At 69.9% G+C, this 908,061-nt stretch carries 814 protein-coding genes, 10 tRNA genes, 2 other RNA genes, 2 pseudogenes and 3 riboswitches (1 of these 831 only partly in view); of the genes and pseudogenes, 325 read left to right on the top strand and 503 right to left on the bottom strand.

The window, feature by feature from the left end; genetic code table 11:
* Positions 1-63, top strand: partial view of a D-alanine--D-alanine ligase family protein gene (locus tag JOE59_RS04130; RefSeq protein WP_204459059.1) — the 3' end only. Its footprint begins 930 nt before the window's first position; 63 of the gene's 993 nt are visible here — the last part of the coding sequence; the start codon falls outside the window, past its left edge; the stop codon is at positions 61-63.
* On the top strand, positions 60-2,222 hold the full coding sequence (locus JOE59_RS04125; RefSeq protein WP_204459058.1) for a CapA family protein: 2,163 nt from the start codon (positions 60-62) through the stop codon (positions 2,220-2,222). Before JOE59_RS04130 ends, JOE59_RS04125 begins: the two co-directional genes overlap by 4 nt.
* A 96-nt stretch (positions 2,223-2,318) precedes the next feature.
* On the opposite strand, the gene JOE59_RS04120 is transcribed toward JOE59_RS04125, so the two are convergent.
* A tRNA-Lys gene (locus JOE59_RS04120) sits at positions 2,319-2,391 on the bottom strand.
* 144 nt (positions 2,392-2,535) lie between these two features.
* On the opposite strand from JOE59_RS04120, the gene JOE59_RS04115 reads away from it, so the two are divergent.
* The 3 genes from JOE59_RS04115 (at position 2,536) to JOE59_RS04105 (ending at position 5,022) form a co-directional block, all read left to right on the top strand.
* On the top strand, positions 2,536-3,441 hold the full coding sequence (locus JOE59_RS04115; protein WP_204459057.1) for an inositol monophosphatase family protein: 906 nt from the start codon (positions 2,536-2,538) through the stop codon (positions 3,439-3,441).
* A gap of 9 nt (positions 3,442-3,450) precedes the next feature.
* The gene (locus tag JOE59_RS04110) at positions 3,451-4,374 is read left to right on the top strand and encodes an LLM class F420-dependent oxidoreductase (RefSeq protein ID WP_204459056.1); all 924 of its coding nucleotides are present in this window, start codon (positions 3,451-3,453) and stop codon (positions 4,372-4,374) included.
* Positions 4,375-4,509: 135 nt separating this feature from the next.
* Positions 4,510-5,022 (top strand): septum formation family protein, encoded by a 513-nt coding sequence (locus JOE59_RS04105; protein WP_204459055.1) that lies wholly within the window; start codon positions 4,510-4,512, stop codon positions 5,020-5,022.
* A 64-nt stretch (positions 5,023-5,086) separates the two neighbouring features.
* Here the strand turns inward: JOE59_RS04105 and JOE59_RS04100 are convergent, their stop codons facing one another.
* On the bottom strand, positions 5,087-6,013 hold the full coding sequence (locus JOE59_RS04100; protein WP_204459054.1) for a DMT family transporter: 927 nt from the start codon (positions 6,011-6,013) through the stop codon (positions 5,087-5,089).
* Positions 6,014-6,094: 81 nt separating this feature from the next.
* Between JOE59_RS04100 and JOE59_RS04095 the strand changes: the two genes are divergently transcribed.
* The gene (locus tag JOE59_RS04095; protein WP_204459053.1) at positions 6,095-7,006 is read left to right on the top strand and encodes a LysR family transcriptional regulator; all 912 of its coding nucleotides are present in this window, start codon (positions 6,095-6,097) and stop codon (positions 7,004-7,006) included.
* A gap of 109 nt (positions 7,007-7,115) precedes the next feature.
* Here JOE59_RS04095 and ssrA read toward each other — a convergent pair.
* Positions 7,116-7,486, bottom strand: a transfer-messenger RNA (tmRNA) gene (gene ssrA, locus JOE59_RS04090).
* Positions 7,487-7,681: 195 nt separating this feature from the next.
* Between ssrA and JOE59_RS04085 the strand changes: the two genes are divergently transcribed.
* Positions 7,682-8,359 (top strand): SIMPL domain-containing protein, encoded by a 678-nt coding sequence (locus tag JOE59_RS04085; protein ID WP_204459052.1) that lies wholly within the window; start codon positions 7,682-7,684, stop codon positions 8,357-8,359.
* 32 nt (positions 8,360-8,391) lie between these two features.
* Here the strand turns inward: JOE59_RS04085 and JOE59_RS04080 are convergent, their stop codons facing one another.
* The 6 genes from JOE59_RS04080 to JOE59_RS04055 form a co-directional block, all read right to left on the bottom strand.
* Positions 8,392-9,129, bottom strand: a complete 738-nt coding sequence (locus JOE59_RS04080) for a tyrosine-protein phosphatase (RefSeq protein ID WP_204459051.1) — start codon at positions 9,127-9,129, stop codon at positions 8,392-8,394.
* Positions 9,130-9,206: 77 nt separating this feature from the next.
* Positions 9,207-9,683, bottom strand: coding sequence for an SsrA-binding protein SmpB (gene smpB / locus JOE59_RS04075; RefSeq protein ID WP_056655819.1), 477 nt, complete (start codon positions 9,681-9,683; stop codon positions 9,207-9,209).
* 96 nt (positions 9,684-9,779) lie between these two features.
* Entirely contained in the window at positions 9,780-10,691 is a 912-nt protein-coding gene (gene ftsX / locus JOE59_RS04070) for a permease-like cell division protein FtsX (protein WP_204459050.1), read from the bottom strand.
* Positions 10,688-11,767, bottom strand: coding sequence for a cell division ATP-binding protein FtsE (ftsE, locus tag JOE59_RS04065; protein ID WP_204459049.1), 1,080 nt, complete (start codon positions 11,765-11,767; stop codon positions 10,688-10,690). Before ftsE ends, ftsX begins: the two co-directional genes overlap by 4 nt.
* 89 nt (positions 11,768-11,856) lie before the next feature.
* Positions 11,857-13,335, bottom strand: coding sequence for a Na+/H+ antiporter NhaC family protein (locus JOE59_RS04060; protein WP_204459048.1), 1,479 nt, complete (start codon positions 13,333-13,335; stop codon positions 11,857-11,859).
* A 23-nt stretch (positions 13,336-13,358) separates the two neighbouring features.
* Positions 13,359-15,014: an amidohydrolase gene (locus JOE59_RS04055; RefSeq protein WP_204459047.1), complete on the bottom strand. Its 1,656-nt coding sequence runs from the start codon at positions 15,012-15,014 to the stop codon at positions 13,359-13,361.
* A 127-nt stretch (positions 15,015-15,141) separates the two neighbouring features.
* Here JOE59_RS04055 and JOE59_RS04050 point away from each other — a divergent pair, with 127 nt between their 5' ends.
* Complete coding sequence (locus tag JOE59_RS04050; protein WP_204459046.1) at positions 15,142-15,834, top strand: TetR/AcrR family transcriptional regulator; 693 nt, start codon at positions 15,142-15,144, stop codon at positions 15,832-15,834.
* A 60-nt stretch (positions 15,835-15,894) separates the two neighbouring features.
* Here JOE59_RS04050 and prfB read toward each other — a convergent pair whose 3' ends face one another.
* A complete protein-coding gene (gene prfB, locus JOE59_RS04045) occupies positions 15,895-17,001 on the bottom strand; it encodes a peptide chain release factor 2 (protein ID WP_204459045.1) in 1,107 nt (368 codons plus the stop codon).
* 69 nt (positions 17,002-17,070) lie between these two features.
* Here prfB and JOE59_RS04040 point away from each other — a divergent pair, with 69 nt between their 5' ends.
* Complete coding sequence (locus JOE59_RS04040) at positions 17,071-18,366, top strand: MFS transporter (RefSeq protein WP_204459044.1); 1,296 nt, start codon at positions 17,071-17,073, stop codon at positions 18,364-18,366.
* Positions 18,367-18,405: 39 nt separating this feature from the next.
* On the opposite strand, the gene JOE59_RS04035 is transcribed toward JOE59_RS04040, so the two are convergent.
* The 10 genes from JOE59_RS04035 to JOE59_RS03990 form a co-directional block, all read right to left on the bottom strand.
* The gene (locus tag JOE59_RS04035; protein WP_204459043.1) at positions 18,406-18,708 is read right to left on the bottom strand and encodes a hypothetical protein; all 303 of its coding nucleotides are present in this window, start codon (positions 18,706-18,708) and stop codon (positions 18,406-18,408) included.
* A complete protein-coding gene (locus JOE59_RS04030; RefSeq protein WP_204459042.1) occupies positions 18,705-19,103 on the bottom strand; it encodes a PPOX class F420-dependent oxidoreductase in 399 nt (132 codons plus the stop codon). The genes JOE59_RS04035 and JOE59_RS04030 overlap by 4 nt, the downstream gene beginning before the upstream one ends.
* Positions 19,104-19,167: 64 nt before the next feature.
* A complete protein-coding gene (locus JOE59_RS04025; RefSeq protein ID WP_204459041.1) occupies positions 19,168-19,554 on the bottom strand; it encodes a hypothetical protein in 387 nt (128 codons plus the stop codon).
* A 23-nt stretch (positions 19,555-19,577) separates the two neighbouring features.
* Complete coding sequence (locus JOE59_RS04020; protein ID WP_204463246.1) at positions 19,578-20,054, bottom strand: pilus assembly protein TadG-related protein; 477 nt, start codon at positions 20,052-20,054, stop codon at positions 19,578-19,580.
* Positions 20,054-20,521 carry a hypothetical protein gene (locus JOE59_RS04015; protein ID WP_204459040.1) on the bottom strand — a complete coding sequence of 156 codons (468 nt, stop codon included), beginning with the start codon at positions 20,519-20,521 and terminating at the stop codon, positions 20,054-20,056. The genes JOE59_RS04020 and JOE59_RS04015 overlap by 1 nt, the downstream gene beginning before the upstream one ends.
* Positions 20,496-20,888 carry a TadE/TadG family type IV pilus assembly protein gene (locus tag JOE59_RS04010; protein WP_204463245.1) on the bottom strand — a complete coding sequence of 131 codons (393 nt, stop codon included), beginning with the start codon at positions 20,886-20,888 and terminating at the stop codon, positions 20,496-20,498. The genes JOE59_RS04015 and JOE59_RS04010 overlap by 26 nt, the downstream gene beginning before the upstream one ends.
* 11 nt (positions 20,889-20,899) lie before the next feature.
* The gene (locus tag JOE59_RS04005; RefSeq protein ID WP_204459039.1) at positions 20,900-21,067 is read right to left on the bottom strand and encodes a hypothetical protein; all 168 of its coding nucleotides are present in this window, start codon (positions 21,065-21,067) and stop codon (positions 20,900-20,902) included.
* Positions 21,068-21,121: 54 nt separating this feature from the next.
* Complete coding sequence (locus tag JOE59_RS04000; RefSeq protein ID WP_204459038.1) at positions 21,122-22,075, bottom strand: type II secretion system F family protein; 954 nt, start codon at positions 22,073-22,075, stop codon at positions 21,122-21,124.
* Positions 22,063-22,929, bottom strand: coding sequence for a type II secretion system F family protein (locus tag JOE59_RS03995; RefSeq protein WP_204459037.1), 867 nt, complete (start codon positions 22,927-22,929; stop codon positions 22,063-22,065). The genes JOE59_RS04000 and JOE59_RS03995 overlap by 13 nt, the downstream gene beginning before the upstream one ends.
* On the bottom strand, positions 22,926-24,158 hold the full coding sequence (locus JOE59_RS03990) for a TadA family conjugal transfer-associated ATPase (protein WP_239560092.1): 1,233 nt from the start codon (positions 24,156-24,158) through the stop codon (positions 22,926-22,928). Before JOE59_RS03990 ends, JOE59_RS03995 begins: the two co-directional genes overlap by 4 nt.
* Before the next feature lie 141 nt (positions 24,159-24,299).
* On the opposite strand from JOE59_RS03990, the gene JOE59_RS03985 reads away from it, so the two are divergent.
* The 3 genes from JOE59_RS03985 (at position 24,300) to JOE59_RS03975 (ending at position 25,902) form a co-directional block, all read left to right on the top strand.
* A complete protein-coding gene (locus JOE59_RS03985) occupies positions 24,300-25,577 on the top strand; it encodes an acyltransferase family protein (protein ID WP_204459035.1) in 1,278 nt (425 codons plus the stop codon).
* Between the two features lie 15 nt (positions 25,578-25,592).
* Positions 25,593-25,674: transfer RNA gene (locus JOE59_RS03980), tRNA-Leu, on the top strand.
* Positions 25,675-25,752: 78 nt separating this feature from the next.
* Complete coding sequence (locus tag JOE59_RS03975) at positions 25,753-25,902, top strand: hypothetical protein (RefSeq protein ID WP_204459034.1); 150 nt, start codon at positions 25,753-25,755, stop codon at positions 25,900-25,902.
* Between the two features lie 84 nt (positions 25,903-25,986).
* Here JOE59_RS03975 and JOE59_RS03970 read toward each other — a convergent pair whose 3' ends face one another.
* On the bottom strand, positions 25,987-26,853 hold the full coding sequence (locus JOE59_RS03970; RefSeq protein WP_204459033.1) for an LLM class flavin-dependent oxidoreductase: 867 nt from the start codon (positions 26,851-26,853) through the stop codon (positions 25,987-25,989).
* 120 nt (positions 26,854-26,973) lie between these two features.
* Here JOE59_RS03970 and JOE59_RS03965 point away from each other — a divergent pair, with 120 nt between their 5' ends.
* The gene (locus JOE59_RS03965; protein WP_204459032.1) at positions 26,974-27,627 is read left to right on the top strand and encodes a biliverdin-producing heme oxygenase; all 654 of its coding nucleotides are present in this window, start codon (positions 26,974-26,976) and stop codon (positions 27,625-27,627) included.
* 176 nt (positions 27,628-27,803) lie between these two features.
* A complete protein-coding gene (locus JOE59_RS03960) occupies positions 27,804-28,544 on the top strand; it encodes a DedA family protein (protein WP_204463244.1) in 741 nt (246 codons plus the stop codon).
* Between the two features lie 24 nt (positions 28,545-28,568).
* On the opposite strand, the gene JOE59_RS03955 is transcribed toward JOE59_RS03960, so the two are convergent.
* On the bottom strand, positions 28,569-29,489 hold the full coding sequence (locus tag JOE59_RS03955) for a cation diffusion facilitator family transporter (RefSeq protein ID WP_204459031.1): 921 nt from the start codon (positions 29,487-29,489) through the stop codon (positions 28,569-28,571).
* 124 nt (positions 29,490-29,613) lie between these two features.
* Entirely contained in the window at positions 29,614-30,549 is a 936-nt protein-coding gene (locus JOE59_RS03950; protein WP_204459030.1) for an NAD-dependent epimerase/dehydratase family protein, read from the bottom strand.
* Positions 30,550-30,654: 105 nt separating this feature from the next.
* On the opposite strand from JOE59_RS03950, the gene JOE59_RS03945 reads away from it, so the two are divergent.
* Complete coding sequence (locus JOE59_RS03945) at positions 30,655-31,572, top strand: RNA polymerase sigma-70 factor (RefSeq protein ID WP_204459029.1); 918 nt, start codon at positions 30,655-30,657, stop codon at positions 31,570-31,572.
* An 8-nt stretch (positions 31,573-31,580) separates the two neighbouring features.
* Here the strand turns inward: JOE59_RS03945 and JOE59_RS03940 are convergent, their stop codons facing one another.
* From JOE59_RS03940 to JOE59_RS03930, 3 genes are read right to left on the bottom strand one after another with little or no spacing between them, the layout of a single operon-like run.
* On the bottom strand, positions 31,581-33,074 hold the full coding sequence (locus JOE59_RS03940) for a sensor histidine kinase (protein WP_204459028.1): 1,494 nt from the start codon (positions 33,072-33,074) through the stop codon (positions 31,581-31,583).
* A 28-nt stretch (positions 33,075-33,102) separates the two neighbouring features.
* Positions 33,103-34,350, bottom strand: coding sequence for a CpaE/TadZ family protein (locus JOE59_RS03935; protein ID WP_204459027.1), 1,248 nt, complete (start codon positions 34,348-34,350; stop codon positions 33,103-33,105).
* Position 34,351: 1 nt separating this feature from the next.
* A complete protein-coding gene (locus JOE59_RS03930) occupies positions 34,352-34,981 on the bottom strand; it encodes an SAF domain-containing protein (protein WP_204459026.1) in 630 nt (209 codons plus the stop codon).
* Between the two features lie 122 nt (positions 34,982-35,103).
* Between JOE59_RS03930 and JOE59_RS03925 the strand changes: the two genes are divergently transcribed.
* A complete protein-coding gene (locus JOE59_RS03925; RefSeq protein ID WP_179550591.1) occupies positions 35,104-35,397 on the top strand; it encodes a helix-turn-helix domain-containing protein in 294 nt (97 codons plus the stop codon).
* Between the two features lie 9 nt (positions 35,398-35,406).
* On the opposite strand, the gene JOE59_RS03920 is transcribed toward JOE59_RS03925, so the two are convergent.
* A complete protein-coding gene (locus tag JOE59_RS03920) occupies positions 35,407-36,006 on the bottom strand; it encodes a hypothetical protein (protein WP_204459025.1) in 600 nt (199 codons plus the stop codon).
* Between the two features lie 184 nt (positions 36,007-36,190).
* Here JOE59_RS03920 and JOE59_RS03915 point away from each other — a divergent pair, with 184 nt between their 5' ends.
* On the top strand, positions 36,191-36,643 hold the full coding sequence (locus JOE59_RS03915; protein WP_239560091.1) for an Rv3235 family protein: 453 nt from the start codon (positions 36,191-36,193) through the stop codon (positions 36,641-36,643).
* A 145-nt stretch (positions 36,644-36,788) separates the two neighbouring features.
* Here the strand turns inward: JOE59_RS03915 and secA are convergent, their stop codons facing one another.
* The 6 genes from secA to mtrA all read right to left on the bottom strand — a co-directional run bounded on the left by secA (position 36,789) and on the right by mtrA (position 45,562).
* On the bottom strand, positions 36,789-39,575 hold the full coding sequence (gene secA / locus JOE59_RS03910) for a preprotein translocase subunit SecA (protein ID WP_204459024.1): 2,787 nt from the start codon (positions 39,573-39,575) through the stop codon (positions 36,789-36,791).
* A 190-nt stretch (positions 39,576-39,765) separates the two neighbouring features.
* Entirely contained in the window at positions 39,766-40,473 is a 708-nt protein-coding gene (gene hpf / locus JOE59_RS03905; RefSeq protein WP_204459023.1) for a ribosome hibernation-promoting factor, HPF/YfiA family, read from the bottom strand.
* A 23-nt stretch (positions 40,474-40,496) separates the two neighbouring features.
* On the bottom strand, positions 40,497-41,318 hold the full coding sequence (locus JOE59_RS03900; RefSeq protein WP_239560090.1) for a ComF family protein: 822 nt from the start codon (positions 41,316-41,318) through the stop codon (positions 40,497-40,499).
* Positions 41,319-41,434: 116 nt separating this feature from the next.
* Complete coding sequence (locus tag JOE59_RS03895; RefSeq protein WP_204459022.1) at positions 41,435-43,108, bottom strand: LpqB family beta-propeller domain-containing protein; 1,674 nt, start codon at positions 43,106-43,108, stop codon at positions 41,435-41,437.
* Positions 43,109-43,118: 10 nt separating this feature from the next.
* The gene (gene mtrB, locus JOE59_RS03890; protein ID WP_204459021.1) at positions 43,119-44,873 is read right to left on the bottom strand and encodes an MtrAB system histidine kinase MtrB; all 1,755 of its coding nucleotides are present in this window, start codon (positions 44,871-44,873) and stop codon (positions 43,119-43,121) included.
* Between the two features lie 8 nt (positions 44,874-44,881).
* On the bottom strand, positions 44,882-45,562 hold the full coding sequence (gene mtrA, locus JOE59_RS03885; protein WP_204459020.1) for an MtrAB system response regulator MtrA: 681 nt from the start codon (positions 45,560-45,562) through the stop codon (positions 44,882-44,884).
* A 158-nt stretch (positions 45,563-45,720) separates the two neighbouring features.
* Between mtrA and JOE59_RS19065 the strand changes: the two genes are divergently transcribed.
* The 6 genes from JOE59_RS19065 to aqpZ all read left to right on the top strand — a co-directional run bounded on the left by JOE59_RS19065 (position 45,721) and on the right by aqpZ (position 52,246).
* On the top strand, positions 45,721-46,974 hold the full coding sequence (locus JOE59_RS19065; RefSeq protein WP_204459019.1) for a glycerophosphoryl diester phosphodiesterase membrane domain-containing protein: 1,254 nt from the start codon (positions 45,721-45,723) through the stop codon (positions 46,972-46,974).
* Positions 46,965-47,651 carry a DUF4129 domain-containing protein gene (locus tag JOE59_RS03875; protein ID WP_204459018.1) on the top strand — a complete coding sequence of 229 codons (687 nt, stop codon included), beginning with the start codon at positions 46,965-46,967 and terminating at the stop codon, positions 47,649-47,651. Before JOE59_RS19065 ends, JOE59_RS03875 begins: the two co-directional genes overlap by 10 nt.
* Positions 47,648-48,946: a DUF4350 domain-containing protein gene (locus JOE59_RS03870; protein ID WP_204459017.1), complete on the top strand. Its 1,299-nt coding sequence runs from the start codon at positions 47,648-47,650 to the stop codon at positions 48,944-48,946. Before JOE59_RS03875 ends, JOE59_RS03870 begins: the two co-directional genes overlap by 4 nt.
* Complete coding sequence (locus JOE59_RS03865) at positions 48,943-49,932, top strand: AAA family ATPase (protein WP_204459016.1); 990 nt, start codon at positions 48,943-48,945, stop codon at positions 49,930-49,932. The genes JOE59_RS03870 and JOE59_RS03865 overlap by 4 nt, the downstream gene beginning before the upstream one ends.
* An 18-nt stretch (positions 49,933-49,950) precedes the next feature.
* The gene (locus tag JOE59_RS03860; RefSeq protein ID WP_204459015.1) at positions 49,951-51,288 is read left to right on the top strand and encodes a DUF58 domain-containing protein; all 1,338 of its coding nucleotides are present in this window, start codon (positions 49,951-49,953) and stop codon (positions 51,286-51,288) included.
* 202 nt (positions 51,289-51,490) lie between these two features.
* A complete protein-coding gene (gene aqpZ, locus JOE59_RS03855) occupies positions 51,491-52,246 on the top strand; it encodes an aquaporin Z (protein ID WP_204459014.1) in 756 nt (251 codons plus the stop codon).
* Positions 52,247-52,323: 77 nt separating this feature from the next.
* Here aqpZ and JOE59_RS03850 read toward each other — a convergent pair whose 3' ends face one another.
* Positions 52,324-53,319 carry a stage II sporulation protein M gene (locus tag JOE59_RS03850; RefSeq protein ID WP_204459013.1) on the bottom strand — a complete coding sequence of 332 codons (996 nt, stop codon included), beginning with the start codon at positions 53,317-53,319 and terminating at the stop codon, positions 52,324-52,326.
* A 17-nt stretch (positions 53,320-53,336) separates the two neighbouring features.
* On the opposite strand from JOE59_RS03850, the gene JOE59_RS03845 reads away from it, so the two are divergent.
* A complete protein-coding gene (locus JOE59_RS03845; protein WP_204459012.1) occupies positions 53,337-54,179 on the top strand; it encodes an RDD family protein in 843 nt (280 codons plus the stop codon).
* Positions 54,180-54,250: 71 nt separating this feature from the next.
* On the opposite strand, the gene ahcY is transcribed toward JOE59_RS03845, so the two are convergent.
* From ahcY to JOE59_RS03825, 4 genes are all read right to left on the bottom strand, one after another.
* Positions 54,251-55,726, bottom strand: coding sequence for an adenosylhomocysteinase (gene ahcY, locus JOE59_RS03840; RefSeq protein WP_204459011.1), 1,476 nt, complete (start codon positions 55,724-55,726; stop codon positions 54,251-54,253).
* 84 nt (positions 55,727-55,810) lie between these two features.
* Positions 55,811-59,683: a carboxypeptidase regulatory-like domain-containing protein gene (locus JOE59_RS03835; protein ID WP_204459010.1), complete on the bottom strand. Its 3,873-nt coding sequence runs from the start codon at positions 59,681-59,683 to the stop codon at positions 55,811-55,813.
* A 196-nt stretch (positions 59,684-59,879) separates the two neighbouring features.
* Positions 59,880-61,313 carry a phosphomannomutase/phosphoglucomutase gene (locus JOE59_RS03830; protein WP_204459009.1) on the bottom strand — a complete coding sequence of 478 codons (1,434 nt, stop codon included), beginning with the start codon at positions 61,311-61,313 and terminating at the stop codon, positions 59,880-59,882.
* Positions 61,310-61,525, bottom strand: coding sequence for a DUF3499 family protein (locus JOE59_RS03825; protein WP_179550607.1), 216 nt, complete (start codon positions 61,523-61,525; stop codon positions 61,310-61,312). The genes JOE59_RS03830 and JOE59_RS03825 overlap by 4 nt, the downstream gene beginning before the upstream one ends.
* 63 nt (positions 61,526-61,588) lie before the next feature.
* Between JOE59_RS03825 and JOE59_RS03820 the strand changes: the two genes are divergently transcribed.
* Positions 61,589-62,032 (top strand): hypothetical protein, encoded by a 444-nt coding sequence (locus tag JOE59_RS03820; RefSeq protein ID WP_204459008.1) that lies wholly within the window; start codon positions 61,589-61,591, stop codon positions 62,030-62,032.
* A gap of 30 nt (positions 62,033-62,062) precedes the next feature.
* Here the strand turns inward: JOE59_RS03820 and JOE59_RS03815 are convergent, their stop codons facing one another.
* The 5 genes from JOE59_RS03815 to JOE59_RS03795 all read right to left on the bottom strand — a co-directional run bounded on the left by JOE59_RS03815 (position 62,063) and on the right by JOE59_RS03795 (position 68,495).
* Complete coding sequence (locus JOE59_RS03815) at positions 62,063-63,535, bottom strand: DUF5719 family protein (protein ID WP_204459007.1); 1,473 nt, start codon at positions 63,533-63,535, stop codon at positions 62,063-62,065.
* Entirely contained in the window at positions 63,525-66,692 is a 3,168-nt protein-coding gene (locus JOE59_RS03810) for a glycosyltransferase family 2 protein (RefSeq protein ID WP_204459006.1), read from the bottom strand. The genes JOE59_RS03815 and JOE59_RS03810 overlap by 11 nt, the downstream gene beginning before the upstream one ends.
* A gap of 131 nt (positions 66,693-66,823) precedes the next feature.
* Positions 66,824-67,144, bottom strand: coding sequence for a WhiB family transcriptional regulator (locus tag JOE59_RS03805; RefSeq protein WP_074258598.1), 321 nt, complete (start codon positions 67,142-67,144; stop codon positions 66,824-66,826).
* Positions 67,145-67,298: 154 nt separating this feature from the next.
* Entirely contained in the window at positions 67,299-68,267 is a 969-nt protein-coding gene (gene galE / locus JOE59_RS03800; protein ID WP_204459005.1) for a UDP-glucose 4-epimerase GalE, read from the bottom strand.
* A 78-nt stretch (positions 68,268-68,345) separates the two neighbouring features.
* Positions 68,346-68,495, bottom strand: coding sequence for a hypothetical protein (locus JOE59_RS03795; protein ID WP_204459004.1), 150 nt, complete (start codon positions 68,493-68,495; stop codon positions 68,346-68,348).
* A gap of 84 nt (positions 68,496-68,579) precedes the next feature.
* Here JOE59_RS03795 and JOE59_RS03790 point away from each other — a divergent pair, with 84 nt between their 5' ends.
* Complete coding sequence (locus tag JOE59_RS03790) at positions 68,580-69,536, top strand: GlxA family transcriptional regulator (protein WP_307836939.1); 957 nt, start codon at positions 68,580-68,582, stop codon at positions 69,534-69,536.
* Here JOE59_RS03790 and manA read toward each other — a convergent pair.
* From manA to JOE59_RS03775, 3 genes are all read right to left on the bottom strand, one after another.
* Positions 69,533-70,789, bottom strand: coding sequence for a mannose-6-phosphate isomerase, class I (manA, locus tag JOE59_RS03785; protein ID WP_204459003.1), 1,257 nt, complete (start codon positions 70,787-70,789; stop codon positions 69,533-69,535). The two genes, JOE59_RS03790 and manA, sit on opposite strands and share 4 nt — an antisense overlap.
* A 210-nt stretch (positions 70,790-70,999) precedes the next feature.
* A complete protein-coding gene (locus JOE59_RS19060) occupies positions 71,000-72,838 on the bottom strand; it encodes a capsular polysaccharide synthesis protein (protein WP_204459002.1) in 1,839 nt (612 codons plus the stop codon).
* Between the two features lie 139 nt (positions 72,839-72,977).
* Positions 72,978-76,199 carry a CDP-glycerol glycerophosphotransferase family protein gene (locus tag JOE59_RS03775; RefSeq protein WP_204459001.1) on the bottom strand — a complete coding sequence of 1,074 codons (3,222 nt, stop codon included), beginning with the start codon at positions 76,197-76,199 and terminating at the stop codon, positions 72,978-72,980.
* A 218-nt stretch (positions 76,200-76,417) separates the two neighbouring features.
* On the opposite strand from JOE59_RS03775, the gene JOE59_RS03770 reads away from it, so the two are divergent.
* From JOE59_RS03770 to JOE59_RS03745, 6 genes are read left to right on the top strand one after another with little or no spacing between them, the layout of a single operon-like run.
* The gene (locus tag JOE59_RS03770) at positions 76,418-76,558 is read left to right on the top strand and encodes a hypothetical protein (RefSeq protein ID WP_204459000.1); all 141 of its coding nucleotides are present in this window, start codon (positions 76,418-76,420) and stop codon (positions 76,556-76,558) included.
* Positions 76,559-76,568: 10 nt separating this feature from the next.
* Positions 76,569-77,963, top strand: coding sequence for an O-antigen ligase family protein (locus JOE59_RS03765; protein ID WP_204458999.1), 1,395 nt, complete (start codon positions 76,569-76,571; stop codon positions 77,961-77,963).
* Entirely contained in the window at positions 77,960-79,237 is a 1,278-nt protein-coding gene (locus JOE59_RS03760; RefSeq protein ID WP_204458998.1) for an O-antigen ligase family protein, read from the top strand. The genes JOE59_RS03765 and JOE59_RS03760 overlap by 4 nt, the downstream gene beginning before the upstream one ends.
* A 57-nt stretch (positions 79,238-79,294) precedes the next feature.
* Positions 79,295-80,164 carry an ABC transporter permease gene (locus JOE59_RS03755; RefSeq protein ID WP_204458997.1) on the top strand — a complete coding sequence of 290 codons (870 nt, stop codon included), beginning with the start codon at positions 79,295-79,297 and terminating at the stop codon, positions 80,162-80,164.
* On the top strand, positions 80,148-80,897 hold the full coding sequence (locus tag JOE59_RS03750; protein ID WP_204458996.1) for an ABC transporter ATP-binding protein: 750 nt from the start codon (positions 80,148-80,150) through the stop codon (positions 80,895-80,897). The genes JOE59_RS03755 and JOE59_RS03750 overlap by 17 nt, the downstream gene beginning before the upstream one ends.
* Complete coding sequence (locus tag JOE59_RS03745; RefSeq protein ID WP_204458995.1) at positions 80,894-82,288, top strand: bifunctional cytidylyltransferase/SDR family oxidoreductase; 1,395 nt, start codon at positions 80,894-80,896, stop codon at positions 82,286-82,288. The genes JOE59_RS03750 and JOE59_RS03745 overlap by 4 nt, the downstream gene beginning before the upstream one ends.
* Positions 82,289-82,396: 108 nt before the next feature.
* On the opposite strand, the gene JOE59_RS03740 is transcribed toward JOE59_RS03745, so the two are convergent.
* Complete coding sequence (locus JOE59_RS03740) at positions 82,397-82,609, bottom strand: coiled-coil domain-containing protein (RefSeq protein WP_204458994.1); 213 nt, start codon at positions 82,607-82,609, stop codon at positions 82,397-82,399.
* The gene (locus JOE59_RS03735) at positions 82,606-84,159 is read right to left on the bottom strand and encodes a class I SAM-dependent methyltransferase (RefSeq protein WP_204458993.1); all 1,554 of its coding nucleotides are present in this window, start codon (positions 84,157-84,159) and stop codon (positions 82,606-82,608) included. The genes JOE59_RS03740 and JOE59_RS03735 overlap by 4 nt, the downstream gene beginning before the upstream one ends.
* A gap of 160 nt (positions 84,160-84,319) precedes the next feature.
* Here JOE59_RS03735 and JOE59_RS03730 point away from each other — a divergent pair, with 160 nt between their 5' ends.
* Both JOE59_RS03730 and JOE59_RS03725 read left to right on the top strand, forming a co-directional pair.
* Positions 84,320-85,549, top strand: a complete 1,230-nt coding sequence (locus JOE59_RS03730) for a lipopolysaccharide biosynthesis protein (RefSeq protein ID WP_204458992.1) — start codon at positions 84,320-84,322, stop codon at positions 85,547-85,549.
* A 52-nt stretch (positions 85,550-85,601) separates the two neighbouring features.
* Positions 85,602-87,518 (top strand): glycosyltransferase, encoded by a 1,917-nt coding sequence (locus tag JOE59_RS03725; RefSeq protein WP_307836938.1) that lies wholly within the window; start codon positions 85,602-85,604, stop codon positions 87,516-87,518.
* A gap of 54 nt (positions 87,519-87,572) precedes the next feature.
* Here the strand turns inward: JOE59_RS03725 and JOE59_RS03720 are convergent, their stop codons facing one another.
* From JOE59_RS03720 to wecB, 3 genes are read right to left on the bottom strand one after another with little or no spacing between them, the layout of a single operon-like run.
* On the bottom strand, positions 87,573-88,661 hold the full coding sequence (locus JOE59_RS03720; RefSeq protein ID WP_204458991.1) for a glycosyltransferase family 2 protein: 1,089 nt from the start codon (positions 88,659-88,661) through the stop codon (positions 87,573-87,575).
* Positions 88,662-88,702: 41 nt separating this feature from the next.
* Positions 88,703-89,818, bottom strand: coding sequence for a glycosyltransferase family 2 protein (locus JOE59_RS03715; RefSeq protein WP_204458990.1), 1,116 nt, complete (start codon positions 89,816-89,818; stop codon positions 88,703-88,705).
* The gene (wecB, locus tag JOE59_RS03710) at positions 89,815-90,879 is read right to left on the bottom strand and encodes a non-hydrolyzing UDP-N-acetylglucosamine 2-epimerase (RefSeq protein WP_204458989.1); all 1,065 of its coding nucleotides are present in this window, start codon (positions 90,877-90,879) and stop codon (positions 89,815-89,817) included. Before wecB ends, JOE59_RS03715 begins: the two co-directional genes overlap by 4 nt.
* Before the next feature lie 124 nt (positions 90,880-91,003).
* Between wecB and JOE59_RS03705 the strand changes: the two genes are divergently transcribed.
* From JOE59_RS03705 to JOE59_RS03635, 15 genes are all read left to right on the top strand, one after another.
* Positions 91,004-92,809 carry an ABC transporter ATP-binding protein gene (locus JOE59_RS03705; RefSeq protein ID WP_204458988.1) on the top strand — a complete coding sequence of 602 codons (1,806 nt, stop codon included), beginning with the start codon at positions 91,004-91,006 and terminating at the stop codon, positions 92,807-92,809.
* Complete coding sequence (locus JOE59_RS03700; protein ID WP_204458987.1) at positions 92,806-93,768, top strand: glycosyltransferase family protein; 963 nt, start codon at positions 92,806-92,808, stop codon at positions 93,766-93,768. The genes JOE59_RS03705 and JOE59_RS03700 overlap by 4 nt, the downstream gene beginning before the upstream one ends.
* A gap of 68 nt (positions 93,769-93,836) precedes the next feature.
* Positions 93,837-95,177: a glycosyltransferase family protein gene (locus tag JOE59_RS03695; RefSeq protein ID WP_204458986.1), complete on the top strand. Its 1,341-nt coding sequence runs from the start codon at positions 93,837-93,839 to the stop codon at positions 95,175-95,177.
* Complete coding sequence (locus JOE59_RS03690; RefSeq protein WP_204458985.1) at positions 95,174-95,629, top strand: hypothetical protein; 456 nt, start codon at positions 95,174-95,176, stop codon at positions 95,627-95,629. The genes JOE59_RS03695 and JOE59_RS03690 overlap by 4 nt, the downstream gene beginning before the upstream one ends.
* 14 nt (positions 95,630-95,643) lie before the next feature.
* On the top strand, positions 95,644-96,381 hold the full coding sequence (locus JOE59_RS03685; protein WP_204458984.1) for a glycosyltransferase family 2 protein: 738 nt from the start codon (positions 95,644-95,646) through the stop codon (positions 96,379-96,381).
* Entirely contained in the window at positions 96,378-96,752 is a 375-nt protein-coding gene (locus tag JOE59_RS03680) for a DUF2304 domain-containing protein (protein ID WP_204458983.1), read from the top strand. The genes JOE59_RS03685 and JOE59_RS03680 overlap by 4 nt, the downstream gene beginning before the upstream one ends.
* Positions 96,753-96,814: 62 nt before the next feature.
* The gene (locus tag JOE59_RS03675) at positions 96,815-97,402 is read left to right on the top strand and encodes an acyltransferase (protein WP_204458982.1); all 588 of its coding nucleotides are present in this window, start codon (positions 96,815-96,817) and stop codon (positions 97,400-97,402) included.
* Complete coding sequence (locus tag JOE59_RS03670; RefSeq protein WP_374191114.1) at positions 97,399-98,490, top strand: DegT/DnrJ/EryC1/StrS family aminotransferase; 1,092 nt, start codon at positions 97,399-97,401, stop codon at positions 98,488-98,490. The genes JOE59_RS03675 and JOE59_RS03670 overlap by 4 nt, the downstream gene beginning before the upstream one ends.
* Positions 98,490-99,485, top strand: coding sequence for a Gfo/Idh/MocA family protein (locus JOE59_RS03665; protein ID WP_204458980.1), 996 nt, complete (start codon positions 98,490-98,492; stop codon positions 99,483-99,485). The genes JOE59_RS03670 and JOE59_RS03665 overlap by 1 nt, the downstream gene beginning before the upstream one ends.
* A gap of 3 nt (positions 99,486-99,488) precedes the next feature.
* Positions 99,489-100,664, top strand: coding sequence for a glycosyltransferase family 4 protein (locus JOE59_RS03660; protein WP_204458979.1), 1,176 nt, complete (start codon positions 99,489-99,491; stop codon positions 100,662-100,664).
* Positions 100,661-101,764, top strand: coding sequence for a glycosyltransferase (locus JOE59_RS03655; RefSeq protein ID WP_204458978.1), 1,104 nt, complete (start codon positions 100,661-100,663; stop codon positions 101,762-101,764). The genes JOE59_RS03660 and JOE59_RS03655 overlap by 4 nt, the downstream gene beginning before the upstream one ends.
* Before the next feature lie 66 nt (positions 101,765-101,830).
* Entirely contained in the window at positions 101,831-103,018 is a 1,188-nt protein-coding gene (gene glf, locus JOE59_RS03650; RefSeq protein ID WP_204458977.1) for a UDP-galactopyranose mutase, read from the top strand.
* A 22-nt stretch (positions 103,019-103,040) separates the two neighbouring features.
* Positions 103,041-105,008: a DUF6541 family protein gene (locus JOE59_RS03645; RefSeq protein ID WP_204458976.1), complete on the top strand. Its 1,968-nt coding sequence runs from the start codon at positions 103,041-103,043 to the stop codon at positions 105,006-105,008.
* A 34-nt stretch (positions 105,009-105,042) separates the two neighbouring features.
* A complete protein-coding gene (locus JOE59_RS03640; RefSeq protein ID WP_204458975.1) occupies positions 105,043-106,332 on the top strand; it encodes a nucleotide sugar dehydrogenase in 1,290 nt (429 codons plus the stop codon).
* Positions 106,333-106,370: 38 nt separating this feature from the next.
* Entirely contained in the window at positions 106,371-107,348 is a 978-nt protein-coding gene (locus JOE59_RS03635; protein WP_204458974.1) for a glycosyltransferase family protein, read from the top strand.
* On the opposite strand, the gene JOE59_RS03630 is transcribed toward JOE59_RS03635, so the two are convergent.
* From JOE59_RS03630 to JOE59_RS03615, 4 genes are all read right to left on the bottom strand, one after another.
* Positions 107,349-108,491, bottom strand: a complete 1,143-nt coding sequence (locus JOE59_RS03630) for a glycosyltransferase (protein ID WP_204458973.1) — start codon at positions 108,489-108,491, stop codon at positions 107,349-107,351. It lies immediately after the preceding gene.
* A 32-nt stretch (positions 108,492-108,523) separates the two neighbouring features.
* Entirely contained in the window at positions 108,524-111,058 is a 2,535-nt protein-coding gene (locus JOE59_RS03625; protein ID WP_204458972.1) for an LGFP repeat-containing protein, read from the bottom strand.
* A 154-nt stretch (positions 111,059-111,212) separates the two neighbouring features.
* On the bottom strand, positions 111,213-112,043 hold the full coding sequence (locus JOE59_RS03620; protein WP_204458971.1) for a glycosyltransferase: 831 nt from the start codon (positions 112,041-112,043) through the stop codon (positions 111,213-111,215).
* The gene (locus tag JOE59_RS03615; RefSeq protein WP_204458970.1) at positions 112,040-112,990 is read right to left on the bottom strand and encodes a glycosyltransferase; all 951 of its coding nucleotides are present in this window, start codon (positions 112,988-112,990) and stop codon (positions 112,040-112,042) included. The genes JOE59_RS03620 and JOE59_RS03615 overlap by 4 nt, the downstream gene beginning before the upstream one ends.
* A gap of 149 nt (positions 112,991-113,139) precedes the next feature.
* Here JOE59_RS03615 and JOE59_RS03610 point away from each other — a divergent pair, with 149 nt between their 5' ends.
* Positions 113,140-114,288, top strand: a complete 1,149-nt coding sequence (locus JOE59_RS03610) for a glycosyltransferase family 4 protein (protein ID WP_204458969.1) — start codon at positions 113,140-113,142, stop codon at positions 114,286-114,288.
* Positions 114,289-114,365: 77 nt separating this feature from the next.
* Here the strand turns inward: JOE59_RS03610 and JOE59_RS03605 are convergent, their stop codons facing one another.
* From JOE59_RS03605 to JOE59_RS03595, 3 genes are all read right to left on the bottom strand, one after another.
* Positions 114,366-115,685 (bottom strand): LCP family protein, encoded by a 1,320-nt coding sequence (locus tag JOE59_RS03605; protein WP_239560089.1) that lies wholly within the window; start codon positions 115,683-115,685, stop codon positions 114,366-114,368.
* 50 nt (positions 115,686-115,735) lie between these two features.
* Positions 115,736-116,203 carry a 5-(carboxyamino)imidazole ribonucleotide mutase gene (gene purE, locus JOE59_RS03600; RefSeq protein ID WP_204463239.1) on the bottom strand — a complete coding sequence of 156 codons (468 nt, stop codon included), beginning with the start codon at positions 116,201-116,203 and terminating at the stop codon, positions 115,736-115,738.
* Between the two features lie 102 nt (positions 116,204-116,305).
* Entirely contained in the window at positions 116,306-117,454 is a 1,149-nt protein-coding gene (locus JOE59_RS03595; RefSeq protein WP_307836937.1) for a 5-(carboxyamino)imidazole ribonucleotide synthase, read from the bottom strand.
* Between the two features lie 69 nt (positions 117,455-117,523).
* On the opposite strand from JOE59_RS03595, the gene JOE59_RS03590 reads away from it, so the two are divergent.
* The gene (locus JOE59_RS03590; protein WP_307836936.1) at positions 117,524-118,084 is read left to right on the top strand and encodes a GtrA family protein; all 561 of its coding nucleotides are present in this window, start codon (positions 117,524-117,526) and stop codon (positions 118,082-118,084) included.
* Position 118,085: 1 nt separating this feature from the next.
* Here the strand turns inward: JOE59_RS03590 and JOE59_RS03585 are convergent, their stop codons facing one another.
* From JOE59_RS03585 to JOE59_RS03575, 3 genes are all read right to left on the bottom strand, one after another.
* Positions 118,086-118,925 carry a DarT ssDNA thymidine ADP-ribosyltransferase family protein gene (locus JOE59_RS03585; RefSeq protein ID WP_204458967.1) on the bottom strand — a complete coding sequence of 280 codons (840 nt, stop codon included), beginning with the start codon at positions 118,923-118,925 and terminating at the stop codon, positions 118,086-118,088.
* 97 nt (positions 118,926-119,022) lie between these two features.
* The gene (locus JOE59_RS03580) at positions 119,023-119,574 is read right to left on the bottom strand and encodes a PH domain-containing protein (protein WP_307836935.1); all 552 of its coding nucleotides are present in this window, start codon (positions 119,572-119,574) and stop codon (positions 119,023-119,025) included.
* A 19-nt stretch (positions 119,575-119,593) separates the two neighbouring features.
* A complete protein-coding gene (locus JOE59_RS03575) occupies positions 119,594-120,544 on the bottom strand; it encodes a biotin--[acetyl-CoA-carboxylase] ligase (RefSeq protein ID WP_204458965.1) in 951 nt (316 codons plus the stop codon).
* Positions 120,545-120,666: 122 nt separating this feature from the next.
* Here JOE59_RS03575 and JOE59_RS03570 point away from each other — a divergent pair, with 122 nt between their 5' ends.
* Together JOE59_RS03570 and JOE59_RS03565 are read left to right on the top strand one after the other, a co-directional pair.
* The gene (locus JOE59_RS03570; RefSeq protein ID WP_204458964.1) at positions 120,667-122,265 is read left to right on the top strand and encodes an acyl-CoA carboxylase subunit beta; all 1,599 of its coding nucleotides are present in this window, start codon (positions 120,667-120,669) and stop codon (positions 122,263-122,265) included.
* Between the two features lie 11 nt (positions 122,266-122,276).
* Complete coding sequence (locus JOE59_RS03565; protein ID WP_204458963.1) at positions 122,277-122,504, top strand: acyl-CoA carboxylase subunit epsilon; 228 nt, start codon at positions 122,277-122,279, stop codon at positions 122,502-122,504.
* A gap of 327 nt (positions 122,505-122,831) precedes the next feature.
* On the opposite strand, the gene JOE59_RS18660 is transcribed toward JOE59_RS03565, so the two are convergent.
* The 5 genes from JOE59_RS18660 to JOE59_RS03545 are packed head-to-tail and all read right to left on the bottom strand — an operon-like array spanning position 122,832 to position 127,102.
* Positions 122,832-123,419: a hypothetical protein gene (locus JOE59_RS18660; RefSeq protein ID WP_239560088.1), complete on the bottom strand. Its 588-nt coding sequence runs from the start codon at positions 123,417-123,419 to the stop codon at positions 122,832-122,834.
* Between the two features lie 42 nt (positions 123,420-123,461).
* Positions 123,462-123,836, bottom strand: a complete 375-nt coding sequence (locus tag JOE59_RS18655) for a DUF8320 family protein (RefSeq protein ID WP_239560083.1) — start codon at positions 123,834-123,836, stop codon at positions 123,462-123,464.
* Positions 123,833-125,065 (bottom strand): sensor histidine kinase, encoded by a 1,233-nt coding sequence (locus JOE59_RS03555; protein WP_204458962.1) that lies wholly within the window; start codon positions 125,063-125,065, stop codon positions 123,833-123,835. Before JOE59_RS03555 ends, JOE59_RS18655 begins: the two co-directional genes overlap by 4 nt.
* Positions 125,052-125,759, bottom strand: a complete 708-nt coding sequence (locus tag JOE59_RS03550) for a response regulator transcription factor (protein WP_204458961.1) — start codon at positions 125,757-125,759, stop codon at positions 125,052-125,054. The genes JOE59_RS03555 and JOE59_RS03550 overlap by 14 nt, the downstream gene beginning before the upstream one ends.
* Before the next feature lie 2 nt (positions 125,760-125,761).
* The gene (locus tag JOE59_RS03545; RefSeq protein ID WP_204458960.1) at positions 125,762-127,102 is read right to left on the bottom strand and encodes a class I SAM-dependent RNA methyltransferase; all 1,341 of its coding nucleotides are present in this window, start codon (positions 127,100-127,102) and stop codon (positions 125,762-125,764) included.
* A 45-nt stretch (positions 127,103-127,147) separates the two neighbouring features.
* On the opposite strand from JOE59_RS03545, the gene JOE59_RS03540 reads away from it, so the two are divergent.
* Positions 127,148-127,798, top strand: coding sequence for a Maf family protein (locus JOE59_RS03540; protein ID WP_204458959.1), 651 nt, complete (start codon positions 127,148-127,150; stop codon positions 127,796-127,798).
* A gap of 97 nt (positions 127,799-127,895) precedes the next feature.
* Positions 127,896-129,668: an acetyl/propionyl/methylcrotonyl-CoA carboxylase subunit alpha gene (locus tag JOE59_RS03535; RefSeq protein WP_204458958.1), complete on the top strand. Its 1,773-nt coding sequence runs from the start codon at positions 127,896-127,898 to the stop codon at positions 129,666-129,668.
* A gap of 83 nt (positions 129,669-129,751) precedes the next feature.
* Here the strand turns inward: JOE59_RS03535 and JOE59_RS03530 are convergent, their stop codons facing one another.
* From JOE59_RS03530 to JOE59_RS03515, 4 genes are all read right to left on the bottom strand, one after another.
* On the bottom strand, positions 129,752-131,188 hold the full coding sequence (locus JOE59_RS03530) for a flavin monoamine oxidase family protein (RefSeq protein WP_204458957.1): 1,437 nt from the start codon (positions 131,186-131,188) through the stop codon (positions 129,752-129,754).
* Positions 131,189-131,379: 191 nt separating this feature from the next.
* A complete protein-coding gene (locus tag JOE59_RS03525; RefSeq protein WP_204458956.1) occupies positions 131,380-132,807 on the bottom strand; it encodes a flavin monoamine oxidase family protein in 1,428 nt (475 codons plus the stop codon).
* A gap of 223 nt (positions 132,808-133,030) precedes the next feature.
* Positions 133,031-134,554 (bottom strand): APC family permease, encoded by a 1,524-nt coding sequence (locus tag JOE59_RS03520; protein WP_179550653.1) that lies wholly within the window; start codon positions 134,552-134,554, stop codon positions 133,031-133,033.
* Positions 134,555-134,599: 45 nt separating this feature from the next.
* Positions 134,600-136,030, bottom strand: coding sequence for an NAD(P)H-quinone dehydrogenase (locus JOE59_RS03515; RefSeq protein WP_204458955.1), 1,431 nt, complete (start codon positions 136,028-136,030; stop codon positions 134,600-134,602).
* An 84-nt stretch (positions 136,031-136,114) separates the two neighbouring features.
* Between JOE59_RS03515 and JOE59_RS03510 the strand changes: the two genes are divergently transcribed.
* Both JOE59_RS03510 and JOE59_RS03505 read left to right on the top strand, forming a co-directional pair.
* On the top strand, positions 136,115-136,942 hold the full coding sequence (locus JOE59_RS03510) for a purine-nucleoside phosphorylase (protein ID WP_204458954.1): 828 nt from the start codon (positions 136,115-136,117) through the stop codon (positions 136,940-136,942).
* A 10-nt stretch (positions 136,943-136,952) separates the two neighbouring features.
* Positions 136,953-138,656 (top strand): phospho-sugar mutase, encoded by a 1,704-nt coding sequence (locus tag JOE59_RS03505; RefSeq protein WP_204458953.1) that lies wholly within the window; start codon positions 136,953-136,955, stop codon positions 138,654-138,656.
* A 72-nt stretch (positions 138,657-138,728) separates the two neighbouring features.
* Here the strand turns inward: JOE59_RS03505 and JOE59_RS03500 are convergent, their stop codons facing one another.
* The 11 genes from JOE59_RS03500 to JOE59_RS03450 all read right to left on the bottom strand — a co-directional run bounded on the left by JOE59_RS03500 (position 138,729) and on the right by JOE59_RS03450 (position 150,389).
* Complete coding sequence (locus JOE59_RS03500) at positions 138,729-139,013, bottom strand: PTS sugar transporter subunit IIB (RefSeq protein ID WP_204458952.1); 285 nt, start codon at positions 139,011-139,013, stop codon at positions 138,729-138,731.
* Positions 139,010-139,474, bottom strand: a complete 465-nt coding sequence (locus JOE59_RS03495) for a PTS sugar transporter subunit IIA (RefSeq protein WP_204458951.1) — start codon at positions 139,472-139,474, stop codon at positions 139,010-139,012. Before JOE59_RS03495 ends, JOE59_RS03500 begins: the two co-directional genes overlap by 4 nt.
* Positions 139,475-139,530: 56 nt before the next feature.
* A complete protein-coding gene (locus JOE59_RS03490; RefSeq protein WP_307836934.1) occupies positions 139,531-140,652 on the bottom strand; it encodes an adenosine deaminase in 1,122 nt (373 codons plus the stop codon).
* A gap of 149 nt (positions 140,653-140,801) precedes the next feature.
* Positions 140,802-142,103 (bottom strand): thymidine phosphorylase, encoded by a 1,302-nt coding sequence (locus tag JOE59_RS03485; RefSeq protein WP_204458950.1) that lies wholly within the window; start codon positions 142,101-142,103, stop codon positions 140,802-140,804.
* The gene (locus JOE59_RS03480; RefSeq protein ID WP_074258542.1) at positions 142,100-142,519 is read right to left on the bottom strand and encodes a cytidine deaminase; all 420 of its coding nucleotides are present in this window, start codon (positions 142,517-142,519) and stop codon (positions 142,100-142,102) included. Before JOE59_RS03480 ends, JOE59_RS03485 begins: the two co-directional genes overlap by 4 nt.
* A gap of 52 nt (positions 142,520-142,571) precedes the next feature.
* The gene (locus JOE59_RS03475) at positions 142,572-143,870 is read right to left on the bottom strand and encodes an ABC transporter permease (protein ID WP_374191113.1); all 1,299 of its coding nucleotides are present in this window, start codon (positions 143,868-143,870) and stop codon (positions 142,572-142,574) included.
* Positions 143,867-145,156, bottom strand: coding sequence for an ABC transporter permease (locus JOE59_RS03470; RefSeq protein ID WP_204458949.1), 1,290 nt, complete (start codon positions 145,154-145,156; stop codon positions 143,867-143,869). The genes JOE59_RS03475 and JOE59_RS03470 overlap by 4 nt, the downstream gene beginning before the upstream one ends.
* A complete protein-coding gene (locus JOE59_RS03465) occupies positions 145,153-146,694 on the bottom strand; it encodes an ABC transporter ATP-binding protein (protein ID WP_204458948.1) in 1,542 nt (513 codons plus the stop codon). The genes JOE59_RS03470 and JOE59_RS03465 overlap by 4 nt, the downstream gene beginning before the upstream one ends.
* 166 nt (positions 146,695-146,860) lie before the next feature.
* Entirely contained in the window at positions 146,861-147,961 is a 1,101-nt protein-coding gene (locus tag JOE59_RS03460; RefSeq protein WP_307836933.1) for a BMP family lipoprotein, read from the bottom strand.
* A gap of 179 nt (positions 147,962-148,140) precedes the next feature.
* Positions 148,141-149,202, bottom strand: a complete 1,062-nt coding sequence (locus tag JOE59_RS03455) for a BMP family lipoprotein (RefSeq protein WP_239560082.1) — start codon at positions 149,200-149,202, stop codon at positions 148,141-148,143.
* Between the two features lie 68 nt (positions 149,203-149,270).
* Positions 149,271-150,389, bottom strand: a complete 1,119-nt coding sequence (locus JOE59_RS03450) for a mannose-1-phosphate guanylyltransferase (protein WP_204458945.1) — start codon at positions 150,387-150,389, stop codon at positions 149,271-149,273.
* Positions 150,390-150,581: 192 nt separating this feature from the next.
* Here JOE59_RS03450 and sdhC point away from each other — a divergent pair, with 192 nt between their 5' ends.
* From sdhC to JOE59_RS03430, 4 genes are read left to right on the top strand one after another with little or no spacing between them, the layout of a single operon-like run.
* Positions 150,582-151,004, top strand: coding sequence for a succinate dehydrogenase, cytochrome b556 subunit (gene sdhC / locus JOE59_RS03445; protein ID WP_204458944.1), 423 nt, complete (start codon positions 150,582-150,584; stop codon positions 151,002-151,004).
* Between the two features lie 13 nt (positions 151,005-151,017).
* Entirely contained in the window at positions 151,018-151,464 is a 447-nt protein-coding gene (locus JOE59_RS03440; protein ID WP_204458943.1) for a succinate dehydrogenase hydrophobic membrane anchor subunit, read from the top strand.
* Between the two features lie 7 nt (positions 151,465-151,471).
* On the top strand, positions 151,472-153,295 hold the full coding sequence (gene sdhA / locus JOE59_RS03435) for a succinate dehydrogenase flavoprotein subunit (protein ID WP_204458942.1): 1,824 nt from the start codon (positions 151,472-151,474) through the stop codon (positions 153,293-153,295).
* Position 153,296: 1 nt separating this feature from the next.
* Positions 153,297-154,055, top strand: coding sequence for a succinate dehydrogenase iron-sulfur subunit (locus JOE59_RS03430; protein ID WP_179550668.1), 759 nt, complete (start codon positions 153,297-153,299; stop codon positions 154,053-154,055).
* Positions 154,056-154,214: 159 nt separating this feature from the next.
* Here JOE59_RS03430 and JOE59_RS03425 read toward each other — a convergent pair whose 3' ends face one another.
* The 3 genes from JOE59_RS03425 to JOE59_RS03415 all read right to left on the bottom strand — a co-directional run bounded on the left by JOE59_RS03425 (position 154,215) and on the right by JOE59_RS03415 (position 170,705).
* Positions 154,215-163,619 carry a VWA domain-containing protein gene (locus tag JOE59_RS03425; protein ID WP_204458941.1) on the bottom strand — a complete coding sequence of 3,135 codons (9,405 nt, stop codon included), beginning with the start codon at positions 163,617-163,619 and terminating at the stop codon, positions 154,215-154,217.
* A 462-nt stretch (positions 163,620-164,081) separates the two neighbouring features.
* On the bottom strand, positions 164,082-168,392 hold the full coding sequence (locus JOE59_RS03420) for a DUF7927 domain-containing protein (protein ID WP_204458940.1): 4,311 nt from the start codon (positions 168,390-168,392) through the stop codon (positions 164,082-164,084).
* Positions 168,393-168,719: 327 nt separating this feature from the next.
* Positions 168,720-170,705 (bottom strand): DUF7927 domain-containing protein, encoded by a 1,986-nt coding sequence (locus JOE59_RS03415; RefSeq protein WP_204458939.1) that lies wholly within the window; start codon positions 170,703-170,705, stop codon positions 168,720-168,722.
* 252 nt (positions 170,706-170,957) lie between these two features.
* Here JOE59_RS03415 and JOE59_RS03410 point away from each other — a divergent pair, with 252 nt between their 5' ends.
* From JOE59_RS03410 to JOE59_RS03390, 5 genes are read left to right on the top strand one after another with little or no spacing between them, the layout of a single operon-like run.
* Positions 170,958-172,217 (top strand): YihY/virulence factor BrkB family protein, encoded by a 1,260-nt coding sequence (locus JOE59_RS03410; RefSeq protein WP_204458938.1) that lies wholly within the window; start codon positions 170,958-170,960, stop codon positions 172,215-172,217.
* Positions 172,218-172,269: 52 nt separating this feature from the next.
* Positions 172,270-173,109, top strand: coding sequence for an exodeoxyribonuclease III (locus JOE59_RS03405; protein ID WP_204458937.1), 840 nt, complete (start codon positions 172,270-172,272; stop codon positions 173,107-173,109).
* Between the two features lie 39 nt (positions 173,110-173,148).
* Positions 173,149-174,162, top strand: a complete 1,014-nt coding sequence (gene trpS / locus JOE59_RS03400; RefSeq protein WP_204458936.1) for a tryptophan--tRNA ligase — start codon at positions 173,149-173,151, stop codon at positions 174,160-174,162.
* A gap of 14 nt (positions 174,163-174,176) precedes the next feature.
* Positions 174,177-174,740 carry a GNAT family N-acetyltransferase gene (locus tag JOE59_RS03395; protein ID WP_204458935.1) on the top strand — a complete coding sequence of 188 codons (564 nt, stop codon included), beginning with the start codon at positions 174,177-174,179 and terminating at the stop codon, positions 174,738-174,740.
* Positions 174,737-175,489, top strand: coding sequence for an HAD family hydrolase (locus tag JOE59_RS03390; protein ID WP_204458934.1), 753 nt, complete (start codon positions 174,737-174,739; stop codon positions 175,487-175,489). Before JOE59_RS03395 ends, JOE59_RS03390 begins: the two co-directional genes overlap by 4 nt.
* A 177-nt stretch (positions 175,490-175,666) precedes the next feature.
* On the opposite strand, the gene glpK is transcribed toward JOE59_RS03390, so the two are convergent.
* The 3 genes from glpK to JOE59_RS03375 form a co-directional block, all read right to left on the bottom strand.
* Entirely contained in the window at positions 175,667-177,181 is a 1,515-nt protein-coding gene (gene glpK, locus JOE59_RS03385) for a glycerol kinase GlpK (protein WP_204458933.1), read from the bottom strand.
* Positions 177,182-177,229: 48 nt separating this feature from the next.
* Positions 177,230-177,958: an MIP/aquaporin family protein gene (locus JOE59_RS03380; RefSeq protein WP_218890208.1), complete on the bottom strand. Its 729-nt coding sequence runs from the start codon at positions 177,956-177,958 to the stop codon at positions 177,230-177,232.
* Between the two features lie 261 nt (positions 177,959-178,219).
* Complete coding sequence (locus JOE59_RS03375; RefSeq protein WP_204458932.1) at positions 178,220-179,971, bottom strand: glycerol-3-phosphate dehydrogenase/oxidase; 1,752 nt, start codon at positions 179,969-179,971, stop codon at positions 178,220-178,222.
* Positions 179,972-180,092: 121 nt separating this feature from the next.
* Between JOE59_RS03375 and JOE59_RS03370 the strand changes: the two genes are divergently transcribed.
* The 5 genes from JOE59_RS03370 (at position 180,093) to ribH (ending at position 184,945) form a co-directional block, all read left to right on the top strand.
* The gene (locus JOE59_RS03370; RefSeq protein ID WP_204458931.1) at positions 180,093-181,118 is read left to right on the top strand and encodes a sugar-binding transcriptional regulator; all 1,026 of its coding nucleotides are present in this window, start codon (positions 180,093-180,095) and stop codon (positions 181,116-181,118) included.
* A gap of 38 nt (positions 181,119-181,156) precedes the next feature.
* Positions 181,157-181,299: riboswitch (FMN riboswitch) on the top strand.
* 86 nt (positions 181,300-181,385) lie between these two features.
* A complete protein-coding gene (ribD, locus tag JOE59_RS03365) occupies positions 181,386-182,426 on the top strand; it encodes a bifunctional diaminohydroxyphosphoribosylaminopyrimidine deaminase/5-amino-6-(5-phosphoribosylamino)uracil reductase RibD (protein WP_239560078.1) in 1,041 nt (346 codons plus the stop codon).
* A 1-nt stretch (position 182,427) separates the two neighbouring features.
* Positions 182,428-183,171: a riboflavin synthase gene (locus tag JOE59_RS03360; protein ID WP_204458930.1), complete on the top strand. Its 744-nt coding sequence runs from the start codon at positions 182,428-182,430 to the stop codon at positions 183,169-183,171.
* Positions 183,168-184,472 carry a GTP cyclohydrolase II gene (gene ribA / locus JOE59_RS03355; protein ID WP_204458929.1) on the top strand — a complete coding sequence of 435 codons (1,305 nt, stop codon included), beginning with the start codon at positions 183,168-183,170 and terminating at the stop codon, positions 184,470-184,472. Before JOE59_RS03360 ends, ribA begins: the two co-directional genes overlap by 4 nt.
* Positions 184,469-184,945, top strand: coding sequence for a 6,7-dimethyl-8-ribityllumazine synthase (gene ribH / locus JOE59_RS03350; RefSeq protein ID WP_204458928.1), 477 nt, complete (start codon positions 184,469-184,471; stop codon positions 184,943-184,945). The genes ribA and ribH overlap by 4 nt, the downstream gene beginning before the upstream one ends.
* Before the next feature lie 90 nt (positions 184,946-185,035).
* Here the strand turns inward: ribH and JOE59_RS03345 are convergent, their stop codons facing one another.
* Positions 185,036-185,485: a DUF2269 family protein gene (locus JOE59_RS03345; protein ID WP_204458927.1), complete on the bottom strand. Its 450-nt coding sequence runs from the start codon at positions 185,483-185,485 to the stop codon at positions 185,036-185,038.
* A 259-nt stretch (positions 185,486-185,744) separates the two neighbouring features.
* On the opposite strand from JOE59_RS03345, the gene JOE59_RS03340 reads away from it, so the two are divergent.
* Complete coding sequence (locus tag JOE59_RS03340) at positions 185,745-187,106, top strand: MFS transporter (RefSeq protein ID WP_204458926.1); 1,362 nt, start codon at positions 185,745-185,747, stop codon at positions 187,104-187,106.
* An 82-nt stretch (positions 187,107-187,188) separates the two neighbouring features.
* Here JOE59_RS03340 and fdxA read toward each other — a convergent pair whose 3' ends face one another.
* From fdxA to JOE59_RS03285, 11 genes are all read right to left on the bottom strand, one after another.
* Positions 187,189-187,515 (bottom strand): ferredoxin, encoded by a 327-nt coding sequence (gene fdxA / locus JOE59_RS03335; protein WP_204458925.1) that lies wholly within the window; start codon positions 187,513-187,515, stop codon positions 187,189-187,191.
* Complete coding sequence (locus JOE59_RS03330; RefSeq protein WP_204458924.1) at positions 187,512-188,942, bottom strand: FAD-dependent oxidoreductase; 1,431 nt, start codon at positions 188,940-188,942, stop codon at positions 187,512-187,514. Before JOE59_RS03330 ends, fdxA begins: the two co-directional genes overlap by 4 nt.
* Positions 188,942-189,757 (bottom strand): uroporphyrinogen-III C-methyltransferase, encoded by an 816-nt coding sequence (cobA, locus tag JOE59_RS03325; protein WP_179550687.1) that lies wholly within the window; start codon positions 189,755-189,757, stop codon positions 188,942-188,944. Before cobA ends, JOE59_RS03330 begins: the two co-directional genes overlap by 1 nt.
* Positions 189,754-190,749: an ABC transporter permease gene (locus tag JOE59_RS03320; protein ID WP_179550688.1), complete on the bottom strand. Its 996-nt coding sequence runs from the start codon at positions 190,747-190,749 to the stop codon at positions 189,754-189,756. The genes cobA and JOE59_RS03320 overlap by 4 nt, the downstream gene beginning before the upstream one ends.
* The gene (locus JOE59_RS03315; RefSeq protein ID WP_179550689.1) at positions 190,739-191,482 is read right to left on the bottom strand and encodes an ABC transporter ATP-binding protein; all 744 of its coding nucleotides are present in this window, start codon (positions 191,480-191,482) and stop codon (positions 190,739-190,741) included. The genes JOE59_RS03320 and JOE59_RS03315 overlap by 11 nt, the downstream gene beginning before the upstream one ends.
* 8 nt (positions 191,483-191,490) lie before the next feature.
* A complete protein-coding gene (locus JOE59_RS03310) occupies positions 191,491-192,603 on the bottom strand; it encodes an ABC transporter substrate-binding protein (protein WP_239560076.1) in 1,113 nt (370 codons plus the stop codon).
* Between the two features lie 4 nt (positions 192,604-192,607).
* A complete protein-coding gene (locus JOE59_RS03305; RefSeq protein ID WP_204458923.1) occupies positions 192,608-193,963 on the bottom strand; it encodes a sulfate adenylyltransferase subunit 1 in 1,356 nt (451 codons plus the stop codon).
* Positions 193,963-194,886 carry a sulfate adenylyltransferase subunit CysD gene (gene cysD / locus JOE59_RS03300; protein ID WP_239560074.1) on the bottom strand — a complete coding sequence of 308 codons (924 nt, stop codon included), beginning with the start codon at positions 194,884-194,886 and terminating at the stop codon, positions 193,963-193,965. The genes JOE59_RS03305 and cysD overlap by 1 nt, the downstream gene beginning before the upstream one ends.
* Entirely contained in the window at positions 194,883-195,626 is a 744-nt protein-coding gene (locus JOE59_RS03295; RefSeq protein WP_204458922.1) for a phosphoadenylyl-sulfate reductase, read from the bottom strand. The genes cysD and JOE59_RS03295 overlap by 4 nt, the downstream gene beginning before the upstream one ends.
* Positions 195,623-197,356 (bottom strand): nitrite/sulfite reductase, encoded by a 1,734-nt coding sequence (locus JOE59_RS03290; protein WP_179550693.1) that lies wholly within the window; start codon positions 197,354-197,356, stop codon positions 195,623-195,625. Before JOE59_RS03290 ends, JOE59_RS03295 begins: the two co-directional genes overlap by 4 nt.
* A 155-nt stretch (positions 197,357-197,511) precedes the next feature.
* On the bottom strand, positions 197,512-198,282 hold the full coding sequence (locus JOE59_RS03285) for a sirohydrochlorin chelatase (RefSeq protein WP_179550694.1): 771 nt from the start codon (positions 198,280-198,282) through the stop codon (positions 197,512-197,514).
* Positions 198,283-198,389: 107 nt separating this feature from the next.
* Between JOE59_RS03285 and JOE59_RS03280 the strand changes: the two genes are divergently transcribed.
* The 5 genes from JOE59_RS03280 to JOE59_RS03260 all read left to right on the top strand — a co-directional run bounded on the left by JOE59_RS03280 (position 198,390) and on the right by JOE59_RS03260 (position 203,863).
* On the top strand, positions 198,390-199,967 hold the full coding sequence (locus JOE59_RS03280) for a carboxylesterase/lipase family protein (RefSeq protein ID WP_204458921.1): 1,578 nt from the start codon (positions 198,390-198,392) through the stop codon (positions 199,965-199,967).
* Positions 199,968-200,099: 132 nt separating this feature from the next.
* The gene (locus JOE59_RS03275; RefSeq protein ID WP_074258510.1) at positions 200,100-200,327 is read left to right on the top strand and encodes a hypothetical protein; all 228 of its coding nucleotides are present in this window, start codon (positions 200,100-200,102) and stop codon (positions 200,325-200,327) included.
* A gap of 79 nt (positions 200,328-200,406) precedes the next feature.
* Positions 200,407-202,284: an ABC transporter ATP-binding protein gene (locus tag JOE59_RS03270; protein ID WP_204458920.1), complete on the top strand. Its 1,878-nt coding sequence runs from the start codon at positions 200,407-200,409 to the stop codon at positions 202,282-202,284.
* 143 nt (positions 202,285-202,427) lie between these two features.
* Complete coding sequence (locus JOE59_RS03265; protein ID WP_204458919.1) at positions 202,428-203,255, top strand: hypothetical protein; 828 nt, start codon at positions 202,428-202,430, stop codon at positions 203,253-203,255.
* A gap of 104 nt (positions 203,256-203,359) precedes the next feature.
* Complete coding sequence (locus JOE59_RS03260) at positions 203,360-203,863, top strand: 2'-5' RNA ligase family protein (protein WP_204458918.1); 504 nt, start codon at positions 203,360-203,362, stop codon at positions 203,861-203,863.
* Here JOE59_RS03260 and JOE59_RS03255 read toward each other — a convergent pair.
* The 7 genes from JOE59_RS03255 to JOE59_RS03225 form a co-directional block, all read right to left on the bottom strand.
* A complete protein-coding gene (locus JOE59_RS03255) occupies positions 203,835-206,891 on the bottom strand; it encodes an alpha-mannosidase (RefSeq protein WP_204458917.1) in 3,057 nt (1,018 codons plus the stop codon). The two genes, JOE59_RS03260 and JOE59_RS03255, sit on opposite strands and share 29 nt — an antisense overlap.
* Positions 206,892-206,902: 11 nt before the next feature.
* Positions 206,903-207,778, bottom strand: a complete 876-nt coding sequence (locus JOE59_RS03250) for a carbohydrate ABC transporter permease (RefSeq protein ID WP_374191112.1) — start codon at positions 207,776-207,778, stop codon at positions 206,903-206,905.
* Positions 207,775-208,725, bottom strand: coding sequence for a carbohydrate ABC transporter permease (locus JOE59_RS03245; protein ID WP_374191111.1), 951 nt, complete (start codon positions 208,723-208,725; stop codon positions 207,775-207,777). Before JOE59_RS03245 ends, JOE59_RS03250 begins: the two co-directional genes overlap by 4 nt.
* Before the next feature lie 3 nt (positions 208,726-208,728).
* Entirely contained in the window at positions 208,729-210,075 is a 1,347-nt protein-coding gene (locus JOE59_RS03240; RefSeq protein ID WP_204458916.1) for an extracellular solute-binding protein, read from the bottom strand.
* Between the two features lie 106 nt (positions 210,076-210,181).
* Positions 210,182-211,384: an ROK family protein gene (locus JOE59_RS03235; protein WP_204463231.1), complete on the bottom strand. Its 1,203-nt coding sequence runs from the start codon at positions 211,382-211,384 to the stop codon at positions 210,182-210,184.
* Positions 211,385-211,516: 132 nt separating this feature from the next.
* Positions 211,517-211,897, bottom strand: coding sequence for a DUF1622 domain-containing protein (locus tag JOE59_RS03230; RefSeq protein WP_204458915.1), 381 nt, complete (start codon positions 211,895-211,897; stop codon positions 211,517-211,519).
* 174 nt (positions 211,898-212,071) lie between these two features.
* Positions 212,072-213,937 (bottom strand): phosphoenolpyruvate carboxykinase (GTP), encoded by a 1,866-nt coding sequence (locus tag JOE59_RS03225; protein ID WP_204458914.1) that lies wholly within the window; start codon positions 213,935-213,937, stop codon positions 212,072-212,074.
* A 129-nt stretch (positions 213,938-214,066) separates the two neighbouring features.
* Here JOE59_RS03225 and JOE59_RS03220 point away from each other — a divergent pair, with 129 nt between their 5' ends.
* From JOE59_RS03220 to JOE59_RS03205, 4 genes are all read left to right on the top strand, one after another.
* Complete coding sequence (locus JOE59_RS03220) at positions 214,067-215,509, top strand: helix-turn-helix transcriptional regulator (protein ID WP_204458913.1); 1,443 nt, start codon at positions 214,067-214,069, stop codon at positions 215,507-215,509.
* 273 nt (positions 215,510-215,782) lie between these two features.
* Entirely contained in the window at positions 215,783-216,124 is a 342-nt protein-coding gene (locus tag JOE59_RS03215) for a PadR family transcriptional regulator (protein ID WP_204458912.1), read from the top strand.
* The gene (locus tag JOE59_RS03210; RefSeq protein ID WP_204458911.1) at positions 216,121-217,128 is read left to right on the top strand and encodes a permease prefix domain 1-containing protein; all 1,008 of its coding nucleotides are present in this window, start codon (positions 216,121-216,123) and stop codon (positions 217,126-217,128) included. Before JOE59_RS03215 ends, JOE59_RS03210 begins: the two co-directional genes overlap by 4 nt.
* Entirely contained in the window at positions 217,125-218,153 is a 1,029-nt protein-coding gene (locus tag JOE59_RS03205) for a hypothetical protein (protein WP_204458910.1), read from the top strand. The genes JOE59_RS03210 and JOE59_RS03205 overlap by 4 nt, the downstream gene beginning before the upstream one ends.
* Before the next feature lie 76 nt (positions 218,154-218,229).
* On the opposite strand, the gene JOE59_RS03200 is transcribed toward JOE59_RS03205, so the two are convergent.
* The 3 genes from JOE59_RS03200 to JOE59_RS03190 all read right to left on the bottom strand — a co-directional run bounded on the left by JOE59_RS03200 (position 218,230) and on the right by JOE59_RS03190 (position 221,791).
* Positions 218,230-219,021 carry an SDR family NAD(P)-dependent oxidoreductase gene (locus JOE59_RS03200; RefSeq protein ID WP_204458909.1) on the bottom strand — a complete coding sequence of 264 codons (792 nt, stop codon included), beginning with the start codon at positions 219,019-219,021 and terminating at the stop codon, positions 218,230-218,232.
* Positions 219,022-219,073: 52 nt separating this feature from the next.
* Positions 219,074-220,249, bottom strand: a complete 1,176-nt coding sequence (locus tag JOE59_RS03195; RefSeq protein ID WP_204458908.1) for a thiolase family protein — start codon at positions 220,247-220,249, stop codon at positions 219,074-219,076.
* Between the two features lie 111 nt (positions 220,250-220,360).
* Positions 220,361-221,791: a glyceraldehyde-3-phosphate dehydrogenase gene (locus JOE59_RS03190; protein ID WP_239560571.1), complete on the bottom strand. Its 1,431-nt coding sequence runs from the start codon at positions 221,789-221,791 to the stop codon at positions 220,361-220,363.
* A 279-nt stretch (positions 221,792-222,070) separates the two neighbouring features.
* On the opposite strand from JOE59_RS03190, the gene JOE59_RS03185 reads away from it, so the two are divergent.
* Positions 222,071-223,144, top strand: coding sequence for a VanZ family protein (locus tag JOE59_RS03185; protein WP_204458906.1), 1,074 nt, complete (start codon positions 222,071-222,073; stop codon positions 223,142-223,144).
* Here JOE59_RS03185 and JOE59_RS03180 read toward each other — a convergent pair.
* The gene (locus tag JOE59_RS03180; protein WP_204458905.1) at positions 223,128-223,424 is read right to left on the bottom strand and encodes a hypothetical protein; all 297 of its coding nucleotides are present in this window, start codon (positions 223,422-223,424) and stop codon (positions 223,128-223,130) included. The two genes, JOE59_RS03185 and JOE59_RS03180, sit on opposite strands and share 17 nt — an antisense overlap.
* 127 nt (positions 223,425-223,551) lie before the next feature.
* Here JOE59_RS03180 and JOE59_RS03175 point away from each other — a divergent pair, with 127 nt between their 5' ends.
* Positions 223,552-223,716, top strand: coding sequence for a DUF8730 family Cys-rich protein (locus JOE59_RS03175; RefSeq protein ID WP_376926925.1), 165 nt, complete (start codon positions 223,552-223,554; stop codon positions 223,714-223,716).
* Between the two features lie 169 nt (positions 223,717-223,885).
* Positions 223,886-225,541, top strand: a complete 1,656-nt coding sequence (locus JOE59_RS03170) for a thiamine pyrophosphate-binding protein (protein ID WP_204458904.1) — start codon at positions 223,886-223,888, stop codon at positions 225,539-225,541.
* Between the two features lie 73 nt (positions 225,542-225,614).
* Here the strand turns inward: JOE59_RS03170 and JOE59_RS03165 are convergent, their stop codons facing one another.
* Positions 225,615-227,003, bottom strand: a complete 1,389-nt coding sequence (locus tag JOE59_RS03165) for an MFS transporter (RefSeq protein WP_204458903.1) — start codon at positions 227,001-227,003, stop codon at positions 225,615-225,617.
* A gap of 176 nt (positions 227,004-227,179) precedes the next feature.
* Between JOE59_RS03165 and hpaH the strand changes: the two genes are divergently transcribed.
* The 6 genes from hpaH (at position 227,180) to hpaD (ending at position 233,755) form a co-directional block, all read left to right on the top strand.
* A complete protein-coding gene (gene hpaH / locus JOE59_RS03160) occupies positions 227,180-227,965 on the top strand; it encodes a 2-oxo-hept-4-ene-1,7-dioate hydratase (protein ID WP_204458902.1) in 786 nt (261 codons plus the stop codon).
* Positions 227,956-228,756 (top strand): aldolase/citrate lyase family protein, encoded by an 801-nt coding sequence (locus JOE59_RS03155; RefSeq protein WP_465252467.1) that lies wholly within the window; start codon positions 227,956-227,958, stop codon positions 228,754-228,756. Before hpaH ends, JOE59_RS03155 begins: the two co-directional genes overlap by 10 nt.
* Positions 228,757-228,831: 75 nt before the next feature.
* Positions 228,832-230,331 carry a fumarylacetoacetate hydrolase family protein gene (locus JOE59_RS03150; protein WP_204458901.1) on the top strand — a complete coding sequence of 500 codons (1,500 nt, stop codon included), beginning with the start codon at positions 228,832-228,834 and terminating at the stop codon, positions 230,329-230,331.
* Positions 230,328-231,017, top strand: a complete 690-nt coding sequence (locus tag JOE59_RS03145) for a GntR family transcriptional regulator (RefSeq protein WP_204458900.1) — start codon at positions 230,328-230,330, stop codon at positions 231,015-231,017. Before JOE59_RS03150 ends, JOE59_RS03145 begins: the two co-directional genes overlap by 4 nt.
* A gap of 52 nt (positions 231,018-231,069) precedes the next feature.
* Positions 231,070-232,566, top strand: a complete 1,497-nt coding sequence (gene hpaE, locus JOE59_RS03140) for a 5-carboxymethyl-2-hydroxymuconate semialdehyde dehydrogenase (RefSeq protein WP_204458899.1) — start codon at positions 231,070-231,072, stop codon at positions 232,564-232,566.
* A 46-nt stretch (positions 232,567-232,612) separates the two neighbouring features.
* Positions 232,613-233,755, top strand: coding sequence for a 3,4-dihydroxyphenylacetate 2,3-dioxygenase (gene hpaD, locus JOE59_RS03135; protein ID WP_204458898.1), 1,143 nt, complete (start codon positions 232,613-232,615; stop codon positions 233,753-233,755).
* Positions 233,756-233,869: 114 nt separating this feature from the next.
* Here the strand turns inward: hpaD and JOE59_RS03130 are convergent, their stop codons facing one another.
* The 4 genes from JOE59_RS03130 to JOE59_RS03115 are packed head-to-tail and all read right to left on the bottom strand — an operon-like array spanning position 233,870 to position 238,816.
* On the bottom strand, positions 233,870-235,615 hold the full coding sequence (locus JOE59_RS03130; protein WP_204458897.1) for a glycoside hydrolase family 36 protein: 1,746 nt from the start codon (positions 235,613-235,615) through the stop codon (positions 233,870-233,872).
* 11 nt (positions 235,616-235,626) lie between these two features.
* A complete protein-coding gene (locus JOE59_RS03125) occupies positions 235,627-236,472 on the bottom strand; it encodes a carbohydrate ABC transporter permease (RefSeq protein ID WP_179550722.1) in 846 nt (281 codons plus the stop codon).
* Positions 236,469-237,410 (bottom strand): carbohydrate ABC transporter permease, encoded by a 942-nt coding sequence (locus JOE59_RS18650; protein ID WP_204458896.1) that lies wholly within the window; start codon positions 237,408-237,410, stop codon positions 236,469-236,471. The genes JOE59_RS03125 and JOE59_RS18650 overlap by 4 nt, the downstream gene beginning before the upstream one ends.
* Before the next feature lie 56 nt (positions 237,411-237,466).
* Positions 237,467-238,816: an ABC transporter substrate-binding protein gene (locus JOE59_RS03115; protein WP_204458895.1), complete on the bottom strand. Its 1,350-nt coding sequence runs from the start codon at positions 238,814-238,816 to the stop codon at positions 237,467-237,469.
* Positions 238,817-238,924: 108 nt separating this feature from the next.
* Here JOE59_RS03115 and JOE59_RS03110 point away from each other — a divergent pair, with 108 nt between their 5' ends.
* Both JOE59_RS03110 and JOE59_RS03105 read left to right on the top strand, forming a co-directional pair.
* The gene (locus JOE59_RS03110; RefSeq protein ID WP_204458894.1) at positions 238,925-241,069 is read left to right on the top strand and encodes an alpha-galactosidase; all 2,145 of its coding nucleotides are present in this window, start codon (positions 238,925-238,927) and stop codon (positions 241,067-241,069) included.
* Positions 241,066-242,484 carry a glucosidase family protein gene (locus JOE59_RS03105; protein ID WP_204458893.1) on the top strand — a complete coding sequence of 473 codons (1,419 nt, stop codon included), beginning with the start codon at positions 241,066-241,068 and terminating at the stop codon, positions 242,482-242,484. The genes JOE59_RS03110 and JOE59_RS03105 overlap by 4 nt, the downstream gene beginning before the upstream one ends.
* An 18-nt stretch (positions 242,485-242,502) precedes the next feature.
* Here JOE59_RS03105 and JOE59_RS03100 read toward each other — a convergent pair whose 3' ends face one another.
* Positions 242,503-243,561, bottom strand: a complete 1,059-nt coding sequence (locus JOE59_RS03100; protein ID WP_204458892.1) for a LacI family DNA-binding transcriptional regulator — start codon at positions 243,559-243,561, stop codon at positions 242,503-242,505.
* A gap of 182 nt (positions 243,562-243,743) precedes the next feature.
* Here JOE59_RS03100 and JOE59_RS03095 point away from each other — a divergent pair, with 182 nt between their 5' ends.
* The gene (locus JOE59_RS03095) at positions 243,744-244,949 is read left to right on the top strand and encodes a metallophosphoesterase family protein (RefSeq protein WP_204458891.1); all 1,206 of its coding nucleotides are present in this window, start codon (positions 243,744-243,746) and stop codon (positions 244,947-244,949) included.
* Positions 244,950-245,015: 66 nt separating this feature from the next.
* Here JOE59_RS03095 and JOE59_RS03090 read toward each other — a convergent pair whose 3' ends face one another.
* Both JOE59_RS03090 and JOE59_RS03085 read right to left on the bottom strand, forming a co-directional pair.
* Positions 245,016-245,813: an alpha/beta fold hydrolase gene (locus JOE59_RS03090; RefSeq protein ID WP_204458890.1), complete on the bottom strand. Its 798-nt coding sequence runs from the start codon at positions 245,811-245,813 to the stop codon at positions 245,016-245,018.
* Positions 245,810-246,412: an isochorismatase family protein gene (locus tag JOE59_RS03085; RefSeq protein ID WP_204458889.1), complete on the bottom strand. Its 603-nt coding sequence runs from the start codon at positions 246,410-246,412 to the stop codon at positions 245,810-245,812. Before JOE59_RS03085 ends, JOE59_RS03090 begins: the two co-directional genes overlap by 4 nt.
* 213 nt (positions 246,413-246,625) lie before the next feature.
* Between JOE59_RS03085 and JOE59_RS03080 the strand changes: the two genes are divergently transcribed.
* Together JOE59_RS03080 and JOE59_RS03075 are read left to right on the top strand one after the other, a co-directional pair.
* Positions 246,626-248,059 carry an aldehyde dehydrogenase family protein gene (locus JOE59_RS03080; protein WP_204458888.1) on the top strand — a complete coding sequence of 478 codons (1,434 nt, stop codon included), beginning with the start codon at positions 246,626-246,628 and terminating at the stop codon, positions 248,057-248,059.
* A gap of 145 nt (positions 248,060-248,204) precedes the next feature.
* Positions 248,205-248,792: a TetR/AcrR family transcriptional regulator gene (locus JOE59_RS03075; RefSeq protein WP_204458887.1), complete on the top strand. Its 588-nt coding sequence runs from the start codon at positions 248,205-248,207 to the stop codon at positions 248,790-248,792.
* A 75-nt stretch (positions 248,793-248,867) separates the two neighbouring features.
* Here JOE59_RS03075 and JOE59_RS03070 read toward each other — a convergent pair whose 3' ends face one another.
* Positions 248,868-250,955: a primary-amine oxidase gene (locus tag JOE59_RS03070; RefSeq protein WP_204458886.1), complete on the bottom strand. Its 2,088-nt coding sequence runs from the start codon at positions 250,953-250,955 to the stop codon at positions 248,868-248,870.
* A gap of 74 nt (positions 250,956-251,029) precedes the next feature.
* Between JOE59_RS03070 and JOE59_RS03065 the strand changes: the two genes are divergently transcribed.
* Complete coding sequence (locus JOE59_RS03065) at positions 251,030-251,575, top strand: hypothetical protein (protein ID WP_204458885.1); 546 nt, start codon at positions 251,030-251,032, stop codon at positions 251,573-251,575.
* A 33-nt stretch (positions 251,576-251,608) separates the two neighbouring features.
* Here JOE59_RS03065 and JOE59_RS03060 read toward each other — a convergent pair whose 3' ends face one another.
* Positions 251,609-253,144, bottom strand: a complete 1,536-nt coding sequence (locus tag JOE59_RS03060) for an APC family permease (protein WP_204458884.1) — start codon at positions 253,142-253,144, stop codon at positions 251,609-251,611.
* Between the two features lie 212 nt (positions 253,145-253,356).
* Here JOE59_RS03060 and JOE59_RS03055 point away from each other — a divergent pair, with 212 nt between their 5' ends.
* Complete coding sequence (locus JOE59_RS03055; protein WP_307836929.1) at positions 253,357-254,322, top strand: AraC-like ligand-binding domain-containing protein; 966 nt, start codon at positions 253,357-253,359, stop codon at positions 254,320-254,322.
* A gap of 66 nt (positions 254,323-254,388) precedes the next feature.
* Here the strand turns inward: JOE59_RS03055 and JOE59_RS03050 are convergent, their stop codons facing one another.
* Both JOE59_RS03050 and JOE59_RS03045 read right to left on the bottom strand, forming a co-directional pair.
* A complete protein-coding gene (locus JOE59_RS03050; protein ID WP_307836928.1) occupies positions 254,389-256,020 on the bottom strand; it encodes a D-alanyl-D-alanine carboxypeptidase/D-alanyl-D-alanine-endopeptidase in 1,632 nt (543 codons plus the stop codon).
* 63 nt (positions 256,021-256,083) lie between these two features.
* Entirely contained in the window at positions 256,084-257,067 is a 984-nt protein-coding gene (locus JOE59_RS03045) for a Gfo/Idh/MocA family protein (protein ID WP_204458882.1), read from the bottom strand.
* An 80-nt stretch (positions 257,068-257,147) separates the two neighbouring features.
* Here JOE59_RS03045 and JOE59_RS03040 point away from each other — a divergent pair, with 80 nt between their 5' ends.
* On the top strand, positions 257,148-257,984 hold the full coding sequence (locus JOE59_RS03040; RefSeq protein ID WP_204458881.1) for an SGNH/GDSL hydrolase family protein: 837 nt from the start codon (positions 257,148-257,150) through the stop codon (positions 257,982-257,984).
* The gene (locus tag JOE59_RS03035; RefSeq protein ID WP_204458880.1) at positions 257,981-258,805 is read left to right on the top strand and encodes an SGNH/GDSL hydrolase family protein; all 825 of its coding nucleotides are present in this window, start codon (positions 257,981-257,983) and stop codon (positions 258,803-258,805) included. The genes JOE59_RS03040 and JOE59_RS03035 overlap by 4 nt, the downstream gene beginning before the upstream one ends.
* Before the next feature lie 102 nt (positions 258,806-258,907).
* Here JOE59_RS03035 and JOE59_RS03030 read toward each other — a convergent pair whose 3' ends face one another.
* Positions 258,908-259,465, bottom strand: coding sequence for a putative immunity protein (locus JOE59_RS03030; protein WP_204458879.1), 558 nt, complete (start codon positions 259,463-259,465; stop codon positions 258,908-258,910).
* 79 nt (positions 259,466-259,544) lie between these two features.
* Positions 259,545-260,360 (bottom strand): MBL fold metallo-hydrolase, encoded by an 816-nt coding sequence (locus JOE59_RS03025; protein WP_204458878.1) that lies wholly within the window; start codon positions 260,358-260,360, stop codon positions 259,545-259,547.
* Between the two features lie 325 nt (positions 260,361-260,685).
* On the opposite strand from JOE59_RS03025, the gene JOE59_RS03020 reads away from it, so the two are divergent.
* On the top strand, positions 260,686-261,705 hold the full coding sequence (locus JOE59_RS03020) for a CorA family divalent cation transporter (RefSeq protein WP_204458877.1): 1,020 nt from the start codon (positions 260,686-260,688) through the stop codon (positions 261,703-261,705).
* A 110-nt stretch (positions 261,706-261,815) separates the two neighbouring features.
* On the opposite strand, the gene JOE59_RS03015 is transcribed toward JOE59_RS03020, so the two are convergent.
* The 5 genes from JOE59_RS03015 to topA all read right to left on the bottom strand — a co-directional run bounded on the left by JOE59_RS03015 (position 261,816) and on the right by topA (position 268,243).
* Positions 261,816-261,891: transfer RNA gene (locus JOE59_RS03015), tRNA-Thr, on the bottom strand.
* Positions 261,892-261,971: 80 nt separating this feature from the next.
* Complete coding sequence (locus JOE59_RS03010) at positions 261,972-263,552, bottom strand: alpha/beta hydrolase (RefSeq protein ID WP_204458876.1); 1,581 nt, start codon at positions 263,550-263,552, stop codon at positions 261,972-261,974.
* On the bottom strand, positions 263,549-264,736 hold the full coding sequence (locus tag JOE59_RS03005) for a DNA polymerase III subunit delta' (RefSeq protein ID WP_204458875.1): 1,188 nt from the start codon (positions 264,734-264,736) through the stop codon (positions 263,549-263,551). Before JOE59_RS03005 ends, JOE59_RS03010 begins: the two co-directional genes overlap by 4 nt.
* 43 nt (positions 264,737-264,779) lie before the next feature.
* Positions 264,780-265,400, bottom strand: coding sequence for a dTMP kinase (gene tmk / locus JOE59_RS03000; RefSeq protein WP_204458874.1), 621 nt, complete (start codon positions 265,398-265,400; stop codon positions 264,780-264,782).
* Positions 265,397-268,243: a type I DNA topoisomerase gene (topA, locus tag JOE59_RS02995; protein ID WP_204458873.1), complete on the bottom strand. Its 2,847-nt coding sequence runs from the start codon at positions 268,241-268,243 to the stop codon at positions 265,397-265,399. Before topA ends, tmk begins: the two co-directional genes overlap by 4 nt.
* Positions 268,244-268,455: 212 nt before the next feature.
* Between topA and JOE59_RS02990 the strand changes: the two genes are divergently transcribed.
* Positions 268,456-268,692, top strand: a complete 237-nt coding sequence (locus JOE59_RS02990) for a hypothetical protein (protein ID WP_204458872.1) — start codon at positions 268,456-268,458, stop codon at positions 268,690-268,692.
* A gap of 9 nt (positions 268,693-268,701) precedes the next feature.
* On the opposite strand, the gene JOE59_RS02985 is transcribed toward JOE59_RS02990, so the two are convergent.
* From JOE59_RS02985 to JOE59_RS02965, 5 genes are read right to left on the bottom strand one after another with little or no spacing between them, the layout of a single operon-like run.
* The gene (locus JOE59_RS02985) at positions 268,702-269,154 is read right to left on the bottom strand and encodes an Rv3654c family TadE-like protein (protein WP_204458871.1); all 453 of its coding nucleotides are present in this window, start codon (positions 269,152-269,154) and stop codon (positions 268,702-268,704) included.
* The gene (locus JOE59_RS02980; RefSeq protein ID WP_307836927.1) at positions 269,154-269,462 is read right to left on the bottom strand and encodes a TadE family type IV pilus minor pilin; all 309 of its coding nucleotides are present in this window, start codon (positions 269,460-269,462) and stop codon (positions 269,154-269,156) included. The genes JOE59_RS02985 and JOE59_RS02980 overlap by 1 nt, the downstream gene beginning before the upstream one ends.
* Positions 269,463-269,478: 16 nt before the next feature.
* The gene (locus JOE59_RS02975; protein ID WP_204458869.1) at positions 269,479-269,718 is read right to left on the bottom strand and encodes a DUF4244 domain-containing protein; all 240 of its coding nucleotides are present in this window, start codon (positions 269,716-269,718) and stop codon (positions 269,479-269,481) included.
* 58 nt (positions 269,719-269,776) lie between these two features.
* Complete coding sequence (locus JOE59_RS02970) at positions 269,777-270,763, bottom strand: type II secretion system F family protein (protein ID WP_204458868.1); 987 nt, start codon at positions 270,761-270,763, stop codon at positions 269,777-269,779.
* Positions 270,760-271,890 (bottom strand): TadA family conjugal transfer-associated ATPase, encoded by a 1,131-nt coding sequence (locus JOE59_RS02965; protein ID WP_204458867.1) that lies wholly within the window; start codon positions 271,888-271,890, stop codon positions 270,760-270,762. Before JOE59_RS02965 ends, JOE59_RS02970 begins: the two co-directional genes overlap by 4 nt.
* A 465-nt stretch (positions 271,891-272,355) precedes the next feature.
* On the opposite strand from JOE59_RS02965, the gene acs reads away from it, so the two are divergent.
* On the top strand, positions 272,356-274,308 hold the full coding sequence (acs, locus tag JOE59_RS02960; RefSeq protein ID WP_204458866.1) for an acetate--CoA ligase: 1,953 nt from the start codon (positions 272,356-272,358) through the stop codon (positions 274,306-274,308).
* A 79-nt stretch (positions 274,309-274,387) separates the two neighbouring features.
* Here acs and JOE59_RS02955 read toward each other — a convergent pair whose 3' ends face one another.
* The gene (locus JOE59_RS02955) at positions 274,388-274,858 is read right to left on the bottom strand and encodes a RidA family protein (RefSeq protein WP_204458865.1); all 471 of its coding nucleotides are present in this window, start codon (positions 274,856-274,858) and stop codon (positions 274,388-274,390) included.
* Positions 274,858-275,085 (bottom strand): Sp36 family protein, encoded by a 228-nt coding sequence (sp36, locus tag JOE59_RS02950; RefSeq protein ID WP_179550745.1) that lies wholly within the window; start codon positions 275,083-275,085, stop codon positions 274,858-274,860. The genes JOE59_RS02955 and sp36 overlap by 1 nt, the downstream gene beginning before the upstream one ends.
* A 184-nt stretch (positions 275,086-275,269) precedes the next feature.
* On the opposite strand from sp36, the gene JOE59_RS02945 reads away from it, so the two are divergent.
* From JOE59_RS02945 to JOE59_RS02935, 3 genes are all read left to right on the top strand, one after another.
* The gene (locus JOE59_RS02945; RefSeq protein WP_204458864.1) at positions 275,270-277,876 is read left to right on the top strand and encodes a transglycosylase domain-containing protein; all 2,607 of its coding nucleotides are present in this window, start codon (positions 275,270-275,272) and stop codon (positions 277,874-277,876) included.
* Complete coding sequence (locus JOE59_RS02940; protein ID WP_204458863.1) at positions 277,873-278,844, top strand: metallophosphoesterase; 972 nt, start codon at positions 277,873-277,875, stop codon at positions 278,842-278,844. Before JOE59_RS02945 ends, JOE59_RS02940 begins: the two co-directional genes overlap by 4 nt.
* Positions 278,845-278,947: 103 nt before the next feature.
* Positions 278,948-279,021, top strand: a tRNA-Pro gene (locus JOE59_RS02935).
* A 69-nt stretch (positions 279,022-279,090) separates the two neighbouring features.
* Here JOE59_RS02935 and JOE59_RS02930 read toward each other — a convergent pair.
* The 12 genes from JOE59_RS02930 to JOE59_RS02875 all read right to left on the bottom strand — a co-directional run bounded on the left by JOE59_RS02930 (position 279,091) and on the right by JOE59_RS02875 (position 292,219).
* Positions 279,091-280,398, bottom strand: a complete 1,308-nt coding sequence (locus tag JOE59_RS02930) for a UDP-glucose dehydrogenase family protein (RefSeq protein WP_204458862.1) — start codon at positions 280,396-280,398, stop codon at positions 279,091-279,093.
* 95 nt (positions 280,399-280,493) lie between these two features.
* Positions 280,494-281,615 carry a DUF418 domain-containing protein gene (locus JOE59_RS02925; protein WP_204458861.1) on the bottom strand — a complete coding sequence of 374 codons (1,122 nt, stop codon included), beginning with the start codon at positions 281,613-281,615 and terminating at the stop codon, positions 280,494-280,496.
* Positions 281,612-282,439, bottom strand: a complete 828-nt coding sequence (locus JOE59_RS02920; protein WP_204458860.1) for a universal stress protein — start codon at positions 282,437-282,439, stop codon at positions 281,612-281,614. Before JOE59_RS02920 ends, JOE59_RS02925 begins: the two co-directional genes overlap by 4 nt.
* A 115-nt stretch (positions 282,440-282,554) precedes the next feature.
* Positions 282,555-283,169, bottom strand: a complete 615-nt coding sequence (locus JOE59_RS02915) for a thymidine kinase (RefSeq protein WP_204458859.1) — start codon at positions 283,167-283,169, stop codon at positions 282,555-282,557.
* Entirely contained in the window at positions 283,170-283,859 is a 690-nt protein-coding gene (locus JOE59_RS02910) for a response regulator transcription factor (protein ID WP_204458858.1), read from the bottom strand.
* Entirely contained in the window at positions 283,846-284,997 is a 1,152-nt protein-coding gene (locus JOE59_RS02905) for a hypothetical protein (protein WP_204458857.1), read from the bottom strand. Before JOE59_RS02905 ends, JOE59_RS02910 begins: the two co-directional genes overlap by 14 nt.
* Positions 284,994-286,316: a sensor histidine kinase gene (locus tag JOE59_RS02900; protein WP_204458856.1), complete on the bottom strand. Its 1,323-nt coding sequence runs from the start codon at positions 286,314-286,316 to the stop codon at positions 284,994-284,996. Before JOE59_RS02900 ends, JOE59_RS02905 begins: the two co-directional genes overlap by 4 nt.
* Positions 286,317-286,408: 92 nt before the next feature.
* Complete coding sequence (locus JOE59_RS02895; RefSeq protein ID WP_204458855.1) at positions 286,409-287,518, bottom strand: Rv2578c family radical SAM protein; 1,110 nt, start codon at positions 287,516-287,518, stop codon at positions 286,409-286,411.
* Positions 287,519-287,595: 77 nt separating this feature from the next.
* The gene (locus tag JOE59_RS02890; protein ID WP_204458854.1) at positions 287,596-289,404 is read right to left on the bottom strand and encodes an ATP-binding cassette domain-containing protein; all 1,809 of its coding nucleotides are present in this window, start codon (positions 289,402-289,404) and stop codon (positions 287,596-287,598) included.
* Positions 289,405-289,779: 375 nt separating this feature from the next.
* The gene (locus JOE59_RS02885; protein ID WP_307836926.1) at positions 289,780-291,258 is read right to left on the bottom strand and encodes a malate:quinone oxidoreductase; all 1,479 of its coding nucleotides are present in this window, start codon (positions 291,256-291,258) and stop codon (positions 289,780-289,782) included.
* 46 nt (positions 291,259-291,304) lie between these two features.
* Positions 291,305-291,751 carry a VOC family protein gene (locus JOE59_RS02880; protein ID WP_239560069.1) on the bottom strand — a complete coding sequence of 149 codons (447 nt, stop codon included), beginning with the start codon at positions 291,749-291,751 and terminating at the stop codon, positions 291,305-291,307.
* 48 nt (positions 291,752-291,799) lie between these two features.
* A complete protein-coding gene (locus tag JOE59_RS02875; protein WP_204458853.1) occupies positions 291,800-292,219 on the bottom strand; it encodes a hypothetical protein in 420 nt (139 codons plus the stop codon).
* Between the two features lie 88 nt (positions 292,220-292,307).
* Between JOE59_RS02875 and JOE59_RS02870 the strand changes: the two genes are divergently transcribed.
* The gene (locus JOE59_RS02870; protein ID WP_204458852.1) at positions 292,308-292,928 is read left to right on the top strand and encodes a MerR family transcriptional regulator; all 621 of its coding nucleotides are present in this window, start codon (positions 292,308-292,310) and stop codon (positions 292,926-292,928) included.
* 36 nt (positions 292,929-292,964) lie between these two features.
* On the opposite strand, the gene JOE59_RS02865 is transcribed toward JOE59_RS02870, so the two are convergent.
* The 10 genes from JOE59_RS02865 to JOE59_RS02820 all read right to left on the bottom strand — a co-directional run bounded on the left by JOE59_RS02865 (position 292,965) and on the right by JOE59_RS02820 (position 303,851).
* Positions 292,965-293,978, bottom strand: coding sequence for an N-acetylglucosamine kinase (locus JOE59_RS02865; protein ID WP_204458851.1), 1,014 nt, complete (start codon positions 293,976-293,978; stop codon positions 292,965-292,967).
* The gene (locus JOE59_RS02860; RefSeq protein WP_204458850.1) at positions 293,975-295,234 is read right to left on the bottom strand and encodes a 6-phospho-beta-glucosidase; all 1,260 of its coding nucleotides are present in this window, start codon (positions 295,232-295,234) and stop codon (positions 293,975-293,977) included. Before JOE59_RS02860 ends, JOE59_RS02865 begins: the two co-directional genes overlap by 4 nt.
* A gap of 103 nt (positions 295,235-295,337) precedes the next feature.
* A complete protein-coding gene (locus JOE59_RS02855) occupies positions 295,338-296,495 on the bottom strand; it encodes an ROK family transcriptional regulator (protein WP_204458849.1) in 1,158 nt (385 codons plus the stop codon).
* A gap of 69 nt (positions 296,496-296,564) precedes the next feature.
* Complete coding sequence (locus JOE59_RS02850) at positions 296,565-297,386, bottom strand: ABC transporter ATP-binding protein (protein WP_204463226.1); 822 nt, start codon at positions 297,384-297,386, stop codon at positions 296,565-296,567.
* Positions 297,387-297,403: 17 nt separating this feature from the next.
* The gene (locus JOE59_RS02845) at positions 297,404-298,291 is read right to left on the bottom strand and encodes an ABC transporter ATP-binding protein (protein ID WP_239560067.1); all 888 of its coding nucleotides are present in this window, start codon (positions 298,289-298,291) and stop codon (positions 297,404-297,406) included.
* Positions 298,288-299,379, bottom strand: a complete 1,092-nt coding sequence (locus JOE59_RS02840) for an ABC transporter permease (protein ID WP_204458848.1) — start codon at positions 299,377-299,379, stop codon at positions 298,288-298,290. Before JOE59_RS02840 ends, JOE59_RS02845 begins: the two co-directional genes overlap by 4 nt.
* Entirely contained in the window at positions 299,372-300,376 is a 1,005-nt protein-coding gene (locus JOE59_RS02835; protein WP_179550765.1) for an ABC transporter permease, read from the bottom strand. Before JOE59_RS02835 ends, JOE59_RS02840 begins: the two co-directional genes overlap by 8 nt.
* Positions 300,377-300,426: 50 nt before the next feature.
* On the bottom strand, positions 300,427-302,091 hold the full coding sequence (locus JOE59_RS02830) for an ABC transporter substrate-binding protein (protein ID WP_204458847.1): 1,665 nt from the start codon (positions 302,089-302,091) through the stop codon (positions 300,427-300,429).
* Positions 302,092-302,319: 228 nt separating this feature from the next.
* Positions 302,320-302,931: a bifunctional 4-hydroxy-2-oxoglutarate aldolase/2-dehydro-3-deoxy-phosphogluconate aldolase gene (locus JOE59_RS02825; protein WP_204458846.1), complete on the bottom strand. Its 612-nt coding sequence runs from the start codon at positions 302,929-302,931 to the stop codon at positions 302,320-302,322.
* Positions 302,928-303,851, bottom strand: a complete 924-nt coding sequence (locus tag JOE59_RS02820) for a sugar kinase (RefSeq protein ID WP_307836925.1) — start codon at positions 303,849-303,851, stop codon at positions 302,928-302,930. The genes JOE59_RS02825 and JOE59_RS02820 overlap by 4 nt, the downstream gene beginning before the upstream one ends.
* A gap of 72 nt (positions 303,852-303,923) precedes the next feature.
* Between JOE59_RS02820 and JOE59_RS02815 the strand changes: the two genes are divergently transcribed.
* Positions 303,924-305,186 (top strand): alanine racemase, encoded by a 1,263-nt coding sequence (locus tag JOE59_RS02815; RefSeq protein ID WP_204458845.1) that lies wholly within the window; start codon positions 303,924-303,926, stop codon positions 305,184-305,186.
* Here JOE59_RS02815 and JOE59_RS19185 read toward each other — a convergent pair.
* Entirely contained in the window at positions 305,183-305,536 is a 354-nt protein-coding gene (locus JOE59_RS19185) for a hypothetical protein (RefSeq protein ID WP_374191110.1), read from the bottom strand. The genes JOE59_RS02815 and JOE59_RS19185 overlap by 4 nt on opposite strands.
* A 218-nt stretch (positions 305,537-305,754) precedes the next feature.
* Here JOE59_RS19185 and JOE59_RS19050 point away from each other — a divergent pair, with 218 nt between their 5' ends.
* Genes JOE59_RS19050 through JOE59_RS02800 form a run of 3 tightly spaced genes read left to right on the top strand, consistent with a single transcriptional unit; the run spans position 305,755 to position 308,061 of the window.
* Positions 305,755-306,894, top strand: a complete 1,140-nt coding sequence (locus tag JOE59_RS19050) for an amidohydrolase family protein (RefSeq protein WP_307836924.1) — start codon at positions 305,755-305,757, stop codon at positions 306,892-306,894.
* A 1-nt stretch (position 306,895) separates the two neighbouring features.
* Entirely contained in the window at positions 306,896-307,627 is a 732-nt protein-coding gene (locus JOE59_RS02805) for an IclR family transcriptional regulator (RefSeq protein WP_179550770.1), read from the top strand.
* A gap of 50 nt (positions 307,628-307,677) precedes the next feature.
* Positions 307,678-308,061 (top strand): RidA family protein, encoded by a 384-nt coding sequence (locus JOE59_RS02800; protein WP_204458844.1) that lies wholly within the window; start codon positions 307,678-307,680, stop codon positions 308,059-308,061.
* A 63-nt stretch (positions 308,062-308,124) separates the two neighbouring features.
* Here JOE59_RS02800 and JOE59_RS02795 read toward each other — a convergent pair whose 3' ends face one another.
* Both JOE59_RS02795 and JOE59_RS02790 read right to left on the bottom strand, forming a co-directional pair.
* The gene (locus JOE59_RS02795; protein ID WP_179550772.1) at positions 308,125-309,186 is read right to left on the bottom strand and encodes an aspartate-semialdehyde dehydrogenase; all 1,062 of its coding nucleotides are present in this window, start codon (positions 309,184-309,186) and stop codon (positions 308,125-308,127) included.
* A 174-nt stretch (positions 309,187-309,360) separates the two neighbouring features.
* Positions 309,361-310,635 (bottom strand): aspartate kinase, encoded by a 1,275-nt coding sequence (locus JOE59_RS02790; protein WP_074258437.1) that lies wholly within the window; start codon positions 310,633-310,635, stop codon positions 309,361-309,363.
* A gap of 126 nt (positions 310,636-310,761) precedes the next feature.
* Between JOE59_RS02790 and JOE59_RS02785 the strand changes: the two genes are divergently transcribed.
* Entirely contained in the window at positions 310,762-311,256 is a 495-nt protein-coding gene (locus tag JOE59_RS02785; protein ID WP_204458843.1) for a hypothetical protein, read from the top strand.
* Between the two features lie 16 nt (positions 311,257-311,272).
* Here the strand turns inward: JOE59_RS02785 and JOE59_RS02780 are convergent, their stop codons facing one another.
* The 4 genes from JOE59_RS02780 to JOE59_RS02765 form a co-directional block, all read right to left on the bottom strand.
* Positions 311,273-312,394: a ScyD/ScyE family protein gene (locus JOE59_RS02780; RefSeq protein ID WP_204458842.1), complete on the bottom strand. Its 1,122-nt coding sequence runs from the start codon at positions 312,392-312,394 to the stop codon at positions 311,273-311,275.
* Between the two features lie 172 nt (positions 312,395-312,566).
* Entirely contained in the window at positions 312,567-312,926 is a 360-nt protein-coding gene (locus tag JOE59_RS02775) for a nuclear transport factor 2 family protein (protein WP_204458841.1), read from the bottom strand.
* Positions 312,927-312,972: 46 nt separating this feature from the next.
* Positions 312,973-313,569: a recombination mediator RecR gene (recR, locus tag JOE59_RS02770; protein WP_204458840.1), complete on the bottom strand. Its 597-nt coding sequence runs from the start codon at positions 313,567-313,569 to the stop codon at positions 312,973-312,975.
* Between the two features lie 2 nt (positions 313,570-313,571).
* Positions 313,572-316,010 carry a DNA polymerase III subunit gamma and tau gene (locus JOE59_RS02765; RefSeq protein ID WP_204458839.1) on the bottom strand — a complete coding sequence of 813 codons (2,439 nt, stop codon included), beginning with the start codon at positions 316,008-316,010 and terminating at the stop codon, positions 313,572-313,574.
* A 90-nt stretch (positions 316,011-316,100) separates the two neighbouring features.
* Here JOE59_RS02765 and JOE59_RS02760 point away from each other — a divergent pair, with 90 nt between their 5' ends.
* Positions 316,101-316,460: a TraR/DksA family transcriptional regulator gene (locus JOE59_RS02760; protein WP_239560065.1), complete on the top strand. Its 360-nt coding sequence runs from the start codon at positions 316,101-316,103 to the stop codon at positions 316,458-316,460.
* Positions 316,461-316,538: 78 nt separating this feature from the next.
* Here JOE59_RS02760 and JOE59_RS02755 read toward each other — a convergent pair whose 3' ends face one another.
* From JOE59_RS02755 to JOE59_RS02745, 3 genes are all read right to left on the bottom strand, one after another.
* Positions 316,539-317,669, bottom strand: coding sequence for a fatty acid desaturase family protein (locus JOE59_RS02755; protein ID WP_239560064.1), 1,131 nt, complete (start codon positions 317,667-317,669; stop codon positions 316,539-316,541).
* A gap of 119 nt (positions 317,670-317,788) precedes the next feature.
* Positions 317,789-319,090: an MFS transporter gene (locus JOE59_RS02750; protein WP_179550776.1), complete on the bottom strand. Its 1,302-nt coding sequence runs from the start codon at positions 319,088-319,090 to the stop codon at positions 317,789-317,791.
* On the bottom strand, positions 319,087-319,665 hold the full coding sequence (locus JOE59_RS02745) for an ArsR/SmtB family transcription factor (protein ID WP_179550777.1): 579 nt from the start codon (positions 319,663-319,665) through the stop codon (positions 319,087-319,089). Before JOE59_RS02745 ends, JOE59_RS02750 begins: the two co-directional genes overlap by 4 nt.
* 100 nt (positions 319,666-319,765) lie before the next feature.
* Here JOE59_RS02745 and JOE59_RS02740 point away from each other — a divergent pair, with 100 nt between their 5' ends.
* Complete coding sequence (locus tag JOE59_RS02740) at positions 319,766-320,311, top strand: P-loop nucleotide/nucleoside kinase family protein (RefSeq protein WP_204458838.1); 546 nt, start codon at positions 319,766-319,768, stop codon at positions 320,309-320,311.
* On the opposite strand, the gene JOE59_RS02735 is transcribed toward JOE59_RS02740, so the two are convergent.
* From JOE59_RS02735 to JOE59_RS02720, 4 genes are all read right to left on the bottom strand, one after another.
* The gene (locus JOE59_RS02735; RefSeq protein WP_179550778.1) at positions 320,284-321,495 is read right to left on the bottom strand and encodes an acetate/propionate family kinase; all 1,212 of its coding nucleotides are present in this window, start codon (positions 321,493-321,495) and stop codon (positions 320,284-320,286) included. The genes JOE59_RS02740 and JOE59_RS02735 overlap by 28 nt on opposite strands.
* Positions 321,492-323,657, bottom strand: a complete 2,166-nt coding sequence (gene pta / locus JOE59_RS02730) for a phosphate acetyltransferase (RefSeq protein ID WP_179550779.1) — start codon at positions 323,655-323,657, stop codon at positions 321,492-321,494. The genes JOE59_RS02735 and pta overlap by 4 nt, the downstream gene beginning before the upstream one ends.
* On the bottom strand, positions 323,626-324,390 hold the full coding sequence (locus JOE59_RS02725) for a DUF998 domain-containing protein (RefSeq protein ID WP_179550780.1): 765 nt from the start codon (positions 324,388-324,390) through the stop codon (positions 323,626-323,628). The genes pta and JOE59_RS02725 overlap by 32 nt, the downstream gene beginning before the upstream one ends.
* A 129-nt stretch (positions 324,391-324,519) precedes the next feature.
* Positions 324,520-325,872, bottom strand: a complete 1,353-nt coding sequence (locus JOE59_RS02720; protein WP_179550781.1) for a DUF1254 domain-containing protein — start codon at positions 325,870-325,872, stop codon at positions 324,520-324,522.
* A 139-nt stretch (positions 325,873-326,011) separates the two neighbouring features.
* Here JOE59_RS02720 and JOE59_RS02715 point away from each other — a divergent pair, with 139 nt between their 5' ends.
* The 18 genes from JOE59_RS02715 (at position 326,012) to JOE59_RS02630 (ending at position 346,806) form a co-directional block, all read left to right on the top strand.
* On the top strand, positions 326,012-327,439 hold the full coding sequence (locus JOE59_RS02715; RefSeq protein WP_179550782.1) for a flavin-containing monooxygenase: 1,428 nt from the start codon (positions 326,012-326,014) through the stop codon (positions 327,437-327,439).
* Positions 327,436-328,413 (top strand): bile acid:sodium symporter family protein, encoded by a 978-nt coding sequence (locus tag JOE59_RS02710; protein ID WP_204458837.1) that lies wholly within the window; start codon positions 327,436-327,438, stop codon positions 328,411-328,413. The genes JOE59_RS02715 and JOE59_RS02710 overlap by 4 nt, the downstream gene beginning before the upstream one ends.
* The gene (locus tag JOE59_RS02705) at positions 328,410-329,378 is read left to right on the top strand and encodes an NAD-dependent epimerase/dehydratase family protein (protein WP_204458836.1); all 969 of its coding nucleotides are present in this window, start codon (positions 328,410-328,412) and stop codon (positions 329,376-329,378) included. Before JOE59_RS02710 ends, JOE59_RS02705 begins: the two co-directional genes overlap by 4 nt.
* Positions 329,379-329,558: 180 nt before the next feature.
* Positions 329,559-329,655, top strand: an RNA gene (gene ffs, locus JOE59_RS02700) — signal recognition particle sRNA small type.
* Positions 329,654-329,738: transfer RNA gene (locus JOE59_RS02695), tRNA-Ser, on the top strand. The genes ffs and JOE59_RS02695 overlap by 2 nt, the downstream gene beginning before the upstream one ends.
* A gap of 170 nt (positions 329,739-329,908) precedes the next feature.
* Complete coding sequence (locus JOE59_RS02690) at positions 329,909-332,236, top strand: alpha-galactosidase (protein WP_204458835.1); 2,328 nt, start codon at positions 329,909-329,911, stop codon at positions 332,234-332,236.
* Positions 332,233-333,681: a glycoside-pentoside-hexuronide (GPH):cation symporter gene (locus tag JOE59_RS02685; RefSeq protein WP_204458834.1), complete on the top strand. Its 1,449-nt coding sequence runs from the start codon at positions 332,233-332,235 to the stop codon at positions 333,679-333,681. Before JOE59_RS02690 ends, JOE59_RS02685 begins: the two co-directional genes overlap by 4 nt.
* A complete protein-coding gene (locus JOE59_RS02680) occupies positions 333,674-335,587 on the top strand; it encodes an alpha-glucosidase (protein ID WP_204458833.1) in 1,914 nt (637 codons plus the stop codon). Before JOE59_RS02685 ends, JOE59_RS02680 begins: the two co-directional genes overlap by 8 nt.
* Positions 335,588-335,677: 90 nt before the next feature.
* Positions 335,678-336,271 (top strand): hypothetical protein, encoded by a 594-nt coding sequence (locus JOE59_RS02675; RefSeq protein WP_204458832.1) that lies wholly within the window; start codon positions 335,678-335,680, stop codon positions 336,269-336,271.
* 66 nt (positions 336,272-336,337) lie between these two features.
* Entirely contained in the window at positions 336,338-337,672 is a 1,335-nt protein-coding gene (locus tag JOE59_RS02670; protein ID WP_204458831.1) for a molybdopterin molybdotransferase MoeA, read from the top strand.
* Between the two features lie 14 nt (positions 337,673-337,686).
* Positions 337,687-338,364 carry a molybdenum cofactor guanylyltransferase gene (gene mobA / locus JOE59_RS02665; protein WP_307836923.1) on the top strand — a complete coding sequence of 226 codons (678 nt, stop codon included), beginning with the start codon at positions 337,687-337,689 and terminating at the stop codon, positions 338,362-338,364.
* Positions 338,361-338,675, top strand: a complete 315-nt coding sequence (locus tag JOE59_RS02660; protein ID WP_204458830.1) for a DUF6457 domain-containing protein — start codon at positions 338,361-338,363, stop codon at positions 338,673-338,675. The genes mobA and JOE59_RS02660 overlap by 4 nt, the downstream gene beginning before the upstream one ends.
* On the top strand, positions 338,675-339,310 hold the full coding sequence (locus JOE59_RS02655) for a helix-turn-helix transcriptional regulator (RefSeq protein WP_204458829.1): 636 nt from the start codon (positions 338,675-338,677) through the stop codon (positions 339,308-339,310). The genes JOE59_RS02660 and JOE59_RS02655 overlap by 1 nt, the downstream gene beginning before the upstream one ends.
* 113 nt (positions 339,311-339,423) lie before the next feature.
* Entirely contained in the window at positions 339,424-343,179 is a 3,756-nt protein-coding gene (locus JOE59_RS02650; RefSeq protein WP_204458828.1) for a nitrate reductase subunit alpha, read from the top strand.
* Complete coding sequence (gene narH, locus JOE59_RS02645) at positions 343,179-344,822, top strand: nitrate reductase subunit beta (RefSeq protein ID WP_204458827.1); 1,644 nt, start codon at positions 343,179-343,181, stop codon at positions 344,820-344,822. Before JOE59_RS02650 ends, narH begins: the two co-directional genes overlap by 1 nt.
* Before the next feature lie 20 nt (positions 344,823-344,842).
* Entirely contained in the window at positions 344,843-345,583 is a 741-nt protein-coding gene (gene narJ / locus JOE59_RS02640) for a nitrate reductase molybdenum cofactor assembly chaperone (protein ID WP_239560063.1), read from the top strand.
* Positions 345,580-346,338, top strand: a complete 759-nt coding sequence (narI, locus tag JOE59_RS02635; protein ID WP_204458825.1) for a respiratory nitrate reductase subunit gamma — start codon at positions 345,580-345,582, stop codon at positions 346,336-346,338. Before narJ ends, narI begins: the two co-directional genes overlap by 4 nt.
* Positions 346,339-346,377: 39 nt before the next feature.
* On the top strand, positions 346,378-346,806 hold the full coding sequence (locus JOE59_RS02630; protein WP_204458824.1) for a pyridoxamine 5'-phosphate oxidase family protein: 429 nt from the start codon (positions 346,378-346,380) through the stop codon (positions 346,804-346,806).
* A gap of 35 nt (positions 346,807-346,841) precedes the next feature.
* Here the strand turns inward: JOE59_RS02630 and JOE59_RS02625 are convergent, their stop codons facing one another.
* The 3 genes from JOE59_RS02625 to JOE59_RS02615 form a co-directional block, all read right to left on the bottom strand.
* Positions 346,842-348,092, bottom strand: a complete 1,251-nt coding sequence (locus JOE59_RS02625) for an MFS transporter (protein ID WP_204458823.1) — start codon at positions 348,090-348,092, stop codon at positions 346,842-346,844.
* Between the two features lie 122 nt (positions 348,093-348,214).
* A complete protein-coding gene (locus JOE59_RS02620) occupies positions 348,215-348,829 on the bottom strand; it encodes a GNAT family N-acetyltransferase (RefSeq protein ID WP_204458822.1) in 615 nt (204 codons plus the stop codon).
* 29 nt (positions 348,830-348,858) lie between these two features.
* Positions 348,859-350,766 (bottom strand): helicase HerA-like domain-containing protein, encoded by a 1,908-nt coding sequence (locus JOE59_RS02615; protein ID WP_204458821.1) that lies wholly within the window; start codon positions 350,764-350,766, stop codon positions 348,859-348,861.
* Positions 350,767-350,856: 90 nt separating this feature from the next.
* Here JOE59_RS02615 and JOE59_RS02610 point away from each other — a divergent pair, with 90 nt between their 5' ends.
* Positions 350,857-352,323, top strand: coding sequence for an endonuclease/exonuclease/phosphatase family protein (locus JOE59_RS02610; protein WP_204458820.1), 1,467 nt, complete (start codon positions 350,857-350,859; stop codon positions 352,321-352,323).
* Positions 352,324-352,344: 21 nt separating this feature from the next.
* On the opposite strand, the gene JOE59_RS02605 is transcribed toward JOE59_RS02610, so the two are convergent.
* Both JOE59_RS02605 and JOE59_RS02600 read right to left on the bottom strand, forming a co-directional pair.
* Positions 352,345-352,830 carry a hypothetical protein gene (locus tag JOE59_RS02605; RefSeq protein ID WP_204458819.1) on the bottom strand — a complete coding sequence of 162 codons (486 nt, stop codon included), beginning with the start codon at positions 352,828-352,830 and terminating at the stop codon, positions 352,345-352,347.
* Between the two features lie 49 nt (positions 352,831-352,879).
* Positions 352,880-353,335 carry an SRPBCC domain-containing protein gene (locus tag JOE59_RS02600; RefSeq protein WP_204458818.1) on the bottom strand — a complete coding sequence of 152 codons (456 nt, stop codon included), beginning with the start codon at positions 353,333-353,335 and terminating at the stop codon, positions 352,880-352,882.
* Between the two features lie 142 nt (positions 353,336-353,477).
* On the opposite strand from JOE59_RS02600, the gene JOE59_RS02595 reads away from it, so the two are divergent.
* The 3 genes from JOE59_RS02595 to JOE59_RS02585 are packed head-to-tail and all read left to right on the top strand — an operon-like array spanning position 353,478 to position 356,543.
* Positions 353,478-354,410 carry a helix-turn-helix domain-containing protein gene (locus JOE59_RS02595; protein WP_204458817.1) on the top strand — a complete coding sequence of 311 codons (933 nt, stop codon included), beginning with the start codon at positions 353,478-353,480 and terminating at the stop codon, positions 354,408-354,410.
* 46 nt (positions 354,411-354,456) lie between these two features.
* On the top strand, positions 354,457-355,692 hold the full coding sequence (gene ligD, locus JOE59_RS02590) for a non-homologous end-joining DNA ligase (RefSeq protein ID WP_204458816.1): 1,236 nt from the start codon (positions 354,457-354,459) through the stop codon (positions 355,690-355,692).
* Positions 355,689-356,543, top strand: coding sequence for an aminoglycoside phosphotransferase family protein (locus tag JOE59_RS02585; RefSeq protein ID WP_307836922.1), 855 nt, complete (start codon positions 355,689-355,691; stop codon positions 356,541-356,543). Before ligD ends, JOE59_RS02585 begins: the two co-directional genes overlap by 4 nt.
* Here JOE59_RS02585 and menC read toward each other — a convergent pair.
* The 8 genes from menC to JOE59_RS02545 form a co-directional block, all read right to left on the bottom strand.
* Complete coding sequence (gene menC / locus JOE59_RS02580; RefSeq protein ID WP_204458815.1) at positions 356,533-357,741, bottom strand: o-succinylbenzoate synthase; 1,209 nt, start codon at positions 357,739-357,741, stop codon at positions 356,533-356,535. The two genes, JOE59_RS02585 and menC, sit on opposite strands and share 11 nt — an antisense overlap.
* Positions 357,738-358,589 carry a hypothetical protein gene (locus JOE59_RS02575; protein ID WP_204458814.1) on the bottom strand — a complete coding sequence of 284 codons (852 nt, stop codon included), beginning with the start codon at positions 358,587-358,589 and terminating at the stop codon, positions 357,738-357,740. Before JOE59_RS02575 ends, menC begins: the two co-directional genes overlap by 4 nt.
* Before the next feature lie 63 nt (positions 358,590-358,652).
* Entirely contained in the window at positions 358,653-359,567 is a 915-nt protein-coding gene (gene pucL, locus JOE59_RS02570; protein WP_204458813.1) for a factor-independent urate hydroxylase, read from the bottom strand.
* A 5-nt stretch (positions 359,568-359,572) separates the two neighbouring features.
* On the bottom strand, positions 359,573-359,914 hold the full coding sequence (gene uraH / locus JOE59_RS02565) for a hydroxyisourate hydrolase (RefSeq protein ID WP_204458812.1): 342 nt from the start codon (positions 359,912-359,914) through the stop codon (positions 359,573-359,575).
* Positions 359,911-360,408, bottom strand: a complete 498-nt coding sequence (gene uraD, locus JOE59_RS02560) for a 2-oxo-4-hydroxy-4-carboxy-5-ureidoimidazoline decarboxylase (RefSeq protein WP_204463221.1) — start codon at positions 360,406-360,408, stop codon at positions 359,911-359,913. The genes uraH and uraD overlap by 4 nt, the downstream gene beginning before the upstream one ends.
* Positions 360,408-361,778 carry an allantoinase AllB gene (gene allB, locus JOE59_RS02555; protein ID WP_204458811.1) on the bottom strand — a complete coding sequence of 457 codons (1,371 nt, stop codon included), beginning with the start codon at positions 361,776-361,778 and terminating at the stop codon, positions 360,408-360,410. The genes uraD and allB overlap by 1 nt, the downstream gene beginning before the upstream one ends.
* Positions 361,775-362,587, bottom strand: coding sequence for a bifunctional allantoicase/(S)-ureidoglycine aminohydrolase (locus tag JOE59_RS02550; RefSeq protein WP_204458810.1), 813 nt, complete (start codon positions 362,585-362,587; stop codon positions 361,775-361,777). Before JOE59_RS02550 ends, allB begins: the two co-directional genes overlap by 4 nt.
* 39 nt (positions 362,588-362,626) lie before the next feature.
* The gene (locus tag JOE59_RS02545) at positions 362,627-363,949 is read right to left on the bottom strand and encodes a DUF6986 family protein (protein ID WP_204458809.1); all 1,323 of its coding nucleotides are present in this window, start codon (positions 363,947-363,949) and stop codon (positions 362,627-362,629) included.
* Between the two features lie 154 nt (positions 363,950-364,103).
* Between JOE59_RS02545 and JOE59_RS02540 the strand changes: the two genes are divergently transcribed.
* Genes JOE59_RS02540 through xdhC form a run of 3 tightly spaced genes read left to right on the top strand, consistent with a single transcriptional unit; the run spans position 364,104 to position 368,838 of the window.
* Positions 364,104-365,552 (top strand): xanthine dehydrogenase small subunit, encoded by a 1,449-nt coding sequence (locus JOE59_RS02540; RefSeq protein WP_204458808.1) that lies wholly within the window; start codon positions 364,104-364,106, stop codon positions 365,550-365,552.
* Positions 365,549-367,951: a xanthine dehydrogenase molybdopterin binding subunit gene (gene xdhB, locus JOE59_RS02535; protein WP_204458807.1), complete on the top strand. Its 2,403-nt coding sequence runs from the start codon at positions 365,549-365,551 to the stop codon at positions 367,949-367,951. Before JOE59_RS02540 ends, xdhB begins: the two co-directional genes overlap by 4 nt.
* Positions 367,952-367,965: 14 nt before the next feature.
* Entirely contained in the window at positions 367,966-368,838 is an 873-nt protein-coding gene (gene xdhC, locus JOE59_RS02530; protein ID WP_204458806.1) for a xanthine dehydrogenase accessory protein XdhC, read from the top strand.
* Here the strand turns inward: xdhC and JOE59_RS02525 are convergent.
* Complete coding sequence (locus JOE59_RS02525; protein WP_204458805.1) at positions 368,832-369,359, bottom strand: nucleoside deaminase; 528 nt, start codon at positions 369,357-369,359, stop codon at positions 368,832-368,834. The genes xdhC and JOE59_RS02525 overlap by 7 nt on opposite strands.
* Positions 369,360-369,503: 144 nt before the next feature.
* Here JOE59_RS02525 and JOE59_RS02520 point away from each other — a divergent pair, with 144 nt between their 5' ends.
* From JOE59_RS02520 to moaA, 5 genes are all read left to right on the top strand, one after another.
* The gene (locus JOE59_RS02520) at positions 369,504-369,911 is read left to right on the top strand and encodes a TOBE domain-containing protein (RefSeq protein WP_204458804.1); all 408 of its coding nucleotides are present in this window, start codon (positions 369,504-369,506) and stop codon (positions 369,909-369,911) included.
* Positions 369,908-370,729, top strand: coding sequence for a molybdate ABC transporter substrate-binding protein (gene modA / locus JOE59_RS02515; protein WP_204458803.1), 822 nt, complete (start codon positions 369,908-369,910; stop codon positions 370,727-370,729). The genes JOE59_RS02520 and modA overlap by 4 nt, the downstream gene beginning before the upstream one ends.
* 98 nt (positions 370,730-370,827) lie before the next feature.
* Positions 370,828-371,607, top strand: coding sequence for an ABC transporter permease (locus JOE59_RS02510; RefSeq protein WP_204463220.1), 780 nt, complete (start codon positions 370,828-370,830; stop codon positions 371,605-371,607).
* A complete protein-coding gene (locus JOE59_RS02505) occupies positions 371,604-372,845 on the top strand; it encodes a sulfate/molybdate ABC transporter ATP-binding protein (RefSeq protein ID WP_204458802.1) in 1,242 nt (413 codons plus the stop codon). Before JOE59_RS02510 ends, JOE59_RS02505 begins: the two co-directional genes overlap by 4 nt.
* 23 nt (positions 372,846-372,868) lie before the next feature.
* Complete coding sequence (moaA, locus tag JOE59_RS02500; protein WP_307836921.1) at positions 372,869-373,981, top strand: GTP 3',8-cyclase MoaA; 1,113 nt, start codon at positions 372,869-372,871, stop codon at positions 373,979-373,981.
* A gap of 25 nt (positions 373,982-374,006) precedes the next feature.
* On the opposite strand, the gene JOE59_RS02495 is transcribed toward moaA, so the two are convergent.
* Both JOE59_RS02495 and JOE59_RS02490 read right to left on the bottom strand, forming a co-directional pair.
* Positions 374,007-374,420, bottom strand: coding sequence for a molybdenum cofactor biosynthesis protein MoaE (locus JOE59_RS02495; RefSeq protein ID WP_204458801.1), 414 nt, complete (start codon positions 374,418-374,420; stop codon positions 374,007-374,009).
* Between the two features lie 52 nt (positions 374,421-374,472).
* Positions 374,473-375,639 (bottom strand): ThiF family adenylyltransferase, encoded by a 1,167-nt coding sequence (locus JOE59_RS02490; RefSeq protein WP_239560062.1) that lies wholly within the window; start codon positions 375,637-375,639, stop codon positions 374,473-374,475.
* A gap of 150 nt (positions 375,640-375,789) precedes the next feature.
* Between JOE59_RS02490 and JOE59_RS02485 the strand changes: the two genes are divergently transcribed.
* From JOE59_RS02485 to JOE59_RS02460, 6 genes and pseudogenes are all read left to right on the top strand, one after another.
* On the top strand, positions 375,790-376,038 hold the full coding sequence (locus JOE59_RS02485) for a MoaD/ThiS family protein (RefSeq protein ID WP_204458800.1): 249 nt from the start codon (positions 375,790-375,792) through the stop codon (positions 376,036-376,038).
* 12 nt (positions 376,039-376,050) lie between these two features.
* Positions 376,051-377,373, top strand: a complete 1,323-nt coding sequence (locus JOE59_RS02480; RefSeq protein WP_204458799.1) for a molybdopterin molybdotransferase MoeA — start codon at positions 376,051-376,053, stop codon at positions 377,371-377,373.
* Positions 377,366-377,842, top strand: a complete 477-nt coding sequence (gene moaC / locus JOE59_RS02475) for a cyclic pyranopterin monophosphate synthase MoaC (RefSeq protein ID WP_204458798.1) — start codon at positions 377,366-377,368, stop codon at positions 377,840-377,842. Before JOE59_RS02480 ends, moaC begins: the two co-directional genes overlap by 8 nt.
* Positions 377,839-378,342 carry a MogA/MoaB family molybdenum cofactor biosynthesis protein gene (locus JOE59_RS02470; RefSeq protein WP_204458797.1) on the top strand — a complete coding sequence of 168 codons (504 nt, stop codon included), beginning with the start codon at positions 377,839-377,841 and terminating at the stop codon, positions 378,340-378,342. The genes moaC and JOE59_RS02470 overlap by 4 nt, the downstream gene beginning before the upstream one ends.
* A 93-nt stretch (positions 378,343-378,435) precedes the next feature.
* Positions 378,436-378,651 carry a hypothetical protein gene (locus JOE59_RS02465; RefSeq protein WP_204458796.1) on the top strand — a complete coding sequence of 72 codons (216 nt, stop codon included), beginning with the start codon at positions 378,436-378,438 and terminating at the stop codon, positions 378,649-378,651.
* Between the two features lie 157 nt (positions 378,652-378,808).
* Positions 378,809-379,394, top strand: a pseudogene (locus JOE59_RS02460) (GNAT family N-acetyltransferase).
* Between the two features lie 94 nt (positions 379,395-379,488).
* On the opposite strand, the gene JOE59_RS02455 reads toward JOE59_RS02460, so the two are convergent.
* The 8 genes from JOE59_RS02455 to JOE59_RS02420 form a co-directional block, all read right to left on the bottom strand.
* Positions 379,489-380,178: a phosphatase PAP2 family protein gene (locus JOE59_RS02455; RefSeq protein WP_204458795.1), complete on the bottom strand. Its 690-nt coding sequence runs from the start codon at positions 380,176-380,178 to the stop codon at positions 379,489-379,491.
* 75 nt (positions 380,179-380,253) lie between these two features.
* Entirely contained in the window at positions 380,254-381,528 is a 1,275-nt protein-coding gene (locus tag JOE59_RS02450) for a multidrug effflux MFS transporter (RefSeq protein ID WP_204458794.1), read from the bottom strand.
* 181 nt (positions 381,529-381,709) lie between these two features.
* The gene (locus JOE59_RS02445) at positions 381,710-383,416 is read right to left on the bottom strand and encodes an FAD-dependent oxidoreductase (RefSeq protein ID WP_204458793.1); all 1,707 of its coding nucleotides are present in this window, start codon (positions 383,414-383,416) and stop codon (positions 381,710-381,712) included.
* A 228-nt stretch (positions 383,417-383,644) separates the two neighbouring features.
* Positions 383,645-385,264 (bottom strand): chaperonin GroEL, encoded by a 1,620-nt coding sequence (gene groL, locus JOE59_RS02440; protein ID WP_074258394.1) that lies wholly within the window; start codon positions 385,262-385,264, stop codon positions 383,645-383,647.
* Between the two features lie 125 nt (positions 385,265-385,389).
* On the bottom strand, positions 385,390-386,436 hold the full coding sequence (locus JOE59_RS02435) for a DUF3048 domain-containing protein (protein ID WP_204458792.1): 1,047 nt from the start codon (positions 386,434-386,436) through the stop codon (positions 385,390-385,392).
* A 77-nt stretch (positions 386,437-386,513) separates the two neighbouring features.
* Complete coding sequence (locus JOE59_RS02430; protein ID WP_056010420.1) at positions 386,514-386,717, bottom strand: cold-shock protein; 204 nt, start codon at positions 386,715-386,717, stop codon at positions 386,514-386,516.
* 222 nt (positions 386,718-386,939) lie between these two features.
* Complete coding sequence (locus JOE59_RS02425) at positions 386,940-387,485, bottom strand: LytR C-terminal domain-containing protein (RefSeq protein ID WP_204458791.1); 546 nt, start codon at positions 387,483-387,485, stop codon at positions 386,940-386,942.
* A gap of 27 nt (positions 387,486-387,512) precedes the next feature.
* The gene (locus tag JOE59_RS02420) at positions 387,513-387,809 is read right to left on the bottom strand and encodes a DUF3263 domain-containing protein (protein ID WP_204458790.1); all 297 of its coding nucleotides are present in this window, start codon (positions 387,807-387,809) and stop codon (positions 387,513-387,515) included.
* Positions 387,810-388,040: 231 nt separating this feature from the next.
* Here JOE59_RS02420 and msrB point away from each other — a divergent pair, with 231 nt between their 5' ends.
* Positions 388,041-388,442, top strand: a complete 402-nt coding sequence (msrB, locus tag JOE59_RS02415; RefSeq protein WP_204458789.1) for a peptide-methionine (R)-S-oxide reductase MsrB — start codon at positions 388,041-388,043, stop codon at positions 388,440-388,442.
* Between the two features lie 24 nt (positions 388,443-388,466).
* Positions 388,467-388,997, top strand: coding sequence for a nitroreductase family protein (locus JOE59_RS02410; protein WP_204458788.1), 531 nt, complete (start codon positions 388,467-388,469; stop codon positions 388,995-388,997).
* Here JOE59_RS02410 and JOE59_RS02405 read toward each other — a convergent pair.
* From JOE59_RS02405 to JOE59_RS02395, 3 genes are all read right to left on the bottom strand, one after another.
* Positions 388,981-390,021, bottom strand: coding sequence for a DMT family transporter (locus JOE59_RS02405; RefSeq protein WP_239560060.1), 1,041 nt, complete (start codon positions 390,019-390,021; stop codon positions 388,981-388,983). The genes JOE59_RS02410 and JOE59_RS02405 overlap by 17 nt on opposite strands.
* Before the next feature lies 1 nt (position 390,022).
* Positions 390,023-390,095: transfer RNA gene (locus JOE59_RS02400), tRNA-Thr, on the bottom strand.
* Between the two features lie 117 nt (positions 390,096-390,212).
* Positions 390,213-391,139, bottom strand: a complete 927-nt coding sequence (locus JOE59_RS02395; RefSeq protein WP_204458787.1) for a DsbA family protein — start codon at positions 391,137-391,139, stop codon at positions 390,213-390,215.
* 248 nt (positions 391,140-391,387) lie between these two features.
* Here JOE59_RS02395 and JOE59_RS02390 point away from each other — a divergent pair, with 248 nt between their 5' ends.
* Both JOE59_RS02390 and JOE59_RS02385 read left to right on the top strand, forming a co-directional pair.
* On the top strand, positions 391,388-392,488 hold the full coding sequence (locus JOE59_RS02390) for an ABC transporter ATP-binding protein (RefSeq protein WP_204458786.1): 1,101 nt from the start codon (positions 391,388-391,390) through the stop codon (positions 392,486-392,488).
* A 199-nt stretch (positions 392,489-392,687) separates the two neighbouring features.
* Positions 392,688-394,010, top strand: a complete 1,323-nt coding sequence (locus JOE59_RS02385; protein WP_204458785.1) for a DUF4032 domain-containing protein — start codon at positions 392,688-392,690, stop codon at positions 394,008-394,010.
* Positions 394,011-394,104: 94 nt separating this feature from the next.
* Here JOE59_RS02385 and rlmB read toward each other — a convergent pair whose 3' ends face one another.
* The 4 genes from rlmB to JOE59_RS02365 form a co-directional block, all read right to left on the bottom strand.
* Positions 394,105-395,127, bottom strand: a complete 1,023-nt coding sequence (gene rlmB, locus JOE59_RS02380) for a 23S rRNA (guanosine(2251)-2'-O)-methyltransferase RlmB (protein ID WP_204458784.1) — start codon at positions 395,125-395,127, stop codon at positions 394,105-394,107.
* Positions 395,124-396,548: a cysteine--tRNA ligase gene (cysS, locus tag JOE59_RS02375; RefSeq protein ID WP_204458783.1), complete on the bottom strand. Its 1,425-nt coding sequence runs from the start codon at positions 396,546-396,548 to the stop codon at positions 395,124-395,126. Before cysS ends, rlmB begins: the two co-directional genes overlap by 4 nt.
* A gap of 45 nt (positions 396,549-396,593) precedes the next feature.
* On the bottom strand, positions 396,594-397,784 hold the full coding sequence (gene ispD, locus JOE59_RS02370; protein ID WP_307836920.1) for a 2-C-methyl-D-erythritol 4-phosphate cytidylyltransferase: 1,191 nt from the start codon (positions 397,782-397,784) through the stop codon (positions 396,594-396,596).
* Between the two features lie 134 nt (positions 397,785-397,918).
* The gene (locus tag JOE59_RS02365) at positions 397,919-398,401 is read right to left on the bottom strand and encodes a CarD family transcriptional regulator (RefSeq protein ID WP_022889889.1); all 483 of its coding nucleotides are present in this window, start codon (positions 398,399-398,401) and stop codon (positions 397,919-397,921) included.
* Positions 398,402-398,558: 157 nt separating this feature from the next.
* Between JOE59_RS02365 and JOE59_RS02360 the strand changes: the two genes are divergently transcribed.
* Positions 398,559-399,041: a hypothetical protein gene (locus tag JOE59_RS02360; RefSeq protein ID WP_204458782.1), complete on the top strand. Its 483-nt coding sequence runs from the start codon at positions 398,559-398,561 to the stop codon at positions 399,039-399,041.
* Between the two features lie 112 nt (positions 399,042-399,153).
* Here the strand turns inward: JOE59_RS02360 and JOE59_RS02355 are convergent, their stop codons facing one another.
* Positions 399,154-399,834, bottom strand: coding sequence for a winged helix-turn-helix domain-containing protein (locus tag JOE59_RS02355; RefSeq protein ID WP_056652583.1), 681 nt, complete (start codon positions 399,832-399,834; stop codon positions 399,154-399,156).
* Positions 399,831-401,123, bottom strand: a complete 1,293-nt coding sequence (locus tag JOE59_RS02350; protein WP_204458781.1) for a sensor histidine kinase — start codon at positions 401,121-401,123, stop codon at positions 399,831-399,833. The genes JOE59_RS02355 and JOE59_RS02350 overlap by 4 nt, the downstream gene beginning before the upstream one ends.
* Before the next feature lie 184 nt (positions 401,124-401,307).
* Here JOE59_RS02350 and phoU point away from each other — a divergent pair, with 184 nt between their 5' ends.
* Complete coding sequence (gene phoU / locus JOE59_RS02345; RefSeq protein WP_074258381.1) at positions 401,308-401,967, top strand: phosphate signaling complex protein PhoU; 660 nt, start codon at positions 401,308-401,310, stop codon at positions 401,965-401,967.
* A gap of 85 nt (positions 401,968-402,052) precedes the next feature.
* On the opposite strand, the gene JOE59_RS02340 is transcribed toward phoU, so the two are convergent.
* The 4 genes from JOE59_RS02340 to JOE59_RS02325 all read right to left on the bottom strand — a co-directional run bounded on the left by JOE59_RS02340 (position 402,053) and on the right by JOE59_RS02325 (position 405,082).
* Positions 402,053-402,799, bottom strand: a complete 747-nt coding sequence (locus JOE59_RS02340) for a phosphoglyceromutase (protein WP_204458780.1) — start codon at positions 402,797-402,799, stop codon at positions 402,053-402,055.
* 41 nt (positions 402,800-402,840) lie between these two features.
* Positions 402,841-404,007, bottom strand: coding sequence for a CAF17-like 4Fe-4S cluster assembly/insertion protein YgfZ (gene ygfZ, locus JOE59_RS02335; RefSeq protein WP_204458779.1), 1,167 nt, complete (start codon positions 404,005-404,007; stop codon positions 402,841-402,843).
* Positions 404,007-404,615 (bottom strand): nitrobindin family protein, encoded by a 609-nt coding sequence (locus JOE59_RS02330; protein WP_204458778.1) that lies wholly within the window; start codon positions 404,613-404,615, stop codon positions 404,007-404,009. Before JOE59_RS02330 ends, ygfZ begins: the two co-directional genes overlap by 1 nt.
* Positions 404,616-404,770: 155 nt before the next feature.
* On the bottom strand, positions 404,771-405,082 hold the full coding sequence (locus JOE59_RS02325) for a hypothetical protein (protein ID WP_204458777.1): 312 nt from the start codon (positions 405,080-405,082) through the stop codon (positions 404,771-404,773).
* Between the two features lie 78 nt (positions 405,083-405,160).
* Between JOE59_RS02325 and JOE59_RS02320 the strand changes: the two genes are divergently transcribed.
* From JOE59_RS02320 to pstB, 7 genes are all read left to right on the top strand, one after another.
* Positions 405,161-405,847, top strand: a complete 687-nt coding sequence (locus tag JOE59_RS02320) for a winged helix-turn-helix transcriptional regulator (RefSeq protein WP_204458776.1) — start codon at positions 405,161-405,163, stop codon at positions 405,845-405,847.
* 45 nt (positions 405,848-405,892) lie between these two features.
* The gene (locus tag JOE59_RS02315; RefSeq protein ID WP_204458775.1) at positions 405,893-408,085 is read left to right on the top strand and encodes an RNA degradosome polyphosphate kinase; all 2,193 of its coding nucleotides are present in this window, start codon (positions 405,893-405,895) and stop codon (positions 408,083-408,085) included.
* Complete coding sequence (locus tag JOE59_RS02310) at positions 408,082-409,017, top strand: NUDIX hydrolase (protein ID WP_204458774.1); 936 nt, start codon at positions 408,082-408,084, stop codon at positions 409,015-409,017. Before JOE59_RS02315 ends, JOE59_RS02310 begins: the two co-directional genes overlap by 4 nt.
* Positions 409,018-409,247: 230 nt before the next feature.
* Positions 409,248-410,339: a phosphate ABC transporter substrate-binding protein PstS gene (locus JOE59_RS02305; protein WP_204458773.1), complete on the top strand. Its 1,092-nt coding sequence runs from the start codon at positions 409,248-409,250 to the stop codon at positions 410,337-410,339.
* 91 nt (positions 410,340-410,430) lie between these two features.
* A complete protein-coding gene (pstC, locus tag JOE59_RS02300; protein WP_204458772.1) occupies positions 410,431-411,369 on the top strand; it encodes a phosphate ABC transporter permease subunit PstC in 939 nt (312 codons plus the stop codon).
* Positions 411,369-412,463: a phosphate ABC transporter permease PstA gene (pstA, locus tag JOE59_RS02295; protein WP_204458771.1), complete on the top strand. Its 1,095-nt coding sequence runs from the start codon at positions 411,369-411,371 to the stop codon at positions 412,461-412,463. The genes pstC and pstA overlap by 1 nt, the downstream gene beginning before the upstream one ends.
* A 22-nt stretch (positions 412,464-412,485) precedes the next feature.
* Positions 412,486-413,265: a phosphate ABC transporter ATP-binding protein PstB gene (gene pstB, locus JOE59_RS02290; RefSeq protein WP_204458770.1), complete on the top strand. Its 780-nt coding sequence runs from the start codon at positions 412,486-412,488 to the stop codon at positions 413,263-413,265.
* Positions 413,266-413,304: 39 nt separating this feature from the next.
* Here pstB and JOE59_RS02285 read toward each other — a convergent pair whose 3' ends face one another.
* The 4 genes from JOE59_RS02285 to JOE59_RS02270 form a co-directional block, all read right to left on the bottom strand.
* A complete protein-coding gene (locus JOE59_RS02285) occupies positions 413,305-414,192 on the bottom strand; it encodes an aminodeoxychorismate lyase (RefSeq protein ID WP_204458769.1) in 888 nt (295 codons plus the stop codon).
* 228 nt (positions 414,193-414,420) lie between these two features.
* Positions 414,421-415,059 (bottom strand): DNA-directed RNA polymerase subunit beta, encoded by a 639-nt coding sequence (locus JOE59_RS02280; protein WP_204458768.1) that lies wholly within the window; start codon positions 415,057-415,059, stop codon positions 414,421-414,423.
* 46 nt (positions 415,060-415,105) lie between these two features.
* On the bottom strand, positions 415,106-415,789 hold the full coding sequence (locus JOE59_RS02275) for a response regulator transcription factor (RefSeq protein ID WP_204458767.1): 684 nt from the start codon (positions 415,787-415,789) through the stop codon (positions 415,106-415,108).
* Positions 415,786-417,045, bottom strand: a complete 1,260-nt coding sequence (locus JOE59_RS02270; RefSeq protein ID WP_204458766.1) for a sensor histidine kinase — start codon at positions 417,043-417,045, stop codon at positions 415,786-415,788. The genes JOE59_RS02275 and JOE59_RS02270 overlap by 4 nt, the downstream gene beginning before the upstream one ends.
* Before the next feature lie 131 nt (positions 417,046-417,176).
* Between JOE59_RS02270 and JOE59_RS02265 the strand changes: the two genes are divergently transcribed.
* Positions 417,177-418,343 (top strand): hypothetical protein, encoded by a 1,167-nt coding sequence (locus JOE59_RS02265; RefSeq protein WP_204458765.1) that lies wholly within the window; start codon positions 417,177-417,179, stop codon positions 418,341-418,343.
* A gap of 147 nt (positions 418,344-418,490) precedes the next feature.
* Positions 418,491-419,606, top strand: coding sequence for a ScyD/ScyE family protein (locus tag JOE59_RS02260; protein ID WP_204458764.1), 1,116 nt, complete (start codon positions 418,491-418,493; stop codon positions 419,604-419,606).
* 72 nt (positions 419,607-419,678) lie between these two features.
* On the opposite strand, the gene JOE59_RS02255 is transcribed toward JOE59_RS02260, so the two are convergent.
* The 6 genes from JOE59_RS02255 to JOE59_RS02230 form a co-directional block, all read right to left on the bottom strand.
* Positions 419,679-420,128, bottom strand: a complete 450-nt coding sequence (locus JOE59_RS02255) for a hypothetical protein (RefSeq protein ID WP_204458763.1) — start codon at positions 420,126-420,128, stop codon at positions 419,679-419,681.
* Between the two features lie 529 nt (positions 420,129-420,657).
* On the bottom strand, positions 420,658-420,840 hold the full coding sequence (locus JOE59_RS02250; protein ID WP_204458762.1) for a YegP family protein: 183 nt from the start codon (positions 420,838-420,840) through the stop codon (positions 420,658-420,660).
* A gap of 165 nt (positions 420,841-421,005) precedes the next feature.
* Positions 421,006-422,046 (bottom strand): LLM class F420-dependent oxidoreductase, encoded by a 1,041-nt coding sequence (locus JOE59_RS02245; RefSeq protein WP_204458761.1) that lies wholly within the window; start codon positions 422,044-422,046, stop codon positions 421,006-421,008.
* 100 nt (positions 422,047-422,146) lie between these two features.
* Positions 422,147-423,004, bottom strand: a complete 858-nt coding sequence (locus JOE59_RS02240) for an anti-sigma factor (protein ID WP_204458760.1) — start codon at positions 423,002-423,004, stop codon at positions 422,147-422,149.
* Positions 423,001-423,597 carry an ECF RNA polymerase sigma factor SigK gene (sigK, locus tag JOE59_RS02235; RefSeq protein ID WP_204463215.1) on the bottom strand — a complete coding sequence of 199 codons (597 nt, stop codon included), beginning with the start codon at positions 423,595-423,597 and terminating at the stop codon, positions 423,001-423,003. Before sigK ends, JOE59_RS02240 begins: the two co-directional genes overlap by 4 nt.
* A gap of 65 nt (positions 423,598-423,662) precedes the next feature.
* Positions 423,663-425,375 carry a cytochrome c biogenesis protein DipZ gene (locus JOE59_RS02230; RefSeq protein ID WP_307836916.1) on the bottom strand — a complete coding sequence of 571 codons (1,713 nt, stop codon included), beginning with the start codon at positions 425,373-425,375 and terminating at the stop codon, positions 423,663-423,665.
* A gap of 157 nt (positions 425,376-425,532) precedes the next feature.
* On the opposite strand from JOE59_RS02230, the gene JOE59_RS02225 reads away from it, so the two are divergent.
* The gene (locus tag JOE59_RS02225; protein ID WP_204458759.1) at positions 425,533-426,201 is read left to right on the top strand and encodes a fasciclin domain-containing protein; all 669 of its coding nucleotides are present in this window, start codon (positions 425,533-425,535) and stop codon (positions 426,199-426,201) included.
* 155 nt (positions 426,202-426,356) lie between these two features.
* Entirely contained in the window at positions 426,357-427,535 is a 1,179-nt protein-coding gene (locus tag JOE59_RS02220; RefSeq protein WP_204458758.1) for a MarP family serine protease, read from the top strand.
* A 44-nt stretch (positions 427,536-427,579) separates the two neighbouring features.
* On the opposite strand, the gene JOE59_RS02215 is transcribed toward JOE59_RS02220, so the two are convergent.
* Positions 427,580-428,512, bottom strand: a complete 933-nt coding sequence (locus JOE59_RS02215) for an aldose 1-epimerase family protein (RefSeq protein WP_204458757.1) — start codon at positions 428,510-428,512, stop codon at positions 427,580-427,582.
* The gene (locus tag JOE59_RS02210; RefSeq protein ID WP_204458756.1) at positions 428,509-429,354 is read right to left on the bottom strand and encodes a DeoR/GlpR family DNA-binding transcription regulator; all 846 of its coding nucleotides are present in this window, start codon (positions 429,352-429,354) and stop codon (positions 428,509-428,511) included. The genes JOE59_RS02215 and JOE59_RS02210 overlap by 4 nt, the downstream gene beginning before the upstream one ends.
* Positions 429,355-429,494: 140 nt before the next feature.
* Here JOE59_RS02210 and galT point away from each other — a divergent pair, with 140 nt between their 5' ends.
* Positions 429,495-430,643: a galactose-1-phosphate uridylyltransferase gene (gene galT, locus JOE59_RS02205; RefSeq protein WP_204463213.1), complete on the top strand. Its 1,149-nt coding sequence runs from the start codon at positions 429,495-429,497 to the stop codon at positions 430,641-430,643.
* Positions 430,640-431,806 (top strand): galactokinase, encoded by a 1,167-nt coding sequence (gene galK, locus JOE59_RS02200; protein ID WP_204458755.1) that lies wholly within the window; start codon positions 430,640-430,642, stop codon positions 431,804-431,806. Before galT ends, galK begins: the two co-directional genes overlap by 4 nt.
* Before the next feature lie 42 nt (positions 431,807-431,848).
* On the opposite strand, the gene JOE59_RS02195 is transcribed toward galK, so the two are convergent.
* On the bottom strand, positions 431,849-432,334 hold the full coding sequence (locus JOE59_RS02195; RefSeq protein WP_204458754.1) for a YbaK/EbsC family protein: 486 nt from the start codon (positions 432,332-432,334) through the stop codon (positions 431,849-431,851).
* 126 nt (positions 432,335-432,460) lie between these two features.
* Between JOE59_RS02195 and JOE59_RS02190 the strand changes: the two genes are divergently transcribed.
* From JOE59_RS02190 to JOE59_RS02180, 3 genes are all read left to right on the top strand, one after another.
* Positions 432,461-432,958 carry a hypothetical protein gene (locus JOE59_RS02190; protein ID WP_204458753.1) on the top strand — a complete coding sequence of 166 codons (498 nt, stop codon included), beginning with the start codon at positions 432,461-432,463 and terminating at the stop codon, positions 432,956-432,958.
* 75 nt (positions 432,959-433,033) lie between these two features.
* Complete coding sequence (locus JOE59_RS02185; RefSeq protein WP_204458752.1) at positions 433,034-434,302, top strand: APC family permease; 1,269 nt, start codon at positions 433,034-433,036, stop codon at positions 434,300-434,302.
* A 46-nt stretch (positions 434,303-434,348) separates the two neighbouring features.
* Positions 434,349-434,885 carry a gamma carbonic anhydrase family protein gene (locus tag JOE59_RS02180; RefSeq protein ID WP_204458751.1) on the top strand — a complete coding sequence of 179 codons (537 nt, stop codon included), beginning with the start codon at positions 434,349-434,351 and terminating at the stop codon, positions 434,883-434,885.
* 62 nt (positions 434,886-434,947) lie between these two features.
* On the opposite strand, the gene JOE59_RS02175 is transcribed toward JOE59_RS02180, so the two are convergent.
* Genes JOE59_RS02175 through JOE59_RS02165 form a run of 3 tightly spaced genes read right to left on the bottom strand, consistent with a single transcriptional unit; the run spans position 434,948 to position 438,632 of the window.
* The gene (locus tag JOE59_RS02175) at positions 434,948-436,306 is read right to left on the bottom strand and encodes a DUF6716 putative glycosyltransferase (protein ID WP_204458750.1); all 1,359 of its coding nucleotides are present in this window, start codon (positions 436,304-436,306) and stop codon (positions 434,948-434,950) included.
* A complete protein-coding gene (locus JOE59_RS02170) occupies positions 436,303-437,178 on the bottom strand; it encodes an N-acetylneuraminate synthase family protein (RefSeq protein WP_204458749.1) in 876 nt (291 codons plus the stop codon). The genes JOE59_RS02175 and JOE59_RS02170 overlap by 4 nt, the downstream gene beginning before the upstream one ends.
* A 14-nt stretch (positions 437,179-437,192) precedes the next feature.
* A complete protein-coding gene (locus JOE59_RS02165; protein WP_204458748.1) occupies positions 437,193-438,632 on the bottom strand; it encodes an acylneuraminate cytidylyltransferase in 1,440 nt (479 codons plus the stop codon).
* A 356-nt stretch (positions 438,633-438,988) separates the two neighbouring features.
* On the opposite strand from JOE59_RS02165, the gene JOE59_RS02160 reads away from it, so the two are divergent.
* Positions 438,989-439,363, top strand: coding sequence for a hypothetical protein (locus JOE59_RS02160; RefSeq protein WP_204458747.1), 375 nt, complete (start codon positions 438,989-438,991; stop codon positions 439,361-439,363).
* 119 nt (positions 439,364-439,482) lie between these two features.
* Here the strand turns inward: JOE59_RS02160 and JOE59_RS02155 are convergent, their stop codons facing one another.
* The 3 genes from JOE59_RS02155 to JOE59_RS02145 all read right to left on the bottom strand — a co-directional run bounded on the left by JOE59_RS02155 (position 439,483) and on the right by JOE59_RS02145 (position 443,039).
* Positions 439,483-440,367 carry a bifunctional methylenetetrahydrofolate dehydrogenase/methenyltetrahydrofolate cyclohydrolase gene (locus JOE59_RS02155; RefSeq protein WP_204458746.1) on the bottom strand — a complete coding sequence of 295 codons (885 nt, stop codon included), beginning with the start codon at positions 440,365-440,367 and terminating at the stop codon, positions 439,483-439,485.
* Positions 440,368-440,375: 8 nt separating this feature from the next.
* On the bottom strand, positions 440,376-441,650 hold the full coding sequence (gene glyA / locus JOE59_RS02150; protein WP_275581110.1) for a serine hydroxymethyltransferase: 1,275 nt from the start codon (positions 441,648-441,650) through the stop codon (positions 440,376-440,378).
* A 68-nt stretch (positions 441,651-441,718) separates the two neighbouring features.
* A riboswitch (ZMP/ZTP riboswitch) is annotated at positions 441,719-441,799 on the bottom strand.
* A gap of 46 nt (positions 441,800-441,845) precedes the next feature.
* A complete protein-coding gene (locus tag JOE59_RS02145) occupies positions 441,846-443,039 on the bottom strand; it encodes a hypothetical protein (RefSeq protein WP_204458745.1) in 1,194 nt (397 codons plus the stop codon).
* 82 nt (positions 443,040-443,121) lie between these two features.
* On the opposite strand from JOE59_RS02145, the gene JOE59_RS02140 reads away from it, so the two are divergent.
* Complete coding sequence (locus tag JOE59_RS02140) at positions 443,122-444,768, top strand: beta-N-acetylhexosaminidase (RefSeq protein ID WP_204458744.1); 1,647 nt, start codon at positions 443,122-443,124, stop codon at positions 444,766-444,768.
* Positions 444,769-444,978: 210 nt separating this feature from the next.
* On the top strand, positions 444,979-445,851 hold the full coding sequence (locus tag JOE59_RS02135; RefSeq protein WP_204458743.1) for an endonuclease domain-containing protein: 873 nt from the start codon (positions 444,979-444,981) through the stop codon (positions 445,849-445,851).
* A gap of 76 nt (positions 445,852-445,927) precedes the next feature.
* Here JOE59_RS02135 and JOE59_RS19045 read toward each other — a convergent pair whose 3' ends face one another.
* The 3 genes from JOE59_RS19045 to JOE59_RS02120 all read right to left on the bottom strand — a co-directional run bounded on the left by JOE59_RS19045 (position 445,928) and on the right by JOE59_RS02120 (position 449,131).
* Complete coding sequence (locus JOE59_RS19045; RefSeq protein WP_307836915.1) at positions 445,928-446,836, bottom strand: carbohydrate ABC transporter permease; 909 nt, start codon at positions 446,834-446,836, stop codon at positions 445,928-445,930.
* A gap of 2 nt (positions 446,837-446,838) precedes the next feature.
* Positions 446,839-447,825 carry a carbohydrate ABC transporter permease gene (locus tag JOE59_RS02125; RefSeq protein WP_204458742.1) on the bottom strand — a complete coding sequence of 329 codons (987 nt, stop codon included), beginning with the start codon at positions 447,823-447,825 and terminating at the stop codon, positions 446,839-446,841.
* A gap of 61 nt (positions 447,826-447,886) precedes the next feature.
* Positions 447,887-449,131, bottom strand: a complete 1,245-nt coding sequence (locus JOE59_RS02120) for an extracellular solute-binding protein (protein ID WP_204458741.1) — start codon at positions 449,129-449,131, stop codon at positions 447,887-447,889.
* A gap of 415 nt (positions 449,132-449,546) precedes the next feature.
* On the opposite strand from JOE59_RS02120, the gene JOE59_RS02115 reads away from it, so the two are divergent.
* The 9 genes from JOE59_RS02115 (at position 449,547) to JOE59_RS02075 (ending at position 458,976) form a co-directional block, all read left to right on the top strand.
* Positions 449,547-450,416, top strand: coding sequence for an SIS domain-containing protein (locus JOE59_RS02115; protein WP_204463211.1), 870 nt, complete (start codon positions 449,547-449,549; stop codon positions 450,414-450,416).
* Positions 450,416-451,390: an ROK family protein gene (locus JOE59_RS02110; RefSeq protein WP_204458740.1), complete on the top strand. Its 975-nt coding sequence runs from the start codon at positions 450,416-450,418 to the stop codon at positions 451,388-451,390. Before JOE59_RS02115 ends, JOE59_RS02110 begins: the two co-directional genes overlap by 1 nt.
* Positions 451,387-452,379 carry a 1-phosphofructokinase family hexose kinase gene (locus tag JOE59_RS02105; protein WP_204458739.1) on the top strand — a complete coding sequence of 331 codons (993 nt, stop codon included), beginning with the start codon at positions 451,387-451,389 and terminating at the stop codon, positions 452,377-452,379. Before JOE59_RS02110 ends, JOE59_RS02105 begins: the two co-directional genes overlap by 4 nt.
* Entirely contained in the window at positions 452,376-453,224 is an 849-nt protein-coding gene (locus tag JOE59_RS02100; protein ID WP_204458738.1) for a class II fructose-bisphosphate aldolase, read from the top strand. The genes JOE59_RS02105 and JOE59_RS02100 overlap by 4 nt, the downstream gene beginning before the upstream one ends.
* A gap of 67 nt (positions 453,225-453,291) precedes the next feature.
* A complete protein-coding gene (locus JOE59_RS02095) occupies positions 453,292-454,077 on the top strand; it encodes a DeoR/GlpR family DNA-binding transcription regulator (protein WP_179550886.1) in 786 nt (261 codons plus the stop codon).
* Positions 454,078-455,238, top strand: coding sequence for an N-acetylglucosamine-6-phosphate deacetylase (gene nagA, locus JOE59_RS02090; protein WP_204458737.1), 1,161 nt, complete (start codon positions 454,078-454,080; stop codon positions 455,236-455,238). It abuts the gene before it with no gap.
* 481 nt (positions 455,239-455,719) lie between these two features.
* Positions 455,720-457,711 carry a sigma-70 family RNA polymerase sigma factor gene (locus tag JOE59_RS18920; RefSeq protein ID WP_204458736.1) on the top strand — a complete coding sequence of 664 codons (1,992 nt, stop codon included), beginning with the start codon at positions 455,720-455,722 and terminating at the stop codon, positions 457,709-457,711.
* Positions 457,712-457,720: 9 nt separating this feature from the next.
* Positions 457,721-458,584, top strand: coding sequence for a formyltetrahydrofolate deformylase (gene purU, locus JOE59_RS02080; RefSeq protein WP_204458735.1), 864 nt, complete (start codon positions 457,721-457,723; stop codon positions 458,582-458,584).
* A 23-nt stretch (positions 458,585-458,607) separates the two neighbouring features.
* Entirely contained in the window at positions 458,608-458,976 is a 369-nt protein-coding gene (locus tag JOE59_RS02075) for a YrdB family protein (RefSeq protein ID WP_204458734.1), read from the top strand.
* 46 nt (positions 458,977-459,022) lie between these two features.
* Here the strand turns inward: JOE59_RS02075 and JOE59_RS02070 are convergent, their stop codons facing one another.
* A complete protein-coding gene (locus tag JOE59_RS02070; protein ID WP_204458733.1) occupies positions 459,023-460,078 on the bottom strand; it encodes a hypothetical protein in 1,056 nt (351 codons plus the stop codon).
* A 102-nt stretch (positions 460,079-460,180) separates the two neighbouring features.
* Between JOE59_RS02070 and JOE59_RS02065 the strand changes: the two genes are divergently transcribed.
* Entirely contained in the window at positions 460,181-460,771 is a 591-nt protein-coding gene (locus JOE59_RS02065; RefSeq protein WP_204458732.1) for a TetR/AcrR family transcriptional regulator, read from the top strand.
* 70 nt (positions 460,772-460,841) lie between these two features.
* On the opposite strand, the gene JOE59_RS02060 is transcribed toward JOE59_RS02065, so the two are convergent.
* The 10 genes from JOE59_RS02060 to JOE59_RS02015 form a co-directional block, all read right to left on the bottom strand.
* Positions 460,842-461,627: a glucosamine-6-phosphate deaminase gene (locus JOE59_RS02060; RefSeq protein ID WP_204458731.1), complete on the bottom strand. Its 786-nt coding sequence runs from the start codon at positions 461,625-461,627 to the stop codon at positions 460,842-460,844.
* Positions 461,606-462,559, bottom strand: a complete 954-nt coding sequence (locus JOE59_RS02055) for an ROK family protein (protein WP_204458730.1) — start codon at positions 462,557-462,559, stop codon at positions 461,606-461,608. The genes JOE59_RS02060 and JOE59_RS02055 overlap by 22 nt, the downstream gene beginning before the upstream one ends.
* Positions 462,556-464,091: a glycoside hydrolase family 3 protein gene (locus tag JOE59_RS02050; RefSeq protein ID WP_204458729.1), complete on the bottom strand. Its 1,536-nt coding sequence runs from the start codon at positions 464,089-464,091 to the stop codon at positions 462,556-462,558. Before JOE59_RS02050 ends, JOE59_RS02055 begins: the two co-directional genes overlap by 4 nt.
* On the bottom strand, positions 464,088-465,020 hold the full coding sequence (locus JOE59_RS02045) for a carbohydrate ABC transporter permease (RefSeq protein WP_204458728.1): 933 nt from the start codon (positions 465,018-465,020) through the stop codon (positions 464,088-464,090). Before JOE59_RS02045 ends, JOE59_RS02050 begins: the two co-directional genes overlap by 4 nt.
* Positions 465,017-465,976, bottom strand: coding sequence for a carbohydrate ABC transporter permease (locus tag JOE59_RS02040; RefSeq protein ID WP_307836913.1), 960 nt, complete (start codon positions 465,974-465,976; stop codon positions 465,017-465,019). The genes JOE59_RS02045 and JOE59_RS02040 overlap by 4 nt, the downstream gene beginning before the upstream one ends.
* 120 nt (positions 465,977-466,096) lie before the next feature.
* The gene (locus tag JOE59_RS02035; protein ID WP_204458727.1) at positions 466,097-467,392 is read right to left on the bottom strand and encodes an extracellular solute-binding protein; all 1,296 of its coding nucleotides are present in this window, start codon (positions 467,390-467,392) and stop codon (positions 466,097-466,099) included.
* Positions 467,393-467,467: 75 nt separating this feature from the next.
* The gene (locus JOE59_RS02030; RefSeq protein WP_374191109.1) at positions 467,468-468,718 is read right to left on the bottom strand and encodes an ROK family transcriptional regulator; all 1,251 of its coding nucleotides are present in this window, start codon (positions 468,716-468,718) and stop codon (positions 467,468-467,470) included.
* Between the two features lie 62 nt (positions 468,719-468,780).
* Positions 468,781-470,661 carry a heavy metal translocating P-type ATPase gene (locus JOE59_RS02025; protein WP_204458726.1) on the bottom strand — a complete coding sequence of 627 codons (1,881 nt, stop codon included), beginning with the start codon at positions 470,659-470,661 and terminating at the stop codon, positions 468,781-468,783.
* A gap of 144 nt (positions 470,662-470,805) precedes the next feature.
* Positions 470,806-472,023, bottom strand: a complete 1,218-nt coding sequence (locus JOE59_RS02020; protein ID WP_204458725.1) for an NADP-dependent isocitrate dehydrogenase — start codon at positions 472,021-472,023, stop codon at positions 470,806-470,808.
* 114 nt (positions 472,024-472,137) lie between these two features.
* Positions 472,138-472,761 carry a hypothetical protein gene (locus JOE59_RS02015; RefSeq protein WP_204458724.1) on the bottom strand — a complete coding sequence of 208 codons (624 nt, stop codon included), beginning with the start codon at positions 472,759-472,761 and terminating at the stop codon, positions 472,138-472,140.
* A gap of 128 nt (positions 472,762-472,889) precedes the next feature.
* Here JOE59_RS02015 and JOE59_RS02010 point away from each other — a divergent pair, with 128 nt between their 5' ends.
* Positions 472,890-473,342 carry a GNAT family N-acetyltransferase gene (locus JOE59_RS02010; RefSeq protein WP_074260178.1) on the top strand — a complete coding sequence of 151 codons (453 nt, stop codon included), beginning with the start codon at positions 472,890-472,892 and terminating at the stop codon, positions 473,340-473,342.
* Between the two features lie 29 nt (positions 473,343-473,371).
* Positions 473,372-473,689 carry an MGMT family protein gene (locus JOE59_RS02005; RefSeq protein WP_204458723.1) on the top strand — a complete coding sequence of 106 codons (318 nt, stop codon included), beginning with the start codon at positions 473,372-473,374 and terminating at the stop codon, positions 473,687-473,689.
* A gap of 36 nt (positions 473,690-473,725) precedes the next feature.
* Here the strand turns inward: JOE59_RS02005 and JOE59_RS02000 are convergent, their stop codons facing one another.
* The 4 genes from JOE59_RS02000 to JOE59_RS01985 all read right to left on the bottom strand — a co-directional run bounded on the left by JOE59_RS02000 (position 473,726) and on the right by JOE59_RS01985 (position 479,909).
* Entirely contained in the window at positions 473,726-475,510 is a 1,785-nt protein-coding gene (locus tag JOE59_RS02000) for a sensor histidine kinase (protein ID WP_204458722.1), read from the bottom strand.
* Positions 475,510-476,175, bottom strand: coding sequence for a response regulator transcription factor (locus JOE59_RS01995; protein ID WP_179550901.1), 666 nt, complete (start codon positions 476,173-476,175; stop codon positions 475,510-475,512). Before JOE59_RS01995 ends, JOE59_RS02000 begins: the two co-directional genes overlap by 1 nt.
* Positions 476,176-476,322: 147 nt before the next feature.
* Positions 476,323-478,128 (bottom strand): ABC transporter ATP-binding protein, encoded by a 1,806-nt coding sequence (locus JOE59_RS01990; protein ID WP_204458721.1) that lies wholly within the window; start codon positions 478,126-478,128, stop codon positions 476,323-476,325.
* Complete coding sequence (locus JOE59_RS01985; protein ID WP_204458720.1) at positions 478,125-479,909, bottom strand: ABC transporter ATP-binding protein; 1,785 nt, start codon at positions 479,907-479,909, stop codon at positions 478,125-478,127. The genes JOE59_RS01990 and JOE59_RS01985 overlap by 4 nt, the downstream gene beginning before the upstream one ends.
* A 561-nt stretch (positions 479,910-480,470) precedes the next feature.
* On the opposite strand from JOE59_RS01985, the gene JOE59_RS01980 reads away from it, so the two are divergent.
* The 4 genes from JOE59_RS01980 to JOE59_RS01965 are packed head-to-tail and all read left to right on the top strand — an operon-like array spanning position 480,471 to position 488,020.
* On the top strand, positions 480,471-483,512 hold the full coding sequence (locus JOE59_RS01980) for a hypothetical protein (protein ID WP_204458719.1): 3,042 nt from the start codon (positions 480,471-480,473) through the stop codon (positions 483,510-483,512).
* On the top strand, positions 483,509-486,271 hold the full coding sequence (locus JOE59_RS01975) for an FtsX-like permease family protein (RefSeq protein ID WP_204458718.1): 2,763 nt from the start codon (positions 483,509-483,511) through the stop codon (positions 486,269-486,271). Before JOE59_RS01980 ends, JOE59_RS01975 begins: the two co-directional genes overlap by 4 nt.
* Positions 486,272-486,275: 4 nt before the next feature.
* Entirely contained in the window at positions 486,276-487,325 is a 1,050-nt protein-coding gene (locus tag JOE59_RS01970) for an ABC transporter ATP-binding protein (RefSeq protein ID WP_204458717.1), read from the top strand.
* Positions 487,322-488,020 carry an ABC transporter ATP-binding protein gene (locus JOE59_RS01965; protein WP_204458716.1) on the top strand — a complete coding sequence of 233 codons (699 nt, stop codon included), beginning with the start codon at positions 487,322-487,324 and terminating at the stop codon, positions 488,018-488,020. The genes JOE59_RS01970 and JOE59_RS01965 overlap by 4 nt, the downstream gene beginning before the upstream one ends.
* Here the strand turns inward: JOE59_RS01965 and ddaH are convergent.
* The 7 genes from ddaH to JOE59_RS01930 all read right to left on the bottom strand — a co-directional run bounded on the left by ddaH (position 487,992) and on the right by JOE59_RS01930 (position 496,483).
* Positions 487,992-489,245 (bottom strand): dimethylargininase, encoded by a 1,254-nt coding sequence (ddaH, locus tag JOE59_RS01960; protein ID WP_275581109.1) that lies wholly within the window; start codon positions 489,243-489,245, stop codon positions 487,992-487,994. The two genes, JOE59_RS01965 and ddaH, sit on opposite strands and share 29 nt — an antisense overlap.
* Positions 489,246-489,375: 130 nt before the next feature.
* A complete protein-coding gene (locus JOE59_RS01955) occupies positions 489,376-490,470 on the bottom strand; it encodes a Glu/Leu/Phe/Val dehydrogenase family protein (protein WP_204458715.1) in 1,095 nt (364 codons plus the stop codon).
* A 147-nt stretch (positions 490,471-490,617) separates the two neighbouring features.
* Complete coding sequence (gene purH / locus JOE59_RS01950; protein ID WP_204458714.1) at positions 490,618-492,228, bottom strand: bifunctional phosphoribosylaminoimidazolecarboxamide formyltransferase/IMP cyclohydrolase; 1,611 nt, start codon at positions 492,226-492,228, stop codon at positions 490,618-490,620.
* Positions 492,225-492,818: a phosphoribosylglycinamide formyltransferase gene (gene purN / locus JOE59_RS01945; RefSeq protein WP_074260168.1), complete on the bottom strand. Its 594-nt coding sequence runs from the start codon at positions 492,816-492,818 to the stop codon at positions 492,225-492,227. Before purN ends, purH begins: the two co-directional genes overlap by 4 nt.
* A 165-nt stretch (positions 492,819-492,983) precedes the next feature.
* Entirely contained in the window at positions 492,984-494,348 is a 1,365-nt protein-coding gene (locus JOE59_RS01940) for a cell division protein PerM (protein ID WP_204458713.1), read from the bottom strand.
* A 31-nt stretch (positions 494,349-494,379) separates the two neighbouring features.
* Positions 494,380-495,873, bottom strand: coding sequence for a hypothetical protein (locus JOE59_RS01935; RefSeq protein ID WP_204458712.1), 1,494 nt, complete (start codon positions 495,871-495,873; stop codon positions 494,380-494,382).
* Between the two features lie 82 nt (positions 495,874-495,955).
* A complete protein-coding gene (locus JOE59_RS01930; protein ID WP_204458711.1) occupies positions 495,956-496,483 on the bottom strand; it encodes a hypothetical protein in 528 nt (175 codons plus the stop codon).
* Positions 496,484-496,887: 404 nt separating this feature from the next.
* Here JOE59_RS01930 and JOE59_RS01925 point away from each other — a divergent pair, with 404 nt between their 5' ends.
* Positions 496,888-498,858: an MSCRAMM family protein gene (locus JOE59_RS01925; protein ID WP_204458710.1), complete on the top strand. Its 1,971-nt coding sequence runs from the start codon at positions 496,888-496,890 to the stop codon at positions 498,856-498,858.
* 339 nt (positions 498,859-499,197) lie between these two features.
* Positions 499,198-500,586, top strand: a complete 1,389-nt coding sequence (locus JOE59_RS01920; RefSeq protein ID WP_204458709.1) for a SpaA isopeptide-forming pilin-related protein — start codon at positions 499,198-499,200, stop codon at positions 500,584-500,586.
* Positions 500,587-500,680: 94 nt separating this feature from the next.
* On the opposite strand, the gene sucD is transcribed toward JOE59_RS01920, so the two are convergent.
* From sucD to JOE59_RS01900, 4 genes are all read right to left on the bottom strand, one after another.
* Complete coding sequence (gene sucD / locus JOE59_RS01915) at positions 500,681-501,583, bottom strand: succinate--CoA ligase subunit alpha (protein WP_204458708.1); 903 nt, start codon at positions 501,581-501,583, stop codon at positions 500,681-500,683.
* Between the two features lie 15 nt (positions 501,584-501,598).
* Entirely contained in the window at positions 501,599-502,765 is a 1,167-nt protein-coding gene (sucC, locus tag JOE59_RS01910) for an ADP-forming succinate--CoA ligase subunit beta (protein ID WP_204458707.1), read from the bottom strand.
* A 109-nt stretch (positions 502,766-502,874) separates the two neighbouring features.
* The gene (locus JOE59_RS01905; protein WP_204458706.1) at positions 502,875-503,468 is read right to left on the bottom strand and encodes an NUDIX hydrolase; all 594 of its coding nucleotides are present in this window, start codon (positions 503,466-503,468) and stop codon (positions 502,875-502,877) included.
* Positions 503,458-504,684 (bottom strand): hypothetical protein, encoded by a 1,227-nt coding sequence (locus JOE59_RS01900; protein WP_204458705.1) that lies wholly within the window; start codon positions 504,682-504,684, stop codon positions 503,458-503,460. Before JOE59_RS01900 ends, JOE59_RS01905 begins: the two co-directional genes overlap by 11 nt.
* 185 nt (positions 504,685-504,869) lie before the next feature.
* Between JOE59_RS01900 and JOE59_RS01895 the strand changes: the two genes are divergently transcribed.
* Positions 504,870-505,589, top strand: coding sequence for a VIT1/CCC1 transporter family protein (locus tag JOE59_RS01895; protein ID WP_204458704.1), 720 nt, complete (start codon positions 504,870-504,872; stop codon positions 505,587-505,589).
* A gap of 69 nt (positions 505,590-505,658) precedes the next feature.
* Here JOE59_RS01895 and JOE59_RS01890 read toward each other — a convergent pair whose 3' ends face one another.
* Genes JOE59_RS01890 through JOE59_RS01880 form a run of 3 tightly spaced genes read right to left on the bottom strand, consistent with a single transcriptional unit; the run spans position 505,659 to position 509,784 of the window.
* Positions 505,659-506,201, bottom strand: coding sequence for an NUDIX domain-containing protein (locus tag JOE59_RS01890; protein ID WP_204458703.1), 543 nt, complete (start codon positions 506,199-506,201; stop codon positions 505,659-505,661).
* Positions 506,198-507,313 carry an FUSC family protein gene (locus JOE59_RS01885; RefSeq protein WP_204458702.1) on the bottom strand — a complete coding sequence of 372 codons (1,116 nt, stop codon included), beginning with the start codon at positions 507,311-507,313 and terminating at the stop codon, positions 506,198-506,200. The genes JOE59_RS01890 and JOE59_RS01885 overlap by 4 nt, the downstream gene beginning before the upstream one ends.
* Positions 507,314-507,315: 2 nt before the next feature.
* On the bottom strand, positions 507,316-509,784 hold the full coding sequence (locus JOE59_RS01880) for an ATP-dependent helicase (protein WP_204458701.1): 2,469 nt from the start codon (positions 509,782-509,784) through the stop codon (positions 507,316-507,318).
* 146 nt (positions 509,785-509,930) lie between these two features.
* On the opposite strand from JOE59_RS01880, the gene JOE59_RS01875 reads away from it, so the two are divergent.
* Both JOE59_RS01875 and JOE59_RS01870 read left to right on the top strand, forming a co-directional pair.
* Entirely contained in the window at positions 509,931-511,322 is a 1,392-nt protein-coding gene (locus JOE59_RS01875; protein ID WP_204458700.1) for an MFS transporter, read from the top strand.
* Positions 511,319-512,143 (top strand): ChbG/HpnK family deacetylase, encoded by an 825-nt coding sequence (locus JOE59_RS01870; protein WP_204458699.1) that lies wholly within the window; start codon positions 511,319-511,321, stop codon positions 512,141-512,143. Before JOE59_RS01875 ends, JOE59_RS01870 begins: the two co-directional genes overlap by 4 nt.
* Before the next feature lie 19 nt (positions 512,144-512,162).
* Here JOE59_RS01870 and JOE59_RS01865 read toward each other — a convergent pair whose 3' ends face one another.
* Positions 512,163-513,212, bottom strand: a complete 1,050-nt coding sequence (locus JOE59_RS01865) for a glycerophosphodiester phosphodiesterase family protein (protein WP_204458698.1) — start codon at positions 513,210-513,212, stop codon at positions 512,163-512,165.
* A gap of 169 nt (positions 513,213-513,381) precedes the next feature.
* Here JOE59_RS01865 and JOE59_RS01860 point away from each other — a divergent pair, with 169 nt between their 5' ends.
* Positions 513,382-514,197, top strand: coding sequence for a Bax inhibitor-1/YccA family protein (locus JOE59_RS01860; protein ID WP_204458697.1), 816 nt, complete (start codon positions 513,382-513,384; stop codon positions 514,195-514,197).
* Positions 514,198-514,291: 94 nt separating this feature from the next.
* Here JOE59_RS01860 and JOE59_RS01855 read toward each other — a convergent pair whose 3' ends face one another.
* From JOE59_RS01855 to JOE59_RS01820, 8 genes are all read right to left on the bottom strand, one after another.
* On the bottom strand, positions 514,292-515,236 hold the full coding sequence (locus JOE59_RS01855) for an L-lactate dehydrogenase (protein ID WP_204458696.1): 945 nt from the start codon (positions 515,234-515,236) through the stop codon (positions 514,292-514,294).
* A gap of 107 nt (positions 515,237-515,343) precedes the next feature.
* Entirely contained in the window at positions 515,344-516,927 is a 1,584-nt protein-coding gene (guaA, locus tag JOE59_RS01850; RefSeq protein WP_204458695.1) for a glutamine-hydrolyzing GMP synthase, read from the bottom strand.
* A complete protein-coding gene (locus tag JOE59_RS01845; protein ID WP_204458694.1) occupies positions 516,924-517,430 on the bottom strand; it encodes a DUF3817 domain-containing protein in 507 nt (168 codons plus the stop codon). The genes guaA and JOE59_RS01845 overlap by 4 nt, the downstream gene beginning before the upstream one ends.
* Before the next feature lie 34 nt (positions 517,431-517,464).
* A complete protein-coding gene (locus tag JOE59_RS01840; protein WP_204458693.1) occupies positions 517,465-518,265 on the bottom strand; it encodes an SURF1 family cytochrome oxidase biogenesis protein in 801 nt (266 codons plus the stop codon).
* 103 nt (positions 518,266-518,368) lie between these two features.
* Positions 518,369-520,114, bottom strand: coding sequence for a glycerol-3-phosphate dehydrogenase/oxidase (locus JOE59_RS01835; protein ID WP_204458692.1), 1,746 nt, complete (start codon positions 520,112-520,114; stop codon positions 518,369-518,371).
* A gap of 148 nt (positions 520,115-520,262) precedes the next feature.
* The gene (locus tag JOE59_RS01830; protein WP_307836909.1) at positions 520,263-521,387 is read right to left on the bottom strand and encodes a GuaB3 family IMP dehydrogenase-related protein; all 1,125 of its coding nucleotides are present in this window, start codon (positions 521,385-521,387) and stop codon (positions 520,263-520,265) included.
* A gap of 145 nt (positions 521,388-521,532) precedes the next feature.
* Positions 521,533-522,021, bottom strand: coding sequence for a DUF6463 family protein (locus JOE59_RS01825; RefSeq protein ID WP_239560496.1), 489 nt, complete (start codon positions 522,019-522,021; stop codon positions 521,533-521,535).
* 99 nt (positions 522,022-522,120) lie between these two features.
* Positions 522,121-523,821, bottom strand: a complete 1,701-nt coding sequence (locus JOE59_RS01820) for an ABC-F family ATP-binding cassette domain-containing protein (RefSeq protein WP_204458689.1) — start codon at positions 523,819-523,821, stop codon at positions 522,121-522,123.
* A gap of 127 nt (positions 523,822-523,948) precedes the next feature.
* Between JOE59_RS01820 and JOE59_RS01815 the strand changes: the two genes are divergently transcribed.
* On the top strand, positions 523,949-525,100 hold the full coding sequence (locus tag JOE59_RS01815) for a MalY/PatB family protein (protein ID WP_204458688.1): 1,152 nt from the start codon (positions 523,949-523,951) through the stop codon (positions 525,098-525,100).
* A gap of 49 nt (positions 525,101-525,149) precedes the next feature.
* Positions 525,150-525,632, top strand: coding sequence for a GNAT family N-acetyltransferase (locus tag JOE59_RS01810; protein WP_204458687.1), 483 nt, complete (start codon positions 525,150-525,152; stop codon positions 525,630-525,632).
* Here the strand turns inward: JOE59_RS01810 and guaB are convergent.
* On the bottom strand, positions 525,629-527,131 hold the full coding sequence (gene guaB, locus JOE59_RS01805) for an IMP dehydrogenase (protein ID WP_204458686.1): 1,503 nt from the start codon (positions 527,129-527,131) through the stop codon (positions 525,629-525,631). The two genes, JOE59_RS01810 and guaB, sit on opposite strands and share 4 nt — an antisense overlap.
* 350 nt (positions 527,132-527,481) lie before the next feature.
* Between guaB and JOE59_RS01800 the strand changes: the two genes are divergently transcribed.
* The 4 genes from JOE59_RS01800 to JOE59_RS01785 are packed head-to-tail and all read left to right on the top strand — an operon-like array spanning position 527,482 to position 531,338.
* Entirely contained in the window at positions 527,482-528,684 is a 1,203-nt protein-coding gene (locus JOE59_RS01800; protein ID WP_307836908.1) for an ABC transporter permease subunit, read from the top strand.
* 15 nt (positions 528,685-528,699) lie between these two features.
* Complete coding sequence (locus JOE59_RS01795) at positions 528,700-529,680, top strand: branched-chain amino acid ABC transporter permease (RefSeq protein WP_179552781.1); 981 nt, start codon at positions 528,700-528,702, stop codon at positions 529,678-529,680.
* On the top strand, positions 529,670-530,584 hold the full coding sequence (locus JOE59_RS01790; protein WP_179550939.1) for an ABC transporter ATP-binding protein: 915 nt from the start codon (positions 529,670-529,672) through the stop codon (positions 530,582-530,584). Before JOE59_RS01795 ends, JOE59_RS01790 begins: the two co-directional genes overlap by 11 nt.
* The gene (locus JOE59_RS01785; protein WP_179550940.1) at positions 530,571-531,338 is read left to right on the top strand and encodes an ABC transporter ATP-binding protein; all 768 of its coding nucleotides are present in this window, start codon (positions 530,571-530,573) and stop codon (positions 531,336-531,338) included. The genes JOE59_RS01790 and JOE59_RS01785 overlap by 14 nt, the downstream gene beginning before the upstream one ends.
* A gap of 452 nt (positions 531,339-531,790) precedes the next feature.
* On the opposite strand, the gene JOE59_RS01780 is transcribed toward JOE59_RS01785, so the two are convergent.
* The 3 genes from JOE59_RS01780 to groES all read right to left on the bottom strand — a co-directional run bounded on the left by JOE59_RS01780 (position 531,791) and on the right by groES (position 534,792).
* On the bottom strand, positions 531,791-533,086 hold the full coding sequence (locus JOE59_RS01780) for an ABC transporter substrate-binding protein (protein ID WP_204458684.1): 1,296 nt from the start codon (positions 533,084-533,086) through the stop codon (positions 531,791-531,793).
* 265 nt (positions 533,087-533,351) lie between these two features.
* A complete protein-coding gene (gene rarD / locus JOE59_RS01775; RefSeq protein ID WP_374191108.1) occupies positions 533,352-534,308 on the bottom strand; it encodes an EamA family transporter RarD in 957 nt (318 codons plus the stop codon).
* A 187-nt stretch (positions 534,309-534,495) separates the two neighbouring features.
* Positions 534,496-534,792: a co-chaperone GroES gene (gene groES, locus JOE59_RS01770; protein ID WP_022889766.1), complete on the bottom strand. Its 297-nt coding sequence runs from the start codon at positions 534,790-534,792 to the stop codon at positions 534,496-534,498.
* A 173-nt stretch (positions 534,793-534,965) separates the two neighbouring features.
* Between groES and JOE59_RS01765 the strand changes: the two genes are divergently transcribed.
* Complete coding sequence (locus tag JOE59_RS01765) at positions 534,966-536,153, top strand: class I SAM-dependent methyltransferase (RefSeq protein WP_204458683.1); 1,188 nt, start codon at positions 534,966-534,968, stop codon at positions 536,151-536,153.
* 13 nt (positions 536,154-536,166) lie between these two features.
* Here the strand turns inward: JOE59_RS01765 and JOE59_RS01760 are convergent, their stop codons facing one another.
* The 10 genes from JOE59_RS01760 to glmS all read right to left on the bottom strand — a co-directional run bounded on the left by JOE59_RS01760 (position 536,167) and on the right by glmS (position 544,331).
* Entirely contained in the window at positions 536,167-536,781 is a 615-nt protein-coding gene (locus JOE59_RS01760) for a DUF4190 domain-containing protein (RefSeq protein ID WP_204458682.1), read from the bottom strand.
* A 10-nt stretch (positions 536,782-536,791) separates the two neighbouring features.
* A complete protein-coding gene (locus JOE59_RS01755; protein ID WP_239560053.1) occupies positions 536,792-537,493 on the bottom strand; it encodes a DUF4190 domain-containing protein in 702 nt (233 codons plus the stop codon).
* A 47-nt stretch (positions 537,494-537,540) separates the two neighbouring features.
* Positions 537,541-538,023, bottom strand: a complete 483-nt coding sequence (locus JOE59_RS19040; RefSeq protein ID WP_204458681.1) for a DUF4190 domain-containing protein — start codon at positions 538,021-538,023, stop codon at positions 537,541-537,543.
* Positions 538,024-538,150: 127 nt separating this feature from the next.
* Positions 538,151-539,218, bottom strand: a complete 1,068-nt coding sequence (tsaD, locus tag JOE59_RS01745; RefSeq protein WP_204458680.1) for a tRNA (adenosine(37)-N6)-threonylcarbamoyltransferase complex transferase subunit TsaD — start codon at positions 539,216-539,218, stop codon at positions 538,151-538,153.
* On the bottom strand, positions 539,215-539,775 hold the full coding sequence (rimI, locus tag JOE59_RS01740; RefSeq protein WP_204458679.1) for a ribosomal protein S18-alanine N-acetyltransferase: 561 nt from the start codon (positions 539,773-539,775) through the stop codon (positions 539,215-539,217). Before rimI ends, tsaD begins: the two co-directional genes overlap by 4 nt.
* The gene (tsaB, locus tag JOE59_RS01735; RefSeq protein WP_204458678.1) at positions 539,772-540,407 is read right to left on the bottom strand and encodes a tRNA (adenosine(37)-N6)-threonylcarbamoyltransferase complex dimerization subunit type 1 TsaB; all 636 of its coding nucleotides are present in this window, start codon (positions 540,405-540,407) and stop codon (positions 539,772-539,774) included. The genes rimI and tsaB overlap by 4 nt, the downstream gene beginning before the upstream one ends.
* Before the next feature lie 10 nt (positions 540,408-540,417).
* On the bottom strand, positions 540,418-540,948 hold the full coding sequence (gene tsaE / locus JOE59_RS01730; RefSeq protein ID WP_204458677.1) for a tRNA (adenosine(37)-N6)-threonylcarbamoyltransferase complex ATPase subunit type 1 TsaE: 531 nt from the start codon (positions 540,946-540,948) through the stop codon (positions 540,418-540,420).
* Complete coding sequence (gene alr / locus JOE59_RS01725; RefSeq protein WP_307836907.1) at positions 540,945-542,090, bottom strand: alanine racemase; 1,146 nt, start codon at positions 542,088-542,090, stop codon at positions 540,945-540,947. Before alr ends, tsaE begins: the two co-directional genes overlap by 4 nt.
* Entirely contained in the window at positions 542,087-542,455 is a 369-nt protein-coding gene (locus JOE59_RS01720) for a holo-ACP synthase (RefSeq protein ID WP_204458676.1), read from the bottom strand. The genes alr and JOE59_RS01720 overlap by 4 nt, the downstream gene beginning before the upstream one ends.
* 25 nt (positions 542,456-542,480) lie before the next feature.
* The gene (gene glmS / locus JOE59_RS01715; RefSeq protein ID WP_204458675.1) at positions 542,481-544,331 is read right to left on the bottom strand and encodes a glutamine--fructose-6-phosphate transaminase (isomerizing); all 1,851 of its coding nucleotides are present in this window, start codon (positions 544,329-544,331) and stop codon (positions 542,481-542,483) included.
* A gap of 58 nt (positions 544,332-544,389) precedes the next feature.
* On the opposite strand from glmS, the gene coaA reads away from it, so the two are divergent.
* Positions 544,390-545,346: a type I pantothenate kinase gene (gene coaA / locus JOE59_RS01710; RefSeq protein ID WP_307836906.1), complete on the top strand. Its 957-nt coding sequence runs from the start codon at positions 544,390-544,392 to the stop codon at positions 545,344-545,346.
* Positions 545,347-545,432: 86 nt separating this feature from the next.
* Here coaA and glmM read toward each other — a convergent pair whose 3' ends face one another.
* The 36 genes from glmM to rpsJ form a co-directional block, all read right to left on the bottom strand.
* Positions 545,433-546,797 carry a phosphoglucosamine mutase gene (gene glmM / locus JOE59_RS01705; protein ID WP_204458673.1) on the bottom strand — a complete coding sequence of 455 codons (1,365 nt, stop codon included), beginning with the start codon at positions 546,795-546,797 and terminating at the stop codon, positions 545,433-545,435.
* Positions 546,798-546,820: 23 nt separating this feature from the next.
* Positions 546,821-547,306: a 30S ribosomal protein S9 gene (gene rpsI, locus JOE59_RS01700; RefSeq protein ID WP_074260125.1), complete on the bottom strand. Its 486-nt coding sequence runs from the start codon at positions 547,304-547,306 to the stop codon at positions 546,821-546,823.
* 43 nt (positions 547,307-547,349) lie between these two features.
* Entirely contained in the window at positions 547,350-547,796 is a 447-nt protein-coding gene (gene rplM, locus JOE59_RS01695) for a 50S ribosomal protein L13 (RefSeq protein ID WP_056010815.1), read from the bottom strand.
* Between the two features lie 174 nt (positions 547,797-547,970).
* The gene (truA, locus tag JOE59_RS01690) at positions 547,971-548,957 is read right to left on the bottom strand and encodes a tRNA pseudouridine(38-40) synthase TruA (RefSeq protein ID WP_204458672.1); all 987 of its coding nucleotides are present in this window, start codon (positions 548,955-548,957) and stop codon (positions 547,971-547,973) included.
* 10 nt (positions 548,958-548,967) lie between these two features.
* Positions 548,968-550,269 carry an acyltransferase family protein gene (locus JOE59_RS01685; RefSeq protein ID WP_204458671.1) on the bottom strand — a complete coding sequence of 434 codons (1,302 nt, stop codon included), beginning with the start codon at positions 550,267-550,269 and terminating at the stop codon, positions 548,968-548,970.
* A gap of 136 nt (positions 550,270-550,405) precedes the next feature.
* Positions 550,406-551,443, bottom strand: a complete 1,038-nt coding sequence (locus tag JOE59_RS01680) for a GNAT family N-acetyltransferase (protein WP_204458670.1) — start codon at positions 551,441-551,443, stop codon at positions 550,406-550,408.
* A 76-nt stretch (positions 551,444-551,519) separates the two neighbouring features.
* Positions 551,520-552,047: a 50S ribosomal protein L17 gene (gene rplQ / locus JOE59_RS01675; protein WP_204458669.1), complete on the bottom strand. Its 528-nt coding sequence runs from the start codon at positions 552,045-552,047 to the stop codon at positions 551,520-551,522.
* Between the two features lie 50 nt (positions 552,048-552,097).
* Positions 552,098-553,084, bottom strand: a complete 987-nt coding sequence (locus JOE59_RS01670; protein WP_022893850.1) for a DNA-directed RNA polymerase subunit alpha — start codon at positions 553,082-553,084, stop codon at positions 552,098-552,100.
* A 138-nt stretch (positions 553,085-553,222) separates the two neighbouring features.
* Entirely contained in the window at positions 553,223-553,621 is a 399-nt protein-coding gene (gene rpsK, locus JOE59_RS01665; protein WP_022889749.1) for a 30S ribosomal protein S11, read from the bottom strand.
* Between the two features lie 32 nt (positions 553,622-553,653).
* A complete protein-coding gene (gene rpsM / locus JOE59_RS01660; protein ID WP_074260121.1) occupies positions 553,654-554,034 on the bottom strand; it encodes a 30S ribosomal protein S13 in 381 nt (126 codons plus the stop codon).
* A 160-nt stretch (positions 554,035-554,194) separates the two neighbouring features.
* Positions 554,195-554,311: a 50S ribosomal protein L36 gene (gene rpmJ, locus JOE59_RS01655; RefSeq protein ID WP_005050492.1), complete on the bottom strand. Its 117-nt coding sequence runs from the start codon at positions 554,309-554,311 to the stop codon at positions 554,195-554,197.
* Between the two features lie 71 nt (positions 554,312-554,382).
* A complete protein-coding gene (gene infA / locus JOE59_RS01650; protein ID WP_021759551.1) occupies positions 554,383-554,604 on the bottom strand; it encodes a translation initiation factor IF-1 in 222 nt (73 codons plus the stop codon).
* 189 nt (positions 554,605-554,793) lie between these two features.
* On the bottom strand, positions 554,794-556,476 hold the full coding sequence (gene ptsP / locus JOE59_RS01645) for a phosphoenolpyruvate--protein phosphotransferase (RefSeq protein WP_204458668.1): 1,683 nt from the start codon (positions 556,474-556,476) through the stop codon (positions 554,794-554,796).
* A 178-nt stretch (positions 556,477-556,654) separates the two neighbouring features.
* Positions 556,655-557,482: a type I methionyl aminopeptidase gene (map, locus tag JOE59_RS01640; RefSeq protein WP_204458667.1), complete on the bottom strand. Its 828-nt coding sequence runs from the start codon at positions 557,480-557,482 to the stop codon at positions 556,655-556,657.
* 8 nt (positions 557,483-557,490) lie between these two features.
* Positions 557,491-558,108: an adenylate kinase gene (locus tag JOE59_RS01635; protein WP_204458666.1), complete on the bottom strand. Its 618-nt coding sequence runs from the start codon at positions 558,106-558,108 to the stop codon at positions 557,491-557,493.
* Entirely contained in the window at positions 558,105-559,427 is a 1,323-nt protein-coding gene (gene secY / locus JOE59_RS01630; protein ID WP_204458665.1) for a preprotein translocase subunit SecY, read from the bottom strand. Before secY ends, JOE59_RS01635 begins: the two co-directional genes overlap by 4 nt.
* 115 nt (positions 559,428-559,542) lie before the next feature.
* Positions 559,543-560,226 carry a 50S ribosomal protein L15 gene (rplO, locus tag JOE59_RS18620; RefSeq protein WP_239560051.1) on the bottom strand — a complete coding sequence of 228 codons (684 nt, stop codon included), beginning with the start codon at positions 560,224-560,226 and terminating at the stop codon, positions 559,543-559,545.
* Positions 560,226-560,411 (bottom strand): 50S ribosomal protein L30, encoded by a 186-nt coding sequence (gene rpmD, locus JOE59_RS01620; protein WP_074260115.1) that lies wholly within the window; start codon positions 560,409-560,411, stop codon positions 560,226-560,228. The genes rplO and rpmD overlap by 1 nt, the downstream gene beginning before the upstream one ends.
* The gene (rpsE, locus tag JOE59_RS01615) at positions 560,411-561,112 is read right to left on the bottom strand and encodes a 30S ribosomal protein S5 (protein WP_179550964.1); all 702 of its coding nucleotides are present in this window, start codon (positions 561,110-561,112) and stop codon (positions 560,411-560,413) included. The genes rpmD and rpsE overlap by 1 nt, the downstream gene beginning before the upstream one ends.
* Positions 561,109-561,468, bottom strand: coding sequence for a 50S ribosomal protein L18 (rplR, locus tag JOE59_RS01610; RefSeq protein WP_056010846.1), 360 nt, complete (start codon positions 561,466-561,468; stop codon positions 561,109-561,111). The genes rpsE and rplR overlap by 4 nt, the downstream gene beginning before the upstream one ends.
* A gap of 2 nt (positions 561,469-561,470) precedes the next feature.
* On the bottom strand, positions 561,471-562,007 hold the full coding sequence (gene rplF, locus JOE59_RS01605; RefSeq protein ID WP_074260113.1) for a 50S ribosomal protein L6: 537 nt from the start codon (positions 562,005-562,007) through the stop codon (positions 561,471-561,473).
* Between the two features lie 4 nt (positions 562,008-562,011).
* Positions 562,012-562,410, bottom strand: coding sequence for a 30S ribosomal protein S8 (rpsH, locus tag JOE59_RS01600; protein WP_056010852.1), 399 nt, complete (start codon positions 562,408-562,410; stop codon positions 562,012-562,014).
* Between the two features lie 129 nt (positions 562,411-562,539).
* Positions 562,540-563,127 carry a 50S ribosomal protein L5 gene (gene rplE / locus JOE59_RS01595; protein ID WP_204458664.1) on the bottom strand — a complete coding sequence of 196 codons (588 nt, stop codon included), beginning with the start codon at positions 563,125-563,127 and terminating at the stop codon, positions 562,540-562,542.
* Positions 563,127-563,486 carry a 50S ribosomal protein L24 gene (gene rplX / locus JOE59_RS01590; protein ID WP_074260111.1) on the bottom strand — a complete coding sequence of 120 codons (360 nt, stop codon included), beginning with the start codon at positions 563,484-563,486 and terminating at the stop codon, positions 563,127-563,129. Before rplX ends, rplE begins: the two co-directional genes overlap by 1 nt.
* A gap of 2 nt (positions 563,487-563,488) precedes the next feature.
* On the bottom strand, positions 563,489-563,857 hold the full coding sequence (rplN, locus tag JOE59_RS01585) for a 50S ribosomal protein L14 (RefSeq protein WP_056652970.1): 369 nt from the start codon (positions 563,855-563,857) through the stop codon (positions 563,489-563,491).
* A gap of 33 nt (positions 563,858-563,890) precedes the next feature.
* Positions 563,891-564,193 carry a 30S ribosomal protein S17 gene (gene rpsQ / locus JOE59_RS01580; RefSeq protein WP_204458663.1) on the bottom strand — a complete coding sequence of 101 codons (303 nt, stop codon included), beginning with the start codon at positions 564,191-564,193 and terminating at the stop codon, positions 563,891-563,893.
* Positions 564,194-564,195: 2 nt separating this feature from the next.
* Positions 564,196-564,525, bottom strand: coding sequence for a 50S ribosomal protein L29 (rpmC, locus tag JOE59_RS18915; RefSeq protein ID WP_179550966.1), 330 nt, complete (start codon positions 564,523-564,525; stop codon positions 564,196-564,198).
* Positions 564,525-564,944: a 50S ribosomal protein L16 gene (gene rplP, locus JOE59_RS01570; RefSeq protein WP_056010870.1), complete on the bottom strand. Its 420-nt coding sequence runs from the start codon at positions 564,942-564,944 to the stop codon at positions 564,525-564,527. Before rplP ends, rpmC begins: the two co-directional genes overlap by 1 nt.
* A gap of 2 nt (positions 564,945-564,946) precedes the next feature.
* Positions 564,947-565,699 carry a 30S ribosomal protein S3 gene (gene rpsC / locus JOE59_RS01565; protein WP_056010873.1) on the bottom strand — a complete coding sequence of 251 codons (753 nt, stop codon included), beginning with the start codon at positions 565,697-565,699 and terminating at the stop codon, positions 564,947-564,949.
* Complete coding sequence (gene rplV, locus JOE59_RS01560) at positions 565,699-566,064, bottom strand: 50S ribosomal protein L22 (protein WP_074260108.1); 366 nt, start codon at positions 566,062-566,064, stop codon at positions 565,699-565,701. Before rplV ends, rpsC begins: the two co-directional genes overlap by 1 nt.
* 25 nt (positions 566,065-566,089) lie before the next feature.
* Positions 566,090-566,371 (bottom strand): 30S ribosomal protein S19, encoded by a 282-nt coding sequence (gene rpsS, locus JOE59_RS01555; RefSeq protein ID WP_056010880.1) that lies wholly within the window; start codon positions 566,369-566,371, stop codon positions 566,090-566,092.
* 12 nt (positions 566,372-566,383) lie between these two features.
* Positions 566,384-567,223 carry a 50S ribosomal protein L2 gene (rplB, locus tag JOE59_RS01550; protein ID WP_204458662.1) on the bottom strand — a complete coding sequence of 280 codons (840 nt, stop codon included), beginning with the start codon at positions 567,221-567,223 and terminating at the stop codon, positions 566,384-566,386.
* 17 nt (positions 567,224-567,240) lie between these two features.
* Positions 567,241-567,546, bottom strand: coding sequence for a 50S ribosomal protein L23 (rplW, locus tag JOE59_RS01545; protein ID WP_074260106.1), 306 nt, complete (start codon positions 567,544-567,546; stop codon positions 567,241-567,243).
* The gene (gene rplD / locus JOE59_RS01540) at positions 567,543-568,202 is read right to left on the bottom strand and encodes a 50S ribosomal protein L4 (protein ID WP_056010889.1); all 660 of its coding nucleotides are present in this window, start codon (positions 568,200-568,202) and stop codon (positions 567,543-567,545) included. The genes rplW and rplD overlap by 4 nt, the downstream gene beginning before the upstream one ends.
* Positions 568,203-568,205: 3 nt before the next feature.
* Entirely contained in the window at positions 568,206-568,862 is a 657-nt protein-coding gene (rplC, locus tag JOE59_RS01535; RefSeq protein WP_204458661.1) for a 50S ribosomal protein L3, read from the bottom strand.
* An 8-nt stretch (positions 568,863-568,870) separates the two neighbouring features.
* Complete coding sequence (rpsJ, locus tag JOE59_RS01530; RefSeq protein WP_017201594.1) at positions 568,871-569,179, bottom strand: 30S ribosomal protein S10; 309 nt, start codon at positions 569,177-569,179, stop codon at positions 568,871-568,873.
* A 502-nt stretch (positions 569,180-569,681) separates the two neighbouring features.
* On the opposite strand from rpsJ, the gene JOE59_RS01525 reads away from it, so the two are divergent.
* On the top strand, positions 569,682-570,131 hold the full coding sequence (locus JOE59_RS01525; RefSeq protein ID WP_204458660.1) for an OsmC family protein: 450 nt from the start codon (positions 569,682-569,684) through the stop codon (positions 570,129-570,131).
* Positions 570,132-570,137: 6 nt separating this feature from the next.
* Here JOE59_RS01525 and JOE59_RS01520 read toward each other — a convergent pair whose 3' ends face one another.
* The 15 genes from JOE59_RS01520 to JOE59_RS01450 all read right to left on the bottom strand — a co-directional run bounded on the left by JOE59_RS01520 (position 570,138) and on the right by JOE59_RS01450 (position 583,375).
* A complete protein-coding gene (locus JOE59_RS01520) occupies positions 570,138-571,352 on the bottom strand; it encodes an acyltransferase family protein (protein WP_204458659.1) in 1,215 nt (404 codons plus the stop codon).
* A 354-nt stretch (positions 571,353-571,706) separates the two neighbouring features.
* A complete protein-coding gene (tuf, locus tag JOE59_RS01515) occupies positions 571,707-572,900 on the bottom strand; it encodes an elongation factor Tu (protein ID WP_204458658.1) in 1,194 nt (397 codons plus the stop codon).
* A gap of 112 nt (positions 572,901-573,012) precedes the next feature.
* Positions 573,013-575,127 (bottom strand): elongation factor G, encoded by a 2,115-nt coding sequence (fusA, locus tag JOE59_RS01510; RefSeq protein WP_204458657.1) that lies wholly within the window; start codon positions 575,125-575,127, stop codon positions 573,013-573,015.
* Positions 575,128-575,270: 143 nt separating this feature from the next.
* Positions 575,271-575,741 (bottom strand): 30S ribosomal protein S7, encoded by a 471-nt coding sequence (gene rpsG, locus JOE59_RS01505; protein ID WP_056010907.1) that lies wholly within the window; start codon positions 575,739-575,741, stop codon positions 575,271-575,273.
* Positions 575,741-576,115 (bottom strand): 30S ribosomal protein S12, encoded by a 375-nt coding sequence (rpsL, locus tag JOE59_RS01500; RefSeq protein ID WP_022893888.1) that lies wholly within the window; start codon positions 576,113-576,115, stop codon positions 575,741-575,743. The genes rpsG and rpsL overlap by 1 nt, the downstream gene beginning before the upstream one ends.
* Positions 576,116-576,422: 307 nt before the next feature.
* A complete protein-coding gene (locus JOE59_RS01495; protein ID WP_204458656.1) occupies positions 576,423-577,400 on the bottom strand; it encodes a hypothetical protein in 978 nt (325 codons plus the stop codon).
* A gap of 34 nt (positions 577,401-577,434) precedes the next feature.
* On the bottom strand, positions 577,435-578,097 hold the full coding sequence (locus JOE59_RS01490; RefSeq protein WP_204458655.1) for a spermidine/putrescine ABC transporter substrate-binding protein: 663 nt from the start codon (positions 578,095-578,097) through the stop codon (positions 577,435-577,437).
* Positions 578,098-578,168: 71 nt separating this feature from the next.
* Positions 578,169-578,648: a DUF6121 family protein gene (locus tag JOE59_RS01485; protein ID WP_204458654.1), complete on the bottom strand. Its 480-nt coding sequence runs from the start codon at positions 578,646-578,648 to the stop codon at positions 578,169-578,171.
* A gap of 118 nt (positions 578,649-578,766) precedes the next feature.
* Entirely contained in the window at positions 578,767-580,173 is a 1,407-nt protein-coding gene (locus JOE59_RS01480; RefSeq protein ID WP_204458653.1) for a hypothetical protein, read from the bottom strand.
* Positions 580,174-580,280: 107 nt separating this feature from the next.
* Positions 580,281-580,643 carry a hypothetical protein gene (locus JOE59_RS01475; protein ID WP_204458652.1) on the bottom strand — a complete coding sequence of 121 codons (363 nt, stop codon included), beginning with the start codon at positions 580,641-580,643 and terminating at the stop codon, positions 580,281-580,283.
* A gap of 19 nt (positions 580,644-580,662) precedes the next feature.
* Positions 580,663-581,214 carry a DUF6121 family protein gene (locus tag JOE59_RS01470; RefSeq protein WP_204458651.1) on the bottom strand — a complete coding sequence of 184 codons (552 nt, stop codon included), beginning with the start codon at positions 581,212-581,214 and terminating at the stop codon, positions 580,663-580,665.
* A 90-nt stretch (positions 581,215-581,304) separates the two neighbouring features.
* On the bottom strand, positions 581,305-581,841 hold the full coding sequence (locus JOE59_RS01465) for an Imm61 family immunity protein (RefSeq protein WP_204458650.1): 537 nt from the start codon (positions 581,839-581,841) through the stop codon (positions 581,305-581,307).
* Positions 581,828-582,028, bottom strand: a complete 201-nt coding sequence (locus tag JOE59_RS01460) for a hypothetical protein (RefSeq protein WP_204458649.1) — start codon at positions 582,026-582,028, stop codon at positions 581,828-581,830. Before JOE59_RS01460 ends, JOE59_RS01465 begins: the two co-directional genes overlap by 14 nt.
* Positions 582,025-582,666 (bottom strand): immunity protein Imm33 domain-containing protein, encoded by a 642-nt coding sequence (locus tag JOE59_RS01455; RefSeq protein WP_204458648.1) that lies wholly within the window; start codon positions 582,664-582,666, stop codon positions 582,025-582,027. The genes JOE59_RS01460 and JOE59_RS01455 overlap by 4 nt, the downstream gene beginning before the upstream one ends.
* A 28-nt stretch (positions 582,667-582,694) precedes the next feature.
* The gene (locus tag JOE59_RS01450) at positions 582,695-583,375 is read right to left on the bottom strand and encodes a DUF2185 domain-containing protein (RefSeq protein WP_204458647.1); all 681 of its coding nucleotides are present in this window, start codon (positions 583,373-583,375) and stop codon (positions 582,695-582,697) included.
* Between the two features lie 171 nt (positions 583,376-583,546).
* Here JOE59_RS01450 and JOE59_RS01445 point away from each other — a divergent pair, with 171 nt between their 5' ends.
* Together JOE59_RS01445 and JOE59_RS01440 are read left to right on the top strand one after the other, a co-directional pair.
* Positions 583,547-584,290: a hypothetical protein gene (locus JOE59_RS01445; protein ID WP_204458646.1), complete on the top strand. Its 744-nt coding sequence runs from the start codon at positions 583,547-583,549 to the stop codon at positions 584,288-584,290.
* Between the two features lie 37 nt (positions 584,291-584,327).
* Positions 584,328-584,909, top strand: a complete 582-nt coding sequence (locus tag JOE59_RS01440; RefSeq protein WP_204458645.1) for a hypothetical protein — start codon at positions 584,328-584,330, stop codon at positions 584,907-584,909.
* A gap of 19 nt (positions 584,910-584,928) precedes the next feature.
* Here the strand turns inward: JOE59_RS01440 and JOE59_RS01435 are convergent, their stop codons facing one another.
* The 16 genes from JOE59_RS01435 to JOE59_RS01360 form a co-directional block, all read right to left on the bottom strand.
* Positions 584,929-585,267, bottom strand: coding sequence for a hypothetical protein (locus JOE59_RS01435; protein ID WP_204458644.1), 339 nt, complete (start codon positions 585,265-585,267; stop codon positions 584,929-584,931).
* Positions 585,264-586,139 carry a T6SS immunity protein Tdi1 domain-containing protein gene (locus JOE59_RS01430; protein ID WP_204458643.1) on the bottom strand — a complete coding sequence of 292 codons (876 nt, stop codon included), beginning with the start codon at positions 586,137-586,139 and terminating at the stop codon, positions 585,264-585,266. Before JOE59_RS01430 ends, JOE59_RS01435 begins: the two co-directional genes overlap by 4 nt.
* A gap of 139 nt (positions 586,140-586,278) precedes the next feature.
* Positions 586,279-586,647, bottom strand: a complete 369-nt coding sequence (locus JOE59_RS01425; protein ID WP_204458642.1) for a hypothetical protein — start codon at positions 586,645-586,647, stop codon at positions 586,279-586,281.
* 31 nt (positions 586,648-586,678) lie between these two features.
* Complete coding sequence (locus JOE59_RS01420; protein WP_204458641.1) at positions 586,679-587,857, bottom strand: hypothetical protein; 1,179 nt, start codon at positions 587,855-587,857, stop codon at positions 586,679-586,681.
* Complete coding sequence (locus JOE59_RS01415) at positions 587,854-588,141, bottom strand: hypothetical protein (RefSeq protein WP_204458640.1); 288 nt, start codon at positions 588,139-588,141, stop codon at positions 587,854-587,856. Before JOE59_RS01415 ends, JOE59_RS01420 begins: the two co-directional genes overlap by 4 nt.
* Before the next feature lie 67 nt (positions 588,142-588,208).
* On the bottom strand, positions 588,209-588,568 hold the full coding sequence (locus JOE59_RS01410) for a hypothetical protein (RefSeq protein ID WP_204458639.1): 360 nt from the start codon (positions 588,566-588,568) through the stop codon (positions 588,209-588,211).
* 26 nt (positions 588,569-588,594) lie between these two features.
* Complete coding sequence (locus JOE59_RS01405) at positions 588,595-588,975, bottom strand: hypothetical protein (protein WP_204458638.1); 381 nt, start codon at positions 588,973-588,975, stop codon at positions 588,595-588,597.
* Between the two features lie 67 nt (positions 588,976-589,042).
* Positions 589,043-589,333 carry a hypothetical protein gene (locus JOE59_RS01400; RefSeq protein WP_204458637.1) on the bottom strand — a complete coding sequence of 97 codons (291 nt, stop codon included), beginning with the start codon at positions 589,331-589,333 and terminating at the stop codon, positions 589,043-589,045.
* A 14-nt stretch (positions 589,334-589,347) separates the two neighbouring features.
* Positions 589,348-594,933 (bottom strand): polymorphic toxin type 15 domain-containing protein, encoded by a 5,586-nt coding sequence (locus tag JOE59_RS01395; protein WP_204458636.1) that lies wholly within the window; start codon positions 594,931-594,933, stop codon positions 589,348-589,350.
* 7 nt (positions 594,934-594,940) lie between these two features.
* Entirely contained in the window at positions 594,941-595,249 is a 309-nt protein-coding gene (locus JOE59_RS01390) for a WXG100 family type VII secretion target (RefSeq protein WP_074260080.1), read from the bottom strand.
* Positions 595,242-595,901 (bottom strand): WXG100 family type VII secretion target, encoded by a 660-nt coding sequence (locus tag JOE59_RS01385; RefSeq protein ID WP_179550985.1) that lies wholly within the window; start codon positions 595,899-595,901, stop codon positions 595,242-595,244. The genes JOE59_RS01390 and JOE59_RS01385 overlap by 8 nt, the downstream gene beginning before the upstream one ends.
* A 71-nt stretch (positions 595,902-595,972) precedes the next feature.
* Positions 595,973-596,266 (bottom strand): WXG100 family type VII secretion target, encoded by a 294-nt coding sequence (locus tag JOE59_RS01380; RefSeq protein WP_056010942.1) that lies wholly within the window; start codon positions 596,264-596,266, stop codon positions 595,973-595,975.
* Positions 596,267-596,414: 148 nt separating this feature from the next.
* Positions 596,415-597,098 carry a hypothetical protein gene (locus JOE59_RS01375; protein WP_204458635.1) on the bottom strand — a complete coding sequence of 228 codons (684 nt, stop codon included), beginning with the start codon at positions 597,096-597,098 and terminating at the stop codon, positions 596,415-596,417.
* Positions 597,099-597,133: 35 nt separating this feature from the next.
* Positions 597,134-597,649, bottom strand: coding sequence for an FHA domain-containing protein (locus tag JOE59_RS01370; RefSeq protein ID WP_204458634.1), 516 nt, complete (start codon positions 597,647-597,649; stop codon positions 597,134-597,136).
* 183 nt (positions 597,650-597,832) lie between these two features.
* Complete coding sequence (locus tag JOE59_RS01365; RefSeq protein WP_204458633.1) at positions 597,833-602,176, bottom strand: type VII secretion EssC family protein; 4,344 nt, start codon at positions 602,174-602,176, stop codon at positions 597,833-597,835.
* Positions 602,177-602,225: 49 nt separating this feature from the next.
* Positions 602,226-603,329 carry a hypothetical protein gene (locus JOE59_RS01360; RefSeq protein ID WP_204458632.1) on the bottom strand — a complete coding sequence of 368 codons (1,104 nt, stop codon included), beginning with the start codon at positions 603,327-603,329 and terminating at the stop codon, positions 602,226-602,228.
* Between the two features lie 108 nt (positions 603,330-603,437).
* Between JOE59_RS01360 and JOE59_RS01355 the strand changes: the two genes are divergently transcribed.
* Positions 603,438-603,962 carry a hypothetical protein gene (locus JOE59_RS01355; protein ID WP_204458631.1) on the top strand — a complete coding sequence of 175 codons (525 nt, stop codon included), beginning with the start codon at positions 603,438-603,440 and terminating at the stop codon, positions 603,960-603,962.
* Positions 603,938-604,720 (top strand): hypothetical protein, encoded by a 783-nt coding sequence (locus tag JOE59_RS01350; protein ID WP_204458630.1) that lies wholly within the window; start codon positions 603,938-603,940, stop codon positions 604,718-604,720. The genes JOE59_RS01355 and JOE59_RS01350 overlap by 25 nt, the downstream gene beginning before the upstream one ends.
* A gap of 14 nt (positions 604,721-604,734) precedes the next feature.
* Here the strand turns inward: JOE59_RS01350 and JOE59_RS01345 are convergent, their stop codons facing one another.
* The 11 genes from JOE59_RS01345 to JOE59_RS01295 all read right to left on the bottom strand — a co-directional run bounded on the left by JOE59_RS01345 (position 604,735) and on the right by JOE59_RS01295 (position 621,725).
* Complete coding sequence (locus tag JOE59_RS01345; RefSeq protein WP_204458629.1) at positions 604,735-605,739, bottom strand: hypothetical protein; 1,005 nt, start codon at positions 605,737-605,739, stop codon at positions 604,735-604,737.
* 93 nt (positions 605,740-605,832) lie between these two features.
* A complete protein-coding gene (locus JOE59_RS01340) occupies positions 605,833-606,240 on the bottom strand; it encodes a hypothetical protein (RefSeq protein ID WP_204458628.1) in 408 nt (135 codons plus the stop codon).
* 137 nt (positions 606,241-606,377) lie between these two features.
* Positions 606,378-610,274, bottom strand: a complete 3,897-nt coding sequence (rpoC, locus tag JOE59_RS01335) for a DNA-directed RNA polymerase subunit beta' (protein WP_204458627.1) — start codon at positions 610,272-610,274, stop codon at positions 606,378-606,380.
* Positions 610,275-610,317: 43 nt separating this feature from the next.
* A complete protein-coding gene (gene rpoB, locus JOE59_RS01330; protein WP_179550994.1) occupies positions 610,318-613,809 on the bottom strand; it encodes a DNA-directed RNA polymerase subunit beta in 3,492 nt (1,163 codons plus the stop codon).
* A gap of 320 nt (positions 613,810-614,129) precedes the next feature.
* A complete protein-coding gene (locus JOE59_RS01325; protein ID WP_204458626.1) occupies positions 614,130-615,155 on the bottom strand; it encodes a Gfo/Idh/MocA family protein in 1,026 nt (341 codons plus the stop codon).
* Positions 615,152-616,189, bottom strand: coding sequence for a Gfo/Idh/MocA family protein (locus tag JOE59_RS01320; RefSeq protein ID WP_204458625.1), 1,038 nt, complete (start codon positions 616,187-616,189; stop codon positions 615,152-615,154). Before JOE59_RS01320 ends, JOE59_RS01325 begins: the two co-directional genes overlap by 4 nt.
* A gap of 8 nt (positions 616,190-616,197) precedes the next feature.
* Entirely contained in the window at positions 616,198-617,034 is an 837-nt protein-coding gene (locus JOE59_RS01315; RefSeq protein ID WP_204458624.1) for a carbohydrate ABC transporter permease, read from the bottom strand.
* Positions 617,027-617,980, bottom strand: a complete 954-nt coding sequence (locus tag JOE59_RS01310; RefSeq protein WP_204458623.1) for a carbohydrate ABC transporter permease — start codon at positions 617,978-617,980, stop codon at positions 617,027-617,029. The genes JOE59_RS01315 and JOE59_RS01310 overlap by 8 nt, the downstream gene beginning before the upstream one ends.
* Positions 617,977-619,242: an ABC transporter substrate-binding protein gene (locus JOE59_RS01305; RefSeq protein WP_204458622.1), complete on the bottom strand. Its 1,266-nt coding sequence runs from the start codon at positions 619,240-619,242 to the stop codon at positions 617,977-617,979. The genes JOE59_RS01310 and JOE59_RS01305 overlap by 4 nt, the downstream gene beginning before the upstream one ends.
* A gap of 66 nt (positions 619,243-619,308) precedes the next feature.
* Positions 619,309-620,538: a Gfo/Idh/MocA family protein gene (locus JOE59_RS01300; RefSeq protein ID WP_204458621.1), complete on the bottom strand. Its 1,230-nt coding sequence runs from the start codon at positions 620,536-620,538 to the stop codon at positions 619,309-619,311.
* Positions 620,532-621,725, bottom strand: coding sequence for an ROK family transcriptional regulator (locus JOE59_RS01295; protein ID WP_204458620.1), 1,194 nt, complete (start codon positions 621,723-621,725; stop codon positions 620,532-620,534). The genes JOE59_RS01300 and JOE59_RS01295 overlap by 7 nt, the downstream gene beginning before the upstream one ends.
* 624 nt (positions 621,726-622,349) lie before the next feature.
* Between JOE59_RS01295 and JOE59_RS01290 the strand changes: the two genes are divergently transcribed.
* The 3 genes from JOE59_RS01290 (at position 622,350) to JOE59_RS01280 (ending at position 625,319) form a co-directional block, all read left to right on the top strand.
* Entirely contained in the window at positions 622,350-623,300 is a 951-nt protein-coding gene (locus JOE59_RS01290; protein WP_204458619.1) for a DUF1214 domain-containing protein, read from the top strand.
* A gap of 352 nt (positions 623,301-623,652) precedes the next feature.
* Positions 623,653-624,405, top strand: coding sequence for a spermidine synthase (locus tag JOE59_RS01285; RefSeq protein WP_204458618.1), 753 nt, complete (start codon positions 623,653-623,655; stop codon positions 624,403-624,405).
* A 59-nt stretch (positions 624,406-624,464) separates the two neighbouring features.
* Positions 624,465-625,319: a spermidine synthase gene (locus tag JOE59_RS01280; RefSeq protein ID WP_204458617.1), complete on the top strand. Its 855-nt coding sequence runs from the start codon at positions 624,465-624,467 to the stop codon at positions 625,317-625,319.
* 18 nt (positions 625,320-625,337) lie between these two features.
* Here the strand turns inward: JOE59_RS01280 and JOE59_RS01275 are convergent, their stop codons facing one another.
* From JOE59_RS01275 to JOE59_RS01260, 4 genes are all read right to left on the bottom strand, one after another.
* Positions 625,338-626,390, bottom strand: a complete 1,053-nt coding sequence (locus JOE59_RS01275; protein WP_204458616.1) for an NAD(P)-dependent alcohol dehydrogenase — start codon at positions 626,388-626,390, stop codon at positions 625,338-625,340.
* Between the two features lie 71 nt (positions 626,391-626,461).
* On the bottom strand, positions 626,462-627,322 hold the full coding sequence (locus JOE59_RS01270; protein ID WP_204458615.1) for a 5-oxoprolinase subunit C family protein: 861 nt from the start codon (positions 627,320-627,322) through the stop codon (positions 626,462-626,464).
* Between the two features lie 58 nt (positions 627,323-627,380).
* On the bottom strand, positions 627,381-628,013 hold the full coding sequence (locus JOE59_RS01265) for a 5-oxoprolinase subunit B family protein (RefSeq protein ID WP_204458614.1): 633 nt from the start codon (positions 628,011-628,013) through the stop codon (positions 627,381-627,383).
* Entirely contained in the window at positions 628,010-628,786 is a 777-nt protein-coding gene (locus JOE59_RS01260; RefSeq protein ID WP_204458613.1) for a LamB/YcsF family protein, read from the bottom strand. Before JOE59_RS01260 ends, JOE59_RS01265 begins: the two co-directional genes overlap by 4 nt.
* A 49-nt stretch (positions 628,787-628,835) precedes the next feature.
* Between JOE59_RS01260 and JOE59_RS01255 the strand changes: the two genes are divergently transcribed.
* From JOE59_RS01255 to JOE59_RS01245, 3 genes are all read left to right on the top strand, one after another.
* On the top strand, positions 628,836-630,071 hold the full coding sequence (locus JOE59_RS01255; RefSeq protein ID WP_204458612.1) for a PQQ-dependent sugar dehydrogenase: 1,236 nt from the start codon (positions 628,836-628,838) through the stop codon (positions 630,069-630,071).
* 83 nt (positions 630,072-630,154) lie between these two features.
* Positions 630,155-630,652, top strand: a complete 498-nt coding sequence (locus tag JOE59_RS01250; RefSeq protein WP_204458611.1) for a SprT-like domain-containing protein — start codon at positions 630,155-630,157, stop codon at positions 630,650-630,652.
* Positions 630,653-630,733: 81 nt separating this feature from the next.
* Positions 630,734-631,345 (top strand): CGNR zinc finger domain-containing protein, encoded by a 612-nt coding sequence (locus JOE59_RS01245; protein WP_307836902.1) that lies wholly within the window; start codon positions 630,734-630,736, stop codon positions 631,343-631,345.
* 4 nt (positions 631,346-631,349) lie between these two features.
* Here JOE59_RS01245 and JOE59_RS01240 read toward each other — a convergent pair whose 3' ends face one another.
* Entirely contained in the window at positions 631,350-631,922 is a 573-nt protein-coding gene (locus JOE59_RS01240; RefSeq protein ID WP_204458610.1) for a hypothetical protein, read from the bottom strand.
* A gap of 54 nt (positions 631,923-631,976) precedes the next feature.
* Positions 631,977-633,230 (bottom strand): hypothetical protein, encoded by a 1,254-nt coding sequence (locus JOE59_RS01235; protein WP_204458609.1) that lies wholly within the window; start codon positions 633,228-633,230, stop codon positions 631,977-631,979.
* A 101-nt stretch (positions 633,231-633,331) separates the two neighbouring features.
* Between JOE59_RS01235 and JOE59_RS19035 the strand changes: the two genes are divergently transcribed.
* The 4 genes from JOE59_RS19035 to JOE59_RS01220 all read left to right on the top strand — a co-directional run bounded on the left by JOE59_RS19035 (position 633,332) and on the right by JOE59_RS01220 (position 637,313).
* Positions 633,332-633,877, top strand: a complete 546-nt coding sequence (locus JOE59_RS19035) for a hypothetical protein (RefSeq protein ID WP_307836901.1) — start codon at positions 633,332-633,334, stop codon at positions 633,875-633,877.
* A complete protein-coding gene (locus tag JOE59_RS18610) occupies positions 633,874-634,503 on the top strand; it encodes a DUF1684 domain-containing protein (RefSeq protein ID WP_307836900.1) in 630 nt (209 codons plus the stop codon). Before JOE59_RS19035 ends, JOE59_RS18610 begins: the two co-directional genes overlap by 4 nt.
* A gap of 305 nt (positions 634,504-634,808) precedes the next feature.
* Positions 634,809-636,377, top strand: coding sequence for a DEAD/DEAH box helicase (locus JOE59_RS01225; RefSeq protein WP_204458607.1), 1,569 nt, complete (start codon positions 634,809-634,811; stop codon positions 636,375-636,377).
* A gap of 378 nt (positions 636,378-636,755) precedes the next feature.
* Positions 636,756-637,313, top strand: a complete 558-nt coding sequence (locus JOE59_RS01220) for a hypothetical protein (protein ID WP_204458606.1) — start codon at positions 636,756-636,758, stop codon at positions 637,311-637,313.
* Here the strand turns inward: JOE59_RS01220 and JOE59_RS01215 are convergent.
* From JOE59_RS01215 to JOE59_RS01200, 4 genes are all read right to left on the bottom strand, one after another.
* Positions 637,310-637,813, bottom strand: a complete 504-nt coding sequence (locus JOE59_RS01215; RefSeq protein WP_204458605.1) for a hypothetical protein — start codon at positions 637,811-637,813, stop codon at positions 637,310-637,312. The genes JOE59_RS01220 and JOE59_RS01215 overlap by 4 nt on opposite strands.
* The gene (locus JOE59_RS01210; RefSeq protein ID WP_204458604.1) at positions 637,810-638,436 is read right to left on the bottom strand and encodes an RNA polymerase sigma factor; all 627 of its coding nucleotides are present in this window, start codon (positions 638,434-638,436) and stop codon (positions 637,810-637,812) included. The genes JOE59_RS01215 and JOE59_RS01210 overlap by 4 nt, the downstream gene beginning before the upstream one ends.
* Positions 638,437-638,631: 195 nt before the next feature.
* Complete coding sequence (locus JOE59_RS01205) at positions 638,632-639,042, bottom strand: VOC family protein (protein WP_204458603.1); 411 nt, start codon at positions 639,040-639,042, stop codon at positions 638,632-638,634.
* Between the two features lie 10 nt (positions 639,043-639,052).
* Positions 639,053-639,493 carry a helix-turn-helix transcriptional regulator gene (locus tag JOE59_RS01200; protein ID WP_204458602.1) on the bottom strand — a complete coding sequence of 147 codons (441 nt, stop codon included), beginning with the start codon at positions 639,491-639,493 and terminating at the stop codon, positions 639,053-639,055.
* A 71-nt stretch (positions 639,494-639,564) separates the two neighbouring features.
* Here JOE59_RS01200 and JOE59_RS01195 point away from each other — a divergent pair, with 71 nt between their 5' ends.
* Positions 639,565-640,068 carry a GNAT family N-acetyltransferase gene (locus JOE59_RS01195; RefSeq protein ID WP_074260047.1) on the top strand — a complete coding sequence of 168 codons (504 nt, stop codon included), beginning with the start codon at positions 639,565-639,567 and terminating at the stop codon, positions 640,066-640,068.
* Positions 640,069-640,145: 77 nt separating this feature from the next.
* Here the strand turns inward: JOE59_RS01195 and JOE59_RS01190 are convergent, their stop codons facing one another.
* Positions 640,146-640,727 carry an NUDIX hydrolase family protein gene (locus JOE59_RS01190; protein ID WP_074260046.1) on the bottom strand — a complete coding sequence of 194 codons (582 nt, stop codon included), beginning with the start codon at positions 640,725-640,727 and terminating at the stop codon, positions 640,146-640,148.
* Between the two features lie 36 nt (positions 640,728-640,763).
* Here JOE59_RS01190 and JOE59_RS01185 point away from each other — a divergent pair, with 36 nt between their 5' ends.
* Positions 640,764-641,402, top strand: coding sequence for an alpha/beta hydrolase (locus JOE59_RS01185; protein ID WP_204458601.1), 639 nt, complete (start codon positions 640,764-640,766; stop codon positions 641,400-641,402).
* A gap of 16 nt (positions 641,403-641,418) precedes the next feature.
* On the opposite strand, the gene JOE59_RS01180 is transcribed toward JOE59_RS01185, so the two are convergent.
* On the bottom strand, positions 641,419-641,802 hold the full coding sequence (locus JOE59_RS01180; RefSeq protein ID WP_204463204.1) for a DUF5997 family protein: 384 nt from the start codon (positions 641,800-641,802) through the stop codon (positions 641,419-641,421).
* A gap of 132 nt (positions 641,803-641,934) precedes the next feature.
* Here JOE59_RS01180 and JOE59_RS01175 point away from each other — a divergent pair, with 132 nt between their 5' ends.
* Together JOE59_RS01175 and JOE59_RS01170 are read left to right on the top strand one after the other, a co-directional pair.
* Positions 641,935-642,672 carry a LysR family substrate-binding domain-containing protein gene (locus JOE59_RS01175; protein ID WP_204458600.1) on the top strand — a complete coding sequence of 246 codons (738 nt, stop codon included), beginning with the start codon at positions 641,935-641,937 and terminating at the stop codon, positions 642,670-642,672.
* Positions 642,669-643,418, top strand: a complete 750-nt coding sequence (locus JOE59_RS01170; protein ID WP_204458599.1) for a glutamine amidotransferase — start codon at positions 642,669-642,671, stop codon at positions 643,416-643,418. The genes JOE59_RS01175 and JOE59_RS01170 overlap by 4 nt, the downstream gene beginning before the upstream one ends.
* A 77-nt stretch (positions 643,419-643,495) precedes the next feature.
* Here the strand turns inward: JOE59_RS01170 and JOE59_RS01165 are convergent, their stop codons facing one another.
* The 4 genes from JOE59_RS01165 to JOE59_RS01150 form a co-directional block, all read right to left on the bottom strand.
* Positions 643,496-643,771, bottom strand: a complete 276-nt coding sequence (locus JOE59_RS01165; protein ID WP_204458598.1) for a GlsB/YeaQ/YmgE family stress response membrane protein — start codon at positions 643,769-643,771, stop codon at positions 643,496-643,498.
* Between the two features lie 107 nt (positions 643,772-643,878).
* Entirely contained in the window at positions 643,879-644,685 is an 807-nt protein-coding gene (locus JOE59_RS01160; protein WP_204458597.1) for a YidC/Oxa1 family membrane protein insertase, read from the bottom strand.
* A gap of 122 nt (positions 644,686-644,807) precedes the next feature.
* On the bottom strand, positions 644,808-645,101 hold the full coding sequence (locus tag JOE59_RS01155; RefSeq protein ID WP_204458596.1) for a DUF6412 domain-containing protein: 294 nt from the start codon (positions 645,099-645,101) through the stop codon (positions 644,808-644,810).
* A gap of 90 nt (positions 645,102-645,191) precedes the next feature.
* Positions 645,192-645,740 carry a GNAT family N-acetyltransferase gene (locus tag JOE59_RS01150; RefSeq protein ID WP_307836899.1) on the bottom strand — a complete coding sequence of 183 codons (549 nt, stop codon included), beginning with the start codon at positions 645,738-645,740 and terminating at the stop codon, positions 645,192-645,194.
* A gap of 103 nt (positions 645,741-645,843) precedes the next feature.
* Here JOE59_RS01150 and JOE59_RS01145 point away from each other — a divergent pair, with 103 nt between their 5' ends.
* From JOE59_RS01145 to JOE59_RS01120, 6 genes are all read left to right on the top strand, one after another.
* Positions 645,844-646,899: a DNA polymerase IV gene (locus tag JOE59_RS01145; protein WP_307837121.1), complete on the top strand. Its 1,056-nt coding sequence runs from the start codon at positions 645,844-645,846 to the stop codon at positions 646,897-646,899.
* 64 nt (positions 646,900-646,963) lie between these two features.
* Positions 646,964-647,308 carry a three-helix bundle dimerization domain-containing protein gene (locus JOE59_RS01140; protein WP_204458594.1) on the top strand — a complete coding sequence of 115 codons (345 nt, stop codon included), beginning with the start codon at positions 646,964-646,966 and terminating at the stop codon, positions 647,306-647,308.
* 319 nt (positions 647,309-647,627) lie between these two features.
* A complete protein-coding gene (locus JOE59_RS01135; protein WP_204458593.1) occupies positions 647,628-647,948 on the top strand; it encodes a DMT family transporter in 321 nt (106 codons plus the stop codon).
* A 1-nt stretch (position 647,949) separates the two neighbouring features.
* The gene (locus JOE59_RS01130; RefSeq protein ID WP_204458592.1) at positions 647,950-648,318 is read left to right on the top strand and encodes a DMT family transporter; all 369 of its coding nucleotides are present in this window, start codon (positions 647,950-647,952) and stop codon (positions 648,316-648,318) included.
* A 151-nt stretch (positions 648,319-648,469) separates the two neighbouring features.
* Entirely contained in the window at positions 648,470-648,940 is a 471-nt protein-coding gene (locus tag JOE59_RS01125; RefSeq protein WP_204458591.1) for a nuclear transport factor 2 family protein, read from the top strand.
* 106 nt (positions 648,941-649,046) lie between these two features.
* Positions 649,047-649,553 carry a hypothetical protein gene (locus JOE59_RS01120; protein WP_204458590.1) on the top strand — a complete coding sequence of 169 codons (507 nt, stop codon included), beginning with the start codon at positions 649,047-649,049 and terminating at the stop codon, positions 649,551-649,553.
* A 90-nt stretch (positions 649,554-649,643) separates the two neighbouring features.
* On the opposite strand, the gene JOE59_RS01115 is transcribed toward JOE59_RS01120, so the two are convergent.
* The 3 genes from JOE59_RS01115 to JOE59_RS01105 form a co-directional block, all read right to left on the bottom strand.
* On the bottom strand, positions 649,644-650,096 hold the full coding sequence (locus JOE59_RS01115; RefSeq protein WP_204458589.1) for a hypothetical protein: 453 nt from the start codon (positions 650,094-650,096) through the stop codon (positions 649,644-649,646).
* 138 nt (positions 650,097-650,234) lie between these two features.
* Entirely contained in the window at positions 650,235-650,423 is a 189-nt protein-coding gene (locus JOE59_RS01110; protein WP_204458588.1) for a hypothetical protein, read from the bottom strand.
* Positions 650,424-650,524: 101 nt separating this feature from the next.
* Positions 650,525-650,614 (bottom strand) — tRNA-Ser (locus tag JOE59_RS01105).
* A 109-nt stretch (positions 650,615-650,723) separates the two neighbouring features.
* Between JOE59_RS01105 and JOE59_RS01100 the strand changes: the two genes are divergently transcribed.
* Positions 650,724-651,545 (top strand): SGNH/GDSL hydrolase family protein, encoded by an 822-nt coding sequence (locus tag JOE59_RS01100; RefSeq protein WP_307836898.1) that lies wholly within the window; start codon positions 650,724-650,726, stop codon positions 651,543-651,545.
* Here the strand turns inward: JOE59_RS01100 and JOE59_RS01095 are convergent.
* On the bottom strand, positions 651,523-652,737 hold the full coding sequence (locus JOE59_RS01095) for a flavin-containing monooxygenase (RefSeq protein ID WP_204458587.1): 1,215 nt from the start codon (positions 652,735-652,737) through the stop codon (positions 651,523-651,525). The two genes, JOE59_RS01100 and JOE59_RS01095, sit on opposite strands and share 23 nt — an antisense overlap.
* 100 nt (positions 652,738-652,837) lie before the next feature.
* On the opposite strand from JOE59_RS01095, the gene radA reads away from it, so the two are divergent.
* Positions 652,838-654,202, top strand: coding sequence for a DNA repair protein RadA (radA, locus tag JOE59_RS01090; protein WP_204458586.1), 1,365 nt, complete (start codon positions 652,838-652,840; stop codon positions 654,200-654,202).
* Positions 654,203-654,251: 49 nt separating this feature from the next.
* Here radA and JOE59_RS01085 read toward each other — a convergent pair whose 3' ends face one another.
* Both JOE59_RS01085 and JOE59_RS18605 read right to left on the bottom strand, forming a co-directional pair.
* Complete coding sequence (locus tag JOE59_RS01085) at positions 654,252-654,677, bottom strand: heavy metal-responsive transcriptional regulator (protein WP_204458585.1); 426 nt, start codon at positions 654,675-654,677, stop codon at positions 654,252-654,254.
* Positions 654,629-655,081, bottom strand: coding sequence for a hypothetical protein (locus JOE59_RS18605; protein ID WP_239560046.1), 453 nt, complete (start codon positions 655,079-655,081; stop codon positions 654,629-654,631). Before JOE59_RS18605 ends, JOE59_RS01085 begins: the two co-directional genes overlap by 49 nt.
* 153 nt (positions 655,082-655,234) lie before the next feature.
* Here JOE59_RS18605 and JOE59_RS01075 point away from each other — a divergent pair, with 153 nt between their 5' ends.
* Complete coding sequence (locus tag JOE59_RS01075) at positions 655,235-655,699, top strand: DUF3237 domain-containing protein (protein ID WP_307836897.1); 465 nt, start codon at positions 655,235-655,237, stop codon at positions 655,697-655,699.
* Between the two features lie 27 nt (positions 655,700-655,726).
* Here JOE59_RS01075 and JOE59_RS01070 read toward each other — a convergent pair whose 3' ends face one another.
* From JOE59_RS01070 to JOE59_RS01050, 5 genes are all read right to left on the bottom strand, one after another.
* Positions 655,727-656,137 (bottom strand): dehydrogenase, encoded by a 411-nt coding sequence (locus JOE59_RS01070; protein ID WP_204458582.1) that lies wholly within the window; start codon positions 656,135-656,137, stop codon positions 655,727-655,729.
* A gap of 275 nt (positions 656,138-656,412) precedes the next feature.
* On the bottom strand, positions 656,413-657,039 hold the full coding sequence (locus JOE59_RS01065) for a hypothetical protein (RefSeq protein WP_204458581.1): 627 nt from the start codon (positions 657,037-657,039) through the stop codon (positions 656,413-656,415).
* A 134-nt stretch (positions 657,040-657,173) separates the two neighbouring features.
* On the bottom strand, positions 657,174-657,677 hold the full coding sequence (locus tag JOE59_RS01060) for an amino-acid N-acetyltransferase (protein WP_204458580.1): 504 nt from the start codon (positions 657,675-657,677) through the stop codon (positions 657,174-657,176).
* A gap of 194 nt (positions 657,678-657,871) precedes the next feature.
* Entirely contained in the window at positions 657,872-660,400 is a 2,529-nt protein-coding gene (locus JOE59_RS01055) for an ATP-dependent Clp protease ATP-binding subunit (protein ID WP_204458579.1), read from the bottom strand.
* 196 nt (positions 660,401-660,596) lie between these two features.
* Positions 660,597-665,756 carry a prealbumin-like fold domain-containing protein gene (locus JOE59_RS01050; protein ID WP_204458578.1) on the bottom strand — a complete coding sequence of 1,720 codons (5,160 nt, stop codon included), beginning with the start codon at positions 665,754-665,756 and terminating at the stop codon, positions 660,597-660,599.
* A 626-nt stretch (positions 665,757-666,382) separates the two neighbouring features.
* Between JOE59_RS01050 and JOE59_RS01045 the strand changes: the two genes are divergently transcribed.
* Together JOE59_RS01045 and JOE59_RS01040 are read left to right on the top strand one after the other, a co-directional pair.
* Complete coding sequence (locus tag JOE59_RS01045) at positions 666,383-667,000, top strand: hypothetical protein (protein WP_204458577.1); 618 nt, start codon at positions 666,383-666,385, stop codon at positions 666,998-667,000.
* Positions 667,000-667,248, top strand: a complete 249-nt coding sequence (locus JOE59_RS01040) for a helix-turn-helix domain-containing protein (protein WP_204458576.1) — start codon at positions 667,000-667,002, stop codon at positions 667,246-667,248. Before JOE59_RS01045 ends, JOE59_RS01040 begins: the two co-directional genes overlap by 1 nt.
* Here the strand turns inward: JOE59_RS01040 and JOE59_RS01035 are convergent.
* Complete coding sequence (locus JOE59_RS01035; RefSeq protein ID WP_204458575.1) at positions 667,241-667,723, bottom strand: hypothetical protein; 483 nt, start codon at positions 667,721-667,723, stop codon at positions 667,241-667,243. The two genes, JOE59_RS01040 and JOE59_RS01035, sit on opposite strands and share 8 nt — an antisense overlap.
* Positions 667,724-667,782: 59 nt before the next feature.
* Here JOE59_RS01035 and JOE59_RS01030 point away from each other — a divergent pair, with 59 nt between their 5' ends.
* On the top strand, positions 667,783-668,826 hold the full coding sequence (locus JOE59_RS01030; RefSeq protein WP_204458574.1) for a pirin family protein: 1,044 nt from the start codon (positions 667,783-667,785) through the stop codon (positions 668,824-668,826).
* 37 nt (positions 668,827-668,863) lie between these two features.
* On the opposite strand, the gene cls is transcribed toward JOE59_RS01030, so the two are convergent.
* From cls to tilS, 19 genes are all read right to left on the bottom strand, one after another.
* A complete protein-coding gene (gene cls / locus JOE59_RS01025) occupies positions 668,864-670,330 on the bottom strand; it encodes a cardiolipin synthase (RefSeq protein WP_204458573.1) in 1,467 nt (488 codons plus the stop codon).
* 5 nt (positions 670,331-670,335) lie between these two features.
* Positions 670,336-670,512 (bottom strand): hypothetical protein, encoded by a 177-nt coding sequence (locus JOE59_RS01020; protein WP_204458572.1) that lies wholly within the window; start codon positions 670,510-670,512, stop codon positions 670,336-670,338.
* A 178-nt stretch (positions 670,513-670,690) separates the two neighbouring features.
* Positions 670,691-673,789, bottom strand: a complete 3,099-nt coding sequence (locus tag JOE59_RS01015) for a prealbumin-like fold domain-containing protein (protein WP_204458571.1) — start codon at positions 673,787-673,789, stop codon at positions 670,691-670,693.
* 480 nt (positions 673,790-674,269) lie between these two features.
* A complete protein-coding gene (locus JOE59_RS01010; RefSeq protein ID WP_159440976.1) occupies positions 674,270-674,419 on the bottom strand; it encodes a hypothetical protein in 150 nt (49 codons plus the stop codon).
* Between the two features lie 25 nt (positions 674,420-674,444).
* Positions 674,445-675,962, bottom strand: a complete 1,518-nt coding sequence (lysS, locus tag JOE59_RS01005; RefSeq protein ID WP_204458570.1) for a lysine--tRNA ligase — start codon at positions 675,960-675,962, stop codon at positions 674,445-674,447.
* 79 nt (positions 675,963-676,041) lie between these two features.
* Positions 676,042-676,908: a pantoate--beta-alanine ligase gene (gene panC, locus JOE59_RS01000; RefSeq protein ID WP_204458569.1), complete on the bottom strand. Its 867-nt coding sequence runs from the start codon at positions 676,906-676,908 to the stop codon at positions 676,042-676,044.
* Positions 676,905-677,663 carry a Rossmann-like and DUF2520 domain-containing protein gene (locus tag JOE59_RS00995; RefSeq protein ID WP_204458568.1) on the bottom strand — a complete coding sequence of 253 codons (759 nt, stop codon included), beginning with the start codon at positions 677,661-677,663 and terminating at the stop codon, positions 676,905-676,907. The genes panC and JOE59_RS00995 overlap by 4 nt, the downstream gene beginning before the upstream one ends.
* Complete coding sequence (locus JOE59_RS00990; protein ID WP_204458567.1) at positions 677,653-679,533, bottom strand: PH domain-containing protein; 1,881 nt, start codon at positions 679,531-679,533, stop codon at positions 677,653-677,655. The genes JOE59_RS00995 and JOE59_RS00990 overlap by 11 nt, the downstream gene beginning before the upstream one ends.
* A complete protein-coding gene (locus tag JOE59_RS00985) occupies positions 679,530-680,060 on the bottom strand; it encodes a PH domain-containing protein (RefSeq protein WP_204458566.1) in 531 nt (176 codons plus the stop codon). Before JOE59_RS00985 ends, JOE59_RS00990 begins: the two co-directional genes overlap by 4 nt.
* The gene (locus tag JOE59_RS00980) at positions 680,053-680,526 is read right to left on the bottom strand and encodes a DUF3180 domain-containing protein (protein WP_204458565.1); all 474 of its coding nucleotides are present in this window, start codon (positions 680,524-680,526) and stop codon (positions 680,053-680,055) included. The genes JOE59_RS00985 and JOE59_RS00980 overlap by 8 nt, the downstream gene beginning before the upstream one ends.
* On the bottom strand, positions 680,523-681,008 hold the full coding sequence (gene folK / locus JOE59_RS00975; RefSeq protein WP_204458564.1) for a 2-amino-4-hydroxy-6-hydroxymethyldihydropteridine diphosphokinase: 486 nt from the start codon (positions 681,006-681,008) through the stop codon (positions 680,523-680,525). Before folK ends, JOE59_RS00980 begins: the two co-directional genes overlap by 4 nt.
* Complete coding sequence (gene folB / locus JOE59_RS00970) at positions 681,005-681,391, bottom strand: dihydroneopterin aldolase (protein WP_204458563.1); 387 nt, start codon at positions 681,389-681,391, stop codon at positions 681,005-681,007. The genes folK and folB overlap by 4 nt, the downstream gene beginning before the upstream one ends.
* A complete protein-coding gene (gene folP, locus JOE59_RS00965; RefSeq protein ID WP_204458562.1) occupies positions 681,384-682,196 on the bottom strand; it encodes a dihydropteroate synthase in 813 nt (270 codons plus the stop codon). Before folP ends, folB begins: the two co-directional genes overlap by 8 nt.
* Positions 682,189-682,785 (bottom strand): GTP cyclohydrolase I, encoded by a 597-nt coding sequence (folE, locus tag JOE59_RS00960; protein WP_204458561.1) that lies wholly within the window; start codon positions 682,783-682,785, stop codon positions 682,189-682,191. Before folE ends, folP begins: the two co-directional genes overlap by 8 nt.
* A 41-nt stretch (positions 682,786-682,826) precedes the next feature.
* Positions 682,827-684,845, bottom strand: a complete 2,019-nt coding sequence (ftsH, locus tag JOE59_RS00955) for an ATP-dependent zinc metalloprotease FtsH (RefSeq protein ID WP_204458560.1) — start codon at positions 684,843-684,845, stop codon at positions 682,827-682,829.
* An 81-nt stretch (positions 684,846-684,926) separates the two neighbouring features.
* Positions 684,927-685,643, bottom strand: a complete 717-nt coding sequence (locus tag JOE59_RS00950; protein WP_204458559.1) for a DUF2652 domain-containing protein — start codon at positions 685,641-685,643, stop codon at positions 684,927-684,929.
* A gap of 56 nt (positions 685,644-685,699) precedes the next feature.
* On the bottom strand, positions 685,700-687,385 hold the full coding sequence (locus JOE59_RS00945; protein WP_204458558.1) for an MFS transporter: 1,686 nt from the start codon (positions 687,383-687,385) through the stop codon (positions 685,700-685,702).
* Between the two features lie 43 nt (positions 687,386-687,428).
* A complete protein-coding gene (hpt, locus tag JOE59_RS00940) occupies positions 687,429-687,980 on the bottom strand; it encodes a hypoxanthine phosphoribosyltransferase (protein WP_179551060.1) in 552 nt (183 codons plus the stop codon).
* 152 nt (positions 687,981-688,132) lie between these two features.
* Positions 688,133-689,203: a tRNA lysidine(34) synthetase TilS gene (gene tilS, locus JOE59_RS00935; RefSeq protein WP_204458557.1), complete on the bottom strand. Its 1,071-nt coding sequence runs from the start codon at positions 689,201-689,203 to the stop codon at positions 688,133-688,135.
* A gap of 95 nt (positions 689,204-689,298) precedes the next feature.
* Here tilS and ppa point away from each other — a divergent pair, with 95 nt between their 5' ends.
* Positions 689,299-689,784 (top strand): inorganic diphosphatase, encoded by a 486-nt coding sequence (ppa, locus tag JOE59_RS00930; RefSeq protein WP_074259997.1) that lies wholly within the window; start codon positions 689,299-689,301, stop codon positions 689,782-689,784.
* A gap of 97 nt (positions 689,785-689,881) precedes the next feature.
* On the opposite strand, the gene JOE59_RS00925 is transcribed toward ppa, so the two are convergent.
* Both JOE59_RS00925 and JOE59_RS00920 read right to left on the bottom strand, forming a co-directional pair.
* On the bottom strand, positions 689,882-691,168 hold the full coding sequence (locus tag JOE59_RS00925; protein WP_204458556.1) for a C40 family peptidase: 1,287 nt from the start codon (positions 691,166-691,168) through the stop codon (positions 689,882-689,884).
* The gene (locus JOE59_RS00920) at positions 691,161-692,510 is read right to left on the bottom strand and encodes a M23 family metallopeptidase (RefSeq protein ID WP_239560042.1); all 1,350 of its coding nucleotides are present in this window, start codon (positions 692,508-692,510) and stop codon (positions 691,161-691,163) included. Before JOE59_RS00920 ends, JOE59_RS00925 begins: the two co-directional genes overlap by 8 nt.
* 223 nt (positions 692,511-692,733) lie before the next feature.
* On the opposite strand from JOE59_RS00920, the gene JOE59_RS00915 reads away from it, so the two are divergent.
* The 6 genes from JOE59_RS00915 to JOE59_RS00890 all read left to right on the top strand — a co-directional run bounded on the left by JOE59_RS00915 (position 692,734) and on the right by JOE59_RS00890 (position 696,700).
* Positions 692,734-692,806 (top strand) — tRNA-Glu (locus tag JOE59_RS00915).
* A 52-nt stretch (positions 692,807-692,858) separates the two neighbouring features.
* Positions 692,859-692,932, top strand: a tRNA-Asp gene (locus JOE59_RS00910).
* 72 nt (positions 692,933-693,004) lie between these two features.
* Positions 693,005-693,077: transfer RNA gene (locus JOE59_RS00905), tRNA-Phe, on the top strand.
* A gap of 169 nt (positions 693,078-693,246) precedes the next feature.
* Positions 693,247-693,852, top strand: a complete 606-nt coding sequence (locus JOE59_RS00900) for a TetR/AcrR family transcriptional regulator (RefSeq protein WP_204458555.1) — start codon at positions 693,247-693,249, stop codon at positions 693,850-693,852.
* A 59-nt stretch (positions 693,853-693,911) separates the two neighbouring features.
* Positions 693,912-695,384 carry an MFS transporter gene (locus tag JOE59_RS00895; protein WP_204458554.1) on the top strand — a complete coding sequence of 491 codons (1,473 nt, stop codon included), beginning with the start codon at positions 693,912-693,914 and terminating at the stop codon, positions 695,382-695,384.
* A 137-nt stretch (positions 695,385-695,521) separates the two neighbouring features.
* Positions 695,522-696,700, top strand: coding sequence for a M20 metallopeptidase family protein (locus tag JOE59_RS00890; RefSeq protein WP_204463200.1), 1,179 nt, complete (start codon positions 695,522-695,524; stop codon positions 696,698-696,700).
* Positions 696,701-696,704: 4 nt separating this feature from the next.
* Here JOE59_RS00890 and JOE59_RS00885 read toward each other — a convergent pair whose 3' ends face one another.
* Genes JOE59_RS00885 through JOE59_RS00875 form a run of 3 tightly spaced genes read right to left on the bottom strand, consistent with a single transcriptional unit; the run spans position 696,705 to position 700,436 of the window.
* Positions 696,705-697,367, bottom strand: coding sequence for a Pr6Pr family membrane protein (locus JOE59_RS00885; protein ID WP_204458553.1), 663 nt, complete (start codon positions 697,365-697,367; stop codon positions 696,705-696,707).
* A 16-nt stretch (positions 697,368-697,383) separates the two neighbouring features.
* The gene (locus tag JOE59_RS00880) at positions 697,384-698,229 is read right to left on the bottom strand and encodes an EamA family transporter (protein ID WP_307836896.1); all 846 of its coding nucleotides are present in this window, start codon (positions 698,227-698,229) and stop codon (positions 697,384-697,386) included.
* Positions 698,226-700,436 (bottom strand): alpha-galactosidase, encoded by a 2,211-nt coding sequence (locus JOE59_RS00875; RefSeq protein ID WP_204458552.1) that lies wholly within the window; start codon positions 700,434-700,436, stop codon positions 698,226-698,228. The genes JOE59_RS00880 and JOE59_RS00875 overlap by 4 nt, the downstream gene beginning before the upstream one ends.
* Positions 700,437-700,483: 47 nt before the next feature.
* On the opposite strand from JOE59_RS00875, the gene JOE59_RS00870 reads away from it, so the two are divergent.
* Complete coding sequence (locus tag JOE59_RS00870; RefSeq protein ID WP_204458551.1) at positions 700,484-701,536, top strand: LacI family DNA-binding transcriptional regulator; 1,053 nt, start codon at positions 700,484-700,486, stop codon at positions 701,534-701,536.
* 53 nt (positions 701,537-701,589) lie between these two features.
* Here the strand turns inward: JOE59_RS00870 and JOE59_RS00865 are convergent, their stop codons facing one another.
* From JOE59_RS00865 to JOE59_RS00850, 4 genes are all read right to left on the bottom strand, one after another.
* Entirely contained in the window at positions 701,590-703,359 is a 1,770-nt protein-coding gene (locus JOE59_RS00865; RefSeq protein WP_204458550.1) for a glycoside hydrolase family 35 protein, read from the bottom strand.
* Between the two features lie 78 nt (positions 703,360-703,437).
* Positions 703,438-704,769 (bottom strand): extracellular solute-binding protein, encoded by a 1,332-nt coding sequence (locus JOE59_RS00860; protein WP_204458549.1) that lies wholly within the window; start codon positions 704,767-704,769, stop codon positions 703,438-703,440.
* 91 nt (positions 704,770-704,860) lie between these two features.
* Entirely contained in the window at positions 704,861-705,808 is a 948-nt protein-coding gene (locus JOE59_RS00855; protein WP_204458548.1) for a carbohydrate ABC transporter permease, read from the bottom strand.
* The gene (locus tag JOE59_RS00850) at positions 705,805-706,782 is read right to left on the bottom strand and encodes a carbohydrate ABC transporter permease (RefSeq protein ID WP_374191107.1); all 978 of its coding nucleotides are present in this window, start codon (positions 706,780-706,782) and stop codon (positions 705,805-705,807) included. Before JOE59_RS00850 ends, JOE59_RS00855 begins: the two co-directional genes overlap by 4 nt.
* A 101-nt stretch (positions 706,783-706,883) precedes the next feature.
* On the opposite strand from JOE59_RS00850, the gene JOE59_RS00845 reads away from it, so the two are divergent.
* From JOE59_RS00845 to JOE59_RS00835, 3 genes are read left to right on the top strand one after another with little or no spacing between them, the layout of a single operon-like run.
* A complete protein-coding gene (locus JOE59_RS00845; protein ID WP_204458547.1) occupies positions 706,884-708,602 on the top strand; it encodes a glycoside hydrolase family 13 protein in 1,719 nt (572 codons plus the stop codon).
* Entirely contained in the window at positions 708,599-710,698 is a 2,100-nt protein-coding gene (locus JOE59_RS00840; protein ID WP_204458546.1) for a DUF5054 domain-containing protein, read from the top strand. The genes JOE59_RS00845 and JOE59_RS00840 overlap by 4 nt, the downstream gene beginning before the upstream one ends.
* 11 nt (positions 710,699-710,709) lie before the next feature.
* Positions 710,710-711,810, top strand: a complete 1,101-nt coding sequence (locus JOE59_RS00835) for a metallophosphoesterase family protein (protein WP_204458545.1) — start codon at positions 710,710-710,712, stop codon at positions 711,808-711,810.
* 60 nt (positions 711,811-711,870) lie between these two features.
* Here JOE59_RS00835 and JOE59_RS00830 read toward each other — a convergent pair whose 3' ends face one another.
* Positions 711,871-713,727 carry a glycoside hydrolase family 5 protein gene (locus JOE59_RS00830; protein WP_204458544.1) on the bottom strand — a complete coding sequence of 619 codons (1,857 nt, stop codon included), beginning with the start codon at positions 713,725-713,727 and terminating at the stop codon, positions 711,871-711,873.
* 326 nt (positions 713,728-714,053) lie between these two features.
* Between JOE59_RS00830 and JOE59_RS00825 the strand changes: the two genes are divergently transcribed.
* Complete coding sequence (locus tag JOE59_RS00825) at positions 714,054-714,950, top strand: alpha/beta fold hydrolase (protein WP_204458543.1); 897 nt, start codon at positions 714,054-714,056, stop codon at positions 714,948-714,950.
* 16 nt (positions 714,951-714,966) lie between these two features.
* On the opposite strand, the gene JOE59_RS00820 is transcribed toward JOE59_RS00825, so the two are convergent.
* The 3 genes from JOE59_RS00820 to JOE59_RS00810 all read right to left on the bottom strand — a co-directional run bounded on the left by JOE59_RS00820 (position 714,967) and on the right by JOE59_RS00810 (position 717,340).
* Complete coding sequence (locus JOE59_RS00820) at positions 714,967-715,758, bottom strand: CPBP family intramembrane glutamic endopeptidase (protein WP_204458542.1); 792 nt, start codon at positions 715,756-715,758, stop codon at positions 714,967-714,969.
* 68 nt (positions 715,759-715,826) lie between these two features.
* Positions 715,827-716,207, bottom strand: a complete 381-nt coding sequence (locus tag JOE59_RS00815; RefSeq protein ID WP_204458541.1) for a DUF2255 family protein — start codon at positions 716,205-716,207, stop codon at positions 715,827-715,829.
* A 110-nt stretch (positions 716,208-716,317) separates the two neighbouring features.
* A complete protein-coding gene (locus JOE59_RS00810; protein ID WP_204458540.1) occupies positions 716,318-717,340 on the bottom strand; it encodes a PHP domain-containing protein in 1,023 nt (340 codons plus the stop codon).
* Between the two features lie 146 nt (positions 717,341-717,486).
* Here JOE59_RS00810 and JOE59_RS00805 point away from each other — a divergent pair, with 146 nt between their 5' ends.
* Entirely contained in the window at positions 717,487-718,929 is a 1,443-nt protein-coding gene (locus JOE59_RS00805) for an MFS transporter (RefSeq protein ID WP_204458539.1), read from the top strand.
* A 47-nt stretch (positions 718,930-718,976) separates the two neighbouring features.
* Here the strand turns inward: JOE59_RS00805 and JOE59_RS00800 are convergent, their stop codons facing one another.
* Entirely contained in the window at positions 718,977-719,828 is an 852-nt protein-coding gene (locus tag JOE59_RS00800) for a DUF2510 domain-containing protein (RefSeq protein WP_204458538.1), read from the bottom strand.
* Between the two features lie 71 nt (positions 719,829-719,899).
* Positions 719,900-720,943 carry an alcohol dehydrogenase catalytic domain-containing protein gene (locus JOE59_RS00795; RefSeq protein WP_204458537.1) on the bottom strand — a complete coding sequence of 348 codons (1,044 nt, stop codon included), beginning with the start codon at positions 720,941-720,943 and terminating at the stop codon, positions 719,900-719,902.
* Positions 720,944-721,161: 218 nt separating this feature from the next.
* Here JOE59_RS00795 and JOE59_RS00790 point away from each other — a divergent pair, with 218 nt between their 5' ends.
* The gene (locus JOE59_RS00790; protein ID WP_204458536.1) at positions 721,162-722,103 is read left to right on the top strand and encodes an EamA family transporter; all 942 of its coding nucleotides are present in this window, start codon (positions 721,162-721,164) and stop codon (positions 722,101-722,103) included.
* Between the two features lie 56 nt (positions 722,104-722,159).
* On the opposite strand, the gene JOE59_RS00785 is transcribed toward JOE59_RS00790, so the two are convergent.
* From JOE59_RS00785 to pip, 3 genes and pseudogenes are all read right to left on the bottom strand, one after another.
* Complete coding sequence (locus JOE59_RS00785) at positions 722,160-722,420, bottom strand: hypothetical protein (protein WP_204458535.1); 261 nt, start codon at positions 722,418-722,420, stop codon at positions 722,160-722,162.
* A 116-nt stretch (positions 722,421-722,536) separates the two neighbouring features.
* Positions 722,537-723,415 (bottom strand): KPN_02809 family neutral zinc metallopeptidase, encoded by an 879-nt coding sequence (ypfJ, locus tag JOE59_RS00780; protein WP_204458534.1) that lies wholly within the window; start codon positions 723,413-723,415, stop codon positions 722,537-722,539.
* A gap of 288 nt (positions 723,416-723,703) precedes the next feature.
* A pseudogene (gene pip / locus JOE59_RS00775) lies at positions 723,704-724,654 on the bottom strand (prolyl aminopeptidase); the annotation flags it as partial.
* 246 nt (positions 724,655-724,900) lie between these two features.
* Between pip and JOE59_RS00770 the strand changes: the two are divergent.
* Together JOE59_RS00770 and JOE59_RS00765 are read left to right on the top strand one after the other, a co-directional pair.
* Positions 724,901-725,914 carry a malate dehydrogenase gene (locus JOE59_RS00770; protein ID WP_204458532.1) on the top strand — a complete coding sequence of 338 codons (1,014 nt, stop codon included), beginning with the start codon at positions 724,901-724,903 and terminating at the stop codon, positions 725,912-725,914.
* Positions 725,915-725,944: 30 nt separating this feature from the next.
* The gene (locus JOE59_RS00765; protein WP_179551084.1) at positions 725,945-726,124 is read left to right on the top strand and encodes an HPP family protein; all 180 of its coding nucleotides are present in this window, start codon (positions 725,945-725,947) and stop codon (positions 726,122-726,124) included.
* A gap of 25 nt (positions 726,125-726,149) precedes the next feature.
* Here JOE59_RS00765 and JOE59_RS00760 read toward each other — a convergent pair whose 3' ends face one another.
* From JOE59_RS00760 to JOE59_RS00735, 6 genes are all read right to left on the bottom strand, one after another.
* Positions 726,150-726,911, bottom strand: a complete 762-nt coding sequence (locus tag JOE59_RS00760) for a TetR/AcrR family transcriptional regulator (protein WP_204458529.1) — start codon at positions 726,909-726,911, stop codon at positions 726,150-726,152.
* 601 nt (positions 726,912-727,512) lie between these two features.
* Positions 727,513-729,642, bottom strand: coding sequence for an acyl-CoA dehydrogenase family protein (locus JOE59_RS00755; RefSeq protein ID WP_204458520.1), 2,130 nt, complete (start codon positions 729,640-729,642; stop codon positions 727,513-727,515).
* Positions 729,643-729,817: 175 nt separating this feature from the next.
* Complete coding sequence (locus JOE59_RS00750) at positions 729,818-730,216, bottom strand: DUF7144 family membrane protein (RefSeq protein WP_179551087.1); 399 nt, start codon at positions 730,214-730,216, stop codon at positions 729,818-729,820.
* Positions 730,217-730,633 (bottom strand): hypothetical protein, encoded by a 417-nt coding sequence (locus JOE59_RS00745; RefSeq protein ID WP_204458512.1) that lies wholly within the window; start codon positions 730,631-730,633, stop codon positions 730,217-730,219. It lies immediately after the preceding gene.
* 172 nt (positions 730,634-730,805) lie between these two features.
* Complete coding sequence (locus JOE59_RS00740; protein WP_204458510.1) at positions 730,806-732,650, bottom strand: glycoside hydrolase family 3 protein; 1,845 nt, start codon at positions 732,648-732,650, stop codon at positions 730,806-730,808.
* A 161-nt stretch (positions 732,651-732,811) separates the two neighbouring features.
* Positions 732,812-733,624 carry a histidine phosphatase family protein gene (locus JOE59_RS00735; RefSeq protein ID WP_204458508.1) on the bottom strand — a complete coding sequence of 271 codons (813 nt, stop codon included), beginning with the start codon at positions 733,622-733,624 and terminating at the stop codon, positions 732,812-732,814.
* A gap of 115 nt (positions 733,625-733,739) precedes the next feature.
* Here JOE59_RS00735 and JOE59_RS00730 point away from each other — a divergent pair, with 115 nt between their 5' ends.
* Positions 733,740-735,119 (top strand): TetR/AcrR family transcriptional regulator, encoded by a 1,380-nt coding sequence (locus JOE59_RS00730; protein WP_204458506.1) that lies wholly within the window; start codon positions 733,740-733,742, stop codon positions 735,117-735,119.
* 148 nt (positions 735,120-735,267) lie between these two features.
* On the opposite strand, the gene JOE59_RS00725 is transcribed toward JOE59_RS00730, so the two are convergent.
* The 5 genes from JOE59_RS00725 to JOE59_RS00705 all read right to left on the bottom strand — a co-directional run bounded on the left by JOE59_RS00725 (position 735,268) and on the right by JOE59_RS00705 (position 744,622).
* A complete protein-coding gene (locus JOE59_RS00725) occupies positions 735,268-736,098 on the bottom strand; it encodes an ABC transporter permease (RefSeq protein WP_204458503.1) in 831 nt (276 codons plus the stop codon).
* Entirely contained in the window at positions 736,095-737,126 is a 1,032-nt protein-coding gene (locus JOE59_RS00720; protein ID WP_204458501.1) for an ATP-binding cassette domain-containing protein, read from the bottom strand. The genes JOE59_RS00725 and JOE59_RS00720 overlap by 4 nt, the downstream gene beginning before the upstream one ends.
* 150 nt (positions 737,127-737,276) lie before the next feature.
* Complete coding sequence (locus JOE59_RS00715; RefSeq protein ID WP_307836894.1) at positions 737,277-737,939, bottom strand: PadR family transcriptional regulator; 663 nt, start codon at positions 737,937-737,939, stop codon at positions 737,277-737,279.
* A gap of 169 nt (positions 737,940-738,108) precedes the next feature.
* Positions 738,109-740,151, bottom strand: a complete 2,043-nt coding sequence (gene recQ, locus JOE59_RS00710) for a DNA helicase RecQ (protein ID WP_204458491.1) — start codon at positions 740,149-740,151, stop codon at positions 738,109-738,111.
* A gap of 148 nt (positions 740,152-740,299) precedes the next feature.
* Positions 740,300-744,622 (bottom strand): ExeM/NucH family extracellular endonuclease, encoded by a 4,323-nt coding sequence (locus JOE59_RS00705; RefSeq protein WP_204458489.1) that lies wholly within the window; start codon positions 744,620-744,622, stop codon positions 740,300-740,302.
* A 247-nt stretch (positions 744,623-744,869) separates the two neighbouring features.
* Here JOE59_RS00705 and JOE59_RS00700 point away from each other — a divergent pair, with 247 nt between their 5' ends.
* A complete protein-coding gene (locus JOE59_RS00700) occupies positions 744,870-745,766 on the top strand; it encodes an EamA family transporter (protein WP_204458484.1) in 897 nt (298 codons plus the stop codon).
* 30 nt (positions 745,767-745,796) lie between these two features.
* Here the strand turns inward: JOE59_RS00700 and JOE59_RS00695 are convergent, their stop codons facing one another.
* The 3 genes from JOE59_RS00695 to JOE59_RS00685 all read right to left on the bottom strand — a co-directional run bounded on the left by JOE59_RS00695 (position 745,797) and on the right by JOE59_RS00685 (position 749,968).
* Complete coding sequence (locus JOE59_RS00695; protein WP_204458481.1) at positions 745,797-748,331, bottom strand: DEAD/DEAH box helicase; 2,535 nt, start codon at positions 748,329-748,331, stop codon at positions 745,797-745,799.
* 55 nt (positions 748,332-748,386) lie between these two features.
* On the bottom strand, positions 748,387-749,130 hold the full coding sequence (locus JOE59_RS00690; RefSeq protein WP_204458479.1) for an LGFP repeat-containing protein: 744 nt from the start codon (positions 749,128-749,130) through the stop codon (positions 748,387-748,389).
* 211 nt (positions 749,131-749,341) lie between these two features.
* Positions 749,342-749,968 carry a TetR/AcrR family transcriptional regulator gene (locus JOE59_RS00685; RefSeq protein ID WP_204458477.1) on the bottom strand — a complete coding sequence of 209 codons (627 nt, stop codon included), beginning with the start codon at positions 749,966-749,968 and terminating at the stop codon, positions 749,342-749,344.
* Positions 749,969-750,068: 100 nt separating this feature from the next.
* On the opposite strand from JOE59_RS00685, the gene JOE59_RS00680 reads away from it, so the two are divergent.
* Both JOE59_RS00680 and JOE59_RS00675 read left to right on the top strand, forming a co-directional pair.
* Positions 750,069-750,365 (top strand): putative antibiotic biosynthesis monooxygenase, encoded by a 297-nt coding sequence (locus JOE59_RS00680; protein ID WP_204458475.1) that lies wholly within the window; start codon positions 750,069-750,071, stop codon positions 750,363-750,365.
* Positions 750,366-750,448: 83 nt separating this feature from the next.
* Positions 750,449-752,662 carry a hypothetical protein gene (locus tag JOE59_RS00675; RefSeq protein ID WP_204458473.1) on the top strand — a complete coding sequence of 738 codons (2,214 nt, stop codon included), beginning with the start codon at positions 750,449-750,451 and terminating at the stop codon, positions 752,660-752,662.
* A 61-nt stretch (positions 752,663-752,723) separates the two neighbouring features.
* Here the strand turns inward: JOE59_RS00675 and JOE59_RS00670 are convergent, their stop codons facing one another.
* Positions 752,724-753,644 carry an AEC family transporter gene (locus tag JOE59_RS00670; RefSeq protein ID WP_204458470.1) on the bottom strand — a complete coding sequence of 307 codons (921 nt, stop codon included), beginning with the start codon at positions 753,642-753,644 and terminating at the stop codon, positions 752,724-752,726.
* Positions 753,645-753,762: 118 nt separating this feature from the next.
* Here JOE59_RS00670 and JOE59_RS00665 point away from each other — a divergent pair, with 118 nt between their 5' ends.
* Positions 753,763-756,216 (top strand): phosphoketolase family protein, encoded by a 2,454-nt coding sequence (locus JOE59_RS00665; RefSeq protein ID WP_204458468.1) that lies wholly within the window; start codon positions 753,763-753,765, stop codon positions 756,214-756,216.
* A 67-nt stretch (positions 756,217-756,283) separates the two neighbouring features.
* Here JOE59_RS00665 and JOE59_RS00660 read toward each other — a convergent pair whose 3' ends face one another.
* Positions 756,284-756,940 (bottom strand): hypothetical protein, encoded by a 657-nt coding sequence (locus JOE59_RS00660; protein ID WP_204458465.1) that lies wholly within the window; start codon positions 756,938-756,940, stop codon positions 756,284-756,286.
* A 243-nt stretch (positions 756,941-757,183) separates the two neighbouring features.
* The gene (locus tag JOE59_RS00655) at positions 757,184-758,173 is read right to left on the bottom strand and encodes an aldo/keto reductase (RefSeq protein ID WP_204458463.1); all 990 of its coding nucleotides are present in this window, start codon (positions 758,171-758,173) and stop codon (positions 757,184-757,186) included.
* A 123-nt stretch (positions 758,174-758,296) separates the two neighbouring features.
* Between JOE59_RS00655 and JOE59_RS00650 the strand changes: the two genes are divergently transcribed.
* Positions 758,297-758,908, top strand: a complete 612-nt coding sequence (locus JOE59_RS00650) for a GyrI-like domain-containing protein (RefSeq protein ID WP_204458461.1) — start codon at positions 758,297-758,299, stop codon at positions 758,906-758,908.
* A 118-nt stretch (positions 758,909-759,026) separates the two neighbouring features.
* On the opposite strand, the gene JOE59_RS00645 is transcribed toward JOE59_RS00650, so the two are convergent.
* The 3 genes from JOE59_RS00645 to JOE59_RS00635 form a co-directional block, all read right to left on the bottom strand.
* Positions 759,027-759,467, bottom strand: a complete 441-nt coding sequence (locus JOE59_RS00645; protein WP_204458453.1) for a VOC family protein — start codon at positions 759,465-759,467, stop codon at positions 759,027-759,029.
* A gap of 114 nt (positions 759,468-759,581) precedes the next feature.
* On the bottom strand, positions 759,582-760,055 hold the full coding sequence (locus JOE59_RS00640) for an SRPBCC family protein (protein ID WP_204458445.1): 474 nt from the start codon (positions 760,053-760,055) through the stop codon (positions 759,582-759,584).
* A gap of 1 nt (position 760,056) precedes the next feature.
* A complete protein-coding gene (locus JOE59_RS00635) occupies positions 760,057-760,494 on the bottom strand; it encodes an ArsR/SmtB family transcription factor (RefSeq protein WP_204458443.1) in 438 nt (145 codons plus the stop codon).
* Between the two features lie 190 nt (positions 760,495-760,684).
* Here JOE59_RS00635 and JOE59_RS00630 point away from each other — a divergent pair, with 190 nt between their 5' ends.
* Positions 760,685-761,107, top strand: a complete 423-nt coding sequence (locus JOE59_RS00630; RefSeq protein ID WP_204458441.1) for a VOC family protein — start codon at positions 760,685-760,687, stop codon at positions 761,105-761,107.
* A gap of 46 nt (positions 761,108-761,153) precedes the next feature.
* Here the strand turns inward: JOE59_RS00630 and JOE59_RS00625 are convergent, their stop codons facing one another.
* Positions 761,154-761,612, bottom strand: coding sequence for a MarR family winged helix-turn-helix transcriptional regulator (locus tag JOE59_RS00625; RefSeq protein WP_204458439.1), 459 nt, complete (start codon positions 761,610-761,612; stop codon positions 761,154-761,156).
* A 120-nt stretch (positions 761,613-761,732) separates the two neighbouring features.
* On the opposite strand from JOE59_RS00625, the gene JOE59_RS00620 reads away from it, so the two are divergent.
* The 3 genes from JOE59_RS00620 to JOE59_RS00610 are packed head-to-tail and all read left to right on the top strand — an operon-like array spanning position 761,733 to position 764,561.
* Entirely contained in the window at positions 761,733-762,944 is a 1,212-nt protein-coding gene (locus tag JOE59_RS00620; protein ID WP_204458437.1) for an MFS transporter, read from the top strand.
* Positions 762,945-762,979: 35 nt separating this feature from the next.
* Positions 762,980-763,819 (top strand): aldo/keto reductase, encoded by an 840-nt coding sequence (locus JOE59_RS00615; protein WP_204458434.1) that lies wholly within the window; start codon positions 762,980-762,982, stop codon positions 763,817-763,819.
* 40 nt (positions 763,820-763,859) lie between these two features.
* Entirely contained in the window at positions 763,860-764,561 is a 702-nt protein-coding gene (locus tag JOE59_RS00610; protein ID WP_204458425.1) for a type 1 glutamine amidotransferase domain-containing protein, read from the top strand.
* Between the two features lie 52 nt (positions 764,562-764,613).
* Here JOE59_RS00610 and JOE59_RS00605 read toward each other — a convergent pair whose 3' ends face one another.
* Entirely contained in the window at positions 764,614-764,943 is a 330-nt protein-coding gene (locus tag JOE59_RS00605) for a TFIIB-type zinc ribbon-containing protein (RefSeq protein ID WP_074260311.1), read from the bottom strand.
* Positions 764,944-765,191: 248 nt separating this feature from the next.
* The gene (locus JOE59_RS00600) at positions 765,192-765,398 is read right to left on the bottom strand and encodes a cold-shock protein (RefSeq protein WP_022893778.1); all 207 of its coding nucleotides are present in this window, start codon (positions 765,396-765,398) and stop codon (positions 765,192-765,194) included.
* Between the two features lie 388 nt (positions 765,399-765,786).
* Here JOE59_RS00600 and JOE59_RS00595 point away from each other — a divergent pair, with 388 nt between their 5' ends.
* The gene (locus JOE59_RS00595; RefSeq protein WP_204458423.1) at positions 765,787-766,659 is read left to right on the top strand and encodes an NAD-dependent epimerase/dehydratase family protein; all 873 of its coding nucleotides are present in this window, start codon (positions 765,787-765,789) and stop codon (positions 766,657-766,659) included.
* 73 nt (positions 766,660-766,732) lie between these two features.
* On the opposite strand, the gene JOE59_RS00590 is transcribed toward JOE59_RS00595, so the two are convergent.
* Positions 766,733-766,936, bottom strand: a complete 204-nt coding sequence (locus JOE59_RS00590; protein ID WP_022893782.1) for a cold-shock protein — start codon at positions 766,934-766,936, stop codon at positions 766,733-766,735.
* Positions 766,937-767,302: 366 nt separating this feature from the next.
* On the opposite strand from JOE59_RS00590, the gene JOE59_RS00585 reads away from it, so the two are divergent.
* Genes JOE59_RS00585 through JOE59_RS19030 form a run of 3 tightly spaced genes read left to right on the top strand, consistent with a single transcriptional unit; the run spans position 767,303 to position 769,565 of the window.
* On the top strand, positions 767,303-767,881 hold the full coding sequence (locus JOE59_RS00585; protein WP_204458418.1) for a VanZ family protein: 579 nt from the start codon (positions 767,303-767,305) through the stop codon (positions 767,879-767,881).
* 48 nt (positions 767,882-767,929) lie between these two features.
* A complete protein-coding gene (locus JOE59_RS00580; RefSeq protein WP_307836893.1) occupies positions 767,930-768,757 on the top strand; it encodes a sulfite exporter TauE/SafE family protein in 828 nt (275 codons plus the stop codon).
* Positions 768,747-769,565, top strand: coding sequence for an NINE protein (locus JOE59_RS19030; RefSeq protein WP_204458415.1), 819 nt, complete (start codon positions 768,747-768,749; stop codon positions 769,563-769,565). Before JOE59_RS00580 ends, JOE59_RS19030 begins: the two co-directional genes overlap by 11 nt.
* Positions 769,566-769,578: 13 nt before the next feature.
* On the opposite strand, the gene JOE59_RS00570 is transcribed toward JOE59_RS19030, so the two are convergent.
* Positions 769,579-770,811, bottom strand: coding sequence for an RNA polymerase sigma factor (locus tag JOE59_RS00570; protein WP_204458413.1), 1,233 nt, complete (start codon positions 770,809-770,811; stop codon positions 769,579-769,581).
* Positions 770,812-770,817: 6 nt separating this feature from the next.
* A complete protein-coding gene (locus JOE59_RS00565) occupies positions 770,818-771,192 on the bottom strand; it encodes a YciI family protein (protein ID WP_204458411.1) in 375 nt (124 codons plus the stop codon).
* A gap of 159 nt (positions 771,193-771,351) precedes the next feature.
* Between JOE59_RS00565 and JOE59_RS00560 the strand changes: the two genes are divergently transcribed.
* Positions 771,352-772,476: a carboxylate-amine ligase gene (locus JOE59_RS00560; protein WP_204458403.1), complete on the top strand. Its 1,125-nt coding sequence runs from the start codon at positions 771,352-771,354 to the stop codon at positions 772,474-772,476.
* A gap of 38 nt (positions 772,477-772,514) precedes the next feature.
* Here the strand turns inward: JOE59_RS00560 and JOE59_RS00555 are convergent, their stop codons facing one another.
* From JOE59_RS00555 to JOE59_RS00540, 4 genes are all read right to left on the bottom strand, one after another.
* Positions 772,515-772,784: a hypothetical protein gene (locus tag JOE59_RS00555; RefSeq protein ID WP_204458396.1), complete on the bottom strand. Its 270-nt coding sequence runs from the start codon at positions 772,782-772,784 to the stop codon at positions 772,515-772,517.
* A gap of 45 nt (positions 772,785-772,829) precedes the next feature.
* Complete coding sequence (locus JOE59_RS00550) at positions 772,830-773,258, bottom strand: PKD domain-containing protein (RefSeq protein ID WP_204458394.1); 429 nt, start codon at positions 773,256-773,258, stop codon at positions 772,830-772,832.
* Positions 773,259-773,641: 383 nt separating this feature from the next.
* Positions 773,642-774,232: a hypothetical protein gene (locus tag JOE59_RS00545; RefSeq protein ID WP_204458391.1), complete on the bottom strand. Its 591-nt coding sequence runs from the start codon at positions 774,230-774,232 to the stop codon at positions 773,642-773,644.
* Between the two features lie 88 nt (positions 774,233-774,320).
* Positions 774,321-776,018 (bottom strand): acyl-CoA dehydrogenase family protein, encoded by a 1,698-nt coding sequence (locus JOE59_RS00540; RefSeq protein WP_204458389.1) that lies wholly within the window; start codon positions 776,016-776,018, stop codon positions 774,321-774,323.
* 265 nt (positions 776,019-776,283) lie between these two features.
* On the opposite strand from JOE59_RS00540, the gene JOE59_RS00535 reads away from it, so the two are divergent.
* The 4 genes from JOE59_RS00535 (at position 776,284) to JOE59_RS00520 (ending at position 784,903) form a co-directional block, all read left to right on the top strand.
* Entirely contained in the window at positions 776,284-778,017 is a 1,734-nt protein-coding gene (locus JOE59_RS00535) for an ABC transporter ATP-binding protein (protein ID WP_204458379.1), read from the top strand.
* Entirely contained in the window at positions 778,014-780,089 is a 2,076-nt protein-coding gene (locus tag JOE59_RS00530; RefSeq protein ID WP_204458371.1) for an ABC transporter ATP-binding protein, read from the top strand. Before JOE59_RS00535 ends, JOE59_RS00530 begins: the two co-directional genes overlap by 4 nt.
* A gap of 229 nt (positions 780,090-780,318) precedes the next feature.
* Positions 780,319-783,426, top strand: a complete 3,108-nt coding sequence (locus JOE59_RS00525) for a M14 family metallopeptidase (RefSeq protein WP_204458368.1) — start codon at positions 780,319-780,321, stop codon at positions 783,424-783,426.
* A 124-nt stretch (positions 783,427-783,550) separates the two neighbouring features.
* Positions 783,551-784,903, top strand: coding sequence for an MFS transporter (locus tag JOE59_RS00520; protein WP_374191106.1), 1,353 nt, complete (start codon positions 783,551-783,553; stop codon positions 784,901-784,903).
* A gap of 66 nt (positions 784,904-784,969) precedes the next feature.
* On the opposite strand, the gene JOE59_RS00515 is transcribed toward JOE59_RS00520, so the two are convergent.
* The gene (locus JOE59_RS00515; protein ID WP_204458366.1) at positions 784,970-788,845 is read right to left on the bottom strand and encodes a S8 family peptidase; all 3,876 of its coding nucleotides are present in this window, start codon (positions 788,843-788,845) and stop codon (positions 784,970-784,972) included.
* Positions 788,846-788,943: 98 nt separating this feature from the next.
* Between JOE59_RS00515 and JOE59_RS00510 the strand changes: the two genes are divergently transcribed.
* Complete coding sequence (locus tag JOE59_RS00510) at positions 788,944-789,945, top strand: helix-turn-helix domain-containing protein (RefSeq protein ID WP_239560038.1); 1,002 nt, start codon at positions 788,944-788,946, stop codon at positions 789,943-789,945.
* Positions 789,946-789,975: 30 nt separating this feature from the next.
* Here the strand turns inward: JOE59_RS00510 and JOE59_RS00505 are convergent, their stop codons facing one another.
* Both JOE59_RS00505 and JOE59_RS00500 read right to left on the bottom strand, forming a co-directional pair.
* A complete protein-coding gene (locus JOE59_RS00505; RefSeq protein WP_204458364.1) occupies positions 789,976-790,842 on the bottom strand; it encodes a 3-hydroxyacyl-CoA dehydrogenase in 867 nt (288 codons plus the stop codon).
* Between the two features lie 43 nt (positions 790,843-790,885).
* Positions 790,886-791,395 carry a MarR family winged helix-turn-helix transcriptional regulator gene (locus tag JOE59_RS00500; protein ID WP_204458356.1) on the bottom strand — a complete coding sequence of 170 codons (510 nt, stop codon included), beginning with the start codon at positions 791,393-791,395 and terminating at the stop codon, positions 790,886-790,888.
* Between the two features lie 161 nt (positions 791,396-791,556).
* Here JOE59_RS00500 and JOE59_RS00495 point away from each other — a divergent pair, with 161 nt between their 5' ends.
* Positions 791,557-792,003, top strand: a complete 447-nt coding sequence (locus JOE59_RS00495) for a pyridoxamine 5'-phosphate oxidase family protein (protein WP_204458348.1) — start codon at positions 791,557-791,559, stop codon at positions 792,001-792,003.
* 19 nt (positions 792,004-792,022) lie between these two features.
* Here the strand turns inward: JOE59_RS00495 and JOE59_RS00490 are convergent, their stop codons facing one another.
* Complete coding sequence (locus tag JOE59_RS00490) at positions 792,023-792,397, bottom strand: VOC family protein (RefSeq protein WP_204458346.1); 375 nt, start codon at positions 792,395-792,397, stop codon at positions 792,023-792,025.
* A 63-nt stretch (positions 792,398-792,460) separates the two neighbouring features.
* On the opposite strand from JOE59_RS00490, the gene JOE59_RS00485 reads away from it, so the two are divergent.
* Positions 792,461-793,300 (top strand): MOSC domain-containing protein, encoded by an 840-nt coding sequence (locus tag JOE59_RS00485; protein WP_204458344.1) that lies wholly within the window; start codon positions 792,461-792,463, stop codon positions 793,298-793,300.
* Here JOE59_RS00485 and JOE59_RS00480 read toward each other — a convergent pair.
* Positions 793,297-793,809, bottom strand: coding sequence for a methylated-DNA--[protein]-cysteine S-methyltransferase (locus JOE59_RS00480; RefSeq protein ID WP_204458341.1), 513 nt, complete (start codon positions 793,807-793,809; stop codon positions 793,297-793,299). The two genes, JOE59_RS00485 and JOE59_RS00480, sit on opposite strands and share 4 nt — an antisense overlap.
* Positions 793,810-793,902: 93 nt before the next feature.
* Positions 793,903-794,526: a hemerythrin domain-containing protein gene (locus JOE59_RS00475; protein ID WP_239560037.1), complete on the bottom strand. Its 624-nt coding sequence runs from the start codon at positions 794,524-794,526 to the stop codon at positions 793,903-793,905.
* A gap of 214 nt (positions 794,527-794,740) precedes the next feature.
* On the opposite strand from JOE59_RS00475, the gene JOE59_RS00470 reads away from it, so the two are divergent.
* Positions 794,741-795,835: a hypothetical protein gene (locus JOE59_RS00470; RefSeq protein ID WP_204458337.1), complete on the top strand. Its 1,095-nt coding sequence runs from the start codon at positions 794,741-794,743 to the stop codon at positions 795,833-795,835.
* A gap of 34 nt (positions 795,836-795,869) precedes the next feature.
* On the opposite strand, the gene JOE59_RS00465 is transcribed toward JOE59_RS00470, so the two are convergent.
* Positions 795,870-796,082 (bottom strand): hypothetical protein, encoded by a 213-nt coding sequence (locus tag JOE59_RS00465; protein WP_204458334.1) that lies wholly within the window; start codon positions 796,080-796,082, stop codon positions 795,870-795,872.
* A gap of 224 nt (positions 796,083-796,306) precedes the next feature.
* Between JOE59_RS00465 and JOE59_RS00460 the strand changes: the two genes are divergently transcribed.
* Complete coding sequence (locus tag JOE59_RS00460; RefSeq protein ID WP_204458326.1) at positions 796,307-796,594, top strand: DUF1905 domain-containing protein; 288 nt, start codon at positions 796,307-796,309, stop codon at positions 796,592-796,594.
* A gap of 6 nt (positions 796,595-796,600) precedes the next feature.
* On the opposite strand, the gene JOE59_RS00455 is transcribed toward JOE59_RS00460, so the two are convergent.
* Positions 796,601-797,224, bottom strand: coding sequence for an NAD(P)-dependent oxidoreductase (locus JOE59_RS00455; RefSeq protein ID WP_204458323.1), 624 nt, complete (start codon positions 797,222-797,224; stop codon positions 796,601-796,603).
* A gap of 95 nt (positions 797,225-797,319) precedes the next feature.
* On the opposite strand from JOE59_RS00455, the gene JOE59_RS00450 reads away from it, so the two are divergent.
* Complete coding sequence (locus JOE59_RS00450) at positions 797,320-797,904, top strand: TetR/AcrR family transcriptional regulator (RefSeq protein ID WP_204458320.1); 585 nt, start codon at positions 797,320-797,322, stop codon at positions 797,902-797,904.
* A gap of 31 nt (positions 797,905-797,935) precedes the next feature.
* Here the strand turns inward: JOE59_RS00450 and JOE59_RS00445 are convergent, their stop codons facing one another.
* Positions 797,936-798,547 carry a response regulator transcription factor gene (locus tag JOE59_RS00445; RefSeq protein WP_307836892.1) on the bottom strand — a complete coding sequence of 204 codons (612 nt, stop codon included), beginning with the start codon at positions 798,545-798,547 and terminating at the stop codon, positions 797,936-797,938.
* Positions 798,544-799,767, bottom strand: a complete 1,224-nt coding sequence (locus JOE59_RS00440; protein WP_204458318.1) for a sensor histidine kinase — start codon at positions 799,765-799,767, stop codon at positions 798,544-798,546. Before JOE59_RS00440 ends, JOE59_RS00445 begins: the two co-directional genes overlap by 4 nt.
* Before the next feature lie 142 nt (positions 799,768-799,909).
* Here JOE59_RS00440 and JOE59_RS00435 point away from each other — a divergent pair, with 142 nt between their 5' ends.
* Entirely contained in the window at positions 799,910-800,404 is a 495-nt protein-coding gene (locus tag JOE59_RS00435; RefSeq protein ID WP_204458316.1) for a hypothetical protein, read from the top strand.
* 83 nt (positions 800,405-800,487) lie between these two features.
* Here the strand turns inward: JOE59_RS00435 and JOE59_RS00430 are convergent, their stop codons facing one another.
* Positions 800,488-801,891 (bottom strand): HNH endonuclease signature motif containing protein, encoded by a 1,404-nt coding sequence (locus JOE59_RS00430; RefSeq protein WP_204458314.1) that lies wholly within the window; start codon positions 801,889-801,891, stop codon positions 800,488-800,490.
* 170 nt (positions 801,892-802,061) lie between these two features.
* On the opposite strand from JOE59_RS00430, the gene glsA reads away from it, so the two are divergent.
* A complete protein-coding gene (glsA, locus tag JOE59_RS00425; protein ID WP_204458312.1) occupies positions 802,062-803,288 on the top strand; it encodes a glutaminase A in 1,227 nt (408 codons plus the stop codon).
* A 297-nt stretch (positions 803,289-803,585) separates the two neighbouring features.
* Here glsA and JOE59_RS00420 read toward each other — a convergent pair whose 3' ends face one another.
* Positions 803,586-805,037, bottom strand: a complete 1,452-nt coding sequence (locus JOE59_RS00420) for a cellulase family glycosylhydrolase (protein WP_204458304.1) — start codon at positions 805,035-805,037, stop codon at positions 803,586-803,588.
* Positions 805,038-805,174: 137 nt separating this feature from the next.
* Here JOE59_RS00420 and JOE59_RS00415 point away from each other — a divergent pair, with 137 nt between their 5' ends.
* On the top strand, positions 805,175-806,476 hold the full coding sequence (locus JOE59_RS00415) for an MFS transporter (RefSeq protein ID WP_307836891.1): 1,302 nt from the start codon (positions 805,175-805,177) through the stop codon (positions 806,474-806,476).
* 39 nt (positions 806,477-806,515) lie between these two features.
* On the opposite strand, the gene JOE59_RS00410 is transcribed toward JOE59_RS00415, so the two are convergent.
* On the bottom strand, positions 806,516-806,881 hold the full coding sequence (locus tag JOE59_RS00410; protein WP_204458296.1) for a hypothetical protein: 366 nt from the start codon (positions 806,879-806,881) through the stop codon (positions 806,516-806,518).
* 137 nt (positions 806,882-807,018) lie between these two features.
* Here JOE59_RS00410 and JOE59_RS00405 point away from each other — a divergent pair, with 137 nt between their 5' ends.
* From JOE59_RS00405 to JOE59_RS00395, 3 genes are all read left to right on the top strand, one after another.
* Positions 807,019-808,407, top strand: a complete 1,389-nt coding sequence (locus JOE59_RS00405; protein ID WP_204458294.1) for an FAD-binding oxidoreductase — start codon at positions 807,019-807,021, stop codon at positions 808,405-808,407.
* Between the two features lie 15 nt (positions 808,408-808,422).
* The gene (locus JOE59_RS00400; protein ID WP_204458291.1) at positions 808,423-809,007 is read left to right on the top strand and encodes a dihydrofolate reductase family protein; all 585 of its coding nucleotides are present in this window, start codon (positions 808,423-808,425) and stop codon (positions 809,005-809,007) included.
* A gap of 67 nt (positions 809,008-809,074) precedes the next feature.
* Complete coding sequence (locus tag JOE59_RS00395) at positions 809,075-809,278, top strand: dsRBD fold-containing protein (protein ID WP_239560036.1); 204 nt, start codon at positions 809,075-809,077, stop codon at positions 809,276-809,278.
* A 139-nt stretch (positions 809,279-809,417) separates the two neighbouring features.
* On the opposite strand, the gene JOE59_RS00390 is transcribed toward JOE59_RS00395, so the two are convergent.
* A complete protein-coding gene (locus JOE59_RS00390; RefSeq protein ID WP_204458289.1) occupies positions 809,418-809,651 on the bottom strand; it encodes a hypothetical protein in 234 nt (77 codons plus the stop codon).
* A 166-nt stretch (positions 809,652-809,817) separates the two neighbouring features.
* Between JOE59_RS00390 and JOE59_RS00385 the strand changes: the two genes are divergently transcribed.
* On the top strand, positions 809,818-812,712 hold the full coding sequence (locus JOE59_RS00385; protein WP_204458286.1) for an ATP-binding protein: 2,895 nt from the start codon (positions 809,818-809,820) through the stop codon (positions 812,710-812,712).
* On the opposite strand, the gene JOE59_RS00380 is transcribed toward JOE59_RS00385, so the two are convergent.
* The 4 genes from JOE59_RS00380 to JOE59_RS00365 all read right to left on the bottom strand — a co-directional run bounded on the left by JOE59_RS00380 (position 812,709) and on the right by JOE59_RS00365 (position 816,199).
* On the bottom strand, positions 812,709-813,377 hold the full coding sequence (locus tag JOE59_RS00380) for a response regulator transcription factor (RefSeq protein ID WP_204458284.1): 669 nt from the start codon (positions 813,375-813,377) through the stop codon (positions 812,709-812,711). The two genes, JOE59_RS00385 and JOE59_RS00380, sit on opposite strands and share 4 nt — an antisense overlap.
* Complete coding sequence (locus tag JOE59_RS00375; RefSeq protein WP_204458282.1) at positions 813,374-814,648, bottom strand: sensor histidine kinase; 1,275 nt, start codon at positions 814,646-814,648, stop codon at positions 813,374-813,376. Before JOE59_RS00375 ends, JOE59_RS00380 begins: the two co-directional genes overlap by 4 nt.
* Entirely contained in the window at positions 814,645-815,688 is a 1,044-nt protein-coding gene (locus tag JOE59_RS00370; RefSeq protein WP_204458280.1) for a hypothetical protein, read from the bottom strand. The genes JOE59_RS00375 and JOE59_RS00370 overlap by 4 nt, the downstream gene beginning before the upstream one ends.
* 76 nt (positions 815,689-815,764) lie before the next feature.
* Complete coding sequence (locus JOE59_RS00365) at positions 815,765-816,199, bottom strand: hypothetical protein (protein ID WP_204458278.1); 435 nt, start codon at positions 816,197-816,199, stop codon at positions 815,765-815,767.
* A 141-nt stretch (positions 816,200-816,340) separates the two neighbouring features.
* Between JOE59_RS00365 and JOE59_RS00360 the strand changes: the two genes are divergently transcribed.
* Positions 816,341-817,030, top strand: a complete 690-nt coding sequence (locus tag JOE59_RS00360) for a 4a-hydroxytetrahydrobiopterin dehydratase (protein ID WP_204458276.1) — start codon at positions 816,341-816,343, stop codon at positions 817,028-817,030.
* A 56-nt stretch (positions 817,031-817,086) separates the two neighbouring features.
* Here the strand turns inward: JOE59_RS00360 and JOE59_RS00355 are convergent, their stop codons facing one another.
* The 4 genes from JOE59_RS00355 to JOE59_RS00340 form a co-directional block, all read right to left on the bottom strand.
* Positions 817,087-817,359, bottom strand: a complete 273-nt coding sequence (locus JOE59_RS00355; protein WP_204458275.1) for a DUF4242 domain-containing protein — start codon at positions 817,357-817,359, stop codon at positions 817,087-817,089.
* 89 nt (positions 817,360-817,448) lie between these two features.
* Positions 817,449-818,753 carry a hypothetical protein gene (locus JOE59_RS00350; RefSeq protein ID WP_204458274.1) on the bottom strand — a complete coding sequence of 435 codons (1,305 nt, stop codon included), beginning with the start codon at positions 818,751-818,753 and terminating at the stop codon, positions 817,449-817,451.
* A 57-nt stretch (positions 818,754-818,810) separates the two neighbouring features.
* Positions 818,811-819,614 (bottom strand): hypothetical protein, encoded by an 804-nt coding sequence (locus JOE59_RS00345; protein WP_204458273.1) that lies wholly within the window; start codon positions 819,612-819,614, stop codon positions 818,811-818,813.
* 84 nt (positions 819,615-819,698) lie between these two features.
* Positions 819,699-820,274, bottom strand: a complete 576-nt coding sequence (locus tag JOE59_RS00340; RefSeq protein WP_204458272.1) for a hypothetical protein — start codon at positions 820,272-820,274, stop codon at positions 819,699-819,701.
* A gap of 146 nt (positions 820,275-820,420) precedes the next feature.
* Between JOE59_RS00340 and JOE59_RS00330 the strand changes: the two genes are divergently transcribed.
* Positions 820,421-821,572 carry an NINE protein gene (locus tag JOE59_RS00330; RefSeq protein WP_239560035.1) on the top strand — a complete coding sequence of 384 codons (1,152 nt, stop codon included), beginning with the start codon at positions 820,421-820,423 and terminating at the stop codon, positions 821,570-821,572.
* 142 nt (positions 821,573-821,714) lie between these two features.
* A complete protein-coding gene (locus tag JOE59_RS00325) occupies positions 821,715-824,285 on the top strand; it encodes a GmrSD restriction endonuclease domain-containing protein (RefSeq protein WP_204458271.1) in 2,571 nt (856 codons plus the stop codon).
* Here the strand turns inward: JOE59_RS00325 and JOE59_RS00320 are convergent.
* Positions 824,240-826,504 carry a 3'-5' exonuclease gene (locus JOE59_RS00320; protein ID WP_204458270.1) on the bottom strand — a complete coding sequence of 755 codons (2,265 nt, stop codon included), beginning with the start codon at positions 826,502-826,504 and terminating at the stop codon, positions 824,240-824,242. The two genes, JOE59_RS00325 and JOE59_RS00320, sit on opposite strands and share 46 nt — an antisense overlap.
* 82 nt (positions 826,505-826,586) lie before the next feature.
* Positions 826,587-828,674 carry an ATP-binding protein gene (locus tag JOE59_RS00315; RefSeq protein WP_204458269.1) on the bottom strand — a complete coding sequence of 696 codons (2,088 nt, stop codon included), beginning with the start codon at positions 828,672-828,674 and terminating at the stop codon, positions 826,587-826,589.
* Between the two features lie 127 nt (positions 828,675-828,801).
* Here JOE59_RS00315 and JOE59_RS00310 point away from each other — a divergent pair, with 127 nt between their 5' ends.
* Genes JOE59_RS00310 through JOE59_RS00270 form a run of 9 tightly spaced genes read left to right on the top strand, consistent with a single transcriptional unit; the run spans position 828,802 to position 845,637 of the window.
* Positions 828,802-829,971 (top strand): DNA cytosine methyltransferase, encoded by a 1,170-nt coding sequence (locus JOE59_RS00310; protein ID WP_204458268.1) that lies wholly within the window; start codon positions 828,802-828,804, stop codon positions 829,969-829,971.
* 46 nt (positions 829,972-830,017) lie between these two features.
* Positions 830,018-833,221, top strand: coding sequence for a DISARM system SNF2-like helicase DrmD (gene drmD / locus JOE59_RS00305; protein ID WP_307836889.1), 3,204 nt, complete (start codon positions 830,018-830,020; stop codon positions 833,219-833,221).
* Positions 833,211-837,233, top strand: coding sequence for an Eco57I restriction-modification methylase domain-containing protein (locus JOE59_RS00300; protein ID WP_204458267.1), 4,023 nt, complete (start codon positions 833,211-833,213; stop codon positions 837,231-837,233). The genes drmD and JOE59_RS00300 overlap by 11 nt, the downstream gene beginning before the upstream one ends.
* Complete coding sequence (drmA, locus tag JOE59_RS00295) at positions 837,233-840,922, top strand: DISARM system helicase DrmA (RefSeq protein ID WP_204458266.1); 3,690 nt, start codon at positions 837,233-837,235, stop codon at positions 840,920-840,922. Before JOE59_RS00300 ends, drmA begins: the two co-directional genes overlap by 1 nt.
* A complete protein-coding gene (gene drmB / locus JOE59_RS00290; protein WP_307836888.1) occupies positions 840,919-843,063 on the top strand; it encodes a DrmB family protein in 2,145 nt (714 codons plus the stop codon). The genes drmA and drmB overlap by 4 nt, the downstream gene beginning before the upstream one ends.
* The gene (drmC, locus tag JOE59_RS00285; protein ID WP_204458265.1) at positions 843,060-843,785 is read left to right on the top strand and encodes a DISARM system phospholipase D-like protein DrmC; all 726 of its coding nucleotides are present in this window, start codon (positions 843,060-843,062) and stop codon (positions 843,783-843,785) included. Before drmB ends, drmC begins: the two co-directional genes overlap by 4 nt.
* Entirely contained in the window at positions 843,751-844,200 is a 450-nt protein-coding gene (locus JOE59_RS00280) for a very short patch repair endonuclease (protein ID WP_307836887.1), read from the top strand. The genes drmC and JOE59_RS00280 overlap by 35 nt, the downstream gene beginning before the upstream one ends.
* Position 844,201: 1 nt before the next feature.
* Positions 844,202-845,131 carry an HNH endonuclease gene (locus JOE59_RS19025; protein WP_204458263.1) on the top strand — a complete coding sequence of 310 codons (930 nt, stop codon included), beginning with the start codon at positions 844,202-844,204 and terminating at the stop codon, positions 845,129-845,131.
* Positions 845,101-845,637 carry a hypothetical protein gene (locus JOE59_RS00270; RefSeq protein WP_204458262.1) on the top strand — a complete coding sequence of 179 codons (537 nt, stop codon included), beginning with the start codon at positions 845,101-845,103 and terminating at the stop codon, positions 845,635-845,637. Before JOE59_RS19025 ends, JOE59_RS00270 begins: the two co-directional genes overlap by 31 nt.
* Here the strand turns inward: JOE59_RS00270 and JOE59_RS00265 are convergent.
* The 6 genes from JOE59_RS00265 to JOE59_RS00240 all read right to left on the bottom strand — a co-directional run bounded on the left by JOE59_RS00265 (position 845,610) and on the right by JOE59_RS00240 (position 854,389).
* Positions 845,610-848,261 carry a DEAD/DEAH box helicase gene (locus JOE59_RS00265; protein ID WP_204458261.1) on the bottom strand — a complete coding sequence of 884 codons (2,652 nt, stop codon included), beginning with the start codon at positions 848,259-848,261 and terminating at the stop codon, positions 845,610-845,612. The two genes, JOE59_RS00270 and JOE59_RS00265, sit on opposite strands and share 28 nt — an antisense overlap.
* On the bottom strand, positions 848,251-849,396 hold the full coding sequence (locus JOE59_RS00260) for a hypothetical protein (RefSeq protein ID WP_204458259.1): 1,146 nt from the start codon (positions 849,394-849,396) through the stop codon (positions 848,251-848,253). The genes JOE59_RS00265 and JOE59_RS00260 overlap by 11 nt, the downstream gene beginning before the upstream one ends.
* Positions 849,397-849,528: 132 nt before the next feature.
* A complete protein-coding gene (locus JOE59_RS00255; protein WP_204458256.1) occupies positions 849,529-850,833 on the bottom strand; it encodes a hypothetical protein in 1,305 nt (434 codons plus the stop codon).
* 131 nt (positions 850,834-850,964) lie between these two features.
* A complete protein-coding gene (locus JOE59_RS00250) occupies positions 850,965-852,314 on the bottom strand; it encodes a hypothetical protein (protein ID WP_204458254.1) in 1,350 nt (449 codons plus the stop codon).
* Positions 852,315-852,360: 46 nt separating this feature from the next.
* On the bottom strand, positions 852,361-853,788 hold the full coding sequence (locus JOE59_RS00245) for an MFS transporter (protein WP_204458252.1): 1,428 nt from the start codon (positions 853,786-853,788) through the stop codon (positions 852,361-852,363).
* A gap of 124 nt (positions 853,789-853,912) precedes the next feature.
* Complete coding sequence (locus tag JOE59_RS00240) at positions 853,913-854,389, bottom strand: pyridoxamine 5'-phosphate oxidase family protein (RefSeq protein ID WP_204458249.1); 477 nt, start codon at positions 854,387-854,389, stop codon at positions 853,913-853,915.
* A gap of 226 nt (positions 854,390-854,615) precedes the next feature.
* On the opposite strand from JOE59_RS00240, the gene JOE59_RS00235 reads away from it, so the two are divergent.
* Positions 854,616-856,709, top strand: coding sequence for an endonuclease/exonuclease/phosphatase family protein (locus tag JOE59_RS00235; RefSeq protein ID WP_204458247.1), 2,094 nt, complete (start codon positions 854,616-854,618; stop codon positions 856,707-856,709).
* A gap of 31 nt (positions 856,710-856,740) precedes the next feature.
* Positions 856,741-858,483 (top strand): alpha/beta hydrolase, encoded by a 1,743-nt coding sequence (locus tag JOE59_RS00230; protein ID WP_204458245.1) that lies wholly within the window; start codon positions 856,741-856,743, stop codon positions 858,481-858,483.
* Between the two features lie 271 nt (positions 858,484-858,754).
* Here the strand turns inward: JOE59_RS00230 and JOE59_RS00225 are convergent, their stop codons facing one another.
* A complete protein-coding gene (locus JOE59_RS00225) occupies positions 858,755-859,540 on the bottom strand; it encodes an IclR family transcriptional regulator (RefSeq protein WP_204458243.1) in 786 nt (261 codons plus the stop codon).
* Between the two features lie 87 nt (positions 859,541-859,627).
* Between JOE59_RS00225 and JOE59_RS00220 the strand changes: the two genes are divergently transcribed.
* Positions 859,628-860,296 carry a DUF305 domain-containing protein gene (locus JOE59_RS00220; protein WP_204458241.1) on the top strand — a complete coding sequence of 223 codons (669 nt, stop codon included), beginning with the start codon at positions 859,628-859,630 and terminating at the stop codon, positions 860,294-860,296.
* 121 nt (positions 860,297-860,417) lie between these two features.
* Here JOE59_RS00220 and JOE59_RS00215 read toward each other — a convergent pair whose 3' ends face one another.
* Positions 860,418-862,220, bottom strand: coding sequence for an LVIVD repeat-containing protein (locus JOE59_RS00215; protein ID WP_204458238.1), 1,803 nt, complete (start codon positions 862,218-862,220; stop codon positions 860,418-860,420).
* Between the two features lie 385 nt (positions 862,221-862,605).
* Between JOE59_RS00215 and JOE59_RS00210 the strand changes: the two genes are divergently transcribed.
* Together JOE59_RS00210 and JOE59_RS00205 are read left to right on the top strand one after the other, a co-directional pair.
* Positions 862,606-863,286: a hypothetical protein gene (locus JOE59_RS00210; RefSeq protein WP_204458236.1), complete on the top strand. Its 681-nt coding sequence runs from the start codon at positions 862,606-862,608 to the stop codon at positions 863,284-863,286.
* A gap of 59 nt (positions 863,287-863,345) precedes the next feature.
* The gene (locus JOE59_RS00205) at positions 863,346-863,717 is read left to right on the top strand and encodes a PH domain-containing protein (protein WP_204458234.1); all 372 of its coding nucleotides are present in this window, start codon (positions 863,346-863,348) and stop codon (positions 863,715-863,717) included.
* Between the two features lie 137 nt (positions 863,718-863,854).
* On the opposite strand, the gene JOE59_RS18595 is transcribed toward JOE59_RS00205, so the two are convergent.
* The 3 genes from JOE59_RS18595 to JOE59_RS00190 all read right to left on the bottom strand — a co-directional run bounded on the left by JOE59_RS18595 (position 863,855) and on the right by JOE59_RS00190 (position 866,546).
* Positions 863,855-865,369 carry a hypothetical protein gene (locus JOE59_RS18595; RefSeq protein ID WP_239560033.1) on the bottom strand — a complete coding sequence of 505 codons (1,515 nt, stop codon included), beginning with the start codon at positions 865,367-865,369 and terminating at the stop codon, positions 863,855-863,857.
* A gap of 157 nt (positions 865,370-865,526) precedes the next feature.
* Positions 865,527-865,937 carry a hypothetical protein gene (locus JOE59_RS00195; protein ID WP_204458232.1) on the bottom strand — a complete coding sequence of 137 codons (411 nt, stop codon included), beginning with the start codon at positions 865,935-865,937 and terminating at the stop codon, positions 865,527-865,529.
* A 120-nt stretch (positions 865,938-866,057) separates the two neighbouring features.
* Entirely contained in the window at positions 866,058-866,546 is a 489-nt protein-coding gene (locus JOE59_RS00190) for a MarR family winged helix-turn-helix transcriptional regulator (protein WP_204458229.1), read from the bottom strand.
* Between the two features lie 109 nt (positions 866,547-866,655).
* On the opposite strand from JOE59_RS00190, the gene JOE59_RS00185 reads away from it, so the two are divergent.
* A complete protein-coding gene (locus JOE59_RS00185) occupies positions 866,656-867,441 on the top strand; it encodes an SDR family NAD(P)-dependent oxidoreductase (RefSeq protein ID WP_204458227.1) in 786 nt (261 codons plus the stop codon).
* Between the two features lie 68 nt (positions 867,442-867,509).
* On the opposite strand, the gene JOE59_RS00180 is transcribed toward JOE59_RS00185, so the two are convergent.
* Positions 867,510-867,875, bottom strand: a complete 366-nt coding sequence (locus JOE59_RS00180; protein WP_204458225.1) for a winged helix-turn-helix transcriptional regulator — start codon at positions 867,873-867,875, stop codon at positions 867,510-867,512.
* A 99-nt stretch (positions 867,876-867,974) separates the two neighbouring features.
* On the opposite strand from JOE59_RS00180, the gene JOE59_RS00175 reads away from it, so the two are divergent.
* On the top strand, positions 867,975-868,853 hold the full coding sequence (locus tag JOE59_RS00175; protein WP_204458223.1) for an SDR family oxidoreductase: 879 nt from the start codon (positions 867,975-867,977) through the stop codon (positions 868,851-868,853).
* 118 nt (positions 868,854-868,971) lie between these two features.
* A complete protein-coding gene (locus JOE59_RS00170) occupies positions 868,972-869,448 on the top strand; it encodes a DUF4442 domain-containing protein (protein WP_204458220.1) in 477 nt (158 codons plus the stop codon).
* Between the two features lie 57 nt (positions 869,449-869,505).
* Here JOE59_RS00170 and JOE59_RS00165 read toward each other — a convergent pair whose 3' ends face one another.
* Positions 869,506-870,063, bottom strand: coding sequence for a dihydrofolate reductase family protein (locus tag JOE59_RS00165; protein ID WP_204458218.1), 558 nt, complete (start codon positions 870,061-870,063; stop codon positions 869,506-869,508).
* Between the two features lie 123 nt (positions 870,064-870,186).
* On the bottom strand, positions 870,187-871,353 hold the full coding sequence (locus JOE59_RS00160) for an RtcB family protein (protein WP_204458216.1): 1,167 nt from the start codon (positions 871,351-871,353) through the stop codon (positions 870,187-870,189).
* A gap of 416 nt (positions 871,354-871,769) precedes the next feature.
* Here JOE59_RS00160 and JOE59_RS18590 point away from each other — a divergent pair, with 416 nt between their 5' ends.
* The 10 genes from JOE59_RS18590 to JOE59_RS00110 all read left to right on the top strand — a co-directional run bounded on the left by JOE59_RS18590 (position 871,770) and on the right by JOE59_RS00110 (position 884,408).
* A complete protein-coding gene (locus tag JOE59_RS18590; RefSeq protein WP_239560032.1) occupies positions 871,770-873,383 on the top strand; it encodes a helix-turn-helix transcriptional regulator in 1,614 nt (537 codons plus the stop codon).
* Positions 873,384-873,478: 95 nt separating this feature from the next.
* Positions 873,479-874,573 carry a flavin-containing monooxygenase gene (locus tag JOE59_RS00150; RefSeq protein ID WP_204458214.1) on the top strand — a complete coding sequence of 365 codons (1,095 nt, stop codon included), beginning with the start codon at positions 873,479-873,481 and terminating at the stop codon, positions 874,571-874,573.
* Positions 874,574-874,622: 49 nt separating this feature from the next.
* Complete coding sequence (locus tag JOE59_RS00145) at positions 874,623-875,054, top strand: hypothetical protein (RefSeq protein WP_204458212.1); 432 nt, start codon at positions 874,623-874,625, stop codon at positions 875,052-875,054.
* 236 nt (positions 875,055-875,290) lie between these two features.
* A complete protein-coding gene (locus JOE59_RS00140; protein ID WP_204458210.1) occupies positions 875,291-876,742 on the top strand; it encodes a dicarboxylate/amino acid:cation symporter in 1,452 nt (483 codons plus the stop codon).
* Positions 876,743-876,769: 27 nt separating this feature from the next.
* The gene (locus JOE59_RS00135; protein ID WP_204458208.1) at positions 876,770-877,699 is read left to right on the top strand and encodes a fibronectin type III domain-containing protein; all 930 of its coding nucleotides are present in this window, start codon (positions 876,770-876,772) and stop codon (positions 877,697-877,699) included.
* A 35-nt stretch (positions 877,700-877,734) separates the two neighbouring features.
* Positions 877,735-879,825 carry a fibronectin type III domain-containing protein gene (locus tag JOE59_RS19020; RefSeq protein WP_204458206.1) on the top strand — a complete coding sequence of 697 codons (2,091 nt, stop codon included), beginning with the start codon at positions 877,735-877,737 and terminating at the stop codon, positions 879,823-879,825.
* An 82-nt stretch (positions 879,826-879,907) separates the two neighbouring features.
* Positions 879,908-880,020: riboswitch (TPP riboswitch) on the top strand.
* Complete coding sequence (thiM, locus tag JOE59_RS00125; protein ID WP_204458204.1) at positions 880,011-880,883, top strand: hydroxyethylthiazole kinase; 873 nt, start codon at positions 880,011-880,013, stop codon at positions 880,881-880,883. It overlaps the preceding riboswitch by 10 nt.
* Positions 880,880-881,542, top strand: a complete 663-nt coding sequence (gene thiE / locus JOE59_RS00120; RefSeq protein ID WP_204458202.1) for a thiamine phosphate synthase — start codon at positions 880,880-880,882, stop codon at positions 881,540-881,542. Before thiM ends, thiE begins: the two co-directional genes overlap by 4 nt.
* Complete coding sequence (locus tag JOE59_RS00115; protein ID WP_239560030.1) at positions 881,539-883,104, top strand: bifunctional hydroxymethylpyrimidine kinase/phosphomethylpyrimidine kinase; 1,566 nt, start codon at positions 881,539-881,541, stop codon at positions 883,102-883,104. The genes thiE and JOE59_RS00115 overlap by 4 nt, the downstream gene beginning before the upstream one ends.
* Positions 883,101-884,408 (top strand): MFS transporter, encoded by a 1,308-nt coding sequence (locus JOE59_RS00110; RefSeq protein WP_204458197.1) that lies wholly within the window; start codon positions 883,101-883,103, stop codon positions 884,406-884,408. Before JOE59_RS00115 ends, JOE59_RS00110 begins: the two co-directional genes overlap by 4 nt.
* A 116-nt stretch (positions 884,409-884,524) precedes the next feature.
* Here the strand turns inward: JOE59_RS00110 and gap are convergent, their stop codons facing one another.
* The 3 genes from gap to JOE59_RS00095 all read right to left on the bottom strand — a co-directional run bounded on the left by gap (position 884,525) and on the right by JOE59_RS00095 (position 887,569).
* Positions 884,525-885,523: a type I glyceraldehyde-3-phosphate dehydrogenase gene (gene gap / locus JOE59_RS00105; protein WP_204458195.1), complete on the bottom strand. Its 999-nt coding sequence runs from the start codon at positions 885,521-885,523 to the stop codon at positions 884,525-884,527.
* Between the two features lie 132 nt (positions 885,524-885,655).
* Positions 885,656-886,609: a GlxA family transcriptional regulator gene (locus JOE59_RS00100; RefSeq protein ID WP_204458193.1), complete on the bottom strand. Its 954-nt coding sequence runs from the start codon at positions 886,607-886,609 to the stop codon at positions 885,656-885,658.
* Between the two features lie 45 nt (positions 886,610-886,654).
* A complete protein-coding gene (locus JOE59_RS00095) occupies positions 886,655-887,569 on the bottom strand; it encodes a DMT family transporter (RefSeq protein WP_204458190.1) in 915 nt (304 codons plus the stop codon).
* 192 nt (positions 887,570-887,761) lie between these two features.
* On the opposite strand from JOE59_RS00095, the gene JOE59_RS00090 reads away from it, so the two are divergent.
* Together JOE59_RS00090 and JOE59_RS00085 are read left to right on the top strand one after the other, a co-directional pair.
* Positions 887,762-890,068 carry an immune inhibitor A domain-containing protein gene (locus JOE59_RS00090; protein ID WP_204458188.1) on the top strand — a complete coding sequence of 769 codons (2,307 nt, stop codon included), beginning with the start codon at positions 887,762-887,764 and terminating at the stop codon, positions 890,066-890,068.
* Positions 890,069-890,265: 197 nt separating this feature from the next.
* Complete coding sequence (locus JOE59_RS00085; RefSeq protein ID WP_204458180.1) at positions 890,266-891,234, top strand: hypothetical protein; 969 nt, start codon at positions 890,266-890,268, stop codon at positions 891,232-891,234.
* 3 nt (positions 891,235-891,237) lie between these two features.
* Here the strand turns inward: JOE59_RS00085 and JOE59_RS00080 are convergent, their stop codons facing one another.
* Both JOE59_RS00080 and JOE59_RS00075 read right to left on the bottom strand, forming a co-directional pair.
* Positions 891,238-892,167, bottom strand: a complete 930-nt coding sequence (locus tag JOE59_RS00080; protein ID WP_307836885.1) for a 5'-3' exonuclease — start codon at positions 892,165-892,167, stop codon at positions 891,238-891,240.
* 32 nt (positions 892,168-892,199) lie between these two features.
* Positions 892,200-893,858, bottom strand: a complete 1,659-nt coding sequence (locus JOE59_RS00075; RefSeq protein WP_204458177.1) for a DUF885 family protein — start codon at positions 893,856-893,858, stop codon at positions 892,200-892,202.
* A gap of 108 nt (positions 893,859-893,966) precedes the next feature.
* Here JOE59_RS00075 and JOE59_RS00070 point away from each other — a divergent pair, with 108 nt between their 5' ends.
* Entirely contained in the window at positions 893,967-895,895 is a 1,929-nt protein-coding gene (locus JOE59_RS00070) for a BCCT family transporter (protein WP_204458175.1), read from the top strand.
* Between the two features lie 102 nt (positions 895,896-895,997).
* Positions 895,998-897,026, top strand: coding sequence for an FUSC family protein (locus tag JOE59_RS00065; RefSeq protein ID WP_204458173.1), 1,029 nt, complete (start codon positions 895,998-896,000; stop codon positions 897,024-897,026).
* A 5-nt stretch (positions 897,027-897,031) separates the two neighbouring features.
* Here the strand turns inward: JOE59_RS00065 and JOE59_RS00060 are convergent, their stop codons facing one another.
* Positions 897,032-897,253, bottom strand: a complete 222-nt coding sequence (locus tag JOE59_RS00060) for a hypothetical protein (RefSeq protein WP_179551202.1) — start codon at positions 897,251-897,253, stop codon at positions 897,032-897,034.
* Between the two features lie 117 nt (positions 897,254-897,370).
* On the opposite strand from JOE59_RS00060, the gene JOE59_RS00055 reads away from it, so the two are divergent.
* The gene (locus JOE59_RS00055) at positions 897,371-898,438 is read left to right on the top strand and encodes a DUF2207 family protein (protein ID WP_204458172.1); all 1,068 of its coding nucleotides are present in this window, start codon (positions 897,371-897,373) and stop codon (positions 898,436-898,438) included.
* A 5-nt stretch (positions 898,439-898,443) separates the two neighbouring features.
* On the top strand, positions 898,444-899,139 hold the full coding sequence (locus JOE59_RS00050; RefSeq protein WP_204458169.1) for an alpha/beta hydrolase family protein: 696 nt from the start codon (positions 898,444-898,446) through the stop codon (positions 899,137-899,139).
* Between the two features lie 21 nt (positions 899,140-899,160).
* Here JOE59_RS00050 and JOE59_RS00045 read toward each other — a convergent pair whose 3' ends face one another.
* A complete protein-coding gene (locus tag JOE59_RS00045) occupies positions 899,161-899,394 on the bottom strand; it encodes a hypothetical protein (RefSeq protein WP_204458167.1) in 234 nt (77 codons plus the stop codon).
* A gap of 165 nt (positions 899,395-899,559) precedes the next feature.
* Here JOE59_RS00045 and JOE59_RS00040 point away from each other — a divergent pair, with 165 nt between their 5' ends.
* From JOE59_RS00040 to JOE59_RS00030, 3 genes are read left to right on the top strand one after another with little or no spacing between them, the layout of a single operon-like run.
* Positions 899,560-899,964: a group I truncated hemoglobin gene (locus tag JOE59_RS00040; RefSeq protein ID WP_074259820.1), complete on the top strand. Its 405-nt coding sequence runs from the start codon at positions 899,560-899,562 to the stop codon at positions 899,962-899,964.
* Between the two features lie 4 nt (positions 899,965-899,968).
* Positions 899,969-901,159 (top strand): globin domain-containing protein, encoded by a 1,191-nt coding sequence (locus tag JOE59_RS00035; RefSeq protein ID WP_074259819.1) that lies wholly within the window; start codon positions 899,969-899,971, stop codon positions 901,157-901,159.
* Complete coding sequence (locus tag JOE59_RS00030; RefSeq protein WP_204458165.1) at positions 901,156-901,911, top strand: DivIVA domain-containing protein; 756 nt, start codon at positions 901,156-901,158, stop codon at positions 901,909-901,911. Before JOE59_RS00035 ends, JOE59_RS00030 begins: the two co-directional genes overlap by 4 nt.
* A gap of 122 nt (positions 901,912-902,033) precedes the next feature.
* Here the strand turns inward: JOE59_RS00030 and JOE59_RS00025 are convergent, their stop codons facing one another.
* Together JOE59_RS00025 and JOE59_RS00020 are read right to left on the bottom strand one after the other, a co-directional pair.
* On the bottom strand, positions 902,034-902,834 hold the full coding sequence (locus tag JOE59_RS00025; RefSeq protein WP_204458163.1) for an SDR family oxidoreductase: 801 nt from the start codon (positions 902,832-902,834) through the stop codon (positions 902,034-902,036).
* A gap of 92 nt (positions 902,835-902,926) precedes the next feature.
* Positions 902,927-905,254, bottom strand: a complete 2,328-nt coding sequence (locus JOE59_RS00020) for an ATP-binding cassette domain-containing protein (protein WP_204458160.1) — start codon at positions 905,252-905,254, stop codon at positions 902,927-902,929.
* A gap of 121 nt (positions 905,255-905,375) precedes the next feature.
* Here JOE59_RS00020 and JOE59_RS00015 point away from each other — a divergent pair, with 121 nt between their 5' ends.
* From JOE59_RS00015 to JOE59_RS00005, 3 genes are all read left to right on the top strand, one after another.
* Positions 905,376-907,016 (top strand): molybdopterin-dependent oxidoreductase, encoded by a 1,641-nt coding sequence (locus JOE59_RS00015; protein ID WP_204458158.1) that lies wholly within the window; start codon positions 905,376-905,378, stop codon positions 907,014-907,016.
* 84 nt (positions 907,017-907,100) lie between these two features.
* Positions 907,101-907,445 carry a PadR family transcriptional regulator gene (locus tag JOE59_RS00010; RefSeq protein ID WP_204458156.1) on the top strand — a complete coding sequence of 115 codons (345 nt, stop codon included), beginning with the start codon at positions 907,101-907,103 and terminating at the stop codon, positions 907,443-907,445.
* 1 nt (position 907,446) lies between these two features.
* Positions 907,447-908,061: hypothetical protein (locus JOE59_RS00005; protein ID WP_204458154.1), on the top strand; the 615-nt coding region annotated here is incomplete at its 3' end.

Below are 908,061 nucleotides of genomic sequence, written 5' to 3'. Positions count from 1 at the left end.
CTGATCGCAGCGCTCCTCGAATCCGCCGAGCAGTCGCCCTTCCGGACCTCGATGCCAGTATGAGCGGGTACTCGACCGCGCCTCCCGCTCGGTCGGCTTGGGCGGATGCGCTCAAGGGCCTGCTGATCCTGCTCGTCGTGTTCTGGCACGTCGTGTTGAAGACCTACCTGCAGATCGATTGGCGAATCGGCGTACCGATCCCCGGCGCGTGGGGCCTTGCCAGCGATGTCATCTGGCCGTTCCTGATGCCGCTGTTCCTCATGATCTCCGGGTACTTCGCGGCGAATGCGCTCGCTCGCCCGTGGGCGATCGTCTTCCGCACCCGCGTCGTTCGTTTCCTCTACCTCTATCTCCTGTGGACCCTCATCCACATGATGGCCATGTGGGCTTTCCCGGACTTCCCGACTTTCGTCCCGCGCAGCGTCGCCGAGTTCATCGAAGCGGTGACGATCAGCCCCCCGAACACCTGGTACCTCTCCGCGCTCGCCCTGTATTTCCTGGTCGCGAAAGGCCTGCGACGTCTCCCGCGGTGGCTCCTCATCGGCGGCGCCGCTGCGTTGTCGGTCACGGTTTCGGCGGGACTGATCGACGTGGCGAGCAACCGCGGTTCGCTGCTGTACAACCTCCTCTTCTTCCTGCTCGGTCTGTACTTCGCCCCGCAGATCCGCCGCTTGGCCGCGCGTCCGCGACCGTTCGTCGCGGCGACGTCGATCGCGGCCTACCTCGTTGCCTTCGGTGCGATGAGGATGACCGGATCGGAGGCGGTGCCCGGTGTGTGGCCTGCGGTGTCGCTCATCGGTGTCGGCATGGGGATCGTCGTCGCACCGCTCCTGCCGAAGCTCCCGGGCCTCGGGCGCGGGCTGACCTGGCTGGGCGTTCGCACGCTTCCGATCTACCTGATACACATGCCGGTACTCGCTCTGGCCGACCTCGCTCTGGTGAGCTGGCTCTCGAATACCAGGATCGCGGTGCAACTCGGCGCAGCCATCCTCCTCCCAGTCGCCCTCACCGCGATCGTCGTGGCAGTGAGCACGATGCTCGGCCACCTCATCGTGCGCGATCGACTGCTCTGGTTGTTCGACCTTCCGGCGCGCCGCTCACCGGCTGGGCTCTCGCGCCGCGAGGCCCCTCCCCGGCGGCGGCCCCGACTCGTGCGGCGCACTGCGGTCGCGGTCCTGATGCTCACGGCGATCGGCGTGTCGGCGATCCACGTCACGGCGATACCGGGCTGCCCGGCCGAGGTGCAACGCCGGCCCGCTTCGCACGCGGGAGAGGTGAGCATCGGGGCAACCGGCGACATGCTGCTGTACGACGTGAACCACTCCGTGCCCACCGACCGCGGTCGTGGCCACTTCGACGACGTGCGTCCCTGGTTCACCCAGGACATCGTCACTGGAAACCTCGAACAGGTCATCTCCTCAGACACGGGATACGACAAGTGCGGAGAGCACGCGGACTGCCTGGCGTTCCGGAGCGCGCCGGACGCGGCTCAACACTTCGCCGGATTCGATCTCCTCAACCTGGCGAACAACCACACCGGCGACTTCGGACAGGCCGGATACGCGAACACGAGAGCGCACCTCACCGATGCCGGAGTCCGAACGGTCGGCGACCGCAATGAGATCGCCTGCACGCAGATCGGTGACATCACGGTGGCGATGGTCGGATTCGCGCCCTACGACGGTTTCAACCGGGTCACCGACCTGCGCCACGTGCGACAGGTCGTGGGGGCAGCCGCAGCACGCGCGGACATCGTGGTCGTCCACGCGCACATGGGAGCCGAGGGTGCCGGCGCGGATGCGGTGACACCCGGAACCGAGGTCATGTACGGCGAGAACCGCGGCGACGTCATCGCGTTCTCGCATGCGGCTGTCGACGCGGGTGCCGACCTCGTCCTCGGCCACGGACCCCACGTGCTTCGGGGGATGGAGTTCTATCGCGGAAGGCTGATCGCGTACAGCCTGGGCAACTTCGGCGGCGGAGGCGTCTTCGGCGCGGAGCAGTCGACTCGCTACGGCGCCTACCTTGCCGTCAGGTTGCGCGCCGATGGAACGATGATCGACGGACAGATACGCTCCGTCCGCTTCGAGCAGCGCGATGGGAGACCCGTCCGAGACCCTGACGAACGGGCGGTCGAACTCATCGATCAACGAAGCCGTCGCGACTTTCCCGAGACCGCCGCGACCATCGAATCCGATGGCTCGATCTCACCTCATCGGTGATGCCTCCGCGGCTTCAGGGCGCGGAGGCATCCGTGCGGCCATGGCTGCGGGAAATGAAAAAGCCCCGAACCCGGCGAGAGGTTCGAGGCTTCATCGTGCACCCCCTCGGACTTGAACCGAGAACCCACTGATTAAGAGTCAGTTGCTCTGCCGATTGAGCTAGAGGTGCATACTGTGTTGTTTCGGCCCGGATTTTCAACAACCCGAACCGAGGAATCACAGTATCAGGAGAATGCACTGTTGCGCCAATCGGGGCGAGCATCGGCGCGTCGCGCGCGTCGTCCGCACCGGCCGGCGCCGCCGTCCGCACCCGATGACCGCCCGCGATAGCCTGATCGTCGTGACCGCCGCTTCCGCCTCCCAGCTCACCTCCGACCTCGCGCTCGCGCTCGAACTGGCCGAACTGGCCGACGCCGTCTCGATCGCACGATTCCGCGCCATCGACCTCGACGTGCAGACGAAGCCCGACCGCTCCCCCGTGACCGAGGCGGACCTCGCCGTCGAGCGGGCGATCCGCGAGCGCATCGCGGCGGCCCGGCCCGACGACGGCATCCTCGGCGAGGAGTTCGGAACGGAGGGCGACGGGGCACGGCAGTGGATCATCGACCCGATCGACGGCACCGCCAACTTCCTCCGCGGCGTTCCGGTCTGGGGCACGCTCATCTCCCTCGCGATCGACGGCGTGCCCGTCGTCGGCGTGGCGTCGGCACCGGCCATGGGCCGGCGCTGGTGGGCGGCGACGGGTCTCGGCGCCTGGACCACGACCTCGGCGGCTGAGGCCGGCGCGAGCGAAGACGGCACGAGCGAGTCCAGCACGGCCGAGGCCGCGGGCGGCGAGGCATCCGTGCCCGGAGCCCGGCGCCTGCAGGTCTCGGGCGTCGCCTCGCTCGCCGATGCCTCGCTGAGCTTCCAGAGCCTCGCCCAGTGGCGCGATGCCGGCTACCTCGACCGCCTGCTCGCGCTCTCCGAGCGCGTCTGGCGCGACCGCGCCTACGGCGACCTGTGGTCGTACATGCTGCTCGCCGAGGGTCTCATCGACATCACGGCCGAATTCGACGTCAAGCCGTACGACCTCGCGGCGCTCATCCCCATCGTCGAGGAGGCCGGCGGTCGTTTCAGCTCGGTGACCGGCACGCCCGGGCCGTGGAGCGGCAACGCGCTCGCGACGAACGGCGCCCTCCACGACGAGGTGCTCGCGGCACTCGCCGACGAGGCGTAGGCGGCGGGCGTGGAGGTCTGCATCTTCACCGAGCCCCAGCAGGGCGCGAGCTACACCGACCAGCTCGCACAGGCGACGGCGACCGAGCGGCTCGGCTTCGACGGCTGGTTCCGCTCCGACCACTATCTGGCGATGGACGACGCCGATCCCCTGCCCGGCCCGACCGACGCATGGACCACCCTCGCCGGCCTCGCCCGCGAGACCCGGCGCATCCGACTCGGCACGCTCGTCTCCTCGGCGACGTTCCGGCACCCGTCGGTGCTCGCGATCCAGGTCGCCCAGGTCGATGACATGTCGGGCGGCCGGGTCGAGCTCGGCCTCGGCACCGGATGGTTCGCCGAGGAGCACGAGGCCTACGGCATCCCCTTCCCGGCCAAGCGCTTCGGACTGCTCGAGGAGCAGCTCGAGGTGGTGACCGGGCTCTGGTCGACACCGGTCGGCGAGCACTACGACTTCGCCGGCGAGCACTACCGGCTCGTGCACTCGCCGGCGCTGCCGAAGCCCGCGCAGGCGAGCGTGCCGATCATCGTCGGCGGTTCGGGTCCGAAGCGCACCCCGGCGATCGCCGCCCGATTCGCGAGCGAGTTCAACATCGGGTTCCGCGACGAGACCGTGGTCGCCGAGATGTTCGGCCGGGTGCGCCAGGCCTGCGAGGACATCGATCGCGACCCCGCCTCCATCCGCACGAGCGTCGCCCTGCCGACCGTCGTCGCGAACTCCGATGCCGACTACCGGCGACGCCTCGCGGCCATCGACGAGGACCCGGCGACCTTCGCCGACGTCAACATCGCCGGAACCACGGCGGCCGCCGTGGAGAAGCTCCTGCGACTGCGGGATCTCGGCGCCGACCGCGTGTACCTCCAGCTCGTCGACCTGCGCGATCTCGACCACCTCGAACTCATCGCCGCAGAGGTGCTGCCGCATCTGCGCTGATGACGTGCGGCGCGTCGTACCCTGCCGCTAGGCTGACCTCGAAATCAACCGGATGGGGCGGGGGCGCCGGTCGATCCGAGTCCCCTCGCGATCATCCTCACCCGAATCGAGAGGCCCTACCCCTTGAATACCACCATGCGTCGCACACTGACGCGCGCACTCGTCTCCGTCGCCGCGGTCGCCGTCGTGATCCCGCTGAGCGGGTGCGGCCTGATCAGCAACCTCGCCGGCGGCAACGCACCGCAGCCCGAGCGCGACGAGACCACGCAGGAGATCGTCGAGGAGGGTGACGCCGATGTCTTCGCCCTCATGGTCGGCGACTGCATGAACGAGGTCAGCGAAGAGGTCGTCTCCGAGGTGCCCGTCGTGCCGTGCGACCAGCCGCACGACGAAGAGGTGTTCTTCGACCTGACGCTCGAGGGCGACGAGTACCCCGGCGACGACGCCATCCAGTCGCAGTCCGACGATGCCTGCCTCGCGCAGTTCGAGCCCTTCGTCGGCATGGCCTACGACGTGTCGACGCTCGCCTTCTACGCCTACCGTCCCTCGAAGGAGAGCTGGGAGCAGATGGACGACCGTGTCGTCTCCTGCGTGATCTACGACCCGGCCGGCCAGGTCACCGGCACGCTCGAGGGCGCGGCCCGCTGATCGACGGATGCCGCGTGGCGCGCCGTCGGGCGTCGTCACACGGCATCCTCGTGCCGGCGCGTGGTCAGGTCGTCGTGCGCGGCCTCCGGCGGCTCCACGCCACACCGGCCAGGCAGAGCGCTCCGCCGATCAGGCCGAGCAGGGTGGGCAGCTCGCCGAGCAGCAACCACGAGAGCAGCACGACGATTGCCGGCACCGCCAGTGTCGCCGACGCCGTGGCGCCTGCCGAGCTGCGCTTCAGCACGTACGCCCAGAGCAGGAACGCCACGGCCGACGGCCCCACCCCGAGGTAGATCACCGCGAGCACGGCGGGAGCCGGGGCATCCGAGAGCTCGACGACGGTCTGCGGCAGGAACGGCAGCAGCACCAGCGCGCCGACCACGCAGCCGATCCAGGTCGCGCTCAGGGCGTCCGACGAACGCAGCGCGACCTTCTGCACGAGCACCCCCGATGCGTAGAGCATCGCGGCGAGGATGCCGAGGACGATGCCGATCGGCTCGCTGTCGGCCCCGATTCCGCCGGTCGCGATGATCACGACGCCGGCGAAGGCGATCGCGATGCCGACCATGAGCGGTCGCGGAAAGCCCTCCTTCAGCAGCACCCCGGCGGCGAGGGCCACGAGCAACGGTGCGATGTTCACGAGCATCGCGACCGTGCCGGCGTCGAGGTGACGTTCCGCCATGTTGAGCACCAGGGTGTATCCCGCGAACCAGAGGACCCCGTAGACCGCGATGAGCACGAGGGCGCGCGGGCCGGGCAGCGGCGGCCGCCGCCACGCGGCGATGGCCACGAGCACCACGGCGCCGACGAGCTGTCGGCCGAGCGCGAGCGGCCCCGGTGAGATCGTGTCGCCGACCGCCCGGATCGCGATGAACGCCGAGGCCCACAGCACGAGCACCACGATCATCGCGGCAAGCACCTTCCAGCCGATCGGATCCGGAGCCGTCGCGGCCTTCGTCGAGTCGGGCGCGGTGGTCGAGGGCAGTCGCATGAATCCATGCTGGGGCCGCGCTCACCTCAGTACAAGCGAACGATCCTTCCGAATCATTCAGCAGAACTGTACGATCGTGGAATGGTGGATCCGCATCGACTCCGGGTGTTCCGCGCGGTCGTGCAGACCGGCTCGATCAACCGCGCCGCCGCACGACTCGGGTACACCCCATCGGCCGTCAGCCAGCACGTCAGCACGCTGCAGCGCGAGACGGGGCTGACGCTCATCGAGAAGCGCGGCCGCGGCATCGTGCCGACCGCGGCCGGCATCGCCGTCGCGGATCGCGCCACCCGCGTACTCGACCAGCTCGCCGACTTCGACTCGCTGGCCGACGACCTGCGCTCCGGTCGCAGCGGCACCCTCCGCATCAGCTGCTTCTCCTCCTCGAATCGCGCGTGGATGCCCGCGATCGCCGCGACGATGCTGGCCGAGTTCCCCGACCTGCGCCTCGAGCTCTCCCTCGTCGAGCGGCACGGGCAACTCACCGGCGAACCCGATGTCGAGCTCTACGTCGCCGAGTCGGTGCGCGGCGATCGCGACCCGGCCGTCGCCGACGGAGTCGCCGACGGCTACGACGTCGAGCCGCTGCGCACCGAAGGGTACGTCGCCGTCGTGCCACCGGGGCATCCGCTCGCCCACCGGGAGTCGGTGACCCTGCTCGAGCTCGCCGACGAACCGTGGATCGACAACGACGACGCCCGAGGACCGTGCCGGGAGATCATCCTGTCCGCCTGCGCCGCCCGCGGCTTCGCCCCGCGGTTCCGCCTGGACGCTCCCGACTACGCGACCGGCTTCGACTACGTCGCCGCCGGCGTCGGCATCACGGTGCTGCCGAGGCTCGGAGCCATCCGACTCCCCGACGGGGTCGCGATGCTCGCCGTCGACGACCTCGACGTGCGGCGGCGCATCATGCTCCGGGTCAAGCGGTCGATGCGCACCCATCCCGCCGTGCAGCGGTTGACGGAGCTCATTCGCGACGCCGCTCGCACCTGATCGCTCGGGCAGGCTCGGCGACGCCTCGCCACGAACCGTGCAACAGAGAAGCCCGGCCCCGTGAATCACGGTGCCGGGCTTCCGAACCACACTGTGCGACAACGGCCGATGGTGGAGATGGGGGGAATTGAACCCCCGTCCATCGCTGTGATTCCACGCCTTCTCCGGGCGCAGCCTGTGCAAGCGTTCTACTCGGCCCCGACCTTTGCCACAGGCGTCTAGGTCGACAGGCCCAGCCTGATGAAGTCCCGCGTGTCGCTCAGGCGACGACACGCAGCAAGTTCCCTAGATGACGCCAGCTACCGGGGCGGGAACAGACCCGCGGGCTGACGGACTATCGGGCTCGCTTATGCAGCGAGAGCGAAGTCAGTGCGCTTTGCATTGGCACTTATTGTTTTCCAGAGATCGTTTACGAGATAACCCTGGATCCTCGGCCCGCTTCTCGTGGGTTCGCAGACGATGTCGAAACCGATCATCCCCATGCATCGCCGTGACCGATCGCCCAGTCGGAACTGGGCATGCAGCCTGGCGGGCCGTTGTCGCACTGTGGAGTTTTCAATGAGCACGAGCCCAAACCCCGGGTGCCCATCGTTGAAACGGTGAGTACCCGGCCTTACAGTCTAGAACAGGCGCGGCCGCTCCGCCATTCCCGAGCGGATTCACCTGGAGGTCCATGTGGCTACCGTCATCGCCGTGCGCGGCACCGCCGAAGAACGCATCGCTCCCGAGCTCGGAGCCGTCTCCCTCACCGTGAGCGCCTCCGGAGCCGAACGCGACGCGACGCTCGCGCGCACGACCGAATCCCGCGACGCGCTCATCGCCGCCGTGCAGGGACTCGATGACTCCGGCGCACTCGACACGTGGTCGGCCGGACAGCTGCAGATCTCCTCGCACCGCCCTTGGAACAACGAGGGCAAGCAGTTGCCCGTCGTGCATCAGGTGAACGCCGACGTCGAGGTCGTCTTCACCGACCTCGCCAAGCTCGGCGAGTGGGTCAGCGCGGTCTCCGTCAACGGTCGGGTCTCGGTCGGCGGCATCGACTGGCGACTGACGGATGCCACGCGCAAGCGCACTCAGGAGGCCGCGCAGCAGGGCGCCGTCGCCGATGCGGTCGCGAAGGCCGCCGTCTACGCAGCAGCACTCGGTCTCGGCACGCCGACGCCCGTCGAGCTCGCCGACACCGGCCTGCTCACCGCGCAGCCGGTGCCGCCGAGCGGCGGGGGCGAGCGGATGTTCGCGATGCGCGCGTCGGCCGACATGTCGGGCGGTGGCGGCGGACCCTCGGAGTTCACGCCCGCACTGCTCGTGATCACGGCCTCCGTCGAGGCGAGGTTCACCGCCGACGCGGTGTGAGCGTACGTCGAGGCCGTCTGAGCTGCGAAGGCTCAGGCGGGCTCGACGAGCAGGTTCTCGAGCTCGGCGAGTGCGCTGAGCTCGAGACCCGACGCGAGGAGATACTCGCGCACCGAACCGTGGTCGCGTTCGACGAGTTCGATGACGTCGTCGAGCGCCTCGCGCGGGCTGCCGCCCAGGAGCGTGCGCAGCGCGGGCGAGTCGGGCACCCCGTAGCCCGCCATGCGCGTGATCATGCCCTCGAGCCACTCGCCGGCGAGATTGGCCTCGGTCGAGGCGTAGTCGGCCACGACGGACTCCCGGTCGACGCCGACCGCGAGCAGCGCGAGGGCGATGACGATGCCCGTGCGATCCTTGCCCGCGGTGCAGTGCACGACGACGGCACGGTCGCCGGCGATCGAGATCTCGCGCAGGGCATCGACCACGACGGAGGTGTGCTGGGTCACGATGCGCTCGTAGAGCGCCTCGAGCGAGATGCCCGCCATGCCCTGCGACGCACCCGAGCCCTCGAAGACCGGCAGCCGCAGCACCTCGACGTCGAGGTCGCCGAGGTCGTCGGGCAAGGCCGCGACCTCCCGCTCGTCGCGCAGGTCGATGACGATGCCGACGCCGAGGTCGCGGAGCCGCTCCTGGCCGGCCTCGCCGAGACGGGCGAGGCCGTCGGACCGGTAGAGCACGCCGTCGCGGACGGTGCCGTTCCGTGCCGGCAGCCCGCCGACGTCGCGGAAGTTGTAGGTACCGGGAACCGGAATGCGCGTCGAGGTCTCCATCGTGCCGAGCCTACACGGGCTCTCCGACGCGCTCTCAGAGCCGGGAGCAGCGCACGAACCGGTGCTCGGCGCCGAGCTCAGTCGCCGAGGTTCTTCCGGCTCGCCATGGCGCGATCGGCCTCGCGCTTGTCCTGGCGCTCGCGCAGCGCGTGGCGCTTGTCGTACTCGCGCTTGCCCTTCGCGACCGCGATCTCGACCTTCGCGCGCCCGCCCGAGAAGTAGATCTGCAGGGGCACGAGGGTGTAACCGCCCTGGCTCGTGCGGTGGCTGATCTTCACGATCTCCTGCTTGTGCAGCAGGAGCTTGCGCTTGCGACGCGGCGCGTGGTTGTTCCACGTGCCCTCGGTGTACTCGGGGATGTGCACGGCGTCGAGCCACATCTCGCCACCCTCGATGAAGGCGTAGCCGTCGACGAGCGACGCGCGACCCTCGCGGAGCGACTTCACCTCGGTGCCGGTGAGCACGAGGCCGGCCTCGTAGGTGTCCTCGATCGTGTAGTCGTGGCGCGCCTTGCGGTTGGTCGCCACGACCTTCTGACCGGTCTCCCTGGGCACGAGCGGCTCCTTGCTTCGAATAGCGGATGCCCCGGGGCATCCGGAGCAGCCGTTCAGTCTAGCTGCTCGCGCCCGGGCGTGTCGAAACCCGGCCGATCAGACCTTCAGGTATCTCGTGATCGCGATGCCGGCCGAGACCGCGGCGAGCACGACACCGACGAGGATCAGCAACGGCACCACGAGCAGCGCGTCGGAGAGGTCGACGAACGTGAACGAGAGGTTGTCGGCGAGGTAGCCCTGCACGAAGAAGACCACGATCGCCACCACGGCGCCGCCTGCCAGCAGGGAGCCGATGAGTCCTGCGAACACCCCCTCGAGGATGAACGGCGTCTGGATGAACCGGTTGGACGCCCCGACCAGGCGCATGATGCCGAGTTCTCGCCGTCGTGAGAAGGCGGAGAGCCTGATGGTCGTCGCGATGAGCAGCGCCGCCGCGACGAGCATGATGGCGGCGACCGTGATCGCGGTGTAGCTCGCCGCGTTCAGCACGTCGAAGATCTGGTCGAGGTAGCGGCGTTGGTCGACGACGCCCTCGACGCCCGCCATGCCCGCGAAGCTCTCGACGAGCACCGCCGCCTGGGACGGGTCGACGAGGTTCACCCAGAACGTCTCGTTCAGCACCTCGGGCGTCACGTAGTCAGCGGCAGGGGTGCCCTTGAACTGCTCCTGGAAGTTCGCGAAGGCCTGATCGTGGTCTTCGAAGTAGAACTCGTCGATGTACTTCGAGAGGGTGTCGGAGGAGAGCTGCTCCTCGATCGCCGCCTTCTGCTCCTCGGTCGCCTCGCCGTCGGTGCACCCGGCGGTCGTCGACACGCTCGTGCAGAGGTAGACGGCGACCTGCGCCCGGTCGTACCAGTAGTTCTTCATCTGGCCGATCTGCAGCTGCAGCAGTGCCGCGGTGCCGACGAAGGTCAGCGAGATGAACGTGACGAGCACGACGGAGACCACCATCGAGGCGTTGCGGCGAAGGCCGTTCGCCGCCTCGGCGAGTACGAGACCGAGCCTCATTTCGTCGGCCCCACTTCCTGGTCGTCGTCGCCTTCCCGGGGGCCTCCCGGGGCCCGGAGCCCGAGGCGTTCGGCGAGGGTCAGGTGTTCGGATGCCGCAGCGGCATCCTTCGTCTTGGGCTTCAGCTGCTCGGGGTCGACCTGGATCGTGCCCGTCGCGGCTGCCGTGATCTCGGCTGCGGCATCGGTCACGGCGTCGGTCGCCTCGGGCTCGACGTAGAGCGGTTCGGCATCGCGCATGCCCTCGGGGGTGACCTTCGGTGCCGCCGCGGTGACGACGGGGGCAGCGGCGGGCGTGTCGGAGTCGGCCGTCGTGTCCGACGGATCGGGCGCGCCCGGCTCCCCCGGCTCGCCGGACTCCCGGTGAGGCACGACCTCGACGTCGCGCACCGTCTGTCCGTCGTATCCGGCGCTGCGCTCGTCTCTCACGATGTCGCCGGCCGAGAGTTCGATGACGCGGCGGCGCATCTGGTCGACGATGCCGGCCTCGTGGGTCGCCATGACGATCGTCGTGCCGCTCGCGTTGATGCGTTCGAGCAGGGTCATGATGCCCGCGCTCGTCACGGGGTCGAGGTTGCCGGTCGGCTCGTCGGCGAGCAGGATCTGCGGCTTGTTCACGATCGCCCTCGCGATCGCGACGCGCTGCTGTTCACCGCCCGAGAGCTCGTGCGGCATGCGCTTGCCCTTGCCGTCGAGTCCGACGAGCTTCAGCGTCTCGGGCACCGCCGACTGCACGTAGCCCCGCGACTTGCCGATGACGCGCAGCGTGAACGCCACGTTCTCGTAGACGGACTTGTTCGGCAGCAGCCGGAAGTCCTGGAAGACGACGCCGAGGTCGCGCCGGAAGTAGGGCACCTTGCGCGTCGAGATCGAGCCGAGGTCCTGGCCGAGCACGTGGATGGCGCCCTTCGACGGCTTCTCCTCCTTGAGGATGAGCCGGAGGAAGCTCGACTTGCCGGAGCCGGAGGCGCCGACGAGGAAGACGAACTCCCCGCGGAGGATCTCGACCCCGATGTCGTTGAGGGCGGGCCTCGCCTGGCCGGGGTAGGTCTTGGTGACGGAGTCGAAGCGGATCATCGGAATCGAGCCTAAGGAAGGGGCAGGCAAAAGTGGGCAGCGACACCGGGAATCCGGGTCGCCGCCCACGGGAATCGGGACGACCGGCTCTAGATGCCGGCGAATCCGACGATCAGGTAGAGCACGAGCGACGCCGCCGCCGCGATGCCCGCGTACGGCAGGATCGCCGTCATGAGGTTCAGCGGCTTGATGCCGGTCGACCGCGACGCGAGGATGATGCCGTCGCCGTAGAGGCACGTGGTCGAGCCGAGCGCTGCACCCGAGAACACCGCGGCGCCCGCGATGATCGGGTTCACGTCCATCGCGAAGGCCAGCGGGATCACGATCGGCGTGATGACGGCGGCGAGGTCCCAGAACGAGCCGGTCGCGTAGGCGTAGACGCCGCAGACGAGGAAGACCATCGCGGGCAGCAGCGCCCCGTTCATGACCGGCTGGGTCGTCTCGATCACCCAGTCGGCGAGGTGCAGGTCGATGTTCATGTGCTGCACCATGAAGGCGAGCGCGGTGAGCACGATGACGAAGATCATGCTCGCGACGCCGTCGAACGCGGCCTCGAACACGGCCTTGACCTTGAGGCGGCGCTGCACGAGGTACATGACCATCGCGACGAGGAGCGCGGCGACCGTGCCCTTCACCACGTTGACGTCGGTGAGGATCGTCACGGCGATCATGACCGCGATCGGCACGAGGAAGTTCCACGGGCGCGGCTTCGCGTACTCGGGGGCGCGGGTCGCGACGGCCGTTGCCGCGGCGGTCGGAGCGGGTGCCGACGACACGGCGCGCTCGGCGTCGTCGCCCGAGACGGCGAACTCGCCGACCTCGGCGTTCACGGGCAGGCCGCCCTCGGCGTCGCGCTCCTCGGCGGTGGTGCCGACGGGGAACACGTCGCCCGTGGCATCCGCTCGTGCGATGTCCTTCTTCAGGGCACCGAGCTTCGGGAACCAGCCGAACGCGACGAGTGCCGCGATCGCGATCGCGATCCAGCCGAAGAAGATGAACGGGATGGCCTGGAGGTAGGCGCCGAAGCCCGAGCCGTTGGCCGTGACGCCCTGCGCCTCGAGCAGGCCCGCGAAGAACAGCGCCCACGTCGAGAACGGCACGATGACGGCGATCGGCGCCGCCGTCATCTTCATGATCGTGCCGAGCTCGGTGCGCGGCACGTTGTAGCGGTCGGTCACGGCCTTCATCGAGGTGCCGACGGTGAGCACGTTCAGGTAGTCGTCGACGAAGAGCACGATGCCGAGCAGGAAGCTCAGCACGGTCGACTTGCGCCGCGAGTTCACGAAGCGCTCGGCCCACGCGGCGAACTCCCGCACGGCGCCCGAGCGCTCGAAGAGCGTGATCAGGATGCCGAAGAGCACGACGATGAGCACGAGCCACTGCAGGGTCTCGTCGGCCATGGCGGTGCCGAGGTAGCCGATCCAGGAGTCGAAGAACTCCCAGCCGCCGAGCAGCACTGCTCCGGCGAGGGTGCCGCAGAGCATCGCGAAGAGCGTGCGCCGCGTGAGCACGGCCACGACGAGAATGATGACGACGGGGAGGAGCGCGAGCGCGCCGACGTCTTGCATGGTTGCCTCTGATTCGAAGGGGGTCAGGCGGCGGATGCCGCGAACACGGGTTGCCCGTCGACGATCGTCGTCAGCACGGGGAGGTGCAGCAGTTCGTCCGCGTCGACGTCGAGCGGGCTGTCGGCCCAGACGACGAGGTCGGCGCGGTGCCCCGGCGCGATGACGCCGAGATCGCGGTCGCCCTGGGCCTCTGCGGCCCAGACGGTGTAGCCCTGTAGGGCCTCGTACGGCGTGAGCACCTGGTCGGGCTCGAACACCGGGGCGTCGCGGTTGCCGGGTTCGCGGCGGAGCCGCGCCCAGGCGAGCCCGATACGCGCATCGGTCTGCGCGACGGGCCAGTCGGAGCCGAGCGCCACGGGGGCGCCGGCGTCGATCATGTCGCGCACCCGCCAGCCGAGGGCGGCGCGCTCGGGGCCGAGGCGTTCGGCCCAGAAGTCGGAGCCGTCGGCCTTCCGCCACTGCATGTGGAGGGGCTGCACCGACGCGGTGATGCCGGCGTGGGCCATGCGGCGGAGGTCGCGGTCGGCGAGGAGCTCGAGGTGCTCGATGCGATGGGCGGCGGTGCCGTTCGAGTGCACGCCGGCGGCGAGGTAGGCGTCGATGGTCTCGCCGATCGCCCGGTCGCCGATCGCGTGGGTGGCGATCTGGAATCCGGCCTCCGCGTAGCGGTGCACGACACGTTCGAACTCGTCGGCGTCGGCCCAGAACGAGGTGCCGCCGTCACCGTGGGTGTCGGGTTCGTAGAGCCATCCGGTGCCGGTGTCGATGACGCCGTCGGCGAAGAGCTTGACGAGCCCGCCGCGCCACCGCCTGCCGCTGCGGTCGCGCTGCGCGAGGTAGTGGCGCGTGCGCTCCTCGTCGTAGCCGGGATTGTGCGCCATCGCCGAGACGATGCGCACGGGCAGTCCGCTCGGCGCCTCGGGGTCTGCGGATGCTCCGCCGTCGAGCTCGTCGAGCAGGTCGAGGTTCGCGGGGTTGCCGTCCATGATGCATCCGCCGGTGATGCCTGAGGCCGCGAGGCCGCCGAGGATGTCGCGCACCCGGTCGAGCGTCTCTGCACGCGTGTACTCGGGGGCGGTGCGCAGCACGATGTCGAACGCCGAGTCCTCGCGGAGGCATCCGGTCGGCCGGCCGATCTCGTCGACGACGATCTCGGAGGTGTCGCCGAAGCGGCGGGCGCCGGTGATGCCCGAGCGGCGCAGCGCCTCGGTGCTGGCGAGCGCGGTGTGCCCGTCGAAGAAGAGCAGGAACGCCGGGGCGCCGGCGGTGGCCGCGTCGATCGCGGCGGCGGTCATCGGCAGGCTCGTGAAGAGGTCGTAGTCGAGGTTCCAGCCGCGCACCCAGCCGCCGGCCGTGCCGTCGGCGATGCGCGCCGTCTCGTCGGCGAGCATGCGCAGGAAGGTCTCGGGGTCGCGGACTCCCCCGAAGTCGATGCCCACGGCGAGCTCGATGCCCTGGATGGGGTGCATGTGGGCGTCGATGAGGCCTGGGGTGACGGATGCCCCGGCGAGGTCTTCGACCACGGTGGCGGGTCCGCGGTAGTCGGCGAGGTCGGCGGCATCGCCGACCGCGAGGATGCGGCCGGCCCGGATCGCGACGGCGGAGGCCTCGGGCCGGCGGGGATTCATCGTGATCACGCGCGCGCCGATGAGGATGGTGTCCGCGACGACCCGTTGCATGCGTCTGCCCGCTTTCTCGTCCGCCTTCGTCGGCGGTCCAAATTTAATGTGGTTAAATTCGGGCACACGCTACTCCCGAATACGCTCATCGACAAATCCCTCGCGTCGACCACCTCGAAGGAGTCCTGTGAGTCCCACCCCGGCCAAGCGCAGCGCGGGCCGTCCGCGCACCCCGGTGCTGAGCGCCGAGCAGATCGTCGATGCGGCGTTCGCACTGGCCCGCACCGCCGGACCCGACGGATTCACGATGGCGGCGCTCGCCCGCTCGCTCTCGGTGCATCCCCCGGCGCTCTACCACTACTTCGGCGGCAAGGCCGATGTCGTGCGGGCCATGCGCGGCCGCGTCGCCGAACTGCTCGACGTGTCGGGATTCGACACGCCTGAGACGACGCTGTCCGACGCGGTGCTGCGCTGGGCGCACTCCTATCGTTCGGCGTTCGCCACCCACCCCGCGGCCATCGCGCTACTCGCAACCACGGCGATCGACGGCCAGGAACGCTCGGTCGCGAACTACGAGTCGATCACGAGGCGATTCGTGGCCGAGGGCTGGCCCGTCGGCGGCGCCGTCGACGCGATCGTCGCCCTCGAGTCGTTCATCATCGGTTCGGCGCTCGACACGCTCGCACCGGCCGACATCATGTCGCCGGGCACCGCAGCACCCCTCGCGCCGAACTTCAGCCGTGCCGAAGCACTGCGGAGCGTGAAGGCCGCGGCACAGGGCGTGCAGCCGGCCGACCGCTCGTTCGACCTCGGACTGGCAGCCCTCGTCGGCGGTCTGCCCGCGGCGCTCGCCGCAGCGGTCGAGGCCGAGCGCGTCTGACGGCGCCCGAACCCACGGCTCGGCCGGCCGGGGCCGGAGGCATCCGCTTCGTTCGGGTGTCTACTCGGTGGGGCGCTTCCGCCACTTGATGCCGGCGGCGATGAAGCCGTCGATGTCGCCGTCGAAGACATGGCTCGGGTTGCCGACCTCGTACTCGGTGCGGAGGTCCTTCACCATCTGGTACGGAGCGAGCACGTAGGAGCGCATCTGGTCGCCCCAGCTCGCGGTGATGTTGCCCGCGAGCTCCTTCTTCTGCGCCGCCTCCTGCTCCTTCTGGATGAGGAGGAGCCGCGACTGCAGCACGCGCATGGCGGCGGCACGGTTCTGGATCTGCGACTTCTCGTTCTGCATCGAGACGACCGTGCCGGTCGGGAGGTGCGTGATGCGCACGGCGGAGTCGGTCGTGTTGACCGACTGGCCGCCGGGGCCGCTCGAGCGGAAGACGTCGACGCGGATGTCGTTCTCGGGGATCTCGACCTCCTGCGCCTCCTCCATGAGCGGGATGACCTCGACGGCCGCGAAGCTCGTCTGGCGCTTGCCCGCCGCACCGAAGGGGCTCATGCGCACGAGGCGGTGCGTGCCGGCCTCGACGCTCAGGGTGCCGAAGGCGTAGGGCGCGTCGATCTCGAACGTCGCCGACTTGATGCCCGCTTCTTCGGCGTAGCTCGTGTCCATGACGGTCGCCTTGTAGCCGTGCTTCTCAGCCCAGCGCAGGTACATGCGCATGAGCATCTCGGCGAAATCGGCGGCGTCGACGCCGCCGGCACCCGCGCGGATGGTGATGACCGCGGGGCGGTCGTCCCATTCGCCGTCGAGCAGCGTCTGCACCTCGAGGTCGCCGATCGCCTTCTGCAACGACTCGAGCTCGGTGCGGGCCTCTGCGGCGCTGTCTTCGTCGCCCATCTCGTTGGCGAGCTCGATGAGCACCTCGAGGTCGTCGAGTCGCGAGTCGATGCTCGTGACGCGGGCGAGCTCCGACTGACGGTGGCTGAGCGCGCTGGTCACCTTCTGCGCATTCGCGGTGTCGTCCCAGAGATCGGGCACGCCGGCCTCTTCTGAGAGCCGTTCGATGTCGGCTTTGATGGCGTCGACGTCGACGACTGCGCGGATGTCGCTGAAGGTGGAGCGCAGCGCGGCGATCTCCTGCGAGAGGTCAAGATCCAACATGGCGTCCCCAGCCTACGCGAGTCCCCCGCCCGCACGGTGCACCGCCCGCGCGGGTGTAGCGTCGAATCGATGACCGATTCCGCGCCCCGATTCTCGTGGCGCTCGATCATCCTCCCGGTCTACCTGCCGACCCTCGTCTTCTCGCTCGGCGAGGGCGCGATGATCCCCATCGTGCCGCTCGTGGCGACCGAGCGCGGCGCCTCGCTCGCTCTCGCCGGCCTCATCGCCGCGATGCTCATGGTCGGCGAGCTCGCCGGCGACCTGCCGGCCGGATGGCTCGTCGCCCGCATCGGCGAACGCAACGCGATGATCGGGGCGGCGATGCTCGCCGTCATCGGCGTGCTCATCGCCATCGTCTCCCCCACGCTGCCCGCCCTCGCCATCGGCGTCTTCCTCCTGGGCCTCGCGACGGCCGTGTTCGGGCTCGCACGGCACGCGTTCCTCACGAGCTACGTGCCGGTGCGCACTCGGGCGCGGGCGCTCTCGACGCTCGGCGGGGTGTTCCGAGCGGGCTGGGCCGTCGGCCCGTTCGCCGCCGCCGCGATCATCGCGTCGACCGGGTCGAGCGAGTCCGTCTTCTGGGTGCTCGTCGTGGCGTGCTTCGCCGTGATCGGCGTGCTCGTGCTGCTGCCCGACCCCGAGCGCGTGTTCGGTGCGGCGAGGCTCGCGCGCGAGGCATCCGCCGCTTCTGCCGCGACGGCGACGGATGCCTCGGGCGCCCCGCTCACCGCTGGCGAGGCGGAGGCGGCGGCCGAGTCGTCGCCGAGCGTGTTCCGCGCGATCCGCGAGAACCGCGGGGTGCTCGCCCGCATCGGCACCGGGGTGGGGCTGCTCGCCGCGGTGCGCGTCAGCCGCACGGTCGTGCTGCCGCTCTGGTCGGTCTCGATCGGCATGCCCGCCGAGCAGGCCGCCCTCGTGATCGGCATCTCGGGCACCATCGACTTCGCGCTCTTCTACGCGAGCGGGCAGATCATGGACCGCTTCGGGCGGCTCTGGAGTGCGATCCCCGGGCTGCTCGGCATGGCGGTCGGGCACATCGCGCTCGCGTTCACCCACGACCTGCCGTCGAACGCCGTCTGGTTCACAGTCATCGCCGTCTGGCTCGGCCTCGCGAACGGCGTCACGAGCGGCATCATCATGACCCTCGGCGCCGACCTCGCGCCGAAGCAGAACCCCGCGCCGTTCCTCGGCGCGTTCCGCATGATCGGCGACACCGGCGGCGCCGGAGCACCGCTCATGATCGCGGCGGTGACGTCGATCGCGTCGATCATGGCGGCGAATGTCGCCGTCGGCGTGCTCGGGCTGGTCGGCGCGGCGATGCTGTGGCGGTGGATTCCCCGTTACGTGCCGCACCGGCGGCGCTGAGGCGCCGGCGCCCGGCTCAGCCGCTGCTGAAACGCCGGCTCAGCTCACCGGCGCGCCGTACGAGAGCACGACGAGGATCAGCTGGAAGAGGAACACGAAGCCTCCGACGGCCACGGCGCCGATCCACAGCCACCCGGCCACGAGGGTCGGGTCCTTCTTCACCTCGCGCCGGCCGCGGAGCCCCAGCACGACGGCGAGCGCCGACAGCGGCAGCGAGGCGAGCGCCGGGGTCAGCAGCGCGAGCGCGGCGAGCACGACCGCGATGATCGCGAGCCACGCGTAGCGGCGGCCGTCGGCCCGCCCCGACCCGCTGCCGCCTCCGCGCCCAGCACTACCGCTCATCGCCCGTTGACCTTCTCGATCGCCATGACGAGCACGACCCGGTCGGCCTTGTCGGCGGGCGCCTGCTCGTGCGGGTTGCCGTAGCGCTTGCCGAGCCGCACGTACATGGCGCCCTCGGGGTCGGGCAGCGCCTCGACGAGACGGCCGCGCACCTCGACGTACTTGAGCGGGTTCTCGGGGTCGGTCATCTCGAGCGTCATGCGCGGGTCGGCCTGGAGGTTCTTGAACTTCGCGCGCTTCGACGTGTGCGTGAAGCGGATCGTCTGCGTGTCGGGGTCGAACTCGAACCACATGGGGTTCACCTGCACCTCGCCGTTCGGCCGCACGGTGCCGAGGTGGGCGAACACGGGCGCGGAGAGGATGCGGGCGAAGTGGTCTGAGATCTCGACGGTCATGCCTCCAGTCAATCGCACGTCGCCGGTTCGGCGGAACTCATGAGGCGACACCGCGACCGGAGTGTCAGCCTCGTGCCGGGAGCGCGCGCAACGCGACGGCCTGGCTCGTGGCGAACAGCGCGATGTCGATGGCGACTGCCAGCACGGCGACGACGATCAGCACGGATGCCGCAGCCCCCGAGACGAGGCCGACCGCGAGAGCGGCGAGCACGTTGGCGATCATGACGAGGCCGAGCGCTCGTCGCAGGGGCAATCGGGAGAGCATCCACAGCACGCCGCCCGCCCAGACGACCACCGCGACTCCTGCCGCAGCGATCACGAGCGGGGGCAGTGCGACCCCTTGGGCGATCCACCCGGCGCCCACCGCCACGGCCGTTCCCAGCACGGCGCAGTACGCGGCATCGATGCGCAGGCTCCATCGCCCGAACCGGTCACCGTTGATCCGTCGCAAATCGCCCCCCTCGCTTCTCACGACTAGTGGAACACAGAACGCGCCGTCGCCGTCACCTCGATCGGCACCGAGACCGGCAGCAGTTCGGAGTGGATGGGCGCGTACCAGACCGCGCGCACGGTGATCGTGGCGCTCTGGCCGTCAGCGGATGTCGCGCGCACGAGCTCGACATCGTGCAGGTCGTGCACCGCGTCGGCGAGGTAGGCATCGGCGGCATCGCCCACCTCGGAGTCGTCGAGCTCCAGCGAGAGGTGGTCGCCCTCGACCTGCACGTCGTCGAGACTCCATGCCTCGGCCGCGGCGAGCGCGGCACCGTCGGCGAGGGTGAACAGTCGCTTCCGTTCCAGGTAGAGCGAGGTCGCCGACACGACGACCATGATGAGCGAGAGCCCGAGCACGCAGTAGAAGATCGTCAGCAGCAGCGTGGAGCCATGCTCGTCGCGGTCCCAGTCGGAGTCGGAGTCGGGGCCGGCCGCGGGGCATGAGCGACTGCGGCGCATCACGGGCCGCTCCCGGCACCGTCGCGGCCCGCGGCGAAGCGCGAGACCGTCTGCGTCGCGCTCGCCTCGAGCGGCACGCTCGCCGCCTGATGGAGCGCGAGCACGTCGGGCACCAGCGGCAGGGTCACGTTGGCGGTCACCGAGACCCGCACGCGCTCGCCCGGAGCCAGGCAGTCGCCTGACGGCGAGCACGACACCGAGACGGATGCCGCATCGGCATCGACTCCGTAGTCGTCGAGGGCGACGAACACGGCACGCTGCACCGCGGCATCCGCTGAGCCCGCATCGACCGCCTGCACGGCGACCCTCGCGGCCTGCCGTGCTGCGCCCTCGACGGCCAGGGCACCGCCTTGGATCGCCGACATCGCGAGCACGAGGTAGACGAGCGGCACGAGCAGAATCATGCCGACCGTCAGGAACTCGAGCGAGGCGGAGCCCTCGTCATTCGAGAGTCTCGAGCGCAGCATGCCCGGTCACCTCCAGTGCACGGTCGATACCGAGGAGTCCGATGACGGGCAGCGGAGCGCGCACCGTCACCGAGACCATGCCGATACCGTCGACCGTGCTGACGCCGGCTTCGATGTCGTCGGCGTAGTCAGTTGAGACGGCCATGCCGATGAGCTCTCGGGTGCGCGCGATGCCCGCCTCCTCGCTCGATCCGGCGAGCGCGGCATGGCGTGCGCCCTCAGCTGCGGCGTCGAGCACGGTGTTTCGCACGTGGAGGGCGAGCGCGAGCTGGATGACCGCCAGCGCGAGCACGGTCAGCAGGATGCCGACGAGCGTGAACTCCGCGACCGCCGATCCGCGTTCCTCGCGGGCGAGACGACGGAGCAGAGTTCGCCGGCTCAGACGCCGAGCACGCGGCTGATCGCCTGATCGAACACGCCCGACAGCGCCGGACCGGCGAGGCCCCAGATCACGATCACGAGCCCCGCGGTCATGAGCGTGATCAGCACCCAGCCGGGCACGTCGCCGCGTTCGTCCTCGAACCGCCGCTTCATCAGGTCGCTCATGTGATTTCCTTTCGTCGGAGCACGGAGCCGTGCAGTCGGTGCGGTCGCGAGCCATCAGAAGCCCGCTTGCAATACGAGATAGCCGGGGAACAAGGCGAATGCGATCGTCACCGGAAGGATCAGGAAGATGAGTGGAACGAGCATCGCGACCTCCTTGCGGCCGGCCTGCTCGATGATCGTGCGCTTGGCCTCTTCACGCGCGTCGCCGGCCTGGGACCTGAGGACGGACGAGAGCGGAGCGCCTCGCTCGAGTGCGCCGAGCACCTGATCGAGCGCTCGCGAGAGCGCGGGATGGTCGAGGTCGTCGCGGAGCCTGGCGAGCGCCTGCCCGAGCGGCACACCGGTGCCGACCGCGGCGACGGTCGCCGCGAACTCCGTCGGCAGCACCCCGGCACCGTTGCCGAGACGTGCCACGCGGCGGATCGCGTCGAGCATGCCCTCGCCGGCGGTGAGGCTCAGCGTGAGGAATTCCAGCACCGTCGGCAGCTCGGCCGAGATGCGCGCGAGCCGGCGGCGAGCGGCACGCTGCAGCACCCAGTCGCGCACGATGACGCCGAGCGCCGCGGCGAGGAACGGCATCGCGATGCGCACGATCATAGGGAGTGCGCTGAAGGACGGGGCGACGATCGCCATCGTCGCACCGATCGCGAAGGCACCGGCGCCCCAGACGAGCTGCTCGCCGCGGAAACGCTCGACCGACGCCGTCGACCCTGCTTGTCGCAGGCGTCGAGCGATTGTGTCGGCGCCGCCGAGCCATTCGGAGGCGACGGTGCGCACGGCACGAACGATCGGCCTCGCGAAGAGCCCGAGCACCGGCGTCGGGTCTGCGGGGCGATGCGCGAGCAGCGAGCGGGCCTCGACCGAGATGTCGGCGACGTACGGCGCGACGCGCTCGATGAGCCGCGGGCGGCCGATGCGCGGCACGGCCGACACGACGAGCCAGAGTCCGAGTCCGAGCACCGCGCCGCAGAGGATCGCAAGCGCGGGCACGCTGTTCAGTGGAACCATCGGCGCTCCTCTGGGAGGCGGCCCAGCGCGACCATCGCCTGATACGCCACGATGGTCACCACCACGCCCGCGATGATCAGCGCCGCACCGGCCGCGGAGTCGTAGGCGACGATGGCCTCGGGGCGGGATGCGAGGACGACGAGCAGGAGCCACGGCGCCGCGACGCCGAGGCGGGCGGCGTTTCTGATCCACGACTGCCGCGCGACGACCTCGGCTCGAAGCGCCGCGTCTTCGCGCAGGTAGCCCGAGAGCCCCCGCAGCACCGCGGTCACGTCGCTGCCACCGACCTCCCTGGCCATGCGGAGCGTCTCGAGGATGCGGTCGGCGACCGGATCTGCGAGTGCACCCTTCAACCGGTCGAGGCACGCGCCGAAGTTGCCCGTGCGTCGGTACTCGTCATCGAACGCCGCGAATGCGGCTCTCGTCGACGACGGCCCGAGTTCGGCCAGCGCACCGATGCTGTCGGGCAGCGACATGCCGGCGCGCACCGACGATACGAGATGGTCGACCACGTCGGGCCAGACCGCGCGATTGGATGCCCGCCGCCGGGTGGCTCTGGCACGAACGACGAGCGGTACGAGTGCGGCGCCCAGCAGCGTCGCCACGACCGTGAGCACTGGCACGAGGAAGATCGCGTGGGCGATGGCGCCCGCCAGGAGCGCGAGGAGTGCTGCAACGATGACGATCACCGCGATCGGCGCACCGGCGAGACCCGCGAGCGCGAGTTCGTCGGCGACCCGGCTCGATGTCGCCCTGCTGCGGGAGGGCTCGGCCTTCGCCGGCCAGAGGAACGGCGAGACGGTGAGCAGCACGCCGAGCCCGAGCAGGGCGCCGTAGACGAGTCCGCTGCTCATCGAGCCGCCGCCGAGAGCACGATGTCGGGATCGAGACCCGCGGCGCGGTACTTCTCGAGTCGTCGCGGAGCCGCGCCCGTCGCGACCAGCACGCCATCGCGGGTGACGAAGAGCGCCTCCGCGTCGACGGATGCCCCGGTGCATCCGCCGGTCGGCGCCGCGATCTCGGCGACGCGTCGGTGGCCGTCGCGATCGATCGCGAGGTGCACGACGAGATCGATGCAGCTCGCGACCGTGGGCACGACGAACGCGGAGTCGATGTTGCGACCCGCGAGCAGCGGCAGGGTGCACAGCTTCGCGAGCGCGTCGCGCGCCGAATTGGCATGGATCGTGCACATGCCGGGAAGCCCCGAGTTGAGGGCGATGAGCAGGTCGAGGCTCTCCGCCTCACGCACCTCGCCGACGATGAGTCGGTCGGGTCGCATGCGGAGCGCCTCCTTGATGAGGCGTCGCAAGGTGATCTCGCCGGTGCCTTCGAGACTCGGCTGACGGCACTGCAGGGCGACCAGGTCGCGCACGTCGAGGTCGAGTTCGAAGGTCTCCTCGACCGTCACCACGCGATCGCCCGTGCGCGCCCCCGAGATGAGCGCGTTCAGCATCGTCGTCTTGCCGGTGTGCGTGGCGCCCGACACGAGGATGTTGGCCCCGGCGAGCACGCTCATGCGCAGGAATTCGGAGGCGTGCGGCGTGAGCGAACCGAGTTCGACGAGCGCGGCGAGCGACTTGATGCGGCGTTGGAACTTGCGGATGTTCACCGACCAGTGCGCTCGAGCCACGTCGGGAATGGCCACGTGCAGTCGCGAACCGTCGGGCAGGGTGGCATCGACGAACGGCGACGAGAGGTCGACGCGTCGACCCGAGTGCTGCAACATCCGCTCGACGAGCTCTCGCACCTCGCGATCCGACAGCACGACGGTCGTGAGCTCCGCGACGCCGTGTCGCGCGACGAACACCTTCGTCGGTGCGTTGATCCAGATCTCCTCGACCGCCGGGTCCTCGAAGAACGGCTGCAGCGGCCCGTACCCGGTGATCGAAGCCAGGACCTCACGCGTCGTGCCGAGCTCGTCGCCGAGCTGGGCATGCGCCCCCGAGAGTGCACGCTCGCTGTAGCGCCGCACCTCTTCATGCGTGTACCGGGCCGCCGCCGAGTCGTCGCGCGCGAGATCGACGCCGTCGCGCAGCACTCGCGTGCGCACCCGGTCGGCGATGGTGCGCACGGGATCGGTCATGCGCACCATCATGCGATGCAGCGGACACCTCGCCCCGAAGTTATCCACAAGCCCGCGATGGCCGCGGACACGGGTGACGCCACCTGCACCGGAACCGCCCCGCCGGCTCACTAGAATCGGCTGACCCGAACCGGAGGCAGCATGAGCATTTCACTCGACTCGGAGGTCGCGCGCGCGGCCATCGCGAAGCGCGATCTCGTCGTCGATCTCTCGCGCGTCGCGTGCGTGCTGCTCGTGGTGGTCATCCATCTGCTCATGATCGGCGTCGGCATCGGGCCCGACGGGGCGATCATCGCGTCGCGCCCGCTCGAGGCCCAGCCCTGGTTCGCCGCTGCCACGTGGGCGGGCCAGATCATGCCGCTGTTCTTCGCGCTCGGCGGATTCACGGCGCTCACCGCGTGGCGCAGTCTCGAACGACGCGGCGGCGACCAGGTCGACTTCGTGCGGGGCCGCGTGCTGCGGCTCGCCCGACCGGCGCTGCCGCTCTTCCTCTTCTTCTCGGTCGCCCTCGGCGCCGCGACACTCGCCGGCGTCGATGCCGCGCTGCTCGACACGGTGGCGACGGGCGCCGGCAGCCCCCTCTGGTTCCTCGGCGCGTTCCTGCTCGCGCAGTCGTTCGCCCCCTTGATGCTGCGGCTGCACGAGACCGCACCCGCCCGCACCATGCTCGTGCTCTTCGCGGGCGCCGTGGCGGTCGATGCCGCGCGCATCGCCACCGGCATCGACGAGATCGGGCTCGCGAACCTCGTCTTCGTCTGGTTCTTCGTGCAGCAGCTCGGATTCTGGTACTCCGACGGATGGTTCAGGGCTCGCCGCCCCGTGCAGCTGCTCGGCCTCGTCGTGCTCGCCTATGCGGTGCTCGCGGGGGTCGTCGCTGCGGGCTGGTACTCCCCCGACATGCTCGTGAACCTCAACCCGCCGACCGTGCCGCTCGCGCTGCTGGGCATCGCCCAGGTGAGCCTGCTCACCCTCGTGCACCGCCCGCTCGCCGCCCTCATGCGAGGCAAGCGCATGCAGGCGGGCGTGTTCTTCCTCGGCGCCCGCGCCATGACGATCTACCTCTGGCACCTGCCGGTGATCATCGCGGTGGCCGGCATCGCCCTGCTCGTTCCTGCCCTGTCGCCCGCCCCGGGCAGCGCCGCCTGGTGGGCGACGCGACTGATCGTGTTCGTCGTCGTGCTGGCGCTCGTGCTGCTCGTCTCGATGCCGCTCTCGCGGTTCGAGACTGCATCGACGGCCATTCCCGAGGGCTTCCGGCGTCCGGATGCCGCGGCGACATGGACGGCGATGGCGCTCACCCTGCTCCCCGCATTCGCCGTCATGCAGCTCTTCCTCGATCTGCCGATCGCCCTGATGGGCGCCGTTTCGCTCTCGATCGCCCTCTGGCTGCTCCGAAGCCGACGCCCGCGAAACGCCTAGACTGATCGGGCACTCGCGGGAGTGGTGAAATCGGCAGACACGCAGGATTTAGGTTCCTGTGCCTTCGGGCGTGTGGGTTCAAGTCCCACCTTCCGCACGCGATGGCGCGAAATCCTGCCGAAGGGTCGGCTGTCGCGCTAGCGTCGAAGCACAGACGTTTCAGGAGGAACACATCATGACCGATTTCGTCGACCCGCTCGAAGAGCCGCTGAGCCTCGACCGCGACCCCAACCGGCCCGAGTCGCTCGACCCCGACATCAGCGAGGAATGGGTCGAGTACGACGCCGACGGCAACGAGATCAAGAAGGACGACGCCTCGTCCTGAGTCTTCCCGGAGACGGCTGAGCGGTCAGCGGCGCTGACCGCTCAGTCGAAGCCGAAGAGCTGACCGCTCAGTCGATGCCGATGGTCAGACCGACGGCGGCCCCGCCGCGATGCGCGCCCGCGCGTACGCCTCGATGCGTTCGGCGGGCACCGACCAGTCGGACTCGAGCCACCACGTCGCACCCGCCTCGGCCCACGGCTGCACAATGGCGGCGTCGGCCGCGGCATCCATGCCACTCGTCGTGCCTTCTTGGATCACGTCGAACGGCCGGTCGCCGAGCCCCAGACGCTCGCGCTCGGCGCGGATCCAGGCGATCGCCTCTGCTGCGATCTCGGGGGTGAAGAGGCGCGACTGCTCATCGGCACTCTCGGGCGAATTGCCCGGCGGCGCGTAGTTGGGGATCCACCCGTCGTACCGGGCGACCCGGCGCATCGACTTCGGGCGCGGCCACAGCCCCACCACCCACGTCGGGATGCGGGGCTCCTGCACGATCGCGGGCGGCAGCATCGAGTCGGTGCGCTTCGCCCGGTAATGCTCCCCCTCGAATTCGAACGGCTCGGCCCGCCACAGTTGCTGCATGAGCTCGAGCGACTCGTCGAGCAACTCTGCGCGGTGCTTGCGCCCGGGGTCGTCTTCGAAGGTCCAGAAGCGCGGCTCGGCCTCGGAGACGCCGAGACCCGCCGAGAGGATGACCCGCCCGCCCGAGAGCCGGTCGACCGTCATGGTCTGCCCGGCGAGCTCCCAGGGTCGTCGGCGCGGCACCGGCGTCAGCATGGTGCCGAGCTTGATGCGGTCGGTGACCATGGCGGCGGCCGCGAGCGTCGCCCACGGATCGGTCGCCCAGATGCCCTCCCAGACGAAGAAGCCGTGCCACCCGGATTCCTCGGCGAGCCCTGCCAGCTCGACCGCGAGGTTCGGATCACTGCCCGTGTAGATGAATCCGTATCGCATTCGATCGAATGTACGGGCGACCACCGACATCCGTTCGCGTCCTCGTGCGACGAACACCGAGCGCCGTTCAGCATCGCCCCCTATGATGTAAGGCATACCTAACTTACGAAGGGTCGCCCCATGACGATCGCCCCCACTGCCCCGGCCCGCACCGACGCCGAGCCCCTCGACGTCGCTGCGCTCGTGCGCGCGGCTTCCGCTGACGACCACAAGGCCGCAGAGTCCCGTGGCTACATCGTGCAGCTCATGGGCGGCGAGCTCTCGCTCGAGGAGTACACGCGCTACCTCGCCCAGTTCGGTTGGGTCTACGAGGCGCTCGAAGAGCGCGGCAGCCGCGACGGCGACCCGGCGGTCTTCGATCCCGAGCTCGCCCGCATGGCCGCGATCGAGGCCGACCTCGCCGCGCTCGGGGCCGCTGACTGGCGCACCTCGCACCCCGCCCTGCCCGCGACCGTCGAGTATGCCGCCCACCTGCGGTCGGTCTCCGACGACGACGTGCGTTACCTCGCGCACCACTACACGCGCTACCTCGGCGACCTCTCGGGCGGCCAGGCCATCGCCCGGCTGGTGGCACGCCACTACGGCGCCACCCCCGAGCAGCTGAGCTTCTACCGCTTCGACATCGCCGAAGACGGGGTCGTCCGTTACAAGCGCGGCTACCGCGAGGCGATGAACGATCTCGCACTGGCTCCCGAACAGGTCGATGTGCTCATCGCCGAGGTCCGCACCTCGTTCCGCATGAACAGCGCGATCTTCGAGGCGCTCTCCGCCTGACCCCGCCCGGTCGATTCACCGGCATTCGTGACGCCCGGCTCACCCGATGGGGTGAGCCGGGCGTCATACTCCAGGCGGATGCCGCTTGCAAACGCCCTCGGTAGACTGCAACGAAACCACGCCGCTGCTGACCCGGCAATCGCCGTGTCTCGACGACGACAGGAGATCCCGCAGTGATCCACACCTCGCTCATCCCGTGGCTCGACCCCGAGACGATCATCTCGGGCGCCGGCCCCTGGGCGCTCGTCGTCGTCTGCGCGATCGTGTTCGCCGAGACCGGCCTGCTGGTCGGATTCCTGCTGCCCGGCGACACCCTGCTCGTGATCTCGGGCCTGCTCACCCACACCTCGCTCGTCTTCGGCGTCGACATCTGGTGGGTGTGCCTCGCCATCGGCATCGCGGCGTTCATCGGCGGTGAAGTGGGCTACCTCATCGGCCACAAGTTCGGGCCAAGCGTCTTCGAACGCAAGGAGTCCGGCCTCTTCAGCGTCAAGAACGTCGAACGCACGAACGCGTTCTTCGAGCGCTTCGGCGCCCTCGCGATCATCCTCGCCCGCTTCGTGCCGATCGTGCGCACCTTCGCCCCGGTCGCCGCCGGCGTCGGGCACATGAACTACAAGAAGTACACGCTGTACAACCTCATCGGCGCGCTCATCTGGGGTGCCGGCCTCACCTACTTCGGCTACCTCATCGGCTACATCCCGCCGATCGCCGACTTCGTCAAGGAGTACATCGACCTGATCCTGCTCGCCGCGGTCGGCGGCACTGCCGTCATCACGCTCTGGCACTACCTGCGCGAGCGGTCGAAGGCGAAGAAGGCCGAGCGGGCGGGCGAAGACGTCATCACCGACGAGACCGAGGCTGAGCAGCTCGTGCTCGACCCCGAGGTCTTCGAGCGCGGCCCCGAAGAGAAGTAGCCGGTCGTCGGGCGCTTCGCAGCGTCACGGATGCTGCGGCTGCTCCCGTTCCGCCCGGCCGGCCGGCTCGAGCTGGAACGTCGAGTGCTCGACGTCGAAGTGTTCGCTGAGGCATCCGCCGAGCTCGTCGAGCAGTTCGCCCGTGCGCCCGGAGGCGAACACCTCGGGCTCGACCTCGACGTGCGCACTGAACACGTGCGAGCCCGACGTGATCGCCCACACGTGCACATCGTGCACCGCCACGACGCCCTCGGTGCGCAGGATGTGCGCCCGGATCTCGGCGACGTCGGTGTCGGCCGGGGCCGACTCGAAGAGCACTCGGGCGACGTCGCGGAGCAGCGAGAGCGCCCGCGGCACGATGAGCGCGGCGATCAGGAGCGACGCGATCGGGTCGGCGGCATCCCAGCCCGTGAAGACGATCACGAGTGCCGCCGCGATGACCAGCGCAGAGCCGATCAGGTCGCCGAGCACCTCGAGGTACGCACCGCGGAGGTTGATCGAGTCCTTCGCCCCGCCGCGCAGCACGAGCATCGCCGCGACGTTCGCCACGAGGCCGATGGCGGCCACGACGAGCATCGGCACGCCCTGCACCTCGTGCGCCTCGCCTTCGGCTCCGCTCATGAGTCGGCCGACGGCACTGATCGCGACCGAGACCGCGACGACGACGAGGATCACGCCGTTCACCAGCGCCCCGAAGACCTCGGCGCGCCGATACCCGTAGGTCTGGCGATCGGTTGCGGGCCGAGCCGCGACGAAGGCGGCGACGAGGGCGACGACGAGACCGATGAGGTCGCTCGCCATGTGCCCCGCGTCGGCGAGCAGTGCCAGTGAACCGCTGAAGGCGGCACCGATCACCTGCACGACGAGGAAGGCGCCGATGATCGCGATGGCGATCCAGAGTCTGGTGCGGTTCGCGGTTGCTGCGTGATCGTGATCGTGTGCCATGTCACAACCAGCGTAGGCCGGGAATCGGCGATCGGCCGTAGATAGGAATGAGTCGCGTTCTCAGCCGTGCGGCCTGCCGTGCGGCCCGGCCGGGACGCCGGCCGGGCGCACTCAACTCGTCGGCTCAGCCGAGCCCGGCGCGGAACCCCTCCCGCCAGCTCGGCCAGCTCGGAGTCCACCCGAGTTCGCGCTTCGCCTTCGCGTTCGACGCCCCTCGCGCCTTCGTCATCATCGAGACGCCGTGTTCGCCGATGAGCGGCTTCGCCACCCAGGCCGGCACGTGCATCGGCGGCTTCGCGCCGATCGCCTCGGCGAGCGCCGGCAGCCATTCGGAGACCGTGGCCGGTTCGTCGTCGACGATGTTGTAGACGCCGGCATCGCCCCGAAGCACCGCGGCAGCGGTCGCGGATGCCGCGTCGTCGATGTGGCAGAACGAGGTGATCCCCGTGCCCCCTCCCACGAGCGGGAGCTTGCCGGCCTCGAGCATCGTCACCATCTCGCCGCCGCGTCCGAGCGCCTGCCCGGGGCCGTACAGCGCCCCGTAGCGCAGGGCGAGTCCCCCGGCGCCGGCCGTCGCCTCCTCGACGTAGCGGATCGCGGCGAGCGACTCCGTCGAGGCGGCCGTCGGAGTGGGGTCGAGCGGGTCCTCCTCGGTCTTCACCGCACCGCCGGTGCGTTCGTACGGCCAGCCGGCGTAGCTCTGCGCGATGAAGCGCACGCCGCCCACCTCGGCACCCGCGGCCAACAGGTGATCGGTGCCTCGTGTGCGCAGTTCGTTCGTCGTTGCGAAGGTGCGATCGAAGTGCTTGAGGTCCGAGACCCCTCCTCCGAGCGCGGTCAGCTCGTGCACGATCACGTCGGGCCGAGCCTCCAGCACGGCAGCGCGCACGGATGCCGCGTCGAGCCCGTCCATCACGAGACCGTGCGCCCCGGTCGCATCGATTGCGGCCACCCGTTCCTGCGCGGTCGTCGTGCCGAACACCTCGTGACCGTCGGCCAGCAGCAGCGGCACGAGCTTCGTTCCGATGGCGCCCGTGGCGCCGGCGATGAATACACGCATCTCCATCTCCCTCTCTCTCACCACCTCCGACGAGGATGCCACCGCATCTGTGACACCGCATCCGACGCGCTGCGACCCCGACGTCAGCTGTGCCATCCTCGAGGAATGGCGATCACCGGTGAGACGCAGAAGGCCCTCCGACCCCTCATGTTCTCCATCGCCTATCGCATGCTCGGAAGCGTGGCCGACGCGGAGGACGTCGTGCAGGACGCCTACCTGCGCCTGCACGAACGGGAGATCGCCGGCGAGGAGATCCGAAATCCCGATGCCTTCGCCGTCACGGTCACGACGAGGCTCGCCATCGACGTGCTGCGCTCAGCGCGGCGCAACCGCGAGGTCTACGTCGGTCCCTGGATGCCGGAGCCGCTGCCCGACGACGACGCCGATCCCGCCCATCGCATCGAGCGCGACGAGACGCTCTCGTTCGCCTTCCTCGCCGTGCTCGAGCGACTCGGCCCCGTGGAGCGGGCGGTGTTCCTGTTGCGAGAGGTGTTCGCGTACGACTACCGCGACATCGGCGAGATCGTCGATCGCGACGAGGCGGCGTGCCGCCAGATCCTGCACCGGGCGAAGGCCCGCGTCGCCGAACGGCGGCCGCGATTCGACGGCGTCGACGAACGCGACTCAGCGCTCGCCGACGCGTTCTTCGCCGCGCTCGAGGCGGGCGACGTCGACGGTCTCATCGAACGTCTCGCCGACGACGTGGTGTTCTACGGTGACGGCGGCGGCCGGGCGCCCGCCATCCAGCACCCCATGCACGGCGCGGTCGCCGTGGCGCGATTCCTCGCCGGACTCGTTCGACGCGGAGCACAGGCCGGCGTGCGATTCGAGCTGCGTTCCGTGAACGGCAGCCCCGCGCTGTGGGTCCGCGGTCCCGACGGCGCGCTGCTGAGCGTGCTGATGGTGGAGTTCGCCGATGGCGCGGCACAAGTCATCGCGAACCAGTTGAACCCCGAGAAGCTCGCGCATCTCGGGCCGATCGGCGACCTCTACGCGCTCTTCGGCGGCCGCGCCGGGGCGTGACAGCTCGATCAGGCCGGCGCGATCCAGCGCAGCGGCACCTCGATCGTGACCTCGGTGCCGCGGCCGACGACCGTGTGCCAGTCGATCGTGCCGCTCAGCTCGCCCTGGATGAGGGTCCGCACGATCTGCGTGCCGAGCCCCTCGCCGACCTTGCCCTCGGGCAGGCCGGAGCCGGTGTCGCGCACGGTCACGGTCAGCGTCGTCTGCGAGCGATCGGCCGAGATCTCGACGTCGCCCTCCTGGCCCGCGAGCCCGTGCTCGACGGCGTTCGTGACGAGCTCGGTCAGCGCGAGCGCGAGCGGCGTCGCGTACTCGCTCGGCAGCACGCCGAACGAACCCGAGCGCTTGGGGTGGGCCGTCGTGTTGTGCGCTGCAGCGACCTCGGCGACCAGCAGCAGTGTGCGGTCGAACACCGCATCGAAGTCGACGTTCTGCGACAGCCCTTCGGAGAGGGTGTCGTGCACGACGGCGATCGCACCGACGCGGCGCATGGCCTGCGTGAGCGCCTCCCGCGCCTCGTCGGAGTGCGTGCGACGCGCCTGGATGCGCAGCAGCGACGCCACGGTCTGCAGGTTGTTCTTCACCCGGTGGTGGATCTCGCGGATCGTCGCGTCCTTGGTGATGAGCTCCTGCTCCTGGTGGCGCAGCTCGGTGACGTCGCGGCTCAGCACGATCGCACCGATGCGCTCACCGCGGTGCCGGATCGGGATCGCGCGGAGCGAGACCGTGACACCGCGCGACTCGACGTCGGTGCGCCACGGGGCGCGGCCGGTCACGACGAGCGGGAGCGACTCGTCGACGACGAGCTTGCCGGCGAGCAGCCGGGTCGTCACCTCGGCGAGGGACTCGCCCTCGAGCTCGTCGTCGAAGCCCATGCGGTTGAACGCGGAGAGGGCGTTCGGGCTCGCGAACGTCGTGATGCCGTCGACGTCGAGGCGGATGAGGCCGTCGGAGGCGCGTGGGGCGCCGCGGCGCGGCCCGGTCGGAGCGCCGAGATCGGGGAAGTCGCCCGACGCGATCATCTGGAAGAGCTCTTCGGCGCACTCGTTGAACGTGAGCTCCTGCCGGCTCGGCGTGCGCGTGGCACCGAGGTTGGTGTGCCGAGTGATCACGGCCACCGGTTCGGGTGCGACGCTCGTGCCGGTCGTCGTGAGACGCCGCATGACGGGCACGGCGCGCACGCGGGTGGGCATCTCCTCGTACCAGTCGGGGGCGGATGAATCCACGATGCGTGCGGTCGAATAGGCCTGGCCCACGAGTTCGCGCCACTGCGGCTTGATCTCCTGGCCGACGAAGTCGCGATAGAAGAGCGTCGCGGCGCTCGACGGCCGGGCATGGGCGACGGCGACGAACGCGTCGTCACCGGAGGGCACCCACAGCACGATGTCGGCGAACGCGAGATCGGCGAGCAACTGCAGGTCGCCGACGAGCATGTGCAGCCAGTCGACATCGGCCTGACTGCTGCGGCCCTGGGCGAGGACGAGATCACTGAGGGTCGACACCGTTCAAGCGTACTGCCAGGGCGGAGTCTCAGCCGGTCGCAGCCCGCCGCAGCGTCGGAATCGCGAAGCCGCGGCGACGCGACGGCTCGGGCGTCGGGAGCAGCGCCTCGAATGCGTAGTCGCGGATCGCCATGCGCAGCGGGGACCTGGGCGCGGCGTCGCGCAGCGTGCGAGCGGTGAGGATCGCGGCATCGGTCGCCTTGGAATCGTGCGGCAGCAGGGTCGCTTCACTCAGTCCGCCGAACCGGCGCAGCGTCTGGCGCACCTGAGCGTGGGCGTCGATGCCGAGCGCGCTCGTGCGAACGCGGTTCACGACGACGTCGACCCGATCGGGATCCACGAGGTCGACGAGCTCGACGTGCCCTCGGAGCAGCCGGGACAGGCCGACCGGGTCGGCGAGACCGACCGCGACGACGCGATCGGCGGCCGCGAGCGCCGCGAACGTCGCTGCATTGCGGCGCGGCGCGAATTGATCGCTCGTCAGCTCCTCGTCATGTTCGAGGCTGAAGCCCGTGTCGACGACCACGTACTCGACCCAAGCCCGCATCGCCTCGATCGCGGCCGTCACCCGGTCACGAGCGAGCTCGGGCCACCGACTCGGCCCGACGAGGCCCGTGAACACGTTGAACGCCGCACGGGGTGCGGAGTACCGCTGGGCGATGCGCTCGAGCTCGACGCGGTCGAGCGCATCTGCGCCGGCCAGTCGGCAGGCCGACGCGAACCCGGGTGCCTCGTCGAGCAGGCCGAGCACCGGCGCGATCGCGCCGCCGTACGGGTCGCCGTCGACGAGCGCGACGGTATGGCCGGCGGCGGCGATCTCCGCGGCGAGGTTCACGGCGACGGTGCTGCGGCCGGGGGCGCCGCCCGGCCCCCAGACGGCGATGACGGATGCCGCGCGCTCCTGCTTCACGGGCAGCTCCCCCACGCGCGACGGCACCGGGACTCCCCCGCTCACAAGGGGTTCGATGTCGGTCCACGGCGCCTCGTGGTCGACGACCTCGTGCAGTCCGAGTTGCGAGGCGTGGGCGCGCTCGGCGTCGGTCGCGGCGAGCGCGATCAGTCGGATGCCACGCTCGTCGCACCCTGCCAGCAGCTCGGCGCTCAGCGTGCCGCGGGCGGCGCCGACGAGCGCGACGTCGGGGCCGAGCACGTCGAGGCTTTCGAGCAGGTCGCGCCAGCCCGCCAGTCTGGCGACGATCGCGTGACCGTGCTCGACGATGTCGGCGATGATGCGATCCTCGGTGGTGTCGTCGAGCGCGAGCGCGAGGCGTGCCATGTCATTCTCCCGACGCGCGTGCGGGCACGAGGTCGATCGCGTCGCCGGACGCGAGCGCCCCGAGCAGCGCCGCGACCTTCTCGCGGGGAACCAGCACCTCGACGGAGGTGCCCGCTGACGAGACCATTCCCTCGCTCTCGATGACGCCGGCGATCTCGGCGCCCGCCACGAGCACGGTGGGCGGTTCGTAGCCGCCGCCCTCCATCTCGGCTGCGGTCCAGACGTCGACGCGCGTTCCGGAGGTGACGTCGGCGGGAAGCGGACCCCTGCTCGGCACGACGACGGTCGCGAGTCCGGCGCGGTCGGTCGCATCGACGGAGGCGTCGGGCACGATCTCGCCGGCCTCGATCGTTCGTGCCACGACGAGCCCGCCCTCGGGGAACTCCCCCGCCACCAGATAGTGCTGTGCGCTCGCACCGAGACGCACGGACTCGGTGCCGAGGTCATCGACCTGGATGCGCGTGCCCGAGGCCAGCGTGTCACGGGCGACGTAGACCTCGACGCCGTCGTCGAGTCCCGACACGAGGGTCCAGACACCGAATGTCGACCCGGCGATGAGGACGATGCCGATGATCAGGCGCGGGTCGAGCCGGACCGCGCCCCGCTCGCCCCGGTCGCGACGTGTCGTCATGTGGGTTCCCTTCGGAGAGGCGCCGGGTCGCGCCGGCGTCTATCGTCACCCGAAGCACCGACACGGTCCCGAAGTTATCCACAATCGCCCCGGCCGACCCGCGACCGGTCGATAATCAAGACATGACCTCTCCAGGTTCGGGCGACGAGATCGGCCGGTTCCTCACGCTCGCAGACGCGGCCGAGATCCTCGCCGTCGACGTCGCGGCGGTCGACGAGCTGATCCGATCCGGTGAGCTGCCCGCGATCCGCGTCGGCACCGCGGGGCCATGGCGCATCGAGCGGCTGCAGCTCGAGGTCTGGATCGAGCTCCAGTACGAGGAGACGCGAAAGTTCTCGGCCTGGAACCAGGGTGAGTTCTCGAACATCGCCGAGCTCTCGGGCGCCCGCACCGGGCGACTCCGGCCGGTCGACTGACGGGGTCTGTCAGCGGAAGTCGACGACCAGGAGCCGCGAGAGCGGCACGATGCGATACCCGTGCACCGCGCTGTCGCGGCGCGGCCGGTCGGCGTCGTGCAGCGCCAGGTCGAGATGGTCCCGTGCGACCCGGTCGATGGTGCCGTGGCACTCTCCATCGATGGTGCTGACGCGCACGGGGGTTCGCCGACGACAGAGGTCGCGGAGCACGAAGGGCAGGCCGATGCGTTCGGCGATGCGAGCGGATGCCTCGGGCACCGGCTCGAGGCTCGGCTCCAACTGCGCCCGAGTGGGGAGCACCGCCGCGATCGCCGCGATGGGCACGACGCAGTGGAGCAGCTTGCTCGCGGGTTCGGCCGACCGGCCGCTGACCCAGTCGCGGCCGAAGGCCTGCGGGCGGAGCGAGAGGATCCGCCCGCCGTGCAGCTCGATCCGTACGAAGGCGCCGGGGTCGTCGGGGTCGGATCGCGCGATCCCCGAGAGTCGGTCGCGCAGGGTCAGTCGGCTGAGGCGGAGGCGCTCCTCCTCGATCGCGAGCGCCCGCTCCTCGTCGCGCTGCTCCTGATCGATCTGCGACTCGAGGTCGTCGAAGAGCAGGTCCCAGCGCATGCAGCGACGCTACATGGCGACCTCCCGATTCCGAAACGTTATCCACAGGCGGGGAAATCGCTTGACACCGATCCGGAGACTCACCTACGGTTCACACAGGAATCACCCGATGTCCCCCACTCGGGGGTGATCCTGTCGCTCGGTCGAGAGGCCCTGCGAGCCACTCCTCCCCCATGGAGCACAGATGACCGCACGCGACGCGATCGGCGCCCGAACCGCCGTGAATCGCAGCTCGACGGCGCGCCTGCTCGGTGACGACGACGAGTTCTTCGCCCGGCAACCCGCACGCCGCACCGAACTGCCCGACCCCGAGCCGCTCCTGCGCAGCCTCACCCATTGCATCATCGAGGCGCTCGCGGGTGCCCGAGATCTCGAGCAGCTCGCGAGGTGGGTCGACGACGACGTCTACCGCAACCTCTCGAAGCGGGTCGTGCTCGCGGCCCGTGCCCGACGCGCCAAGGGTCAGGCCCCGCAGCGGCCCGCATTCTCAGTCGGGCGGGTTCACATGTACGAGCCGACCGACGGCGTCATCGAGGCCGTCGTGATGGTGCACCAGCGGGCCCGCTCTCGAGCTGTCGCGATCCGCATCGAGGGCTTCGACCAACGCTGGCGCGCGAGCGCGATCGGCGTGCTCTGATTCCACTGCGCTGAGCGCACCCCGAGGTACCGAGTCCGCTCCGTACCCTCGGCACAGCGCGTCCTCGCCTCCGCCCGGCGCGGCGCCCGCATGCGAGAGACCCCGGCCGGTGCAATCGCACCGACCGGGGTCTCGTCGACGGGTGTCAGTTCCCCTTGCGGTCCTGGGCCCGGCGCTCGGCGCGGTTCTGCGGAGCGACGTCGCCACCGGTGCGCTGCCCGAACGCGCCGCGCGACTCCTCGGCGGCGGGAGCCTGGCTCTCGGCGACGGCACGGCGCGCGCGCTGCGTCGCCGCCTGCTGCACCTGGCCACGCTGGTTGCGCACTTCGACGCCGCCCGCGTCGCTCGGTGCCGAGTAGCTGAGCTTGTCGTCGGGGGCTCCCTGGCGGCCGAGCCCCTTCGCCTCGATCTTCGCTCCGGCGGCCCCGGGCTGCGGTGCCACCTCGACCTCGAGGTTGAAGAGGAAGCCGACGGTCTCCTCGCGGATCGAACCCATCATCTGCTGGAACATCGCGTAGCCCTCGCGCTGGTACTCGACCAGCGGGTCGCGCTGCGCCATGGCGCGCAGGCCGATGCCGTCCTTCAGGTAGTCCATCTCGTAGAGGTGGTCGCGCCAGCGACGGTCGATGACCGAGAGCACGACGCGCCGCTCGAGCTCGCGCATGGCGGGCGAGCCGAGCTGCTGCTCACGACGGGCGTAGGCGACCTTCGCATCCGAGAGGATCTCGCGACGGATGAAGTCGCGGTTGACCCGCCCCTTCTCGCCGGCCTCGGCGACGACCTCGTCGATCGTGATGCCGATCGGGTAGAGCGTCTTCAGTTCGGTCCAGAGTGCATCGAAGTCCCAATCCTCGGGGTTGCCCTCGGCGGTGTGGCTGTCGAGCACCTCGTCGATGACGTCTTCGAGGAACTTCTGCGTGCGCTCGTGCAGGTCGTCGCCCTCGAGGATGTGGCGGCGGTCGCTGTAGATCGCCTCACGCTGACGGTTCAGCACGTCGTCGTACTTCAGCACGTTCTTGCGGATCTCGGCGTTGCGCGCCTCGACCTGCGACTGCGCCGAACGGATGGCCCGCGAGACGACCTTGGACTCGATGGCGACGTCGTCGGGCACTCCGCGCGACATGAGGCTCTCGGCTGCACCGGCGTTGAAGAGCCGCATGAGGTCGTCGGTCAGCGACAGGTAGAACCGGCTCTCACCGGGGTCGCCCTGACGACCGGAACGACCGCGCAGCTGGTTGTCGATGCGGCGCGACTCGTGACGTTCGGTGCCGAGCACGTAGAGTCCGCCCGCGGAGAGCACCTTCTCGGCCTCGACGGAGACCTCGGCCTTGACCTTCTCGAAGACCTCGTCCCACGCGGCCTCGTACTCCTCGGGGGTGTCGACCGGGCTGAGGCCGCGCTCGTGCATGAGCTGCACGGCGATGAACTCGGCGTTGCCGCCGAGCATGACGTCGGTACCACGACCGGCCATGTTCGTCGCGACGGTCACGGCGCCGTGGCGACCCGCCTGCGCGACGATCGCGGCCTCGCGAGCGTGGTTCTTCGCGTTCAGCACCTCGTGCCGCACGCCCTTCTTGGCGAGGAGGCGCGAGAGGTACTCGCTCTTCTCGACGCTCGTGGTGCCGACGAGCACGGGCTGGCCCTGCTTGTGGCGCTCCACGATGTCTTCGACGACCTGGGCGAACTTCGCCTCCTCGTTCTTGTACACGAGGTCGGGCTGGTCGATGCGCACCATCGGCTTGTTCGTGGGGATCGGCACCACGCCCAGCTTGTAGGTCGACATGAATTCGGATGCCTCGGTCTCGGCGGTGCCCGTCATGCCGGACAGCTTCGAGTAGAGCCGGAAGTAGTTCTGCAGCGTGACGGTCGCGAGCGTCTGGTTCTCGGCCTTGACCTGCACGCCCTCCTTCGCCTCGATCGCCTGGTGGATGCCCTCGTTGTAGCGGCGGCCGACGAGGATGCGGCCGGTGTGCTCGTCGACGATGAGCACCTCGCCGTTCATGACGACGTAGTCCTTGTCGCGCTTGAACAGGGCGTTCGCCTTGATCGAGTTGTTGAGGAACGAGATCAGCGGGGTGTTCGCCGACTCGTACAGGTTGTCGATGCCGAGGTAGTCCTCGACCTTCTCGATGCCGGGCTCGAGCACGCCGACGGTGCGCTTCTTCTCGTCGACCTCGAAGTCGACGTCGGGCACGAGTCGCTTCGCGAGGTTCGCGAACTCGGTGAACCAGCGGTTCGCCTCGCCCGAGGCGGGACCCGAGATGATGAGCGGGGTGCGGGCCTCGTCGATGAGGATCGAGTCCACCTCGTCGACGATCGCGAAGTGGTGGCCGCGCTGCACCATGTCGCTCGCCTGCCAGGCCATGTTGTCGCGCAGGTAGTCGAAGCCGAACTCGTTGTTCGTGCCGTAGGTGATGTCGGCGGCGTACTGCTCGCGCCGCACCTGCGGGTTCTGGCCGGCCACGATGCATCCGGTGGTCATGCCGAGGGCGCGGAAGACGCGGCCCATGAGCTCCGACTGGTAGCTCGCGAGGAAGTCGTTGACCGTGATGACGTGCACGCCGCGGCTGGTGAGCGCGTTGAGGTACGCCGCGGTCGTGGCGACGAGGGTCTTGCCCTCACCGGTCTTCATCTCGGCGATGTTGCCGAGGTGGAGCGCGGCCCCGCCCATGAGCTGCACGTCGAAGTGACGGAGGCCGAGCGTGCGACGGCTGGCCTCGCGCACCGCGGCGAACGCCTCGGGCAGGAGGTCGTCGAGCGACTCGCCGTTCGCGTAGCGCTCGCGGAGTTCGACGGTCTCGTTCCGCAGTTCGTCATCGCTGAGCGCGTGGAATCCGTCTTCGAGGGCGTTGATCGCCGCTGCGTAGTTCTCCAGCCGCTTGAGGGTGCGGCCCTCACCGACGCGGAGGACCCTTTCCAGAATCGAAGCCACGAATGTTCTCCTGTTGTCGTTGGGCGCACGGCCGCGGATGGAGTCCGGGCACGCCCGCTGCCGCCTTGCAGACGGCTATCTTAGCCATGCTAGCGGTGAACGAGCTGCGCCTTCCCGACCCCGTCGAACGCCCGGCCGGAGCCGAACCGCCCGGCGGGGTCGGTGAGCGCAACGACTCAGGTGGTCGTCGTCACGCGGTGACGCGCTGCAGCTCGACCGGCGAGGTCTCCGGCGAGCGCCCCTCGGCCCGCTCGTCGAGGCCGATGACCCCGTAGTCCCAGCCCTTTCGCCGGTAGACGACGCTCGGTCGACCCGACTCCGCGTCCACGAAGAGGTAGAAGTCGTGCCCCACGAGTTCCATGAAGTAGAGCGCGTCGTCGACGGTCATGGGCGTCGCCGCGAAGACCTTGCGCCGGATGACGACCGGTGTGTACACCTCGTCGTCGTCGACATGCGGTTCGAATTCGTCGATGACGGGGACGCTGCCGGTGCGCACCTGTGCGAGCACCTCGGGTGCCGCGGCGTGCACGCCGACATCGGAGAATCCGGCATCGGTCGCCTCGCGGAGCGAGGTCGGCCGCCGGGACCCGCCGCGATGGACCTTCCGGCGATCCTTCGCCCGCCGGATGCGCTCGAGCAATCGCCCGAGTGCGACATCGAACGCCGCGTACTTGTCGGAGCCGTCTGCTTCGGCACGGACCACGGGCCCCTTGCCGACGAGGGTGAGCTCGACACGGTCGGGCCCGGGGTTTCCGTTCTTCTCGTTGTGCCGGCTGAGCTTCACGTCGAGTGAGATCGCGCGCTCTGCCAGATGCGACACCTTCTCGGACTTCTCCGCCACGTAGGCGCGGAATCGGTCCGTGATCCCCAGGTTTCGTCCGACGATGTTCAGTTCCATGACGACCTCCGTTCACCGACGTGTCACCCGGTTCTGAAGGGTGGATCGACCACGCCTGTCCTGCCACCGTAGCCCCCTTGCGCGGCGATGTCACGGAGTGTTTCCCGTGAGGTTCCCGCATGTCGCGGGAACCTGCGCGGCGTCTCGGCGAGCACCGCGATCGCCACCGTCTCACCTCCCGCTGCATCGATCGCGCGCACCGCCTCCGCCAGCGTCGACCCCGTCGTGACGATGTCGTCGACGAGCAGGAAGCGACGGCCGTCGAGCACGCCTCGGTGGTCGTCGAGCGGTCTCCTCGGACGCCGGAACGAGCGAGCCGCAGCCCCCGCGACCAACCCGCCGGCCGCATTGCGCCGCCGCGCCTCGGCGTCCAGTCCGGCCTGGTCGGCGCGCTCCCTCGCGAGGGCGAGCACCGGTGCCGCACGGATTCCGCAACGCCGCAGCAGCACCTCGACGGGCGAATAGCCGCGTGACCGGCGAGCCGCCGGAGTCGACGGGATGGTGCACACCTCGACCGGAACGCCGACCGCCACCTCGGCGAGCGCAGCGGCCAGCGCCGCCCGCAGCGCGGGCACAAGGGCGGCCGCGGCATCCGTTCGCGCTCCGTCCTTGAAGGCGCCGAGCACCGATGCAGCCACGCCCGCGTACTCCAGGCCGGCCCAGATCACGAGGCCGGCACGATCGATGCGCCGAGGCGCCTCCGCGAGCGCGGCACGGCACGACGCGCAGACGGCGCGATCGGGCGCACCGCAGCCTGAGCACGCCACTGGAACGAGCACCGCGAGCGCATCGCGCACGGCCACCTGCGCGACGGCGAGCATCGAGACGCGTTCCCGCCCGATCATGTGTCGGAGGATTCGGCCATGGCTCCACACTCCCCCGCTGGGACGGCGGGAACCGTCGGCGAGCGCGCACGGCGCGGAAACCGGGCGCACCCGACCGATGTGGAGGGCTGGTCGACTCAGTCGGGCTGCTGCGAGGCGATCAGACGGATGCCGCTCGCCCGCGCCTGCCAGCCGACACCGCTCGGCGCTTCCAGCACCTCGGCCTCGGTCAGCACCCGGAGATCCTGCACACTGTTGCCGCCGTCGATCGCACGCCCGCCCTCGGGCCCTTGCCGCGGTACTGCGACGCCGCCGAGCTCCTGCCTGATCACCTGCGTGCCACCACCTGGCAGGGCCGTGAGCGAGGCCACGGTGCGGGCATCGAGCCAGGTGACGTCGAGCGGCGTGCCGTCGACGTCGTCGAGGCCGAGCGTCACCCGACTCAGCGCGGTCGGGGTGCCGGCGGCATCCCGCTGGATCGAGGCGGCGACGAAGTGCGTCGTGTCGCCGTCGCCGAGGAGCGCCACGAGCCGAGTCGAGTCGCGCGAGATCTCGAGGGCGGCGATCGACGATCCCGTCCACGGCACCGGCAGTTGGATCGGATCGACGGAGGGGTCGCCGGGGTAGACGACGAGTTGTCCGGGAAGGCCGGCGGGCACCGACCAGACCGCACCGGTGCCATCGATCGCCGGCACGATGAGTCCGTCACGCGGGTCGAGCGGCTCGGCGTCCTCACCGGCTCGCACGACCGAGACCACACCGTCGGCCGCACGCACGGCGGCGACCTCGCCGTTGGCGCCGAGCGCCGCCCCGGTCGGAACCAGCGCCTCGACCTGCGGGGAGAGATCGGGGATCTGCTCGACGCCCTCACCCGACGTCGCGAGGTAGCCGAACGCCGTGCCGTCGAAGACCACGGGTCGTGGATCGACCGTCGGGTTCTTGAGCGGCTCGGGCGAGAGGTCGGGTACGTCCTGTTCGACGCCGTTCAACGACAGAGCCACGGATTCGACGTTGCGCACCCCGTCGAGGCTCTCCTTCAACTGGAATTCCATTCGCTGCACGCTCGCGACGTCGTCATCGGTCGTTCCCGAGAGATCGACGCTCGCCACCTGCCCTTCGATGGGCACGGACCCCGATTCGAGCCGTGTTCCCTCGGGGAACGCGGTGCGGACACCTGGCGCGAGCCACTCCGACGCTCCGACGAGCAGCGCACGCACGATGCTCGTCTGGACGGAGTCGCGGCCGGCGAACCAGCGGAGATCGGGCACGAGGTAGTCGAAGTCGGGCGAATAGAAGTAGAGCGGATAGCTGCGGAAGACCTGCGCGAACGTCGTCTCGTCGATCAGCAGCCCCGGTGGGGCGGACGAGATGCGCCACTGCCCCTCGTCGTTCTGCTCGAGCATGTACTTGAGCTCGACCGGTGCTGGCTCGGAGATGTCGTACTGCCCCGTCGCGGTGAGCTGCGCCGCCGGGGTCGCGTCGACGACGATCTCCGTTTCGCCGCGCTCGGTGAAGTCCCGTTCGCCGGGCACGTCGATCGTGGCGCCCTCATTGGCGTTCCACTCGTCTTTGAAGGCCGGCGTGAGGTAGTCGCGCGCGGCCTGGTAGTTGTTGCGCGGGCTCTGCGCGGCATCGATGAACCCCTCGACGATCTGCTGCTGGGTCGCGTCCTTCGCGGGAGGCGCCACGATCGTGTCGAGTTCAGGTGCTTCCTCGACCTGTGCCGGATCACCGGCGTTGACCCCGCCCGAACTCGGGATGGACACGCAGCCGGCGAGCAGCGCCGGCACGGCGACGGCTGCGATCGCCACCAGCACACTTCTACGCATCGTGCGCCTCCCATCGACCTGCTGCGGTCCCCTTCGTCGACGCGGCACGCCCTGCGGCATCCGTCTCGACCGTCGCCTCCGTGTCGATCGCACCCACCACACCCGTCGGCGGCGGCCCGGTGGCCTCGATGTCGTCGGGCTCGAGCGGCAGCGGCGAGACCATGTCCTCGTCGGCCGGCACTCCGGAACGCGGCAGCGTGAGACGGAACACGGTGCCCGAGCCCCGGCGCGACCATACCTCGAGGGTGCCGCCATGGGCGACGGCGTCCTCGAGCGCGATGGCGAGCCCGAGACCGGTGCCGCCGATCGTGCGCGTGCGGCTCGGATCGGCCCGCCAGAAGCGGTCGAAGACGCGGGCCGCTTCGTCGGCGGTCATGCCGAGCCCGTAGTCGCGCACCGACAGTGCGATGGCGGTCTCGTTGCTGTCGACGGCGACGACGATCGGCCGCCCCTCGCCGTGTTCGATCGCGTTGCCGAGCAGGTTCCTGACGATGCGCCGGATGCGACGTGGGTCGACCCTCGCGTCGAGATGTCCGCCGGGCGCCTCGAGCCGGAGCTCGCTGCCCCGACTGCGGGCGAGCTCGTGCATCGACTCGATCGCATCGCCCGCGAGGTGCACGAGGTTCGTGGGTTCGGTCGCGAGCTCGACGGAGCCGGCGTCGTAGCGGCTGATCTCGAGCAGGTCGGAGAGCAGCGTCTCGAACCGCTCGGTCTGCGTGTGCAGCAGTTCGACGGTTCGAGAGGTGGGGCCGGGGAAGTCGTCACGCTGCCCGTAGAGCACGTCACCGGCGAGCCGGATGGTCGTCAGGGGTGTTCGCAGCTCGTGCGAGACGTCGGAGACGAAGCGCTGCTGCATGACCGAGAGGTCGGCGAGCTCGCGGATGCGCGCCTGCAGGCTGTCGGCCATGCCGTTGAACGAGGCCGCGAGCGTCGCGAGCTCGTCTTCGCCCTTCTCGGGCATGCGCACGCCGAGGTCGCCGGCCGCGAGCCGCCGGCTCGTGGTCGCCGCCGACCGGATCGGCTCGATCACCCAGCGCACCACGAGCAGCGTGACGCCGCTCAGCAGCACGAGCAGCGCAACGGCGCCGATCGTGCCGACGAGCTGCATGAAGGCGAGCGTCTCCTGCGCGGCGGCGAAGTTGTAGCCGATGTACAACTCGTACTCGCCGACGCCCGGCACCGCGATCGAGCTGCCGATGACGACGCCCGGATCCTCGGCACCGTCGTCGCCCTCGAGCGCAACCGACTGCCAGTACTGGCCGTCGGGGTCGGCGCGGACCTGCTCATGGAGCTCGGGGGTGATGACCCCGCCCTGGAGGATCGGTGCGATCCGGGTGGGAGGGGCGAGCGACACCGACGCCCCGGCCGGCTGGAAGTAGGCGATCGCCGAGCTGCCCGACACGCTGCCCACCGTCTGCACGACCGCGGCCATGGACTGCTGCATCGACGCACGATCGGCGGCATCGGAGCCATCGAGGATCCGCTGGGCGGCGACCGTCGCCTTGTTGGCGTCGCTGAGCGCACTGTCGAGCTGCGTCTTGAAGAGGTTCGACGCGATGCTGAACGAGATGTACAACCCGATCACGAAGATCGCGAGCGACGACAGGGCGAAGGTGATGACGACGGTGCGGAACTGCAGGGAGCGCCGCCACAGCTCGAGGGCCTGGCGCGGCAGGGCGGCGAGACGGTGCCGGATCTCGCGCCACCACCCCGTGTTGAACCCGGCAGGGGCCTCCGCCTGCGACATCCGTGCCCCTAGGTGGTCGCGCCGGCCCGATACCCGACGCCGCGCACGGTCATGACGATGCGGGGGTTGTCGGGGTCGTGCTCGACCTTGGCACGCAGTCGCTGCACGTGCACGTTCACGAGGCGCGTGTCGGCCTTGTAGTGGTAGCCCCACACCTGTTCGAGCAGCATCTCGCGGGTGAAGACCTGCTGCGGCTTCGATGCCAGCGTCAGGAGCAGGTCGAACTCGAGCGGGGTGAGGTTGATGCGGGTGTCGCCGCGGCGCACCTCGTGTCCCGCTGCGTCGATCGTGAGGTCGCCGATGCTGAGGGTCGACACCGCCTGGTCGGGGGTGGGCCGCAGCCGCGTACGGATGCGGGCGATCAGCTCCTTCGGATTGAAGGGCTTGACCATGTAGTCGTCGGCGCCCGATTCGAGGCCCTTGACCACGTCGGCGGTGTCGGTCTTCGCGGTGAGCATGATGATGGGCGTGCCGGACTCCGCCCGGATGCGCCCGCACACCTCGATGCCGTCGATGCCGGGGAGCATGAGGTCGAGCAGGACCAGGTCGGGCTTGGACTCGCGGAAGGCCGCGAGCGCGCCCGTGCCGTCGGCGCAGAAGAAGGGTTCGAACCCCTCGGTGCGCAGCACGATGCCGATCATCTCGGCGAGGGCCGTGTCGTCATCGACGACGAGTACGCGTGGGTTCATCCTTCATTCCTGTCAGCACCGCCGTGTCACGGCTGAAACCAGTGCCTAAACCCTAGTCGGTCAGGCCGGGAAGACCACCCGGGCGCAGCTCTGCGGGTGCCCGGCGCGTCGCCGAAATGTGCGAGCATGGTGGGAATCCGCCGGAAGGAGCCCCACAGGTGTCAGACCGCGATTGGCAGGCGCCCGGCGGTGCTCCCGTTCCGCCGCAGGTTCCGGATGCCCCGGCCGCCGCCGGGTTCGACCCCGCGGCCTTCCCGCCGCCGACCGCCGCGGCGCCCCCGACGTCGGCGGTTCCTCCGACGGCCGCCGTGCCTCCTTCGTACGGACCCCCGCCTGCCGCCGGCGCTCCGCTCGGCTGGACGCCTCCGCCGAAGCCCGGTCTCCTCCCGCTGCATCCGCTCGGGTTCGGCACGCTGCTGTGGGCGCCGTTCGCGGTGCTCCGGCGCAACCCCGCGGCGACGTTCGGCACCGGGCTCGTGGTGCAGCTGGTCTCGGCGATCGCGACGATCGCCGTCATCGCGCCGTTCATGTTCTTCGTCGTCACCCGGGTCGAGAGTGCGAGCAGCTCCGCCGACGCCGACGCGCTCATGTCCGGCGCCGTCGGCGGCTTCCTGCTGCTCATGCTCGTGCCGATGCTGCTGTCGCTCGTCGCGAGCGCGTTCCTGCAGGGCGTCATGGTCGTCGACGTCGCGAGCGGAACCCTCGGCGACCGACTCCGGTTCGGCGCCCTCTGGAAGGCCGCGGCGAAGCGCATCTGGCCGCTGCTCGGCTGGACGGCGATGGTCGCCGGCGCGATCGCGGTCGTGTTCGGCGTGCTCGTGCTCGCCATCGTGCTCGCGGCGCTCGTCGGCCCGGCGGCACTCGTCGTCGCCGTGCTCGTCGGGCTCTTCGCCGGTCTCGGCCTGCTCGTGCTGGGCGCGTGGCTCGGCACCAAGCTCTCGATCGTGCCGAGCATCATCGTGCTCGAGGGTGTCGGCATCCGGACCGCGATGCGACGTTCGTGGCAGCTGACCACCGGGTACTTCTGGCGCACGCTCGGCACGCTGCTCCTCGTCGGGATCATCCTCTCCATGGCGTCGCAGATCGTCGTGCAGCCGGTCTCGCTCATCGGCACGATCCTCGCCGCGATCATCGATCCGACCGGCACGGGCGCCGCCATCGCCATCACCGTCGTGACCATGGTCGTGACCCTCGTGCTCTCGCTCCTGATCGGGGCGATCACCGCGGTCGTGCAGGCCGCCCTCGTCGCCGTCATCTACATCGACCTGCGCATGCGCACCGAAGCCCTCGACCTCGAACTCGTGCGGCACATCGAGCAGCGGGGCGCCGGCGTGCCGGTGACCGACCCATACCGTGCCCCGGCAGCCGCGACGGCGCGTCCCGACGCGGCCTCCGCTCCCGCATGGCAGTGATCGGGCTGCGCGGCACCCCGCTCGACCCCGATGCGCCCGAGGCGCGTCGGTGGCTCGAAGACGAGTTGACCGGACCCGAGTACCAGGCGGCGAAGCCGAGTCCGTTCGACGTCGCGATGCAGGCCATCCGCGACTGGTTCTTCGGACTCTTCGACGGCGCCACCGGGCTTCCGGGCCCGGTGCTCACGCTGCTGCTGGTGCTGCTCGTCGCCGCCGTGGTGGTCGTCGGCCTGCTCGTCTTCGGAGTGCCGCGACTCCGGCGTCGTCGTCGGGGCCAGGTGCCGCTCTTCGACGACCACGACCTGCGCGACCTCGACACCCTGCGACGGGCGGCCACCGCGGCGGCGAGCGCGGGCGACTGGCCCCTCGCCATCGAGGAGCGGTTCCGCGCGCTCGTGCGCGGGCTCGTCGAGCGCGAGGTCGTCACCGTGCACCCAGGCACCACGGCGCGGGCGTTCGCGGACGCCGCGGCGGCGTCGTTCCCCGAGCTGGCCGCCGAGCTGCGCGATGCGGCCGGCGGGTTCGACGGCGTTCGCTACCTCGGCGGCGCCGGATCCCCCGACGAGTACGCCCGGGTGACCGACCTCGAGCGGCGCGTCGCCGACGCGCGGCCGGCGGGGCGGGACGACCACGAGGCACCCGCCGGTGACCGCCACCCCGTCGAGGCCGCTCGATGACCGCGTCGGTCGAGACCCGGGACGCGAGTCCCGGGGCGCCGACGACCACCGGCGGCGCAGGAGGCGGCGCGACCGCACCCGCCGTGACCCCGACGGTGCGGGCGTTCCTGAAGCGCAGCCGCGCCTGGCTCGTGATCGCGGCCGTGCTCGTGCTCGGCGCCCTCATCGTGATGGTGATCCAGGGCGGCGCGCGCACGCCGGGCTCGCCGCTCGCGGCCGACAATCCCGCGCCCGACGGAGCGAAGGCGCTCGTCGAGGTGCTCCGCGATCACGGGGTCGTCGTCACCGAGGCGCGCTCGTTCGACGCCGCGATCGACGCAGCCGACGGCACGGCGACCGTGCTGCTCTACGACGAGTACGCGATCCTCGACGAGCGCCGCCTGACGGAGCTCTCCGAGGCCGCCGACCGCCTCGTCGTGGTCGAGCCCGGGTTCACGGCCCTCGAGACGCTCGCACCGGGCATCCGGTTCGCGGGCGCCGCAAGCGGTCCCCTCGACGAGGTCTCGTGCGACCTCGGTCCCGCCGAACGCGCCGGTTCGCTCTCCGACGGCCAGCGGCTGGTCACCGTCGACGACGAGGCCGCCGACGACGGCTGGCAGGGCTGCTTCCGCGACGGCGAGTTCGGCTTCGCGGTCGCGACCGGCCCGGCCCCGAGCGGTGCCGACCTCACGATCGTCGGGTCGACGAGCGTGTTCGCGAACCAGACCATCACCGAGGCCGGCAACGCCGCACTCGCGATCGGGCTGACGGGCGCGACCGACGGACTCGTCTGGTACCTGCCCGGCCCCGGCGACGTCGATGCCGCCGACGCCCCGACCCTGGCCGAGCTCACGCCGGGTTGGGTGAGCCCCGTGATGACGCTCGCGATCGTCGTCACCATCGTCGCGGGCATCTGGCAGGGTCGACGGTTCGGGCCGCTCGTCGTCGAGCGCCTCCCCGTGCACGTGCCCGCAGGTGAGACGAGCAGGGGTCGCGCCCGGCTCTACGCCCGCACGGCCTCCCGTACGCACGCACTCGATCAGCTCCGCATCGGCACGATCCTCCGCATCGCGCGCATGCTGCGACTGCCCCGTTCGGCCGGCGTCGACGAGGTCACCGACGCCGCCGCGCGGGCGACCGGCCGTGACGGGGCATCCGTGCACCGCCTGCTCGTCGACGACCTGCCCGGCGACGACCGCGCGCTCGTCGACCTCGGCGCACGGCTCGCGGACCTCGAAGCCGACGTGCAGCGTTCACTGGACCCGCGGAGCACCGCGCACCCCGATCGTGACGACCCCACAGGAAGGCGACCATGACCGATCCCATCTCCGCTCCGGCGATCGCTGCCACCGACGACGAACTGCGCGCCGCGCTCAACCGCGTGCGCACCGAGGTCGGCAAGGCCGTCGTCGGGCAGGACGGCGCCGTCACCGGCCTCATCATCGCCCTGCTGACGCGCGGCCACGTGCTGCTCGAGGGCGTGCCCGGCGTCGCGAAGACCCTGCTCGTGCGCACGCTCAGCCGCACGCTGCAGCTCGACACGCGCCGCCTGCAGTTCACGCCCGACCTGATGCCCGGCGACGTCACGGGTTCGCTCGCCTACGACCCGCGTTCGGGCGAGTTCGCGTTCCGCGAGGGCCCGGTGTTCACGAACATCCTGCTCGCCGACGAGATCAACCGCACCCCGCCGAAGACGCAGTCGGCCCTGCTCGAGGCGATGGAGGAACGGCAGGTCTCCGCCGACGGCGTCACCCGGCCGCTCCCCGACCCGTTCATGGTCGCGGCGACGCAGAACCCGATCGAATACGAGGGCACCTACACACTGCCCGAGGCGCAGCTCGACCGGTTCCTGCTCAAGCTCGTGCTCGACGTGCCCGAGCGCGACGCCGAGCTCTCGCTGCTCCGCCGCCACGCCGACGGCTTCGACCCGCACGATCTCGCCGCAGCGGGCGTCACTCCCGTGCTCGGCGCCGCCGAACTCGCGGCGGCACGCGCCGCGGCATCCGCGGTTCGCGTGGAGGACGACGTGCTCGGCTACCTCGTCGACCTCGCGCGCGCGACTCGGCGCAGCCCGTCGATGCGGCTCGGCGTGAGCCCGCGCGGCACCACCGGGCTCCTCGCCGCCGCGAAGGCGTGGGCCTGGCTCACGGGCTACGACTCCCTCACCCCCGACCACGTGCAGGCGATGCTGCTGCCCGTCTGGCGCCACCGCGTGCAGCTCCGGCCCGAGGCCGAGCTCGAGGGCGTCTCGATCGACGCCGTGCTGCGCTCGATCGTGCAACAGGTGCAGGTGCCGCTCTGAGATGACCCGGATCCTCTGATGGCACTGACCGGTCGGTTCGCCCTCCTCGTCGCGCTCGGCGTCGTTCCCGTCGTCCTCGCGGGCGTCGTCGGCGCGCCCGAGGCATGGCTCGCGCTCGTCGGCTGGCTCGTGCTGGTCGTGGGAGCGGGCGTGCTCGACCTCTCGCTCGCCGCCTCGCCGCGGCGGGTGGCGCTGCGCCGCGACCTGCCCGACCGGGTGCGGCTCGGCGAGCCGGTGACGGCGGTGCTCAGTGTCGAGAACCTGGGCCAGCGGATGCTCCGCGCCACCGTGCGGGACGGCTGGGAGCCGTCGGCCGGGGTCGCCGGCCGCAACCGCACCCGGCTCCGCGTTCCCCCGTTCGAACGACGTCGCATCACGCTCCAGCTCACGCCGTGGCGGCGCGGCGACCGACGCAGCGACCAGGTCACGATCCGCTCGGCCGGCCCCCTCGGGCTCTGGTCGCGCCAGGCGACGCTCTCCGCACCCGGCCGGATCCGCGTGCTCCCGCCCTTCCACTCGCGGGTGCACCTGCCGTCGCGACTCACCCGCCTGCGCGAGCTCGACGGGCGGACGCCGCTCCTCATCCGCGGTCAGGGAACCGAGTTCGACTCGATCAGGGAGTACGTGCGCGGCGACGACGTGCGATCGATCGACTGGCGGGCCACGGCGAGGCACACCGACCCCGAGGTGCCCGGCAATGCGCGACTCATGGTGCGCACCTGGCGACCCGAGCGCGACCGGCGCATCGTGATCGTGACCGACACGTCGCGTACGGCAGCGGCCCGCATCGCCGACGAGCCCCGCCTCGACACGGCATTCGAGGCATCGCTCCTACTCGCCGCGCTGGCCTCGCACGCCGGAGACAAGGTCGACTTCCTCGCGTGGGATCGCCGGCTCCGTGGCCGCGTGCACGGCGCCAGCGGCCCGGCGCTGCTCGCCCGCATGGTCGACTCCATGGCGGGCATCGACGCCGAGCTGATCGAGGCCGACTGGGCCGCCGTGCCGGGGCAGGTGCGCCGCATCACGAGTCGGCACGCGCTCGTCGTGCTGCTCACCGCCGCCGACTCCCCTGGAACCGCGCGCGGGCTGCTCTCCATGCTTCCGCAGTTGACCGCGCGGCACACCGTGGTCGTCGCGTCCGTCGCGGATCCCGCCCTGATCGACGCCGCGCGTGCGCGCGAGGACCTCGAGCAGGTCTACGCCGCCGCCGCGGCCGAACGGGGCCTCCTCGACGGCGAACGCGTCGGCGCCGCGGTACGCCGACTCGGCGGCCTCACCGTGACCGCATCCCCGCAGGAGCTCCCGCCGGCGCTCGCCGACCTCTATCTCGAGCTGAAGGCTTCCGGCCGGCTCTGAGTACACCGCCACCGGTCCGACGGCTGCGCCGCGTCATCTGACCCCGTATGACGTCGGATGGCGCGGCGCGTCGCCGATGCCCAGCGGATTCACAACATTCGCGCGCGGTTCCCGCACGGCGGGCTGGGCGGTCGATAGGTTCGCTTGAGGCGCCAGGGGGTTGGCGCCGATTCCGTCTTGTCTCCCCTACGAAAGGACCCCTGTGTCTGACGCAACAACGACCGTCGAGGCTCCCTCGACCGCGCAGAAGCTCACCGCCGAGTTCATCGGCACCTTCGTCCTCGTCTTCGGTGTCATCGGCACCGTGTTGTTCGCCGCCGGCTTCAACGGCGGAGAGGGCGGCCTGAACGTCGGCTTCCTCGGCGTCTCCCTGGCCCTCGGCCTCACGGTCGTCGTCGGCGCGTACGCGTTCGGCCCGGTCTCGGGCGGGCACTTCAACCCCGCCGTGAGCATCGGCCTCGCCGTCGCCGGCAAGTTCTCGTGGAAGGCGGTCGGCCCGTACATCGCGGTGCAGATCCTCGGCGGCATCCTGGCGACCACCGTGCTCCTCGGAATCCTCTCGGCCGGCCCGCTGTTCGACATCGCCAAGTTCACGGGCGCCTCGACCGGGTACGACGAGCTCTCCCCCGGCGGCTACGGCCTCGGCTCGGTCTTCCTCATCGAGACCGTCGCGACGGCGATCTTCCTCTTCGTGATCCTCGGAGTCACGAGCACCCGCGCCGCCGTCGGCTTCGCCCCGCTCGCGATCGGCCTCACCCTCACCCTGCTCGCGCTCATCGCGATCCCCGTGTCGAACGCCTCGTTCAACCCGGCCCGTTCGATCGCCACCGCGCTCTACGGCGGCGGCATCGCGTGGACCCAGCTCTGGGTGTCGATCGTCGCCCCGATCCTCGGTGCGGTGATCGCCGGGCTCATCTACAAGCTCGTCTTCGACCGCTCGAAGCAGCTCACCGCGTAACCTCGCAGTCGACGACGGCGGATGTCCCACGGGACATCCGCCGTCGTCGTCTCTGCAGTCTCGAGCGACGCGTCGGATCAGCCGGCGACGATGCGCTGCGAACCCGCATCGAACTCGACGAGGTCGCCCGTCTCGCCCGCACGACTCGCGCGGCCACCGAGCACGAGCATGTACGCGAGGAACCCGCCGAGCGCCGCGACGCCGATGCCGATCTTCACCGGCCAGGGCCAGGGCGCCGGCGTGACGAATCCCTCGATGATGCCCGACACGAAGAGGAAGAACACGAGGCCGATCGCGACGCTGAAGAGCGCGCGGGCGTCTTCGGCGAGCGCGACGCCTCGAGGCCGGGCGCCCGGGGCCACCCAGGCCCAGAAGATGCGAAGGCCGGCGGCCGCCGCCACGAAGACGCAGGTGAGCTCGAGCAGGCCGTGCGGTGCGATGTAGAGGAAGAACGTGTCGGCCTCGTCGTAGGCGAACATGACCGCGGCATTGACGCCCAGGTTCTGCGCGTTCTGCAGGATCACCCACGGCACCCACACGCCGAGGATTCCGAAGGCCACGCACTGGGCCGCGATCCACGCGTTGTTCGTCCAGACCGCGCCCGCGAACGATGCAGCGGGGTTCTCCGAGTAGTAGGCGACGAAGCCCTCCTCGGCGAGCTGGCGCAGCTCCTCCTCGCTGCCGAGCGCCGCGAGCACGCGCGGGTCGGCGCTGATCCACCACGCGTAGAGCGCGGCCACGACGACCGTGACGACCGCCACGGCGAGCGTCAGCCAGCGGAGCCGGTACAGGGCGGCGGGCAGGCTCACGACCGCGAACCGCGTGAACTGCCGGAGCGGGTTCTCGGGTGCACCGGTGAACGCGAGCCTGGCCCGCGCGAGCGTGACCGAGAGGCGATCGCCGAGCGGCGTCGCACCCGCGGTCGTCTGCACGAGCGAGAGGTCGGATGCCGCGCTCTGATAGCGCTCGATGAGCTCGTCGGCCTCAGCGCCATCGAGCCGGCGGCGGCGTGCGAGCGCGTCGAGCCGCTGCCAGTCGTCGTGACGGGCGGAGGCGAGCGCATCGAGGTCCATCTGCTTGAATACTACCCATGGCAGATGCCCCGGTCGTCGCACAGCTCGTGAGCCGAATCGACGACGAGGGCGTCGTCACCGGCGAGGCCGTCACACTCGATGTGCGACCCGCGAGCGCCATCATCCGCGCCGGCGGCGCGATCATCGACGTGCTCCTCTCCGTGCTCCTGATCATCGGCCTCCTCCTCGCCCTCTCCGGGCTCGGCATCGACCAGACGGGCTTCCAGGCCATTCTGATCGCGGGCATCGTGACCTGCATCGTGATCGTCCCCACGGCGGTCGAGACGGCGTCGCGCGGCCGCTCGCTCGGCAAGCTCGCGATGGGGCTGCGGGTGGTGCGCGACGACGGCGGGGCGATCGGTTTCCGGCACGCGTTCATCCGCGCGCTCACCGGCGTCGTCGAGATCTACCTGACGTTCGGCGGTCTCGCCGTGCTCGTCGGCTTCCTGAATCCGTCGTCGAAGCGACTCGGCGACCTGCTCGCGGGCACCCACGGCCAGGTCGAGCGGGTGCCCAAGCTGCCGTCGACCGCATTCGGCGTGCCGCCCCAGCTCGTCTCGTGGGCCGCGATCGCCGACGTCGCGCGCCTGCCCGACCCGCTCGCACGCCGCGTCGCCGCCTTCTTCACGAACGCCGCGCACCTCGTACCCGAGAGCCGCATGCGCGTGTCGGCGGCGCTCGCCGCCGAAGTGGCCCCGTTCGTCTCGCCGCTGCCCGATGCACCGCCCGAGCTCTTCCTCGCGGGCGTTGCGGCGCTCCGGCGCGAGCGCGATGCCGTCGCACTCTCGCTCGTGGACGCTCGGATGACGGCGCTGGCCCCCGTGCTCACGGCGACGCCGCCAGGCTTCCCCGAGCGCTGAGTCGTCGGAACGGCGGCACGCGACGGGTCGGGCCCGACGGATGCCGCGAGCCGCGGCATCCGCCTGCCGTCTCAGTAGCGGTAGTGGTCGACCTTGTACGGGCCGTCGACGGGCACGCCGATGTACGCGGCCTGCTCGGGCGAGAGCTCGGTGAGCACGACGCCGAGCGCATCGAGGTGCAGGCGCGCGACCTTCTCGTCGAGGTGCTTCGGCAGCACGTAGACGCCCACCGGGTACTGCTCGGGGCGGGTCCAGAGCTCGATCTGGGCGAGCACCTGGTTCGTGAAGGAGTTCGACATGACGAACGACGGATGCCCCGTGGCGTTGCCGAGGTTCATGAGTCGTCCCTCGGAGAGCACGAGGATCGAACGGCCAGACGGCAGGCGCCACTCGTGCACCTGCGGCTTGATCTCGATGCGCTCGGCGCCCTCGAGCGACTCGAGCCCGGCCATGTCGATCTCGTTATCGAAGTGGCCGACGTTCGCGACGATCGCGAGGTGCTTCATGGCGAGCATGTGCGAGGTGCGCACGACGTCCTTGTTGCCGGTGCAAGTGACGAAGATGTCGACCTCGCCAACGACGTCGTCGAGTCGGGCGACCTGGTAGCCGTCCATCGATGCCTGCAGCGCGCAGATCGGGTCGACCTCCGAGACGATCACCCGGGCGCCCTGACCGCGCAGCGCCTCCGCCGCACCCTTGCCGACGTCGCCGTAGCCGACGACGAACGCGACCTTGCCGCCCATGAGCACGTCGGTGGCGCGGTTCAGACCGTCGGGCAGCGAGTGGCGGATGCCGTACTTGTTGTCGAACTTCGACTTCGTGACCGAGTCGTTGACGTTGATGGCCGGGAAGAGCAGCCCGCCCTCGGCGTGCAGCTCGTAGAGTCGGTGCACGCCGGTCGTGGTCTCCTCGGTGACGCCCTTGAGCTCTGCGGCGATGCGGGTCCAGCGGTCGGCGCTCAGCTCGAGGCTCGCCCGCAGCGTGTCGAGCACGACCCGGTACTCGTGGCTCGCGTCATCCGTCGCCCCGGGAACGACGCCCGCAGCCTCGAACTCGCGACCGCGGTGCACGAGCAGGGTGGCGTCGCCGCCGTCGTCGAGGATCATGTTGGGCCCGATCCAGTCGGCACCGGATGCCGCGGCCTCCGCCGACCAGTCGAAGATGCGATCGGTGCACCACCAGTACTCCTCGAGCGTCTCGCCCTTCCACGCGAACACCGGCACGCCCGCGGGCGCGTCGACGGTGCCCTCGGGGCCGACGACGATCGCGGCGGCCGCTTCGTCTTGCGTGGAGAAGATGTTGCAGCTGGCCCAGCGCACCTGCGCGCCGAGCGCGACGAGCGTCTCGATGAGCACGGCGGTCTGCACCGTCATGTGCAGGCTGCCGGCGATGCGGGCGCCGGCGAGCGGCTTCGACGCACCGAACTCGGCGCGGAGGGCCATGAGGCCCGGCATCTCGTTCTCGGCGAGCCGCAGCTGGTGCCGGCCGGCTTCGGCGAGCGAAAGGTCGGCGACCTTGTACGGGAGGGCGGTGGTGACGGAATCCATGCGCCCCATTCTCGCAGGCGCACACCACCGCCCGCGCCGATTCCGGAAGCGGGCCGGGGCCGGTCGCGCCGACCCCGGAGTGCGCTACCCGCGCACGACCTGAATCCACTCCGAGCGCCGCTCCACGACCGGGTATCCGGGCAGGTGGCCCGAAACCCCCACCCGTATGCGAGTTCCGGCGAGTCCGAACGTGAGCTCGAGCGTTGCGCCGGTGGCGCCCTCGATCGCTTCGCCGCCCGCGTACCACTGGTAGGTGTGCTCGGTCTCCGCCGTCCAGGCACCGGGATCCGCTGTCAGGGTCGATCCGGCGATCGCCGATCCTGAGACGGTCGGAACGTCTGCGAGCAGCACCCGAAGGGTCGGCGTCGACGTCCGCCGCTCGAGCACGACGCCGCGGCGCAGCGTGGTGACGCGCACCTCGATCCGGGTGCCCTCATGCGCCGACGTCGGCCGCAGCGTCGGGTCGGTCGCGCCGTCGATCGGCGATCCGTCGGCGTACCACTGGTACGCGAACGCCGTGCCCCGCACCTTCTCACCGGGGTCGGCTTCGAGTTTGGCGCCGACGACCGGCGTTCCGGTGATCCGCGGCAGGTCGGGGTCGGGTTCCGTGCCCGCGACCGAGTCGGTCTGCGGAGACGTCAGCGTCGTGGGCAGGTAGCCGTCTGCCGAGGCGGTCACCCGAACCGACATGCGCTTGCCGACCAGATCGGCTGTGAGGGTGAGTGCTGCGCCCGTCGCTCCGGCGACCACTGCGTCATCGGCGAGCCATTCGAAGGCGAGCGACGCGCCATCGGTCGTGACGGTGGCTGCGGCCTCCAGCGTCTCGCCCACCTTCGGCACGCCGTGGATCTCAGCAGCACCCAACTCGACGGCCACCGTTCCGACCTCGTTCAGAACGGCGTCGAGGCGGGATGCCTCCTCGCCTGCGGTCACGGCGACGACCTCGGCAGTGGCGACCGAACCGGCGTCGTTCCACCATTCCGGCAGGTACCCGGGGGCCCATTGCTGCGATGGGACGAAACGCAACGTCACGTCGCCGGCCGCCAGCCCGGTGAGCAGATATGCGCCATGGATGTTGGCTTGCTGCTTTCCGAGAAGATCGCCGCTCGGCGAGTACACCTCGACGGTCGTGAACGACGCGCCGCGGCCGTCGACATCGGTGATGCGGCCGCTGACGGCGCCGCCGCGCGTGAGCTCAGCATCGACGCCCGTCATCGGCTCGGCGCCGAGAACGACCGCCGTCGCGGAATCAGGGGTCGGCGCGCCGTCCCACCACTCCATGCCCAGATCGCTCCAGACGTCCCCGAACCGCACGGTGTACCGGACTCCGTTCTGCAGGCCGGTGAAGCGGTAGGTGCCGTCGACGCCCGACACCGCCGATGCCGCGGGTCCGGCGTCGCCGACGGCCGTCACCCAGACGCCCTCGATCGGTTCTGATCCGGCGCCAAGGTCGGCGGTGACCGTGCCCTCGACGACGCCACCCGGCTCGAGGTCGGAGTTCAACTCCAGCGTTCCCGACTGATTCGGAGCGATCGTCACCCGGTGCGACAGGCCGGCCGCGCCGAGGTCGGCGGTCGTGCGGAACGAGACGTCGTACTCGCCGGGTGCCAGCCAGTGCTCGTAGGACCCGCTTGCATCGGTGCAGTCGCCGTCCGCGCCCTGTGCGCCGAGGATCCGAGCGGTCAGACATCCCTCGACCGGCTGCCCCTGGAGGGTGATCGTGCCGGCCAGTTTCACGTCTTGGCTGAGCCGGATGTCCCGTGTGACAGCGGCGACATCGAAGGCGATCTCGACGACCGCGGGTTCGTGTGCGCTCGCTCCGATGGACTGTGCGCTCACCGTGTAACGGCCCGGCTCGAGCCCCGTGACCCGGTAGACGCCGGTGTCGTCGGTCGACGCGTAGTACGAACCCGACGAGCCGTCGTCGGGCCGGATGTAGACGGACGCCCCGGCGACGGGCTGTTCGTCGGGCGCGGTGACGATGCCACTGAGCACGGTGTCGAGCGACAGGGTCGCGTCGGCCCTCGCCTCCCCGCCGATGGGCACGGAGATCGTCTGAGCACTGGCGAAGTCGGCACCGCCCCACCACGAGTCGCGGATCGGGCCGGAGTAGCGCACCTTGACGTCTCCGGCGGGCACGTCGAACAGCGTGTACTCGTTCCCGTCGAACGAACTGCCCCGAGCGACGACCTCGCCGGTGACGGCGTCCACCGCCTCCATGTGGAGGTACCCCGTGTAGGCGCCGTCGACCGGGAGCGCCGCGGTGATCCAGCCGAAGCCCGGCAGCGTGAAGTCGTGCGTGGCGGTGCCGGTCGCGTCGAGGTCGAAGAACAGGGCCGCGTCGCTCGTCGCGCCGTCGGACCACCACGAGGTCGACGACCATTCGTGCTGCGCGAACCGCACCGCATAGCTTCCGGCCTCGAGCTCCTCGAAGCGGTAGCCGCCGGTGGCATCGGTGATCGCGCTCCGCACCATACCGCGCTCGGTGTGGAGCTCGACGTAGGCGCCGTCCGCAGGAACCACACCGTCGTTGGTCATCGACGACACCGTGCCCTCGATCACCCCGGATCCACCGTGACGCGCGGCGACATCCACCGTGGTCTCATGGGCCGCAGCGACCTGGAAGCTCTGCGCGCCCGAACGGTCGGGTGAACCGCCCGACCAAGTGGTGCCGATACCGGCCCCGGAGACCTCGAGCAGGTATCGCCCGGCCGCGATGGGTGCGATGACGTAGTCGCCGTCGGCATCGGTCGTCGCAGTTCCGACCGATGCACCGCCGAGCGCGTGCAGCGTCACCGTCGCCCCCGCGACGCCGGCCCCGGAGTCGGCGAGAGAGACGCGTCCGTGAACGCTCGCAGCGCCCTCGGGAACGAAGTCGAGCTCGGCGATGCCGCCGGAAGTCACGTCGACCTCGGCGCCGCCGCTGAAGTACGGGCTGCCGCTCGGCATTGCGAACCAGACGGAGTACGTGCCTGGGACGAGGCCCGTCATTTCGAAGCGTCCGGCCTCGTCGGTCGTCGCCGATCCCCACCCGGAGCCGACGGCCGACACCTCGACGCCCGCGATCGGCCCGCCGTCGGCAGCGACGACCCCGGTGATGGTTCCGCCGCGTTCGAGCTGCGCGTCGATGCCCGCGACGGCCTCATCCGGCCCGACCGTCACGAGATCGGCCTCGTAGGAGAGCCGCTTGTCGGCCCAGTATTCGGCGAGGAAGCCGGAGACGACGCTCGGATCGAATGCGTCCGGCTGGAATGAGATCGTGTAGTCGCCGACCGCGAGACCAGTGATCTCATAGCGCCCATCAGCGTCGGTGACAGCGGAGCTCCAGTTGTTCCAGTCCGCGCTCATGGCGGAGACGCCGACGCCGGCGAGCGGCTGGGCGTCCGACCCGGTCACGACACCCGAGACCGTGCCGCCCTCGGGGGACACGTCTCCGGTGGCGAGCTGAGCGTCGATGCCCGACAGGGTGGCACCGTCGACGACCTCGAATTGATCAGCCGACCATTCGTCGGGCTTGTCGTCCCACCACTCGCCGACGAGGTCCGATTCCCACGGCGGGCCGAACTGCAGCGTGTAGGTGCCGGCCGGCAGGGCCTCGACGGCGTAGCTGCCATCGCCTGCCGTCAGGACGCCGGCGACATACTCGAACGACTCGCCGTTCAGGCGATACGCGTTCACGCTGGCGTCGCCCACTGCCGAACCATCGGCGGCGGAGACGGAACCCTCGACGGACGCACCCGGCGTGATGTCGGAATCCCCCGGCTCATCGGGTTGCTCGACCGGTGTCGGCGTCTCGACGACGGGTGCGGGCGTCTCGACGACCGGTGCGGCAGGCGGTGGCTCCTCCGCGAAGGCGGGCGAGGTGCCGCTCACGGCGAGCGAGATTGCGATGATGGCGGAAAGGACGAGGCTCGCCGTGCTGCGGAATGCGGGCAGGGGCGATCGACGACGGGGCACGTGGTCTCCGGCTGTAGGGGTTCGGGTTCGGTCGACCCGGGTGTACAGCTGCACTGCCGTAGAACCGAGCCGCGTTCGGGTTCCACGAGCGTAACTGCAGAGGCGGGCGCAACGATGCCCCCCGATCGGGGGGTAGACCCACGCTTCACCCCTCGAGCGACGGATCGCCCGCGACCCTATCGGTGAGTGAGCTGAGTCAGGCGCGGATGAGCGCGAGCACCTCGTCGCGGACGGCCGCCATCGTCGCAGCGTCCTGCCCTTCGGCGTTCAGACGCAGCAGGGGCTCGGTGTTCGAGGGCCGCACGTTGAACCACCAGAACGCCTCGTCGCCGGCGGTCAGGCCCGTCACGGTGAGGCCGTCGAGCTCGTCGAACTCGGCGCGATCGGTGAACGCCTCGACGATGCGCGTGTACGCGGCGGGCACGTCGTCGACGACGGAGTTGATCTCACCCGAGAGCGAGTACGGGGTGAACCGCGCGGACATCTCCGAGAGCGGGGCCTGCTGCGCGCCGAACTCGGCGAGCACGTGCATGGCCGCGAGCATGCCGTTGTCGGCACCCCAGAAGTCGCGGAAGTAGTAGTGGGCCGAGTGCTCGCCGCCGAAGACGGCGCCGGTGGCCTTCATCTGGTCCTTGATGAGCGAGTGGCCGACGCGGGTGCGCACGGCCGTCGCGCCGGCGGCCTCGATCGCCTCGGGCACGAAGCGCGAGGTGATGAGGTTGTGGATGACCGCGACATCCGATTCGCCCATCGCCTGGACGCGGGCGATCTCGCGGAGGGCGACGACGGCGGCGACGGCGGACGGGTTCACCGCGCCGCCCTGCTCGTCGACGACGAAGCAGCGGTCGGCGTCGCCGTCGAACGCGAGGCCCAGATCGGCGCCGTGCTCGACGACCGCGCGCTGCAGGTCGACGAGGTTCGCGGGCTCGAGCGGGTTCGCCTCGTGGTTCGGGAAGGTGCCGTCGAGCTCGAAGTAGAGCGGCACGATCTCGAGGGGCAGTGCCGGGAGACCGGCGGCGGTGCCGAGCACGGCGGGCACCGTGAGGCCGCCCATGCCGTTGCCCGCGTCGACGACGATCTTGAGCGGTCGGATGCCGCTGAGGTCGACGAGCGATCGCAGGTACGCCGCGTAGTCGGCGAGCACGTCGACCGACGCGACCGAACCGGTCGATTCGACCGGCACGATGCCCTGTTCGAGGTAGTCGGCCGCGCGATCGCGGATGGCGGCCAGGCCGGTGTCGAGCGAGATGCCCTGGGCGCCGGCGCGCGAGAACTTGATGCCGTTGTAGGCGGCGGGGTTGTGGCTCGCGGTGAACATCGCCGCCGGCGCGTCCATGGAGCCGGAGGCGAAGTAGCTCTCATCGGTCGAGCAGAGCCCGATCGAGATGACGTCGGCGCCGCGTGCGGTCGCGCCGCGGGCGAAGGCTTCGGCGAAGCCCGGCGAGGAGTCGCGCATGTCGTGGCCGACGACGACCTTGCCGCCACCGGCCCCCACCTCGTCGACGAACGCTGCGGCGAGGGCCTCGACCGTCTCGGCCGTGAGTCCCTCGCCCACGATTCCGCGGACGTCGTAGGCCTTCACGATCGCGTCGAGGCGCGTTCGTGCCTCGGAAGATGCAGCGGAATTCATGCCTTGAAACCTACCTCACCGATGCTGACGTGCCGCACGACCTGCCACCCGACGGGCGCCGATGTGCGCTCCGCGTGTCGGGCGCAGAGGTCGTACCCGTGGGGCTCCCGGTTCGCCGCGAGCGGGCCGAGCACGGCCATCGAATCGGCATAGTCGAACGTCAGCGTGGCAACCGCTTCGGCAGCGCAGGCAGTGCGCGAACAACGTCTCATGGCTCCACCAGAGTAGCGAGCATCACGGCCGATCGCCGGATACGACTCGGTACGATGGATGGCATGCCCCGCTCCCGTCGTGTCGCCTCCGAGCCGCGCTCGCCCCGACGGCTGGCCCGGGACCGCCACGGCCGCGGACTCCGCTCGGCCGTCACCGGGCCGCATCTGCCGATGCTGCACAACCGCCTCGACGAGTTCGACATGACCGTCGGCACCACCGCGGCGTATCTTCGGGGCCTCTGGCCCGAACTCGAGGGCGTCGTGTTCGAGGTCGCGCAAGGGCCGGCCGAGGCCATCCACGACGACCACGTCGACCGGTGGAAGGTCTTCCACGACGAGCGCCGCATCGTCTTCTACCGCCTGCCGATCGTGCGATTCCTGCGCCTGCAGGAGGGCGAGGAGCGCGAGGAGAAGCTGCTCATCGAGAGCTGCGTCTTCCGCGCGATCGCCGACCTGCTCGGCAAGGACCCGTGGGAACTCGCACCGGGACGCTACCGCCACCTCTGAGCGCGTGCACGCGCCCTCGGCGACGGAACGCTACCGCGGGAACACGCGGATGGGCGCGTCGAGCGGACCGGGAGGCTGCACGCCGAACGAAGCGAGCTCGCCCTCGTCGTCGAACGACACCGAGGCGTGCACGCCGGCGACTCCGGCGAGCCTGACGATCGAGCCGGCATCGACCTCGACGGATGCCGCTGACCCCGCGTCGATCGTGATGGCGCGCGTCGATCCGTCGATCGTGAGCTGCACCTCGGCGACGTCGTCGGCCTCGTTCGCGAGGTGGAGCACCGGCGAGGCTCCGTCGGGAATCGCGACGACCGCATCGTCGAGGAGCGGCGAGGTCGAGACCGACCACGCGAAATCACCCGCTGCGGCGATGTCGGCCGCACCCGGTGCCGGTGCGTCGTCCGTTCCGCCGACGGCGGCGCGAGCGGCCGCGACGATGGGCCCGTCGGCCTCGAGTCGCACCGTGTAGGCCCCGGCCTCGAGCACGCCGAGCGGCACGTCGGTCGCGCGCCCCGGTTGCAGGGTCGCCTCGATCGTGGCGCCGGCCGCGCTGCCGGTCTCGGGAACGAGCCCGATCGACACGTCGACGGGTTCGTCGCCGATGGCGAGCAGCCGGACGGCTGGGAACGCATCGCCTTCGGCGTGATCGTCGGCGGGATCGATGCCGCCCGCCTCGGCGACCACGAACCCGGGGATGACCTGGGTGTTCGCTGGCATCGCGGCCGCACCCGTGAGCTCGACGCCTGCCGGCGCGAGGCCGTCGACGGCTGACTGCTCGAGTGTCGCGGCGATCGTTCCCCCGGTGCTCGTGACGTGCACGACCGGCGAGGTCAGGTTCGGGGCGATCCCGGCGAGCGAGACGACCCGCTGGCTGCCGCCGGGCACGATGATGCCGAGCGCCGAACCGGCGTCGATCGCGCCGGTCTCGCCCGTCACCCGCACGTCGACGGTCGCGGCGACGTCGGTGGGGTTCGCGAGCATCACGAGGCTCGTGCGTCCGAGCGTCGTGGCACCGGCGACGAGCCACGACTCGGAGGTCGCCTCGGCGCACGCCGAGGCGGCGAATCCGGCGATCGTCTCGGTGTCGGCCGATTGCGACTGGGCTCCGGCGATCAGTCCGGCATCGACGGTGCCGGGCTCGACCTCGAGTGCGACAGGGGTGCCGTCGCGGTCGGCGCGCGGGTTCTCGGGCGCGTCGAGCGGAGTCTCGGTGATCTCGGCATCCTCGGGATCGGCACCGACGATCACGTCGGCCTCACCGATCGACGACGCGGTCGTCGCGGCTGCGGCATCGTCGGCGAGGGTGAGCAGCGGGCCGGGGCAGACGCGCTGCTGGCGGCTCTCCGCGGGCTGCACCACGAGGGAGGGCGGCGTGACCCGGTGCTCGGGCCACGGCACGAGGGCGGCGGCTCCGAGCGCGGCCACGGCGAGCGCGGCCGCCACGAGGAACCCGGCGGCCCGGCCGCCGATGCGGGCGATGGATCGCATGCGGTCAGTTGGCATCGTCATCTCCCTTCGTCTCGGTCGGTTCGGGGCGATCGGATGCCTCGTTCGCCGGCTTCTCGTCGGGCGGCGGTGATCCGGCAGACGACGACGGCTCCGCCGGGTCGGCCGCCGGCGGCTCGGACGCCTCGGACGAGGTCGCGTCGGAGTCGTCCACCGTCTCCCCCGGGCCGGCGGGTTCGTCGGCGGGAGCGGGATCGCCGGGAGCAGCGGGCTCGACCGCGGCATCCGGTGCACTCGCCTCTGTCTGGTCGCCGACCTCCGCAGGAGCACCGTATGCGGGCGCGCCGTCATCGGGCGCGCCCGCCGCGCCCTCGGCGGCGGCCGACTTCCGCGACTTCGCGGGCCTGCGCGGGCGGCGCTGCACGGGGCGCCGGTCGGCTTCGCGCCCGGCACCGGTCGGAATGGAGAGCAGGAGCGTCGCACCGAGCACGACGAGCTGCACGGCGCTGATGATCGCAGTGAGCGCGCCGCCGGCGTTCGGCGGGATCTGCGCTGCCGGAACGTCGGGCTCGGCGGCGCTGAACCTCCAGAGCGTTCCGAAGTCGGTCTCGCCGACCGCGATGAGGGCGGAATTGCCGTCGAGGGCGGTGCGTGCGCGGTTCGCGGTGGCCTCGGCCTCGCGGTCGTCTCCGTTGGGCGGGGCGAGCAGCACGAAGGAGACGCCGAAGTCGCGGATCGCGGCATCCGGATCGAATCCGCTGCGGGAGGCGAGATTGCCGGCGACCTCCGCGAGCTGCTCCTCCGATTCGCTCATCTCCTCGAGCGTCTGCTCGAGGGTCGACTGCTCGTCGAGCGTCGTGCCCGTTCCGTGCTCGAGGGTCGAGCGGATGCTGCCGTCGGATTCCGGCTGGATGCGGAGCGTCGTCACCCTCGGATCGGTATCCGCCTCGGCACCGACGAACGCCGGCAGTGTGCGCTCGGCGGCAGGGCCGATCGCCGTCGCGGCCGTGGCGATGGCCAGGCCCGTCGGCACCACCGCCGCGATGGTCGTCACGGCGACGAGCCATGCGAGCACCGCACCGCCTCGCCGTACGGCGCTCAAGGCGATGACCGCCGCGAGCACGAGCCCGAGCCAGGCGAGGCTCAGCCCCGCGCCGGTCCAGAGCTGCACGGCGGCCGGACCGGCCACCGCGACCGCGACGTGGCTCGCGGCCACGGCGGTCGCGAAGCCGAGCAGCACGACGCCGAGGCTGAGCACGGCTCCGCGGATGCCCGGCGCCAGCACCGCGGCCAGCGCGGCGACGATGAGCGGCACCACGAGGAGCGTCAGGAGGAGCTTCGGGTCGATCACAGCGCCGTCGCCGAGGAGTGCCGACCAGTCGCCCCACGGCTCGCCCGGGAACCCGAGGGCGAGCTGCCACACCGAGGGAACCGTGCCCTGGAGCGGCAGCCCGGGGTCGGCGAACAGTGCGATCGGGGTGCCGCGACCGAGTTGCTCGAACACGAGCGGCGCGAAGAGCACGAAGGCCGGCAGTGGCAGGCCGGCGAGGCGCACGGCGGCACGGCCGCTGACCGCGAGCCCGACGATCCAGGCCAGGAGCAGTGCCGGCGCGAGGCTCGGCGCGGCTGCGATCACGGCCGCGAACAGCAGGGACGCCGTCGCGGCGGCCGCCCACGACGTCGCCGCGCCGAACACGGCGAACGCGAGCCAGCCGAGCAGGGCATGGGCGAGCACGGCGCCCGGTCGCCCGTCGCCGAGCGCCACGAGCAGTGGCGGCGCGAGTCCCCAGACGAGCGCGGCGACCGCGCGCACCGAGCCGCGCTCGGTCAACCGGGAGGCGGCGAACCACGCACCCAGGGTCGCGACGGGCACGGCGACGAGCCAGAGGAGCACGAGCGCGAAGGACGGCGCCCAGAACGAGAGCGAGCCGAGCACCGCGAGCACGCCCGCGAACGGGTCGGCGGCGCCGACGAAACCGGCGCCGATATCGCGCCATCCGTAGGCGGCATTGCGCCACAGCTCGTCGAGACCGCTCGAGAGCGGGAGGATGCCGCCGCCGCTGAGGCCTCCGGCGCCGAGCAGCCACGAGAACAGGCCGACGCTCGCCACGACCGAGACGAGGAGCACCCACCCGCCGCCGGTTCCGAGGAACTGCAGTTCGTGCTTCCGACCGCGAGCTCGGGCGCGGCGCTCCTCCGCGGCGTGCTGTCGCCGCCGGCGCACCTCGTCGGGCGGCATCCGGAGCGGTGCGATCGCCGACCAGCCGGTCGTGCGCGCCGCCTTCAGTCGGCGACGGGCGCGGGCGACCCGCATGCCGGAGAACATCGTGCCGAGGGCTGCGGCGAACTCGCCCGTGATCGCGCCGGGCGACTTCACGAGCAGCAGTCGGATCGAGCGGATGATCGCGAGCGGCAGGAAGCTCAGCCAGTGCACCGGGACGACGACTGCCGGTGCGTACACCAGGCGGCGGTGCAGCGCGGCGGCCCGAGCTGCCCGGGTGCGGCGGCGGGCGGCGCGGGCGCGCGGGTCGGTCGACGGCCCCACGACGCCGTCGCCGGCGAACCGCACGTGCGCGGCGGGCACGACCGAGACCCGGTGGCCGGCGAGGCGGGCCCTGATCGAGAAGTCGAGGGCGTCGTCGACGGTCGGCAGCGCGGGGTCGAAGCCGTCGAGTGAGCGCCACACCGTGTGCCGCACAAGGATCGCGGCGGAATCGAGTCCGAGCACATCGCTGAGGCCGTCGTGCTGCCCCTGGTCGAGCTCGCCCGAGACGAGCGCGACACTGCGGCCGAACCGGGTCATCGTGCGGCCGAAGGTCGCGATGCGGTCGGGATCGTCCCATTCGCGGAGCTTCGGCCCGGCGATCGCGACGGACTTCGCCGTCTCGAGGGTCGCGACGAGTCGCTCGAGCGCCTCTGGCGCCGGAGCGGTGTCCTCTGCGAGGAGCCAGAGGGCGTCGGCGTCGGACTCCGGCGCGTCGAGCACCCGGTCCGCCGCGCGCACCGCCTCGCCGAACGAGAGTCGTTGCGAGAGTTCGACGATGTGCGTCGGCGACGAGGCCGCGGCGATCTCGCGCGCCTCGGCATCGGCCTCCGTGAGCACGACGACGAGGGCATCGGGGGCTCGACGCTGGGCTCGAATCGCTTCGAGGGAGCGTCTGAGGTGGTCGCCACCGTGATGTGCGACGAGGACGGCGGTGACTCTGGGGAACATCGGGGTCAGCCTAAGCGGCACACCCCGCGGCATCCGTCACCACTCCGGGCGTGCCTCGAAAAGACGGATCGAATGTCAGACGATGCGACCGAGGCCGCGAGCGCGGGGCCCGCCGAAGCAGGCCCCACGACTCAGACCGCTCGTTTGCGGAGCTTGCGCCGCTCACGCTCGGAGAGCCCGCCCCAGATGCCGAAGCGCTCATCGTTTCCGAGCGCGTACTCGAGGCACTGATTTCGTACCTCGCATCCGGTGCAGATCTTCTTCGCGTCCCTCGTCGATCCACCCTTTTCAGGGAAGAACGCCTCAGGATCTGTTTGCGCGCACAGCGCGTCGCTCTGCCATGCCAACGGATTGTCATCGTCTGAGACCGAACGAACCCCCGGAACGCCCAGCCTGACCGGATCGACGAACCAATCGTCAGGTACTCCAGAACGATATTCAGGATTGCTCATATCGTCTCCCACCCAGTTGTACCGACCACCCAGAGGGTGTGTCACGACCAATTACACCGGTGTAATTCCCGTGAGTCAAGTCGCAGATGGTAAACCCTCAATCCACCGTCGAGGCTTGATGACCCGCTCGACACGCCGGGACGATGACCAGACGTTATGAATCGGATGCCGCGCGGCGGGCCTGCCAGGCGCTCTCGACCATCTCGGTGAGGGTGTGGCGCATCCGCCAATCGAGGTCGCGGGCCGCCAGTTCGCCGGAGGAGACGATGCGGGCGGGGTCCCCGACGCGGCGCGGGCCGACCTCGGGCGCGAATTCGATGCCGGTGACCTCGGCGACCGCCCGCATGATCTCGCCGACCGAGACGCCGTCTCCGGAGCCGAGGTTGTAGACCGGCTCGAGGCTGTCGCCGGCGTCGAGACGACGCGCGGCGACGACGTGCGCGTCTGCCAGGTCGGCGACGTGGATGTAGTCACGGACGCAGGTGCCGTCGGGTGTCGGGTAGTCGCCGCCGTTGATGCGCGGGGTGCGCCCCGCGAGGAGGGCGTCGAACACCAGGGGGAAGAGGTTGTGCGGGCTCACGTCGAAGACGTCCGGCGTGCCCGACCCGACGACGTTGAAGTAGCGCAGGCTCGTGTGACGCAGACCCGAGGCCTTCGCCTGGTCGGCCAGCAGCCACTCGCCGATGAGCTTGGACTCGCCGTACGGCGATTCCGGGTGCTTCGGCGTGGCCTCCGTCACGAGGTCGACGTCAGGGGTGCCGTAGACCGCTGCGCTCGACGAGAACACGATGCGATCGACGCCCTTCGACTCCATCGCCGCGAGCAGCGTCGTGGTGCCGGTGACGTTCTGACGGTAGGTGTGCAGCGGCCGCTCGACCGAGACCCCCGCGTACTTGAACCCCGCGAGGTGCACGACGCCGGTGACGCCGTGCTCTTCGATCGCCCGTTCGATCGCCGCCCCGTCGAGGATGCTGCCGTGGACGATCGGTGTGCCCTGGGGAACGAAGTCGGTCTTTCCCGACGAGAGGTCATCGAGCACGACGGCCCCGATGCCCTGGGCCTCGAATGCGCGCACGACGTGCGCGCCGATGTAGCCCGCTCCCCCGGTGACCAGCCAGCTCATGTTCCCACCTTCCGGCGGGGTACCTCCCCGCCGGAGTCGATCGTATCCGGGCGGAGCTCCGACTGCGCCCGGAGACGATCAGGCGGGCCGGGTGGGCTGGTGTTCGGCGTGACGGTTGCGGTCGCGGATCTCGGGTCGACCGTAGCCATCGGTGTCGAGGCGGAGCACGGTGGCGAGCACGCCCCAGATGGCGAGTCCCGCGAGGACGAGGAAGATGATCGTGGTCATGGCAGTAAATCTATGACTTGAGACATACTGCCGAAAGTGGCAGAGTGGACATCAAACGATCGATTCCTGCCATCGGAGGCCGCCGTGCTCCAGACCATCGCCTGCATCGCCATGCCGCAGATGGCGCCGTTCGAATTCGGCGTGATCTGCGAGGTGTTCGGCATCGACCGCAGCGACACCGGCGGCCCGACGTTCGACTTCCACGTCGTCGCGGCCGACCCCGGCCCCATCCCCACGAAGCTCGGCTTCGACATCGTCGTACACGAGGGGCTCGACTTCGCCCGCACTGCCGACCTGGTCGCGGTACCTGCCGCGCTCATCGACGAACCCGTCGATGAGCGCGTCTCCCAGGTGCTGCGCGAGGCGGTCGCGCGAGGCGCGTGGGTGCTCTCGGTCTGCTCGGGCGCCTTCACGCTCGGACGCGCCGGCGTGCTCGACGGCCGCAGGGCGACGACGCACTGGATGTACACCGAGCGCCTCGCCGAGATGTTCCCCCGGGCCGACGTCGACGCCGACGTGCTCTTCGTGCAGGACGGCAAGGTCGTCACCGGTGCGGGCACTGCGGCAGGCATCGACGCAGCACTCCACATCGTGCGCACCGAGCTCGGAGCGAGCGCCGCGAACATGATCGCCCGTCGCATGGTCGTGCCGCCGCAGCGCGACGGCGGCCAGTCGCAGTTCATCCAGTCGCCCATCGCCGAATGCCGCAGCGACTCCTTCGCGAAGATCACCGAGTGGATGGTCGAGCACCTCGACGAAGATCTGACCGTCGACCTGCTCGCCCGCAAGGCGCTCATGTCGCCGCGCACGTTCGCGCGACGGTTCCGGGCCGAGACCGGCACGACGCCCAACGCCTGGCTCAACCGTCAGCGGCTGCTGCGCGCCCAGCAGCTGCTCGAGGAGACCTCGTTCACCCTCGAGGAGATCGCCCGCGACACGGGCTTCGGCGCCGCAGCCGTCATGCGCCACCACTTCGTGAAGGTGCTGCAGACGACGCCGACGGCGTACCGCAGGCTCTTCGGCATGCGAGTCGCCTCCTAGGTCGCGGAAGGCGCCCCTGGCCCCGTCGTCGCGATCCACGCGATGCCCGCGCCGCTGATCTCGAGCGTTCGCTCGTCCGGCGTGACGTAGACCGACTCACCGCGCCCGAGCGCGACGGATGCCCCGGTGCCGCCGCCGATGACGACGCCGTCGCCCTCGACGACCACGATCGCCGGCCCATCGAGCACGACCCGTGCGACCTGCGTCGCGGGTTCGACCCGGTACAGCTCGAAGTCCGGCACGCCGGGCCGGTACACCGTCACTCCGGGCGAGATCTCGACCGGGGTGAGGTAGGGCGCGGTGATCGGCGTGAAGTCGAGCACGTCGAGCAGTTCCGCGACGTCGATGTGCTTCGGCGTGAGGCCGCCGCGCAGCACGTTGTCGCTGGCCGCCATGAGCTCGATGCCGAGGCCGTCGAGGTAGGCGTGGACGTTGCCGGCCGCGAGGTAGAGCGCCTCGCCGCGAACGAGGCGCACCCGGTTCAGCAGCAACGAGATGACGACGCCCGGGTCGCCGGGGTAGGCCTCGGCGAGTGCGCCGACCGTCTCGAACGAGAGCGCGTACGGAGAGGCGAGCGCGGTCGCGGACGCTGCGAGCGCCGTGACCCGGTCGATGACCCATGACGCTTCTCCGGTGTCGCCGCCGCGGCCGTCGCGCAGCAACCACTCCACCGTGTCGCTGAGGGCGTGCTCCCCCGACAGGCGGGCCTCGAGCAGGTCGAGTGCACCGGGGTCGGGCTCTTCGGCCGCGGCATCCGCTGCCCGCAGCACCTCGAGCACGCCCTGCACCTCGCTCAGCGGACGGAAGCCCGAGAGCGCGTCGAAGGTGTCGCTCACCGCGACGATCAGCTCGGGCTTGTGGAACTCGTCCTTGTAATTGCGGTCGTATGCCGCGAGCGGCACGCCGTCGGCCTCCTCGCGGGCGTACCCGGCGCGAGCCTGGGCGGGCGTGGGGTGCGCCTGCAGCGACAGCGGCGCGGCCGCTGCCAGCACCTTCAGGAGGAACGGGAGGCGCGCACCCTCGGCGGCGAGACGGGCACCGAGCGCCTGCTCGGGGTCGGCCTCGATCCAAGCCGCGAGATCGGCGTGCCCGACGGATGCCGCATCGAGCATGCGAGCCGGCGAACCCGGGTGCGCTCCGAGCCAGAGCTCGGCCTCGGGCGCGCCGGATTCCTCGGTCCCTCGAAACGCGGCGATCGCCGTCGTGGAGCCCCACGCGTAATCGCGCGGGGTGTTGTCGATCGCCACAAACATGCGTGCTGGTCCCTTTCTTCGGCGTGGGTCCACGCTACCAACGACGAGCATTGAACGAGCGAAGTGGGTTCACGGTACTCCGGGGCCAACTGGATCGGCCTTTTCGTTGGAGCTCACGCCTGCCGCTTCTCGAGCTCCGCGATCAGACTCACCGTGCACGCATGAATTGCCCCAATTGATTTCGGGAGTTGCGCGCGATGCGCCGCCACGTCATTCCTCGGTACGGTACTCGAACTGGCTCGCTTCGCCACGCACAATCGAACCAGCGATGCTGTCGACGCCGGCGCGTGCGATGTCGTGTTTGTAGGTGAGCTTGTGGACCCACGAATCAGTGAGCAGTCGTTCGAAGAGTCCGCCATGGTTCGGAGCATGGAGTGCCCCCTGCACAGCGAGCGCCGCCCGCGGATGCCGGTGCTCAGACGCGTCCCACTCGGCGGCGAACCGCTCATCGAACCAGTAGAGCATCTCGTGCGTGTAGTGCAACTGGAAATAGTCGAGCAGGCGACGCTCGCGTTCCCACCAGAGGAGCAACGCTTCACGGAGCATCACCGTGCTGTATGCGCCAGGTCGCGAGGCCATGAACCAGGTACCGATGCGTGGGCCCGAGTAGTTGAAGACGAAGAACTCCTGTCGCGTGAGCGACGGCTCGGAGTTGATAGCGTCGCCAGTGAGCAAGCACGTCGCGTCAAGCCAGACTCCGCCGAACCTGCTGAGGACATCGAGCCGAATCAAGTCCGAGAGGTGTGTGTAGTTCGTGCCGACGTCGCGGATCACCTGCGCCGGAAGATGCGAATAGAAGCTCACGTTCGAGGCGTCGAGCTCGTGCAGCCGCCCGGGCGCCGTGTGCTGCTTCATCGATTCGTGACACCGCCGCACGAGGGCGGGAGCCTCTCTGAATCCCTGGTGCCAATAGGTGAAGACCGGAGGATGTTCGTCGGCCGACATCGGTGAATCAGAGCGGACGGGGTCGGCCGCTCGCGCCCGGATCTCGTCCAGGTGGTCCCTGACGAAGATGCCGAGCTCGCGGCGCACCCACATCGCCTTTGGATCCGCATCGAGCGCGCGGCCGATGTCGAAGGGCAATCCGTCGTCGGCACGGCCGCCCTCGATCGAAAGGCGCTTCGACGCAGCGAGGTCACCGCGCTTGTCGGCGATAGCGGCGCGACGGAAGAGCGCCTCGGGTCGGTGTTCACCATCGGTGACAGCTTCGAACTCCGTGGACGCGCGCGCGAGTTCTCCGGCCCTCACCGCGAGTCGCCCCAGCTCGAGATGAACGGAATCCGGGTGAGCTGTGCTCGCGAGCGCGAGCGTGAACTCGCGTCGGGCGCGGTCGACCTCGCCACGCGCCGCTGCGAGCAGGCCAGCGAAGTAGTTCGACTCTCGATCTGAGTCGTGCCGGCGTCGAACCCACGTCTCGATCGCTCTTCGCTCGACCTCGTCATCGAGACCGGCGAGCATCTTGCGCGCGAGCGAAGGCAGATCGGTCGCGGAGCCGACGATGTCGGGCAGCGGTCGCAACTTCCGCACCGATGGCGACGCGTCCGCCACGCCCTGCCAACTGAACTCGTGAAAGTCCGTCGGGCGCATCCGACCGTCGAAATACGTGAGCGCCTGTTCGGCATCGACCAGCGACAGACGATCCCAATAGACGACTCCGCCGCCGGCCGCCATGCCCGAGACGTAACGGATCCAGGCCCCGGTGGCGGTCGCAGGCACCGTGAATTCGTGGGTGATGAGGTGTACTCCCGGCGCGTCGTCGGCCGAGTCGGATGGGTCGGGGTTCCAATGCTTGACGCCGGCGATCTCCCAACCCGGCGAGATCGAGAGCCGAGTCTTCGCGAGCTGACCGGTCAGCCGCTTCGGAACGTAGACGACTGCGCTCGCTCGATACGTTCGGCCGGGTGCGAGCCCCGTTCTGAAGGCACCGTCACGACCTTCAGGCGCGAAATGGGTGTCGAAACTGCCGGTCAGACCCTCGACCTTGAGCGAGCGCCCGCCGCTCTCGGCCGACCAGTCAATAGAGATCTCAACGGTGTTGTTGACGTGCACGTAGTAGCGGTCGGGCGATGAGCCGACTCCTCCTGCGGCGGCGAATCGCGGGTTCGCGATGAGATTGACTCGCGGCGCGGTCACTGGGGCCGAAAGGTAACGCCGAACGCGTCGTGCCGCCGACTGTTTCACATTCATGTCAACGCACCTCGGTGCCGGATCGGGGGTTCACTCGGTCCGCACCGGGCTGTCCGACGACGACGGGCGGATTCGCCGGTCGCGCGACTGGGTCGGCACCTGCAGAACCGACCAGGCGATCGGTGGCCTCCTGGAGTCGAGCGATGCTCCGTTTCCAGACGCGCCGGAATCCGACCTCCCGCTGGAGCCGGAGCAGCCCCTGGCCCGGTCCCCGCGAGCGAGCGAGCGACAACGGCAGCGATCGGGTGATCTCCCCGATGGGTTTGCCTCGCAGGTAGGCCACGAAATCGGTGACGCGGAACTTCGGGGCGAACTCCCGTTCGATGCCGCCCAGCTCCACCGCATCCCTGAGGGTTGCGAGGTTCGTCTGGTAGACGTCAGCGGTCGGGTTGATGCGGAAGTGCTCGAACCCGAATCTGAAGGCGTCACGCCAGAGCCGGTCCTCGTCGTAGAACGGGAGACCCATGGTTTGTTTCACGAACTCGACGAGCCTCGGCGTCGTAGCTTCGAAGAGTTCGACGTCGTACTGCCGCTCGCGGTACACCGGGACGATCCGCCCACCCGCACGCCGATAGCCCTCAGTTGTGCCATACGGCAAGTTCGCGAAGATCGCCTCGATGAGCAGCAGCGACTCCGACGCGGCGGTGTAGTTGTGTCGAATGCTCGCGCCCTCGGTGGGATAGATGCTCCGCGCATAGTAGAACGGAGTCTCGACTGGGCGCCCCGCCGCATGCTCAAGCAGCCGTGCGAGACAGTCCTGGGTATAGCCGCGGCCCCAGTATTCGACGAAGGCGAATCGTTCGCCGGGGTCGATCTCCTGCCGGAGGTAGTCGGTCACGACTTCGCGATCATCCTTGGCAATCTCGCTGAGTCGCCGCCGGTAGGCGGCCGACGACTTGAGTGCAGCCACGATGTTGCCCGCTGTATAGCCGTCGAATGTTCCCACCTTCTCGTACTGCTCGAACTCGGGGAACAGCTCGAGCAGTTCCTCCCGGTTGAGGCGGCTCGCTTCGACGAGGGAGCTGAACGATCGGATGCCGCCGAAGCTGCCGTGTCCCGCGAACGTATCGTCGTCGATGCCGTCGATCTGCGACGCGAGCCGCCACGCGCGACGGGATCCGTAGATGTATGCGGTACGGAGCGGGAGGCCGTTGGCCTCAATGATCGCGTCTGCGACCGCCTTCATGTGATGGCCGTCGCGGGAGATGAAGTACAGGGTCGAATACCCGCGCGCGACGGCGTCGTCGAGCACCCATTTCAAATACGGGACGAGGTACAGCGCTACGTTCCGGAATACGAACTCCTCGGACTCGGTCATTCCGTTGAGGCGCGCATCGCGCAGTACTCCTGCCAGAAGGAAGGCGTCGTACGTGTCTGCCGAGTCCGTGAGGGCCGTCTCGAACTCGTCGAACTCAGGTGTCTCGAGTCGCACGGGTGTGATCCCCATGCGCTCGGCCATCTGCACGTCGGCACGAGGGTTGTCGCCCGTGTGGATCCACTCGCCGAAGTCGTACGCCAAGTCGAGGTACGCCCGAACATAGAGGCGACCGGTCGATTTCTGGACGCCATGCTCGTTCGAGAGGAACACCGGCAGCCCCACGAGGTCGGGCGACGCTTTCGCGAGCATCTTGTCGATTACGGTTCGCGGGAGGTACATGTCGCTGATGAGGATGACGGTCTCCCCGGCGGCACGGAGCTCTCGAACGCGCGCGACCATCTCCTCATCGGCGTATGTGTCGGCGATTTCGGCCTCGATCTCCCATACCTTGAGCTGCTCCGCCTGCTCGGCGGTGAGGGCATAGAGATCTGCGAGTCGCGCGTAGATCTCGTCGAGCGTGATCTCGAACTGCAAGTCGATGGCACGCCGCGGGTCTTTACGCTTCGCCTCACGCACGGCCGCCTCTGCCTGCCTTCGGAGTTCGATGAAGCGCTGCAGCAGTCGTTCGGGGTAGCCGAGGTTCGAGACCTCGGCACGCTCTCGCACGAGGTGGAAGATCGACACCGGAAGCACCGACGTGCGGTGGATCACCGTGTCGAAGATGTCGAAGCTGTACAGCGTCGGCAACGCGACATCCGTCAGTTCGTAAGCGAGCGCCCGCTCGACCAGAGTCTCGAAGGTGTCGGGGGCCGAGTACGCCCAGAAGATGTCGGAGAGCCGTGTCAGCTCGTCGGGCCCCACGCGGTTGTCGTCGCCGAGCGCAGCGAGCATCGCTTCGAAATCGGTGACGACGGTGCCGCACGAGAGTGAGAAGTAGTCGAGCTCGGGCTCGAGGGCCGCTGGATCCTCGTGATCGAAGGCATAGCGGATGAAACGATCCGCGCCGGCCGCAATCAGATCGTAGTGGATCGACGAATAGTCAATGATGGTGAGATCGATGTCCTCGAAGATCTCATAGACGTCGTCTCGATTGTCCCAGAAGAGTAGGCGCGGCTCGTCGGCGTACTTCACTTTCATGCTCTGATACGTACGGTCGACCTCGAGCTGCGGATGCATCTTCAGAATGAGGAGCTGGCCGTTGCGTTCGAGCGTCGCGATGAGCCGGTCGATGTCAGGCAGGGCACGATGTACGAAATCGTCGTTGCCCGAGAGACGGTACGTGGGGGCATACATGACGACGTCAGTCGAGGCAGGTAGTCCCTGCCGCGTGCGAACGTCGTGGTCGTACGTCTCAACGCGACCGAAGCGGCGCACGAACTCGTTCTGCGGATAGCCCGCGCGGATGACCTGCGCCTCGGTGAAGTCGATCTGCGTCTTGAAGTGCTGCTCCATGGCCGGAGAGCTCACGAGCAGCATCTGGGAGTCGCGATACACCTTATTGTTGCGGATGTACTTCGCTGCGATGCGAGGGAGCAGAAAGCCATCGGTCATCGCGCGCTCGATCCGCTTGACGCCGACGCCGTGCCAGAGGTTGAGCAACACGATGCCGGCCATCCGATCGGGGACCCGCTCCTTGACCTGGTTGACGACGAACACCCCCGCCCTTTCCTGAAGACTGCGCCCGGCCCGAGACTGGAACGTCACCGCCTTGTAGCCGAGCTTGCGCACTCTTCGTGCAGTCTCAGCCGAGTCGGTGATCCACCAGCTCTCGAGGTCGGGGCGCATCCGGCTGGTGTACAGGAACAACCATTTCGGGTTGCCGCTGAACTCAGCCGCGTTGAAAAGCCAAGTTCGACGATCTCGTGCGGGGGGTGTGGCAGGCAAAGATGTCTCCGGAATCCTCAAAGCGACTGGACGAGTCTACGCGTTCGCACATGTACAAGGGCCGACCCGATCTGTTGCATCTCGAAGCCGATCGCAAAGCGCCAGATCGAGGGCATGGCACGCTCCGGGATCGAGCGCTCGGCGACAGGCCTGACGTGGACGTCATGCCACGCCCCGATCCGGCAGCCCTCACCCGGCGCACTCAGCGCACTGTCACCCCGTCGCGATCATTCGACAATATGGCCACGAGTCCCGTCGATGCGCTCGACATCGAGACGAGTGGTGCTGACGTCACGCACGATCCCGAGGTGTTCGCCGACGCCGGTCACCTCGCCGTGAACGTCAACGACTACCCCGACGCGATCTCAGCCGCGCGGTAGCCTTGTCCGCATGGAGTCCCCTCGGCGCAACGCGCTAATCGGCGCGTACGCGACGTTCGCGGTCTTCACGTTGCTCGCGGGCCAGTTCTGGCGAAACCTCCTCGGCTGGTGGGGGTTCGGCATCGTCGTCGGTCTCGTGCTCATCGGCGCGACCTGGCTCGTCCTCCAGGTGAAGCCGAAGTGGAACTGGCGGCGGACGCCGAAGTCGACGCTCGTCTTCCTCGTCGTGGCGACGCTCTCGATCGCGTGGTCGTTCTACCCGGGCGCCTCTCTGCTCGGGGTCGCGCTCACGCTCCTCACCACGTTCGTGGCCGTGGCGCTTGCGCTCAGCCTTCCCTGGTCGGGAATCGTCCGTTCACTCAGTGCCGCGATCAAATGGGTGCTCGCGCTCTCGCTACTGTTCGAGTTCATTGTCGCGGTGTTCGTGCGCGAACCGCTGCTGCCGTACTTCCCCGACTTCGATCCGAACGCCGAGAAGATCCCGATGGCGTTCTACTGGTCGCGAGCGCTGCTCTTCGACGGTGGCCCGATCGAGGGCATCGTCGCGAGCCGCAACATCCTCGCCATGACCGCTCTGCTCGGAATCATCATCTTCGCGGTCCTTCTGGCTGCGGGCAGCATGCGGCGCGCCTCCGGCATCACGTGGCTCGTGATCGCCGGACTCGTCTTCGTGCTCACCCGCTCGGCGACCGTGATCCTCGTGGCGGCGATCGTCGTCGTCGCACTCCTTTTCGCGCTGTGGATGCGCCGTGTCGGCCCCGAGCGCCGACGTGGCGTCTATCTCGCCGCAGCCGGCGTGCTCGTGGCATCCGTCGCCTTGCTCGTGGTCTTCTGGAACGGACTGCTCGAACTCTTCGGGAAGGGAGACGACCTCACGGGCCGGCTCGACATCTGGAATGCGGTGATCGGCTTGGCGACCGAGCGACCACTGGCAGGCTGGGGTTGGGTCGGGTACTGGAATCCGTTCGTAGAGCCCTTCGACGACCTCGCCGTCCGCAAGGGCGTCGTGTATCTGCAGGCGCACAACGCCTGGCTCGACGTCTGGATGCAGCTCGGTATCATCGGGTTGCTCGCCTTCGCCGCGATCGTGATCGGTGCGCTGTGGCGTTCGTGGTTCCTCGCGGTGGACCGACCGATGGATTCCTCCGGGCGCCCGCTCCCCCACTCGTTCGCCGCGCTGCTGCCGATGCTGCTGCTCGTCGCACTCATCGGCCAGAGCCTCGCCGAGAGCCGAATCCTGGTCGAGAGCGGTTGGGTGCTGCTCATCGCAATCGCCTGGGCGACGAAGCGCCGTCAATGGGAGCACGAACCGCTCCCGGCCGACGCACCGCCCGACGTCCTGCGACGAAGTGCGCCCAGCCCCGGACACGGATCCCTCGAGTCATCGGGCGACGAGGCCCGATGACCTCGAACGCGCCCACCGGCCGGGCCGATGCGCTGCGTGCGTTCGTGGGCTCGGCCAGGTTCGCCCAGGCGCTCTCGCTAATCGCGATCGGGCTCGCGTTCAGCACCCACGCCCTCCGCGCGACCATCGGTTGGCCCGGGGTGCTCGCCGCGCTCCTCGCGCTGCTGCTCCTCTGCGGCGCGTCGCTCGTCACGAGGTGGCGGGTGATCGAGTGGTACGGGATCCTGCCACTCACCATCCTCGTCTTCGTCGGATGGTGCGCCGCCTCGGTGATCTGGAGCACGACGCCGGGCGCCTCGGCACTTCGCGTTGGCTATCTCGTCGCCTACGGAGTGCTGGGCGTCTACATCGCGCTGATGCGCGACACGATCCAGATCGTGCGAGCCGTCGGCGACGTGCTGCGTGTCCTCCTCGCCGTCTCCCTCGCGCTCGAGGTGTTGTCGGGGATCCTGCTCGACGTCCCGATCGTCTTCCTGGGCATCCAGGGCGACATCGCCGACCTCGGACCGATCCAGGGCATCTTCGGATCGCGCAACATGCTCGGGTTCGTCGCTCTTATCGCGCTCGTCACGTTCATCGTCGAGTGGCGGACCAACATCGTCAGCCGCACGCGGGCGCTGCTGTCGATCGGCATGGCGCTCCTCGCGCTCGTGTTCTCGGGCTCGCCGACGACTTGGATCGCGTTGGGGGCCGTCGTCGTCGCCCTGGGGGCGCTGTACGGGCTCCGCCGAGTACCGCAGGCGAAGCGCTGGGCCTGGCAGGTCGCCCTGCTCAGCACCGCGGCGGCGGCGCTGATCAGCGGTTGGATCCTCCGAGTGCGGATCATCGAGCTGATCGACGCCCGCGCTGAGTTCGATGTGCGACTCGACGTCTGGCGCGAACTGTCGAGATATTTGAGCCTCAATCCGCTGCAGGGGTGGGGGTGGGTCGGCAAATGGCCCGATGCCCCGCCGTACACCTGGATCGAGGCGGCGACCGGTCGTGCGCACGAGTCCGCCCTGAACGCCTATCTCGACGCGTACTTCCAGGTGGGCGTCATCGGTGCACTCGCCTTCGCCGCGCTCATCGGCGTCGCCCTCGTACGCGCGTGGCTTCTTGCATCGAACCGCCGCAGCAGTGTGTACCTCTGGCCCGCGCTCGTGCTCGTCGCGATCGCCGTCACCTCGGCAGCGGAGAGCTTCGCCCTCTACGAGGGCGGTTGGATGCTCGTCGTGATCTGCGCGGTCAAGGCGGCTCGCGACATGAGTTGGCGGGACGCGCTCAAACGCAGCTGAGTGCCCGCCGAGAGGAGCGGTAAGTCCAGCCCGCCGTTGGAGCATAGAATCGTCAGGATGTCCAAGTCCGATTCCGTCGACCTGTCGGCGTTCACCGTACCTGGGACCGGTCGAGGGATCCTCGACGTGTTCAGCTACGGATACCTGCTGCGACTGCTGGTCCGCAAGGGGATCCTCACCCGCTACCACGGTTCCGTCCTCGGCTGGGCCTGGTCCTACGTCAAGCCGACCGCCCAGTTCTTCATCTATTGGGTGGTGATGGGTGTCTTCCTCGGCCTGAACCGCGGCATCGAATCGTTCCCGATCTACCTGTTCTCGGGCATCGTCGTGGTGAACCTCTTCAACGAGGCCTTCGGCAATGCGACGAAGTCCATCGTCAACAACAAGGCGCTGGTCAAGAAGATCTACCTCCCCCGAGAGCTCTTCCCGATCGCCGACGTCTTCATCGCCTTCGTACACTTCCTGCCGCAGCTCACGATCCTGCTCACGGTCTGCCTGATTGCCGGATGGGTTCCGACGGCCGTGCAACTCGCCGGAGCTCTGCTCGCAATTCTGATCGTGCTGCTCATCGCGACCGGGCTGGGCCTCTTGTTCGGATCGATCAATGTTTCGTATCGAGATTCGCAGAATCTCGTCGAACTCATCCTGATGTTCGCGACATACACCTCACCGGTGCTCTACGCGTCGTCGATGGTGAAAGACAAGCTGCCGCCCTGGCTCTACGAGCTCTACATGTTGAATCCGTTGACCTCGGCGGTCGAGTTGTTCCATTCGGCGTTCTGGTACCCGACGACCTCGGAGACGACGAACCGGCCAGAGCACCTCTGGCTGCTCGCAGGCATCTCGATCGTCGTCGCACTCGTCATGCTCGTCATCGGACAGTTCGTGTTCCGCAGGCTGGAGGGCCGCTTTGCCCAAGATCTCTGAGCTCGACCCTCCGCGCATCATCATCGAGGGCGTGGGCAAGACCTACACGCTCCATCACACCCATTCGTTCAAAGAGACCTTCGTCGCGTGGCTGAAGCGCAAGAAGACCTCCACGTCGTTCGAGGCGCTGAAGGGGATCGACTTCACGGTCGGCGAGTCGGAAGCGGTCGCCCTGCTCGGATACAACGGCTCGGGCAAGTCGACGCTCCTGAAACTGGTCTCCGGCGTGCTCCGCCCCGACGAGGGCCGCATCCTCACCCGTGGCCGGGTCGCCGGTCTCATCGAAGTCGGTGCGGGGTTCCACCCCGACCTGTCCGGTCGTGAGAACGTGTACCTCAACGCCGCGATTCTCGGCATGACGAAAGACGAGATCGACGCGCGATTCGACGAGATCGTGGCGTTCAGCGAGATCGGCGAGTTCATCGACACCGAGGTCAAGCACTACTCCTCGGGCATGTTCGTGCGCCTGGCCTTCTCCGTCGCGATCCACACCGAGCTCGACATCCTCCTCGTCGACGAGGTGCTCGCGGTCGGCGACGCTCCGTTCCGCGAGAAGTGCAAGGCAAAGATCCGCGAACTCGTCGCCGCGGGCAAGACCCTCTTCATCGTGAGCCACGATCTCGGCATGGTGGCCGACATCTGCTCGCGCGGCATCGTCATCCGGCGCGGCGAGATGATGTTCGACGGCCCGATCGACGACGCCATCCCGACCCTGAAAGGGCTAACCCGATGACTAGCCAGAACCGCACCTACGCCGTCGTGCTCGCCGGCGGCATCGGCGTGCGAGTCGGCCTCGGCATGCCCAAGCAGTTGATCCGCATCGCGGGCAAGGCGATCGTCGAGCACACGCTCGAAGCCCTGGAGGCGAGCCCGCTCATCGACGAGGTGCTCGTCATGATGAACGCCGGAAGCATCCACGAGCTCGAGCAGTTGACGAGCGATCCGCGATTCACGAAGCTCACTGCGGTGCTACCGGGAGGGGAGACCCGGAACGACACGACCAGACTCGCCCTCGCAGCGCTGCCGACCGATTCCGACCCGAAGGTGCTCTTCCACGACGCCGTTCGACCGTTCGTCGACGACCGCATCATCGAGGACTGCGTGAACGCACTCGACGAGTTCGACGCGGTCGACACGGCGATCCCCTCGGCCGACACCATCATCGAGGTCGATGACGACTCGATCATCACCGGCATTCCCAACCGGGCTCGGCTGCGTCGCGGCCAGACTCCCCAGGCGTTCCGTCTCTCGGTCATCCGGCGTGCGTACGAACTCGCGGGAGCGGATCCCGATTTCGCGGCGACCGACGACTGCGGCGTCATCTTCACCTACCTCCCCGACGTTCCCATCAAGGTGATCGCCGGCACGGCCGAGAACATGAAGATCACCGAGCCGCTCGACATCCACATCGCCGACAAGATCTTCCAGCTGCAGACGACGTCGCTGACTGCCCAGACGGGTGACGGGACCGCTGAACTCGATCTCAGCGGCAAGTCGATCGTCGTCTTCGGTGCGAGCTACGGCATCGGCGCGAGCATCGTCGCCCAGGCCGAATCCGCCGGCGCACGCGTTCACGCATACAGTCGGAGTGCCACCGGCACCGACATCACCTCGCGCAAGCAGGTTCGTCACGCCCTCCGAGACGCGGCTGCCGACGGGCCGATCGACTATGTGGTCATCACGGCCGGTGTGCTGTCGATCGCGAACCTGACGAGCACCTCGAAGAAGCGTCTGCGCAACACGCTCGAGACGAACCTCCTCGCGCCCGCCAAGATCGCGCAGGAGTCCTACGAGTACCTGGAGTCGTCGGGCGGCCAGCTGCTGCTGTTCACCTCGAGTTCGTACACCCGTGGGCGCGCCGGGTACAGCATGTACTCGGCGACGAAGGCCGGCGTCGTGAACCTCACGCAGGCCCTCGCCGACGAGTGGGCCGAGGCCGGGGTCCGCGTGAACTGCCTGAACCCGCAGCGCACGCGCACGCCGATGCGCACTCGGGCCTTCGGCGACGAACCGACGCACACGCTGCTCGACCCCGATCACGTCGCGACGGTGGCCCTTCGGGTGCTCGATTCCGAACTCACGGGTCAGATCGTCGATATTCAGGTCGCCGCCGCTCCGCGCTGATCGCCGCTCGGCGGGCCGTCGGCTAACGCGGCGCGATGCCCGTCGGGCGGGGCCTCTGCTCGCCGTCGCTCCGTCACAAGTCTCCGTCGACGGGTCGGCGGCGATGGGTCAGTGGCGTGCCGACTCGTCGCCGGCGTCGCTGCGCAAGCGCTCGAAGACGAGGTCGTACAGTTCGGCGATGCGACGGGAATCCGCCCGCAGTTCGTCAATCTCACCGCGCAACGCTGCGATCTCGGACTCGAGACGTGCGATCTCCGGCGGCTGGGGCGCGGCCGACGAGCGGCGCATCAGCCTGCGCACTGCCATCTCGAAGCGGTTCACCGTGCCTCCTCCTGGACCGCACGCGCGGCCCCTCTCGTACTGTAGATCCGCACCCGTGCGACCGTTCGTGGGCCTGCCGAGGTCGAACGCACCCGACGTGACTCGACGACGCACACGAGCCCGTAGGCCGATGCCTCTTCGCGCAGCCACTTCACCGGCAGATGCCAGGTGTCGGGCCTGTGGTGGTCGTAGACGAGCGAAGCATTCACCGGGAACGACGCGAGCGCGACGGATCCCGAGTCCAGCAGCGCCCGCAGCATGAGGAACACGTTCGCCCGGGTCTCCTTGGTGACCGACGCGAGCACGTTCGACAGGAAGACGTGGCGGTGACGATCATCGCGCAGCTCGTCTGCGACGAAATCGAGCACTGCGCGCCGATCGGCGAGATTCAACCGCTGTGCGCTGACTCCGGGGCGGTCGCTCGCTTCGGCGAGCGCCCGACGGGAGTAATCGGCCGCGAGCACCTGCCGCCCGGCCCCTGCGAGCTCCTCGGCGAGCGCGCCGTCGCCGCAACCGAGGTCGAGGATTCGGTCGCCGCGGCGGGTCATGGCGAGCATGCGCTTCGCATCGCCCCACCAGGGTTGCGAGCGCCCGAGCCTGGTGTGCCGCTCCCAGAAGTCGCGGTTGAAGTCGTACACGCCGAACCAGTTCTCGAAACGCCGACGGGTCGGCGCCCTGGTGTCGAACCGGAACGCCGGATCGGGAGTGCTCCAGCCCTCGCCGTAGCAGAGGGCCAACCACCCCTCCGCATCCGCGACCGACGGCACCGCGACTCCCTCGAGTCGTTGCTCGCTGAGCGGGAGGAGCGATTCGACGGGAAAGCCGCCGCGTACGGCGATGGGCTGGTTGTACAGTCCTCGATCGTGGAAGCCGAGGAACAGGTCGACATGCGCCTCGGAGTCCTCGTCGCCGAAGAGCACCTGCAGGTGCGCGTCGCTGTGACGGATCACCTCGTGCCCACGCGAGCGGATGCTCCGCTCCAGAGCGTACGACGCGATCGAGACGTCGGGCGGGGCGATCCGACCCAGGTACACGAGCAGGTCGACATCATCGTCGTGAGCGAGGATGCGGCCTTCGCGCACCGCGCCGAGCAGGGTGCCCCCGGTGATCGCCACTGTGTACCCGAGTTCCTGGAGGTCATCGAGCACCTCGCGCATCGCCGCCATCAGCCGTCGATGCAGAGCGTCGGACGGGGCATCAGTGAGCTTGCCCCACTTGTCGACGACCTGTCCCCCACGGGCGAGATCCGCGACGCCGATCGACGCTTCAGGCGAGGGCCAGGCGAATCGCCCCCTGGCGAGCACTGCACCGTTGTTCTGGTCCCTGAGCACGACGTCCCCCGCACCCGACAGGTGGTTTCGCAGCACAGCGGGCCAGGGCACGAGGGTTGTGCGGTGCGCCGTCTCCGGCACCGCGACGGTCCACATCCGATGTCCGTCCACCTCGACGCCGACGGTGCGTCCGATCGCCGGCGAGTCGAACCGGACGCGAAGGCCCTTTCGCATCACACGCAGCGTCGAATGGCGCGCACGACGGCGGAAGAGAGTCATGAACACGCTTCCTTCGTTCGCCGGGCAGGTGGCACAGGGGTGAGACGAGTCTAGGCGAACGCGTGCATTCCCATGCTCCGTCGTTGTGAGGGAGAATGGCGGGAAAGCGCACGACACCGGCGGGCGCCGAGGGACCCGAGCCGATGGAGGTCGCCGGAGCGTGAAGACCAACACGGCGTTGCGGTATGCAGGCGGCTACGGGCTCTCCGTCGCCATCAGCGGAATCGTCAGCCTCGCCGTCATTCCGGCGATCATCGTCGCGGCCGGGGCCGAAGCCTGGGCGACGATCGCCGTCGCCCAGGCGGTCGCCGGCTTCGCCTTCGTCTTCGCGGTCTACGGCTGGGGTGTCATCGGACCGACCGAGATCGCGAGCCGCAGCGCCGAGACGCGCGGTGGCTTCTACTTCGACTCGCTGCTCAGCCGCGTCTGGCTCTGCATCGGCATCCTGCCGGTGGCGATCTTCATCGCAGTGGTCGTGGTCGGGCAGGATGCCCTGCTCGCCGCACTCACTGTGGCGAGCGGAGTGCTCGTGGCGCTCGGGGCCGGGTGGTTCTACGTCGGCGAGGCGAGTCCGATCCGCTTCCTGCTGATCGACACGTTGCCGCGCATCGCCGGCACCGTCGTCGGCGCGGTCGCGCTCATCGCGACCGGCGACGTCATCGCGTTCGCCGCCCTGCAGCTCGCCGGAGTCATGATCTCCGCCGTCATCGGCAACTGGAACATCCTCGCCCGCTACGGCGGCTGGCGGTTCGGGCTCTCCCCCGTGCGCGCCATCCGCAATCTCGCCGGGCAGGCGAGCCCGGTCGCCATGTCGGCGACCGCCTCCATCTACGTCAACGTGCCGATCGTGCTCATCGACCTCTTCCTGCCGCAGGCGACCGCCGTGTACGCCCTCGCAGAGCGCATCGTCAGGCTCGCGCTCTACTCGACACGGCCCGTCGTGCAGGTGGCCCAGGGCTGGGTGCCGAACCCCGTCCCGGCCGAACAGGCCGACCGCGCCCGCCGGGTGACGCTCATCGCACTCGCTCTCGGAGCCCTCGGCGGCATCGTGTACGGCGTCGCCGGCCCGTGGATCGGCGAGCTCCTCTCGGGCGGGACGCTCGTGATCCCGCTCGCGCTCGCCATTCCGATGGCGGTCAACCTCGCGGCCATCCTCGCATCGCAGCTCACCGGCTTCGCCTGCCTCACCGCGTTCGGCCTCACGAAGGCGCTCGCGACGAGCACCATCGTCGGCGCAGTGGTCGGCACCCTGCTCATGTATCCGCTCCTGCTCTGGATCGGTGCTCCCGGAGTGGCCTGGGGACTGGCGATCGCCGAGCTCTGCGTCCTCGGCGTGCAGCTGGCAACCCTGGCGCCCAGACTTCGCCGGGTTGACGCGTTAGGCTCGTAGTCGCGCCGGGAGACCCGACGCGATCCCACCACGACACACGGAGCACTGCAGCGTGAGCTTGACCTGGAACGAGATCCAACGCGTCGTCTTCCCGCAAGACGCCGATCCCGATGTCATCTCGCTGTACGTCGACGCCGATGTCTGGGCGAAGGTCGGCGACCGCGAGGTGCGGGTGAGCGATCGTGCCCATCTCGATGATCTGCTGGCTCGGGATCGATTCCGCATCGGTGCCGGCGAGCGCGTCTCGTTCGCGAGTTACTTCAATGCCTTCCCTGCTTCCTACTGGCAGCAGTGGACCAATGTCGATCGCATCCGCCTCATCGTCGAGACGAGCGGCGAGGGCACCCTGCTCGTGTACCGATCGACGGCTCAGGGCGTCCCGCAGCGTGTCGCCTCCGAACCGTTCACCGACACGATGCTGCACGAGATCGAACTGCCCGTCACGACGTTCGGCGACGGCGGCTGGTACTGGTTCGAGGTGGTCGCCGGCGATCACGAGGTCGTCGTCGGCGGCGGACGCTGGGAGACGGACGCGCCGGAGCTGCGCTCCGGCGGGGCCTCCATCGGCATCACCACCTTCAACAAGCCCGACTACTGCGTGCGCACGCTCGACGCGCTCGCGGCGGACACGACCGTCCGCGACATGCTCGACCGCGTCTACATCGTCGACCAGGGCAACCAGCGGGTCCGCGACGAGGCCGAGTTCGAGTCCGTGGCCGAACGTCTCGGCGACACCCTGTCGCTGATCGAGCAGCCGAACCTCGGCGGATCGGGCGGATTCGCCCGGTCGATGGCCGAGACGCTCGAGGCGGGCGACAGCGACTTCGTGATCCTGCTCGACGACGACGTCACCATCGAGCCCGAGAGCATCGCCCGTGCCGTGCGTTTCGCGCGCCATACGACGCGCCCGATGATCGTCGGCGGCCACATGTTCGATCTCCTGAACCGCCCAGTGCTGCACGCGTTCGCCGAGACCGTCGACCTCAAGCCGTTCGTCTGGCATGCGCAGCCGCACGACGAGGTCCCGCACGACTTCCGCTTCTCGAACCTCCGTCAGACCCGGTGGATGCATGCCCGCATGGACGCCGACTACAACGGCTGGTGGTTCTGCCTCATCCCCACCGAGGTCGTGCGGAGCATCGGCCTCTCGCTGCCGGCCTTCATCAAGTGGGATGACGCGGAGTACTGCCTCCGGGCCCGCGATGCCGGGTACCCGACGGTCACGCTGCCGGGCATGGCGCTCTGGCACGTCTCCTGGCTCGACAAGGACGACTCGATCGACTGGCAGGCCTACTTCCACGCCCGGAATCGCATCGTCGCCGCACTGCTCCACTCCCCCTACGACGACGGCGGACTCCTGACCCGCGACAGCGAGCGATGGGACCTCAAGCACCTGCTCTCGATGCAGTACTACCCGGTCACCCTCCGGCACCGGGCACTGCGCGACATCCTCTCCGGCCCCAATCACATGCAACAGGGCATGGCGACGATCCTCGGCGAGCTGCGCGCGGCGGCGGCCGACTTCCCCGAGAAGACCGTGCTGCGCGACGACCACGAGATTCCGATGACCGTCGAGGGCAAGCGGGTCTACCCTGTGCCGACCGGCACCTCGGGTCCCAAGGGCCCGCGGGGCACCCGCCTCGTCTGGTTCACCCTGCAGATGACCGCGCGTCAGTGGTTCACCCGACCTGCACCTCGGAACGTCACGGAACCGCAGGTCGAGCTCTCCAAGCGGGACGGCACCTGGTTCCGGTTGCCGCATTTCGACAGCGCCCTCGTGTCGACGGCCGATGGTTCCGGCAAGGTCCGGTACACGCGCGACCCCGAGACGTTCCGCCGTCTGCTGCGCGAGAGTCGTCGACTGCATCGTGAGATCAAGCGGCGTTGGCCCGAGCTCGCTCGCGAGTACCGCGCTGCGCTGCCCGAGATCACGTCGCCTGAAGCGTGGAGCGAGCACTTCACCAAGTAGCGGACCCGCCATCGCGGACGGCGCCGATCTCCGGTCGGGCCGACGTCGGCACGCCTAGGCGCGAGGGGTCGAGCGCCCGACGAGGAACGACGCGAGCGTGAGCCGGAACGGCGCGTCGCGGGCGAACGATCCGCGCAGCGTCGGAGCCGTGAGCGTCGACCACGAGGTCGGACGACGACGGATCGTGGCGAGGCGCACGAGCTCCGCCTCGCTCGGATCTTCGGCGACGATGGCCGCCGCGAGTCGGTGATCGACGCGTGAGAGCGACGTCTCGAAACCGGGCGCGAAGGCGCGCAACCCCTCGATGGCGCGCACGAGGGCGGCCCGGTCATCCTGCAGCCATCCAGGTGCGTCCCGTCGGTTGAACACCGCGCCGAACACGTGGACCCTCGCGAACTTCCGCGCCAGCGCGAGACGCACCGGACTCGGCAATTCCCTCGTCTCCGTGCGAGCGAGGAGTCGTGCCAGCCACTCGAGCTCGACTGCGATCGGCTTCGGCGCGAAGGTGACGCGATCGGTCGCGTCGTCGTTGATGACGTATGCGGGACCGCGGCGGTCGAAGCTTCGCGCTGCATCGGCGAACCACAGTCGGGTGACGAAGGCGATGTCACCCCCGTTGCGCATGCCCTCCTCCAGTCGCACATCGCCGAATCGCTCACGCGAGACGAGACCGAGCGGAGCGCTCCGATAAGCGAGTCGGTCGCGCAGTCCGTCGAGCCGTTGCACGCGGAACGGCCGGACCGGAGGTGACGAGACGACACGGCCCGAGGAGAACCGGAGCCGTGGAATGACCATGTCGGCCCGATCGCGACGCGCGCGGTGAAGCCACGAGTCGATCGCACCGGGTTCGAGTTCATCGTCCGATCCCATGATCGAGGTGAACCGGGCATCGGCGAGGTCCATGCCCCGATTGAACGGACCGGACGGGCTTCGGAACGAATCATGGTGTTCCACGAGCCGCATCCGGGGATCCGCCGCCGCGGTGCCGAGTCGAGCCTCGATGACCGAGGCATCGATCCGGTGGCAGACGACCGTCACGCGGACATCGGCACCGGTCGTATCGAGCACCGACCGCACTGCACGCTCGATCGGACGTTCCGCACTGTGGACTGCGATGATGAGATCGACATCGGGGCGGGGCACGGATCGACGGTATCAGCTTCGGACCCGAGGTCGAGGAACCGCTACGACGCGACGCCACGCCGCGCGCGGGAGGCGTTCACCTCCCGGGTGAGCGAACGAGCCGCCGAGGTCATCCGCAGCGGAGCATCTGCGTCGAGGAGCCCGAGCAGATCGCCGGTCAGCAACAGTTCGTGCATGCGACGAGGTCGGTTCGCGTAGGCGAGCAAGCCGGCGAGATCGGTCGTCGGATCGCACAGGCCCTGCAGCATCCGTCGTTCGGCGACCGACAGCGATCGAGCGGCATGCGGAGCCGTCTCCAGGATGGCGTTCGCCGTGGAAGCGGCCGCCTCACGATCGGCCTCGTCCCAGTCTCCGGACCGGGGTCGATTGCGCAGGGTCGCGAGCAGGTGGTTGCGGATCAGCTTGACCGCGATCGCCCGTCTCGGCCGACCCGAGCATGCGGCGAACGACTCGGAGGCGAGCAACCTCTCGACGCAAGCCAAGTCGTCACCGACCCGTCGCCGCGCAGCCGTGATCCGGTCTGCCGCGTCGTCGTGCATGAGATACCCGGGCCCGCCGAGGTCGAAGCTGATGCGTGCACTCGAGAACCAGAGCGACGTCGTGAACTCGAGGTCCTCGCCGGTCGCCAGCCCTTCCTGCAACCGGAGTCGGCCGAACCGCTCCCGCCGGATCAGGGCGAATGCATGCGTGCGGTAGGCCAGGCGATCGGCGACCGGTGCGAGTCGGGACCGTCGCCCGCGCCGGACGCGCGGGGAGAGCAGCGGACCGCGCCGACCGTTCATGATCACGGGGATCACGACGTCGGCAGCGTCACGCTGCTGCATCGCGAGCATCGAGTCGATCGCGCCCGCCTCGAGTTCGTCGTCGGAGTCGAGACGGAACACGAACTCGGCGGTGGCCGCGTCCAGGCCCGCGTTCACCGGACCCGCCGGGCTGGAGACGCCGTCGACGAACTCGAGCAGTTCGACGCGAGGATCGAGCGCAGCGTCGCCGATCGCCTCGGCGATCTCGATGCGCCCGATCCCGTGACAGACGACGATGACACGGACCCGGCCGTCGACGGCCGACGCGAGGGCCGATCGAACGGCTCTGCCCACGGGCCGATTCGCGCTGTGGACGGGAACGATGACGTCGACCCGCGCGTCGGGCAGACTCACCGGCCGTCAGCCGCTGCGAGCAGTGCCACGACGCGGCGTGCCGCGGCACCGTCGCCGTAAGGGGCTGCCGTCGTCGCCTCGGGAGCCGCCCGGGTGACCGCTGCTTCGAGCTCCTCGCGGCTCCCCGCAAGTCGATTCCATCCGAGTTCGACCGTCTCGACCCACTCCGTCTCGGTGCGCACGGTCGTGCACGGAATCCGAAGCAGGAACGCCTCCTTCTGCAGGCCGCCCGAATCTGTGACGACCCCTGCGCTCGCCATCACCGCGGCGACGAGCTCAGGGTAGCGAAGCGGCGGATGTGCGACGAGCGAACCCCGGTCGAGCTCGATCCCGTGCGCGGCGGCCTTGGCGATCAGGCGAGGGTGGGCGACCAGCACCACCGGGCGATCGAGGCCGGCGAGGGCCTCGATGATCATGCGGAGCCGCTGCGGGTCATCCGTGTTCTCCGCACGATGGATCGTGGCGAGGTAGTAGCCCTGCTGCGGGAACCCAGGCACGCCGCTTACTCCGGCGGAGGTCACTGCATCCCGCACCTGGAACAGCACGTCGGTCATGACATCGCCGACGACGACCGACCGGTCCGCGAGTCCCTCGGCAGCGAGGTGCCCGAGCGCCACCTCCGTCGGCGCGAGGCACAGGTCGGCCGCATGATCGGTCAGCACGCGGTTGTGCTCTTCGGGCATCCGCCGATTGAACGAGCGGAGCCCTGCCTCGAGGTGGGCCAGCTTGAAGTGGAGCTTGACGGCGCTCAGCGCGGCCGCGACGGTCGAGTTCGTGTCGCCGTAGGCGAGCACCCAGTCGGGGCGGTGCTCGTCGAGCACGGCGTCCATGGCTCCGAGCATCGCACCGGTCTGCACGCCGTGGCTTCCGGATCCGACACCGAGATGCACCGTCGGTTGCGGGATCGACAAGTCCTCGAAGAAGACGTCGGAGAGCAGAGGATCGTAGTGCTGTCCGGTGTGCACGATGACATGGTCGACGCCGGCCTCAGCCGCGGCTGCGGCGATCGGAGCGAGTTTCACGAACTGCGGACGTGCACCAACGACGCTGAGTAGCTTCACGTACTCGATCGTACCGACGTGGTTCCACGGCTGCAGCCTCGACGGCCGACTCTCGGGTCCGACAACTATGATGTCGAAGACCGCGCGCCGTGTCACGGCACGTAGACAGGGAGCCAATCACCGCATGACCATCACCGCCATCGTGGCCCGCGTGCTCGACGCGCTCCCCGCAGGGTCCAAGGCGTTCCTCATCCGCTACACGGCAGCCACCGTGAGCCTCGCCGTGCTCGACGTGATCGCGCTCGGCCTCCTCGCGATCGTGCTTCCCGGGATGATCTCCGGCGAGCCCACGCACATTCCACTCATCGGAGAGATCGATGGAATGAACGCCTACTTGGCCGTGATCACCGTGATCGCCGCCACGATCGTGCTGAAGTCCGCGCTGACGGTGCTGGTGGTCCGCATCGGCACGAGCCGGTTCGCCGCGCACGAGGTCGCCGTGGGCGATCGACTCCTCGCCGCCTACATGAGCACGCCGTGGGCGGATCGGGTGCGCATGAACGGGGCCGACATCGTCCGTTCGGTCGATCAGGGCGTCAATGCGACGGTGTACGGCGTGCTGATCCCGGCGAGCAGCCTCATCAGCGAGATCGTCTCCTCCGCAGCGGTGATCGTGGTGCTGCTCATCGCACAGCCGGCCACGGCGATCACCACGATCATCTACCTCGGCCTGATCGCAGTGCTGCTGTCGCAGGTCATCTCGAAGCGATCGGTTCGCTACGGCCGGATCAACCGGGAGTACTCGTTCCGCGCCGCAAGGCTCATCACGGAAGCGGTGGCAACGCTCAAGGAGATCACGTTGCGCGGAGCAACGTCCGGCATCGAGGATGCCGTGCACGAGAACCGCACCGTCGCCTCCCGCAGCCGCGCATCCGTCTCGTTCCTCAGCATCGTTCCGCGGTTCGTACTCGAGTCGGCGCTCATCATCGGCTTCCTGCTCGTCGGTGCCGTCGGCTGGCTGACCGGCGGCATGAGCGGAGCGATCGGCGCGATCGCCCTCTTCGCCGTCGCGGGCTTCCGCATCGTCCCCTCGCTCACGCGGTTCCAGGCGATCCTCAACCAGATGCACTCGAATGCGCCGTTCGCGGAACTCGTCGTCGACGAGATCCACAAGTCGGAGACACGCGCGCTCGAGCACCCGACGGCTGACACGGACACTCTCCCCGAACGCGCGGAGCGGAGCGTCAGCTTCGACGACGTCACGTTCACGTACCTCCCAGGCCTGGCACCCGCGCTCCGTGGAGTGACCCTCGAGATCCCCGCAGGAGCGCACGTCGCGCTCGTCGGTGCCTCCGGCGCCGGCAAGTCGACTGCAGTCGACCTTCTGCTCGGGCTGCTCCGGCCCACGGAGGGCGAGATCTCGATCGGCGGACTCCCGCTCGACACGGTGTTGAACGCGTGGCGCGCATCGATCGGATACGTCCCCCAGGAGGTCGCGCTCTTCGACGCGACCATCGCGCAGAATGTGGCACTGAGCTGGAGCGACAACGGCATCGACTCTGAACGGGTGCGACGCGCCCTCGAGAAGGCGCAGCTGCTGTCGTTCGTCGACGCGCGGGAGGCCGGCATCGAAGACAAGATCGGCGAACGCGGCATGTCCCTCTCAGGAGGTCAGCGCCAGCGGTTGGGAATCGCCCGTGCCCTGTACAACGATCCGAGCGTCCTCGTGATGGACGAGGCCACGAGCGCGCTCGACACCTCCACTGAGGCTGCCATCACGACCGCGATCCGCGAGATCGGCCGGGACGTGACCGTCGTCACCGTCGCGCACCGACTGGCGACGATCCGAGATGCGGACATCGTGTTCTTCTTCAAGGGCGGGCGCCTCGAGGCTCACGGCACATTCGACGAGGTCGTCGGGGCGGTTCCCGACTTCGCGGTGCAGGCGGCCCTCGCCGGCCTCTCCGCGAAGGACGAGGGCGAGGGATGACGGAACGGATCGTCGCGACGCACCTGTTCGATGCCGCCGGCGTCGGTGAGACGCTGACCCGGATCGGCGGATCGCTCGGCTACGACTGGCGTTTCATCGACGCACGCGACACGAGTCGGGACGACAATCGGCTGCGCCTGCTCACCGCGGCCTCGGTCTGGCACGCACGACGCGTGAGCGCGCTGCTCCGGTCCGATCTCATCCACCTCCACTACGGTCGCCGCACGAGGTACCTCGACCTGTGGCCCCGCCGTCCCTACGTTCTCCATTTCCACGGCACCGACATCCGTCATCACTTCCACCAGCCCTATGCGCACGACGTCATGGCGAACGCAGCAGCATCGGCGCGTGCCGTGCTCTACTCGACCCCCGACCTGGCCGTGCACGCGCTCGAAGCCGACCCTCGGGCGCAGTACTTCCCGACGCCGATCGACATCGCCTCCCTTCCGGAATGGCGCCCCGCGCCAACGCCCGTGGTCGCCTTCGCGTCCCGTTGGGACGAGTCCAAGGACGGACGCCGGCAGGGCGAGATCGCGGACGCGCTCCGAGCTGCATTTCCCGGTGTGAGGCTCGAAGGCATCGACTGGGGTGCCGATGCCCGCGTCGCCCGCGAAGCCGGCGTCACCCTCCTGCCCCGTATGCCGAAGGCGGAGTACCTCCGGTGGCTGGCCGGGGCTCACGTCGTGATCGGACAACCGGCCGGCGTTCTGGCAGTCAGCGAGCTGGAGGCGATCGGCATCGGCGTCCCCGTCGTGATGGAGCCCCATGCCGCCTACGACACCGTCCCCGTGGTGCGTGCGAGCAAGCCCGACGACGTTGCACAGGCGACGCGTGAGCTGCTCGACGACCCGGTCGCCGCGTCGCGTCGACTCGGCGGCCCGGAATGGGTGTCCCGGACCCACGGCGCGATCGACTCGGTGCAGCGGCTCGCCGACATCTACACCCGATCGCTCGCCTGACGACCCCGATCATTCCGAACGGCACAGTACAATCGGGGCGGCCGTCCCCAGCAACACGACAGGATGAAGTGAACAGGAACGATCCCCGCCCGCACCTGCTCTACGTGGCATGGGGCTTTCCACCGGCTCGCAGCGGCGGCGTCTACCGGGCACTCGCGACTGCGAACGCGTTCGCCGAACGCGGTTGGCGCGTCACCGTGTTGACCGCCGATCGCGAGACCTTCGTTCGCGGCACGGGCATCGACCCGACGCTCGAAGCGCTGGTGCATCCGTCGATCACCGTCGAGCGGATCCCGTTCGCGAGCCCTGCCTCGCAGACCGACATCCGCGAATGGTCGTACTGGCGGGCAGCGGCACCCGAGCTGTGGACGGCGGCGAAGACCCGTCGCGACTGGAAGGCCTTCCCCGAACGCGGGTACGGTGCATGGCGTCGACCACTCGAGACCGCCGCGCGCGCACTGCACCATCGCGACCCGGTCGATCTGACGATCGCCACGGCGAACCCCCACGTCGACTTCGTCGCGGGCAACGTGCTGCATCGCGAGTTCGGAGTGCCCTACGTCATGGACTACCGCGATGCCTGGCAGCTCGACGTCTTCTCCGGGGAGCGTGTCAGCCCGCCCGGATCCGCTGTGGACGATTGGGAGCGACGACTCATGGCCTCCGCCACCGAGGTGTGGTTCGTCAACGATCCGATCCGGGTGTGGCATCAGGAGGTGCATCCTGATGCGGCCGATCGGATGCACGTCGTCGCCAACGGTTACGAACCCTCGTTCGCGAAGCGGCTGCCACGGGTGCGCCCCTCACGCGGCGACGGGCTCGTGTTCGGCTACATCGGAACCATCTCATCCCAGGTCCCCGTCGCTCAGCTCCTCGAGGGCTGGTCGATCGCCCGCCAACGAAGCGACCTCATCGCCACCGCAAGGCTCGACCTGTTCGGGTACCTCGATCATTCCGGCATCCCGAATCAGGAGGTCGTGGATCTGGTGGCGGCGAACGAGTCCGAAGGCGTCCGCCACCACGGCGCTGTCGGCAAGGCGGACATCGGCGAGACGTATGCGGGCATCGACGCCCTCCTTCTCGTCCTCGGAACCGGTGTCCATGTGACCAGCGGGAAGGTGTTCGAGTACGCGGCCACCGGCATTCCGATCGGCGCGATCCACGACCCCGGAAATGCAGCGACCGAAGTGCTCCGGACCTCACCCGAGTGGTTCCCCACTCCGGACCTCTCGGGCGGGGCGATCGCCGACACGCTCATCCGTCTGGGCGAGCGTGCACTCGCCCAGACCGTTCCCGAGCGCGCTGCCGCACAGCAGTGGGCGACCAGGTTCGAGCGCACGCACCAGCTGGAGCCCCGCATCGAAGCGCTGCAGGCGCTGAGCGCCAAGACGAGGGGAGGCACGGTGTGACCCGCGAGATCCTGATCCTGACGATGACGGGAGCCGTCGACGAGCTGGTCGGAGCGCTCCACGAGCACGGCGATGTCGCGGTGACGATCGTGAGCGCTATGGCGTGCAACGTCGATCGGGCGACGGTCATCCATCTGCCGGTCCCCTCGCTCGGCGCCGTCGGCTCCCGCGTCCGGCGAACGCTCTGGGGCAGCGCGATCGGACGCAACGTGTTCCGACTGACCCGTTGGGATGGGAGCAGGCGCCTCCAACGGGCGATTCGAGGCGATGCCGCGGCACGCCACTCCATCTCGAAGGCCCACCTCATCGTGGTCGCCGAACGAGACGCGGCCTACTCAGCGTGGAAGGCGGTCCACGGACGACGCGCTGCGACTGCGCAGGCGGTGTACGGCGCGGTCAGCGCGACGGCCATCGTCGACGGCTGGCGTACGGGAAGCGGACACCCGGCATGACTAGACTCCCGACTATGCGCGCCGCACAGACCCTCATCGTCGTGCCCGCATTCAACGAAGAGGGTTCGGTCGAGGCCGTCCTCGGAGAGATCAGCGCCGCGCTGCCCGGCGTCGCCGTCGTCGTCGTCGACGACGGCTCGCAGGACGCGACCGCGGCGCATGCGCGCGACGCCGGCGCGACCGTGCTGCAGCTCCCCTTCAATCTCGGGGTCGGCGGCGCCATGCGCACCGGCTTCAAGTACGCGCGCGAGGCGGGGTTCGAGATCGTCGTGCAGATCGATGCCGACGGTCAGCACGACCCCGCCCTGGTCGCGGACCTCATCGAACACCTCGACTCGAGCGATGCGGACATCGTCATCGGAGCTCGCTTCGCAGGCAAGGGCGACTATCAGGTGCGCGGTCCTCGACGGTGGGCGATGTCCTTCCTCGCCGGAGTCATCGGACGCATCAGCGGGACCCGGCTGACCGACACCACGAGCGGATTCAAGGCCATCGGCCCGCGGGCGCTCGCGCTCTTCGCCGACCACTACCCGGCGGAGTACCTCGGCGACACGGTCGAAGCGCTGGTCATCGCAGCCCGCGCCGGCCTCAAGATCGAACAGGTGCCGGTGGCGATGCGCGCACGCCAGGCCGGTGAACCCTCCCACCACCCGGTCAAGGCGGCCGTGTACCTTCTGCGCGCGATCGTGGCCCTCGGGCTCTCTCTGCTACGGCCCCGCATCACCATCGCGGAAAGGGGCTCCGCACAGTGAGCACCGCCACTTACCTGCTGGGCGTCGTCGCCGGCATCATCGCGTTCGTCGCCGTGATCGAGCTGCTGCGCCGTCGTCGCCTGCGGGAACGCCACGCCATCTGGTGGTCTGTCGCAGCCTTCGGCGCACTGCTCATCGGCATCTTCCCCGGCATGCTGACCTGGCTCGCATCCGCTCTCGGGGTCGAGGTGCCGACCAACCTCGTCTTCTTCATCAGCATCGTCATCCTGTTCCTCGTGAACCTGCAGCACGCCGGAGAACTCACCGACCTCGAGGACCGCACGCGTGCACTGGCCGAAGAGGCCGCCCTTCAGCGGGTAAAGTTGGAACGGCTCGAACGGGGCACCGGCACGCACGACGCCGACGACTGACAGGGCCGACACCGACCCGAATGAGTTCGATCGGCCCGTCGAGGTCGTGAAAGGACACCCTTGTGACAGTGATCGCCGACAGCGCGGATGTCTCCGCTGAGGCCGTCATCGGCGACGGCAGCAAGATCTGGCATCTCGCCCAAGTCCGGGAGAACGCGTCACTCGGTGCGAACTGCATCATCGGTCGCGGCGCGTACATCGGGAGCGGCGTCGTTCTCGGCGACAACTGCAAGGTGCAGAACTACGCGCTCGTCTACGAGCCGGCAACCCTCGGTCGAGGGGTGTTCATCGGCCCGGCCGTGGTGCTCACGAACGACACCTATCCGCGTGCGATCGCGCCCGACGGCTCCCTGAAGAGTGCCCACGACTGGACTCCGGTCGGTGTCACGATCCACGACGGCGCATCGATCGGCGCACGGGCCGTGTGCGTCGCCCCGGTGACCATCGGCCGCTGGGCGACGGTCGCAGCGGGAGCCGTGGTGACCAAGGACGTTCCCGACTTCGCGCTCGTCGCCGGGGTTCCTGCGCGACGAATCCGCTGGGTCGGCAAGGCCGGCGTGCCCCTCGTCGAACAGGGCGATCTGTGGGTCTGCCCCGAGACCGGCGACCGATACATCGAAGACAACGAAACTCTGCGAGAGGCTGAGTGATGACCGAGTTCATTCCCGCGGCACGTCCGATCATCGGCGACGAGGAGCGAGCGGCAGTCGATGCCGTGCTCGCGACCGGCATGCTCGCCCAGGGCGCTGAAGTCGCCGCGTTCGAAGAGGAGTTCTCGAACGTCCTCCTCGACGGCCGTGCGTCGGTCGCCGTCAATTCGGGCACATCCGGGCTGCACCTGGGCCTTCTCGCCGCCGGAGTCGGCCCGGGCGACGAGGTCATCGTGCCGTCGTTCACCTTCGCGGCCACCGCGAACTCGGTCGCGCTCACCGGTGCCACGCCCATCTTCGCCGACATCGAGCCGAGCCACTTCGGACTCGACGTCTCCGATGTCGCAGCACGCATCACCGATCGGACGGTCGGCATCATGCCGGTCCACCTGTACGGTCACCCTGCGGACGTCGCCGGCCTCGGCGCCCTCGCAGCCGAGCGCGGACTCAAGCTCTTCGAAGACGCGGCGCAGGCGCACGGCGCCCAGGTCGACGGCCGGATGGTCGGGACGTTCGGAACGTTCGCGATGTTCAGTCTCTATCCGACGAAGAACATGACCAGCGGCGAGGGCGGCATGGTTTCGACCGGCGATGCGGAAGTCGAACGACGACTGCGCCTGCTCCGCAACCAGGGCATGCAGAAGCAGTACGAGAACGAGCTCGTCGGCTTCAACGCCCGGATGACGAACCTGCATGCCGCGATCGGGCGTGTGCAGCTCACGAAGGTGCTCGGATGGACGGCGAATCGTCAGTCGAACGCTGCATTCCTCGACGCGAACCTCGACGGTGTCGTGATCCCGCCGGTCGCAGCGGGCGCCACCCACGTGTACCACCAGTACACGATCCGTGTGCCCGAAGACCGTGATGGGCTCGCCGCTGCGCTGCGCGACGAGTACGCGATCGGGTCCGGCGTGTACTACCCGATCCCGAACCACCGCCTCCCGTCCTTCGACCTGGTGCTCGACCTGCCGGAGACCGAACGCGCTGCCCGCGAGGTGCTGTCCCTGCCGGTGCATCCGTCGCTGTCACAGGACGACCTCGAGCGCATCGTCACCGCGGTGAACGCACTCGCAGGGGCAGGTGCCTGATGGCGGATCTGCGCATCGGCGTCATCGGCCTCGGCATGATGGGCCGCCACCATGTCCGTGTGACCCGCGAACTCGACGGCGTCGAACTCGTCGCGGTCGCTGACGCGCAAGGCGACCCGCACGGCGTCGCAGGCGGTCTCCCCGTGCACCCGACGGTGGGCGATCTCATCGCCCAGGGCATCGACGCCGCCGTCGTCGCCGTCCCCACCGGGTTCCACGAGCAGGTGGCGCTCGAACTCGCCGAGGCCGGGGTCCACACCCTCGTCGAGAAGCCCATCGCGAGTGACAGTGTCGGCGGCGCACGCATCGCCACGGCGTTCGAGCGAGCGGGGCTCGTCGGCGCCGTGGGACACATCGAGCGATTCAATCCTGCCCTGCAGGACCTTCGTCGGCGGCTCGAAGAGGGCGAGCTGGGCGAGATCTACCAGATCGCCACTCGACGCCAGGGCCCGTTCCCCGCACGCATCGCCGATGTCGGCGTCGTGAAGGACCTCGGCACGCATGACATCGACCTGACGGCGTGGCTCGCGCAGTCGCCATACCGATCGATCTCCGCCCGCACGACCACGCGCAGCGGCCGCCCGCACGAGGACATGGTCTCGGCGACCGGCCTGCTCGCGAACGATGCGATCACGAATCATCTGGTGAACTGGCTGTCGCCGATGAAGGAGCGCATCACCGTCGTCACGGGCGAGCGAGGCGCGTTCGTCGCCGATACGATCAGCGCCGACCTGACGTTCTTCGAGAACGGGACGCACACGACCGAATGGGAGTCGATCGCCGCGTTCCGCGGTGTCACCGAAGGATCGATGACGCGGTTCGCACTCGCGAAGCGCGAACCGCTCCGTTCTGAGCATGAGGCGTTCCGCGATGCCATCCTGGGCCGCTCCGAGAACACCGTCACGATGCGCGAGGGACTCACCACGCTGCGGGTCGCCGAAGCGGTCGTCGAATCCGCACGCGACGGGCGCACACACGAATTCGACGTCGACTGACCGATGGCCGAAGCCCGTCGTGTCCTCATCGCGTCACGGCTGTTCGCCCCCGAGGTGAGCGCCGGCGCGTTCCGCCTGCGCGCACTCGCCCAGGGATTCCTCCGGCTCGGATGCCGCGTCCGGGTGCTCACGACGACCACGCCGCCGTCGGCTCCCGACCTCGCCGTCGCCGAGGCCGGGATGACCATCTCGAGATTCCCGGTGCTCCGCGATCGGGGCGGGAACGTCCGCGGCTACCTGCAGTACCTCAGCTTCGACATCCCGCTGTTCTTCCGGATGCTCTTCGCGGGCTACGACCTCGCGGTCGCCGAGGCGCCTCCCACGACCGGCCTCGTCGTCTCGGTGATCAGCCGGTTGCGCCGCAAACCGTACGCGTACTACGCAGCCGACATCTGGACCGACGGCGTGATCGCCATGGGCGCACCCCGCATCGTCATCACGACGATGCGGGCACTCGAGGGTCACGTGATGCGGCATGCGGCCTGCGTCCTGTCCGTCTCCGACGAGGTCAGCGACCGGCTCGAGACGTTCGGCGTCGACCGCGCGACGATCGCGACCGTGGGCAACGGCGTCGACACGACGATGTTCTCGCCCGACGGGCCGGCCAGGCAGTCCGACGTCCCCTACCTCGTCTACACGGGCACGATGTCGGAATGGCAGGGTGCTGAGCGCTTCGTCGAGGCGATGCCCGCGGTGCTCGAACGCCACCCCGACGCGATGCTCCGGTTCTTCGGTCAAGGCGTCTCCGAACCGGTCATCCGCGAAGCGGCGGAACGTCTCGCCCCGGGTCACGTGCTGCTCGGCGGCGTGGTCGCGCCGAACGAGGCCGCCGAGTGGATCCGTGGCGCGGCAGCGTCGCTCGTCAGCATCGTCCCCGGCATCGGATACGACTTCGCCCGCCCGACGAAGACCTACGCGGCTGCGGCGTGCGGTACTCCCGTGATCTTCGCCGGCACCGGCAGCGGTGCCGCGCTGGTTCGCGACAACGGACTCGGGCGCGCTGTCGACTATCGCGCGGCGGACATCGCGGAAGCGATGATCGACGCGATCGACAGCTGGAAATCGGGCGAGACCGACTCCCTGCGTGCCGAACGCGCAGGCTGGGTCGAGGCGAACGCCTCGCTCCGCGCCGTCGGTGCGAAAGCCTCGGCCGCGGTCATGGAGGCGAGCGGAGCGTGAGGGTCCTCGTCGTCACTCCGTGGTATCCGAATGACGCGACCCCGTACGCCGGCGCCTTCGTCGAACGCGATGTGCGGATGCTTCGTGGTGGGCATCAGGTCACCGTCGCCCATCTCGTGGCACCTGCGCACTCCGATGGCGGTCCGACCGTCGTCGAACGCAACGGAGTGCGCGTGGTGCGCATCCCCATGGCCCCGTCGGACCCGCGTCAATGGTGGAGGGCAGGACGCCGACTTCGCAGCCTGTTGAACGACGCCGACGCCCTGAACTCCCACGCGGCGACTTCCCTCTGGCCGGTGGCACTCGCCGGAGTCGGTCGGACCCCTTGGGTGCACACGGAGCACTCTTCCGCGATCGGGGCCTCGTTCGGCGGCGGCGCCGCCGCGCGTCGGACCCGCGCGATCCGTCGAGCCCTGCTCAACCGGCCCGGGGTCGTCATCGCCGTCAGCGACCACCTCGGTGAGCTCATCCGACGACTCGGACGCCGCGGGCCGATCATGACCGTTCCGAACGCCGTCGACGCTCCGACGCCCGTCCCCCCGAAGCGTTCCGGCGACGGGCGGCTCCGTCTCGTCGCCGTGGGTGGCCTGACCGAGGGCAAGCGGCCGCTCCTCGCCGTCCGAATGCTCGCGGAGCTGCATTCGCGTGGCCGTGACGCGCACCTCACCTGGGTGGGCGGCGGGCCGCTCCTCGCTGAGGCCGTCACGCTCGCCACCGACCTCGGCGTCGATGACCGCGTCGATTTCGTCGGGGCGCAACGACCCGACGAGGTCGGCGCCCATCTCATCGCATCGGACGTCTTCGTACTGCCCACCGAGGGTGAGACCTTCGGGGTCGCCATCGCGGAGGCGATCGCCCACGGACGTCCCGTCGTCGTCGGGGCGACCGGCGGACACGTCGAGTTCGTCGCCCCCTCGATCGGCGAGCTCGTCGCCGAGGCGAACCCGGAGGCCTACGCCGACGCCGTCGCCGTCGTGTTCGAACGCACCCGCGGACTGAGCGCGGAGGACATCGCGGCAACGCTCGGGCTTCGATTCCACGACTCCGAGCGCCTCGGTGCGTACGATCGCGCCTTCGCCCGTGCAGCCGGTCGTGGCTGACCGCCCCTCACCGATACCCCGGTGGCAGTCGGTTACCCTTGACTGTCGCCCTGAGAGGAACCATTCATGAACACCGACCTGCTCGTCGTCGGATCCGGATTCTTCGGACTCACGATCGCGGAGCGCGCCGCCCGCGAACTCGATCTGAAGGTCACGGTGATCGATCGTCGCTCGCACCTCGGCGGCAACGCCTACAGCGAGGACGACGTCGAGACTGGCATCGAGGTGCACCGCTACGGCGCGCACCTGTTCCACACGTCGAACGAGCGGGTGTGGGAGTACGTGAACCGCTTCACGAAGTTCACCGACTACGTGCACCGGGTCTACACGCGCCACAACGGCGAGGTGTACCCGATGCCGATCAACCTCGGCACGATCAACCAGTTCTTCCGTTCGGCGTACGGCCCCGATGCGGCCCGCGAACTCATCCGGGAGCAGGCCGGCGAGCTCGCGGGAACCGACCCGCAGAACCTCAATGACAAGGGCATCCAGCTCATCGGCCGACCGCTGTACGAGGCGTTCATCAAGCACTACACGGCGAAGCAATGGCAGACCGACCCGAACGACCTGCCCGCCGAGGTGATCTCCCGGCTTCCGGTGCGATACACCTACGACAACCGCTACTTCAACGACACCCATGAGGGCCTGCCCGTCGACGGTTACACCGCATGGCTCGAGCGCATGGCCGATCACCCGAACATCGAGGTGCGGCTCGACACCGACTTCTTCGACGAGAGCCAGCCGTTCTCGAAGGCGAAGACCGTCGGACAAGTGCCGATCGTCTACACCGGACCCGTCGACCGCTACTTCGACTTCTCCGAGGGGCACCTCTCCTGGCGCACGCTCGACTTCGAGCGCGAAGTGCTCGAGATCGGCGACTTCCAGGGCACGAGCGTGATGAACTACCCCGACGCCGACGTGCCGTTCACGCGGATCCACGAGTTCCGTCATTTCCACCCCGAGCGCGACTACCCCACGGACCGCACGGTCATCATGCGCGAGTTCTCCCGGTTCGCGGAGTCGGGCGACGAGCCGTACTACCCCGTGAACACCGCCGGCGACCGCGAGCGCCTGCTCGCCTACCGCCAGGACGCCAAACGGGAACAGAACGTGCTGTTCGGCGGACGCCTCGGCACCTACAAGTACCTCGACATGCACATGGCGATCGGCTCGGCGCTGTCGATGTTCGAGAACCGTCTACGTCCGTTCCTCGCCGGCACCGGCACGCTCGTCTCGGGCGACGACGACGCATGACCCGCGCATCCCTCCGCACCCGATGACCTGGTTCGACGCCCTTCCCGCGCTCACCGTCGCGACGCTGCTCCTGTTCGGCCTCGGCGCCCCGTTCGCTGCAGCGATCGGGGCCCGCGGGGTCGGCTTCCTCGGCCTCGCCGCCGGCGGCTCGGTTGCGATCGTCGCGGCATCGAGCATCGCCGCTCCCGTCGTCGGGCTGGGCTGGAACCTCGGCGTACCGGTGGGGGCCGCGATCATCACGGCGGTCATCGGCCTGGCCCTGCGTCGCTTCACGGTGCGCCGCGGTCGACGATCCGGCGAATGGGGACGATCCCTCCTCGGCGGCCTGTCGGGCATCGTCGTCGGCGCCGTGCTGATCGGACGCAACGTGGTCCTCGGCATCGGGGCCCCCGACCATCCGTCGCAGACCTACGACGGCGTGTTCCACCTCAACGCCGTGCGCTGGATCCTGAACCAGGACGATGCGTCACCGCTCCATCTCGTCATGACGACGCCCGGATCGAGCAGCGGGTTCTACCCGACCGTGTGGCACGCCTTCACGACGCTCATCGTCCAGCTCACGGGTTCGGAGATCGTCGTCGCCGCCAATGCGATGGCAGTCGTGATGGCCTGCATCCTGTGGCCGGTCGCCGCCGTGTTCCTCGTCCGCGCGATCTTCGGCGCCGCACCGTTGACGCTCGCCATCGGCGGTGCGCTCAGCGCGGCCTTCGCCGCCTTCCCTGCGACACTCCTCTGGTTCGGCGTGCTCTACCCGAACATCCTCGCGATCGCGCTCCTGCCGATCGCCCTCGGCGCCGTCGTCCTCGCCCTTCGAGCCACCCACCGCACCGGTGACGCGAGCTCTCCCGCCGATGCCGGCGACCTGACGCGGTTCGGATGGTGGGCTGCCGCGCTCCTGTCCATCGGCGGAATGTCGCTCGCCCACCCGAACGCCCTCTTCAGTCTCTTCGTTCTGAGCGCTCCGCTCGTCGTCGAGCGAACGATCCGATTCGTCCGCAGCGCTCGCAGCACGCGCGCCCGGGCGGCCGCCATCACCGGTGCGGTGGCGGTGTTCGCCATCGAGCTGGTCCTGTGGACCCGCTTCGGAACGACCGACAACGGATGGATCCCGAATCGGACCTTCGTCGTCGCGATCCTCGAGGCGTTGACCAACGGGCCGATCAACATCACCATCGGCGTGGTCGTCACGCTCCTGGTCATGGTGGGCGTCGCCGGTGTGTTCCTGCGGCGCACGCCGATCTGGCTCGTCATCGCCTACGGCCTGAGCGTGCTGTTCTTCGCCGTCGCGAACGGTGCCCCGGTGGGACCGTTGCGCACAGCCATCACCGGCCTCTGGTACAACGACGCGTTCCGGCTCGCCGCGGTACTGCCGGTCACCGCCGTCGCGCTCGCCACGATCGGGCTCGTGATGCTCATCGAGTGGACGGCTCGAGGCATCCGTGCGCTGGTGCCGGCCGATTCCTCCCCGGCACTGCTGCGCACGGCCGTCTCCGGCGCGATCGCACTGGTGCTGATCGTGGCGGTCGTCGGCACCCAGTTCGGCGGCGTCCAGCGCACGCGGGGCCATCTCGCCGATGCCTATCGCTTCGAGGCGGGCAGCCCCGTGCTGAGTCCCGACGAGGCCGCCGTGTTCGCAGAGGTCGCGGAGCTCACGCCCGAGGACGCGGTGATCGCCGGCAACCCGTGGAACGGCAGCTCCCTCGTCTACGCGTACGCCGATCGGGCGGCCCTGTTCCCGCACCTCGGCGGCCGATACCCGGAGGGATACTGGGACATCGCCGAGGGACTCGGCGACGGCACTGCAGCAGCCTGCAGCGCCGCAGCCGAGTTCGGGGTCGACTACGTGCTCGACTTCGGCGACCGCTTCGTTTTCCAGGTCGACGCCCGCACCGAGTTGTACCCCGGCCTCACCGATCTGCAGGATGCCACCGCCCTGACGTTGCTCGCATCGCGCGGGGACGCGAAACTGTACGAGGTGACCGGCTGCTGACGCCGGCACCGCTGAAAGAGAAGAGAGCACAACTGTGAAGATCGCCGTCATCGCACTCGGCAAGATCGGACTCCCGCTCGCGGTGCAGTTCGCCTCGAAGGGTCACGACGTCGTCGGCGTCGACGTCAACCCGCGCACCGTCGAACTCGTGAATGCCGCCGTCGAGCCGTTCCCGGGCGAGGCGGAGCTGCAAGACCGCCTCTCGGAGCTCGTGCCGGCGGGCCGTCTGCGTGCGACCACCGACTACGCCGACGCCGTCCCCGGCGCCGACGCCGTCGTGCTCGTCGTCCCGCTCTTCGTCGACGCCGAGGCACGCCCGGACTTCGGATGGATGGACGCCGCCACGCGCTCGCTCGGCGAGCACCTGACGGCCGGAACGCTGGTCGCCTACGAGACGACGCTGCCCGTCGGAACCACGCGCGACCGGTGGAAGCCGCTGCTCGAGGAGACCTCGGGCCTCACGGAGGGTGAGGACTTCCACCTCGTCTTCTCGCCCGAGCGGGTCCTCACCGGCCGGGTGTTCGCCGACCTGCGCAAGTACCCGAAGCTCGTCGGCGGCCTCTCGGAGGCGGGCGCTGCCGCGGCGGTCGACTTCTACGAGGCGGTTCTCGACTTCGACGAGCGCCCCGATCTGCCCCGACCCAACGGCGTCTGGGATCTCGGTTCGGCCGAGGCATCCGAGCTCGCGAAGCTCGCCGAGACGACGTACCGCGATGTGAACATCGGACTCGCGAACCAGTTCGCCCGGTTCGCGCAGAAGAGCGGCATCGACATCTACAAGGTCATCGACGCGTCGAACTCCCAGCCGTACAGCCACATCCACCAGCCCGGCATCGCGGTCGGCGGACACTGCATCCCCGTCTACCCCCGCCTCTACCTGTGGAACGACCCCGACGCGACCGTCGTCCGCGCTGCACGCGAGGCCAACCTGGCCATGCCCGACTACGCGGTCGGCATGCTCGAGGGCGCGTTCGGCGACCTCGCGGGCGCCCGTGTCGTCGTGCTCGGCGCCGCCTATCGCGGTGGCGTCAAGGAGACCGCCTTCTCCGGTGTCTTCGACACCGTCGCCTCACTGAAGGCGCGCGGCGCCCACGTGCTCGTGCATGATCCGCTGTACACCGATGAGGAGCTCGCGGGCTACGGCTTCACCCCGTATCACCTGGGCGAAACCGTCGACGCCGCGATCGTCCAGGCCGACCACGCCGAGTACCGCGACCTCGGCCCGGCCGACCTTCCCGGCGTCCGGGCGTTCATCGATGGTCGCCGCGTGAGCTCGCCCGACGTCTGGGGCGACGTCGTCTACCGGGTCATCGGGCGCGCCTGATCGTGTCGGGTTCGCCGGACCGTGTCCGTGTCCTCCATGTGAATGATGCCGCGTTCACCGCGCATCGTCTGCTGAAGGTCGCGGCACGGCACGGCGAGCCATGGTCGTTCTACCCGCGTGCCGTCGCAGATCCCTCATGGACCGGGATCTCGGGGCGGGCGCGATTCGCCGGCCGCGGCGCGGCCTGGGTCGCCGGCCTCGCCCGTCGCGCGGCCGGGGTCGACCTGTTGCACGTGCACTCGGGCGCAATGCTGAAGCACACGCGACTCGTTCCGAAGCGCTTCGTGCTCCACTTGCACGGAACCGACATCCGCACCCTGCAGTACGAGCCCGCCTGGCGCGACTCGGTGCTGTGGGGCGTCCGCAGCGCAGCGGCCGTACTTTACTCGACACCCGACCTCGCAGAGCATGTGCTGCCGCATCGGCCGGATGCCGTGTACTTCCCGGTTCCGATCGATCTCGGCTCCCTGCCGGTGCACCCCGATCGCCCTGAACCCAGGGTGTTCTTCGCCTCTCGATGGGAGGACGTCAAGGGCCTCGAGGCGCAGCTCGCGATCGCGCGTCGCCTCGTGACCGAGACGGATGCCGCGGTTGCAGTCACCGGCCTCGACTGGGGACCGGGCGCCGACGCCGCCCGTTCCGCAGGCGTCGAGCTCGTCCCGCGCATGCCTTACGACGCGTATGTGCGCTACATGGCGGAATCGAGCGTGGTGGTCGGTCAGAGCGCGGGCATCCTCTCCTCAAGCGAACTCGAGGCGATCGGCACCGGTGTTCCGGTCGTCGCGCCGCTTGTTCCCGGGTACTACCCCGACGCCCCTCCGATCGGCGGCGGAGCGGATGCATGGGGACGCCCCGATGCCGTCACCGACGCTGCACTGGTCGCGCTGCGCCATCCCGTCTCCACGTCGGGGGCGGCATGGATCGCCCGCACGCACGACGCCGAGCTCGGATACCGCACCCTCGCGGACCTCTACCCGCGATTGCTCGACCGTGCAGGAGCACGACCGATCCCCTGATCAGCGGGCGAGCAGCGACGTGATGATCTCGGCCTCGACCCGCTCGTCCTCTGCCGAGTTCAGCGTCGCGGCCGCGATATCGGCGTTCGCCTTGAAACGCGCGACGTCGTCGTGCGTGAGCGTCGACAGCGCCTCGACGAGTTCGGCGACCCCGAACCCGGGCGAGATCCGGCCGAGGTCGAAGCGCTCGATCAGCGCGTCGGTCTCCACCGCCGTGCTGAAGACCAGTGCGAGCCTCGCCTGCACCATGTCGAAGAACTTGTTGGGCAGCATGAGCCGATGGTTCATCGTGCGCGGAGGCAGGACGAACACGCCGACGTCGAATGCGTTCAGGACGCTCGGCAGCTCAGCAGGCGCGACCGGGTCGTGCACCGTGATGCGATCACTTGCGGCCGCGCTGTCGACAAGGCTCTGCCAATAGGCATCGGCACCGCGCGCCTTCACGAGGTAGAGGTCGAGCGTGAACCGCTCGTCGAGCTGTTTGGTCGCCTCGATGAGCGTCTCGATGCTGCGACCGGGCACCGCTCCCCCGCTGTGCACCAGCCGGATCCGATCGGGCGCGAGCGGGGACGGCGCGAGCGGCTGAAGATCGATCGCGTTGCGCACGATTCGGGATCGCACCCCGAACTCCCGCTCGTACAGCTCGGCGATCGAACCGTTGATGGTCGAGACGGCCGCAGTGCGCGGCAGGTACTCGCGGCACACCCAGGTCATGAACGGTGCGACGAGCAGTCTCCAGGACAGCACGTGCGTGCGTTCCTGCGGCGCCCATTCGTGCATGTCGCCCCAGACCGGTGCCCCGGCGGCCACGTGGTGTGCGAGCGGCAGTGCGCGCGCCTCGTTGGCGACGACGAGGTCGAATGAACGGTCGCCGATGAGCTCCTTCGCGCGGCGGACGGCCGGAGCGTCGAACTCGACCGACCGGTAGGCCCGCACCGCCAGCTTCGCCACGCCGCCGACGGTCTGCGGAAGGGACGGCAGCGAGGCGTCGATCTCGAGATGCTCGGCGACGCCTTCCGGTGCTGCGCCGTATCCCACTGTGGTGACGTCGCCGAAGCGTTCCAGGACCTTCAGCTGTCGCAGCACCCTGGAGTCGGCGAGGAAATGCGAGAAGGAGATGCAGAGGATGCGCGGTCTGGACACTCAGCACATCCTAGTTCGTGCGCGGCGCCCGATCAGTAGCGCACGGTCCCGCCGGCGGAGGTCCACCGAAGGCGCCCACGCTCGAACTGCTGCTCGAGCACGCCGCCGGACTTGGTCACCGTGCTCCCCACCGGATAGCCGAGCGATCCGCCCGGCCCCCCTTCCTTCGTGAAGTAGTGCTCGCCGATCGGGCGCGCGACGCGGTCGACCCCGGTGGCGGACGACCAGGTCAGCCAACCGTTCGCGAACTCCTGGGCGTAGCCGCCCCGCGCCTGGGACGTGCGGGCGGCGACCGGGTACCCGAGGACGCCGTCGGGTCCCCCGAGCGTGATGTACGACGAGGCGATCGTTCCGGTGGTGATGACGAAGCCGCCCTTCGCCGACCAGAACAGCCAGCCCTTCTCGAACCGCTGACCGACCCCGTTCTTGTAGGTCTTCGTACTGTCGATCGGGTGTCCGAGCGTCCCACCGACGCCGCCGAGCCTCTGGTACTCCACATTCAGCGACTTCGCGACGTAGTGGATGCCCCGCGTCGGCGACCAGTACAGCCCACCACCGGTGAACTGCTGGCTGAGCGCGCCACCGGGTTCGGACTTCTGTGCGGCCACGGGGTAGCCGAGCACCCCTCCGCCACCGCCGAGCGCCGCATGGGACGACCCGAGACGGCCGACCGTGCTGTCGAGCCCCGTCGCGGCCGACCAGTAGAGCCACGCCTTGCTGAACCGCTGCCCCTGACCGCCATCGGCGTACGACTTGGTGCTGTCGGCAGGCACGCCGAACGGGCCGGCGACGCCGCCCGCAGCCGTGTACGCCTTGTCCATCGCGGAGAGCAGGTAGTGGATGCCGCCGGTCGTCGAGGAATACAGGGTGCCCTTCTCGAACGCCTGCGTCGACCATGTGCTCGTGTACTTCGGGGGCCCGAGTGGGAACCCGAGCACCCCCGAAGGACCCTTGAGCGCGGCATAGGAGTTGCCGATGGCGCCCCACGAGCGATCGAAGCCCGTCGCCTGCGACCAGTACAGCCAGCCCTTCTGGAACTTCTGGCCGAATCCGGCGCCGTACGCCTTCGTCGACTCCACCGGCCCACCGAGGGAGCCGGCGACGCCGCCCTCTGCCAGGTAGCCGCTCTGCATGGCGGTGAGCACGTATCGCGCGCCGGTGGCGCTCGAGCTGTAGAAGACGCCCTTCTGGAACGCCTGGCTGACCCACCCGTTCGCCTCGGTCTTCTGTGCGGCGATCGGGTAGCCGAGCGGACCCGAGGGGCCCTTCGCCGCCTGATACGCGGTCGCGATCGCACCTGAGACGCGGTGGATGCTCGTCGTCGGCGACGAGTAGAGCCAGCCGCCTTGGAATCGCTGCCCCGATCCGCCGTCGGGTCCGGCCACCGCTGCTGCCAGGGGGTACCCGAGCACGCCGGACGGTCCCTTCAGCGTGGCGTACGAGTTGCCGATGGGCCCGGAGACGATGTGGATGCTCGTCGCACTGGACCAGTAGAGCCAGCCCCGTTGGAACTTCTGGCTGGATCCGGAGTTCGGCTCCGCCTTCGGGTTCGTCGTCGGATACCCCAGCACCCCGGTCGGGCCCTTGAGGGCGATGTAGGAGCGCCCGATGGTTGCGGCGGTTCGATACGCCCCGGTCGAGGTGTGCCAGTACGCCCAACCACGTTGGAACTCCTGGCCGACTCCGCCATCTGCGTACTTCACCGGGGTGTCGGTGGCGTTGCCGAGCGTCCCGACCGACCCGCCCGTCGAGGTGAACAATGCCGAGAGATGCGGATCGACCGCATACGCACCGGTCGATCCGAACCAGTCCGTGAAGATGCGCCAGAAGTTCCGGTTCCCGTAGCTCGAGCAACCGTCGCCCGTTCCGTAGAGGTTCGCGAGTGCCGCTGCGTTCGGCCGATAGGGGGTGTAGAGGTAGAGCCCTGCCGTGGCCTGGTTCTGGATGTAGACCTTCGAGGAGCCGCACGCCGCGTTCGGGTGCCAGAGGATCGTGTTGGTCCGCCCGGCCTGGTAGGCGCGATCGGCGGGGCGCGCACGATACTTCTTGAACTGCCACGACGCGTGGTACACCTGATTGAAGAACCCGTAGTAGTTCGCATCGCAGTCGGCGGTGTCAGGGCATCCGTAGCCGGTCGCCGATCGGTACTGGCGCGACGACGGCCAAGTGTCCGAGACGAGAGCCTGCTCCTTCTCGAGGAGCACCAGGAGCGTGCGGGGATTGATCCCGCATGCGCGGGCGACCTTGTAGATGATCGTCGCAGCCGTCTCGCTCGTCTGACCGGAATACGCCGAGCAGCCCTCGCTGCGGGCGGGCTGCGAGGTCGTCGTCTGGCGGTAGCTCTTCAGGCACACGTACCCACTGCGGCACGTCGGCACTCGTGCGTTCAGGAAGGACTGGATCTGCGCGACCGTCATGGTGCCGCTGTCGTAGAAGACCGCGTCCGTGATGATCATGCCGGGATTGAAATCACTCCCGTTGGCCGCGTTCGCGGCGGGCACCTGCCCGACCGTCTCCGTGAGCCCCACACCACCGATGACGAGCACGGCTGCGAGCAGCCCTCCCATGAGACGACGCATACCGTTCACTTCGATCCCCCCGAATCGCCGCGACCGCGTAGGGAATCGGGCGCAACCTGCTCCATGGTAGAAGGTGATCAGCCGTCTGTCACGGATGCCGCACCGCCCGACACCGATTCGAGCGGGACGGTCTCGAGGGGAATCAGCCCGTGCGGTCCCCCGCGATCAGCCGCCGATACGCCACCTTCCGGACCCCTTCGGGCACGAAGCGATAGACGCCTCGGATGCTCACGTTCCGCGCGTACTCCCACCTGCTGGTGAACCCGATGCGCCGCAGCGCGCGCTGCAGCGCGAGCTCGCTCTGCCACTGCGCACGCCCGCCGCGGCGCGCGTACGCCCCGGCGCCGACCCGGTACATCACGAGCGGCTCGGGGATGTTCTCGACGGAGGCGCCCGCGTCGATCATGCGGGCGAACAGCCAGTAGTCCTCCATGAGGCCGAGCGGCTGGTACCCGCCCGCGCGCTGCACGGCGCTGCGCCGGTACATCACCGTCGGGTGGCTGAACGGATCGTGGAACCTCGCATACCGCGAGATCTCGTCGTGCCCGGTGCGCGGAACTCGACGGGCGACGATCGCGCCGCCGTCGTCGAGGAACTCGAACATGCCGGTGCCGACGAGGTCGACGCCGGCTTCGACGACCGGCAGTTGCCGCGCGAATCGCTCCGGCAGTGAGATGTCGTCGGCGTCCATGCGGGCGATGATCTCGTGCTCCGCGAGGGCGAGCCCGATGTCGAGCGCGCGCGCGAGGCCGACGTTCTCGTCGATCCGATGCCGCGTCACCGGCACCGGACTGGCCTCGACCACGCGGTCGATGGCCGCCGCGAGGTCGTCCCCGACCGGGCCGTCCTGGACGAGCACGACCTGGGCGGGTCGAAGCGTCTGCTCCCCCACGCTCGACGAGAACGCCTTCGCGAAATGCGCGGGATCGTCACCGCGATACACGGGCATCAGCAGCGAGAACTGCTCGCTCATGCCGGCTCCACACGAGCGATCGACTCGCTCGCCTCGCCGAGTCCGTCGAGTGACATCGGATTCGGCCGCGGTCGGGTGCGCGTGCCGTCGCGGTAGCCGCGCCGCCAGCCGTCGCGGAGCACCGCGCGATCGGACGAGCGGACGAACGTCCTGATCCACCGTCGCACGCTGGATGCCCCGTAGAGCAGCTTCTCGAACGCCGACAGGCTCTGCGAACGACGGAACATCCACAGCTTGTTGCGCACCTCGTAGTAGAAGCGCGGCCCCGGGTCGGCATCGGTCGAGCCGAGCACCTTCGTCTTGTGCACGACGACGGATGCCGGGACGTGCAGGCCACGGCGACCGCGCAGCACCCGCGTCGAGTACTCGAAGTCGTCGTTCCAGATGAAGTAGTCGGCGATCGGCAGTCCGACCTCGCGCACGACGTCGGCGCGAACGAGCATGGAGACGAACGAGGTGCTGCGGATGGCGACGGAACCGCGACGGGCCGCGGCGATGCGTTCGGCCTTCGAGACGAACGGCTTCGCCCTGGGGGTGTTCATCGGATGCTCGGAGCCGTCGGTCCAGATCACCCGGGAACCGGCGGCGACGACATCGGTGCCGTCGACCGCGGCGAGCAGGGCGGCGAGCGCATCGGGGGTCGGCACGGTGTCGTCGTCCATGAGCCAGAGCCAGTCGGGCTCGTGGCGGTCGAGCGCGACCGCCATCCCGGCGGCGAACCCGCCTGCGCCGCCCGTGTTGCGCGGAAGCGACACGAGGTCGACGAGGCTTCCGGCAGCGAGCGCGACCTCGGCCGAATCATCCGTCGACGCGTTGTCGACGACGACGACACGAGCGAGCGGATGCCGCTGGGCGGCGAGTGCCCCGAGCACCTCGACGAGAAGATCGCGCCGGTTGTAGGCGACGACGACCGCGATCACGCGAGGGCTTGCTGCTGACGAACTCATGGACTCTTCGGGCTCGAGGACGGGGAACACTCCATCTTGCCCTGTCGCGCGGCCCGTTCCCTCCACAGGCGCTGGATTCCCGCTGATTCCAAGGTAGGCGACGCTAGATTGGTCGAGGTGCCCGCGCACCGAACGCACGAAGGAGCCCCATGCCCACGACCCTCCGCATGATCGTCGATCAGGTCATCGCGCCGGTCCCCGGCCCCCTCGGCGCCTACAGCGAGGCCCTCACGCGCGCGCTGATCCAGGCCGCGCCTGCCGGCTGCGAGGTCGAGGGAGTCGTCTCCTCATCGGCCCCTGCCGATTACGAGCGCCTCGAATCGGAGCTCCCCGGCCTCGCCGGACTCTACAAGACGACGCTCGCCCGCCGTGAGCTCGCTGCGGCCTGGCAGCTCGGCCTGACGACCTCGCCCGGCGGGGGCATGATCCACGCCCCCGGGCTCTTCGCCCCGCTCCGTCGGCACGACCGCACCGTCTCCGGCGACCAGGTCGTCGTCACCGTGCACGACCTGCTCGCGTGGACCCATCCCGAGTCGCTCACGACCGCGTCGGTCGCGTGGCACAAGGGCATGCTGAAGCGTGCGCGCAAGCACGCCGATGCGGTGGTGGTGCCGACGCACGCCCTCGCGGAGCGGCTTGCGAACGTGGCCGACTTCGGCGACCGCGTGCGCGTCATCGGCACGGCTCCGCGACCGGGCCTGGTCGTTCCGGCCGACGCCGCCGACGCTGCCGCCCGCGCGGCACGGCTCGGGCTGCCGCCGGCGTACCTCGTGGCGACGGGCACGCTCGAACCACGCAAGGGCGTGCTCGACCTGCTCGGTGCGCTCGGCCGGCCCGGAGTGCCCGACATCGACCTCGTCGTCATCGGCCCGTCGACGTGGGGCGAGTTGCATCTCGCCACCGTCGCCGAAGAGGCAGGCGTCGACCCGCGTCGCGTGCACGCGATCGACACCACCGACGCCGCCGACCTGTCCGTGATCCTGGCAGGTGCGACCGCGTTCGTCGCGCCGAGCCATGACGAGGGATCGGGCACCTCGCTCATCGAGGCGTTCTCGTTCGGGCTGCCCGTGATCCATTCCGATACTCCCGCCTACGTCGAAGTGGCGGCCGAGGGCGGCCTGGTGGTGCCGATCGGCATCGGCGGCGGCTACACCGAGCGGCTCGCGGCGGCGATCAGCACCGTGGTCGAGTCCCCGGCCCTCGTGGAGCGCCTCTCCGTGACGGCCAGCGATCGCGCGCACGCCTTCAGCTGGCGCGACTCCGCCGAGCGCGTCTGGCAGCTGCACGCCGACCTCTGAGTCGAAGCCCTGGCAGCCGGAGCGATCCGAGCCTCAGACGATCGAGCGGATGCCGCGGCATCCGCTCGGCGCCTGGTTCACTCCTCCGTCGGCGCGTCCGTCGCCGGTGGCGCCAGCGCCTCGTCGATGAGCGAGCTGATGTAGTCCCAGTCGGGATCGGTGGGGTCGACGCCGTTCGCCGGCACGAGCTCGACCGAGGTGATCGGCAGCTCCTTCGTCTTCATCGAGAGGTTCACGAAGTAGCCGAGCATCGACTGCGGGATGTCGGTCTTCACGGTGTCGGCGCCGGCGGAGGCGACCTCCTGGAACTTGGCGAGCACGTTCGTCGGCGTGAACTGGTGCAGCACCGCCTCCTGCAGCACGCGCTGACGTGCCATCCGCTCGTAGTCGCCGCCGGCGGTGCCGTAGCGTGCACGGCCGTACCAGAGCGCGTGGTAGCCGTCGAGGTGCTGGAGCCCCGGCTCGATCCAGCCGTCGACGCCCTCGTTGTTCTCGTCGCCGCCGATCGGGATGCGCACGTCGACGTCGATCTCGACCCCTCCGAGCGCATCGATGAGTTGCTGGAAGCCCTGCATGTCGATGAGGGCGTAGTACTGGATCTCGAGGCCGGTGATGCCCTCTGCGGCATCCCTGACGCCCTCGATGCCGGGCTCGCTGCCCTCGTCGACGGCGTTCGGGTACATCTCGGGACTCTTCAGCTCGACCTCGGTGTAGATCGAGTTGAGCTGGCAGACGTCGACCTCGCAGCCGTCGATCGCACCGTAGCCCTCGGGGTAGACGGCCGCGAGCGGCGAGTCCTCGGGGAACGGCACGTACTCGAGGTCGCGCGGCAGGCCGATCGTGACCGCTTGACCGGTCTCGGCATCGATCGAGACGACGGTCATGCTGTCGGGCCGCATGCCCTCGCGATCGGGGCCGGAGTCACCGCCGAGCAGCAGGATGTTGTACCGACCGTCGACGGGTGGTTCGCTCGGCCCGGTGGGGAACACCGACGCGAGGAAGCCACTCGTCGTCGTGGCGAAGTAGGCGCCGTACGCGGCGGCGCCCGAGATGAAGACCATCACGAGGGTGGTGAGGCCCGCGACCCACACCCTGGCCGACGGCGCCGTCTTGACGAGTCGAACGAGTCGAAGCGTGTCGAGGGTCAGGATCACCCAGAGCACCGCGTAGAAGGCGAGCACGAGCGCGACGATCGAGAGCGTGATCGACGTCGAGAAGACCGTGTAGAGCGTCGCAGGCCACAGCAGCCAGACGACGAGGGCGAGGATCGCCAAGGTCCACAGCACGAGCGTCGCTCCGAGGCCGAACCGGCCGAGCTTCCGGCTGCCGGCGAGCGCCTGCGGGGCGCCCGGGATCAGGAAGTTGAGCACGACGAGCCACCACGCACGGCGGGTCATGACCGTACGCGAGGCGACGTCCGGATATCGGATCGGGCTTGCGGCGAGCGTCATCGGTTCCGCTTGAGCCGTTCGTTCTTCTCTTCGACGAGTGCCGCGAGGTCGGTCGCATAGTCGGCGAGCGCCGTCGTGAGGGCGTCATCGGCCGTCGCGAGGATCTTCACCGCGATGAGGCCGGCGTTCTTGGCCCCGCCGATCGAGACGGTCGCGACGGGCACGCCGGCGGGCATCTGCACGATGGAGAGCAGCGAGTCGAGGCCGTCGAGGCGCGACAGCGGCACGGGCACGCCGACCACGGGCAACGTCGTCACCGAGGCGAGCATGCCGGGCAGGTGCGCGGCGCCGCCGGCGCCGGCGATGATGACCTTGAGGCCGCGCCCGGCCGCCTCCTTGCCGTAGGCGATCATCTTCTCGGGCGTACGGTGCGCTGAGACGACCTCGACCTCGTGCGCGACGCCGAACTCGTCGAGCAGGGCGGAAGCCTCTTGCATCACGTTCCAGTCGGAGTCGGAACCCATCACGACGCCGACGAGGGGTGCGGTGTTCGTCTCAATCACTTGATCGAGTGTAGGGCCGTGCGCTGTGAGATGACCGCAGGGCACGCGGCCGAGACCGACGCGTCAGTCCTGGAAGAACGCCGCAGTGGCCCGGGCCTCGTAGACGACGGCGTCGAGATCGTCACCCGTGGCCGTGACGTGACCGATCTTGCGACCCGGCCGCGGCGCCTTGCCGTAGTTGTGCACCTTCACGGTGGGGTGGCCGGCGAGCGCGGCCGAGTAGCGGTCGGCGAGCGAGCCTTCGACCGGCCCGCCGAGCACATTGACCATGACCGACCAGGCGTCGCGGCTGCCGGTGGCGCCGAGCGGCAGGTCGAGCACCGCACGCAGGTGCTGCTCGAACTGCCCGGTGGTCGCCCCGTCCATCGACCAGTGGCCGCTGTTGTGCGGCCGCATCGCGAGTTCATTGACGAGGATCCGCTCGTCGCTCGTCTCGAAGAGCTCGACGGCGAGCACGCCGGTGACCCCGAGGCCCTCGGCGATCGTGATCGCGACATCGGCCGCGACATCCGCCAGCCGGCCCGCCGATCCGGGCGCCGGCGCGATGACCTCGCTGCAGACCCCGCCGACCTGCACGGTCTCGACGAGCGGCCAGGCGACGACCTCGCCGGAGGGGCGCCGGGCCACGAGCTGGGCGAGTTCGCGGCGGAAGTCGACGAGCTCCTCGACGAGGAGGGCTCCGGCGCTGCCGTCTTCGGCGATCGTGGCGAACCACTCGGCGACCTCGGCGGCGCTGCGCACGACGCGCACGCCCTTGCCGTCGTAACCGCCGCGCGGCGTCTTCACGACCGCCACGCCGCCATGGTCGGCGATGAAGTCGTCGAGCTGGGAGGCCGTCTCGACACGTGCCCAGTCGGGCACCGGAAGACCGAGTTCGGAGAGGCGCTCGCGCATCACCAGCTTGTCCTGCGCGATGCGCAGTGCATCGGGGCCGGGGTGCACGGGCACGCCGGCGTCGACGAGGGCGCGCAGCACGTCTTGCGGCACGTGCTCGTGGTCGAACGTGACGACGTCGACCTCGCGCGCGAACGCGAGCACGGTCGCGACGTCGGTGTAGTCGCCGACCCGGTCGGCCGCGATCGCAGCCGACATGCCCTCGGCCTCGGCGAGCACCCGGAGATCGACTCCGAGTTCGATCGCCGCGGGGATCATCATCCGGGCGAGCTGCCCTCCACCGATCACTCCGACCCGCACGCCATGCACTCCGTTCACCGCCGCCATCGGCGCCCGCACGGGCGCCCAGTTCAGTCTAGGCCGCGCCCGAGCGCATAGGATGTGCCGGTGTCCACCCGCTTCGCGAGCGCCCTCGAACGCCTCTGGAACGGCCTGCTCGCCTACGCGGTGAAGTTCGGCGTCGTCGGCCTGATCGGCCTCGTCATCGACGTCGCGCTCTTCAACCTGCTGCGGCTCGGGGCCTTCGGCGAAGGCCACTGGGCGCAGTCGGCGATCGGGGCGAAGACGATCTCGACGAGCGTCGCCATCGTCTTCAACTGGCTGGGCAACCGCTACTGGACGTTCCGCAACCACCGCCGCCGCAACTACCTGCGCGAGTTCGCCGAGTACGCGATCGTCTCGCTCGGGGGCATGGCGATCGCGCTCGGATGTCTGTGGATCAGCCATCACTGGCTCGGATACACGACGCTCGTGGCCGACAACATCGCGACCAACGTGGTCGGTCTCGGCCTCGGAACGGCGTTCCGCTTCGTGCTCTACCGATACTGGGTCTTCGGGCACCACCGGGCCGACGGGCTCTCGAACCTGGCCCGCGTCGAAGAGGCGCAGCGCGCCATCTTCGAGGAGCCTGAGGGGGCGTCGTCGCCGACGAACGCCCCCACGACCTGACCTACTCCGCGGACTCGGCGGTCGGCTGGAACCAGGGCGGGTACACCGCGACGCGGGCACGCACGCCCGCGCCGGCGAGCTCGGCCCGCACCCGGTCGCGCACGGGCTCGTTGGCGACGGCGATGAGCGCGACGTCATCGAGGGGAAGGCACTCGCGCACGAGCAACTCGGCACCGTCGAGGCCCGCACCCTCTTCATCGCGGTGCAGACGCTGCAGCAGTCGCTGCACGTCGCCCCACTCGGTCGCGACGGCTGCGCCGGTGACGGCGGCATCCGATTCGCTGACGACGATGGTGCCGGCCACCTCGGCCTTGCCGGCCTGGGCGCTCGTGAGGGAGCTGACGAAGATCACGAAGTCGGCCGGAGCGCGCTTGACCGCATCCTCGCCGAGACGCGGGTCGGGCGTCGCGGTGCGCACCGCGTTCCAGACGTGCGCATCGGTCGTGAGCAGGAACGGCACATAGTCGGCGACGACGGCATCGGTGCCGTCGATCGCAGCACCGCGCCGGTACTCGCGCGCGTGCGGTGCGGCGAGGTCGACCACCGGAGCCGCTCCCGCGGCGTCGGCGAGCAGTGCACCGGCGTCGAGGATGGGCGGCAGGTTGTCGATGTGCGTCACGTGGTAGATGCGCATCGCCTTCAGGTCGAGGCGCGGCGCGTCCGACGCGATCGTCGGGCGCGAGGCACCGGGCACTCGCGCCGGGGGCCGGCCGCTGCGCGTCGTGGTCGACCGAGCCGATCGGGGCACCGGGGCGGGCGCGGGCTTCGCCTCGGGTTCGGGCGGGGGGAAGCAGATGGCGCAGAGGCCGTCATCGAAACCGTGTTTGCATTCGTCGGCCAAGAGAAACCCTTCATCGTGCGGCTCGCGCTCGGGCGACGCGAGACCACCTGTCCACGTTACGTCCTTTATCGACGTCCCGCTGCACGATCGCTCAGGTTCAGCGTCCGCCCCAGGCCACGGTGTCGCCGTCGAGCATCGTCTGCTCGGCGCGCCGACGCTCTGCGACGCGCGATTGCTCCTCGCCCATGAGCTCCTGCAGCGCGCCCTGCACGAGCGCGGGCTTCGGCACGTCCTTCAGCACGAACGGCTTCTCGTGGCCCGTGTCGATCTGCACGTCGCCCGATCCGAAGGCGCCCTGGCCCCAGGTTCGACGCACCGTGACGTCGCGCCCTCGACTCAGCAGCATCTCCTGCCGCACGCGCACCCAGACGCCGCTTCGGCCGATGACCCGCCGGGTCGTGATCGTCGTGCGCCGCGTGAGCCAGGCGAGGAACGGCAGGAACGAGCCGAGCAGCACGATGAGCAGCGCCCCGCCGATGACCGCGAGCACCTGCCAGGCCTCGCGGACGATGCTCGCACCGTAGGCGGCCGCCCCGGCGACCGCGATGAGCAGGATCGAGGGAAGGATCAGCACTCGGGCGTGCCGTCGCAGCCTCGCGACGACGCGCTCGGGCGGCTGCGCCGCCGGCACGACCGACTCGGGTGTCACGGCAGGCCTCATACGCCCATTAATACCGCAGGTGGGTCACGTCTCCCGCGGCGACAGACCACGGCTCGCCGTTCTCACGGTCGATCACGACGAGTCGGCCGTCGACGTCGAGCCGCTCCGCGTGCCCGAGGAGTTCCCGGTCGCCCGGCAGTTCGACGCGCACCTCACTGCCGATCGTGCCGCAGAGCTCGGCGACCCGGGCGGCCACACCACTCGCCGCGGCATCCGCCCCCGACGCCACGAATGCGCCGAACATCTCGAGGAACGTGGCGAGGTAGTCGGCGAGCACGGCGTCGGCGTCGGGCTGCGCGCCGGTGACGAGGAGCAGCGACGTGGAGGTCAGGGTGGGCAGGTCGTGTTCGTCGAGGGTGAGGTTGAGGCCGGCGCCGACGATGACCGCCCCGGAGTCCGGCAGCAGTTCGGAGAGGATGCCGCAGATCTTGTACCCCGACACGAGCACGTCGTTCGGCCACTTGAGCTCGACGTCGACCCCGCCGCTGTCGTCGGGCCCTTCGGCCTCCTCGGCACGGAGACGCCGACGGCTCGGGCGCGCGGATGCCGCGGGCGCCTCCTGCTCGGCCGGCGACGACGTCGAACCGACCGTCGCACCACCGGTGCCCGCCGTGCCCGGCGGCACGTGCAGCTCGACGGCGCGACGCACCGCCTCGGTCATCGCCGCCCCTGCGATGAGCGGGATCCAGCCGTAGGCGTCGGGCGGCAGCGGCGCACCGCCGTCGAGTTCGGGGCGCAGGAGCACCGAGATCGCGAGGGTCTTGCCCGTGGGGGCCAGCCAGACCCGGCCGAGACGGCCTCGCCCGTGCGTCTGGTTGTCGGTGACGAGCGCGGCACCGTGGCCCCACTCCGCGGCATCCGGACCGCTCGCGGCTGCACGCAGCTCGTCGTTCGTCGATCCGACCTCGTCGCGGAACTCGAACCGCAGCACCGCCGCGCGCGATCGCTCCCAATCCATGCGATCACCCTACCCAGCCGTGCGCGAGCCCACGCGCATGGCGATTGCCACCAGAGGCGCGGCTGTTTTTGTAGGAATCCGTCAAGGAAGTCGGCCAAGTGCTCAGCGGTAGAGTGAACGGCGTGACCGAAGCGACTGACGGCCCCAACCTCTCCACGACCGCCGGCAAGCTCGCCGACCTCAAGCTGCGCTACCACGAAGCCGTGACGGCGTCGGGTGAGGCGGCGATCGAGAAGCAGCATGCCAAGGGCAAGATGACAGCGCGCGAGCGCATCGCCGAGCTGCTCGACCCAGGCTCGTTCGTCGAGCTCGACGAGTTCGTGCGGCACCGCACGCACGCGTTCGGCATGGAGGGCAAGCGCCCCTACGGCGACGCCGTCGTCACGGGCACCGGCACCATCCACGGCCGCCAGGTGGCCGTGTACTCGCAGGACTTCACGATCTTCGGCGGCTCGCTCGGCGAGGTCGCAGGCGAGAAGATCATCAAGGTCATGGAGCTCGCGCTGAAGACGGGGGTGCCGATCATCGGCATCCTCGACTCGGGCGGAGCCCGCATCCAGGAGGGCGTCGTCGCCCTCGGCAAGTACGGCGAGATCTTCCGCCGCAACACCCAGGCGTCGGGCGTCATCCCGCAGATCTCGATCGTCTGCGGCCCTGCCGCCGGCGGCGCGGTGTACTCCCCCGCCCTCACCGACTTCGTGATCATGGTCGACAAGACCAGCCAGATGTTCGTCACCGGACCCGACGTCATCAAGACCGTCACGGGCGAGGACGTCGGCATGGAGGAGCTCGGCGGCGCGCTCACCCACAACACCGTCTCGGGCGTCGCCCACTACCTCGCGAGCGACGAGTCCGACGCGCTCGACTACGCGCGCACCCTCATCTCGTTCCTTCCCGACAACAACATGACGGATGCCCCGGTGTACGACGCCGAGGTCGAACTCGAGATCACCGACGAAGACCGGCGCCTGAACACCGTCATCCCCGATTCGCCGAACCAGCCCTACGACATGCACTCGGTCATCGAGGGCATCGTCGACCACGGGGACTTCCTCGAGGTGCAGCCCCTCTTCGCCCCGAACATCGTCGTGGGCTTCGCCCGCATCGAGGGTCGCTCGGTCGGCATCATCGCCAACCAGCCGAGCCAGATGGCGGGCACGCTGAACATCGCGGCCGGCGAGAAGGCCTCGCGCTTCGTGCGATTCTGCGACGCGTTCTCGATCCCGATCCTGACCCTCGTCGACGTGCCGGGTTACCTCCCGGGCACCGATCAGGAGTGGACCGGCGTCATCCGACGCGGCGCGAAGCTGCTCTACGCCTACGCCGAGGCCACCGTGCCGCTCGTCACGGTCATCACGCGCAAGGCCTACGGCGGCGCCTACATCGTCATGGGCTCCAAGCAGCTCGGCGCCGACATCAACCTCGCCTGGCCGACCGCCGAGATCGCCGTCATGGGCGGTCAGGGCGCCGTGAACATCCTCTACCGCGGTGAGATCAAGCGCGCAGAAGAGGCCGGCGAAGATGTCGCGGCCGTGCGCACGAAGCTCGCCAACGAGTACACGTACAACGTGGCCTCGCCCTTCCTCGCCGCCGAACGCGGCGAGCTCGACGGCGTGATCGAGCCCGCGGCGACCCGCGTGGCCGTCGTGAAGGCGCTCCGGGCGCTCCGCACGAAGCGCGCGAGCCTGCCGGCCAAGAAGCACGGGAACATCCCGCTGTAGGGGCGAACGACATGAGCGACGACATCGACGAACGCGCTGACGCGCTGCGCTTCGAGACCCGAGTGGTCACCCCTGAAGACGCCGCAGCGGTCACCGCCGTGCTGCTCTCTGCCCTCGACGAGCAGACGGCGGCCGAGGCATCCGTCGACCCGGGCCGCAGCGCCTGGGTCCGCAGCGGTGGCGCCATGCGCCGGCCGCTTGAGGTCGGGCCCGGCCGCTGGGCGCGCGCCGGAGCCTGACCGGATGTCCCCCGAAATCCGGTGGCCGGGCGGCGCCGCTTCGTGTCCTGCGCCCGGAACGTCTCGGATTCGGAGAATGGGGGACAGCGCTTGTCCCCCGAAATGATGACTGTGCGAATTTCGGATCGTGCACCAATATGGACAGTGCAGGCTCCACAGGAGTCGCCACCGCCACCGGTCGGGTAACCGATGGCAGTTGGGGGCGAGTCAGGGCGACATTCGGGTTGTCGCGGTGACTCGGGCTTGATGGGGGGTCGATCTCGGATCGGCCCCCCACCTTCATGTCCAGCCGGGTTCACTCCCAGCCGGGTTCACTCCCGGCCGGGTTCAGAACTCCCGAGGGATCTCCAGCCACAGCTCGACCTCGGCCTCGTCGGTGTCCGCCGCGGCGCCGACCGACTCGCGGAGCCCCACGACCGTGACCGCAACGGGCGACGCCTCAGCCGCCGTGCGCACGATGATCCGATCGGCCGACGAGCCCGCGACCGCGTCGGCGAGACGCGAGAGCACCCGATTCCGCGTCGCCTCGTCGAGGTCGTCGATTCCGCCCTCGTCGAGGAGGGTGACGGTCATGCCGCGGGCGCGGGCGCGCTGCACCTCGAACCGCACCGCATCGGTCAGCAGCATCCGGCCGCGGATCTCATCACGGATGGCCGCCTCCAGCATGCGACACTCGGCCTGCTGCGCCGCGGTGAGCGCGCCGCCGCGATCCGCGATGCGGCGCAGCATCGGCGCTGCGAGTCGATTCGTGTGCGCCAGGCGCATTCGCCCCTCGAACAGGTGGGCGTCCTGCGCGGCCTGCCATGCAGCGGCCTCCCGCTCTGCCTGCGCGTAGCGCCGCGTCTCGCGCGCGGCACTGGTCAGCGCACTGGTCAGCATGTGCGCGATGCCCACCCAGACGATGCTGCCGATCACGCCGAGCCCGCCGAGCGAGAACGGCCCCGCCCAGACGATGCTCTACACCGCGAGCGCGATGACCCCGAGCCATGCCGCCGTCAGCTGACGCCTCGCCGCGGTGATGGTCATGAGCGTGCCGACCGCGGCGACGTACCACGTGGCGTACCCGTTCTCGGCGGCGGGGTCGAGCTGGCTCGTCACCAGCAACGGCATCACGATGGAGACGGCGAGGTCGAACGCCGCGAGCCAGTCGGGCATGCGCACGCGCTTCGCGGGCCAGAGGCTCAGCGTCGTGGCCGTCGAGTAGAGCAGCAGCGCCACGACCGCGGGCCACGGCGACGCTGCCTGGCCCAGGGAGTAGATGCCGAGCACGACGTGGTAGGCCGAGAACAGGGCGCCGAGCACGAGCAGCAGCCAGCGGGGAATGGAGATCATGCGCCGCCACCCGCCCCCTGCGGCCACGCCAGGGTGACCGTCGTCCCGTGTCCGATGCGCGACTCGACGTGCGCGGCACCGCCCGCGTTGACCATTCGCTCCTCGATCGAGACGCGCAGGCCGAGGCGCTCGGCGGGCACCTGCTCGATGATGAACCCGCGGCCGCTGTCGGCAATCTCGATGACGCAGCCGCCTGCGCGCACGCCCCTGATGCGGAGCTCGCGTCTCGTGGACAGGCCCGGCTCGTCGGCGTGTTGCAGGCTGTTGACCATGGCCTGCACGGCCGCCGCGTACAGGGCCTCGACGGCCTCGACCGGCAACTCGACTCCGCCGGCGTTCACGACGCGCACCGTGAACGGCGTGGTGAACGTCGTGAGCGCGGCGCGCAGCCGCCGCACCAGCACGGGAAGCCCGACCCGGTCGAGCGCCCGGGGCCCGGTGGCGCCTGCCTCGTCGAGTCGCTGCACGGCGTCGCGGGCCATCCGCGCCGCGAGCTGCTGCTGGTCGGGCGTCGTCGCCGCCGCAGCGGAGAGCAGGGTGGTCAGCACGCTGTCGTGCACGAGCGCGTCGACCTTGACCCGCTCGATCTCGTTCGCATGCAGGCGCGCGGCCACGTCGTAGCGTTCCAGGGCCGCCTCCTGCGCGCCGTCGACCGCTCCGGCGGCCTGGCGCAGCATCGTCACGATGACGAGCACGACGACGCCCAGCACGACCGCGTACATCGCGTCGAGCACCGCGAGCAGCGGTCCGGCGTCGCCACCGGACGGCAGGAGTCGGATCACCCCGTACCCCGCCGGAACGACGAGCGTGTACACGGCCGCCCAGGCCGGCGGTACCGCGACGACCGCTGCCGTGGTCGCGACGGTGCACAGGTAGTACAGCCACGGCGCGGCACCGTCGAGGGCCCCCGGATCGTCGACGAGGAACGGCCATGCCACGAGTGCGAGCGCGTACAGCAGCGCGAAGGCGAGGCACGCGGTGCGCACCGCGACCTTCGTGACGGTCGCGACCGCGAGGCCGACGATCGCGCCGTACATCACCGCCATGAGCGCGGCACCTGCGCCGGGCATGAGCGCGCCGGCCTGCACGAGCGCCATCGGCACGGTCTGGGCTCCGAACACGAGCCCGAACAGGCCGAGCGCACGGCCCACGACGGTCTCGACCTGGGCCCGGGTCACCGTGGAGCGGCGACGCGAGAGTCGCGTCACCCGCCAGTCAACGGCGGGCATCTCCACCATCGTCGAGTCCGGGGAGGATCCCGTCTTCGACGGCACGGCGCAGCAGGTCGACCTTCGTCGGCGCAGGGCGGCCGACCTCGATGTACTTCGCCCGAACGCGGTCGAGGTACTCGCGGGCCGTCGAGTGCGCGATGCCGAGCTGGGCCGCGACGAGCTTCAGCGGGAGCCCCGACGCGTACAGGTGCAGCACGTCGTGCTCGCGGCGACCGAGCTGTGCCTTCGCGAAGTCGCGATCGGCCTCGATGGCGCTCGCCCACTCGACGTTGTTGAGCACCTCGCCCCTGGCGACCGTGGCGATCGCGCTGATCACCGCGGACATCGGCGAGGCCTTCGGGATCACGCCGGCGGCACCTGCCGCGAGCGACTCGCGCACCGCCGCGACGCGATCGGCGATGCTGTGCACGAGCACGGCGCTGCCGGTGGCGAGCACGGCCCGCACGTTCTCGGTCACCGAGGAACCGTCGCCGAGCGAGAGGTCGAGCACGACCACGTCGCACGCGCGACCGGCGAGGCCCTCGAGCAGCTCCGGCACGCTCGCGGCGTCGACCACCACGTCGTAGCCCGCGTCGCGGCACGCCGCGCGCAGGCCGAGTCGCACCGCTTCGTGGTCGTCGACGATCGCGACCGTCGCCGCTGCATCCGATGCTCGTGTCGGCGGCGCAGCCCCGACGTCCCCCTCTTCCACGTTCACACGATAGCGCGGAGGCGGGCGACTGCCTCGACGTGGTGGGTGTTCGGGAAGAGGTCGTAGGCGCGCAGCTCGTCGAGCTCGTAGCCGCGTTCGCGGAAGAGGCCGACGTCGCGGGCGAACGCGACCGGGTCGCAGGCGACGTAGACGAGCTGCCGCGGCCGCAGCTCCGCGAGCCGTTCGACGACCTCGCGCCCAGCGCCGGAGCGCGGCGGATCGAGCACGATCGTCGCGTCGCGGAGGCGCGCACGCTCGGCGGTGCTCGACTCCGCCTCGAGCTCTGCGAGGTACCGGTCGACGCGTGCGGTCACGGCGCGGGCACCGAGCCACTCCGAGAGGTTCGCGCCGGCGTGCTCGGTCGCGCGTGCGTCGGACTCGACCGTTGTGATGCGCACGGTCTCGCCGAAGCGGTCGCCGACGGCGGCGGCGAGCAGTCCGACACCGCCGTAGAGGTCGTGGTTGGCTGCGCGCGGGTCGAAGAGGTCGCCGTCGATGAGCTCCTGCACGGCCCGGGTGAGCGTCGCTGCCGCGCCGCGATGCACCTGCCAGAAGCCGTCGCGGTCGAGCTGGAAGCTGCGCTCGCCCACGCGCTCCTCGATCGTCGGCCGCACGCCGCGGGCTGGGCGTTCGCCCTCGACCATGACGATCGCGGGGTCGCCAGCGCTCGGGGCGACCAGATCGATCGCGGCGGCACCCGGGAAGCGGTCGCCGAGCGGCGCGAGAGCGGCCAGTTCGGGCACGGCGAGGGGAACGGATGCCACGGGCACGATCGAGTGGCTGCGGGCCGCGTACGGTCCGACACGGCCGTCTGGGCCGACGTGCAGGCGCATCCGCGTGCGCCAACCGGTGCCGTCGTCGCTCGAGACGCCCGGGGCGAGGGCGGGATCGACCGGGTCGACCTCGACGTCGACCTCGACGCCCGCCATGCGGGAGAGCGCCTCGCGCAGCACCTCGCCCTTCAGGCCGCGCTGCCGCGCCATGGTGATGTGGCCGAACTCGGCACCGCCGGGCCGCAGTTCGGGCGCACGGTCGACGGATGCCTCCGCCCACACGTGCTCGCGGCGGTCGGGCGATGCATCGAGCACCTCCACGGTCTCCGCGCGCCAGAACTTCTCCTTGCCCTGGTCGCTGACCCGAGCGGCGACCCGCTCCCCCGGGATCGCGTCGGCGACGAACACGACGCGTCCCTCGTGCCGGGCCACGAACACGCCGCCGTGCGCGACGCGCTCGACCTCGAGCTCGATGACGGGGCCGTCGGTGGCCGGCGGCTTCGGGGCGGGGCGGGGCGATCGCGAGGGCTTGCGCCCACCGCTTCGACGGGGGCGACGGTTCTCTGGCATGCATCGAGCATTCCACAGCGCCGAGCCGGCGGGCAGGATGGACGCATGCGCCTCTATCTCGCCTCGACCTCCCCCGCCCGGTTGCAGACCCTTCGCGCGGCCGGCATCGAGCCGATCGCGGCACCTCCCGGCGTCGACGAGGAGGCGGTGGTCGCCGCCCGCGAGTCCGAGTCCGGCCCGCTCGCCGCGAGAGAGATGGTGCAGCTGCTCGCACAGGCGAAGGCCGAGGCCCTCGTCGGGGCCGAGCCGGGCGGGGAGCCGATCGACGGGCTCATCCTCGGCGGCGACTCGGCGTTCCTCACCGGCGGGTCCATCCACGGCAAGCCGCACCTGCCCGACGTCGCGAAGCAGCGCTGGCTCGCCCAGAACGGCGGGCACGGCGAGTTGTGGTCGGGCCACTGGCTGATCGACCACCGCGGCGGCCGGGTGAACGGGGCCGTCGGGCGAGCGGATGTCGCGACCGTGCGCTTCGCGGCGCTCGACGAGGCCGAGATCGACGCCTACATCGCCACCGGCGAGCCGCTGCTCGTCGCCGGCGCCTTCACGATCGACAGTCTCGGGGGTCCCTTCATCCGCCGCGTCGAGGGCGACCCGTCGACGGTCGTCGGCCTCTCGCTCTCGACCCTCCGCGACCTCGTGCGGGAGCTCGGCGTGGCATGGCCGTCGCTCTGGAATCGCGGGCCCTCCGACGAGTGAGCCCGCACGTCGATTGTCGGTGTCCGCAAGAGACATCCGCTCTTTTTGTGGAAGGCACCCAAAGAGTCGACCGGCGCGCCCAATAGGCTTGAGCATTATGCCGCGCATCTCCAAGGTCCTCATCGCCAACCGTGGCGAGATCGCCGTCCGCGTCATCCGGGCCGCCCGTGACGCCGGTCTCGGTTCCGTCGCCGTCTACGCCGACCAAGACCGCGACGCGCGGCACGTGAAGCTCGCCGACGAGGCGTACGCCCTCGACGGCACCACGAGCGCAGACACCTACCTCGTGATCGACAAGATCCTCTCGGTCGCCCGCCGCTCCGGCGCCGACGCCGTGCACCCCGGCTACGGCTTCCTCGCCGAGAACCCCGACTTCGCCCGCGCCGTGATCGACGCCGGCCTCATCTGGATCGGCCCCTCGCCCGAGGCGATCGAGCGACTCGGAGACAAGGTCTCCGCTCGCCACGTCGCAGAGAAGGTCGGCGCACCGCTCGCGCCCGGAACGCTCAACCCCGTGGCGGATGCCTCGGAGGTGCTCGACTTCGTCGACGTGCACGGCCTGCCCGTCGCGATCAAGGCCGCCTTCGGCGGCGGCGGCCGCGGCCTCAAGGTCGCCCGCACCCGCGAAGAGGTGCCCGAGCTCTTCGAGTCGGCGACCCGCGAGGCCGTCGCCGCGTTCGGCCGCGGCGAATGCTTCGTCGAGAAGTACCTCGACAAGCCGCGCCACGTCGAGACCCAGTGCCTCGCAGACGCGCACGGCAACGTCGTCGTCGTCTCGACCCGCGACTGCTCGCTGCAGCGCCGTCACCAGAAGCTCGTCGAGGAGGCCCCCGCGCCCTTCCTCACCGACGAGCAGACCGCTCAGCTCTACGAGTCCTCGAAGGCGATCCTCCGCGAGGTGGGCTACGTCGGCGCCGGCACCTGCGAGTTCCTCATCGGCCAGGACGGCACGGTCTCGTTCCTCGAGGTCAACACCCGTCTCCAGGTCGAGCACCCGGTCTCCGAGGAGATCACCGGCATCGACCTCGTGCGCGAGCAGTTCCGCCTCGCCGAGGGCGGCGTGCTCGATTACGCCGACCCGGTCACGACCGGGCACTCGATCGAGTTCCGCATCAACGGCGAAGACCCGGGCCGCGGCTTCCTGCCCGCGCCGGGCCCGGTGCACCAGCTCCGCTTCCCGGGCGGCCCCGGCATCCGCATCGACTCCGGCGTCACCTCGGGCGACGAGATCTCGGGGGCGTTCGACTCGCTCCTCGCCAAGCTCATCGTCACCGGCCGCGACCGCAAGGACGCGCTCGAGCGCGCCCGCCGGGCCCTCGACGAGTTCGAGGTGGCGGGCCTGCCGACCGTGCTCCCCTTCCACCGCGACATCGTGAACAACCCGGCCTTCGCGCCGGCCGGCGACGAGCCGTTCTCGATCTACACGCGCTGGATCGAGACCGAGTACGACAACCGGCTCGAGCCGTGGTCGGGCGAACTCGCCGACAATGCGGGCCCCGCTGAGCGCATGAGCGTCGTCGTCGAGGTCGCGGGTCGTCGGGTCGAGGTCACGCTGCCGAAGCGCATCGTCGGCGGCGGGTCATCCGCTTCCAGCACCGCCGGTGCCGCGCCTCGTCGCCGCGCCGCATCGCACGCCGTCGACACCGGCACGGGCGACGCCGTGAAGGCGCCCATGCAGGCGACCATCGTGAAGGTCGCCGTCGCCGAGGGCGACAAGGTCGTCAAGGGCGACCTCGTGCTCGTACTCGAGGCCATGAAGATGGAGCAGCCGATCCTCGCCCACAAGGACGGCGTCATCGGCACGGTCAACGCCGAGGCCGGCGCCACCGTCTCGAGCGGGCACCTGCTGCTCGCGATCGTCGACGCGTAGCCCGGCCCCTCACCCCCACCGCACGTGAACCGCCGTGCGGCGCCCGATCAGGCGCCGCACGGCGATGCTCGCTCGCCGCTCGGTCAGCGCGCCGCCAGCGCGGCGAGTGTCGCGTTCGCGGCGCTGATGCCGGTGTCACGCGACCAGTCGATCGTGCTGGTGACCATGCCGGCCCAGAAGATCGTGTCGTTGATCGGCGAATAGAGGCCGTTGGCGTTCCAGCGCGAGAACGGTCCGGGGTACGCACCCCGTGCGAACTGGTCCTTCGACCAGTCGTAGGTCGACGACTTCGTGTACTGCAGCCCCTGGTCACCGGCCGCCGTGCGGAGGTTGTCGAGTGCAGCGGCGAAGCGCTGCGACTCGGGCAGGTCGAGCAGCTCCTGCGCCTTGCCGCCGGTCATCCACGACACGATGATCTCGCCGGCGAAGCCGGGCGTGCCTGCCGAGGCGCTCCAGTTGCTCGGCGGGTTCTTCGAGAACGTCGTGAGGATGTCCCACCCGCGCGGCACCGGATGCCCGACGGGGAGCACGGGGTGTGCGAACTCCAGGATGCCCTTGAACACGGGCAGGTAGCTGATCGCCTGGAAGCCGTTGCTCTTCTCTGGAGGCAGTGGCGGGTTGAAGACCACGTCGCCGTGCTTCAGCACGCCGCCCGGCAGCGCGACGACGAGGGCCTTCGCCGAGTACGTGCCTCGGCTCGTGTGCACCTCGACATGGCCCGGCCCGTGTTCGACGGTGTGCACGGGCGCGTTCAGCACGAGCGGGAGGCCTGCGACGAGCGGCTGGAGCACCTGGTCGTAGCCGCCGATGACCCGGTAGTCGCCGTACTCCTCGGGCGGCATCGGGCCGGTGCGACCCTGGTACTTGAGCGCCGTCTCGATCGTCTTGGCGGCTTCCTTGGCCGGCAGCACGTCGAACTGCTCCGCGTCCACCTCGATCGCGGCGAGCATGATCGGGTAGTTGTCGGGCGTGATGCCCACTCGCTGCAGCCAGTGCAACGCGGTCTCGTCGGCCGTCGGCGCCGGCAGGCCGTTGGGATACGGGGGCGCACCGAGCGGGAAGTGCCACGATTCGTAGTGGAACCCGTCGATCCACGGCGTCTCGGGCCGAAGCCTGCCGAACAGTTTCGTCTGCCGGTGCGTCGCCAGCCCGAGCTGGTCGATCAGCCCCCACGTCGAGACGGTGCTGCCGTGCACGAGCTCGGCACCGCGCTCGATGGGGATCGACATCGAGGTGCGGTCGGTCCACATGCGCCCGCCGATGCGACCCCGCGCCTCGAGCACGAGCACGCTCCGACCGGCGTCGGCGAGGGTTCTCGCGGCCCCGAGGCCGGCGGCTCCGGCGCCGATCACGATCGCATCCCAGGTGCGGGTCTGCCAGTCGCCGGGCGTCGGCTTCGCGCCGGCGGTGAGCAGGAGTCCCGCCGCGCTGACGGCACCTGCTGCGAGCAGGCTTCGCCTGGTCAGGATGCCGCTGCCTCGAGTCCGGCTCGTGGCACGGTTCGTTTCATGGTCGAGCATCGGTACTGCCTCCTGAATCGTCGTGGTGCGTGGTGCAGCGGATCGGTCAGTGGTGCAGTGGTGCAGTCGATCGGTCGACGGAGAGACGGATCGGTCGGTGGAGCGGCGCCGGCGGGTCGGCACGGCGCCCCGCCGGACCCGTCGTACGGCGCGACCGTTCGGGTCGATCGCGCCGCACGACGGAGTGGTGCTCAGCGCAGCGCCAGCGCGGCGAGGGTCGCGTTCGCTGCCGTCACGCCGGAGTTCCGCGACGAGTGGATGGTGCTGGTCACCATGCCCGCCCAGAAGATCGTGCCGTCGATCGGGGCGTTCAGGCCGCTGCGGCGTGAGAAGGGGCCGGGATAGGCGCCCCTGGCGAACTCGTCCTTCGACCAGTCGTAGGTCGAGGCTTTGACGTACTGGAGGCCCTGGTCGCCGACAGCGGTGCGGATGTTGTCGAGCGCCGCCTGGAACCGTTCCGCCTCGGGCAGGTCGAGCAGGTCCTGGGCCTTGCCCCCGGTCATCCACGCGACGATGACCTCGCCGCCGTAGCCGGGGGTGCCGACGGATCCGTTCCAGAGGCTCGGCGGGTTCTTCGAGAACGTCGTCATGATGTCCCACGCCCGCGGCAGCGGGTGGTCCTCGGGCAGCACCGGATGAGCGAACTCGAGGATGCCCTTGAAGACCGGCAGGTACTCGATCTCCTGGAACCCGTCGCGCTTGTCGGCGGGCAGTGGCGGATCGAAGGTGATGTCGCCGTGCTTCAGCACGCCGCCGGGCAGCGCGACCACGAGTGTCTTGGCCTTGAACGAGCCGGCACTCGAGTGCACGTCGACCCGGCCGGCCCGATGCTCGACTGTGTGCACCCGCGCGCCGTGCACCAGCGGAAGGCCGGCGACGAGCGGCTGCAGCACCTGGTTGTAGCCGCCGATCACCCGGTAGTCGCCGTACTCCTCGGGCGGCATCGGCCCCGAGAGATCCTGCGTCTCGAGGCCCGCGACCACGGTGTCGACGACGAACCACGCCGGAAGCACGTCGAACTGCTCGGAGTCCACTTCGATCGCCGCGAGCGCCGTCGAGTAGTTCTCGGGCGGGATGCCGACGCGTTCGAGCCAGGCCAGGGCGGTCTCGCCGTCGACCGGGTCGGGCAGCCCGTTCGGGTACGAGGGAGCGCCGAGCGGGAAATGCAGGGATTCGAAGTCGAACGCGTTCGTCCACGGAGTCTCGGGCGTCAGCCGGGAGTGGATCTCGGTCTGCCGGTGCGTGGCGAGGCCGAGCTGGTCGATCAACCCCCACGTCGAGACCGTGGTGCCGTGCACGAGCTCCGCGCCGCGCTCGATCGGGATGCCCATCGACGTGCGGTCGGTCCACATGCGACCGCCGATGCGATCACGTGCCTCGAGCACGAGCACGCGCTTGCCGGCGTCGGCGATCACGCGAGCGGCGCCGAGGCCCGAGGCTCCGGCCCCGATCACGATCGTGTCCCACATGCGGTTGTAGGAGGCCGGCACGGCGGCGCCGGGGCGCGCGCCCGCGGTGAGCAGCACGCCGGCGGCGCCGGCGGCGCCGACGCCGAGGAGGGTGCGACGCGTGAGCGCTCCCGCCCTGCTCGCGGTCGGGGTCGATTCGTCGTCGTACATCGTGCCTCCTGGAACGTCGTTGTCTGAGGTGGCCGTCAGCGCTCTCGATGTGCGGTACCGGCCGGCGAACGGATGCTGCAATCGGACAGTACCGCGGACGACGACTCTCGCGCAACGATGTTGACAACATCGTTGCGTCCTGGGCGCGAAGGCGCTCGGACGAGACCGCCGAGCGTACGTCGCTCGCCCGAGGGGGCGACCTCCTGCGTCGAGCCCTGCCTCGTCAGGAACCCTGCGGAGGCTCTGCGCCCTGCGCAGTGGGCAGCTCGACCTCGCTCACCCGCAGCTCGAGTCCGAGCCGTGAGCGACGACGGCCGTACAGCAGGTAGATGACGATCCCGATGGCGAGCCAGACGAGGAATCGCACCCACGTCAGCGTCGTCAGGTTGAACATGAGCCAGACGCAAAGCGCCGCCGAGAGGATCGGCAGCACGGGCGACCACGGCACGCGGAACCCGCGCTGCAGGTCGGGGCGGGTGCGGCGGAGCACCACGACGCCGATGCTCACGAGCACGAAGGCCGAGAGCGTGCCGATGTTGATCATCTCCTCGAGGAGTCCGACATCGGTGAACGCGGCGACGAACGCCACCACGGTGCCCGCGATGATCTGGATGCGGGCGGGCGTCTTCGTGTGCTCGGTGGTCTTCGACAGCCAGCGCGGCAGCAGCCCGTCGCGGCTGAGCGCGAAGACGATGCGCGAGAGTCCGAGGAGGATGATCATGATCACCGTCGTGAGTCCGGCGAGTGCGCCGAGCGAGATCACGGCCGACGCCCAGTCCTGCCCCACGAGCCGGAAGGCGGTCGCGAGCGAGGGCGTCTCTTCAGCGGCGAGTTCGGTGTACGAGACCATGCCGGTCATGACGATCGACACGAGCACGTAGAGCAGCGTCACGATGCCGAGTCCGATGAAGATGCCGCGCGGCAGCCGCTTCTGCGGGTCGCGCACCTCTTCGGCACTCGTGGCGACGACGTCGAAGCCGATGAACGCGAAGAACACGAGCGCGGCCGCCGAGAGCATGCCGAAGACGCCGTACTGCGCGGGTGCGGCGCCCGTCATCCACGAGAACAGCGACTGCGTCCAGACATCCGTCGCGCCGCCCTCGGTGGGCACCGACTCGGGGATGAACGGCGTGAAGTTCGCCGCCTTGACGAAGAAGAACCCGACCACGATCACGAAGAGCACGATCGCGACCTTGATGATCGTGAACACCGCGCCGACGCGCGCCGTGAGCTTCGTGCCGGCGACGAGGAGCACCGTGAACACCGCCACGATGAGGAACGCGGGCCAGCTCACCTCGATGCCGCCGAGCTGGAACGTCGACGGGAACGGGAGGCCGAACGCGAGCAGCGCCTCGCCGAGGTAGACGCCCCAGTACTTCGCGAGCACCGCCGCTGCGGTGAACAGTTCGAGGATGAGGTCCCACCCGATGATCCAGGCGAGCAGCTCCCCCATCGTCGCGTAGGTGAACGTGTAGGCGCTGCCGGCGACCGGCACGGTCGAGGCGAACTCCGCGTAGCACATGATCGCGAGCCCGCACGTGACGGCGGCGAGCACGAACGAGACGATGACGCTCGGGCCGGCGAAGTTCGCCGCGGCCTGCGCGCCGACCGAGAAGATACCGGCGCCGACCGCGACCGCGATGCCCATGAGGGCGAGGTCCCAGGTGCCGAGCGAGCGCTTCAGGCTCCGCTCCTCGTCATGAGAATCGGCGATCGACGATTCGACCGATTTCACTCGCAGGTTCATCGTTACCCCCAGAGAACGGCGCGCCGCCCCCGCGGCGCTGCAACCTCAGCGTACGACGTGCATGGCCCGCGCGGCATCCGTCAATGAACCGCTGAGCGACGGATAGACCGGGAACGCCTCGGCGAACTGGTCGACGGTGAGCCGGTGCTCGATGGCGAGCGCGAGCGGGAAGATGAGCTCGGACGCCTTCGGGGCCACGATGACCCCGCCGATGATCGCACCCGAACCGCTCGACGCGAAGAGCTTCACGAAGCCGTCGCGGATGCCCATCATCTTGGCGCGCGGGTTCGACGCCAGCGGCAGCTTGTAGACGACGCCGGGCACGACGCCCTCCTCGATCTCCTTCTCGGTCCAGCCGACCGTGGCGATCTCGGGCTGCGTGAAGATGTTCGAGGTGACGTTGCGCAGCTCGGGCGGGTTCACGACGTCGCCCATCGCGTGGAACACCGCGGTGCGGCCCTGCATCGAGGCGACCGAGGCGAGCGGCAGGAACGTGGTGCAGTCGCCGGCCGCGTAGATGTTCGGCATCGAGGTGCGCGCGACCCGGTTCACGCGGATGTGGCCGCTCTCGGAGAGCTGCACGCCGGCGTCTTCGAGGCCGAGGTCGAGGGTGTTCGGCACCGAGCCGACCGCCATGAGGCAGTGGCTGCCGCGCACCTCGCGACCGTCGGTCAACGTCGCGACGACGCTGTCGCCGTCGCGCACGACGGACTCGGCGCGCGACTTGTTCATGACCTTCATGCCGTTGCGTTTGAAGACCTTCTCGATCACGGATGCCGCGTCGACGTCTTCACCCGGAAGCACCTGGTCGCGGCTCGAGATGAGCGTGACCTTCGCGCCGAGCGCCCGATACGCCGAGGCGAACTCGGCACCGGTGACGCCGGAGCCGACCACGATGAGGTGCTCGGGCACGACCTGCAGGTGGTAGAGCTGGGTCCACGTGAGGATGCGCTCGCCGTCGGGGACCGCCGTCGGGAGCACCCGCGGCGAGGCGCCGACCGAGATCACGAGCGTGTCGGCCTCGATGCGATCGAAGTCGGTGCCGCCCTTCGCGGTCGAGACGATGACCGCGTTCGGTCCATCGAGGCGCCCCTCGCCCTGCACGAGGTGCACGCCGGCCTCGATGAGGTTGCCGCGCATGTCTTCGGACTGCTGGGCGGCGAGGCCGAGCAGCCGCTTGTTCACGGCGGCGAGGTTGATCGCGACGTTGGGCTTCACGGCCTTCTCGGAGTCGCCCTTCGCGAAGAACTGCACGCCGAGGTCGGCGGCCTCCTTGACGGCGTTCGAGGCCTCTGCGGTCGCGATGAGGGACTTCGACGGCACCACGTCGGTGAGCACCGCCGCGCCGCCGACACCGGCGCGCTCGATGAGCGTGACCTCCGCCCCGAGCTGCGCGCCGGCGAGTGCGGCCTCGTAGCCTCCAGGCCCTCCTCCGAGTACGGCAATACGTTGGGTGCGCTCGAACTCATAGGCCATGCTCACATTCTGCCAGTTGTCACGCTCCGGCCAGCAAACGAGCACGCTCTCGCCGACGCATCCGCCGCTCATTAGAGTGGGATGATGCACGCTCAGAATCCGCTCGACGACCCCACTGCCGACCCGTTCGCGATCGCCGCCCTCGCGGCCGAGCGCATCGCAGAACTCACCGGGGTGGAGCGCCACGACGTCGCCCTCACCCTCGGCAGCGGCTGGGGCCGCGCCGCCGAGCTCATCGGCGAGACGACGCACACGATCGCCGCGACCGAGGTGCCCGGATTCTCCAAGCCCGCGCTCGAGGGCCACGTCGGCACCCTGCGCTCGGTGCTGCTGCCGAGCGGCAAGCGCGCCCTCGTCATCGGCGCCCGCACCCACTACTACGAAGACCACGGCGTGCGCCGCGTCGTGCACTCCGTGCGCACCGCGGCAGCGACGGGCGCGACGACGATGATCCTGACGAACGGCGCCGGCGGCATCAAGGAGCACTGGACGCCCGGCACCCCCGTGCTCATCAGCGACCACATCAACCTCACGGCCGACTCGCCGCTCGAGGGCGCGACCTTCATCGACCTCACCGACCTCTACTCGCAGCGGCTCCGCGACCTCGCGCACTCGATCGACCCGACGCTCGACGAGGGCGTCTACTGCCAGTTCCGCGGGCCGCACTACGAGACGCCCGCCGAAGTGCAGATGGCGAAGATCATCGGCGGCCACATCGTGGGCATGTCGACGGCACTCGAGGCGATCGCCGCGCGCCAGGCCGGAATGGAGGTGCTCGGCATGTCGCTCATCACGAACCTCGCAGCGGGCATCCAGACGACTCCGCTGAGCCACGAAGAGGTCATCGAGGCCGGTCGCACGGCCGAACCGGTGATCTCGAGCCTGCTCGCCAAGATCGTCGCAGAACTCTAGGGGGCAGCGGATGTCGCAGACCGACGCCGACCAGCAGCGCATCGCCCTCGCCGAGGCGTGGATCAGCCAGGATCCCGACCCCGAGACGATCGCCGAGCTCTCGGCGATCGTCGACGCGGTGCGCGGCGGCGACCGCGCGGCATCCGCCGAGCTCGCCGATCGCTTCGACCAGCGGCTCGCCTTCGGCACCGCGGGGCTCCGCGGTGAGATCGCGGCCGGTCCGAACCGCATGAACCGGGTCCTCGTCTCCCAGGCGGCAGCGGGCCTCGCGGCCCACCTCGTCGAGCACGCCGTGCTCGGGCAGACGCCGTCGATCGTGATCGGCTTCGACGGCCGCAAGAACTCCGCCGTGTTCGCACGCGACACCGCCGAGATCATGGCGGGCGCCGGCGTGCGCGCGATCCTGCTGCCTCGCCTGCTGCCGACTCCCGTGCTCGCGTTCGCCGTGCGTCACCTCGACGTCTCCGCCGGTGTGATGGTGACCGCATCGCACAACCCGCCGAACGACAACGGTTACAAGGTGTACCTCGGCGGCGACGATCACGGCTCGCAGATCGTGGCCCCCACCGATGCCGAGATCGCTGCGCAGATCCAGCGCGTCGCCAACACCCGGCTCGTGCCCGACCTGCCCCGTGGCGTGTTCGAGACGGCGGCCGAGTCCGTCGTCGACGAGTACGTCCGCCTGACCGCGCAGGTGTCCGCTCCCCCGGCGGCGCAGCCGCGCGTCGTGTACACCGCGATGCACGGCGTCGGCTGGCAGACCATGGCGAGCGTGCTCGCCGCGGCGGGCTTCGACACCCCCTCGCTCGTCGAGGCGCAGATCGAGCCCGACCCGGCGTTCCCGACCGTGTCGTTCCCGAACCCCGAAGAGCCGGGCGCGATGGATCTCTCGTTCGCCCGGGCCCGGGAGGTCGACGCCGAGCTCATCGTCGCCAACGACCCCGACGCCGACCGGCTCGCGATCGCGATCCCCGACCTCGCCGCCGAATCGGGGTACCGACGTCTCTCCGGCAACGAGGTGGGTCTCGTGCTCGGCTGGCAGGCCGCCGAGCGTGCTGCCGCCGTCGCCGGCGACTCCGGCCCGAACGGCGCGCTCGCGTGCTCGATCGTCTCCTCCCCCGGACTCGAGGCCATCGCGAGGGCCTACGACCTCGACTTCGAGGCGACGCTCACCGGATTCAAGTGGATCTCGCGCGCACCGGGGCTCGTCTTCGGATTCGAGGAGGCGCTCGGCTATCTCGTGAACCCGGGCACCGTGCGCGACAAGGACGGGATCTCCGCCGGCCTCGCCTTCCTCTCGCTGGCGGCGCAGCTCAAGGCCGAGGGGCGCACCGTCGCCGATCACCTCGATGACCTCGTGGAACGGTTCGGCTGCCACGACTCCGGCCAGATCTCGATCCGGGTGACCGAGCTCTCCCGCATCGGCGAGATCATGTCGCGTCTCCGCGCCGAGCCTCCCGCGTCGATCGGCGGCATCCGGGTCGAGCGCATCGAAGACCTCGCCGACGGGTTCGGCGAGCTGCCGCCGTCCGACGTGCTGCGCATCGTCCTCGAGGGCGGCGGCCGGGTCATGGTGCGCCCGAGCGGCACCGAGCCGAAGCTCAAGGTCTACCTCGATGCGGTGTCCGAGACCGGCACGGTGGCAGAGCGTCGCGCCGCGGCATCCGCTGCCATCTCGACGCTCGATGCGGGCATGCGGGAGCTCGTCGCATAGCGAGAGCTCGTCGCGTAGCGGGAGCTCGTCGCATCGTGAACGTTGCCGACTCGGACGACGTTCACGACCGCGTCAGCCGAGTGAGATCTCGAGCTTCGCGCCGATCTCCTCGACGTCGAAGTAGTTCGACACCTCGACGATCTCGGCGAAGCTGCGGCCGATCGCCGCGCGCACGGCGTCGGCGAGTTCGCTCGACGTGAGGATCACCTGTGCGTCGGCGGCCGCGGTGGCGATGCCGGCGAGATCGCTGGCGTCGACGTCGGCGGTGAGTCCCAGTCGATCGAGGGCGCGTTCGGCGTTGACCTTCAGGATCGCGGAGGTGCCGATACCCAGTCCGCAGACGGCGATGATCTTCACGCCCCCGCCTCCGCCGTTCCATCGAAGCCGAGCAGCGCACGCAACTCGTCGGCCGTCTCGGCTCGCGCCATGCGACCGACGACGCCGCTGTCGTTGAACGCGTTCGCGAGTCGCGCGACGGAGGCCACATGCTCTTCGGCGTTCGACACGGCGAGGCCGACCACGACCCGCACGGGATCGTTGTGCGGATGCCCGAACGGCACCGGCTCCGCGAGGGTGACGACGGCGAGCCCCTCGCGGCGCACGTCGGGGCCGGGCCTGGCATGCGCGAGCGCGAGGCCCGGCGCGATCACGACGTAGGCACCGAACTCCTCGATGACCGCGATCATCCGATCCGCGTACTCCGAGCGGGTCGATCCCGAACGCACGAGCGCGCGGCCGGCTTCGCGCACGGCGGCGCGCCAGTCGTCGACGTGCGCCTTGATCACGATCGCTTCGTCGGGGAGCGGCGGGAGGGTCATCGGGGTCCGTTCAGGATGATGCAGGCTGGTGCGGGGCGGTCGATCGCATCCAGGTGTCAGGCGTCGTCGAAGCCGTCTTGGATCAGCTCCGCGAGCTCTTCGCGGTCGTCGAGCGGCAGGAACGCCGCCGCCGCCGCATTGAGCTGGAACGTCTCGAAGTCGTCGAGGTCGTAGCCGAAGGCGTCGCTCAGGAGCGCGAGTTCGCGGGTGAGCGTCGTGCCCGACTGCAAACGGTTGTCGGTGTTGACGGTCACCCGGAAGCCGAGCTGGTACAGCAGGTCGAACGGGTGGTCGATGAGCTCGTCGCCCCACGCCGCGATCGCGCCCGTCTGCAGGTTCGACGACGGGCTCGTCTCGAGCGCGATCTCACGATCGCGCACCCACTGCGCGATCGGGCCCAGCGAGACGTAGGTGTTCTCGTCGTCCTGACGATCGATGATGAGGTCTTCGGCGATGCGAACACCGTGACCGAGACGCAGTGCACGGCCGTCGAACAGGGCGCTGCGGATGGACTCGAGCCCGTCGGCCTCGCCGGCGTGCACGGTGACCGGCAGGTACTGGCTCGCGAGGTAGTCGAACGCGGTGCGGTGACGACTCGGCAGGAAGCCCGCCTCTGCGCCTGCGATGTCGAATCCGACGACACCGCGATCGCGGTGACGCACGGCGAGCTCGGCGATCTCGAGGCCGCGATCGGCGTGGCGCATCGCGGTGATGAGCTGACCGGCACGGACACCATGGCCCTGCGCACGCGCGTCGTCGATGCCCTGCTCGATGCCGGCCTGCACGGCATCGACGGTCTCGTCGAGGCTGAGACCCCGCGTGAGGTGCTGTTCGGGCGCCCAACGGATCTCTCCGTAGATCACGCCGTCGGCCGCGAGATCCTGCACGAACTCCCGGGCGACTCGAGTGAGTCCCTCGCGAGTCTGCATGACGGCCGTCGTGAGGTCGAAGGTCTTCAGGTACTCAACGAGCGAACCCGAGTTCGACTGCTCGGCGAACCACTGGCCGAGGCTCTCGGCATCGGTCGCCGGCACCTCGAGGCCGATCTCGTCGGCGAGCTCGATGAGCGTCTGCGGCCGCAGGCCGCCGTCGAGGTGGTCGTGCAGCGAGATCTTCGGCAGCGCCTGGATGTTCGTGCCGTCGCCTTCGAGGCGGTACTCCGTCGGAATCGTGTTCACGTGTCAACGATAGCGACAGGGCGCCCGCGAAGTCTCGGCAATCTCGAAGCAACCCGTGCGCGCACGACGCATCCGGACACGGAAGCACCGGCGAAGCCGACGAGACGCCCGGGTCTGCGCCACGCGCGCCCGGGCCGGAGCGTTCGTCGTCAGCGGCCGATGCGGTCGGCGATCAGGGGGCCGCCGTCCTCGATCGGATCGCCCGCGTCGCCGATGCGCCATGCACCCTCGACGGACTCGAGGGCCCGCGCGAAACGGGCGGGTTCGTCGGCGTGCAGGGTGAACAGCGGCTCGCCCTTGCGCACGACATCGCCGGGCTTGGCGTGCAGGTCGATGCCGGCCGCGTGCTGCACCGGGTCCTGCTTGCGCGCACGCCCCGCGCCGAGACGCCAGGCGGCGATGCCGAACGGCAGGGCCTGCTGCTCGACGAGCACGCCGTCGCGCTCGGCCGTCACGACGTGCTGCTCCCGTGCCACCGGCATCGGGGCGTCGGGGTCGCCACCCTGAGCGCGGATCGCGCGTCGCCAGGTGTCCATGGCCCGTCCGTCGTCGAGTGCTGCTTCGACATCGACGTCGGGCTGCCCCGCGAGCGCGAGCATCTCGCGGGCGAGGGCCACGGTCAGCGCACGGACATCCGACGGACCGCCGCCGGCGAGCACCTCGACCGACTCGCGCACCTCGTTGGCGTTGCCGATCGTGAGGCCGAGCGGCACGTTCATGTTCGTGATGAGCGCCGAGGTCGCGACGCCCGCGTCCTCGCCGAGCTCGACCATGGTGCGCGCGAGTTCCCGCGAGCGGTCGATGTCGGTGAGGAACGCGCCCGAGCCGAACTTGACGTCGAGCACGAGCGCACCGGTGCCCTCGGCGATCTTCTTCGACATGATCGACGAGGCGATGAGCGGGATCGCCTCGACCGTGCCCGTGATGTCGCGGAGCGCGTAGAGCTTCTTGTCGGCCGGTGCAAGGCCCGCGCCGGCGGCGCAGATGACGCCGCCGACGTCGCGGAGCTGCGCGAACATCTCGTCGTTCGTGATCTCGGCGCGCCATCCCGGAATCGACTCGAGCTTGTCGAGCGTGCCGCCGGTGTGTCCGAGCCCGCGGCCCGACAGCTGCGGCACCGCCACGCCGAACGTCGCGACGAGCGGCATGAGGGGCAGGGTGATCTTGTCGCCGACGCCGCCCGTGGAGTGCTTGTCGCTCGTGGGCTTGCCGAGCCCCGAGAAGTCCATGCGCTCGCCGCTCGCGATCATCGCCATCGTCAGGTCGCGGATCTCGCGGCGCGTCATGCCGTTGAGGAAGATCGCCATCGTCATGGCCGACATCTGCTCGTCGGCGACGTAGCCGCGCGTGTAGGCGTCGACGAGCCAGTCGATCTCGGGCGTCTCGAGTTCGTGGCCGTCGCGCTTGGCGCGGATCAGGTCGACGGCGTCGAACGGTTCGACGGTGCTCATGACTTCACTCCTCTGAATTCGGCGAGCTGCCGCGGGCCGAACGCGTCGGGCAGCACCTCGTCGATGGTCTTGATTCCCGACACGGTGTCGAGCAGCATGCCCTCGGCGGAGTGCTCGTAGAGCAGTTGCCGACAGCGCCCGCAGGGCATGAGCGCCGCGCCGTGGCCGTCGACGCAGGTGAACGCCACGAGCTTGCCGCCGCCCGACATCACGAGTGCCGACACGAGCGAGCACTCCGCGCAGAGGGTCACGCCGTACGAGGCGTTCTCGACGTTGCACCCGCTCACGATGCGGCCGTCGTCGACGATCGCCGCGGCGCCCACGGGGAACTCCGAGTACGGCGCGTACGCCTTGGCCATCGCCTCGCGGGCGCGCCCGCGGAGATCGTTCCAGTCGATCGCATCCGTTGCGGTCATGGTGCTCCCCCGTTCCAGGATGGTGTGCTTCGGCCCGACAGGGCGGGCCGCGTCAGGATTTGATGTACGGCTTTCCGGATGCCGCTGGGCCGCGAGACTGCCCGACGAGTCCGGCCACCGCGAAGATCGTGACGAGGTACGGCAGCATCAGCATGAACTCGCTCGGCACGGGCGAGCCGATGATGCTCAGCACGTTCTGCAGGTTCGACGCGAAGCCGAACAGCAGCGCCGCGAGCGTCGCTCGAATCGGATCCCAGCGGCCGAAGATCACGGCAGCGAGCGCGATGAAGCCGGCGCCCGCCGTCATGTCCTTGCCGAAGGCGCCGACCGAGCCGAGCGTGAAGTAGGCGCCGCCGAGTCCGGCGATCGCACCGGCGAGCGACACGTTCCAGAACCGGGTGCCGGTGACGTTGATGCCGACCGTGTCGGCCGCCTGCGGGTGCTCGCCCACCGCACGGAGCCTGAGGCCCCAGCGCGTGTGGAAGATGCCGATGTACACGGCGGCGATGGCGATGTACATGATGTACACGATGAGCGTCTGTCGGAACAGCACCGGGCCGAGGATGGGGATCTCGGACAGGAACGGGATGTCGATGCGCTCGAACCGCGGCGGCGAGTTCAGGGTGTCGGCGTTGGGCGCCAGCAACTGGGAGAAGAGGAACCCGGTGAGGCCGGTGACGAGCACGTTGAGCACCACACCCACGATGACCTGGTCGACGAAGTACTTGATCGAGAAGGCCGCGAGCACGAAGGAGACCAGCATGCCGGCGACCATCGCCGCGAGGAGCCCCAACAGGGGCTGTCCGGTGAGCGAGGCGACGATCGCAGAGGTGAACGCGCCCGCGAGCAACTGGCCCTCGATGGCGACGTTGACGACGCCGACACGCTCGGAGATGACGCCGCCGAGGGCGCCGAAGATGAGCGGGACGGCGAGGCTCAGCGAGCCGAACAGCAGGCCGGGGATCTGGATCGTCTCGCCCGCCCCCGCCCACGTCAGGAAGCCGATGAGCGCGAGCAGCGCGAAGATCGAGATGAGCCAGAGCGGGGTCTTGCGCCGCTGAGCGACGAGCCAGAAGCTGACGGCCGTGATCGCGAAGAGCACGACCGTGATGACGATGCCCGTCTCGCGGGTGGGCAGGTGCACGTCGGGCAGCTGGATGAGGTCGCTGCTCGTGGAGAGCCGCATCGTGCTGACGCCGTCTCGACCGAACACGACGAGGAGGAGGAGTGCGAGGACGCTGAACACGCCGAGCGCGACCGGCGTCTTCCAGTTGCGGATGAGCCCGACGGCGGGGCCGGGGGGAGGCTGGTGCGGCTCGGTCGGCCGGCTGACGGGAGCGATGGTGCTCACTTCGCTGCCACCTCCTTCGTGACGGACGGGGTGGCTCTGCGAATCGTCCCGGGCGCAGGGAGCCGGAAGATGGCACGAACGAGCGGCGGCGCCGCGATGAAGAGCACGATGAGGGACTGGACGACGAGCACGATGTCGATCGGCACGCCCTCTGCGGCCTGCATCGAGAACCCGCCGGCCTTGAACGCGCCGAAGAGGATGCCGGCGACGAACACGCCCCACGGGCGCGAGCGGCCGAGCAGCGCGACGGTGATCGCATCGAAGCCGATGCCGGAATCGATGCCGGCACCGAACCCGCTCGTCGTGGTGCCGAGCACCTGGTTGACGCCCGCGAGGCCGACGAGGCCGCCGGAGAGCAGCATCGCGTAGACGTACATGCGCTTGACGCTGATGCCCGCGACTCGCGCCGCATTGGGGTTCTCGCCGACCGCGCGGAACTTGAATCCGAGGTTCGAGCGCGAGAGCAGCCACCACGTGAACACCGTGGCCGCGATCACCAGGATGAAGCCGAAGTGCAGGTTGTACTCGGGTCCGAGCAGGTCGGGGAACACGGCGGTCGCCTTGGTCGCCGGGCTCTTGGGGTTGTTCGAGCCGGGGGTCTTCAGGAACCCCTCGCGAAGCCAGTAGCTGACCAGATAGAACGCGACGTAGTTCAGCATGATCGTCGTGATGACCTCGTGGGCGCCGGTGCGCGCCTTCAGGAGTCCCACGATGCCGGCCCAGAGGGCTCCGCCCGCGATGCCGATGACCAGCGCGACGACCATGTGCAGCACGGGGGGCAGGTCGAGCGCGAACCCGGCCCAGCCGCCGAGGGCCGCAGCGATCAGCATCTGACCGCGTCCGCCGATGTTGAAGAGGCCGACTCGGAAGCCGAGCGCGACGCCGAGGCCGGCGGCGATGAGCGGCGTGGCGAAGTTGAGCGTCTCGGTGAACGGCTTGATGCCGTCGGCGAAGCCGGGTCGCCTGAAGTTGTAGATCGACCCTTGGAAGAGCGCCGAGTACGCTCCGGCGACCGAGTCCCAGATCGCGACGAACATGTCTCCAGGTCGCGCGAAGAAGTAGACGGATGCCGCCTGCACGTCTTTGTTCGTGAAGGCGATCATGACCGCACCGACGATGAGCGCGAGCACCACGGCGAGCACCGAGATGATCGCGTTGCCGGTGGTGATCTCGCGGAACATGTTGTGCCAGCGCGAGGGCTCCGGAGCCTCGGCAGTATCGGCGGTCTTCGCGGGCTCAGCCGGCTGGGCCTCGCTCTGCGGCGACTCGGGTCGGTCGGCGCTCATGCCGCGGCTCCTTCGGTGGGGGCGGTCGGACTCTCGTTGCCGCCGGCGGCGCCGGCCATCATGAGGCCGAGCACGGAACGGGGGGTGTCGCCGGGCACGATGCCCACGATGCGGCCCCGGTACATCACCATGATGTTGTCGGCGAGTGCCGTCACCTCGTCGAGCTCGGTCGAGACGACGATGACGGGCGTGCCGGCGTCGCGGGTGGCGACGATGCGCTTGTGGATGAACTCGATGGAGCCGACGTCGACGCCGCGAGTGGGCTGGGCCGCCACGAAGAGCCGGAGGTCGCGGCTGAGTTCGCGCGCGAGCACGACCTTCTGCTGGTTGCCGCCCGAGAGTCGGCGCACGGGCTCGTCGATGCCCTGGGTGCGCACGTCGAACTCCGCCACCTTCTCGCGGGCGAAGTCCTCGAGAGCGCCCCGTTGGATGTTGCCGAACCGCACGAACGGCGCACCGTCGGCCCGGTCGAGCATGAGGTTCTCGGCGATCGTGAACTCGCCGACGAGCCCGTCTTCGGTGCGGTCCTCGGGGATGAACCCGACTCCGACGTCGAGGATCTTGCGCACGGAGTGGCCGCGGATGTCCTTGCCGTCGAGCGACACCTCGCCGAGCACTCGCGGCTGGAGCCCGAGGAGGGCCTCGGTGAGCTCGGTCTGTCCGTTGCCCTGCACTCCCGCGATGGCGAGGATCTCGCCTTCGGCGACGCTGAAGCTGACGTCATCGACCACGATGTTGCCGAGCGGGTCGAGCACCGTCAGGTTCTGCACCACCAACGCGGGCTTGCCCGCCTTCGCCGGCGACTTGTCGACCGTGAGATCGACGGCACGCCCGACCATGAGGGTGGCGAGTTCTTCGTTCGTGGCGGTGGGCGATGCCTCGCCGACGACCTTGCCGAGCCGGATGACCGTGATGCGGTCGGCGACCTCGCGCACCTCGCGCAGCTTGTGCGTGATGAAGACGATCGACGTGCCGCTCTCTTTCAGCTGCCGCATGATCGACATGAGCTCGTCGGTCTCCTGCGGCGTGAGCACCGCGGTGGGCTCGTCGAAGACGAGCACGCGCGCGTCGCGGGAGAGCGCCTTGATGATCTCGACCCGCTGCTGCACTCCGACGGGGAGCTCTTCGACGAGGGCGTCGGGATCGACGTCGAACCCGAAGCGATCGGAGATCTCGCGCACCTTCGTGCGCGCGGTCGCGAGGTCGAGCATGCCGCCGGCCTTGGTGGACTCGTGGCCGAGCATGACGTTCTCGGCGACCGTGAAGACGGGGATCAGCATGAAGTGCTGGTGCACCATGCCGATGCCGGCCTTCATCGCGTCGCCGGGGCCGGCGAAGTGCTGGACCTCGTCGTCGAGGAGGATCTCACCGCCGTCGGCCTGGTACAGGCCGTACAGCACGTTCATCAGCGTGGACTTGCCCGCGCCGTTCTCACCGAGCAGGGCGTGGATCTCACCCGCCTCGACAGTGAGGTCGATGTGGTCGTTGGCGACCAGGGCACCGAATCGCTTCGTGATGCCGCGAAGTTCGAGCTTCATGCTTCCAGATTCTATTGAGGGCTGTGCGATCGCGCGATGCCCTGCTCCGATGAGCAGGCGACCGCGCCGATCGCACCACGGCGGCGCAGCCGGCCGGGAGCACGCAAGAGGGAGGTCGGCTCGTGCCGACCTCCCTCCGGTGCGGGTGCTCCAGGCTCGCCTGGACTTACTTCGGGGTCGAGGGCGATTCGACCGTGATGTCACCGCTGACGATGTCGGTCTTGAGCTGCTCGATCTCCTCCATCAGCGCGGGGTCGACCTTGGACTCCCAGTCGTGGAGCGGGGCCAGGCCGACGCCGTCGTTCTCGAGGGTGCCGATGTAGGGGTCGGCCGAGAAGTCGCCGTTGCCGGCGTTCACGATGATCTCCTTGGTGGCGGCCGTCATCTGCTTCATGACCGAGGTGAGGTACATCTCGCCGAACTCGGGAGCGGTGAGGAACAGGTCGCTGTCGACGCCGATGATGGCGACGTCCTTGCCCGAGTCCTGGATGGCCTGGGCCGAACCCTGGAAGAGCGGGCCGGCGACGGGGAGGATGATGTCGGCGCCCTGGTCGATGAAGCCCTGGGTCAGGGTCTTGCCCTGGTTGATGTCATCGAAGCTGCCGGCCATCGTGCCGTCTTGAGCTGCCTTGTCCCAGCCGAGCACCTTGACGTCGGTGCCCTTGACCTCGTTGTACTTCGCCACGCCGTCGACGAAGCCGTCCATGAAGATCGTGACCGACGGGAAGGGCAGGCCGCCGTAGGTGGCCACGGTGCCCGTCTTGGTCGTTCCGGCGGCGAGGTAGCCGGCGAGGTACGCGGCCTGGGCCGTGTCGTAGAGCACGGGCTTGACGTTGTCGAGCGTCAGCGGCGTGAAGTCGTCGTTCGACAGCGCCGAGTCGATGAGTGCGAACTGGGTGTCGGTGCTCTCCTGAGCGGCGTCGCGCGTGGCGTTGGCGAGGGCGAAGCCGACCGTGAGGATGAAGTCGCAGCCCTGGTCGACCATGCTCGAGACGTTCGACTCGTACTGGTCTTCGGACTTGGACTCGGCCTGCTTGAACTCGACGCCGAGCTCGTCGGCCGCCTCGGTGATGCCGTTGAAGCTCGACTCGTTGAACGAGTTGTCGTCGAAGCCGCCGAAGTCCGAGACGATGCAGGGAAGGAAGTCGGGAGCGGCGGACTCGCCGGATCCGCCTTCTTCGGGTGCGGCAGCACAGCCGGCGAGCAGCACGGCTGCGCCGAACAGGGCGAGACCGCCGAGGGCGGCTTTCTTGGTCGTGACCTTCACAGTGTCCTCCAAAGACTGCGCCCCGACCGTTCCGAGGCTCGTGCAGTCACGTTACCGAATGTTGCGTCGCGCGCCACGGCCGGAGGGGCGACGACCTCCAATGGTTATCAAGACGCGATGTTCTGCTCACATGAGCAGCCCGAACACCCCGCGAACTGGGGCCGACCGGATCGGCGAGCTCAGGGCCGACTCGGCGACTCCACGACGATCTCGCCGGCGATGATCGCCTGCCGGAGCCCCTCGAGCTCCCCATCGAGGCCGGCTGACACGAGCGGGGCGAGATCGTGGTAGGGCGCGATCGCGACGCCGCCGTTCTCGAGGGTGCCGACGAACGGCTCGTCGTCGAAGTCCCCGTCGACGACGTCTCCGACGATCTCGACCATGGCGTCCTGCGTGTTCTTCAGCACGCTCGTCAGCACGTACCCGCGGAACTCGGCGGGCAGCACCTCGTATCCGTCGCTGTCGACCCAGATCACCGAGACGCCGGAGTTCTCGCTCGCCGCCGCGGCCGATCCCTCGCCGACCTGCCCCGCGACCGGCATGATGACATCGGCTCCCTGGTCGATGAAGGCCTGGGTGAGCGTCTTGCCCTTCGAGATGTCCTCGAAGTCGCCGGTGAAGGTGCCGTCCTGGGCCTCCTTGTTCCAGCCGAGCACGCGCACCTTCGCGCCGTGCACCTCGTTGTACTTGGCGACGCCGTCGACGAACCCGTCCATGAACAAGGTCACCGGCGGCTGATTGCCGCCGCCGAAGGTCGCGACCACGCCGGTCTTGGAGACGCCGGCGGCGAGATAGCCCGCCAGGTAGGAGGCCTGCGCGGTGTCGAAGACGACCGGCTTGACGTTGTCGGCCTCGACGGTCTCGTCGACGATCGCGAAGGCGAGCTCCGGGTTCTTCCCCGCCTGGTCGAGTGTGGACTCCGCGAGTTCCCAGCCGACGGTGACGATGAGCTCGCACCCCGAATCGACGGCCTGCGCCACGTTGGGGGCCAGATCGGTCTCCCCGGTCGAGACGATGGCCTCGGCCTCGATGCCGTACTCGGCTTCGGCCTGCTGCAGTCCCTCCCAGCTCGACTGGTTGAACGAGCGGTCCTCGAGTCCGCCGGAGTTCGTGACCATGCGCACGCACGTGTCGCTCGCCGCACCGTCGTCCGCCGGTTCGGGAGCGGGCGCACAGGCCGCGAGCGCAACGGTTGCCGCGGCCAGCGCCGCGGCGACGGAGATGCTTCGGCGCAGCGCCATCCGATGGCCGGCACCTCGCCGGTGCATTGCTCGACCCTGAGACATCCGATACCCGCTCTCTCGTGCCCTTACAGCACGTCGTTGGACCCGCCGAGCCTGAGGGCGTCGACGACGGCCTTGACCCGTTGTGCGTGCTCGCTCGTCGTGACGAGCAGTGCGTCGGGGGTGTCGACCACGACGATGTCGTGCACGCCGATCAGGCTGATGACCCGGTTCGACCGGCTGACCACGATGCCGCTCGAGGCATCGGAGAGCACGCGCGCGTTCTCTCCGAGGATCGCGAGCTCGCCCGATCGGCCCGCGGTGTTGAGCTTGGCGAGCGAGGCGAAGTCGCCCACGTCGTCCCATGCGAAGTGCCCTCGGATGACGGCGAGGCGACCCGCCGCGGCCGCGGGCTCGGCGACCGAGTAGTCGATCGCGATCTTCTCGAGGCGCGGCCAGATGCGGTCGACGGCGGGGCCGCGCGTCGCCGGGTCGTCCCACGCCTCGGCGAGCTCCATGAGGCCGGCGTGCAGCTCGGGCTTGTTCCTGGCGATCTCGGCGAGCAGCGCGTCGGCGCGGGCGATGAACATCCCGGCGTTCCAGAGGTGCGCGCCGCCGGCGAGGTAGCGCTTGGCCGTGTCGAGGTCGGGCTTCTCGACGAAGCTCGCGACCGCCTCGACGTGCTCGGCGCCCTCGACGTCGAGCGGCGCGCCGCACTCGATGTAGCCGAAGCCGACGGCCGGCTCGGTCGGCGTGATGCCGATCGTCGCGATGTACCCGGCGCGGGCGGCCGCGACGGCGTCTGCGACCGCGGCGCGGAAGAGCGCCGCACCCGAGATCACGTGGTCGGCCGCGAACGAGCCGATGATGACGCCGGGCTCGCGCCGTTCGAGGATCGCGGCGGCGAGGCCGATCGCGGCAGTCGAATCGCGCGGCTCGCTCTCGAGCACGACGTTGTGGTCGGCGAGCCCGGGCAGCTGCGCCTCGACGGCGGCTCGGTGGGCGCGCCCGGTGACGACCATGATGCGGTCGTCGCCCGAGAGCGGGGCCAACCGGTCCCAAGTGTCCTTGAGGAGCGTCTGACCGGATCCCGTCAGGTCGTGCAGGAACTTCGGTGCGTCGGCGCGGGAGAGCGGCCAGAGCCGCGAGCCGACGCCGCCGGCGGGGATGACGCTGTAGAAGCCGTCGATCGGGGATTCGTCCATCAGCACAGCGTAACCGGAGCGCTCGTCCACCACACGGGCTCGGATGCCGCGGCATCCGATATCTCGACGTCGAGAGAGTTAGGCCGCCCTAAGCGGCGGGCGAAGTGACGCGGGTCTACACTCGAATCGGGCCGTGTGCCCGTCACGTCCCGGCATCTTCGGGGCGATTCACACAGCCAGGGAGGGTTGTTCATGCCAGAGACTTCGGCAGGAACCCTGACCACACCCGCGAAGCCTGCGAAACAGAAGCCTGGTGGCACGCTGTACCGCGGCCGTGAGGGAATGTGGTCATGGGTGCTGCACCGCATCACGGGTGTCGCGATCTTCTTCTTCCTCCTCGTGCACATCCTCGACACGGCGCTCGTGCGGGTCAGCCCCGAGGCGTACAACGCGGTCATCGGCACCTACCAGACGCCCATCATGGGCCTCGGCGAGGTCGCCCTGGTCGGCGCGATCGTGTTCCACGCGTTCAACGGACTGCGCATCATCCTCGTGGACTTCTGGGCCTGGGCCACGCGCCACCAGAAGCTCCTCTTCTGGATCGTGGTCGGCCTCTGGGTCGTGACCATGCTCGCGTTCACGCCGCGCCACCTCATCAACGTCTTCAGCCACTAGGGAGCCGCGGGACATGACTGCCATCGAAACGTCGGCGCTGAAACCAGCCGATCGCCCCCGCCGCCGCGGCATCAATCTGGAGAAGTGGGGCTGGATCTACATGCGCGCTTCTGGCGTCGTGCTGATCGTGCTCATCTTCGGACACCTCTTCATGAACCTCATGGTCGGCGACGGCGTCAAGGCCATCGACTTCGGCTTCGTCGGCGGCAAGTGGGCCGACCCGTTCTGGCAGTGGTGGGACGTGCTGATGCTCTGGCTCGCACTCATCCACGGCGCCAACGGCATGCGCACGATCGTCAACGACTACACGAACCCCGGCGTCGTGCAGAAGGTGCTGAAGGGCTCCCTCTTCGCCGCCGCGGCCGTGCTCATCATCCTCGGCACGCTCGTCGTCTTCACCTTCGAGCCCTGCCCCGTCGGCGCACCCGCCGACCTGCTTCCCTCGTTCTGCGCCGCTTAGGAGATCCGTGAACACCCAGAGCGCCGACGCCGAGACCACGGTCATCGACGGCGTCCACTACCACCAGTTCGACATCGTCATCGTGGGCGCCGGCGGCGCCGGCATGCGAGCGGCGATCGAGGCCGGCCCCGGCGCGAAGACCGCGGTCATCTCGAAGCTCTACCCGACGCGCTCTCACACGGGAGCGGCGCAGGGCGGCATGGCCGCAGCGCTCGCGAACGTCGAGGAGGACAGCTGGGAGTGGCACACCTTCGACACCGTCAAGGGCGGCGACTACCTCGTCGACCAGGACGCGGCCGAGATCCTCGCGAAAGAGGCGATCGACGCGGTCATCGACCTCGAGAACATGGGCCTGCCGTTCAACCGCACGCCCGAGGGCAAGATCGACCAGCGACGCTTCGGCGGCCACACGCGCGACCACGGCAAGGCGCCCGTCCGCCGTGCGTGCTACGCGGCCGACCGCACGGGCCACATGATCCTGCAGACGCTGTTCCAGAACTGCGTGCGCCTCGGCATCAACTTCTTCAACGAGTACTACGTGCTCGACCTCGTGATGACCGAGGTCGACGGGCCGGATGGATCCAAGACGAAGCAGCCTTCGGGCGTCGTCGCCTACGACCTCGCGTCGGGTGAGCTGCACGTCTTCCAGGCGAAGGCCGTGATCTTCGCGACCGGCGGCTTCGGCAAGATCTACAAGACCACGTCGAACGCGCACACCCTCACGGGCGACGGCGTCGGCATCATCTGGCGCAAGGGCCTGCCGCTCGAGGACATGGAGTTCTTCCAGTTCCACCCGACCGGGCTCGCCGGCCTCGGCATCCTCCTCACCGAGGGTGCCCGCGGTGAGGGCGCGATCCTGCGCAACGCCTCGGGCGAGCGCTTCATGGAGCGCTACGCACCCACGATCAAGGACCTCGCGCCCCGCGACATCGTCGCGCGCTGCATGGTGCAGGAGGTCGCCGAAGGTCGCGGCGCCGGCCCGCACAAGGACTACGTGCTCCTCGACTGCACCCACCTCGGTGCCGAGGTGCTCGAGACGAAGCTGCCCGACATCACCGAGTTCGCGCGCACCTACCTCGGCGTCGACCCGGTGTTCGAGCCCGTGCCCGTCATGCCGACCGCGCACTACGCGATGGGCGGCATCCCGACGAACGTCGCCGCAGAGGTGCTCTCCGACAACGACACCGTCGTGCCCGGCCTCTACGCCGCCGGCGAGTGCGCCTGCGTCTCGGTGCACGGATCGAATCGTCTCGGCACGAACTCCCTGCTCGACATCAACGTCTTCGGCAAGCGCGCCGGCCGAAACGCGGTCGAGTACGTGAAGACGGTCGACTTCACTCCCCTGCCCGCCGACCCGGCTGCCGCCGTGCGCGGCATGCTGGAGCAGCTCCGCGACTCCGACGGCACCGAGCGCATCGCCGCGATCCGCAAGGAACTGCAGGACGAGATGGACAAGAACGCACAGGTGTTCCGCACCGACGAGTCGCTCGAGCACGTCACGAAGGTCATCGCCGGCCTCCGCGACCGGTACCGGAACGTGGCCGTGCACGACAAGGGCAAGCGGTTCAACACCGACCTGCTCGAGGCCGTCGAGCTGGGCTTCCTCCTCGACCTCGCCGAGGTGGTCGTGTACTCCGCCCGCAACCGCAAGGAGAGCCGCGGCGGCCACATGCGCGACGACTTCCCGAACCGCGACGACGCCAACTACATGCAGCACACGATGGCGTACCTGTCGGGCGACGCGCACTCGTCGGATGCGGCCGACCACATCCGACTCGACTGGAAACCGGTGACGATCACCCGCTACCAGCCCATGGAGAGGAAGTACTGACGTGAGCACTGCAACGCTCGAAGCCCAGTCGACGGATGCCGCGATCCAGTCGTTCACCGTCACGTTCCTGATCCGCCGCTTCGACCCCGACGTCGACACCGAGCCGCGCTGGCAGGACTTCGACGTCGAGATGTACGCGACCGACCGCGTGCTCGACGCGCTGCACAAGATCAAGTGGGAGCAGGACGGTTCGCTGACCTTCCGCCGCTCCTGCGCGCACGGCATCTGCGGATCCGACGCGATGCGCATCAACGGCCGCAACCGCCTGGCCTGCAAGACGCTCATCAAGGACCTCGACATCTCGAAGCCCATCTACGTGGAGGCCATCAAGGGCCTGCCGCTCGAGAAGGACCTCATCGTCGACATGGAGCCGTTCTTCGCGAGCTTCCGCGAGGTGCAGCCCTTCCTCGTCGCGAACTCGAAGCCCGAGCCCGGCAAGGAGCGCGTGCAGTCGGTCGCCGAGCGAGCGATCTTCGACGACACCACCAAGTGCATCCTGTGCGCGGCGTGCACCTCGTCGTGCCCCGTGTTCTGGACCGACGGCCAGTACTTCGGCCCGGCGGCGATCGTGAACGCCCACCGCTTCATCTTCGACTCGCGCGACGACAACGCGCAGACGCGTCTCGACATCCTCAACGACAAAGAGGGCGTGTGGCGCTGCCGCACGACCTTCAACTGCACCGAGGCCTGCCCCCGCGGCATCGAGGTGACCAAGGCGATCGCCGAGGTCAAGCAGGCCGTCATGCGCGGCAAGCCGTAGTCGCACCACCACGCAGGTCGAGCTTGTCGGACCCCGTTGCGGCGGGGCATCCGACAGGCTCTTCCGTTTCCGCTGCGCGACGAGGTCACCGGGTTCCAGGGCACGAGAGAGGGCCGGGTCTTCGACCCGGCCCTTCCCGTTCGCGGGGGGACGATGCCGCTACTCGGCGGACTCCTCCGCACGGCGACGACGGATCATCATCGCGGCGATCAGGAGCGCACCGGCGGCGAGCAGACCGCCCGCGCCCCACAGGAGTGGCGCTCCCGCGAACCCGGTCGAGGCGATGGCGCCCGCCTGCGGGATCTTTACCGTGACCGTCGAGTCGTCGCAGATCACCGGCAGCTCGGGGTCGATCACCGAGAACAGCGCGACCTCACCCTCCGCGGTCGGCGCCGGCGGATCGACCAGGTCGTTCCAGCAGACCTCACCGGTGTTGTCGATGCTCGACTTCTTCGAGGCGGGGTTCAGCGTCACGCTCAACACCACGTCGGGAGCATCCGGCTCGGTGCCGCCGATCATGCCGTTCAGCACGCAGTGGAGCGTGCCGCCGTAGCCGGCCGAATCCTCGCCGGTGACCTCGCAGTCGTCCCAGCGCGGGAAGGCGGGAGCGGGATCGGTCGTGATCTCGGTGACCTTGAGGTCGCCGGGGATCTCGTCGAACAGCTCCACGGCCTCGACCGCGCCGAGCCCCGAGTTGGTGACCGACAGCGTGTAGTCGAACGAGCTGCCCGGCTTCGCCTCGGTCACGCTCGACGTCTTCTCGATCGTGACGCTCGGATCGCGCTCGACCTCACAGGCCGGAGTGGCCTGCGGGTAGACCGCGAGCACCGACTGGCTCGGGTTGACCTGGAAGGTGATCGTCATCGGGTTGAACTGGTCGGCGAACGCGTAGCTCTCGAGCTTCGAGTCCTTCACCATGTTCTCCCAGATGTCGACGATGCCGTTCTCACCGACGACGTCGCCCTCTTCGATCAGGCGCCAGCCCGGCCATCCGATCGAGATGCCCTCGTCGTTGACCACACCGTACGGCCACAGGGTGCGACCGTTGCGCTCCTCCCACGGGATCTCCATGACGATCGGAGTCGCGTCGGGGTAGACGCCGGCGTCGGGCGTCCACGTGACCGTGATCGGACCCGGAGTGACCGAGCCGGTCGTCTGCACGTTGTGGTACAGGTACGGCACGTCGTTCACGCACTGCACGTACGCGTTCGCCTGCATGGCCTTGGTGGGCACGTCTGCGGTGTCGCAGTCGTTGGAGGGATCGATGTCGAACTCGTCGACCTCGACGCACGCCGTGTTCTCGATGTTCTCGGCCGGCACGAGCGGAGGAACCTCACCGGGATTCTCCGGCAGCTCCGGTCCGACGGCGGGATCCTTCAACGTCACGGGGATCGTGATCGTCGCCATGGGTCCCGACCCGAACGTCGAGTCGCTCGTCGCGGTCAGCGTGTTGCCGTCCTTGACGAAGGTCCACGTGCCCGTCGAGTCGTAGGTGATCGCGTCGACATCGAACTCGAGCGAGTCGGGCAGGGTGTCGGTGACGACCGCGCCCTCGACCGAGGTCGGGCCGTTGTTGGTCACCGTCAGCACCCAGTTGAAGGTGTTCTCCTCGGTGCCGGCCTCGACCGCGTCGACGCCTTCGGGCAGCACCGCGGTCTTCACGATGCCGACCTCGACGATCGGGATGTCGACGCAACCGCTGATCGGCGTCTCGACCTGGCCGTTCGTGAAGAGCGCCCCGTTGAAGAAGCCGTGGCCGCTTTCGGTCTCGACGCACTTCGCGAGGTCGATGTCGGTGATCGTCGTGACGTCGACGACGGCCTGGATGTGCCAGGTCTGGTCGACCCCCGCGAGGATCGGTCGACCGTCGGCGAGCACCGTGTTCGCGCCCGTCCCGGTCCAGCCGGCGACGGGGTCGCCATCGGGGTCCTCTGCGGTGGCCGTGAACGTCGCGCCCGCCGGGAAAGCCGGCTCGTCGCTCAGGTCGTAGATGAGGTCCTTGTCGGGGTCGGCGGTGACGACGATCTCGTAGTCCACCGTCCAGGTGCCGTCGAGGTTGTCGATCGGGGAACCGACGACCGTCTTCTCGGCAGTGGCACGCCCCGGCTCATCGCAGGCACTCGCCTCCGTGGGGAGGTCGCCGACGGTCAGGATGGCCGTGTTGCGGAAGCCGCCCTCGCCCTCGGTGCACTCGACGGTCTCGTCCTCCCACGCGTCCTCGGTCACCGTCGCATCGACGGTCACGAAGTACTCGTGGGTGTGCTCGCCCGCGGTGAGGATCACGTTGCTCGCGAGCTCCTCCGTGGGTTCCGCCGCCGGGTCCGGCCAGCTGCCGCTCGACCCGCCCGGGCCCGTCCACGTCGCCTCGGAGACCGTGATGCCCTCGCCGAAGTCGGCGAGCGTATCACTCAGGTCGTAGGTGACGGCCGACACGACGCTCTCGTCGGTGACGGTGATCTTGTAGTCGATCGTCCAGGTGCCATCGGCGTTCTGAACGGTCGAGACGACCTCCTTGTCGAGCAGGTACGTGGCCGGGGCCGCGGTGTTCGTGATCTCGCACGTCACCTCCTGCCCGGGCTGCAGCACGACGTCGCCGTCTGCCGCGTCGAGCACGAGCGGCTCGACGCCGTTCGTGGAGACGCAGCTCCAGAGTGAGGGCGTGAACTCGTCGTCGCCGGCGAAGTCCGCCGCTTCGGAGAGCGTGTAGGCGAGGTTCGAGTCGACGGTTCCCGTCGCCGTTCCGTCGCCCGTGACCGCCGGCGGGTTGGCCCCGTCGGCAGCGGAGAGGGTCCAGAGCGTCGGCGGGAAGTCCAGCGCGATCTCGAGCGGCAGCACCTGCTTCACGAGGGTGAGCTTCGGCGCGACATCCGTGTTCGTGATGTCGCAGTCGACCGTTGCGCCGAGCTCCGTGACCGTGAGGGTCGCGCTCGTCGAACCGGGTGCGGACACGAGGGTGAACGCATCGTCTCCCTGCTCCGAGGTGCACGACCAGGTCGACGAGACGGTGTACTGCGTGCCGTTCTCGTAGACGGTGCTCACCTCGTTGAGCGTGTAGCCGACGCCCAGTTCCGCGGATCCGCTCGCCGTCCCGTCACCGGTGAAGGCGTCGGTGTCGTCGCCGACGTTCGTACCGCTGACGGCCCAGTCCGCGGGCACTGCTGCGCCCCCGTGCTGGTTGTCGACGTGCTTCTCGAGGTTGACCGTCTGCGTGCAGGTGACGGGGTTCGTCACCGTGAGCGTCGTCACCGTGCCGGAGAGCGTCTGCTCGCCCAGCCCGGTCGCCTCGCCCGCGATGCAGCCTTCAGGCACGAGCACGTCGGACTCGTCGACCGTCACCTCGTCGCCGTCGGCGTACGGTCCCTGCTCGCTGCTCCAGGGAACCTCCTGGCCGTCGAGCGTGGCCTGTGCGGTGAAGCCGTCTGGGAGGGACGGGCTGTCCCATTCGATCGGCGAGCCGCCGTTGATGGTCCAGACCTTCTCGAGCACGACGACCACCGGGACGTCGAAGCAGGCGTCGTCGGTATAGGTGTCGCCAGAGGTGACCGTGGCGGTGTTCTCCAAGCCCTGCTCCTCGCACGTCAGCGACGGGTCGCTGTCGGCGGGCTCGACCGTGAACTTCACCAGCACGGTGAAGACGTCGCTCGCGCCGGCCGGGAGGGCCTGGTTCGCGACGATCGAGTCGGTCGTCGGCGGATCAGCGCTCCAGCCCGGGTCGACGGTCGCATCGGCGCTCGTCACCGTGCGCTCCGTGATGGTCGCGGCGTCGGCGAAGTCCGGGGTGTCATCGAGGTCGTAGACGAGGCCCTGAGCGAACGAGAGGTTCGTCACCGTGATGGTGTAGCTCGCCTCCCAGTGATCGCCGACCCTGGTGACCGATCCCGTGGTCTCCTTGGTGACCTCGGGCTCGGCGGGGACGCCGCAGCCGGTGTCCGACTGCGTGCTGTTGCCCGATGTGAGGCGCACCTCGTTCAGGAATCCGACGTTCGGATCCTCCGGAGTCCAGGTGCAGGTGTCGGTCGTCGGGTCGGCGAACGCCGCCTTGTCGACCTTCGCGGTCACCGTGACGGTGTACTCCTCCACGGCGTCGATGCCGAGCGTGCGCGGCGACGGGACGAGGGTCGCCGTCGGGTTCGCCTCGGGGTCCGCCCAGCTGCCGGATGTCTCGCCATCCCATTCGGCGGTGAGGATGTCGACCTCGGGGCCGAACCTCAGGGTGTCTTCGAGGGTGTATTTCGACACGAACTCGCTGTTGCCGGTGACCGTGACGTCGTACGTGATGGTCCAGACCCCGTCGGCGCCCTGGACGACCGTCGGATCGCCCTTCTCGACGGTCGGCACGCCGCCGTCGGAGATGTCGGTGCAGTCGCTGTCGTCGACCACGAAGTTCCCGCTCGTGAGCACGGCCGTGTTGAAGAAGCCCTTGCCCGTGGTCGGAACGGTCGGAACACACTCGCGATCGCCTTCGGGCACTGCGCCGAACGGCACGTCGACGTTCAGCACGATCGTGTAGACGTGCGTGGCGCCGGCCGCGATCGCGGTGTTCCCGACGACCTCGATGGTGCCGCCCGCGTACGGCTCGGTCGCGCCGTCGTCGATCGTGTACGAGTTGAACTCGACGCCGGCCGGGAAGCCGGGCTCGTCGGACAGCAGGTAGTACGAGGGCTTGGAACCGGGATCCGTGTTCGACACCGTCAGGGTGTAGGTCACGTTCCAGCTGCTGTCGGGCTGCTGGGAGGACGTCGCCCCCGACTTCACGATCTCCGGAACGCTCGGTGCGTCGCAGGCGGTGTCAGGGGTGTCGACCCCGGCGACCGTGAGGATCGCCAGGTTGTTGAATGCGCCCGCGTTGTCGTTCGACGGGCAGGCCGACTGGGCGGGCGTGAGCGTCGGCCCGGTCAGCACGATGCCGCTCACGGCGATGCGATAGACATCGCTCGGGTCGGGGTCGCCGGCCGGGAGGTACGTTCCGGCCGCGAGTGCCGTGCCGTCGACCCACGGTGCGGCTGCCCCGCCGTCCTTCGACAGCGTGAAGGTCGCGGTGGACGTGTCGACGCCCGCGCCGAACCTGGTGTCGTCGAGGAGGTCGTAGACCCCGCCGATCGCGCCGGTGTTCCTGACGGTGATGTCGTAACTGATGCTCCACGTGCCGTCGGCGGCCTGGCTCACCGAGCCCGGCACGACCGTCTTGTCGTGCACGATCGTCGGCTTGTCGATCGACACGCAGCCGGTCGCGGTGCCGGTCTGGTTGCCGGCCGTCACCTTCACGGTGTTGTCGAGGTTCGGGCAGAGGAGCGCCGGGGCATCCGCGCCGATCGCGACCTTGATCGCGACGGTGTAGACGTGCGTGTCGACCCCGGCGGTGCCGGCGAGCGTCACGTCGTCGGCGAGCAGGGTGTGCCCGGCTGCGCCGGTCCACCCGGGCACGAGCGTCACGCCGGCCGGCGGAGTGACCGTGCGTTCGAGCACGTCCACGGATGCCGGGTAGGCGAGCGTGTCGTCGAGGTCGTACTGCGCGCTCGTGGTGGCCGAAGGGTTGGTCACCGTGATCGTGTACGGCAACGTCCAGGTGCCGTCGCCGTTGTCGACGGCGGTGCCGCCGACCTTGGCGATCGTCGGCTTGACCGGCAGCGAGCAGTCCTCAGCGGGGTACGTGACGCCGCCGACGGTCATGACCGCGGTGTTCAGGAACCCGACCGTGCCCGGGGTGCCGGCGTCGCACGCAGTCGGGCTCGTGCCGCTGAAATCGGCGCCCGGTGCGACCGTCGCGTTGACGGTGACGTGCCAGGTGTGCGACGTGCCCTTGACGAGGTTCGGCTCACCGGCGAAGGCCTGCTCGCTGCCGAACGCGACGTTCCACGGCGTCAGTGAGCCCGGCGGTGCCGGCAGCGTGCGCTGGTAGCTCGCGCTGTTCACCGTGACGTTCGCCCCGAAGTCGAGCGTGTCGGTGAGGCTGTACGTCAGGTCCTGGAACGCGCTCGGGTTCGTCACGACGATGTCGTAGCCGATGTCCCAGCTGACGCCGTCGGCGTTGGGCGTGGGAACGGCCGCCGTCTTGACGATCGTCGGCGTGATCGCCTTGAGCGTGTTCGTCACGGTGCAGTCGACCTTGTCGCCCGGGGCGAGCGGCGGGACCGAGGGACCGGGAACGGCTGCTCCCCCGTTCTTCGAGCAGAGCCACGTGCCGGCCTGGAACTGGTCGGCATTCGGCAGTGCCGTCGACTCGGAGAGCGCGATCGTCTCACCGGCGGGCACATCCACGAATCCACCCGTGCCGCCGTCGCCCTGGGCGACGATGGTGGCGCCGACCTTGGCCGCGAGGTTCCACGAGTTCGGGAGCGCCACGTTGCCGGTGACGACCTTCGTCAGCTTCAGCTGCGGCGGGATGGGTGCGTTCGTGATGACGCAGGTGCCCTGTGCGAGCGCGGGCAGCGTGATCGTCTCCGTCGTGACGAACTCCCCGTTCGGGCTGGTCTGGCATTGGATGAGCAACTGCTCGTATCCTGCGGGGCCGCCGGTCTCGGAGATCGTGTACGTCGTGCCGGGTCGGACGAGCACGGTGTTCCCGCTCGTCGTCTGCACGGGGCCGAGACCCGGGGTCGAGCCGCCCGGCGTGGCGACGAGAGTCCAGTCGCCCGGTTCGGCATCGGCGCCATCGAGATCCTGGACGCTCTTGACCAGCTTGAGCTCGGCGGTCTGGTTCACCGCGGTGCATTGCACCCGGAAGCCCAGGGGCACCGTCACACCGCCGTTCAGGCCGTCGGCGAATCCGGGCACGACGACCCCCTGCGCGTTGACCTGCACGCAGTCCCAGCTGCCGGTAGAGCCCGGAATCGGCACGGCGTTCTGACCGAGCGTCTGCACGTAGCGCGGGTCGCCGCTCTCGGCGAGGGGATACGTCACGTTCGGCGTCACCAGCGCGGTAGCGCCGGCGCTTCCCGTCGTTCCGCTCGGGCCTGCGAGCGCCCCTCCGGGAGCCACGGCATCGAGGGTCCACGTGTTCGCGGCGACGCCGCCGTTGGTCACCGTCTTCTTCAGCGTGAGCTGGGTGTCGCAGGTGACGGTGTTCGTGATCGTGTAGCTGTTGTCGCCGGGTTGGAGCGTCGGGCTGAAGGGCAGCGAGCCGTCGGCGGGCACCTGGCCGTTCGCGAGGGTGACCTTCCGATCGGTGATCGTGCACATGTCGCGCGTTCCCACGCCCGTCGTCTCATTGAGCGCGACGACGGTGTTGGCCGGCAGCGGGCCCTGCGTGGTCACCCACGGAGCGTTGGCGCCACCGACGGTCAGCTGGGCGCTGAGCCCGCTCGGCTGGTTGCCGTGCTGGTACGTGGTCCCGTTGACGACCCAGACCTTGTTGACGCTGAAGTTCGACTGCGGCAATGGCGGACGGTTCCAGACATTGCAGGTGACCGCTTGCGTCGAACTCACCGGGATCGAGAAGCCGTTGGCCTCGTTGGAGACGGTGATGGCGTTGCCGGTCGCCTGATCGGTGCAGACCGCGTTCTTGCCGCCCGTCTGCACGATGCTGTGGCCCTGCGGGTCCTCGGTGACCTTCACCGTGCCGCTCGTCGTGCCTCCCGCGAAGGTGAGGGGCAGGTTGACCGCGCCGGTACCGACGGCGGTCGTGCCCTCCTGGGTGGGCGGCGTGATGCCTGCGCTGGTCGGTACCGCGGTGAACTCCCACCCGCCGGCGGGGGTCTGACCGGTCTTCTGCTCACCGGTGCTCGAGCTCGAGACGACCTGCTTGACGACCGAGACGGATCCCTGGCAGGCGCCGAGCGCGAGGTTGCGCAGGATCGTTCCAGCCTGGTCGTAGCTCGACGACTGGAAGTAGTCGGAGTTCAGCTGGTCGCCCGAGATGGCGACGAGGTTGTCGGGCGAACCGCCGACGCCGCTGCCGACGCCGAAGGCGATGACCCGGGTGCCGAGCGCCTTCACCGCGTTCGCCGAGAACACGCCGTTCTCGACCTCGCGGAACCGGGTGCGGCTGCCAGGGCCCTCGTCGTTCGCGTAGACCGTCGGGTTGCCGTCGGTGAGCACGAGCGCGATGTCGTACTGCGTTCCGCTCGCCGCGACCTGGTAGATGCCGCGATCCCAGTTCGTCGCCTCGGTCGGAGTGCTGAACGAGTCGATGTGGTTGCGCACGGTGTTCGCGCCGGCAACCGTGGAGACCGGCGTGATGCCGAGGTTGGCCCCGGCGGTCGCGGGGGCCACGTTGTTGAACGTGAAGATGCCGACCTGCGAGGGAGTGCCCTGGAGGGCGGTGACGAATCCCTTGGCCGCGTTCTTCAGGTCGGTGAAGTTCGGTGCGACGGAGCCGGAGAGGTCGATCACGAGCGCGATGCGCACACCGCACTGCTGGGCCCGCGTCGGGTTCGCGAGCGAGTTCTGCCAGATGCCGCCCGACGCGGTGTTCGTGGTGTTGCCCGTCGCGATCATGAAGTCGCTCAGGGAGCTGAGCGTCTCGCCGGCATCGACATCTGCGATGCGGAACCGGTACGGCGCGGATGCGGGGGTCTCGCCGACGGCGAGCGTGTCGTTGGCGAACCAGTTCGCGGGCACGCCCGGTGTCGCCTGGGCGACCCAGAAGTTGGAGTTGTTGGCGTTCGGAACGGAGAAGGTGCAGACGCCTGCGGGGGTCGACACGCACGTGGCCCACGGCTGGTTGATGACCGAGCCGAAGGAGCCGTTGTTGTCGGTGTAGAGCTGCAGGGTCACTCCCCCGAGGCCGCCGACGCTGGAGATGCCCGTGCGCGAGCCGCCCACCTGGACGTTGACGGTCGCGGGGCCCGTGTACGTGTGCGTGAAGGTGCACGCGGCGGTCTTGCTGTTGCCGCTCCCGTAGGTGACCGTGCGGTCGTCTTCATCCCATGAGGGGTCGCCGCCGCCGGGGCCACCCGTGGTGCAGGTGAAGTCGGTCAGCGTGTAGTTCGCCGGGCCGGCATCGGCGAAGAGGGTGTACGTCGCGGAACGCGGCACCGAGCGGGTCTGTCCCGAGGTGAAGTTGTAGTTGTCGGCGTTGCTCGAGCGAACGGCGTGCAGGGTCCACTGGCTCGGGGTCGCCGAACCGCCCGAGACGACGTTGGTGATGGTGAGGCTGGCGCAGGTGCCCGCCGTCGTACAGTCCGGGGTGTCGGCCGGGAAGACCGACAGCGGGGCGACGTCCGTCGGCGCCTTGAGGTCCTGGGCCGGCGGAGCCTGAGCGGGCGGGTCGGCCGGCGCCTTCTTGGCAGGAGCCTCCTCGACGGGAGCCTTGGCGGGCTCCTCGGTCGCGGGCTCTTCGCTCGCAGGCTCCTCGCTCACGGGCGCCTCGCTCGACGGCGTCTCGCTCGACGTCTCGTCGCCCGACGCCGCCTCCTGCGTCTCGCTCGTCGTCGCGGCATCCGGTGCCGGCTCGACCGCTTGCTCCGCGAACGCCGTCATCGGCAGCCCGATCGCCAGCAGGGCGCCGACCGAGAGCGATGCGATGAGCGCGGTGGCTCTGCGCTTCCTGGTCTCCACTCGCTGTCGACGCGACCGGCGGGGTCGCACGTCGTCGTGGGAAGTGTTGCCGAACCAGCTGTCCATGATTGGCCTTCTTGTGCTCGGGTGAGGAAGCAGAACGAGACTGTTGCGCATTCGGGGCGAGTCAAGCAGAGGAAATGGGGGACACGATAGAGCTCACTTGACACCAATCCGGGGGACAGTGTCCGTCTGGAATTGCGGATTCATCGGGAAGTTCACCGAACTTGTCACCCGAAAGCGGGGTACGCGAGATTTGCTCATGCGCCCCGGATGGGGGACACGCGACGAAGAGGTCACCTCCTCGTCGTGCCACGGCGCGCGGGTGAACGCGACACATGCCGTGTTCGGAATATCGCTGAGGTTCCGGCCGTTCGCGGTCGGCATCGAGGGACCCTCGCGCTGGCACCGGGACAGGGGGTGGAACGGGAACTCCGCAGGCGGGGCCGGCCGCGCTCAACGGCGAGCAGGCACGCGGATGCCGCGGCTCACGTGAGCCGCGACATCCGCGTGCCTGATCTCGCGCGCCTACACTCCCCCGGTGCGGCGCCTCCTGATCACGACGTATGCGACCGCGATGCCGCCCACCAGGAGCATGCCCGCGGCGATCCAGATGAACGGCGCGCCCGCGAAGCCGGTGCTCGCGATGGCACCGCCGGGTTGCGGCACGTGCACGGTGACCGAGGAGTCGTCGCAGAGGATCTGCTCGGCGGGGTCGAGCGGGATCGCTCCGTCGGCCGCCGGGGCGGTCTCGTCGTCGGGCAGGTCGTTCCAGCAGATCTCACCGGTGTTGACGATGCTCGAGGACGTCGACTTCGGATTCAGCGTGACCGACAGCACCACGTCGGGCGCGTCCGGCCTCGTGCCGCCGATCTGACCGTTCAGGATGCAGTGCAGGGTGCCGCCGTAGCCGGCGGAATCCTCGCCCGTCACCTCGCAGTCGTCCCAGCGCGGGAACGCGGGGGCGGGCGGCGTGGTGATCGAGTTCACCTTGAGATCGGCCGGGATCTCGTCGAAGAGCTCCATGGCCTTCGTCGCCCCGAGACCCGGGTTGGTGATCGACAGGGTGTAGTCGAACGTTCCGCCGGGCATCACCGAGGTGACGCTCGAGGTCTTCTCGATCAACGGCCCGGCCTCACGGGTCACCGCACAGGCGGGTGTCGCCTGCGGGTAGACCGCGAGCACCGACTGGCTCGGGTTGACCTCGAACGTGATGGTCATCGGGTGGAGCTGGTCGGCGAACGCGTAGCTCGGAAGCGACGAGTCCTTCACCATGTTCTCCCACGAGTCCACGATCGTGCCCTCGCCGACGACGTCTCCCGGTTCGGCCAGGCGCCATCCGGGCCAGGCGATCGAGATGCCCTCGTCGTTCACCTCGCCGTACGGCCACAGCACGCGGCCGTTGCGCTCCTCCCACGGGATGATCGTCACGACCGGCACCGCGTCGGGGTAGAACACCGGGTCGGGCGTCCACGTGACGGTGATGTCGGAGGGGGTGACGGGACCGGCCGTCATGACGTTGTGGTACAGCCACGGCACATCGTTGATGCACTGCACGTACGCGTTCGCCTGCATCGCCTTCGTCGGCACCGTGGTGTCGTCGCAGTCGTTGCCGGGGTTCAGGTCGCTGGTGGGCAGCGACGGGACGTCGACCACGGCGAGCGCGGCGCTGTCGACCTCGACCGGAGGCTCGGGCACGACGATCTCCACGCACGCCTCGTTCACGACGGGCTCGGCGGGCACGGGCTCCGGCGGCACCTCGGGGTTCTCGGGCAACGGCCCGATCGGCTCTCCGAGGAACCGCACCTGGAACCGGAACACCGTCTCGGATCCGGCGGCGTAGGTGCCGTCGTAGACCGCGGTGAACTCGTTGCCCGTGAACGACGCATCCCAGTTGGGATCAGCCGGGGTGATCTCGATGGCACTGAGCACCTCGAGCGTGTCGGGCAGGGTGTCGGTCACCATGGCGCCGGGAACGTCGGGTCCGTGGTTCGTCACCGTGAGGGTGAACCAGAAGTCCGAGTCCGCCGGGTCGCCATCGGGATCGAAGTTGTCGATCGCCTCGACGCCCTCGCTCAGCTCGTAGTCCTTCACGATGCCGAGGTCGGCCGGGTCGGCGGTGTTCTCGATGCTGCAGGTGACGTCGCCGCCTGCCGGCACGTAGACCTCCGCCTCGGCCTGCAGCTTCTCGAGCTCGGGGCTCTCGTCGTCGCACTCCCACTCGCCGGGCACGTAGGTGCCGTCGTCGATGTAGGGGTTGTCGGAATCGGGGTTCGGCTGCTCGCTCAGGCCGTACCAGCCCTCGGGAACGAGGTAGGTCCTGCCGGGGTCGGACATGCCGGGGTCCTCGACCGTGACGGGCCCCGCCGCCTTCAGCAGCCAATCGCTCGGCACGGCGAGCGGGATGTCGGGATCGACGACCTCGTTGATGTCCTCGATCGCCTCGTTGTCGACGTTCTTGATGAGCGTCAGGCGCCCGGGGGCGTCGCAGGCCTCGTCCTCGCGAACGCCGGTGCCGATCGTGACGATGCCGGTGTTCGAGAACCCGCCGCCCTCTTCGCCGTCGCAGCCGTACTCGGGTGCGCCCTCGTCATCGATCGTCGCGGTGATCCGCACGTACCAGCTGTCGGTGACGCCGACGGCGAGCGGATGGTCCTCGGCGAGCAGGTACTCGCCGTCCGGAGCGAACGGGCCGGTGAGCGGATGTCCCGGGAGGGCACGGTCCTCGCCCGGCTCCCAGTACTCGATCGCCGAGATCGTCATGCCGTCACCGAACTCCGTGGCATCCGACAGGGTGTACTCGGTGTCGACGTCGCCGGTGTTCTCGACGTCGAGCGTGTAGCCGATCGTCCACTCGCCGGTCACGACATCGAGGGTCGTCTCATCGACGTTCTTGTCGATCGTCACGTCGGGCGTGGGGTTCTCGGTGACGCAGTCGTCGACGAGCACCGCTTGCTCGGCGGAGAGCGTGACGCTGTCGGGGCAACGCCCGTTGTCACTCGGGGTGACGACGTTCGCGAGCACCCGATCGAACGCATCGTCATCCACTCGAACGGTGAAGGAGATGCTCGTCTCCTCCCCCGGGGCGAGCGTCGGAATCGACCACGTCAGTTCGTCGCCGGCGATGCTGAGCGGCGGGGCGATGGGCGTCACCATCGCTGCGTCGTCGAGCACGTCGCCGAGGTCGTCGACCAGTGTCGCGCCGGTCACCGGCACGAATCCGTCGTTCTTCGCGTGCAGGGTGTAGGTGACGTCCTGGCCCGGGATGACGGTGCTGCCGTCGGTCGGGGCGACCGTCTTCCAGCCGAGCCAACGCGGCGCGAAGGTGTTCAGCACCCAGCAATGGGTCGTCGCCTCCTTCTCGACGGCGGCGGTGAAGGTTCGGGCGGCCGGGTCGAACGGCACGGCGACCGCGTCGCCCATCTCGGAGGTGGTGCCGCACATCGCTCCGGTCAGGAGGCTCCCGTTGTTGGGCGTCTCCGTGAAGGTGACCTGCCGAGCCGGCGGGTCCGGCACGACCTCGAAGCCCGTCACGGCGAAGGGGTCGGTCTGGCTGCTCGCGTCGGTCGTGTCGCTCGTCGGGGCGACATCCGAGGTCGCCGTCGAGAACTCCCAGCCCACGCCGCCGGGCGTGCCGGGGAAGGCGACGCCGACCTGCTTGTGGATGATCACGTTGCCCGCGCACAGCGCCTTCGCGACGAGCTGCAGGTCTTCGGCGAGGCTCGCGTAGTTGTCGGAGGTCATGTAGTCGGCGGTCGAGATGTTCGAGCCGTCGAACTCGTCAGAACCCGAGATCGCCTGGATCGGGGCGAGGGAGACGTTCGGGCCGACCGCCACCACGAAGACGTGCGATGGGTCCGCCTTGATCGAGTTGGCCTCCAGGATCGCCGGGTTCACCGCATCGGGAGACCCGTCGGGGAATTCACCACCCACGTCGGGGTCGACCGTGTTCGGGTTGCCGTCGGTGATCACGATGGTGAGTTCGACGGGCTGTTCGCTGAACCCTCCGAACGAGCTGTGGCCGACCTCGAGTCCGCGCTTCCAGTTCGTCCAGCCTTCGGAGATCAGGCCGCCGTAGGAGTCCTGGATGTCGCCGAGGTTCGCGGTCGTGAGCGCTGTGGCGCCCAGGAGGAGCGACGCATCCTGGTCGAACGAGGTGACGGAGACTTCGGAACCCGTGTCCTTCAGTGCGTCGGTGAACGCGTCGGCCGCTGCCTTGAGGTCGTCCATCCCGTCTTCGCCGATCGATCCCGACTTGTCGAGCACGAGCGCGAAGTCGAGCCCGCAGCTGTTCGGGAGGTCGGGGTTGGGGGCCGGCGCCGGATCGGCGGCCGCGGCGAAGCTGCGAAGCCCCGCCTGCTGCTCAGCGAGACACGCGTCGCGCGCACTGCGGTCGTCATTGCCGATCGGGATCGCCATGCAGTCGACGGGCGCGGGTGCCGCGGCCTGCTGCTGGGCGGCATCGTCTGCCGGGAGCGGTGGCTCCTCTCCCGGCGGCGCTGCCTCCTCGGCCGGCGGCGCCTCCTCGGCGGGCGGCGCCGGCTCCTCGGCCGGAGGTTCCGGCTCTTCGGCCGGCGGTTCGACCGCTTCAGCCGGCGGCGTCTCCTCTGCAGGCGGCTCCTCCGCCTCCGTCGCCGCGGGCTCGTCCGCCGGCGTCGCAGCCTCGTCGGCTGCCGCCGGCGGTGTCGCGAGCTCGTCGGCGGCGGCGAGCGTCGGGCCGCCGAAGAGGATCAGCGCACCGACCGTGACCGCGGCGAGCAGCGCTCGGATCGGAGAGGACGGCGGCGACGCCGAGTCGTCGGAAGTGGCGGCGGATCGGGTGCGCAGTGTGCGATGCATGGCGAACTCCACGTTCGGGTGCTGGTAGGCCGGCTCGGGCGGATCTCGGGTCAGCGGCACCAGTCTGCTCGCACGCTTCAGCAGAATTCAAGGATTTCTCAGCTATACGTGTCCCCCAAAACGTGGGGTACGCCAGTCAACCTCTTCGAGGGCGATCACCCCGTCGATGCCACGTATTCAGCGGCGAACAGCCCCATGCGGCGGCATCCGAAGACCCGCCCGCCCACGGCCGCTGCTCCGGCCGTGTACCCCGAACACAGCGGATGCCGCGGCTCTCGCGAGCCGCGGCATCCGCTGTGTTCGATCTCGGCGAGGCCGACGACGACCTCAGGCCAGGAGTCGACGCCGAGCGCCGAATCCGAGCGCCGCGCCACCGGCCAGCAGGAGCAGCGCACCTGCTGGCAGCATGGCGAGGGCGTCACTGCCCGACTCGGCGAGCGCGGTCGGGTTCTCGCCCGCCGGAGTGCTGCCGGGCGGGTTCTGCGGCGGTGCCGCGTTGCAGTTCGGCGTCGGCGGCGGGTAGACCGCGATCGCGTCGTTCGACGGGTTGATGCGGATCTCGACCACGGCCTCGCTGCGGAGGTCGTAGAACGGCGCGCTCGGGTCGAGCACCCAGGTGCCGTCGGCCTGCTGGGTCCATCCGGGCCATGCGGTCGGGTTGCCCTCGGCGTCGACCTCGGCGCCGGGCCAGAGCTGCTGACCCGAGATGGTGTCACCGCTCACCCACCCTGCCGGGTACGGGATCGCGTCGACCTGGGAGGCGCCGTCCGCCAGGAGGGCGGCGACGTCGTCGGCCGCGATCGACGGGTCACGGTCGGCGAATGCCGCCGGGGTCCACCAGATCAGCGAGATCGGGTTGTCACCGGTGTCCTCGATGCCGTACGGGGTGATCGCGTACATGAACCACGGGGTGTCGTTCACGCACTGCGCCATGCCGTCCAGGCCGATCGACTTCACGGGATGGTCGACGACGCACGAGCCGTTGTCGTCCTCGGACGTCGGGCACTCGCCGCCCTCGGACGGCTCGACCACGTTGTGCAGCAGCTCGCCGACGACGTCCTCACCGACCTGCACGGTGTACCAGGTCTGGGCGGACTCGCCGGGTTCGAGCGTCGGCACGGACCAGGTGAGCGTGTTGCCGTCCTGGACGAGACCCGGACCGAGCTCGAGGAGGGTCGCGTTGTCGAGCACGTCGGTGATGTCGTCGAACGCCTGCGCGCCTTCGACCGTCACCTCGGAGGTGTTCTCCGCGTCGAGGTAGTACGTGATCGTGTCGCCGGCCTCGACCGTCTCACCGTCGGCCGGATCGGAGCTCTTCATGAGCTCCCAACCGGGCTCCGGCGGGGTCGGGCAGGTGCCCAGCTCGACGGTGGCGGTGCGGTCCGTCGACGGGTCGGCGCCGACGCGATGGAGCACCACGTCGTACGTACCCGGCGGCAGGGGTTCGAAGTCGCCGTCGAACGTACCGGTGGCAGCCTCGAAGCTGAGCTCGGCGACGACCTCGTCAGTGCCGGCCACGTAGACCGTCAACTCGTAGTCGAAGCTGATCACGACGTCGGAGGCCGTGACGTGGAGAATTCGTGTCGCAGCGCCCTCCGGCGGGCACGGCACCACCGAGAGCTGCATCGACGGCTGCGGGATCTCGCAGTCGTTCTCGAAGATCGGCAGCAGTTCGAGGTTCAGCCCCGGGAAGTGATGCTCCACTCCCTCTGCATCGAAGTAGTCGAACTCCGGGATGATGTCGCCGAAGTCCTGGTGCTCGGAGTGCGCGTGCGACGGGTCGGTCGGATCGTCGGGATCGCCGTTCGGATCGATGATCGAGCGGACGCTCGGGCTGATCGCGACATACGGGTTCGTCTCGCTTGCGGTCGCGTGGCAGATGTCGACGTGATCGTTCCACTCGGGAATCGTCGTCACCGGAGGCCCACCGTCACCGGCCGCCATGACGCGGGCTTCCGCCGGCGCCTCGGCGGGCACCTCTGCGACGGTCTCGCTCGATGCCTCCGGCGCGGCAGCGCTCTCGGGCGCCGCAGGTTCGGCCGGCGGGGCGGGCTCGGGTTCGGCGGCCGGCGCGGGCTCGGGCTCCACGACCGGCTCGGGTTCGGCAGCGGGAGCCTCGACCGGCTCAGCTGCGGGCGCCGGCTCGGCTTCGGGGGCGGACGCCTCGGCGACGGCCGCATCCGCGGGCGGGACCGCGTCGTCGGCCACCGCCATCGAGGGCACACCGAGCAACACCAGCCCCCCGATGACGATCGACGAGAGGATGAGCCGAGCACCCCCCGGCCATCCGGGCGGCGGCTCTGTGGCACGCATCGATCGACGGCTGGCGCGAGTGGTCTCGCGCGCGGGAGCACGGTTCGAGTACATGGCGGACTCCAGACTTCACTGATGAAGCGCTGTCTCGGGTATGGGTCAGCTGCTCCAGTCTCCGCGCACCACTCAGCAAATTCAAGGATTCCTCATGAAATGTCCCCCGAAGGCGGGGGACAGCCGACCCCGCGCGTCACCGGCGATCGCAGGCCCGAAGCGGCACTCCGGATCGCCCGCCGTCGCTAGGGTTGGAGCGTGAGCGAGCGCGGGTCGGGTACCCCACATCAGGAGGAGACGTTCGACGAACGCGCCGGTCGGGACCCGCTCGGCCTCGACGATCACTCCCCCTCGGCGAGGGAGCGCTTCGACGCGTTGAGCCAGCCGATCCGGAACCGCTTCGAGCAACCGATCAGCAAGGTCAGCACCCTCACGCAGCAGACACTCGCCCTCTTCCCGGTGCGCGTCTGGCGGCACTTCCTCGACCGCAACGGCTTCATCCTCTCCTCCGGCATGAGCTACCAGGCGCTCTTCGCGATCTTCGCCGCGGTCTACGTGGCCTTCGCGGTCTTCGGCATCTGGCTCACGAGCAACGACGCGACCCTCAACGCCTTCGTCGCCCTCCTCAACACCTACGCGCCGGGCCTCATCGGCGACGAAGGCGTCATCCCGACCGAGGAGCTCGAGCAGATCGCGGCGTCCAGCACGAGCCTCTTCGGCTGGACCGGCGCCGTGGCGCTGGCGGGATTCATCTGGACGGCGATCGGATGGATCACCTACTCGCGCATGGCGGTGCGCAGCATCTTCGGCCTGCCGAAGGACCGCCGCGCCTACGTCTTCCTCAAGGCGCGCGACTTCCTCGCCGGGTTCGGCTTCGGCGCGATCCTCCTGCTCGCGACCGTGCTCTCCGTCGCGACCACATCCTTCCTGGGCTGGTTGGTGCAACTGCTCGGGCTCTCGGACGACTCGGGCTGGTACGGGTTCCTCGTGCAGGGCGGGTCGTTGCTCGTCGTCTTCGTCATCGACACCCTCGCCCTCGCCGTGATGTTCCGGTTCCTGTCGGGAGCCGCGATGCCGTGGCACCGCATGTGGGTCGGCTCCCTGCTCGGCTCCGCCGCGATCTCGGTGCTGCAGGTGATCGGCGGCGCCCTGCTCTCGCGTTCCAGCACGAACCCGCTGCTCGCGACCTTCACCGTGTTCATCGGTCTGCTGCTGTGGTTCCGGCTCACGAGCATCGTCATCCTCGTCGCCGCGAGCTGGATCGCCGTCGAGGCATCCGACGCCCATGAGACGCTCCGCATGGTGACCCCCGAGCAGCTCGCCGCCGAAGCGCGCGACCGGGAGCAGCGCGCGCTCGTGACGGCCGCGCAGGTTCGTGTGCGCGAGGCGAGGCACGAGCTCGACACCGCGAACTGGTTCGGGCGGATCCCGGCCAAGCGGCGCCTCGCCAAGGCCGAACTGGAACTCACCGACCTCGAGGCCGCGGCGCCGCCGACCGCGCGGCGAGGCCACGTCTGAGGTCGATGCAGGGCGGCGTAGCGACGTCCGAGGGCTCCCGTAGGATCGATCCATGCCCTCTGCGAAGCCCCTCCGTCTGGCCAGCGTCAACGTCAACGGAGTGCGCGCGGCATTCCGCAAGGGCATGGGTGAGTGGCTCGCGGCGCGCGACGTCGACATCCTCGCCATGCAAGAGGTGCGCGCCTCCACCGAAGACCTGCAGGGCCTCCTCGGCGACGAGTGGGACATCCTGCACGACCCCGCCACCGCCAAGGGGCGCGCGGGGGTCGCGATCGCGAGCCGCAACCGCGCGAGCATCCACCGCGTCGAGCTCGGCGCGGCCGACTTCGACAGCGCCGGCCGCTGGCTCGAGGCCGACTACGAGGTCGGCGACCGCATCGTCACCGTCGTCTCGGCGTACGTGCACTCCGGCGTGGTCGACACCCCGAAGCAGGTCGAGAAGTACAAGTTCCTCGACGCGATGGTCGAGCGGATGCCGCGGCTCGCGGCCCACTCCGAGCTCGCCGTGATCGTGGGCGACCTGAACGTCGGCCACCGCACGCTCGACATCAAGAACTGGAAGGGCAACGTGAAGCGCGCCGGCTTCCTGCCCGAAGAGCGCGCGTACTTCGACCGTTTCGTCGGCGCAGAGGGCGACGACGACTACAACGCGGGCGCCGGGCTCGGCTGGATCGACCTCGGCCGCCGCTTCGCCGGCGAGGTCGACGGTCCCTACACGTGGTGGTCGCAGCGCGGCAAGGCGTTCGACACCGACACCGGATGGCGCATCGACTACCAGCTCGCGACTCCCGCTCTGGCCGACGCTGCGGTCGCCTACGTCATCGATCGCGCCGACTCCTGGGACACGCGATGGTCCGACCACGCTCCCGTGGTCGTCGACTACGCCATCTGACCCGCCGCTCTGCGGCCGCACACTTCGAAGGAATCCCCCATGACGCAGAAGCCCCGCCTCTACTCGGGCATGCAGCCCTCCGCAGACTCGCTCCACGCCGGCAACTACATCGGCGCGCTCCTGCAGTGGAAGGAGCTGCAGTCGACGCACGACGCGTTCTTCTCGGTCGTCGACATGCACGCCATCACCGTGGCGCAAGACCCCGCCGAGCTCCGCGAGAAGACCCGCCGCACGGCAGCGCAGTACATCGCGGCGGGCATCGACCCCTCGAGTTCGACGCTCTACGTGCAGTCGCACGTGCCGGCGCACGCCGAACTCGCGTGGGTGCTCAACACCATCACCGGCTTCGGCGAGGCCGGGCGCATGACGCAGTTCAAGGACAAGTCGCAGAAGCAGGGCGCAGACGCCACGAGCGTCGGCCTCTTCGCCTACCCCGTGCTCATGGCCGCCGACATCCTGCTCTACCAGACCGAGATCGTGCCGGTCGGCGACGACCAGAAGCAGCACGTCGAACTCACGCGCGATCTCGCCACGAGGTTCAACGCGCGATTCGGAGCCGACACCTTCGTGCTGCCCGAGCCCGCCATCCAGCGGGAAACCGCCCGCATCTACGACCTGCAGAACCCGACGTCGAAGATGTCGAAGTCGGGCGACACCGCGGCGGGCATCCTGTGGCTCCTCGACGAGCCCTCGGTCACCGCGAAGAAGATCATGCGCGCGGTGACCGACACCGACGGCGAGGTGCGCTTCGACCGAGAGCACAAGCCCGGAGTCTCGAACCTGCTCACCATCTTCTCCGTGCTGTCGGGCCGCACCATCGCCGACATCGAGCAGGAATTCGCGGGCCGCGGCTACGGAGACTTCAAGAAGGCGCTCGCCGAGGTCGTCGTGAGCGTCTTCGAGCCGATCCGTGCACGAACGCTCGAACTGCTCGACGACCCCGCCGAGCTCGACCGCCTGCTCGCCATCAACGCCGACCGGGCGAGCTCGGTCGCCGAGGCCACCCTCGCGACGGTCTACGACCGCATCGGCTTCCTCCGGCGCGCGCGCTGACCATGCAGCCCGTCGTGCTCCGCACCGAACGGCTCGTGCTCGACCTGCCCGTCGAAGCCGATACCGAACTCGTGGCGCACTACTGCGCCGACCCGTTGTTCCTCAAGTACCTCACGACGCCCTGGCCCTACACCGTCGACCACGCGCGCGCATTCCTCACGGAGTATGTGCCGGTCGCGTGGCGCTCCGGTGACGAGCTGACCTGGGCGATCCGGCGCGCCGGCGGCGCACCGCTGCTCGGCGTCGTCGGACTCCGTCGGGGCAACGAGATCGGGTTCTGGCTCGGTGCGGAGCATCGAGGCGAGGCGCTCATGGCCGAAGCCGTGAGCGCGGTGTGCGACTGGACGCTCGGCGGCGGCATCCCCGATGCCGAGTCCGTGCTCTGGCGTGCGAACGAAGGCAATCGGGCGTCCGCCCATGTCGCGCGTGCCGCGGGCTTCCGGCGCACCACTCCGCGCATCGCCACCGTTCCGGGCCGCGACGGGCGCACCCTCCCGGCGTGGCATGCCGAACGCCGGGCGGAGGTCGAATCCACTGCGTACGCGAGCTGGGAGCCGATCCTCGGGGGTACCGCATGAGCACTTCCGCTCGCGCCGGTTCGCCCGCTCCCGTCGTCCTGTTCGACCTCGACGACACCCTCATGGCGCACCGCGCGGCAGTGCGTGCCGGCATCGCCCTGCACATGCGCGAGTTGGCATACGAGGGCGATCAGACTGCGGCGTCGAGTCTCTGGCACGACCTCGAAGAGCGGCACTACCACTCGTATCTCGCGGGCCTGCTGACCTTCGAGGGCCAGCGCAGGGCACGCGCCCGCGACTTCGCCATCGCGCACGGCGACGAGCTCGACGAGCTCGCGGCCGGCGCCTGGTTCGACCGCTACTTCGAGCGCTACCGGGCGTCGTGGTCGCTGCACGACGACGCACTGCCTGCGCTCGACGCACTCGCGCGGGTGCTGCCGGATGCGCGGTTCGGCATCATCACCAACGGCGAACTCGACTTCCAGCTCGCCAAGCTCGAGCGACTCGGCATCCGCGATCGCTTCGAGCACGTCATCGCGTCGGGCGACGTCGGTGTGACGAAGCCCGATTCCGAGATCTTCCGCATCGCCCTCGAGCGCTTCGCCGTCGATGCCCCGGTGCGCGCAGCCGCCTACATCGGCGACCGCTTCGAGACCGACGCGGTCGGTGCGGTAGACGCCGGTCTCATCGGCGTGTGGCTGAACCGCAGCGGCGATGTGCAGACGACGGGCGCCGCAGCATCCGCTGTGCTCGAGATCTCCTCGCTCGCCGAACTGCCGGCGCTGCTCGCACCGCGCCTCGCCGACTGACGGGATTCCGAGCGGACTCGCTCGGCAGCGGTACCGGCGGACGAGACGGCAGAAGGCCGGGCGCACCCCCATGCGCCCGGCCCTGCCCTTCAACCGTACCTTCGGCCCGGCCGATCACCCCGTCATCACGTCGCCGTGTGTCTGCTCGCCCCCAGCGTGCAGACGCACGGCCGACGATCAGACGACGTCTTCGTCGACCCAGTCGAGGGTCTTGGAGACGGCCTTCTTCCAGTTGCGGTCGAGGCGCGCGCGCTCGGCCTCGTCCATCGACGGGGTCCAGCGCTTGTCCTCCTGCCAGTTGGCACGAAGTTCGTCGAGGCTCGACCAGAAGCCGACCGCGAGACCTGCGGCGTACGCGGCGCCGAGCGCCGTCGTCTCTGCGACGACCGGGCGCACGACGGGCACGCCGAGGATGTCGGCCTGGAACTGCAGCAGCGTGTCGTTGGCAGTCGCCCCGCCGTCGACGCGGAGCTCGGTGAGGTCCACGCCGGCGTCGGCGTTCACGGCCTCGATGACGTCGCGCGTCTGGAACGCGATGGCCTCGAGCGCGGCACGGGCGATGTGGCCCTTGTTCACGTAGCGGGTGAGGCCGACGAGCGCGCCGCGCGCGTCGGGGCGCCAGTACGGCGCGAACAGGCCGGAGAAGGCGGGCACGAAGTACGCGCCGCCGTTGTCCTCCACCGACTTCGCGAGCTCTTCGACCTCGGCCGCCGAGGAGATGAGGCCGACGTTGTCGCGGAGCCACTGGATGAGCGAACCCGTGACCGCGATCGAACCCTCGAGGGCGTAGTGCACCGGCTGGTCGCCGAGCTTGAAGCCGACGGTGGTGAGCAGTCCGTTCTTCGAGTGGACGATCTCCTCACCCGTGTTGAAGATCAGGAAGTTGCCCGTGCCGTAGGTGTTCTTCGCCTCGCCGGTCTCGAACGCGGCCTGGCCGAAGGTCGCGGCCTGCTGGTCGCCGAGGATGCCCGAGATGGGGGTCTCCCGCAGCAGCGAGTGCTCGTTCGCGATGCCGTATACCTCGGAGGACGACTTGATCTCGGGCAGCATCGACTTCGGCACGCCGAACGCGGCGAGGATGTCGTCGTCCCAGGCGAGGGTCTCGAGGTCCATGAACATCGTGCGCGAGGCGTTCGTGACGTCGGTCGCGTGCACACCGCCGTCGACGCCGCCCGTGAGGTTCCACAGCACCCAGGTGTCGGTCGTGCCGAACAGCAGGTCGCCCGCCTCGGCCTTCTCACGTGCGCCGGGCACGTTCTCGAGGATCCAGACGATCTTCGTGCCCGAGAAGTACGTCGCCAGCGGCAGGCCGACCTGCTGCTTGAACCGCTCCACGCCGCCGTCGGCCGCGAGCCGATCCACGATCGGCTGGGTGCGCGTGTCCTGCCAGACGATCGCGTTGTAGACCGGCATGCCGGTGGTCTTGTCCCACACGACGGCGGTCTCGCGCTGGTTGGTGATGCCCACGGCGGCGATGTCGTGCCGGGTGAGCTTCGCCTTGCCGAGGGCCTGTCCGATCACCTCGCCCGTGTTGTGCCAGATCTCGGTGGGGTCGTGCTCGACCCAGCCCGCCTTGGGGAAGATCTGCTCGTGCTCGAGCTGCCCGGTCGAGACGATCGATCCGGCCTTGTCGAAGATGATCGCGCGCGACGAGGTCGTGCCCTGGTCGATCGCGAGGATGTAGTCGGCCATCTGAGAACTCCGTTGCTGTCAGTGAAACGAATGGATGAGGTGAGCGGGTCAGCCGAGCAGCGGAAGCAGCGGGATCGCCGCCAGGCCTGCTGCGACGCCGCCGAGGAGCGGGCCCACGACGGGCACCCACGAGTAGGACCAGTCGCTGCCGCCCTTGCCCTTGATGGGGAGGAGGGCGTGTGCGATGCGCGGGCCGAGGTCACGGGCGGGGTTGATCGCGTAGCCGGTCGGGCCGCCGAGCGAGGCGCCGATGCCGATCACGAGGAGCGCCACGGGCAGCGCACCGAGTGCTGCCATGCCACCGTCGCCCTGGCGACCGCCGCCGAAGCCGATGACCACGAAGACCAGCACGAAGGTGCCGATGAACTCGGTGACGAGGTTCCAGCCGTAGGAGCGGATCGCGGGGCCCGTCGAGAAGACGCCGAGCTTGGCGCCGGCGTCGGGCTCGGCGTCGAAGTGCTGCTTGTAGGCGAGCCAGCAGACGATCGCACCGAGGAAGGCACCGATCAGCTGCGCGGCGATGTAGGTGAGCACCGAGACGATGCCGACCGGCACGAGGGTGCCGAATGCCGCGTTGCCGAACTCGGTCGCACCGTTGGCGACGAGGCCCACGGTGACGGCGGGGTTCAGCTGCGCGCCCGAGGCGTACGACACGATGACACCGGCGAAGACCGCGAGGCCCCAGCCGAAGTTGATCATGAGGGTGCCGCCGCCGAAGCCCTTGGTCTTCGCCAGGATGACGTTCGCGACGACGCCGCAGCCGAGGAGCACGAGCATCGCCGTGCCGACGAGTTCGGACAGGAACACGATTCCGAGATTGTCCACATTGACCTTCTTTCTTGAGGTGTGGTGCCGGCCGCCTGGACGACCGTCGACCGGGAGGCTCCGTCGAAGGTATCGGGCGTTTCAGCCCGAATCATGCGGATTCCGGTGCACATCCGTGCAGATTGCGCGCGGCGTCCTGTGCGGGTTGAGCCTGTCGAAACCTCCGAATCGACAGCGACGAACTGGGTTTCGACGGGCTCAACCCGCAGCAGGTCAGACGAGGGTGGCGGATGCCTCCAGCTCGACGCCGTGACGCTCGGCGAGCAGCTCCCTCGTGGTCGCCATCTCGACGGCGCGACGCTCGAAGTCCCAGCCCAGCTCGGCGCCGACGACCTCGGCGAGTTCGTCGAGGAGCGGGGCGGTGAGCGCACCCGTGAAGGCGATGCTGGTGCGGCGGAGCACCACGTCGGAGAGGTGCACGACCCGCTCGGTGCGGGCGAGCCAGGCGATCTCGCGCCGGCTGTAGCCCGTGTGGTGGGCGAGCGGTTCGTCGCGTTCGCCCTCGGTCGAGGCGATGAAGGCCTCGGCGCGGGTGCCGTAGCGCTCGAGCAGCTCCTCGGCGCGGAGACGCCCGATCTCGTCGCCGTGGGTGACGGTCCAGACGCGTCGCGCGTCGTCGGTGGCCGGGTAGCCGGCGCCGCCGCCGATCGCGAGGCCTGCCGTCGACCGGGTGCGTTCGCGGCCGAGGAGTGCCAGCACCTCGTCGGAGAGGTGCTCGGCGAGGGCGCGGAACGTGGTCCACTTGCCGCCGACGAGGCTCAGGAGCGTCGTGCCCGGGCGCTCCGGGACATCCGCTCGCTCGATGCGGTAGTCGCGGGAGACGAAGCCCGGTGCCTCGTCGTCGTGCCGGGGCAGCGGGCGCACGCCAGAGAAGCGGTAGACGATCTGCGAGCGGTCGACGGGGACCGTTGGGAAAACGTGCGCGATGAGTTCGAAGAAGTAGTCGACCTCGGCCTCGGTGCAGACGGCGGGCTCGCGCATGTCGTGCTCGAGGTCGGTCGTGCCGACCATGACCTTGCCCTTCAGCGGGTAGATCAGCACGATGCGGCCGTCTTCGTGCTCGAAGAAGATCTCGCGGCCGCCGGTCGCGGCGAGGAGGTCGTCGTTGTCGAGCACGATGTGCGAGCCTTTGGTGCCGCCCATGAATGCGGTGGGGCGACCGAGCCCTTCGTTCGTGAGGTCGGTCCACGGTCCGGAGGTGTTCACGACGACGTCGGCGGCGACGTCGAACTCCGCGCCCGTGAGGGTGTCGCGCAGGCGCACACCCTCTGCGCCCATGCCGACGGCCTCGAGGTAGTTCGCGGCGCGGGCGTGCTCACCGGCGGCGAGTCCGTCGAAGAGCACGTCGAGCGCGAGCCGCTCGGGGTCGTGCATGCTCGCGTCGTAGTAGGTGGCCGTGTACTTGATGCCGGGGTTCAGTGCGGGCAGCTCGGCGAGCGAGCGCTTGCGGCCGTGGAAGCGGTGCCGCGGCACCGAACCGCCGTCGCGCGAGAACGCGTCGTAGATCGTGAGGCCGGTCTTGATGAGCGCCGCGCCGCGCTCGGTGGGCTTGCCCGACTTGTGGGTGAGGAAGCGCATGGGCGCCGAGAGGATGCCCGAGAAGGTCGAGAAGATCGGCACCGTCGTCTCGAGCGGCTTCACGTAGTGGGGGGCGATGCGGATGAGTGCGTTGCGCTCGGTCACCGACTCCTTCACGAGCCGGAACTCGCCGTTCTCGAGGTAGCGGATGCCGCCGTGGATCATGTGCGACGAGGCGGCGGATGCCCCGGAGACGAAGTCGCCCCGCTCGACGAGCATGACGTCGACACCCTGCAGGGCGAGGTCGCGGAACGTCGCGATGCCGTTGATGCCGGCGCCGATGACGAGCACGGAGGCCTGCGGCCGGGTTCGGATGGCCGCGACATCCGCTCGCTCGCCACCGGAACCGGGGCGGGGCGTGGTGGGGATCGTCTGCTGCGGAGACATCGCTGTCCTCTCGGGTGTGGAACGGCGGCTTGCATGAGCATGCCTGGTGTGGATGAATACATCGTGAACACGGCGGAACGAACTTGCAAGCCGAGTGAACAAACGTGCAAGGATGGCCAGGATGAATGACCAGTCGACTCTTCCCGTCGAGGACGGCACCGAGGCGGTGCCCGGCAAGACGCGCGACGCACTGCGCGCGGCCCACCTCTACTACATGCAGGACCTCACGATGGATGCCATCGCGCACGAGCTGCACACCTCGCGATCCTCGGTCTCGCGCCTGTTGAGCCACGCCAGGGCCAGTGGCCTCGTCGAGATCTCGATCCACTCCCCGCTCGACCTGCCGAGCCGCATCGAGCAGGAGATCCTCGAGCGCTTCGCGGTCGGCGCGCACGTGATTCCGGTGCCCGATCACGCGAGCGACGTCGACCGACTCGACCGCGTCGCCCTCTCGGCTGCACGAATTCTCGGTCGATTCGTCGATTCGAACCAGACGATCGGCATCGCGTGGGGTTCGACGATGAGCGCGATGAGCCGGCACCTCGTGCCCAAGGCCACCCACAACACCGAGGTCGTGCAGCTGAACGGCGCCGGCAACGGCCGCACGACCGGCATCGTCTACGCGAGCGAGCTGCTGCGCCGCTTCGGCGACGCGTTCGGCGCCCGGGTGCAGCAGTTCCCCGTGCCCGCCTTCTTCGACGACCCCGAGACCCGACGCGCCTTCTGGCGCGAGCGCAGCACCCGCCGCCTCCTCGACCTGCAGGAGCGCATGGACGTCGCGCTCTTCGGCGTCGGCTCCCCCTTCGCCGAGGTTCCGAGCCACGTCTACCAGGGCGGCTACCTCGAGCGGGCCGACTACGAGGGCCTCTCCCGCGAGGGCGCCGTCGGCGACGTCGCCACGGTGTTCTACCGTGCCGACGGCTCGACCGACGGCATCTCGCTGAACGAGCGCGCCACCGGCCCCGACTTCTCGGTGCTGCGACGCGCACCCCGCCGCATCTGCGTCGTCTCGGGCCGCGCGAAGCTCGCGAGCCTGCGCGGCGCCCTCGCCGCCGGACTCATCACCGACCTCATCGTCGACGAGGGCACGGCGCGAGCACTCGTCGAGTCTCCGAGCGACCGCGAGTCGTCCGAAGACCGGGAATAGCGGCGCGCCGCAGGCGTTGACCTAGAATCGAACACAGAAACGTGCTCCGGGGTCGGTGTAAGTCCGAACCGGCGGTGACAGTCCGCGAACTGCGAGCGCGAGGCCGAGAGGCCCCGCACCCGTGGTCGAACCGGTGGAATTCCGGTACCGACGGTGAAAGTCCGGATGGGAGGGGCACGTGTCGGCAGCGCTTTCGCGCCGCCGACGAAGGTCGTCGACGAGCGTCGGCGCCGCCCAGCACCCCGGAGCCCTGAGACAGGATCGCGGATGAGTGCGGACGAGCAGCAGGCAGCGGATGCCGCGGCGATGCGCCGCGCGCTCGAGCTCGCCGTTCGCGGCCCGGCGCGGGGCGTGAACCCGCGCGTCGGCTGCGTCATCCTCTCCCCCGCAGGCGAAGTCCTCGCCGAGGGCTGGCACCGCGGCGCCGGCACCGCCCACGCCGAGGTCGACGCGCTCGCGAAGCTCGAACCCGGCGCCGCTCGCGGCGCGACCGCGGTCGTGACCCTCGAGCCGTGCAACCACACCGGGCGCACCGGCCCGTGCGCCGTCGCGCTCATCGATGCCGGCATCGGCCGCGTCGTGTACGCCGTCGCAGACCCTGGCGACCACTCGTCGGGCGGTGCCGACCGGCTGCGCGACGCCGGCGTCGAGGTCACGCCCGGCGTGCTCGCCGACGAGGTCGAGGCGATGCTCGACGACTGGCTCTTCGCCGCCCGCAACCGCCGGCCGCACGTCACCGTGAAGTGGGCGTCGACCCTCGATGGCAGGGCCGCAGCGGCCGACGGCACGAGCCAGTGGATCACCGGGGCCGAAGCCCGCGACGACGTGCATCGACGCCGCTCGGCCGCCGATGCGATCGCCGTCGGCACCGGCACCGTCTTCGCCGACGACCCGTCGCTCACCGCGCGCACGCCGGGCGGCGAGTTCTTCGACGCCCAGCCCGTGCCCGTGGTCTTCGGTCGGCGCGCCGTGCCGTCGGATGCCGCGATCACCCGCCACCCGCACGCACCCCTGTTCTTCGAGGGCGCCGATCTGCACGCCGACCTCGCCGAGCTCGCGCGCCGCGGCATCCGCTCGCTGTTCATCGAAGGCGGCCCGACGCTCGCGAGCGCGTTCATCGCTGCCGGACTCGTCGACGAGCTGCTCGTCTACCTCGCGCCCGCGCTGCTCGGCGGCCCGCGCCTCGCCCTCGGCGAGCTCGGCGTTCCGACGATCGACGCGGCGTTCCGCTTCGACTTCGCCGTCATCGAACGGCTCGGCGACGACGTGCTGCTCGTCGCCAGACCCAAGCCCACGGAAGGGAACTGACATGTTCACCGGAATCATCGAGGAGCTCGGCACGATCGAGCGCATCGAGCGCACCGCCGACGCCGCGCGGCTCACGGTGCGCGGCCCGCTCGCCGTCGAGGGCGTCGCGCACGGCGACTCGATCGCCGTGTCGGGCGTGTGCCTGACCGTCGTCGAATTCGACGCCGAGCGCTTCACGGCCGACGTCATGGCCCAGACGCTCGCGATGTCGACGCTCGACGCCGCTCGCGAGGGGCTCGCCGTGAACCTCGAACGAGCCGCACGGGTCGGCGACCGCCTCGGCGGGCACATCGTGCAGGGCCACATCGACGGCACCGCAGAGGTGCTCGAGGTCCGCCCGGGCGAGGCGTGGCGGGTCGTGCGATTCTCGCTCGACCCGGCGCACGCACCGCTCGTGGTCGACAAGGGCTCGATCGCCGTCGACGGCGTCTCCCTCACGGTCAGCGCCGTCGGCGACGAGCCTGGCGGCTCGTGGTTCGAGGTCTCCCTCATCCCCGAGACGCTCACGGCGACGACGCTCGGCGAGCGCCGGGCCGGCGACCGGGTGAACATCGAGACCGACATCGTCGCGCGACAGGTCGCACGGATGCTCCGATTCGCCCCCGGCTGGAACGCCGAGCCCGAAGCGCGCCCGAACTCGGTCATCGGGTTCCAGGCGGCGCCGCTCTCGCAGCAGCCGTCGGCGCCCCAACCGGCGGCGCCCCAGTTCACCGAACCGCAACCGACGACCGGAGGAGCCGCATGAGCCTCGCCACGATGCCCGAGGTGCTCGAAGCCCTCCGCGCCGGAAAGCCCGTGATCGTGGCCGACGACGAGGCTCGCGAGAACGAGGGCGACGCCATCATGGCCGCCGAGTTCGCGACGCAGGAGTGGATCGCCTGGATGGTGCGCAACACGAGCGGCTACCTCTGCGCGCCGATGCCCAACGAGCTTGCCGACCGCCTCGCACTGCCGCTCATGACCGAACGCAGCGAAGACGTGCGCGGCACGGCCTACACGATCACCGTCGACGCCGCCGATCGCACGTCGACCGGCATCTCGGCCTCCGACCGCGCCCACACCCTGCGCGTGCTCGCCGATCGCACGTCGACCCCCGACCGGCTCATCCGCCCGGGCCACGTCATCCCGCTGCGCGCGGTCGACGGCGGCGTGCGCGAACGCGCAGGGCACACCGAGGCGGCGGTCGACCTCATGCGACTCGCGGGCCTCGCGCCGGTGGGCGTCATCGGCGAGATCGTGGCCGACGACGGCGAGATGATGCGACTGCCCGGGCTCATCGAGCTGGGCGAGCGCGAGGGCCTGCCCGTCACGACCGTCGCAGCCCTCATCGACTGGCTCGAGCAGCACCACGCGGGCCACGACCTCGCCGCGACGCCCCCGGCTGCAGCGGTGCCCGAGACGTCCTCCGTCGACTTCGAGGTCGAGACGGCCCTGCCGACCGAGCACGGCGAGTTCCGCGTGCGCGCCTACCGCGACCGGGCGACCGGCGCCGACCACGTCGCGATCATCGCGGGCGACCCGGCTTCGGCCGCCGACGGTGCGATCGTCCGGGTGCACTCCGAGTGCCTCACGGGCGAGGCCTTCGGCTCGCTCAAGTGCGAGTGCGGGCCGCAGCTCGACGCCGCACTCGAGACGATCCAGGAGGACGGCGGCGTCGTCGTCTACCTGCGCGGTCACGAGGGACGCGGCATCGGCCTCATCAACAAGCTCCGGGCCTACCGGCTGCAGGAGGACGGCCTCGACACCCTCGATGCGAACCTCGCGCTCGGGCTGCCGATCGACGCGCGCGACTACAGTGCAGCGACCGCGATCCTCACCGACCTCGGCATCGACCGGGTCCGGCTGCTCACCAACAACCCCGAGAAGGTGCGCCAGCTCGAGGCCCACGGCATCACCGTGAGCGAGCGCCTGCCGCTCGTCGTCGGCGTGGGCACCGGCAACACGGGATACCTCGACACCAAGCGGCACCGCATGGGGCACGCGATCGACGACCGGCAACTCACCGACGGCGCAGCCGAATCACTCCTGGAAGGACACCCATCATGAGCGGAGCAGGATCCCCCGCACTCGACGTCGACGGCCGCGGCCTGACGGTCACGATCGTCGCCGGCAGCTGGCACGACGAGATCACGAACGGCCTGATCGCCGGGGCGACACGTACGCTCGAGGCATCCGGCGCCGACTTCTCGCTCGTTCGCGTGCCGGGCAGCTTCGAGCTGCCGGTCGTCGCGAAGGCGGCCCTCGACGCGGGGGCCGACGCGGTCGTCGCGCTCGGCGTGATCATCCGCGGCGGCACGCCGCACTTCGAGTACGTGTCGGCGGCGGCGACCGACGGGCTCACCCGGGTCGCACTCGACACCGGAAAGCCCGTCGGATTCGGCCTGCTCACCCTCGACGACGAGCAGCAGGGGCTCGACCGTGCCGGCCTGCCCGGCTCGAAGGAGGACAAGGGTCGCGAGGCGGCCGAGGCCGCCGTCGCGACGGTTCGCGCCCTGCGCGAGCTCACGTCGGTCGAGTAGCGACGAAGGAGCGTATCGAGACCACGTCAACGGGTCTCGATACGCTCGCTGGCGCTCGCTACTCGACCGGCGAACTCACCGCGCTGAGTGCTACGGCTTCCAGACCATCAGCACGACGACGGCGAGGAGGAGCAGCGACGAGATGCCGCTGCCTGCCGCGATCGCGGGGTAGCTCGCCTTCGGCGCGTCGGCGCCGTCGCCTGCACCGGAGTTGAGCGCTTCGGCGGCCTTCTTCATCGACGGCACGACGACGAACATCGTCACGACGAACGCGATGACGTAGAGGATGATCGACCAGAGGATCCACGGGGTCGTGATCGAGAGTTCGAACTCCTCGGGCGCCATGCTCATGGCGCCGAACCCGAACACGAAGACGAGCAGCGACAGCCAGGTGAAGATCGTCGTGGACTTCGCGAGCACCGCGACCTGCGACCCGTTGCCGGCGCGCACCGCCCGCATCGCGGTCATCGGGAGGATCGCCATCGGGCCGACGATGAAGACGGCGCCGGCGACGTGCAGAATGCTGATGAAGGTATCCATGGGGTCAGCCTAACGACGGGCGGATGCAACGGGCATCCGTCGTTCGATCCATCTCCCCCGGCGTGGCGGGCGCCGCTCACCGCGCGGATGCCACCGCTCGTCGCACGCCGGGCCCTCGATCTGGGGGATCGTCAACGATCGAGGCGTAGGCTAGTGCGGTTGCCACAAGCGACGATTCCACCTCACCGACTCCGCTCGACGCCCGACCGACGTGCCCGGAAGCCGGCGCAACGCTCACCCATTGGAGTCCTCGCTGACGATGTCCACATCAACCGCGGCCACGGCCGCCCCCGCAACCCCCGCGAATCCTCGCAGCCGCGTCATCCTCGCGAGCCTCATCGGCACGACGATCGAGTTCTACGACTTCTACGTCTACGCGACCGCCGCCGTGCTCGTGTTCCCGCACCTCTTCTTCCCGACCGGCGACGCGACGACCGCGCTGCTCGCGTCGTTCGCCGTCTTCGGCGCCGCGATGGTGGCACGCCCGCTCGGCGCGGTCATCTTCGGCCACCTCGGCGACAAGCACGGGCGCAAGGCCACTCTTGTGGGGGCGCTGCTCACGATGGGCATCGCGACGTTCCTCATCGGCCTGCTGCCGACCTACGCGATGGTGGGCTGGCTCGCGCCGCTCCTGCTCGTCATCCTCCGCATCGCGCAGGGCTTCGCGCTCGGCGGCGAGTGGTCGGGTGCCGCGCTCGTCGCGACCGAGAACGCGCCGAAGGGCAAGCGCGCCTGGTACGGCACGTTCCCGCAGCTCGGCGCGCCCATCGGCTTCATCATCGCCAACGGCCTGTTCCTCATCATCGCGGCGGCACTGCCGTCCGATGATCCGACGATGCCGTCGCAGGCCTTCCTCGACTGGGGCTGGCGCATCCCGTTCCTGTTCTCGGTCGTCATGGTGATCGTCGGCCTCTGGGTGCGCCTGCGCCTCGTCGAGTCGGCCACCTTCTCGAAGGCGTCGAAGGAGGGCAAGCTCAAGAAGCTCCCGCTCGGCGAGGTCTTCAAGCACCACTGGAAGCAGCTCATCCTCGGCACCTTCTTCATGCTCGCGACCTACGTGCTCTTCTACCTGATGACCACGTTCTCGCTCAGCTACGGCCGCGCGCCCGTCGAAGGCGCGGAGGGCGTGCTGCCCGGGCTCGGCTACTCGTACAACACCTTCGTGCTGATGCTCATCGGCGGTGTCGTCTTCTTCGGCATCTTCACCCTGCTCTCCGGCCCGTGGGCCGACAGGTGGGGCCGCCGCAAGACGCTCATCTGGGTGACGCTCGCGATCATCGTATTCGGCCTGCTGTGGGTGCCGCTCCTCGGCGCCGGGTTCTGGGGCGTCATGCTCTGGCTCGTCGTGGGCTTCTCGCTCATGGGCATGACCTTCGGCCCCATGGGAGCGCTCCTGCCCGAGCTGTTCCCGACGAACGTGCGCTACACGGGCTCGGGCATCTCGTACAACGTGTCGTCGATCCTCGGCGCGGCCGTCGCCCCGTTCATCGCGGTGGCGCTCTGGGGCGCCGGTGGCGGCAGCCCGTTCTGGGTCGGCATCTACCTCTCGGTCATGGCCGTGCTCACGCTCATCGCCCTGCTCGTCTCGAAGGAGACGAAGGACGTCGACATGGACGCCTGATCACCGGTGCTGCGAAGGGCGGATGCTGCGGCATCCGCCCTTCGTCGTCGGCGCACGCGACTCGAGGTCGCCGGCGCACGCGTCAGGCGTGCGCCGCCTGGGGCGGCAGCGCCGCGATGAGCGGGTGGTCGAAGTCGAGCACCCCCGTCTTCGCGGCACCGCCGGGCGAGCCGATCTCATCGAAGAACTCGACATTGGCCTTGTAGTAATCGGCCCAGACGTCGGGCAGGTCGTCTTCGTAGTAGATGGCCTCGACGGGGCAGACCGGCTCGCACGCACCGCAGTCGACGCACTCGTCGGGGTGGATGTAGAGCGAGCGCTCACCCTCGTAGATGCAATCGACCGGGCACTCGTCGATGCACGCCCGGTCCTTGACGTCGACGCAGGGCAGCGCGATGACGTAGGTCACGAGAGCGCCAGGGCGCCGTCGCGCGAGATCTCCACCTGCTCGTCGCGGGCCACGACCTTCACGCGCTCGCGCACGATGCCGGCGTGCGCGGCCACGGCCGGCTCCCACGCCTCGCCGAGCCCGCGCTCGTGCGCGTCGAGCTCCAGCCATCCGGCCCAGGTGGTGAAGCGGATGCCCCGCGCCTCGAGCAGCTCGAACACCTCGTCGCCCTCCGCCGAGTCGACGATCGGCTCGGGCAGCGAGCCCGCCGCGGCATCCGCCAGCAGGTTCGTGACGGTCTCGAGCGCGTCGCCCTTCGTGTGGCCGATGAGGCCGACGGGGCCGCGCTTGATCCACCCGGTGGCGTAGACGCCCGGGATCGCTGCGCCCGCGGCATCCGTGACCCGGCCGCCCTCGTTCGGGATCACCGCTGCGCGCTCGTCGAACGGCACGCCGGCGACCGGCGAACTCGCGTAGCCGACGGCGCGGTAGACCGCCTGCACGGGCACGTCGACGAACTCGCCGGTGCCCTCGACCGAACCGTCGCCGACGGGGCGCGTGCGCTCGAAGCGCACGCCCTCGACGCGCCCGTCGCCGAGCACCTCGACCGGTGCGTGCAGGAAGTGCAGGTGCAGTCGGCGCGACGCCGTGTACTCGTGATCGGCGGGCTTCCGCCACCCGTTGAGCGTGCGGGTCATGACCTTGACCTGGTTGTTCGATGCGAACAGCGCCTCGGCGTGCGGGTCGTTCGCCGCTCGCTCGAAGTCGTCGTCGTAGACGATCACGTCGACGTCGGGCACCTCGCCGAGCTCGCGCAGCTCGATCGGCGTGAACTTCACGTGGCCGGGGCCGCGACGGCCGAAGACGTGCACGTCGGTCACCGGCGAGGCTTCGAGGCCTTCGACGACGTTGGCGGGCACGTCCGTCGTCAGCAGGTCCCTCGGGTGCTTCGCGAGCACGCGGGCGACGTCGAGGGCGACGTTGCCGTTGCCGATGACGGCGATCGACTCGGCCTCGAGCGGCCACTCGCGCGGCACGTCGGGGTGGCCGTCGTACCAGGCGACGACGTCGGCGGCGCCGAAGGAGCCGGGCAGCTCGATGCCGGGGATGTCGAGCGGGGCGTCGCGCAGGGCTCCGGTCGCGAAGACCACGGCGTCGTAGCGTTCGCGCAGCTCGTCGACCGTGATGTCGCGGCCGACCTCGACGTTGCCGATGAGCCGGATCGTGCCGGCGTCGAGCATCTCGTGCAGCGAGTTCACGATGCCCTTGATGCGCGGGTGATCGGGCGCGACGCCGTAGCGGATGAGCCCGTAGGGCGCGGGGAGCGACTCGAACAGGTCGATCGCGACCTCGCCGCCGACCTCGGCGACCTGGCGGCTCAGGATGTTGCCGGCGTAGATGCCGGCGGGGCCGGCGCCGACGATCGCGACGCGGAGGGAGAGGGTCATCAGAGGGTGGCCTTTCGGTTTCTGCTGGTTGAGCTCGTCGAAACCAGATCGGGAGCGCTGATTTCGACAGGCTCAATCAACAGGGACGTTGCGTACGGGCTCAGGGTCACGACGTCGCCGACGACGACGACCGCGGGCGAGCGGATGCCGCGGCGCGCCGCCTGCAGGGCGATGGTGTCGAGCGTGCCGACGGTGACGCGCTGGGCCGGCCCGTAGCCGTCTTCGATGATCGCGACGGGGCAGTCGCCGCCGCGTTCGCCGCGGGCGAGGGTGATCGCCGAGTTCGCGAGCGTGCCGATGCCCATGAGCAGCACGACCGTGTGGTCGCGGCCCCCGCCGAGCGACTTGATCTGCTCGTGCCCGGTGACGACGGTGAAGGTCGTCGCGAGCCCGCGGTGCGTGAGCGGGATGCCGGCGATCGCGGGCACCGAGATGGCGCTCGTGATGCCCGGAACGACTTCGACGTCGATGCCGTGGTCGCGGCAGAAGGCGAGCTCCTCGCCGCCGCGGCCGAAGATGAACGGGTCGCCGCCCTTCAGCCGCACGACGCGCTTGCCGTCGCGGGCCAAGGTGACGAGCAGCGCGTTGATCGCGTCCTGCGGCACCGCGTGGTGGCCGGGGAGCTTGCCGACGTCGACGACCTCGGCACGGAGCTCGATGCCCTCGGCGGCGAGCCCGTCGAGCACTCCGCGGGCCCCGAGGCGATCGGCGACGATGACGTCGGCGGCCTCGAGCGCGCGGAGGCCGCGGATCGTGAGGAGTCCAGCATCGCCCGGGCCGGCGCCGACGAGCGCGACACGACCGGCGGCGGTCATCGGGTGCCTCCCAGGAGTCCGCGGCGACGCAGCATCCGGCGCTCGAGCGGGGCGAAGAAGACGAGTTCGATGAGGATGCCGATGAAGAGGATCACGAGCACCGCCGCCAGCACACCGCCGATGTCGGCGAGCTCTCGGCTCTGCTGCAGCATCGAGCCGAGGCCGAAGCCGATCGTGCCGCCCATGGCGATGATCTCGGCGGCCATGAGCGAGCGCCATGAGAACGCCCAGCCCTGCTTGAGGCCGGCGACGTAGCCGGGAAGCGCCGCGGGAAGCACGACGAGGGTGGCGAGCCGCGTGCGTCCGGCGCCGAGCACGGTTCCCACGCGGCGCAGCTGCGGCGGCACCTGCTCGACGCCCGCGATGAGGCCGTTCACGATCGACGGCGTGGCCCCCATGAGCACCACGAAGTAGACCGTGGCGTCCGTCAGTCCGAACCAGAGGATCGCGGCGGGCACCCAGGCCACCGACGGCAGCACCTGCAGACCCGAGATGATGGGTCCGACCGCCCGGCGCAGCGGCTTCACCTCGGCCAGCAGCAGGCCGAGTGGCGTGCCGATCACGACCGCGATGAGGAAGCCGACGACGCCGCGCTCGAGGCTCGTGAGCACCGCGGTCTGCAGGCGGCCCGACTCCCATGCCTGAGACATCGCGGCGAGCACGTCGAGCGGGCCGGGAACGATGTCGGGGCGCGGCTGCGCGATCACGACGTAGAGCTGCCAGGCCGCGATGAGCGCTACGACGAAGAGGATCGGCGGCAGGACGCTCGTGGTGAATCGCTGCCAAGCGCGCGGTGCGTGCTCGGGATCGGTCTGCAGCCGGTCGAGGCCCGCCTCGAGACTTCTGAGGTCGTCAGCGGCTGGTCGAGTAGCGCCCGACGAAGGAGGACGCGTATCGAGGCCCGGTGAGGGGCTCTCGACATCGGCTTCCAGGGTCTCGATACGCTCCTGCGTCGCTACTCGACCGGCGGTGGGGTTCTCGTCATGCGGCATTTCGGCGGATCTCCTTCCGGAGCTGTTCCGTGATCTCGATCGAGAGCGCCGCGACTTCGGGAGACTCGATGCGGCGGCCGGATGTCTCGGCGATGCGCCACTCGCCCGCGACTCGGCCGGGCCGGGACGACAGGAGGACGACCCGTTGCCCGAGCCGAGCAGCTTCGCGGACATTGTGTGTGACGAAGACGATGGTGCGACCGGTGCGACGCCAGACGCGCTCGAGCTCCTCGTGGAGGAGGTCGCGGGTGATGGCGTCGAGGGCGGCGAACGGCTCGTCCATGAGGAGCACGGGCCGGTCCTGCGCGAGAGCACGGGCGAGCGCGACGCGCTGCCGCATGCCGCCCGAGAGTTCGTGGGGTCGCTTCTCCGCGGCATCCGCGAGGTTGACCGTGTCGAGGAGCTCCAGTGCCTCGCCTCGCCGAGCCGACCGCGCGACGCCACGCAGTCGCAGCGCGAGCTCGACGTTCTGGCGGGCGGTGAGCCACGGCATGAGCGCCGACTCCTGGAACATCACGGCCGCGCCCTCGGCGGGCACGTCGATGGTGCCCGTCGTCGGGCGGTCGAGGCCGGCGATGAGGTTCAGCAGCGTCGACTTGCCGCAACCGGATGCGCCGAGCAGGCAGACGAACTCTCCGGCCGAGACGTTCAGGTTCACGTCGTCGAGCACGAGCGGGCCCGCGCCGAAGCGCTTGCCGAGCTGCTCGATGCGGATGGCCGTCTGCCCGCTCATGGTCGCTCCTACTCCTCGCCGAGGCCGCCGGCCGAGACCGGTTCGCCGCCGTCGGATTCGAGCAGCCCGTTCAGGAGCCGCAGGTCGAACAGGCCGTCGATCGAGCCGTCCTTCTGCGTGCCCGCCTCGAGGCCGTTCGCGACGAGGGTCTCGAAGGTCTCGGCGTGCGGGTCGACCGAGAAGGTCACGTACTCGAGCGCCCGGGTGATGACCTCGTCGGCGAGCGGCTTGCCCGTCTCGGCCTCGAGTGCCGCGTTGATGACGGTCGGCGCCTCGGCCGCGTGGTCTTCCAGCCAGGCGACGGATGCCACGTGGCCCTCGAGCAGCGCTTCCACCGTCTCGGGGTGCTCGTCGAGGAACTCGGCGCGCACGAGCAGCACGGTCGTCGGGAACGCGCCGTCCTCCCAGAGGTCGGCCTCGTCGACGAGCACGTGCGCGCCGGCGTCGACGATCAGGCGCGAGACCCACGGTTCGGGCAGCCAGGCACCGTCGATCCCGCCCTGCTGGAAGAGCGTGAGCGTCTGCGCGTTCTCGGTCGGCGTGATGTGCACGTCGCCGCCGCCCGTCGTGTCGGTCTCGTATCCCTCGCTCGCGAGCCACGAGCGCAGCGCCACGTCCTGCGTGTTGCCGAGCTGCGGCGTCGCGAGGGTCGTGCCCTCGAGGTCGGCCGGCGAGTCGATGCCGTCGCGGACGACGAGCGCCGCTCCGCCCGTGGCGGCACCGGCGACGATGTGCGCCGACTGCCCTCCCGACTGGATGAACGTGTTGATCGACGGGTTCGGCCCGATGTAGGTCGCGTCGATGGCGCCGGCCGAGAGTGCCTCGATCGCGGCCGGGCCGGCGTTGAAGACCTGCGTCGTGAGCTCCGTGTCGCCGAGGGCATCGCCGAAGAGGCCCTCCTCCAATCCCACGAGCGCGGGCGCGTGGGTGACGTTCGCGAAGTACCCGAGTCGCAGCTCCGCCGCGGGCTCCGTGGTAGCGGATGCCTCGGCGTCCGGTCCGGCGGCGGCCTGCGGCGCGCAGCCGCTCAGGGCGAGCACGGCGGTCGTGACGATCGCCGCGGCGAGCATCATGCCCGCGACCAGGCCGAGGCGGGAACGGACGCGTGATGTTGCGGTCATGCTGCTACTCCTTCGGTGTCGGTGGTCGTGCGGGTGGTGCTGCCGGCGTGGCCGGTGGTGGTGTCACCGGGGCGGTGACGATCCCGGCGGCGAGCGTGGCGCCCGACTGCGGGTCGATGACGAGGAACGCGCCGGCGCGGCGATGCGCGGCGTACTCCTCGACGGGCAGGTCGGCCGAGAGGCGCACGCGCACCTGGCCGATGTCGTTGATCTCGAGCAGGTCGGCCGGCTCGAGCTCGAGCGAGTCGAGGTCGCGGCGTCCGACGATCTCGGGCACGAGCGCCTGCACGGTCGTCGTGCCCGACTTCACGAGCACGCGCGCGCCGGGGCGGAGCGGCGCGGCGCCGAGCCAGAAGACCGCGGCGTCGAGTTCGCGACGCGGTTCGGGCAGCGCACCGGCGCCCACCACGACCGCGCCGCGTGCCGCATCGAGCTGGTCGGCGAGGCGCAGCGAGACCGACTGCGGTGCGGATGCCGCGTCGAGCTCGCGCGGCCCGGCGTCGATGCCCGTGACCGTGGTCGTCGCACCCCCGGGGAACACCTGCACCCGGTCGCCGACGCGCACGGTGCCCGACGCGATGCGGCCGGCGAACGCCCGGTAGTCGCGGAAGCGCTCCGGGTCGTCGACGTCGTGCGCCACGGCGCCCTGCGGACGGATGACGAGCTGCACCGGCATCCGCAGCGCCTCGAGCTCGGTCTCGAGCTCGTCGAGCGAGGGCAGCGCCTCGAGCAGCTCGATCAGGCTGGGGCCGTCGTACCAGGGCGTGTTCGGCGAGCGGTCGACGACGTTGTCACCGGCGAGCGCCGAGACCGGGATGACATGGGCCGCGGGCAGGCCGAGGTCGACGGCGAGCGCGGAGACCTCGTCGGCCACGGCCGTGTACGCGGCCTCGGAGTAGCCCAGCAGGTCGATCTTGTTGACCGCGATGATCACGTGGGGCACGCGCAGCAGCGCGACGACGGCGAGGTGGCGCCTGGTCTGCTCGAGCACGCCGTTGCGGGCGTCGACCAGCACGACGACGGCATCGGCCGTGGTCGCACCCGTGACCATGTTGCGCGTGTACTGCACGTGCCCGGGGCAGTCGGCGAGGATGAACGAGCGACGGCCCGTCGAGAAGTAGCGGTAGGCCACGTCGATCGTGATGCCCTGCTCGCGCTCGGCGCGCAGCCCGTCGGTGAGCAGTGCGAAGTCGATCGCGCCGGGTTCGCCGCCGAAGCCGCGCTCGGCGGAGGTGCGGGCGACCGACTCGAGCTGGTCGGCGAGGATCGCCTTCGAGTCGTGCAGCAGGCGGCCGACGAGGGTCGACTTGCCGTCGTCGACCGAGCCGGCGGTCGCGAAGCGGAACAGTGCGTCGCCCATCAGAAGTACCCGTCCTTCTTGCGATCCTCCATGGCGGCCTCCGAGATGCGGTCGTCGGCCCGGGTCGCGCCCCGCTCGGTGAGCGTCGACGTCGCGACCTCGCGCACCACGTCGGCGACGGATGCCGCGTCGGACTCGACCGCGCCCGTGCAGCTCATGTCGCCGACCGTGCGGTAGCGCACGGTGCGCACCTCGATCGTCTCGCCGGCCTGCGCCGGGGACACGTCGGAGATCGCACGCCACATGCCGTCGCGGCGGTAGACCTCGCGCTCGTGCGCGTAGTAGAGCGGCGGCAGCTCGATCTGCTCGCGCTCGATGTAGCGCCACACGTCGAGCTCGGTCCAGTTCGAGATCGGGAACGCCCGCACGTGCTGGCCGACCGTGTGGCGGCCGTTGTAGAGGTCCCAGAGCTCGGGGCGCTGGTTGCGCGGGTCCCACTGCCCGAACTCGTCGCGGAGGCTCAGGATGCGCTCCTTGGCGCGCGCCTTGTCCTCATCGCGACGGGCCCCGCCGAAGACGGCATCGTGGCGGCCCGCTGCGATCGCATCGAGCAGCGGCTGCGTCTGCAGCGGGTTGCGCGTGCCGTCGGCCCGCTCCTGCAGCCTGCCGTCGTCGAGGTAGTCCTGCACGGAGGCCACCTCGAGGCGGAGACCGAGGCGCTCGACCGTGCGGTCGCGGAAGTCGATGACCTCGGGGAAGTTGTGGCCCGTGTCGACGTGCAGCACCGGGAACGGCACCTTGCCCGGCCAGAAGGCCTTCGCCGCGAGGTGCAGCACGAGCACGGAGTCCTTGCCGCCCGAGAAGAGCAGCACGGGCCGCTCGAACTCGGCGACGACCTCGCGGATGATGTGGATCGATTCGGACTCGAGCGCGTCGAGCGCGTCGATGCCGGTCTCGACGGGGATCGTGTCGATGGCGCTCATACGTGCAACCCGCATTCCGTCTTGTCGAGGCCCGACCAGCGGCCGGCCCTGGGGTCCTCTCCCTCGGCGACCTGCCGGGTGCACGGTTCGCAGCCGATCGACGGGTAGCCCTGGGTCAGCAGGTCGTTCACGGGCACACCGAAGGCGTTCGAGTAGTCGATCAGGTCGTCGAAGCTCCACGCCGCGAGCGGGTTGACCTTGACCAGCCCGTTGCGTTCGTCGAACGTCACGAGCGGGGTGTTCGTTCGCGTGGTCGCCTCGTCGCGGCGCACGCCCGTGAACCACAGCTCGTAGCCCGTGAGCGCATCGTGCAGGGGTGCGACCTTGCGCATCGCGCAGCATTCGGCGGCGTCGCGGGCGAACAGGTCGAGCCCGAACTTCGCGTTCTGCTCGGCGACGGTGAGTTCGGGCAGCACGTCGACCACGCGCACGTCGAGCGCCGAGGCGACCTTGTCGCGCGTCTCGTAGGTCTTCGCGAAGTGGTACCCGGTGTCGAGGAAGAGCACGTCGACACCGGGCAACGACTGGGCGACCACGTGCGGGAGCACGGCATCGGCCATCGAGCAGGCGACGGCCGCGGCATCCGCATCGAAGTTGCGCGCGACCCAGGCGATGACCTCGTAGGCGGATGCCTCGTCGGCGGCGAGGCTCCGGAGTTCGACGTTGCCCGCCTCGGCCAGCTCGCGCAGTTCGCCGTGGGTGCGCAGTACCGTGGCGCGGGGTGCCAGGGAGACGCTCATCGGAGCACCTCCTCGTCGGCGCGGTGCGCCCATTCGGCGAACGTCTCGTCGGCGACGGCGTCGCGGTCGTCGAGGAATCGCTTGACGACCCGCTCGACGTAGTCGGCGATGCCGTCGGCCTCGACCTTGAGGCCGCGCACGGTGCGGCCGAGGCCCGCCTCCTCGCGGTCGGCCGTCGCGAGGCCACCGCCGAGGTGCACCTGGTAGCCGGGAACCTGCTCGCCGGCGTCGTTCATGATCAGCTGGCCCTTCAGGCCGATGTCGGCCGTCTGGATGCGCGCGCACGAGTTCGGGCAGCCGTTGACGTGCAGGCTGATCGGGTGCGGCAGGTCGAATCCGTCGAGCGTGCGCTCGAGGTCGAGCACGGCCGCCGTCGCGAACGCCTTGGTCTCGACGATCGCGAGCTTGCAGAACTCGATGCCCGTGCAGGCGATCGTGCCCCGGCGGATCAGGCTCGGGCGGGCCGAGAGGCCGAGTTCGTCGAGGCCGGCGATGAGCGACTCGACCCGGTCTTCGGGGACGTCGAGGATCACGAGCTTCTGGTGCGGCGTGGTGCGCAGGCGCGAGGAGCCGTGCGCCTCGATGAGTTCGGAGAGCTTCGCGAGCGTCGGGCCGGAGACGCGGCCGACGATCGGCGTGGCGCCGACGTAGAACCGGCCGTCCTTCTGACGGTGCACGCCGACGTGGTCGCCGTGCGCGAGCGGCTTGGGAGCGGCGGGGCCGTCGGGCAGCGGCGAGTCGAGGTACTCGGTCTCGAGCACCTGACGGAACTTCTCGGTGCCCCAGTCGGCGAGCAGGAACTTCAGGCGGGCCTTGTTGCGCAGGCGCCGGTAGCCGTAGTCGCGGAAGATCTGCGCGACGCCGTGCCAGGCCTCCGCTACGCGCTCGGGGACGACGAAGACGCCGAGGCGCTCGGCGAGCCGGGGCGCGGTGGAGAGTCCGCCGCCGACCCAGAGGTCGTAGCCGACGCCGAGTTCCGGGTGCTGCACCGCGACGAACGCGACGTCGTTGATCTCGTGCACGACGTCCTGGCTCGGGTGGCCGGTGATCGCCGTCTTGAACTTGCGAGGCAGGTTCGCGAGCGTCGGGTCGCCGATGAACCGGCTCGTGATCTCGTCGATCTGCGCCGTCGGGTCGATGAGCTCGTCGGAGGCGATGCCGGCGACGGGCGAGCCGAGCACGACGCGCGGCACGTCGCCGCAGGCCTCGGTGGTGCCGAGCCCGACCGCTTCGAGGCGCCGCCAGATCTCGGGCACGTCTTCGACGCGGATCCAGTGCAGTTGGATGTTCTGGCGGTCGGTGAGGTCGGCGGTATCGCGGCCGAAGTCGATCGAGATGTCGGCGATCACGCGCAGCTGCTCGGTCGTGAGCTGCCCGCCGTCGATGCGCACCCGCAGCATGAAGAACTCGTCCTCGAGTTCGTGGGGCTCGAGCGTCGCGGTGCGGCCGCCGTCGATGCCGGGCTTGCGTTGCGTGTAGAGCCCCCACACTCGGAACCGCCCGTGCAGGTCGGTCGGGTCGATCGACGCGAACCCGCCCTTCGAGTAGATGCGCTCGATGCGGTCGCGCACGCTCAGGCCGTCGTCGACCTGCTTCCACTCCTCGTTGCCGTTGAGGGGCGCGGTGCCGTCGACCTTCCACTGCCCGTGGGGGCGGCTCGCCGGGCGGGGCGGACGCTCGCCGGAACGGGCCGCCGGGCGGCTCGGCGCCTCGATCGTCTCCTGCGTCATGTCTCTCCTCGGTCACCGCTGAGTGCGGGTTTCGACCGAGGCTAGGCGGGTTGACGGCGGGCCGGGATGCGAGCCGTCACATCACGGCAAGGAAGGCAACACGGCGTCAATCGCGGCAATGCGGCGTCACAATCGGTGAGACGCAGCGTCGCGCGCTATGCTCCCGGCGCAGCATCGGCTGCCTCGGCCACGGCTTCGGCCACCGTCTCCGCGAACCGGTCCAGCACGACGTCGACGAGCTCCTTCGGGGCGTCATCCGGGGTCAGGAGCGGCTCGGTGAGGAGATCGGCGCCCGCGGCCGCCGCGAGGTCCTGGAAGTATCCGGGCGCCAGCAGGTAGCTCGCCGCCACGACCCTGCGGCCGCCTCCGTCCGCCCGAACCGCGGCGATCGCGTCGGCGAGTCGGGGCTCGGCCGCCGAGAGGAAGCCGACCGCCACCGGCGCGCCGAGCGCCGTCGCGAGCCGCTCGCCCATGTCGCGACAGTCATCGACGGCGCGCACATCGCTCGATCCGGCGACGGCGAGCACCACGCGGTCGTCGGGCGACGCGCCCGCCTCGTCGAGACGGCGGCTCAGCACCTCGACGAGCCGGTCGTCGGGCCCGAGCGCCGCGGCGAGCCGCACCTGCCGATCGGCGACGGCCTCGATCTCCCGTCGCAGGTCGACGTGCACGTGATACCCGGCCGAAAGCAGCAACGGCACGACGACCGCGGGCATCGAGGGCGGCAGCGCGCCGAGGGTGGCCGCGACATCCGGTTGCTGCACGTCGACGTGACCGAGTCGCACGGCGGCGGGTGCGGCGGCCGGTGCCGATCGCGCCGTGGTCGACACCTCGACGGCGTCGATGAGCCGCTGCACGGCGGCCTGCCCGTCGGGCGAAGCGGTGCCGTGCGAGATGCCGATGAGGGCGGCCGTGGTGAGGTCCATCCCTCCATCGTGCCCTGCCGTCGGCGCGCTCGCGCACGCGGTATCGTCAACGGCTTTGACAACGCTGTGGACACACCGTAGATTCCGGGAGAACACGAGGGAGCAACATGACTACTGGGAGACTCGCGAAGGTCGCCTCGATCGCGATCGCGGCCACGGCGACGGCACTGCTGCTGAGCGGATGCATCGCCGGCGGCGCGGCCGACGACGGCGCACCTCAAGCCGCACCGCAAGTCGAGATCGAGCAGGGATCGTTGACAGGGGTCACGACCGCCGACGGCGTCGAGTACCTCGGCATCCCCTTCGCCAAGCCGCCGGTCGGCGACCTCCGCTGGCGCGAGCCCGAGGCCCCCGAGCCCTGGGCGGGCGTGCTCGATGCGTCCAAGCCCGGCCCCGACTGCGCCCAGACGGTGAACGGCGACTCCGACGGCTCGCTGAGCGAGAACTGCCTCTACCTGAACGTCTACGCTCCCGAGGACGCCGCACAGGAGAGGCTCCCGGTCGTCGTCTTCCTGCACGGCGGCGGATACACCGCCGGCACCCCGAACATCTACGACGGCCGCAACTTCGCCGCGACCGGCGACGCCGTGACCGTGATCCCGGCCTACCGCCTCGGCCTGTTCGGCTTCTTCGCCACCGCGGCGACCGCCGAGGAGGGCGAGTACGGTGCCCAGGGCAACTGGGGCATGCTCGACCAGCAGCAGGCGCTGCGCTGGGTGCAGGAGAACATCGAGACCTTCGGCGGCGACCCCGACAACGTCACGATCGTCGGCGAGTCCGCCGGCGGCGGCTCGGTCTGCTTCCAGCTCGCGTCGCCAACGGCCGAGGGGCTCTTCGACAAGGCCGTGGTGCAGTCCATGGCCTGCGGCGCCGGCGCACCGGCATCCGACCCGACCGAGTTCACGACGCAGTGGGGCTGCGCGGCCGACGACGCCGAGTGCCTCCGCGCCGTGCCAACCTCGACGATCGTGGGAACGGCGACCGGGTTCGGCTTCGCCTCCCCCGCCAGCGGCGGTCCCGACCAGCCGGTCGGCCCCCTCGAGGCGGCCGCCGACGGCACCCTCGCCGATGTGCCGATCATGATGGGCGTCACCCGCGACGAGTGGCTCGGCTTCGCCTCGGCGCAGTACCCGCTCGACCCCGCCGAGTACGAGGCCGGTGTCACCGCCCAGTTCGGTGCCCTCGCCCCCGACGTGCTGGAGCTCTACCCGGCCGACGCCGGCGAGGACCCGATCTTCGCCTCGGGGTGGCTCAGCGGCGACTCGATGTTCGCCTGCCCGTCGGTCGTCGCCTCCGACAGCTTCGCCGACGCCGGTCGCTCGGTGTACTTCTACGAGTTCGCCGACGAGACGGCGCCCGGATGGCGCTCGCTCGGCGACCCGTTCCCGCCCTCGACGCTCGAGCTGGGCGCCACCCACACCACCGAACTCCAGTACCTGTTCAACTACACCGCCGCACAGCGCGCGTTGAACGAGGAGCAGCTGGCCCTCGCCGACCAGATGGTCGCCCTGTGGTCGGCGTTCTTCGAGACCGGCACCCCGAGCATCGACGGCGGCCCCGAGTGGAGCACGTTCGCCGACGGTCGCGAGGTGCTCGAGCTGAAGACCGAGGAGGCCGGTGGCCTCGAGATGATCGACTCGTTCGAGTCCGCGCACAACTGCGGCTTCTGGAACGGGCTCGGTTAGTCCGGAGCGACGAGGAGGCGGGGCGGCTGGATCAGCCGCCCCGCCTTCGTCGTCTGCACACCCGCTCCTGTGCGCCCCCGTCATGGTCAACTTGCGTTGACGATCGACAGGAAGTCAATTACGGTTGACGCCATGGACGACCACACCCTCCGAACCGCGATCGCGGCGGCCGACGGCGACGACCCGTATCGCGCGCTCCGCGACCTGCACCATGCACGGGTCGCACTCCTCCGCGAGCTCGACCGCGCCGAGGCGACCGCGGTGCGGCGGGCACGGGCCGCAGGGTCGAGCTGGCAGCTCATCGCCCTCGCACTCGACGTCTCCAAGCAGGCCGTGCACAAGAAGTACGGACGCAGGTAGGGCACGTAAGCTGCAAGACGGCGATTTGCGACACTCGGGCGGATGCGGCATCCGCTCGTCGCCACGCCAGGAAGAGGACATGAGCGACACCCCCACCCGACGATCCCCCTTCTCGCGGCGCGGTGAGACCACCGGCCCGCGTGCCACCTTCCGGCAACTGCTGCCATTCATCTTCGAGCACCGGCCGGTGCTCATCTGGGTCGCGATCCTCTCCGTCGTCGGCGCGCTCGCGAGCCTCGCCCAGCCGCTGCTCGTCGCCCAGGTCATCCAGGTCGTCGAGTCCGGCGCCGCGCTCGGCGGCATCGTCTGGGCACTCGTCGCCCTCGTCATCATCAGCGGCGTGATCACGGGCTACCAGCACTACCTGCTGCAGCGCACCGGTGAGGGCGTCGTGCTGTCGAGCCGCAAGCGCCTCATCGGCAAGCTGCTGCGGCTGCCGATCGCCGAGTTCGACACCCGCCGCACGGGCGACCTCGTCTCGCGCGTCGGCAGCGATACGACGATGCTGCGCGCCGTGCTCACCCAAGGCCTCGTCGAGGCGATCGGCGGCACCGTCACGTTCATCGGCGCGCTCATCGCGATGCTCGTCATCGACCCCGTGCTGCTCGGCCTCACCGTGCTCGTCATCGCCGTCGCCATCACGACCGTCACGCTGCTGTCGAGGCACGTGCGCGAGGCGTCGCACCAGGCGCAGGCGAAGGTCGGCGACGTCGCGGCATCCGTCGAACGCGCCATCGGGGCCGTGCGCACCATCCGTGCCGCCGGGGCGACCGAGCGCGAGATCCTCGATGTCGAGGCCCACGCCGAGGGCGCTTGGCAGATGGGCGTGAAGGTCGCGAAGATCTCCGCGCTCATCGTGCCGGTCGCCGGCATCGCGATGCAGGTCTCATTCCTCGTCGTGCTCGGCGTCGGCGGTTTCCGCGTGGCATCCGGTGCCCTCACGGTCGCGGACCTCGTCGCGTTCATCCTGTTCCTGTTCATGATGATCATGCCGCTCGGCCTGTTCTTCGGTGCGATCACCTCGGTGAACCAGGCCCTCGGGGCCCTGGGCCGCATCCAGGAGATCCTCGACCTGCCGGATGAGGACGCGCACGACCGCGAACTCGCCCCGCTCGCCCTCATGGTCGGCGAGGCGAACGAGGGTGTGCTGCCCGGCGCCCCGGCGATCGCCTTCGACGACGTCTCCTTCGCCTACGCGGCGACGCGTCAGGACCCGGCCGACCCGGCGAACGAGTCCGTCGACGAGCACCTGCCCGAGCCCGACGTCACCGACCGCCAGCCGGTGCTGCGCGGCGTCTCGTTCCAGGTGCCCCGCGGCCAGCGCATCGCGCTCGTCGGACCCTCCGGCGCGGGCAAGTCGACGATCCTGGCGCTCATCGAACGGTTCTACGACCCCTCGGTCGGCACGGTGCGCATGGGCGGCCTCGACCTGCGTTCGCTCGACCGCACCGAGCTCCGGGCGCAGATCGGCTACGTCGAACAGGATGCCCCGGTGCTGGCCGGGAGCCTGCGCGACAACCTCAAGCTCGGCAGCCCCGACGCGAGCGACGCGGCGTGCGAGCAGGTGCTGCGCGCCGTGAACCTCGGCGGCGTGCTCGACCGCGACCCTGCGGGCCTCGACGCCGCGGTGGGCGATGACGGCATCATGCTGTCGGGCGGCGAGCGCCAGCGTCTCGCGATCGCCCGCGCACTGCTCGCGGCTCCCCCGATCCTGCTGCTCGACGAGTCGACCTCCTCGCTCGACGGGGTCAACGAGCGCATGATGCGCGATGCCGTCGACGCCGTCTCCGAGGGGCGCACGCTCGTCGTGATCGCGCACCGGCTCTCGACGGTCATCGACTCCGACCGCATCATCGTGCTCGACGAGGGCCGTGTGATCGGCGAGGGCACGCATGCCGAGCTCGTGGCGGCCGTGCCGCTCTACCGCGACCTGGCGGCGCACCAGCTGCTCGTCTGAGCCCCTCGGCGGTGCGCCGTCTCAGTGCGAACCCGAGTGAAACTCAGTGCTCGCTCGGATGGCGCGCCGAAGCCGCCTTCGTAGCGTGGACTCCCGCATCCCCCACCGGATGCCCCCAGCCCACGCCCCACGGAGGACCCATCATGACCATCGCAACCGTCTCGAACGAGCGCGATCTCGACCGTCTCGACGAACTGCCCGTCGACCTCATCGACGAGCTGCCCGATGCGGCCGACGAGGCGGAGACCGCCACGACCCGCAGCGGCCTCGGCAACTCGTTCGATCGCGTGCAAGCCGGCATCCAGGGCTGGCTCCGCCACTGGGAGCCGCTGCGGCTGCCCGCGTTCACCGCCGTGCGCGACGTCATGCCCGACGACGACCACGGCCGCTCCTCGCTGCAGGCCGCCCCGACGCAGCCCGACGGCGCCGTTCGACTGACGGCGAGCCTCTACGACCCGCCGAACCGCGACGGCGACCCGCTCGCATGGTCGCGCAACTGGGCGAGCCTCGCCGTGCTGCCGCCGGCACGGGAGGCGGGCCGGCTCTTCTACCGATTCCGGGTCTCGAGCCGGCTCGTGCTCGACGGACAGGCCTCGCTCAGCCTCGTCTCGACGAGCGTGAACTTCGGCGTCGTCGCGGACATCGGCAAGGCCAGCCCGTTCCACGTCACCGGATTCGCGACGCCGATTGCACGCCCGCTCATGGGCGTGCAGTGCCGCGAAGATCAGGATGCCTCGGCGTCGCAGGTCTTCGAGGGCTCGATCGCCGTGCGCCAGGGCGAGACCCCCGCGATGGCGTTCGTCATCGGCGCCGACCTGCTCTTCGAGCACGGCTGGGTGCGCGTGCACGAGGGGTCGAGCACCTGGATCGGGCCGACCGACCCCGGCGCGAGCGGCACGATCGAGTTCCGTTACGCGCCCGCGGCGATGCTGCGCCTGCTCGGCCGACTCGACGAACCGCACGTCGCCTGAGCCATGCGGGCGGATCCCGCCATCCGGTCGGTTCGGCACCGTACGCCTCGGCACCGTACGCCTCGGCACTGTACGCCGCAGCCGGTGAGGACGAGAATCGGCGGATGACGCGCTTCGTCATCGTGCTGCCGCTCTCGCCGCTCACCGCCGCCGAGTCGTTCACGGTGGCCGACTGGCCGCTGCACGTCACGCTCGTGGAGCCGTTCGCCACCGACCGGCCGAGCGAGGTCGTCGCGGCGGCGCTCGGCAGGGTGGCCCGCGATGCGTCGGCGATCACCAGCACCGCGGGTGAGCCCGCCATGTTCGGCCGTCGCCATGACGTGCCGGTGACCCTCATCAGAGACGGCGGCGAGATCTCCGCGCTCCGAGGCGAGGCGCTCTCCGCTCTCGCCGCCGCCGAGGTCGAGACCGGGCACCTTCGCACCGAATTCCGTCCGCACGTCACCGTGAAGCGCCACGGCCGGCTGGAGCGCGGCGACCGCGTGCTGCTCCGCCAGCTCGCCCTCATCGACATGCGGCCGCCATCGGGCTCGCATCACCGCCGCGTGCTCGGCGTGTGGCCACTCGGCGCGGCATCCGTCACTCGAGTGGTGCCGCCACCCGACTGATGCGAACGGTCGCGAGCTGGAACGGGCGGAGCTCGAGTCGCCAAGCACCGGGCGCTCCCGGCACCGCCGCGAGCCGGGCCCGAGACTCGTCGAGGGGCCGCTCGAGCAGGTCGACCTCGGTCGCCACCGCTCCGGGGAGCTCCGCGGAGAGCACGGCCTGCCTGCGCGAGCCGTGCGCTTCGTAGAGCCGCACCACGACATCACCCGAACGGTCTTCCGCGAGCTTGACCGCCTCGACGATGACCCCGTCACCCGCGACCGCGATCAGGGGGGCGATGCGGTCGACCGCGGCGTCGACCACGCGTCGCGGGGGCACATTGAGCCGGTAGCCCTCGGCGACGGCCTCGGGGATGCCCGCGCCGGGTGCGATCGCCACGCGGAAGACGTGGGACCCCTGGTCGGCCGTCGGATCGGGGTAGCGGGGAGCCCGCAGCAGCGAGAGCCGCACGGTGGTCACCGTGGCCCCGTCGACCACGGTGCGCGCGATGTCGTGTCCGTAGGTCGCGTCGTTGGCGACGGCGACGCCGAACCCGGGCTCGCCGACGTGCACCCAGCGGTGCGCGACGGACTCGAAGCGCGCCGCATCCCACGAGGTGTTCGTGTGCGTCGGCCGATGCAGGTGACCGAACTGGATCTCGGACGTCGCCCGCTCGGCATGCACGTCGAGCGGGAACGCGAGCTTCAGGAGCTTCTGCCGCTCATGCCAGTCGACGTCGAACCGCACGTCGAGCGCCCCGCCCATCGCTTCCAGCGAGACGGTCTCGACGACCTCGGATCCGCCGAACCGACGGGTGATGCGCACGACGGCGCAGGCCGGGTCGTCGTCGACGATCTCGATCGACTCGAGCTCGCGGAGCTCGACGACGTTCCGCCGGTCCTGCACGTCGACGTCCCAGGCATCCCACTGGTTCGGGGTGTCGCGGAAGAGCTGCAGCAGCTTCGCCGCACCGCCCGCGGGGATCGCGTCACGGCCGGTCCTCCGGTCGACGAGGGAGACGAGGAGCCCCTGCTCGTCGAGCACGGCCTCGAGCCGGGCGTTCGCCAGCACGATCCGTTCGCCGTCGCGCCGCACGGTGGACGCGGCATCCGTCTCGGGCGCCGTCGCTGCGGCGAGCGCGGCGACGCCGCCGAGCGGGAGCGGTCCGGCATTCGCCACCACGGTCTGCTCCCCCTCACCGACGAGCGCGCGCAGCGAGCGCGCGATGATCGCCTCGAGCGTCTCGGCGACCTCCGCGTAGCGCCGCTCGGCCTCGGCGTGCACCCAGGCGATCGAGGACCCCGGCAGGATGTCGTGGAACTGCTGCAATAGCACCGTGTGCCAGGCCGACTCCAGTTCGTCGTACGGGTACTGGAGTCGTCCGCGCACCGCCGCGGTCGCGGCCCACAGCTCGGCCTCCCGCAGCAGGTGCTCGCTGCGCCGGTTGCCGCGCTTCGTGCGCGCCTGCGAGGTGTAGGTGCCGCGATGGAACTCGAGGTACAGCTCGCCCGACCAGACCGGCGGCTTCGGCAGCTCGGCCTCCGCCGCCTCGAAGAACTCGCGCGGGCTCGACAGCACGACCCTCGGCGACCCCTCGAGGTCCGCCGTGCGCGCGGCCGCGGCGAGCATCTCCTCGGTGGGTCCGCCGCCGCCGTCGCCCCAGCCGAACGGCACGAGCGAGGTGTTGCCCGAGCCGTGTTCGGCGTACTGCCGCTCCGCCCGCGCGAGCTCGGCGCCCGAGAGCTCGGAGTTGTACGTGTCGACCGGAGGGAAGTGCGTGAAGATGCGCGTGCCGTCGATGCCCTCCCAGTCGAAGGTGTGGTGCGGCATCACGTTCGTCTCGTTCCACGAGATCTTCTGCGTCAGGAACCAGCGGCTGCCCGCCGCACGTGCGATCTGCGGCAGCGCCCCCGAGTAGCCGAACGAATCGGGCAGCCACACCTCGAGCGGTTCGACACCGAACTCCTCCATGAAGAAGCGCTTGCCCGCGACGAACTGGCGGGCGAGCGCCTCACCGCCCGGCATGTTCGTGTCGGACTCGACCCACATGCCGCCGACCGGCACGAACGCGCCCTCGGCCACCCGCCGGCGGATGCGTTCGAACAGCTCGGGATACGCCGCCTTCAGCCAGGCGAACTGCTGAGCGGATGACGCGGCGAACACGAAGCCCGGATTCCGCTCGATGAGCGCGTCGACGTTCGAGAAGGTCCGCGCCACCTTGCGCACGGTCTCGCGGGTCGGCCACAGCCAGGCGCTGTCGATGTGCGCGTGACCGACGCCGTGCAGCCGATGCGAACTCGCCCAGGCCGGAGCCGCGAGTGCAGGCGCGAGCAGCTCACGGCCACGCGCCGCGGTGCCCGACACGTCGTCGGGGTCCATCACGTCGATGCATCGCTCGAGCGCGCGGAGGAGCTGCGCACGCCGGGGCAATGCCTCGGGCAGCTCGGCGTGCAGTCCGCGCAGAGTCCAGACGTCCTGTGCGAGCTCCCACACCGGGAGATCCCGGAGGGCGACCTCGAGCCGGCGCATCCGGTAGAGCAGCGCGTCGCCGGCGGTGGCGGGATCGCCGAGCGGCGTCGGGGCGAACGACCAGCCGCCCTGGAGGTCGGGATTGGAGGCCGCCTCGAGGTACAGCTCGAAGTCCTGCCCGGGTCCGGCCTCGAGCGGCACCGCGCGGTTCAGCGGCTCGATCGCCTTGATGATCACGCCGTCGGCACTCCAGACCGTGCCTTCGGCCTGGAAGCCGGGCGCCGCACCCGTGAACCCCAGATCGACGACGAGCTCGACCCTGGCATCGCGTTCGGCCGCCCACGCTTCGGGCACCCGGCCGCGGATGCGGAACCAGGTCGTTCCCCAGGGCCGGCCCCACGGGGCATCCGTCTCGAAGGGGGTGAAGCGCTGCGCGACCGCTTCGGCGAACGGCACCGGCTCGCCCGGCGCCACCCACTGCTCGATCGAGACGGGGGCGCTCCGGCGATGGAGCGCCGGCTCGATGCGCTCGGCGACGAACCGCGCGATTCGCCGCTCGACCAGCCTGCTGTCGTCGTGCATCGGACCAACCCCTATCCCTTGATCGCGCCCTGCATGGCGAAGGAACCGCCGATGCCCTTCGACACGATGACGTAGAGCACCACCACCGGCAGCGAGTAGATGAGCGAGTACGCCGCGAGCTCACCGTATGCCACGGTGCCGTACTGCCCGAAGAAGCTGAAGACGCTCACCGAGGCGGGTTGCTTCGACGGCGACAGCAGCAGGATGAACGGCACGAAGAAGTTCCCCCATGCCTGGATGAAGACGAAGATGAAGACGACCGCGAGCCCGGGGCGCATGAGCGGGAGCACGATCAGCCGAAGCGCCCGCATCGCGGAGGCGCCGTCGACCCACGCGGCCTCCTCGAGCGAGACCGGCACCGAGTCCATGAAGTTCTTCGTCATCCAGATCGCCATGGGCAGGCTCGTCGCCGCGAGGAAGAACGTCACCGCGGCGAGGTTGTCGAGCATGCCGAGCCGCACGAAGAGGCTGTAGACCGGCACCATGATCGCCGTGATCGGCAGGCAGGTGCCGAACAGGATCGCGGAGAGGTACGGGGTGTTGAACCGCGAGTTGTACCGCGAGATCGGGTACGCGGCGAGCACCGCGACGATCACCGTCACGATGGCCGAGCCCGCCGAGAGCACCGTGCTGTTCCAGAGCGGCAGCAGCGTGCGCTCCGGCGTGAGCACGGCCGCATAGTGCTCGAGGGTGAAGTCGGTCGGCACCCGTGTCTGCTGGCTCGGCGCGGTGTCGACGGAAGCGAGGAACAGCCAGGCGAGCGGCACCAGGAAGCACGCGGCGATGACGAGCAGCACGACGTTCGATGCGAGGGCTGCGACCGCTCGACGCGGCGATGCCATGCTCAACGGGCGCGGGCGGGCCGGCGCCGCCGTCGGCCCGGTCATGCGTCCCTCCCGGGCCGGAGTGTGCGCAGGTAGAGCACGGAGAACACGGCGCCGATCAGGATCATGACGACGGCGATCGCCGATCCGTAGCCGATCTCCTGGAACTTGAACGCCTCCTGGTAGGCGAGGATCGGCAGCGTGGTGCTGCTGATGCCGGGGCCGCCCTTCGTCATCACCCAGATCAGCGTGAAGACCGCGAGCGTCTGCAGCGTGATCAGCATGAGGTTGGTGGCGATGCTCCCCCGGATCATCGGGATCGTCACCCAGATCAGTCGCTTGAGTCCGCCGGCCCCGTCGATGACGGCGGCCTCGGTGATCTCGGGCGGCACGTCGTTCAGCGCCGCCTCGTAGACCATCATCGAGAACGCGGTGCCGCGCCAGACGTTCGCGAGGATCACGGCGAGCATCGGGAACTCGTAGAGCCAGTTCGCACCGTCGATGCCGATGCCCGCGAGCAGTTGGTTGAGGGTTCCGTCGTCAGCGAAGTACGCGTACGCCGCGAACGCCGCGACGATCTCTGGCAGCACCCAGGCGCCGACCACGATCGTGGTCACGATCGCGTGGGTGACGCGACCCACCCTGCCGAGGAGCAACGCGATCACCAGCCCGAGCACGTTCTGGCCGATGACCGCCGATGCCACGACGAAGACGACGGTCAGCCAGACGGAGACCGGGAACCCCGGGTCCTGCAGGAGTCGCGTGTAGTTCTCGAAGCCGACCCACGACGGATCCTTCGCGTTGCGGCCGGTGAGCGCGGTGTTCGTGAACGAGATCGTGACCGACCAGATGACCGGGCCCGCCATGAACAATGCGAGCAGCAGGATCGACGGGACGACCGGGAGGAATCGTGCGATGGAGGTGCGCGATGACCGGCCGTCGCGGGAGTTCGGGCGTTCCCGCGACGGCCGGACGGCGCCGTCACGCAGTGCCGATGTGGATGCCACCACCCGTCACTGCGTCACATTCTCATCGCCGACGATGCCGATCACGGCCTCGTCGTAGGCCGCGGCTGCTTCTTCGGGACTCATCTGCCCCGTCATGACCGCCTCGGTCGCCGCCTGGATCTCGGCCGAGATCTGCGGGTAGTCCGCCGTGGCCGGACGGAAGTGCGTGACGCTCACGAGGTCGGTGAAGAAGCCGATGAACGGGTTCGCCTCGAGATACGCCGGGTCTTCTGCGACGTCGGCGCGCACCGCGATCTGCGAGTTCGCGATGTTGTACTCGAGCGCGTTCTCACGGTCGAGCGCCATGGCGAGGAAGTCGAACGCCGCGTCGGGGTTCTGGCTCTGCGCCCCCACCGCGAGCGTCCATCCGCCCGAGAGGCTCACCGCACCGTCGCCCTGGCCGTTCTGAGTCGGGAATGCGGCGACGCCGATGTCGTCGACGTACTCGGGCCACTCGTACGATCCGCCCTGCTTCCAGAACGAGGGCGACCACGACCCTTCGATGGTCCCCGCGATCTGCCCGCCGGGGAACCACTCGCCGAACAGCTTCTGCCACATCGATCCGTCGAGCGCGACGTCGGGCGCCGGCGCGAGGCCTTCGCCGTAGAGGGTCTCGATGAACGCCAGCGAATCGACGAAGCCCTCTGAGCCGGTGACCCACTTCTGCTCGTCGGCGTCGTAGAGGGTGTCGTCGGTGCCGTACATGAGCATGCCGAAGCCCTGCATGACCGAACCCTCTCCGGCAGGCTTGCCGGAGTACACGTTGAACGCGACCTTGTCGGGCGAGGCCGCCTTGACGGCCCGAGCCGTCTCGAGGATCTCCTCCCAGCTCTTCGGCTCCCACGGGAGCGCGACGCCTGCAGCTTCGAGCACCGACTTGGAGTACCAGATCCCACGGGTGTCGGTACCGAGCGGCACGGCGTAGACGCTGCCGTCGTCGGCTCGCCCGGCCTCCTTCGCTCCGTCGTTGAACTGCTCCCAGTCCTCCCACTCGGCGAGGTGGTCGTCGAGGTTCAGCAGGTATCCGGCGTCGACGTCGCTGCGCACGCGGAAGGTGTCTTCATAGAACACGTCGGGCGCCGTCTCGGCGCTCTGCTGCATGAGTGCGAGCTTCGTCGCGTAGTCGCCCTCGTCGGCCACGATGGGCTCCAGCTCGACGGTCACACCGGGGTTGGCGGCCTCGAACTCGGGCTTCACCTTCTGGAAGAGCTCGTCGAGCGCGACGAAGCCGTCGGTCTTCTGGTAGACGATCGTGATCGTCTCGGAGTCGTCTGCCGCCGGGCTGCATCCGGCGAATGCGAGGGCCGCCGCAGAGACGGTCGCCACGCCGGCGAGTACGCGAGAGAAACGCATGGTGCTCCTTTGCTCCAGCTGGATCGAACGCGGTCGCGTCTGTCGAAATAGTAAATCGAATGGAATTACTCTGCAAGCCCCACGCGAAGCCGATTCGGAACCGGTGTCAGGCGTCGAGCATCAGGCGCGCCGCCGACGGCCCGAGCGTGCGCTCGAGCACCAGGCACGCCGCCCCGACCGCGCCGACATCCTCACCCGCCGACGTGCCGACGACCTGCACCCGGCGGATGGACCGCGTGACACTGAGCTCGTCGAGCAGGGCAGGAATGCGCTCCAGGTGATACGGGCGGAATCGCTGCCAAAACGGCCCCCCGAACACGACTCGATCGACATCGAGCAGGTCGGCGAGCACGGCGACGGCCTTGGCCGTGCGAGCCGATGAGCGCTCGAGGATCTGCCGGGCTCCGGCGTCGCCGGCTGCCGCGAGATCGCAGAGCGCCGTGAACCGCAGGTCGACGTCGTGGGCGCCGCTGCGCAGTCGCGTGTCGGCGAGCACGCCGAGCCGTTCGGCCTCGGTGACGAGTGCCTGCGGGGTGCAGGTGGCGGCGATGCATCCGTGCAGGCCGCAACTGCAGACGGCACCGCCCGGATCGACGACGATGTGCCCGATCTCACCCGCGTTGCCCGAGGCACCGCGCACGACCTCGTCGTCGAGCACGAGACCGGCGCCGATGCCGGTGCCGAGGTAGAAGAACACGAAGCTGCCGACGCCGTTGGCGCCCCCGGTCCACATCTCGGCCACCGCCGCCGCCGTCACGTCCTTGTCGACCAGCACCGGCAGGCCGGTCGACTCGGCGAGCGCGTCGCGGAGCGGCACCCGGTGCCAGCCGAGCAGGTGCGGTGGATCGACGATGGTGCCGCGTTCGACGTCGATCGGACCGGGCGCGGCCACGCCGAGCCCCACGACCTTCTCGCGCCGCACGCCCGAGTCGGCGATCAGCCGGTCGAGGCCGTCCTGGATGCTCGACATCACGAGCCGGGGGTCGTTGGCGATGGGGGTGCGGCGGCGCGCGTGCGCGACCACGGAGCCCTCGAGGTCGAGCACGACGAAGGTCATCACGGCCGGATCGATGTGCACGCCGGCCGCATACGCGCCCGCCGGGTTCAGCCGCAGCAGCGTTCTCGGCTTGCCCGGGCCGGAACTCGCCTTGCCTGCTTCGACCACGAGGTCGCCGTCGAGCAGCCGCCGCACGACGTTCGAGATCGTCTGCGCCGAGAGGCCGGTCGCCGCCACGAGCTCCACGCGACTGCGGCCGTCGCTCGACCGGCGGATCGCATCGAAGACGACCGACTGGTTGAAGTCGCCCATGCGCGGCAGGTTCGTTCCGCGCCGCGTGCCTGTCGGATCGCCCACCCGGTCTCCTCGACTCATTTCTCACGACGTTGGAGAAATGGTACTCCCACCGGCCGCCGGCGGTCCCGGTCGGCCTGGCGACCGCCGTCAGCCGGTTTCGGTCTGCACGAGCGGCGGCTCGTCGACGGTCGAGCCGCGCTTCTGCCACGGCCAACGGCCGGAGACCTCGAGCTCGAGCGACCAGCTGAGGAACGTGCGGATGAGCACGATGATCGCGAGCACGAGCACCGAGTCGAGCGTGGGCGTCACCGCCACCGTCTTGATGATGTCGGCGGCCACGAGCAGTTCGAGGCCCAGCAGGATGGCTCGACCGAGCACGCGGCGGAAGCGATCGTAGATCGGGGACTTCCCGCGAATGCCCCTGAGTCCGGCATCGAGGCTCGCGTAGACGACGCCGACCACGATCGCCAGCACGCCGACGAAGTCGATGACCTCGCCGATCGTCTCGATGACCGTGCCGAACTCCATCGCGCCTCCTTGCGGCACACGCTAGCGCGCAAGGGAGCAGCACGGCGTCAGGCGTGCCGAAGTGCCGTCGACGGATGCCGCGGGCGGCGCGCCTTCCCGAACGCGCGCGTCCGCGGCATCCGCAGGCGGCACGGAGATGCGCCCCGCGATCTCGCGAGGCGCATCGCCGTCGGGCTACGCCTCCTGGTGCGACAGGTGGTAGCGCAGGCTCGAGAGCTCCGCGCGCAGCGCCGCGGGCACGCGGTCGCCGAACTGGCCGAAGTACTCGTCGGTGAGGTCGCACTCGGCGAGCCACGAGTCGCGGTCGACGTCGAAGAGCTGCTCGATCGCGTCATCCGTGATGTCGAGGCCGTCGAGGTCGAGCGAACCGGATGCCGGGATCAGGCCGATCGGCGTCTCGACGACGTCGCTCGTGCCCTCGACCCGGCCGACGATCCACTCGAGCACGCGCGAGTTCTCGCCGAACCCGGGCCAGAGGAACGAACCGTCGCTGCCCTTGCGGAACCAGTTGACCTGGAAGATCTTCGGCGCGTTCTCACCGAGCACGCGGCCCATCTTGACCCAGTGGCCCCAGTAGTCGGCCATGTTGTAGCCGCAGAACGGGAGCATCGCGAAGGGGTCGCGGCGGAGCTCGCCGACAGTGCCCTCTGCCGCGGCGGTCTTCTCGGACGAGATCGTCGCGCCCATGAAGACGCCGTGCTTCCAGCTGCGCGCCTCGGCGACGAGCGGCACGTTCGTCGCGCGTCGTCCGCCGAAGAGGATCGCGTCGATCGGCACGCCGTCGTGGGCGTCCCAGTCGTCGGAGATCTGCGGGCACTGGGCTGCGGCGACCGTGAAGCGCGAGTTCGGGTGCGCCGCGGGGCGACCGGAGTCGGGCGTCCACGGCTTGCCCTGCCAGTCGGTGAGCTCTTCGGGCGCCTCGTCGGTCAAGCCCTCCCACCAGATGTCGCCGTCGGGGCGCAGCGCCACGTTCGTGAAGATCGTGTTGCCCCAGAGGGTCTGCACGGCTGTCGGGTTCGTGGTCTCGCCGGTGCCCGGCGCGACGCCGAAGAACCCGGCCTCGGGGTTGATCGCGTAGAGGCGGCCGTCGTCGCCGGGGCGCATCCAGGCGATGTCGTCGCCGATCGTCTCGACCTTCCAGCCGGGGATCGTCGGGCGCAGCATCGCGAGGTTGGTCTTGCCGCACGCCGACGGGAACGCGGCGGCCACGTGGTACGCCTTGCCCTCGGGCGAGGTGATCTTGATGAGCAGCATGTGCTCGGCGAGCCAGCCCTCGTCGCGTGCCATGACGCTCGCGATACGCAGTGCGAAGCACTTCTTGGCGAGCAGCGCGTTGCCGCCGTAGCCCGAGCCGTACGACCAGATCTCACGCGAGTCGGGGAACTGCACGATGTACTTGGTGTCGTTGCAGGGCCAGTCGGCCTCGGCGCGGCGGTGGCCCACGCCGTCGATGAGCGGGTAGCCGACCGAGTGCACGGTGCGCACCCACGGCTCGCCGGCCTCGATGAGGCGGTAGACGGCATCGCCCATGCGGGTCATGATGCCCATCGAGAGCACGACGTAGGGCGAGTCGGTGATCTCGACACCGAGCTGCGAGATGGGGCCGCCGAGCGGGCCCATCGAGAAGGGCACGACGTACATCGTGCGGCCCTTCATCGAGCCGTCGAAGACGTCGGTCAGCTCTGAGCGCATCTCACGCGGGTCGCGCCAGTTGTTCGTGGGGCCGGCGTCCTCTTCGTACGTCGAGCAGATGAACGTGCGGTCCTCGACGCGCGCGACATCCTTCGGGTCGGTGCGCGCGAGGAAGCTGTTGGGGCGCCACTCGGGGTTCAGCTTGATGAGCTTGCCCTCGGCGACGAGCTGCTTCGTCAGTAGGTCGGCCTCGTGCTGCGAACCGTCGCACCAGACGATCTCGTCGGGCTTGGTGAGGCCGGCGATCTCGTCGACCCACGCGCGCAGGGCTGCGTCGGTGGTGCCGCGACGGATGCTGCCGGCCGAGTCGGATGCCTCTGTACCGATCGAGAACTCGGAGATGGTCATCTTCGTCCCTTCCAAATTGGTGCCGACGTGAGCCGGAACTGGTTCGTACTTCAAGAATGCGCGCTGTTGGGGCATCCGTTCGGCCATTTGGAGCGTTAAGAATGTGCGATCTTTCGCTATCCTTAAGCCATGAAGGCAGGCTCCCCCGATCTCGCGACCCTCGGCCAGCGCATCCGCCATTTCCGCGGCGAGCGGGGCCTCACCCTCGATCAGCTCGGCGAGGCGGTCGGCATGGCCGGCAGCCAGCTCTCCCTCATCGAGAACGGCAAGCGCGAGCCGAAGCTCTCACTGCTCGACTCGCTCGCGGCGTCGCTCGACGTCGAACTGGCCGACCTCCTCTCCCGCGAGGCGCCGAGCCGTCGCGCCGCCCTCGAGCTCGAGCTCGGGCGTGCGCAGTCGAGCCCGCTGTACGCGAGTCTCGGGCTGCCCGCGATCCGCCCCGGCCGCGGCATCACCGACGAGTCCCTCGAGGCGATCGTCGGGCTCCACCATGAACTGCAGCGGCGGGCGAGCGAGGCCATCGCCACCCCCGAAGAGGCCCGGCGCGCCAACACCGAGCTGCGCGAGCGCATGCGCGAGCGCGACAACTACTTCCCCGACATCGAACAGCTGGCCGAAGACCAGGTGCGCTCCTCGGGCCACCGCTCGGGCGCGCTCACGCACCGCGAGGTGAGCGTCATGGCCGAGAAGCTCGGCTTCCAGCTCATCTACGTCGACGACCTGCCCGACTCGACACGGTCGATCACCGACATCGCGAACGGCCGCATCTACCTGCCGCCGGCCTCGATCCCCGGTGGCCACGGGCTGCGGTCGATGGCATTGCAGGCGATGGCGCACCGGCTGCTCGGGCACGAACGCCCGGCGAGCTACGCGGAGTTCCTCTGGCAGCGGCTCGAGATCAACTACTTCGCCGCCGCGTGCCTGATGCCGCGCGAGGCATCCGTCTCCTTCCTGCAGGCCGCGAAGAAGGAGAAGCGGCTCGCCATCGAGGACTTCCGCGACGCGTTCGGCGTCACGCACGAGGCCGCGGCGCTGCGCTTCACGAACCTCGCGACGAGCCATCTCGACATGACGCTGCACTTCCTCCGCGTCGCGGGCGACGGCGCCCTGCTGAAGGGCTACGAGAACGACGGACTGCCGTTGCCCACCGATGTCACGGGCTCGATCGAGGGCCAGTGGGTCTGCAAGAAGTGGAGCGCCCGCACCGCGTTCGGTCACACCAACCGCACGACCGAGAACTACCAGTACACCGACACCCCCGCGGGCACCTTCTGGTGTGCGACGCAGACGGGGCGCACGGATGCCGCGGAGTTCTCGATCTCGGTCGGCGTGCCGTTCAACCAGGCCAAGTGGTTCCGCGGCCGCGAGACCACTCATCGCGCGGTGTCGACCTGCCCCGACGAGTCGTGCTGCCGCCGCGCCCCATCGGAGCTCGCCGAGCGCTGGGCCGGGCGGGCGTGGCCGAGTGCCCGGCTGCACGCGCACGTGCTCTCGCCGCTGCCCTCGGGCACCTTCCCGGGCGTCGACGACTCCGCCGTCTACCGGTTCCTCGAGGCGCACGCCGAGCAGTAACTCGCCGGCTCGGCTCGCCGCACCCCGCCGCCCGTCGTTCCGCCAGCCTCCCGCCGCCTTCCCTGCCCGCCTCGCGCATCGCGCATCGGCGAGTCCGCGGATGAGACCCACGACACGCCGGGGCGACTCGGCGCGCCGCCCATTTCATCCGCGGACTCACAGGTGCCGTCGCCCCGCGCGCCACGTGATCGGGCGTTCGGCGCGAGCCGCGGCATTCGCTGCACTATGAAGTTTCTGTTGCATTAGTGTGTGACGCACAGTATCGTGTGACTCATGAACACCGATGAGACGACCGCCGGGCACCTGCAGGAGCTCCGCCGCGGCACCGTCGTGCTCGCCTGCCTGGTGCGGCTGCGCACGCCTGACTACGGCTACGCGCTGCTCGAGTCGCTGAACAGCCTCGGCATCCTCGTCGACGCGAACACCCTGTACCCCCTGCTGCGACGACTCGAGAAGCAGGGCCTGCTGACGAGCGAGTGGAACACCGACGAGGCCCGGCCTCGCAAGTTCTACCGCACGAGCCCCACCGGCGAGCTGCTCGCCGACGCACTCATGACCGATTGGCGACGCATCGACGACGCGCTCGCCGGACTCACCACCGGAGACGAATCATGACCAGCCTGACCGACCGCTACGTGTGGGCCGCCGCCCGCACCCTGCCCGAGGCGCAGCGCGCCGAGTTCGAACGCGAGCTGCGCGAGCGCATCGGCGACGCGTCCGACGCGCTCGTCGAGACGGGCAGCTCCCCCGCCGACGCGGAGCGCGCCGCACTCACCGAACTCGGCGACCCCGCGGCCCTCGCCGCGCAGTACATCGATCGGCCGCTGCAGCTCATCGGGCCGAAGTACTACCTGATGTGGTGGCGCCTGCTGAAGCTGCTCTACTCGATCGTGCTGCCGATCGGGGCAGCCGGCGTGCTGCTCGGGCAGTTGCTGTCGGGCGCCGACATCGGCGAGGCCATCGGCGCGACCGTCGCCACTGCGATCTCCATCGCGGTGCACCTCGGGTTCTGGACGACGCTCGTCTTCGCAGTCCTCGAGCGCACTCCGGCCGAAGCCGGCCGGCGGGGCATCGATGCGGCGTGGACACTCGACATGCTGCCCGCGCTCCCCGAGCCGGCGAAGACGTCGCGTCTCGGCGAGCTCATCGGTTCGCTCGTCTTCCTCGGCATCTTCGCCGGGGCGATCGTGTGGCAGCAGTTCGGCGTCGTCTTCCACGACGGCGTGCGCGAGCCGATCCCCCTGCTCGAGCCCGCACTGTGGTCGTTCTGGCTGCCGTACTTCCTCGCGCTGATCGCCCTCGAGATCCTCTTCGCGATCGCCCTCTACTCATGGGGGTGGAACTGGTGGCTCGCGGGCGCGAACCTCGTGCTGAACGTCGCGTTCACGGTGCCTGCGCTGTGGCTGTTCCTGACCGGACAGCTCATCACCGACGAGGCGCTCGAGGCGATGCAGTGGCCGTGGGGCAACTCCGGGCCCGTCATCGTCGCGATCATCGTGGTGGTCGTGATCGGGGTCGCGACCTGGGACGTCATCGACGGCGGCATCAAGGCCTACCGTGCCGGCCGAGCGGTGCCCTCAGCGGCGGCGGGCACGGCGACATCTGGGGCGAAGGCATGAGCGAGAACGCGATGCACTCCACAACCGAACTCACCGACCGCTACGTGATCGCGGCCTCCCGCAGCCTGCCCCGCCGGCAGGCGCGCGAGTTCGCCCGCGAACTCGAAGAGCGCATCCGCGACGACATCGACGCCCGCGTCGGCTCGGGCTCGTCGACGCCCGACGCGGCCGAGTTCGACGCGCTGGCCGCCCTCGGCGACCCGGCCCGGCTCGCAGCCCGCTACGCGGATCGTCCGCCGATGCTCATCGGCCCGCGGTGGTACGCAACGTGGAAGCGCGTGCTCGTCATCACGGAGTGGAGCGCCGTGCCCGCGGTCACCGGCGCCTACCTGCTCGCCCAGTTCATCACGGGCGAGGTCGGCGCAGGCACCTTCGGCACGACGTGGTTCGTGCTGCTGACCACCGGCGTCTACATCGCCTTCTTCACGACCGTGGTGTTCGCGGCGATCGACCGTGCGCCCGCGAGTGACGAGGCAGACGTGGTCGCCTGGTCGCCGAGGGATCTGCCCGCCGTCGCCGGGGCGAGCCCAGCAGAGCGGCGCATCGGCCTGATCGCCACGCTGTTCTGGCTCGCCGTCATCGTCGGACTCGTGGTCTGGCAGCAGTTCGGGCCGAGCCGGTGGGGCCACCTCGATGGCCTGCTGCCCGTGTTCGATCCGGCGCTCTGGTCGTTCTGGCTGCCGTACTTCCTCGTGCTCGTGGGGCTCGAAGCGGCCATGGCCGTATGGATCTTCCGTTCCGGCTGGACGTGGCCCGCCGCGGCTGCGAACATCGTGCTCGATCTCGCCTGGGCAGTGCCGTCGATCTGGCTGATCGTCACCGGAGCGCTGTTCGCACCCGGGTTCGTCGAGCTGTTCGAGGCGAACCTCGACGCCGATGCTCAGCAGGTGCTGCCGATCCTGCTGGTTGCGGGCATCGTCGCCGGCGCCCTCGCCGACGCGATCCTCGGCGTCGTCAATGCGATGCGCAGAAGCCGTCGCGATGCGCTCGGCCTCGTCGGCACGGCGGCGCCCGCGCAGCCCTGATCGGCGGCCGGCCGAGGCCGTCGGCGTCTTCGGGGTCTTCGGGGGTCGCCGGCACCGGCCGGCCGCCGATCGAGACCTACTTCGGCTGCATGCGGATCGCGCCGTCGAGGCGGATCGTCTCGCCGTTCAGCAGCGGGTTCTCGACGATGTGCCGCACGAGGGCCGCGTACTCGGCGGGCGTGCCCATGCGCGACGGGTGCGGGATCTGCTCCTCGAGCGAGGCCTGCACCTCGGGCGGCATGCCCGCCATCATCGGGGTCTGCATGATGCCGGGCGCGATCGTGACGACCCGCACGAGCAGCTTCGAGAGGTCGCGGGCGAGCGGCAGCGTCATCGCGGCTACGCCGCCCTTCGAGGCCGAGTAGGCCGCCTGCCCGATCTGCCCGTCGAACGCCGCGACCGAGGCGGTGTTCACGATGACGCCGCGCTCGGCGGTCTCGGGCACGCCCGGAAGCGACTGGGCCGTGATCGGGTCGTTCGCCGCCATCGCCGCGGCCGCGAGCCGGGCGACGTTGAACGTGCCGATGAGGTTGATGCGGATGGTGCGCTCGAACGCGTCGAGCGCCAGCGGGCCTTCGCGGCCGACCGTGCGCCCGGCGGTCGCGATGCCGGCGCAGCTCACCGCGACTCGAAGCGGCGCACGCTCCTGCACGAGGTCGATCGCGGCCTGCACGGATGCCTCGTCGGTGACATCCGCCGGCGCGAAGCGCACGTTGTCACCGAGCTCGCTCGCGGTCTGCTCGCCGGGTGAGCCCGGGAGGTCGAGGATGACGACCTCGGCGCCCGCGGCGGCGAGCACGGCGGCCGTGCTGCGCCCGAGCCCGGAGGCGCCGCCCGTGACGATCGCGCCTGATCCGTTCAACTGCATATGGTGCGTCCCTTCGGGAATGGGTGGGTCGGGTCGGGAATCGCCCCGAGCGTCAGATGCGTTCGATGATCGTGGCGTTGGCCATGCCGCCGCCCTCGCACATCGTCTGCAGGCCGTAGCGGCCGCCGGTGGCCTCGAGCTGGTTCACGAGCGTCGTGAGCAGTCGCGTGCCCGAGGAGCCGAGCGCGTGCCCGAGGGCGATGGCGCCGCCGCGGGGGTTCAGCTTCGCGGCATCCGCCCCGGTCTCGGCGAGCCAGGCGAGGGGCACCGATGCGAACGCCTCGTTGACCTCGTAGGCGTCGATGTCGCCGTGGGTCAGCCCGGCACGCTCGAGCACCTTCTCGGTCGCCGGGATCACGCCGGTGAGCATGTAGAGCGGGTCGCTGCCCACGACCGAGAACGCGCGGAACCGCGCCCGCGGCGTGAGGCCGAGCTGCTCGGCGCGCTCGGCGCTCATGATGAGGGCGGCGGAGGCGCCGTCGGTCAGCGGCGAGGAGTTGCCGGGCGTGATGCGCCAGTCGAGCTCGGGGAAGCGTTCGGCGAGGTCGTCGGTGCGGAATGCCGCGTTCAGGCCGCCGAGCGACTCGGCCGAGGTGCCGGGTCGCACGGTCTCGTCGGTCAGCGAGTCGACGCCGGGCACGGGCACGACCTCGCTCGCGAAGGCACCCGCCTCCTGTGCTGCTGCGGCCAGCTCGTGCGATCGTGCCGCGAACGCGTCGAGTTCGGCGCGGTCGAAGCCCCACTTGGCGGCGATGAGTTCGGCGGAGACGCCCTGGTTCACGAGGCCGTCGGGGTAGCGCGTGCGGATGCGCGAACCGAAGGGGTCGGCGCCCGCGGCGCTCGAGCCGAGCCTCACCCGGCTCATCGACTCGACGCCGCACGCGATGACGATGTCGGCCTGCCCGGCGAGCACCGCCTGCGCCGCGAATGTCGCCGCCTGCTGGCTCGAGCCGCACTGCCGGTCGATCGTGGTGCCGGGCACGTGCTCGGGGAAGCCCGCCGCGAGCACCGCGTTGCGCGTGATGTTGTAGCTCTGCTCGCCGATCTGGCTGACGCAGCCGCCGATCACGTCGTCGATGAGCCCCGGGTCGAGGTCGTTGCGATTGACGATCGTGTCGAGCACGCCGGCGAGGAGGTCGACGGGGTGGATTCCCGACAGGAGCCCACCGGGCTTGCCGCGCCCCACAGGAGTGCGGACGACGTCGACGATCACGGCTTCTCTGCTCATGCAGACAGCCTACGACGGCCTGGGAAGCCCGAATGCCCCGGGCGCTCGCGCGCACCGGGGCATCCGTCACCGCGACTCGGACGATGCCGAGATCGCGGATCGGATCGTGGATCAGACCGTCGCGACGACCTCGCGCTCGAGGGCGACCGGCTGACGCTCGGGCAGCACGACGGGGTGCGTGCCGGCCATCGCCTCGATGACGCGCACGACCTGGCAGGAGTAGCCGTACTCGTTGTCGTACCAGACGTAGACGATCGCGTCGGTGCCGTCGGCGATCGTCGCGAGCCCGTCGACGATGCCGGCGCGGTTGGAGCCGACGAAGTCGGTCGAGACCACCTCGGGCGACTCGATGTAGTCGACCTGCTGGCGCAGCGGAGAGGTGAGCGAGACCTGACGCAGGTAGCGGTTCAGCGAGGTCTTCTCTGCGGGCTGCTCGAGCTGCAGGTTCAGGATCGCGAGCGACACATTGGGCGTCGGCACGCGGATCGCGCTGCCGGTGAGCTTGCCGGCGAATGACGGCAGGGCCTTCGCGACGGCCTTCGCGGCGCCGGTCTCGGTGATGACCATGTTGAGCGCGGCGGAGCGCCCGCGCCGGTCGCCCGAGTGGAAGTTGTCGATGAGGTTCTGGTCGTTCGTGAACGAGTGCACGGTCTCGACGTGGCCGCGCACGACGCCGTAGGCGTCTTCGATCGCCTTCAGCACGGGGGTGATCGCGTTCGTGGTGCACGAGGCGGCCGAGAGGATCGCGTCGGCGTCGGTGATGTCGTCGTGGTTGATGCCGTGCACGATGTTCTTGATCGCGCCCTTGCCGGGGGCGGTGAGCAGCACCCGGGCGACGCCCTTCGACTGCAGGTGCTGCGAGAGCCCGGCCTCGTCGCGCCAGCGGCCGGTGTTGTCGACGACGATCGCGTCGTCGATGCCGTAGGCGGTGTAGTCGATCGATGCGGGGTCGTTCGAGTAGATCACCTGGATGAGCGTGCCGTTGGCGAGGATCGTGTTCGCCTCCTCATCGACCTCGATCGTGCCGGCGAACGGGCCGTGCACCGAGTCGCGGCGCAGCAGGCTCGCGCGCTTGACGAGGTCGTTGTCCGAGCCCTTGCGCACGACGATCGCGCGGAGGCGCAGGCCCTTGCCGTTGCCGGCGTGCGCGATGAGGATGCGGGCGAGCAGGCGCCCGATGCGGCCGAAGCCGTAGAGCACGACATCGGTGCCGGATGCCTCGGGCTCGCCCTCGGCCGCGATGACGGGCGTGAGCTCGTCGCGCACGAAGTCGGCGAGCTCGCGTGCGTCGCCCTCGCCGACGGCGTCGGCGTAGCGGGCGACGAGGCGGGCGACGTCGATCGAAGCCGGGCCGGGAGCGATCTCGCGCAGCACCTCGAGCACGCGCATCGTGTCGGCGAGGTCGAGCTCGACGTCACCGGCCTGACGGGCGAAGCGGTGCGCCTTCAGCAGCGCGACGGCGGAGCGGTTGATGAGTCGCCGGCCGTGGATGGAGGTCACCACCCCGTGGTCTCGGTAGAGGCCGCCGATGAGCGGAATCATCCGCTCGGCGAGCTCCTCTTTGGCGATCCATTCCGTGCGGCGTGCATCGAACTCGTGGCTCACGATCTTCCTTCTCGGTCGAACGTGCGGAGGGCGTCGTCGACCAGTGTCCTCGCGGGCGAGCCTGCCGGTGGGCAGCATCGGCCGCATTCTCTTCCGGGGATGGGTCGATTCTACGGATGTCTCGCTGCGGACGCCCTGTACACGGAGTCGAGTGCGGCCGCGACGACCCGACGCCGCGGCTTCGGATCCTGTCGGATGCGTTCGTAGACTCTCGGAGTGGATCGCATCATGCCGGGGGTCATCGCCGTCCTGTTCGGCTCGATGGCGCTCATCGTCGTCTTCGTGCCGCTCGTCGCGCTCAGCTACCGTCGCCGGGGCGGATTCTCCGCCATGCGGATGATCGGGTGGGTCGCGCTGCTCTTCTACGTGATGGGACTCTGGGCGTACACGCTGCTGCCGCTCCCCGACGGCGACGACTTCCGGTGCGTCGGCGTGGTGCTGAACCCGCTCGAGGACGTCGTCGACATCGCCCGCCTGCAGGCCGAGCACGGCGGCTCGCTGCTCGCGAACGCGGCTGTGCAGCAGCTCGCACTCAACGTGCTGCTCTTCCTGCCGCTCGGATTCTTCGTGCGAGCCCTGTTCGACCGCGGCATCGCCGTCGCGATCGCCGCCGGAGCGCTCGTGTCCTTCACGATCGAGCTCACCCAGTTGACCGGGGTCTGGGGGGTCTTCCACTGCGCGTACCGCGTGTTCGACACGGGCGACCTGGTGTCGAACACGGTCGGCGCGGCTCTGGGGTCGCTCGCGGCGCTCCTGGTGGTGCGCCGCGGCCGGGGCGACGGCTCGGCCGCCGTCGCACGCCCGGTCACGACGGGCCGACGCCTGCTCGCGATGCTCGTCGACCTCGCGAGCGTGTGGCTCACCGCGGCTGGCCTCTCGGTCGCCGTGAACGCCGCGATCCTCGTGCTGTCCGGTCGCGAGACCCTGCTCGAGTGGTCCGCTGCGGTCGCGGCGTCGGCGACCGTCGTGGCGATCGGCGCCCAGGCGATCTCGGTCCTCACCGGCGGAGTGACCCTCGGTGAGCGGGCCGTGTTGATCGACGCCCGCGAGCACCGAACGCCCCGATGGCTCTGGCGCGTCGTGCGCTTCCTCGCGGGCATCGGCGGCTACAGCCTGCTCCTGCTCATCGACCCCGTCGGCGGGCCGGCAGCGGCGGTGCTCGCCGTTGCGAGCCTCGTCGCAGCATTCACGACGCGCGGGCATCGCGGCCTCGGGCAGGCCGCGGCCGGCATGGACGCGTTCGACCGGGTGGCCGGGCGTGAGTCCGAAGACCTCAGTACGTCTCGATGAAGGAGAGTCGCATCGACGCGACGCGGTCGGGCAGCCCCTCGAAGACCGCTGCGCGCTCGGGCGAGGTCTTGTAGGCGGCATCCACCCGCTCGAACTCGGCGGCGTCGCCCGGCACGCTCACGGCCCACGTGAACTCGTTCGTCTCGGGCGAGCCGTAGGCGAACTCGATGGCGAACCCCTTCGCGGGGCGGAGCACGGGCATGGCCTCCCGCCACCACGCGACGAACTCCTCGTAGAGTCCGTCGACGATCACGTACTGGCGCAGCTGGGTGGTCTTCACCCGACCATCATGCCGTGCGTGGGACGGTCGGTCGCGCCGGGATGCTGTCGGCGATCTCCCAGCCGAGCGCCTGAAAGAATACCCCCAGGGTATTCACCCGCCTCCCCGAGAGAACGGAACCGACGGAATGTGCCGAGCAGTGACCTGCAAGACGTGCGGCAAGACCACGTGGGCCGGCTGCGGCCAGCACGTCGACTCGGTGATGCGCGGCGTTCCGCGGGGCGACCGGTGCACCGGCCACGAGAACGACCCGGCCGAGCCCGGCTTCTTCGCCCGGCTCTTCGGCCGCTGAGCTCCGAGACCGACCGCACCGCGCCGTTGCGCTAGGCTGCTCATCGTCCAGGCGCCCTGTTGCGCCGGTGCTCGAAAAAAGGGCACGAAGCCGAACCGCGGGTGATCCCCGCCGTCGTGCGAGACATATACGGAATCCTCCTCCGTCTTCGTCTCGAATGGACACCGCCATGTCTTCGGTCTCCGCGCACGTCGCGCACGCCCTCTCCGCCCACATCGACCACGTCTTCGGCGTCATGGGGAACGGCAACGCCTACTTCCTCGACACGATCGAACGCGCCACGGATGCCTCGTTCACCGCCGTTCGCCACGAGGCGGGCGGCGTCGTGGCGGCCGACGCGCACTATCGCGCCTCGAACCGCATCGCCGCCGCGACCTCGACCTACGGTGCCGGGTTCACGAACACCCTCACGTCGCTCGCCGAGGCGGCGCAGGCCCGGGTCCCCCTCGTGCTCGTGGTCGGCGACGAGCCGACCTCCGGCCGTCGCCCCTGGGACGTCGACCAGATCGCCCTCGCTTCGGCGGTCGGCGCCCGCACCTACACGGTCGGCCGCACCGACGCGCAGGCGACGACGATCATCGCGATCGAGCACGCGCTGGCGTACCGGATGCCGGTGGTGCTCGCGATCCCCTACGACGTCGCCGCCGCCGAAGCGGGCGCCCTGCACGAGGCGACGAGCCCGCGACGTCCCGCGCCGCTCGCGCCGGCCGGGGAGTTCGCGCACCGCCAGATCGCTGAGATCGCGCTCGCACTCGCAGGCGCGAGCCGGCCGTTCCTGCTCGCGGGACGCGGTGCCTGGCTCGCCGGCGCCGGTGAGGTGCTCGGCGAGCTCGCCGCCGCCACGGGTGCAGTGACCGCCTCGACCGCGCTCGGCCGCGGAGTGTTCCCCGACGCCCGCCACGACCTCGGCGTCTCGGGCGGGTTCGGCGCCGATCGCGCGATGGAACTCGTGCGCGAGGCCGATGTGGCCGTCGTCTTCGGCGCGTCGCTGAACCAGTTCACGATGCGCTTCGGCGAGCTGTTCGCCCCGGGCACCCGCGTGTTCCAGGTCGACGTCGCATCGTCTGCCACCCACCCGAACGTGGGCGGCTACGTGCGTGGCGACGCCGCACTCGTGGCCCGCGCGATCGTCGATGAGCTCGAGAGGGTCGGTGCGGAGTCCTCCAGCTGGCGCGAGTCGATCGATGCGACCGCCCTGCGGGCGTACGAACCGGGCGACGATCTCGCCGCCGACGGCCGACTCGACCCGCGCAGCACCGCGCGCCGCATCGCTGATCTCCTGCCCGAGGATCGCGTCGTCGTCTCCGACGGCGGACACTTCATCGGGTGGGCGAACATGTACTGGCCGGTCGCCTCGCCCGACCGCATGATGATGGTCGGCACGGCGTTCCAGTCGATCGGGCAGGGCTTCCCGAGTGTCGCCGGGGCCGCGGCGGCCAAGCCCGAGGCCACGGTCGTGCTCACGACGGGAGACGGCGGCGGGCTCATGGCGATCGCCGACCTCGAGACGGCCGTGCGTACCGCAGGCGGTCGCGGCGTCGCGGTCGTCTGGAACGACGCCGCATACGGCGCCGAGGTGAACCTCTACGGCTTGAAGGGCCTCGCCGAGGCCCCGATGCTGATTCCCGAGGTCGACTTCGCGGCCGCGGCCGCGGCGTTCGGGGCCGAGGGAGTGGTCGTGCGCAGCCTCTCCGACCTCGACCGGCTCGCCGACTGGGCGGCGACGCCCGTGGCAGAGCGCCGCTTCCTCCTGCTCGACTGCCGCATCTCGGGCGCCGTCGTCGCGCCCTACCAGGAGGAGATCGTGCGCGTGAACTCGCGCTGACCGCTCGGCTCCGCGAACAACGGATGCCCCGGCGGGAAGGTTCCCGCCGGGGCATCCGCGTCTCGATTGCCGGTTACTTCACGCCGTAGATGGCGCTCGCCGACTGCTCCGCCTCGTGGTCGGGGCCGAGCGGGATGCCGGTGCGGTCCTTCAGCAGCAGGGTCGCGATGAAGGCGACGACCATGATGCCCGCGATGTAGAACGCGACGGACGTCGCGGAGCCGGTGGCCTGCACGAGCGCCGCCGAGATCATCGGGGCGAAGGCGCCGCCGAGGATCGCGCCGAGGGCGTAGGTGATCGAGACGCCCGAGTAGCGGATCGACGCCGGGAACAGCTCGGTGAAGTACGCGGCCTGCTGCCCGTAGGTGAAGCCGTTGCCGATCGTGAAGAGCGCGAGGCCGGCGAAGAGCAGCCAGACGTTGCCGGTGTTCACGAGCGGGAACAGCAGGAACACCGTGGAGAGGAAGGCGATCCAGCCGATGATGTAGGTGTTGCGGCGGCCGATCCGGTCGGAGACCGAGCCGGCGATCCACGTGACGATCATCCAGACGACGGCCGACCCCGCGACCGCGAGCAGCACGGGGGTGCGCTCCATGCCGACGAGGCCGCCGTCGGCGACCGGCGTGGTGGCGTAGTTCTGGATGTAGCCGCCGGTGGTCATGTAACCCGCGGCGTTGTTGCCGGCGAAGGTCAGCGCGGCGAGGATCACGAGCAGCCAGTGGCGCTTGAAGAGCTGGGCGATGGGCGTCTTCGTCTGCTCCTTGCGGGCGGCGATCTCGGTGAAGACCGGGCTCTCGTCGACCGACCGGCGCACGATCATGCCGACGATGATGAGCACGAAACTCAGCAGGAACGGGATGCGCCAGCCCCACTCGAGGAACGCGTCGCCGGGCGAGATGACACCCGTCATGAGCGCGAGCACGCCCGAGGCGAGCAGCAGGCCGATCGGCACGCCGATCTGCGGGAAGGCGCCGTAGCGTCCCCGCTTGCCGTCGGGCGCGTGCTCGACCGCCATGAGCACGGCGCCGCCCCACTCACCGCCCGTGGAGAGGCCCTGCAGGATGCGCAGGAGCACGAGGAGGATCGGCGCGAGGATGCCGACCTGCTCGTAGGTGGGCAGCACGCCGATGAGGGTCGTGGCCGCGCCCATGAGCACGAGCGTCACGACGAGCATCGCCTTGCGGCCGATCTTGTCGCCGAAGTGACCGGCGAGGAAGGCGCCGAGCGGCCGGAAGAGGAAGCTCACGCCGATCGTCGCGAACGACAGGATCGTCGCGAACTCGGGGCCGGCGGGGGCGAAGAAGAGCACCTGGAAGACGAGGCCTGCGGCGCTCGCGTACAGGAAGAAGTCGTACCACTCGATGGTGGTGCCGATCACGGTGGCGAATGCGACGCGGCGGAGTTCGCGGCGCCTCGCGTCGGTCTGGGCGGGCGCAGTGGCGGGGGCGGATGTCGTGGTCATGCGGGGGCGACTCCTCTGTCGTGTCCGCGGTCAGGGGCAGCTCGTCGTCGAGCCCGAGACGAGCTATCCGGTCATGATATACGATTTCAAATACGAATATGGCTCGGGATGCCACCGGGCACGACCGGTCATATACGATCACCTCGGGACCCCTCGACGACGAAGTGGAGCACATATTGCTGGACCAGACCAGGATCGAAGCGATCGCCGACGAACTCGTCACGGCCCATCACGACCGAAGCACCGTGCCGCTCCTCACCGCCAGGAATCCCGGCATGACCGTCGACGACGCCTACGCCGTGCAGAGCGTCTGGGCGAGCCGGCGCCAGGCTGACGGTGCGCGCCTCGTCGGCCGCAAGATCGGCCTCACCTCGAAGGTCATGCAGGTCGCCACCGGCATCACCGAGCCCGATTACGGGGTCATCTTCGACGACATGGTCGTCGAGTCCGGGACATCCGTCGAATTCGACCGCTTCTCGAACGTGCGCATCGAGGTCGAGCTCGCCTTCGTGCTCGCCAAGCCCCTGCAGGGCCCGGATGTCACGATCTTCGACGTGCTCGACGCCACCGCCTACGTCGTGCCGGCGCTCGAGATCCTGAACTCGCACATCGAGATGCAGGGCCGCACGATCGTCGACACCATCTCCGACAACGCCGCGATGGGCGCCATGGTGGTCGGCGGCCGGCCCGTGAAGGTCGACGACGTCGACCTCCGCTGGGTCTCGGCCCTGCTCTACCGAAACCAGACGATCGAGGAGTCGGGCGTCGCCGCAGCGGTGCTCGGCCACCCCGCCATGGGCGTCGCCTGGCTCGCGAACAAGCTCGCCCAGCACGACCAGTCGCTCGAGGCGGGCGAGATCATCCTCGCCGGGTCGTTCACCCGGCCCATGTGGGTCGAGCGCGGCGACACCGTGCATGCCGACTACGGACAGCTGGGAGCAGTCACGTGCCGATTCGAATGAACCTCCCCGAGACGATCACGGCCCGCATCGCGGCATCCGATCGCCCGCTCGTGGGCATGTGGGTGTGCTCGGGCAGCCCGATCATGGCCGAGATCGCGGCGGGCAGCGGCCTCGACTGGGTGCTCATCGACGCCGAGCACTCCCCCAACGGGCTCGAGTCGATCCTCGCGCAGCTCTACGCCGTGTCGGCCTACCCGGTCGCGCCCGTCGTGCGCCCGCCGATCGGCGACACGGTGCTGATCAAGCAGTACCTCGACCTCGGCGTGCAGAACCTGCTCGTGCCGATGGTCGACTCGGCCGCACAGGCCGCCGAGCTCGCGCGGGCGGTGCGCTACCCCTCCGACGGCGTGCGCGGCGTCGGCGCCGCCCTCGCCCGCTCGTCGCGCTGGAACCGGGTCGACCGGTACCTGCACGACGCCGCGTCGACGATCAGCCTCACCGTGCAGATCGAGTCGGCGACCGCCGTCGCGGTCGTCGAGGAGATCGCCGCGGTCGACGGCGTCGACGCCCTGTTCATCGGCCCCGCCGACCTCGCGGCCTCGATGGGGCTGATCGGCCAGCAGTCGCACCCCGACGTCGTCGAGGGCGTGCTGCGGTCGATCCGCGCGGGGATCGCGGCGGGCAAGCCCGTCGGCGTCAACGCATTCGTGCCCGCCGACGCTGAGCGCTACCTCGCCGCCGGCGCATCGTTCGTCTCCGTCGGCGCTGATGTCGCGATCGTCGCTCGCGCCTCGGAGGCGCTCGCCGACCGCTTCATCCCGGCGGATGGCTCGACCCGCGCGAGTTACTGACGAGCCGGTGCGTGCCCCGCTCGACAGCCTGCGCCAGATCGTATATCATTTCAGATATCTAGAGACGAGGACAATTTGACCTCCGGAATCGCCACCCCCGGCAAGATCATCGCCGTGCACCTCAACTACCCCTCACGGGCGGCGCAGCGCGGCCGCACGCCCGCCCAGCCGAGCTACTTCCTGAAGCCGGCCTCCTCGCTCGCCCCCACCGGCGCGACGCTCGAACGCCCCGCAGGCACCGAGCTGCTCGCCTTCGAGGGCGAGATCGCGATCATCATCGGCGAGCCCGCCCGGCGCGTCTCCCCTGCCGACGGATGGAAGCACGTGGCATCCGTCACGGCCGCCGACGACTTCGGCCTCTACGACCTGCGCGCCGCCGACAAGGGCTCGAACGTGCGCTCGAAGGGCGGCGACGGATTCACCCCCCTCGGCCCGACCGTGATCCCCGCAGCGGGCATCGGCGAGGGCGACTGGCGCGTGCGAACCTGGGTGAACGGGCAGCTCGTGCAGGAGGACACCTCCGACACGCTGCTCTTCCCCTTCGGCCGGCTCGTCGCCGACCTCTCGCAGCTCATGACCCTCGAGACCGGTGACGTGATCCTCACCGGCACGCCCGCCGGCTCCTCGGTCGTGCTGCCCGGCGATGTCGTCGAGGTCGAGGTCGATGCCCCGGGCGCCCCGGGTGCACCGACGACCGGGCGACTCGTGACGACCATCACGCAGGGCGAAGCCGAGTTCGGCGACTTCGGCACGAAACCCGCCACCGACGACCTCCAGCGCGTCGAAGCCTGGGGCAGCGACGAGGAGCTCGCCGCGGCCGTCGCCGCCGGCCGCGCATCGGCCCCGGCCACCGCAGCGTCTCCCGCGGCTCCCGCATTCGAGCTCACCGACGAACTGCGCGCCGACTTCGGCCGCGTCGCCGTCGCGACCCTCTCGGTCGTGCTCCGCAAGCGCGGCTACCACGACATCTTCATCGAGGGCGTCGCCGCCAACCACCCCGGGGACCGCATCGTCGGCCGGGCGAAGACGCTCCGGTTCATCCCGTTCCGCCCCGACCTCTTCCAGAGCCACGGCGGCGGGTTCAACGCGCAGAAGCTCGCCTTCGACACCGTCGCGCCCGGCGAGGTGCTCGTGGTCGAGGCCCGCGGCGAACGCGGCACCGGCACCGTCGGCGACGTGCTCGCCCTCCGCGCCCAGATGCGCGGCGCCGCCGGCATCGTCACCGACGGCGGCGTCCGCGACTTCGACGCCGTCGCCGGGTTCGAGATCCCCGTGTTCTCGCAGGGCGCGCACCCCTCGGTGCTCGGCCGACGCCACGTGCCGTGGGAGGTCGACGTCACGATCGCCTGCGGCGGCGCAGCCGTGCAGCCCGGCGACGTCATCGTGGGCGACGGCGACGGCGTCATCGTGATCCCGCCGCAACTCGTCGAGGAGGTGCTCGCCGAGGCACTCGAACAGGAGCGGCAGGAAGCGTACGTCGCCGAGCAGGTTGCTGCCGGGGCATCCGTCGACGGGCTCTTCCCCATGAATGCCGAGTGGCTCGCCCGCTATCGCGCCGCACAGGAGGCATCATGACCCCCCAGGCGCAGACCGAGCGCTCGACCGAGAGCAAGTCGCAGCAGGCGTACCGCTTCATCCGCACCCGCATCGATGACGGTCGCTACGTGCCCGGCTACCGGCTCGTACTCGGCGCCATCGCGCGCGAGCTCGACGTCTCGGTCGTGCCGGTGCGCGAGGCGATCCGCCTGCTCGAGGCCGAGGGGCTCGTGACCTTCGAGCGCAACGTCGGCGCCCAGGTCGCCCTCATCAAGGAGACCGAGTACCTGCACACGATGGAGACGCTCGCGCTCGTCGAAGGAGCCGCGACCGCACTCTCGGCGCCGTTCATCTCCCCCGACCACATCGCGCGAGCGCGCGAGATCAACGAGCGGATGCGTCGCACCCTCGACGACTTCGAACCGACGCGCTTCACCGAACTCAACCTCGAATTCCACGCCGTGCTCTTCGAGGAGTGCCCGAACCCGCACATCCTCGACCTCGTGCACCGCGGGTGGAACCGCATGACGGTGCTGCGCGACTCCTCGTTCAGCTTCGTACCCGGCCGCGCGCACGAGTCGGTCGAGGAGCACGAGCGCATCCTCGCGCTCATCGAAGAGGGCGCCGACGCCCTCGAGATCGAGCTCGCCGCGCGGCGCCACCGCACCGCGACACTCGACGCCGTGCTCGCCGCGCAGTCGCGGCACCCGCTGCCCGCGCCCTGACCGTCCCCTTCCCCGAAACGCTTCCCTGCCGACGAACCGAAAGCCGCATGACATGACGCACTACATCCCCGAAGACCTGCCCGACCGCATCCGCCACTTCATCGACGGCGAGTTCGTCGACTCCGTCGGCGGCGAGACGTTCGACGTGCTCGACCCCGTGTCGAACGAGACCTACGTGCAGGCGGCCGCCGGACAGCAGGCCGACATCGACCTCGCCGTCGCCGCGGCGAAGCGCGCATTCGACGAGGGCCCCTGGCCCCGCATGCTCCCTCGCCAGCGCTCGCGCGTGCTGCACCGCATCGCCGACCTCATCGAGGCCCGCGACGCCCGCCTCGCCGAGCTCGAGACCTTCGACACGGGCCTGCCGATCACGCAGGCGCTCGGCCAGGCACAGCGCGCCGCCGAGAACTTCCGGTTCTTCGCCGACCTCATCGTCGCCCAGCGCGACGACACCTACAAGGTGCCCGGTCGCCAGGTGAACTACGTGAACCGCAAGCCGATCGGCGTCGCCGGCCTCATCACGCCGTGGAACACGCCGTTCATGCTCGAGTCGTGGAAGCTCGCCCCCGCGCTCGCGACCGGCAACACGGTCGTCCTGAAGCCCGCCGAGTTCACGCCGCTGTCGGCGTCGCTCTGGGCCGAGATCTTCCGCGAGGCCGGCGTGCCCGACGGCGTCTTCAACCTCGTCAACGGCCTCGGTGAAGAAGCGGGCGACGCGCTCGTCAAGCACCCCGACGTGCCCCTCATCTCGTTCACCGGCGAGAGCCGCACCGGCCAGATCATCTTCGGCAACGCGGCCCCGTTCCTGAAGGGCCTCTCGATGGAGCTCGGCGGCAAGTCCCCCGCCGTCGTCTTCGCCGACGCCGACATCGAATCCGCGCTCGACGCGACCGTCTTCGGCGTGTTCTCGCTGAACGGCGAGCGCTGCACCGCCGGTTCGCGCGTGCTCGTCGAGCGCCCGATCTACGAGGACTTCGTCGCCCGCTATGCGGCGCGCGCGAAGAACATCGTCGTCGGCGACCCGCACGACCCGAAGACCGAGGTCGGGGCGCTCGTGCACCCCGAGCACTACGAGAAGGTCATGTCGTACGTCGAGATCGGCAAGGGCGAGGGCCGCCTCGTCGCCGGCGGCGGCCGCCCCGAGGGCCTCGACACCGGCAACTACGTGGCCCCCACGGTGTTCGCGGATGTCTCGCCCGACGCCCGCATCTTCCAGGAGGAGATCTTCGGGCCCGTCGTCGCGATCACGCCGTTCGACACCGACGACGAGGCGCTCGAGCTCGCGAACAACACCCGCTACGGGCTCGCCGCCTACATCTGGACGAACGACCTCAAGCGCGCCCACAACTTCGCCCAGTCGGTCGAGGCCGGAATGGTGTGGCTGAACTCGAACAACGTGCGCGACCTCCGCACCCCCTTCGGCGGTGTCAAGGCGTCGGGCCTCGGACACGAGGGCGGCTACCGCTCGATCGACTTCTACACCGACCAGCAGGCCGTGCACATCACCCTCAACGAGGCGCACTCGCCGCGCTTCGGCACCTCCAAGTAGCGGCACCGGCCCCGCGACATCCGCTCAGAGAAGAGAAGGCACCACCATGACCGAACCCGTCATCACCCCCGATTCGCCCGAACCCGTCGTGACCGCCACCGACCCGGTACCCGTGCCGGTCAACCGCATCCCGACGCCGAAGGCACCCGCGCCCGACATCCTGCGCTGCGCGTACATGGAGCTCGTCGTCACCGATCTCGAGGCCAGCCGCAAGTTCTACGTCGACGTGCTCGATCTCATCGTGACCGAGGAGGACGAGAACACCGTCTACCTCCGCTCCTTCGAGGAGTTCATCCACCACAACCTCGTGCTCCGCAAGGGCCCCGTGGCCGCCGTCGCCGCGTTCAGCTACCGTGTGCGCAGCCCTGAAGACCTCGACAAGGCGGTCGCCTTCTACGAGGAGCTCGGCTGCCGTGTCGAGCGCCGCGCCGAGGGCTGGACGAAGGGCATCGGCGACTCCGTGCGCGTCGAGGACCCGCTGGGCTTCCCGTACGAGTTCTTCTACGACGTCGAGCACGTCGAGCGGCTCGCGTGGCGCTACGACCTCTACACGCCGGGTGCGCTCGTGCGCCTCGACCACTTCAACCAGGTCACGCCCGACGTGCCCCGAGCCGTCGCCTACATGGAGGACCTCGGCTTCCGCGTCACGGAGGACATCCAGGACGAGGCGGGCACCACGTACGCGGCCTGGATGCGCCGCAAGCCCACCGTGCACGACACCGCCATGACCGGTGGCGACGGCCCGCGCATGCACCACGTCGCGTTCGCAACGCACGAGAAGCACAACATCATCGCGATCTGCGACAAGCTCGGCGCCCTGCGCCGCTCCGACGCCATCGAGCGCGGCCCGGGCCGCCACGGCGTCTCGAACGCCTTCTACCTGTACCTGCGCGACCCCGACGGCCACCGCGTCGAGATCTACACGCAGGACTACTACACGGGCGACCCCGACAACCCCGTCGTCACGTGGGACGTGCACGACAACCAGCGGCGCGACTGGTGGGGCAACCCCGTCGTGCCGAGCTGGTACACGGATGCCTCGCTGGTGCTCGACCTCGACGGCAACCCGAAGGCCGTGGTCGCCCGCACCGACTCCTCCGAGATGGAGGTCACCATCGGCGCCGACGGCTTCTCGTACACCCGAAAGGGCGACGAGGAGCAGGGCTTCAAGCTCGGCAACACGCTCTGACCGCCCGCTACGCGATGACGCCGCCCGGCGCCCGGATCTCCGGGCACCGGGCGGCGTTCGCGTGTTCCAGGGCGTGCCGCGTGCCGCACGGGACCTGGATGCCCGGACTCGACCTCAGCCGATCGCGAGCTCCGCGATCGACCACGGCGGCACCGGCAGGAAGCCCTGCGCCGTCAGCTCGACGGAGATCGACTCCACGCCGCGCGCCTCGCCCGTGAGGACCGTGAGCCCGGCCGTCGCCGGCGTCGACGCGCTGCTCCGGTAGGCGAGCTGTCCCGACCCCGACGCGTTCAGCACGACGAGTCGGCGCACCCCGTCGAGGTCGAGGTCGAGGATGCTGGCCCCGTAGGCCACGACGAGGAGCGTGTCGCCGAGCCGGGCGGCCGCCGTCTGATAGCCGTCGATCGGCAGGCCCGCGGTGATCTCGCCGTCGAGCAGCACGTCGCGCAGCTCGCGCCACACCCGGAGCACCGCGGCGACCTCGGCACGGTGCGCCGCCGGGAGCGACACCAGCGGCATCGAGATCTGGGGCACGCCGAAGAACGCGCCGAACAACTGCCGCACCGGGGCATCGGACGGCGCCGTCGGATCCCACATGATGGGGTCGGCGTGCACGATCTGCCCGTTCGCGAGCAGGCGCAGGTCGAGGATCGACCGGCGGTTCTGGACCGCGTCGGCCGGGCAGTCGTCGGCACGCACCACGTCGGCGTACGACGCGACGGCCGGTGACACGTACGGCTGGCGGAACTCGATCAGGGCACCTGGACGCTCGAGATCGACGGCATCGGCGACGCCGCGGAGCAGCAGCGTCATCGCCTCTCCGACATCGGCGATGTCGCCCGTCGACGGCTCCCCCGCGTAGACCATGGCCGAGTTCAGGAAGTCGATCTTGAGCCCGTCGAGGTCGTAGTCGCGCACGAGCCGGGCGCATGTCTCGATGAGGGAGGCACGCACCTCCGGATGCCTCGGGTCGAGCACGCGGGTCCGGAGCGCCTCGGAGTAGTGCGGGGCGAATCGGTGCAGGCGGTCGAACGCCTCGCTCTGCTCTCCCAGCAGGAGCGGGGCGATCCACAGCACGACGTCGAGGCCCTGTGCATGGAGCCGGCCGGAGAGCGCGGCGAGGTCGGGGAACTTGACCGGGTCGGGCACCCAATCGCCACAGCCCGCATACCACCGGCCGTCGCCGAAGCGCTGCCAGCCGTCGTCGATGAAGACCGAGCGGCAGCCGAGTTCCGCCGCGACCGCGACGTCGGCCTCGATGACCTGCTCCGAGATGCGCTGCGAATGGGCGTACCAGGTCGAGTACACCGGCTCTCGCGATGCGCTCGACGCGGGACGGACCGGCAGATCGGCGCGCACGGCCTCCGAGACCGCGCGGATCGCCCGGGCGTACGGCATCGCCTCGCCCACGACCACGAGGTCGAGCCCGGACTCGAGCTCAGCGAGGCGCCCCTCGATCGGCAGGCGCACGACGAACGTCTTCTCCTCCTCGGAGACGCCGTACTGCAGCTCGCCCTCGTGCACGAGGCAGTCGAAGCCGAATGCGAGCCTGCTGCTCCCATCGGCATCGTAGAGCGCGCCGATCGGGGCGGACCGCACCGCGCTGAAGGCGTCGCGCCCTGCCCAGTCGGCGGGAAGCCCGCGGCCGCCCGAGAGCCCGGGGTTCCAGTAGCCGGCCGCGTCGCCGAGCGGCAGCTCGAGCACGATCTGGCCCTCACCCTGCACCGCGAGGCTGACCCGCACGAGCGGGCCGTCCTCGCCCCGCTCGGACACCCGCACCGAACCCCCGGTGCCGAGGCGGATGCCCCTGGGGAGCTCGGTCCACTCGATCAGCGAGAGGTGGTGGTCTTCAAGTAGCACGTGCAGGACTCCTATTGCTTGACTGCGCCGGCGAGGATGCCGGCGACGAAATGACGCTGCAGGAACAGGAAGAGCACCAGGATCGGCAGCACCGACAGGAGGGTTCCCGTCATCAGCTGGCCGTAGTCCGTGGTGCCGATGCCCTGCAGCGAGGCGAGCGAGACGGGGATGGTGAACGACTCGGGCGTGCGCAGCACGACGAGCGGGTAGACGAACTCGTTCCACTGGCCGAGGAACAGGAAGATCGCGAGGGCCGCGATCGCGGGACGCACCGTGGGCAGCACGATGCGGCTGAACACCCGGAACTCCCCCGCACCGTCGACCCGGGCGGCCTGCAGCAGCTCGTCGGGCACGGCCAGCATCGTCTGGCGCATCAGGAAGATGCCGAACGGCATCGCGAGACTCGGCAGGATCAGGGCCTGATAGGTGTCGAGCCAGCCGAGGGTCACCATGATCTGGAACAACGGCACGAGCGTCACCTGCGAGGGCAGCGCGAGCGTGACCAGCACCGCGCCGAACAGCACGCCGCGCCCGCGGAACTCGAACTTCGCGAACGCGTAGCCGGCTGCGGTGCAGACGACCAGGCCGAGCACGGTGTACACGGAAGCGATGAGCACCGAATTGCCGATCGCCCGGCCGAACAGGGTCTCAGTCAACAGGCCCGAGAGGTTGTCGAAGAACGCGGGGCCGGGCAGCAGGTTCGGCGGCGAGGCGAAGATCTCGCTCGAGGGATACGTCGTCGCGATGAGGAGCCAGTAGAACGGCAGGATCATCACGACGCTTCCAGCAGCGATCACCGTCGTCAGCACGAGTGACCTGGTGCGTCGGCCGCGGACTCCGACCAGTGCGTCGGTCATCGGGTCTTCTCCTTGAAGAGGCGGAACTGGATGAGCGAGATCACGGCGATGATGAGCGTGAGCGCATACCCGATCGCCGAGGCGTACCCGAAGTCGAAGTACCGGAACCCGTTCTGGTAGAGGTACATGCCGATCGTCAGCGTCGCGTTGTCGGGACCGCCGTTGGTCAGCACGTACGGCTCGTCGAAGAGCTGGAGCGTGCCGATCGTCGAGAGGATCACGGTGAGCAGCAGCGCGGGTCGCAGCCCGGGCATCGTGATGTTCCAGAACCGCTGCCACCCGTTGGCGCCGTCGACCTGGGCGGCTTCGTAGAGCTCACCCGGGATCGACTGGAGCTGCGCGAGGTAGATGATCGCGTTCTGACCCGTGTAGTGCCAGGTCATCGCGAGCACGATCGAGATCTTCGCCCAGAACGGGTCGACGAGCCATGGGATCGGACCGATGTCGACCGCGCCGAGCATCTCGTTGACGATGCCGTCTCCCGAGTCGAACAGCGCCCTGAAGAGGATGCCGTAGGCGACGAGGCCCATGACGATCGGAACGAAATAGCTGGTACGCCAGAACGCGCGCCATTTGAGCAGCATCGAGTTGAACGCGACCGACAGCACGATGCCGAGAGCGAGCATGAGCGGCACCTGCACCACGAGGATGAGGAACGTGTTGCCGAGCGCGGTGTAGAACAGGGGGTCCTGCGCGAGGCGGATGTAGTTGTCGAGGCCGACGAAGGCGGTGACCCCGCCGACGTTCTGCGTCAGGCTGACCCAGAAGGCGGAGAGGTACGGATAGAGCTTGAAGGCCAGGAACAACAGGATCGTGGGCAGCAGGAACAGGTACGGCGTGAGCCGGGGGTGGCCGATCGAGGAACGGCGGCGGCGGGACGGTGGACGACGACGGTCGGTGGCCGGCCGCGCGTCAACGGTCTCGAGGAGTGCATTCACGTTGGATCGCTTCGTCAGGGGGTGCGCCGGCGGGTCGCGCCGACGCACCCGGCCGGTCAGTCGGACGCGAGCTTGCGGTTCGTCTGCTGCGCCACCTGTTCGGCGGCCTCGTTCAGCGCTTCCTCGGGGTCGGCCCCCGAGAGCAGCACGCGCGTCTGCGCGTCGGTGAGGGCCTTCAGCGCCCGTGCGTAGTCGCTCGTGTAGTTGACGACGGGGGTGTCCTGCGCCAGCTCGGCGATGAAGATCGCGTTCGGCGACTGCCCGTTGAAGTACTCGCTCGGTTCGGCGAAGCCCTCGGATTCGAGCATCGGCTTGTAGCCGGGGAACATGCCTCCGCCGTCGTAGACGACCTCCTGGCCCTCGAGCGTGCCGAGCGCGAAGTTCACGAACTCCCACGCCGTGCGCTGGTTCTTGCTCTCGGTCGGAATCGAGAGGTAGGTTCCGCCGTTCACCGCCGCAGTGATGCCGCCGGGCTCGACGGCCGGTGGGAGGCGAACACCCCAGTTTCCGGCCATGTCCGGCGCCTCGTTCTCCATGACGCCGGCCATCCAGCCGCCCGACGGCATGATCGCGACGTCGGTCTCGCCACGGAGCGAGGCGAGCAGCGTGTCCCAGCTGCCCTGTTCGTCGCCGACGATGCCGAGGTCGTTCGCCTTCTTGATGAGTTCGAGGGAGTGCACGCCCGCCTCGCTGTTCATCGTGATCTCGCCCTGCTCATCGAAGTAGAACGAGCCCTGCAGTGCAGTGAGGAGCTGCCAGAGTCCGGCGGAATCGGCCGCAGACGCCGCCTTGTCCTGGTTGTAGAGGTTGACGCCGGTCTTCTCCTTGATCGTGACGCCCGCCTCGAGAAGCTGGTCCCACGTCTCGATCGAGTCGATGTCGACGCCGGCCTGCTCGAAGATGTCGGTCCGATAGAAGAAGCCGGTTGCGTTGACCTCGTACGGGATGCCGTAGACGGCTCCGTCGGCGCCGGAACCGCTCTTCCACGCCCCCGACGGGAACTCGTCGGCGAGCTCGTCTGCGCCGAAGTCGCGCAGGTCCACGAGCTCGCCGGGGAACTTCTCGACGTAGTTGCCCATGTAGTCGATGCCGATGTTCAGCACGTCGGGCAGGCCGGAGCCTCCCGCGGCCATGCCGGTCGTGATCTTCTCCCAGATCGCCGGGTTGCCGACGTCCTGCACATCGATCTCGACATCGGGATGGAGTTCCTGGAAGGCGGGAATCGCCGCCTTGAGCCCGTCACCCGGAGCATCCCACGTCCAGATCGTGATCTTGCCCGCCACTTCGCCATCGGTTGCGCTGTTGTCGGCCGATGGCGCCGAGCATCCGACGAGTGCCGCAACGGCAGCGATGGCGGTTGCTGTGACCGCCACCCCGCGTGATCGCTTGTTCAACGTGAACCTCATTGTTCGCAGTCCTTTCTCGGTGAGTCGCGTCATCGGCGACTCGGCGACAGTAACATATTGCTCGTATATATGCAGCAGGAGTCTGCAAACTTGCAACGGAGGCAAAACATGGCTCACACGGTGTTCCATCTGCGCGCGGGAGGCGTCAGCGTCGTCATCGAGGCATCCGGCACCACCCTGCCGGTGATCTGCCATTGGGGACGCGACCTCGGATCCCTCGACGAGAGCGCCCTCGCCCGCGTCGCCGAGCATGCGCACGGCACCCGTGTGACGAGCGAACCGGATCACCCGCTCGCGGTCGGAGTGCTGCCCGAACCGAAGCAGGCCTGGATGGGTCCGCCGGGACTCACCGGTGATCGCGACGGGAGCGCGGGGTTCCCCGACTTCGACGCCGTGGTCACCGAGGTCGAGCAGGTCGACTCGGCGACGATCGCCCAGCGACTCGTCGCCACCGCGACGGATGCCGCGAATCGGCTCGCCGTCCGCTTGGAGTTCGAGCTGCTCCGCTCCGGCCTCCTGCGAGTGCGCGCCATCGTCCGCAACGACGGTGCGGAGCGATACCGGCTCGACGGGCTCGACCTCGCACTCCCCGTGCCCGGCCGCGCGGCCGAGCTGCTCGACTTCTCCGGTCGGCACAACGGCGAACGGCGCCCGCAGCGCACGACGATCACCGACGGCACCCACCTGCGCGAGCAGCGCCGCGGACGCCCCGGGCCGGACGCGGCGACGCTGCTCGTCGCCGGTACCGACGGCTTCGACTTCGGCAGGGGTGAGGTCTGGGCGGTGCACCTCGGCTGGTCGGGCAATCAGCGCTTGTGGGCTCACCGCACGAACGGCGGGCGCACCGCGCTCGGCGGCGGAGAGCTCCTGCTGCCGGGCGAGGTCGAACTCGATCCCGGCGAGGAGCACGAGATGCCCTGGCTGTGCGCGGCCTACGGCGAGGGCCTCGACGATGCATCCGCTCGCATTCACGACGCGCTGCGCGCCCGACCGACGCATCCCGCCGTCGGCCGGCCGGTGACCCTGAACACCTGGGAGGCGGTGTACTTCGACCACACGCTCGAACCGCTCACCGAGCTCGCCGCGCTCGCCGCCGAAGTCGGCGTGGAGCGGTTCGTGCTCGACGACGGCTGGTTCCTCGGCCGACGGCACGACCGCGCCGGGCTCGGCGACTGGACCGTCGACCCCGAGGTATGGCCGCACGGTCTCGCACCGCTCGTCGATCGCGTCCGCGAACACGGCATGCAGTTCGGCATCTGGTTCGAACCCGAGATGGTCAACCCCGATTCCGAGCTCGCCCGCGCCCACCCCGAGTGGATCCTCGCACCGCAACACCGGGACGCGCCGCTCGCCAGGCAGCAGCTCGTGCTCAACGTCGGCCACCCCGACGCGCGCGCATACCTGCGCGATCGCATCGTGGAGCTCGTCTCCGAACATCGCATCGACTACGTCAAGTGGGACCACAATCGCGACCTCGTCGAACCCGTCGATCGCGTGACCGGCCGAGCGGCCGTCCATCGCCAGACGCAGGCCGTCTACACCCTCATCGACGAGATCCGCGCGGCGTGCCCGTGGCTCGAGATCGAATCGTGCTCGGCCGGCGGCGGCCGCATCGACCTCGGCATCGCCGAACGCACCGACCGGTTCTGGACGAGCGACTCGAACGACCCGCTCGAGCGCCAGCGCATCCAGCGCTGGACGAGCCTGCTGATGCCGCCCGAGCTGCTGGGCGCGCACGTGGGCGCCGCGACCGCCCATGTCACCGGCCGCACCAGTTCGATCGACTTCCGCGCCATCACGGCGATGATCGGCAGTTTCGGCATCGAGTGGGACCTGCGTGAGGCGACCGCCGACGAGCGCGCTGCACTCACCGGATGGATCTCCGAGTTCGTGCGCCTGCGCCCGCTCATCGAACGCGGCAGGTTGCACCGCCTCGAGAGCGAGCCCGCGATCATCGCCCAGACCGTCGTCTCGGCCGACCGTCGGCATGCGATCGCGACGATCGCGACGATCGACTCCCCCGCGCACCTTCCCGGACCCGCGCTCCGGCTCGCGGGGCTCGACCCCGCGGCGAGCTATCGCGTGGCCCGGGTGCGGCCCGATGTGGCCGCCGATCCGACGTCGACCCGTCGCCAGCCCGACTGGTGGTCGGAGGCGGGCGTCTGGCCCGGCGCCGTCCTCGCCGAGGTGGGGCTGCCGATGCCGATCCTCCGCCCCCAGGAGGCCGGCCTGATCGAGCTGGTCGCGCAGTGACCGGGCTCCGCATCGCGACCGACGACGCGTCCCTCGCGGAGATGTTCGACTGGGCATCGCAGACCGCCACGCGTTTCGTCGTGTCCGACGGCAGCCACGGGCCGCTCGACGTTTCCGAAGCAGACGCCGGCCCGCATCGCACGGCCGACTACCGGGCGAGCTATCACGCCGGCTACCGGTTCCGCAGCGGCTACTACCTTCGCGACTTCGCGCATCAGGCGGTCGGTGCGCAGCTGCTCGGGCTGGCGCGGCACAATGCCGCGATGCTCGAGAGCTTCGTCCGCTCCGCGACGCCCGAGCACGGCGGTTGGCCGGTGTGGGCGCTGAACTTCGACCGCGTCACGCCGCTCGCCATCGACTACCGCGGTCCCGACCGCTTCGTGCGCGAGCTGCCCGCCGTCTTCGAGCTCGTCGAACTCGTGCACGTGCTTTATCGGTGGACTGGGGACCGCTCACTCCTCGAGCATCACGGGCACTGGCGCCGCACCCTGACCGAATTCGTCGCGGCGCACGACCGGATCCTCCCGAACGGGGTGGCCGAGGCCGACGGACCCGGCATCTTCGACGGCGCCGCGAGCTATAACGAACGGCCTGCGGGAGCCCTGCTGGAGGCCGGTGATGCGTTCGCGGCCCAGTACGCGGCCAACCGTCACGCCGCGAGCCTCGAGTCGGCTCTCGGCGAGCGCGAAGCGGCCGAGCGGTTCACCGCGGCCGCCGAGCAGCTCGCGGCGGTCTTCACCCGCGAGTGGGGCGCTCCGGATCGATCGGTCGGCGAACTCGTCTCCGCTCGGGACGCCGAGGGGAGACCGTTGCGGGAATGGCTGAAGGAGGCGAACTGGTTCCCACCCCTCAAGGGCCTCGTCGACACCGACCACCCGAACCGCGCCGCGGTGCTCGATCACATCGATCGCGCGTGCCGTGACGACGCCACCGCGCCGCGCAACGTGGAGGCCCTCAGCTACGTGCCCGAGGTGTTCCTGCGGCACGGACGCCCCGATACCGCGTACGAGTGGATGCGCACCGTGTACGACGCGCGCGATGAGCGTCACGAGGTCGCGGCGCAGGGATCGAACGGCGACTATCCGGAGGTGTCGTTCACCCTCGTCGCGCAGATCGTCGCCGGATTCCTGGGCCTCGAGCCGAATGCGTCCGCCTCGGCGGTGACGACCCGGCACGCACTGCCGCGCGGCGTCGGCCTCCTCGCGGCAGACGACATCCCCTTCGGCGACGGTCGCATCGGTGTCGGCGTGCGGCTCGACGACGAGGTGTGGCTCGAGAACCACACCTCGCGCGAGCTCGCGTGGACGCCGGTCCCCGCCCGCGACGACCGATTCCACGATCCGCACCTCGGCCGGCCGCTCTCAGAGGACGCCCTTCGTGTGGGGCCCGGAGAGCGTCGCTCGATCCTCCTCTGAGACCAGGGCGCGAACCGGTCAGACGGGAGCCGGTCCGGTCGACTGCCGCAGCCGGAGCTCGGGGTCGATGAGCGCCTCGGTCGCCTGCACCGCGCGGTTCTGGATCATGGTGACGATGGTCCGCACGCAGCTCTCCGCAAGGCTCTCGACCGGCTGCCGCACCGTCGTGAGCGGCGGGTCGGTGAAGTCGAGCATGTACGAGTCGTCGTAGCCGATGACCGAGAGGTCCTTCGGCACCTCGAGGCCACGCCGGGTCGCCGCCCTGATCGCGCCGAGCGCCATGTCGTCGCTCGACGCGACGATCGCCGTGACCCCGAGCGGCAGGAGCTCCTCGGCGGCATGGCGTCCGCCGTCGACGCTGAAATGGTGTCGCACCACGAGGTCTTCCGCATCGCTCAGGCCCCGGGAGTCCATCGCTTCGAGAAAGCCCTCGACCCGTCGGTCGGCCGGGGTGTTGCCCACCGGCCCCGCGCACATCCCGATGCGCCGGTGGCCGAGGTCGTACAGGTGCGACACCGCGATCTCGGCAGCCTGCCAGTCGTCGGTGGACACGACCGGGGTGCGGGAATTCGCGAACGCGCCGTTGACGCTCATGTACGGAATACCGCGCGACTCGAGCAGCTGCCGTGCGACGGGGTCGGCGTTGCGGAGCGTGTTGCTCGATGAGAGGAACACCACGGCCGCAATACCTGCGTCGAGCATGACCTCGATGTAGTCCCGCTCGACGACCGAGCCCGGCACGACCGGGCAGATCACGGCGCGCAGCCCATGCGGGTTCAACTCGCTCTCGATCGCGGTGCACATCGCGGCGAAGATCGGACCCTTGAGCGCGGGAACGAGCAGGAGCACGATCTCGCCCTTGACCGCGCGCTCGTAGCCGATCTCCTTGAGTGCACGCTCCACCTGCTCCCGGGTGCTCGCCGAGACGCCGTACTTGCGGTTGAGCACGCGGCTCACCGTGGCCTCGCTGACACCCGCGATCGCGGCGACTTCGGCGAGGCGCACCGTTCCTGCCGGAGATCGGGTTCGACGAGCGGCACCGACCTTCGGCGTCTGATCTGCGGTCGAATCTCCCATGCGACCCATTCTGGCTGATCCTGCGCCCCCGGCGCCGTTCTGCGGGCGCTTCGATCCGCTCCGCCTCGATGGCGCGGCGCTCCACGCTGTTCACCTCCCCGTCGCCCACGGGTCATCCGTCATCCCTAGCGTCGGCCGCGGCGCCCCTGCCGCGCCGCCACCGACGAACAGGAGAACGACCGATGCCAGAGAAGTCGCCCATCAGCCGCCGGACCATCCTCACGGCGGGAGGCCTCGGCGTGCTCGGCGCCGCCGCGCTCCCGACAACCGCGCACGCCGAGTCCGGCGACGCCGCCCGCGGCGCCACCGGCAGCCCGCGCGCCAAGGCCCCGAAGCTGCGGTTCCGCGCCGACGGCACCTTCAAGGTGGTTCAGTTCAACGACACGCAGGACGATGAGCTGACCGACCGGCGCACGGTCGAACTCATCGAGAAGACACTCGACGCCGAGACGCCCGACTTCGTGCTCATCAACGGCGACGTCATCACGGGCGGGTGCGAGACCCGTCTCGCCGTCAAGCAGGCGATCAACAACGTCGTCTGGCCGATGGAGAGCCGAGGCATCCCGTGGGCGGTCACCTACGGCAACCACGACGAGGACTCGCTGCCGCAGTCGGGGGTCGACGAGGCGATGATGCTCGACTTCTACCGCAGCTACGACTTCAACATGAACGCCGAGAACATCGCAGGCGTCACCGGCACCGGCAACACGATCGTGCCGATCCGCACCGCGGGCCGCGGCAACGACACCGCCTTCAGCCTCTGGCTCCTCGACTCCGGTCGCTACGCTCCCGGCGCCATCGACGGGCAGGACTTCGCCGGGTATCCCACCTGGGACTGGCTGCGCATGGACCAGGTGTCGTGGTACCGCGAGGAGTCGCAGCGCCTCGAGAAGAAGTTCAAGCGCAAGGTGCCCGGCCTCATGTTCGTCCACATCGCGCTCTGGGAGCACCGGTTCATGTGGTGGGGCGGCGTCGACACCCGCACCGAAGCGGATGCCGCGCGCGGACGCACCCGTCACGCCATCGTCGGCGAGCGCAACGAGGACGAGTGCCCCGGCCCCTTCAACTCGGGCATGTACAACGCGATCCTCGAGCGGGGCGACGTCAAGGGCGTCTTCGTCGGCCACGACCACGTCAACGACTACGTGGGCAACTACTACGGCGTGCTGCTCGGCTACGCGCCGGGCACGGGCTTCGGGGCGTACGGGCTGCCCGGAGCGGAGCGGAACCGCATGCGCGGCGGCCGGGTGTTCGAGCTCACGCAGGCCGGCGACGAGGTCGACATCGCCACACGCGTCGTGTACGCACGCGACTACGGCATCGACCTGACGGCGAACGACCAGCCGATGGAGCCGACCCCGCTCGCACCGAAGCAGGCCGCGATCTGACGATCATCGTCTCCGACCGCGGGGCGGGCGGCGCATCGTCGCGGCACGCCCTGCGGTCAGCCCTCGTCAGCCCTCGGCGAGGAAGGCGATCGCCGCGGACTTGAACCCGCGTGACGTGAGCGTCGAGACGTGGTCGCGGTCGGGCACCGAGACGAAGTCGGCGCCCCACTCGCGGGCGAGCTCCTGCGCGCCGGCGGGCACGGGATCGTTCTCGCCGGCGACGAACAGCACCGGGATGCCGCCGGGGATCGCCAGCGGTGCGCCCGAGACGCCCTCGATCACGGCGAGCAGTGCCTCGCGGTCGGCGCCGGCCGTGATCGCGGGGCGCAGCACCTGCTCGATCACCGGATCGCGCGGCGCCTCGTCGCGGAGCAGCACGGCCCTCGCGTCGTCGATCGCCCACGTGGCGAAGAGCTCGTCCGGCCCGGCGCCGCCCACGACGACCCGGCGCACCCGCTCGGGGGCGCTCGTCGCGAACGCCGAGACCACGCGGTTGCCCATCGAATAGGCGACGACGTCGACGACCTCGACGCCCGCGGAGTCGAGCACGGCGATGAGGTCGGCCCCGAGCAGCTCCGGTGCGTACGACTCGGCGTCGACGGGCTTGTCGCTCGTGCCGTGGCCACGGAGGTCGAGCGTGATGGTCGTGCGCCCGGCGTCTTCGAGGGCGCGCACCCAACCGGTGCCCTCCCACGTGATCGCGGCATCGGAGGCGAAGCCGTGCACGAGGAGGACGGGCGGCAGCGCGGCATCGGAGACGCCGCCGTCGGTCGGCTCGACCGCGTGCACGCGGTACCCGATGAGCACCCCGTCGGGGGCTTCCGCGTAGAGGGTCGGGGTGGTCGCCGGACCGGCCTGCCTCACGAGGCGGCCTCGTCGAGCACCGTCGACTCGGCGATGACGACCCCGGCGTGCCCGAGCTCGGCGAGCGCGGTCGCCGACGACTCGGCGGCGACGCCGGCGACGAGGTCGGTGAAGACCCGCACGTGCTGGCCGTGCTCGACCGCGTCGAGCGCGCTCGCCCGCACGCAGTAGTCGGTGGCGAGACCGACGACGTCGATGTCGGTGATGCCCCGGGCGGCGAGCACGTCGCTCACGCTCGCGCCCGCGTCATCCGTGCCCTCGAAGATCGAGTACGCGGGCACGCCCTGCCCCTTGCGGATGTGCACGTCGACGGCCGAGGTGTCGAAGTCGGGGTGATACTCGGCACCGGGAGTGCCTTCGACGCAATGCGGCGGCCAGGTGTCGACGAAGTCGGGCTCGGCATCGACCGCGAAATGGCCGCCGTTGTCGTGCTCGCCCGAGTGCCAGTCACGGGATGCCGCGACGAGCGCGTAGTCGCCCCGGTGCTGCTGCAGCAGGCGGGTGATGCCGGCGGCGACCGCGGCTCCGCCCTCGACGCCGAGCGCTCCGCCCTCGGTGAAGTCGTTCTGCACGTCGATGATGAACAGGGCCCGGGTCATGGCTCGCTCCTTCGCACGTCGATCACGGCACGGCTCGGCCGCTGCGTCCATTCTTCCAGCGATCGGCGGCGACGTGCAGGGTTCGACGCACGGTTCAGCGCATGGCGAACCGCCTCCGGTTCTGCGCGCACGGTCAAGCACGCCGCACGCACGGACAAGGCCCCGCGCACCCGCCCTGCCTACCGTGGAACCCCGACTCAACGTGGAGGAACCATGGACAGCCCGACCCCCGTGCTCGAACAGACGCGCGACGACCTGCTCGCCGAGATCCAGTCGCACGACGGCGAGCGACGCGAGATCCTCGACCCGGCGACCGGCGAGGTCGTCGGACATGCACCCGTGCACACGGTCGACGACCTCGAACGCGCCGTCGCCCGCGCGAAGGCCGCCCAGCCGTCATGGGCCGCGCTCGGGCATGAGCGGCGCAGCGAGCTGCTCATGCAGGCCGCCGACGCGATCGACGCCGAGGCCGAGGCGCTCGCGCGCATCCTCTCGCGCGAGCAGGGCAAGCCGCTGAACGGCCCCAACGCCCGGTTCGAGGTCGGCGGGGCGTCCGGCTGGCTGCGCGCCGCCGCCGCGACCCCGCTCGAGGCCGAGGTGGTCTTCGACGACGGCGAGACGCACGCCGAGCTGCAGTACCGTCCGATCGGCGTGGTGGGCGCCATCGGCCCGTGGAACTGGCCGCAGATGATCACGGTCTGGCAGGTCGGACCCGCCCTGCGCATGGGCAACACGGTGGTCGTGAAGCCCTCGGAGTACACGCCGCTCAGCGTGCTCGCGCTCATCGCGGTGATCAACCGCGTCCTGCCGGAGGGCGTCGTCGAGATCGTCTCGGGCGGCCGTGAGATCGGCGCCGCGCTGTCGTCGCATCCGGCGGTCGGCAAGGTCATGTTCACGGGTTCGACGGCGACCGGCAAGGCGATCATCCGCAGTTCGGCCGACACCGTCAAGCGCCTCACGCTCGAGCTCGGCGGCAACGACGCCGGCATCGTGCTGCCCGACGTCGACCCGAAGGCGATCGCCGAGGGGCTGTTCTGGGGCGCGTTCATCAACACGGGCCAGACCTGCGCCGCGCTGAAGCGCCTCTACGTTCACGACCGCGTCTACGACGCCGTGTGCGAGGCCCTGGTCGAGGTCGCGGGCGCGATGCCGATGGGCGTCGGGCTCGACGAGGCGAACGTGCTCGGCCCGCTGCAGAACCGCCAGCAGTTCGACATCGTCGACCGGCTCGTGGAGTCGGCGAAGGCATCGGGTGCGCGCGTGCTGCTCGGCGGCGAGCCCGACCGCGAACAGCCCGGGCACTTCTATCCGACGACGCTCGTCGCCGACATCGACAACGCGAGCCCGCTCGTGCAGGAGGAGCAGTTCGGTCCGGCGCTGCCGATCATCCGCTACCACGACGTCGACGAGGCGATCGCCCTCGCGAACGATGTCGAGGTCGGGCTGGGCGCCTCGGTGTGGGCCGCCGATCGCGACGAGGCCCGCCGCGTCGCCGCGCGCATCGAGGCCGGCACCGTGTGGATCAACTCGCACGGCACGATCCACCCGATGGTGCCGTTCGGCGGCGCGAAGCAGTCGGGGTACGGACTCGAGTTCGGCGTCGAGGGCCTGAAGGCGCTCGGCGTGCCGCAGGTCATCAACGGCTGATCCTCGAGCTTCCGCGGACACCGCGGACGGGCCGGGAGCGCGCTTCGCTCCCGGCCCGTCCGCGTGCTTCCGGCGTCGGCCGACACCGCACGCGTATCGTGGACGGCGACCGCGACGCCTGCGCCGCCGGTCGCGAGAGGGGACCATGCCGAAGATCGTCGACCACGACGAGCGCCGACTCGAGATCGTGCGCGCGACCTGGCGGCTCATCGCCGAGAAGGGGTTCCGCGCGACGACCATGCGCGAGATCGCGAAGTCGGCAGGGGTCGCCAACGGCGGGCTCTCCCCCTACTTCCGCAACAAGGAAGAGCTGATCGGCGCCACGTTCGAGCACGTCTACTCTGCGACCAACGAGAGGTTCGCGACGGTTCGCGCCGGCCTCGAGGGCATGGCCGCGCTGCGCGAGCTCATGCTGCAGATCTTCCCGCTCGATGAGGAGCGCATCCTCGAGGCCCGCATCGTGATCCCGTTCTGGGAGTACGCGGCCAACGAACCCGACCTGCTCGCCCTGCACGAACGCACGATGGACGAGTGGCGGGTCGAGATCGCCGATCACCTCGAGCGTGCGAAGCAGCTCGGCCAGGCGCGCGCCGACCTCGACGTGGCCGTCACCACGGACCATCTCATGGCCTTCGTCGACGGCGTGCAGGTGATCGCCATCGTCTCCCCCGCGAGCGCGGCGCCCGCGCGGCTCACGCGACTGCTCGACGGCTACCTCGACCTGCTGCGCTGACGCCGCACACGATCGACGGGGATGGGGCCGGATGCCGCGGCTGCGACATCCGGCCCGTGACACGTCAGCGCGTGGTCAGTGCCCGTGACCGGCGCAGGTGCACGCCCCGGCCTCGCAGCGGCATCCGCTCGCCTCGTGACCCTCGTGGACCGCGTGGGCCGCGTGCCCGCTCGCCTCGTGACCGGCAGCCTGAGCGGCGCCGGTGTGGCAGGCCATGCCGAGCGCCGCCGACGACGGCACGTTCAGCGTGGGGTTGCGGCCGAAGAAGCCGTAGGGCTTCAGCGTGAACTTGGCGGTGTCGACGGGCATGACGGGCCAATCCTCGACGCGCGGGAAGTGCGTCGGACCGAACGTGTGCCAGAGCACGATGTCGTCGCCGTCGATCGACCGGTCGGCCGCGGTGTAACGCGGCAGGCCGTCGCCGCCGGGGCCCTGGTTCACGAGGTCGCCCGCTGGGTACCGCTCGGCCTGGTCGTACCTCGTCACCCAGAGGTGCTTCCGGGTGAAGCCGGCTCGCTTGGCGATGACCGATTCGGGGTCGGCGAGCAGGGTGGGCGAGCCCTGGGCGATGAGCTCGTAGCCGACCGGACGGCCCAGGCGGTTCGTCTTCTCGGTGTTCACGATGTGCCAGGTGCGCCCGGCGATGGGATCCGCGTCGCGCGCGCCCTCGACCTCGGTGCGCAGGCGCGTGCTCCGCTTGGTGAAGGCGTTGCCATATGCGTTGCCCTCGCCCATCGGCACCCTTGCGGCGTCGACCTCGTCGACCGCGTTGGCGAGGCCGTCGACCATCATGTCGAGGCGCGCACTGAAGAGGTGCTGGTGGTACGGCGCCCCGAGGCCGGGCGCCACCTCGCTGGCATGGTCTCCGGCCGCGGCGTCGAAGGCCGACGTGAAGAGCACGCCCGTGAGCTTGGCCTCGCACTCGATGGTGCCATCGAGGTAGAGGTACCAGTAGAAACCGTAGTCGTAGTTGCCGACGGTGGTGAAGAAGCTGATCACGAGCCGGCGCTGGCGGCGCACCTCGTTCGAGCCGGTGTAGATGTCGGTGTGCTTCCAGAGGGTGCCGTAGTCCTCCTCGTGCATGCAGATGGCGTTCGGGATGACCCGGGGGTGCCCGAACTCGTCGGCGATCGTCGCGTCGAAGTAGCGGATCTCGCCCAGGCAGTCGCAGCCGAGCTGCAGCGAGTTCGCGTAGCGGCCGAACACGTACTCGCCGGTGTCGAAGTAGTTCTGCCAGAAGCGCGCGGGTGAGGGGTCGCCGTAGGGCACGACCATCTCGGCGATCGAGGCGCGGTAGACGATGTCGCGCTCCTCGCCGCCCTGGTCGGCGTCGACGTAGCGGATGCGACGCAGCACGAGCCCTTCTCGGGCGTCGAAGGCGAGCGAGAAGCGCCAGTTCGCCCAGCTCACCCGGTCGTCGTCGACCGAGTAGCTCGGCCCCTCGGGCTGGCTGATCTCGATCGGCTTCAGGGTGTCGAGCGGCGCGCCCTGCACCGCCGGGTCATCGAAGTTGCCGCCCTCGGCGGGGATGTCGTAGACGTGGTGGTCGATGAGCTCGAACATGCGCCCCTCGATCATGTCGACGTAGGCGCAGAGGCCGTCGACGGGGTGGGCCCAGCAGTGGTCCTGCTCGTTCTCGCGCATGAAGGCGAGCACGCGGATGACGCGACGGCCCGCCTCGGCCTCGAAGCCGTAGTTGCCGGCCGAGAGCGGCGCGAGGGCGACCTGCTCGTGCGTGATGCCGCGCTTGGCGAGGGCGTCGTGCCACGCCTGCTCGGCTCCGAGGAGGTCGTAGATCGCCTCGAACTCGACGTCGAGGATCGGCACGTGGCCGTTCGCGCCGTCGATCGCCTCGTTCGAGAGCACCGCACGGTCGGTGATCGAGACGCGGAGGTCGGCCGACGCCCCCGTCGACCGGTCGAGCACCAGGGCGCGCACGATGCGGGGCAGTTCAGCGCCCGCGAGCACGTCGGCCTTGGCCGGTTCGTCGAGGCCGAGGTAGACGAATCGCGTCGCCTCGCCGATGAGCGCGGCCTCGTGCAGGATGTCGCGGGCCGCGTCGATCTCGTCGGCCGAGAGTCCGCGCAGCGGGTCGTTCGCGACGGCGTGCGACGGCGCACCGGGGCGCCGGCCGATCGAGTGGAGGGTGGACGTCGCTGTCATGTTGCACCTTTTTTCTCTACGTTTGTCGAGTAATATAACCGCACGCACCGGAACAGGGAAGATTCGGAAGACGAATGGTCGAGATCGCGCACGGCGTCATGCTCCTCGGTGCACTGACCGGAACGGCCGCCGCGCTCGCGCCCGGCCGGGTACGGGCTCTCGACGTCGTGGCCGCCCTCGTCATGGCCGCTGCAATGCTCGACACGGTGTTCACCCGCCTGCTGCCCGGGCTCGCCTGGTCGGCGCTCCTCGTCGCCGCGGGTCTCGCCATCGGCATCCGGACCCGCCGCGGCATCCGTCGCCCCGACCCGTCGACACGATGCGGCCGTCCGCTCGCCGACCTGCACCATGCCCTCGCCCTGATCGCCACCGGATGGCTGCTCGCCGGCGTCGGGGCGGCCGCGGCGACGTCCGCGACGTCCGCCGTCCACCACGGCGGCACCGTGCTGCCGTTCCAGTGGCCGGCCGTGATCGCCGTGATCGCGCTCGGCGCGTGCGTGGCGGCCAGGGCCGTGCGGTCGGGACGGGCGGCGCTGCGACACGGGGCGATGGCGGCGGGCATGACCGTCATGCTCGCCGCCATGGCCGCCCCGGCCGCCGTCGCCGCCCTCGGCTCGTAACCGCGCCGGGCACCGGCCGCCACTGCTCACGGCTCAGATCCCGCGGTGCCCCTCGCCGTCGATCAGGTCGGCCTCAGCCTCCTCGATACCGTGACCGATGCGGGCGTACAGCTCGGGATTCCGCTTCCGGATGGCGAAGCCCCAGATGACGCCGAGCACGCCGGGCACGATGAGCAGCGCGGGCAGCACGAACGTCACCGGCGTGGTCTCGGCCTGGCCGAGCAACACGTTGAAGTTCGCGACGATGAGCACGAACACCGTGAAGAGCACGACCGCCGAGATGAGCGGTGCGATGAACGTCGACCAGCGGCCGAGTCCGCGCCGGTCGCGGCGGAAGAACCCGATCACCGAGATGGCGATGATGCACATGAGCAGCACGAGCCCCATCGCCCCCGTGTTGGTCAGCCAGGTGAACATCGTGAGCACCGGGTAGAGGAACTCCGTCGGTGCGAAGTCGTTCTTCAGCCCCATGACCTCGCCCGCGAAGACGAAGCCGAGCGTGACCACGAGCGCGATGATCGTCTGCGCGAGCGAACCGGCCCACGGCGCACGGGAGACCACGCGTACCGAGCCGAGTCGGGGGTGCAGCACACCCTCGCGTCCGAGCGAGTACAGGTAGCGCGCGACCGCGTTGTGGAACGACTGCAGGGCCGCGAACAGGCTCGTGAGGAACAGCACCTGCATGAGGTCGCTGATGATGACCGGTGCGTGCTCGCTCATGAAGACGAACATGAGGTCGGGGCCGTACGTCGCAGAGGCCTCGGCGATCTGCGACGGGCCGATGCCCACGGTGAAAGCCCAGGCGCTGAACGCGTAGAAGACGCCGATGATCGCCACGGCCGCATAGGTGGCGCGGGCGACGGTGCGCTTGGGGTCCTTCGACTCCTCGCCGTAGATCGCGGCCGACTCGAAGCCCATGAAGGCGGCGATGCCGAACGAGAGCACGGCACCGACGCCCGGCACGAACAGGTTCGAGAGCTCGAGGCCCGCCGTGCTCACGCCCTCCGGTGCGACCGAGAACGAGACGATGTCGAAGACCAGCACGGCGAGGAACTCGAGCGCCACGAGGATGCCGAGGACCTTCGCCGAGAGGTCGACGCGGTTCACCCCGAGCACGGCGACGACGCCGATGCAGACGAGGATCCAGAGCCACCACGGGGTCGCGATGCCGAGCTTCGCCTCGAGGAACATCGACATCTGGAACCCGAAGAGCCCGTAGATGCCGACCTGCATGGCGTTGTACGCGACGAGCGCCACGAGCGAGGCGCCGACGCCGAACGGCCGGCCGATGCCCTGCGCGATGTAGGCGTAGAAGGCGCCCGCGTTCGTCACGTACCGACTCATCGCGGCGTAGCCGACGGCGAACACGGCGAGCGCCGCGGCGAGCACGATGAAGCCGATCGGCACGCCGATCACGCCCGTGACCGCGAACGTGGTCGTGACGCCGCCGGCGACGACGGTGAGCGGGGCGGACGCCGCGATGATCATGAGGGTGACGGATGGCACGCCCAAGCGGCGGCGGCCGAGGCCGCCGCTCTGCTTCGGCGGAGTGGTCGTCGTGGAGGTCATGGCTGGGGGTTCCTTATCCGACGGGGAGCGAGCCACGGCGGCGTCGCCCGGTTCCGGCTCATGATTCCCGTCCGGAACCTTCCGGCCTTGTCGGAGAGCGAAGGGTGGTTGTCCCCGAACGCAGGCTCGCACTGTCGGTTTTGTCTCGACAGGCGTAGAGTCTCCCCACCCGGACGTCGATGTCCGTCCCCCCGGAGATGAGGTGCATGCCCGTGCTCGACGAATCCGTGCGCTCCGCCCCACTCGACCGGGCGGCCCTGCCGCTCGGCTTCGGCGCGTTCAGCGCACTCGTCTCGCAGTCCTTCGTGCCGCTGCAGGTGCGCTCCGACCGGCAGGACTCGTTCCGCGGCGACATCCGCGCCTCGACCAACGACGACGTGCACGTCTCGGTCGTCACCGCCGACGGCCACGAGATCCACCGCACGCCGGAACTCGTCGCCCGCTCGAGCCACCGCTGCTTCAAGGTGGGCCTACAACTGGCCGGCACGGGCCTGCTCATCCAGGAGAACCGCGAGGCGGTGCTCCGCCCCGGCGATCTCACCGTCTACGACACCGACTCGCCGTACACGCTCGTGTTCGAGGAGGCGTTCAGCACGCTCGTGCTCATGGTGCCGCACCGCGCGCTCGAACTGCCCACCGACGCCGTACGCGGCATGACCGCGGCAACCATCGACGGCGGCACCGGGCTCGCACGGGTCGTGGCCCGCTTCCTCGGCGAACTCGCGGGCGACCTGCAGCAGCTCGACGGGCCGATCGGCGGTCGGCTCGCCCGCAACGCCGTGGACCTCGTGACCACCCTCTACGCACGCGAACTCGACGTGGCACGCGACGCCGATCGACCGCACCGAGCCATGCTCCGACGCGTTCAGGGCTACATCGACGAGCACCTGGGCGACCCCGATCTCACGCCCGGCAGCATCGCCGCGGCTGCCTACATCTCGACCAGGCACCTGCACGCGCTCTTCCACGAGGAGGGGCTCACGGTCTCGACGTTCATCAGGGCGCGCCGACTCGACCGCTGTCGCCGCGAGCTCGGCGATCCGCTGACCGCGCACCGCCCCATCGGCCAGGTCGCCACCAGGTGGGGCTTCGCGGATGCCGCGCACTTCAGCCGCGCGTTCCGAGCCGAGTTCGGCGAGCCGCCGAGCTCATTCCGCGCGCGCACGACCGCTGCCTGAGCATCGCGTCGACGGCCGACGTGTCGACGTCGGGGTTGGCACTCAACGCTCGGCGAGCCGCGCCCGTCACAGGTTGGCGAGGTTGTCGCCGCAGAGGTAGAAACCCGTCGTGAGCGTGTCGATCGCCTGCTTCGCCTCATCGGTGACGTCGCCGAGGGCGTAGATCGCGAAGGTCAGGGTCGCGCCGTCCTCTGCCCGAACGACGCCCGAGAGCGTGTAGCCGGTGTCGATCCAGCCGGTCTTGGCGGAGACCGCACCGTCGGCGACCGAGTTGTCGCCCGCGAAGCGGTCGTCGTAACTGAGCGAACCGCGCTCGCCCGAGACCGGCAGTCCGTCCATGAGCACGCCGAGGTTGCCCTCGCGCGCGTTGATCTTCACGAACAACCGGGTCAGGTACGACGGCGGCACCGCGTTGTTGTCGGACAGCCCCGACCCGTCGACGATCGTGATGCCCGTGGTGTCGATGCCGTAGGCGGCGAGTCCCTCGAGCACTCCGGCGTTGATCGCGCCGAAGGTGTTGCCCGAACCGGTCTCGATGGCGACGAGCCTGGCGAGCATCTCGGCCGCGGTGTTGTCGGAGACCACGAGGGCCTTGTCGACGAGCTCCGCGACGGTCGGCGACTGCACCTGGCCGAGCTGCGTCGCGCCGGCCGGGGCGACGCCGCGTTCGATCACCTCGATGCCGCCGAGCTCGTCGGCGAAGGCGTCGCCGGCGCGGCCCACGGGGTCGTCGCTGCGCCACGAGGTGTTCGACCCGGGGTCGTCGCGGTCGCCGTCGACCATGAGGGCGGCGATGTTCGACATGTAGCCGTCGTCGCGCTCCTTGAGCGCCCAGCTCGGCTCCCACTCGTCGCCGCCGAAGTAGCTCGCATCGAGGATGAGCTTCGTCAGCGGCGGGTTCGCGGGATCGGCGTCCCACGCCGCCTCGACCTGGGCGGCGAGGTCGTCGAGGTGCGCGGCGCCCGGGTAGACGGTCTCGGTGCCGCTCGAGGTGCGGGAGAGCGTGGCATCGCCACCGCCGACGAGCACGACCGAGCCCGGCTCCGAACCCTTCACGACGGTGGTCGGGGTGCGGTAGTCGGGCCCGAGCACCGAGAGGGCCGCGGCAGACGTGAGCACCTTCATGACGCTCGCGGTGCGCGAGGCGGTCGTTCCGCCGCGGTCGTAGAGCACCTCGCCCGTGGAGGCGTTCATCACCTGCGCCTGGAGGTTGGCGAGACGCCCGTCGGCCGCGCGATCGGCGACCGAGCAGGTGCGCAGCCGGCTCGCCGCCGCGACCGCCTCGGGCACCGGCCGGGCGGGGTCGGCGGTGGGTGTGGGTGTCGGGGTCGTCGTCGCGAGGGCAGCGGATGCCGCTCCGCCGCCGTTGCTCGCGATGCCGGCGGCGACCGCGCCGGCGCCGATGAGGCCGAAGGCGACGACGCCGCCCGCGATCATGAGCGGCAGGCGATGCGTGCGGGCGAATGCAGCGATCGCGGCGAGCACACCCGACTTCGGGGATTCGGCGTCGTCGGCCGCGTCGGGCGCCTCAGCCGTTGCAGCGTCGGAGCTCGGAGCACCGACGACGTCCTCTGCCGACGTTTCTGCGGTCTCAGAGACTGACGTTTCGGCGGTCTCAGCGGCCGACGTGTCGGCGTCAGCGGTCGACGGGTCGCTCGGGTCGGGGGTCTCCCCCGCGGCATCCGTCTCGTCGATCACCCGGGAATCCTACGGAGTCATCCTCAAGAGAACCTGATCATGCGGCTGATCGGGCGCTGCCGATCACTCGCCGGGGTAGACGAGACCGATCTGCCGGCGGATCTCGTCGAGCGACGCCATGATCGCCACGGTCTCGTCGATCGGCAGCAGGTCGCCCGTGAGGGTGCCCGCCGCGACGAGCCGTTCGACCGCTTCGGCCTGGAAGTGCATGCCCCGGCCGACGACCTCCGAGCGGTACTCCTCGAGCTGCGTGCCGTCGGCGGCGATGACCCGGAAGGTCGTGGGCGAGTACCAGACCTGGTCGATCTCGATGCGGGCCTCGGTGCCGAGCACGACCGCGGTATTCGGCCCCTTCACGTCGCTCGCCGAGATGGTGGAGGCCATGCGCCCGCCCTCGTAGCTGTAGACGACGGCCACCTGCGCGTCGGCGCCGGTCGACTTGAAGGTCGCCGATGCCTGGGTCGTCGCGGGGGCGCCGAAGAGGTCCCATGCGAAGGAGATCGGGTAGATGCCGAGGTCGAGCAGGGCTCCGCCGCCGAGTTCGAGCGCGTTGATGCGGTGCGCCGGGTCGTCGGAGAGCAGCTGGGTGTGGTCGGCGATGAGCGTGCGCACCTCGCCGAGCGTGCCCGCCGCGATGATCTCGCGGATGCGCGCCATGTGCGGCAGGTACCTGGTCCACATGGCCTCGAGCACGAGCAGGCCCTTCGCCGCGGCGAGCTCGGCGAGCGCTCGCGCCTCGGCGGCGTTGACCGTGAACGCCTTCTCGACGAGCACGTGCTTGCCGGCCTCGAGCGCGAGGGTGGCGCCGGCGGCGTGCATCGGATGCGGCGTGGAGACGTAGATCACGTCGACCTCGGGGTCGGCGGCGAGCGCTTCGTAGCTGGCATGCGCGTTCGGGATGTCGAACTCGGCGGCGAACGCGTCGGCGTTCTCCTGCGAGCGCGACCCGACCGCCTGCACGGTGAATCCGTTGAGCTTCAGGTCGTTGGCGAAGGCGTGCGCGATGCCGCCGGTGGCGAGGATGCCCCACCGCAGTCGTTCGGTCATGCCGACAGCCTATGCCGCCGGCACCCTCCCCCTGTTCGGGGATCATGTGGTTTCCTCACGATCAGGTCTAACGTTCAGCCATGACGGCTGTATTCGCTTGGAAGGGCCGCGTCATCGGCAGTGCCGCCGCGGCCATCATCGCCCTCGTGGTGATCCCCGCGGGGATCGCCGGCCCGGCCGCTGCCGCGCCACCCTCAGCGACGTCGTCGTCGCCCGTCGCCAAGTACGTCGCCCTCGGCGACTCCGTGGCAGCAGGGCAGGGCGCGGGCGGCTATGTCGACGCCTGCCTCAGAAGCCCGAGCGGCTACCCGACGCTCCTCGACGCCGCGCCGCGCACGAACCTGCTGCGCAATCCCTCCTGCAGCGGAGCGACGATCGCGGATGTCGCTGCGAACCAGCTCTCCCAGGTCAACCGCGGCACGACGCTCGTGACCCTCACGGTCGGCGCGAACGAGGTCGACCTGACGGGCATCCTGGCGGCGTGCTCCATCCCGGAGCCCGCCCTGGAGTGCCTGCTCGCCGTACAGGCCGCGCAGGACTACCTCGCCTCCGGGCAGCTGACCGTCGACATCGCGGGGCTCGTCACGGCGATCGCGACGCGCTCCCCCGGGGCGGAGGTCCTCGTGACCGGGTACGCGATCCCGTTCCAGCCGGGGCTGCTCCCCCTCACCGATCAGGTGAACGCGCTCACCGCCGCGATGAACTCGCTCATCGCTGCAGGCGCCGCGAGCGCAGCGGCATCCGGTGTCGACGCAGGGTATGTCGACGTGACCGAGCTGTTCGCCGGTCACGGCGTCGGTTCGGGCGCCTCGTGGCTCGGCGAGAACCCAGCCGACCCGATCACCTTCCTCCACCCGAACGCCGCCGGCTACTCCGCCTATCGCGAAGCGCTCCTCACCGCATCGGCACTGCCGTGAACGGGTCGTCGCGGCCGCGGTTCGCACTCGCGGCGGCGCTGCTCGCAGCGCTGATCACCCTCGGCTCGGTCGCGTCGCCGGCACTGGCGGCGCCCTCGGGCAAGGGCAAGCCCGGCGGCGGGGGCGGCAACGCCCAACTCGCCTACGCGGCACTGGGCGACTCCTACGCGGCCGGCCTCGGCGCCGGCAGCTACCTCGAGACGAGCTGCTATACCAGCTCGAAGGGATACCCGGCACTGCTCGACGCCGATGCGAACCTCGCACTCTCCGCTCGACCGGCCTGCCGCGGCGCGACCACGGCCGACGTGGTCTCGAAGCAGGTTCCCGCGCTCCCGGCGAACGCCGTGCGGGTCACGCTCACCGTCGGCGGCAACGATGTCGGCTTCGCGAACGTGATGCAGAACTGCTTCGTGCTCGTGAACAGCACGTGCGAGACGCACATCATCGCGGGCGAGACCATGGTGCAGAACGGTGTGCTCGCCCAGAACGTGCGCAACGCCATCGCGGCGATCAAGGCGAAGGCCCCGAACGCCCGGGTGGTCGTCACGGGATACCCGCTGCTGTTCGCGCCGACCTCGCGCTACCAGTGGGCGACCCGCGTCAACACCGGCACCGTCGCCCTGAACGACGCGATCGAGGCCGCGGCGGTGCTCGCCGGCGCCGTGTACGTCGACGTCGAAGCGCCCTTCACCGGTCACGGCATCGGCAGTGCCGCGCCGTGGATCAACGACTGGAGCTGGCTGCGCTCGAACGACTCGTTCCACGCCAACGCCGCCGGGTACCAGGCCTTCGCGGCCGCCCTGCGCCCGGCGCTCAAGTGACTCCTGAACCACACGCGCTCTTCCTCGCGTGAGATGCGAACGGCCCGGCGATCCCGGGCCGTTCGTGTGTGCGCAGGATGCCAGTTGCCGGGTGCCGATCGTCTACCGGGCGCTCTGCTGCGGGGAGGTGCTGCCGATGGCGGCCTGGATCTCGCGAATCGTCGATCCGAGGATGCCCGACGCGAGCAGTCCCGAGCCGAGCGGGCCCGCGGTGTCCTCGCCGACGGGCGGCAGCTGTCGAAGGGCGGACTTCGTCTCGTCGGTCATGTGCTCGACCTGCCAGGAGATCTCATCGCGGACGGCATCGGGTCGATCCGGAACGGCAAGCCCCACCGCTTTCGCGGCGTAGGCGGCCGCGCCCAGAGCATGCGCGCCCATGTGAGCGACGCCGGCGGCCTGTGCGGCGGCCCGCGCGGCCGCCACTGCCGCGGGAGAACTCACCGCGTGCGCAGCTCGACCGGCGACGAAACGTCGGCGTATCTCGCCGGCGGCATCGAGATCACCGCGAGCGAACGCCCGAGTCCGAGCGATGGCATCACGCGGTCGATCGTCTGCAGGGGCCTCCTCCTCGAACAGGCCCAGGACCCGCTCGGCGCATTCCGCCGCCCATGCTGCGACCAGGCGGCGATCGGTCTCACTCAACGACTGCGGCGAAAGCATGTCGACAGGTTCTCATACTGCCCGCACGATGCAGCGCTGATCGGCACGCAGCCATCGATCACCTGCACGATGCACCGGCTCATTCGGGGACCTCGTCGCGGAGCCAGCTGACATAGCGGAGCAGGGAGCGCTCGGTGATGTCGTGCGCTCGCGCGGTCAACTCGCCGAAGGCGCCGTAGAGACGATCGAATTCCAGTGGCAGCACCGTGTTCATGATGCGACGCACCGCCCGTTCCGGGAGCGGGATGTTGTTCACGAAGCTGCGCATGACGTTGACCGATGCGCGATCGGCTCCGATCGCGATCGTGTCGCCGGTCAGGAGCACCCCTCGGCCCTCGGCTCCAGCCGGCCAGTGCACGACGCTGCTGCCCGCGAAGTGGCCGCCGCATTCGAGCATCACGAGCCCGGGGAGGAGTTCGACGCGGTCCTGCCAGAGCCTGATCGCGGGGTCCGGTCGCCGGATCCACGCTTCGTCCTTCCGCGCGACGTAGACCGGCACCCCGTCGAATGCGTGGCTCCACTGGATGGACGACCCGGTGAGATGCGGATGGCTCGACGCGATCGCGGCGACGCCGCCGAGACGGCGCACCGCGTCCACTCCCGCGTCGTCGATGAATCCCGGGGGCTCGAAGAGCAGATTGCCGGCCTCGGTCTGCACGAGCAGCCCGCGCTGCCCGATGCCGAGTTCCGGTTCCGTGGTGATGCCGTGCAGGCCCGGCTCGATCTCGGATGTGGTGACGCGATAGCCCGTGCCGGCCAACTCCTCCCGGGTCGTCCACCGCTGTCCGCTCGCCGGAACGAACTGGCGGTCGTCGGAACAGATCGCGCAGAACGCGGGCGGGGTGGCGGTGTCAGCGTGCTCGATCGCGCACGTGGCGCAGGTCCAGATCGTCACGGGAAGCCCTTTCGTTCGGTGGCATCGGCAGTCTGAATGCTCAAGTCGACTTGAGGTCAAGTCCGGTGTGCGCCACCCCGGATGCTCAGCCGGCGTCGCACTCGAGCGGCCGCCCATGCTGCGACCACGCGGCGATCGGTCTCACTCAGCGACTGCGGCGAAAGTAGTCTTCGGAGGAGTCGTCGCGTCGATGTCAAGTCCCTCCCGCAGCAGCGGCAGCCGACCGAGAATCGAATGGTCGGGCTGCAGAGAGTCCGACTGAGGGGCCGCCCACAGGAGCGCGAGACCTCAACGCGCTTCAGTCCATTCCCCCAAGGATGAGAGTGTGCGACCCTTCACAGACCAAGGGATCGAGGACACGATGAGCGGGACCGACCCCGCGCCGATGCCATTCGCCACAGTCACCTTCACGGATGATGGTGTTGCTCAGCCGGAGGCTGAGGACCCGCCTGGTGAGAACCGGGTGTGGAAGTGGCTGCATGCATCGAACCCGGACCAAGAAGATGCGGCCGCGATGGCGCGGGAGTTGGGCCTCCATCCTGTTGTCGCCGAGGACCTGATGCAGGGGCGGCAGCCACCGAAGCTCGAAGCCTTCGATGAGCAGCTCTACCTCACGGTCTGGGACGACGTACTGAACGAGGATGAGCCCGACGTGCGCGGTGAACTCTTCCTCATCATCGGTGACCGGTGGTTGCTGACCGTACAGCGGGGGGCCCATCCGACGATGCCGGACCTGGAGCGCATCCTCACAGCAGCCGGTCCAGTCCCGGCGACATCACCGATTGCGGCGACATATCGCATCCTGAACTCGATCGTCCAAGCGTACGTCGGCACCGCGGCGCAGATCGAGGCTGAGCTCGATGAGCTCGAAACGCAGGTCTTCGACAGCAATACACAGGAGGATTTCGTTCGCATCTACAGCCTTCGCCGACGGATAGGCCGGATCGACCGAGCCATCGGGGGCCTCGCCTCGGCACTCGAGGGAGGTCGCGACCACCTCGCAAGGCTCGTCGGAGAAGACCAGACTCTCGCACCGTATCTCCGCCATCTCTACAACGACACCACTGGCGTCGCCACTCTCGCGGCCGCGCAGCATGCGGCATTGGACGCCGCTGTCGCGAACCACCAAAGCAACGTCGGATACCGCCAGAACAAGAACATGCGGACCATTTCCGCGTTCGCTGCGCTGCTGGCGATCCCTACGCTCATCGCAGGTGTCTACGGGATGAACTTCAAGAACCTGCCCTTGGTCCAGTGGCAGTTCGGGTGGGTCGTGATCGTAGCGACGACCGTCGTTCTCGATCTCGTCGTCTACCGCACCTTCAAACGCCGCGGCTGGCTCTAGCGGGTTCCATGGGCGCTACCGTATCGGATTCTCCGACCAGATGACGGCGCCCTCGTATTCGCGGCAGCCCCAAATGCAGAACGGCCCGGATCTCTCCAGGCCGTTCTCGTTGGAGCCGCCTGTGGGAATCGAACCCACGACCTTCTCATTACGAGTGAGACGCTCTGCCGACTGAGCTAAGGCGGCGTGGCATCCGGAGCACCTGAGGCGCACCGACTGGCACGAGAATCCATGTTAGCGGGTTTCGGGAGCCCCGTTGACCACCTTCAGCATTTCGGGTCGCCGGCGGGAACGGTGCCGTCGATGAAGTACGACTCGACGGCGTCGTTCACGCACGCGTTCGACTTGTTGTAGGCGGTGTGCCCCTCGCCCTCGTACGTGATGAGCACCCCGCTGTCGAGCTGTTCGGCGAGGGCGACGGCCCACTCGTACGGCGTCGCGGGGTCGCCGGTCGTGCCGATGACGAGGATCGGCGCGGCGCCCTCCGCGTGGATCTCTGCGCGTTCGGCGTCGCTCTGGTACGGCCAGTTGATGCAGCCGAGGTCACCGAACCCGAAGTACGGGCCGATGACGGGCGCGACCTCTGCGGTCGCCGCCGCGTTCTCGCGCATCACCTCGACATCGGACTGGTACGTGTAGTCGAGGCAGTTGACCGCGGTGAACGCCTCGGCCGAGTTGTCGAGGTAGGTGCCGTCTTCGCTGCGCCCGTTGTAGAGGTCGGCGAAGGTCAGCGCCGTGTCGGCCTCGCCGAACATCACCGACTCGAACAGGTCGTTCAGGTACGGCCACGAGTCCGCGCTGTAGAGCGGGTAGATGATCGCCGTGACGAGGGTGTCGGCGCCCACGAGGCGGCCGTCGGTGCCGCGCAACGGACTCTGGTCGACGGATGCCAGGAGCCGGCTGATCTCGTCGAGCGCATCGTCGACCGTGCCGCTGAACGGGCAGTCGCTGCCCGAGAGGCAGAACTCGAGGTAGGCCTTCAGGGCGTTCTCGAAGCCGATCGCCTGTGCCCGCCCAACCTCGGGCTCGCTCGCCGAGGGGTCGATCGCCCCGTCGAGCACGAGCTTGCCGACCTTGTCGGGGTAGAGCTCGGCGTAGGTGGCGCCGAGGAAGGTACCGTACGAGAACCCGAGGTAGTTGAGCTCCTCGTCGCCGAGGATCGCGCGCAGCAGGTCCATGTCGCGCGCCGCGCTCTCGGTGTCGACGTTGCCGAGCAGCGGGCCGGTGTTCTCGGCGCATGCCTCGCCGAACGCCCGCTCGGTCGATTCGACCTCGGCGATCCACTCGTCGCTGCCGCGCACGCCCGGCGTGATGCCGTAGAGGTACTCGTCCATCTCGGGGGCGTCGTAGCAGGCGACTCCCGACGAGCGGCCGACGCCGCGGGGGTCGAATCCGACGACGTCGAAGCGCTCCTGCAGGGGTTGCCCGACGGCGTAGTCGAGCGAGTCCATCACGAAGTCGTATCCCGAGCCGCCGGGTCCGCCCGGGTTCACGAGCAGTGAGCCGAGCTTCTCTCCCGTGGCCACGTGGCGCACGAGGGCGAGTTCGGTCTCGCCGGCCGACGGGTCACTCCAGTCGAGGGGCGCCTTCGCCGTGGTGCAGCCCATGCCGTCACCGCAGCGTTCCCACTTCAGCACCTGCGTGTAGAAGGGCTCGAGATCGGCCGAGACCTCTTCACCCGTCGGCGTCGAGACCGGTTGCTGCGGGTTCAGGAACGCGGGCACGCAGCCGCTCAGGGCGAGCAGTGCCGCGAGGGCGCCGACGATCGCGACGGCACGCGTGCCACGCGGCATCCCTTCGACAGGCTCAGGACGGCGCCGTCGTCTGGCGGTGGTCGTGTCGATCATGCAGCCCCTCGTTCTGTGGACGGTCGTCGGATGGCGGAGACCAGCATCGCCTCGAGCGCGAGCGCCGGCGAGACGTTGCCGTCGATGCGGGTGCGCGCCTGCTGGATCGCGTCGAGCGTCGCGAGCGTTCGAGCAGGCGCCGCGGATGCCGCGGCGCGCTGCATGCCCGCCTCGAGCTCCCGGTTGACGAGCGGCACGTCGGCGTGGAGCTGGATGAGCAGGATGTCGCGGTAGAGCGACGCGAGGTCGACGAGGATGCGGTCGATGCCGTCGCGGAGGCTTCGGGTGGCGCGGCGCTTCTGGTCGTCTTCGAGCGCCTTCAGCTGCGGTCGCAGCGCGTTGGGCACCGCCTGGCCGGGAGCCACGCCGAGCGAGTGCAGGGCGCTCGCGCGCTCCTCCGCGTCGCGCAGTTCGCCGATCGCCTTGGCGTCTTCACCTGCGATCTCGATGAAGCGTGCGGCGGTCGTCACCGCTCCCGACGCGGATCGCACGGCGAGGGCGAGTTCGAGCGTCTCGGATCGGCGTCGCCGCGCCTCCTCGTTGGTCGCGAGCCGGTGCGCCATGCCGATGTGGCTCTGCGACTCGCGGGCGGCGCGCTCGGCGAGCACGGGGTCGACGCCGTCGCGGCGTTCGAGGAGTGCTGCGACATCCGCGATGCTCGGCACCTGCAGGCGCACCGAGCGCACGCGGGAGCGGATGGTCGGGATGAGGTCGGCCTCGCTCGGTGCGCACAGGATCCATACCGTGCGCTCGGGCGGCTCTTCGAGCTCCTTCAGCAGGAAGTTCGAGGTCTGCTCGGTCATGCGGTCGGCGTCTTCGACGATGATGACCCGGTGCCGGCCGATCGACGGCGCGTAGTGCGAGCGGCGCACGATGTCGCGCACGTCGTCGCGCTTGATGATGACGCCCTCGGTGGCGAGCACGTGCAGGTCGGGGTGGCTGCGCGCATCGACCTGCGCCTGCGTTCGTTCGTCGCCGTCGGCCGTGCCCGAGATGAGCGCGGTCGCGAAGGCGTACGCGAGGTTCGAACGCCCCGATCCGGGCGGGCCCGTGACGAGCCACGAGTGGGTCATCTGCTGCGCGCTCGAGCCCGCGGACCCGGCTCCGGCTTCGGCAGATTCGGCCGCGGCGCGGAAGAGCGCGATCGCGGCGTCCTGCCCCGTCAGCTCACTCCACACGCTCACGGTTCAACGCTACCGTCAGCGGCCGACGATGCGATCGACGTGTTCAGAGCAGCCCGACCACTCGGTCGCGGATCGCCGCGGCGATCTCCTCGACCGGCCGCGCCGCGTCGACGACGAGGAAGCGGGCGGGCTCCGCCGCCGCGATCTCGAGGTACGCGTTGCGGACCCGGTCGTGGAACTCGGATGCCTCGGCCTCCAGCCGGTCGTAGCGCGTGCGCGCATCGTCGAGGCGGGTGCGCGCCGACGCGGCATCGAGATCGAGCAGGATCGTCAGGTCGGGCACGAGCCCCTCGGTCGCCCACTCGGAGAGACCCCGCACGGCCTCGGCGTCGAGCACTCGCCCGGCGCCCTGGTAGGCCACCGAGGAGTCGATGTAGCGGTCCTGGATGACGACCTCGCCGCGGGCGAGCGCCGGCCGCACGACGGTCGCGACGTGGTGCGCGCGGTCGGCGGCGTAGAGCAGCGCCTCGGCGCGGGGCGCGATGTCGCCGCGATGGTGCAGCACGATCTCGCGCACCTCGACGCCCACCTCGGTGCCGCCGGGCTCGCGCGTGCGCACGACGGTGCGCCCGGACTCGACCAGCCAGGCGCCGAGCAGTTCGGCCTGGGTCGTCTTTCCGGACCCGTCGCCGCCCTCGAGGGTGATGAAGAGTCCGTCGCTCACTGCTCGGTCGCCGCCTTCTTCGCGGGAGCCTTCTTCGCAGGCGCCTTCTTCGCGGGCGTCTTCTTCGCCGCGGGGGCCTTCTTGGCAGGAGCCTTCTTGGCACGCGGCGCCGCGGGACCCTTGTCGCGCTTGATCTGCAGCAGCTCGACGGCACGCTCGAAGGTGATGTCTTCGACCGACTCGGCGCGCGGGATGGTCGCGTTCGTGGTGCCGTCGGTGACGTACGGCCCGAAACGGCCGTCCTTCACCTTGATCGGCTTGCCGCTGACCGGGTCGGCCTCGAACTCCTTCAGCGCGCTCGACGCGGCGCGGCCGCCGTACTTCGGCTGGGCGAAGAGTTCGAGCGCCCCGTCGAGGCCGATCTCGAAGATCGCATCCTCGCTCGGCAGGGTGCGTGTGTCGGCGCCCTTCTTCAGGTACGGGCCGTAGCGGCCGTTCTGCGCGGTGATCTCGACCTCGGTCTCGGGGTCGACGCCCACGACGCGCGGCAGGTTCAGGAGCCTCAGGGCGGTCTCGAAGTCGATCTCGGCGACCTGCATGCTCTTGAAGAGCGATGCGGTGCGCGGCTTCTCGGCCGGGGGCTTCTTCGCGGCGCGCTTGGCCTTCGGCTTCGCCGCGTCGATCACCTCGCCGGTCGCCGGGTCGACGGTCGCCGCGGCCTCGGCCTCGGGAGCCGCGACGGGCTCGGGGTCGAGCTCGGTGACGTACGGGCCGAAGCGGCCGTCCTTCACGACGACCTCCTTGCCGTTCTCGGGGTTCACGCCGAGCACGCGCGCTTCCTGCACGGGCGCGTCGATGAGCTCGCGGGCCTTCGCCTCGGTGAGCTCGTCGGGGGCGAGGCCCTCGGGAAGGTTCACCCGCCGAGGCGTCGCGTCGGGCGCAGCGCCCTCCTCGACGATCTCGAGGTAGGGGCCGTACTTGCCGATGCGCAGCGTGATGTCGGGCGCGATCTGCACCGAGTTGATCTCGCGGGCGTCGATCTCGCCGAGGTTGTCGACGACCTGCCGCAGACCCCGGTGCTTGTCGGAGCCGAAGTAGAAGCTCGACAGCCAGTCGACGCGGTCGGCCTCGCCGGCGGCGATGTGGTCGAGGTCGTCCTCCATCTCGGCGGTGAAGTCGTACTCCACGAGGTCGCCGAAGTGCTCTTCGAGCAGTCGCACGACCGAGAACGCGATCCAGCTCGGCACGAGGGCCTGCCCGCGCTGCGTCACGTAGCCGCGGTCGATGATCGTGGAGATGATCGAGGCGAACGTCGAGGGCCGGCCGATGCCGAGTTCCTCGAGTCGCTTCACGAGGCTCGCCTCGGTGTAGCGCGGCGGCGGGGACGTCTCGTGGCCCTTGGCCTCGAGGTCGGCCATCGCGAGCGACTGGCCCTCCTTCAGCGGGGGCAGCTTCGCCTCACCGGGCGTCTCCTCGGCGTTGCGCTCCTCGTCACGGCTCTCTTCGTACGCCGCGAGGAAGCCGCGGAAGGTGATGACCGTGCCGCTCGCGGTGAACTCGGCGATGGTACCGCCGACCGGTGCCGATGCCTCGGCGGGCGCGGCGGCATCCGTCGCCGTCGGCCCGACCTCGATCGTGACCGTGGCCGTCTGACCCTTCGCATCGGCCATCTGCGAGGCGACCGTGCGCTTCCAGATCAGGTCGTAGAGCTTGAACTCGCTGCCGCGCAGCACGCTCTGCAGTTCGGCGGGCGTGCGGAACACCTCGCCCGACGGGCGGATGGCCTCGTGGGCCTCCTGCGCGTTCTTCGACTTGCCGGCGTAGACGCGGGGCTTGTCGGGGATCGAGTCGGCTCCGTAGAGCGCGGTCGCCTGGGCCCGGGCGGCGGTGATCGCCTGCTGCGACAACGACGACGAGTCGGTGCGCATATAAGTGATGTAGCCGTTCTCGTAGAGCGACTGCGCCACGCGCATGGTGTCGCGGGCCGAGAGACGGAGCTTGCGGGCGGATTCCTGCTGCAGCGTCGACGTCGTGAACGGTGCTGCCGGGCGACGCGAGTACGGCTTCGACTCGACCTTGGAGACGGTGCGCGGGACGGCGTCGTCGGCGAGCGCGGTGACGAGCGCAGCGGCGGTCGCCTCGTCGAGCACGACGGCCTTGCTCTTCAGCGTTCCGGCGTCGTCGAAGTCGCGGCCGGTCGCGACGCGTTCGCCGCCGAGGCGCACGAGCTTCGCCTCGAACGAGGTCGCGGTGTCGGATGCCTCGGCCGAGAAGCGCCCCGCGAGGTCCCAGTACCCCGCCGCGACGAACGCGAGGCGCTCGCGCTCGCGGTCGACGACGAGGCGGGTGGCGGCGGACTGCACGCGTCCTGCGGACAGGCCGGGGCCGACCTTGCGCCAGAGCACCGGCGAGATCTCGTAGCCGTAGATGCGGTCGAGGATGCGCCGGGTCTCCTGCGCGTCGACGAGTGCGGTGTCGAGGTCGCGGGTGTTGTCCTTCGCCTTCTCGATGGCCTCTTTCGTGATCTCGTGGAAGACCATGCGACGCACCGGCACCTTCGGCTTCAGCTCCTGCAGCAGGTGCCACGCGATGGCCTCGCCCTCGCGGTCCTCATCGGTTGCGAGCAGGAGTTCGTCGGCACCCTTCAGCGCGCGCTTCAGTTCCGCGACGGTCTTCTTCTTGGAGTCGGAGACCACGTAGTACGGCTCGAAGCCGTTGTCGACGTCGACGGAGAACTTGCCGAGCGGGCCCTTCTTGAGCTCGGGCGGCAGGTTCTTGGGCTCGATGAGATCGCGGATGTGTCCGACGGACGACAGCACTTCGTAGCCGTCGCCCAGGTATTGGGCGATCGACTTCATCTTGGTGGGCGACTCGACGATGACCAGTTTTTTCGCGCCTGACACCAGACTCCTCTTTGTTGACAATTGGGACGAGAACGCACATTCGAAGCCGCGCCCCCGAGCGGTGTGCCATCAGCCGGCGAAAATGCTGCGCCGACAGCCACACCATACACACACTGGCCGAGAGGAGGCGCACTCGCGGAACGGTCGAACCGGTTCCGCAGCGCTCCCCGCGCCCCCTTGCGGTTCTCGGAGCGCCGAGGAGAATGGCCATCATGGACACCTCAACGACGAGTTCGTACACGGCGATGCTGGTCGACGGGCCGCTCGAGGGGAAGACGGTGGCCACCGCCTTCCTCGAGTCCGGAGATCCGCGACCCCGCATCGAACTGAACACCGAACAGGGCAAGCACTACGTGTACGCGCGTGCGGCGGGCATGGAGTTCGCGGCGCCCGGCGACGACCGACCGACCGCCGTCGAGTACCGCTTCGTGGAGACCGTGTTCGACTGACCGGTCGGGTCACGGCGGCGCCGCGCCCGGCCACTCGGGCGGTCCGGCGCGTGCCGAGGCCGTGATCGCGAACCCCGGCACCGCATCGACGACGACGGTGACGGATGCCGTGGCGCCGTCGCCCCCGCAGCCGTCGAGCCGTGCACCGTTGCGCGCGGCGATGGCGCCCGCGAGTCGGCACGGCACGCCCGGGACGGCACCCGACATGGCGTCGGCAGCGGCGAGCGCGGCGGCATCGGCGGCGTTCGCCGCACGCTGAGACACGACGAAGACACCGAGTAGTGCGAGCAGCGCCACGGCGAGCGCGGTCATCGCGCCGATGATGCCGATCGCGAGCACGGATGCGGCACCCGATTCAGCTCCGCCCGCTTCGGCTCCGCCCGCTTCGACTGCTCCGTCGTGCTCGAGGGCGCGTGCGCCAGCGCCCGGGCGGGGCGCATCGGTCGCGGGTGCCCGGCGCATCACCGCCCTCCCGTCACGGCGCACGATTCGGCGCGCAACTCGATCGCAGCGAGCAGGCCGCCGCCGGAAGCGGTGAGCGTCGCGCAGACGAACTGCCCGTCGGTCGCCGTCGAGAGCCCCGCCCCGCCCGAGATGCGCTCCGCGATCGCCGCCGCCTCCGACTCCGACTCGCCGCGACCGAGCGCTCGGGCGGCGTCGGCCGCGGCATCCGTCAGTCGCACCTGCTGCGCCGCCAACTGCACCGAGGCGAGGCAGGCTGCGAGCACGAGGGCGATCGCGGGCAGCGCGACCGCGAATTCCGCGGTCACGCTGCCGCGTTCGCGCTCAGCCGACCGTGAGCGCATTCCGCACGAGGTCGGTGAGGATGCCGCGCACCTCGTCGCCGCGGAGGATGATGACGAGCAGCCCGGCGAAGCCGACCGCCGCCATCGTCGCCACCGCGTACTCGGCCGTCGCCGCTCCGCGCTCACCTGCGAGCCGCACGGCGATCCGTCTGACGATGCCGCGGCGGCGACCCCGTCGAGTGCGACCTCGGGGCGGTGCGGTGCTCGAGTCTCCGTGCATGGTGTTCCTTTCGGTGATGCCGGCGTGCCGGCGGTCGGGTGGCACGAGTCGGGTCGGGTCACAGGGCACCGCCGAGGGTGCCGGTGACGACCGAGATCATGAGGGGTGCGACGCCGAGCAGCACGAAGGCCGGGAGCACGCAGAGCCCGAGGGGCAGCATGAGCCGCACGCCGAGCGCGGCGGCACGTTCGACGCCGGCAGACCTCGCCGCCCTGCGCAGGCGGTACGCCTCGGCACGCAGCAGTTCGGCGACCGGGGCGCCGGCACGCGCCGCGAGGCCGAGCACCGCGTCGACCTCGGCGCCGTCACCGGCGTGCGGAACGAACCGCACGATCGTGTCGCGGGTCAGGGCCCGTGCGCGATCGATCGAGACGCCGCTCGACATGGCGATGGCCAGCAGTTCGAGCTCGAGACCGGCGTCGACCCGCGAGCGCCCCGCTCGCGCCGCGAGCACCAGGTTCCACCGGTGGCCGCCCCAGAGGCTGGCGAGCCCGAGCGCGAGACAGGCGAGCCCGATGGGGTTGCCGAACAGCACGCCCAGCGTGTCGAAGCCGAGTGTCGCACCGAACAGCACCGCGATGGCGGGCAGCGCCATCACGAGCCGGGCGCTCGCGGCCGGGCCGGCGAGCGCCGCCCGCACCTCCCGACGCAGTTGCGCCTCGTCGCGCAGCACCGCGGCGAGTTCGCGCAGGCTCCCCGCGAGCGGCGCGCCGGACTCGGCGGCGACACCCCACGCTGCGGCGAGCACCGGCCAGGCTGCGGATGCCTCAGGGCGATCGGGCAGCGAATCGGCGATCGCCGGAGCGACCGGGTCTCCGCGCCGTGCCGCCGCCGCGGCGATCGCGAGCACTCCCGCGTCGGCGCCCGAGATCGAGTCGGCGCCGACATTGCTCCACGCGCTCGGTGCCGGCACGCCCGCTGCGAGGAGCACCGCGAGCCGCTCGGTGACCGCGGCGATCGCATCGACCTCGGCAGCGGGGTCTGGGCGCCGGCGGCCGCCGAGCCGATCGACGAACCTCTGCCGCCGCGGGATCCGCCCGCTCATGTCGCCTCGACCGCGAGGCGGTCGTCGTGCTGCTCGAACCGGCCCATCTGCGCGAGTCGGCGCCGTCCGTCGACCCGCTCGAGATGGAGCACGAGATCGAAGGCGCTCACTGTCTGCCGCGCGAGGGCATCGGGCGAGAGGCCTGCGATCGCGCCGAGCGCCTCGAGCCGGGCCGGGACGTCGGCGAGCGAGTTCGCGTGCAGCGTGCCCGCGCCGCCGTCGTGGCCGGTGTTGAGCGCGGCGAGGAGTTCTCGGAGTTCGGCGCCGCGGCACTCGCCGACGACGAGACGATCGGGGCGCATGCGCAGCGCCTCCCGGAGCAGCGCGTCGAGCCCGACCCTGCCCGTGCCCTCGAGGTTGGCCTGCCGCGCCTCGAGCGAGACCACGTGCGGATGATCGACCTGCAGTTCGGCGACGTCTTCGATGACGACGAGCCGCTCGCGCTCGGGAGCCTCGGCGAGGAGTGCGGCGAGGAGGGTCGTCTTGCCGGTGCCACCGGCGCCCGTCACGAGGAGGTTCTTGCGGGCGGCGACCGCAGCGCGCAGCGTCGACTCCTGCGACGGGTCGATCATGCCCGCCCGCGCGAGCGCGGCGAGCGAGAACCCGCCCGCCCGTGGCACGCGCACCGAGATGGTCGTGCCGGTCGACGACACCGGCGGCAGCACCGCGTGCACCCGGATGCCGGCCCCCAGACGCACATCGACCGCGGGCGTCGCCTCGTCGATGTGGCGCCCGCCCCGGGCGATGAGCTGCACGGCGAGCGCACGAACTTCGGCTTCGTCGGCCGTCCAGCCGGGCTCCCGCTCGGCACCGGCGCCGCGATCGATCCAGAGGCCGCGGTCTCCGTTCACGAAGAGATCGGTGACCGGCCCGTCGACGGCGAACACCTCGAGCGGACCGAGCAGCGACAGGTCTGCGCCGGGGCGTCGTGTCGCTTCGGCCGACACGGAGCCGCCGGTCGCTCCGGCATCGCGGCCGAGCCTCGCCTCACCATGCGGGCGGACGACCGGCGACTCGGCCGGCGACCACGACGTGTCGCGCTCGCGCGGCCCGAATGCGCGCTCGACGGAGGGTGGCACGAGCGGCTCCTGCTGCCAGGACGGCGACGCCACGAAGGGATGGGACATGTCGCGAGCGTAGGAAACGGAACAGGCCCCGCGGCATCCGTTCGACCCCTGAGACGGAAAGAGCCTCCCCCACATCGTTGTGGAGGAGGACTCGATCGGGCCGCAGCGCAGAACGCGCGCTGCCAATTAACGAAAGGGGGCGGCACCCATTGGGGGGAACAGGTGCCGCCTCGGCAGCGCAAGGATTGGGGGGAATCACGAGCGCTGCAGGCCACGAAACGAGTGTTCGGGCGGTACTCAGCATACGGCCTGCAGAAGGATGCGCAAGTATTTTCTGTCCTCATTTGTGCCGACACACAGAATTCTCTGCGCTTGGGCACAGGAACGCGCGCCGTTCGGCTCGAAAACCGCTCTGCGACGCTACAGGACGACACGATTCCTCAGCGGATCGGAGCGGCGGGTAGTGTGCTGCGTGGGGCAGGCGACCCATCCGAAGAACACTCGCGAAGGAGCGACTGAAGAACCATGACCGTTCAGATCGATCACGCGCTCGAGGAGATCCGGCGATTCCGCCCGAGCCCCGAGTTCGCCGCCCAAGCCGTCGCCGACGAGCGCCTCTACGAAGACGCGGCGGCCGACCGCCTCGGCTTCTGGGCCGACCAGGCCCGCGAACTGCTCACCTGGAGCACGCCGTTCACGCAGACCCTCGACTGGTCGAATCCCCCCTTCGCCAAGTGGTTCCACGACGGCGAGCTCAACGTCGCCTACAACTGCCTCGACCGCCACGTCGAAGCGGGTCTCGGCGACCGCGTCGCCCTCCACTTCGAGGGCGAGCCGGGTGACAGCCGCTCGATCACGTACGCCGAACTGACAGCCGACGTGAAGCGCGCCGCGAACGCGCTCCTCGCGCTCGGCGTGCAGGCCGGCGACCGGGTCGCCATCTACCTGCCGATGATCCCCGAGGCCGTCATCGCGATGCTCGCGTGCGCCCGCATCGGCGCCGTGCACTCCGTGGTGTTCGGCGGATTCTCGGCGAAGAGCCTGCAGTCGCGCATCGACGACGCGCAGGCCGAGGTCGTCATCACCGCCGACGGCGGCTACCGCAAGGGCAAGGCCTTCCCGCTGAAGCCCACGGTCGACGAGGCCATCGAGGCCGCGGAGACCACCGTGCGATCGGTGCTCGTGGTGAACCGCACCGGCGGCGACGTGGCCTGGGTCGAGGGGCGCGACGTGTCGTGGAGCGAGCAGCTCGCCGCGGCCGACGCCGAGCACGAGGCGCAGGGCTTCAACGCCGAGCACCCGCTGTTCATCCTCTACACCTCGGGCACCACCGGCAACCCGAAAGGCATCCTGCACACCTCGGGCGGCTACCTGACGCAGGCCGCGTTCACCCACAAGAACGTCTTCGACCTGCACCCCGAGCGCGACGTCTACTGGTGCACGGCCGATGTCGGCTGGATCACCGGCCACTCCTACGTCGTCTACGGGCCGCTCGCCAACGGCGCCACCCAGGTGCTCTACGAGGGCACGCCCGACACGCCGCACCCCGGCCGCTGGTGGGAGATCATCGAGAAGTACAAGGTCTCGATCCTCTACACGGCGCCCACCGCCATCCGCTCGTTCATGAAGCAGGGCCGCGATGTCGTGCACGGCTTCAACGTGCGGTCGCTGCGGCTGCTCGGCTCGGTCGGCGAGCCGATCAACCCCGAGGCCTGGATCTGGTATCGCCACGTCATCGGCGGCGGCTCCATCCCCGTGGTCGACACGTGGTGGCAGACCGAGACCGGCGCGATCATGATCTCCGCTCTGCCCGGCATCACCGACCTGAAGCCCGGTTCGGCGCAGGTTCCGGTGCCCGGCATCTCGATCGACATCGTCGACGACGACGGCATCCCGATCGAGGGCGAGGGCGGCGGCCTCCTCACGATCACCGAGCCGTGGCCGTCGATGCTCCGCGGCATCTGGGGCGACCCCGAGCGCTTCAAGGAGACGTACTGGGAGAAGTTCGGCGACAAGTACTTCGCCGGCGACGGCGCCCGTCGCGATGAGGACGGCGACATCTGGCTGCTCGGCCGGGTCGACGACGTCATGAACGTCTCGGGCCACCGGCTCTCGACCGCCGAGATCGAGTCCTCCCTCGTCGCCCACCCCTGGACGGCCGAGGCCGCGGTCGTCGGCGCGTCCGACGAGGCGACCGGCCAGGCCGTGGTCGCATTCGTCATCCTGAAGTCGAGCCAGGCCGACCAGGTGACCGACGTCGCGGCCGCCAGCGACGAGCTGCGCAAGCACGTCGCCCAGCAGATCGGCGCGATCGCACGACCGCGTCAGGTGTTCATCGTCAACGAACTGCCGAAGACGCGCTCGGGCAAGATCATGCGGCGCCTCCTCCGCGACCTCGCCGAGGGCCGTGAGATCGGCGACACGACGACGCTCGCCGACACCTCGATCATGCAGGTCATCAGCGAGCAGGTGAAGTAGGCCTCACCGGCCCTGAGACGACGGATGCCGCGTCGGGATCGATCCCGACGCGGCATCCGTCGTTCGTGGCGGAGTTCGACTAGGCGAACTCGACCACCAGTTCGAGCTCGACCGGCGAGTCGAGCGGCAGCACCGCGACGCCGACCGCCGAGCGGGCGTGGCGACCCGCGTCGCCGAAGATCTCGCCGAGCACCTCGGATGCGCCGTTGATGACTCCCGGCTGGCCGGTGAACGACGGGTCGGATGCCACGAAGCCGACGAGCTTCACGATGCGGGTGACCCGGTCGAGCGATCCGATCTCGGCGCGCACGGCAGCGAGGGCGTTGAGCACGCACGTGCGGGCGTAGGCCTTCGCGTCGTCGGCCGGCACGAGCCCGTGACCGTCGCCGACCTTGCCGGTCGCCGGCAGGGCGCCCGCGGTGAAGGGCAGCTGGCCCGAGGTGTAGACGTGGGCGCCGGTGACGACGGCCGGCACGTATGCGGCGACGGGCGGCGCGACCTCGGGCAGTTCGATGCCGAGCTCGGCCAGACGCGCCTCGACGGCGGCCATCAGGCCTGTCCCTCGAACTGCTTGGCCGCCTGCGCTGCGGCCGCGGCTCCAGCGGATGCCGCGGCCGACGACTCGCCGCCGGTGGGACGCTTCAGGTAGGCGACGAGGCCGCCCTCGGGGCCCTGCACGATCTGCACGAGCTCCCATCCCTCGGAGCCCCAGTTGTTCAGGATCGCCGCGGTGTTGTGGATGAGCAGCGGAGTGGTGATGTACTCCCAGGTCGTCATGGTTCCTCGTCTCTGTGGTGCCTGTGTCGACCGAGCCGCGGCCGAATGCCGCGACGTGGCCGAACGGAGCGCGGGATTCGCGTACTTCGGCGCGCCTCCGCCACGATGCAACGTTCAGCCTGCATAGCGGGATTTGTCAGCCTTCTCCGTTAAGCTCCACTATATGTCTGCCCAAAAACGTACGATGAGCGACGTCGGCGCCGGAATCCTCGGCTTCGTCGGCATGAGCGCTCTCGCCGGCGTGCTCGTCACCGCCGCAGTGACTCCGGCCCTCGCCGTCACCGGCATGGCCGCGAACAACAGCATCACGATGTTCGAGAACCTGCCCGGGTACCTCGAGATCGGCGAGCTCGCGCAGAAGTCCACGATCTATGCGATGAAGCCCGACGGCACGCCGTCGCCGATGGCGTGGTTCTACGACGACAACCGCGAAGAGGTGGCGTTCGACTACATCTCGCAGTACCTGAAGGATGCCGCGATCGCCGGTGAGGACCCGAGGTTCTACGACCACGGCGGCATCGACATCGCGGGCACCGTGCGCGGCGCACTCAGCACCGTGCTCGACAAGGGCACCCAGGGTGGCTCCTCGATCACCCAGCAGTACGTGAAGAACGTGCTCGTCGCGAACGACATGGCGAAGGCGACGACCGACGAGGAGCGCACCGAGGCGTGGGAGAAGCACACCCGCACCTCGGTCGACCGCAAGCTCAAGGAGATGCGCTACGCGATCGCCGTCGAGAAGGAGTACCCGAAGGACGAGATCCTCCGGGGCTACCTCAACATCGCCGGGTTCGGCGGACAGATCTACGGCGTGCAGACCGCCGCGTCCTACTACTTCGGCACGAACGCGAAAGACCTCTCGCTCGCCCAGGCGGCGAGCCTCATCGCGATCGTCAACAGCCCCGAGGAGTTCCGCCTCGACTACCCCGACGACGAGCTCAACGGCGCCGCGACGGTCGTCGACGGCGAGACCGTGCCGTACGCACGCAACAAGGAGCGTCGCGACTACATCCTGAAGAAGATGCTCGACGAGAAGAAGGTCACCCAAGAGGCATACGACGCGGCCGTCGCCGAGCCCGTGGCCCCGAAGATCACCGAGCCGTCGAGCGGCTGCCAGGCATCCAAGGTCTACGCGTACTTCTGCGACTACGTGACGTGGGAGATCAAGAACAAGCTCGACGACCCCGAGACCAAAGACGTCAACGAGGGTGCTCGCATGCTCGAGCGCGGTGGTCTCGACATCTACACGACGATCGACATGGAGATGCAGTCCGAGTCCTACAAGGCGGTGCACGACAACGTGCCGACGTCGGCGGAGGGCATCAACATCGGCGGGTCCGCCGTCTCGGTCGAGGTCGGCACCGGGCGCATCCTCGCGATGGCGCAGAACACGGTATACAACGTCGATCCCGACGTGTCCGGCGACGGGTACGACGCCGTCAACTACAACGCGTCGATCGACTACGGCAGTTCCCACGGATTCCAGCCCGGATCGACGTTCAAGATCTTCACGCTCGGCCAATGGCTGAACGAGGGGCACTCGGTCAACGAGAGCGTCGATGCGAAGAAGCGCTCGAACTGGGGCACCTTCCAAGACAGCTGCGACGGCCCGAAGGACGCCGGCGACTGGGACCCGCGCAATGACGAGGGCAACAGCGGCGGGTTCCAGACCGCCCTGTACAACACCGTGACCTCCCAGAACACCGGGTTCGTGGCGATGGCGAAGCAGCTCGACCTCTGCGGCATCAAGAAGACCGCGAGTGGCCTCATGAGCGCCGGCCGTGCCGACGGCAAGCCGCTCGGTGAAGGCGTCGACGAGAACGGCGATCGGATCCCGTTCGGCCCCTCCGCCGTGCTCGGCACCGAAGAGGTCGCACCGATCTCGATGGCGACGGCGTTCGCTGCCGTCGCGGGCGGCGGCAAGTCGTGCACGCCGATCGCGATCGACAGCATCACCGAGGCGGACGGTGAGCCGGTCGAGGTGCCGAAGTCGACGTGCACGCAGGCGGTCACCGCCGATGTGGCGGCCGGCATGAACTACGCGCTGCAGCGCGTGATGACCGACGGCACCGGCCGATCCTCGCGCCAGTACATGGACACCTCCGACACCCCGATGATCGGCAAGACGGGTACCACCGACGATGCCTGGGCGACCTGGATGAGCGGCGCATCGTCGAAGGTGGCGACGGTCGTCGGCGTCTACAACGTCACCGGGTTCGTCAACCTGCGTGACACCTACTTCGACGCCGGACAGGCCGCATCGCTGCGTCACAACATCTGGCCGCGCATCATGGACGTCGCGAACCGCAAGTACCCCGGCTCGGACTTCCCCGAGCCGAAGCAGGAGTACCTGTCGACCCCGATGGCAGCCGTGCCGAGCGTGCTCGGCCTCGCTCCCGAGGCGGCCCAGAAGGCGCTCGAGCAGGCCGGATTCGGCTGGACCATGGACGGCGAGGTCGATTCGTCGCAGCCGAAGGGCACGATCGGAAGCCAGTCGGCCTCCGGCCAGGCTCCGCGCGGCTCGACGATCTCGCTGAAGACCAGCCGCGGCAATCAGTCGGGTGTCCCCGACGTGACCGGCATGCAGGCCGACCTGGCCGAAGCCGCCCTCTCGGCGGCCGGCTTCCGTGTCGAGCGGAACGAGGAGGACACGAACGACCCGACCAAGGTCGGATTCGTGATCTCGCAGTCGCCGGGGTCCGGTGAGAACGCCAAGGCCGGTTCGAAGGTGACGATCGTGGTCGGCCGTCTCGAAGACGGCGGCGGCGGCAACTCACCGGGCGACGGTTGACCGCCCGCTTGACGCCCGTCGCGCGGATCGCACTGGCGATCGGCGCGGCGGGCGTCGCCGCCTTCGCCTACGGCTCACTGGTCGAGCGCACGCGCTGGACTCTCCGCCGAGTGGATGTGCCCGTGCTTCCGCCGGGCGCCGAGCCGATCCGCGTGCTGCACCTCTCCGACCTGCACATGGCCCCATGGCAGCGCGACAAGCAGGAGTGGGTGCGGAGCCTCGCCGCGCTGCAGCCCGATCTCGTCGTCGACACCGGCGACAACCTCGGACATGAACGCGGCATCGAGGGAGTCCGTCGGGCACTCGAGCCGTTCCGCGGCGTGCCCGGGGTGTTCGTCAACGGTTCGAACGACTACTTCGGCCCGTTGCTGAAGAACCCGTTCGCCTACTTCTCCGGTCCGTCACGCCTCGGCCGTCGCGCCAAGCCGATCGACATCGGCGCGCTGCACGCCTTCTTCGACGAGCTCGGCTGGCACGACCTCGACAACACCGCGACCGCGCTCGACCTGCGCGGCACCCATTTCGAGTTCTTCGGTGTCGACGACCCGCACAAGGGCTACGACCGCCTCGACCTCATCACCGCGGCGATCGATGAGTTGCGCGCCGAAGACCCGCTCGGCGATGAGACGTGGCCCGACGAGGCATCCGCTGTCGTCCGCCCCACCGTGACCGTCGGCGTCGCCCACGCGCCGTACCAGCGCGTGCTCAACTCGTTCGTGAACCACGGCGCCCAGCTCATGCTCGCGGGGCACACGCACGGCGGCCAGGTGTGCGTGCCGGGCTTCGGCGCGCTCGTCACCAACTGCGACATCCCGCGCGACCAGGTCAAGGGCCTCAGCGTCTGGCGCCACGGACTGCGGTCGGCGTTCCTGAACGTCTCGGCGGGCCTCGGCACGTCGATCTACGCTCCGGTGCGCTTCGCCTGCCCGCCGGAGGCGACGCTGCTGACACTCGTGCCCACCGAATAGTCGTTCGCGGGCAGGTCGGGGCGGCAGTCGCCAATCGCGAGCCCGAGATGGTCTGACGGCCTCGATTTATCGGCTATTCTTGTTGAGGCTCGCAAGGGCCACCCGGGGTGTGGCGCAGCTTGGTAGCGCGCGTCGTTCGGGACGACGAGGTCGCAGGTTCAAATCCTGTCACCCCGACCGGGTGAAACCCCCTCCTTCGGGAGGGGGTTTTCTCATGTCCGCCGGCGATCGGCCGACGCAGGGCCGCTACGGCCGGCCGATGCCGCGGTACTGCCAGCCGGCAGACCGCCACACGGCGGGATCGAGCACGTTGCGCCCGTCGATGATGCGCCGCTCCCCCACGAGCCGTCCGGCGGCCTCGGGATCCAGTGCGCGGTACTCGTTCCACTCGGTGGCGAGGATCACGAGATCCGCACCGAACAGGGCCTCCCGCGTCGTCGACGCCGTACCGAGGTCGGGGCGCCGCGCCAGCGCGTTCTCGAGCCCCTCGGGGTCGGTCACCACGACCTCGGCGCCGAGCTCCTGGAGGCTGACCGCGATGTCGAGCGCCGGCGAGTCGCGCACGTCGTCGGAATCGGGCTTGAACGTCACGCCGAGCACCGCGACCTTCTTGCCGGCAGCGGAACCGCCGAGGTCCTGCACTGCGAGGTCCACCACCCGGCGCCGCTGACGCAGGTTGGTCTCGTCGACCTCGCCGAGGAAGGCGAGCGTGTCGTCCAGGCCGAGCTCCTCGGCCCGCGCGATGAACCCGCGGATGTCCTTCGGAAGGCAGCCGCCGCCGAAGCCGACACCCGCGTTGAGGAAGCGCCGGCCGATGCGCGCGTCGTGCCCGATCGCATCGGCGAGCGCCGTGACATCCGCCCCCGTGGCATCGGCGATCTCGGACATCGCGTTGATGAAGCTGATCTTCGTCGCGAGGAAGGCGTTCGCCGCGACCTTCACGAGTTCGGCCGTGGCATAGTCGGTGACGATGCGGGGCGTGCCCGCCTCGATCGCGGCACGATAGACGTGATCGAGCACGGATGCCGCGTGGTCGTCTCCCTGCCCGACGCCGTAGACCAGGCGGTCGGGGGAAAGCGTGTCCTTCACGGCGAAGCCCTCGCGCAGGAACTCGGGATTCCACGCGAGGCCGGCGTGCGGCGCCGCTGATGCGAGGCGTTCGGCGAGGCGGGCGGCCGTGCCCACGGGCACCGTGCTCTTGCCGACGATCAGCGCACCGTCGGCCAGGTGCGGCAGCAGTGCCTCGAACGCGGCATCGACGAAGGAGACGTCGGCCGCTCCCGTCTCGGCGGACTGCGGAGTGCCGACGGCGAGGAAATGCACCTCGGCGTCTGCTGCGGTCGCGATGTCGGTGCTGAACCGCAGTCGCCCGCTCGCCGTCGCCGACGCGAGGATCTCGGGGAGCCCCGGTTCGTAGAAGGCCGGCCGGCCGGCCGCGAGCGCCGCGATCTTGCGCTCGTCGACGTCGATGCCGACCACGTCGTGGCCGAGTTCGGCCATCGCGGAGGCGTGCACCGCACCGAGGTAGCCGCAGCCGATGACGGAGATGCGCATGGAGATCCTCCCGATCGAACCGTTCCATTCTGCCGTACCCGCGGTGTGTCCACGCCGGAGCGGAGCGGCACCGCAACCGGATCGCCGTCCGCGGTTCACCGCCGGTCTGGTGCCCGCGGGCCATCCGCTCGGCCCCGACCGCTCGCCCACCGGAGCACCCGTTCGAGTGGACCCCGGCCGAGATAGCGCCGCCACAGCCAGGCGAAGATCATCGACCCGACGATCAACCCGAAGAGCAGCTCGAACGAGTCGTCGGTGTAGAACCCGCCCTCGACGCGGATCGATGCGGCGAGCACGACGAGGTGCAGCGTGTAGATCGTGAGCGGCATCGACCCCATCGCGATGACCGGCGAGAGCACGGCGCAGGCCACCCTGCGCACCGACGGGCGCGCGAAGAAGGTCAGCAGCAGCATCCCGGCCACGACGACGACACCGACCCCGACGTTTCCGAGCGCTTCGAGCGAGGTGCGCAACGCCGTGATCCATGGATCGGTCTCGCCTGCGGATGCCGCGTCGGCGTCGACGGGCATGAGCGCGACGACCGGCAGCAGCACCGCGGCCGTGGCGGCTCCCGCGAGCGCCGCGATCGTCACCACCCGCGGCGAGGCCAGGTCGAAGCGCACGAGGGCGAGTCCGATCATCATCACGGGCACCCACTCCACGACCGGATAGGCACCACTGATGAACCAGTCGACGACGATCGCGAACGAGCCCTGCTGCAGGTCGACGACCAGATCGGTGGTGCTCGCGAGCGCGGCGAAGCCCGGCATGATCGCGAGCAGGGCGATGCCGGCCCCGAGCGCCGCACGCGCCGGCATGAACAGCAGCGGCAGCATCACGAGGAATGCGACCCCGTAGACGTCGAGGATGATGAACACGAGCGGATGCAGGGTCACGGCGATGAGCAGCCCGAGCACGATGAGGATCACCGCTCGGATCGTGATCTGACGCCGCAGGATGCTCCGCCCTGTCGTGATCGGCCGGGTGCCGCCCGAGATGAAGGCCAATCCCATGCCCGCGGTGAGCGCGAACAGCAACCGTGGACGTTCGTCGGCGATCGCCAGGAGCGAGGCCGCGTCGGCGGAGGCCACGGCTGGTGCGACGTGCGCGACGAACATGCCGATCAGCGCGAGCCCGCGCGCGGCATCCACGCCGTCGACCCGCCTCGCTTCGGGCGAGACCGAGGTCGCCGTGGCGACGCGGGCGGCGTCGGTCATCTGAGCACGATCGTCGGCGTCACGAGGTCGGCGAGCACGCCCTGGCTGACGGATCCGAGGAGGAACCTCGCGAGCGCGCCGCGTCCGTGGCTGCCGACGACGAGCATGCTCGCCTCCGATGCAGCCTCCGTGAGGTCGTGCACGGGGTCGCCGGCGACGACGGTGCGCCGCACCTCGAGCCCCGGATGTGCTGCGGTGACCGGTGCCAGTGCGGCGTCGAGGATCTCCTCCTCCGCACGAGCCAGATCGTCGGCGGCGATGAGCGGGGCGCCGTAGCCGTACTCGCCGCCGACCATCGCCACGACGTCCCAGGAATGCACCGCGATGAGCGGCTCGCCGGTGCGGTCGGCCTCATCGGCGGCGAACGCGAGCGCGTGATCGGAGATGTGCGAGCCGTCGACCCCGACCACGATGCCCCGACGTCCGCCGGGGTCGCGGTCGGGGATGACCGCGACCGCCGCACGGCTCACCGCAGCGATGCGCAGGCTCAGCACTCGGCGCCGACTGGCACGGCGGCCTCCGTGCCAGTCGCTGCCGACCACGAGCATCTCGGCATCGGCCGAGATCCGCTCGAAGACATCGATCGGAGACCCGCGTTCGAGCGTCGTGACGACCTCGAGGCCGGCGTCGACGGCGGCGGCGAGGGCGGCGGCCTCGTCGAGGCATTCCCGCGCCCCGGACTCGACGGACGCGCTCGACGCCTCGTCGACGACCTGCACGAGTCGCACCCTGCTGCCCGACCAGGACGCCCGTTGCGCCGCCCAGCGCACGGCGCGCTCGGTGGCGGAACCGCCCGTGCCGACACCCACCGCGATCTCGTTCATGGCGCACCTCCGAGGAGCCTCACTCCATCATCACGCGCCATGCACCGAATGCACCAGACCCGCCAGCACACGCCATGCACCGACCTGCGCCGGACCGAGTCGCCGGGACATCCGCTCAGTGACGGCCGTTCAGCACTCCACCGCTCTCGGCGAGGTAGCAGACCCCGCAGAGCGACTCGTAGGTGACCGCCTCGCCGTCGATCGCGACCTGGGCGCCGTCGAAGACGAACCGCCCCTCGATCAGGCGCGCGTTGAAGATGGCCTTCCGTCCGCACCGGCAGATCGTCTTCAGTTCCTCGAGGCTGTGGGCGACCTCCAGCAGTCGCCGGCTGCCGGGGAACGCCACGGTCTGGAAGTCCGTGCGGATGCCGTAGGCGAGCACCGGAACGCCGTCGAGGAGCGCGATGCGCAGCAGATCGTCGACCTGGTCGGAGTTGAGGAACTGCGCCTCGTCGACGAGCAGGCAGCTCACGTCGCGGCCGCGCTGCTCGGTCATTCGAGTGCGATTCGACGCGAACTCCTCGCGCACACTCGAGTCGGGTCCGATCGTGAAGTCCACCTCGCGCACGACCCCGAGGCGCGACACGATGTCGCAGTCGCCCTTCGTGTCGATGGCGGGCTTCGCAAGCAGCACCTGATGCCCGCGCTCCTCGTAGTTGAACGCCGCCTGGAGCAACGCCGTCGACTTGCCGGAGTTCATCGCCCCATAGCGGAAGTACAGCTTCGCCATCTACTCGAGGTACCCGTCCTCCGCCGCACGGCGGATCAGCTCGGCCTTGCGGCTGGCCGGGCGCCCGGCCTTCGCGTACTTCTCGCGCACGCGTCGCAGGTAGGTCTTCGCCGTCTCGTAGCCGACCTCCATGCGCCGGCCGACCTCGACCGTGCTGAGGCCCTGCGCGTAGTAGCGCAGCGCCTTCTCCTCTGCCGCGCTCAACGCAACGCCGTGGCGGTCGGGAACCACGCCCGCGCCCGCTCCGGCAGGGTCCACCGACGACGACGGATGCCGCTGCACCCGCTCTCCGCGCATCACGCGCCGCGCGTAGTCGACGAGTTCGTCGGCCGGCAGGGTCTTCGACACGAAACCGGCGGCGCCAGCCACGAGCGAGCGCCGGCGCGACTCCTCGTCGTCGATGGCGGTCACGACGATCACCTTCGCCCCGGCCGCGCGACAGGCACGGATGCGGGACTCGATCGAGACGGTGTCGCCGAGCTGCAGGTCCATCAGCACCAGGTCGACGGGGAACTCGGGGTCGCGCACGAGATCCATCCAGCTCGTGGCACGGATGACCACGGTGAAGTCCGCGGCGACGTCGGTGAACCAGCGGGCGAGCCCGTCGACGATGAGTTCATGGTCGTCGAGGATCGCAAGCCGATGCGGCGGTGTGGGCACCGGTGTCGGTGCCTGTTCAATCGATGTCATAACTCAACCCCACCTTCACATTCTCTCGCGTCAGCTCGGCATCCGCACGCAGGGCGACCGCGCGCGCCACGGCGACGAAGCGGTCGAGCTCTCGTCGACTCGGTGGTGAGGCTCCCGATTCGGCGACGAGCACGATGTCCCGGTGGCCGCCGCCGTCGCTCCCGCCGGTGAACGCCACCTTGATGAACCGGGATCGTGCGGAGTCACCGAGCCAGGAGATCAACGCGGTCAGGGCGGAGCGCTGGTCTGCGGTGAGCGCCGCCGCCGCACCGGTCGGGTCGTCGATGATCGTGTCGACACCACGATTCAGGCGGATGTTCGCGGCGAGCTCGTCGAGCCACGTGGACTCGATGCCCGCTCGCAGCGCTCGGCGGAGCGCCTCGGCCAGCTCTCGTGCCCGGTCGGCGTCGGCCACCGAGATGCGCTCGGCCGTCATCACCCCCGCGAGGAAGGGCAGCACCTCGCGCCCGAGCACGGAGACGCGGCTCTGCTGCACCGAGCGGGCGATGCCCGCCCGCAACTCGGCGTCGCGCTGCAGCGCCGCCCGGTTCGCCTCGCGCTGCCATGCCAGGGTCTCGGCCACGATGCCGTACGAATAGCCCGCTGCCGCCGCGGACATCGCGAGCACGGGTGCGGCGTTCAGGGTGATCAGCGCGGCGACCGGGGCATCCGATGCCGCGTACATCGAGGCTCCGACGACGAGGATCGAGAGGACGGCCGCCGAGAACACGCCGGCGAGCGCCGCCGAGAGCCAGGTGCAGAAGGGGGCGAGCGAGAGGATCAGCATGCCGATGACGGTCGGCCCGAAATCGTCGTAGAACTGCCGGTTGTTGCCGACCGTGCTGACGTACTCGGCGATCGCCCCACCGACCGCCAGCGTCACGACGAGCCAGAGGCGCTCGTTCGTGAACGGCGCCCGCGCCGGCGACGACGCGAACACGGCGGCGACGCCCGCGGCCGCGACGAACACCAGTGCGATCACGGCGGCCGGTGGCGAGCCCACCTCGCCCCAGTGCGTCCAGGTCAGTCCCGTGGCGAGGAGGAAGGCGAGGACCGCACCGACCGCCACGATCGGCGAGGCGCTGATCGCCCCGATCGGGTCGGCCTCCTGCTGAGTGAAGCGCAGATGCCCGCTCATTCGCCGCCCTCCGGCACCGTCAGCACGATGGTCGTGCCGATGCCCCTGGTCGACCAGAGTCGGACCGTGCCCTGCTCCTGTTCGATCCGGGCGCGAATCGAGGTGCGCAGCCCGATGCGGTCGGGCGGCACCTCGCTCTCATCGAATCCCACGCCGCTGTCCATGACGGCGACCGTCACCTCGCCGCCACCGAGACCCAGCGCGAGCTCGGCCTGGTCGACGCCGGCGTGCCGAGCGACATTGATGAGGCACTGCGCGACCGCGGCGTCGAGGGCGGCGACCCGCCGCGGTCCGAGCGTGCCCAGCACCGCGAAGTCGCCGGTGACCCGCACCTCGAGGCCGGCGTTGGCCGCCGCCGAGAATGCGTGCGCGAGCGACGGGACGGTCTCCTCGACCGGTGTGCGAGGATCGGCGGGCGGCACGTTCCCGCGCGCGCGGCCGCGCCATCCGTTGCCCCGGCCGTTCGATGCGGCAGGAGACGTCGAGGCGGGCGCGAACGAACGCTGGGTCGCGGTTCCCCGAACCGCCGCCCCCGAAGCCGACTCGTTGTACAGCACGTGGTCGATCGCCCAGTCGCGCCCCACGATGAGGCCGAGATCCTGGCGGATGCCGACGCGCAGGCGTTCATCGACAGGCCCCGACCCGGCTGCCGCGATGGCCACCAGGTGACTGAGCGCCGTGTCGTGCAGGCGCGCGATGGCACGGAGCTCGTAATCGTGACGGATCGCGAGCTCTCGCGTCTGCTGGCTCGCCCGGTGGAGGCCGGTTTCGCGGCGCATGTCGGACTGGCGCGTGACCCCGTCGAACACCCGCACGATCACGACCACCACGAACGCGAAGCAGACGGCGAGGTTCGGCGAGTAGACGCCGCCGGCGATGACGACGCCGAGGAACGCCGCAGCCTCGCTCAGTGCGAAGCCGAGGGTCGCCCAGGTCAGCGCGATCGCCGAACCCGCCCCCGCACCGCCGACGAGGAGGAGGGCGGTGCTGGGCAGGGCGAGCACCGCGTTGTTCGTCGTCGGGAACTCACCGCCGGGCATGAGCATGATCGTGATCGCCAGCACGACCCCGGCGCCGACGATGAGATACAACACGGTCAGCGTGACGGTCGGGTACCGGGCGACGAGCGTGAGCAGCACGATCATGATGATCAGGAGCAGCGCACCGGTCCACCGCTCGGGCTGACCGCCGATGGACGCCATGACGCCGCCGAGCACCACTCCGAGCGCGAGGCAGGTGAACGCCGCTCCGTGTCCGGCGGTCGCGAGCGCCCGGCTCAGGGATTCGCGCGCAAGATGTCCCGGCAACCCCAGGGTCATCGTGATCCTCCGCTCGTACCGCCTGCGAACACCACTGTTCGGGCCTCCAGCGGATTATCCCAGTTTCCGGGGGACTCGCGGGGACGACGCGGTCAGAACAGGGCCGACGGATCGGGCGGGAGGCTCAGCGACTCGGGGAGCCGGCCACCGGCAGCGACCAGGCGCGCACGCCCCGGGGCACGATCGCCGCCGGCCGATGCGCCCGCGAGCGCGGAGGAGCGCACTCCCCCGGTGACCGGGTCTTCGCGACCATGGTCGAGGCCGTGCGCCCTGATCAACGGCCGAATCCGCTGGCCGAGCCACTGCCGGTAGGCCTTCGGTGCATAGGCGTTGGTGCCGTAGTACATCGAGCGGTACTTCGGCACGAGCTCGGGGTGGGCGCGCTCGAGCCACTGCATGAACCACGGCTTCACCGCACCGCGCAGATGCAGGGCGGAGTAGAGCACGCTCGTGCCGCCGGCCGCCTTCACGGAGCGCAACGCCTCGTCGAGATGGGCCTTCGTGTCGGTGAGGAACGGCAGGATCGGCATCAGGAACACCGAGCAGTCGAGCTCTGCATCGCGAACCGCGGTGACGGTCGCGAGACGCGCCTTCGTGCTCGGGGTGCCGGGTTCGACGGAATGCTGCAGTTCGTCGTCGTAGATCGCGATCGACATCGCGACGTCGACGGGCACGTGCGCGGCGGCCTCGACGAGGAGCGGCAGGTCGCGACGCAGCAGCGTGCCCTTGGTGAGGATGCTGAACGGCGTGCCGCTCTCCGCGAGCGACTCGATGATGCCCGGCATGAGCGCGTAGCGGCCCTCTGCACGTTGATAGGGGTCGGTGTTGGTGCCGAGGGCCACGGGTTCGCGCCGCCACGACGGCTTCGCGAGTTCGCGTCGCAGCACCTCGGCGACGTTGACCTTCACGATGATCTGCCGATCGAAGTCGTCACCGGCATCGAGGTCGAGATAGGTGTGCGTCGGCCGAGCGAAGCAATAGGCGCACGCATGGGTGCATCCCCGATAGGGATTGATGGTCCACCCGAACGGCATCGCCGACTGGCCGGGCACGCGATTGAGCGCGGACTTCGCGAGCACCTCGTGGAACGTGACGCCTGCGAAGTCGGGCGTCTGCACCGAGCGCACGAGGTTGTTGAGCTTCGCGAGCCCGGGCAGGGCGCCCGACTGCTCGATGCCCAGCTCCTGCCCGCTCCACCGCATACCGGTATTCGAACACATGTTCGAATGAGAAGCAAGCGGATGCCGCGGCGACACGCGCCCCGCGGCATCCGCTCGGTTCACCGGAGCGCGCCGGCCGGCACCCTGCTGCCCGCCGCGAGCTCGATCGACTCACCCGCCCAACGCCGCCGCAGCCACCGGTCGTGGCTCGCGATGACGACGGCGCCGGGATACGCTCCGAGCGCATCCTCGAGGTCGGTGGCGAGCCCGAGCGAGAGGTGGTTCGTCGGCTCGTCGAGCAGGAACACGTGCGGCGGTCTCGCGATCACGAGCGCGAGCGCGAGCCGTCGCTGCTGCCCGACCGAGAGCGCGCCGACCGGGCGCGACTCGTCGCGCGGGGCGATCAGGCCGAGACTGCCGAGCGGCACCTGCTCCGCCCGCCGCTCGCCGAGCGCGCGCTCGTACAGCCGGCGCGGCGAGGCGGCGGGGTCGGCGAACCGCACGTCCTGCTCGAGCAGCTGCACGCGCAGCCCCTTGCGCCGGTGCACGGTGCCGCGGTCGACGCGCTGCGCGCCCGCGAGCACGTTCAGGAGCGTCGACTTGCCCGCGCCGTTCGCCCCCGTCACGAGCAACCTCGTGAGCGGTGCCACGTGCAGCCCTTCGAGGGAGAGGCGGCCGTCGACGACGACCTCCGACAGCTGCAGCAGCAGGCCGGACTCCTCGTCGAACGCGTGCGAACCAGACGGGATGCCCGCGAAGACGAGCGGCACGGGCGGTTTCGGCACCTGCTCGCGCTCGAGGCTCTCGAGCCTGAGCAAGGCGTTCCGCACCCGCCGGCTCACCTGCTGCTCGACGCGATCGCCACGGCGCCCGAACGCCATCTTGTTCCTGTCGGAGATGGGCGCGTTGTGCGAGACCGCGCGGGCGGTCTCGGCGAAGCCGATGCGGAGTCGCCGCAACTCCTCCTGCTCGTCGTCGTACTGGCGCTGCCAGCGCTCGCGCTCGTCGGCCTTCACCTGGAGGAACTCGCTGAAGCCGCCGCCGAAGACGGCACCGCCCGCAGCAGCGAGCGACCGGTCGGGCGCGACGTCCTGCATTCCGGGCGCGGATGGTGCACCGGCGAGCGCGAGCGCGCCCGCCCGCCCGGGGTCGAGGTCGAGCAGCCCCGTGGCCGCCCGGTCGAGGAACGCCCGGTCGTGGCTCGCGAAGACGACCGGGCCGCGCCACGCGCGCAGCCGATCCTCGAGGAACGCCGCTGCGGCGTCGTCGAGGTGGTTCGTCGGTTCGTCGAGCAGGAGCGCATCGGGCGCACGGAGCAGCAGCGCAGCGAGCGCGAACCGCGAGCGCTGTCCGCCCGAGAGCTCGTCGACGCGACGGTCGAGGCCGAGGTCGCCGACACCGAGCCCGTCGAGCAGCTCGTCGCGGCGCGCCTCGGCGCTCCACACGTCGGCGCGTTCGGCTGCGTCGAGTGCCGCCGAGTATCGGGCGGCTGCGGCTGCGGAGTCGGCGGCGCCGAGCGCCTCAGCTGCGGCATCGAGCTCGCGCTCGACCGCCCGCACCTCGGCGAGGGCGGCCTCGAGCACCTCGCCGATGCGCTCCTCGGGGCCGAATGGCAGCTCCTGGGCGAGCAGGGCGGTGCGCCGCGGCCGGGTGATGCGACCCGAGGTCGTCGCCTCCGAGCCGACGAAGGCCGCGACTCGGGCTTCCCCGGCCTCCGAGCCGACGGATGCCGCGGCATCCGCTCGCTCGGACTCGCCGGCCATGAGCCGGAGCAGCGTGGACTTGCCCGCCCCGTTCTCGCCGATGAGACCGAGCCGCTGGCCCGGTGGGACCGCGAAGCCGAGGTCGGAGAACACGCGTCGATCGGGATACGAGACGGAGAGCCCGTCGACGCGGAGATGGTGGGAATGGATGACGGATACAGCCATGCGGTACGCCCTTTGCGCGTATGCCCCCGGGCGGCCGTCGGATGCCGCGGCGCGCGTGCTGCGAGCACGATGCACCGAGCCGGCGGCACGCGGGCGCGCGGCGCCGACGACCGCCCGGGAGCGGAGAGGATCCCGCCGGGCATTGCCGTGGATGGGTGCACGCCGACGCTGTCGCGTTCGACACGGCCTGATCAGAACCGTGGGCACACCCGATGTCTACGGCGCCTCAGGCGCGGGACGAGGGTGTGTGCTCACTTCATAGCGGGTACGACGGTACCAGAGCTCGCCGGGTTTCGACAACCTCGACCCGCACACCTCTGCTCGTCGAGCCCGTCGAGCCCGTCGAGCCCGTCGAGACCATCGATGTCGATGTCGTCAGGCGGTGAGGTCGAGCACCTTCGCCGTGGCGGCGAGCGAGGCGGCGGCCGCCTCGGGGTCGCTCGAGAGCTTCGTGCCGTAGCTCGGGATCATCTCGCGCAGCTTCGGCTCCCACTCGGCCATGCGGTCGGGGAAGCAGCGCGACAGAACGTCGAGCATGATCGGCGCAGCCGTCGAAGCACCGGGCGATGCGCCGAGGAGGCCGGCGATCGTGCCGTCGGCACCCGTGATGACCTCGGTGCCGAACTGCAGCACGCCGCCCTTCTCAGGATCTTTCTTCATGACCTGCACGCGCTGGCCGGCGGTGATGAGCTCCCAGTCCTCGCTCTTGGCGGTGGGCATGAACTCGCGGAGCGCTGCGAGCTTCTTGTCGCGCGAGGCGAGCAGCTCGGAGACGAGGTACTTCACGAGGTCGAAGTTCTTGAGGCCCACCTGGATCATCGGACCGAGGTTGTGCAGGCGGATCGAGAACGGCAGGTCGAACCACGTCGAGGTCTTCAGGAACTTCGGCGTGAAGCCGGCGTAGGGCCCGAAGAGCAGGGCGGTCTCACCGTCGACGACACGGGTGTCGAGGTGCGGCACCGACATCGGCGGAGCGCCCTTCGCGGCCTTGCCGTAGACCTTCGCGTGGTGCTGGGCGACGATCTTCGGGTTCGTCGTGCGGAAGAACTGGCCCGAGATCGGGAAGCCGCCGAAGCCCTTGGCCTCGGGGATGCCCGAGTGCTGCAGCAGTGCGAGGGCGCCGCCGCCGGCGCCGACGAAGACGAATCGCGCGTTGACGGTCTTCGGGGTGTTGCCGACGAGGTGGCGCAGACGCAGCTTCCAGGTGCCGTCCTTCTGGCGCTTGAGCCGGGTGACCTGGTGGTTCGTCGCGATCTCGGCGCCGCGGCGCTCGATGTCGCCGAGCAGGAATCGGGTCAGCGCGCCGAAGTCGACGTCGGTGCCCGCCTCGGTCCGGGTCGCGGCGACGCGCACCTTGGGGTTGCGCTTCTTCGCGAGGAGCGGGGTCCACTCGGCGATGCGCTCGAGGTCCTCCGTGAACTCGAACTCTTCGAAGAGCGGCTGGCCCTGGAGGGCGGCGACGCGCTTCTTCAGGTACTCGATGTTCGCCTTGCCCTTGACGAACGTCATGTGCGGCGCGGTGTTGATGAAGTTGTGCGGTTCGGGCAGCGCGCCGTGCTCGACGAGGTACGACCAGTACTGCCGGCTGATCTGGAACTGCTCGTTGATCGAGACGGCCTTGTCGGCGCTGACCGTGCCGTCGGGGTTCTCGGGCATGTAGTTGAGCTCGCAGAGCGCTGCATGGCCGGTGCCCGCGTTGTTCCACGCGTTCGACGACTCCTGTGCGACCTCGCCGAGTCGCTCGTAGACGCGGATCGTCCAATCGGGTTGGAGTTGCGAGAGCAGGGAGCCGAGAGTCGCGCTCATGATGCCCCCGCCGATCAGCACGACGTCGACGGTTTCCTCTGAAGTCACGGATTCCAGTGTAGATGCCGTGGATGGTGCCCCCGACCAGCGGTGTTCAGGCTCCGCGGAGCACCGGCAGGCCCCGCTCGTCGAGCGGCCACGACGGGTTGTGCGCGAGTTCCCACAGGTTGCCGTCGGGGTCGGCGACGTAGCCGCTGTAGCCGCCCCACTCGGTCTCCGCTGCCGCCTTGGAGATCGAGCCGCCCGCGAGCACCCAGTCGCCCACGGCATCGTCGACCTCCTCGCGCGAGGCGAGGTTGATCGCGAGCGCGACCGCGCGGAAGCCCGGGGCGTTCGCGTGCATGGTCGGGAGCGCGGCATCCTTCGCGAGCTCGGCGGTCTCCCAGAGGGCGAGCACGCCGCCGGGTGTGGCGAAGAAGGCGATGTCGCCGTCGACCGACGACGGCGCCTCGCGCCAGCCGAGCCTGCGGTAGAACGCCGTCGCGGCCTCGACGTCGGCGACGCCGAGCGTGACGAGTGAGAAGCGCTGCGGAATGGCCATGCGCCGACGCTACGCCGGTCGGGCTCGTCTCGCACCCATCCGGTTCGTTCAGAGGGCCGCGACGCCGCCCGCGATGAGGCCGACGCCGGCTGCGATGAGCCCGGCGGTGAGCGAGGCGGCGCCGATCCAGAGGAGCGCGATGAGCCGGTTCGGCTTCTCGGGCTCGCGGCCGAGCACCGAGAGGAAGAAGCCGGCGGGCATGAGGATCGCCGCGATCGGCGCACCGAGTCGGGCGAGCCAGAGCCAGAACCCGTCGAGTGCGGCGTAGGAGACGACCGAGAGGATCACCATCGAGAGCACGAGCAGCACGGCCGCGTGCGCGTGGCCCGCTCGGAAGAAGTTCGTCTGCAGCCGGTTCGCGGGCGCCAGCCCCCGCACCACGCGGGTGAGGAAGTAGCCGCCGCTCTCGACCGTGACGAGGGCGAGCAGGAGGACGCCGATGAGGATGAGATCAGGTGCGGACGGCATGGCCGGTCCCTTCGTCGCGTGGATCGTGATTGGATAGTGGTACTCTCCAATATTAGAGAGTTGCACTATCCAATGCAAGGGATCCCGCATGCGCATCTCCGCACTCGCCGCCGAGGCCGGCCTGCCGGTCGCGACCGTGAAGTTCTATCTCCGCGAGGGCCTGCTGCAGCCGGGTACCGCTACCTCGGCCACCCAGGCGAGCTACGACGAGCGCCATCTGCGCCGGCTCCGGCTGGTGCGCGCGCTCACCGGCCCGGTCGGGCTCAGCGTGCAGCAGGCGCGCGCCGTGCTGCAGCTCGTCGACGAGCCCGGCGACGACCTCTACTCCACCCTCGGTCGCGCGGTCGGCGCGCTGCCGCCCGACGGCGCAGAGCCCGCGGGTGACGACGACCCGTATCCGCGTGCGCGCGCCGCACTCGAGGCACTCGGTCAGGTCTACGACCCCGGGTTCGCCGCGGTCGCGCAGCTCGAGGGCGCGCTCGCCGCAGCCGCCGACGCGGGCATGCCGATCACGCCCGAACGCCTCGCCCGCTACGGCAGCGCAGCCGCAGACCTCGCCGCCTACGACCTCGAGCGGATGCCTCCTGAGCCGCACGCCGCCGTCGAGTACACGGTGCTCGGCACCGCGCTCTACGAACCGGTGCTGCTCGCGCTCCGGCGACTCGCCCACCAGGACGTCGCCGTGCGCCGCCTCGGCCGAGAGGCCTGATCCCCGAAAGCTCGACGGCTCGCCCGCGCCGCGCGGTCAGCGCGCGACGGGCGCCGCCTCGCGCTCGACAGCGGCCTGCGTCATCCGCGTCGCCCGCGTGACCGCGTCGCGCGCCCGGTCGAGCGCCTCGGCGGTCGCGCCCACCCGATCGAGCGCGAGCAGCGCGGCTCCGACGATCGGCGACGCATCGAGGATCTCGATGCGGGCCCGTGGAGCCACGGCGGCCAGACCCGAGGTGATGCCGCCGATGAGACGTTCGTCGCCCGAACGCAGGATGCCGCCGCCGAGCACGATCGGAACGGCACGATCGGCGAGCCCGAGTCGCGTCACGCAGGCGCGGGCGAACGCCACGATCTCCTCGGCCTGACGATCGACGAGTCCCGCCGCCACTGCATCGCCCGCTCGTGCGGCGCCGAAGACCGCGGGCGCGAGCGCGGTCAGCTCGCTCGAGTCGCGCCGGCCGAAGTGCAGGTCCTCGATGAGGGCGGGCACCGACTCGACGCCGAGCTGCTCGACGATCGCCGCGGTGAGCGCCGTGTGCGGCCCCCGGCCGTCGACGTCCCTCGCGGCGTGCCACAGCACCTGCTCGCCGATGCCGCTGCCGCCGCCCCAGTCGCCGGAGAGGGCGCCGAGCGAGGGGAAGCGCACGTCGGCGCCGTCGGCGCGCACACCGACCGCATTCACGCCCGTGCCGCAGACGATCGCCACGGCGTCGGGTTCGTCGGTGCCCGCGCGAAGCACGGCGTAGAGGTCGTTGGCGACGACGGTCGACGACCCCGCCCACGTGAAGCCCGCGATCGCGGCGGAGTACTGGTCGACCTCGACGGGCAGGTCGAGGCCCGAGACGTAGAGCCCCGCGTGGGCGACGGGCAGTTCCCCCGCCACGGCGCGCACGAGTTCGTCGACGACGGCGACCGCCTCGCCGAGCCCTTCGAAGTGCGGGCTCGAGCCGGCGCCGCGTTCATGGGCGACGAGCTCGCCGTCGATCGTGAGCGCGACGGCGTCGGTCTTCGAGCCGCCGCCGTCGACGGCGACGATCACGCCGCTCATCGAGCCCACTCCAGGAACGGGGCGTTCTCGGCCATGAGCAGGTCGGTGAGCTGCTCGGCCCGGTCATGCTGCAGCACGAGCGGGTGCGCGCGCATCGCACGGAGCACGCGGTCGCGACCGCCGTGCACCGCTGCGTCGAGCGCGAGGCGCTCATAGCCGGCGACACCGGCGATGAGGCCGCGGATGTCGTCGGGCAGCGGCGCGACCGGTTCTGCGACGAATCCCCCGTCGCGGAACACCGCCGGCACCTCGATGACGTGGTCGTCGGGCAGGAACGGCAGCACGCCGTCGTTGCGCAGGTTGACCACCCGCGAGCGGCTCGCGCCGTCGCGCATCGCCGCGAGCAGCTCGATCGCCGCCTCGGAGTAGAAGGCGCCGCCGCGCCCCTCGAGTGCCGCGGGCTTCTCGTGCTGGGTCGGGTCGGCGTAGATCTCGAGCAGCTCGCGCTCGATCGCGCGCACCGCCTCGGCCCGCGTGGGCTCGTGGAGCTGCTCGCGCAGCACCTCGTCGTGCGCGTAGTAGTAGCGCAGGTAGTACGAGGGCACGACGCCGAGTTGTGCGATGAGCGCGGGCGCCAGGTGCACCTCTTCGGCGAGTACGCCGAGTCGGTGCTCGAGCAGCCCGGGCAGCCGGTCGGCGCCGTCGATGACGACGCTCCGCTCCCACGTCAGGTGGTTGAGGCCGACATGGCCGAGGCTCACCCGGTCGTGGTCGACGTCGAAGAGCGAGGCGAAGCGGCGCTGGAAGCCGATCGCGACGTTGCAGAGGCCGACGGCGCGGTGGCCCGCCTCGAGCAGGGCACGCGTGACGATGCCGACGGGGTTCGTGAAGTCGACGATCCAGGCGTCGGGCTTCGCATGCGCCCGCACGACGTCGGCGATGCGCAGCACCACGGGCACGGTGCGCAGCGCCTTCGCGAGGCCGCCGGGCCCGGTCGTCTCCTGGCCGATGCATCCGACCTCGTGCGGCCAGGTCTCGTCGGCGTGACGGGCGTCCTGCCCGCCGACCCGCAACTGGATGAGCACGGCATCGGCATCGGCGACACCGGCGACGAGGTCGGTCGTGCCGACCACCTTCGCGGGGTGCCCGGCGTGCTCGAGCATGCGCTGCGACATGCCAGCGACGAGCGCGAGACGGTGCTCATCGGGGTCGACGAGGCGGATCTCCTCGAGCGGCAGCGTGTCGCGCAGACGTGCGAACCCGTCGATGAGTTCGGGCGTGTAGGTCGAGCCTCCGCCGACGATGGCGAGCTTCATCAGTCCTCAATTCCGTGCGTGGTGCGCCCCGCGCACGAGCGCGGAGCGAAGGGTCGGTGGCCGGGCGGCGGATGCCCCGTGGCATCCGCTCTCTGCGGCCGAGTCAGGTGGCGAGCGAGATGTCCGCCTCGAGGTGGTCGCGGATCTGCTCGACGAGCTGCTGGCGCGCGCCGAGGAGCACCGGCTGGGCGCCGGTGCCGCTCGTGCGCATCGCGAGCTTCGGGTGCGCCGCCGGGTCGACGCGCTCGGCGACGAGCTCGGCGAGGCGGGCACCGCCGGCGGTGCCCGTGGGCCCGCCGAGCACGATCATCGAGGGATCGAGGATCGCCAGCAGCGGGTTGACGGCGAGGATCACGCGGTCGGCGAGGGCCGACAGGGCGTCGTCGTCGGCGGCGAGTCGGGGCAGCACCTCGGCGAGCGTCTCGTCGTCGCCGCCGCCGATGAGGCGGGCGACGGCCGGCCCGCCGAGCAGGTCGGTGAAGTCGTTCGCCGCGGGGGCGAGCGGAGCCGCCGTCCGCGGCACCGCGAGGTAGCCGATCTCGCCCGCCCCGCCCGAGGCGCCGCGGTGCACGACCCCGCCGAGGTCGAGGCCGACGCCGAGACCGTCGCCGATCCAGAACAGGGCGAAGCTCGCCGCCTGCTGCGCCGCGCCCGACGAGCGCTCCGCCATCGTCGCGAGGTTGACGTCGTTGTCGATCGTCACCTGGAGGCCGAGCTCCTGCTCGATGCGGGCCCGCGATCCGATCTCGGGCCACCCGGGCAGGGTGTCGGTGAACGAGAGCTCGTCGCCGTCGACGAAGAACGCGGCCTGCACGCCGATCACGACGCGGCTGACGGTGCTCTCGTCGATGCCGGCCTCGGCGCAGGCCGCCCGAACAGCGGCGCGCACATCGTCCTCAGGGGAACGCTCGTGCCCATCGGTCGCGATCTGCACGATCGGGTGGTCGTGGTCGACGGCATCGACCACGACCGCCTGGATGGCACGGTCGAGGATCGAGATCGCGACGCCCGTGATGCGATCGGTGCGCACTCCGTAGGTGATCGCGTTCGGCCCCCGGCCGCCCGACCGCTCGCCGACCGGCCGGATCAGGCCGACCCGCTCGAGGCGGGCCAGCATCTGCGATGCGGTGGGCTTCGAGAGCCCGGTGAGCTCGCCGAGTCGCGACCGGGTGAGCGGACCGTGTTCGAGCAGGAGTCGGAAGGCGGTGCGGTCGTTGCGCGCCGCGAGCCACGTGGGGGTGCCCGGGTCGATCTGGTTCACGGCAGTCCGCCTCTCTCGTTTCGTGTTCGTGGTCACTCTATCTGCAAGGAATCTTTACTGATTGGCGCCTCACCCGCCGTTCCGCACATCGTCGCGCAGTCGCCCGAGTCGATCCGGGTCGGCGGCGGCCTCGAGCAGCGTCTTCGTGTACTCGTGCTGCGGATCGAGGATCACCTGCTCGCTCGGCCCGCGCTCGACGATCTCCCCGCGGTACATCACCAGGATCTCGTCGGAGAAGTGCCGCGCGGTCGCGAGGTCGTGCGTGATGTAGAGCACGCCGAGGTGCTCCTGCCGCTGCAGCTCGGCGAGCAGGTTCAGCACGCCGAGGCGGATCGACACGTCGAGCATCGACACCGGCTCGTCGGCGATGATGAACCGCGACCCGGGGGCGAGCGCACGGGCGATCGCGACGCGCTGCCGCTGACCGCCCGAGAGCTCGTGCGGCCGACGATCGGCGAAGCTCGCCGCCGGCGAGAGGCGCACGCGCTCGAGCAGCTCCTCGGCGCGCTCGCGGATCTGCCGCGACGAGAGCCGCGGGTTGTGGATGCGCAGCGGCCGCTCCAGGTGGTGCAGGATCGGGTGGAACGGGTTCAGCGAGCTGAACGGGTCCTGGAAGACCATCTGCACGTCGCGCCGGTACCGGGCGAGCCCGCCGCCGCGGGTCGCGCTCGTGCGCCCGTCGAGCAGCACCTCGCCCGACGTCGGCGTCTCGAGCTTGGCCATCATGCGTGCGATCGTCGACTTGCCCGAGCCGCTCTCGCCCACGAGGGCGATCGTGCGACCCGGCTCGAGGGTGAACGAGACATCCTTCACCGCATGGAGCGTGCGCACCTTGGTGCCGCTGCGCAGCCGGAAGTCCTTCACCAGGTTGCGCGCCTCGAGGGTCGCCATCGCCGTCGCCTGCCCGCTCATGCCGCACCTCCCGCTGCCGCGCCCGTGCGGATGAAGTCGCCGCGATCGCCGCGCAGGCTCGGGAAGCTCGAGAGCAGCCGCCTGGTGTACGGATGCTCCGGCGCCCGGTAGATCTGCTCGGCATCGCCCTGCTCGATGATCTCGCCGTCGAGCATGATCGCGATGCGATCGCTGATCTCGATGAGGAGCGGCAGGTCGTGCGTGATGAAGACCACGGCGAAGCCGAGGCGCTCGCGCAGTCGCATGATCTCGCGGATGATCCCACGCTGCACGACGACGTCGAGCGCCGTGGTCGGCTCGTCCATGATCATCACCTGCGGGTCGAGGGCGAGCGCCATCGCGATCATGACGCGCTGGCGCATGCCGCCCGACAGCTCGTGCGGAAAGCTCGAGAGTCGCGTGGGATCGACGCCGACGAGGGTCAGCAGCTCGGCGCTCCTGGCCTCGCGCTCGGCGCGCTTCATGCCCGGCCGATGGGTCGTGAACACGTCGTGCAACTGCTTGCGCACGTTCATGACGGGGTTCAGCGAGTTCATCGAGCCCTGGAAGACCATCGACACCTTGTTCCAGCGGAACCTGCGCAGCGCCTCGCCGTCGAGCGCGACGATGTCGATGTCGTCACCGGATGCATCGTGGAACACGACCTCGCCGCCGGTCATGAGCGCCGGGGCCTTGAGCAGCCGGTTGAGCCCGTAGGCGAGGGTCGTCTTGCCGCAGCCCGACTCCCCCGCGAGCCCGAGGATCTCGCCGCGGTGCAGCGTGATCGACGCGCCGCGCACGGCCTTCACCGGCGGATCGACCTCGTACTCGATCGAGAGGTTGTGGGCGGTGAGCACGGGCTCGCCGAGCGCGGCGACGTTCATGGCGTTGGCGTTGGCGTTCATGCGAATGCTCCGGCGTCGGCGACGCCCTTGCCTGCCTTCGCGGCCCGGCGCTGGCGCTTCGCGTTCTCAGGCGCGAGCCTGAGCTTCGGGTTCACGACCTCGTCGATCGCGAAGTTGATGAGGGAGAGTCCGGCGCCGAGCGCGGCGATGATGAGGCCAGGGGGCACGAACCACCACCAGGCGCCGGTGCCGACGGCCTGCCCCGTCTGGGCGTCGTTCAGCATCGTGCCGAGGGTGATCGACCCGGTCGGCCCGAGGCCGAGGTACGAGAGGCCGGCCTCGCCGAGCACCGCGAAGATGACGCCGAAGATGAACTGGGCCGCGAGCAGCGGCACGAGGTTCGGCAGGATCTCGACGAAGATGATGCGCCCGGGCTTCTCGCCCGCGACACGGGCCGCGGCGACGTACTCGCGGGTGCGCAGTGAGCGCGCCTGGGCTCGCAGCACCACGGCGGAGCCCGCCCAGCCCGTGATGCCGAGCACGAGTGCGACGAGGAGGGAGCTTCGGGCCAGCGGCCCGAGGCCCTCGGCGGTCTGCACGTAGGCGGCGATCACCATGACGACGGGCAGGCCGGGGATGACGAGCACGATGTTCGTGAAGAGCGTGAGCACCTCGTCGAGCACGCCGCCGAAGTAGCCGGCGAACACGCCGAAGACGACGGCGAGGAAGAGGGCGACGAGGCCGGCGACGAGGCCGATGAAGAGCGAGCCCTGCGTGCCCCAGGCGAGCTGCGAGAACACGTCGTAGCCGAGCTTGGTCGTGCCGAGCCAGTGCTCGGCCGACGGCGGCTGCAGGGCCTCGTTGCTCGAGTCGCGGGGCGGCTGGGCGATCATCGGGCCGAAGATGCCGAACAGTGTGATGAGGCCGACGATCACGACGCCGGTGATGAGCTTGCCGGAGCGGCTCGGCAGGATGTGCCGGAACCGGCCGCCGCGCGTCGCACGTGCTGCCGCGACCGCGGCGGTGGCGGTCGCCTCGCGGGTCGTCTCGCGCACCGCCTCGGCGGAGACGGGCGACTGGAACGGCGCGTCGTCGCCGGTGGCGTAGGCGTCGTCGGCGCGATCGAGGGTGGGCTGGGAGTCATCCATTGTGTCGCACCCTCGGGTCGATGAAGCCGTAGATGAGGTCCATGAAGAAGTTGGCGGCCAGCACGGTGAGCGTGATCACGAGGAAGACGCCCTGCATGAGCGCGTAGTCGAGGCCCTGCACCGCCTGGATCATGAGCTTGCCGATGCCCGGGTAGCTGAACACCTGCTCCATGACGATGGAGCCGGCGACGACGAAGCCGAGGGCGATGCCGAACCCGGCGAGGCTCGGGATGGCGGCGTTGCGCGAGGCGTACCTCGTGCGCACCCGGCGCGGCGTGAGCCCCTTCGCCTCGGCGGTGACGACGTAGTCCTCCGACATCGTCGACACCATCATGTTGCGCATGCCGAGGAGCCAGCCGCCGACCGACGAGAGCACGATCGTGGTCGCCGGGAGGATGGCGTGGTAGATCGCGCTGCCGACGAACGCCCAGGTGGGCTCGGGGCCGGCCGGGAACTCGAAGACGTCGTACCCGCCGACGATCGGGAACCAGCCCAGCTGCACCGAGAACACCGCGACGAGCACGAGGGCGAGCCAGAAGTACGGGATGGACTGGAAGACCGTGGTGACCGGCACCAGGTGGTCGAGCGCGGTGCCGCGCCGCCACCCCACCCATGCGCCGACGATGATGCCGAGCAGGAAGGAGATGACGGTCGCGACACCGACCAGGATGATCGTCCACGGCAGGGCCGCCGCGATGAGATCGGCGACCGAGGCCGGATACCTCGTGGAGGAGACGCCGAGGTCTCCCTGAAGCAGCCGGCCCCAGTACGCCACGTACTGGTCCCAGAGGGACATGTCCTTCCCGGCGCCGAGGATCGAGGTGATCGCCTCGATCGTCTCCTCGGAGAGCGGGCGCCCGCCGCTGGCGCGCCGGAGTTTGCCGAGCATGATGGCGGCGGGGTCGCCCGGCAGGAGCCGCGGGAGCAGGAAGTTGAGCGAGATCGCCGCCCAGAGGGTCACCAGGTAGAAGGCGACCCGCCGAAGGTAGAAGCTCATGCCACTGCCGTCCTCGAGTTCGGAAGGGTTCGTTCCATGGGACCGGCGGCCTACTTCGCCGGGGTGAGGTGCGAGAGCACGACCGCGTTGGCCACCGCCAGGTACGGCAGCGGCGCGGCGTACAGGTCGCCCTCGCTCGGCCATCCGCTGAACTTCTCGGTGTTGAAGAACGACTGCGAGGCGTTCAGCACCACCGGGATGTACGGGAGGTCGCGTGCGATCTCGGCCTGGATGGTCGCGTAGGCCGCCTGCTTCGTCGCGACGTCCTGCGTCGCGCCGGCCGCGAGCACGGCCCCGTCGACGACCGGGTTCGAGTAGCGCGCGTAGTTCTGGCCGACGAGCGGGGTCTCGCCGACCTTCGCGGTCGAGGTGCCGGCGAAGTACTCGTGGTAGTTCGAGTACGGGTCGGCGACGAGGCTCTGCGTGAGGCCGTAGAGCGCCATCTGGAAGTCGCCCGACTGGATCGGCGTCCAGTACTCGGCGTCGGAGACGGTGCGGGCGTTGATGCGGATGCCCGCATCGGCGGCCTGCTCGGAGATGAGCTTGGCCGCGTCGTTGTAGTCGGTCCAGCCGTCGGGCGAGAACAGGTCGATCTCGAAGGCCGTGCCGCCCGTGCCGTAGAACCCGTCGGCATCCTTCGTGTAGCCGGCGGCCTCGAGGATCGCGCCCGCCTCTGCCGCGTTCGCCGCCTGCGGGCTCGTCGCGAGCTCGGGGTCGCTCAGCCACTGCTCATCGCGCGGCTGGAGGGTGAACGACGGCGAGGACTCGCCCGCGAGTCCGGCGAAGGCCTTGTCGGCGATCGTTGCGCGGTCGATCGCGACGTCGATCGCCTGGCGCACGGCCGGGTCGGTCTGCGCACCCTCGCACCCGAGATCGGCGTTCGCGCAGGTCGTGATCGTCGTCGGGTCCTGCTGGAGGTTCAGCGTCGTGATGTTCCCCTCGCCGGTGACGGCGTCGGGGTTCGCGATGAACTGGCCGACCCAGTCGATCTTGCCGGTCGTCAGGAGGTCTTGCGACGACTGGTTCGAGTCGAGGCCGAGGTACTGCACCTCGGTCACGGCGGGCGCGCCGTCGCGGAAGAGCTCGTTCGCCTCGACCGTGTAGGCCGCATCGGAGAAGCTCTTCAGCACGTACGGGCCGGAGCCGACGGGCTCGGGGTTCGTCTCGGCCATGAAGTCGTCGATGTCGGCCCAGATGTGCTCGGGGATGATGTACGTCGAACCGAGCGTGAGCGAGGCGCTCGTGAACTGCGGTTCGGTGTAGGTGACCACGACGGTGGTGGCGTCGGTCGCCTCGGCCGAGACGAACTGCTCGGACTTGTTCGAGCCGTACCCGAAGGTGAAGGCGACATCGTCGGCGGTGAGGTCGTCGCCGTCGCTCCACTTGAGGTCGGGCTTGATCGTGACGGTGAGCGTGCGGCCGTCTTCGCTGTACTCGTAGCTGTCGCCGATGAGCCCGACGGGCGCATCGGCCGAGAGCTGGTTGAAGAAGAACAGCGGCTCGTAGATCACGCCGAACGTCGCGTGCACGGCCGTGTCGACGGCGAACGGGTTGAAGTTGTTGTTGATCGGGGTGGCGCTGCCCGCCCAGACGCGGAGGACAGAGGCGTCGTCGCCGCCCCCTCCTGCCGACGGGGTGCATCCGGTCATTCCCAGGGCGATCGCGGCCGCTCCGGCGGCGAGTGCCACCGCGAAGGAGCGTTTGGTTCGAGTCATCTCCGGCATTCCTCTCGTGCTTCGTTGCGTGGAAGGTGGTGCAGTTCGCCGCGTGCAGGATCTCGGTGCTCACGCGTACTGGAAGCGACCCTAACAGAAAAGATAGTAACTAGAAACAAGTCATTCAGTTTCTGTTCCAGCCGCGTTTCCCACGCGTTTCGGCCCGGAGACGACGAAAGCGCGGTGCCGACCAGGTCGGCACCGCGCTTCGATCGCTCGAACGCCCGGCTACTCGGCGAGCAGGGCGGCGAGGGCCGGCAACTGCGTCGGGTCCTCGAGCGCCGTCCCGACGGCGACCGCGCGCACGCCTCGCGCAAGGAACTCCCCCGCGTTCGAGGCGTCCATGCCGCCGGTGGCGACGAAGCGGGCGGCGGGGAACGGGCCGGCCATCGCCGGGAACCACGCCGGGCCGAGGAGCGACGCCGGGAACGCCTTCAACCAGGTGAGGCCCGAAGCCATCGCGGCCTGCACCTCGGTCGCGGTCGCGACGCCCGGCATCGGCGGCAATCCGGCCTGCGCCGAGGCGCGCGAGACGACGGGATCGAAGCCGGGACTCACGGTGAAGGCCGCGCCGGCGGATGCCGCGAGCTCGACATGCCGCACCGACACGACGGTGCCCGCTCCCACGAGGCGACCGGCGGCCCGCCCCGCCGCCGCGACGACGCGCAGCGCCTCGAGGTCGGCCTCGGTCTGGATCGGCAGCTCGACCACGTCGATTCCGAGGCCCCATGCCCGCTCGGCGAGCTCGAGGCTCCGCTCGACGCCCATGCCCCGGAAGATCGCCATGAGCGGCTTCCCCTCGAAGATCTCGTCGAACTCGGCGTTGCTGATGGTGGTCATCGGGTGCTCCTCGTGGTGGTTTCGGCGCGGGGGAAGTCGGCGGTGTCGCCGAGCACGGTGACGGCTCGGGCATGTCCGGCGGCGAGGCGTTCGCTCGCGTCGCCTCCGTTGAGCAGCGACGCGAGATAGCCCGCCGCGAAGGCGTCACCGGCACCCACGGCCTCGACGACCTCCACGGACCTCGCCGGCACCCGGGTCGGCGCGGAGTCCGCACCGTCGCGGAACTCCGTGGCCGCGATCGCACCGTCCTTCACGATCAGGAGCGCCGGCTCGGGCAGCAGTGCCCGCACCGCTTCGGGGGTCTCGGTGCCCCAGAGCGCCTCGGCCTCGTCGAGCCCCACGAACACGAGGTCGGCGCGGGAGGCGAGCTCGCGCAGCCGACCGGCCGCGACCCCGGCCTGCCAGAGAGCGCTGCGGTGGTTCACGTCGAAGCTCAGCAGCGCGGGCGAGTCGGCGATCCGGCCGACGAGCGCGTCGACGAGGTCGTCGCAGCTCGCGGACAGCGCCGGCGTGATGCCGCTCACGTGCACGACCCGCGCCGAGTCGAGCGGGAGCCCGTCGAGGAAGGACGGCGTCATGCGCGAGGCCGCCGACCCTGCTCGGTAGTACCGCACGCCGCGACCCGGATCCTTGAAGTAGACACCCGTCGGCGCCTCGTCGTCGGTCTCGACCCAGCGGGTGTCGACGCCTCGGTCGCGCAGGTGCCGCGCGACGCGCCGGCCGAGGGCATCGTCGCCGAGTCGCCCCGCCCAAGCGGCGCGACGACCGAGGGCCGCGAGGTGGGCGGCGACATTCGCCTCGGCACCGGCGGAGTCGACGCGGAACTCGTCGGCGGTCTCGAGCGGCTCGGCGAGCGCGGGGGCGACGAGCGCCATGGTCTCGCCGAGGGCGACGACTTCGGGCAGCGGATTGTCAGGCACGCCCCTATGCTGTCTGGTGTGCAGATTCAGTGCAAACACGTTGCAACATCTGCAACACGAGAGGGGTTCCGGATGCCGCTGCAGACGCGACTCGCAGCGCTCGCCGACGATCGGCTGAGCGCAGCAGACAAGGGCCTGCCCGCCCGCGCCGACGGACTCACGGTGCGCGAGTTCCTCGCGACCGAACCGGCGCTCGCCGAGTTCTGGACCCCGCTGCTCGCGCTCGACGAGCGGGCGCTCGCGCACAACGCCTCGGTGATCCAGGGCTGGTGCGACGATCGCGGTCTCGAACTCATGCCGCACGGCAAGACCACGATGGCCCCGGCCCTCTGGCAGCTCCAGCTCGACGCCGGCGCCACCGGGCTCACCCTCGCGACCCCCGGACAGGTGCGTACGGCGCGCTCGTTCGGCATCGCCTCGATCATGCTCGCGAACACGCTCGTCGCGCCGGCCGCGCTCGCGTTCATCGCCGGCGAACTCGCCGACCCCGACTTCGCGTTCCGCTCGTGGGTCGACTCGGTCGAGACCGTCGAGGCGATGGAGCACGGCCTCGCAGGTCTCGCACTCCCCCGCCCGATCGACGTCCTCGTCGAGCTCGGCGGGGCCGGCGGCCGCACGGGCGCTCGCGGCGTCGACGAGGCCGTGCGCATCGCCGAGCGCGTCGCCGCGTCGCCAGTGCTGCGGCTCGCGGGCACCGCCGGCTACGAGGGCAGCCTCGGCCACGATCGCTCCCCCGCGGTGCTCGACGCCGTGCGCGGCTACCTCGCCGAGATGCTCGCGGTGCACGCGGCCGTACGCGGCCTCGCCGACGGCGAGCTCATCGTCACCGCCGGCGGCAGCGCGTACCTGGAACTGGTCGCCGAGGTGTTCGCGCCCGCGATCGCCGAGGAGGGCACCGGCACCCGCTGGATCCTCCGCTCGGGCGCCTCGCTCCTGCACGACGACGGCTTCTACCACGGCATCTCGCCGATCGACGGCGAGCTCACGCCCGCGATGCGCGGCTACGCCCGCGTCGTCTCGCACCCCGAGCCGGGCCTCGCGCTGCTCGACGGCGGCAAGCGCGACTTCCCCTACGACGAGGGCCTGCCCGTGCCGTTCGGCGTCGCCGAGGCACCCGGTGCCGTCGAGCGGCAGCTCGCCGGGGCATCCGTGACCGCGCTCAACGACCAGCACGCGTACCTCCGCGCCGACGGCCCGCTCGATCTCGCCATCGGCGAGGTCGTGTCGCTCGGCCTCTCGCACCCGTGCACGGCGTTCGACAAGTGGCGCCTCATCCCGGTCGTCGAGGGCGGCGGTTCCGACCGGGTGGTCGCGCTCGTGCGCACGTTCTTCTAGGAGCCCCGGTGTCGATCCTCATCCGAGACGTGATCGTCGTCGATGCCGACGGCGTCGGCGCCGAGGCATCCGATGTGCTCGTCGACGGCGAGCGCATCGCTCGCATCGCGCCGGCGGGCTCCGTCGACACCGGCGACGCTCACCTCGTCGACGGCCGCGGCCGGCTGCTCATGCCCGGCTTCGTCGACGCGCACTCGCACGCCGACGGCGCGCTGTTCGACTCCGACGTGCAGCTCGCCCTGCTGCGCCAGGGCGTCACGACCGTCATCGGCGGCCAGGACGGGGTCTCGTACGCCCCGGGCGACGGCGCCTACGCCACCGAGTACTTCGCCGCGATCAACGGCGGCCACCCGGGCTATCGCGGCGGCGGGGTCGCCGCCCTGCTCGCCGCCTACGACGGCGCCACCGCGGTGAACGCCGGCACGCTCGTGCCAGCGGGCACCGTGCGATTCGTGGTCTCGGGTCGGTCGACGGATGCCGCATCACCCGCCGAGCTCGCCCGCATGCGTGCCCTCGTGGCCGAGGGCCTCGCCGACGGCGCCCTCGGGCTCTCGACGGGCTCGACTACGTGCCGGGCATCTTCGCCGACACCGAGGAACTCGCCGCCCTCGCGGCACCCGTCGCCGAAGTGGGAGCCGTCTACGTCTCGCACATGCGCGGCGGCTACGAGGCGAACTCCGCCGCGGGCATCGCCGAGGTGGCCGCGATCGCACGCAGCTCGGGTGCGCGCGTGCACGTCTCGCACTTCCACGCCGAGCCGCACCTCGTGCGGGAGCTCGTCGCCGAGCTCGACCTCGCCGGCGTCGACGCGACCTTCGACGCCTACCCGTACACGCGCGGCTGCTCGATCCTCGCGATGCCGATCCTGCCCGCCACCCTCACCGTGCAGCCCACCGCCGACGTCGTCGCCGAGCTCGCCGACCCCGCGGCGCGCGCCCGGCTCCGCCGGGAGTGGTTCCCGACGATCACGCGCTCCGCGAGCCTCGGCCCGGAGTGGCCGTCGATGCTCACGCTCGCCCATGTCGCGGCGCCCGAGTACGACTGGGCGCACGGCCTCACGATCGCGCAGGGGGCTGCCGAGGCATCCGCTCGCTCGGGCACCTCGATCGACGCGATCGACTTCGCCCTCGACGTGCTCGTCGCCTCGCGGCTCGAGGTCGGCGCCGTGATGGCCGTGCAGCACGAACGCAGCGATACCGGGCTCGCGGAGATCCTGTCGCACCCGGCGGCCATCGGCGGCTCCGACGGCATCTTCATCGGCCGCCACCCGCACCCGCGGGCGCGCGGCTCGTTCGCGCGGTTCCTCTCGATGCTCGTGCGCGAGCAGGTCGCGCTCGGCTGGGCGGATGCCGCGGCGCTCGTCTCCTCGCGCGCGGCGGCCCGGTTCGGGCTCGGCGACCGCGGCGCGGTACGCGAGGGCCGCATCGCCGACCTCGTGCTCGTCGACCCCGATGCCGTGCGCGCGACCGCGAGCTACGGGGAGCCGCTCGGGCTCGCGGTCGGCATCGACGATGTGCTCGTCGCCGGTGTGCCCGTGCTCGCGGGCGGCGCGCTCACCGGAGCGACGCCCGGCCGCGGCATCCGTCGGTCGCCTGGTGCCGCCGCCCTCGGTCCCGGACCACTCATGTCGCACCGGACCGCCGACATACCTGGTCCCGTGGTACACGAGTGGTCCCGAGGCATCGAAGCAGAAGAAGAGGAGGCCTGACATGTCGCAGAGCGTGAAACGCGCCGCCCGCATCATCGACGCGATCGCGGCCGACCCGCGCACCGTCGCCGAGCTCGCCGAGGCCTTCGAGCTGCACCGGTCGACGATGTTCCGGGAGTTGCAGGCGCTCGAGGAGGTCGGTTGGGTGCGCCGGCGCGCATCGGGCCGCTACACCCTCGGCACCCGGCTCGCCGCCCTGTCGAAGGAGGCGCTCGACTCCCTCGACCTGCGCGAGGCGGGTGCCGAGCACGTGCGCCGGCTGCAGCGCCGTACCGGCAACACCGTGCACCTCGCAGCGCTCATGGACCGCTCGATCGTCTACGTCGACAAGGCCGAAGACGAGTCGGGCGTGCGCATGTACTCCCGCATCGGCCGCGCGGTCATCCCCAACTGCTCGGCAGTCGGCAAGGCGATCCTCGCCGACCTCGACCGTGCGGGCCGCGACGCGGTGCTCGCCGGGGTCACCTGGGAGCGGTACACCGAGCTGACCATCACCACGCGCGAGCGCCTCGACCGCGAGCTCGCCCTCGTGCGCTCCCGCGGCTGGGCCGCCGACGACCGCGAGTTCGAGGACTTCGTCAACTGCATCGCCGTGCCGATCCGCAGCTCGCTCGGCATCGTCGGCGCGCTCTCGGTCACGGCGATCCGCATGGTCGCCGACCTCGACCGGTTGCGGGCGCACCTGCCCGCGATGCGCGAGACCGCCGACGCCATCGCGCGAGAACTCGGCTGACGCTCCCACCGCTTCCCCATCCACCGACCCGCCATCGCACAGGAGGAACCATGTCCAAGATCGCCGTCACCCTCTCGAACGCCCCGAAGCCCGCAGGCCCCTACAGCCACGGCGTCGTCGCGAACGGATTCCTCTACACCGCCGGGTTCGGCCCGCAGGACCCGGCCACCGGCGAGGTCGTGCCGGGCGGCGCCACCGAGCAGACCCGCCAGGTGCTGCGCAACATCGGCGCCGTGCTCGCCGAGTACGACCTGTCGTTCGACGATGTCGTGAAGGTCACCGCCCACCTCGAAGACCTGGCGGACTTCGCGGAGTACAACGGCGCCTACGCCGAGTTCTTCACCGAGCCCTATCCCGTTCGCACCACGGTGGGCTCGCGCCTCGCGAACATCCTCGTCGAGATCGACGTCGTCGCCGCGATCCCGCAGGGCTGAGCGAGCACCGAAGACAGCGGATGCCCCGTGGCCGATCGGCCACGGGGCATCCGTCGTTCGAGGCTAGACCGCCGCGGGCAGCTTCGCCGCCACGAGCTCCGCGATCTGCACGGCGTTCAGCGCCGCGCCCTTGCGCAGGTTGTCGTTCGAGACGAAGAGCACGAGACCCTTGCCCTCGGGCGCCGACTGGTCTTGACGGATGCGGCCGACGTAGCTCGGATCGGTGCCCGCCGCCTGCAGCGGGGTGGGCACGTCGGAGAGCTCGACGCCCGGTGCCGCGGCGAGCAGCTCGGTCGCGCGCTCGGGCGTGATCTCGTTCGCGAACTCGACGTGGAGCGAGAGCGAGTGGCCCGTGAACACCGGCACGCGCACGCAGGTGCCCGCGACGCGCAGGCCAGGCAGCTCGAGGATCTTGCGGCTCTCGTTGCGGAGCTTCTTCTCTTCGTCGGTCTCGAGGTCGCCGTCGTCGACGATCGAGCCGGCGAGCGGGATCACGTCGAACGCGATCGTGCGCGGGAACTTCTCGGCAGTGGGGAACTCGACCGCGGCACCGTCTTGCACGAGGCCGATCGCGTCTTGCGCGACCGCGGCGCGCGTCTGCTCGAGCAGCTCCTCGCCGCCCGCGAGACCGGCGCCCGAGACCGCCTGGTACGTGCTCACGATGAGTCGTTCGAGGCCGGCCTCGTCGTGCAGCACCTTCAGCACGGGCATCGCGGCCATCGTGGTGCAGTTCGGGTTCGCGATGATGCCCTTCACGGCCTGGTCGATCGCGTGCGGGTTCACCTCGCTGACGACGAGCGGAACGTCGGGGTCCATGCGCCAGCCGCTCGAGTTGTCGATCACGGTGACGCCGGCGGCGGCGAAGCGCGGCGCCTGGGCCTTCGAGAGCGTGGCACCGGCGGAGAAGATCGCGAGGTCGAGACCGCTCGGGTCGGCGGTCGAGGCGTCTTCGACGACGATCTCCTCGCCCTTCCACGGCAGCGTCGTTCCGGCGGAGCGCGCCGAGGCGAAGTAGCGGATGGAGGCGACCGGGAAGTCGCGCTCCTCGAGCAGGCGACGCACGACCGCGCCGACCTGACCGGTGGCGCCGACGACGCCGATGTTCACTCCGTTGGTGTTGCCCACGTGCACTCCTCAATCGCCCGCCGGCCATCAGGCCGCCGGGAAGCGTTCTTCCATTGTCCCAGCCCGGGCGGCGCCGCCCGGCGGTTCGCGGAACCTTGGCAGGATTGCCCCGGGATCCGCGAGGATTTCGATGATCGAGCGGATGCGGCATCCGCTCGACCTGCGATCAGGCGATCAGCGCCCGGTGCCGCCGTGCACGACCGCGTCGTCGTCGCCGTCGAGCTCGAACGCCGAGTGCACGGCACGAGCTGCGGCGTGCACGCTGTCGGCGCGCGTGACGACCGAGATGCGGATCTCGCTGGTCGAGATCATCTCGATGTTGATGCCGGCCGTGTAGAGGGCCTCGAACAGGCGGGCGGACACGCCTGCGGCCGAGCGCATGGCGGCGCCGACGAGCGAGAGCTTGCCGATCTGGTCGTCGTACTGCAGCGAGAGGAAGCCGATGGCCTCCTGCGCGCCCGCGAGCGCCGTGAGCGCGCGCTCGCCGTCGGACTTCGGCAGGGTGAAGGAGATGTCGGTGCGGCCCGTCGAGGCGGCGGAGACGTTCTGCACGATCATGTCGACGTTCGCGTTCGTGCCGGCGACGATCTTGAAGATCTTCGCGGCGACGCCCGGCTTGTCGGGCACGCCGACGACCGTGATCTTGGCCTCGGTCAGGTCGACCGCGACACCTGCGATGACGGACTCTTCCACAGCTTCTCCTTCGGGAAGGCGCGCGGGGTCGTAGACGATGGTCCCCTCGCTGTTGTTGAACGACGAGCGCACATGCAGGGTCACGCCGTGGCGGCGTGCGTATTCCACTGCGCGGATGTGCAGGACCTTGGCGCCGGATGCCGCGAGCTCGAGCATCTCCTCGCTCGTGATCCGATCGAGCTTCCGGGCCTTCTTCACGATCCGGGGGTCGGAGGTGAAGACGCCGTCGACGTCGGTGTAGATCTCGCAGACATCCGCGTCGAGCGCGGCCGCGAGCGCGACGGCGGTCGTGTCGCTGCCGCCGCGGCCGAGCGTCGTGATGTCGCGGGTGTCGCGGTTGAAGCCCTGGAAGCCGGCGACGATGACGATCGCGCCGTCGTCGAGCGCCTCGCGCAGCCGCACCGGGGTGACGTCGACGATGCGGGCGGCGCCGTGGGTGGCGTCGGTGATCATGCCGGCCTGGCTGCCCGTGAACGAGCGCGCCTCGTGGCCCATGCCCTTGATCGCCATCGCGAGCAGCGCCATCGAGATGCGCTCGCCCGCCGAGAGCAGCATGTCGAGCTCGCGCGGCGCCGGGAGCGGCGTGACCTCGTTCGCGAGGTCGAGCAGCTCGTCGGTCGAATCGCCCATCGCGGAGACCGCCACGACGACGTCGTTGCCGGCCTTGCGGGTCTCGACGATGCGCTTGGCGACCCGCTTGATGCTCTCCGCGTCGGCGACGGACGACCCGCCGAACTTCTGCACGATCAAGCTCACGTGGTCTCCCAGGGGTGGTTTGCTGGCTGCCGCTCGGGTGGCCGGCGCCGGAAGCACCATCATACGGCGGGCCCGCATACCCGCCCGGCTATGTGACGTTCGCCGAGGCGGCGGTAGCGTGTTCCCATGTCGGAGCCGCTTGCGAGCTGGTCGGAGTTCAACGTCGCGATGGTGGGCGCGACCGCGGCCCTTGCGGGCCTCCTCATCGTGGCGATGTCGGTGAACATCGCCGAGATCATGAAATCGGTGACGCTGCCGCCGCGCGCCGCCTCCTCGATCGCGGCACTCGTGCTGGCGATCACGGCGGCGGCCTTCGGGTTGATCCCCGGGCAACCCGTCGCGGTCTACGGCATCGAGGTGCTCGTCGCGGCGCTGCTGGCCGGCCTCTTCCAGCTGCACGCGATCCGGGTGGTCATGCGCGAGGATTCCGTGTCACCGTTCGATCGGGTGCTGAAGAGCATCGCGGGAGTGCTGCCGGTCGCCGCGTTCCTCGGCGGGGCCGTGCTCGTCATCGTCGGCGCAGCGGAGGCCGGACTCATCGCCATGGCGGTCGGCTCGGTGCTCAGCATCGTCGCCGCACTGCTCATGGCATGGGTCGTGCTCGTCGAGGTGCTGCGATAAGGGCAGCGCGTGCCGCTCAGCGGAGGTCGACCCGGATCACGGAGCCGTCTCCCGCCGAGACCGAGTCGATGGTGAGGAACGCGGAGTTGCCGCGGATCGCCACGCCGTACGGTGCCGACAGGTTCGCCGCGACCGCCTCGTGCACCGAGCCGCCCGCCGTGATCTTGCGCAGCGAGCCGACGTGTCCGTCGAAGAAGTTCGCATCGTCGAGTTGCACGGCGTAGAGCGTGCTGCCCCTCCAGGCGAGGCTCGTGACCATCGTGAGGCCGGTGGCGTACGCCGACACCTGCCCGTCAGCGGTCACGCGCCAGATCGTCGATCCGCCGGTCGGGAAGGGGAAGCCCGTCAGCTGCGACACGTAGTATGCGCCATCGGGGCCCACCACGACGTCGGTCGGCACCGCCTGCGGCGCGATCAGCCCGGGACCGAAGGGGTTCGGCACGGGCGGCCCATCGGGGAACACCGCGACGGTGCTCTCGCCGCGAGTGCCGACCGTGAGCAGGTCGTTGGCGCCCGCGTCGGTGACCGCCCAGTTCTTGGAGTTCAGCGCCGTGAATCCGACCGCGTTGCTGTCGGGCGGGATGTTGCCGTCCGGGTTGTTCGCGATCTCGTAGGCGTTGAGGTCGACCGCGAGGGCGAGATCGGCTCCGGTGATCGGCACCGACTGCAACCGCCCCGTGCGCAGTGTGCCGAGGGCGGCGTACTGGGCCGGCAGGGCGTCGCGCGCTGTCGCGGCGCCGCTCAGGCCGCCGATCAGCACGGTGATCGTGTTGCCGCGCACATCGACGTCGGATGCGCCGATGACCTCGCCGTTGAAGCTCATCGTGGGCAGCGCGGTCACGACCCGTCGCTGCTCGGCGCCGTTGACCTCGGTCACCGCCCCGGTCAGGCCGCACACCAGGAACTCCGGACCGACCCCGGGAATGGGGCCGCAGGAATCGGCCGTGCCGGCTTCGGCGACGTAGAGGCGCTGGCCCGGGCCGACTGCGATCTGCCGCGGATTGTCGAGCCCCGTGGCGACCGTAACCGGGTCGGACCCGGGCGGAGCCGCGTTGGCCGACGGTACGGCCACGATGAAGAGGCTGAGGCCGACGATCGCGGTGACCGCGGCAGGAATCGAACGAAGTCTGCGAGACATGGAAACTCCTCGGAGGAGGATACGGCGCGACGGATGCCGCACAGGCAAAGCCTTCCGAACGACGGATGCCGCCACAAGGCCTAATGTGAGTTTTCCTCACCCCCTGTTCGGGGGCATGCCTCTCACCGGCGGTCGAGGTCCCCTCACCAGCGGCGGCGGGTGCAGCCCTCACTCAGCCCTTGTGCGACCGCGCCATGTACCACTCGGTGTACTCGGTGGCCCTGCCGTCGTCAGCGAGGCGCACGATCCAGAGGTTCAGGTAGTCGCGCTCGGCCGGATACACGGTGCGCCCCTCGATCACGACGAAGTCGTGGTCCTCGTGCACGATGCGCCAGTCGAACGCCCAGGAGCCGGGATCGTCGAGGTCTTCGAGCCAACCCGCGACGATCGCGTCGCGGCCGACTCTCGGCTCCGAATCGGGACTCGTGAAGTACCGGGCGTCATCGGTGAAGAGCGCCCCGATCTCAGCCGGATCGTTCGACTCCCATGCCGCGACGTACCCAGCGACCCACTCCGCACCCCTGCTCGCCATTGCTCCGTTCTATCGGCGGGCGAGCCGACCGTCAAGGGCGCGTGCGTCAACCGACGACGCGACGCCCCTCGAACGCCCGCCCGAGGGTGACCTCGTCGGCGTACTCGAGGTCGCCGCCGACGGGCAGGCCCGAGGCGAGACGCGTGACACGGATCTCGAGGGTCGACAGCAGACGGCTGAGGTAGGTCGCGGTCGCCTCGCCCTCGAGGTTCGGGTCGGTGGCGATGATGACCTCGGTCACGGTCGCATCGGCGAGTCGCTGCATCAGCTGGCGGATGCGCAGCTCATCGGGGCCGATGCCGTCGATCGGGCTGATCGCTCCGCCGAGCACGTGGTAGAGCCCGCGGAACTCGCGGGTGCGCTCGATGGCGACGACGTCTTTCGCCTCCTCGACCACGCAGATGAGCGCAGGGTCGCGTCGCGGGTCTCGGCAGATGCCGCACGTCGCCTCTTCGGAGACGTTGCCGCAGATCTCGCAGAACCGCACCTTCTCGCGAATCTGCATGAGGATCTCGGCCAGTCGACTGACGTCGAAGTGCTCGGTCTGCACGATGTGGAACGCGATTCGCTGGGCGGACTTCGGACCGATGCCCGGCAGGCGACCGAGCTCGTCGATCAGTTCCTGGACGATGCCTTCGTACATGATCAGCCACGCTCCCCGAAGCCGGGCCGCGACGGCGCTTCGACCTCTTCGAGGAAGGTCGCACCGAGTACCTCGCGCACGACGGCCTCGCCGTAGCGCTGGATGCCGCCGTCGTTGGTGGTCGACTGCGGGCGGGCGGCGCGCTTTGGCGCGCGGTCGGCGCCGGCCACGGGAGCAGCCGGGGCCGACGGGGCAGCGGGCGCCGAGACCGGCGCAGCGGCTACGACGGGTGCGGCTGCTTCGAGGATCAGCTCGGGCTCCGGCCCCGGATCGAAGGGCGGCTCCTCGTCTTCGGGCGGCGCATCGGCGTCGTCGGGCAGATCGCCGACGTCGACTCGAGCGGGCACCGACGCGACGGTCGCCTCGGCGACGGGCGCCGCTTCTGCCGGTGCGGGCCGTTCGGCGAGCGCCGTCGCGGTACGGCCGCCCGACTGCGCTGACTCGGCCCCGTCGCTCTCGCTCGGGTCACGAGGGATGGCCACGGTCGCCCATGAGTCGACGGGACCGGATGGAGCCGGCGCGGTCGGGGCCGGCACGCTCGGCTGCGAGCCGGCACCGGGCGCCGATCGTGTCGCGGACGCGGATGCTGACGCCGTCGGGCGCGCACCAGCGGCAGAGGTCTCGGCCGTTGCCGGCTTCGCCGAGCCTGACACCGAGTCGCTCGCTGCGTCTGCAGGCCGCGTCGACGGCGGCACCGGTGCGGGCGGGGACGCGGGCGCCGGCGGGGTGGCGACCGGAGCACCGCCGGCCGGCGAGCCACCGGCGCCGTCGACCCGGGCGACGAACTTCACCCGCACGCCGAGCACGTCGACGATGGCGCCGCGGAGCAGCTCGCTGACACTCTGCCCGGGCGCACCGCCGCGGAAGCCCGCGACGTCGTGCTCGCTCGGGAACGCGAGGACGAGCACGTCGCCGTCGCGGAAGTCGCGCACCTGCGCGGTGAACGCCACCATCCAGGCACTGCGCTTGGTGCGCTGGAGCGAGGAGAGCACTTCGGGCCAGGCATCACGGATCTGCTGGAGCGTGACCGGTCCGACGGGCTTCGCGGGCGCAACCGGCTCGGGCGCAACGGGCTGGGCCTTCACAGGCGCGGCCGTCTCCGACGTGGTCGGTGACGGCGCCGCCGCAGGCACGGCGTCAGCCGGTGCGGCCGGCGGTGCCTGCACCGGTGCCGGCGTCACCGCACGCTCGGCCGGTACCCGTGCCGCCGTGGCCACCGGCTCGGGACGAGCGGGTCGCGCGTCGGGGGCTTCGAGAGAAGCCCCGGCGGCATCGACCACGCCGACCCGCCGTTCGAGCCGCTCGACGCGCACGAGCGCACCCCGCTCGGTGTCGTCGGCCGCGGGCACGAGCACCCGCGCGAGCATGAGCTCGAGGTGCAGGCGCGGCGAGGTGGCACCGGTCATCTCGGTGAGGGTCTGGTTGACGAGGTCGGCGACCCGCGACAGCTCGGCCTGGCCGAACGCGGCGGCCTGTGCCGCCATGCGGGCGAGCTCGTCTTCGGGCACTCCGCGAAGCACCGCGGCGGCCGTCTCGGGCGAGGAGGCCGCGACGACGATGAGGTCGCGAAGGCGCTCGAGCAGGTCTTCGACGAAGCGACGGGGGTCTTGACCGGTCTGCACGACCCGGTCGGCCGCGGCGAACGCCCCGGCCGCATCGCCCGCGCCGATCGCGTCGACGACCTCGTCGAGCAGGGCGCCGTGGGTGTAGCCGAGCAGGGCGACGGCCCGCTCGTAGTCGATGGTCGGGCCGTCGGAGCCGGCGATGAGCTGGTCGAGGAGCGAGAGCGTGTCTCGCGGCGACCCGCCGCCGGCGCGCACGACGAGCGGCAGCACGCCCGGCGCGACCTCGACGCCCTCTTCGGTGCAGAGCTGCTGCACGTACTCGAGCATCGGCCCAGGCGGCACGAGGCGGAACGGGTAGTGGTGCGTGCGCGAGCGGATCGTGCCGAGCACCTTGTCGGGCTCGGTCGTCGCGAAGATGAACTTGATGTGCTCGGGCGGCTCCTCGACGAGCTTCAGCAGCGCGTTGAAGCCCTGCGGCGTGACCATGTGGGCCTCGTCGAGGATGAAGATCTTGAACCGGTCGCGCGCCGGGGCGAACACGGCGCGCTCGCGCAGGTCGCGCGCGTCGTCGACGCCGTTGTGGCTCGCCGCGTCGATCTCGACGACGTCGAGCGACCCGCCGCCGCCGCGAGCGAGCTCGACGCAACTGGGGCAGACGCCGCATGGGACATCCGTCGGGCCCTCTGCGCAGTTCAGGCAGCGGGCGAGGATGCGCGCCGACGTCGTCTTGCCGCAGCCGCGAGGGCCGCTGAACAGGTAGGCGTGATTGACACGATCGGTGCGGAGCGCCGTCATGAGCGGCTCCGTCACCTGGGACTGGCCGATCATCTCGGCGAACGTCTCTGGCCGGTAGCGGCGATACAGGGCGGTGACCACGCATCAATCGTAGTTGCCGCGTCCGACACCACGGCCGGATGCCGAGGGCGTACCATGCGGGAATCGGAAGGGGGCGTGATGACGTCGACGATGACACAGGCACAGCTCGATCGGTTCCGGGCGAAACTCCTGCAGGAGCGTGCCGATGCTGAGGGCCGATTCGTCGAGTTCGGCGACGTCATGAGCGAGGTGCGGGCCGCGAGGTCGGGCGCCTCGGCCGATGACGAGCACGACCCCGAGGGGCCGACGATGACCCAGGAGTGGTCGCAGCGCACCGCGGTGCTCGCCGATGCACGGGCCGAGCTCGCCGACATCGATCACGCCCTGGCGCGCATCGACGACGGCAGCTACGGCTTCTGCGGCGACTGCGGCAAGCGCATCACCGTGCCGCGCCTCGAGGCGCGACCCACGGCCGAGCTCTGCATCGACTGCGCGCGACTCGCGCGCTGACGGCGGCGACCCGTCGGCACGCCGGCACACGCTGCGCCCGGCCGTGCGCCGACGCGCGGGCCGGGGCGGCGCGCTGCGTCAGTCGCGACGGCGGTACGAGTTGATCATCGGGCAGTCGAACGGGTCGCGCGCGGCGAGCCCGACCCGATTGAGGTAGGCGATGACGATCGCGTACGACTCGACGAGCCCCGTCTCGGTGTAGCGAACGTCGTTCTCGCGGCAGTACTCGCGCACGATCTGCTGCGTGCGGGCGAGCGCGGGCCGCGCCATGCTCGGGAACAGGTGGTGCTCGATCTGGTAGTTCAGGCCGCCCATGAACGAGTCCATGAACTTCCCGCCGCGGATGTTGCGGCTCGTGAGCACCTGACGCTCGAGGAAGTCGACGCGCACGCCGCGCGGGATGAGGGGCATGCCCTTGTGGTTCGGGGCGAACGAGGCGCCCATGTAGACGCCGAACACGCCGAGCTGCACGAGCAGGAAGACGGTGGCGAGCAGCGGCGGGAACGCCCAGAAGACGAGCGCGACGGTGCCGATGAGTCGAACCGCGATGAGCGTGATCTCGAGGCCGCGCCGCTTGACCGCGCCCTTGCCGAGCACGTGGCGGATGCCGTGCACGTGGAGGTTGATGCCCTCGAGCAGCAGCAGCGGGAAGAACAGGTAGCCCTGCTTGCGCGTGATCATGCGCACGAGCCCGCGGCTCTCCGCCGCGTCCTCTTCGAGGAATGAGATCGTGTCCTTCACGATGTCGGGGTCGCGGCCGATCACGTTCGGGTTGCCGTGGTGGCGCGTGTGCTTGTTCATCCACCAGCTGTAGCTGATGCCGACGACGAAGTTCGCGAGGATGAGGCCTGCCCAGTCGTTGGCGGGCCCCGAGCGGAAGACCTGGCGGTGCGAGGCCTCGTGCGCCATGAAGGCGAACTGGGTGAAGATCACGCCGAGCGCGGCGGCGACGACGAGCTGCCACCACGAGTCGCCGATCGTGACGGATGCCGCGATGGCGGCGCCGAGCACGACGGTCCAGAAGACGGCCTTGCGCACGTAGAAGCCCACGAATCGGTCGAGCAGGCCCTCGGCCTTGATCTGACGCGAGAGCTGCGCGAACCCGCTCTGCGCCGGATCCACCCCTTCGCGACGGCGACCCGCCGTGAGGATGACGGGCGACATGGTGCCCAGTGCACCGTCGGGGCGTTCTACGACCTGCAGGCTCATGCGTGCTCATCTCGTCGTCCGAAGGTGCGAATGGTACTCAGACGAACGTTTCGGGGGTGTGCTTCATCGGCCGATGTCGACCGTGCAGCGAGCGTACGAACACGGCGGCCGGGATCACATCACCCGGGTGAGCCATTCGCACCCCGTACCCCCGTAGGGGTGCGGGCGGCGGCGAGCCCCGTGAACGAGCGCAGGTAGAGCGGGCTCGAGCCGAGCACGAGGTAGATGATCGCGCAGCCGAGGAGGGTCGGCGCGAGCCCGAACCGCTCCACCGAGAAGCCGCCGAGGAAGGCGCCGAGCGGCATCGAGGCGGCGACGCCCGCGGTCATCGCGCCGAAGACGCGGGCGCGCACGCCGTCGGGCACGAGCCCGTACATCGCGGTCGCCATCATGGGGTTGAGCGCCCCGGCGGCGAGGCCCGAGAACACGAGGATCGGCAGCAGCACCGGCACCGGAGCGCCGAGCGCCATCGCGAGGTACGGCGGCGTGCCGGCGAGCACGAAGCAGAGCGCGAAGACCACGCGGCCCGAGTAGCGATGGCCGGCGGCGGCGAAGAGCGCCGACCCGGTGAGGGCGCCGGCAGCGAAGCATCCGACCATGAACCCCAGCACCGCGGGGTTGCCGAGCACCTGCGTGGCGTAGACGGGTTTCAGCACGGTCATGCCCGCCGCGTCGATCGCGTTCGTGAGCGTCACGAGCAGCACGATCGAGCGCAGCAGCGGCGAGCCGGCGATGAAGCGGATGCCCGCCACGAAGCCGCCCTGCACGGGCGCGTCGGCCTCGGCGACGGATGCCGCGGCTCGCCGCGGCACGAAGCAGACGACGAGCAGCGCCGACACGGCGAAGCCCGCTGCGTCGACGACGAGCGCCGGCATCGGGCCGGCGAGCGCGACGAGGGCGCCCGCGACACCCGCTCCGATCATCATGGCGGTGCGCTGCACGGTCGACTGCGCGCCCGCCGCGCGGGCGAGCGGAACCCGGGCGAGCTCGGCGAGATCGGGCATGAGCACGGTCTTCGCGGTGTCGCCGGGTGCGTCGAGCAGTCCGCCGAGGAAGACGAGGGCGAGCAGCACCCCGAAGTGCAGCCCGACGGTCGCCGCGAGCGCCGGGATCGCGAGCACGGTGACGCCGCTCGCGACGTCGGCGACGATCGAGGAGGTGCGGTAGCCGAACCGGTCGACGAGCACTCCCCCGAGTGCGCCGCCGATGACGAGCGGCACGGTCGCGAACACGCCGGCGACGCCGGCCGCGAGCGGGGAGCCCGTCTCGGTGAGGGCGATGATCGGGATCGCGATGAGCGCGATCGCGTTGCCCGACAGCGAGAACAGCTGCGCGGCGAAGAGGGCGACGAGCGGGGTGCGGCGGTGCGGGGCATCCGTCGTCGAGGGCTCGGCCGTCGCGCCCGCGGTGTCGTTCGTCATCGTTCGGGCCTCGGGAAGGTGTGGGTCATCCAGCGCACGGCCCTCGTGCCGGGCCGCGGCGCGCGGCCGACGGCCCACCATTTCTCGCGCACCGCGTCGAGCTCGGCGTTCAGCTCGCGGAACTCGTCGATCGTGAGCCGGGCCCCGCCATCGCTCGAGTCGGAGGCGGCGATCCATTCGGGTTCGAGCACCGCCTCTGCGTCGATCGCCTCGAGCAGTTCGCGATGGTACGAGTCGAGCACCACGCGCCGCATGGCATCGGATGCCGCGTGGGCCTCGGGGTCTCCCAGGAACTCCTCGGTGCGCCAGCTCGTGATGAGGTGCGCCGCCCGCCACCACCGCTCGCGCCTGTCGCGAGCGAGCTCGGGCGCCTCGACCACGAAGCCGTGCTTGGCGAGGGTCGACACGTGGTAGCTCGCCGACCCCGGTGCCTCGCCGGTGCGCTCCGCGAGGGCGCCGACCGTGCTCGGCCCCTCGAAGCGCAGCAGGCCGAGGATGCGCAACCGCATCGGGTGCGCGAGCGCCCGCATGGCGCCGGCGTCGTGCAGGTCGATGGTCTCGCGCGGGTCGTTCATGCCGCCAGCATAGTTCCACAAGAACTCTTGTGCAATGGTTCTTGTGGATACCGTTCGCATGCACACGGCGAATCGAGGTGGGCCCTCCTAGAGTGGCGGCATGAGTCGGGTGGTATTCATGTGCGGTCCGGCGGGATCAGGCAAGTCCACGGTCGCGCGCGAACTCGAGGCCTCGGGTATGACGCGGCTGTCCTTCGATGAGGAGGCGTGGGAGCGCGGCATCCGCGAGCAGCCGCTCGCCGAAGACGTCCGGCGGGAGATCGAGACCGCGCTTCGGCATCGCCTCGTGGAGCTGGTGTCGGCCGGCATCGATGTCGTGCTCGACTACTCGTTCTGGTCGCGGCGCATGCGCCGCGACTACCGAGAGCTGCTGCGCCCGCTCGGCGTCGAGCCCGAGACGATCTACCTCGCGACGCCACGTGACGTGGTTCTCGCCCGCGTCGCAGCACGCGACGGCGCCGCCGCGAACGAGGTGGAGCTCAGTCCGGAGGTCGCCGCGACGTACTTCGACGCGTTCGAAGCGCCGACTCGGGATGAAGGCCCTCTCGTCATCCTCGGCGACGATCCGCAGCCACGCCCAACCCCATCCGGATCCGCCCCGGGAAGTAAGGAGTCCGGTCAGGCGCCGACGAGCTCCAGCGTCTGACGGGCGATCTCGAGCTCTTCATTCGTCGGCACGACGAGCACGGCGGTCTTCGAGGCGTCCGTCGAGATGCGCCGGGCGACCGAACCGCGCTGCTGGTTGCGCTCGGAGTCGAGTTCGACGCCGAAGCCCTCGAGCCCGGCGAGCGCGAGCTCCCGCACGTCGGGCGAGTTCTCGCCGACGCCCGCGGTGAAGACGATCGCGTCGACCCGGCCGAGCTGGGCGGCGTACGCCCCGACGTAGGAGCGCACCCGGTGCGCATAGACCTCGAGTGCGAGCGTCGACGCCTCGTCGCCCGCCGCCCGCGCGGCGACGAGGTCGCGCATGTCGGCGTGCCCGCTGAGGCCGAGGATGCCGCTCTGCGAGTTCAGCAGGTGGTCGAGGCCATCGGCGTCGAGCCCGGCCCGGCGCTCGAGGTGCAGCAGCACGGCCGGGTCGATGTCGCCCGACCGGGTGCCCATGACGAGCCCCTCGAGCGGCGTCATGCCCATGCTCGTCTCGACCGAGCGCCCTTCGGAGACCGCGCAGACGGATGCACCGTTGCCGAGATGCAGCACGATCATGCGGAGCTCCTCGACGGGACGTTCGAGGAACGCGGCCGCGGCACGGGAGACGAAGCGGTGCGAGGTGCCGTGGAATCCGTAACGGCGGATGCGGTGCTTCGCCGCGAGCTCGCGATCGATCGCATACGTGTAGGCGGCCGGCGGCATCGTCTGGTGGAACGCGGTGTCGAACACCGCCACGTGCGGCACGTCGGGGAACGCTCGCTGCGCAGCCTCGATGCCCTCGAGGTTCGCGGGGTTGTGCAGCGGCGCGAGCGCCGAGAGCTCGTCGATGTTGATCTTCACGAGCGGCGTGATCACGGTCGGCTCGAAGAAGCGCGCCCCGCCCTGCACGACCCGGTGACCGACCGCGATCGGGGCGTGCGCCTCGAGCGACGGGCCGTGGGCGGCGAACGCCTCGAGCATCACCGCGAAGGCGGCCTCGTGGTCGGCGACCTCGCCGGCGGCGTCCCACGTCGAGCCGAGGCTGTCGTTCTCGGGCCCCTCGTGGCGGTGCCTGGCATGGCCGACACCGCGGCCGATGCGCTCGACGAGCCCGCTCGCGAGCGTCTCGGATCGCTCGACGTCGATGAGCTGGTACTTCAGCGACGACGACCCCGAGTTCACGACGAGCACGACGCTCATGACGGGTCCGCCGCCTGGATCGCCGTGATGGCCACGGTGTTCACGATGTCCTGCACGAGGGCTCCGCGAGAGAGGTCGTTGATGGGCTTGCGGAGGCCCTGCAGCACCGGCCCGATCGCGACGGCGCCCGAGGAGCGCTGCACCGCCTTGTACGTGTTGTTGCCGGTGTTGAGGTCGGGGAAGATGAAGACCGTCGCCCGCCCCGCGACATCCGACTCGGGCAGTTTCGTGCGCGCGACCGCGGCATCCGCCGCCGCGTCGTACTGGATCGGCCCCTCGACCGCGAGCTGCGGCGCGCGCTCGCGCACGAGCTCGGTCGCCCGACGCACCTTGTCGACGTCGGCGCCCGAGCCGGACTCGCCGGTCGAGTACGAGAGCATCGCGATGCGCGGCTCGATGCCGAACTGCGCCGCGGTCGCCGCCGACGAGATCGCGATGTCGGCGAGCTGCTCCGCGGTCGGGTCGGGCACGATCGCGCAGTCGCCGTAGACGAGCACGCGGTCGGCGAGCGCCATGAGGAACACGCTCGAGACGACGTCGACACCGGGCTTGGTCTTGATCACCTCGAACGAGGGCCGGATGGTGTGCGCGGTCGTGTGCGCCGCCCCCGAGACCATGCCGTCGGCGAGGCCGAGCTCGACCATCATCGTGCCGAAGTACGACACGTCCTGCACGGTCTCACGCGCCTGCTCGAGCGTGACGCCCTTGTGTGCGCGGCGCCGCTGGTACTCCTCGGCGAAGCGGGCGACGTGCACGAAGTCGTGGTTCGAGAGCACCTCGGCCTTCGAGAGGTCGAGGCCGAGTCCGATCGCGCGCGAACGCACCTCGATCTCCTCACCGAGGATCGTGAGGTCGGCCACGTCGCGGGCGAGCAGCGTCGCGGCGGCGCGCAGCACCCGGTCGTCGTAGCCCTCGGGCAGCACGATGCGCTTGCGCGTCTGCCTGGCGCGCTCGAGCAGGTCGTACTCGAACATGAGCGGCGTCACGACCTCGGGGCGCGCGACCTCGAGCAGGTCGAGCAGCGCCTGGCCGTCGACGTGCTTCTCGAAGAGGGCCAGGGCGGTGTCGCGCTTGCGCTGCGACTCGGCGGCGAGCCTGCCCCGCGTGTGCGTGATCGCGAGCGCCGTGTCGTAGCTCGAGAGCTCGGTGCGGATGATCGGCAGCCCTGCCTTCAGTCCGTCGACGAGGCGGTCGACCTGCTCGGCGATCGGGATGCCGCCGTTCAACACGATGCCCGACAGCGACGGGAACGTCGCGCTCGAGTGCGCGGTGAGCACCCCGAGCAGCACCTCGCTGCGGTCGCCGGGCACGACGACGACGGCACCCTCGGTGAGGTGGGTGAGCACGTTCTCCATCGACATCGCCGCGACGATCACGCCGAGCGCCTCGCGGTTGAGCAGCTCGGGGTCTCCGGCGTGCAGGGTGCCGTCGACGGCCTCCATGATGGCGCGCATCGACGGCGCGACGAGGTACGGGTCCTCGGGAATGGCCCAGGTGGCGACGGATGCCTCGGCACCGCGTCCGGCCGAGGCCGACGAGCTGTTGGGTCGGGCCGCAGCAGCCACGGCCTCGACGATGTCGTCGAGCCGCTCGGGGTCGGCACGGTTCGCGACGATGCCGAGCAGGGTCGCGTGCTCGCGCTCGAGCTCCTCGACGGCGAGCTCGGTGAGCTGCGCGAGTTCGTCGGGGCTGCGCGCATCGGAGTAGCCGAGCCGCTCCGAACGGCTGCGCCCCTGCCCCTGGCCGACGCGGCCGCCGAGCACGAGCAGCACCGGGGCGCCGAGGTTCGCCGCGATGCGCGCGTTGTAGGCGAGTTCGGTCGGGCTGCCGACATCCGTGAAGTCCGAGCCGATGATGACGACCGCGTCGCAGCGGTCTTCGACGGCCTTGAACCGGCTCACGATGGTCGCGAGCGCGCCCTCGGGGTCGGCGTGCACGTCGTCGTAGCCCACGCCCACTGCATCGTCGTAGGGGATCTGCACGACGCCCTCGTGGGCGAGCAGCAGTTCGAGCACGTAGTCGCGCTCGTCGGTCGACCGCGCGATCGGCCGGAACACGCCGACCCGGGTCGCGCGGTGGGTCAGGGTGTCGAGGGTGCCGAGCGCCACGGTCGACTTGCCCGTGTTGCCCTCAGCCGAGCAGATGTAGATGCGGTGCGCCACCCGTCCAGCCTATTGGGCGGGCGGTATCCGCGGTCTGGGAATCCGCCATCGATCGCCGGAGCACCGACGCGGTCGTGATGCGGTGCTGGGTCGCCAGCGACACGGCCGTCAGCCAGATGAGCGCCGAGGTCGTCGCGATGAGTTCGAGCCACCCGCCGAGCCCGGTGGCGACGCCCGCGAGCGAGAGGATGCCTCCTGCAGCCGCCGCCGCGATCACGAGCACGAGGCTCGGCGTGGCGAGCGCCGCATAGACGCGTCCGAACCGGAGCGTCTGGATGATCGCGACTCCGGCGAGCGCGAAGCCGAGCACCGCGGCCGTGGTGTGCACGAGGTCCTGAGGGGCCGCACCGGGCGTGAGCGGGATCGGGCAACCGGTGCTGCACGGCACTGCCGCCCCGACCCCGAACATCGCGCTCGCGGCGAGCAGGCTCGTGCTCACGGCCCATGCACCGAAGAGGCCCCGCCCGCTGCGAAGGCCCCAGAGGCCGAACGCCGACGCCGCACCGCCGAGCGCGACCATCGCGAGCGACACGTTGAAGGCGACCGACGTGATCTCGCCGGCGGCACCCAGGCCGCTGACGTAGGTGTCGCCCGGGAAGACGATGCGGGACGCCCACATCATGCCGAGGGCGAGCAGCACCAGGCACGCGCCGCCCAGGCGGAGGGCGGCGGCAGCGGGGTGGTGGAGCCAGCTCGAGGCGGACGGGGAGACGAGTGAAGTGGATCGGGGCACTGTCTCCACGTTAGGAAACCCGCGTCGCCCGCACATCGACTGCCGGTACCGCCGACGTCGTACCGTGGTCGGATCGTCAGGGCGGGGGCCATCCGCCGTGCGGATGACCCCGGCAGCGCTCGAGCGGAACTACGCCGAACGCTCGATCGCGGGCAGCACGTAGCTGCCGTCGATCACGGACTCGTCGGGCATGTACATGCGCAGGAGCGGGCGGAACGCCCCGGTCGGGGCCGGCAGCCAGTTCGCGGCCGCCGCCGGGTCGGCGGGGCGTGCCGCGCTCATCGTGATGGTGATCCCGCCATCGGCGTCGCGCACGACGCCGGCCGTGCGGTCGCCGATCGAGTACCGCTCGATCTCGTTGGCCACGAGGTAGAAGTTCGGCACGCTGTACATCGTGAGCGACCAGAACGCACCGACCGGCGGCGTCGGCGACAGCCGCAGCGTGTACGAGTGCGAGCCGTCGAGCGGCTCGCCCGCCGCGTCGACATAGGTCATGACGTAGGCGGCCTCGTAGGCGTGGTTGCCCCAGAGCCCGCCGAGCGCGCCGGCGGCACGCTGCGCGATGCGCACCTTCGGGTCGGCGATCTTCCACGCGGGGTCGTCGATGGTGCCGACCTCGAAGAAGTCGAGGTTGTAGTCGAAGACGTGGTAGGTCAGCGTCCAGCCGTTCACGACCGGAGCGGCGCCCGAGTGCAGGATCTGATCGAGGAGCGCCCGGCCCTGCATGAAGCCCGCCTCGAGTGCCACCTTCACCTCGTCGTCGAGCGAACCGACGGGCTCCGCCCCGAGGAGCCCGAGCGGGGCGAACGACGCCTGCAGCGCGGCATCCCGCTCGCCCGGCGGGAAGGTCTGCGAGTACACCCGGAGCTTCTCGAAGAAGTCGAGCGCCTCGGTCGGCCCGGCCTCGGCCTCGGGGAGCCCGACGGGCGGCACGAGCGAGCGGCGCAAGGGTGTGAGCGTCGTCGCGTCCTGCAGCGCGTGCACCGCGGGCAGATCGTCGGTGCCGTCGCACGCCCAGCGCCCGACGATGGAGGCGATGCGGGTCGGGAAGCGGATCGCGATCGCATCGCCGGCGTCATCGGCCTCTCCCTCCCAGTCGGGCGGCAGCAGCAGGAAGTCGCGGGCGCCGGTGCCCGTGGCGCGCTTGCCCACGTAGGCGAAGTTGTTCGTCCACGCGTCGACGAACTGCAGCACGTAGTATCGGCCGGCCGTGTCGGGCACGCTCAGCAGCACCGGCCCGACGCTGAGGTCGATCGAAGCCATCGAGTAGACGGTGTCGTTGTTGATCGAGACGAAGGTGTCGTCGGCCGTCGTGAGCGCACGCGCATGGCTGAAGGTGTTGAACGGCGCGGCCGGGTTCGCTCCGATGCCGGTCGTCACGTAGCGGTTCACCTGCTCGAGGTCGAACACGATCGGGAAGCCGTACACGTACGCCTCCGCCGCGAGTTTCGCGAGCCCTGCATCCACTGAGATCCCCCTCATCCGTCGTCATCCCAGCCTATGGTCCGGCCCAGCCGCGCAGCGCGAACGAAACCCGAGCAGTCTTCGCTTATGCTGTTCGGGCACATCGACGTGCCGTGCCGACTCCCCCAGCGGTGCGACCCGAACAGAGACACCCCCTGTGAACAACATCGCCCTCATCGGAGCGGGCCCGTCCGGCCTGGCCGGCGCGCGAGCGCTCAGCCGCGCCGGCATCCCCTTCGACGGATTCGAGGCCGGCCCCGACGTCGGCGGCCTCTGGAACATCGACAACCCGCGCTCGACCATGTACGAGTCGGCGCATCTCATCTCGAGTCGCACGACGACCGAGTTCGCCGAGTTCCCCATGGCCTCGACCGCCGACTACCCGAGCCACCGCGAGCTGCTCGAGTACTTCCGCACCTACGCCGACGCGTTCGGACTGCGCGAGCGGTTCCGCTTCGAGACGCGGGTGACGGATGTCTCGCCGCTGCCGGCTCCCGCGAGCGGCGTGCCCGGCACGCCCGAGCCCGGCGCACCGAGATGGCGGGTCACCGCCGTCACCGCCGACGGCGAGACGATCACGGGCGACTACTCGGGCGTGATCCTCGCCAACGGCACGCTCGCCGAACCCAACGTTCCCGGCTTCGCGGGTTCGTTCGACGGCGAGATCATGCACACGAGCGCGTACAAGTCGGCGAAGGTGTTCGACGGCAGGCGGGTGCTCATCATCGGGGCCGGCAACTCCGGGTGCGACATCGCGGTCGATGCCGTGCACCACGCGGCATCCGTCGACCTGAGCGTGCGACGCGGGTACTACTTCGTGCCCCGCTACCTCTTCGGCCGACCGTCGGACACCCTGAACCAGGGGCGACCGCTGCCGGCGCGCATCAAGCAGTTCATCGACACGCGCGTGCTGCAGGCGTTCACGGGCGACCCGGTGAAGTTCGGGTTCCCGAAGCCCGACTACAAGATCTACGAATCGCACCCGATCGTGAACACGATGGTGCTGAACCACCTCGGCCAGGGCGACCTGCGGGTGGTTCCCGACATCGACCGCTTCGACGGGCGCACGGTGCACTTCTCCGACGGTTCGTCGGCCGACTACGACCTCATCATGCTCGCGACGGGCTACCGCCTCGACTACCCGTTCGTCGGGCGCGAGCACCTGAACTGGGAGGGCGCCTCGCCGTCGCTCTTCATGAACGTCTTCCCGCCCTCGTTCAACGGCCTCTTCGTGCTCGGCATGATCGAGGCGTCGGGCATCGGCTGGCAGGGGCGCTACGAGCAGGCGGAGCTCATCGCCGCCTACCTCGCCGCCGCCGACGACGCCCCCGAGGCCGCAGCGCGGTTCCGGCAGCGAGCGGATGCCCCGTGGCCCGACCTCACCGGCGGCTACGACTACCTCGGCCTCGACCGCATGTCGTACTACGTCAACAAGGACGCGTACCGGCGCACGGTGAAGCGCCTGCTCGGCACGCTGCCCCTGACCTCCGAGCGCGGCCCGCTCCTCCCCCACAGCCTCGTCGCCGCGACCGCGACCGCGACGGCCACCGACTCGAACATCCAGACCGAAAGCGGCACCGCATGAACATCGACGACGTCGTCCTGAACTTCACCCCGGGCTCGCTCATCGCGCTGAACATCGTGCTCGGGCTCATCATGTTCGGCATCGCGCTCGACACCGCGCCCTCCGACTTCACGGCCGTCGCCAAGGCGCCGAAGGCCATGATCATCGCGCTCGCGGCGCAGATCGTCCTGCTGCCGGCTGTGACCTTCGGCTTGACCCTGCTGCTGAACGTGCAGGCGTCGATCGCACTCGGCATGATCCTCGTGGCGTGCTGCCCGCCCGGCAACATCTCGCAGGTGCTGACCTACCGCTCGGGCGGCAACGTGGCGCTCTCGGTCTCGATGACGGCCGTCTCGAACGTGATCTACATCTTCCTGCTGCCGATCAGCCTCGCGTTCTGGGGCGGCCTGCACCCGACCGCGAGCAAGCTCGTGCACGAGGTGAGCCTCGACGGCTGGCAGATGCTCTTCGAGATCTTCCTCATCATCGGCGTGCCGTTCTTCGCCGGTCTCCTGATCCGCGCGAAGCTGCCGCGCTTCGCGGCGAAGGTGCAGCCCTACGCGCGCTGGGTGAGCCTCATCGGCCTCGTCGGCTTCATCGCGGCGGCCCTCATCGGCAACTGGGCGATCTTCATGGCGTTCATCGGGGTCGTGCTGCTCGCGGTGTTCCTGCACGACGCCGTGGCGCTCGGCCTCGGGTACGCGAGCGCCCGCATCGGCGGCCTCGGCGTGCGCGACCGCAAGGCGATCACGTTCGAGGTCGGCATCCGCAACGCGGGCCTCGGGCTCGGCCTCGTCTTCGCCTTCTTCGGCGGTCTCGGCGGCATGGCCGTCGTCGCGGGCTGGTGGGGCATCTGGGACATCATCGCGGGCCTCACGGTTGCGACCCTCTGGGCACGGCACTCCAAGCGAGCGGATGCCGCAACCGCGTCGGCCTCGCCCGGCACTGCCCTCCCCGAGAGCGCTGCAGCGAGCGAAGCCGAGCCGACCGCATGAGGCGCGTGCTGGTCACCGGCGGCGCCGGGTTCCTCGGCTCGAGCGCGGTGAGTGCCCTCTCGGGGCATCCCGACGTCGAGCTCGTCGTCGCCGGCGACGTGCGCACGCCCGCGAACGTGCCCGCCGGCGTCGTCGTCGAGCAGTGCGACGTGACGGATGCCGCGAACGTCGCGGCCGTCGTGCGCGACCACCGCATCGACACGATCGTGCACCTCGCCGCGATCGTGAACCCAGGCGGGCTGAGCGAAGACATCGAGTACCGCGTCGACGTCGAGGGCACGCGCAACGTGCTCGACGCCGCCGTCGCGTTCGGCGTGACCCGCATCGTCGTCTCATCGTCGGGCGCCGCCTACGGATACCACGCCGACAACCCCGAGTGGCTCGTCGAGACCGACCGCATCCGCGGCAACGAGGAGTTCAGCTACTCGCGGCACAAGCGCCTCGTCGAGGAGATGCTCGCCGCCTACCGCGTCGCGCATCCCGAGCTCGGGCAGGTGGTGCTCCGCATCGGCACGATCCTCGGGCCATCGGTGGCGAACCAGATCACGGCGCTCTGGGACGGACCCCGCATCCTCGCGATCCGCGGCTCCGACAGCCCGTTCGTCTTCGTCTGGGTCGACGACGTGGTCGGCGCGATCGTGCGCGGCGCTACGGGCGAGGTCACGGGCGCGTTCAACGTCGCGGGCGACGGCCGCATGACGGTCTCGGAGATCGCGGGCACACTCGGCAAGCGCACGGTCACGGTGCCGCCGTCGCTGCTCACGCTGGCGCTCCGCGTCGGTCACGCGGTGAAGCTCACGGTGCACGGCCCCGAGCGGGTCGGGTTCCTGCGCTACCGCCCCGTGCTCGACAACTCGCGCCTGAAGGCCGAGCTCGGCTACACGCCGGCCAAGACGAGTCGCGAGGCGTTCGACGCCTACCTCGCGGCCCGTGAGGTCCGTGACGCCGAGGCATCCGCTCGCTGAACCCGCCCGCGGTCAAGACGCCCGCTCGGGCCTGTGCGGGCCGCCTGACCGAGGCATCCGCTCACTGAACCCGCCCGCGGTCAAGACGCCCGCTCGGGCCTGTGCGGGCCGCCTGACCGAGGCATCCGCTCAGTGAACCCGCCCGCGGTCAAGACGCCGCCCGCGCTCGGGTAGACTGTCTCCGGCTCCTCACGTGGCGTCATCCAGGTCAACTCCCCCAGGGCGGAAACGCAGCAAGGGCAGCCGGGCTCTGGCGGGTGCGTGGGGAGTCCCCGGGAGGATTCGCCTAGTGGCCTATGGCGCACGCTTGGAAAGCGTGTTGGGTGCAAGCCCTCGGGGGTTCGAATCCCCCATCCTCCGCGGTAGTACGACGGCACCAGAACGACAGAACGGCCCCGGTTTCGCTGGGGCCGTTCTGCGTTGGTCCTCGCACTCGGTCGGGCAGGCCCCCGCAACGTCGGTATACTTCCGGATGCCCGCCCGAGGGCCCGTCTCCTGCACCGTTGCAACTGGCGGAGGACAGGAGTTCCGTGATCGACGTCAGCGCCGACGTGTTCTTCTTGCAGACCGCGAACACCTCGTACTGGTTCCGGATCACCGAACACGGTCACCTTGAGCACCTGCACTACGGACCGCTGCTCCCGATCCAGGATCCTTCCGCTCTCGGCGTGAAGCGCACCCTGGAACACGGCTCGAGCGTCGTCTACGCCCCGGATGACACGAGCTACTGCCTCGACGCCGTCCCCCTCGAATACTCCGGCACCGGCCAGGGCGACTACCGACTCTCGCCGATCGAGGTGTTCACCGCGCACGGGGTGGACACCGACTTCCGTTACCGCGAGCACCGCATCATCGAAGGCGTCGTCGCGGCCGACACTCTCCCCACGGCCGACGGCGGTGCCGGGGTCGAAACCCTCGAGATCACGCTCGCCGACGAGCTCGCACAGCTCGAGCTCACCCTGCTCTACACGGTGTTCCCGGACACCGACGTCATCACCCGACGCGCGATCCTCCGCAACACAGGCAACGCGGTGGCCGAGATCGCCCAGCTCGCGAGCCTGCAGCTCGATCTGCCGGATCGCGGCTTCCGCATCCGCACCTTCGACGGCGGCTGGATCCACGAGACGCACTCGCACGACCGCCCGGTGAGCCCGGGCGTCTTCTCGATCGGCAGCACGACCGGCGCGAGCAGCAACCGGCACAACCCCGGTCTCCTGCTGATCTCCGACGACGCCGATGAAGACCGTGGCTGGTGCTACGGCGTCAATCTCGTCTACAGCGGTGGCCACCAGACGAGCATCGAGCGCGACGCGCACGGCTCGGTGCGGGCTCTCTCGGGCATCCAGCGGCAGGGGTTCCGCTGGCCGCTTGCGCCGGGTGAGCATTTCGAGGCCCCCGAGGCGGTACTCGGCTTCTCCGACCGCGGCCTCAACGGGCTCTCCGACCGCATGCACCGTTTCGTCCGCTCGCACATCACTCCCGCGGCCTACCGCGAGCTCCCTCGCCCCGTCGTCTACAACAGCTGGGAGGCCGCGTTCTTCGACATCGACGAGAAGCGCCTGCACAAGCTCGCCGCGCAGGCAGCGAAGCTCGGCGTCGAGCTGTTCGTGATCGACGACGGCTGGTTCGCGGGGCGGGGCGACGACACGGCGGGGCTCGGCGACTACGCGGTCGACGCCGCGAAGTTCCCCTCCGGCCTCGATGCCTTCGTGCAGCGGGCGGAGAAACTCGGGATGCAGTGCGGCATCTGGGTGGAGCCCGAGATGGTCTCGGAAGACAGCGAGCTGTTCCGTGCGCACCCCGATTGGGCGCTGCGCGTGCCGGGCAAGGCCGCGCGCGAGGGGCGGCACCAGCAGGTGCTCGACCTGTGCAACCCCGACGTGTGCGACTACCTCGTCGCCGAGCTCGGCGCCCTCATCGACGACGCGGGCTTCACGTACGTCAAGTGGGACATGAACCGGCACATCGCCGACGCCTATTCGCCGCACGTTGCGCATCCTGGGATGACGGCGCACCGATACATGGTGAACCTCTATGGCGTGCTCGAGCGGGTCTTCGCGACGCGCCCGCATGTGCTGCTCGAGATGTGTTCATCGGGCGGCAACCGCTTCGACCTCGGGATGCTGCGCTATGCGGCCATGATCTGGGCCTCGGACGATACCGACCCGATCGAACGGCTCGAGATCCAGCAGGGGCTCAGCCACCTGTACCCGCTCTCGACGATCAGCGCGCACGTCTCGGCGGCGCCCCACCAGCAGACGCTGCGCGACACCCCGCTCTCGACGCGCTTCAACGTCGCCGCGTTCGCGTGTCTCGGCTACGAGTACGACCTCGACTTCCTCACCGCCGAGGAGAAGCGCGAGATCATCGAGCAGATCGCCTTCTACAAGAAGCACCGCGCGACGTTCCAGTTCGGACGCTTCCGGCGCATCCGTTCAGGCCGCCCCGAGCGCGTCATCTGGCAGGTCGGTGACGGCGACAACGCCATCGTCGGCAACTTCCAGCGTGGGGTGCGCGCTGCTCCTGAGCGGGACAGCCTGCCGATCGCCGGTCTGCAGCCGGGCATCCGCTACCGTGTCACCGCGAAGCGCCAGCGACTCATGCTCGATCGGCTGGGTGCGCTCGTCAACCATGTGAGCCCCGTCAGGCTCGACCCGAACGGCTTGGTGATGAACATCGTCACCAAGCACAAGAGCCTGCCCGACGCGGTCGAGGAGTACCGCGGCACGGGCGAGCTGCTCGCCGCCGGCATTCGTCTCGAGATGCAGTTCAGCGGCACCGGTCACAGCCCCGCGGTGCGGATGCTCGGCGACTACGGTTCCACCCTCTACCTCGTCGAACCGGAGGACCACGAGTGACCGCCGTCATGAGCCCGACCCGCGCCCAGACCCTTCGCAACCGCTACGGCTACGGCATCGGCACGATCGGGCGAGATGCCGCCTACACGCTGCTCAGCATGTTCTTGCTGTACTACCTCTCGGACACGCTGCAGGTGTCGACTCCGGTCTTCGCCGCCATCACCGTCATCCTCCTCGTCGTGCGGGTGATCGACGCGATCGTCGACCCCTTCGTCGGCGTGCTCGTCGACAACACGCGCAGCCGCTTCGGCAAGTTCAAGCCCTGGATCGTCGGAGGGGTGCTCGGCTCCTCGTCACTCCTCGTGGCGCTGTTCGCGCCGTGGCAGCTGGGGGATGCGGCCTTCATCGCCGTCTTCACGGTCGTCTACATCGCGTGGAGCGCAGCCTACGCCGCCAATGACATCGGCTATTGGTCCATGCTGCCCGCCCTCACCCAGAACCAGCGCGAACGGGAGAAGATCGGCGCCTTCGCACGCATCTGCGCCTCGATCGGCACCTTCGCGATCGTCATCGGGATCGTGCCGATCTCGAGTGCGATCGCCGAGGCGACGGGCGACGTCGCCTCCTCCTTCTTCTGGGTCGCGCTCGTGGTGGCCGTGATCACGGTGGTGCTGCAACTCGTGATGGTGGTCCTCGTGCGCGAGGATCCCACGGTCGTCACGCAGAGCCACACCCGCTTCCGAGAGTTGTTCGGCGTGATCTTCCGCAACGACCAACTGCTCGCGATCGCGGCGGCCTTCGTGCTGTTCATGACCGCGTTCTCGGTCACCGCAGGCCTCGGCGTCTTCTACATGGAGTACGTCTACGGCGACCTCGGGATGTACAGCGTGTTCGCCGCGGTGCTCGGGGTCTCGCAGCTCACCGCGCTCGCCCTCTACCCCCTTGCGGCATCCAGGATGTCGCGGCGCCGACTCTTCACGATCGCCCTGTTCATCGTGGTGGCCGGGTACGTGTTCTTCTTCCTGACCCCTCCGGGCGGGCTCGTCATGCTCGTCGGCGCGGGGGTCGCCGTGTTCGCGGCGCAGGCGGTCATCCAGATCCAGCTGCTCATGTTCATCGCCGATACGGTCGAGTACGGCGAGCACAAGTTCGGGCGCCGCAACGACTCGATCACGCTGTCGGTGCAGCCCTTCATCTACAAGCTCAGCTCGGCCCTCGCCAACGGCGTCATCGGTTGGGTCGTGCTCGCCTCAGGCATGAAGGATGCCGCGTCGGCCGCCGAGATGACCGAGCCGGGCGTGTTCCTCGTGCGCACGGCGATGTGCATCGTTCCAGGAATCCTCATCGTGATCTCGTACTTCGTGTACCGGCGCTTCTACGTGCTCGACGAAGGAAAGTACGCCGTGATCGTGGAGGAGCTGCAGGCGCGCAAGACGGAAGCGGCGACTGCCGCCCAGAGCACGAGTCCCGCGGATGAGGCAGAGGGGCGGCCTGTCGGTGCCTGAGCCCATTCGCTCGGCACGTGCGCTCACCGGCCGCAGCCGCATCCGCGACGTGCTCGCGCATCCGCTCGGCCGCGACATGATCGAGAGCCTCGCCCTGCAGGCCGGGCGCTCACCACGCTGGATCGACAACCCGGTGATGGGGGCGGTGCGCCTCGACGCGCTGCCGCGGCTGACCCGCGGCGCGGTCGACGACGCCTTCATCGACACCATCCTCGCGCTCATGGCGACGGTCACCGAGGTGCCGACGCCGAACGGGATGCCGCTGCGCGAGGCGTGGTTCAAAGAGGCGGTGGTCTACCAGGTCTACCCGCGCTCCTTCCAGGACTCGGATGGCGACGGCATCGGCGACCTGCGCGGCATCCTGTCGCGGCTCGACTACCTGCAGGGGCTCGGCGTCGACGCACTCTGGCTCTCGCCCATCTACGACTCGCCCATGGACGACATGGGCTACGACATCCGCGACTACCGCGCGATCCTCTCCGAGTTCGGCACGCTCGCCGACTTCGACGCGCTCGTCGCAGGGCTGCACGAGCGCGGAATGCGACTCATCATGGATCTCGTCGTGAATCACACCTCCGACGAGCACGAGTGGTTCCAGAAGGCACTCGCCGACCCCGAATCGCCGTACCGCGACTACTTCTTCCTGCGGGAGGGTCTGCCCGACGCACCGCCCAACAACTGGACCTCGTTCTTCTCGGGTTCGGCGTGGCGCTGGTTCCCCGAAGCCGAACGCTTCGGCCTGCACCTGTTCAGCTCGAAGCAGATGGACCTCGACTGGGAGAGTCCCGCCCTGCGCGCCGAGCTCGTCGACATGGTGCGCTGGTGGCGTGAGCGTGGCGTCGACGGCTTCCGCCTCGACGTCATCAACTACATCTCGAAAGCGCCCGGGCTCCCGAACGGCAACGAGCTCGTCGGCCGCCTCACCGGCTTCACGGGACTCGAGCACTACTTCCACGGGCCGCGCCTGCACGAGCATCTGCGGCAACTGCGGGCCGAGGCGTTCGACGACCCCGACTGCGTGGCGATCGGCGAGACGCCCGCGATCGGACCCCGGATGGGCAAGCTCATGGTGGGCGACGACCGCGGCGAACTCGACATGGTGTTCAACTTCGAGCATCTCGAGAACCCGGGCAAGGTGCGCTTCGACGAGTACCGCTACGACCTCCGCCATCTCAAGCGCTACTACACCCGCTGGCAGGCGGAGTACGGCGACGGGTACTGGATGAGCCTCTTCTTCGACAACCACGACAATCCCCGGATGGTGTCGAAGGTCGACCCGCGGCCCGAGCACCGCGCGGCCGTCGCGAAGCTGCTCGCGACGATCCTGTTGACCCTGCGCGGCACCCCCTTCCTCTTTCAAGGACAGGAGATCGGAGCCGTCAACCAGCACTTCACCGAACTCGCTCAGCTGCGCGATGTCGAGAGCATCAACCTCGCGACGGAACTTGCGGCATTCGGCACGGACTCCGACGAGGTGTTCGCTCGGCTGCTCGCGGGCACCCGCGACCACAGCCGCGTGCCGATGGCATGGGATGCCGACGGCGGGTTCACGAGCGGCACCCCGTGGATCGCGGGCGACGGCGACGACTCGATCAACGTCGCCGCCGAGGAGGGCGATCCGGATTCGGTGCTCGAGTGGCACCGCACGCTGATCGCACTGCGGCGCGAACACCCCGCGCTCGTCTACGGCGAGACCGTGGTGGAGCGGAGCGCACCCCGCGTGTGGCGCTACCGGCGGGTGCACGGGGCGGGAGAGTTCCTCGTCGTGCTCAACCTCGGCGACTCGCCGGCGCGTACCGCCGCCCCCGGGTCGGGCTGGCGGCTCGAGCTCGCGAGCAGCGGCAGCGGCAGCGGCAGCGGCAGGCTCGCGCCCTACGAAGCACGGGTGTACCGCCGAGTGGGCTGACCGGGTCCCTGCAGACTCCGTGTCCTCATTAATGCGGAATGGCGCAATTCCGGCGCGACGCCCATCATGAGAGAGATGTCAGCGGCTGCGATGGAATTGAGGAGTGGGGACGCAGGGGGCTCCTCCAGCGCAGCTGCGGCAGTAGGGGGCGAGGGCCTCAGGGTATTCACCCTGAGGCCACGCCGCTCCCTCGCACGGAGCATCGGACTGCCGATCGCAGCGCTCGCGATCCCGGTCCTGGCCGCCGAGATCTGGCTCATCGACTCGAGCGAAGCGCTGCCCGTCATGGCGGCCACCGCCGCGGTCGTGCTTTCCGTGGTCTTCGTCGCGTGGGTCGGCTACCGCCGCGCCAACGCGTCGATCAGTCGCTACGGCATCGTCGAACGGGGATTCTTCGGGGGCGTCTCGACCGTCGCCGCCCGTGATGTCGCCGGGGTGCTGCGCGTGCAGCTGTACCGCACGAACAGCCTCGACACGACGCAGGAGCTCTTCGTCGTCGAACGCACCGGTCGCGGCGCGTTCCGCATGCGCGGCCGGTTCTGGGACGAACCGACGATGAACCAGGTCGCCGAAGTGCTCGGCGTCGATGAGACCGTCGGTGCCGAGCCGATGACGCTCGCAGAGCTGCGCGAGGCCAACCCGCGCCTGCTCTACTGGTTCGAGCGACGCTCGCTCACCCGCTGACCCGCGCCGCTGCAGCCGCTCAGAGCATGCGCCCGCACGGTGCGCTCGAGGGAATACGGTGAACGCATGCCGCCTCCTCCGCTCCGCTCCGTCGAGCACCAGCAGCTCGCACTGCTCAGCACGATCCATCCGCTCGCCCGGGTGAGCGTGACGCTGGTCGAAGCCCTCGGCCGCACGCTCGCGACGTCGGTCACCGCGGCGCATCCCATCCCGCTCTTCGACAACTCGGGCATGGACGGGTATGCGGTGCACCTCGCCGATGTCGCTTCGGCGAGCGCGGAGTCGCCGGTCGTGCTCGAGCTCGTCGCCGACGTGGCGGCGGGCAGCGCGATCGACCCGGCACTGCCGCCGGGCACCGCCGCACGGGTCATGACCGGCGCTCCAGTGCCGAGCGCCGCCGACTCCGTCGTGCCCGTCGAGCACACCGCCGAGTTCACGGTGCATGCGGCATCGGGCGGGTGGCATCCCCAGCGTCCGGACGGCACGGCCGAATCGTCGACGGATGCCGCGACCGCCGCCCGCGCGAACCTCACGATCAGCGTCACGACCGCACCTGTTGCGGGCGCACACATCCGACGCACGGGTGAGGACGTGCGGGCTGGCGACACCGTGCTCGAGGCGGGCGTGCTGCTCACCGCACGGCATCTCGCCGCGGCTGCCGCCGCCGGCGCCGCAACGGTCGAGGTGCGACCTGCGCCGCGCGTCGCCGTGATCTCGACGGGCAGCGAACTGCGCCCGCCCGGCACGCCGCTCGTGCGCGGCCAGATCCCCGAGTCGAACTCGGTGCTCGTGGCCGGACTGGTCGACGAGGCCGGCGGGGTCGTGGTGCACCGCGCCGCGGTCGCCGACGACGAGCAGGAGTTGCTGGCGACGCTCGGATCGGTCGAGGCGGCAGGCGCCGACCTCGTCGTGCTCACGGGCGGAGTGAGCGCCGGCCTCTACGACGTCGTCAGGAGCGTGCTCTCGAAGTTCGGAACGGTCGAGTTCGCGAGGGTCGCGATGCAGCCCGGAAAACCCCAGGCGTTCGGGCGACTTCCGGGCGGCACCGCGGTGATCGGCCTGCCGGGCAATCCCGTGAGCGTCGCGGTCTCGTTCGAGGTGTTCGCACGCCCGGCGCTGCTCAGCATGCAGGGGCGCGCCGCGGTGCACCGGCCGACCGTGCAGGTCGTCGCGGCGACCGGGTGGCCGGCCTCTCCGGGGCGGACGCAGTACATGCCGATCACGGTCGGTGCCCCGTCGCGCACGGGCGGCGCGCCGACCGTGCGACCGGCGACGAGCGGCGGGTCGGGTTCGCACCTGGTCGGCGGCCTCGCCGCCGCAGACGGCTTCGCCATCGTGCCGGCCGACCGGCACGAGGTGCGCCCGGGCGACGAGCTGTCAGCCCTGCTGGTGAGGACGTGAGCACTGGCGACGACGTGAGCACTGCTGACGACATGAACACCTCGTCGCCGTCGCCGGCCGTGAGGTACGACGCGATCATCCTCGCCGGCGGTCGAGCATCTCGACTGGGCGGCGTGCAGAAGGCGGAGGTCGAGGTCGGCGGGCACGCCCTGCTCGACACCGCGCTCGAGGCGGCCGCGCGCTCGAACCGGATCGTCGTCGTCGGGCCGGAGGAGCTGCGACGCGAGCGGGGCCGCGACACCTCGGCGCGGTACGTAGGCGAGGACCCGCCGTTCGGCGGCCCGGTCGCCGGCATCGCCGCCGGCCTCAGCGCGCTCGGTGACTTCGCTTCGGCCCCGGTCTGGCTGCTCGTGCTCGCATGCGACCTCCCGTTCGCGCCCCGGGCGGTCGGGCTGCTCGAGCACGCGCTGATCGAGATCGACGCCGAGATCGACGCCGAAGCCGACGGCGAGGCCGACGGCGTGTGCCTGGTCGACGCCGACGGCCGCGAGCAGTGGCTCGCCGGCATCTACCACCGCACCTCGCTCCGGCACCGCGTCGACGGTCTCGCAGGCGGCGTCCACGGGGCATCCGTTCGGAAGCTCGTCGACGGGCTCGACCTTCGGCATGTCTTCGACGACGGCGCGGCGTTCGACGTGGACACGTGGCAGGATGTGGAAGAGGCCCGACGCAGCGCGAAGGAGTTGCCGTGAACGACGCGCAGACCCCTGAGCCGCCGAGACATCTGCCGGCCGAGCACCTCGAACCGTGGCTGACCGCGCTCGCCCAGGCGTTGCAGCTCGACGAGCGCGACGTGCCGATCCCGACGGTGCTCGACGTCGCCCGTGATGTCGCCCGCGGGGTCGCAAGGCCCGCCGCCCCGCTCAGCACCTTCCTCGTCGGCCTCGCCGCGGCGAAGAACGGCGGCGACGAAGACGCAGTCAGGGCGGCGGCCCGCATCGCCACCGAGCTCGCACGAGAGTGGTCTGCCAGAGACGACGGGCGCCGCGACGGGGCATCCTGATGAGCCTGCCCGACACGGAAGCCGCTCGCACCTTCGGGTCGTACAGTCGTGTCGCCCTGCTCCACCGTCTGCAGCAGCGAGCCGAGCAGACGGTGGCCGAGCTCGCCGCGGCCGTCGACCTGCACCACAACACGACCCGCGAACACCTACAGCGGCTCATCGACGACGGTTTCGTCACGGCGCACCCAGAGCACCGCACGAGCAGAGGACGGCCGCGCATGCTCTACAGCGCGGCGACCGGAAACATCGACGAGATGAACCGACCCGCGCTGCGGCGCCTGCGAAACGCCATCGAACGCAACGCCGTCGAGCGCCCCGCCGGGTCGCGCGACGACGGTGGGCTCGGTCGCGACGCGATGCGGCAGATCGACGCGCTCTCCGACCACCTCGATCAGTGCGGGTTCGACCAGGATCTCGACCGCGCGCAACTGACCGCCGAGCAGGTCGAGGTCAACCTCGCCGGCTGCCCGTTCCAGTCGATGGTCGACGAGCACGGCGACGTCGTCTGCTCGGTGCACCTCGGAGTCATCCGCAGCGTGCTCACGCATGCCGACGGGCCCATCGAGGCCCGTGAGCTCCTTCCCCTCACCGCCACCGGATGCTGCACGCTGCAGCTCGCCGTCGAACCCGACTGATTCGCCGCCCGGCGGATTATTCACGGCCCGTCGATCTTGCAGGTGCCACGGCACGCCGACAGACTGGCGAAACGGCCGATGGCACGTCGGTCCGGGTGACGTCGGGGAGCGAGATGACCATCGAGAAGACACCGGCCGAACGCATCGAGCCGGCCAACGACGGGCCGCTCGCCGACTCGCTCATGAAGATGGGCCGGTTCCTGCGCCGCGGCGAGGTCTCGGAGGACATGCGCTCGCTCTTCCTCGAGGGCGGGCGCCAGGGCGACGTCTTCTACCGCGACCGGTGGTCGCACGACAAGGTCGTGCGGTCGACGCACGGGGTCAACTGCACGGGCTCCTGTTCGTGGAAGGTGTACGTCAAGGACGGCATCATCACCTGGGAGACCCAGCAGACCGACTACCCGACGGTCGGCCCCGACTCGCCCGAGTACGAACCGCGCGGATGCCCCCGCGGCGCCGCCTTCAGCTGGTACACGTATTCGCCGACGCGGGTGCGGTACCCGTACATCAGGGGCACCCTCCTCACGATGTACCGCGAGGCGAAGGCCCGGCTCGGCGACCCCGTGCTCGCGTGGGCCGAGCTCACCGACGATCCCGAGACCTCGGCGCGCTACAAGCGGGCGCGCGGCAAGGGCGGGCTGGTGCGCGCGACGTGGGAGGAGGCGGTCGAGATCGTCGCCGCCGCGCACGTGCACACGATCAAGGCATACGGCCCCGACCGGGTCGCCGGCTTCTCGCCGATCCCGGCGATGTCGATGGTCTCGCACGGCGTCGGCGCCCGATTCATGAACCTCATCGGCGGCACGATGCAGTCGTTCTACGACTGGTACGCCGACCTCCCGGTCGCGAGCCCGCAGGTGTTCGGCGACCAGACCGACGTGCCCGAGTCGGCCGACTGGTGGAACGCGAGCTACCTCATGATGTGGGGTTCGAACGTGCCCGTGACGCGCACGCCCGACGCGCACTTCATGACCGAGGCGCGATACCGGGGCCAGAAGGTCATCACGGTCTCGCCCGACTACGCCGACAACACGAAGTTCGCCGACGAATGGCTCGCCCCGCACCCCGGCACCGACGGCGCGCTGGCGATGGCGATGGGCCACGTGATCCTGAAGGAGTTCCTCGTCGACCGCCGTACGCCGCGCTTCGAGAGTTACCTCAAGCAGTATGCGGATGCCCCGTACCTGATCGCACTCGAGGAGCGGGGTGACGCGTGGGTGCCGGGCAAGTTCCTCACGGCCAGCGACCTCGGGGGCTTCGGGGCGCGCGTTGCGAACGCCGAGTTCAAGACGGTGCTGCTCAATCAGCAGAGCGAGCCCATCGTGCCGAACGGATCGCTCGGCCACCGCTTCGGTGCCGATGACGAGGGCCACTGGAACCTGGACCTCGGTGACGTCGACCCGCTGCTCTCGGTCGCCGACGGCGCGGTCTGGAAGGGGGCGTCGGTCGCAGTCGACCTGCCTCGCTTCGATATCGCCCCAGAGGTCGGTGCCGAGCACGAGGGCGGGGCGGGTTCGGTCCGTCGCGGTGTGCCCGTCGCGCATGTCGCAGGCAAGACGGTGACGACGGTCTTCGACCTGCTGCTGGCGCAGTACGGCGTCGGCCGCGAGGGGCTTCCTGGCGAGTGGCCGACCGGCTACGACGATGCGAGCTCCCCCGGCACTCCGGCCTGGCAGGAGGAGATCACGAGCGTGCCGGCCGCGAAGGCCGAGCGCATCGGCCGGGAGTTCGCCGACAACGCGGAGCGGTCGGGCGGTCGCTCGATGATCCTCATGGGCGCAGGCACGAACCACTGGTTCCACTCCGACACGATCTACCGCACGTTCCTCGCGCTGACCACGATGACCGGATGCCAAGGGGTCAACGGCGGCGGTTGGGCGCACTACGTCGGCCAGGAGAAGGTACGCCCGCTCACCGGTTACAACCAGTACTCGAGCGCCGCCGACTGGGTGCGCCCCGCCCGCAACATGATCGGCACCGCGTTCTGGTACCTCGCCACCGACCAGTGGCGCTACGACGGGCTGCCCGCAGACCAGCTCGCCTCACCGCTCGCGAAGGGACTCTTCGAGGGGCGCACGACGGCCGACTGCCTCGTCGAGTCGGCCAAGCGCGGCTGGATGCCGAGCTATCCGACGTTCGACCGCAACCCGCTCGACCTCGTCGACGACGCGAAGGCGGCAGGCAAGGAGCCCGCGCAGTACGTGATCGACAGCCTCGCCGACGGTTCGCTGCACTACGCGGTCGAGGATCCCGACGCACCCGAGAACTTCCCGCGCGTGCTGAACGTCTGGCGCGCCAACATCCTCGGCTCCTCCGGCAAGGGCAATGAGTACTTCCTGAAGCACCTGCTGGGCACGGATGCCGCGGTGCGGGCGCCCGAGGCCGAGGACGACCGCCGCCCGCGCGACATGGTGTGGCGCGACGACGCCCCGATCGGCAAGCTCGACCTGCTCGTCACGACCGACTTCCGCATGACGTCGACGACGCTGTTCAGCGACATCGTGTTCCCCGCAGCCACCTGGTACGAGAAGCACGACCTGTCGTCGACCGACATGCACCCGTTCGTGCACTCGTTCAATCCGGCCATCAAGCCGCCGTGGCAGACGAAGACGGACTTCGACATCTTCCACGCGCTCGCCGCGCGGATGAGCGAGATGGCGGTGCAGCATCTCGGGGTTCGCCACGACCTCGTCGCCGCACCGCTCATGCACGACACCCCCGACGCGATGGCCACGCCGCACGGCACGGTGCGCGACGACCTGCCGCCAGTGCCCGGGGTGACGATGCCGAAGCTCGTCGTGGTCGAGCGCGACTACCCCGCGCTCGCCGCGAAGCTCGGCTCGCTCGGCCCGCTCGCCGCGAAGCTCGGCATGGTCACGAAGGGCATCACGTTCGACCCCACGCCTGAGGTCGAGTTGCTGAAGGCGTCGAACGGCGTCGTGACCTCGGGTCCGAACATCGGCGCCGTACGCCTCGACACCGATGTGCGGGTCTGCGAGCTGATCCTCGCCCTGTCGGGCACGACCAACGGCCGGCTCGCGGTGCAGGGCTTCCGCCAGCTCGAGCAGCGCACGGGGCAGGAGCTCGCAAGCCTCGCCGTCGACCACGAGGGGTCGCGCATCACGTTCCCCGACGTGCAGTCGCGGCCGGTGAGCGTCATCACCTCGCCCGAGTGGTCGGGCTCCGAGCACGGCGGTCGCCGCTACAGCGCCTTCACCGTGAACGTCGAGCACAAGAAGCCGTGGCACACGCTCACCGGTCGCATGCACTTCTTCCTCGACCATGACTGGATGTCGGAGCTCGGCGAGAACCTGCCGGTCTATCGCCCGCCGCTCGACCTGCACCGGCTCTACGGCGATGCGCGGGTCGGTTCGACCGAGCCGACGGGCGCACCCGGTTCGGCCGGTCATGCCGAGGTCGCGGTTCGCTACCTCACGCCGCACTCGAAGTGGTCGATCCACTCCGAGTACCAGGACAACCTGTTCATGCTCTCGCTCTCGCGCGGCGGCCCGACGATCTGGATGAGCCCGCAGGACGCCGCGAAGATCGGCGTGCGCGACAACGAGTGGATCGAGTCGTACAACCGGAACGGCGTCGTCGTCGCCCGGGCGATCGTCTCGCACCGCATGCCCGAGGGCACGGTGTTCATGTACCACGCGAAGGATCGCACGGTCGATGTGCCCCGCACGGAGACGAGCGGCCTGCGCGGCGGCATCCACAACTCGCTCACCAGGGTGCTCCTGAAACCGAGCCACCTGATCGGCGGCTACGCGCAGTTGTCGTTCGCGTTCAACTACCTCGGTCCGACCGGGAACCAGAGAGACGAGGTCACCGTGATCCGCCGCCGCAGCCAGGAGGTCGAGTACTGATGAAGGTCATGGCCCAGATGTCGATGGTGATGAATCTCGACAAGTGCATCGGATGCCACACCTGCAGTGTCACCTGCAAGCAGGCCTGGACGAATCGCTCGGGCGTCGAGTACGTGTGGTTCAACAACGTCGAGACGAGGCCGGGCATCGGCTACCCCCGCGGCTACGAAGACCAGGAGAAGTGGCAGGGCGGCTGGGTGCGCAACAAGCGCGGTCGGCTGAGCCTCAAGGCGGGCGGCCGCCTCTCGAAGTTCGCCCGCATCTTCTCGAACCCGAAACTGCCCGAGATCCACGACTACTACGAGCCGTGGACGTACGAGTACGACATGCTGCTGAACGCCCCCGCGGGCGAGCACACGCCGGTCGCGAAGCCCAAGAGCCTCATCGACGGCCGGGACATGAAGATCGAGTGGTCGGCGAACTGGGACGACAACCTCGGCGGTGCCGAGGAGACCATGGCCGACGACCCGATCCTCAAGCACATGAGCGAGCACGTCACGACCGAGTTCGAGAAGACGTTCATGTTCTACCTGCCGCGCATCTGCGAGCACTGCCTGAACCCCTCGTGCGTGGCATCCTGCCCCTCGGGAGCCATGTACAAGCGAGCCGAGGACGGCATCGTGCTCGTCGACCAGGACGCGTGCCGCGGCTGGCGGATGTGCGTGACCGGGTGCCCCTACAAGAAGGTCTACTTCAACCACAAGACCGGCAAGGCCGAGAAATGCACGCTCTGCTATCCGCGGCTCGAGGTCGGCCTGCCGACGGTGTGCTCCGAGACCTGCGTGGGGCGGCTGCGCTACCTGGGGCTCGTGCTCTACGACGCCGATCGGGTCGCCAAGGCCGCCGCCGTGAAAGACGAGAAGGACCTGCTCGACGCGCAGCGCTCGGTGTTCCTCGACCCGCACGACCCGGCCGTCGTCGAGGCCGCGCGAGCAGAGGGCATCCCCGAGGACTGGATCGAGGCGGCCCAGGCCAGCCCCATCTGGCGGCTCATCAACGACTACAAGGTCGCGCTGCCGCTGCATCCCGAGTACCGCACGATGCCGATGGTCTGGTACATCCCGCCGCTCTCCCCCGTCGTCGACGTCGTCGCGAGCAGCGGCAACGATGGTGAGGACGCACCGACGCTGTTCGCCGCGATCGAGAAGCTGCGCATCCCGATCGAGTACCTCGCCGGGCTCTTCACGGCGGGTGATGTCGCGCCGGTCGACGGAGTGCTTCGCCGGCTCGCGGCCATGAGGTCGTACATGCGCGGCATCAACCTCGGCGAGGGCCGCGACGAGGAGATCGCGACGGCCGTCGGCATGACCGGCACCGAGATCGAGGAGATGTACCGACTGCTCGCGATCGCGAAGTACGAGGATCGCTACGTCATCCCGAGCGCGCACACCGAGCAAGCCGCCGAGCTCGAGGAGATCGCGTGCTCGCTCGACTACGACGGCGGGCCCGGCATGGGCGGCGGCGGGCCGTTCGGCGCCGCGAGCGGCGGCGAGGTGCCGGTGGCGGTCGAGAACTTCCACGTGCTGAAGAACCGCCAGACCTCCGACCGGCCGTCGACGCCCGGCCGGGTGAACCTGCTGAACTGGGACGGCAACGGCTCGCCGCAGGGCCTGTTCCCGCCGACCGGGAAGGACCGGGAATGAGCAGCGCGTCGAGTCCTCGGTTGCGACCGCAGATCCAGCTGCGGAACATGCCGGAGCCGCTGCATCCGCTCGCCCTGAACGCCGAGCAGCGGGCCCGCACGCACATGATCGCCTCGCTCCTGCTCGACTACCCCGATGCCGCCTTCCATGAGCGGATGCCGCGGCTCGCGGCATCCCTTCGACAGGCCGACGACGGCGCGCCCGACCCGCTTCCCGGCCCGATCGAGGCGGCATTCACGACGTTCATGGAGGCAGCGGATGCCGCGGGCCCCGAGCGTCTCGCGCAGCAGTACGTCGTGACGTTCGACCTGAAGCGCAAGAGCTGCCTGTACCTCAGCTACTACGCGGCGGGCGACACCCGCAAGCGCGGCACCGCGCTCGTGACGTTCCTCGACGCGTACCGGGCGGCGGGCTGGGAGTTCGACGCCGATGAGCTGCCCGACTTCCTCCCGGCGGTGCTCGAGTTCTCGGCGGTCAGCGAGTCGCCAGTGGCCGAACAGCTGCTCGCAGCGCACCGCGACGGCATCGAGGTGCTCCGGGCCGCGCTGCTCTCGCAGCAGAGCCCCTGGGCCTCGATCGTCGAGGCCGTGTGCCTGTCGCTCCCCGAGATCGACGAGGCCGCTCGCGAGCGGATGCTCGCCCTCGTCAACGAGGGGCCGCCGACCGAGACCGTGGGCCTCAGCTTCGGGGCGCCGACCTTCCTCGGCAATCTCGAACCCTTCGCCCCCGGCGGGGCCGGGAACAAGGAGGTGCGGGTGTGAACGCGCTGGACATCCTGTTGTGGGTCGCCTTCCCCTATGCGGCGTTCGCCGTGTTCGTGGTCGGCCACATCTGGCGGTACCGCTACGACCAGTTCGGCTGGACCACCCGGTCGAGCCAGGTGTACGAGAACCGCCTGCTGCGCTGGGGCTCGCCCATGTTCCACCTCGGAATCCTGTTCGTGCTCGCCGGGCACATCGTCGGGCTGCTCATCCCGCGCGAGTGGCTGTACGCGATCGGCATCGACGAGCACATGTACCACCTCGGCGCGACGACGCTCGGCACGATCGCGGCCGTCTTCACCGTGGCCGGGCTCGCGATCCTCGTGTATCGACGACGCACGACGAATGCCGTCTTCCTCGCGACGACCGCCATGGACAAGGTCATGTACGTGTTCCTCGGGGCGACCCTGCTCTTCGGCTCGATCGCCACGATCATGTACCAGGTGTTCGGGCCGGGCTACGAGTACCGGGGCACCGTGGGTCCGTGGATGCGGAGCCTCATCCTGCTGCAGCCGCAGCCCGAGCTCATGGCCGACGTGCCGCTGATGTTCCAGCTGCACGTGCTGTGCGCGACGGCGCTCTTCGCGCTCTGGCCGTTCACGCGACTCGTGCACGTGTTCTCGGCACCGGTGGGTTACCTGTTCCGCCCGTACATCGTCTACCGCTCGCGCGACGCGACGCGCCCCGGGCGCCCCACCCGCCGCGGCTGGGAGGGCATCGAGCAGCCCGACGAGAAGCGACTGCACAAGCTCTGACCCCGTCGCTGCGGCGCCCTTCGCGAGTAGACTCCGACCATGGACCAAGACGTCAACGGTCGGACTCCGACGCGATCGCTTTCGGAGGAGGAGTGCTGGCAGCTCATCAGGGAGGCCCCATACGGTCGTCTCGCCGCAGCAGCCGCAGATGAGGTCGACATCTTCCCCGTGAACCACGCCGTCGACGGTGGCTCCATCGTCTTCCGCACCGCGGCGGGTACGAAGTTGCTCGAGCTCACGATCCGGCACCGTGTCGCCTTCCAGATCGACGGTGTCACCGAGACCGACGCGTTCAGCGTCGTCGTCAAGGGCGAGGCTGCGGAGTTCGACCGCCAGGGCGAGGTCGCCGAAGCCGAACGACTGGGCATCAGTCCCTGGGCGCCCGAACAGAAGGATCGCTGGGTGCGCATCAGGCCCACCGAGGTGCAGGGGCGCACGTTCGAGTTGCCGCACGCCGCAGCCGACTGAAGCGACTCGGTGCACGAACGCTTCGGGGCGCTGCATCACTGCAGGCGCGCGGACGACGCAGCACCGTCGCCGGCGCCGGGCCTCGCGTCGCGCAGCATGCCGGCCACGACGAGCGCGAACGCGCCGACCAGCACGAGCAGCCACAGTCCGAGCGAGTACGACATGGTCTCCGGGTTGTAGGTGGCACCCATCACGAGCGGCGGGAAGTAACCCCCGAGACCGCCCGCCGCAGCCACGACACCCGTGACGGCACCGACCTTGTCCTTCGGCGTCGACGGCCCGACCCAGGCGAAGACCGCGCCCATGCCGAGGCCCATCGCCGCGGCCATGGCGATGAACGTGGCGCCGGTGAGGATGCCCTCGGGAGGCTGCTGGCCGACGACGTACGCGAGCGACACGATGCCGGCGAGCGAGATGAGCGAGATGATCTTCGGCCCCACCTTGTCGGAGAGCACGCCGCCGATCGGCCGCGCGACGACCGCCGCCGCCGCGAACAGCGCGGTACGGGTGCCGGCACCCACGGGATCGACGTCGTCGGGGTAGATCGTGGTCAGGTACTTCGGCAGGAAGGTCGAGAACGCGACGAAGCCGCCGAAGACGATCGCGTAGAGGAACGACATCTCCCACGTGACGCGCAGCCGCAGCGCCCCCATGACCTTGGGGATCAGCCGCTGACGGCTCGGCTCCCAGACGGGTGAGTCGCGAAGGAAGAACCACACGACGACGGCCATCGCCACCATGATGGCGGCGAGCAGCAAGTGGGTCGGCAGGTAGCCGATGCTCTCGGCCAGTCGGGGCGTGGCGAAGGCCGAGATCGCCGTGCCGATCATGCCCACGCCGAAGACGCCGGTCGCGAATCCCCGCTTCGACGGCTCGTACCATGCGCTCGAGAACGGCACGCCGACGGCGAAGATCGTGCCGGCCACGCCCAGGTAGAACCCGGCCACCACGAGCAGCGGGAAGCTCTTCAGCTCACCCGCGAGGGCGACGAGCAACACAGCCGGAACGGAACCGAGCAGCACGAAGGTGAACATCTTTCGGCCGCCGAACCGGTCGGTGAACGCGCCGACGACGACGCGGCCGAGTGCGCCGACGAGCACGGGGGTGGCCAGCATGAGCGAGATCTGACCCTCGTCGAGTCCGAGTTCGGTCGCGTAGGTCTTCTGCAACGGCGCGATGACCATCCACGCCCAGAACCCGACCGTCGACGCGAGCGTCGCCAGCAGCACCTGGCCGAGCTGTCCGCGCAGCTCGGTTCTCGTCGATGGGGCGGTTGCTGCCAGCATGGTGCTCCCTTCGGACCGGCATCGCTCGGTGACATCCTGTGCCGACCGTAGCCCGCCGTCGCCCGACGCCGCCAGCACCGACCACCGGTTTTATTCGGGCTCCCGGCAGGTTCGGGCTGAGATCAGCGCGTCGCGATGCCGAGCAGCGGCGAATCGGCGCGGCTCGACGGCAGTTCGTGGAATCCGAGCCGGTCGTAGAACTGACGCGCGCCGGTGTTCGCGGCGTCCATGCCGAGGTGCACCCCCGGCACGCCCCGTTCGGCGAGGGCGGCTCGCAGCGTCTCGATGAGGCGGCGCCCGAACCCCCGGCCCTGCAGTTCGGGGAGGAGGTCGATGTGCAGGTGCGCCGGGTACTCGGCGAGTTCGGCGATGAGCATGCGATCGGGCGAGGTGCCCGCCTCGATGAGCTGCGCCTCGGTGAAGGCCGGCTCACGGCCGGTCGGGGCACCGGGCGACGGATGCCGCGCGGCGAATGCGGGGCCCCACTCACGCTTCCACCACCGGGCGAAAGCGGCGGTGTCGGCGACCCCGATCACGTAGCCGAGCACGCGATCGCCATCGGCGACGACGAAGGCGAGCTCCGGCGCGTACTCGACGTAGGGCAGCGCGAACACCTCGGGCATCAGGGTGTCGTCGGAGTAGACCCCGGTGGCGTCCCCGCCGCCGGCCGCCGTCAGCAGGCAGACCCGCGCGACCTGCTCGCGGTCGGCGGGGCGGTACGGGCGGATCTCGGGCATGCGTCCATCCTTCCGCACGCTCGAGACCGCTACTTGCGCCTGGCCATGCCGAAGAGGCCGGTGATGACGCTCGTCAGCACGTTCTGCGTGGTCTTCGAGCCGAGCACCTGCTCGAGCGCCGACCGCTCCTTCGACTGCGACGAGCGCGAGCGCGACCGCGAGGTGCCCGAGGTCTGCTTCATGAGCCGGTCGAACTCGGCCTGCGCCTTCTTGTCGGCCTTCGCGGCATCCGCTCGGATCTTCGCCTGCATCTTCTCGAACTCGACATCGGCCTTCGCCTTCGCGGCCGCCGCCTCTTCGGCGTCGACCCTCGCCGCGGCATCCGCGAGCTTCTTCGTGAGGATCTCGTGCGCCGACTCGCGGTCGATGCCGGTGCTGTACTTCGCGGTGAGCGGCGATGCAGCGACGGCCGCATCGATCGCGGCATCGGGCGACGGCGACATCGACGCCTGCGGCGCTCGCAGCCGCGTCCACGCGACGGGGCTCGGGGCGCCCTTCTCGTTCATGACCGTGACGATCGCCTCGCCCGTGCCGAGCATCGTGAGCGTCTCTTCGAGGTCGTAGCCCGACCTCGGATACGTCGAGACCGTCGCGCGCAGCGCCTTCGCGTCGTCGGGCGTGAAGGCGCGCAACTGGTGCTGGACGCGCGAGCCGAGCTGAGCGAGCACGTCGGCCGGCACGTCCTTCGGGGTCTGGGTGACGAAGAAGACACCCACTCCCTTCGAGCGGATGAGTCGCACCGTCTGCGTGATCTGGGCGAGGAAGTCCTTCGAGGCATCGGCGAAGAGCAGGTGCGCCTCGTCGAAGAAGAAGACGAGCTTCGGCTGGTCGACGTCGCCGACCTCGGGCAGGTCGGTGAAGAGGTCGGCGAGCAGCCACATGAGGAACGTGGAGTAGAGCGCCGGCTTGTCGGCGACGCCCGGCACCTCGAGCAGGCTGATGACGCCGCGGCCGTCGGCGGCCACGCGCAGGAACTCGGCCGTGTCGATCTCGGGTTCGCCGAAGAAGACGTCGGCGCCCTGGTCGGCGAAGGTGATGAGTTCCCGCAGGATCACGCCGACGGTCGCCTTCGACAGGCCGCCGAGCCCCTCGAGCTCGGGCTTGCCCTCGTCGCTCACGAGGTAGGCGAGCACCGCCCGCAGGTCTTCGAGGTCGAGCAGTGCGAGGCCGTGCTCGTTCGCGTAGTGGAAGACGAGGCCGAGGCTCGACTCCTGCGTCTCGTTGAGGCCGAGCGCCTTCGAGAGCAGCAGCGGGCCGAATCCCGAGATCGTCGCCCGGATGGGCACGCCGCGGCCGACGCCGCCGAGCGAGTAGAACTCGGTCGGGAAGCTCGCGGGGCTCCACCGCTGGCCGATGCCCTCGGTGCGCGCCAGCAGCTTCTCGTTGCCCTCGCCCGGTGTCGCGACGCCCGAGAGGTCGCCCTTGATGTCGGCGGCGAAGACGGCCACGCCATGGGCCGAGAGCTGCTCGGCGAGCACCTGCAGCGTGCGGGTCTTGCCGGTGCCGGTCGCACCGGCGACGAGCCCGTGCCGGTTCGTCATCGCGAGCGGAATGCGCACCGGCACGTCGGGCAGCGCCTCGCCGTTGACGAGTGCGCCGATCTCGAGGGCGGCGCCGTCCAGCTCGTAACCGGCTCGGATCGCATCGACCTGGGCCTGGTCGAGCGGGCCGGATGCGTCGGAGGCGGGCGCCGCGGCCGCAGGCGCCGCGGGTGCCGTCGGTGCCGGCACGGCTTCGGAGACCGCGGTATCCGTCACGGTTGCCGTCGCGCCCTCCGTCACGGTTGCCGTCGTCGCGGCCTCGGCGGCGGCCTTCGCGAGCACGGCGGCCTCCTCGGCCTTGCGCATCGCCTCCTCGGCCTGCGCCTGCAGCGCCTTCGCCGCCTCTGCCGCTGCCGCAGCGGCCTCCTGAGCCTGCTTCACCGCGTCATCAGCCATGCGGCGATCCTAGCGACGCGGCATCCGGGCGGGCCATCCGTTCGCACGGAAGGTCCCCGCCCGTGCACTGCGGATGCGTACGCTGGGCGCATGACCGATGCCGCGCTGATCGGCCCGGTGAGCGCGCCCGACGTGCACGTCATGACGTTCAACGTCCGGCGGCGCACCACCGCGCTGCCGGGGAGTCCCGACCGCTGGAATGCGCGTGCCCCGCTCGTCCGGCGTCTGCTGCGGGCCGAGCAGCCGACGCTTCTCGGCGTGCAGGAGGCACTCGCCGACCAGGTCGACGCGGTCGCGGGCGCCCACGGATCGCGGTATCGACGGGTCGGTCGCGGCCGCAGCGCCACGGGCGGCGGCGAGCACTGCGCGATCTTCTACGACGCCGACCGGCTCGAGCTGACCGCGTGGCGCCAGCGGGCCCTGTCCGCAACTCCGGATGCGCCCGGCTCGCGGTCGTTCGGCAACCTCACACGTCGCATCGTGGTGTCGGCCGAGTTCACCGACACAGCGACAGGGTCGGCACTGATCGTCTTCAACACCCATCTCGATCACGTCTCCGGGCGCTCGAGGCTCGCATCTGCGGCGATGATCCTCAACCTCGTGCTGCAGGCGGAATCCGCGGACCCCGATGCGGCGATCGTCGTGACCGGAGATTTCAACGCGGGTGCCGGCTCCGCGGTCACGCGCCGCCTGACGGCGGAGGGAGCGCTGCGGGACGCCTGGGACGCCGCGTCCGAGCGGCTGACGCCGCCGTGGGGAACCTACTCGAACTACCGCGCGCCGCGCCCGGGCGGCAGCCGCATCGATCGCATCCTCGTCGGTCGACGGGTCGACGTGCTCCGCGCCGGGGTGAACGCAGCGAGATTCGACGGCCGGGCGGCATCCGACCATGAACCGGTGCAGGCCGTGCTCCGCCCCGCGGTTCGCCCGACGATCTCGTCTGATGGCATGATCCGCACCTCGCTGCGGCGCCCCGAAGGACCGGCCGAGATCGTCGGCGACGTGCTCCGCGTGCTCAGCATCGTCGTGGCAGGCATCGGCTGGGGCCCGCTCTCGGGGTTGAGCTTCGTGGCGGCGTCGGCCGCGATGCTCGTCCCCCGACTGCTCCGAGTCCGGCCCGCCTTCGACATCCTCTTCGGCACGGCGGTGCTCCTCTCGACCTGGAGCAGCGTGCTCGGACTCTTCATCGCGGCGCGCTGGTGGGACCTCCCCATGCACTTCTTCACCAACGGCATCGTCGCGGCGATGCTCTACGTCGTGCTCGTGCGATTCCACGTGCTCGCCGACGCCGAAACGCTCCCGCGCCCCGTGCTCTCGGCCGCGCTCATGGTCACGGCGCTCGGCCTGTCACTCGGCGTGCTCTGGGAGTTCTTCGAGTGGTTCGGCCGCACCTACCTCGACCCGGAGATCCTGACCGGGTACGCGGACTCCCTCGGCGACCTCCTGCAGGGCGGTCTCGGGTCGCTCGTCGCCGGCCTGTCGATGCGGTTCCTCGCGGGTCGTCCCCGGCACGTCAGCGAGCGACTTCCCTCAGGGGAGGCGGGCCACTCGGACTGAGTGGGAACGCGGGCGCGCCGGTCACGTCAGGCGGATCGTCGGCCGGAGGCGCTCGGGCTTCGCGATGCCGAGGCGAGCCAAGCGCACCGCCGAGTTCAGGTAGAGGAACCCGACCAGTGCGAATTGCAGCGTCACGCCGACGCCGAGACCGACGGAGCCGCCGGCAGGCAGCTCGCCGACGCCGAACGCGCTCAACACCGTGCTCAGTGCCATCAGCACCGCGAACGCGACGAACAGGATGCCGAGCCGGCGGCTGAGCGTCGGCCACGCCGTCATGCGCCACCAGGCCCGCGGCGGGTCGATCGGTTCACCCTGTCCTCGGAAGATCCGCACCGCGAAGGCGAACGCCGCGAGATTCACGAGCGTGTTCACGACCTCGAGCGCCACAGCGGGCGTGCCGAGCTCACGGAGCAGGTCGGTGAACGCGTACGCGACGATCCACGCGACGACGATGTAGAGCACCTTGAGCTCCCAGCGAACGATCCTGAACGCAGGTGCTCTGCCCATGGTGTCTCCTTCGCCGGCCGGTGGTGGGATCAACCTACTCCGCGCGCGGTCAGGAGGGGAACGGCAACGCCCTGCCGGTCTCGACCCACGACTTGAAGCTCGACAGCACGAGCGGCCACGTGTCGGAAGTCTCGGCCTCGGCCGGGTGCCCCTCGCTCCACTCGTCGTTCGTGAACGTGAGCTTCGTGAGCGCCTCCCCCGCCGGTTCGAGGCGCCAGGTCATGCGGCTGCGGAGCTCGGCGTGGTTCTCGCGATAGGTGGGCCCGGGGTGCTCGGTGAGCTGCAGGATCGCGCCCGGCTCCGCCTGCAGCACCTCGCCGTAGACGTGCACGGTCTCGTCCCCGTCCTGGCCCGGCCCGACGTACTCGTAGCGGGCGCCGGGCACGAGCTCGCCCTGCAGCGCCGAGCCCCACATCACGGCGCGGCTGCCCTCCTCGCCGGTGATCGCCTCCCACACGCGGTCGGTGTCGGCGGCGACGAACAGGGTCATCTCGAAGTCGGTCATGGGTGTCCTCCTGTGATGGATTCGGTGGTCGGCATCGACGCTACGGAGGCCCCGGCACCCGCGTCTTGCACAAACGCGACGCCTCCCCGAGCCACCGCCCGGCGGAGCGCGGCGCGTCGGTGGCACTCGCGATACTGGGTGCATGCAGACGGGTGAGAACTACTGGCGTTCGCGCGCCGGCGCAGCCACGAAGGGCGTGCTCGCCGGTCGGCACGGCGAACCCGGCATCGCCCCGCTCGCGTCGGCGGCCGCAGCACAGGCTGCCGCCGACGACGCACCCGTGCGACTCGCCCGTCACGCCGTGAGCACCGACCTCGAGGGGCTCGTGCGCCACATCTGGATCCCCCGCTGGCGGCTGCCGCCCGGCATCGTCGTCGAGCAGGGCGTGCTCGACTACCCGTCGGCGAACCTCGTCGTCGAACGGCACGCGGCGGCGCTCTACGGACCGGAGCTCGGGCGCAGTCACCAGCGCCTCGAGGGCGAGGGGTGGGCGTTCGGCGTGCTGCTGCAGCCCGGCGTCGCGCACCGCCTCGCGCCCGGCCCCGTGCGCGAGATCGTCGGCTCGTCGGTCTGGCTCGATGCCCTGCGGGTGACGGATGCCGCCGGCTTCGCCGAGCAGGTGCGCGCTGCGGTCGAGGCCGGCGACGATGCATCCGCCGTCGCCGTGTTCGAATCGTGGCTACGGGCCCAGCGCATCGAGCTCGATGACGATGCCGCGCTCCTGCGGCGAGTCGTGGAGCTCGCCGAGACCGACCGGTCGATCGTTCGGGCCGACGAGCTCGCGGCAGCGTCGGGGCTGGGTCTTCGCGCGCTCGAGCGGCTGGTCCGCGGCCGCCTCGGCCTCACGCCGAAGTGGCTCATCGGGCGCTACCGCATGCAGGAGGCCTCGCAGGCGCTCGTGGCCGCCGAGCCGCCGTCGCTCGCCGAACTCGCCGCTGATCTCGGCTTCTCCGACCAGGCGCACTTCACCCGCCAGTTCCGCGCCGTGATCGGCGAGACGCCGCGGCGGTACGCTCGTGCGGCCGCGGCCGCGGCCGCCGCGGCCCCCGCCGAGTCGCCGGCGGCATCCGCCTGAGGGGCCGCCCTCCCCTTCGACGCCGCCGCGGCCTAGTGTGGGGAGCGTGAGCCCGAAGGCGTCGACGGCCGAGGTGCTGCAGATCGGCGACCGAGAGGTGCGCATCAGCAGCCCCGACAAGGTCGTGTTCCCCGAGCCGGGCCTCACGAAACTCGACGTCGTGCGGTACTACCTCGCCGTCGCCGAAGGCGCCCTGCGCGGCGCCGGCGGGCGGCCGATGGTGTTGAAGCGCTTCGTGAAGGGCATCGACCAGGAGGCCTTCTTCCAGAAGCGCGCCCCCGAGAAGCGGCCCGACTGGATCGAGACCGCGACGCTGCACTACGCCTCGGGCAACTCGGCCGAAGAGGTCGTGATCCGCGACGCCGCTGCGCTCGCCTGGGTCGTGAACCTCGGATGCCTCGACCTCAACCCGCACCCGGTGCGTGCCTCCGACCTCGATCACCCCGACGAGCTGCGCGTCGACCTCGACCCCATGCCGGGCGTCGAATGGGCGCAGATCATCGACGTCGCGATGGTCGCGCGCGAGGTGCTCGCCGACCACGGACTCGTCGGCTGGCCGAAGACCTCCGGCTCCCGCGGGCTGCACATCAACGTGCGCATCGAACCGAGATGGGACTACCGCGAGGTGCGGCTCGCCGCAGAGACGCTCGCTCGCGAGGTCGAGAACCGGGCGCCCGGCATGGCCTCGGCGAGGTGGTGGAAGGAGGAGCGGGGCGAGAGCGTCTTCGTCGACTTCAACCAGAACGCGAAGGACCGCACCGTTGCCTCGGCCTATTCGATCCGGCCCCTGCCCGATGCGCGCGTCTCGACGCCGCTCGACTGGGACGAGGTGCGCGGCAGCCACCCCGAGCGATTCACCGTGCCGACCGTGCTCGAGCGGTTCGCCGAGCGCGGCGACCCTGCGGCCGGCATCGACGACGCCGTCGGCGGCCTCGAGGGGCTGCTCGCCCTCGCGGAGGAGCTCGGCCCGGCCGAGAAGCCACCGAAGTCCTCCGACGGCTCGGGGCGCCGCGCATCGACCATGCCGCTCATCGAGATCGCGCGCGCCGAGACCAAGGCCGAGGCCCTCGAGGGGCTCGAACGCTGGAAGGCCCGGCACTCCGGAGTCGTGGCCCTCCTCCACCCCGCCGACGTGCTCGTCGACGGCATGCGCGGCAGCTCGTCGCTCTGGTACCGAATCCGGGTGAACCTGCAGCACGTGCCCGAGCCGCAGCGACCCGAGCAGGAGCCGCTCGAGATCGACTACGACCCCTGGGCCGACAAGGAGTGGAATCGCCAGTGAGCGACCTCGGACCGGTGAACCCCGGATTCGCCGGCGATGCCGCCTGGCTGCGGCACTGGCGCCTGCGCCCCGACGGCGAACCCGTGACGACGGCGTCGAGCCGGCTCATCCCCGTGCAGACGAGCGACGGCGTGCCGGCGATGCTGAAGCTCGCGCACACCGACGAGGAGGAGCGCGGCGCCGGACTGCTCGTCGCCCTCGCCGGCCACGGCGCCGCGCGAGTGCTCGCCCACAGCGACGAGGCCCTGCTCCTCGAGCGTGCGACCGGCAGCCGCGACCTCGTGCGCATGGTCGCCGACGGCGGCGACGACCAGGCAACGCGCACGATCTGCGCGGCGGCCGGCCGCATCCACGCGGCATCCGCTCTCGTGCTCGAACGCGCCGAGCCGCCCGAGCTGATCGACCTGCCGACGTGGTTCCGCGAGCTCTTCGCGGCGGCCGACGGGCTCGGAGCACTGCACCGGCGCGGCGCCGACATCGCACAGGCGCTGCTCGACGCCCCCCGCGACCCGGTCGTGCTGCACGGCGACCTGCACCACGGCAACGTGCTCGACTTCGGTGAGCGCGGCTGGCTCGCGATCGATCCGAAGGGGCTCGTCGGCGAAGCCGGCTTCGACTACTGCAACCTGCTCTGCAACCCCTCGCCCGAGCGGGCGCTGCGCCCCGGCCGACTCGAACGGCAGTTCGACGTGGTCGTCGAGGCGAGCGGCATCGAGCAGGCGAGGCTCGCGCGGTGGCTCGTCGCCTGGTGCGCGCTCTCGTCGACCTGGTTCGCGATCGACGACGACCCGCGGCGCGCGGCGTCCGCCGCGGCGATCGGAGAACGCGCGGCCTCGCTCCTCAGCGCGTGAGCGTGATCGGCGGCGCGCTCGCCCACTCGCGCACGAGGTCGTCGCGCACGGCGACGCCCGTGCCCGGGGCATCCGGAACCCGGAGCTGCCCGCGGTGCTCGCCCGTGCCGAGCACGAACGGATCGGTGACGTCGTCGGCGTAGTAGCGCGACGACGCCGAGGTGTCGCCCGGCAGCACGAAGCCGGGCAGTGCGGCGAGGGCGACGTTCGCGGCCCGGCCGATGCCGGTCTCGAGCATGCCGCCGCACCACACGGGCACGTCGAGGGCACGGCAGGCGTCGTGCACCCGCAGCGCTTCGAGGTAGCCGCCCATGCGACCGGGCTTGATGTTGACCACCGAGGTCGCACCCCGTTCGATCGCGTCGACCGCGGTCGCGGCATCGAGGATCGACTCGTCGAGGCACACGGGCGTCTCGCACGCGCTCGCGAGCAGCGCGTGGGTGGCGAGGTCCTCCTCGGCGAACGGCTGCTCGATGAGCAGCAGCCCGAACGCGTCGAGGCTCGCGAGCAACGGGATGTCGTCGGCGGTGTACGCCGTGTTCGCGTCGACCTGCAGCAGCCCGTCGCGACCGAGCAGCTCACGCACCGCGCCGACCGGCACGACGTCCCACCCGGGCTTGATCTTCAGCTTGATGCGGCGGTAGCCCTCCTCGACGTACCCCGTGACCTCGTCGAGCAGCTCCTCGAGCGTCGGGGCGATGCCGACCGAGACGCCGCAGTCCACCCAGTCGCGCACGGCGCCGAACGCCTCGCCCATCGAGCGGCCCTGCGCGCGCAGTTCGGCGTCGAGCACCGCGGCCTCGATGGCCCCCTTCGCCATGCGGTGGCCGGCGACGAAGGCGAGCGCCGGCGCGACGGATGCCGCGAGCGGCACGCCCGCCGACCTGGCGTCGGCCGACTCGGCGCCCCGTACGGCACGGGTCGCGCCGTCGGCCGTCGCACCCAGCAGTGCCGGCGCGAGGTAGCGTTCGATGACGGATGCCGCTCCCCCGACGTATTCGGCGGAGTAGAACGGGTCGCGGCCGGCGACGCACTCGCCCCATCCGTCGCCCAGGTCGGTGCGCACGTGCACGAGCAGCGCCTCGCGCACGGTCTCGCGGCCGAAGCTCGTCTCGAACGGGCGCACGAGCGGCACCTCGATGCGGTGCAGCTCGATCGCCTCGATGCGCGGTGCGGTGGCGGGTGCGGTGCTGGTCATTCGGCCTCCCGGTCGGGGTCGTCACTCGTGAAGACGTAGTCGCCCGCCGCGTCGAGCTCGGGTCGCAGCCCCGGTGCGGCGAGCGCGGCGAAGGCCTCGTGCGAGTGCTCGCGCAGCCGGGCGGCGTCGGCCGGGGCATCCGCTCGCAGCGCCTCGAAATCGGGGACGAGCGCGAAACCGGCGCGAGCCGACCACGCAGGCTGCGGTCCCAGGGCGAGCGCACGCGCCGTGCGAGCGGATGCCAGGCGCCACCGCACCTCGAAGCGGTCGCTGCGGTCGGCGCCCGTGATGGCGTCGTCGAGGCGACCGTAGAAGTCGGGGTGGAAGGCGGCGACCTCGGCGCCGAGCCGCACGAGGTTCATGCGCGCGTTGCGGCGGATGAGCGGATCATAGGTCCAGCGGATCTCGTCGACGCCGTGCTCGAGGCAGAGCGCGCGCTGGCGGAGCTTGAGGGCGAGGCCGATGCCACGGCCTCGCGCTGCGGGGTCGACGGCGTTCATGTGCGAGTGCAGGTGCAGCCCGCCCTCCCAGCCGAGGAAGCCGAGCGTGGCACCGACGACATCGCCGCCCGCGGGCCGAGGAGCGAGCGACGCGCGCGTCTCGAACCCCTGCACGGCGACGAGCAGCGTGTTGCCCGCGTGCGCGATCGCCTGCAGCATCGAGCGATCGGGCCCGCGACCGACGCCCCACGTCGCCTCGAACCCGGCGAGCGCACGGTCGAGCTCGCCGCCGGTCGCCTGGCGCGTCTCGACGCCCGCGTGCGCGTCGGCGGCGTCCGCGAGCTCCGTCGCCGCGATCGCCGCGGCAGACCCGGCGGCGACGGACGGCTGACGTGGATCGGTGCGCATGGCTCGACGGTATCGCCCGCCGGCAGGGCTCGTCGAGACGTCCGCACACCGCGATGCCCGCCCTCAGCAGAACCCGGCGATGCCCTCCCACGCCACCGGCGCCGGCACGAGGCCCTCGCGCATGACCGTGGCCTCGATGAGCCCGTACGGCCGATCGGCGGCATAGAACACCTCGTTGGGGTTGTCGAGGCCGAAGGGGCTGAGGTCGACGACGAAGTGGTGCTTGTTCGGCATAGAGAACCGGATCTCCGCGATCTCGGGGTGCACCTCGAGCACGCGCGACCCCATGTCGAAGAGCGTCTGCTGCAGGGCGGCCGAGTACCTCGCGGCGAACGCCTCGAGCATGAGCGCGCGCACGCTCGCGTAGGCCGCGTCGTAGTCGACGTCGGCGCCGACGTAACGCCAGCGCGCCGCGACATCCGTGGCCAGGATGCGGTCGTTCGTCTCCTGCAGGGTCGTGTACCGGTCCCTCGGGAAGCCCTCGAAGCCCGACTGCGTCGTCTTCAGCACGGTGAGCCCCTCGAGCCCGCCGAGGACGTGCCGGTCGTCGCCGTCGGCGACGACCACGGCGGTGCGCGTCTCCTCGCCCGAGCGCACGAAGGAGTGATCGTGCGGGGCGCCGTCGACCTCGATGCGCCGCCAGGCGAAGCGCTCGGCCTCCCAGCGGCCGCCGCTCACCCAGTCGAACGACGCCGTGAAGTGGTCGGCGAGGCGCAGCAGGAACGCCTCGGGCGAGCCCACGCCGTCGCGGGCGAACGCGAAGATCGTGTTCTTCTGCGTGTCGGTCGGGATGACGTGCGCGTTGTCGCCCGACGTGTGCGCTCCGGTGAAGTCGCCGCGAAGCTGCGAGGTGACGCTGAGGTCGTCGATCTCGTGACGGTCGGCGTCGCGGGTGACCTTCACGACGCGAACCTCGGCCTTGCCGTACTGGTTCGGTCCGAGCACGATCCTGCGGTCGGTCACGGGGTCTCCTTCCATGTCGCTCAGCTCCCCCGGTAGGTCGAATAGGCGAAGGGGCTCAGCAGGAGCGGCACGTGATAGTGCCGGCCCGCCTCGACGACCTCGAAGTGCAGCACGACCTCGGGATAGAACGTCTCGGTGCCACGCGCGGCGAAGAAGGCACCGGTGTCGAAGCGCAGGCGGTATTCGCCCGGCGGCACCGAGGCCGGGCCGAGCCCGGTCGCACGGCCGTCGGCGTCGGTGACGCCGGCACCGACGAGCGCCCAACCGGATGCCTCGCGCACGGCCAGCTCGACGGCGACGCCTTCGGCGGGGCGACCGGCGGTCGCGTCGAGCACATGCGTCGTGATCTGGGAGATGGTCATGGCGTCACGAGTCCCTTCAGTCGGAGCACGGCGATCTGGCGCAACTGCTCGGCGACGACCACGTCCTCCTCCGCCGCCGAGTGCGCGAGGCGCTCGTCGAGTACGTCGAGTATCTCGCTCGCCGACCTGCCCGCGGCCCGGATCAGGAAGACGCGCCCGAACTTCTCCTCGTATGCGAGGTTGCCGGCCGCCAGCGCCGCACCGACGGCGCGCGAGGTCGCGGCGACGCCGGCCTGCTCGCCCCGCGACATCCGCGCCTCGGCGGTCTCGCCGCCGGGCCGCCGGCCGATGGGCGGATGGTGCGCGAGCGCGCCCTCGACCTCGGCGGTGGTGAACGGCGACGCGGCCGCGCTTGCTGCGGCCACCAGCGCGTCGACCGAGGCGTACGGACGTCCGTCGGCGAGTGCCTCGACCCAGCGCGGGACGTCGAGGCACGGGCGGAGCACGTCGACCGCGGACCCGCGGTCGAGGCCGTTGAACGCGTCGAGCCTCATCATCTCGCCGGCTCCCTGCGCAGCAGCCGACCGCGCGCGACCTCGCGGTCGACCGGACGCCCCGCGAGCAGCGTCGCCCGCACCACTCCGACGAGCTCGCGCCCGTCGTACGGGCACACGGGGTGGCGGTGCTGGAGCGCCGCGGCATCGACCGTGAACGTCTCGTCGGGCGCGAAGACGGCGAGGTCGGCCGCCGCGCCTTCGGCGATGCGGCCCTTGTCGGTGAGACCGACGCCACGAGCGGGTGCCCCCGACATCCACTCGACGACCTGTTCGAGCCGGATGCCGCGGCCGCGCGCCGCGCTCCAGACGAGGGGCAACCCGAGCTGGAGCGAGGCGATGCCGCCCCACGCATCGGCGAAGTCCCCGTGACCCGGGTCCTTCACGAGCGTCGGCGCCGGCGAGTGATCGGAGACGATGAAGTCGATCACGCCCGACTCGAGTCCGCGCCAGAGGGCGTCGCGATTCGCGGCCTCGCGAATCGGCGGGCAGCACTTGAAGGCCGTGCCGCCCGCAGGCACCTCCTCCGCCGTGAGCGTGAGGTAGTGCGGGCAGGTCTCGACCGAGAGCCGCACCCCGGCGCGCCTGGCGTCGGCGATGCGGCCGAGCGAATCCGCCGAGCTCAGGTGCACCACGTGCGCGCGCACGCCGGTGCGCGCGGCGCCCTCGATGACGGCGGCGATCGCGGAGTCCTCAGCCTCACGTGGCCGCGACGCGAGGAAGTCGGCGTAGTCGACGCTGTGCGGGTGCGGCGCCGCGTCGATCAGCTGCGCGTCCTCGGCGTGCACGAGGAGCAGCGAGTCGGTCGCCGCGAGCACGGCCATCGCGGCCTCCATCTCGGCGGCGGTGACCGCGGCGAACTCCTCGACGCCCGAGTCCAGCAGGAAGCACTTGAAGCCGAAGACCCCGCCGCGCACGAGCGGCCCGAGTTCGGCGAGATTGCCCGGCACGACACCGCCCCAGAAGCCGACGTCGACGAACACCCGCCCGTCGGCCGCGCGGCGCTTCGTCTCGAGGGCGGCGACCGACGTGGTCGGCGGAATGCTGTTCAGCGGCATGTCGACGATGGTCGTCACGCCGCCCGCCGCCGCCGCGCGGGTCGCCGAGGCGAAGCCCTCCCACTCGGTGCGGCCCGGCTCGTCGACGTGCACGTGCGTGTCGACGAGGCCGGGGATCAGCACCTCGTCGTCGGCGAGCTGCATGACGCGCGACCCGGCGAGGGCGGTGCCCAGCGGTGCGATGCGGGCGATGACGCCGTCACGCACGGCGACCTCGGCCGGCGCGAACGCGCCGCCGAGGAGCATGCGATCGCCCCGGATCACGAGGTCGAAGGTCTCGCCCGACCCGGTCGGTGCCGATGCTCGACTCATGAGAGCCGGATCTGCCGGTTCACGTCTTTGTAGAGCAGGTAGCGGAACGGCCCCGGACCGCCCGCGTAGCACGCCTGCGGGCAGAACGCCCGCAGCCACATGAAGTCCCCGGCCTCGACCTCGACCCAGTCGTCGTTGAGCCGGTAGACCCCCTTGCCCTCGAGCACGAAGATCCCGTGCTCCATCACGTGGGTCTCCGCGAACGGCAGCGTGCCGCCCGGCTGGAACGTCACGATGTTGACGTGCATGTCGTGCGCGAGGTCGTCGGGGTCGACGAAGCGGGTCGTTGCCCACGCCCCGTTCGTGCCCGGCATCTCGCGCGGCTCGACGTCCTGGTCGCGGGTGACGAACGAGTCCGGCGCGGGGATGCCGTCGACCGGCTCGTACGCCTTCCGGATCCACTGGAAGCTCGTCGTGTCGACACCGTCGTTCGCCAGCGACCAGGTGGCGCCCGCGGCGAGGTAGGCGTAGCCGCCGGCTCGCAGCGTGTGCGGCTCGCCCTCGAGCACGAGGGTGAGCTCGCCGCTCGTGACGAACACGACGCCTTCCACGGCGGCCTCCTGCTCGGGCCGTTCCGCCCCGCCGCCCGGCCCGATCTCGACGATCAGCTGCGAGAAGGTCGTCGCGAAGCCCGCGATCGGCCGGGCGAGGATCCACGATCGCGTGGCCCTGAACCCCGGCAGCCGGCTCGTCACGATGTCGCGCAGCACGCCCTTCGGAATGACCGTGTACGCCTCCTTCACGATCGCCCGGTCGGTGAGCAGTTCGGTCTGGGCGGGCAGTCCGCCCTGCGGGGTGAAGTAGTTCATGCGGCCTCCTTCGTCGTCGAGCTGCGCCGAGGCATCCGCTCAGCCGTTCGCGAGCTTCGGCGGAGCGGGTGCGGGGCGGGCGGGCCCGGGGTGGGCGAGCACCCTGAGTGCATGCCGGTCGATGCCCACATCGGCGGCGACCTCGGTCTCGGCGAGCGCGCCGCAGTCGACGCCGCGCAGCACGAACCCGGCGAGGGCGCGTGCCGTCGCCGGTTCGTCGAGCACGGCGCCGGACTCGTGCGCGAGGTAGTCGCGGAGGCGTGCGGAGGCCGCGGCGTACCCTTCGCGGTAGAACGCGTAGGTCGCGATGAACCGGGTCGGCAGCTGGTTCGCGTGCAGGTCCCAGCCCTGCGGGAACCCGCGGTCGAGCGATCGGCGCACGAGCCTGGCATGGAGCCGCCATGCCTCATCGGCGCGGTCGCCGAGCGGGAGGAGGTTCGTCGACCCGTCGGAGAGCCGGATGCCGGTGCCCGCGACCGCGAGCTGCATGATCTCCTTCGCATGGTCGGCGACCGGGTGCTCCATCGACTGGTTCGCCGCCGAGATCTGCAGCGCCGCGCTGTAGTCGTAGGTGCCGTAGTGCAGCCCGCTGATGCGACCCGGCACGGCGGCGGGCAGCTGCGCGAGCGGTGACACGCCGTCGGGGCCGAGCACCAGTTGCGGCGTCTCGACCTGCACCTCGAAGCGGAGCCGGCCGTCGGGCAGTCCGTGCGCGCGCTCGAGGGCCGCCATGACGTCGGCCATCGCCTCGACCTGTGCCACCGTCGACACCTTCGGCATCGTGATCGCGAGGCCGGTCGGCAGGTCGCCGCGCGCGACGAGGGTGCTCACGAAGAGATCGAGGGTACGGATGCCGCGCGCCCGCGTCGACGCCTCGAAGCTCTTGATGCGCACGCCGATGAAGGGCGGCGCGAGCCCCGCGGCGACCGCCGCGGCGACGCGCTCGGCCAGTCGCCGGGCGTCGGAGTCCTCGACCTCGTCGCCGTGGTCGCCGTAGCCGTCCTCGAAGTCGAGGCGGAGGTCTTCGATGGGCTCCCGCTCGAGCTTGTCGCGCACGGCGGGCACGACCTGGTCGACGAGCGCCGGATCGAGGCCGACGCGAACGGCGAGCGCCTCGAGACCTCCCGCCGACTCTGCTGCGGCGAGCGCGGCGACGCCCCACTCGGCAGGCAGGCCCGCGTCGTAGCGGTCGGCCGGGACGTAGACCGTGTGCACCGGTTGACGCGATCCGTCGTCGCCCGGATAGGCGCTCGCGAGCAGCGCGTCGCTCGCGGCGAGGCGGCGGTCGACCGCCACCAGGTCGGCCGCGGTGAGCGCGGTGCGCGGTGCCGGTGCAGCGCGGGCGCTGCGAACGTGGGCCATGGCTCATCTTCGCCGGGTCGATGTCTCGGGCGCAACGATCAACTGCCGCTCCGACCTCCGGATGCACCGAGGGTCGGCGCGTAGACTCGGACCACCGAGCCGCTGGGTGCGACCCGGTGTTCGGCGCAGCGCAGCGCCGTGGAGGTGGTCGACCATGGATGACTTCGCCGTGACGGTCAACGGTCGGCGACGCCCCCTGCCCACTGTCGCCGCGCACACGAGCGCACTCGACTGGCTGCGCGAGACCGGCCTGTCGGGCGTCAAGGAGGGATGCGCCGAGGGCGAGTGCGGTGCCTGCGCGATGCTGCTCGCCACTCCCGACGATCGAGGCGGCACCGCGTGGACGGCGGTGAACGCCTGCCTCGTGCCCGTCGCTGCTCTGAACGGGCAGGAGATCGTCACCTCCGAGGGCCTCGGCTCTCCCGAAGCGCTGCACCCGGTGCAGGAGACGCTCGCCGGGGCCGGCGGCTCGCAGTGCGGGTACTGCACGCCGGGATTCGTCTGCAGCATGGCCGACGAGTACTACCGCGCCGATCGCGCGCCCGTCGCGGCGGGCGAGGAGCACGCCGAGCGCGGCCCCAACGGGTTCGAGCTGCACGCGCTCAGCGGTAACCTCTGCCGGTGCACGGGCTACCGTCCCATCCGCGACGCCGCGTACTCGCTCGGTTCGCCGACAGCCGATGACGAACTCGCCGCGAGGCGCGCACGGCCCGCACCTCGGGCCGCACCGACCGACCTCCGATCGCACGATGGCCGATTCATCCGCCCGGCGACGCTCGTCGAGGCACTCGGCGTGCTCGGCGATGCCCCCGACGCGCTCCTCGTGGCGGGATCGACCGATGTCGGCGTCGAGGTGAACCTGCGGGGCCTGCGCCCGCCGCTCGTCGTCGCGATCGACCAGCTCGACGAGCTGCGAACGCTCTCCTTCGACGATGACATGATCGAGGTCGGCGCGGCGCTGACCCTGTCCGAGGTCGAGCGCAGGCTCGGCGGGCGCGTTCCGCTCCTCGCGCAGTTCTTCCCGCAGTTCGCCTCCCGCCTGATCCGCAACCGCGCGACGTTCGGCGGCAACCTCGGCACGGGCTCGCCCATCGGCGACGCCCCTCCGGCGCTCCTCGCGCTCGGCGCACGTCTCGTGCTCGCCTCGAGCGCCGGGGAGCACGAGGTCGAGCTCTCCGAGTACTTCACGGGCTATCGGCAGACGGTGCGCCGACCCGACGAGATCATCCGCGCGGTGCGCATCCCGCTGCCGCTCGCGGGCGTCTCCGCGTTCCACAAGATCGCCAAGCGCCGTTTCGACGACATCTCGAGCGTCGCCCTCGGCTTCGCGCTCGACGTCGACGACGGGGTCGTCACCTCGGCGCGCATCGGCCTCGGCGGCGTGGCCGCCACCCCGCTGCGTGCGCTCGCCACCGAGGCGGCGCTCGTCGGCGAGACGTGGAACATCGCGACCGTGCGCGCCGCGTCGCAGGTGCTGGCGGCCGAGGGCACCCCGATCTCCGACCACCGGGCCTCGAGCGAGTACCGCTCGCGCATGCTCGGCAACGCCCTGCTGAAGTTGTACAGCGCCACGCTCATCGCTGCGAAGCAGGTGCCGGCATGAGCGCACTCGCCGACCGCCCGGCCGATCCCGTCGTGGGCCTCAGCCCCGCTCATGAGAGCGCGGCGCTGCATGTCACCGGCGCCGCGATGTACACCGACGACCTCGCCGCGCAGACGGCCGGTGTGCTCACCGCGTGGCCCGTGCAGTCGGCCGAGGCGCATGCCCGGGTGAAAATCGACGTCTCCCCCGCCTACGAGGTGGCGGGCGTCGTCCGCGTGCTCACGGCCGCCGACGTGCCCGGCCTCAACGACGCCGGCATCAAGCACGACGAGCCGCTCTTCCCCGACGAGGCGATGTACACCGGCCACGCGCTCGTCTGGGTGCTCGGCGAGACGGCCGAGGCGGCCCGCCTCGGCGCCGAGGCCGTGCGCGTCTCGTACGAACCCCTTCCGTCGTGCATCACCGTGGTCGAGGCGATCGCCGCCGGGTCGTATCAGGGCATCGCCCGCACCGTCGCCCGTGGCGACGCGTCCACCGCGATGACGGAGTCGGCGCACGTCTTCGAGGGCGTCTGCGAGGTCGGCGGCCAGGAGCACTTCTACCTCGAGACCCAGGCATCGCTCGCGCTTCTCGACTCCGAGGGCCAGTACTTCGTGCAGAGCTCGACGCAGCACCCCTCCGAGACGCAGGAGATCGTCGCCCACGTGCTCGGCGTGCCGTCGAGCCGGGTCACGGTGCAGTCCCTCCGCATGGGCGGCGCCTTCGGTGGGAAGGAGATGCAGCCCCACGGGCTCGCCGCCGTCGCCGCACTCGGCGCGAAGCTCACCGGTCGGCCGGTGCGCCTGCGACTGAATCGCACGCAGGACATCACCATGACCGGCAAGCGCCACCCGTTCCACATCACGTGGAGGGCGGGGTTCTCCGACGACGGGCTGATCCAGGCGCTCGAGGCCACGCTCACCGCCGACGGCGGCTGGAGCCTCGACCTCTCCGAGCCCGTGCTCGGCCGAGCGCTCTGCCACGTCGACAACGCCTACTGGATCCCGAACGTGCGCGTGCACGGCCGCATCGCGAAGACGAACAAGACCTCGCAGACCGCGTTCCGCGGCTTCGGCGGGCCGCAGGGCATGTTCCTCATCGAGGACGTCCTCGGCCGGGTCGCCCCGGTGCTCGGCATCGACCCGGCCGAACTCCGCCGCAGGAACTTCTACCGGCCTGGTCAGCGCACTCCGTACGGACAGCTCGTGAAGGACGCCGAGCGACTCCCGTCGATCTGGGCGCAGCTCCTCGACGAGAGTCGCTTCGAGCGACGCCGAAGCGAGGTCGCCGGGTTCAACGCGGCGCACGCGGACGCGAAGCGAGGGATCGCGATCACCCCGGTGAAGTTCGGCATCTCGTTCAACTTCTCGGCGTTCAACCAGGCCGGGGCGCTCGTGCACGTCTACAAGGACGGCTCGGTGCTCATCAACCACGGCGGCACCGAGATGGGACAGGGCCTGCACACGAAGATGCTGCAGGTCGCCGCGACGGCGCTGGGCCTGCGTCTCGAGCAGGTGCGGCTCGCCCCCACCCGCACCGACAAAGTGCCGAACACCTCGGCGACCGCCGCCTCCTCGAGTGCCGATCTCAACGGCGGCGCCGTGAAGCACGCCTGCGAGCAGATCCGCGACCGCATGGCGGCCGTCGCGGGCCGGCTCCTCGGCGTCGACGAACGGGACGTGCGGTTCGCGGGCGGATCCGTCACCGCACTCGGCAGCGAGGCCGAGCCCCTGACCTTCGCGGAGGTCGCGGAGGCCGCGTACCTGCAGCGCGTGCAGCTCTGGGCGGCGGGCTTCTACCGCACCGAGGGGTTGCACTGGAACCCCGACCGGATGCAGGGCTCGCCGTTCAAGTACTTCGCCTACGGCGCCGCCGTCACCGAGGTCGAGGTGGACGGCTTCACCGGGGCCACGCGGGTGCGCCGCGTCGACATCGTGCACGACGTCGGCGACTCGCTCTCGCCCATGCTCGATCTCGGCCAGATCGAGGGCGGCTACGTGCAGGGGGTCGGCTGGCTCACGCTCGAAGAGCTCCGATGGGATGAATCAGACGGCCCGCATCGCGGCCGGCTGCTGACCCAGTCGGCGAGTACGTACAAGCTGCCGAGCTTCTCGGAGATGCCCGAGGAGTTCCATGTGCGCCTCTTCGCGAACGCCCGCGAAGACGGAGCGGTCTACGGCTCGAAGGCGGTGGGCGAACCGCCGCTGATGCTCGCCTTCAGTGCACGTGAGGCGATCCGCGCGGCGGTCGGCGCGTTCGGCCCGGCCGGCCGGAGCGTGGAGCTCGGCTCGCCGGCGACGCCCGAGGCGGTCTTCTGGGCCGTCGAGTCCGCACGTGAGACCACGACCGCCGCGTCCGCCGACACGGTCGACGACGAGCGCGCCCCGAGGCTCGTTCCCGCTGCGGCGACCGAGACCTAGCCGAGGCGGGTGACGTGGACTGGCTCGAGGCCCTGCAGCGGCTCCGCGACGCGCGGACGCCCGCCGTGCTCGTCACCTTGGCCATGGTGCGCGGTCATGCGCCGCGCAACGGTGGGGCGAAGATGGTCGTCTCGACCGAGTCGGTGTTCGGCACGGTCGGCGGGGGCAACCTCGAGCAGACCGCGATCGAGCGTGCGCGTGCGATGCTCGCCTCCGCCGCCGCGGAGCCGGAGCTGCTCACCCTGACGCTCAGCGACCGGGCGACGACCGACTACGGCGTGCAATGCTGCGGAGGAGAGGTCACCATGCTGCTGGAACCCGTGCGGGTCGTGCCGTCGGTCGCCGTGTTCGGGGTCGGCCACGTCGGGCTCGAACTCGCCCGTATCCTCGGCCGTCAGGAGCTCGAGCTGCATCTCGTCGACTCCCGCGCCGAGATGCTCGCGCCCGAGCGCCTCGGGTCGCCGAGTGCCACCGGACTCCTCGCCGATGCCGTCGCCACCGTGCACCTGCATCACGAGCCCGTGCCCGAGGCCGCGTTGGCGCTGCTGCCGCCGGGTTCGCACGTGCTGATCATGACGCACGACCACGTCGAGGACCTCGCGATCACCGACGCGGCGCTGCGTCACCCCGAGCTCGGCTCGATCGGGCTCATCGGGTCGCATTCGAAGTGGGCTCGGTTCCGCAAGCAGCTCCTCGAACTCGACCACGACGAGGCGACCCTCGCCCGCGTGGAGACCCCCATCGGCATTCCGGAGGTCACCGGAAAGGCGCCCGCGACGATCGCGGTGAGCGTCGCAGCCCGCATCCTGCAGCTCATCGAGCGATCGGATGCTGCCGCCGCGACGGATGCCTCGCGGCAACGCCGCGCCACGCGCAGCGCTCAGTAGTCGATCCGCGAGGCGGTGCGACTCCACTCGGTGAACGGGGCGGTGCGCCGAGCCTCGCCGAGATCGATGCTGGCGACCGGCATCACGGCTCGCGCCTCGGCACCCTCTTCGAAGTAGCGGTAGAAGACCGCATCGTCGAAGCCGGCCGCCGCAGCGTCATGGCGATCGGCGGCGAAGTAGACGCGATCGATGCGGGCCCACAGCGAGGAGGCGAGGCACATGGGGCACGGCTCGCAGCTCGAGTAGAGGGTGGCGCCGCTGAGGTCGAAGGTGCCGAGTGCCTGACACGCCGCCCGGATCGCCGTGACCTCGGCGTGCGCGGTGGGGTCGAGGTTCGCGGTGACCCGGTTGACGCCCTCGAAGAGCCGTCCGTCGGCCGACACCACGATGGCCCCGAACGGCCCGCCGCTCCTGCGCACGTTCTCGGTGGCGAGCTCGACGGCTCGCTCGAGGTGGTCGGCCACGATCTGCTCCGTGCCGGCCGTGGGCTGCCCCGGGGGCGGCGTATCGAACTGGTCCATGGCGCTGGGTCCTCGCTGTCTCGCGTGAGCGGTTCGAGGCTAACAGCCGGGGTGTCCGTGATCCACGCGCGAGTTCGCCAGGCGAGCGACGGGACGGCGCGATTCCGGTTGTCATTCCGCATCTGCGGAAGTAATGTCCATTTCATGACGCAGTATCGGATCAGCGAAGCGGCCTCGCTCGTCGGCGTGAGTGACGACACCATCCGCCGATGGGTGCACGAAGGCCTGTTGCCTGCCGAGAAGGACGCCGCGGGCCGCCAGGTCGTGCCCGGCGCCGAGCTCGCGGCTCGGGCTGCCGAGATCGCTGCGGGCTCCGAGGATCGCAGCGGCGTTCGCCGCAGCGCGCGCAACCGGTTCGTCGGCCTCGTCACCCGCGTCGAGATCGACGGCCTCATGGCCCAGGTGGAACTGCAGTGCGGGCCGCACCGGGTCGTCTCCCTCATGTCGGCCGAGGCCGCGCGGGAACTGCGTCTCGAGGTCGGCTCGCGAGGCGTCGCGGTCGTCAAGGCGACGATGGTCATCGTCGAGACCGAGACGGGCCCCCGCGGATGACCCGGACCCGCCGTCTGCTCGTCGCGACCTCGGCCGCGATCCTCGCCGTCGCGTTCGGCGGTTGCGCCGGCGTGGGCACCGCACCCTCCGCCGATCCGAGCGGGTCGCCGAACGCGACGACCTCGGAGCTTCGGGGCGGACTCACGATCTTCGCCGCTGCCTCCCTCAGCGGGGCGTTCGACGAACTCGCCACCCGCTTCGAAGCACGTCATCCGGGCCTCGACGTCGCCCCGATCACCTACGACGGCTCGTCGACCCTCGCGACCCAGCTCAGCGAGGGCGCCGCCGCCGACGTCTTCGCCTCGGCCGACGACCGCACCATGGCGACGGTCGCCGAGGCCGGCCTCGTCGACGGAGACCCCGCGACCTTCGCCTCGAACGTGCTCGAGATCGCGGTGCAACCGGGCAACCCGCTCGGCATCGACGCGCTCGACGACCTCGGTGCAGCGGCATCCGCCCAGCCGCTCGTCGTGCTCTGCGCGCCCGAGGTGCCGTGCGGCCATGCCGCGCAGACGCTGTTCGATCGCGCCGGTGTCGACGTGACCCCCGTCAGCGAGGAGCAGAACGTCAGCGCCGTGCTCACGAAGGTCCGCTCGGGTGAGGCCGACGCCGGCCTCGTGTACGTGACCGACGTGCAGGCCGCCGACGGCGCGGTCGAGGGCATCGAGATCGACGGTGCGGATGCCGCGACCAACACCTACCCGGTCGCCGCCCTCGCCGACGCCGCGAATCCGGAGGCGGCGCGCGAGTTCGTCCGGTTCGTTCGCTCCGCGGAGGGGGCCGAGGTGCTGGCCTCCTTCGGATTCGGTCCACCGTGACCGACCTCGCCCGCGGGGAGCCGGTCGGGCGTGCCACCGTCGCCGGCCCGGGCGCCGATGTCGATCGCGCGCCCGGCCCTGTCGCGCGTCGCTCGTCCCTGCCGCCGTGGATCCTCGTGCCGGCCGGCGTCGCGGTCGCGGTGCTCGTGCTGCCGCTCGCCGCACTGCTCGTCCGGCTCGACTGGGCGAGCGTGCCCGCCGCGGTGACCTCGCCGGCCGCACTCGACGCCCTCGGGCTGTCACTCGTCACCGCGACGATCGCGACGACGGTCTGCGTCGTGCTCGGCGTGCCGCTGGCGTTCGTCATCGCCCGCAGCTCCCGACCGGTCGCGGCGGTACTGCGCACCCTCTCGACGCTGCCGCTCGTGCTGCCACCGCTCGTAGGCGGCATCGCCCTGCTCGCCCTGCTCGGCCGGACCGGACTGTTCGGCGGCGCGCTCGAGGCATTCGGACTCCGGGTGCCCTTCACCACGACCGCGGTCGTGATCGCGCAGACGTTCGTGGCCCTGCCGTTCCTCGTCATCTCGGTCGAAGGCGCGCTGCGCACCGCCGGCACGGGCTTCGAGTCCGTCGCCGCGGGACTCGGAGCCCGACGCTTCACCGTCTTCCGCCGCATCACGCTGCCCCTGATCGGCCCGGGGCTCCTCGCGGGCACCGTGCTCTGCTTCGCCCGAGCGCTCGGCGAGTTCGGGGCGACCGCGCTCTTCGCCGGCAACGCGGCCGGTACGACGCGCACGATGCCGCTCGCGATCTACACGGCGTTCAACGGCGCGGGCGTCAGCGAGGACACGGCGATCGCCCTCTCGCTCATGCTCATCGTCGTGGCGGTCGCGGTGCTGCTCGTCATGCGCGGCTGGCGCGAGGACACCGCGCGATGAGCGGTGGTGCAAGCAGTCGGCGCGACGCGGGCGGCGCCGACTCTGCGGCATCCGCCGGCCTCGTCGCCGAGGTCGCGGCGTCGATCGGCGCGTTCGAGCTGCGTGCCCGCATCGAGGTGGCACCGGGCGAGATCCTCGCGGTGCTCGGACCGAACGGGGCGGGCAAGTCGACCCTCCTGCAGGCGATCGCCGGCACGCTGCTGCCCGATTCGGGCACGGTGCGCGTCGGCGACCGCGAACTCACCGGGCGCATGCCCGGCTCGCGTGCGCCGCAGCACGATGTGCCGCCCGAGCTGCGCCGCATCGGGCTGCTCGGGCAGGAGCCGCTGCTGTTCCCGCACCTGAGCGTGCTCGAGAACGTCGCGTTCGCGGCACGAGCACGCGGCGAACGCGCGCACGGCGCGCGGGAATCAGCGCACGCGAGGCTCGAGCAGTTCGGACTCGCCGACCTCGCCCAGCGCCGGCCCCGGCAGCTCTCGGGCGGGCAGCAGCAGCGGGTGGCGCTCGCGCGCACGCTCGCCGCGGAACCCGAGGTGCTGCTGCTCGACGAGCCGTTCGCCGCGCTCGACGTGCAGGCCGCCGCCGAGATGCGAGAGCTGGTCGCCCGGATTCCTGCGGCCTCCGGCATTCCGATCGTGCTCGTCACCCACGACCCGCTCGACGCGATCGTGCTCGCCCGGCGCTCCGTGGTGCTGCAGTCGGGGCGCATCGCCGCAGCGGGGTCGACCGCGGAGGTGCTCGGGCATCCGACGACGCCGTTCGCGGCCGCGCTCGCTGGGGTGAACCTCGTCATCGGCACCGTCGATTCCGAGGGCTGCGTCGTGGTCGTCGAAGCTCCCGTGGCGGGCGGTGCCGGCGGTGCCGCCGGGCGTCCCGACGGCTCGTCACGGCCGAACGCGCCGTTCCTGCGCCTGCGGAGCACCGGTGACGGCGACGCTCGCGTGCAGCTCGGAGCCGCGGCATCCGCGGTCTTCAGCCCCGGCGCGGTGCACGCGGCACCCGCAGGCGATCGCTCGCCCGCGGCATCCGCTGTCAATGCCTGGACGGGCACGGTCGCCCAACTGCGCCCCGTGCCCGGCGGCGTGCGCATCGGCATCACCGAGTTCCCCGACCTCGCGGTCGACGTACCCTCGGCCGCGGCGGTCTCGCTCGACCTCGCGACGGGTGCGCGGCTCGAGTTCACGATCGCGGCGGCGGAGGTCTCGGTGCGGGCGCTGCCGGCCGCGGTGTTACGGTAGACGCCACAACAGGGGGTGCACCCGTGACGTCGTCGAGACCACCGGCCGAATCGCCCCGTTCCCATGGCGGTGCGGGTCTCGGCGCACGCCGCCTGCCCGCGACGGGCCGGCTCTCCGACCGCCTCGACCGGCCGCTCCGCGACCTGCGCATCTCGGTCACCGATCGGTGCAACTTCCGCTGCGTGTACTGCATGCCCAAGGCCGTGTTCGGGCGCGACTACGCCTTCCTCGAGCGCGAGGAGCTGCTCGACTTCGACGAGATCACCCGCATCGCTCGCGTCGCCGCGGCGCACGGAGTCGAGAAGCTCCGGCTCACGGGCGGCGAGCCGTTGCTCCGGCGCGGCATCGAAGACCTGATCTCGCGTCTCGCGGAACTCCGTACACCCGACGGCCGCCCCCTCGAGATCGCCCTCACCACGAACGGCGCCGCGCTCGCGGTGAAGGCCGATGCGCTGAAGGCAGCAGGCCTCACCCGGGTGACGGTCTCACTCGACTCCCTCGACGACGACGTGTTCCGGGCGATGAACGACGTCGGCTTCCCGATCGCCAGGGTGCTCGACGGCATGGAGGCCGCCCGCGCCGCGGGCCTCGGCCCGATCAAGGTCAACATGGTCGTCAAGCGCGGCGTGAACGATCACGAGGTGCTGCCCATGGCCCGCCACTTCCACGGCACTCCGTTCAGCCTGCGGTTCATCGAGTACATGGACGTCGGCACCTCCAACGGCTGGAGCCTCGACGAGGTGGTGCCCTCCGCCGAGATCGTCGAGCGCATCGGCCGCGAGCTCCCGCTCGAGCCCGTGGGCGAACTCGTGCCCGGCGAGACGGCGGCCCGGTGGCGCTACCGCGACGGCGGCGGTGAGATCGGCGTGATCTCGAGCGTCACGCAGGCCTTCTGCGGCACCTGCAACCGCGCCCGCATCTCGACCGACGGCCGCCTCTTCACCTGCCTCTTCGCCTCGGAGGGCCACGACCTGCGGGCTCTCCTGCGCGGCGGCATCGACGACGAGGGGCTCGCCGCGGCGATGGGCGCGATCTGGGGTGCGCGCGACGACCGCTACTCCGAGGTGCGGGCGGGCCTCACACCCGAGCTGCGCGGGGCGCGACCGAAGATCGAGATGTCGTACATCGGCGGGTGACCGCTCGTGGCGCGGCTCCCGGGTTTCAGAGCCCGACCCACTCCGAGACGCCGTCGACGAAGTGCTGGCGCTTCCAGATCGGCACCTGCTGCTTGACGAGTTCGACGAGGCGCTCGCACGCGTCGAACGCCTCGGCGCGGTGCGCAGCGGATGCCGCGGCGCAGAGTGCGACATCGCCGATGCGCAGCTCCCCCACCCGGTGCACGGCCGCCACGGCGATGCCGGTCTCGGCTGCGACCTGTCGCACGCACTCGGCGAGGAACCGCTCGGCCTCGGGGTGCGCACGGTAGTCGAGGGCCAGCACTCCCCGCCCGGCGTCGTGGTCGCGCACGATGCCGAGGAACACGACGACGGCGCCGCTCGCGTCGGCCTCCACCGCCGAGCGAACGGCGGTCTCGTCGATCGGCCCGTCGGTGACGAGGGCGAGGGGTTCGGTCATGCGGGTTCCTCACGAGTCGTGTTCGTGTCGACGGATGCCTCGGGCACCGGGCTCATCGCTGCACGAGCTCGCCGGCGACGGCGGCGAAGCTCACGATGCCGCCCGTGAGGTACTCGACCTCGGTGAGGCCGCGTTCGCGGAGCAGTCGAGCCGCCCGCCGCGATCGCAGGTCGTGCTCGCAGTAGACGACGACCGGGCCGGACCCGGGAGTCGGCCCCGCGCCCTCGGCGAGCGCGGCGAGCGGCACGAGCACGCTGTCGCGGATGCGGGCGAGCTCGGCCTCCTCGGGTTCGCGAACGTCGAGCAGGGTGAGCGGGGCGCCGCCGCGAAGGCGTTCGAGCAGGCCCGCAGCCGTCACGGCGGGCGGTGCCGGTGCGGGCGCGTGCGCCGCGTCATCCGTCGCCTGCTCGGCCGTTCGCAGGCCGCAGAACACCTCGTAGTCGATGAGGCTCGTGATCTCGGGGGCATCGGCGATCGCCGTGTAGGCGATCTCGCGCGACCGCCCCGAGAGGGCGTCGACGGTCGTCACCCGGCCGATGAGCGGCTCGCCGACGCCGGTGATGAGCTTCACGACCTCGGTGGCCATGAGCCCGCCGACCGTGGTGCAGAGACTCGGCAGCACGCCGCCGGCCTGGCACGAGAGCACCTCGTCGGGCGAGGGCGGCACCGGGAACAGGTCGCGGTACCCCGGCCCGTGCGCGTGCCATGCGGTGCCGACCTGGCCGTGGAAGCGCAGGATCGCACCCCAGACCAGCGGAACCCGGGCGAGCGACGCGGCGTCGTTGACGAGGTAGCGCGTCGGGAAGTTGTCGCTGCCGTCGACGACGAGGTCGTACCCGGCGAGCACCTCGCGGATGTCGGCGGCGGACAGGCGGGTGCGGTGGCGGACCACGCGGCAGTCGGGGTCGATCGCGGCGACCGTCTCGGCGAGCGAATCGACCTTCGGCCGGCCGAGGTCGGCGACGCCGTGGCTCGTCTGCCGGTGCAGGTTCGAGAGTTCGACGACGTCGTCGTCGACGACGCCGATCGTGCCGACCCCCGCGCCGGCGAGCGAGGGCACCACGACGCTGCCGAGTCCCCCGGCCCCTACGACGAGCACGCGAGCCGCCGCGAGGCGGCGCTGGGCGAGCTCGCCGAAGCCCGGCAGCATGAGCTGCCGACTGAATCGCGCGATGCGCTCGGCCGCGAGCGGCGGGCCGGGCTCGACGAGCGGGTGCATGCCCGCCATTGTACGCAGCGCATCGGCGCGCTTCCGGCGCTCCTGGCCCGCGCGAGGGCCGCCCGAGGCCGCCCCGGCCGGTGTACGGCCGGGCCGCAGCCCGCCGCGCGGCCCGGTCACGTCGGCCGCCCTGCCGGTAGCATCGTGGGCATGACGATCGTGACCGTGCGGTACTTCGCCGCCGCCGCCGAGGCGGCCGGTCGCGATGAGGAACGGCTCGAGCTGAGCGCCCCCGCCACGCTCGGCTCCCTCGGCGCACTGCTCGTCGAACGCCACGGTCAGGCGATGGCCAAGGTGCTCGCGTCGGGTTCCTTCCTCGTCGACGGCACGGTGCGTCGCGACGCCGACCACCCGGTCGCCGCGCAGGTCGACATCCTGCCGCCCTTCGCCGGCGGCTGACCGGAGGCACGGATGATGCGGACCTTCGCCGAACACCAGCACGCGGTGCGTGAGCTCCTCGCGCCGATCCGGGCCGCACTCGACGAGCCTGCAGGGTTCGAGCGGGTGGCGGTGTCCGACGCCGACGACGCCCGGCCCGGCCCCGGTCCCTCGGCGCTCGGGCGCGTGCTCGGGCTCGAGGTCGTCGCTCCGATCGACCTGCCCGCCTTCGCGAACTCCCAGATGGACGGATACGCCGTGCTCGCGGCCGATCTCGTCGGCGCCGCCCCCGGCGCTCCCGTCGTGCTCCCGGTCGGTGCCGTGAGCGCTGCGGGCGACCGGGTGGCCGACCACGCTCCCGGCACGGCCGCCCCGGTCATGACCGGAGCTCCGATCCCCGTCGGCGCCGACGCCGTCGTTCCGATCGAGGCCGCCGACCCGCCCCGGTTCCCCCGGCTCGGCGCCGACCGGCGCGCCGTCGCCGCGGGCACCCTCGTCGCCTTCGACCGGCCCGCCCCGCCCGGCGCCTTCGTGCGCGGCGTCGGCACCGACGTCGCCCGTGGCGAGCGGCTCCTGCCCGCCGGCATCCGACTCGGCCCTGCCCAGCTCGGCGCCCTGGCCGCCGCCGGGGTCACGACGGTGTCGGTGCGCCGGCCGGTCTCGGTGCTGCTCGTCTCGACGGGGCACGAGTTGCGCACACCGGGCGCATCGCTCGACTCGGGCCAGATCCACGATGCGAACACGACGATGCTCGCGGCAGCCCTCCGCGAGAGCGGTGCGCGGGTGCGCGAGACGGTCGCCCCCGACGACGCGGCCGCGCTCGTCGCGGTGCTCACGGAGTCCGCCCGTCACGTCGATCTGGTGGTGACCACCGGCGGTGTCAGCGCCGGCGCATTCGAGGTCGTGCGCGAAGCCCTCGCACCGCTCGGCGTGGCGTTCACGAAGGTCGCGCTGCAGCCCGGCGGACCGCAGGGCCTCGGGCTCGCCCGATTCCCGGCGACCGGCGACGGCAGCGGTGCCGGCGTCGAGGTGCCGGTCGTCGCGTTCCCCGGCAATCCTGTGAGCGCACTCGTCTCGTTCGAGCTGTTCCTGCGCCCGGTGCTGCGGGCGTTCGCCGGCCTCACCCCCGACCGACCGCGCGCGCGACTGCGGCTCGCGCACGACGTGACCTCGCCGCTCGACAAGCATCAGGTGCGCCGCGGCGTGCTCGACGGCGACGGCGACGTCGAGGTCGGGGCGCCGAGCTCGCACCTGCTGCACGCCTACGCGAACGCCACCGTGCTCGTGCACCTGCCCGTGGGAGTCGGCGACCTGCCGGCCGGAGCCCACGTCGACGTCTGGAGGATCGATGACTGAACCACGCCTGACCCATCTGCGCGGCGACGGCTCCGCGCACATGGTCGACGTCACCGACAAGGCGGTGACCCGGCGCACGGCGAGCGCGCAGGCCGTGCTCATCACGCGCATCGACGTGGTCGACGCCATCGCCGACGGCAGCCTGCCGAAGGGCGAGGCGATCGGCACCGCGCGCATCGCCGGCATCATGGCGGCCAAGCAGACGTCGACGCTCATCCCCCTGTGCCACCCGCTGCCGCTCACGAAGCTCGACGTCGACATCACGCCGGAGGGCGATCGCGTGCGCATCGTCGCGACCGTCACCACGAAGGGCGTCACCGGCGTCGAGATGGAGGCGCTGACCGCCGCGACCGTGTCGGCGCTCACGCTCTACGACATGATCAAGGCCGTCGACAACCGCGCGGTCGTCACCGACGTGATGGTGCTCGCGAAGGCGGGCGGCAAGAGCGGCGACTGGTCGCGCGAATGACCCCGACCGAGCGGATGCCGCGCACCGCCGTCGTCATCGTCGCGTCGACGCGTGCCGCGGCGGGCGTCGCCGACGACCGCACCGGGCCGGTGATCGCGGCCTGGCTCGTCGAGCGCGGCTTCGACCCCGTCGGCCCCGTGGTGGTCGCCGACGGCGTGCCCACGGCCGACGCCCTGCAGCGGGCCCTCGCCGGCCACCCGTCGGTCATCATCACGACCGGCGGCACCGGGGTCTCCCCGACCGACGGCACCCCCGAGGCGACGGCGCCGCTGCTCGATCGCGAGCTGCCGGGGTTCATGGAGGAACTGCGCCGTCGCGGCGCGGCGACGACACCCACCGCCCTGCTCTCACGAGGACTCGCGGGCGTGTCGGGGTCGACGCTCGTCGTGAACCTCCCGGGTTCCGCCGGCGGGGTGCGCGACGGGCTCGGGCTGCTCGGCGAGGTGCTCGAGCACACCCTCGATCAACTCGCCGGGGGCGACCACCCAGCGGCGGGGTGATCTCGTCACGGACCCTCTCGCATGCGCGTCGTCGCCACGACGGAGTTGTCGTGGGGATTCTGATGACCGGTCGCCATCGGTAGAGTGCGTCACATGACAACGGACGTCACTCTCTATATCGGCAGCGTCGCACCCAACTATGCGAAGTTCCGCTTCACTGACGGCCCAACGTGGGAAGGTGTCCGGTCCCAGATCATGGATGCGATGAATGCGGGCAAGGGGACCATCGAGATCGATCGCAAGCGAGACAAGGTCGTCTACGTCTACAGCCCGTTCCTTCCGGTGAGTTGGGTCGAGTCCAGCGTCTAGCGACGGTTCCCTGCTGCGGATCCATCGGCCCTCGGGCCGTCGACGCGGGCCGTGACAACACTCGGTGATGCTGACAAGATGACGGCATGGCGCGCGCGTTGCGAGTGGTCCCCGGTCGTCGTTCAGCGAGACCGGCCAGAAGGTCGGTGGGGCGGGCATGACCACGCACCTGATCAAACCGCTCACGCCGGAGACCTTTCCGGCGTGGCTCGCGCTCGCGCAGAAGCACAACGGGGTCTGGGGCGGGTGCTACTGCTCGTATTTCCACGACGACACGGAGCACACCGTCAAGGAGGAGTACGACCGGCCGACGTTCAAGCAGCGACTCGTGGCCGAAGGCATCGCTCACGCCGCGCTCGTCTTCGACGGCGACGACGCGATCGCGTGGTGCGAGTACGGCAGCCCGGTCGAACTGCCGAACATCTACCACCGCAAGCAGTACGACGCGGGCGAGACCAACCCGGCGCCGTGGCGCATCACGTGCTTCTTCGTCGACCGCGACCACCGGCGTTCGGGAGTGGCACGGGAGGCGCTTGGACGGCGCGCTGGAGCTGATCGCGCAGGCCGGCGGGGGCGAGGTGGTCTCGTTCCCCAACGAGCTCACCCCCGGCAAGAAGACCTCGTCGTCGTTCCTCCACAACGGCACGAGGGCGATGTTCGAGCAGGCGGGATTCACGTTCGAGCGAAACATCGGCAAGAGCAAGACGGTGATGCGCAGAACGGTGCCGCCGGCCGGCAGCTGACGAAGAGGCGCATCCGGGCGAGGCCCAGCACTCGATCCCGTCGCTCGACGGTCGACCCCGGACGACCCCACGCGATGCGTTCGCGCTCGGGTGCTCAGTCCGCAGACGCGCGACGCCGTCGCTCACCCCACGCCATGCGTTCGCGCTCGAGCGGACCGGCGAGCGCCGCCCAGAGGAGCAGCGCCACACCCGCCCCGGCGAGCGCCCCACCGAGGGTGTCGGTCAGCCAGTGCGCACCGAGATAGGTGCGGCTGTACGCCATCAGCGCGGTGTAGACGGCGCCGAGCACCCACACCCAGGTGCGCGGCACGATCATGCCCATGACGACCGCGATCGTCGCTGCATTCGCGACGTGGCCCGACGGGAACGACCCGAAATCTGAGACGACGATCATGTCCTCGGGCCGAGCCCGCCCGAACAGGTGCTTCAGCACCTGCACCATGCCGGCACTCGCGGCCGACGCCACGATGAAGTACAAGGCCCCCCACGGTCGCCGAACGATGAGCAGCACGATCGCGGCTCCGATCGGCACCACGAACACCCCGACGAACCCGCCGCCCAGCGTGTTCATGGCATAGGCGAACCACTCCCCGAAGGGGGTTCGCGTGCTCACCACGAACTCCGCCCACGCCTCGTCGACGGCGAAGCGGTTCTCGCCCGACGACGTCAAGGCGAGCACGCCGAGCAGGCTCGCGAGCAGGAGCGCCGTCGCCCCCGCGATGATCGGAACGCGGCGGGAGACCCGCGGCCGGGTATCGGACGACTCCACCGATTCGAGGCTCATGCACTCACGCTATCGTCGGGTTCGCGGCATCCGCGTGAGGTCACCGCCGATTTCGCGGGCGGATGCCTCGCGCCTTCACTCGCTCAGCGGCGGCACGGTCCTCGGGCGCACGAGCAGCCACAGCGCCGCGATCGCCACGATGCCCGCGAGCAGCATCACGAACGCCATGGGCACGGCGCTGGCGACGCCCATGAGGCCGATCAGCGGTGAGATGACGCCGGCGAGGCCGAAGTTCAGGGCGCCGAGCAGCGACGCCGCCGTGCCGGCCTCCGCGCCGTGGTGCGCGAGGGCGAGCACCTGCACGGCGGGGAACGCGAAGCCGCAGGCGAGGATGTAGAACCAGAGCGGGATCGCCGTGCCCCAGAACCCGCTTCCCGACGCGTCGAGCGCCATGATCGCCACGGCCATCGCAAGGTGCACGACCGTCGTGCCGGCGAGGATCCATTGCGGCGCCACCGAGCCGCGCATGAGCCGCGAGCTCGTCTGCACGCCGATGATGACGCCGACGGAGTTCACGGCGAAGAGCAGGCCGTACTCCTGGGCGTTGAAGGCGTAGAGGTCCTGGAAGAGGAACGACGAGGTCGAGAGGTAGCCGAACAACCCCGTGAAGGTCATGCCGCCGATGAGCGCGGCGCCGAGGTAGACGCGGTCGCGGAAGAGCGCCGCGTAGCGATCGCGCAGCGTCGAGTGGCCGGAGACCTGCCGACGCGAGGCGGGCAGGGTCTCGACGATGAAGAAGGCGACGGCCACGACGACGACCGCGCCGTAGATCGCGAGCACGACGAAGATGCCGCGCCAGTCCATGACCTGCAGCAGCTGCGACCCGATGACGGGGGCGAGCACGGGCGCGAGGCCGTTCACGAGCGCGAGTCGCGAGAGCATGCGCACGAGCGGCTTGCCGCCGAAGAGGTCGCGCACCATCGCCATGGCGACCACGCCACCGGCTGCGGCGCCGAAGCCCTGCAGCAGTCGGAAGACCGAGAGCCAGACGATGTCGGGGGCGAAGGCCGCAGCGAGGGATGCCGCGATGTGCAGGGCCGTCGCGAGGATGAGCGGCAGGCGACGACCCACCTTGTCGCTCCACGGGCCGACGATGAGCTGGCCGAGGCCGAACCCGACCATGGTGCCCGTCAGGGTCAGCTGCACGGCCGAGGCGGAGACGCCGAGCTCGTCCTGCAGCACCGGGAAGGCGGGCAGGTAGAGGTCGACGGTGAACGGGCCGAGCGCCGTGAGTGCGCCGAGCACGAGCACGTAGACGAGTCGCTGCCGGCTGCTCAGCCGGTCGCCCGGGTGCGACGGCTGGACGTAGTCGTCGGGACGGATGACGGGGATGGAGGAGGTGGAGGACATCGTGTTTCCAGGCGTGCTCGGATGCGGCGGCGCACGCCCTCGGACGCCGGGAGATGGGGAGGCGGCGCCCCGATGGGACGCCGCCTGTGCGATTCGGCCGTCGCGCGGCTCGAATCGATTCGACACCTTCGAGTGTAGTCGAGGGCACCCGCCCCGAAGCAAGTCCCGATCGGGACGAGCGCTACACGGTGCGCGCCTCGTCGGCGGAGCCCCCACGGGCCGGGGTCGCACTTCCCTCGGGCGACGACGCGGCGTGCACCGCGGCGAGGTATCCGAAGACGGCGGCCGGCCCGATGGTCGACCCGGGGCCGGGGTACGTGCGCCCCATGACCGAGGCCGTCGTGTTGCCCGCGGCGTAGAGCCCGTCGATGACACGGCCGTCGACGTCGACCACGCGGGCATGCTCATCGGTCAGCAGGCCGCCCTTGGTGCCCAGGTCGCCGGGCACGAGCTGCACCGCGGTGAAGGGGCCCTTCTCGAGCGCGCCGAGGTTCGGGTTCGGCTTCACCCACGGGTCGCTGTAGTAGCGGTCGTATGCGGTGCCGCCTCGACCGAAGTCCACGTCGACGCCGGTGCGGGCGAACCCGTTGAACCGCTCGACCGTCGCGAGGAAGGTCGCACGGTCGACTCCCATCTTCTCGGCGAGCTCACCGAGCGTGCCAGCCTTGACGACCACTCCCTGCTCGACGAGCGCCGTGCCGCCCATGAGCAGCGCGCCGAACATGTACCGCTGCCGGTGCCGCCGCTCGACGACGAGCCACGACGGGTTCGCGGGCGAGATCGGATCGCGCTCGAGCAGGTGATGGCCGAAGTCGATGTAGCTCTCGGACTCGTTGAGATAGCGGCGGCCCGACTGGTCGACGACGATGCTGAACGGGTCGGATCGCTCGTTCAGCACGAACTGCGCCTGCTTGCCGGGGATCGGCACGGATGCACCCCACCAGGCGTCGTCCATGAGCGCGACGTCCGCGCCGGCCGCGACGCCCGCCTCGATGGCCGTGCCGAGGTCGCCCTCGGCCGCCGACGTGTACCCCGCGATGCCGTGGTACTTCTGCCGCCAGGCCGAGTTCGCGGCGAAGCCGCCCGCGCCGAGGATCACGCCGCGCCTCGCACGGATGCGCTGCAGGCCGTCGGGAGTCGCGACGACGGCCCCGACCACTCGCCCGCGCTCGTCCTTCAGGAGTTCGGTGAGCGGGCTGCTCAGCAGCATCTGCACGCCCTGCTGCTTCGCGATGGCGCCGAGCTGCAGCATGAGGCCGCCGCCGAAGCCGTACAGCTTCTTGCCGGTGACCAGTCCTCCGAGGGTGCGGAACACGAAACGCGCGCCGCGCACGAAGCCCGAGAACGAGGACCACGCGCGCATGAGCAGCCACACGTCGTCGGTCTGCATCGGGGCGGGGATGGAGTCGCCCGTGCGCGAGGTCTCACGCCAGTCGCCGAGCCTGCGCGCATCGAAGGGCTTGGACTCGATGCCGCGCCCGATCTTGCCGCCCGGCCGGTCGGGGTAGTAGTCGGGATAGTCCTTCGCGACCGCCCACCGCACCCCGAGCTGCTCGAGACGCGTGACGAGCTCGGGAATCGTGTCGACGAACGCCGCGCGTCGCTCGGGCGAACTGGCCGGGCCGATCGAGTCGCTCGGGCCGATCGCGGATTCCAGGTAGGTCAGCGCCTCCTCGCGGGAGTCGGCGATGCCCGTGCGACGCATGATCGGATTGTTCGGCATCCACAGTCCGCCGCCGCTGCGCATCGTCGTGCCGCCCCACCGGTCGGTGCTCTCGACCACGAGCACGGAGAGCCCTCGATCTGCCGCGGTGATGGCCGCGGTCATGCCCGCCGCACCGGTGCCGGCGACGAGGACGTCGACCTCGCGGTCCCAGGATTGCGTCATTGCTCCTCCTTCTACCGGACATCGTTGTCCGGTTGTTCGGTTGAACGCTAACACCTGCGACACACGAGGGGAAGAGCGAGGCGACGGCTCCCGACACGACGAAGGGCGCCTCCCGTGAGGGAGACGCCCTTCGTGTGCTTGCGCGAGGTTGGACGGGGTCTCGATACGACCGGCCGGAAGGGCCGGTCACTCGACCCTGACCATCACGGAGCTACGCTCCGTTCAGGGTCAGAAGTCCATGCCGCCCGTCGGGTCGCCGGCCGGAGCCGCGTTCTTCTCGGGCTTGTCGGCGACGACGGCCTCGGTGGTGAGGAACAGGCCCGCGATCGACGCAGCGTTCAGCAGCGCGGAGCGGGTGACCTTCACCGGGTCGTTGATGCCGGCAGCGAGCATGTCGACGTACTCGCCGGTCGCGGCGTTGAGGCCCTGGCCGACCGGGAGGTTGCGCACGCGGTCGACCACGACGCCCGGCTCGAGGCCGGCGTTGAGGGCGATCTGCTTCAGCGGCGCGTCGATCGCGACGCGAACGATGTTCGCGCCGGTCGCCTCGTCGCCCGTGAGCTCGAGCTTCTCGAAGGCGGTCTTGCCGGCCTGGATGAGGGCGACGCCACCACCGGCGACGATGCCCTCTTCGACGGCGGCCTTCGCGTTGCGAACGGCGTCCTCGATGCGGTGCTTGCGCTCCTTGAGCTCGACCTCGGTCGCCGCACCCGCCTTGATGACGGCGACGCCGCCGGCGAGCTTGGCGAGGCGCTCCTGGAGCTTCTCGCGGTCGTAGTCGGAGTCGGTGTTCTCGATCTCCTTGCGGATCTGCGCGACGCGGCCGGCGATGGCCTCCTCGTCGCCGCCACCCTCGACGATGGTCGTCTCGTCCTTGGTGATGATGACCTTGCGAGCCGAGCCGAGCAGGTCGAGGGTGACGTTCTCGAGCTTGAGGCCGACCTCCTCGGAGATGACCTGGCCACCGGTGAGGGTCGCGATGTCCTGCAGCTGCGCCTTGCGACGGTCGCCGAAGCCGGGAGCCTTGACGGCGACCGACTTGAAGATGCCGCGGATCTTGTTGACGATCAGCGTCGCGAGTGCTTCGCCGTCGACGTCTTCAGCGATGATGAGGAGCTGCTTGCCGGTCTGGATGACCTTGTCGACGATCGGCAGCAGGTCCTTGATGTTCGAGACCTTGCCGTTGACGATCAGGATGTAGGGGTCTTCGAAGACCGCTTCCTGGCGCTCGGGGTCGGTGACGAAGTACGCCGACAGGTAGCCCTTGTCGAAGCGCATGCCCTCGGTCAGCTCGAGCTCGGTGCCGAAGGTGTTCGACTCCTCGACGGTGACGACGCCCTCCTTGCCGACCTTGTCGATCGCCTCGGCGATGAGCGCACCGATCTGCTCGTCGGCGGCGGAGATCGATGCCGTGGCGGCGATCTCTTCCTTCGTCTCGACGTCCTTCGCGTTGGCGAGGAGCTCGGCCTCGACGGCCGCGACGGCCTTCTCGATGCCGCGCTTGAGCGAGATGGGGTCGGCGCCTGCGGCGACGTTGCGGAGGCCCTCGCGCACGAGCGCCTGGGCGAGCACGACCGAGGTCGTGGTGCCGTCACCGGCGACGTCGTCGGTCTTCTTGGCGACCTCCTTGACGAGCTCGGCACCGATCTTCTCGTACGGGTCGTCGAGTTCGATCTCCTTGGCGATCGACACACCGTCGTTCGTGATCGTGGGTGCGCCCCACTTCTTCTCGAGCACGACGTTGCGTCCGCGCGGGCCGAGGGTCACCTTCACCGCGTCGGCGAGCGTGTTCAGGCCACGCTCGAGGCCACGACGGGCCTCCTCGTTGAAAGCAATGATCTTTGCCATGTGTTTCTCTCGTCCTTTCCCGGACGTCTTCAAAGATTCGTTGGGTTAGCACTCAAAACGAGTGAGTGCTAAATCGATTCTGGCACTCGACCGCCACGAGTGCAAGCGAGCCCGAGGCTGTCCGCTCAGGGCGTGAAGGTCGCAGAACCCTCGCCCGGCACGAGCTCGACCCACGTGTTGCCGGGAGCCAGCCGCAGCGGAGAACCGTCGTCGGCCGTGAGGATGATCGGCGACTCCGACGCATCCTTCGTCCAAGTGCCATGAGCCGTTCGCCCTCCGGCGGAGACCCAGGCCTCGCCCGACCCGATCATCACGGTCTTCGGCACCTCGCCGTAGCGCCAGTCGATCGCGACGCGCACGGTCACGACGTTCGTCGCCCGCACCCGCTCGCCGGACGCCTCCGTGTCGGGCGAGCCCTCCTGCGAACGCAACCAGACGGATGCCGCGGCATCCCACTCCCAACTGGGGAACCGGCCCTCGGAGAAGACGAGGTCGACGCGCGACGTCGGCACCGCGGCGAGCGCCGGGGCCGCGAGCGGATCGGCTGTGCCGTAGGCGAACTGCACGGGCGGCGGCGCGAGCGCGGCGTTGCGGGAGACCGCCTCTGCCGACTCGAGGATCACGTCGTGCGGCCCGGGCCGTTCATCGGCCCGGAAGAAGAGTCCCGTCTCGTCGTAGTCGAAGACGAGGTTCACGAGGGGCGTCGCCATCATCATCGCGACGAACTGGTCCTGGCCGCCCGAGTAGGCGATGATGCCACCGAAGGGCGAGGCGATGTCCGGATCCATGGGGCGGATCGATCGCACAGGGCCGACCTCGTCGGGGACGTCCGAATGCCAGATCGCGACGTAGCGGGTGAGACCGCCCTCGACGAGCTCCTCGAAGACGATGTCGGTGCGATTCAGGGCGATCTGCGGGCGCGCCTCTTCGTGGTTGTCGACCTTCACCGCGAGCGAGGGGTGCGCGAGCGCGGCCTCCTCTGCGGGCGTTCCGCGCAGCGGGGCGAACGAGACCGCGGCGGCCGCCGAATCGGAGGAGGGTCGTGCCTCGGCCTCGGTCGGTGCCGGAGCGGGGCGCGGCGATTGGCAGGCGGCCAGCAGCAGCGTCGCCGTGACGAGCACGGCGATGCGCGCTCCCCGCCGGAGCGGAGCCGGCTCGGCCTGCGCTGCCATGCGGTCAGCGTAGACCCGCGCACCGCCGGAGATGCGAGAGCGCGCCGCCGGAGCGGCGGCGCGCCCGCGAATCGACGTCAGGCCGGGCGGACGCCTTCGGCCTGCGGCCCCTTGGAACCGGTGCCGACCTCGAAGACGACCTGCTGCCCCTCCTCGAGGACCTTGTACCCCGACATGTCGATGGCGGAGTAGTGGACGAAGACGTCCTGGCCCCCCTCATCGACGGTGATGAATCCGTAGCCCTTTTCAGCGTTGAACCACTTGACGGTTCCGTTCGCCATGCGTTGCTCCCATGTTGCCGTGTCCGATCAGCACCCGCCCGTGGCCCGTGCCGGACCGCCCTCTCGCGAACAGGGTGCCAGGGACGGAACCGTGCGCTCGCGCTTGAGAGCGGCCGAAACCAGATACTCACGACAGGGCGTTCGTGCACAAGGGCCTGCGGAGCGGTGCGGATATCGGAATGGCAACGATTCGGGTCGCGCCCGAGGGGCGGCGCGGGTCGATCAGCCCGCCGTGGCCTCGGCATAGTCGGAGCCGAGCACGACGACGAGCTGGTTGCCGGTGGCGGCGAACTGCTCGGACATCCGCACATCGGCCTCGGGCAGGAACTGCGCGACACCGCGAGCAGCGCCCTCGAGTTCGGGGGTCGCGTAGTAGACGACGGTCTCGGTGAGCGTCTCATCGCTCGCGTTCGCCGCCGACCCCACGGGAACCCCGTTGGCCGTGAGCGTCTCCGACGCCTTCGCCGCCAGTCCGGCCGTCGCGGTGCCGTTCAGCACGAGCACGGGGATGTCGGGGGCGATCACGGGTTCGGCGGTGACGACCGGCGTCGCGCTCGGGGTCGAGACCGGTGCCTCGCCGAAGTTCAGCCGGTCGTTGAAGACCATGACGCCGCCGATGCCGACCGCGGCGAGCACCACCGTCGCCAGTGCCGCCCAGCCGAAGGTGATCCATCCGGCTCCACGGCGCGCCGGGGCGCGATGCGCACCGACCCGGTCGATGCCGTGCGGGATCGAGTCGAAGCGATCGCGGGGGAACTTCTGCGCCATGGGTCCAGTCGTCTGTCGGGGCCGGGCTCAGTCGAGCGGTCGGCCGATCGAGAGCGAACGACGCGTCCGCGCCGCTGCACGAGCCGCACGCATCCGCTGCAGGCGTTTGACCAGCATCGGGTCGTGCCTCAGCGCTGCCGGTGAATCGATGAGCTCGCCGAGGATCCGATAGTAGCGGGCGGCGGAGATGCCGAACTCGTCGCGGATCGCCTCCGCCTTCGCGCCGGGATGCTGCCACGCGCGCGACTCGAAGGCGAGCACCCGGGCGTCGCGCTCGTCGAGCTCCGATTCGACGGAACGGTGCGGCAGGCGCTCGGCGCTCATCGGACCTCCCGTTCGAGGCGAGCCGGATGCACCGCCTGCACGTCATCCTAGACACCGGTGCCTCTGCGGGAGCCGAGTGCCGGCGGCGTGTGCCGGTCCGTATGCGGCCCGGGATCTCGCGTCGATGCCGCGGAACACCGGAGCAGGGCACCGCGTTGCACCCCATGTCGGAACCCACAGGCGAACCTGCGACCATGGAGGGCACCGACGCGAGCACAGGGAGGACGCTTCATGGCGTACAACGTGGACAAGACCGACGACGAGTGGCGCGCCGAACTCGGCGACGAGCAGTACGCGGTGCTCCGCGAGGCCGCGACCGAGCGCCCGTGGACGGGCGAGCTGCTCGACGAGGAGCGTGCCGGCGTCTACTCCTGCGCCGCCTGCGGCGCCGAACTGTTCCAGAGCGGCACGAAGTTCGACTCGGGCTGCGGCTGGCCGAGCTTCTACGAGTCGGTGCGCCCCGAGGCCGTCCAGCTCATCGAGGACTCCTCGCTCGGCATGGTGCGCACCGAGGTGCGCTGCGCGAACTGCGGCTCGCACCTGGGCCACGTCTTCCCCGACGGCTTCGGCACGCCCACCGGCGACCGGTACTGCATGAACTCGATCGCCCTCGACTTCTCCGCCGAGTCCTGAGTGGCGCGGCCTGTTCGGGAGGCGATGCTCGCGAGGCGTTCGACCCCCAAGGTCACGGATGCCGCACCCGACGACGCTGAGATCCTCGACCTGCTCGAGGTGGCCGCCCGGGTCGCCGACCACGCCGCGCTGCGGCCGTGGCGGGTGATCGCGTTGCGCGGCGAAGCACGGAACCGCCTCGGTGACGCGCTCGCCGCGGCCTCGGGCCTCGGCGGTGAGCAGAGCGCCCGCCTCGCGGCCAAGCCGCTGCGCGCATCGCTGCTGCTCGCGATCGTCGCGACCACGACACGGCACTTCAAGGTCCCCGCGTGGGAGCAGGAGGCGGTCGCCGCAGGCGTCGCCCACCAGTTGAGCCTGCTCCTCGACGACGCCGGGTGGGGCGTCATGTGGCGCAGTGGGCCGCACACGAGGCATCCGCTCGTCGCCGAGATGCACCGCCTCGCCGACGGCGAGCAGCTGCTCGGCTGGCTCTACGTCGGCGGCGTGCCCGACGGCACGCGACCGGATCGGGGCCCTGAGGTCGACGCGGCCTCGAGGTTCAGCTCGCTGCAGTGACCTCTGCCGGCGCCAGCGCATGCTTGCGCCGACCCCATCGGATCGAAGCGACCACCACGGCGACGAGGGCGAGCACGGTGCCGCCGATGGTCGCGATGCCGACCGGCTCATCGGCCGTGGGCAGCATCAGGTCGAGCGCGAGGGCCGCGACGAGTTGCCCTGCGACGCCGCAGAGGGCGAGCAGCAGCACGCCGAGTCGCCGCACGAGCATCGCCTGCCCGGCGATGAAGATGCAGCCGAGCGCCCCACCCGTGTAGAGCCAGGGTTCGGCGGGCAGCGCGGTCGGCCAGCCTGCGGATGCCGCGTGCACGAGCATCACCACGACGAGCGCCGTCGTTCCGACCGCGAAGTTGACCACCGTCGCGGTGAGCGCGCTGTCGGCGACCGCCTTGACCCGCCCGTTCACCGCCTGCTGCCACGACGCGCCGACGCCCGCGATGAACGGCAGCACCATGAGCAGGATCGGGGCATCGCCGGTGAGCTGCGCCGACACGGCCCAGCCGATCGCCGCGAGGGCGAGCACGGCGCCGACCACGCGTGTCGTGCTGAGCGGTCGGCGCCCGCCCGGGCCGAGCCCGATGACGTCGAACACGATGCCGCCCACCGTCTGGCCCGCGACGATCGCGATCGTGAACAGGGCGACGCCGATGATGCCGGCCGAGAGGCCCTGCGTCGTCACGAACCAGGCGCCCGCGAGCCCGCCGAGCACCATCCACCACGGAAGCGCCCGGGCGCGCAGCGCCTCGCCGACCTTCGCGAGCCCGATTCGTCCCGGTTTCCACATGGTGAGCACGACGAGCAGGATCACGAGCCCGCTCCCGAAGGAGATCGCGGCGGCGACGTACGGGTCGTCGAGCGCCACCGCGAGCTGCCCGTTGACGCGCGACTGCAACGCGGTGCCCGCGCCGAACAGCAGTGCGAGCACGAGCGCGATCCAGATCGGGATTCGCGATTGCTCGACGTGCTGGTGGTGATGGGTTCCGGTGCCCGCCGAGGGCGGTTGCTGGGCTGCGTGCTGAGTCAAGAGCCGGCTGCGGGACTCGAACCCGCAACCACCGCTTTACAAGAGCGGTGCGCTACCAATTGCGCCAAGCCGGCGAGGGGATGCCTCGACCACATCCTACCGATCACCGAGCGGCGGTCCGGCATGCCGTCGCGGTCGCCGAACGCACGAAGGCCCGGCACTCGGCCGGGCCTTCGCAGCGATCTCGCGCGCTACGGCGCCGGAGTGGGCGTCGGCGAGGGGGTCGAGGTCGACTCCGAGAAGGTCTCGCCGGTCGCCTGCAGCACGAACGACTGGAACTCTGCGGGGTCGGTCAGCGAGCCCTCGTACTGCTTGCCGTTCACGAGCACGGTCGGGGTGCCCTTGATCGCCTCGAGGTCGGAGTTCGGCACCGGCTCGGTCAGCGCGCGCGTCGTGGCATCCTGCACCCACTTCTTGAAGGTGGTGTCATCGATGCACTGCTCGATCGTCGACAGCGAGCTCACACCCGCCTTCTTGGCGAGCGACTTGATCTCGGCGTTGTTGAGGCCGACGGAGGTCTCCTCGGGCTGGTTCTCGAACAGCAGCGCGTTGAAGTCGAAGAACGACTCGGGCGAGGTGTTCGCCACGCAGGCCGCCGCGTTCGCCGCGCGCAGCGAGTACTGCGTTCCGGCGGACTTGTTGGTCAGCAGGGCGATGGGGTGGACCTCGAGCGTCGCCGCTCCGGACTCGACCATCGTTCGGATGGAGTCGGCGTTCGTCGTCTCGAACTGGCCGCAGAACGGGCACAGGTAGTCGATGTACGTGACGATGTTCGCCACGGTGCCGCTGTCGTCGGGCACCGTGGGGGTGGGCGTCGCACCGGCGGCCAGCGCCGGGGTCTCGGTCGGGGTGATCACGCCGTCGACGCCGGTGAGCAGGATGCCGTCACTCGCCATGTTGGCCGGGCCGGGGCCGTCGGGCTTGATGTTGTTGAAGATCAGGCCGCCGATGAGCGCTGCGATCGCGACCACGGCGACGATGACGCCGCCCTGGATCAGCCACTTGTTTCGTCGCTCTCGCTTCTTCTGCTCCTCGCGGAGCACCCGGGCCTTCTCGCGCGCGGCTTCGCGCTGCTCGTTACGGGTGGGGCGTGGCTGATTCGATCCGCCGTTGCTCATCGATGGTCACTCCGGTCGCTGTGTGGGCGCGCATGTATGCATGCGGACGCACACACGATAGTAGGGACGATGGCTGTGAAACACCCAAACGGATTCCGCGAGCCGGCCGGATCCGAGCTGAGTGCCGCTGTCCGCCCGCGTGCGGAGCACCCGGTCGCGCGTGCGATACTGAGGGGGCGTCAGCGTCGACGCAGTCCATCACTACGGATCGTCCGGCACGTACCTGCCGGTGAAGGAGAAACACGAAAATGGCGTCAGTCACGTTCGACAAGGCAACCCGCCTCTACCCCGGCGGCACCCGCCCCGCCGTCGACCAGCTCGACCTCGAGGTCGCAGACGGCGAGTTCCTCGTCCTCGTCGGCCCCTCCGGTTGCGGCAAGTCGACCTCGCTCCGCATGCTCGCGGGCCTCGAAGAGGTCAACGACGGCAACATCTTCATCGGCGACCGCAACGTCACCGACGTGCCGCCGAAAGACCGCGACATCGCCATGGTCTTCCAGAACTACGCGCTCTACCCGCACATGACCGTCGCCGAGAACATGGGCTTCGCCCTGAAGATCGCCGGCGTCGGCAAGGAGGAGCGCGCAGCTCGCGTGCTCGAAGCCGCGAAGCTCCTCGACCTCGAGCCCTACCTGGCCCGCAAGCCGAAGGCGCTCTCGGGCGGCCAGCGTCAGCGCGTCGCCATGGGCCGCGCCATCGTCCGTCAGCCCCAGGTCTTCCTCATGGACGAGCCGCTGTCGAACCTCGACGCCAAGCTCCGCGTGCAGACCCGCACCCAGATCGCGTCGCTCCAGCGCCGCCTCGGGGTCACGACCGTATACGTCACGCACGACCAGACCGAGGCCCTCACCATGGGTGACCGCATCGCTGTGCTGAAGGACGGCCTGCTGCAGCAGGTCGGCACCCCGCGCGACCTCTACGAGAAGCCCAACAACGTGTTCGTCGCCGGCTTCATCGGCTCGCCCGCGATGAACCTCTTCCACGCCGACCTCGTCGACGACGGCGTGCTGTTCGGCACCGCCACCGTTCCGGTCGACCGCGAGACGCTCGCCCAGTCGAGCGGCAAGGTCGCCACCATCGGCGTGCGCCCCGAAGACATCACCGTCTCCCCCGTCCAGGGCGAAGGCCTCGCGGTCGAGGTCGACCTCGTCGAGGAGCTCGGTGCCGACGGCTACCTCTACGGCCACTCCATGGTCGAGGGCAAGCGCACCGACATCGTCGCCCGCGTCGACGGTCGCATGCACCCGAGCGCCGGTGACAAGGTCTACCTGACCGCGACGCCGCACCACGTGCACCTCTTCGACGTCGAGTCCGGCGAGCGCCTCGGCAACAAGGCCGTGGTCGCCTGACCAACCCTGTCGATCGGTGATGCCGGCCGGGCTCCTGCCCGGCCGGCATCGCCGTATCCGCGGGAGGCATCCGATCACGACGACTCTCCATCACGTCGTTTCGATGCAGCCCGACCCGACTACGCTGAGGCACACATGAGCGGATCACTCTCCATCACGTCGTTTCGATGCAGCCCGACCCGACTACGCTGAGGCACACATGAGCGGATCACTCTCCATCACGTCGGCCATGGCCGATCCGGCACTCCTCGACCTTCCGTGGGAACTGCCGCTCGAGGCCTGGCCGAACGACACGATCGCGGCGCTGCCGAAGGGCATCTCGCGCCACCTCGTGCGCTTCGCGCACCTCGGCGCGCACATCGTGGCGATCAAGGAGACGACGGCCGAGATGGCCAAGGGCGAGTACGAGATGCTGCGCACCCTGCAGCGGCTCGACATCCCCTGCGTCGACCCGGTCGCCGTCATCACCAATCGCACCGACGACGAGGGCGATGCGCTGAAGCCCGTGCTCGTCACCCGGCACCTGCGGTTCTCGCTCCCCTATCGGGCGCTGTTCTCGCAGACGTTGCGTCCCGATACCGCGACACGACTCGTCGACGCCCTCGCGGTGCTGCTCGTGCGCTTGCACATCGTGGGCTTCTTCTGGGGCGACGTGTCGCTGTCGAACACCCTCTTCCGCCGCGACGCCGGCGCCTTCGCCGCATACCTCGTCGATGCCGAGACGGGCAAGCTCTACGAGGGCGGCCTCTCGAACGGGCAGCGCGAGAACGACCTCGAGATCGCCCGGGTCAACATCGCCGGCGAGCTCCTCGACCTCGAGGCGGGCGGCAAGGTCGCCGACGAACTCGACCCGGTCAACATCTCGAACGGCATCGTCGAGGCCTACCGCAGCCTCTGGCTCGAGCTCACCGGCTCCGAGTCGTTCTCGAGCGCCGAGCGCTGGCGCATCAACGAACGCGTGAACCGGCTGAACGAACTCGGCTTCGACATCGAAGAGCTCGCGATCAAGACGGATGACTCGGGCACGACCGTGCGCATCCAGCCGAAGGTCGTCGACGCCGGCCACCACCAGCGCCGCCTGCTGCGGTTGACCGGTCTCGACGCCGGCGAGAACCAGGCGCGACGACTGCTGAACGACCTCGACTCCTATCGGGCGGCGTACGACAAGTCCGACCTCGACGAGGAGATGGTCGCCCACGAATGGCTCATGCGGGTGTTCGAACCCGTCGTGCGGGCGATTCCGCGGGAGCTCCGCGGAAAGCTCGAACCGGCCGAGGTCTTCCACCAGCTGCTCGACCACCGCTGGTTCCTCGCGCAGCAGGTGGGCCACGACATCCCGCTCGCCGAGGCGGTGAGCTCGTACATCAACACGGTGCTGCGCCATCGGCGCGACGAGGCGACCGTGATCGGCCCGCCGACCGGCGCGTTCACGTCGCCGATCGAGACGATTCCGTCGACCGACACCGCGGCGTTCGCCGCACTCGACCCCGACGACGACGGCGACTGGCGCGCGAACGTCTGATCGCGGCATCCGCCCGCCGCCGCCACGCCAGAGCTGCACGCGCGATCCCGGGGAACGCCGACGGACTGCTGCCCGCCGGCGTCACCGAGAAGCCTCAGCCGTCGGCGCGGAGCTTCGAGATCTCGTAGAGCGTGACGGATGCCGCGATGCCGGCGTTCAGCGACTCGGTCGAGGCCGAGATCGGGATCGACACGATCGCATCGCACGTCTCGGCGACGAGGCGCGAGAGTCCCTTGCCCTCACTGCCGACCACGATCACGATCGGGCGGTCGGCCCAGCTGAGTCCGGGGAGCGACACGTCGCCGCCGCCGTCGAGGCCGAGCACGAAGACGCCGCGCTCCTTGAGCGCCTTGAGGGTCTGCGTGAGGTTCGGCGCCATCGCGACGGGCACGCGAGCCGCGGCACCGGCAGAGGTCTTCCATGCGGCCGCGTTCACGCCGACCGAGCGGCGCTGCGGCACGATGACGCCCTGGCCGCCGAACGCGCCGGTCGAGCGCAGGATCGCGCCGAGGTTGCGCGGGTCGGTGATGCCGTCGAGCGCCACGAAGAGCGGCGTCTCGTCGCGGGCGAGCACCTCGTCGAGCAGTTCGATGGGGTGCGCGTACTCGTACGGCGGCACCTTGAGCGCGAGGCCCTGGTGCACGCCGCCCTCGCCGGCGAGCCGGTCGAGTTCGGGGCGCATGACCTCGAGGATCGGGATGCCGCGATTGGTCGCGACCTTCATGGCCTCGCGCACCCGGTCGTCCATCTCGACGCGCGCGGCGACGTAGAGGGTCGTGGCGGGGATGCGCGCCCGAAGCGCCTCGACGACCGAGTTGCGGCCGGTCACGATCTCGGACTCGTCGCCCGTCTTCGCCCGTCGGGCTGCGCCGGAGGCACCGCGCGGGGCACCGGGGCGCTGGCCCGAACCCTGTCCGGCGACGCGCTTGCCGCCGGTCGCTGCGTAGCGCTCCTGCGCCGCCTTCTTCTTGCCTGCGGGGTGCCAGGCACGGTCTTCGGCCTTCGGCGTCGGCCCCTTGCCTTCGAGGGCCTGTCGGCCCTGGCCGCCCGAGCCGACCTGCTTGTTCTTCGCCTTCCGCACGGCTCCGGCGCGCGACTTGCCGCTGCTGCCCTTCATAGTCCCAAGCTCCAATGCGTTCCGGTAGAACTGTCTTCGATGGTGATGCCCGCTGCCGAGAGTTCGGCACGGATCCGGTCTGCGGCAGCGTAGTCCCTCGACTCGCGCGCAGCCTGTCGGTCTTCGATGAGGCGCGTGACGAGCGCCTCGAGTGCGGATGCCGCGGGGCCGGAGTCGGCCGTCGCCCAGTGCGGGTCGCGCGGGTCGATGCCGAGCACTTCGACCATGGCCGAGACCTGGCCGTGCGCGACGGCGGCATCGTGCAGCTCTTCGGCGTCGAGCGCCTGGTTGCCGGCGCGCACGGTGTCGTGCAGCACTGCGAGCGCCTGGGGCACGCCGAGGTCGTCGTCCATCGCCGCGGCGAACGCGTCGGGGAGGACCGGGGCGCCGACACCAGCGAACCTGGTACCGGCGAGGCGCCGTTCGACCCTGGAGAGGAAGCCGCGGATGCGATCGACCGCCGCCTCGGCCTCAGCGAGCGAGCCGGGCGCGTAGTCGAGCGTCGAGCGGTAGTGCGCCGCACCCAGGAGGTAGCGCACGGCGAGCGGCGAGGCGAGTTCGAACAGCTCGACGGCGTAGACGGAGTTGCCGAGCGACTTCGACATCTTCTGCCCGCCGATGTTCACGAGGCCGTTGTGCACCCAGTACCGCGCGAACGCGTCGCCCGCGGCCGCGGACTGGGCGAGTTCGTTCTCGTGGTGCGGGAACCGCAGGTCGAGTCCGCCGCCGTGGATGTCGAACTCGGAGCCGAGGTAGCGGGTCACCATCGCCGAGCACTCGATGTGCCAGCCGGGCCGTCCGTCGCCCCAGGGCGACTTCCATGACGCGGACTCGGGCTCCTCGGGCTTTCGCCCCTTCCAGAGTGCGAAGTCGCGCGGGTCGCGCTTGCCGCGCGGATCGGCGTCGGCCGCGGCCTCCATGTTGTCGCGCTGCTGCCGGGTGAGTTCGCCATATGCCGGCCAGCTCGCGGTGTCGAAGTAGACGTCGCCCGAGGCATCCGGAGCGGCGTATGCGTGACCACGCTCGATCAGCCGCGCGATGAGCTCGACCATCTGCTGCACGCTCGCAGTCGCCCGCGGCTCGTACGTGGGAGCCAAGATGCCGAGCGAGGTATAGGCGGCGGTGAACTCGAGCTCGACGCGGTAGGCCAGGGCCCACCAGGGCTCGTCGGTGCCGTTGTCGGTCGCCGCGTTCAGGATCTTGTCGTCGATGTCGGTGACGTTGCGCACGAACACGACGTCGTTGCCCTGCTGGGCGAACCAACGACGCATGATGTCGTAGACGAGGGCGCTGCGCAGGTGCCCGATGTGGGGACTCGACTGCACGGTCGGACCGCAGACGTACATGCCGACGCGCCCATCGCGCAGGGGCGCGAAGTCGCGCAGGGCCTGGGCCTTCGAGTCGTAGAGTCGCACGGTCACCCGCCAAGCCTACCGGCCGGGCGTGTCAGCCCCCCGCGCGATGACTCAGCTGCGCGGAAGGAGCATCGCGGTGGCGATCGCGGCGACGCCCTCGCCGCGGCCGGTGAACCCGAGCGCGTCGCTCGTGGTCGCGGCGACGCTCACGGGCGCGTCGAGGATTCGGGACAGCAGCGCCTCGGCTTCGGCGCGACGCGGCGCGAGCTTCGGACGATTGCCGACGATCTGCACGGTCACGTTGCCGACTCGCCAGCCCGCAGCCTCGACGAGTCGCCGGGTCTCGGCGAGGAAGATCTCGCCGTGGGCGCCCGCGAAGCGCGCGTCTGCCGTGCCGAACACCTGGCCGACGTCGCCGAGGCCCGCTGCGGCGAGCAGGGAATCGCAGATCGCGTGCGCCGCGGCATCGCCGTCGGAGTGCCCCGAGAGGCCGCGTTCGCCCGGCCACTCGAGGCCGGCCAGCCAGAGCGGCGTCGCCGCGTCCTCGGCGAAGGCGTGCACGTCGGTGCCGGTGCCGACCCTGGGTGCCGCGGCGCCGCGCGACGCCTGCGCGGCGCGCTCGGCGACGAACTGTTCGGCACGATGCAGGTCGGCCGGCACGGTGATCTTGAACGCGCGCACGTCGCCCGGCACCGCGTCGACGACGAGCCCGGCGGATGCCACGAGCGCCGCGTCATCCGTGAACTCCTCGTGCGCCGTGGCGTAGGCGTGGTCGAGCGAGGCCCGCGGGAAGCCCTGCGGCGTCTGCACCGCCCGGAGCGCGGAGCGGTCGACCGTCTCGAGCACGCGGCCGTCGTCGGAGACGCGCTTGACCGTGTCGACGACGTCGAGCGCCGGCACGATGCCGCGTCGACGCGCGCGCACGGCGCCCACGACCTCGTCGAAGAGCAGGGCAGGGGCGAGCGCGCGCGCGGCGTCGTGCACGAGCACGGTGTCGACCGAGGCGGGGAGCACGGCGAGCCCGCCGGCGACCGACTCCTGCCGGGTCGCGCCGCCGGCGACGACGACGATCTCCGCGGCAGCGGCCTCGGCGACCGGGGCGAAGTGCGATCGGGTCGACTCGACGCGGTCGGCCGGCACCACGAGCACGAGGTGCGGGGTCTCACGCATGCCGAGCACGGAATCGACGGCGACCGAGAGCACCGTGCCCGAGCCGAGCGGCACGAAGGCCTTGGGCTCGGCATGGCCGAGCCGGGTGCCGCTGCCCGCGGCGACGACGATGACGGCGATCGCTGAACTCACGGTTCGAGCGTAGTCGCGCCGTGGCCGGGCGGAGGCGGGGAACGGACGTCTGCGCGGCGCACGGCTCCCCCGGACCGGCCCGGATACGACGAACGGCGGGTGCATGGGCACCCGCCGTTCGTGTGGAACTCCCGCTAAGAGGCGAGGACCTCGTCGAGCACGGTCGAGGCCGCCTCTTCGTCGGTCTTCTCCGCGAGCGCGAGCTCGGAGATGAGAATCTGGCGCGCCTTGGCGAGCATTCGCTTCTCGCCTGCAGAGAGCCCGCGGTCCTGATCGCGGCGCCAGAGGTCGCGAACGACCTCTGAGACCTTGATCACGTCACCCGATGCGAGCTTCTCGAGATTCGCCTTGTAGCGACGCGACCAGTTGGTCGGCTCCTCGGTGAAGGGGGCACGCAGCACCTCGAAGACCTTGTCGAGGCCCTCTTTGCCGATGACGTCGCGAACGCCGACCAGGTCGACGTTCTCAGCGGGCACCTCGATGACGAGGTCTCCCTGCGTGACGTTCAGCTTGAGGTAGAGCTTCTCTTCACCCTTGATGATGCGTTTCTTGACCTCGGTGATCGTTGCGGCACCGTGGTGGGGGTAAACGACGGTTTCGCCAACCTCAAAAAGCATGAATAGATGTCCTTTCGGCAACTATCAGGATATCACATTCGGGATCATGCTAAGGTTCCGCCCCCTCTCGAGGCGGGCGCTGCTCGTAGGATATGCTCGGTTCGTTCCCTTCGCGCCCGGGCCTCTGCTCGTGCGCGACCACGCACTTGGAGGTTCTGTGAAGGCGCGTCTCGCGGCATCCGCTGCTCTGGCCCTCGGCATCGCGCTCGGCGCGAGCGGCTGCTCGATGGTCACCTACCAGGCGACGACCGAGCACTACGACGCGAGCGACGGCGTCTCCGTCGACGTCGGCGAGCTCGACCTCCGCAACGTCCTCGTCGTCTCCGACGACGGCGTCGAGGGCACGCTCGTCATGACGGTCGTCAACAACGGCACCGAAGACGTCTCCCTCCATGTGCAGTTCGGCACCGGTGGCGGCGGCGACCACACCATCGAGGTCGAGGCCGGCTCCGAAGTGGCGTTCGGCGTCGACGCGGTGGAGGGCACCGACGAGGTCGAGCCCATCGTCCTCGAGGACATCGACACGCTTCCCGGGGCCTTCCTGCCCATGTTCTTCGAGTACTCGGGCGCCGAGGGCGTCGAGAAGCTCGTCCCGGTGCTCGACGGCCGACTCCCCGAATACGAGAACCTCGTCCCGTAGCCTCGGCGCGGCCAGCAGACGACGAACGGGTGGGATGCTCCGGCACCCACCCGTTTCGCGTGCCCGGCGACGCGAGGCCGCGCGCCGGACAAGCCGCCGGACATGCCGCCGATCAGGCCTCGAAGCGGTACCCGAGCCCGCGCACGGTGACGAGCTGCACGGGTTCCGACGGCTGCTGCTCGATCTTCGAGCGGATGCGCTTGATGTGCACGTCGAGCGTCTTCGTGTCGCCGAAGTAGTCGGAGCCCCAGACCCGGTCGATGAGCTGGCCTCGGGTGAGCACACGGCCCGGGTTGCGCATGAGCAGCTCGAGCAGCTCGAATTCCTTCAGCGGCATGGGCACGGGCTCGCCGTCGACCTCGACCGTGTGCCGGTCGACGTCCATGCGCACCCGGCCGCCCTCGATCACGGCTTCGTCGAAGTCCTCGATCTCGATGCGCCGGCGCAGCACCGCGCGGATGCGCGCGAGCAGCTCACGGGTCGAGTAGGGCTTCGTGACGTAGTCGTCGGCGCCGAGCTCAAGCCCGACGACGATGTCGATCTCGGAGTCCTTCGCCGTCAGCATGATGATCGGCACCGTCGAGCGGCTGCGGATCTCGCGGCAGACCTCGGTGCCCGGCAGTCCCGGCAGCATGAGGTCGAGGAGAACCAGGTCGGCGCCCGCCCGGTCGAAGGCCTCGACGGCCGACGGGCCGTCGGCCGCGACCTCCACCTCGTAGCCCTCTCGTTCGAGCAGGAAGCTCAGCGGGTCGCTCAGCGCGATCTCGTCTTCGACGAGCAGGATGCGGGTCACGTACGGTCTCCTCGATCGGAGGCTGCGGGTTTCGCAGCCGGTGGTACTGACGTGCGGCGCTTCGTGGAGCGCGGGTCCGCGGCATCCACTCGCCCGTCGCCGTTGCGTCCGCCGGACTCGGCGGGCGTGGCCTTCGGTTCGTCGTCGGCGCCCGGTTCGATGGCGGCCTCGGCCAGCGGCAGCCGGATCATGAAGGTCGAGCCGCGTCCGGGCTGCGACCACACCCGCACATCGCCGCCGTGGTTCTGCACGGTGTGCTTGACGATGCTGAGTCCGAGGCCCGAGCCGCCCGTGTTGCGCGAGCGCGCCTGATCGACGCGGTAGAACCGCTCGAACACCCGCTCGAGCTCGTCGGCCTCGATGCCGATGCCCTGGTCGGTGACCGCGATCTCGACGACGTCGCCGTCGACCTTCGCCCCCACACCGACACGGCCGCCGGGGTTCGAGTAGGCGATCGCGTTGGCGATGAGGTTGTGCACGGCGACGACGAGGAGTGCCCGGTCGCCGTAGACCTCGGCCTTCTTCGTCGAGGCTCGCACGGCCACCTCGACCTGCTTGGCACCGGCCACGATGCGGTTCTGGTCGACGGCGGCGGCGATGACCTGGTCGACCCGCACGAGGCGGTCGGGCCGCAGTGCGTCGCGGGCCTGCAGTCGCGAGAGCTCGATGACCTCGCTCGTGATGTGCGCGAGCCGGGCGGCCTCGACCGAGAGCCGGCCGGCGAAGCGGCGCACCTGATCGGGCTCGTCGGCCGCCTGGTCGAGCGCCTCGGCGAGCAGGCTCACCGAGGCGATCGGCGTCTTGAGCTCGTGGCTGATGTTCGCGACGAAGTCGCGCCGCACCTCGTCGAGGCGGTGCGCCTCGGTGCGATCCTCGGCGAGCAGCAGCACGAAGCGGGTGCCGAGCCGGGCGACGCGCACGTGGAGTCGCATCGTCGACTCTCCGAACGGTCCGCGAGCCAGAGTCACCTCGTCGACGAGCGGCTCGCCGCCGCGTCGAACGGATGCCGCGAGCTCGAGCAGTTCGGGATGCACGAGCGCCTGCTGGCGCACGAGCCCCATGGCGAGCGCACCGGGCGAGGCGCGGAGCACGTTGTTCGAGGGGTCGAGCACGACGCCGGCCGACTCCAGCACCTCGAGCACCTGGTCGACCCCGTCGGGGATCGTCGGTGCGACGACCTTCGCCGCGCTCGAGCCGCGGCGCTCGGCCATGTGCAGCATGACCATGAATGCGGCGCCGAGGAAGATGCCGAAGGCCAGCGCCGTGAGCACCGACCAGGTGGAGTCCATGGCACCAGACTAACGAGCCGCTCGAGGCCGATCCGCCGTTGTCCCGCTGTGCGGCGGTACGTTAACGAGTATTCAGCCTCTCGGCACCTGTTGTTCATCTTGCGCAGAGAGGATGCTCCGAGGGTCGGAATGCCCGGGCACGTCCGCGCCCGGCACGGGCCAGAACAGAGAAGGATTCGACAACATGCGTGAGGTGTTCCAGCAGGAACTGCGCGAGGTGCAGGAAGGGCTCGTCGAGCTCGCCGGTCTCGTGGCCGATTCGATCGAGAAGGCGACGCGTGCGTTCAACGAGTCCGACGTGAGCCTCGCAGAAGAGGTGATCGCCGACGATGACCGCATCGATCAGGAGACGGTCGCGCTCGACGAGCTCGCGATCACGATCCTCGCCAGGCAGCAACCGGTCGCGCGCGACCTCCGCATCGTCGTGAGCGCACTGCGGATCAGCGCGTCGCTCGAGCGCATGGGCGACATGTCGACGCACATCGCCCAGCTCGCCCGCTACCGCTTCCCCGACAAGGTCGTGCCGAAGTCGCTGCGCCCGACGTTCGCCGAGATGGGCCGCCTCGACGTCGAGATCGCCCGCCGACTCGTCGAGCTCCTGCGCACCGAAGACGTGCACCTCGCGGAGGAGATCCGCAACGAGGACGACAAGGTCGACGCCCTGCACCTGCAGGTGTTCGACAAGGTGCTCGGCGAGACGTGGAAGGGCGAGGCCGTCGACACGGTCGACGCCACCCTCGCGAGCCGGTACCACGAGCGCTTCGCCGACCACGCGGTCTCGATCGCCAAGAAGGTGCAGTACCTCGCCACCGGCGACTGGGACCCCGAGAAGTCCGCGCTCTGACGTGGGCGCTCGGTCTCGGCCGAGTGTGCGAGAAGGCCCGGCGGATGCGACATCCGCCGGGCCTTCGTCGTTCGTCTGTGCGGGGCTACTTCTTGCCCTGCGCGGCCACGGCGGCCGCGCCGGCCGCAGCAGCCTCGGGGTCGAGGTACTCGCCCGGGCCGAGCGGCATGAAGTCATCGCCGAGGCGATACACGAGCGGGATGCCGGTCGGGATGTTGAGCTCGGCGATCTCGTCGTCGCTGATGCCGTCGAGGTGCTTCACGAGGGCGCGCAGCGAGTTGCCGTGGGCGGTCACGAGCACCGTCTTGCCTGCCGCGAGGTCGGGCACGATGTCGGACTGCCAGTACGGAAGCATGCGCGCGATGACGTCTTTCAGGCACTCGGTGCGCGGCAGTTCGTCGTCGGCCAGGTTCGCGTAGCGCGGGTCGCCGACCTGCGAGTACTCGGCGTCGTCGGCCAGCACGGGCGGCGGCACGTCGAACGAGCGACGCCAGAGCTGGAACTGCTCGGGCCCGTACTTCTCGAGCGTCTCGGCCTTGTCGAGGCCCTGCAGCGCACCGTAGTGGCGCTCGTTGAGACGCCAGGAACGGCGCACGTCGATCCACGCACGGTCGGCGACGTCGAGGGCGATGTTCGCCGTCTGGATCGCGCGCGTGAGCACCGAGGTGTGCAGCACATCGGGAAGGAGGCCCGATTCGGCGAGCAGCTCGCCGGCGCGGGCCGCCTCGGCGGTGCCGAGTTCGCTGAGCCGCACGTCGACCCAACCGGTGAACAGGTTCTTCTGGTTCCATTCGCTGTTGCCGTGGCGAAGCAGCACGAGGGTGTGAGGCATGCGATCAGCCTACCGGCGCGGCATCCGTCGCCGGCGCGAGGTTACCCCTTGTGCACGCCGAGACGAGGGAGCCGCGGCACCTCGACGGCCGCGCCCGCATCGGCCGGCACGATCTCGACCTGTGCGGCCGCGATCTCGGTGCCGTGGCTCAGCACGATGAGCGGCAGGTCGGCAGGCACCGCACGCTTCACGACCGCGAGCGAGACCGGGCCGAGCTCGTGGTGCATCACCGCGGTGGTGATGCGGCCGACGACCTTGCGCTCGGGTGCTTCGCCCGCTGCAGGTTCGGGGCGCACCTTCTCGCCGACGACCTCGTCGCCCGGCGCCGGCAGCACGGTGTCGCTGCCGTCGAGGTGCAGCAGCACGAGCCTGCGCGGGGGCCGGCCGAGGTTCAGCACCTTGGCGACCGTCTCCTGGCCCTTGTAGCAGCCCTTGCCGAGATCGACCGCGCTGCGCAGCCAGTCGAGCTCGTGCGGGATGGTGCGGTCGTCGACCTCGGTCGCGAGTCGCGGGCGCCACGCGGCGACCCGGAGCGCCTCGGCCGCAAGGGAGCCCGCCGCGTCGACGGACCCCGCCCGCACGGCGGCGGCCGCTTCGGCGAGCGCGGTGCGCGGCACGATGCGTTCGATCCAGTGCCAGTCGGATGCCGGGTGGCCGGCGTCGTGGGCGTACTGGTGGCCGCCGGGGCGAGGGTGCGCCCACGGGTCGACCCAGTCGAGTGCGACGCCTGCAGGGGCGAAAGCCGGAGTCGCGGCGTCGAGCGCCGACGTCGACATGGCGCCGAGCACGGCGACGTCGCCGCTCGCGTCGGCGACCTCGACGCGCAGCATGAAGCGCATGCGATCGAGGAATGCGGCGATGCCCGCGGCCTCGTCGCCCTCGACGATGAGCCAGGTCGTCTCGCCGTCGTCGATCACGTGCGCGGCGTGCTCGACCCTGCCCGACGCGTCGAGCAGCAGCGCTTCGGTGCCCTCTCCGGGCTGCAGGCGCGCGAGCGCCTGGCTGGCCATGGAGTGCAGCCACGACAGTCGGTCGGGGCCGGTGACGGTCACGACGCCGCGGTTCGAGAGGTCGACGATCGCGTCGCCGCGCTCGAGGTGACGCTGCTCGACGATGGGGTTGCCGTAGTGACCGGCGACGCCGGTGTCGACGCCCCCGGGCGCAGCCGCGACGGCTCCGGGGAGTGCGAGGAACGGGGATTCCATCATCAGTCGACCTTCGCGAGTCTGGCCGACGCGTGGGTGCGCAGGTCTTGGCCGAGCGCGGCGATGTCCCACGCCCAGAGCAGGTGGCCGTCGACGAGACCGTAGAGGCGGGTCGCCGCGGAGTAGTCCTTCGCGCCGCTGCCCCGCATGACGGCGTCGGTCGCGAGGTCGATGCGCGGCCCCTTGACCTGGCCGAGGTAGAGCTCGCTGACTCCGCCGGGGTGCACGAGCGACACCTCGACGTCGAACCCGCCGTCGGCGTTGCGGAGCGACTCGACCGAGTCGGCGTCGGCGAATCGAGGCTCGCCGCGCGCCGGCAGCATCGCCGGACCCTGGTCGCCCTCGCCCAGTTCTCGGGCGAGGCGCCAGTAGCCGGTCTCGGTGACGAGCGGAGTCGGCTCGCCGCCTTCTTCTACCGGGAACAGCCAGGTGTACGACGTGTAGTTCAGGTGCGGCAGTCCGTCGTGGCTGAAGCTGACGCGCTGACCGAACTCGTGCGTGACCGACTCCTCGCCGGCCTTGTAGTCGATGACGCCCGATCCCTCCCAGACGCCGAGGAGCCAGGAGAGCGGCACGAGCTCTGCCGGGAGATCGACGGGCAGCTCGATCATCGCCACGTCTTCACCAGCACCTAGCGCTGGCCCTTGAAGAGCTTGTAGACGACCACTCCGCTGATCCACGCGATCGCGAGGCTCGCGAGACCGAGCAGGCCGATGAAGAGGAGTTCGAGGGCGAGCAGCTCAGACATGCTTCGAGTGTATCCCGCTCACGCGGTCGCGATGGGCGCGACCACGAGCGCGGCGATCGCGACGATCGCGGCGGCTCCGGTGATGCTCCAGCTCACGCGCAGCACGAAGCCCTCGGGACGTCGCGTCGCGAGCTGCACGATGAGCGCTCCGATCACGGATGCCGCGAGCACGATGCCGAGCGCACCGTAGACGCCGAGGCGCGACGCGTCCCCGAACCAGGCCGCGGTCCCGGAGTAGGCCAGCGTCACGATCACGATCGACCCGATGAGCGCGATCGCCCAGACGACGGCGATCCCGAGCCATCCGCTGCTCGTCTCGGTCTGGTCCAAGTCGTCTCCCCATTCGTGTCGCGGTGCGCGTCTCCGCGTCCCGTAGTATTGACCGCACCTTACTACTGGAGGGTATGCGTGGCGCAGCTGCTGATCTTGTCGCCGGCAGCAAACGATGACGTTCTTCCGGCTCTGTCACTCCTGACTCACCGAACCCGGGTCATTCCCGCTTCGCCTGAGCAGCTGGTCAGAGCGCCGGAATCAGATCTCGTCTTCCTCGATGCCCGCACCAATCTGGCCGGCGCGAAGGCGCTCTCGCAGATTCTCCGCACGACCGGCCTCTCGGTGCCGCTCCTGCTCATCGTCACCGAAGGCGGGCTCACCGCCGTCACGCCCGACTGGGGCATCGATGATGTCGTGCTCGAACACGCCGGGCCGGCCGAGCTCGACGCACGCATCCGACTCGCGATCGGGCGCTCGCAGTCGTCGCAGCCGAGCGAGCGCATCCAGACATCCGGCGTCGTGATCGACGAGGCGAGCTACTCCGCGAAGGTGCACGGTCGCACGCTCGACCTCACCTACAAGGAGTTCGAGCTGCTCCGCTTCCTCGCCGCCCATCCCTCGCGCGTCTTCACCCGCGAACAGCTGCTCAGCGAGGTCTGGGGCTACGACTACTTCGGCGGCACCCGCACTGTCGACGTGCACGTGCGACGGCTTCGGGCCAAGCTCGGCGACCTCGACAGCCTGATCGGCACGGTGCGCAACGTCGGCTACCGCTTCAACGTGCATGAAGACGACGAGGACGCCCCCGTCACCGCACGTTGACCCGCACCTCATCTGCCGGTCACACCCCAGTGGCATGATGTGGAGATGACCGCCGACAGCATCCTCGACGACCGCACGTCGAGCGACTTCGACGACGACTTCGAGCCGTTCGACCTCGAAGGCGCACCCGAACTCGAATCCGAACGCTATCTCGACCGCGAACTCAGCTGGCTCGCGTTCAACCAGCGCGTACTCGAGCTGGCCGAAGACCCTCGCGTGCCCGTGCTCGAACGGGCGAACTTCCTCGCGATCTTCGCGTCGAACCTCGACGAGTTCTTCATGGTGCGTGTCGCCGGGCTGAAGCGGCGCATCGTCACGGGCCTCGCCGTGCCCACGAACGTCGGCCGCTCGCCGCTCGACGTGCTGAGCGACATCTCGGCGAAGGCGCACGAACTGCAGGAGCGGCACGCAGCCGCGTACCAGCAGCTCGTCAAGCCCACGCTCGCCGAGTCCGGCATCCGCATCATCACCTGGGGCGAGCTCGGCGACGTCGAGCACGAGCACCTGCGCGACTACTTCTCGAAGCAGATCTTCCCCGTGCTGATGCCGCTCGCGGTCGACCCCGCCCATCCGTTCCCCTACATCTCGGGTCTGTCGCTGAACCTCTCGGTGCGTGTGCGAAACAGCCGCACCGGCCGACAGGAGTTCGCGCGCGTCAAGGTGCCGCAGATGCTGCCGCGGTTCGTGCGCGTCGACCCAGGCGAGTCCATCGAGGACGCCAGGTACATCACGCTCGAAGACCTCATCGCCAACCACCTCGGCGACCTCTTCCCCGGCATGGAGATCGTGGAGCACCACGTGTTCCGCGTCACGCGCAACGAAGACGTCGAGATCGAGGAGGACGAGACCGAGAACCTGATCAAGGCGCTCGAGAAGGAGCTGCTGCGCCGCAGGTTCGGCCCGCCCATCCGCCTCGAGATCACCGACGACATGGACGAGGTGACGCTCGGCCTGCTCGTGCGCGAGCTCGACGTCACCGAGCAGGAGGTCTTCCGCCTGCCTGCGCCGCTCGACCTCGGCGGCCTGTTCGACCTCTCGCGGCTCGACCGCCCCGAACTGCACTACCCGACGCACGTGCCGACGACCGCGCTGCAACTGCAGCCGAGCGACTCGAACCTCCGGGCCGACGTGTTCACGGCGATCTCGCGTCAAGACGTGCTGCTTCACCACCCCTACGAGTCCTTCGCCACGAGCGTGCAGGCCTTCCTCGAGCAGGCCGCTGCCGACCCCGACGTGCTCGCGATCAAGCAGACCCTCTACCGCACCTCGGGCGACAGCCCCATCGTCGAGGCGCTCATCGACGCGGCCGAATCGGGCAAGCAGGTGCTCGCCCTCGTCGAGATCAAGGCGCGCTTCGACGAGCAGGCCAACATCTCATGGGCGCGCAAGCTCGAGAAGGCCGGTGTGCACGTCGTCTACGGCCTCGTCGGGCTGAAGACGCACTGCAAGCTCGCCCTCGTGATCCGTCAGGAGAAGGGAGGCCTGCGTCACTACAGCCACATCGGCACGGGCAACTACAACCCGAAGACGAGCCGCATCTACGAGGACCTCGGCCTGCTCACCGCCGACGACCAGGTCGGCAAAGACCTGACCCGGCTCTTCAACGAGCTCTCGGGCTACGCCATCGAGAAGAAGTTCAAGCGACTGCTCGTGGCCCCGCTCCACCTGCGCAAGGGCCTCCTGAAGCTCATCGCGGGCGAGATCGCCAATGCCGAGGCAGGCCGCCCGGCCGGCATCCGCATCAAGATGAACTCCATCGTCGACGAGGCGATCATCGACGCGCTCTACCGGGCGTCCAACGCGGGCGTGCCGGTCGAGGTGTGGGTGCGCGGCATCTGCAGCCTCCGCCCCGGCATCCCCGGCCTCAGCGAGCACATCACGGTTCGGTCGATCCTGGGCCGCTACCTCGAGCACTCGCGCATCTTCTCGTTCTTGAACGACGGCGACCCGCAGGTCTACATCGGCTCGGCCGACATGATGCACCGCAACCTCGACCGTCGGGTCGAGGCGCTCGTGCGCCTCGCCGATCCGAGCCACCTGACCGAGATCGACGCACTCTTCGACCTCGCGATGGCCGAGACCACGAGCTCATGGTGGCTCGACGGCTCGGGCGAATGGATCCGCCACGCGACCGACGAGGCGGGGCATCCGCTCGACGACATGCAGAATAGGCTCATGCAGCAGATCGGCCAGCGCACCCGCTCAGGGCAGCGCCCACGATCGGGTTCCAGGCGTTGACGACGGCGATCTACGCCGCGGGGGCCGTCTGCTGGCGCCTCATCGACGGCAAGGTGCACGTGCTGGTGATCCACCGCACCGTCTACGGCGACGTCACGATCCCCAAGGGCAAGGTCGACCCGGGCGAATCCCTGCCGCAGACCGCCGTACGCGAGATCGAGGAGGAGACCGGGCTGTCCGTCGCGCTCGGCGCGCCGCTCGGCGTCTCCCGCTATCCGCTGCCGAGCGGACGCGAGAAGATCGTGCACTACTGGGCCGCCGAGGTGAGCGATCGGGCCGTGCAGCGCTCGACCTTCAAACCCAACGCCGAGGTGGCCGCGCTCGAGTGGGTCACCATCAAGCGTGCGCGCACCTACTTGAGCTACGAGCCCGACGTCGAGATCCTCGACGCCTTCGCGACGCTCGTCGACCAAGGGGTCACCTCGACCTTCGCGCTCGCCGTCGTGCGTCATGGCAAGGCCGTCGGCCGCTCGTCGTGGCCCGGTGACGACGCGACACGGCCGCTCACCGAGCGGGGTGTCGAGCAGGCTGCGGGCCTCGTCGCGACGCTCGGCGCATGGGCGCCGAAGCGCATCGTGTCGAGTCCGGCAGTGCGCTGCGTGACGACGGTCACCCCGCTCGCCGCGGCTGCGGGCCTCGAGATCAAGCGCGACGCCGGCATCAGCCAAGACGCCTGGGAGGCCGGCGAAGACGAGGTCCGTCGCGTCGTCGGCAAGCGGGTGCGCGCCGGCAGGAGCGCGATCATCTGCAGCCACGGCCCGGTGCTGCCCGAGATCATGCGCGAGGTGGCCCTCGCCACCGGCACGCCGCTCGGCTCCTACGTGACGGATGCCGCGGGCCTCGAGACCGGTGCGTTCAGTGTCGTGCACCTCTCGGCCACGAGCCCGGGGTCAGGCATCATCGCGATCGAGACGCACGCACCCCGCGCCTGAGTCGACTCCGGGGATCTCCACAGCATTCCCAGCAGGCTCCCAGTCGTGGGCGCGGAGCGCCGCCGCGACCCATGGACCGGCGTCGCCGGCAGTCCGCGAGGCCAGCGCGACAGCGGTCGTTCACCTGCTGTTTACCGTCGTAACGGATGCTCGTAAGGCGCGCTCATTAGCGTCGCAGGCGGGTCGGCACCGGCCCACAACCTGCAATCGAACCCCGGAAGGGAATTCACGTGAACCTCAAGCGTCTCGGCGTGCCCGCCGTCATCGCCGTCACTGCGGCGATCGCGCTCAGCTCCTGTGCCACGAACGAAGGCGGCGCAGCTCCGTCGGAGTCGGCATCGACGCTCTCGGGCAACCTCGTCGGCGCGGGCGCGTCCTCGCAGGATGCGGCCCAGCAGTCGTGGATCGCCGGTTTCCAGACCGCGAACCCCGACGTCACCGTCGACTACGACCCCTCCGGATCGGGTGCAGGTCGCGAGACCTTCCTCGAAGGCGCCAGCGACTTCGCCGGCTCCGACCGTGCGTTCAAGGACGAGGAGCTCGCCGCGGGCGGCTTCAAGAAGTGCGCCGCCGACTCGACCATCGTCGAGCTGCCGCTCTACATCTCGCCGATCGCGGTCATCTTCAACGTCGAGGGCGTCGACACGCTCGACCTCGACGCAGCAACCGTCGCCGGCATCTTCGCCGGCACGATCACGAAGTGGAACGACCCGGCGATCGCCGCGACGAACCCCGACGCGACGCTGCCCGACCTCGCCATCACGCCCGTGCACCGCTCGGACGACTCGGGCACCACCGAGAACTTCACCGAGTACCTCGGCGCAGCAGCGGCTGACGTGTGGACCTGGGAAGCCGACGGCGTGTGGCCGCTCGAAGGCGGCGAAGCCGCACAGGGCACCTCCGGTCTCGTCGACGCCGTGAGCAACGGCAACGGCACCATCGGCTACGCCGACGCCTCGCGCGCCGGCGACCTCGGCACCGTCTCGATCAAGGTCGGCGACGAGTTCGTGCCGTACTCCCCCGAGGCTGCTGCCGCGATCGTCGACCACTCGCCGTTCGCCGAAGGCCGTGCCGAGGGCGACCTCGCCATCGAGATCGACCGCACCTCGGAAGAGGCCGGCGTCTACCCGATCGTGCTCGTGAGCTACCTCATCGCGTGCGGCCAGTACGAGGACCCGGCGAACGTCGACCTCGTCAAGGGCTACCTCTCGTACATCGCGAGCCCCGAGGGCCAGGACACCGCAGCGGCTGACGCCGGTTCGGCTCCGATCTCGGACTCGCTCCGCGAGAAGATCACTGCTGCGATCGACTCGATCCAGTAGTAGGTTCGTGCCCGACCTCGATCGTCCGCGACGGGGTCGGGCACGATCGCGTCTCCAGAACCCGACTCAAGAACTCCGAGGATCGCACCAGATGACGTCCGCACCGGCCCCGATCAAGACGAAGCTCCGCATCGGCGACCTCGTCTTCTCCCGCTCGGCGGTGTTCGCGGGATCGATGATCCTCGTCACCCTGGCAGCGGTGGCCATCTTCCTCATCGTGCAGAGCATCCCCGCGGTGGTGGCCACGACCGAAGACGCCTCCATCCTCAAGACGAACTTCTGGGACTACGTCGGTCCGCTCGTCTTCGGCACGGTCTGGGCGGCCGCCCTCGCGCTCCTCGTCGCCCTGCCGATCTCCATCGGCATCGCGCTCTTCATCTCGCACTACGCTCCGCGCCGGCTCGCCTCGGTGCTCGGCTACGTCGTCGACCTCCTCGCAGCGGTGCCATCGGTCGTCTTCGGCCTGTGGGGCATCGGCGTCTTCGCTCCGGCCCTCGTCGACGCCTACGCCTGGCTGAATGAGTACCTCGGCTGGATCCCCCTCTTCAGCGGCACCCCCTCGGCCACGGGCCGCACGATCCTGACAGCGGCCCTCGTGCTCGCCGTCATGGTGCTGCCGATCATGACCGCGATCTGCCGCGAGGTGTTCCTGCAGACGCCCGTGCTGCACGAGGAGGCCGCCCTCGCCCTCGGCGCCACGCGCTGGGAGATGATCCGCACGGCCGTGCTGCCCTTCGGCCGCTCCGGCATCATCTCCGCCTCGGTGCTCGGCCTCGGCCGTGCGCTCGGCGAGACGATGGCCGTCGCGATGGTGCTCTCCGCCTCGCCGGTGATCACGTTCCAGCTGCTGACCTCGGTCAACCCGAACACGATCGCGGCGAACATCGCGCTCAGCTTCCCCGAGGCGTACGGACTGAACGTCAACGTCCTGATCGCCACCGGCCTCATCCTCTTCGTCGTGACCTTCGCGGTCAACGCCTTCGCGCGCTGGATCGTCAGCCGCCGCAAGGAATTCTCGGGAGCCAACTGATGACCATCCAGACCACTCAGGCTCCCGAGACCGGCGTCGCCATCGCCAACTCGCTGACCGCCGGACGACTCCCGAAGTCGGCGCCGTGGACGATCCTCGTCGCCGCCGTCGCCGTCTCCGCCGCGGTGTTCGGCGTCGTCTCCTTCGGTTCCGGCTCCGGCTACAACTGGGGCGGGGCGCTCTTCATCGGCGCACTCCTCTACATCCCGGCCATCTGGCTGTTCTCGACGCTCGTCGAGGGTCGCCGCCGGGCGATGGACCGACTCGTCACCGCGCTCGTGACGGGCGCCTTCCTGCTCGCGATGATCCCGCTCGTCTCGCTCGGCATCACGGTCGTGAGCCTCGGTGCCGCCCGCTTCGACGCCGACTTCTTCTCGATGTCGATGCGCAACGTCACGGGCGAGGGCGGCGGCATCGTGCACGCGATCGTCGGCACCCTGCTCATGACGGGCGCGGCCGCGGTGATCTCGATCCCGATCGGCCTCATGACCTCGATCTACCTCGTCGAGTACGGACGTGGCAGGCTCGCCCGCGGCGTCACCTTCCTCGTCGACGTCATGACGGGCATCCCGTCGATCGTCGCCGGCCTCTTCGCCTACTCGCTGTTCGCGATCTTCCTGGGCCCCGGCACCCGCACCGGCATCGCCGGCGCCGTCGCGCTCTCGCTCCTCATGATCCCCGTGGTCGTGCGCTCGAGTGAGGAGATGCTCCGCCTCGTGCCGAACGAACTCCGCGAGGCCGCCTTCGCGCTCGGCGTTCCGAAGTGGCTGACGATCGTCAAGGTCGTGCTGCCCACCTCGATCGCCGGCATCACGACGGGCGTCATGCTCTCGATCGCCCGCGTCATCGGCGAAACGGCGCCGCTCCTCATCGCTGCCGGGTTCACCGCCAGCGTGAACTACAACCTCTTCGACGGCCGCATGCAGTCGCTGCCCGTGTTCGTGTACACGCAGTACGCGAACCAGGGCAACCCGCCGCAGGCCTACCTCGACCGCGCGTGGGCCGCCGCCCTCACCCTCATCCTCATCGTCATGGCGCTGAACCTCATCGCGAGGCTCGTCGCCCGATTCTTCGCGCCGAAGTTCGGCCGCTGACCCCCGCAAGCAAAGGAAACCCGTGTCCAAGCGCATCGAGGTCCGTGACCTCAACGTCTACTACTCGAAGTTCCTCGCCGTCGAGGGCGTCAACCTCGCGATCGAGCCCCGCAGCGTCACCGCCTTCATCGGCCCCTCGGGCTGCGGCAAGTCGACCTTCCTCCGCACGTTGAACCGCATGCACGAGGTCATCCCCGGCGCCCGCGTCGAGGGCGAGGTGCTCATCGACGGCAACAACCTCTACGACCCCGACGTCGACCCGGTGCTCGTGCGCCGTCAGGTGGGCATGGTCTTCCAGCGACCCAACCCGTTCCCGACGATGTCGATCAAGGAGAACGTGCTCGCGGGCGTGAAGCTCAACAACAAGCGCATCTCGAAGCCCGACGCCGAGGAGCTGGTCGAGAAGTCGCTGCGCGGCGCCAACCTGTGGAACGAGGTCAAGGACCGCCTCGACCGCCCCGGATCCGGCCTCTCGGGCGGCCAGCAGCAGCGTCTCTGCATCGCCCGCGCGATCGCCGTCTCCCCCGAGGTCATCCTCATGGACGAGCCGTGCTCGGCGCTCGACCCCATCTCGACCCTCGCGATCGAGGACCTCATCGAAGACCTGAAGCAGCAGTACACGATCGTGATCGTGACGCACAACATGCAGCAGGCCTCGCGCGTCAGCGACAAGACCGCGTTCTTCAACATCGCGGGCACGGGCAAGCCCGGCAACCTCATCGAGTACGACGACACCACGACGATCTTCTCGAACCCGTCGGTGCAGGCGACCGAGGACTACGTCTCGGGTCGCTTCGGCTGAGCCCGGCGGCGCCACTGGCGCCGCACCGACCGCGCGACGCTAGTCGCGGGGTGCGAGCAGGTAGTCGTTGAACGCACGCGTCTCCGCGGCGTCGTAGGCGACGGATGCCCCGTCGAGCCGGGTCACTCCTGCCGCGAGGCGCACGCTCGAGACGAGCCAGATCGCGTCGGCCGTGGCGAGCTCGCCGACGGGGATGTCGCGGTATTCGGTGGCCCGCCCGGTGGACTCCAGGTGCTCGAAGAGGCTCTGTTGCGTGGTGCCGTGCAGGATCGCGCCGGACGGCGCGGGCGTCGAGTACACGTCGCCGTGCCGGAGGATCACGCTCGACGTCGGGCCCTCCATGACGTAGCCGTCCGAGGAGATGAAGATCGTGTCGTCGGCGCCGCGACGGTGCGCTTCGCGCAGTGCCGCCATGTTCGTGGCGTAGCTCAGGGTCTTCGCGCCGAGCAGGAGCCACGGCGCACGTTCCGCTGCGTCGTGCGCGTACCCGCGGTCGAGTGTGACGGCGGTGATGCCGCGCTGGCGCACCGCGGTGAAGTCGGCCGCGGGCACGGCATGCAGCCACGCGGTGGGGGCGGGGCCGTGCTCGACGCCTCGGCTCAGCACGAGCTTGAGCGCGAACTCGCCACGCTGCGGGAGCCGTGCGACCGCGGTGTCGATCGCGGCCTGCCACTGGGCGAGGTTCGGCTCGGGCAGCTCGCAGATGATCGCCGAGTTGCGCAGGCGTTCGAGGTGCGGCCGGGTCTCCTGCGCGTGGCCGTCGACGACGCCGATGGTCTCGAAGATGCCGTCGCCCCGCTGCGTCGACAGTTCGCCGACGCGCAGCGCGGGCGCCGTCGCATCGACGTCGCGCAGGGTCGATGCGACGTCGACGTCGCGCGCGTCGGCGGGAGCGGGTTCGATCAGGAGCGTGACGGTCGCTGGCATGTTCCGATGCTACGCGGATGCCGCGGGCTCTCGCCGCGCCGAGGCATCCGCTCATCGCCTCACGTGCGGTGCGACGAGCGCGGGCAGGAAAGAGGCCGGCCGCAGAACGCCTCTCGGCGCGAGGCCGCTCGGAGCGGCGAATATTGGAGCCCGGGGTTACTGCGGCCGGCCACGTCAATTCTAAACGACGTCGGGAGGGTGTTCATTCCCACCGTGCACGTCGGCTCGTCAATCGAGCGCGTCGCGGCGCCAGAGGCGGGCGCAGGAGGTCAGCTCGTCGGCGAGCTCGACGAGGCGGTGGGCCCGGATCGTGAGCTTCGTCGGGCGATCGGGGTGCACCGCATCGGTCTCGTCGGCGTCGTCGGCGAGGCTCGCCGAGCCGGTCGCCGCGACGCGCGCGAATGCCGCGGCTCGTTCGAGGGCCACGGCGAAGTCGCCCGTGAACAGCCCGTGCAGGATGCGGTCGGCGAGTTCGACGACCTCGTCGGGCCCGGCGGGGATGGCCGCACCCGCGACGACCTGGTCGATCGTGTGCGAGACCTCGGCACCGCGCTGGAACGCGAGGCTCATGCTGCGAGGGTCTTGGCGGATGAGGGCGCGCAGCAGGTACACGCGCCAGAGCGCGCCCGGCAGGCTCTTGGCCGAGGCACGCGACCAGAGCTCGGCGATCGCGTCGATGCCGTGCTCGTCGGTGTAGGCGACGAGTCGTGCGACGACCTCGGGATCGGGGTCGGCCTGCACCCGGGAGAGCAGGGCGGCGGCCGTGTCGTGGGCGACCCGGCTCAGGTGCGCCGGATCCTCCGCACCTTTGAATGCCTCGAACATGCCGGGCGGGAACTTGGTGGGACGGGAGAATTCGGAAGCCATCGCCGCACACCTTACTCGTCTTCGCCGGGAGCCGACCTCGTGCGGATCACTCCCGCGCGCCGGCGATCCCGTGCTCGAACGCCCAGATGACGACGTGCACGCGGTCGGCGAGGTCGAGCTTGGCGAGGATCGACCGGACGTGGGTCTTCACGGTGTTGCCGGTCAGGTAGAGGCGGGCAGCGACCTGCTCGTTCGAGGCTCCGGTGACGAGCTGCATGAGCACCTCTCGCTCGCGCGGCGTCAGGGCGGCGAGCAGCTCGGTGGGATCGGCGGGAGTCGCGGCCTGCGCGACGAACTCGACGAGGCTCGCAGTCGCCCGGGGAGCGAGCACGGCGTCGCCTCCGTGGACCGCCCGGATCGCCGCGGCGATCTCGTCGCTCGAGGCATCCTTCGTAAGAAAGCCGCTCGCGCCCGCGCGGATCGCCGCGAACACGTACTCGTCGAGGTCGTACGTCGTGAGGATGAGCGCCCGCGTCGCCGGATGCTCGGCGAGGAGCCGGCGGGTGGCTTCGATGCCGTCGAGCCGGGGCATCCGGATGTCCATCAGCACGACGTCGAGGCGGTGTGCTCGGGCCAGTTCGAGGAGCTCGCCGCCGTCGGACGCCGTGCCGACGAGTTCGAAGTCGGCGTGCGCCTCCACCATGACGGCCACGGCGGAACGGATGAGCTCCTGGTCGTCGGCGATGGCGACGCGGATGCGAGCGGATGCCACTTGGTCGGCGCCGGTCATCGCTTCGTCTCCGACGGAGGCAGCGGCAACGTCAGTCGGGTGCGCCATCCGCCGCCGTCGAGCGGGCCGTTCTCGAAGTCGCCGCCCAGCTGCCGCGTCCGTTCCCGCATGCCACGGATGCCGCGGCCCTCGGGCCGGCCGAGCACGGCGGGCTCCGCTCTGCCGTCGTCGTCGACGGTCACCTCGAGCACCTCGGCTCCCCACTCGAGTCGCACCGCGCTCCGCGTCGGCGCCTGCGTGTGCTTCAGCGTGTTCGTGAGGGACTCCTGCACGACGCGGTAGACCGTGAGGCCGAGGCCCGGGCTGACCGCGCGAGCCGCCCCGGCCTGTTCGAGCGTCACCGCGCGGCCAGGCGCCGCGGCGCGATCGACGAGCTCCGGCAGATCCGCCAGACCCGGACTCGGCTCCATCGGGGCGGCATCGTGCTCGCCGTCGCCCGGAGGCACGGCCAGCACGGAGACGAGGCCGCGCATGTCCGTCATCGCGCTGCGACCGGTCGCCACGACGTGTTCGATCGCCGCGCGGGCGCGCACGTCGTCGCGCCCGAGCAGCACGCGTGACGCCTCGGCCTGGGCGACCATGACGGCGAGCGAGTGCGACACCACATCGTGCAGGTCGCGGCCAAGGCGCCGGCGTTCTTCAGCAGCGGCCTCGCGCTCGCGCTGCAGGCGGAGCTCGGCGGCCTGCTCGCGCGCGAGCTCCCGCGCGGCGCGGGTGCGGCGGAGTTCGAGCCGCGAGCGACCGAGCGCCCATGCGGCTCCGATCGAGGCGACGAGGAATCCCGCGAGCGTGATCAGCGCGCCCGGTTCGGAGACGATCGCATCGGCCGCTTCGTGGGCGATCGCCACCGCCGTGATCAGCGCGGCTCCCGTGAGCCCCAGGGCGAGCGCAGCGGCGTCGGCCAGACGCTCGCCGCTCGCCGCCGCCGTGAAGACGAAGACGAGGTAGACGAGGCTGCTCGGCAGCAGTACCGCGATGGTTGGGCTGCCCGGCAGGCTCGCCGCGGTCAGTGCCAGCATGATCACCGAGGCGAGCACCAGCACGCCGACCGGCGAGCGCCGGCGCAGGGCCACGGCCGCGTGCAGCAGCACGAAGGAGCCGAGGACGACGACCCTCCAGCCCGCGTCCACCGGCATCGCTCGGAACACTTCGACGATCGTGAGCGGCAGCAGTGCCGCGGCGGCGGCGAGCGCCGCCACCAGGTCCGCGAGCGTCGGATTCCGCGCCGTTCGGGCGGGGGCGTCTGCAGGGTCCATGTCGACGATCACGCTACCGGCGCCGTCGGGCGCGCGCCTCACCCGCCGGGGTGAGGCGCGCGATCCGTCACGCTGGCACGCTGACCGTGGCCGCACCGAGCGGCCGCTCACCGATCCAGAGGAGCTGCATCGTGACCACCACCGACCCGGTCGCCCGCGCCATTCCGAGTCGACCGGACTCACTCCGTCGCCGAGCTGCGGAACACGTCCGGCCGCTCGCCCTCACGGCGCTCGTCGCCTCCGCGATCGTCACCGGACTCTCGATCGTCTGGCTCGTGGACCCGGCGATCAGCCCGTTCGCCAACCCCGTCACACCGAGCCTCGCGACCCTGCTGCTCGACCCGACGGCGGCAGCGCTCCTCTCCCTCGCCACCGGCGCAGCCGGGGTGGTGCTGGCCACGTTGCTCGCCGCCCGTCGCGTGTCACGACCGCGGTCGCTCGCCGCGGGCGCCGGCGCATCGGCCCTCGCCATCGCGTTCGGCTTCACGTTCGGCAGCATGTCGGGCATCGCCATCACCGGATACCTCTTCGGCGCTGTAGCGGTGGTCGCCGGCCTCGTCACGATCGCGGTCGCCCTCGTGCGGGCACCGCGGCTCGGCGCGGCGCTGCTGGCCGGATTGCTCCTGCTGATCGCGGTATCCGTCTGGTGGGCGGGGCTCACCCTCGAAGGTCTCGCGGGCTTCGCCGTCGGAGTCGGTGGCGCGCTCGCGGCAGGGCTGCCGGGCTTCGCGGTCGTCGGGCTCGGGATGACCTCCGCACTCGTCTGGGCGGCGACGGCGATCGTGACGCTCCGTTCGGCAGGTTCGGGTCGCGTAGCAGCGTGGCTCGTACGACACCGTCGGGTGCTCACCGTGCTCGCCGCGATCGGGCCGCTCCCCTACGCCGTGGCGCGGGCGAGCTGGTTGACGCCGTGGCCGCTCTTCGGGCCGAGCAACGCGCACCTCGAACCGGCGACGCTCACCACCGGCCTCGTGATCGGCGCGGGTGCCGCCGCCGCCAGCCTCCTCACACTCGGGCTGATCCTGCCGTGGGGTCGCGTCTTCCCGGGCTGGATGCCGCGCGTCGGCGGACGTCCCGTTCCGGTCGGCGTCGCCGCCGTTCCCGGCTTCATCGCGGCCGGAATCCTCTGCATCGCCGCCGTGCCCATGCTGCTGACCACGGTCGGCCCGGTGGAGGCACCGGCCGATGCCCTGCTGGTGAACCTCGTGCTGCCGTTCTGGTTCTGGGGCCCGATGCTCGGGCTCGCGGTGGGCGCGTACGTCGAGTGGCGGGCGTCGGATCGGGACCCGTCGACGTGAAGGGCTGTCCCCTGTACTGGGTGGAGCCGCACTCTCGACGCCCACATGATGTGAGGAATACTCTGACACCGGCCGCCGGCGACGGCGCCACCCGAGGGAACGCCGTCCGGCATGACCTCGAGCCACTCCATCCCGAGGAGATCGTTCATGCACACGCGTATTCCACTCATCGGCGTCGCGATGGCGGCAGCCGTCGCACTCGCCGTCGCAACCCCGGCGATCGCCGCCCAACCCAGCGGCACGCCCTCCACACGAGCCGATGGCCTCGTGACCCCGCTCGGACTCGCCATCGACGCATCCGGTCGCGCCTACGTCTCGCAGAACTTCATCGGCGTACTCTCCCTCATCGACAAGAAGGGTGACGCGACAGCGGTCGTGGCCACCGAGGGCGACGAGGTCAGCGCACCCGCCGTCGAGGGCGGCACCGTGTACTACGTGACCACGAACGGCGATCACACGAGCGCGTGGCTGAATTCGACGACCAACGGAGTCGAGACCTCGATCGCCGACCTCGCCGGGTACGAGGCCACGGTGAACCCCGACTCGGTCAATACCTACGGGTTCAGCGACCTGAGCGCCGAATGCGAAGCCGAGTTCGTACCGTTCCCGCCGTTCCCGCCGCTCGGCATGCCGAACTACACGGGCATCGTCGACACGCACGCCTACGGCGCGACCGCCGTCGGCGGCGATGTGTACATCGCCGATGCCGGCGCGAACGCCGTGCTCAAGGTCGATGCGGAGGGCGTCGTCTCGACCGTCGCCGTGCTGCCACCGGCCGCACCGATCACGGTCACCGCGGAGAACATCGGCGAGGCTCCGTGGCCCGCCTGCGTCTACGGGCACGACTACCGCGCCGAACCCGTGCCCACCGATGTCGAAATGGGACCCGACGGCCTGCTCTACGTGACGAGCCTGCCCGGCGGCTCGGAGGATCCGACTCTCGGCCCGCGCGGCGTCGTGTACTCGATCGACCCCGGCACCGGTGAGACGAATCTCGTCGCGACCGGCTTCGGCGGCGCGACGGGCATCGCCGTCGCCTCGAACGGCACGCTCTACGTCGCCGAACTCTTCGGCGGCCCGATGGGCGCCGGACAGGTCGCGGTCGTGGCCCCGGGTGCGAGCTCGGCGACCTCCGTCATCGAGGTCTCGATGCCCTCGGCCGTCTCGGTACGCGCAGAGACGCTCTACGTGACGACGGACTCGCTGGGTGACGCCAAGCTGACCGTCGTTCCGTTGAAGGGCGGCGCGCACGCCAAGAAGTGACCAGCTGAACCGAAGGATGGGTCGCGCGCGAGTGCGGCCCATCCGTCAGTTCAGGCACGGCACTGAAGCCGCTCAGTCGTCGAGGGCCGCACGCCGCATGAGGGCCGTGCGCCAGTTCTCGCCCATGCGTTCATAGGTCACCTTCGCGTGGCAGTTGCGACACCGCACGTCGCATTTCGCGATCTCGGCCATGACACGACTGACGGAATAGCCGTTCTGAACCAACCGCATCACCTCGGCCTGGTTGCCGCTCCCGACGCGGTGGTCGAAATCGAGCACGCGCACGTCGCTCTCACCGCAATCGACGCACGGATGGGCGAGCAGGTACCCGCCGACCCTCTCGATCGCCAGTCTCCGTTGCCCGGCTCTGCGTGCCATGACGACGCGAACGTGCGCATCACGATTCCGCGCATAGTATGCACGCGCCTGTGCCCGGTTGCAGTCGCGGCAGACGTTCTGAACGCCGTCGGGCGACGCGGACTTGACGTTGAACTGGGACCGCGGCAGGTTTCGCCGGCACATGCAGCATTCCTTCACGTCGGCACGGTAACCGCACCTCCCGACAGACCACCGAAGCCACCGTCGGAATCGGCCTGTTAGGCTGTCTCCGCCCCCATAGCTCAGTTGGTTAGAGCAACGGACTTCAACAAAAAATAGGAGCGCCAGCGTCGAAATACGCTGGATGACCGCCGCTATATGCTGGAACACCCTGAGAGCCCGAGGTACTCGCCCGAAAGGGCAGTGACAATCCGAGGGATTGGGCAATCAGCAGGTAACCGCAAGGGAACCTCAGAGACTACACGCGGCGCACCTGACCGGCTCGGCCGAAGGTGAAGATATAGTCCAGACTGCAAGCCGGTGACGGTGGCTAGGGAAACCTAGTGCAGCAGGTTAATCCGTGGGTCCAGGGTTCGAGTCCCTGTGGGGGCACCGATCGGTGCGGCGGCATCGTCACGCGACAATGCTTCGCTCCGAATGACCGGAATGCGAAGATGCTTCGGGCGCGCCGCATCGAGCCCGTTCCCGGGCACCGCCTCGGCGGGCGCTCGAACTACTCGGTCTGGTCGACGATGGGTGCGTCGGGGGCGTTGGTGCGCACCGACTCGATGCCGTTCTTCGCGGCCGCCTTCGTCGTGTAGGCCTCGGATGCCGCGATCGTCTGGCCATTGCCGGCCTTCAGTCGGAACCTGAACTGTCCGCTCGCATCCTCATAGAGCTCGAACGTTCCCGCCATGGCGGCTCCTCCCCAGGTGTCCCTTGCGCCCACGTCCTCGTGGCCACGTACTCACGCTAGCCCTCGCACCGGCGCTGGCACCAGAGGCGGGCGGGACTTCACCGGGATTGTTTCCCGCCGTGACATCCGTTCGTCGACCGATCGACGCGGATGCCGCGGCCTTCGTCAGCCGACGATGGCGCGCAGCCCGGCCATGAGTGCGATGCGCTCGGCCGAGTTGCGGGCGAGCGGCGTGACGGCGAGGGTCGTGACGCCGGCCTCGGCGAACGCGGCGACCCGCTCGGCGATGTGAGCGGCCGGGCCGATGAGCGAGATCGCGCTGACGAGCTCGTCGGGCACCGCGGCGATCGCCTCGTCTTTGCGGCCCTCGAGGTAGAGGTCTTGAATGTGCGCGGCCTCGGCCTCGAAGCCGTAGTTCGAGATGAGCTCGTTGTAGAAGTTCTTGCCGCGGGCGCCCATGCCGCCGATGTAAAGCGCGAGCTGCGGCTTGACGAGCGGCAGCACCTGCTCGGGGTGGTCGGTGATCGCGAACGCGGGGCTCGCGAAGATGTCGAGCGGCGCGAGCTCGGGCGCGCGCTTCGCGGTGCCCGCGGCGAGCGCGTCGCCCCACACGCCGGCGGCCCGTTCGGGGTGGAAGAACATCGGCAGCCAGCCGTCGGCGATCTCGGCGGTCTGCTCGACCGACTTCAGGCCGAGCGAGGCGATCGTGATCGGGATGCGCTCGCGCACGGGGTGGTTGATGAGCTTCAGCGGCTTGCCGAGCCCGGTGCCCTCTCCCGCGGGCAGCGGGATCTTGTAGCGGCGCCCGTCGTGCACGACGGGCTCGCGGCGCCAGACCATGCGGCAGATGTCGACGAGTTCGCGGGTGCGGCCGAGCGGCGCGTCGTAGGGCACCCCATGGAAGCCCTCGATGACCTGCGGACCGGATGCCCCGATGCCGAGCTCGAACCGGCCGTCGGAGACGTAGTCGAGGCCCGCGGCAGTCATCGCCGTGAGCGTGGGCGTGCGCGTGTAGAGCTGCAGGATGCCTGAGGCGAGCGTGATGGTCGAGGTGCGGGCCGCGAGGAAGCCGAGCTGGCTCACCGCGTCGAACGAGTACGCCTCGGGCACGGCGATGAGATCGACGCCCGCGCGCTCGAGTTCGACGACCTCGTCGGCGACCGCTCGGAATCCGCCCGCGTAATTCAGGAACATGCCGACGCGCATCCGTCACTCCTCATCGTGTGCTGGCCCGGCCGTTCGGCTATGGGCACTCAGACCCTAACCGAGAGGCAGCGGCGTGGCGGCATCCGTTGTGGCTCGTCGACTACGTGGGGATGACGACGATCGGTTCGGTCGTGGGTTGCGGCGAACCGCCCGCGGGCTCGACGGTGACGCCGACGGCGACGCCCGGCGCGAAGTCGCCCTCGAGCACACGCCACGTCTCGCCCTCGGCCACGTCGAACGTGCCGGCCGACTGGGCGCCCGCATCGTCGATGTACCAGAGCTCGTAGGTCGACGCCTCGCCCACATCGGGCAGTCCCTCGACGACGACGCCTGAGCGGCCCTGCTCGGCCGACCAGTAGAGCGTGACCGCTCCGCCGCCCTCGAGCTCGTGCGTCGACGACTCCACGTCCGGCGCCTCGGCGATCGCCGCCATCTCGCGCTGGGCCCCCCAGCCGTTGGGTCCGGTCCAGGCGACCCCGATGATCGCGCCGGCGATGAGCACGACGGATGCCGCCGCTGCCGCGATGATCGCGCCCGGACGCTGGAACCACCGGCGCTTCGCCGCGCGCGCGGCCGGCCCTGGTGCGCGAGGCGCCTGCGGCGCCACGGGCGAGGCCGCAGGCACAGTCGCGGCCGCGGGGACGTCGGGCGCCGCGGCATCCGGAAGCTGTTGCGCCAGCCCGTCGAGCTGTGCCAGCAGCCGGGACTTCAGCGCCGGCGGCGGCTCGACGGGCTCGGCCGCACCGGTGAGCAGCGCCGCCGTCTCGGCGAAGCCGTCGGCCTCGTCGCGCAACTCGGCGTCTTCGGCGAGCGCGCGCTCGACGGCGGCTCGTTCCTCGGCGTCGACGGCGTCGAGCGCATATGCGGCGACGGCGTCGCGGAGCGCGTCGTGCTCATCGGGTGCCGGCGCGCCGCCGGCCTCGTCGCGCTCGTCGCGCGGCTCGTTCGTGTCGCTCACGTCGTCACCCCCAATGCGGTTCGCAATCTGATCATGCCGTCTCGCAATCGGGTCTTGACGGTGCCGAGCGGCACTTCGAGGCGGTCGGCGATCTCGCTCTGCGTGAGTCCGCCGTAGTAGGCCAGCGAAACACACTCGCGTTGCAGATCGCTGAGACCCCCGAGAGCGTCGACGACCCGCTCGTGCTCGACCCTGATCTCGACCGCCTCGGCGACCGTGTCGACGGGCACGTCCAGGTCGCGCACTCCGATGCGGAGATCGCGGTCGCGGGCCGCCTGGGAGGCGCGGATGCGGTCGACGGAGCGGCGATGCGCGAGCGTGAACATCCACGCGAGAGCGCTGCCGCGCGTCGCGTCGAACCGCGGGGCCACCTGCCAGATCTCGAGGTACACGTCCTGCGTCACCTCCTCGGCCTGCGCCGGATCGACGACGAGCCTGCGGACGAGTCCGAAGACCCGCGCCGAGGTCTGGTCGTAGAGCTCGCCGAACGCGTCCCGGTCGCCCGTTCCGACCCTGGTGAGCAGTTCCTCAGCGGTCGGGCCGGACTCCGGCGCAGTGAGGTCACTGTCGCGGTCGGCCACGCGCCCCAGCATGCCAGACGGGACGCCGGTCGTCGTGCGGGCCACGATGACCGCTCGGTGCGGTGCGGAGACATGGCTCATCCGAAGGTGAAGGAGTAGGCGTCGACACCGGGGGTCACGGTGACGGTGAGGATTCCGGATGCCGCGGCATCCGTCTTCACGAGCTCGTACGAGCGAGGCACGCCGCTGATCTCGATCTCGCGGCGCTCACGGCCGTCGTCGACGACGACCGTGCCCTCACCTCCGAGCACCATCCGCACCTCGCTCGCGGTGTAGTCGAGTCGCACCCTTGCGTCGCCGGCCGCCGGGGCGACCGACTGGGTGTCGAGCGCCCAGGAGCCGTCGAGGGCGAAGGAGTCGGCGGCGAGCTGCTTCGGGAACGCGAAGGAGGTCGTCGCCCGGCGATACGGCTCGCGCCCGCCGAAGTTGACCTGCTTCGTCGTGCCGAGGAAGGTCTCGGGCGTCGTGGAACCGGCCTCGGGGGTGTCGTCGGCCTGCTCGGTGACCGGCGGCAGCATCGCCTCGGGATCGGCGTCCTGCAGCAACTCGCGGATCAACCCCTCGGTCGCGGCGTAGTTGCCCTCGCCGAACGAGATGTGGCGCACCACGCCCTCGGCGTCGATCAGGTAGTGCGCCGGCCAGTAGCGGTTGCGGTAGTTCGTCCACGTCGCGAGCGAGTTGTCGAGTCCCACCGGATAGTCGATGCCGAAGGCGGCGATGCCCGCCTCGACGTTGCGCGGCTCCTTCTCGAAGGCGTACTCGGGCGAGTGGATGCCGACGACGGCGAGGCCCGAGTCGCGGTAGGCCTCGTCCCAGGCGACGACGTGCGGAACGGACCGCTGGCAGTTGATGCACGAGTAGGCCCAGAAGTCGACGAGTACGACCTGTCCGCGCAGCTCCGCGAGGTCGACGGGCGTGCCCGCCTCGGTGTTGAACCATTGCTCGATGCCCCTGATCGACGGTGCCGTGCCGCACGACTCGAGCACGGCGGCGCCGTTCGTGCACTGGTCGAGCTCGTCGTTCTCGTCGTTCACCAGGCCGCCGAGGTCGAGGGCACGCGTGATCTCGTCGGACTCGGCGAGCTCCTGCTGGAAGGCGCTCGTGTAGTCGGGCACGAGTCGCTGCAGCAATTGGGGCAGGTTGAAGACGAGTCCCACGGCGAGCGCGATCATCACGACGCCGCCGGTGATGCGGATGCCGCGCTGGTGGGTGCGGAAGGTCTTCACCCGTTCGGCGACCCGCCGGCCCGCGAGGGCGAAGATGAGGAGCGGAAGCGCGGCCCCCACGGCGAACGAGACGGTCAGCACCACCGTCTCGACTCCGATGCGCCCCGTCGAGCCGGCGACCGTGATGGCCGCGAGCACGGGACCCGCGCACGGCACGTACACGGCGCCGAGGGCCAGGCCGAGCGGGAACCCGCCCTGCTCGGTGCCGACGTTCCTCCTCGGGATCCACGAGAACGGCTTCTCGAGCAGCTCTTCGAAGCGAGGCACGATGAGCCCGATGCCGATGAGCACGAGCACGACGATGCCGGCCCAGCGCAACACGTCCTGCGGCAGCCCGAGCAGGGCGAGCAGGAGCGAGCCGACGAGCGTGAAGACGCTGAAGCTCACCACCAGCCCCGCGATGACGAGGTACGGTCGCCAGCGCCCCGCCGCCGGGGCATCCGTTGTGCCCCTCGCGCTCTGCGCTCCGCCCGACAGGAAGATGACCGGCAGCACCGGGAGGATGCAGGGCGAGATGCCGGTGATGAGGCCTCCGAGGAGGCCGATGAGGGCGAGGGTGATCACGGGGTCCTGCTTTCTCGGGTCGACGGTGGTTCGCAGCGGAGGCGGGATCCGATTGGTCGCCGGGTTCGCCGATCTCCGACCAATCCGATCGGCGACCGGCGCCGAACCCCTCGCAACGACCCGCTTCCGCGGTCGCCATTCACGAAGGAGTCGACCGATGCGTTCCACGAACCGCAGCACCCGCACCGCCCTCGCGGCGTTCTCGATCACGGCGGTCGCCGTGCTCGGGCTCGCCGGATGCAGCATGGGCGGCAGCGCCGCCGAGAACGACGAACCCGCGATGTCGTCGGAGGAGACCCAGCCAACCGAGCAGGCGATGGAGGCCGACCCCGCTGCCGACCTCGTCGGACCGGGCTGCGCCGCCTACGCCGACGCCGTGCCCGAAGGCCCGGGTTCCGTCGTCGGCATGTCCACCGACCCGGTGGCCGTCGCCGCATCGAACAATCCGCTGCTGACGACGCTCGTCGCCGCGGTCTCGGGACAGCTGAACCCCGACGTCGACCTGGTCGACACCCTGAACGGTGACGAGTTCACCGTGTTCGCACCCGTCGACGACGCGTTCGCGAAGATCGACGCGGCGACGATCGAGTCGCTGAAGACCGACTCGGCGACGCTCTCGAAGATCCTCACCTACCACGTGGTGCCGGGTCAGCTCTCGCCCGATGAGGTCGTCGGCACGCAGACCACCGTCGAGGGCGGCACCGTCGAGGTGACCGGCTCGGGCGACACGCTCATGGTCAACGACGCCGCGGTCATCTGCGGCGGCGTGCACACCGCGAACGCGACGGTGTACCTCATCGACTCGGTGCTGATGCCCACCATGTAGCTCCATCACCGAGCGCGGACGAGCGGCCCCGCCGACCCGACGGCGGGGCCGTTCACGCGAACGGTCCGTTCCCGCGCGCCACGGTCTGCGCGCCTTCAGCACTCTCGAAGACGGATGCCTCAGGCTGGAGTCCCCCGGCCTCGAAGGGAGCCCCCGTGGTCTGGAGCATCGTGCTCGACGTCGCACTCGTGCTCGTCTTCATCGGCGCGATCGTGAACGGCTGGCGCGCCGGACTCCTGCGCACGGCCGCCGGACTCGTGGGTCTCGTCGCCGCCGGCATCGCCGCGTACTTCGTGATGCCGTGGATCGCAGCCCTGGTGCCATGGCCCGAGTGGCGGGCGCCCGCGGCGATCGCGGCGGCCGTCACCCTGCTCTGCCTCGGCGCCTGGCTCGGCGCGGTGGTCGGGCGGCTCCTGAGCCGTGGTGTGCGGGCGGTCAAACTCGGCGCGCTCGATCGCATCCTCGGCGCCGTGGGCAACCTGCTCGTGACCGCGTTCGTCGTCGCGCTCGTCGCCTCGGGCGTCTCGGCGATGGGCGTGCCCGTGCTCTCCCCCGCGATCGCCGGGTCGCGCGTGCTGCAGGGGCTCGACGCCGTCACCCCCGCACCGACCCGCACGCTGCTCGCCGAGATCCGCACGGCCGCCCTCGGCGACGGCCTCCCCTGGCTCGTCGACGTGCTCGGTGGGCCGACCGAGGCCCCCGCCCTGCCCACGTTCGACGTCGACGATCCCGAACTCGCCGCCGCCGCGGCATCCGTCGTGCGCGTCACCGGCAGCGCCTTCCAGTGCGGCTCGACCCTCTCGGGCAGCGGCTTCGTCGTCGCGCCCGACCGCATCGTGACGAACGCGCACGTCGTCGCCGGGGTGACCGAGCCGATCGTCGAGGCGCCCGGCCAGCCGGCGGTGCCCGGCCGCGTGGTCTCGTACGACGCGGAGCACGATCTCGCGCTCATCGCGGTCGACGGCCTCGCGACGCCGCCGCTCGCACTGGCCACGCCGTCGCTCGGGCAGGAGGTCGCGGTGGCCGGCTATCCATTCGGCGGTCCGTTCGAGCTGCGCCCGGCCAACGTCATGGCGAGCGGGCCGCTGACCATCCAGACCGACGGCCGCACCTCGACACGCGACATCGTGACGCTCGCCGCCGACGTCGACCACGGCAACTCCGGCGGCCCGGTGCTCACGGGTGACGGCGAGGTCGCCGCGGTCGTCTTCGCGAAGTCCGAGACGGTCGACAACGTCGGCTTCGCCATCCCGACCTCGACCCTGGCGCCACTCGCGAGCGAGGCGTCGAGCCTCGATGCGAGCGTCGACTCGGGGACATGCGTCGTCGGCTGATCGGCTCTGCTACTCCGCCGATCGCCCTCAGGAGACCGGCTGTGCTACTCCGCCGCGAAGCCCTCGAAGCGGATGCCCCATGAGATCTGCCACTCTTCGCCCGGGTCGAGCCAGCGCAGGCCGCGGCCGGAGTTGAACGCCTCGGCGGGCGCGGTCATGGGTTCGATCGCGACCGCGACGTCGCCGTCTTCGCCGGGGAACGCGGTCGTGGTGTAGACCTGCACGTACTCGAACTCCGAGTCGGCCCAGATCGAGACCGTGCGGCCGTCGGGTGCGGTGAGCGTGTGCAGCACCTGACCGTCTTCGCTCGCGATCTCGCCGAAGGCGTCGTCGAGCGAGACGTCGCCGACGCGGCGGCCCTCGCGGAAGTCCCACTCGGTGCCGTCGACCGGCACCTCACCGGTCGGCAGCAAGCGCTCGTCGACCTCGATGTGGCTCGCGGCGTCGAGGCGCAGCTCGAGGTCGGCCGTCGGCACGCCGCCGATCTTCAGGTACGGGTGGGTGCCGATCGCGACTGGCGCGGGATCGGCGCCGAGGTTCTCCACGTAGTGGGTGACGCGCAGTCCGTCGGGGACGAGTTCGTAGTGCACGGCCGTGCCGAGCAGGAACGGGTAGCCGAGTTGCGGGTACACCGTCGCCGAGAGCGTGACCGAGTCGCGTTCGCGCGAGATCGGCTTGTACTCGGTGTTGCGGAGCAGCCCATGGATGGCGTTGTTCCGCGCCGGCTCGGAGATCACGAGCTGGTGGTCGACGCCGTCGTGGCTCCAGCGACCGTCGCGGATGCGGTTCGGCCACGGCACGAGCACGATGCCGGCCCCTGCGGGAGGCGTCTGGTCTTCTGCGAACGGCGGCACGAGGTCGATGCCGTTGATGCTGAGGGTGCGGATGCCTGCGGCGACGGCGGTGATGGTCGCGCGGATGTCGCCGCTCGACGTCGTCGTCTCGAGCACGAACTGCTCGCCCGTGGGAAGGGTCATGGATCCACTCTAGGGTCTCTGGCGAAGTCCACGGCGAGCCCCGCATCGAGCAGTTCGGCGACGATCGGCGTGGGGGCTGCGGCATCGGTGACGAGCCCGTCGAAGGCGTCGATCGGGGCGATCCTGCCGAGGTGCACCTCGCCGAGCTTCGACCCGTCGGCGACGACGATCGAGCGCGCGGCCGCTCGCATCATGAGGGACTTGACCGATGCCTCGGGCAGGTTGGCGTTCGTGACGCCGTGCGCGGCGTCCACCCCGTTGCAGCCGATGAAGGCGAGGTCGACGTGCACCTCGTCGAGCATCGATCCGGCGAGCGGATGCACGAGCGAGTGCTGCTTCGGTCGCAGCGTGCCGCCGGTGACCACGACCGTGAAGCGCGGGATCTCGGCCTCGAGTTCGAGGGCGATCGACAGGCCGTTCGTGAACACCACCAGATCTTCGAGGTCGGCGCGGGCGCGGAGTGCTCTGGCGATCTGCAGGGTCGTGGTGCCGACGTCGAGGATGATGCTCTGGCCGCTGCGCACGAGCGAGGCGGCGTGTTCGCCGATGAGCCGTTTCGGTTCGACGGATGCCTCGAGCGCCTCTTCGAAGCTCGGTTCGCGTTCGGGGCGCTCGGCGGCGAGCGGCGAGCTGAGCGGCACGGCGCCGCCGTGGACCCGCCGGATGCCCCCCTGCCGCTCGAGGGCGTCGAGGTCGGCGCGTGCGGTGACGGTCGTGACGCCGAACGCGCGCGAGAGTTCGGCGACGCGCACGAAGCCGCGTTCGGCGACGAGGGCGAGGGCGAGTTCGCGGCGCCGCGGCGCGTCGAGGGGCGCGTTCGCGGGCGCGGCGTCGATGGACATACCGGCATCATGCGCGCTCGACCGCGACTTTGCAATACGAAACGCGTTTGTTTGCGAAACGAAAGGCGCGTAGGGTGTGGCGCGTGACCGACTCGAACGACGCCGCCGGCGCGGCATCCGCTGCCCCTGTCGACCCGCGCATCACCGTGACCTCGACGCTGCTCGCCGACGGCCGCGAGCTCATCTACTTCGACGATGCCGACTCGGCGCTGCCCGCCGAGCGCGGGGTCGACGCGCGCGTGCTCGACCCGCGACCGGCGAACGCCGAGATGCGCCAGGACCCGCTCACGGGCGAGTGGATCTCGATCGCCGCCGCCCGCCAGAACCGCGTCTTCCTGCCGCCCGCCGATCTCGATCCGCTCGCCCCGCAGCGGCCCGGCAACCCGTCGGAGATCCCGAGCACCTACGACGTGGCCGTCTTCGAGAACCGCTCGCCGTCGTTCGGCCCCGCACTCGCCGACCCGGATGCCTCGAACGCCGCGACCCTCGCCGACCTCCGCCGGGTGGGGCTCGAGCGCACGCACCCCTCGATCGGCCGGTGCGAGGTCGTCTGCTTCAGCCCCGAGCACGAGGGTTCGTTCGGCACCCAGACCGTCTCGCGCGCGCGCACCGTCATCGAGGCGTGGGCGCAGCGCACCGCCGCACTCTCGGCACTGCCGGGGGTGCAGCAGGTCTTCCCGTTCGAGAACCGCGGCGAGGCGATCGGCGTGACCCTCGGCCACCCGCACGGCCAGATCTACTCCTACCCGTACGTAACGCCCCGCACCGAGCGGCTGCTCGACTCGATCGACGCCTACGGGCCGACGCTCTTCGCCGACCTGCTCGAACGTGAACGCGGCGGCCCGCGCGTCGTGCTCGCCGGCGAGCACTGGACGGCGTTCGTGCCGTTCGCCGCCCGCTGGCCGATCGAGGTGCACCTGCTGCCCCATCGTCATGTGCCCGACCTCGCCGAGACCATGTTGGCCGAGCGCGACGAGCTCGCGGAGCTCTACCTGCGGCTCCTGCGCGGCATCGACCGGCTCTACGACACCCCCACGCCCTACATCGCCGCGTGGCACCAGGCGCCGGTGCACGAGCGCCGGAGCGACGTGCGGCTCATGCTCCAGCTCAGGAGCCCGCGGCGCGGTGCCGACAAGCTGAAGTTCCTCGCCGGCTCCGAGGCGGCGATGGGAGCATGGATCGGCGACGTCACCCCCGAATCCCAGGCAGAGGCACTGCGCGCCGCCATCGCCTCCGACTCCGCCTCCGACTCCGACTCCGACTCCGACTCCGAAGGAACCCGAGCATGACCGACGCCACCGCAGCCGACACCGCCGCCGCAGGCTTCACCGAGCGATACGGGCGCGCCCCCGTCGGCGTCTGGTCGGCGCCCGGGCGCGTGAACCTCATCGGCGAGCACACCGACTACAACGACGGGTTCGTCTTCCCCTTCGCGATCGACCAGCGTGCGAGCGTTGCACTCGGCTCTCGCGACGACCGGCTCATCCGCGTCTCCTCGACCTTCACGCCCGATGCCGTCGAGGTGCACCTCGACGACCTCTCGCCCGAGGCTCTCGACGGGTGGTCGGCCTACCCCCTCGGCGTCGCCTGGGCGCTCGGACAGCTCGGCGCCGACCTCGGGGCCGTGCCCGGCGTCGACCTGCACATCTCGAGCACGGTGCCCGTCGGAGCCGGCCTGTCGTCGTCGGCCGCCATCGAGTGCTCGGTGGCGCTCGCCCTCGACGAGCACTGGAACCTCGGCCTGGATCGGCCGACGCTCGCCAAGGTCGGCCAGCTCGCCGAGAACCGCGTCGTCGGCGCTCCCACCGGGATCCTCGACCAGTCGGCCTCACTGCTCGCCCACGCGGACGCGGCCGTGTTCCTCGACTGCCGCAGCCTCGACGCCGAGGTGATCCCGCTCGGCCTCGCCGCCGACGGCCTCTCGATCCTCGTCATCGACACGAACGTGTCGCACGCGCACGCCACCGGAGGGTACGCCGCCCGACGTGCCTCCTGCGAGGCCGGCGCGGCGGCGCTCGGCGTCGAGTCGCTGCGCGACGTGCACGTCGGCGACCTCGAGCGCGCCGCCACGTTGCTCGACGACGAGACGTTCCGCCGTGTGCGGCACATCGTCACCGAGAACCAGCGGGTGCTCGACACGGTGCGGACCCTCCGCGAGCACGGCGCGGCCGCGATCGGCCCGCTGCTCGACGCCTCGCACGTGTCGATGCGCGATGACTTCGAGATCAGCGTGCCCGAGATCGACCTGGCCGTCAGCACGGCGCAGGCGACCGGTGCGATCGGCGCCCGCATGACGGGCGGCGGCTTCGGCGGTTCTGCGATCGCGCTCATGATCGACGGGCTCGTGCCCGTGATCGAACGCGAGGTGCGCCGCGAGTTCGCCGAGCAGGGCTACCGCGAACCGACGATCTTCGTCGTGCGGCCGAGCGAGGGCGCCCGACGCGACTCCTGAGCGGCGCAGAAGGCGGCTCCGGCTGCGCGAGCGGACACCGCGTCAGCCGCGCGGGGCCTCGACGGCGTGGGGCGTGCCGCCCGTGATGCGCACGAGCTCGTCGAACGAGGTCGGGAAGACCGTCTTCGCGTGGCCCGCCGCAGCCCAGACGGCCGGGTAGACGGCGAGCTGCACGTCGACGACCGTGCGCACCGGAGCAGGATGGCCGAGCGGCGCGACCCCGCCGATCACCTGGCCGGTCGCCTCCTTCACCGTCTCCTTCGAGGCACGACGGATGACGCCGCCGAGCTGCTGCCCGAGCCACTCGGTGTCGACCCGGTGCGACCCAGACGTCAGCACCAGGATCGGCTCGTCGTCGATCGTGAAGACGAGGGAGTTGGCGATCTGGCCGACCTCGACCCCGAGCGCCTCCGCGGCGAGCGGGGCGGTCGTGACGGCATCGTCGAACCAGACGATCTCGGGTGAGAGCCCGTGCCCGGCGAGGGCACTGGCGACTCGGTCGACGGCGGCGTGCGAGGGCGATGACATGCCGAAGATCCTAGCGATCGGTGACGTCGCGGTGCCGACCGCCGATGAAAGCCGGATGAAACCGGCCTGCGAGACGCTCGCTCCGGCGGCGCGATGGCCCGCCACGGGATTCGAGGGGGCACGGGGATGGGGATCGGCATGCAGTGGGCGGCTGCGGTCGTCGCGGGAACCCTTGCGCTGGGCTCGGCGCCGACGCCCGACCGGCACCAGTTCGACGACCCGTGCGAGTCCACGGGCATCGACACCTGCACGATGCGGGCGCTCGACGCGGGCGAGCAGCCGCAGGAGCGCGCTCGGGCGGCGGCACGCGTCGGGGAGGGCGCCTTCGACGTCGCCGCCGAGATCAGGGGCACCCGTGCGAATGAGGGCGTCGCCTACATGGCGGGGCTCGTCGCCGGCGGCGACCTGCTCGTCGTCGGCGATCGTTCGGACGACGGGCATGCCGCGCGCGCCGAGGTCGTCGTCGAGGGTCCTCGCGACATGCGACTCGTCACCCCGGCCACGACCGACGTCCTCACGATCGAGCTCGGCGACGACACCGGGCTCCTCGACGGACGCGCGGTCGTGCTCCGCGTCTGCATCGAGCAGCACGCGTGCTCCCCGTGGGCGCGCGGCACCATGTGACGCATCCGCGGCGATGCGCCCAGGGTGATGCCGCGAGGTTGCCCGCTCGTCACCTGCATGCTCTAGTGTGCGAGCGTGGAACAGCCCTCCCTCGCCCGCCGTCTCGGTCTCCGACAGGCGGTCGCGATCGGCCTCGCCGCGATGATCGGCGCCGGCGTCTTCGCGGTGTTCGCCCCCGCTGCTCAGGCCGCGGGCGCCGGGCTCATGGTCGGGCTCGCGATCGCGGCGTTCGTGGCCCTCGCCAACGCGGGCTCGACGGCACAGCTCGCCGCACGATACCCGGAGTCGGGCGGCGCCTACCGCTACGGCCGCGAGCGCCTCGGCGAGTGGCCCGGGTTCCTCGCCGGCTGGGGATTCGTCATCGGCAAGACCGCGAGCTGCGCCGCCATGGCGATGACCGCCGCCGCCTACCTCGCGCCTCCCGACTGGCAGCGACCACTCGCCGTCGCCGCCGTCGTCGCGATCACCGCCGTCGACCTGCGGGGCATCACCCGCACCGCACGCGTGGCGACCGTCATCGTGATCGGAGTGCTCGGGGTGCTCGCGCTCGTCGTCGCCGCGGGCGCCACGGCGACGTTCGGCGACGCTTCGGGAGGTGCATCAAGCCCCACGGCGATCGACCAGGGCTGGCTCGGCATCCTGCAGTCCGCCGGATTGCTGTTCTTCGCCTTCGCCGGGTACGCGCGCATCGCGACGCTCGGCGAGGAGGTTCGCGAGCCCTCGCGCACGATCCCCCGAGCGATCGGCATCGCATTCGCCGTCGCGGTGCTCGTGTACGCCGGCGTCGGCGCCGCGGCACTCGGCGCCCTCGGGCCGGCGGGGCTCGCGGCATCCGTCGCCCCGCTCGTCGACGTCGTCGAAGCCGCGGGCTGGCAGTGGGCCGCACCCGTCGTTCGCCTCGGCGCGGCGGTGGCGGCGCTCGGGGCGCTGCTCGCCCTGCTCGCGGGCATCGGGCGCACCGCCCTCGCGATGGCGCGCGACAACGAACTGCCGCGACCACTCGCCCGCGTGCATCCCCGGTTCCGCGTGCCGCACGTCGCCGAGATCGCCGTCGCGCTCGTCGTCATCGCGCTCGTCGCCACCGTCGATCTGCGCGGCGCGATCGGCTTCTCCTCGTTCGGCGTGCTCGTGTACTACCTCGTCGCGAACCTCGCGGCGATCACCCAACCGCGGTCGGAACGGCGCGTCCCGCGGGCGCTCTCCGCAGCCGGGGCGATCGGATGCCTCGTGCTCGTCGCGACCCTTCCGCCCGTCTCGATCGTCGCGGGCCTCGTGGTGCTCGCGGTCGGGGCGGCCTACCGTCTCATCACCAGGTCCGCACGGGCCGCACGACCGGGCCGCTGACCATGGGCGGCTCGGGCCGCACGACCGGCGCGCGTAGGCTGTCCGCATGTCTGCAGACCCCTCGGCTCGCGTCCTGACCATCGCCGGCATCGCCGCGCCCGCGCTCGACGAGACGGCGTTCGTCGCCGCAGGGGCCGTGATCGTCGGCGATGTGCGCCTCGCCGCCGGTTCGAGCGTCTGGTACAACGCCGTGCTCCGCGCCGAGGCCGAGCCGATCAGCATCGGCGAGGGGTCGAACCTGCAGGACACGGTCGTCTGCCACGTCGACGCGGGCTACCCCCTGACCGTCGGTCGTGGCGTGTCGGTCGGGCACGGAGCGGTGCTGCACGGCTGCACCGTCGAAGACCACTGTCTCGTCGGCATGAACGCGACCGTGTTGAACGGTGCCGTGATCGGCGCGGGCTCGCTCGTCGCCGCGGGCGCCGTGGTGCTCGAGGGCACGGTCGTGCCGCCGGGCTCGCTCGTCGCCGGGGTGCCGGCCAAGGTGCGCCGCGAGCTCAGCGACATCGAGCGCGCCGGCATCCAGCGCAACGGCGCCGCCTACCTGATCCACGTCGAGGAGCACTCGGCGCCGGTCGACTGAGCAGCTCGACCGCCTCGCTCGGTGCGGCGCTCAGCCGCGTCACGACGAGCCGGTCGTGTTCGTCAGGCCTCGATCGCACCCGCCCGAGGTGCGGCCAGACGGGCACGCACGCGCCGAGCGCGCCGCACGACCCAACGGGTCGGGATCGCCACGACCATCGCGGCGGCTCCCGTGAGCGAACGGTCGTGCTCGCCGAGCATGCGCTTGCGTTCGAAGGCGCGCCGCAGCGCGCCGCCCGAGAGGTTGTGCGCGCGCCTCCGCGGCGGCAGCGCGCCCGCGGCCCGTCGGTCGAGCAGCACCTCGAGCTGCGCGGCCCAATCGTCGTGCTCGTGGCCGTGGAAGTAGTTCTCGGCGAGCCACTCGTCTGCGGGGTGTCGCAGCTCCCAGTCGGCGAGCGCATCGGCCCCGCCGAACAGCCCGCTGCCCTCGAAGACCGTGTTGATGAGCTTCGGCGTGACGCCGAACTCGTCGATCAGCAGGGTCGGCAGGCCCGACGCAACCGCTTCGAGCGCCGCCGTCGAGCTCACGGTCACGAGTCCGGCGGCGTGGGCGAGGTGCTCCGCCATCGGCCCGTCTTCGACGACGAGATTCGGCGGCAGCGATCCGCCGAGGGCCCGGCGCACGTCGAGGTCGTCGAGCAGCTCGGCGTAGTCGAAGGCCTCGGCATGGGTCTGCGCCTCACCGCGACGCGCCCGCACCTTGACGACGACGCGTCGTGAGGGGCGCCGGGCCGCGGCGTCGGCGAGCCACCCGAGCAACCGCACCCGGTCATCGCGTTCGGCGGGTACCTTGGCCTGCGCCGCGAAGACGAGGTCGGAGCCCCGCGCGGCCGCCGGGGCATCCGCCGCCCTGCCGCCCTGCAGGAAGGCGAGCGTCGCGAGCCCGAAGTCGATCGCGATGCCGAGTTCGACCGCGTTCGCGCGGAACGCGCGCACCTCGTGCCGGCTGTGCAGCACGATGAGGTCGACCTGCTCGCGGTACACGATCGCCTTGGGCTCGGCCGGGATCGTCAGGCCGGGGAAGCCGCTCACGAGCACCGGGCGGCCCGGCGCGCGGGCCGCGATCGGTGCGACCACCCGCACGAGCGGGCCGCGCAGCGCGAGCAGCACGGCATCGGGGCGGTGCCCGGCGAGCCGCTCGGGCAGCTCGTCGAGGCGGATCGTGGGCACGGCCGCTGCGGTGAACGCCGTGCCGGCGAGTGCCGCGCGCAACTGCCGAGCACTCGGATGCACGGTCGTCTGCAGCACGACGAGCTCGGCGCTCCAGCCGACGGGCAGTCGCGACGCGAAGGCCGCGCCCCACTTCACGTAGGAGTCGGAATCGGCGACCACGAGAAGTCGGCGACCGGTCGAGGGCGGCGCGCCCGCGGCATCCGCAGCGCCTGCAGCGCCCGCGCCACCCGCGTGATGGCCGTGGCTCACAGCGCGGGAACCCGGCGCAGCTTCGCGCGCGGCGCCTCCTCGCCGGGGAACACGCGCTTCACGCCGTCGCCCATCGCCTCGCCGATCACGCGGATGTCGCGCACGAGGTGCTCGAAGCCGGTCGGCTCGAGCGAGGCCGCCTGGTCGGAACCCCACATCGCCCGGTCGAGCGTGATGTGGCGCTCGACGGCGACGGCGCCGAGGGTGACCGCGGCGAGCGAGATCTGCAGGCCGCGCTCATGACCCGAGTAGCCGATCGGCACGCCGAGGTAGCGGCCGCGCAGCGTCTCGATCGTGCGGAGGTTCGCCTCCTCGGGCGGCATCGGGTAGCTCGAGGTCGCGTGCATGATGACGAGGCGATCGGTGCCGAGCACCTCGACCGCCCGGTCGATCTCCTCGAGCGTCGACATGCCCGTCGAGAGGATCACCGGCTTGCCCGTGCGCGCGATCGCGTCGAGCAGCGCCAGGTCGGTGACCGAGGCGGAGGCGACCTTGTGCGCGACCACGTCGAGGCCCTCGAGGAACTCGACCGACGGCACGTCCCACGGCGACGCGAACCAGTCGATGCCGGCGCGCAGCGCATACGTGGCGATCTCGAGGTACTCGGGCTCGCCGAACTCGACACGGCGCCGGTAGTCGAGGTAGCTCATCGTGCCCCACGGGGTCTCGCGCGGCACGTCGCGCATATGCTCGGGGGTCGCGATCTCGGGGGTGCGCTTCTGGAACTTCACGGCCTGCGCGCCCGCCTCCACCGCGACGTCGATGAGGCGCTTGGCGATCTCGACGTCGCCGTTGTGGTTCAGGCCGATCTCGCCGATGACGTAGACCGGGTACTCGCTGCCGACGTCCGATCGACCGATGCGCACAGACATGTTCACTCCCTCATTCAGGATCGCGCGGTGGCGGGATCGGGGTCGTCGTTCGCCGCGGCGGTGTGGCGCGCGGCGAGGATCAGGTCGGCGAGTTCGCGCACGGCTCCGTGGCCGCCCGTGCTGGTGAGCACGTGACGCGCTGCGTCGAGCGCCTCGGGAGCGGCATCCGGCACGGCGATGGGCCAGCCGACGAGCTCGAGGGCCGGCAGGTCGCCGCGGTCGTTGCCGAGGTACGCGATGCGATCGAGGCGGATGCCGCGGCGCTCCGCCCACTCGCGCAGCACCGCGCCCTTCTCCTCCACGCCCTGCGCGCATTCGACCCCGAGCTTCTCGGCGCGGCGCCCGACGACCGGGTTCTGCTCGGCCGACAGGATCAGCACCGGGATGCCGGCTCTGCGGAGCCGCGCGATGCCGGCGCCGTCGCTGCGGCTCACCCGCACCGACTCGCGGCCGAGCTGGTCGACCATGACGGTGTCGTCGGTGTGCACGCCGTCGAAGTCGGTTACCAGCGCGTCGACGTCGATGTGCGGGGCGAGCGCGCTGTGCGCTCCATGCATCCAGCCTGAGCGAGCGGATGCCGCGAGCGCACGATCGATGCCGGGCGCGAGTGCTCTCGCCCGCTCGAGGTCGGCGAGTTCGTCGATCTCGACGGCGTGGTCGGCGGCGACCTGCTGGACGCCGATGCGACCGAAGAACCGGTGCCCTGCCCCGCGGAACCCGTCGGTCGCGAAGACGTAGAACGCCCCGGTCTCGAGGTACTCGGGCTCGCGGTCCTGACGACGGAGGCGGCGGGATGCCTCGTGGTTCACCCCGACCACGGAGCCCGCGTCGACGTTTTCGCGCCAGAGGAACGCGTGGGTCGGCGCACCCGAGAACACGACGTCGCGCTCGCCGGTGGCGACGCGTTCGATCGCGGCGTCGAGATCAGCCGGGTCGATGAAGGGCGAGGTGGCCTGGATGAACACCGTGACGGCGCGTTCGCGTTCGTCGCTGCGGTCGCCGACCTCGGCGACGCCGCCGCGCGGCTGCGGTGCGAGCAGGCCCAGCGCATCGCGGAGTTCGAGCTCGTCGAGCGCGTGCAGCAGTGCCGACTCGCTCGACGCCATGGATCCCGCGAGCTCGACGGGCCGATCGACGACCGTGGCACCAGCGACTCGAGCGGCGTCGGCGATCGCGTCGTCGTCGGTCGTCACGACGACCCGGTCGATACGATCCGCGGCGAGCGCGGCGCGGACGGCCCTCGCGATGAGCGGCACCCCGCCGACGCGGGCGAGGTTCTTGCCGGGCAACCCGACCGAGCCGCCCCGGGCCGGGATGATCGCGGTCGCACGCGAGACCGTGGCATCCGCTCGATCAGTGCTGGAGCCCACCTCGCGGCCGTCGACCAGCGTCGACGACCCGCTTGCGGACGAGGCGACGGCGCGCAGCGCTTCGACGAGTTCGACCCTGGCCATGGCGCGAAGCTACGCGCGCCAGACGGCCGCCCGGTGCACGCGCGGTGAACACCGGGCGACCGGCAGGTCGACGAGCGGTGCAGTCGCTGCGCCGCTCTCCCCCCTGAACCGGGGGTGCCTTCGATCGTGACGCGGACACTACCGTCGGCAGTGCGACCAGACCGCTGCGCGTGCCAATCGATACTGCTGTGATCGCGGGACTGTCTCGGCCTGTCTCGAAGAGCCCGGAAAGGACGGAACCAGTGATTCGTCCCATTGGCCGTGCAGCCATCGCGGGCGTCGCGACAGCGCTCGTGCTGGGTCTGCTCGCAGCGTGCGGTCCGACCCCTGCCGGTTCCGGCGGGTTGGTCGGGCGGATGATCGGCATCGACGACACCGGATTGCCCGACTATGCAATCGGTGGCGGCGGGCTGGCCGTCCTCCCGATCGAGGTCATGGACGGGCCGTTCTGGGAGGTCACGGGAGAGGAGCCGATCACCGACCCCGATCAGTGGGGAAACGTGGCGACGAAGCTGAGCGAGGCAGACGTCTCACAGCTCGGCGGCACGACTTCTCTGATCGAGGAGGATGGCGATTTCCGAATCATCGCCTCGCCCGGCGAGTACGTCGTCTGCTACTGGCGCGGCACAGTCGGGGGACGAGTCAGCGGCTGCAGTCACCTCGAGTTGCCGCGCGAAGGGGAACTCGTTGCGGCTTGGAACGATGGAGGCTTCGGAATCGCTGCCAAGTAGCAACCAGACTCTTCCGATCGTCCCCACCGCATGCCGTCGCACGGCTCGCGAGAGGCGCCGCCCAGAACCAAGCCCGGACGGCGCCTCACCCTGCCTGCTTGACAGGAACTACGTGCAGATCAGCGGTGCAGTCGCTGCTCGGCGGCCTTGACGACGTTCGCGAGCAGCATCGCGCGGGTCATCGGGCCGACGCCGCCCGGGTTCGGCGACAGGTGGCCGGCGACCTCGGCGACGGCCGGGTCGACATCGCCCGTGAGCTTGCCCTTGCCCGTGTCCTCGTCTTGCACGCGCGTGATGCCGACGTCGAGCACGGCGGCGCCGGGCTTGATCCAGTCGGCCTGCACGAGGTGCGGCACGCCGACGGCGGCCACGACGATGTCGGCACGGCGCACCTCGGCAGCGAGATCCTCGGTGCGCGAGTGCGTGAGCGTGACGGTGGCGTCGAGGCCCTTGCGGGTGAACAGCAGGCCGAGCGGGCGGCCGACCGTGAGACCTCGACCGATGACCGTGACGTGACGCCCCCGGATCGGCACGTCGTAGCGGCGCAGCATCTCGACGATGCCGGCAGGCGTGCACGGCAGCGGCGACTGCAGTTCGCCCTCGATGCCGAGCACGAGCCGGCCGAGGTTCGTCGGGTGCAGTCCGTCGGCGTCCTTGTCGGGGTCGATGAGTTCGAGCATCGCGTTCTCGTCGTGGCCCGCGGGCAACGGCAGCTGCACGATGTAGCCGGTGACCTGAGATGCGGTGTTGAGGTCGCGGATCGCGGCGCGCACATCGGCCGTGGTGGCCGAGGCGGGCAGGTCGATGCGGATCGACTCGATGCCCACCTCGGCGCAATCGCGGTGCTTGCCCGCGACGTACGACCGCGAACCCGGGTCGTCGCCCACGAGGAGCGTGCCGAGGCCCGGCACGACGCCGTGCGCCTTCAGCAGCTGGATGCGCGAGGCGAGTTCGGACTTGACGGCCGCCGCGGTGGCGACGCCGTCGAGGGTGATCGCGGTCATGGGATTCCCTACTGCGCGAGGCCCGGGTACAGCGGGAACGCCGCCGTGAGGGCTTCGACGCGCGAACGGAGCGACGCGACATCCGCTTCGCCCTGGAGCGCGAGCGCGATGATGTCGGCGACCTCGGTGAACTCGGCGTCGCCGAAACCGCGGGTCGCGAGCGCGGGCGTGCCGATGCGCAGGCCCGAGGTGACCATCGGCGGGCGCGGGTCGAACGGCACCGAGTTGCGGTTCACGGTGATGAGCGCCGCGTGCAGGAGGTCTTCGGCCTGCTGGCCGTCGATCTTCGAGTTGCGGAGGTCGGCGAGCACCAGGTGCACGTCGGTGCCGCCCGTCAGCACGTCGACGCCCGCTGCACGCGAGTCGTCGGCCGTGAGGCGGGCCGCGAGGATCTGCGCGCCCCGGATGGTGCGCTCCTGACGGTTCTTGAACTCCTCGGACGCCGCGATCTTGAAGGCCGTGGCCTTCGCCGCGATGACGTGCATGAGCGGGCCGCCCTGCTGGCCCGGGAACACGTTGGAGTTGAGCTTCTTCGCGAGCTCCATGTCGCGCGAGACGATGAAGCCCGAGCGGGGGCCGCCGATCGTCTTGTGCACGGTCGACGAGACGACGTCGGCGTAGGGCACGGGGCTCGGGTGCAGGCCGGCGGCCACGAGGCCGGCGAAGTGCGCCATGTCGACCCAGAGCTTCGCGCCGACCTCGTCGGCGATCGCGCGGAACGCGGCGAAGTCGAGGTGACGGGGGTAGGCCGACCAGCCGGCGATGATGACCTGCGGCTTGTGCTCGAGGGCCTTGTCGCGCACGACGTTCATGTCGACGAGGAAGGTCTCGGGGTCGACGCCGTACGAGACGGCGTTGTAGAGCTTGCCCGAGAAGTTCAGCTTCATGCCGTGCGTGAGGTGGCCGCCGTGCGCGAGCTCGAGGCCGAGGATGGTGTCGCCCGGGGTGGCGATCGCGGAGAGCACGGCCGCGTTCGCGGTCGCACCCGAGTGCGGCTGCACGTTGGCGTACTCGGCGCCGAAGAGCGACTTCGCCCGCTCGATCGCGAGCGACTCGGCGACATCGACGTACTCGCAGCCGCCGTAGTAGCGGCGACCGGGGTAGCCCTCGGCGTACTTGTTGGTGAGCACACTGCCCTGCGACTGCAGCACGGAGACGGGAACGAAGTTCTCGCTCGCGATCATCTCGAGGTAGTCGCGCTGGCGACCGAGTTCGAGCTCGAGAACTTCGGCGATCTCGGGGTCGACTTCGGAAAGCGGCGCATTGAAAACGGACTCGGCCAAGACTGGCTCCTTCATGACAAACGGACCTACGTGGGGTGCTGCCTCGCGCGCGCCAGCGCCGAGGTATGCGTACCGGCCCAGGCGTGCGGTCGGTCCGTGCCAGTCGCTCCCCGATGGTATCCATCTCAACGCCAGTCGCGACCCTCGAAGCTTAGCAATGGATGCGCCTCGGTGCCGACGGGTCGGTGAACGGGTTCAGCGTCCGGTCAGCCGGGTCACGAAGATCCACCAGACGATCACACCGACGACGCCCGCGACGCTCGCCCACCGGATGCCGCCGCGCAGGCGCTTGCCGCCGGGTGCGATCGTCGGCTCGCCCGGGCGTGGCGGCGCCGCCTGACCGAGGAATGCAGCGGATGCGTCGGGCGAGACGGATGCCTCGGCCGCGCCTGGCAGCGCGGGCCCGCCCGGCAGCTCGGGCGCCCCGCCGGCCGCTCGCTCGTCCGTGTACCGCTGCGTTCGCGAGAGCACCTTCGCCCCGACCAGGTCGGCGGCGCGGAGCGCCCGGCGCCACGCTCCCACGTCGGCGGAGTCGATGGGATCGGGGGCATAGAGGAAGAGCCAGCGATCGACGAGCTCGACGTCCCACCCCGCGGCCTCGTCGATCAGGAGCGCCATGAGGTCGGGGGTGAAGACGTAGAGGGCGTCGCGCTCGTACTCGCCCGGCGCGTACAGCGTGAAGTGCCGGTCGAAGTCGCCCTCGAGGCTCAGCACCTGGCTCCGTGCGAATGCCGCGGGCAGGCTGCTGAACACGCGGTCGTTCGCCCGGGCGTCGAGCAGCATGTGCGGCACCGGCCGGTCGAGCGCGACGGCGATGTATCCCCACGACGACACGCGCTCGTCGTCGCCGCTGCCCGTCGTGTACCGGTACGAGCCGAGTTCGACGAACCGGCCGCTCGTCGACCGCAGCAGTTCGTAGCTCGTCCGGTTCCTCCCGAGGCCGAACACGGTGCCCGGGTAGGGCGGACCCGGCGAGGTCACCGCGAAGTCGAACCCGTTCGCCGCTGCGAAGCGGTCGAGGCGGTACCAGCGCTGCCAGTCGCTGCCCCGCCGCACCCGCCGCACGATCGCGACGACGACGAGCACGAGCGCCGCGAGCACGAACAGCGGGAAGAGGAGCAGCACGACCGGCACGTCGCTGAACGCGCCCCCGACCGAGGAGAGGAACAGGCTGACGAACACGGTGCCGATGATCGCGAACACGAAGAACACGACGACCACGATCACCACGCCGAACACCGTGGTGATCGTCTGGGCCCCCGTCATCGCGTGCTGCGAGCCGGACGCCTTCGTCGCCTGCCGGTACGCGCGCACCGCGGCGGGGTCGACCGGCGCTTCGAGCGCGGTGAAGTCCAAGCGGTCGTGCGGCACGGGAAGGGCGCTCGTCATTCGCACGAGCGTACTGCCGCTCGGCGGCGATTCATGCGACGATACGAGTTAGGACTCCTTACTTCCCAACGATCGAGGACGCATGCGACGTCGCATCCGCACCACCTCCACCACCGTCAGCCTGGTCACCGCCAGCCTGGTCGCCGCCGCGCTCGCGCTCGGCGGCTGCACCGCCACACCAGAGAACGGAGACGCCGTGACCGGCATCATCCCGGCCCCCGTCGAGTTCGAGCTCACGCACGGCGAGCCGTTCCCCCTCAGCGATGAGACCCGCTTCGTCGCGAGCGGCGACGCCGCCGCGGTGGCGGAGACCTTCGCAGCGCAGGCGCGCATCGCCACCGGGTTCGACCTGCCGGTCGTCGACGGCGAGATCGCGGCATCCGACATCGCACTCGTCATCGATCCCGATGCCGGAACCGGGGAGGAGGCGTACACGCTCGAGAGCGGCACCGACGGCGTCCGCATCGCGGCGCCCTCCGCCGCGGGGCTGTTCCGGGGCACGCAGACCCTGCGCCAGCTGCTGCCAGCCGAGATCGAGCGAGCGGATGCCTCGACGGCGCCCGATGGCGGCTGGACCGTGCCCGCGGCATCCGTCGCCGATGCCCCCAGATTCGCCTACCGCGGCTCGATGCTCGACGTCGCCCGCCACTTCCTCCCGGTGGAGGACGTGCTCGACCACATCGACCGCATCGCCATGCTGAAGCTCAACGTGCTGCACCTCCACCTCACCGACGACCAGGGCTGGCGGCTGCAGATCGACGCGTGGCCCGAACTCACCGGAATCGGCGCATCGACCTCGACCGGCGGCGACGGCGGCGGCTTCTACACGAAGGACGACTATCGACGCATCGTCGACTACGCCGCCGAGCGCTTCGTGACCGTCGTGCCCGAGATCGACCTGCCCGGCCACACCAACGCCGCCCTCAGCGCCTACCCCGAGTTGAACTGCGACGGGGTCGCGCCGCAGCCCTACGAAGGCATCGAGGTCGGCTTCTCGTCGCTGTGCGCGTCGCCCGAACGCGCCGAGGCGACCGACCGGTTCCTCGCCGACGTGCTGGGCGAGGTCGCCGAGATGACGCCCGGACCGTGGCTGCACGTCGGCGGCGACGAGTCGCTCGCGACGTCGGAGGCGGACTACCTCGACCTGGTGCGGCGCATCGCCACCGCCGGAGCCGCGACCGGCAAGACCGTCATCGGCTGGCACGAGATGGGCGCGTCGCGCGCACTGCCGACCGGCACGGTCGGGCAGTACTGGGACTTCGTCGCACCGCGCGACGATGCGGCCGAGCTCACGACCTCGTTCGTGGAACAGGGCGGGAGCGTCATCCTCTCCCCCGCCGATGTCGCCTACCTCGACATGAAGTACCCCGACGACCCCGACGGCCCCGACGGCGGCAAGCTCGGGCAGGTGTGGGCCGACGGTCCGACGACGCTCGAGGAGGCCTACGGCTGGGAGCCGACGTCCATCGTGCCCGGCCTCGCCGAGGGCGACATCCTCGGCGTCGAGGCGCCCGTGTGGACCGAGACCCTCGGCACCGCGGACGAGCTCGAGTTCATGGTGTTCCCACGCATCACGGCGATCGCCGAGATCGCCTGGTCGCCGGCGCCAGACGAGGGCGCTGCACGCGATGCATCCGACTTCACTGCGCGGCTCGCTTCGCTCGGCACGCACCTCGACGCCCTCGGCATCGACTACCGCAAAGTCGACGGGGTGCCCTGGCGCGAGTAGCTCACCCGCTCGCCGCCCTGCCCTGTTGCGTCGATCGCCGGCTGCCAGGAGATCGTGCGCGAGTCAGGACGGTTCCCGCGATCGCGTCCTGCGCAGCTGACGGTCGCCTGAACACGGCGACCTCTCCTGCACCACCTGCCCCACCAGGACCTCGTCCACATAGGTCGTCGAGTCCGAGCCGCATGCGGCTCGATGGGCGAGGCTCGAGGAATGGACCTCGCTGAATGGGTCGCCGGGAGCAACGACATCCGTCATGTCGACGACGCCCTCCGCGACGGATTCACTCGCTACGCGATCCGCACGGCTGTCGCCTCCGGAGAGGTCCGGCGGGTGAGACGGTGGCTCGTTCGTCCGACGGCGCCGCCGCGCCTGATCCGTGCTGCACAGGTGGGCGGAAGAGTCGCGTGCGTGTCTGCGGCTCAGCATCATGGGCTCTGGACGATCGACGACGGACGACTGCACCTTGCCGTCTCGCCCAACGCCTCACGGTTCGATGCCGGAGCCGCGATCGTTCATTGGAACGCCGGGCCGGTCGCCCCGCACCGGTACGAACTCGTCGAGCCGGTCGTCAACGCCCTCGTGCACCTCGCCGATTGCCGACCGTTCGATCAGGCGCTCGCGACCTGGGAGTCCGCCCTTCGCAGCGGCCGTGTCGCATCCGACCACCTCGACCGACTCCCGCTGCGCAGCGCCGCAGCTCGTCGGGTCAGGTCCGGCGCGTCGATGCTCTCGGACTCCGGCATCGAGACGATCCCGGTCGCGCGTCTCCGTCGCCTCGGCATCCGTGTACGACAGCAAGTGATGATCGACGGCCACCCGGTGGACGGGCTCATCGGCGATCGACTCGTGTATCAGGTCGACGGGTACGAGTTCCACAGCTCGGCCGAACAACGACGGCGCGACATCGCACAAGACCGTCGGCTGACCCTCATGGGGTACACGGTGGTCCGCATCGACTACAGGCAGGTGCTGTTCGAATGGCAGGAGGTCGAGTCGGAGTTCCGGCATGCGATCGCGATGGGACTCGATCGCGATTCAGGGGTTCGAACCCGACTCAGGCGGCAGCCGAGCCGTTCGTCCTGAGCGATGGACGAACTCCTGAAAATGAAGCGGATGCCGCGGGGCAGGCGGCACCCGCGACATCCGCTGGTTCCGGTGGTTACTTGACGCTGCCGGCGGTGAGGCCGCCGACGAGGCGCTTCTCGATGATCATGAACAGGATGACCACCGGCACGATGGCGACGATCGAGACGCCGAACACGTACTGCCACGAGGTCTCGTACTGGCCGACGAACTTCGTGAGGGCCACGGAGAGCGGCTGGTTGCCCGCGGTCGAGAGGATCACGAGCGAGGCCGCGAACTCGTTCCAGCACGCCACGAAGGTGAACACGATCGCGGTCACGATGCCGGGCCAGACGAGCGGCAGGCTGATCGTGAACAGCACGCGGAGGCGACCTGCGCCGTCGATCTGCGCCGCCTCGTCGACCTCCTTCGGGATGCCCGCGAAGAACGAGTGCATGATCCACACGGCGAACGAGAGGTTGAACGCGGCGTTGATGAAGATCATCGCCGCCCACGTGTCGATCATGTCGAATGCGAGGAACTGGCGGAACAGGCCCGAGGTCAGCACGGCCGGCTGCAGCATCTGCGTGACGATCACGAGGAAGAGGAACACCATGCGGAACGGGAACGTGAACCGGGCCGTGTAGTACGCCGCGGGCATCGCGACGAGCAGCACGATCAGCGTCGCGAAGACCGAGATGATGATCGTCGAGATGAGGTTCTGCGGCAGCGGCGTCTCGGGCGTCGACCACATGTTGATGTAGTTCTCCCAGTGCCACTCCGTGGGGAGGTAGGTGGGGTCGACCGAGCGGATCTGCGCCTTCGTCTTCACCGAGCCGAAGAACATGATGACGTACGGGAGGACGAAGATCGCGAGCACGATGAAGCCTGCGAGCATGCGCACCAGCACCTTGCCGAGGGGCACCTGGTCTTCGGTGTAGCGGCGCTTGCGAGCGGATGCCGCGGGCGGGGCGATCGTCTCGAACGCGGGTGCGGTGACGGCCACGATCAGACCTCCTTCATGGGCTTGACCACGCGCACGTAGATGGCGACGATCACGATGACGATGACGAACGCGACGACCGAGAGGGCGCTCGCGACATCGACCTTGTGCTGGTTCTGGATGTACTTGAAGATCATCGTCATGATCGTGTCGGCGTCGTAGCCGGGTATCGACCCGGTCATCACCTTCAGGATCGGCAGCGAGTTGAAGACGTTGATGATGTTGATGAGCACCGCGACGGCGAGGGCGCTGCGCAGCTGCGGCAGCACGACCCCCCAGTAGGTGCGGATGGGCCCGGCGCCGTCCATCTTGGCGGCCTCGAGCACTTCGCCCGGCACCGTCTGGAGTCCGGCGAGGATCGTGTACGTCGTGAATGGCAGCGACACGAAGATCGCGACGACGATCGACCAGGCGAAGGCGGTCGCCGGGTTCCGGGTCCAGCCGTAGCCCTCAGGGGTGTCGACGAGGCCGATGTCGACGAGGAACTTGTTGATGATGCCGAAGTACGGTTCGAGGCCGTAGTAGACGACCATCGTCGTCATGACGACCGACGCCGCCCACGGGATGATCACCGCGAGGCGCACGATGCGCCGTCCGGGGAAGGCTTTGTTGAGGATCTGCGCGAGGCCGAGCGAGATGATGACCGTCGCAGCGACGACCACGACGACCCAGACGATCGTGCGGCCGAAGATCGGCCAGAAGTAGGGGAAGTTGAAGACCTCGATGTAGTTGTCGAGGCCGACCGAGCCCTTGTCGACACCGCTCTGGGAGATGTCGCGGGTCGAGTTGTAGAACATGACGACGGCCGGGAACAGCACGACGCCGAAGATGAGGATGAGGGCGGGACCGATCCACGGCAGCGCGTGGAGCAGGTCGCGGCCCCGCGGGCGGGGGGCGGCGGCTTCGCCCTTGGCGGGGGTTCCGCGCCCGGGGCGGGGGCGGCCATCGGCCGCCCCCGCCTGGATCGGTGACGCATCGGATGTGGTGCTCATGGTTCGGTGGTCACCGATCCCTCCGGGTGTTGCGAACGGACTGCTGGTCGTGCGGGCGGGATCAGCCCGCGTCGGCCTGCGCCTGGATCTCGGTCAGCACGTCCTGTGCGGGCTTCGTCTGGAGCTGTCCGAACAGCGCCTTGAACGCGGCATCCGTCGCCGACCACTTGGGGTTGGTGCTCGGGTAGAACTGCGCGTCGGGCAGCACCTCGAGGAACGGCGCGAGCGACTCCTCGGAGGAGAGCTCGGTGGCGCCCGACTTGGTGACGGGCAGGAAGCCCTCGGTCTGCACCCACGGCACGTAGACGTCCGCCGTGTAGTAGTAGTCGAGGAACTTGGTGATCGCCTCCTGCTTGTCGCCGTCGTTCTGGAAGGCCATGAGCTGGTCCATGACGCCGACCGTCATGGGGCTGCCGTCCTGCGTGGGGATCGGGACGATCGAGTAGTCGAGCTCGGGGTTGTTCTCCTCGATCTGGCCGACGGTCGGCGGGAGGCCGACCTGCATGCCGATCTTGCCCTGGATGAAGATGTCCATGAGCGGTGAACGGTCGGTCGAGCCCGGGTCGGCCTGGGTGGCGCCCGCGTCGATCATCTTCTTGATCTGGTCGGCGCCGGGCAGGTTCGCCGGGTCGTCGACCGTGATCTCGGTCGCGTCGCCGAACGTGCCGCCGCCGCCCCAGAGCCACACGGCCGCTTCGGCCTGCGCCTCTTCGGAACCGAGGGGCATGCCGTAGCCGGCGATGCCGCCGCCGAGACCGGAGACCTTCGTCGCCGCGTCGAGCAGCTCGTCCCAGTTGGTGGGCGGTGCCGCGACGCCGGCCTGCTCGAGCAGTGCGTTGTTGACGAACAGCGCGCGAGCCGACGCGATCAGCGGCAGCGCGTACGCCGTGCCGTCGACCTCGGCGTTCGCGATGAACGACTCCTGGAAGTCGCTGAACGTCTCGGGCGAGACGACGTCTTCGGCCGGGTAGAGCAGTTCATCGGCTGCGAAGCCGGCGAAGGGGCCGCCGTTGTAGATGTCGGGGGCCTCACCGCCCTGGATCTTGGTGGCGATGACGGTCTCGAGGTTGTCCCACGACTGCACTTCGAGCTTGACGTCGATGTCGGTGTTCTCGGCTTCGAAGCCCTCGATGACGTCTTCCCACAGGCCCTGGGTGTTGTCGGAGTAGCTCGGCACGAGCAGGTCGAGCGTGGTCTTGCCACCGGCTTCCTCACCTGAACCGCCGCCGAAGCCGCAGGATGCGAGCGTGAGCGACGCCGTGGCGGCGAGCGCGACGGCCGTGCCGAGGCGCAGAGACTTCTTCATGGATGCTTCCTCACTGTGGTGGATGGTGCACCAGCGCCCGGATGGAGCCTCGCGCGACGGTGCGTGTGTTCGGGGACTCGCACATGACGACGGTGCCAGAGTGCTGTTTCCTGAACGTTTCGACGAGCAAACGATCATGTTCGTTCATTCGACGCACGAAATCTATGACGGATGCAGATCAGCCGTCAAGACGTGCAACTGATTCGTTATGAGATTTTGTTCAGATCCCTCACAAATTCGGAGACCACGTCGAAACGTTCGAAACGATCGTTTGTCTGATCGTTGGACATCGATTGCAGTCATCTGCAATCATGAGAAGTCATGTCGGCGCTGATCTCCTGCGCCGGCCGCCGAACACCCGTCTGGAGCCGTCTTGACCGAGCATTCGACCACCGAACACACCCCCGCCGAACACATGTCGGCCGAGCTCGACTCGCAGCCCGAGACCTGGGCGAAGGCGGAGTCGCTCCGCGCCGAGCAGGCGCTGCTCCCCGCCCGCGGCGCACGCATCGCCGTGGTCGGCTGCGGCACGTCCTGGTTCATCGCGCAGTCGTACGCGTGGCTCCGCGAGGCCGGCGGCCACGGCGAGACCGACGCGTTCGCGGCATCCGAGGCCTTCGTCGACCGCGGCTACGACGCCGTCGTCGCCCTCACCCGGTCGGGCACGACCACCGAGGTGCTGCAGCTCGTCGAGGGCCTGCGCGGGCGTGTGCGCACCATCGGCGTCATCGGCGATGCATCCTCGCCGCTCGTGGATCTCGTCGACGACGCCGCGCTGCTGCCGTTCGCCGACGAGCAGTCCGTCGTGCAGACCCGGTTCGCGACGACGGCACTCGCGCTCTTCCGCGCGTCGCTCGGCGAAGACCTGAGCGGTGCGATCGCCGACGCCGAGCGAGCGGTCTCCGAAGAGCTCGCACCTGAACTGACGGGCGCCGAGCAGTACACCTTCCTCGGCCGCGGCTGGTCGGTCGGGCTCGCGCACGAGGCGGCGCTGAAGATGCGCGAGGCCTCGCAGTCGTGGACCGAGTCGTACCCGTCGATGGAGTACCGCCACGGGCCGATCGCGATCGCCGCGCCCGGCCGGGTCACCTGGCAGTTCGGCGAGACGCCCGAGGGCCTCGCCGGCGACGTCGCCGCCACCGGCGCGCACTTCGAGGCCGGAACGCTCGACCCCATGGCCGAGCTCGTGCGCGCCCAGCGGGTGTCGCTCGCCCGTGCCCGTGCGAAGGGCCTCGACCCCGACGCGCCGCGCAACCTCACCCGCTCCGTCATCCTCGACGCCTGATGGCCCCGCACCCCGCCCCCGATGCGACCCGGCTCGGCCCGGGTCATGCGGTGCTCGCCTTCGATGTCGGCGGCACCGACACGAAGTCGGCGCTCGTCGACGCGTCGGGGCGGGTGCTCGGCCTCCGCCGCACACCGACGCCCCTCGACCCCGCCGATCCCGCAGGCACGATCGTGGCGTCACTCGCGGCGCTCGCCCGCGAGCATCTCGCCGCAACGCCCGGCATCGTGCCTGCGGCCGCGGGCGTCAGCGTGCCCGGGCTCGTCGACGAGCAGACCGGCGTCGGCATGTTCGCCTCGAACCTCGGTTGGCGCGACGCCCCGATCCGCTCGCTCGCCGAGACCGCGCTCGGCGTGCCGGTCGCCTTCGGACACGACGTGCGCGCCGCCGGCGATGCCGAGCACCGGCTCGGTGCGGCTCGCGGCTACGGCGATGTCGTCGTGCTCGCCATCGGCACGGGCATCGCGAGCGCCCTCGTGCTCGGCGGGCGCCCCTACGCAGGCGGCGGCTTCGCGGGCGAGATCGGTCATTCACTCGCCGACCCGCTCGGCGAGCGCTGCCCCTGCGGTGCGATCGGATGCCTCGAGACGATCGCCTCCGCCGGCGCCATCGCCCGACGCTACTCCGCCGCGTCGGGCACGCCCGTCGGCGGCGCGCGAGAGGTGCTCGATGCCGCCACGGCGGGCGACCCGCTCGCCCGCCGGGTGTGGGATGACGCCGTCGAGGCGCTCGCGGAGGCGATCGCGAGGCTCGTCGCGATCCTCGCGCCCGAGGCCGTCGTGATCGGCGGCGGTCTCGCGCAGGCCGGCCCCGCGCTCTTCGGTCCACTCGGGGCGCGACTCGACGCCCTGCTCAGCTTCCACCGTCGACCGGCGCTCGTGCACGCCGAACTCGGTGACGACGCGGGCCTCCTCGGCACGGCGCTCGCCGCTCGCGACCTCGCGGCCGTGCGGCGAGACGGCGATGCCGCATGATCCTCACCGTGACGCCGAACCCGGCACTCGACCTGACCTGGCACGTCGACCGCCTGCAGCCGGGCGAGACCCACCGGGTCGATGCCGGCGCAGCGAGAGCGGGCGGCAAGGGGCTGAACGTCGCCCGCGTGCTGCACGCCGAGGGGCATGACGTGCTCGCGCTCACCACCACCGGGGGCGCGGTCGGCGCCGAGTTCGCCGCAGAGCTCACGTCGAGCGGCATCCCGCATCGGCTGATCCCCGTGGCCGGACCGACGCGGCGCAGCATCGCCCTCGTCGACGAGGCGGTCGGCGAGACGAGCGTGCTGAACGAACGCGGCGCGGCGCTCGCGCCGGGCGAGGTCGCCGCCTTCGCGGCGAGCGCGCTCGAACTGGGCCGCGGTGCCGACGCCGTCGCGATCTGCGGCAGCCTGCCCACCGGCTTCGGCCCCGAAGAACTCGCCGAGCTGGTCGCCTCACTCGTCGCTGCGGGCGTGCCCGTGATCGTGGACACGAGCGGGCCCGGCCTGCTGGCCGCCGCCCGCGCCGGTGCCTCGGCGCTGAAGCCCAATGCCGAAGAGCTCCGAGCCGAGACCGGCCTCGACGAGCCCGCCGCCGGCGCCCGTGCACTGCTCGACCTCGGCGCCGGCATCGTCGTCGCCTCCCTCGGCTCCGAGGGCCTCATGATCGTGTCGGCGGATGCTCCGGGCGCCGTCCGCGCCCGTCTGCCCCGCACACTGCACGGCAACGCGACCGGCGCGGGCGATGCCGCGGTCGCCGCGATCGCGGCGGCACTCGCCGAAACGCCCGATCTGGCCGCCGACACGGCGGCCGCCGCCGAGGCCCGTGCACGACTCGCCCGCCGCGCGACCGCGTGGTCGGCCTCCGCAGTGCTCATGCCGCTCGCGGGCGACCTCTCGCCACAGCACGTCGCCCTCGAACGCGAGGTCGACGTGACCACGACCAGCACCGGCACTGCCGGCCCCTCCGACCCGGAAGCGACAGCATGACCCTCACCCCCACTCGCGCCATCCTCACCGACGCCGTCGTGGCGGGCCGCGCCGTCGGCGCGTTCAACGTGCTGCACCTCGAGACGGCCGAGGCGCTCGTGCGCGCGGCCGAGTCGACCGGGCTTCCCGTGATCCTGCAGATCTCCGAGAACGCGATCCGCTATCACGGCGGCTTCGAACCCATCGCCCGCGCCACCCTCGCCGTGGCCGAGGCCTCGAGCGCTGCCGTCGCGGTGCATCTCGACCACGCCGAAGACGCCGAGCTCGCGCTCCTCGCGATCGACCACGGCTTCGGGTCGGTGATGTACGACGGGGCCAAGCTCGACTTCGCCGACAACGTCGAGACGACGCGCAGGGTCGTCGCGCATGCCGCGACGACGGGGGTGCTCGTCGAAGCCGAACTCGGCGAGATCGGCGGCAAGGACGGCGCGCACGCCCCCGGTGTGCGCACGGATCCCGCCGAGGCGGCGCGGTTCGTCGCAGAGACCGGCGTCGAGGCCCTCGCCGTCGCCGTCGGCTCATCGCACGCGATGATCGAGCGGGTCGCGGCGCTCGACCTCGACCTGATCGCCCGCCTCAAGGCGGCGGTGCCGGTTCCCCTCGTACTGCACGGATCCTCGGGTGTGCCCGACGAGACGATCGTCGCCGGCATCCGCGCAGGACTCGTCAAGATCAACGTCTCGACCCACCTGAACGCGCAGTTCACGGGCGCCATCCGCAGATTCCTCGACGAGCATCCGACGGTCGTAGACTCGCGCAAGTACCTCGCCGCCGGTCGAGACGCCATCGAAGCAGAGGCGGCCCGCCTCCTCCGCCTCTTCGCCGGGAAGGACCCCAACGGATGAATCGCCCGGAACGTCTGGCGCGACCGAGCGCCGTGCTCGACCTCATCGCAGTGAAGGAGCGCAACGGATGAATCGTGCCGAGCGTCTGAGCGCCGTGCTGGACCTCCTCGCCGAGGGCGGTCAGGTCGACGTCGACCAGATCGTCGAGCGCCTCGAGGTGTCGCCCGCGACGGCACGGCGCGACCTCGACGCCCTCGCCCGCCAGCAGCTGCTGACCCGCACGCGCGGCGGCGCCGTGGCGCACTCCGTGGCCTACGACCTGCCGATCCGGTACAAGAACCAGCAGAACCCCGACGCGAAGGCCGCGATCGCCCATGCGGCGAGCGCACTCGTGCCGCGCGGAGCGGTCATCGGCCTCTGCGGCGGCACGACGTCGACGGCGATCGCGGATGCCCTCATGTCGCGCGCCGACATCATGGAGCCGGCACCCGACCCGAGCCTGACCGTCGTCACCAATGCGATCAACATCGCCATGCAGCTCGCGATGCGCCCGCAGATCAAGACCGTCGTGACCGGCGGCGTCGTGCACGCCCGCTCGTACGAGCTGGTCGGCGCGTACACCGACGCGGTGCTCGGCAGCATCACGCTCGATCTCGCGTTCATCGGCGTCAACGGCATCGACCCCGTCGTCGGGCCGACGTCGCACGACGAGCGCGAGGCCGCGGTCAACGCCCTCATGGCCGCCCGCGCGACGCAGGCGGTGCTCGTGGCCGACTCCTCGAAGATCGACAAGCGGGCGTTCGCGGCGATCGGTCCGAGACGACTCTTCTCGACCGTCATCACCGACGCCGGGGCCACGCAGGAGCAGCTCGAACGGCTGTCCGACGCGGGCTACGACGTTATCGTTGCTTAGGTGAGCACCCCACCCGCCGTCATCCATTCCGCGCGTCTCGTGAGCGGCGCCGACACCGTCACCGACGCGTGGGTGCGCTTCGACGGCGATCGGGTGACCGCGCGCGGCATCGGCGACGGCTGGCTCGACGGGATCGCGGTCGAGCAGGCGACGGTGACGGATGCCGCGGGGCGCTTCCTCACTCCCGGATTCATCGACATCCACTGCCACGGGGCCGGCGGCGCAGCCGTCGACGAAGGTGACGCGGCGATCGAGACCGTGCTCGCGGTGCACAACGCGCACGGCACCACGCGTTCGGTGCTCTCGCTCGTCACCGCGTCCGTCGATCGTCTCGCTCGAGACCTGGCGACCATCGCCCGCTTCGCCGAGCGCGATCCGCGGGTGCTCGGCGCGCACCTCGAGGGGCCGTTCCTCGACACGGAGTTCCGTGGGGCGCACGATCCCTCGCTGCTGCGCAGTGCCGACGAGGCATCCGTCGATCGGTTGCTCGAGGCCGCGGCCGGCACGCTGCGGCAGATCACCATCGCCCCTGAGCATGTCGGCGCCCTCGAGGCGATCGCGCGGTTCGTCGCCGCCGATGTTCGGGTGGCCGTCGGCCACACGGGCGCCGACTTCGAGACCGCCCTCGCGGCGTTCGACGCCGGCGCCTCGATCCTGACGCATGCGTTCAACGGCATGCGCGGCATCCACCACCGCGCTCCCGGCCCGGTGACGGCGGCGATGCACGCCGACCACGTCACCCTCGAGGTCATCAACGACGGGGTGCACGTGCATCCCGACGTCGTGAAGCTCGCCTTCGCCGGCGCACCCGGCCGAGTCGCGCTCGTCACCGACGCGATGGCGGCGACGGGCTCCGCAGACGGCGTCTACGAACTGGGATCGCTCGAGGTCGTCGTGACCGACGGTGTCGCCCGCCTTCGCGAGGGCGGGTCGATCGCAGGGTCGACGCTCACCCAGGACGAAGCGCTCCGTCGAGCGGTGCTCGAGTGCGGCATCCCGCTCGACGAGGCGGTCGGCGCGCTCACCGTGACGCCTGCCGCGGCGATCGGCCGCGCAGGAGACCTCGGACGCCTGGACCCGGGGTTCGCCGCCGACGCGGTGCTGCTCGACGCCGATCTCGGCGTGCAGGCCGTGTGGGGCGCGGGTTCCCGCCTGGTCTGATCCACGAGCGGAAGCTCGGCGTGCAGCCGTGCGGGGCGCGGGTTCGCCTGGTCTGATCCCGCGGTGTTTCGGGACGGGGCCCGGAGGCGTGTTCCCCATCGCCTCCGAGACCCCCGCCCGTCCGGGACGGGGCCCGGAGGCGTGTTCCCCTTCGCCTCCGAGACCCTCGCCCGTTCGAACGGAGTGCATCGTTCCCCCGATGCGCTCCGCTCACCCGCCGGCTGGGCCGGCACCCGTCTCGGGTGTTCGGGTCGCCTGAGACGGCGGTCGGTGGACGGCGTTCGCACGCCTTCCACCTGAGAGACGGCGAGACATGACATTCATGACGCAGGATCCGGAGATTTTTTTCCGCACCCGTTTCCCAGCGATCTCTGATGGAATGGGGGCACCCCGAATCACCGCGTCATGATCTCCATCACGGCGCGTCTCTTCTGTAGACCGCATCGACCTGCGGATCCCCCGCTCCCCGAAGGAGGCCGTCGTGCCGCCGCTGCGCACCGACCGATCGGCCGACGCCGCGCTCATCGAGCGCACGCGCAATGGCGACACCGCGGCATACGCCGAACTGTGGGAGCGCCACTCCGCGTCGGCGCGCACCGTCGCCCGTTCGTACAGCTCGCTCGACCCCGACGACCTCGTCGCCGAGTCGTTCACCAAGATCTACAGCGCGATTCTCTCCGGCGGCGGTCCCACCGGGGCCTTCCGGCCCTACCTCTTCACGACGATCCGCAACACCGCGGCGGGCTGGGGTCGTGCGCGCCACGAGACGACGCTCGAGACGCTCGAGTCGTTCGAAGACCCCGCGACGAGCGAGTCCGCCACGCTCGACGCCCTCGACCGCAGCGCCACCGCTCAGGCGTTCCGCGCGCTGCCCACCCGTTGGCAGGAGGTGCTCTGGTACTCCGAGGTCGAGAACATGACCCCGCAGCAGATCGCACCGCTCCTCGGCATGAGCGCCAACAGCACGGCGGCGCTCGCGTACCGGGCGCGTGAGGGATTGCGGCAGTCGTGGATCCGCGTGCACCTGCGCAACCCCGCCAACTCGCCCGAGTGCCAGTGGAGCATCGATCGTCTGGGCACGTACACCCGCGGCAAGCTCCGAGCTCGTGAGACCACGCGCCTGGAAGCGCATCTCGACGACTGCGCCCGATGCACGATCGTCGCGGCCGAGGCGCGCGAGGTCGGCTCACGGCTCGCGCTCGTGCTGCTGCCGCTGACCGCCGGCATCGGCGGGGCCACCGCGTACTCGGCCTGGCTCTCGCAGGGCGCACCGGTCGCCGAGGTCGCGATGGGCGCCGCCGCGATGCCCGCCGTCATCATCGGCCACACCGCAGCATCGGGCGCCTCGAGCGCGGCCGCCGGCGCGGGATCCACGGCAGGCGCGGGCTCGACTGCAGGTGCGGGTGCCGGCGGGACCGGGACCGCGGGTGCCGCCGGCGGCGCGGGATCCGCCACGGGGCTCGGAGCACTCGGCGGCACCGGCGTGGCGATCGGCGTCGGAGCCGGCGCTCTCGTGGCCGCCGTCGCCGTCGCCGCCGTGATCGTGGTGCCCGGCATCGTGAATCCGTCCGAGCCCGAATCGCAGCCCGCGGCCGTGGCCGCAGCGCCCGCCGATTCCGGCACGAGCCCGTCGATCGATGAGGCACCGGCCGCAATCCCGCCGGCACCCCCGACGCCCGTCGACGAGCCGGCTCCGGATGCCGCGGAGGAGGCCGACGTCCCTGCGGCCGAGCCGGCCCCCGCAGATCCGGCACCCCTGCGTCCGGTCCCGTCACCGGCACCGTCGCCCGAGCCCTCCCCGTCACCGACAGCCAGCCCGACGCCGACCCCCACGCCCACCCCGACTCCGTCGCCGACGCCGACCCCCACACCGACCGAGCCGACCGACGACGAGGCGCTGCCACCCGTGGTCTCCGAACCCGATACCGCCGGAGGGCTCGTCGACCCGCTGCTCTCGGGCACGGCGGAACCCGGTGCCACCGTCAGCGTGACCGTGAGTTCGAGCGCAGCGGCGATCACCGCGGCATCCGCAGGGCTCGAGCAGCGCGTCGTCGCCGATGCCGACGGCAACTGGTCTCTCGTCTACTCGGGGCTCGCTGCCGGCACGCACGTGCTCGGCATCTCGCAGACCGATACCGCGGGCAACCGTTCCGAGCCGAGCTCGGTCACGGTCGAGCTCGCGAGCCCGAGCCTCGTCCTGAGCGGCTACGGCCCCTTCGTCTACGAGGCGACCATTCGCGGCGTCGCGGACCGCGACGTGCAGGTGTTCCGCGACGGACGGCACCTCACCACCGTGACCCTCGACGCGAACGGCTCGTGGCGTGAGCAGGGCCTCGAGTTCATCCCGTGGAACGTCGTGATGACCGCGCGGTACACCGTCGACGGGCGCACGGGCCCCGCATCGATCGCGACGAGAACGACCGGGTCGTCCGACCGCACGCAGGTGGCCAAGGGCGACCTCTTCGCCGGGTAATCTGGGCGGATGACCGCGACCGAACACCTCCACCACTGGGTCGTCACGCTGAGCTGCACCGACGGCCCCGGCATCGTGCATGCGATCAGCGGCGCGATCGTGGCGGCACGCGGCAACATCACCGAGAGCCAGCAGTTCGCAAGCCTCGACACCGGCAACTTCTTCATGCGCCTCCAGGTCGAGTCCTCGGCCGGCCGCGACGAGTTCGAGGCCGCCCTCGCCCCGGTCACCGAGCGCTGGAACATGCAGTGGCACCTCGACGAGGTCGGCCGGCCCCTGCGCACCCTCGTGCTCGCCTCGACCGCCGGGCACTGCGTCAACGACCTGCTGTTCCGTCAGCGCGCGGGGCAACTGCCCGTCGAGATCCCGCTCGTGCTCTCGAACCACGGCACGCTGCGCGACCTCGTCGACTTCTACGGCGTGCCGTTCGAGTCGCACGCGGTGACGGATGCCGCGTCGAAGGCGGCCTTCGAGCGCCGCGTGCTCGACGCGGTCGACGAGCACGACATCGAACTCGTCGTGCTCGCCCGCTACATGCAGATCCTCTCGCCTGAGCTGTGCGCCGCCCTCGAGGGCCGCTGCATCAACATCCACCATTCGTTCCTGCCCGGCTTCAAGGGCGCCAATCCCTACCGCCAGGCGCACTCGCGCGGGGTGAAGCTCATCGGCGCGACCGCGCATTTCGTGACGAGCGATCTCGACGAGGGGCCGATCATCGAGCAGAACGTCGTGCGGGTCGACCACTCGCGCAGCCCCGGAGAGCTCGTCGCGATCGGTCAGGATGAAGAGAGCCGGACCCTCAGCCAGGCGGTCAAGTGGTTCGCCGAGCGCCGGGTGCTGCTCGACGGGGTTCGCACGATCATCTTCCGCTGAGGTCGCGGGTAGGCTTGTCGGTTGTGAGCGACGCACAACAGCACGAGCAGCAGCCGAAGATCGGGCCGAACGACATCCTCCGGTTCCTCCTCGAACTCTTCGCGTTCGTCTCCCTCGGCATCTGGGGCTTCCTGGCGTTCCCGCTGCCCTGGCCGGGTGTGCTCGTCGGCATCGGCGCGCCGCTCCTCGCCATCCTCGCGTGGGCGCTGTTCGTGTCGCCGAAGGCGGTGTTCCGCGTCGACGCGTTCGGCAAGGCGATCGTGGAGATCGCCGTCTTCTCGGCCGCCGCGATCGGCTGGTGGACCCTCGGCCAGCCCGTCGTCGCCGTCATCTTCGCGGTCGTCGCCGCGGTGAGCGGCATCATCAACGGCCGCAAGGAACTCGCCGGCTGACCTCTGGTGCCCCGGCCCGGTCGAGCCGCCACTCGGGGCCGCCGACTCAGGCCGCGACGGCCGCCTCGGCGTCGGGTTCGGCACCGCCCGCGGTGCGGAAGTGTCCGATGACCGAGAGCAGCAGCCCGCCGACGGCCCACGCTCCGAGCACCAGCCAGGGGAACGTCATGTCGGCCGACGGGAAGTACGAGAGCTCACGAACGAGGGTCGCCGCCGCACCCGGCGGGAACCACTGCCCGATGTCGCCCCACGGCACCGGGTAGAACTCCTTCGGCACCGCTGCGCCCGAGATCGGGTTGGCGAACAGCAGCATGACGACCGGCCCGACGGCGATGCCGGCTCGGCCGATGAGCGCCACGAATCCGGTGATCGGCGCGGCGATCGCCGCGAGCGCGAGCGCGATGGCCGCCGCGTTCAGCAGGTAGTCGCCCTGCAGCGCCCCGAACCAGCCCTGCAGGATGCCGGCGAGCACGAGCCCGCCCGCGGTCGAGTAGAGCAGCACGGCGAAGACCCTGCGCATCGCGCCGATGACGGCGAACGAGATAGCGATGCCGCCGAGCATGCCGCCGAGCACGAGCGGGAAGAGCGCTGCGGTGAGCCCGGTGCCCCGCGAGTCGGAGTCGGCGAGCGGCACGACGTCGGTGACGGCGACCTCGATGTGCGGCGGCGCGGCGGGTGCACCGGCGGCCTCGGCTGCGGCCTCGGCCTGGGCGTTCACGCCCTCTTCGAGTCCGCTCGCGATGCCGGTGAGCAGCTGGGCGACCACGAGGCTCGACGCCGAGGAGGTGAGCACCTCGGGTTCGGCTCCGAGCACGATGGCGCCGTACACCTCACGGGATTCGATCGCGGCGACGGCGGCGTCCCGATCGTCGACCGTGTCGAACGCGATGGCGCCCGGCGACTGCTCGTCGACCGTGGCCTCGACCGCCGAGACCGCCTCGGCAGGGCCTGCGATCGCGATCGGCAGGTTCTTCGCGTCGGCCGTCACCGAGGGCCATGAGAAGGCGAGCACGATGACGGCGACGACCGCGGCGAGCGCGAGCGCGATGCCGACCACGCGGCCGATTGGGGTGTGCCGATTCGCGGCATCCGAGTTGGCCATGATCTCCTCCGAAGAAAAACGAATGTTCGTTCTTTATAATTCTGAGCGCGCCGTCTAGGCTTGTCAAGAACGAACATCCGCTCATCGACGGGGAATCCGAGCATGCCGAAGGTCACCGCCGCGTACCGCGAGGCGCGCAGGGACGAGATCATCGACGCCGCGCTGCGGGCCTTCGCCGCAAAGGGCTTCCAGGGCACCTCGATGGCCGACGTCATCGCCGAGACCGGCCTGTCGGCCGGAGCGATCTACGGGCACTTCGCCGGCAAGAAGGAACTGTTCGCCGCAGTCGCCGGTCGGGTGCTCGACTCCCGCAGCAGCGAGCTCGACGCCCAGCGCCGCGGCGGGGAGCCGCTCCCGCCCGGGCAGATCATCGCCACCCTCCTCGACGGCATGCGCCGTGAGCCGTTCGGCAATGTCATCGTGCAGCTCTGGGGCGAAGCAGCCGTCGACGACGAGATCCGCCTGCTCGTGCAGGGCGTGTTCCACCGGCTGCGCGACACCGTGCGCGCCCGGCTCCTCGAGTGGGCCGCCGCCGATCCACGGCGCGTCGACGGCGACCCCGAGGAGTGGGCCGCCCGGCTCGCGCCGGTCGTGCTCGGCCTCGGCCCCGGGTACATGGTGCAGCGCCTCATCGTCGACGACTTCGACGATGAGGCGTACCTGCGCACGCTCAGCGAGGCACTCCCCCACTGACGATGAGCGGATGCCGCGGCATCCGCTCACCCGACGGCGACAGCTCGACTGCCGCGGGAGCCGGCTTCGCTCAGATGCCCTGCCAGCCGGGTTTGTTCGCCCAGGCGTGGCGGTAGTAGTCGAGGTTCTCGAGTTCGGCTGCCGCGGCCTCGTCGACGATGACCGTGGTGTGCGGGTGCAACTGGACCGCCGAGCCCGGCTGGCTCGCCGAGACGGGCCCCTCGACGGCGGCCGCGACCGCGTGGGCCTTCGCGGCGCCGAACGCGAGCAGCACGAGGTGACGCGCGCGGAGGATCGTGCCGATGCCCTGCGTGATGCAGTGCATGGGCACGTCGGCCGGCGAATCGAAGAAGCGGGCGTTGTCGAGTCGGGTCGCCTCGGTGAGGGTCTTGACCCGGGTGAGCGAAGCGAGCGACGAGCCCGGCTCGTTGAAGCCGATGTGGCCGGTGCGCCCGATGCCGAGGATCTGCAGGTCGACGCCGCCGGCCGCGGTGATCGCCGCCTCGTAGTCGGCGCCGGCGTGCTCGATCGAGGCGGGGTCGCCGTTCGGCACGCGCACGAGCTCGGGAGTGAGCCCGAGCGGCTCGACGACCTCGCGGGAGATGACCGCGCGGTAGCTCTCGGGGTGGCCGGGCGGCAGCCCGACGTACTCGTCGAGCGCGAATCCGCGCACGCCGCGCACGTCGATCGCGTCGTCGGCGATGCGTTGTGCGAGCGCACGGTAGCTCGCGAGCGGCGTCGAACCCGTCGCGAGGCCGAGCACCACATCGGGCTTCGAGCGGATGAGCGAGACGATCGTGTCGGCCACGAGAGCGCCTGCGGCGTCCTCGTTCGCTACGACGACGACTTCAGCCATGGGTCTTCTCCTACGAGGGCGGCGCCGACGGCGGCCGCTGGGAATCCGGGTGGAATGACCTGCACGCGAGTGGCGAGGTCGGTCGATGCGAGGAAGGCCGACTCGGCCGCCCACCGATTCAGGATACGGCGTGTGCCGACGAGGAGCGGCCCACCGAGGGCGGCGAGCCCGCCGCCGATCACGACGGTGTCGACGTCGACGGTCAGCACGAGCAGGCGAACCGCCGCGGCGACGCCGGTGAGGAAGTCCTCGCGCACCGCGATCGCGTGCGCGTCGCCGGCCTCGGCGGCATCGAAGAGTTCACGTGCCGGATGCTCGGAGTTCGACGGCCAGGTGCGCGCGATCGCGAGACCCGATGCCACCGTCTCGAGGCATCCGCGCTGCCCGCACCCGCACACCACTCCGGCCGGATCGATCGGGATGTGGCCGATCTCGCCCGCGACGCCGTGGCCACCGCGGAGGAGCCGCCCATCGAGCACCACGCCCGCCGCGAGTCCCGTGCCGAGGTTGAGGTACGCCATCGACGAGGCTCGACGCTCGCCGGGCCGGTCGACCCGGTCGCCGGACCGGCCGAGCAGGTGGTGGGCGCCGAGGGCCGCCGCCTTCACGTCATTCTCGACGCGCACGTCGACGCCGAGGCGGTCGAAGAGGCGGCGACCGAGGTCGAGCCCGTCGAGCCCGAGGTTCACCGCGTGCTCCACACGGCCGGTCGCGCTGTCGACCGCCCCGGGGATGCCGATGCCGATCGAGGTGAACGACGCCGCACCGACCCCCGCGAGTTCGCTCATGCGCTCTACGGTGCGCAGCGCCGTCGCGACGACCTCCTCCGCGCCGAAGCCCGTGGGCATCCGCACCTGGTCGGTCAGCTCTCCATCGGCACCGATCGCCACCGCAGCAGTCTTCGTGCCACCGATGTCGATGCCGAGCCTCACGACGTCGCCACCGCGGCCCTGAGCACGTCGTCGACGAACTCGATGACCGCCTCGCCGAGGAGGCGTGCTGCCCCGAACGTCGAGACGTCGGCGTAGGCGCGATCGTTCGACGGCCAGCCCATGTCGATCGTCACGACGTCGTCGCGCACCGCGCGCAGCGCGTCGATCGCTGAGCGGGCGAACGCATGCCGGTGCAGGTCCTTGCCCACGACGAGCACCGTGCCCTCGAGCGCTGCGGGGTCGGCGAGGCCCTGGTGCGCCGACACGGCGACCGTCTCGGCGCCGCCGAGCCACGACGGGCGTTCCGAGACGTCCTCGGCGGCGAAGGGGCCCCACGGCGCGACCCCGACGGCGATGTTCGCCACGGCGTCGACCCGCACCACGGTGCCGACCCGAGTCGATCGGGCGAGGCGTTCGCGTGCGGCATCCGTCACCTCGAACGCGCCGATGACCCTGGCGATCTCCTCGGCATCGTGCCGCGGCTCGATCGAGGCCGGAAGCGCCGGCCCTGCGGGCACCGGAACCGATTCGGCCGCGAGCGCACGCACCCTGGCGGCGGATTCGCGCACGCGCGCCTCGGGGAGCCGGCCCGTCGCGATCGCGACCTCGACTGCGCCGACGATCTCGGCCATCTCCTCGGCCGAGTTGTCGGAGCCGATGCAGAGCAGGTCGCACCCGGCGGCGAGGGCGCGCACCGCAGCCTCTGGGATGCCGTGCACGCCGCTCGCCCCCTTCATGTCCAGGGCGTCGGTGACGATGACGCCCTCGAACCCCAGCTCCCCGCGGAGCAGGCCGTTCAGGATCTGCGGGGAGAGGGTGGCCGGGTTCTCGGGATCGAGCTCGGGCATCAGGATGTGCGAGGTCATGATCGTGCGGCTGCCGGCGGCGATCGCGGCCCGGAACGGCACGAGCTCGCGCTCGCGCAGGGTGGCGAGCGGCACGTCGACGATGGGAAGCGCGAGGTGCGAGTCCGTCGCGGTGTCGCCGTGGCCCGGGAAGTGCTTGGCGCTGGCCGCCACGCCCGTCTGCTGCAACGCCGTCGTCCACGCTGCCGAGTGACGCGCCACGAGCTCGGGGTCGGCGCCGAAGCTGCGGATGCCGATCACCGGGTTGTCGGCGTTCGCGTTCACGTCGACGTCGGGGGCGAAGGTCACGGTGCATCCGGTCGCGGCGAGCGCCTCGCCCACGGCCCGGGCGACGCGCGCAGTCAACTCGACGTCGTCGATGCGGCCCAGCACCGCGTTGCCGGGGAACGGCGCGCCGCGGTCGTAGAACAACCGGGTGACGTCGCCGCCCTCCTCGTCGATCGCGATCACGGCGAGCGGGTTCGCCGTGCGCAGCGTCGCGTTCAGCGCGCGCAGCTGCTCGGGCGATTCGATGTTCTGCCCGAAGAGGCAGACCCCGCCGAGTCCGTCGCGGAGCAGCCCGAGCACCCAGTCGGGAGCGTTCAGGCCGTCGAAGCCCGGCAACAGCGTCGTGAGGATGTCCCGGCGGAGGTCGATGCCCGCGCCGGTCGAATCGATGCGGGTCATCCCTTGACCGCTCCGCTCACGAGTCCGCTCGTCATCCGTCCCTGCACGATGAGGAAGAACACGATCACCGGCACCGCGACGAGGGTGGACGCGGCCATCACCTGGCCCCAGTCGGTCTCGCGTGTGGCGCTGGCCTGGATGAACCCGCGCAGCCAGAGCGGCAGCGTGTGCATCTGTTCGGCGGGCAGCAGCACGAGGGCGACCGTGAACTCGTTCCACGCCTGGAGGAACGCGAACACACCGGATGCCACGAGCCCGGGAGCCAGCAGCGGGAACGTGATGCGCATGAACGCCTGGGTGCGGCTGAGGCCGTCGACCATCGCCGCCTCCTCGAGGTCGGCCGGGATACCGGCGACGAAGCCGCGCAGCATCCACACCGTGAACGGCACGACGGCCGCGGTGTAGATGATGCTGACGCCGATCACCGAGTTCAGCAGGCCGACGCTCGAGACCATCTTGTACTGCGCGATGAACAGGCCCTCGGCCGGCAGCATCTGCACGATGAGCACGGCGAGCACGAAGGCCTTGCGGCCCTTGAACCGGAAGCGGCTGATCGCAACCGCCGCGAGGAACGCGAACAGGAGGCAGCAGAAGACCGCGATGAGCGTGACCGAGAGGCTGATGCCGAGGGCCGAGTAGAACGAGCCGCCGTCGAGCACGTTCTCGTAGTTGTCGAGCGAGCCGCCGATGGGCAGGAACGTCGGGATGAAGGACTGCAGCGTGCGGTTGGGCAGCAGCGACGAGTTCAGCATCCAGTAGACGGGGAAGACCCAGGCGATCGCGATCACGAACGCGAGGATCGTGAGCACGACTCGGCGGGGGCGGAAGCGCCGGCTCCACCGCGTGCGGGTGCGGACTCGGGCGACGGGGATCGCCGACGCGGTGGCTCCGAGCTCGCCGCCAGTGGGGATCGTGACGGAGGTGGTCATGACTGTTCGTCCTCCTTGAGCAGGGAGCGCACGTAGAACCAGCTGATCGCGAGAGTCAGTGCGAGCACGAAGATGGAGACGGCCGACGCCATTCCGAAGTCCTGCGATCCGGCGCCGAGCTTGTAGATGTAGGTGCCGAGCAGGTCGAAGTCGGAGGCCTTCGAGCCGGCGTCCTGCAGCATCGTGATCTGCGTGAACACGCGCAGGTCCCAGATGAGCTGGAGCAGCAGCACGATCATGATGACCGGCCGGATCATCGGCATGATGATGTAGCGCAGGCGCTTCGCGCCGTTCGCGCCGTCGAGCTGGGCGGCCTCGAGCACCTCGTCGGAGACCTGGGTGAGGCCGGCGTACACCGAGAAGGCGACGAACGGCACCGACATCCAGATCACGATGATGCTCGCGACGATGAAGAAGGTGAGCGGGTTCGACAGCCACGAGAAGCGGTTCATGTCGACGCCCGGGATCATGTCGAGCAGGTAGTTCACGACGCCGCGCCGGCGGTCGAAGAGCCAGATCCACACAGTCATCGCGGCGACGACGGGCATCGCCCAGGCGAGCAGCAACGAGATCTGCAGCGTGAGTCGCGCAGTGCGCCCCACCGCTGTCATGAGCATGGCGAGGAGGAGTCCCACGACGAGCGTGAGGGCCGCGGTGATGAAGCAGAACAGCAGCGAACGACCGACGACCTGCCACATGGTGGGATCGGTCGCGAGGGTGATGTAGTTCTCGAATCCGACGAAGTCCGCCGGCTGCCCGAACTGCTGCTTGATGCCGAATTCCTGCATCGAGGTGATCACCTGCCACACGAGCGGGTAGCCCATGCCGACGAGGAGGATGAGGATGGCGGGGATGAGGAGCAGGTGGGGCACCGAGAGGAAGCGGCGCCTGCCCGCGGGGGTGCGAGGCTTCGCCGGTTCAGTCGCGACGACATCGCGGGTGATGGAATCTGTCACGGTCTCATCCTCCTTTCGAGTGGTGCTGGTGTCACGGACTTCATGGGTGGGGCCGCGGGCGAAGACTCGCCCGCGGCCCCGCGTGTTGCAGGTTGCGGATGCCGCGGCATCCGCTCGGTGCTAGTTGAGGAGCTCGTTCAGCTTCTCGTCGTACTCGGCAGCGAGGTCGGCGACGTCGCCGCCGCCCGAGACCTTGCCGAAGAACTCCTCGAGGATGCCGGCACCCTCGACCGCTGCCCAACCGGGAGCGGCAGGGGTCAGCTTCGAGCCGGCAGCCGACTCGATGAGCGCCTTCGCGAACTGGTCGTCGCCGAGGCTCGACGCGTAGTCGAGGTTGGCCGGGCCGAGCCCGTTCTCGCCGAGCATCGTCTGGTACTCCTCGGAGAAGATGATCTTCATGAGCTCCTTGGCGCCGGCCTGGTTCTTGCTGGCCGCCGACACGGCGATGTTCGATCCACCTGCGAAGACCGGGGCGACGCCGCCGTCGATGCCGGGGAGCACGAAGGTGCCGAAGACGTCGTCGTTCCACGTCGCGATCGTCTTGGTCGAGTCAGCGGGGTCCGGAGCGAGGTCGCCGATCGACCAGTGCGCCCATCCGGGAGCGATGATCGTGGCGGCTTCGGGCTTGCCGGTGGCGTCGTTGTTGTTGATGTTCACCCACGGGGTGCTGTCGAACTCGGTGACGGGCGCGTTCGAGGCACCCGTGAAGAGGGCCTGGAACTGCTCGAGGCCCTTGACCGACTCGTCGGACGAGAGGGCGCTGACCCACTTGTCGCCGTCCTTCACCGCGAGCTCGCCGCCGTTGGCGAAGATCCACGAGATGCCGTTGCGCCAGTCGGAGCCGCCGATGTAGAAGCCCGACTGCGCGTCGGTGCGGAGCGACGTGACGGTCTCTCCGAACTCGTCGAGCGTGGCGGGAACGGTCTTGCCCGCGGCGTCCCAGATGTCCTTGCGGTAGAAGTTGTAGCGCGAACCGAAGTAGTACGGCAGTGCGTACTGCGCCCCGTCGACCTCGCCGACCTCGACGAACGACTTCAGCAGCTTGTCGCCGCCGAGCTCGTCGTACATGTCGGAGAGATCGGTGAAGGCGCCCGCGTTCGTGAACGTCGGCGACCAGGTGTTGCCGATCTCGGTGACATCGGGGGTGTTCGCGGCGTCGGGAAGCGCGGTGGTGAGCTTCGCGACCGCGTCGCCCCAGCCCTGCTCCTCGATCGTCAGCTTGCCACCGGTGGCGTCTGCGTACTCGGACTTCAGGTAGTCGCGCAGCGCGTCGGGCGTGTCGCCGCCCATCAGCCACAGCGTGATGTTCTGGCCATCTGCAGACCCGTCGTCGGCAGGCTCGCCGGTCGAGCTGCAACCGGCGAGAACGAGTGCGGCGGCGGTTGCGATCGCCGCGGCAGCGTACTTCCTCTTCATTGCGGTTTCCTTCTCTTGGTTGGGGTGTGGTGCGCCGGAACCGGTTCGGGTGAACACGTCCGGATGGCGGGTCAGCTAGGTGACCCCGAGTTGTCCGGAAAGGACCATGACGGCCGCGCCGCGAAGGACGATGTCCTCCGCCTGCTCGGACATCCGGAGCCTCAGATCACGGTTGAATTCCGTCATCGTCCGCTTCCGGAGCGTGTCGACGGCGGCCTCGTGGAACACGCCGTCAAGCAGTTGGGCCGGGCCGCTCAACACGACCTCGGAGAGGTTCAGTGCGCCGACCACGGGTGCGAGCACGATGCCGAGTCGTCGGCCGGCCTCGCGGAGGATGTCGTCACGAGCGGATGCCGCGGCGCCGGTGCCGCCGTCGCCGTCGAGTTCGGCGAGCTGCGCGGTCAGCCGCGGTGCGGCCACCCAGGCCTCGAGGCATCCGTCTCTGCCGCAGGCGCAGCGGGGTCCGCTGTCGGTGCCGACGACGACGTGGCCGATCTCGCCGGCCGCGAAGCCGCCCCCGACGACCGGTCGTCCGCCGATGATCAGGCCGGCGCCGACACCGTGGCCGACCTTGACGAGCAGCAGGTCGTCGTGATCGGAGGAGCCGTGCTCGGCGAGCACGGCGACGTTCGCGTCGTTGGCGACGTGCACGGGCAGCGCGAAGCGGGCGGCGAGGCGGGCCTGCAGGGCGACGTCGCTCCAGCCGAGGTTCGGGGCCGAGCGCACGACCCCGTGCGGGTCGACGACACCGGGCGAACCGATGCCGATACCGAGCACGGGGGTCGAGGTGCGGGCGAGCAGGCGTTCGACGAGCGCCTCGACGAGGAGCACGGCCGACTCGCCGGTGGCGCCGTCGCGGCAGACCTCGTCGCGATCGATGATCTGGCTGTCGAGACCGACCACCGCACCGCGGAACACCTCGTGCTCCGAGAGATCGACCCCGATGATGTGGAACGCCTCGCGGTCGACGTCGATGAGCGTGGCCGGCTTGCCGGGGCGGACGTCTTCGCGCTGCCCGAGCTCGATCACGAGGCCCTCGGCGATGAGATCGGCGACGAGGTCGGAGATCGTGACCCGGGTGAGGCCGGTCTCGCGCGCGACATCCGCTCGGCTCTGCGCGCCTGCCGAGTAGAGGGTCTGCAGCACGAGTGCGCGGTTGTGGGTGCGGGCATGCTCGGGCAGCACCTTGCCGGTGGGACGGAGGGCGCGCGAGCGGCCGAAGATGACGGCGCCGGGCGTGGATGCGGCGTGCAGTTCGGAGGCCACCGGAGAGGTGGGGGGCGTCGGCTCCGTGACCGGGCCTCGCTGTGCATCCGTTGCAGTCACGTTTGTTAGTAAACCTTACGAACAAACCCTTCGCAAGAGTTCGCCGCGATTTCCTCGTGGTGTTACCGAGTTGTGACCAGTGAGCGGATGCGCCGGTCCGCCGCGTCCGACTTCGCGTCGAGCCGGCCCCCGATCGCCCGGAGCGCCGCGAGGATCGTCACGAGGTCGACCACCTCCTGCAGGAGGGCGCCGATCGTCGCGGGGATCACGCCGAACGCGGCGATGATCATCAGCCCGATGCTCACCATGATGCCGAGCCAGATGCTCTGCAACGCGATGCGCACCGTGTCGCGGCCGATCTCGACCGCCTTCGCCGTGCGCGAGATATCGTCGACGAGGATCACCGCCGACGCCGACTCGCTCGCCGCCGTCGCACCCTTCGCCCCCATCGCGATGCCGACGTCGGCCGCGGCGAGCACCGGCGCGTCGTTCACGCCGTCGCCGACCATGATGACCGGCCGCTCGGCGATCGCCGCGACCTCCGCGACCTTGTCGGCGGGCAGGCAGTCGGCACGCACCCTCGTGATGCCGAGCTCTGCGGCGATGTGGTCGGCGGTCGCCTTCGCGTCGCCGGTGAGCATCATCGTCTGGTGCACGCCGAGCTCGCCCAGACGCGCGAGCGTGGCATGCGCGTTGTCGCGCAGGCGGTCGCTCGCGAGGATCGCCCCGGCGAAGCGCCCGTCGACGGCGACGTAGACGGCGAGCTCGCCCGGCGCGATGGCGGTGCGCTCGGCGCCTGGCGCGTGCTCCTGCACGAACGCGAACTTGCCGACGACGACCTCGCGCCCGCCGAGTTTCGCCGCCACGCCGTTCGTCGCGGCCTCGCGCGCCCACTCGGCCTCGACGAGCGGCAGACCGCGATGCTTCGCCGCCTCGATCATCGAGGTCGCGAGCACATGGGAGGAGTACTGCTCGGCCGAGGCGACCGCTGCGAGCAGCTCGTCTTCGCCGAAGCCCGGTTCCGGGCGGATCGCGACGAGCGTCGGCGCGCCGTACGTGAGCGTGCCGGTCTTGTCGAAGACGGCGGTCTTCGCCGCGGCGAGCTGCTCGAGCACTCCGCCGCCCTTCACGATCACGCCGTTCCTCGCGGAGCGGCTCATGCCGCCGATGAACGCGACCGGTGCCGCGATGAGCAGGGGGCACGGAGTGGCGAGCACGAGCACCTCGGCGAAGCGCACAGGGTCGCCCGAGACCCACCACGCCACCCCGGCGAGCGCGAGCGAGAAGACGGTGAACGGCACGGCGTAGCGATCGGCCAGCCGCACGACCGGGGCCTTCGACTCGGCCGCCGCGGTGACGAGGGCCACGATCTGCTGGTACTGGCTGTCGGCAGCGGATGCCGCGGCGACGACCTCGACCGCGGACTGGCCGTTGACCGAACCGCTCAGCACCAGATCGCCGGCCTGCTTCTCGACCGGCACGGGCTCCCCCGTGATCGACGACTCGTCGAAGCTCGCCTCGTGCGAACGCAGCGTCGCGTCGACCGGCACGATCTCGCTCGGCCGCACGAGCAGCACATCGCCGACCTGCACGTCGGCCGCGAGCACCTCGACGATGGCGTCGCCCTCCATGCGGTGCGCGTGCTGCGGCGATCGCGTCAGGAGCGCGTCGAGCTCGCGCTTGGCGCGGCGGTTGGCGTAGTCCTCGAGCGCGGCCCCGCCCGTGAGCATGAGCACGACGAGGAGGGCGGCGATGTACTCCCCGACGAGCACCGTCGCGACGATCGCGGTGACCGCGAGGATGTCGAGGCCCCAATGCCCGCGCAGGATGTCGCGAATCATGCCGACGGCCTGCCAGGCCGCGACGCCGAGGGCGTAGACGCTGAAGATCCACGGCACGGCGCTGCCCGCCCCAGTGAGCGCGAGGACGATGCCGGCGAGACCGATGCCGAGTGTGAGGGTCACGACCCAGTACCGGCGTGCGAGCTTCAGAAGGCGTGCCATGCGTCCATCCTCCCCTCGTTCCGCCGTCCGGTCGATCGCCCGCCCCGGGTGCGCGCGATTCCGGCACTCCCCCGAGCGGGCGGACGGAAACGGAACGGGGGCCGGATGCCAGCGGCATCCGACCCCCGTCTCGAGGCGTTTCGACTACGCGGCGATGCGCGCCTTCAGGTTGTCGGCCAGCGTTGCGAGGAACTCCTCGGTCGTCTGGTAGCCCTGCTCGGGGCCGACGAGGAGCGCGAGGTCCTTCGTCATGGCGCCCGACTCGACGGTCGTGATGACGACGTCTTCGAGGGTGGCGGCGAACTCGATGAGCTCGGGGTTGCCGTCGAGCTTGCCGCGGTGCGCGAGGCCGCGCGTCCAGGCGAAGATCGAGGCGATCGGGTTCGTCGAGGTCGGCTTGCCGGCCTGGTGCTGGCGGTAGTGACGCGTCACGGTGCCGTGCGCCGCCTCGGCCTCGACGACCTTGCCGTCGGGAGTGGCGAGCACCGAGGTCATGAGGCCGAGCGAGCCGAAGCCCTGCGCGACGGTGTCGGACTGCACGTCGCCATCGTAGTTCTTGCAAGCCCAGACGTAGCCGCCCTCCCACTTCATGGCCGAGGCGACCATGTCGTCGATGAGGCGGTGCTCGTAGGTGAGGCCCGCTGCGTCGAACTGCTCCTTGAACTCGGTGTCGAAGATCTCCTGGAAGATGTCCTTGAAGCGGCCGTCGTACGCCTTCAGGATCGTGTTCTTCGTCGAGAGGTACACCGGGTAGTTGCGCGAGAGGCCGTAGTTCAGCGAGGCGCGGGCGAAGTCGCGGATCGAGGCGTCGAGGTTGTACTGCACCTGCGCGATGCCGTCGCCCGGGGACTGGTAGACCTCGAACTGCTGCGGCTCGCCGCCATCCTTCGGGGTGAACGAGACCGAGAGGGTGCCCTCGCCCTTGAAGAGGAAGTCGGTGGCGCGGTACTGGTCGCCGAAGGCGTGACGGCCGATGATGATCGGCTTGTTCCAGCCGGGCACGAGGCGCGGGATGTTCGAGATGATGATCGGCTCGCGGAAGATGACACCGCCGAGGATGTTGCGGATCGTGCCGTTCGGCGACTTCCACATCTTCTTCAGGCCGAACTCCTCGACGCGCGCCTCGTCGGGCGTGATCGTCGCGCACTTGACGCCGACGCCGTGCTTCTGGATGGCGTGGGCCGCGTCGATGGTGATCTGGTCGTCGGTCTCGTCGCGCTTCTGGATCGAGAGGTCGTAGTACTCGAGGTTCACGTCGAGGTAGGGGTGGATGAGCGTGTCTTTGATGGCCTGCCAGATGATGCGCGTCATCTCGTCGCCGTCGAGTTCGACGACGGTGCCTTCAACCTTGATCTTGGACAAGAGGGTCTCTCCTTGGATCTACTGGGGGAAACGGGGAAGTGTGCGGGCGGTCGGACACGCCGTCTGCCAGCTTACCGCGTCGCTCGAATATCTCGACATCGAGAGAGTTGCAGCTCAGATGCCGGCCTTGTCGCGGATGTCCGTGAGCAGTTCGTCGATCATGGCGCGCTGGAGCTGCACCGTCGAGTAGGTGCCGACGACGAGCAGGTCGTCCCCATCGGTGATCAGGCTGTAGGTGAGGTGGTCGGGCGTCGTCCCGCCCGTGTCGGCGAGCAGCACGACGACGCCCGACTCGGGGTCGCTGAGATCGGCGAGGCTCACCGGTCCGTCGCACTCGGCGCCGTCTTCGGCGATCTGCTCGACGAGCGCCTGCCAGTCCTCGTCGGAGTCCTGCACGATCGAGACCGAGAGCTGGGCGGCCATCCATTCGAGGTCGAACATCCGCGAGGCGTCGGGCTCGACCGACACGTCGCCCGAGAAGTCGCCGCCGCACACTCCTCGCGAATCGTCGGAATCCGCGGCGTCACCCGGGTCGTCCGTCGGTTCGGACTCGGCGTCGGGCTGCGCGATCCAGCCGTCCGGCAGGTCCTCGGCGGTCGGCAGCCGATCAGCGGCCGAGACGTCGGGCACCGCAGCGGTCGGCTCGGCGCTCGGCACCGATTCGGCGCTCGACGCGCATCCGCTCAGCAGCATCGCCGAGGCGATCACCAGACCCGACCACATGAACCCTCGACGCATGACGTCCCATCTCCTCCGACGACCGACAACCCGCGAGAGACTATCAGTGGCTCCGCGCGCACCGCGGCGGTGCGGCTTTGTTGGCTCTCGGCTACCGACGCGGCGGCCCCACGGGTTAGCCTTGGCGCATGGCTGAGCTGAGACTGGAAGATCTGTCGGCGTCGAACATCGTGGCGGCGAACTCGTTGTCGCTCAAGCCCGGCCAGGAGCAGTTCATCGCCCCGGTCACCTACTCCGCCGAGTCCTCGGTCGTGAACCCCGCCACCGCCTGGCAGCGCGTCGCCCTGCTCGAGGATCGCGTCGTCGGCTTCATCCACGGCAACTTCGACCCCGAGAACGAGCACGAGGAGTTCCGGGCCTGCATCTGGCGCATCAACGTCGACGCCGAGGTGCAGGGCAAGGGCGTCGGCCGGTTCCTCGCGACGGCGCTCGCCGAAGAGGCCAAGCACCGCGGGTTCGACCGCATCACCGTGCTGTGGGAGCCGGGCGAAGAGGGCCCCGAGGCGTTCTTCCACCGCATCGGCTTCACCGACATCGGCGAGACCGCGTACGGCGACGTCATCGGCGCGCTCGAACTCTGACGAGGCACCCGGGCGATCAGGCGCAGCGGATGCCGCAGCAGCATGCCGAGGGGTTCGTCGAGGCGGTGCTCGTGGTCGTCGCCGACATTCCCGCGGGGCAGGTCGCGACCTATGGCGATGTCGCGGCGCTGCTCGGCTCGCGCGGCGCACGCGCCGTCGGGCAGGTGATGGCGCGCTCCGGCGGCGACGTGCCGTGGTGGCGGGTCGTGCGCGCGGGCGGGCGCCCGCCCGCCGGGCATGCCGAACGAGCACGGCGGCATTACGACGCCGAGGGCACCCCGCTCCGCCCCTCGTCCGACGACGACGGCTACCGCATCGATCTCGCGGCGTGCCGCTGGCGCGGCTGACCTCGACAGGTCAGCGCTGCGCGGCCGATCCCCGCATCAGGGGGAGGTGAACCGGCCGAGCGGGATCCGGATGGTGATCGTCGTTCCCGCCCCCGGCGGGCTCTCGAGGCGGAACCGTCCGCCGACGGCGTCGACCCGGTCGGCGATGCCCAGCATGCCGCTGCCCTCGGCGGATGCCCCGCCGACCCCGTTGTCGCGCACCACGAGCTCGAGCTCGCCGTCGATGAGGGCGGCGCGCACCCAGCCCCGGGTCGCCTGCGCGTGCTTCGCGACGTTCGCGAGCGCCTCGGAGACCACGAAGTACGCCGTCGACTCGACCACCTCGGGGAGCCGCCCCTCGGGCTGCACGTCGATCTCGACCGGCACGGGGCAGCGTCCGGCGAGCTCGGGCACGGCGAGCGCGAGCCCGCCCGACGACAGCAGCGAGGGATGGATGCCGTGGGCGAGCTCGCGAAGCTCCTTGAGCGCCTGGTTCAGCATCAGGATCGTGCCGTCGAGTTCGACCCCGAGCGGCTCGACCCCGCGGTCGCGGGCCTGGTTCGCCGCGAGGCGCAGGCGCATGCCGAGGGAGACGAGGTGCTGCTGCGCCCCGTCGTGCAGGTCTCGCTCGATGCGCCGCCGCGCCTCGTCGCCGGCCTCGAGGATGCGGCTCCGCGACTGGCGCACCTGTTCGAGGGTGCGCTCGATCTCGGACCGCAGCCGGCCGTTGTCGACCGAGAGGCGCAGTGCGCTCGAGACGCCGTCGAGCAGGCGCATGTTGTCGGTGAGCACCCGGTCGTGGCGGATGACGGCGATGGGCATGCCGGTCGGCGAGGAGACGGGCAGCAGGCCGTGGTCGCTGCGCCGGGCGGCGGTGCTGTCGTCGAGCGGCTCCCCCGACGCATCCGCATACCTGGCTCGCTCCTCGTCCCACCAGTAGACGCGCACGGAGGCGTCGCGCAGGGTGCGAGCGAGGGACTCCGCCCAGAGCCCCCGGTCGGCGCCCTCTCGCGTGATGCGCATGAGGTCGGCGACGCGGGCGCGCATGTTGCGCGCATGCGAGATGCCGGCGACGAAGCTGACGGGGATTGAGGCGATCGCCACGAGCGAGACCGTGTCGAGCACGAGGTCGGCGCTGCCCGAGGCGTACGCCGCGGCCTGGGTCGCGAGGGTGATCACCCAGGCGATCAGGGCGATCGGCATGAGGAACGCGACGGTGCGGGCCGGCACGCTGCCGCGCACCCACCGCACGAGCAGTCGCACGGCGATGACGATCGCGAGCAGCACGCCGATGGCGCGGTAGCCGACGTCGAAGATCGCGAACACGCCGGGTGCGTCGGCGACGAGGTAGGGATTGGCGGCGCAGTCGCAGACCTCGGGCGACGGCTGGCCGAGCAGCAGCACGCCGATCAGGTAGCCGACCGAGGTGACGAGCGCGATGCTCGCGATCCAGCGGTCGACGCCGTCGATCAGGCGGCCGCGGGGGTAGAGCAGCACGAGGATGCCGGTGAGCACCGCCCACCAGAGGTGCACGCCGTAGACGAAGGGCCAGAGCCAGGCGACGTGCTCGATGACGCGGAGGAAGGAGAGCGGGATCCACACGAGCGGGAAGGCGACCATGAGGCGGGCCGGCAGGCGCGAGGGGCCGATGGCCCACGCCACGCCGGCGCATGCGGCGAACACGAGCGGCACGATCGCGTGCAGCGTCGTCCACGACACCTCGCGCCGCAGCGCATCGGGAGTCGCGATGAACCCCGTGATCTCCATCGTGAGGCTCGCGGCGACGACGAGCGCGATGACGATCGAGCGCCTGATGATCCGGCCCTTGCGGCCGGGGGCCATCACCTCGCGCCGAGGAGCGTCAGCACCGCGAGCACCCTCCGGTGATGCTCGGGCGACTCCTCGAGGTCGAGTTTCTGCAGGATGGAGCGCACGTGCGTCTCGACGGTCTTCAGTCCGAGGAAGAGCGTCTGCGCGATGCCGCCGTTGGAGTAGCCCTGGGCCATGAGCTCGAGCACCGACCGCTCGCGCTCGGTGAGGCGCGAGAGCGGGTCGTCGGCGCGCGTGCGCTGCACGAGCTGCTCGACGACCTCGGGGTCGACGACCGAGCCGCCGGAGGCGACCGTCTCGACGGCGCGAACGAGGGTCTGGGGCTCGGAGACGCGCTCCTTCAGGAGGTACCCGGTGCCGCTGCCCGCGCCCATCACCCGCAGCGCGTACTCGGGCGTCGCGTACATCGACAGCAGCAGCACGCCGATCGTCGAGCCCTGTGCCCGCATCTCCTCGAGCGCGAGGATGCCCTCGTCGCGGTAGCTCGGCGGCATCCTGATGTCGAGCACCGCCGCGTCGAGCCCGCCGCGTGCGGCGACCTCGAGCAGCTCGACGCCCGTGCCGACCGAGGCGACGACCTCGAGGCCTCCGTCGACGAGTACCTTCGCGATGCCCTCGCGCAGGAGGAGCGCATCGTCGGCGATCGCGACGCGAAGGGGACGTTCGGGCGTCTCCATGTCTCCTCCAATCCCAAGGCAGGCTCAACCTTGGCGGTGTGCCCGCCTGTCGCGAGCGTATCGCGCGCGGGGCACCCGCCGCGCGCCCAATTCAGGGGGTGCCCCGAGGCGGGCACCCCCGCACGCCGTCAGACTGGATGATTCGGCTCAGACCAGCGAGTCGCGCCAGGCCGCGTGCATCGCAGCGAAATGGCCCGTACCGGCGATGAGATCGGCCGGCGACCCGTCTTCGACGATGCGCCCGTGCTCCATCACGAGCACCCGGTCGGCGATCGCGACCGTCGACAGCCGGTGCGCGATGATCACCGCGGTGCGGTCGGCGAGGAGCTTGGTCAGCCCCTCCTGCACGAGCCGCTCGCTCGGGATGTCGAGCGAGGAGGTCGCCTCGTCGAGGATGAGCACGGCGGGGTTCGCGAGGAACGCGCGCGCGAACGAGATGAGCTGCCGCTGGCCGGCGCTGACCCGCCCGCCGCGCTTGTTCACGTCGGTGTCGTAGCCGTTCGGCAGACCCTCGATGAACTCGTGCGCACCGACCGCCATCGCCGCGCGCACGATCTCGTCGAACGACGCGTCGGGCTTGCCGAGCGCGATGTTGTCGGCCACCGATCCCGAGAAGAGGTACGCCTCCTGCGTGACCATGACGATCGCGCGCCGGAGGTCCTTCGGGTGCAGGTCGGTGAGCGAGACGCCGTCGAGGGTGACCGCCCCGTCGCTCGGGTCGTAGAAGCGCGCGATGAGTTTCGCGAGCGTCGACTTGCCCGCTCCCGTCGACCCGACGAGGGCGATGGTCTGCCCCGCAGGCACGTCGAGATCGAAGCGCGGCAGGATGACGCGGTCCTTCGTGTAGGCGAACTCGACGCTGTCGAAGCGCACGCGACCCTCCGCGTTCCAGAGGTCGACCGGCTTCACCGGATCGGGCACGCTCGGCTCCTCCTCGAGCACGCCCGAGATCTTCTCGAGGGCCGACGAGGCCGACTGGTACCCGTTGTAGAACATCGCCATGTCCTCCATCGGGTCGAAGAAGCGCTTCGTGTAGAGCACGACCGAGAGCAGCACGCCGACGCCCATCGCGCCGTCGACGACCCGGAATCCGCCGAGCACGAGGGTGGCCGCGACCGCGGTGTTGCCGATGAGGGCGAGCCCCGGGTTGTAGACCGCGAAGAGACCCAGCACCTTGGCGTTCACGTCGCGGTAGTCCTCGACGAGTCCGCCGAACTCCGTCTCGTTGCGGCGCTGCTTGCGGAAGGCCTGCACCGCGCGGATGCCGGTCATGGTCTCGACGAACTGCACGATGAGCTTGGCCGACGCCACTCGCGACCGCCGGAACAGCTGCTGCGAGCGCACCTGGAACCATCGGGTGAGGATGCCGAGCGGGATCAGCGCGACGAGCAGCACGAGTGCCGACGGGGCGTCGACGATGACGAGCATGATGCCGGTGAACACCATGTACATGAGGCCGCGCACGAGGAGCGTCAGCCCCTCGTCCATGAGCTCGCGGATCGCGTCGAGGTCGCTCGTCTGCCGCGAGATGATGCGCCCCGAGGTGTAGGACTCGTGGAACTCGAGCGAGAGCTTCTGCGTGTGCAGGAACACCCGGGTGCGGAGGTCGATCAGCACCGCCTGGCTGATTCGCGCCGACTGCCGGATGTACACCGAGATGAGGAACGCGCCCGCGAGCCCGGTCAGCAGGTAGGCGATGCCCGCGAACGCGACCGGGAACCAGTTCTGCTCAATGAGCGCCGGGATGCCCTGGTCGATGCCGTACCCGATGAGTGCCGGGCCGGCGACCTGGGCGGCCGACGAGATGATGATGGCGACCGCCGTCCACCAGAGCCGCGCCTTCTGCGGAGCGAGGAGCGACCCGAGCAGGCGCCGCGAGCGAGCGCGGATCTGCGCGGATTCGGCCTTCGAGTAGTCCTGGCGTTCTTCGCCCTGTACACCGGTGACGCTCATGATGCGGCCTCCTCTCGGATCGTGGTGTCGACGTCGACGGCATCGACGCCGGTGCTTCTGCGCTCCTCGTCTTCGAGGCTCGTGATGACGAAGCGGTAGTGCTCGCTCTCGCGGAGGAGTTCGGAGTGCGTGCCGACCGCCGTCACCCGGCCCTGTTCGAGCAGTGCGACCCGGTCGGCGAGCATGACCGTCGACGGTCGGTGCGCCACGATGAGCGCGGTGGTCGACGCGAGCACCGAACGGAGCTCGGCCTCGACCCGTGCCTCGGTCGCGACGTCGAGCGCCGAGAGCGGGTCGTCGAGCACGAGCACCGCGGGCTTGGCCGCGACGGCGCGTGCGAGCGCGAGACGCTGCCGCTGGCCGCCCGAGAGGCTCATGCCCTCCTCGCCGACCTTCGTGTCGAGCCCGTCGGGCAACTCGTAGGCGAAGCCCGCCTGGGCGATGCGCAGGGCCTCGTCGAGCACGCGATCGGCCTCGGCCCGCACCGACGGTTCGTCGCCCGCCAGTTCCGGCCGCCCGAGCAGCACGTTGTCCCTGACCGAGGCGCTGAAGAGCGTGGCATCCTCGAACGCCATCGCGATGTGGGTGCGCAGCTCGTCGCGGCTGAAGGCGCGCACGTCGACGCCGTCGAGGGTCACCGAGCCCGCGGTGACGTCGTAGAGCCGCGTCGTGAGCGCGGTCATCGTCGTCTTGCCGCAGCCCGTGAGGCCGACGAGTGCCATCGTCTCCCCGGGCTCCAGCACGAGGTCGACGCCGTCGAGCAGGTCGCCGAATCGCTCCGGCGAGTCCTGGTAGCGGAAGTGCACGTCATTGAAGGCGAGTTCGCCTCGCGGCCGCTCGAGCGTGCGCGGCGCGGCCGGGTCGACGATCGTGTTCTCGCTGTCGAGGATGTCGAAGAACCGGTCGGTCGCGGTGCGCGCGTCGAGCGCGAACGCCAGCATGAAGCCGATCGACTCGATCGGCCAGGCGAGCACCGTCGCGGTCGCGAAGAACGCGACGAGCTCGCCGACGCTGAGCTGGCCCTGCGAGGCGAGCCAGACGCCCACCACGAGGCAGATCGACAGGGCGATCGCGGGCACGACCATGATCCACACCCAGATGTTCGCGTCGAGGCGCGCCTTCTCGATCTCGGTGCTGCGCAGTGACTCGGCCTGCGCACGGAAGGTCGAGAGGGCGTGCTTGCCCCGCCCGAACGCCTTCAGCACGCGGATGCCGTGCACCGACTCCTCGACCGCGGTCGCGAGGTCGCCCGCCTGGTCCTGGCTGAGCCGCGACATCTCGGAGTACCGGCCCTCGAAGCGCCAGCCCGCCCACCACAACGGCAGCGAGCAGACGAGGAAGATGAGCCCGAGGAACCAGTTCATCGACATCAGGATGCCGACGCCGACCACGATGATGACGACGTTGGCCCCGGTCAGCACGAGTCCGAACGACAGCCACCGACGGATCAGGCCGAGGTCGCTGACCGCGCGGGAGAGCAGCTGGCCGCTCGGCCAGCGATCGTGGAAGCTCACCGGAAGGTCCTGCAGCTTCGCGTACAGGGCGTTGCGCATGCGCGCCTCGACCTTGGTGCCGGGGCCGACCACGAGCCAGCGCCGGATCGCGAAGAGGATCGCCTCGACGGCTCCGAGCACGAAGACGAGCAGCGCGAGCGGCAGGACCGCGTCGGCCTCCTGGTTCGCGAGCGGCCCGTCGACGATCTGCTGCAGCACCTGCGGGATCGTCAGCGCGATGAGCTGGGCGACGAGGGCCGCGGCCATGCTGCCGGCGAATGCCGGCATGGCGGGACCGGCGTATTCGCGCAGTCGCCAGAGCGCGCGGACGGTGCTGAGTCGAGGAGGCTGCGACGCGGGTTCGGGCGCGTCGGGTGCGGTCGGCGTTTGCAGGGATACGGACACAGCCGGGTTCCAATCGGGATGGGAGCACCGAGCGCCCGCAGAAGGGCCGGTCGGCGAAAGGAAGGAGGGAGGAAGCCGCGGATCGCGAGAACGCGTGAAACCGCGGAGCAGGCGGAGCCTGCGCGAGAGACGGGCGGTCTACCCGGCGAGCCCGAAGAGGTACGCCGGGCGGGCAGAGCCGGAAGCCGCAATCGTGCGGGCGTCGGTTTCTGTCTGCATGGTGTCCTCCTGCGTCATCGTCTCGAACCCTCGAGGCCGGTCGGAACTCACTCCTCGGCCAGCCCTACAGAATATGGGCTCGAACGGGTAGCGCGCAAGACCCACCACGGGGATAGGCTGTGCGGATTCGTTCGCTGCGCGGGCGACGACGGCGTCCCCCCGATCACGCCGTCCATCCCGGCCCCTATGCCGCCGCGCATGCGACCCGACCGACGAGGAGCGCGCGTGGGAGCGGCACGGACAGCGTTCGCCCGTGCGAACGCCCGCGTCGGCGTGCTCGCCTCGATCGCCGCGGTCGTCCTCCTGCTCTCCGGCCTCTCCACCGCCGTCATCGACTCGCTCGCCGGCTCCTCGGCGAGCGGCCTGCGCGGCAGCCTCGCCGAGGCGCAGGGCACGGCGGGTGCGGCGCGCTGGCAGATCCGCGTCGCGCAGGACCCCGAGGCCCAAGCGGATGCCGCGGCATCCGTGCTCGATCGCATGATCAGCCCGTTCGACGCCTCCTGGAGCCGCACCATCGAGACCGCTCCCGTCGACGCCACGAGCGGCGACACCGCGTTCGGCGCCGTGCTCCTGGCCGACCCCGAGGCGGCGGAGCGTTCCGAGCTCGTCGACGGGAGCTGGCCGGAGGAGCCGGAGTCGATCGCGGCGGCCGACGCCGAGGGTGCGGTGCCGGCGACGCTCCATGCCGCTGCCGCCGAAGCGCTCGGCCTGGCGCCCGGCGACGTCGTCGACCTCGCCGGCGGTTCGGCGCGGCGCCTGCTCGTCGTCGGCACCTGGCTGCCGCTCGAACCGAGCGACCCTGCATGGTTCGGCGAGGGCATCATCGCCACGGGGGCCACCGCCGACGGGGCGGGCCCGTTCCTCGTGGCCGAGGCGTCCGCGCTCGACCTGCCTGCGGCGATCGTCGTGCGGTGGACCGCGCTCGTCGACTCCGCCGCCGTGACCCCCGACTCGGCGCGTCTGCTCCGATCCGAACTGCCCGACGTCGAACCGGCGCTCCGCGCCGAGCCGGCCATCGGCGCCGACGGGCTGAGTGCGCTCGGCGGCCTCGAGGCGACCCTGTCCCGGCTCCTCGCGAGCCTCGGCGCCGTGCGCGCCATCGCTCCGCTGCCGATCCTGCTCCTCGCCTTCACCGGATTCGCCGCCCTCACCCGGCTGTCGACGCTGCTCGGTGCCGCCCGACGCGGCGAGACGGTGCTGCTCCGCGCCCGTGGCGCCTCCGCCGGCCGCCTCGCCCGCGACACCGCCGTCGAGGTGCTCGCGATCGGGATCCCGGCCGCGATCATCGGCGTCGCAGGCGCGCAGGCGCTGCTCATGGCGACCCGTCCGGGCGAGACCCGCGATCCGGGCACCGCGGCCGTGGTCGCTTCCGTAGTGCTCGTCGGCACCCTGATCGTGGTCGCCGGTCGTGCCTGGCTCGACGCGCGTCGACCCGTCGTCCGCGGCGCGGGCGACGAGGTCGGCCGGGTGGCGCGCGGCCTCGCGACCGGTGGCGGGGTGCTCCTCGTCGTGCTCGCCGCCGTCGCGTTCTGGCAGTTCCGGCTGTACGGGTCGCCGCTCGTCGCGAGCGCATCGGGCGCCTTGGAGGTCGACCCGATCGCCGTGCTCGCCCCGATGCTCGTACTGGTCGCCCTCGCGCTCGCGGCGCTCTGGCTGACGCGGCCGATCGACGCCCTGCTCGAGCGGCTCGCCGCCGCGCGTCCCGGGCTGGTGCCGTCGTTGCCGATGCGCCAGCTCGCGCGACGCGCCTCGCTGTACTCCGCGGCATCCCTCGTCACGATGCTCGCCGTCGCCGGACTCACGCTGTCCGCCGCCTTCTCCGGCGCGTGGCAGGGCATCGACCGCACCGCCTCCGCGCTCGCCACCGGGGGCGAGGTGCGTGTGTCGTATGCCGGCCGCGACGTCGTGCAGGACCCCGATCCGCTGGCGCTCGACGACGGCCTCGACGGCGTCGCGAGCATCACGGCGGCCGGCCCCGTCTACCGCGGCGACGTGCGGATCGGCTCCGACCGGGCGACCGTGGTGGCGATGCCGAGCGGCGCCGCCGACCGCATCGCGCCGGGCACCGGGGCGGCAGACGCCGCCGCCGCACTCGAGGAATCGGCCGCGGCAGCCGGCACGGCACTGCCGAACGGCACCTCGGCCCTCGACGTCGCCGTCACGCTCGCCGCGCCCGCCGGCACGGACGGCGCCGTGTCCGTGTCCGCATGGTTCCTCACGGAGGAGGGCGCGGCGACGCCGACCGCCCCGGTGCCCGTCGACGTCGCGGCGGGCGGCGGCCCGGTGAGCCTCGATGTACCCGCAGCCGAGGGCCTCCGCTTCATCGGCCTCGGCGCCTCGCTCGCCGGCGCATCGGGCGTCGACGTGCTCGTCTCGTTCGGCCCGATCTCGCTCGACGGATCGAGCGTCGCCGGCCCCGGATTCGAGATCGTGCCCGAGCACCTCCTCACCTCGAAGGCGCCCAACGCGCGGGCGACGCTCACCGGCGGCGGCAGCGATCCCCTGCCCGTCGTGCTCAGCACCGAACTCGCCGAGCGGATCTCCGCGGACGTCGGCGGCAGATTCGCGTTCCGGGTGCTCGACGGCAGCGCAGAGGTCGACGCCGTCGTGGCCGGGGTGCTCCCCGTGGTGCCCACGGCGGGCGACGACGGCGTGCTCGCCGACCTCGCTGCCTTCGAGCGGTACACGTTCGACTCGGGCGCAGGGGTGCCGGCATTCGGGGAGCGGTGGATCGCGACCTCCGAGCCCGACGTGCTCGCCGCCGAACTCGATCGCGAGCACGGATCGTCGGTCATCGCCGACGCCAGGTCGGCGTCATCGTCGGCCCCGTTCATCGCACCGGCGATCGCCGCGCTCTGGATCGGCGCCGCGGGCGCCCTGCTCTTCGCGCTCATCTCGGTCGTGGCCCTCGTCGCCGCCCTCGGCGGCAGCCGCCTCGGCGAGATCGTCGTGCTCCGTGCGCTCGGCGTGCCCGCACGCACTCAGTCGCGAGCCCGGCTCGCCGAACTGGCCGTGACGCTCGGTACCGCGGTCGTGATCGGCGCGGTCGTCGGATTCGCCACGGCCCTCCTCACCGCCCGCGAACTCGCGCGGGCCGCCGTCTCCGGCGTGCCCGCCGTCGTCCCGGTCGAGTTCGGCGTCGACCTGGCGCCGTGGCTCATCGGCATCGCCGCATTCCTCGTGCTCGCCGCGGCGATCGCGGCGGGCGCCGCGGCATCCGTTCGTCGCATGGCCTCGCGCCCCGGACTCAGGCAGGAGGAAGGATGAGCGCCACCCGTCACTCGCGGCTCAGCGCCCCCGGCCTGCTGCGGCGGCAGTTCTTCGCAGGGCCCGTCGCGTCGATCATGCTCTCGCTGCTCGTGCTCGCCGGCGCGCTGCTCGCGACGGGCGTACCTCGCGCGGTGGCCACGATGCACACGGCGGCGCTCGAGGACTCGCTGTCGCAGTTCCCGGGGCGCGAGATCGACCTCAACACCTCCAGCCGGAACCTCCCCGAGCTCGGCGCGTCGAGCGGCGGTTCGACCCTCGAGCCCGAGATCGACGCGGTGTGGGGCGCGCAGGAGCAGCGCATGCTCGATATCCGTGCCGGCATGCCCGGGTTGCTGAAGCACGTCACCGGGGCACCGCTCACCGCGCTCGTCGCGGGACCGACGCAGGCGTCGGTTGCGGGCGCTGCGGCGGGTTCGAAGTCCTACCAGCTGTTCACGGCCTTCGACCCGAGGATCCGCGAGCACCTCACGCTGACCGGCGGCGAATGGCCGGCGACCCTGACCGGCCCGGTGCCGGGCGACACCCCGCTCGAGATCGTGCTCGCCGACGGGGTCGCCGAGGAGATGGACTGGTCGCCCGGAGAGGAGCGCGCGATCCCGATCGGCACGACTCCGCAGGACGTGCTGCTCGTCGGCACCTTCGCGGCGAGCGACCCCGACGACGGATTCTGGACGCACGTGCCGCCGGTCGCGCTCGAACCGGCGGTCGCGTACACCCCCGGCGGCCAGGTCGAGGTCACGGGCCTCGGGTTCGCCGACCCGGTCTCGTGGGCCGCGCTCGAGGAATCGAAGCTTCCGACGGCGATGGATGCCTGGTTCCCGGTGCTGCCCGATCGTATCCGCGCGGCGGACTCACCGGAGCTCGTCACGCAGCTCGGCGAGTTCACGAGCCAGGTGTTCGTGCTGGGCAGCGGCTCATGGGAGTACTGGTTCGCGACCGTCGGAGAGGTCGCGTTCACGAGCGGCCTCACCGAAGCACTCGGTGACGCCGCCGTCGCGGCGAGCGCGAGTGACGCCGTGCTCGCCACGATCGCGTCCGGGCCGATCGGCGTGATGGTCGCCGTGCTCGTGCTCGGAGCGAGGGTGGTGTTCGAACGACGACGCACGGGCCTCGAACTGGCCGCAGCCCGCGGTGCGTCTCCCGGCCAGCTCCGCGGCATCCTCGCGATCGAGGGGGTGGCCATCGGCGTGCCAGCCGCGATCGTGGGGGGCGTACTCGGCACCCTCCTCGTCACCGCCGACGCGGGCCCGGGCGGATGGGCGATCGCAGCGCTCTTCGCGCTCACCCCGATGGCACTGCTGGTCGCGGCCGCGCCCGGTCTCAGCCCGCTCCGCAGGGCACGATCGGACCTCGGCAGGCCCGGCACCGGGCGCTTCCGCTGGATGGCCGAAGTGCTCGTCGCGGTGCTCGCCGTCACCGCCGTCGTGCTGCTGTACCGCCGCGGCCTGGCCACCTCCACCGCCACGACCGGCGTCGACCCGTTGCTCGCGGCCGTGCCACTCCTGCTCTCCCTGCTCGCGTGCCTCGTCGTGCTGCGGGTCTACCCGATCCCGCTCGCCGCCCTCGTGCGCAGCACGTCGCGCCGGGCCGACCTCGTGCCGTTCCTCGGTTCGGCACGGGCGCTGCGCGACCCCTCCGCCGGGCTCGTGCCGGTGCTGGCCGTCGTCGTCGGTGTCTCGGTGACCGTGTTCTCCTCGGTGTTGCTCGGCACGGTGCAGTCCGGCGTCGTGCACGCCGCCGACGCGCAGGTCGGCGCCGACGCCTCGGTGGGCGGCACCCCCTTCACCCTCGAACAGCTCGACGAGTTCGCGGCCGTGCCCGGCGTCGCGGCGACCGCCCCCGTGTACTCGGCCAAGCCCACCAAGGTCACGGCCGACGGTCGCGGCCGGAGCTCGACCCTCATCGTCGTCGACGGCGACGAGATGCGGAAGGTGCAGCAGGGCCGCAACGGGGCCACGCCGCTTCCCTCCGAACTCGGCGCGACCGAGACGGAGGACGTGCCGGTGGTGCTGTCGAAGCCGGTCGCGGACTTCGTCTCGGGCGCCGACTCCGCCGACCTCGACGGGGATGACTTCGACGTGGTCGGCGTGGTCGACGGCCGCACGGCATACTCCCCTCGCTCGAACTGGGTGCTCATGGACGTCGCGAACGCGAAGCCGTTCACCGCGACCCTCGTGCCGCGCACCGTGCTCGTGCGCTTCGACGAGGGCACCTCCACCGCCGAGGCCACCGAGATCACCGCCGCCCTCGCCGAGATCGCCGGCGAGGACGCCGTGGTCGTCACGCCCGAAGACCTGCTCGCCGAATTGCGGGAACGCCCCACGACGCAGGGGCTGGTGATCTCGCTCGTGGTCGCGATCGTGCTCGCGAGCCTGCTCACGGCGCTCGCGATCGTGCTGACCCTCGTGGTCGGGCGCCCCGCCCGCGACCGACTGCTGCCGCTGCTCTCGACGCTCGGCCTGGGCCGTCGCGGCGAGCGGGCGCTCGTCGTCTGGGAGATCGGCCCGGTGGCCCTCATCGCGCTCGTCGCCGGCGCCCTGCTCGGCATCGCCCTGCCGTTCGTCGTGCTCGCGGGCATCGATCTGCGTGCGTTCACCGACGGCGACGCCCAGCCGGCCGTGACGCTCGACCCCTGGCTCATCACCGCGGTGCTCGCGGGCAGCATGCTCGTGACGATCGCTGCGGCGGTCGCGGCATCCCGCATCGACGGCAGCGTCAACGCCGCTCGCGCGATGCGCAAGGAAGAGGAAGGATGACCCCGTGACCCTCACCGAGACGGCGGCGTCGGCATCGACGCAGCCCCACATCCTCTGCACCGACCTCGTGCGCATCTTCAGCGCCGACGGTGTCGAGGTGCAGGCGCTCCAGGGGCTGAACCTGCGAGTCGACCCGGGAGAGATGGTCGCCGTCGTCGGCGCATCGGGCTCCGGCAAGTCGACGCTGCTGACGATCCTCTCCGGGCTCGACACCGCCACTGCCGGTGTCGCCCGGGTGGCCGGCCACGACCTGCTCTCCATGGGCGGCCGCGAGCGGGTCGCCTACCAGCGCCACACGGTGGGCTTCGTCTGGCAACAGACCTCGCGCAACCTCCTGCCCTACCTCACCTCCGCCGAGAACGTCGCCCTCGCGATGAATGTCGCCGGCACCCTCCGCGGCGCGGCGCGGGCCCACCGCGTCGAGGAGCTCCTCGAACTGCTCGACGTCGGCGAGATGCACGACCGCCGCCCGGGCGAGCTCTCGGGCGGCCAGCAGCAGCGCGTCGCGATCGCCGTGGCGCTCGCGAACTCCCCGCAGGTGCTGCTCGCCGACGAACCCACCGGCGAGCTCGACGAGTCGACCTCCGCCGCGGTGCTCGAGGCGATGCGCGGCGTCAACGAGGAGCTCGGCGTCACGACGCTCATCGTCACGCACGACCCGACGGTGTCGGGCCACGTGCGCCGCACGGTGCAGATCCGCGACGGCCGCACCTCCACCGAGGTGCTGCGGTCGACCCGGGTCGACGAGCACGGTGAAGAGCAGCACATCGCCGAGGAGTTCGCGGTGCTCGACCGGGTCGGACGGCTGCAGTTGCCGCACGACTTCATGCAGAGCCTCGAACTGCGCGATCGCGTGCGACTCGCGCTCGAGGCCGATCACGTCGGCGTGTGGCCCGGCGACGAGGGGCGGGCGGATGCCGCGGCGAGGCCGCCGGCCGATCCGCGGCCGCCCGGCAACGCTGAAGCCGCGGCCCCCACGTCCCGACGCGCCCGGCGCGCCGAGGAGCGCGCGGCCGAGGCATCCGTCGCCGACGCACCGGAGGAGGAGCGATGAGCACGCTGCGCGCCGAATCGATCAGCCGGGTCTTCGAGTCGAAAGCCGGGGCCGTGCACGCGGTGGCCGAGGTGTCGCTCGAGGTGCGGCCCGGCGAACTGCTCGTCGTGACCGGCCCTTCCGGCGCCGGGAAGACGACGCTGCTCAACCTGCTCGGCGGACTCGACCGGCCGTCGAGCGGACGCGTCCTCCTCGGCGACGACGAGCTCTCCGCCCTCGGCGACGACGAACTCGCGGCGGTTCGGCGCGACCGTCTCGGCTACATCTTCCAGTCGTTCGGGCTCATCCCGGTGCTCTCGGCGGCGGAGAACGTCGAGGTCCCGCTGCGCCTCCAGCGCATGGACCCCGCCGAACGCGACGCCCGCGTCGCCGAGTCGCTCGACCTCGTCGGCCTCGGTGCGCACGCGGCTCAGCGCCCCTACGAGCTCTCGGGCGGGCAGCAGCAGCGCGTCGGCATCGCCCGGGCGCTCGCAGCGCGTCCGCAGCTGCTCCTCGCCGACGAGCCGACGGGCCAGCTCGACAGCGGCACCGCCGCGACCGTCATGGACCTCATCGGCGAGCTCGTGCACGCCCGCGGCGTCGCCGCCGTCGTCACGACCCACGACCCGGCCCTCGTCGGCCGTGCCGACCGCGTGCTCGAACTGCACGACGGGCGGGCGGTCTCGCTCAGCGCACCCGCACCGACAGGCAGGTGACGCAGCCCTCGAGCTTCTCGAACTCGCCGATGTCGACGGTCACCACCCGGTAGCCGAGGCTCGCGATCATGGCGGCCGTCTGCGGCGCCGACGACGACATGAGCAGCGACTCGCGCGACAGCTCGACGACGGCGACGCCCTCGGGTTCGAACACCGGCAGGAAGCGCGGGAAGAGGCTCGTGACGTCGAGCAGCGCGGGGTCGCCGATGATGGTGCCGTCGGGCAGGGCCGTGACGGCGCTCTTCAGGTGCAGCGCCTTCGTGACCGGCACGGCCACGACGGTGTACCGGTGCGGGGTGAGCAGGGTGCGCAGCTGCCTGATGCCTTCGGCGTTCGTGCGGTCGGACGCGCCGACGTAGACCGTCGAACCGACCTTCAGCACGTCGCCGCCGTCGAGCGTGCCCGGCAGCTCGATGCGGGTCACCGTGAGCCCGGGCACCTCGCGCACGGCGCGTTCGACCGCGTCGACCTCAGGGCGGCGCGATTCGGCGCCCGGGCTCGCGAGCACGGCGAGGTCGCCGAACATCACGACCATGTCCTCGACGAAGACCGAGTCGGCCAGCTCTGGGGCCGCGTCGACCTCGATCGTCTCCCAGCCCTCGGCCACGAGGGCGGCGCAGTAGTTGTCCCACTGCTGGTCGGCGAGCGCCTGGTCGATGGGTTGCCGGTCGCGGTGCGTGAGCACGGCTTCGTCGAGGTTCGACGCGGGGATGCGCACGAGCGCGATGCGCCGGTCGACCGCCTCGGGGGCGTAGGCGAGGATGCCGCGGAACACCACGGGTGCGAGCAGCATCTCGCCGACGATGACCGAGAGGATGAAGATCAGGTTGAGGCTCACGAGCGAGCCGACCACGAACAGGAAGATCGCTCCCGAGAGCGGGTTGCCCGCGGAGCTGGCGGTCGCGGTCGTCGCGATCAGCGCGGCGAGGCAGCCCGAGGTGAAGCCCGTGATGAGCGTCAGGAACCAGGCGCGCGTGGCACCCACCGCGTTCGCGACCGAGAGCAGCACCCACGTGATGAAGGCGGCGAGCGCGAAGTGGCCGAACACCTGCCCGAGCACCTGCGGCGACTGGCCGCTGCCGATGAAGAAGGCCAACAGCGAGACGAGCATCGCGGCGAGCGAGACGGCGGCCGCTGAGGCGAGCACCGCGGCCACCCGCCGCCCCGGGGTGATCGCCGGGGTGAACCTGGCCGGGGCGGTCGGGGGCATGGCGGGGGACGTCATGGCACGAGCCTACTGGCGCGCAACTGCACTCCGCTCGCGAGCGCCGTCACCGGGAGCGGGTCGCAGCGGATCGTCCGGCACGAGTACGAGGCGGCACTCCGGGCGCCCGGGATGCCGCCTCGCGCTCGACTCAGCGGCCGGCGTCGAGCCGCGTTCGAGCGAGGCGCTCGGCGGCCTCGAGCGTCGTCGTGCCGTCGGCACGGGCGCTGCGCAGCACGGATGCGACAGTGTCGCCGATGCCCTCGATGCGGGCGTCGAGGGCGGCCTGGTCGGCGCCGGGCACGCTCGCGACGTCGAGGTAGATGACCCCGCCCGCGTTCACCACGAAGTCGGGCGCCCAGACGATGCCGCGCTCCTGCAGCAGGGCGGCGACGTCGCGGGAGGCGAGCTGGTTGTTCGCGGCGCCGACGACGGCGGCGACGCGGAGGTCGCGCACCACTTCGGGCGTGAGCACGCCGCCGAGACCGCAGGGCACGAAGACGTCGGCCTCGACCAGGTGGGCCTCGGCCGGGTCGACCCATGCTGCGCCGAGCTCGTCGGCGAGGGCGCGCTTGCCCTCCGCGACATCCGTGACCGTGAGGCGGGCGCCTGCGGCGGCGAGGCTGCGCGCCAGGCGGCCGCCGACCTGCCCGAGGCCGGCGATCACGAAGTGGCGGCCGGCGGGGTCGTTCGAACCGAAGACCTCGCCGAGCGTCGCGAGGATGGAGGCGTGCACGCCCGCGGCCGTGGCGTCCGCCGGCTCGCCGACGCCGCCCTGCTCGGGCGGGAGGCCGCAGACGTGCTCGGTGCGCTCGTGCACGACGGCCATGAGCTCGGCGCTCGTGCCGACGTCTTCGGCGGTCATGTAGGCGCCGCCGAGGGACTCGATCGCGTCGCCGAGGTCGAGCATGGCGTCGTGGGTGGCGGCGGCGTCGAGCGTCGTGCCGGCGGGGATCGCGATGACGGACTTGCCGCCGCCGCGCATGAGGCCCGCCGCGGCGTTCTTCATGGTCATCGCCTGCGAGAGGCGGAGGGCGTCGGCGAGGGCGTCGGTCCACTGGCCGTAGTGCCAGAGCCGGGCGCCGCCGAGTGCCTGGCCGAGTCGGGTCGAGTGCACGGCCACGATGACCGTGAGCCCGGAACGGGCGCCGCGGGTGATGAGCACCCGCTCGTGGTCGGGTGCCTCCGTCGGCAGTGCTGCGCTTGCGCCGGTCGCGGGGGTCGCCGGTGCGTGGGTGATCGTCATCGATCGTTCTCCTTGAATCATCCGCTTCGTGGGCGGAACCTGGCCCGGCGCCTCATGAGCACGGGTTCGATTCAAGGGTACCGCCGTCGAGGCCGAGCGGATGCCGCGGCATCCGATCGGCCTCGCAGCGACTCGGAACTCGCCGACTCAGTGGAAGAAGTGGCGCTCGCCCGTGAAGTACATCGTGACGCCGGCCTCGCGGGCCGCCGCGATGACCTCGTCGTCGCGAACGGAGCCGCCGGGCTGCACGACCGCGCGCACCCCGCCGTCGAGGAGGATCTGCAGGCCATCGGCGAACGGGAAGAACGCATCGGATGCCGCGACCGACCCGGCCGCCCGCTCCCCCGCCCGCTCGACTGCGAGCTTGCACGAGTCGACGCGGTTGACCTGGCCCATGCCGACGCCGACCGAGGCGCCAGCCGAGGCGAGCAGGATCGCGTTGGACTTCACCGCGCGGCACGCGGTCCACGCGAACTCGAGGTCGGCGAGGGTCGCATCGTCGGCGGGCTCGCCGGCGGCGAGGGTCCATTCCGACGCGGGTGCGAAGTGACGGTCGGCCTGTTGCAGCAGCATGCCGCCAGAGACCTGCCGCAGCTCGACCGCGGTCGGTGCGAAGCCTTCGGGAAGCGTCAGCAGGCGGATGTTCTTCTTCTGCGAGAGCAGCTCGAGCGCCTCGCCCTCGAATGCGGGCGCGATGAGCACCTCCGTGAAGATGCCGGAGACGGTCTGCGCCATCTCGAGCGTGACGATCCGGTTGGCGGCGATGACGCCGCCGTAGGCCGAGACCGGGTCGCACTCGTGCGCCCGTCGGTGGGCGTCGGCGATGGGGTCGGATGCCCCGGCCGATGCCACGGCGATGCCGCACGGGTTCGCGTGCTTGATGATCGCGACGGCGGGCTCGTCGAAGTCGAACGCCGCGCGTACGGCGGAGTCGGCGTCGACGTAGTTGTTGTACGACATCTCTTTGCCGTGCAGCTGCACGGCCTGCGCGATGCCGGGGCGGCCGCCCTGCGAGGCGTAGAGCGCGCCCTTCTGGTGCGAGTTCTCGCCGTAGCGGAGGTCGGCGTCCTTCGTCCAGGTGCCGCCGACCCATGCCGGGAAGGGCGACTCCTCGGCCGGCTGGTCTGGAGCGACGACGCTGCCGAGCCAGGAGGCGACGGCGACGTCGTACGACGCGGTGTGGCGGAACGCCTCGCGCGCGAGCACAGTGCGCTGGGCGAGGGTCGTGCCGCCCGCGGCGACCGCGGCGGCGATCTCGTCGTAGCGGTCGGGCGAGACGACCACGGCCACGTTCGCGTGGTTCTTGGCGGAGGCGCGCACCATGGCGGGGCCGCCGATGTCGATCTGCTCGATGACGGCGTCGGGTGCGGCGCCCGCCGCGACGGTCTCGGCGAACGGATAGAGGTTCACGACGACGAGCTCGTAGGGCTCGATGCCGAGGCCTGCGAGCTCTGCCTCGTGGCTCTCGAGGCGGAGGTCGGCGAGGAGACCCGAGTGCACGGCGGGGTGGAGCGTGCGCACGCGGCCGTCGAGGTGCTCGGGGTAGCCGGTGACCTCGGCGACCTGCGTGACGGGCATGCCCGCTTCGGCGATGGCCTTGCCGGTGCCGCCCGTGGAGACGATCTCGACGCCGGCGCCGACGAGCGCGGCGGCGAGCTCGACCAGGCCGCGCTTGTCGCTGACGGCGATGAGGGCACGGCGCACCGGCACGAGGTCGCGAGCACGGTAGAGGCTGGGGTCGATGGCGGGGCCGCTCATGATCGTGCGAGTTCCTTCAGGTCGAGGTGCTGGTTGGCGATGTCGAGCACGGCCTGGATGAGCAGGCGCCGTTCGACGGGCTTGATGCGGTCGTGGAGGCTCGACTCGGTGTCGCCCGGCAGCACCGGGATGCGCTCCTGCGCGATGATCGGGCCGCCGTCGACGGAGTTGTCGACGACGATGAGGCTCGCCCCGGTCTGCGTGACCCCGGCGGCGAGCGCGTCGCGCACCCCGTGGGCCCCGGGGAACTCGGGCAGGTACGCCGGGTGCGTGTTGATGAGGTGCGGCGAGAACGCGTCGACGACGGCGGGCGGGACGAGCCGCATGAGCCCCGAGAGCACGACCACGTCGGGCTCCCAGCGCGCCACCTCGGCGATGAGCGCATCGCCCCACGCATCGCGGTCGGGGTACGCCGTGAACGGCACCGAGAACGTCGGCACGCCGTACTCCTCGCCGAGCGCGAGCCCTTCTGCGTCGCGGTCGGCACCGATCGCCACCACCCGCGCCGGGAACTCCGCGTCGGCGGAGGCGTCGAGCAGGGCACGAAGGTTCGATCCGGTGCCCGAGATGAGGACGACGAGCTTCAGCACCCTTCGAGCCTACCGGCCGGCGGAGGTTCGATACCGCGCCTCCGGGACGCCCGAGATGAGGACGACGAGCTTCAGCACCCTTCGAGCCTACCGGCCGGCGGGGGTTCGATACCGCGCCTCCGGGACGCCCGAGATGAGGACGACGAGCTTCAGCACCCTTCGAGCCTACCGGCCGAGCGCCTCGGTCGTGTTCGGGTCGAAGGGCGGCGGCTCCTCGTCGAAACGGCGGTCGAACGACGGGCGTGCGGATGCCCCGTGGTCGCCCCCTGACCGCTCGCGCGCCCGCACCGAGTACGCGCCCGCGATCGCGCCGATGCCGAACACCAGTGCGGCGACCCCGGCGACGGCCCACGGATCGGGGCCGACCTCGGCGAGCCGGCCCGGCCCGGCGGCTCCGCCCGACCACCACGCGAGCAGTCCGAGCACGAGTCCGGCGACCGCGCCGGAACCGGCACCGACCACGGCAGGGAACCACCAGGCGGTGCGCACGTCGTCGTGGCCCCCGCGCGGGTTCCACTCCGACGGCGACCGCTCCGGTGTCGACGGCGCTGCCTGCGGCGCCACGAGCCATGCGCCGAGGAATCCGAGCAGCACCGGCACGACGAGCCACAGTGCGCCGAACGGCTGCGCCTCGCTCGGCAGGGCTCCGAGCAGCGGAAAACCGGGGACCGGCCCGAGCAGGGTGCCCGACGGGGCCACCGAGGAGCCGGCGCCGATCGCGAATCCGGGGCCGAGCAGCCACGCCGCGCCCCAGATGACGAGGTTCGGGATGAGCGAGAGTTCGGCGACGGTCAGGGCGATGCCGCCGTCGACGCCGCTGCCGAGCGACTGGTAGAGACCCGCGATCGTCGCGTAGTCGATCGTGATGAGCCCTGCGACGAGCACTCCGGCGACCGCGAGGAGTCCGAACGCCGCACCCGCGCCGATGCGCACGACGATGCGCGCCGTGTCGACCAGCGCCGGTGGCAGCTCGGCGACATGGCGGCGCACGAAGCCGCCCGCGGCATCCGTCAACGGATCGTCGCGCAGCGATTCGACGACCGCGCCGATGACGACGCCGACGGCCATCACGAATGCCGGCAGCAGCGCCGCCTGCCAGAGCGACGACCTCGCGCCGTCGACGCCGGCCGTCGATGCGAGCACGAACCCGATGACCGCGTAGACCACGACGGCCGAGATGCCGCCGGTGAACGAATGACCCTCGGCGGCGGAGCGCCGGCCGATGCGACGCGCGAAGGCCACCGAGATGAGCGCGAAGCCGAGCAGTGCGATCGTGATCGGGAACGGGTCGCCGGCACCAGGCAGGCCGGTCTGCGCCGCCGTCACGGCGTCGAGCTGCAGCACGAGATCGACGCCGTGGCCGAGCAGCCACACGTCGGCCGCGGCACGGAGGAACAGCGCCGCGTCGACCGCGAGGCCGAAGTGCACCGCCCACAGCAGCATGAGCGGCACGAGCGCGATGCCGAGGCCGATGAGGGCGGCGACGGATGCCTCGAGGCCGGCGAGCAGGGCGATCGTCGTGCGTCTCATTCCAACGGGAGCCTATCCCGCCCGGGGCCGGTCAGTCGGCAGGACGTGCGGAGTCGGGCCGAGTCGGCGCCTCGACGTCGACCTCGTCGACGACTGCCACGACGGCCTCGCCGTCGGAACCGACCGCGACGAGCAGCGACTCGTCGACCTCGTCGACCTCGTCGACCTCGACCTCCGACTCGGCGGCGGCGGCGGCCTCGACCTCGGTCTCCGGCCGCCGGAGGAGCTCGACGATGAGGAGGGCCAGCAGCGCGAGCACCACGGTCGTGATGACGAAGCCCGCCGATGCGGGCCGCGAGAACAGCACGACGAGCGAGGCGACGACCGCGATCGCGATGTAGGCGATGACCCGCCAGCGATCGAGCCAGATGCCGAACCGTCCGGTCGTGACCCCGTGCGACGCGGCAGAGCGCCGCACCGCGGAGAACCCGGACTCGGCGAACCCCCGCAATGCACGGGCGGGGCGCCACGGGCCAGAGAACCAGGCGACGACGGCCACGAGCACGCCGAGCACGAGCAGCGCCACGACCGTCGACATCATGATCTCGATGAGTCCGGAGTAGATCGCCTCGGCGGCGTCGGCCGGCATGACCGAGCTCACGGCTCCGACGAAGTACCACCGCCCGATGCCGACGCCGCTCGCGAGCAGCGCCATCGAGAGGGCGAAGCCGCCCGCCGTCCAGACGAGCGCCCGCACGCGATTGCGTGCCACGACGACGCCGACCACGAGGAGCGCGAGCATGATCCACGGCAGCCAGGTGCCGACGCCGATGGCGAGCGCGTAGATCGTGCGGATGAGCGCGAACGCGTCGTCCTGCGCGATGACCACGCTCCGATCCACCTCAGGGATCGCGCTCGCGAACCCGACGCCCTGGTCGACGAGCCGCTCCTTCACGGACTCGACGATGGGCCCGAGCTGCACCGAGATCGTGCCGTCGCTGCCGATGGCGAGCGCGGCGTCGGGGTCGCCCTGCATGGCGGCGACGAACTGCGTGTGCGTGATGCGCAGGGTGTTCGCCCAGATGTCCTCGAAGGCCTCGGACGTGACCAGCCGGTCGACGACGTCGGAGACGAGCGACTGGATGCCCTGGGTCGCCGGGCCCTCGAGGAGCCCGAGTGCCGTCTCTGCCCTCGGCGGCAACCCGAGCGAGCGGATGCCGTCGAACACGTCGGAGGTGAGCCCCGGGATGTCGACCTGCTCCTCGATGGCCGCCGTCACCTCGTCGCCGATGTACGCCTGCACCGCGGGGTCTTCGGCGATCGGCGCGAAGGTGGCCACGAAGCGGTTCGTGTCGGCCAGTTCGAGCCGGGCCCATGCCGAGATCACCGCGACGGGCGCGAGCAGGAGTCCGACGACGATGAGCACGACGGCGGTGAGGCTCCGGCCCCAGCGGCGCTTGACCTTCGGCACCGCGGATGCCGCGGCATCCGCTGCACCCTGTTCGAGGCCGGCGCGAAGCGCAGCATTCTCGGATTCGAGCGCGGCAATGCGCGCCTCGAGTTCGTTGTCACCGTTCGTGGCCATCAGGCACCCCTGCCCACGACCATAGCGCTGCTCGTGGGCGCGCACATCGTCTCGTCCGCATGAATGGGTCGTGTCGCGCCGCTCAGTGGATGACGGCCTTCAGCACGATCAGGGCGACGCCGAACATGGCGGTGATGAGGGAGCCGGCGACCTTCACCGGCCACGACGCACCGCGACGGTGGAAGGCGATGTACCCGAGCACCGCGAGCACGACGACTCCCGCCCAAAGTGCCGTCCAGATCGCCACGGGGTCGGGGATCGCCCGGGTCGCGCCGAGGAGCAGGATGAACAGCGGGATCGTCGCGGAAAGCAGGAGACCGCGCGAACGCAACAGGGCGATGCCGAAGGACTCCTTCAGGCCCACCACCCGATCATGGTCGAGACCGTGATGGGCGACGGTGCCCGCATAGACGTGCGCCGCCCAGAAGACGACGACGGTGACCGCGACGCTCCAGAACACGCGCCACGAGCTCTCGCCGTGACCGCCCGAGGCGACGATCATGCCCGAGACGAGCAGCACACCGTAGACGGATTCCTCGGTGACGAAGGTGGCCCGCACGATCCGGTGGGCCTGGCTCATCCCCTTCGCCGACGACTGCTGCTCGCTCATCCCTCCACTCTGGCACGGGAGCCCTGCCTGGCGGAACGCGTGCTCGGGTTTCGCCCACCCTGTCACCCCTTCAAGGGGACCCCCTGTTTTGGAGGGTGAGGATTCATCATGTCTGCTTCCGGGCGAAACTTCGCCGGGTGTAGCCTGCGCGTGAAAAGCGTAGGACTCCTCTTCGGGTCTTGATGCTGCCGGTCGTCGCTTACCCGAGGCGGCCGGACTGACGACAGGCACTTACGCGCTTCCCGCGCGCCGGCACACCGCCGCCCATCACCACCTGCAGGGGACCCGATCGGCCATCCCGACCGATCGGAAGTTTGCAACACCCCCCAACGGAGGCGACGATGTTTCGACGCGACCACACCCTGCCAAGCTCCATCCCCCCGGATCACCCTGTACGCAAGCCCATGCGCGTCGTCGCGGCCTCGGCCGCCGGCGCCCTGGTGCTGACCGGCGTGATCGCGGCCGGACCCGCCCAGGCGTCCCATCCCGAGGTGAGTCTGACCGGCAGCAACTTCGAGATCGACACCAACGCGAACCTCGTGGTGGACGACCCGGCACCGTCGATCGACTGGGCGGGCGTCACCGAGAACCGCAAGGCGGATCTGGCGACCGGATCGGGTGACGACTCGTTCGGCCAGGGCTCGAAGGAGGACACCCCGGTGCCCTCGGTCGTCGACGGGAGCATCCCGCCGAACAAGAGCGACCTGAAGAACTTCGGCACGTATCTCGAGACCGTCGGGAGTACCAAGTACCTCCACATGTTCTGGCACCGCGTGCAGGACCCCAGCGGCACGACGAACATGGACTTCGAGTTCAACCAGTCGCCGACCATCTCGGGCAACAACGTGACGCCGGTCCGCACGGCGGGCGACCTGCTCATCCAGTACGACCTCTCGCAGGGCGGCACGAACCCCGTGCTCTTCGTCTCGCGCTGGGTCACGGCGGGTGCAGGCAGCCAGTGCGCGGCGAGCAACGCGGTTCCGTGTTGGAGCACGCGCACCAACCTCACGTCGGCGGGTTTCGCGACCGGTTCGATCAACACGACGCCGATCGCCGCCGGTGCCGCTGACGGCCTCGGGTCGATCTCGGCTCGCACGTTCGGCGAGGCATCCGTGAACTTCACCGCCCTCACCGGCGGGTTGGGATCGTGCGTCTCGTTCGGCAGCGCGTACCTGAAGAGCCGGTCCTCCGACTCGTTCTCGGCCGCGATGAAGGACTTCATCGCACCGGCGCCGACGAACATCTCGAACTGCGGCTCGGTCACGATCCGCAAGCAGACGCTCCCCGACGAGGACCCCAACGTGACGTCGTTCGGCTTCACGAAGTCGTTCACCACGTCACCGGTCGTGCCGAACACGTTCAACCTGACGGATGACGGCGTGAAGGTCATTCCCGGTGTTCTGACGGGCCAGGTCGGCACGGTCTCCGAGGACCAGCCGCCGACCGGATGGGATCTGTTGAGCATCGACTGCAGTGCCAGCTCGGCCGGCGCGAACGTGACGACCGACCTCGCCAACAGCAGCCTCTCGTTCAACCTCGCGAGTGCGGCCGACACGGTGGACTGCACGTTCACGAACCGCCCGCGCGGCACGATCATCATCGAGAAGGTCACGGCTGACGGAGCCGGCGCGTTCGACTTCACGTCGGAGACGCTGACGCCCGCTGCGTTCACGCTCACCACGACGGAACCGGGAGAGGACGGCAAGGACTCGACGACGTTCGGGGACCTGACACCTGGATCGTATGACGTCGCCGAGACGGTGCCCGACAACTGGAACCTCCAATCGGCGACATGCGATGACGGCTCCGATGTCGGAGCGATCGGCGTCTCCGCAGGTGAGACCGTGACCTGCACCTTCATCAACACCCGCGAGGTCGGCGCGATCAAGATCGTGAAGACCCGCAAGCACGCGGAGCTCGGCTCGGGCGACTACGCCCATCCGGGCGTCACGTTCACCGTCACCGGCGGCGGCCTGGCGGAAGCCAGGACGGTGCAGACCGATGAGAACGGCATCGCCTGCGTGTCCGGCCTCGTCGTGAGCGCGTTCTTCGACGACCCGTACATCGTCACCGAGACCGTGCCCGAGGGCTACGTCCTGGTCGGCGACAACGATCAGGAGGCGACGGTCGTCGAGAGCGATGGCGACTGCGACACGGTCACCTCCGACGCGACGGTGTCGTTCAAGAACATGCCGCTGACGGACCTCACGGTCTCGGTCGACTCTCAGGTCGACGGCGGCACGTTCTCGAGCATCTCGTGCGATGTCGACGGCTCCGACGAGGTGCTGCTCACCGACGGCGTGACCGACCCGAGCGTGACGATCACCGATCTGCAGCCGCGGACCGTGGTCTGCACCATCGTGATCGACCCGTGATCGAGAGGAGCGACCCGTGACCGGGCGGAGGCATCCGCCCGACCGCATCTGAGACAGGAGGGCCCCGCCGGCATCGCCGACGGGGCCCTCCGTGTCGGCTCCCCCCATTTTGGGGTCATGAGTTATCCTCACGATTTGTGACCGCCGAGTGCGCACGGGTGTACCGTTCAGGCAGCGTGAGACTCCTCTCGAGCCCGATGGGGTCGCCGTCGAGTACCCCGGCGCGCGGCCGCACGAATGCGACGATCGCGCCCTACCGCTCCGCCAATTCGCCACCTCGCCCGCAGAGGACCCATCCGATTCGACCGAACCGGATGACCTGCGAAACAGGAGGCGGTCATGCCGCTCAACAACAACCCGACCCTCAGCACCGGAACCCCGCCGCGCCGGCGCTGGACGCACCTCACCGCGGTCGCCGGAATCGGTGCGCTCACGATCACGGCGCTCGTCGCCGGCCCGGCCTCGGCCGCCCACCCCGAAGTGAGCCTGCCCGGCAGCAACTTCGAGATCGACACCAACGCGAACCTCAAGGTGGACGACCCCGCACCGTCGATCGACTGGGCGAGCGTCGACCAGGTCCGGAAGGCTGACAAGCTCAGCGGCGGCGGCGACGACTCGTTCGGCCAGGGCTCGAAGGAGGACACCGCGGTTCCGACGGTCGTCGACGGCAGCATCCCGCCCAACAAGAGCGACCTGCTGAACTTCGGCCTCTACCTCGAGGAAGCGGCCGCCGGCGACTTCCTGCACCTCTACTGGCACCGCGTCCAGGAGCCGAGCGGCACGACGAACATGGACTTCGAGTTCAACAAGTCCGAGACCCCGTCGGCCAACGGCATCACACCCGTGCGCACCGCCGGCGATCTCCTGATCCAGTACGACCTGACGCAGGGCGGCACCAACCCGCAGCTGTTCCTCTCGACCTGGGTCGCCTCGGGCTCCGGCAACCAGTGCGAGGCCTCGAACTCGACGCCCTGCTGGGGCGACCGGGTCAACCTGACCGCACAGGGGCTCGCAACCGGATCGATCAACACGACTGCGATCCCCGCGGCCGACTCCGACGGGCTCGGGCCCATCTCGGCACGCACCTTCGGTGAAGCCACTGTGGACTTCGATGCACTCGGCGGAGAAGGCTGCGTCGCATTCGGAAGCGCGTACCTGAAGAGCCGCTCCTCCGACTCGTTCACTGCAGCGCTGAAGGACTTCATCGCCCCGACTGCGACCGGCCTCAACAACTGCGGCGCCCTCGTGATCCAGAAGGACCGGAAGCACGCTGCCGACGGCCTGGGCGAGAACCACCCGCACGCGGACCAGACGTTCACGATCAGCGGCAACGGCCTGACCGAGAACATCGTGGCCATCACGGACGGGGACGGTGCGGCCTGCGTGGAGGGCCTCGAGTCCGGTGTCTACACGGTGACCGAGACGATCCCCACGGGCTACGTGGCGACCCCCTCGGGCACGCAGAACGCGACCGTCGCTGAGGACACTGATTGCGAGACCGCGACACCCGTCACGTTCGTCAATGTGCCACTGACCAACCTCACGGTCAGCGTCGACTCACAGGTCGACGGCGGCACGTTCTCGAGCATAGAGTGCACCGACTCGGCCGATCCGCCCAACGAGATCGGCTCCAAGGACGGCATCACCGACCAGGTCGACGACCCGAGTGTCACGATCCCCGACCTCCAGCCGGGCACGTACACCTGCGTGGTCGTCATCGACCCGTGACCTGAACAGGAGCGAATGAACGAAGCTGCCCCGCCGGAGTTCCCGGCGGGGCAGCTTCATGTGAACAGCGGATGTCGCGACATCCGCTCGTGGCCTACAGTGCCGCGTAGACCTCGCGAAGCAGTTGCGCGGTCTCGGACGGCGTCTTGCCGACCTTGACGCCTGCGGCCTCGAGGGCCTCCTTCTTCGCCTGCGCGGTGCCCGCCGAGCCCGAGACGATGGCACCGGCGTGGCCCATGGTCTTGCCCTCGGGAGCCGTGAAGCCGGCGACGTAGCCGACGACCGGCTTCGTGACGTTGGCCTTGATGAAGTCGGCCGCGCGCTCTTCGGCGTCGCCGCCGATCTCGCCGATCATCACGATCGCCTTGGTCTCGGGGTCGGCCTCGAACGCGGCGAGCGCGTCGATGTGCGTCGTGCCGATGATGGGGTCGCCGCCGATGCCGATCGCGGTCGAGAAGCCGAGGTCGCGCAGCTCGTACATCATCTGGTACGTGAGCGTGCCCGACTTCGACACGAGGCCGATCGGGCCCTTGCCGGTGATGTTCGCCGGCGTGATGCCGACGAGCGCCTCACCGGGGCTGATGATGCCGGGGCAGTTCGGGCCGATGATGCGCGTCGCGTTGCCCTTCTCCTGGGCGTATGCCCAGAACTCCGCGGAGTCCTGCACGGGCACGCCCTCGGTGATGATCACGAGGAGCGGGATCGAGGCGTCGATGGCCTCGACCACGGCGTCCTTCGTGAAGGCCGGCGGCACGAAGGCGATGGAGACATCCGCCCCCGTCTGCGCCATCGCCTCTGCGACCGAGGCGAACACCGGAAGCTCGACCGGGTTGCCCGCTGCGTCGTTGTGCAGCACCGTGGTGCCGGCCTTGCGCGCGTTCACGCCGCCGACCACCTGGGTGCCCGCCGCGAGCATGCGCGACGTGTGCTTGGAGCCCTCGCCACCGGTGATGCCCTGGACGATGACCTTGGAGTCCTTGTTGAGGAAGATCGTCATGTCTGAATCCCTTACTTACGCGGCGTTCGCCAGCTCGGCGGCCTTGTCGGCGCCCTGGTCCATGTTCTCGGCGAGGGTCACGAGCGGGTGCGCGGCCTCCGCGAGGATGCGGCGACCCTCGTCGACGTTGTTGCCGTCGAGGCGCACGACGAGGGGCTTGTTCGCGGCCGAGCCGAGCTCGGCGAGCGCGCCCACGATGCCCTTGGCGACCTGGTCGCACGCCGTGATGCCGCCGAAGACGTTCACGAACACGCTCTTGACCTGCGGGTCGCCGAGGATGATGCCGAGGCCGTTGGCCATGACCTCCGCCGAGGCTCCGCCGCCGATGTCGAGGAAGTTGGCGGGCTTGACGCCGCCGTGGTTCTCACCGGCGTACGCGACGACATCGAGCGTCGACATGACGAGGCCCGCGCCGTTGCCGATGATGCCGACCTCGCCGTCGAGCTTCACGTAGTTGAGGTCGAGCTCCTTCGCGGCGGCCTCGAGCGGGTCGGCCGCGGCCTTGTCCTCGAGGAGCGCGTGGTTCGCGTGACGGAACTCGGCGTTCTCGTCGAGGGTGACCTTGCCGTCGAGGGCGATGACGTTGCCGTCTTCGTCGAGGATCAGCGGGTTGACCTCGACGAGCGTGGCGTCTTCGCCCTTGTAGACCTCGTAGAGCTTCACGAAGACGTCGGCGACCTTGTCGACGAGCTCGGCCGGGAAGTTCGCGGCGACGGCGATCTCACGGGCCTTCGCGAGATCGATGCCGGCGATCGGGTCGACCTCGATGCGCGCGAGTGCCTCGGGCTTCTCGACGGCGAGCTGCTCGATCTCCATGCCGCCCTCGACGCTCGTGAGCGACAGGTAGGAGCGGTTGGCCCGGTCGAGCAGCACCGAGAAGTAGAACTCCTGCGCGATGCGTGCGCCGCCGGCGACCATGACGCGCTTGACGACATGGCCCTTGATGTCGAGACCGAGGATCGCCTGCGCGGCCTCGTACGCCTCGTCGGGGTTCTTCGCGACCTTGACGCCGCCGGCCTTGCCGCGGCCGCCCGTCTTCACCTGGGCCTTGACGACCACGACGCCGCCGAGCTTCTCGGCGGCCGCGCGCACCTCATCGGCGGTGTCGGCGACGATGCCCGGGAGCACGGGGACGCCGTACTGCTCGAACAGGTCTCTGGCCTGGTACTCGTAAAGATCCACGCTCTACTTCCAATCGATCCGCACGCGCGAGAGCGCACAGGGGCTGGTGGGTGTCGGCCCAGCCCGCCGAAGAATCTCGACGTCAAGATAAGTTGGGCCAAGTTCCATGCTACTCCTCCCGTTCCGCGCGACCGAACCGAGGGTGACGCAGGCGGTGCGTCGTCTCGTCGGCCTGAAGCATCGCGAGCGCGCTGAGCGTGTGGGCGTCCCGAAGCGCTCCGCTCACCACCATGCGCGCGATGCCGGTGCGAGGGACCCAGACGGCCCGTTCCGTCTCCCGATCGGTCGGCCCGGAGGGGCGACGCTCGTCGACGACGCATGCGACGACGACGACCGCTCCGGGGAGGATGGAGGAGTCGGTCACGTAGCTGCCGAGGACGCGGGCGTCCCGCGCGCGCAGTCCGGTCTCTTCGGCCAGTTCGCGAAGCGCGTCCGAGACGGGTGCGCTCGGATCGGCGGGATCCGCCTCGCCGAACCCGCGCGGCAGCTCGAGCAGCCGACCGCCGACCGCGGGTCGTTCCGTCTGCACGAAGAGGAGGTCGTCACCGCTGCGGGCGATGACGACGACTCCGGGCCGGCCGCCCTGCACGCGAAGCGCGTGCGCCGTGTACTCGAGGCCGGTCGCCAGACGGACCGGCTCGCGCCAGAGCTCGATCTCGGGCGGCCCGTTCCAGTGATAGACGCGTTCGCGGTCAGCGCCCATGTCGGCCGCCGTCGAGTTCGTGCCGGAGTACGGGCGCGCCCGCGCGAGCGACTCGCGTCGCCGCGACGACCGAGAGTTCGGCCGCGCCCCGCGGGTTCGTCAACGTCGCGATCGTCATGAGGTCCTGCCACGGCACGGTCGCCACCACCGCCGCACCGAAGGCCAGCCACGCCACCTCCATGCCCCACAGGGTGCTCGGTAGGAAGGGGAGGCTCACGACGACCACGGCGGCGGCGAGGGCCAGCCGAGACACGGATGCCGCGAGCACGCGTCCGCGACGCGGAGCGGTGAGTCCGGCGACCACGCTGAACGCGAGGCCGCGCAACCGCCTCGGTGTCTGCCGCTCCATGAACGCCTCGCGAGATGCGCGTGCGGCGTACCGTGCGGCACCGAACGCACCAGGCGGCATCTCGCGCACATGGTCGACCACGGAACCGGCGAGCAGGAAGTGCCGGCGACCCTGACCCGAGACCTCCGAGTCGTTCCGGACGACCGCGGAATCGGCGGCGCCGTCGAATCTGATCCAGTCGACACCGTTGCGCTCGGCGACCTCATCCAGGTAGGCGCCGCGCCACCAGTCGGCGACCGCGCCGAACGCCTCCAGCTCGCCGGCGGCCCCCTGGCCGTCGAGTGCGGCGACCGACCTGTCGCGCGCAATCTCGAACGCACTCCGCGACGGCGCCGTCAGGGACTGTGTCAGGAGTGCGGCCGGACCCGCCGGAAGCGCGGCGACCCAGTCGGGGTCGGGAACGGATCGCACGAACCCGCCATCGGCCCGGACCTCGACCGGATCGGCGAAGGGCTCGATGGCGAACGCGCCCGCCTCGGCGGATTCGATCCATTGGCGCTGCGCCGAGGTGACGCGGTCGGCCCACCCGGGAACATCACCGCGCTCACCGGTCTGCCAGACCTGCTCGCGCGACGAGCGCTTGGCCTCGAGCGCGTCGCCGAGTCGGTGGAACCCGCTGAGCACCGTCATCGGCAGCTCGTACGGCGCCACCCCGAGCGCGACCGCGATGCGATCGGGCGTCATGTGCATGAAGTAGATGCCGTCGAGCAGCATGGCATCGGTGACGACGATTCGGTCGGAGAGGAGGTACGCCGTGCGCACCATGCCGGTCAGCTCGCGAATCGCGGTGGCGTCGGCCCTGCTGTCGAATCGCGCGCGCTGCGCCATGCTGTCGAGCTCGGCGATCAGGATGCGCCTGCCGAACATCTCGACCCCCTTCGCGGTTCCGGCCGACGCGCGTCGCGCCGAGCCTCGTGCGGTCAGACTAACGGTCGACCGATGCAGTCGAGCGTCTCACCACGATGCGACGCCGAGCGCGTACCGAGACTCACCGCAGTGAGGACAGGCTCATCATGCTGGTTCCTTCTCGGCCCGGCTGCGAGACTGGCGCCATGACGGACCTGGGCGAACCGATCCACCGCGCCGATCCCCACGAGGTGTCAGTGCATGCGAAGCTCAATTGGCTGCGTGCGGGCGTGCTCGGCGCGAACGACGGCATCGTCTCGGTCGCCGCGCTCGTGGTGGGCGTCGCCGCCGCCGCCAACGACGTCGGCCCGATCCTCATCGCCGGCGTCGCCGCCGTGGTGGCAGGCGCGATCTCGATGGGGCTCGGCGAGTACGTATCGGTGTCGAGCCAGCGCGACACCGAGCGTGCGCTCATCGCGAAGGAGCGCTGGGAGCTCGAGACCATGCCGCAGCAGGAGCTCGCAGAGCTGGCGGGACTCTACCGTGCGAAGGGCCTCACCCCGGAGACGGCCGAGGCGGTGGCGCGCGAGCTCACTGCGCACGACGCGCTCGCCGCACACCTCGAGACCGAGCTGCACATCGACCAGGACGACGTCGCGAGCCCGTGGCATGCAGCCGGGGCATCCGCCCTCGCATTCCTGGCCGGAGCGGTGCTGCCGATGCTCGCGATCCTGCTGCCGCCGCCCGAATGGCGCATCGCCACGACGTTCGTCGCGGTCATCGTGGCGCTCGCCATCACCGGTTGGTTGAGCGCCTGGATCGGCGGGAGCCCGAAAGTGCGCGCGATCCTGCGCGTCACGATCGGCGGCGGACTCGCCCTCGTCGTCACGTGGGCGATCGGCGGTCTGCTCGGGGTGGCCGTGTAGCGACGGCGACGCGGCTTCCCGCGAGCAGCACGGCGATCACGCCGATCGGCGCGAGTCGACGGCCCGCGATCAGCCGATGCGGCCGAGCTCGGCTGCGGCGTAGAAGAGCGCGGCGATCGTCTCGCCGTCGGTGATCTCGCCGGCCGACACCATGCGGACGACCTCGGCGAACGGCACCGCCTGCACGGCGCTGATGCCCTCCTCCGCCTGCGACCCGGCGACGGATGCCACGCGCCGCGCACCGGCGGCGAGGTACACGGTCTCGGTGGCACGGCAGATGCCGTTGAGCGCGGTCATCCGCCCGATCTCGCGCCACTCCGCCGCCTCGTGGCCCGTCTCCTCGAGCAGTTCGCGGCGCGCGGCGACGATCGGCTCCTCGCCGTCGGTACTTCCCGCGGGCACCTCGATCGACGAGCCGACGGTGTGCCGGTCGATCGTCACGAGCAGCACCTCGTCGTCGTCGGTCATTGCGACGATGAACACGGCGTCGTTGCGGAGCTCGACGACCCCGTAGATGCCCTCGGTGCCGTCGGGCCGGACGACGTCGTCTTCGGTGACGGTGATCCATCGGTTCTCGTACACGGTGCGCCGTTCGCGTGTCGGCCAGGTCATGGTCGCTCCTTCGGTCTGATGCTCGGCGTGGCGGCAGTGGGCGGCGGCATCGGAACGTGCTCGACGAAGCGGCGGGCGAGGAGCACCGCCGCGACGCCGAGCACGGCGCCGATGACGGTTTCGACCAGTCGGTCGCCGAGCAACACCGGCAGCGGCGTCGGGGTGGCGAGATGGGCGACCGTGAGGGCGAGCGGCGTGACGAAGACGAGCGCCGCGCCGTAATGGCGGCCGACGAGGATCTCGGCCCCGAACTGGCAGATGGCGATCACCACGATGAGCACCGGGATCGGCGGCTCGGGCCACAGCACGAGCGCAGCCACGCCGACGCCAACGGCGGTGCCGATGACCCGATGCCACGCCCGCTGCACCGTGTGGGCGGCCCGTGCCGGCGGGATCACGGCGACGGCGCTGACCACCGCCCAGTACGGGTGGCCGATGCCGAGCGCGATGGCGACTCCCCCGGCGGCGAGCGCTGCGAGCACGTTCTGCACGACGTTCAGCCAGACCCTGGGGTCGGCGTAGGCGCGCGCCCGAACCGGCACCCGCCGCGGCAGGGTCTTGAAGATCGCCTCCTCGCGGGTGCGCACGGCACGACGGAGGAGCCATCCCGACATGGCGAGCAGCCATGCGAACGCGGCGGCCGCCGCGGCGACACCCCAGCGGAGCCAGCCGCTGCCGTCGTCGACGGGCTGGGCCGCACAGACGAGCACCGCGAAGACCGCGAAGAGCGGGCCCGACGGCGTCACTCCGAGCGTGTTGTAGACGAGGATCACGAGCGTGATCACGACGGCCAGCACGAGCGCCTCGACGGAGACAGGCGCCTGAACGACCGAGAGCAGGATGCCGGCGCCGATCGAGCCGAGCTGCACCGCACCGGCCGCGGTGACCGTGCGAAGCCGCGTGCGGTACGGCTCGCTCCGGCCGAAGATCGCCGTCATGCCGCCGAACGCCGCGTACGCGGCGAGGTCGACCCGGCCGAGCACGACGAGCACCGTGAGCGGCACGACCGCGGCGAGCGCGGCGCGCAACGCGACCTCGAGATCGAGCGCCCGGAGGGAGCGAAGCCGCGCGACGAGCCCCACCGGTCGTGGGGTGCCCTGCGCGTCGGCCATCGTCAGAGCTTCTCGATGGGCGCGATCTTGATCAGGAGCTTCTTCTGGCCCGCGGTGTCGAAGCTCACGTGGGCGATGCGCTTCGTGCCCTCGCCCGTGACCTGGGTGACCTTGCCCTCGCCGAAGTCGGTGTGACGGATGCGGTCGCCCGCCGCGAGCGTGAGATCGCCGTTGTCGCGCACCGTGCCGGTGACCCGGTTGGCCCATTCGGTCTTGGGCTTGTCGGAGCGGGTGACGCTGAACCGCTCGAGGTCGCGATCACGCGTGCCCCAGGCGCCGCCCGGTGCACCGCGGCGGGCGTTCAGGGCGCGCGGCTGCGTGCCTCCGCGGGAGGTGGCCATGCCCGGCGACTGGCGCCAGTCGATGAGCCCCTCGGGGATCTCCTGCAGGTAGCGCGACGGCATCGCCACGGCGACCTCGCCGAACTGCGCCCGGCTCATCGCGAGCGAGAGGTAGAGGCGCTTGCGGGCGCGGGTGATGCCGACGTAGAAGAGCCGGCGCTCCTCAGCCGGGCCGCCCGGTTCGGAGGCCGACATCTGGTGCGGCAGCAGACCCTCTTCGATGCCGGTGAGGAAGACGGCGTGGTACTCGAGTCCCTTCGCCGTGTGCAGCGTCATGAGCGAGACGGTGCCGGATGCGTCGTCGAGTTCGTCGGCCGCCGCCACGAGCGAGACCTGGGTGAGGAAGTCGACGAGCGTGGCGCCGGGGTTCTCGCGATCGAAGTCGCGGGTCTGCGCGACGAGCTCCTCGACGTTCTCTGCGCGGGTCTCGTCTTGCGGGTCGCGGCTGTTGCGGAGCGCGTCGAGCAGACCCGACCGCTCCATGAGGAACACCAGCACGTCGGAGACCTTCGCCGCCCCTGCGTTCGTGCCGGCCTCGAGCCCCTCGGCCGAGGGCACGAGCATCGCCGCGGCCTCGTCGAGCACGTTCGCGAGCGCCGAGATCGCGCCCGTCACCTTCGGGCCGAGTCCGAGCCCGTCGGCCGCGCGCATCGCCTGCCGGAAGGTGAGCTCGTTCTGCTCGGCGAACATGGCGAGCGCCGTCTCGGTCGCGGGACCGATGCCGCGCTTCGGGGTGTTCAGGATGCGCCGCAGTGCGAGCTCGTCGACGGGGTTCGCGACCGCGATGAGGTAGGCCATCGCGTCCTTGATCTCGGCGCGCTCGTAGAACTTCGTGCCGCCGACGACGCGGTACGGCAGCGCCGAGCGCACGAAGATCTCCTCCAGCGCGCGGGTCTGCGCGTTGGTGCGGTAGAAGACGGCGATGTCGCGGTAGGCGACGCCGGCACGGTGCAGCGACTCGATCTCGTCGGCGATGAACTGCGCCTCGTCGTGTGCCGTGTACCCCGTGTAGCCGACGATCTTGTCGCCATCACCGTCGGCCGTCCAGAGTTTCTTCTCTTTCCGGTCGAAGTTGTTCGAGATGACCGCGTTCGCCGCGGAGAGGATGTTCTGCGTCGAGCGGTAGTTCTGCTCGAGGAGCACGACCTTCGCACCGGGGAAGTCGCGCTCGAACTCGGAGATGTTGCGGATGTCGGCCCCGCGGAACGCGTAGATCGACTGGTCGGAGTCGCCGACGACCGTGAGGCTCGCGCCCGGGATCGCCCCCGAGCCGTCGGTGAGGCCGCGCACGAGGATGCCGTGCTGGTCGAGCTCGTCGACGATCTCGCGCGGCACCGGCCGGGTCAGCTCGTGGATGAGCGAGTACTGGGCGTGGTTCGTGTCCTGATACTCGTCGACGAGGATGTGCCGGAAACGGCGCTGGTAGAGCGCGGCGACCTTCGGGAAGGCCCGGAAGAGGTAGACCGTCTCGGCGATGAGGTCGTCGAAGTCGAGCGCGCTCGCCGCCCGCAGCCGCCGCGTGTACTGGCGGAAGATCTCGAGGAACATGACCTCTTGCGGGTCGTTCATGTTGGCATTGCGCGCGTGCGTCTCGGCGTCGGCGAGCTCGTTCTTCAGCTTCGAGATCTTGGCCTGCGCACTCGCAGGCGTGAAGCCCATGGTGTCGGCGTCGAGCTCTTTGATGATGCGCTTGAGGATCGTGCGCTGGTCGGCCGAGTCGTAGATCGTGAAGGTCGACGACAGCCCGATCGACTCGGCCTCGCGGCGCAGGATGCGCACGCACGCCGAGTGGAACGTCGAGATCCACATGCCCGACGCGCTCTCCCCGAGCAGCGCCTGGACGCGCTCCCGCATCTCGGCCGCGGCCTTGTTGGTGAAGGTGATCGCGAGGATCTGGCTCGGCCACGCCTCGCGGCTCTCGATGAGGCTCGCGATGCGGTGCGTGAGCACGCGCGTCTTGCCCGACCCCGCGCCGGCGACGATGAGGAGCGCGGGGCCGCGGTACTCGACCGCCTCGCGCTGCTCGGGGTTCAGGCCGTCGGTCAGTCGGGAGCCGGTGGTGCCCGCATCGACGGCGGGGGGCGCCTCGCGCCAGCCGGCCGGGTCGTCGGGGTCGAGGATCAGCGTCATGTCCCTCCAAGTCTAGGCGCGACATCCGACACGCACCTCGGGCAGCGGACGGACGCCACGGCCGCACCCGAGCACCGATCTCAAGCAGAGCGCGACGGCGAACGCAGAATGTCGTAACATTTCCGCACCCCCAGCGAAGGACGACGATGACCGAACGCTCCGAGACCGCCCCTGCCCCAGCGACCGCGCCCTGGCGGTACGCCGTCGGAATGTTCGGCACCTCGATCCCGATCAACATGATCAAGGGCTCGATGATCCTGTACTACGTCGACATCCTCGGACTCGACGTGCGGGTGTACGCGGGCGTCATGATCGTCTACGCCGTCATCGACGCCGTCGACAATCCGGTGCTCGGCTTCCTCTCCGACCGCACCCGCACCCGCTGGGGCCGGCGCCGGCCCTGGCTCGTCGTCGGCGCCCCGCTCCTCGCCGCGAGCATGATCGCCTTCTTCTCCGCACCCGATTCGCTCGACGGCCTCGGGCTCGTGCTCTGGTTCGCGATCTTCGCGATCCTCTGCGAGGCGTTCGACTCGATGCTGAACGCCAACTACGGCGCACTGCTTCCCGAGCTCTTCCCGCGTGAGCGCAAGCGCGCGGTCGCCAACTCGCTGCGACAGGGCTTCCAGCTCGTCGCACTGGTGATCTCGCTCGCGGTGACCCCCTTGCTCACGACATCGGTGTTCGGCACCGAGGACACCACGGTCGGCTTCACGACGACGGCGGTCATCTACGGGGTGATCGCCACGGCGGTCATCCTCTTCATGGCCTTCAGCGCGAAGGAGAACCCGCGCTACGCCGCCGGTGCGCGACCGCGCTTCCTCCCGACGCTCCTCACGATCTTCCGCAACCCGAAGTTCTGGTCGATCGGCGTCGCCGGCGCCTGCTACGCGAGCGCCATGGGGCTCGTGCTCGCGGGCCTCCAGCTCTACGTGCGCTACTCCCTCGGCCTGCCCGTCGCGAATGCGCTGTTCCTCCAGGCCACCGTCATCGTCTGCTCGGCAGCCGGCCTCGTCGTCTGGACCCGCGTGATCCGGCGGAAGGGCGCGGCGTTCACCTGGCGGCTCGCCTTCGTGATCCTCGCGCTCAGCTTCATCCCGCTGTTCTTCGCCACCGACCTCGTCACCGCACTGCTCGCCGGTCTCCTCGTCGGCATCGGCTACTCGGGCATGCTCGCCACGAACGACCTGATCGTTGCGCGCGTGCTCGACGACGACGCCCGACGGCACGGCCAGCATCGCGAAGGGCTCTTCCTCTCGGCCTTCGGCTTCTTCGGGCGCCTGAACGGCATCATCACCGGACTCGCGCTCGCCTCGCTCGGCATCTTCTTCGGCTACAACTCCGGAGACGACCCCGGCGGCCAACCGGATGTCGCGTTCCGCATCTACCTCTGCGTGTACCCGTTCATCCTCTGCACGATCGGGGCGGTGCTCGCCCGATTCATCCGCGTCCCCGAGGGTCTCTCCGAGGCGGAGGCCGACGGCGGCATGACGCTCGCGGCAGTGCGCAGCACCGCAGCCGACGACGAGACCGCGCAGTGACCCGGCGTCTGGTGCTCACGGCCGACGACCTCGGCCGCGAACCGGGTACCTCGGTCGAGATCGCGCTCCTGGCGGCCGAGGGCGCGATCACGGCGTCGACGGCCATCGTCGTCGCGCCGGGCGCCGACGTCGCGGCGACCGCCGTCGCCCGCGCCGGCATCGCGCCGCGCCTGCACGCGACGCTCTCGAGCGAACGCGGTCTCGCCGCATGGCGACCGGTCGGGGCCGCGCCGTCGCTCGTCTCGGAGGACGGCTCGCTTCCGTTCGACCCCGCCGTGGTGGGTGCGCGAGCGGATGCCGCCGACGTCGCCGCCGAACTCGATGCGCAGTTGCAGGTCCTCCTGGGCTGGGGCATCCGGCCGCTCGCCCTCGACTCCCATGCCGGCACCCTCTACGGCCTCACCGGACGCTCGTTCATCGCCGAGGCGCTCGAGCTCGCGGCACGCCACGGTCTGGGGTTCCGACTCCCCAGGGACCCGACCCTCTACCTCGGCGGCGCGCTGCCGGCCGAGGCTGCCGCGGTGCACGCGACAGGCGTCGCCGCCGCAGACGCGCTCGGCGTGCCGATACCCGCCGCGATCGCGACGAACCGCATGCCGGCCGCGCAGCTCGGGGGTTACGCGGCGCTCCGCGACGGCTACCTGCGCGTCCTCGGCGCGCTGCCCGAGGGCACGAGCGAGATCTTCATGCACCCGGCACCGGAGCACGCCGTCGCCGGCCCCGACGGGATCGTCCGCGCGTGGGAACTCGCGCTGCTCCGCGACGACCGGTTCCGCACGGCGATCGAGACGGAGGGCATCGAACTCGTCGACGCGTGGTGAGGCTCCGGAGCCCGCTCCCTCAAGAGACGTGCGTCGCCCGACGCGCCTCGACGCCGAGGTCGGGATGGTCGAGGAACACGCCGTCGACGCCCATGCCGATGATCTCGGCGAACTCGCCCGCCCAGTCGCCGAAGGCCGCCCGCACGGTGCCGCGCCGGAACCGGCTCGCGAGGAAGCTGTTCTCGGGGCGGAGGGTCCAGGTGTAGATCTCGAGCTCGGCCGCGTGCGCCGCGTCGACGAGTTCGGCGCCCGAGAGCGGCGCCCCCGCGGCATCCGCCCGCTTCGCCTTCGCCCCGCCGACGAGCCGCGACTTGCCGACGCTCACGCCGTCGAAGCGGCCGGCGAGGCGGAGCAGCCCCGCCTCGGTCACGAAGGAGTCGTACTTCGGAGCGCCGGCGCCCTGCTCGAGCACGAGATCCCAGGGAGCGCCGGAGCCCTCGATCAGGAACACCCGCCTGCCCCGGATGCCGCGTGCCCCGAGCCGATCGAGCAGCGTCGGCTCGAACGCCTCCATGATGAGCCGTTCGTCGCCGCGGCCCCAGCCGGCGGCATCGAGTTCGGCCTGGAACAGCTCGTCGAGCGGCAGCCCGATCGCGTCGAAGTGCGCGGCGTGCTTGAACTCGGCGACCATGCGCAGGAGGCGTCGCTGCTCGTCGGCGGCGACGTCGATGATCTCGAACAGGTCGCGGAGCCTGATGATCGGGAAGCGATCGTCGAAGCTCGCACTCGCGTGACGCAGGGCGCCGAGCCGTTCGCGCGCCCGCAGGGTCGCGAGTTCGGCCCAGGTGAAGTCCTCGGTGAACCATCCGGTGAGGGGGCTGCCGTCGATCTCGCGCGTCGTGCGACGCCCGGCGAACTCGGGGCGGTCCGCGACGTCGGTCGTGCCCGAGATCTCGTTCTCGTGACGCAGCACGAGCACGCCGTCGCGCGTGGCGACGATGTCGGGCTCGACCGCGTCGGCGCCGAGCGCGAACGCGAGTTCGTAGGCCGAGCGCGTGTGCTCCGGACGATAGCCGGGCGCACCGCGGTGCCCGATCACGAGCGGGCGCGGAGCTTCGTGGTGCTGCATGCGCCAAGCGTAGTCAGCAGCAGCGTCGTCAGCAGCAGCCATGCCGGGCGGGGAATGTCGCGGGAACTCAAGGCGTTGTCACGGACAACTCGGGTAGGTTGGTAGTCAAGCGGATGCCGCGTGCGGCCGCCGCCCGACCCCCGAACACAGCCGAAAGCAGAGGAAACCCATGGCTCTCGACAACCCCGCATTCTCGCGGAACTCCGCGTTCTCCGCGCAGGGGGGCGTGGCCGCAGCGCAAGACATCTCGGCCCAGCAGCTGCAGGAGATGTACAACCAGCCCGCGACGCCGCCCGCCGGTGAGACGATGGCGGTCGAGACGACCATCCAGAAGTCGGCGCTCGCCTTCGGACTGCTCGTCATCGGCGCCGCCCTCGGCTGGGTCACGGCTGATTCGATGCCGTTCCTCTGGATCGGCGCCGGCATCGTCGGCTTCGTGCTCGCGCTCGTCAACATCTTCAAGAAGGAGCCCTCCCCCGCACTGGTACTCGCCTACTCGGCGGCACAGGGTGTCTTCGTCGGGGGTATCTCGTCGTGGTACGAGGCGATGAACCCCGGCATCGTCGCGCAGGCCGTCATCGCGACGCTCGTCGTCGTCGGTGTGACGCTCGCGCTCTTCGCCTCGGGCAAGATCCGCGCCTCGAAGAAGGCGACGAAGATCTTCCTCATCGCGATGATCGGCTACGCGGTCTTCTCGCTCGTGAACTTCGGCATCATGATCTTCGGCGGCGCGGAGGGCAACCCGTGGGGCCTCCGCGGCAGCATCGACATCATGGGAATCCCCCTCGGAGTCATCCTCGGCGTCTTCGTCGTCATCATGGCGGCGTACTCGCTCGTGCTCGACTTCGACTTCATCCAGCAGGGCGTGCGCAACCGCGCCCCGAAGAAGTACGAGTGGTCGGGCGTCTTCGGCATCATGGTCACGGTCATCTGGCTGTACCTCGAGATCCTGCGCATGCTCGCGATCGCACAGTCGAGCGACTGACCTCGCTGCACCACGCATCATCGAACGGCCGCCCTCGGGCGGCCGTTCGTCGTTTCGGGGCGGGTGGTCTGCTGCCTGCGCGGGGCTGCCCGGCTCAGATGCCGAGCGTCGCGACCGACGCCGTGATCGCGTCGGCCGAGGCCCGGAGCAGCATTTCCTCCTCGGGCGAGAACGGCGTCTCGGCGACCGGCACCGCGCCGTCTCCGCCGACGACGCTCGGCAGCGAGAGTGCGACGCCGTCGAGACCGCGGATGCCGCGGAGCACCGTCGAGACCGGCAGCACCGCCCGTTCATCGTTCAGCACCGCTTCCACGATGCGCGCCCCGGCGAGCCCGATGGCGTAGTTCGTGGCGCCCTTGCCGCGGATGACCGTGTACGCAGAGTCGCGCACTTCGCGCGCGATGTCGTCGAGCTCGGCGGCGGTGAACGGTTCGGCCCCGCGCCACTCGAGGATCGGCACCGGCCCGATGCGGGCGTTCGACCACAGCGGGAACTCGGTGTCGCCGTGCTCCCCCACGATGTCGGCGTGCACGCTCGACGTGGTGACCCCGGCGCGCCGGGCGAGCAGCCAGCGCAGGCGTGACGTGTCGAGCACCGTGCCCGAACCGAAGATGCGGTGCGGCGGCAGCCCAGTGATGCGCTGCGCGGCGACCGTGAGCACGTCGACGGGATTCGTGACGAGCACGATGACCGCGTCGGGTGCGCGTTCGAGGAGGGCCGGCAGGAGGTTCTCGAGGATGCGCACGTTGGTGCCCGCGAGGTCGAGTCGCGACTGACCGGGCTGCTGCTTCGCCCCGGCCGTGACGACGATGACGTGCGAGCCCTCGACGACGCCCAGGTCGGCCCCGCCGCTCACTGACGACCCCGTGAACTGCGTGCCGTGCGCGAGGTCGAGCACCTCGGCCTCGACCTTCTCGCGTGCGATGTCGTACAGCGCGACCTCGCTCGCACTCCCGCGGATCAGCGCCGAGTACGCGAGGCTCGTGCCCACGCTCCCGGCACCGACGACGGTCAACTTCGAGTTCTCGACGACGCCCATGCACCCAGTCTCTCAGCACCCGCGGGGATGCGAGAAGGCCGGCACCCACGGGGGTGCCGGCCTTCGTCAGCGGTCGAGCGGGAGCCTGCGCGGCTCCCGGCCCGGCCTCACTCCCATTCGATGGTGCCCGGCGGCTTCGACGTGACATCGAGCACGACCCGGTTCACCTCGGGAACCTCGTTCGTGATGCGGTTGGAGATCTTCGCGAGCACGTCGTACGGCAGGCGCGTCCAGTCGGCGGTCATCGCGTCCTCCGATGAGACGGGGCGCAGCACGATGGGGTGGCCGTACGTGCGGCCGTCGCCCTGCACGCCCACCGAGCGCACGTCGGCGAGCAGCACGACCGGGCACTGCCAGATCTCCTGGTCGAGGCCGGCGGCGCTGAGCTCTTCACGGGCGATCGCGTCGGCCTCGCGCAGCAGGTCGAGCCGCTCGCGCGTGACCTCGCCGACGATGCGGATGCCGAGCCCGGGACCGGGGAACGGCTGGCGGCCGACGATGGCCTCGGGCAGCCCGAGCTCGCGGCCGATCGCGCGCACCTCGTCCTTGAAGAGGGTGCGCAGCGGCTCGACGAGCTCGAACTGCAGGTCTTCGGGAAGTCCGCCGACGTTGTGGTGGCTCTTGATGTTCGCCGTGCCCGTGCCGCCGCCCGACTCGACGACGTCGGGGTAGAGCGTGCCCTGCACGAGGAACTTGATCGGCTCGCCCGCGGCGGCGGCCTCGGCGATGAGGTCGCGTTCGGCCTGCTCGAACGCGCGGATGAACTCGCGCCCGATGATCTTGCGCTTCTGCTCGGGGTCGCTGACGCCCTCGAGCGCGTCGAGGAAGGTGTCCTCGGCGTCGATCGTGATGAGCCGGACGCCCGTTGCAGCGACGTAGTCCTGCTGCACCTGCTCGCGCTCGCCCTTGCGCAGCAGCCCGTGGTCGACGAACACGGCGGTGAGCTGGTCGCCGACGGCCTCCTGCACGAGCGCGGTGGAGACGGCGGAGTCGACGCCGCCCGACAACGCGGAGATCACTCGCGCGGTGCCGACCTGCTCGCGGATGCGGGCGACCTGCTCGGCGATGACGTTGCCCGAGTTCCAGTCGGCGGGGATGCCGGCGGCGCGGTGCAGGAAGTTCTCGATGATGCGCTGGCCGAACTCCGAGTGCTTGACCTCGGGGTGCCACTGCACGCCGTAGAACTTCTTCTCGTCGTTGGCGAACGCGGCCACGGGCGTCGACGCCGTCGACGCGAGCACCTCGAAGCCCTCGGGGGCGCGCGACACCGAGTCGCCGTGGCTCATCCACACGGTCTGGTCGGCGGGCTGGCCCTCGAGCAGCGCGTTGCCCGAGACATCCGTCACCGTCGCGGCGGTCGCGCCGTACTCGCGGAGGCCGGTCTGCGCGACCTCGCCGCCGAGCTGGGTCGCCATCACCTGGAAGCCGTAGCAGATGCCGAGCGTCGGCACGCCGAGCTTCAGGATGCCCTCGTCGAGCGCCGGAGCGCCCTCCTCGTAGACCGACGACGGTCCGCCCGAGAGCACGATGCCGATCGGGTTCTTCGCCGCGACCTCGGCCGCGGTGATCGTGTGCGGCACGATCTCGGAGTAGACGGATGCCTCGCGCACGCGCCGAGCGATGAGCTGCGCGTACTGGGCGCCGAAGTCGACGACGAGAACCGGACGCTGCTCGGTGGGCTGATCGGTCACTGCTGGGCCTCCAGGGTGTCGGAAGTGTCGGTGGTGGCTGAGCCGGCGGGTTCGGCGGCTACGGCCTCTGCGGCCTCGCGGCGGTCGAGGTACTCGCGCACCTCACGGCCGATGCGGGCCTCGAGGAAGAACGAGAGGAACGGCACGATGCCGCCGAGCGCGATGACGATGAAGCGGCTGAACGGCCAGCGCATGAGGCTCCAGAGCCGGAAGTCGCTGAAGAGGTAGACGACGTAGAACCAGCCGTGGGCGATGAGGATGCCGGTCGAGAGGTTCACGCCGGTGCCGGTCGACTCGAGGCCTGCGGCCGTCTCGATCACCGGGGCGAAGGTGAGCGCGCCCTGGTCTCCGAACGCGTAGAGCTCGAGGTGGAAGGCGTACTTCATGATCATCTCGGCGCACAGCAGCAGGAGCATGACACCGGTGATCACCGAAGCGACCTGGTAGAACTTCAGCGCCCCGCGAATGCGCGGCAGATCGGCGGATTTCGGCTCGAGGGGCATGAGACCAGTCTACGCGGCGTCGAGCGCGCGACGTTCAGTCACCGGCGGGCGGCCCGGCAGCGGTCGTCGAGGCGACGGATGCCGCGGCCTCCTCCCGCTCTTCCCGCTCGCGCTCGACGGCGTCGCGCACGAGGCGATACCAGAGGTAGATCGCGAACCCGGCGAAGACCGCCCACTCGATCGCGTAGAAGACATTGAGCCAGTCGAGCTGGGTCTCCTGCTCGGGCGGCGGCGAGACGATCGCGTCGAGGCCCGCGGGCGCCTCGGCGGCGGTGACGTAGCCGAAGTAGACGGGCCGGTCGTCGTAGTCGGCCCAGATGTTGATGAGCTGCGCCACGGCGACGGTCTGCATCGCGAACGGGTCGGCCTCGGAGTCGGGGGCGATCGGCGCCTCGCTCGGCAGGAAGCGGCCGACGAGGGTGATGGGTTCGCTCGGGTCGTTCGACCGCTCGAACGCATCGGCGGCCTCACGAGCGGTCTGCTCGTCGGCGGCCCAGCCGAGCGCGACGGGGAGCCCTGCCGGGGTGCCGTCCGTCACTTCGAGGTGCACGACGGGCCAGAACCCGGCGACCCCCTCGTTCAGCCGGCCTTCGACGATGACCGTGTCGCCGGGCACGACGGTGCCGGTGACCTCGACGAGCTGGGCGGTCGCCGCCTGCGTCGTCGGCCCGTCGGGCTCGGCGATGCCCGCGAACGGCCGCACCGCTTCGGTCGGGCGTTCGACGACGACCGACGATTCGACGGCGCGTTCGAGCTGCCATTGGCCGAGCAGGGCGAAGGCCGCGGCGATGCCGAGCGCGAGGAGCAGTGCGAGCACCCAGCGGGGGCGCAGCATCATCTTGAGCATCAGTCGCCGGTTCTCGCGTGGGGCGTGATTCCGGGGCTGACGAGCATGCTCTCCAGTTTATGCGCTGGGCCGAGACCCGTGATCCACGCCCCTAGTCGACCTTCACGATGTCGGGGGCCTCGAGCCGCACCCGGTCGGCCGACTCGTCATCGGGCTGCTCCTGCGAGGCGCGCTCTGCTGCGACCCGCTCGAGATAGCGCTCGACCTCGAGGGCCTGGCGTGCCGTGTTCCAGCCGAGCACCTTTCCCATGAGCTTCGCAGCGACGGGGGCGGCGGAGACGCCGCGGTCCCACGCCTCGATCGAGATGCGCGTCCGACGGGCGAGCACGTCGTCGAGATGCAGGGCCCCCTCGTGCGTGGCCGCGTAGACGACCTCCGCGCCGAGGTAGTCGTCGGCGCCCGGCAGCGGCTCGCCGAGCGCTGGATCCTCGCGGATCAGGTCGAGCAGTTCGTCGGTCATCGTGCCGTAGCGGTTCAGCAGGTGCTCGATGCGCACCTCGTGCACGCCGAACGCGCGCGCGATCTTGCCGCGCTTGTTCCACGCCGCCTGGTAGCCCTCGGCCCCGAGCAGCGGGATGTCCTGCGTCGTCGACCTCGGGACCTTGCCGTCGAGGGCGTCCACCGCCGCGTCGATGGCGTCCTTCGCCATGACCCGGTACGTCGTCCACTTGCCGCCGGCGATCACCACGAGTCCGGGCACGGTGTGGGCGACGAGGTGCTCGCGCGAGAGCTTCGAGGTCTGGTCGCTCTCCCCGGCGAGGAGCGGCCTGAGGCCGGCGTACACGCCCTCGACGTCTTCTCGGGTGAGCGGGATGCCGAGCACCGCGTTGACGTGCTCGAGCAGGTAGTCGATGTCGGCGGCGGTCGCCGCCGGATGCGCCTTGTCGAGGTTCCAGTCGGTGTCGGTCGTGCCGATCAGCCAGTGACGGCCCCACGGGATGACGAACAGCACGCTCTTCTCGGTGCGGAAGATCATGCCCATCGCCGACTGGATGCGGTCGCGGGGCACGACGAGGTGCACGCCCTTCGAGGCGCGCACCTTGAACGTGCCGCGTTCGCCGACCATGCGCTGCGTGTCGTCGGTCCAGACGCCCGTGGCGTTCACGACCTGCTTCGCGCGGATCTCGAAGTGCTCGTCGGTCTCGAGGTCGTGCGCATTCACGCCCACGACGCGTTCGCCGACCTTGATGAAGCCCTCGACCTTGACCCGGCTCGCGACGTGGGCGCCGTAGAACGACGCCGTGCGGGCGAGCGAGGCGACGTAGCGGGCGTCGTCGACCTGCGCGTCGTAGTAGGTGAGACCGCCGACGAGGGCGTCCTTCGAGAGCGACGGGATAGCGCGCATCACCTGTCGCTTCGAGAGGTGGCGGTGATGCGGCACGCCGGGCGGCCGCCCGCCGGTGTAGCTGAAGACGTCGTAGAGCATCATGCCGGCGCCCACGTAGATCCGCTCGATGATGCGGGTCTTCAGCGGGTACAGGAACCGTACGGGCTTCACGAGGTGGGGCGCGATGCGCTGCAGCAGCAACCCTCGCTCGATGAGCGCTTCGCGCACGAGCCTGAAGTCGAGCTGCTCGAGATAGCGGATGCCGCCGTGCACGAGCTTCGACGAACGGCTCGAGGTGCCCGACGCCCAGTCGCGGGCCTCGAGGAGCCCGGTCGAGAGACCCCGCGTGACCGCGTCGAGCGCGGATCCGGTGCCGACGATGCCGCCGCCCACCACGAGGATGTCGAGCTCTTTCTCTTTCAGCCGCGCGATCGCGGCCTTCCGCTCCTCAGGTCCGAGCTTGGTCGAACGCGTCACCGGCTTGAGCTTCGCCGACTTCTGAGTCGCCATCGTGCCACCCCATCCCCGCGGTCTCACGGCGAGCCGCGCGATCCGGTTCCCACGCTACCCGAACCGCCTTCGGAATGAGCGAGGAGATCTGTTGATTGAGCTTGTCGAAATCCGGATGCCGGGTTTCGACAGGCTCAACCCGCAGAAGCTACGACGACTGGTACGGCGCGACGACGACGTCGACGCGCTGGAACTCCTTGAGGTCCGAGTACCCGGTGGTGGCCATCGAGCGCTTCAGCGCACCGATGAGGTTCGTGACGCCGTCGGCCGAGGGCGCTGGGCCGTAGAGCACCTCTTCGAGCGGAGCGACCTGTCCGACGTGCACGCGCTGGCCGCGCGGCAGCTTCGGGTGGTGCGCCTCGGCGCCCCAGTGGTAGCCGCCGCCCGGGGCATCCGTCGCCCGCGCGAGTGCCGTGCCGAGCATGACCGCGTCGGCGCCGCACGCGATCGCCTTGACGATGTCGCCCGACTTGCCGACGCCGCCGTCGGCGATGACGTGCACGTAGCGGCCGCCCGACTCGTCGAGGTAGTCGCGGCGTGCACCGGCGACATCGGCGACCGCGGTGGCCATCGGCGCGTGGATGCCGAGGGTCGCACGCGTCGTGGACGCCGCTCCCCCGCCGAAGCCGACGAGCACGCCGGCGGCGCCAGTGCGCATGAGGTGCAGGGCTGCCGTGTAGGTCGCGGCGCCGCCGACGATCACGGGCACGTCGAGCTCGTAGATGAACTTCTTGAGGTTCAGCGGCTCCTGGTTCTTCGAGACGTGCTCGGCCGACACCGTGGTGCCGCGGATCACGAACAGGTCGACCCCCGCGGCGACGACGGTCTCGTAGAGCTCCTGGGTGCGCTGCGGCGAGAGCGCGCCGGCGACGGTGACGCCCGCCGCGCGGATCTCGGCGAGCCTGGCCGTGACGAGCTCGGGCTTGATCGGCTCGGAGTAGAGCTGCTGCATGCGGGCCGTGGCATGCTCGGGCGCGAGATTGCGGATCTCGGCGAGCACGGGCTCGGGGTCTTCGTAGCGGGTCCAGAGTCCCTCGAGGTCGAGCACGCCGAGACCGCCGAGCTGGCCCATCATGATCGCGGTCTGCGGCGAGACGACGGAGTCCATCGGTGCCGCGAGGAACGGGATGTCGAACTGGTACGCGTCGATCGCCCAGGCGACCGAGACGTCTTCGGGGTCGCGGGTGCGCCGGCTGGGCACGATCGCGATGTCATCGAATGCATAGACGCGCTGGCCCCGCTTGGAGCGGCCGATCTCGATCTCCTGGGTCACCACTCAACCCTACCCGGCCGATACCGCGCCGGTTGAGAGGAGCAGGGCGTCCACCGGAACTCGCACTCACTGCCATGACCGTTGCGATCGTCGACGCGGGTGGTCGAGCCGACGCCCTCGGAGCCGACGACGGACTGGACCGAACTCATACCCTGCCCTGTCCCGATCGTGATGAGTGCTCGAGCCCGGCGCCCTCCGACTCCGACGGGTCCACTGCTTCGAACGGACGTTCGCCCCTGCCCAGGTCAGCCGATGCACGCCGACGGCTCTGGCGTGCCGACTGCACGACAGCGATGACCGCAGCCACGAGCACGAGCAGGAAGCCGGACACCGGCGCCGCACTCACCCCGATCAGCGCGATCATCAGCAGCGCGATGCTGACCGACCATGGCAGCCGCCCGGCGTGCTCGAGGGCGGTCATCGCCAGGCCGGCGACCAATCCGAAGAATCCGGTCATCAAGAACCAGAGCGCCACCTCGAGGTCGCTCGTCATCGCTCCGTACCAGCCGCCGGCCAATGCCTCGCCCAGCGCTGGAGCAGATGCAAGCACTCCGACTGCAGTGTGCAGCACCCACACGATGATGAGCACCGGTCCGGCAATCGCCGTTCGCCTGTTGCTTCTCTGTCTCGTCATGCCGATCAGTCTGGGTGTCGACACCCCCTCCGCGCCTCACCCCATCGGGTGACCCGACTCCGCGCGTCCACGACTCGCTCCACGACTCCAGGCGCGAAGCTAGCGGGCGCGTACCACACGGGACTCGTCCCACACCGGGGCATCCGACTCGTAGACCTCGCCGTCGCTGCCGAACACCAGGAACCGGTCGAAGCCGCGCGTGAACCAGCGGTCATGGGTGACCGCGAGCACGGTGCCGTCGAAGCGCGACAGGCCCTCTTCGAGCGCCTCGGCCGAGACGAGGTCGAGGTTGTCGGTCGGTTCGTCGAGCAGCAGCAGCGTCGCACCGGAGAGTTCGAGCAGCAGGATCTGCAGTCTCGCCTGCTGCCCGCCGGAGAGCGAATCGAAGGTCTGCTGCGCCGCCGCCGCGAGTCCGTAGCGGTCGAGGGCCGAGCTCGCGGCCTCGCGCGCCATGCCGTCGCGGTTCGCGTCGCCGCGGTGCAGGATGTCGAGGAGGGTGCGGCCGCGGTACTCGGGGTGCTCGTGGTTCTGCGCGAACCAGCCGGGCACGACGCGCGCGCCGAGCACGGCACGGCCGGTGTGCGGCACCCGGGCGAGCGACTCCCCCACCGTCGTGATGTGGCCGAGGGTGCGATCGGGTTCCGTGCCGCCGCCCGCGAGCAGGCGCAGGAAGTGCGACTTGCCCGAGCCGTTCGAGCCGAGCACCGCCACGCGGTCCCCGTACCAGACCTCGAGGTCGAAGGGCTTCATGAGTCCCGTGAGCTCGAGTCCTTCGCCGACGACGGCGCGCTTGCCGGTGCGCGATCCGCGCAGGCGCATCGAGACGGCCTGCGCGGGCGGGCGCTCCTCGGGCGGCCCGGCCTCCTCGAACTTGCGCAGTCGCGTCATGGCGGCCTGGTAGCGCGACGCCATGCCGTCGTTGTAGGTCGCCTTGACCTTGAGGTTGGCCACGAGCGTCTTCAGCGCAGCATGCTGCTCGTCCCAGCGGCGGCGCAGCTCGTCGAGGCGCTCGAAGCGCTCGTCGCGCGCCTGGTGGTACCCCTCGAAGCTGCCGCCGTGCACCCACGCCGTATTGCCGGCGGCGCCGACCTCGAGCGTCACGATGCGATCGGCGGCACGGGCGAGCAGCTCGCGGTCGTGCGAGACGAGCAGCACCGTCTTGGGGGTCGCCCGCAGCTGCGCCTCGAGCCACCGCTTCCCCGGCACGTCGAGCGAGTTGTCGGGCTCGTCGAGCAGCAGCACCTGCTCGGGGCCGCGGAAGAGCGCCTCGAGCGCGAGCCGCTTCTGCTCGCCGCCCGAGAGCGTCGAGAGCTCGCGCCACTTCGCGCGCTCGAACGGGATGCCGAGCGCTGCGGTCGTGCAGTGGTCCCATACGACCTCCTGGTCGTAGCCGCCCGCCTCCGCGTACTCGGCGAGCGCGGTGGCGTACCGCATCTGCGCCTCGGTGTCGTCGTGTTCGATGAGGGCGGTCTCGGATGCCTCGAGCTCGATCGCCGCCGCACGGATGCGGGTCGGCGCGACCGAGACGAGCAGGCCCTGCACCGTGGCATCCGTGCCCTCGATCGTCGCGCCGGTGCCGACGAACTGGTCCATCACGCCGAGCCCGCCGTCGACCTGCACGCTGCCCTCGTCGGGTCGCAGCTCGCCGCGGATGATGCGCAGCAGCGTCGACTTGCCCGCGCCGTTGGCGCCGATGAGTGCGGTGGTCGCGCCGTCCGTCACGCGGAAGGCGAGGTCGGCCAGCAGCGGCCGGCCGTCGGCGAGCGAGAATGAGACGCCGTTGACGTCGATGAAGCCCATGGGAGATCCGTTCGGTCCGCGGCCGGGCCACCTCGCCCGGTTCCGCACCGCCCGATGGGCAGCCGACCAGACTAGCGCGCCTCGATTGCCTCTGCCACCCGCAGCTGTTGTGCGGCAAGCTGGATCCATGCAACGCACCGCAGCAGAGCCCCTCGACGTCCTCCGCACGCGAACGAGCGAGAAGTGGCGCCACTACCCCGCCGACGTGCTGCCGCTGCCCGTCGCCGAGATGGACTACCCGCTCGCCGAGCCGATCAAGGCGGCGCTGCATGCGGCCGTCGACCGCTCCGACACGGGTTACTCGGCCGGGAGCCTCTCCGTCGCCGAGGCGTTCCAGGGCTTCGCCGCGACCCGCCTCGGCTGGGATGTCGACCCGGCGCGGGTGACGTGCACCGCCGACGTCAGCATGGGCATCGTCGAGATGCTCCGCCAGGTCACCGAACCCGGCGACGGCGTCGTCATCACCCCGCCGATCTACCCGCCGTTCTTCGACCTCGTGACCGAGGCATCCGGCCGGGTCGTCGAGGTGCCCATGCTCGGCGGCATCGACGAGGGCTGGTCGCTCGATCTCGACGGCATCGACGCGGCGTTCGCGGCCGGCGCCCGCGCCATGGTGCTCTGCAACCCGCACAACCCGATCGGCCTGGTTCCAGATGTCTCGCAGCTCGCCGCCCTCGCCGACATCGCCGCCCGCCACGGCGTCACGATCATCTCCGACGAGGTGCACGGTCCGCTCGTGCAGCCCGGCGTCGACTACACGCCGTTCCTCACCGTCTCCGACGCGGCGCGCGAGCACGGCGTCACCGTGACCGCGGCGACGAAGGCGTTCAACATCGCCGGGCTGAAGGCGGCCCTCATCGTGACCGCGAGTGATCGCGGCGACCGCGCTCGCACCGCGCTCCCCTACGAGGTCGAGTGGCGCATGAGCCAGTTCGGGTCGATCGCCTCCGTCGCGGCGTTCCGGCACGGCGGCCCATGGCTCGACGGCGTACTCGCGAGCCTCGACGACAACCGCCGCCTGCTCGCGGAACTGCTCGCCGACGAACTGCCGGGCGTGCGCTACCGCATGCCCGACGCGACCTACCTCGCCTGGCTCGACCTCTCGGCGCTGGGTTGGGGCGACGACCCCGCCGCGTACGCGCTCGAGCATGCGAAGGTCGCCCTCGGCATCGGGCCGATGTTCGGCGCCAGCGTCGGCCGCGGACACGTGCGACTGAACTTCGCCTGCACGCCCGAGGTGCTCGCCGAGGCGATCACCCGCCTCGCCGACGCCCGCTGAGCGCCGGGGCACGAGCCTCGGCAGGGATCCGAACGAAGGGACTCGCGCCATGACGACCGAACCGAACACGTCGATCGAGATCCGGTTCGCGGTGCCCGACGACGCCCTCACGGCCGCTCGGCTGCAGGTCGAGTTCGCGGAAGAGTTCGACTCGCCCACGCCGAGCCGCGAGGTGCTGACGCCGCGCTTCCACGAGCTCATCGCCGACGCCGCGGCGTTCGTGCTGTTCGCGGGCGCGCCGCCCGAACCGCAGGGCTACGCCGTGGTGACACTGCGTCCGACCGTGTACTGCGACGGCCCGCTCGCCGTGCTCGACGAGCTCTACGTCGCGCCTGGGCTGCGCGGCGCAGGCATCGGCACGGCACTGCTCGAGCACGCGATCGCCGAGGTGCTCCGCCGAGGCGGCGGCGAGATGCACATCAACGTCGACGAGGACGACGTCGATGCCCGGCGGTTCTACGAACGCCACGGATTCGTGAACGTCGAGCCGGGCACCGACTACCGCATGCTCTGCTACATCCAGGAGCTCTAGCGGGTGTAGTTCGGAGCCTCGACGACGATCTGCACGTCGTGCGGGTGCGATTCCTTCAGCCCGGCCGGCGTGATGCGAACGAACCGGCCCTTGGACTTCAGCTCGGTGATCGTGCGCGCGCCGACGTAGAACATCGACTGGCGGAGGCCGCCGATGAGCTGGTACGCGACGGCCGACAGCGGGCCGCGATAGGGCACCTGGCCCTCGATGCCCTCGGGGATCAGCTTGTCGTCCGACGGGACATCCGCCTGGAAGTAGCGGTCCTTCGAGTACGAGGTCTTCTGGCCGCGGGTCTGCAGCGCGCCGAGCGAGCCCATGCCGCGGTAGGCCTTGAACTGCTTGCCGTTCTGGAAGACGAGTTCGCCGGGGCTCTCGGCGGTGCCCGCGAGCAGCGAGCCGAGCATGACGGTGTCGGCGCCGGCGACGAGCGCCTTCGCGATGTCGCCCGAGTACTGCAGGCCGCCGTCGGCGATGAGCGGCACTCCCGCCGGCTTCGTGGCCTTGGATGCCTCGTACACGGCCGTGATCTGGGGCACGCCCACCCCCGCGACGACGCGCGTGGTGCAGATCGAGCCCGGTCCGACGCCGACCTTCACGGCGTCGGCGCCCGCGTCGACGAGCGCCTGCGCGCCCTCGCGGGTCGCGACGTTGCCGCCGATGACGTCGATGTGGGCGAACGTCGGGTCGGTCTTCAGACGGCGGATGATGTCGAGCACGCCGGCCGACTCGCCGTTCGCGGTGTCGACGACGAGCACGTCGACGCCGGCGTCGCGGAGCGCCTCCGCGCGCTCCCACGCGTCGCCGAAGAAGCCCATCGCGGCGCCGACCCGGAGGCGGCCCTCGCTGTCTTTCGTCGCGTTCGGGTACTGCTCCGACTTGTCGAAGTCCTTGACCGTGATGAGGCCCGTGAGGTGGCCCTCGTCGTCGATGAGCGGCAGCTTCTCGACCTTGTGCTTCGCGAAGATCGCGAGCGCCTCATCGGGGTTCATGCCGACACGGCCCGTGATGAGCGGCATCTTCGTCATGACCTCGGCCACCGTCGTGGTCGGCTTCTCGAAGTCGGAGACGAAGCGCATGTCGCGGTTCGAGATGATGCCGACGAGCTTGCCGTCGGTGTCGACGACGGGAAGTCCGCTGACCCGGTACGTCGCGCAGAGCGCGTCGACGTCGGCCACGGATGCCTCGGGCGTCGTCGTCACCGGATTGGAGACCATGCCCGACTCGCTGCGCTTGACGCGGTCGACCATGTCGGCCTGGTCGGCGATCGAGAGGTTGCGGTGGAGGATGCCGATGCCGCCCTGGCGGGCCATCGCCACGGCCATGCGGGCCTCGGTCACGGTGTCCATCGCGGCCGACAGGAGCGGCGTCGCGACGTTGATGCGGCGGGTGAGACGCGAGGTCGTGTCGGCCTCGCTCGGAATCACATCGGTATGGCCAGGCAGCAGGAGGACGTCATCGTAGGTGAGTCCTGTGAGTCCGAACGGGTCGGCCTGGTCCATGTCGCTCCTTGTGTCGAGTTCTGCCCGAATACCGCGCGCCGGTGGTCGGGCCCGCACTATCAATGTTAAGCGAGTTTGCATCCCGGGCATTCCCGGATAACAATCGAACGCCGTTTGCCTCATGAGCGAAACACATGAGACATAATCGGCACGTACTGTCGACGACGTTGTCGACAGGTAAGGACCGAACCCCGAAGGCCACCAGCCCGAGGGGTGCCCTTGGAGGTGCAGTGAAACCCACACGAACGCTCGCCCATCGGTCTCCAGGGAGGTGGCTCGTTCTCCTCGGAATCCTCGTGTCCGCACTCACTCTGTCCGGCATCGCAGCGTCCCCTGCGATGGCGGAGGATGTGAGTACGGCCCAGGCTTCCGAAGAATTCGAGTACTTCTTCACGGGGAACGTGCAATTCGATCGCGAGCCGCTCGAAGGCGTCAAGATCACGGTCGAAGGCGGCGGCTTCGAAGCCGACGCCGAGACCGATGTCGACGGAAAATGGCGCATCGGCGTGCCCGAGAAGGGCGAGTACGAGGTCACCCTCGACGAAGACACCCTGCCCAAGGGCGTCGTCGTCGCGAAGGGCGACGCCACCGTCACCGCCGAGTTCGGCCTCACGAAGCTGAAGGCCGTGAACTTCTTCCTCGGCGAGGGCGAACGCACGACGACGAACTTCGCGGCGCAGCTGCTCGAGCGAGTCATCAACGGCCTGAACTTCGGCCTGCTCCTCGCGCTCGCGGCCATCGGTCTCTCGCTCATCTTCGGCACGACGGGGCTCTCGAACTTCGCCCACGCCGAGATGGTGACCTTCGGCGCCCTCATGGTGCTGAGCTTCGGCGTCGACCTCGCCTGGCCGATCTGGCTGGCGATCGCGATCGCCATCGTGCTCAGCGCCGGACTCGGGTGGACCCTCGACGCGGTGATCTGGAAACCGCTCCGCAAACGCGGCGTCGGACTCATCCCGCTCATGATCGTGAGCATCGGACTCTCGCTCGCGATCCGCTACACGTACCAGTTCTTCTACGGCGGAGCGACCCGGCAGCTGCCCGGGGCCACCGCCCCGAAGGAGCTGTCGTTCGGCGGAGTCCAGCTCTCCTGGATCGACGTGGGCAGCATGATCGTGTCGGTCGTGGTCCTCCTCGCCGTCGCGTACTTCCTGGTGAAGACCCGCATCGGCAAGGCCACCCGCGCCGTCGCCGACAACGCGAGCCTCGCCTCGGCGAGCGGCATCGACGTCGACCGGGTCATCCGCATCGTCTGGGTGCTCGGTGCCGCGCTCGCCGGCCTCAGCGGCATCCTGTGGGCCTACTTCCGTCCCGGCGTCAGCTGGGACATGGGCTTCCAGATCCTGCTGCTGATCTTCGCCGCGGTCACCCTCGGCGGTCTCGGCACCGCATTCGGCGCCCTCGTCGGCTCCCTCATCGTCGGTCTCTTCATCGAGATCTCGACGCTGTGGCTGCCGAGCGACCTGAAGTACGTGGGCGCGCTCGTCGTGCTGATCCTCGTGCTGTTGTTCCGACCGCAGGGCATCCTCGGTCGCCGCGAGAGAATCGGCTAAGGAGGACCGACCATGATCGACTGGATTCAGATCTTCTCCAACGCGGCGCAGGAGCTCATCAGCCCCACGACCGCGGCATACGCACTGGCGGCCCTCGGCCTCGCGATCCACTTCGGATACACGGGCCTGCTGAACTTCGGGCAGGCGGGCTTCATGGCCCTCGGCGCGTACGGCTACGCCATCTCGGTGCTCTCCTTCGACCTGCCCGTCTGGGCCGCGGTGCTCGTCGGCATCGGCGCGTCCGTCGTGTTCGCGCTGATCCTCGGCATCCCGACCCTGCGGCTGCGCGCCGACTACCTCGCGATCGTCACGATCGCGGCGGCGGAGATCCTGAGGCTCATCTTCACGACGAACACGTTCGAGGCCGTCACGGGCTCGGCGCAGGGCCTGAACGGCTACAAGGGCAGCTTCGCGGCCCTGAACCCGATCCCGAAGGGCACCTACGGCTTCGGCCCGTTCCAGTACAACGAGTACGACTGGTGGCTGCGCATCGTCGGGTGGACCGTCGTGGTGCTCCTGGCTCTGCTCACCTGGCTCATCATGCGCAGCCCGTGGGGCCGCGTTATCAAGGGCATCCGTGAAGACGAGGACGCCGTTCGCGCGCTGGGCAAGAACGTCTACTCGTACAAGATGCAGAGCCTCATCCTCGGTGGCGTCTACGGCACCCTCGCCGGCATGATCTTCATCCTGCCTCGAGCCGTCGTTCCGGCGAACTACCAGACCTCGCTCACCTTCTTCGTCTACGCGATCCTGCTCCTCGGCGGGGCCGCCACGATCCTCGGGCCCATCATCGGCTCGATGATCTTCTGGGTGCTGCTCTCCTTCTTCTCGGGCTTCATCTCCCGAGCGGTCGAGGCAGGCTGGCTCCCGTTCATGACGCAGGTGCAGGCCGGACAGCTCCGGTTCATCCTCGTCGGCATCGCGATCATGCTGATCGTGATCTTCAGGCCTCAGGGCATCTTCGGAAACAAGAAGGAGCTGGCCTTTGTCAAGTGATGTCACTCCCACGTCCAAGCCGGTGAAGACCACCGGCCTCCACATCGGCGAGGCAGAGCCGGGATGCCGCAAGGTCGACCCGATCCTCATCGCCGACGGGGTCACCCGCACGTTCGGCGGCCTGAAGGCGGTCGACGTCGACCACGTCGAGATCCCCCGCGGCGCGATCACGGCCCTCATCGGCCCGAACGGCGCCGGCAAGACCACGTTCTTCAACCTGCTGACGGGCTTCGACAAGCCCGACACCGGCAAGTGGGAGTTCGAGGGGCGCTCGCTGGCGCACGTGCCCGCCTACCGGGTCGCGCGCATGGGCCTCATCCGCACCTTCCAGTTGACGAAGGCGCTGGGCCTGCTCAGCGTGCTCGACAACATGAAGCTCGGCGCGAAGGGCCAGAGCGGCGAGAACCTCTTCCGCGCGGTCTTCCCCTTCATCTGGCGCAAGCAGGAGGAGGAGATCGAGGCCAAGGCGGTCGAGCTGCTCACCCGCTTCAAGCTCGACGCCAAGCAGACCGACTACGCGGCGAGCCTCTCGGGCGGGCAGCGCAAGCTCCTCGAGATGGCGCGGGCGCTCATGAGCGACCCCACGCTCGTGATGCTCGACGAGCCGATGGCCGGGGTGAACCCGGCGCTGACGCAGTCGCTGCTCGACCACATCCTCGACCTGAAGTCGCAGGGCATGACCGTGCTCTTCGTCGAGCACGACATGCACATGGTGCGCCACATCGCAGACTGGGTGGTCGTCATGGCCGAGGGTCGCATCGTGGCGGAGGGCGATCCTCACACCGTCATGGAGAACCCCGCCGTGATCGACGCCTACCTCGGCGCCCACCACGACACCGATCTGGGTGTCACCGACACCGAGAACATCGAGGCCATCAAGGAGCTCATCGATGACGAACAGTGAATCCGCTGCGAGCGCAGTGATCGAGCCCCTCGGCGCCGAGGTCGTCGCGGTCGACAACGTCACCGCCGGCTACCTGCCCGGAGTGAACATCCTGAACGCGTGCTCGCTCGTGGCACGACAGGGCGAGCTCATCGGCATCATCGGCCCGAACGGCGCCGGCAAGTCGACCCTGCTCAAATCCATCTTCGGACTCGTGAAGGTGCGCGAAGGCCAGATCCGCCTGAACGGCGAGGAGATCACGAACCTGAAGGCGAACAAGCTCGTCGCCAAGGGCGTGGGCTTCGTGCCGCAGACGAACAACGTGTTCCCGTCGCTCACCATCCAGGAGAACCTCGAGATGGGCCTCTTCCAGAAGCCCAAGGGGTTGAAGGAGCGGCTCGAGTTCGTCACCGAGATCTTCCCCGAGCTCGGCAAGCGACTCGGCCAGCGTGCCGGCTCGCTGTCGGGCGGTGAACGGCAGATGGTCGCCATGTCGCGTGCGCTCATGATGGGCCCGCACGTGCTGCTGCTCGACGAGCCGAGCGCGGGTCTCTCGCCCGTGCGTCAAGATGAGGCCTTCCTGCGGGTGAAGGAGATCAACCGCGCCGGCGTCACGACCATCATGGTCGAGCAGAACGCCCGCCGCTGCCTGCAGATCTGCGACCGCGGCTATGTGCTCGACCAGGGCCGCGACGCCTACACGGGCACCGGTCGCGACCTGTTGAACGACCCGAAGGTCATCGGTCTCTACCTGGGCACCCTCGGGCAGGACTGACACACCACGAGAACGAAGCGGGGCGGATGCTGCGGCATCCGCCCCGCTTCGCTGTCTGCCGCACTCCAGCGGGCCGGAATCGCCGCGCTGGGGAACGCCGGCCGCGCTTGCTCGCGAATGCCGCGTGCAGAGGGCGTGCAGGCCGGCCTGCGCGCCGCTCGCCCCGCCTGGCCCCTGCTTGACCCGTACTCGGCTGACAGGCCCGCTGTCGTCCGTCTGCGGCCGTCAGGATCGGGTGCCGTCACCGAGGCCGTCGGTCGTGGGACCGAGACGACGCGAGAGCGTTCCGCCGAGGCGCAGGAGGAAGCCGACGGCGCGCCGAGTGCAACCGTGTCGCTCGTCTGATCCTGCGACTCGGCGATGCGCACGCGCCGCACGGGCGCCCACGCGTGCGCCGGGCGCACGAAAGCGGGCCCCGGCCGAAGCCGGGACCCGCTCAGTGACGACCCGTACTAGTTGATGCGGGTGTACTTGTTGTCGTCGCCGTACTCGTAGACGCCGATGGTCGCTTCGGTCGGGTCACCGTGCTCGTCGAGCGTGATGGGACCGGAAGCACCGTCGAAGTCGATCTGCTTGCCCTCGGCGAGCAGCGCAGCGCCGTCGGCGAAGTTGTCGACCTTCTCGCCGTCGCCCGAGCCGCCCGAGACCTGACGCAGGTACTTGGCGATGTCGGCACCTTCGGTGCTGTTCGCCGCGTACGCCGCGAGGGCGATGAGGACGGTCGCGTCGTACGACTCGGGGCCGTAGCTGAAGTCGGCGAGGTCCGGGTTGACTGCGAGCAGTCGGTCGCGGAAGTCGTCGTCGAGCTTCGGGCCGGGCAGCGTGCCCTTCGAGCCGGCGATGAGGCCGGGCGCGAAGTCCGCGCTGTAGTCGGACAGGTTGCCGTCGACGAAGTAGAGCTGGTCGCCGGGGTAGCCCGAGCCGACGAGCGCCGGCACGACGACCTTCGCCTCGTCGAACGTGATGACTGCGACGGCGTCGGGGTTCGAGGCCGAGATGGCCGAGAGCTGCGCGTCGAAGTTCGAGTCACCCGTGTTGAAGAGCTCTTCGGCGACGACTTCGCCGCCGGCTGCTTCGAACGCCGCCTTGGTCGCGGCCGCGAGGCCGGTGCCGTAGGGGTCGTTCAGCACGAGCAGTCCGAGCGTCGAGTGACCGTCGTCGGCGATCTGCGTGCCGAGCACCTCGCCCTGGAGCAGGTCGGAGGGTGCCGTGCGGAAGTACAGACCGGAGTCTTCGTACTCGGTGAAGTCGGGCGAGGTGTTCGCCGGGGAGAACTGCACGACTCCCGCCGAGGCGATCTGGTCGATGACGGTGAACGAGACGCCCGACGACGCCGCACCGATGATCGCCGAGACGTCCTGCGAGAGCAGGTCGGTCACGGAGACGGTGGCGATGTCGGTCGTGGTGTCACCGGAGTCGCGGTAGACGACCTCGAGGCTCATGCCCGCGTCGGCTGCGTTGACTTCTTCGGCGCCGAGAGCCACACCGGCCTCCTCGGGCGGGCCGAGGAATGCGAGCGTGCCGCTCTGGGGAAGGATCGTGCCGACCTTGAAGGTCAGGTCACGTTCACCGGCCTCGATGGGCAGGGCGTCGCCGGCGGTGTCGTCGCCCGGCTCTTCCGTCTCGGTCGACGGCGTGCCGCCCGACGCGCACGCAGACAGGAGAAGGGTGCTGACGCCGGCAATGGCGAGACCCGTCCATGCTGCGCGAGCCGAACGCTTGGCCGTGGCCTTCGCGAATACGCTCATGTTGCTCCTTGGGACTGAAGGAATTGGTACACAATGCAGCGCCATGGTGACGCCGTTGTCTGACAGTATTCCGCGCTCATGGCGGAAACAAGACGCTGCGGTCACAACCGTGTAACACCGCGTCAATCGTTACCCTGCCGACACCTCGGCCGAGTTCGACGCACGGAATCGGCGGAATCACGAGCTTTCACGCGAAGATCGCGCGCACGTGGCATCCGCCCACCCGACTCGCACCCGGAGCCGCCCGCAAGGCGCCGACCGCCGCTCAGGCGGGCTCGGCGATCACCCGACGCGACGCGTGCACCCCGCGGATGAGGTCGACCGTCAGCACGATGAGCGCGAGCCACACGAGCCCGAAGCCGACCCAGCGCTCGGGCGGCATCGGCTCCTGCAGGATGAACACGCCGACGAGGAACTGGATGAACGGCGCGAAGTACTGGATGAAGCCCATGAAGATGAGCGGCAGTCGCCGCGACGCGGCCGCGAAGAGCAGGAGCGGCACCGCGGTGACCGCGCCGAGGCCGATCAGCAGCACCGTGTGCCACACGCTCACCGTGCCGATGGTCAGGCCGGTCGTCATGGCGACGAAGACGAGTTGCACGACGGCGAGCGGCGCGAGCCAGACGGTCTCGAGCGTGAGGCCCGAGACGGCGTCGACCTTCGGGCCGACGCGCTTCTTGATGAGGCCGTAGAACCCGAACGAGAACGCCAGCACGAGGGCGATCCAGGGCAGCTGACCATAGCCGAGGGCGAGCACGATCACCGCGACGATCGAGATGCCGACCGCGGTCCACTGGGTCGGGTTCAGCCGCTCGCGCTGCACGAACACGCCGAGGAACACGGTGACGATGGGGTTGATGAAGTAGCCGAGCGCCGCTTCGACGACCTGGTTCGTCGTCGCCGCGAAGACGTAGGTCTGCCAGTTGATGAAGATGAGCACGCCCGCGAGGCCCATCGTGAGCACGATGCGCCGATCGCGGAAGAGCAGGCCGAGTGCACGCCACGCGCGCGTGACGAGGATCAGCAGGGCGCAGAAGACGAGCGAGAAGAGCACCCGCCATGCGACGATCTCGACCGGGCCCGAGGGGGCCAGCGCGATGAAGTAGATCGGCAGGAATCCCCAGAGACCGTAGGCGGCGATCGCATAGAGGAGGCCGGATCGGCTCACGCCGGCCGAGGCGCCGGCCGATTCGGGAACCTGGGTCTCGGAGCGGGATGGCACCAGCACAGACTACGCCCGAGAACGGGCGCCGATCGGCGACCGGTCGGCCGTTCGGCGTCGAGATCCGGCCGCGACGGGACGACGGCGTGGCATTCCGGGCAGCGGATGCCGCGACATCCGCTGCCCGCATACGACGAGGCCCGGATGCCCCATGGGGCATCCGGGCCTCGGATCGATCTGTCGCGCCTTAGCGGACGACGACTGCCAGCACGTCGCGAGCCGACAGGACGAGGAAGTCCTCGCCGCCGAACTTGACCTCGGTGCCGCCGTACTTCGAGTAGATCACCTTGTCGCCGACAGCGACGTCGAGCGGGACGCGGTTGCCGTTGTCATCGATGCGGCCGGGGCCCACTGCCACGACCTCGCCCTCCTGGGGCTTCTCCTTGGCGGTGTCGGGGATGACCAGACCGGATGCGGTGGTCTGCTCGGCCTCGACCTGCTTGATGACGATGCGATCCTCGAGCGGCTTGATGGAAACCGACACGGTTGACCCCTTCTCTCTGTGAAGAAAACTGTCTTGACGAAGACTTGGTTAGCAGCCTCAGAGCGAGAGTGCTAAGGCGAGTCTAGGCGCGATTTGGCACTCGTGCAACGTGAGTGCCAGCCCGTTCAGCCACTGGCGAAACGCCGGCCGCAGCGCGGTGCTAGCGTTGCCGGGTGGATCGCGCCGAACTCGTCGAACTGCTCTCCCCCGAGGGTCTCACGCTGCTCGACGGGCTGCCCGACTGGGACTCGAAGGCCGACATCGTCAAGACCGTCGCCGACCTGCGCAAGCAGGGGCACCCGCCGACGCTCGTCGCCGCCGTGCTCAGCCAGGCGAAGCTCCGTGCGAAAGCCGAGGCGAAGTTCGGCCCGTTCGCGTCGCGCATGCTCTTCACCGAGGCGGGCCTCGAACAGGCGACGCGCCTGAAGGTCGCCGCCCTCCACGCCGGACGCTTCTCGCGCGCCGGCGTGCGCCATGTCGCCGACCTCGGCTGCGGCATCGGCGGCGACGCCCTCGCCATGGCCGCGATCGACCTCGAGGTCACCGCCGCCGAAGCCGACGAGGTGACGGCCGCCATCGCCGCATACAACCTCACGCCGTTCTCGCACGTGCGCGTGTTGCACGAGCAGGCCGAGCAGGTCGCGCTCGGCGGCATCGACGGAGCCTGGCTCGATCCCGCGCGCCGCACGACCGCTGGCGGCACGACGACGAGGATCGCGGATGCCTCGGCCTACTCCCCCTCGCTCGACTTCGCCTTCGGGCTCGGCGAGCGCATGCCCGTCGGCGTGAAGCTCGGCCCGGGCACCGACCGCGACGTGATTCCGACCGGCGCCGAGGCGCAGTGGGTCTCGGTCGACGGCGACCTCGTCGAGCTCGGCGTCTGGTTCGGGGCGGTCGCACGCCCGGGCATCCGCCGTGCAGCGCTCGTGATCCGCGGCGACGCCGCCCAGGAGCTCACGGCCGATGCCGACAGTGAGGACGCTCCCGTCGGCCCGCTCGGGGAGTTCGTGTACGAGCCCGACGGCGCCGTGATCCGCGCGCGCCTGATCGGCGACCTCGCCCGGGCGAACGGCGCGTGGATGCTGAGCTCCGGCATCGCCTACCTGACCAGCGACACGGCGTTCGATTCGCCGTTCGCGCGCGGGTTCCGCCTGCTCGAGCGCCTGCCCGCCGACGAACGTCAGCTGCGCCAGGCGCTCGCGGCCCGCGGCATCGGCACGCTCGAGATCAAGAAGCGCGGCGTCGACGTCGACCCGGCGCAGCTGCGCACGCGACTGAAGCTGAAGGGCGCGGCATCCGCGACGATCGTGTTGACGAGGGAGTCCGGCCGGCACGTCGCACTGCTCGTCGAGCGCCTCTGACGCACAGGCCGGGTCAGCTCGGAAGCGCGCCGAAGACGATGGCGTAGTACCCGATCCAGACGGCCGAGAACACGAGCCCCGCGAGCCCGGTTCCGATGCCCACGAAGGCCAGCGTCCGGCCGTGCTCCTCACGGCGCAGGCCCAGCACCCCGAACACGATCGCCGCGATCGAGAGCGGCAGCATCCAGCCGACGAAGAGCGATGCCGCAGCGCCGATGGTGCCCACCACGGCGGCGACCCAGCTGTACACCCGCCGTTGCGTCTCCTCTTCGGCCTCCTCGACCGTGTCGAAGCCCGGACGGTGCACGATCAGGAGTTGCCCGGTCGAGATCGACTGCAACTGGCCGGTGTCGAACGGCACCTCGAACTCGCGCACGGCGGGTTCGGCGCGGAACGTCGGCTCGGCCGGCCGGAACGGGGCGAGCGGGTCGGGCGGATCGGGCGGCAACACGGGCTGAGCGAGTGGCGGCGCCGGCGCGTCGGGCAACGACACGTCCGGCAGCGACGCGTTCTGCTGCGGCGTGTCAGGCAGCGACGCGTTCGGCTGCGGCGAAGCGTCCGGTTCGCCGGCCCCCGGAACGCGGTCAGGGGCCTCGCCGTCGGGCGAAGCCCCATCACGCGTGGTCATCGGACGCCCCTCAGTAGTAGTAGTTCCCGTAGCCGGCGAACAGCACGCTCCACATCACGAGCGACAGCAGGCCGATGGCGACCCCGACGAAGCCGAGGATGATGCCGGTGAGCCACATGCCCTTGGCTGCCGGCTCCTTCTTCTTGCCCAGGAAGCCGAGCACGACGGCTGCGGCCGGGATGAAGAGCTGCAGGATGCCGCCGACGAAGGGGATGAAGACGACGAAGAATCCGATGATGCCCACGACGCCCGCGATGAGCGAGATCAGGCTGAGCACCGGAGTCGGCTTCGCCGGCGTGGCGGGAGCGTACGCGCCGCCGTAGGCGGGCTGCGCCGGAGCGCCGTACCCTGCCGCGGGGGCGCCGTAGGCCGGAGCACCGGCAGCCGGCTGCGCGGGCGCGCCGTAGGCAGGAGGCGCCGGCGGCGTCGGAGCGCCGTAGCTCGGTGCAGCGGGCGGCGGCGCGCCGTAGCTCGGGCCCGACGGCGGCGCGGGCGGTGCCGGAGGCACGGGCGCTGCCGGCGGCTCGGGCGCCGATGGAACGTCGGGCGTCGAGGCGACCGGAGCCGCTTCGACCGGAGCGACCGGCTCGGGTGCGCTCGGCACCGCGGGTTCGGCCGGGGTCGGCGCCTCGGGTTCGGGCACGCTCGGCGTCACCGGTTCGTCGGGCACGTCGGGCACATCGGGAACGTCGGGATTCTTCGGATCACTCATGGCATTCCGCCCTTCTTCGTGGTCGTTCAGTGGCGCGAGCTCGTCGCTCAGTACGAGGAGTACGAGCTGCTGAAGGCACCGGCCGCCGCGAGCACGATGACCAGGATGATCCAGATGAGGCCGGCGGCGAGACCGACATAGCCGATGATCAGACCTGCGATCGCGAGGCCGCGCCCCTGCTCGCCCGTCTTCTTGATCTGGCTCAGCGCGATGTGGCCGGTGATGACCGCCGCCAGCGAGACGAAGAACGCCGACACGAGCGAGATGATCGCGAGCACGTTGGTCTTCGCAGCGGGCGCCTGTGAGTACGCGGGCTGACCGTAGGCGGGTGCGGGCTGACCGTAGGCGGGTGCGGGCTGGCCGTAGGCGGGGGCAGCGGGCTGTGCGTACGCAGGCGCAGCGGGCTGCTGCGGCGCGCCGTACGCGGGCGCGGCAGGCGCGGCGGGCGCAGCCGGAACCTCGGTCGCGGCCGGCGGTGCCGGCGGGACCGGCGGAACGGCGGGCTGCTCGGGAAGGTTCGGATCGGTCACTGTCGGTGTTCCCCTCGATGCGGTCGAATGCGCTCAGCCACGGCGGCAGGCGCTCCGGGCGCCGTCGACGACGGCGACCTCCGGTTCTCCCGCTCACACTACCGCGACACGCGCATGGGCGCACGGACTACGCGACGCTCGCCGCCATCTGAATCTCGGTCGCCGGCAGGGTCGAGTCGGCCCCGAAATCGAGGGTCGACGGCGGATGCCCCGCCATCACGAGTTGCGCGCCGAGGGCCGCGATCATCGCGCCGTTGTCGGTGCAGAGCGACAGCGGCGGAATGCGCAGGGCGATGCCCGCGGCATCCGCTCGTTCGATCGCCACTTCGCGGAGGCGCGAATTGGCGACCACGCCGCCGCCGAGCAGCAGGCGCGGCACGCCGAGGTCGGTGCACGCGGCCACGGCCTTCGAGACGAGCACGTCGACGACGGCCTCGCGGAAGCTCGCGGCGACGTCGGCGAGCGGAACCGGCTCACCGGCGGCCTCGCGCTGCTCGACCCAGCGGGCGACGGCCGTCTTCAGCCCCGAGAAGCTGAAGTCGTACCGGTGCGCGACCAGGTCTTTCGGCTGCGTGAGCCCCCGCGGGAAGCGGATCGCGCGAGGGTCGCCGCCGATCGCGGCCCGGTCGATCTCGGGGCCGCCCGGATAGCGCAGGCCGAGCAGGCGCGCGACCTTGTCGAAGGCCTCGCCCGCGGCGTCGTCGATCGTCTCGCCGAGCAGCTCGACGTCGGAGACGAGGTCGCGCACGAGCAGCAGCGAGGTGTGGCCGCCCGAGACCAGCAGGGCGACCGTCGGCGTCTCGAGCGGCGCGGCCGTGTCGAGCAGGTCGGCGCCGACATGGCCCACGAGGTGGTTCACCGCGTAGATCGGCACGTCGAGCGAGAGGGCGAGGGCCTTCGCAGCCCCGACCCCGACCATGAGCGCGCCCGCGAGACCGGGGCCGCTCGTCACGGCGACGGCGTCGAGATCGTCGAGCGTGACGGATGCCTCGGCGAGCGCCGCCCGGATCGTCGGGCCGAGCGCCTCGAGGTGGGCCCGCGCCGCGACCTCGGGCACGATGCCGCCGTAGCGCGCGTGCTCGTCCATGGAGGAGGCGATCGTGTTGGCGAGCAGGGTCGTTCCGCGCACGATGCCGACCCCGGTCTCGTCGCACGAGGTCTCGATGCCGAGGATCAGCGGGGCCTCCCGGTTCATCGCCTCGCCTCCGCGTCTCGCTCGTCGAGCGGCGTCCGCTCGGCGGCTGCCGCGCCCGATGACCCCGCCTCGGCGGGCCGGGCCACCGCGGGCGGCACCGTCAGCCGCATGTGCACGGCGTCGATTCCGCCGCGATAGTAGCGACGGCGGACGCCGATCTCCTCGAAGCCGAGCGACTCGTAGAGCGCGCGCGCGATGGGGTTGTCGGCGCGCACCTCGAGGAAGATCTCGGCGACGTGCCGGCGACGCGCCTCGGTGATGAGGGCGTGCATGAGCCCGCGTCCGAGCCCGATGCCGCGGATCGAGGGCGCGACCGCGATCGTCTGGATGTCGCCCTGACCGCCGCCCTTGGGCGCGAGGAGTCCGGCGTAGCCGAGCAGGCCGACGGCATCGCCCTCCGCCTCGTCGTCGACCGCGATGAGGTAATAGGCGTGCGGGCTCTCGAGCTCGCGGCGCATGGCGTCTTCGGGCCAGGCGTCGGCCTCGAAGGTCTCGCGCTCGAGCACCATGATGCGATCGAGGTCGGCGAGCTTCGCACGCCGCATGAACACGCTCATCGCAGCACCTTCTTGCCTGCCGAGGGGGTCACATCGGGTGCGCGAAGGTAGATCGGCGCGTCGGCCGCGAGCGGCAGCCGTCCGGCGGCGAAGGCGAGTTCGGCGAGCATCCCGATCGCGCCCGCCGAGACGACCGTCGCGTCGAAGCGGATGCCCCGCGCCGCCAGCACGTCGTCGCGGGGCACGAGCCCGGGGCCGCCGACCCGCACGGGCAGCCCGTCGCGATCGAGACCGTCGTACTCGGAGACGGCGAATTCGCGCCGACGGGCATCGGTGACGACCTGCAGCGGGCCGGCGTCGCCCGCCGTGTACCGGCTCAGCGCGATCGCGTCGTGACTGACGACGGGCACGAACGGGCGGTCGATGCCGAGCGCGAAGGCGTGCGCGGCAGCGATGCCGACGCGGAGCCCGGTGAACGGGCCCGGTCCCATGCCGGCGGCGACGCCCGAGAGATCGCGCCGGTCGATGCCCGACTCGGCGAGCGCGTCCCTGATGAAGCCGCCGATCACCTCGGCGTGGCGCATCGTGTCGTCGGTACCGGTCTCGGCGAGACAGCGCAGTTCGCCCGTGGCGCGGTCGCGATCGACGACGGCGACACTCGTGCCCGTCGAGGTGTCGATCGCGAGAAGCATGCCCTCAAGCCTACGCGCGCGCGGCGTATGGAGTGGTCGCCCACCGGGGGCCGTACCCCATCGCCGTGACGACTCGGGGCTCGTCGGCGTCGAGCGCTGCATCGAGGTCGGCGTCGATGGACTCGGCATGCGCTGCTCGCGCGGCGACGGCGCTCGCACCGGTGGGTCGTTCGATGACGATCTCGAGCCACGAGTCGGTGACGTCTTCGACGAGGCCGGCGCCCCACTCCACCACCACGACCGAACGGTCGAAGTCGAGGTCGAGGTCCTCGAGCAGAGCGGCACTGCCCAGCCGGTACGCGTCGACGTGCACGAGCGGGGCGCCGCCGACGAGGCTCGGGTGCGTCCGGGCGAGCACGAACGTCGGGCTCTGCACCGGCCCGCGGATGCCGAGGCCCGCGCCGATGCCACGCGTGAGCGTGGTCTTGCCCGCGCCGAGCGGGCCGGTGAGCACGACGACATCACCCGCCCGCAGCACGGCGCCGAGCTCACGGCCGAACACCTCCATGGCCTCGGTGTCGGGCGCCTCGAAGCGCATCATGCGCCGCCGAGGTAGCGCCGCGGCACCCGCGCTCCGATGCGGGTGACGATCTCGTAGCCGATGGTGTCGGCGGCATCGCCCCAGTCGTCGGCCGAAGGTGCGCCGGTCTGCGGATCGCCGAACAGCACGACCTCGTCGCCGGTCTCCACCGGGTCGTCGCCGACGTCGACCACGAACTGGTCCATGGCGATGCGGCCGACGACCGGGCGCTTGGCGCCCCTGATCCAGACCTCGCCGCGGCCCGATGCCTGACGCGGGATGCCGTCGGCGTAGCCGAGCGGCACGAGCGCGAGGCTCGTCGGGCGGTCGGCGCGCCAGGTGTGGCCGTACGAGACGCCCGTTCCGGGCCCGATGCGCCGCACCGCCGCGACTCGGCCGCGCAGCGTCATCGCCGGGCGCAGCCCGAGGTCTTCGGCCGTCGTGCCGTCGCCGAAGGGAGGCACGCCGTAGGCGCCGATGCCGATGCGCACGAGGTCGAAGCGGGCCGCCGGCAGTCGCAGCGCGCCCGCGGTCGAGGCGAGGTGACGCACCTCGGCACGCAGTCCGGCGGTCTCGGCCTGCACGACTCCGAGCTCGAACGCCGCGATCTGCGCGGCGTCCTCGTCGGGAGAGGTGTTGGCGAGGTGGCTGAAGAGCCCGCGCACGTGGATCCGTCCCGTGGCTTCGAGCTCTGCGGCCCGGGCGACCGTGGCCGGCCAGTGCTCGGGTTCGACGCCGCTGCGGCTGAGCCCGGTGTCGAGCTTCAGGTGCACACGGGCGACCGCGCCGACGGATGCCGCGGCAGCCGCGATCGCCTCGAGCTGTTCGCGCGACGAGACGCCGAGATCGATGTCGCGGGCGATCGCCGGCCCGAAGTCGGTGCCGGGGTCGTGCAGCCAGGAGAGGAGCGGCGCGTCGATGCCCGCGTCGCGGAGCGCAAGCGCCTCGGCGATGTCGGCGACGCCGAGCCACTCGACACCGGCCGAGAGCGCGGCCCGCGCCACCGGCACGGCGCCGTGACCGTAGGCGTTCGCCTTGACCACCGCCATCGTGCGCGCAGGCGCAACGGCCGCCGCGAGCGTGCGGAGGTTCTCGCGCACGGCGTCGAGGTCGACGACCGCTTCGCGGAACGGCGCCGCCGCGGCATCCGATGCCGTGATCACGACGCGCGCCCCGTGCCGCTCTCGAGCACGACGAACGCGCTCGCGATGCCGGCGTCGTGGCTCATCGTGAGGTGCACGCGCTCGATGCCGAGGCTGCGCGTGAGCTCGGCGATCGCGCCCGAGAGCTCGAAGTCGGGGTTGCCGTGCTCGTCTTGCACGACGCGCATGTCGTGCCACCGGATCACGGGGTTGCCGCCGAGCGCCTTGATGAGCGCCTCCTTCGCCGCGAACCGTGCGGCGAGCGACCGCACCGGGCGTTCGCGTTCGCTCTCAGCGAACAGGCGCTCGCGGAGCGCGGGAGTGCGGGTCAGCGACCGCTCGAACCGGGCGATGTCCACGACATCGATGCCGATCCCCGCGATCACGCCGCCGCCTCCCGCGCCCGCATGCTCACTCGACCGTGACCGACTTCGCGAGGTTGCGCGGCTGGTCGACGTCGAGGCCCTTGGCCTGAGCGAGCTCCATCGCGAAGATCTGCAGCGGCACGACGGCCAGCAGCGGCTCGAAGAGCGGCGCCGCGAGCGGGATGCGCAGCACCTCGTCGGCGAACGGCAGCACGGCGGCGTCGCCGGCCTCGGCGATCGCGATGACGCGTGCGCCGCGAGCGCGGATCTCCTGGATGTTCGACACGACCTTCGGGTGCAGGGTGGCCGAGCCGCGCGGGCTCGGCACGACCACGAAGACGGGCTGACCCGGCTCGATGAGCGCGATCGGGCCGTGCTTGAGCTCGCCGGCGGCGAAGCCCTCGGCGTGGATGTACGCGAGCTCCTTGAGCTTCAGCGCGCCCTCGAGGGCGATCGGGTAGCCGACGTGACGGCCGAGGAAGAGCACCGAGCGGGTGTCGGCCATCCAGTGCGCGAGCTGCGCGACCTTCTCGGACTCCGCGAGCACCAGCTCGAGCTTCGCGGGCACCGCCTGCAGCTCGTGGAGCTGCTCCGCGATCTCGTCGGCCGACAGCGTGCCGCGCACGCGCGCGAGGTGCAGGCCGAAGAGGTAGAGCGCTGCGATCTGCGCGACGAACGCCTTCGTCGACGCCACGGCGACCTCGGGGCCGGCGTGCGTGTACACGACGGCGTCGGACTCGCGCGGAATCGTGGCGCCCTGCGTGTTGCAGATCGAGATCGTTCGCGCGCCCTGCTCACGGGCGTACTTCACGGCCATGAGCGTGTCCATGGTCTCGCCCGACTGGCTGATCGAGACGACGAGCGTGTGGTCGTCGAGCACGGGCTCGCGGTAGCGGAACTCATGGCTGAGCTCGATCTCGACCGGCACGCGCGCCCACTGCTCGATCGCGTACTTGGCGACCATGCCCGCGTACGAGGCGGTACCGCAGGCGATGATCGTGATGCGACGGATGCCTCGGAGCTCCTCGTCGCCGAAGGACGCGAGTTCGGGGATCACCACGGCGTCGTCGACGACGCGGCCGAGGAGCGTCTTCGCGACGGCCTCGGGCTGCTCGGCGACCTCCTTGCGCATGAACGACGACCAGCCGCCCTTCTCGGCTGCGGAGGCGTCCCATGCGACGTCGAACGGCTCGACCTCGACGGGCTGCCCGTCGAAGTCGGTGACGACGACGTCATCGGCGGTGATCGTCACGATCTGGTCCTGACCGATCGCCAGGGCGCGCTTCGTGTACTCGACGAAGGCAGCGACGTCCGACCCCAGGAAGTTCTCGCCGTCACCGAGCCCGATGACGAGCGGCGAGTTGCGACGGGCGCCGACGACGACGCCGGGCTCCGAGCGGTGCACGGCGAGCAGCGTGAACGCACCATCGAAACGGGCGACCGTGTTGCGGAACGCCTCGCGGAGGTCGCCCGTCGCCCGGTACTCCTTGCCGAGGAGCACTGCGGCGACCTCGGTGTCGGTCTCGCTCTCGAAGGTGTACCCCTCGGCGAGGAGTTCCGCCTTCAGCTCGGAGAAGTTCTCGATGATGCCGTTGTGGATGAGGGCGAGGCGACCCTCGTCGCCGAGGTGCGGGTGCGCGTTGACATCGGTCGGGCCGCCGTGCGTCGCCCAGCGCGTGTGGCCGATGCCGGTGCCGCCCCGGTGGAGCGGGTGCGCCTCGAGTTCGTCGGCGAGCACCTTCAGCTTGCCGGCGCGCTTGGCCGTCTCCATCGTCCCGTCGTCGTCGACGACCGCCACTCCGGCCGAGTCGTAACCACGGTACTCGAGGCGACGAAGGCCTCCCATAAGGACGTCGAGGCTGTTTCGCTCTCCGACGTATCCGACGATTCCACACATGGGAGCGATTCTACTGGCGCGCGACTGGGTGTCCGCTCCGCCTGACTACACTGGCACGGTGCCCGATCCGCAGAGCCCGTCGTCGCACGCGGCGCAGATCTCCCCGTTCATCGAGCTCGACCGTGCCGACTGGGCCGCGCTCGCGCCGTCGATGCCCTCACCCCTGCGGGACACCGAGATCGTGCAGCTGCGAGGGCTCGGCGAGCCACTCGATCCGCGCGAGGTCGCCGAGGTCTACCTGCCGCTCAGCCGCCTGTTGAACCTCTACGTCGGCGGCACGAAGTCGCTGCACAACGTCACGAGCGAATTCCTGCGGGAGCGCGTCGAATCGACGCCCTTCGTCATCGGCGTGGCCGGTTCCGTCGCGGTCGGGAAGTCCACGATCGCCCGCCTGCTGCGCGAACTCCTCGCCCGCTGGGAGCACACGCCCCGGGTCGAGCTCATCACGACCGACGGATTCCTCTTCCCCAACGCCGAACTCGAACGCCGCGGACTCATGGCGCGCAAGGGGTTCCCGGAGTCCTACGACCGGCGGGCGCTGCTCCGCTTCGTGAGCGAGGTCAAGGCGGGCGCCGCCGAAGTGCGGGCGCCGTTCTACTCCCACCTCGCGTACGACATCGTGAAGGACGCGCAGATCACCGTGCGCCGACCCGACGTGCTCATCGTCGAGGGCCTGAACGTGCTGCAGCCGCCCGGTCCCGGTCACCGTCTCGCCGTCAGCGACCTCTTCGACTTCACGATCTACGTCGACGCGCGCACGAGCGACATCGCCCGGTGGTACGAGGAGCGGTTCCTGAAGCTCCAGCGCGGGGCGTTCTCGAATCCGCGTTCGTACTTCCACCGCTTCGCGAGCCTCACCGAGGCCGAGGCACGAGCTCGATCACGCGAGATCTGGCACTCGATCAACGAGCCGAACCTGCTGCAGAACATCCGTCCGACGCGCTCGCGCGCCTCGCTCGTGCTCCGCAAGGGCTCTGATCACACCGTCTCGAGCGTGCTGCTCCGAAAGCTCTGAACGCGACGCATCCCCTGCCGGGCGCACGGGCGCCCTGCAGGGGATGCGTCGCGTCAGAGGATGCGTCGCCTCAGGCGGGCGTCGTCTCAGTCGATGGCGAGTCGCTCGCGCACCACAGCGGCGAGTGATTCGGCGTGCCGCTCGGCGACCTCCTGCTCGGCGGCCTCGACCATGACGCGGACCATCGGCTCGGTGCCCGAGGGGCGCAGCAGCACGCGGCCGCTGTCTCCCAGCTCGGCCTCGACGGCGGCGACCGCCGCAGCGATCTCCGCGTCGTCGCCGAGTGCATGGTGGTCGACGCCGCGCACGTTGACGAGCACCTGCGGGTAGACCGTCATGACCGAGGCGAGCTCGGCGATGGTCTTGCCGGTGCGCGCCATCTCGGCGGCGAGGTGCAGGCCGGTCAGCACGCCGTCGCCGGTCGTGGCGAACTCGCTCATGATGACGTGACCCGACTGCTCCCCGCCGAGGGCGAGGCCTTCGGCGGCGAGGGCCTCGAGCACGTAGCGGTCGCCGACCTTCGTCTCGACGACGCGGATGCCGTGTTCGGCCATCGCGCGGCGCAGGCCGAGATTCGACATCACCGTCACCACGAGGGTGTCGTCGGTGAGCGTGCCGCGCTCCTTCATCGAGACGGCGAGGATCGCCATGATCCGGTCGCCGTCGATGATGTTGCCGTCGGCGTCGACCGCGAGGCAGCGGTCGGCGTCGCCGTCGTGGGCGATGCCGAGGTCGGCGCCGTGTTCGATGACGGCGGCCTGGAGCTGCTCGAGGTGCGTCGAACCGACACCGTCGTTGATGTTCATGCCGTCGGGGTCGGCTCCGATGACGATGACCTCGGCGCCCGCGTCCTTGAAGGTCTCGGGCGAGACGCCGGCGGCGGCGCCGTGGGCGCAGTCGAGCACGACCTTGAGACCCTCGAGGCGGTGCGGCAGCGTGCCGAGCAGGTGCACGACGTAGCGATCCTCGGCATCGGCGAAGCGGCGGATGCGGCCGACGCCGTCACCGACCGGAGCGAGCTTCTGCTTGCCGAGGAAGGACTCGATGCGGTCTTCGACCTCGTCGGGCAGCTTCGTGCCGCCGTAGGAGAAGAACTTGATGCCGTTGTCGGGCGCCGGGTTGTGCGACGCCGAGATCATCACGCCGAAGTCGGCACGGATCGAGTCGATGAGGAACGCCGTCGCAGGGGTCGGGATGACCCCGGCGTCGAGCACGTCGACACCGGAGCTCGCGAGACCGGCCGAGACGGCAGCGGTGAGGAACTCGCCGGAGACGCGCGGATCGCGCGCCACGACGGCGACCGGCCGCCGGCCGGCGGCGCGAAGCTCGTCGGCGTGACGCCCTTGAGTGAGGACGGCGGCAGCCGCCTGGGCGAGGCCCAGGGCCAGGTCAGCCGTGAGTTCACGGTTGGCCAGGCCCCGGACCCCGTCGGTTCCGAAAAGCCGAGGCATGTACGGAGAACCGAACGCTGGGATCAGCGCTTCGAGAACTGCGGCGCCTTGCGGGCCTTCTTGAGACCGGCCTTCTTGCGCTCGATGACGCGAGCGTCACGCGTGAGGAAGCCCGACTTCTTGAGCGTCGCGCGGTTGTTCTCGCGGTCGATCTCGTTCAGTGCGCGAGCGATCGCCAGACGCAGCGCGCCTGCCTGGCCCGAGGGGCCGCCGCCCGTGATCTTCGCGACCACGTCGTACGAGCCGACGAGCTCGAGCACCGTGAACGGGTCGGTGATGAGCTGCTGGTGCAGCTTGTTGGGGAAGTAGGCCGCGAACTCGCGACCGTTGACGGTGATGCCGCCGGCGCCGGGAACGAGGCGCACGCGGGCGATGGCCTGCTTGCGGCGGCCGACGGCCGCGCCCGACACGTTGAGCACGGCGCGGGGCGTCGTGGGAGCTGCCTCGGGGGCACTCTCGGTGGTGTAGCTCTCGGGAGCCGCTTCGATCTGGTCTGCGATCTTCGCCATGGTGGTGTGAATCCTTATTTCGAGAACGTCGAGGGTGCCGGAATTACTGGGCGACCTGGGTGAGGGTGTACGGCTTGGGCTGCTGGGCCGCGTGCGGGTGCTCCGGACCGGTGTAGACCTTCAGCTTCTTGAGCTGGGCCCGACCGAGCGAGTTCTTCGGGAGCATGCCGCGGATCGCCTTCTCGACGGCGCGGACGGGGTTCTTCTCGAGGAGCTCGGCGTAGCTGACAGCCGTGAGACCGCCCGGGTACCCCGAGTGGCGGTACGCCTTCTTCTGCTCGAGCTTCTGGCCGGTGAGGGCCACCTTGTCGGCGTTGACGATGATGACGAAGTCACCGGTGTCGACGTGGTTCGCGAAGATCGCCTTGTGCTTGCCGCGCAGCAGTGCTGCGGTGTGGCTCGCGAGGCGACCGAGAACGATATCGGTTGCGTCGATGACGACCCAGTCGTGCTGGATGTCGGACGGCTTGGGAGTGAACGTGCGCGTCACGGAAGTGCTGCTTTCTGATCGAGTGAGGGGTTCGTGAATCCCACTCCGGTGGGTGTTCGCCCGCGATGCGTTCGAACGCCCTGGTGGAGGGCTCAACTTCGGATGCCGCCGCAGAGGACGGCACCAAAGGGCAAGCTTAGCGGGTCGGGACGCGGTCGTCCAATCGGCCGCCCTTCAGTCACCCGCCTCGGCCTCGTCGGCGAGACCGTCCCCGATCCGCACGCGCAGTTCGCGCCGAGCCCGCGTCTGTGCGGCGCGGGTCGCGAGTTCCTGGTCGTCGGGGTAGCCGACCTCGGTGAGCACGAGGCCCTTGGCCGGCATCACCATGAAGGCGTTCGTGCGCTGCGCGACCTGGAGCAACGCAGCCGGCGCCTCGACGTCGAGACGGCCCTCGCCGACCGCGACGGCCGCGCCGATCAGTGCTCGCACCATCGAATGGCAGAAGGCATCGGCCTGCAGCGATGCCACGAGCACGCCGTCGGCGTCACGCCGCCATCGGTACGACTGCAGGGTCCTGATGGTCGTCGCCTCGGCGCGAGGCTTGCAGAACGCCGCGAAGTCGTGCAGCCCGAGGAGGCTCTGCGCCGCGACATCCATCCGCTCGGCATCGAGCGTGCGCGGATGCCAGACCGTTCGCAGGCGAGCGAGCGGATCGCGCGTCGCCGGGGCGTCGGCGATGCGGTACTCGTACCGTCGCCACATCGCCGAGAAGCGCGCGTCGAAGCCGTCGGGTGCGAGCGCGGCGCCCGTCACCACGACATCGGCATCGGCTGCCCCGATCACACCCGAGAGCCGTCGCAGCAGCACCGGAGCGGGATCGGCTGCCCCGTATTCGGCCGCATCGCCGCGCCGTGCCCGGGTCACCGCGGCGAGTGCCGAAGTGGGCACGTCGAAATGCGCCACCTGCCCCAGCGCGTGGACGCCCGCATCGGTGCGCCCCGCGACCGTCAGCCGCGGTACCGCGCCGGTGCGCCGGAAGAGGAGCCCGAGCGCGTCCTCGACGACCCCCTGGACGGTGCGCAGGCCCGGCTGCCGGCTCCACCCGTTGAAGCGGGTGCCGTCGTACGCGATCGAGAGTCGCACCCGGACCGTATCGGCGCCCAATGGAACGACCGGACCGCCACCGGTGCCGGGCGATGCGACGGATTCGGAGACGACCATGCCGTCAAGCCTACGATCGCGGCGCCGACACGAACGCCGTACCCTGCAGTTCGGCAGGCGCCTCATTCCGCGTTCGCGCGCCCGGACCTCCCACGATGAGCGCGATGACCGCGACCGTCACGAGCGACCAGCCCAGCAGTCCGTTCTGCCAGGGAACGTATCCGAGCACGAGCAGTACGCCGACGCCGGCCACCGCCGACGCGCTCCAGAGCAGCACCGCAGCGAGTGGGGTGCTGCGCTCGACCGGTTTCGGCCAGCGTGCCTCGATGCGCGGCACGACCACGCAGCATCCGGCCACCACGACCGCGATGGCGAGGATCCAGAGCGGACGCGTCGCCCACCACGCCGGCGACAGCACGGGCGGGAACGGCAGCCCGAACAGCAGCTGCAGCGACGTCACGACGGCCATCGCGAAGGTGTGCCAGAGGTAGATGACCATGCCGTACACGCCGAAGACGAACACCGTGCCGAGCATCGGCCGCCAGTGCATCATGCGCCGGATGAGCGGCTGCACGAGCGCGAACAGGCACGCCTGGCCGAGGGCGAGGGCGAGGATCGCGAGCGTCGGCGGATTGAGGTTGTCGAGCATGTCGTGCGAGTAGCCGAACCAGGTCACGAGCACGCCGATGACGCCGTACGCACCGACCGCGACGGCGACGAGCACGAGCCGCGACCGTCGCGCGAACCAGCCGTCGCGGAGCCCGAACCCGAGCTGCTGCGCGAACAGCCAGACGAAGATCCAGTTGAGTGCGCCGACCGGCACGCCGAACCCGCGCACCAGCACGTCGACCATGACGACTGCCGCGGCGAGCCCGAGATATGCGGGCCACGGCGCGTGCCGGTGGAGCCACGACATCGTCGGCACGAACGCGGTGCAGATCAGGTAGACCGGGATGAACCAGAGCGGCTCGGCGAGCCGCACTGCGAAGGTGCGCACGAACTCGGCGTCGACCCCGGCCAGGAGCATGCCCGCGAGCACTGCTCCGACGGCGGCGACGAGCCCGACCACCGGCTGCGCCAGACGGATGGCGCGGATCCGGATGTAGTGGGAGACCGTCTCACCGTGCCCTCGGAGCCGCCGCCACTGCGTGATCGATGCGAATCCGCCGCAGATGAAGAAGACGGGCATGATCATGAGCGGCCACGTGGCCCAGGCGAGCGGTTCGAAGCCGTCGAGCGCGTTGAACGCCCGCAGCGGGTCGCCGCCGATGCCCATCTGCAGGGCGTGCAGCAGCACCACGATCGGCAGGCAGAACGCGCGGGCGAAATCGATCGAGAGATCCCGGTCGACCGGGATGCGGACGGCGGCCACGCTGCTCCTCTTCGAGCACCGTTGACGGCGGCGCTGAGAACAGATTCTGGCACAACGCGAACGGCCCCGGTGCCCGCGCATCGGCGCTGTGGAGGACACTCATCGCGGCGACGCGCACCCGGCTCGTCGCGCTGCCTCAGACCACGATCGTGTAACTGGTCTCGGTGGTGGCCGCACGGAATCCCATGCCCTCGTACAGGGCGAACGCCCCGGTCGGGTTCGCGGCGTCGACCTCGAGCGTCGAGTACTCGAGACCGGCAGCGCCGGCAGCCGCCAGATGTGCCGCGAGCAGGGCCTTCGCGACGCCGCGGCCGCGGTGGCCGCGCACCACGCCGACCAGCGGAACGTGCACGCTCGAGAACCCCTGCCCGCCCCAGTCGGCCTCATTCACCTCGGCCAGCACGAACCCCACGACACGATCGCTCGCCTCGTCGATGGCGACGACCGAGAGGTCCATGCGGAGCACCGCGCTCGAGATGAAGACGCGCCACTCCTCCTCAGATCTCGGCTGGCTGCCCCAGTGGTCGCGGAACGCGTCGTTCCGGGCCGTCCTCACCTCGTCGGCGCGCGTCGCCTGCAGCGCCTCGACACGGATGCCGTCGCCGGCGCGAACGTCGTCGACCGGCTCTGCGAGATCACGGCGCAAGCCGGCGAAGTAGCGGGCTGCGGTGAAGCCCTCCGACTCGAGCAGCGGGCCGGCCCATCGAGCACGGTCGTCGGTGAACCCCATGATCCAGCCGGGAAGAGGCAGGTCGGATGCTGCGAGCTGCTGGGCTCCTCGCGCGCGCTGCCAGGCGAGGAGGAGTCGGCCGATGCCCCGCCGACGCAGCTCGGGATGCACTCCCCCGACGAGGATCGTGCGGACGAGGGTGTCACGCCCCGGCGGGTGGTACGCGACGCCCCATGCGACTGCGCGGCCGTCGGCATCGAGCGCCACGATCGAGTCGCGCTCACGGTCGACGAACGACATCCCGAGGTCGTCTGCGAGCTCTTCGCGCGGGAGCCTGTATTCGGGATGGTCGGCGGCCGCCATGGCCGCCTCGAGCTCCACGATCCGGTCGACGTCGTCGTCGCGGATCGGGCGCCAGGCGTGCACGTCGGGGTGTACGAGAGGAGGGAGCGTCTCGGGAGCGGTGATGCGCTCGTGGAGGGGCGACAGTTCGTGCTCGGTCACGGGCTCCACACTAACGGGGAGACGGCGAAGGGCCCCGGTGCGATGCACCGGGGCCCTTCGTGATCGAACGTCGAGACTACTTGGTCTCGGCGGCCTCTGCCTCGTCGGCGGCGACCTCGGTCGTCTCCTCAGCGGCTGCGTCGGTCGCCTCGACCTCGGTCGTCTCCTCGACGACCTCGGCCGGAGCCTCCTCGGCGACGGGCGCCTCGGCAGCGGCCGGCTTCGCGGCGCGCTTCTTCGGGGTCACGGGCTCGAGCACGAGCTCGATGACCGCCATGGGCGCGTTGTCGCCCTTGCGGTTGCCGATCTTCGTGATGCGCGTGTAACCGCCCTCACGGTCGGCGACCTGGGGGGCGATGACCGTGAACAGCTCGTGCACGACGGTCTTGTCGCCGATGACGGCGAGCACGCGACGGCGCGCGTGCAGGTCGCCGCGCTTGCCGAACGTCACCAGACGCTCGGCCAGCGGACGGAGGCGCTTGGCCTTCGTCTCGGTGGTGGTGATGCGCTTGTGCGTGAACAGCGCTGCAGCGAGGTTCGCGAGCATCAACCGCTCGTGGGCGGGGCCGCCTCCGAGGCGGGGGCCCTTCGTGGGCTTCGGCATGGTTCGTTCTCTCCAGTAGGTGGGGGTTGGTGGGCGACCGCGAGGTCTGCCTAGTTCTCGTCGTCGAAGCCCGTGTAGAAGTGGGCCCCGTCGAATCCGGGGACGGAGTCCTTCAGCGACAGGCCCATTTCGGTGAGCTTGTCCTTGACCTCATCCACCGACTTCTGACCGAAGTTGCGGATGTTCATGAGCTGCGACTCCGACAGGGCGACGAGCTCGGACACCGTGTTGATGCCCTCGCGCTTCAGGCAGTTGTAGCTGCGCACCGAGAGGTCGAGGTCTTCGATCGGGATCGAGAGCTCGCTGGAGAGCACGGCGTCGACCGGCGCGGGGCCGATCTCGATGCCCTCGGCAGCGGTGTTCAGCTCGCGGGCGAGGCCGAACAGCTCGGTCAGCGTGCGGCCGGCCGAAGCGATCGCGTCGCGCGGCGTGATGGCCGGCTTCGACTCGACGTCGACCACGAGGCGGTCGAAGTCGGTGCGCTCGCCGGCACGGGTGGCCTCGACGCGGTAGGTGACCTTCAGGACCGGCGAGTAGATCGAGTCGACCGGGATCTGGCCGGCTTCCGAGTACTCGTTGCGGTTCTGGCTGGCCGAGACGTAGCCGCGGCCGCGCTCGATCGTGAGCTCGAGCTCGAACTTCGCCGAGTCGTTGAGCGTCGCGATGACCAGCTCGGGGTTGTGCACCTCGACGCCCGCCGGAGCGGAGATGTCGGCTGCGGTGACCTCACCGGCACCCTGCTTGCGCAGGTACGCGGTGATCGGCTCGTCGTGCTCGCTGGAGACGACCAGGTTCTTGATGTTGAGGATGATCTCGGTGACATCCTCCTTCACACCCGGAACCGTCGAGAACTCGTGGAGCACGCCGTCGATGCGGATGCTCGTCACGGCCGCGCCGGGGATCGAGGAGAGGAGGGTGCGACGGAGCGAGTTGCCCAGGGTGTAACCGAAGCCCGGCTCGAGGGGCTCGATCACGAAACGCGAACGGAACTCCGAGATGTTCTCTTCGGTGAGCGTCGGGCGCTGTGCGATCAGCACTGTTGATTCCTTTCGGCAGGGTGTCCGCTATATGACACCTGCGAGTACGAGGATCTTGAGTTGTGTGAGAGAACGGATGTCCCGGCGATCGAGGAGGGCCCGGCTGAGCCGGACCGCTCCTCGATCACCGGGAGGGAATCAGACGCGGCGACGCTTGGGCGGGCGGCATCCGTTGTGAGCCTGGGGCGTCACGTCGTTGATGCTGCCGACCTCGAGGCCTGCGGCCTGGAGCGAGCGGATCGCGGTCTCGCGGCCGGAGCCGGGACCCTTGACGAACACGTCGACCTTCTTCATGCCGTGCTCCTGCGCCTGGCGGGCGGCCGACTCTGCGGCGAGCTGCGCGGCGAACGGGGTCGACTTGCGCGAGCCCTTGAAGCCGACGCCACCGGAGGAGGCCCAGCTGATCACGGCACCGTTGGTGTCGGTGATCGAGACGATCGTGTTGTTGAACGTCGACTTGATGTGGGCCTGGCCCACGGCGATGTTCTTCTTTTCCTTCTTGCGCGGCTTGCGAGTAGCCGCCTTGGGTGCTGCCATGTGTGAAATCTCCTAGATCTGGCGACGAGCGGTTACTTGCGGCCGGGCTTCTTCTTGCCGGCGACGGTGCGCTTCGGGCCCTTGCGGGTACGAGCGTTGGTCTTGGTGCGCTGGCCGCGGACCGGGAGACCGCGACGGTGGCGGATGCCCTCGTACGAGCCGATCTCGACCTTGCGGCGGATGTCGGCGGCGACCTCGCGGCGGAGGTCACCCTCGACCTTGAAGTTGCCCTCGATGTAGTCGCGCAGCGCAATGAGCTGGTCGTCGCTGAGGTCCTTCACGCGGATGTTTCCGTCGATGCCGGTCTCGGCGAGCGTGGTGAGCGCTCGCGTGCGGCCGACGCCGTAGATGTAAGTCAGTGCGATCTCCACGCGCTTCTCGCGCGGGATGTCGACTCCTGCCAGACGTGCCATGTGTGGCTTCTCCTGATTCGAAGTGGAGGTGTGGAGCAACGCCGGTGCCCGAGCCTCCGACTCGAGGTGTCCCCGCGGCATCCGTGGATGCCTGCGGTTCTGGCGCTGCCGATTGTATTCAGTTGTGGGATGCAGGGCGCCTAGCGCCCTTGTCTGGTGACTAGCCCTGGCGCTGCTTGTGGCGCGGGTTCGACTTGCAGATGACCATGACGCGGCCGTGGCGGCGAATCACCTTGCAGTGGTCGCAGATGGGCTTGACGCTGGGGTTGACCTTCACGATTGTTCCTTGATGTGTCGCTGTCCTCGTACCCGCGAGATGTCGCGGGCCGTTACTTTCCGAGCAGCCGTTTACTTGTAGCGGTAGACGATGCGGCCGCGCGTCAGGTCGTATGGGCTCAGCTCGACGATCACGCGGTCCTCGGGGAGGATGCGGATGTAGTGCTGGCGCATCTTTCCTGAGATGTGCGCGAGGACCTTGTGGCCGTTCGTGAGTTCCACCCGGAACATCGCGTTCGGGAGGGCCTCGACAACCGAGCCTTCAATCTCGATGACGCCGTCTTTCTTGGCCATAGCCTCACTATCGCTTGGAGTTTGGGATGCTGGTCGTGCGATGGTTCCGCTCGCCGAGCCCGATTCCCCTGAATTCAGAGGTCGTCAGGCATGCCGAAGCAGGCGTGCAGAACACCAAGGGTCAACTCTAGGTGATTCCGAGCGTTTTCGCCAGTCGAGCGCGGCGCCGGCCCGTGGCGGAGCGTCGCCCTACGCGCCGGATCCGCCTCGCGCGGCGATCTCGGCCGCGAGCGACTCCGTTGCGGTCCGCGCCGCCGCGGCATCCTCGGCCGCGAGAGCGGCCCGGGCGAGGGCTCTCGCGTCGTCGGCGCCGAATCGCTTGAGCGAGGCCCGCACGTCGGCGAGCGCCGAGGGCGACATCGACAGGCTGGTGGCGCCGAGCCCGACGAGCACGACGGCCAGCAGCGGGTCCGCTGCGGCCTCGCCGCAGATGCCCACCGGCTTCCCGAGCGCGGCACCGGCCGCCCCCACCTCCGCGATGAGGCGCAGCACCGCGGGGTGCCACGGGTCCTGCAGGGCCGCCACGGTGCCGAGCAGGCGGTCGGCGGCCATCGTGTACTGCGTGAGGTCGTTCGTGCCGATCGACGCGAAGTCGGCCGCAGCCAGCACCCGGTCGGCGATGAGCGCCGCCGACGGCGTCTCGACCATCACTCCCGCGACGGCGATGCCGAGCTCCTTCGCGATCGCGACGAAGTACCGCGTCTCCTCGACGGTCGCGATCATCGGCGCCATGACCTGCAGTTCCGCCTCCGTCGACTCGGCGGCGGCCGCGAGCGCCGTCAGCTGGTCGCGCAGGATCACCTCGGCATGCCGAAGCGCTCGGATGCCGCGGAGCCCGAGTGCGGGGTTCGCCTCTGGCGCATCGTTGACGAAGGCGAGCGGCTTGTCGGCGCCGGCGTCGAGTACACGGACCACGACCTTCCGCCCGGGGAACGCCGTGAGCAGCCGTGCGTACTCGGCCTGCTGCTCGTGCACGGTCGGGGCGACGTCGGCTCCGAGGAAGAGGAACTCCGTGCGGAAGAGCCCGACACCCTCCGCGCCGAGGCGCACGGCCTCGGCGACGTCGTCGACGGAGCCCAGGTTCGCGAGCAACGGCACGGGCGTGCCGTCCGCGAGCGCGCCGGGCGCGAGCGGTGCAGCAGCCTGTGCCGCACGCTCCTCGAGCCGGGTGCGCGCTGCTGTCAGCTGTTCGTCGGAGGGCGACACGACGACGAGGCCCCGGGCCGCATCGACGACGACGACGTCGCCATCCACGAGACGCGCGGCATCCGCCGCACCGACGACGGCGACGAGTGCCTTCTCGCGGGCGAGGATGGCCGTGTGCGAGGTGGGACCGCCTTCGACGGTCACGAGCGCCTGCACCCGGTCGAGATCGAGCATCGCCGTGTCGGCAGGAGCGAGGTCGTGTGCGACGAGCACGAATGGATGACCGGGGTCCGGCACGCCCGGCGCGGGCAGCTGCATGAGCTCCGCGATCACTCGTTGCGAGACGTCGTCGAGATCGGCGGCCCGCTCCCCCATGTACCCGCCCATCTCCGCGAGCCGTCGGCGATACGAGGCGAACGCCTCGAAGACCGAGCGCTCCGCCGTGGCCCCCCTCGCCAGCTTCGCATCGACGAGATCGACGAGGCTCGGATCCTCGGCCATCATGGCCTGCGCCTCGAGCACGTCCCTGCCGGCTCCCCCGGCCACCGCACCACGACGCGAGAGCTCGGCGGCGACCGTCGCCAGGGCGCTCCTCGCCCGGGCCGATTCCCGTTCCCGACCGAGCTCGCTCGCCGCATCGGCGGGTTCCGGCAGGCGTTCCGCCATCCGCACGACCCGACCGATGGCCACCCCCTGGCCGATCCCGGTCCCCGTGATCTCCCTCATCCGCCCGGCCTCCGTTGCGAGTATCCGTTCTGCATTCACCCTAGTCGTCCGGCGGGCGCCCGACGGGAGCATCGTCGTGCCGGCCGTCGCCCGAAGAGCGACGGGACAGCGTACACGCCACGTTGTTTCATGGAGGACCCGAGCTCCGACCTTCGACGCGAACGAGCGAGCGTGCGACTCAGGCGATGGGGGCGGGTCGCACCCCGAACCGCGCCAGCCCTGCGGCTCCGCCGTCGGGGGCGGTGAGCACCCAGATGCCGTCGGCGTGAACCGCGATGGAGTGCTCCCAGTGCGCGGAGTCCGAACCGTCGGAGGTCGTGACGGTCCAGTCGTCGTCGCGCGTGAACGTGTCGATGGACCCGCCGACGATCATCGGCTCGATCGCCACGACGAGCCCGGGCTTGACCGCCGGTCCCCGACGATCCACGCGGTAGTTGAAGACGGGCGGCTCCTCGTGCATCGTGCGCCCGATACCGTGACCGACGTAGTCGGTGAGGATCCCGTACGCACCCTCGCCGTGGACGAAGTCCTCGATCGCGGCGCCGACCTCGTTGAGGTGCGAAGCGCGCGCGAGCGTGGCGATGCCGAGCCACAGGGCGTGCTCGGTGACCCGATTGAGCTCGTCGCGGGAGGCGACCACGTCGGGACGCTCGGCATCGGGCAGCACGACGGTGAACGCGGAGTCGCCGTTCCAGCCCGCGACCTCCGCACCGCCGTCGATCGAGACGATGTCGCCGGCACGGAACGGCCGGTCTCCGGGGATGCCGTGCACGACGTCGTCGTCGACCGAGACGCACAGCGTGTGCCGGTATCCGGGTACGAGCTGGAAGTTCGGCACGCCGCCGCCCTCGCGGATCACCCGCTCGGCAGCGGCATCGAGCTCGAGCGGCGTCGCCCCCGGGACGAGCAGCCGGCGCACCTCTGCGAGTGCCGCCGCGGTCAGCCCACCAGCGGCCCGCATCGAGCGGAGCTCGGCGGGCGACTTGTAGATGGACCGTCGGAACACCGAACGACTCAGGCGGAGACGCCGTTGGGAGCGAGCCCGCGAGCGGCGAGCGCCGAGAAGATGCGCTCGGTCACCTCGTCGAGCGTGCCGACGCCGTCGATGCGCACGACCACGCCGCGTTCGCGGTACACGTCGAGGATCGGTGCGGTCTCCCGCTCGTAGATCGCGAGTCGATTCGCGATGACCTCTTCGGTGTCGTCGGTGCGACCCTGCTCGGCCGCGCGCTGCTGCAAGCGGGCGATGCTCTCACCGCGGGGCACCTCGAGTTCGATGACCGCGTCGAGTGCCTCACCACGAGACGTGAGGAACGCGTCGAGGTCGTCGACCTGACCACGATTGCGCGGGTACCCGTCGAGGAGGAAGCCGCCCGCGGCATCCGCCTGCTCGAGCCGATCGCGCACGAGCTCGCTCGTGAGCGCATCGGGAACGAGGTCACCCGCCTCGATGATCGCCTGGACGCGCTTGCCGAGTTCGGTGCCACCCGCGACGTTCGCACGGAAGATGTCGCCGGTGGCGACCTGGGGCACTCCGAACGCCTCCGCGACGAGCACGCCCTGCGTTCCCTTGCCGGAGCCCTGGGGCCCGACGATCAGGAAGCGAGCTGAGCCGGTAGCGGAAGCCGTCATCGGAGAAGTCCTTCGTAGTGTCGCTGCTGGAGCTGGGCGTCGATCTGCTTGACCGTCTCGAGACCGACACCGACGATGATCAGGATGGAAGCGCCGCCGAAGGGGAAGTTCTGGTCGGCGCCGACCATCGCGAACGCGATGAGCGGGATCAGGGCGATGAGGCCGAGGTAGAACGAGCCCGGAAGCGTGATGCGGGTGAGCACGTAGTCGAGGTACTCCGCGGTCGGACGACCGGCGCGGATGCCGGGGATGAACCCGCCGTACTTCTTCATGTTCTCCGACACCTCGTCGGGGTTGAAGGTGATCGCGACGTAGAAGTACGTGAAGCCCACGATGAGCAGGAAGTACATCAGCATGTACAGCGGGTGGCTGCCCTGCGTCAGGTTGTTCGTGACCCAGGTGACCCATGCCTGCGGCTGCTCGCCGGCCGCCGGGGTGTTGAACTGCGCGATGAGCGCCGGCAGGTAGAGCAGCGACGAGGCGAAGATGACCGGCACGACGCCTGCCATGTTGACCTTGATCGGGATGTAGGTGTTGTTGCCACCGTACGTGCGCCTGCCGACCATGCGCTTGGCGTATTGCACCGGGATGCGCCGCTGCGACTGCTCGACGAAGACGACGGCGACGACGACGAGGAGTCCGATGGCGAGCACGATCGCGAAGATGTCCCAGCCGCGGGCGATGCCGATGGCCCAGAGCGAGCCGGGGAAGGTCGCAGCGATCGACGTGAAGATGAGGAGCGACATGCCGTTGCCGATGCCGCGCTCGGTGATGAGCTCGCCCATCCACATGATGAGGCCGGTGCCGGCGGTCATGGTGATGACCATGAGGAGGATCGCGTACCAGGCGTCGTTCGTGATGAGCTGCGAGCACTCGGGGGCGCCCGAGGGGAACAGCGCGCCGGAGCGGGCGACCGTGATGAGCGTGGTCGACTGGAGCACGCCGAGCGCGATCGTGAGGTAGCGGGTGTACTGGGTGAGGCGGCTCTGGCCGGCCTGGCCCTCTTTGTACAGCGTCTCGAAGTGAGGGATCACGACGCGGAGCAGCTGCACGATGATCGATGCCGTGATGTACGGCATGATTCCCAGCGCGAAGATCGACAGCTGGAGCAGCGCACCGCCGGAGAAGAGGTTCACGAGGTCGTAGAGTCCCGTGGCGCCCGTCTGGTTGGCGGCGAGACATGCCTGAACGTTGCCGAAGTCCACGAACGGCGCGGGAATGAACGAACCCAGCCGGAACAGGGCGACGATGCCCAGCGTGAACCCGAGCTTGCGGCGAAGATCCGGCGTGCGGAAGATCCGCCCGATGGCGTTGAACACTCGTCCTCCTGTTGCTCCGTGTGGAGTCAGTCCATATGCGGCTCGAGCCAGTCGAGACCCCCGTGAATCATACGCGAGGTCCCGACTGGCTCGTGCAATCGGTGCTGTTTCCGGTCTACTTGACCGAGCCGCCAGCGGCGACGATCTTCTGCTCGGCCGAGCCGGAGACCTTGTCGACCGCGACGTTGAGCTTCACCTGGATGTCACCGTTGCCGAGAACCTTGACACGCTCGTTCTTGCGAACGGCGCCCTTCTCGACGAGGTCGGCGATCGTGACGTCGCCGCCCTTCGGGTACAGCTCGGCGAGCTTCTCCAGGTTCACGACCTGGTACTCGACGCGGAACGGGTTCTTGAAGCCGCGGAGCTTCGGCGCACGCATGTGGTACGGAAGCTGGCCACCCTCGAACCCGGGGCGGATGTTGTTGCGAGCCTTCGAGCCCTTGGTACCGCGACCTGCCGTCTTGCCCTTCGAACCCTCACCGCGTCCAACGCGGGTCTTGTCCTTCTTGGCGCCGGGAGCGGGGCGGAGGTGGTGGACCTTCAGCACCTGCTCGCGCTTCTCCGCGACATCCGCCTTGGGGGCGGCCGTCTTGGAGGACGCGGCCTTCGCGGGGGCCTTCTTCGCCGGAGCCTTCGCGGCGGCGGCCGAGTCGGCCTTCGCTGCGGTGGCCTTGGCGGGGGCCTTCTTCTCGGCAGCAGCCTTGGGGGCTGCCTTCGCGGCGGCGGGCTTGTCGGCCGTCTTCTTCGCCGGAGCCTTCTTGGGGGCTTCGGCGGCGACGTCCTTCTTCTCGTCAGCCATTAGTCAATCTCCTCAACCTTCACGAGGTGCGCGACGGTGTTCACGTAGCCGCGGTTCTGCGAGTTGTCCTCGCGAATCACCGAGTCACCGATGCGCTTGAGTCCGAGGCTGCGCAGCGTGTCGCGCTGGTACTGCTTCTCGCTCACCTTGGACTTGATCTGGGTCACCTTCAGCTGCTTGGCCATCAGGCACCTGCCTTCGCTGCTGCGGCGGCCTCGGCCGCCTGGGCCTCGGCACGCAGCAGACGGGCCGGAGCGACCTCGTCGTAGGCGAGGCCACGACGGGCGGCGACTGCGCGGGGCTCTTCGAGCTCCTGCAGGGCGGCGACCGTGGCGTGCACGATGTTGATGGTGTTCGACGAACCGAGCGACTTGCTCAGCACGTCGTGGATGCCGGCGCACTCGAGCACCGCACGCACGGGACCACCGGCGATGACACCGGTACCGGCCGAAGCCGGGCGCAGCAGGACGACGCCGGCTGCGGCCTCACCCTGGACGGGGTGCGGGATGGTGGCTCCGACGCGGGGAACGCGGAAGAAGTTCTTCTTCGCCTCCTCGACGCCCTTCGAGATCGCGGTCGGGACCTCGCGCGCCTTGCCGTAGCCGACGCCGACGAGTCCGTTGCCGTCACCCACGACGACGAGCGCCGTGAAGCTGAAGCGACGGCCGCCCTTGACGACCTTCGACACGCGGTTGATGGTCACGACGCGCTCGAGGAACTGGCTCTTCTCGGCGTCACGGCCACCGCGGTCGCGGCCACCCTGGTTGCGGTCACGACCGCCGCCGCGACGGTTGTCGCGCTCGTTCCGAGCCGGCTCCGAAGCTGCTGCCGTCTCGACGGGTGCCTCTGCGGTCACCTCGGTCTCCTTCGTAGTGTTCTCGCTCACAGGTTGAGCCCTGCCTCTCGCGCTCCATCGGCGATCGCTGCGACACGACCGGCGTACTTGTTGCCGCCGCGGTCGAAGACGACGGACTCGATGCCGGCCTTCTTCGCACGCTCTGCGACGAGCTCGCCGACCTTCTTGGCCTTGGCGGTCTTGTCACCGTCGAACACACGGAGGTCTGCCTCCATGGTCGAGGCGCTGGCGACGGTCAGGCCCTTGCTGTCGTCGACGACCTGCACGAACACGTGACGTGCCGAACGGGTGACGACGAGGCGCGGACGCAGCTCGGTGCCGACGACCTTCTTGCGAAGGCGGGTGTGGCGGCGCGAACGCGCAGCCGTCTTGGTCTTCACAGCCATGATTACTTACCTGACTTTCCGGCCTTGCGACGCACGACCTCGCCGGCGTAGCGGATGCCCTTGCCCTTGTACGGCTCGGGCTTCTTGATCTTGCGGATGTTCGCGGCGACCTCGCCGACCGCCTGCTTGTCGATGCCCGCGACCGTGATCTTGTTGTTGCCCTCGACGGTCAACGTGATGCCGGTGGGTGCGTCGACGACGACGGGGTGCGAGAAACCGAGCGCGAGCTCGAGCGACGAGCCCTTCTGCGCGACGCGGTAACCGGTTCCGACGATCTCGAGACCCTTGGAGTAGCCCTGGGTCACGCCGATGATCTGGTTGGCGATGAGGGTACGCGTGAGGCCGTGCAGCGAGCGCGAGGTGCGCTCGTCGTCGGGGCGGGTGACGAGAACCTGGTTCTCTTCGAGCTTGACCTCGATGGGGGCGGCGACGGTGAGCGCGAGCTCGCCCTTCGGGCCCTTCACCGAAACGGCCTGGCCGTCGATCTTGACCTCGACGCCCGCGGGGATGTCGATGGGGAGACGTCCGATTCGTGACATGGAACTACCACACGTAGGCGAGGACTTCTCCGCCTACGCCCTTCTTCTCGGCCTGACGGTCGGTGAGCAGACCGCTGGAGGTGGACAGGATGGCAACGCCGAGGCCGCCGAGCACCTTGGGGAGCTCCGTCGACTTCGCGTAGACGCGGAGGCCGGGCTTGGAGACGCGCTTGATGCCAGCGATCGAACGCTCGCGGTTGGGGCCGAACTTGAGCTGCAGCGTCAGCGTCTTGCCCACGCGAGCATCAGTCAGCTCGAAGTCCGCGATGTAGCCCTCCTTCTTCAAGATCTCGGCGATGTTCGCCTTGAGCTTGGAGTTGGGCATCGACACGGAGTCGTGGTGTGCGGAGTTCGCGTTCCGCAGACGGGTCAGCATGTCAGCGACCGGGTCGGTCATCGTCATGACGAGTGTTTCCTTACGTTCACCAGGTTTCAGCGCCCGTTACACGAGCGATGACCTGTGGTGTCGGTCTTCCACGGATGCGGGAGACCGGGTCGGATGCTGCGGGCGTGCGCCCGCAGCATCCGGGGTTCAGTTGGCGGACTCGGCCGACTTGAAGGGGAAGCCGAGCTGCTTGAGCAGCGCGCGGCCCTCTTCGTCCGTCTTGGCCGTGGTCACCACAGTGATGTCCATGCCGCGGACGCGGTCGATCTTGTCCTGGTCGATCTCGTGGAACATCGACTGCTCCGTGAGACCGAAGGTGTAGTTGCCGGTGCCGTCGAACTGCTTGTCCGAGAGACCGCGGAAGTCGCGGATACGGGGCAGTGCGAGCGAGAGCAGGCGGTCGAGGAACTCCCACATGCGGTCGCCGCGAAGCGTGACGTGGGCACCGATCGGCTGGCCCTCGCGCAGCTTGAACTGCGCGATGGACTTGCGAGCCTTGGTGACCTGCGGCTTCTGGCCGGTGATCTTGGTGAGATCGGCGATCGCGCCGTCGATGACCTTGCCATCGCGCGCGGCTTCGCCGACACCCATGTTCACGACGATCTTCACGAGACCCGGAACCTGGTGCACGTTGGTGTAGCCGTGCTCCTCGGTGAGGGCCTTCGAGATCTCGTCCCGGTACTTGGTCTTCAGGCGCGGCTGGATTTTGCCAGCCTGCGTAGCCGTGTCGGTCATTACAGGTCCTTACCTGACTTCTTTGCGTAGCGGACGCGGACGGTCTTCTCGACGCCGTCCTTCGTCACGGTCTCGATGCGGAAACCGACGCGGGTCGGCTTCTTCGACTCGGGGTCGACGAGTGCGACGTTCGAGACGTGGATCGGGGCCTCGACGGTCTCGATGCCGCCGGTCTTCGAGCCGCGCTGCGTCTGGCCGACGCGAACGTGCTTCGTGACGAAGTTGATGCCTTCGACGACGACGCGGTTCTCGGCGACGAGCACCTCGAGGACCTTGCCCTGCTTGCCACGGTCTCCGCCGCGAGCCTGGCTGCGACCCGAGATGACCTGAACGAGGTCACCCTTCTTGATGTTGGCCATGACTAGATAACCTCCGGTGCCAGCGAGATGATCTTCATGAACTTCTTGTCGCGAAGCTCGCGACCGACCGGTCCGAAGATACGGGTGCCGCGGGGGTCACCATCGTTCTTCAGGATCACTGCGGCGTTCTCGTCGAACTTGATGTAGGAGCCGTCGGGACGACGGGTCTCCTTGACGGTGCGGACGATGACGGCCTTGACCACATCGCCCTTCTTGACGTTGCCGCCGGGGATCGCGTCCTTGACGGTCGCGACGATGGTGTCACCGAGGCCGGCGTACCGGCGCTTCGAGCCACCGAGGACGCGGATCGTGAGCAGCTCCTTGGCGCCGGTGTTGTCGGCGACCTTGACTCGTGATTCCTGCTGAAGCACTTTGAATCTCCTTCTTTCAAGTAAGCGCGGGGCTTACTTGGCCTTCTCGACGATCTCGACGAGGCGCCAGCGCTTCGTGGCGGAGAGGGGACGGGTCTCGCTGATCACGACGAGGTCGCCGATGCCGGCGGTGTTCTGCTCGTCGTGCGCCTTGACCTTCGAGGTACGGCGGATGACCTTGCCGTACAGCGGGTGCTTCACGCGGTCCTCGACCTCGACGACGATGGTCTTGTCCATCTTGTCGCTGACGACGTAGCCGCGACGAACCTTGCGGTAGCCGCGGACGAGCTCGGCCGCGGTGTCGACCTCGGCCGAAGCCTTCTTGGTCTCAGCCATGATCAGGCCTCCTTCGTCTCGTCGACCTCGGCTGCAGCATCAACGGATGCCTCGGCCTTGGCCTTCTTCGTCTTCTTCTCGGCCTTGACCGGAACTTCGACCGGCGCGGGCGTTGCCCGGATGCCGAGCTCGCGCTCGCGGATGACCGTGTAGATGCGCGCGATGTCGCGCTTGACCGCCCGGAGGCGGCCGTGGCTTTCGAGCTGACCGGTGGCCGACTGGAAGCGCAGGTTGAACAGCTCTTCCTTGGCCTTCTTCAGCTCATCGACGAGTCGCTCGTCTTCGAAAGTGTCGAGCTCGACGGGGCTGAGCTCCTTGGTGCCGACGGCCATTATGCGTCGCCCTCCTCGCGCTTGATGATGCGTGCCTTGAGGGGCAGCTTGTGGATGGCACGGGTCATTGCCTCACGAGCGAGTTCCTCGGAGACGCCGGAGACCTCGAAGAGGACTCGACCCGGCTTGACGTTCGCGACCCACCACTCGGGCGAACCCTTACCGGAACCCATTCGGGTTTCGGCCGGCTTCTTCGTGAGCGGACGGTCGGGGTAGATGTTGATCCACACCTTGCCGCCGCGCTTGATGTGACGCGTCATGGCGATACGAGCGGACTCGATCTGACGGTTCGTCACGTACGCGGGGGTCAACGCCTGGATGCCGAACTCACCGAAGGTGACCTTCGTGCCGCCGGTGGCGTGGCCCGAACGGCCGGGGTGGTGCTGCTTGCGGTACTTGACTCGACGGGGAATCAACATGGTTATGCCTCAACTCCTGCTGCCACCGGCTCCTGCGCCTTGGGCGCACGGCGGGGACGGTCACTGCGCTCGGGGCGCGACGACTTCTGGTTGGCCTGCTCGCGGGCGAGCTCCTTGTTGGTGATGTCGCCCTTGTAGATCCAGACCTTCACACCGATGCGGCCGAAGGTGGTCTTCGCCTCGTAGAAGCCGTAGTCGATGTTCGCGCGCAGGGTGTGCAGGGGCACACGGCCTTCGCGGTAGAACTCCGAACGGCTCATCTCGGCGCCGCCGAGGCGGCCGGAGACCTGGATGCGGACGCCCTTGGCGCCGGCGCGCTGAGCACCCTGCAGGCCCTTGCGCATCGCGCGGCGGAATGCCACACGAGCGGAGAGCTGCTCGGCGATGCCCTGAGCGACGAGCTGAGCGTCGGCCTCGGGGTTCTTCACCTCGAGGATGTTCAGCTGGATCTGCTTGCCGCTGAGCTTCTCGAGGTCGGCGCGGATGCGCTCGGCCTCGGCGCCGCGGCGGCCGATCACGATGCCGGGACGTGCCGTGTGGATGTCCACGCGGACACGGTCGCGGGTGCGCTCGATCTCGATGCGCGAGACACCGGCGCGGTCCAGCGACGTCTGCAGCAGTCGACGGATCTTGATGTCTTCTGCAAGGTAGTCGGCGTAGCGCTGACCGGGCTTCGTCGAGTCGGAGAACCACCGCGACACATGGTCGGTGGTGATGCCGAGACGGAAGCCGTACGGGTTGACTTTCTGACCCATTACTTCGTACCCTCCTCGGGCGTGGCGAGCACGACGGTGATGTGGCTCGTTCGCTTGTTGATGCGGAAGGCACGACCCTGAGCGCGCGGCTGGAATCGCTTGAGGGTGGTGCCCTCATCGACGAATGCGCGGCTGATGTAGAGGTCCTGCTCGTCCAGGTAGGTGTTCGTGGCATCGGCCTTGACGCGAGCGTTCGCGATGGCCGAGGCGACGAGCTTGTACACCGGCTCGCTCGCACCCTGGGGTGCGAACTTCAGGATGGCGAGTGCCTCCTGTGCCTGGCGCCCGCGGATCATGTTGACGACGCGGCGGGCCTTCATGGGGGTGACGCGGATGTGTCGCACGCGTGCGATCGACTCCACCATTTCTTCTCCTCCTTCACGTCACCGCTTAGCGGCGACGGCCCTTCTTGTCGTCCTTCACGTGTCCACGGAAGGTGCGGGTGGGGGCGAACTCGCCGAGCTTGTGACCCACCATGGTCTCGGTGACGAACACCGGGATGTGCTTGCGGCCGTCGTGCACCGCGATCGTGTGACCCAGCATCGCCGGGATGATCATCGAGCGGCGCGACCACGTCTTGATGACGTTCTTGCTGCCGGCCTCGTTCGCCGTGATCACCTTGCGAAGCAGGTGGTCATCGACGAAGGGGCCCTTCTTCAGACTGCGTGGCATCTTCTACAACTCCTACTTGCGCTTCTTGCCGACGTTGCGGCGGCGAACGATGAGCTTGTCGCTGGGAAGATCGCGCTTGCGCGTACGGCCTTCCTTCTGGCCCCAGGGGCTGACGGGGTGACGTCCACCGGACGTCTTGCCCTCGCCACCACCGTGCGGGTGGTCGACCGGGTTCATGGCGACACCACGCACGGTCGGGCGGACGCCCTTCCAGCGCATGCGGCCGGCCTTGCCCCAGTTGATGTTCGACTGCTCGGCGTTGCCGACCTCGCCGACGGTCGCGCGGCAGCGCGCGTCGACGTTGCGGATCTCGCCCGAGGGCAGGCGCAGCTGGGCGTAGGGGCCGTCCTTCGCAACGAGGCGAACGGATGCTCCGGCCGAGCGTGCCATCTTGGCACCGCCGCCGGGGCGCAGCTCGATGGCGTGCACCACGGTACCGGTGGGGATGTTCTTCAGCGGCAGGTTGTTGCCGGGCTTGATGTCGGCGCCGGGGCCCGACTCGACGACATCGCCCTGCGAGAGCTTGTTCGGAGCCAGGATGTAGCGCTTGGTGCCGTCGACGAAGTGCAGCAGCGCGATGCGCGCGGTGCGGTTGGGGTCGTACTCGATGTGAGCGACCTTGGCGTTGACGCCGTCCTTGTCGTTGCGCTTGAAGTCGATCACGCGGTACTGGCGCTTGTGGCCACCACCGATGTGACGCGTCGTGATGCGGCCCTGGTTGTTGCGACCACCGGTCTTCGGCAGCGGGCGGAGCAGCGACTTCTCAGGCGTGGAGCGAGTGATCTCCGCGAAGTCGGCGACCGACGAACCGCGACGACCAGGAGTCGTGGGCTTGTACTTACGAATAGCCATTCTTATTCCTCTGCTCCCTAGCCGACAGCCGTGAAGATGTCGATCGAGCCGGACTTGAGGGTGACGATCGCGCGCTTGGTGTCCTTGCGCTTGCCCATGCCGAACCGGGTACGGCGGGTCTTGCCCTGACGGTTCAGGGTGTTGATCGACGCCACCTGGACGTTGAAGATCTTCTCGATGGCGAGCTTGATCTCGGTCTTGTTCGAACGGGGGTCCACGATGAACGTGTACTTGCCCTCGTCGATCAGGCCGTAGCTCTTCTCCGAGACGACGGGCGCGATGATGATGTCGCGCGGGTCCTTGTTGTTCGCGGCGGCACTCATGCCGAGACCTCTTCCTTCTTCGCCGTCTTCGAGGCCACGAAGGACTCGAGTGCAGCGGTGCTGAAGACGATGTCGTCCGAGACGAGCACGTCGTAGGCGTTCAGCTGGTCGACGCGCAGCACGTGCACGGTCGGGATGTTCCGCACAGCGCGCTGCGAGAGCTCTTCACCGGGCGCGAGCACGATGAGGAAGCGCTTCGCCGGAGCGATCGCTGCGAGGAGCGCGACGGCTTCCTTGGTCTTCGGCGTCTCGCTGGCCGTGAAGGCGGTGACCGCGTGGACACGGCCGCCGCGAGCGCGGTCGGAGAGCGAGCCGAGGAGGGCCGCTGCGATCATCTTCTTGGGGGTGCGCTGCGAGTAGTCGCGCGGCTGCGGGCCGTGCACGACGCCACCGCCGGTCATCTGAGGAGCGCGGATCGAACCCTGACGGGCGCGGCCGGTGCCCTTCTGCTTGAACGGCTTGCGACCGGCGCCGGAAACCTCGCCGCGGGTCTTGGTCTTGTGCGTACCCTGGCGCGCTGCTGCGAGCTGGGCCACGACGACCTGGTGGATGAGCGGGACGTTGGTCTGCACGTCGAAGAGTTCGGCGGGCAGCTCGACCGAGCCGGACTTCTTGCCGGTCGCGTCGAGCACGTCAATGGTGTTGGCGGTAGCCATGGACTACGCCCCCTTCACTGCGTTGCGGACGAAAACGAGACGGCCGCGAGCACCGGGAACCGCGCCCTTGACGAGCAGCAGGCCCTTCTCGGCGTCGACGGCGTGCACGCGGAGGTTGAGCACGGTCACGCGCTCGCCACCCATGCGGCCGGCCATGCGCATGCCCTTGAAGACGCGGCTGGGCGTCGACGAGGCACCGATGGAACCGGGCTTGCGGTGGTTGCGGTGCGAACCGTGCGAAGCGGAGACACCCTTGAAGTTGTGGCGCTTCATGACACCGGCGAAGCCCTTGCCCTTGCTCGTGCCGACGACGTCGACGAGCTGGCCGGCCTCGAAGGCACCCTCGACGGGGAGCTCCTGGCCGAGGGAGTACGACGCGGCGTCCGCGGTGCGGACCTCGGTCAGGTGGCGACGGGGGGTCACGCCTGCGGCGGCGAAGTGACCGGTCGCGGGCTGGTTGACCTTGCGCGGGTCGATGGCGCCTGCAGCGATCTGCACAGCCTCGTAGCCGTCCTTGTCGACGGTGCGGAGCTGGGTGACCACGTTGGGGGCGATCTCGATGACGGTCACGGGCACGAGCTTGTTGTTCTCGTCCCACACCTGGGTCATGCCGAGCTTGGTGCCGAGCAGACCCTTCACGTTCTTGGTAGCGGAAGACATCTGTTACCTCAGAGCTTGATCTCGATGTTGACGTCGGCCGGCAGGTCGAGTCGCATGAGCGAGTCGACGGCCTTGGGCGTCGGGTCCACGATGTCGATGAGACGCTTGTGGGTGCGCATCTCGAAGTGCTCGCGGCTGTCCTTGTACTTGTGGGGCGATCGGATGACGCACACCACGTTCTTCTCCGTCGGAAGCGGCACGGGGCCGACGACCGTGGCGCCCGCGCGGGTCACCGTGTCGACGATCTTGCGCGCCGAGGTGTCGATGACCTCGTGGTCATACGACTTCAGTCGAATGCGGATCTTCTGTCCCGCCATTGCTGACTCTCTCTCTGTCAAGGCGTCTTACCCCTTCCGAGGGCATCGGACGCCGCGTAGCTACTCCGTGTGAAGCACCACTGTTCTTCTGTCAAAGGCCGGTGATCGAGCCTGTCGAAACCACCCGCCCGGATGAACCGGGGCGGTGCTCTCGACACGCTCGACCTTCGAGCCCGCCGACGCGCACGAAGACATGGTCGCCCATGGCGTTGTGAGTGTCGGTTTGTCTGTTCTCCTGCCTGCGGCCTAACCTGACCCCTGCGTGAGCCCCGTTGGAACGGGGTGAGCCGGGTGGTTATGCACTGCCTGACAGTGATCCGATCAGCGCGCACGAGTGCACGCGTTCGAAATGTTGAACTCAACGAGTTTGCCACAATGAGTGCCTTCATGCAACCCGGGCGTGTCGCGCTCATCCGGTTCACAGGGATGTCGCAGACGAGCACGCTCCGGCCCCGCGTCATCCGTGATGGAATCGACATGACGACCAGGACTGGAGGCGTACATGACCGAGCACGCGCATCAGGTGAGCGACCGCATCGGACCGGGCAGCGTCTCGGTCACCCGAACCGGCCCACGCACGTTCGAGGGCATGAACGAACGAGGTTCGACAGTGCGCATCGGGCCTGAGGAGGCCGAGGGTCACTTCACACCCGGCGAGCTGCTGAAACTCGCCCTCGCGGGCTGCGCCGGCATGAGCGCCGACCGGGTCACCGCGCGGCGCCTCGGGGAGGACTTCGCGATGACGGTGTGGGCGCACGGCACCTCCGGCCCCGACAACCGGTACTCCCGGGTCGACGAGGAGCTGCTGCTCGACCTCTCCTCGCTCGACGAGGCGGAACGCGCGAAGCTCATCGAGCTCATGGTCAAGTCGATCGACAAGGCCTGCACCGTGGCCCGCAGCGTGCACGGCAGCATCGAACTCGGGACGACGATCGACGGCACGCCCGTCTGATCCTGCTCAGTCGCGATCGCTGCGCGAGCACGCGACGTTGCGCTCGGCGGCGACGCTGGGGGCGACCATGCCCGCACCGACGACGAGGGCGATCACCGCGGCCATGCCTCCGAGCACGACCGAGGGGCGCGCCCGCAGCCCGTGCGTCGGGGTGCGGAACGGGTCTTCGATGTAGCGTTTCGAGAGGCCGGCGACGAGGAACGAGAACGCCACGAGGAGCACCATCAGCCACGGCGGGCTCGGCAGACCGGTGAGGTACGGCACGAACATGAAGATCGGCCAGTGCCAGAGGTAGAGCGAGTACGACACGTCGCCCATCCACTGCACCGGTGGCAGCGCGGCGAGCCGCGCAGGCGACCAGGCGAGCTGCGGCATCCCGGCCCAGATCACCGCGAGCGTTCCGACCACGGGCGCGAGCACGATCGCGCCGGGGAAGTAGTCCGGCGACCGGAATGCGACGATCGGGACGACGATGACCACGAGCCCGGCGATCGAGACGGCGGCACGCAGGGGCTCGTGGCCGCGAAGCGGTGTGGCGGCGACCAGCGCGAGCAGCCCGCCGACGCCGAACTCCCACATGCGCGTGAACGTCGAGAAGTACGCGAGAGCAGGCTCCTGCACCGTCAGCACGATGCAGTGCACGAATGACGCGGCGGTCACCGCGCCGAGCAGGGGCAGGAGCACTCGACGCGAGCCGACTCCCCTGCGCGCGGCGAACCAGATCGCGACGATCAGCAGCAGCGGCCAGAACAGGTAGAACTGCTCCTCCACTGACAACGACCAGAAGTGCTGAACCGGCGTCGATTCGAGGTCCGCCCGGCGCGGGATCTGGGAGTCGATCGCGAGCTGCCAGTTCTCGTAGTACAGCGCGCTCGCGACGATCTCCCTGAACCAGGATCGCCACTCGCGCTGCGGAACGAGCGCGATGGTGAGCACCGATACCGCCGCGAGCACGATCAGCGCGGCCGGGAGGATCCGCCGAGCCCGCCGGAGGTAGAAGGTGCGGAGCGAGATGCGTCCCCGCCGCTCTGCATCACGGAGAAGAAGCCCGGTGATCAGGAACCCCGAGACCACGAAGAACACGTCGACGCCCATGTAGCCGGCCGGCGCGACGGCAGGCCACCCGTGGTGGAGCACGACCGCCCCGACGGCGAGCGCCCGTAGAGCCTGAATCTCTGGGCGAACCGTCGATCGAGCCAATGGCGAGGGGGAAGTTGCCATCGGTTCCAGATTAGAACCCGCGCCCCGCGCACGGAAGGGCAGGATCCGTTGGCAGGAAACCTGCCAAGCCCCGCGGGTACACGAAAGGGGCCGGGCCCGAAGCATCCGAACGGTCCCGACCCCCGGCGTGGGTACACGAAAGGGGCCGGGCCCGAAGCATCCGAACGGTCCCGACCCCCGGCGTGGGTACACGAAAGGGGCCGGGCCCGAAGCATCCGAACGGTCCCGACCCCCGGCGTGGGTACACGAAAGGGGCCGGGCCCGAAGCATCCGAACGGTCCCGACCCCCGGCGTGGGTACACGAAAGGGGCCGGGCCCGAAGGCCCGACCCCTGTCGGCGATCAGTAGGTGAACCTACTTGACGATCTTGGTGACCGTACCGGCACCCACGGTCCGTCCACCCTCACGGATGGCGAAGCCGAGGCCCTCTTCCATGGCGATGGGCTGGATCAGCTCAACGGTCATGTCGGTGGTGTCGCCGGGCATGACCATCTCGGTGCCCTCGGGCAGCGTGATGACGCCGGTGACGTCGGTGGTGCGGAAGTAGAACTGCGGACGGTAGTTCGCGTAGAACGGGTTGTGACGCCCGCCTTCCTCCTTGGAGAGGATGTACGCGGTGCCCTCGAAGTTCGTGTGCGGGGTGACCGAGCCGGGTGCGACGACGACCTGGCCGCGCTCCACGTCTTCGCGCTTGGTGCCGCGAAGGAGCAGACCGCAGTTCTCGCCGGCCCATGCCTCGTCGAGCTGCTTGTGGAACATCTCGATACCGGTGACCGTGGTCTTCTGCGTCGGGCGGATGCCGACGATCTCGACCTCGGAGTTGATCTTCAGCGTGCCACGCTCGGCGCGGCCCGTGACGACGGTTCCACGACCGGTGATCGTGAAGACGTCCTCGACCGGCATGAGGAAGGGCTTGTCCTTGTCGCGCACGGGGTCGGGGATCGACTCGTCGACGGCGGTCATGAGGTCGAGGACCGACTGGACCCACTTCTCGTCGCCTTCGAGGGCCTTGAGGCCCGAGACCTGCACGACGGGAGCGTTGTCGCCGTCGAAGCCCTGGCTCGAGAGCAGCTCGCGGACCTCGAGCTCGACGAGCTCGAGGATCTCCTCGTCGTCGACCATGTCGGACTTGTTGAGCGCGACGAGCAGGTAGGGCACGCCGACCTGCTTGGCGAGCAGCACGTGCTCGCGCGTCTGAGCCATCGGGCCGTCGGTCGCCGCGACCACGAGGATCGCGCCGTCCATCTGAGCCGCACCGGTGATCATGTTCTTGATGTAGTCGGCGTGACCCGGGGCGTCGACGTGCGCGTAGTGGCGCTTCGGCGTCTCGTACTCGACGTGCGAGATGTTGATCGTGATGCCGCGCTGGCGCTCTTCGGGAGCGGAGTCGATCGACGCGAAGTCGCGCTGCACGTTGGTGGCCGACGGGTACTTGTCGGCGAGCACCTTCGAGATCGCTGCGGTGAGCGTGGTCTTGCCGTGGTCGACGTGACCGATCGTTCCGATGTTGACGTGCGGCTTGGTCCGCTCGAACTTGGCCTTAGCCACTGTGGGTCCTCCTCAGGACTCGTGTAGAACCGCCGGGCGCTGGATTGCGACCGGAGGTCTACGGGGGTTGTGTTGATATGTTACGCGAACCGGAAGGTTCGTGCGTATCGGACTATTCGCCCTTGTTCTTCTGGACGATCTCGTCGGCCACAGCCTTCGGGACCTCCGCGTAGCTCTGGAACTCCATCGAGTACACCGCGCGACCAGAGGTCTTCGACCGAAGGTCGCCGATGTAACCGAACATCTCCGAGAGCGGGACGTGCGCACGCACGACCTTCACGCCTGCGGCATCCTCCATGGACTGGATCTGACCGCGACGCGAGTTCAGGTCGCCGATGACGTCGCCCATGTACTCCTCAGGAGTGCGGACTTCGACGGACATCAGCGGTTCGAGCAGAACGGGGTTCGCCTTGCGAGCGGCTTCCTTGAAGCCCATCGAGCCGGCGATCTTGAACGCCATCTCCGAGGAGTCGACGTCGTGGGCGGCACCGTCGAGGATCGACGCCTTGACGCCGACCATCGGGTATCCGGCGAGGATGCCGTACTGCATGGCATCGCGGAAGCCCGCATCGATCGAGGGGATGTACTCGCGGGGGATGCGGCCACCGGTGACCTTGTTCTCGAACTCGTAGATCTTGTCGCCTTCGATCTCGAGCGGCTCGATCGCGAACTGGATCTTCGCGAACTGGCCGGAACCACCGGTCTGCTTCTTGTGGGTGTAGTCGTGCTTCTCGACCGCGCGCTTGATCGTCTCGCGGTACGCGACCTGGGGCTTGCCCACGTTGGCCTCGACGTTGAACTCGCGCTTCATGCGGTCGACCAGGATGTCGAGGTGGAGCTCGCCCATGCCCTTGATGACCGTCTGACCGGTCTCCTGGTTCTGCTCCGTACGGAAGGTCGGGTCCTCTTCGGCGAGCTTCTGGATCGCCGTGCCGAGCTTCTCCTGGTCGGCCTTGGTCTTCGGCTCGATGGCGACCTCGATGACGGGCTCGGGGAAGGTCATCGACTCGAGGACGACCTGGTTGTTCGGGTCGCAGAGGGTGTCACCGGTGGTGGTGTCCTTCAGGCCGATCACCGCGTAGATGTTGCCGGCGGTCACCGAGTCGATCGGGATCTCCTTGTTGGCGTGCATCTGGAAGATCTTGCCGATGCGCTCCTTCTTGCCCTTGGTCGAGTTGACGACCTGGGCGCCGCTGTCGAGGCGACCGGAGTAGACGCGCACGTAGGTGAGGCGACCGAAGAACGGGTGCACGGCGACCTTGAACGCGAGGGCCGTGAAGGGCTCCGACGCGTCGGCGTGACGCATGACGATCTTCTCTTCGTCGCGAGCGTCGTGCGCCTCGATGGCGGGCACGTCGAGCGGCGACGGGAGGTAGTCGATGACAGCGTCGAGCATGGGCTGCACGCCGCGGTTCTTGAACGCCGAACCGCAGAGCACGGGGTAGATCTCGGAGTTGACGGTCAGCTTGCGGATCGCGGCCTTGATCTCGGCCACGGTCAGCTCTTCGCCGCCGAAGTACTTCTCCATCAGCGCGTCGTCGGTCTCGGCGACGACCTCGAGCAGGGCGGTGCGGTACTCGGCGGCCTTGTCGACGAGGTCGGCGGGGATCTCCTCGATGGCGTACTCGGCGCCCATCTTGACGTCACCCTTTGCGTCGCCGCGCCACGTGAGTGCACGCATCTCGACCAGGTCGACGACGCCCTCGAACGAGGACTCCGAACCGATCGGGAGCTGCAGCACGAGCGGCTTCGCGCCGAGGCGGCTGATGATGGTGTCGACCGTGAAGTAGAAGTCGGCGCCGAGCTTGTCCATCTTGTTGACGAAGCAGATGCGCGGGACGTCGTACTTGTCGGCCTGGCGCCAGACGGTCTCGGACTGGGGCTCGACGCCCTCCTTGCCGTCGAAGACGGCGACCGCACCATCGAGCACGCGGAGCGAACGCTCGACCTCGACCGTGAAGTCCACGTGGCCGGGGGTGTCGATGATGTTGATCTGGTTCTTGTTCCAGTAGCAGGTCACGGCGGCAGACGTGATCGTGATGCCGCGTTCCTTCTCCTGCTCCATCCAGTCGGTCGTCGAGGCACCGTCGTGGGTCTCGCCGATCTTGTGGTTGACGCCCGTGTAGAACAGGATGCGCTCGGTCGTGGTGGTCTTGCCGGCATCGATGTGCGCCATGATGCCGATGTTGCGGACCTTGTTCAGGTCGGTGAGCACGTCTTGTGCCACGGGGGTTCCTCCGGAGATTCAGGAAGGGAAAGGGAGTGGGAGCGGATGCCGCGAGCCGAGGCCCGCGACATCCGCTCTGCCTGCTACCAGCGGTAGTGGGCCCGACGAATGCCAGCCGCGGGGGAAGGCATCCGCTCTGCCTGCTACCAGCGGTAGTGGGCGAAGGCGCGGTTCGACTCGGCCATCTTGTGGGTGTCTTCGCGGCGCTTGACCGCGGCACCCAGGCCGTTCGATGCGTCGAGGATCTCGTTGGTGAGACGCTCGGTCATCGTCTTCTCGCGACGAGCCTTGGCGTAGCTGGTGAGCCAGCGGAGAGCCAGGGTGTTGGCGCGGTGGGGCTTGACCTCGACGGGGACCTGGTAGGTCGAACCGCCGACGCGGCGCGAACGCACCTCGAGGGTCGGGCGCACGTTGTCGAGCGCCTTCTTCAGGGTGGCGACGGCGTCCTGGCCGTTCTTCTCGGCGACGTTCGAGAGCGCTTCGTAGACGATGCGCTGCGCGAGGTCCTTCTTGCCGTCGACGAGGATCTTGTTGACGAGCTGGCTGACGACGGGCGACCCGTAGACGGGGTCGGCGACGACGGGGCGCTTCGGAGCGGGTCCCTTACGAGGCATTACTTCTTCTCCATCTTCGCGCCGTACTTGCTGCGGCCCTGCTTGCGGTTCTTCACGGCCTGCGTGTCGAGCGCGCCGCGGACGATCTTGTAGCGCACACCGGGGAGGTCCTTGACACGACCGCCGCGGATGAGCACCATCGAGTGCTCCTGCAGGTTGTGGCCCTCACCGGGGATGTAGGCGGTGACCTCGGTGCCGTTGGAGAGCTTCACACGAGCGACCTTGCGGAGCGCGGAGTTCGGCTTCTTCGGGGTGGTGGTGTACACACGCGTGCACACGCCGCGCTGCTGGGGGTTCGCCTTCAGGGCGGGAGCCTTGGTCTTGGTGACCTTCGGCGAGCGGCCCTTGCGGACCAACTGCTGAATGGTTGGCACTGCTTCTCCTTGTTGGTGCTGCACGGTGACAGCGTTTGATGGAATTCACATCACGACCCACCGGCACCGCAGAGTTGCAGCGCCTTTGTTGGTGGGTATGCCGTGGGGGCGAATCGCCCGATGCGTGCGAATCATCTCGGCCCGTCTCACGCCGGTGTTGCAGGCACGATTCGAGCGCGCGACAACGCGCACACCCGATCAATGGTAATGCGCCGTAACCTCGTGGTCAAATGGCGCCGGATGAGGCTCCGATGAGACGGCCGGAGAAGGGTGTCTCGAAACCCGGACTCCGCCGCACGCAGCCGACTCAGAACAGGCCGCGGCGCAGCGCCTCGAGCGCGAGCTCGTCGTCGAATTCCCCAACGGCACGGAGCGCCCGGACGCCGTCGATCGCGGCCCGCCGGCGCGGCTCGCGCTGCGCGCTCGGCTCATCCGCGAATACCCGCGCCGCGTCGACGTAGAGACGGTCGTCGAGTCGGTCGAGCGCCGCGAAGAGCGCCTTGGCGGCTTTCGCGTACCGCTCCGGATCGGCCGCAGCGACGGCGGCGCGGCTTCGTCGGCCCGACACACCCGCCCCGGTCTGGAGCACCGCCCCGGCGAGCGCCATCACCGCGCCCAGCACGACCGGCGGGCTGACGTAGCCGCCCTCGTCGTCGATCACCCGCCACGCGATGAAGGCCACCGCGAGGTACCCGAGCACGGCGGCGAAGATGGAGAAGCCCGGGCTCTCGGCAAGGCGCGGGCGCTCGACCAGGCGCGGCTCGACGAGCACCATCCACACCGCGGCGGAGAGCACGAGAACGCCGGCCAGCACCGCGGCGGTGTCGAGGTCGAAGAACGGGCTGTGGCTGCGCCGGCTGCTCAGCAGCATGACCGGCCCGCCGATCGCGGCCACGATCGCCAAGGCGTCCACCCACATCGGCGATGCGCCCGTGCGTCGCTCGTCGCCAGTCGGGCGGGCGGCCGGAGCCGCGACGCCGAGCGGGAGCCGGCCCTCGGCGGACGCCTGATCGAGCGCGTCTCGCTCCGCCCGGTCGTCGCGCAGCAGCCCTTCGATGTCGGGACGGGTGGAGTCGTCGCACGCGGCCGACTGGATCCCGACCATGGTGCGGGCGACCGACGAGACGTCGAGCCCGCCGTCGGCCACGACCTTCCGAACGCGTCGAAGCGCGTGCTCGGGCGCGGGGCGTTCGACTTCGTCGAGTCCGCCCTCGCCGAGGGCGCTCACGAGCACCCGCCGCCAATCGTGTTCGCCCTGCCGCGGACGGTCCTCCGATTCGTTCACGCCGCGAGTGTAGTGGGCGCCGAGCACGACGCGCTCAGCTCGGGGCGCCCCCGGACGACCAGCCGGGCGAGTCGAGTTCGCGGTCGAGATCGGCGAGCAGGTCTTCGATCTGCGGCTCGACGAGACGCTCGACGGCGTTGCCGATGCGGTAGCGGTGCTGGGCGAGCTCGACGCAGATCCGGCGGCCGAGCTGCTTGGCGAAGTCGTCGGCGAGGCGCACCTCCTCGCGGAGCGCCTCCTTCTCCTGGGGCGTGAAGGGGCGCGGTGCCGGTTCGGCGGCTTCGGCCGCGGCATCCGCTTCGAGGCCCGACAGCGTGAAGAGGAACGGCTGGTCGGGCAGCGGCTCTGGGTCGACGTCGAGGCCCAGGAACTCGGGCTCGAGGCCCTCACCCGCACGGTACGGACGCCGGGCCTTCCGCTCCTCTGCGAGCCGGATCTCGCGATGCAGCATCGGCAGGTTGCGTGCGGTGTAGTCGTCGACCGCGAGGTCGATGACCCCCTTCATGCGCATCGAGAAGGCGTGCTGCACCGGGTGCGGCACGTCGACGTCGAGGCCGGCGGCAGCGAGGATCGGGGAACCGAAGCAGCGGGTGCACAGGCGCACGCGCGCGCGATGCGTCCCGGGTCGCCACCGGGGCAGCCACGCCAGCCACCGGTCGACCTCGTGACTCACGCGCGCCTCGATCGAACCCTGCATCAGGTTCACGATACTGCCGGGGCGCGTTCCGCGTCACCGGATGGCGAGCGGATGGCGCGCCGACGCGCCGCTCACTCGTCTTCGTCGCGCTCCCACGGCCACCGCGGGCGCTCCATGCCGGAGTCGCGACCACGCGCCACGAGCACGGCGAAGGCCGCGGTCACCGCGGCGAGCGCGGGAATGAGCAGACCGAACCAGCCGATGCCGAATCCGAGGCCGAACAGCAGCGCGGCGAGCAGGGTGCTGCCCTCGCTCGCGAGGGCGTAGCCGACGACCGAGACGACGACGAAGACGAGCCACGTCCAGACCGCGGAGAACAGGACGCTCGACCAGATCCGCTCGGGACGCCGGAGCGTGACGGCGAGGGTGAGCAGCAGCGCGATGACGGATGCCCCGATCGCCGCCGGTGCCACGAAGAGCCCTGCCTCGGGGTCGACGACCACCTCGACGCCCGTGAAGAGGCTCACGAACCCGTACGCGCAGACGACGAGGGCGAGATCGAGCGCCGCGGCGAAGGCGGCGACGATCCAGGCCGTACGGCGTGGGTCCATGCCATCGAGCGTACGCCGCACGCGGACGACCGTGGCTCGCCGGGTCGTCTCGGCCGGTCCGGCCCGACCACTCCCCCGCCGTCGATGGAGCCGGGAGATGTCGCGAGCGGGAAGGGTGTCAGCGTGCGATCGCGGGTGGCGCATCGAGCAGCTCCGCCCATGCGCCCCATCGGGGCACCGGCCGGACTGCTTCCGCGATCTCGACGGGTGGCATCTCGGCCGTGTCGATCGTCTCGGACCCCTTCGATGAGAGCGTCAACCGCCGCGATCCGTCGGCGCCGATGTCGGTCCGCGCAGTCAATGCGGGCTCATCTCCCGCGGCCACCGGCTTGTCGTAGTCCATGATCGACACCCGATCGAGCAACATGTGGTCACCGACCTGATGCCACCGCATCGTGAGATCTGGAACACCGGGCGGCACCTGCCGGGAAACGTGAAACCCCGGATTCGGCCCGCAGGCGACGACCACGACCACTCTCGGCACACCGGACTCCTCCGGCCCGACGAGCGTCAACTCACCGCCGACCTCGTGCATCACCCGGCGTGCCTCGTCTTCGCGGATCCACGACGACGACGTCACCGCATCCTGTCGAACCGGGTCGAAGCGGCCGCAGAACCGGAACCCACCCGAACCGGCCGGCGCACCGGCTCTCGACGCAACCTCCGCGTCCGGATCGCCCACGGCAGAGGTCGATGGCTCTCCAGGCGGCACTGCCGGTTGCGGTGCGGCCGCCGTGCTTTCAGGCCGTGCTGCAGCGGACGATCGACCAACGTCATCACGCATCTCAACGAACACCGCATCAATCTGGGCGGCACTCCGGACACCCTCGGGGAACATCGACGGGTCGAGCAGCTCGTTCCACATGCCCCAGGCGGGCTCGGCTCGACCCGGATTCGAGATGCCCAGCGGCGCCAGTTCAGATGCAGGCTCGGTCACCCAGCTGCCCCGGACCCCGGGATCGGTACGGAACGCGCGCGTCAGGTAGACGGAACCGTCTGGCCTGATCCGCGCTGTCGTCGAAACGAGAGCCTCGTCCCATTCCTCAGCGGGCTCGGGGAAGACCATCGCGTGCACGACATCGAGGGCCAGCCCGTCGCCGGTGTTCTTCCACCACAGTTCGAGATCGCAGAAGATCGGCGGCAGGAATCGCTGCACCGTGTAGGACGGAGACGCACCGCACGTGATCACCACCACGTACGGCACCCGTCCCGTCATGGGATCTGCGGGCGGCACCGCGGTCAGCTCCGCGCCCGCGGAGTGCCACCGCCTCTGCGCCTCTGCCTCATCGATCCACGTCCACTGCGGATCCGACGGCGGGCGCTGCGTCTGCGCACTGAAGCGACCGCAGAACCGGAACTCAACCACCAGACACCACTCCACTCTCGACGGAAAGCCGCCGCACCGCACCATCAACGCGAGGCTCGAACACGATATCGCCGGCTGCGTCACGAGCGAGTCGGCTGCAGTGAGCGCGATGAACGTCGAACCGATCTGTCGCGAGGACTCGCTGAGATCGAGGGTCACTGCACCGTCGGTCCTTTCGTTCGTTCGTTCGCCTGTCCGTTCGCGGGCGTTTCGGCATGTTGACGGGCTCACCGTCGTCATCGAACCGGGAAAGGCAGTGCGTTCGCTCAGCCCGTGTGAGCAGGAATGTCGAAGCCGAGTTCGACGAACGGGGTGACGAGTACCGTGAACTGCTCGGCGGTCAGCCGCCGGCGCGTCACGATCGCTCGCGCTGCCGTGGAGATCACCGCCCGGGCATCCGAGTGGAGTCCGAAGAGGTGTTCGTCGAGTTCGTCGGCACGGGGAAGGAGCGCTGCTCGAATCCGATGATCGAGCTCGGAGTTCGCGCTCGCGGATGGACCCGCCGCATCGCTCGCCTCCTTGCCGCCCTCAGTCCACAGATCGACCTGGCGTTCGAACGCCACGTCGAGGGCCGCCGCAGGCAGCGCCGTCGCCGCGTCGACGAACCGCGTCGTCTCGGTGTCCAGCATCAGTTCGTCGCACCCGGAGTCATACGTGCGATCGTATCGAGGTCCCCGAACGCCGCGACGCACTGGTCAGAACTCGAGACCGACGTCTCGGTACGCACCGGTCAGAGACTGGAACTCGGCTTCCGTCAGCTGTGCTCGCTTCCAGATCGCCTGCGCGGCAACGCTCGTGTTGGCGATGCTCGCGCTGAGCGCACCGTTTCTCAGCCATCCGGAAGACCGCGGTCGCGAAGGGGTGCGTCACCGGCGCAGTGCCGGGCAACGGCGGCGGCGACGACGTGCTGACCAGGATGCCGCTCTCTTCTCGAAGCTCGAGCGCGAGTTGATCACCGGCGAACACCTGGTAGCGCCCCGGTGAGCGGTCGGGGCGCCGGAGCGTGACGGCCAGGGTCAGCAGCAGGGCGATGACGGATGCCCCGATCGCGGCCGGTGCGACGAAGAGCCCCGCCTCGAGGTCGACGACCACCTCGACACCGGTGAACAGGCTGACGAACCCGTACGCGCAGACGACGAGGGCGAGATCGAGCGCCGCGGCGAAGGCGGCGACGATCCAGGCCGTACGGCGTGGGTCCATGCCATCGAGCGTACGCCGCACACCGCCCAGGCCTCCAACCTCAGGTTCTGGTCTCTGAGCACCTGGATCTCGCCATGCAGACGATGCGCCTCAGCCACGCTGGCCGGCCATCATTCCAGCGAACAACGGCCGGCCCGCCGGGTGCAACAACGAGTCGATGATCTCGTCCGGCGACGCGTCCGCGTAGTGGGTGAACATCAGTGCCTCATCGGCTGTCGCCCGGTTGAAGACAACGAGGTGCCGGTCCTCCGGCGTGCCCCAGGCGACCTGGACCTCGCCTGGGGCGACATCCACTGCAAAGCCATCGGCACCGTCTTCGGGCTGCGACAGCACGCGGAGCAGGGGAAGGCCCCGCTCCGACCGCACCGTCGCGGCCATCTCGAATGCCAGAAACGTGAGTGCATCGAGGTACTGGTCGGCGCGAATCATCTCTCGGAGCCGCCCGCGATCCTCCGACCCGACATGAAACCGTTCGTCTACGCCCTTGGTCACGAGGTACAGAGTCTCCATGTTCCCGAGGGAAAGCACTTCGCCCTCCTCGAGCGGGAAGGTCATGTCCCCATGCCACTCGGCGAATTCGATCAGCCGCGTCTCGACGGCCGCAACAGATCGGTCAGGCGAGTTCATGCGGCGCCATCTCGAACCAGCCCCATCCCCGCTGGATGCGGTCACCCTCGACCACGGAATCGAGCCCCGCGAACGAAGCCAGCACGTCGTCCAAGCGATCGGCCCAACGCGCTTCGGCCGCGGCGACGACTTCGACGCCGCCGACGTCGACGGACCGCTCGACGAGTGCCGTCGTTGGCGTTGTCATCGATCACCTCGGAAGAGCACGGTGCCATCCGATTCGCGGATCACGGCGTCCACGGAGTCCTCCCCTACGACGGCGACCACACCCGGCGGCAACGACAGCACGCGGACCGCCTGCTTCCGGATGTGCAGCAACTCCGACGCCGGCACCGCCACCAGGTCCCCGACGCCGAGGCCCGAGGCGTCGTCGAGCGATGGGAACACGTCGACGAACCATCCGCTGTCGCCGGCGGACGGAGGCTCCCGGGTCATCGCCCAGCCCGGCGCGCTCAGGGCGCGTTTCGCGATGATGACCCGGTCCGCGAAGGTCGGCGGCACCCCGTCGACGCCCACCAGTTCCGCGAGCTGCACCTGCGCCGCCAGCGCCCACAGCCCGAGGGTGAGGTCGTCGGTCGACCCGCGATCGGCCGTCCCCGCATAGTGTGGCGTCACCACGACGAACCGCCGGTCACCCGTCTGCTTCAGCACGAACGGGCCCCATCCGATGTCGACGCGCACGCCGTCGGCCGGCTCGGATCCGCATTCCCGGAAGGCGGCGATCACGCCGTCGACGGCGCTCTGCAGCTCGGGCGGCGCCGACAGCGTCAGCGTCGCATCCTCGACCTGAACGACGGTCGACACCAGTGATTCGTTCTCGCCCATCTCACCCATCTCGTCAGAATCCGTTCTGCTACTCGAAGCTCGACAGCGGTGTGCGCTGCCCGTCGCGGAAGAGGTCGAGGCCGACCTGAAGATCGATCGCCGAGGTCACGTACAGCACGCTCGAGTCGCGGGCGACGAAGATCACGCCACCGCCTCGAACGGCGCGGACGACGGCGACGCCCAAGTCATCGGGCAGGAGCACCACGTTGAGCCGACCGGAATCGGCCTGACCCGCGTCGCGAGCGAGCTGCTCGAAGAGTGCGGCTGCCGTCGCGGCGAGTTCGCGCTGGTCGGACGAGAGCGCCTCCGGGTCGACGACCTCGGGCCGCCATTCCGCCGGCTCCGGCGCTGGGGGTACGTAGAACGCGCTCCGTGGGATCTCGCGACCCGAGGCGGTGTCGAAGATCTGGATGCCGCTTCCGTCGTCGACCAGTTGGAAGTCTGAGCCCACCGGGAAGTCGTAGATTCCGAGCAACGCCGGTTCGATCGCACAGAGTTCGTTGAAGTCGGTGATCACCCAATTGCCGGAGTCCGACAGGTACTCGCTCGAATCGACGTCGCTCATGATCCGCCATCCGTTGTCGGCCGGCTGGCGCGATGGCTTCCGCACCATCCACCGCACTCGGCCGGCGCCGGACAGTACGTTCTTCGTGGCGAGACTGGCGCCCGCCCCGGGGATGAACTCGGGATACGACGTTGCCACGGTCATGCGCCTTCCGGGATCTGTGCCAGGCGAGAAGCTTGGGAGGCGGCGCCTGGTTCGCTGCTGCGCGGGTCCATGCCGTCGAGCGTACGCGAACCGGGCGCGACGATGTCCGGGCGATAGGCTGTCCACGCTCGGAGCCGCCCGCCGGCCCGATCAGAACGCGAAAGGGCACCGATGGCCGAGCCGATCTTCGAGGCATCCGTCGACCGCGCCAAGGTCGACACGGTCGGCCGCTGGAATTCTGGCATCATCCTCGTCAGCGTCGCGCTCGGATGCCTCGTCACCGCCGGGCTCGTCTTCGCCATCGCCTCGGGCATGCGTTGGTTCACGATCATCATCGCCGTTCTCGGTGTCGCCGCCTGCCTCATCTCGACGGTGATGGCATTGCGGCGGCGACGCGCCCTCATGCTCCTCGTGACGGGCACCGACATCGCCCTCACCGTGACCGACGAAGGTGTGCGCCTCGCGGGCGCCCCGCTCATCGCCTGGCACGACATGGTTTTCGTGGGTGTGCTCGTCGACCGCACGCGCTCGGCACGGATGCAGCGACTCCCCGTGTCGGGCCCACTCGCCACTGCCGCGCTGAAGGCCGGCAACGGCACACTGCTCTGCGAGATCTGCGTGCGCGACGGAGCGGCACTGAAGCGCGCGTTCGGCGGCGATCGCGGTGCCGAACGCGTCACCCTCTTCGATGAGTTCGACGGCGCGCGACGCGGACTCATCCCACTCATGCTCGACGCCGTGATCGAGGACTCGACCGCGCACCAGGCGGCCCGGGTGCTCGTCGACGAAGCCTCGCGTCGAGGCGTGCCGACCGGCACCCACACGTCGGTCTTCGGGTACTTCGAGTGGAAGGGCCCCATGGTCGATCGCAAATGGCCGGTCGCCGAACGGAAGGACACCCGTGGAACAGCTTGAACGACCGCTGACGACCATCCCCCAAGAAGTGCGTCGGGTGCGCTCACGCGGTCTCATGATCACCGCGGGCGCCTTCATCCTCGCCGGGCTCATCGGGCTCGTCGTGACGCTGACGCTCTACGACGCGATCGTCGAGATGTCGGCCGACTACCAGGGTCGTCGCTCCGGCCTGCGGGCACTCGTCGCCCCCGGTCTCGTGCTGCTCAGCGCGGCGGCGCTCATCGGGGGCATCGTCTGGCTGACGGCATGGTCGTACCGCTGGGAGCGGGTCGAGACCGGTTCCCGGGTGAAGCAGAGCGTGAACGCGTACGCACACGTCGCCCCGCAGGACGCCGCCGCCCTGCTCGAGCGATTCCGCACCGGCGACCCCCGCGTGTACCTTCCGGTGCCGGCGGCCAGGAGCGGAAACGTCACCTTCGGCATCTGGCTCGCGCCGAAGGACTCGGTGGCCTACGTGACCGTCGTCGCCAGATCGGGCAACGGCTGGCAGCCGCTGCCGCCCGTCGTGCTGCGCGAGAACGCCTATGCGGCGATCAGCCAGGTCACGGTCGACAACTACGGCGCTCGCGCCAGCCAGACGATCGTGAACGGATTCCTCGACCCGTTCCTGCGCGGCTGACGGCTCGGCAGCCCCCGGCTCAGGTGGCCGACCACCCCGGGAAGCCGGCGCACCCGTCGGTGAGACGGATGAATCCATCGGCCTTGTCGGTCAGGATGGCGTACGACGCCGCGGCGTCGCCGCCGCTGACGGCTTCGTCCATGCGCTGGAGGTTGCGCAACGCAGTCGGCAGCCAGTCGAGGAATGCGCCCGGCGGGATGTCGGAGACGTCTTCGCTGAGGATCGCCCGCACGTCGGCGATGGCCGCACGCAGCTCGGGCAGATCTTGCGGGCGGAGCGTCGCGGAGATGCTCACGGCGACGAGCTCGGTCACGGGCAGCCGCAGCCGCTCGCAGCGCTGTTCGAGGGCCGAGGTCACGAGGTCGCCCCACCGTCGCGGCGCTCGAACATGACGTGCGGCGTGCGCTCACCCGACCGGAATGCGGCGAGCCCGGCGTCGTAGTCCATCGACGACGCGACGAACAGCACCGATTCATCGGGTGCGACGTAGATCTTGCCGCCACCGCGCACGGCGTGCACGGCGCAGATGCCGAGTCCGTCGGGCAGGTCGATGAAGTTCAGGTTCGGCGCCTCGGTGAGCTTGGCGAACAGGCCGCGGGCGACCTCGACGAGGCGATCCCGGTCGGTCGCGGCATCCGCGTCCGCATCCGGCCCGCCGTTCGCCGGAATCGGGAGGCCACCGCGCACCCGCGGCTGACCGGCGAGCTGCGTGATGAGGGCGAGGTGCTCGTAGAGGCCGCCGAGCTGCAGGTTGGCCGCGTCGTTCGGGCCGCCCAGGGCGAGCAGCGGCACGAACCCGAAGCACTGCTCGAACGCGGGAACGCCGTCACGGTCGCGCGCGGCCGGATACGGCTGCCACTGCCAGACGACGTCGCGGTGACGCTCGTCTTCGATGAGTGCGACGAGCCCGTCGAAGGAGAGGCCCTGCGCCACGTCGATCGCGCCGAACCGGAACTTCACGACGAAGTAGGCGCCGCCGGCGTGGAAGACGACGTCGCCGAGCGCCGTCGTGAACAACACGGTCGAACCGTCGGGCATGGCGAAGACGCTCCCGAGCATCTGCGCAGCGCGGTCTGGATCGACGACGCGGAAGAACCCGTCGGCGCCGACGAATCCGGCACCCTGACGACGCCACAGGTCGACGACTTCGGCGGGGACCTGTCCGGCGAACCGGGAAATGGTCTCCTCGCCGATCGGCGCCACCTGGGTGAACGTGTTGAACGTGGTCATTCCGGTCCTTCCTCAGCAGGCTTCACGCGACGTGCTCCACGCGGCGAAGGCTTCCACGACACCACAGATCGAGCCGCCGGGCGATGGGGAGCGCTCCCCATCCTGTCGCACATGCGCCGCTCGCGGCGAACCGGGCGGATCAGGAGTGCACGGGGTGCGGGGGTACCTCGACACCGGCAGAGATGAACGGGGCGACCAGCACGTCGTAGTGCTCGACGGCGAGCGTCGCGCGGGTCTGAATGGCTCGGGCTGCGATCACGGTCGCACCCTTCGCATCGGAATGCAGGCCGGTAGCGTGCGCATCGAGCTCCGCAGCGCGCGGGCGCAGTACCGCCCGCACATCGTGATCGAGCTCGGAGTTCTTGGCGGCCGAGATCTTGATGGCCCCGCTCGCCGCACGACCGGCGGGCACCCAAAGGTCCAACGATTCGTCGAAGATCACCGCGAGCTCCTCCGCGGGCAGGGCAGCAACCTGCTCGATGAACCATGTCGTCGCGGCATCCAGCATCATGTTCTCCTTGAGTCCTGCACGAGAGGCATCACAACTCGCGTGCTTCGAGGGAGGCGTTCCGGATCCGCACCCCGGGTGCGGCCTCCAGATCGACCGTCGACGTGGTGTATCGGTACGCCTCGATCGCATCCAATCCGATCTCGTCTTCCGGGCCGAACACCCTCCACGAATCGGCGTCGATGCGATTCACCGGCTGCCAGACGCCGTCGACGCACACCTCGGACGTGACCAGCTCGGGCGCCTCGATCTCGACGGGCAATACGTATCGCCGCCATTCCCACTGCGGTCTCGACCCGAAATGCAGGCCATACAGCGACATGAGCGGATCGGGGAGGTCGTCCGGCAACCGCACCACCGCCGCCAGATCGCTGTGGAGCCCACCGTCGGCCTCGAGCAGCCCCACCTGCTCCGGGCGCTCGCCGACACGGCCGACCGCCAGCGGGAAGTGCGCCGGGACGAGCGGCGACGTCGAACGAGTCGCCCAGGCCGGTTCGAGATCACCCAGCGATACTGTCGCCGACCAGCCTGCTCGCACGTCGTCCGTCGCATCCATCTCGGCAGCCTCGAACGGCGCGGATGCGTCCGTGTACACGATCCGTTCCGAGTACACGATCGCCGTGTCGCCGTCGACTCGGACGACCCGGACCTTCGCCCCGCGCCACGACGCGAAGATGTATCTGCGCTCGACGGCCGCGATCGCCGAGCGCGGTACGTCGGCGCGCCACCCGCTCGCCGTGCGCGTCCACGCGAACCCGACCGGAGGCTCGACCTCATCGCACTCCACCCGCAGACGCGGTTCCCCATCGACGACGAAGCCGACCGTGTCTCCGAGCCGAACCGCAGCCGGCCCGATGACCCCGAACAGACCGACCTCATCCGCCGCCACCGCCGACGCCGCCCGAGATCGAGTGTCGGTGAGCACGAGATGCGAGAGCGCCTCGACCGGCACCTCCGCTACCGCCCACGGCTCGCGCCAGTACCCGTACGTCGAGTCATTCGGCTTCGGATCGAAACCCTCCAGGAGTTCCGGCACTGCGACCACGCTGAGCGAGCCTGCGTCAGGCGGACCCGCTACGGTCACTCGTTCCCCGCGGAAGGTGGCCCACCCCCGAACATCGACCCGCTCGCCTCGACTCATCACTCGAAACTCTATCCGGCGCTCCGGCGACGGCCACGTCGGCGAGTGACCTGTCGAAGTGAGGATCACGCCGGAGCAGTAACCGGTTTCATCTCCCGGATCTTCGCGAAGTTCGGCGTACAGAACTCCTCACGGATTTCGCCGGTTCGCTTGTCGATGAAGATCACGAGGTTGTCCCAGCGGGCGAACGCCTCAACCCCATCGACGAGGAACTGCCGAGACCCCCACACCGGCAAGTAGTCCTGCTCGTCCTCGTACCATTCGGGTGAGATGTACAGGTCTCCCGAGAGAGCAGGCGGACGCTCGATGAAGTGGCGCTCCAGCAACGATCGCGCCTCATGAATCGTCACCATCGATGCATCAGACGAGCGATCGGGCGTGCCCGGGATGCGGAAGGTACCTCGACACCGGCGGGCCCGCTCAGTTTCCGGCGTCCTGGCTCGGATGGGGCGGAATCTCCACCCCGCGGTCGACGAACGGCTCCACCAGCACCTGGTACTGCTCGGGTGTGAGCTTGCCGCGCTTGAGGATCGCGCGAGCAGTCGTCGAGATCGCCGCCCGGGCACCGGAGTGCAGCCCGGCGTCGACGGCGTTCAGCTCTGCAGCGCGCGGAAGCAGCGCGCTGCGGATCTTGTTGTCGAGCTCGGAGTTCTCAGCCGCCGACGGCACCGCGGCACGGCTCGCCTCCTTGCCGCCGTGACGTCGCAGTGCGACCAGACGGCCGAACGCCTCGGTCAGCGATTCCGGCGGCAGAACGGTCGCCTGTTCGACGAAGGTCACAGTCGCTGCTTCGAGCACGCCCTACCTCACGAGGGGTCGGACGCCCAGGCCGGCACGTCGGCGCCCACGGCCAGGAACGGGCGGACGAGCGCCTCGTACTGCTCTTCGGAGAGCTTCGTCCGTTGCACGACACCGAGCGCCGCGGTCATCGTGTCCATGATCGCGTCGTGGAGATCTGCGCTCGGATCGGCTTGGAGTTGCTCGTGCATCGGAACGAATGCATCGCGAACGCGCTTGTCGAGCGCGCTGCGGTCTGCCGCTGACAGTTTGGCCGCGTTCCGCGCCGCGGTTCGAACCGCGGTACCCGTCGTGCGCGCCCCGTCACTGACCTCGATGAAGTCAGCTGGAGTCAACTGCTGCACAGACGCCAGAAAGCGATCAAGTCCTTGATTGTCCGAGACGGTCATCTTCTCCCCTGGTGCCGTGCCGATGATCGGGTCGTTCGAGAACTCTACCCGGCGCGAAGCTCGACCTTCAGTCTGCCGGAGCTGCCACCGGAGTCATCGCCCTGACCTTCTTGGCATGAAGATTGCGCAGCCCCTCGTGCACCTCACCGGTCTCCTTGTTGATGAAGATCACCCGGTTGTCCCAGCGGGCGAACGCTTCTCGCCCCTCGACGAGAAACTCACGTGCTCCCCAGACCGGCAGGTAGTCGGCGGCATCCTCGTACCATTCGGGCGCGATGTAGAGCTCACCCGACACCGCGGGGGGATGCTCGGCGAAGAACTGCTCGAGCAGGGTTCGCGCTTCCTGGATCGTCACCATCTTCCCAGTCTCTCTCAATTCTCGCCTGAGCCCGTTGCCGGAGGCTCAGGGTGGGTCTGGGGCGGCGCCGGTGCCGGTGGATTCACTTCGAGCTCGAACCGGTTCGCCCCCTCGGCCAGTCGCTGGTTCTGGTCCTGGAGGGTCCAGATCTCGTCGGCCGCTCGCTGGCGGTCGGCCATGTCGGCGTCGGGATCGTCGCGGATCATGACGCGTTCGGCGATCAGCTCATCGTTGCGAGCCTGCCAGCGGGTGTTCGCCGCGCGCTCGCGATCGATCATCACTTGAGGGCGATCCGGCATGGCGGGGTTGTTGCCCCAGTCCACGAGCAGCTGGTACTCCTCTTGGCGGCGCGGCGTCGACGTCGTCAGCACTTCGGGTGTCGGAACGAGGTCGTCGACCCTGATCACCGTGATGTCCTTCCACGGCGCCGACGACCGCTCGTCGAAGAACATGTCGCCGAGATACTCGGAGACGTCGGCGTCATTCACCTGTCCATCGGAAAGCCTGACCCCGTCGGCGTCCCTCGTGACCGAGAAGATGTGCCCGCCACCATCGCGCCAGTAGCCCGCGATGAATCCGCGGCCACCTTCGGGCCACGAGCTGGTCAGGGCGTCCAACGCCTGAGCGGCGGTGTCGCCCTCGAAGTCGCTGAGATTGTCGAAGTCGCGGCGGGTGCCGTCGACCTGCACCCAGTCGGCAGTGATCGCGGCTGGGTAACGAAACTCGAAGGCGTTGTCGTACGCACCGGTTTGCGGATTGAGCACGACGCTCCGCACGGTCGGGCTGGCGATCACGTCGTAGCCGCGAGCGCGCAGCTCGAGCGCGTTGACCACGTAGTGGCAGTTGTTGCCGAATCGCCCGGGGTCCGCCCAGAGTCCCATCTCGTTGACGAGGCGGACCGAGAGCTCCGGTGCATCTGGCGCATCCAGGCGATCGAAGTGCGCGTCGAGAAGCGGGTGGAACATGGTCTCGGGCACGGAAGGCTGATCCGGCGTCGACGCGTCGTCGGCGCTCGACGTCGCATCGGCAGCGGCGTCCCCGCTGGCGGGTTCGGCGTCAGAGGCCTGCGGCTCAGCAGCTTCAGCGGCTTCAGCGGCTTCAGGCTCAGCAGCTTCAGGCTCAGCAGCTTCAGGCTCAGCAGCTTCAGGCTCAGCGACTTCAGCGGCATCAGGCTCAGCAGCTTCAGGCTCAGCAGCCTCAGGCTCAGCGACTTCAGCGGCATCAGGCTCAGCAGCTTCAGGCTCAGCAGCTTCAGGCTCAGCAGCTTCAGGCTCAGCGACTTCAGCTGTTTCAGGGGCTTCAAGGTCAACAGCGTCGGGCTCGGCGGCGTCGAGCGCTGCAGCATCGGACTGTGCCGCATCGGCCCCTGCGGCGTCGTCGGAGGCGGGCACCTCCGCCGGTTCGGTAGCCGGTTCCGCATCGGCCGATTCCGAGGATTCCTGCGAGGGCGAGACGCCCGCATCCGCGGGATCCGTCGTCGACGACTCGGACTCGGCACTCGAATCACCGGGATGCGCTGGGGTGTCGGCTGCAGGTGAGGCCGGCGTTGCAGCGTCCGGCGCCGAAGCGTCGGCCGTGCCGTCGCCAGGTGTCGGTGTCACGCCCGTGCCGGCTCCGGCCCGCGTCGTCGGTGATGCCGGAGTGGCCGATGCCGAGGTGGCGGGTGCCGATGCCGGGGTGGCAGGCGTTGCCGTGCCCGTGCCCGGTGCGGTGACCGGCCGAGCGGCGTTGAGCGTGGCCTGAGTCGCCGCCGGGCTGCCACTGACGGAATCGGTGGCGCCCAGCTGTACCGTCAGGCGTACGTGGGGTCGCAGCTCCTTGGGGACCGATGCCGCGGCGTCACGCACCCCATCGGTCAGCTCGACGATGCGATCCTGCCACTGCCGACCCATCGAACTGTTGATCCCGAGGGAGCCATTCGCGTCGAAGCGATCCGGACGACCGCCCGCGACCTGGTCGGGGCCGTGCAGCACCGCCTGGCTCGTCATGGTCACGCCGTTCGCCTTCAGCAGCTTGCCTTCGGCCTTCTGCTCATTGGGAGCGACACGCTTGTTGCTGTCATAGAAGTTGACGTTGTGTCGCCATTCGGCGATCGTCAGGTTGTTGAGTCCTTGCTGCTGCAGGCCGACCTGCCGCTGGAACTCCGCCCAGTCGTGGTTGGCGTTGGTCATCTCGAAGCTGTTGACCGTGATCGGTTCGCGCAGCGAGTACGACCCGTCCGGGTTGCGAACGATCGATGATCCGGTCGTCGCCGCGAAATCGGCGAGTTGCTGCCGAATCTCGGGCGTCAGCTCGGGAATCTTGTAGCCGTTGAACGTCGTTCCGGCGCCCTGCGAGCCGTCGGAGGCGTGGTCCGGTTCGACGGTCGCCTGTCCCTGGTAGACGGAACGTGCTGACCCGTCACCATCGGGCGTCGATCCGTCGGAACCCGCAGGTGCCGTCGTCGGACTCGTCGTCGTCGGTGCAGCGGGCGCCTCGGGAGCGACGTTCTCGGGGGTGATCGAGGCATCCCAGTTGGTGGCGTTCGGCTCGTTCGGTGGCCACGGCGACATGTCGCCGGTCTGCGCATCGAGCGACCACACCTGGGTGCCGTCGTAGTAGGCGTTGAACCAGTGGCCGTCGCCGGTGGACCGGTCGATGCCGACCACGCAGTGCGAACCGGCGCCCATCGCGGTGAGCGAGTCGGCGATCTGCTGCGGGGTCATCGGCGTCTGCGGCAGGCCCGTCCGCGCCTCCATCTCGGGCACGTCGAGCGTGCCGGTGGGCGCCTCCGACGTCGAGTCGCCGTTGAGGAAGTCGTTCAGGATCGCCGAGGTGTTGCCGCAGTTCGTCGCGTACCCGTTCGCCGGGTTGTGCGGGTCGAAGTTCGGGTTGATCTCTGCGAGCGCCTGACGGATCTCCGCTTCGGTCCGGGTGCTCTGCTGCGGGGTCGCGTCGGCATCAGGCGTTCCGCCGTCGGCACCCGAGCCGGCCCCACCGTCAGGCGTCGTGCCATCGGGGGTCGAGCCGTCACCGGTCGGCGATCCATCGGGGCTCGCACCATCGGGCGTCGATCCGTTCGGCGCCGACCCATCGGAAGCAGCGGACTGCGTCGTGCTGCCGGAGGAGGTCGACGAGCCGGCCGCCTGCGATCCGGGAAGGGTCGGGCGCATCAGCACTGCCGCCGCAGCAGCGGCACCGGTGCCCGCCATCGCGGTTGCGGCCTCGGGTGAGAGGTCGCCGAGGTCGACTCCGTCGGAGGAGGATTCGCCGTCCGCGTCGGCGGCCGGGTCGAGGTTGGTGCCGTCGACGTCGGTGCCATCGGCATCGGATGCCGCAGACTCAGGTGCGTCGGGAGCATCAGCGTTCGAGGTCGACGTGGTGGCAGCCGGCGTGCCAGCGCCCTGGGGTGCACCGTCTGAGTGCGCCTCGGGAGTCGCCCCATCGGCGGAACCGGCATCGGGTGTCGCAACATCGGGCGTGCCGGCGTCGGGAGTGCTGGGCGCATCCGGAGTGCTGGGCGCATCCGGCGTCCCCGCATCAGGGGTGCTCGGCGCATCCGGCGAACTCGGCGCACCGGCATCAGGCGTGCTCGGCGCATCCGGAGTGCCGGCATCAGGGGTGCTCGGCGCATCCGGCGTTCCAGCGTCAGGGGTGCTCGGCGCATCCGGCGTTCCAGCGTCAGGGGTGCTCGGCGCATCCGGCGTTCCAGCGTCAGGCGTGCTCGGCGCATCCGGCGTTCCAGCGTCAGGCGTGCTCGGCGCATCCGGCGTTCCAGCGTCAGGCGTGCTCGGCGCATCCGGCGTTCCAGCGTCAGGCGTGCTCGGCGCATCCGGAGTGCCGGCATCAGGCGTGCTCGGCGCATCCGGAGTGCCGGCATCAGGCGTGCTCGGCGCATCCGGAGTGCCGGCATCAGGCGTGCTCGGCGCATCCGGCGTCCCAGCATCAGGGGTGCCGGCATCGGGCGTGCTCGGCGCGTCGGGCGAACTCGGCGTCCCGGCATCCGGAGTACTGGGTGCATCCGGGGCGCTCGGCGTACCAGCGTCAGGCGACCCGCCGTCGGCCGAACCGCCAGGAGTGGGCCCGCCGTCGCCGAGGTCGATCGGCGAGCCGTCGCCGGCACCGTTCGAGCCTCCGTCACCGGAACCCGGCGTCGGAATACCCGAGGAATCGGTGTCGACCGACGTGCCGCCGGTGCCGTTCGAGTTCGACGACGGAGTGCCCGAGCCCGGTGTCGGCGTTCCGTCGGCGGAGGTGTTCGCGCCGGGGGTCCCGGCTCCGGGGCCCGCCGGTGAACCGGAGTCCCCGCCGCGAACCGCGCTGATGCCTCGGCCGACGGCCGTGAAGCCACCGCCCATGAGCGAGCCCAGCACCATCGCGGAGATCGGGTTGAACTCGCCGCCCGTCATGCCCGACTCGACCGCGGCACTCGCGAGGCCGTCGATCGCACCAGCTCCGGTCTCGCCGGCGATCTGGCGAGTGCCCGCCTTGATTCCCGGACCGCCGCTGCCGCCCAGGAGCCTCGAGGCGGGCGACGCCACCGCGCCACCGGCGAACGCGGAGATGAACGCCGTGCCGACGTCCTGCGCCTGGTAGTCCTTCTCGTCGGCGCGGGCGGCGTTGACGCTCGTCGTCGCGATCGCGCTCGCGAGGCCCGCCTGCAGGCCCTCCTTGGCTGCGCGCAGTCCGCCGCGAACGAGCGCGCCCTTGACACCGCGGATACCGCGGAGGAAGTCCTTCAGTCGGTCGATGAGCTTCGCGATCTTGATGCACCAGCGCACGACCGTGGTGCCGACCTTCGCCGCGGTGGCGATGGCGCCGATGCCTGCGGTGACGACGGTGAGCAGGCCACCGATGGCGAGTTCGGCGGCGATCTCGATCGCCATCTGCTTCAGGAACCATCCGAGCTCTTCGCGCATGTTCCGCAGCTGCGTGCGGAAGTCGGAGATCCAGTCGCGCATCCCGTTCGCGTTCGTCTCCATGCTCTGCAGTCCGGAGCTGATGCTGTTGCGGCAACTCAGCACCTTCGCCGACTGCGGGAAAGTCATCGCGCCGACGCTCGTCAGGCTCGACGAGACCTGGCTGCGCGCGGTTCGGATGCTCTGGGCGAAATCGCCCCACGCCTCTGACGCGCTCTGCAGCTTGTCTTCGTCGCCGGTCGGGATCACGACGCCGACCTGCTGCAGCCCCCACTCGATGAGCTCCTGGAACTCGCCGAGGGCACCGGGCCATCCGGCGCCGAGTGCGCTGGGCGGGTTCGCCTTGGCCTCGTCGAAGTGAGCGGTCTCCGGCTGCGGTGAAGCACTCTTGGGGTCGAGGCCGGCGCCCGGCTTCTGCGCGGCGTCGTAGGCGCGGGCGGTGTTGTTGAGGGCGGCGTCGACGAGCCGCAGCGAGTTCGAGAACGAACGGACGCCATCGATCGTCGGACCGGCGAGCGCGTCGTAGCCCTCGCTGCCCTGGCAGAACTCTTCGGCTGCGTTGTCATCGCCGGCCATGCCGGCGCTGCCGCCGAGGCTGTGCGACAGCACACTGATCGCAGTGTCGAGCGACTGGGCGATGCCGTAGAGCTCTTGGCCGTCTTGCACCAGACGTGCAGGATCGAGTTTCACGTTGTCCGACATGAGGTCCCTATCCGAGGTTTGCTTCGATGCTGGACCAGTCGGTCGTCAGCTTCTCGATCGTGGTCGAGTACGAGTTGTGCGAGGTCTCCACCTGCTGGCGCAGGGACTCGGCGACGCCCTCGAGCGAGGTCGCCCCTACCGCCCATGCCTCGAACGAGCCGAGGAACGCCTGCATCGCGGGGCCCTGCCATTCGTTGGGCAGCATGTATGCGAACCCGCTCGCGCCCTGCTTGAGCGCTGAGCAGTACGCCACGAGTTCGCCCATCGTCTGCACGAGAGCCTGAAGCTCCGAGACGTCTGCCTGCTGTTCAGCCACGGTCTTCTCCATCGGTCGTTGCCGCATCGGGCGTTTCGGCCGCCGCATCGCCGGAATCCGATACGCCGAGCACCTGTTCGGGAGCCACCGCGGGCTCCCCATCGGCGCCGAGGCGGAACACGCCCGTGCCGATCGAGTCGTCGTCGCCATCGCCGTCGGTGTCGCCGGATCCGCCGCCGGTGGCCTGGCCGCCGGACTTGCGAGGGCCGAGCATGCCGCCGCCGAACTGCTCGACCTCGTCGTCGCCGGCGTAGTCGCGACCGAAGAACTCGGCCATGTCTTCGGCCTTCTCCTCACCGGAGGCGACACGCTTGCCCAGTCCGCCCGAGGCGTTCTTCACCGCGACCAGACCCTGCCGACCGCCCTTGAAGCTGCCGCCGACGCCGGACTCGGTTCGGGTGTAGGAGCCGTCTGCCGAGATGAGTCCCTGCTGCAGGCCGGTCAGTGCGAGACGCACCTGACCGGAGAGGGCGACGAACGTCGCCCAGTTCTCGCCGAACTTGTCGGCGTCTTCACCGACCCAGGTGGCATCGACCGTTCGCGTGACCGTGCCGTCGACGGCCGCCAGGTTCGCATCGAATGCGACGATGACGTTTCCGATGAGCGCGGCCACCTCGCTGAGCGAGTCGGCGCGTACCTTGAAATAGACCATGCGAGCTCCTGAGGGGTGAACGACTCAAGCGCCGACGCGAAGGCCGCGTCGGCACCTGAGAAAGGGGTTCGTCAGCCGTTGAAGGTGCCGGCGATCGCGTTCTCGCTGTCTTCGTACGAGAGCGCAGCCTGGTTGAGCAGGTCGCTGATGCCCTGGAGGGACTCCTTCAGCTGCAGACCGGCCTGGTCCCACTGCGAGTAGAGCTCGTTGAAGCTCTGCGACGCCGTGCCCGACCAGTCGCCCGAGATCAGGCCCTCGACGAGGGACTTCAGGTTCGACAGCTGCGACTCGATCGACTGCGAGCCGCTCGAGAGCTGCCCGGCGACACCGGCCAGCGAGTCAGAAGTGACGCGGATTTCCGCCATGGTTTCCTCCGTGGGATCAACAGGAACGTTCAGGTTCACACGTCGTGCCGTGGCATCCGCTCAATGGAACGCCTTCGACCCGACACCTGTACGTTACCCGGCGATCGACGACCAGCCCATGGGGAGCACTCCCCATGCAGACCGTGCGTCAGACCCGGGCCTTGTTGTCGTAGACGAGTGCGACCCCGTGCGCGGCGGCGACCGGCTCGACGGCACGATACGCATTGTGGAAGGCGTCGACCGGCAGTGCCGCACCGAATGGCAGCCGGACGACGGTTCGACCGTTCGACGTGCGCGACATGTCGCTTGCGGCCGAGCCCGGCACAGGCCCGGCATCCGATGAACTGCCGCGAAGCGTCACGAAGACGTCCAGTTCGCACGTTCCGCCGCGCTCGCGCAGCCGCTGGCCCAGGATTCGTCCGTACGCCGCGGGAGTGCCTTGAGGCCCGCCGCCGGAGGTCCGGTGATCCTTGAACACGATCTCTGCGACATCCGCCCAGGCGATCCGGCCGAACGCACCCAGCACGAGACCGCTCGAGTCGACGGCGAACACGACTCCGTCGCCGCCCGTGACGATGCGGAGATTGCGTCGCCAGCGGGCAACTGCCACGACCAACCCGATGAGGCCCGCAAGCCCCAGCAGGCCGAGGACGAGCGATGCCACCACGTCGATACCACTGCTCGGCAGCCACACCGCCAACATCACGAGCCCGCCGCCGACGACGATCCCCAGCACGAGTCCCGTCGTCTGCGCACCGCTCGCCTGCCGCTGTCGATCTGCCGGGATCCGGAACACGATCGGCCCGGCCGCAGTGGGCTGTCGGTCGGTCATGTCGTCCTCATCGAAGCGGATGCCGCGGCCGCGCGTCAGGCCGAATGGATGACGAAGTTCACGTCGCCGACCCACACGGTGTCGCCCGGATGCACCTCGACCTTGGGGCCGCCGCTCTCGAGCGGCGTGAGCACGCCGTCGCGCTGCACGCCGGAGCCGTTGCTCGACCCGGCATCGCCGGCGACGAGCACGCCGTCGTTCAACTCGAGGAACAGGTGCACCCGCGACATCGAGCGCGTGTCGTCCTCGACCTCGATCGCCTGCGCGCCGGTCGCCTGCGCTGTCTGCGCGGGCTTCCGACCGATGACGGCGTTGCCTGCGATCCGGACGCGCTGCCCCGTGGAGAACACGAGCTCGGCACGGCTGAGGTGCTGGCGCACCTCGACCGGGGCGGCCTTGGCCACGGGCGCATCGGGCTCAGCGGTGCCGCGCTGCTGCCACGGAAGCGTTCCGGGAAGCGGCACCGGGTCGACGGCCGAGGTCGCGCGGGGAGCGGCCTGGTGCTGGACGGCGGGCGCCGAAGCGGCCCCGGGCGAGAACTGCGCCGGCACCGGGGGCTTCTCTGACTGCGGGATCAGCTGTCCGCATTCGAGACAGAACATGCTGTTCGGCTGCAGGGTCGCATCGCAGTAGACGCAACGCGTGGAGGCCACGGCGAACTTCCCTTCCTCGGTGATCGGGGTATCGACCCCCTGTTCCGGCATCCAGTGTACGGCGGCGCGACACCGCCGCCGTCACTGCCGGATGTCGGGCACCCGCACCGGCATCCAGCCCGCAGGGGTCGTGAAGACGCCGCCACCAGCCGAGCCGCGACCCAGCATGAACTTCGGGATCGGGCTGCCGATCACCTGCGTACCCATGACGGATGACTCGGGGCGCAGCACGAGCGCACGCCGCGCCTTCTTCGCCTCGACGAGGGGCCCGCCGAACAGGGTCGACACCGATTCCGTATCGGCGGCGACGACGAACGAGGCACGATGCTTGACCCCGCTGAGCGCATGTTCGATCGGCGCGTTCTTCCACTGCTCGGCGTCGTCGACGAAGATCGTGACCCGCTCGCCGAGTGCGTCGAGGATCTCGTCGAGCTGCGCCGGGGCCGTGTCGGCCGCGGACACGACCGGCACCGAGTGCCCGGCGGCGACCTCGGTCAGCACCGACTGGCGTGCCGAGACCACGAGGAGCGGCTCCTTGCGCCAGGCGAGCTGGTGCAGCATGGCCGCGAGGGTCGACGAACGGCCCGACTTGCGGCCGCCGGTGACGACGAACCCGCCCTCGGCCGGCCAGTCGAGCGTGAACCGCGACAGGTGGTCGCCGCCGACGGCCACCACCGGACCGTCCGCCGGACCGGATTCGCCGAGCGGCAGCTCGTAGGCCGCGGTCAGGGCCATGTACCCGGGCAGCGGGTCGACCCGGAACGGCTGCGCGAGCTCGGCGAGCTGCGGATACTGGTCGAAGTGGTCGCGCACCTGTTCGACGACGCGACGCAGCGCCGTGGTCTGGGCTTCGCCGCTCGTCTCGCGCACGAGCACCGCGAGTTGCGCCTCGGTGCCCGCGGCGCCGAAGAGCACGCGCCCGGGCGGCAGGTCGAGAGGGATGTCCTTGGCCATGATGCCGGCCGTGCGATAGTCACTGATGTCGCGGAGGGGCAGCACGTACTGCTCGTCGATGAACGAACTCACCTTGTCGCCCGTGATCGACCGGTCGCCCGTGATGAGCACGCGCACGCCCACCGCGGGGCCCTCGCGGAGCACCCGCATGAACTGGTCGCGGAATGCGATGAGGGCGTCGGCGTTCATGGTCGAGAGCATCCGCTCCCAACCGTCGAGAGCGATGACGGCGTACGGGAGTGCGTCGCCCGGGCCCGCCTGCGCCCGCTGCTCGTTGATGTGCCCGACGCCCGCTGCCGAGAGGATCGACTGCCGGTTCGTGAGCTCTTCGAGCAGCCGCTGCACGAGACGCGGCAGCCGGTCGGCGTCGAGCTGGGTGACGACGGCGCCGCAGTGCGGGGCGTCCGCGAGCGGGAGCAGTGCACCGTTGCCGAAGTCGATCACGTACAGGTGCAGGTCGGCCGGGGAGAACTGCTGCACGGTCTGGGCCAGCATGGTGCGCAGCGCGGTCGTGCGGCCCGACATCGAGCCGCCGATGAACAGCACGTGCGAGCCGTTCGCGATGTCCCAGGTGAGGCCGCGCTGCGACTGCTCGCCGGGGACGTCCTCGAGCCCGAGCACCAGCGAGGTGCGTGCGACCTGCTGGTCGGCGAACCGCTCGAGCGGCAGCACGGTGGGCAATGGCAGCAGCCAGGGCGACGGGTTCTTCGCGATACCCATCTGCTGCGTGGCGAGCGTGATCACGTCGACGAGCGCGCGGAGGTCGGTGTCGTCGTGATCGGTGTTGGCGGCGTGTGTCGGCCCCGCGCTCGGGTACCGTGCCGGGAAGCCGAGCGACTCCCACTCGAGCGGGGCCTTCGGCGGCAGCGACTTGACGGCGCGCTGCACACCCGGCCGAATGCCGGCGACACGCGCGGTCTGGAAGCCAGCCGGGGCGGCGGACGGCCCGAGGCGCACGAAGCCCCGACCGGGCGTGGATGAGCTGATGAGGGCGGCTTCGCCCGACCCGAGGATGTCGGAGGAATCGGAACGGTCGGTCACGCGGAGCGCGACGCGGAGGCTGATGTTCGACTGCATCTCGGGGGTCACGACGCCCGAGGGCCGCTGCGTGGCGAGCACGAGGTTCACGCCGAGCGAGCGACCGACGCGGGCGATGCGCACGAGGCCGTCGATGAACTCGGGCAGCTCCGTCTTCAGCTCGGCGAACTCGTCGATGACGATCATGAGGCGTGCGAGCCCGCGCTTGGCCGCCGTGTCGGCGTCCTTGGCCCATGCGCCCTCGACGTCTTTCGCGTTCATGTCGCGGAGCACGCGCTCGCGGCGCTTGAGCTCGGCATCGAGCGACGCCAGCGCGCGCTCGGTCTCGCGTGCGTCGAGGTTCGTGACCATGCCGACGGTGTGCGGCAGCCGCTCGCAGTCCGCGAAGGCCGACCCGCCCTTGTAATCGACGAGCACGAAGTTCAGCGCATCCGGCCGGTTCGCCATCGCGAGACTCACGACGAGCGCCTGCAGGAACTCCGACTTGCCCGAGCCCGTCGTGCCGGCCACGAGCGCGTGCGGGCCGTCGCGCGAGATGTCGATCGCGAACTCGCCGTCGGCGTTCGCGCCGACCACGACGAAGGTGTTGCGGGGCTGCTTGGCCCAGCGCTGCATGATCGGCGCCGGGTCGTCGAGGTCGATCTTCAGCAGGTCCACCATGCGCACGCTGGTCGGCAGCATCGCATCGTCGCCCACGCCGCTCACGTGCTGGATGGAGCAGAGGCTGCGCGCGATGCGATCGGCCGCGGCGATCGAGACGCCGTCGAGCAGCACGGTCGGGTAGTACTCCTTGCCCGTCTCGAACCGTCCGATCGACGGGTCGGCCGGGTCGACCACGACGACGCTGGCTGCCTCTTCGGGCAGCCGCGCGCGTTCGGAGTCGAGCGCGATGATGTGGATGCCATGCGCGGCGCCGTGCTCGAGCAGCGGCACCATGCCGGGCAGCATGCGGTAGTCGCGGGCCCCGTCGACCACGATGAGGATGTCGCTGGGGATCACGGCCCCGCGCTGGCTCGCCATCCGCATGCGCGTCTCGAGCGTGACGGCCACCTCGCGCAGCCGCTCGCGGCGACTGTCGTCGGTGTTGCCGATCATCGCGGCCGCGGTCGTGTTCGCCTGCGCGTGCGGCAACCACTGGGTCCAGCCCCATTCCGCGTCGTCGGCCTCATCGCAGATCACGATGAGTTCGGCGTCGCGCGGCGAGCGCATCGTCGCGAACGCGGCGACCATCGACCGGGCGAGGTTGCGCACGGCGTCGGCGGGGCCGGCGATGCCGACCACACCGGTGCGGAGCTCTGCGGCGACGGGTTGCGGGGTGACGCCGACACGGGCGGGGGCCGAGCGGTCCTTGCCGCCTCCCTCGAATCGCACGTCGAGGGCGACCTCGGTGACCCCGACGCGCAGTTGCAGGGCGTCGCCGTCGCTCTTGCGCCGTTCCCAGAGCCGCGAGAGCGGACGGAGCGCGATGTCGGCGATCATGACCGGGTCGGGCATGCGGTACCAGCCCTCGAGCCGCTGCACCCGTGCCAGGTCGCTGATGCGACGCTCGGCGACCTTGACCTCCTCGATCCACTGCTTCTCGGTCTTCAGGCCCTTCTTCTTCGCGAGCTTGCGGTTCGCGATGAAGGAGCCGACGACCATGATCGGACTCGCCGCAGCCATGAGCAGCATGATGGGGCGCTGGAACACGACGGCCATCGTGACGCCGAGCACGACGGGGATGATCGCCGAGAGCCACGGCATGGGCGACTGGTCGGGGTCGTCGGGCTTGTCGCCCGGCAGTTGCACGACCGGTTGCGCCTTCGTCGGCTCGATGCGCGAAGGCCGGTTGAAGCCGCGACCACCGAGGGCGTCGCGGGTGAGGTCGGCATCGGACCCGGGGGCCATGCCGATGCGGAACATGCTGCTGCCGATCTGGAACAGGTCGGCGGGAACGAGGGCGACCTCGGCGGAGATCGGTTCGCCGTTCACCCACATCGGGGCCCCCTCGACCGCGGGTGCCAGGGTCGCGGCGAGCGGGGCGGGCCGGCCGCTCTCGAGCGTCGCTGCGGCGTTCAGCGCCAGCACCGCGTGCTGCGGCGCCAGGGCGGGGTCGGCGATCGTGAGACCGGCGGAGTTCGCGCTGCCGATCGTGATGGCGGCGCCGCGGGCGATCGGCACGCTCTCACCGGCGAACGGCCCGCCGACGACCTCGAGTCGGAGCGTGCCGGGTGCAAGGAGCGTCGACGCCGCCGCCGCCGGAACCGTGGCACCCGACAGCAGCGCGGATTCGGCGAGCGGCGTCGCCGTGCCGGCCCGGGGGTCGAGCACGCTGGGCACGACGCCGAGCGACTCCGCGACCTCTCCGACCGTCGTCGCCTCGTCGACCTTCAGGAGCCACGACGACGGCTTCCCCGCCGCGACCGGTTCGCCGACCGTCAGTCGAACGCTCATGCTGCACACCTCTCTGTCGCGAACATCATCGCCGTCGTCATCGTCGCCGTCATCGCACGCCCGCTCGGTCGAGCGTCTCGATGAGCGGGGCGAAGATCCCCGATCGCACGCCTGCCGCGTCCCCCTCGACCGGCACGCGCGGAACGATCTTCGACGGTACGCCATCGTCGGCGCCGATCGCCGACGCCGGCACGAACGCCTGCCCCGCGGCATCCGGAACGAAGGTCACCGACCCGGTCGCGTGCTCGCCGTCGGTCGAGACGACGTGGTAGCTGAACTGGTCGACGGATGCCCCGGACGGCGCGTACACCGCCGTGCCGTCGGGTGCGCACACCACGGACCCGTGGATCGTGGAACCGCAGCCGACGAGCGTGATGTCGGCGTCGCCGCCGAACCGGAAGACGAGCGGCATCAGGTCGACCGTCTGCGGCCCGTCGCCGAGCGGAGTCGTGATGCTCGAGGCGATGAGCGTCGCGCTCGGCGCGTAGACCGGCACGACGATCGAGGCGTCGGCCGACCAGGCGCCGTAGTCGTCGGCGTAGCGCACGACGAGCTCGGCGTCGCCGGTGAAGCCCGCCGAGGGCCGGAAGACGAGGTGCGTGCCGTTCGACGCCGCACTGCCGGCCTCCGCGGGGAGCACCTCCACGACGTCGAGTGCGCCGCCCTCCGCGCAGACCGCGCACGCGATGCCGAGGTCGCTGAGCGGGAGCAGCGCCGTGGACCCGGCGGCGACCGGGTGCCCGACCTCGCCTCCGGCCACCGTCGGCGCCTCGGGCGGGGCCAGCGACACGGAGTAGTCGACGACGATCGACGTGCGGCCGTTCGAGAGCGGCACCGGCACGATCGTGACGGGCGCCTCGGGATCGAAGCTCGGCGCGCTCAGCGTGATCTTCGCCGGTTCGCACGCGACGACGAGGGGGCTCGCGGCGCGCGGGCCCGCGCAGTCGGTGATCTGCCAGCCCTCCCCCGGCTCGATCGAGGCGGAGCCGAGATACGGCACGGCGATCGAGGTCGGGCCGGATGCCGCACCGGATGCCGCGGCATCCGCTCCGCCGTCGCCCTCGGCGTACGCTGCAGCAGCGGGCACGGCGCTCACGGCGCCCACGACGACGAGCGCGGCCGTCACGGCTCGGCGGACCCGCGCTGTGACCACTGCTCTCCTGTCGTCGCGCACGAATCGTGCCCCCGGGCGTTCGGGATACCATGGTACGCGGTCGGCCGGCGCCGACCGTTTCGTTCGGCGCAGCCCCGGAAGGATCCGATGCAGAACCCCTCGCTCGGCAGCGCGCCCGGTCAGACCGCCCTGCCCCAGACCGCAGGAACCCGCCCGCTCGGCACCACGGGCTCGGTCCTCCCCGAGTTGGCCGAGGCGCCTGCACAGGAGCGCAAGTGGTGGCGGCATCCGGCGTTCATGGTCTCGATCGGACTCACCTTCGTCGCGCTCGCGAGTGCCATCACGTGGTTCATCATCACCGCCGTCACCGACGACTCCGTCGCGGTCAGCGGTCTCGGGCTGACCATCGACGGCGGCAACGCCCATCTCGACTGGAGCGGCCCCGACGCGGCCTACAGCGTCTACGCCGTGCACGGCGACGGCGAGACGACCGACCTGACCCAATGGGTCACCGGCACCGAGGCCTGGCTGCCGTCGGCGCTCGGCCTCTACGAGAACGACACGTGCTTCGTCGTGCGACCGACCGCGACCACAGGCGAGGTCTCGCTCGACGCCGAGACCCTCGGTGCACAGCGGGCGCAGAGCGCGTGCGTCGCCGACGCCGCATCGTGAGGCGGGCCGCGCCGCTCGCGCTCGTCGCGGCGCTCGCCCTGGCCGGCTGCAGCCAGGCGCCGCCCGAGGTGCCGCCGACCCCGTCTCACTTCGAGCTCGGCGACCTCGACCCCTCGCAGATCGACGGCAACGGGCTCTGGCTCCTGACCGGGACGGACGCCGCCGGCGAGGTCGTCGACGCCGTCGCGGCCGCCGGCACGGTCGAGTACTCGGGCACGTTCACCGAGCTGACCGCCGCGACGCCCGAGGCGGACCCGGCCCGGGGACGCACGGTCGCCGTCGACTACCGCGGTCGGCCCGGAGCCTTCGCTGCGAAGATCACCGCCGGCGGGCTGAGTCTCGACGTCGTCACGGTCGGCGGGCACACCTACATGCGGGGCAATGCCGCATACGCCGCGCAACTCGGCATCCCCGAGCTCGAACAGGGGTACGTCTGCGCCGCCGCCGGTGACGGCCTCGCCGACCAGTGGTCGCCGCTCCTGCGCCCCGCAGACCTGGTCTCGGCACTGCTCGGCGCGAGTGGATCGGTGAGCGTGGCACAGCCCGCCGCCGACGCCGAGCTCCTCGAAGTGGTCGTGGGCGGCGAGACCGCGCCGGCAGGAGTCATGCACGTGCAGCGCGTCGGGGCACCCTTGCCGACGGACTTCACCGCAGGAGACCCGAGCGGCGACGGCTCATTCGCGTTCGGCGCGTGGGGTGAGGAGCTCGACATCGAAGCTCCGGCCGACCTCGTTCGCGACTGCGCCGCCTCGGAGTAGACCGCCGTCCGCCTCTAGTAGCGCTGCACCTGCGGGCCTGCCGCGAGCTCGCGGTCGTACGCCTCGATCGCGAGCCGGTTGCGCTCGGTGACCGTGCGCCCGCGGGCGGCGATCCAGCCGCCGAGCCAGATCGGGATCTCCCGGGCGATGACCGCCGCGACGATCGCGTACGGGTCGAGCCAGCGCTCTGCGATGAAGTCGTTCGCCTGCTCGAGCGTGAGCGTCCAGGCCTGCACGTAGAGCAACGAGCCGCCGATGTAGGCGAAGTAGACGAGCACCCCGACGAGCAGCCCGAACACGGCGTACGTCCACCACGGTCCGCGGTTGACGATCGCGGCGAGCAGCGCGAACCCGATGAAGAACGCGACGACTGGCACCCAGAACGTGGGCTGGATGAGGAAGTCGGCGATGCCGATCGCCTCACCGTCCGGCGCACCGAAACTCAGGTAGAGCACGTACGCGACGGCCGCGAAGAGCACACCGAACGCGACGGTGCCGATGAGCGCGACGAGCACGCCGAATCCGCGATTGCCCTTCGCCTTCGGCGGCGTCGGCGCCTGCACGTAGATCGTCTGCGGACCGGGCTGCGGTGCGACGTACACCGGCTCCGGCACGTCGGCGAGCGTGGCCGCGCCGGCGGCCGTTCCGGCGGCGACGGTCGATGCCGGCACGTAGGTCTCACGACGCACGGCATCGGCGGCGACCGGGTCGGGCGTCGACGAGGCATCCAGGTCGTCGATGCCGTTGGTCTCTTCGGGCGCGGGGTGGGCGCTCGCCCGCTCGAGGGCCTCATCCAGGGGCGAGGTCGCGGCGAGCTCGGCGTCGACGGCCTCCGGCTCTGACGCCTCGGCCGAGGATTCGACCGGCTCTGCCTCGATGGGCGCGGGCTCGTCGACGGGGCCTGTCTCGTTCAGGACGGGGGCGGGCTCGGGCGCGGAGTCATCGACGATGCCCTCGCCGACCGGGCCGGTCTCTTCGCCGTGACGTTCCGGGTCTGCTCCGGGAGTCGTGCTGCTCATGATCGCGCTCCTTCCGGGCACCCCTCGCACCCGTGGTTGGCCAACTGTAGCAACGCATCGGACCGTAATCCGGGAGCGCGCGCGGCGCTTCGCTCAGCCGAAGATCGCGGCCACGATGTCGTGCGTGTACCTGTCGGGGCCGGCGTTCACCCAGTGCGTCGCGATCCACACGTCGTCGCGAATGAAGTGCGACTCCCCCGCCTGTCCGTCGACGCTCGGCGGCGTCTCCCTGACGCACCGGGTGCCCTGGAGTTCCTCGTAGCAGCTGTAGCCGCTCTCGCCGAAGTGGGCGATCATCGCTGCGGCCTGCTCTTCGGTGACGTGGGCGACGTTGGTCGTGAGTCCGCGATCCGACCCGCCGGCCGGGTTGCCCCACTTGCAGGTGATGGCCGAGGCGGACGTGAGCAGCTCGACGGCGGTCCAGAATTGCGGGCGCCGCACCAGAGCCGGTCGAGCATTCGCCCCGGATGCCGCGGGAGGCGGCGGGGTGTGATCGGTCATCGGTGGCCCTTCGGATCGGCGACATCGGCGTCTCGAGCGATCGTAACGTCGCCCGAACCCGCTGTCGTCGCCGCGGCTCGCCCGGAAACGAAGCAGGGCCCCGGATCGCTCCGGGGCCCTGCTGTCGTATCGGCTGACTAGCTGTAGTTGCCGGGGGTGAAGTCGTCGCTCGAGAACGCGTCGAAGTCGACGAAGCTCAGGTCGCCCTCGGTGAACGCGGCGTCGTCGGTGAAGATGCGGTTCGGGTACCGCTCCGCCTTCGCCTCCTCGGTCGCCTCGACCGCGACGTTCCGGTACTTCTGCAGACCGGTGCCGGCGGGGATCAGCTTTCCGATGATCACGTTCTCCTTGAGGCCGACGAGCGGGTCGGACTTGCCCTCCATGGCGGCCTGCGTGAGCACGCGGGTCGTCTCCTGGAAGGACGCGGCCGACAGCCACGACTCGGTCGCGAGCGAGGCCTTGGTGATACCCATGACCTCCTGGCGAGCCGACGCCGTCTTCTTGCCCTCGGTCAGCGCGGCACGGTTGATGCCGTTGTACTTCAGGCGGTCGACGAGCTCACCGGGCAGCAGGTCGGTGTCGCCGTGGTCGACGACGGTGACCTTGCGCAGCATCTGGCGCACGATGACCTCGATGTGCTTGTCGTGGATCGGCACACCCTGCGAGCGGTAGACGTCCTGCACGCCGTTGACGAGGTGCTTCTGCACTTCGCGCACACCCTTGACCCGGAGGACCTCCTTCGGGTCGACGGTGCCGACGATCAGCTGCTGGCCGAGCTCGACGTGCTGTCCGTCTTCGACCAGGAGGGTCGAACGCTTGAGCACGTTGTACGCGATCGGCTCGTCGCCGTTGTCGGGCGTGAGGATGACCTTGCGCTGCTTGTCGGTCTCGTCGATCGTGATGCGACCCGGGGCCTCGACGATGGGCGATGCACCCTTGGGGGTGCGCGCCTCGAAGAGCTCCTGCACGCGGGGCAGACCCTGCGTGATGTCGTCGGCCGAGGCCGAACCACCGGTGTGGAAGGTACGCATCGTCAGCTGCGTGCCGGGCTCACCGATCGACTGGGCCGCGATGATGCCGACGGCCTCGCCGATGTCGACGAGCTTGCCGGTCGCGAGCGAACGGCCGTAGCACTTCGCGCAGACACCGACGGCCGACTCGCAGGTGAGCACGGAGCGCACCTTGATCGTCTCGACGGCAGCCGCGATGAGCTTGTCGATGAGCACGTCACCGACGTCTTCACCGGCCTCGGCGACGACCTCGCCCTTGGCGTTGACCGCGTCGGCGGCGAGGCTGCGGGCGTAGACCGCGTTCTCGACGTTCGGGTCGCGGACGAGCTCGCCCGAGGCATCCGTCGTCGCGATCGGGAGCTCGAGGCCCTTGGTCGTGCCGCAGTCCTCCTCGCGGATGATGACGTCCTGCGAGACGTCGACGAGACGACGCGTGAGGTAACCCGAGTCGGCCGTACGGAGGGCCGTGTCGGCCAGACCCTTACGGGCACCGTGCGTCGCGATGAAGTACTCGGCGACCGAGAGACCCTCGCGGTAGCTCGAGATGATCGGGCGAGGGATGATCTCACCCTTCGGGTTGTTCACGAGGCCTCGCATGCCCGCGATGTTGCGGATCTGCAGCCAGTTACCACGAGCACCCGACGACACCATGCGGTTGATCGTGTTGTCCTCGGGGAACGCCTCGCGCATCGCGACGGCAACCTCGTCGGTGGCCTTCGTCCAGATCTGGATGAGCTCCTGGCGGCGCTCGAGGTCGGTCGTGAGACCCTTCTCGAACTGACCCTGGACCTTGGCGGCCTGCTTCTCGTACTTCGCGACGATCTCGCCCTTGTTGGCCGGCGTCAGGATGTCGGAGAGTGCCACGGTCACGCCCGAACGGGTCGCCCACTTGAAGCCGGCGTCCTTGATGCGGTCGAGGGTCGCGGCGACCTCGGTCTTCGGGTAGCGCTCGGCGAGGTCGTTGACGATCTCCGAGATCTGCGTCTTGCCCGCCTGCGCGTTCACGTAGGGGTAGTCGACCGGAAGCGCCTCGTTGAAGAGGGCGCGACCGAGGGTCGTCTCGAGCAGGTACGGCTTGCCGGGAACGAAGTCCTCGGGGGTCTCGCCCTCGGCGAAGTGCAGGCCCTCGAGACGGATCTTGACCGTGGCACCGAGGTCGAGCGCGAAGTCGCCCGGACGGTTCTGGTCGAAGGCGAGGATGGCCTCGGCGATCGACGAGAACGCGCGACCCTCACCTGCGGCGCCGGACTTGCCGGTCGTCAGGTGGTGCAGGCCGATGATCATGTCCTGCGTGGGCAGGGTCACCGGACGGCCGTCGGACGGCTTCAGGATGTTGTTCGAGGCGAGCATCAGGATGCGGGCCTCGGCCTGCGCCTCCACCGAGAGGGGAAGGTGCACGGCCATCTGGTCGCCGTCGAAGTCCGCGTTGAACGCAGCACACACGAGCGGGTGGAGCTGGATGGCCTTGCCCTCGACGAGCTGCGGTTCGAAGGCCTGGATGCCGAGGCGGTGCAGCGTGGGTGCACGGTTCAGCAGAACCGGGCGCTCACGGATGATCTCCTCGAGCACGTCCCAGACCTGGGGGCGCGAACGCTCGACCATGCGCTTGGCGGCCTTGATGTTCTGAGCGTGGCTCAGGTCGATCAGGCGCTTGATCACGAACGGCTTGAACAGCTCGAGCGCCATCTGCTTGGGCAGACCGCACTGGTGCAGCTTCAGCTGCGGGCCGACGACGATGACCGAACGGCCCGAGTAGTCGACGCGCTTGCCGAGCAGGTTCTGGCGGAAGCGACCCTGCTTTCCCTTGAGCATGTCGCTCAGGGACTTCAGGGCGCGGTTGCCGGTACCGGTGACGGGGCGACCGCGGCGGCCGTTGTCGAACAGTGCGTCGACGGCCTCCTGCAGCATCCGCTTCTCGTTGTTGACGATGATCTCGGGGGCACCGAGGTCGAGCAGACGACGAAGACGGTTGTTGCGGTTGATCACACGACGGTAGAGGTCGTTGAGGTCGGAGGTCGCGAAGCGGCCACCGTCGAGCTGGACCATCGGACGAAGCTCCGGCGGGATCACCGGCACGACGTCGAGCACCATCGCGGCCGGCGAGTTGCCGGTCTGCAGGAAGGAGCTGACGACGCGCAGACGCTTGATCGCGCGGATCTTCTTCTGGCCCTTGCCCTCGGCGATCTGCAGGCGCAGGTCGTCGGCCTCAGCGGCCAGGTCGAAGGCCTCGAGGCGCTTCTTGATGGCCTCGGCGCCCATGTAGGCGTCGAAGTACATGCCGAAGCGGTCCTGGAGCTCGTGGAAGACCGAGTCCTCGGGCTTGAGGTCGCCGACCTTGAGGGTGCGGAAGTCCTCCCACACGCGCTCGAGGTGCGCGACCTGCTCGTCGCCCGACTTGCGGACCTGCGTCATCTCCTTGTCGGCGGCGGCTTCAGCGCGCTTCTTCTGGTCGGACTTGGCGCCCTCCGCCTCGAGTGCGGCGAGCTCCTCCTCCTTGCGAGCCATGAGCGTCGCGATGCGGGCATCGCGCTGGTCGCCGATGGTCTTGATCTCGAGCCGGAGCTCGTTCTCGAGGCCGGGCATGTCGGCGTGACGACCCTCGTCGTCGACGTCGATGACCATGTAGGCGGCGAAGTAGATGACCTTCTCGAGGTCCTTCGGCGCCATGTCGAGCAGGTAGCCGAGACGGCTGGGCACACCCTTGAAGTACCAGATGTGCGTGACCGGAGCGGCGAGCTCGATGTGGCCCATGCGCTCACGGCGCACGGAGGACTTGGTGACCTCCACGCCGCATCGCTCACAGACGATGCCCTTGAAGCGGACACGCTTGTACTTGCCGCAGGCGCACTCCCAGTCGCGGCTCGGGCCGAAGATCTGCTCACCGAACAGACCGTCCTTCTCGGGCTTCAGGGTGCGGTAGTTGATGGTTTCAGGCTTCTTGACCTCACCGTAGGACCACTTGCGGATGTCCTCTGCGGTGGCCAGGCCGATGCGAAGCTCGTCAAAAGTCGTTGCGTCGAGCAATTTCTCTCCTTGGAAAGTCTCTGTAATCGTCTACTGGCCAGGCTTAGATCTCGTCGATGTTCGACGACTCGAAGCGCGCGGAGATGTTGATGCCGAGCTCTTCCGCAGCGCGGAAGGCCTCGTCGTCGGTGTCGCGGAGCGAGACCGCGGTGCCGTCGGCCGAGAGCACCTCGACGTTCAGGCAGAGCGACTGCATCTCCTTCATGAGCACCTTGAAGGACTCGGGGATGCCGGGCTCCTGGATGTTCTCGCCCTTGACGATCGCCTCGTACACCTTGACGCGGCCGAGGATGTCGTCGGACTTGATCGTGAGGAGCTCCTGCAGCGCGTATGCGGCGCCGTAGGCCTGGAGCGCCCAGACCTCCATCTCACCGAATCGCTGTCCACCGAACTGCGCCTTACCACCGAGCGGCTGCTGGGTGATCATCGAGTACGGGCCCGTCGAACGCGCGTGGATCTTGTCGTCGACGAGGTGGTGCAGCTTCAGGATGTACATGTAGCCGACCGAGACCGGGTACGGGAACGGCTCGCCGGAGCGACCGTCGAGGAGCTGCGTCTTGCCGGACGAGTCGATGAGTCGCTCGCCGTCGCGGTTGGGGAGCGTCGAGTCGAGCAGACCCGCGATCTCCTCCTCGAGCGCGCCGTCGAACACCGGGGTCGCGACCTTAGTGCCGGGAGCGGCCTCGTGTGCTTCCTTGGGGAGCTTCTTGGCCCACACCGGGCTGCCGTCGACCTTCCAGCCCTGCTTGGCGACCCACCCGAGGTGGGTCTCCAGCACCTGGCCGAAGTTCATGCGGCCCGGGATGCCGAGCGGGTTCAGGATGACGTCGACCGGAGTTCCGTCGGCGAGGAACGGCATGTCCTCGACCGGGAGGATCTTCGAGATGACGCCCTTGTTGCCGTGGCGGCCGGCGAGCTTGTCGCCCTCGGTGATCTTGCGCTTCTGGGCGATGTAGACGACCACGCGCTGGTTGACGCCCGAGCCGAGCTCGTCGTCGCCGTCCTGCGAGTCGAACACCTTGACGGCGATGATCGTGCCGCGCTCACCGTGGGGCACCTTCAGCGAGGTGTCGCGCACTTCGCGGCTCTTCTCGTTGAAGATCGCGCGGAGCAGACGCTCTTCGGCCGACAGCTCGGTCTCGCCCTTCGGCGTGACCTTGCCGACGAGGATGTCGCCGGGGCGGACCTCTGCGCCGATGCGGATGATGCCGCGCTCGTCGAGGTCGGCCAGCAGGTCGGGGCTGACGTTCGGGAGATCACGGGTGATCTCCTCCTTGCCGAGCTTCGTGTCGCGGGCGTCGACCTCGTACTCCTCGATGTGGATCGACGAGAGCACGTCGTCCTTCACGAGGTTCTGGCTGAGGATGATCGCGTCCTCGAAGTTGTGACCCTCCCACGGCATGAACGCCACGAGGAGGTTCTTGCCGAGCGCGAGCTCGCCGTTGTCGGTCGCAGGACCATCGGCGATGACCTCGCCGACCTCGACACGGTCGCCCGCGTTCACGAGCACGCGGTTGTTGTACGACGTGCCCTGGTTGGAGCGGTCGAACTTGCGCAGGAAGTAGGTCTGCGTGCCGCCCGCATCGAGCTGCACGGTGACCGAGTCGGCCGAGACCTCGGCGACGACACCGGCCTTGTCGGCGGTGATGACGTCACCGGCGTCGATGGCCGCGTAGCCCTCCATGCCGGTTCCGACGAGCGGCGAGTCGCTGCGGAGCAGCGGCACAGCCTGACGCTGCATGTTGGCACCCATGAGGGCGCGGTTCGCGTCGTCGTGCTCGAGGAAGGGGATGAGCGACGTGCCGACCGACACCATCTGGCGCGGCGAGACGTCCATGTAGCCGATCAGGTCGGCGGGAACGAGGTCGACCTCGCCGCCCTTCTGACGGGCGAGGACGCGGTCTTCGGAGAAGTGACCGTCGCTCTTCAGCGGCGCGTTGGCCTGGGCGACGATGTAGTCGTCCTCTTCAGACGCCGTGAGGTAGTCGATCTGGTCGGTGACCTTGCCGGCGACGACCTTGCGGTACGGCGTCTCGATGAAGCCGAACGAGTTGATGCGCGCGAACGATGCGAGCGAGCCGATGAGGCCGATGTTCGGGCCTTCCGGGGTCTCGATCGGGCACATGCGGCCGTAGTGCGAGGGGTGGACGTCTCGGACCTCGACACCGGCGCGGTCGCGCGAGAGACCGCCGGGGCCGAGCGCCGAGAGGCGACGCTTGTGGGTCAGGCCCGCGAGCGGGTTGTTCTGGTCCATGAACTGCGACAGCTGCGACGTGCCGAAGAACTCCTTGATCGCGGCGACGACGGGTCGCACGTTGATCAGGGTCTGCGGGGTGATCGCCTCGATGTCCTGCGTGGTCATGCGCTCGCGGACGACGCGCTCCATGCGGGACAGGCCGGTGCGGACCTGGTTCTGGATGAGCTCGCCCACCGCGCGGATGCGACGGTTGCCGAAGTTGTCGATGTCGTCGACGTCGAGACGCAGGTCGACCGCCTTGCCGGCGCGGCGGCCGGGCAGGGTGGTGCGCTCGTCGTGCAGCGCGACGAGGTACTTGATCGTGGCGACGATGTCCTGGACCGTCAGCACCGAGTCGGTGAGGGGAGCCTCGAGACCGAGCTTGTTGTTGATCTTGTACCGGCCGACCTTCGCGAGGTCGTAGCGCTTCGGGTTGAAGTAGAAGTTGTCGAGGAGCGCACGCGCGGCCTCGGCAGCGACCTGCTCGCCCGGACGGAGCTTGCGGTAGATGTCCTTGAGCGCCTCTTCCTTCGTGAGGATGTTGTCCTTCTCGAGGGTGAGGGCGATCGACTCGTAGCCGGCGAACTCCTCGAGGATCTCCTCGGAGGTGAGGCCGAGGGCCTTCAGGAAGACGGTGACGCTCTGCTTGCGCTTGCGGTCGATGCGGACGCCGACCTGGTCGCGCTTGTCGATCTCGAACTCGAGCCATGCACCACGGCTCGGGATGACGCGTGCCGAGTAGATGTCCTTGTCGGAGGTCTTCTCGGGGGTGCGCTCGAAGTAGACGCCCGGCGAACGCACGAGCTGCGAGACGACGACGCGCTCGGTGCCGTTGATCACGAACGTGCCCTTGGGGGTCATGAGCGGGAAGTCGCCCATGAAGACGGTCTGCGTCTTGATCTCACCCGTGAGGTGGTTCATGAACTCCGCGTTCACGTACAGCGGTGCGGAGTAGGTCTTGGACTTCTCCTTGCACTCGTCGATCGTGTACTTCGGAGGCTCGAGCTCAGGGTTCGTGAACGAGAGCTGCATGGTCTCACCGAGGTCTTCGATCGGGGAGATCTCCTCGAAGATCTCCTCGAGACCGGTGGTCTCAGGCAGGTCCTGCCGTCCGGCGGCCTTGCCCTCGGTGAGGCGTGTCTTCCACGCCTCGTTGCCGACGAGCCAGTCGAAACTCTCCGTCTGGAGAGCGAGCAGGTCGGGTACCGTGAGGGTGTCGGTGACCTTGGCGAACGAGAGACGGCTTGCACCGCGTCCGTTCTTGGGGGTGGGCGTGGTCGCGTTGCGCGCAGCAGCCAAGTGAATAACCTCCATGGCCCCGTCGGGCCGGTTCACTGTCGGTAGCGGAGAGTGGAACCCCTCAGACGAGTGCGGATGCCGGAGACCTCAGGATCTCGACACGCACAGAAGCCGACCGCAATATGAAGGCATGGTGGGTCTGGGAGCGCAAAGGTTAACTATATGTCGCCAGACGCGCCGTGTCCAGTCGATTCTTGATTTGTCTGCGAATCTCCGGTATAACCACGATCCGGCACCCCCGAAACGCGGAACGGCACCCCGCTGCGGCTCACGATCGTGTCGATGAGCGGATGCCGCGGGGCGCCGGATCCGGCGTTCGTTCAGGCCGTCGCGAGCACGCCCACAGGAGTTCCCGAGCGCACCGACCGCTTCGCCGCATCGACGATGGCGAGGGTGCGCACCCCGACCGAGCCGTCGGGGCGGGGCGCCCGCGAATCGCGGATCGCACCGAGGAACTCGTCGATCATGAGCCCGTCGAGATCGGTGCCGAATGCGTCCCAGGTCGCGCCGCCCTCGGCGTACCCCGAGATGTGCGCGGCGAACGGGTCGATCCGCATCGATCCGCGAGTGCCGTGCACCTCGAGTGTGAGTCCGCCCCAGGTGGCGGCCGAGTCGGGCTGGCTCCACGAGCAGTCGATCGTCGCGATGACGCCCGACGGGTAGGCGATCGACACGACACCGCCGGTCTCGACCTCGATCCCTCGGTCGGCGTGCAGGATGCGGTTCGCCGTCGCGTAGACCTCCTGCGCCGGTTCGCCGAGGAGTTCGTCGAGCAGGTCGGCGCAGTGCACGACGTGGTCGACGAGCGCGCCGCCGCCTGCGGCCGCCTCGGTCGTGAACCAACTGCGGTCGAGCGGGATCTTGCCGTTGTTCGTGCCCGAGACGGCGACGACCTCGCCGAGCTGCCCGGCACGCACACGAGCAACGAGCTCGCGGAACGACGGTGCGAAGCGCACCGGGTACGCCGTCATGAGCGAGACGCCCGCCGCCGCGGCCGCGTCGACCATCGCGAGGGCGTCGCCGACCTCGGTGGCGATCGGCTTCTCGCAGAGCACGTGGGCGCCTGCCGCGACCGCCGCGATCGCGAGCTCGCGATGCCGAGCGTTCTCGGCGGTGACGATCACGCCGTGCGGCGCGCGCGCGAGCACGGCGTCGACGTCGTCGAGGTACTCGATGCCGAGGCGCTCGGCGAGCTCTGCGCCGCGCTGCGTGCCCGCGTCGTACGGCGGGAGGTCGGTGCCCACGACCTCGATGCCGCGTTCGACGAGCGAGCGGGCGTACGCCTCGACGTGCGGGTGGGCGAACGACAGGATGCCGATGCGCAGCGGTTCGGTCGAGCTGCTCATGCGCGGGCTCCGATCAGGGCGTCGTCGGTCGAGGCATCCGTCGCCTCGTCTGCGGGTGGGAGTTCGACCGGCAGGCCGCTCTCGATCGACTCGAGCGCGGCCTCGGCGATGCGCACGGCGCGAACGCCGTCGGCGCCGTCGACCCGGGCGGCGCCGCCCGAGCGGATGGCCCGCACGAAGTCGGCGATCTCGGCGGAGTACGGGCTCTCGACCCCGCTCGTCTCGGGCAGGTATCCCCCGCCGTCGATCGGCGGCAGCGCCGAGCGCATCGTGTCGTCGCGCATCGAGTCGAACCGCAGCACCCCGCCGTCGCCCGCGAGGTCGAAGGAGTAGGAGAAGGGCAGCGCCGGGCTCCCCCACGTGCCGTGCACGTGGCTGATCAGCCCCGACTCGTGGTCGAGCACGACCTGGGCCGCGACCACCGGGGCCTCCGCGTCGCCGCCGCGTCGCAGTCGCGCGAACACGCGCCGAACCGGCCCGCCGAGCCACTCGGCCTGGTCGAGGTCGTGGATCATCTGGTCCATCACGATGCCGCCCGAGACGGCGTCGTCGAAGAACCAGGGCGACTGCGGTGCGGCGCTCTGCCGCCGGAAGCGGAAGACCGCCGGCCGGCCGATGCGCCCGGCCGCGATCGCGCCGCGCGCCGCGAGGAACTCGGGGAAGTACCGCACCACGTGCGCCGGGAAGAGGCGCACCCCGGCATGCTCCGCGGCATCGACGACCGCGGCCGCATCGGCAGCGGTGCGGGCGAGCGGCTTCTCGCACACGATGTCGATGCCGTGGCCGATCGCGGCGAGGGCGAGCCCGGCGTGCGTCGCGGTCGGCGTGACGATGTCGACGACGTCGACCGCCGGCCACAGCTCGTCGAGCGAGCCGGCGATCTCGAGTCCGTACTGCTCCGCCAGCGCCTCGGCGCCGGCCTCGGAGTACACGGTGACCTGCGCGCCGAGCGCGAGCCATCCGGGCAGGTGGGCGTGGGAGATCGCGCCGGCCCCGATCAGGCCGACTCGGAGGGAACCGTTCTGCTGCGTCATCCGCTCGCTCATTTCAGTCCGGAGAATGCGACGCCGTCGATGACCCGGCGCTGCATGATGAGGAAGAGGATCAGCACCGGCGCCATCGCCATCATCGCGGCGGCGAGCAGCATCGGGTAGTCCGTGATCGTGCGTCCGCTCGTGAGCGTCGCGATGCCCGCGGAGAGCGGCATGCTCTCGGCGCTCGTCGCGACGATGAGCGGCCAGAGCAGGTCGTTCCACGACCAGAGCACCGTGATGATCGCGAGCGCCGAGAGTCCGGGCTTCGCGAGCGGCAGCATGATCTTCCAGAAGATCTGGAACTGGTTCGCGCCGTCGAGGCGAGCCGCCTCTTCGAGCTCGGGCGGGAGCCCCATGAAGAACTGGCGCATCATGAACGTGCCGAAGGCGCTGAAGATGCCGGGCGCTGCGATGCCGATCACGGTGTTCAGCCAGCCGAGCCCCTGGATGATCTGGTACTGCGGCAGCAGGTAGACCTGCGGCGGCACCATGAGGATCGCGAGGATCAGGGCGAGCACGACCCCCTTGAACGGGAAGTACATGCGCGCGAACGCGTAGCCGGCCATCGAGCACAGCACGAGCTGGCCGACCGTGCGGATCACCGTGATGCCGACCGACACCCAGAACTGGCTGAGGAAGGGCACCCGGTCGAACACGTTGAGGTAGTTCTCGGGCTTGAACTCCGACGGCCAGAACGACGGCGGGATGGAGATGACGTCGGCGTTCGTGCCGAGCGACATGATGAGCTGCCAGACGAACGGGAAGATCATGACGACCGACCCGACCGTGAGCACGACGTAGGCGATCGTGTTCGACTCGCGCGCGCCGATGCGACGCTTAGACATAGGTGACCCATTTCTTCTGGAGTCGGAACTGGAGCACCGTGAAGATGCCGACGAGGAGGAGGATCACGACGCCGATGGCGGCCGCGTACCCGTTGTCCCCCGTCTTGATGTTCGTGAAGAAGTAGTAGACGACCGACTGGGTCTTGTCGATGGCGGGGTTCTGGGTGCCCATGAGGGCGTAGAGCAGGTCGAAGACCTGGAAGCCCGCGATGACCGTCATCACCGAGACGAAGAAGATCGAGGGGGTGAGCAGCGGCACCGTGATCGTCGTGAACTGCTTCCACCGCGTCGCACCGTCGAGGGACGCGGCCTCGTAGAGCTCGACGGGGATGCCCTTCATTCCCGCGGACAGGATGATGAGGTTGAAGCCGAGCGAGATCCAGATGCCGACGAGCGCGACGGCGACGAGGGCGACGCCCTCCGTCGAGAGCCAGGCCGGACCGTCGATGCCGATGAGGGAGAGCGCGTAGTTCAGGATGCCGAAGTCGCCGTTGTAGATGATGCGCCAGACCATGGAGATGGCGGCGGGCATCGCGACGTACGGCAGGAAGAATGCGGTGCGGAACAGGTTGGCGAACCGAAGTCCCGGGCGGTTCAGGAGGCTCGCGAAGTAGATCGCGAGCGGCACGCCGCAGAGCAGCATCGCCGTGTATCCGAGGGTGTTCAGGATGGCGCGGCCCATCGTGGCGTCGCCGGCGAGCTCGATGTAGTTGTCGAGCCCGACCCACTCGGAGTCGCCGAAGGGTCCCCACTCGGTGAAGCTGAACCACAGGTTGCGAACGATCGGCCACAGGTAGAAGAGGGCGATGCCCACGAACAACGGCAGGACGAAGACGAGCGCCCAGCCGAGGTCGCTGCGGCCCCGGCGTCTGCCGCGGCCGGCCGGCGGGGCCGGCGCCGCAGCGGGAGCTGCGACGCCGACCTCACGGACTGCTGAGGAGGTCATTCGTTCTCTTCGGCCAGTGCTTCGTTCATCTTCTCGGCCAGTTCCTTCGCCACGTCGGCGACGGGGCGCTCACCCGAGAAGGCGGCGGGGAGCAGTTCGTTCTCGAGCTGGTTCCACGCTGCGGTGTTCTTCGAGACGGGGTACGGGAACGAGGAGTTCTCGGCCTCGTCGAGGAAGACCTGCAGGTTGTACGGCGCGGACTCGACGAAGGCCGTCTGCGTGCCGGTGTAGGCGGGCAGTGCTGCGCCGGCCTCGGCCTGGATCACCGCGGCGCGCTCGGAGGCGAGGAACTCCTGGAACGCCTGTGCGGCGGCCTTGTTCTTCGACGACTTCGCGACGACGTTCGCCAGACCGTGGATGACCGTGGCCTCCTGCTCGTCCTTGGGCAGCGGCGCGACCTCGATGTCGTCGACGATCGCGGACTCGCGGAGCTCGGCGTTCGACCAGGTGCCCGACCAGAACATGGCCGATTTGCCGTTCACGAACCACACGTTCTGCGGGGTGTCCGAGAGCTGCTGGAGCGTCGGCGCCGAGCCGTCGGCGATGAGGTCGGCGACGAACTGCAGGCCCTCGATCGCCTCGGGGCTGTCGTAGCCCGAGGTGGTGCTGTCAGCGGAGATGACCTCGCCGCCGGCCTGGAGGATGGTGTTGTAGTAGACCTCCTGGCCGCCCGAGAGCCCGTTGACGGTGCCGTAGACGCCATCGGCCTTCAGCGCGTCGGAGATGGCCTTGGCCTTCTCGTGGAACTCGTCCCAGGTCCATCCCTCGGTCGGGTACTCGACGCCGGCCTGGTCGAAGAGGGCCTTGTTGTAGAAGACCGCGACGGTGTCGTAGTCCTTCGGCACGCCGTACTGGGTGCCGTCGAACGAGTACAGGTCGTTGAGCGCCTGCGGGTAGTTCGCGGGGTCGACCGCGTCGGTCACGGGCTCGAGCTTGTCGTTCGAGGCGTAGAGCTGGAAGTTCGGGCCGTTCATCCAGAAGACGTCGGGCAGCGTGTCCGACGAGGCCTGCGTCTGGAGCTTGCCGAAGAACTCCGAGTACGGCGTGACGTCCTTCTTGACCGTGATGTTCGGGTATTCCTCGTTGAACTCCTCGATGATCGTGTCGATCGCCGCCTCCTGGGTCGCGTCCCAGAATGCGTAGTTGATCTCGGCGGTCATGTCCTTGTCGGCGGTCGACGCCGACCCGCCATCGCTGGACGAGCAGGCGGTGAGCAGGAGCGCCGTTGCGGCGACTCCGGCCAGTAGCGCTGTGCGGCGCATGGGTGTTCTCCTCCGGTTAGAGTGGGCGGGATCGCCCGATGTGCAGGTGATTGCGGGTGACGGGAGTCACCCACCGGTCGGCGCGGTGTGCGCCGCGCCGACCGGGTCTCCGGCCCCCTCGAAGTAGCCGACGGCGCCCGAGGGCAGCGCCGGCACGTCGCGGGGTTCCGACGAGTTTCGAAGCGAGTCCGTCGCCGCGGCCGCCGTCGCGACCGCATGGCGCGCGGCGATGGGCGAGGTCTCGGTGGGGATGCCCTCGCGCACGAAGCGGAGGAACTCGGTGACGGTGCGCAGGTCGGCGTCGCCGTGTCCGCCCTCGTCGCCGACGACGGGGTGCTCGAGGTCACCCTCCGGCCGGTAGACGTGACGCTCGTTCCAGACCCGCACGACACCGCCGTCGGTGTCGCCGAAGTTCTCGAGCCGGCCCTTCGTGCCGATGACCGTGTAGTTGCGCCAGTAGTCCGGCGTGTAGTGGCACTGCTCGTACGACGCGTAGACCCCGTTGTCGAGGGTCATGAGCACCATCGACAGGTCTTCGACGTCGATCACGGGGTTGAGTTCGCGCTGCGCGAGCGGCGGCCAGTTGTCGAGGCTGAACCACTCCGGCATCGTGCGGTCGGAATTGTCGCGTCGATCGGCGATGCCGCCGTAGAGGGTGTCGCCGCCCATGCCCACGACCCGCGTCGTGTAACCGCCCGCGAGCCAGTGGATCACGTCGATGTCGTGCGCGCCCTTCTGCAGCAGCAGGCCGTTCGACCTCGCACGCTCGGCGTGCCAGTCCTTGAAGTAGTAGTCGCCGCCGTTGCCGACGAAGTGACGGCACCAGACCGCCTTGACCTCGCCGATCTCGCCGCGCGCGATGGCGTCGCGCATCGTGCGGATGACGGCCATGTGACGCATGTTGTGGCCGACGTAGAGCTTCGCGCCCGCATCGATGGCCGCCTGGAGCACGGCGTCGGCGTCTTCGGTGGTGGTGGCGAGCGGCTTCTCGACGTAGACGGCGATGCCCGCGCGGAGCAGGTCGATGGCGACGTCGGCGTGCGTGTCGTCGGGCGTGAGCACGAAGGCCCCGTCGATGGCGAGCCCCGATGCAAGCAGCTCGCCGGTGCTCGTGAAGGCCTCGGCCGTGGCCGAGAGCGCTTCACGGCCGCGCGAGATCGCCGCCGCGTCGGGGTCGACCAGCGCGACGATCTCGCCGAGGCCGGAGGCCGGGGCGTGCTGGGCGAGGTTCGACCTCGCGCCGCATCCGATCACGGCAAGTCGGAGCGGATGCCCCGGCCCGTCGATGTTCACCATTCGAAGTCCTTTCCATTGGAGTCGAGCGCGTCGCCGCCGTCGGGGCGGCGCAGCGCCGGCATCGGCACCTCGTGCACTCCGTAGACGAGCTCCGAGCTCAGGTCGAACGCCCGCGACAGCGCACCGAAGGCGATCGAGTCGATGCCGAGCCGGGAGGCGAGGACCGTCGGGGCGAACGGCAGCGACACGAGTGCGGCGACCGCAGTATTGAGCGGCTTCACGAGCCGATCGCCGGCGCGCGACATCGGACCGCCGATGACGACGAGGTCGGGGTCGATGGTCTGGGCGAGCACGACGACGGTGTCGGCGATGCCTGCGATGAACGCGTCGACCTCCGCCATGGCCTCGGCGTCGCCCGCGTCGGCGAGCTCGAAGACCCCGCGTGCGGTCGACGCTGAACGCCAGACGATGTGCCCTCGCTCGTCGAGGGGAACCCTGAGACTCGCGTCGCCGAGTTCGCCTGCGGCGTTGTGGCTGCCGCGTCGGAGCCTGCCGTCGAGCACGAGTCCAGCGGAGATCTGACTGCCGATGAGCAGGAAGATCATGTCGTCGGCGAGCCGAGCCGAGCCGAGCCGTTGTTCGGCGAGCGCTGCGAGGTTCACGTCGTTGTCGAGCGTGACCGGACAGCCGAGGAGGGCCGCGAGCTTGCCGCCGACATCGACGCCCTCCCAGTCGGCGAAGCCGTGCGAGATCCAGATGCGACCGTCGGCGCGCACGAGACCGGTGACGCCGATGTGCGCGAAGACGAGCCGGTGTGCGGGGGCGTCGGCGAGGCGGAGCGCCTCGGCGACGAGCAGGCGCACGGCCTCGATGCGTGCACTGCCGTCGTTCGGCACCGGCCCCTGGTGCTCGACGCGGGCGGCCACGGTGCCTGCGAGGTCGGCGAGGATGACCCGCATTCCCGCGATGCCGACGTCGACGCCCGCGACGTAGCCGGCACTGCCGACGAAGCGGGAGACCCTGGCCGGACGGCCGGCGCCGCGGTGCCCGTTCATCTCGTCGTTCGCGACGAGGCCCCGCGCCGCGAGGTCGGCGAGCGCAGCTTCGACCGTGGGCCGGGAGAGGCCGGTGGCGCGTGCGAGCTCGGAGACCGCGGCAGGGCCCTGGTCGCGCAGCTGGAGGGCGCAGCGCGCCGTGTTCGCGCGGCGCAGTGCGCTGACGCGGTGCTCGTGCGTGCCGGGCTCCATCGCTGCTCCTTCGGGTTCGCCGAAGGGGCATGCTTCGGCGCATCTTCTATTTCGCAAGCGGCTTGCGTAATAGCTTGGGGTTGAGTGAACCACAGGGGTCGGATGTCTGTCAAACACTTTTCTCCGCCGAGAGTCGCGCTGCCTCGAAGAGTCGCCAAAAAAACGCAAGATGGTTTCAGATTTGCGCGCCGCATACACGCGGGCGCAGTCGAACCGTGGCGCCGCGCCGGCAACGGATGCCGGGTGGAGCGCGACCCCGCCGACCGCGGCCGAGCCTGTCTCCGAACAGGCGTGGGGACGTGCCGGGTATGCCGACGAAACCCCGTTCTGAGCGGCCGCGCGCATGACGAAGCCCGCCTACGTCCCGCCCCCAACCCACGAGCGAACGCAGAAGCGCCCCTGCTGCGCCTGCTGCAAGACACCCGGCTGCAGTCGGCGTGCTCGATGCGCTCGCAGACGGGTTCAAGTCGGCAGCCGCTCATTATCGGGCGGAGACGCCGATGGCCGACGCGGAGCGCACCGACCAGGAGACGGAGTAGGTGATCCCTTTCAGTCCCAGTGGTCACCGCGATAGCGTGAGCCAACCTGAGCTCGTGGATGGTCCACGGCAGGGTGGGGGGAACTATGACGATCATCGTCGACGACAAGAACTTCGTGCGAGCCGAGACCGACCGGATGTTCGCCGGCCTGCAGGCTGCTGCGGGCGGGGTGAACCGCTGGAACCACTACCGTCAGCCCACACCGATCGACAAGCAGACGATCATCCGCATGAACCGCGACACCCTCTACAGCCTCGCGGTCGTCGACGCCTCGAAGGGCGTAAGCCTCACCGTGCCGGAGTCGGGCGATCGCTACCTGTCGGTCATGGTCATCGACGAGGACCACTACATCAAGCGGATCTTCCACGAGCCCGGCACCTACACCCTGACAGCCGAGGAGATCGGCACACCGTACGCCGCCCTCGGGGCCCGCGTGCTGCTCGACGAGACCGACCCCGACGACCTCGCCCGCGTGCACGCGATCCAAGACAGCTTCGCCGTCGACGCCGGCTCGAGCGAACCGTTCACGATGCCCGACTACGACGAGGCGTCGTTCACGGCGACCCGCGAGGCGGTGCTCGACGAGCTGCGCCGCGTGGGACTCGAAGGCGGTACCCACGGCATGTTCGGCGACAAGGACGAGGTCGATGCAACCCAACACCGCCTCGGGACGGCGGCCGGCTGGGGCGGCCTCCCCGAGACCGAGGCGTTCTACGTCGCTGAGGAGCCGCACCTGCCCGTCGGGACGTACCAGCTCACGGCCAATGACGTACCGGTGGACGCCTTCTGGTCGATCAGCCTCTACAACGCGGCAGGTTTCTTCGAACAGAACGCGTTGGGCGCCTACAGCGTGAACAACATCAACGGCGTGAAGAACGAGGATGGGTCGGTCACAGTGCGCTTCGGCGGCGACGGAAGCCTGCCGAACACCCTCCCGCTCATGGAGGGCTGGAACTATCTGGTGCGAATGTACCGGCCGCATCCCGAGATCCTCGACGGCACCTGGACATTCCCTCAGATCGAACCGGCCTCCTGATCGCGACGGTCGACGCGTTGAGGGTGCCCTCAACGCGTCGACCGTGAGCGACCTGTGTCGAGAATCGGTCAAGAGACTTCATCATCAGCGTTTCGGCTGACCTTTCGGGTGACCAGCTCTGAAAGGGGTTGGCCGATGAATCTCGCCGACATCGAACGGCTCGTGACGAAGGCACAGATCCTCTCCATCGTCGACGCGATGTCCCGCAAGCTGGCCCTCTGGTTCGGGTCGGTCTCTGCGGGCAAGACAGTCGCCTCCCTCTTCGCGTTCCTCCTCGCGTTAGCGGTGGCACCCCGCACCGGCCTCATCATCGTCGTCGGCACCAGCGCCCGGCGCGTGACACGATGCAGGCATGGGGCCGCACATCGAGTTCGAGACGGATGTCTTCTCAAAGCACGGGTTGACCCTGCTGGTCGACGGCACGGCCCAATCGCATGTCGACGCTGCCGACCCCACGCATCTGTTCTTCGAGTACACGCGTCGCATCGGGCACGTCATCGATGCGACGGGCATGCCCGGATCGCCCGCTCGGGTGCTGCACCTCGGCGGCGGCGCCCTCACCCTCGCGCGGTATGTCGCAGCGACCCGCCCGGGTGCCGCGCAGGTCGTGGTCGAGCTCGATCACGAGGTGCTCGAGACCGTGCTCCAGCGGTTGCCCCTGCCGACCGGCGCGCAGATCGAGATCATCGTCGACGACGCGGCATCCGTCATCGGAGCCCTCGACGGCGGATTCGACCTCGTCGTCGTCGACCTCTACTCGCACCTGCAGGCACCGGCGTTCGTCGACACCGTCGACTTCATGAGCGGATGCCTCGAGCTGCTGGCACCCGGCGGGATGCTCGCCGTCAACGTGGCCGACGCCGCGGGACTCGGCCGGCTCCGCCGCCAGGCCCGTGCGATCGCACGGGCCGCGCCCGCGGCAGCGCTCCTCGTCGCGGGCGATCCGACCGTGCTCTCGGGCGCTGAGGAGGGCAACGCCGTGCTCGTCGCCGCGCCCGACGGGCTGCCGCAGGGCCTCCGCGAACGCCTGCTCGCCCACGGGCCGCATCCCGCCGAGGTCCTCGACGGCGACCGGCTCGACTTCGTGCTCTGGGGCGCCTGCTGATCGGAGCCGCCGCACCGGCGAGCGCGGCGCGAGCGAGCCCGCGCGGTAGCGTGGCATCCGTGTCTGAGCTCGAACGCCGTCTCGCCGTCAGCGGCCACCTCGCCCGGCTCGAGGAGTCGCGCCAGTCCCCGGGCTCGTGGACCCTCTACGTCGACGGCACCCCGCAGTCGCACGTCGAACTCGACCGCCCCGACTGGCTCGGCTTCGAGTACGTGCGGCGCATCGGGCATGCGGTCGACCTCGTGCGACCCGAGGGGCAGCCGATCACGGCGGTGCACCTCGGCGGCGGAGCGCTTACGCTCCCCCGCTACGTGGCGGCGACCCGGCCGGGTTCCCGGCAGCAGGTGGTCGAGCTCGAGTCCGACCTCGTGGAGTTCGTGCGCGAGCACCTGCCACTGCCCCGCGGTGCGCAGGTGCGGGTGCGGCACGGCGACGCCCGTGAGGTGCTCGCGAAGCTGCCGGCCGGTCTCGACGGCGCCGTCGACATCGCGATCGTCGACATCTTTTCCGGCGCACGCACTCCCGCGCATGTGACGAGCGCCGAGTTCTACGGCCTCGTCTCGCCGAGGCTCTCTCCTGGCGGCATCGTCGCCGTCAACGTCGCCGACGGCGCGGGCCTCGCGTTCGCCCGATCGCAGGCCGCGACCCTCGCCCACGTCTTCGAGCACCTCGCGATCGCCGCCGACACGTCGATGCTGAAGGGGCGCCGCTTCGGCAACGTCGTGATGTACGCCTCGCACGACGAGCTGCCCTTCGCGGGCCTACCCCGCCGCCTCGCGAGCGACCCGTCGCCGGCGAAGCTCGTCGACGGCGAGGAGCTCCGCCGGTTCATCGCCGGAGCGCCAGTCGTGACCGATGCCACGGCGGTGCCGTCGCCGCCGCCCGCGCGCTCGGTGTTCCTCTCGAAGCCCTGATGCGCGCGCACCCGCCGCTCAGTCGCGGAAGGTGGCTGCGTCGATGACGAAGCGGTACCGCACGTCGGATGCGAGCACGCGCTCGTAGGCGGTGTTGATCTCCGATGCCGGGATCACCTCGATCTCGGCGCCGAGGCCGTGCTCCGCGCAGAAGTCGAGCATCTCCTGCGTTTCGCGGATGCCGCCGATGTTGGAGCCGGCCAGGGTCTTGTTGCCACCGATGAGCGACATCACGCCGACCTCGAGCGGCTCTCCGGGCGCGCCGACGCACACCATCGCCGCGCCGGCGTCGAGGAGCGACAGGTACGCGTCGAGGTCGATCACGGCGCTGACCGTGTTGAGGATGACGTCGAACGAGCCGCGGAGTTCGGTGAACGTCGCCGGGTCGGAGGTCGCGCGGTAGTGGTCGGCGCCGAGGCGCAGCCCGTCATCCTTCTTACCCAGTGTCTGGGACAGCACCGTCACCTCCGCACCGAGTGCGTGCGCGAACTGCACGCCCATGTGCCCGAGGCCGCCGAGCCCGACGACCGCGACGCGCGTGCCGGGGCCGACCTTCCAACGGCGCAGCGGTGAGTAGGTGGTGATGCCGGCGCACAGCAGGGGTGCTGCGACATCGAGGGCGAGGGCGTCGGGGATGCGCACCACGAACGACTCGGTCACCACGACCTGCTCGGAGTAGCCGCCCTGGGTGACGGTGCCGTCGCGGTCGGCGCTGCCATATGTGAAGACCGGACCCTTCACGCAGAACTGCTCGTCGCCGCGCAGGCAGTTGCGGCACTGCCCGCACGAGTTCACCATGCAGCCCACGCCGACCCGGTCGCCCACGGCGTGCCTCGTCACCGCTTCGCCGGTCTCGGCGACGGTGCCGGTGATCTCATGACCGGGGGCGAGGGGGTAGTGCTGCGACCCCCAGTCGCCGCGGACGGTATGGATGTCGGAGTGGCAGATGCCGGCGTACGCGATGTCGATGCGCACATCGTGCGGTCCGAGTGCGCGGCGCTCGATCCGGGTGCGCTCGAGCGGGGCTGCCTCGCTCGGCGCTGCGTAGGCGTAGGTGGTGACGGCCGTCATCTCGATCTCCTCGGTGCTGGGTCGCGCGTTCGACGCCTCCACGACGCTACACGCGCCGTCGACGAAGGGGCTCACGCGTGCCGGAACCGCACCTCCTGGCCGGGGCGGAGCTGCGCGACCGCATCGAGCGAGGCCGGCGCGACGATCGCGATGACGGGATAGCCGCCGGTGACCGGGCGGTCGGCGAGCAGGATCGTCGGCCGGCCGTCGCCCGCGACCTGGATCGAGCCCGGCACGGTGGCCTCGCTCGCGAGCTCGCCGGCCACCCGCCGCTCGAGCGCCGGGCCGACGAGCCGGGCGCCGACCCGGTCGGCCTGCTCCGAGAAGCGCCACGTCGCGTCGAAGAGCGCGGTCCGCGCGGCATCCGTGAACCAATCGGTTCGCGGCCCGGGCAGCAGCGAGAGCGTCACCGCGCCGGTGGGCGGCGGGAAGGCGGCCTCGCGATCGAGCAGGGGGACGGATGCCGCGGGCGCCGCGCCGATCTCGAGCACGCGCCCCGTCGCCAGTGGTGCCGGGCCGATCGCCGAGAGCGTGTCGCGCGACCGTGAGCCGAGCTCCGCCGGCTCGTCGACGCCGCCGCGCACCGCGAGCAGGTACCGCGCTCCGCGTTCGGCCGGGCCGATCTCGAGCACCGCCCCCGCGACCGCGCGACCGGCGGTGTACGGCGCGAGCGGCCGGCCGGCGAGGGTCACGCGGCCCCACGCACCCGTGACGGCGACCCAGGTCTCCTCATCGAATCGGGCATGGAACCCGCCCATCAGGATCTCGAGCCCCGCGGCGCCGTCGGGATTGCCGACGAGCCGGTTCGCGAGGGCGAGGGCCGCCCGATCGAGCGCGCCCGACCTCGCGACCCCGAGGTGCGCGAGCCCGGGCCTGCCCAGGTCTTCGACCAGCGCGAGCGCGCCCGGCGCCTCGACCGTCAGGCGACTCATGACCGACCGGAATCTTCCACGAATGCGAGCGCACCCGGCGCCTCGACCGTCAGGTGACTCATGACCGACCGGAATCCCTGAAGCGAACGCGACGCCCCGGCGCGAAGAGCGCCGGCGACGCCGCGGCGGGATCCCAGAGCGGCGCATCCGTGCGACCGATGAGCCGCCAGCCGCCCGGACTCTGACGCGGGTAGACCCCGGCGAAGGCCCCGGCGAGCGCGACGGCCCCCGAGGGCACTCGGGGGCGCGGTGCATCGAGCCGCGGCACCTCGAACGGCCAGTCGTCGCTCACGAGGTAGCCGAACCCCGGCGCGAAGCCGATGAACGCGACCCGCCATTCCACGGCCTGATGCCGGGCGACGAGCGCCTCGGTGGAGACGCCGAGGAGTGCGGCAGCGCTCGCCAGGTCGTCGCCGTCGTACACGACGTCGACGGTCACCTCCTCGGCGACGTGGCCCGACCTGCGGGCCGCGGCCTCGGCCGGGATGCGCCGCACCCAGGTCGCGGCCGACTCGAGCGGCAGTCGGTCCGGGTCGACGGCGACGAGGATCGTGCGCGCCGCTGGCACGAGCTCGACGAGACCGGCCGGCGGCTCGGCCGCGAGCGCATCGTGCAGTGCCAGCACCTCGTCGAGACTGTCGCACTCCACGAGCAGGGCGGCGTCGCCGCTCGGCAGCAGGCGGCGGCTCACGCGAACGCCTCGATCTCGAACCCGGCCCGCTCGAGCGCGATGCGCACCGCCCGTGCGATCGCGACGGCGCCGGGAGTGTCGCCGTGCAGGCACAACGAGTCGGCGCCCAGCTCGACCCGACTGCCGTCGTCGGCGGTGATGCCGCCGGTCTCGGCGATCTCGAGGGCCCGATCGGATGCCGCGGCGGGATCGTCGACCACGGCGCCCGGCTCCCCTCGGGGCACGAGGGAGCCGTCGGCGACGTAGCCCCGGTCGACGAATGCCTCGCGGGCGTAGCGGAGGCCCGCGGCATCCGCCGCCCTGGCGATCGCGCCCGACGGCTGCCCGAGCACGGTGAGCGCTGGATCGAAGGCGGCGACTGCCTCGACGAAGGCGTGGGCGGCCGATTCGTCCGCCGCGAGCCGGTGATAGAGCGCGCCGTGCGCCTTGACGTAGCGCACCCGGGTGCCGGCTGCGCGGGCGACGCCGTCGAGTGCGCCGAGCTGGGCGAGGAGTTCGGCGGCGACCTCCGCCGGACTCGTGTCGAGGTCGCGCCGACCGAAGCCGGCGAGATCGCGATAGCCGGGGTGCGCGCCGAGTGCGACGCCGTGGTGCGCCGCGAGGCGAGCGCTCGCGAGCATCGTCACCGGGTCGCCCGCGTGGAACCCGCAGGCGACGTTGGCGCTCGACACGAGGGCGAACATCGCCGCGTCGTCGCCGAGTCGCCACGACCCGAAGGACTCTCCGAGGTCGCTGTTCAGGTCGACGCTGTTCGCATCGTTCACGGCGGGCATGCTCCCATTCTGGCGCGCACTCGGGGCACACTGGGGTGAGGAGGACGGGATGGCGCGCACTCGGGTTCGACTCGGCGACGAGGTCGACGCCGGCATCGGCGCGCCTCGGCGACGACGGCGACCCGTCGGGCGCGCGGCATCCGCTGCCGGCCTGCTGATCTCGGTTTCGCTCGTCGTGCTCGCGGCGTGCACCCCTTCTCCCCCGCTGCCGACCCCGACGCCCCTGCCGAGCTCGGCGCCGCCGTCGACGGCGCCGCCCGCGACTCCCGTGCCCCCGCCGCCCGTGCTGACGCCGTCGGGCGCCCCCGAGCCGATCGCCGCCGAGCTCGACGCGCCGTGGTCGATCCTCGTGCTGCCGAACGGCGGCGTGCTCGTCAGCGAACGCGATCGCGGCGACATCGTCGAGGTGCTGCCCGACGGTTCGCATCGGGTGGCGGGCACCGTGCCCGGCGTCGCGGCCGGCGGCGAGGGCGGGCTGCTCGGCATCGCGTTCCTGCCGGGCGACGGCGAGCGCCCCGATCGGGTCTACGCGTACCACACGGCCGATTCCGACAACCGGGTCGTGCGGATGCCCCTCACCGGCACCCCCGGCTCGCTCTCGCTCGGCGGCCCCGAACCCGTGCTCACCGGCATCCCCCGCGGCGGGGCGAACCACAACGGCGGCCGCATCGCCTTCGGACCCGACGGCCTGCTCTACGTCACGAGCGGGGACGCGGGCAACCGGGATGCCGCGCAGGACCCGGGTTCGCTGTCGGGGAAGATCCTGCGGGTGACGCCCGACGGTGCCGCCGCGCCGGGCAATCCGTTCGGCAACGCTGTGTGGTCGCTCGGGCACCGCAACCCGCAGGGCATCGCCTGGGATGCGAACGGAGGGCTCTGGGCCGCCGAGTTCGGGCAGAACACCTGGGACGAGCTGAACCGCATCTCGCGCGGCGCGAACTACGGCTGGCCCGTCGTCGAGGGAGTGGCCGGCGACCCTCGATTCGTCGACCCCGTGATGCAGTGGTCGACGTCGGAGGCGAGCCCGAGCGGGCTCGCGGTGATCGGCGACACGCTCTTCCTCGCGGCCCTGCGCGGGGAGCGCGTCTGGACGATCGCGCCAGCGACCACCGGCGGTGCGCTCGAGTCGGCGTCCTGGTTCGCGGGCGACCTCGGCCGCATCCGCGACGTCGCAGCCGCCCCCGACGGAACCCTGTGGCTCATCACGAACAACACCGATGGACGCGGCTCCCCGAGTGCGGGCGACGACCGGCTCTACCGGGTGCCGCTCGCGCCTGCGGGCTGACCGCAGCGCCCGCGGATCCGCCACCCGATCGGGGGTCGCCGGTTCCTCCCCCCATGACACCCGTCGGGGCTATTCTCAGTTCCATGGCGGATCTCGAGCGGGTGAGACGGTGGGCCGAAGCCCTCATCGTGCTCCATCTCGACGCCGCCACGTGGAGCTTCGAGTTCGACAACGCGAAGAAGCGCGCCGGCCTCTGCAACTACACCGAGAAGCGCATCTCGGTGTCGCGCTACCTCGCCGCCCGCTACGACGACGACGAGATCCACCAGATCCTGCTGCACGAGGTGGCCCACGCGCTCGCCGGCCCGCGAGCCGGGCACGGGCCGAAATGGGCGTCGGTCGCCGCCGACCTCGGCTACGTCGGCCGGCGCACGCACGACGGCGAGGTCGCGCACGAGCTTGCACCGTGGATCGGGCGATGCCCGGCCGGCCACGAGCACTTCCGATACCGCGAGCCGCAGCGCCAGCTGAGCTGCGGCCTGTGCCGACGCGGATTCGACCGGGCCAACCTCATCGTGTGGCGTCGACGCGAGATCACCGCGGCCGTGCGCCGCCGGGCAGCGAGCGCCGCGAGCGGCTGAAGATATGCCGGGGCACGCATGCACGCCGTGCGCTCCGTCACATCGTCGGAAGCCCCCGCCGGCACCGGCTAGATTGGTGGCGTGCCCGTCTCAACCGTCTCGATACCCGTCGGGCAGTGGTTCACCACCGCCGAGGGCGTTCGCTGGTGGTTCGATTCGGGTTCGTTCGCGCTCGATTTCGCCTACACCGGCCAGCTCGGCGGACTCCGCACCGACGAGCAGCTGCATGCGCCCGACGATCTCACGCACTGGCTCCACGAGCGCTTCCCCGTCGCTGTCGGCGCGGCGCGCTCGCGCGACCTCTTCGACGCGATCGCATTGCGCGACGCGATCAGCCGCATGGCGGTCGCCGTGAGCGACGACGAGCCGGTGCGCCCGGCCGACATCGACCTCGTGAACCTCTACGCGGCGACGCCCGACGTGCCTCCCACCCTCGCGGGCGGCACCCGTCAGGCGGGGCGATCGGTGCAGACCGTGGCGCAGGCGCTCTCGACGATCGCACGCGACGCCGTCGACCTCTTCTCGCCCGACAACACCGAGCGCGTGCGCTGCTGCTCGGGCGCCGACTGCGACGTCGTCTACCTCGACACGTCGCGGGCCGCGAGCCGTCGCTGGTGCTCCATGCAGCGCTGCGGCAACCGCGCGAAGGTGCGCGCGCACCGGGCTCGCAAGGCGGAGCGCGCGGCGGCCTGAAGCCTCAGTCGACGGATGCCCCGGCTCCGGCTCTGAGCACCCGCGCCGTGTCGTTCGCATCGAGCGTCGCGGCATCGTGCAGCTCGCCGATGCTCATGCCCGCTGCCACCGCACCACGACCGGGCGCCGACGCCGACGTCAGGTGACGCACAGCCCGGCGGAGTCCGCCGAACGCCGAAGCGGCGACCGCCGCCTCGGGCGAGGTGTCATCGATGCCGAGCGCCGCGAGGGCGTCGATCACCGCACCGGCGCCGAGCAGGTCGTCGGCCGAGAAGCCCGATTCGGCATCGCCGGCGGCCACGACGGCGATGAACGCCCGCTCCCCGAGACGCTCCTGCTCGGCGAGGATCCATCGTGCGGTCGCCGATGCGTCGACGAGACCCGACTCGAGCACGGCCGCCCGGTGAGGCGCCAGGCCGACGACCGTCGCGTGCGGCAACGACCCGGTACCGGGCAGCACGTCGACCCAGACGAGGAGGTGCACTCCCGGGGCGATGCGCTCGGCACCGCGCCGCCCCCAGTCGAATCGCACCTGGTACTTGGATTGCGCAGCGGGATCGGGGCTCGGCTCGTTCACCCGCACAGGCTATCCGGTGGGCACGTCGCCCCACGTCGACGAGCCGACGCCACGTCAGTAGCCGCGGTAGAGCGCGAGCGCCTCGGCGTCGCTGGCGCGCGACGTCGCCCGCCGTGCCGCGTCGAGCGCGGCGACCGGGTCGGCCTCCTGGTGGGCGATCACGAGTTGGCGCTCGGCCTCGGCCAGTCGGGTGCGCGCGTCGGCGCCCACGGGGTGACCGCCGCGCTCGATCGCCGCCCGCGCCACGCGCAGCTGGCTCTCGGCGATCGCGATGGCCCCGCCGAGTGCGCCGCGGGCGCCGTCGAGCCGGCCCTGCGCGTTGCGAGCGGCGGCGCGGGCCACCTCGAGGCGGTCGCGGCACGCGCGCAGCCGATCGCGGTCGGTGAACGGGTCTCCGGCGAGCGCGGCGCGATCCGCCATCGCGGCCGATCCCGTGCCGATCGCCGCGCCGAGTGCCTCGGCGGCGTCGGCGTCCTCCTGGGCGTCGCGCTGCCGCCTCGCCGCCACGAGCTCGCGGTCGAGCGCGGCGGCCTCCTCCGAGGCATCCGCCTGCGCCTTCGCGAGCGCCAGCTCGAGCGCATCGATCTCGTCGAGGTCGCGGCCCGCTCGTGCGAGCCCGTCGGCGGCCGCGCCGAGCAGGTGGGCAGCGGGCTCCGAGCCGGCGAGGTTCGCCTCGGCCTCGTCGAGCGAGGCCGTGACGGCGGCGAGCGCGGCATCGACGCGGGTCTCTGCGCCACGCGCCGTGGCGAGCGCCGATTCCGCGAAGCGGGTGGCGAGGCGGCCGAGCATGGCCTCGGCCTCGACGCGACGTCGGGCGAGCCGGTCGGCCTGCGCGCGCAGGGCCGGCAGTTCGGCCTGCGCGCCCCGTTCGGTGCGGCGGCGGCCGGCGATCGCGGATTCGGCGTCGTCGAGCGCACCGATCGCCGAGGTGCAGAGTCCCTCGATGCGCGCGGTCCAGTTGCGCCGCTCGGCCGAGGTGTCCGCCTCGGCATCGTCGAGGCGCTGCTGCAGGATGAACGCCTCGCGCATCCACGCGCGCGCCGAGTCGATCGCCCCTCGCAATGCGCCCGACGCGTCGGCGCCGAACTGCGCCTCGGCGAACGCGAGCTCGCGTTCGGCGTCGCGCACGGCGTTGTCGGCCTGCACGATGAGCCCCTTCGCCCGCACCTCCGCCGCTGCGCCTGCGGCGAGCGCGGAACGTTCGCGACGGGCGCCGCCTCGTCGCAGCGCCACGACTCCGCCGATGAGCGCCGCCGTCGCAGCAGCGAAGACGAGGAGGGAGGGCAACCACCAGAGTCCGTCGGGCATGTGCCGGAGTCTAGGCGTTCGGGGTTCCGGGCATGCCGAGTACCCGCTTCGAATCCGGCGCGGCGCTTGGCTGCGGCATCCGGCAGCACTACTTTCGGTTCATGCGGGTGCTCCTGAAACTCACGCTCGACTGCACACCGGATGCCGCGTGGCGGGCGCTGCGGAGTCCGGCGGTGCTGCGCGAGGTGGTCGCGCCGTGGCTCGACTTCGAGTCGCTCGAGCCCGGCGGCCTGCCGACGACGTGGCCGGACGGGCAGCACCGGCTGCGGGTGCTCGCCTTCCGCCGGTTCCCGGCCGGTCAGGAGCGCGTCGACCTGACGAGCCCGGGCGGCCTGCCCGACGGGGTGCGCATGCTGCGCGACGGAGGCGGGGCCGAGACCGGCGTGTTCTCCGCCTTCGACGCCTGGGACCACCGCATGGCCGTCTCGGCACTGCCCGACGGGCGCACCCTCTATCGCGACCAACTGCTCGCGAGGGCCGGGGCGCTCGACGCGCTCGCCTGGTACCCGACGTGGGCGTTCTGGCAGTGGCGCGGCATGCGGTTGCGACAGCTCGCCCCGACGTGGCGCTTCGACCCGCCCGGCACGGCCGATGCCGAGGCGACGCAGAAGGCCGGGAGCGCCGGCGAGACGGAGGCGGCATCGTGACCGACTCGATCGCCGCGCTCCAGCTCGCCGACTGGCGCCGGCGCGTCTTCGGCCTCTACTCGGGGGTGCGCCAGCTCAGCGTGCACTCCCCCGCGGCCGGCCACGAACTCTGGAAGTCGGCACGCGACGAGCTCTTCGCGGGGCACCCGCAGTCGCCGCTGCTGCCCGACGACCGCGCCCGCTTCACGGGGCTCACCGTCGCCCGGTACGACCCCGACTGGCGCTTCGAGCTCGAGGTGCGCCGGCCCGACGAGCCGATGCGGCTCGTCATCGACAGCGCGAGCGACGGGGCGATCCCGTTCTCGCTCGTCGGCGAGGTGCGCGTGCCCTACCTCGGCTCGCTCGACGTGTGGCGCCTCACGGGCTACGGCGGCGGACTCTTCGTGCCCGTCAAGGACACGCTCGCGGGCGTCCCCGGTGGCACCTACGGCGGCGGGCGCTACCTGCTCGACACCGTGAAGGGCGCCGATCTCGGGCCCGGTGCCGACCCCGACTCCCTCGTCCTCGACTTCAACTTCGCCTACAACCCCTCGTGCGCCTACGACCCCTCGTGGTCGTGCCCGCTGGCCCAGCCGGGCAACACGCTGCGGCACGAGGTGCCGGTCGGCGAACGGATGCCGCGGTGACCTGAACGCCCCGAGAACGCGACGTCTCCCGCACCCGTCACGAGGACGTCTCCGACCGCTCAGGGCATGCACAGCGGGTCATCCGCTAGACTGTCTCTCGGTGTGCGCGATGATCGCGCCGCCTGCGTCGTAGAAACGCTTTCCGGACACTGTGCGCTCTGTACATGAAATCGCGCAGGGGTCCGTGACTCTCATACGGCGAACGGATGCGCCGACCGGCGCCTTCGCCAATACCCACCGCCGGGTCTCACCTTCCGTTCATGGAAACCTCGATCCTGCGGTGTGCTCTGCCCTGAAAGGCACCAGTGACCGACATCACCTTCAGCACGCTCGGCGTGCCCGCCCCCCTCGTCTCCGTACTCGCGGCCGACGGCAAGACCACCGCGTTCCCGATCCAGGTCGACACGCTGCCCGACACGCTCGCCGGACGCGACGTGCTCGGCCGCGGCAAGACCGGCTCGGGCAAGACCATCGCCTTCGCGCTGCCCATGGTGGCGCGCCTCGGCACCTCGCTCGCCGGCGGCCGTCGCCGCCCGGGCCGCCCCCTCGCCCTCGTGCTCGCCCCGACCCGCGAGCTCGCCACGCAGATCGACGCGGTGCTCGCACCGCTCGCCGCCGCCTACGACCTGAAGACCACGACGATCTTCGGCGGCATCAACCAGAAGCGCCAGGTCGATGCGCTGCGCGCCGGCGTCGACATCGTCGTCGCCTGCCCGGGCCGCCTCGAAGACCTCATGAAGCAGGGCTTCGTCACCCTCGACGCGATCGAGATCACCGTGCTCGACGAGGCCGACCACATGGCCGACCTCGGGTTCCTCCCCGTCGTCACGCGCATCATGGACAAGACCCCCTCCGACGGCCAGCGCCTGCTCTTCTCGGCGACGCTCGACAACGGCGTGGACAAGCTCGTCAAGCGCTTCCTCCACAACGAGGTGCTGCACTCGGTCGACGAGGCCACCTCGCACGTCGCCGCGATGACCCACCACGTCTTCGAGGTCGCCGACGTCGACGCGAAGAACGACCTCGTGAAGGCCCTCGCGTCGGGCACCGGCCGCCGCATCCTCTTCATGCGCACGAAGCACCACGCCAAGAAGCTCGCGAAGAAGCTCACCGAGCAGGGCATCCCCGCGGTCGACCTGCACGGCAACCTGTCGCAGCCGCAGCGCGACCGCAACCTCGCCGCGTTCTCCGACGGTTCGGCCAACGTCATGGTCGCCACGGATGTCGCGGCTCGCGGCGTGCACGTCGACGCCATCGAGCTCGTGATCCACGTCGACCCGCCCATGGAGCACAAGGCGTACCTGCACCGCTCGGGCCGCACCGCCCGCGCCGGCAGCGAGGGCGACGTCGTCACCATCAGCCTGCCCGCGCAGAAGCAGGACCTGAAGACCCTGCTCCGCAAGGCCGCGATCACCGTCACCCCGCAGCAGGTCACCGCGACCTCCCCGTCGGTGACCGCACTCGTCGGCGACGTCGCACCATACGTGAAGCCGGCGCCGCGCGCCGAGACCCAGCAGCAGGGCGGCGGCGGCCGTTCGCAGGGCGCCAATGCGCAGCGCAAGCGCGCCGCTCGCGACGAGCGCGGCGGCGAGGCACGTACGGGTGCCGGCCAGGGCCGTGGCCGCGGCCGTGGGGGCAACGGCAACGCCGGTCAGGCGGATGTCGGGGGCGCACCCCGTCGCGACCGCTCGGGTCGCCCCGCCGAGGCACGTGCGAACGCACCCAAGCAGGGCGGCGGCCAGGGCCGCGGCGCGCAGACGACGGGCGCGCAGCGCTCGACGAACGCCCGCTCGGGCGGCAAGGCGCCGTTGCGCGTCGGCAGCCTCGTCTCGCCCTCGGGCAACTCGCGTGGCAACCGCCGCGCACAGGGCTGACCCGCCCAGAACATGCTGAAGGGCCCCGACGAGTTCGCTCGTCGGGGCCCTTCGCGTTCGCGCCCCCATCCCGGCGGTGCCGGCCTGTGTCCCCCGACGGGCCGGCACCGGCGGCATGGCGACGCCATCTCACATGCCCGACAACATCGCCCTCCCGATGTCGCCGCCGACGACGAGCGCGATGGCGACCGCCGCAGCCATGGCTCCGACGATCATGGTGGTCGTCAGCATGGTTGTTCGTCGCATCGCAGCCTCCGTCGCTCACAGTGGTATGTCCGGCTCGCGCGAGTCGGTTCCATCGGATTCGAGGGAACTCGGTCGCCCATGCCGGACATACCCGTACAGACCGCCGCCCGGGCGGAATGAGGAGGAGACCCGATGCCTCGCATCAACGTGATCAGCGCCGCACTCGCGGCGACGCTGGCATTCGCCGGCCTCGGTGCGGCCTCGCCCGCGACCGCGGCCGAGACGTACGAGACCGGCGCGAAAGCCGCCCCTGCCGTGCACTGCGCCGTCGAGGTGCAGCCCGTCGGAACGACGACGACCCCGGCGCAGCCCGTCTGCTTCGCCGACCGGGCGAGCGTCGACCGGTACCTCGGCGCCGTCGGCACCGCCGACGCGTCCACCCGCACCCTCGCCGCTGCCACGACCTCGCTCGGCACGGTCTACTCCGACATCAACAAGGGCGGCTCGAGTCTCACCTTCTGGGGCTCGAGCGGATGCTACGGCGTGCTGTTCGGCTTCTCGAGCCTGCCATCGGGCTGGACCGGCAACATCAGCTCCGCCGTCGGGTCGCACGGGTGCTGGGCATCCCTCTACACGACGACCGGGTACGGCGGCCTGCGACTGACCTGCACGCCCACGTGCAACGGGATCGGCAGCCTGAACGACAAGGTGAAGTCGATCGTGTTCCGCCCGACCGGCACCTTCGGCTAGTCGACGAGGGGGGCGAGGCCGAGCGCGGCGCAGATCGACGCGTTCGGCGACGGCACCACGGCCGCGCTGCCATCGGGCAGCACGCAGGCGTGCAACTCGTCAGGTACGCGGCCAAGCGGGTTGCTCGGCGCTGCGGGATCGTAGTCCGCCTCGAGCACCCCCTGCTCCCACATGACAGTGCAGAGCTCGATGGCGTCGGTGACGCGTCCGGCGCCGCTCGGCGAGACGATCGTGGCCGACGCGCCCGGGTAACCGCCGTCGGCGTCGCGCTCGGCCGCGGTCATGCAGAGCACGATCTCGTCGTTCGACACACTCGCGGGCTGCATCAGCACCGCCCCAGCGGTCGCCACGACGCCGATCGCGAGCACGCCGATGCCGCTCCAGGCGAAGAGTCGGCGTCGCCGGCTCTTCGCCTGGACGGCCGGCTCGGTGCGCACGTGCTCCAGGAGCATCGTGCGGATCGCGGCATCCCGTTCAGGACGCATCTCGGGCGCGGTCATCGGGTGGCCCCCGTGTCGAGGGGAGACTGCGCCCCGCTCGTCGGCCGAGAGGCTTCGTCGAGATCGCGCAGGGAGCCGAGCTCCTTCTGCAGTCTCGTGCGTGCTCGCGCGAGTCTGGACTTCACCGTGCCCACCGGGATGTCGAGCACGTTCGCCACATCGGCCATGGGCAGCTGATCGACCAGGCAGAGATCGACGATGCGGCGGTCGTTGGCGCCGAGTCGCTGCAGCGCGGCGGTGACCTGCTGCGACATCCGCTCGCTGTCGAGCCGGGCACCGACCTCATGGCTCGGGTCGGCCGTGTGCTCGGCGGCCGGCAGCTTCGCGAGCAGGCGACGGTAGCGACGGCCCGAGCGCTCGATGTTGAGCGACACGTTCGTGGTCACGACGAGGAGCCAGGGCAGCAGTGAACCGTCGACGAACCGCACCTCGTGGCGCCGGCGCCATGCCTCGAGGAAGACGATCGCGACGACGTCTTCGGCGTCGGTGCGATCGAACACCCGGGAACAGGCCTTGCGGAAGATGCGCGCACGATAGCGGTCGTAGACCACGCCGAACGACGCCTCCGTACCCGAGGTGGCCTCGAGCCAGAGCGCCGCGTCGGATCGGGCGTCGGCATCCATGGTCGAGCCAGCCTAACCGGGCATCGCGCGACCCGCGCACTCTCGGCCGCGGGCGCGTGCGTGCCGATGTCGCGCCGTTCGTCGTCACCCACTGGATGCTCTCCCTCTGGGACCGGGCCCACCGAGGCCGTCCCGCTCACCAAGGGAATGTCCGGATGACCCCGCCCGGTTCCATCGGCCGGCGGATCGAACGGGTCAGGCGGCGAGCGCCTGCGAGATGCGCACCGTGTTGCCCGAGGGGTCGCGGAAGGCGCAGTCGCGCGGTCCCCAGGCCTGGTCGATCGGCTCCTGCAGCACCTCGGCGCCCGACGCGCTCACCCGTTCGAAGAGGGCGTCGACGTCGTCGGAACGGAACACGAGCATCGGCAGCACGCCCTTCGCGAGGAGCTCCTGCATCGCGTCGCCGTCGGCCCGCGAGCGGCCGGCGTGCGGGTCGGAGAGCACGATGCCGAGGCCGGGCTGCGCGGCGCTGCCGAGCGTGACCCACCGGTGGTCGCCGGATGCCACGTCGTTCTGCACCTCGAGGCCGAGCGCATCGCGGTAGAAGGCGAGCGCTTCGTCGACATCGTTGACGGTGACGTTGGTGTACTGGAGTGCGATGGTCATGGCAGCGACGTTACGCCGCAGCGTCACCGCTCGCTTCTCCGTTCCTGCTCGAAGCGCTCCGCACCGGACGGGTGTAGGTCTTCGCGACGCACGGCGGCATGGCGTTGACCGCGTCGTGTTCGCGGCTGCGGTACGACGTCGGCGTCTCTCCGACGATCTCGGTGAACCGCGAGCTGAAGGAGCCGAGCGAGGTACAGCCGACGGCCATGCACGCATCGGTGACGCTGACGCCCGCTCGAAGCAGCGCCATCGCGCGTTCGATGCGGCGCGTCATGAGGTAGCTGTACGGCGTCTCGCCGTAGGCGGCGCGGAATCGGCGCGAGAAATGCGCCGGGGACATGAGCGCCTGCGCCGCCATCGTCGGCACGTCGAGCGGCTCGGCGTACTCGCGATCGATCAGATCGCGGGCCCGGCGCAGATGAACGAAGTTCTCGAGCTCCTGCGGAGTCATGCACCAACGCTAGCACCGGGGCATCCGCTGCTCGATTTCGCGCGACGCGCATGCTGGCTTAGTCTCGGGGAATGAGCACCGAAGTCGTTGCCGAAGTCGTCGTCCGTCCCATCCGTGACTCCGATGTGGAGGCCCTGGGCCGCGTTCACGCGACCTGCTGGCACGAGACCTACGACCACCTGATCAGCGCCGCTGCGTTCGAACACCTCTCCCCCCGCCGCATGGCCGAGCTGTGGACCCACATGGCCGCCCGCGGCGAGGAGTACAACCAGTTCGCCGCCCTCGTCGACGGCGAGATCGTCGGCTTCGTCGGCTCGGGCCCGGCCCGCGACGAGAACCCTCCGCGCGAGCGCGAGCTCTACTTCATCTATCTGCTCGACGCCTATCACGGCACGGGCATCGGCCAGAAGCTCTTCGACGCCGCGTGCGGCGACCGGCCCGGCTACCTCTGGGTCGCCGAAGACAACCCGCGTGCCCACCGGTTCTACGCGCGCAACGGCTTCACGCCCGACGGCGCCGCACAGGACGTGCCGTTCCTCGGCGAGGAGATCCACGAGGTGCGGCTGGTTCGCTGAGGCGTCCGCTCGCTGAGGCGCCTGTTCCCTGAGCTCGTCGAAGGGAACGCGCTTCGACAAGCTCAGCGAACAGAGATTCAGCGCAGCGCGCCCACCGAGGCGAGCGCCTGCTTGACGAGCGCGCCCCGACCACCCTCCATCTCGGCGGCGACGCTCGGGCTGACAGCCTCGGCCGGGGTCATCCACGTGACCTCGAGGGCGTCCTGCCGCGGCTCGCAGGTGCCGGTGACGGGCACCACGAACGCGAGCGACACGGCGTGCTGCCGCTCGTCGGTGAACGGCGTGATGCCCGGCATCGGGAAGTACTCGGCGACGCTGAACGGCACCGAGCTCGCCGGCAGCAGAGGGAAGGCCATCGGTCCGAGGTCCTTCTCGAGGTGGCGGAACAACGCGTCGCGGATCGTCTCGCCGTACATGACTCGGCCCGACACGAGCGTGCGCGTCATCTCGCCCACGGCGTTCGCGCGCAGCAGCACGCCGACCTCGGTCACCTGGCCGAGCCCGTCGACGCGCACGGGCACGGCCTCGACGTAGAGCAGCGGCAGCCTGCCCCGCACTTCGGCGAGTTCGAGGTCGGTCAGCCACCCCGGATTCGCCGGCGGCCTGACGACGGGTTCGTCGTCGGGGTTCCAGTCCGGGTCGGGGGTGCGTACGCTCATGCCTCGATTCTGCCCCACCGCGCTAGCGTTGACCCCATGACCGACGTGCAGATCGACGACGAGGCCGTGCTGTGGTCGGCATCCGCGGCCGACCGGGAGGGTCGCCCGCTGCTGGTGCTGCTGCACGGCTACAACTCGAACGAGGGCGATCTGTTCGGCCTCGCACCCTATCTGCCGCTCTCTCCGGCCGTCGCGTCGCTGCGCGCCCCGACCTTCACCGGGTACGGGCACGCGTGGTTCCCGCTCATGAACGAGGGCGTCGAGTCCTCGATCGAGGGGGCGGATGCCGCGGTGACGGCGATCATCGAGTGGCTCGACAGGGTCGCCCCCGACGCATCGTCGGTGGGGCTCCTCGGCTTCTCGCAGGGCGGCGCGATGGCGCTCGAGCTCCTGCGCCGCGCGCCGGAGCGCTTCGCGTTCGCGGTGAGCCTCGCAGGATTCGCCCTCCCGGGCGACCGCACGGGCGACGAGCGGATGTCAGAGCTCCTGCCGCCCGTCTTCTGGGGTCGCGGCACGGTCGACCAGGTGATCCCCGCGGCCTCCGTCGCTCGCACGCAGGCCTGGCTGCCCGCGCACTCGTCGCTCGACGAGCGCATCTACGAGGGTCTCGGCCACTCCGTGTCCGAGCTCGAACTCGCCGATGCCGCGGCGTTCCTCGCCGCGCGCTACGCCTGACGCGGAGCCGGCGGGGTCAGACTCCCGAGCCGCCGCTGCTGTGGCGAGCGGCGCGCTCCTTGTCGCGCTCGGCGACGCGGATCTTCTCGGCGCGCACGGCTGCCTGTGTGGCGCGCTCGGTGACGAGCCAGGCGGGCGGCGCCTCCAGCAGCGACTTGATCTCGGCCGAGGTGAGCGGGTCGGTCACGCCGCCGCGTGCGAGACCGGAGTTCGAGATGCCGAGCTTCGCGGCCACGACGGTGCGCGGGTGCGGGCCCTCGCGACGCAGCACCTCGAGCCACTCCGGCGGCTCGGCCATGAGCGCGGCGAGCTCGTCGCGCGTGACGAGCCCCTCGCGGAACTCCTCGGGCGCGGCCTCGAGGAGGATGCCGAGCTTCTTGGCTGCGGTCTCCGCCTTCATGGTCTGGGAGTTCTTCGACTGGCTCACTCCCTCACCGTATCCCGTCCCGGCGCTTCCGCCCACCTGGAGCCCGTCGACCATCGTCTACGCTGGGAACAGGCTGAACACGGCTGCAGGGGAACGGGGGCCGAGGTGACACTGCGACTCCGCTACGTCGCCGGGGTGAGCCCGTCGAAGTGGCTTCGGGTGTGGAACGATCTGCGCCCCGACCTGACCCTCGAGGCGATCGTCGTCGAGGAGTCCGAGCAGCTCGACGCCCTCGTCGCGGGCGAGGCCGACATCGCGTTCGTGCGCCTCCCCGTCGACGCCGAGGGCATGCACGCCGTGGCGCTCTGGGAGGAGCTCGCGGTCGTCGTGCTGCCGAAGGAGCATCCGCTGGCCGAGGCCGAGTCGCTCACGCTCGCCGACCTCGAAGGCGAGACGCTCGCCCCGGTGCAGGCCAACCCCGCCATGACGATCGAACTCGTCGCGGCAGGAACCGGCCACGCGATCGTGCCGCACTCGGTCGCCCGCCTGCACCGCCGCAAGGACGTCGTCGCGATTCCACTGACGGACGCCCCGCCGACGCAGATCTCGCTGCTCTGGCCGCGCGAGCGCGACGACGCGGACATCCAGCAGTTCGTCGCCGTCGTGCGTGGCCGCAGCGCCAAGAGCTCACGCGGTTCGGCCGACGACCCGCCGCCGATGAAGCCCGCGAAGGCCGCGAAACTCGCCGCCGCCGAGCGACGTGCCGAGCGACGTGCCGCGGCGGCGAAGTCGGGTGACGGCAAGGGCAAGGGCAAGGGAAAGAAGGGCGGCGCCAAGGGCGGCCGCCCGGCACCGCGCACCGGAGCGGGCGCCAAGCAGCGCAGCCGCAGGAGAGGTCGATGAGCTCGAAGCCCTTCCTCTTCCTCTCGGCACGCCCCGAGGTCGAGGCCGTCGGGCCCGAGTACGAGTCGGTACGCCGTGCCATGGGCGTCGACGCCGGCCGCCTCGAGCACGTGCGACTCGACGTCGACCCGCTCGGCGATCTCCCGCTCGACGGGTACGCCGGCATCGTCGTCGGCGGCAGCCCGTTCAACGTGACCACGCCCGAATCCGGCAAGCACGAGGTGCAGCGCCGGGTCGAGGCCGATCTCACCCGTCTCGCCGAGCAGGCGCTCGCGGCCGACTTCCCCCTGCTCTTCACCTGCTACGGCATCGGCGTGCTGACCCGGCTGCTCGGTGGCGAGGTCGGCACGACGTACGGCGAAGACGCCCAGGCGGTCGAGATCCGGCTCACCGAGGCGGGCGCGGCCGACCCCCTCGTCGGGGCGCTGCCCGAACGCTTCGACGCGCTCGTCGGGCACAAGGAGGCCACCGACCGGCTGCCGGCCGACGCCGTGCTGCTCGCGTCGTCGGCCGCCTGCCCCGTGCAGATCTACCGCGTCGGCACCCGCGTCTACGCGACCCAGTTCCACCCAGAGGTCTCGACGGCCGACTTCATCGCCCGCGCGCAGGTCTACCGCCACCACGGCTACTTCCCGGCGAGCGAACTGCGCGAGGTCGGCGAACGGCTGGCCGCGGCATCCGTCACCGAGCCCCAGCGGATGCTCCGGCGCTTCGCCCAACTCTCCGACGAGGGCGCGCGCGGCTGAGGCGCGACGATGCCGCGTGCCGGCGATGCGTCCTGCGTCGCACCGGCCGACACGCGGCGGTCGCTCGTCTCGTCGAGCTACGCGGCCGTGCTCTTGTTGCGGCCCCGGGTGATGAGCCCCCAGATGAGCAGCACGATGATCGACCCGGCGATGGCGAGGAGCCACGTGCCGAGATCCCAGAACTGGTCCATGCCGATGCCGAAGATGGCACTGCCGATCCAGCCGCCGAGGAGGGCCCCGACGACGCCGAGCAGCAGGGTGACGAACCATCCTCCGCCCTGGTTGCCCGGCAGGATCAGCTTGGCGATCGCGCCGGCGATGAGGCCGAGGATCAGAAACGCGAGGAAACTCATGGTGTGCTCCTTCGTTCGATACCTCATACGAAACCACCGCGCTAGGGCCGGTGCAAGCCCCTTGCCCCGCGTGGCGCCGATGCGATATCGCGCCGATCCTGCGCCGATCAGGCCGTTCTCACCTCGAAGAGCGGGTAGCGACGGCGCAGCAGCGTGCGCTGCACGAGCGTCCAGGCGACCGTGACGAACAGGTAGAGCGCCGCGGCGAGCGGTACGAAGACCGCGATCACGGCGGTGATGAACTGCAGAGCGCCGAGGGCGCGGGCCATACCCGGCCCGGCGAGCAGGGCAGCGGATGCCGCGGCGGCATCGTTCGGCGCCGAGGCATCCGCTCGGCTCGTGGCGACGGCGGGCGGCTTCGGCTGGAAGACGCGACGGGTGAGTTCGCCGACGACGGCGATGCCCGCGATCACGACGCCGAAGACCACGAGCGCGGCCGGGGTCAGCGTGCCCGTGGCGATCTGGCCCGCGAGGCTGGAGCCGAGCGGCACGCCGAAGAAGGCCTGCTCGAGCAGCGCGTTCGGGTGGCCGGCGATCGTGGGCAGGATGAAGAGCGCGTAGATCACGCCGACGATCGGCGCCTGCACGAGCATCGGCAGGCAGCCGGCGAAGGGCGTCGTGCCCTCGTCGCCGTAGAGCTTCATGGTCTCGCGCTGCAGCCGTTCGGGGTTCGCCTTGTGCTGCTTCTGCAGGGCGGCGAGCTTCGGCGCGAGGCGTGAGCGAGTCTGCTCGGCCTTGGCCTGCGAGATGCCGACGGGAATGAGTGCGGCGCGCACGAGCAGGGTGACGAGCACGACGGCCGCCGCGGCGCTCGCGATGCCGATGACGGGTTCGAGCAGGGCGGCGAGGGCCATGAGCACGGCGTGGGCGCCGTCGAGGAGGCCCGCGATGGGCGGGAAGGCGTAGAGGTCCATGGGGTTCCTTGCGGTCGAGAGGGATGACTGGATCCGTCTGGCCGCGAGGAATCGCCGAGGGCACGCCCGAGTGGGCGGTGCGCGCTGCCCGTACGGGCGGTGCGCGGGTCGGTGGCGTGTCGCTACGCGGCCGCGGGGCCGCGTGTCGGTGCCCGGGGGCGCGCACGCCCGGGTGCGTCGGGGTCGCTCTGCGCGAGGAGCCGCCACGGGTCGGCCGTCTGGCGGAACCGGGTGGCGGCGCCGCTCGCGTCGGCTGCGACGATCGCGGGCAGCGACTGGCAGGCGACGACGACCACGGCGAGCGCGGCGGCGCCGACGACGCCCACGAGCACGACCGACATCTGCGCGTTCGAGGCGAGGGCGATCTCGAGCGACGCCTGCGCGACGCGGAAGAGCGCGACGAGGAGTTCGATCATGTCGCTCCTCTCTGCGTTCGTGCGTCCCGGGTTGCGCGGGGCGCGGTCGCGTCCGCGGCGCCCGCGTGGCTCAACGCTAACACCGGCACGTCACTGCTCGTCGAGCAACCGCTCGAAGAGCACGTGGTCCTGCCACTCCCCCGCGATGCGCAGGTAGCGACGGGCGAGGCCGAACCGCTCGAAGCCGTTGTGCGCGAGCACCGCCTGCGACGCGGCATTGTGCACGAGCGTGCCCGCCTGCACCCGGTGCAGGCCGATGCCGCGAGCCGCGTGCACGGCGAGGCCGACCGCCATCGTCGCGAGACCGCGGCCGTTGTAGCGAGCGTCGATCCAGTAGCCGAGGTGGGCGTTCTGGAAGGCACCGCGAACGATGTCGGAGAGGTTCATGCGGCCCACGATCTCGTCGCCGTCGACGATGACGAACGGCACCGCGAGGCCCGCCTCGAACCGCAGGATCGTCGCCTCGACATCGCGGATGTGCGTCGCGACGTCGAAGAACGCCTCGGAGCGCGCGGGCTCCCAGGGTGCGAGATGCTCACGGTTGCGCGAGTACGCCGCGGCGAGCGCGGGGCCGTCGCCGGGCGCGAGCTCACGGAACACGAGGCCGTCGCCGAGTTCGACCGGTGGCTGCACGCGCACGCTCGCTTTCCTCCATCGCCGGCGACGGATGCCGCCGGGCCGGTCAACCACGCTAACACCGGGTCGGGCGGTGCAGACTGGTGGGGTGACCCGCACGTCATGGGTGCTGCACGTCGACCTCGACCAGTTCGTCGCTGCCGTCGAGGTGCTGCGGCGCCCCGAACTCGCGGGCAGGCCCGTCATCGTCGGCGGCCGCGGCGACCCGAGCGAACGGGCCGTCGTCTCGACCGCCTCGTACGAGGCGCGCGAGTTCGGCGTCGGTTCGGGGATGCCGCTGCGGATCGCCGCCCGGAAGGCGCCCGATGCCGTGATCCTGCCGGTGGACGCTGCGGCGTACGCCGAGGCATCCGCTGCAGTGATGGCGACGCTGCGCGTGCAGCCGGGCGCGATCGTGCAGGTGCTCGGCTGGGACGAGGCGTTCGTCGGCGTCGAGACCGCAGACCCCGAGGCGTACGCCCGGCGGATCCAGCAGGCCGTGCTCGACCGCACCCGGCTGCACTGCAGCGTGGGCATCGGCGACACGCTCGTGCGGGCCAAGGTCGCGACAGGGTTCGGCAAGCCGCGCGGGGTGTTCCGGCTCACCGCAGCGAACTGGCTCGAAGTGATGGGTGATCGGCCGACGATCGAACTCTGGGGTGTCGGCACGAAGATCTCGCGCCGGCTGGCCGGGCTCGGCATCACGACGGTCGCCGAGTTGGCCGCAGCCGTTCCCGACGCCCTGGCCGCCGAGTTCGGGCCGCGCATGGGTCCCTGGTACGCCGAGCTCGGGCGGGGCGAGGGCTCCGACATCGTCGACGACACGCCCTGGGTCGCTCGCGGACACAGCCGCGAGACGACGTACCAGCAGGACCTCACCGAGCCGTCGCAGATCGAGGACGCCGTGCGCGAGTTGGCCGAGCACGTGCTCGACGACGTCGCCGCCGAGGGCCGGCCGGTGATCGGGCTGACGCTCAAGGTGCGCTACGCGCCGTTCATCACCAGGGTGTTCACGAAGAAGATCCCATCGACAGACGAGCGTGCGGTGGTGATCGGACGCGTGCTCGAGCTCGTCGGGCGCATCGAGCCAGACCGACCGATCCGCCTGCTCGGGCTGCGGGCCGAGATGCCGATGCCCGATGACGCGCGCGACGGGCACACGCCGACCCGCGGCGGGTGGTGAGCCCGCGCCATCCGACCCGCATCTGGGTCTTGCTGTGCCGACCACTGGCGATGAGACTTGCGATATGGACCACACGGAGGAAGCACGCGCCGTCGGCGAGGTGATCGACCGGCTCGTCGGCCGGTTCCCCGACCTGCCCCGCGACCACATCGCCGCCGTCGTCGAGGCGGCTCACGTCGAACTCGAGGGCAACCCCGTGCGCGACTTCGTGCCCGTGCTCGTCGAGCGCACCGCGAAGCAGCGCCTGAAGCAGGAGGCGAAGGCCGCGCCGGTGCTCACCGATGCGGCGCTCGCCGACGGGGTCGCGGGCGACGACGTGGTCGAACTCGACCCGATGGAGATCGAACGCCGCGCGCGCGAGCGCGAATCGGGATTCCTCTTCGGCGACCTCGGCGGCGGGCCGAGCTGAGCCCGGCACGGCGGGCGTGACCGGCTGGTCCCGGAGGGTTTCCTCCGGGTCGCGTCATACCGCGTCATGAGAGCGAGTGCACACGGGACATCCGCCTCGATTCGTTGCCGCCGGCCATGACGGAAGCCAGACTGCTTCCGAGCCGTTCCCCCTGCGGTTCCGCGCGTCGCGGCGGCACTGCCGAGCCCCCAATCGCCGCCGCCGCGGCGCGCCCTCGTCGAAGCCCGTCGTCGGTGCTTTGCGCAGCCGACCGGAAGGTCTAGGCTCGCGGGCACGGCGCCGTGGGTGCGCTTCGCGAGGCTCCGGGGGAAGGACCACGATGGACTGGGTGATCCTCATCGCCTCGGGCGTGCTGGAAGCCGTGTGGGCGACGGCGCTCGGCGCGTCGAAGAACTTCCGGCGCCCCTGGCCGACCGCGCTCTTCGTCGTCGCGCTCGTGCTCAGCATGGCCGGGCTCGCCTTCGCGATGACCACCATCCCGGTCGGCACCGCCTACGCCGTCTGGGTCGGCATCGGCGCCGTACTCACGGTCGCCTACGCGATGATCTTCGGCGGGGAGCGCGCGAGCGTCGTGAAGGTGCTCCTCCTGCTCGGCATCATCGGGTGCGTCATCGGGCTGAAGATCGTCGGGGAGGCCTGACATGTACTGGCCCGTCCTGATCGTGAGCGCCGTGCTCGAGGCCGTCTGGGCGACCGCACTCGGCTACTCCGACGGGTTCTCCGAACTCGTTCCGACGATCGTGTTCTTCGTCGCTCTCGTCGGCAGCATGGCGGGCCTCGCCTACGCCATGCGAGGCATCCCGATCGGCACCGCCTACGCGGTATGGACCGGCCTCGGCGCCGCGCTCACCGTGACCTACGCCATCACCTTCGGCGGCGAGTCGGCGAGCGTGCTGAAGGTGATCTTCCTCGCCGGCATCATCGGATGCGTGATCGGGCTGAAGCTCGTGCATTCACGTGAGGAGCGCGAGGCCGAGGCTGCGGGTGCGCTGCCGATGCCAGACGCCTGACGCCTGACGCCTGACGCCTGACGCCTGACGCCTGACGCCTGACGCTCACGAGCGAGCATCGAGCATCGACGTGGTGCGCGGTGAGTAATATGCTCACTGATCGCGCGCTGGGCGGCTGCTCCGCGGATGCCACGTCAGTATCGGAGGCCGAATGCCCATTCACCAACTGGCGCGGGATGAGATGGAGCTCGACTCGATCGCGTTCGCCTTCTTCTCCGCGTTCTCCTCATTCGATCTGAAGCCGGTCGATCTCACAGACCTTCGACAGCTGTTCCTTCCCGGCGCCACCATCATTGCGGTCGCCGCGAATGGGGCGACCAATCGGTATGACGTGGAGAGCTTCATCGAACCGCGAGAGGCCCTCTTGAACAGCGGGCGACTGCTGGGATTCTCCGAGCGGGAAGTCACCGCTGACACGCAGATCTTCGGAGACATCGCGCAGCGTTGGAGCCTGTACAGCAAATCAGGCACCCTCGACGGCCTGCCTGCCGACGGCTGGGGCAGGAAGGCAGCTCACTTCGTACGCACGTCAGATGGTTGGCGGATCAGTGCCATCGTCTGGCAAGACGGCGCGGGGGGCACGCAGATCCCCTTGGCCGAACTGCCGGTGGAGACCGTCTGAATCCTGCGAGAGCCACGGGTTCGTCACCGTTCAGCACCGAAGCGGTCGCCGATGAGCGGCACGAGCATTGCTCGGCATCACGAAGGCGCAGCAATACAATTCGACTGTGTCTGACCAAGATCAGCTGCAACCTCTGGAACCTGCCGTGGTTGAGCAGCGAGCCTCGAATATCGCCGCCGTGGCGTGGGCTCTGTTGCCGGCGCACGTGTTTCTCACTGGCTTGATCACGTACGTGGCGATTGCCGCTTGGACGGTCATCGGGGGCGCGTACACAGAGGGTTTGCAGGTCATCGGTTTCGCGATCTACTCCGCTCAGCTCACCATCCTGGTGTTCGTCGTCGGCCTCCCTCTCCGGATCGCTTCATCGGTGCGCCGGTGGTGGTTTCGACACGCGGCTTGGTCGCTCGCGCTATTCGGACTAGCTGCGGCCGGGGTCCTCCTGTCGTTCTTCGTGGGCGACGCAGGCCCGGTCCACTACCCCGAAACCGCCGACTGGCCCTCGACAGACGGCTATGAACCCGACACGCGAGTCTTCCTGCCGTCGCTCTTGGTGCTCGCATTCGCCACTATGCATCTACTCCCGCCACTCCGCCGGTGGCGAACGCCAGCCTGACCAGCGCGTCCTCTCACGCAGTTCGGATGCGGGCGGGTGATGACCACCTGTCCGACGGTTCCGGTCCCGACACGCGAGCAACGCCCCGGGTCAGTATCCGCCGGACTCGGTCGGCTCGACGCACACGGCCTTGACCTTGTCGGCCGCTTCCTGGATCGCGGCCTGCTGCTCGGCCAGCGCATCGGGATCGGGCGCGAGCGCACCGTCGGCATCGGTGGGAATGGTCGCCGCGAACGCCGCGGCCTCGCTGAGCTTCTCGTCGACGGTGGCGAGCGCGTCGGCCACGTCGGGGTTGTCGGCCTTCTCGGCGAGCTCAGCGGCGCGCGCGCCGTAGTCCTCGAGCGTCGCCTGGATCTCGTCGGCGCTGCCGCCCACCCCGTTGAGGGCGTTCTGCGCGCCGTTCGCGACATCCCGAAGCGTGTCCTGCAGGCTCGCACACGCACTGGCGACCGCTGTCGAGGGCGTGCCACCGCCGGCCGCGCAGCCGGAGAGGAGCAGCGCGCTCGCGAAGACGAACACGGCGGTCGATTTGGTTCCTCGCATGATGGGATCCCCGATCGTGGTGCCCTCGCGTCTCGGGAGCACCCTTCGACTGTGGCACGACCCCACGACGGTGTAAATAGCGAGGTTCACTCGGAAAATGCCCGTCCTCGCTCGGGAACGGCCCCACGACGTCGAGGGTCACAGCCTCCGCGACTGGTCGGGGTCCTTGTCTGCGCGGAAACCCCAGAGCACGATGCCGGACAGGAGAGCGACTCCGAGAAGCCCCCACCCCCGGATGTCGGTCGCATCGACGATGAGGAACCAGACGCCCGAGATCGCGAAGAACAGTCCCACCACTACGCCGAGCCACGTGCGCACGGTCTTCATGAGCCCATGGTAGGCCGACAGGGCCCACGCCGGCACGACCGCACGCGGGAACCCGCAAGATCAGAAAAGCCCCCGGCTCCGAAGAGCTGGGGGCTTTCTGATGGCGGTACCGGTGGGATTTGAACCCACGGTGGGCTTTCACCCACACAACTTTTCGAGAGTTGCACCTTCGGCCGCTCGGACACGGTACCGAGGACAATCGTAGACGACGAGGCCGCAACCACCAAAACGAGCGGATGCCTCAGCCGACGCTCAGCCGGCATGCAGCTCACGTGAAGCGTGCAGGAATACGTTCTGCTCGTGACCGTCTCCCCCATCTCCCGTGCCGACGCCCCGCGCCAGAGCCTCACGGCCGGCGCCCGGCTCGCCGCGGCGACCGTGCTCGGCACGTTCGGCGTGCGCCCGTTCCGGGAGCGGGTGCGCGAGAACCGGTCGACCCTGAACGACACGCTGCCCATCCACTCGAAGTGGTGGCGCGACCACGCGAAGGCCGACGGCGAGCTGCTCTACGTCGCGATCGGCGACAGCGCCGCCCAGGGCATCGGGGCCTCCCGGCCCGACCGCAGCTACGTCGGCCAGATCGCCGACGAGCTGCGCGAGTCCACAGGGCAGAGCGTCCGCGTCGTGAACCTCAGCGTCTCCGGCGCGACTACGGCACTCGCGGTGCGCGATCAGCTGCCGCGCTTCCGCGACATCCGTGCCCTTCGGCCCGATGTCGTCACCGTCTCGATCGGCGCGAACGACATCGCCGACTGGAACCCCGAGCGGTTCGACGGGAACATCCGCTCGATCTTCGCCGAACTGCCGCTGCACGCCGTCGTCGCCGATCTGCCGTGCTTCCACTTCCCCCAGAACGAGCGCAAGGTCGCCGAGGCGAACCGGATGCTGCGCGCCGCCGCCCGCGAGCACGGACTCGTCGTGGCGCCGCTGCACGAGGCCACTCGGCGCCAGGGCCTGCGCGGCATCCTGACGCAGTTCGCGCGCGACATGTTCCACCCGAACGATCACGGCTACGCCCTGTGGGCCGAGGCCTTCGGGCCGGCGCTCGCGGGCGTGCTGCGGTCACGCCGCCGCGAGTCGCTGAGCTCGTTCGAGCGCATCATCGAGCGGCAAGCCGCCTGACGACGACATCGGCGTCCTCGCCGACGCCGAGCAGCAGGGGCGACCTGCGCGTGCGCATCCACGGCACCCCGACGAACGAGAGGCCGGGCATGCGGGCGCTCGCCCCGTCCTCTTGCAGCGGGAAGCCCATGTCGTCGACGATCCCCTGCATGTCGATCCAGCCGTAGTCGGGGCGGAAGCCCACGGCGTTGACGACCGCGCCGAGCTCGTCGAGGAGCGGCACGGTGGCGGCGGCGAGACCGGTCGACGGCGGCTCAGGCAGATCGGGCACGGGCAGACCTTGCGACCAGCACAGGCGCCCGATCCCCGAGCAGACCTCGCGGAACACGTCGTCGCCGAAGGCGACCGACTCGGCGAGGTCGTCGGCGACTCGCACCCGCGCCCCGTCGACGCCGGTGACGTGGCCGATCAGTTCGACGCCGTCCGCGGCGAGCGTACGGAGGCCGACCTCGTGCCCGCCGTGCGCACCGGAGATGAGCGGATTCGAGGCGTTCCGCACCGCCGGCGACGGCATGTCCGCGAGCGTGTCGTCGAAGAAGCCGAGCTCGCCCAGCCAGTCGATGATGTCGCGCCCGTCGACGCGCCGCGGCATCGCCGGGGCCCGGCTCGCGGCGAGCACGACCCGACGCCCTGCGTGCACGAGCTCGTGCACGATCTGGCAGCCCGACTGGCCTCCGCCGATGACGAGCACGGTGCCATCCGGCAGCGTGTGCGGCGCCCGGTACTCCGTGGCCGCGACGACGGGCACCTCGCGGCCGATCTCCTCGATGAACCCGGGCCGGTGCTCGCGCTGATAGGCGCCGGTGCAGACGACGACGCGATGCGCCCGGATGCCGCCCGCCGACGTCTCGGCGACGAAGCCGTCGCCCACGCCCGCGCTCCGAAGGGACTCGACGCCGGTCCGCTCCTGGATCGGCGCGGCGAAGGAGCTCGCGTAGTCGCGCAGGTGCGCGCCGATCCCGTCGCGATCGAGGTAGCCGGCGGGGTCGTCTCCCCGGTACTCGCCGCCCGGCAGGCGGATCGTGTGATTCGGCGTCACGAGGCGGAAGCTGTCCCAGCGCGCGTCCCACGCCGCGCCGGCACGATCGCGCTCGAGCACGACGTGATCGACACCCGAGGCCGAGAGCCCATGGCTGACCGCGAGGCCGGCCTGCCCGGCTCCGATGACGAGCACGTCGACGTCCGCCCGCATGCGGCACAGGCTACGCCGGAGCAGTGACGTCGGCCAGACCTTCGACCCCGGGCCGCCGCGCCGAACGCCCGCTGTCGGCGGCCGCGGCTAGTCTCGGGGCATGGCCCGCTCCACCTCCACGTTCCGTTGCTCCGAGTGCGGTTGGAGCACCCTCAAGTGGGCCGGCCGCTGCGGCGAATGCCAGCAGTGGGGCACCGTCGTCGACGTGGCCGAGGCCACCGGCATCGTGCGCGCCGTGCAGGCCGTGCAGCTCGGCGAGGCGCGCACGGCGCGATCGATCGTCGACGTGCAGACCGAAGACGCGGCGCACCGGCCGAGCGGCATCGGGGAGTTCGACCGTGTGCTCGGCGGCGGAATCGTCGCGGGCGCCGCGATCCTGCTCTCGGGCGAGCCCGGGGTGGGCAAGTCCACGCTCCTCCTCGAGGTGGCCGCCCGCGTCGCCGGCACCGGGCGCCGCGTGCTCTACGTCACCGCCGAGGAATCGGTGGCCCAAGTGCGCCTCCGTGCCGGGCGCACCGGCGCGCTGCACGACGAGCTCTACCTCGCCGCAGAGACCGACCTCGCGACCATCCTGGGTCAGGTCGACGCCGTCTCCCCCGCCCTCCTCATCGTCGACTCGGTGCAGACCGTCTCCTCGTCGCTCTCCGACGGCCTGCCCGGGCAACCGAGCCAGGTGCGCGAGGTCGCGTCGACCCTCATCCGCGTCGCGAAGGAGCGGCAGCTGCCCGTGCTGCTCGTCGGCCACGTCACGAAAGACGGCTCGATCGCCGGCCCCCGCCTGCTCGAGCACCTCGTCGACGTCGTCTGCCAGTTCGAGGGCGACCGGCAGACCTCCCTTCGCTTCGTGCGCGCGCTCAAGAACCGGTTCGGCCCCACCGACGAGGTCGGCTGCTTCGAGATGACGGGCGAGGGCATCGCCGAGGTGCCCGACCCCTCGGGCCTCTTCCTCTCGAGCGGCCGCAGCGCCGTGAGCGGCACCTGCGTCACCGTGGCACTCGAGGGGCGGCGGGCGCTGCCGGTCGAGGTGCAGGCGCTCGTGGTGGCGACGAAGGCGCCGCAGCCGCGCCGCGTCGTCAACGGGGTCGACCCGTCGCGCGTCGCCATGATCATCGCCGTGCTCGAGCGCCGAGCGGGGCTCAAGTCCCTCGGCGAGCACGACGTCTACGTCTCCACCGTGGGCGGCGTGCGGCTCGCCGAGCCCGGCGCCGACCTCGCCATCGCCGTCGCCATCGCTTCGGCCATGCGCGACCGCGCGGTGCCGCACGAGCTCGCGGCGTTCGGCGAGATCAGTCTCGCCGGCGAGGTGCGCCCCGTCACGGCGGCCAAGCAGCGCGGCGCCGAGGCCAAGCGCCTCGGCTACACGACGATCCTCGATGTCGAGGCGGGCAGCGTGCATGCTGCCGTGCAGCGCGCCATGATGGCCGCCACCGGTCCGCGAGAGCGAGAGCTCGACGCCGCGTTCTGACGCACCCCGGCACGCCGGTTCAGCCACTCAGCAGACGGCAGGCAGCAGCTCAGACGATCGCGTCGATCACCGGGCACGTCGGATGCACCGGCCCCGTCTCCACGAGCAGCGCGAGCGCCGCACGCACGCCCTGCAGGTCCGCGATCCGCTGGTCGAGTTCGGCGAGCTTGTCGGCGACCTGTTCCGCGACGTCGTCGAGCACGATGCGCTCGGGCTCGTCGGAGAGCGCCAGCACCTCTCGCACCTCGCGCAGGGTGAACCCGAGCTCCTGGGCGCGGCGGATGAACCGCACCCGCCGCACCGAGTCGGGCGAGTACTGGCGGTACCCGCCACTCGAGCGCCCTTCGGGCGACAACAGCCCCTGCCGTTCGTAGAACCGCAGCGTGCTCACCGCGACGCCCGAGGCGCCGGCGAGCGGGCCGGTCGTCAGTGGCGCCGCAGGCGGAGCAGTCCGCTGAGCTGCAGGATCAGCCATGTCACCTCCCCGATCAGGAACACGACGATCGTCGCACTCTGCCCATTCAACAGCGCCCAGATCATCCAGAACGAGAACACCGCGCGCCCGACTGTGTCGATCGCGATGAATCGCGCCTCGGGACGCAGGATCCTGGCGATCGCCCACATGGTCACCGCGGTGCCGAACATGCTCGTGAACATGAGTGCGGTGGGGTCGAGCTCGGGCAGCTGCGCACCGGGAAGGTGCAGCGCATCATGCAGGGATCGGGTCAGTGCGAGGAGGAGAGGCGCGGTGAATGGCGTGGCGAACCCGACGGTCACGATGAGGTCGTAGACGGCCCCGGCGCGCCCCCACCTCACACGCTGGTACGCGTCATCGGAAACGGGGCGCGGTGCGGCGGTGGCGGTTGCAGTTGCGGTCATGCCGCCAGTGTCGACCGTGAACCACGGTGCAGGGTCAAGCGGTCGACAGGTCGCGCCTGCACCCGGCCGATACCGTTGAACGTTGCAGACGACGCGAAGGAGCGGAATGAACGACCACACCGAACCCACGGCCGGCACCGGCGGAGCGACCCGGTGAGCGCCCCGCTCGAACCGAGTCTCGCGTTCGCCTTCGAACTCCGGGTCGAGGTCGACGCCGAGCGCCGCATCGGCCACGGGGCATCCGAAGCGCTGGGCTTCACGCCGATCACGGGCGGAACCGTCAGCGGCCCGCGACTGAACGGCCGCGTGCTGCCCGGCGGGGGCGACTGGTGGGTCGCGCGCGGAGACGTCACGCAGCTCGACGCACGGTACCTCCTCGAGGCCGACGACGGCACGGTGATCGACGTCGTGAACCGCGGCTACTACGTCGCCTCCGACGCGCTCGAACAGCGGCTGGCGGCCGGCGAACAGGTCACGGAGCAGGAGCTCTACTACCGGACCGCTCCGGTCTTCCAGACGGATGCCCCGGCCCACCGGTGGCTCTCCGAACGCCAGTTCATCGGCATGGCGCGGCCCGAGCCCGGATTCGTCTGCATCCGGGTCTTCGAGCTCCGCTGAGCAGGCGCCGTGGGGCGACGCCGCCGGCTACGCCTCGAGCGCCTTGAGCAGCTCGGCGGGGGGCGCCTGCATCGGGTGCGGCCCCGCGATGTCGAGGAACACGGTGGTGATCGTCGACTCGTGCCGCTTCAGGAAGGTGCGCAGCCACGCCGGGCTCTGCAGCCCCACCGCCGGCGGCAGGTTCTCGGGCTTGTTCGCCGCATCGCTGAACAGCAGCAGCGCGACGTCGCCCGTCTTCGGGTCGCGATAGGTCCACACCTCGCCGCCGTCGAGCGGCTTGTCGCGCGGCCCCGGCTTCACGAGCGGCACCACGGTGTTGCCGTGGCGCAGCGCCAGCGCGACCGCCGCGATGTCCTGCCGTTCGAGCGCCTCTGCGAGCGCCTGGGAACGGAACTCCACGGGCTCTGCGGCCTGCTTCCGTCGTGCCTTTCCTGCCATTCCTCAAGGGTACCGAGCGGATGCCTCGGGGCCCGCCTCCGTCCGCCGACGGCGCACTCCGCGGCATCCTTTCTCGGGGTTTCGGGCATCGCCGAAATCGGATGTGGACTTCTGCGAAAAGCGACCTATGCTATCTGTGCCGGACCGTGAGGGTCCGAGGTGTCGACGAAGACGACGGCGTTCTCGTAGACCCCACGGCGCCGGCGCATTCCATCGATCGGCATTCGCATGCGCGCAGACGGCGACCGCGTCGCCGCGCCGATTCTCCCCCACACTCAGTAGAGCAGGAACTGCTTCTGCTCGGCCGACTCGAACCCGTCGACCGTCACCGAGAGGTGATACGACGCACCGCCCGCCGGCACCGTCTCGCGGGCGCCGCTGCAGGTGTCGGGCGTCGAGTAGGTGCGATCCCAGATGATCGGCACGCTCGAGCTGACCGGCGTTCCGGGCGTCAACGAGACCTCGGCATCGATGGCCTCGACCTGGCAGTCGGTGGAGGTCCAGTACTGCTCGGATCCGCTCGTGACGGTGAAGACCTGCGCCTTCGTGCCGGCGTTCAGCACGCAGACGTTCTTGCCGATGTTGGTGATCGTGACCGACAACTGCGGCTGCTCCCCCGGCTCGTAGGAGGACTTGTCGGTGACCGCCTCGACCAGCACCTTCTCGGGGGCGCACGGGTCGCCGTCGGCCGCGGTCGGTTCCGTCGGGATCGAGGTCGTCTCAGGAGCCGTCGACGGCTCGGCGCTCGGCGAGGCGACGGGCTCCTCGCCCTGGCTCGCACCCGGCCGCACGATGACGAGGACGATCGCGATGATCACCGCGAGCAGGCCGATCAGCACGACGATGCGGCGACGACGGTACACCTGCGGCGACTGCCGCCCGGTCGGTGTGTTCGTCGACATGCACACAGGGTACGGCCGGGATGCGCGTGCCCTCGGCATCCGCTCGGCGTGCCGTTTCTCGTCTCAGCGACGTCTCAGCGATGTCTCAGCACCTGTGAGCCGCCCGACTCGCGCGATCGCGGCAAGCCCTACCGTCAGAGCTGCTTCAGCATGCGCGTATTGCCGAGCGTGTTCTGCTTCACGCGAGCGAGGTCGAGGAACTCGGCGACGCCCTCGTCGTTCGAGCGCACGAGCTCGGCGTAGACCGAGGGGTCGACGGTCTCGGAGCCCATGTCGACGAAGCCGTGGCGTCCGAAGAACCCGGTCTCGAAGGTCAGGCAGAAGAGCCGGGTGAGGCCGAGCTCGCGGGCCTCCTCCTCGAGTGTCGCGAGCAGCGCATGGCCGACCCCATGGCCGAGCCACGCGTCGTCGACGGCGAGCGTGCGCACCTCGCCGAGGTCCTCCCACATGACGTGCAGCGCGCCGGCGCCCACCAGGCGGCCGCCGTCGGTCTCCGCCACGCGGAACTCCTGCACGGCGCCGTAGAGGTCGACGCGCTCCTTGCCGAGCAGGATGCGTCGCTGGACGAGTGGCTCCACCAGCTCGATGATCTTCGGCACATCGCTCGTGCGCGCCCGGCGCACGTGGAACTCAGTCATCCTGACATCGTATTCCCGCGCGACAGCGGGATCGCTGGCACGTGGAACTCAGTCATCCTGACATCGTATTCCCGCGCGACAGCGGGATCGCTGGCACGTGGAACTCAGTCATCCTGACATCGTATTCCCGCGCGACAGCGGGAACGACGAAGGGGGCGGATGCCGCAGCATCAGCCCCCTTCGAATCGTGTCGGCTACTCGCCCGACGCAGCCGCCAGGTCGGGCGTCGCCGGGCCGGTGCCGATCGCGGCGGCGGTGTTGACGCCGACCGCGACGGGCAGCTCCCGCTGCGTCGTGGTGAAGATGAACTCGCCGTCCTTGAAGTCGACGTGCACGTGGTCGCCCGAGTTGAGCTCGCCGTGCAGGATCTTCTCGGAGAGGCGGTCTTCGACCTCGTGCTGCACCGCGCGGCGCAGCGGGCGCGCACCGAGCGACGGATCGAACCCGACCTCGATGAGCCGCTCCTTGGCCGACTGCGTCAGCTCGATCGTCATGTCGCGGTCGAGCATGCGCTCGCTGAGCCGCTTGATGAACAGGTCGACGATCTGCAGCAGCTCGGGCTTGGAGAGCTGCGGGAAGACGATGATCTCGTCGACGCGGTTCAGGAACTCGGGCTTGAAGTGCTTCTTCAGCTCCTCCTTCACCTTGCCGCTCATGAGGTCGTAGCCGGTGCGCGAGTCGCCCTCGAGCTGGAAGCCGACGGGGCCGCCCGAGATGTCCTTCGTGCCGAGGTTGGTCGTCATGATGATGACCGTGTTCTTGAAGTCGACCACGCGGCCCTGGCCATCGGTCAACCGGCCTTCTTCCAGGATCTGGAGAAGCGAGTTGAAGATGTCGGGGTGCGCCTTCTCGATCTCGTCGAACAGCACGACGCTGAACGGCTTGCGGCGCACCTTCTCGGTGAGCTGGCCGCCCTCTTCGAAGCCGACGAAGCCGGGAGGGGCGCCGAACAGGCGCGAGACCGTGTGCTTCTCGCCGTACTCCGACATGTCGAGCGAGATCATCGCCGCCTCGTCGTCGAAGAGGAACTCGGCGAGCGCCTTGGCGAGCTCGGTCTTGCCGACGCCCGTGGGGCCGGCGAAGATGAACGAGCCCGAGGGGCGCTTCGGGTCCTTGAGGCCGGCGCGGGTGCGGCGGATGGTCTTGGCGAGGGCCGAGATGGCCTCTTCCTGACCGATGACGCGCTCGTGCAGCGCCTTCTCCATGAAGACGAGTCGCGACGACTCCTCTTCGGTGAGCTTGAAGACGGGGATGCCGGTGGCCTGCGCGAGCACCTCGGCGATCAGGCCCTCGTCGACGACCGCGGTGGTCTTGACGTCGCCCGACTTCCACTGCTTCTCGAGACGCAGACGCTCGCCGAGGAGGTTCTTCTCCTCGTCGCGGAGCGACGCGGCCTTCTCGAAGTCCTGCTCCTCGATCGCGGTCTCCTTCGCGGCGCGCACGACGGCGATCTTCTCGTCGAACTCGCGCAGCTCGGGCGGGCTCGAGAGGATCGAGAGACGCAGGCGTGCGCCGGCCTCGTCGATCAGGTCGATCGCCTTGTCGGGGAGGAACCGGTCGGAGATGTAGCGGTCGGCGAGGTTCGCCGCCGCCACGATGGCGCCGTCGGTGATCGAGACCTTGTGGTGGGCCTCGTAGCGGTCGCGCAGCCCCTTGAGGATGTTGATCGCGTGGGGCAGCGACGGCTCGGCGACCTGGATCGGCTGGAAGCGGCGCTCGAGCGCGGCGTCCTTCTCGAAGTGCTTGCGGTACTCGTCGAGCGTGGTGGCGCCGATGGTCTGCAGCTCGCCGCGCGCGAGGAGCGGCTTCAGGATCGAGGCGGCGTCTATTGCGCCCTCGGCGGCACCCGCACCCACGAGCGTGTGGATCTCGTCGATGAAGACGATGATGTCGCCGCGCGTGCGGATCTCCTTCGTGACCTTCTTCAGGCGCTCTTCGAAGTCACCACGGTAGCGGGAGCCGGCGATGAGCGAGCCGAGGTCGAGCGAGTAGAGCTGCTTGTCTTTGAGCGTCTCGGGCACCTCGCCCTTGACGATGGCCTGCGCGAGGCCCTCGACGACGGCGGTCTTGCCGACGCCGGGCTCGCCGATGAGCACGGGGTTGTTCTTCGAGCGACGCGAGAGGATCTGCATGACCCGCTCGATCTCCTTCTCGCGCCCGATCACGGGGTCGAGCTTCGACTCGCGAGCGGCCTGCGTGAGGTTGCGGCCGAACTGGTCGAGGATCTGCGAGCCGCCCTGCGGGGTGGTCTGCTCGTTGGCCCCGACCTGCACCTGCTCCTTGCCCTGGTAGCCCGAGAGCAGCTGGATGACCTGCTGGCGCACGCGGTTGAGGTCGGCGCCCAGCTTGACCAGCACCTGGGCGGCGACGCCCTCGCCCTCGCGGATGAGCCCGAGCAGGATGTGCTCGGTGCCGATGTAGTTGTGGCCGAGCTGCAGCGCCTCGCGGAGCGAGAGCTCGAGCACCTTCTTGGCGCGCGGCGTGAACGGGATGTGCCCGGTGGGCTGCTGCTGGCCTTGCCCGATGATGTCCTGCACCTGCTCGCGCACGGCGTCGAGCGAGATGCCGAGCGACTCGAGCGCCTTGGCGGCGACGCCCTCACCCTCGTGGATGAGGCCGAGCAGGATGTGCTCGGTGCCGATGTAGTTGTGGTTGAGCATCTTGGCCTCTTCTTGGGCCAGGACGACGACACGACGGGCTCGGTCGGTGAATCTCTCGAACATCTCTACTCCTCACGACCCCGCTGGGTAGGGGCGCCGATACAACGAGCGTAAACAAGGCGGATGCCCCGTGGGGCGCTGTTCGCCGTGGGCGCATCGTTGTGACGTGCGGATCCACGACGAACGGACCCGCCGCGCCGGCCCGCGGGCATGCGGAGAGGGCCGTCGATTCGACCGACGGCCCTCTCCGTGCAGCGTCCTACGCGCCCAGCTGATCCTGACGACGGCGGCGCATCACCATCAGCACGCCGCCCGCTCCAGCGAGCAGCAGACCTGCCCAGAGCGCGCCGAGCGTGACGCCGGTGACCGGCATCGGCGGGGCCGGCGGCACCTTCACCGGGGCGCAGGCCTCGGCGTCATCGGTGCCGCTCCAGCTGGTCAGCTCCGCGGTGTTCAGCAGGCCGGTGCCACTGTCGCCCGATCCGAGCGTGCAGTCGGCCTGGGACGCGGTGATCGACGAGCCGACCCGCACCGTGACCGTCACGAGGTATTCGTGCGTGCCGAGCGCCGGGATCGCGACATCGGTCGCGACGACCAGGTCATCGAGTCCGTTCCAGCCGTCGTTCACCGTGACTCCGTCGAGCGAGACGACGTCGGAGGTGAGCACCGTGATGTTGCCACCGAACTGCAGCTCGTCGGAGAGGTCGTAGAGCTCTTCGATCTGCGAGCTGCTCGTCGCCGTCAGCAGGTACTGGATCGACCAGGTCCCGTCGCCGTGGTCGACGACGCTGTCGTCCTGCACCACCTTGTCGAGCACGACGGGGCCGCGCTTGGCGTTGGTGAACGTGCAGGTGACCACCATTCCGGGATCGAGTGCGACGACCGTCCGCAGCTCGGACAGGTCCGCCTCACCGCAGTCGATGTCGGTCAGCGCCCATCCTTCGAGCGCCGCCTCTTCGACGGTGAACTGACCGGCCGGCAGCCAGCCCGAGTCCCAGGGCTGGGATTCGTCATCGGCGGCGTCGTTGAGCGTGAACTCCACGCCCGCCTCGCCTCCGGCGAAGAGGAATTCGAAGTCCTGATCGAACTCGTCGGGCAGGGTCTCCTTGTCGACCAGCACCTTCACTCGCTGCGTGTTCGTGAACGTGCACTCGACCGTCTCACCCGGGTCGAGGTCGATCGTCGCGAAGAGGTTCGCCTCATCGGCAAGCGTTCCCTGATCGGGGTCGACGCACACGAGGTTCGTGGTGTCGTAGCCCTCGATCGGCAGCTCGGTGACGGTGTACTCGCCACCGGCGATCTGCTCGAAGGTCGCGGTGCCCATGCCGTCTTCGGTCTCGATCGCGAACTCCGACGGCTCGGGCAGCCAGGTGCCCGTGTAATCGAAGATCGCGTCATCGAGGCCCTCGACGACCTTGTGGATGATGATCGTGCCCTTCTTCTCGTTCGTGATCTCGCACGAGATCGAGTCGCCCGGCTGGATCGTGAAGTCGCTCGCATCGAGCGCCTCCTCGCTGTCGTCGGCGTGGGTCACGGTGCAGCTCAGGTCGCCCGCGATCCAGTCTCCACCCGGGTCGACCTCGCTGAGCGAGAAGCGCGAACCCGGAAGCAGGTTCTCGAACGTCGCGACGCCGGTTCCCTCCTCCGTGTCGACGGACGCCGTCATCGCATCGCCGACCGGCTCGCCGTTCTCGTCGAGCGGCTGCAGCGCGAACTCGAAGGTGCCGTCACCGCCGACCGCCGACTTCGTGACGTCGATGTCCACGGGCACCGCGCGGTTCGTGACTGCGCACGTGATCGAGACGCCGACACCGGCGATGAACTCGAAGCCCGGCTCGTCGCCGTTGAGGTCCTCGACTGCGGAATCACCGACCGAACAGGTGATGTCGCCCTGCTCCCAGCCGTCGACGACCTCTTCGGTGATCGTGTAGTGCGCCCCGGGAACGAGGTCGCTCCAGCTGACCGAGTCGTCACCGGGGCCGGTGCCTTCTGCGGTCTGGGTGGCGTCCTGCTCGGTGGGCACCGGGTCGATCGTGAAGTCGAAGGCCCAGTCGAAGTCGTCAGAGACCCCGCTCGTCGTCTTCGTCACCGTGACGTCGCCAGGCTCCGCGATGTTCGTCACCATGCACTCGACCACGAGGCCCGGAGTGACCTCGAACTGGAAGCCCGGGTCATCCGACGCGTCTTCGAGTTCGCCTGCGTTGCAGACGATCTCGCCGATGGTCCAGCCATCCGGCACGTCCTGCTCGATCAGCGTGTAGGTCGAACCGACCTCCAAGTCGGACCACGTGACGGTGGCGCTGTCGGGAAGGGCCGAGTTGTCGACCGACTGCACGTCGGGCGTGCCGTCGGGCTCCTCGATCAGTGCGAAGTCGAAGCTCCACTCGTACGCGGGATCGACGCCCTCGACCGCCTTCGTCAGCGAGACCTCGCCCGGCTCGGCGCGGTTCGTGACCTCGCAGTCGATCGAGACGCCGACTTCGGCCACGAACTCGAAGCCCGGGTCGTCGCCGTTGAGGTCGACGAGAGCCTGGTCATCGGCCGAGCAGCTGATCGCGCCCTGCTCCCACCCTTCGATGACCTCCTCGGTCACGGTGTAGTGCGTTCCCGGAACGAGTTGGTTCCAGCTCACGGTGTCGGAGCCTTCACCGGTGCCGGACGCGGTCTGAGTCGCGTCCTGCTCCGCGGGGACCGGGTCGATCGTGAAGTCGAACTCCCAGTCGAAGCCGTCGACGACGTTGCTGACCGTCTTGGTCACATCGACGTCGGCGGGCGAGGCCGTGTTCACGACGGTGCAGTCGAGAACCAGGCCGGGTGTCACCTCAAACTGGAAGCCCGGGTCATCCGACGCGTCTTCGAGTTCGCCGTTGTTGCAGACGATCTCGCCGACGTCCCAGCCGTCGGGCACGTCCTGCTCGATGAGCGTGTAGGTCGAACCGACCACCAGGTCGGACCACGTTGCCGTGGCACTGTCCGGAAGCGCCGAGTTGTCGACCGTTTGCACGTCGGGCTCGCCGTCGGGCTCCTCGATCAGTGCGAAGTCGAAGCTCCACTGGTAGGAGGGATCGACGCCGGTGACCGACTTGGTCAGCGACACCTCGCCCGTGTGTGCGATGTTCTGGAACACGCAGCTCACGACCTGGCCGGGAGCGAGCTCGATGGTCGTCGTCGCTCCGTTCCGCTCACCGCAGTCGATGCTCGTGAGGCTCCAGTGATCCACCAGGGTCTCGGTCACCGTGTACGTGCCGGCGACGATGAATCCCGACGTCCACGGGTTGGCCTCGTCGTCGGTGGCGTCGTTCAGCGTGAACGGAGTCTGGAACACTCCGTTGCTGAACACGAAGTCGAAGTCCTGGTCGTACTCGTCGGGCAGGGTCTCCTTGTCGACGAGCAGCTTCGCCCGTTGCGTGTTCGTGAACGTGCACTCGACGGTCTCGCCCGGATCGAGCTGGATCGTGGCTTCGAGGTCGTCGACCGTCGTCAGTACGCCGCTGTCGTCACTGTCCACGCAGACCAGCATCGTGGTGTCGTATCCCTCGAGGTCGTCCTCGGTGAGGGTGTACTCGCCGGGCGTGACGTTCTCGAAGGGATCGTGCGATCCGGTGCCGTTCTCGGTCGTGATCGTGAATTCGTCATCGGGCGTCAGCCAGCTGCCGTGGTAGGTGAAGGTGGCGTCGTCTTCGCCGACCACCGACTTGTGCACGATGATCCGGCCGTCCTGCCGGTTCGTGAAGGTGCACTCGGTGGTCTGGCCCGCGACCGTCGTCACGGTGACGGAGGTGTCGACTTCTTCACCAGCGGTCGAGCAGGTGATGTCGACGAGGTCCCAGTCGGCGGCGAGCGTCTCCGCGATCTCGACCTCGGTGCCCGGCGCGTACTGGAAGGTCTCGCTCGCCCCGTCGGTGAGCGTGTAGTCGTCCTGACCGGTGGTCTCGAAGGGGAACTCCACAGCAGAGCCGTCGGGCAGCGTCTGCTTCGTCACGGTGACGAACGAGGTCGCATTCGTGTAGGTGCAGTTCACCGTCTCGCCCGCGACCGTTGCGATCGTGGTGGTGCCCAGCGCGAGGTCCTCGGCCGTCGGCACGACCTCCTGGCCGTCGACGGTGCAGACGATGTCGGCGAGGGTCCACTGCGCGTTCGGGGTCTCGGCGATCGTGACCTCGGTCCCGGGCGCGAACTGCATCGCGGGTGAGGTCTCACCGTCGCTCAGCGAGTCGATCGGGTCGCCGTTGACCGTGAAGGCGAAGTCGCCCTCGGCTCCGGCCGGGTTCGTGATCTTCGACACGTCGAGGTACGAGGTGGCGTTGGTGATCACGCACGAGGTGGTCGTGGCCGTCTCGACCGCGAAGGTGTCGGTCGGGTCGTCGAGCACGATCGGGTCGCCGTCGCCGACGGTGCAGATGATCGAGTACTGCGTCCACGGGGCGCCGTCGGGGATCGTCTCGGTGAGGGTGAAGTCCGTGCCGGGGTCGACCTCGGTGTAGCTGTCGGTCTCGTCGATGAGGAGATCGCCGGTGGTGGCGTAGTCCGCGCTGTCGACCGCGTACTCGAACACCGTGGGGTCGTCGGTGGCGAGGTCGTTGAGGGATTCCTTGGTCACCTCGAGCGCACCACAGGTGGACGGCGGCGTCACGGTGAGGGGGTCGACATAGCCCTTGAGGTTGCCGGCGGCGTTGCCACCGGTGATCGAACGCATGTACACCGTGGCGAGGTCGGTGACCGGCGGGCAGCCCGGGGCGACATCGGCGAGCTCGGTGAGGTCGAGGCCGACCTCGAAGAAGCTGCCCTGCTCGCCGTCGATGTCGATGATGCCGACGGCGCTCGCGAACCCGGTCGTGTCGGTCGTGCAGTCACCCGGATCCGTGTTCACGTTGTCGGGGTAGTCGGCCTGGTCGTCGTAGGGGCAGAGCTGACCCAGCACCGGGTCGTCGCCGCCGTTCATGTTGATGTAGGCGACGATGCCGCCTTCATCATGGAGGGGCTGCGGCGCCCCGTCGTCCGCGACGTTGACGCCGGCGAAGGAGAGGTCGATCGCATACTTGCCGGTGCCGCTCTCACCGGTGCGCTCCCACGCCACGTAGAGGTAGTAGTGCCCGTCAGCGCCGACCTGCGCGTACGAGTACACGGCCTTGAAGTCGGCCTTGTCAGGCGTGCTTCCCGCCGAACTCCACGTCGACGGGTCGTCGACATCCTTCGAAGAAGCACTGTACGTGCCACCCTGCGTGGTGCTGTCGAAATCCACGTTGTCCCAGTCGAGCACCCCAGGTGGACAGTTGACTGGTTTGTCACCGTCGATCTCGAACCCGCCCAGGTCGCAGTCTGGTGCGGCTGTGGCAGGTGAGACGAGGAGGACCGGGCTGAGCAGCGCGGTCAACAGGGCGGAAATGGCAACGGCGACGACGCTCTTGCGTGAGAACAAGGCTCGGGTTCCTTACTGGTCGGGTAAGCAGTTGGGGTCTGCAATTCGGGTAGCAGTTCGGGCCTGCGATTTCGGGTCGCGGTTCGGGAACGCACTTCGGGCGTGCAGTTCGGGACTGCACTTCGGGTTTGCACTTCGGGCCTGCAGTTCGGGCTGCAGTTCGGGAGAGCCACGTCAGCGGCACATAGCACGCACGATAGTCCTGAGGTTTCATCACGGACATGGCCCAAAACGGGGGACAACCGGCCCCTCGCCCAGGCGCCCCACCCATCGACGGCACCTCGAACACCCTGATCCGGCCGCTTCTACCCGGAAGCACGCGGAAGTGCGCGAACCGGCGCTTCTCGAACTCGCGCGAAGCCGACGTGGCCGACCTTGCAGATGCAAGCTCCGACTGACTGCCGTTACCGAATCGTGATGTGTTCGAGCGCCCCGCCTGGGTGACGACGTCATCGCCGTGCCGCGCGCCCGCTGGAGAGGGGCGCCGTTCAGAAGAGCGCGACAGAGCAGGATGCCCCGTGGGGCGCTGTCCTCGGTGTGCGCATCACGATCGACCGTTGACGACACCGCGCGAACGCCGTACCGTATCGTTTATCGTTAGTATCGATAAACGTTAGGAACTGAGAATGCAGACGAGCACAGCACCATCGATCACCCGCGCCGATGCGGTGGGTCTCTGGCTGTTCATGGCCGCAGGGGCGATCATCGCCGTCTGGGGAATCGCGGCAGCCGTGCTGCGCATCATCGAGATCGCGCCGAACACGGATGTCAGCGTGCTGGCCGAATTCGCCGGAACGCCGGCCGATGCGCCGATCGGGCCAGACGGCTCCCCGGTGCAGGTCGCACTCGACCAGGCCGTACTGACCGTTCCCTCGCTGCCCGGCGCATCATGGGCAGCGCTCATCATCCAGCAGGTGATCGCCGCAGCCACGATCGGGATCGTCGTCGTCTGCCTCCTGCTGCTCTGCTGGGGAGTCATGCGGAATCAGGTCTTCAGCGGTCGCAACACCGCACTGGTGGCCGTGGCCGGAATCACCGGGACCATCGGGTTCGCCGCGGTGCCGTTCTTCGGCAACATGGCCGCCAACGGAGCCTTCACCCGCCTCAGCGAGGGCGACTTCGACAACGTCGTGATGTCGGTCGACCTGATGCCCCTCTTCTTCCTCGCGTTCGTCGCAGCCATGGCCGCCACCGTCTTCACCATCGGCGACCGGCTGCGCCGCGACACCGAGGGGCTCGTCTGATGGCACCGGCCGAACCCGACGAGGCATCCGATGTGCACTGCAGGCTCGACGAACTGCTCGCCGTCCGTGGCATGACGCTCGCGCGGCTGGCCGAACTGGTCGGCGTGAGCGTCGTGAACCTCAGCGTGCTGAAGAACGACCGTGCCCGCGCCATCCGCTTCTCGACGCTGCAGGCGGTCTGCGAGGTGCTCGACTGCGAGATCGGAGAACTGCTCGTGCTCCGGCGCACTCGGCCCGACGCTACTTGACCGGAACCGTGACCTCGGTCTCGGCGACCTCGACGACGAGCGGCTCTGTCGTCGTGATGGTCGTCGGCGTCCAGAACAAGGTCGTGTGCGGCACGAAGTCCATCGTGCAGACCTGGTCTGCGGGCTGCTCGACGAGGTCGATCGCGACGCGGTTGCCCTCACCGGCCGGCTCGAGCACGCGGATCTGCTCGCCCACCACCGGGCAGGTCGAGCTGCCCGAGATGGTGAGCGCGAGCTGGCCGCCATCGGCCCACCACACGACCACCGGGCCGTCTTCGGACGACGGCATCTCTTCTTCGTCGCCGGCCGGATCGGTGCCCGAGTCGACGTCGACCACGTCGGCGTCGGCCTCGGTCGGCACTCCGGGGAAGTCTTCGGCGGCCGTGCTCGGCGGGTTGCACCCAGACAACAGGAACACCGACGAGACCGCCAGGGCGAGGAGACCAGCACGACGGAGACGCATCGAGGGAGCCATACCGTCATGCTAATGGTCGCCCCCATCCCATGGGCGCGACCCGGCGTAGAATTTCGCGCATGAGCAATCTCGAACGTGATCCGGTCGAGCTGCTCTGCCCCGCCGAAGAGCCCGCCGGGCCCGCAGTGCAGGTGCTGTCGGCGCGCGACGTGCCGCTCGGCGGCCCGCGGGCGATGAACGTGCGGCGCACCCTCCCCCAGCGCGGGCGCACGACCATCGGCGCCTGGTGCTTCGCGGACCACTACGGTCCCGACGAGGTGCAGCTGACGGCCGGCATGGTCGTGCCGCCGCACCCGCACACCGGGCTCCAGACGGTCAGCTGGCTCTTCGAGGGCGAGATCGAGCATCGAGACTCCGCCGGCAGCCACGCCATGGTGCGACCCGGCGCGGTCAACCTCATGACGGCGGGTCGCGGCATCTCGCACTCCGAGGTCTCGACCCCCGGGACGACCCGGTTGCACGGCGTGCAGCTCTGGGTGGCGCTGCCCGACGCCTCCCGCCACGTCGGCCCGTTCTTCGAGCACGCCGAGACGCTTCCGGTCGGCATCGGCGACGCGACGGTGCGGGTGTTCGTCGGATCGCTGGCGGGCGGCGCGGCGCCCGACGCATCCGTCACCGTCTTCTCACCCCTGCTCGGCGCGCAGATCGACCTGCCGCCCTTCGGCACGGTCGAACTCGAGCTCGACCCCGCGTTCGAGCACGGCGTGCTCGTCGATGCCGGCCCGGTCGAGATCAGTGCCTCGGATGCCCCGCCCAGCGTCACCGCGAACGACCACGCGTCGAACGGCACCGTGTCGACCACGGCCGCGTGGAGCGAGCTCGCCTACCTCGAGGCCGGGCGCAGCAGCATCCGCCTCTCGGCCGAGGCGCAGCCGGTGCGGGTGATCCTGCTCGGCGGCGTGCCGTTCGGCGAAGAACTCGTCATGTGGTGGAACTTCATCGGCCGCGACCACGACGAGATCGTCGAGTTCCGCCGGCAGTGGCAGGCCGACGTCATCGGCCGCGACAACCCCGACGGGCGCTTCGGCACCGTCGAGGGATACGATGGCGCAGCGCTGCCGGCGCCCGAGCTGCCGACCGTGCGCCTGAAGCCCCGCAAGTAGCACGTCAGACAGGGTCGTCGGCAGCGGCGAAGCGTCGCTATTGCAGCGCCGACGAGAGCCGTGCGAGATTGTCGAGCACGGTCGAGCGCAGCGGCTGCTTCATCCACTCGTCGAGGGTCAGTTCGCGGCTGTGCCGGCGGTAGCCGTCTTCGACCGCACGCATCTCGCGCACGAACGACGCTCCGCGCACGAGGAGCGAGATCTCCATGTTGAGCTCGAACGAGCGGATGTCCATGTTGCTCGAGCCGATCACGGCGACGTCGTCGTCGATCGTGAAGTGCTTGGAGTGCAGGATGTACGGCGCCTGGTACATGTAGATCTTCACGCCGGCGCGAAGTAGTGCCTCGTAGTACGAACGCTGCGCGTGATAGACGAGCGCCTGGTCGCCGATCTCAGAGACGAAGAGCTCGACGTGGATGCCGCGCTGGGTGGCGCCGCTGATCGCGCGCAGCATCGCCTCGTCGGGCACGAAGTACGGACTCGTGAGGATGATCCGCTCTTCAGCCGCGTAGAGCAGTGCGAGGAAGAGCTTGAGGTTGTTCTCGTTCGGGTACCCCGGGCCGCTCGGCACCACCTGGCAGTCGAGGTCTTGGGCCTCGCCGGGCTGGTCGAGCGATTCGGAGAGATCGCGCACCGGCTCCTCGCCGGTCTCGAGGTACCAGTCGGTGGCGAAGATCGCATCGAGGCCGGCCACGATCGGCCCCTCGACGCGCGCCACGAGTTCCTTCCATTTCAGACCGCGGCGGATGTTTCCGCGCTTGTTGTAGCTGCGGTCGATGATGTTCTGCGAACCCATGAAGCCGACCTCGCCGTCGACGACGAGGATCTTGCGGTGGTTGCGGAGGTCGGGCCGCTGGTACTTGCCCTTGAGCGGCTGCACGGGCAGCATGAGCTGCCACCGCACGCCCATCGCGGTGAGTCGCTTGAGCGTCTTGCGGTAGCCCTTCACGCGAAGGGAGGCGACGTGGTCGAGCATGAGCCGAACGTCGACCCCGCGGGAGACCGCCTCACCGAGAGCGTCGAAGAACGGCGCGGTGGTGGAGTCGAGTGCGAGGATGTAGAACTCGACGTGCACGTAGCGCTTGGCCTCCCGCACCGCGTCGGTCATCGCGTCGAGCGAGCCTTGATAGTCGCCGATGAGGCTCGCGCTGTTGGAGCCGATGAGCGGCATCGACCCGAGATTGCGGTTCAGCCGCACGACACCCTCGAACCACCCGGGCCAGTGGCCGGGGTCGCTGACCCGCTCGACACCGTGCGTCGATTCGCGGATGTAGCGGTCGACCTCGGCCTGCTTCTCACGCCGATGCTTCGGCAGCTTGGGATTGCCGATGAGCAGGAAGAAGAACACTCCGATGAACGGCAGGAAGAAGATCGCGAGCAGCCACGCCATGCCGGCGGTCGGGCGACGGTTGCGCGGCACCACGATGATCGCCGTGACGCGGATGATCAGGTCGATGACGACGATGACCCCGGCGAAGGAGAGCGCCGCCTGCTCCGCGGTCATTCCGGTCAGGCTGCCGGTCGGTTCTCGGCGAGCTTGGCCCGCTCCTCCGCCTCGACGCGGGAGTACGCCTTGCGCTCGTTGCGGTCGGCGTGGATGACCGCACGCATCACGAACCAGAAGATGAGCCCGATGAGCACGGTCGGCGCGAGCGACCAGATCGCATTCGCCCAGAATTCGTTCATAGTGACTCCAGACTACGTGGGAATTCTGGGAAGCGGGACAGCACGCGAGGGCATCCGTCGGCCGCACGAGGACGCCTCGCGATCGAGCGAAGACCCGGTCTCTCGACCGGGCCTTCACTCGGGGACACCGCCGGGCCCGAACGTCACGCTCGGCCCCGACGGGATCGTCGCCCCGCGACTACTCCGCGATCTGACGCTTGCGTCGGAGGAGGAACAGCAGGCCGCCACCCAGCAGCAGGAGGAGGGCGACGCCCCCGCCTGCTGCGAGGTTGACACCGGTCACCGGCATCGGCGGGCGCAGCGTGTTCGTGATCGCACAGGCGACCTCGTCACCGGGCATGACCTCGAAGTCCGCTGCGTCGATCGCGACGGCATCGCCGCCGGCGACCGACTCGACCGTGCAGCTCAGGCTGCCGGCCTCCCAGCCGCTCGGCACGTTCGTCTCGGCGATCGCGTAGCTGGCGCCGGGCAGGACGCCCTCGAACTCGACCGAACCCGTGCCGTCGACGGTGGTGACCGAGTCGGAGATCGCCTCGCCGCCGTCCTTCGGGGTGAGGGTGAATGCGAAGGTGCCATCCCCGCCCTCGGCGGACTTCGTGACCGTGATCGTGCCGGGCAGGGCCTCATTGTCGGCCGAGCAATCGAGCACGAGGCCGGGCCTGGCGAGGAACTGGTAGCCGTCGGCCTCGGGGTCGAGGTCGTCGAGCGGTCCGCCCTCGGGGACATCCGCGATGCAGGTGATGTCGCCGTTGACCCAACCGGGCGTCGCCGCCTCGGTGATGGTGTACTCGAGGCCCGGGAGGAGGTCGCTCCAACCGATGGTCGGTGCTTCGTTCGTCGCGGTCTGGGTGTCGCTCTCGCTGTCGGGACCGGGCGTGATCGTGAAGTCGAACGACCAGGCCGCGCCATCGGCGAGGCCGGTGACCGTCTTCGTGAGCACGACCTCGGCGGGGATCGCCGTGTTCAGCGCGGTGCACTCGAGCGCGAGCCCGGGAGTCACGGTGAACTGGAAGCCGTCGGCCTCGCCTTCGTCTTCAAGGCCCGTGCAGACGATGTCGTCAGCGGTCCAGCCGAAGGGCAGCTCACCCTCGATCAGGGTGTACTGCTCGCCGACGGTGAGGTCGCCCCACACCGTGGTCGCCGAGTCGGGCAGTGCCGAGCTGTCGACCGTCTGCGTCACCGGGGCTCCATCGGGCTCCTGGGTCAGCGTGAAGTCGAAGCTCCAGTCGTAGCCGTCGGCCACGCCGTCGACCGACTTCGTGAGGCTCACCGAGCCGGGCGCCGCGACGTTCGTGAACACGCAGGTCACGACTTCGCCGGGTGCGAGCTCGATCGTCGTGCCGTCACCCTCGCGCGTGCCGCAGTCGATGTCGTCGAGCGTCCAGTGCTCGGGCACCGTCTCGACGACGGTGTACGTGCCGGGCACGATCAGTCCGGAGTCCCAGGGGTTCTCCTCATCGTCGCTGGCGTCGTTCAGGGTGAACTCCACGGGTGCATCACCACCGCCGAAGACGAAGTCGAAGCCCTGGTCGTAGTCGGCCGGAACCGTGTCCTTGTCGACGAGGATCCTGCCGCGCTCGGTGTTCGTGTACGTGCACTCCACGGTCTCGCCCGCAGAGAGTTCGATCGCAGCCGACCAGTCGGTCTCGTCGGTCGTCGTGTCCTCCGTCGGGTCGTCGCAGACGAGGTTCGTCGTGTCGAAGGGCAGCGTCTGCGGCTCCGTCACGTCGTAGGAGCCCGGCTCGAGGTTCTCGAAGGTCTCGGTGCCGGTGCCTTCTGCATCGGTCGTGATGGTGAAGTCGCCCAGCGTCTCGCTCGTGAAGCCGAACTCGGCGGACTGAGCGGGGTCGACCACCTTGTGGATGATGATCGTGCCGCCCTGGGTGTTCTCGAACAGGCAGGAGACCGTTTCGCCGGCGATCGTCGTGACGGTGGCACCGCCCTCGATGTCCACCTGATCGGTGTCGCAGGTGACATCGGTCAGGGTCCAGCCGTCGGGCACGGTCTCGATGATGTCGACCGAAGACGCGGGTGCGAACTGGAAGCTCTCGGTCTGTCCGTCGGACAGGTCGAACTCCGCTCCGTCGATCGTGAAGTCGAAGAGCTCGGGCGAACCGTCGGGCAGCGTCTGCTTCTCGACCTCGACGAACGAGGTGGCGTTGGTGATCACGCACGACGTGGTCTCACCCGTGACGACGGGGAAGGTGTCCTCGGGGTCGGTGAGGGTGTACTCGACGCCGTCGACGGTGCAGACCGTCGAGACGTGCGCCCACGGCGCCCCTTCGGGGATCGTCTCGGTGAGGGTGTAGTCGTCACCCGGCTCGACCTCGGTGTCGAGGTCGGTCTCGCCGATCTGCAGCAAGCCGTCGAGCTCGGCGGAGACGAGCCCTGCGATGTCGTACTCGAACACCGTGGGGTCGTCGGTGGCGAGGTCGTTGAGGGATTCCTTGGTCACCTCGAGCGCACCACAGGTGGACGGCGGCGTCACGGTGAGGGGGTCGACATAGCCCTTGAGGTTGCCGGCGGCGTTGCCACCGGTGATCGAACGCATGTACACCGTGGCGAGGTCGGTGACCGGCGGGCAGCCCGGGGCGACATCGGCGAGCTCGGTGAGGTCGAGGCCGACCTCGAAGAAGCTGCCCTGCTCACCGTCGATGTCGATGATGCCGACGGCGCTCGCGAACCCGGTCGTGTCGGTCGTGCAGTCACCCGGATCCGTGTTCACGTTGTCGGGGTAGTCGGCCTGGTCGTCGTAGGGGCAGAGCTGACCCAGCACCGGGTCGTCGCCGCCGTTCATGTTGATGTAGGCGACGATGCCGCCTTCATCATGGAGGGGCTGCGGCGCCCCGTCGTCCGCGACGTTGACGCCGGCGAAGGAGAGGTCGATCGCATACTTGCCGGTGCCGCTCTCACCGGTGCGCTCCCACGCCACGTAGAGGTAGTAGTGCCCGTCAGCGCCGACCTGCGCGTACGAGTACACGGCCTTGAAGTCGGCCTTGTCAGGCGTGCTTCCCGCCGAACTCCACGTCGACGGGTCGTCGACATCCTTCGAAGAAGCACTGTACGTGCCACCCTGCGTGGTGCTGTCGAAATCCACGTTGTCCCAGTCGAGCACCCCAGGTGGACAGTTGACTGGTTTGTCACCGTCGATCTCGAACCCGCCCAGGTCGCAGTCCTCAGCCGCGTACGCGGGAGCGGCGACCGCGAACGGCGTCAATAGTCCGGCGAGCAGTGCTCCGGAAGCGAGCAGCGCCGTGCGCTGGCGTCGTGAAAACACGTTGAACCCCTCATCATGTGTTCGGATTCGCAGGCACCTCGGGATGCGGTGCTGCGGCCACATGGTCCGGACAGTATCCGAATCGAGGAGTCCTCGAAACGCCCCAAAATGCCGGAACACAGGGCGAGAGCGCTCTCACAATTCGCCGTGTCCCACCATCTGCACCCAATGGGGGACACGCCAGGAATCGTGCCGCGATTGCCGAGCGGAGACGGCCGGATTGAAGGGCATCGCAGGCACGACCACCCGTTCGGGGGTCACGTGCGATTCTTCGATTCGGGGGACACGGTGCCCGTTACCCAATCGTGACGAAACCTCACCCCCCAAACGGGGGGAGGCGGTCGTGATCGACCCGATCCGTTCACGAGATCATCGACGGACTGCACACACATCGGTCCTGCGATCGGGCGACGGCTGCAGACGCCGATGCCGCCGGCACCCCGCGATCACGGGGCGCCGGCGGCATCGCTCCGACGACGCTCAGCCGCCGGCGACGAGGCCCCAGATGCCGGAGACCACGAGGTAGAGACCGATCGCGCCGACGACGAGCCAGATGCCGAGCCGCATGTTCGACGGTCGCTTCGGGTCCTTCTCGGGCTCGAGCTCGTCCTTCGGCAGGTAGTCGTTCATGCGCGGCATCCGCTCTCTCGTCGAATCACTTGACCAGCGGGAAGAGGATCGTCTCGCGGATGCCGAGGCCGGTGAGGGCCATCAGCAGGCGGTCGATGCCCATGCCCATGCCGCCCGACGGCGGCATGCCGAACTCGAGCGCCCGCAGGAACTCCTCGTCGAGGCGCATCGCCTCGGGGTCTCCCCCGGCGGCGAGCTTCGCCTGCTCGACGAAGCGCTCGCGCTGCACGACGGGGTCGACGAGCTCGGAGTAGCCGGTCGCGAGCTCGAAGCCGCGGATGTAGAGGTCCCACTTCTCGACGACGCCCGGGATCGAGCGGTGCTCTCGCACGAGCGGCGAGGTGTCGAGTGGGAAGTCCATGACGAACGTCGGCCGCACGAGGCCCGACTTCACGTGGTGCTCCCACAGCTCCTCGACGTACTTGCCGGGCAGCGGGTGGTCGACCTCGACGCCCGCCTCGTCGGCGAGCTGCTTCAGGCGCGCCATCGGGGTCGACGAGGTGATCGTCTCGCCGATCGCCTCGGACAGCGAGTCGTACATCGAGATGCGCGCCCAGTCGCCGCCGAGATCGAAGTCGGTGCCGTCGGCCCAGGTCACGACGTGCGAGCCGGAGGTCGCGAGCGCGGCGTCTTGGATGAGCTGCTGCGTGAGGTCGGCGATCGTGTTGTAGTCGCCGTACGCCTCGTAGGCCTCGAGCATCGCGAACTCGGGGCTGTGCGTCGAGTCGGCGCCCTCGTTGCGGAAGTTGCGGTTGATCTCGTACACGCGCTCGATGCCGCCGACGACGGCGCGCTTCAGGTAGAGCTCGGGTGCGATGCGCAGGTACAGATCGGTGTCGAACGCGTTGGAGTTCGTCACGAACGGGCGAGCTGATGCCCCGCCGTGCATGACCTGCAGCATCGGCGTCTCGACCTCGATGAAGCCGAGCGAGTCGAAGGTGCGCCGCAGGCTCGCGTTGACCTTCGCGCGGTCGATGACGTTCTTGCGGGCCTGCTCGCGCGAGATCAGGTCGAGGTAGCGGCTGCGCACGCGCATCTCCTCGGACAGCTCGTTGTGCAGGTTCGGCAGCGGCAGGATCGCCTTCGAGGCGATGCGCCACTCCTTCACCATGATCGAGAGCTCGCCGCGACGACTCGTGATGACCTCGCCGGCCACGAACACGTGGTCGCCCAGGTCGACGAGCTCCTTCCACTCGGCGAGCGACTCCTCGCCGACCTCGGCGAGGGAGACCATCGCCTGGATACGGCTGCCGTCACCCGCCTGCAGCGTGGCGAAGCACAGCTTTCCGGTGTTGCGCGAGTGCACGACGCGACCGGCGACGCCGACCTGCTCGCCGCTCGCCTCGTCGACGCCGAGCCCGACGAAGCGGTCGCGCACCTCGGGGATCGTCGCCGTGATCGGCAGGCGCACCGGGTAGGCACCCAAGGCGCGGTCGTCGGATGCCGCGTTCAGCCGCTCGCGCTTGGCGAGACGCACGGCCTTCTGCTCGGAGATCTCCTCGGCAGTGGGCTCGGGCGTGGCATCCGTCTGGTTCTCGGCCATCGTTCTCTCTCGTCATGCCCGCAGTACCGTCTGTACTGCTCAGGTGCGTGCACCAGCCTACTTGGGCGCACCTGACGAGTCAGCCGAGCGTGATGGCGGCGTTGTCGATGAGGCGGGTCGACCCCACGCGGGCGGCGACGAGCACGACAGCCGGGCCGCGCGCATCGTCGGCGACGGGAAGGAACGTCTCGGGGTCGACGACCACGAGGTAGTCGAGCGTGACGTCGTCGTGGTCGCCGAAGGCGGCGGCGCCCTCGGCGAGCACTTCGGCGAGTCCATCGGATGCCGCGGCATCCGCTGCCCTGAGCGCCTCGATCAGCGTGAGTGCTGCGGCACGATGGCCGGGGTCGAGGAAGCGATTGCGGCTCGAGAGGGCGAGCCCGTCGGGCTCGCGCACCGTCGGCACGACCTCGATCGCCGTCGGCACGTCGAGGTCGTCGACCATGCGGCGCACGAGGAAGACCTGCTGCGCGTCCTTCTGGCCGAAGACCGCCACGTCGGGGCCCACGATGTTCAGCAGCTTGCCGACGACGGTCAGCATGCCGTCGAAGTGGCCCGGACGGGAGGCGCCCTCGTAGAGCGAGCCGACCCGGCCTGCCGTCAGCGTCGTGCCGACGGCGCCGTTCGGATACATCTCGGCGGCGGTCGGCGCGAAGACGAACTCCACCCCGAGGCCGGCGAGCGCCTCGACGTCGGCGTCGAGGGTGCGCGGGTAGCGGTCGAGGTCTTCGCCAGGTCCGAACTGCAACGGGTTCACGAAGATCGACACGACGACCACGTCGGCGAGTTCGCGCGCGTGCGCGACGAGTGCCAGGTGGCCGGCGTGCAGGGCGCCCATGGTGGGCACGAGGGCGACGGATGCCCCGGCAGCGCGCCGCTCGGCGAGCAGTTCGCGCAGCTCGTCGATGGTCGGCACGACACGCACGCCCGACGTGGACCCGCTCACGCGCCACCCCCCAGCGGCCAGTCGGAATCGGCCTCGTCGATCGTATCGGCCCCCTCGGCGTACGCACCGCGGTCGTGCCGTGCGAGTGCATTCTCGACGGCGCTGCGCACGAGCGGGGCGAGCACCGCGCCGGGCCTCGCCACCCCGATGCCGTCGAGGATGCCGCTGGCCTGGTCGACGATCGCGCTCGAGAACGAGACGGCCGTGTCGATCGCCTCGCCGTAGGCGGCTCGGTCGCGCTCGGCGACGATGACGGGCTCACCGCCCATCTCGACGACGAGTGCCTGGCCGATCGGCAGCACTGGAGCGGGTGCGGTGACGGCGAACCACGTGCCCGGCAGGCGCGCGAGATCGATGCTCGTGCCGGTGAAGCTCATCGCGGGGTGCACGGCGAGCGGGATGGCCCCTGCGAGGCGTGCGGGGTCGAGCACGCCCGTGCCGAAACGGGCGACGGTGTGCAGCACGAGCTGGCCCGGTTGCCAGGCGCCGGCCTCGGCGAGCCCGGCGACGAGGGGGCCGAGTTCGGCCTCGGGCACGGCGAGCAGCACGAGCTCGCTGCGCTCGATGATCTCGGGGATCGGCAGCACCGGCACCGAGGGCAGCATGGTCGCCGCGCGCTCGCGGCTCTCGTCGGAGACCGCGGCGATGCCGGTGAGGGCGTGCCCTGCTCCGGCGAGGGCCGAGGCGAGCACGGCGCCGACGCGCCCGGCGCCGATGGTGCCGACGCCGAGCCTTCCAGGTCGATCAGCCGACATGTCGGGGCTCCGTCTCGTCGGTGCGGGCAGCGGATGGTCCGGTCGACGGTTCGACCGGAGCAGCGGATGCATCGGTCGACGGTTCGACCGGAGCAGCGGGCGCTTCCGGGGCGACCGCTGCAGCTGCAGGCGAAGCGGGGGCGGATGCCGCGCCCCAGTGGTGCGAGGTGTCGCTCGCCGCACGCTCGATCGCCTCGCGCGCGAGCCGCTCGAAGAGCGCCGTCGCGACGGCACGGTCGGCGACGGGCACCACGGCGCTGACCGGACCGGTCACCGTGTGCAGGCGCAGGGTCGCGAGGTCGAGCCCGCGTTCGATCGGGCCGACCGACAGGGCCACCGACTGCATGCGGGCGAGTGGCACGAGGCTCAGGCTGCGGATGAGGGCGCCTCGTCGGATCACCGCGACACCCGCCGTCTCGGCGAGGCCGATGCGCTTCCACGAGAACGGTCGCAGCCACGCGGCGCGCTTCGGGGTGGCGGAGAACCCGCCGGCGTCGCCGCGACCCACGAGGCCGGCATCGACGAGTGCCTCGACCTCCGTCGCGGCGTCGGGCAGCAGCAGGGCGAGCACCCGGTGCACGTCGGCTGCGGTGCCGACCGGGAGCACGATGGTGCGCTGCGCGGCGTCACCCGAAGAGGAGACCGATTGCCCGGCGACGTTGATGCGCACCGACCACCAGCCGAACGGCCGCCAGAACACCCACTGGGTGGCCTCGACGGCGTGCACCCGGCCCGGTGGGATCGTCTGGTTGCCCGTCGAGAGCAGGCCGTGCCCGATGCGCACGCCGTCGGGAGTGCCGGCGATCGAGTAGCGCAGCGACTTCGTGATGCGCGACCACGTGTAGCTGACGAGACCGATGGCCGCGGGCACGAAGCTGAAGAGCACCCACATCTGGCCGCTCGTGACGCCGATGACGATGACGGCGACGAGGATGATCGCCCAGATCGTCGACCCACCGAGCAGCGTCGAACCGATCACGCGACCGAGCGGCAGGTGCACGACCGACTCGGGCGGTGCGAGGTCGGGGTCGAGCTCGGGGGCGAGGAACTCGTCGACGCGCTGCGTGACGAGCGCCCCGGCACGGGCGGTCACGGGACTGCGCCCTGCCGCCTCGGCGCCCGACTGCGTCGCGGCACCAGCGGCAGCGGCCCCGGCGGTATCGGGCCCGGCCAGGCCGCCGGGAGGCGTTGCCGCGCCCGGTGCGACGGTCGCCGAGGCATCCGCTCGCCCGTCGCCCGCACCGGCGGGAGCGACCGCGCCGTGCGCTCGCTCGGCCCGCGCGCCCGACGCGAGGCGCAGCACGTCGGCGCGCAGCGCGTCGGCGAGGGTGGAACCGAGGTAGGCGAGCTGCACGTTCGCCGACTGCCCGGCGACCGAGATCTCGAGCTTCGCCGTGCCGAAGAGGCGCGCGAAGAGCGGCCGGTTGACGTTGATGCCCTGGATGCGATCGAGGCGTGCACTGCGGTGCGAGCGGAAGAGGATGCCGCTGCGCACCTCGACCGCCTCGTGCGTGACCCGGAACGTGTGCATGCGCCACGACAGCCAGAATCCGATGACGACGGCGACGATGATCGCCCCGAGGGCGAGCAGCGCCCAGCCCACGAGACCGTTCATCACGATGCCGCCGACGGGGTCGTTCGCCCAGTCCTCCTGCCATTCGCCGTACTCGGCGTCGATCGGCCCGCTCGACTCGGGCGCGAAGATCGTCAGGAAGATGTCGATGACCCGCTCGCGCAGGTTCGCGATGATGAAACCGAGCACGGCGATGAACACGAGGCCGCCGCGCAGCAGGGGGCTCGCCGGGTGGAGTCGGTGCCACTCGCCGTCGGCGAGGTTCACCACTCCCTGCGGGCGGGTGACTTCGGTCACAGCCCCGCCCGGCGCGACTCGGCGAGGGCGACGAGCTCGTCGCGGAGGCGATCGGCCTCGGCCATCGGCAGCCCCGGCACGGTGACCGCGCTCGACGCCGCCGCGGTCACGAACTTGAGGTCGGCCAGGCCGAGGGCGCGCGCGACCGGGCCGCGGGTGATGTCGACGAGTTGCATGCGCCCGTAGGGCACCGCCACCTGCCGCTGGAACATGATGCCGCGGCGGAAGAGCAGGTCGTCGGCGCGCAGGCGGTACTGGATCGACCGCACGCGGCGCGGCTCGAGCGCGATGCCGACGAGCGAGACCAGGGCGATCGCGCCCGCGACCCACAGCGCCCACTCCCAGTGGAGCAGGAAGTAGGCCCCGAGGGCGACGCCCACGAAGATGAGCATGCCGATGATCGAGCCGACCACCTCGACGAGCACGTACTTCGGCGAGACCCGCAGCCAGCCGGTGTCGGATGCCTCAGGCAGTTGCGGCTCGTCGTGCACGGTCTCATCGGGCTGGAGGCCGGGCCCCTCAGGCATGCGCGTGCTCTTTCTTCTCGGTGTCGGTGTCGTCGGGCGGCAGGGTGCAGAAGTACTCCGCGATGAGCCCCCCGGCCATGAGCAGGGCCGCGCCGATCGCCGTGGCGACGGCGAGCCAGATCGTCGCGGCCGACGGCACGACGCTGCGCGTCAACAGGAACAGGGTGATGCCGAGGCCGAAGCCGAGCATGAGCGCACCGCTCAGGCTGCAGGCCTTCGCGAGCACGGCGGTGCGCATGGCGCGGAACGGGTCGAGGTGCTTGGTCGCCTTGCCCTTGACGGCACGGCGGATCGGCCAGGCGAACGCCACGACGAGCGCTGCGACCCCCGCGAGGGTGATCGGGAGCGAGAGCGGGGGCACGATCGCCTTCGACCCGTTCGAGACGATCGCGAGGTCGATGAGGTAGCCGGCGACGATGCCCGCGAGCACGAAGGCGACGATGGTGGAGGGGTGCGTGCGCCTCATCGGCGAACCACCTCGTCTGACGCTGCGACACGCAGGGCGGCGATCGGCCCCCGCCCGGCGAGCTCGGCATCCGGGTCGACGTCGAGCCACGGGGCCAGCACGAACGCCCGCTGCCAGGCGCGCGGGTGCGGCAACGTGAGCCGGTCGTCGTCGAGCACGACGCCGTCGACGTCGATGAGGTCGAGGTCGAGCGTGCGGTCGCCCCAGTGCTCGGTGCGCACCCGGCCGTGCTCGAGCTCGATGCGCTGCAGCAGATCGAGCAGTGCGTGCGGCTCGAGTGCGGTCTCGACGACGACGACGCCGTTCAGGTAGCGCGGTGCGTCGAGGTCGACTCCGGCGTCCTTGACGGCCGCGGTCTCGTAGACGGGCGACACCGCGACGAGATCGACTCCGGGTGCTTCGGCGACCTCGCGCACCGCGGCGGCGATCGTCGCCTCACGGTCGCCGAGGTTCGCCCCGAACGCGATGACGGCGCGCGTCATGGCCGGCTCCGCACGATCGTGACCGCGACGTCGCCGAACGGCACGGTGATCGGCGCCTGCGGCTTGTGCACGGTGACCTCGACCTCGTCGACCGCCGGGAAGCCGAGTGCCACTGCTGCGACCCGCTCGGCGACGGTCTCGATGAGGTCGACCGGGTCGCGCTCCACCGCCGCGACGACGGCTTCGGCGAGCTCGCCGTAGTGCACGGTGCGGTCGAGATCATCGGATGCCGCTGCGGCCGCGAGGTCGACGGCGACGGAGACGTCGATCACGAACTCCTGTCCCTCGACGCGCTCGAAGTCGAACACGCCGTGGTGTGCGCGCACGCGAAGCCCCGTGAGGGTGATCTTGTCGCCTCGCCCGCGATCGCGCAGTTCAGTCACGTCGTCCACTCTGCCATGCGCCGAGGACGTCGAGGGCGCGTCGCGTGCCCTGCACGTCGTGCACGCGCACCGCCCAGGCGCCGGCCTGCGCCGAGAGCACGCTGACGACGGCCGTCGGAAGGTCGCGGTCGGTGACGGATGCCGTCTCGGGCAGCATCGCGCCGAGGAATCGTTTGCGCGAGGCGCCGACGAGGATCGGCAGCCCGAGTCCGGCGAGCACGTCGAGACGGCCGAGCAGTTCCCAGTTCTGGTCGCCGCGCTTGGCGAAGCCGAGGCCGGGGTCGAGGATGAGCTTCTCGGGGGCGACCCCGGCCGCCACGAGGGCGTCGACCCGCTGGGCGAGCTCGTCGCGCACCTCGACGGCGACGTCGGTGTAGTCGGCGAGCGAGTCCATGCGGTCGGAATGGCCGCGCCAGTGCATGGCGACGTAGCGTGCACCGGTCTCGGCGGCGATCGAGCCCATCGCCGCATCAGCGAGGCCTGCGGAGACGTCGTTGATGATCTCGGCCCCGGCCTCGACCGCGGCCTGGGCCGTTGCGGCGCGCATCGTGTCGACGCTCACCCGGATGCCGCGGCCCGCGAGCTCCCCGATGACGGGCACGACTCGGCGCAGCTCCTCTTCGGGCGCGACCCGCGCGGCACCCGGTCGGGTCGACTCTCCCCCGACGTCGAGGATGTCGGCGCCGGCGGCGACGAGCTCGAGCCCGTGGGCGATCGCCGCATCGGCGTCGAACCAGCGGCCGCCGTCGCTGAAGGAGTCGGGCGTGACGTTCACCACACCCATGACGAGCGTGCGATCAGGCATTCGTCTGGGCCCCGATGAGCGTGATGATCTCGCTCCGGGCTGCGGGCTCCGAGAGTGCGCCGCGGCTCGCGATCGTCACGGTGGAGCTGCGCTCCTGACGCGAGCCCCGCGTGGTCACGCAGCGGTGCTGGGCATCGAGGACGACGAGCACTCCCTTGGGATCGAGCCCCGCCACGAGGGCGTCGGCGATCTCCTCGGTGAGCCGCTCCTGCAACTGGGGTCGACGGGCGAGCGTGTCGACGACCGCCGGGATGCGGCCGAGCCCGACCACCCGGTCGCCCGGCAGGTAGGCCACGTGCGCCGTGCCGACGAACGGCAGCAGGTGATGCTCGCAGACGGACCGGAACGCGAGGTCGCGGAGCACGACCGCGTCGGACGTCGCCGGCACGCCGGCATCCGTCGCCCCGATCGGAACCGTGTCGGCGAGGTGACTCTGCGGATCGACGTCGAGACCGCCGAAGAAGTCGGCGTAGGCCTCGGCGACGCGTTGCGGCGTGCGCTCGAGCCCCGGTCGCGAAGGGTCTTCACCGATCGCGAGCAGGATCTCGTGAACCGCGCGCTGGATGCGCTCGGCGTCCACTCCGGCCATGGCTTCCCCTCTTCGGGTCGTCGGACTCGCCGCGCCCGCGACTAGGCGGTCGCGGGCCGCGGGTTCGACTGCGGTGCGCGTGCCGGCGCCTCGTCTTCGACGGGCAGCTCACCGGAGTCGACACCGCCGTCGACGGCACCCTGATCGATCGGCATCTTCTGGGTCGGGAACGCGATCGGCGGACGGTCGGAGACCGGGCGCTTGTCGCTCGAGAGCCACAGCGGACGCTCGGGCAGCTTCTTCACGTCCTTGAAGATCTCGGCGATCTGCTTGTGGTCGAGCGTCTCGTTCTCGAGCAGTTCGGCGGCCAGCTTGTCGAGGATGTCGCGGTTGTCGTTGAGCACCTGCCAGGCCTCGTCGTGCGCCTGCTCGATGAGCGCGCGCACCTCGAGGTCGACCGTCTCGGCGACCTCTTCGGAGTAGTCGCGCTGGTGGCCCATGTCGCGGCCGAGGAAGACCTCGCCCTGCGACTGGCCGAGCTTGACGGCGCCGACGTTCGCGCTCATGCCGTATTCGGTCACCATCTTGCGTGCCGTCGAGGTGGCCTTCTCGATGTCGTTCGATGCGCCGGTCGAGGGGTCGTGGAAGACGATCTCTTCGGCGACGCGGCCGCCCATCGCGTAGGCGAGCTGGTCGAGCAGCTCGTTGCGGCTGACGGAGTACTTGTCTTCGAGCGGCATCACCATCGTGTAGCCGAGGGCACGGCCGCGCGGCAGGATCGTGATCTTCGTGACGGGGTCGGTGTAGTTCATCGCCGCCGCAGCGAGGGCGTGGCCGCCCTCGTGGTAGGCCGTGATGAGCTTCTCCTTGTCTTTCATGACGCGGGAACGACGCTGCGGGCCGGCGATGACGCGGTCGACGGCCTCATCGAGGGCGCGGTTGTCGATGAGCTGCGCGTTCGAGCGAGCCGTGAGCAGCGCGGCCTCGTTGAGCACGTTCGCGAGGTCGGCACCGGTGAAGCCCGGGGTCTTGCGCGCGAGCACCTCGAGGTCGACGCCGTTGGCGAGTGGCTTGCCCTTCGAGTGCACCTCGAGGATCTTCTGGCGACCCTTCATGTCGGGGGCGTCGACGCCGATCTGGCGGTCGAAGCGGCCCGGACGCAGCAGTGCGGGGTCGAGGATGTCGGGGCGGTTCGTCGCCGCGATGAGGATGACGTTGGTCTTCGGGTCGAAGCCGTCCATCTCGACGAGCAGCTGGTTGAGCGTCTGCTCGCGCTCGTCGTGACCGCCGCCGAGGCCGGCGCCGCGGTGGCGGCCGACAGCGTCGATCTCGTCGACGAAGATGATGGCGGGCGCGTTCTGCTTCGCCTGGTCGAAGAGGTCGCGCACGCGGGACGCGCCGACGCCGACGAACATCTCGACGAAGTCGGAGCCCGAGATCGAGTAGAACGGCACGCCGGCCTCACCCGCGACCGCGCGGGCGAGCAGCGTCTTGCCGGTGCCGGGAGGGCCGTAGAGCAGCACGCCCTTGGGGATGCGCGCGCCGACGGCCTGGAACTTCGCGGGCTCCTTCAGGAACTCCTTGATCTCATGCAGCTCCTCGATCGCCTCGTCGGCGCCCGCGACGTCGTCGAAGGTGACCTTGGGGCTCTCCTTGGAGACGAGCTTCGCCTTCGACTTGCCGAACTGCATGACCTTGTTGCCGCCGCCCTGCATGCCCGACAGCATGATCCAGAAGAAGAGGCCGATGAGCACGAGCGGCAGCAGGATGCCGAGCATCGAGAGGAACCAGTTCGGCTGCGGCACCTCGTCGTTGAAGCCGTCTGCCGGGTCGGCCGCGTCGACGGCGGCGACGATGTCGGCGCCGCGCGGGGTGACGTAGTAGAACTGCACCTGCTTGCCGAGCTCGTCGTCCTCCTTCGCGAGCGTGAGGTCGACGCGGTTCTCGCCGTCGACGATCTTGACGGCGGCGACCTTGCCTTTGTTGAGGAGGTCGAGGCCCTCTTGCGTCGACACCTCTTTGAAACCCGATGCGGTGATGAGGCTCGACCCGATCCACACGGCGACGATCGCGAGCAGAATGTAGATGATCGGCCCGCGCAGGATCTTCTTGATGTTCATGGTGCTCACAGGCTACATTGCAGTCGCCGAATGCCGGCCGAGTGTTCGCTGTGGGCTATTCGAGTCGAGCGCGGGCAGCCATCACTGAGCGGATGCCGCGCGGCGGGTGTCGCGCATTCCGAGCATGTACGGCAGCCCCGGGCCCACCGCGGCGAACGTCTGCCCGATGCGCTTCGGCCACGAGGGCGACGGCAGCGGCTGGGGCGTCTCCTCGAGATCGCCCACGTCGACGAAGTACGCGCGCACGGTGCCGAAGCCCTCGAGATCGGGCGACACCTCGCGCACGGGAGCCGTCACCGAATCATGACCGGTGCGGTAGAGCTCCTCGGAGAGCAGCACGTATTCGGGGATGTCGACGGGGTTCTTGAGCATGCGGTGCACCTGGATGACGTCGATGCCCACGAGCTTGATGCGATCGCGGATGGTCTGGATGGCGACCTCGCCGACGTGCGCCACGAACTTCAGCTTGAGGTCGGCGGCCCCCCTGCATCCCTTGCACGGGCACAGGTTCGCCGTGACGTACTGCCGCTCGAGGTGGAAGGCGCGGTGCATGGCGACCGCGGCGTCGAGGATCTCGGGGATCGAGGCATCCGTTTCACCCTCGTCGACGTGCAGCGAGAGGAAGGCGGCATCGCCCTCGATCTCGATGAGATCGAATCCGGGAGCGGCGTCGATCATGCGTTCGAGCATGCGACCGGTGTTGACCTCGGCGTGCGCGAGACTCATGCGGTGGGAGCTCATGTAGTCGGTGTATCCACCGATGTCGGCGATCAGCAGCACGGCACGGCCGGAGTCCATGCCTCACGATCCCACCAAGGCGAGGAGTTCTCAACACCCCTGTTCGGAGGGGGCCGTCAGGAGGGCGGGTCGTCCAGTCGTTCGTTCGGCGAGTAGCGGTCGAGCTGGTCTTCGACGACGACCGCCGCCTCCTGGGCGCTCGCCGTGTAGCCGAGCACGACGGGCAGGAAGCGGTCCGACCCGAGCGCCCGCAGGCCGAGGGCGCTCCTCGCGACGACCGAGGCCGTGCGGCGCGTGCGGCGCAGCAGCGCGATCTCGCCGAATCCCTCGCCCGGGCCGAGTGTCGCGACGACCCGGCCGTCGCCCACCACGTCGGCCTCGCCCGTCTCGATCACGTAGTAGCGGTCGCCGACGTCGCCCTGTGTGAACACGGACGCTCCGGCGGGCACCCCGACGGGCTCGAGTCCCCGCGCGAGCTGCTCGATCGAGGGCAGCGGCAGGGTGCGGAACATGGGCACCTGCTGGAGCAGCCCGATGTCCTCGTCGAGCACGTCGACCGTGCGGTCCATGCTCCGGAGTCGCGGCAGCGACGCGAGTGCGAGCACGGGGCACACGAGTCCGATCGCGATGAGTGCGGTCTGCACGCCGAACCACTCGATCATCGTCGAGGCGACGATGGCGCCGATGCCGATGAAGACGGCAACGAGGCTCTCGAGCACACCGAAGACGCGGGCGAGCACCTCGTCGGGGGCCATGCGGGCGATGAGCGTGAACCCGGCGACGTCGACCAGCGCGTTGCCGACGCCGACGAAGGCGAGCAGCCCGAGCGCGGGTGCCTCATATGGCGCGAGGCCGACGAGGGTGAAGGGCAGGCCCCAGAGCCCGACCCCGACGGCGAACCAGGCTCCCAGCCGGCCGGTGCCGACGAGCAGGGATGCCGCGAGCGACCCGAGCACGGCGCCCACGCCGACGGCGGTCATCAGGGCGCCGACGCCGGGCTCGCCGGTGCCGAGCAACTCGATCGCGACGACGACCGAGAGCACCGTGAGCGCACCCCGCGTGAGCGCCTGCGCCGCGGCGAGCCCGAGGATGAGCATCAGGTCGCGGTTCGCGGTGACCGCCCGCACGCCCTCCGCCGCCTCCCTGGCGAGGTTCGGGCGCCGCGGCGCCGGCGGACGCGGCGGGGCGTCGTACTTCAGTCGCGCGAGCAGGGCCGCCGCCCAGAACGACGCGGCCGCCGCCACGGCGAACACCACGTCGACCCCGGTGAACTGCAGCAGCACCGCGGCGATCAGCGGGCCGACGAGTGTGGCCGCGGAGTCGAGCAGGCCGCGCACGACGTTCGCGCTCGCGAGCTCGTGCCCGGTGCGGCAGAGCGATGGGAGCAACGCGGAGTGCGCCGGGCGGTAGAGCGTCGCGGCGATCGTGGACAGGATCGCGAGCGCATAGATGACCGCCGGAGGCCCCGCCACGGCGGCGACCACGGCAGCTGCCGCCGTCGCGAGCCCGCGCACGATCGACACGAGGATGAGCACGCGCTCGCGGCGCCCCCGGTCGGCGATGGGTGAGAGCAGCGGGGCGAGGATCGCCGACGGCACCATGCGGAGCAGCCCGACGAGACCGAGCGCTGCGGCGCCGCCGTCACGGTACGCGACGATGCCGAGCGCGACGGTGAACGCCCACTCGGCGGTCCACGCGCCGAGGAAGCTCAGCTGGGCGCGGCGCAGGTTCGGATTGCGCCAGTTGCTCGTGAACGCAGCGGCAGCGTCGCGAACCCTGCCGCGGCGCCGACCATCGCCCATGCGATGACTCTAGGGCCTCGACCCCGTCACCGCGCGAGGAAGTTCAGGAGTAGACGTGCGGCGCGAGGATCGCGACGTCCCGGAGGTTCCGGTAGTTCTCGGCGAAGTCGAGACCGTAGCCGACGACGAACTGGTTGGGAATGTCGAAGCCGAGGTACTTGACGTCGACCTCGACCTTCGCCGCGTCGGGCTTTCGGAGCAGCGCGCAGATCTCGACCGACTCCGCGCCGCGCGACTCGAGGTTGCCGAGCAGCCAGCTGAGCGTCAGGCCCGAGTCGATGATGTCCTCGACGATGAGCACGTGCCGGCCGGTGAGGTCGGTGTCGAGGTCCTTCACGATGCGCACGACGCCCGACGACTGCGTGCCGGCACCGTAGGAGGAGACGGCCATCCAGTCCATGTTGATATGCCCGGCGAGCTCGCGCGCGAGGTCGGCCATGACCATGACCGCGCCCTTCAGCACGCCGACGAGCAGCAGGTCCTGACCCTCGTAGTCGGCCTCGATGCGGCGGGCGAGCTCGGCGAGCTTCGCGTGGATCTCGGCTTCGGTGACGAGCACCTCGGTCAGGTCGGCTTCGATCTCGTTCGCGTACATGGCTGCTCTCCTGGGTGGGGCGATCGGGGCACGTCGCCGTGGGTGCGCGGCGAACGGATGCAACGAGCCTACGCTGTCACTTCCTGCGGGTTGAGCCTGTCGAAACCTGCAGCAGGGGCGGTTTCGACACGCTCAACCCGCAGTCGGACCGCTCAGTGGTCGTGGGGAAGGATCTCGGTCGACCCGGTCGTGCTCAGCACGATGTGCCGGCCCGCCCGAGTCGCGAGCACTCCGCCGGGCAGGTCGATCGGCCCCTGCCCGTGCCAGTCGGTCACGAGGCGAGCGACCTCGAGCGTCTGCGCCCGTGAGAGCGAGACGCCGAACTCGCTGCCGACGACGTGCCGGATGATGCGTTGGCGCAGCGCCGCCGGGTTCGCCGCGAGGGCGCCGACCGAGATCGCGATGCCTGCCTCTGCCGGCTCGCAGATCTCCTCGATGAACTCCTCGATCTGCTCGGCGAACGCCGCCTCGTCTTCGCGGAGGTGCTCGGCCGTGCGCGCGAGCGCCTCGGCGATGCCCGGCCCGAGCTCGGCCTCGAGCACGGGAAGCACGCGTTCGCGCACCCGCACCCTGGCGTAGGCGGGGTCGAGGTTGTGCGGATCGTCCCACGGTGCGAGCCCGGCGTCGAGGCAGGCCTGTCGCGTGGTCGCCCGGCGGATGCCGAGCAGCGGCCTCGCGTAGCGACCGGTGCGCGCGGGCATGCCCGAGAGGCTCGCGGCGCCCGAACCGCGGGCGAGTCCGAGCAGCACGGTCTCGGCCTGGTCGTCGAGCGTGTGGCCGAGCAGCACCAGCGCGGCGCCGGTCTCGACGGCTGCCGCGTCGAGGGCGGCATACCGGGCATCGCGAGCGGATGCCTCGGGCCCGCCGCTGCTCGGCGAGCCTGCCGAGGCGACCTCGACGCGGCGCACGAGCACGGGGTCGAGCCCGAGCTCCCGCGCAGTCGTCGCCGCGGCGGCGGCGACTTCGGCCGAACCGGGCTGCAGCCCGTGGTCGACGATGACCGCGCCTGCGCGCCAGCCCGCCCGGGGCGCCTCGAAGGCGGCGGCCGCGGCGAGCGCGAGCGAGTCGGCGCCGCCCGAGAGGGCGACGAGCAGGAGCGGATCGCGCGCGGCATCCGAACCGGTGGGAAGCGCGGTGCGCACGGCCCGGCGCACGTCGGCGATCGGGGGTGTCAGTCGCGGGCGGCGGGGGGCCGCGGCATCCGTCTGCTGGTCAGGAGGCATCAAGTAACCTTATTCCGCCGATCGCGCCCGATTCCGAACGGGTCGGCCCGCGGGCCAAGCTTCGAGAAGCGACTTCCAACACAAGGAGAACCAGCATGGGCGAGTACGCCGCCATCATCGAGATCCCCAAGGGGAGCCGCAACAAGTACGAGGTCGACCACGAGACCGGCCGGGTCTTCCTCGACCGCGTGCTCTACACGACGTTCGTCTACCCGACCGACTACGGCTTCTTCGAGAACACCCTCGGCGACGACGGCGACCCGCTGGACGTGCTCGTGCTGCTCGACTTCCCGCTCTTCCCGGGCGTGGGCGTGAAGGTGCGCCCCGTCGGCGTCTTCCACATGACCGACGACGGCGGCGGCGACGCCAAGGTCATCGCGGTGCCGGCCGGCGACCCCCGTTGGAACCACATCCAGGACGTGGACGACATCCCCGAGTTCACCCGCAAGGAGATCGAGCACTTCTTCGAGCACTACAAGGACCTCGAGCCCGGCAAGTGGGTCAAGACCGAGGGCTGGGCGAACGCGGCCGAGGCCGAGTCGCTCATCCAGAAGGCGATCGAGGCGTTCCCCGGTCACTGAGCCGGGCATGAACCGAGCGGATGTCGCGAGCTCGCGACATCCGTGATGCAGAAGGGGCGGGCCTCACGGCCCGCCCCTTCCGTGCGTCTCCGCCCGTTCAGCCGGCGGGGCGCGCCGCTGCAGAGGGGCTGCCCCAGACCGGCCACTCGCGCACGGGCTTGCCGTAGTCGGAGGCCTCGAGGATGCGGCCGCCGCCGAGGTAGATGGCGACGTGGTAGTAGTCGCCGCCCGAGCCCCAGAAGAGCAGGTCGCCGCGCTGCACGTTGCCGAGCGAGACCGCCTTGCCGCGTGCGGCGAGCGTGTAGTACTGGTTCGTCGCCGAGTGCGTGCCGATGCCGATGCCCGCCGCGCCGTAGGCCGCACGCGTGAGTCCCGAGCAGTCCCAGGCGTCGGGGCCGGCGCCGCCGAGCTCGTAGCGTTCGCCGAGCTGCTGGCTCGCGAACCAGATCGCGGTCTCGACGGCACTCGCGTTCGGCGGGGCCGGGTCGGGGTTCGGTGCGGGTGTTCCACCGCCGTTGCCCCCGCCTGCGTTCCCGCCGCCGCCATCGTTCCCGCCGCTCGATGGCGGGGCCGGTTCGTCCGGTCGGTTCGCCTCGAGCGCCGCCTCGGCGGCCTCGCGCGCCTGACCCTCGACCCGCTCGCGTTCGAGGTCGGCGGTGGTGTCCTTCAGCGTCGCGAGCTGTGCGTAGAGCTCGGCCGAGCGCTGCTCCTGCGCGGTCACGGCCGCCATCGCGGACTCGGCTGCGGCGTTCGCCTCGTTCGCCTTCGTCTCCGCCAGGGCCGCGAGACGGGTGCGTTCCTCGGCGGCCTCCGCGGCCTGCGCGCGCAGCGCATCGGCGGTGTTTCGGTCGGCGATCGCCTGCTCGTAGACGGCCTGCGACTGCTCGCCGAGCTTCGACGCCATGCCGAGCTGCTTCAGCAGCCCATCGGTGTCCTCGCCCGAGAACACGAGCTCGGAGGTCAGGTCGTTTCCGGCGGTCTTGGCGAGGTGGGCGGCGAGCAGGCCGGCCCGCATCTTGGAGATCTCGGCGACGGCGTCGGCCTCGTCGGCCTGCTGCGCGAGCGCGCTCTCGCGTTCGGCTGCCCGATCGCGCTGGTCGACGGCGATGCGATATGACTCGGCCGCCATCTGCGACGCCTGCACCGCGGCATCCGCCACCTGCTGCAGGCCGGCCAGCAGGTCGCCGACTCGGGCGATCTCGGCCTGCTTCGTCGCCTCGTTGGACTTGGCCTGCTCGATCTCGCTCCACGACGGATAATCGGGCTCGGCCATGGCGGGGCCGCCGCCGGCCACCACCGATGCGGTGACCGCGCCGACGGCGACGGCGGAGAAGACGGTCGCGGGCTTCACGCGCGACACCGGCCTGGTGCGGTTCTCAGCCAAAGTAGACCCCCCGATCGGCCATGAACGGCACCGGATCGATGCGGCTGCCGCCGCTGTAGACCTCGAAGTGCAGGTGGCACCCAGTCGAGGCGCCCGTCGTGCCGCTCGAGGCGATGTTCTGCCCGGCATCGACCCACTCGCCCGAGCCGACGAAGCGGCCGCCGTCGCGGATGTGGGCGTACCCGGTCGAGATGCCGCCGCCGTGGTCGATCTGGATGAAGTTGCCGTAGGTGCCCGAGTAGCCCGAGAAGGTCACCACTCCGCTGTTCGCAGCGTAGATCGGCGCGTCGCAGCCGGTGCCGAGGTCGACGGCGTAGTGGAACGAGCCGGAGCATCCGTCACCGGCGCAGATCGGCGATCGGGGGCCGTAGTTGCCCGTGATGCCGCCCCATGCGGGCTTCGCCCATCCCGACGACGCCGGCGTTCCCGGCGTGCCGGCGCGCAGGGCCTCTTCGCGGCGCTTGCGCTCCTGCTCCTGCCGGATCCGCTCGCCCTCCTCGTAGGCGGCCGTGGTCTTCGCCTCGGCGTCCTTGAGGAATGCAAGCTGGGCGTCGAGCTCGACCTTCTTCGTCTGCGACTCCGCGAGCGCGGCCTCGGCGGCGGCCTGCGCCTCCTGCGCGGCGACGAGCGCCGCCTCGGCGGCGATGCGCAGCTTCTCGCGCTCGGCCTGCGCGACCTCGGCCTGATCGCTCAGCGCCTCTGCGGTGTTCTTCTTCTCCTGCGCGCGGTCGTAGATGTTCGAGGTGCGCTCGACCATCTTCTCCATGCTGCCGAGCTTGGAGAGCAGTTCGTCGGTCGCCTGCGCGTCACCCGCGTCGAGGAAGAGGTTGACCCCCACGTCGCCGCCGCCACCGGAACGGTAGAGCTGTGCCGCGACCTGGCCGGCGTTCGTCTCGGCCGACAGCGCCTCCGCGGCGGAGGCATCGGCCTGCGCCTGGATCTGCTCGGCCCGGAGCACGGCTTCGTCGTACTGCTGCTGCGCCACGAAGAGCTCGTCGGTGCGGCGCTCGGCCTCCGCCCGCGTGACCTGCACGTTCACCTCGAGCTCGGCGATGAGCGCGGTGATCTGCTCGACTGCGGCGGCACCGGCCGCGGTGTCCGCCTTCGCGGCCTGCAGTTCGTCCCAACTCGGATAGGTCGCGGCGAGGGCCGGCTGCGTCGGTGCGACGACCGGGCCGACGAGCGTCGCAGCGATGATCGCGACGACGGCGACGAGACGCTGCGTCGTGCGCCGGCGGCCCGAGCTCCGCGCTTCCCGCGCTTCCCGCGCTTCCCGCGCTTCCGCGGGAACCGGGCTCGTTCGAGCGCCGTCTACGGGTGTTCGGTCTGTGGTGCGGTACATCATTCCCCGTCCACGCGGGCTCGGGTCCCCGCGCTCCTGACTCTCGGTTCGGGCATCGGCAGCCCCACGATAAGCGTGAGATCGGCGCTTTCCGGGCATTTGAGACGCATGTCCGCGGATGCCGCGTGGTGGGTCCGGAGGCATTCGCGACCCTCGTTTTGCCATCTGCGCCGACTGCACGTATGCTTGGCTGTCGGCGGGCGTGACCCAGGTAACGCCCTCCGGCCCCATCGTTTAGTGGCCTAGGACACCGCCCTTTCACGGCGGCAGCACGGGTTCGAATCCCGTTGGGGTCACTGCACGACCAGCACGTATAATTGAATAACTCGGTGCCGAAAGGCACCACGAGGCCCTGTAGCGCAGTTGGTTAGCGTGCCGCCCTGTCACGGCGGAGGTCGCGGGTTCAAGTCCCGTCAGGGTCGCTCAGGCGACAAGCCCTTTCCCTTACGAGAGAAGGGGCTTTCTCCTTATTCGGGGTGATTCTCTCACCTCGAGGCTCTGTAGCTCAGTTGGTAGAGCGCACGACTGAAAATCGTGAGGTCACGGGATCGACGCCCGTCGGAGCCACAGTCTGAGAACGAGAAGGCCCCCGGTTCACCGGGGGCCTTCGTCGTTTCCGCGGTGATCGGCGCACCGCTGCCCTGGCCCTGACCCTCGATCGACCGACGCGCCCCATGCGAGAGATCGAGACCGGTTCGTGACATTTACGAAACGGAACGTGCCGTAATGTAACTGCATGGCTCGCAGCACCGGAGACGCACTCGGACGTCCGACCGACGTCGAACTGACGGGGCGCATCCTCGACGCGACCATCGAGCTGCTCGCGGAGCACGGCTACCCCAGCCTCCGCATCGAGCACGTGGCGAAGCTCGCCGGCTGCGGCAAGAACGCCGTGTACCGCCGATTCGCCGACAAGGCCGAGCTCGCCGCCGAGGCGCTGCGCAGCCACGGCGAGCTGGGCGAGATGCCCGACCACGGCAACGTGGCAGACGACCTGCTCGAGCACGTGCTGCAGAACCAGGCCAACCAGGTGCGCGCCGCGAGCGGCGAGACCCCGGTCGGCAACAACGGCTGGCGCGTCGCGTTCGAGCCCGAGGTGTTCCCCATCATCTGGGAACGCTTCTTCTCGCACCGACGTGACCAGGGCATCGAGCTCATCCTCCGCGGCGCCGCCCGCGGCGAGCTGCCCGCCGACGTCGACGCCGACCTCATCCTCGACACGTTGGCCGGACTCACCCTGTTCCGGCAATCGATCAAGGGCGTCTCGATCACGCCCGAGCAGTACCGCGCCATGATCGCGGCCGTCCTCGCCTCCCCTCCCCGAGGCGGCGACTCCACCTGAGTTCCGGATGCCCCGGCAGCACGCCGCGGCACCGATCACCCCCGACCAGAAGGCCGATGATGACCGACTCCCCCTCCCCCGCCGTCCCTGCGGGCCGCACCTCGGTGCGCGCCATCGTCGGGTTCCTCATCTTCTGCGAACTCGCGAGCGGCTTCGTACAGGGCTACTACGCCCCGCTGCTCGCCGCGATCGCCGACCACCTCTCGGTCACCGATGCCGACATCACGTGGTTCCTCACCGTGCAGACGCTCGCGGCGGCCGTGTTCGTGCCCCTGCTCTCCAAGCTCGGCGACATCTTCGGCCACCGTCGCATCCTGCGCATCGCCGTGGTCGCCGTGCTGATCGGCACGCTTGTCACCGCGTTGGTGCCGAACTTCACGGTCGTGCTCATCGCGCGCGTGCTCATCGGCCCGCTCGCCGTATGGCTCCCGCTCGAGATCGCACTCGTGCACAACCGCATCAGCGGTGACAGCGCACGCAAGGCGATCGGCATGCTCGTCTCCTTCCTCACGGTCGGCGCGATCCTCGGCACCGTGGCGTCGGGCGTCGTGAGCAGCGTGTCGCCCTCGCTGACCGTCACGCTCCTGGTTCCCTGCGTCTTCGTGCTCGTGAGCGTCTACGCCGTGTTCTTCAAGGTGCCCGAGTCGACGAGCCGGGCGAACCCGCGCATCGACGTGCTCGGGTTCGTCGGCCTCGCCGTCGCGATGGTCGCGCTCCTCGGAGGGCTGCGCCTGGCATCGACCGAGGGCTTCGCCTCGCCCGTCACGATCGGCGCGCTCGGACTCGCCGTCGTCGTCTTCGTCGCGTGGGTGGTCTGGGAGCGCCGCACGCCCGCCCCCGCGGTCGACGTGCGCCTCGTGGCCTCCCGCACCCTCGGCCCGATCTACCTCACCGCGTTCCTGTTCGGAATGGTGATGTTCGGCATGCAGGCGCCGATGACGACGTTCCTCGCCGCCGACCCCGCCGTCACCGGCTACGGCTTCGCGGCCACCCCCGGCCTGATCTCCGCGGTCATCGCCGTCATCACCCTGCTCGCGACCGTCGGGGCCGCGACCTTCGCGTACCTCGCCAAGCGCATCGGCATCCGGGCCGTGCTCCTCATCGGCGCCGTGCTCGCCGGCGCCGGCAACTTCATCCTCGCGGCCTTCCACGGCACGCTCACCGAGGTCTGGATCGCCTCCGCCGTCATGGGCATCGGCCTTGGCCTGCTCCTCGGCGCGCTGCCCGCGCTGCTCGCCGAGCTCGCGCCGAGTGACCAGACCGGCATCGCGGCCGGCGTCTACAACTCGCTGCGCACGCTCGGCGGGGCCGCAGCCGGTGCGGTCTTCGGCCTCGTGCTCGCCCTCTGGGTGGCGCCGGGCGGCGAGTTCGCCGAGATCGGCGGCTACGTGACCGTCTGGGTGCTCTGCGGCCTCGCCTTCGTGGGCGCGCTCATCGCGCTCGCGTTCATGCGCATCCCCGATGGTCACGGCACCACTGCACACGCGTCCGCCACCGACGAGGCGGCCGCCGAGGCATCCGCCGCCGTCTGACCCCACCCGATGCCGCTCGCGGCAGATGAACGGATGCCGCCTGCCGGCACACGAACGAAGGAGACCCCGTGACCCTCACCGACGAGACCACTGCATTCGACGCAGCCGACGCCCCCGAAGGCAGCGCCGCCGCGTTCATCGCCCACGGCGCCGAGATCCTCCCCGATCTCGTTGCGCTGCGCCGCCGCCTGCACGCCGAGCCCGAGCTCGGACTCGAGCTCCCCGCGACGCAGCAGAAGGTGCTCGACGCCCTCGACGGGCTGGGGCTCGAGATCACGCTCGGCGAGCGCCTCACGTCGATCGCCGCCGTGCTCCGCGGCGGCCGACCGGGCCCGACCGTGCTGCTGCGCGGCGACATGGACGCCCTGCCCGTCGCCGAGAAGACCGATCTCGACTACGCCGCGACGAACGGCAACATGCACGCGTGCGGCCACGACCTGCACACGGCCGGTCTCGTCGGGGCGGCGAGGCTCCTCGCCGCCCGTCGCGAAGAGCTCGCCGGCAACGTGCTCTTCATGTTCCAGCCCGGCGAGGAGGGCTTCGGCGGGGCGAAGATCATGCTCGACGAGGGGCTGCTCGAGGCCTCGGGCGAGAAGCCGATCGCGGCGTTCGCGATCCACGTCGCGCCCGGCCCGCGCGGCGGGTTCATCACCCGTCCGGGCACCGTCGCCGCGGGGTCGAACCAGCTGAGCATCACGGTGCACGGCCGCGGCGGCCACGGCTCGCAGCCGCACCAGACGATCGACCCGGTGCCCGTCGCAGCGGAGCTCGTGCTCGCGCTGCAGACCTTCGTGACCCGCCGCTTCGACGCGTTCGACCCGATCATCCTCTCGGTCACCAAGCTCGAGGGCGGTGAGGCGCTCAATGTCATCCCCGAGTCGGCCTCGCTCGCCGCGACCGTGCGCACGCTCTCGGCGGCATCGCTCGAACGCCTCCAGCGCGAGCTTCCGACGCTCGTGAACGGCATCGCCGGCGCGCACGGCTGCACCGCCGAGCTCGAGTTCGTGGTGCAGTACCCCGTGACCGTCAACGACGCGGCGAGCACCGAGCGCACGCTCGCCGAGCTCCGCGCCCAGTTCGGCGAGCAGCGCGTCATGGAGATGCCCACGCCCATGATGGGTTCCGAGGACTTCTCGTTCGTGCTCGACGAGGTGCCGGGCACCTTCGTGGCCCTGACGACGTCACCGGTCGGCACCGACCTGTCGACGGTCGAATGGAACCACTCGCCGCGCGTCGTGTTCGACGACGGGGTGCTCGGCGATCAGGCCGCAGCCCTCGCGCAGCTCGCCTGGGCGACGCTCGAGTCGGCGGGCTGACGCCTCAGCCGGCGCGCTCAGGGACTCGTGAGGCGAGTGCGAGCGGGCCGACGCTCAGTCGGCTGCCCGCCCACACGAGCGCGCCGGCAGCGAGCATCGCTCCGAGCGGCCCCACGACGTGCAGGGCGAGTGAGAGGGGTCCTCGTTCGGGGAGCAGGAAACCGTACGGAACCCATCCGTCGGTGATGCCCCGAACGAGGACGACCCCCAGCCACGCGATCGGATACGGGAGCACGAGCCAGAGCTGACGCCAGGGAAGGGGCGGTCGATCTCCGACGAGCAGCCAGTCGAGCACGACGACGAGCGGGAACACGAGGTGGAGCACGGCGCTCACCCAGGGCGGCGCCGACCCCGTGCCGGGGACGAGCACGTTGTAGACGACCGCGACGACGACGAGGCACGCGGTCGCGATCCCGCGAACGGTCGACAGCCATGCCGGCACACGTCGCCCGAGCACGGCGAGCGCGCCCGAGACGATCAGCACGACGCTCGTGAACAGGCTCGTCTGGTTGGTGAAGTATCCGAAGAAGTCGAGCGGGCTGCCGTCGCCGACCTCGATGCGCAGACCGTAGGCGTAGCCGAGCACGGTGATGCAGAGCACGCCCCCGACGATCCTGGCCAGCCCGACTGCATCGGTTGCGGTCAGCAACCGGCGGCCCTGAGTCATCCGGTCAGCCGAGCGATCAGCCGCCGAGCCGGATCGCGACGATCCCCGAGACCGCGCACACGGTCGCCGTGACCCGCCACTTGCTGAACGGCTCGCGGAAGACGAAGTAGCCGATCACCCCCGCAGCGAGCACACCGGTCTCACGCAGCGCGGAGACCACCGCGAGCGGCGCGAGCGACTGCGCCCAAACGACGATCGTGTAGGCGGCGAGCGAGAGGATGCCGCCGAGCGCGCCCATCGGCGCGTGCCGGCGCATGCCGATCAGCATCTCGCGGCGGTCGCGCGCGAGCAGGAAGCAGACCAACGGGATCGTGATGCCCTGGATCAGGAACAGCCACGAGGCGTAGCCGAACGGCTCCCCCGAGAGGCGCACGCCGATGCCGTCGATCACCGAGTACGCGGTGATCGTGATGCCGACCGCGACGGCCATGAGCGTTCCGGCAGGGCCACCCCGGCCCTTCGGCGACCACGACAGTGCGAACAGCGCGACCGCGACGACGGCCACACCGGCGATCTGGGCCGGCGTCATGAACTCACCCAGGAAGGTCGTCGAGATCAACGTGATGCCGAGCACGGCGATGCCGCGGGTGAGCGGGTAGGTTCGGCCGAACTCGCCCTTCGCGTACGCCGCCGTGAGCAGCACGAGGTAGAGCGTCTGCACGGCTGCCGAGATCAGCAAGTACGGCCAGACCTCCTGCGGCGGGAGCGGGAAGACGATGCATCCGATCGCCCCCACCAGCAGGTAGACCATCCCGATCAGGGCGGAGGAGACGAGCCGAGCCGGAATCGCCTTCGCGATCGCGTTCCAGGTGCCGTGCAGCAGCGCGGCACCGAGGACGGCGAGCAGGATTCCTGCGCTCACGCGAGGAGCCCGCGGGGATCGTCGTCGTCGTCGACGCGCACCGCTCGCAGCAGCACCGCCTGCTCGGGGCGGAGTCTCGGCATCACGACGCCGATCGAGTCGAGCGCCGCTCCCGTGAGCTCCAGAGGCCCGAGCTCCCACCACGGCGCCGTGTCGGCCCCGTGCGGCAGCCCGTCGACGAGGGCGGGCTCGACCCGGTACGTCGCGGTCGGCAGCAGTCCGGGCAGGCGGATGCGTCCGGGGCTCGCCACCGACGCCCGTGCGAGCGACACGTACGCGAACAGGCCGGCCGAGCCGTCGGCCGCGACGACGCCGTTGAGCGAGAGCGAGGCGTCCGGGTGGTCGAGGCGCACGAGCTCGCCGCCGTGGAGCAGCTCGCGGTTCGCCTTGTGCAGCCGGATCCATCCCTCGAGCTCGGCGAGTTCGGCCTCGCTCGCGCGGCGCAGATCCCACTCCACTCCGAGGTGCCCGAACAACGCCGTGACGGCGCGGAAGGAGAGCGCGTGGAGTCGGTTCGTCGTGTGCGAGGCGCCCGAGGCGATGTGATTGCCCATGAGTTCGGGCGGCACCAGCTGGGTCGTCCACCTGTTCGACTGCTGGCGGTCGATGGGGTCGTTGTTGTCGGAGACCCAGACCCGGTCGGTGCGGTCGAGGGCGCCGAGGTCGACGCGCCCGCCGCCCGACGAACACGACTCGATCTCGAGCTCGGGGTAGCGCGCCTTCAGCTCATCGACGAGCCGGTAGAACGCGAGCGTCTGCTCGTGCACCCCGGCCCGGCCGAGCGGCTGCGTGCCCGCGTCGACGAGGTCGCGGTTGTGATCCCACTTGATGTACGCGATGTCGTACTCGTCGAGGATCGCGCACATCGCGTCGCGCACGTGGGCGTAGGCCTCGGGGATGCCGAGGTTCAGCACCTGCTGGTGCCGGGACTCCACCGGCAGCCGGTCGCCCGTCGCCATGATCCACTCGGGGTGCGTCCGCGCGAGGTCGGAGTCGATGTTCACCATCTCGGGCTCGAACCAGAGGCCGAACTGCATGCCGAGGCCGCGCACGCGGTCGACGAGCGGATGCAGTCCGTCAGGCCACACCTCGCCCGAGACGGTCCAGTCGCCGAGCCCCGCGCGGTCGTTGCGGCGTCCGCCGAACCATCCGTCGTCGAGCACGAACCGTTCGATACCGATCTCGGCTGCGCGATCTGCGAGCTCGAGGAGCGTGTCGACGTCGTGGTCGAAGTAGACGGCCTCCCACACGTTGAGCGTGACCGGTCGGATGGAGCCGGGGTGCTGCGGGCGGGCACGGAGGTGGCGGTGCATCCGCCTGGCCGAGTCGTCGAGGCCGTCGCCGTAGATGCCGTAGACCCAGGGGCTCTCGTACCGTTCGCCCTGCGCGAGGCGCACCTCACCGGGAAGCAGGAGCTCACCGCCGCCGAGCAGCTGCTCGCCGCTCAGCACCCGCTCGACCTGGTGCACGTGGTTGCCCGACCACGCGGTGTGGACGCCCCACACCTCGCCGTGCGCGAAGCCGAAGCCCGGCGTGCCCACCGAGAGGATCATCGCCGCGTCGAGTCCGGTGCGGCCGCGACGCCCCTCGCGCCGGTGCGCGCCGATCGCCATGGCGCGACGCTGGGGTGCGCGCTCGCCCGCCCAGCGGCCGGCGAAGTCGAGCACCTCGCTCGCGATGGCCGGTGTCGGCAGGCAGAGCAGGAGCTCGTCGACCTGGTAGGCCTCCTCGCCGAGGTTCTGCAGCTCGGCGCGCGTGCGCACGATGCCGGCCTCGCTGAGCTCGACCGTCAGGGTGACGGCCAGGCGGGCGTCGTCATCGGCCGCGGTGACGACGAGCGTTCCGGCGCCGTGGTTCACGACCGTGCGATCGGATGCCCCGGCGAGCTCGGTGCCGTCGAGCATCGCCCCGGTCACTCGCCAGAGCGGCGACCACGCGGCACCGGCCCTCGACCCGCTGAGGCCGGGGCGACCCATCCAGCCGCGCGTGTGCTCGGGGAGGATCGAGATGCGCACCGGAACGTCGACCTCGCTCGGGGCGACCGGGAGCACCCCGGTCGCGAGCAGCGCCGAATACCCCTGCTCGTCGAGTGCTCCGCAGTCGGCACCCCAGTGCAACACGGCAGGCAGACCGCCCTCGCTGAGGTCGAGAACGAGGGCGACGCCGCCGGCGCGCAACACGACGCCGAAGTCGGGGGTTTCGGTCATTTCTTGATTCCTTTCAAGGGAGGCTTCGGAGTAGTGTTTACGTCACCATGACGTACGCATCGAACGGTCTGTCCGGCCACGCATCGCAGCCCAGAGCACGCGCATCGATCAACGACGTCGCCGTGCATGCCGGTGTCTCGGCTCAGACCGTCTCGCGCGTCGCGAACGGCCAGACCAATGTGCGCCCGTCCACGCGCGAGCGGGTGCAGGCCTCGATGCAGGCCCTCGGGTACCGGCCCAACAGCGCCGCGCGCAACCTGAAGTCGGGGCGGTTCCGGAGCATCGGCTTCGTCACCTTCAATCTCGCCACGCTCGGCAACGAGCGCACGCTGAACGCCGTCGCCGAAGCATCCGAGGCCGCGGGCTACACGACCACGCTGCTGCCGGTCATCGACCCGACGCAGCTCGACGTCGCGGGTGCCTTCGGGCGCCTCGAGGAGCAGGCCGTCGACGGCATCATCCTCGTGATGTCCTCGGAGGTCGGCTCGCTCGACGATCTGGGCATCACGGCCGGACTGCCGCTCGTGATCGTCGACTCCGACGCGAACCTGCCGTACACGATCGTCGACACCGACCAGGAGCAGGGCGCGAAGATCGCCCTGCAGCACCTGCTCGAACTCGGACACCGCGACATCGTGCACATCTCGGGACCGGCCGACTCGTTCTCGTCGCGCCGCCGTGCCGACGCCTATCGGCAGACCGTGGCCGACGCGAACCTGCCGGCGCGGCCCGTGCTCGTCGGCGACTGGACCGCCGCCTCGGGTCTCGCGCTCGCGCGCGAACTCTTCGCCGACGAGAACCCCCCGACGGCGGTGTTCGCCAGCAACGACCAGATGGCCCTCGGCGTGATGCACGCGATCCACGAGCGCGGCTGGAGCGTGCCCGGTGATGTCAGCGTGGTCGGCTTCGACGACATCGAAGAGGCATCCGTCTACTGGCCGGCCCTCACGACCGTGCACCAGAACTTCGATCAGGTCGGTCGTCACGCCACGACGCTGCTGCTCTCGCTCATCGACGGCGAGCCCAACACGAAGCAGAAGATCCTGATCACGACGCAGCTCGTCGTGCGCGACAGCACCGGCCCCGCGCCGAGGGCCTGACCTCGACCGCGGGGGCACGAGCCGCCGACGCGGCCGCCGCCGCGTGACCACGGTCACGCCTCGGTCTGGCCGAGCTCGGGACGAGCGACGAAGCGGACGGCCGACGATGCCGCACCGACGGTCTCGAAGATCACCAGCTCGTTCGCGCCGGCGCGCACGACGGGTGCGGGCACGTACATCGTGCGCTGGGGCCCGCGGCTCCAGTACCTGCCCAGGTTGACGCCGTTCACCCACACGACGCCCTTGGTCCAGCCGGGCAACGACAGCTGCAGGTCGGCGGGCTCGTCGAGCGTGAACGTGCCGCCCGCGAACACCGGGCCCGACAGCGGCGTCGCCCCGCTCACGGCGAACTCGGCGATCGGCGCGGCTGCGAGCACTGCGCGAACGGATTCGAGGTCGTCGAGGGCGATCGACCCCGCCGACCATTCGGTGAGCGGTACCCCGTCGAGCATCGCGGGCGCGATGAGGCCCTTCGCCTCGCCGAGGCGCGGCCCGTAGTTCACCCCGCCGAGGTTCTCGACCAGCACGGTCAGCTCGCCGCGTGCATCTTCGGGAAGCGGCAGCATCCGCTCGTGGAGTTCGCGGTCGAGCGTGCCGACCAGCGCGCCGTCGAAGTAGACCTGTGCGCGATCGCGCACTTCACCGAAGGCGAGGAGTCCGCCGTGCTCGATGCGCGTCGAATAGCACGAGAAGCCGCGCGTCGACCCGAACTCCGCCGCGACGGGCAGGTGGTCGAAGGGTTGCGACGCGACGATCGGCACGGACCAGAGCGAGGCGCTCCGGTCGAGGAGCACCTCGAGCTCCGGGGCATCCGTTCGCTCTGCCGGCACCTCGTCTGGAACCGGCGCGTACTTCGCGATGACCTCGCGGAAGCGCCAGAACTTCTCGGTCGGCGTGCCGTCTTCGGCGAGCGGTGCGTCGTAGTCGTACGACGTCGCGATCGGGCGGTAGGTGCCCTTGTCGTTCGCACCGGCGGTGAAGGCGAAGTTCGTGCCGCCGTGGAACATGTAGACGTTGACGGATGCCCCGGCCGCGAGCAGCTCGTCGAGCTCGCGCGCCGCGTCCTCCGCCGAGGTCGTGTGGTGGATCTCGCCCCAGCTGTCGAACCACCCGCACCAGAACTCGGAGCACATGAGCGGCCCGGTCGGCTGGTGGCGGCGCAGCGTGGCGAGTCGCTCCCCCACCCGCGAGCCGAAGGAACCGGTGCGGTGCAGCTCGTCGAGGCTGCCGTGCTCGAGCATCTGCTCGAGGGGCTGGTCGACGGTGGTCAGCGGCACGTCGATGCCGTGCTCCCGCGTCAACTCGGTGAGCCGGCGGAGGTACTCCTTGTCGGCGCCGTACGCGCCGTACTCGTTCTCGATCTGCACGAGGATCACGGGTCCGTCGTGCTGGATCTGACGCGGCTGCACGATGGCGTAGACCGCATCGAGGTACTCGCCGACGGCGTCGAGGTACGCGGCGTCGTGCGAGCGCAGCACGATCGCCTCGTCGGCGACGAGCCACGAGGGCAGGCCGCCGTCGTGCCATTCGGCGCAGATGTAGGGTCCGGGTCGCACGATCGCGTGCATGCCCTCGGCGTGCACGAGGTCGAGGAAGCGTGCCAGGTCGAGCTGGCCCGCGGTACGGAACTCGCCGCGCGTCGGGGAGTGCTCGTTCCACGGCACGTACGTCTCGATGGTGTTGAGCCCCATGAGCCGGGCCTTGCGGATGCGATCGCTCCACTGGTCGGGATGCACCCGGAAGTAGTGCAGCGCGCCGGAGAGCACGCGGTGCGGCGAGCCGTCGAGGAGGAAGTCGGTGTCACCGATGGAGAAGGTGGGCATTCGCTGGTCCTGGGTCGAGAAACGGACCGCGGGGCAGCCGCCGTGACGGCGACTGCCCCGCGGAGTGATGCGTGGTGATTACTTGTTGACCGAGAAGCCCTGCTCGTTGCCGTACTCGACGAGCGTGTCCTGCCAGTCGACGAGCGCCTCGTTCAGGTCGCCGCCCGAGCCGAGCGCCTTGCCGACGGAGTCGGAGAAGACGTTGTTGGCGTAGCCCTGGTAGGGCAGGTACTGCCATCCGGTGATGACCGACTCGGCCGAAGCCGCACCGACCTGGTTGGCGGGCTGGTCGCTGTACCCGGGGAAGGGTGCGTCGAGCCACTCGGGGTTCTCGAGGTCGGCGATGGTCGACGGGAAGCCGTTCGCGTTCAGCAGTGCACGACCCTCACCCTCGGCGAGGTACTTGAGGATGCCTGCAGCTGCAGCCTTGTTCTCGCTCTGCGAGGTGACCGAGAGGCCACTGCCGCCGTTCTCGGCCGAGGCCGGCTGACCGTCCCACGTCGGCATCGGAGCGACCTGGAAACGGCCGGCGGGGCCGTAGTCCTGCATGCCGCCGCTGATCATCCAGGAGCCCATGAGCAGGGTGCCCAGCTTGTCCTGCGTGAGCGCCTTGGTCCACTCGTCCGACCAGGTCGCGAGGCCCGAGAGCTCGCCGGCCTCGAGGCGGTCGCTCCAGAAGTCCGCGAACTTCTTGGTGCCCTCGTCCTGCAGGTCGATGGTGACGTTCTCGCCATCGGTCTTGAACGGCTGGCCGCCCGACGCCCAGATCATGCTGGTGAAGAAGCCCGCGTCGCCGCTGTTCGCGATGTAGGCCTCGGGGTCTGCTGCGTGGATCGCCGCGGAAGCCGTTGCGAACTCGTCCCACGTTGTGGGTGCCTCGGTGATGCCGGCCTTCTCGTACAGGGCCTTGTTGTAGATCATGACCATGGGGCCGGAGTCGCCGGGCAGGCCGACGAGCTGATCCTGCACGTTGACCGAGTTCCACGTCGACGCCGTGAAGGCGTCCTCGTACTCGGCGAGACCGTAGGGCTCCAGGTCGGCGAGTGCGCCGCCCAGGGTGAGCTGCGGCATCGTCTGGTACTCGACGGGCACGATGTCGGGCGCACCCTTGCCGGCCTTGATCGCGTTCTGGAGCTTCGTGACGACCGCGTCGGGGTTCTCGAGCTTGACGACGTCGAACGTGACGTTCGGGTACACCTCGGAGATGGCGTCGGCCTGCTCCTGCGTGGTGTCGCTCCAGGTCCACCAGGTGAGCGTGACGTCTTCCTTGAGCGCCGCGTCGGTGTCCGTGGAGCCGCTGTCGGCGCCCGGAGCTGCGCCACTGCAGCCTGCGAGCACTCCGACGAGCAGTGCACCGGTGCCGACGACGGCCCCGAGACGCGCCCATCGGCGGGTGGTGATCTTTTCCATTGCTGTGATTCCCTTTCGCTTGGTGTGTGAGGGTGGTGCGCCGGACGGACCGGAGGTACCGGGTCGGGCCGGTGGTACCGGTCGAGCCGGACTATTTGACGCTGCCGGCGGTCAGTCCCGACTGCCAATAGCGCTGGAGATAGAGGAAGGCCGCCGAGATCGGGATGACGGTGAGGAGTGACCCCGTGATGACGAGGTTGGGTACCGCCTGGCCGCCGATCGCGCTCGACTGCGCCGCCCACTGGGCGAGGCCGACGGGCAGCGGGTACCACTGCGCGTCGCTCAGCATGATGAGTGGGAGGAAGTAGTTGTTCCAGGTCGCGACGACCGTGAACATCAGCACCGTGATGAGTGCCGGCGCGAGCTGGCGCAGCGCGATCACGAAGAAGATGCGGATCTCGCCGGCGCCGTCGAGGCGGGCGGCCTCGAGCAGTTCGTCGGGGATCGCCTCACGGGCGTACACCCATACGAGGTAGAGCCCGAAGGCGCTGACCATTGAGGGGATGATGACCGACCAGGGCGTGTTCGTGAGTCCGAGGCCGCTGAAGAGCAGGAACTGCGGCACGGCGAGCGCCGAGGCCGGGATGGCCATCGCGCCGAGGATGATCGCGAACACCCATTTGCGGCCCGGGAAGTTGTACTTCGCCAGACCGTACCCGGCGAGCGTCGCGAGCAGGGTGGCGCCGCCGGCGCCGATGACGACGTAGAGGAGGGTGTTGCCGAGCCAGCGCAGGAAGATGCCGTCTTTGTAGGTGAAGGTCTCGACGATGTTCTGGAAGAGGGCGAACTCGCCACTGAACCAGAAGGCGAAGGAGTTGTAGAGCGAGTCCATCGTCTTCGTGGAGTTGACCACGAGCCACCACAGCGGCACGAGGCAGTAGAGCAGCATCAGCGTCATCAGGATGCCGAGCGTCACCGAGGCACGCTTGTGGCGAGGCGTGGCCGTCTTCGTTCGCTTCGACTCCGTGCGCACGACCTTGCCGCTCGCGAGCCGGCTCGGTGCGCGGCCCGACCGGGCCGCCGTGTCGACGGCGCTCATGCCTTCTTCTCGTTCTTCTCGCCCGCGAGCTGCACGAGGTAGGCGACGACCATGGTGATGACTCCCGAGACGATCGCGATCGCGGCGGCGTAGTTGAACTGCGAGCCGGCGAACGACAGGTTGAAGGCGTAGAGGTTCGGCGTGAAGTACGTGGTGATCGAGTTCGGCGCGATGGTCTGCAGGATCGACGGCTCGTTGAAGAGCTGGAAGCTGCCGATCACCGAGAAGATCGTGGCGATGACCATCGCGCCCCGGATCGACGGGAGCTTGATCGAGAAGATCGTGCGGAAGGTGCCCGCGCCGTCGATCTCGGCCGCCTCGTAGAGCTCTTGCGGCACCGCCTTCAACGCGGAGAAGAAGATCAGCATGTTGTAGCCGACGAACTCCCACGTGACGATGTTGCCGATCGACAGCAGGATGAAGTTCTCGGCGAGCGGGGAGGGCAGCTCCACGCCGAAGAAGCGGTTGATGTCGGCCACGAGGCCGAACTGCGAGCCGTACATGTAGCCCCAGATCATGACCGCGACGACGCCGGGCACGGCGTAGGGCAGGAAGATCGAGAGCCGGTAGAACGGCACCCAGCGCAGCCGCGCGCTGTCGAGCGCCAGAGCTGCGAACAGCGCGAGCCCGAGCATGATCGGCACCTGCACGAGCAGGAAGATCGAGACCCGGAGCATGGCCTCCCAGAACTTCGGGTCGACCATCGCCTTGGCGTAGTTCTCGAGCCCGACGAAGGAGTTGCCTCCCACGAGCGTCTCGCGGAAGAACGACAGGTACATCGCGTAGAGGAGGGGCGCGACGAAGACGAGCCCGAAGACGAGCATGAACGGGCCGACGAACCACCAGCCCGACCAGTTGCGGCGCACACGCTTGCGTCGACCGCCGCTGCGCGCGGCACCGGTCACGGCAACGCTCGCGTAGGTCTCGGTCGAGACTCCGGCGGGCTGCTGGGGGTGAACATGCGCCACGGTCATCTGCGGCCTTCTCTCGCGCCTCGGGTTGGCGACGTCTTCGTCATTCGCGTCCGCACTCCTTCGTGAATGTTTGCGTTCCCATCGCAGTATAGGCGAGGATGATGTTTGCGCAAACAGACCCGCGCGATTCGAAGGTCACAAAGGAGTCACGCTTGCATCCGTCCCCCGTTCGTCCCCCGGATACCGGGGCCGCGCCGACCGCAGGCGGTGAGTCGCGTGTGACCGAGGAATGGTGGCGCAGCGCCGTGATCTACCAGGTGTACCCGCGTTCGTTCGCCGACAGCGACGGCGACGGCATCGGCGACCTCCCCGGCGTCACCTCGCGCCTCGACGCGCTGCAGGAGCTCGGCATCGACGCGATCTGGCTCTCCCCCTTCTCCACCTCGCCCCAGCGCGACGGCGGCTACGACGTCGCCGACTACTGCGACGTCGACCCGCTCTTCGGCACGCTCGCCGACTTCGGCGCGTTGCTGGCCGAGGCGCACGCCCGCGGCATGCGCGTGGTCTCCGACATCGTGCCCAACCACTCCAGTTCCGACCATGCGTGGTTCCAGGCGGCGCTCGCCGCTGGGCCCGACAGCCCCGAGCGCGGTCGCTACCTCTTCCGCGAGGGCCGCGGCATCGACGGCACCGAACCGCCGAACAACTGGCGCTCGCACTTCGGCGGCCCGGCATGGACCCGCGTGATCGAGGCCGACGGCACCCCCGGCCAGTGGTACCTGCACCTCTTCGACAGCTCGCAGCCCGACTTCGACTGGACGAACGACGAGGTGCGCGAGGAGTTCCGCCGCATCCTGCGCTTCTGGCTCGACCGCGGCATCGACGGCTTCCGCATCGACGTCGCCAGCAGCCTCGTGAAGGCGGAGGGCCTCCCCGACCGCGACTTCGAACTCGACGAGGACCTCGCACCGTACACCGGCCAGCCCGGCGTGCACGAGATCTATCGCGACTGGCGGTCGCTCGTCGACGGCTACGACGGCGACCGCGTGCTCGTCGCCGAGTCCTGGATCAAGCCCCTGACGCGCCGCGCCCTGTGGGTGCGTCCCGATGAGCTGCACCAGGCGTTCAACGACCTCTTCGACGACTGGGATGCCCCGAAGCTCCGCGGCATCATCGATGAGACGCTCTCCGCGTTCTCGGCGGTCGGCGCACCCTCGAGCTGGGTCGCGTCCAATCACGACATCGTGCGGCAGGCCACCCGGCTCTCGCTCCCGAGGGCCGAGCGCCCGAACGGCCTCGGGCCGAACTCGACCGGCATCCCTCGGTACGACGACACCCTCCCCCGGGCACGTGCGCTCGCGATGCTCACGCTGGCACTGCCCGGCGCCGCCTACATCTACCAGGGCGAGGAGCTCGGCCTTCCCGAGGTCTCGGAGATTCCCGACGAGGCCCGGCAGGATCCGACGTTCCTGCGTACCGAGGGCGAGCAGTACGGCCGAGACGGATGCCGCGTGCCCCTGCCGTGGGAGGCTGACGCGCCGTCGTACGGCTTCGGACCCGGCGGGTCGTCATGGCTGCCGCAGCCCGGCATCTGGGCGCGGCTCGCTCGCGACCGTCAGCAGGACGTCGCCGAATCGACGCTCACCCTCTACCAGGATGCGGTCGCGATGCGCCGTTCGCGTACGCTCGGCGCGGGAGATCTCGAGTGGCTCCCGGGCCACCCGCCCGAGGTCCTCGCGTTCCGCAACGGGAGCACGACCGTGCTCATCAACATGGGCTGCGATCCGGTCTCGCTCCCCGCGGGCGAAGTGCTGCTCGCGAGCTCCCCCACCCAAGCCGATACCCTCGCCCCCGACACCGCAGTTTGGATGCACGCATGATCACCACCGTCCACGTCGTCTTCAAGACGCACCTCGACCTCGGCTTCACCGACACCGCGGCGAACGTCACCGACCGGTACGTGCACGAGTACCTCCCCCGCGCGATCGCGCTGGCCGAGGAGCTCGAACGCCGCGGCGGCGATGCCCGCTTCATCTGGACCACCGGCTCCTGGATGATCCACGAGGCGCTCCGCCTCGGCGACGCCGACGAACGGGCCGCACTCGAGCAGGCGATCCGCGCCGGCCACGTGACCTGGCACGGCCTGCCGATGACGACGCACACCGAGAGCATGGACGCCGGCCTCGTCGAGCACGGCATCGCGATCGGCCGGAAGCTCGATGCGCGATTCGGCCACAGCACACAGGCCGCGAAGATGACGGATGTCCCCGGCCACACGATCGGTCTCGTGCCCTTCCTCGCCCGAGGCGGCATCGACTTCCTGCACCTCGGCGTCAACGGGGCATCCGCGGTGCCCGACGTGCCGGAGTTCTTCGTCTGGCGCGCGCCCGACGGCAGCGAGGTCGTCGTGAACTACGCCCGGAGCTACGGTGCCACCGAACTCGGCGTTGCCGTCGTGCCCGGTGGCTCCGACGCCCTCCACCTCGCGCACACCGGCGACAACTTCGGCCCCCCTCCGGTCGAGGAGGTCGAGGCACTGTTCGCCGAGCTCCAGGCCGCCTATCCCGGTGCCGAGGTGATCGCCTCGACGCTCGACGCATTCAGCCGCGAGGCCGTGGCGTCGCGGGCGAGCCTCCCGGTGCTCGAGCAGGAGATCGGCGACTCCTGGATCCACGGCATCGCCAGCGACCCGGTGCAGACCGCACGATTCCGCGCGCTGCTGCGGCTGCGCACCGAATGGGTCGCAGCCGGCGCACTCGTGCCCGGCACGGAGGAGTGCGACGCGTTCAGCGACGGCCTGCTGCTCGTGCCCGAGCACACGTGGGGCGAAGACCTGAAGACCTACCTGCCCGACTACGTGAACTACGAGAAGGCCGACTTCCAGCGCGCGCGCGCGGCCGATGTCGTCGACACGGACGCGAACCCCGCCGAGTTCGACGAGTACGCCTGGGCGTACACCGAGCACCCGAGCCCGCAGGGCCTCGCCTACTCGGCGTTCGAGCGCTCGTGGGCCGAGCAGCGCGCCCACGTCGACCGCGCGCTCGCCGCGCTCTCGCCCGAACGCCGGGTCGAGGCCGAGGCGGCGATCGCCGCGACCGTTCCGCACGACGTCGACCCGAGCGCGACGGCGAGCGCCGAACCGATCGACCTCGACGCCGAGCTGCAGGCTGGCGCCTACCGCGTGCGGTTCGGCGACGACGGCGCCCTCGTCTCGCTGGTCGACGGTGACGGCACTGAGTGGGCGGGGCCGGAGCATCCGCTCGCCGCCTACCGCTACGAGACGTTCGACGAACGCGACGAGGCGCGCTGGATGCGGGAGTACTGCCGCGACATGGAGGAGAACGGCATGTGGGCGGTGCCCGACCAGTCGAAGCCGGGCCTCGCGATCGCCGAGACGCTGCCCGCCACGACATTCGCGCCGCGGGTGACGTCGGCCGAGCGGTTCGACGACGGCACCGACACGGTCGTGGCGCTGCGTCTCGCGCTGCCCGACGCGGCGTGCGAGGCATGGGGCGGGCCACGCGACATCCGTCTCGCCTATCGCTTTCCGGCCGAGCCGGGACCCGTCGAGGTCACGCTCGACCTCCGCGGCAAGGACGCCTCGCGGCTCCCCGAGTCGAGTTGGCTCGGCTTCCGCCCGCGCACCGAGCCCGGCGACTGGCGGCTCACGAAGATCGAGACGCCGGTCGACCCGCAGTCCGTCGTGCGCAACGGCAACCGCAGCCTGCACGCGGTCGCCGAGATCACGCACACCGCGGCGAAGACGTTCTCGCTGCGTCCGCTCGACGCCGCGCTCGTCGCGGTCGGCCGCCCCGCGCTCTACCGGTTCGACAACACGGTGCCCGACCCGAGCGACGGACTCCACGTGAACCTGCACAACAACATGTGGGGCACGAACTTCACGATGTGGTTCGACGACGACCTGCGGTTCCGCTTCGTGCTCGACCTCGGCGCCGGCACGGGAGTCGCGCGGTGACCGCGTCGATCGTGACCAGTCCCCCGGTCGTGATGGCACCGCGCTCCGACGGCTTCGAGGTCGTCTGGGGCGTCAGCCGACTGAGCCGCGGGTGGCTCGAGTGGGAGGCGGATGGGTCGCACGGCACCGTGACGGGCGATGCGTTCGGCATGGTGGCGCAGGGCGACCGGGTGCTGCGCGTGCGCTCGAGCGGATGGCCCGCCGGCACGTCGCTGCGTATGCGCTCGATCACCGAGGCGGTCGAAGGGCCGGCCGAGCGCCACGAAAGCGAGTGGAAGACGGTGCGCACGCTCGACGCAGCATCCGACACCGCTCGCTTCGCCGTGTGGAACGACACGCACCAGCGCGACGACACCCTGCAGGCACTGCACGAGGCCACCCCCGACGTCGACGTGCTCGTCTGGAACGGCGACCTCTGCAACGACTGGACGGACCCGGCGGAGTTCCCCACGACGGTGCTGAACCCCGCCGGCCTCGACGTCAGCTCGGGCCGGCCGCTCGCGATCGTCGTGGGCAACCACGACGTGCGCGGCACGTGGGCATACCAGCTCGAGGACTTCGTGGCGACGCCCGAGGGGCGGCCGTTCACGGCCTTCCGCATCGGGCCGGTCGCGTGCATCGTGCTGCACACCGGCGAGGACAAGCCCGACGACCACCCGACCTTCGAGGGCCGGGTCGCGTTCGAGCCGCTTCGCGCCGAGCAGGCGGAGTGGCTGCGCGAGGTCACGGCACGGCCCGAGATCGCGGATGCCCCATACCGCGTCGTGTTCTGCCACATCCCGTTGCGGTGGGTCGACGAGACCGTCGTCGACTACGACGCCGACGGCTACGACTGGTTCAGCCGACGGAGCCGCGATGCCTGGCATGACTCGCTCGTCGAGTGGGGCGCCCAGATCATCGTCTCGGGTCACACGCACTACCAGACCTGGATGCCGGCGACCGAGGAGTTCCCGTACGCGCAGCTGATCAGCGGCGGCCCTGATGCCGAGACGACCTCCGACGAGGCAGCCGCGTGGATCGACGGCGTCGCCTCGGCCGATGAGCTCGTGCTCACCATGCGCGGCCTCGGCGGCGAAGTGCTGCACGAGGCGCGGCTCCCGCCGCTCGCCTGACGGCGGAACGAGAAGGGGCCGGGTCGCAACTGCGACCCGGCCCCTTCTGTCATCCGCCGATCAGCTCAGCGGCTTGCAGAGCAGCGCGTCGGGCACGCCGCCGTGGTTCCAGCGGTAGGTGTACGCCACACCGGCGATGTACTCGCTGTCCTTGCACTGGCCTTTGTAGTTGCCTGGGGCCCAGTCGCTCGCGGTCGAGCCGCCGCCGGCAGGGCGGTTGTCGCCCTTGTCGAACCAGATCAGACGCCCCTGGCTCGCCGGCAGCGCCGTGGTGCTCGTCGCGCAGACGAGGTTCCACATGGCCGCCTTGGTGCCGCCGCCGGTACCCAGGCTGTAGCCGACGGCGACCTCGCCGGGGTTGCACTGCAGCTTGTCGTAGCCCGAGGCCCAGTCGTTCGTGATGTTGCCCTGCCCGCTCTGCACGCGCGGGTTCGAGGTGCTGATGCCGCCGACGTCCGTGCAGAGCGCCCGGTTGGTGCTCCGCGCAATGCCCTGGAGGCGCTGGCTGTCGGGGCAGGTGCCCTTCCACTGGCCCGGCGACCAGTCGCCCGCCTGGAGCATGCGCAGCGACGACTGGCTGTCGACGAAGCTGCCGCTGCCGAGCATGTTCCAGCGCGGCACGGATGCCACGGGGCCGGTCTTGCCGTTCGCGTTCACGAGCTTCTTCCACTGCGGGTAGCGCCAGTCGTCGGCGATGCTCAGCTTGGTGCCGTCGGCCTTGTAGGCGAGGAGGGAGAAGGTGTCGACGAAGCTGCCGTCATCCCTGGCGTGGGCCACGAGCGGCCATGCCGCGAAGTCGCTGTCGTTCTCGATCAGGATGTCGGTGAAGTTCGCCCACCACGCCTTCTCCTTGTCGTTCGTCTGACCGGCGCCGGTGGTGCCGAACTCGCTGAACCACACGGGTGCGGTGTAGTGCTGGTTGGCCGTGTTGACGAAGGCCGCCCCTTCGGTGACGGAGGCCTTCAGTTCGGCCGCGGTCATGTCGCGATAGCGCGGGTCCGTGGTCTCGCCGAGTCCCGTCGCGCCGGTGTGGTTCGGGCCGGTGAAGCCGTAGATGTGCGCGGCGTAGACGAGCTTGTCGGGGTACGGCAGCGCGTTGGAGAGGTTCGCGACCGGCTTCAGGTGCGGCCGCTCGTGGGGGGTCAGATCAGTCGGGATGCCCTGCCAATTGATGCCCTCCATGATGACGAGCACCTCGGGGTTCGCCTTCTGGATGGCAACCCCTGCGCGCTGGTACGCCTGGTACAGGTCGTAGTCGTTGCCCCAGCCCCAGTTCGCGTCGTTCAGGATGTCGCGCCGCACCTCGTTGCGGAGGTCCATGCCGACCACGCGCGCGTTGTCCTTGTAGCGGGTCGTCAGCATGACCCAGTCGCTGATCCACTTCTCGGTGGTCTGGCTGCTGTTCCAGCGCTCGTTGCCGTCGTTGGTGCCGCAGCACCAGTGCGAGGTGGTCGTGTGGTTGTTCAGGATGACGGCGAAGCCGTCGGCGGTGAGCGCCGCGACGACCGCGTCGAACACCTGCAACGGCGTCTTGCCCTTCAGCTGGGGGTTCGCCGCCACGGCCACGTCTGGCACCGGCGCGGTCATGCCGAGCATCTCGTTCGAGAACGACAGCCGGATGCTGTTGATGCCGACGCCGTGGAAGTCGCTCATGAGGGTCGCCATCGGCACCCGGTCGAGCCCCATGGGGACGTCGTAGCTGATGCCGCTGTTGTGGTTGGCGGGATCGTTCTTGTCGCCGCTGCCGCTCCAGTGGCCCTGCGCGCCGTCCCAGTTGGCGGACTCGAGCTTGAAGCGATCGCCGTCGGCGTCGACGATGTATCGGCCGACGGTGCTGAGCGGCGCCGTCCACGACTCCGCGAGCTCGGCGCCCGTGAGCACCTCGATCGGATCCTCTTGCGCTGCTGCTGCGTACACGGGACTCGCGACCGATATCGCGAGGACTGCGGTCGTGAGTCCGACCGCGACCCGTAGGGTACGACGATGCATTCTGCGAACCTCTCTGTTCTGCCGTTCGCGGCGCCCCTGCCGTGTTGCGAGGCGCGGCTCCCGACTCTTGACTCCGGTCAGGTTATGGGCGGGATCACGGTAATGTCAACGCAAACATTCCCGTAAAGGTTGCGTAAACATTCCTGCTGACGCCGAGCCGCGGGTTTCCGCCCGCATCGAGGCCGGCCGACTCGCCTCACGAGCACGGCGCGTCGCTCGTTGACGGGAAAACCGGCGGCGAGGATGATCGACGCATGGGCACGAGAACCGCGGCGCGGCGGCCGCCCCGGCGGCCGGAGTCGAGTCTGGCCGAGCGCTGGACCACGGTCGACGGCATCGAGCTGTTCTACCGCGAGTCCCCCATGCCGCCGGATGCCCCGGCGATGATGCACCTGCACGGGTTCGGCCTCTCCGGCCGGTACCTCCTGCCAACCGCCGAGCGCCTCGCCGATCAGTTCCACACCTTCGTGCCCGACCTGCCCGGCTTCGGCCGCAGCGGCAAGGCCGCCGACGCGCTCGACGTGCCCGACCTCGCGCACGCCGCCGCCAGGTTCCTCGACGACCGCGGCATCGAGAAGGTCACGCTCGTCGGCAACTCGATGGGATGCCCCGTCATCCTCGAGTTCGCGCACCACTACCCCGAACGCATCGAACGCGCGGTGCTCGTCTCACCGGCGGGCGGGTTGTACAACCAGCCGCTCCGCCGCGCGGTCGGACAGCTCACGCGCGACGGCCGACGGGAGCCGCCACGCATGATGAAGGTCGCGGTGCCCGACTACCTGCGCTTCGGCGTGCCGAGCACGTTCAAGATGTTCCGGTCGCTGACGCAGTACCCGACGCTCGAGCGACTGCTCGAACTGCACATCCCGACGCTCGTCGTGATCGGCGACCGGGACCCGTTGATGCCCACCCCGGCCCGCGTGCAGGAGGTCGCGGCCGCGACCGACAGCCACGTGCTGCTCGTGCGCATCGAGGGCGCGGCGCATGCCATCAACTTCAGCCACTCGGGCGAGCTCGCCCACCTGATCCGACTGTTCATGGCCGACCGGCCGATCGTCGACGACCCGGCCTCCCCCGGGCACGCGCGCCTGGCCGAGATCCATCGCGGCAAGCACCTGCCGCCGTCGACCGACCCTCGCGACGAGGGCTAGTCGGCAGGCGCCGCCGTCACGCCGTCAGTCTCGCGGCCGCCGCGTCCGGGACATCCGACTGCGCGGTGCTGCGGAAGGTCCACCACACCGCCACGAGGGCGAACAGGCCGACGACGAGGTAGAGGATGGCGGTGAGCCCGACCAGCGGGGAGGTCTCGCCGTAGCCCGACGAGAACGTCGAGAAGTCCCAGAAGCCGTGCAGCACCATCGCCCAGACGAGCGACCCGGTCGTGCGTCGCAGGATGTAGAAGATCGTGCCGCCGAGGAAGGCGAACCCGACCTGCTGGGTCGTCGGCAGGAAGCCCTGACCGGCGAAGACGTTGATGTAGTGCATGAGCGCGAAGGCGAGCGTGCTGAGGAACCAGACCCACGGCTCCGACAGGCGGCTGCGCAGGCCCACGAGCAGCAGGCCGCGAGTCGTGAGCTCCTCGGTGAACCCGACGAGCAGCAGCACGATCGATGCCCCGAAGAAGGCCACGTCGTACGCCGCCCAATCGGTCGCCGCGAGGTTCACCAGCACCAGCACCGCCATCGCGATCGGCGCGATGATCGGCCACCGGTGACGACTGCGCGCGGCATCGAAGAGGGCAGGGCGCCACCACCCGAGCAGCGACGTCGTGATCGCGAGCAGCACGCTGCCGACGATGAGCGACAACCCGACGCCGAAGAACAGGTTCTCGCCGCTGTCGCCGAGTTCGGTGTAGGGAACACCGGTCAGCTTCTGCATCGCGAAGACGACGACGATGTAGCCGACCCAGATCGCGAAGCCGATCCAGACCCGAGGGGTGACGCGCAGCGTGTTGGGCATACTCGAATCCTGCCATGGGCGGCGGCACGTCTTTGCACGAGTGCCCAGCGACGTCTCGCGCCGCCGCGTCAGCCGGTGACCGGCTCCAGCCGGAGCGTCGTCGCGACCACCTTCGGCCCGACGACGGTGCCGACGACCTTCGGGCCGTAACGGTCGTACTTCGCGTGGTACGCGGCATCAACCGCCGCATGCGCCTCGGCCGGCGGCTCGGCGAACACGACGTCGCGCTCGACGCCCCCGGCGCGGATGCGACCGGTGCCGCTCGCCTGCGCCCGGCGGAACCAGGGGTTGCCCGGCCCGTAGGCGGAGCGCACGTACAGATCGTCGCCGGCCCTGACGACCCAGATCGTCACGAACGGCCGGAGCGACCCGTCGGCGCGGCGGGAGGCGATCTGCAGCTCCTCGGCCCTGCCGATGCGATCGAGTTCATCGGTGGTCCAGGTGTCCATGGGGGTCCTTCCTCCAGAACGGATGTCGCGGTGCTCGTGTTCCATCTCACGCCGGAAACCGCCACGCGCGGGAGTGACGGGTGTTCCGGGTACCGTCAGTGCCACCCTGCTCACCCCGAGCGATCGCGACTCCACTCGAGCAGGCGATCGACCGGCCAGGTCGTGACGATGCGCTCGGCCGGCACGCCGTTCGCCGTCGCACGCGCGGCGCCGAGTTCGAGGAACGTCAGGTGCCCCGGAGCATGCGCGTCGCTGTCGATCGAGAACAGGCAGCCGGCTTCGAGCGCGATCGCGATGAGCTCGTCGGGCGGGTCCTGCCGCTCGGGCCGGGAGTTGATCTCGACCGCGACGCCGTGCTCGGCGCACGCCTCGAACACGGCCTGCGCGTCGAACGTCGATTGCGGTCGGGTGCCGCGAGCGCCCTCGACGAGCCGGCCGGTGCAGTGCCCGAGCACGTTCGTGTGCGGGTCGGCGATGGCGCGCAGCATCCGCTTCGTCATCTCGGGTGCCTCGGTACGGAGCTTGGAGTGCACGCTCGCGACCACGACGTCGAGGCGGCCGAGCATCTCGGGGGTCTGGTCGAGCGCACCGTCGAGCAGGATGTCGACCTCGATGCCGCGGAGCAGTCGGATGCCGCGGACCTCCGCCTGCACGTCGGTGATCGCCTGCTGCTGCGCGGTGAGCCGTTCGACGCTGAGACCGTTGGCCACCCGGAGGTTCGGCGAGTGGTCGGTGATCGTGAGGTACTCGAGCCCGAGCGCCTCGCCGGCGCGCGCCATCGTCTCGAGGCTCGTCGTGCCGTCGGACCAGTCGGTGTGGCTGTGCAGGTCGCCGCGCAGTCGCGCCCCGAGACCGGTGCGCGCGCCCTCGGGTGAGAGCCCGGCCCGCGTACGCAGATCGGCGAGGTAGTCGGGCACCGCGCCATCCGCCGCCTGGGCGATGACGGCGAACGTCGTATCGCCGATGCCCTTCGTGCGCTGCAGTCGGCCGTCGCCGACGCGGGCCGCGATCTCGTCGGGATCGAGGGGCCGGATGACCTCGGCCGCCCGCCGGAACGCCTTCGACTTGAACGCCGACGCGCGATCGCGCTCGAGCAGGAACGCGATCTCCTCGAGCGCCGCGACCGGGTCCATCGCCCCATTCTGGCGCGTCGGACGGGCGCCGGCCAGCGCGCCGCGGCGGCTGCGCCTCCCGTCACACGCGACCCCGCGGCTTGACAAGGGTGCTTCAAGGTAGGTATATCTATACCCCCTAGGGGTATTCAGAGAAGGAGCATTCCATGTCCGCATCCACTCCGCCGACGAGACGTCGGTGGCTCGGCCTCGCGCTCATCGCGGCGGCCCAGTTCGTCGTCATCATGGACACGTCGATCATCGGCGTCGCCCTGCCCGACATCCAGGCCGAGCTCGGGTTCACCCCCGAGTCCCTGTCGTGGGTGTTCAACGCCTACGTCATCGCCTTCGGCGGTCTGCTGCTCCTCGGCGGCCGCCTCTCCGACGTGTTCGGCGCACGACGGGTGTTCATCGCCGGTTGGCTCACGCTGATCATCGGCAGCGTGCTGGCCGGCGCCGCAAGCAACGTCGGCCTCGAGATCGCCGGCCGCGCCGTCCAGGGGGCGGGTGCCGCGCTCATCGCCCCGGCCGCACTCACCCTGCTGATGACACTGTTCGGCGGCACCGCTGAACTCCCGCGCGCCTTCGCGGTGTACGGCGCCGCTGCACCGATCGGCGGCACCGCCGGGGTCTTCCTCGGCGGGGTGCTCACGGAGTACGCGAGCTGGCCGTGGGTCTTCTACGTGACCGTGCCGATCGCCGTGCTCGTCATCGCCCTGACGCCGTTCGCCCTCCCCCGGGTCACTGGCGGGCGCGGCCGGGTCGACCTCGGCGGTGCGCTCACCGCGACCGCGGGACTCGCCGCGATCGTCTACGGCGTCGTGCGGGCCCCAGAGGTCGGCTGGGCCTCGGTCGAGACGATCGTCGCCCTCGCTGCCGGTGCTCTCCTGCTCATCGCGTTCTTCGCGATCCAGGCGCGCAGTCGCACGCCGCTGCTGCGCCTCGGCATCTTCCGTGCCCCGCAGCTCGGGGCGGCGAACCTCGCCCAGCTCCTGCTCGGCGCCGCCTGGGTGTCGATGTGGTTCTTCCTGAACCTCTACCTGCAGCAGGTGCTCGGGGCGGGCGCGTTCGCGTCGGGTGCCGCACTCCTGCCGATGACCGCGCTCATCGTGGTCGGCATGGTCGCAGTGGCGCCGCGGCTGCAGGCGCGGTTCGGTGCGAAGCCGCTCATCGTCGGCGGGTTCGCGTTGCTCGCGGTGGGCCTCGGCTGGCTCGCGCTCGTGCGACCTGACGGCAGCTACGCCGTCGACGTGCTGCCCGCCTCGCTCGTCGCGGCGCTCGGCATGGCGCTCGCGTTCGTGCCGTCGCTCGGCACGGCGATCGGCGCGGCACGACCTGAGGAGACGGGCGTGGCCTCGGGCCTCGTCAACACGAGCTACCAGATCGGCTCGGCGATCGGCCTCGCCGTGCTGACGGCCGTCGGCGCTGCGGTCACCGCCGGGGCAGCCACCGGCGGTGCAGCGGATGCCGCCGCGCTCACGGCCGGCTTCTCGTCGGCGTTCATCGGCGCCGCCGTGCTGGCGGTCGCCGGGCTCGTGGCATCCGCCCTGTTCCTGCACCCGACGCCCCGCCCGGCGACCGCGCCGGCTCAGGAGACGGTCGACGCGTGAACCACGTGCTCGTGGGGGCCGGCATCGGCCCCCACGAGCACTGCGCCTCAGTAGGCCGGGTACATCTCGATCGAGGTGTTGAAGACGCTCACCATGACCACGACGAACCAGACCGTCACGCCGATCGTGATCGCCACGGTGAGTGCGATCGCCGCGGCCATCGGCAGGTACCCGCGTCCGGCCTGGCGCCGCACGACGACCGAGCGGCCGATGACGTAGACGAGTGACGAGAGGAACGCCCACGCCCAGTGGAATCGGCGCTGGTACCCGAGCCGTGCGAGCTTGGCGCTGTCGAGGGCGGCGAACCAGACCGAGAGACCGTAGATGATCCATCCGCCGAAGGTCGCGGCGAGGTACCACGGGTCGGTGTACGGGCCGAGCGCCGTGAGCATCGTGCTCGTCGACGGCGACATCGACTGCTCCAGGTACGCCTCGAAGTCCCAGAAGAAGAGCGACAGCACCGAGAGCACGGGCATCACCACGATCAGCCAGATCCAGATCGTGTCGACGGGGGTGCCTTCGGGCACGCGGGTCGTCGGTGCGACGGCGCCGTAGGGTGCCGGCTGCCCGACGCCCTGCGCAGGCGCCGCTCCGACGTACGCGGGTGCCGACGCGTACGCGGGCGCCGGCGCGTACGCGGGCGCCGAGGTGTATGCGGGCGCGTAGGCCGGCGTCACCGGGGCGACGTACGCAGGCACGGCAACGGGAGGCGCGACGACCGGCGGCGCCACCGGCACGATCGGAGGAACCGACGCCCTCGGCGCGACCTGCTCTACGGGAGCCACCGGGGCGGCCGGCGCGACATGCTCCGTCCACTGCACCCCGTCCCACCAGCGCTGCGCAGCGGCGTCGCTCGGGTCGGGATACCAGCCTGCGGGGGTCGCACGACCTTCGCTCATCGATTCCTCCTGTGGGTTCTCGGACATGCTACGGGTACGCCCGAGGCCGGCCGGCGAGCGAGCGGATGCCGCTACAGCTCGACGACCGTCATGCCCGAGCCGGCACCGCCGGCCGTGCCCATCGCCGCGAGCGCCGCGGGCACCTCGTCGAGTGTGATGCGGCGACCGACGAGCTCGATCGGCCGGAAGTCGCCCGATGCGACGGCGCCGAGCATCGAGGGGTACTCGTGTGCGGCCATGCCGTGGCTGCCGAGGATCTCGAGCTCGCCCGCGATCACCGCGTCCATCGGCATCGCGGCGAGCGCGGAGTCGCCGACCATGAGCCCGATCTGCACGTGGCGGCCGCGCTTCTTGAGGCTCCGCACCGAGGCGAACGAGGTCTCGGTCGAGCCGAACGCGTCGACCGAGACGTCCACTCCCCCGCCAGAGGCCTCGAGAATCCGCTCGGCAGCGCCCTCGCCGCCCTGCAGGGGCACGGCCCCGAGCCCCTCCGCCGCGGCGAGCGCGGCGTCCGAGACATCGACGCCGTAGACCTTCACTCCGGCAGCGACGGCGATCATGATCGCGGAGAGGCCGACCCCGCCGCATCCGTGCACCGCGATCTGCTCGCCCGGGGCGAGACGCGAGCGCGAGACGATCGCCCGGTACGCGGTCGCGAAGCGGCAGCCGAGCGAGGCCGCCTCGACGAAGCCGAGCGACTCGGGCAGTCGGATGAGGTTCAGTTCGGCCTCGTCGATCGCCACGAACTCGGCGAACGAACCCCAGTGCGTGAACCCCGGCTGCGACTGCTGGTCGCAGACCTGCTCGTTGCCCGTCAGGCACTCGTGGCATCGGCCGCACGCGCAGATGAACGGGGCGGTGACGCGATCGCCGACGGCCCAGCCCGCCTCGGGGTCGATCTCGGAGCCGAGCACGGCGATCTCGCCGGCGAACTCGTGGCCCGGCACGTGCGGCAGCGACACGGTGTCGTCGTGGCCCATCCAGGCGTGCCAGTCGCTGCGGCAGACGCCGGTCGCGCGCACCCGGATGACGGCGCCGCGCGGCGGGCACTCCGGCTCCGGCACGTCGACGAGTTCGGGGTTCTCACCGAAGGCGTTGAAGAGCACGGCGCGCACAGGAGTCCTTTCCGTTTCGGGTCACGGATGTCGGCGGCACTCACGGCATCGTCGCCGGATCGCGCGCGCGACATCCGCGAGCTTATCGGCCTGCGGGGGTGCGCTCGTACGGCGTCGGGAGGAGAACGCACGGTTCGGAGGCCGACTCCCCTCGCGGCCTCCCCCCGATCGCGCGATCTCCTCCTGACGGCTGGCGTCCGATTGTGTAACAATGTGCCATGCGATTCGTGACCGCCGTGCTGCTCGCGGCCGTCTGCTTCGGCACCACGGGCACCGCGCAGGCGCTCGGGCCCGAGGCGAGTGCGGCCTCGGTCGGGGCGGCGCGAATCCTGATCGGCGGCGGCGCCCTCGGGCTCATCGCCGTGATCCAGGTCTTCGCCGGGCGCCGGCGCGGCGCGGACGGGACACCCGCCGCGCCGGCGGCCGGCGTCGGCACGCGGCATCCGCTGCCCGCCTGGCTGCTCGTCGCCTTCGGCGCCGCCGGCGTGCTCGCCTACCAGCCCGCGTTCTTCGCCGGCACCGCCGCGAACGGCGTCGCGGTCGGCACGGTCGTGGCGCTCGGCTCGGCGCCCGTCATCACGGGCGGGCTCGACTGGGCGCTCCGGCGCCGCTACCCCGGCCACCGCTGGGCGGTGGCCACCGCCATCGCGACGCTCGGCGTCGGCATCCTCGCCGCCGCGACCGGCGAAGGAGGAGCAGCAGGCGCCGATCCGCTCGGACTGCTCGCGTCACTCGGCGCGGGCGCCTCGTACGCCGTCTACACACTCGCAGCGAAGGCGCTGCTCGACCGCGGCTGGAGCGGATCATCCAGCATGGGTGCGCTCTTCGGCACCGCAGCCGTCTTCAGCATCCCCCTGTTGGCGACGACGGATGCCTCGTGGCTCGCCACCGGGCCGGGGCTCGCGATGGCCCTCTGGCTCGGCCTCGTGACGACGACCGTCGCCTACCTGCTCTTCGGCTACGGGCTCGGCGGGCTCACGCCCGCGACGGTCTCGACCCTGACCCTCGCCGAGCCGCTGACCGCCGGCATCCTCGGCGTCGCCGTGCTCGGCGAGGAGCTCACCGCCGGGGCACTGCTCGGGCTCCTCGTGCTCGCCGCCGGCATCGTCGTGCTCGCGACGGCGAATGCGCGACGGCGACCGCGGCTGGCCATCGGCTGACCGGGGCGTCACCGACGTGGGCTACCTCGACGTGCCGACCGGTCACCGGGCTCGGTTCACGAAGCCAGTCGAGCTGCGCCGGGCGCTCGTCGCAGCGCTCGAAGGCTGAGCTTCTGCTCGTCCGAGGGCGCCGACCTCGTCGCGCCGCCGCGCCGGCCGCGGTCGGGGCCGCTCTGGGCGGATGCCTCGTTCAGGGGCTCGCCATACCAGTGGTCGACACCTCGTCGGCAGGTGCACGAGAGTGCCACGGTCTCGTCGATCGTCACCGCGCGGAAGAACTCGCGGTGGGGCGTAGGGATCTCACGTCGTCGTGCCATGTCGTCGCGCTCCATTCTGCGCACGTCACGGTGCGCTTACTGGAGAGACGACGATGCCGCCGGATCATGACGCGGATGGCGCGAACTCGTTCGCGCCGCGCATTCAGAACTGACGGTCAGAGGTCGCCGGCGCTGACCGAGAACGTGTCACAGGCCTCGGCGCCCTGTTCGTAGCCGGTCGTGAACCAGTCGATTCGCTGCTGGCTGGTGCCGTGCGTGAACGTGTGCGGGTTCACCTGCCCTTGCGTCGCCTGCTGGATGTGGTCGTCGCCGACCGACGCGGCGGCGTCGAGGGCGTCCTTGCGCTGTTCCGCCGTGATCGGCTGCAGGAACGGCACGCCGCTGTCGTCGGGCACCGTCGAGGCGTTCGCCACCCAGGCGCCGGCGAAGCAGTCGGCCTGCAGCTCGACCCGCACGGCATTCGACGACGGGCCGGTCTGCCCGTCCTGCGAGCGCTCGAGCACTCCGGCGAGGTTCTGGACGTGGTGGCCCCACTCGTGCGCGATGACGTACATCTCGGCGAGCGGGCCGCCGTTCGCCCCGAATCGGCTGCGCAGCTCGTCGTAGAACGTCACGTCGATGTAGATCATCTGGTCGGGCGGGCAGTAGAACGGCCCGGTCGCCGACGAGGCGCTGCCGCACGCCGTCGTGGTCGCCTGATCGAAGAGGATGAAGTTCTGCGGCGCGTTGTAGGTCACGCCGAGCGCCGGCGCCTCCTCGGCCCAGTACGTCTCGAGCGACGCCGAGGCGCCCTTCATGCGGCACTCGACGTCCTCGTTGGCGTCCTGGCCGGTGAGGCACCGCTCGAGCGTCGAGTCGCTCGCCTCGGGCTGAGCCGCGCCGCCGACGAAGTCATCGAGGTTGACGCCGAGGAACTGCGAGATCAGGAAGATCGCGAGCGCGCCGATGCCGCCGCCCGCGAGGGCGATGCCGGTGTTGCGGCCGCGCTTGGAAGCCTTGCCCTTGCTGATGTCGGCGTCGGGATTGAACGTCATGATCAGACGCTACCGGGTGCCGGGACGGTCCGCGCGGAAGCGGCGATCGTCGTCATCATCGTCGTCATCATCGTCGTCGTCGTCGTCGTCATCGACGTCATCGACGTCATCGACGTCATCGTCGTCATCGTCGTCATCGTCGTCATCGTCGTCATCGTCGTCGTCGACGTCATCCACGTCATCCACGTCATCCACGTCATCCACGTCGTCGTCATCGACGACGTCGTCCTCGACGACGGGCTCCCGGCGCTCGTACACCACGGCGTCCCCGCCGAATCCGTCTCCGCCGGCGAACCGGTCGGTCGCCGTGATGAGCGCGTCGACGATGCCGGGTTCGTCGAAGGCGTGCCCGGCGTCGTCGATGATCGTGAGCTCGGCCTCCGGCCACGCGCGGTGCAGGTCCCACGCGGTCATCGTGGGCGTGCACATGTCGTAGCGCCCCTGGATGATCACGGCGGGGATGTCGCGGAGGCGCGAGGCATCCCGGATCAGCTGCCCCTCGTCCCACCATCCGCCGTGCCGGAAGTAGTGGTTCTCGATGCGCGCGAACGCAGTCGCGAATTCGGGTGCCGTATAGCGCGCGACGTTCGGCGCCTGCGGCAGCAGCGTGATCGTCGAGGACTCCCACCGCGCCCACGCGATGGCGGCCGGCTCGTGCACCTCGGGGTTCGGGTCGGCGAGCAGCCGTGCGTAGGCCTCGACGAGGTGCGTGCGCTCGAGCACCGGGATCGGCGCGATGAAGTCCTCCCAGAGGTCGGGGAACACCGCTGAAGCCCCGCCCTCGTAGAACCAGTCGAGCTCCTGTCGGCGCAGCGTGAAGATGCCGCGCAGCACGAGTTCGGTGACGCGTTCGGGATGGGTCTGCGCGTACGCGAGCCCGAGCGCGCTCCCCCACGAGCCGCCGAAGACCTGCCAGGTGTCGATGCTGAGATGTCCGCGAAGCCGCTCCATGTCGGCGATGAGGTGCCACGTGGTGTTGGCGGCGAGGTTCGCCTCCGGCTCGCTCGCGTGCGGGATCGAGAGGCCGCAGCCGCGCTGGTCGAACAGCACGATGCGGTAGCGCTCGGGGTCGAAGAGACGCCGGTGGTCTGGTGTGGTGCCCGCCCCCGGCCCCCCGTGCAGGAACACGACCGGCTTCCCCTGCCGATTGCCCGACACCTCCCAGTAGATGTGCTGGCCGTCCCCCACGTCGAGCATGCCGGTCTCCAGCGGCTCGATCTCCGGATACATCTCTCTCATGGCGCCACGGTATCGACCAGCGGATGTCGCGGCCGGGTGCCGCGCCGGAACCGCATGGCGGCTCGCAACATGCCGACCAGCGGATGTCGCGGCCGGGTGCCGCGCCGGAACCGCATGGCGGCTCGCAACATGCCGACCCGCGGATGTCGCGGCCGGGTGCCGCGCCGGAACCGCATGGCGGCTCGCGGCTCGCGGCAGCCGATTCGGGCGGCGGCCCGGTCGCCGACGGGCGGTTAGGCTCGGAGCATGGCCGCGAAGAAGCCGATCACCGTCACGCTCACGGGCGCAGGCGGCCAGATCGGGTACGCACTCCTGTTCCGCATCGCCTCGGGCGCCATGCTCGGGCCCGACACCCCGGTTCGTCTCAACCTGCTCGAGATCCCGCAGGGCGTGCGCGCCGCAGAGGGAGCGGCCCTCGAGCTGCAGGACTCAGCCTTCCCGCTGCTCTCGCACGTCGAGGTCTACGACGACGCGAACGCGGCCTTCGCCGGAGCGAACGTCGCCCTCCTCGTCGGTGCCCGCCCGCGCACCGCCGGCATGGAACGCGGCGACCTGCTCACCGCGAACGGCGGCATCTTCGGCCCGCAGGGTGCGGCCATCAACGCCGGCGCGGCCGACGACATCCGCGTCGTCGTGGTCGGCAACCCCGCGAACACGAACGCGCTCATCGCCTCGGCGCATGCACCGGATGTCCCGGCCGAGCGCTTCACCGCGCTCACGCGTCTCGACCACAACCGGGCGCTGGGTCAACTCGCGGCCACCGTGGACACCCCGGTCGGCGACATCCGCGGCGTCACCATCTGGGGCAATCACTCGGCGACGCAGTTCCCCGACATCGCCCATGCCACCGCGGCAGGCGACTCGGTGCCGGCAATCCTCGCGGGCCGGCTCGGCGGTCCCGACGGGGCTCGCGAGTGGCTCGTCGACGAGTTCATCCCCCGCGTGGCCAAGCGCGGCGCGGAGATCATCGAGGTGCGCGGCTCCTCGTCGGTCGGCTCGGCCGCGAGCGCGACGATCGACCACGTGCACGACTGGGTGCTCGGCACCCCAGACGGGTGGACGAGCGCCGCGGTCGTCTCCGACGGGTCCTACGGAGTGCCCGAGGGACTCGTCTCCTCGTTCCCGGTCGACTCGGTCGACGGCGCCTGGCGCATCCGCCAAGGCCTCGAGGTCGACGACTTCGCACGGCGCCGCATCGAGGCATCCGTCGCCGAACTCGTCGAGGAGCGCGACGCGGTGCGCTCCCTCGGGCTGCTCTGACGACGACCTGCGCCGACATAGGCTGAAGGCATGGCCGAGCAGACCCCCGCACGCAATGCCCGTCGCAATCAGCTGATCGTCGGGCTCATCGTCGGCATTCTCGTCGGCGTGGGCGTGAGCCTCTGGACGAGCTTCTGGCTGTGGCTGCCCGCGGGCATCGTGGTCGGCATCGTCACCGGCCTGCTCATGCGGCCGCCGTCGAAGGACTGACCGTCGGCGGGGCTCGCAGGCCGAGCTAGCGGGCAGTGACCCGGATGTAGTCCACGATGCCGTCGATCAGGCGTGCGAGTCCGAATTCGAAGGCGTCCGATGGGTCAGCGGAATCCGCCGCGCCCGCCGCCTGCCCGACCCGTGCCGACACGGGATAGCGTTCCGCATCGAGGATCTCGTCGAGCAGCGGCTCGTTGCGCTCCCACCAGTCGACGGCCGACTCCTGATCGGCGGCGCGATGCCGCTCGGCGTCGAGATGCGCGCGGGCCGGCCCGGTGACGAAGCCGAGCAGCAGCGTGACGATGCGGTCCATGTCGAGGTCGGAGAGCCCGAGTCCGTCGATCGCGCGCAGGCACCATTCCCAGTGGTCGGAGACGTTCGGTCCGAGGGGCGGCCTGCTGGTGTCGATCGAGAGCAGCCACGGGTGCCGCAGGTACTCGTTCCATTGCTGTCTCGCGATCTGGGCGAGGCGCTCGCGCAGGTCGCCGTCGAGGCTCGGCAGCGCCATCTCGCCGGCGACGCGATCGACCATGAGGTCGACGAGCTCGGCCTTGCCGGGCACGTAGGTGTACACCGACATCGGCTTCAACCCGAGACGATCGGCGATGCGCCGCATCGACACGGCCTCGATGCCGTCGACATCGGCCAGTTGCACCGCTGTCTCGACGACCTCGTCGACGCTCGATCGCTGCTTGGGACCTCTGGAACCGACGGGCTCGCCGAAGTGCGACCGCCACAGGAGCCGTAGGGTGCGGTCCGGTTCGCTGCCTGTGGATTCTCCCGCCATGCGGGCCAGCCTATATTCTCCGTACACCTTACGGTCGCGCCGTGTGCTGGGCACCGCGTGCGCGCCCTCAGCCTTCGTCGTGACCGACTCGTTCGGCCGCGAACCTGGCGATGAGGACCGCCTGGTCCACGTCCTACGCCGCCTTTCGCCGCGCAACCGTGGCCTTGGCGAGGTCCACAGCTTCGACGAGTCGGTCTGCCAGATGGCGGCAGACCTCTTGCTCCCCGAGTGACCCGAGATCTGCCGGGACGGCGACCTGCACCTGGATGAGGCGATCACGCCGCGAGAGCGTTCCTGTGCGGATTCCCTCGTAGTCCGGAGTCAGGAGCGGACCCGGCACATGGAAGACCACGTCCACTCCGGTCTCCTGGTCCGTCGCCTCCCAGGGCGCCTCACCGGCCGCGCGGGCGAGCAGCCCGATGCCATCCGAGACCGGCCGGTTCCGGCCGGTCGGTCCGCCTACGACGGCGCCGATGAACAGCGGTGCCTAGGGCTCTTCCTCGATTGCCATCAACCCTCCTCGGGGTGAGCAACGAGCCTACCGGCCACCGGACGACGAAGGCCGGGGCGCCCTGAGCGTCCCGGCCTTCGTCGAGCGGTGCTACTTCTTCTTCGACTTCTCCGGGACGGGCAGCGTGCCGGCCGCGCGCTGCGCGGCGTAGTAAGCGCGCGCCTCGTCCTGCCGCTCCTGCTCCGCGCCCGACGCGATCTTCGCGCGCAGGTGCTCGGGGCCGTAGCCGAACGCGTCGACCAGGTCCTGCGCGTGCGGGCGCAGCCGCTCGAGCAGGCGGTCGATGTACGCGGTGACGGCCTGCGCGCGCTGCGGCGAGAGCCGGCCGTTGATGAGGTACCAGGCCAGGTGCTTCTCGACGAGGCCGAGGCCGAAGAGGTCGCGCACCCAGGTCAGCACCTGCTTCGTGCCGGGGTCGGTGGTCTTCGCCAGCGCGCGGGTGAACGCCTCCCACTGCAGCAGCTCGCCGTGCGCGCGTGCGGCTTCGATGAGTTCGTTCTGGTTGCGGTTGAACGCCGCCGCGGCGTCGGCCTTCGGGAGCTTCCGCGCATCGCGCAGGCGCCCGGCGATCTCGGAGATCATGGCCTCGACGCGGTCGGTGAGCAGCTCCCGCTGGCTCTGCTCGTCGCGGAGTTCGGAGACCGAGCGCGCCGTCGAGCCGAAGTCCGCGATGGTCTGCGCCAGGCGACGGAGCCCGGTGCCGTGATAGGCGCGGTCGGCAGTCTGCGCGACGACGTAGCGAGCCATCACACCGGCATCCGCCTTCGCGAACTGCTTCGAGAAGTCGGTGAGCAGGCGCTTGGCGACCAGCTGCAGCAGCACGTTGTTATCGCCCTCGAACGTCACGTAGACGTCGAGGTCCTGTCGCAGTCCGACCATGCGGTTCTCGGCGAGGAAGCCCGAGCCGCCGGCTGCCTCGCGAGCCTCCTGCAGCGTCTCGAGCGCGTGCCAGGTCGAGAGCGGCTTCAGCGCTGCGGCGATCGTCTCGAGGTCCTGACGGTCGTCGTCGGTGTTGGCGGCGCCCGAGAAGACCGCGTCGAACTTCACGAGGAACTCGTCGTGCGCGAAGATCTGCGCGTACGTCGTCGCGAGCTTCGGCAGGAGGCGACGCTGGTGGCGCTGGTAGTCGAGCAGCACCTCTTCGTCGGTGTCGCTCGCCGCATTGAACTGGCGGCGCTGGTTGCCGTAGGTGATCGCGATCGTCAGCGCCATCGCCGCGGCGGTCGTCGCCGCACCGTCGAGCGAGACGCGACCCTGCACGAGGGTGCCGAGCATCGTGAAGAAGCGGCGCCCCGGGCTCGAGATCGGGCTCGAGTAGGTGCCGTCTTCGGCGACCGAGCCGTAGCGGTTCAGGAGGTTCTCGCGCGGCACGCGCACGTTCGCGAAGTGCAGGCGGCCGTTGTCGATGCCGTTGAGGCCGCCCTTCAGGCCGTCGTCTTCGCCGCCGATGCCCTTGAGGAATCCGCCCTTCGTGTTGCGGATCGGCACGTAGAACGCGTGCACACCGTGGTTGACGCCCTTCGTGATGAGCTGCGCGAAGACCACGGCGGCGGTGCCGTGCACGGCGGCGTTGCCGAGGTAGTCTTTCCACGCGCCGCGGAACGGCGTGTTGATGACGAACTGCTGCTTGGCCTCGTCGTACGTCGCGGTCGTGCCGATCGCCGCGACATCCGAACCGTGACCGGTCTCGGTCATCGCGAACGCGCCGGGCACCTTCAGCGACATGATGTCGGGCAGGAACGTCTCGTGGTGGTACTCGGTGCCGAGGTGCAGCACGGCGGCGCCGAAGAGCCCCCACTGCACGCCCGCCTTGATCTGCAGGCTGGGGTCGGCGATCACGAGCTCTTCGAACTGGGCGATGTTGCCGCCGTGGTCGTCGAACCCGCCGAGCGAGGTGGGGAAGGCGCGGTGCACGGCGCGCTGGTCGACGAGGATCTTGAGCTGCCCGAGCACGCGCTCGCGGTGCTCGTCCATCGACTGGCCCTCGATGCGCTGCAGGTCGGGGTGGGCGGCGCGCTCGCGGGCGGCGAGACGGAGGTCGGCCCAGGTGCCGAGCAGCTGTCGACCGAGGGTCGCCACATCGATCGAGGGCTGGGCGGGAGGCGCAGACTGGGGGGCGGATGCCGCGGTGCGCGCGGACTTCGGCGGCGAAGTCTCGGCCGGGCGCTCGGGGGCGGCCTTCTGCTGCTTCGAGGCGGTGCGGGGTGCCGTGTCAACCATCGTCGGTGTCTCGTCCTTCGTGTGCGGTCTGGGCTTCATTCCACGGTAGGTCGAGGGCATGCGGCGAGGAAACCCTGCGTCCGTGCCCTACAAACGCGGGCGGCGGCGCGTCGGACGGCACTGTGAGGACCCTACAAAAGGCACTCTCAGCATCGATGGGATACCGACAAGAGATTCAACTTCGGAAGAAGGCGTTCGCCCGACCCGACCACAGGAACGCCAGCACGATCACCGAGATGACGATGCTGAAGTACTCGCCGATCGCTCCCGCCGGGTAGGCGATCGCGAGGAAGATTGAACTCGCGATCGAGAGCACCTGCAGGATCGTGATGAACATGCGCGCGCCGGCGCTGCCGCGGAGCAGCCCGCCTGCCACGGCGATGACGACGACGCCGATGAGGATCGAGATGATCGCCGAGGCGATGAGCTGGCTCGCACCGCCGAACTCCTCCACCGTGGCCGCGACGCTCGTCTGGAAGAGCAGGATCGTGCCGCCGATGACGTCGAGGAGGCCCGAGATCCAGGTGAGCACCGCAATGAAGGTGACGCCGCCCGGGCGGCCGACCGCATTCACTCAGGCCTCCGGCTGCCGGCTGCCGAAGAACACGCTCGACTTGTGCCCCCACAGCAGGAACAGCACGACGAGCGAGACGACGATGCCGAGCCATTCGCCGACCGCACCACCGAGGTACGCGAAGGCGAGGAAGAGCGAGCCGATGATCGAGAGCACCTCGACGACGGTGATGATCATGCGGGACACCCAGCTGCCGGTGAGCAGCCCCGCGGCGACGGCCACGACGATGAGGCCGAGCACGATCGAGCCGATGGCGGCGACGTAGAGCGGGCCGGTGCCGCCGAGACCGTCGGCGACGGATTCGACGCCCGCCTGGAACAGCAGGATGGTGCCCGACACGATGTCGAGCGCCCCCGCGATCCACGCGAGGATCGCGACGATGGTGACGCCCATCGGCCGAGCCATCTGATCGGACATGCCGAACCCCCTTGCCCCATGCGCCGTCGACACGGCGTCCCTGGGGCGATGCTAGCCCTCTCGGGCCGCGAGCGTCGCGATTTCGCTCGGGTCGGGCCGGAAACGATCGAGACCCCCGCCTGCTCGGCGAGGGTCTCGAGGTGCGCGATCGGCGGGGCCGACCGGGCAGGGATCAGGCGGAGTAGCTCAGGCCGTGACCGAAGCGGAACAGCGGGTCGGCAGTGTCGAACGGCACATCGGAGCGGTTCGCCTCGACGGCGGCCATGCTCGACGGCAGATCGAACGGCATCCTGCCCTTCGGCGCGGCGTCGCCCACGAGCACGTCGAGCAACGCACGCGGGCTCGCGCCCCAGTTGGCGGTCAGCGCTGCGAGGTCGCCCACGAACGGCGTGAGGATCGCGGGCCGGTCGAGGAACACGTCGACCACGGTCGGCACGGCTGCGGCGACCTCGCGCACGTGCGCGATCTGCTCCGCGGTGTAGTCGAGCGAACCCGAGTGGAAGAAGTTCTCGAACACCGTCGGGCGCTCCTCGAAGGGAGCCTGCAGGCGCAGGATCGCGACATCCGCCTCGGCGGGCGTCGCGACGACCTGGCCGTACTCGGCCGCGATCTCGGGTGCGATGCCCTCGACGTAGAGGCGCAGGCCGCGTGCGAGCGGCAGCGTGGGGCGCGCGGCGCCCGAGGCATCCGTCTGCTCGCGGTTGACCAGCAGGGTGATCGCGGCTCGCTGCGCGGCCTCGCCGGCGGCGACGAACTCGGCCGAACCGACGACGCGCGACGCGCGCTCGACGTCGACGTAGGGCTGTTCGAAGAGCCCCAGCACGAACTTCTCGCGCAGCAGGCGTCGGGCCGAGATGTCGAGGCGTTCCTCGGTGATCTCACCGGAGTTCACGAGGTCGACGAGCATGGCGGGGTCGGCCTCGCCGCCGAACTGGTCGACGCCCGCGTCGATGACCTTCTTCATGCGCTCGCGCGGGGTCAGGTGCTCGACGCCCCAGGCGCGGGCCGGGAAGGGCTGGCCGAAGATCGCGGCGTCGTTGATGAGTCCCCAGTCGGTGCAGACGATGCCGTCGAAGCCGTAGCGCTCGCGCAGCAGGCCGGTGATGACCGACTTGTTGAAGCCGAAGCCGACCTCTTCGTACTCGGTGCCGACGGGCATGCCGTAGTACGGCATGATCTGGCTCGTGCCGGCCTCGAACGCGGCCTCGAACGGCTTCAGGTGCGTCTCGAACTCGCCGCCGGGGTAGACCTGCTCGCGACCGTGCGCGAAGTGCGGGTCTTCGCCGTCCTTCTGAGGGCCACCGCCCGGGAAGTGCTTCGTCATCGTCGCGACGGAGTCGTGGCCGAGCTCGGCGCCCTGGAAGCCGCGGATGTAGGCCGCGCCCATGCGCCCGGCGAGTTCAGGGTCCTCGCCGAAGGTCTGCAGCGCGCGAGACCAGCGCGGCTCGGTGGCGAGGTCGATCTGCGGATGCAGCGCGACGCGGATGCCGACCGCGGTGTACTCCTGGCGGGCGATGTCGCCGAACCGCTCCACGAGGGCTTCGTCGCCGACCGCCGCAAGGCCCATGGTCTCGGGCCAGACTGAGAACGAACCGGCCAGCATGCCCGAGAGGGGGTTGTCGGTGTACGAGTGACGCGGGTCGGTCGAGACCGTCACGGGGATGCCGAGACGGGTGGCGGCGGCGGCCTCCTGCAGGCGGTTGTGCCACTCGGCGATGAGCTCCGCCGTGGGCGGCGTCTGCAGCACGTTGAAGTGGTTCATGAGGCGGCGCCCGACGTACTCGTCGGTCGCGGGCAGGCCGAACATGTCGTCGCCCTGCGAGAGCGTGCCGTCTTCGCCGGCGGCGATCATCGTCTGGAAGAAGAGGCCGGCCTTCTCTTCGAGGGTCATCTGCGAGAGGAGGATCTCGACGCGCTCGGCGACGGGCAGGCTCGCGTCGCGGTAGCGCAGGTCGAGTTCGCCGGCGGTGTCGACGGGCGCCGCGGCATCCGTCTCGTAGTTCAGCTGATCGGTCATGCCAGCACTCCTTCATGCTTCGAAATCGGGCCGCGACGCGGCATCCGGTTCATCATAAACCGAATGTCGCTTGGTTTTCGAGTCCCCGGCGGAAACACACAGGCACGGACGCTCGAGATGCATCCGTGCCTGTGCGGTCGAGTGGTGGGCGGGTCAGCCGATCAGTCGGATCCGGCCTCGACGTAGCTCAGGTCGTTGACGGTCTTGATCGTCCACTCGCCGCGGCTGTAGACGAGCTCGCTGACCGCACCGTTCTCGATGCCGCTCGTGAGTTCGCTCACGTCGGCCCCGAGCGTCTCGAGCGCGAGCATGATCGTGATGCCGCTCGAGACCACGAGCACCTCGCCGCCGCCGTGCTTCGCCTGCTTGGCGGCGATGTCGTCGAGCGCCTCCACCGCACGGGCGGCGACCTGTTCGGGCGTCTCGGCGACGAGGCCGCTGCCCTCGCTCAGGCGGGCGACCGCGCTGAGGCCCTCCATGAAGTCGAAATCGGGGTCGGTGAACAGCTCGCCGACGTTGGCGTAGCCGAGCTCGGTTGCGATGGCCGCCCACATCTCCATGTTCTTCGCTCCCTCGAACTTGCCGAAGGAGATCTCGCGGAGTCGCTCGTCACGGGTCGCCTCGTCTTTCGCGTCGAGCTCGTCGAGCGCGAGCGAGACCGTCTCCCAGTGCCGCACCATGTCGGCCGAATAGGCGGCCTCGAACTTCACGCCGGACTCGGCGAGGCCCGCGCCGAGGTGCTCGGCAGACAGCCGGCCCTCTTCGGTGAGCGGCGAGTCTGACCAGCCCTGCGCTCGCTCGAGGGTGTTCAGCATCGTCTCGCCGTGGCGCGTGAGGTAGATCGTGACCGTGCCCGGCTTCGGCTTCTTCGGCTCGGCCGCCTGGGTGGCCGGCACGGCCGAGAAGGCGGCGAGCGTGGCGAGGGTGGTGATGGCGAGGGCGCCGGCCGTGACGGCGCGCGCGGTGCGGTTCATCGGGACTCCTTTGTGGCGATGTAGGCGGGGCGGATGCCCGGTGTCAGCATATGGGCGCAATACCGACCGTGCGGTAACAAAATGGGTTCGATGTCCGCGGGTAGGCTGAGCGCCGATGCCGCCGAACAGCTCCGGACCAGAAGCCGCGCCGCCCACGGCGTCCGCGGGGTCCGCACGGCCCGCGACGTCCGCGCGGCCCGCGGCGTCCGCACGAGGCCGCGCGACGCGCGAACGCATCGTCGCCGCCGCCGCACGGTGCTTCGCGGCATCCGGCTACCGCGGCGTCTCGCTTCGGGAAGTCGCGGCGGAGGCCGGACTCTCGCACCCCGGCGTGCTGCGGCACTTCTCGTCACGCGAGCAGATCCTCGACGCCGTGGTCACCCGGTTCGAGCTCGAGAACGAGCACTGGCTCGCCGCGCGCACCGACGTTCCGCCGCTCCTGCTGATCGCCCTCGCCGAGCACAACCAGTCGAAGCCGGGCTACCTCGAGCTCTTCTCCGCCCTCGCCGGCGAGGCCGTCAGCCCGGAGCATCCCGCACACGGCCGGTTCGCAACCCGCTACCGGGAACTGCGCGAAGAGAGCCTGCGGCAGCCGCCGGCGACCCCGTGGTCGCGCGACGATGCGACACGAATGCTCGCCGGGTGGGACGGCCTCCAGTTGGCATCGCTCTACAACCCGGGCGAGGTGGATGTCGCGGCGGAACTCGCGCAGCAGCTGACGGGCAGGCGCGAGCAGGCGGGAGCAGAACCCGAGGCCGGAGCAGGCACCGAGGCCGGGGCGGGCGACGGCCCGACGGCGGCGGCGGCGGCCACCAGCCTCGCCTCCCACGGGACCGCGGCCGACGCGCCGCAGCCCTCGACTCCTGCGACCGCCCCACCGGCCGGCTACGCGGTCGGTCGCGCTCGGCAGGCCCGCATCATCGCCGACGCCACCGAGCTCTTCGCGCGCCGCGGATACCACGACACGAGCCTGCGAGAGGTCGCCGAGGCCGTCGGCATCTCGAAGTCGGCGCTCCTGCACCACTTCCCGACGAAGGACGCGCTGCTCGTCTCCGTGATCGCCGAGCGCGACCGCCGCACGGTCCCGAGCTCGGAGGAGCTCCTGGCGGCCTCCCCCGCCGAGACGATCGAGCTCATGGTGCGAACAGCCCGCCGATCCGAGCTCGACACGCCGGGTCTCGTCGAGGTCTACACGGTGCTCACGAGCGAAGCGGCGTCGCCGGCGCATCCGGCCCACCGGTTCTTCGCCGAGCGTTCGCGGCGCACCATCGCCGATTTCACCGCGCTGTTCGAACGGCTCGCCGCAGACGGGCTCCTCGCCCCCGGCCGGAATCCGAGGCATGAGGGACGCTGGGTGCCCGCCATGTGGGACGGCCTGCAGGTGCAGTGGGGCTACGACCCGGCGATCGACGTCGCGGGCATCCTCGCCGACTACTTCGACGCCGCGGTCACGTTCTCGGTGCATGCCCCGCCGCGGGTCTCGCCGCCCGCCTGAGACCTGCCCATCTGCGCCAGTGCGGACGGATGACGCGACACGCCGACCCCGGGCCACCGGGATCGGCGTGTCGCGGCGCGGATCCGCCGACTCGCAGGCTCGCTCGCGGTCCCACGAGCGGATGCCGCGCCACGCCCGCTGCCGAGGGCTACGCGCTGCGCTGGTAGACGCGGAACGCCCGCGTCGCCACCCAGGCGAGCACCGCGGTGAACACCGCGAGTAGGCCGAGGTGACCCCACACACTCGCCCAGTCGGGGCTCGCGCCGAGCGCCTCGCGGCCGGCCACGACGGCCCACTCGAAGGGGTTGAACCGCGCGACCTCGGCGACCCAGTCGGCCGACAGGCTCGTGTCCATGAGCGCCGAGCTCAGGAACATGAGCGGGATCGTGATGAGCTGCGAGATGCCGATCAGCACGTTCTGGTTGCGCGCGAGCAGTGCCGCCGCGTTCGACAGCGCCGAGAACGACGCCGTCAGCAGCATCGCCGCGAGCAGCAGGATCAGGATGCCGCCGGGGCCGCCGTCGAACCGCGCCCCGCCGAGCCAGGCGACGCCGAGCACGATGAGCGACTGCACGAGGGTGAGCAGCGCCTGGTAGACGAGCGTCGAGACCATCATCGCGCCGCGGCTCGTCGGCGAGGTGAGGAAGCGATCCATGACCCCGCGATCCATGTCCTGGATGTAGCTCGTGCCGGCCCAGGCGCTGCCGAACAGCGCCATCATCATGACGATGCCCGGCGTCAGGAACTCGAGGTAGTTGTCACCGCCCGTGAATCCCGGGATATCGACGACCGAGGTGAACAGCTGGCCGAACAGCAGCAGCCAGATGAGCGGCTGCACGACGTTCATGACGATGAACGCCGGTATGCGCACCGCCGCCCGCAGCTGCCGGAGCGTCAGGTAGGCGGTGTGGCGGAAGAAGCTCGGGCGCGCGTACGCGGGCCGCGTCGCGACGGGGGCGGGGTTCGTGAGCGTTGTCATGATGCGACCTCCTCGAGATCGGTGCGGGCATCGACGGACGAGCCGGCGTGCACCGCGGCGAACGAATGCCCGGTGTGGGCGAGGTAGACGTCGTCGAGGCTCGGCCGCGACACGGTCGCGGAGGCGACGGCGATGCCCTCGCCGTCGAGCGCCGCGAGCACGAGCGGCAGCGCGGCGCCGCCGTCATCTACTCGGGCTCGCACCGCACGTCCCTCGGTCGCGACCTCGTGGAAGCCGCCGAGGCGGTCGAGCGAGTCGAGCACCCGAGCGATGACGGATGCCTCGTGCAGTTCGATCACCACGGCATCGCCGCGCAGCTCGCTCTTCAACTGTTCGGGTGTGCCCTCGGTCACGACCCGCCCGGCATCGACGATCGCCAGTCGGCTCGCGAGCCGATCGGCCTCCTCGAGGTAGTGGGTGGTCAGCAGCACGGTCATGCGCTCCTCACGGGACATCCGCTCGATCTCGGCCCACATCTCGGCGCGCGCCTCGGGGTCGAGACCGGTCGTCGGCTCGTCGAGGAAGAGCACCTGCGGACGATGCATGAGGCCGATCGCGACGTCGAGCTTGCGCGCCATGCCGCCCGAGTAGGTCTTGACCTGGCGGCGGGCCGCACTCGTGAGCGCGAACCGCTCGAGCAGCTCGCCCGCCCGACTGCGCGCAGCACGCGTCGACATGCCGTGCAGCTGACCGGCGAGCACGAGGTTCTCGACGCCGGTGTCCATGGGGTCGGAGACCTGCTTCTGGGCGACGAAGCCGATGGCGCTTCGTGCGCGACCGGGGTGACGTCCCACATCGATTCCGGCCACCGTGGCGGTGCCGGAGTCTGGGCGTGCGAGGGTCGAGAGGATCTTGACGGTCGTCGACTTGCCGGCGCCGTTCGGCCCGAGCAGGCCGAAGACCGTGCCCTCCTCTGCCTGGAACGTGAGCCCGTCGAGGGCTCGGAGCGGGGGCTTGCCGCGCCCCTGCGGATAGGTCTTAACGAGATCGGCGGCCACGAGGGCCATCCCGTCGGGTGATGCAGCCATGAGGCTCTCCTTCGGTGGGGAGCCGTTCGGTCGTGAGGGCGCGCCGATAGAATGGCGGCACGCGCTGGGATGGATTCGATTCACGTTGAACGACTCGGTTGCGAGATGGCTCGGGTGTTGCCGCATCCGGGCCATCGATCTGTGTACTGGTCAGTGCTGCTGCTGGTCTGCGGCTCCTTCCGCCAGGTAGTGCGCGAGCCGCGCCTCGATCTCTTCGGCCGTCGCGCCGGACTCGATCAGCTCGTGCATGGCCTTCCACGCCTCGAGCCCCCCGAGCTCGCCGGCCTCGAGCCGCTCGAGCATGCCGGCGACGAACTCGCGCTCGGCGCGGGTCATGGCGACGCGGTAGTGGAACTCGACGAGGAACAGCTCGGGCAGGCCGAGCTCGTCGGACTGCTCGGCGAGCTGCGCCCGCGAGGCGAGCTCTGCATCGAGGCGCTCGAGGCGCTCGCGCAGGAGGGAGATCGCCTCATCGGGTGCGAGCAGCGCGATGAGCGAGAGGCCCGACTCGAATGCCGGGTACTCCTTGATCGGCACTGCGATGAGCTCGCGCATCCAGTCGTGCGCCTCGGCGCGGCCGGCATCGGTGATGGCGTAGACGATGCGCTCGGGCCGATTGCCCTCGCGCTCGACGCGCGCCTCTTCGATGAGGCCGTGTTTCTCGAGCGACTTGATGATCGCGTAGAGGGAGCCGAAGTTCAGCTTGATGCTGTCTTCCTTGCCGCGCTCGCGCAGCGTGGTCGTGATCTCGTAGGGGTACATCGGGCGCTCCCACAGGCTCGCCAGCACCGCGAGTGCGAGCGGGTTGCTCACCGGTCGACGCGACATACTCACCTCCAAATACTTTGTTCAGAGTATATCGCGAGTGAGGATCCGTCAAGGTCACCGGATGCCGTTCGACGGACGCCGGTCGGAAGGACGGCGAGCCGGGCCGAGGAGACGTGGCTCGAGCCGAGGAGAGGCTCGAGCCGGGTCGATGGCGTCAGGCCGAGGCGACGACCGAGAGCAGCGCCTCGCCGTAGGCCTCGCGCTTCTTGGCGCCGATGCCGGTGATGCCGTCGAGGTCGGCGAGGCTCGACGGCTTCGCGACCGCGACGGCGCGCAGGGTCGCGTCGCCGAAGACGATGTACGCCGGCACACCCTGCTCCTTCGCCTCACCGGCCCGCCAGGCGCGAAGCTGCTCGAAGAGCTCGACCTGCGCCGGCTCGAGGTCGGCTGCGGCGGTGGCCGCGCGGGTGCTGCGCGAGCGCGACACGCGCTCGGGTTCGGTGCGGAGCTTCACGACCCGCTTGCCCGAGAGCACGTCGGCCGCGGCATCCGTCACCGTCAGGGTGCCGTACTCGCCGTGCGTGGCGAGGAGGCCTTGAGCGAGCAGTTGCCGCACGACGCCGCGCCACTGCTGGTCGCTGAGGTCTTGGCCGATGCTCCAGGTCGCGAGCGCGTCGTGGCCGTACTGGCGCACCCGCGGTGTCTCTTTGCCGCGCAGGATGTCGACGAGGTGGCCGGCGCCGAACTTCTGCCGGCGCTCGCGCTGCAGGCGCACGATCGTCGACATGAGTTTCTGGGCGGGCACCGTGCCGTCCCACGAGGCGGGCGGCTCGAGGCAGGTGTCGCAGTTGCCGCACGGCTCACTCGGCTGACCGAAGTAGCCGAGCAGGTTCTGGCGGCGGCACTGCACCGTCTCGCAGAGGGCGAGCATCGCGTCGAGGTGCTGTGCGAGACGACGCCGGTGCGCGAGGTCGCCCGGACTCTCGTCGATCATGCGGCGCTGCTGCACGACGTCTTGCAGACCGTAGGCGAGCCAGGCGGTGGCGGGCGCACCGTCGCGGCCGGCGCGACCCGTCTCCTGGTAGTAGCCCTCGACCGACTTCGGCAGGTCGACGTGGGCGACGAAGCGCACGTCGGGCTTGTCGATGCCCATGCCGAACGCGATCGTCGCGACGACGACGACGCCCTCTTCACGCAGGAACCGCTCCTGTGTGCGACGGCGCACCGCAGCGTCGAGACCCGCGTGGTACGGCATCGCGTTGACGCCGTGCTCGGCGAGGTACGCGGCGATCTTCTCGGTGCTCGCACGCGAGAGCGCGTAGACGATGCCCGCAACCGGGTTGCCGGCGGCGTCGCGCCCCTCACTGCGGATGAACTCGAGCAGCTGCTTGCGCACCTCGAGCTTCGAGTCGATGCGGTACTGGATGTTCGGCCGGTCGAAGCTCGAGACGAAGTGCTCGGCTCCCCCGAGGCTCAGCCGCTCGGTGATCTCGCGATGCGTCGCCTCGGTCGCCGTGGCGGTGAGGGCGATGCGCGGCACGTCGGGCCAGCGCTCGGCGAGCTCGGAGAGGGCGAGGTAGTCGGGCCGGAAGTCGTGCCCCCACTGCGCGACGCAATGGGCCTCGTCGATCGCGAAGAGGGCGATCGAGCCCTGCTCGAGGAAGCGCTTGGTCGCCTCATTGCCGAGCCGCTCGGGGGCGACGTAGAGCAGGTCGAGCTCTCCGGCGAGGTACGCGCGCTCGACCTCCGCGCGCTCGTGCGACTGCTGGCTCGAGTTCAGGTATGCGGCGCGCACGCCGTTGCGCACGAGCGCGTCGACCTGATCGTGCATGAGCGCGATGAGCGGCGAGACGACGATACCCGTGCCCTCGCGCAACAGCGACGGAATCTGGTAGCAGAGGCTCTTGCCGCCGCCGGTCGGCATGAGCACGACGGCGTCGCCCCCGCTCGCGACCTGCGCGATGATCTCGGCCTGTTCGCCGCGGAAGCTGTCGTAGCCGAAGACGGTGTGGAGGGCTTCGGCGGCCGAGGCGAACCGTGCAGGCGCAGCAATGCGACGACCCGCCGCGACGACTCCCGACGACTGGCGGGGCGACACGCCGACCGCACCCGCCGAACGCGCCGGAGCGGAGCCTCGCGCGGCGCCGAACTGGGCGTCATCGACGGGCGGAACCCACTCGTCGTCGGGCGGCGGAGCGAGCTCGTCGGGGTCCCACGGGACCTCGTCGGTCCAGTCGGGTTGCGCGTTCCAGCTCATCCGTCGAGTCTAACGAGGGCAGCGGACACGCTCAGCCGTGGCTCGGACGCGATGGCCGCGAGCCGGGCGGTCGAGGAGGAGTGCGCACGAACGAAGGGGCGAGCGGATGTCGCATCCGCTCGCCCCCGTCGTCGACTCTTCGCCTCGGTCACCCGATGTTCAGCACGAACGAGCTCGCCGTGCCGGTGGTCGGCACAGAGATGTCGAATCGCGTCGGCCCGCTCGCGCCCGCGGGGACCGCGAACGTGACCGTTGCCTTGCCGATCTCATCGAGCAGCGGCGTGTACGCCCGCACGACCGGGGCCGTGGCGACCTGTGCGCCGCCCTGCGAGATCACGACGGTACCGGAGACCGGCTCGCTGCGGCTGAAGTCGAGCGACGACAGCAGCACCGTGACGGTCTCGCCCGGCGCGTAGGTGCCGTCGCCGTCCACGTGCACACCGACCGCGCGCTGGGCTGTGTCGGGCGTGATGGTGTGCTCGGGAGCCGCCTCGAAGTAGTCGACCATCGACTCGAGGTCGATCTTGCCCGAGTCGGCCTTGGTCGCCGCCACGGCCTTGTCGGCGAACGTGAAGAAGTTGTCACCGCCTGCCGCGAGGAACGAGTTGGCTCCCACCGTGTACGTGGCCCCGAGATCGACCGGCTCGCCGTTCAGGCGCATCTCACGGATGTGCGAACCGGCCGCAGCCGTCGGGTCGTAGGTGTAGGTGAACTCCTTGTTGATGCCGAGCTTCAGGAACGGACGCGACGCACCCGTGGGCTGCCACTGCTCCTCGAGGAGCGACTTCAGCTGCGCGCCGGTCATGCGGACCGTCACGAGCGTGTTCGCGAACGGCTGGACGTTCGCGGCCTGCCGGTACGTGACCTCACCCGATGCCAGGTCGGCACGAAGGCCGCCCGGGTTCATCACGGCGACATCGACGTTGCGGGTGCCGTCCTCGTTGAGCGACCACAGCTGCACGTCGGCGACGAGGTTGCCGAGCGTCGACTCACCGCCCCGGTTCTCGGGGAACGACGATGCGCCCGCCGGGTCGGAGGCCACCGCGCGGCCGAAGTCGCCCTCGGCCTCGCCGAGCACGACACTGCCGAGTTCGTTCGCGACCTGGACCGCGTCGTCGACGATCAGCTTCACCGCGGCGTCGTCAGGGAAGAGCGCCGTCGTGCCGTCCATGAGGCTGTAGATCTCGTTCTTCATGGTGAACGACTTCGTCTTGCGGTCCCACTGGATGTCCATCTTGCTGAACCGCTCGCCGTACTGGCCGCTCGAGATGACCGGCATCGGCGCGTGGTCGAACAGCTCCGAGTCGGTACCGGTGACGACGTGGTTGTAGGCGAGGTGGGTGTGACCGGAGACGATCGCGTCCACGTTGGCGTCGACGCCGAGCACGATCTTGCCGAAGCGCGACACCGGGTCCACCGCAGACGACTTCTCGACGGTCGCCGCACCCTCGTGCACGAGCGCAACGATGATGTCGGCCTCGCCGTTCTCGTCGTTGCCGTCGCTCAGCTGGTCGGCCACACGGTTGATCGCCTCGGTCGGGTCCTCCACCGTGATGTCCTCGATCCCGGCCGGGCTCACGAGGGACGACAGCTCATCGGTGACCGCACCGACGAAGCCGATGGTCACGCCGTCGAACTCCTGGGTGTAGTACTCCGGCAGAGCGGCAGCGCCGGTGTCCTTGTCGCGGATGTTGGCGCCGAGGTACTCCCAATCGGCCAGCGGCATCACGCGGTCGGTGAGGTCGGCGAAGCCCTGGTCGAACTCGTGATTGCCGACCGAGCTGACGTCGAGACCGGCTGCGTTGAGCGCCTCGATGGTCGGAACGTCCTTCTGGATGAACGAGGTGAACGTCGAAGCGCCGATCATGTCGCCCGCTGCGGCGAACACCGTGTTCGGGTTGCCTGCACGGATCTGCTTCACGGCGCTGGAGAGCGCCGCGATGCCGCCCGACGGGGCCGACTGCTCGATGCGACCGTGGAAGTCGTTGACCGTGACGAGGTCGATGTCGACCTTGCCGGGCACCGCCTCGGAACCGACGCCGACGAGGATCGGGTCGTGATCGCTCGAACGGAACGGCGTGGCCTCCGCGACCGTCTCGGCAGCGGGGCCCCAGTACTCGCGGCCCGCCCACTCAGGGGAGTTGATCGACCAGACCGCGGCCTTCGCGACGCGGCTGTTCGCCGCGGGCGACGCGATGACGTGATCGAGCGAGCCGAGCTCACCGTCGAAGGTGTAGGTGTACTGGCCGCGCGCCTTGCTGAAGACGAGGTCGCTCCAGCCCGCGTCGACGAACACCTTGATCGGGTCCTCCTTGGCGTAGGAGTTGAAGTCGCCCACGAGGTAGACCGCGTTCTTGCGATCCTCGGAGAGCTCGTTCGCGAAGGCGAGCAGCGACTCGGCCTGCGCCGTGCGCTCGTCGTTGAAGGCGTCCTGGCCGGGCTGCGGCGAGGGGTCGGTGCCGCTCTTCGACTTGAAGTGGTTCGCGATGACGGTCACGAACTGCTTGTCGTACTTGAAGGTCTGGGCGATCGGCTCGCGCGCGATGTCCCACACCGTCTCGTCGATGATCGTCTGCGCCTCGCCGCTCGGCTTGACCGATGCGGGCTTGTAGATGATCGCGTTCGTGATGACGTCGGTGATCGCGGGGTCGTGGAGCGACTCGGGCGTCTTCACGTACTTCCACGTGCCGGCGCCGGCCGCGGCGTTGAGGCCCGCGACGAGGTCGGCGAGCGCTTCATCGGGCTTCTCCCCGAGTGCGACCGAGTTCTCGATCTCCTGGAGCGCGACGACATCGGCGTCGAGGCCGTTGATCGCCTTCACGATCTTCGCCTTCTGCACCGCGAACTCCTCGGCGGTGTCGGCGCCGCGGGCCTCGGGGTTCTCCGACGTCAACGTCGTGAAGTAGTTCAGCACGTTGAACGCGGCGACCGTGATGTCGCCGCCGACGGCGGGTGCCGCGGTCGGCCGCGGGTTGCCGATGACCTTGCCCGCGGCGTCGAGGCTCGCGAACGTCGGCTTGACCGATGCGGGGCTCGCGTCGTTGATCGGCTGAGACGGCTGCAGGCGCCATTCGTTGAAGCCGAAGCCGAGCACGTAGCCCGAGGTCGGGAACGTCGCGACGTCGCCGTTGCGGACGACGGTGGCCTTCGTGAAGTAGGGCTGGTCGCCCGGGTGGGCCGGGTTGTCGGTGCCGTTCGAGTTGCGCACGGCGATGCTGTACCCGTCGTCGAGCAGGATGCGGCTGGCCTTGTTCGCCGCCGCGATGTCGCTCGCGCCCTTCGAGCCGGGCAGCTGCGTCTCGGTCGACTTCACCGGCATCGCGGCGCCGGCGTTCAGCCAGAGCTCGCCGAATCGGTTGAGGTTGTGGCTCGAGACGACCTTGTAGGTGCCGCTCGGCGCGACGAGCATGCCCTCGAACGCCTCGCGGGCCGTGTTGCCGACGGCAGTGGCGGGCAGCGGCGTCAGCGCGGGCAGGCCCGCCGCAGCCTGCACGAGCTCGACGTTCGCGGCCTTCTCGGGACGGATCTGGGTCAGGCCGTTGAACTCCTCGACGAGACCGGTGACGCGCACCTTGTCGCCGATGCCGACGGCGGGGTTCTCGCCGTGGAGGTACACGAAGACGCCGTCGGAGGCCTTGGGCGTGGCATCCGTCGCACCGCCCGAGCCCGCCGTCTGGATGTAGACGCCGTCGTAGCCCCCGACGCGGTGGTCGGCCGTGACGATGCCCTCGGTGACGACGGCCTGGCCGACGAGCGGGCTGGCAGCGACGTCGGTGCCCTGGATCTGGGCGATCGTCTTCGAAACGGGAAGAACGGGTCCGCCGGGGCTGCCGGAGTTCTGCGGAGTCGGCGTCGCCGCGAAGGTGAAGTCCTTCGAGTTGTCGTCGGTGTCCTTGAAGCCGGAGCGCACGATGCTGCCGGGGACGGCGTTGTCGCCGGGGTACGCGGCGGCCGCGGTCTCGAAGTTCGCCGAGGTGCCGTAGCCGACGTAGTCGGCCACCTGCGGGTTGTTCACGACCGATCCGTTGCCCGGGTTGATCGCACCGGGCACCTTGGCGAGGAACAGCGAGCCGTTCGTTCCGCTCGGCGCCACGGAGAAGGAGGCGTCGGCGGTGGGCAGCGCAGCACCGGTTCCGCCGTTGCTGTTGAGGCCGATGAGGTAGTAGCCGCCCGACTTGATCGTGCCGCTCAACGCACCGACGCCGCTCGAGGGGCCCGTGCTCGTGGCCGAGCGGTACTGCAGCGACCATCCGGCGAGGGAGACGTCGGCGTTCGTCGGGTTGTAGAGCTCGACGAACTTGTTCTGGAACGGCTGGTTCGCGCTGCCTCCGCGCGCGTAGACCTCGTTGATCACGACGCCCGAGCCGTCGACCGCGGCGACCGCGGGCGCGGCGCCGAGGAACCCGGCGACGAGCGTGCCCGCGGCGACGAGCGCCACCCCGGACAAGCAGTTTCTGGTGCGACGTTGCATGACTCTCCTCATCGAACGACCACACCCCACCTCGGATTCGACGCTGCAGCGAGCACGCCGGCGGCGGGACGATTGCTCCGTAGCATAAGACCGCGCTGTGCCGCTGCCAAGGGCTTGCCACCACCCGCTCGCCCCGATTTCACGCGGAGTTCACAACCTCTGCTCAGATGAGCAGATGACCGGGCGGCAGCCGCACGGATGAGCAGTTCCGGCCGTACGGGCGGTGCCCGATACGCTGAGCAGCACCATGCTCACCGCCGTTCTCTCGCTCACCGGAGCGTTCGTGTTCGGGGCGGCGGACTTCCTCGGCGGGCTCGCCGCGAAACGCATCGGCGCCGTGCTCGCCACCGCGGTCGCCGCGGTCGCCGGCTTCATCGGCCTGGCCGTCGCGACGCCGCTGGCGGGTGGGGCGTGGACCGCCGCCGACCTCTGGTGGGGCGCTGCGGCGGGTGTCGCAGGAGCGGCCGCCATCGGCCTCCTCTACGCCTGCCTCGCGATCGGCCCGATGTCGATCCTCTCTCCGCTCACCGCCGTGGTCTCTGCGATCGTGCCGATGCTCTGGGGCCTCGCGACCGGGGCACGGCTCGGCCCGCTCGCACCGTGGGCGCTCGGCCTCGCGCTCGTCGCGGTCGTGCTCGTCGGCTTCGTGCCCGAACGCGGCGCGGTCAGGCCGAGCCTCACCGGCATCGTCATGGGCATCGGATCGGGCACCGCGATCGGCGCGTTCTTCATCCTCATCGACCGGACGTCCGACGAGAGCGGCCTCGCGCCCCTCGCGGTCAACAGCGCGGTCACCGCAGCCGTCATGTTCGCCCTGGTCGGCGGGCTCGCGCTCCGGGCGCGGGCGAAGCGGTCGCGGATGCCGCGTGCCGACGAGTCGACGGACGCCGCCCTCGCCGCTCGGGACCGTGCACGAGGCATCCGCCTCGCCATCGTCGGCGGGCTCGTCAACGCGGCCGCGAACGCCCTCATCCTCTTCGGCATCCGCGCCGGGGAGCTCGCGATCGCCGCCGTGCTCGGCGCGATGTACCCGGCCGGCACGATCCTGCTCGCTGCCATCGTGCTGAAGGAGCGCATCGCTCCAGTGCAGTGGGCCGGCCTCGTGCTCGCGCTGACGTCGGCGGCCATGCTCGCGGTCGCATGACCCGTTCGCAGGTCGAGGACAGCCCGGGGCTCAGAGCCGAACGACCTCGGTGACGTGCACGACGGCCGCGCCCTCCTCGGCGGAGGCATCGAGGTCGACCTCGGCCCTGATGCGCCAGTCGTGATCGCCGGCGGGGTCGTCGATCGTCTGCTCGACGCGCCACATGCCGGCTGCGGCATCCGACTCGTCGATCGCGACCAGGCGCGGCGAGCGGGCCGCCGCTCCGGTGCCGATCTCGTCGTGCTCGGCGTAGTACCGGTCGAGGGCGTCGGGCCAGCCGGCGTCGGGGTCGAGCTCGGCGAGGTCGTCGTCTCGCTCGAGTGCGGCGAGCTGCACGCGGCGGAACAGCTCGTTGCGCACGAGCACCGTGAACGCGCGCCGGTTGGTCACGACCGACGGCGGAGCCGGCGGCACGACCGCGGTCTCGTCTTCGGGCAGGTGGGCGGCGGGGTCGATGAGCTCGTTCCACTCGTCGACGAGACTCGAGTCGACCTGGCGCACGAGCTCGCCGAGCCATTCGATGATGTCGAGCAGCTCCTCGTTCTTCGCCTCGGTCGGGACCGTCTGGCGGATCGCCCGGTAGGCGTCGGAGAGGTAGCGCAGCACGAGCCCCTCGCTGCGGGCGAGCTGGTAGAAGCCGACGTACTCTCCGAACGACATGCTGCGTTCGAACATGTCGCGCACCACCGACTTCGGTGAGAGCTCGAAGTCGCGCACCCACGGCTGGCTCGTGGCGAAGACCTCGAACGACTGGGCGAGCAGCTCGTCGAGCGGCTTCGGCCAGGTGACCAGCTCGACGAGCTCCATGCGCTCGTCGTACTCGATGCCGTCCTGCTTCATGCGGCCGATGGCCTCGCCGCGCTCCTTGAACTGCTGCTGCGAGAGGATCGGTCGCGGGTCGTCGAGCGTCGACTCGATGACGCTCACGACATCGAGTGCGTAGTGGCCGGTGCCGGCTCCGTTCTCTGCCGTGGCCTCGGGGTCGAGCAGTTCGATCGCGGCGAGCGCGAACGGCGAGAGCGGCTGGTTGAGTGCGAAGTTCGGCTGCAGGTCGACCGTAAGGCGCACGATCGGCAGGCCGTCGCCCGCAGGGGGCAGCAGTTCGACGACACCGGCGTCGCGCAGGGTGCGGAAGATCTCGAGCGCCCGCCGCGCGAGCTCGAACTGCCGGGCGCGCGGCTCGTGGTTGTCGAAGACGAGCGAGCGGATGTCTCCGATCACGTCTCCCCCGCGGGCGATCACGTTGATCAGCATCGCCGCGGTGAGCTTCAGCTGCGGCACGAGCGGCTCGGGCTCAGCGGCGACGAGTCGCTCGTACGAGGCCTCGCCCCAGGTGATCTGACCGGCGGGCGCCTTCTTGCGCACGATCTTCTTGAGCTTCTTGGGGTCGTCGCCCGCCTTGCGCACTGCGGCGTCGTTCTCGATCTCGTGCTCGGGTGCGAGCACCACGACGGTGCCCGCGGTGTCGTAGCCGGCCCGCCCGGCCCGCCCCGCGACCTGGTGGAACTCGCGCGCGGTGAGCTGGCGCATCCGCTGCCCGTCGAACTTCGCGAGCGCGGTGATGAGCACCGTGCGGATCGGCACGTTGATGCCGACGCCGAGCGTGTCGGTGCCGCAGATGACCCGGAGCAGGCCGCGCTGGGCGAGCGTCTCGACGAGCCGGCGGTAGCGCGGCAGCATGCCGGCGTGGTGCACGCCGATGCCCGCGCGCACGAGTCGCGAGAGCGTCTTGCCGAACGCGGTGTTGAAGCGGAATCCGCCGATCGCCTCGGCGATCTCGTCGCGCTGCTCGCGCGTGACGACGCGGATCGACGACAGCGCCTGCGCGCGCTCCATCGCCGCGGCCTGCGAGAAGTGCACGATGTAGACGGGCGCCTGCCGCGTCTCGATGAGCTCCTCGACCGTCTCCTGCACGGGCGTCTTCGCGTACGAGAAGTGCAGCGGCACGGGGCGGTCGACCCCGGTCACGAGCGCGGTCTCCCGGCCGGTGCGACGCTTCAGGTCGGCCGCGATCGCGGTGACGTCGCCGAGCGTGGCCGACATGAGCACGAACTGCGCCCGGTGCAGCGTGAGCAGCGGCACCTGCCACGCCCAGCCGCGATCGGGGTCGCCGTAGTAGTGGAACTCGTCCATGACGACCTGGTCGACGTCGGCGTCGGGCCCGTGCCGCAGCGCGAGGTTCGCGAGGATCTCGGCGGTGCAGCAGATGATCGGGGCATCCGGATTCACCGAACTGTCGCCCGTGACCATGCCGACGTTCATCGCGCCGAAGATCTCGACGAGCTGGAAGAACTTCTCGGAGACGAGGGCCTTGATGGGCGCCGTGTAGTAGCTGCGCCCGCCGCGTGCGAGGGATGCCGCGTGGGCCGCCACCGCGACGAGCGACTTGCCGGTGCCCGTGGGCGTCGAGAGGATGACGTTCGCGCCCGACACGATCTCGATGATCGCCTCGTCCTGCGCGGGATACAGCGAGAGCCCGCGACCTTCGGCCCAGCCGACGAAGGCGTCGTACATCGCGTCGGCGTCGTACGGGCTCGGCGCGAGCTCAGGCAGGGTCGAGGTCATCCGTCGAGTCTGTCACGCGGGCGCGAACGTGCGCGTCGCGGGCCGCCCGACTGGATCAGGCCCCGGGGGCGAAGTCGGCCCGGAGCCGGTCGAGCGTGTCCTCGTCGACCGCATCGAGCGCGCCGGCGGAGTCGGGGCTGCCGGGCGACGAGTGGATGACGACGACCGGCCCGGTCGACGACGACCACTCCACGGTGCCGTGCTCGAAGACGCCGCGCAGCACACCCGTGCCCGGCACGAGGTCGACGTCGAGCACCGGCAGTCCGAGCGCCGAACGCTCCCACCCGAGCAGCGCCCAGATGTCGCGCACCATGCCGAACACGATCGCCGGGCCGTGAGCCGGACTCCAGTAGATCGAACCGCCCTCGAAGTGCGCGAAGCCGCCGGCGATCCTGCCGCCCTGCTCCGATGCGGCGAGCGGCTGCTCATCGGTCGTCGGGAACCCGAGGAACGACGTCTCGGCCCCGACGCCCTGCCAGTGCTCGGCGACCGCCCCGTGCACCTCGTGCGCGCCGGTGCGCGCCGACCAGTACACGGCCCCGCGCTCGTATTCGCGGCGGTACATCTCGCCCTCGCCGAGGCGTGTGTGCGGCGTCGTCGCCTCTCCGAGCCACGAGTGCTCGGCGCGCTTCGCGCTGATCGCCGGCACGGCGAGCAGCAGTCGGTTGGCGGGGTCGTAGCGCACGGCGGTGCGGAAGTCGCTCCAGCTCAGCGCGCGATCGACATGCGCGGAACGCACCTCTGCTCGGGCGGGCGCGGCATCGCGCTGCCGCGTGAGGTGCATCTTCCGCTCGGTCATCGCCCTGCCGTTCTGCTGTGCGCCGACGGCGCCTCAAAAAGGGGGAAGCCGGCCTGCACCTCGTGTTCGGGACTCGGTGCTGACCGGCTTTCCGATCGCCACCTCGCGGTGACAGTTCCCCCTGCAGTCCGCGGAGCGGCGATCGATACTCACAGTACGAGCGTCGACGGATGCCGCGAATCAGGGTTATCCCTGAAACTCCTGATGGATCTCAGCGATCCGCACCCGACCGGTCGCCCTCGGGCGACCGGCGCTGCGCCGCCTCGGCGAGGAGCTCGACCGTCTGCACGATCGACCTCCGGCGCGCGGCGCGGCGATCGGCCACCGGGTCGTCGGCGCCGACGAGCAGCTCATCGAGATGGCCGAGCACCGGCCAGGCGTTCACGAGCGTGACGATCGTGAGCAGGAGTTCGGCGGCGTTGCGCCGGTCGACACCGGGCAGGAGCTTCTGGAACCCCTCGACCTTGACGCGGTGGTAGTCGGCGCGCGCGGCATCGGCCGCCGCGCTCTCGCCGCGTTCGAGCCCCTCCCAGAAGACCAGGCGCGGGATCGTCGCCTCGGCGATGTGGTGATCGAAGAGCCGTCCGGCGTAGTCGCCGGCTGCCGCCGGGCCCGCTCCGATCATCGGGACCGCGTCCATCGTGCTGCGCAACTGCGTGCCGAGCACGGTGGCGAAGAGCTCGTCCTTCTTGCCGAAGTACTGGTAGATGCGCTCCTTGTTGACGCCGGCGTTCGCCGCGATGCGATCGATGCGTGCACCGGCCAGCCCGTGTTCGCTGAACTCCGCCGTCGCCGCATCGAGCAGGAGGCGTTTCGTGCGCTCGACGTCCCAGGCCATGGTGCCATCCTAGCAATTTTCCAACTGAACGGTTGCGAATCTACGACCGGCGTGGTTCAATTACAACCGTTCAGTTGGAAATCATCGAAGGGAACCACAGATGAGCACCACCGGCCCCGCCACCGCAGCGGCCATCCCGACCCCCGTCGCACCCCCCGCGCCGCCCTCGGTCCACGTGCGCGCCGTCATCACCTGGCTCGCGATCTTCCCCCTCGTCGCCGTCGGAATGATCCTCATCGGGCCGATCTCCGAGTCGTGGCATCCTGTGCTCCGCGCCTTCGCACTCACCGTGGTGGTCGTGCCGCTCGCCGTGTACCTCGTCGTGCCGCGCCTGCTCGCCGTCTATGGGGCGATGCGCCGCCGCCGCATCGCGCGAGCGGGTCAGGGCCTGCACTGACGAGGTCTCCGCGATGACACAGGCGACAGGGGGCGGGTCGAGCCGCTAGCGTTCGCTGAGACGCACTCGCTCGAGGAGAATCCATGCGGATCGCACCCAGCCCCACGCCAGACGAGTCAGCAGCCACAGCACCGTCGGACACTGACGTCGTCACCGACGTCACCGACGTCACCGACGACGCCGCGCCCGGCACGGCCGATTCGACGACCGGGCGCCAGTCCGAGGCATCCGATGACCAGCCGTTCGACCGGGCGCTCGTGGTCGTGCACGGCATGGGCAACGCCTACCGCAGCCAGATCCTGCTCGAATGGGCAGAACCGCTGCTCGGACGCATGGACTGGCTCGCACGCGATCGGGTGATCGGCGCCGACGAGCGCCACGGCGTCGACATCCGCACGTCCGACCTGTCGGGCGACCTGCCGATGATCACGGCGACCGTGCGGTACCCGGGGCCCCTCGCGCAGGCGGCGGGCGCACCGGCCGACGAGACCGACGACGTCGTGCAGAAGTTCGCGATCATCGAGGCTCGCTGGTCGGAGTCCTTCGTGCCGATGAATCGCGGCGAGATCTTCCAGTGGGCCGTCGTCTTCATGTGGCGCACGATCTGGCGCGTGCTCGACCTCTTCCTCGGCACCATGGTGCTCGTTCCCTGGTACACGCTCGTGCAGCACTGGACCAAGGCGCCCGGCGTGCCCCGAACGCTCCCGAGGGGCGTCGACCTCGCCATCGACGTCGTGCGACTCGCCGTCTGCACGGTCGCGTTCGCCGTCACGTGGGTCTTCCTCGTGCTGCTCGCCACCGTGCTGACGCCGATCCTGCCGCTCATCAGCCCGCTCCTGCTGATCCCGTGGTTCAAGAACGTCGCACAGGGGGTCATCGACGGCATCATCGAATCGATCGGCGACGTCGCCGCCTGGAAGGAGCGCCCCGTGCGCGCCTCGGCCATGCGCCTCGTCGTGCGCGACGCCCTCGCCCGGGCGAAGGAGCTCGTCGGCGACGACGGCGACGTGCACCTCTTCGCCCACTCGCAGGGTGCCGCGGTCGCGACGTACGCCCTCTTCGAGGAGCTGAAGCCGAGCGAGTTCAACGTGAACCGCCTGACCACGGTCGGCGCGGCGGTCGTGCTGCTCGGACGCGACCGATGGCTCGGCCGGCCCGACGAGTACCGCCCCGTGAAGAAGTGGATCGATCGCAACGCCGAACCCGGCGCAGGCGACGGAGTGCAGTGGACGAATCACTGGGCGATCTGGGATCCGTTCTCGGCGGGCCCCATCGCCGACACGGCGCCCGGCCGCCGCGAACGCTGGCGGAACGCCTACTTCCCCGGGGGATCCGGCTCCACCTCGACGGGGCCCGAAGAGCACGCCGTGCACAACACCAGCCAGCCCTTCCTCGACCACTCGGTGTACTTCCAGAACACGATCCAGGTCGTCGAGCCGACAGCGCGGCAACTGCTCGGACCCGACTTCCCGCCGGCCCCCGCCGCGGTCGCCCTGGTCGAGAACCGGCTCTCGGTCATCGACAAGAAGTCGCTCGGCGTCAACATGCTCGCCGCCGTCGTGATCGCCGCGATCCTGCCCGGGCTGCCGGGCGTCTACGCCGCCTTCGCGACCTTCGCGAGCTGGATCGCCGGTGCGATCGGCTTCATGATCGGGGTGTTCCCGGGCGGTCGCGATGTCGCGGAGGCGGTGCCGGCCGCCATCGACGCGGCCTCGTTCGTGACCGACCCCGACGGCCTGAACCCGTGGAGCTGGCTCATCGCCTCGGGGCTCGTCCTCGCCGTGCTGATCTGGCTGAACCAGCGCCTCTCGACGGTCACGCGGCGGTCGCGGGAGTGGGACCGGTGCCCGATCGAGCCCCGCCACTGGCTCGTACTGAGCTCGATCCCCCGCGCGTTCTACGTCGGCGGCGCCGTCGTCTGCGCATGGTTCGCGATCTACGCCTGGGCTCGTCCCCCGCTCGAGGGGCTGATCTGGAGCGCCGTGGCCCTCCTGATCGTGGCGATCTTCGTCTTCGTCGAACCGCTCTACGCACCGGTTCCGATCGTCGTGGCTGCGCGCACCGACGTCGCCGACGTCGACGCTCGGGCGATCGCCGCGATCCCCGCGCCGATGAAGCTCCGCGATGCAGTGCGCACCGATGCCTTCACGAAGGATCTCGCGGCGCGACGCAAGCTGCTCCGACCGCAGGGCTGGCGCGCGGAGCGCTGGGCGAGGTGGTTCCACGATTGGCCGGCGTCGGCCGAGGCCGCATCCCCGTCGCCGACCTCGTCGCCGGGCCCCTCGCTCCCCGAGTAGGACTCCGCGACGGTGTGCGCCCGGGAGGACGCGCACCAGCCGCCCTCCCGTCTCGGGGGGCTCAGCCGAGCAGGAGCGCCACCGCGAGCAGCACCGGCACCGAGCCGATCGTCGTCAGGAAGACCGTGTCGCGGGCGACGACCTCGGCGGTCTCGTAGCGCTGGGCGTAGACGAAGACGTTCTGCGCCGTCGGCAGCGCCGCGAGCACCGTCACCGCGTAGAGCTCGATGCCGTCGAGCCCGAAGAGGAAGGCGCCGATCGCCCATGCGGTGAGCGGCATCGCGACGAGCTTCAGTGCGGTCGCGAGCACGACCTCTCGACGGCCGCTCCCCGGCGCGAACAGACGCTGCCCGTGCAGCGACAGTCCGTACGCGATGAGCATGAGCGGCACGGCGGCGTGCCCGATGAGGTCGATGGGCTCCATCACGATCGGCGGCAGCTCGATGCCCGACACCGACACGAGCACTCCGGCGAGGGAGCCGATGATGATCGGGTTCGTGAACGTCGTGCGCACGATCGCCGCCACCGAGGTGTGGCCGTGCACTCGGGCGCCGAGGATGGCGAGCGCCACTGGCGCGAACAGCAGCAGCTGCAGCAGCACGACGGGCGCCGAGTACGCCGCGTCGCCGAGCATGTAGACCGCGATCGGGATGCCGAAGTTGTTGCCGTTCACGTAGCCCGACGCGAGCGAGCCGATCACCGTGTGCTCGAGGCTGCGCCGCCAGACGAGCATCGCCACGAGGCCGAACACGAGCATCATGGCGACGGCCGCGATCGCGGACACCGGGAGCAGCACCGAGAAGAGCGCGCCGACGTCGGCCTGCGCGAGCACCGAGAACAGCAGGAACGGCGCGAGCACGCTGAAGTTCAGCCGGGCGAGCATGGGCCGGGCCTCGGGCCCCAGCACGCCGGTGCGGCCGGCGATCCAGCCGACGAAGACGGCGAGCGCGATCACGGCGAAGCCGGTGAAGATCTGGATCACGCACTGCCCCCGCGGACGTCGGGGTGCGAAGCGGGGCTCATCGCCTTCGACCCTATCGGTGGTGCCCGTCTCCCGACCGACCTAGGCTCGAAGGGCACTTGAGCCGACAGGGGAAGCCATGTCCGAGGCAGGCGAGCACGAGCACGAGGAAACGCACGAGCACCATGGGCGCGGGGCATCCGTGCCACTCGAGGTCGTCGACGCTTGGTGGCGTGCCGCGAACTATCTCAGCGTCGGCCAGATCTACCTGCTGGCGAACCCGCTGCTCACCCGTCCGCTCGAGCCCGGCGACATCAAGCCGCGACTACTCGGGCACTGGGGCACCTCTCCCGGACTGAGCCTCGTCTACGCCCACCTCAACCGGGCGATCGTCGAACGCGGCACGCCGACGATCTACGTCTGCGGGCCGGGCCACGGCGGGCCCGCCATGGTCGCGAACACGTGGCTCGACGGGACCTATTCGGAGCTCTTCCCCGCGATCGGAGCGGATGCCGAGGGGATGCGACGGCTGTTCCGCCAGTTCTCGTTCCCGGGCGGGATCCCGTCGCACGCGGCGCCCGAGACTCCCGGCTCGATCAACGAGGGCGGTGAGCTCGGATACTCGCTCATGCACGCGTACGGAGCAGCGCTCGACAATCCGGGACTCGTCGTCGCCTGCGTGATCGGCGACGGCGAGGCAGAGACCGGTCCGCTCGCGGCGAGCTGGCGCGGCCACTCCTTCCTGAACCCGGTGACGGATGGCGCGGTGCTGCCGATCCTGCACCTGAATGGCTACAAGATCGCCAACCCGACGCTGCTCGCGCGCATCCCGGAGGCCGAGCTCGTCGACTTCTTCCGTGGCAACGGCTACGAACCACTGCTCGTGACCGGCGGGTTCGACGGCGAGGACCCGATGGCCGTGCACGGCCGCATGGCCGACGCCGTCGACGTCGCCTACGAGCGCATCGCCGCGATCCGGGCGGATGCCGCGGCCGGCGCGTTCGCCGAGGCGGCGCCCCGCTGGCCGGCCATCGTGCTGCGCACGCCGAAGGGGTGGACCGGCCCCCGCATGGTCGACGGCGTGCAGGTGGAGGGCACCTTCCGCGCACACCAGGTGCCGCTCGCCGCCGTGCGCGAGAACCCCGAGCACCTCGCGATGCTCGAGGCGTGGCTGCGGTCGTACCGGCCCGAGGAGCTCTTCGACCGGGACGGACGGCCGGTCGCGGACCTCGACGCGCTGCGGCCGCACGGCGACCTGCGGATGAGCGCGTCCCCGATCACGAACGGCGGCATCGTGCGGTCCCTCGACCTGCCGCAGCTCGACGCCTTCGCTCTCGACGTCGATCCCGGCGACCGGGGCGACTCGGCGGAGTCGACGAGGGTCCTCGGCGAATGGTTCGCGGAGCTCATGCGCCGCAATCCCGACGATGTGCGGCTCTTCGGCCCGGACGAGGTGCTCTCCAACCGGCTGGGTGCCGTGTTCGACGTGACCGCGCGCGTCTGGGCGGAGGCGCTGGATCCACTCGACGAGCACCTGGCCCGTGAGGGCCGCGTGATCGAGGCCCTGAGCGAGCACCTCATGCAGGGCATGCTGGAGGGGTACCTGCTCACCGGGCGGCATGGGCTCATCACGAGCTACGAGGCGTTCATCCACATCGTCGATTCGATGGTCAACCAGCACGCGAAGTGGCTCGAGTCGGCGAGCCGGGTGCCATGGCGCGGCGACCTCGCGTCGCTCAACTTCCTGCTCTCCTCGCACGTGTGGCGTCAGGACCACAACGGCTTCTCGCACCAGGACCCGGGCTTCCTCAACATCGTGGTGAACAAGCAGGCCGACGTGGCGCGCGTCTACCTGCCGCCCGACGCGAACACGCTGCTCGCCGTGATGCGGCACGCCTTCGACACGCAGAACCGGGTGAACGTGATCGTGGCGGGCAAGCAGCCGGCACCGCAGTGGATGACCCTCGCTGAAGCGGAGGCGCACGTCGAGCAGGGCATCGGCATCTGGGCGGAGGCGGGCAACGAGCCGGGCTACGACGCGGCCGACCCCGCGGCATCCGTGCCCGACGTCGTCATGGCCTGCGCGGGCGACGTGCCGACCATGGAGACCGTGGCGGCGGCGCAACTGCTGCGCGAGCGACTGCCCGACCTCCGGGTGCGCGTCGTGAACGTGGTCGACCTCATGCGCCTGCAGGACCCGTCGCACCACCCGCACGGGCTCCCCCACCGGGCATTCGACGCGATGTTCACGACCCACGCCCCGGTGATCTTCGCGTTCCACGGGTACCCGTCGGTCATCCACCAGCTCGCCTACCGGCGCGCCAACCACCGGAACCTGCACGTGCGGGGCTTCGTCGAGCGCGGCACGACGACGACGCCGTTCGACATGCTGCACCTGAACGACCTCGACCGGTATCGACTCGCGCTCGACGTGCTGCACCGGGTGCCGGGCCTCGAGGGTCGCACCGGCATCGCGGAGATCGCCGATGAATGGCACGCGGCCCGCAGTCGTGCCCGCGAGTACGCATACGAGCACGGCGAGGATCCCGACTGGATCACGGCCTGGCGGTTCGCCACGCCTCCCCGGGCGTAGCGACCGGAACGCGAAACGACGGCGGGCGCCCGGTCTCCCGAGCGCCCGCCGCACCGATCCGTTCCGGTCAGGCGTCGCAGCCCCACACGTACGAGCCGTTGTAGTAGACCGGCACCATCTCCTTGCCGGTGCACGGTCCGCAGTCCTCGTCACGCGGTGCCGGGGGAAGGCCCGGATAGAACTCGGAGGTGTACGGGTCGGCTGCCGGAGCGGCCGCCGGGGCTTCCTCGGTCGCCTCGCTCGAAGCGGATGCCGCGGCATCCGGTTCACCCGACCAGTCATCGCCCTCGTCGGCGACCTGCTCGGCCTCGGCTTCGGCGGCCGCTGCGGCCGCCGCCTCGGCCGCCGCCGCCTCGGCGGCGAGCTGCACGGCTGCCGCGGCCTGCTGCGCGGCGACCGCCTCATGGTGCGCATCGAGCGCACCGCGCAGCGCTTCGGTCGCCGAGCGCGCGGCCGCGGCATCCCGGATCGCCGCGATGTCGACGCCTGCGGCGCCGATGCCGACCTGGCCGCCCACCTGGTCGACCGCGAGTTGCTTCGCGTGCGCGAGATCCGCCGCCGCCTCGGCGCTCTGCGCCTGGCCGGCGATGCCGAGCGTGACCACGATCAGGCCGGCGAGCGCGAGACCGAGCAACCGGTCGGCCCTGCGCCTGCCCGCGCCACCCTCGAGATGCACCGCGGCGGTCCCGCTGCGCCCGAACGTCATGACTCGTTTGGTGATCATTCGATTCCTTCCTTCGTACTGACCGAGTGTTCGGATCTGCCCGTCGGTTCGACGGGTCGAAGGAGGGTCGTGTCGACCCCGGGTCCGTGCGCACGGCACGACGAATCGTCGCCGCGACATGCCCCCGGAATCGTCACTGTCAGCCCCCCGCTAACACCACACCTGTGCAGCGTATCGACGTTGTGCCCCGAAATGGGGGTATTCCGGCGATTCCCCACCGGGTGTCGCGGAGCGGGCGACCGGTTACCAGCGCTCGTGCACCGCCGCGCGGATCTCGCGGTCGTAGAGCTCGCGCACCGCCCCGTCGAACGTCGGCGGGAGGCGCAGCACCCCGGCCTCGGCGTTCGCCCGCGCCTGCTGCGGCGAGCGCGCACCCGGAATCACCGAGCTCACGCCCGGCTGCGCGGCGATCCACGCGAGGGCGACCTGGGCGGGCGATGCGGTCGGCGCCGCCTCGCGGGCGAGCGCGGTGAACTCGGATGCCGCGCGCACGCCCGTCTCGTAGTCGACGCCCGAGAAGGTCTCGCCCACGTCGAACGCCTCGCCATGGCGGTTGAAGCTGCGGTGGTCGTTCGCGGCGAAGATCGTGTCGTTCGTGTAGCGGCCCGAGAGCAGGCCGCTCGCGAGCGGCACCCGGGCGATGATGCCGACCCCTGCCTCCACGGCGGCCGGCAGCACCTGGTCGAGCGGCTTCAACCGGAACGCGTTCAGGATGATCTGCACGGTCGCGACGTGCGGTCGCGCGATGGCGGTGAGCGCCTCGTCGACCCGCTCGACGCTCACGCCGTAGGCGGCGATCGAGCCGTCATCGACGAGTGCGTCGAGTGCGTCGAAGACCCGGTCGTCGCCGTAGACCGAGGTCGGCGGGCAGTGCAGCTGCACGAGGTCGAGGGTGTCGACGCCGAGGTTCGCCCGCGAGCGGTCGATCCACGCGCGGAAGTGCTCGGCGGAGTAGTTGGCGTGCTCCTGCGGCAGGCGCCTGCCCATCTTCGTGGCGACCGTGACGCCGGAGCCGGGGTTGGCGCGGAGCCACGCGCCGATGAGCGACTCGCTCCGGCCGTCGCCGTAGACGTCGGCCGTGTCGAAGAAGGTGACACCGGCATCGTGGGCCGCGTCGAGCACGGCGAAGGCGTCGGCCTCGGCGACCTCGCCCCAGTCGGCGCCGAGCTGCCAGGTGCCGAGGCCGATGACCGAGACCGTTCGGGCGGTGCGGCCGAGCGTGCGAGTCTGCATGATGCTCCAGTGCTGGTCGGGGGAAGATCGCCTCCGCCTCCGATGGTGTCACGCGCGCGCGGACGCCGCACGCTGCGCCGGTGCGTCCGGCTCCATGTCGGTGGTGCGCGCGAGTCTGTGTGCATGGCCGACAAGTACGACGTGAAGCGCGAACTCGCCTGCTACACCGCCCCGCGAGGTCGCTTCGAGATCATCGAGGTGCCCGAGCTCGCCTACTGCATGGTCGACGGGCACGGCGACCCCAACAGCGCCCCCGAGTACGTGGCAGCGGTCGAGGCCCTCTACGCCGTGTCGTACGCCGCGAAGTTCCAGAGCAAGCGCGAGCTCGATCGCGACTACGTCGTCGGGCCGCTCGAGGGGCTCTGGAGCGCCGACGACCCGGCGACGTTCGTCACCCGCGAGAAGTCGGCCTGGTCGTGGACGATGATGATCTGGCAGCCCGACTGGCTCACCCTCGAGCTCATCGCCGATGCCGTCGCCAAGGCGGCCCCGAAGGCGCCGGCCGCGAGCCTCGTGCGCTTCGAGCGACTCGCAGAGGGCCGGGCGGTGCAGACCCTCCACCTCGGTTCGTACGACGACGAGGGCCCGACGCTCGCGCGCCTGCACGACGAGTTCAGGCCCGAACGGGGCCTGCGGTTCAACGGGCGGCATCACGAGGTGTACCTCGGCGACCCCCGCCGCACGGCCCCCGAGAGACTCAGGACGATCCTCAGACAGCCGGTTGCGCCGGCCTGACCCGCAGGACGCTGCGGGCCCCCTGATCGCGCGTGCGCGTCAGGCGTACGGATGCCGCGGAGCGCCGCCCTCTGTGGGGGCGACCCGCGGCATCCGGTCGACCGGCGTGGTCGCTCGCTCAGACCTCCTGCTCGGCGCCGAAGCGCTGGCGGGCGTCGAGCGGAATGAGCGGCCGCTCGCCGCGGGCCTTGATCTGCTGCACGGCCCAGGTGTTGCCGTCAGGGTCGGCGAAGCCGAAGAAGGTGCCGCCGTCGCGTTCGTCGAAGACGGTGATCTCGCTCGCCTCGACGCCGCGGCCGATGAGCTCGGCGCGCGCGGCCTCGGCGTCGGCGACGACGAGCTGCACGCCGTGCAGGGAGCCCGGCGCCATCTCGTTCTGCGACGGCAGTGAGCCGATCACGATCGAGCAGCCCGAGCCGCGGGGCGTGAGCTGCGCGATGTGCATGTGCTCGTTGCGGGTGTCGTGGTCGAGGGCGAAGCCGAGCTGGTCGCGGTAGAACGCGATCGATCGGTCGAGGTCGCTCACCGGCACGATGACGACTTCCAGTGTCCAGTCCATGGGGTGCTCCGTTCGGTGCGGTGTTCGCGGTGAGGAAGGCGACCGGCGGGTCGCGGGGCGGGTGCGTGCGGCGACCGCGCCCCGCGGCATCCCGTCGATCGACGCTGCGCTCGGTCAGGCGGCGAGCACTCCGTCGAGGCGGGCGTAGCCCTCGGTGAGGCCCTGCTCCATGTTGCTCTGGATCATGCCGTCGCGGGCCTCGAGGCTCGGGTAGGTGGAGTGGATGCGGAGCAGTGTGCGCCCGCCGCCGAGGTCTTCGAACGACATCGACTCGACGGCCACGACGTCGGGGAAGCCTTCGTACTCGAAGGTCTGCACCGCGAACTCGTTCTCGCGCACCGAGTGGAAGGTGCCGTTGAAGGCGTACTCCTCCCCTTCGGGGTCGACGTGCAGGTAGCGGTACCCGCCCTGCGGCACGAAGTCCCAGCGATCGACCTTCATCTCGTAGCCGTTCGGGCCGAGCCAGCGCTTGACGAGCTCGGGGTCGCGGTGCGCGTTGAAGACAGCGGCGACGGGTGCATCGAACTCTCGCTCGATCTCGACGAAGGGCAGGCCTTCGGGGGCGGTGATGGTGACGGGGTTCGTCATTTCAGATCTCTTCTCTGGCGTGCCCGGCTGCGGCGCCGGGCTCAGCGGAGTCGCCGCGACGCGCGATCGGCGCATCGGGGGCGACGGATGCCCCGGCATCCGGGCCGGGGGCTTCGGCGAGCAGCGCGTCCAACGTGCGGAACTGCTGCTCGTGGATCAGCCGGTAGCGGTCGATCCACGCGGTGAGGGCTTCGAGCTGGGCCGCGTCGAGGTGCACGGGTCGGCGCTGCGCGTCACGAGTCCTCGTGACGAGCCCCGCGTGCTCGAGCACCTGGATGTGCTTCGAGACGGCCTGCTTGGTGATCGCGAACGGTTCGGCGAGCTCGTTGACCGTGGCCGGCCCCCGGCTCAGTCGGGCGATGATGCCGCGGCGCACCGGGTCGGCCAGCGCCATGAAGGCGCGGTCGAGGCGATCGTCTGCGCCCGGGTCGAAGATCATCAGACTGTTCCCAACTCATTCGTTGATCAACCATTTGGTTGATTACAACTTACGACGATCGGATGGCGCTGTCAAGACCCGATCTTGCATCCGCGCCCTCGGCGGAGGCATCCGCTGCGGGGTTGCCGTCGGTCGCGCGAGCGACCAGTATCGGCTTCGACAGCCTCGTCGAGATCGAAAGGGTCGCACCATGGTCACGCTCAACCCGTACCTCAACTTCCCCGGCAACGCGAAGGAAGCGCTGGACTTCTATCACTCGGTGTTCGGCGGCGAGCTCACGACGAGCACCTTCGCCGAGTTCGGCCAGGCCGACGTTCCCGCCGACGCCGACAAGATCATGCACGGCCAGCTCGAGGGCGACGGCGGCGTCGTGCTGATGGGTGCCGACACGCCGAGTTCGATGGGCGACCCCGGCACCGGCGGGCCGATCTCGATCTCGCTCTCGGGCGGGCGCGACGACGACGCCGTGCTCCGCGGCTACTGGGCGAAGCTGCTCGCCAGCGGCTCGGAGATCGTGCCGCTCGAGGTGGCGCCGTGGGGCGACGCGTTCGGCATGTGCACCGACCGCTACGGGGTCACCTGGCTCGTGAACATCTCGGCGAACGCGACCTGACCTGCCGCGAATTCGTCGCCGCCCATCCCAGACCGACGACTGGCGCTCAGCCGACCGCCGCCGGCAGCGCCACTCCGTGCAGCGCCTCGACGACGGGAGCGAGCTCGGGCTGGTCGCCGGCCTCGGCGAGCACCCGCTCGAGCGTCTCGTCGTGGATCGGACGCGCACGCTCGTAGAGCGCGCGGCCTGCAGCGGTGAGCTCGGTGTAGATACCGCGCCGGTCGTCGGCGCAGAGGATGCGCGTGAGCAGCGCCCGGTCTTCGAGCCGGTTCACGAGCCGCGTCGTCGCGCTCGGGCTGAGCGCCGCCGCGCGCGCGAGCTGCTGCATGCGCATGTGCCAGCCGTCTTGACGGTTGAGCGCGTCGAGCACGGTGTATTCGACGACCGAGAGGTCTACGGATGCCGCGAGCGAGCGCTCGAGCTCGGCCTCGATGAGTCCGTGCAGTGCGGCGAGCGTGCGCCAGCCCTGAGCGCGCACCTCGACCGCGTCGTCGGCGATGCCCATGTCTCCTCCTCGATCGATTTAGTTGCTTGCGCTTTCTAATTGCGCGTGCAAGTATTAATGCTCGTCGTGCAATAGAGCGCGTCTGCAACTATTCGTACGAGTGTAACAGGAGAACCACGAATGCCCCTCGGACTCATCGCCCTCGCCATCGGGGGCTTCGGCATCGGGCTCACCGAGTTCGTGATCATGGGCCTGCTCCCCGAAGTGGCGGCCGACTTCGGCGTCACCGAAGCCGCAGCAGGCTGGTTGATCTCCGGCTACGCCCTCGCGGTGGTCGTCGGCGCCCTCGGCCTCACGGCCGCCACGACCAGGCTCCCCCGCAAGCCGGTGCTCACGGGCCTGCTCGTGCTCTTCATCGCCGGCAACGCGATCTCGGCGATGGCCCCGACGTATGAGCTCATGATGACCGGCCGCATCATCGCGGCACTCTGCCACGGCGCCTTCTTCGGCATCGGCTCTGTCGTCGCCGCCGGCCTCGTCGCGCCCGAGAAGGCCGCCGGCGCCATCGCGATCATGTTCACCGGCCTCACCGCGGCCAACGTGCTCGGCGTGCCGTTCGGCACGTTCCTCGGCCAGGAGTTCGGCTGGCGCTCGACCTTCTGGGCCATCTCCGCGATCGGCGTGGTCGCGCTCGTCGGCATCGCGACGCTCGTGCCGAACCTCCGCACCGACGGGCCGGCACCGAGCCTCCGCCGCGAACTCACCGCGTTCCGCTCCGGCCAGGTGTGGCTCTCGCTCGTCGTGACGGTGCTCGGCTTCGGCGGCATGTTCGGCGCGTTCACCTACATCGCGTACACGCTCACCGAGGTGAGCGGCTTCGCGTCGAGCGCGGTGCCGTGGCTGCTCGTGCTCTTCGGTGCCGGCCTCGTCGTCGGCAACTGGATCGGCGGACGCCTCGCCGACCGCTCGATCGACGGCACCCTGCTCGGCTTCATCTCCGCCCTGCTGGTCGTGCTCGTGCTCTTCGCCTGGCTCGCCCCGAACCCCGTCGCCACGATCGTGCTCCTGACCGCCATGGGCGGCTTCGGGTTCGGCACGGTGCCCGCCCTGCAGAGCCGCGTGATGCGGTACGCCGACGGCGCCCCGACCCTCGCGTCTGGGGCGAACATCGCGGCATTCAACCTCGGCAATGCGCTCGGGGCCTGGACCGGCGGCCTCACCATCGCGGCCGGCCTCGGCTACACCTCGCCGATCTGGGTCGGCGCGATCATCACCGCCGCCGCCCTCGCCGTCATGGTCGTCGCCGCCGCGAGTGCGCGGCGCCTTCCACGAGCGGATGCCTCCGGCTCCGCCAATCTCGACGAGGCCACGACCGCGGCCACCGCCATCTGACCCTCGACCACCCTCCACCACCTGAAAGCGAGACCATGACCGACCTCACCACCGTGCCCGCCGTCACCCTCAACAGCGGCGTGCGCATGCCCCAGCTCGGCTTCGGCGTCTACCAGGTGCCCGACGACGAGACGACCGCCGCGGTCACCGCCGCCCTCGACGCCGGCTACCGCAGCATCGACACCGCCGCGATCTACGGCAACGAGTCGGGCGTCGGCCGGGCCATCGCCGCCTCGAGCGTGCCCCGCGACGAGCTCTTCATCACGACCAAGGTCTGGAACGCCGACCAGGGCTACGACTCGACGCTGCGCGCGTTCGACGACAGTCTCGCGAAGCTCGGGCTCGAGCAGCTTGACCTCTCCCTGATCCACTGGCCGACGCCGGAGCGCGGGCTCTACCTCGACACCTGGCGCGCCCTGGAACGGCTGCACGCCGATGGGCGGGTGCGCGCGATCGGCGTCTCGAACTTCGAGCCCGAGCACCTCGAACGACTCGTGGGCGCGACTACGGTCGTGCCGGCGGTGAACCAGGTCGAGCTGCATCCCGCGCTGCAGAATCGCGCCACGATCGCCGCGAACGAGCGGCACGGCATCGTCACCGAGGCGTGGAGCCCGCTCGCGCAGGGCGCCGTGCTCGGCGAGGCATCCGTCATCGCCATCGCGGCACGCCACGACGCGACGCCCGCACAGGTCGTACTGCGCTGGCACCTGCAGCAGGGCCGCGTCGTGATCCCGAAGTCGGTCACGCCGAGCCGCATCGCCGAGAACCTCGACGTGTTCGGCTTCGAGCTGACCGCCGACGAGCTGACCGCGATCGACGCGCTCGAACGCGATGGACGCATGGGCCCGCACCCCGCGGACTTCAACGTCGTCTGAGCCGAGCTCCCCAGCACCAATCAACGAAAGGGAATCACGAATGAGCAACATCCTCATGATCGTCACCGGCGCGAACTCGCTCACGATGAAGGACGGCTCGCAGCATCCGACCGGATTCTGGGCCGAAGAGCTCGTGACCGCGCACCGCGACCTCGTGGCAGCCGGGCACACCATCGTCATCGCGACGCCAGGTGGAGTCACCCCGACCGTCGACCGCGGCAGCCTCGACCCGTCGCAGGCCGGCGGCGATGCGCAGGCCCGCGAACTCGCCGAGTACCTCGACTCGATCGCCGGCGACCTCGCGGCAGCCGTTCCCGTCGCCGACGTCGATGCCGGCGACTACGCCGCGATCGTGCTGCCAGGCGGCCATGGGCCGATGGCCGACCTCGCCTTCGACGCGAACGTCGGCCGGGTGCTCGTCGCAGCGGACGCGGACGGCGCGATCATCGCACCGTTCTGCCACGGCCCCGCCGCGCTGCTCTCGGCGAAGCTCGCCGACGGCACGAACGCGTTCGCCGGCCGCACCCTCACCGTCTTCACCGACGAGGAGGAGCGCACCGGCGGCACCGGCGAGAACACGCCGTGGTGGGTCGAGTCGGCTCTTCGCGACGCCGGGGCCGTCATCGACTCCGCCGCCCCGTGGAGCGATCATGTGGTCGTCGACGGCAACCTGGTCACCGGTCAGAACCCGCAGTCGAGCGCCTCGGTCGCGCGCCGGGTCATCGAGGCGCTCGCCGCCTGACCCGTGTCGCCGCGCTCCGCCTCCTCACTGGGAGGCGGAGCGAGCGGCGTGCTCAGTCGAAGAGCTCGGAGAGCCAGCTCTCCTTCTTCTTCTTGCGGTAGTCGCCCTGGCCCCGGTTGTCGTAGCCGCGGTCGTACCCGCGGTTGTCGTAGGGCTGCTGGTACGACGGCTGGCCGTAGGCCGGCGGCTGCGGTTGCGTGGGGGGAGCAGGGGCAGCAGGGGCGCTCGCGGCCGGTGCAGCGAACTCACGCGCCGCACGCTCGACGATCTTGTCGAGCTCGCCCCGGTCGAGCCACACGCCGCGACACGTCGGGCAGTAGTCGATCTCGATGCCGCTGCGTTCGCTCATCACGAGCACGGTTCCGTCGGTGGGGCACTGCATAGGGGGGCTCCTTCTTCGGGGCCGACCGGGATCGATCGGGGGTGGTTCGACAGGGCCGAGCCTAGAGAGCGAAGCTCGGAAGAAGCCCAGTGCTTCACGCATGACGGCGCCGGACCACGCGCCGGAAATGCACAGAGCGGATGCCCCGGCGCCTGCCTCACGAAGAGGCGGCTGCCGAGACATCCGCTCGTGGATCGGGTGCCGACGCGCTCAGCGCACCGGCACCCGATCGAAAGGGATGCGAGAACTTACGAAATGACCGTGATGTTCTCAGCCTGCAGGCCCTTGGGGCCGCGGGCGGTCTCGAATTCGACCTTCTGGTTCTCCTCGAGCGAGCGGTAGCCGCCCGATGCGATCGCGCTGAAGTGCGCGAAGACGTCGGCCGAGCCGTCGTCAGGAGCGATGAAGCCGAAGCCCTTGTCGGCGTTGAACCACTTGACGGTTCCGGTAGCCATATTCTTTTCCTTCTGTAAAGCCGAGCCGCCGAAGCGGCTGCGACGTGCACGACCTCAGGTCGTGCAGGGTTCCGACGGCGACGTCCGCCGCCGGAAGTTCGAGGTGCGAGCGAGTCGCACGGGGTCAGCGGCCTGGCATGCAGCCGTGACGGCCAGCGTGCGAGACGCCGCGATGAGGGAGCTGCGGGAGGAACCGGTGCGGGGCTTCGTCGCCTGCATCGCACCGAGTGCTTCGGCGTGAGAGATGTTGCTTCGTCCCGACTGTCGTCGGCTTCCCAGCCGTGTCATGTGGGAGAGAACCCCACTGCAGATAACACGACTCTACTCGCTTCTCATGTGCAACCGCTGGGAAATCTCGCGCGAGTCCCGTCGGTGTCAGACTCGTGGCATGCGAATCATCGTCACCGGAGGCTCCGGCAAGCTCGGCCGGACCGTCGTCCGCACCCTCCGCGAAGAGGGCCACGAGGTCGTGAACCTCGACCTGCGCGGTGAGCCGTCGGCCTTCACGCGCGTGGATCTCACCGACTACGGGCAGGTCATCGACGCCATCGCCGGCGTGGATGATCGCCACTCCGGTGTCGACGCGATCGTGCACCTCGCGGCGATCCCCGCCCCTGGCCTCGTGAACGACGTGGCGACGTTCCACAACAACATCACCTCGACGTTCAACGTGTTCCAGGCCGCACGGCGCCTCGGCATCACGCGCATCGTGTACGCCTCGAGCGAGACCGTGCTCGGCTTGCCGTTCGACGTGCCACCGCCGTACATCCCGGTCGACGAGGAGTACGCGGCGCGCCCCGAGAGCACGTACTCCCTCGTGAAGCACCTCGAGGAGCAACTCGCGATCGAGCTCGTGCGATGGCACCCCGACCTCTCGATCACCGCCCTGCGGTTCTCGAACGTCATGGAACCCGCCGACTACGCGGCGTTCCCCTCGTTCGACGCCGACGCCGGCCTCCGCAAGTGGAATCTCTGGGGCTACCTCGACGCTCGCGACGGTGCGCAGGCCGTCAGTCGAGCACTCGCCGGCGCGGGGCCCGGGTTCGAGCGATTCATCATCGCTGCGGCCGACACCGTGATGACCCGCCCGAATGCCGAGCTCGTCGCCGAAGTGTTCCCCGGCGCACCGATCCACGGGGAGCTCGGCGTGAACGACACGCTGCTCTCGATCGAGAAGGCCCGTCGCCTGCTCGGGTATGAGCCGCAGCACTCGTGGCGCGACGGCGCAGCGGATGCCGCGGCATCCGTTCAGCCCGAGTGACGCCCGCCTGCGGGAATGACGAACGCCCCCGCAGCTTGCGCTGCGGGGGCGTTCACGTGGTGCTTGCCGAGGCCTAGAGGCCGCGGATGTTCTCGGCCTGCAGACCCTTCGGGCCCTGTGCGACCTCGAATTCGACCTTCTGGCCCTCTTCGAGCGAACGGTAGCCGTTGCCCGAGATGGCGCTGAAGTGCGCGAAGACGTCGGCCGAGCCGTCGTCGGGAGCGATGAAGCCGAAGCCCTTTTCGGCGTTGAACCACTTGACGGTTCCGGTTGCCATACTGCTGTCCTTCTGTCCTATGGGCTGCTGGTGCGGCCCGATGCGATCGACGGTCGATCGCTGCCCCGCACGGCGGGTTGCCGACGGAGCGGGGGGCGAGGGGCGGGAGTGCGCTCAGGCATCCGCCGTCTCGTATCGGGTCATGCCACGCGGATCGGTCCGCCTCCGGGCAATCAGGTGGAGGCACGGGCGAGCGCCCGCTTGATGGAGGAATCAGTGAACATACCCTATCGGGTGACGTTCAGGTTCACAGGCTACGCGACCGAATCGTGACCTGGGAAGACCCTTCGTCCGAATTCGTCGCGATCAGCACGAATTCGGCAGGGTGCCAGCGCACTCGCAGCGAATGGGTGGAGAATCGGGGGCATGAACCGCCGCCCCCTCGGTCTCGTCGCTGCTGCATACGCAGCCGTCGTGCTGTGGGCGACCATCGGTCCGGCGCCGTGGCGCACGGCCGGGAATCAGCTCGAGGGCGGCATCCTGAATCCCGAGGCGTGGACGGCTCCCGTCACCTGGACGACCGGGTACATCGCCGAGATCGCCTTCAACGTGGCGATGTTCGTGCCGGTCGGCGTGCTGGCCGCGTTGCTCACCCCCCGTCGCCGGTGGCCCCTCGCGATGCTCGCGGGATTCGGCTTCACCGCATTCATCGAACTCGTGCAGGTGCCCGAACCCACTCGCATCTCCGATCCCCGCGACCTCGTGATGAACACGACGGGCGCGGTGCTCGGCGTGCTGATCGTCGTCTTCGCCCGCGGCGTGCGACGGGCGGGCCTCGTCGCGGCGGCGCTGGTCGAGCAGGTTCCCGTCGTGGCGGCGCTGGTCGAGCAGGGTCCCGTCTCGCCTGCGGATGCCGTGGTGCACGCCGAATCCGTCGACCCGGCCGTCGTGGAGTCCGCGCCCGTCGGCGCCCTCGCGACCGTGCACGCCGACCGCGCGGCGTAGGCGCACGACACTCTCCGCTCTCTGCCCGCACGCCAGTACAGTAGGCGGGTGACTTCAGCCGACTCGTCCTCCGCCGAGACCGCTCGACGTGCCGGATGGGCGCGCCTCGCCGTCATCGGCGCGGTCGGCGGGCTGCTCTCGGGCGCGTTCGGCGTCGGCGGCGGCATCCTCATGGTGCCCCTGTTCGTGACGTTCGCCGGCATGGACCAGCGCCGTGCGTCCGCCACCTCGCTCGCGGCGATCGTGCCGACGGCGATCGTCGGCTCCATCGTGTACTTCATCAGCGGTGAGGTCGACGTGATCCCCGCGCTGTTCGTCGCCGCGGGCGGCATCATCGGCTCCTGGATCGGCGCCCGACTGCTGCGACGCCTCCCCCTCGGCTGGCTGCGCTGGATGTTCATCGCGCTCCTCGTGGCCGTCGCGGTGCGCATGCTGGTCTTCGTGCCCGAGCGCACCGCAGCGCATCTCGAACTCGACGCGCTCACGATCATCGGTATGGTGGCGCTCGGGCTCGTCATCGGCGTGGCATCCGGCCTCTTCGGCATCGGCGGCGGACTCGTCATGGTGCCCGCGTTCATGCTCTTCTTCGGCATGAGCGACCTCGTCGCCAAGGGCACGTCGCTCGCCGTGATGATCCCCACCGCGATCAGCGGCACCGTCACGAACGCCCGGGGCGGGGTGGTCGACCTGCGTGCGGGCATCATCGCCGGCCTCGCGGCGACCGCGGCCTCGTTCGGCGGCGTCGCCCTCGCCCACCTGATGTCGCCCGAGGTGTCGACGTGGCTGTTCGCGACCCTCGTCGTGATCGCCGCGGTGCAGCTCTCGGTGCGCGCCGTTCGACTGCAGAAGAAGGAGAGGAGCGAACGTGTCGCTTGAGGCCGGCTGGTACGACGACGAATCGGATGCCGCGCTGCTGCGCTACTGGGACGGCACCGCCTGGACTCCGCACACCGCCGCGCGGCCCGCCGATGCCGCGCCCAACCCGCTGCCCGCGGCCGCGACGCCTGCCCCGCCCGCGCCGAGCGTCGCTCCGACGACCACGACGCCGCCGGCCCCGGCAGGCCCGCCGATCCCCGCGTTCGGCGGCGCCCCCGCCTTCGACGACCTCGACGAGTCGACGACGGCGCGGCCCGCACGTGCAGCCGCTGCCCTGCCGACGCCCGCTGGAGCGACCCCGGCCCAGCCGGCTCCTCCGGCACCTCCGTTCGGCGCACCGGCCCCCTTCCCGGCTCCGCCCGCCGCTTCGGAGTTCCCGTCGTACACGCTGCCCGCCCCTCCGGGGTATTCGCTCGACGAGCAGACGACGGCGCCGTTGCCGCCCGCCTACGGCACGGCCGTGCCGGTCGGCCCGCAGTTCTCATACGATCCGTATCGCACCACCGGGCGAACCTTCATCGCGACGTGGCTGTTCGCGATGCTGCTCGGGTTCTGGGGCGCCGACCGCTTCTACCTCGGCAAGTACGGCACGGCGATCGCGAAGCTGCTGACCCTCGGCGGGCTCGGCGTCTGGGTGCTCGTCGACCTCGTGCTCGTGCTCACCGGCTCGCAGCGCGACCGCGACGGGCGCGCGCTCGACGGATACGACGAGCACAAGCGCATCGCATGGATCGTGACGGGCGGGCTCGTCGGGCTCTGGGTGCTCACGGTCATCGCGTCGGTCGTCGCCAACCTGCTCGCGCGCTGAGCGCGGTTCGCCGTCACCGCCCGGCGCGCAGCCGTTCGGCCTTGGCCGCGAGATAGCGCTGTTCGGGGCCGTTGAGCGTGCGGCGTGCCGCCTCGGCGAACGCGAGCGACGCGGCATCCGTCGCCCCCGACCGTTCGAGCAGGTGACCGCGCACGGCCCACGTGCGGTGGTGCTCTGCGAGCGCGCCGTCGGCCGCCGACTCGGATGTCTCGAGGGCCGCGAGCCCCGCCTGCGGGCCCTCGACCATGGCGAGTGCGACGATGCGGCCGAGCGAGACCATCGGACCGGGGCTCAGCCGACCGAGCAGCTCGTAGAGGCCGAGGATCTCGATCCAGTCGGTCTCCTCGGTGGACGGCGCCTCGTCGTGCACGGCGGCGATCGCGGCCTGCAGTTGGTACGGGCCGATCGGCGCGCGGTCGAGCACCTCGGTGACGAGGGCGACACCCTCGTCGATCATCGCCCGGTCCCAGCGGGACCGGTCCTGCTCGTCGAGCGGCACGAGGGCGCCCGCGGCGTCGGCCCGCGCCGCCCGACGGGCATCGGTGAGGAGCAGGAGGGCGAGCAGCCCGGTCGTCTCCCCCGAGGCATCCGCATCGGCCGCGCGCAACTGCCGGGCGAGCCGGATGGCCTCGGCCGAGAGGTCGACGCGCGCGAGCTCGTCGCCGGAGCTCGCCGTGTGCCCCTCGGTGAAGATGAGGTACAGCACCTGGCGCAGGGCGGCGAGCCGCGCCTCGACCTCCGCCGGCCGCGGCATCCGGAAGCCCTCGTCGCTGGCCCTGATGCGCGCCTTCGCCCGCGAGATGCGCTGCGCCACGGTGGGTTCCGGCAGAAGCAGCGCCCGGCTGATCTCGGCGGTCGTGAGGCCGCCGACGGCCCGCAGAGTGAGCGCGAGCTGCGCGGGTCGCCCGAGGGCCGGGTGGCAGCAGAGCAGGAACAGGGTGAGCGTGTCGTCGACGGCGGGCACCTGCGCGTGCTCGGGTTCGAGTTCGGCGGCTCTGGACTCGCGGCGTCGGCGCGCGACATCCGACCGCACGTCGTCGATGTACCGCCGTGACGCCACGCGCACGAGCCAGGCCCGTGGGCTGTCGGGCACCCCGGTTCCCGGCCACTGCTCGGCGGCGGCGATGAGGGCCTCCTGCATCGCGTCTTCGCAGGCGGCGAAGTCGCCGTAGCGCCGCACGAGCACTGCGAGCGCCGACGGTGCGGCGGCTCGCAGCGCCCGAACGGCGGCGACCTCGTCAGGCATCGGGTGTCAGACGTCGGAGCCCGACGCCATCTCGAGCACCGGACGCACCTCGATGAGGCCGAACTGCGCCTCGGGGAACCGCCCTGCGATCTCGACCGCACGCGCCTCGCTCTCGCAGTCGACGAGGTAGAAGCCGGCGAGCAGCTCCTTCGTCTCGGCGAAGGGCCCGTCGCTCGCGACCGTGCCGTCGTCGCCGTTCGTGACCCGCTTGGCGAGCGAGATGTCGGCGAGCGCCTCGCTCGCCACGAACTCGCCGCTCGCCGCGAGTTCCTCGCTGATGCGCTGGTAGTAGACGTAGCCCTCGGCCTGCTGCTCGGGCGTGAAAGTGTTCCACACGGCGCGCGACTCGGGGTTGCTGTAGATCTGGATCAGGTACTTCATCGGAATCGCTCCTTCGATCTGGGGAGGCTGAACCGCGCTCCCACCAGTATGTCGAGGCTGTGTGACGGATTTCGACACGAGCGGACATCACCCGCTTCATGGGGCTTGACACCACGACGCGAGCTGAGGAGAGTTCGATCAGCACCCGGGGGGAGGCACATGGTGGCGGAACCGACGACGTTCGGCATCGAGGAGGAGTTCGTCTTCCTCGACCCCGAGACGATGAAACCCGTGGACGTCGCGGCCGGTGCATTCGCAACGCTCTCGGCCCGCCCCGCGTGGGCGCCGATCACCCATCGCGAGTTCCTCGCTTCCCAGGTCGAGCACGCCTCCACGGTGTTCACCTCGAGTGAGGCGGCGCTCGCCTCGCTCGTCGGCTTCCGGCACGAGCTCGCGGAGGAGGCCCGACGACTCGGCGTCGTCGTCGCGAGCGTGGGAGCGCCTCCGGATGCGCACGGGTTTCCGACGGTCACCGACCTGCCGCGGTATCTCAGGATCGTCGATGAAATGGGCGGCGTCATCGCCGACCACCAGATCCAGGGGCTGCACGTGCACGTCGGCGTGGTCGATCACGACGCCGGGGTGCGCGCGCTCAACGTCACGCGCAACTGGCTGCCCCTCTTCTCGGCGTTGACCGGCAACTCGCCGATCTGGCGCGGCCACGACACGGGCTTCGACAGCTGGCGCAACGTCTCTCAGCGACGCTGGACCACGACGGGCTGCCCGCCCGTGTTCCGTGACGGCGCCGACTACGACCGTCGCCTGGAACGACTCATCGGCATCGGCGGCATGCAGGACCAGGCGATCATCATGTGGAATGCGAGGCTCTCGTCGCACGTGCCGACGATCGAGGTTCGTGTGGCGGACGCACAGCTCGAGGCGTGGTCGTCGGTGCTGCTCACCGTGCTCTTCCGTGCCCTCGTCAGTTGCGTTCTCGACGACTCGCTCGGCCGCTCGGCGTCGGTGCTGCCCACTCCCGATGCGGCGCCAGACCCAGAACTCCTGAACGCCTCGCTCATGCATTCCGCGCACTCTGGTCTGAGCCGCGAAGTGCTCGACCCGGTTCTCATCGAGCTGCGGCCGGCCGCAGAGACACTGGATCGCTGCATCCGGGTGCTGCAGCCCGCGCTCGAGGCGACCGGAGACCTCGCACTCGCTCGCGAGGGTGTCGCACGGCTGCTGCGCGACGGCACCGGAGCTGCACGGCAGCGCGCCGCGTTCACCGCCAACGGCATGGTGGGCCTGCGGGACCTCTACGGAGCGACGTTCGCGGCCTCCCCATAACGGGTGAGAGCGACCTCTCCGATACCGACGTGCCCGCGTCAGGCGCGAGGGGGCGGATCCTCGGTGGCCGGGGCACCGCTCGGCCGTTCCTCGGTCGGCGGCTTCTTCGCCGCGCCGAATGCGAGGGCGAACGTGAGACCGATGGCCACTCCGATTCCGATGCCGAGCGCGAGGTTGTCGAGCGCGAAGCCCATCGAGACCCCGATGCCGGTGCCGAGCGCGAGTCCGATCCCCAGCCCTCGACGGAACGAGGCGGCGGCTTCGAACCCGGCTGGGTCTGCGGAGTCTCGGTCATGAAGCCATCTCACCCCATCGTGCGCGCCGCCGCCTCCGCCGAGCGACGGAGATCCGTCTCAGCAGCCCGGGCCCGACGGGTTCGCGTTGCAGTCGCCGTTCGTGAGTACGGTGTCGAACTCGCCGACGAGCACGGGCTGCGGATCACCCGCGACCGCGAGCGTGCCCGCGATCATGCGCCAGCCCGAACCGCCGAATCGGTACTCGGCGCGCAGCACGGCCTCGAGCGTGACGGTGTACTCGCCGGACTCGGCGTAGACATGACTCGTGCCGGTCGGCGTGAACTCGGCCTGCCCGAGCGCGACCCAGGTCGCGCCGGGCGTGCCGCTCTCGACGACGACGCCGTCGCTGTGCCGCCACCGGAACGCGACGGGCGTGAACCGCACGTCAGCGAGCCGACCGAGCAGTGTGCCCGACACCACCTGAGCGGATGCCTCGGCCACGAAGTTCGCCGGAAGGTCCTCGACCGCCCAGCCACCCGGTTCCATGGTGTTGCCCGGCTTCGCGGGAACGAATGAGGCGATGTCGCGGAGTGTGACGGTGACGGCCGGGGCGGGGGCTGGGGCCGTTGGCTCAGCCGAAGGCTCGGCCCTACAATCGGTCGGATCCGTTGGTTTGCAGTTGTCGAGTTCCACACCGAAGACGAAGTCAACCGAATTGAGGTCGGTTCCGTCAGGTGGTGTTGGGACTGGTTCCTCGAAGTCCGGAGCTGCCGGCGCGGGCTGCCAGCCCGGGGCCTCCACTTTCTCCTCCACCTGAATCGTTGCACCCGAATCAGTGACTGCACCGACGATGTAGTCGATCGAATTGATGTCGTCGCTGGTGCTGCTACCGATCAGCATCGAGTTCGCCGTCACCAAGACGACAGTGCTCAGCAGAAGTCGTCGCCAGCCCACGACTGTGCCCCTGAAACCACCAATTGAGTAGGCTCCGCCGCGGAACCAGACTCCAGCTCGACCTGTATGGGTGCGCGATTCCGCCTATCAGGCGGAGTCACGTCCTGCCCGCCAGCATCAACCACACGCACATCGGTGACATCTAGGCAGAGGTAGACACTGACTGTCGCAACGCCCTCGGTCTCGAAGCGTTCGATCAGGCCCACGCTATCGAAGCGCGTATCGCCCGCTGTGTGCGTCCCGCTCTCTTGCAGCCGACCCAACGAATCGGTGAGGTTTTCCGCATAGGAGGACGTCGCCACCTCACGTAGCCGCGAAACATCGACACCACCCGACGCTGTCACTTGGTCGACGAGGGCAAGATGCGATGAATACCCAGACTCCGCAGCCGCGAGCGCCTCCTCGTCCGACGCGAAGATCGGCTCAGCGGCATCCGCTGACGGGCTCGGCGATGCCGTCGGAACGCCGCCGGCGCACCCGCTCAGCAGCAGCGCGACGGCGCCGGCTGCGGCGAGCGCGGCGCCCGCGCTCCGGCGGGATCGCTGCGTCGGTCGGGAGAGGGACATGGCGAATACCCTAGGCGAGCAGTCGAGCGCCGAGTGCGGTTATCCACAGACACGGAACAGACACAGACCTGCCCCGCGGCGCTCGCGCTCACGCCCGTGCGAGGATCCCCGCGACATCCGCCCCGCGCGGCAGCACCCCGTACTGCCGGCCGCCCTCGTCGCCGAGGCGTGTGCGCACGAACGCGTCCGCCACCTCGCCGGGCGAGTAGCGCAGCATGAGCGATCCCTGCAGCACGAGGGCCAGCCGCTCGGTGAGCTCCCGTGCGAGGAACGCGGCGCCCGCGGCATCCGTCGCCGACAGCTCGCCCACGAGCGATCGCGCCGCATCGAGTGCGGCGTCGAACACCGGCGACTCCCCCGCCGCCGCGCCGACCTCGGCGAAGAACGCCTCGAACGCTGCGGGCTCGCGCGCGAGCACGCGCAGCACGTCGAGCGCGATGACGTTGCCCGAGCCCTCCCAGATGGCGAGCAGCGGTTGCTCCCGATAGCGCCGCGCGAGCGGGAACGCCTCGGTGTAGCCGTTGCCGCCGAGGCACTCGAGCGCCTCGGCGGCGTGCCCCGCACCGCGTTTGCACACCCAGTACTTCGCGACGGCGGTCGCGAGGCGCCGGAACGCCTGCTCCGCGTCGTCCGCGTCGACGTCGTACGAGCGCGCGAGCCGCATCGCGGTGAGGGTCGCCGCCTCCGACTCGAGCGCGAGGTCGGCGACCACCGCCGCCATCGCGGGCTGGTCGACGAGCAGTTCACCGAACGCACGGCGGTGCTGCACGTGCCAGGCCGCCTCGGCGACCGACTGCCGCATGCCCGCCGCCGAGCCGATGACGCAGTCGAGCCGGGTGCGGGTCACCATCTGCACGATCGTCGCGACGCCGCGCCCCTCTTCGCCGATGAGCCAGCCCGACGTGCCGTCGAGCTCGATCTCGCTCGACGCGTTCGACCGGTTGCCGAGCTTGTCCTTCAGCCGTTGGATGCGGAACACGTTGCGCGAGCCGTCGGGCAGCACGCGCGGCACGAAGAAGCAGCTGGGTCCGTGCGGTGCCTGCGCGAGCACGAGGAACGCGTCGCTCATCGGCGCGCTGCAGAACCACTTGTGCCCGGTCAGCCCGTACTCGGCGCCCCACGAGCCGGTGCCGCCGCGTCGCTCGGCGCGCGTCGTGTTGGCCCGCACATCGGAGCCGCCCTGCTTCTCGGTCATCGCCATGCCCACGAGCGCCGACTGCTTCGCGGTGCCGGCACGCGTGTCGGCACCGGCACCGCCGCGCTCATCGCCACCGCCGAGCTCAGGGTCGTACGCACGGCTCAGCAGCCGAGGCATCCATTCATCTCGCAGGCCGGATGCCGCGAGCTCGAGCGTGGGCACCGCCGCGTGCGTCATCGACACCGGGCACGCATGCCCGGGCTCGACCTGCGCGAAGAGCAGGAACGCCGCCGCCCGGTCGACGTTCGCCCCGGGGCCGGGCGCCGCGGCAGCACTCGTGTGCGCACCGGCTGCGACCGCCGCCCCGATGACGCGGTGATAGGCGTCGTCGTACTCGACCTCGTCGATGCGACGCCCCCACCTGTCGAAGGCGTGCAGCACGGGCGGGTGCGTGTTCGCCCGCTCGGCGTCGCGCTGGAACGCCGCAGACCCCACGAGCGCGCCGACGTCGGCGAGCCCCTGAGCGGATGCCTCGGCGCCGCCCCTCCCCCATCGCGCGACCGCCTCGACGAGCGGCACGTTCGACGAGTACTCGTCGACGTCCTCGCGCGCCGGCACCTGGTTCTCGACCTCGTGGGTGTTGATCATCTTCGACCTCCGCGCCCATTCTCGCGCGTCCGCAATGTGCTGATGACCGAAGATTTCGCTCTCGGTGAACGCGGGCAACGGATGACCGCGACTCGCTTGCGTCACCCCCTCCTCCGTGTGAGGCTGAAACGCTGCAATGTCGTACGGGGGTGCGATGCTGCAGGTCGAGCGAGGGGTGGCTGCCCTGGCCGGTGCTGTGCGCGCAAGAACGCGCCTCGGCAGGCGGTGTCCGCTCGATTCCCTGACTCCTCGCAATGGAGACGCCATGCTCGGAAAAATCCTTGTCCGCTATCTCAAGCCCTACAAGTGGCTCCTGCTCGGTGTGCTGATCTTCCAGTTCATCTCGGCACTCGCCACCTTCTATCTGCCGCGCCTCAACGCCGACATCATCGACAACGGCGTCAGCAAGGGCGACACCGCCTACATCTGGTCGACCGGCTCCCTGATGCTGCTGATCTCCCTCGGGCAGATCACGGCGTCGATCATCGCCACCTACTTCGCGGCACGCGCCGCGATGAGCGCCGGTCGCGACATCCGCGACCACGTCTTCGAGCGCGTCTCGGGCTTCTCGGAGCGAGAGGTGTCGCGGTTCGGCCCCGGCTCGCTGATCACCCGCAACACGAACGACGTGCAGCAGGTGCAGATGCTCGCGATGATGGGCGCCACGATGCTCGTCACCGCACCGATCCTCGCGATCGGCGGCGTGATCTTCGCGCTGCAGCAAGACGTCGGCCTCAGCTGGATCATCGCGGTTGCGGTGCCCACCCTGCTGATCATCGCGGTGATCGTCATCAGCCGCATGGTGCCGCTCTTCCGCAGCTACCAGCACAAGCTCGACAACGTGAACCGCATCATGCGCGAGCAGCTCACCGGAGTTCGCGTCGTGCGCGCGTTCGTGCGCGAGCCCATCGAGGAAGAGCGGTTCGCCGGCGCGAACACCGACATCATGGTCGTCGGCCGCAAGGTCGGTTCGCTCTTCGTGCTGCTCTTCCCGCTGTTCATGCTCGTGCTGAACGTCACCGTGGTCGGCGTCGTCTGGTTCGGCGCCTTCGCCGTCGATGCCGGCGAGGTGCAGATCGGCACGCTGTTCGCCTTCATGCAGTACGTGATGCTCATCCTCACCGGTGTGCTCATGGCGAGCTTCATGACGATCATGATCCCGCGCGCCGCGGTCTCGGCCGAGCGCATCGGCGAGGTGCTCGACTCGACCTCGACGCTGGCCCGGCCCGAGAACCCGGTGACGGTGTTCCCGACGCCGGGTTCGGTCGAGTTCACGGATGCCGCGTTCACCTACCCGGGTGCCGAACACCCCGTGATCTCGGGCATCACGTTCGGAGCCGCTCCCGGCGAGACGGTCGCGATCGTCGGATCGACGGGTGCCGGCAAGACGACGCTCGTCTCGCTCATCGCCCGTCTCTTCGATGCGACGGGCGGCAGTGTGAAGGTCGGCGGCGTCGACGTGCGCGAGGCCGACCTCGACCACCTCTGGTCGTCGATCGGACTCGTGCCGCAGCGCCCGTTCCTCTTCACCGGCACGGTCGCGTCGAACCTTCGGTACGGCCGTGAGAACGCCACCGACGACGAGCTGTGGCACGCGCTCGAGATCGCCCAGGGCCGCGACTTCGTCGAGGCGATGGAGGGGCAGCTCGACGCGAAGATCTCCCAGGGCGGCACGAACGTCTCGGGCGGTCAGCGGCAGCGACTCGCGATCGCCCGTGCGATCGTGCACCGCCCCGACATCCTCGTCTTCGACGACTCGTTCTCGGCGCTCGACCTCACGACCGACGCCAGACTCAGGCAGGCGCTCTGGCGAGAACTGCCCGAGGTGACGAAGATCGTCGTCGCCCAGCGCATCTCGACCATCACCGATGCCGACCGCATCGTGGTGCTCGACGACGGCGGCATGGTCGGTGTCGGCACGCATGAACAACTGCTCGAGACCTCGCAGACCTACCGCGAAATCGTCGAATCCCAGCTCGGAGTGGAGGCCGCCCGATGACCGCACAGACCCCACTCTCGGCAGAAGAGCAGATCGAGATCGAGCTCGGCGAGCAGGCGCGCATCAACGCCGACGACTGGAGCGGCGCCGTCGCTCCGGGCAAGGCGAAGAACTTCGGACAGAGCTTCGGCCGTCTCATCGGGCTGCTGAAGCCGCACGCCTTCGCGTTCATCCTGGTGTCGATCCTCGGCGCCATCGGCGTCGTGCTCACGGTGTGGGCGCCGAAGGTGCTCGGCGAGGCGACGAACATCATCTTCGCCGGCGTCATCGGTCAGCAGCTGCCCGCGGGCAGCACGACCGAGCAGGCTGTCGAAGCGCTGAGGGCGTCTGGCCAGGACGACCTGGCGAACGTCGTCGCGACCGCGGGCGTCGTGCCCGGCGAGGGCGTCGACTTCGTGCGCCTGAGCCAGGTCATCATCCTCGTGCTCGCGCTGTACATGGTCGCGTCGGTGCTCACCTGGGTGCAGGGCTACGTGATCAACGTCATCATGGTGAAGACCATGTGGCGCCTGCGCGAATCGGTCGAGGCGAAGATCAACCGACTGCCGCTGAGCTACTTCGACAAGGTGCAGCGCGGTGAGCTGATCTCGCGAGTCACCAACGACATCGACAACATCACGCAGGCGATGCAGCAGTCGCTGTCGACCGTGGTCACCTCGGTGCTCACCGTCGTCGGCGTGCTCATCATGATGTTCACGATCTCGTGGCAGCTCGCCCTCGTGGCGCTCGTGTCCCTGCCGCTCATGGCGGTCATCTTCGGCATCATCGGCCCGAAGTCGCAGAAGGCCTTCGGCATCCAGTGGCGCAAGGTCGGCCGGCTGAACGCCCGCGTCGAGGAGTCCTTCTCGGGCCACGCCCTCGTCAAGGTCTTCGGCCGCGAAGAGGACTCGCGTGCGAAGTTCAAGGCCGAGAACCAGGAGCTGTACGAGGCATCCTTCAAGGCGCAGTTCCTGTCGGGCATCATCATGCCGGGCATGATGTTCATCGGAAACCTGACCTACGTCGGCATCGCGGTGCTCGGCGGGCTCATGGTCTCCACCGGCCAGCTGCGTCTCGGTGACGTGCAGGCGTTCATCCAGTACTCGCAGCAGTTCACCCAGCCCCTGTCGGAGCTGGGCGGCATGGCTGCGGTGGTGCAGTCGGGCACGGCTTCGGCCGAGCGCGTCTTCGAGCTGCTCGACGCCGATGAGCAGGAGGCCGACGCCAAGAATGCCCCGGCGCCCGCCGACGGTGATGGCACGATCGTGTTCGACCACGTCGCGTTCTCGTACACGCCCGAGCGCCCGCTCATCACCGACCTGTCGTTCCAGGTCGAGCCCGGGCAGACGGTGGCGATCGTCGGACCGACCGGTGCGGGCAAGACGACGCTCGTGAACCTCATCCTGAGGTTCTACGAGCTCGACGGCGGCCGCATCCTCGTGAACGGTCAGGACATCGCGGACCTCACGCGTCACGACGTGCGTGCGCGCACGGGCATGGTGCTGCAGGATCCGTGGCTGTTCGCCGGCTCGATCCGCGACAACATCCGTTACGGCCGCCAGTCGGCGACCGATGACGAGGTGCTGGCCGCGGCGCAGGCGACGTACGTCGACCGCTTCGTGCACTCGCTGCCCGACGGGTACGACACGGTGCTCGACGAAGAGGCGTCGAACGTGTCGGCCGGTGAGAAGCAGCTCATCACGATCGCCCGCGCGTTCGTGGCGCAGCCGTCGGTGCTCATCCTCGATGAGGCGACCTCCTCGGTCGACACCCGCACCGAGCTGCTGCTGCAGCACGCGATGGCGGCGCTCCGCGAGGGGCGCACGTCGTTCGTGATCGCGCACCGTCTGTCCACCATCCGCGACGCCGACCTCATCCTCGTGATGGAGCACGGCGACATCGTCGAGAAGGGCAACCACGAGGAGCTCATCGCTGCGAAGGGCGCGTACTACCGCCTCTACAACTCCCAGTTCGAGCAGGCGGCGACCGACATCGACGCCGAACTCGAGGCGATGGACGACACGATGGCCGCTCCGGGCGGCGAGGCGGACTCGTCGGCCGGCGAGTCCGAGACCGACGACGCGATCGTCTAGTACACGCACGACGATGCCCGCTCGCACCTCGGTGCCGGCGGGCATCGTCGTCTCTGCGGGCCAGCCGGTTCGCGCGGGGTCGATCGCACAGGGGACTTGACAGCCGCGGCGGGTCGCAGGAGGCTAACCCCTGAGGGTCCGCAGTGAGCACAGAGTTGTGACGAGCATCAGGCACCCGAGACGACGTCGTCACTCCCGTTCTGGCCGAAGACGGACCGGAGGAGTCGTCATGGCTGGAACACGCCGCATTCCCAATCGCCTCGTCTTCGGGGTCGCCACGCTTGCACTGGCGTTCTCGATGCTCGGTCCCGTCGGCGCAAGCGCCGTCGATGACGACGCCGGCGCGCTCGACATGTACACGGCCGACGTGAGCGCTGCCGACGCGGCTGAGATCGCCGCCGCCGGCTTCGACGTCGCCGACAGCAGGGTCACCGATGCCGGTGTGAGCCTCGACATGGTGCTCACCGCCGACGAGGCGAAAGGCCTCCAGGCCCGCGGTCTCGATGTCAAGGTCAAGAAGAACAAGAACGGCAAGTCGGCGAAGCAGCTGGCGGACGAGCAGGCTGCGGAGGGCTACACCGTCTGGCGCTCCTGGGATGAGCCGGGCGGCATCCGCGATGAGCTCTACCGTCTCGCGAAGCAGAATCCGCAGCTGGTCAAGCTCGTGGTGCTCGGCCACACCTACCAGGGCCGCGAGATCATCGCGCTGAAGCTGACCCAGGGCGCGAGGGGACAGGCGGACGGATCGCGTCCGGCAGTGCTGTACAGCTCGACCCAGCACGCTCGGGAGTGGATCTCCACCGAGGTGAATCGGCGGCTGCTGAACTCGTTCATCGACGACTGGCGGGCCAACGACAAGGAGACCAGGGACCTCCTCAAGAACAACGAGCTGTGGTTCGTGCTCGTGGCCAACCCCGACGGCTACCAGTACACGTTCGACCACGAGCGCCTGTGGCGCAAGAACCTGCGCGACAACGACGGCGACAACGAGATCACGCGTGCCGACGGCGTCGACCCCAACCGCAACTACCCCGAGCACTGGGGATATGACGAGGAGGGCTCGTCGTCGCAGATCAGCAGCGACACCTATCGTGGTCCTTCAGCCGGATCCGAGCCCGAGACGCAGGCGATGATGTCGCTGCTGGACCGGGGCGGATTCGAGTTCCAGGTCAACTACCACTCCTTCGGACAGTGGCTGCTGTACGCCGAGGGCTGGCAGACCGGCACGCCCACCGCGGACGACCCGATCTACTACGCGTTGTCGGGCAACCGAGACAACCCGGCGATCCCGGACTTCGAGCCGGGCCTCTCGTCCGACGTGCTCTACGTGACCAACGGTGAGACGACCGACTTCGCGCATTCCCAGAACGGAACGCTGGCCTGGACGCCGGAGCTCGGCGAAGGCGACGACGACGGCGGGTTCGTGTTCCCCGACGATGAGGCGCAGGTGCAGGCGGAGTTCGAGCGCGCCCTGCCCTTCGCACTCGATGTGGCGAAGTCGGCGGCCGATCCGGCCAACCCGGTGTCGCACCTGGGCCTCGAGACCAAGCCCTTCTACCTGGAGAGCGACGACACCTACAAGGACGGTCTGCCCCAGGTGAACTACACGTTCGACTATTCGTACGGCGACCCGCAGGAGGTGCGCGTCATCGCCAAGCGCAGCCTGGGCGACGTGACGCTGATGTACTCGATCAACGGCGACCCTGCGGTCGGCGTGCCGACCGAGGAGTGGACCGGCGGTGATCGCTACGGCGGCAAGACCGGTGTCTACTTCCGCACCATGAGCGGCCTCGTCACCGGCACCACTCCGGGCGACGAGGTCGAGGTCTGGTTCGAAGGCGGTGGAGCGTCGAGCGAGTCGTTCACCTACAAGGCCGTCGAGGAATCCACCGACGACGTGCTGATCATGGCGGCGGAGGACTATACGGGCGCCTCGCCGGTGCAGGCCGGCGGGCCGAACTACCTCGGGTACTACCAGGAGGCTCTGGACGCCAACGGCACGGGCTACGACGTCTACGACGTCGATGCGCGCGCTCGGACCGCACCCGACGCCTTGGGCGTGCTCTCGCACTACGACGCCGTCATCTGGTACACCGGCGAGGACATCATCACCCGCGAACCCGGCTGGGGCGGCGGCAACGCCTCCCGCTTGGCGTTGGACAACACCCTCGAGGTTCGCGACTTCCTCAACGAGGGCGGCCGCGTGCTCTACACCGGCAAGTACGCCGGCACCCAGTACACGGGAACCGACCAGTTGTACGACCCGACGGCGGCGAATGCGCAATGCCGGGCCGACGCGGCGGTGCAGGAGCGGTGCCGGCCACTCGGTGGGTCGGGCGACTTCACCAACGACATGATGCAGTACTGGCTCGGCGCGTACCTCACCGTCGACGATGCCGGCACGGCGGAGGACGGAGGCCTCCTCGACGTCCTCGGCGTCGACACCCCGTTCGCGGGTCTTGACTGGGGTTTCAACGGCGCCGAAAGTGCCGACAACCAGGACCACAGCAACTCGTTCATCACGACGAGCGGCATCCTCGACCCGGCCGTGTACCCGCAGTTCGACAGCTGGGTCGCGGGCAGATGGGATCGTGAGGGCGGCCCGTTCGAGCCGCACACCGGCGACGCGTACGCCTACTCGCAGATCGGCGACGTGTCGTACAAGCGGTTGACGAACACGATCGACGTCCCGGCCGGTGGCGCCACGATGTCGTTCTGGACGTCGTACGACACCGAGGCCAACTGGGACCATATCGCCGTCGAGGCGCGTCCCGCGGGCGGAGAGGACTGGACGACCCTGCCCGATGTCAACGGGAACACCACCCAGAGCACTGGAGACAGCTGCCCGGCCGGCTGGCGCGACCTGCACCCGCAACTCGACCACTACCAGACGCTCGACGCCGAGACGACGACCTGCACCCCCACCGGCACCACCGGTGAGTGGTGGGCCGACTCCGGCAACTCGGCCGGCTGGCAGCAGTGGTCGGTCGACCTGTCGGCGTACGCCGACGGTCAGGTCGAGCTGTCGATCGGCTACATCAGCGACTGGTCCAGCCAGGGACTGGGCGTGTTCGTCGACGACATCGAGGTGTCGACGGGCCAGGGCACGACGTCGTTCGAGGGCGGCGACACCGGCGGGTGGGCGATCACCGGCCCTCCGCCCGGCAGCGCGCCGAACCCGAACAACTTCATCATCACGACGGCAGCCGGATTCCCCGAGGCCGCCGTGGTGGCGACGCCGGGCTCGCTGACGGCCGGCTTCGGGTTCGAGGGCATCACCGACGCGGCCACCCGGGCCGTGTGGATGGGCCGCGCACTGGATCACCTGCTCGACTGACGGACAGGGGTCGATGACCGGATGCCTCGCCGCGACACGTTCGCGCGGGGCATCCGCTCGTCGGGGATACGCTTGAAGTGACGGCCCGAAACCTCGTCGTCTCACCCGACGAAGTGAAGGCCTCGTGACGATCGACCTCAGTCCGGTACGCCCCTGGCGACTGTGGCTGGTGTGGGGAGTCGGCGTCGCGGCCTACATGCTCTCGGTCACCAACCGCACCTCGCTCTCCGCGGTCGGCGTCGACGCCGCCGTGCGGTTCGATGCGGATGCCTCGACGCTGTCGATGTTCGCGGTCATCCAGCTCTTCGTCTACGGGGCGATGCAGATTCCCGTCGGCATCCTGCTCGACCGCTTCGGCGCACGACCGATCATCACGATCGGCATGTTCCTCATGGCGGTCGGCCAGCTCGTGATGGCGTTCGCACCCGACGTCGGCACGGCGATCGTGGCGCGGATCCTGCTCGGCGCGGGCGACGCGGCCATCTTCCCGAGCGTGCTGCGCGTCGTCGCGGTCTGGTTCCCCGCCCGGCAGGCGCCGTTCATGGTGCAGCTCACGGGCATCGTCGGGCAGTCCGGTCAGCTGCTCGCGATCCTGCCGATCGCGGCGCTGCTGCACGCGACGAGCTGGACGATCGCCTTCGGCAGCCTCGCCGGGCTCGGCGTGCTCTTCACCGTGCTGACGTTCGCCGTCATCCGCAACCGCCCGCCGGGCCGGGACGCCGACGTGAGCGTCGACACGAAGACCGGCGCCATCCGCGCGGTGACGTCGTCGGCCGACCTGCGTCAGGGGTTCACGGAGTCGTGGGCGCACCCTGCGACGCGGCTCGCGTTCTGGTCGCACTTCACGACGCCGTTCTCGGGCACCGCGTTCGTGCTCCTGTGGGGGTTCCCGTTCCTCACGGTCGGCGAGGGCCTCACGCCCGCGATGGCCTCGCTCGTCTTCAGCGTCTACGTCGTCGCCGGCATGGTGATCGGGCCCGTCATCGGGGCGCTCTCCAGCCGTCACCCGATGCGACGTTCGCGCATGCTCGTGCTGCCGATCATCGCCGTCCAGGTCGTCGCGTGGCTCGCCGTCATCCTGTGGCCCGGCCCCGCGCCGCTCTGGCTCCTCTTCGCCCTCGCCCTCGCGCTGAGCACGGGCGGCCCGGCGTCGATGATCGGCTTCGACCACGCCCGCACCCACAACCCGAGCCACCGGCTCAGCACCGCGACGGGCATCGTGAACGTCGGCGGGTTCCTCGCGGCCCTCCTCGCGATCCTGTTCATCGGCATCGCGATGGACGCGCAGGGCGCGGGCACGCCCGACACCTACAGCCTCGAGGCGTTCCGCATCGCGTTCCTCACCCAGCTGCCGCTCTGGGCGCTCGGCGCGGGGTTCATCGTCTTCGAGCGCAAGCGCACCCGCGTGCACCTCGGGCTCGACGAGCCTCGGCGCCGGCGCAAGCGCAACGAGCACGACGCGCCCCGGCATGACTGAGGCCCGAGCGAATCGCTCGGGCCTCAGCCTGGTCACCGGATCACCGGATGACCCCTCGTGCGGTCATCAGTGCCGGCCGCCCTTCTTCACCGCAGCCACTTCGAAGGCACGCTCGATCTCCTGGCTGAAGGTCGAGCCCGCGGCATCCGTCGCCGTCACTCGCAGGTCGACCCATGCACCTGCGTCGGGCACGCGGATCTTCGCGGCGTACGCCGTGACGACATCACGCCCCTCGGAGAACATGGGCGGGCCGTCCTCCGACGGCTCGTCGACCGTGTCGTCGGCCGAGGTGACCTCGAGCGCGATGGGCTGCCACTCGCCCCCGTCCACCCGCACCTCGAGCGTCGCGTCCGAGATGGCTGCGATGCCGGATGCCTCGGCGATGTGCCCGAGCTCGAGCTCGAGCTTCACCGGGGCACCGCGCTTGCGTCCGGCGCCGGCCGCACCCGATTCGTCGAGGTCGACGTCGTAGTACGCCTGCATCATCGGCAGCAACTGGCGAGCGGGGTCGTCGGCCGAGCCGGTCGACGTGAACGTCCACTCCGTCCTGGTCGACGTCGACGACGCGAGATACGTGCCGTCGTGCGTCGCGGTGTCTACGACGCGCCACTCGGACTCGCCGTCTGGGATATCCCAGACGGTCGCTCCCTGGTAGTTCGACGACTTCGCGAGCGCGCCATCGATGTAGACGTCGATGAGCTGCGACCGGTCGTCGGCACCCGAGTAGGTGTCGAACGCGCCGGTGTGGTCGGGGCTCGCCCCGTCGGCCCACGACGGCAGGTTGACCTGCGCGTAGTCGCCGGTGCGGTTCGGCGCCCAGTAGCCGGGCCCGACGAAGGGCCGCACGATCGCACCGAAGTAGCTCGACTCGAGCTCCTGCCCCGGCTCGTAGCCGCGCTTGACGTCGCGGATCTGCCACCCCGCGTCGACGACCGTGGCGTCCTGGTACCACTCGACCTGGTCGGTGTTCACCCACTCGGTGCGCTCGAGGCCGCGCGTCGTGCGCATCGGGTAGCCCGAGCCGTACTCCACGCCCGGCACGAAGTCCCACCGGAACTCGCCGACGAGGGCGGGATCGCCGGAGTACGTCGTGTCGATGCGCGCGAGGTCCCGCGGCCGGTAGTCGAGGTCGTCGGGCACCACGCCTTCGCTGTAGCGCGCGATGTCCCAGATCTCGTCGGCGTCGACGATGCCCTCACCGGTGACGGTGACCTGCTTCTGCGCGATCGTCTCGAGCACCCGCCGCCCCTGAACGCCACTGATCGCGGCGACCGGGATGGGCGCGTCGGACTCGTAGTCGGCCGAGCCGACCCACTCGCTCAGCTCCCCGTCGCCGTCGTTAACGGTGAGCAGCAACGCGGCGCCGGCGGCGACGGCGTTCGCGGAGCGCTCTGGCGCCGAGACGACGTCGGAGCGGGTCACGACCGCGACCTTGCCCTTCACGTCGACCGCGGCGAACTCCTCGGCGCTGCCGAAGCCCACATCGACCGCACGTGCGCGGATCTCGCCGTCGAGCAGCGTGGATCCCGCTTGGGCGATGAGGTCGAGCCGTTCCTTGCCGGCGTTCAGCGACAGCGTCGGCTCCTGCAGCCGCCAGCGCGTCGTGAAGTCGAAGGTCTCGGCCTCGGGCGCGTCCATCGGCTGAGCGTAGAGTTCGTCGACCCAGACGGGCGCCATGGCGCTGCCGGTGAATCCGTCGACCTGGTAGTCCATGCGGCGCACCGTCGCCTGGAGCCCGTCCTCGCCGACGTCGACGGTCACGGGCTCGGTGGCTCGGGCGTCGAAGGCGACGGTCGTCGAACCGTCGAGCACGACGTCGGGGTCGCCGACGAGCGCGATCGTCTGGGTGTCGGCGTTGCGGGCGACGTCCATGAACGACATCACCGAGTACAGGCCGGCGGGCAGTCGCAGCGTGGTCTCACCGTCGACGCCGAAGGAGGTGTACCAGCCGGTCGCGGCGTTCCAGATCCATCCGTAGGTGCCGAGCGGTTCGCCGTCGAAGTCGGTCGCCGTGACGGTGAGGTCGTAGCGTTCGGCTTCGGCGATGATGCCGAGCGCGGTGCGGGTGATGGTGTCGTCGCCGATCGACGCGGTGAGCGCGCCTGAGAGCTGTGCTCCGGCCGGCACCTTCGACGGGTCGGCGGTCAGGGTGACCGATCGGGTCTCCCCAGCGGGGATCGTGAGCGAGTCGGCATCCATCGTCAGCACATCGGATGCCTCGGCGACCGGGCCGCCGGGCGTGGTGTCGGTGAGCGTCGCCGTCAGCTCGATCGTCGCCTCGGCGTCACCGCGGTTCGCGTACTCGATCGTGCGGGTGACGAGCGCGTCGTCTTCGCCCCATGCGAGCATGCCGAAGTCTCCGGAGCCGGAGGCCACGAGGTCGGCCTCGATCGCCTCGGCCACGTCGACCACGCCGGCGCCGACCTGGTAGGGCGTGAGCCCGACATCCGTCGCCGTGCTCGTGAGCGCTGCTCGCAGCTGCGCGGCCGTGTACTCGGGGTGCTGCTGCTTCACGATCGCCGCGGCGCCCGCGACGTGCGGGGTCGCCATGGAGGTGCCGCTCATGCCGATGTACGAGCCCTCGCCGGGGCTGTCGGCGGATCGGGCGGCGGTCACGTCGTTGCCGGGCCCTGCGAGGTCGGGCTTCATCGCGCCGGAGCGCACGAGCGGGCCCTGGCTCGAGAACCACGACAGCTCGCCGCTCGGGTCGTCGACCGAGCCGATGGTGAGTGCGCTCGCGGCCGAACCCGGTGAGCCGACCGTCTCGGGCGCCGAGGAGTTGCCGGCGGCGACGATGAAGAGCGCGTCGGTCTCGGCCGAGATCTCGTTGAGCGCGACCGACATGAGGTCGGTGCCGTCGTCGCCGTACCTGGTGCCGAGGCTCATCGAGATGATGTCGGCGCGGTCGGCGGCCCACTCCATGGCGGAGATGATCCACGAGTCCTGGCCTTCGCCCGCGTTGCTCAGCACCTTGCCGACGAGCAGGTTCGCGCCGTCGGCGACGCCGCGGTGGGTGCCACCGCTCGCGGCGCCGGTGCCGGCGATCGTCGAGGCGACGTGCGTGCCGTGGCCGTTGGGGTCGTCTGAGACCGGCTCGTCGGGCACGAAGCTCGTGGACTCGGCGAGCACGCGGCCCTCGAGGTCGGGGTGGGTGTCGTCGTAGCCGGTATCGAGCACCGCGACGGTCACGCCGTCGCCGGTGTAGCCGGCGGCCCACGCCTCGGGTGCGCCGATGTAGGGAACGCTCTCGTCGAGCGTCGCCTGCACCTTGCCGTCGAGGTGGATCGCCGCGACCCCGCCCCCGAGGCTCACCGCGTCAGGGTCGCCGGCGCCGAAGCTGCGGGCATCGGATGCCGCGGCATCCGTCAATGCAGCCCACGTCGATGCGGCGCTCGCGTGATCGGCCGATGCCGCGGCACCGCCGATGCTCGCGAGCGGCGTGCCGAGCGCGACGCCCGGCACGGGTGCGGAGCGACGCGAAGCCGCGTCGCCCTCGAGCTCGAGGATCACCGGCGTCGCATCGACGGAGGCATCGTCGTAGCCGTACTCGATGAGCCGGCTGACGTTGAAGAGGTCGCGGTCGACGACCCCTGCCGCGAGGTAGGGCATCGCGCCGCGGGGCAGCACGTGCAGTTCGCCCGCGACGTCGAGGGTCTGGAACCCCTCGCCCGGGTCGACGGGGTCGACTTCGACCGTGTGCGTGCCGTCGGCGAGGTCGGTCACGGTGACCCGGTCGCCGGTGATGAGGGTGACGGTGTGCGAACCGCCGGCGGACGCCGGGGGCGCGGGCGAGGCGGCCGGTGGTGGCGTGCCGCCTCCGGTCGGGTCGGCGGTGGCCGGGAGTGCGGCCGCGCCGACCCCGGCGACGCCGATCGCGAGGCCGCTGATGGCGGCGGCGATCGATCGGCGTCGATGTGCGGATGGTCTGATGCTTCGTGGCATAGGGATACCTCTCACGCGTTCGGACTGACTTGCCAAGCAACCTCTCACGGCCCGGTGGCTAGGGTGGTGGCGGAGAGATGCCATGGCTTCGATCCGCCATGACGGCGGATCGGCGTGACGACGAACGGAAGGCGCTCGTGCTCGAAACGATCGGACTGGACGACGAGCACACCGCGTTGTACCGGCTCATCCTGCAGTCGCCCTCGGCGAGCGTCGACGAGCTCGCGGCATCCGTGGCGAAGTCGCCCGCCGAAGTGCGCGTGATCGTGGCCGAACTCGAGCGGCTCGGGCTGCTCGCGCGACAGGCATCCGCGCCCGACCGCGTCGTCGCTTCGCCGCCGTCGCTCGCGCTGCAGCCGATGCTCCTCGACCGCGAACGGCGCCTCACCCAGGCGCATGAGGCGCTCGTCGAGCTGAGCGAGATCTACCGGCGCGGTGCGGCCCAGCGGGAGACACCCGACGTCGTCGACGTCGTGCTCGGTGCGGATGCCGTGCGCCAGCGATTCGCGCAGTTGCAGGCATCTGCCAGGCAACAGGTGCGGGTGCTCATGTTGAGCGACGTGGCCTTCCTCGACGCCCAGGAAAACACCGCGGAGGATGACGCCCTCGAACGCGGCGTGACCTACCGTGTGATCGTCGAGAAGGCGGTGCTCGAGTGGCCCGGGTTCATCGATGCCGCGCGCGAGTCCGCGCCGTACGGCGAGGAGATCCGGGTGCTGCCGACGCTGCCCACGCGGCTCATCATCGCCGACGACGACATGGCGCTGCTGCCGATGCGGTCGCGCGGCGAGGATCGCTCCTCGGGCGCGCTGCTGGTGCATCCGAGCGGACTGCTCGACCTCGTCATCGCCATCTTCGAGGAGTATTGGGCGACGTCGACCGGGTTCATCTCGACCGGCGAGCTGCCGGGGGCGCACGACGCGGTCGACCGCGACCTGCTGAAGCTACTGCTGCTCGGGCTCACGGATGCCGCTGCCGGGGCGCAGCTCGGCATCTCGGTGCGCACCGTGCAGCGGCGGGTCGCCGAGCTCATGGAGACGGCGGGTGTCTCGACCCGGCTCCAGCTCGGCGCCGAGGCCGTGCGCCGGTCGTGGGTCTGACCCACGACCGACACGGCCCGGCGCTTCGGGTCACTCGCCCTTCGGGTAGCTGTAGAAGCCCTCGCCCGTGGCGACGCCGAGCTTGCCCTGGTCGATGTAGCGCTCCTTGATGAGCGCGGCGAATGCCTGCTGCTTCGCGCCGCCCATCATCGAGATGTTGTACGCGGTCGTGAGGCCGACGATGTCGTAGATCTGGAACGGACCCATCGGGGCGCCGGTGCCGATACGCCAGGTCTTGTCGATCGCGTCGGGTTCGGCGATGCCGTCGACGAGCAGTTCGCCGGCGGCCTGCAGGAACGGCACGAGCAGGGAGTTCAGCAGGTAGCCCGCCTTCTCCTTCTTGATCTCGATCGGCACCATCCCGATCTCGGCGGCGAACTCCACGACGGTCTGGAACACCTCGGGGGTCGTGGCCTCGGTGCCCATGACCTCTGCGGTGTTGTGCACCCAGACCCGGTTCGCGAAGTGCAGGGCGAGGAAGCGGTCGGCGCGACCGGTGAACGACGCGAGGTCGCTCGGCAGCAGGGTCGAGGAGTTGGTGGCGAAGATCGTGTGCTCGGGGGCGAGCGTCGCGAGCTGCTCGTAGGTGGCGCGCTTGATCTCGAGGTTCTCGGGGATCGCCTCGATCACGAGGTCGGCCTTCGCCACGGCGTCGCCGAGGTCGGCCGAGAGGATGATGCGGCCGATCGCCGCTTGCGCCTTGCCGTCGGCGGCGCCGTCGACGCCCTCCGTCACGTAGGTGTCGGCGAGTCCGGCGAAGCGCTGCTTCGCGGCCTCGAGGGCGGCGTCGTCGATGTCGTACGCGACGACGTCGAAGCCGCGGTAGGCGGTCTGGTACGCGATCTGCGAGCCGAGCACTCCGGTGCCGAGCACGGTGATGTTGCGCAGTGCGGTCATTGCTGTTCCTTCTTTCCTTCCGTCCCTTGTGGGGCGCGGTCCCTCATGGGGCACTGTCGAGAGGCGCGGGAGGCGCCTCGAGCGGATGCCGCGGGCGGGTCTCCCCCGCGGCACCGGTGTTGAAACGCTGCAGGTCGTGCGCGAAGCGGGCGACCTCGGCGTCGGTCCAGTCGTCGAGGTTGTCGTCGACGACTCCCTGCAGGATGCCGATCGCCTCGTCGTAGGCGGCCCAGCCCGAGTCGGTGAGTTCGAGCGGGCGGCCGCGGCCCGAGGCATCCGTCTTCTCGCAGACGACGCCGAGCTTCGTGAGTCCGGCGAGCTGCCGCGAGACGGTGGAGCGGTTCAGGCGGAACGCGTGCGCGATGTCGGTGGAGCGGCAACCGGGGTGGTCGACGATGTACCCGAGGATCGACTGGTCGGTCATGCTCAGGCTGATGTTCGCGATGCGCGCGTCGGCGACGCCGCGGCGGCTGATGACGATGAGCGCCCGCAGGATGTCGGCGGTGGCGCGTCCGCGCCTTGCCTGCGTTCCGGTGTTCGATTCGCTGACCATTCCGCCTCCTGTTGCTTATTGCAACAATAGGCTCCTCTGTTGCATTCCGCAACACTGCGGGGGAGGTGGATGCGTGGGGACGCGCGGGCGATCAGGCGACGATCGCGCATCGGCGCGGCTGCGCCCGATAGCGTCGGAGGACGCCGACCGAAGGAACGACGATGACCGATGCCGCCCCGCTCGTGCTCGACCCCGCCGATGAGCTGCACGCCCGCGCCCTGGCGCGCCTCGCCGGCGAGCGCATCGCGTGGTTCACGAGCACGAGCCGCAGCGGGTTCCCGCACGCGGTGCCCGTCTGGTACCTCTGGCACGACGGCGCCGTCATCGTGCTGAGCGAACCGGGTGCGGTGAAGGTGCGGAACGCCAAGCGCGACCCGAAGGTGCTCGTGCACCTCGAGTCGGGCGCCGACGAAGAGCAGCTGACAGTGCTGCAGGGCACGGTCGAGGTGTTCGACGGCGCCTCGCCAGACTGGATGCCGCGCATCGGCGACGCCTACTTCGCGAAGTACGACGACGACCTGCCGCCGCTCGAACTCACGCGCGTGTCGATGGCCGAGCGCTACAGCACCGTGCTGCGCGTCACCCCGGTCAAGCTCATCGCCTGGTAGGCCCGGGGAGCGCGCCGAGCTACCGCTCGGCCCAGACGCCGAGCTCGTTGCCGCTCGGGTCGGTGAAGTGGAAGCGTCGGCCGCCGGGGAACTCGTACGGGCCGTTGACCACCGTGCCGCCGGCAGCGGTGACCGCGGCCTGCGTGGCATCGAGGTCGTCGCTGTAGAGCAGCACGAGTGGACCGCCCTTCGGCACCTCGGCGGCCAGGGTCAGACCCCCGGCCTCTTCGCCTTCGGCCTCGGCGGAGGTGCGGATGCCGGCGTACTCGGGGCCGTACGGCGTGAACTGCCAGCCGAACGCCTCGCCGTAGAACGCCTGCGCGGCGGCCAGGTCGGTGACGGAGATCTCGACGTAGTCGATGCTGAGCGGGATGCGGTGCTCGTGGGTAGCCATGTTCGAAGGCTCCCACCGGCCACCGACAGGCGTGAGCCGGGCGTGGTTCGCTAGCATGCTCGAATGCACGTCACGCGTCTCCGGATCCATCCCGTCAAGTCGTTCGCCGGGGTCGACGTCGACTCCGCTGAGGTGCTGCCCTGGGGCCTCGCGGGCGATCGCCGATGGGGCGTCGTCGATGCCTCCGGCGCCCCGGTGACCGCTCGCGAGAAGAACCACATGCTCGCCCTGACCGCCGAGCTGCTCGCCGACGGCGGGCTCCTGCTCGGTGAGCGCAGCGGTGCCGGCGACCCGCTCCGAGTCGACCGCCCGACGGATGCCGCGCCCATTCCCGTCGGACACACGCGGCAGGGCACGGCGCTGCCCGCGGGCGACGAGGCCGACGCGTGGCTGAGCGCGCGACTGGGCATCGACGCCCGGCTCGTGTGGCAGCCCGACCCGCGCGAGCGCACGGTGAATCCGAGGAACGGGGGCCTGCCCGACGACCGGCTGACGCTGGCCGATTCCGCGCCGCTGCTGCTCGCGAGCGAGGCATCCCTCGCCCAGCTCAACACCTGGACCGATGACGAGACGCCGCACCTCGACATGCTGCGCTTCCGTCCGAACGTCGTGATCGACGGCGACGAGCCATTCGCCGAAGACACCTGGCCCTTCGTCGACCTCGGCGACGTGCGCTTCCGCATCACGAAGGTGTGCGACCGCTGCGTGATGACGACGATCGATCCCGAGACCATCACTCGCGGCAAGGAGCCGATCCGCACGCTCGCCAAGCACCGTCGGTGGGACGGCCAGACCTGGTTCGGCGTGCTCATGGTGCCGCAGTCGTCGGGCTCGATCGCGGTCGGCGACGAAGTGCGCCCCGTCACCGAAGCGGTGCTCACGGCCGGCGAGCACACGGCCTAGAAGAGCCTCGCCTGCGCGACGACCGGAGCTCCCTCGAGCTCGAGCAGATGGCGCTTGCGCTCGAGTCCCCCGGCGTAGCCGGTGAGCGATCCGTCGGCGCCGACCACCCGGTGGCACGGCACGATGATGCTGAGCGGGTTGCGTCCGACCGCGTTGCCGACGCGGCGCGCGAGGTTGCGGTCGCCGAGCCGCGCGCCGAGCTCGCCGTAGCTCGTCGTCGTGCCGATCGGGATGTCGCGGAGCATCGCCCAGACCGCCTGCTGGAACTCGTCGCCGACGGGCGCCATCGGCAGGTCGAATGCGACCCGCTCCCCCGCGAGGTACTCGGCGAGCTCGACCCCGAGTCGAGTGACGAGGTCGTCGCCGCGGGCATCGACCTCGACACCGATCGAGCCGGATGCCGGTGGGTGCCAGTGGCCCGGGAAGTAGATGCCGACCAGGGCCTCGCCGTCGGCGACGACGAGCAGCTCACCGAGCGGCGTCGTCAGCGTGGCATGGCGTCGGGTCATGACTCCATCTTCGTCGCTCCCCGGCCTCCGACACCCGGTGGCGATCGCGGAAATCGGACGTCATGCTCCCGCGATTCAATCAGCGCTGCGCGATCAGCGCCGCCCGATCAGCGCTGCGCGGTTCGCCTCGTACCTCGGCTTGCCGACCAGGCGCCAGAAGAGGCGCACCGGCGCCGGCAGATGCGTGCGCTGCCACTCGGCGCCACCGTCGGGCTGCGCCGCGAGGATCGCACCGAGCTGCTCGAAGGTCTTGCCCTTCGGAGTCGCCTTGCGGCCGTGGTCGGCGAGCGCGTCGACCTCCTTGGGCGTGAGCGTCACCTCCATGACGGGCACGATGTTCGTCTCTTCGTCGGGCAGGTGCACGGCGAGTGCGGCGGTGATGCCATCGAGTGCGGCGAGCACGCCCGCGGCATCCGTCGACCGGCCACTCGCCCGCCATGCCGGCACGGCGGCGTCGAGCGCGTTCAGGTGCACGAGCATCAGGGCGTGCTGCTCCTTCATGCGTGCGACGTGCACGGCGCACGAGGGCGCGCGCTGCTCGAGTTCGCCCCACAGCATCGCGTCCTCGCCTTCATGATGGGCGTGCAGTCCGACCGAGAGCATCGAGAGGTGGTCGCCGACGACGTCGGCATGCGCGAAATCCGCTTCGGTGACCCCCTCGACGAGCGCGCGCCCCTCGCCGAACCCGGCCCGGAAGAAGCGATGGATCTCGGCCATGCCGCTCGCATCGCACGTCTTCGGGCCGCTCGGGCGGCCGGACGAATCACCGCTGGCGGGAAGAGCGGTCGCGGGCATGTCGACTCCGATCGTCGGTGAGCAGCGCAGTCGCACGCGACACTACGACGGGCGGGATGCCGCGGCAAGACCCCGCCCGAGGGGTGCCCGCCGCCGTCGCGCGTCATGCGCCGCGGCCCCGATCTACGATTGCTGGATGCCTGAACTCCCCCGCGTCACCGGTGCCCACCTCGTCGGATCGATCAACCAGCCCACCGCCGAGGCGACCTTCCGCGTCGTCGCGGCGGAGCTCGGCGGCGGGCTTGCGCGCATCCCCGACGGCGAGGTCGGCGAGCGGTTCCACTGGATCCTGTTCCAGGGTGCCGCGTTCGACGCGGTCGACGGCCTCAGCCGCGTGCCGATCGACCCGATCATCGTCGCGGGCTTCGACCTGCGCCCGCTCGTGCTCGATGGTTCGGTCGCGGCAGCCGACCTCGTGTTCGGCTCGCTCGGCTACGCGGATGCCGCCGCCGCGAGCTATGCCGACTTCACCCGCCTGCGCGACGAGGGTGCGATCCCCGCGGGCACCCGTTTCCAGGTGTGTCTGCCGTCGCCCCTCGCGCCGATCACGACCTATGTGGATCCGGCCGACCGTGCCGGCGTGTACCCGGCGTACGCCGCGGCCCTCGCGGCCGAGGTCGACCGCATCGCTGCGGAGATTCCGGCCGATGACCTCGCCGTGCAGATCGACATGGCGACCGAGTTCGCCTACCTCGAGGGCGTGAGCCTCGGCGGCGGCCCGCTCGAGGCCTTCTTCACCGAGGGCGGCGCCGATGCGCCGGAACTCGTCGGTGCGATCGCCGGCCTCGCCGCCGAGCTCGCGGCCCGCGTGCCCGCCGGTGCGCAGCTCGGATTCCACCTCTGCTACGGCGACGTCGCCGAGAAGCACTTCGTCGAGCCGACCGACGCGGGCCGGCTCGTCGCGGTCGCGAACGCCCTCGCAGCCCAGCTCGACCGGCCGATCGACTGGGTGCACCTGCCGGTGCCGATCGAGCGCACGGATGCCGCGTACTTCGCGCCCCTCGCCGGGTGGGCGCTGCCCGCCGAGACGACCCCCTTCCTCGGCCTCGTGCACCATGAAGACGGCGTCGACGGTGCGCTCGCCCGCATCGCTCCCGCGCGTGACGCGTTCGCAGCAGCGGGCGTCGCCGCCTTCGGCGTCGGCACGGAGTGCGGCTTCGGCCGCGGCCCGGCCGACCGAACGGCGAGCCTGCTCGCCCTGCACCGCGAGGTCATCGCGGCCGCGGGCTGACGGGATGAGCGCGGTGGGCGGGACCCCGCCGCGATCAGTGCGCCACCGGAAGGCCGTGGATGCGCTGCCGTGAGCGCCCCTGGCGCCACTCGGCGAACCGGCCCGCGAGGCCGTGACGGCCATCGGCGCGCTCGCCCTCCTGCGCCAGGCGGTCGGCGGCGTTCCGGCGCCGCTCGTTGACGCGACCCGCTTCGAGCTCGTCGTGCATCTGCAGCGTCTGTGCCACGTAGCCGTATGCGAGGTTCATGATTCCGATCCCTTCGAGACCTGCCGGGCCGGGTTCCGGCCACTGAGACCAGATTCCTCGCTGAGGTAGGGGTCGCGTATCGGGCGTGTGCCTCATCTTCGGGCCGGATTCGGCACCTCAGACGGCGGTGAACACCTCAGACGAACCGCCCTACCTTAGACGCGGGCCCGAAGCCCGTGAGGGTGACCCGGCCGCCCGTCACCGGTCCCGAGTACGATCGCGACATGCGCATCCGCTTCACCGCCGAGATCTACGAATGGACGGCGCGACGCAACTGGTTCTTCGTCGACGTGCCGGCCGAGCCGAGCGCCGACATCTCCGACCAGCCGCGGATGCCGCGTGGCTTCGACTCCGTGCGAGTGATCGCGACGGTCGGCGGCACGACGTGGAGCACCTCGATCTTCCCGGGCGGCGAGACCTACGCGCTGCCGCTCAAGAAGGCCGTGCTGAAGGCCGAGGGCATCGGCGAGGGCGACGAGATCGTGGTCGACCTCGAGGTGCTCGACGGCTGACGACCGCTATGCGGCGACCGTGATCGTCGCCCCGACCGTCGTGTCGTCGTCGAGCACGTCGAGCACGGCCGCTGCCAGGTCGGCCCGGCGGATCGAGATCCCGAACCGAACTCCCCCGCCGTCGGTGCGACGGTAGCGGCCACGCGCATCTCCGTCCTTGAGTTGCGGCGGTCGCACGATCGTCCAGTCGAGCGCGCTCGACCGCACGACTGGCTCGGTCGCGACGAAGTCGGAGAAGGGCTCGCGCAGGATGCGCTGCACGATCGGCTTCGCCACGAACTTGAGGAACGGGTCGTCGCCGTCGGTGAACGGCCCGCTCGCGCTGACCACCACGAGGCGCCGCACGTCTGCGGCGCGCATGGCGCTCACGAGTGCCGGCATGCTCTCTCGCATCACGGCGTGGTCGGTGCTCGCCGCGGTCGGCCCGATCGCGAACACCGCGGCGTCGGCGCCGTCGAGTGCCGCAGTGAGCGCGTCGGCGTCGCGCCCCTCGGCGACGCGTTCGGTGACGCCGCTCGGCGCGGAGGCCGCACGCCGCACGACCGCGACCACCTCGTGGCCCCGTGCTCGCGCCGCGTCGACGATGAGGCCGCCTGTGCGGCCCGAAGCTCCCAGTACTGCGATTCTCATGGCTGATCCTTCAGTCGGAATGGGGTGAGTAAGCATTTACTCACCACCTCCGATGATACGGTGAGCAAACACTCACCTGTCAAGTGGAAGGCCCCATGTCCCAGCTCCCCACCAGCCGCGACCGCATCCTCGACGCCGCTGCGATCGTGCTCGTCGAGCGCGGCGTCGTCGGCGCCACGACGCGTGAGCTGGCCCGCGCCGCCGGCTGCTCTGAGGCGCTCATCTACAAGAACTTCGCCGACAAGCAGGAGCTCTTCCTGGCGGTCCTCACCGAGCGGATGCCGCGCATCGAGCTGCCCGAGGCATCCGATCGCGCAGCTCTGCCCGAGACTCTCGCGAGCATCGTGACCGCGCTGCTCTCGTTCTACACGAAGACCTTTCCGATGGCGGCATCGATCTTCGGAGCACCCGAGCTGCTGGCCGAGCATCGCGAAGGAGTGCGGGCGCACGGCTACGGCCCCGAGGGCGTCGTGCCGCTCGTTGCGCACCTGCTCGGCGAGGAGCAGTCGGCCGGACGCATCCGCGCCGATGCCGACCTCGAGTCCGCTGCTCGCCTCATCGTCGGCGTCGCGTTCCACCGCGCGTTCCTCGCGGCGTACGACGGCAAGCGCGAGGTGCCGGATGCCGCGGCCTTCGCCGCGCGCAGCATCGCGTCGCTCCTGCCGAGCCTGGCGCCCTGAGCGGCGACCCGGCGCAGCCGGAGGCCAGCCCTCAGATCCAGCCCTGCTGCCACGCCTTCTCGGCGGCCTCGTGCCGCGATGAGGCGTCGAGCTTCGTCATCGCCGACGAGAGATAGTTGCGCACGGTGCCCTGAGCCAGGTGCAGGCGTTCGGCGATCTGCTGCACGCTCGTCGTCGAACGGCTGAACCGCAACGCATCGAGCTCGCGGTCGGTGAGCGGGCAGCGCTCCGCCGTGAGCGCGGTCGCCGCGATCTCGGGGTCGATGTAACGGCGACCGGCGGCGACGTCTCGAATGACGTGGGCGAGGTCTTCTGCCGGCGTCGACTTCGGCACGAAGCCCGAGACCTTCGACGCCAGTGCCCGCCGCAGCACGCCGGGGCGCGCATGCCGGGTCACGATCACGACGCGCGTCGGCACCGCGGCGAGGATGCGCGCGGCCGCCTCGAGCCCGTCGGCGTGCGGCATCTCGAGGTCGAGCAGGCACACGTCGGGCACCGTCGCGATCGCCTGTTCGACGGCGGTCACGCCGTTGTCGGCGCTCGCGACGACCTCGATGTCGGGCTCGAGGTTCAGGAGCGCCACGAGGGCGCCGCGGATCAGGTGCTCGTCGTCGGCGATGAGCAGACGGATGCCGCCGCTCACGCTGCGACCCGCGCCCCGACGGGCACCGTGGCCCGAAGCTCGAAGCGGGCGCCCGAGGCGTCCGTCGCCGTCTCGATCGTGCCGCCCACGGCGGCGAGCCGCTCGCGCAGGCCCGCGAGCCCGGAGCCGGGCGCGCGCGACACGGCGGCGCCAACGGCGGGGCCGGGCGCCGAGGCATCCGTCACCTGGATGCCGTCGTTCACGATCGCGAGCTCGGTGAGCTCAGCCGTCGTGGTCAGTTGGATCGTCACTGTCGTCGCCTCGCTGTGTCGCAGGATGTTGGTCGTGGCCTCGCGCACGACCGAAGCGAGCGCGCTCTGCACCAGAGCGTCGGCGGGCGATGGGCCGAGTCGCAGGGTGCACTCGGCACCCGACGCGGTGAGCACCTCGCGGGCGTTCTCGAGCTCGTCGTCGAAGGCGACGTGCCGGTAGCCGGCGACGAGCGAGCGCGTCTCTTCGAGCGCCTGCTTCGCGATCAGGCGGGTCTCGTGCACGAGCTCGCGGGCGGCGGCGGGGTCGATCTCGAGCATGCGCTCGGCGAGCTCGGACTTCAGCGAGATGACCTGCAGATGGTGGCCCTGGATGTCGTGCAGGTCGCTGGCGAAGCGCAGGCGCTCCTGCGTCACAGCGAGTTCGGCTGCGGTGCGACGGTGCCGGTCGAGCTGCACAACGACCTCCCACCACCACATGCTCGTGAGCAGCATGACCGGCAGCATCGCCGCGAAGATGGCGATCATCCAGGTGTCCGACGTGCGTCCGAAGACGAACTGCTCGCCGGTCACGGCGGTGGCGAGCATCGGGTGCGCGATCACCGTGATCAGGCCGACGAGCAGCACGAGCCGGCGCTGCGGCTTCGGCAGCAGGCACGCGATGAGGCTCGCCGCGGCCCAGAGCGGCACCGCGGCCGCGAGCGCGTCGGCCTGGGAGAAGAGGCCGAGCACCCAGACGACCGAGGCGGGTGCCACGAGCGCCGCCGTCCACCACGGGTTCGGCAGGCCGCCGCCGCGCCCGACGCGCAGGAACCAGCAGTACCGCAGCTGCATCGCCGACGCGACGAGCATCAGCACGACGAGCACGGCGGTCACGACGTCGTCGGTGCGCAGGTACGCCTCGAGCATCGACAGTGCGACGACGAGGTCGAGGAACCCGAAGAAGAAGACGATCGACCCGAGCGTGTACAGCCACGTCGTCTGCACACTGCGGGCGGGTTCGGCAGGCATGGATTCGAGCCTAGGCCAGTGACATTTGTCATGCTCCGGCGTGCGGAATCCCACGGCATGACCTGACACCGCGGCACTGCCGCCGAGGGACCGCGCCGCGAAGGATTGAACCGAACCAACCTCCCCTACGAAAGGACTCGTCGTGATCGACGCCCTGCAGGACTTCGCCGCTTCCCTCCCCTCCTTCCTCCAGTGGTTCGGGGTGATGATCGTCGCCGCGATCCCGTTCGTCGATTCCTACTTCGGCTCGGTCATCGGGGTGCTCATCGGGCTGCCGACCGCGATCGCGATCGGTGCAGCCGTGGTCGGCAACATCATCTCGATGCTCATCTTCGTGATGACGGCGCACGGGGTGCGCGGCAGGGTCGTCGCCGGCAAGGCCGTCGCCGACGGCACCGGCGAGGAACGCGTCGAGTCGCCGCGCCGCGAGAAGGTCCGCCGGGCGTTCGACAAGTACGGCGTCGCAGGGGTGAGCCTCGTCGGCCCGGCCATCCTGCCGAGCCAGTTCACCTCGGCCGCGATGGTGTCGTTCGGTGCGAACCGCAACGCCGTGATCCTCTGGCAGATCATCTCGATCGTGCTCTGGGGCGTGGTGTTCGGGGTGCTCGCAACCATCGGCGTCTCGCTCGCGCGCTGATGCACCGCCCTCGCGCTGAGGCACCGCCCTCGCGCTGAGGCACCGCCCTCGGCTCGTCTCGCACCGCGCGATGCGACGGTACGTCACGCCACGGCAGCAGGTCTTCGCTCGACCCGATCGGCCAGTCTCGTCGGTGATTTCGTGACCTGCCGCCACCCGCCGCCCGGGTCGAGCCACGCGGGCGTGCGCACCTGCGGAACCCCGCGGGCCATGCGGATGCCCCACCCCGACGTCTCGATCGTGCGGTGATGGAACCAGCAGAGCAGCACGCCGTTGTCGGTGTGGGTCGGGCCCCCGTCGACGTCGGGAACGACGTGGTGGATCTCGCACCACGCGGCCGGCACGCTGCACCCCGGGATCAGGCAGCCGCCATCGCGCAGCGTGATCGCCCGGCGCTGATGCGGGGTGAAGCAACGCTCGGGCGATCCCAGCCCGATGATGCGGCCGGCACTGTCGAAGGTGATCTGCTGCGTACCGCCGGTGCACATCAGCTGCCGGGCCGCGCGCATCGACACCGGGATCTCGACCCCGTCGGCATGCGCCACCCCGTGCCCGGCCTCGAGGTCGGCGGCTCGAACGCTCACGAGCACGGTGGGCGCCGAGCCCCCGATCGTCGGATGCTCACCCGATCGGGCGGCGGTGGCGATGATCGCCGCCACGACGTCGTGACGCTGCTGGTCGGCAGTGCGCTGCTCGCCGTTGCGTTCGAGGTCGGCGCGCTCGTCGGCGGTCATGAAACCACCGCCCGATCGCGGCGCGAGGTGCGCATCGAACATGCGGCCGAGCGCCGCCGCGACCTCAGGCAGGAGTTCGCCGCCGACCGGGATGAGCCCGTCGCGAGCGCGGCCGAATCGGAAGCCTCGCCGCCGCATCGCTCGTTCGTCGTCGGGCTCTGGCCCGTCTTGGTCGAGGAACGCGGCCCACACCTGTGCCTGCACCCGCAACTCGTCGGCGGAGCAGCGCACCGGTGCAGCATCGCCCGATGCGACGGCCGCGGCGACGAGTTCGTGCTCGGCCGTGCGGAGGTCGCCGGGGTCGGCGACGCGCCGGGTGCCGTCGAGCTCGCGCACGATCATGCACGCGGCGTCGGCCCCGAGTTCTCCGTCGGCGAGCGCCGCCGCGACTTCGGGAAACCGCGCCTCCATCGGGTCACCGGTCAACCCGCGCCGGCTCCGCGTGGCCGTGCCGAGCGCACTGCGTCGCCGGGCCTCGGCGCCCGACACCTGCGTGACCCGCTCGAGGAGCTCGGCGGCGGAGCGGCACCCGCGGCGGGTCGACAGCCGCTCACCGCCCAGCTCGACCCGGGAACGCTCGCCGACCTCGCCCGCGCAGGCGACCCGTCGCGCGTCGACCACCCGGCCGACCTCCTCGATCGCGGCCGTCGCGGCGAGCAGCTCGTCATCGGACCACCCGGCGGGATCGTCGAACTCCATGACGCCCAGGAGCGACGACCGCACCTCTTCGAGCACCTCGACGATTCCGTTCACAACCCAATCCTGCCGCGACCCACCGACATTCCAACCGACGCGAGAATGCTCTAAAAGAGCAGGTCAGCCTGTGAATAACTCAAGTAATCGCACACCTGTGGAGGAGGAGTCGACCAAGAGATCGAACTCCATTTCCACCGCTCGCCGCCTCGGCCTCGTAGGCTGACCCCATGGCCGCGGAATTGCGGGATCCCGTTCGACGCATGCTCGAGTCGGTGCTCGACGACGTGCGCCCACTCAACGACGGCGAGGTCGCGAGCTACATCCCCGAACTCGCGATCGTCGATCCAGACCGGCTCGGCGCCGCGCTCGCGAGCACCCATGGCGTCGTGCACGAGGCCGGCGACTGCGACGCGACGTTCACGATCCAGTCGGTGTCGAAGCCCTTCGTCTTCGCGCTCGCGGTCGATGCGCTCGGCCTCGTCGAGGTGATCCGGCACGTCGGCCTCGAACCGAGCGGCGAGCCGTTCAACGCGATCAGCCTGGAGGCGGCAACCGGCCGCCCGCTGAACCCCATGATCAATGCCGGCGCCATCGTGACGACCTCGCTCATGCGCGGCGACACGGCCGAGGAGAAGTTCGCCCTCGTGCAGGCCGGGCTCGCGAAGTTCGCGGGCCGCGACCTCTCGGTCGACGAAGACGTGTTCTCCTCCGAGGCATCCACCGGCGATCGCAATCGCGCCCTCGCCTACCTGACCCGCTCGGCCGGCACGCTCGGTTCGACGGCGGATGTCGCGACGACCGCGTACTTCCGCCAGTGCTCGCTCACCGTCAACGCGCGCGACCTCGCGATCATGGCGGCGACGCTCGCGACCGGCGGCGTGAACCCCGTGACCGACGAGCGCGTCATCAGTGAAGACGCCGCCCGGTGGACCATGGCCGTCATGACGAGCTGCGGCATGTACGACGCGTCGGGCGACTGGCTCGTGCGGGTAGGGCTGCCCGCGAAGAGCGGGGTCGGCGGCGGCATCGCCGCGGTGCAACCCGGCCAGTTCGGCATCGGCACCTTCAGCCCGCGCCTCGACGCGCGCGGCAACAGCGCACGCGGGGTCGCGACGCTCGAGCTGCTCTCGGAGCGGCACGGCCTGCACATGCTGCAGCACCACGGCGCGCCGCTGTCGCCGATCGCCTCGCTCGAGCGCGAAGGCGCCGACACCGTCGCGGTGCTCCGCGGAGAGATCTTCTTCGCCGGTGCCGAGGAGGTGCTCACGCGCCTCACCCCCTTCGTCGGCGACGGCGGATGCCTCGTGCTCGACTTCTCCGAAGTGACCCGTGTCGGCGAGGGATCGAAGCGTGTGTTCGCAGCGGCGCCGGCGCTCGTCGGCGCGGCGCCCGATGGGCGCGCCCGCGTCGTCGTGCGCGATCCCGAGGGCGTGCTGCGCCCGCTCGACAGCTGATCACGAGACGCCCGCTCGATCGCGAGCAAGAGCAAAGCCAGAGCAAGAGAACGGATGTCGCGGGCGCGCGCCGCACCGGGGTGTCAACCCCTTCCCGCTCCGAGGCCGATCGCGGGAGGCTGGCAGTGCCGAGCGACCCGACGAAGACGCCCGACGGCGAGGCGGCTCCGCTCAGCGAATCCACCGACGGCGGCCTCGACGGCGGCGACCCGGGAGTCGAGGAGTAGCGCCGACTCCCGCGCCCGCCCTGCTGGGGCGGGCGCGGGAGCCATCAGCGCGCCAGCGCGCCGGTCACCCTCACCGCTCGAGCGTCAGTGTCACTTTCGAACCCGGCTTCGCCGTGATGCGCAGGGTCTGCTTCTTCGCGTTGTAGTGCGCCTTGCCACCCGTGATCGACACCTCGGGTGCCTGCGCGTAGGTCGTCGTCGGCACCCAGATCTCGGTCGGGCCGGCGCCGGCCGTGAAGCTCACCGTGTAGTCACCGCTGGCAGCGTTGAAGTGCTCCGAACCGGGGGTGCCGGCGATCGCGCGTGCATACGGGCCGAACGCGGGCTCGTTGCCGGGTGCGGCTCCGCCCGTGGCGTTCATCGCGCAGTAGCCGCCCCCGTCGCTGCGGCAGTAGTACCAGATCGACCAGCCGCTCGCGAAGCGCTCCATCGCCGCGACCTGTGCGGCGACGAGCGCGGCATTGCCCGGCGTGCGCGAGTTGGGCACGCCCCACTCGCCGACGATCATCGGCATGCCGTTCGCGGTCGGGTAGGCCGAGATCGCGGCCTCGTAGTTCACCACGAAGTCGTCGCCGGTCCAGTCGCCGCCCTCTTCGACACCCGTGTTGTAGAAGTGCGGGGCGTAGCCGACCTTCGGGTCGTCGAAGCTGCGCAGCTGCGTGGGCACGCCGTAGCCGACGAGCACGGTCGGCTCGACGAAGATCCACGACTCGTCGTCGACCGAACGCACCGATTCGATCAGCCGGTCGTACATGTCGCTGATCTTGGTCGACTCGATGCGCGCCGAGGCGGTGACCCAGTCCTCGTCCTCGTAGAACTCGCCGAAGGGCTCGTTGAACAGGTCGTAGCCGAGCAGGCTGTCGTGGCCCTCGAAGCGGTCGGCGACGCGGACCCACAGCTGCTGCTGCGCCGCACGCAGGTCGGCATCGTCGTAGAGGTGCGTGAAGGCGCGCATGACCGCGGGCTGGAAGTAGTTGTTGAACCAGTTGGCCGGGTCGTCGACGAACGGCAGCCCGTCGGTGCGGGTGGCCCACTCGGGCGCGCCGGAGGCGCCGAACACGGGCCCGTAGACGTCTTGGTGCATGTCGAGCATGACGTGCACGCCCTCGCGGTCGGCCGCGTCGAGCACCGAGTCGACATAGTCGAAGTACGCCTCGTCGTACTCGCCCTGCTCGGGCTCGAAGTACTGCCACTGCACGACGAGCCGAAGGAAGTTGAAGCCCTGGTCGGCCATCGACTCGATGTCGGCGGGCGTCAGCCGGTCGTGCACGTACTTCGCCGCGTTGTAGCCGCGCAGTTGCAGCGCACGGCCCTGGTCGTCGGTGATGAAGACGCGGCCGTCGGCGGTCGTGATGGTGCTTCCGTCGTCGGATGCCGCGGGGGCCGGCTTCGCGGCACTGCGGCTGCTGCTCGGCTCCGTGGTCGCAGGCGCGGCCGCTGCTGCGGCCGCCGGAACGAGGGCGAGTGCGGCCGCGGTGGCGAGGGCGAACCCCGCGGCGGCTCGGTGCAAGGTCGTGGGCATGGGCGCTCCTTTGCGCGGATTTCAACCGGGTTGCGAGCGAGCATACGTGAAGTGGGTCAAATGACCTAGTAATCCGGAGAACTCGCTCCGCCTTGCGCCGTCCGGGGCGCGATCGCGGCTGGTCATACACTGGGCGGGTGCGCGAAGAGGTGACTCGAACCGGCACCGATGCCGAGCCTCGCTCGCGCGAGGTGCTCCGCGTTCCCGCCTTCGCACTGTTCTGGAGCGCCACGACGATCCGTGCCTTCGGGAGCGCGATCGCAGGTGTCGCTTTCCAGGTGCTGATCGTGACGGTGCTGAACGCCACACCGATCGAGATCAGCATCCTGAGTGCGCTCGGCGTTGTGCCGTACCTCTTCCTCGGCCTGATCGTCGGTGCGCTCATGGACCGATGGCGGCGTCAACGGACGTTGATCATCACCAGCGTCGGGCGAGCGATCGTCCTCGGATCGATCCCCGTGCTGCTCCTCCTCGACGCGCTCACCTTCTGGTCGCTCGCCGGCGTCATGCTGACGCTCGGCGTCCTGACGCTCTTCGCGGACTCCGCCGCCCAGCCGCTGCTTCCGAACCTCGTTCCGCGAAGCTCACTCGTGATGGCCAACGCGCGGCTCGGCCAGAGCGAGACCGTCGCCGGAACGGCCGGGCCCGCGCTGGGCGGCGCCCTGTTCACGCTGCTCGGTGCGCCGATCCTGTTCGCATTCGACGCGGTGATCAACGCCGTCTCGGCGGTGCTCCAGTCCCGCATCTCGGTGCAGGAGGCAGCGCCGCAGCCCCGCCCGCGAGGCCGTCACATCGGGCACGACATCGTCGAAGGACTGCGCTACACCTATCGGCACCGCACCCTCCGCCCGCTCGCACTCTCGATCCACATCTGGTTCCTCGCGAACAGCATCGTGTCGACCGTGTTCGCCGTGTTCGTCCTTCGGGAGTTGGACCTCGCGCCCGGGGCGTTCGGCGTCGCACTCGCCTTCGGCGGAGTCGGCGGCTTTCTCGGCGCCCTCTTCGCGCCTCGCATCGGTATGCGGCTCGGTGCAGGGCGGGCGATCCTCTTGGGCCGCGCGCTCGCCATCGTGCCGTGGCTCGCGTTGGCGGTGCTGCCGATCGACGCCTCGACCGACCTCGGGGTGCTCATGCCCGTCGTCTCGGCTGCGCAGTTCGTGTTCGGCCTCTCGACGGGCATCGAGGATGCGAACGACACCGGCTACCGACAGGCCGTGGCGCCCGACGCGATTCAGGGCCGCATGAACTCGACCATCCGCACGGTCAACCGCGTCGTCTTCTTCCTCGGCGCATTGCTGACGGGGCTCCTCGCGACGCTCCTGGGCTACCAGTCGACCTTCGGGGTCGCAGCGATCATCTTCACCGTCGCCGCCCTCGTCGTCGCGGTGTCTCCGCTGCGCAGCGCTCGCCACGAGGACGCAGCAGAGACGCACGCCTGAGGCCTCACGGACTCCTGAGGCCTCAGGGACGTCGGCGCGCTACCGCTCGCCGAGCAGCAGCCCGCGCTGCATCGTCTCCGCGCGCATCGCGTTGATGAACTCGCCGTAGGCGTTCTTGCTCTTCGCGTAGCCGATCGCGCCGCCCTTGACCGCGCCGAGCGCGCCATCCTGGTCGAAGCGCAGCCAGGTGTTGCCGTGCTGGTCGACGCCGATGTCGAACGTGAACGAGATGTGGAAGTTCTTGCCCGCCATCGCCCCGAGCAGCAGGGTCTTCGACAGGTTGCCGCGCTCGAGCTTGATGCTCGACTGCGACGGCTGCGTGGCCTCGTAGCCGAGGCCCTGTGCGATCGAGATCACGACGGGCACGGTCTGCTGTTCGTTGCCGGAGAGGATGAGTTCGGGCATGGCGTAGGGCTCCTTCTGATGATTGGCGAGACGACGATATCGCGACCGTCGAGCGGATGTCTCGTGGCGGCGTGCCAGGTCCCAGCCGGCCTCGCTTCCTGCTGGCGGGCACGAGACCCGAGGAGTAGCTTGGCCGCATGACCGTGGCGGTCGATGCAGCCGCGTTCAGCGAGCTGGCATCGGGGTTCGCTGGCGAACTCGTGCGGCCGCACGACGGCACTTACGACGAGCACCGCAGGGTCTGGAACGGATCGATCGATCGTCGTCCCGCCGTGATCGCGCGATGCGCCGGAGCCGACGACATCGGTGCGTCGCTGCTGTTCGCCCGCCGCACGGGGCTGCCCGTGGCGGTTCGCGGGGGCGGCCACAGCTTTCCCGGGCTCTCGGTGTGCGACGACGGCATCGTGATCGACCTCGCACCGATGCGGGCGGTCACCGTCGATCCCGAGGCGCGCACGGTGCACGTGCAGGCGGGCGCACTGCTCGGCGACGTCGATCAGGCCACGCAGCCCTCGGGGCTCGCGGTGCCGAGCGGCATCGTCACGCACACGGGCGTGGCCGGCCTGACGCTCGGCGGCGGCATCGGATGGATCATGCGCAAGCACGGCCTGAGCATCGACCAGCTCTCGTCGGTGGAGCTCACCACCGCCGCGGGCGAGCGCGTCATCGCGAGCGACGCCGAAAACGCCGACCTCTTCTGGGGCGTGCGCGGTGGTGGCGGCAACTTCGGCATCGTCACGGCATTCGACTTCAACCTGTGCGAGGTCGGCCCGACCGTGGTCGCGGGCCCCATCTTCTGGCCGATCGAGCAGTCGCCGCAGGTGCTGCGCTTCTATCGCGATTGGATCGCCGACGCCCCCGACGAGCTGATGACGATCGTGCTGCACCGCAAGGCGCCGCCACTCCCCTACGTTCCGCCCGAACTGCACGGCAAGCTCATCGTCGGCGTGGTCTGCTGCTACACGGGGCCCATCGAAGAGGGCGAGCGAGTCGTGCGCCCGATGAAGCGATTCGGCACGCCGGTGCTCGACCTGTGCGAACCGAAGCCCTTCCTCGAGCACCAGGCGATGTTCGATCCGTCTTTCCCACCCGGCCGCTGGTACTACTTCCGCTCCTGCGACGTCGCCGAGCTGAGCGACGAGGTCATCGACATCACGGTCGAGCACACGCGGCGCATCCAGTCGCCGCTCACGAGCTTCCCCATCTGGCAGATGGGCGGCGCGGTCGCCAGGGTCGGCGAGCACGAGACCGCGTTCAACGGGCGCAGCGTCGGGCACACCTTCAACATCAACGCGGCGACCGCGACATCCGAGGGCTTCGATGCCGAACGCGAATGGGTGCGCGACTTCTGGTCGGCGCTCGAGCCGTTCCACACGAGCGTCTACGTGAACTTCCTCATGGAGGAGGGCGAGGAGCGTATCCGCCAGGCCTATGGACCGGAGAAGTACGACCGGCTCAAGGCTCTCAAGCGCACGTACGACCCTGGCAACCTCTTCAAGCTCAACCAGAACATCCCACCGGATTGAGGGCCTGAGACCGACATGCGCAGCATCACCGTGACCAACAACGTCTCGCTCGACGGCGTGATGCAGGCGCCGATGTCGCCCGACGAGGACACCCGCGGCGGCTTCACCCTGGGCGGCTGGGCGCTCGGTGCGACCGCCGACCCCGAGCTCGGCGCCGAGATGGGCAAGGGCATGGCCAAGACCGGCGCGATGCTCTTCGGCCACCGCACCTACGACCACATGGCCGCCTTCTGGCCGCACCAGACCGACGGCAACCCGTTCACCGAGCACCTCAACCGCACCGAGAAGTACGTCGTCACGCGACATCCGTCACTCGAACTCGATTGGCAGCACTCCACGGTCGTCGCGGGCGACGCCGCGCAGACGGTCGCCGAGCTGAAGGCGACGGATGGCGGTGACCTCTCGATCCTCGGCAGCGGCGAGCTCGTGCGCGCGCTCGCGAAGGTCGGGCTCATCGACGAATACGTGCTGATCATCCACCCCGTGCTGCTCGGCAGCGGGCAGCGCATGTTCGAGGGGGTGCATCAGAAGCTGACGCTCCTGAGCAGCCTGACGACAGGCACTGGCATCACGCTGGCGCGGTACGCGCCCGCCGACTGAGCCCTCGCCGCCCATGCGGAAGGTCGGTACCCTGAAGATGGAACCAGACCGGAAGGTGGTGAGTTCCATGTCTGCGACGCAGTGGAACATCACCGTCGACATCGACGAACAAGAAGACACGACGATGGCATACGCCAGCCTGCGCACGCCCGCGGGTCACGAAGTGACCGGCGCCGGCCAGGCGCAGCGCAATCCGCACGATCCGAGCGTGCCCGAGATCGGCGACGAGCTCGCAGTGTCGCGCGCATTGCGAACCTCGCCGAACGACTGATGCACACGACGGAGAAGGACATCAGTGGCGTCACGGGAGAGCCCGTGCACCTGCACCGGTAGTCAGTGAGCCCGACGGGCACGGGCATCACGCTGGCGCGCTACGCGCCGCGCGACACCCGGCACTCCGTCGGCTGATCTCATTCGCCGGTCAGCGGCGACAGGTCGTCGTCGACGACCGGGGCACTGGTGCAGACGCCCTCGGGGACGTGCTTGCGGATGTACGCGGGCAGATGGCACACCTCGGTCGACGGCATCTGCACCTTGACGGCGCCGGTGCCCGCCCCGGCGGCGCCGCTCTCGGTGAGCCCGCAGCCTGCGAGCACGGCGAGGCCCGCCACGGCCGGGATGATGAGGAACGCGCGTGCGTTCATGATCCGTTCCTTCCCTGGTGCGGGCTCCTGGAGGAGCACCGCTGGGACTCACGGTAGGAAGGTCGCGGCAGCGCTACATGACGCGGGCAGCCCATCTTCGCGCAGGCCTCGGCGTAGTCAATTCGGGTCATCGCCGCCGGCACGGCCGCGGACTATCGTGATGGGCATGCGGGATTGGTCCGCCCCGGCGCTGCCGGCGGTTTGGACGACCTCCGGCCAGCCTCCGTTCATCGCGCGACACGACGAGGTCGCGGCGCTCGATGCCGCGTGGGCCGACGCGACCGCCGGCGCCGGGCGGGCGGTCTTCGTCAGCGGCGACGCGGGCTCGGGCAAGTCGCGGCTCGTGAGCGAGGTGTGCACCCGGCTCAGCGCGGGCGGCGCCGCCGTGCTCACCGGCTCCTGCATCCAAGAGATCGGCGCCCCGTTCGAACCGTTCGGCGAGCCGTTGCGCGCAGTGCTGCCCGCCTACCGAGCGGATGCCGCAGCGGCATCCGCCCTCGAATCGGCCGAGCTGCTCGAACGCGTGCTCGAGCAGACCGATCAGGATGCCGCGGACCGCTCGACCGGGCAGGAGCGCGTGTACGCCGCGGTCGTGGACGTGCTGCGTGCGGCCGCCGAGCGCCGACCGGTGGTGCTCGCCCTCGACGACCTGCATTGGGCGGGGCCTGCGGCCATGCGACTGCTCAGCCGGGTCGTCGAGGGTACGACCGATCGCCGGGTGCTCATCGTGGGCGCGTTCCGCAACTCCCCGCCCGATCGCTCGGAGCCGCTCGCCGATTCGCTCGCACCGCTCGCACGGCTGACCGGCGTGCAGCGCATCGACCTCTCGCCCTTCACGCTCGACCAGATCGCCGACTACGTCGTGATCCGTGCCGGGCTCTCGCGTGAGCGCGCCCTCGACTCGGCAGAGGTGCTGCGCGAGCTCACGGGCGGCAACCCGTTCCTGCTGCGGGCGATGTGGCGGCCGGTGGTCGAGGCGGAGCAGCGCGGGGGCGAGCGCGTGATCGAGCTGCCCGACACGGTGAGCGACATGGCGCGGTCGCGCATCGCCCTGCTCGACGAGACGCAGCGGTCGGTGCTCGTGCTCGCCGCCGTGCTCGGCCAGGAGGTCGACCTCGCCGAAGTGCTCGGCATCAGCGAGGCATCCGTCGAGGTCACGCTGGGGGCGATGGATGCCGCGGTGCGCGGCGGCCTCATCGAGCCACCGCGGCGGGCCGGCGACCACTACCGGTTCACGCACGCGATCGCGCGGCAGGCGATCATCGACGTGATTCCCGCGACCGAGGTGCTGCGCACCCACGCGCGCATCGCGCAGACGCTCGAGGCCGATTTCCCGGCAGCTCCGCGACTCGTGCAGCGGCTCGCCCACCACTACGCCGCGGCGCGCGCCCTCGGCTTCGGCGATCGGGCCGTGACGTACCTCGCCCGTGCCGCCGAGCTCGCCGAGGGCCGCGTCGCCCACGACGACGCCGGCTCCCTGTTCGTGCGCGCCGCCGAGATCACGCCCGACACCGAGGAACGCGCCGAGCTGCTGCTGCGCGCCGCGGAGAGCTGGGACCTCGCGGCCGACACCGCGCGGGCGCGCGCCACCTTCGAGCGGGCGAGCGAGGTGGGCAACGCCCGGCAGCGCCTGCGTGCCGCGATCGGCTACGAGGATGCCTCGTGGCGGCCGGGGCTGCCCGGGTTCCGCGCTCGTGACATGCTCACGGCGGCCCTCGCGGCGGTGCCGACCGATGACGACGACCCGCTCTGCATCGAGGCGCTCGGCTCGCTCGCGCGGGCGATGGCGTTCACCGGCGCCGTCGACGAGGCCGAGCAGATCGCCGCTCGCGCGGTCGAGCTCGCCCGTGCGCGCGGCGACCCGCACCTGCTCGCGGCGACGCTGCGCACGTCGGTGACGCTGACACTGCGCCCCCGCGGTGTCGCCGGGCGCCTCGACCGCGCGACCGAACTTGTGGGGCTCACCAATTCGAGGGTGAACGACTGGCTCGGCGCCGCGTCGATGTACCGGGCGGCGTACTCGTACCTCGTGGGCGATCGCGTCGGCCTCGACGAGTCGGAGCGCCACCTCGACGAGATGCGACGCAACTGGGAGCGGCACTGGAACTACTGGGTCGAGTGCGTGCGATTCACCCGGGAGCTCGTCGCCGGCGACCTCGACGAGGCCGCGGCCGCCTGCCGGCGCGCGCAACAGCGCGAGGGCGTCTTCCGCGACGACGCGACGTCGGGGGCGAGCGCCCTGCAGACGTACATGGTGCGCCGGGAGGCGGGGCTTCTCGAGGCCGTGCGGCCGCTCATCAGCGGCGAGGAGTCGCCCACCGAGCGATGGGCGCCGGGGCTGCTCGCTCTCTACACCGAGCTCGAACTCGAGCGCCCCGCGCGCCGCGCGCTCGCCTGGGTGCTCGAACGCACCGAGGCCGAGCCGAGCATCTCGAGCGACTGGCCGGCCCGGCTCGTCTTCATGACCGAGGCCGCGCTCTGGCTCGGCGACGCCGACACCGCCGCGGTGCTGCACCCCTGGCTCGAGGAGTACGCCGGGCTGAACCTCATGTCGGGGCTGTTCATCGCGCCGTTCGGCGCCGCCGACTGCTACCTCGGCGAGATCGAGTCGCTCTGCGGGTTCGGTGCGCCCGGCGAACGCTTCGCCGCCGCCGTCGACCTCGCTGAACGCAGTGACGCCGGCCTGCATGCCGCCCGGGCCCTCGCCGCCCATGCGGCGCACCTGCGCCGGGCCGACCCCCGATCGCCCGCGGCGAGCGCACTCGCCACTCGGGCACGCGCGATCGCCGAGCCCGCCGGGCTGGTGAAGGTGCTGCGGTCGCTCGACACGGGGGGCGAGGCATCCGCTCGGTCGGTGCACGGGCTGACCGCGCGCGAACGCGAGGTCATCGGGCTGATCGCCGAGGGGCGCAGCAATCGCGACATCGCCGCGGCGCTCGTGATCAGCGAGCACACGGCGGCGAACCATGTGCGCAACATCCTGACGAAGATCGGGGCGGTCAACCGCACGCAGGCGGCGATGTTCGCGCGCGAACACGGGTTGGTGGGCGAGGGCGCCTAGGGCGTGTCGGGCGAATGCCGGGTGCCGCGAGCGACGACCCCGGTCTCGTAGGCCAGCACCACGGCCTGGATCCGGTCTCGGAGGCCGAGCTTGCTCAGGATGCGCCCGACATGGGTCTTCACCGTGGTCTCGGAGAGGAACAGCCGCGCCCCGATCTCGGTGTTCGAGTCGCCGCGTGCGAGGCCGAGGAAGACGTCTCGCTCCCGGTCGGTGAGCTTTCGCAAGACGGCGTCGGGGTCTCCCGTCGGAGCGGTGAGATGGTCGATGAGGCGACGGGTGGTCGCCGGAGCGATGACGGCGTCGCCGTGGTGGACGTGCCGGATCGCGGCGATGATCTCCTCGCCGGGTGCATCCTTCAGGATGAAGCCGCTCGCTCCCGCACGGAGTGCATCGAACGCGTACTCGTCGAGGTCGAAGGTCGTGAGCACGAGCACCTTCGGAGCGTCGACCAGCTTCTGGATCTCGCGCGTGGCCACGATGCCGTCCATGACCGGCATGCGCACATCCATCACGACGACATCGATCTGCTCGGTCTCGAGAACCTGGAGCGCCTCGCCGCCATGGCCGGCTTCTGCGACGACGTCCATGTCGGGTTGGGACCGAGCCACCATCGCGAGGCCCTGTCGCAGGAGTTCTTGATCGTCGACGATCAGCAAGCGGATCATGGCAGACTCCCGTCGTCGTAGGGGATGGTTGCGGTGAGCGTGAACCCCTCGCCCGCGCGCCCATGGGTCTCGAGCGAACCGCCGATGATCTGCAGTCGCTCCCGCATGCCGTCCAGCCCGGCACTGTCGGCATCGACGTCGACGTCGGGGCCCGCGCCGGTGTCGTGCACGCGGATGACGAGCCGGTCGGCATGCCAGTCGAGGCTGAGGCCGGCCTCCGGTGCGGGGCCTGCGTGCTTGAGCACGTTGGTCAGTGCTTCCTGCACGACACGATAGGCGGCGAGGTCGGCTGCGGGGCGAAGCCGACGCTGGTCACCGGATGCCTCGTCGACGAGCTCCACGCCCGCTGCGCGCACCTGGTCCACCAGTGCCGGCAGATCCGCCAAGCCCGGTTGGGGCGCTCGCTCGGTTCCGACATCCGACCTCAGCACGCCCAGCAGTCCGCGCATGTCCCGCAGGGATTCGCGGCCGATCCTCGAGATCGTGGCGAACGTCGCGGCCGTCGGCGCGGTCGGATCGGAGAGTCGGCCGCCTTCGGCCTGGCTCACCATGACGGCCAAGGAGTGGGAGACGATGTCGTGGAGTTCGCGGCTGATGCGATCCCGTTCGGCGCGAGCCGCCTCCGCCCGTTCACGCGCCCGGTCGGCATCGGCCCGTTCCGCCTTCTCCCTCAGCTCGGCGAAATAGGAGTCTCGAACTCTGGCGAGCCGGCCCAGCGCCCACAGGCAGAGAATCGTCGCCGTGATGCCGAGCGTCAGCGCCGCGCGCCAGATGATGAGCTCGCCCTCGTCGGACGGCCTGCCCCAGACCTGCGGGTTCCAGAGCCGAACCACGACGACGGCGGCGACGGCGAGCGCGACAGCCAGACAGACCCAGCTGTCGCGTGCACCGAGCACGCGCGCCGCCGTGAACACGAGCACGCCGAAGACGAGGATGCTCGGCAACGCGAACGCCGGGAACGCGTTCCCCGCGGCATCCTGCAACGGAGGAAGCAGCGCAAGCACCAGTGCCATTCCCGCGCCAACGCCGAACGCGAGTCGGGGCCAACGGCGCCGCAGCGCCGTCGCCGCATGCAACACGACGACCGCGACGCCGGCGAGCACCCGCCACACGAGTGGGCTGTCGGAGAGCTGCAAGAGGCGCAGCGACACGAGGCCGAGCGGGATCGCGTAGGCCGCGGCCACGATCAGATCGGTGAGCGCAGGATTCCGCCTGAACAGGCCGTCCCGCCGCCCGTCGGTCGTGGGCCCTGCGTCGACGATGGAGTTCATCCGCTCACCAGACCCCGTGGGCGTGTGGATCGACGCGACAGCTCCTGACCGGCCGTTCGCCTGTGGAGGTAGGCGAGCGCTGCGATCGCAAGAGCCGCGCCCCACACCGGGAAGAACATCTCGGGCACCCACGCTCCCGGCTCGTGCTCCGCCCCGGTCGCTCCGAACTCCTCGCCCGCGAGTTGCTTCCGCACGTACATCAGGCCGGCCGACATGATCGGCAACGAGATGGCGATCGCGAGGGCCGCGGGAAGCCGTGGTGGAATCGCCCGCCCGCGCAGGAACGGCACCCAGCGCGGCCAGATTTCGCCCCAGGGGCGGACGAGGCCGAGGGTCAGCACGGCTCCGAGGAGTGCGACGCCGCCCAGCCCGGCGCCGATGGGCGCTGCGTGGGCATCGACGAGCCGCTGCATGAAGCTCGGGCTGATGCCGATCGGCACGCCGGCGAACCATCCGATTCGCGTGATCGCGTACCCGACGGGAACGACGACGGCCACGCCGGTCGCCCAGCGGCCAACCCGAAGCGCGGTCGCGGCCCGCAGCCCGGGCGCAGCGTCATCCGTCTTCGTCTCGCCTGCGCGATTCCGTGCCATCAGACCGCGAATGCCGAGGGAGGCCACGCTGGCACCGGCGACCATCAGAACCATTTGGTTGATGTTCGGCCAGATGAGCATTGTCGCCATGATATGCGGGTCGACGTGACCGAGGAGGGCCGCAACGGCCATCACCGGCAAGTAGGCGGCGAACACCAGCACCCGGAAATCCGTGAGCACGACGGCCAATGTCACCCCGACGAGCACCGCGACGGCGGCCGGAGCGCGAGCAGCGGGACGACGCGCGAGCAGCACGACCAGCACCCCGGCGAGCGCGGCCGCCCCGGCGAGGATCCAGCCGCCGACCTGGGTCGGCACGGGATCCATCACGGAGGCTCGCGGACCGGCCCCGCCGCCGGAGAACGGGTATCCCGATGCCCCGAGACCCCATGCGGTGCCCGCCAGAAGATAGCCGACGGACCACGCGGTCGCGATCCACCACGGCACGGACCGGAGCGCCCGGAAGTTCCGCCTTGACGTGTCTCCGCCGTTCCGATCCGCGGGTGAGCTGTGCTCCACGGGTCTACCTCGTCCGCACCGGCAGCAGTGCCGCCGCCAGAAGCGCCGGGCCGCCGATGAGCGACCACAGTCCTGGTCCAGCCGGCGAGAGGACGATCTCGGGGTGCACGCGCAGCACGTTGACGGCCATCAGGCAGAGGAGCGCGCCCACGACCGCGACGATCACGCGCATGACGCGTCCGACGCCGCGGCGCGAGAAGCGCCACGCGATGACGGCGATCACCCAGAGCACGAGGCTGACGCCCACCCCGAAGACCAGGAACAGCGGCCACGAGGCATCCGGGTCGGCCACGAAGCCGCCGGCGTTGGTGATCGTATGAGCCGCGCCCAGGCCGATCAGGGCGAGGCTCCCGATGCCGCCCAGCAGACGGCGGGAGCGGAAGAACCGGATGGTCGGGGTGTGCGTGATGTTCGTGCGAGTGCTTGTCGATGTGTCCATGCCTTCAGGCTGACCCGGCCAGCGCCGCTCGACCATCCTCCGCAGGTATCGGCACCTTCCTCCTCGCGAACGACATGTGGAACGACCTCGAAGCGGATTCCCTGATGCCGCCGCGGCGCCGCAGGGCTACACTCCGCGACTATGGACATGCTGATGGGCGACCAGATCGCCGCGGCCCACCTGACCGACTGGCGCAAGCTCGCCCAGGGGCTCCATGCGCGGTACCTGATCGATGATTTCGGCGCCGGCGCACGGTTCGTCGTCGCCGTGGGCGAGGCGGGCGACGCGCTCGGCCACCACCCGCGCGTCTCGATCGGCACCGGGTACATCGACCTCGAACTGGTCAGCGACGACGCCATCTACCGCGACGACGACGGCACTGAGTACGTCGTCGAATGGGTGACCCAGCAGGATGTCGACCTCGCGCGCCGCATCACGTCGATAGCTGCCGACCACGGGCTCGACGCCGATCCGGCCTCGGTCAGCGAGATCGAGCTCGGCCTCGACACGGCGCGCTCGGCGACCATCGCCCCGGTGTGGGCGGCCCTCCTGACCGGCAGCGCCGAGTCCCAGGGCCGCGGTACCCCCGGCGACGAGATCCGGGATGCCACGGTGCGGGTGCCGAACCTGTGGTTCGAGGAGGCCGACCAGCACGAGGCCCCGCGGCAGCGATTCCACCTCGAGGTCTACGTGGCGCCCGAGGCGGTCGAGCCACGCGTCGCCGCCGCCCTTGCCGCTGGCGGAACCATCGTCGACGACAGCGACTCGCCATCGCTCACGGTGATCGCCGACCAAGACGGCAACAAGGCAGTCATTGCGACGAAGGGGTAAAGGGCCGGCTCAGCGGCCGCGAGAGACGACTCAACCGCCGGCTCGGGGTGAGGTGACTAGCTGACGGCGGCGAGGTTGCCCGTCGGCATCATGCGGCCGTCGACCTCGGTGATGACGTCGGCGGGCATGCCGGCACGCACGGCCGCCGCCCGAATAGCCTCCATCGACGCCGCCTCGTAGAGGCAGTAGCTCTTGCGCCGGTCGACCGAGAGGAAGGAGTAGAGCCACCGCACCTCCTCCTCATCGTTGATGAGGTTGATGTCGGCAGCGGCCTCGAGCGGCACCGGAACGTCTTCGGCGTAGTTGCGCTCGATGATGAAGTACGGCATCGGCGAACCCCCTTTGCGCGTGTGGGGCACAGGCTACTCCTGATGCGGGGTGGCGGCCTCCGTGGGTGCGCTCGGATGTCGCGGGGTACTCAGTTTCCGCCGCCACCGCCGTCGCCGCCACCGAAGCCGCCGTCGAAGCCCCCGCCACCGTCGAAGCCGCTCCCGCCACCGAACCCGCCGCCCGAGTCGCCGAACCCGCCGCCTCCTCCGTCGCCGAACGTGCCGTCACCACCGGCGAGATACCCGCCACCCCACCCCTTGGTGTCGGCGAGCATCGGCACACCGAATCGAGAATCCTCACTGCGCTGCAGCAGCCCGCCGCCCACGCCGATCGGCTGCACGAGCTCGGCGGCGACGATCGCGAGGCACGACGCGAGGCGGTCAACCGAGAGCGGCGCCGTCGAGCGGTACCAGCTCGGCGCGGTGCCCGACCTCGCTGCGACTTCCGCAAAGCTGCGAACCACGGATGTCTCGCCGAACAGCACTGCCCACGGCAGCAGCTTCTCGCCCGCGGCGACGGACGGGACATCCGCCCCCTCGATCGCCGCGCGCAGCTCGTTCGCCCGCGCTCGCAACTGCATGCCGGCCGCGTTCAGCGGAATCGCCCGCGGCAGGAACACGCGCACCGCGACCGCCGCCGCCCCGATCACGATCGCGCTCCAGGCGACGGACCTCGATGGCGCATCGGGCAGGGTGAGGCTGATGAACCCGAGCACCACGCCGGCGAGGCCCGCATACGTCGTCACCCGGAATCGCATGCCGGGCCGCTTCTCGCGATACCAGGCGGCCGCGTCGCGGAATCCGTCGCGCGTGACCGCGAGCAGGTGCCCGTTGTTCTTCACGACCCGGTCGACGTCGACGCTCGTGCCGCGCGCGAGCGTGCGCGATCCGCCCACGAGCCCGGGCGCGAGCATCGCGATCACCGTGCCGTCGGCGCCTTCGTTCTCGACGTCGGCGCGAGGCGCCAGCGGATAGTCGCCGTCGAACACCAGGCGGATGTCATTCGCCTGCCCCCGTTCCCCGGGCAGATCGGCGGCTTCACGGATGTCGCGGCGATCCTCGATCGCGATCACCCCGGTGACGGCGAGCAGCACGACCGTCGCGGGCAGCCACCGCGTCGCGGCCTCCCCCGACACGAACCCGACCGGCAGCACGCCCGCGGTCTCGGCGTCGACGACGGCCAATGCATCGCCCGGAGGGGGCGGGCGAAGCCACGAGACGATGAGCGTGCCGACGCAGACCGCCGCGGTCAGCGATGCGGCGAGCGCGATGAGCGGCAGGATGGCCGTGCTGAGGCTGCTGCCCGTCGTTGCCGCGAGCTGCTCTGCGTCGGCGCCGGCGTTGCTCAGGTCGGCGATGACCTGGGGCAGTGCCGAAGCGAAGAAGTGCTTCATGAGCGGAGATTACTCCTGCTGCGGGCGGCGGGCTACGGCAGAAACATGAACGACAGGTCAGTTGCCGACTGAGTGGTACCGGTGCTGGCCCGAGAACCATAGCCCGGTCGACCGGGATCTCCGATAGGTGCCCAGGAACCCGATCGGACGAACGAAAACTTCCACGCGCCAGGACGCGTTTGGCTTCAGCGGAAGCCCCGCTCCGAGCTCGACGAGTCCTCGATACCAACCGAGGGCGCTCTCGGCCGCGTACACTGCCGTGCGCTCTCCCGAGACGGTGAGCGTTGCGTCATAGCGAGTGCCGGCCGGCCCTTCGACATGGCTTCCCCCCTCCAAGTGTTTCCCGTGCGGGGTCGTGCCATCGAAAGTGAATTCGTCCCGGGCCTCAGCGAATCGGCGCTGCCACTCAGATGACAACTGATCGGCCGCACCGTCGTAGTCGGTCCATTCCGCCAAGGCTTGATGCTCGAACGTCGAAAGGCGGTCATGGCACCACTCGATATACGGCAACAAGTTGCCATCTCGACCCCAAACAGCTTCGATCAAGCCGAAGCGCGCGTCGTCCATGGGCTTTCCTGCGTCGTACCACCACCTCAGCCCTCTGTCGTGGCGTGTCCAGCCGAATGAGTAGGTGAGAAAGCTCTGGAGCGACGCCCAGTACCCGAGGTACGGCATGAAGTCGACTCCGCGTTCGGGCGCAGCAGGCATCGGAGCCCCGGCGGCGGGCGCGACGAGAGCACGGTACGGGAGAGCATTCGCCCAGCACCAATCCCACTGGCCTCCGACCTGGGCAGCGAGCACGTCGTGATTCACGGAATCGAGCCGCGGGCGCTCCACCCGGCTCAGCTGGAATTCACTCAAGGGATCTCTTTCGTCGATGCTCAGGATTCCGATGCGGTGATCTGGAGCGTATCCAGTTCGACAGGCTGACGGCGCAAGACCGGGTCATGTCGGCCGTGAACCTGACCTGTCTCTCTTCGACCGGCGATCGAGCAGCCTGCTCCGCCGTTCGTCGAGCGCCACGACTCGCGCGCGGATCGTGACGAGCACCGCCGCGACACGACGCCGATGATGCGCCTCAAGCCGGCCGGCGTCCTCGAGGGAGCGCGCCCGGATCGCGAGGTCGCGCGCCTTCGTGACGGTGTCGCGTCGCCAGTCCTGATAGTGCTCGTCGCTGCGGCTCGCGAGACGTTCGAAGCGATCGTCGATGATGGCGAGCCGCAGTTCGAGATCGTTGACGTTCGCGAAGAACCGCGCTCGCTCGATGGCCTGCTCCGCCGGATCATCGATGCCGAGATGCCTCGCCGCAAGCGCTGCGCGGTAAGAGTCCGAAACCATGGTCGTGCCCCTAGCTGACTCCAGCCGTGGGCCGAAGATTCCGACGCTAGACGGGGCCGCCGACATTCGGGCCACACCGGCGTAGAGGCGCGTCCCGTTGATGAACCGCTGCGACTCGAGCCGCCGGCCGCCGACCCGTGTGCCCCGTAGTGGGGGCCCGTATTCGGAGAAGCCGATCAGCACGAGATTCCATGTCGGTCGCGCTGGTTGATCCAGCACCGAGCGCCAACTCGCGTCGCCCGTTCTCTGTAGCGTCGGTCAGCTGTCGACTCGACGGCGATGCGGACTTCCTTCGACGCGTCTGACACCCACAGCGAAAGCAGAACATCATGAACGACCTCGGTAAGAACGTCCCCGCGGGCTGGTACGACGACGGCACCGGCGGCCAGCGCTACTGGGACGGACAGGCCTGGACCGATCACACGGCCCCCGGAGCGGCGGCGGCCACGGCTACCGCCCCGATCGCCATGGACCTGGCAGACGCAGCCGTGTACGGCCCCGCAGATGCTTCCAGCGAAGCCTCGCCGAAGTCGTTCATCGCAACCTGGCTCTTCGCTCTGTTCCTCGGCTTCTTCGGTGTCGACCGGTTCTACCTCGGCAAGATCGGCACCGGCATCGCGAAGCTGCTGACGCTCGGCGGACTCGGCATCTGGGTGCTCGTCGATCTGATTCTCGTGCTCGCGGGCGCGCAGCGCGACCGGCAGGGCCGCAACCTCGACGGCTACGCCAAGCACCGCAAACTCGCGTGGATCATCACGGGCGTCGTGCTCGTGCTCTCGCTCATCATCAACGTCGTCAACGCTGCGGGTCGCGCCGACGACGCAGGGGCATCCGCACCGGCCGCCGATTCGGCACCGGCCGCGGAAACTGACAAGGACGCGGATGCGCCGGCGGAGCCGGCCGCGCCGACCATCGAGGATCCCGCTGTGGTGGAGTCGGCCTTCGGCAAGGAGGTGGAGTCCGACATGTGGTGGTACGCCGTGGTGCTCGACAACCCGAACGCCGATCACGTCTTCCCGTCGGCGGCGATCACGATCGAAGCGGTCGACGCGAATGGCGTGATCCTCGACTCGGGGAACGAGTACACGACGATTCTGCAAGGACGCACCGTGGTTGTAGGCGACTTCATCTCTGTCGGCTCCGGCACGATCGCGAAGCTCGACGTGCGCGGTCCGACCGCTGCGGCCGCGACCTCGTCGCCCGCCGCTGAGACGGGCTCGTTCTCGGTGTCGGACATCGCGACCGCAGAGGAGTTCGGTTGGCTCACCGTGAGCGGCAAGGTGACCTCCGCGTTCAGCAAGGACCAGGAACTCGTGAAAGTCTCGGTCATCGCACGGGATGCCGCGGGCACGATCGTCGGCAGCGACTACACGTTCATCGACCGCCTGCCCGCAGGCGGCACGGCGCAGTTCGAGTCGTCGCTGTGGAACCTCGACGGAGTGCCGGCAGGTGCGGTGTTCGAGGCGTCCGCGACGCTGTGATTCGGTGTGGCGGTCGGATCAAGCTGATTGCTTCGACCGCCACTCCTCGGACACCGCCAGGCCCCATCCGCAGGGCTTTCGCTACCAACACCACAGGTACGCTGACAGAGTTCCAGCCATCGACTGAAGGACACGCAGACACATGGACGTGCAGGAGACTCGCCTCCAACAGGTGCTCGAAGGTTCGAAGCAGTACCGAGTTCCGCTGTATCAGCGGCCCTACTCCTGGACGACGAAGCAGTTGGATCGCCTGTGGAACGACATCGTCGAGCTCGCCGAGCATCGCGTCGACGCACCGCACGCCACGCATTTCACCGGCTCTCTCGTGCTCTCTCTCGGGCAGGTCGGACCGAGCGGCAGCGAGTTCCTCGTCGTCGATGGCCAGCAGCGTCTAACGACGCTCACACTCCTGATCTGCGCGCTGCGCGACCACTACGACGAGGTGGAACCGGACCATCCCGAGAAGATGGCGCGACTCGAGGAGTCGTATCTGGTCGACCGGTTCAAGCGCGGCGATGCCCGCCTCAAGCTCCTGCCCACGCAAGCCGATCGAGATGCATACCGCTCGATCATCAGCCGAAATGTCGACGGCGCTCCGCAGTCCGGAATCCTCGAGGCGTACCGGTTCTTCAGAACGCGCATTCACCAGGCGGATACCCCTGACGACCCTCACGATATCGATCGCATCGAATCCGCGGTGCTGAACGGTCTCGTCTTCGTCTCGATCACCGCGAAGGGCGATGACAACGTCTATCGGATCTTCGAGTCCCTGAACAACACCGGGTTGAAGCTGACGCAGGGCGATCTGCTTCGCAACTACCTGTTCATGCGCCTCGGTGGCCGGGGCGAGGAGATCTACGACAGTTGGTGGCTGCCGATGCAGCGAACACTGTCGCCGTCCGACCTCGAGACCTTGTTCTGGATCGATTTGATCTGGCGGAACCCGCTCGCAAAGCAGGGCGACATCTACACCCTTCAGGTCGAACGCTTGCGCGACCTCGACGACGACCAGATCGTCGCCGAGGTTCGGCGTTTCAGCGATCTCGCGAAGCTGTTCAGCCTCATCCGAAAGCCAGAAGGAGAGTCGAGCGCACAGGTTCGAAAGCACCTGCAGCGGGGCAGCCAGTGGCGCCTCGCCGCTGCGGAACCACTGATGCTGCATCTGCTCCGGCTGCGGGCAGAGGGACGACTCGACAACGACGGGCTGACCTCCGCTCTGCATCTCATCGAGTCGTTCATGGTGCGGCGCTTGGTGGTGGGAGCTTCGACCAATGGCATCTCCCGCATTCTCTACGGCGCGCCGGGTGAAGTCGGCGAAGAAGACGCGGTGGCGTCGCTTCACGGCTACCTTTCACGCGGTCGGAAGTTCTTCGCGACAGATGCCCAGATCGCTGATGCGGTGGTCACCAAGCCCTTCTACTACCAGGGGCGATCGAGCCAACGGAAGACCCTTCTCTCGTGGCTCGAGCAGGCGACGCCGCTCCAGTTCGGCGACCGGCAACTTGTTGGAAAGGAACAGGTCGAGCTCGAGAATCTGACGATCGAGCACGTCATGCCTCAGACGATCAGCGCTCCTTGGCGGGAGTCGCTGGAAGGGGATCTCGGCGACTTCGAATCCGCCGACGAGGTGCAAGAGGAATACCTCCATACCTTGGCGAATCTCACCCTCACCGGGTACAACTCCGAGCTGAGCAACAACCCATTCGCGCAGAAGCGCGAGCTTCTCACCGCATCCGGCATCCGAATGAATGCTGAGATCGCAACACACGAGCGATGGGGCCGCGCGGAGATCCTCGAGCGGGGAGCGGTCATCTCGAAGCGGATCTCCGAGAATTGGATGGCACCGCTCGACGACACTGATGTAAGCGACGCCGGCGTGACCTGGAAGGTCGCTCTCGACGCGATCGATGCGATTCCCGCTGGTCGCTGGGCGAGCTATGGCGACGTCGCAGCGGTGGCGGGAACCCATCCTGTGCCACTCGGGCACCACCTCTCGAGCACCGTCGTGCCGAACGCCTATCGCGTGCTGAAGCGCTTCGGTTCGGTCGCACCCAACTTCGTGTGGGCAGCGGAGAGCCCGAATGCCGGCATCGACCCGGTCGAGTTGCTTCGATCGGAGGGCATCGAGTTCGACGCCGAATTACGAGCGTCCCAGAGCCAGCGGATGTCGGTCACCGAACTCGCAGAGGCGATCGGACTGGTCATCCGATCGGATGTCGAACCACGCGAGGACGAATCCGAAACCCGGAATGCGTTCCTCGAAGTGGTTGCTTTGGAGCTCACTCCGTCGACCTCCAGCGGGGTGAATGCCCTCCTCGATTCGTGGGAGTCGCTCGGCGGTCGCATCGAGTACAACGCCGATGGCAACTCCTGTCACCTCATCGCTCCGGCGTCGGGTGCGCGGCCGAAGCCGATCAAGCCGATCATCTTGTATGCGAGCGGCTCGATCGAGTTCCCGTTCGCCACGCTCGAACATCGGCCGCCGTTCGACGAGCCGGAACTCCGCGAAGAGTACAAGTCGCGACTCAATGCGTCTCGGGTCGCAGACCTGACCGAGGACATCTCCACGCTCCGTTACCCCTCAGCGCCGCTCGCATCGCTCGAGTACGCGGCAACGCGCGACTCGATTGCTGATGTACTCACATGGTTCTTGAGTGAGATCGACCGCTACGACGCCGAGCTCGCTGCAGCCGAATCGGTCGGGGCGAACTGATCGGGTGAACGTCGAAGCAATGGCGACGGCTCGCCCTTCCACGTGACCACGAGCACGTCGCGCGCGCGGCTCGCGGCCACGTAGAGCAGCGAGCGTTCGCGGAGCAGCGCGTCCTCGTGCTCCTCGGGTGGCAGCTTCTGCAGCACCTGGGCAGCAGGCATCACCCCGTCGGACACGTCGAACAGCACGACGCGATTGAACTCCATCCCCTTGGCGGTGTGCATGGTCAGCGCGACCGGCTTGTCGCCGTCGCGCTGCGCCGATTTGATGTGGTTGAGCGCGATGCCGTGTCGGTTGAGCCCATCTCGCGCCGAAGCCGCCCGATCGTTCGTACGCGCGAGCACGGCGATGGCAGCAGGTTCGACACCCTCGTCGATCCAGGAGGTGATGAGCGCGGCAATGTGCTGCACCTGCGCCTCGTCGTCCGGACCGGCGAACGACGATGGCACGGGTCCTCGGCGGGCTGATCGATAGCCGCCGACTCCCTCACCCTCGTTCTCGCTGTCGGCGTACTCGCCGCCGTCGAGCACGCCGAGCGCGTACTTCAGGTTCTGCTCTGTCGTGCGGTAATTGAGGGTCAACCGACGCGATCGACCGACGATGCGGATTCCGTATCGGGCGAGCACGACGTGCTGCCCGTAGATGCGCTGATGGGTGTCCTCGGCGATGAAGAGATCGTCCGCGCCGGGCGGCGCCAACGCGCGAAGGAACTGCCAGTGCGCCGGGCTGAGATCTTGCCCTTCGTCGACGAGTACGTGACTGACGAGTACTCCAGCGGCGGCGCCGGCCGCATCGAGCCAAGCGGCGGAGATCGCAGCTTGTTCTGCCCAGCTCACGGTTCCAGCGTGTCGAGCGTTCGCCCGGTACGCCTCGACGACCTTCCACACCTCGACGCGCTTCTGGCGGTCGAGCGCGACTCCACGACCCGGCCGTCGCACGGCGAAGTACTCGTCGGCGTCGGATACCCGGGCGGGAAGAATGACCTGCAGGTACTCCTGCTCGAAGAACGCAGGGTGCGCGATCGAATCGGGCAGCGCCGGGGCTACACCCGCGATAGCAGTTGCCCAGCCCTCATCGTTCGACGTCACGTGGGAGACCTTTCCGCACGGCGCACCGAAGACGGCGGCCGCTGCAGCCCCGAATCCATTGCCTGCCTTGAACCGAACCGCCGTCGCGATCTGATCGACTCCGCGCACAAGAATCCCGGGCTTTCCGAGTGCGTCGGAAAACGGCGACGCGGAATCGAGCGCTTGTAGATCGCTCTTCAGATTCTCGGCGAGCGCCCGCGTGAACGTCGTGAGAACGACCGTCGAGGCCGCATCCATTTCGGCGAGATGCCGTGCACGGTGCAGGAGCACCACGGTCTTGCCGGTGCCCGCGCCACCCGTGAGCCGGAACGGTCCGTTCCAATGACCGGTCGCATATCGCTGCTGCTCCGGGTGCAGGAACACTCGCCACGCTCCGAGGCTGCCTTCTTCGATGACCCGCTGGAGCGACTCGTCGCTGTCGATGTAGGTGAACTGCATCTTGGCGGCCGGGTGCTCCAGGGCGCGGAGAATCCGATCGTCGTCGGTGAGGCCAGGTGCTTCTTCGTCCGCGAGGCCAACGCCGATCGCGAGCTCCTCGCGAATCTTGTCGAGCGGGTCTCCGACGGCGAGGGCGAGCGCAGCGTGCTGCTGCCACGCATTCGGAAACGCATCCGCGAGCGCCAGAACTTCATCTCCGGATGTCGCTGCGAGCAGTGCTCGGGCCGAACGCGCATCGAATCCGAGTGCGTCCGTGAGATCCGCGATGCTGTAATTGTGTTCGCTCTCGAGGTACGACACCGCCTGGGAGGCTGCCCCGTCGTAGATCACCTGCACCGGCGGTGTCGGCGCGGAGACGTCCACGAACTCGGCGATGCCGTTCACCGGGTTGCCTTCGAGACGTCTGGTCTTGGCGAGCATGTTGCCCTCGTCATGCGGCCAGGTGCCCGCGTACACATAGGTGCGCACGCCATCGCTCGAGTCGAACCTGAAGAGGACGGCACGCCAACCCTGCGTGACCCGGCCGGTGCGGGCGCGGGGGTCCGCGGCATCCGTCATCGGTTTGATGCGGAGGCCGTCGGCGGTGTCGTCCTTGCGCAGCTTGTTGAGGAACGCGATCTCCCGCTTCTGAATCGCTGAGTCGAGCTCGGGGGCCTTCAATCCTTTGATGTCGGACCAGAGCACATTGGGCATCGCGCGGGCACCTTCGTTCGTTCCTTCGAATCCTGCGACATGTTAGCGAACTGGGCTCGCGCAACGGTGCGCTCCATGGCGCCTAATCTGCGGTGTAGCTGGCAACGTATGCGCCGACTTCGGATTCGACGAGGAGATTCCAATGATCCGAGATCATCTCGTCGAAGTAGTCGGAAGCGGTTTTTCCTAGCCGAGCCATGTCCACGGCTGCCGGATAGGACTGTCGAACAAAGAGTTCGAGTTGAGCGACTCCCGCCACTTCGCGGCCACGATTCAGGTGTGTGATCATCGGGTTGAATATTCCGTCAATCAAGTAGTTGTGCAGCTCCGGCGTCAGCACGATCTTGTCATCATTGAGGATGGTCGCCTCGGAACGACCGTTGGTGAGAAATGCCGGGATGGAGCTGAAGTCCATGTTGAGCTTCAGATACTCGCTTACGGACCGAGTAGCCCATCCCGCCCCTCCCTCGAAGAGACAGAACTGGCTGTTCAGGAAGTTCTTACTGGTCATGTAGAAGAGCAGCGTGTTCGCGTCTGTGATGCTCTCTTTGATGAGCGCTCCTAGGGAACGCTCATCGAGCATGACCGTCGTCGAACCCGTACGGGACGTGAAGAAGACTTCGTCCTCGGTCGCCCCCCTCGCGCGCAGGACATGATCGATGAACGCTGCGAAGAGTTTGTCCGCTCGCGCGTGCGAAATGAACACGCAATAGCGTTCTTTCAGCGCGACGTCAGTCTGGTCGAGCTTGTTCGCAATGACGAGTTGGAGCTCATCGCGCGTGGGCTGCGTGATCTCAGGATATTGCTCGAGATCCTGCTGGAGTTGCTCGGTGAAGTTGCGTCTGCTTGCTGCATCGCGACGTTCCTTCTCCACCCTGATCTGGCGATTGATCTGCGTCGCGAGCGCGCTGCGTCGCTGAACGAGCGAACGGACGATGGGGCGGACGAGCGCGCGAAGCAGCGTCACGCGTCCGTCGGTTTCATCGAAGTCTTGACGATTTGACGTTGCGATGTCCGGTAGCTCGTCATCGTCGAGTAGATCGAACGAAATCTCACCCTCGATGTAGTTGGCATACGTGTCCGCCAGCCCGAGTTGGGAGAGGAGCCGATCGCTGGCGAGCTTCCCGCGCACATAGACCCGGATCTGCGCGGGGTTGTAGTACTTGTTTCTGACGAAGCGATCGTCGTTCACCCGCGCTGCCGTCATGTCGATGGTTGCGTGAACGCCGATCCAGCCGGTCAACGCGTACCGTACGCCCTTGTAGGTTCGCTGGTTGAGATCAACAAGCTCCTCGATCTCACTCCAGGCTTCGTCCGAAGGTGACTCCTTCGGAAACGGGAACCGACCAGGCGCATGCTCGTGCACATCGTCAGTTAAGCCCTTCGCCGGTATCTTCACCGGCGAGGGCGAAGCCAAGAGTTCAGCGGGAGCGACCGTGCTCAAGTCGAAGTGTTGCGCAACGTCCGCGAAGTTACCGAATGCGATCGCCTTCTCGACTGGAGAGTATTTGGGCTCAGCTCGGCTCGTCGATGTGTTGACCCAGAGAAGGATGCGCGGTTCCGATCCGTCAGGAATGAGGAACTGATTGGCCAGTCTCGAACCCAACGCATTCATCGACTGGGGGCCATAGCCGGTGAGATCCACGCCCAACATCGTCAGCCGTGTACCCGAAGCCAACGATCCCCACAAGGCATCATTCGGAGTGCTGGGTGTCGTCATCACAGCTTGTAGCGCTGGGTGATCATCATCTGCCACGGCTGCGTCACGAGCATCCAACTCCCACTCGGTCGCACCTTGAACGTGCGCGGTCTGCAGGAAGAAATGCGGTGACAGGAACAAGGCGGCCAGCTTGCCAATTCCTTTTCGCCCTTTCGGCGAGGTGTCCTGCACACCTGCCTTTGGCGCATCCTTGCGCTTGTTGTGACCTACTTTCACGTAGGTCGAGATATCGTCTCTACTCATCCCCGAGCCGTCGTCGATCACCTCGACCGTCGCGTTGGCCTTGTCGGAAGCGTCAATGTAGACATAGACGTTCTTCGCTCCCGCATCCAGTCCATTCGCGACCAATTCCGACAGCGCGCTCCACGGGTTCGAATAAAGTCCCCGGCCCAGTAGTTTCAGCGCCAGCCAACTAAAGGTGAACGACGCTTCGTCGCGTTCTTCTGTCACGCTGCCAGCCTCCAGCCTGCATTCTTCCGAGTTCTCCAGCCGCTACCGTAGCGTGCCCCCATTTGGCGATCTCGCCAGCGGGCGGCCTCGGATAGATTGAGGTGGTGATCGGGATGGGGGTGCCAGCATGACGCATCCGCTCCGCGTGACTCAGCGGCCCGATTTCGAGAGCGGCGATCGGCGAGTGCGGCTCGTCGATCTGTTCGCCGGATGCGGCGGGATCACGCTGGGCATCGCGCAGGCCGCGCTGGCGAACGACTTGGCTCTCGAGATCGCTCTCGCCGTCGATTTCGAGGCGGAGGCGGCGGAGGCGTACCGCCGCAACTTCCCGTCGGCGCAGCGCATCGCCACCGCACCCGTCGAAGAGTACTTCGACGGGGAGCTCGGCACGGAGGCGACGCTCGCCGAGCGACGAACCGCGAACTATCTCAGTGAACACGGTGCGATCGACATCCTCGTCGGTGGTCCTCCATGCCAGGGCCACAGCAACCTGAACAACCACACTCGTCGCGTCGACGAGAAGAACGCGCTGTATCTGCGCATGGTTCGCGCGGCCGAGATCCTCGCTCCGAAGGTCGTCCTGATCGAGAACGTGCCGGCGGTGCTGCGAGATCGCCACGACGGCGAGGGTGTGGTTGCGCGGGCGGAGCGGCGGCTGGGTGAGCTCGACTACCGAGTCGAGCACCGGGTCGTGTCGGTCGATGCGCTGGGCGTTGCGCAGACCCGGCGGCGTCACATCATGCTCGCGACGAAGCGCGGCGAAGTCGCGCCGGCCTCGGTCTTCGAGCACCTCGAACGCAACGAGATCCGCCACGACCTCGAGTGGGCCATCGGCGACCTCGCCCATGTGGTCGGCGATGACCCGCGTGACCGCCCACCACAGGCGAAGGCCGACAACCTCGAACGCATGCACTGGCTGCTCGAGAATGACAAGTACGACCTGCCCAACGATCGCCGACCCAAGTGCCACCAGGGCGCGCACAGCTATAAGTCGATGTACGGCCGACTCCACTGGGATCAGCCCGCGCAGACGATCACGAGCGGCTTCGGCAGCATCGGCCAGGGCCGCTACATGCACCCCGACCTACCGCGGGCCCTGACCGCGCATGAAGCGGCGCGCATTCAAGGGTTCCCCGATTACTTCGATTTCTCGACGTGCAGCACCCGTGCCGCGATGGCGACGATGATCGGCAACGCCGTACCCCCACAACTGGGCACGGCGGTGTTCTCGAGTCTCTTCGGGGCGGGTTCGTTCGCCAAGATGGAGAGCGAAGAACCGACTGCGGCCATGGCTTAGCCCCAGTTCAGCGTCGAACACGCCACCTACCGGCGAGGAGCACCACGTGGAAGCGACCATCGAGTCGACCGGGACCGCATCGAACGAGGTTCCCGAGATCGGCAATCTCGTGAACGTGCGCGGCGCGCGCTGGTCGGTGACGGATGTCTCGGCGCAGTCGCTCCCGCGTTCCAGCGCCGACGACGGCACAGCCGAGCTGCAGCACGCAGTGACGATGCAGTCGATCGAAGAGGAGCACTACGGGCGGGAGCTCACGGTGATCTGGGAGCTCGAACCCGGCCGCAGCGTCGTGCGCGAGCAGGGTCTGCCCGAGACGATCCATGCTGACCGGTTCGACGACCCGAAGACGTTCGCGGCCTACGTCGACGCGCTCCGTTGGGGCGCGCTGACGAGCGCAGACCCGAAGACGCTGCAGGCCCCGTTCCGCAGCAGCGCCTCGGTCGAGGCCTACCAGCTCGAGCCGTTGCGACGCGCGATCGACAGCCCCCGAGCGAACATGCTGCTCGCCGACGATGTGGGCCTCGGCAAGACCATCGAGGCGGGCCTGGTGATCCAGGAGCTGCTACTCCGCCACCGCGCGCGCTCGGCGATCGTCGTCTGCCCCGCGGGCCTCGTCATCAAGTGGCAGGAGGAGCTGCGCGATAAGTTCGGCCTGCACTTCGAGATCGTCAACTCCGAGACCATGAAGACGTTCCGCCGCACGTTCGGCGTGCACGCGAACCCGTTCAAGGTCTACCCGCGAGTGATCGTGTCGATGTCGTGGCTGCCGTCGCCACGAGCCGAGCGCATGCTCGAAGAGGTCTATGCGAGTGTGAACGACCAGAAGACCGCCGACCGCCGCGCGTTCGACGTGCTCGTCGTCGACGAGGCGCACCACGTCGCACCGTCGACGCCCAGCCGGGGCTCGAGCGGCGACACTCCCCGGTACGCGGTCGACAGCCAGCGCACGATCGCCGTTCGCAGGCTGGCCGAGCTCTGCGAGCACCGCCTGTTCCTCAGCGCGACGCCGCACAACGGGTACACCGAGTCGTTCACGGCCCTGCTCGAGATGATCGATCCGCAGCGGTTCGCCCGCGGCGCCGATCTCGACGAAGAGGCGCTGAAGCAGGTCGCCGTACGGCGACTCAAGCGCGACCTGCCCGATGAGGGCTTCATGCTGCGCGAGGTCAGGCAGCTCGTCTTCGATCCGTCCGACGACGAGTCCGACGCATACGACCAGCTCATCGCGTTCACACGCCGCCGCACCCAGGCCGTCAAGCAGGAGCGCGGCAGGCGGGCATCCGACCTCGCAACGCTGATCCTGAAGAAGCGCTTCTTCTCGTCGCCCGTGGCGTTCGCGAGCACCGCCGAGGCCTACTTGGCGGCGCGCGGCGACGACGCCGTGCAGCTGCCCGATTACGACGATGTGCTCGGCGACGAGGCATCCGACGAAGAAGAGGGCCGTCTCGAACAGCCCGAGCTCGAGGCCCTGCGTTCGGCCAAGCGCGCACAGGTGGCATTGACCTCGCAGGATGTCGCGGACCTCGAGCAGCTCATCGCCTGGGGCAACCGATACGAGGGCCGCCCCGACTCCAAGCTCGACGCGCTGTTGCACCTGATCGACGGCGAGCTGATGGTGCCGGGCCTCGGCTGGGGCCCTGAGCGCATCGTCGTCTTCACCGAGTACGTGTCCACGCTCGAATGGCTGCGCGACGTCCTGGAGTCGCGCGGGCTCGGCGGCGAACGTCTTGCGATCATCGACGGGTCGGTCGATGCCGAAACACGCGAAGAGATCCGCGCCCGGTTCACCGCACCGCCCGGCGAGGAACCGGTTCGAATTCTTCTGGCCACGGATGCCGCGGGCGAGGGCATCGACCTCCAGAGCTACTGCCACCGCCTGGTGAGCTTCGACATTCCGTTCAATCCGAACCGGCTCGAGCAGCGCATCGGCCGCATCGACCGGTTCGGCCAGACCGAGACGCCCCTGGTCTGGAATCCGCGCGCCGCAAGGTCGAACCCGACCCCCTACGCGAAAGACATGGATCTGCTCGCGCGGTTGGCGAGCAAGATCGCGAACTCCGAGCACGATGGCGTTTCTGCGCCCGAGATCATCGCCCCCGACCTGCAGCGCGAGCTCGGATTCAGCGACGGGCCGGTGCGCAAGGTGAAATCGGATGCCGGTGAGCAGGTCATCAACCGCGCACTGCAGGCCGAGCGATCGCTCGGTCGCAGCCTGACGCGCCTCGCCGAGCGCCTCGAGGGCTCTCGAGATCGGATGCATCTGCACGAGGGAAACCTGCTGCGCGTGTTCGAGGAGGGCCTTCGCGTCTCGGGTCAGCCCGAGCTCGTCGAGGTCGGCGATCCGCAAGAGGTGGCGCGCGTCTTCGAGGTGCCGTCGGGACTCTCGCGAACCTGGGTGCCCGCGCTCGCCGGCCTCGACACGCGACTCGCTCCGGGCGTACTCCGGCCGATCACGTTCGACGAGGGTCGGGCGCGACACCGAACGGACGTGGTCTACGCGCACCTCGGACACCCGCTCGTGCAGCGTGCGGCTCGCGAACTGCGCGGGCAGGTGTGGACCCGCACGGATCAGATCCGCGGCGTCAGCGCCGTCGTCGTCGATGGTCTCGATCAGTCGTTCGCGGCCGGCGTCGCCCGCCTCGTGCTCGTCGGCGAGGGTGGCGTGCGGTTGCACGAGGAAGTGTTCCTGGCGGGCACACGGCTCTCGAAGCGACAGGAACTCGGCATGGAGAAGGCCGAGACCCTGCTCGCCGAAGCGCTCGACGGGTCACGACTTTCGAGACCGAGCGAAGGTGCGCTCGCGCAGCTCGCAGCCGAGTGGAACGACGAGTCCGACGAACGCGAGGGCATCCGTGCTCGCGTAGAGGCAGCGGTGCGCCGCCGCGCCGACCGCTTGCAGCACGAGGTCGAGGAGAGCCTCGACGTTCGGCGCGAGGCCGACCTCGGCGCAGTCGACGAGATCTTCGACCGCTTCCGCGCCACGCTCCAGGGCACGCTCTCAGCGGCCGACGAGGCGCGTCGGGCGGGCGAGGAGATGCTGTTCCAGCTCGTCGAAGAGAAGCAGCAGCGCGAGAAGGACCTCGCCCGGGTGCGTTCGCGTCTCTCGGCCCTCGACGACGAGCAGCGCTCGGAACGCGACTCCGTCGAGCGCCGGTACCGCGATGTGCAGGCGCATACGTTCGTGGCCGCGCTCGTGTTCGCTCTGACCCCCGATGATGTGAAGAAACTGGAGTCCGCTGGTGGCCGCTAGAACCAAGAACCCCGAGTGGGAGTGGCTGTCGCTGATCGACGCAGACGGGCCGTTCCTGTCGAGGGCGGCGCTGAAGTCGTTCCACCCGTCGGGCTTGCCGAAGGCCGATGCTTCGGTCGATGACGTGAATGCGACCTTCACCGACGAGTTCGTGCGCTGGTCGACTGCGTGGGCGGCCACGACGAAGGCACCCGACGCGTACGCGGCTGCGCGCGACCGCTGGGTCGAGGCCGTGCTGCGCACCCTGCTCGACTGGTCGGACGATCTGCATCTCGCCCCCTCGGGCCTCGAGGCGCACTCGCCGAATGGGGCGGTGACGGTCTCCCCGTGGGCGGTACTGAGCACCGATGACTCGCCTGCAGCCTTGGTCACGGTGGTGAAGCGGACAGAGAACCTGCGCGCGGTCGGCTCCGACGGCTGGTCGGCCAACGCGATCGACCGCATGGCCGCGCTGCTCCGCAAGACCGGCGTCTCGATCGGTATCGTGACGGACGGCCGCTGGTGGGCGCTGGTCTCGGCGACGAAGGACGTCACGACGGCAAGTGGCGTCTGGGACGCCCTGCTCTGGCGCGAGGAACGCCCGAGCCGCGACGCGTTCCTCGCGCTGGCGAGCTTCACGTCGATCGCCGGCGGTCAGCCCGAGAAGCGCCTCCCCCTGCTGTTCGCCGAGAGCGTCGCGAGCGCCGAGCAGATCACCGTCGCGCTCGGCGACCAGGTGCGCCGTGCGGTCGAGCTCGTGCTGCAGTCGATGTCCGATACACATCTCCGCGCACTCGCGCAGGCCGACGCCTCGCCGCTGCCGGTTGACCCGAGGGCTGTGTACGAGGGTGCGGTGACGATGCTCATGCGCATCGTCTTCCTCCTCTTCGCCGAAGAGCGTGGGCTGCTCCCCGAGCACGACCTGTACCGGTCGTCGTATGCGATCGCCGACCTGCGCACCCGCCTGCAGGCCGAGGCGACCGAGGCCGGCTCGCCCGAGGCGCTCGACCACTCGTGGGAGGCCTGGCACCGACTGCTCGCCGCGAGCAATGCGGTCTACGGCGGAGTCTCCTACCCCGATGCGCGGATGCCCGCCTACGGCGGATCCCTCTTCGACCCCGAGCGCTTCCCTTGGCTTCAAGCAACGGATGCGCAGGGACGCTTGCTGGTGCGCCTCACCGACCGTGCGATGCTCGCGGTGCTCCGCGCCGTGCAGACGATCGACGACGGTGCGATGCAGCTCTCGTTCCGCGACCTCGACGTCGAGCAGATCGGCTACGTCTACGAGGGCCTGCTGGGATACTCGGCCGAGTACGCTACCGAGGTCGTCGTCGGGTTGCAGGGCCGGGCCGGTTTCGAGCCCGAGATCCCACTGCGAGAGCTCGAACAGATCGCGGCGGCAGCCCCCAGCCCCAAGGAGTTCGGCGACGATCTCGTCGCGCACCTCAAAAGGACGCAAGAGCACGCGAAGTCGCGCACCGCAGGTCAGATCGCGAAGGCCTACAGCACGACCGACGCGGATGCCTCGGCCGACGCCCGCACGCGTCTGCGCCACGCGCTGCTGGGCGACGACGAACTGGCCGGTCGCCTCGAGCCGTTCCACACGCTGATCCGCGACGACTTGCGTGGATTCCCGTACGTCGTGCCCGCGCGCGGGCTCGTCATGACCGAGTCGTCGCAGCGCGCGAACACCGGCACGCACTACACACCGCGCTCGCTCGCCGAAGAGGTCGTGCTGCACGCCCTCGAGCCGCTCGTGTACTCCCCTGGACCGCTCGACACCGAGAACTCCGACGAGTGGGTGCTGAAGTCGTCGGCGGAGATCCTCGATCTCAAGGTCGCCGACATCGCTGCTGGCTCGGGCGCATTCTTGGTCGCCGCAGCGAGGTACCTCGCGGACCGACTCATCGAAGCTCGCGCCGAAGAGGGCATGGATGTCAGCGGCGAGTCCGATCTGAAGCGATGGGCCGTTCGCGAGATCGTCGCCCGCTGCCTCTACGGCGCCGACATCAACGGCATGGCCGTCGAGATGAGCAAACTCTCGCTCTGGCTCATCTCGATGGATCCCGGCAAGCCGTTCTCGTTCGTCGACGACCGCGTCTTCCACGGCAACTCGCTGCTCGGCGTCACGACCGAGGCGCAACTGAAGGCTCAGCACATCTACCCCAAGACGTCGATGAAGCGGCAGCTGGCCGCGTTCGACGTCGACAAAGACCTCGAGGGTGCCGCGCGGCTGCGCCGCGAACTCGCCTCCGGACAGGTCGACGACGCCGACCGCATGCGTTCCACACGTGCAAAACGCGCGCTGCTCGCCCAGTCGAAGGAAGTCACGGCGAAGCTCCGCGACGTCGCCGACGGCATCATCGCAGCGGGCCTGCTCGAGGGCGGCAAGCCGGGCCGCAAGCTCGAGGAGCGTTACGACGAACTCGCCGAGGGGCTGCGCGACGCGTACCCGGCTGACGGATCGACCGGCGATCGCCGTCGCCTCGACACGATCATCGACGCCGGACTCACCCCGACCGTCGACACCGGCGAAGCCCGCTGGAAGCCGCTGCACTGGATCCTCGAAGCACCGGATGTCATCCACGACCACGGCGGCTTCGATGCGATCATCGGGAACCCCCCATTTCTCGGCGGAACGAAGATCTCAGGTGCCATGGGCAACGCGTTCCGCGACTTCGTCGTGCAAGATGTCGCAGATGGTCGGGCGGGTCGAGCAGATTTCGTCGTCTACTTCGTCCTTCGGGCTGCTCGACTTGCGAAGGGCGTTGGAACCCTTGGCCTGATCGCGACGAACACGCTTGCACAAGGCGAAAGTCGTGAAGTCGGTCTTGATGCTCTCATCAACAATGGGCTTCTCATCTATCGGGCAATCAAGAGCCGGCAATGGCCAGCAAGCGGTGCGAACCTTGAGTTCGCCGCGATCTGGGCGGCTCAACGCGCCACCACTTTGCGGACGCGCCCCGTGGCGGATGGCGCGCGCGTAAACCAGATCAGCGCAATGCTTGAGGCTCAAGGCCGCGTGGACGGACGTCCGCGGACGCTCGTTTCGAACCTGGGCTTGTCATTCGAAGGTTGCAAGCCGTACGGCTCAGGTTTCCTACTTGACGAGGAGGAAGCTTCGAGTTGGATCACAGCAGATCCAAGCAATCGAGAGGTCCTGTTCAAGTACCTCAGCGGCGAGGATGTGACCACCCGCCCAGATGCCAGTGCATCACGCTGGGCGATCGACTTCTTCGACCGTGACGTCAACGCGGCACAGTCGTACGCGCTGCCGTTCGCCCGCATTAATGAAACTGTCCGCTTGACCCGCCAGACGGCCAATCGCAAGGCACTTCGCGACAAGTGGTGGCAATACGCTGACAAGCGACCGGCGATGCGGCGCGCACTTGCGCCCCTACGAGAAGCCCTCGTGATACCGCGTGTGAGTAAGCATGCAATGCCGGTACGTGTCGAGGCCGATCAGGTCTTGAGCGACCGCCTCACGGTGATCGCTCTGGACTCCTATCAGGACCAGGCGCTACTTTCGTCGAGCATTCACTGGCTCTGGACCGCCATGCACGGTTCAACCCTTGAGACCAGGATTCTCTACACCCCCTCTGAGGTATTCGAGAAACTTCCTCGACCAAAGTTCGCGCGTGAGACCGCAAGGTTGGGGAAGCAGCTCGACGCCGATCGTCGCGAGATCATGTTGCGGCGCCAGCTCGGGCTCACCGCGTTGTACAACCTCGTGAACTCGCCCGCATTGCAGGGCGATGCGGATGTCGATCTCATCCGGTCGATCCACGTGCAGATCGACGAGGCGTTGCTGGAGGCGTATGGCTGGACCGACATCCCGCTCGACCACGGATTCCACACGTACCGGCAGATGGAGCGGTGGACGGTGAGCCCGGCGGCCCGCGTCGAGATCCTCGATCGGCTCCTCGAAGAGAACCACCGACGCGCGGCGATCGAGGCGCAGCAGAACCCGAAGAAGGCGAAGCGCGGCAAGAGCCTCGAGGAGTCCGAGAAGCCCGAAGGAGCGATGTTCTGATGAGCGACACAGCCGTCACTTCGGCGCAGGTTCGAGACGAGCTGCTCGACTTCCTCGGCCGCGATCTCGTCGGCCCCTGGGGCGGCGCCGAGGAGACGATTCTCGGCACCCCGCGCGCCCGCTATCTCGCCGGTGCGCTCGCGCCGATCTCGCTGCTCGAGGGTCAGGCATCCGCTGCGCCCGCGTCCACGCCGGCGATGTCCCTCGACGATGTTCGCAACGACGAGACGCTGGCGGTCGCCGACCTCAGCACGGCCAACGAGGTGCAGGGGGTTCCCGCCGACGACGAGGAATCCGCCGGCGAGGCCTCCCCCACCGAGCCCGATGAAGACCGCGGCCCCGAGTCGAAGATCATCGCGCCATCGTCGATGGGCCTGCGCTTCCAGGTCGCGGCTGACACCGATCGTCTGCGCTTCACCGCGAGCTGGGGTCGCTACGACTCGCGTCGCGAGCTCGACGAGAACGGTCGGAACCAGACCTACTACGACCGCACGGCGTTCGCCGAGTCGTTCGACGTCGATGTCGCCGCCATCCCGACCGGGGAGTCGCACCGCGTCTCGAACCTGGGCGGCGAGCACGTGTCGGTCTCCGTCGAGGTGTTCGACTACGAGGGCCGCCGCGTCGTCGAAGCCGCGCTGCTCAACGTCGCCGTCACCGGACGGGAACTTCCGCCGAAGCTCTGGCTGTTCCAGGCCGAGCTCGAAGTCACGGCCATCGACGCGACATCCGCCGTATTCCTGCCGACTCGCGACGACCTCGAGAAGCCGAGAGGTTCGCGCGACGACGAGGTGCGACGCCTCGACTTGCTCTACCGCGATCGACTCGAGTTCGCCGTGGGCCGAACGGCTTCGGCGACTTGGGATGTCGACGCTTCCACCCCACGCCGCGCTGCCTCGGTGCGCACGACCTGGCTGCCGACCGCGGAGGTTCCGCAGACCCGCGCGCCGGAGGTGCCCGGCGTCGTGCTGAGCATGCGCACGCTGATGGAGTCGACACCAGACGAGCTCCGCGCCGCTCTGCAGCCGCTGGTCGACGAGTACGGGGCGTGGCTCGTCGAGCAGGGCGCTGCGAACGATGGCCTGCCGGAGCATCTCCGCGTCGAGGGCGCCATCGGACTCGCCGACGGAGAGGCCGCCCTGAAACGACTCGGGCAGGGTCTCGAGTTGCTCGCCTCGAACGAACAGGCTCAGCGAGCATTCTGGTTCATGAACCGCACGATGCGCGATCAGCGACTGCGTTCGCAGGTCGCCGCGCTGCGCATCGAGCGACCGGCGCTGAAGATCGCCGAAGCCGTCGCCGAGGTCGACGCGCGTGGCGACAAGGCCGCGTCGTGGCGCGCGTTCCAGCTCGCGTTCATCCTCATGCAGCTGCCCGCGGTCGTCGACCCGACGCATGTGCGCCGCTCCTCCGACTTCCCGCGCGCGGAGCTGCTGTTCTTCCCGACTGGTGGCGGCAAGACCGAGGCGTACCTCGGACTCGCGGCGTTCGCGTTCGGCATCCGTCGACTCCAAGGCAAGGTCGAGACCCCCGAGGGCCTGCTCGACGGCGGCGATGGCGTTGCCGTTCTCATGCGGTACACGCTGCGCCTGCTCACGTCGCAGCAGTTCATCCGCGCGACCACGCTCATGTGCGCGGCCGAGCTCGTACGACTCGAAGACCCGGCCATGTGGGGATCGGTGCCGTTCCGCATCGGGCTCTGGGTCGGGTCGAGCGTGAGCCCCAAGCGATACGCCGAGGCGGCCGAGCAGGTCAAGCACGTGCTCGAGTCCGACGGGGCGGCGTTCGGTCTCACCGCCCTGCAGTTCGGCCACTGCCCCTGGTGCGGCACGGCGATCAACCCCAAGGGCAACGTCGAGGCCGACGACGTCGCGAAACGCATCCGCGTGTACTGCGGCGACCGCCGCTCGGGCTGCCCGTTCTCGGCAGGCGGCACGGCCGGCGAGGGGCTTCCGGTGCTCACCGTCGACGACGAGATCTATCGGCACCCGCCGACCTTCCTGCTCGCCACGGTCGACAAGTTCGCCCGCCTCGCCCGCGAAGGCGAAGCCGCGAGTCTGTTCGGGTACGTGTCGAAGCGATGCCCGCGGCACGGATACAAGCACCCCGACACCGATGCATCCGTCTGCGGTGCCGAACACCACAATCAGAACAAGACGCACGGACGCACCTACCCGCCGACGCAGGTGACCAGCGTCGGCCGGCTTCGCCCACCAGACCTGATCATCCAAGACGAGCTGCACCTCATCACCGGCGCACTCGGCACCGCCGTCGGACTCTTCGAAGGCGCCATCGACGTGCTCTCGAGTTGGAAGGCCGGCGACGAGACATCCGCGAAGCCCGTGAAGCCACTCGTGATCGCCTCGACCGCGACCGTGCGCAAAGCCGGCGAACAGGTGCAACGGCTCTACGCGCGCCAGGTCGAGGTGTTCCCGCCGCAGGTGCTCAGCGTCAGCGACACGTTCTTCTCGAAGGAGGTGCCGCTCGACGAAGCCCCCGGGCGCAAATACCTCGGTGTCTGCCTGCACGGTGCGCGGCTCACACTCGCCGAGATCCGGCTCAGCGAGATTCTGCTGCTCGCCGGCCAGCAGCTCTTCGACGAGCACGGCGCGGCCGCCGAGCCGTACCTGACGCTCGTCGACTACTTCTCGGCCACGCGCGAGCTCGCCGGCATGCGGCGCTACCTCGAAGACGACGTCACGACGCGCGTCAGCAACCCCGACAAGGCGAGCGGGTACCCTCGGCGGCGCACGCCGCTCGAAATCGGCGAGCTCACCTCCCGCATCTCGTCGACCGACATCGGCAAGACACTGACGCACCTCGCTGCGCCATTCGACGCGGATGCCGACGCCACGGCCGGTCGCGCGGCGCTCAACGCTCGACGTGCGGCCGGTGAAGACGTGCCCTGGCGAGATCGGCCGTTCGACGTCGTGCTCGCCACCTCGATGCTGCAGGTCGGCGTCGACGTACCGCGCCTCGGCCTCATGCTCATCGTCGGGCAGCCCAAGAACACCGCCGAGTACATTCAGGCGTCGTCGCGCGTCGGACGCGAATCGGGCAAGCCCGGCCTCGTCATCACGCTCGCGAACCGGTCGCGACCGCGCGACATGGCGCACTACGAGCAGTTCGAGCACTACCACGACACCTTCTACGCCAACGTCGAAGCGCTATCGGTCACCCCGTTCTCGGATGCCTCGCTCGAACGCGGACTGACCGGACTCATCGTGTCGGCAGCCCGCGTCATCGACGCGAGCACGGCGGTGGGGTCGTCGCTCTCACCCGACTCGGTCGCCGGGGCCGGGCGCATCGCCCATCGTCGCGCGACCGTGGACCGGCTCGTCGACGAGCTCGTCGCACGCGTCGCCCAGGCCGGCGACGAACACGCCGCAGAGCAGGCGAAGAGCAAACTCGTGCTGCGCCTCGACGAGTGGACCGAGCGCTCCGACGCGCAGGGCGGCGGGCTGACCTACGCCCGCAAGACCTTGCCGAAACAGCATGTTGTGCCGCTCCTCACGAGCCCCGAGGACTCGATCGGCGAAGCCGGCGAGCGGCTCTTCCAGGTCGCGAACTCGATGCGCGAGGTGCAACCCGAGATCGACCTGCTGGTCTCGCCGTTCCCAGGCAAGCTCGCCGAGCCGGTCTCCGCAGCGACGCCGAAGTGGACGTTCACCCCGAAGAAGGATTCCAAGTGACCGAGAACGAGCGCACCGACGCATCCGCTGGCCCCGCTGCCGTCGCCGATGCCGTTGGGGACTCCGATGCTGCCGTCGGTGCCGAGGCCGCGGTCGCGGCGGTCGGCATCGCAGGCGATGTCGCCGACCCGTTCCTCGAGACTTCGATCAAGCCGAAGAACCGGGCCCGCGTCGGCTCGATCCGACCGAGCGCGATGCTCTACACCTCGGGCATCGGTTCCTCCGTCGACCTGCCGCACATCGCCGTCATGCCGCAGGGCATCGATGCGTGGGACAACGCCTACGCACGCATGGGCGGCGAACCCTCGCTCGTGTTGGTGCCGCGCCTCATCGAGGCCGTGCGCCGTCAGCTCGGGTCGCAGGTCGGCGAGCTGCGGCAGCCCCCCTGGCTGCCCGATGTTCTGGGCGGCGACACCACCCCGATCGGCATTCCGACGCGCGTGTTCCCCCAATGGCTGCGCTGCACCGGATGCGACCTGCTCGCCCCCGTTTCGGCGAACGTGTTCGAGTTCGAGAACACCCGCAAGCATCGGCCCGACATGGCGCGGTTCTTCCACCGAAAATGCAAGGGACGGTTCAAGGGACCGAGCAAAGGGTTCGACCGTGTCGCGGTGCCCGCCCGATATCTCATCGCGTGCACGAACGGCCACCTCGACGAATTCCCCTACAACGAGTGGATCCATGGGGCCGACGGCAACCGCAAGGAGTGCGTCGCCAATCCGCAGAAGAGGATGCGCGAATGGCGCTCGAACCTCGGGCCGCAGGTGTCGATCGTCTGCGTGCAGTGCGACGCCTCGCGCAACATCGCCGAGCTCACCCGCGCCGGCGGAGAGGCCTCGCTGCCGAATTGCCGTGGTCGCCACCCGCATCTGCCATCGTTCGCCTCTGCGAGCGACCCGTGCAAAGGCGAAGTGCGGCTGATGCTGCTCGGCGCGGCGAACCAGTGGTTCCCAGCGACGATCAGTGTGCTCGTGCTGCCGTCGCGCAAGGAACCGAAGCCGGCCGACACCGTCGATGAGGTGATGGGACTTCCGCCCGCCCTGGTCGCCAAGCTGACGTCGCTCGCCTCGGTGCAGTCGTGGCGCGAGTTCGCCTCCGAGCACATGACGTCGAAGTTCGCCGGAATCACCGATGACGACCTCTGGCAGGCGATCCAGGTCGCCAAGGGCGAGCTGCCGCCGCTCGTGCCTGCCGCTGCCGGGCCGGTCGGCTACGACCCGAACCACCTGCTCGTGCCCGAGTGGCAGACACTGACGCACCCCGACGAGTTCCTCGCGGAAGACCAGCGCAACGGGTTCAAGGTGCACCCGGTGCCGGTCGCCGCATCGTTGGGCGACGCGCTGCTCGAGGTCATCGCCGTCGACCGCATCCGCAAGGCCAACGCATTCATCGGGTTCACCAGGATCGACGCGTTCGACCGCGTCGGCGACGACGCGGCGCGCATCGCCCCGATCGCGCTGTCGGGCAAACCCAAGTGGGTGCCGGCGACCGAAGACCGCGGCGAAGGCGTGTTCATCCGACTCTCCGAGCCGATGGTCGCCGCATGGGAGGAATCCGTACTGCACTCGGATGTGTGGGCCGCACACGTCGCCGCGCACGAGCGCAACCTCGCCCGACGGCAGAGCCGCACCACCGCGGAGCTCGACCCCGACGAACGGATGCCACCGCCCCGATACTGGGCACTCCACACCCTCTCGCACCTGCTCATCCGCGAGATGGCGATGTCGAGCGGCTACGGATCGGCGTCGCTCTCGGAGCGGATCTACGCCTGGCGCGAGACCGACGATCGGGCGCCCGCCGCCGGCATCCTGATCACGACCACGTCGCCCGACAGCGAGGGTACCCTCGGCGGCCTCGTCGACCTCGCCCGCACCGAGCGGCTCGAGGAAGTCGTGCTCGAGGCGCTGCACCGCGCCCAGCGCTGCTCATCGGACCCGATCTGCGCGCACCGCGTTCCGAAGGATCAAGAGGACTTCCTGCACGGAGCTGCCTGCCACTTCTGCGGATTCCTCTCGGAGACGTCGTGCGAACGAGCCAACCGGTTCCTCGATCGCCGCTTCGTGCTCGACCTCAACGCGGGATCGCAGGGACTCGCGCCCCTGCTGACCGGCGTCGATCTCGGGGCGCTGGAGTCGCAGTGACAACGCCGATCGAGCAACTCGCGAGAGTCGTGTCGCCCTCGCTCGCGTTGAAGGTCGCGTCGAGTCTCGAGATCGACGGCAGCCTCGCCAAGGCGGCATCGACGTTGCCTCCGCCGCCGAGCTCTGCGCGGAATCTGCTCGGCGAGTGCTTCGCGCTCCTCGGACCCGACCACCTGGCGGCGGTGCTTCGAGGATTCTCGGTAGCAGCTGCCGGGAACAGAACCGACCTGCGTGCCGTGTGGAGCGGACCGACGTTCGTCGGGGACGGGGACCACACGACCGCCGCCGTGGCGCACCTGATCGACGAGGCCACTCAGGATGTATTCGCGTCGACGTACTCGGCGAGCCCGAACTCCGCGTATCTGAAAGCGCTGTGGCGTGCCGTCGCCCGCGGAGTCAAGACCACACTGCTCGTGGACCCGAAGATGAACCGTGGAGAGACCGCTGCGTGGCTGCAGCAGAAACTCGTCGGCGCAAAGTTCCTCGGGTTCCAACCCGGTCCCAACGGAGGCATCCAGCATTCCAAGGTCGTCATCGTCGACTCGCGGGTCGCCTTCATCACCAGCGCGAATCTCTCCGAGGCGGCGCACGAGAAGAACCTCGAAGCCGGGGTACTCATTCGCGACCCTGGATTCGCCTCCGTGATTCGACAGCGGTTCTCGTCGCTCTACAACGAGGGCCACCTGTATGCGCTCGAGCCCCCGCACTCGTCCGATGGCTGACTCGTGGGCGACCTCGGAGGGCACCCGCCGGTCGATGCTCGCCAACAAGCGCCGCGACACGACGACCGAACTGGCCGTGCGGCGGTTACTGCACGCCCGCGGGTTGCGCTACCGGGTGGACTACGCGCCAGTTGCGGAGCTACGGCGACGAGCGGACATCGTGTTCACCCGAGCACGCATCGCGGTGTTCCTCGACGGATGCTTCTGGCACGGATGCCCCGAACACGCGACGCACCCGAAACGGAACGCGGAGTACTGGGGACCCAAGCTGGCTGCGAACATCGAACGGGATCGGGACACAGATCGACGGCTCGAGGAAGCGGGTTGGCGGGTACTGCGGTTCTGGGAGCATGAGGCACCGAGTGCGGTCGCAGATCGCATCTCGACAGCGTTGACGACCGAACGGAGAGACTGACGTGCTTAGGAAGTGGACACGCGACGAGCAACTCGAGATCCGCATGGACATTTTCCGGTGGCTGGACGAACAACTCGTGCTCGGGCAAGGTGAGCTCACGCGGAGCGCCCTCGAGAGTTACTTCTACCAAGGGCACCAGGTCAAGCTCATTGATCGCCAGAAGGGCATTTGGAATCCTCAGACGTTCGACTCGACCCTCTCGGTTACGACCAGTTTCAACTCTCCATATAAGGACCAGGTGCTCGAGGGCGGCTTGATCCAGTACAAGTACCGTCGTGATCAAGAAGGCGGCGACAACAAAAAGCTGGTGAAAGCCTTCGAGAATTCTGTCCCGATGCCGTACTTCCATGCCATTCGCCCTGCGGTTTACGTTCCGTACTATCCCGTACGGATAATTCGAAACGAACCCGCCGAGAGACAAGTGGTGCTCTCTCTCGACGAGATCCTTCGATTCTTCGGCGACCCGCTGAAAATGGTCGGGGACACGCGCCGATATGCCGAACGCGTAGCGCGCGAACGGCTCCATCAGCCTCTCTTCCGCGCGAAGGTCATGCACGCTTACAACCGCGCGTGCGCGATCTGTTCCCTCAAGCACGTTGAGCTTCTCGATGCCGCCCACATCATCGGCGACAACCAGGACGATGGTCTCGCGATAGTCACTAACGGGATCTCGCTCTGCAAGATCCACCACGCTTCCTTCGACCGCAACCTGCTCGGCATCACGCCGGACTACGAGGTGCGGATCGACCGCGACCTGCTCGACGAGGTCGACGGGCCGATGCTGCGGCACGGGCTGCAGGATATGCACGGGCGAAAGCTAGTGCTGCCGAAACGTCGAGCAGAGTGGCCAGCGCGGGATCGGCTCGCGACGCGGTTCGAGAAGTTTGCGGCTAGCGTCAGATGGAGATCAAGGATTTCATCGACTGGGTGACCGCAATTGGCGGCGTCATCGTCATCGTTGGTGGCGTGTTCGCCATATTCCAGCTCTGGTTGATGACACGACAGGGCCATCGACAATTCGAGCACCTCTACTCTCAGCGATACTGGGTGATCATGGACCGCCTGAGCATCGAAGCTCAGCTCGGCACGAGCGGTACGCGCCGACGACGAAGCGAACAGGAAGCCCTATTCGCTTACGTTCAGCTGTGCGAGGACGAGGCGGACATGTTCGAACAGGGCCGGGTCACGAGAGCAACGTGGGCGATCTGGAAGTCGGGAATCGATGCCATGCTGGTGTCTCCGCAAGTTGCCAACATCATCGATTCCGCCCCACCCGCACGATTCGACACACTCAGGCGATATCGAGCGGAGGGCGAACTGCGCCCGAAGTTCAACAGGCTTGAGGCTACGATGCGCGCCTATAGTCGATCTGCGCAAAGCTTCGTCAAGCCGTGCGCGAGCACCTTCGACTACGCGACGACCGTCTCGCTCTCGTGAGATCGATCGGGGAACAGCCGCCGGCGCTCCTCCTCAACGACCTCCTTCACCAACTCCAGCTCGGAGACGTCGACCGCTTCGGGCGCGCTCTGCGCCGAATCGCTGACCGCCGCGAAGTCATCGAAGATCGCCGTCTTCTTCTCGAGGATCTGCATAACGCGCACGTCGACGCCTTCGTCCGAGAGCAAACGGTGCACCTGCACGGAGTTCAGCTGCCCCATGCGCCGCGCGCGTGCGATCGCCTGCCATTCGATGGTCGGCTTGAGCTGCGGTTCGCAGATCACGACCACAGAGGCGGCCTGGATGTTGAGACCCACTCCGCCAGCGATGATCTGTGACACCAATACCGCCCCATCACCCGACTGCGAGAACTCGTCGACCATCATCTGGCGCTTCGCCGCAGGCACGGATCCTGTCAGCGGCCCGAAGACGACACCTGGCAAGGCTCCGGCGACCTGTTGGAGCACCTCGCGGAAGTTCGAGAACACGATGACCTTGCGCCCGTTCTCTTCGGCTTCCGCGACGATGTCGAGCAGTCGCTGCACCTTGGTGGACTCGGGCCCCCTGACCATGGCCGCTTGCCGCATCGCTTGGAAATTGCGTGCGAAGACCGCGCTTCGATAGCTGAGTTCATCCGCGTCCGACATCGTCAGCCACTCCTCGACCTCGACGAGTTCGGGAAGCTCCGTGAGCACGTCTTCCTGTCTGCGACGGAGGTACGCGGGCGCCACCTGCTGCCGGAATAGTCGTGGACGGAGTCCCTCCGCGTCCACGGTCAGATCCGGTCGCACGTAGTCGACGAGGGTGCGGAACTCATCGACGCGATTCTCGAGCGGCGTGCCCGTCAGCAGTATCGCCCGCGTCGCCCTGCCGACGATTGCCGCCGAACGCCGCGATCGCTGAGCACCGGGATTCTTGATGTAGTGCGCCTCATCGATGACGACGCTGGCGAGCTCCTCGATCGAAGCCAGCCTGTGCTCGAGCCATGCAAGTGATTCGAAGGTCGTCACGGCGATGCCACCCCGTGCGATCCAACTCCGGGCAGCGGTCTCCCGCCCCGAGCCATGAAGTCGATGGGCGGGCACCATGGATTTCGATTCGATCTCGCGTACCCAGTTCGATACGACTGCGGCAGGGCAGATCACGAGATGATACCGGGCACCCTTCGCCTGCAAGTGGCACACCACCGCGAGAGCCTCGACGGTCTTCCCGAGACCCATCTCGTCGCCGATGATGACCTTCTTCTGCACGAGCGCGAACCGGGCGCCGAAGCTCTGATAGCCGCGAAGCGAAGCCGTGAGCAGGCCGGTGTCGAGTTCGACGGCACGTACGGCTTCTACAATCTCGTGGGGCAGATCGCCCGCGACCGATTCCTCGTTTTCAAGGAGGAAACCAAGGTCGGACATCATCGCGAAGTAGTCTGCGGGGCGTGCGGTGAAGTCGGTCCACGGGTCGAGCGTCGCCGCCCGGTATGCACCGGCGATCATGTGCGCGCGGCGTACGACGGCGTCGACCGATTCGAGTAGCTGCGCCGATCCGGCTTCGTTCTCGATCACAACGACGGACTCGACACCCGCATCGAGGACACCCGCGAGCCGTCGCAGGCCCTCGGCACGGGCAAGGTCGTCGGCCGCCTTCATCGTCGTCCTCGAGACGTCCCATTCCGCGATCGAGCGTATGAGTGCGGATGCCTCCGCTGTCCGTTCGGCAGGATTGATCCGGACCGGAACCTCCTCGAGCGTCGCTTCCCAGATCGTCTGAGCGGCGCCGCGGATACGGGTCGCCGTGGTCACACCGATCCCCGGGAGATGCTGCAATCGATCGCCCGCGAGGAACACATCTCGAACGGTGCGAATGCCGGCGTCGGCGAGTGGAGCAACCCGCACCCGCTCGCGTGTGGCCTCCTTGATCCTCTCGACCGGCATCTCTGCGATCAACCGGTCCGCTTCGGTGCGACGCAGAGCAACCCCGGCGTCCAATGCCTTTCGGCGCAGCGTCTGCTCGCGCTGGATTGCCGAATCGATCCCTGCGATGGCGGTGCGAAGTGACGCGAACGCTTGCGGTGGTACCGAAGCCGGCGTCCCGCGCGTGAGCAGAACCTCGCGGAGTCCAACGCCATCGGAAAGTGCCTCCGCGATGCTCGGCGCCTGATGTTTCCGGTCGCGATCGTCGACACGTGACAGTACTGCAGGCAGCCCCACCTGGTGGCCCCACGCGTGGAACGCATCCAGATGATGGGCGGCGTCCTGGCCCGCCTTCTTCGCCCGTTCACCTGAGAAGGATCGTCGGAGACCCGTCACCGTCTTGGCGGCACGGAGCGACGGAGGCACGTCCAATCGAAGACGGTCGATCCACATTCGCTCCTCGTCGGACATGGTCGGAAGGGCGACGAACCTCGTCAGGGCCTCGAGCAGCCCGATGTCGCTCGCGCGGAGCGTGAGCACTGCGCATCGCTGGGCACCCTGAAGAGTAGCCTCCACAATGCGCGAACGCAGGGCATCGGCAGTCAGCTGCGCTTCGCGCGCAACGGCTTCACGATGCGTGGATACCGCATCGGCGAGTGCGCACCATGCCGCCAGATCGTCGCGTGTGTTCCGGAAGTGTCGGAGTTCGTCACGGTTCAACGGATTCCCGCTCGTTGTTCGTGTCACCCTGAACGTCGTCGCCCTTCTTGCCGCGCTTGAAGATCCCAGCCACCGATCCTGCTGTGCTCCCTGCTGCTGAGCCGACCGCCCGCGCCGCGCCGCCTGCCGCACTTCCGACGGACGTCGCCGCGCCCTTGACCGTGGTCAACGCTCGTGGTTCATCGGCTACTCCATCACCGTCGAGATCGATGCTTCTGAAAACGTCGGTCGCGTCGCCGACTCGACCCCAAACGCTCTCGCCGAAGGCTTTGGCAGACGAGGATGCCGCGCGCATCGCAAGCGTCGCCCGCGATGGGTCTGGTTCTCCGTCACCGTCTGCGTCGGTCAGCTCGAGCCAGGCAGGCCAGGTATCAACAGGCGCCGAGAATCCGGCGCGGCACGATTTCACGACACCGCTCCCGAAGTAGTAACTGGTCACTCCCCCGGCAACCGCGCCGATTACGGGAATCGCCTTGGAGCTGATCTTGACCGTGCCCATTACTGCGCCCTGGGCGATCGCCTTCCTCGCCAGCACCATCGTGACCGGGACGAGGGCGGACTCGGGCAGATGCTCGGCGATCAGATCGCCCCACTTGGGCGCGGTCACCGCGAGCGCTCCCCCAGCCGCCTTGCGCGCCCCGTTTACGGTCGCGCCTGCCGGAAGCACCGACATCACCAGTTCGGTGACACCGCTCTTGCGCTTCTCTCCGAGCACCGCGCCGAGCACCAGTGCCTTCGCGCGCTCGGGATCGTCGATGGCGATTCCCCGCAGCTCGGCCATGCAGAGCGCGAAGAGCGCAGTCGTCTCGTAGAAGAAGAGCAGATCGGCGACGCCCAACCCGATCGCGACCGGGATGCCGACGGCCGGAATCGTCGCGGTAGCACCCGCCGCGGCGCTTGCAGCTGTCGTCGTCGCCACGTACTGCGCTTCGATCATCTTCATCACATCGACCGGTGCGGCCCCGGGATTCTTCCGCCGAATTTCTTTGATGTAGGCGGTCGCTGCCGGTCTCTGCACGGCGATTGCCGTGAACACTCGGTCTTGGAAGTCCGAAGGAAGGGCTGTGCGCCCAGAAGCGTCATGCGATGAGGCGGTCGCGGTCTCGCCGGTGGCGCCGTTTTGAATGAGGGTCACGGTTCGAGATTAGGGCCCGCGGAGAGCACCACGACGCGGGAACTGAACGGTGACCCCCGTTGTGGGGTGGACGATCCCCGCTTCCCACCATCGGGGCGGATGTCGCGACCGGCGAAGCTCGGAGGCAGCCGCTCAGCGGGCGACGCTTCGTTCGTCGGCGAGGGAACCGACCCGGCCACGCGACCCGAGCGGTCGTCCATGACGCCGCGACGCTTCGATGTCGTTCCGAGCTCGGCGCAGGGACTCGCTCGCGAGCGACGCGACCCGCCCGGCCATCGCGATCACCTGCTCGCGGTGGTCCTGGTCTGTCGTGGTGATGACCGCCTCCGCACCGCCGAGCAGGTGGCCGAGATCGATGCGTGCGTGCTCGGACTCGGCCAGGCTCGTGAGCGCCTCGGCGCTGATCCAGCCCGGGTGAGCGGCGATGGCATCGCGGGCGACATCGAGGCGCCGGTCTGCGTCCCTGATCGCATGGTGCACGTGGTCCACGAGCGGAATGAGATCCGTCGCGCGCTCGCGGGCCGCTGCGATGGCGGCAACCAACGTCGCGCGCGCCTCGCGCAGTCGGCTCAGGTGAGCGAACGGGTCTGTGTTCACCCCAGCCTGCGGGATGGCTGCGAGGGCTGCCTGCAGCTCGCCGACCACATCCGCGACGCGACGAGAGCGCGGCTCTTCGAGTGCGGCCGCGAGGTCCCGACGGCACTCCTCGACGAGCGCCACGAGCATCGACTCCGCTCGCAACGCCTCGACCTCGAAGGTCTCGACCGCATCGAGCAGACTCGATGCTCGCTGCACCGATGCAGTGGATGCCTCGAGCGCGACGCTCGCCTGTTCGCGGTGACCGGCCGCATGCCGCACCTCGGCCACAGCCACGCTGTGCTCGGCGAACCCGATCAGTCGATCGGCCTCAGCGGGGTTGCCGTCCACCCGAGCGAGCGCCTCGCGGGCATACCTGGCTGCAAGCCGATCGACGATGTCTCGGGCGTTCGGGATACGGGCGCGCAGGCGCTCGAGGTCGGCTCGCACGGCGGCGGCGACCTCAGGCGCGCGCCGCACCCGCCTGGCCCGCTCGGCGAGGGCACTGGTCTGCCGGTCGAGCGCATCCTCGGCCCACTCGCAGAGCTGCACGATGCGCAGGTTGCGGGCGCGCACCTCATCGACGCTGCCGGGCATCGGGTCGTGATTGATCCGGTGCAGCCGGAACGCGTCGTTCAGGTGCGTGCGTACCTCGACGAGCGTCTCGCGAAGTTGCGTCGTGGCGTCGTGCCCCAACTCCGCCTCGGCGAACCCCAGATCGTCGACCGCGACGCGAACGCGGTCGTCGGCGGCGACCAAAGCCGAACCGGCCCGCTTCGCCAGGTCGGCGTCGCGAACCGCGAGTTCAGACGCACCGCGTGTGCGCCCGACCCGGAGACATCTGACCCGAAAACCGGCCATGCTCCATCCTAGGATCGTGCCTGCAACGTGCCTAGAGCGTCGAAATGCCGCTCGGCCGCCGGATCCCCAGTTGCTGATCGGGAGATCTCGACAGGCTCGATCAGCAGAGGCGGCTCGATCAGCAGAGATCGTCAGTCGAAGATGCCGTCGAGGATGCTGCCGATGACGAGGCCGCCGAGGATGCCGCCCATCATGTCGCCGCCGCCGCTGCGTCGACCGCCGCCGCCCCAGCCGTCTCCACCCCACTGACCGGGATCCTGCGGGCGTGAGGAGTCGATGTCGCGCTGCGCGAGCTGCAGCGCCTCGGCCGCGAGGTGCGCCACACGGCGGGCCATCAGCATCGCCTGCTCGCGGTGGTCCTCGCCGATGACGCTGACGGTCGCTGCGGGCGTGCCGAGGAAGCGGTCGAGGTCGACGCGTACGCGCTCGGACTCGGCGAGGCGGGTGCGGGCGTCGGCGCCGATCCAGCCGCGGTGGCCGGCGATGACGTCGCGGGCGACGGCGAGCTGCCGGTCGGCGTCGTCGATGGCGTGGTGCACGTGCTCGAGCGGCGGAATCGGGCGCGAAGCGCGCTCACGGGCCGCGGCGATCGCGGCATCCAGCCCGGAGTTCGCATCGCGGAGGCTGCTGAGCAGCGCGAACGGATCGGTGTTGACGCCGGCCGCCGGGAGGGCGGCGAGCGCACCTCGCAGCGCGGCGATCGCAGCCGTGACCGCGGGCGTCTGGGGCTCCTTCTGGGCGACGGCGAGGTCGCCACGAGAGTCCTCGATGATCGCCGACAACGTCGACTCGGCGCGCAGCGCCTCGACCTCGAAGGTTTCGACGGCATCGAGCAGGGTCGCTGCGCGGCGCACGGACTCGGTCGATGCCTCGAGCGCGAGGTTTGCCTGCTCGCGCCGCCCGGCCTCGCGGCGGCGCTCGGCCACGCCGGCGCTGTGCTCGGCGAATCCGAGCAGCTGCTCGGCCTGGGCGGGGTTGGCCTCCACCTGGGCGAGCGCCTCGGGCGCGTAGCGGGCGGCGAGCCGGTCGATGGTCTCGCGGGCGTGGGGAATGCGGGTGCGGAGGCGCGCGGCATCCGCTCGCACTCCGGCGATGATCTCGGGAGCCCGGCGCGCCCGCGCGATCTTGTCGGCGAGGGTCGACATGTGGTCGTCGAGCACGTCTTCGGCCCAGTCGCAGAGCTGCACGATGCGGGCGTTCCGCTGCCGCAGCTCTTCGGCGGTGTCGGGAATCTCGTCGTGGTTCAGCTGGTTCAGCCGGAACGCCTCGCCGAGGTGCTCCTTCACCGCAGCGAGCGCGGTGCTCAGCTCGGCGGTCGCCTCGTGGCCGAGCTCGGCGTCGGCGAAAGCGAGCTCGTCGGCGGTGACGCGCACGCGCTCGTCGGCAGCGACGAGAGCCGTGCCGGCCCGCTGCGCCAGAACGGCATCTTGAGCGTCGAGTTCTTGCTCTTCGCGCTTTCGCTTGCCCCAGAATCCGGCCATGCCATTGATCCTATGGGCGCGGCTGGGAGGCTGCTGAGGCGGGTGGTCAGGCGCCGACTGGGGCGAGGGCATCGGCGGCGACAGCCGCACCATCGGCAGGCTTGGTTTCAGCAGGCTCAACCAGCAGGGGTTCGGCAGGGTTGGTTTCGACAGGCTCAACCGGCAGCACATCGAGCGGATGCGCGATCTCATCGCGCGTCATCCGCGCCGCCACGATCGCGACCACGCCGATCACGAGCGGCGCGACCCCCGCTACCAGGAACACCACGGGCAGCCCGACCGTCTCCCCCGCCGGCCCGGCGATCGCCATCGACACGGGCATGAACGCGAGCGAGACGAAGAAGTCGAGGCTCGAGACCCGCCCGAGCATGGCCGGCGGCACCCGGCGCTGCAGCAGCGTGCCCCAGATCACGACGCCGCCGTTGAAGGCCGCACCGACGGCGAACGCCGCGAGGGCCATAAGCCAGATCTGGTCGGTCAGACCGAAGACGGCGAGCGGGAGGCATCCGAATGCCCACAGCAGGTTCATCACCGTCAGGTAGCGACGCGGCAGCTTGAGGGATGCGACGACCATCGAGCCGACCGCGCCGCCGATGCCGAACGCCGCGAGGATCAGCGCGTGCTCCTGCGGGCCGCCGCCAGCGGAATCCTTGATCACGAACGGCACGAGCACCTCGAACGGCCCCATGATCAAGAGGATCAGGAGCGACGCGAACCCGAGCGTGCCGAGCAGCCAGGGCGTGCGGGCCATGTAGACGAATCCCTCGCGCACGTCGACGAGCAATGCGACAGCCGGATGCCGCGTGCCGCCGCTGCCCGACTCGGCCTGCTCGCCCTGTGCGCCGTGCTCGCCGGCCGATTCGCCCAGCTGCTCGCCCCGCACCGGCAGGTCGGGCACCTTCACGAGGAATCCAATCGCCGCAGCGCCCGTCAGCGCGGCGACCGCGAGTGCCGCACCGGGCGACGAGACGGCGATGAGCGCGCTCGCGAGCGCCGGGCCCGCGGCCTGCATAAGCACGGGCCGGGCCATGCCCTCGAATCCGTTGGCGGCGAGTAGCTGGTCTTCGGGCACGACGCTCGGCAGCAGCGCCGAGTAGGCCGGGTAGTACAGCCCGGCCATGATGCCGCCGACGAGCGCCACCGCGGCGAGTTGCCAGACCGCGAGGGCGCCCGTGAGCGACAGCAGCGCGACGAAGCCGACGCTCGCGGTGCGGACTACCTCGACGACGAGCAGGATCCTCCGCTGCGGGATGCGGTCGGCCAGCGCACCGCCGAGCAGCGTGGTCAGCAGCATGCCGACGGCCGACGCGCCTGCGACGAGCGAGAGTTCGGCCGCACCGCCGCCGATCGCCACGATCTGCCAGACGAGCGCGACCAGCCAGATGCCGGAACCGACGAGGGATGACACGAGGGCCGCCGCGAGCCAGCGGTAGGCGGGGTTGCGCAGCGGCCGAAGAGCCCGGGGAGTCGACACGATCTTCTCCTACGACATGAGTACGAATACTTCAGAAGCGGATGCCTCTACTCATGCGTCGATCCGCATCCGGCGAGATCGACATCGTGCGCGATCGAAATCGCGTGACATCGAGGCCGCCCGGTCACTCCACCGGAACGCTGACCCGCCCCTCCGTCTCGTCGAGCACGAACACCTCGGTGGCGCGCGCCACGTACAGGCGGTGCGGTGCATCACCGGTGACCGCCGCTGCATCCCATGCCGGGAGCCCTCGCTCCACCGAGCGCCCGCTGTAGACCGCGAGCGCCGCGGCGAGGTCGGCCTCGTCGACCTGCTGCGCGATCGCATCGACGTAGACGGCTTCGGCCCGGCCTACCGGTGCCGTCGAGTCGAAGATGACGAGCGCCACCTCGGCACGCGCTGCGATGTTGTGCGAGTGGCGCCGACCGGTGCGCGAGACCCAGGTGAACTCCGAGATGCCGCGCGGCGCGAACCAGACCGGGCTCGCCCACGGGCGCCCGTCGGCGTCGCTGGTCGCGAGGGTGAGGTAGGTGTTCTGCTCGACCAGGCGCCGCGCCATCTCTGGCGGCGATTCAGGGGTCAGTGCCGCGTCACTCTGCATGGGCGACACGGTAGCCGAGTGCAGCGCCGGCCGACAGGCGTCGGCGACAGGCGCCGGCCGACAGACCGGTCGAACGGGCAGGGACAACCCTGAGGCCGATGCCATGGCACGGCAGTACGGTGACACCGCCATGAGGGAAGGCGGACGCCATGCGACTGCGAACAGATGGCCGGAACGAAACCGTCGACGCCGATGCGTCGACCGAGCGACCGAAGGCGGTGCGCTGATGCGACCGCTCCGTCTCATGACGTTCAACGTGCAGTTGCTACCGGTGATCGCCGGTGTCAGCGAGGGCACCGTGAGCGTGCCCGCCGGCATCGCCGGCCTGCTGCCCGGTGGCGCCACCGACTCGATCGCGCGCGCGAAGGCGGTCGCCGCCGACCTGCTCAAGATCAAGCCGAAGGAACGGCCCGACGTGCTCGCCCTCAACGAGGTGTTCAGCGAAGACGCCCGCGACGTGCTGATCTCGGAGCTGAAGGCGAAATGGCCGCACGTGATCGAGTCGGTGCACGAGGGCGACCTCGAGGAGGACGCGGGGCTGATGGTGTTCTCGCAGCTCCCGTTCCTCACGCTGCCGGGCGGCGGCGACCGCCGTGAGCGCTTCTACGCGGATGACGCGGGCGCCGACACCTGGGCGTCGAAGGCCGCCGTGCTCGTGCAGGTCGGCCGGCCCGCTGAGATCACGACGCTGGTGTTCACCCACCTGCAGGCCTCCTACGACACCGAAGAGCAGTACCGCGATGTGCGCAAGAACCAGCTCGCCGAGATCCGCGACCTGGTCGCCGAGGTGCTCGGCTCGTCGCCCAACAACTGGCAGAACGTGATCGTGGCGGGCGACCTCAACATCCGCGGCGACCTCGATGCGACGAGCAACGAGTGGTTCGACATCTTCGACACTGCGGGCGATCCGTTCGGCGACCTCTTCGCCGACAGCTGGATCGAGATGCGCCCGCCTGGCATGTCGGAGGATCTCGACCCCGGCCTCACCAACCGCAACCGAGAGACGCAGGCCGAGCAGCGGCTCGACTACATCTGCCGGTTCAAGACGATCGACGGCATCGACCTCGTCGCCCACCACATGCGCATCGGGCACCGCGACACCTCCGACCACTACGCGCTCGAAGCGCTGATCCAGGTGCGCGACGATCACTGCCAGCCCACGTCGGCGGTCGACATCGACGCGCTCGGCCCGAGCGCGGGCGGCTCTGGCGTCGGGCAGCCGCAGACCTCGCTGGCGACGTTCGTGCAGCCCGACATCGCCGTCGAAGGCGGCCGATCGTGGGTGTGGTTGCGTCGAGCCGGCACGTACACGTTCCACCACAGCCCGTCGCTCGTCGTCGAGGTCTACGCCGCCGACGACATCTCGCGGCCCCTGACCCGGCTGGACTCGCTGTCGGTCACCGACGTGCCGCCGGCCGTCGAGAACATCTATCGCGAGTTCGGGGGGCAGGTCGGCGACGAGGGCTCGACCTACGTGAACCGCTCGCCGCTGCTCGTCTCGATGCGCACGAAGAGCGGCAACCCGGGCGGCGGCGTGCTGATCGTGCTCGAGCACCTCGGCGACACCAAGGCCACGGCGATCGCACTGCCGCCCCACCTCGACGTGCCCGTGCCGTTCCCCGAGAACCAGCGGCTCGGCGACGACGACATCGCCTGGTTCCGGCTGAAGACGATCGAGACGCTCATGGGCAAGTCACGACAGGAGTCCGTGACCGTCGAGCAGCCGAGAGGGTCGGGAACCATCGAGGCACTGGATGCCGCGAGCAGCCCCCTCGGCGACGACTCGGGCGCGGGCACGCTCACGCACGACTTCACCGCGAGCGCCGAGGATGAGCTGTTCATCACCGTTCGACGCGACAGCGACGCCGATACCGGGCAAGTCATCCGCTGGTCGACGCCGGTGAGCTACCTGCGGCTCGACAAGGGCTTCACCGTGCACGTCACCGACGAATCGGGGCCGGACTGGCCGGGCGAAGACGAGCCCGTGTTCGAGATGTGGATGGACGGCGAGAAGTTGCTCACGACCGACTGGGACGACGCCGACACCGGCGAGGACTGGCCCGGCATGATGGAGAAGATCTGGTTCGAGGTGACGCAGCGCGGAGGCACCAGCAAGTCCGTCGGCTTCACCGAGACCATCGACTTCGTCATCGAGGACCCCGACGACCTCGGGGCCGCGCACGGCGTGACCTCGTGGACGATCGCGGGACTCAGCCCCAACGAGCCGCCCGAACGCAAGCGCACGGTGGCGGTCACCGTCTTCGACACCATCTCCGACGGCACGTACACCGTGAGCTGCACGCTGTCGCGCGATCCCTGAGCCGACGGCGCCGAGTGGAAGAGGGTTGGCCATGAACGACGACGTGTACGACCGCGAGCTCGACTGGATCCAAGAGGACCTTGCGACGCTGCTTCCGCGCATTGCCGAGTTCACCGACGATCGCATGCCGGCGCTCGAGGCCGACCTGACGGCGCTCCTCCGGCTCCTCGACGACGAATCCGAGACGACCGATGACGAGGTGTACGAGATCGCGGCGCTGCTGCTGAGCTGGAGTGCGCTGCATCCATCCGGTTGGCCCTGGCGACCCGAGGTCGTCGCGCTCATCTCGGATTCGGAGTCCTTCGCGAGCATCGTCGAGTTCATCGCCGAGTCGGCAGAGCGCCCATGGTTCCTCCGCCCCACCGCCGGGGACTCGACGTGGCCTCGCACGTTCCTCTGGCCCGACCGCCTGCCTCAGTTGAGCGGGGCCGACGACTTCAGCGACCGAGACGTCGTCTGGGTGGACGGCAGGCCGATGCGCGAGGTCGAAGCCGAAGTCCCACCGCCACCGCCACAACAGCAACAGCAACAGCAACAACAACAGGAGCAGCAACAGGAGCAGCAACAGCAACAGCAACAGCAACAGCAACAGCAACAGCAACAGCAACAACAACAGCAACAACAGGAGACCCCGCCCGTTCGCCTCGAACCGTACGACCCGTTCGCGAGGTCGGCCGGGGCCTCACGCGCCTCCAACGCGCGACACGTTCGCGTGCCGGTCTGGTTCGCGACCGATCGCGAGCACGTTCGCGATGCGCCCGCAGCCGAGCGATTCGGAACCGGCCGCAACACCGGCGCAGACGGTCTCGGCGCGCTCACCTACGGTCAGGTCACGGTGAGCATCCCCGACAGCCACCGCAAGGGCCACCTCGAGAAGCCGAAACGGTTCAAGCTCGAGTTCCGCGCCAATCCCGACAAGCACCTCGTCGTGCACGAGGTGAGCGAGTTCGACGAGGCGGAGTGGCTCGCCAGCATCCGTGCCGAGGTCTCAGGCCCCGAATCGGATGACCCGGCCGACACGAGCGACGACATCCTGCTCTTCGTGCACGGCTACAACACCTCATGGGAACAGGCCGCCCTGCGGGCCGCCCAGTTCACCTACGATCTCGAGTTCCGCGGGCTTCCGGTGCTCTTCTCGTGGCCGTCACGCGGCAAGACGCTCGCATACACCGCCGACGAGGCATCCGTCGCCTGGTCGGTGCCGCACCTCGTGCACGTGCTCGAGCTGTTGATGAACGAGACGGGTGCCCGCCGCATCCACGTCGTCGCGCACAGCATGGGCAATCGCGCGACCACCGGCGCCCTTGAACGCCTGGTGCGCGGCGCCAACGACTACGCGACGCCGCTGCGCGAGCTGGTGTTCGCGGCGCCCGACATCGATGCGGGCACCTTTCGACAGTTCATCACGGACTTCAACGCGGCCCTCGCGACAGCGGCAATGCCCGGTGCGGCTACGGATGTCGCGCCGCCACGCCTCACGCTGTACGCGTGCGGAGTCGACACCGCCCTCGACTTCTCCGACCGCATCCATCGAGCCGGCCGAGCCGGCCAGATCACCGACGGCGTCATCGTGATCGCGCCGATGGAGACCGTGGTCGTGACCGACATCGTCGTCGACGACCAGCGCGACGATCGTCTGGGCCACGCCTACTTCTGCACCAATCGAAGCGTCATCGGCGACCTGTTCGGCGTCGTGCTGCACGGCGCGAAACCATCGGAGCGGTTCGGGCTGAAGCCGGCGCGCGACCCGGTCGGCGAGTACTGGCTGATGTAGCGCGCGGCACCGTCAGCGCGCGAACAATGTGACGCGCGGGGAGAAAGACCCGATCCCTCTCCCCGCGCGATCACCATCCCACCTCGGTGTACGAATCCGAACCGTCCCCCGAAGGTCGACCGCACAGGAGCGATCAGGTGGCGATGGAATCGCGCGCCCTATGTCGCGCAATCGCCACGGTAAGGGCATCCGCGCGTCACGGCAACGCGAAGATTTCAGATGATGAACAGCGGATGCCGCTGGCGCGAGCCGCGCCATCCGTCGCCGTCGTTCAGGCGCCCGAGCTGCCGAGCCGATCGGCGCCGAGCCGCAGCGAGAGGTCGGTCGCCGCGGCCTGCAGTCGGTGCACGAGAGCCGGATCGGCGTGCGCGGCGACCTCGGTCGGCAGTGACACCGCGAGTGAGGCGGTGACGCCCGCGGCGCTCACCGGCACGGCGATGCACGTGTAGCCGATCGCGTACTCCTCGCGGTCGACGGCCTGCTCGCGCGAGCGTTCGAGTTGGTCGAGCAGCACGCGCCGGTCGCTGATGGTGTGCTGCGTGAGCTCGGCGAGCGGATGCCGCGACACGTAATCGAGCCGCTCCTCTTCGGGCAGCACGGCGAGGATCTGCTTGCCGAGCGCCGTCGCGTGCGCGCTGCTGTGCAGCCCGACCCAGAGCTCGACCCGGGGGTTGTGCACGGCGTCGACGATGTCGACGAGATGCACCTCGCCGTCTTCGAATCGCGAGAGGTAGGCGGTCGCGCCGAGCTCTTCGGTCACTCCGCGGAGCGCGGTGCGCACGCGCGAGAGGAACACGCCGTGCGCGGCATCCGCTCTGACGAAAGCGGGGAAGCGGGTGCCGAGCAGCAGCCCGTCGGGTTCGCGGGCGAGGTAGCCCTCGTGCACGAGCGTGCGCACGAGGTTGTAGGTCGTGCCGGGCGTGAGGCCGCTCGCCGCGACGAGCGCCTTCACGGGCATGGGCCGCGGCTCGTTCGCGACGATGTCGACCAGCCGAAGAGCGCGCTGCACCGAGCCGATCAGCGTCGGGTCCGTGTCTCTGGCGTCGGGTGACGACATCGGTGCTCCCCCTGCGCCAATGGTAGCCCCGAGCAACGGCATCGAGTTAGATGGACGATGACCCTTCGATGAAGACGAGGTATGTGGATGACGGTTGTGCAGCGCTCCGGCCCGGTCTGCGTTTCTCTCGCCCTCGTGTTCGGGCTGGCCGCCTGCACGGCCGGTGCGCCAGAGGTGGCGCCGACGAGCCCTGTCGTGCAGCTCGGCGCCCCAGGTGAGGAGAATCACACCCTCTCCCCCGAGGAGTCGCTGAACCTCGAGTCGCCGAAGCACACCGAGGCCGACGAGCAGTTCATGCTCGACATGATGCAGCACCACGACCAGGCCATCACGATGACCGGGTTCGTCGACGACCGCACGGATGACCGCGACATCCGCCTGCTCGCCGAGCGCATGAAGGTCAGCCAGACCGACGAGCTCGCCCTCATCACGAAGTGGCTGCAAGACCGGGTGGTGCCGCTGAACGACGCGCGCGCCGGCGGGCACGACCATGACGGCGACGGGCACTCGATGCCCGGCATGCTCACCGAGGAGCAGCTCGCCGAGCTCGAGGCGGCCGACGGCGAGGAGTTCGAACGGCTGTTCCTCGAGTACATGATCCAGCACCATGAGGGCGCCGTGCAGATGGTGAGCGAGCTCTACGCCGCCGGCGGCGGGCACGAGTCGGAGACCGACCAGTTCGCGCGCCACGTCGAGACCGACCAGGCGGTCGAGATCGCACGGATGCAGCAGCTGCTCGCCGCTCGCTCGTCCTGATCCCCGGCGCGCGGGCGCAACGCACCGGCGCTACCCCGACCAGACGCGAAAGCGCCCAGCGGCCTCGGGCCGCTGGGCGCTCGTCATGCCGGGAGGCCGGCGGGCGGCCTCCCGGCATGCGTCACTCGAAGGTCGCCGCCAGCGCGTTCAGCGCCTGAACGAGGTTCGAATCGGCCGGAGCGCCCGACTTCTCAATCGCATTGTCGAGCTGGTCCGCGATGGCGTCGGCGCCGGCAGGCCCGGCCGCGAGTTTCTCGGCCTGATTGATCGACTTGTTCACCTGCTTCAGCGCGTTGCCGCTCAGGCTGCCGTCGCGCTCAGCCTGGTCGACGTACGAACGCACGACTGCGAAGCTCGGCGCGTGTACGAGGCTCGTCTGCATCTGGGCGTTGAACTCGGCGAGCTCGATCTCACCCGCCGCCTCGATCTCGTTCGCCGACAGCTGGCTGCTCTCGGTGAGCGCGAGGCTCTCGAAGCCGCGCGCGATCTCGCTGCCGAGCACGTTGCCGTTGTACCAGTAGGTCGACCAGTAGCCGGCGAGGTTCAGCGCACCCGCGTTCGGGAAGTTCACCGGGCCGCGGTCGAGATAGGCGATCTCGGTCGGGTTGGCCGTGTCGGTGAAGTCGATGATCGACAGACCGCCCTGGTACCAGGCCTGCACCATGATGTCGCGGCCGGGCACCGGGATGATCGAGCCGTTGTGGGCCACGCAGTTCTCCTGCGCGGTCTGCGGCACCGGCAGCTTGTAGTAGCTCTGGAATTCGAGCTTGCCGTCGACGATCTCGAAGAGCGCGTTGGCGCCCCACTCGGGCTGGTCGGTCACGCGGCAGCGTGCAGCAGTGCCGCCACCCCACTCGTCGGTGAAGATGACCTTGGTGCCGTCGTTGTTGAACGTCGCCGAGTGCCAGTACGAGTAGTTCGAGTCGGCGACCGCATCGAGCCGAATCGGGTTCACCGGGTCGGAGATGTCGAGCAGGATTCCGTTGCCCTGGCATGCGCCTGCGGCGAGCCCGATCTCGGGATACGCCGTGATGTCGTGGCACGTGTTCGTGTTCGGGTTCGGCGAGTACGGCGTGCCCGACGGGTGCAGCGGCTGCGTCGGGCCGTTCTGCAGGCCGTTGAACGCACCCGTCACCGGGTCGCTGAAGATGCGGGGCTGGCTCACGACCGCGGCCGAGGCCGGGTCGGCGAGCGGCACCTTGATGACGTCGATGCGCCACTGCGTCGGGTTGCCCGTCGTGACCGGGGTCTGGCTCGCCGGAGCGTTCTCGCAGCCCGGCAGCTCGAGCGGCGAGCGCACGCCCGACGTGCCCGAGTTGTAGATGTACACGTTCTCGGTGTCATCGGGGTCTGCGACGAGCGTGTGCGTGTGCGAACCACGGCAGGTCTGCACGCCGGGCAGCTGCACGGGGTTGTCGATGTCGCTGATGTCGAAGATGCGCACACCGCGGAAGCGCTCGGGGTTCACCGCGCCGGGGGCACCCTGCGTGCCGCAGTCGATGCGACCGCGGGTCTCCTCGACCGACATGAAGAGCAGGTCGCCGTACACCGACACGTCGCCCTGGCCGCCGGGACACACGAAGGAGCCGCGCAGCTCGGGTGCCGCGGCATCCGACACGTCGTAGACCTGGAAGCCGTTGAAGTTTCCGACGATGGCGTTGTCGCCCGAGAAGGCCAGGTCGGAGTTCACGAAGCCGAAGTTGCCGGGATTCGCGTTGAACGCTCCGGCTCGCGGCAGGCTCGCGAGCAACTCGATGTTGCTCGTCGCGGTCTGGGCGTCGAGGTAGCCCGGTGGCAGGTCGATGCGTGGATCGTCTTCTGCGGCGGCCGCGCCGGCCGTCGCAAGGGATGAGCCGAGCAGCAGTGCTCCGGCAAGGGCGAGCGCGCGTCGGCGCCATCGGATGTTGCGGGGTGCGGTTCTCATCGGTGTTCCCCTCTGTCGCTTCAATGCGATCGATGCCCTCCGACGGGCGAACGTGCACGGCGTCGTGCACGTTCGCGGCCCCAGGAGGCCGATCTCTGGCTCCAACGTATCGGGACGGAAGGGTTCAGCGCAGCAACGAATTTCGCACGCGCTCCCGGCGCGGCGCGCCGCCGACCAAGATGTCAACGCCCCCTCCTTGGGGGTTCCGCCATCGACACCCGCGCTGCGATGATCAGGCCACTCCGCCCGAACCCGAAGGTGCCCTGTGTCCCCACCGCCCGGTGGACCTCGCGATTGGTCCCCGCCCGATGTCGATTCGCGCCCTCATGCGCCTGCCCTCCAAGGACAACGTCCGATCCGTGGCGGTGGTCATGTCGAGGGGATCATGTGGGCCCGAGCCCTCGCCTGGACCAGTCTTGCAATCGGACTCGCCACGCTCGCGCTCGTCTGCCTTGCTCCCATCGCGGGAGCTGCGATGTGGACGCTCGGACTCGCGTTCTTCGCGAGCTTCGCGATCTGGTGCGGGTTCATGGCCGAGCCGAGGTACCGGTCGAGTCGCGGTCGCGGAAGCATTGTCTCGAAGGCCGGGATCGTCATCGGAATCTTCGCCTTCGCCGTCACCGCCTACGCGTTCGCCGCCATCGCGCTGGCGAGCTCCGGAACGCGACTTCCGGCTCCGTCGCACTGGTTGAGCGATACGCAGAATGGTTCGACAACCCAACCGGCACCGCCCGGTGCGGTGCCCGTCGACGGTGCAGCCGAATCCACTGGGCCTGTCGAGACGGAGCGGCTCGCCCTTGCCCAGGCCGTCGGCACCGCAGTCTTCGTGCTCGAGCAGACGGCATCTGCGGATGGCCCGTGGCCTGCGACGCTCGCCATCACCACAGACGCATCCGCCCTGATCACCCCGGATGGTCTTTCTCTGGCTCCTCTTCCGCCCGGCACACAGGTGATGTACTCGACCTCCTCCGATCTTCGCGAGTTCAGCCTCACGCTCGTCGGCTCGCTCGGTGCGGTCGCCACCTACGAGTCGACGACCGGTACGCTCAGCACGTCCGCGCCCTGAGGTTGCTTCATCTCGCGTAGCCAGGACGCACCATCCACGAGAGGAACCCCGCGAAACACATGGAAACCGCACCGATGCTCGCCTGGACGCTGCAGACCGAGATCCCTGTTCCTGCAGACGTGAGCGCACTGCTCGTGGAAGGCGAACAGGCCGTCGCCTCGTTCAAGACCTTCCGCGATTCCGCGACGTTCACCACCAAGCGTCTGATCGTGCGCGACGCACAGGGCATCACGGGAAAGAAGATCGAGATCTACTCGCTGCCGTACAGCTCGATCAGTATGTGGTCCACCGAGAACGCCGGCGGCCTTCTCGACCGTGACGCCGAAGTCGAGCTCTGGACCCGAGCCGGCCACATCAAGGTGAAACTGACCAAGGGCGCCGACGTTCGGCGTATCGACAGCCTGCTCGCATGGGCGGTGCTCCAGCACTGAGCCGGTTGACCTGCGCAGCGTCGTGAGACGGGGGCCGCCGTCTCGGACCCATGCCTAGGGTCCACGCCTCGGCGCTCGATGATCCCCCAACCGGTATGCCAGTTGCCCCTCATCGATGAGGGGCAATGGCAGCCGAGTCAGCCGGCGCTCAGCACCTCGCGCGCGTGGCGGTACTTCTCGGCGAGGCGCACCTGCGCTTCGAACTCGAGGCGGCGCACGCGCCACGGCGCGGTGTTGTCGTCGAGGTCGGCAAGCTTCACGCGGCGGGCCACCTGGTTGGCGCTGATGCGTGCGTAGTAGACGTCGTCGGCGATGCCGGGCGTGCGGGTCAGCAGCTGCACGACCTCGACGACCTCGGGCTGCACGCCCGCCTCGAGCAGGTTCTGGGCGGTGACCGCGGTGTCTTCGAGCACATCGTGCAGCCATGCCGCCGCGACGAGCACCGGCTCGGTGAGCGGGTCGAACCGCTCGGCCACGCGGCCCGGGTGGTCGATGTACTCGGCGCCGATCTGGTCGAGCTGGCCGCGGTGCGCGGCGAACGCGATGCCCTTCGCGAGGGCGACCTGCGCCGCGGCGTCGACGTCGTGTCCCGGCGCGGCCGCCGGGACCGCCGGCACGAGCGGGGCGACGGGCCCGGTCACCGAGATCGGCATCTGGGTGACATTGGCGGGCATCGCGGATGCCCCGGGCTCGACCTGCTCGAACCTGTTGGAACCGATCACTGGGTGGTACTCCTCGATCATCTGGTCGTCATCGTCATCGTGGTCTCGGGGGGCGGCCGCGGCCGCGGGGGGCTCCGGCGTCGGCAAGACCGGCGGCATCGGTGGCATCGGCGGGACCGGCGTCGGCGCGATCGGCGGCGCGAGAACCGGAGCGGCAGGAGCAGGCGCCGGCGCCGGCTCGGGCTCAGGCTCGGGCTCGGGCTCGGGCTCGGGCTCCAGTGTCGGCATCGACGGAGCTGGGTCGACGGGCTGCTCGAAGGCGAGCACCTGCACCGGCACCGGGTACGGCAGGTCGATGACCTCGGTCGGCTCGCCCTCGGCGAGCGCGAGGTCGTCGTCGAACTGCGCGACCTCCACGTCGAATTCGGGCACATCGAAGGCGGCCGGTTCGACGACCGGCTCGGCAACGGTCGCCTCGGGAACCACGGGCGCTGCGGAACCCGCGACCTGCGCGGCATCCGCCGGCTCCGCGACATCCGCCGACGCGATCTCGGCCGCTTCAGCCGCCGCCTCGGCGAGCGGATCGCGCCCGAGCACGGGGCGCACGAAGTCGAGCTCCGCCTGCAGCTCGGCCATCTCGCGGGCGTCGAGCTCGAGGAGTGACCGGGCGTTGCCCTCGCGACGGCGCACGAAGTAGTCCTCGTCGACCTCGGTCAACTTGTCGCCGTCGCTCGTCGTGAAGTAGCGGATGCGACCCGCATCGGTCACCGGAATGATGACCTCGACGAACTCGCCGCTCGGCTCCTCGCTGCAGAGGTAGTAGCGCTGCACGTCGCGCGGCGATGGGTGCCTGCCCCACTCCGGTGCGGGAAGGCGCCGCGGGCGCAGGGTGCCGCCGGAATCGGCGCTGCGACGCCCCGGCCGTGGCGCGAGCTCGCCGTCGGACGCGCCGAACCCGTACACGGGCTGGTCGTCGGGATGGGTCGTCACTCGGGCTCCTGGGCTGCAGCACCGACAGGGCGGGGGTCCGACTCGGGGCGACGTCGGGTGGGGGTGCCGGTGCGCTCCTCCGATGGTAGGGCGGTTCGGCGCGCAGCGCACGCATCCTCGCCCGGGCGTCGCCATGCTCGCGGCGATCGCCGAAGGTTCAGCGCCCGAGTCGGTGCCGTTCGCGGCCGATGAGCGACTGCAGGTACGTCACGCGGTTGAACACGTCGGCCCGCTGCGCTTCATTCGCCACCGGGATGTTCTCGACGTACGACTGCCCGCCGGGCCCCCAGACGGTGACCGTGATGAACCCCGAGATGCGGCTCTCGCGTGCGAGGAGGAAGAGCAGGCTGAGCAGGAAGAACCAGATGAACAGCACCACCATGACGATCGCCCACGCCGGAGTGTGCGTCGTCACGTGAGTCTGGTCGGCGGTCGAGACGTTGACATCGGCGATCTGCCAGGTGCCGCCGGGCGTCACGGCATGGTGCTCGGTCGCATGGATGTTGCCGATCGAGACGAGGAAGGGAGCGGGAGCGGGCTGCTGCGGAGCGCCATGGGCAAGAGTCACGGTGACGACAGTACTGGTCGTGTCGGCGCTCGCGCACGATGCCGTCGGCGTGCATCGCAACCCACTGCACGAGCGGCAGCATGTGCTCCGTGAGCGCGTTCGCCTGCCGTCCCGGAGGCATCAGTTCGGCGGCTGCCAACCACCCTCGGAGCGGACGGCACCCGTGATCCGCCGACTGATGACGTTCAGCTGCTGGGCCTGGGCTCTGGTGAGGGAGTCGAACACGAGCCGTCGCACGAGCTGGACGTGCCCCGGAGTCGCGGCGCGAACGAACTCGCTGCCCTCGCTTGTCAGCGTCGCGAGCGTGATCCGCCCATCGACCGGGTCGGGCGCGCGGCGAACCCAACCCTCGCGCTCGTGCCGGTCCACCGCGCGTGAGAGCCGCGACAAGGTGCTGTTGGCGTAGCCCGCAAGATCACTCATGCGGAGGGTGTGATCCTCAGCCCGCGAGAGGGCGAAGAGGATTCCGAAGTCGAAATGACCGATCCCGGAATCGCGCTTCAGTTGCGCGTCGAGCGCCGCGGGCACCCACTCGAGGAGTGTCGCGACGGCCGACCAGGTTGCGAGCTCGTCGCCGTCCAACTCGTCAGCAGATTCCGGTGCAGCCATGCGTCCAGCCTAGCGAAAACTTGCTCAGGAAAGTGAATTGACGTAGCGTTCACTTGCTCAGGAAAGTAAAACTTGCTGTGAACAGCAGCCGGGAAGGACGACGCACGACATGGACCTCAAGCTCGCAGACAAGAGAGTGTTCGTCAGCGGATCCACTCAGGGGATCGGGTACGCCGTGGCCGAGGCATGCCTGGCCGAAGGCGCAACTGTGGTCGTCAACGGGCGGAGCGAGCATCGCGTCACCGACGCGGTCGAACGACTCCGCGCCACCTCTCCGGGCGGCGATGTCTCCGGGATCGCAGCCGACCTCGCAGACCCCCCGCAGGTGCACTCCCTGCTCGACTCGCTCGGAGAGGTGGACGTGCTGATCAACAACGTGGGGCTCTTCGAAGTCGCGCGCTTCGCCGATATCGAGGACGAGGACTGGTCGCGGTATTTCGAGGTCAACGTGATGAGCAGCGTGCGACTGTCGCGCCGACTCCTCGAACCCATGCTCGAGAAGGGTTGGGGGCGGATCATCTTCATCGGCACCGAGTCGGCGGTCGATGTGCCGGGCGACATGATCCACTACGGCGCCACGAAGGCCGCCTCGCTCGCGCTGAGCAACGGACTCGCCAAACTCACACGAGGCACCGGGGTCACCGTGAACACCGTCCTCGGCGGACCGACCTACTCCGACGGTGTCGCCGCCGCGGTCGAGCAGATCGCCTCCGCCCACTCGATGTCGCCCGACGAACTGAAGTCGAACCTCGTGCGCAGCTCGTCGCTCATCCAACGGTTCATCGAACCCGCCGAGATCGCCAGCCTGGTCGCCTATCTGGCCAGCCCCCGGTCATCGGCGACGAACGGCGCCGCGCTTCGAGCCGACGGCGGGGTGCTTCCGACCGTCGTCTGAGCGGGCGAGACGTACCGACGCCGGACAGCCGACCGCTCGCGAGCGCTGCCGCGCGGGACTCCGGCGCGTCAGCGCTCCCGCACGATGCCGTCGGCGCGCAGCGCCACCCACTGCACGAGCGGCAGCATGTGCTCCATGAGCTCGCGGCCGAGCTCGGTCAGCGCGTACTCGACGCGCGGCGGCACCTCGGGATAGGAAGTGCGCGCCACGATGCCGTCGGCCTCGAGGGTGCGCAGCGTCGAGGCGAGCATCTTCTCGCTGATGCCGTCGACCTCGCGGCGCAGCTCGCCCCAGCGGTGCGTGCCGTCGGTGAGCGCGAGCAGCACGAGCACGCCCCACTTGCTCATGATGTGATCGAGCACGACGCGTGTGGGGCATCCGTCGGTGAAGACTTCGCCAGACGTTTCCCGGATCTCCGCAAGACTTACCACCATGTGTGTACCTTACGTCAAAGTGGGTACCGCCACGAGGGAAGGTTCGTGCGAGGCATCCGGTTGGCCCATGGTGACCGCAACCGGAAGGACCGCTCCACCATGACCATCCTCATCACTGCCGCCTCGGGCCAGCTCGGCCGCCTCGTCGTCGACGCGCTGCTCGCCCGCGGCGCCGCCCCCGCCGACGTCATCGCGACCGCCCGCGACACCTCGAAGCTCGAGCAGTTCGCCGCCCGCGGCATCCGCACCGCCGAGCTCGACTACGCGCGCCCCGAGACGATCGCCGCAGCGCTCGACGGGGTCGACACCGTGCTGCTCGTCTCCGGATCCGAACCCGGCAACCGGGCCGACCTGCACCAGAACGTCATCGACGCCGCGAAGGCCGCCGGCGTCACCAAGCTCGTCTACACGAGTGCACCCCGCGCCACGACGTCGAGCCTCGTGCTCGCCCCCGACCACAAGGCGACCGAGGAGGCCATCGCGGCCTCGGGCGTTCCCGCCGTGATCGTGCGCAACAACTGGTACACCGAGAACTACGCAGCGGATGTCGCGCGCGCCGCCTCGACCGGTGTGATCGCCGCCTCCACGGCCGACGGGCGCGTCGCGAGCGCCACTCGTGCCGACCTCGCCGAGGGCGCCGCCGTCGTACTGCTCGAAGACGGCCACCTCGGCCAGGTCTACGAGTTCGGCGGCGATGTCGCCTGGAACTACGACGAGCTCGCTGCCGCGGCATCCGAGATCGTCGGACGCGACGTGACGTACACGCCGCTCACGACCGCCGAGCACGTCGCCGCCCTCGAGGCCGTCGGCCTCGACGCCGGCACCGCGGGCTTCGTCGCCGCGATCGACGCGGGTATCGCGAGTGGTGCGCTCAGCCAGACGGATGGCACGCTCTCCCGCCTGCTCGGCCGCCCGACGACGACGCTCGTCGACGGCCTGCGCGCGGTCGTCGCCGTCGAGGACGACGCCGCGGCCTGATCCGACACCCCGACCCGGCGGCGGGCAGCACGACGCGTGCCGTCCCGCCGCCGCCGCGGCTTGTCGACGGCCTACAAGTCGGTCGCGACATCCGATCTGGCGCGCGAGACTCGTCTGCATGCCCGTGACACCTCGACGCCTCGCCCTCGGCATGAGCCTGTGGATTCCGAACCTGTTCAGCGGCATCCGGGTGAAGCGATTCGCCCCCGACTGGACGAGTGCGACGGTCGAGCTGCACGTCAACGTCTTCACCCGCAACTACGTGAAGACCGCGTTCGGCGGATCGATGTCGGCCATGACCGACCCCTACTTCTTCATGCTCGTGATGCACCAGATCGGGCGCGACTACATCGTGTGGGACACCCGCGGCGAGATCGAGTTCGTCAAGCCCGGCCGCGGCGTGCTGACCGCCCGATTCGCGGTGCCGCCCGAGAAGACGGCCGAACTGCGCGAGCGCGCCCGCGGCGGCGCGAAGGTGCTCGAGTGGTTCGAGACCGAGATCACCGACCGTGACGGCGACGTCGTCGCCCGGGTGCGCCGCGAGGTCTACGTGCGCGAGAAGAAGCGGGTCACCGTGCCCGGATCGGCCCCGTAGCCGCTCGGGCTGAGCGACTACGAGGCCGGAAGAGCAGGCGGATGCCGCGGCATCCGCTCAGCGCTTGACGTCGAAGACCTGCTTGATGATGCCGTTGGAGTAGGCCTCGCACTCGACGAGGTCGAGGTGCGTGTACGGGTCGCCGTCGCCGAAGAGGCGCTTGCCGTCGCCCAGCAGCACCGGGAAGACGAGCAGGTGGTAGCGGTCGACGAGGCCGGCCGCGGCGAGGCCCTTCGCGAGGGTGGCGCTGCCGTGCACGATGATGGGGGCGCCGTCGCCCTCCTTGAGCTTCGCGACGTCGTCAAGCGAGCGCAGCACGTGCGTGTTGTTCCACTCGGGGTCGGTCAGGGTGCTCGAGACGACGTACTTCGGCATCGCGTTGTACTCGGCGAAGTCGTCGACCATCGTGGGCCAAACAGGTGCGAACTCGTCGTAGCTGACGCGGCCGATGAGCATCGCGCCCGCTTCGAGCTGCTCGCTGCCCTTCAGCGCGTAGGCCTCCTCGACGAAGGGGATGTCGGTGAACGTCCAGCCGGCCCGCGGGTGCGAGCCGCCGCCGGGCGAGTCGATGACGCCGTCGAGGCTGATGAACTCGGTGACGATGAGGGTGCGCATGATCGTGATTCCTTCCGAGTCGGTATCTCCGCTCTCATTCTGGCGTCGAACGAGAACGTGCGAGATCGACATCGGGTGTCGACGGATGTCCCGGCTCTGGTTCGAGCCGGGACATCCATCGGTTCAATCGCCCTTCACGTTGACGAGCTGCCGCAGCGTGTGGCGCACGGTCACGAGCGACGCGGCATCCGCCATCACCTGGTCGATCGGCTTGTACGCCTGCGGGATCTCATCGAGGAACGCGTCGGTGTCGCGGAACTCGATGCCCGTCATCGCCTCGCGCAGCTGCTCGTGCGTGAAGGTCTGCCGTGCCTTCGTGCGCGAGAACGTGCGCCCTGCACCATGCGGCGAGGAGTTCAGCGACATCGGGTTGCCGAGTCCCTCGACGACGTACGACGCAGTGCCCATCGAACCGGGGATGAGCCCGGGCCGACCGGCGTCCGCCTGGATGGCGCCCTTGCGCGACACCCACACCCGCTTGCCGAAGTGCTCCTCGCTCTCGGTGAAGTTGTGGTGGCAGTTGATGCGCTCGAGCTCCTGCACCGGCGCGCCGACCCACTCGCCGACCTGCCGGATGACCCGGTCCATCATCTCCTCGCGGTTGAGGAGCGCGAAGTGCTGCGCCCACTTGAGCTCGCGGATGTACTTCGTGAACTCGGGCGTGCCCTCGACGAGGTAGGCGAGGTCGGGGTCGGGCAGGTCGATCCACCACTGCTTCGCGAGCCGCTGAGCGACCTTGATGTGGTGCTGTGCGATCTTGTTGCCCACGCCCCGGCTGCCCGAGTGCAGGAACAACCACACCTGGTCGTTCTCGTCGACCGAGACCTCGATGAAGTGGTTGCCGCTGCCGAGGGAGCCGAGCTGCTCACGCCAGTTGCCCGCGTACGAGGCCGGGTCGAAGCCCTTCGCCTCGGCGAGCGCCTCGAGCTCGGCGATGCGCGGTACCGCGGTCGCGACGATCTTGCGGTTGTGCCTGCCGGCCGAGAGCGGGATGGCGCGCTCGATCTGCTCGCGCACGGACCGCCGATCGGCCGGCAACTCCGCGCCGGTGAACTGCGTCTTGACCGCGATCATGCCGCAGCCGATGTCGACCCCGACGGCCGCGGGGATGATCGCCCCGAGGGTCGGGATGACCGAGCCGACCGTGGCGCCGAGCCCGAGGTGCGCGTCGGGCATGAGCGCGAGGTGCGGGTAGATGAACGGCATCGTCGACGAGGTGCGGGCCTGGTCGACGGTCTTCTCGTCGATCAGGCTCGCCCACGAGACGAGCCGCTTCGTGATGGTCTCCATGTTCCTTTCCTGTCTTGCGTGTGCGTTGCGTTGATCCGGGGGCCCGAGGCTCCCCGTCGCGCGCAGACAGAGAAACACCCCGGGCCTCGACCGGCACGGGGTGACGAGAGAGCGGGCTTGCCGCGTCGGCGTCAGAGTGCCGGGTCGAGAACCTGGTCGAGTTCGCGATTGAGCAGGTAGCGCTCATCGGCGATCTCGGTGAAGGAGGGCTTGCTCGTGCGCTGCAGAGACACGGTCATGACCTTCCTTTCCAGATGCCGGGGATGCCGCGCGGAGTGCGCAGCTTTGGAACACTAGTGGCGCGGATGCCGCGAGGTCAATGCCTCTGCGCGGAACACCGGCCTGCGCGGCGCTCGCACCACCCGCCGACGACCGGCACCTTGTGAGCCTCACCCCGGCGGGCACATACTGACGCCATGGCTCCGGCCGACGCGGTGCAGGTCGTCGACTGGGTCGCAAGCTACGACGAGCTCGCGGCCCGGCGCGAGGTGCTCACCGCCGGTGAGCTCGATGCCCTGGGCCTCGCAGCGTGGTTCCTCGGCCGTGAGGCCGAATGCGAGCGGGCGTGGGATGACGCGCACCTCGCCTACCTCGACGCAGGCGACACGGATGCCGCGATCCGGTGCGTGTTCTGGCTCGGCTTCACCCTGGCCGACCATGGCGAGGCCGTGCGGGCGGGCGCCTGGATGTCGCGACTGTTCGAGCTGGCCGGCTCCGTGGAGACGAAGCCGGGCAACGCCGCGACGGCGGCGCTCTGCCGGGCGGTCGGGGCATTCGCGAACGGCCAGGTCGAGGCATCCGTCGATCTCGGCGAGCGCGCCGTCGACCTCGCACGACGTGCCGAGGACGTCGACACCGAGGTGCTGGCGACCATGGGTCTCGGTCGTGCGCTCGTGTACGCCGGCCGCGTCGGCGAGGGCTTCGCGTGCATGGACCGCGTCATGCTCGCCATCTCCTCGGGACGGGTGAGCGACCGGGTCGCGGGCCCCGCCTACTGCGCTGTCATCGCGAGCTGCCTCGATCGGTGGGACGTCGATCGCGCTCGCGTGTGGACCCGTGACCTGGGTGACTGGTGCGACGCGCAACGCGGGCTCGAGCCGTTCCGCGGCGAGTGCTCCGTGCACCGCGCGGGGGTGCTGCGCCTGCTCGGCGAATGGCCGGAGGCGGTGCTCACCCTCGAAGCCGTCTGCGATCGCGAACGCCGTGTCGAAACGCTCGAAGACGCCTACTACGGGCTCGGCGAGCTCTGCCGGCTCGTCGGCCGCCGACGCGACGCCGAGGCCGCGTACCGGCATGCCGCCGAGCTCGGGCGAGAGGTGCAACCCGGGTTCGCGCTGCTCGCACGCGACTCCCGACGATTCGCCGCGGCCCGCAGCGGTGTCGCCCGCGCACTCGAGACGAACCCGGCTCCGGGAGCCCGCGCCGAACTGCTCGCCGCGCAGGTCGAGCTCGAAGTCGAGCACGGTGACTGGGATGTCGCCGCACGTGCCGTGACGGCGCTCCGTGCCATGGCCGACCAGCTCGGCACCGTCTTCCTCGAGGCGCAGGCCGACCGTGCCGAAGCCCGACTCCTGATCGGCGCGGATGCCCCGGAGCAGGCGCTGCCACTGCTGCGCCGGTCGTGGGCGGTCTGGCGCCGACTCGAAGCCCCCTATGAGGCCGCCGTCACCCGAGTGCTCATGGCCCGCGCGAACCGCGCCTTCGGCGACGAGGAGGCGGCCCAACTCGAGTTCGACGCCGCACGCACGGTGCTCTCCGGCCTCGGCGCCGTCGCCGACCTCGACCGGCTCGAACGTCTCGCCGCCGAGAGCGGGGGTGCCGCGGCATCCGCGGGCCTGACCAAGCGCGAGCTCGAAGTGCTGCGCCTCGTCGCGAGCGGCCGCTCGAACCGGCAGATCGCGGCCGAGCTGTTCCTCAGCGAACGCACCGTGGCCCGACACGTCAGCAACATCCTCGGCAAGCTCGGGCTCGGCAGCCGGTCCGCCGCCACGGCGTTCGCATTCGAGCACGGGTTGAACACGCCGCGCTGAGCGTCCGTCCGTGTCGGGTACGCCCCGGCAATTGGTCATTTCTGCCGACGCGGCCGCCCTGCGGCATCCGTAGCGTCGCGTGAAAAGGAGACCTCATGTCCACCATCACCGAGACCGCCGTGATCGGCGCAGGCGCCGCAGGTCTGATCGTCGGCATGCGCCTCGCACAGCACGGCGAGCGCTTCGAACTGTTCGACGAGCACGCGCGCGTCGGCGACTCCTGGCGCGAGCGCTACCGTTCACTGCGCCTGTTCACCCCTCGTCCGTTCCTGAGCCTGCCCGGCCTGCGCATCGATGAGGGCCGCTTCGCTTACCCCACCGGCGTGCAGATGGGCGACTACCTCGAGCGATACGCGCGGCACTTCGCACTCCCCGTGCGCAGCTCGACGAGGATCGTGTCGCTGACCCGACCTCGCGACAGCCGCTTCCGCCTCGAACTCGAGAACGGCGACGTGGTGACCGCCGAACGAGTCGTCGTCACGACCGGCGCGCACCGCATCGCCGTCGTGCCGCCGTTCGCGAGCGAGCTCGATCCATCGATCCGTCAGCTCCACTCGCTCGACTACCGCGGCCCCGAACAGTTCGCCGACGGCCCCGTGCTCGTCGTCGGCGCGGCCAACTCGGGCACCGACATCGCACTCGAAGCCGCGCGCAGCGGCCACGCCGTCACGCTCGCCGGCCGGCATCCCGGTCATGTGCCGGTCGACATCGACTCCCCGATCGGCAACCTCTTGGCCGGCGTCTTCATCTCACGCCTTCGCCGGATGACCATCGACAGCCCGAAGGGGCGTGCGATGCGGAAGGCGGTGCTGACCCACGGGGTGATGCTCGTGCGCAACAAGCCGGCAGCCCTCGACCGGGCAGGCGTCGTGCAGCTCGGCCGCATCGCGCGCGTCGAGGCCGGCCGCCCGGTCACCGCCGACGGCCGCGTCGTCGAGGCGACGACCGTGATCTGGTGCACGGGCTCGCGACCGGACCTCGGTTGGATCGGCATCGACGGCGTCGTCGCCCCCGACGGCCGCCCCATCGAAGAACGCGGAATGGCGATCGAATGCCCGGGCCTCGCATTCGTCGGCATGCCGTTCCAGTACTCCGTGGCCTCCGCGACCCTGATGGGCATGGCTCGCGACGCCGAGTACGTCGTCGATGTGCTCAGCCGCGCACCACGCGCCGCCGTCGCGAACGCCTGACGGAGGCGCCCTCAAGCGGATGCCGCGGCATCCGCTCTACGATCGCAGCATGAGCGATGCGCGCGAGCCGGAAGGATCCGAGGAGTCGGACCGGCCCGACGGACCATGGTGGACGGGCGAGGACGAGGTCGGCGGCATCGGGTTCGCACGGTTCTTCGCGTACACGGGGCTGCTCATGTCCATCGCCTCGCTCGTGATCGCCCTCGTGGCGCCGCTCGAGGGCGACGCGCTGCGCACGGTGTGGATCACGGGATTCGCCGCCACCTCGATGTGGATCGCCTTCATGGCGGCGCCCCGCTACCGTCGCGAGGGCATGCGGGTCTCCCCCGCGGTGCCCATCACCATGGTGCTCGGCGTGCTGACGATCGCGATCATGGTCTACGCCTTCACCGTCATCGCGCTCGCATCGACCGGCGTCGTGCTGCCGGCTCCCGCGTACTGGTTCGGCGGCGAGGTCGCGCCGAGCGGCGTGAACGTCTGACCGCTCGCTCGGTTCGATGACGTCGCAGAACGTCATACGGGCGACGGCGGTCGACGTCATCCGACGTCGCGGTACGCCACTCGACGACATCGAATGACGCCGGGCGAGCACCCCGAGCGACGTATGCCGTCATAGGCATTCACAGTGCGACACGCGTCGCACCGAGGCATCCGGCGCTCAATACGGTCGTGCCATGCACCGAATCCGTACCTCGTCCGCGCCGCTCGGAGCCCGTCGTGGCTGACCTCGACTGGCTCTCGATCGCCGCCCTCGCACTCATCGCAGTGCTCTTCGTCGGCCTCTTCCTGCTGCGCCGCGCCGGCGCGAAGTTCACGCTGCTCACGGTCATCGCCCTCGTGGTCGGCATCGGGGTCGGGCTGGCATTCCAGGGGCACCTCGACTACGTCGACGTCATCGGCACGATCTACGTCAACGTCATCACGGCCGTCGTCGCGCCGCTCATCATCGTCTCGGTGCTCTCGAGCGTCACCTCGCTCGGCAGCCTCGCGAAGCTGCGCACGATCGGCCTGAGCTCAGTCTTCTGGCTGCTCCTCACGAACCTCATCGCGATCCTGCTGACCCTCGGGCTGGCGCTCGCGACGGGCATCGGCAAGGGAGCGAACCTCGAACTCGCCGGCGTCGACGGATCGGCGCTGACCGGCCTGCTCGCCCCCCTCGACGAGGTCATCGTCGGACTCTTCCCGCACAACGTCGTCGGCGACATCTCGTCGAACAACATCATCGCGATCATCCTCTTCACGCTGCTGATCGCCGTCTCGTACCTGATCGTCGCCGACAAGAACGCCGAGAAGGTGCGCCCGTTCAAGGAGTTCGTGGATGCCACGCGGCGGGTGCTCTTCAAGGCCGTCGGGTTCATCATCGCCCTGACCCCCTACGCGGTGCTCGCCCTCGTCGCCGTCACGACCTCGACGGCCGTGGCCCGCATCGAGACGGCGCTCGCGCTCGTCGGCGTGCTCGTCATCGCGCTCGTCGCGTGCTTCGTCGACGCCTACCTGGTGAACGGCGTGCTGCTGCGGGTCTTCGCCGACCTGAACCCGCTGCGGTTCTTCCGCCTGCTGACCCCGGCGCAGTACACGGCGTTCACGACGCAGTCGAGCATCGGCACGCTGCCGCTCACGATCTCGACGCTCACCCGCAAGATCGGCGTCTCCGACGAGGTGGCCGGCTTCACCGCCCCGATCGGCACGACGATCGGCATGCCCGGATGCGCCGGCATCTGGCCGACCCTCGTCGCCGTCTTCACGGTGAACGCGCTCGGCATCGACTACACGGTGCTCGACTACGTCGTGCTCGTCGTGCTCGGTCTGCTCGTCTCGCTCGGCACCGCCGGCGTGCCCGGCACGGCGATCGTCACGGCGACGGCCGTGCTCACCGCCGTGGGCCTGCCCGTCGAGGTGCTCGTGCTGCTCATTCCGATCAGCGCGATCGCCGGCACCGCGAGCACGATGGCCAACGTCACCGCAGCCGCGACGAGCGCCGCGATCGTCGCCCGTCGCGCCGGCGCACTCGATGACGAGATCTTCGCCGGGCGGGCCGTGCACCGCGACGACCTCGACGACGACCGCGCCGCCGACGCCCCCGAGGCGGGCGGGAACGACTCCGACGCCATCGAAGCGGATGCCTCGGGGCCTGGCGCCGCACCGACCGAACTCGCCGCCCGCCACTGACCGGCCGACCCAGAAGGAAGCAACGCCATGACCTCTCGCACCACCCACCGCGCACGCGGCCTCCGCGGTTTCGCGGCGACCCTCGTGCTCGCGATCACCGTGCCCGCGCTCGTGCTCATCAGCAGCAGCTCTGCGTCGGCCGCAGGCGATGTCTGCGACCTCTGCTCGATCAACTTCGACCTCGGCGCCTGCGAGGACGCCGGCGGGTACCCGTACGACAGCACGCAGGAGGACCCGCCGCCTGCGTTCGGCGGCGGCAGCGCTCCCGCACCCGCCCCCGCTCCTGCGCCCGCCCCGGCGCCCGCCCCGGCACCGGCACCCGCACCCGCTCCGAAGACCGGCACCACGGGAACTTCCGGCGGCACCACCGGAACCTCCGGCGGCAGCTCCTCCGGCGGCAGCTCCTCCGACGAGTCGGGTGACACCACGGATGCGTCGCAGGCTGCGGCAGGCGCGGCTGCACCCGCAGCCGTCGGCGCGAAGGCGCCACTCGCGCCTGCCGCGCCGCGCCTGACCGTCAAGGGCAGCTCCCTCACCGTGATCTGGGCGGCGCCGACCGACGGCGGGTCGCCGGTGACCGGCTACAAGCTCTCGCTCAACGAGGGCACCGCGATCCCCCTCGCCGCGACCGCGACCTCGCACACCTTCAGCGTGCTCGGCGCCGGCAAGTACACAGCGACCCTGGTCGCCGTGAACGCCGTCGGCGAGTCACCCGTGTCGAGCGTGTCGAAGTCGGTGACCATCACCGGATCGACCGCGAAGCCCACCGCGCAGGCCGTCGAGACCAGCGCCGCCTCGAACGGCGGAGCACCCGAATGGCTCGCCGGCGCCGGCATCCTCGTCGCCCTCGTGGCCGTCGGCGCACTCGCGCTGCTCGGCCAGCGGCTGATCGCCCGCCGCCGCACGAACGCGGCGACCCACGGCGAGCAGCCCGACGAGACATCCGTGCCCGAATGACCGGCCCGGCCAACCCCCCAGAGAAAGGAAGCACCGTGCCCGACCACCAGCGCCCCACCCCGAGGCGGGCGGCGATGCTGACCGCACTCGCCATCGCCGGCACCGTCGTGCTCGGCGGTGTCGCGGCGGCCCCGGCCTCCGCAGCACCCGAGAGCCCGACCGATACCGTCGACTACTTCGCCGACGCCTACGAAGGGCTCGGCACCGGCAGCGTCTACGAGACCGTCACGTTCGAGCGGTTCGAATACCTGCTCGGCCAGGAGGGCCGGTTCGCGTTCCTCATCGGCGGGCCGGAAGACGCCCAGACGGCCGCGACCATCGGCCCCATCAACGACGTCGCGAAGGCCGCGGGCGTCGACCGCATCTACAACTTCGACCCGCGCCTCGACGGCGACCGTCTCGACATCCGCACGACGACGAACGCCGACGTCGCCCCGCTCTGGGCACGACTCGTGACCAACGCCCTCGGCAAGGACACGCAGACTCCGTTCGACGGCACCGACGACCCGACGCTCTTCGTCTACGACTCGGCGCACCTCGCGGGCGGCGCCGAAGACCGCATCGTCTCGGCGATCACCACTCCGGTGACCGCCGCGCAGCTCGCCGACCCGGCCGCGCTCGCCGCCTTCAAGGCGGAGGTCGCCGCCGTGCTCGGCACGGCGGCTGACCTCGACACGAGCGACCAGTTCACGTTCACCGAGCAGGTCGTGAACGCCAAGCACGCCTCGGCCTACGGCGGCCGCGACGTCTACGGCGGCGCGACGGTGCTGGGCGACGCCGACGCCGACTGGCGCGTGCAGACGATCACCTACCCCGAGCTCGTGAACCTGCTCGAGAGCGACGGCGACTACGTGCTGCTCTTCGGCGGCACGTGGTGCCACAACACCCGCGCCGTGCTGAAGGAGGTCAACCGGCAGGCCGTGGCGAACGACGTCGCGAAGGTCTACTTCTTCGACCTGCGCCTCGACGGCAACTCGGGCAACGACCTGCACATCCGCGACACCGGCTCGGAGTTCGCGGACTTCTACGGCGACCTCGTCACGAAGTACCTGCCGAACCTCGTGACCCAGTACGTGCCCGGAGTCTCGGGCCAGGTCGACTACTTCCCGGGCGGCGACACCTCGAAGGCGCTCGCCACGGCGAAGAAGCTGCAGGTGCCGTACCTGCTCGAGTACGACCGCTCGCGCACCGTCGGCGGCGAGCCCGCGCCGATCGCACAGCAGTGGATCCACGCCAACGCCGACGGCACCTACAAGGAGTACATGACCGAGTGGTGGTACGTGAACGACCTGCCCGGGCGGTACGCCGACCGGCCCGACCCCGCCGGTCTCGCCGCACAGCTCGCGTTCGCCGATGAGGCGATCGCCGCCCTCGGCACCTTCTTCGATGCGCTGCCGTACGACCCCGAGGTCGTCGCCACCGCGCCGGCCACCCCCGAGGCGCCCGGCGCCACGGTCGCCGGCACCGACGTGACCGTCTCGTGGGCGGCACCCGCCGACGGCGGCTCGCCCATCACGGAGTACCTCGTCTCGCTGAACGGCGCCGCCCCGGTCTCGGTGCCCGCCGGCACGACGACGCGCACCTTCACCGGGCTCGCCGCCGGCGAGTACACGGCGACCGTCGCCGCACGGAACACGGTCGGCACGTCTGCGGCATCCGCTGCCTCGACCGCCGTGACCGTGGTGGCGGCACCCGCCGTCGACCCGACGACGGTGAAGGGCACGGTCACGGTGACCGGCGACCTCGTGCCGGGCGGCCGCATCACGGTCGTCGGCGAGAGCCTGGCGCCGGGCACCGACGGCTTCGCGGTCGAGCTCCACTCGACGCCGCAGACGCTCGGCTCGGCGACGACGAACAGCGACGGCGGGTTCACCTTCACGGGAACCATCCCGGCTGCGACGCCCGCAGGCGCGCACACGATCGTCGTCACGATCGACGGCGTCGAGGTCGCGAACTCGTCGATCACGGTCGCCGCGGCCGGCTCCGGCGAGGAGACGACGAGCGCGGGGCTCGCGTCCACGGGCGCCCCGCTCGTCGACGTGCTCGGATGGCTCGCGCTCGCCCTGCTCGCCGCGGGCGGCGCGGCGTACGGGATCGTGCGGGTACGGGCTCGACGCGTGAGCTGACGACCGCACGAACCGATCGGGGGTGGATGCCATGCGGCATCCGCCCCCGTTCTCGTTGCCGTCGTCGACCACTAGGCTCGACCGCAGTGACACGGGGTGCCGTGCGCCGCTTCACCCGAAGCGGGCATGGCTGAGAACACACCCGTCGAACCTGATCTAGTTCGAACTAGCGAAGGGATGTCGCGTTGAGCGATCGTCTGTCCATCGACCCTGCCCGGCACTCCGCCGAACTGCTGAACCTCGTTCGCGAGGCGACGCCGCTCGTGCAGTGCATCACCAACAAGGTCGTCACGAACGTGACGGCCAACACCCTGCTCGCGCTCGGCGCAGCGCCCGCGATGGTCGACATCCGCGGCGAGTCCGGCGTCTTCGCGGGCATCGCCTCGGGGCTCCTCGTGAACCTCGGCACCCCCACCGAGGAGCAGCGCGACGCCGCACGCGAGGCGGTGCCCGCGGCGAACGCGGCCGGCACGCCCTGGGTGCTCGACCCGGTCGCGGTCGGCAGCCTGCCCGTGCGCACGGCGCTCGCGCACGAACTGCTCGTGCTCCGCCCCACCGTGATCCGCGGCAACGCGAGCGAGGTCATCGCCCTCACCGGAGCCGGCAGCGGCGGCCGCGGGGTCGACGCCTCCGATTCCACCGATTCGGCAGCGGATGCCGCGGCTCACCTCGCTGCAGCGCACGACTCGGTCGTGGCAGTGTCGGGCCCGGTCGATCTCATCACCGACGGCCGCCGCATCGCCCGCGTGGCGAACGGCGACCCCCTGCTCACGCTCGTGACGGGCGGCGGCTGCGCGCTCGGGGCCGTCACCGCGGCGTTCCTCGCCGTCGCCGATGACCCGTTCGCGGGCGCCGTCGCGGCGACGCTCGTCTACACGGTCGCCGCCGAGATCGCAGCCGCCGCACCCGGAGGAGTGGGCACCGTCGGCCCCGGCACGTTCGCACCCCGATTCCTCGACGCACTCGCGCAGCTCACGGCCGAACAGGTCGTCGAGCGCGCCCGCGTGCGCGTCTCGGTCGTCGACGCGAGCGGCGTCGCCGCGCTGGTGCGCTCGTGAGCGCGCGCACAGCCCTCGACCTCTCGACCTACCTCGTCACCGATGCCGCGCTCTGCGGCGAGCGCGGTGTCGTCTCGGTCGTGGCCGAGGCCGTCGCGGGCGGCGTGCGCGTGGTGCAGGTGCGCGACAAGAGCACCGAGGCATCCGCTCTGCTCGCCCAGCTCGAAGCGCTCGCGGAGGTCATCGACGGGAGGGCGGTGCTGCTCGTGAACGACCGCCTCGACCTCGCGATCGCAGCACGGGCGAGCGGCCTGCCGGTCGACGGCGTGCACCTCGGCCAGGGAGACGCTGCCGCGGCCATCGCCCGTGACCGGCTCGGCCCCGACGCCGTCGTCGGCCTCACGGCGAACACGCCCGCCCACCTCGAGGCACTGCGCCGGATGCCCCGCGGCACCGTCGACTACCTCGGCGTCGGCGTCATCCGGCCGACATCGACGAAGCCCGACCATCCGCCGGCCCTCGGCATCGACGGCTTCGCCCGATTCGCCGCAGAGACGGAGCTGCCGTGCGTCGCGATCGGCGGCATCACGGCGTCCGACATCGCGCCGCTCCGCGAGGCCGGCGCCGCCGGTGCGGCACTCGTGTCGGCGATCTGCGCGGCCGACGACCCACGAGCCGTGGCCCGAGATCTCGCGAACCGATGGGAGGCGGCGCGATGACCGCTCGAGTGCTGAGCATCGCCGGCAGCGACCCCTCGGGCGGCGCCGGCATCCAGGCCGACCTGAAGTCGATCTCCGCGGTCGGGGGCTACGGCATGGCTGCGATCACGGCCCTCACCGCGCAGAACACCCGCGGTGTGCGCGACGTGCACGTGCCGCCCGCGAGCTTCCTCGCGGCGCAGCTCGATGCGATCTCCGACGACATCACGATCGACGCCGTGAAGCTCGGCATGCTCGCGAACGCCGAGGTCATCCGCACGGTCGCCGACTGGCTCGAGCGCACCCGTCCGCCCGTCGTCGTGCTCGACCCCGTCATGGTCGCGACGAGCGGCGACCGCCTGCTCGACGCCGACGCCGAAGCGGCGATGCGCGAGCTGCTGCCGCTCGCCGACCTCGTCACCCCGAACCTCGGCGAGCTCGCGGTCCTCGCGGGCTCCGGCGACGGGCCACCGGTCGTGGCGGAGACCTGGGCCGAGGCGATCGCGCAGGCCGAGAGCGTCTCGGCGCGGTACGGGGTGCGGGTGCTCGCGAAGGGCGGCCACCTCGCCGACGATGTCGCGCCCGACGCGCTCGTCGACGCAGGCACCGCGACGATCGTCGACTTCGGCGGCGATCGCATCGCCACCACGGCGACGCACGGCACCGGTTGCTCGCTCTCGGCCGCGATCGCGACCCTCGCCGCCGAGCACGGCGACTGGTCGGCCGCGATCGCCGAGGCACGCCGCTGGCTGCGCGAATCGCTGCGGCACGGCGAGGCGCTCGGGGTCGGCGGCGGGCACGGCCCCATCAACCACTTCGCCGGTCTCTGGGCGCGCGGCGGCACCCGCACCGCGCCGATTCCGGCCGAGGTCGAGGCCGAATGGTGGGCCGGCATCGCCGATGTGCGGCACGAGATCGACGAACTCCCGTTCATCCGCAGCCTCGCCGACGGTTCGCTCGAGCGCGAACCGTTCCTCGGCTACCTCGCCCAGGATGCGCTCTACCTCCGCGACTACGCTCGCGTGCTCGCGGAGGCCGCGAGGCTGGCACCGGATGCCCCGGCGCAGGCGTTCTGGGCGAACTCCGCGCACGGCTCGATCGTCGGCGAGCTCGAGCTGCACGAGAGCTGGCTCGGCCCGGCGGCCGGGCGCAGCGCACTCGACGGGGCGGGCGAGAGTCCGGTCGCCGAGCCCGACGGCGCCACGACCGCGTACCTCGACCACCTGCTCGCGACGGCGGCGCGCGGCGACTACGCCGTGCTCGTCGCGGCGCTGCTGCCGTGCTTCTGGATCTACACCGACCTCGGCGAGCGCCTCGCCGCCGGCGAGTTCGGGGCGCAGGCACTCGATCCGGAGCATCCGTACGCCTCATGGCTCGCGACCTACGCCGACCCGGCGTTCGCGATCGCGACCCGGGAGGCGATCGCGATCGTCACCTCGGCCGCATCGCACGCGACACCGGCGATCCGTGAGCGGATGCACCGGGCGTTCGTCGCCTCGGCACGGCACGAACTGGCGTTCTTCGCGGCTCCGCTCGCGGCGGGCTCGGTGGCCGGGGCGACGGCCGGGGCGGTGACCGCGTGAGCCCTGCAGCGACGGCACTCGAGAACGCGCCCGTCGATGGCACCTCCGCCGACTCGGCCCGAAGCCGCCGGGCCGTCACCGCGGCGGCCTTCGGCACCGTGCTCGAGTGGTACGACTTCTTCCTCTACGGCACGGCCGCGGCGCTCGTCTTCCCGACGCTGTTCTTCCCCGCCGACGATCCGCTCACGAGCCTGCTGCTCTCGTTCGCGGTGTTCGCGACGGGCTTCGTCGCGCGCCCGCTCGGCGGCCTGGTCTCGGGGTACCTCGGCGACCGATTCGGCCGACGACGCGTGCTCGTGGCGACGCTGCTGACGATGGGCGTCGCGACCGCCCTCATCGGCCTGCTGCCGACGCACGCACAGGTCGGGGCGCTCGCGCCCGTGCTGCTCGTCGTGCTGCGGCTCGTGCAGGGGCTCGCGACGGGCGGCGAGTGGAGCGGCGCCGTGCTGCTCGCGCTCGAGCAGTCGCCTCTGCGGCGCGGGTTCCGCGGGGCGTTCATCTCGAGCGCGGTGTACGTGGGACTCATCCTCGGCAACCTCGCCTTCGTGGTGCTCGTCGCCGTGCTCGACGAGCAGGCGCTCTACGACTGGGGCTGGCGGGTGCCGTTCGTCGCGAGCCTCGTGCTCGTCGCGATCGGCTGGAGGCTGCGCCGCAGGGTCGACGAGTCGCCCGAGTTCGTCGCGATGCTCGAGGCCCGCCGGGAAGCCAGGCGGCCCGTCGCCGAGGTGCTGCGCCGGCCCCGCGGCATCCTCGCCGTCTTCCTCGTGCGCGTCGGGGTCAACACGACCTTCTACGTCGTCTCGGTGTTCTGCCTGAGCTACGCGTCGACGGTCGTCGGAATGCCTCGCGAGGTCACCCTCACCGCGCTGCTCATCGGTGCAGCGGTCGCCGCGGTGCTGTGCCCGTTCTGGGGCGCGCTCGGCGACCGCATCGGCCAGCGCCGCCTCGTCGTGTGGAGCCTCGTCGCCTTCGCCCTGCTGGCCGCGCCGCTCTTCCTCGTGCTCGACACGGGGTCCGCGGCGCTCGTCATCGGCGTCGTGGTCGTGGCGATCGGCATCGTGAACTCGGCCTCCGACGGGGTGCAGCCCGCCTACTTCACCGCGATGTTCGACACGCGCGTGCGGTACTCGGGCATCTCGATCGGACGCGAGGCCGGAGCGATCGTCGGCGGCGGGCTCGCCCCGCTCGCGGCGACCGCGCTGCTCGCCCAGGTCGGGCACTGGTGGCCGATCGCCGTCATGATGGCCGTCGCCGCGATCGTCGGGCTCGTCGGCACGGCGATCGCGCCGCGCGAGCGCGGGTAGGCGCGGGCTCGGCGGCACGGACGACGCCCGAGCTCGATGCTCGTGCGTCGACCCATCGGACCCGAACGGGCCCACCTCCATCGGAGGCGGGCCCGTTCGGTCTGCTGCAGCGGGTTCTACGCGCCGAGCAGCGTCAGCGAGTCGATGACGCGGTTCGAGAAGCCCCACTCGTTGTCATACCAGGCGACGACCTTGATGTGGCGGCCGTCGACCCGGGTGAGCTCGGCGTCGAAGATCGACGAGTGCGGGTTGCCGACGATGTCGGTCGAGACGAGCGCCTCGTCGGAGTACTCGAGCACCCCCTTGAGCGGGCCCTCGGCCGCGGCCTGGTAGGCGGCGAGCACCTCCTCGAGGGTGACGTCCTTCGAGACGGTCGTGTTGAGCTCGACGATCGAGCCGACGGGCACGGGCACCCGCATCGAGTCGCCGTTGAGCTTGCCCTCGAGCTTCGGCAGCACCAGGCCGATGGCCTTCGCGGCACCGGTCGACGACGGCACGATGTTGACGGCCGCGGCGCGGGCGCGACGCGCGTCGGAGTGGGGTGCGTCCTGCAGGTTCTGGTCCTGCGTGTAGGCGTGGATCGTCGTCATGAAGCCGTGCTCGATGCCGGCGAGGTCGTCGAGCACCTTCGCGAGCGGGGCGAGCGCGTTCGTGGTGCACGAGGCGTTCGAGACGATGACGTGCGAGTCGGCGTCGTAGGCCTCGGTGTTCACGCCGTAGGCGAGCGTGACGTCGGCACCCTTCGAGGGAGCCGAGACGAGCACCTTCTTGGCGCCCGCGGCGAGGTGTGCCTTCGCGGCCTCGGCGTCGGTGAAGCGGCCGGTCGACTCGAGCACGACGTCGACGTTCAGCTCACCCCAGGGGAGCTTCGCGGGGTCGCGCTCGGCGAGCACCTTGACACGACGGCCGTCGATGACGAGCACATCGCCGTCGACCTCGACGGACGAGCCGAAGCGGCCCGCGGTGCTGTCGTACTTCAGCAGGCGGGCGAGGCCGGCGGGGTCGGTGAGGTCGTTGACGGCGACGAGTTCGAGGTCGGCGCCGCGCTCGACGAGTGCGCGCACGACGTTGCGGCCGATGCGGCCGAAGCCGTTGATGGCGATGCGGGTGGTCATGGCAGAGGGGTTCCTTTCGATCCGTACCCTGCAACCCTCGCCGTATCGGCCGTCTTGCGGGAGTGGCGTGCAGGTCAGTATCCGCAAGGATCTCGCCAGATGTCCTCCCGGACTCCTCGCCCGACTCGCCCGCTACTCCCCCGCGGCGAAGGTGTGCCGGTAATCGCTCGGCGAGACCCCGAGGATGCGCTGGAAGTGAAGCCGCAGGTTGGCCCCGGTGCCGAGGCCGGCGCGGGCGGCGATCTGCTCGACCCCGAGGTCGCTGCGCTCGAGCAGCTCGCGGGCCATGTCGACCCTCGCCCGCAGCACCCACTGCATGGGCGTGTAGCCGGTGTCCTCCACGAAGCGGCGCGAGAAGGTTCGCGGCGAGACGTTGGCATTGCGCGCGAGCGCGTCGAGTGTGAGGGGCTCGTCGAGTTGCCGCAGCGCCCACTCCCGGGTCGCCGCGAACACCGGCCCGAGCTCGGGCGGAAGACTCCGCGGAACGTACTGCGCCTGGCCGCCGCTGCGGTACGGGGCGGCGACGAGCCGCCGGGCGGCGTGGTTCGCGACCGCGACGCCATGATCGCGGCGCACGAGGTGCAGGCAGAGGTCGATGCCCGACGCCGCCCCGGCAGAGGTCAGCACCGCGCCCTCGTCGACGAACAGCACGTTCGTGTCGACCTTGACGAGCGGATGCCTCGAGGCGAGCGCCCGCGTGTAGTGCCAGTGCGTCGTGGCACGCCGACCGTCGAGCAGGCCCGTCGCCGCGAGCGCGAACGCCCCGGTGGAGATCGCGGCGAGCCGCGCCCCGCGCGTGTGCGCCGCCCGCAGCGCGTCGACGACCGCCGCCGGCGGCTCGTCCCGATCGGGATGCCGGTACCCCGGGATGAACACGGTCTCCGCCCACCCGAGCGCATCGAGCCCGTCGGCCACGTGGTACGAGAGGCCGTCGCCGCCGGTGACGAGTCCGGGCGCCGCACCGCAGACCCGCACCTCGTAGGGCATGCTCGCGCGCGTCGAGAACACCTGGGCGGGAATGCCGACGTCGAGCGGCTTCGCCCCCGGCAGCACGAGCACGGCGACGCGATGGTTGCGACGGGTCATCCGGCCAGACTGCCATGTGCCGAAAGGATTCGGCCACCCGCCGACTCAGGCGAGGCGCTGCTCCGCCGAGGCCGCCTCCGGCCCCTCGGCCGCCACCGGCGCCCGTCGTCGACGCGTCACGAGATACGAACCGGCGAGCACGAGTGCGAACCCGATCACCGTCCACACCGTGACCCGCTCGCCGAGCACGAGCACCCCGGCGAGGATCGCGACCGCGGGGTTGACGTAGGTGATCGCGGTCGCCTTCACCGGACCGATCTCGGCGACCAGGCCCACCATCAGCAGGAACGCGAGTGCGCTGCAGACCACGGCGAGCACGACGATCGACACGATGACCGCCTGCGACGGCCACGCCGTCGGCCAGCCGCCCGTGAGGAGCACGAACGGCACGTAGACCACGGCCGTCGCCGCGAGCGAGACGGCGACCACGCCGACGCCCGGCAGGTCGGACATCCACCGCGCGAGGATCGCCGGACCGAGCGCGTAGCCCACCACGACGACGGCCATCTGCGCGACGGCGATGAGGTCGGAGCCGGCGATGTCGAGGCCCACGAGCGCCGCGACGCCGAGCATGCCGAGTGCGAGACCGAGCCAGTTCAGGCGCGACAGCCGCTCTGGGCGGCCCATCGCGAACGCGATCGCCACACCGGCGAGCGGCACGGTGGCGAGCAGCAGCCCCGCGGTCGAGCTGGGCAGCCGCTGCTCCGCCGAGCTCAGGAAGTACCACGGGAGGATGATCTCGACGATCGTGTAGGCGAGCATCGGCTTCCACCGGCGCACCACCGGCGCCACTTCGCGGCGGAAGAACGCCAGCGGCAGCAGCAGGATCGCCGCAAGCCCGGCCCGCCCCAGCACCACCATCGCGGGGTCCAGCTCGCTCACCGCCACCTTGATGAACAGGTACGGGATGCCCCAGGCGATGCCGAGTGCGGCGAACAGGATCAGCCCTCGACGAGTCACCGGCTCATTCTGATGCGCCATCCGTCGAGCCGCGACGGATCCGCTGCCGAATCACCACGACATCCCGCCACGGGCTCGGGTTCCTCGTGATCGAAACGTGTCCGTCCACCCCATTCCCCTCCGGCAACGCCGGTGTTACTTTTGGCCGCACCTGTGCTCGGCGATCCCGAGCCGACTGTGTAAGGAGTCAACGTGAAACGACGCAACCTCGGAGTGCTCGCCCTTGTAGCGGCGAGCGCGACGATGGCGGCCGGTGCGGCAATGGTGCCCGCCGCGTTCGCCGCCCCTGCCGGCGACACACCCGATTCGCCTTCGGCAGCGCAACGCCTCGACAACCGCCCCGGCCCGCTCACCGAGCGGCAGAACGAGCGGCGCAAGGCCGCGCAGAAGCTCATCCTCTCCGGTCAGGCAGCTCCCGGCGACGACGGTGTCGTGCAGCTCGGCGACGACAAGTACTACGAGGCATCCGTCACCGGCACCGGCCGGCTGTTCACGATCCTCTCGGAGTTCGGCGACGCCGGCAGCGGCAAGCTCGGCACCACGCCCGGCCCGTTGCACAACGAGATCCCCGAGCCCGACCGCGCCGTGAACAACAGCACGCACTGGGCCTCCGACTTCAACAGCGCCCACTACGACGACCTGTTCTTCGACGGCGCCGGTGACGGCGGCGACTCGTTCGCCGACTTCTACACGAAGCAGTCGAACGGCGCCTACACGGTCGACGGCGAGGTCAGCGACTGGGTGCAGGTGCCCGGCAACGCCTCGACCTACGGCGACAACAGCGTCGAGGACTTCGGCGGCGCCTGGCAGTTCATCGAGGACACCGGCAACGCCTGGTACGAGGCACAGGTCGCGGCCGGCAAGAGCGATGCCGAGATCAAGGACGAGCTCGCCACGTTCGACAGGTGGGACCGCTACGACGCCGACGGCGACGGCGAGTTCGACGAGCCCGACGGCTACCTCGACCACTTCCAGGCCGTGCACGCGGGCGAAGGCGAAGACGCCGGCGGCGGCGCCCAGGGCGAAGACGCCATCTGGTCGCACCGCTGGTACGTCAACTCGACCGACTACGGCGTGACCGGACCGGCGAACGCCAAGTTCGGCGGCGCGCAGATCGGCGACACCGGCTTCTGGATCGGCGACTACACCGTCGAGGCGGAGAACGGCGGCCTCGGCGTGTTCGCGCACGAGTACGCGCACGACCTCGGCCTGCCCGACTTCTACGACACGGCCGGCGGCGAGAACTCGACCGCATTCTGGACCCTCATGTCGAGCGGCTCGTGGCTGAACAAGGGGGCCGACGACATCGGCACGACCCCGAACTACATGGGACCGTGGGAGAAGCTCCAGCTCGGCTGGCTCGACTACTCCATCGTGAACCCCGACACGACGGATGCCGCGTACACCCTGAGTCCTGCCGCGCTGCAGGCCGAAGGCCAGGACCAGGCGCTCGTCATCGACGTGCCCGACCAGTCGGTGGAGACCACCTACACGGCGCCGTACTCGGGTTCGAAGGCGTGGTGGACCACCAGCGCCGATGACCTGAACACGACACTGACCCGCACGCTCGACCTCTCGGGCATCAGCAAGGCGACGGTCACGGCGAAGGCCTGGTACGACATCGAGGCCGGCTACGACTACCTGTACGCCGAGTACTCGACCGACGGCACGAACTGGACGACGGTCGGCACCGTCTCCGACACGTCGAACGGCAAGTGGACGACACTGCGCTACACCGTGCCCGGCGGCAACGCCGAGACCCAGTTCCGGTTCCGCTACCAGAGCGACGGCGGCGTGCACCTCGCCGGCGCGTTCATCGACGACATCGTCGTGAAGAGCGGCGGCACGACGATCCTCACCGACGACGTCGAGAACGACGGCAGCGGATGGACCGCCGCGGGCGGGTTCCGGCAGAGCACCGGCACCGAGGTCTCCTCGGGCGACCGGTACTACCTCGCCGAGAACCGCACCTACGTCGGCTACGACGCCACGCTCGAGGTCGGTCCGTACCAGTTCGACCGCGGGCTCACGCAGCCCGACCACGTCGAGCACTTCGCCTTCCAGGACGGGCTGCTCATGTGGGCGATCGACGAGACGTACTCCGACAACAACACCATCGAGCACGAGGGTCACGGCCTCGCGCTCCCGATCGACGCGGGCGTCACGCCGATGACGTACCCCGACGGCACGATGCCGAGCAACCGGCGCCAGCCGTTCGACGCGACCTTCGGCCTGCAGACGATCGACGCGACCGCGCTGCACAAGGAGATCGTCGTCGGCAAGGGCAAGAGCAAGACCGTCCAGTCGGTCGCAGCCGTCGGTTCCGACGGCACGCAGCGGCAGACGGCGACGTTCAGCGACGCCGACACCGACGCGTTCTTCAGCCCGCTGAACCCGCTCGCGGGCGTCTACGTGGCCGGCCACAACGTGACCGTGACCGTCACCGACCAGAACACGGGCGGCACCATGTCGGTCGTGGTGACGAACCCGGCCGAGTAGTCCGCGGCACCGAAGCAGAGGTCTGGGCCCGTCTCCTCGGAGGCGGGCCCATTCTCGAGCGCGGCACCGGCACTCCGGTACGCCGGCGATCCGGTACTTCGGTACCGGCGATCTGCAGACGGATCCCTCGCTGAGGCCGGCAGTAGTGTGGTCGAACCCGCCCTGCCCGGGCGGCCCGATCGAACGACGAGGTGGCGATGAGTCAGGCGACTCCCGACGTGGAGCACTCCCCCGAGAACACGATGACCGGGGCGAGCCCGGCACGCGCCCTGCGCACCTGGCAGCTCTTCCTGATCGGCGTCGCGTCCGCCGCCCTCGGCCTGCTGCCCTGGCTGATCACCGGAATGCGCCTGCCCCTGCAGAACCTCTGGGCGAGCGAGACGCTGCCCGACGACATGCCGCTCGTGCTGCTGCCGTTCAGCCAGTACTTCCTGTCGCTCATCGCCTCGCTCATCGTCATCGGCGCCGCGATCGCGGGCCTCGTGGCGCGATCGACCCGCTCCCGCGCCCCGCGCGGCGGATTCGCGATGCTGCTCGTGGGAGTGCTCCTCGTCGACGTCGTCGCCATCGGCCAGACCGCCACAACCGTCGGCGGAGGTCTCCGCGACGACGACTGGTCGGTGGTCTACCTCGGCACGATCGTCGCGGTCGCCATCATGGCCGTCGTCGTCGGGGTTGGCGTGCTCTGGCTCATCGCCCGGGCACCACGCGCCGGTGCGGTCATCGGCTTCACGATCGCGGCGATCCTCTCCGCCGGCTGGCTGCACGCGCTCATGGCCCCGCGCGGGCCCGCGTTCGCAGGAGATCCGGCCTGGCTGTGGGACGCCGTGCGTTGGGTGCCGGCCGTGCTCGTCGGTGCGGCGATCGCCTGGGGCGGCATCGAGACCGTCGGCCGTGTCGTCGCGGCGATCGCGAGCCTCGTGATGCTCTGGGTGGGCCCCACGCTGATCACCGCCGTCTCGGCCGCGGCGGGCACCCGGGTGCTCGCCAAGTACCCCGGCGAGATGGTCGACTACGGAGTCGGCGTGTTCCGCATGGCGCTCACCGACCCCGGCCTCGTCGTCCCGCCGATCGCCACGGCGATCGTCGTCGCCGCGATCGGGCTCATCGCGCGCGCCGTGTTCGCCCGATCGGGAACGGCCCGCCGCGCGGCATCCGTCGACTGATCCTCAGCCGAGCGCGTCGAACGCTGTGAGCACCCGGGCCACCGATCCGCCAAGGTTCCAGTCCGTCGCGAGTGCTTCGAACGCCTCTCGGCGAGCACCGGTGACGGGCCGCAGTCGCGAGTCGAACTCGCCGAGGGCGAGGTCGCGCACGACCCCGACGACGGTCGGGGCGACGTCGAGGTAATCGGCGGCGGCCGCGAACTTCGCACGCACGCTCGCCGACATCGGCACCGAGGCATCCGCTGCCGCCGCTCGGATGCCGTCGAGGTCGACGAACTGCTGCAACAGCGACGCTGCGGTCTTCTCGCCGACGCCGGCGACGCCCGGCAGCCCGTCGGACGAGTCGCCGCGCATCACCGAGAAGTCGACGTACTGCTGCGGCAGCACCCCGTACTTGCCGACGATCGAGGCGTCGGTCAGCACCTCGAGCTTGCTCATGCCGCGCGCCGTGTAGACGACCCGAACGGATGCCTCGTCGTCGATGAGCTGGAACAGGTCGCGGTCGCCCGTGACGACGTCGACGGGCATGGCGGCACCGGTCGCGAGGGTGCCGATGACGTCGTCGGCCTCGTGCTCGGGCGCGCCGACGATGGTGATGCCGAGCAGGCCCAGCACCTCGCGGATGCGCGGGATCTGCACGATGAGTCCGGGCGGGGTCTCCTCGACGTCGACGCCGCCGGGCACGGCCCGCTCGACGCGGTGCGCCTTGTAGCTCGGAATGAGCTCGACCCGCCAGCCCGGGCGCCAGTCGTCGTCCCAGCAGGCGACGAGGTTCGTCGCCTCGAAGTCGGTGGCGAGGCGCGCGATCATGTCGAGCAGGCCCCGCACGGCGTTGACGGGGGTGCCGTCGGGCGCCGTGATCGAGTCGGGCACGCCGTAGAACGCGCGGAAGTAGAGGGAGGCGGTGTCGAGGAGCATCAGTCGGTCGGCCACAGGCCGATCATGGCACGGCCTCGCGCGCGTTCCTACCCCGGGAAGGTCTCGGCCCAGTCACCGGCGGCATCGAGCACGTCGACGTCGCCGCGGTCGCCCAGCAGTTCCCAGCGCTGCAGCGACACCGGCACGTTGCCGTTGCGCCACAGCGAATCGTGGAACTCTCGGGGCGAGAAATCGTCGCCCCGAGTGACGACGGCATCGGCGAGCAGCCGCTTCACCTCGAGCTTGCCGACGAGGTAGGACATCGCCAGACCCGGGGTCGCCACGTAGTAGGACGTCTCTTCGGTGGCCGTGGGTGCATCCATCGGCACGAGCCGGACGAAGAAGTCGATCGCCTCGTCGAGGCTGAAGGCGCCGGTCGCGAGATTCACGTCGACGACCACCCGCAGCGCGCGGAGCCGCATGAAGTTGTGCACCGTCGTCTGCGAGTGCGGTGCATCGTCGAAGAGCCCGGCGTCGAGCATGAGCTCTTCGTTGTAGTGGGCGATGCCCTCGTTGGCGACCGAGTCGACGTAGTGCCGGCGCAGGGCGCGCGGGTGCCCCCATGAGCGTGCGAGCTGCTGGCTGTGCGCGCCCTCGTGGATGATGCCGAGTCGCGGGTCGCGTGCGTTCGCGGCGTCGAAGTACGGCAGTTCGGCCGCCGGCGCCGGCACGTAGGAGACCGCATCGCGCTCGCGCGACCGCTCGTTGGTGAGGTCGTCGGTCACGCCGAGGAAGGCGACGGGCTCGAGGTAGGCCGGGTACGCCGCGAACCGGTAGCGACGCAGCGAGTCGGGCTGGCTGAGCAGGCCCTCACGCTCGTACCGGGCCCGGACCTCGGCCTCCGCCTTGGCCTGGGCGGCGACCTCAGCGGCCACGTCGACTGCGAGTGGCGCCTCGGTGACGGCGCGGTGCCGGTTGCGCGAGATCGTCTCGGCCGCGACCGCACGCCGGTACTCCTGCAGGGCCGCACGCACGAGCTCATCGGGCTCCGTCGCGACGAGCGCGACGTGCCGCAGGTACCAGACGAACGCGTCACGGCCAACGACGATCTCGGGGCCGAGGCTGCCGGCGGATGCCTCGAGCCACTGCGCGTACCGGGTGAGCGCCGCGCTCGCGGCGGGCTGCGCCTCGGCGAGCGCGGCGGCGGTCTCGGCGTCGACCTCGGCGGCGAGCGCCGAGACCGAACCGGCCAGCCGCGACCCGATGCCGTCGAGCTCGGCCGCGGCCACCCGGGCGAGGGCGGCGACGCCGGCGCGCTCGAGATTCGCGATCGCCTGGTCCACAGCATTCGGCACGGCGTCGAGCACGGTGACGAGGTCGGCCTGCCGCGTCGCACCGAACGGCGGCGGCGCGAGCAGCAGATCGAACCACGGTCCGAGGATCTGGCTCGTGAGGAAGACGGCGTCGCGCTCCCAGTTGCGGAGCACGTCGAGCTCCCAGCGCACCCGAGCGAGCGCCGACCCCAGCAGCCGGTGGTCGACCTGGTCGGGGATCGGGAGCCCCGAGACATCCGTCGCCCGCCACTGCTCGACGAAATGGGCGAGTTCGCGCCGCTGCTCGGCGACGGCCTCTGGAGCGAACCGCGGCACCCAGCCGGCGGGCCGCTCGATGCGCGGGATGTCGTCGGAGGTGCGGAACGAGTTGGCGGCGCGCCACTCCCAGAATTCGGCACCCAGCCGAGCGAGGTCTGCGTCGATGTCTGCCATGGGCGCCACGTTAGTCCCGTCCGCCGACACCTCGTTCCCCTCCCCGAGACCGTGGGGGCCCGGCGCGGGGTCGGTGCGGCGGCGACCACGCCTCGATACCGTGGAGGCATGAGCGGTACGACGAACGAGCCGACCGAGCACCCCGAACCGGGCGGGTCCCCGGTACCGGCAGCCGATGCCTCGGGCACGAGGGATGCCGCCGGCACGAAGCCGCACCGGTCGCTCCCGCCCGTGCAGCGCTGGGTCTTCTGGCCGGCCGCGGGCGTCGTCGCCCTGTTCGTCGCGTTCGCGCTCATCGCGCCGAAGGCGGCCGAGGCGATGTTCGGCGCGATCCAGGCGGGCATCGTCAACACCTTCAACTGGTACTACGTGCTCATCGCCGCGTTCTTCGTGGCGTTCTGCCTGTTCGTGGGGTTCAGTCGGTTCGGCGACATCAAGCTCGGCCGCGACGAAGACGAGCCCGAGTTCTCACTGCTCTCGTGGTTCTCGCTGCTCTTCGCAGCAGGCATGGGCATCGGGCTCGTGTTCTACGGGGTGAGCGAGCCGCTCAGCCACTTCGTCTCCCCCCGCCCCGGCGTCGTCGGCACCCCCGAGTCGCTCGCGCAGCAGGCCCTCAGCCAGACCTACCTGCACTGGGGCGTGCAAGCCTGGTCGATCTACGTCGTCGTCGGGCTCGGTCTCGCCTACGCGATCCACCGCCGGCGCCGCCCGATCTCGATCAGGTGGACCCTCGAGCCGTTGCTCGGCAAGCGCGTCGAGGGCGGCTGGGGTCACACGATCGACGTCATCGCCCTCGTCGGCACCCTCTTCGGCGTCGCCACCTCGCTCGGCCTCGGCGTGCTGCAGATCAGTGCGGGCCTCGACTACGCGGGCATCCTCGAGCCGAGCGCGCTCAGCGAGGTGATCATCATCCTGATCATCTCGGTCTTCGTGCTGTGGTCGGTGCTCTCGGGGGTCACGAAGGGCATGAAGTGGCTCTCGACCGCGAACCTCGTGCTCGCCGGCATCCTCGTCGTCTACGTGCTCGCAGTGGGTCCGACCGAGTTCCTGCTGCGCGAGTTCGTGCAGTCCATCGGCAACTACATCCAGAACTTCATCGGCCTCTCCTTCAACGTGAGCGCCTTCCAGGGCACCGAGGGCGAGGAGTGGCAGGCCGCGTGGACGTCGTTCTACTGGGGTTGGTGGATCTCGTGGGCGCCGTTCGTCGGCATCTTCATCGCGCGGGTGTCGAAGGGGCGCACGGTGCGCCAGTTCGTCACGGGCGTCATCCTCGTGCCGACGCTCATCGGCATCCTCTGGTTCGCCGTGCTCGGCGGTTCGGCGCTCGCGATCGAGCTCGCCGATCCCGGCGCGCTCACCCAGCCCGACGGCAGCGTGAACGTCGAGGCCGCGCTCTTCGAGCTGCTCACCTACCTTCCCGGCACCCCGGTGCTGACGATCGGCGTGATCCTGCTGATCACGATCTTCTTCATCACCTCGGCCGACTCCGGCGCGCTCGTGATGGGCATGATCGCCACCGGCGGGCAACTGAACCCGAAGCGTTGGGTGCGCACCATCTTCACCGTGATCACGGCGCTGCTCGCGATCGCGCTGCTGCTCAGCGGCGGGCTGAAGGCCCTGCAGACCGCGGCGATCATCATCGCGCTGCCGTTCAGCATCGTGATGCTGCTGATCTGCTGGTCGACGATCATCGCCTTCACGAGGGAGCGGCGCGCGTACGCGAAGGCGGAGCGCGCGCAGTTCATCGACCACATCGGCGAGCACTACGGCCTCGAGGTCGAGGAGCCGCTGGAGCGCGGCCTCGTCGCGGGGCAGCCGAAGTGGGTGCGAGGGCTGCGCAAGCGGCTCCGACTGGGCACGGATGTCTCGCCGCCCCGCCGCGCATCGCCGGCGACCCTCGCGGAGGAGAACGCCCTGCCCGACTCGGTGCCGACCGCCGACGTCGACGCGATCGTCGACCACGACCCGCTGGCCGACACCGACGACCCAGATATCCCGGAGCACGGCGAAGACGAGCCCCGCGGCATCCCGCAATGATTCGCCGGTCGAGTAGCGAGCGCCAGCGAGCGTATCGAGACGTGACACGGAGGTCTCGATACGCTCCTTCGTCGCTACTCGACCGGCAGTAGCGTGGGTCGCATGGGCATCACCGGCACGTTCCGCGCGTCCAGGCGCATGCCGATCCTGCAGGTCGCGAAGGCCTCGGCCGCGACGATCGCGGCCTGGCTCATCGCCGGCTGGCTGATCCCGGGACCGCTGCCCGTCTTCGCCGCGATCGCGGCGCTGCTCGTGGTGCAGCCGAGCGTGAACCAGTCGTTCGGCAAGGCGATCGAGCGGTCGATCGGCGTGATCCTCGGGGTGCTCGTCGCCACGGCTGCGTCGCTCGTGTTCGGAGCCGACAGCTGGATCATCCTCGTCACGATCGTGATCGCGATGCTCGTCGCGTGGGCGCTGAAGATGACGCCGGGCACCTCGAACCAGGTCGCCATCAGCGCGATGCTCGTACTCGCCCTCGGCTCGTCGTCGCCCGAGTACGCCGTCGACCGCATCATCGAGACCCTCATCGGCGCGGCGATCGGCATCGTCGTCAACGCGCTCATCGTGCCGCCGGTGGCGGTCTCCCCCGCGCGACGCGACCTGTCACTGCTCGGCGGCGAGCTCGCGGCATCCCTCGACCGGCTCGCGAGCGCCCTCGAGAGCCCGCAGACGCCCGCAGACCTGCAGCGTCTCATGGTCGAGGCGCGACTCATGCGCCCGATGCGCGACGCGGCGGATGCCTCGATCGCCACGGGTGAGGAATCGCTGACGCTCAACCCGCGCCGCTCCGCTCACCGCACCGAGCTCGGCGACATGCGCACGTTGCTCGAGCGGCTGAGCCCGATCGTCACCCAGGTGATCGGCATGACCCGGGCGTTCTTCGACCACTACGACACGGCGCTCGCCGACGAACCCACCGTGCAGGCGATCGCCGAGCAGTTGCGCCGCGCCGCTCACGACGTGCGGCTCGCCGTGCACCTGGCCGACGTCGACCCCGAGCCGCTCACCTCGGCGATCCCGGCGCTGACGTCACCGCTCGTGATCACCCCGCCGAAGTCCGGCCACTGGATCCTCATCGGCTCGCTCATGGAGGACCTGCGCCGCATCCGCGACGAGCTCGTCGAGGAGTAGCCCGCTCAGCTCAGTCGGTCGCGAACCGCCGCGCCCCACTGGAATCCGCACTCGCGGCAGTCGAAGATGGGCGCTTCGTCGTGCGCGAGCGCACCCACGGCGTCGCCGGCCTCGACCTCGAAGTCGAGCGGTCCGTAGACGATCGCGCGCACCGCGAGGGAGTCGCAGCGCGGACACGGCTCATCGATCACCAGGTGGGGTGCTGAGTGCTGCATCTGCTTCGTCATGGCTGTCACGGTACGCCCGCCCTCCGACATCCGCTGCAGCGCCCGCGCGCGTCGCGCGACGACTGCGCATCCGCTCCTTTCGCGCGTGCCGGCCGGCCGAATCCCTAGACTGGGCGCGTGCTGACCGCCGTGCTCATCTTCGCGATCCTCCCCGCGTTCCTCATCTTGGGGCTCGGGCTGGTCGCGCGCGCGGTCGCCGCCCAGCGCCCGAAGCCGCGCGTGGTGCAGTACACCCCCGAGCGCGATTCGACGGTGCTGCGCGACGCGTTGCTCGTCGATGCCGATCGGCGCGCGGCATCCGCTGCGCTCGTCGACCTCGCCGTGAAGCGCAAGGTGCGCCTGCTCGCAGGCGAGGGCAAGCGCGAGCCCATCGGCGTCGAGCTCGTCGCGGGCGCGGTGCTCACGGCCGAGGAGACGGCGCTGCTCGAGGCGCTCTTCGGCCCCGAGCACACGAGCACGCGCGTGCGCCGATTCTCCGCAGATCGCCGTGCCCTCGCGGGGCGCCTGAAGAGCCTGCTGCTGAACACCGAGCACGCCCTCGCGCGCAACGGACTGGTGGCCGAACGCCGCGTCACGTGGCCCGGCGTCACCCTGACCGTCTTCGCCTACCTCGGCATGCTCGTCGAGGCGCTGTTCCTCGTCTTCACGATCGTGAGCGGCGAGTGGAGCGCGCTCATCGCGACGCTCGTCGCGATCGCCGCCACGATCGCGACGATCTTCGTGACCCCGTCGTCGTGGCGCAGGTTCCTGCCCGCCGCCGACGCCCGGCGCGAGCACCTCGCGGGCCTCAAGCAGTACATCGAGCTCGCCGAGGCCGACCGGCTGCGCATGCTGCAATCGCCGAGCGGCGCAGAGCTGCGAACGACGGTTGCCGCGGCGCCCGTCGATGCCGCAGCGCCCGAGCAGTCCGACCCGGTCACGCGCTTCCACCTGCACGAACGGCTGCTCCCCTACGCCGTGATCTTCGGGCTGGAACGCGAGTGGATCGCGAAGCTGAAGCTCGAGCACGCCGAGCTCGGCCAGACGAACCTCGCCACCCTCGGCGATCTCGTCGACGTCACTGCCGAGATCGCCATCGCGATCGACGCGGCCGGCAGCGTCGTCGAACTGACCTCCGCCGTCGGCGATCTCGCCGATGGCACGGGCAACGCCATCGGCGGCGTCTTCGAACTGTTCAACCTGTAGCCGCCATGACCAGCGAAGAGCAGCCCATCACCGTCGACGTCGACGACGTGCCCGTCTCGGCCGTGTACGCCCGCCCGCCGGCCGCGACGACCACGATCGTCGTCGCCCATGGTGCGGGTGCCGGCATGGAGCATCCGTTCATGACGGGCTTCACCCGCGCCCTGAACGACGACGGATTCGCGACCCTGCGCTTCAACTTCCCGTACCGCGAGGCCGGGCGGAAGTTCCCCGATCGACCGCCGGTCGCGGTCGCGACGTGGCGAGCGGTGATGGATGCCGCGGCCGAACGCGCCGCCGACGCGGGCCGCCCCGACGAGCCGATCTGGGCATCGGGCAAGTCGTTCGGCGGGCGCATGGCATCGATGGCCGTCGCCGAGGGCATGCCCGCTGCGGGCCTCGTCTTCCTCGGCTATCCGCTGCACGCCCCGGGCAAGCCCGAGAAGCCGCGAGACGAGCACCTGCCCGGCATCACCGTGCCGATGCTCTTCCTGCAGGGACGCAACGATCCGTTCGCGAAGCCCAACGAGCAGCTCGACGAGGTCGTCGCCCGGGTGGGCTCGAATGCCGTGATCGAGTGGATCGACGAGGCGAACCACACCTTCGAGGTGAAGGGCGCCAGGCGCCCGGCCGCCGAGATCGGGGCGGGGCTCGCCGCGCCCGTCGCCGCGTTCGTGCGCGGTCGCGTACCGACTGCCGAGTAGCGAGGTCGTGGCCGGCGCGGATCAGAAGGCGGCCGATGCCCACCAGACGATGATGAACAGGCCCATCGCGACGAAGGCCAGGCCCACGATCAGGAAGACGGTGGAGCCCGGGCCACGGGCTCCCGCGCGCGCCACGGTCGACTGACGCTCCGCCGTGATGGTCTCGGAGAGCCAGCGGCGCTTGACGATGAGCGCGGCGCCCGCGACGAGCGCGAGCACGGCCCAGGCGAGGGCGAAGGCCAGACCGAGTTCCACCATGCCAGCCTATCCGCGGCGACCGAAGCCGAGGAACGGAGCATGCCAGACGGGCCTGAACGCCCGCTCCGAACCGGAGCGACATGCAACAAACCTTTGATCTGAGGGTGTGCGTTCTGCTAGGAAAGGGAAGTCCTCACACCCCCCTACCGAACGGACACCCGAATGAATTCCCTCGATCTGCAGACCCAACCCGAAGCCCAGAGCGACTACGCAGCCGTCGGAGGTGCACCCGCAGTCACCGCCGTCGTCAACCGGTTCTACGAGCTGGTGCTCGGCGACGACCGACTGCTGAAGCACTTCGAGGGCATCGAGATGGTCCGACTCAAGCGACACCAGGTCGCGCTCGTCTCCCAGGTCATGGGCGGGCCGGTCGCCTACGAGGGACGCGACCTGCGTGCGGCCCACGCGAACATGGGCATCACGGCGGAGGAGTTCGGCGCCGTCGCCGAACACCTGATCGCCGCACTGACCGAGGCCGGTGTTCCGTCCGAGATCGTCGACCGCACCGTGACCGCCGTCGCCGCGACCCAACCCGACATCGTCGAGGTCAGCGCGACGCAAGAGTGACAGCGTGGACACCGCTGCGCTGAAGCACACCTGGTCGCTGGCCGAGTCGCTCGGCGACGAGGTGCCGCTCTTCTTCTACTCGCACCTCTTCTACACGCACCCCGAGCTCCGGGCGATGTTCCCGGTCGCGATGGCAACCCAACGCGACCGGCTCGTCGGCGCGCTCGGGCGCATCGTGTCCAACGTCGATCAACTCGACGAGGTGACGGCGTTCATCGGGCAGCTCGGCCGTGACCACCGCAGGTTCGAGGTCATCGCCGAGCACTACGACGCGGTCGGCCTCTCGCTCCTCACCACGCTGCAGCACTTCCTCGGCGACCTCTGGACCCCAGAGCTCGCCGAGGACTGGGCCGGTGCGTACGGCGTCATCGCGACCGCGATGGTGCAGGCCGCCGAGGAGTCGGAACTGAGCAGTCCGGCCTCCTGGGCGGGTCACGTCACCGCGGTCGAGCGCCGCAGCATGGACGTCGCGATCGTGCACGTGCGACCCGAGCCCGACCTCCCGTTCGAGCCCGGGCAGTCGTTCGCCGTCGAGACTCCGTACGCCCCGCGCCTGTGGCGCTACTTCAGCGCCGCCAATGCGCCGCGGCAGGACGGCACGATCGAGTTCCACGTGCAGCTGGTGCCAGGCGGGCAGGTGTCGGGCGCCGTGGTGCGGCGACTGAAGGCCGGTGACGTAGTGCGGATGGGCTCAGCGGTCGGGCAGGAGCTGACGCTCAGCGACGCCGACCGCGGTCGAGACCTCGTCATGGTCGCGGGCGGAACCGGCCTGGCCCCGCTCCGTGCGCATCTGGAACGCATCGACCTGCAGTGGCAGGCGACCGGAGACGCCCCGCGCGTGCACCTGTTCCACGGCGCTCGAGTTCCGTGGAACCTGTACGAGAACCGCCTGATGCAGAGCCTGACCGGTCGGCCGTGGTTCAGCTATACGCCCGTCGTGTCCGACGACCCGAGCTACCCAGGTCGCAAGGGGTTCGTGAGCGACGCGGTCGTCGAGGCCGACGTCTCCCCCGGCGCCCTCGCGATGGTCTGCGGTTCGCCCTCCATGGTGCGCCACACCGCCTCCCGGCTGCGCGAGCTCGGTGTGCCGTCACCCGACATCCGTTTCGAACTGTTCGCCACGCTCGATGAGGACGGCCTGCGTGACCCGCAGCCGTCACCACTCGTGGAAGAACCGATGGGAAGTGCCCGATGACCACTTGGGACGACGAAGCCGAACTCCCGATCCCTCTACCGCCGATGTCCGAAGGCGGCCTCGTCGCCGCCGTCTCGCGTCTGCCCGAGTCGGGTACCGTGAAATTCGCCTCACGCCCGCTCGGCGGGTACGACCGCTCCGAAGTGGACGCGTACGTGGCCGACCTCGCACGCACGATCGGCGAGGTCCGGGCGGCACTCACCGAGGACCGCCGCGAACTCGCCGAGCACCAGCGCGAACTCGCCGAACTCCGTGCCGAGAACACGAAGCTCCGCAGCACCGGCTCCGAAGACCTCGAGCGCGAGGTCACGCTGGGTGCCGTCGGTCTGCTCTCCCAGGCCCAGGTGATCGCCGACAAGGCGGTCGCCGACGCCGAGGAGTACGCGCGCGATCTCGTGCTCACCGCCCGCACGCAGTATCGCGAGGCGCAGGAGCGCACCGCCGCGACCGCAGCTGCCGCGCCGACCGAGCCGGCGACGACGACGGCGAGCATCCCGCTGCCGTCGATGCCCGAGATCGAGTACGTGCGCACCTACGCGCAGGTCGCCCAGATCCAGTTGCGCTCGGTGCTCGACGCCCTCACCGAGCAGGTCGATCGCCTCGGCACGCTGCCGCTGCCCGACGCGGCCGACGTGGCCGAGTCGGCGGTCCAGGCGCTGCCCGACGACGAGTTCCCCGACGAGGAACCGGATTGGATCCCGGCGGTGCCGCCGCAGCCGACGATCCAGCGGCAGACGTACGTCAGTCCCTGATCCGGCCGGACGGCCCGACGACCCGACGACCCGACGACCCGACGACCCGACGACCCGATCCTCGCTCTCTCGCTGCACGAGCGATGCGAGGCTCGCGGGTCGTCGGGCCACTGCCCGGAAGGTCAGCTCGGGTCGGCCCAGGTCCAGATGTCGTCGCCGCGGAGCGTGGCGTCGGCGCCGCCGTCGATGTAGATCGTCTGTCCGGTGACGTGCGAGTTCTCCTCGCTCGTGAGCCAGGCGAGCAGCTTCGCGATCACGAGCGCATCGGAGTGTCCGTTGAGCGGCATCGGCACGGCCGCGTCGACCATCGCCCGACCCTCTTCGGTTGCGAGGAGCGGCGCGGTCATCGGCGTGACCACGGTGCCGGGGGCGACCGCGTTCACGGGGATGCCGGCGCCGGCGTAGCGCGGCGCGATCGACTCGCGGCGAACCCAGCGGCTGAGCGCGCGCTTCGACGACGGGTAGTTGAGGTAGCCGGTCTCGGGCCCCTGCTCGGCGAGCGCCGCGCCGAGGTCGAGCGCCTTGGCCTCGTCGCCCGCGAGCAGTGCCTCGACGAGCGCGGTGGAGTTGGGCTGCAGGCTCGCCATCGAGCTCACCACGGCGATGCGCGGGGCATCCGCCTTCGCAAGCGTCGGGGCGAGCGCGTCGAGGAACTCGGTGACGCCGAAGAAGTTGACGGCCACGGTCAGCGGGATCGGCGCCGAGATGCCGGCCGCCGCGACGACGGCGTCGATCCGCCCGCCGGATGCCTCGACGACGGCTGCCGCGGCATCCGCTCGGCCCTCGCGTTTCGAGAGGTCCGCGGTGATATCGGCCCCCTTCAGGTCGACGCCGATGACGCGGTGGCCGCGCTCGGTGAGGAGCGCCGCGGCGGCCGCCCCGATGCCTGATCCTGCTCCGGTGATGACATACGTTCTGCTCATGTCATCGACGCTACGCCGGTCGGCGACGCTCCCGCTCGAAGAGCAGGTCGACCTGATTTCCAGCTGTGAATCAGGCACCGGACGCCGTGACCTCAGGCGCCGACGTACTCCCGGAGGTGCGTGCCCGTGAGCGTCGCCTCGTCGGTGGCGGCGGCCTCGACGAGGGCACGCGGGGTGCCCTCGAACACGATGCGCCCGCCATCGCGACCGGCCCCCGGGCCAAGGTCGATGATCCAGTCGGCGTGCGCCATGACGGCTTGATGGTGCTCGATCACGATGACCGAGTTGCCGTCGTCGACGAGCCGGTCGAGCAGGGCGAGCAGGCGGTCGACGTCGGCAAGATGCAGACCGGTCGTCGGCTCGTCGAGCACGTAGACCGAGCCCGACTTCGCCATGCTGATCGCGAGCTTCAGCCGCTGGCGCTCGCCGCCCGAGAGGGTGTTCAGCGCCTGGCCCAGGCCGAGGTAGCCGAGCCCCACATCGGAGAGACGCTGCAGGATCGCCCGGGCCGGCTTCTCGGTGAGGTACTCGAGCGCCGCGTCGACCGAGAGGGCGAGCACCTCGGCGATGTTCAGGCCATTGAGGCGGTACTCGAGCACCTCGGCCGTGAACCGCTTGCCGCCGCACTCCTCGCACACGCTCGAGACCGTCGACATCGGCCCGAGCTCGACGAACACGAGCCCGATGCCCTTGCAGTTGGGGCATGCGCCGGCGGAGTTCGCGCTGAAGAGCGCCGGCTTCACGCCGTTCTCCTTCGCGAACGCCTTGCGGATCGTGTCGAGCAGGCCCGTGTAGGTGGCCGGGTTGGAGCGGATCGAGCCGCGGATCGGCGACTGGTCGACGACGACCACCTGGTCGTGCTTCGGCACGTTGCCGTGGATGAGCGAGGACTTGCCCGAACCGGCGACGCCCGTGACGACGGTGAGCACGCCGAGCGGGACGTCGACGTCGACCCCCGTGAGGTTGTGCTGCGTCGCACCGCGGATCTCGAGCGCGCTCGATGCCGTGCGCACCTCGTCGCGCAGCTTCGCCCGGTGGTCGAGGTGCCGGCCGGTGAGCGTGTCGGAGGCGCGCAGCCCCGCGAGGTCGCCCTCGAAGCAGATCTGCCCGCCCCGCGAGCCGGCGCCCGGGCCGAGGTCGACGATGTGGTCGGCGATCTCGATGACCTCGGGCTTGTGCTCGACGACGAGCACGGTGTTGCCCTTGTCGCGCAGCTGCAACAGCAGCCGGTTCATGCGCTGGATGTCGTGCGGGTGCAGGCCGACCGTCGGCTCGTCGAACACGTAGGTGACATCGGTGAGCGACGACCCGATGTGCCGGATCATCTTGACGCGCTGCGCCTCACCACCCGAGAGCGTGCCCGAAGGCCGGTCGAGGCTGAGGTAGCCGAGACCGATGTCGACGAAGGAGTCGACGTTCTGCCGCAGGTTGCCGATGAGCGGCCCGACGCTCGGGTCGTCGATGTCGGCGAGCCAGCTCGCGAGGTCGGAGATCTGCATCGACGAGGCATCCGCGATGTTGATGCCCTTGATCTTCGACGAGAGGGCCTCTTGGTTGAGGCGCGCGCCGCCGCACTCGGGGCAGGCGGTGAAGGTCACCGCGCGGTCGACGAACGCGCGGATGTGCGGCTGCATGGCGTCGCGGTCTTTGGAGAGGAGGCTCTTCTGCAGCTTCGGCACGAGGCCCTCGTAGGTCATGTTGATGTTCTGCACCTTGACCTTCGTCGACTCCTTGTAGAGGAAGTCGTGCAGCTCGGCCTCGGTGTAGTCGCGGATCTTCTTGTCGGCGTCGAGGAACCCGCCTTCCGAGTAGATGCGCACCATCCACCCGTCGGCCGTGTAGCCGGGGATCGTGATGGCGCCCTCGGCGAGCGACTTGTCGCGGTCGAAGAGCTCGTCGAGGTCGAGGTCGTTGACCTCGCCGGTGCCCTCGCATCGCGGGCACATGCCCGCCGGCACGTTGAAGCTGAAGTGGAAGCTCGGGCCGACGTAGGGCTGCCCGAGGCGCGAGAACAGGATGCGGAGCAGCGCATAGGCGTCGGTCGCGGTGCCGACGGTCGATCGGGAGTTCGCGCCCATGCGCTCCTGGTCGACGATGATCGCGGCGGAGACGTTGCGCAGACTGTCGACCTCGGGTCGCGGCTGCGTGGTCATGAACGACTGGATGAACGTGGAGTACGTCTCGTTGATGAGTCGCTGCGACTCGGCCGCGATGGTGCCGAACACGAGGCTCGACTTGCCGGAGCCCGAGACCCCCGTGAAGACGCTGAGCCGCCGCTTCGGGATGTCGAGCGAGATGCCCTGCAGGTTGTTCTCGTGCGCCCCGCGCACCTCGATGACGTCGTGCGCGTCGGCGATGTGCCGCCCGGCGCTGCGCTCGTCGGTGCTGCGCTCGGTGACGGTCTGGTCGGTCGCGGTCATTCGGCTGCTCCCCTCGTCGCGGGCGCCCGCCCGCGACTCACGATTCTGACATGAGGCGGCGACATCCGGCAGGGCGGATGTCTCGCAGGTCGCCGCACCCGGCCGGGCGTACGCTGTGCGCATGCCCGAGACGCGCGGCCCCGCCCGAGGATGGGTGCTGCCCGCCGTGGCGGGCGTGGCATCCGTCGCCCTCGGCGTCGGCGTCGGCGAGCTCGTCGCGGCCGTCGTGGCACCCGCGTCGAGCCCGCTCGTGGTGGTCGGGTCCCTGCTCATCGATCTCGCACCGCCCTGGGCGAAGGACACCGCGATCGCGCTCTTCGGCACGGCCGACAAGGCCGCCCTGCTCGTGGGCATCGGGCTCGTGCTGCTCGCCGTCGCCGGCGCGGCCGGGGTGCTCGAGGCTCGGCGACCGCCGTGGGGCATGGTCGTGATCGGCGCCGTGGGCGTCGTCGGCGCGGTCGCGGCGGCGAGCCGGGCGAACGCCTCGATGCTCGCGATCGTGCCCTCGGCGGTGGCCGCGATCGCGGCGATGCTCGCGCTGACGTTCCTGTTCAAGAAACTCGCCCCCACACCCACCCCCGAACCCGCCCCAGACGCGCTGAGTCGCAGGAACACCGAGCCGACGCACGAGGTGGAGCCCGGCGCGTCGCAGGAATCATCCTTCGACTCGGCGACGCCGGCAGCCCCGGCAGACGTCGACCGCCGCCGCTTCCTCGGCTGGGCGGGCGGCGCCGTGGCACTCGGGGCGCTCGCCGCACTCGGCGGCTACGCACTGCAGGCGGGCGCCCGCGCGGTCACGGCCGTACGCGACGCGATCACCCTGCCGAAGGCGGCGTCGACCGCGAACGTGCCCGCCGGCGCCGAACTCGGCATCGACGGCCTCGCTCCGGTCGTCACACCGAATGCCGAGTTCTACCGCATCGACACCGCCCTCGCCGTGCCGGCGATCGACCCCGCCGACTGGAGCCTGCGCATCCACGGCCTCGTCGATCGCGAGGTCACGCTGACCTGGGACGAATTGCTCGCCCTCCCCCTCGAAGAGAGCATCACGACCCTCGCGTGCGTGTCGAACGAGGTCGGCGGCAACCTCATCGGCAACGCCGTGTGGCTCGGCTACCCGATCCGCGAACTGCTCGCCCGCGCGGGCCCTTCGACCGATGCCGACATGGTGCTCTCGCGGAGCATCGACGGATTCACGGCTTCGACGCCGCTCGAGGTGCTGGAGGACGACCGCAACGCGATCCTCGCGGTCGGCATGAACGGCGAACCGCTGCCCACCGAGCACGGCTTCCCCGTGCGGATGGTCGTGCCCGGCCTCTACGGTTACGTCTCGGCCACGAAGTGGGTCGTCGATCTCGAGGTGACCCGCTTCGACGCGGCATCCGCGTACTGGACCGATCGCGGCTGGAGCGAGCGCGGACCCATCAAGATCTCCTCGCGCATCGACGTGCCCCGCCAGGGGCAGTCGGTCTCCTCCGGCTCGGCAGTGCTCGCGGGTGTCGCGTGGCACCAGCACGTCGGCATCGCGGGCGTCGAGGTGCAGATCGACGACGGCGAGTGGCGCGCGGCCGAGCTCGCGACGGCGATCAACGATGACACGTGGGTGCAGTGGAAGTACGAATGGCCGGATGCCGCGGCGGGCTCGCACTCCGTTCGGGTGCGTGCCCTCGGCGCCGATGGAGACGTGCAGACCGCCGATCGGCAGGGCGTCGTGCCCGACGGCGCCACGGGCCTCGACGAGGTCACGGTCGAGGTGCGCTGACCCGCCGGCGCGTCCCTCCATCGGCGATCACGCCGACGGGACATCCTGTTGACGTACTGTGCGGGTCTATGTAGTGTGGCGCGCATGGTAGAGAGTCGCCCCGAGCAGTCGGGCAAGCTCGAGCAGGATCTGCGCAAGGGCGTGCTCGTGCTCGCGGTGCTCTCGCAACTGCGCGCGCCCCAGTACGGCTACTCGCTGCGCCAGGCGCTCGCCGAGCGCGGCATGCCGATCGAGGAGGGCACGCTCTATCCGCTGCTCCGTCGGCTCGAGGGGCAGGGCCTGCTCGCCTCCGAGTGGCGCATCGACGACGGGCCGCCTCGCCGCTACTACACGCTGAGCCCTGCCGGGGCCGAGAGCTACCGCGACCTGACCGCGGCGTGGGGGTCGCTGACCTCGGTCGTCGGTCGGCTGTTGAACGAGGAGAGCTGAGATGGATCCCGACGTCATCATCGAGAGCTACGTGAGCAACGTCGTCGGCCGACTCCCCCGGCGCCAACGTGCCGACGTCGGCTTCGAACTCCGGTCGCTGCTGCGCGAGGAGCTCGCCGGTCGCGCCGACGACGCCGGTCGGCCCGCCGACGAGGCCATGGCCATGGCGTTGCTCGGTGCGTTCGGACGACCGCAGGACGTCGCCGACCGCTACCGCCCGGCGGGCTTCACGATCATCCGGCCCGCGGACGCGCCCCAGTTCGCCTGGATCGCACTCGGCGGCGTCGCGCTGCAGTGGGCGATCACGCTGCCCGCGGCGTACCTCGACCCGAGCATCGCGATCTGGGCGGCCTCCGCCGGTGTCGCGGGCGCGTGGTGGGCGCCCCTGCCCGCCTGGTGGCTCACCTGGGGACTCGGGGCGTTCTGGTGGCCGGGCTTCCTCATCACGGTCACCATCATCGCGGCCGCGATCCGGCACCGTCGCGGTGAGCAGGAGTCTCCGGCAGGATCGGCCGCACCCATGGAATGGGCCGCCGAGCCCGCGCCGGCCGCGACGTCGGCTGCTGCACGACGGATCCCCCCGCAGGTGCTCGACCGCGACCGCGTCAACCGGCCG

The organism is Agromyces cerinus (assembly GCF_016907835.1).
Lineage (GTDB): Bacteria > Actinomycetota > Actinomycetes > Actinomycetales > Microbacteriaceae > Agromyces > Agromyces nitratus.
This window is presented reverse-complemented; position numbering and strand designations above follow the sequence as displayed.

What these genes read in the sequence shown, in the direction of transcription:
- JOE59_RS04125 (WP_204459058.1), top strand. Translation starts at nt 60, where the DNA reads ATGAGCGGGTACTCGACCGCGCCTCCCGCTCGGTCGGCTTGGGCGGAT.
- JOE59_RS04115 (WP_204459057.1), top strand. Translation starts at nt 2,536, where the DNA reads ATGACCGCCCGCGATAGCCTGATCGTCGTGACCGCCGCTTCCGCCTCC.
- JOE59_RS04105 (WP_204459055.1), top strand. Translation starts at nt 4,510, where the DNA reads ATGCGTCGCACACTGACGCGCGCACTCGTCTCCGTCGCCGCGGTCGCC.
- JOE59_RS04100 (WP_204459054.1), bottom strand. Translation starts at nt 6,013, where the DNA reads ATGCGACTGCCCTCGACCACCGCGCCCGACTCGACGAAGGCCGCGACG.
- JOE59_RS04095 (WP_204459053.1), top strand. Translation starts at nt 6,095, where the DNA reads ATGGTGGATCCGCATCGACTCCGGGTGTTCCGCGCGGTCGTGCAGACC.
- JOE59_RS04080 (WP_204459051.1), bottom strand. Translation starts at nt 9,129, where the DNA reads ATGGAGACCTCGACGCGCATTCCGGTTCCCGGTACCTACAACTTCCGC.
- ftsX (WP_204459050.1), bottom strand. Translation starts at nt 10,691, where the DNA reads ATGAGGCTCGGTCTCGTACTCGCCGAGGCGGCGAACGGCCTTCGCCGC.
- ftsE (WP_204459049.1), bottom strand. Translation starts at nt 11,767, where the DNA reads ATGATCCGCTTCGACTCCGTCACCAAGACCTACCCCGGCCAGGCGAGG.
- JOE59_RS04060 (WP_204459048.1), bottom strand. Translation starts at nt 13,335, where the DNA reads ATGCAAGACGTCGGCGCGCTCGCGCTCCTCCCCGTCGTCATCATTCTC.
- JOE59_RS04055 (WP_204459047.1), bottom strand. Translation starts at nt 15,014, where the DNA reads ATGCAACGGGTCGTCGCGGACACCATCCTCATCGGCGCGCGCGTGATC.
- prfB (WP_204459045.1), bottom strand. Translation starts at nt 17,001, where the DNA reads ATGTTGGATCTTGACCTCTCGCAGGAGATCGCCGCGCTGCGCTCCACC.
- JOE59_RS04040 (WP_204459044.1), top strand. Translation starts at nt 17,071, where the DNA reads ATGACCGATTCCGCGCCCCGATTCTCGTGGCGCTCGATCATCCTCCCG.
- JOE59_RS04035 (WP_204459043.1), bottom strand. Translation starts at nt 18,708, where the DNA reads ATGAGCGGTAGTGCTGGGCGCGGAGGCGGCAGCGGGTCGGGGCGGGCC.
- JOE59_RS04030 (WP_204459042.1), bottom strand. Translation starts at nt 19,103, where the DNA reads ATGACCGTCGAGATCTCAGACCACTTCGCCCGCATCCTCTCCGCGCCC.
- JOE59_RS04020 (WP_204463246.1), bottom strand. Translation starts at nt 20,054, where the DNA reads ATGCGCCGCAGTCGCTCATGCCCCGCGGCCGGCCCCGACTCCGACTCC.
- JOE59_RS04015 (WP_204459040.1), bottom strand. Translation starts at nt 20,521, where the DNA reads ATGCTGCGCTCGAGACTCTCGAATGACGAGGGCTCCGCCTCGCTCGAG.
- JOE59_RS04005 (WP_204459039.1), bottom strand. Translation starts at nt 21,067, where the DNA reads ATGAGCGACCTGATGAAGCGGCGGTTCGAGGACGAACGCGGCGACGTG.
- JOE59_RS04000 (WP_204459038.1), bottom strand. Translation starts at nt 22,075, where the DNA reads ATGGTTCCACTGAACAGCGTGCCCGCGCTTGCGATCCTCTGCGGCGCG.
- JOE59_RS03995 (WP_204459037.1), bottom strand. Translation starts at nt 22,929, where the DNA reads ATGAGCAGCGGACTCGTCTACGGCGCCCTGCTCGGGCTCGGCGTGCTG.
- JOE59_RS03990 (WP_239560092.1), bottom strand. Translation starts at nt 24,158, where the DNA reads ATGACCGATCCCGTGCGCACCATCGCCGACCGGGTGCGCACGCGAGTG.
- JOE59_RS03985 (WP_204459035.1), top strand. Translation starts at nt 24,300, where the DNA reads ATGAGCATTTCACTCGACTCGGAGGTCGCGCGCGCGGCCATCGCGAAG.
- JOE59_RS03975 (WP_204459034.1), top strand. Translation starts at nt 25,753, where the DNA reads ATGACCGATTTCGTCGACCCGCTCGAAGAGCCGCTGAGCCTCGACCGC.
- JOE59_RS03970 (WP_204459033.1), bottom strand. Translation starts at nt 26,853, where the DNA reads ATGCGATACGGATTCATCTACACGGGCAGTGATCCGAACCTCGCGGTC.
- JOE59_RS03965 (WP_204459032.1), top strand. Translation starts at nt 26,974, where the DNA reads ATGACGATCGCCCCCACTGCCCCGGCCCGCACCGACGCCGAGCCCCTC.
- JOE59_RS03955 (WP_204459031.1), bottom strand. Translation starts at nt 29,489, where the DNA reads ATGGCACACGATCACGATCACGCAGCAACCGCGAACCGCACCAGACTC.
- JOE59_RS03950 (WP_204459030.1), bottom strand. Translation starts at nt 30,549, where the DNA reads ATGCGTGTATTCATCGCCGGCGCCACGGGCGCCATCGGAACGAAGCTC.
- JOE59_RS03945 (WP_204459029.1), top strand. Translation starts at nt 30,655, where the DNA reads ATGGCGATCACCGGTGAGACGCAGAAGGCCCTCCGACCCCTCATGTTC.
- JOE59_RS03935 (WP_204459027.1), bottom strand. Translation starts at nt 34,350, where the DNA reads ATGGCACGCCTCGCGCTCGCGCTCGACGACACCACCGAGGATCGCATC.
- JOE59_RS03930 (WP_204459026.1), bottom strand. Translation starts at nt 34,981, where the DNA reads ATGACGACACGTCGCGACCGGGGCGAGCGGGGCGCGGTCCGGCTCGAC.
- JOE59_RS03925 (WP_179550591.1), top strand. Translation starts at nt 35,104, where the DNA reads ATGACCTCTCCAGGTTCGGGCGACGAGATCGGCCGGTTCCTCACGCTC.
- JOE59_RS03920 (WP_204459025.1), bottom strand. Translation starts at nt 36,006, where the DNA reads ATGCGCTGGGACCTGCTCTTCGACGACCTCGAGTCGCAGATCGATCAG.
- JOE59_RS03915 (WP_239560091.1), top strand. Translation starts at nt 36,191, where the DNA reads ATGACCGCACGCGACGCGATCGGCGCCCGAACCGCCGTGAATCGCAGC.
- hpf (WP_204459023.1), bottom strand. Translation starts at nt 40,473, where the DNA reads ATGGAACTGAACATCGTCGGACGAAACCTGGGGATCACGGACCGATTC.
- JOE59_RS03900 (WP_239560090.1), bottom strand. Translation starts at nt 41,318, where the DNA reads ATGATCGGGCGGGAACGCGTCTCGATGCTCGCCGTCGCGCAGGTGGCC.
- mtrB (WP_204459021.1), bottom strand. Translation starts at nt 44,873, where the DNA reads ATGTCGCAGGCGGAGGCCCCTGCCGGGTTCAACACGGGGTGGTGGCGC.
- mtrA (WP_204459020.1), bottom strand. Translation starts at nt 45,562, where the DNA reads ATGAACCCACGCGTACTCGTCGTCGATGACGACACGGCCCTCGCCGAG.
- JOE59_RS03875 (WP_204459018.1), top strand. Translation starts at nt 46,965, where the DNA reads ATGGCAGTGATCGGGCTGCGCGGCACCCCGCTCGACCCCGATGCGCCC.
- JOE59_RS03870 (WP_204459017.1), top strand. Translation starts at nt 47,648, where the DNA reads ATGACCGCGTCGGTCGAGACCCGGGACGCGAGTCCCGGGGCGCCGACG.
- JOE59_RS03865 (WP_204459016.1), top strand. Translation starts at nt 48,943, where the DNA reads ATGACCGATCCCATCTCCGCTCCGGCGATCGCTGCCACCGACGACGAA.
- JOE59_RS03860 (WP_204459015.1), top strand. Translation starts at nt 49,951, where the DNA reads ATGGCACTGACCGGTCGGTTCGCCCTCCTCGTCGCGCTCGGCGTCGTT.
- JOE59_RS03850 (WP_204459013.1), bottom strand. Translation starts at nt 53,319, where the DNA reads ATGGACCTCGATGCGCTCGCCTCCGCCCGTCACGACGACTGGCAGCGG.
- JOE59_RS03845 (WP_204459012.1), top strand. Translation starts at nt 53,337, where the DNA reads ATGGCAGATGCCCCGGTCGTCGCACAGCTCGTGAGCCGAATCGACGAC.
- ahcY (WP_204459011.1), bottom strand. Translation starts at nt 55,726, where the DNA reads ATGGATTCCGTCACCACCGCCCTCCCGTACAAGGTCGCCGACCTTTCG.
- JOE59_RS03830 (WP_204459009.1), bottom strand. Translation starts at nt 61,313, where the DNA reads ATGAATTCCGCTGCATCTTCCGAGGCACGAACGCGCCTCGACGCGATC.
- JOE59_RS03825 (WP_179550607.1), bottom strand. Translation starts at nt 61,525, where the DNA reads ATGAGACGTTGTTCGCGCACTGCCTGCGCTGCCGAAGCGGTTGCCACG.
- JOE59_RS03820 (WP_204459008.1), top strand. Translation starts at nt 61,589, where the DNA reads ATGCCCCGCTCCCGTCGTGTCGCCTCCGAGCCGCGCTCGCCCCGACGG.
- JOE59_RS03815 (WP_204459007.1), bottom strand. Translation starts at nt 63,535, where the DNA reads ATGCCAACTGACCGCATGCGATCCATCGCCCGCATCGGCGGCCGGGCC.
- JOE59_RS03810 (WP_204459006.1), bottom strand. Translation starts at nt 66,692, where the DNA reads ATGTTCCCCAGAGTCACCGCCGTCCTCGTCGCACATCACGGTGGCGAC.
- JOE59_RS03805 (WP_074258598.1), bottom strand. Translation starts at nt 67,144, where the DNA reads ATGAGCAATCCTGAATATCGTTCTGGAGTACCTGACGATTGGTTCGTC.
- galE (WP_204459005.1), bottom strand. Translation starts at nt 68,267, where the DNA reads ATGAGCTGGCTGGTCACCGGGGGAGCGGGCTACATCGGCGCGCACGTC.
- JOE59_RS03795 (WP_204459004.1), bottom strand. Translation starts at nt 68,495, where the DNA reads ATGACCACGATCATCTTCCTCGTCCTCGCGGGACTCGCCATCTGGGGC.
- manA (WP_204459003.1), bottom strand. Translation starts at nt 70,789, where the DNA reads ATGTTTGTGGCGATCGACAACACCCCGCGCGATTACGCGTGGGGCTCC.
- JOE59_RS03770 (WP_204459000.1), top strand. Translation starts at nt 76,418, where the DNA reads ATGGCCACGAGTCCCGTCGATGCGCTCGACATCGAGACGAGTGGTGCT.
- JOE59_RS03765 (WP_204458999.1), top strand. Translation starts at nt 76,569, where the DNA reads ATGGAGTCCCCTCGGCGCAACGCGCTAATCGGCGCGTACGCGACGTTC.
- JOE59_RS03760 (WP_204458998.1), top strand. Translation starts at nt 77,960, where the DNA reads ATGACCTCGAACGCGCCCACCGGCCGGGCCGATGCGCTGCGTGCGTTC.
- JOE59_RS03755 (WP_204458997.1), top strand. Translation starts at nt 79,295, where the DNA reads ATGTCCAAGTCCGATTCCGTCGACCTGTCGGCGTTCACCGTACCTGGG.
- JOE59_RS03745 (WP_204458995.1), top strand. Translation starts at nt 80,894, where the DNA reads ATGACTAGCCAGAACCGCACCTACGCCGTCGTGCTCGCCGGCGGCATC.
- JOE59_RS03735 (WP_204458993.1), bottom strand. Translation starts at nt 84,159, where the DNA reads ATGACTCTCTTCCGCCGTCGTGCGCGCCATTCGACGCTGCGTGTGATG.
- JOE59_RS03705 (WP_204458988.1), top strand. Translation starts at nt 91,004, where the DNA reads ATGACCATCACCGCCATCGTGGCCCGCGTGCTCGACGCGCTCCCCGCA.
- JOE59_RS03700 (WP_204458987.1), top strand. Translation starts at nt 92,806, where the DNA reads ATGACGGAACGGATCGTCGCGACGCACCTGTTCGATGCCGCCGGCGTC.
- JOE59_RS03685 (WP_204458984.1), top strand. Translation starts at nt 95,644, where the DNA reads ATGCGCGCCGCACAGACCCTCATCGTCGTGCCCGCATTCAACGAAGAG.
- JOE59_RS03665 (WP_204458980.1), top strand. Translation starts at nt 98,490, where the DNA reads ATGGCGGATCTGCGCATCGGCGTCATCGGCCTCGGCATGATGGGCCGC.
- JOE59_RS03660 (WP_204458979.1), top strand. Translation starts at nt 99,489, where the DNA reads ATGGCCGAAGCCCGTCGTGTCCTCATCGCGTCACGGCTGTTCGCCCCC.
- glf (WP_204458977.1), top strand. Translation starts at nt 101,831, where the DNA reads ATGAACACCGACCTGCTCGTCGTCGGATCCGGATTCTTCGGACTCACG.
- JOE59_RS03645 (WP_204458976.1), top strand. Translation starts at nt 103,041, where the DNA reads ATGACCTGGTTCGACGCCCTTCCCGCGCTCACCGTCGCGACGCTGCTC.
- JOE59_RS03625 (WP_204458972.1), bottom strand. Translation starts at nt 111,058, where the DNA reads ATGGGAGGGCTGCTCGCAGCCGTGCTCGTCATCGGTGGTGTGGGGCTC.
- JOE59_RS03620 (WP_204458971.1), bottom strand. Translation starts at nt 112,043, where the DNA reads ATGAGCGAGCAGTTCTCGCTGCTGATGCCCGTGTATCGCGGTGACGAT.
- JOE59_RS03615 (WP_204458970.1), bottom strand. Translation starts at nt 112,990, where the DNA reads ATGAGTTCGTCAGCAGCAAGCCCTCGCGTGATCGCGGTCGTCGTCGCC.
- JOE59_RS03610 (WP_204458969.1), top strand. Translation starts at nt 113,140, where the DNA reads ATGCCCACGACCCTCCGCATGATCGTCGATCAGGTCATCGCGCCGGTC.
- JOE59_RS03605 (WP_239560089.1), bottom strand. Translation starts at nt 115,685, where the DNA reads ATGACCCGCCGTGCGTGGTGGCTCGTCGTGCTCAACTTCCTGATCCCG.
- purE (WP_204463239.1), bottom strand. Translation starts at nt 116,203, where the DNA reads ATGGGTTCCGACTCCGACTGGAACGTGATGCAAGAGGCTTCCGCCCTG.
- JOE59_RS03575 (WP_204458965.1), bottom strand. Translation starts at nt 120,544, where the DNA reads ATGGATTGGGAGCGATCGCGCGCGGCGGTGCTGCGGTTCGAGTTCCGC.
- JOE59_RS03565 (WP_204458963.1), top strand. Translation starts at nt 122,277, where the DNA reads ATGAGCGACGACATCGACGAACGCGCTGACGCGCTGCGCTTCGAGACC.
- JOE59_RS18655 (WP_239560083.1), bottom strand. Translation starts at nt 123,836, where the DNA reads ATGATCTCCATTCCCCGCTGGCTGCTGCTCGTGCTCGGCGCCCTGTTC.
- JOE59_RS03555 (WP_204458962.1), bottom strand. Translation starts at nt 125,065, where the DNA reads ATGCCCGCCGTTGACTGGCGGGTGACGCGACTCTCGCGTCGCCGCTCC.
- JOE59_RS03545 (WP_204458960.1), bottom strand. Translation starts at nt 127,102, where the DNA reads ATGCCAGAGAACCGTCGCCCCCGTCGAAGCGGTGGGCGCAAGCCCTCG.
- JOE59_RS03540 (WP_204458959.1), top strand. Translation starts at nt 127,148, where the DNA reads ATGCGCCTCTATCTCGCCTCGACCTCCCCCGCCCGGTTGCAGACCCTT.
- JOE59_RS03535 (WP_204458958.1), top strand. Translation starts at nt 127,896, where the DNA reads ATGCCGCGCATCTCCAAGGTCCTCATCGCCAACCGTGGCGAGATCGCC.
- JOE59_RS03530 (WP_204458957.1), bottom strand. Translation starts at nt 131,188, where the DNA reads ATGCTCGACCATGAAACGAACCGTGCCACGAGCCGGACTCGAGGCAGC.
- JOE59_RS03525 (WP_204458956.1), bottom strand. Translation starts at nt 132,807, where the DNA reads ATGTACGACGACGAATCGACCCCGACCGCGAGCAGGGCGGGAGCGCTC.
- JOE59_RS03520 (WP_179550653.1), bottom strand. Translation starts at nt 134,554, where the DNA reads ATGAACCTGCGAGTGAAATCGGTCGAATCGTCGATCGCCGATTCTCAT.
- JOE59_RS03515 (WP_204458955.1), bottom strand. Translation starts at nt 136,030, where the DNA reads ATGGCCTATGAGTTCGAGCGCACCCAACGTATTGCCGTACTCGGAGGA.
- JOE59_RS03510 (WP_204458954.1), top strand. Translation starts at nt 136,115, where the DNA reads ATGCACGCTCAGAATCCGCTCGACGACCCCACTGCCGACCCGTTCGCG.
- JOE59_RS03505 (WP_204458953.1), top strand. Translation starts at nt 136,953, where the DNA reads ATGTCGCAGACCGACGCCGACCAGCAGCGCATCGCCCTCGCCGAGGCG.
- JOE59_RS03495 (WP_204458951.1), bottom strand. Translation starts at nt 139,474, where the DNA reads ATGACCCTCCCGCCGCTCCCCGACGAAGCGATCGTGATCAAGGCGCAC.
- JOE59_RS03485 (WP_204458950.1), bottom strand. Translation starts at nt 142,103, where the DNA reads ATGAGCACCGTCGAACCGTTCGACGCCGTCGACCTGATCCGCGCCAAG.
- JOE59_RS03480 (WP_074258542.1), bottom strand. Translation starts at nt 142,519, where the DNA reads ATGACCGCAACGGATGCGATCGACTGGAACGATCTCCGCGGGCGCGCC.
- JOE59_RS03470 (WP_204458949.1), bottom strand. Translation starts at nt 145,156, where the DNA reads ATGAGCGCCGACCGACCCGAGTCGCCGCAGAGCGAGGCCCAGCCGGCT.
- JOE59_RS03465 (WP_204458948.1), bottom strand. Translation starts at nt 146,694, where the DNA reads ATGAAGCTCGAACTTCGCGGCATCACGAAGCGATTCGGTGCCCTGGTC.
- JOE59_RS03455 (WP_239560082.1), bottom strand. Translation starts at nt 149,202, where the DNA reads ATGGCGCTGCGCCGAAGCATCTCCGTCGCCGCGGCGCTGGCCGCGGCA.
- JOE59_RS03450 (WP_204458945.1), bottom strand. Translation starts at nt 150,389, where the DNA reads ATGGACGAATCCCCGATCGACGGCTTCTACAGCGTCATCCCCGCCGGC.
- sdhC (WP_204458944.1), top strand. Translation starts at nt 150,582, where the DNA reads ATGCCAGAGACTTCGGCAGGAACCCTGACCACACCCGCGAAGCCTGCG.
- JOE59_RS03440 (WP_204458943.1), top strand. Translation starts at nt 151,018, where the DNA reads ATGACTGCCATCGAAACGTCGGCGCTGAAACCAGCCGATCGCCCCCGC.
- JOE59_RS03425 (WP_204458941.1), bottom strand. Translation starts at nt 163,619, where the DNA reads ATGGACAGCTGGTTCGGCAACACTTCCCACGACGACGTGCGACCCCGC.
- JOE59_RS03420 (WP_204458940.1), bottom strand. Translation starts at nt 168,392, where the DNA reads ATGCATCGCACACTGCGCACCCGATCCGCCGCCACTTCCGACGACTCG.
- JOE59_RS03415 (WP_204458939.1), bottom strand. Translation starts at nt 170,705, where the DNA reads ATGCGTGCCACAGAGCCGCCGCCCGGATGGCCGGGGGGTGCTCGGCTC.
- JOE59_RS03405 (WP_204458937.1), top strand. Translation starts at nt 172,270, where the DNA reads ATGCCCTCTGCGAAGCCCCTCCGTCTGGCCAGCGTCAACGTCAACGGA.
- trpS (WP_204458936.1), top strand. Translation starts at nt 173,149, where the DNA reads ATGACGCAGAAGCCCCGCCTCTACTCGGGCATGCAGCCCTCCGCAGAC.
- JOE59_RS03390 (WP_204458934.1), top strand. Translation starts at nt 174,737, where the DNA reads ATGAGCACTTCCGCTCGCGCCGGTTCGCCCGCTCCCGTCGTCCTGTTC.
- glpK (WP_204458933.1), bottom strand. Translation starts at nt 177,181, where the DNA reads ATGGCCGACTACATCCTCGCGATCGACCAGGGCACGACCTCGTCGCGC.
- JOE59_RS03380 (WP_218890208.1), bottom strand. Translation starts at nt 177,958, where the DNA reads ATGCTCGTGCTCCTCGGCTGCGGCGTCGTCGCGAACGTCATCCTGGCG.
- JOE59_RS03375 (WP_204458932.1), bottom strand. Translation starts at nt 179,971, where the DNA reads ATGTCTCCGCAGCAGACGATCCCCACCACGCCCCGCCCCGGTTCCGGT.
- JOE59_RS03370 (WP_204458931.1), top strand. Translation starts at nt 180,093, where the DNA reads ATGAATGACCAGTCGACTCTTCCCGTCGAGGACGGCACCGAGGCGGTG.
- ribD (WP_239560078.1), top strand. Translation starts at nt 181,386, where the DNA reads ATGAGTGCGGACGAGCAGCAGGCAGCGGATGCCGCGGCGATGCGCCGC.
- JOE59_RS03360 (WP_204458930.1), top strand. Translation starts at nt 182,428, where the DNA reads ATGTTCACCGGAATCATCGAGGAGCTCGGCACGATCGAGCGCATCGAG.
- ribA (WP_204458929.1), top strand. Translation starts at nt 183,168, where the DNA reads ATGAGCCTCGCCACGATGCCCGAGGTGCTCGAAGCCCTCCGCGCCGGA.
- ribH (WP_204458928.1), top strand. Translation starts at nt 184,469, where the DNA reads ATGAGCGGAGCAGGATCCCCCGCACTCGACGTCGACGGCCGCGGCCTG.
- JOE59_RS03345 (WP_204458927.1), bottom strand. Translation starts at nt 185,485, where the DNA reads ATGGATACCTTCATCAGCATTCTGCACGTCGCCGGCGCCGTCTTCATC.
- JOE59_RS03340 (WP_204458926.1), top strand. Translation starts at nt 185,745, where the DNA reads ATGTCCACATCAACCGCGGCCACGGCCGCCCCCGCAACCCCCGCGAAT.
- JOE59_RS03330 (WP_204458924.1), bottom strand. Translation starts at nt 188,942, where the DNA reads ATGACCCTCTCCCTCCGCGTCGCGATCGTCGGCGCCGGCCCCGCCGGC.
- cobA (WP_179550687.1), bottom strand. Translation starts at nt 189,757, where the DNA reads ATGACCGCCGCCGGTCGTGTCGCGCTCGTCGGCGCCGGCCCGGGCGAT.
- JOE59_RS03320 (WP_179550688.1), bottom strand. Translation starts at nt 190,749, where the DNA reads ATGCCGCATGACGAGAACCCCACCGCCGGTCGAGTAGCGACGCAGGAG.
- JOE59_RS03315 (WP_179550689.1), bottom strand. Translation starts at nt 191,482, where the DNA reads ATGAGCGGGCAGACGGCCATCCGCATCGAGCAGCTCGGCAAGCGCTTC.
- JOE59_RS03310 (WP_239560076.1), bottom strand. Translation starts at nt 192,603, where the DNA reads ATGACCGCAACATCACGCGTCCGTTCCCGCCTCGGCCTGGTCGCGGGC.
- JOE59_RS03305 (WP_204458923.1), bottom strand. Translation starts at nt 193,963, where the DNA reads ATGGGCGACGCACTGTTCCGCTTCGCGACCGCCGGCTCGGTCGACGAC.
- cysD (WP_239560074.1), bottom strand. Translation starts at nt 194,886, where the DNA reads ATGAGCGCCATCGACACGATCCCCGTCGAGACCGGCATCGACGCGCTC.
- JOE59_RS03295 (WP_204458922.1), bottom strand. Translation starts at nt 195,626, where the DNA reads ATGAGCGTCTCCCTGGCACCCCGCGCCACGGTACTGCGCACCCACGGC.
- JOE59_RS03290 (WP_179550693.1), bottom strand. Translation starts at nt 197,356, where the DNA reads ATGACGCAGGAGACGATCGAGGCGCCGAGCCGCCCGGCGGCCCGTTCC.
- JOE59_RS03285 (WP_179550694.1), bottom strand. Translation starts at nt 198,282, where the DNA reads ATGGACCTCACCACGGCCGCCCTCATCGGCATCTCGCACGGCACCGCT.
- JOE59_RS03280 (WP_204458921.1), top strand. Translation starts at nt 198,390, where the DNA reads ATGACTACTGGGAGACTCGCGAAGGTCGCCTCGATCGCGATCGCGGCC.
- JOE59_RS03275 (WP_074258510.1), top strand. Translation starts at nt 200,100, where the DNA reads ATGGACGACCACACCCTCCGAACCGCGATCGCGGCGGCCGACGGCGAC.
- JOE59_RS03270 (WP_204458920.1), top strand. Translation starts at nt 200,407, where the DNA reads ATGAGCGACACCCCCACCCGACGATCCCCCTTCTCGCGGCGCGGTGAG.
- JOE59_RS03265 (WP_204458919.1), top strand. Translation starts at nt 202,428, where the DNA reads ATGACCATCGCAACCGTCTCGAACGAGCGCGATCTCGACCGTCTCGAC.
- JOE59_RS03260 (WP_204458918.1), top strand. Translation starts at nt 203,360, where the DNA reads ATGACGCGCTTCGTCATCGTGCTGCCGCTCTCGCCGCTCACCGCCGCC.
- JOE59_RS03255 (WP_204458917.1), bottom strand. Translation starts at nt 206,891, where the DNA reads ATGCACGACGACAGCAGGCTGGTCGAGCGGCGAATCGCGCGGTTCGTC.
- JOE59_RS03250 (WP_374191112.1), bottom strand. Translation starts at nt 207,778, where the DNA reads ATGACCGGGCCGACGGCGGCGCCGGCCCGCCCGCGCCCGTTGAGCATG.
- JOE59_RS03240 (WP_204458916.1), bottom strand. Translation starts at nt 210,075, where the DNA reads ATGCGTTTCTCTCGCGTACTCGCCGGCGTGGCGACCGTCTCTGCGGCG.
- JOE59_RS03235 (WP_204463231.1), bottom strand. Translation starts at nt 211,384, where the DNA reads ATGGGCGACTTCAACCAGTCGGTCGTCTTCGATGCGATCCGCCGGTCG.
- JOE59_RS03230 (WP_204458915.1), bottom strand. Translation starts at nt 211,897, where the DNA reads ATGGAGTTCGGCACGGTCATCGAGACGATCGGCGAGGTCATCGACTTC.
- JOE59_RS03225 (WP_204458914.1), bottom strand. Translation starts at nt 213,937, where the DNA reads ATGACCATCTCCGAGTTCTCGATCGGTACAGAGGCATCCGACTCGGCC.
- JOE59_RS03220 (WP_204458913.1), top strand. Translation starts at nt 214,067, where the DNA reads ATGAAGGCAGGCTCCCCCGATCTCGCGACCCTCGGCCAGCGCATCCGC.
- JOE59_RS03215 (WP_204458912.1), top strand. Translation starts at nt 215,783, where the DNA reads ATGAACACCGATGAGACGACCGCCGGGCACCTGCAGGAGCTCCGCCGC.
- JOE59_RS03210 (WP_204458911.1), top strand. Translation starts at nt 216,121, where the DNA reads ATGACCAGCCTGACCGACCGCTACGTGTGGGCCGCCGCCCGCACCCTG.
- JOE59_RS03205 (WP_204458910.1), top strand. Translation starts at nt 217,125, where the DNA reads ATGAGCGAGAACGCGATGCACTCCACAACCGAACTCACCGACCGCTAC.
- JOE59_RS03200 (WP_204458909.1), bottom strand. Translation starts at nt 219,021, where the DNA reads ATGCAGTTGAACGGATCAGGCGCGATCGTCACGGGCGGCGCCTCCGGG.
- JOE59_RS03195 (WP_204458908.1), bottom strand. Translation starts at nt 220,249, where the DNA reads ATGAGCAGAGAAGCCGTGATCGTCGACGTCGTCCGCACTCCTGTGGGG.
- JOE59_RS03190 (WP_239560571.1), bottom strand. Translation starts at nt 221,791, where the DNA reads ATGATTCCGCTCATCGGCGGCCTCTACCGAGACCACGGGGTGGTGACC.
- JOE59_RS03175 (WP_376926925.1), top strand. Translation starts at nt 223,552, where the DNA reads ATGTGCCGAGCAGTGACCTGCAAGACGTGCGGCAAGACCACGTGGGCC.
- JOE59_RS03170 (WP_204458904.1), top strand. Translation starts at nt 223,886, where the DNA reads ATGTCTTCGGTCTCCGCGCACGTCGCGCACGCCCTCTCCGCCCACATC.
- JOE59_RS03165 (WP_204458903.1), bottom strand. Translation starts at nt 227,003, where the DNA reads ATGACCACGACATCCGCCCCCGCCACTGCGCCCGCCCAGACCGACGCG.
- JOE59_RS03145 (WP_204458900.1), top strand. Translation starts at nt 230,328, where the DNA reads ATGACCCCCCAGGCGCAGACCGAGCGCTCGACCGAGAGCAAGTCGCAG.
- hpaE (WP_204458899.1), top strand. Translation starts at nt 231,070, where the DNA reads ATGACGCACTACATCCCCGAAGACCTGCCCGACCGCATCCGCCACTTC.
- hpaD (WP_204458898.1), top strand. Translation starts at nt 232,613, where the DNA reads ATGACCGAACCCGTCATCACCCCCGATTCGCCCGAACCCGTCGTGACC.
- JOE59_RS03125 (WP_179550722.1), bottom strand. Translation starts at nt 236,472, where the DNA reads ATGACCGACGCACTGGTCGGAGTCCGCGGCCGACGCACCAGGTCACTC.
- JOE59_RS03115 (WP_204458895.1), bottom strand. Translation starts at nt 238,816, where the DNA reads ATGAGGTTCACGTTGAACAAGCGATCACGCGGGGTGGCGGTCACAGCA.
- JOE59_RS03110 (WP_204458894.1), top strand. Translation starts at nt 238,925, where the DNA reads ATGGCTCACACGGTGTTCCATCTGCGCGCGGGAGGCGTCAGCGTCGTC.
- JOE59_RS03100 (WP_204458892.1), bottom strand. Translation starts at nt 243,561, where the DNA reads ATGGGAGATTCGACCGCAGATCAGACGCCGAAGGTCGGTGCCGCTCGT.
- JOE59_RS03095 (WP_204458891.1), top strand. Translation starts at nt 243,744, where the DNA reads ATGCCAGAGAAGTCGCCCATCAGCCGCCGGACCATCCTCACGGCGGGA.
- JOE59_RS03085 (WP_204458889.1), bottom strand. Translation starts at nt 246,412, where the DNA reads ATGACCCGGGCCCTGTTCATCATCGACGTGCAGAACGACTTCACCGAG.
- JOE59_RS03080 (WP_204458888.1), top strand. Translation starts at nt 246,626, where the DNA reads ATGGACAGCCCGACCCCCGTGCTCGAACAGACGCGCGACGACCTGCTC.
- JOE59_RS03075 (WP_204458887.1), top strand. Translation starts at nt 248,205, where the DNA reads ATGCCGAAGATCGTCGACCACGACGAGCGCCGACTCGAGATCGTGCGC.
- JOE59_RS03070 (WP_204458886.1), bottom strand. Translation starts at nt 250,955, where the DNA reads ATGACAGCGACGTCCACCCTCCACTCGATCGGCCGGCGCCCCGGTGCG.
- JOE59_RS03065 (WP_204458885.1), top strand. Translation starts at nt 251,030, where the DNA reads ATGGTCGAGATCGCGCACGGCGTCATGCTCCTCGGTGCACTGACCGGA.
- JOE59_RS03060 (WP_204458884.1), bottom strand. Translation starts at nt 253,144, where the DNA reads ATGACCTCCACGACGACCACTCCGCCGAAGCAGAGCGGCGGCCTCGGC.
- JOE59_RS03045 (WP_204458882.1), bottom strand. Translation starts at nt 257,067, where the DNA reads ATGACCGAACGACTGCGGTGGGGCATCCTCGCCACCGGCGGCATCGCG.
- JOE59_RS03040 (WP_204458881.1), top strand. Translation starts at nt 257,148, where the DNA reads ATGACGGCTGTATTCGCTTGGAAGGGCCGCGTCATCGGCAGTGCCGCC.
- JOE59_RS03030 (WP_204458879.1), bottom strand. Translation starts at nt 259,465, where the DNA reads ATGCTTTCGCCGCAGTCGTTGAGTGAGACCGATCGCCGCCTGGTCGCA.
- JOE59_RS03010 (WP_204458876.1), bottom strand. Translation starts at nt 263,552, where the DNA reads ATGATCGACACGACCACCGCCAGACGACGGCGCCGTCCTGAGCCTGTC.
- JOE59_RS02990 (WP_204458872.1), top strand. Translation starts at nt 268,456, where the DNA reads ATGGACACCTCAACGACGAGTTCGTACACGGCGATGCTGGTCGACGGG.
- JOE59_RS02985 (WP_204458871.1), bottom strand. Translation starts at nt 269,154, where the DNA reads ATGCGCCGGGCACCCGCGACCGATGCGCCCCGCCCGGGCGCTGGCGCA.
- JOE59_RS02975 (WP_204458869.1), bottom strand. Translation starts at nt 269,718, where the DNA reads ATGCACGGAGACTCGAGCACCGCACCGCCCCGAGGTCGCACTCGACGG.
- JOE59_RS02970 (WP_204458868.1), bottom strand. Translation starts at nt 270,763, where the DNA reads ATGAGCGGGCGGATCCCGCGGCGGCAGAGGTTCGTCGATCGGCTCGGC.
- JOE59_RS02965 (WP_204458867.1), bottom strand. Translation starts at nt 271,890, where the DNA reads ATGTCCCATCCCTTCGTGGCGTCGCCGTCCTGGCAGCAGGAGCCGCTC.
- acs (WP_204458866.1), top strand. Translation starts at nt 272,356, where the DNA reads ATGACCGTTCAGATCGATCACGCGCTCGAGGAGATCCGGCGATTCCGC.
- JOE59_RS02955 (WP_204458865.1), bottom strand. Translation starts at nt 274,858, where the DNA reads ATGGCCGCCGTCGAGGCGCGTCTGGCCGAGCTCGGCATCGAACTGCCC.
- sp36 (WP_179550745.1), bottom strand. Translation starts at nt 275,085, where the DNA reads ATGACGACCTGGGAGTACATCACCACTCCGCTGCTCATCCACAACACC.
- JOE59_RS02945 (WP_204458864.1), top strand. Translation starts at nt 275,270, where the DNA reads ATGAGCGACGTCGGCGCCGGAATCCTCGGCTTCGTCGGCATGAGCGCT.
- JOE59_RS02930 (WP_204458862.1), bottom strand. Translation starts at nt 280,398, where the DNA reads ATGCGCATCTCCGTCATCGGCTGCGGCTACCTCGGTGCGGTGCACGCC.
- JOE59_RS02925 (WP_204458861.1), bottom strand. Translation starts at nt 281,615, where the DNA reads ATGACCGACGCCGCCCGCGTCGCCACGGCGACCTCGGTCTCGCCCGAA.
- JOE59_RS02920 (WP_204458860.1), bottom strand. Translation starts at nt 282,439, where the DNA reads ATGAACGAGATCGCGGTGGGTGTCGGCACGGGCGGTTCCGCCACCGAG.
- JOE59_RS02915 (WP_204458859.1), bottom strand. Translation starts at nt 283,169, where the DNA reads ATGGCGAAGCTGTACTTCCGCTATGGGGCGATGAACTCCGGCAAGTCG.
- JOE59_RS02910 (WP_204458858.1), bottom strand. Translation starts at nt 283,859, where the DNA reads ATGACATCGATTGAACAGGCACCGACACCGGTGCCCACACCGCCGCAT.
- JOE59_RS02905 (WP_204458857.1), bottom strand. Translation starts at nt 284,997, where the DNA reads ATGAGCGGGCATCTGCGCTTCACTCAGCAGGAGGCCGACCCGATCGGG.
- JOE59_RS02900 (WP_204458856.1), bottom strand. Translation starts at nt 286,316, where the DNA reads ATGACCCTGGGGTTGCCGGGACATCTTGCGCGCGAATCCCTGAGCCGG.
- JOE59_RS02895 (WP_204458855.1), bottom strand. Translation starts at nt 287,518, where the DNA reads ATGCGGTGGAGCGGGCAGGAGCTGGGCATCGAGCAGTCGGGCGCCCTG.
- JOE59_RS02890 (WP_204458854.1), bottom strand. Translation starts at nt 289,404, where the DNA reads ATGGCTGTATCCGTCATCCATTCCCACCATCTCCGCGTCGACGGGCTC.
- JOE59_RS02880 (WP_239560069.1), bottom strand. Translation starts at nt 291,751, where the DNA reads ATGGCCATTCCGCAGCGCTTCTCACTCGTCACGCTCGGCGTCGCCGAC.
- JOE59_RS02875 (WP_204458853.1), bottom strand. Translation starts at nt 292,219, where the DNA reads ATGCCGTCCGCACCTGATCTCATCCTCATCGGCGTCCTCCTGCTCGCC.
- JOE59_RS02870 (WP_204458852.1), top strand. Translation starts at nt 292,308, where the DNA reads ATGCGCATCTCCGCACTCGCCGCCGAGGCCGGCCTGCCGGTCGCGACC.
- JOE59_RS02865 (WP_204458851.1), bottom strand. Translation starts at nt 293,978, where the DNA reads ATGAGCGGCGTGATCGTCGCCGTCGACGGCGGCGGCTCGAAGACCGAC.
- JOE59_RS02860 (WP_204458850.1), bottom strand. Translation starts at nt 295,234, where the DNA reads ATGAAGCTCGCCATCGTCGGCGGAGGCTCGACCTACACGCCCGAACTC.
- JOE59_RS02850 (WP_204463226.1), bottom strand. Translation starts at nt 297,386, where the DNA reads ATGGCGACCCTCGAGGCGCGCAACCTGGTGAAGGACTTCCGGCTGCGC.
- JOE59_RS02845 (WP_239560067.1), bottom strand. Translation starts at nt 298,291, where the DNA reads ATGAACGCCAACGCCAACGCCATGAACGTCGCCGCGCTCGGCGAGCCC.
- JOE59_RS02840 (WP_204458848.1), bottom strand. Translation starts at nt 299,379, where the DNA reads ATGGATGACTCCCAGCCCACCCTCGATCGCGCCGACGACGCCTACGCC.
- JOE59_RS02835 (WP_179550765.1), bottom strand. Translation starts at nt 300,376, where the DNA reads ATGAGCTTCTACCTTCGGCGGGTCGCCTTCTACCTGGTGACCCTCTGG.
- JOE59_RS02830 (WP_204458847.1), bottom strand. Translation starts at nt 302,091, where the DNA reads ATGACTCGAACCAAACGCTCCTTCGCGGTGGCACTCGCCGCCGGAGCG.
- JOE59_RS02825 (WP_204458846.1), bottom strand. Translation starts at nt 302,931, where the DNA reads ATGACCACCATCAGCAACGCCGAGTTCGACGAGATCTTCGAGGGGAAG.
- JOE59_RS02815 (WP_204458845.1), top strand. Translation starts at nt 303,924, where the DNA reads ATGCCGCTGCAGACGCGACTCGCAGCGCTCGCCGACGATCGGCTGAGC.
- JOE59_RS02805 (WP_179550770.1), top strand. Translation starts at nt 306,896, where the DNA reads ATGTCGCAGAGCGTGAAACGCGCCGCCCGCATCATCGACGCGATCGCG.
- JOE59_RS02800 (WP_204458844.1), top strand. Translation starts at nt 307,678, where the DNA reads ATGTCCAAGATCGCCGTCACCCTCTCGAACGCCCCGAAGCCCGCAGGC.
- JOE59_RS02785 (WP_204458843.1), top strand. Translation starts at nt 310,762, where the DNA reads ATGTCGGAGCCGCTTGCGAGCTGGTCGGAGTTCAACGTCGCGATGGTG.
- JOE59_RS02780 (WP_204458842.1), bottom strand. Translation starts at nt 312,394, where the DNA reads ATGTCTCGCAGACTTCGTTCGATTCCTGCCGCGGTCACCGCGATCGTC.
- JOE59_RS02775 (WP_204458841.1), bottom strand. Translation starts at nt 312,926, where the DNA reads ATGGCGAGCAGGGGTGCGGAGTGGGTCGCTGGGTACGTCGCGGCATGG.
- recR (WP_204458840.1), bottom strand. Translation starts at nt 313,569, where the DNA reads ATGTACGAAGGCATCGTCCAGGAACTGATCGACGAGCTCGGTCGCCTG.
- JOE59_RS02760 (WP_239560065.1), top strand. Translation starts at nt 316,101, where the DNA reads ATGACACAGGCACAGCTCGATCGGTTCCGGGCGAAACTCCTGCAGGAG.
- JOE59_RS02755 (WP_239560064.1), bottom strand. Translation starts at nt 317,669, where the DNA reads ATGAGCCTGCAGGTCGTAGAACGCCCCGACGGTGCACTGGGCACCATG.
- JOE59_RS02750 (WP_179550776.1), bottom strand. Translation starts at nt 319,090, where the DNA reads ATGACGAACGACACCGCGGGCGCGACGGCCGAGCCCTCGACGACGGAT.
- JOE59_RS02745 (WP_179550777.1), bottom strand. Translation starts at nt 319,665, where the DNA reads ATGAACGACCCGCGCGAGACCATCGACCTGCACGACGCCGGCGCCATG.
- JOE59_RS02740 (WP_204458838.1), top strand. Translation starts at nt 319,766, where the DNA reads ATGAGTCGGGTGGTATTCATGTGCGGTCCGGCGGGATCAGGCAAGTCC.
- JOE59_RS02735 (WP_179550778.1), bottom strand. Translation starts at nt 321,495, where the DNA reads ATGAGCGTCGTGCTCGTCGTGAACTCGGGGTCGTCGTCGCTGAAGTAC.
- JOE59_RS02720 (WP_179550781.1), bottom strand. Translation starts at nt 325,872, where the DNA reads ATGAGGGGGATCTCAGTGGATGCAGGGCTCGCGAAACTCGCGGCGGAG.
- JOE59_RS02710 (WP_204458837.1), top strand. Translation starts at nt 327,436, where the DNA reads ATGAACATCGACGACGTCGTCCTGAACTTCACCCCGGGCTCGCTCATC.
- JOE59_RS02705 (WP_204458836.1), top strand. Translation starts at nt 328,410, where the DNA reads ATGAGGCGCGTGCTGGTCACCGGCGGCGCCGGGTTCCTCGGCTCGAGC.
- JOE59_RS02675 (WP_204458832.1), top strand. Translation starts at nt 335,678, where the DNA reads ATGGAATTGAGGAGTGGGGACGCAGGGGGCTCCTCCAGCGCAGCTGCG.
- JOE59_RS02670 (WP_204458831.1), top strand. Translation starts at nt 336,338, where the DNA reads ATGCCGCCTCCTCCGCTCCGCTCCGTCGAGCACCAGCAGCTCGCACTG.
- JOE59_RS02655 (WP_204458829.1), top strand. Translation starts at nt 338,675, where the DNA reads ATGAGCCTGCCCGACACGGAAGCCGCTCGCACCTTCGGGTCGTACAGT.
- JOE59_RS02650 (WP_204458828.1), top strand. Translation starts at nt 339,424, where the DNA reads ATGACCATCGAGAAGACACCGGCCGAACGCATCGAGCCGGCCAACGAC.
- narH (WP_204458827.1), top strand. Translation starts at nt 343,179, where the DNA reads ATGAAGGTCATGGCCCAGATGTCGATGGTGATGAATCTCGACAAGTGC.
- JOE59_RS02630 (WP_204458824.1), top strand. Translation starts at nt 346,378, where the DNA reads ATGGACCAAGACGTCAACGGTCGGACTCCGACGCGATCGCTTTCGGAG.
- JOE59_RS02625 (WP_204458823.1), bottom strand. Translation starts at nt 348,092, where the DNA reads ATGCTGGCAGCAACCGCCCCATCGACGAGAACCGAGCTGCGCGGACAG.
- JOE59_RS02620 (WP_204458822.1), bottom strand. Translation starts at nt 348,829, where the DNA reads ATGCCCGAGATCCGCCCGTACCGCCCCGCCGACCGCGAGCAGGTCGCG.
- JOE59_RS02615 (WP_204458821.1), bottom strand. Translation starts at nt 350,766, where the DNA reads ATGGCTGATGACGCGGTGAAGCAGGCTCAGGAGGCCGCTGCGGCAGCG.
- JOE59_RS02610 (WP_204458820.1), top strand. Translation starts at nt 350,857, where the DNA reads ATGACCGATGCCGCGCTGATCGGCCCGGTGAGCGCGCCCGACGTGCAC.
- JOE59_RS02605 (WP_204458819.1), bottom strand. Translation starts at nt 352,830, where the DNA reads ATGGGCAGAGCACCTGCGTTCAGGATCGTTCGCTGGGAGCTCAAGGTG.
- JOE59_RS02600 (WP_204458818.1), bottom strand. Translation starts at nt 353,335, where the DNA reads ATGACCGACTTCGAGATGACCCTGTTCGTCGCCGCCGACACCGACCGC.
- JOE59_RS02595 (WP_204458817.1), top strand. Translation starts at nt 353,478, where the DNA reads ATGCAGACGGGTGAGAACTACTGGCGTTCGCGCGCCGGCGCAGCCACG.
- menC (WP_204458815.1), bottom strand. Translation starts at nt 357,741, where the DNA reads ATGACCAGCACCGCACCCGCCACCGCACCGCGCATCGAGGCGATCGAG.
- JOE59_RS02575 (WP_204458814.1), bottom strand. Translation starts at nt 358,589, where the DNA reads ATGCGCACCGATCCACGTCAGCCGTCCGTCGCCGCCGGGTCTGCCGCG.
- pucL (WP_204458813.1), bottom strand. Translation starts at nt 359,567, where the DNA reads ATGGAAGGAGACCCCGTGACCGACCGCAGGATCGTGCTCGGACCGAAC.
- uraH (WP_204458812.1), bottom strand. Translation starts at nt 359,914, where the DNA reads ATGACCATCTCCCAGATCACGACGCATGTGCTCGACGCGACCGCCGGT.
- uraD (WP_204463221.1), bottom strand. Translation starts at nt 360,408, where the DNA reads ATGAGGCTCGACGCGTTCAACGGCCTCGACCGCGGGTCCGCGGTCGAC.
- allB (WP_204458811.1), bottom strand. Translation starts at nt 361,778, where the DNA reads ATGAGTCGAGCATCGGCACCGACCGGGTCGGGCGAGACCTTCGACCTC.
- JOE59_RS02550 (WP_204458810.1), bottom strand. Translation starts at nt 362,587, where the DNA reads ATGAACTACTTCACCCCGCAGGGCGGACTGCCCGCCCAGACCGAACTG.
- JOE59_RS02545 (WP_204458809.1), bottom strand. Translation starts at nt 363,949, where the DNA reads ATGGCCCACGTTCGCAGCGCCCGCGCTGCACCGGCACCGCGCACCGCG.
- JOE59_RS02540 (WP_204458808.1), top strand. Translation starts at nt 364,104, where the DNA reads ATGGATGACTTCGCCGTGACGGTCAACGGTCGGCGACGCCCCCTGCCC.
- xdhB (WP_204458807.1), top strand. Translation starts at nt 365,549, where the DNA reads ATGAGCGCACTCGCCGACCGCCCGGCCGATCCCGTCGTGGGCCTCAGC.
- JOE59_RS02525 (WP_204458805.1), bottom strand. Translation starts at nt 369,359, where the DNA reads ATGGACCAGTTCGATACGCCGCCCCCGGGGCAGCCCACGGCCGGCACG.
- JOE59_RS02520 (WP_204458804.1), top strand. Translation starts at nt 369,504, where the DNA reads ATGACGCAGTATCGGATCAGCGAAGCGGCCTCGCTCGTCGGCGTGAGT.
- modA (WP_204458803.1), top strand. Translation starts at nt 369,908, where the DNA reads ATGACCCGGACCCGCCGTCTGCTCGTCGCGACCTCGGCCGCGATCCTC.
- JOE59_RS02505 (WP_204458802.1), top strand. Translation starts at nt 371,604, where the DNA reads ATGAGCGGTGGTGCAAGCAGTCGGCGCGACGCGGGCGGCGCCGACTCT.
- JOE59_RS02495 (WP_204458801.1), bottom strand. Translation starts at nt 374,420, where the DNA reads ATGACCGAACCCCTCGCCCTCGTCACCGACGGGCCGATCGACGAGACC.
- JOE59_RS02490 (WP_239560062.1), bottom strand. Translation starts at nt 375,639, where the DNA reads ATGCACCCGCTCGTCGAGCCCGGCCCGCCGCTCGCGGCCGAGCGCATC.
- JOE59_RS02485 (WP_204458800.1), top strand. Translation starts at nt 375,790, where the DNA reads ATGACGATCGTGACCGTGCGGTACTTCGCCGCCGCCGCCGAGGCGGCC.
- JOE59_RS02480 (WP_204458799.1), top strand. Translation starts at nt 376,051, where the DNA reads ATGATGCGGACCTTCGCCGAACACCAGCACGCGGTGCGTGAGCTCCTC.
- moaC (WP_204458798.1), top strand. Translation starts at nt 377,366, where the DNA reads ATGACTGAACCACGCCTGACCCATCTGCGCGGCGACGGCTCCGCGCAC.
- JOE59_RS02470 (WP_204458797.1), top strand. Translation starts at nt 377,839, where the DNA reads ATGACCCCGACCGAGCGGATGCCGCGCACCGCCGTCGTCATCGTCGCG.
- JOE59_RS02465 (WP_204458796.1), top strand. Translation starts at nt 378,436, where the DNA reads ATGACAACGGACGTCACTCTCTATATCGGCAGCGTCGCACCCAACTAT.
- JOE59_RS02455 (WP_204458795.1), bottom strand. Translation starts at nt 380,178, where the DNA reads ATGAGCCTCGAATCGGTGGAGTCGTCCGATACCCGGCCGCGGGTCTCC.
- JOE59_RS02450 (WP_204458794.1), bottom strand. Translation starts at nt 381,528, where the DNA reads ATGTCCTCCACCTCCTCCATCCCCGTCATCCGTCCCGACGACTACGTC.
- JOE59_RS02445 (WP_204458793.1), bottom strand. Translation starts at nt 383,416, where the DNA reads ATGACGCAATCCTGGGACCGCGAGGTCGACGTCCTCGTCGCCGGCACC.
- groL (WP_074258394.1), bottom strand. Translation starts at nt 385,264, where the DNA reads ATGGCAAAGATCATTGCTTTCAACGAGGAGGCCCGTCGTGGCCTCGAG.
- JOE59_RS02435 (WP_204458792.1), bottom strand. Translation starts at nt 386,436, where the DNA reads ATGGCAGCGCAGGCCGAGCCGGCTCCGCTCCGGCGGGGAGCGCGCATC.
- JOE59_RS02430 (WP_056010420.1), bottom strand. Translation starts at nt 386,717, where the DNA reads ATGGCGAACGGAACCGTCAAGTGGTTCAACGCTGAAAAGGGCTACGGA.
- JOE59_RS02425 (WP_204458791.1), bottom strand. Translation starts at nt 387,485, where the DNA reads ATGGCGCAGAAGTTCCCCCGCGATCGCTTCGACTCGATCCCGCACGGC.
- JOE59_RS02420 (WP_204458790.1), bottom strand. Translation starts at nt 387,809, where the DNA reads ATGAGCGCCGAGCGCCTGCCGCACCGTTCCGTCGAATCGGAGCTCGAC.
- msrB (WP_204458789.1), top strand. Translation starts at nt 388,041, where the DNA reads ATGGCGTACAACGTGGACAAGACCGACGACGAGTGGCGCGCCGAACTC.
- JOE59_RS02410 (WP_204458788.1), top strand. Translation starts at nt 388,467, where the DNA reads ATGCTCGCGAGGCGTTCGACCCCCAAGGTCACGGATGCCGCACCCGAC.
- JOE59_RS02395 (WP_204458787.1), bottom strand. Translation starts at nt 391,139, where the DNA reads ATGAGCAACGGCGGATCGAATCAGCCACGCCCCACCCGTAACGAGCAG.
- JOE59_RS02390 (WP_204458786.1), top strand. Translation starts at nt 391,388, where the DNA reads ATGGCGTCAGTCACGTTCGACAAGGCAACCCGCCTCTACCCCGGCGGC.
- JOE59_RS02385 (WP_204458785.1), top strand. Translation starts at nt 392,688, where the DNA reads ATGAGCGGATCACTCTCCATCACGTCGGCCATGGCCGATCCGGCACTC.
- rlmB (WP_204458784.1), bottom strand. Translation starts at nt 395,127, where the DNA reads ATGAAGGGCAGCAGCGGCAAGTCGCGCGCCGGAGCCGTGCGGAAGGCG.
- JOE59_RS02365 (WP_022889889.1), bottom strand. Translation starts at nt 398,401, where the DNA reads ATGCTTTTTGAGGTTGGCGAAACCGTCGTTTACCCCCACCACGGTGCC.
- JOE59_RS02350 (WP_204458781.1), bottom strand. Translation starts at nt 401,123, where the DNA reads ATGGACTCCACCTGGTCGGTGCTCACGGCGCTGGCCTTCGGCATCTTC.
- phoU (WP_074258381.1), top strand. Translation starts at nt 401,308, where the DNA reads ATGCGTGAGGTGTTCCAGCAGGAACTGCGCGAGGTGCAGGAAGGGCTC.
- JOE59_RS02340 (WP_204458780.1), bottom strand. Translation starts at nt 402,799, where the DNA reads ATGCCTCACACCCTCGTGCTGCTTCGCCACGGCAACAGCGAATGGAAC.
- ygfZ (WP_204458779.1), bottom strand. Translation starts at nt 404,007, where the DNA reads ATGATGGAATCCCCGTTCCTCGCACTCCCCGGAGCCGTCGCGGCTGCG.
- JOE59_RS02330 (WP_204458778.1), bottom strand. Translation starts at nt 404,615, where the DNA reads ATGATCGAGCTGCCCGTCGATCTCCCGGCAGAGCTCGTGCCGCTCTCC.
- JOE59_RS02315 (WP_204458775.1), top strand. Translation starts at nt 405,893, where the DNA reads ATGACCGCCGACAGCATCCTCGACGACCGCACGTCGAGCGACTTCGAC.
- pstC (WP_204458772.1), top strand. Translation starts at nt 410,431, where the DNA reads ATGACGTCCGCACCGGCCCCGATCAAGACGAAGCTCCGCATCGGCGAC.
- pstA (WP_204458771.1), top strand. Translation starts at nt 411,369, where the DNA reads ATGACCATCCAGACCACTCAGGCTCCCGAGACCGGCGTCGCCATCGCC.
- JOE59_RS02285 (WP_204458769.1), bottom strand. Translation starts at nt 414,192, where the DNA reads ATGCCAGCGACCGTCACGCTCCTGATCGAACCCGCTCCCGCCGACGCG.
- JOE59_RS02280 (WP_204458768.1), bottom strand. Translation starts at nt 415,059, where the DNA reads ATGGCTTCCGAATTCTCCCGTCCCACCAAGTTCCCGCCCGGCATGTTC.
- JOE59_RS02275 (WP_204458767.1), bottom strand. Translation starts at nt 415,789, where the DNA reads ATGACCGGCGCCGACCAAGTGGCATCCGCTCGCATCCGCGTCGCCATC.
- JOE59_RS02270 (WP_204458766.1), bottom strand. Translation starts at nt 417,045, where the DNA reads ATGGACCCTGCAGACGCCCCCGCCCGAACGGCGCGGAATCCGACGCTC.
- JOE59_RS02260 (WP_204458764.1), top strand. Translation starts at nt 418,491, where the DNA reads ATGCACACGCGTATTCCACTCATCGGCGTCGCGATGGCGGCAGCCGTC.
- JOE59_RS02255 (WP_204458763.1), bottom strand. Translation starts at nt 420,128, where the DNA reads ATGTGCCGGCGAAACCTGCCGCGGTCCCAGTTCAACGTCAAGTCCGCG.
- JOE59_RS02250 (WP_204458762.1), bottom strand. Translation starts at nt 420,840, where the DNA reads ATGGCGGGAACGTTCGAGCTCTATGAGGATGCGAGCGGACAGTTCAGG.
- JOE59_RS02245 (WP_204458761.1), bottom strand. Translation starts at nt 422,046, where the DNA reads ATGCGCGTCGGCATGTTCCTGAATTACGCGGGCGGATTCCGAGCGGTC.
- sigK (WP_204463215.1), bottom strand. Translation starts at nt 423,597, where the DNA reads ATGCTGGGGCGCGTGGCCGACCGCGACAGTGACCTCACTGCGCCGGAG.
- JOE59_RS02225 (WP_204458759.1), top strand. Translation starts at nt 425,533, where the DNA reads ATGCGTTCCACGAACCGCAGCACCCGCACCGCCCTCGCGGCGTTCTCG.
- JOE59_RS02215 (WP_204458757.1), bottom strand. Translation starts at nt 428,512, where the DNA reads ATGACCCTTCCCACGGGCGAGCAGTTCGTGCTCGAGACGACGACGTCG.
- JOE59_RS02210 (WP_204458756.1), bottom strand. Translation starts at nt 429,354, where the DNA reads ATGTCCATCGACGCCGCGCCCGCGAACGCGCCCCTCGACGCGCCGCGG.
- galK (WP_204458755.1), top strand. Translation starts at nt 430,640, where the DNA reads ATGACCGACGCCACCGCAGCCGACACCGCCGCCGCAGGCTTCACCGAG.
- JOE59_RS02195 (WP_204458754.1), bottom strand. Translation starts at nt 432,334, where the DNA reads ATGTCATCGCCCTCGCACGCCGCCGTCGACCGAGTCGCCAGTGCCCTC.
- JOE59_RS02190 (WP_204458753.1), top strand. Translation starts at nt 432,461, where the DNA reads ATGGGGATCGGCATGCAGTGGGCGGCTGCGGTCGTCGCGGGAACCCTT.
- JOE59_RS02180 (WP_204458751.1), top strand. Translation starts at nt 434,349, where the DNA reads ATGTCTGCAGACCCCTCGGCTCGCGTCCTGACCATCGCCGGCATCGCC.
- JOE59_RS02170 (WP_204458749.1), bottom strand. Translation starts at nt 437,178, where the DNA reads ATGTCTGTGCGCATCGGTCGATCGGACGTCGGCAGCGAGTACCCGGTC.
- JOE59_RS02165 (WP_204458748.1), bottom strand. Translation starts at nt 438,632, where the DNA reads ATGGCCAGGGTCGAACTCGTCGAAGCGCTGCGCGCCGTCGCCTCGTCC.
- JOE59_RS02160 (WP_204458747.1), top strand. Translation starts at nt 438,989, where the DNA reads ATGATCGGCATCGACGACACCGGATTGCCCGACTATGCAATCGGTGGC.
- JOE59_RS02155 (WP_204458746.1), bottom strand. Translation starts at nt 440,367, where the DNA reads ATGACCGCGATCACCCTCGACGGCGTCGCCACCGCGGCGGCCGTCAAG.
- JOE59_RS02145 (WP_204458745.1), bottom strand. Translation starts at nt 443,039, where the DNA reads ATGACGAGCGCCCTTCCCGTGCCGCACGACCGCTTGGACTTCACCGCG.
- JOE59_RS02140 (WP_204458744.1), top strand. Translation starts at nt 443,122, where the DNA reads ATGCGACGTCGCATCCGCACCACCTCCACCACCGTCAGCCTGGTCACC.
- JOE59_RS02135 (WP_204458743.1), top strand. Translation starts at nt 444,979, where the DNA reads ATGGACCTCGCTGAATGGGTCGCCGGGAGCAACGACATCCGTCATGTC.
- JOE59_RS02125 (WP_204458742.1), bottom strand. Translation starts at nt 447,825, where the DNA reads ATGAGCACCACATCCGATGCGTCACCGATCCAGGCGGGGGCGGCCGAT.
- JOE59_RS02120 (WP_204458741.1), bottom strand. Translation starts at nt 449,131, where the DNA reads ATGAAGAAGTCTCTGCGCCTCGGCACGGCCGTCGCGCTCGCCGCCACG.
- JOE59_RS02115 (WP_204463211.1), top strand. Translation starts at nt 449,547, where the DNA reads ATGTCGGCCGAGCTCGACTCGCAGCCCGAGACCTGGGCGAAGGCGGAG.
- JOE59_RS02110 (WP_204458740.1), top strand. Translation starts at nt 450,416, where the DNA reads ATGGCCCCGCACCCCGCCCCCGATGCGACCCGGCTCGGCCCGGGTCAT.
- JOE59_RS02105 (WP_204458739.1), top strand. Translation starts at nt 451,387, where the DNA reads ATGATCCTCACCGTGACGCCGAACCCGGCACTCGACCTGACCTGGCAC.
- JOE59_RS02100 (WP_204458738.1), top strand. Translation starts at nt 452,376, where the DNA reads ATGACCCTCACCCCCACTCGCGCCATCCTCACCGACGCCGTCGTGGCG.
- JOE59_RS02095 (WP_179550886.1), top strand. Translation starts at nt 453,292, where the DNA reads ATGAATCGTGCCGAGCGTCTGAGCGCCGTGCTGGACCTCCTCGCCGAG.
- purU (WP_204458735.1), top strand. Translation starts at nt 457,721, where the DNA reads ATGACCGCGACCGAACACCTCCACCACTGGGTCGTCACGCTGAGCTGC.
- JOE59_RS02070 (WP_204458733.1), bottom strand. Translation starts at nt 460,078, where the DNA reads ATGGCCAACTCGGATGCCGCGAATCGGCACACCCCAATCGGCCGCGTG.
- JOE59_RS02065 (WP_204458732.1), top strand. Translation starts at nt 460,181, where the DNA reads ATGCCGAAGGTCACCGCCGCGTACCGCGAGGCGCGCAGGGACGAGATC.
- JOE59_RS02060 (WP_204458731.1), bottom strand. Translation starts at nt 461,627, where the DNA reads ATGGCTGAAGTCGTCGTCGTAGCGAACGAGGACGCCGCAGGCGCTCTC.
- JOE59_RS02050 (WP_204458729.1), bottom strand. Translation starts at nt 464,091, where the DNA reads ATGACCCGCATCGATTCGACCGGCGCGGGCATCGACCTCCGCCGGGAC.
- JOE59_RS02045 (WP_204458728.1), bottom strand. Translation starts at nt 465,020, where the DNA reads ATGACCACCTCCGTCACGATCCCCACTGGCGGCGAGCTCGGAGCCACC.
- JOE59_RS02035 (WP_204458727.1), bottom strand. Translation starts at nt 467,392, where the DNA reads ATGAAGAGGAAGTACGCTGCCGCGGCGATCGCAACCGCCGCCGCACTC.
- JOE59_RS02025 (WP_204458726.1), bottom strand. Translation starts at nt 470,661, where the DNA reads ATGGCACGCCTTCTGAAGCTCGCACGCCGGTACTGGGTCGTGACCCTC.
- JOE59_RS02015 (WP_204458724.1), bottom strand. Translation starts at nt 472,761, where the DNA reads ATGCGTCGAGGGTTCATGTGGTCGGGTCTGGTGATCGCCTCGGCGATG.
- JOE59_RS02010 (WP_074260178.1), top strand. Translation starts at nt 472,890, where the DNA reads ATGGCTGAGCTGAGACTGGAAGATCTGTCGGCGTCGAACATCGTGGCG.
- JOE59_RS02005 (WP_204458723.1), top strand. Translation starts at nt 473,372, where the DNA reads ATGCCGCAGCAGCATGCCGAGGGGTTCGTCGAGGCGGTGCTCGTGGTC.
- JOE59_RS02000 (WP_204458722.1), bottom strand. Translation starts at nt 475,510, where the DNA reads ATGGCCCCCGGCCGCAAGGGCCGGATCATCAGGCGCTCGATCGTCATC.
- JOE59_RS01995 (WP_179550901.1), bottom strand. Translation starts at nt 476,175, where the DNA reads ATGGAGACGCCCGAACGTCCCCTTCGCGTCGCGATCGCCGACGATGCG.
- JOE59_RS01990 (WP_204458721.1), bottom strand. Translation starts at nt 478,128, where the DNA reads ATGAGCGTCACCGGTGTACAGGGCGAAGAACGCCAGGACTACTCGAAG.
- JOE59_RS01985 (WP_204458720.1), bottom strand. Translation starts at nt 479,909, where the DNA reads ATGCCGGCATTCGCCGGCAGCATGGCCGCGGCCCTCGTCGCCCAGCTC.
- JOE59_RS01975 (WP_204458718.1), top strand. Translation starts at nt 483,509, where the DNA reads ATGAGCGCCACCCGTCACTCGCGGCTCAGCGCCCCCGGCCTGCTGCGG.
- JOE59_RS01965 (WP_204458716.1), top strand. Translation starts at nt 487,322, where the DNA reads ATGAGCACGCTGCGCGCCGAATCGATCAGCCGGGTCTTCGAGTCGAAA.
- ddaH (WP_275581109.1), bottom strand. Translation starts at nt 489,245, where the DNA reads ATGACGTCCCCCGCCATGCCCCCGACCGCCCCGGCCAGGTTCACCCCG.
- JOE59_RS01955 (WP_204458715.1), bottom strand. Translation starts at nt 490,470, where the DNA reads ATGACGATCACCCACGCACCGGCGACCCCCGCGACCGGCGCAAGCGCA.
- purH (WP_204458714.1), bottom strand. Translation starts at nt 492,228, where the DNA reads ATGAGCGGCCCCGCCATCGACCCCAGCCTCTACCGTGCTCGCGACCTC.
- JOE59_RS01940 (WP_204458713.1), bottom strand. Translation starts at nt 494,348, where the DNA reads ATGAGACGCACGACGATCGCCCTGCTCGCCGGCCTCGAGGCATCCGTC.
- JOE59_RS01935 (WP_204458712.1), bottom strand. Translation starts at nt 495,873, where the DNA reads ATGGCCACGAACGGTGACAACGAACTCGAGGCGCGCATTGCCGCGCTC.
- JOE59_RS01930 (WP_204458711.1), bottom strand. Translation starts at nt 496,483, where the DNA reads ATGAGCGAGCAGCAGTCGTCGGCGAAGGGGATGAGCCAGGCCCACCGG.
- JOE59_RS01925 (WP_204458710.1), top strand. Translation starts at nt 496,888, where the DNA reads ATGCGCGTCGTCGCGGCCTCGGCCGCCGGCGCCCTGGTGCTGACCGGC.
- JOE59_RS01920 (WP_204458709.1), top strand. Translation starts at nt 499,198, where the DNA reads ATGCCGCTCAACAACAACCCGACCCTCAGCACCGGAACCCCGCCGCGC.
- sucD (WP_204458708.1), bottom strand. Translation starts at nt 501,583, where the DNA reads ATGACGATCTTCCTCAACAAGGACTCCAAGGTCATCGTCCAGGGCATC.
- JOE59_RS01905 (WP_204458706.1), bottom strand. Translation starts at nt 503,468, where the DNA reads ATGGGCGCTGACCGCGAACGCGTCTATCACTGGAACGGGCCGCCCGAG.
- JOE59_RS01900 (WP_204458705.1), bottom strand. Translation starts at nt 504,684, where the DNA reads ATGTTCGGCAGGCGCATCCTGATCGCCGAGCTCGACAGCATGGCGCAG.
- JOE59_RS01895 (WP_204458704.1), top strand. Translation starts at nt 504,870, where the DNA reads ATGACGGACCTGGGCGAACCGATCCACCGCGCCGATCCCCACGAGGTG.
- JOE59_RS01890 (WP_204458703.1), bottom strand. Translation starts at nt 506,201, where the DNA reads ATGACCTGGCCGACACGCGAACGGCGCACCGTGTACGAGAACCGATGG.
- JOE59_RS01885 (WP_204458702.1), bottom strand. Translation starts at nt 507,313, where the DNA reads ATGGCCGACGCGCAGGGCACCCCACGACCGGTGGGGCTCGTCGCGCGG.
- JOE59_RS01880 (WP_204458701.1), bottom strand. Translation starts at nt 509,784, where the DNA reads ATGACGCTGATCCTCGACCCCGACGACCCGGCCGGCTGGCGCGAGGCG.
- JOE59_RS01875 (WP_204458700.1), top strand. Translation starts at nt 509,931, where the DNA reads ATGACCGAACGCTCCGAGACCGCCCCTGCCCCAGCGACCGCGCCCTGG.
- JOE59_RS01865 (WP_204458698.1), bottom strand. Translation starts at nt 513,212, where the DNA reads ATGCAGCACCACGAAGCTCCGCGCCCGCTCGTGATCGGGCACCGCGGT.
- JOE59_RS01860 (WP_204458697.1), top strand. Translation starts at nt 513,382, where the DNA reads ATGGCTCTCGACAACCCCGCATTCTCGCGGAACTCCGCGTTCTCCGCG.
- JOE59_RS01855 (WP_204458696.1), bottom strand. Translation starts at nt 515,236, where the DNA reads ATGGGCGTCGTCGAGAACTCGAAGTTGACCGTCGTCGGTGCCGGGAGC.
- JOE59_RS01845 (WP_204458694.1), bottom strand. Translation starts at nt 517,430, where the DNA reads ATGCCCCTCGAGCCGAAATCCGCCGATCTGCCGCGCATTCGCGGGGCG.
- JOE59_RS01840 (WP_204458693.1), bottom strand. Translation starts at nt 518,265, where the DNA reads ATGCTGCGCCCCCGCTGGGTGCTCGCACTGCTCCTCGCGCTCGGCATC.
- JOE59_RS01835 (WP_204458692.1), bottom strand. Translation starts at nt 520,114, where the DNA reads ATGGCGACTCAGAAGTCGGCGAAGCTCAAGCCGGTGACGCGTTCGACC.
- JOE59_RS01825 (WP_239560496.1), bottom strand. Translation starts at nt 522,021, where the DNA reads ATGACGAGACAGAGAAGCAACAGGCGAACGGCGATTGCCGGACCGGTG.
- JOE59_RS01820 (WP_204458689.1), bottom strand. Translation starts at nt 523,821, where the DNA reads ATGGGCTTCATCGACGTCAACGGCGTCTCATTCTCGCTCGCCGACGGC.
- JOE59_RS01815 (WP_204458688.1), top strand. Translation starts at nt 523,949, where the DNA reads ATGCAACGCACCGCAGCAGAGCCCCTCGACGTCCTCCGCACGCGAACG.
- JOE59_RS01810 (WP_204458687.1), top strand. Translation starts at nt 525,150, where the DNA reads ATGACGACCGAACCGAACACGTCGATCGAGATCCGGTTCGCGGTGCCC.
- guaB (WP_204458686.1), bottom strand. Translation starts at nt 527,131, where the DNA reads ATGGACCAGGCCGACCCGTTCGGACTCACAGGACTCACCTACGATGAC.
- JOE59_RS01785 (WP_179550940.1), top strand. Translation starts at nt 530,571, where the DNA reads ATGACGAACAGTGAATCCGCTGCGAGCGCAGTGATCGAGCCCCTCGGC.
- JOE59_RS01780 (WP_204458684.1), bottom strand. Translation starts at nt 533,086, where the DNA reads ATGAGCGTATTCGCGAAGGCCACGGCCAAGCGTTCGGCTCGCGCAGCA.
- JOE59_RS01760 (WP_204458682.1), bottom strand. Translation starts at nt 536,781, where the DNA reads ATGACCACGCGTGATGGGGCTTCGCCCGACGGCGAGGCCCCTGACCGC.
- JOE59_RS01755 (WP_239560053.1), bottom strand. Translation starts at nt 537,493, where the DNA reads ATGAGTGATCCGAAGAATCCCGACGTTCCCGATGTGCCCGACGTGCCC.
- tsaD (WP_204458680.1), bottom strand. Translation starts at nt 539,218, where the DNA reads ATGAACCGGGAGGCCCCGCTGATCCTCGGCATCGAGACCTCGTGCGAC.
- rimI (WP_204458679.1), bottom strand. Translation starts at nt 539,775, where the DNA reads ATGAGCGTGTTCATGCGGCGTGCGAAGCTCGCCGACCTCGATCGCATC.
- tsaB (WP_204458678.1), bottom strand. Translation starts at nt 540,407, where the DNA reads ATGCTTCTCGCGATCGACACCTCGACGGGCACGAGTGTCGCCGTCGTC.
- tsaE (WP_204458677.1), bottom strand. Translation starts at nt 540,948, where the DNA reads ATGATGCGCTTCGAGGCGCCCGACACCGAGGCCATGGAGGTGTTCGGC.
- glmS (WP_204458675.1), bottom strand. Translation starts at nt 544,331, where the DNA reads ATGTGTGGAATCGTCGGATACGTCGGAGAGCGAAACAGCCTCGACGTC.
- glmM (WP_204458673.1), bottom strand. Translation starts at nt 546,797, where the DNA reads ATGCCTCGGCTTTTCGGAACCGACGGGGTCCGGGGCCTGGCCAACCGT.
- rpsI (WP_074260125.1), bottom strand. Translation starts at nt 547,306, where the DNA reads ATGGCGAAGATCGCAGACCAGATCGAAGCGGCTCCCGAGAGCTACACC.
- truA (WP_204458672.1), bottom strand. Translation starts at nt 548,957, where the DNA reads ATGGTCGTCTCCGAATCCGTCGCATCGCCCGGCACCGGTGGCGGTCCG.
- rplQ (WP_204458669.1), bottom strand. Translation starts at nt 552,047, where the DNA reads ATGCCGAAGCCCACGAAGGGCCCCCGCCTCGGAGGCGGCCCCGCCCAC.
- rpsK (WP_022889749.1), bottom strand. Translation starts at nt 553,621, where the DNA reads ATGGCAGCACCCAAGGCGGCTACTCGCAAGCCGCGCAAGAAGGAAAAG.
- rpsM (WP_074260121.1), bottom strand. Translation starts at nt 554,034, where the DNA reads ATGGCACGTCTGGCAGGAGTCGACATCCCGCGCGAGAAGCGCGTGGAG.
- infA (WP_021759551.1), bottom strand. Translation starts at nt 554,604, where the DNA reads ATGGCCAAGAAAGACGGCGTCATCGAGATTGAAGGCTCGGTTGTCGAG.
- ptsP (WP_204458668.1), bottom strand. Translation starts at nt 556,476, where the DNA reads ATGAGGGAGATCACGGGGACCGGGATCGGCCAGGGGGTGGCCATCGGT.
- JOE59_RS01635 (WP_204458666.1), bottom strand. Translation starts at nt 558,108, where the DNA reads ATGACGGCTTCCGCTACCGGCTCAGCTCGCTTCCTGATCGTCGGGCCC.
- rplO (WP_239560051.1), bottom strand. Translation starts at nt 560,226, where the DNA reads ATGGCTGACGAGAAGAAGGACGTCGCCGCCGAAGCCCCCAAGAAGGCT.
- rpmD (WP_074260115.1), bottom strand. Translation starts at nt 560,411, where the DNA reads ATGGCCAAGCAGCTGAAGGTGACCCAGATCAAGTCCAAGGTGAGCGAG.
- rplR (WP_056010846.1), bottom strand. Translation starts at nt 561,468, where the DNA reads ATGGCTGTGAAGACCAAGACGGCTGCGCGTTCGCGCCGCCACACCCGC.
- rplF (WP_074260113.1), bottom strand. Translation starts at nt 562,007, where the DNA reads ATGTCACGAATCGGACGTCTCCCCATCGACATCCCCGCGGGCGTCGAG.
- rpsH (WP_056010852.1), bottom strand. Translation starts at nt 562,410, where the DNA reads ATGACGATGACCGACCCGGTCGCTGACATGCTGACCCGTCTGCGGAAC.
- rplE (WP_204458664.1), bottom strand. Translation starts at nt 563,127, where the DNA reads ATGACCGACACGGCTACGCAGGCTGGCAAAATCCAGCCGCGCCTGAAG.
- rplX (WP_074260111.1), bottom strand. Translation starts at nt 563,486, where the DNA reads ATGGCCAACATCAAGAAGGGTGACCTCGTTCAGGTCATCTCGGGTCGC.
- rpsQ (WP_204458663.1), bottom strand. Translation starts at nt 564,193, where the DNA reads ATGGCTGAGACCAAGAAGGCTTCGGCCGAGGTCGACACCGCGGCCGAG.
- rpmC (WP_179550966.1), bottom strand. Translation starts at nt 564,525, where the DNA reads ATGGCCGTCGGCACCAAGGAGCTCAGCCCCGTCGAGCTCGACACTTTC.
- rplP (WP_056010870.1), bottom strand. Translation starts at nt 564,944, where the DNA reads ATGTTGATTCCCCGTCGAGTCAAGTACCGCAAGCAGCACCACCCCGGC.
- rpsC (WP_056010873.1), bottom strand. Translation starts at nt 565,699, where the DNA reads ATGGGTCAGAAAGTCAACCCGTACGGCTTCCGTCTCGGCATCACCACC.
- rplV (WP_074260108.1), bottom strand. Translation starts at nt 566,064, where the DNA reads ATGGTGGAGTCGATCGCACGCGTGCGACACATCCGCGTCACCCCCATG.
- rpsS (WP_056010880.1), bottom strand. Translation starts at nt 566,371, where the DNA reads ATGCCACGCAGTCTGAAGAAGGGCCCCTTCGTCGATGACCACCTGCTT.
- rplB (WP_204458662.1), bottom strand. Translation starts at nt 567,223, where the DNA reads ATGGCTATTCGTAAGTACAAGCCCACGACTCCTGGTCGTCGCGGTTCG.
- rplW (WP_074260106.1), bottom strand. Translation starts at nt 567,546, where the DNA reads ATGAGTGCCGCCGCGAACAACAAGGACCCGCGCGACATCATCATCGCG.
- rplD (WP_056010889.1), bottom strand. Translation starts at nt 568,202, where the DNA reads ATGGCTACCGCCAACACCATTGACGTGCTCGACGCGACCGGCAAGAAG.
- rplC (WP_204458661.1), bottom strand. Translation starts at nt 568,862, where the DNA reads ATGTCTTCCGCTACCAAGAACGTGAAGGGTCTGCTCGGCACCAAGCTC.
- rpsJ (WP_017201594.1), bottom strand. Translation starts at nt 569,179, where the DNA reads ATGGCGGGACAGAAGATCCGCATTCGACTGAAGTCGTATGACCACGAG.
- JOE59_RS01525 (WP_204458660.1), top strand. Translation starts at nt 569,682, where the DNA reads ATGACCGAGCACGCGCATCAGGTGAGCGACCGCATCGGACCGGGCAGC.
- JOE59_RS01520 (WP_204458659.1), bottom strand. Translation starts at nt 571,352, where the DNA reads ATGGCAACTTCCCCCTCGCCATTGGCTCGATCGACGGTTCGCCCAGAG.
- rpsG (WP_056010907.1), bottom strand. Translation starts at nt 575,741, where the DNA reads ATGCCTCGTAAGGGACCCGCTCCGAAGCGCCCCGTCGTCGCCGACCCC.
- JOE59_RS01490 (WP_204458655.1), bottom strand. Translation starts at nt 578,097, where the DNA reads ATGCAGGGTTCGATCGAGGCGCGCGTGAGTCACGAGGTCGACCGGTGG.
- JOE59_RS01485 (WP_204458654.1), bottom strand. Translation starts at nt 578,648, where the DNA reads ATGGACCCACGCCGTACGGCCTGGATCGTCGCCGCCTTCGCCGCGGCG.
- JOE59_RS01475 (WP_204458652.1), bottom strand. Translation starts at nt 580,643, where the DNA reads ATGCTGGACACCGAGACGACGCGGTTCGTCGACGCGGCGACGGCGCTG.
- JOE59_RS01470 (WP_204458651.1), bottom strand. Translation starts at nt 581,214, where the DNA reads ATGGACCCACGCCGTACGGCCTGGATCGTCGCCGCCTTCGCCGCGGCG.
- JOE59_RS01465 (WP_204458650.1), bottom strand. Translation starts at nt 581,841, where the DNA reads ATGAACTCGCCTGACCGATCTGTTGCGGCCGTCGAGACGCGGCTGATC.
- JOE59_RS01460 (WP_204458649.1), bottom strand. Translation starts at nt 582,028, where the DNA reads ATGACAACGCCAACGACGGCACTCGTCGAGCGGTCCGTCGACGTCGGC.
- JOE59_RS01455 (WP_204458648.1), bottom strand. Translation starts at nt 582,666, where the DNA reads ATGGGCGAGAACGAATCACTGGTGTCGACCGTCGTTCAGGTCGAGGAT.
- JOE59_RS01450 (WP_204458647.1), bottom strand. Translation starts at nt 583,375, where the DNA reads ATGACCGTGGCAACGTCGTATCCCGAGTTCATCCCCGGGGCGGGCGCC.
- JOE59_RS01445 (WP_204458646.1), top strand. Translation starts at nt 583,547, where the DNA reads ATGGCCGAGCCGATCTTCGAGGCATCCGTCGACCGCGCCAAGGTCGAC.
- JOE59_RS01430 (WP_204458643.1), bottom strand. Translation starts at nt 586,139, where the DNA reads ATGACCACGTTCAACACGTTCACCCAGGTGGCGCCGATCGGCGAGGAG.
- JOE59_RS01425 (WP_204458642.1), bottom strand. Translation starts at nt 586,647, where the DNA reads ATGCTGGATGCCGCGACGACATGGTTCATCGAGCAGGTTGCTGCCCTG.
- JOE59_RS01415 (WP_204458640.1), bottom strand. Translation starts at nt 588,141, where the DNA reads ATGGTGACGATTCATGAGGCGCGATCGTTGCTGGAGCGCCACTTCATC.
- JOE59_RS01405 (WP_204458638.1), bottom strand. Translation starts at nt 588,975, where the DNA reads ATGACCGTCTCGGACAATCAAGGACTTGATCGCTTTCTGGCGTCTGTG.
- JOE59_RS01400 (WP_204458637.1), bottom strand. Translation starts at nt 589,333, where the DNA reads ATGGTGACGATCCAGGAAGCGCGAACCCTGCTCGAGCAGTTCTTCGCC.
- JOE59_RS01395 (WP_204458636.1), bottom strand. Translation starts at nt 594,933, where the DNA reads ATGTCGGACAACGTGAAACTCGATCCTGCACGTCTGGTGCAAGACGGC.
- JOE59_RS01385 (WP_179550985.1), bottom strand. Translation starts at nt 595,901, where the DNA reads ATGGTCTATTTCAAGGTACGCGCCGACTCGCTCAGCGAGGTGGCCGCG.
- JOE59_RS01380 (WP_056010942.1), bottom strand. Translation starts at nt 596,266, where the DNA reads ATGGCGGAAATCCGCGTCACTTCTGACTCGCTGGCCGGTGTCGCCGGG.
- JOE59_RS01375 (WP_204458635.1), bottom strand. Translation starts at nt 597,098, where the DNA reads ATGACCGACCGACAGCCCACTGCGGCCGGGCCGATCGTGTTCCGGATC.
- JOE59_RS01365 (WP_204458633.1), bottom strand. Translation starts at nt 602,176, where the DNA reads ATGAGCGTTCGACTGACGGTCGGCGAACCGGTCGCGGCGGGGAAGCCG.
- JOE59_RS01355 (WP_204458631.1), top strand. Translation starts at nt 603,438, where the DNA reads ATGCAGAACCCCTCGCTCGGCAGCGCGCCCGGTCAGACCGCCCTGCCC.
- JOE59_RS01345 (WP_204458629.1), bottom strand. Translation starts at nt 605,739, where the DNA reads ATGAGCAGCACGACTCCCGGAGCAGACCCGGAACGTCACGGCGAAGAG.
- JOE59_RS01340 (WP_204458628.1), bottom strand. Translation starts at nt 606,240, where the DNA reads ATGACCGATCACACCCCGCCGCCTCCCGCGGCATCCGGGGCGAATGCT.
- JOE59_RS01325 (WP_204458626.1), bottom strand. Translation starts at nt 615,155, where the DNA reads ATGAGCAGCTCGACCGAACCGCTGCGCATCGGCATCCTGTCGTTCGCC.
- JOE59_RS01320 (WP_204458625.1), bottom strand. Translation starts at nt 616,189, where the DNA reads ATGACGCAGCAGAACGGTTCCCTCCGAGTCGGCCTGATCGGGGCCGGC.
- JOE59_RS01315 (WP_204458624.1), bottom strand. Translation starts at nt 617,034, where the DNA reads ATGTCTAAGCGTCGCATCGGCGCGCGCGAGTCGAACACGATCGCCTAC.
- JOE59_RS01310 (WP_204458623.1), bottom strand. Translation starts at nt 617,980, where the DNA reads ATGACCTCCTCAGCAGTCCGTGAGGTCGGCGTCGCAGCTCCCGCTGCG.
- JOE59_RS01305 (WP_204458622.1), bottom strand. Translation starts at nt 619,242, where the DNA reads ATGCGCCGCACAGCGCTACTGGCCGGAGTCGCCGCAACGGCGCTCCTG.
- JOE59_RS01300 (WP_204458621.1), bottom strand. Translation starts at nt 620,538, where the DNA reads ATGGTGAACATCGACGGGCCGGGGCATCCGCTCCGACTTGCCGTGATC.
- JOE59_RS01295 (WP_204458620.1), bottom strand. Translation starts at nt 621,725, where the DNA reads ATGGAGCCCGGCACGCACGAGCACCGCGTCAGCGCACTGCGCCGCGCG.
- JOE59_RS01290 (WP_204458619.1), top strand. Translation starts at nt 622,350, where the DNA reads ATGACGATCATCGTCGACGACAAGAACTTCGTGCGAGCCGAGACCGAC.
- JOE59_RS01285 (WP_204458618.1), top strand. Translation starts at nt 623,653, where the DNA reads ATGGGGCCGCACATCGAGTTCGAGACGGATGTCTTCTCAAAGCACGGG.
- JOE59_RS01275 (WP_204458616.1), bottom strand. Translation starts at nt 626,390, where the DNA reads ATGACGGCCGTCACCACCTACGCCTACGCAGCGCCGAGCGAGGCAGCC.
- JOE59_RS01270 (WP_204458615.1), bottom strand. Translation starts at nt 627,322, where the DNA reads ATGAGTCGCCTGACGGTCGAGGCGCCGGGCGCGCTCGCGCTGGTCGAA.
- JOE59_RS01260 (WP_204458613.1), bottom strand. Translation starts at nt 628,786, where the DNA reads ATGCCCGCCGTGAACGATGCGAACAGCGTCGACCTGAACAGCGACCTC.
- JOE59_RS01255 (WP_204458612.1), top strand. Translation starts at nt 628,836, where the DNA reads ATGGCGCGCACTCGGGTTCGACTCGGCGACGAGGTCGACGCCGGCATC.
- JOE59_RS01250 (WP_204458611.1), top strand. Translation starts at nt 630,155, where the DNA reads ATGGCGGATCTCGAGCGGGTGAGACGGTGGGCCGAAGCCCTCATCGTG.
- JOE59_RS01235 (WP_204458609.1), bottom strand. Translation starts at nt 633,230, where the DNA reads ATGCCCGACGGACTCTGGTGGTTGCCCTCCCTCCTCGTCTTCGCTGCT.
- JOE59_RS19035 (WP_307836901.1), top strand. Translation starts at nt 633,332, where the DNA reads ATGCGGGTGCTCCTGAAACTCACGCTCGACTGCACACCGGATGCCGCG.
- JOE59_RS01220 (WP_204458606.1), top strand. Translation starts at nt 636,756, where the DNA reads ATGCCTCGCATCAACGTGATCAGCGCCGCACTCGCGGCGACGCTGGCA.
- JOE59_RS01215 (WP_204458605.1), bottom strand. Translation starts at nt 637,813, where the DNA reads ATGACCGCGCCCGAGATGCGTCCTGAACGGGATGCCGCGATCCGCACG.
- JOE59_RS01210 (WP_204458604.1), bottom strand. Translation starts at nt 638,436, where the DNA reads ATGGATGCCGACGCCCGATCCGACGCGGCGCTCTGGCTCGAGGCCACC.
- JOE59_RS01205 (WP_204458603.1), bottom strand. Translation starts at nt 639,042, where the DNA reads ATGACCATCGCACTCCAGTACACCAACGTCACCGTCAACGATGTCGAC.
- JOE59_RS01200 (WP_204458602.1), bottom strand. Translation starts at nt 639,493, where the DNA reads ATGACTCCGCAGGAGCTCGAGAACTTCGTTCATCTGCGCCGGGCCCGC.
- JOE59_RS01195 (WP_074260047.1), top strand. Translation starts at nt 639,565, where the DNA reads ATGAGCACCGAAGTCGTTGCCGAAGTCGTCGTCCGTCCCATCCGTGAC.
- JOE59_RS01190 (WP_074260046.1), bottom strand. Translation starts at nt 640,727, where the DNA reads ATGAGCGTACGCACCCCCGACCCGGACTGGAACCCCGACGACGAACCC.
- JOE59_RS01185 (WP_204458601.1), top strand. Translation starts at nt 640,764, where the DNA reads ATGACCGACGTGCAGATCGACGACGAGGCCGTGCTGTGGTCGGCATCC.
- JOE59_RS01180 (WP_204463204.1), bottom strand. Translation starts at nt 641,802, where the DNA reads ATGAAGGCGGAGACCGCAGCCAAGAAGCTCGGCATCCTCCTCGAGGCC.
- JOE59_RS01170 (WP_204458599.1), top strand. Translation starts at nt 642,669, where the DNA reads ATGAGCTCGAAGCCCTTCCTCTTCCTCTCGGCACGCCCCGAGGTCGAG.
- JOE59_RS01165 (WP_204458598.1), bottom strand. Translation starts at nt 643,771, where the DNA reads ATGAGTTTCCTCGCGTTTCTGATCCTCGGCCTCATCGCCGGCGCGATC.
- JOE59_RS01160 (WP_204458597.1), bottom strand. Translation starts at nt 644,685, where the DNA reads ATGGACCTCTACGCCTTCCCGCCCATCGCGGGCCTCCTCGACGGCGCC.
- JOE59_RS01155 (WP_204458596.1), bottom strand. Translation starts at nt 645,101, where the DNA reads ATGATCGAACTCCTCGTCGCGCTCTTCCGCGTCGCGCAGGCGTCGCTC.
- JOE59_RS01140 (WP_204458594.1), top strand. Translation starts at nt 646,964, where the DNA reads ATGGACCACACGGAGGAAGCACGCGCCGTCGGCGAGGTGATCGACCGG.
- JOE59_RS01135 (WP_204458593.1), top strand. Translation starts at nt 647,628, where the DNA reads ATGGACTGGGTGATCCTCATCGCCTCGGGCGTGCTGGAAGCCGTGTGG.
- JOE59_RS01130 (WP_204458592.1), top strand. Translation starts at nt 647,950, where the DNA reads ATGTACTGGCCCGTCCTGATCGTGAGCGCCGTGCTCGAGGCCGTCTGG.
- JOE59_RS01125 (WP_204458591.1), top strand. Translation starts at nt 648,470, where the DNA reads ATGCCCATTCACCAACTGGCGCGGGATGAGATGGAGCTCGACTCGATC.
- JOE59_RS01115 (WP_204458589.1), bottom strand. Translation starts at nt 650,096, where the DNA reads ATGCGAGGAACCAAATCGACCGCCGTGTTCGTCTTCGCGAGCGCGCTG.
- JOE59_RS01110 (WP_204458588.1), bottom strand. Translation starts at nt 650,423, where the DNA reads ATGAAGACCGTGCGCACGTGGCTCGGCGTAGTGGTGGGACTGTTCTTC.
- JOE59_RS01095 (WP_204458587.1), bottom strand. Translation starts at nt 652,737, where the DNA reads ATGCGGGCGGACGTCGACGTGCTCGTCATCGGAGCCGGGCAGGCCGGC.
- radA (WP_204458586.1), top strand. Translation starts at nt 652,838, where the DNA reads ATGGCCCGCTCCACCTCCACGTTCCGTTGCTCCGAGTGCGGTTGGAGC.
- JOE59_RS01085 (WP_204458585.1), bottom strand. Translation starts at nt 654,677, where the DNA reads ATGGCTGATCCTGCAGCTCAGCGGACTGCTCCGCCTGCGGCGCCACTG.
- JOE59_RS18605 (WP_239560046.1), bottom strand. Translation starts at nt 655,081, where the DNA reads ATGACCGCAACTGCAACCGCCACCGCCGCACCGCGCCCCGTTTCCGAT.
- JOE59_RS01070 (WP_204458582.1), bottom strand. Translation starts at nt 656,137, where the DNA reads ATGGCAGGAAAGGCACGACGGAAGCAGGCCGCAGAGCCCGTGGAGTTC.
- JOE59_RS01065 (WP_204458581.1), bottom strand. Translation starts at nt 657,039, where the DNA reads ATGTCGACGAACACACCGACCGGGCGGCAGTCGCCGCAGGTGTACCGT.
- JOE59_RS01060 (WP_204458580.1), bottom strand. Translation starts at nt 657,677, where the DNA reads ATGACTGAGTTCCACGTGCGCCGGGCGCGCACGAGCGATGTGCCGAAG.
- JOE59_RS01055 (WP_204458579.1), bottom strand. Translation starts at nt 660,400, where the DNA reads ATGTTCGAGAGATTCACCGACCGAGCCCGTCGTGTCGTCGTCCTGGCC.
- JOE59_RS01045 (WP_204458577.1), top strand. Translation starts at nt 666,383, where the DNA reads ATGCAGACGAGCACAGCACCATCGATCACCCGCGCCGATGCGGTGGGT.
- JOE59_RS01040 (WP_204458576.1), top strand. Translation starts at nt 667,000, where the DNA reads ATGGCACCGGCCGAACCCGACGAGGCATCCGATGTGCACTGCAGGCTC.
- JOE59_RS01035 (WP_204458575.1), bottom strand. Translation starts at nt 667,723, where the DNA reads ATGGCTCCCTCGATGCGTCTCCGTCGTGCTGGTCTCCTCGCCCTGGCG.
- JOE59_RS01030 (WP_204458574.1), top strand. Translation starts at nt 667,783, where the DNA reads ATGAGCAATCTCGAACGTGATCCGGTCGAGCTGCTCTGCCCCGCCGAA.
- cls (WP_204458573.1), bottom strand. Translation starts at nt 670,330, where the DNA reads ATGACCGCGGAGCAGGCGGCGCTCTCCTTCGCCGGGGTCATCGTCGTC.
- JOE59_RS01020 (WP_204458572.1), bottom strand. Translation starts at nt 670,512, where the DNA reads ATGAACGAATTCTGGGCGAATGCGATCTGGTCGCTCGCGCCGACCGTG.
- JOE59_RS01010 (WP_159440976.1), bottom strand. Translation starts at nt 674,419, where the DNA reads ATGAACGACTACCTGCCGAAGGACGAGCTCGAGCCCGAGAAGGACCCG.
- lysS (WP_204458570.1), bottom strand. Translation starts at nt 675,962, where the DNA reads ATGGCCGAGAACCAGACGGATGCCACGCCCGAGCCCACTGCCGAGGAG.
- JOE59_RS00995 (WP_204458568.1), bottom strand. Translation starts at nt 677,663, where the DNA reads ATGTCGGCTGATCGACCTGGAAGGCTCGGCGTCGGCACCATCGGCGCC.
- JOE59_RS00985 (WP_204458566.1), bottom strand. Translation starts at nt 680,060, where the DNA reads ATGCCTGAGGGGCCCGGCCTCCAGCCCGATGAGACCGTGCACGACGAG.
- JOE59_RS00980 (WP_204458565.1), bottom strand. Translation starts at nt 680,526, where the DNA reads ATGAGGCGCACGCACCCCTCCACCATCGTCGCCTTCGTGCTCGCGGGC.
- folK (WP_204458564.1), bottom strand. Translation starts at nt 681,008, where the DNA reads ATGACGCGCGCCGTCATCGCGTTCGGGGCGAACCTCGGCGACCGTGAG.
- folP (WP_204458562.1), bottom strand. Translation starts at nt 682,196, where the DNA reads ATGCCTGATCGCACGCTCGTCATGGGTGTGGTGAACGTCACGCCCGAC.
- folE (WP_204458561.1), bottom strand. Translation starts at nt 682,785, where the DNA reads ATGGCCGGAGTGGACGCCGAGCGCATCCAGCGCGCGGTTCACGAGATC.
- ftsH (WP_204458560.1), bottom strand. Translation starts at nt 684,845, where the DNA reads ATGAACATCAAGAAGATCCTGCGCGGGCCGATCATCTACATTCTGCTC.
- JOE59_RS00950 (WP_204458559.1), bottom strand. Translation starts at nt 685,643, where the DNA reads ATGGACTCCGGCCGTGCCGTGCTGCTGATCGCCGACATCGGTGGATAC.
- JOE59_RS00945 (WP_204458558.1), bottom strand. Translation starts at nt 687,385, where the DNA reads ATGGGCGATGGTCGGCGCCGCGGCAGGGTTCGCGACGCTGCCGCTGCG.
- hpt (WP_179551060.1), bottom strand. Translation starts at nt 687,980, where the DNA reads ATGTACGCGAACGAGATCGAAGCCGACCTGACCGAGGTGCTCGTCACC.
- tilS (WP_204458557.1), bottom strand. Translation starts at nt 689,203, where the DNA reads ATGCCTCCTGACCAGCAGACGGATGCCGCGGCCCCCCGCCGCCCGCGA.
- ppa (WP_074259997.1), top strand. Translation starts at nt 689,299, where the DNA reads ATGGGCGAGTACGCCGCCATCATCGAGATCCCCAAGGGGAGCCGCAAC.
- JOE59_RS00920 (WP_239560042.1), bottom strand. Translation starts at nt 692,510, where the DNA reads ATGTACCGCACCACAGACCGAACACCCGTAGACGGCGCTCGAACGAGC.
- JOE59_RS00900 (WP_204458555.1), top strand. Translation starts at nt 693,247, where the DNA reads ATGGCTCGCAGCACCGGAGACGCACTCGGACGTCCGACCGACGTCGAA.
- JOE59_RS00895 (WP_204458554.1), top strand. Translation starts at nt 693,912, where the DNA reads ATGACCGACTCCCCCTCCCCCGCCGTCCCTGCGGGCCGCACCTCGGTG.
- JOE59_RS00885 (WP_204458553.1), bottom strand. Translation starts at nt 697,367, where the DNA reads ATGACTCAGGGCCGCCGGTTGCTGACCGCAACCGATGCAGTCGGGCTG.
- JOE59_RS00875 (WP_204458552.1), bottom strand. Translation starts at nt 700,436, where the DNA reads ATGACCGAAACCCCCGACTTCGGCGTCGTGTTGCGCGCCGGCGGCGTC.
- JOE59_RS00870 (WP_204458551.1), top strand. Translation starts at nt 700,484, where the DNA reads ATGACGTACGCATCGAACGGTCTGTCCGGCCACGCATCGCAGCCCAGA.
- JOE59_RS00865 (WP_204458550.1), bottom strand. Translation starts at nt 703,359, where the DNA reads ATGCCCACCTTCTCCATCGGTGACACCGACTTCCTCCTCGACGGCTCG.
- JOE59_RS00860 (WP_204458549.1), bottom strand. Translation starts at nt 704,769, where the DNA reads ATGGAAAAGATCACCACCCGCCGATGGGCGCGTCTCGGGGCCGTCGTC.
- JOE59_RS00855 (WP_204458548.1), bottom strand. Translation starts at nt 705,808, where the DNA reads ATGAGCGCCGTCGACACGGCGGCCCGGTCGGGCCGCGCACCGAGCCGG.
- JOE59_RS00850 (WP_374191107.1), bottom strand. Translation starts at nt 706,782, where the DNA reads ATGACCGTGGCGCATGTTCACCCCCAGCAGCCCGCCGGAGTCTCGACC.
- JOE59_RS00845 (WP_204458547.1), top strand. Translation starts at nt 706,884, where the DNA reads ATGTTTGCGCAAACAGACCCGCGCGATTCGAAGGTCACAAAGGAGTCA.
- JOE59_RS00840 (WP_204458546.1), top strand. Translation starts at nt 708,599, where the DNA reads ATGATCACCACCGTCCACGTCGTCTTCAAGACGCACCTCGACCTCGGC.
- JOE59_RS00825 (WP_204458543.1), top strand. Translation starts at nt 714,054, where the DNA reads ATGGGCACGAGAACCGCGGCGCGGCGGCCGCCCCGGCGGCCGGAGTCG.
- JOE59_RS00820 (WP_204458542.1), bottom strand. Translation starts at nt 715,758, where the DNA reads ATGCCCAACACGCTGCGCGTCACCCCTCGGGTCTGGATCGGCTTCGCG.
- JOE59_RS00815 (WP_204458541.1), bottom strand. Translation starts at nt 716,207, where the DNA reads ATGGACACCTGGACCACCGATGAACTCGATCGCATCGGCAGGGCCGAG.
- JOE59_RS00810 (WP_204458540.1), bottom strand. Translation starts at nt 717,340, where the DNA reads ATGGACCCGGTCGCGGCGCTCGAGGAGATCGCGTTCCTGCTCGAGCGC.
- JOE59_RS00805 (WP_204458539.1), top strand. Translation starts at nt 717,487, where the DNA reads ATGTCCGCATCCACTCCGCCGACGAGACGTCGGTGGCTCGGCCTCGCG.
- JOE59_RS00800 (WP_204458538.1), bottom strand. Translation starts at nt 719,828, where the DNA reads ATGAGCGAAGGTCGTGCGACCCCCGCAGGCTGGTATCCCGACCCGAGC.
- JOE59_RS00790 (WP_204458536.1), top strand. Translation starts at nt 721,162, where the DNA reads ATGCGATTCGTGACCGCCGTGCTGCTCGCGGCCGTCTGCTTCGGCACC.
- JOE59_RS00785 (WP_204458535.1), bottom strand. Translation starts at nt 722,420, where the DNA reads ATGGCACGACGACGTGAGATCCCTACGCCCCACCGCGAGTTCTTCCGC.
- ypfJ (WP_204458534.1), bottom strand. Translation starts at nt 723,415, where the DNA reads ATGACGTTCAATCCCGACGCCGACATCAGCAAGGGCAAGGCTTCCAAG.
- JOE59_RS00770 (WP_204458532.1), top strand. Translation starts at nt 724,901, where the DNA reads ATGGCCGCGAAGAAGCCGATCACCGTCACGCTCACGGGCGCAGGCGGC.
- JOE59_RS00765 (WP_179551084.1), top strand. Translation starts at nt 725,945, where the DNA reads ATGGCCGAGCAGACCCCCGCACGCAATGCCCGTCGCAATCAGCTGATC.
- JOE59_RS00760 (WP_204458529.1), bottom strand. Translation starts at nt 726,911, where the DNA reads ATGGCGGGAGAATCCACAGGCAGCGAACCGGACCGCACCCTACGGCTC.
- JOE59_RS00755 (WP_204458520.1), bottom strand. Translation starts at nt 729,642, where the DNA reads ATGGTTGACACGGCACCCCGCACCGCCTCGAAGCAGCAGAAGGCCGCC.
- JOE59_RS00745 (WP_204458512.1), bottom strand. Translation starts at nt 730,633, where the DNA reads ATGTCCGATCAGATGGCTCGGCCGATGGGCGTCACCATCGTCGCGATC.
- JOE59_RS00740 (WP_204458510.1), bottom strand. Translation starts at nt 732,650, where the DNA reads ATGACCGATCAGCTGAACTACGAGACGGATGCCGCGGCGCCCGTCGAC.
- JOE59_RS00735 (WP_204458508.1), bottom strand. Translation starts at nt 733,624, where the DNA reads ATGAACCGCACCGCGCGCGCCGTCACGGCCGGCGCCCTCGCCATCACC.
- JOE59_RS00730 (WP_204458506.1), top strand. Translation starts at nt 733,740, where the DNA reads ATGCCGCCGAACAGCTCCGGACCAGAAGCCGCGCCGCCCACGGCGTCC.
- JOE59_RS00725 (WP_204458503.1), bottom strand. Translation starts at nt 736,098, where the DNA reads ATGACAACGCTCACGAACCCCGCCCCCGTCGCGACGCGGCCCGCGTAC.
- JOE59_RS00720 (WP_204458501.1), bottom strand. Translation starts at nt 737,126, where the DNA reads ATGGCTGCATCACCCGACGGGATGGCCCTCGTGGCCGCCGATCTCGTT.
- recQ (WP_204458491.1), bottom strand. Translation starts at nt 740,151, where the DNA reads ATGAGCTGGAACGCGCAACCCGACTGGACCGACGAGGTCCCGTGGGAC.
- JOE59_RS00705 (WP_204458489.1), bottom strand. Translation starts at nt 744,622, where the DNA reads ATGCAACGTCGCACCAGAAACTGCTTGTCCGGGGTGGCGCTCGTCGCC.
- JOE59_RS00700 (WP_204458484.1), top strand. Translation starts at nt 744,870, where the DNA reads ATGCTCACCGCCGTTCTCTCGCTCACCGGAGCGTTCGTGTTCGGGGCG.
- JOE59_RS00695 (WP_204458481.1), bottom strand. Translation starts at nt 748,331, where the DNA reads ATGACCTCGACCCTGCCTGAGCTCGCGCCGAGCCCGTACGACGCCGAC.
- JOE59_RS00690 (WP_204458479.1), bottom strand. Translation starts at nt 749,130, where the DNA reads ATGACCGAGCGGAAGATGCACCTCACGCGGCAGCGCGATGCCGCGCCC.
- JOE59_RS00685 (WP_204458477.1), bottom strand. Translation starts at nt 749,968, where the DNA reads ATGGCCTGGGACGTCGAGCGCACGAAACGCCTCCTGCTCGATGCGGCG.
- JOE59_RS00680 (WP_204458475.1), top strand. Translation starts at nt 750,069, where the DNA reads ATGAGCACCACCGGCCCCGCCACCGCAGCGGCCATCCCGACCCCCGTC.
- JOE59_RS00675 (WP_204458473.1), top strand. Translation starts at nt 750,449, where the DNA reads ATGCGGATCGCACCCAGCCCCACGCCAGACGAGTCAGCAGCCACAGCA.
- JOE59_RS00665 (WP_204458468.1), top strand. Translation starts at nt 753,763, where the DNA reads ATGTCCGAGGCAGGCGAGCACGAGCACGAGGAAACGCACGAGCACCAT.
- JOE59_RS00660 (WP_204458465.1), bottom strand. Translation starts at nt 756,940, where the DNA reads ATGATCACCAAACGAGTCATGACGTTCGGGCGCAGCGGGACCGCCGCG.
- JOE59_RS00655 (WP_204458463.1), bottom strand. Translation starts at nt 758,173, where the DNA reads ATGCAGACTCGCACGCTCGGCCGCACCGCCCGAACGGTCTCGGTCATC.
- JOE59_RS00650 (WP_204458461.1), top strand. Translation starts at nt 758,297, where the DNA reads ATGGCCGACAAGTACGACGTGAAGCGCGAACTCGCCTGCTACACCGCC.
- JOE59_RS00645 (WP_204458453.1), bottom strand. Translation starts at nt 759,467, where the DNA reads ATGGACTGGACACTGGAAGTCGTCATCGTGCCGGTGAGCGACCTCGAC.
- JOE59_RS00640 (WP_204458445.1), bottom strand. Translation starts at nt 760,055, where the DNA reads ATGACGAACCCCGTCACCATCACCGCCCCCGAAGGCCTGCCCTTCGTC.
- JOE59_RS00635 (WP_204458443.1), bottom strand. Translation starts at nt 760,494, where the DNA reads ATGATCTTCGACCCGGGCGCAGACGATCGCCTCGACCGCGCCTTCATG.
- JOE59_RS00630 (WP_204458441.1), top strand. Translation starts at nt 760,685, where the DNA reads ATGGTCACGCTCAACCCGTACCTCAACTTCCCCGGCAACGCGAAGGAA.
- JOE59_RS00625 (WP_204458439.1), bottom strand. Translation starts at nt 761,612, where the DNA reads ATGGGCATCGCCGACGACGCGGTCGAGGTGCGCGCTCAGGGCTGGCGC.
- JOE59_RS00620 (WP_204458437.1), top strand. Translation starts at nt 761,733, where the DNA reads ATGCCCCTCGGACTCATCGCCCTCGCCATCGGGGGCTTCGGCATCGGG.
- JOE59_RS00615 (WP_204458434.1), top strand. Translation starts at nt 762,980, where the DNA reads ATGACCGACCTCACCACCGTGCCCGCCGTCACCCTCAACAGCGGCGTG.
- JOE59_RS00610 (WP_204458425.1), top strand. Translation starts at nt 763,860, where the DNA reads ATGAGCAACATCCTCATGATCGTCACCGGCGCGAACTCGCTCACGATG.
- JOE59_RS00605 (WP_074260311.1), bottom strand. Translation starts at nt 764,943, where the DNA reads ATGCAGTGCCCCACCGACGGAACCGTGCTCGTGATGAGCGAACGCAGC.
- JOE59_RS00600 (WP_022893778.1), bottom strand. Translation starts at nt 765,398, where the DNA reads ATGGCTACCGGAACCGTCAAGTGGTTCAACGCCGACAAGGGCTTCGGC.
- JOE59_RS00595 (WP_204458423.1), top strand. Translation starts at nt 765,787, where the DNA reads ATGCGAATCATCGTCACCGGAGGCTCCGGCAAGCTCGGCCGGACCGTC.
- JOE59_RS00590 (WP_022893782.1), bottom strand. Translation starts at nt 766,936, where the DNA reads ATGGCAACCGGAACCGTCAAGTGGTTCAACGCCGAAAAGGGCTTCGGC.
- JOE59_RS00585 (WP_204458418.1), top strand. Translation starts at nt 767,303, where the DNA reads ATGAACCGCCGCCCCCTCGGTCTCGTCGCTGCTGCATACGCAGCCGTC.
- JOE59_RS00570 (WP_204458413.1), bottom strand. Translation starts at nt 770,811, where the DNA reads ATGCCTGACGAGGTCGCCGCCGTTCGGGCGCTGCGAGCCGCCGCACCG.
- JOE59_RS00565 (WP_204458411.1), bottom strand. Translation starts at nt 771,192, where the DNA reads ATGAAGTACCTGATCCAGATCTACAGCAACCCCGAGTCGCGCGCCGTG.
- JOE59_RS00560 (WP_204458403.1), top strand. Translation starts at nt 771,352, where the DNA reads ATGGTGGCGGAACCGACGACGTTCGGCATCGAGGAGGAGTTCGTCTTC.
- JOE59_RS00550 (WP_204458394.1), bottom strand. Translation starts at nt 773,258, where the DNA reads ATGGAACCGGGTGGCTGGGCGGTCGAGGACCTTCCGGCGAACTTCGTG.
- JOE59_RS00545 (WP_204458391.1), bottom strand. Translation starts at nt 774,232, where the DNA reads ATGTCCCTCTCCCGACCGACGCAGCGATCCCGCCGGAGCGCGGGCGCC.
- JOE59_RS00540 (WP_204458389.1), bottom strand. Translation starts at nt 776,018, where the DNA reads ATGATCAACACCCACGAGGTCGAGAACCAGGTGCCGGCGCGCGAGGAC.
- JOE59_RS00535 (WP_204458379.1), top strand. Translation starts at nt 776,284, where the DNA reads ATGCTCGGAAAAATCCTTGTCCGCTATCTCAAGCCCTACAAGTGGCTC.
- JOE59_RS00530 (WP_204458371.1), top strand. Translation starts at nt 778,014, where the DNA reads ATGACCGCACAGACCCCACTCTCGGCAGAAGAGCAGATCGAGATCGAG.
- JOE59_RS00525 (WP_204458368.1), top strand. Translation starts at nt 780,319, where the DNA reads ATGGCTGGAACACGCCGCATTCCCAATCGCCTCGTCTTCGGGGTCGCC.
- JOE59_RS00515 (WP_204458366.1), bottom strand. Translation starts at nt 788,845, where the DNA reads ATGCCACGAAGCATCAGACCATCCGCACATCGACGCCGATCGATCGCC.
- JOE59_RS00510 (WP_239560038.1), top strand. Translation starts at nt 788,944, where the DNA reads ATGACGGCGGATCGGCGTGACGACGAACGGAAGGCGCTCGTGCTCGAA.
- JOE59_RS00505 (WP_204458364.1), bottom strand. Translation starts at nt 790,842, where the DNA reads ATGACCGCACTGCGCAACATCACCGTGCTCGGCACCGGAGTGCTCGGC.
- JOE59_RS00500 (WP_204458356.1), bottom strand. Translation starts at nt 791,395, where the DNA reads ATGGTCAGCGAATCGAACACCGGAACGCAGGCAAGGCGCGGACGCGCC.
- JOE59_RS00495 (WP_204458348.1), top strand. Translation starts at nt 791,557, where the DNA reads ATGACCGATGCCGCCCCGCTCGTGCTCGACCCCGCCGATGAGCTGCAC.
- JOE59_RS00490 (WP_204458346.1), bottom strand. Translation starts at nt 792,397, where the DNA reads ATGGCTACCCACGAGCACCGCATCCCGCTCAGCATCGACTACGTCGAG.
- JOE59_RS00485 (WP_204458344.1), top strand. Translation starts at nt 792,461, where the DNA reads ATGCACGTCACGCGTCTCCGGATCCATCCCGTCAAGTCGTTCGCCGGG.
- JOE59_RS00480 (WP_204458341.1), bottom strand. Translation starts at nt 793,809, where the DNA reads ATGACCCGACGCCATGCCACGCTGACGACGCCGCTCGGTGAGCTGCTC.
- JOE59_RS00475 (WP_239560037.1), bottom strand. Translation starts at nt 794,526, where the DNA reads ATGGCCGAGATCCATCGCTTCTTCCGGGCCGGGTTCGGCGAGGGGCGC.
- JOE59_RS00470 (WP_204458337.1), top strand. Translation starts at nt 794,741, where the DNA reads ATGCCTGAACTCCCCCGCGTCACCGGTGCCCACCTCGTCGGATCGATC.
- JOE59_RS00465 (WP_204458334.1), bottom strand. Translation starts at nt 796,082, where the DNA reads ATGAACCTCGCATACGGCTACGTGGCACAGACGCTGCAGATGCACGAC.
- JOE59_RS00460 (WP_204458326.1), top strand. Translation starts at nt 796,307, where the DNA reads ATGCGCATCCGCTTCACCGCCGAGATCTACGAATGGACGGCGCGACGC.
- JOE59_RS00455 (WP_204458323.1), bottom strand. Translation starts at nt 797,224, where the DNA reads ATGAGAATCGCAGTACTGGGAGCTTCGGGCCGCACAGGCGGCCTCATC.
- JOE59_RS00450 (WP_204458320.1), top strand. Translation starts at nt 797,320, where the DNA reads ATGTCCCAGCTCCCCACCAGCCGCGACCGCATCCTCGACGCCGCTGCG.
- JOE59_RS00440 (WP_204458318.1), bottom strand. Translation starts at nt 799,767, where the DNA reads ATGCCTGCCGAACCCGCCCGCAGTGTGCAGACGACGTGGCTGTACACG.
- glsA (WP_204458312.1), top strand. Translation starts at nt 802,062, where the DNA reads ATGGCCGCGGAATTGCGGGATCCCGTTCGACGCATGCTCGAGTCGGTG.
- JOE59_RS00420 (WP_204458304.1), bottom strand. Translation starts at nt 805,037, where the DNA reads ATGCCCACGACCTTGCACCGAGCCGCCGCGGGGTTCGCCCTCGCCACC.
- JOE59_RS00410 (WP_204458296.1), bottom strand. Translation starts at nt 806,881, where the DNA reads ATGCCCGAACTCATCCTCTCCGGCAACGAACAGCAGACCGTGCCCGTC.
- JOE59_RS00405 (WP_204458294.1), top strand. Translation starts at nt 807,019, where the DNA reads ATGACCGTGGCGGTCGATGCAGCCGCGTTCAGCGAGCTGGCATCGGGG.
- JOE59_RS00400 (WP_204458291.1), top strand. Translation starts at nt 808,423, where the DNA reads ATGCGCAGCATCACCGTGACCAACAACGTCTCGCTCGACGGCGTGATG.
- JOE59_RS00395 (WP_239560036.1), top strand. Translation starts at nt 809,075, where the DNA reads ATGTCTGCGACGCAGTGGAACATCACCGTCGACATCGACGAACAAGAA.
- JOE59_RS00390 (WP_204458289.1), bottom strand. Translation starts at nt 809,651, where the DNA reads ATGAACGCACGCGCGTTCCTCATCATCCCGGCCGTGGCGGGCCTCGCC.
- JOE59_RS00385 (WP_204458286.1), top strand. Translation starts at nt 809,818, where the DNA reads ATGCGGGATTGGTCCGCCCCGGCGCTGCCGGCGGTTTGGACGACCTCC.
- JOE59_RS00380 (WP_204458284.1), bottom strand. Translation starts at nt 813,377, where the DNA reads ATGATCCGCTTGCTGATCGTCGACGATCAAGAACTCCTGCGACAGGGC.
- JOE59_RS00375 (WP_204458282.1), bottom strand. Translation starts at nt 814,648, where the DNA reads ATGAACTCCATCGTCGACGCAGGGCCCACGACCGACGGGCGGCGGGAC.
- JOE59_RS00365 (WP_204458278.1), bottom strand. Translation starts at nt 816,199, where the DNA reads ATGGACACATCGACAAGCACTCGCACGAACATCACGCACACCCCGACC.
- JOE59_RS00360 (WP_204458276.1), top strand. Translation starts at nt 816,341, where the DNA reads ATGGACATGCTGATGGGCGACCAGATCGCCGCGGCCCACCTGACCGAC.
- JOE59_RS00355 (WP_204458275.1), bottom strand. Translation starts at nt 817,359, where the DNA reads ATGCCGTACTTCATCATCGAGCGCAACTACGCCGAAGACGTTCCGGTG.
- JOE59_RS00350 (WP_204458274.1), bottom strand. Translation starts at nt 818,753, where the DNA reads ATGAAGCACTTCTTCGCTTCGGCACTGCCCCAGGTCATCGCCGACCTG.
- JOE59_RS00330 (WP_239560035.1), top strand. Translation starts at nt 820,421, where the DNA reads ATGAACGACCTCGGTAAGAACGTCCCCGCGGGCTGGTACGACGACGGC.
- JOE59_RS00325 (WP_204458271.1), top strand. Translation starts at nt 821,715, where the DNA reads ATGGACGTGCAGGAGACTCGCCTCCAACAGGTGCTCGAAGGTTCGAAG.
- JOE59_RS00320 (WP_204458270.1), bottom strand. Translation starts at nt 826,504, where the DNA reads ATGCCCAATGTGCTCTGGTCCGACATCAAAGGATTGAAGGCCCCCGAG.
- JOE59_RS00310 (WP_204458268.1), top strand. Translation starts at nt 828,802, where the DNA reads ATGACGCATCCGCTCCGCGTGACTCAGCGGCCCGATTTCGAGAGCGGC.
- drmA (WP_204458266.1), top strand. Translation starts at nt 837,233, where the DNA reads ATGAGCGACACAGCCGTCACTTCGGCGCAGGTTCGAGACGAGCTGCTC.
- JOE59_RS00280 (WP_307836887.1), top strand. Translation starts at nt 843,751, where the DNA reads ATGCGCTCGAGCCCCCGCACTCGTCCGATGGCTGACTCGTGGGCGACC.
- JOE59_RS00270 (WP_204458262.1), top strand. Translation starts at nt 845,101, where the DNA reads ATGGAGATCAAGGATTTCATCGACTGGGTGACCGCAATTGGCGGCGTC.
- JOE59_RS00255 (WP_204458256.1), bottom strand. Translation starts at nt 850,833, where the DNA reads ATGGCCGGTTTTCGGGTCAGATGTCTCCGGGTCGGGCGCACACGCGGT.
- JOE59_RS00250 (WP_204458254.1), bottom strand. Translation starts at nt 852,314, where the DNA reads ATGGCCGGATTCTGGGGCAAGCGAAAGCGCGAAGAGCAAGAACTCGAC.
- JOE59_RS00240 (WP_204458249.1), bottom strand. Translation starts at nt 854,389, where the DNA reads ATGCAGAGTGACGCGGCACTGACCCCTGAATCGCCGCCAGAGATGGCG.
- JOE59_RS00235 (WP_204458247.1), top strand. Translation starts at nt 854,616, where the DNA reads ATGCGACCGCTCCGTCTCATGACGTTCAACGTGCAGTTGCTACCGGTG.
- JOE59_RS00230 (WP_204458245.1), top strand. Translation starts at nt 856,741, where the DNA reads ATGAACGACGACGTGTACGACCGCGAGCTCGACTGGATCCAAGAGGAC.
- JOE59_RS00225 (WP_204458243.1), bottom strand. Translation starts at nt 859,540, where the DNA reads ATGTCGTCACCCGACGCCAGAGACACGGACCCGACGCTGATCGGCTCG.
- JOE59_RS00220 (WP_204458241.1), top strand. Translation starts at nt 859,628, where the DNA reads ATGACGGTTGTGCAGCGCTCCGGCCCGGTCTGCGTTTCTCTCGCCCTC.
- JOE59_RS00215 (WP_204458238.1), bottom strand. Translation starts at nt 862,220, where the DNA reads ATGAGAACCGCACCCCGCAACATCCGATGGCGCCGACGCGCGCTCGCC.
- JOE59_RS00210 (WP_204458236.1), top strand. Translation starts at nt 862,606, where the DNA reads ATGTGGGCCCGAGCCCTCGCCTGGACCAGTCTTGCAATCGGACTCGCC.
- JOE59_RS00205 (WP_204458234.1), top strand. Translation starts at nt 863,346, where the DNA reads ATGGAAACCGCACCGATGCTCGCCTGGACGCTGCAGACCGAGATCCCT.
- JOE59_RS00190 (WP_204458229.1), bottom strand. Translation starts at nt 866,546, where the DNA reads ATGGCTGCACCGGAATCTGCTGACGAGTTGGACGGCGACGAGCTCGCA.
- JOE59_RS00185 (WP_204458227.1), top strand. Translation starts at nt 866,656, where the DNA reads ATGGACCTCAAGCTCGCAGACAAGAGAGTGTTCGTCAGCGGATCCACT.
- JOE59_RS00180 (WP_204458225.1), bottom strand. Translation starts at nt 867,875, where the DNA reads ATGGTGGTAAGTCTTGCGGAGATCCGGGAAACGTCTGGCGAAGTCTTC.
- JOE59_RS00175 (WP_204458223.1), top strand. Translation starts at nt 867,975, where the DNA reads ATGACCATCCTCATCACTGCCGCCTCGGGCCAGCTCGGCCGCCTCGTC.
- JOE59_RS00170 (WP_204458220.1), top strand. Translation starts at nt 868,972, where the DNA reads ATGCCCGTGACACCTCGACGCCTCGCCCTCGGCATGAGCCTGTGGATT.
- JOE59_RS00165 (WP_204458218.1), bottom strand. Translation starts at nt 870,063, where the DNA reads ATGCGCACCCTCATCGTCACCGAGTTCATCAGCCTCGACGGCGTCATC.
- JOE59_RS00160 (WP_204458216.1), bottom strand. Translation starts at nt 871,353, where the DNA reads ATGGAGACCATCACGAAGCGGCTCGTCTCGTGGGCGAGCCTGATCGAC.
- JOE59_RS18590 (WP_239560032.1), top strand. Translation starts at nt 871,770, where the DNA reads ATGGCTCCGGCCGACGCGGTGCAGGTCGTCGACTGGGTCGCAAGCTAC.
- JOE59_RS00150 (WP_204458214.1), top strand. Translation starts at nt 873,479, where the DNA reads ATGTCCACCATCACCGAGACCGCCGTGATCGGCGCAGGCGCCGCAGGT.
- JOE59_RS00145 (WP_204458212.1), top strand. Translation starts at nt 874,623, where the DNA reads ATGAGCGATGCGCGCGAGCCGGAAGGATCCGAGGAGTCGGACCGGCCC.
- JOE59_RS00135 (WP_204458208.1), top strand. Translation starts at nt 876,770, where the DNA reads ATGACCTCTCGCACCACCCACCGCGCACGCGGCCTCCGCGGTTTCGCG.
- JOE59_RS00115 (WP_239560030.1), top strand. Translation starts at nt 881,539, where the DNA reads ATGACCGCTCGAGTGCTGAGCATCGCCGGCAGCGACCCCTCGGGCGGC.
- gap (WP_204458195.1), bottom strand. Translation starts at nt 885,523, where the DNA reads ATGACCACCCGCATCGCCATCAACGGCTTCGGCCGCATCGGCCGCAAC.
- JOE59_RS00100 (WP_204458193.1), bottom strand. Translation starts at nt 886,609, where the DNA reads ATGACCCGTCGCAACCATCGCGTCGCCGTGCTCGTGCTGCCGGGGGCG.
- JOE59_RS00085 (WP_204458180.1), top strand. Translation starts at nt 890,266, where the DNA reads ATGAGTCAGGCGACTCCCGACGTGGAGCACTCCCCCGAGAACACGATG.
- JOE59_RS00075 (WP_204458177.1), bottom strand. Translation starts at nt 893,858, where the DNA reads ATGGCAGACATCGACGCAGACCTCGCTCGGCTGGGTGCCGAATTCTGG.
- JOE59_RS00070 (WP_204458175.1), top strand. Translation starts at nt 893,967, where the DNA reads ATGAGCGGTACGACGAACGAGCCGACCGAGCACCCCGAACCGGGCGGG.
- JOE59_RS00065 (WP_204458173.1), top strand. Translation starts at nt 895,998, where the DNA reads ATGGGCATCACCGGCACGTTCCGCGCGTCCAGGCGCATGCCGATCCTG.
- JOE59_RS00060 (WP_179551202.1), bottom strand. Translation starts at nt 897,253, where the DNA reads ATGACGAAGCAGATGCAGCACTCAGCACCCCACCTGGTGATCGATGAG.
- JOE59_RS00050 (WP_204458169.1), top strand. Translation starts at nt 898,444, where the DNA reads ATGACCAGCGAAGAGCAGCCCATCACCGTCGACGTCGACGACGTGCCC.
- JOE59_RS00040 (WP_074259820.1), top strand. Translation starts at nt 899,560, where the DNA reads ATGAATTCCCTCGATCTGCAGACCCAACCCGAAGCCCAGAGCGACTAC.
- JOE59_RS00030 (WP_204458165.1), top strand. Translation starts at nt 901,156, where the DNA reads ATGACCACTTGGGACGACGAAGCCGAACTCCCGATCCCTCTACCGCCG.
- JOE59_RS00025 (WP_204458163.1), bottom strand. Translation starts at nt 902,834, where the DNA reads ATGAGCAGAACGTATGTCATCACCGGAGCAGGATCAGGCATCGGGGCG.
- JOE59_RS00020 (WP_204458160.1), bottom strand. Translation starts at nt 905,254, where the DNA reads ATGACCGCGACCGACCAGACCGTCACCGAGCGCAGCACCGACGAGCGC.
- JOE59_RS00015 (WP_204458158.1), top strand. Translation starts at nt 905,376, where the DNA reads ATGCCCGAGACGCGCGGCCCCGCCCGAGGATGGGTGCTGCCCGCCGTG.
- JOE59_RS00010 (WP_204458156.1), top strand. Translation starts at nt 907,101, where the DNA reads ATGGTAGAGAGTCGCCCCGAGCAGTCGGGCAAGCTCGAGCAGGATCTG.